Origin of the sequence: Flavimobilis soli, from assembly GCF_002564025.1 — a bacterium.
Classification (GTDB): Bacteria; Actinomycetota; Actinomycetes; order Actinomycetales; family Cellulomonadaceae; genus Flavimobilis; species Flavimobilis soli.
In genome coordinates this window covers 575,023-1,484,108 of record NZ_PDJH01000001.1, presented here as the reverse complement: position 1 = coordinate 1,484,108, position 909,086 = coordinate 575,023, and the positions used below count along the sequence as shown (strand labels likewise).

Below are 909,086 nucleotides of genomic sequence, written 5' to 3'. Positions count from 1 at the left end.
GTACGGGGACGGGTGCTCCGCGAAGATCTCGGTGTCGACGATCTTCGTGCCGGTGACACCGTCAGCCTGCACGAGGTGGAGGATCGAGGAGACCGGGCGGCCGCGCACGATCGTGTTCTTGATCGTGACGTCGTCCGCGCGGACCTTGATCGCCCCGCGGACGTCGAGGCCGTCGATGACCGCTCCGCGCTCCGTGACGGTGAGGTCGCCGTCGTGGACCTTGAGCTTCTTGCCTGCGGGCACGCCGGTGCTGGTGTCGTCGGGACGGGTGACGGTCGGGGGCTTGGGTGCCGTCGTCGTCGGGGGTGCCGTCTTCGGGGTGGGCGACTGGGGCGGTTGCGTCGTGCGTACCGGGGTCGGGGTCACCGACGGGTCAGGGCTCGTGGTGGGTGCAGGCGCGGACGTCGGCGGCGCCGTCGGGCTCGTCGTGGGCGTGCCGGTCGGCGGTGGCGTCGTCCCCTGGGGGGTGGGGGTGATGGTCGGCCCGGTTGGGGGGCTCCACTGGCGCAGCGGGCGCCACGGACGCCCGAGGCGTGCGAACAGGGGCGCTGCCGACGGGGACGCCTGCTCGGGAGTCGTGAGCAGCGGGGTGGAGACCGCGGCGTCCACAGGGAGCCGTGCCTCGGAACGACCTGTGAGCGACAGGCGGCTGCCGTCGTCGACCCCCGGCCGCGGGTCGGGCGGGAACAGCTCGGCGACGTCGCTCTGCTCGGCGGCCGGTGCGAAGAGTGCGGTGACCCCGACGCTCGACGCCGCGATCCCCGCGACCAGGACGGTCGCGGTGACGAGTCGCTGGCGGCGACGGTTGCGGGTGCGGTGGGGGGTCGGCACGAGTGGCTCCTAGGCGCATCGGTGTTGCGGCGAGGGGGCGGACCGGACGTCGGGTGCGACGGCCGTGCAGCGATTCCACACAGACTGTCGGAAATGGGCGAATTTGGCGACTGTGGCGACCATCTGGTGAGAACCCCCAGGTGAGCGGGACGTCCCGGGCGAGCGCAAACACCCCGCGGGCGATCCTCGGGGCGACGTCGTAGCCGCACGGGGTGGTTGCTGTTGCTGCCACCTCACGGCGTTGTCATGCTCCAGAAATGGGCAGCGAGAACGACGGTCTGGACGCGGCGGAAGACATCCGCGTCGCGCTCGGTCGCGTCTCCTCGGAGCACCCCGAGGAGTTCTTCAACATCGCGAACGACCTGCGCGCGCTCGGGTGCGACGCGGCAGCGGTCCCGTTCTACGAGAAGGCCATCGCGGCGGGGGTCGTCGAGGCCGTCTACAACCTTGCGCTCCTGCACCACGAGTGCGGCGACGTCGACCGCGCGCGGCAGGGCTTCGTCACCGCCTCGGAGCACGGTGACGCCAAGGGCGCGTTCATGGCGGCACAGATCTTCGAGGCGTGCGGCGAGCACCAGGCGGCGGCGCTCCACTACGCGCGGGCGCTCGAGCTCCCGGAGACGCCGGTCAGGCTCGCGCGCGTGCTGCGGCTCCTGGGCATGTCGGCAGACGCGGACCGCATCATCGACGAGTCGGTCGCGACGAGCTGGGAGTCGGCGGTCGAGTACGCCCTGCGAGAGACGACACCGACGTACGAGGGCCTCGAGATCCTCGACCGGCACTGGACAGCGGGCGAGCACCAGGTCGCGGTCACGATGGCGCTCCTCCTCGGGGAGGCCGAGCGAACCGACGACGCAGAGGCGCTCCTGCTCGTCGCCGCCGAGCAGGGCGACGTCCACGCCCTGACGAACCTCGGGTCGCTCTGGTGCGACAACGGCGACCTCGAGGCCGCCCGCCGCGCATGGCACCGCGCAGCAGAGCGCGGCGACGAGGTTGCGGCGAACCTCCTGGAGCGGCACGGCTACACCTGACCGGCCGTCGGCGCGGCCTCGGCCCCGCCCCGGGGCGCAGGTATCGTCGACGTGTGAACGAGCCCCTGGTCGCCCGCCCCGCCCGTCGCCGGGCCGCACTGGCGCTCGCCGCCGCGCTCGTCCTCGGCGGTGCCCCAGGCACCGGGACCGCTGACGCCGCGATCTGGCCCGTCGTCGAGCCCGCGCCCACCCCCACCGACGACAACACCGGCAACGGGCTCGCGCCCGCGCCGCCACGCCCCTCCGAGAGCGAGGTGCGCGCGACCGTCAAGGCCGACGTCGCGAAGCTCGTCGACAAGGGCGGTCTCGGCGCCGCAGCCTCCGTGCGCATCACCGACGTCGCGAGCGGCCGCACCATCTACTCGTCCAAGCCAGGCACCCCGCGCATCGCCGCCTCGACGACCAAGCTGTTCACCGGCGCAGCCGCCCTGAGCTCGCTGGGCACCGAGAAGACCTTCCCGACCACCGTGGAGCGGTCCGGGCGCTCGCGGACCGTCACCTTCGTCTCGGGTGGGGACCCGCGCATGACGAACGCGAAGCTCAAGCAGCTCGCCCGTCAGACCGCGGCCGCGCTCAAGGCCAAGCAGCCCGCCCGCACCAAGCTCAAGGGCAAGCTCCGCAAGGTCGTCTACGTGCGGATCGACGACTCGATCTTCGCGGGGCCCACCAAGCTCAGCACGTGGCGTCAGGGTGGCTACGGGCTCGGCACGATCCAGCCCGTGCGCGGCACCGCGCGCACGACCGTCCGCAAGACCGACTCGGCGGCGTCGGCCGCGAGGTACTTCGCGAAACGGCTCGACAAGAGCCTCGGGTCAGGCTGGGTCGTGCGCTACAAGGGCGTCAAGGCCGCGCCCCCGAAGGGCCGCGTCGTCGCGCGCGTCGAGTCCGAGACCGTCCACGCCCTGGTCAAGCGCATGCTCCTCGGCTCCGACAACCAGGTCGCCGAGGTCCTCTCGCGTCACGTCGCCCGGTCGGAGGGCTACCGACCGACCTTCGCCGGCGGGGTCAAGGGGACGACCAAGGTGATGCGCCGGCTCGGCGTCGACCTCGGCCGCACCGTCCTGGCTGACGGCTCCGGCCTCTCGACGGGCAACAGGATCACGCCGGCCGCCGTCGTCAGCCTCCTGCGCGTCGCCGCGCAGCCCGAGCGCGCGGAGCTGCGTGCGATCCTCTACGAGGACTGGTCGCTCCCCGTCGCCGGACGCACCGGAACCCTCATGTCCCGGTTCACGGGCAAGGCGAGCTGCGCGCGCGGCGCGGTCGTCGCCAAGACCGGGACCCTCGACTGGGAAACCGCCCTGTCGGGCTACACGGTCGGCGAGGACGGGCGGCTCAAGGCGTTCTCCGTGATCGCGAACAAGCTCACGACCGCGAAGGCGCGGGAAAAGGCACGCGCGACGGCGGACCGCATCGCCGCGACGGTCCACGGCTGCGCCTGAACCACCCGGGACGGCGACCCGGCCCGGGGGTAGCATTCCTCCGGCGCGGCCGGGCGCCATCCGCTCTCGAGACGGGAAGACGCATGCCTCTGTGGACACTGCACGGTGACGGGACGACAGTGAGGTCCGGTGAGGCGGTGGCGCCGCTCGAGCGCCTCACCTGGCCGCGCACGATCGGGCTGGGGATGCAGCACGTCGTCGCCATGTCGGGTGCGACGCTCATCGTGCCGCTCATCACGGGCCTCCCCGCGACGACGACGCTGTTCTTCTCCGCGATCGGCACGTTCCTCTTCCTGCTGATCAACCGCAACACGCTGCCGAGCTACCTCGGCTCGAGCTTTGCGTTCCTCGCCCCGTTCGCGGCTGCTGCGACGGTGTCCGACGCCCTCGGCGGCGTCGTCTTCACGGGTGCCGCGCTCATCGTGGTCGGCGTCATCGGTCACGTGGCCGGCGTCCGCTGGATCAACGCGCTCATGCCGCCCGTCGTCAACGGTGCCATCGTCGCGCTCATCGGCCTCAACCTCGCGACCGCGGCGTGGGGCCAGTGCCAGCAGTCGGTGGTCGACGGCGAGATCGTCCAGTCCTGCACGTCCGGGTTCAGGGCCGCACCGGTGACGGGCCTCGTCGTCGTGCTCGCGATCGCCCTGACCGCGGTGCTGTTCCACGGCATCCTCGGCCGCCTGTCGATCCTCGTGGGCGTCGCGGTCGGGTATGTCGTCGCGTGGTTCCGCGACGAGATCAGCTTCGCTGGCGTCTCCGACGCCCCGGTCTTCGGCCTGCCGCACTTCACGGCCCCGACGTTCGACCCGGGGCTGCTCGTCATGTTCGTGCCGGTCGTGCTCGTCCTGGTCGCCGAGAACATCGGCCACGTGAAGTCGGTCGCCGCGATGACGGGGCAGAACCTCGATGACAAGGTCGGCAAGGCGCTCGTCGCGGACGGTGTCGCGACGGTGCTCGCCGGTGCGGGCGGCGGCTCGGGCACGACGACGTACGCCGAGAACATCGGCGTCATGGCGGCCACGCGCGTCTACTCGACGGCGGTGTACTGGGTCGCGGGTGCGACGGCGCTGCTCCTCGCGTTCTCCCCGAAGGTCGGCGCGGTCATCCAGGCGATGCCCGCGGGCGTCCTCGGCGGTGCGGGCACCGTGCTCTACGGCATGATCGGCCTGCTCGGTGCGCGCATCTGGGTGCAGAACAAGGTCGACTTCTCCGATCCGGTGAACCTCACGCCGACGGCGGTCGCGCTCATCATGGGCATCGCGGACTACACGTTCACGATCGGTAGCGTGACGATCGGCGGCATCGCGTCGGGCGCGATCGCCGCGATCGTCCTCTACCACCTCATGCGGGCGGTCTCCCGCCTGCGCGGTACGACGGCGGAGCCGGCGAGCCCGACGTCCGTCCCGGACGCGGTCCTCGACTGACCTCCGCTCGGACCTCAGGCCTGCGCTGACGGGACGCCGTCGCCCTCCGGGGCGGCGGCGTCCGTCATCTCAGGGCCAGGCCGAGCACGAGGCCCTTCGCCTCGGGGACGACCTCGAAGCCGAGGTGGCGGTAGAAGCCGAGCGCGCGCTCGTTGGCGGGGTCCACGCCGAGGTGGACGCCGTGCGCGCCGGCCGCACGGAGCGCGTCGAGGAGCGCTGTGATGAGCCGGCGGCCGTTGCCGCCTCCCTGGGCGACGGGCAGCAGGTCGATGTGCAGGTGCGCGGGGAACCGCTCGAGCAGCTGCGGGTCCTTCGGCACGCGGTCGGCGAGCCGGTCGACGAGGTGTCGCTCGAGGTCGGAGCGCGGGGGGCTCGTGCGGCCGGTGCTGCGGGCGCGGACGCTCGGCCACCACTGCGCCGTGCACCACTGCTCGAAGGCCGCGGTGTCGGCGGTGCCGATCGCATAGCCGACGGGGACGTCGGCCTCGTCGGCGAGAACGAGGCAGAGGTCGGGCTCACGCTCGAGGTAGGGCGTGAGGTATGCGTCGGTGAGGAGCGTCGGATCGCTGAGGAGGTCGGTCGCGTCGCCGCCGGCAGCGCCGGTGAGGAGGCAGATCTCCGCGAGCCTCGAGCGCTCGTGCGCGTCGGAGCGGGCGCGGCGGACCGTGACCATCAGCCCTCCGAGGACTCCTCGGTCGCCTTGTCCTTGTTCTTCTCGTCGAAGCGAGCAGGAGCGGGCTGCGGCGTCACGTCGTCGAGCTCGACGCAGTCCGGGACGCTCTCGAGGGGGATCTCGGGGTCGAGGTTCACCTGGTCGCTCGGGACGAATCCCGCGAACTTCTCCGTGACCGTCAGGTCGACGCTCGCGCCGGGGCGGGCATCGAGCACGAGGCGTGCCTCGGGGATGTAGGCGAGCAGCGTGTAGGCGCGCGTGATGCCCTTGACGCCGAAGGAGATGACGGGCGTCGACGGGCGGCGACTGTCGTTGCCGGTGCCCTCGACCGTGAAGCCCTCGTCGTCGAGCAGGTCGCTCACGACCGCGGCGAGGCCGGCTCGGTCCGAGCCGTTGAGGACGGTGACCTTGATCTTCTTGCGCCCGACCGGCGCGGTGCCGGCGGGGACGCACGGCTGCGGTGCGGCGAACGTCGTCGCCGGCTCGGTCTCCTTGGCGACGAACTCCCCGTTGCCGGGGAAGGAGAACGCACCCGTGTAGACGGCGAGGCCCACGACACCCGTCGCGGCCAGCAGCGCGATGAGCAGACCGAAGACGACTGCCTGGCGCTCGTGCTGCTTGCGGCGGCGCAGGGCGCGCGCCTGCTGCGGGGTGAGGGGTGTGTTCACAGGTGCAATCTAGTCGAGGTCGTCAGTCGCAGGTGCGGCCGGGGTGCGGGTCACGGGCAGCTCGGACGTCGCGTCGGCGGGTGTGACGGCGACGGGCTCGGCGTCGTCCGGGATCGTCAGGACGCGCGCGTGCAGGATGGGCCGCTGCTGGAGCGCGGCGCGGACCGCCCGGTGCAGCCCGTCCTCGAGGTACATCACGCCGCGGTACATGACCACGTGCGCGAAGAGGTCGCCGTAGAACGTCGAGTCGTCCGACAGGAGCGAGTCGAGGTTGAGGGTCCGCTTCGTCGTGACGAGCTCGTCGAGGCGCACCTGTCGCGGTGCCACGCTCGCCCAGTCCTTAGGCGTCACGAGGCCGTGCTCGGGGTAGGGGCGGCCATCGCCCACGGCGCGGAAGATCACGGCTGCGAGTCTAGGACCGGGGTCGCTGCGGCGGCTCGAGGGATACGCGTCCTGCGCACGACCTTCACCAGCGGCGACCGCTCGTCTCACATAGACCTCGCGGACGCTGGTGCGGCGGATCGACGCGGGGGCCATCTGTCGCCTCCGTCCCTGATCTGCGCCTCGTGCGGGTGTGTCGCTCACCATATCTGCTGGTGGTTCCAGCAGGTACATCGTTCCGAGCGAGTCGGACGTGAGCGGTTCGCGGGGACGTCTCAGGGTGATCTGTCAGTCGTCCTTCGTGTCGCGCAGCCGGCGTACGAGGAGGGGGATCAGGGCGAGCACCGTGGCCGCACCGACGACGAGCACGATCGTCCGTGCGGGTCCGTCGGGGAGGCCTGCGACGTCGTCCCTCGTCGGGGTCGGGGCGGGCGTCGCCTGGGTGGGGGCCTCGGGGGTCGGCGTGGCGCTGGGTTCCGCGGACGGCGTGGGGGAGGGAGTCTCCGGCGGGGCCCCGGCGGCGTCGGACGCCGTGAAGGTGAAGGTGCCGTCGACGGGGTGGCCGTCGGCCGACGTGACGCGCCAGGCGACCGAGTACTCGCCGGCCGGGCGCTCCTTGGCGAGGGCCTGGGTCACGACGGTGTCGTCGACGACGGGGGTGCCCTCGGTGACGTCGCTGCCGTCGGGTGCGGTGACCTTGATCGCGGCGCCGACGTCGAGGACGACGTCGGTGAAGGTGAGGACGACCTCGTCGGGTGCTGTCGTCACGGTGGCGCCGTCGGCCGGCGTCGGCAGCGGGGGCGGGTTGTGCGCTCCTGCGGCGGGGGCGAGGGCGATCCCTGCGGCGACGAGGAGAGCGGGGACGGAGGCGCGACTCAGCGCGGTGACGAACGGACGCATGGCCTCATCATGGCACCGGACCTGCAGGGTGGCCGCCGGCCCGCGGCGCGCGGGCGGCCGTGCCGCTTCGGCTGCTTCCGCGGCTCCGGCGTCCGTCTGCGACATGACGAAGACCCCGGACCGTCGTTCGTGGTCCGGGGTCTTCGCGTACTGCGGAGGATGGGGGATTCGAACCCCCGAGGGCGTTAACCCAACCGCCTTTCCAAGACGGCGCCATAGGCCACTAGGCGAATCCTCCTGGTGACAGCACGTCCGAGGATACCCGACGTGCGCCCGGATGCCGAAACCGGGGTGTTCGCGGCCTCGGTGAACGTCGTCGCGCGCGAGTTGGAGGGCGGTCCGGCGCTGGGCTAGTCTCGGTACAGACCCCTCGTACGGCGTCATCTCGCTGAACTCCCCCAGGGCCGGAAGGCAGCAAGGGTAGGTGAGCTCTGGCGGGTGTGCGGGGGGTCCTTTTGTGCCCCCCCGGACGCCCGGATTGTCGCTCTCGCCCCGACTCCGCGCCATATTTCGGACGTGGCGTCCAAGATTCGAGATAATCTGGATCCCGCTGGTCAGGAGAGCGTCCGTCCGCTCATAGTGGTGAACATGACCCGCACCGCAGGCCTCGACCTCATCGCCACCGCGACCTCCCGTCGCGTCGCGATGTGTTGTCGAATGCCGCAGCGGGCCGCGCAGGCCTGAGCCTCCGGACAGTCCAGAAGGACCCGACCGCACAGCGGTCGCCGGCGGAGAGCCCACCCTGCCAGGCCGTGGCGATGCCACGCGCCCAGCTCCCGCAGCCCCAGCGCCCCTCGGCGGTACACCCGCCTCCCTCGTCGACCCCCTCGCAGCTCGCCAGCCGCTGCGCCGGCAAGGGAACGTCACCACCACACGAAGCGAGAAATCCCATGATCCGCAAGACCACCGCCGTCATCGCCGCCACCGCGCTCCTCGCGACGCTCGCCGCCTGCGGCAGCGACTCCGACGACACGAAGACCACCCCCACCGCCGGCGAGACCACCGCCCGCACCGAGCCCGTCCGCATCGGCGTCGTCGGCTCGCAGGACGACCAGTGGCCCGTCTTCGAGAAGAAGGCCGAGGAGGCCGGCATCGACGTCGAGATCATCAACTTCACGGCGTACACCGAGCCCAACCCCGCACTCTCGCAGGGCCAGCTGGACCTCAACCAGTTCCAGCACCTGCAGTACCTCGCGGACTACAACGTCGCGTCGGACGACAACCTGACCCCGATCGGCTCGACCGCGATCTACCCGCTCGCCCTCTACTCGAGCGAGTACGACTCGGTCGACGCGATCCCGGCCGGCTCCGAGATCGCCGTCCCGAACGACCCGACGAACCTCAACCGCGCGCTGTTCGTGCTGCAGAGCGCCGGCCTCGTCCAGCTCAAGGACGGCGGCTCGCTCGCCTCGACCGAGCTCGACGTCCTCCCGGAGTCGAAGGTCAAGGTCACGCCGGTCGACGCCGCGCAGGCCGCGATCTCGCTCCAGTCGGTCGCCGGCGCGGTCATCAACAACGACTTCATCGCCGACGCGGGCCTCAAGCCCGAGGACGCCATCGCCCAGGACGACCCGACCTCGGTCGGCGCCCGCCCGTACATCAACATCTGGGTCGCCCGCGACGAGGACAAGAACGACCCGACGCTCCTCAAGCTCGTCGAGATCGCGCACGACGCCGAGGTCGAGGAGGCCCTCAAGGCCGCCTCGGGCGGCTCGGCCGTGATCGTCAAGGAGGACGGCGCGACCCTCGCCGGATACCTCGCCGACATCCAGGCTCAGATCAAGGGCTGACGCCCGAGCGTCGCCGGGCACGACCGGCGACGCGCACGACGACGACGGGGCTGCGTACGCGCAGCCCCGTCGTCGGCGTCAAGACCCCTGGGCGCGGCAGACGCTGCTGCGCGAGAATGAGCGACACGACCGACGGATTGAGAGCAGCGCCGATGAGCCAGCCGCAAGCCATGGTGGAGTTCCGGGACGCCACGAAGGTGTTCCGCACCAAGTCCGGCGAGGTGCGCGCCGTCGACGGCGTCGACCTGCGCATCGAGGCAGGAGAGGTCTACGGCGTCATCGGCTACTCGGGCGCCGGCAAGTCCACCCTCGTCCGCCTCATCAACGCGCTCGAGCCCGTCACGAGCGGCACCGTCCTCGTCGACGGCCAGGACATCCACGCGCTCAAGGAAGCGGAGCTGCGCAAGGCCCGCAGCGGCATCGGCATGATCTTCCAGCAGTTCAACCTGCTGTCGTCGCGCACCGTCTCCGGGAACATCGCGTACCCGCTCGAGGTCGCCGGCTGGCCCAAGCCCCGCCGCGCGGCGCGCGTCGCCGAGCTCCTCGAGTTCGTGGGGCTCAGCGACAAGGCGCGGCAGTACCCGTCGCAGCTGTCCGGCGGCCAGAAGCAGCGCGTCGGCATCGCCCGCGCGCTCGCCACGAACCCCAAGATCCTCCTCGCGGACGAGTCGACGAGCGCGCTCGACCCCGAGACGACGCAGGACGTGCTCAACCTGCTCAAGCGCGTCAACGTCGAGCTCGGCGTGACCGTCGTCGTCATCACGCACGAGATGGACGTCGTCAAGTACGTGTGCGACCGCGTCGCGGTCATGGAGGGCGGCAAGGTCGTCGAGCACGGCGACGTCTACGACGTCTTCGCGCGCCCTGCCCACCCCGCGACGCGCCGCTTCGTCGGGACCGCGCTGCGCGACCGCCCGAGCCCGGCCGCGCTCGAGCGCCTGCGCCGTCGCCACCCGGGACGGATCGTGACGATCGGCATCCGTGAGGACGGGGCGTCGTCGAACGACCTCACGCGCGCGCTGCGCGAGCACCCCGTCGACGGCACGATCGTCTACGGCGGCATCACCGAGATCTCCGAGCGGCCGTACGGCTCTCTCACCCTCGAGGTCGTGGGCGACGACGCTGCGATCGACGCGTTCGTCGCCGACCTGTCGCGCTCGACGACGGTCCTCGACCTCGGTACCGCCGCATCCCCGAACGAGGACCCGGACGCCGTCGGGCCGCGCGCCTCGACGATCACGCCGTCCGGTCCGCCCGGGCGCGACGACCTCGCCACGCACCTCGACGCCGCGCCCTCCCACGATCCCCAAGCCCAGCTCCGGCGGAAGGGGCCCCAGTCATGACCGCGTCGCTCGCGCTCGCGCTCCCGGCCGTCCTCCCGGGCGCCGCGCGCCCGACGGACTGGGACCAGATGCTCCCTGTCCTGATCGACTCGACCGTGCAGACGCTCTACATGGTCGGCATCACGCTCGTCGTCGGCGGCTTCTTCGGCCTGATCATGGGCCTGACCCTCTACGGGACCCGCGCCGGGAACCTGTTCGAGAACCGTGCCGTGTTCACGGTGCTCAACATGCTCGTGAACCTCGTCCGGCCCATCCCGTTCATCATCTTCATCACGGCGATCGGGCCGCTGACGATGCAGGTCGTCGGCAAGACGATCGGCACCGAGGCGGTCATCTTCCCGATGACGATCATGGCGTCGTTCGCGTTCTCGCGGCTCGTCGAGCAGAACCTCGTGTCGATCGACCCCGGTGTCGTCGAGGCGGCGCGCTCGATGGGTGCCTCGCGCATGCGCGTCGTGCGGACCGTGCTCATCCCCGAGGCGCTCAGCCCGCTCATCCTGGGCTACACGTTCCTGTTCGTCGGTGTGATCGACATGTCCGCGATGGCCGGCCTCATCGGCGGTGGCGGTATCGGTGACTTCGCGATCCGGTACGGCTACCAGCGCTTCAACTGGGAGATCACGCTCGTCTCGGTGGCCGTGATCGTCGTGATCGTGCAGGTCGTCCAGGCGGTCGGGAACGGGCTCGCGCGGAAGATGCTGCGCCGCTGACGGACGCCCATGAGCCTGTCAGCGGGACCGTCTAGGGTTGCTCCGTGAGCACAGCCCTGTACCGCCGATACCGCCCGGACTCCTTCGCCGACGTCATCGGGCAGGAGCACGTCACCGGGCCTCTGATGCAGGCGCTGCGCTCGAACCGCGTCAACCACGCGTACCTCTTCTCGGGCCCTCGCGGTTGCGGCAAGACGACGTCGGCGCGCATCCTCGCGCGCATCCTCAACTGCCACGAGAACACCGCGAAGACGCCGCGCGACACCCCGTGCGGCACGTGCCCCTCGTGCGTCGACCTGGCGACGGGCGGCCCGGGCAGCCTCGACGTCGTCGAGATCGACGCCGCGAGCCATGGTGGCGTTGACGATGCCCGCGAGCTGCGCGAGCGCGCTACCTTCTCGCCGTCGCGCGACCGCTTCAAGATCTTCATCCTCGACGAGGCGCACATGGTCACGCCGCAGGGCTTCAACGCCCTGCTGAAGATCGTCGAGGAGCCGCCGGAGTACCTGAAGTTCATCTTCGCGACGACGGAACCGGACAAGGTCATCGGTACGATCCGCTCGCGCACGCACCACTACCCGTTCCGCCTGATCCCGCCGGACGTGCTCGCGCCCTACGTCGAGGCGCTGTGCCAGCAGGAGGGCGTCCAGGTCGGTGCGGGCGTCATGCCGCTCGTCGTGCGCGCCGGTGGCGGCTCCGCGCGAGACACGCTCTCGGTCATGGACCAGCTCATCGCCGGTTCTGACGGCGGCACGGTCGACTACGAGCTCGCGGTCGCGCTGCTCGGCTACACGCACGCGACGCTGCTCGACGACGTGGTCGACGGTCTCGCGGCGCGCGACGGCGCGAGCATCTTCCGCGTGATCGACCGCGTCATCGACTCGGGCCACGAGCCGCGGCGCTTCGTCGAGGACCTGCTCGAGCGCCTGCGCGACCTCATCGTGATCTCCGTGAGCGGCGAGAGCGCGGAGTCGGTGCTGCGCGGGCTGCCCACGGACCAGATGGAGCGCATGCGCCTCCAGGCGACGAACCTGGGCATCTCCGAGCTGTCCCGCGCCGCCGACCTGACGAACGCGGCGCTCACGGAGATGAGCGGTGCCACGTCACCGCGCCTGCACCTCGAGCTGCTGTGCGCGCGCCTCCTGCTGCCAGCGGCCGACGACGCGATGGTCGGTGTGGCCGCGCGTCTCGACCGTCTCGAGCGCGGCCTCGGCGCTTCGCCCGTTGCGCGCCCGGCGGACGGCGCGGAGGCCGCTGTGGCGCCCTCGGTCGCGCCGACGGCTCTCGACTCGGCGTCGACGTCGGCGCCTGCCGCCCCGGCGGCGACGGGTCGTGGTGCTGCGGCAGCTCGTCAGGCCCTCGCGGCCGCGACCGGCCGCGCGCCGGCGGCGACCGGCCGGCCTGCTGACGCACCCGCCGGCGCAGCGCCTGCCGCTGGCGTCCCGGACTTCCCGGCGCCCGCTGCCCAGCCCGAAGCGCCCGCGTCGAGTGTCGTCCCGAGCGGGCCCACGGTCTCCGCCTCGGCACCTGCGGCGCCCGTCGCGAGCACGCCTTCGCCCGAGGCTGCCGCGCGCCCGGCGCCCGTCGACGACGACCTCCCGCCGTGGGACATCGAGCCTCCGCACGACGGCGACAACCCCCAGCAGGGTGCGCGGCCGCAGGCTGCGTCCGCTCCCGAGGCACCGGAGCCGGAGGCATCGGTGACGGCGACCCCCGCCGTCGCGCCTGCACCTGAGCCCGCACCCGAGGCTCCGGAGCCGACGGCCCCGGTGACGCCGGCCGCTGACTTCGCGCCCGAACCCGAGCCTGCGCTGGCCTCGTCCCCGGCGGCGGCCGCGGCGTCAGCCGTCGCTCCCGCCGACGAGCCCGCCACGGCGCCCGCTCCCGCCCCGGACGCCGCTGCGGCGCAGGACTCCGAGATGCTCCGCCGCCGCTGGCCGGAGGTGCTCGAGACGCTGTCGAACCTCAAGCGCGCCACGTGGGTCCTCGTGAAGGACAACGCCCAGGTCGCCGAGCTCACCTCGACGACCTTGCGCCTCACGTTCGGCTCCGCCGGCCTCGCGACGACCTTCCGCAACGGCCCGCACGCCCAGCTCGTGCAGCAGGCCGTCCATGAGACCCTCGGCTTCGAGGTCAAGGTCGAGGGTGGCATCGACGAGGGGCGGCCGACCGCGCGCGAGTCCGCAGGCGCCCCGGCTGAGGAGCCCGACCCGGGCCACGGACCCACAGACCCGTTCGTGCCGGAGCCCCGGCCGCGGCCGGCGGCGCCGTCGGCCGCGACGGTCGTCGACTCGAACGTCACGGTCGTCGCGCCCGTCGAGGAGCCCGCGCCTGCTCCCGCCTCCGCGCCGGCTCCCGAGGACGCGCCTGCTCGCGACCGCGCGCTGGCGCCTGCGCCGATCGCGGCTCCGGAGCCCGCCCCGGCGGCGTCTCGCCTGGTCGCGTCCGCCCCGACGGCGCCTGCCCCGGCGACGTCCGCCCCGACGGCGCCTGCGCCGGCGACGTCCGCCCCGGCGGCGTCCGGCCCGGTTGCTCCTGCTCCCGCCCCTGCACCTGCCCCCGCGCCGGAGCCGGCAGGCCCCGTGACCGACTGGGAGGTCGTCCCCGTCGGGCGGTACGAGCCGGACCCGGCTCCTGCGTCCGCCGTCGTGCACGCGCCGAAGGCCGCACCGCAGCCCGCAGGCGAGCCCGCCGCGCCACCCGCGGCGGCGCAGAGCCCCGCGACCATGCCCCGGTCGGCGACGGGCCCGTCGCCCGACACCGCACCCGTCCCGACCGGCGACCTGCCCGGCCAGCACCTCACCGGCGCGCAGGCCGCCAAGGCCGCGCTCGCCGCACGGCAGGCAGGCGCGCACGGGAACACGCGACCGGCCTCGCCCGCCGCGCCCGTCGACGACATCCCGGTCGCGGAGGTCCCCGCGGACTACGACGATGAGCCCCCGTACGCGGAGGACTCCGTCGACTTCTCCGAGACCACCCTCATGGGTGTCCCGCTCGTGGCGCAGCTTCTCGGCGCCAAGGTCATCACCGAGATCGTCGAGGGCCAGGCGTGACGCCCGGCTCCTCCGCGAGGAACTAGGCTCGAGACGTGTACGAAGGCGCAGTCCAAGACCTGATCGACGAGCTCGGCCGTCTCCCCGGCGTCGGGCCCAAGAGCGCGCAGCGCATCGCGTTCCACCTGCTCGCAGCCGACACGGAGGACGTGCACCGTCTCGTCGACGCGCTCACCGAGGTCAAGAACAAGGTCCGCTTCTGCGAGGTGTGCGGCAACGTCGCCGAGGAGGACCGCTGCCAGGTGTGCCGCGACCCCCGCCGCTCCACGACCGTCATCTGCGTCGTCGAAGAGCCCAAGGACGTCGTCGCGATCGAGCGCACCCGCGAGTTCCGCGGGACGTACCACGTGCTCGGCGGGGCCATCAACCCGATCGACAACATCGGTCCCGACAACCTGCGCATCAAGGAGCTCCTGACGCGCCTGGCCGACGGCACCGTCGCCGAGGTCATCCTCGCCATGGACCCCAACGTCGAGGGGGAGGCGACCGCCACCTACCTCTCCCGCCTCCTCGTCCCCATGGGGCTGCGCGTCACGAGGCTCGCCTCCGGCCTGCCCGTCGGGGGAGACTTGGAGTACGCCGACGAGGTCACCCTCGGCCGGGCGTTCGAAGGACGGAGAGTCGTTCATGGCTGAGCACACGGCCGCAACCGCGACCAACCCGACGAGCCTCGCGGAGGTCGCCGACGCCTTCGCCACCCAGGCCAGCCGCTTCCTCGAGACGAGCACCCAGGTCGCCTCCGGCGCCGCACCCGAGGCAGCGATCCCGCTGCTGCTCCTCGCGACGACCGACATCCTCGCGGCGGGCGCACGCCTCGGCGCGATGGTCGACGTCGTCCCCGACGAGCGCTTCGAGCCCGACTCCGGCCCCGACACCGACGTCGAGCCGCTCCGCGTCGCGCTCGCCCGCGTCCTCGACGGCCTCGACGCCTACCCCGAGGTCGTCGACCCCGTCCTGGGTGGCGAGACCGGCGACGCGAGCGTCTCCGACGACATCGCCGACATCGCCGCGGCCCTCCTGCAGGGGCTCGCCCACCACGAGGCCGGCCACGTCGTCGAAGCCCTGTGGTGGTGGCAGTTCTCCGCGCTCTCGAGCTGGGCCGAGCGCGCCGCCTCGGCCGCGCGCGTGCTGCAGATGATCCTCGCGCACCTGCGCCTCGACGTGGACGACGACGTCGCCGCCGAGGCCGAGTACGAGGCTCTCCAGGCCGGGGTCGAGGACCCGGCCGACGCCGCGCGCTGACCCGCGCGGCCTGACGCATGGACATCCCCGGCACCACGATCCTGCTGCTCGTCCTCGCCGGGTTCACCGCCGGCTGGATCGACGCCGTCGTCGGTGGCGGCGGGCTCGTCCAGCTCCCTGCGCTCCTGCTCGTCCCCGGCATCAGCCCCGTCCAGGCGCTCGCGACCAACAAGCTCGCCGGGATCATGGGCACGTCCGTCTCGGCGATCACCTACTACCGGCGCGTCGGCCCCGACCTGCGCACCGCGCTGCCCATGGCTCTCGCGGCCCTCGGTGGGGCGGTCGGCGGAGCGGCGCTGGCCTCGCGCATCCCCGCCGAGCTGTTCACGCCGATCATCCTCGTCGTGCTCGTCGGCGTCGCGGCGTACACCCTGCTCAAGCCGCAGCTCGGGGCCACCTCCGAGCTGCGCTGGGAGGGAACGGCCACCCACCGCTGGACCGCCGCAGGCCTCGGGCTCGTCATCGGCGCCTACGACGGGCTGCTCGGCCCCGGCACCGGTACCTTCCTGGTCATCAGCCTCGTGAGCGTGCTCGGCTACGCCTTCCTCCCCGCGTCGGCGCTCGCCAAGATCGTCAACTTCGCGACCAACGCGGGCGCCCTCATCTTCTTCGTCCCGTACGGCGCCGTGCTGTGGGGGCTCGGGCTCACGGTCGGCGCCGCCAACCTTGTCGGCGGCTACATCGGCGCGCGCATGGCCGTCACCAAGGGCTCGAGGTTCGTCCGGATCGTGTTCGTGCTCGTCGTCGGCGCGCTCATCGTCCGCCTCGGCTGGCAGGTCATCACTACGTGACCACGGCCACGCCGAGACGGGACGTGCACACCCTGGCGACGCCGTCGAGCGGGGTCTAGCGTGAGCAACGGATGCGCGGACGGGCTGCGTCGGCGCGCTCGAGGAAAGGAGACACGCATGGGACTCGGTGACTTGGTCGGCAAGGCGAAGGACGCCCTCGAGCAGCACGGGGACAAGGTCTCCGACGGCCTCGAGAAGGCGGGCGACTTCATCAAGAGCAAGACTCCCGACAACATCGACGGTCACGTCGACAAGGCCGTGGACTCCGCTCAGGACCACATCGCCAAGCAGCAGAAGAACTGATCCACGCACGCTGACCACGCGACGCCGCGTCCTCCCGCCGAAGGAGGCCGCGGCGTCGTCGCGTCCGCATGCCGAAGGGCCGTCGCAGCCCGCGACGCCGCGTGGCTATGATCGCCACGACTCACACAACACCTGGTGGACGTTTAGATCGACGGGACCAGTGACGGAAAAGAGCAACGTATGGCACTCATCGTGCAGAAGTACGGCGGCTCGTCAGTCTCGGATGCGGAGAGCATCAAGAGGGTGGCGAAGCGGATCGCCGAGTCCAAGAGAGCCGGGAACGACGTGGTCGTCGTGGTCTCGGCCATGGGAGACACGACGGACGAGCTCCTCGATCTCGCCCAGCAGGTCACACCAGCGCCCCCGCAGCGAGAGCTCGACATCCTCCTGACGGCAGGCGAGCGCATCTCGATGTCGCTGCTCGCGATGGCGATCAACAACCTCGGCATCAAGGCGAAGTCGTTCACGGGCCAGCAGGCCGGCGTCATCACCGACGCCGTGCACGGCAAGGCGCACATCGTCGACGTCGTCCCGTCGCGAGTCCGCGAGACGATCGAGAAGGGCGCGGTCGCGATCGTCGCCGGCTTCCAGGGCGTCACGCGCGACACGAACGACGTCACGACCCTCGGCCGCGGCGGCTCCGACACGACGGCCGTCGCCCTCGCGGCAGGCCTCGGCGCCGACGTCTGCGAGATCTACTCCGACGTCGACGGCGTGTTCACCGCAGACCCGCGGATCGTCCCCGCCGCCCGCAAGGTCGAGCGCCTCACCTACGAGGAGATGCTCGAGATGGCGGCGAGCGGCGCGAAGATCCTGCACCTGCGCTGCGTCGAGTACGGGCGTCGCTACGACGTCCCGATCCACGTGCGGTCCTCCTTCTCCGGCAAGGAGGGCACCCTCGTGACCAACCGACCCCTGACCGCCGAGAACGGCGAGGAGCTCCCGATGGAAGACCCGATCATCACCGGCGTGGCCCACGACCGGTCCGAGGCCAAGATCACCGTCGTCGGCGTGCCCGACGTCCCCGGCACCGCAGCGCGCATCTTCGAGGTCGTCGCGACCGCCGGCGCGAACATCGACATGATCGTCCAGAACGTGTCGGCCGCCCAGACCGGCCTGACCGACATCTCGTTCACGCTGCCCGAGGGCGACGTTCCCGGCACGCTCGCGGCGCTCAAGGCTGCGCAGGACGAGCTCAAGTACGACTCGCTCCAGTTCGACGACCAGGTCGGCAAGCTCTCCCTCGTCGGTGCGGGCATGAAGTCCAGCCCAGGCGTCTCCGCGAAGCTGTTCGGCGCGCTGCGCGACGCCGGCATCAACATCGAGATGATCTCCACCTCGGAGATCCGCATCTCGGTCGTCACCCGCGAGGACTCCCTCGACGACGCGGTGCGCGCCGTCCACACGGCCTTCGGGCTCGACGGCGAGACGGAAGCGGTCGTCTACGCAGGAACGGGGCGCTGACCCATGGCTGAGAACCTCACCGTCGCCGTCGTCGGCGCGACCGGGCAGGTCGGCGCGGTCATGCGCCGTCTGCTCGACGAGCGCGGCTTCCCGGTCGGGACGATCCGCTACTTCGCGTCCGCGCGCTCTGCCGGCAAGGTGCTGCCCTGGAAGGGGCAGGACGTCGTCGTCGAGGACGTGGCGACCGCTGACCTCTCGGGGATCGACATCGCGATCTTCTCCGCCGGTGGCGGGACGTCGAAGGAGCACGCGCCCCGCTTCGCGGCGGCCGGCGCCGTCGTCATCGACAACTCGTCCGCGTGGCGCCTCGACCCGGACGTGCCGCTCGTCGTGTCCGAGGTGAACCCCGAGACCGTCGTCGAGGCGCGCAAGGGCATCATCGCGAACCCGAACTGCACGACGATGGCCGCCATGCCGGTCCTCAAGCCGCTCGCCGACGAGGCTGGCCTCGAGCGCCTCATCGTGTCGACCTACCAGGCCGTCTCCGGCTCTGGCCTGGCCGGGGCGACCGAGCTCGCCGACCAGGTGCGCGCCGCTGTCGCCGGCGACGTCCCGCTCGAGGCGCTTGTCACGGACGGGTCCGCAGTCACGCTGCCGGAGCCGAACAAGTACGTGCGCAACATCGCGTTCAACGTCGTCGCCATCGCTGGATCGATCGTCGACGACGGCTCGCTCGAGACGGACGAGGAGCAGAAGCTCCGCAACGAGTCCCGGAAGATCCTCGGTCTGCCCGAGCTCGCGGTCGCCGGAACGTGTGTCCGCGTCCCGGTGTTCTCGGGGCACTCGCTCGTCGTCAACGCCGAGTTCAGCGAGCCGCTGTCGCCCGAGCGCGCCACGGAGCTGCTGTCCGGGGCGCCGGGTGTCGAGGTGACCGATGTGCCGAACCCGCTGCAGGCGGCCGGCGCCGACCCGTCGTTCGTGGGGCGCATCCGGGTGGACCAGTCGGTCCCCGGCGGGCGTGGGCTCGCGCTGTTCATCAGCAACGACAACCTCCGTAAGGGCGCCGCGCTCAACGCGGTGCAGGTCGCTGAGGTCGTCGCGGAGCGTCTCGACGAGGTGCGCGCCGCGTTCACGGGCTGACCCCCTCGCCGGTCCTCACAGATCGCCCGGGTGCACACGTGAGGTGTGCGCCCGGGCGATCTGTCGTTCCGGGTCTGCCCTCGGCTTCGACGCATCGCTCGCCTGCACGCGTCAGGTGTGCAGCCGGGCGATCTGTCGGATCCGGCGCCGCCGCGCGCTCCCGGAGGAGCGCCGTCCCGCTCAGCGGTGTGCGGCGGCGAGCAGCTCGACGGACCTGAGGCGCGCGTCGACGGCGATCGACGAGTGGGCGACGATCACCTCGTCGGCGCCCGCCCGCTCCGCGAAGGCGGAGATGTACTCGGAGACCTCGGCGCCGGTGCCCACGCCCGTGTAGTGGGTCATGGACGCGACCTGGGCACCGACCGGCGAGTCGAGCAGCATGTCGAGCTCGTCGTCGGTGAACGTGCGGTCGAGAGGGACCTGCCCGCTCTGGCGCAGGAGCATGAGCACGCGCGCACGCTTGACCTGGGTGAGCTGCTCGAGTGCGTCGTCGTGGTCGTCGGACGCGATCGCGTTGACGCCGGCGATGACGTACGGCTCCGCGAGCTGGTCGGACGGCTGGAACTCACGCCGGTAGGTCGCGACGGCGTCGAGCAGGGCCCCCGGGGCGAAGTGCGAGGCGAACGCGTACGGCAGGCCGAGAGTCGCGGCGAGGTGCGCCCCGAAGAGGGACGAGCCGAGGATGTAGAGCGGCACGTGGGACCCGGCGCCGGGGGTGGCGCTGACGCCCGGGACGCGGGAGTGTCCGGCGAGGTACGCCTGGAGCTCGACGACGTCCTGCGGGAAGCGGTCGGACGCGGCGGGGTCACGGCGCAGCGCGCGGAACGTGGAGTGGTCGCCGCCAGGAGCGCGACCGAGTCCGAGGTCGATGCGGCCCGGGTGCAGGGCCTCGAGGGTGCCGAACTGCTCCGCGATGACGAGGGGCGAGTGGTTGGGCAGCATGATCCCGCCGGCACCGAGACGGATGGTCGACGTCTGCGAGGCGACGTGAGCGATGAGCACGGACGTGGCGCTCGACGCGATCGTCGGCATGTTGTGGTGCTCGGCGTACCAGACGCGCTCGTAGCCGCTCTTCTCGGCCTGCTGGGCGAGAGCGACGGAGGCTGCGAAGCTGTCGGACGCCGTCTCGCCGGGGGCGATCGGGGCAAGGTCGAGGATCGAGAGGGTGACAGGCATGGACGGTGTAACCGTCGCAGGGCGCGGGGTGTTCCAAGAGCTCGGGACCTCAGCGCTCGCCGCCCCTGGTCGAGGCCCGGGCTGCCGCCTCGATCCGCGCGCGGTGGGCTGCCCACTCCTGCGGTGTGCGCCGGGTGAGGTTCACGTCCCCGGGGCCCATCCCGGCGGCACCGTCGATCAGCTCGCGGACGATGTCTGCGTGGCCCGCGTGCCGCGCGGTCTCCGCGAGCACGTGCACGAGCACCCGGCCGAGCGTCACCTCCCGCCGCTCCGGCTCCCACCACGGCACGATCCCAGGAGCGTCGAGCGGCAGCGCCTCGATCGTCGCGTCGCTGTGCGCCGCGTACGCGTGGTGCAGCTCGACGACGTCGGCAACCGTCTGATCCTCGGGCAGCCAGAAGTCGGCGTCGGGTTCCGCATCGTCGTCGTCGAACCAGGGCAGCGGGCGGGGGAAGGGACGCCCGAACACCTCGCCGAAGTACCCGACCTCGACGCCCGCGACATGCTTGACGATCCCGGCGAGGTTGGTGCCCCTCGGCGTCATCGGGCGGCGGGCGTCGTGCTCGGAGAGCCCGTCCAGCTTGGCCAGCAGGTTCGAGCGACGGACTTTCAGATACTCGTGCAGATGATCCTCGAGGTCCATCACCCCATCATCAGCACGACGCGCGCGCAGCGCGAGAGGACAAGGCCGGGGTGCTCCGGCGGGACCGCCGAGGAGGCCCGCCTCACGGGCCCTGCTGCGCTCCCGATGCTCCGGACGACGTGACCTCGGAGACGAGCCATCGTTCGTCCTGCCAGACGAGCCCGAGGAACACGTGGTCGGAGAACCCGGCCATCATCATGTTGACCCCGTCGGGGCTGTCGTACGCGACCGTGTCCACGACCAGGTCCATCCGCCAGCCCTGCGCGTCGGTGTCAGCACGGCCCGCTCGCCTGACCGACGTGGCGTGGATGTCGCCGCCGGAGCCGGTGGCGCCGTCGGCGGTGTAGAGCTCCGCGAGGGTGGCGATCTCGATGCAGTACGCACAGTCGTCGGCCGAGATGTCCCGGAGCGGCTCTGTGTCGCCCTCGAGGTAGGCCAGGCGCCAGGCGTCGAGGAAGTGCTGGACCACCGGGAGCGTCCCGGCGATGTCGGGGTTGAACGCCTCGGGCGGCAACGGGAGCGTCGCGGTCCCGGCAACCGCCTCGGAGCCGGGCTGGGCGTCGGGTGCGGTGCCCTCGGAGGCCTCGGCGGGCGGCGGGGCGGTTGGAGCTTCGGACGGCCTAGGCGCCTCTGTGGGACGGGCGAGCAGCTCGTCGACGCCGGGGAGAGACGTCGTGCGGGACGTGTCGGGGCTTGCGGTCGGGGGCGGGGTGCAGGCCCCGGCGGCGAGGATCGTGAGGACGGCGGCGACCGCGGAGGCGAGCGCGGATCGGGAAGCAGGTGGACGTCGCATGGACGCGACCGTACGGAGCCGGCAGGCACGGGAGCTCGGCGCGATCGAGCGATGTGGTTGCCCACGAGCTCCGGGGGCCCTGTGGGCAGCAGGGTCGCGCGTCGCTCCCTCGCTGGGCCTAGACGAGCGAGCGGCGGTCTACCTGCTCGAACGTCGCCGTCGCGTCCCGCAGCCCGTCCCACGCGACCGCGCGGCCCGCCGCGAGCGACGCGCGCGCGTCGAGGACGCGCTGGTTGCGCGACCCGCGGAAGGCGAGCGTGAGGTCGCGCTGCGCGACGTCGAACCTGCCGTCGACGAGCACGTCCACCTCGGCGAGGAGCTCAGCCTTGTCGTCGTGACCGGCGTCGGCCCATGCGCACAGCTCCTCGAACGTGTAGCCGCTCCACGCCCACACGTCCTTCGCGCGGCCGTGCGCCGCACGCAGCCGCCGCACGACGGCGAGGCACACGCCCGTGTTGAGGAACGGCTCGCCGCCGAGCAGGGTCAGGCCCTGCACGGCCTCGTGCGCGAGGTCCGCGGCGATGCGGTCGGCGAGCGCGTCGTCGAACACCTGCCCGTACCGGAACGACCACGCCGCCTCGTTGAAGCAGCCCTCGCACGCGAACGGGCAGCCGCTCACGTACAGCGAGCAGCGCACGCCCTCGCCGTCGACCATGACGAACGGCTTGTAGTCAGCGACGCGCCCCTGGCTGAGGCGGTCGGACCTCCAGTCCGGGAGCGGCTCACGCGCCATCGGGAAGCGAGCCCGTGCTGCCCGCCATGTGCTTGACGCGCGAGGAGATCTCGATGTGCCGGCCGCGCACCATGGGCCGCTGCTGCGGGTTGCCGAGGTAGCCGCAGGTGCGCTTGACGACGTCGCACGTGCGTGGGTCGTCGTTGCCGCACTGCGGGCACGCGAAGCCGCGCGCCGTCGGGGTGAAGTCGCCGTGGAAGTCGCACTCGAGGCAATGGTCGATCGGCGTGTTCGTGCCGAGATAGCCGACGCGGTCGTACGCGTAGTCCCACACGGCCTCGAGGGCCTTGGGGTTCTGCTGCAGCACGGGGTACTCGCAGTAGTGGATGAACCCGCCCGACGTGAGCGGTGCGTAGACCTTCTCGAAGTCGAGCTTCTCGAACGGCGTCGGGTTCTTGCGGACGTCGTAGTGGAACGAGTTCGTGTAGTAGCCCTTGTCGGTGATGTCGGCGACATCGCCGAACTTCTTGCGGTCGAGCCGCGCGAAGCGGTCGGTGAGGCTCTCGCTCGGCGTCGCGTAGACGGAGAACTGGTAGCCGTGCTCGGCGGTCCAGGCCTTCGCGTGGTCGGCGAGCGTGCGCAGGACCTTGAGCGTGAACTCCTTTGCCTCGGGATCGGATTCCCAGTCGCCTCCGAAGAACGCGGCGGCGGCCTCGTAGAGGCCGATGTAGCCGAGCGACACGGTCGCGCGGCCGCCGCGGAAGAGCTGGTCGACGTCGTCGTCCGGGGCGAGACGCTGACCGAACGCGCCGTGGCGGTACAGGATCGGCGCGTTCGCGGGCACCGCCTCCTTGCACCGTTCGACCCGGTAGACGAGCGCGTCGTGGACGATGTCGAGGCGCTGCTCGAGCAGCGCCCAGAACGCGTCGAGGTCCCCGCGCGTCTCGAGCGCGATGCGCGGCACGTTGAGCGTCACGACGCCGAGGTTCATGCGGCCCTCGACGACGTCGCGCCCCTCGGCGTCGCGCCAGCCCTGCAGGAAGGAACGGCAGCCCATCGGGACCTTGAACGAGCCGGTGAGCTCGACGATCTTGTCGTAGCTGAGGACGTCCGGGTACATGCGCTTCGTCGCGCACTCGACGGCGAGCTGCTTGATGTCGTAGCTCGGGTCGCCCGGATCGAGGTTCACGCCGCGGCGCAGCGTGAAGATGAGCTTCGGGAAGATCGCCGTACGGCGCTCCTTGCCGAGCCCGAGGATGCGCACCTCGAGGATCGCGCGCTGGATCTCGCGGGCGAACCAGCTCGTGCCGAGGCCGAAGCCGACGGACGTGAACGGCGTCTGCCCGTTGGACGTGAACAGGGTGTTGATCTCGTACTCGAGCGACTGCATCGAGTCGTAGATGTCCTTGCGGGTCTTCTCGCGGGCGTACTCGTCGCGGCGGGAGGCGTCCTCGATCCAGCGCTCGGCGTCGGCCAGGTGCTTGTCGAAGTTGCGCTCCGCGTACGGAGCGAGGAGCTCGTCGATGCGGTTGACGGAGCAGCCGCCGTACTGGCTCGAGGAGACGTTCGCGATGATCTGCGTGATCTGGGCGGTCGCCGTCTGGATGGAGCGCGGCGGGGAGACCTGCGCGTTGCCGATGCGGAAACCCTCGGAGAGCATCGCGCGGAAGTCGATGAGGCAGCAGTTCGTCATCGGCGCGTAGGGGTGGTAGTCGAGGTCGTGGTAGTGGATGTCGCCCTTGGTGTGCGCGTTGGCGACGTGCGAGGGGAGCATCCGCAGCCCGATGGCCTTGCCGACGGCGCCGGCGGTGAGGTCACGCTGCGTATTGAAGACGTCGGCGTCCTTGTTGGCGTTCTCGTGGACGACGGTCGTGTCCTTGCCGATGAGCTGGCCGATGGAGTGGTTGACGTCGACCGACTGGGAGCGGGCGAGGTCGCGCTGCACGCGGTAGTCGATGTAGACCTTCGCGACGTCGTACTCGTGCGAGGAGAGCAGCGTGTGCTCGACGACGTTCTGGATCTCGTAGATCTGCACCTCGCCGGTGTAGCGGGTGCGGAGCTCGGCGAGCGTGCGCTCGACGAGGTCGGTGATCGTCAGGTCGTGCAGCGGGCTGACCTCGCCGTGCACCTCGACGAACGCCTTGGTGATCGCGGCGCGGATGCGCGACGAGTCGAAGGGCAGGGTGCGGCCGTCGCGCTTGCGGACCGTCAGGGCGGGAGGCGCGTCGTCGGGCGCGAGGTGTGCCGTTGCGTTCTCGGTGCCGTCCGCGATGATGGTCATCTCTTGTCCGCCTCAGTCCCTGTAGCCACTACATCTTGTGCTTACCTTCGTGTAAGTAGACTAGATGTAGTGGTTCGGATGGGATGGGACTTTCGGCCCAAGTAGCAACGGGGCGCAGGTCCGGAGCGCGTCCCGCTGGGGCTGTCTCGCAGCGCGCTGTCCCGGTACGGTCGAGGATGGACGACTTCGTCCGTCGACAGCAGGGGGAATCATGCTGAGGAAGCTCATCGCTGCAGGTATCGGCGTAGCCGTCGCGTTGGCAGGCTTGGGTGCCGCTGCGCCGGCTCAGGCAGGCTTCGCGGCGGTAGAGCGAGACGTGGCGCGTGTCGCGCCTGGCGTCGCGAGCGCGAAGGATCCTGTTGCGTCGATCTCGGGACGGCTCGTCGACGCCGCCGGAGAGCCGCTGCGCGGGATCGAGGTCACTGCCCAAGGGGTGGGCCACGGCGGCTACGGCACCGACCGCACGGGCAAGAGCGGAGCGTTCGCCATCGCGTTGAAGCGCAGCGGGACCTTCGAGCTGTGGTTCGAAGGCCGGCCGCCCCACACGACCGGCCAGAGGTTCGTCACCACCGTCAAGGTCACGGTGGGCAAGGGCAAGCGCGCGAAGCTGGGGACGGTCAGGCTCAAGCATCCTGCGGGCTTCGGCTCGTCGAGCATCAAGCTCACGACGACGGGTGTGTACAGCCACGAGGAAGACCGGCTGTACGTCCACCTCAAGGACGCTCGTGGTCAGTACGTCGCCAGCACCGCGCTCTACGACGACATCGACAAGAAGCTCTCGCACACGTTCACCAACGTCGCAGCAGGCCGGTACCGCATCGAGGTGCCGGCGACCGGGCAGTCGGTCGTCGTGAACGTCGGCAAGGGCAAGACCGCGACCAAGAGCCTCGCGGTCGCGCGTCCCGCCGACGGCGGTGACCTCCGCATCAGGTTGAAGGGTGCCGCCACGAAGGTGTGGCAGGTCAAGCTGACCGACGCCAAGGGCCGCGTCGTCCGCGTCCTGGACTCCACGCAGATCGAGGATCTCCCGCCGGGCAGCTACACCGTGACCGGCAGCTCTGGTTCGAACCAGTTCGGCGCCAAGGCGAAGATCCGCGCCGGCCGCACCACGACCGTCACCCTCAGCCCCGACGGCGGGATCGTGAAAGGCGTGCTCAGGGCAGGATCGAAGGGATACCCGGGCAAGGTCATCCTGAAGAAGGTCGGGTCCTCCACGCGCTACGAGGCCAGGGTGAGCGACGACGGCAGCTACCGGATCGCCTACGTCGAGCCCGGTCGCTACCGGGTGATCGGCAGGGACGCCTCCTCCTGGACGGGGACGAAGTTCACGATCGGCGGCTACGCGGACGCCTACTACGGCGGCACGTCGCTGAGGTCCTCGCGCATTATCACCGTGAAGAAGGGCAAGACGACGCGCTTGAGCTCCCTCGTCTTCCGCTGACGCCGACGGGAGGCGATGCCAGCGATGAGATGGCCTGTTCGCTCCCTGGGACGCTGTGCTAGCCTCCCCGACATGAACAACCGTTGGTATTGGCGCTTTACGCTGGCTCCTGGTGGGGCCGAGCGGGCTGCTGCCTGACCAACATCCACCCGGAGCCAGCACAGGGCTGAGACGCGAGACGTCTCGGCCCTTCGTCGTTCAGACGGGCCGACTCCGCGAGCGGGACGGCCGCCGAGGCTCCGTCTGAGCAGGCCGCACCTGACCAGACCCAAGGAATCGGAGCCCGACCATGACCGCCACCGCACCTCTCGCGGCCCCCAGCACCAGCGACCTTCGCGTCCGCGAGCTCGCACCGCTGCCCACCCCCGCGGAGATGCTCGCCGACCTGCCCCTGAGCGGCGCGAACGCCGACCTCGTGGCGCGCTCGCGCGACGAGGTCCGCGCAGTGCTCAGCGGCATCGACGACCGGCTGCTCGTCGTCGTCGGGCCGTGCTCGGTGCACGACGCCGACGCGGCACTCGACTACGCGCGTCGCCTCGCGGCCCTCGTGCCCGAGCTCGCCGAGGACCTGTGCGTGGTCATGCGCGTGTACTTCGAGAAGCCCCGCACGACGGTTGGCTGGAAGGGCCTCATCAACGACCCCGGCCTCGACGGGACGCACGACATCCAGCGCGGCCTGCGCCTCGCTCGCGAGGTCCTGCTCGGCGTGCTCGACGAGGGCGTGCCGGCAGCCTGCGAGTTCCTCGAGCCGACGAGCCCGCAGTTCATCGCCGACGCCGTCTCGTGGGGCGCGATCGGCGCCCGGAACGCCGAGTCGCAGGTGCACCGCCAGCTCGCGTCCGGACTGTCCATGCCGGTCGGCTTCAAGAACGCGACGGACGGCGACGTCCAGATCGCCGTCGACGGCTGCATCACCGCCGCGGCCGAGCACACGTTCTTCGGGATCGACTCCGCCGGCCGCGCTGCGGCCGTAGCGACGGCCGGCAACCCTGACTGCCACGTCATCCTCCGCGGCGGCCGCGGCGGACCCAACTACGACGACGCGTCCGTCGCCGCGGCGCTCGACGTCGTGACGGCTGCGGGCCTCGAGCCGCGCCTCATGATCGACGCGTCGCACGGCAACTCTGGCAAGTCGCACGTCCGCCAGGCCGAGGTCGTCCGCGAGATCGGCGCCTCGATCGCAGCAGGCAACGCGGGCATCGCCGGGATCATGATGGAGAGCTTCATCGTCGCGGGTGCGCAGAAGCCCGCGCCGAGCGGCCTGACCTACGGCCAGTCCGTCACCGACGCGTGCATCGACTGGGAGACGACGGCGACGCTCCTGCGCGAGCTCGCCGCGGACGTCCGCGCACGCCGCGGCAGCAACGCCTGACGCCACTCGCACGGAAGGTCCCGGAGGCCTGGCCGAGGTCTTCACACCTCGGCCACCTCCGGGCCCTGCCGCAGGTCAGCCCTTCGCGGTACGTTGCTCGAAACGTTGTCGAGCTGCAGGGGGCTGTCGTGTTCAGACGTGTCATGGTGTTCGTGGTCAGCGGGGCGCTCGCGCTCACGGGGGCGTCAGCCGGGCTGACACCCGCTCAGGCTGCTCACGTCAGCGCAGCCGCGCAGGAGAGCGCGGTCTCGACGATCGTCGGCAAGGTCGTCGGCCGAGACGGCGACCCGATCCCGGACGTGACCGTGTGGGCCACCCGCACGAACGACGCATCGACCGCCGCGAGCGGTGCCGACGGACGGTTCGAGATCGAGGTTGCCCGCGAGGGCAGCTACGCGCTGTCCTTCGACGCGCCCGACGTCGGCGGGGGCATCACGTACGACCTCAGCCTGAAGACCCCGCGCGTCGCGGCGGGGGCTCGCACGGACGTGGGCACGGTCAAGCTCGTACCTCCGGCGAGCTGGGGCACGTCCCACATCGAGGTCAAGATCTCCAACCTCCGAGCGGTCGGTTCTGGGGAGGAAGATCCTGCGTACATCTACCTCAAGAACAACCGTGGGGACTACGTCAAGGTCGACAGCGTCTACCAGGACATCGACACCAAGAGGACCGCCTACTTCCGGGACATCGCCCCCGGCCGCTACCGCGTCGTCGTGCCCGCCACCGGGCAGTCCCTCGTCATCACTGTCGGCAAGGGCGAGACCGCGAAGCGGACCTTGAAGCTCAAGAAGCCCGCGAAGCGCGGGAACCTGGTGGTCAAGACGGCCCGTGGGCTGCGCGTCGAGACCTTCGTCGTGAGCAACGCAGCAGGGCTGGACATCAGCGGCCAGTACGCGAGCGAGTCCCACCCGGTCCGTGACCTGCCCGTCGGCACGTACACGGTGACCGCACACCGCGCGTCAGGCGACGTCGTCACGAAGGTGAAGGTACGTGCCGGAAGGACGACCACGGCGGTCCTCCCGCTCCGCTTCGGCGGTGCCGTCAAGGTCAAGGTCAAGGCCCCCTCGGCAGCGCACTCCCCCCTGGTGATCCTCAAGGGCGTCGGGACGGCGAAGCGTTACGAGTTCCGGGTGTCCGAGAAGACTGGAGAGCTCGTCGGGCGCCGTATCGCGCCCGGCCGGTACCGCGTGATCGTCCGCGACGTCGACGAGGCTGGCCGCAAGTTCACGCGCGGCGGAGCCAAGGACGCCTACTACAAGGGCAAGACGCTCAAGAAGTCGACGATCATCACGGTGAAGAGGGGCAAGACGACGAAGCTGTCGACTATCACGATGAAGTGACGATCGCGGTCGGGCCTCCGGGCCCGACCGCTTCCAACCAGACAGAGAGCAGGGGAAACTCATGATCAGACGTGTCATGGCGGGGGCTGTCGGTGCGGCGCTGGCGCTGACCGGGGCCGTCGCAGGGGCGGTGCCGGCGCAGGCCGCGACACCCAGCCTCGTCGACGCGCAGGTGCTGACTCAGGACGAGGCAGCCGCACAGACGATCTCGGGACGCGTCGCGATCGGCTCGAACCCGGTGGCAGGCGTCGGCGTCAGGGCCTACGAGGCGGTCGAGGGTGGCTACGCCTACGGGCCCGCCGCGACCAGGACGGACAGCGACGGTCGGTACACCCTCGCCGTCGACCCGGGGATGTACATCATCAAGGTCGCGAAGGGGACCGCAGGCCAGGAAGCGACGAAGACCTCCTACTCCGGCGGCGTGACCTCCATGAGCAGGGCCAAGCCCGTCACCGTCGCCGCCGGCGCCCACGTCGTCGAGAACATCACGCCGGTGCGGGTGGTCCCGGCGGCGAGAATCAGCGGCCGGCTCGTCGACAAGGCTGGCAACCCGGTGCGCGGCGTGCGCGTCGACGCGACGGCCGTCATCGGCACCGACGCTGCGAGGTGGACGACTGACGCGGACGGCCGGTTCACGCTCGGCGTCAAGGGCAAGGATGCGTACGAGCTCACGTTCGGGCGCGGCTACACCACCACCATCAAGACCAAGGCCGTGCGCAAGGGCAAGAACCTCGATCTCGGCAAGGTGGCGATCCAGCGCGCTGGCACCTCGACCGTCCAGGTCTCCTTCTCCGGCGTCATGGGCGAGGACAACCACACCACCCCGGTCCACCTGAAGGACTCCCGCGGCGCATACATCGCCGAGAACCAGGTGTGGGACGACCCGGGGTCGCGCGACGCCGTCTTCCGCTACCTCGCCGCCGGCACGTACGAGGTCTACGTCCCGGCGACCCGGCAGTCGGTCAAGGTCACCGTCGGTGCCGGGGAGAAGGCGACGACGAGCCTGACGCTCAAGAAGCCCGCGAAGGCCGGGACCGTCAAGGTGGTGATCGGCCGCTTCCTGAAGGACCAGAGCTTCCTGGACGTCGAGCTGTGGAGCTCTTCGGGTCCGCGTGTCGCGCGTGCCGACGGGTGGAAGTTCGCCGACGTGCCCACGGGAACCTACACGCTGCGTCTGGCAGCGGCCGATCGTGAGTACGTCCGCAAGGTCAAGGTCCAGGCCGGACGCACGACGACGGTCGCCGTCCGCCCCGCGGGCGGCCAGGTGTCGGGGAAGGTCAGGGCTGGCGGCAAGGGCTACCCCGGCACGGTGATCCTCAAGGGCGTCGGCACCAAGGCTCGGTACGAGCGCCGCGCCGACGACTCGGGGCGCTTCGTGATGGGCGAGATCGCACCGGGACGCTACCGCGTCATCGTTCGGGACCTCACGCACCAGGGGGACCGGTTCACCACCGGCGGCTACCGGGACGCCTACTACAAGGGCAAGACGCTCAAGAAGTCGAAGGTCATCACCGTGAAGAAGGGCAAGACGACGAAGCTGTCGTCCATCACTGTGAAGTAGTCCGGGCCCGTCCCGTGGCGAGGGCTCGGCGCGCTGTCCTAGCGCGCTGAGCCCTCGCGTGCGACATGGCTGCGGGCGTGCGCGACGGCGAGGTCGAGGGACTCGAACAGGTGCTCCTCGTGGCGGAGGTTGTCGAGCACACCCACCCGGGTCAGCATCTGCAGGTGCCGCGGCTGGATGCCCTTCACCAGCACCGTGACACCCGAGCGTTCGAGGTCCGCGACGAGCTCGGCGAGCGCGTTGGCGCCCGTCGCGTCGATCATCCGCAGCTGCGAGAGCCGCAGCACCACGACGTGCGCGTCATGGTCCGAGCGCACCTTCTCGGCGATGCGCTCGGCGGCGCCGAAGAACAGGGCGCCGTCGAACCGGAACAGGGCGATGTGCTCGTCCCCCGGCTGTGCAGGTCCTGGGAGCGGCTCGCGGTCGACGGAGGACGCCTTCGCGACGCTCCGCAGGGTCAGGAACGCGGCGACGACCAGGCCGACCTGCACGGCGTCGATCAGGTCGACGGCGATCGTCACTGCGGCGGTCACCACCAGCACGAGTGCGCTGCCGCGCGTCGTCGTCAGGACCGCGCGGGAGGCGGGCACGTTGACCATGCGTACCGCCGTGACCATGAGGACCCCGGCGAGCGCGCTCAGCGGGATGCGCGCGACCGGCCCGGTCGCGAGGTAGATGACCCCAAGAATGACGAGCCCGTGCACGACGGCGGCCGTGCGGGTGCGCGCTCCTGCTCGTACGTTCACGGCGGTGCGGGCGATCGCGCCGGTCGCGGGCATGCCGCCGAACAGGCCCGAGGCGAGCGACGCGAGGCCCTGGCCGACCAGCTCGCGGTCCGGGTCGTAGCGACGTGCGTCGTCGGGCAGGTCGCTCGGCATCGCCGAGGCGACGCGCGCCGAGAGCAGCGACTCGATCGCGGCGAGCGCCGCGACGGCGAGGGCCGGTCCGGCGAGGTCGCGCAGCAGCCCCAGCGACAGGTCGGGGGCGGACGGCGCCGGGAGCCCGTCGGGCAGCGCCCCGATGCGTGCGAGCGGGGCGTCGAGCAGCTCAGCGGCGACGGTGACGACGACGACCGCGACGAGCGACGCCGGTAGACCGGGGGCGACGCGAGGGAGGAGCAGCATGATCGCCGCGACGACCGCGACCCCGCCGAGGCTCCACGCGACCGCAGACCCGGCGTCGCTCACCGCGCGCACCGCGGTGACGAGCGGGTTGCCGCCCACGGGCGCGTCGACGTCGACCGCTGCGGGCACCTGCTGCAGGAAGATGATCGCGGCGATGCCGAGCGTGAAGCCCTCGACGACGGGCCAGGGGATGAACGCGACCGCGCGGCCGAGGCGCGCGCCCCCGGCGACGAGGACGATCGCGCCCGCGAGGACGGCGACGATCGGCACGGAGGCCGCGCCGTGCGCGGCGACGAGAGGCGCAAGGACGACGGCCATCGCGCCCGTCGGCCCGGACACCTGGACCCGGGAGCCGCCGAACACCGCGGCGACGATCCCCGCGACGACCGCGGTGACGAGGCCCGCGGCGGGCCCGACGCCCGAGCTGACACCGAACGCGAGCGCGAGCGGCAGCGCGACGACACCGACCGTGATGCCGGCGAGGAGGTCGGCGCGGAACGTCGCGGGCCGCAGGTCGAGGTCGTCGCGCGAGGGGAGGAGGTCGCGCATCGAGCGCAGGTAGTCGGTCATCGTTCGTCCGGGCCGGTGGTGCGGGGCTGGTGGGGAAGGGCGGGGAGGTCGTCCGCGGCGGCGAGCTGCGAGGCGTTGCGGTCGAGGCGGTTGCGCAGCATGGCGCGCGCGACGACGAGCAGCTCCGCGACGAGCGGTTCCGTCAGCTCGTACGTCACGGCGTTGCCCTCGCGCGACGACGAGACGATCCCCGCGCTCTTGAGGGACGCGAGGTGCTGAGAGAGGGGCGACGCGTCGACGCCGGTGACGGCGAGCAGGGTGGCGACCGTCGCGCGGTGGTCGAGCGCGGCGCTCAGCACCTCGAGGCACTGGATGCGGGTGGGGTGGGCCAAGCACTTGAACAGCTCGGCCTTGATGGCATAGAGCGGCGCGGTCGCGTCGGACGTGGGCATGAGACCTCCTCGGTTGAGTATTTTAGCAATTGCTCAAACCGCTGAGCGCACCAAGGTCCCATGGCCTGGGCGTGCACCGGGCAAAGCAAGAGGCCCCCCGCTCGTTGAGCGGAGGGCCTCTCGGCTGGTCGGGGTGACAGGATTTGAACCTGCGACCTCTTCGTCCCGAACGAAGCGCGCTACCAAGCTGCGCCACACCCCGAGGTCGTGCGACTGCCCCCGAGGTGGTCACCTCGAAAACGGCCTCGCTCAGGATAGCGGACCGGGGGCTAGTTCACGAAACCGGCGCCGTTCCGCGGTCCTCAGCGGGCCGTGAGCGTCAAGAGCGTCGCAGACGGACGGCACGCGAAGCGCACAGGCGTGTACGGCGACGTGCCGAGGCCACCCGAGACGTGCAGCCACGTCGAGCCGTGACCGCCGAACTCGTCCGGCCGTGCGCCCGGCCAGCCGTGCAGCCCCTGCGCACGCCCCCGGTCGAGGTCGCAGTTCGTCACGAGCGCGCCGAATCCCGGCACGCAGAGCTGCCCGCCGTGCGTGTGCCCCGCGATGATGAGCTCCGCACCGTCGTCGTGCAGCGCATCGAGCGCGCGCACGTAGGGCGCGTGCACGACGCCGAGCCGCAGGTCGGCGTCCGCCGTCGCCGGGTCGGGCGCCGGCATCTCGTCGCGGTCGATGTGCGGGTCGTCCATGCCGACGAGAGCGACATCGAGCCCGCCGATCGTCGCGCGCGCCCGGTTGTTGTCGAGGTCGATCCACCCCGCCTCGGAGAGTGCTGCCGCGAGCTTTCGGACCGGCAGGTCTGGCTCGCGGGTCACGCGCGGCGAGCGCGCGTCGGGCAGGAGGTAGCGTGCCGGGTTCTTGGCGTGCGGGGAGAAGTAGTCGTTCGACCCCATGACGAACGCACCGGGGAACGCCATGAGCGGCTCGAGCGCGTGCAGCAGGTGCGGCAGCACCTCGCGGTGCGCCATGTTGTCGCCCGTGTCGACCACGAAGTCGGGCTCGAGGTCGGCGAGCGCGCGCACCCACTCGATCTTCCGGGTCTGCGTCGGCGTGAGGTGCAGGTCAGACAGGTGCAGGACTGTCAGGTCGCGCGAGCCGGCCGGGAGGACCGGCACGGTGACGCGGCGGAGCGTGAACATCTCCGCCTCGCACCGTGCGTACGCAAGGCCGGCTGCACCGGCGAGCAGGCCCGCGCCGACGACGCGGCGCAGGGCGCGAGGGACAGCCCCCACGTCAGTCTCTGCCCTGTGAACCGCGGTTCTGCTTACGGTCGTCCTTCTTGGGTTCCTTCTTCTTGTCGTCCTTCTTGTCGTCTTCCTTCTTGGGCGGCTCAGGCTGCCCGTTGGAGACGTAGATGGTGACGAGCGTGCCCTTCGTCGCGGTGCCCGACGGCGAGGTGTACGCGACCGCACCGGCCGGCGCGCTCGAGTAGACCTGCCCGGGGCGGACCGTCACGGAGAAGCCGGCCTCCTCGAGGGCCTTCTTCGCGGCGTCGACCGACTGGCCCCATACGCGCGGGACCGGCACCTTCTCACCGTGCAGCACCTTGGTGCTGACCTTCGGGAAGTCCTTGTTCGGCTCGCCGGCGAGCGCCTTGTCCATGAACCGCTTCCAGGTCGGGGCGGCGATCGTGGAGCCGTAGACGATGGGGCGACGGATCCCGTTGATGTAGATGTTCTGCATCGAGATGTTGCGGTCGGGGTGGCCGACCCACACGGCGGTCGAGAGCTGCGGCGTGTAGCCGACGAACCACGTGTGGTAGCTCGCCTGGGCCGTACCGGTCTTGCCGGCCGCGGTACGCCCGGAGAGGCGCGACGCAGCGGCACCGCCGCCCTCGAGGACACCCTTGAGCGCGTGGTTCACACCCGCAGCGACGGACGAGTCGATGACGGTGCGGCAGTTCGCGGACGGGACCTCGAGCTCCTTGCCGTCGGCGTCGAGGACCGACGTGATCGCGATCGGCTCGCAGTACTTGCCGCCCGACGCGAACGTCGCGTACGCGGACGCCATCGCGAGCGGGGACGTGTTCTGGATGCCGAGGACCATCGACGGCTCGACCTGGACGCCGTCGGCGTTCGTCGAGCTGTCGGGCGCCTCGGAGAGCGACGGACGGAAACCGACGAGGTACGCCATGTCGGCGACCTTGCAGAGGTCGAGCTGGTTCTCCATCGCGACGTACGCGGTGTTGATCGAGAACGCGGTCGCCTGCATGACCGACTTCATGCCGCTGCCCGCGCCGTCGGAGTTGCGCGGCTTGTACTCGCCGCGGCCGGCCCCGAAGTTGTCGATGCAGCTCGCGGTCCACGAGTCGCCCTTCCACGCCGTGGAGCTCGCGTTGACCATCTGGTTGAGCGAGTGGCCCGAGCGCAGCCACTCGGCGAGCACGAACGGCTTGAAGGACGAGCCCGGCTGGAAGCCGCGGGACCCGCCGTGCGCCTGGTCGGCCGAGTAGTTGACGGTCGTCTGGCCGGGCTTGATGTCGTCCGCGTTGGCGACGAACTTGCGGTTCTGCGCCATGACGAGGATCTCGCCCGTGCCGGGCTCGACCGCGGTGAGCGCGGTCGCGATGCCCGAGGGGTCCTTTGCGGGGATCGACGCGCGCAGCTCCTTGTTCGCGGCCTTCTGCGCCTTCGAGTCGAGCGTCGTGCGGATCGTGAGCCCGCCGCGCGTCAGCAGGTTGTACCGGTCGGTCTTCGTCTCGCCGAAGACCGGGTCGCTCAGGATGACCTTGGTGACGTAGTCGCAGAAGTACGCGGCGCCGCCAGCGCCCTCGCAGCTGTTCTCGACGGGCGTGATGTCGAGGATGTCCTCGAGCTTCGTGGCGCGCGCCTCGTCGAGCTCCGCCTTGGTGATGTACCCCTGCTGGAACATGTTGTTGAGCACGAGGTTGCGGCGGAGCGTCGCGTTCTTGGGGTTGAGCGCCGGGTCGTACTTCGTGGGGGCCTTCGTGATGCCCGCGATCGTGGCGGCCTCGGTGATGTTGAGGTCCTTCGCGGACTTGTTGAAGTAGTACCGGGCGGCGCTCTCGACGCCGTACACCGACGAGCCGAACTGTGCGATGTTGAGGTAGCGCTCGAGGATCTCGAGCTTCGACATCTTCTTCTCGATCGCGATCGCGAGCTTCGCCTCGCGCAGCTTGCGCTCGAGGGTGTCGTCGCGCGCTGCCTCGACGGCGAGCTTGTCGCCTGCGCGGGACGCCTCCTCGATGAGGACGTTCTTCACGTACTGCTGCGTGAGCGTCGACGCGCCCTGCCGGTTGTTCGACGCGAGGTTGACGACGACGGCGCGCGCCATGCCCTCGACGTCGACGCCGCCGTGGCCGAAGAAGCGCTTGTCCTCGATCGCGACCATCGCGTTCTGCATCGGCAGCGAGATCTCGTCGAGCGGCACGACGACGCGGTTCTGGATGTAGAACGTCGCGAGCAGCTTGCCGTCGCGGTCGACGATCGTCGACTTCTGCGACAGCGGCCCGGGGACCAGCTCGTCGGGCAGGGACTCGAAGACCTCGGCGGTCTCGTCGGTGACCGTGCTCGCGCCCGCCGCGAGGGGCAGCACGAGACCCGCGGTGAGCACCCCGCCGACGCCGGCGAGGAGGAGGAACGTGACCAGCAGCGCGAGGGCCTGGAAGACGTTGACCTGACGGGTCGAGCGGGTACGAGGATGAGGCATGGAACCAGGGTAGTCGGACCTCCTGAGGGGGCCTCGGCGGGGGTGTGCAGGTTGTGTGAGTGTCACGCCCGCCGGTCACATGCGGCGCGATGAGCGGCACCCCACTGCCCGCTCCGGCGGGCACGCACTACGCTCGGGCACATGGCAACCACGTGGGAGTACGCAACCGTTCCGCTTCTGATCCACGCCACCAAGGCGATCCTCGACCAGTGGGGCTCGGACGGGTGGGAGCTCGTCCAGGTCGTCCCTGGTCCCGAGGGCTCGACGAACCTCGTGGCGTACCTCAAGCGTCCGACGGGCGAGAAGTGAGCGGTCGCGTCGCCGCGCGCCTCGCGGAGCTCGGCATCACCCTTCCCGACGTCGCGGCGCCCGTCGCGGCGTACGTCCCGGCCGTGCAGTCGGGCATCCACGTCCTGACGTCGGGCCAGCTGCCGTTCGTCGACGGTGCGCTGCCCGCCACGGGCAAGGTCGGCACGGGGCCCGACGACGTCAGCCCCGAGCGCGCCGCGGAGCTCGCTCGGGTCGCCGCGCTCAACGCGGTCGCGGCCGTCCGCAGCCTCGTCGGCGACCTCGACTCGGTCGTCCGCGTCGTCAAGGTCGTCGGGTTCGTCGCGAGCCAGCCCGACTTCACCGGGCAGCCTGGCGTCATCAACGGCGCGAGCACGGTCCTCGGTGAGATCTTCGGCGACGCGGGCGTGCACGCGCGCTCGGCCGTCGGCGTCGCGGTGCTGCCGCTCGACTCGCCCGTCGAGGTCGAGATCATGGTCGAGGTCGGCTGACCGTCCTTCAGCACGACGATGCCCCCGTGACGCCGCGCGTCACGGGGGCATCGCTGCATCTGGGCCCGTCAGCGGGCGCGGCGCTCCAGGCGCGGGATGTCGAGGAGGACGACGGCGCGACCCTCGCGGCGCACCCAGCCGCGGGCGGCGAAGTCGGCGAGCGCCTTGTTCACGGTCTCGCGTGAGGCGCCGACGAGCTGGGCCAGCTCCTCCTGCGTGAGGTCGTGAGCGACCCGGATGCCCTCGTCGGTCTTCTGGCCGAAGCGGGTCGACAGGTCGAGGAGCGCCTTGGCGACGCGACCGGGCACGTCGGAGAAGACGAGGTCAGCGAGGTTCTCGTTCGTCCGGCGCAGGCGTCGTGCGAGCGCACCGAGCAGGAACTTCGACATCCCCGGGTGGGTCTGCAGCCAGGCGACCAGCTCGGAGTGCGACAGCTCCTGGAGGGTCGTGTCCGCGACCGCGCTCGCCGTCAGCGTGCGGGGCCCCGGGTCGAACAGGGACAGCTCGCCGAACATCTCGCCCGGGCCGAGGATCGCCATGAGGTTCTCCCGGCCGTCCGACGAGCGCCGACCCAGCTTGATCTTCCCCTCGGAGATGATGAACAGCCGGTCACCGCGCTCGCCCTCGTTGAACAGCACGTCACCGCGCGTGAGACGCACCGTGGTCATCGATGCGAGCAGGGGGCGGGCTTCCTCGGGGTCGAGGCCGGCGAAGAGCGGGGCTGCAAGGACCACTGAGTCGTCCACGTGTCGTTTCCTTTGTCGATCCGGTCCCGAAGGTTCCCTCACATTGTGCACCAGATCACGCTGTGAGCACCGGATTACAGACCCGCGCGCTCCTCGGAGAGCTCCTGCGACAGCAGCTCGACGAGCACGGACGTCACGCGCTCGAGCTCGGAACGGGCCTGCGCGCCGTACGCGGCGAGGTGACGGTCGATGTCGCGCAGCTCGGGCAGGTCGAGGACGGCCGACGCCGAGCCGGAGCCGCGCACGAGCTGCGCCATGCGCACGTGGTCGGGCAGGAGGGCGCCGGGGCCGAGGACGTCCCAGGCGTCGACGCCGAGCCGGTCGGGCAGGAGGGCGCCCGCGACGGACAGGTCGATGCGGGCCTTGATGAGACGGCGCCAGTGCTGCACGCGGTTCACCTCGGAGCGCAGCGCCCGACGCTTCAGGCGGAGGTCGTCGAGAGTCGCAGCCGTGCCGGTCTGCGTGGTCATGCCGCTCCTTCCGCCCCGCGGTCTTCGTCGTCGCGCCGTTGACGCTGCCGACAGGTAGATCGGCGTCCTGCGCGCGGACCTTGAGCCTGAGCGCACCCTAGGCTGGGCGCGTGCCCAGGATCGATGCTCCCGCCGCGCCGCGAACGGTCGCAGGGGAGACCCCGCTCGCCCTGCTGCGGCGCGCCCGTCGGACCAACCGTGCGCTCGCCGTCGCGCACCCTGACGCGCACTGCGAGCTCGACTTCACGACGCCGCTCGAGCTGCTGGTCGCGACCGTGCTGTCGGCGCAGACGACGGACGTCCGCGTGAACCAGGTGACCCCCGTGCTGTTCGCGAGGTACCCCTCGGCCGCCGACTACGCGGCGGCCGACGTCGAGGACATCGAGCAGATCATCCGCCCGACGGGCTTCTTCCGGGCGAAGGCGAAGTCGCTCGTCGGGCTCGGCCGGGCGCTCGTCGAGCGGCACGACGGCGAGGTGCCCGCGGACCTGGACGCGCTCGTCGCGCTCCCGGGCGTGGGGCGCAAGACGGCGAACGTCGTGCTGGGCGATGCGTTCGGCGTGCCGGGGCTGACGGTCGACACGCACTTCGGCAGGCTCGTCCGCCGGCTCGGCTGGACGACCGAAGAAGACCCGGTCAAGGTCGAGACGGCGGTGGGCGAGCTCATCGAGAAGCGCGAGTGGACGCTGCTCTCGCACCGGCTGATCTTCCACGGACGCCGCGTGTGCCACTCCCGCCGTCCGGCGTGCGGGGCGTGCGCGATCGCGCAGCTCTGCCCGTCCGCTGGCATCGGCGAGACGGACCCCGCCGCGGCCGCAGCGCTCGTCAGGCCCTACTGACCCGCCGTCAGCGCCAGCGCGCGAGGAAGTCGAGCAGCAGCGCGTCGACCTCGTCGGGGCGCTCCTCGTGGAGGAAGTGACCTGCGTCGTCGAGCATCTCGAAGCGCAGGTCGCGCGTGAGCGCGGCCGCGTCGAGCTCCGCGCCCTCGGGGCGCAGGAAGACGTCGTGCGCACCGTGCACCTGCATCGCCGGCACGGAGATCGGACGCCGGACGACCGAGAGGAAGCGGCGGCCGTCGAGCCGCGGCGTCGACCGCATGAGCCAGCGCACCGCCTCGATCGAGTTGTGCGCCGCGAACGGCACCGCCATCGCCGTCTCGTACGTCGCGAGCTCGCTCGAGCTGCGGCGCTCGTACGACCCCTCCACGATCAGCTGCGTCGTCAGCGAGCGGTTCGCGAAGGCGCGCTCGGGCAGGACGGGCAGCTGCAGGAACGCCACGTGCTTGAGCGCGGCCGGCGTGAGCCCGGAGCGGGCGGTGCGGTGCAGCCGGGCGGGGTGCGGGGCGCTGAGCGCGACGACGCCGTCGGTCACCGACGGCTGCAGCGACGCCATCGCCCACGCGACCATGCCGCCGAGGCCGTGCCCGACGACGACGGCGCGGCTCGCACCGAGGCTGCGGACCACGCCCGCGACGTCGCGCGTGCGGGTAGCGACGTCGTAGCCCGACGGCGGCTTGTCGGAAGCCCCGACGCCACGCAGGTCCATCGCGGCCACGCGGTGGCCGGCCGCGGCGAGCGACTCGATCTGGTGGCGCCACGTCCACCAGAACTGCGGGAACGAGTGGAGCAGGACGACGAGCGGGCCGGGAGCGTCCTCCGGCCCTGCGACGGCGACGTGGAAGCGTGCGCCGTTCGCGGGGACCAGCTCGTGCTTCCACGGGCCGTCGATCAGGACCGAGCTGAAGTCGGCGCTCACAGGTCTCCTGTCTCGGAGCCGGCCGTCGCGGGCTCGGTCGCGGGATCGGCGGCCGGAGCCTCGGCGCCCGGGCGGCGGGACGACGGCGGGTCGAAGCGGTAGCCGACGTTGCGCACCGTGCCGATGAGCTGCTCGTGCTCGGGGCCGAGCTTCGCGCGAAGGCGACGCACGTGGACGTCGACCGTGCGCGTGCCTCCGTAGTAGTCGTAACCCCACACCTCCTGGAGGAGCTGCGCACGCGTGAACACGCGGCCCGGGTGCTGGCCCAGGCACTTGAGCAGCTCGAACTCCTTGTAGGTGAGGTCGATCGGCACGCCGCGCACGCGAACCGTGTAACCGCTCGCGTCGATCACGAGGTCGCCCGAGGAGATCTCCTCCGGTGCGTCGTCGGCACGGGTGCCCGAGCCGCGCTCGATCGCGAGGCGCAGGCGCGCCTCGACCTCGGCGGGCGACGCCGTCTCGAGCAGCATGTCGCTCGCGCCCCACTCGCTCGTGACGACGGTCAGGCCGCCCTCGGTGAGGATGAGCACGAGCGGGACGTCTAGCCCCGCGGCCTGCAGGACGCGGCACGTCGTGCGTGCGCCAGCGAGGTCGTGGCGGGCGTCGAGGAGCAGCACGTCGGAGTCAGGGGCGTCGACCAGGGCGGACGGCTCCATGGGAAGGACGCGCACGCGGTGCGTCAGGAGGCCCAGCGCAGGAAGCACCTGCGCAGAGGCGCCGGCTGCCGGTGTCAGGAGCAGGAGCTCGGCCACACGCCTCACCTCCCTCTCTCGAACACGGGTCGATCGTCGACGCAGCGGGATGCCGGTGACGTGCCGACATTATCGTCCGACGGAGCACATGGTCGTGGACAGGGCCAACATCTGGGAGAATCGCACTGACTCCCAGCCCTACGACGCCCTGGACGTGCGTACACAGTGAGCAGATCGACCCGCGCCGTCGTGACGGCCGCGCTGGCCGCACTCGTCGCGGTGGCGGCGTACCTCGGCGAGGTGCCGCTGGTCGCCGTCTCGGCCGTCCTCGTCCTCGTCTTCGCCGCCGGGTGGCCCTCCCTCGTCGAGCTGCCCTGGCCTGCTGGTGCGGCCGTCGTGCTCGCCGTCGTCGGTCTTGGCGCCGTCGCGGCCGTCCTGGGAGACGACGGCCTCGCCTTCCTCCCGTTCGTCGCCGCCGGGGGCCTCATCCTGTCCTTCGTCCGCGAGATGCTGCGCCGCGACGGTCGCGCCCACCTCGTCGAGTCGCTGTGCGGCACGGCGGGCGGCGTCTTCATCGTGATGTGCGTGTCGGGGTGGGTCGCCGTCTACTCGGGCGAGGGCGTCGTCGTGTGCGCCGCCGCGACGCTCGCGGTCGCGTCGGCTGTCGCAGCCGCGCTCCCGTGGCGCGGCTGGGCGAACGTCGGGCTCACGGTGGGTGCCGCGGTCGGCGTCGGCTCGGCCATCGGTGGTGTCCTGCCGCAGGTCGACCTCGCGCAGGGGCTGTGGCTCGGTGCGACCGCGGGCGTGGTGACCGCGTCCCTGCACGTGATGTTCGAGCGCCTGCCGAGCGCGCGCACCCGCACGGGCGGCCTGTCCGCCGCGCTCGTCCCGGTGCTCGTCGGCGGCATGCTCGTCCACGTGGTCGCGTCGATCGTCGTCTGAGACAGGTCCCACGTCCCCGGAGGGACGTGGCCGGCACGGCTAGGGTGGCGCCATGCCCACCGAAGAGCCCGCCACACCCTCGCTCGTCGTCAAGGTGACCGCTGGAGCCGAGCGCGCCGAGGCCTGCAACCAGGCCTTCACCGTCGCAGCGGCCGCGGTCGCCGCCGGGGTCCGCGTGAGCCTGTGGCTCACGGGCGAGGCCGCATGGTTCGCCGTCCCGGGCCACGCTTCCGCGTTCGAGCTCGAGCATGCCGCCCCGCTCGACGCGCTCCTCGAGACCGTCCTCGAGGCCGGCACCGTGACCGTGTGCACGCAGTGCGCCGCCCGCCGCGACCTCACCCCCGCCGACCTCCTGCGCGGCATCCGCATCGCGGGAGCCCCCGCCTTCGTCGAAGAGGTCATGGCCCCCGGGGCTCGCTCGCTCGTCTACTGACCCCGCACCGGCGCCCTGCCCGGGACGAGACCCGCGTCACGCGTGGCCGAGCCCGCCCGACGTTAGGATCGAGCCATGGGAATCGAAGCACTCGAGGCAGTATTCATCGGCCTGCTCGTCGCAGCGACGGTGACGATCACCTGGTTCGCAGGTCTCGTCGTCGTGAAGCTGTTCCGGGGTCAGGCGCAGCGCTGACGCGGACGCGGTCGGGGTCACGGACGATCTCGACCGCGCGCGGCGTTCTTGCGTGGGCCTGACGCGCCCGCGTCCACCAGCACCACCCCCGAGCGGAGCTTCCCATGCCCTTCACCTTCCCCGAAGGACTCGCCCCCGAGGCGTACCCCCTGGCCTGGCTCGTCGGCCACTGGCGCGGCGAGGGAGTCATCTCGTACCCGGACATCCCCGAGACGACGTTCGTCCAGGACGTCGTCTTCGACCACGACGGCGGCCCGTACCTGCGCTACGAGGCGACGACGCGTCTGCCCGCCGTCGAGCCCGGTGCTGACGGACCTGACGGCGAGGAGACGGTCTGGTCGACCGAGACCGGCTACTGGCGCGTCTCGCCCGAGCCGCACGAGGGAGCACGCGAGGACCAGGCGTCGCTCGAGGTGCTCCTCGCCGACCCGGCCGGCCGCGTGAGCGTCTACCTCGGCGTCGCCGGCAACGGTCGCATCGACCTCGTCTCGGACCTGATCGCCCGCACGTCGACCGGCGCGGACGTCTCGGCGTCCAAGCGCATGTACGGCCTCGTCGAGGGCAGCCTCATGTGGGCGTGGGACCTCGCCGCGTTCGGCAAGCCCCTGCAGTCCTACGCCTCCGCCCAGCTCTTCCGCCAGGAGTCCTGACATGGACACCGCGGTGCCCGACGACGCGAACGCGAAGGAGGAGCGCGCGGTGCGCCCGAGCCCGCTCCTGCAGCGGCACGGCGCGGTCGCCGCGTCCGGCCCGGACGCGGGCGTCGCCTGGCACTACGGCGACCCCGTCGCCGAGCAGCGCGCCCTCGCCCGCGGTGCGGCGGTCGTGGACATGTCCCACACGGGCGTCGTCACGATCACCGGACCCGACCGCCTGACCTGGCTGCACTCGATCACGTCGCAGGACGTCGCGGCGCTCCCGCCGCGCACCTCGACCGAGACGCTCGTCCTCGACCCGCACGGTCACGTCGAGCACGCGCTCGGCGTCGTCGACGACGGCACGACGACGTGGCTGCTCACCGAGGGCGACCACGCCGCACCGCTCGCCGCGTGGCTCGACCGCATGCGCTTCATGCTGCGCGTCGAGGTCGCCGACGTGACCGAGCAGTGGGCCGCGATCGGCGAGGCCGTCCGCGCCGAGGGCGCGCCCGACGAGCCCGTCACGTGGGTCGACCCGTGGCCGCGCACCGCACCCGGCTCGACGCGCTACGGCCCGGCCGACGACGCGCACCCCGGCCAGGACCGGCCGTGGCGCCTCGTGCTCGTGCCCCGCGCCGAGCTCGTCGACGCCGTCCGCGCCCGCGAGGCTGCCGGATGGCGCCTCGCCGGGACGTGGGCGACCGAGGCGATGCGCGTCGAGGCCCTGCGCCCGCGCCTCGACCGGGAGGTCGACGACCGCACGATCCCGCACGAGCTCGACTGGCTGCGCACCGCCGTCCACCTCGCCAAGGGCTGCTACCGCGGCCAGGAGACGATCGCGCGCGTGCACAACCTCGGCCGCCCGCCGCGCAGGCTCGCGCTCGCGCACCTCGACGGCTCCGGCCACCTGCTCCCCGAGCCGGGTGCGGCCGTCCGGCTCGACGATCGCGAGGTCGGACGCGCGACGTCCGTCGCGCGGCACCACGAGTACGGTCCCGTCGCGCTCGTCGTCCTCAAGCGGTCGGTCGATCCGGAGGCCGACCTCCTCGTCGACTGCGACGGCGGTGCCGTAGCGGCCGGGCAGGAGGTCGTCGTGAGCGCCGAGGGCTTCTCGACCGACCGGCCCGCACCGCGCGGGCCCGTCGCCCGGGGCCTCGCGCCCCGCGCCCCGCGAGGCTGACACGTTGGGGGACGCCGTCGCGCGCCGTCGGCTCGTGAGCATCCGCCTGCGGCAGGGACGCGACCGCGTCCGCAACGCCGCCGTCCCCGTCCTCGTCGCGGCCGTCGCCGCCGGCAGCGCGTACGCGATCGCCCGGTACGGCCTGGGCCACGAGATGCCCGTCTTCGCGCCGATCGCTGCGTGGGTGTGCCTCGGGTTCCGGCACGAGCGCGAGCTGCGCCGCGTCGCGGAGCTCGCCGTCGGCGTCGCGGTCGGCGTGGGCTTCGGCGACCTCGTCGCCCACTTCATCGGCTCCGGCCCCTGGCAGATCGGCCTGACGCTCGTCGCCGCCGCGCTCCTCGCCCGGTTCCTCGACCGCGGCCAGATGCTCACGACGCAGGCGGGCGTCCAGTCGATCGTCATCATCGGCATGCCGCAGATCAGCGCCGGGCCCGTCGGCCGGTGGACCGACGCCCTCATCGGCGGCGCGATGGCGCTCCTCGTCGCCGTCCTCACGCCCGGCGACCCGCGCCGGTACGCCCGCAGGCTTGCGGGGGAGGCGACGAGCGTCCTCGCCGAGGCCATGCGCGTCCTCGCGCGCGGCCTGCGCACGGGCGAGCACGAGGACCTGCGCGACGCCCTCGCGAGAGGACGCACGACCCAGCCGCTTCTCGAGGAGTGGCTCGCCTCCGCGCGGGCCGGCTACGAGAACACCCGCATCGACGCGAGCACCCGCAAGTACCGCGACGACTTCGTCCTGCTCGAGCGGCAGGCCGTGCTGCTCGACCGGGCCGTGCGGTCGGTGCGCGTCCTCGCCCGCAGGGTCGAGGGCCTCGGCCCCGACTCCGGGCGGGACCTGTCGATCGTCGCGCCCGTCGTCGGCGAGACCGCGCAGGCGGTGCAGGAGCTCTCGGGTGCCCTGCTCAACGGGAGCGACCTCTCGGGCGCGCGCCGTGCCCTCGAGGCGGCGGCCGCGCTCGCGGACCCGGGGCAGCTCGGCGAGACCGACTGGTACGTGCAGTCGCTCGTCGTGCTCATGCGCAGCCCGATCGTCGACCTCCTGGAGGCGACCGGCGCGAGCCCCGGGGAGGCGCGAGCCGCGCTTCCCGCGATCTGACGTCCGGGTGCTGGTCAGGGAGGCGGGTTAGCATCGGCGGGTGTTCACCCTTGCGCAGCTGTCCATCGTCTTCGTCCTGTGCGTCGCCGTCTTCGCGAGCCAGGTGTGGGCGTTCGTCGACGCCGCCCCGCGCGCCGCGCGCGGCTTCACGGCGGAAGGCAAGCTCACCAAGACCAAGTGGCTGCTGATCCTCGGCGTCTGCGCGCTCTTCGGCTTCATCAGCCTGCCGTACCCGATCGGCATCGGCGGGCTGTCGTTCCTCGTCGTGATCTCCGCGGTCCCGCCGATCGTCTACTTCGTCGACGTGAAGCCCGCGATCGCCCCCTACGGCAAGGGCAAAGGCGGCTCGCGGGGCACCGGCAACCGCGGCGGGTGGTGACGTGCGCGTCGTCGTCCAGCGCGCCTCGCGCGCCTCGGTGACCGTCGCTGGCGAGGTGCTGTCGTCCTTCGACGAGCCGTGCCTCGTCGTCCTGCTCGGCGTGACGCACGACGACGGCCGAGACCAGGTCGCGACTGTCGCGAGCAAGATCGCGAACCTGCGCATCCTCCGCGACGAGCGCTCGGCGCTCGACGCCGGAGCGCCCGTGCTCGTCATCAGCCAGTTCACGCTCTACGGCGACGTGCGCAAGGGCCGTCGCCCGACGTGGAACGCCGCTGCGCCGGGCGCGGTCGCGGAACCGCTCGTCGACGCGGTCGTCGACGCCCTGCGTGGGATGGGGCTCCGGGTCGGGGCGGGGCGTTTCGGCGCTGACATGGCGGTCGAGCTCGTCAACGACGGCCCCGTGACGATCGTCTACGAGACTTCTGCGGCATAGCTCTTCGCGGTGCCTGTGTGGCAGCCGCGCTGCGGCTGCGGCCCTGCCCGGCTCGCCCTGTGCAGCCCCGGCCACGCACGCCTCGAAGCCGCGACGCCAGCCCTGGCTAGGGCCGGGCGTCTCAGCGCATGCGCTGGACGGCGAGCGGCGCGGCCTCGGCGAGGCCGCGCACCGACGGGTGCTCGCTCTCGGCGAGCACGCGGTCGAGCGGGCCCTCGGCGACGAAGACGCCGTCGGCCAGGAAGTGCACGGTCTGCGTCATGCGCGCCATGAGCTCGAGGTCGTGCGTGACGAGCAGCATGCCCGTACCGAGCGTCTCGAGGACGTCCTTGATCGCCGTCGCGACCTCGAGGCGGGTCGCCGGGTCGAGCGCGGTGAGCGGCTCGTCGAGCAGCAGGATGTCCGGGCGTGACGCGATCGCGCGGGCGAGCGCGACGCGCTGACGCTCGCCGCCCGAGATCGTGTACATCTGCCGGGTGCCGAAGGACGCGGGCAGCGCGAGGGACTCGAGCAGGTCGCCCACCGTCAGGCTGACGGTGCGGCCCGCCTTGCGGGCCTCGGCGAGGCCGGCCCTGACGACGGCGTCGACCGTCTTGCGCTGGTCGACGTTGTTGACGAGCTCCTGCTGGCCGACGTGGCTGACGGCGGCACGGAACTCGCGCTTGTCGCGCGGGCCGATGCGGTGCACGGGGCGCTTGCCCCACGTGACGGAGCCGGAGAGCGGCTTGATCTTGCCGGCGAGCGCGCGCAGCAGCGTCGACTTGCCGACGCCGGACTCGCCGACGACGCCGATCGGCGCCTCGCCCGGGACGACGTCGAGGGTCACGCCGCGCAGCGGCTCGACCCCCGGGTAGCCCGCCCACAGGTCCTGGGCGTGCAGCGACTTCACGGACTTGGGACCGGCCATCGTGTGGTTCTCTCCTCGTGCCTGTGCCCGGCGGGGTCGCCGGGCACAAGATCTATCGTGCTCCATCAGGTGCCGGTACCTCTAACGGACGAGGGTCCCGGATCGCTCCCGGGTGGCGTCGTGCGCGCTCGTGCGGCTGCCCGCGGCGGTGCGACGGCGGCTGCCCGTGGCGGTGCGACGGCGGACCGTCTCACTGCCCGGGCGGCACCGAGGCGGGGCGTGCGTCGGGGGTCGTGCCTGCGGCCGCGGCCTCGGCGAGGGCAGCGGCCCCGGTCTCGTCGGGGGCGGCCGGGGCGGCCGCGGTCACGGGACGCCCCGGGTTGCCGTGCTGCAGCGTGCGCCAGGCGCGGACGTACCCGGGCAGGAGCACCGCGACGGCGCCGGCCCATGCGAGGGGGTTGGCCCACACGACGCCCGAGAACCCGAACGCCGCGCCGAGGATCATGGCCGCCCCGATGCGCATGCCGAGCTCGACGACGCCGCTCGCCGTCGGCGTGAACGTGCGGCCGAGCGCCTGGAGCGCACCGCGCACGACGAACAGGACGGCGAGCACCCAGTAGAGGGAGCCGTTGACGAGGAGGAACAGCGCGGCCATGTCGACCACCTCTTCCTCGCCCGCACCGACGAAGAGCCGGACGATCGCGCTGCCCCACAGGGCGAGGGACGCGCCGATCGTGACCGCCGCGACGACGGCCATGATGATCGCCTGCCGGATGCCGCTGCGGATGCGGTCGTAACGGCCGGCCCCGTAGTTCTGGGCCGTGTAGGTCGATGCGGCGATGCCGAGCGAGGACATGACGGCCATCGAGATGCCGTCGACGCGCAGCGCCGTCGTGTAGGCCGCGACGGCGTCTGCGCCGAGCGTGTTGAGGCGCACCTGCACGGCGACCGCGCCGATCGCGATGATCGACATCTGGAAGCCCATCGGCAGGCCGATGCGCAGGTGCTCGCGGAGCTCGGCGCGCGGGACGCGCCAGTCGTCGCGGCGCACGTGCAGGACGGGCACGCGGCTGCGGACGTAGAGGAGGCACAGGACGACCGAGACGAGCTGCGCGACCACGGTCGCGAGCGCCGCACCGCCGACGCCGTAGCCCGCGCCGCGCACGATCGCGAGGACGAGGCCGATGTTGAGCAGGCACGACACGATGAGGAAGAGCAGGGGAGTGCGGGAGTCGCCGATCGCTCGGATGACGGCGGAGAGGAAGTTGAAGTACATCGTCGTGGCGGCGCCGGCGAAGGTGACGACCGCGAACGTCGTCGCCTCCGGGACGAGCTCCTCGGGGGTGCCGAGCAGGCGCAGGGCCGTGCCTGCGAAGAGCGTGCCGCCGACTGTGACGAGGATGCTCGCGGCCCCGGTGAGCAGGGTTCCTGCGGCGACGGAGCGGCGGACGGCGGCGAGGTCACCTGCGCCGAACGCCTGCGCGGTCGGGATCGCGAAGCCCGACGTCATGCCGAAGGCGAAGCCGAGGAGCAGGAACATGAGCCCGCCGGTCGCGCCGACGGCGGCGAGCGCGTCGACGCCGAGCGTGCGCCCGACGACCATCGCGTCGGTGATCTGGTAGAGCTGCTGGACGACGTTGCCGACGAGCAGGGGCACCATGAAGATGCCGATGACGCGCCAGGGCGTGCCGGTGGTGAGGTTCCTCGCCATGGGGGTCGGGCTCCGTGCTCGGGGGGATGCGGCGCGACGCGCGCCCGCCTCAGCATCGTAACGTTTCGACGACTCTCCCCGCGGACCGCTCCGGTACGTCAGCCCACTGATCGCCCGTGTACACACGTCATGCGTGCATCCGTGCTACCTGTGGACGGGCGGTTGGGGCTCGATGCCGCACTGCATAGGGGCCGCTCAGATGCCGTCTGCCGGCGCACTGCCTAGGGGCCGCTCAGCTGGGTGGTGTGACGAGGCGGGTGCGGATCTCGTGGGTGGTGAAGGGTTCGGAGGTGCTGGTGGTGGTGTTCTGTCCGTCGACGTCGCGCCAGCTGGTCTCGCCGACGAGGCGCCATTGGCCTTGCCAGGTGGCGGTCAGGGTGACGGTGTAGGTGCCGAGGCGGGTGTAGACGTGGGTGACGGTCTTGTCGGGGTAGGGGCCGCCGGGCTTGGTGGTGGTCAGCGGCTTGGTCTTGTCGCCGAAGTCCCAGCGCCACTCGATGGGGGTGGCTCGCAGCTCGACCGGGGTGCCGCCGACGGTCGTGGTGAGGGTCTGGGGTTCATCGTCGGAGTAGACGATGGTGTCGATCTGTACGAAGGTCCACCCGCGCCCGTCGATCACGGTCACCGGGGGCGCTGTGATGGTCATCTCGGCGAAGGCGCGGCGCACGTCGTCGATGAGGCTGCCTTCTTCGGGGGTGACGCACTGCCAGGAGGAAAGTGCGGTCCACGGCCCCCATTCCGCGGTGCCGCTGAGGCGGCTGCGGGTCTCACGTGGCGGCTGGAGGATCTCCCCTTCGGCGCACTCGAGGTCGAACCCGTCACACCGGTAGGAGTAGGCCGGTTCATAGGTGACCGACGAGCCAGGCTGGCACATCGCCGGGTCGATCACCCGCGACTCGACGAGAGGCGGGCCGGAGACTGGTCTAGGGCGAGGCGTGCTCGACTTTGGGTCCTTCCCGAGCCACCAGGCCCCGATGTCGACGCGCCTGTCGGTAGCATCGGCTTTCCACCTTGACGCGGGATCGTCGCCGAGTGCAGCGGGTGTCGTACGTGGGGGCGAGGGAGCCGGAACTGCGATGGCGATGGCCAGGGTGACGGCGATGAGCTGGTTCATGACCCCGCCCCATCCGCGAACCTGACGCCGCGGCGGTCACCCACCTTCCACTCGTCGCCTGTCCAAACAGCAATAAGAGCCGTGGTGTGGGACTCCTTCGGCTGAGTGGACTGTTCGCCGCTCGGGGAGGTCCTCAGGGACGGATCCGTGTTGGTTGCAACGATCCAAGTGTGTCGGTTCTCGGAGGACTCGGCCTCGTGCAGCTCGATGCGTTCGATCTGAGTCTGCTCTCCAGCGTATGACCAGTCTGACTCGTGGCCCTCCTCGATGCCCTCAGCGAGTTCAAGGCAGTACTCACACGTCGGTGTCGAGATGCCTCGCAGCAGCGACGTGTCGCCGGTGTTGAGCGTGTACCCGTACAGCGCGACGAAGTACTCGACCGCTGCCTTCGACCCGACCTTGCCGGGGGTCGTGAGGTCCGCGGGCACGCGCGGCGGTGTCGTGATCTTCTCGATCGCCAGCTCGGAGGGCGCGGCGACAGCAGGCGACGGCGACGGACTCACCGCCGGGGTCGCGGCAGTCGTCGCCGGTGCGGTCGGCGCGGGCGCTGCCTCGCTCGTGCACCCGGTCAGGAGGATCGCCGCGAGAGCGACGGAGGCGCAGCGCAGGGCGGACGAGCGGATTGCGGGCATGGTGAGCAACGTAGCGATCCACCGCTCAGGCCGCCACATATGTCCCGAACCTGTGGATTGGAGGGTGCGCGCGTCCCGTACCGGTCTCACAGATCGCCCGGATGCACACTCGGAGTGTGCAGGGGAGCGATCCGTCGAGGAGGAGGGGCGCCCTACTCGCCGAGCGGGTCCAGCACGCGCTTGAGGAAGCGCTGCGTGCGCTCCTGCTTCGGCGCGACGAGCACGTCCGACGGCGGTCCCTCCTCGACGACGACCCCGCCGTCGAGGAACACCACGTGGTCCGCGACCTGCTGCGCGAACCGGATCTCGTGCGTCACGACGACCATCGTCCAACCCTCGGCCGCCAGGTCGCGCATGACCGCGAGCACCTCGCCGACGATCTCCGGGTCGAGGGCCGACGTCGGCTCGTCGAACAGGAGCAGCGCGGGCCGCAGCGCGAGCGCCCGGGCGATGCCGACGCGCTGCTGCTGGCCGCCCGAGAGCTGTGCCGGCAGCGCGTCCTCCTTGCCCGCCAGCCCGACCTTCGCGAGCAGCTCGCGCGCCTGCGCCTCCGCCTGCGCCCGCGGGACCTTCTGGGCGTAGATCGGCCCCTCGGTCACGTTCTGCAGCGCTGTGCGGTGCGGGAACAGGTGGTGCGCCTGGAACACCATGCCGGAGCCGGCCCGCAGACGGCGCACGTCCGCGGGCGAGGGCGACGCGGCGAAGTCCACCGCGGCGTCGTCCACCTGCACGACGCCGCGCTGCGGCGTCTCGAGCGCGTTGAGGCAACGCAGCAGCGTCGTCTTGCCGGAGCCTGACGGCCCGATCAGCACGGTGACCGACCCGCGCTCGACGCGCAGGTCGATGCCGCGCAGCACGTCGTTGTCGCCGAAGGACTTGTGCAGGTCCCGGACCTCGAGAAGAGCGGGGGCGGTCATACGGTCACGTACCTCTCCAGGCGGGACTCGAGCCTCGACTGCCCTGCCGAGAGCACCGTGCAGATCAGCCAGTAGTAGACGGCGGCGAGCGAGTACAGCGCGAGGAACTCGTACGACGGCGCCGCGATCTCCTGCGCCTTGCGCAGCAGCTCGGTCACCATGATCGACGACGCGAGCGAGGTGTCCTTCACGAGCGAGATGAACGTGTTGGACAGCGGAGGGACCGCGACGCGCAGGGCCTGGGGCAGGATCACGCGCCGCAGCGTCGTCGGGTAGGTCATGCCGATCGTCTGCGCCGCCTCCCACTGGCCGCGCGGGACCGACAGGATCGCCGCGCGGATCGCCTCGGCCGCGTAGCCGCCGACGTTGAGCGAGAACGCCACGATCGCCGACGGGAACGGGTCGATCACGACGCCGAGCGACGGCAGCGCGTAGAAGATGATGAACAGCTGCACGAGCAGGGGCGTGCCGCGGATGAGCGACACGTACGCCCGCGCGACCCAGCGCAGGACGCGCCACCGCGAGATGCGGGCGAGCGCGACGACGAGCGCGATGACGAGACCGATCGTGAACGAGACGAGCGTCAGCGGGATCGTGCCGCGCACGGCCCCGACGAGCAGGGGCACGAGCGAGTCGAGGAGCAGCTGCTGGAGCTGTTCGTCGATGCCGAACAACGTGAGACCTCCGCTCGTCAGGGCCGTGGCCGTCACTTCGAGATGTCGGTGCCGAAGTACTTCTCGCCGATCGTGGCGAGCGTGCCGTCGGCGGCGAGCTCGCCGAGCGCCTTGTTGATCTCGGCGACGAGGCCGGAGTCCTTGCGCAGGGCGAACGCCTGGACGACCTTCTCCTCAGGGATGTCGAACGCGATCTTCACTGTCGTGTCGCCGGTCGACTCGAGGTACTCGAGGGCGGCGAGGTTGTCGTTGACCGTGAAGTCGACGCGACCGTCGCGGACGGCGGCGACGGCCTCCGTGAAGCCCTCGACCGGCTCGACCTTCGCGCCGTTCGAGCGGGCGATCTCGCCCCAGTTCGACGTCGCCGTCTGGGCCGCGGTGCGGCCGTCGAAGCCGGCGATGCTGGTCAGCTCGGTGTCGTCGGCGCGGACGATGACGACGGGGACGGAGACCGAGTACGGGTCGGACAGGTCGTACTTCGCGGCGCGCTCGTCGTTGATCGTCACCTCGTTCGCGATGACGTCGTAGCGCTTGGCCTCGAGGCCCGCGAAGATCGAGTCCCACTTGGTCTCGGAGAACTCCGGCTTGACGCCGAGCTTCTCGGCGACCGCCGTGATGACGTCGATGTCGTAGCCGGTCAGCTCGCCGGACGACGCGTCGTGGAAGGTGAAGGGCGAGTACGTGCCCTCGGTGCCGACCTTGAGGACGCCCGACTCCTTGAGCGCAGCGACCGGGTCGGCTGCGGCCTTGTCGTCGCCGTCGGACGAGCACGCGCCGAGCGCGAGCGCGGACAGGACGACGGCGGTGGCGGCGGCAGCGGCGGACCTACGGATCTTCATGGTTCTCCTGAGGGGTGGTGACAGCGACGCGGCCGGCGGACACGTGTCCGCAAGGTCCAGGATGTCCCTGTCGTTCGGGAGGCGCAGCCCGAGGTTGGGCGTGCGCCGGGGAGGTGTCGGACGGCGCTCGCCGCGACGGCGGTCAGGCCGGTGCGGGGAGGCTCACGTCAGCGACGGGGAGGGGACGACGGCGAAACGTGTCGCGACGACGTCGGGCACCCGAGCGGGGTGCGGGGGCAGCGTCTCAGCGCTGGCAGGTACAGCCGACGACGGCTGCGGGCAGGCAGCAACAGCGCGTCGACGAGGACGTCGAAGCGGGCTGGAGAGCGCTCTGCCGGATGTTCACGCTGGGAGCGTACCTGACGCCAGGCGAGGCGGACGCAGAACGTGACGGAGGTCCCGACGGGTGGTCGCCGGGCCCGGCGCAGCCCTGCCCGCGAGGTGTCACGCCGATGGCGAACACGGGCATCACGGGCCCCCTCGCTTGGTTAGAGTCGAAGCGGTCAGACCTGTGCGCTATCCGGCGCGGGTGAACGCCGCTCGTGAGGAGCAGCAGATGTTCGAGAGATTCACCGACAGAGCGCGTCGGGTGGTCGTCCTTGCCCAAGAAGAGGCACGGATGCTCAATCACAACTACATCGGCACCGAGCACATCCTGCTCGGCCTGATCCACGAGGGGGAGGGGGTCGCCGCCAAGGCGCTCGAGTCCCTCAACATCTCGCTGGACGCCGTGCGTCAGCAGGTCACGGAGATCATCGGCGAGGGCCAGCAGGCGCCGTCGGGCCACATCCCGTTCACGCCGCGCGCCAAGAAGGTGCTCGAGCTCTCGCTGCGCGAGGCCCTGCAGCTCGGCCACAACTACATCGGCACCGAGCACATCCTGCTCGGCCTCATCCGTGAAGGCGAGGGCGTCGCCGCCCAGGTGCTGACGAAGCTCGGCGCCGACCTCAACCGCGTCCGTCAGCAGGTCATCCAGCTGCTGTCCGGCTACCAGGGCAAGGAGCCCGTCGCCGCAGGCGCCCCGAACGAGGGTCAGCCCGCCGGCTCGGCCGTGCTCGACCAGTTCGGGCGCAACCTCACGCAGGCGGCCCGCGAGGGCAAGCTCGACCCCGTGATCGGTCGGTCCAAGGAGATCGAGCGCGTCATGCAGGTCCTGTCGCGCCGCACCAAGAACAACCCTGTCCTCATCGGTGAGCCGGGCGTCGGCAAGACGGCGGTCGTCGAGGGCCTCGCCCAGGACATCGTCCGTGGCGACGTCCCCGAGACCCTCAAGGACAAGCAGCTCTACACTCTCGACCTCGGCGCGCTCGTCGCCGGCTCGCGCTACCGCGGTGACTTCGAGGAGCGCCTGAAGAAGGTCCTCAAGGAGATCCGCACCCGCGGCGACATCATCCTGTTCATCGACGAGATCCACACGCTCGTCGGTGCCGGTGCTGCCGAGGGCGCGATCGACGCGGCGTCGATCCTCAAGCCGATGCTCGCCCGCGGCGAGCTGCAGACGATCGGTGCGACGACGCTCGACGAGTACCGCAAGCACATCGAGAAGGACGCCGCCCTCGAGCGCCGCTTCCAGCCGATCCAGGTCGCGGAGCCGAACCTCGAGCACGCGATCGAGATCCTCAAGGGACTGCGCGACCGCTACGAGGCGCACCACCGCGTGTCCATCACCGACAGCGCTCTGGTCGCTGCCGCGACCCTCGCGGACCGCTACATCAACGACCGCTTCCTCCCGGACAAGGCGATCGACCTGGTCGACGAGGCGGGCGCGCGCCTGCGCATCCGCCGCATGACCGCGCCACCGGAGCTGCGCGAGCTCGACGAGGCCATCGCCGAGGCGCGCCGCGACAAGGAGTCCGCGATCGACGAGCAGGACTTCGAGAAGGCCGCTGGCCTGCGCGACAAGGAGAAGCAGCTCACCGCCCAGCGCGCCGACCGCGAGAAGGCCTGGAAGTCCGGCGACCTCGACTCGGTCGCCGAGGTGGACGAGGACCTGATCGCCGAGGTGCTCGCGCAGTCGACCGGCATCCCGGTCTTCAAGCTGACCGAGGAGGAGTCGTCGCGACTGCTCAAGATGGAGACCGAGCTGCACAAGCGGGTCATCGGCCAGGAGGCCGCCATCAAGTCGATCTCGCAGGCGATCCGCCGTACGCGCGCCGGGCTCAAGGACCCGAAGCGTCCCGGCGGCTCGTTCATCTTCGCGGGTCCGACCGGTGTCGGTAAGACCGAGCTCGCCAAGGCGCTCGCCGAGTTCCTCTTCGGCGACGAGGACGCGCTCATCCAGCTCGACATGTCGGAGTTCTCCGAGAAGCACACCGTCTCGCGGCTGTTCGGCTCGCCTCCCGGCTACGTCGGTTACGACGAGGGTGGCCAGCTCACCGAGAAGGTGCGTCGTCGCCCGTTCTCCGTCGTGCTGTTCGACGAGGTGGAGAAGGCCCACGCCGACATCTTCAACTCGCTCCTGCAGATCCTCGAGGACGGCCGCCTGACCGACTCGCAGGGCCGCGTCGTGGACTTCAAGAACACGATCATCATCATGACGACGAACCTCGGCACGAGGGACATCGCCAAGGGTGTGATGACCGGTTTCGCCGCGTCCGGCGAGCTCTCGACCGACTACGAGCGGATGAAGGGCAAGGTCAACGACGAGCTCAAGCAGCACTTCCGGCCTGAGTTCCTCAACCGTGTCGACGACGTCGTGGTCTTCCCGCAGCTCACGCACGACGAGATCGTCCAGATCGTCGACCTGATGATCGCTCGCCTCGACAAGCGTCTGCGCGACAAGGACATGAGCATCGAGCTCACGCCCGCCGCGAAGAACCTCCTCGCGGACAAGGGCTACGACCCGGTCCTGGGTGCCCGTCCGCTCCGCCGCGCCATCCAGCGCGACATCGAGGACGTGCTCTCCGAGAAGATCCTCTTCGGCGACCTGAAGTCCGGCGAGAACATCGTCGTCGACGCCGAGGGCGAGGCCCCGCTCGGGACGTTCACCTTCCGCGGCGAGCCCCGGAAGGCGGGGGCGCCGTCGAGCGAGGTGCCCGAGATCGACTCGCTCGCAGTTCCCGCGTCGAGCGGCCCGTCGGGCAGCTCGAGCGGTGGCGAGGGTCAGCTCAGCGCAGGCGCCTGAGCCCCAGCACGACGACGAAGGCCCCCGGTGCGAGAGCACCGGGGGCCTTCGTCGTCTGTCTCACGCCACGCGGGGCGAATGGGGATAAATACACCCGATGCGATGGCAAGGTCAACCATAACCTCGACGGCGTGGCGTACGGCTGATAGGTAATCCCCTATGACATTCGCCGTCGACGGTCTCACGGTCGAGATCCACGAGCGCGCTGAGGGGCTCGGGGACCGCGCCGCGACCCTGTTCACCGACGCGGTTCGCGCGGTCGTCGACGAGCACGGGGAGGCGCGCGTCCTGATCGGTACGGGCAACGCCCAGCTCCCGTTCGTGAGAGCGCTCGCGACCAAGGACATCCCGTGGGCGGCCGTCACGCTGTTCCAGATCGCCGAGTACGTCGGGCTGCCGCTCGACCACCCCGCGACCTATGGCACGTGGATCCAGGAGCACCTGGTCGAGCCGTTCCAGCCGGGGATCGTCCACCGCCTGGACGGCGACGCGGAGTCGCCGCTCGCCGAGGCCGAGCGCTACGAGGCGCTCCTGCGCGAGGACCCGATCGACATCGTCCTCCTCGGCATCGGGGAGAACGCGCACATCGGCCTCAACGAGCCGCACGCCGCATGGTTCGAGGACCCGCGCTGGGTGCGCGTCGTCGCGCTCGCGGAGGCGTCTCGGCAGCAGGAGGTCGGCGAGGGGCACTTTGCCGTCATCGACGACGTGCCCGCCCGGGCGATCTCCGTGACCGTGCCCGGGCTGCTCGCGGGCGAGAAGATCATCGTCAACGTGCCGGAGCGTCGCAAGGCCGCGGCGATCGCCGCGACGCTCTCCGCGCCCGTCGGCCCCGCCGTCCCGTCGACGGCCCTGCGCACGCACCATGACGCGATCCTCCTGCTCGAGCCGGAGTCGTCGAACGCGCCCTCCCCAGACTGACGAGCGCTGCCGCATCCCCGATCGCCCTCGGCCGAGGCGAGCGCCGTGCGCGCAACGCGCCGTGCGCGCAACGCGCCGAGCGCGTGGGGCGCCGGGTGCGAGGTGGGGCGCCGAGCGCGCGGGGCGCCGGGGGCGTGGTGGGCGCCTCGCGCGAGGTAGGGCGTCGCCCGCGACGTAGGGCGATCCAGAGCCCTGTCTCGCGTGGGAGGGCCTACCTCGGGGTGTGTCGCCGCTGGCGTGACGGCCTGGCGGTCCGTTCAGCCCGCGGTGCGGGGGACGAGCGCCTCGTCGAGGAGGTGCAGGTAGGTCGCGCGCTGCTCACGTCGGACGTCGTGGCCCGCAGCGAGGACGAGCACCTCACCCTTGCCGTCGAGCAGCTCTTCGGCCCGCTCGGCCATCTCTGCGGGGATGATCCCGCCGAGCTCCTCCTGCCCGAGCAGGACCGTCGTCGTGAACTCGCCGTCGGGCGCGAGCCGCGCCAGCGGTGACAGCCAGTCCTGCGAGAAGCCGGCCGCGCGGTCGAGGAAGCGCGGGTCGAGCTGGCGCTTCGACGCCGCCCACGGCGCGGCCTCGGCAGCGGGCCACGTCGGGTGGTCGCGGGTGACGGACGCGAGGAGCCGTGCGTACGGTGTGGTGTTCAGCTCGCGCAAGGTGCGCGCGACGTCGGGGAAGGTGGTGTCGCTCGCCGTCCAGGCAGGGTCTTCGAGCACGAGGGCCGAGACGAGCGCGGGACCGCGCAGGGCGAGGTCCTGCGCGACGAGCCCGCCGAGCGAGTGGCCGATCAGGGCCGCCGGTCGCTGGGCCACGCGGTGGACGACGACGGCGAGGTCGTCGGCGAGGGCGCGCACCGTGACGGGACCGTCCGGGAGCGGGGAGTCTCCATGGCCGCGCAGGTCGGAGACGATGACGAGCCGGCTCTCGGCGAGGTGCTCGACGACGCCGGGCCAGCAGGCGGCGGAGTCGCCCAGGCCGTGGACCAGCACGGCCGGGGGGAGCGGGGAGTCGGTGGGGCCGAAAGCTGCCCACGTGACGTGACCGAGGTGGCCTGAGCCTGCCTCGATGACCCCGTAGCTGTGGTCGCTCACGTCGCTCGTCGCCTCTGTCCTCGCCTCGGTGCTCCCGCTCGGCCTGGACGATCCTAGCCGTTGTGCGGCGGTTCCTCCTGGGGGCGTACCTGCACGTCGTCGGTGCGGACGGGGGCGGTGCGGTGGACGCGCGAGCGCCAGGCGAGGAGCAGGCCGCCGAGCAGGGCGGACAGCAGCGAGCCGACGAGGATCGCGGCCTTGCCCGCCTCGCTGTCGGCGGAGCCGGGCGGGAAGGAGAGCTCGCCGATGAGCAGGGCGACGGTGAAGCCGATGCCGCCGACGCACGCGACGGCCACGACGTCCAGCCAGCGCAGAGCAGGGTCGAGGGTCGCGCGCGTGAGCCGCACGAGGAGCCAGGTGGCGGCGGTGATGCCGAGCGGCTTGCCGACGACGAGGCCGAGGACGACGCCGATCGCGACGGGGTTGCCGAGCGCGTCGCGCAGGGCGTCGGGCGTCATGGTGACGCCAGCGGCGAAGAGCGCGAACACGGGGACCGCGAAGCCTGCGGAGATCGGGCGCCAGCGGTGCTCGTAGTGCTCGGCGAGGCTGTGGTTCTCGCCCTCGCGGGCGAGCGCGGGCACCGTGAAGCCGAGCAGCACGCCGGCGATCGTCGCGTGGATGCCCGACGCGTGCATGAGTGCCCACGCGAGGACGGCGAGGGGGACGAGCAGCCACGGCGAGGCGCCGCCGCGCTTGCGGACGAGCACCCCGAAGGCGGCGATCACGAGGGCGGCGCCGCCCATCATGACGAAGTCGAGGGAGGCGGTGTAGAACGCCGCGATGACGATGATGCCGAGCAGGTCGTCGACGACGGCGAGCGTGAGCAGGAAGGCCCGCAGTGCGGTGGGCAGGCCCTTGCCGGCGATCGCGAGGACGGCGACGGCGAATGCGATGTCGGTCGCGACCGGGACGGCCCAGCCGTGCATGGCGCCGTCGCCGACCACGTTGACGGCCGCGTAGAGGAGGGCCGGGACGGCCATGCCGCCGACGGCGGCGACGATCGGCACGATCGCGGTCGACGGGCGGCGCAGCTGGCCGTCGACGATCTCGCGCTTGAGCTCGACGCCGACGACGAAGAAGAAGATCGCGAGGAGCCCGTCGGTCGCCCACTGCGCGAGCGTGAGGTCGAGGTGCAGGCCCGAGGGGCCGACCCGGGACGCGGAGAGGTCCCGGTAGCTGTCGCCCCACGGCGAGTTTGCCCAGAGGAGCGCGACGACGGCGCCGGCGAGCAGGAGGATCGCGCCCGTGTTCTCGGCGCGCAGCGTGTCGAGGAAGTTCCGCCGGGAACCCGGGGTGAGCGATCCGAGGATCGGGTTCTTGTCAGTCATGTGGGGTCCTCGTCGTCGGGCACGGTCCACGGGAACGATAACGCCGCCGACAGCGCCGGACCGCCGCGCTCGCGGCCTCCGCGCTCTGGTGGCGGAGGGGCGGGGCGTGCTACGCGTGCGCGCACGCGCACTCGACAGCTCGTGTCACGCGGGGGCAGTGGAGTGACGCAGATCACCTGCCGCTGTCGGGCCGTTCGAGTCGTTCGACCCAGGCCTGGACGACGGCGGTGTCCTGGTCGCCCAGGCCTGCGTCGGTCAGGTCGGTGAAGAGCGTCCGCAGGGTGTCGAGCTGCGGGGTGCCGGTGCCGGTACGCACCGCCTCCTCGGTCGCGAACGTGAGGTCCTTGACCATGAACCTCGCGGCGCCGGACGGCGAGTGGTCGTGCTCCGCGAAGCGCCGCGCCTTGACGTCGAGGATGCGCGACCCGGCGTACCCCGTGCCGAGCAGCGCGAGCAGGCGCCCGACGTCGAGCCCCGCACGCTCCGCGAGCACGCTCGCCTCGCCGAGCGCGGCGACGGTCGCGGCGACGATCATCTGGTTGCAGGCCTTGGCGACCTGGCCCGCGCCGAGCGGGCCGAGGTGCTCCGGCCGTCCGCACGGAGCGAGCGCCGCGCACGCCCGCGCGGCGTCGTCGTCAGGGCCGCCGACCATGATCGCGAGCGTGCCGGCGCGCGCCCCCTCCTCGCCGCCGGATACCGGGGCGTCGACGACGCGGACCGCGCCCCCCGTCCGGTCGCGCAGCTCCGAGTCGAGCTCGCGCACGCCCTGCGGGGACGACGTCGAGCTGACGACGACGAGCAGGTCGTCGCCCGCGCCGGCGAGCAGGCCCTCCGCGCCCTCGAGGAGGTCCCGGACCTGGGGGAGGTCGGGGACCATGAGGACGACGGTGTCGCAGGCCGCCGCGAGCTCGCGAGCCGACCCGTGCCAGACGGCCCCGCGCGCGACGAGCGGCTCGGCGGCAGCGGGCCTGCGGGCAGTGATGTGCAGCCGCCCGGGCCCCAGCGCGTCGAGCAGGTGGCCGGCCATGGGGGCGCCCATCGTGCCGAGGCCGATGAAGCCGACGTGTCCGCGCGTGTTCATGCGGCCACCCTAGCGCGTCCGTCCGGCATGGTGAATACTGTTCGACATGTCGAACGCGCTCCGCATGGTCCTGGCCACCCCGCTGCCGGAGGACCTGTGCGTCCAGCTCGAGCGCGACGTGCCGGGCCTCGATCTCGTGCGGGACCACTCGCTGCTCCCTCCCATGCGACACCCGGGGGACCACGACGGCGACCCGGCGTTCCGCAGGACGCCTGAGCAGCAGGCAGCCTTCGACGCGCTCGTCGACTCCGCCGAGGCGCTCTACGGCATCCCGGACGTGTCGCCGGCAGCGCTTGCCCGGACCGTCGCGGCGAACCCGCGGCTGCGCTGGGTCCAGACGATGGCGGCAGGCGGCGCGGCCCAGGTCGCGGCCGCAGGACTGCCCGAGGGGACGCTCGACCGGATCGCGTTCACGACCTCGGCCGGGGTGCACGGCGGGACGCTCGCCGAGTTCGCGCTGCTCGGCGTGCTTGCGGGCGCGAAGGACCTTCCGAAGCTGCAGGAGCACCAGCGGGCAGGCGAGTGGGCGCCGCGTTGGGCGATGGGGCAGGTGCACGAGCAGACGATCCTCGTCGTCGGGCTCGGGAGCATCGGACGCGACTGCGTTCGACTCTTCAGCGCCGTGGGGGCGACGGTGGTCGGCGCGAACCGATCCGAGGTCGACGTCCCGGGAGTCTCGCGCGTCGTCGGGCTCGACGAGCTGCCCGACGCCGTGGGGCAGGTCGACGCGATCGTCGTCACCCTGCCGGGCGCCCCGGGGACGAACGGCCTCGTCGACGACGCGGTGCTCGGCGCCGCGCGCCCGGGAGTCACGGTCGTCAACGTCGGCCGCGGGACCGTGATCGACGAGGAGGCGCTCGCCCGGGCGCTCGGATCAGGTCAGGTCGGCTTCGCGGCCCTCGACGTCGTCGCGCACGAGCCGCTCGACCGGTCGAGCCCGCTGTGGACGCACCCCCGGGTGTTGCTCAGTCCCCACACGGCCGCCCTGACCGACGCCGAGGACGCGCGCATCGCGCGGCTCGCCGCGGACAACGCGCGGCGACTGCTCGCAGGCGAGCCGCTGCGCAACCGAGTCCGACCGGAGGACCTCGCGTGAGCGTCCCTGCCGTCGCGCGCGCGGTCGCGCTGCTCGAGCTCCTCGCCGCCCAGCCCGGCGAGCCGCGCACGCTGAGCGAGCTGTCCCGCGCGCTCGACGCGCCCAAGTCGTCGACCTCCGCGCTGTGCGCGGAGCTCGAGGCGGCCGGCTACGTCGAGAAGGTCGACGGCGGCATGCGTCTCGGCCGGGCCACCGTCGCGCTCGGCGGGGCGTACGTCCGCCAGTTCGAGCCCGCGCGCGAGTTCGCCGCCGCCTGTCGGCGCGACCCTGTCCTTCGCGAGGAGGTGGTCCAGCTCGCCGTCCTCGACGAGATGATCACGGCAGGGCGGCGCGTCCCCGCCGTGCTGTACGTCGCACGGCACGAGGGGACCGCGCCGCTGCGTGTCTCCGCCTCCGTCGGCGACCGCCTCCCCGCGACGACGACCGCCGTCGGGCAGGTCATGCTCGCCTCGCTCGACGACGCCGGACGGGCCGCCGCGGTCCGTGCCGTCGCCGAGGCGTCGGGCGGGTCGGTCGTCGAGCGGATCCTCGAGGAAGAGCTCGAACGCACCCGTGAGCGCGGCTACGGTGTCGACGACGGACGGACCTTCGACCACGTCGTCGGCATCGCCGTCGCGGTGCCGGGCGCGCGAGGGGCGCGACCGTGCGCCGTCGGGGTCTCCATGCTCGACAGCTACGCCGACGCGGATCGACGCCAGGCCGTCGGCGAGTCGCTCCGGTGGCTCGCGCAGCGCCTGCGCGACCCGGCTCCTGAGCTCGCGGGCACGGCAGCCGGCTGACGGGGCGGCCCAGCGGTCGCAGGAGGGGCGTCGCTCAGCAGCCGGGCGACGGTTGCCGAGCGGGCGGTGGTAGCCGAACGGGCGGCGCTCAGGACGAAGGCGCGGTGCTCGGCCAGCAACCGGGCGGCGGTCGCAGGACGGCGCCGCTCAGCCGGAGAACGTGCGCCGCTCAGCCGGCGAACGCGCGGCGCACGAGGTCGAGCGACGCCTCGGCCAGGGCGACCCGTTCGGCGACGCTCGCGTCGAGCGGGCGCACCGACACCTTCGCGCCGACGTAGTCCAGCCCGTCCCCGGCCGCGGCGAACGTCGCGCGCGCCGCGTCGAGGTCGAGCGCCGACGCCGTCGACCCGGCGAGCGCCGGAGCCTCACCGCGGGGCGGGATGTGCCCGTCCGACCACGGCGCGCCCCACGCGGTTGCCTCAGGCGTCGCGCCCGACAGGATGACGCCGCGCAGCAGCCCCGCCTCCGCGGCCGCGCGCGCATGCTCGACCGGCGCCTGACCGCTGCGGTCCTCCAGTGCCGACCGGCCCCAGTTGAGCGACAGCCCGAGCGCCGCCGACCCGTCGTCGAGCGGCATCGCGCCCAGTTCGTCCGCGCGGCGCGCCGCCGCGATCTCGTCGACCACCGGGAAGAAGCCCTTCTCCGGCACCTGCCCCTCGACGAGCCGGTCGCAATGCTCGACGACGACCCGCGCGCCCAAGCCCCAGGAAGCGATCTCCACGAGCGACCGCGCGAACGCCTCCGACGAACCGGGTGCACCACCGCGCCCGTTCATCCCGTCGGGCCCCGGTGCAGAGTGCACCTCGATCGCAAGCACGCGGCGCCGACCCGACGCGTCGGCGAGCCGCAACGCGAAGTCGCGCACGACCGCGAGGTCCGCGAGCGCCGCCTGGCGACCGTCCTCGTCGCTCGACGCGAGCCCGTACGACGCGTCGCGGCCGAGACGCACCATCGTGCGGGGGATCGCCGTGACCACGAGGTCACGGTCCTCCGGCACCCGGGCACGGACCCAGTCGAGCTCGAGGCCGGGCAGGCCCTCGGCGACGAGCGGCAGCTCGTACGCGTCGAACGGGACGTCACCGAGCGCGTCGTAGAGCTCGCGCTCGGCGCGCCCGCCGTCCGTCTCAGGGGGCGGAGCGATCGCGTACGCACCGAGGGTCAGTGCAGGCATGGGCGGGTCGGTCGGCAAGGTTCCTCCATCGTCGCAGGTCACGCGGTGGGCCCGAGAGATCGGATGTCCTCACCGCTTCAACGATCTCAGGTCTCGAACTGATCTCGATGGAGGTGACGTGTTGACGCGGCGTGATCCGTCTGTCTTTACTTGTTCCACCCCCCGGAACTGAGTTCCACCGAAAGAAACAGATCGACACCGACGTCGATCTTCCGCACGACGAAGTACGGACATCGGAGCCCCCGCTCCCGCACAGCCTCCCCCGGGCATCACACCCGCTCATCTCCCCCCGATGAGCCGAACGAGGAGAAACCCCCATGCGACGGAACAAAGTCGTCTCGCTGATCGCTGCCGCAGGCATCGCGACCCTCGGCCTCACCGCTTGCTCCAGCTCGGACGACTCGTCGTCCGACTCCGGCTCGACGAAGACCTTCAAGGTCGCGTTCAACCAGAACTCCGCACACCCGCAGGCCAAGGCGATCGCCGAGATCGGCGAGAAGCTCAAGGAGCAGACGGGCGGCAAGTACGCCCTCGAGCTGTTCCCGGACGAGCTCCTCGGCGCCCAGGCCGAGACCATCGAGATGGTCCAGTCCGGTTCCGTCGAGATGGCCATCGTCGGTGGCTCGCTCCTCGAGAACTTCAACCCCGACTTCGCCGTCGTCAACCTGCCCTACCTGTACGAGTCGGCCGAGCACCAGATGAAGGTCCTCAACGACCCGGAGATCGTCGGCGACCTCTACTCGTCGATGGACGACAAGAACATCCACGTCCTCGCCTCGTACCACGGCGGCATCCGCAACGTGTACACGACCAAGGGCCCCGTCACGACGCCGGCCGACCTCAAGGGGCAGAAGATCCGCGTCATCGGATCCGACACCAACGTCCGGATGATGGAGCTCATGGGCGGCGTCGGCACCCCGATGGCCCAGGGCGAGGTCTACACCGCCATCCAGTCGGGCGTGCTCGACGGTGCCGAGAACAACGAGCTCATCTACTCCGACCTCGCGCACGCCGAGATCGCGGGCTTCTACTCCTACACGAAGCACCTGATGATGCCCGACACGCTCATCATCAACCCCAAGGTCCTCGCCGACATGGACGAGGAGTCCCGCAAGGTCCTGACCGACGCCGTCGCCGCGTCGGTCGACACCGAGCTCTCCCTCTTCCAGGAGGGCGTCGAGGCTGCGAAGGCCAAGGCAGAGGCTGCCGGCGCCAAGTTCAACGACGCCGACGTCGAGGCCTTCCGCACCGCCGTCCTGCCCCTCCACGAGGAGCGCCTGACGACGGACGTGACCAAGGCGATCTACGACAAGATCGAAGCCGCGCGCTGACCGGACCCGCTGAAAGGCCCGTGCCGCCGTCCCCCGGCGGCGGCACGGGCCGCCGGAAGGAAGCACCCACCCCATGACGAGAGTCAAGAGATACCTCGACGTCGTCCTCAAGACGATCTGCGTGAGCCTGTTCGCGCTGCTGGTGATCCTCGTGAGCTGGCAGGTCATCACCCGCCTCGTGCTCAACAACCCGAGCGTCTGGACCGAGGAGGCAGCCCGCTACGTCTTCATCTGGCTCAGCCTCATCGGCATCTCTATCGCGACCGGGGAGAAGGCCGACGTCTGCATCGACTTCCTCGTCCGGAAGGTGCCCGTCTTCTGGCAGCGCTGGGTCGAGGTCCTCGCCTACCTGTGCACCCTGTCCTTCGCCACGATCGTCATGGTCTGGGGCGGCTGGGACAACGCGATGCTCACGTGGGACCAGAAGAACCCCGTCCTGCCGCTCAACGCAGGCGTCCTGTACCTGGCGGTGCCCGTCTCCGGCGCGCTGCTCACCCTCTACCTCCTCTTCCACCTGGTCCGTACGCTCTCGCCGAGCTACACCGGGGTCGAGGAGATCGCACCCGAGGACGAGGTGGAACTGTGACCGACGCAGCAACGATCGGGTTCGTGCTCCTGGGCGGCATGGCCCTCCTCCTGGCGATCGGCGCGCCGGTCTCCATCTCGATCGCCCTCCCGTCGGCGGTCTGCATGGTCCTCGTCCTCGGCTGGGACAACGGGATCCTCACGTCGGCCCAGCGCATGTTCAAGGGCGTCGACTCCTTCCCCCTGCTCGCCATCCCGTTCTTCGTCCTGGCCGGTCAGATCATGAACAACGGCGGCATCGCCGCCAGGCTCATCAACCTCGCGAAGGTCATGGTCGGCAAGACGCCCGGCCCCCTCACGCAGACGAACGTCATGGCGAACATGCTCTTCGGGGCGATCTCTGGCTCCGCGGTCGCCGCCGCGGCCGCTGTCGGCACGACCATGTCGCCGATGCAGAAGAAGGAGGGCTACGACAAGGCCTTCTCTGCCGCCGCGAACGTCGCGTCCGCCCCCGCAGGCATGCTCATCCCCCCGAGCAACACGCTCATCGTCTTCGCGCTCGCCTCGGGCGGCACGTCGATCGGTGCGCTGTTCATGGCCGGCTACATCCCGGGCATCCTCTGGGCCCTGTCGTGCGCCGTCGTCGTGTGGTGGTACGCCCGCAAGCGCCCCGAGCTCAACGCGACGTCCTGGACGCCGTTCCCCGTCGTCGTCAAGACGTTCCTCCAGGCGCTCCCGTCGCTCACGCTCGTCGTCATCGTCATCGGCGGCATCGTCGCCGGGAAGTTCACGCCGACCGAGGGCTCCGCGGTCGCCGTCGTCTACGCCCTGCTGCTGTCGTTCCTCTACCGGGCGATCAAGGTCTCCGACCTGCCGCACATCCTGTACACCGCGTGCCGCACGAGCTCCGTCGTCATCTTCCTCATCGGCGTCTCGTCGATCATGAGCTGGGTCATGAGCTTCACCAAGATCCCGCAGCTCATGGCAGAGTCCCTCTTCGGCTGGACCGACTCCAAGGTCGTCGTGCTGCTGATCATGATGGTCCTGCTGCTCATCATCGGCATCCCGCTCGACCCGACCCCGGCGATCCTCATCTTCACGCCGATCTTCCTGCCGATCGCGATCGACTTCGGGATCCACCCGGTGCACTTCGGCATCATGATGGTCTTCAACCTGTCGATCGCGGTGATCTCGCCGCCGTCAGCCCCCGTGCTCTTCGTCGGGGCGCAGGTCGCCGGAGCACGGCTCGAGGCGGTCATCGCCCGGCTGATGCCGTTCTTCCTCGTGCTGATCGCCGTCCTCTTCCTCGTCGTGTTCGTGCCCGAGCTCTCGCTCTGGCTGCCCCGCCTCACCGGCCTGATCTAGTCGCTCACAGGCGCAGAAGGAACAGTCATGGAACAGCGTTACGCCACCAGCCCCGAGCACGTCCCCGGCATGGACACCGCAGAGCTGCGACGCCGCTACCTCGTGCAGGACCTCTTCCGACCCGACGAGGTCGGTGCCGTCTACACGCACCACGACCGCGTCGTGCTGCTCGGCGTCACCCCTGTCAGCAGGCCGCTCGACCTGCCGACGTTCCCCGAGATTCGCTCGGAGTTCTTCCTCGAGCACCGCGAGGCCGGCGTCATCAACGTCGGCGGGACCGGCACGGTCACGGCCGACGGCGCGACGTACACCCTCACGAAGGGCTCGTGCCTCTACGTCGGCCGCGGCGTCCAGGGCGTGACCTTCGCGTCCGAGGACGGCGCCGACCCCGCCGCGTTCTACGTCATGAGCGCGCCCGCCCACACGGCCTACCCGACGACGCTCGTCGAGGCCGGCCAGGGCAACGTCCGCGAGCTCGGCGACCAGCTCACGTCCAACCGTCGCACGCTCAACCAGTACATCCACGAGAACGGCGTGAAGTCCTGCCAGATCGTCATGGGCGTCACCACGCTGCACCCCGGCAGCATGTGGAACACCATGCCGGCGCACACGCACGACCGTCGCATGGAGGCCTACCTCTACTTCGACCTCCCCGAGGACGCGCGCGTCATCCACCTCCTCGGCGAGCCGACCGAGACACGCCACCTCGTCGTCGCGAACCGCGAGGCGATCATCGCCCCGAGCTGGTCCGTCCACTCCGGCGTCGGGACGGCGTCGTACTCCTTCGTGTGGGGCATGGCGGGCGAGAATCAGTCCTTCGACGACATGGACGGCTTCGCCGTCGCCGACATGCGCTGATCAGCGAGAAGACAGGACGACGACATGACCGAGACGACGGCGCGCCCCGCGAGCGCGAACGCGAGCGAGAAGACCCTTCTCGTCCTCGAGGCCGCGCTGCGCCACGACCGCTTCACCGACATCGTCGAGGCGACCGGTCTGGCCAAGGCGACAGCGCACCGCATCCTCGCGACCTTGCAGGACCACCAGTTCATCCTGGTCGACCGGGAGGGGCGCTTCCAGCCCGGCCCGAAGATCCTCACGCTCGCGGGCCGCGCCCTCGAGAACATCGACATCTCCTCGATCGCGCGCCCGCACGTCGAGGCGCTCGTCGCGGACGTGCACTGCACTGTGCACGTCGGCGTCGCGGCGAGCGACGAGATCGTCTACCTGGTGCGCACCGACTCGGACAAGCCCTACCAGATGCCCTCGCGGGTCGGGCACGCGATCCCGATGCACTCGTCCGGCATCGGCAAGGCCGTGCTGGCGGACTGGACGGACGAGGAGGTCGAGCGGTTCGTCGCGCGCGCCGGCCTCGTGCGCCGCACCGACCGCACGATCACGACGCTCGACGGTCTCAAGGCCGAGATCGCGGACGTCAGGGCCAAGGGCTACGCCCGCGACCGCGAGGAGAACGTGCCCGGCGTCGTGTGCGTCGCCGCCCCGATCCGCGACCACACAGGCCGCGTCAAGTACGGCCTGTCGATCTCCTCGATCGCCGTCGAGCACGACGAGGCGCAGATGGAGGCGATGGCGCCCAGGGCCGTCGCGGCCGCCGACGCCATCTCCGCCGCGCTCGGCTACCGCCCCCGCTGAACCGTCCGGCTGCCGCGGCCCCCGCCGTGGCGCACCGCCCGAACGAGAGATACCCCCATGAGCACCAGCACCGTCCCCGCCTACCTCACCGACCTCTTCTCCCTGGAGGGGCAGCTCGCCGTCGTGACCGGCGCGAGCCAGGGGATCGGGCTCGCGATCGCGACGACCCTCGCGAGGGCAGGTGCCGACGTCGTCGGCATCTCCCACTCGATGCCGCTCGGCGACTCCGAGGTCCGCACCGCCGTCGAGGCGGCGGGGCGTGAGTTCACGCCCCTCGCCGCCGACTTCTCCGACCGCGGCGCCGTCGCGGCGCTCGCAGACCAGCTCGCCGGGCTGCCCGTGGACATCCTCGTGAACAACGGCGGCACGATCCGCCGTGCTCCCGCCGCCGAGCACCCGGACGAGGACTTCGACCACGTCGTCGACGTCAACCTGCGCTCGGCATGGGTGCTCTCCCGCGAGGTCGGCCGCGCGATGATCGAGCGCGGCAGCGGCAAGATCATCAACACCGCGTCGATGCTCTCGTTCCAGGGCGGCATCAACGTCCCCGGGTACACGTCGTCGAAGTCTGCGATCGCGGGCCTGACGAAGGCGCTCGCGAACGAGTGGGCGAGCAAGGGCCTCAACGTCAACGCCGTCGCCCCCGGGTACGTCGCGACCGCGAACACGCAGCAGCTGCGCGACGACGCGGGCCGCTCTGAGGAGATCCTCGCCCGCATCCCGGCCGGTCGCTGGGCGGAGCCCGACGACATCGCGGGGGCCGTCCTGTTCCTCGCGTCGCGCGCGGCGTCGTACGTCAACGGGGCGATCGTCCCCGTCGACGGCGGCTGGCTCGCCCGCTGACCGCCGCACCCGCCCGCCCCAGCACCGACGCACCGGGAGACACCGTGCAGATCACCACCACCGAGTGCGACCACGACTCGTTCGCGCCCGAGCAGGCCGTCGCCGACGCCGCAGGTGCGACCTTGACGGTCCGCCAGGCGTTCGACGACGACGCGATCGTCGAGGCGTGCGCCGACGCCGACGGGATCCTCGTCCAGTACGCGCGCATCACGGGTGAGCTCATGGACCGGCTGCCGCGGCTGCGGGTCGTCGGGCGGTACGGGGTCGGAGTCGACTCGGTCGACATCCCCGCGGCGACCGAGCGCGGCATCGCGGTGTGCAACGTGCCCGACTACGGGACCGAGTCCGTCTCCGACCATGCGATCGGGCTCACGCTCGCCGTCGCGCGCGGCATCCCGCGGCTCGACCGCGGCCTGCGCGCCGGAGCGTTCGACCTGCCTGCCGTCCGCCCGCTCTACCAGACGCGCGCCCGCGTCTTCGGCGTGCTCGGCCTCGGCCTCATCGGCACGGCGACCGCCCGCAAGGCGGCCGGCCTCGGCTACGAGGTCATCGGGTACGACGCCGCGGCGCCCGACGGCGCGACCGAGTTCCGCGGCGTGACGCACGTGAGCCTCGACGAGCTGCTCGAGCGCTCGCAGGTGCTGTCGGTCCACACGCCGCTGACCGACGAGACGCGCGGCATGATCGGCGCTGCCGAGCTCGCGCGGATGCGCGACGACGCGATCGTCGTCAACACCGCCCGCGGCGGCGTGATCGACACGGACGCCCTCGTCGACGCGCTGCGCGCCGGCGCGCTCGGCGGCGCCGGCATCGACTGCCACGAGACCGAGCCGCTGCCCGCCGACCACCCGCTCACCACGTTCGACAACGTCGTCCTCACGCCGCACCTCGCCTGGTACACCGAGGAGTCGTACGACGAGCTCAAGCGCCGCACGATCGAGAACGTCGTCGACGTCTGCTCGGACCGTGCGCCGCGCAACATCGTCAACCCCGAGGTCCTCGGGGCACCCGGGCGCAACGCCACGTGCGCCCCTGCACGCGAAGGAGCGCAGCGATGACCACCATGAAGGCAGCAGTCTGGACCGCCACGGACACGGCAGAGGTCCAGGATCTCCCGCTCCCCGAGGTCCCCGACGGCTGGGCGCTCGTCCGCGTCGCGTACAACGGCATCTGCGGGACCGACCTGTCGATCTACCACGGCAAGCACCCGCGCGCGCAGCACGGGCTCGTCCCCGGTCACGAGATGTCCGGCTGGATCGAGCAGCCAGGCGACAGCGGGCTCGACGTCGGTCAGCTCGTCGTGGTCGAGCCGCTCATCTCGTGCGGCGAGTGCCGCGCCTGCACGACCGGCAGCGCGCACGTCTGCAACGCCCTCGGCCTCTACGGCATCGACGCGCCCGGCGGCATGGCTCCCTACGTCGCGCTCCCGCCGCGCGTCCTGCACGCGGTCCCCGCGAGCGTCGACCCGCGCACGGCCGCGCTCGCGGAGCCGCTCGCCGTCGCCGTGCACGCCGTCGACCTGTCCGGGATGGAGCGCGGCGATACGGTCGCCGTGTTCGGCGCCGGGCCGATCGGCCTGCTCACGGCGCTCGTCGCGCGCCACGAGGGCGCGGGCCGCGTCGTCGTGACCGAGCCGAGCGCGTGGCGCCGCGAGGTCGCCGCCGGCATGGGCTTCGACGTCGTCCCCGAGGGCACGACGATGACCGAGCACCTCGCGCAGCTCACGGGCGGCGAGGGCGCGGACACGACGTTCGACTCCGCCGCGCACCCGTCCGTCGCCGCGGAGCTCACCGCCGCGACGCGCGTCCTCGGCCGAATCGTCATCGTCGGCGTCTACAAGCAGCCGACGCCGCTCGACCTGCAGGCCGTCTGCTTCAAGGAGCAGTCCCTCCAGGGCGTGCGCGTCTACACGACGGCCGACGTCGTCCGCGCGATCGAGCTCATAGCGTCCGGCGAGCTCGGGCTCGAGCGCTTCCCGACGCGCGCCTATCCGCTCGACCAGGTCAACGAGGCGTTCGACGCCGCGACCACGGGCGCCGACGCCCTCAAGGTCCTCGTGACCCCCCTGACGGACGGAGCCGACGCATGAGCACCCCCAACCCCGCCTTCGACCTCACGGGACGCACCGCCGTCGTGACCGGCGGCGGCCGCGGCCTGGGCCTCGGCATGTCGAAGGCGCTCCTCGACGCGGGGGCCGACGTCGTCGTCCTCGCCCGCGGCGGGGTCCCCACCGAGCTCGAGGCGTACGCGGCCGAGCGCGGCCGCACCGTCTCGTTCTTCCGCGTCGACCTCGCAGACCCCGCGTCGATCGACGCGGTCGCCGCCGAGGTGCTCGCCGCGCACACTGTCGACATCCTCGTCAACAACGCCGGCACGCAGGACCGCTACCCGGCGGCAGACTTCCCGCTCGACGCGTGGGACGCCGTCATCGACGTCAACCTGCGCGCCGTCTTCCAGCTCTGCCAGCTCTTCGGCCGGCCCATGCTCGAGCGCGGCGACGGGAAGATCATCAACACGGCCTCCCTGCTCACCTTCCAGGGCGGCCTCAACGTCGCCGCCTACGCGGCGTCGAAGGGCGCGGTCGGCCAGCTGACGAAGGCGCTGTGCAACGAGTGGTCGGGCAAGGGCGTCAACGTCAACGCGGTCGCCCCTGGCTACATGGCGACCGACATGAACGAGGCGCTCCTCGCCGACCCGGTCCGCCTCGAGCAGCTCTCCGTGCGCATCCCCGCCGGACGGTGGGGCACGCCCGAGGACATGGGCGGCGTCGTCGTCTTCCTCGCGAGCCCCGCCGCGCAGTACGTGCACGGCCAGGTCATCGCCGTCGACGGCGGCTGGATGGCCCGCTAGCACGACGAGAAGAGGCCCTGCACACCGCGGTGTGCAGGGCCTCTTCTCGTCTGCGGGTCGGTTCAGACCGTGCCGTGCACCGCGAGCGGCTCGATCGCCGCGAGCTCGTCCGCGGTCAGCGGCGGCGCCTCGAGCGCCGCGACGTTGTCCTCGAGCTGTGCGACGCTGCTCGCGCCGATCAGCGCGGACGTCACGCGCTCGTCGCGCAGCACCCAGCTCAGCGCGAGCTGCGCGAGGCTCTGACCGCGCCCCGCCGCGATCTCGGCGAGCGCCCGCGCCCGCTCGAGGTACGTCGGCGAGATGCGCTCAGGCTTGAGGAAGTGCCCGACGGACGCACGCGAGCCCGCGGGCACCTCGCCCGAGAGGTAGCGGTCGGTCAGCAGGCCCTGGTGCAGCGGCGAGAAGACGATCATCCCGAGGCCGAGGTCGCCGACCGTGTCGAGCAGCGACTCGCCCGTCGGCTCGGGCGCGAACACCGCACCCGAGGCGACGGCGTCCGCGTCGGCCGTGGAACCGGCGTCGGGCAGCTCGACGTGCCGGTTGAACATCGAGTAGCTCGGCTGGTGGATGAGCAGGGGCGTGCCCAGGTCAGCGAGGACGCGCTGCGCCTCGCGGGTCTGCGCGGGCGTGTAGCTCGAGATGCCCGCGTACAGCGCGCGTCCGCTCGTCACGGCCGTGTGCAGGGCGCCCATCGTCTCCTCGATCGGCACCGACGGGTCGGGGCGGTGCGAGTAGAAGATGTCGACGTAGTCGAGTCCCATGCGCTTGAGCGACTGGTCGAGCGAGGACAGCAGGTACTTGCGGCTGCCGCCGTCGCCGTACGGGCCGGGCCACATGTCGTAGCCGGCCTTCGAGGAGATGACGATCTCGTCGCGGAACGGGCGCAGGTCGGCTGTGAGGTGCCGGCCGAAGTTCTCCTCGGCGGAGCCGTACGGCGGGCCGTAGTTGTTCGCGAGGTCGAAGTGCGTGATGCCGAGGTCGAACGCGCGGCGCAGGATCGCGCGCTGCTCGTCGAACGGCTTGGTGTCACCGAAGTTGTGCCACAGCCCGAGCGACAGCGCGGGCAGGTCGAGCCCGGAGCGGCCGCAGCGGCGGAAGGTGGCGTTCGCGTAGCGCGAGGGGTCTGGCGTGTAGGACAGCGTCGTCATCCGCCCAGGCTACGGCCCCTGCGGGCCGTCGCCGTCAGCGCGGCGCCGCGAAGACGAGGTGCCGGTACGCGAAGTAGCGGAACACGTTCGCGAGCGCGAGCCCGACGACGTTCGCCGCGACGTTCTCCGCGAGCGGGGACGTCAGCCCGAGGACGTCGGTCGTCACGACGAGGCACAGCAGGGAGATCGCCATGCCGAGGCCGTTGACGACGAGGAAGCTGAACGCCTCGCGCGCCGGCTGGTCGGTGCGGCGGTCCGCGAACGTCCAGTGCCGCGACCCGAGCCACGAGACGGCCGTCGCGAGCACGACGGCGATGACCTTCGCCCACAGGGCGGACACGTGCGGGGAGCCGCCGGGCCCGAAGCGCAGGAGGTTGTAGACGCCGAGGTCCACGAAGAAGGCGATCGTCCCGACCGCGCCGAAGCGGCCGACCTCGGCCAGCCGCGCGAGGATCGCGGCGCCGCGGGAGGGGAGGAGGACTGCCGTCGCGGGGGTCTCGGAAGGCTCGATGACCGAGGAGGCGAGGGCAGACGTCACATGATTTTCTATCACACGGGAACCCGCCCTCGGGGACCGGTTGCGTCACACCGTGGGACCATGGAAGGCGTGCCTGTCATCGCCTTCTTCGAGCCCCGCATCCCGCAGAACACCGGCAACGCGATCCGCCTGTCCGCGGTGACCGGAGCGCCGCTCCACCTGATCGAGCCGCTCGGCTTCGACCTCTCGGAGCCCAAGCTGCGCCGCGCCGGGCTCGACTACCACGACCTCGCGAACGTCGTCGTCCACCCGGACCTCGACGCGGCCGTCGCCGCGTGGGGCGACGCGCGGGTCCTCGCCTTCACGACGCACGCGACGCAGCGCTTCACGGATGTCGAGTACCGGGACGACGACGTCCTCCTCTTCGGCCCCGAGCCCACCGGGCTGCCCGACGAGGTGCTCGCGCACCCCGCGATCAGCGCGCAGCTGCGCATCCCGATGCTCCCGCAGCGTCGCTCGCTCAACCTCACGAGCTCGGCGTCCATCGCGATCTACGAGGCGTGGCGCCAGGCCGGCTTCCCCGGGGGCGAGTGATGACGACCCTCCTGCTCGTGCGGCACGGCCAGACCGTGTGGCACGAGGGCAACCGCTATGCGGGCTCGTCGGACGTGCCGCTGACCGACGTCGGGCACGAGCAGGCGCAAGCCCTCGCCCGGTGGGCGGCGACGGCCCGGCTCGACGCCGTGTGGTCGTCGACGCTGCAGCGCGCCGTCGACACCGCCGCGCCCGCAGCCGAGGCCGCGGGACTCGAGCTGCGTACCGACGCGCGACTCGTCGAGGTCGCGTTCGGCAAGGGCGAAGGGCTCACGCGCAGCGAGATGGGCGTCGTCTTCCCCGACGCGGTCGACGCGTTCCTGCGCTCGCCCGCGTCCGTGCCGCTGCCCGGCGGAGAGCGCGGCTACGACGCGATCGCCCGTGCCGCCGCGGCCTTCCGCGAGATCTGCGCGGAGCAGCCCGACGGACGGGTGCTCGTCGTCGCGCACTCCACGCTGCTGCGGCTCGTGCTGTGCGCCCTGCTCGGGATCGACCCCGAGACCTACCGGCAGGTCTTCCCGAACCTGCGCAACGCGACCGTCACGACGGTCGACCTCGCTGGCGACGGCGCGGCAGCGCTCGACTCGTACAACGTCCCGCTCCCGGCCTGACGCACGCCGCGGCGCCGGCGGGGGGCACCCGCCCGCGCCTCGGCCCCGCAACCTCCGCACCTGGCAGCGCCACCCCGCGGCGAACCCGAGGTAGGCCCGTTCCCCGCGAGGTAGGGGCGTGCATCTGAGGTAGGGCCTTGCAAGGCCCTGTTCGGCGTGGACGGCCCTACCTCGCGTGGGAAGGGCTACATCGGCGTCATCCGTGCGGGGCCGACCGTTCCGTGCGGGCCGCCCGCCGCCAGCACGGGGTGACGACCGTTCCGTCCCGACCGCCCGCCGCGAGCACGGGGTGACGACCGTTCCGTCCCGACCGCCCGCCGCGAGCACGGGGTGCTGGCCGTTCCGTGCCGACCGCCCGCCGCGAGCACGGGGTGCTGGCCGTTCCGCGCCGGCCGTTCCCCGCGAGGTAGGGGGATGCGTGCGAGGTAGGGCCGTGCACGGCCCTACGTCGGGTGGCGAGCCCTACGTCGAGAACAAGGGCCTACCTGGGCAAGCAAGCGTGGAGCGCCGCGAGTGCGCCGGGCTCAGGCCTGGTTGGGCTGCAGTGGGCCGCGGACGATCGAGTCACCCGAGTGCGCCGGGTCGCCGTCGAAGTGCTCCTCCGAGACGTCGACGAGCGAGAACTTCTCGAGGTCGAGGCCTGCCGGGATGTCGAAGCGGCCCTCCTGCCCCTGGAGCACGCCGAGGCTCACGAGGCCCGACAGGTCGGACGCGATGAGCCACACCTCGCGGTAGCCGTCCGCGCTCGTCGGCGCGTCGAGGTCGATCACGACCTGGCGGTGCCCGTCGACCTCCTTGACCTTCGCCTCGACCGTCCGCGGGGGCGGGGCCGTACCGGTACCAGCCGGCCCGGTCGCCGTCCTCGGGGATGGTCATGGTCCCGTCGGGCTCGACGCCGACGGCGTCGACGGCCATCGAGATGTCGAGGTCCTTGATCTTCAGGGACTGCGGAGCGGGAGCGGGGGCGTCGGGGACGCCGGTCGCCGAGGCCACCGGGATGTCCGGCACGGCGGGAGCGCGCGATGGCGCAGGCGTCGCGGGAGCCGTCGTGGCGACGGCGGTGGGCACCTGGGTGGGACCGGCGTCCGGCGTCGTGCCGTCCGAGCATGCGGCGAGCGCGAGCCCCGCCGCGACGACGAGAGCTGCGGCAGCCCGGGGCGTGCGGCCCCGGGCCCCCGCGGGTCCGGCGCCCCGCGCCGCTCCGAGGAGCGGGCGGGACGCCGGCCGGGGTGCACCGTGGGCCGGGAGCGAGAGGAGAGCTCGTCCGGTCGGGTGCACGGTCGACCGTCCCGTCAGCGCTGGGCGCGGGCGGTCGCGGCGGAGGAGCGACGCGCGAGCGCGGCGCCACCGGCGGCGAGGAGGAGCAGGCCGCCGCCGATCGCGAGCGGGCTGACGCCCTGGTCGCTCTCGGCCGCGAGGTCGGAGATGACGGCGTCGCCACCCGCGAGGACGTCGACGGCCGGTGCGGCGGCGACGTGGCGGACGGTGAGGCGGCCCTCGCCGGCCTCGGTCTTGGAGGTGTCGTTCGTGAAGAGCGACGCGGTCGGGTTGCCGTCGGCGTCGAGGTGCGCGGCCGCGGTGTAGCTCTTGCCGCTGTCGAGCGTGAGGTCGACGGGGCCGATCGCTGCGTCGCTCGCGTCGGTCGCGTCCGCGGCGGTGATCGCGACGGAGTAGGTGCCGGCCGGGAGCTCGAGCGGGCCGGCGAGGTCGCCGGGCTTGAAGTCGTCGAGGGTGAGCTCGCCGTCGACCCAGACGTCGACCGTGAGGTCCGGGACGCCGTGCAGGACGGACAGGGTGGCGTCGCCGTCGGCGGCCTGGGCGGGGAGGGCGCCGAGGGTGACCAGGGCTGCGGCTGCGCCGGTCGCGAGGAATGCTGCGCGCTTGGTGGTTCGCATGACTGCTCCTGAGGTGCGAGGCCGAGTCGTGGTCGACCCGTCGGGTGTGATTGACACCCACTGCTTCTGGCGGGAGTGCCCTCGCGGATGCACCTGGGACGGAAGAAGTTCAGCGAACCCCGTGGTCGACGCGTCTGCGCAGGTCAGACGCGTCGACCGGGGTGAAGATCAACGGTCGACGCGCGCCCCGCCGCCGCCGGCGAGCTTGAGGACCTCGGCCTTGGTGACCATCGTCGTGTCGCCCGGGGTGGTCATCGCGAGGGCTCCGTGCGCGGCGCCGTACTCGACGGCGGTCTGCAGCGGCTGCCCGTCGAGCAGCCCGTAGATGAGGCCGGACGCGAACGAGTCGCCGCCGCCGACGCGGTCGAGGATCTCGAGGCGCTCGCGGTGGGTGGCCTGCACGACGCCGGTCGCGCGTGACCAGGCGATCGCACCCCAGTCGTTGATCGAGGCGGTGTGCACGGTCCGCATGGTGGTGCCGATGACCTTGAAGTTCGGGAAGGCCGCGGCGGCCTGCTCGATCATGGCGGCGAACTTGTCGACCTCGAGCGACGACAGGTTCTCGTCGACGCCCTCGACCTCGAAGCCGAGCGAGGCGGTGAAGTCCTCCTCGTTGCCGATCATGACGTCGATGTGCTGGGCGATCTCTCGGTTGACCTCCTGCGCCTTGGCCTGCCCCCCGATCGCCTTCCACAGGCTGGGGCGGTAGTTCAGGTCGTAGGAGACGACGGTGCCGTGCTTCTTCGCGGCGGTGACGGCGGCGATGACGGTCTCGGCGGACGTCTCGGAGAGCGCGGCGTAGATGCCTCCGGTGTGCAGCCAGCGCACGCCGTGGTCGCCGAAGAGCTTGTCCCAGTCGACGTCCTCGGCGCGGAGCTGGGAGGCGGCGGTGTTGCCGCGGTCGGAGACGCCGACGGCGCCGCGCACGCCGAAGCCGCGCTCGGTGAAGTTGAGGCCGTTGCGCACGCCGCGACCGATCCCGTCGTAGGGCACCCACCGGACGAACTCGGTGTCGAGCCCGCCCTGGAGGATGAAGTCCTCGACGAGGCGCCCGATCTCGTTGTCGGCGAGCGCCGTGACGACGGCGCCGCGCAGGCCGAAGGCACGACGCAGGCCGCGGGTGACGTTGTACTCGCCGCCGCCCTCCCAGGCGCGGAAGGAGCGGGCGGTGCGGATGCGGCCCTCGCCCGGGTCGAGGCGGAGCATGACCTCGCCGAGGGAGACGGCGTCGTAGCGGCACTCGGAGGCGGGGCGCAGGTTCAGGGCGGCGACCTCGGCGGGGATCTGGGACATCGTCGTCTTCTCCAGGGGTGTGGGGCGGTGGCTCGGGGGAGGGGGGGCTCAGCGGGCGGCGAGGGCGACGGCCTCGGCGGTCAGCCGCGTGATCTCGTCGAAGTCTCCGGCGTTCACCCGGTCCTTGGGGACCATCCAGGAGCCGCCGACGGCGGCGACAGCGGGGATCGCGAGGTACTCGTGGAGGTTGGCGGGGCCGACGCCGCCGGTGGGGACGAAGGAGACGCCGCCGAAGGGCGCGGCGAGCGCCTTGATCGCGGGGGCGCCGCCGGAGGTGCCGGCGGGGAAGAACTTCACGGTGGTCAGGCCGAGCTCGAGGGCCGCCTGGATCTCGGTCGCGGTGACGGCTCCGGGCAGGACGAGGATGCCGTGCTCCTGGCAACGCTCGACGACGGCGCGGGAGAGGCCGGGGGAGACGACGTAGCTCGCGCCCGCGGCGACGGCGAGGTCGACCTGGTCGACGGTGAGGACGGTGCCTGCGCCGAGGACCATGTCGCCGCGCGCGGCCATCGCGCGGATGGAGTCGGCGGCGGCGGCGGTGCGGAAGGTGACCTCGGCGACGGGGAGGCCGCCGGCGGCGAGGGCCGCGGCGAGCGGGTCGGCGTGCGCGGCGTCATCGAGCACGACGACGGGGACGAGGCGCGCGGCGGCGAGCTGGTCGAGGGTGTGCTGCGGCTGAGGGCTCATGACGGGTCCGTCCTGTCGGTCTCGGTGCGGGCCGCCTCGTTGCGGCTCGTTTCGCTACCCGAAACACTGGTATCGCTGAACGGAACTAGCATCGCACGGCCGTGCTCGCCCGCACAACCGTGCAGGGTGCGCGGCTGTCCGGGCGCCGGGTGCGCCCTGACCGCCGCGGCGACGCGGCCCACCCGGACGGCGCCGGCCTCCGCTACGCCGTGGCGAGCGTGAGCCCGCCCGGCAGCCGACCGGGCAGCGTCGACCGCATGAGGCCGTGCAGCTCCGCGACCCGCTCAGGTGACATCCGCTCCGCCGGCGCCGTGATGCTCACGGCCGCGACGGGGTGCGCGCCGCGCACGAGCGCGACCGCGACGCACGAGATGTCGGGCTCGTTCTCCCGCTCCTCGACCGCGTACCCCCTCTCGCGGGCCGCCTCGAGCGCGCGCCACGCCCTCTCCTCGACGCCGTCGTCCGCGAGGTCCGCGGTGTAGCCGCGCAGCGACGCGCGGTCCGTCCCGCGCGCCGCGAGCAGGGCTCGGCCGAGCGCGGTCGTCGCGGCAGGGTTGCGGCGCCCCACGGCGGAGTAGACGCGCACCGAGCGCTCGGGCTCGACCTTGTCGAGGTACACGATGTGCTTCCCGCTCAGGACGCCCAGGTGCACGAGCTCCCCGCTCGCCCCCGACAGTGCGAGCAGCGCGGGGTGCAGGAGCGCCGGGAGGTTGTCCTCCGCGAGGAGCCGGTCCCCGAGCGCGACGGCGGCCGCGCCCAGCAGGTAGGCCCCCGTGACCGGGTCCTGGCTCGCGAAGTCGCGGAACCGCAGCGCCGCGAGGGAGCGGTGCACGGTCGTCTTGTTGAGCCCGAGCTCGTTCGCGAGGTCCGCGAGCTGCGCGCCCTGCGCTCCCGCGCGGGCGAGCGCCTCGAGGACGAGGAGGGCGCGGTCGATCGCCTCGACGGGCGACGACGCGGGCTGGGTCCCGGGAGCGGTCATCGGGCGTCCTCCGTCAGCGGGGTGAACGTGCCGACGCCGCGGTCGGCGTCGTAGGCGGCGGGGTTGAGCAGGTTGCGGGGGCGGCGCCCGTGGGCGACGTCGATCAACGACTCGAACGCCGAGTCCGTCACGCCCCGGACGAAGTCCTCGGTCCAGCACAGCGCGTGCGGCGTGACGATCACCTGCGGCATCGACAGCAGCGGGTCGTCCGGGGCCGGGGGCTCCTGCTCGAGGACGTCGAGCGCGGCGCCCGCGATCTGCCCGGCCTCGAGCGCGGCGGTGAGTGCCGCCTGGTCGACGAGCGGCCCGCGGCCCACGTTGACGAGGTACGACGTCGGGCGCATGCGGTCGAGGAACGTCGCGTCGACGAGGTGGTACGACCCGGGGTTGAGCGACGCCGTCAGCACGACGTAGTCGGACTCCGCGGCGAGGCGGTCGAGCGGCAGGAGGTCGACGCCGAGCCGCGCGGCGGGCTCACGCGCGCTGACGCGGTCGACGGTCGCGACGCGCGCCCCGAGCGGCGCGAGGAGCTCGGCGAGGTCCTGGCCCACGCTCCCGAAACCGACGATGCCGACCGTCCGGCCCGCCATGCCCGGACCGATGTGCCGCCCGCGGTCCTCCCAGCGGCCGCTCGTCGCGAGCCGTCGGTTCGCGACGAGCTCGTGGCTCAGCGCGAGCACGAGCGTGAGCGCGGACAGGGCGAGGGGGCGCCGGACGCCGTCGGGCGCGTTGGTCAGCACGACGCCCTCGGCGGCGAGGTCGTCGGGGTCGATGCCGTCGTAGCCGGCGCCGAAGCGGGCGACGTGCTTGAGCCGCGGGCACGCGGCGACGAGCTCGCGGGAGAACGGCCAGTGGCCGAACGACAGGATCGCGTCGAAGCCGTCGAGGTCCTCGGGTGTCGGGGCGTGGCCCTCGATAGGGCGCATCGTGCGCCACGTGAGGCCGGCGGCCTCGAGCCGCTCGAGGCCGATGTCCCCGAAGACGGTCGTGCCGTCGGGCGCGACGTTGTCGGAGGTGAGCCCGACGACGTAGGGGCGGTGCGGCTGGTCCATGGCACTCCTTCGTGGGGCCGCGCCCTCCCCGCGAGCGGAACGGGCGCTCCGGGCAGCGGAACGGTTCCAGCGTAGGGCATCGAATCATCTGACCTATCTGGCCCGGCGGGAGCCAGCGGAGCGCTACTAGCGGAGCCTCTAGCCAAATTCATCAGATGACTGCTAGCGTGTTGCCCACACCGCCCCCTCAACGACGAGAGGCCTCCCATGGCACGCATCACCAGCATCGAGATCGAGGACGTGCGCTTCCCGACCTCGCTCACCGCAGACGGCTCGGACGCCATGAACAAGGACGGCGACTACTCCGCCGCCTACGTCGTCCTGCGCACCGACGGCGTCGACGCGTCAGGCGCGCCCCTCGCGGGCCACGGCCTCACGTTCACCACCGGTCGTGGCAACGACATCGTCGCCGCAGCCGCCCGCCAGCAGGCCCAGCACCTCGTCGGGCGCGACGTCGCCGAGATCGCTGCCGACCTCGGCGGCACCTACCGCTACCTGACCTCCGACGCGCAGATGCGCTGGCTCGGCCCCGAGAAGGGCGTCGTCCACCTGTCGCTCTCCGCCGTCATGAACGCCGTCTGGGACCTCGCCGGGCGCCTCGCCGGCAAGCCCGTCTGGCGCCTGCTCGCCGACATGACACCCGAGGAGCTCGTCGACATCGCCGACCTGCGCTACCTGTCCGACGCGCTCACCCGCGACGAGGCGATCGCCCTCCTGCGCGCCCAGGAAGCAGGCAAGGCCGAGCGCATCGCCCACCTCGAGGAGGTCGGCTACCCCTGCTACACGACGTCGGCCGGCTGGCTCGGCTACTCCGACGAGAAGATGCGCCGCCTGTGCGAGGAGGCCGTCGCCGAGGGCTACCAGCACATCAAGCTCAAGTGCGGCCTCGACCTCGAGCACGACATCCGGCGCGCCCGCATCGCCCGCGAGGTGATCGGCCCCGACCGCGCCCTCATGATCGACGCCAACCAGGTGTGGGACGTCGAGGAGGCGATCGACTGGGTGAACGCGATGAAGGACTTCGACCTGCTCTGGATCGAGGAGCCCACGAGCCCCGACGACATCCTCGGGCACGCCGCCGTCAAGCGCGGCGTCGCGCCGGTCGGGGTCGCGACGGGCGAGCACTGCCACAACCGCGTCATGTTCAAGCAGCTCTTCCAGGCCGACGCGATCGACTTCGTCCAGCTCGACGCCGGCCGCCTCGCCTCGATGAACGAGATCGTCGCCGTCATGCTGCTCGCGGCGAAGTTCGGCAAGCCCGTGTGCCCGCACGCGGGCGGCGTCGGGCTGTGCGAGATGGTCCAGCACGCGTCGATGCTCGACTACGTCGCGATCTCCGGCTCGATGGAGGGCCGCGTGACCGAGTTCGTCGACCACCTGCACGAGCACTTCACCGACCCGGTCGTCGTGCGCGACGCCCGCTACCGCCTACCGAGCAAGCCTGGCTACTCGACCGAGATGTTCCCCGGGTCCATCGCGGACTACCGGTTCCCGGACGGCGCCTACTGGCGCGAGCGGCACGAGGACGCGGCCCGTGCCGCGGTCGCGGCCGGCACGGCGGCCGCGACGGTCGCCGAGCGTCTGGCCGACTGACCAGCCGACCGACCGTCACCGACCCCCGGCGGCGTGCGCCCCTTGCCGCGCGCCGCCGGGCCCACCGAGGAGCCCCAGCGTGGATACTCGCCCCATGTCCCGCACCGATCGCGTCGTCGACGCCGTCACGCAGATGATCCTCGACGGCGAGCTCGCCCCCGGCGACCGCCTCCCCGTCGAGGCGGAGCTCGCTGAGCGTCTCGAGGTGTCGCGCGGGTCGCTCCGCGAGGGTGTGCGCGCGCTCGCGGTGCTCGGCATCCTCGAGTCCCGGCAGGGGGACGGCACGTACGTCACGAGCCTCGCGCCGAGCCTCCTGCTGCGCCCGGTCGGGCTGCTCGTCGAGCTGCAGGGCTCCGGCCAGGCGCGGCACACGCACGCCGTGCGCCGCATGCTCGAGGCCGAGGCGGCCGCAGCCGCCGCGCGCCGTCCGGACGACGCGACGCACCGGGAGGCCGCCCGCGCGGCCCTCGACCGTGCCGCTGCGGCGCTCGGCGACCCGCAGGACGAGGGGCACGAGGCGTTCCTCGAGGCCGACGTCGCCTTCCACGCCGCTCTCGCCGGCTGGGCCGGCAACCCCGTGCTCGCCGCGCTCGTCGACGCCCTCGCGGGCCGCACGACGTCGCACCGCAGGTGGCGTGCGACGACGCTGCCCGACGCGGATGCCCGCGCGCACGAGTGGCACAGCCAGATCCTCGCGGCGATCGAGGACGGCCGTCAGGACGAGGCGCGAACGCTCATGCAGGCGCACCTGCTCGAGGTCGAACGCTCGCTGCCCTGAGCAGGCCCGGGCCCGACGGCCCGACCGTCAGGGAGCGGTGAGCTTCCCGACGAGCGTGATCGCGTCGCTCTCGTCGGACGGCTCGGAGCCGAACGTGACGTAGCCGCTGTGCAGGTCGATCATCGTCATGGTCGTCTTCGGGAGCTCGAAGACCTTGCCCGACGCACGGTGGAACAGCAGCTGGCGGGACTCGGTGTCGTCGTCGTCGAGCGCGACACCGATCGCGAGCCACGTCTCGTCGAGCGCGACGGCAGAGATGGTGCCGACGCCGTTCGTGCGGAAGCGCACGACGGTCTCGCCGTCCACGAGCTCGATGAGGTCCCCCGAACCGTCACCGGTCGCGACGTCGCCCTCGGTCGCGAGGTTCTCGCCGTCGGCGGCGCCCTCACCCTCGGCCGGCTCGTCGTCCAGGACGATGTCCCCCTCGTCGAGCACGACGTCACCGTCCTCGAGAACGATCTCGTCGTCCTCGCCGAAGGCCTCGTCCTCGAAGCCCTCCTCACCGAAGCCCTGCTCACCGAGCTCCTCGTCGCCGAGGTCGAGGTCGTCGGGGCCGACGCCGCCGTCGTCCGAGTAGGGGCTCTGGACGAAGGCGGTGCCGCACTGGAGCTCGACGATGCGCCCCTCCGCGGTGGGAGCCGGTGTCGCGACGGGCGCGCCGACCGTGCCGTCGGCCTCGAGGACGTTGAGCGTCACGTCGTCCTCGACGAACGTGTAGAACGACGGCTTGTCGGAGATGCAACGGTCGATCGCGACGCCCCAGGCGTCGGTCGCGACGACGGTCGGCTTGCCCGAGCCGTCGAGCGGGCGGGAGTAGATCGTCGGCAGCTCGTCGTCGCCGAGACCCTCCCAGTACGCGACGCCCTCCTGGACGGCGACGGCAGGCGTGTACGTGCCGGGCGGTGTGCCCCCGTCGCCCGAGGCGTCGGCGAGGACGGTGCGCTCCCCGCTCTCGCGGTCGAGCGCGAACACGTAGCCGCCCAGGTCCTCGAGGGTGCTCGTGAGCTCGTCCGCGTCGTCGGCCTCGACCTCGACGGACCAGGTGAGGACGTCAGGGGTGAGCTGGCCGGCGATGATCGTCGCGCTGTCGGGCAGCTTCTCCTCGACGAGCCAGTCCACGTCGCCCGTCGCCAGGTCGAGGAGGCCGATCGAGTCGTCGGTCTCGCCGTCGCTCGTGCCGGTGACGAGGACCGTGCCGTCCTCCTGGACGGTGCCCGTGCCGGCGTCGACGTCGAGGCTCAGCGGCGTGACGACACCCTCGGCGATCGCGTCCGGGAACTGCCCGCTCAGGTCGATCTCGACGGGGGCACCAGGTGTCGACGTCACCTCGGGCTCGGGGGTGGCCGACGACGTGCAGGCGGCGAGCACGAGAGCGAGGGCGGCGAACCCGCCGACAGGGCGAACGAGGCGACGGGCGTGCATGCGAGGCTCCCAGGATCGGTGCGGTCCCGAGGAAGATAACAGTGCCCCGCCCCGAGCGCTCAGTCCTTCGCGTCGGCGTACGAGTCGACGACGGCGACCGAGAGCGCGAACTCGACGTCGTCGGGCGACGCGGGGAAGAGCAGGCGCCCCGCCTCGGCGGCGCACTCGCGCAGGGCGTGCGCGACGTCGTCGGCCAGCTCCGCGGGTGCGTGCACGATGACCTCGTCGTGCAGGAAGAACACGAGGTGCGGCCGCTCGACGAGCGGCGCGCCCGGCCGCAGGGCGTGCAGGCGCTCGCGCAGCAGCGCGAGCCAGCACAGCGCCCACTCGGCCGCGGTGCCCTGCACGACGAAGTTGCGCGTGAAGCGTCCGAACGCGCGGGCCCGCGCGGCCTCGGAGCCCGCGTCGGCGGGACGCTCGCGCTCCTCGCCCTCCCGGAGCGGCGCCGCGCCTGCGCCGTCGGGCCGCGGGGACGTGCGGCCGAGCCAGGTCGTGACCTGGCCGCCGCGCTCGCCGACCTCGGCGGCGCGCTCGACGAGCCCGATCGCCGCCGGGAACGCGCGACGCAGCTGAGGCAGCACCTGCCCGGACACGCCCTGCGTCCCGCCGTACATCGCGCCGAGCATCCCGTACTTCGCGTGCGTGCGGGTCTCGACGGCGCCCGTCGCGACGATCCCCTCGTACATGTCGGCGGCGCGCCCGGCGACGGCCATCGCCTCGTCGCCGGACACGGCGGCGAGGATGCGCGGCTCGAGCTGTGCGGCGTCGGCGACGACGAACCGCCAGCCCGGGTCGGGTCGCACCGCGTCGCGCACCTGGCGGGGGAGCTGCAGGGCGCCGCCACCGTCGGACGCCCACCGCCCCGTGACGACCCCGCCGACGACGTAGACGGGACGGAACCGGCCGTCGCGGACCCACGAGTCGAGCCAGTGCCACCCGTTCGCGGTCCACAGCCGCGCGAGCTTCTTGTACTCGAGCAGCGGCGCGACCGCGGGGTGGTCGATCTGCTTCAGCTCCCACGAGCGCGTCGAGGTCGCGGGCAGGCCCGCACGGCGCAGGGAGCGCAGCACGTCGACGGGGGAGTCAGGGTTGAGCGACGGGTCGTCGAGCTCGCGGCGCAGCACCTCGGCGAGCGCCTCGAGCCGGGCGGGGCGGAAGCCCTCGGGCGGGCGCGGGCCGAGCAGGTCGGCGAGGAGGGCGTCGTGGACGTCGGGCCGCCAGGGCAGCCCCGCGTACGTCATCTCGGCGGCGGCGAGGGCGCCCGCGGACTCCGCCGCGAGCAGCAGCCGCAGCCGTCCCGCGCGGTCGCCTGCGGAGTCGACGGCGTCGAGCTGGTCGCGCAGCTCGGCGACCGGGTCGAGCGGTGCGACGGCGGGTCCGAGGTCGGCCGCGTCGAAGAGCGCGTCCTGACGCGCGGGCGGCGCGAGCGGCGCAGGCTCGTCCCACCCGTCGCGCGGCCGGTGCGCGAGCCTGCTCGACGCCGTCACGAGCGCTTCGCGCAGGATGCGGTGGCACAGGCGCAGGTCGTGGCTGCGCGCGACGTGGACGCCTGCGGCGAGCAGGGGAGGCAGGACGAGCGACGTGTCCGTCCACGTCCACCGCACGTCCGCGGCTTCCGTGCGCACGACGTCGGGCAGGTCGCGAGCGGCGACGTCCCGCCGCGCGACGACCTCGCCGTCGGCGGTCACCGTCGTCAGGACGACCGGGGCGCCGTCGGGCGTCCCCGCCTGCTCGACCACGATGTGCACGCCCTCATCCTCCCGCGTCGCGCGCCCGACGGCGCCCACGGGTGCAACGTGCCCGAAACACCCCTTTGCTACGCTCGCCGGAGAGGTGCGCTGCGTCCCGGATCGTCCTGTCACCTGCGGGTCCCCAACCCGCGCGGGGCCCGTACGGCAGCGGCGCGGAGGAGCGCGATGAGCCTGGTCCTGAGCCCTCTCGACGACCGGCTGGAGGCAGCCGGCGCCCGCTTCACCGACTTCGCAGGCTGGCGGATGCCGCTGCGGTTCACGTCGGAGCTCGCGGAGCACAAGGCGGTGCGCGAGGCAGCAGGAGTGTTCGACCTCAGCCACATGGCGGAGATCCTCGTGACGGGCCCGCACGCCGCGGCGGCGATGGACCACGCGCTCGCAGGGCTGTTCTCCCCGCTCGTCGACGGGCAGGCGCGGTACAGCCTGCTGCTCGCCCCGGACGGCGGGATCCTCGACGACCTGATCGTCTACCGCACGGCGCCCGACCGCTTCCTCGTCGTCGCGAACGCGGCCAACCGCGAGCTCGTCCGCGAGGAGCTCAGGGCGCGGTGCCACGGCGCGGACTGCGAGGTCGACGACGTCACCGACGAGCTCGCGCTCGTCGCCGTCCAGGGCCCGCGCTCGCGCGAGATCCTCGAGCGGACCGCGGACCTCGAGGTCGACGGCCTCGACACGCTGCGCTACTACCGCGCGCTGCCCATGCGGTTCGCCGGGTCTGACGGCCTCGTCGCGCGGACGGGGTACACAGGTGAGGACGGCTTCGAGCTCTACCTCGAGGCGTCGGCGGCCCCCGCGCTGTGGGACGCCGTGCTCGCGGCAGGCGCCGACCTGGGGGCAGTGCCGGCCGGGCTCGCCGCACGCGACACCCTTCGCCTCGAGGCGGGCATGCCGCTCTACGGCAACGAGCTCACCGCGACGGTGCACCCCGCGCAGGTCGGCCTCTCCCGGTCGGTCCCGGTCGCCCGCAAGGGCGAGTTCGTCGGCCGCGAGGCGGTCCTCACAGGCCCGCCGGCCGGCGCCCGCCAGCTCGTCGGCCTCGTCGGCGAGGGGCGCCGCGCCCCGCGCGCAGGCACCCCCCTGCTCGACGGCGACACGATCGTCGGCGAGGTCACGTCCGGTGCGCTCTCGCCGACGCTCGGCCACCCCGTCGCGCTCGCGTTCGTCGACCCGGCTCTCACCGACCCGGGTCTCCCGCTCGAGGCAGACGTGCGCGGCACGCGCGTCCCCGTCACCGTCAGCACGCTCCCGTTCTACTCCCGGAAGGAATCCTGATGACCATCCCCGCAGACCTGAGGTACACGGCCGAGCACGAGTGGGTCGCCGTCGTCGACGGGCAGGTGCGCGTGGGGGTCACGGCGCACGCCGCGACCGAGCTCGGCGACATCGTCTTCGTCGAGCTGCCTGAGCCGGGCACGCGGGTCGTCGCCGGTCACGTGGCGGGGGAGATCGAGTCGACCAAGTCTGTTTCCGAGCTGTTCGCCCCGATCGACGGCGAGATCGTCGAGGTCAACACCGCGGTCGTCGACGACCCGGCGCTCGTCAACGCCGACCCGTACACTGCCTGGCTCTACGTCGTCGCGCCCGACGACCCGGCGACGATCGACACGCTGCTCGACGCCGCCGCGTACGCGTCGCTCGTCGGCGCCTGAGGCGGCGCCCGCGATGACAGGTTTCGTCGACCGTCACGTCGGGACCGACGCGACGGACCAGCGCAGCATGCTCGCCGCCGTCGACCCCGGGCTCGCGTCGCTCGACGCGCTCGTCGAGCGTGCCGTCCCGGCCGCCGTCCTGCACGCCGACGCCGACCCGCTCGCGTCCGTCCTGCCCGCGCCGGTCGACGAGCGCGAGACCCTCGCCGAGCTGGCCGCGCTCGCGGGCGCGAACCGCGTCCGCCGGTCCTTCCTCGGCATGGGGTACCACGGCACGATCACGCCCGCGGCGATCCGCCGCGGCATCCTCGAGGCGCCCGGCTGGTACACCGCGTACACGCCCTACCAGCCGGAGATCTCGCAGGGCCGACTCGAGGCGCTGCTCAACTTCCAGACGATGGTCGCCGACCTGACCGGCCTCGCGACGGCGAACGCGTCGATGCTCGACGAGGGCACCGCCGTCGTCGAGGGCATGCTCCTCGCCCGCCGCGCCGCGCGCCCGTCCGAGCCGACCGACGTCTTCCTCGTCGACGCCGACGCCCTGCCGCAGACGCGCGCGCTGCTCGCGCACCGCGCGGAGGCCGTCGGTATCGAGGTCGTCGAGCTCCCGCTCGCCGACACCGTCCCCGAGGACCTGCCGCCCGCGTTCGGCGTGCTCGTGCAGCAGCCCGGCGCGTCGGGCCGGCTGTGGGACCCGTCCGCCGTCGCCGACGCCGTGCACGCGCGCGGCGGTCTCGTCGTCGTCGCCGCGGACCTGCTCGCGCTCACGATCGTGCGCGCGCCCGGAGAGCTCGGTGCCGACGTCGCCGTCGGCACGACCCAGCGCTTCGGCGTGCCGCTCGGCTACGGCGGTCCGCACGCCGGGTACATGTCCGTGCGCGCCGGCCTCGAGCGGCAGCTCCCCGGCCGCCTCGTCGGCGTCTCGAAGGACGCCGACGGCGACCCTGCCTACCGCCTCAGCCTCCAGACCCGCGAGCAGCACATCCGCCGCGAGAAGGCGACGAGCAACATCTGCACCGCGCAGGTCCTCCTCGCGGTCGTCGCGTCGATGTACGCCGTCTACCACGGCCCCGACGGGCTCGCCCGCATCGCGTGCGCCGTCCACGACCGCACGGTGCGGCTCGCGCGCGCCCTCGGCGACGCCGTGGTGCACCGCTCCGTCTTCGACACGCTCGCCGTGCGCCTGCCCGGCCGTGCGGCCGCGGCCGGCGCCGCGGCCGCCGAGCGCGACCTCCTGCTGTGGCTCGTCGACGACGACACCCTCCAGGTCACGCTCGACGAGACGACGACCGACGCCGAGGTCGACCTCCTCGCCGAGATCCTCACCGCCCACGGCGCCGCGCCCGCGGCGGACGGGACGCCCGACGTCGGCATCCCCGACGCCCTGCGCCGCACGAGCGACTTCCTCACCCACCCCGTCTTCCGCACGCACCGCTCCGAGACGAGCCTGGTGCGGTACATGCGCACGCTCGAGGACAAGGACTACGCGCTCGACCGCGGCATGATCCCGCTCGGCTCCTGCACGATGAAGCTCAACTCGGCGATCGAGATGACTCCCGTGACGTGGCCCGCGTTCGGCGACCTGCACCCGTTCGCTCCGCCGCAGGACGCCGCCGGGACGCTCGCCCTCGTCGCCGACCTCGAGCGCTGGCTCGCCGACCTGACCGGCTACGCCGCCGTGAGCCTGCAGCCCAACGCGGGCAGCCAGGGCGAGCTCGCCGGGCTGCTCGCGGTGCGCGAGTTCCACCGCTCCCGCGGCGACGCGGGGCGCACCGTGTGCCTCATCCCGTCGTCCGCCCACGGCACGAACGCCGCGAGCGCCGTCCTCGCGGGGCTGCGCGTCGTCGTCGTCGCGTGCGACGAGACCGGCTCCATCGACCTCGACGACCTGCGCGCCAAGGTCGCGGAGCACGCCGACGACCTCGCCGCGATCATGGTCACCTACCCGTCGACGCACGGCGTCTACGAGGACACGATCGCCGAGGTCCGCGACCTCGTGCACGCCGCGGGTGGGCAGGTGTACGTCGACGGCGCGAACCTCAACGCGCTGCTCGGCCACGTCCGGCTCGGCGACCTGGGCGACGTCTCGCACCTCAACCTGCACAAGACCTTCTGCATCCCGCACGGCGGGGGCGGCCCCGGCGTCGGGCCCGTCGCGGTGCGCGAGCACCTCGCCCCGTTCCTCCCTGGCCACCCGTTCGACCCGCGTGCGGACGCGCTCGCGGGCGCCGCGCCGACGGACGACGGCGGGCCGGCGCACCGCCGCATCGTGTCCGCCGCGCCGCTCGGCAGCCCGCTCGTCCTGCCGATCACGTGGGCCTACCTGCGGATGATGGGCCTCGACGGGCTGCGGCACGCGACCGTGTCAGCGGTGCTCGGCGCGAACTACCTCGCCGCGCGGCTGCGCGACCACTACCCCGTGCTCTACACGGGCGAGGGAGGTCTCGTCGCGCACGAGTGCATCCTCGACCTGCGGCCCCTGCGGGCCGCGACGGGCATCACGGTCGACGACGTCGCGAAGCGGCTCATCGACTACGGCTTCCACGCCCCGACCGTGTCGTTCCCGGTGGCGGGCACGCTCATGGTGGAGCCGACCGAGAGCGAGGACCTCGCCGAGCTCGACCGCTTCGTCGACGCGATGATCGCGATCCGTGCCGAGGCTGATGCCGTCGCCGAGGGGCGCTGGCCCTCCGACGACAACCCGCTCGTGAACGCGCCGCACACCGCCTCGAGCGTCGTCACCGACTGGACGCACCCGTACCCGCGCGACGTCGCCGTCTTCCCCGCGCTGGGGCAGCGGGGCCGCAAGTACTGGCCGCCCGTGCGCCGCGTCGACCAGGCGTACGGCGACCGGAACCTCGTGTGCGCGTGCCCGCCGCCGGAGGCGTTCGCGTGAGCCCGGGTCCTGCGGCGGACGCGGTAGCCTGGGACGCATGAAGACGCACGCATGGTGGTGGCTGCCTACGCAGCCGTGACCGTCCGTGTCCCCGAGCTGCTCGCCGCAGCCGGGTCCGCGCCTCGGCCGCGGGGGCGGCGCCCGATCCCAGGAGCCCGCACATGAGTGAAGCACCCATCTCGACCCTCGAGGCCGCACGCGCGCGCAGCGCCCAGGTCGAGGAGCAGATCGCCAAGGACCCCTCGCAGTTCCGCGTGCTCACGGGTGAGCGTCCTACCGGGTCGCTGCACATCGGCCACTACTTCGGGACGATCGCCAACCGCGTGCGCCTCCAGACGGCGGGCGTCGAGACGATCCTGATCCTCGCGGACTACCAGGTCATCACCGACCGCGACGTCATGGGCGACCTGCGCGGGACGGTCCGTGAGATCATGCTCGACTACCTCGCGAGCGGCATCGACCCCGAGAAGACGACGATCTTCACGCACTCCGCGGTGCCCGCGCTCAACCAGCTCATGCTGCCGTTCCTGTCGCTCGTGTCGGTCTCCGAGCTCGAGCGGAACCCCACGGTCAAGGCTGAGACGGCCGCGACGGGCGGGCGCGCGATGAGCGGCCTCATGCTCACGTACCCCGTGCACCAGGCTGCGGACATCCTGTTCTGCCACGGCAACCTCGTCCCCGTCGGCCAGGACCAGCTGCCGCACCTCGAGATGACGCGCACGATCGCGCGCCGCTTCAACCAGCGCTTCGCTGGCGGCGAGCAGTACTTCCGCGAGCCCGAGGCGCTGCTCGCGCCGACGCCGACGATCCTCGGGACCGACGGCACGAAGATGAGCAAGTCGCGCGGCAACACGCTCATGCTCTCGGCGACCGCTGACGAGACCGCGAAGTGGGTCAAGCGCGCGAAGACCGACGCCGAGCGCACGATCACGTACGACCCGGAGGGCCGCCCGGAGGTCGCGAACCTGCTCGGGCTGCTGTCCCTCACGACGGGCGAGGCACCTGAGGTCGCGGCCGCGCGCATCGGCGACGGCGGCGCGGGCACGCTCAAGCGCGAGGTCACCGAGGCGCTCGTCGAGTACCTGCGCCCGATCCGCGAACGCCGCGCCGAGCTCGCGGCGCACGGCGACGACGTGCTCGAGATGCTCGCCCGTGGCAACGAGCGCGCGAACGAGCTCGCCGACGCGACCCTCGCCGACGTCCGCCGTCTCATGGGCACGACCTACTGACCTGCGCGACCGCTCGACCTGTCGACCGCCGGGGCCCGGACGAGGCCCTGGTGGTCGTCTCGGCTGTCGTGGCGTGGTCGCGGTCCTACGCAGGACCTTCCTGGCCGGTCGCGGTCAGCCCTCGCCGCGGTCGACGGGCAGGTCCTGGCCGGTCATGACTCCCGCGTCGATCGTGTCGACGCGCTCGCCGCGGGGGCCCGGCCGGCGCACCCGCGCACCTTCGTGCTCGATGCGGAACAGCTCGACGTCGTCGTCCGCGACCGGGGCCCGCAACAGCGAGAGCGTCGCCCAGCCGCGCGCGACGAGACCCGCGTCGCTCTGCGGCTCCTTCGACATGTCGGTGCCCGTGTAGGTGAGCGTGAGGTGGCCGTGGGCAGCCTCCTTGATGCGGGCGTGCACCATGCCGAAGCTCGCGAGCGGCGCCTGGCGGATGCCGAGCACCTGGTCGACCGGGCGGTCGGGCACGTTGACGTTGAGGACCCGCGTCGGGTCGGGGTTCTCGAGGAGCCAGCGCAGCGCGTGCTCGACGACGTAGCCCGCCGTGCCCCAGTGCGTCGGGTCGGACGAGTTGAGCGACACCGCCATCGCGAGCATCCCGTGCGTCGACGCGGACAGGGCAGCGCCGACCGTGCCGGAGTGCAGCGTCGCGTGCCCCGTGTTGGCGCCGCGGTTGATGCCGGACAGCACGAGGTCGGGTGGCGGGCCGAAGCCGCCGTGGGCGGCGACGAGCGTGATGAGCGCGGGGGTGGCGCGGACGCCGAAGGAGGGGACGTCGTCGGACAGTCCCGGAGGGGAGCGGCGCTCGACGATGAGGCGGCCGTCGTCCTCCGTGCCCATGAGGGCCGCGCTCGCGCCTGACGACTCGCGGCGCGGCGCGGCGACGACGACCTCGTACCCCTCGGCGGCCGCGCGCTCCGCGAGCACGGTCAGGCCCGGGGAGTCGATCCCGTCGTCGTTCGTGATGAGGGCGCGCACGCCAGCCTCCTCGCGTCGTCGTCCTTCCACCCTGCCGCGCTCGCGGGCACGCCGCACCCGGGCGGGTCAGTCGAGCAGGTCGACCCGCACCTGCTGGGCGTACCGCTCGATCTGCTCGCGGCGGCCTGTGCCGAGCCCACGGCGGGTGACGTTGAGCGCGCCTGCGGCCGCGCCGAGCCGAGCGGCCGACGCGAGGGTCTCCCCGCGGCCGAGCCCGACGGCGATCCCGGCGGTCATCGAGTCGCCGGCACCGCGATGGTCGACGGTCGTGATCGGCGGCGTGGTCACGGTCGCGACGGTCTTCGCGGTGACGACGAGGGCGGGGTCGTGAGCCCGGGACAGCACGACGCCGCCCAGCCCGCCCGCGATGAGGTCCTCGGCGGCGGAGCGCAGGGAATCCAGGGTGTCATCGTCAGCGAAGCCGCCCTCGACCATCTCTTCGTGGCTGATCTTGAGGACGACACCCTCGACGTCCATGACGGCCTTCGCCTGCCCGCGGGACAGGTCGGCGACGACGATCCGACCCGCCGCGCGCAGGTCGTGGGCGAGCCGCCCGAAGAACGACGGCGGGACGTTGCTGCTCTCCTCGGTCCCGGTGAGGACGCACACGTCAGCGTCGAGCGAGGCGACGAGGACCGTGCCGTACAGGTCGTCGAGGCAGTGGCGGTCGAGCAGCGGGGACGGCATGCGGGCGATCTCGCGGCGCTCGCCGTCACGCCGGTCGTGGACGTAGGCGCCGTTCGAGGGGCTCGTGGTGGTGCGCACGTCGAAGCTCTCCTGCTTGGCGAGGTGAGCGAGGACCGAGCCCGTCTCCCCGCCGAAAGGCCCGCACACGGTCACCGTCGCGCCGAGCGACGCCGCCATGCGCGAGATCCACAAGCCTTGGCCGCCCGCGTGCACGTGCACGTCGGGGACGTCGACCTCGTGCCCGCTCGCCTCGATCGTCACGGTGAGCAGCGGTTCCGCTGCGAGGACGCAAAGACGAGGGGCGGCGTCGTCCGGGCGGCTGGTCTCCATGACTGAGACTAGGTCTGGCCAGGCGCGCCTCGCACGTCGGGAGCCGCAGCCGTCACGTCCATGAGGCGGGACCTGATGAGGAACCGCTTGCCCTCGGGCGCCTCGACGGAGAACCCGGCGCCGCGCCCGGGGACGGCGTCGACCGTGAGGTGGGTGTGGCTCCAGTACTCGAACTGCTCGGCAGACATCCAGAAGTCGACGGCCTGCCGCGCCGCGCCCTCCTCGGCGATGTCGAAGGTGCCGAGGAGGACGTCAGCGTCCGACGTCAGGAAGTCGCCCGCCGGGTAGCACATGGGCGAGCTGCCGTCGCAGCAGCCTCCCGACTGGTGGAACATCAGCGGTCCGTGCTTGTCCCAGAGCATCCGCAGGAGGGCGAGCGCCTCGTCGGTGAGGGCGACCCGCGACCGCGTCTCCCCGGGGATGACGACCTGCGCGTCGATCGGCATGGCGGGCCGGTCTAGAAGAAGCCGAGCGCGGTGTCGGAGTAGCTCACCAGCAGGTTCTTGGTCTGCTGGTAGTGGCTCAACGCGAGCTTCGAGTTCTCGCGGCCGATGCCCGAGCTCTTGTAGCCGCCGAACGCCGCCCCCGCGGGGTAAGCGTGGTAGTTGTTCACCCAGACCCGTCCCGCCTGGATGGCCCGACCGGCGCGGTAGGCGGTGTTGCCGTTGCGCGACCACACGCCGGCACCGAGGCCGTAGAGGGTGTCGTTCGCGAGGGAGATCGCGTCGTCGAAGTCCTCGAAGCTCGTCACCGCGACGACGGGCCCGAAGATCTCCTCCTGGAAGACACGCATCTTGTTCTGTCCCTCGAAGATCGTCGGTGCGACGTAGTAGCCGTCCGTCAGGTCACCGCCGAGGTCGACGCGCTCACCACCGAGGAGCAGCTTGGCGCCCTCCTGCTTGCCGATGTCGATGTAGGACAGGATCTTCTCGAGCTGGTCGTTGGACGCCTGCGCGCCGACCTGCGTGTCGGTGTCGAGCGGGTTGCCCTGCACGACGCGCTTGGTGCGGTCGATCGCGTCCGACAGGAACGTGTCGTAGATGCTCTTCTGGATGAGCGAGCGGCTGGGGCAGGTGCACACCTCGCCCTGGTTGAACGCGAAGAGCACGAACCCTTCCTGCGCCTTGTCGTAGTACGAGTCGTTCTGCGCGGCGACGTCCTCGAAGAACAGGTTGGGGCTCTTGCCGCCCAGCTCGACGGTCGACGGGATGAGGTTCGCGGACGCGTACTGGAGGATGAGCCGGCCGGTCGTCGTCTCGCCGGTGAAGGCGATCTTGCGGATGCGCTTGGAGGACGCGAGCGGCTTGCCGGCCTCGAGACCGAAGCCGTTGACGATGTTCACGACGCCCGGCGGCAGGATGTCGCCGATGAGCTCGATGAGCACGAGGATCGACACGGGCGTCTGCTCAGCAGGCTTGAGCACGACGGCGTTGCCCGCCGCGAGGGCGGGCGCGAGCTTCCACGTCGCCATGAGCAGCGGGAAGTTCCAGGGGATGATCTGCCCGACGACGCCGAGCGGCTCGGCGTAGTGGTAGGCGACGGTGTCGCCGTCGAGCTCGGTGAACTCGCCCTCCTGGGCGCGGATGACCGAGGCGAAGTAGCGGAAGTGGTCGGCGGCGAGCGGCAGGTCCGCGTTGAGGGGTTCGCGGATGGCCTTCCCGTTGTCCCAGGTCTCGGCGACGGCGAGCATCTCGCGGTTGGCGTCGATGACGTCGGCGATCTTGTTGAGGATGGCGGCGCGCTCGGTCGCGCTCGTGCGGCCCCAGGCGGGCGCCGCCTTGTGCGCTGCGTCGAGCGCGGCCTCGATGTCCTCGGCGGTGCCGCGCGCGACCTCGGCGAACGGCTTGCCGGTGACGGGGGAGATGTCCTCGAAGTACTGGCCCTGCACGGGCCGTACCCACTCACCGCCGATCCAGTGCTCGTAGCGGGACTTGAACGTGACCAGGCTGTCAGGGGTCCCGGGGGCGGCGTACACGGTCATGGTGGCTCCTTCGACGTCGTTGTCTGTGAGCGCCTCGTGCGGAGGCTCGTCACCGACGCTAGGTCGACGAAGGTTGCGCGACGTTGCATCGCAGGACCTAGGTCTCTTGCGCAGCGAGGCGGCGCCGACCCGAAGGTCGACGCCGCCTCGCTGCTGCGTGCTCGGTCAGGCCGTGGGCGGGTTGTTCGTCGGCGGGACCTGGTGGTCGACGTCGTGCTTCTCGACGTACGCCGTGTGGCTCGTGTTACGGCGCTGCGACTGCATCGCGAACGCGAGGATCAGGGCGAGCGCGCCGACCGCCATGAGGATGTAGCCGATGGTGTTGATGTTGAAGACTTCCCACGCGTCGGGGCTGAGCCCGAACGCCAGGACCGCGCCGACCGCGATGAGGAAGATGCCTCCGCCGATACCCATGACTGCTCCGTTCCGTGGGACTGACTGTCCCTTCGAGTCTCAGCGGGGTCGGGGCAGCCCGCATCCCGAGATAGGTGATTCCACCCTGGCGGGGTGGTGCATATCGCGACACTACGCAGTTCACCCGGCCTTGGTGGGACGTTTCCCCCTGCCGAGAACACCAGAAACGTCTACTGTGAGATCCGGAGCCGACGCGTCGACGCGTCAGCGCTCATCGGGGATGCAAGGAAATCGGGGATCCATCATGAACCAGGGCAACGTCGTGCCCTTTCAGCAGGCGCTCGCGCGGCGCGCCGACGGGGCCGGGCGTCCCGTTTCCCGCCGCCGGTCAGCGGCGCTGAGCCGGTCGCGTATCGCGGCCGACGCGGCACTCTTCAACGCAGCGAGCGTCCTCGAGGTCGCCATGGGCGAGCCTCGGCACGTCACCTCGCGCAGCTATCCGCGCAAGCGCCTGGGCTGACCGGCGCCCGTCTGCCGGGCTTGCCTCGGCTCGTCTCGACGCGCCGGTGTCGTGAGCGCTGCGTCGAGCTCTTCGAGCCTCGCGACGACCGCAGCCCGCCGCGGTGACCGCGGCGGCAGGAGCCGCAAGCACTCGAGCCACACCTCGACGTCGTCGGCGCCGTCGCTCGTGCGCGCGAACGCGAGGAGCGTGTCGACGCTCGCGCCCGCGAGCAGAGACTCGCGCAGCTGTGACCGCACGACGTCGCGCAGGTGCGCCGGGCCCGGCGCCTCCGACGCAGGCAGGACCGGCCCCGTGTACGCGGCGAGCGCGATGCGGTGCGCCCCACGCTCGAGGAACGCCAGGACCTGGTGCGCGTCGACGTCGAGACGCCCACCGAGCCGGTAGGGCCGCGCGAGCGGCCCGAGCTGCGGGGCCACGTTCCGCAGAGCGCGCCGCAGGCGCACCATCTCCGCACGCAGGGTCACGACGGCGTCGTCGCGGCCGTAGACCGCGTCCGCGAGCTCGGTCGCGGACAAGCCCTCGGGCCGGTCCGCGAGGACCGTGAGGATCTCCGCGTGCCGCTGCGACAGGACCACCTCACCCGACGACGAGCGCAGCACGCCGTCGTCCCGGCCGAGGATCGAGAGCACGGGCGGCGCCGCCTGCGGTGTCCGGCGCGTCGACGCCGGTCCGGCCACGTGCAGCCGTGGCGCCGCCGGCACGAGCGAGGGGATCGACGCGCGACCCCGCGCGACGAGCGCGAGCTCCGCCTCGACCGCCGCAGCGGTCGCCTCGAGCAGCGGCAGCGTCACGGGTGCGACCGCCTCCTCGCCGCCGGTCACGTCGAGGACGCCGAGCAAGGCACCGGTCGCCCTGTCGCGTAGCGGCACCGCCGAGCACGACCACGGGTGCACCATCCGCGCGAAGTGCTCCTCGCCGCGGATCTGCACCGCGCGCCCGAGCGCGAGAGCCGTCCCCGGCGCGCTCGTCCCCGCCGCACGCTCGGACCAGTCCGCACCCTCCTGGAACGCGATCGCCTCCGCGCGGCGACGCAGCCTGCGGTCGCCGTCGACCCACAGCAGCCTGCCCGACTGGTCGCCGATCGCCACGATGAGGCCGGCGTCCGCCGCGTGCTGGACGAGCAGCCGGTCGATGATCGGGCGAGCCGCGACGAGCGGGTGCTCCGCGCGGTAGGCGCGCAGCTCGTCGTCCGCGACATCGACGACGCCGGGCACGGCGTCTGGGTCGAGCGCGAAGCCGCGCGAGCGCCGCCACGACTCCGCGACGACGCGACGCAGCGTCGCGTGATCGCCAGTCCTCGCACCGGGGCCCACAGGGTTCCTTCCGATCGTCGTTGGTCGGTGCGGCGAGGCTAACAAGCGGTCCGTGGACCTGCCAGGGGCGAAAACGGGCCCGGCGACGCCGTCGGCATGCGTTCCGGATGCCGACGGCGCCGCTGAGCAGGGCGGGGGTGTCAGTCCACGTCCCCGCGGATGTCGGCGACGAACCTCTCGCGCAAGGACTCGAGCTCGCCGCGCAGCTCGGCAGGGACGCGGCCGTCGAAGCGGTCGAACAGCTCCTCGGTCGAGGCGGCCTCGACGAGGCCGGCGTTCGGGTCGACCGAGAACAGCTCCGTGAGGTCCTGCTCGGAGACGTCCAGGCCGTCGAGGTTCAGGTCGTCGAGCCGCGGCAGGAGCCCGACGGTGCCGCGCACGGTGCCCGGGGCGTCGGGGCTGCGGCGGGAGTCGGTGCGCCGCGCGACCCACTCGATCACACGCGAGTTCTCCCCGAATCCCGGCCACAGGAAGCGCCCGTCCGCGCTCTTGCGGAACCAGTTGACCTGGAAGACGAGCGGCCGCTTCGACGGGTCGAGGCTCGCGCCGACGCGCAGCCAGTGCGCCCAGTGCCCGGCCATGTCGTAGCCGCAGAACGGCAGCATCGCGAACGGGTCGCGGCGCAGCTCACCGACCGTGCCCTCGGCGGCGGCAGTCTGTTCGGAGGAGATGGTCGCGCCGAGGAAGACGCCGTGCTCCCACGAGTACGCCTCGGCGACGAGCGGCACGTTGGTCGCGCGGCGCCCGCCGAAGACGATCGCGTCGACCGGGACGCCGGCCGGGTCCTCCCAGGTGTCCGCCATCGACGGGCACTGCGCGGCCGCGACCGTGAACCGCGCGTTCGGGTGCGCGGCCGGGCGCCCGCAGCCGGGGGTCCAGTCCTCGCCGCGCCAGTCCGTCAGGTGCGCGGGCGGCTCGTCGGTCATGCCCTCCCACCACACGTCGCCGTCGTCGGTCAGGGCGACGTTCGTGAAGATCGTGTCCCGAGCGATCGTGCGCATCGCGGTCGGGTTGGTCGACCAGCCGGTGCCGGGCGCGACACCGAAGAAGCCCGCCTCGGGGTTGATCGCGCGCAGCGTCCCGTCGGGTCCGGGGCGCAGCCAGGCGATGTCGTCACCGACCGTCTCGACCTTCCAGCCGGGGATCGTCGGCTGGAGCATCGCGAGGTTCGTCTTGCCGCACGCCGACGGGAACGCGGCGGCGAGGTGGTAGGCGCGGCCCTCGGGCGACGTCGCCCGGATGAGCAGCATGTGCTCGGCGAGCCAGCCGTCGTCGCGCGCCATGACGGACGCGATGCGCAGCGCGAAGCACTTCTTGCCGAGCAGGGCGTTGCCGCCGTAGCCGGAGCCGTACGACCAGATCTCGCGCGTCTCGGGCAGGTGCACGATGTACTTCGTGTCGTTGCACGGCCACGGCACGTCGTCCGGGTGCGGCGCGGGGATGCCCGACGCCGTCGTGCGGCGTGGGCGGGAGCTGTCCCGCTGGACGGGGAAGAGGTCCGCGAGGCCCGGCTCGTCGACGAGCGGACGCAGCGGCGTGCCGACGGTGTGGACGGCGGGGACGAACGGCGCACCTGCGTCGATGAGGGCGGTGACCTGCGCGCCGACGCGCGTCATGATGCCCATCGACACGACGACGTAGGGCGAGTCCGTGAGCTGGATGCCGAGCTGGGAGATGGGTCCGCCGACCGGTCCCATCGAGAACGGCACGACGAACATCGTGCGGCCCCTCATCGCGCCTGCGGCGACGGTGTGCAGCTCACGGCGCATCTCGTCGGGTGCGCACCAGTTGTTCGTGGGACCGGCGTCCTCCTCGCGCTCGGAGCAGATGAAGGTGCGCGACTCGACGCGTGCGACGTCGGACGGGTCGGAGCGGGCGAGGTAGCTGCCGGGGCGCTTGTCAGGGGCGAGGGGGAGGAGCGTGCCCGCCTCGACGAGGTGCTCGAGGAGCGCGGTGCGCTCCTCGGCGGAGCCGTCGCACCACACGACCTGGTCAGGCTCGAGGAACGCGGCGACGGCGTCGACCCACTCGCCCGCGGTGAGCGGGCGGCCGAGCGCGTCGCGCGGGGAGGGCAGCGTGCCCGGCGCGTGCGGCAGGTCGAGGCGGGGACGGTCGATGACGCTCATCGGTGGCTCCTGTCGTGTCCGGCGGGCGTCGGCAGCCCGTCCTGCTTCCACCTTCGCCGCCTTCCGAACGCGATTCATGGGCGCGAGCCTGTGAAGATCGGCGGATCTTTCGTTATCGTCAACGAATGGACCTCATCACGCTCGGCCGCCGCATCAGGCACTTCCGGACCGAGGCCGGTCTCACGCTCGACGACCTCTCCGCCGCGACCGGCCTCGCGCCGTCGCAGCTCTCCCTCATCGAGAACGGAAAGCGCGAGCCGCGCATCAGCGCGCTCGGTACCCTCGCCGCCGCCCTCGGCGTGGACGTGCCGGCGCTCTTGTCGACCGAGCCGCCGTCGCACCGTGCCGCGCTCGAGATCGAGCTCGACCGCGCCCAGCGGTCGACGACGTTCGGCCGGCTCGGCCTCCCCGAGGTGAAGTCGAGCCAGAAGCTCCCGCTGCCGGTCCTCGAGACGCTGGTCGGCCTGCACCGCGAGCTCGCCCGTCGCGACGCCGAGGCCGTCGCGACGCCCGAGGAAGCGCGCCGCGCGAGCACCGCGCTGCGCCTCGAGATGCGCGAGGTCGACAACTACCTCCCGGAGATCGAGGAGCTCGCCGAGCCGCTCGTCCGCAAGGCCGGGTACACGTCAGGCCCGCTCACGCACCGCGTCGTCGCGGTCCTCGCCGAGCAGCTCGGCTTCCAGATCCTGCACACGGACGACCTGCCGTCGTCGACCCGCACCGTCACCGACCTCGCGAACGGGCGGATCTACCTGCCGCCCGCCTCGATCCCGGGTGGTCACGGCCTGCGGTCCCTCGCGCTGCAGGCGATCGCGCACCGCGTCCTCGGCCACGAGCGTCCCGCGTCGTACGCGGACTTCCTGAGGCAGCGGCTCGAGATCAACTACTTCGCCGCCGCGTGCCTCGCCCCGCGCTCGACCGCCGTCGAGTGGCTCACCGTGCGCAAGAAGGAGAAGGACCTCGCCGTCGCGGACTTCCGCGACGCGTTCGGCATCGCGCACGACGCCGCGGCGCAGCGGTTCACCAACCTCGCGACCGCGCACCTCGGCATCCACCTGCACTACTGCCGCGTCGACGGCGACGGGACGCTCATGCGCGGCTACGAGAACGACGGCGTGCGCTTCCCGGCCGACGTCACGGGCGCGATCGAGGGTCAGACGGTCTGCCGCAGGTGGGCGGCACGGCAGGCGTTCGCGTCCCGCGACAGGGCGAGCGAGTACTACCAGTACACGGACAAGCCCAACGGCACCTACTGGTGCTCGACGCAGACCGGCACCGCCGAGAGCGGCGAGTTCTCGATCAGCGTCGGCGTGCCGTTCAGCGACGTGAAGTGGTTCCGCGGCCGCGAGACGACGCGCCGCATGACCTCCACCTGCCCGGACGCGGCGTGCTGCCAGCGCCCGCCCGAGCGGCTCGCACAGCGCTGGGGCGACGCCGCGTGGCCGAGCGCGAAGATGCACAGCCACGTCCTCGCTGCCCTGCCCCGGGGCACGTTCCCGGGCGTCGACGACGGCGAGGTGTATCGCTTCCTCGAGCGGCACGCCCCGGCCTGACGGCTCCGCACAACCTTCCTTGTCTTCGCGAGCGGCGCCCCGCTAGCGTGACGTGTCACGGGGGCACCGCGACGAGCGCGGACGCACCCCGTTCCCAGGGGGTACGGATGAGGCATCAGGCAAGCGGCATCACAGACGTGGACATCGACGAGAGCGCGGCGTCACGCCGCGGGACCGGATCGCCCGCGCGCCCTGCGGCACTGATGGGCGTCGCCTTCGTCACCGCGGCGGCTGCGCTCGCCCTCCTCACGTTCCAGATCCTCACCAGCCTGGCCGACCATGCGTCCGGCGACGCCTCGCTGACGTTCCCGGTCCGGGGCTGGCTCGAGTCGATCGGCGCCGGCGTCGAGACCGTGAGCATGTCGTACGTGGCACTCACCGACACGGAGTCGCGGCTCCACGCAACCGCGGATGTGCTCGAGCGCGCGTGGCCTGCCGCGCTGCTCGTTGCGGCATCGACCGCGCTCGTTCTCATCGCCCGCGGACGTTGCGTCCGCCGGGTCGCGGCGCGCACGCTCATCATCGTCGGTGCGTGGCAGGTCGCAGCGACCGTCGCGGCTGCGCTGATCACGAGCAGCGTCCTGCCCGACGTCGCGGCCCGGGTGCTCGGCACGGACGCCGGCTCTGCGCTGGACGCCGTCATGGCCGACCTCGATCGGGCGTCGTCACCCGTCGCCAACCTCTCGACGGGGCATCTCGCGCTGGGGTTCGCGATCATCGTCATCGGGCTGGCGGTGCGCCTCTGGGGCCGGGCGTCGCGCCCGGCTGAGGAGCTCGGGACGCACGTGCCGAGCTAGAGCCCTTCGTCGAGCATGCCGAGCAGGTGCTGGAGCGCATCGCCCACGCGCAGGCCGTCGTGCTCGTGCTCGTTGGTGATCCACGTGCGCACGTTGCCGACCTCGACGGCTGTCGCGAGCGACAGGTCTGGCGGCATCGTCGCCGCGGCCCACTCACGAGGGCATGCTCACACCCGGGCGATCCAGCGCCAGCAATGGTGAATCGCCCGAGTGGGGCATGTAGTGGTGAGGACTCTGCTGCTGTCAGTCCGACCCCTTGTTCCGAGTGGGACCTCGCTGCCCCCGCGGCCTTCCACTAAAGAAGACCGATATGAGCATCGATATGAGAGCGCCCGCCGTGAAGTACCCGTTCGCGGGGGATCCCACGGTGAGGAAGGTGGCAACAACCATCGCGCCGCATGTCACCATGGCCGCCCACCAGCAGATCGTCAGAGTCTTGGCGCTCATTTGCATCGTGAGTCCCGGTACTCGCCGACGTGGAGGTACTGGGGCACGACCGTCGTGCCGACGCCGATGTATCGCAGATAGAGGCACTTCTTGGGGCTAGAGTTCTCCGCCTTGCCGGCGTGGTATACCAATCGAAGCCCGCCAACAAGGCATGCCCCTGAGAGGACCGCACCCGCAGCTGCACTCGCGGGAGTCTTCGCCAGCTTGATGGCCCATGCCGTGCAGAACGCGCCAATGCCAGATGCTCCGCCGACCGAGTTGGCAAGGGTCTTGGTCTCTGCACGAGTGAAATGAATGTAGACGCCAATTCCGATCGATGCGTAAGGGTCTGCTGTGATCGGGTAGGTGAAATCGCCGGACCTGTGATCTATGACCTGGACCAGATTGTCACCGCTCACTTCGTACCGAGTCGGAACCTCTCGTCCGTCAGCGTCGCGCGCCCAAGGCGCCTCGATTGCTCCAATCGTCGCACCATGTCCGAGAACCAGCACAGAGCCGTCCTCTTGCGATTGGAGATCGGCCCCCACGAAACGGTATGTGTACCGTTCTTCTGCGCTTCGCCCCTCCAGCACTGAAAGAAGTCGGAACGATCCGTCAGCGATCCCCTGCACGGCGATCGAGGCGTTGTCGTCACTTTCAAGAACCACAGTTCCGTCGTCAGCCTGGCTGCCGGAACTTGATCGTACGAGATCTGGGAGCTCAACGGCAATCTCAGGAACTGATGGGTCTGCAGATGCGACCTCGATCTGGCCGTCGCCCTCAGTGGGGATTGTGATGCGGGTGTGAGTGCTGGACGCGCGGAACTTATCGCCCAATTCTGTCGGATCGATCAATGTGCCAACCTCGGGCGCTACAGTAGCGATGCTCTGGGCGACTTCATTGGCGGCGGCGTTTGGGTCGTGGGCCTGTGCGATGCCAGTGGAACTTATGAGAATCGCCGCAGCTGTGGCGAAGGTGATTGTCGTGCGGGTAGAGGTTGTCATCTCTCTCTCAAGTCGCCCCTCGTAGGGTCGGCTCGCTCCCCCTGCGGAGCGCACGGAATCAACCTAGCGTCGGACTTGAGGAACTTCTACCCTCTGTCCTCGGATCCTTGGAGAAGTGTCTTCGGCAACGTGCCTGCGGCGTGAATGGCGACTCGAGAGCGTGCAACCCCGCCGATGCTCCACGATGGCGCGGCCGGCGATCCCGGGAGCCGTCCAGGTACCCCCTGAGGCTCTGGCGTCGACGACGGCGAGGTGTACCGCTTCCTCGAGCGGCACGCCCCGGCCTGACGGCGCGGCGCTACAGCCCCTCGTCGAGCATGCCGAGCAGGTGCGGCAGCGCGTTGCCCACGCGCAGACCGTCGTGCTCGTGCTCGTTCGTGATCCACGTGCGCACGTTGCCGACCTCGGTCGCCGTCGCGAGCGACAGGTCCGCCGGGACGAACATGTCGTCGTGGTAGACCGCCGCGACGACAGGCACGTCGTTCGAGGCGAGGCGCTCGCGGTCGTACAGCTCGGGCCACGACGAGCGCGCGTGGAGCGCCTCGGTCGCCGCACGGAACGGCCGCAGCTCGGAGATCTCCTCGAACATCCAGGGCAGGATCATCTCGCCCGTGAGCTGGAGCGGCCGTGCGTCGGGTGAGAACTCGGGCGGCATCGTCGCGGAGGCCGCCCACGGCGTGACGGCGTCGCCGCTCGCGTAGATGGACTCGTGCAGCACCGCGTAGAGCGGGTTCGTGCGGAAGCCCGTCGCGGCTTCGAGCCCGGCGAGGAAGGTGTCGGAGAGGCGCTCGTCCGAACCGGGCGCGCCGTCGGGCAGGAACGCGTCGTCGAGCAGCCAGTGGATGCGGTCCGCACCGGCCTTCATGCCGAGGTCCATGCCGAGCGACTGCAGGCGGCGCACGGAGACGACGTCGCCGTTCGGCAGGCGCGTCTCGCCTGCGTCGAGCACGTCGGCGACGCGCGCGAGGATCTCCGCGTCGCCCGCGTGGCGGCGGCGCATCGCCTCGTTCTTCACCAGCGTCCGCGCCCACGTGTTCGTGTAGAGGGCCGTCGCGTCCGGGTGGATGCTCGCGAGGCCACCCGTCACGAGGCACGCGTCGAGCGCCTCGGGGTGCCGGGACAGGTAGGTGAGCGTGAGGAAGCCGCCGTACGACTGGCCGAGCGTCGTCCACCGGCGCCCGCCGTAGACCTGCCGACGCACGGCCTCGGCGTCGGCGACGATCGCGTCCGCGCGGAAGTGCGCGAGGTACTCCGCCTGCGCCGCGGCCTGGGCAGCCGGGTCCGAGCCCGCGCCGTCTGCGAGCGCCGCCATGGTTGCCGCGGTGACTGGTGTCGAACGCCCCGTCCCGCGCTGGTCGAGCAGCACGACACGGAACCGGTCGAGCGCCGCAGCCCACCAGCCGTCGCTCCCGAGCGGGCGCGGAGACCTGCCGCCGGGTCCGCCCTGCAAGAAGAGGAGGAGAGGCAGGTCGTCGCCCGCGCGGGTCGCCGAGACGAGCTCGCGCGCGAGCACCGTGATCGTGCGCGTGTCGGACTCGTCGCCGTGGACGAGCGGGACCGTCACGACGTGGTCGACGGCACGGATACCGGGCAGGCGGTGAAGGCTCATGAGCCCATGCTCCCACCCGCACCCTGACGAGATGCGATGGTCACGGCTGGCGCCACTCGCCACTCGCCACTCGCCGCTGTCGCGGGGACACCGGGCAGAGGAGCGGATGTGGAAGCGGCGGGACGAACGACGTGGGTGACGTGTCTCGCCCGATAGGCAACGATGAGGGGGTGACTGCGCCCGGCGACCCCGCGACTCCCCCCGGGGACCCGCGGCGCGACGACGCCGCCGGGGGCGACGACGCCGCCGGGGGCGACGAGACGCTGTCGTGGTCACCGGAGCCCGAGCCGACCGCGAACCCGGGCGTCCCCGCGAGCAGCACGCCTGGCGCGACGTCGTGGACTCCTCAGGACGTCGACGCGACCTGGGCCGCGATGGAGCGGCAGCTGCGGCAGGACGAGGACCTGGCCCGGGCGTTCACGCGGTACGACCGTAAGGCGGGTCGGGTGCGCGCGCGGCAGGCCCCGCCGGAGGCCTGGCGGGCGCCGGTGCCCGTGCGTGCACGGAAGGACAGCAACCCGCTCACCGGCTTCATCACGATCGTGATCGTCGTCGTCGCGCTCATCGTCAGCTACGACCGCTGGGGGACGGGAAAGGTCGACCCATCGCTCGCCGTCGCGCTCTCGGACCACGCGGCGATGCCGCGCGTGACGTCTCAGCAGGGCCCGCCCCCCGGGTTCGAGGAGCAGCCGGAGCGCCTGCTTCCCGCCGTCAGCACGGCGGGCCTCGAGGGCTCCTACGCCTTCCTCGACACGCACCACGACACGCCGGTGACCTGGTCGCCCTGCCGCCCGATCCACGTCGTCGTCGACACCGCCCAGGCTCCTGACGACTTCGTCGACTGGGTGAGCCACGTGCTCGCCGAGGCGAGCGAGCTGTCGGGGCTCACGTTCGTGCTCGACGGCCCGACCACCGAGCGCGTGAGCTTCGAGCGCGAGGCGTACCAGCCCGACCGCTACGGCGGGCAGTGGGCGCCCGTGATCGTCGGGTTCGCCGACGAGAGCGAGATCCCGGAGCTGGCAGGCCGCACCGCGGGACTGGGCGGGGCGTCCGCGCTCGAGGTGGGCGGCAAAGCCGGGTACGTCACGGGCGCCGTCGCGATCGACACGACGATGCTGGCCTACCCCCGATACGCGGGCGAGCCTGCCTACGTCCAGGTGCTGCGGCACGAGGTCGGTCACCTCCTGGGGCTCGACCACGTCGAGGACACGACAGCGCTGATGCACCCCCACGACTCGTCGCAGACGACCTGGGGCCCGGGGGACCGTGCGGGTCTTGCCATCCTTGGCTCGGGGGAGTGCCAGCCCACCCTCTGAAGCCGCCCGCCCCGGCCGGCTCCACCCGACCCGGACGGCTCCGCCCCGGGCCGGCTGGCCCCAGCCGACGGATCGCCCGGATCCCCACGTGACGCGTGCATCCGAGCGATCGGCCAAAACGCCCGGACAGACGGATCGCCCGCCTGCACACGTGACGTGTGCGGACGGGCGATCCGTGGTGAAGGCGGACTACTTCACGTCGTCGTCGACCCAGTCGAGGGTCTTCGTGACGGCCTTCTTCCAGAGGCGGTACTGACGGTCGCGCTCCTCCGGCTCGATCGTCGGCTTCCAGCGGCCGCCCTCGGCCCAGTTGTCGCGGACGTCCTGCTCGCCCTCCCAGAACCCGACGGCGATGCCGGCCGCATAGGCCGCACCGAGCGCCGTCGTCTCCGCGACCTTCGGACGCACGACCTCGACGTCGAGGATGTCCGCCTGGAACTGCATGAGCAGCTCGTTGGACACCATGCCGCCGTCGACCTTGAGCTCCTTGAGCGGGACACCCGAGTCGGCGTTCATCGCGTCGAGGACCTCGCGCGTCTGGAAGGCCGTGGCCTCCAGAGCCGCACGCGCGATGTGGTTCTTGTTGACGTACCGCGTCAGGCCGACGAGCGCACCGCGCGCGTCCGAGCGCCAGTGCGGCGCGAACAGGCCCGAGAACGCCGGCACGAAGTACGCACCACCGTTGTCGTCCACCTTGCGAGCGAGGTGCTCGATGTCCGGGGCGTCGTCGAACATGCCGAGGTTGTCCCGCAGCCACTGCACGAGCGAGCCCGTCACCGCGATCGAACCCTCGAGCGCGTACACCGCTGGCTGGTCGCCGATCTTGTAGCAGACCGTCGTCAGCAGGCCGTTCTCGGAGCGCACCGGCTCCGTGCCGGTGTTGAGGAGCATGAAGTTGCCCGTGCCGTACGTGTTCTTGGCCGTACCGACCTCGAAGCACGCCTGGCCGAACGTCGCCGCCTGCTGGTCGCCGAGGATGCCAGCGATCGGCACGCCGGGGACCATGCCGCGCGAGCGCCCGTGGCCGTATACCTCGGACGACGAACGGATCTCGGGGAGCATCGACATGGGGATGCCCATGTCGTTCGCGATGTCCTCGTTCCAGGTGAGCGAGTCGATGTTCATGAGCATCGTGCGCGACGCGTTGGTGACGTCGGTGACGTGCACGCCGCCCTCGGGGCCGCCCGTCATGTTCCACAGGACCCAGGTGTCGGTGTTGCCGAACAGCAGGTCGCCGCGCTCGGCGGCCTCGCGGGCGCCGTCGACGTTGTCGAGGATCCACTTGACCTTCGGGCCGGAGAAGTAGGTCGCGAGGGGGAGGCCGACGATGTCCTTGTACTTCTCGGGCCCGTCGTCACCGCCCAGCTCGTCGACGATCTTCTGGGTGCGGGTGTCCTGCCAGACGATCGCGTTGTAGACGGGCTTGCCGGTCGTCTTGTCCCACACGACCGCGGTCTCGCGCTGGTTCGTGATGCCGACGGCGGCGATGTCCTCGTGGGTGGCGTTGCCGCGCGTCAGCGCGATGCCGACGGCCTCGCGGACGTTGTTCCAGATCTGCTCCGGGTTGTGCTCGACCCAGCCGGCCTGCGGGAAGATCTGGTCGTGCTCGAGCTGGCCGACCGAGTGGATCGTGCCCTCGTGGGTGAAGAGGATCGCCCGGGAGCTCGTCGTGCCCTGGTCGATCGCAAGGACGTACTTCTTCGTCATGGTCCAGGTTTCCTTCGCGTGGTGTGCGGGAGTTCAGGTGTGCCGACGGAAGGCCGCCGCTCACGGCGGCCTCCCGTCAGGCGTGGTAGGGCTGGGTCAGGCGACGGCGGTGGCCAGGAGGCCGGCGAGAACGCCGCCGATGATCGGGCCGACGACCGGCACCCAGGCGTAGTTCCAGTCGCTCGAGCCCTTGCCCTTGATCGGGAGGATGGCGTGAGCGATGCGCGGGGCGAGGTCACGTGCAGGGTTGATGGCGTAGCCGGTGGGACCACCGAGGCTCATGCCGATACCGACCACGAGGAGCGCGACGGCGAGCGGGCCGAGCTCGTGCGGCGAGTTGCCGAACTGGAGGATGACGAACACGAGCACGAACGTGCCGAGGGCCTCCGTGACGACGTTCCAGCCGTGGGAACGGATCGCCGGGCCGGTCGAGAACACCGCGAGCTTCGAGCCAGAGTCGGCGTCCGGGTCGTCGAAGTGCTTCTTGTACGCGAGGTACGCGAGGACCGCACCGATGAAGGCGCCGATCATCTCACCGGCGAGGTAGACGAGGGTGCTCGTGAGGTTGACGGGAACGCCGTCGACGTAGTTGTCCTGGCCGTTCGCGATGATGCCGAACGTGACGGCGGGGTTGAGGTGTGCGCCAGACTTCCATGCGGCCCACACGCCGGCGTAGACGGCGAGGCCCCATCCGAAGGTGATGACGACCCATCCCGCGTTGAAGCCCTTGTTCTTGGGGAGGACGACGTTGGCTACGACTCCGGCTCCGAGGAGGATCAGGAGCGCAGTGCCGATCACCTCGGAGACGAAGATGTCGGTCAGTGTCATGGTGTGCCCGCTTTCGTTGACTTCGTTGTCGTGGAAACCCGTCCGCCCCTCGCGGACGGGCCGGACCGCCCGAGGGCGGCCGGTCGGGGCTGGCGGGCGCCGGCCCCGACCTGGACGCTCAGCGAGAGCTGAGCGTGGTCATCGGGCTGATGTCAGCCGCCTTGAGGCGGGTCTGCTCAGCGGTCGCGTCGTCGAGGTCGTGGGAGGCAGCCTCCTCGGCCTCGGCGCGCGCGGTGTAGGACGCGATCTCCGCGGCCTTGCGCTCGTCGTCCCACCCCAGGATCGGGGCGATGATGTCGACGATCTCGGGGACGGCACCCAGGCCACGGTCGCGCTCCTCGTAGACGAGGCGCGTGCGGTGGAGCATCACGTCCTCGAGGTGGAGGACACCCTCGTGGCTCGCGGCGTAGGAGATCTCGGCGCGGAGGTACGCGGGTGCGTGCTCGAGCGGCTTGGCGAGGCTCGGGTCTTCCTCGCACAGCGCGACGATGTCCGCGACGAGCGCGCCGTAGCGGTGGAAGAGATGGTCCAGCATCGCGTTCGACCAGCCGTACGTGGATGCGTGGGTGCGCGCCCAGTTGCGCTGGGCCTCGAGGCCGACGGCGCCGAGCAGCGGCGTCTTGGACGTCACCGACGGGAGCTGGCTCGCCTCCGCGCCGAGCGCGAAGTCGACAGCGTCCTCGGCCATGACCCGGTAGGTCGTGAGCTTGCCGCCCGCGATGACGGTGAGGCCCGGCTCGGGTGAGGCGACGGTGTGCTCACGCGACACCTTGGCCGACGACGTGCCCTCCTTGGTGCCCGGCTGCAGGAGCGGGCGCAGGCCCGCCCATGTGCCGATGATGTCGTCGCGGGTCAGCGGCTCCGCGAGGACGGCGTTCGCGTGGTCGAGGACGTAGTCGATGTCAGCGGCGGTCGCGACCGGGTGCGTGAGCTCCTGCTCCCACGGGGTGTCGGTCGTGCCGATGACCCAGTAGCGCGACCACGGGATCACGAAGAGGACGGACTTCTCGGTCTGGAGGATCAGGCCGACCTTGCCGCGGATGCGGTCCCGGGGGACGACGATGTGGATGCCCTTCGACGCGAGGACGCGCAGGCCGCCGGAGCCTCCGGCGAGCGCCTCGGTGTCCTCGGTCCAGACGCCGGTCGCGTTGATGACGTGGCGCGCCTTCGTGGTGATCTTCTCGCCGGTCTCGAGGTCCTGGAGGACGGCGCCGTCGATGCGGCCACGGGCGTTCTTCGTGAGCTCGACGACCTGGGTGCGGCTCGCGGCGTGGGCGCCGTAGCCCGCGGCGGTGCGCACGAGGGTCGAGACGAGGCGGGCGTCGTCGACGCTCGCGTCCCAGTACCGCAGCGCGCCGACGGCGGCGTCGTGGCGCAGGTCGGGGAAGAGACGCTCCATGCCCTTGCGGCTCAGGTGGCGGTGCCACGGCATGGCCCGCTTGCCCGGGGCGAGGGTGGCGAGACCGTCGTAGAGGGCGACGCCGGCACCGACGTAGGCGCGCTCCCAGACCTTGTGCTCGAGCGGGTAGAGGAACGACACGGGCTTGACCAGGTGCGGGGCCAGCTTGTTGATGAGGAGGTCGCGCTCGGTGAGCGCCTCCTTCACGAGGTGGAAGTCGAGCATCTGCAGGTAGCGCAGGCCGCCGTGCACAAGCTTCGACGAGCGGCTCGACGTGCCGGAGGCCCAGTCCTGGGCCTCGACGATGGCGGTGCTCAGGCCGCGGGTCACGGCGTCGAGGGCGATGCCGGCGCCGGTCACGCCGCCGCCGATGACCAGGACGTCGAGCGGGGTGGTGGCGCTCTGACGGAGCGCCTCGAGCGAGGCCTCGCGGGTGCTGGGGGTCAGACGGGTGGACGTGCCGGAGACTGACATTTCTGGCCTTTCGCCGGAGAGTGGTGCTGTTCCGGTCTCAACCAAACATCGGTAGAACATCCGCGCAACCGGACTGCACATATGTGCAAGGCTGGGACCTAGATCCCGGGTGCCAGGACCCCTCGGGACCTCGATGGAGGTGTCTACGTGGCAATTCGTTCAGACGAGCGCACGGCGCGGCACAACCGTGACCTCTACGCCGCGGCGTCGATGTACTACCTCCAGGACATGAAGATGGAGGCGATCGCGAAGCACCTCGGGACGTCCCGCTCGACCGTCTCCCGCATGATCCGAGACGCCCGCGACAGCGGCATCGTCGAGATCACGCTGCGCCCCACGCACTCCCGCGCCCCCGGCCTGACCCAGCGGCTGCGCGACGACTACGACATCGAGGCGTTCGTCGTCCCCGTCCCCGACTCGGGGGCCCAGGTCGACCGGCTCGACCAGGTCGCCCGCACGACCGCGCGCCTCATCACGTCGTGGTTCGACTCCGAGATGGTCCTCGCGATCGCCTGGGGCACGACCATCAACGCGATCTCCGGGCACCTGACGACCAAGCCCACCCGCGGCTCCGCCGTCGTGCAGCTCAACGGCGCCGCCAACACCCGCACCTCGGGCGTCGACTACGCGGGCGACCTCATCTCCGGCTTCGGGCGCGCCTTCGGCGCGCACGTCCACTACTTCCCGGTCCCCGCCTTCTTCGACTACGCCGAGACGCGCGACGCCATGTGGCGCGAGCGAAGCGTGCAGCGCGTCCTCGAGGTGCAGCGCCGCGCCGACATCGCCCTCTTCTCCGTCGGCGCCCTGCAGGGCGAGCTGCCGAGCCACGTCTACTCCGCCGGCTACCTCGAGCCCGACGACGTCGAGACCCTCGAGGCGGAAGGAGTCGTCGGCGACGTGTGCACCGTCTTCCTCCGCGCCGACGGCACCTACTCCGACATCGAGCTCAACGCGCGCGCGACCGGCCCCACACCAGCCCAGCTGCGTGCCGTGCCCCGACGCGTCTGCGCTGTCGCAGGCGACAACAAGGTCGTCCCGCTGCGCGCCGCCCTCCTCGCCGGAGCAGTCACCCACCTCGTCATCGACGAGCTCACCGCCCTGCGCCTCTTCGAGCTCGACGACGCCGAGCGCGCGGCCGCCGAGCGTGCCGCCCAGCTGCGCGGCAGCGCCGTGAGCGGGGCGTAACGTCCGGGTTCTGACCCTCCCCGGCCCGGACGTGCGCCCAGGAGTAGCGTTCCCGACGTGACCGACACGACCCGCGAGTTCACCGTCCGTCCGGCCCTGCCCACGGACGTCCGAGCCATCCGCGACCTGGTCGAGCCCTACGCGAACCGCCGCATCCTCATCGCCAAGGAGCAGGTCGCCTACTACGAGGCCGTCCAGGAGCTCGTCGTCGCCGTCGACCCCCACGGCGCGGTCGTCGGCTGCGGCGCCCTGCACGTCATGTGGGTCGACCTCGCCGAGATCCGCACCCTCGCCGTCGACCCCGGCTGGGTCGGCGCCGGTGTCGGGCACGCGATCCTCGACACCCTCCTCGACCGCGCCCGCTCCCTCGGGCTCGGGCGCGTCTTTTGCCTGACCTTCGAGGTCGACTTCTTCGCACGCCACGGCTTCGAGGAGATCGAGGGCACCGTGGTCTCGCCCGAGGTGTACGCCGAGCTCCTGCGCTCGCACGACGACGGCGTCGCCGAGTTCCTCGACCTCGCCCGCGTGAAGCCCAACACCCTCGGCAACACGAGGATGCTGCTGCACCTCTGAAGGGGGCGGCGCCCTGGGCGCACTCCCGCGACGGTCGCGTCGCGTGCGGTGCGGACGTGCCGCGCTCCGACCCGGCGGCCCGGTCCTCGTCCTATACGTGCGGACGTGCGGCGCACCGACCGGCGGGGTCAGCGGGGCAGTACGTAACCCTCGGCCGTCTGCTCCGCGAGGTGGTCCTCGACGAGAGCAGCGAGGGCCCGGTCAAGCTGCGCTGCGTCCGGCCACCCGATCGCCTCCCGCGGCACCGGCCCGTCCGCGGCACGCAGCGCCGCCATGACCCGGCCCCGGCACTGCCGGTCCGTCCCCGCCCAGGCCTGCGTACGACGTCGGGCAGCATGCTCGTCCGCCGGGAAGCCCGCGAGACGCCACACGCACAGGTCCGCGACCGGGCACTCGCCGCACCGCGGCGAGCGAGCCGTGCACACGAGCGCCCCGAGCTCCATCGACGCCGCCGCCCACCCCGCAGCCTCCGCGTCGTCCCCCGGGACGACCGCTTCCGCGCGACGCACCTCGCCGACCGTCTGGTGCGGGTGCGGCAGCGCGTCCCCGTCGAGGGCGCGCGCGAGCACGCGCCGCACGTTCGTGTCGAGCACGACGGCGCGACGCCCGAACGCGAACGCCGTCACCGCGCCCGCGGTGTACGCGCCCACGCCAGGCAGCGCGAGCAGCTCGTCGAAGCCCTGCGGCACCTCGCCGTCGTGCAGGTCCGTGATCGCCCGCGCGCAGTCCTGCAGCCGCAGCGCCCGCCTCGGGTAGCCGAGCCGGCCCCATGCGCGCAGCACGTCCGCCGTCGCCGCCGCCGCGAGGTCCGCCGGACGCGGCCACCGGTCCATCCACTCCCGCCACACCGGCTCGACCCGCACGACGGGCGTCTGCTGGAGCATCACCTCGCTCACGAGCACGCCCCAAGGCGTGCGGTCCGGCGCACGCCACGGCAGGTCACGGGCCGCGTCCGCGAACCACGTGCAGACGCGCTCGCGGAGCAGGGCGGGGGACGGAGGCACGACGACGATTCTGCGCGACGAGGCGCGCGTTGCCCACCTCGCGCGCCGTGCGGCGCGCCTCGCGGCGCGGCGGCCCCGCGGTTCGTAGCGTGGGAGGGAGAACCGCCGACGACGTCGAGCTAGTGAAGGAGGTGCCGTGAGCTCCGTGATCCGGCCCGTGGGACCGCTGCCCCCGCGCGTCTACTGGGTGCGCCGCCTCGTGCTGATCGGCGTCGTGGTCGTCGTGGTCGCGCTCGTCGCGGCCCTCGTCTCCAAGGTCGCCGGGGCCGGTGAGCAGCCCGCCACGAAGCCGACCGCGACCGTCGGGGCGGACGAACCGAAGGGGTCTGACGGCAAGGACGGCAAGGGGTCGGGCGACAAGGACACGTCCAAGGACGACAAGGCGGCTGACAAGGACGGCGACCAGAAGAACGAGGGCACGAAGGACGAGGCAGGCGCCGAGTCCACGGCCGCCGGCTCCGGCGACATCCCCGCCTGTGCCAAGGAGGACGTCACGATCGGTCTGTCCGCCGACGGCGAGACGTTCAAGGGCCGCAACGTGAAGTTTGCGCTCGAGGTCACCAACACGAGCGACCGGTCCTGCCTGATCGACGTCACCGACAAGACGCGTGAGCTCGTGATCGTCTCCGGGCCTGCGCGAGTGTGGGGCAGCGCCGACTGCGTCGACCCCGAGCCGCGCATGCTGCTGCTCGCGGCCGGTCAGGCGGACTCGTCGTCGCTCACGTGGAAGCGGGTGCGCTCAGAGCCTGGGTGCCCGACGAAGGGCGTCGAGGCGAAGCCCGGCACCTACCGCGCGACGGCGAGCATCCTCGGCAAGAAGTCCAAGGAGCTCGTGATCGTCCTCTCGTGACGGCCGGGCGCACCGCGAACAGCAGCTCGCGCTCGTCGCCGAGGTAGGCCCTTGCACGCGAGGTAGGGCCGTGCACGGGCCTACGACGCGTGGACGCCCCTACCTCGCGGGGAAACCCCTACCTCGCGGGAGGACTTCTACGTCGCGGGGCGAGCCGGGCGGCGCGAGCAGCAGGTCGCGTCCGTCGCCGAGGTAGGGCCATGGACGTGAGGTAGGGCCGTGCAAGGCCCTACGACGCGTGGACGCCCCTACCTCGCGGGGAAACCCCTACCTCGCGGGGAGGGCCCTACTTCGCGTGGACGGCCCTACTTCGCGAGGATGAGGCCCCGACCTCGGCGGGGAGGGCCCGCGTGGTGGGCGGGGACGCCGTCGTGGCGGGACGGGAGGACCGCAGCGGTGCGGCTCCGGGGAGCGTCAGACGTAGCGCTCGAGGATGCTCGACTCGGCGAGACGCGACAGGCCCTCACGGATCGCGCGGGCGCGCTGCTCGCCGACACCCTCGACGCTCATGAGCTCCTCGATCGTCGCGGCGAGCATGCGCTGCAGGCCGCCGAAGTGCACGACGAGCCGCTCGACGATCGCACCCGGCAGGCGCGGGACCTTCGACAGGAGGCGGTACCCGTGCGGGGCGACTGCGGCGTCGAGCGCCTCGCCCCCACCCGGCAGGCCGAGCACCCGCCCGATCTGCGACAGGTCCAGCAGCTGGGTTGAGTCGAGCTCGCCGAGCTCGGCGAGGACGTCGGCCGACGTGCGGTCCTTGCGGGACAGCTCGACGTAGTCCCGGATGACGGCGTCCCGGTCGGAGCCGAGGCCGCCGATGAGCTCGTCGAGCTGCAGGGAGAGCAGTCGACCGTCGGTGCCGAGCTCGATGACGTAGCCGGCGATCTCCTCGGAGATGCGTCCGACCATCTCGAGACGCTGGACGACCGCGCACACGTCGCGGACCGTCACCAGGTCCTCGATCTCGAGCGCTGAGAGCGTGCCGGACACCTCGTCGAGGCGGGCGCGGTAGCGCTCGAGCGTCGCGAGCGCCTGGTTCGCACGGGACTGGATCGCCTCGGTGTCCTCGATGACGTGGCGGGAGCCGCCCGAGTAGACGGCGACGATGCGCATCGACTGGCTCACCGAGATCACCGGGAAGCCGGTCTGCTTGGCGACGCGCTCGGCCGTGCGGTGACGCGTGCCGGACTCGGACGTCGAGATCGTCGGGTCGGGGAGGAGCTGGACGGCGGCGCGCACGATGCGCGAGGCGTGCCGGTCGAGGACGATCGCGCCGTCCATCTTCGCGAGCTCGCGCAGGCGGGTCGCGGAGAACTCGACGTCGAGCTCGAAGCCGCCGGAGCAGATCTCGTCGACGACGGAGTCCATGCCCATGACGATCAGCGCGCCGGTACGCCCACGCAGGATGCGTTCGAGGCCGTCCCGGAGCTCGGTGCCGGGCGCGACGGCCGCAAGGGTGTCACGAAGCTGGTCGTCCAGGTGGGCAGAGTACGGAGGCACGAGGCCGATCCTAGCCGTCGGGCGCTTCTCAGCGGCAGCGTTCAGCGGTTCGCCGCGCCGGTGCGTTCGTCGGCCGGGCCGAGCGCGAGCTCGGCTGCCTGCGCGACGTGCACGGCGGGCAGGACCGTCATGCCGGCGGGTACCTGGTCGAGCGCGTCGAACGACGCTTGCGGGACGATCGCCCGCCGCAGCCCGAGGCGCGCGGCCTCGGCGAGACGCCGCCCGAGCGCGGACACGGGCCGCAGGTCTCCCGAGAGACCGACCTCGCCGATCGCGACGGTGCCGCGGGAGACCGGGCGGTGGCTCACGGCGCTCGCGGCAGCGAGCGCGATCGCGAGGTCCGCGGACGGCTCGACGACGCGCAGGCCGCCGATCGTCGAGATGTACATGTCGAGCTGTTCGGCGCGCAGCCCCGCGAACCGGTGCATGACCGCGAGGATCATCGCGACACGGCTCGAGTCGATCCCGTTCGTCGTGCGGCGCGGGTTAGCGAGCGTCGTCGGGACGGCGAGCGACTGCACCTCGAGGGGCAGCGGGCGGCGCCCCTCGAGGGTCACGGTCACGCACGTGCCGGGCGTCTCGGCGACCGTGTGGGACAGGAACAGCCCGCTCGGGTCGGCGAGGCCCACGATGCCCGTCTCGGTGAGCTCGAAGCAGCCGACCTCGTCCGTCGCGCCGTAGCGGTTCTTGACCGCCCGGACCATGCGCAGGCTCGAGTGCCGGTCGCCCTCGAACTGGCAGACGACGTCGACGAGGTGCTCGAGCGTGCGAGGACCCGCGACGGAGCCGTCCTTCGTCACGTGGCCCACCAGGAGGACCGGCATGTCGCGGCCCTTCGCGGCCGCGATGATCGCCCCCGCGACCTCCTTGACCTGTGCGACACCGCCCGGGCCGCCCTCGACCTGCGCGGACGCGATCGTCTGCACCGAGTCGAGCACGAGCAGGTACGGGTCGGTCGCCTCGATGTGGCCGAGCACCGTGCCCAGGTCCGTCTCGGCGGCGAGCAGCAGGTTCGGGTCGAGCGCGCCGATGCGCTCGGCGCGCAGACGCACCTGCCCCGCGGACTCCTCGCCCGTGACGTACAGGACGGTGCGGCCGCTCGCCGCCGCGATCGACGCGACGTCGAGCAGCAGGGTCGACTTGCCGACGCCCGGCTCGCCCGCGAGCAGCACGACCGCTCCCGGCACGAGACCCCCTCCGAGGACGCGGTCGAGCTCCGCGACGCCCGTCGGCACCGCGCGCGCCGCGTCGACGGGGATCTGGTCGATCGGCCGCGCGGGCGTGCGCGCAGGCGACGTCGCCGCCGTGCGCGGCCCCGCCGTCGGCCCCGCGCTCTCCGAGACCGTGCCCCACTCCTGGCACTCGCCGCACCGGCCGACCCACTTGCTCGTCGTCCAGCCGCACTCGCTGCACGCGAACGCGGGGCGCGACGGGCGCGCGGAGGTGCGGGTGGCGGCGGGAGGCGTCATGGGCGACACGGTATCCGGCCCCACCGACACGTCCTCGTCCGTGGACGTGCGGACGCGCCGCGCACGGTCGCCGTAGGTTAGGAGGATCGACGGAAGGACGTGAGATGACTGAGCAGACCGAGCCCACCGGGGCCCCTGAGCCGGCAGAGGCGAGGAGCAGCGCGCAGGGCGCGACGCCCGAGCATGCCCAGCAGCGCCCGCGGCGCCGCGGGCTCGTCCTGGGGATCGTCGGCGCGGTCGTCCTCGTGGCCGCCGGTGTCACCGCCGCCGTCCTCGCGACGCGGGAGCCGACGGCGCCCGTGACGCCGCCCGCCGTGACGATCACCAACCCCGTCCCGACCCCGGCGGCGACGCCCGTCGAGCGAGAGGAGTCGACCCCGCTCGCCGCAGCCCTCCCGGACACGGTCCTCCAGTGGGCGTACGCCGGTATCGAGGAGGAGAAGGGTCAGCGCGGCGCTCTCGAGACGTACCGCGTGACGTATGTCGACGGCGCGGGCGGCAAGGTCGCGCTGCACGTGACCCAGCTGCGCGACGCCGAGGCGGCGGCGTCCGTCGCCGCGGGCCTCGCGGACGCGTTCGCCGCGCTCAACCCGGACGCGACGACGACGACGCTGCCCGTGACGATCGGCGGCGAGGCGAAGGGCGAGGCGACGATCCGCACGCTCCCCTCGGCGTCGGGCGCCGCGACGTGGGTCAACGGGACCGTCGTGCTGCACGCGGAGGGTCCGGCCGACGAGATCGAGGACTTCTTCCGCGCGTTCCCGCTGTGAGGCTTGCCCGGTGAGATAGTTGTCGCACGCGCGGCCAGGGGCCGCGGCTGACCGACAGGGGAGCACGACATGGCGCTGGACGAGGTGGCTGCGCGTCCTGGTGCGTCTCGCGCGCCCTCGATGGCGGACGTCGCCGAGCGCGCCGGTGTGTCCCACCAGACGGTCTCCCGCGTGCTCAACGACCACCCGAACGTGCGCCCGGAGACCCGGGCGCGCGTCCTCGACGCTATCGACGAGCTCGGTTACCGCCGCAACAGCGCGGCGCGCGCGCTCGCGACGAACAGGTCGGGGATCTTCGGCGTCGTCTCGACGGGCTCCGCGCTGTACGGCCCGTCGTCGACGTCGATCGGTATCGAGGTCGCGGCGCGCGAGGCGGGCTACTACGTGTCGGTCGCGACCGTGACGCGCTTCGACCCGTCGTCGATGCGGCAGGTCGTGGACCACTTCCTCGGTCAGGGCGTCGAGGGCATCATCATGATCGCCCCGCAGGTCGACGCGACCCGGGCGGTCGTGAGCCTCGCGGCTCCCGTCCCGGTCGTGATGATCTCGTCGACGGGCATCCGTGAGGGCATGCCCGGGCACGGGATGATCCGTTCCGTGAGCGTGGACCAGGTCGCGGGCGCGACGGCGGTCACGGAGTACCTCATCGGTCTCGGTCACGAGCAGGTCGTGCACCTTGCTGGCCCGCAGGACTGGTTCGACGCGCGGGCGCGCGTCGCGGGCTGGCGGGCCGCTGTCGAGCGGGCAGGTCTTGCGATGGAGGACCCGCTGCCGGGCGACTGGACGGCGGAGCGCGGGTACTCGGCGGGGCGTCGGATGGTCCGCGAGGGGCTGCCGACGGCGGTGTTCGCGGCGAACGACCAGCTGGCGCTCGGGATGCTGCGCGCGTTCTGGGAGGCGGGCGTCCGTGTCCCGGAGGACGTGTCGGTCGCGGGCTTCGACGACGCGACGGGTGCGGCGCACTTCATCCCGCCGCTGACGACGGTGCGGCAGGACTTCCAGGCGCTCGGGCGCCTGGCGATCGACGCGATGCGCACGATGCTCGCGGGTCGGGAGCCGGTCGTGACGCCGCTCGTGCCGACGCTTCAGGTGCGGTCGAGCACGGCGCCGCCGCGCTCCTGAGGGCGGGCCTGCGGGCGGGAACCGCGGCAGGGCGCGGCTGCGCGGCAGTCGGACGCGATCGAACAAAGGGGGTTGCTCACGCCGGATTGTTAGCGCTAACATGATCCTGCGTCGCACCCCGGGCCCCGTCCCGGACGCCGACGCTCCTCGCACCAACGGCGGTGCGAGCACCGGGACGCAACCCGTCCCGGGAGGTACGCGAGAGGACGCCGACGATGGCGGAAGCTGCTCAGGGCGCGACCCTCCTCCGGGACGGTCGCGCGGTGCTCGGCATCGAGCTCGGCTCGACGCGGATCAAGGCAGTCCTGGTCGGACCTGCCCACGAGCCGCTCGCCCAAGGAGCCCACGCCTGGGAGAACCAGCTCGTCGATGGTGTGTGGACCTACTCCCTCGAGGACGTCGAGACCGGTGTCCAGGCCGCCGTCGCCGCGCTGCTCGACGACGCCGAGCAGCGTCATGGGGTCCGCCCCGACATGTTCGCCGCCCTCGGCGTCTCCGCGATGATGCACGGCTACATCGCGCTCGACGCGGACGACCGGCTCCTCGTCCCGTTCCGCACGTGGCGCAACACCTCGACCGGGGCCGCCTCCGCGCTCCTCACCGAGGCGATCGACTTCAACATGCCGCTGCGCTGGTCCGTCAGCCACCTCGTCCAGGCCGTGCTCGACGCCGAGCCGCACGTCCCCCAGGTCGCGTCGCTCAACACGCTCGCCGGCTGGGTCCACCACCGGCTCACGGGCCGCCGGGTCCTCGGCGTCGGCGATGCGTCCGGCATGTTCCCGATCGACCCGACGACCGGCGGGTACGACGCCGAGCGCCTCGCCGTCGTCGACAGGCTGCTCGCCGAGCGCGGCTTCGGCACGCCGCTCGCCGACCTGCTGCCCACCCCGCTGGCTGCCGGCGCCGACGCCGGCAGCCTCACCGAGGCGGGGGCCCGCTTCCTCGACCCCACGGGCACGCTCCGCCCTGGTGCGCTCGTCGCGCCGCCCGAGGGCGACGCCGGGACGGGCATGGTCGCGACCGGCGCCGTCCGCCCGCGCACCGGCAACGTCTCCGCGGGCACCTCGATCTTCGCGATGGTCGTCCTCGAGGGCCCACTGCGCAGCGTCCACGAGGAGCTCGACGTCGTCACGACCCCCGCGGGCGACCTCGTCGCGATGGTGCACTGCAACAACGGCGCGAGCGAGCTCGGCGCGTGGGCCGAGGTCTTCGGCGAGCTCGCCGCCGCGCTCGGCGCGCCCGCGTCGCAGGACGAGGTGTTCGCCGCGCTCCTGACCGCCGCGCTCGACGCCGATGCCGACGCGGGCGGCGTCTACGCGTACAACCAGCTCTCCGGCGAGCCGATCGCCGGCCTCGACGAGGGCCGTCCGCTCGTCGTCCGCACACCCGGCAGCCGGCTCACCCTCGCCAACCTCGCGCGTGCCCAGGTCTACGGCGTGTTCGCGACGCTGAGCCTCGGGCTGCGGGTCCTCGCGGACGAGGGCGTGTCGATCGACTCGCTCCAGGCGCACGGCGGCATGTTCCGGACGGCCGGCGTCTCGCAGCGGATGCTCGCCGCCGCCGTCGGCGTCCCTGTGAGCGTGAGCGACACGGCTGGCGAGGGGGGCGCCTGGGGGATGGCGGTCCTCGCCTCCTACCGCCTCGACCCGCGCGGGCTCACCCTCGCGGACTTCCTCGACGAGCACGTGCGTGCGACCTCGACCACGGTCGCGACCCCCGACGCCGACGACGTCGCTGGGTACGCGCACTACCTCGAGGGTTACGAGCAAGGGCTGGCAGCCGTACGGACGGCCGCCGAGGTGCTCCGGTGAGCGCCGGGGCGGGACGAGCAGAGGGACGGACGATGGTGACGTTGGACGAGATGAGCGCCGAGGTTCGCGCGGAGGTCGCGCGCGTCCGCGACCTGGTCGCGCGGCTGCACGCCGAGCTGCCCCGCTGGGACCTGGTCGTGTGGACCGCGGGCAACGTGTCGCAGCGCGTGCGCGTGCACGACGGCGAGGACCTGTTCGTCATCAAGCCCTCGGGCGTGACGTACGACGAGCTGACCCCGGAGTCGATGGTCGTGTGCACGCTCGACGGCGAGCTCGTCGACGGGACGCGCGCGCCGTCGTCGGACACCGCGGCGCACGCGTACGTGTACCGGCACATGCCGGAGGTCGGCGGAGTGGTGCACACGCACTCGACCTATGCGACCGCCTGGGCGGCGCGGGGCGAGGAGATCCCGTGCGTGCTGACGATGATGGCCGACGAGTTCGGCGGACCGGTCCCGATCGGCCCGTTCGCGCTCATCGGTGACGACTCGATCGGGCGTGGGATCGTCGAGACGCTCACGGGCTCGCGCAGCCCGGCCGTGCTCATGCGCAACCACGGGCCGTTCACGATCGGCAAGGACGCGACGACGGCGGTCAAGGCGGCGGTCATGGTCGAGGAGGTCGCGCGGACGATCCATGTCGCGCGGCAGCTCGGCGAGCCGGTGCCGATCGACCAGAACGCGATCGACAGCCTCTACGCCCGGTACCAGAACGTGTACGGCCAGCCCGCACCGGCGCAGCGCTGACCCGCCCCCACGACGCGACCTTTCGACGACGAGAGATCTTGGAGCAACGATGAACAAGCCGTACCAGGACCGCGAGATCTGGTTCCTCACGGGGAGCCAGCACCTCTACGGCGAGGAGACGCTCCGGCAGGTCGCCGAGCAGTCGCAGCAGGTCGCCCGTGCGCTCGACGCGTCCGACGACGTCCCCGCCCCGGTCGTCTGGAAGCCCGTCCTGACGGACGCGGACGCGATCCGCCGCGCGATGATCGACGCGAGCGCTGACGACAAGGTGCTCGGCGTGATCACGTGGATGCACACGTTCAGCCCCGCGAAGATGTGGATCGCCGGGCTCGACGCCCTGCGCAAGCCGCTGCTGCACCTGCACACGCAGGCGGCCGCGGACCTGCCGTGGGACAGCATCGACATGGACTTCATGAACCTCAACCAGGCGGCGCACGGCGACCGTGAGTACGCGTACATCCAGACGCGGCTCGGGGTCTCGCGCACGACCGTCGTCGGGCACGTGTCCAACCCCGCTGTCACGCGCCGGGTCGGCACGTGGGTGCGTGGTGCGGCCGGTTGGGCTGCGACGCACGAGCTGCGTCTCGCGCGCTTCGGCGACAACATGCGCAACGTCGCGGTGACCGAGGGTGACAAGACCGAGGCCGAGCTGCGCTTCGGCGTCTCCGTCAACACGTGGGGTGTGAACGACCTGGTGGCGGCCGTCGACGCGGTGGAGGAGGCCGCGATCGACGGCGTCGTCGCCGAGTACGAGGACCTGTACGACGTCGTCCCCGAGCTGCGACGCGGGGGCGACCGTCACGACGCGCTGCGGTACGCGGCGCGGCAGGAGGTCGCGCTCGAGGGCTTCCTCACGGAGCTCGGCGCGAAGGCCTTCACGACGAACTTCGAGGACCTCGGCGCGCTGCGCCAGCTCCCGGGCATCGCGGTGCAGCGGCTCATGTCGAAGGGCTACGGCTTCGGTGCGGAGGGCGACTGGAAGACGGCGGTGCTCGTCCGGGCCGCGAAGGTCATGGGTGCGGGCCTGCCGGGTGGTGCCTCCCTCATGGAGGACTACACGTACGACCTGACCCCGGGTGACGAGCGGATCCTCGGCGCGCACATGCTGGAGATCTGCCCGTCGCTGACGACGTCGACCCCGCGGGTGGAGATCCACCCGCTCGGGATCGGCGGCAAGGAGGACCCGGTCCGGATGGTGTTCGACACCGATCCGGGCGTGGGTGTCGTGGTGTCCCTCGCGGACATGCGGGACCGGTTCCGGATGACGGCGAACGTGGTCGACCTGGTCGAGCACCCGCCGCTGCCGAACCTGCCGGTCGCGCGAGCGGTGTGGAAGCCTCGCCCCGACTTCACGACGTCGGCGGAGGCGTGGCTCACGGCGGGAGGCGCGCACCACACGGTGCTGTCGACCGCAGCAGGGGTGGAGGCCTTCGAGGTCTTCGCTCAGATCGCCCGGACGGAGCTGCTCGTCATCGACGAGACGACGACGCGTCGGGGGTTTGCGGACCAGGTCCGTTGGAACCAGGTCTACTACCGTCTGGCACAGGGCTTGTGACGTGCTGACACGTTCGGCGCAGGTCGCGCCGGGGGATTCCCGGGCGGTCTGTGAGGCTGGCAAATCGTGACACAACGGTGACCCGGGATCTTCTGGGCACCAGCGTTTGTTAGCGCTAACATCACTACTGTGACGAGGTCGACGCCGACCTCGCGCTCGTACCGGGACCTGAGGGGGGACCGGTGTCTCAAGGAGGAGATATGCGACGCAACACGTTCACGCGGACCATGGTCGCCGCGGCGGCCACGATCTCGATGCTCACCCTCGCCGCCTGCGGCGGAGGCTCTGACGACCCGGCCACGACCGGTGGCGGCGGCGGGTCGAGCCAGGGCGGTGACACGATCAAGGTCGGGTTCTCGCAGCTCGGCGCCGAGTCCGGCTGGCGCACCGCCAACACCGAGTCGGTCAAGGCCAACCTGACCAAGGAGAACGGCTTCGACCTCACGTTCGTCGACGCCCAGCAGAAGCAGGAGAACCAGATCAAGGCCCTGCGCGACTTCATCGACCAGGGCGTCGACGTCATCGCGTTCTCGCCGGTCATCGAGACCGGCTGGGACGAGGTCCTCCAGGACATCAAGGATGCCGACATCCCTGTCGTGCTCGTCGACCGCACGGTCGACACGACCGTCGCCGATCCGTTCGTCACCTGGATCGGTGCCGACTTCACCAAGGAAGGCGTGACCGCCGGCGAGTGGGTCAAGGAGAACCACCCCGACGCCAAGATCTTCGAGCTCCAGGGCACGATGGGCTCGGGCGCGCAGACCAACCGCCAGGAGGGCTTCCGCTCCGTCGTCGGTGACAACGTCATCGGTGAGGCGTCGGGCAACTTCACCCGCGCCGAGGGCAAGGCCGCGACCGAGGCCGCGCTCGCCGCGTACCCCGACATGGACCTGATCTTCGCGCACAACGACGACATGGGCCTGGGCGCGATCGAGGCGATCGAGGCGACCGGCAAGAAGCCCGGCGTTGACATCAAGATCGTCACCGTGGACGGCGTCAAGGACGGTCTGCAGGCCCTCGTCGACAAGAAGTTCAACTATGTCGTCGAGTGCAACCCCGCCTTCGGTGACCAGCTCGCCGAGCTGATCAAGAAGGTCGCCGCCGGCGAGCAGGTCGAGAAGAGCACCATCGTCGTCGACGAGGCGTTCGACCAGACCATCACCCAGGAGTTTGTCGACTCCCGCACGTTCTGACCGGCACACCCCCGCCCGGCCGAGGAGGGCCGGGCGGGGGTGCCCACCGCGAGGACGCAGGGACGCCAGGGCGCGACGGCGCGCCGAGCCAGCGTGACCAGGAAGAAGGCAGCAATGACCGAGACGGCGGGGAGCACCGCAGCTCCGATCGTCCAGATGACCGGGATCACTATCGAGTTCCCCGGCGTGAAGGCCCTCGACGGCGTCGACTTCCGTCTCTTCCCGGGCGAGGTGCACGCCCTCATGGGCGAGAACGGTGCCGGGAAGTCCACCCTCATCAAGGCGCTCACCGGCGTCTACCAGACGACGAGCGGCACGATCCTCGTCGACGGCGTCGAGCACAGCTTCAGCGGCCCCGACCAGGCCCAGGCCGCCGGGATCAGCACGGTGTACCAAGAGGTCAACCTGTGCGCCAACCTTTCCGTCGCCGAGAACGTCATGCTCGGCCACGAGCCCCGCACGGGCCCTTTCATCAGCTGGCGCAAGATGCGCCGCCAGGCCGCCGAGTACCTCGAGCGGCTCCACCTCGACATCGACACGGCGTCGCTCCTGTCCGCCCACTCGATCGCCGTGCAGCAGCTCTGCGCGATCGCCCGCGCGACCGTCGTCGACGCCAAGGTCCTCATCCTCGACGAGCCCACCTCGAGCCTGCAGAAGGCCGAGGTCGACGAGCTCTTCGCGGTCATCCGCGAGCTGCGCGACGCAGGCGTCGCCATCCTCTTCGTCTCCCACTTCCTCGACCAGATCTATGAGATCTCCGACCGGCTCACCGTCCTGCGCAACGGCAGGCTCGTCGGCGAGCACCTCGTCGCCGACCTGCCGCGCCGCGAGCTCATCGGCAAGATGATCGGCCGCGAGGGGGCGGCGCTCGACGCGATCGAGCGCGGGGCCCAGGCGGCGTTCGACGCCGAGCACGAGCACGGCACCCCCTCCCTGCGCGCCGTCGGGCTCGGGCGCGACGGCTCGATCGAGCCGTACGACCTCGACGTCTTCCCTGGCGAGATCGTCGGGCTCGCCGGTCTGCTCGGCTCCGGCCGCACGGAGGCCGTGCGCCTCCTGTGCGGTGCCGACAAGCCCGGCGAGGGCGAGCTCCAGCTCAAGGGCAAGGACGTGAAGCTCAACGACCCGCTCCAGGCCCTCAAGCACGGCATCGCGTTCTCGTCCGAGGACCGCAAGAAGGAGGGCATCATCGGGGACCTCACCGTCCGCGAGAACATCGCCCTCGCCGTGCAGACCGTCCGCGGCGTCTGGAAGCAGGTCCCCAAGCGCGAGCTCGACGAGCTCGTCGACAAGTACGTCCGCGCGCTCAACATCCACCCCGCGAACCCCAACATGCTCGTGAAGAACCTCTCGGGCGGCAACCAGCAGAAGGTGCTCCTCGCGCGGTGGCTCGCCACCGCGCCCACGATCCTCATCCTCGACGAGCCCACGCGAGGCATCGACGTCGGCGCCAAGGCGGACATCCAGAAGCTCGTCGCCGAGCTCGCCGCCGACGGCATGTCCGTCCTGTTCATCTCCTCGGAGTTCGAGGAGGTCCTGCGCGTCTCCCACCGCATCGACGTCCTGCGTGACCGCAAGTTCGTCGACTCGATCACCAACGGCCCCGACGTCGACCAGGACACGATCCTCGAGGCCATCGCCAAGAAGGAGGTGGCGTGATGAGCGGCCCGACCGTGACCCTCACCGCCGACCCGACCGGACCGACCGGCCCGAGCGCACCGCCCTCGGGGTCGTACCGCACCGCGCCGGTCCCCGTCTGGAGCCGCGTCGTCCACCACCAGCTCTTCTGGCCGGTCGTCGCACTCGTCCTCCTCGTGATCGCGTGCGGCATCAAGAACCCGGTCTTCCTCGACGTCGAGATCCGCGACGGCCACCTCTTCGGCCAGCTCGTCGACATCTCGCGCTACGCGGCGACGCCGCTCCTGCTCGCGCTCGGCATGGCCCTCGTCATCGCGACCGGCGGCATCGACCTCTCGGTCGGTGCGGTCATGGCGATCTCGCTCGCCGTCTCGCTCTCGTACCTCGACGGCAACCCGGGCGCCGGCAGCGTCGGCACGGTCGCCGTCGCGGTCGCCCTCGGCATCCTCGTCGCGCTCGTCGCCGGCGTGTTCAACGGCTTCATGGTCTCCGTCCTCGGGATCCAACCCTTCATCGCGACGATGATCCTCATGGTCGCCGGGCGCGGCGTCGCCATGCTCATCACGAAGGGCCAGATCACGACCGTGACGAGCCCGCCGTTCAAGTACCTCGGGTCCGGCTTCGTCCTCGGCGTCCCGACGCCGGTCGTCATCGCGCTGCTCGCGCTCGTCGGCGTCGCCGTCCTCGTGCGGCGCACGGCCCTCGGCATGCTGCTCGAGTCGATCGGCATCAACCGCGAGGCGAGCCGCCTCGCGGGCGTCCAGTCGCGCAACATCACGTGGTTCGTCTACATCCTCGCCGGCGTCCTCGCGGGTCTCGCGGGGATCGTCTACGGCGCACCCACCATGGCGGCCGACGCCAACAACATCGGCCTCATGAAGGAGATGGACGCGATCATGTGCGTCGTCCTCGGCGGGACGGCGCTCTCCGGCGGCAAGTTCTACCTGTCCGGGACGGTCGTCGGCGCGCTCATCCTCTCGACGATCGAGCGCGCGGTCATCATCTTCCACATCCCGTCGCAGATCACGCCGCTGTTCAAGGCGCTCGTCATCATCCTCGTGTGCGTGGCCCAGTCGCCGAAGCTTCGCGAGTACCTCGCGCCCAGGCGCCGCAGGTCGGTCGTGGCAGCCGCCGTCGCGGCACCTGCCCCGACCAAGGAGGAGGCCCGGTGATGACGACGACCGCACCCGCCCCGCGCACGTCCACCCCCAGCCCCTCGGAGAAGAAGCCCATGGTCCGCCGCAGGCTCGGCCGGTTCCTGGCCCCGGAGTTCCTGCCGATCGCCGGCACGATCCTCACGTTCGTGATCATGCTCGGCGTCGGGCAGGCGCGGTACGGCGGGGAGCGCAGCTTCATCTCGATGAAGCTGTTCTCCAACCTCCTGCAGGACAACGCCTACCTGCTCGTCCTCGCGATCGGCATGACGTTCGTCATCCTCACCGGCGGGATCGACCTGTCGGTCGGCGCCGTCGTCGCCCTCGTCGGCCTCGTCATCGCGACCCTCCTGCCGATGGGCGTCCCGCTCCCGGTCGTGCTCGTGATCGGCGTGCTCATCGGTTCGACGTTCGGCCTGCTCATCGGGGTGCTGGTCCAGTACTTCAACATCCAACCGTTCATCGCGTCGCTCGCCGCGATGTTCCTCGCACGCGGCCTGTGCAACGTCGTGAGCGTCCAGTCCGTCGCGATCAAGGACGAGGGCTTCGCCTCCCTCGCGTCGTGGTCGGTCAAGTTCGGCGAGGGACGCGACATCTGGAAGATCAACCTGTCGATGATCGTCGCGCTCGCCGTGCTCGCCTTCGCGTTCTACGTGCTGCACTACACGCGGTTCGGACGCACCGTCTACGGCGTCGGCGTGGGCGACGACGGCAACGCGATCCAGCTCATGGGCCTCAAGGCAGGACGCACCAAGCTCTGGGTGTACGTGATCTCCGGGACGTGCGCCGGCATCGCCGGCATCCTGTTCGCGTTCTACACGAAGTCCGGCTTCAACCTCACGGGCATCGGCATGGAGCTCGACGCGATCGCCGCGGTCGTCATCGGCGGCACCCTGCTCGCCGGTGGTGGCGGCTACGTCCTCGGCACCGGCGTCGGCGTCCTCGTCTACGGCCTCATCCAGGTGCTCATCGCCCGCGAGGGCCTCGACTCCTGGTGGACGAAGGTGTTCATCGGCGTCGTCCTCCTCGGCTTCGTCATCCTGCAGCGCGTGATCGTCACGCGACGCAAGAGATAGGCCCACGTCCCCGGACGCACCCGCGTCCCTGCCCTGTCCACCTGCCCACCCTGACCACGCCCGCGGGACTCCACCCCGCGCACCGGCTCGGCGGGCACCGGGAGCACGTGCCCGGTGCCCGCTGCAGCCCATACCGGCCTCGCGCCGTGCGACACCGCTCGCCCGTCCGAACCGAGCGGCTCCCCTGCAGGGGGAGGGACGGGTCTCGCCGATCGGTCGGCCCTGACCGTGCGCTCTCGCGCGCCCGGAGACGGCCCGGCAGCTGCTCAAGGAGGAGGAGCTGCCGACCTGCCTCACCCCCGACGAAGGAGTGACATGAGAACACGAAGGACAGCGCTCGGCCGGTGGCTCGCGCACGGCACCGCGTGGACCGCGGCGACCGCCGTCGCGCTCACCGGCCTCACCGCAGCACCGGCCCAGGCCGCGGGCGACGAGCCCGACCTCATCGCCTGGTACAGGCTCGACGAGACGAGCGGCACCGTCGCCGCCGACTCCTCGGGCAACGGGCTCGACGGCACGGTCACCGGCGCGGCGACCTGGAACGACGGCGACGGCTTCACGTTCTCGGGGGGCCCGAACAACTCGGGAAACGCGATCACGCTGCCCGACGACATGCTCGCCGGCGTCGACGACGTGACGATCGACTTTGACGTCTGGGTCGACGCGTCGCTGTCCGGCAACTACTTCATCTTCAACTTCGGCAACCCGGCCGTGTACCCGAACGGGACCGGCTACCTGTTCGTCACGGGCAAGGACTCGAGTTCACGGCTGCGCGCGACGATCGCCTCCGACGGCTACCACACCGAGCAGTCCGTCTCGCGGGCCGGCGGCATCGCGACGGGCACGTGGAAGCACCTCACGTACGTGGTCGACGGCGGTTCCGTCGCCGAGCCCGGCGCCGCTCGCCTCTACGAGGACGGCCAGCTCGTCGCCTCGACGTCCGGCCTGACGGTGTCGCCCAAGGACCTCGGCGAGCCCGACGGCACGACGACGCGCAACGTCCTCGGCGCCTCCGCGTACCCGGACAACTCGTTCAAGGGCAAGATCCGCGACTTCAAGGTCTACGACGGACTCCTCGATGCGCCAGCCGTGCGCGCCGCGGACGCTGCGGCGATCGACCTGGGCGATCTCAGCTCGGTCGGGACCGACCTGACGCTGCCGACCCGCGGAGGAGGCGGGTCGGCGATCACCTGGGAGTCGAGCAACCCCGCGGTCGTGTCGGCCTCGGGCGCGGTCGTCCCCGTGGACGACGTCGTCGAGGTCACGCTCACCGCGACCGTCACGCTCGGAGGCGCCTCCGTCACGCGCGACTTCCTCGTGAGGGTCCGCTCGCTGCAGCAGGTGGTCGACGGCGTCCTCGACGACCTCGAGATCCCCAACCTGCGCGACGTCCGCGGCAACGTGAACCTGCCTGCCCAGGTCGGCGTCGTCGACCTCGCGTGGACCTCCGACAGGCCCGACGTCATCACGGCGACCGGCGAGGTCACGCGACCAGCGGCGGGCGACGACCCGGTCGAGGTCACGCTCTCCGTGGGCGCCTCGGCGGGTACCGCGACCGGCTCGCGCGAGCTCATGGCACGCGTCGTCCCGGCTCCCGAGCCCGAGGAGACGACCGCGTACTTCTTCCCGTACTTCACGGGTGAGCAGGTCGGCGGCGAGAAGATCTTCTTCGGCGCGAGCAAGGGCAACGACGCCCTGCACTGGGACGAGCTCAACGACGGTCGTGCTGTCCTGACCTCGGACCACGGCGAGAAGGGTCTGCGCGACCCGTTCATCATCCGTTCCCCCGAGGGCGACCGGTTCTTCCTCCTCGCGACCGACCTGCAGATCGCGGCAGGGTCCAACTTCACGGTCGCGCAGGAGCGCGGCAGCCTCTACCTCGAGATCTGGGAGTCGACGGACCTCGTCACCTGGTCGGACCAGCGGCACGTCAAGGTGTCGTCCGACTACGCGGGCAACACGTGGGCACCCGAGGCGCACTGGGACGAGTCGACGGGCAGCTACCTCGTGTACTGGGCGTCCAACCTCTACGACACGACGAGCACGACCGGACGGTCCGCGAGCACGAGCTACAACCGCATGATGGTCGTCAGCACCCGTGACTTCGTGACGTTCACCGAGCCGCAGACCTGGATCGACGTCAAGCGCGGCAACGGCCTCGGCATGATCGACTCGACCGTCGTCGAGCACGACGGCGTCTACTACCGCCTCACGAAGGACGAGGCATCCATGACGGTCCGTCAGGAGAGGTCGACCGACCTGCACGCACGCGTCGAGGGCTCGCTCCCGACGACGACGAGCAGCCCCGGCTGGCAGCTCGTCAAGGAGGCCGTCGGCGTCGGCCGGCCGAACGGCTGGGGCGGCACCTTCACCAACGGTGAGGGCCCGACCGTCTTCAAGGCGAACGACGGCGACGTCAACACCGGCGGCCAGGACACGTGGTTCCTGTTCCAGGACCAGCCGAGCTACCACGGTGGTCGCGGCTACGTGCCGTTCTCGTCGACGGACCTCGCCTCGGGTACGTGGACGAGCGTCGCCGAGCAGGCGGACCTGCCGCTCAGCCCGCGCCACGGCACCGTCCTGCCGATCACGCAGACGGAGTACGAGAATCTGCTCGCCGCGTACCAGCCGGACCTGCTCGTCGACTCGATCGCGCCGCAGACGGTCACCACGCGCGAGGGCGTCGCCCCGACGCTCCCGACGACGGCCACCGTCACCTACCGCGACGGCTCGACCCGGGCCGTGCCCGTGACGTGGCCGGCCGTCGACCCGGCGCAGTACGCCGAGCGCGGCACGTTCACGCTCCGGGTCGCCCCGGTCGCGGGGTCGCCCGTCGAGGCGGTCGTGACGGTCACGGTGCGCGACGCCGTCGACCCGACGGTCGCGCTCGCGGCCTCTCCCGCGGCCCCGACGGGCAGCGCTGGCTGGTGGACGTCGAGCCCCGTGACCGTGACGGCCACGGGGAGCGACGACTCGGGAGTCGCGGCCGTCGAGGTCTCGGTCGACGGCGGTGCCTGGCAGCGCACGGACGGTGCCACGGCGTCGGTCTCGCTCACGGACGACGGGCGGCACCAGGTGCGGGCCCGCGCGACGGACGAGACGGGCAACGTCTCGACCGTCGCGGCGATCGACGTCGACATCGACACGGCCGCTCCGGTCACGAGCGCGACGGTCGACGCGAAGGCGCGCACGGTCACGCTCCGGGCGGGCGACGACACGTCCGGCGTGGCCCGCGTCGAGACGCGCGTCGGCAACGGCGCCTGGACCGCGTACTCGAGCCCGGTGAAGGTGGGTTCGGGGGAGACGACGGTGCAGTTCCGCGCTGTTGATCGGGCGGGGAACGTCGAGCCGGTCGGTTCGGTGGTGGTGCCGCGTGCGGGTGTGGTGCTGGCGCCGTCGGCGACGGTGGCGGTGGTTGCTCCGGAGCGGGTGGTGTTCGGCAAGGCTGCGAGCGTGCGGGTGCGGGTCTCTGGTGCTGGCGGGGTCCCGTCGGGTCAGGTGCGTGTGCTCGACGGCAAGCGTGTGGTCGGGTCGGCGTCGCTCAAGCAGGGTGGCGCGACGGTGCGGCTGGTCAAGGACGTGGCGGTGGGGCGTCGGTCGTTGACGGTGTCCTACGGCGGTGACGCGAGGTTTGCGGGGTCGTCGGACTCGGTCGTGCTCAAGGTCGTCAGGGCGGCTTCGAAGGTGTCGGTGAAGTTGGCGCCGAAGAAGGTCACGTCGCGGTCGAGGGCGACCGTGGCGGTGACGGTGAAGAGCGCGGGTGCGCAGGCTGGGAAGGTGAGCGTGAAGGTCACCTCGAAGGTGCGGGGCAAGACGCGCACGGTCGTGACGCGGTCGGCGAGCGTGGGTGCGGGCGGCAAGGCGTCCGTGCGGCTGCCGAAGCTGAAGAAGGGCACCTACAAGGTGACGGTCACGTTCGGCGGGTCGTCGTCGGCGAGCAAGGCCACGAAGACCACCAACCTCACCGTCCGCCGCTAGGCGCTCGTCCCCGAAGGACTCGGTGCGCGGCGCCCACCCCCACGGGCGCCGCGTGCCCTCCCCGGGGTGGGCCCGGTCCGGGCCCACCCCACCCCCTCACGAAGGAGTGACATGACTGCACGACTCAACCGGCCGCCGTCGCGGACCGGGCGCGCGATCGCCTGGTCGGCGATCGCGGCCCTCACGTTCACCGGCCTCGCGGCCATGCCCGCGCAGGCCGCCGACCCCGAGCCCGTACCGGACGGCATGGTCGCCTGGTACAAGCTCGACGAGACGGCTGGCACCGTCGCCGCCGACTCGTCCGGCAACGACAACGACGCGACCGTCACCGGCGCCGCCGCCTGGACCGGCGGCGACGGCTTCACCTTCTCTGGCGGTGCGTCGAGCGGCGGCAACGCCATCAAGATGCCGGACAACATCCTCGCGGGCCTCGACTCGGTCACGGTCGCGACCGACGTCTGGGTCGATCCTGCCCTCCAGGGCAACCACTTCATCTACAACTTCGGCAACGAGGCCGTCGGCACGCCGCAGAGCGGCAACGGCTACTTCTTCACGACGGCCTTCCCGTACCGCGTCGCGCTCAGCCCCGCCGCCTGGGGCGGCGAGCAGGTGACGTCCAAGGGCACGCCGCTCACCCAGGGCGTGTGGAAGCACATCGCGTACACCCAGACGGGCACGACCGGCATCCTCTACGAGGACGGTGTCGAGGTCGCCCGCAAGACGGACGTCACGATCACTCCCGGCTCGATCGGCGGCGGCGTGACGACGCGCAACTTCCTCGGACGCTCGGCGTACGACGCCGACGGCTCGTTCAAGGGCGTCCTGCGCGACTTCCGCGTCTACGACCACGCGCTGCCGGCCGACGACGTCGCCGAGCTCGCCGAGCGCGTCATCGACGACGTCCTCGACGATGCCGCGGCGAGCCTCGACCTCGGCGACCTGACCGCCGTCGCAACCGACCTGACGCTCCCGACCCTCGCGGACGGGGTCGCGGTCTCGTGGTCCTCCGACAAGCCCGACGTCATCTCCCCGACGGGCCGCGTCACGCGCCCCGACCCGGCCGACGACCCGGTCGACGTCGTCCTCACGGCGACCCTCACGAAGGGCACCGCGACCAAGACCAGGACCTTCACCGCGACCGTCCTGCCCGACGTCACGCCCGCCGAGAAGGCCGCATGGGACGCCGAGAACGTCGCGCTCGTCGCCCCGGGCGACGTCCGCGGCAACATCACGCTCCCGCAGACCGGCCCGCTCGGCTCCTCGATCACGTGGACCAGCTCGGACGCAGACGTCGTCACGACCACCGGAGAGGTGACGCGCCCCGCGTACGGCGAGGACGACGTCGTCGTCACGCTCACCGCGCGCGCCACCAACGGCGCCGAGAGCGCGACCTTCGCGCACCGCCTGACCGTCAAGGCGGCGCCCCGCGCCGTCCCGACCCAGGGCTACGTGTTCTCGTACTTCACCGGCAACTCGATCGCCGGCGAGAAGATCTACCTCGCCGCGAGCCGCGGCAACGACGCCCTGCGCTGGGACGAGCTCAACGACGGCACCCCCGTCCTCGAGTCCACCAAGGGCACGCGCGGCCTGCGCGACCCGTTCCTCATCCGCTCGCCCGAGGGCGACCGCTGGTACCTCATCGCGACCGACCTCTCGATCGGCCGCAACGGCGACTGGGACGCCGCGCAGCGTCACGGCAGCCAGCACATCGAGGTGTGGGAGTCGACCGACCTGGTCACCTGGTCGGAGCAGCGCCACGTCAAGGTGTCGCCGGACAACGCGGGCAACACGTGGGCGCCCGAGGCGTACTGGGACGACGAGCTCGGCGCGTACGTCGTGTTCTGGGCGTCCAAGCTGTTCGCCGACGACGACCCGAACCACACGGGCAACCAGCACAACCGCATGATGTACGCGACGACGCGCGACTTCGTGACCTTCAGCGAGGCGCAGGTCTGGCAGGACTCCGGCAAGTCGCTCATCGACTCGACCGTCATCAAGGAGGACGGCTGGTACCACCGCTTCACCAAGGACGAGGGCTCCGCGAGCGGCTGCGTCGACATCATCCAGGAGCGCTCACGCACGCTGACCGCGCCGCTGTCGCAGTGGGAGCACGTCACCGACTGCATCGGCCAGAAGGCCCGCACCGGCGCTCTCGAGGGGCCGACGATCTTCAAGGCCAACGAGGGCGACGTCAACGGCGGCGGCTACTACCTGTTCGTCGACGAGTACGGCGGCCGCGGCTTCATCCCGATGCACTCGGACAGCCTCGACGAGCCGGACTGGGTCATCCCGACCCCGTACTCCCTCCCGACGAGCCCGCGCCACGGCACGGTCGCGCCCGTGACCAAGGCGGAGCTCGACGCCGTCCGCGGCAACCCGGCCACGGCCGTCACGTCGACGACGCGGCTCACGCTCGCACCGGCTCCGGCCGGCACGGCCTCGCGCGCGGACGTCACCGTCACGGCGAGCGACGCGGGGCAGGTCGCGGGGTCGGTCCGCGTCACGGTCGACGAGGTGTGGTCGACGACCGCTCGCCTCGTCGACGGCAAGGCGAGCGTCTCGCTCCCGGACACCCTCCGCGCGGGCACGGCCGACGTCGTGGCCGAGTACCTCGGCTACGACGTCGTCGCGGCCAGCTCGACGTCGGGCACGCTCGTCGTCCCGGCCCCGGCCGACACGACGCCGCCCGTGACGAGCGCGACGGTCGACGCGAAGGCGCGCACGGTCACGCTGCGCAGCGCCGACGGCGGCTCGGGCGTCGACCGGGTCGAGTACCGCCTCGTCGTCGGCTCGACCGTCGGCGCGTGGACCCGCTACACCGGCCCGGTGAAGGTGGGTTCGGGGGAGACGACGGTGCAGTTCCGCGCGGTTGATCGTGCGGGGAACGTCGAGCCGGTCGGTTCGGTGGTGGTGCCGCGTGCGGGTGTGGTGCTGGCGCCGTCGGCGACGGTGGCGGTGGTCTCGCCGGCGAAGGTGGCGGTCGGCAAGGTCGCGAGCGTGCGGGTGAGGGTGTCTGGGGCTGGCGGGGCGGCGTCGGGTCAGGTGCGTGTGCTCGACGGCTCGCGCGTGGTGGGTGCCGCGACGTTGAAGAACGGTGGTGCGACGGTGCGTCTGGTCAAGGACCTGGCGGTGGGTCGTCGCACGTTGACGGTGTCGTACGGCGGTGACTCCAGGTTTGCGGGTTCGTCGGACATGGTCGTGGTCACGGTGGTCAAGGCGTCGTCGAAGGTGTCGGTGAAGGTGACGCCGAAGAAGGTCACGGTGCGTTCGAAGGCGAAGGTCGCGGTGACCGTGATCAGTGCGGGGTCGAGGGCCGGGAAGGTGAGCGTGAAGGTCACCTCGAAGGTCAAGGGCAAGAACCGCACGGTGGTCACGCGGACCGTGAACGTGGGTGCGAAGGGCAAGGGGAGCGTGACGCTGCCCAGGCTCGCGAAGGGCACCTACAAGGTCACGGTCACGTTCAAGGGCTCGTCCAGCGCGAGCACGTCGACCAGGACCACCAACCTCACCGTCCGCCGCTAGGAGATCCGGCGGCCTCCTTGGAGGCCGCCGGTGCGACGGGGCGGTTGCACGGGTGTCACCCCGTCGCACCGGGGTCGCCGGGGTGGAGAACCGGTGGCTCCGGGAGGGTCAGGTCCGGCCGTGGCGAAGGCCGGACCTGACCCTCGATCGCGTCCTCAGGGGCGCGCCGCGAACCGCTCGAGCAGCTCGGAGTGCCCCGAGACGACGAGCATGTCGTTCGCCGAGATGCGCGTCTGCGGCGTCGCGTAGATGAAGTCCTGGCCCGGCGGCTTCACGCCGATGATCGTCACGCCGTAGCGGGCACGCACCTTCGACTGCTCGATCGTGAAGCCCTGCGTCTCCTTCGGCGGGCGCATCTTGACGATCGTGAAGCCGTCCTCGACCTCGATGTAGTCCATGAGCTTGCCCGAGACGAGGTGCGCCACGCGGTTGCCCGCGTCCGCCTCCGGGAACACGATGTGGTGCGCGCCGATGCGCTGCAGGATGCGGCCGTGCTCGGCCGAGACGGCCTTCGCCCAGATCTGCGGCGTGCCGATGTCGACGAGGTTGCCCGTGATGAGCACGGACGCCTCGAGCGACGAGCCGACGCCGACGACCGCGACCGGGAAGTCGCGCGCACCGAGCTGCTCGAGCGCCTCGGGGTTGGTCGCGTCCGCCTCGACGAGCGGCAGGCGGCCGGTCCAGTGCTGGACCTGGTCCGCGGAGCGCTCGACGGCGAGGACGTCCTGACCGAGCCGGTCGAGCGTCGTCGCGATGGAGGCGCCGAAGCGCCCGAGCCCGATGACGAGGACACCCGCGTCCTGGGCGCTCGCCGGTGTGTTCCTGTCAGCCAATGATGGGCCTCTCCTCGGGCAGCCGGATGACGCGACGGCGGTCGCGCAGGGCGAGGGCTGCAGCAAGAGTCATGGTGCCGGTGCGCCCGACGAACATCAACACGATGAGCACGTACTTGCCCTCCTCGGGCAGCAGGTGCGTCACCCCGGTCGACAGCCCGCACGTCGCGAACGCCGAGATCGTCTCGAAGAGCAGCACGTCGAGGGACCAGCCGGTGATCTCGAGGAGCACGAGCGTCGAGACCAGCACCGCCGTCGCGCCGATGAACGCGACAGCGATCGACAGGCGCAGCGTGTCGCGCGGGATGCGCCGCCCGTACGCCTCGATGTCCCGGTCACCGCGGGCCTCCGCGACGATCGCGAGCAGGAGGACGGCGAGCGTCGTGACCTTGATGCCGCCCGCGGTCGACGCGGAGCCGCCGCCGACGAACATGAGGGCGTCGTTGATGAGCCAGGTCGACTCCTTCATCGAGCTGACGTCGACCGTCGAGAACCCGCCCGAGCGCGGCATCACACCCGCGAAGAGCGCCGAGAGCAGCTTGGCCGGCCAGCCGAGCGGGCCGATCGTCTCCTCGTTGCGCCACTCGAACGCGGCGAACAGGAGGCCGCCGACGACGACGAGCGCGCCCGACACGGTGAGCGTCAGCTTGGTGTGCAGGTTCCAGCGGCTCGCGCGGCGGCCGACGCGCGCGATGTTGAGGATGACGGGGAAGCCGAGCGACCCGATGAACACGCCGAGGATGATCGGCAGCAGCAGGAGCCAGTCGCCCGCGTGGGGCGCGAGCCCCTCGGCGGTCGGGACGAAGCCCGCGTTGTTGAACGCGGAGACGGCGTAGAACACCGCGTGCCAGAGCGCCTCGCGGAACGTCTCGTGGAGCGTCATGAATCGCGGCAGCAGCAGCGCCGCGATGAAGGCCTCGAGGCTCAGCGACGTGATGACGACGACGCGGATGAGCGAGCCGACCTCGCCGAGCCGCGTCGTCTTGGTCTCGGACGCCGTCAGCAGGCGCTGGGTGAGGCCGATGCGCCGGGAGACCGCTGCACCGAGGATCGACGCGAGGGTCATGACGCCGAGGCCGCCGACCTGGATGCCGACGAGGATGACGGCCTGACCGAAGCCGGACCAGTAGGTGCCCGTCGGGACGGTCACGAGCCCCGTGACGCAGACGGCCGACGTCGCGGTGAAGAACGCGTCGACGAACGGGGCGCGCACACCGGTCGCGGTCGCCGCGGGAAGGTTGAGCAGCGCCGTGAAGACCGCGATGACGCCGGCGAACGTGAGGAGCGCGAGGCGGGCCGGGGAGCGGCGGGCGATCCGGTCGACGAGCTCTCGTCCGGCCCACAGCGGTGCCGACAGCTTCGGCGCCATCGGTCACCTCCCAGCGAGTACGGCGTACTGGCCCATGGTGCCACCTCGCAGGCCCCGTGGTGCGGGACGCGGACGTGCCGCGCCGTCGCGCGGCGGGCGCGCTAGCGTGGCGACATGGCGGCGACGGCGCACGTGGCGTGGGCTGCGGACCTGCTCGGCTACGACTTCGGTCCGGAGCACCCGATGGCGCCCCTGCGCCTGCACCTGACGATCGAGCTCGCGCGCGCCCTCGGCGTGCTCGACGCGGACGGGGTCGTCGTCGCGGACGCGGGCATCGCTCCCGACTCCCTCCTCGAGACTGTCCACACGCCCGAGTACGTCGCTGCGGTCCACGCGGCGTCCCGCGGCGTGCGCGACGTGCGCCGCGGCCTCGGCACGCAGGACGACCCCCTGTTCGAGGACATGCACGACGCCGCCGCCCGCATCGTCGCGGGCACGGTCGCCGCGGCCCGCGCCGTCTGGCGCGGCGAGGCCCAGCACGGGGTGAGCGTCGCGGGCGGGATGCACCACGCGATGCCCGACGCGGCGTCGGGCTTCTGCATCTACAACGACGCCGCCGTCGCGATCCGTGCGCTGCTCGACGACGGCGCGGAGCGCGTCGCGTACGTGGACCTCGACGCGCACCATGGCGACGGCGTCCAGAAGGTGTTCTGGGACGAGCCGCGTGTCCTGACCGTGTCGGTCCACGAGAGCCCCGCGTCGTTGTTCCCGCACACGGGCTACCCGACCGAGACGGGCGGGCCGCACGCGCCCGGGGGTGCGGTCAACGTCGCCCTCCCGGCGCGGACGCGTCCGGAGGGCTGGCTGCGGGCGATCGACGGCGTCGTGCCCGAGGTCCTCGCGGACTTCCGTCCGCAGGTCCTCGTGACGCAGCACGGCTGCGACGCCCACGCGCACGACCCGCTGTCGTCGCTGCGCGTGAGCACGGCCGCGCTGCGCGCGGCGGCGCGGCGCATGCACGGGCTCGCGCACCAGCTGTGCGACGGCCGCTGGGTCGCGCTCGGCGGTGGCGGGTACTCGGTCGTCGACGTCGTGCCGCGCGTGTGGGCGAGCGTCCTCGCCGAGGCCGCGCACGTGCCGGTCCCCGCGCACACGCCGATCCCGGAGGAGTGGCGCGAGCTCGTGCGACGCGAGGTCGGGGCCGAGCCGCCCGTCGTGATCCACGAGGACGGTGACGAGCAGCACGCCGACCCGTCATGGTCCGGGCGTTACGACCCGGCCGACGACGTCGACCGCGCGGTCATGGCGACGAGGTCCGCCGTCTTCCCCCTGCGGGGGTTGCACCCCGAGGTGTACTGAGAGGGCAGGTGGGCGGTAGCTCCCAGGAGGGTGAACCGTCTTCCCCCGCGAGCCGAGCAGGCCCTAGAGTGTGCTGCACGTGCGCGGCGTCCCGCCGCGCGCCCGCAGACCGCCTGACCTGGTCCGACACGAGGAGCGCATGCATGTCCGACGCCGCCGCGAGGCCTCGTTTCCTCACCGTCGCCGAGGTGGCTGAGGAGATGCGGGTGTCTCGCATGACCGTCTACCGCCTCGTCCACTCGGGCGAGATCCCGGCGGTGCGGGTCGGCAAGTCGTTCCGCGTGCCCGTCGAGGCGCTGCACCAGTACCTCGGCGGCGCCCAGGACGTGCGGGACCTCAAGTCCTCCTGACGACCTGGCCTGAGCCGTCCTGATACCCGTGTCGCGGGCATGCTGCGGCAGGGGTTAGACTGGCGGACGGACTTTCCGAGCGCGGTGCCTCCCGGTGTGCCGTGCAAGCTACCGATCGACATTGCGAGGACCCGTGGGCTCCGTTATCAAGAAGCGTCGCAAGCGTATGGCGAAGAAGAAGCACCGCAAGCTGCTTCGCAAGACGCGCCACCAGCGCCGCAACAAGAAGTAAGGACGCCGCAGGCGTTCTCTGCGAAGAGCCCTCGTCCCTCGGGACGGGGGCTCTTGCCGTATCCCGGGCGTCGATACACGGGGGGCGGCGCGGCGGGAAGCGCGCGAGTGGCTGGCAGCGCGACGCCAGGCGGCAGCGTCGCCCGTCCGGGCTCAGCGCTTGGCGAGCTTGCGACGCGCCCCGCGGGCGGCCTGCGTGAGCACCCAGACGAGACCGGCGGCGCTCGCGGTCTTCACGCCGCGCTTCGCGAGGCGGCGCTTGCCGCGGAACTCGCGCACCGGCCAGCCGACGTCCTTCGCGTGGCGGCGCAGCCGCGGCTCCGGGTTGATCGCGCACGGGTGGCCGACCGAGCTGAGGATCGGGATGTCGTTCGCCGAGTCGCCGTACGCGTAGCAGTGCGCGAGGTCGAGGCCGAGACGCTCGGCGAGCTCGCGCGCGCCGGCCTCCTTGCTCTCGCCGTGCATCATCTCGCCGACGAGGCGGCCCGTGTAGACGCCGTCCTTGTGCTCGGCGATCGTCGCGAGCGCGCCCGTCGCGCCGAGGTGGCGCGCGATGAGCTCTCCGATCTCGATGGGCGTCGCGGTGATGAGCCACACCTGGTGCCCGGCCGCGAGGTGCGCGTCGAGGATCTTGCGGGTGCCGGGGAAGATCCGCAGCGACAGCACCTGGTCCCAGACCTCTTCGCCGATCGCGGTGACCTCGGCGACCGTGTGGCCCTTGATGATGCCGAGCGCGCGGTCGCGCACGGAGCTGATCTGCTCCTTGCTCTCGCCGAGCGCGATGAAGCGCCACTGCTGCAGCCCGGCGAACACGAGGTCGCGGATCTTGAAGAAGTCGCGGCGGTACAGGCCCATCGCGAGGTGGAAGGCGCTCGCCCCGCGGATGATCGTGTTGTCGACGTCGAAGAACGCGGCGATGCGTGCGGGGTCGACCGCGGTGCTCTCGACGGGGCTGGCCAGGTCGAGAGCCGCGTCGGCGGCGGCCTCGGCCGACTCCTCGGGGGCCGGCTCGACCGACTCGTCTGCGGAGGGCTCGCGGGCGGTCGACATGTCGTCCACTCTATCGAGACAGTCCGTACTGTTGCCGTATGGAACCGGTGACCACCTCGTCGGCCGGCGCAGCGCCGCGCGTCGAGCTCCTCGTGCGTGCGTCGTGCCACCTGTGCGAGGACGCGCGCGAGGTCGTCGCGGCCGTGTGCGCGGAGCTGGGGGAGCGGTGGGTCGAGCAGGACGTCGATGCCGACCCGGCGCTCGTCGCGACGTACTCGGACTACGTCCCCGTCGTCCTGGTCGACGGCGTGCAGCAGGCGTTCTGGCGTGTCGACGAGCGGCGCCTGCGCCGCGCGCTGGGACGACCGTCGGGGGCGGCGCGATGACGTCGACCGCGGTCCCGCCGCAGACCCTGACCCGCCTCCCGGTGTATGCGCGGGTGCTCGACGACCTCGTGCGGCGCGGCGTCGTGACGGCGTCGTCGGTCGAGCTCGCGGCGGCTGCGGGCGTCGAGTCGGCGCAGCTGCGCCGGGACCTGTCGCACCTGGGCTCGTACGGCAAGCGCGGCGTGGGGTACGACGTCGCGGAGCTGCGCGCGCAGCTGCGCGGCGCGCTCGGCGTGGGGCGCCGTCGTGGCGTCGTCGTCGTGGGGGTCGGCAACCTGGGGCGGGCCGTCGCGAGCTACGCGGGACTGGTCCCGCGTGGTTTCGAGGTCGTCGCGCTCGTCGACGTCGACCCGCAGGTCGTCGGGACGACGGTCGCGGGTGTCGAGGTGGGGGACCTCGCGGACCTGCCGCGGCTCGTCGCGGAGCGGGAGGTGTCGCTCGCGGTGCTCACGGTCCCCGGCGCGGCGGCGCAGGACGCGCTCGACGCGGTCGCGGCGAGCGGCGTGCGCTCGGTGCTGAGCTTCGCGCCGCGGGCGCTCACGGTGCCCGACGGCGTCGCGCTGCGCAGCGTGGACGTCGCGGCCGAGCTGCAGATCCTGTCGTACTACCTGCCGCCCGTCTGACGTCGTCCGGGTGCGGGCATGACGAAGGCCCGGTGCAGGGGGTGCACCGGGCCTTCGTGACTGTGGCGAGGATCAGGCCTTGACGGCCGAGACCTCGATGAGGATGGCGACCTTGTCGCTCACGAGGACGCCGCCGGCCTCGAGGGCCGCGTTCCACGTGATGCCCCACTCCTTGCGGGAGATGGTGACGGTCGCCTCGAAACCGGCGCGGGCGGCGCCGAAGGCGTCGACGGCGGAGCCGGTGTACTCGAGGGCGAGCTCGACGGGCTTGGTGACGCCCGCGATGGTGAGGTCGCCGGTGACGACGAAGTCGCCGCCGTCGGCCTTGACCGAGGTCGAGGTGAACGTCCACGTCGGGTTGACGTCGGTCGAGAAGAAGTCGGCGCTCTGCAGGTGCGCGTCGCGGTTCGCGTCGCCCGTGCTGATCTTCGTCGCGTCGAGGACGGCGGTGACGGTGGAGCTCTCGATGTCCTCACCGATGACGATGGTGCCCTCGAGGACCGGCACGGTGCCGCGGACCTTCGAGATGCCTGCGTGGCGGACGGTGAAGCCGGCCTGCGTGTGCGACGGGTCGATCGTGTAGGTGGCGGGGGCGAGGCCCTCGGGAAGAGCGGTCATGTGAGTCTCCTGGGGTGTGCGACTAGGTCCATGCGGCTGCATTGATTGCCGCTTCAAGTTAATCTTCAACCACATCTGCCCGGAGCGCAAGTGGTGGCCCGCCACGCCGTCGAGAGACGAGCACCACACCCGGCCCTCTCGCGAAGTTTGCGACACTAGGCCCATGCCTCAGACCACGGTCCACCTGATGCGCCACGGCGAAGTCCACAACCCGGAGGGGATCCTCTACGGGCGCCTGCCCGGGTACCACCTCTCCGAGCGCGGCCACGAGATGGCCGCCCGCGTGGCCAAGCACTTCGCCGGCGAGGTGAGCGAGTCGACCCCCGCCGGAGTCACCCCCGTGCGCCGCGACATCACGCACGTCATCGCGTCGCCGCTCCAGCGCGCCCAGGAGACCGCGACCCCGATCGCGGCCGCCTTCGGCCTCGAGCTCGGCACCGACGAGCGCCTCATCGAGGCCGAGAACTACTTCGAGGGCAAGACCTTCGGCGTCGGCGACGGATCCCTGCGCCACCCGCGCCACTGGCCCCGCCTCGTCAACCCGTGGCGCCCCTCGTGGGGCGAGCCCTACAAGAAGCAGGTCGAGCGCATGCGCGCCGCGATCGAGGACGCCCGCAAGCTCGCCGAGGGCCACGAGGTCGTCCTCGTCTCCCACCAGCTGCCCGTGTGGATCACGCGCTCCTCGTACGAGGGCCGGCCGTACTTCCACGACCCGCGCAAGCGTGAGTGCTCGCTCGCGTCGGTGACGTCGCTGCACTTCGACGGCGACCGCTTCGTCGGCCTCGAGTACTCCGAGCCCGTCGCCGACCTGCTGCCCGGCGCCTCCAAGGTCGCGGGAGCCTGAGCCTGCCGTGAAGCCTCGCCACCACGCCGCCCGCGCGGCCGTCGCCGTCGTCGCCGCCGTCGCGCTGCTCGCCGGCTGCTCCTCGACCCCGGACGACGGCCCGGTCCAGGTCGCCGACCAGGGCTACCAGTCCGGCGACGGCTCCGTGCGGACGTGGGCCGCGGCCGAGCGCGGAGCCGCGCTCGAGCTCACCGGCACCGACTACGACGGCGAGCCGGTCGACGTCTCCGCGTGGCGCGGCGACGTCGTCGTCCTCAACACGTGGTTTGCCGCGTGCCCGCCGTGCCGTGTCGAGGCCCCAGTCCTCGCCGACCTCGCGACGTCCCGCGCCGACGACGGGGTGCACGTCCTCGGCATCAACCGCACGGACGACGCCGGGGCTGCTCAGGCCTTCGAGCGCACCTACGAGATCCCGTACCCGTCGATCGACGACCGCTCGGGCGCAGCGACGTCGGCCCTCGAGGGCGTCGTCCCGGTCGCCGCGACCCCGACGACGGTCGTGCTCGACCGTCAGGGCCGCGTGGCCGCACGCGTCCTCGGCCTGCTCGACGCGACGACGATCGCCGCGATCCTCGACGACGTCCTGGCGGAGTCGTGACTCTCCTCGCCGACGCCGGGACGACCGTCTTCAGCGGCTCCCTCCTCCTCGCCCTCCCGATCGCCGTGCTCGCGGGGCTGCTGTCCTTCGCGTCGCCGTGCGTCCTGCCGCTCGTGCCCGGCTACCTCGGCTACCTCGGTGGGATGGCTGGGGCGGCCGACGCCCGGCCCGCGCGCCGAGCCGCGCTCCCCGACGACGCCGAAGCCGCCCGGACCCACGACGGTCAGGCGGACCCCGCCGCGACCGACACCGTCACGGCCGAGAAGCGCACGCCGGGCCGCGGCCGGGTCCTCGCAGGCGTCGGCCTGTTCGTCGCCGGGTTCACGGTCGTCTTCGTCGCCTACGGCATCCTCTTCGGCTCCGTCGGCGGGCTGCTGCGCGAGCACCAGGAAACACTCACGCGCGTCCTCGGCGTCGTCGTGATCCTCATGGGCCTCGCGTTCGTGGGGCTCCTCGCGCCGCTGCAGACCGACCGCCGCTTCCACCTCGCGCCCCGCGCAGGCCTGTGGGGCGCACCCCTCCTCGGCTTCGTCTTCGGCCTCGGCTGGACGCCCTGCATGGGCCCGACGCTCGTCGCGATCAACGCGCTCGCGCTCGACCAGGGCACTGCGGGCCGCGGCGCCGTCCTCGCCGTCGCATACTGCCTCGGACTCGGCCTGCCGTTCCTCGCCGTCGCGCTCGGCCTCGAGTCCTCCGTGCGGCTCACGGGCTTCCTGCGCCGCCACCGTCTCGCCGTCATGCGCGTCGGCGGCGGCCTCCTCGTCCTCGTCGGCCTCGCGCTCGTCACAGGGCTCTGGGGTTCGATCACGCAGTCCCTCGCGGGGCTCGTCGGCGGATTCGAGACGGCGCTGTGAGCGGCTACCGCCCCGAGGGCATCGAGGACGCGTTCGTCGAGAACGGCTCTGCGCCGCTGCCCGCGCTCGGCGTCGTCGGCTGGCTCCGCTGGACCTGGCGCCAGCTCACGAGCATGCGCGTCGCGCTGCTGCTGCTCATGCTGCTCGCCGTCGCGGCCGTCCCCGGCTCCGCGCTGCCGCAGCGCCCGCAGGACCCGGCCGCCGTCGAGCAGTACCTCGCCGACCACGCGACCGCGGGGCCATGGCTCGACCGCCTCGGCATGTTCGACGTGTACGCGTCGGTGTGGTTCTCCGCGATCTACATCCTGCTGTTCGTCTCGCTCGTCGGGTGCATCACGCCGCGCGTGCGCGCCCACTGGCGCGCCCTGCGCGCGAAGCCGCCGCGCACGCCGCGCCGCTTCGACCGCTTCCCCGCACGTGCCGAGCGCGTCGTCGCCGCGTCGCCCGCCGACGTCGCCGACACCGCAGCCGCGCACCTGCGCGGCCCTCGCTGGCTCCCGCGCTTCCGCGTCGAGCAGAGCACCGAGCCCGCGCCCGCAGGCGCGCTGGACGACGTCGCGCACACCGTCTCCGCCGAGCGCGGCTACCTGCGCGAGACCGGCAACCTGCTCTTCCACCTCGCGCTCCTCGGCCTGCTCGTCTCCGTCGGCGTCGGGCAGGCGCTCGAGTACCGCGGCCAGGCGATCGTCGTGCAGGGCCGCGGCTTCGCCAACTCGGTCAGCGCGTACGACACGTTCTTCTCGGGCACGGCCTTCGACCCCGAGTCGCTCCACCCGTTCTCGATCACGCTCGACGACTTCGACGCCGAGTTCACGGAGGACGAGAGCCTCGCCGCGAAGGACTTCACCGCCCACGTGACGGTGCGCGACGGCGCCGCGGAGCCCCGCCCCGAGACGATCAAGGTCAACCACCCGCTCGAGATCGGCGGCGCCAAGGTCTACCTGCAGGGCAACGGCTTCGCCCCCGACGTCGAGGTCGTCGACGCAGACGGCAACGTCGCGTTCTCGGGGCCGGTCCCGTTCATCCCTGAGGACGCCGTCTACACGTCCCGCGGCGTCATCAAGGTCCCCGATGTGACCTCGGGCGACCAGATCGGCCTCGTCGGCTACCTCCTGCCAACCGCGCAGATGACCGAGAACGGCGTCCGCTCGATCCACCCTGACCTGCGAAACCCCGTGCTCGTGCTGACCGTGTGGCGCGGCAACCTGGGGCTCGACTCGGGCGTCCCGCAGAACGTCTACGAGCTCGACACCGACGCGATGATCCAGGTGGCCGACGGCGACGAGCCGGCGACGCTCGTCATCTCGCCCGGCCAGACCGTCGACCTGCCCGAGGGCCTCGGCACGCTCACCTTCCGCGGCGACCTGCCCGCCGACCCGACCCAGGACGCGACGGGCGTGCCCCGCTTCGTCGCGCTCGACCTGAGGCACGACCCCGCGCTCTTGTGGATCGCGACGTTCGCCGTCCTCGCCCTCGCCGGCCTCATGCTGTCGCTCTTCACGCCGCGCAGGCGTGTGTGGCTGCGCACCTGGACGGAGACCGTCGAGGGCGAGGCACGTACAGTGGTGAGCGCAGCGGGCCTCGCCCGTACCGACGACGCCGGCCTCCCCGGCGAGGTCGACGCGATGCTCGACGCGGCGTCGGCCGCAACAACGCCCGACCGGGCGACGACGAAGGACTCCGGAGGAGCCGACCGATGACCATCGGTGAGATCAGCGACATCCTCGTGTGGGGCGCCGCGACCGCGTACACGATCGCCATGGTCGCGTTCGCGATCGACATGGCGCGCCGCGCGGGCGCACCCGCCCAGGCGGCTGCGCCCCAGCCCGCGCTCGCGACCGCCACGCCCGTGACGGCGACGGCGAGCACGCCGACGTCGGTCACGACGCCCGGCTGGTCCGCACGCCCCGACGCGACGGTCGGCACGAGCGCGGCCGCGAACGCCGGGCGCGGCAAGGGCACCCCGTGGGGCGCATGGCGAAGCTCGAAGGCGCTCGGCATCGCGATGTCGACCCTGTGGCTCGGGTTCTTCTTCAACCTCGCCGGGATCATCACCCGCGGTGTCGCCGCCGGCCGCGCCCCGTGGGCCAACATGTACGAGTTCACGCTCGTCGGCGCCTTCTGCACCGTCCTCGTGTTCCTCGTCATCCAGCAGCGCCTCGAGGTCCGCTTCCTCGGGATCTTCGTGACGATCCTGTCGATCTCGGCGCTCATGGTCGCGCTCAACGCGTTCCACGTCGAGGCCGCGGGCGTGCAGCCCGCGCTGCAGTCGTACTGGCTCGTCATCCACGTCGGCATCGCGATCCTCGCGACCGGGGTGTTCGGCGTCGCCTTCGCCGTGTCCGTGCTGCAGCTCCTGCAGGACTCCCGCGAGAACGGCTCCGCGGTGCTCGCGTCGTGGCACTGGCTCGACTCCGTCCCGAGGCCCGCGCAGCTCGAGATGCTCAGCTTCCGCATCAACGCCCTCGGCTTCGTGCTGTGGACCTTCACGATCATCGGCGGTTCCGTCTGGGCCGAGGACGCCTGGGGCCGCTACTGGGGCTGGGACCCCAAGGAGGTCTGGAGCTTCGTCATCTGGGTCGTCTACGCGGCCTACCTGCACGCGCGCACGACGCGCGGCTGGTCGGGGCGGCGCGCAGCGTGGTTCGTCGTCGTCGGCTTCGCGTGCGTGCTCTTCAACTTCACCGGCGTGAACATCCTGTTCAACGGGAAGCACAGCTACTCGCAGATCTGACCTGCTCCGACGCACGAGCGCCCGGCAGGACCTCACGGTCCGGCCGGGCGCTCCGTCGTCTTCGGGCTCGTCAGGAGCCCTACGGGCTCGCAGGGTTGCCGTCGTCGGCGGACGTCGCGCCGTCGTCGGCCTCGGGCTCGTGCCCGGGGCGCTCGTGCTTGTCGTGGCGCTCAGCACGACCGTGCCCGTGGTCGCGGCGACGCTCGCGGGCCGCACGGCGTCGCTCCTGCTCGAGGCGCCACAGGAACTCGGGGTCGTCGTCGGGCGCGACCGGACCCCCGGGGCGAGGCGCGGGACCGGGCCCGCCGCCGGGACGCGCGCCGGGTGCGCGACGCCGACCTGAGGCACCAGCACGCGCACGTCGGGTCTGGCTCGACAGCGCGAACCATGCGATCGCGCCGAAGCCGGGGAGCAGCAGGATCAGGATCAACCAGAGGCCACGCGGCAGTCCGCGCCGGTCCTCGTCCTCCGCGTTCCACGCGTCCGTGGCCGCGTACGCGGTCATGGCGATCACGAGCAGTGCCAGAAGTACTCGGGGCATGCCTCCCAGGGTAGACGCCTAGGCTGGGTGACATGCCTGTCGTCCTGTACTCCGTCTACCGACTCCTGCTGCTCGCGGCGAGCGTGGGCCTGCTCGCCCTCGCGGGCTTCCGTGGGTGGCTGCTCCTGCTCGTGGCCGTCGTCGTCGCGCTGCTCGCCTCGCCCGTGCTGCTGCGCGGGCCCCGGGACCGAGCCGCTCTCTACCTCGCCGAGCGTGCCGAGGCGCGCCGCGCGTCGGCGGGCAAGCCGGCACGTGACGAGGCGGACGAGGACGCCGAGGCCGAGGGCTGACGGAGGGCTAGCCCCAGGCAGGAGCCCGCACCAGCTCGGCCCCTCCTGCATCCCAATCGCCCCGGTGCACACGTGAGGTGTGCAGGGGAGCGATCGGTGGGGCCGAGGGGAGCGATCCGTGCGGGTGTCCCGAGCTCAGAGGGCGAGCGAGAAGCCCAGGAGCAGCCCGAACGCGAGCTCGAACAGGCCCGTCCCGCCGAGCACCGGCACGAGCAGCCGCCCGCGAGCGCCCGCGAGGACGGGCAGCGTCAGCAGCGTCGCCGGGAAGGCGAGCAGCACGACCGACAACGCCCACGGCGTCGTCAGGGCGCACAGCACGCCGAGGAGCATCGCGCCCCAGATCATCGCGCAGTACGCGCGCCGCGCCCGGTGGTCGCCGAGGCGCACCGCGAGCGTCCGCTTGCCCGCGACGTGGTCCGTCGGGATGTCACGGATGTTGTTGACCATGAGGATCGCGCACGCGATCAGGCCGATCGCGACCGCCCCGAGGCCCGACGCCCAGGAGATGCGACCCGCCTGCGTGTAGGTCGTGCCGAGCACGGCCACGAGGCCGAAGAACACGAACACGAAGACCTCGCCGAGGCCCATGTACCCGTAAGGTCGCTTGCCGCCCGTGTAGAACCACGCAGCGACGATCGCCGCCGCACCGACCGCGAGCAGCCACCACTGGCCGGACAGTGCCACGAGGCCGAGACCGGCGAGCGCACCGACGGCGAGCGACCCGAACGCGGCTGCGCGCACCTGCGACGGACGTGCGGCGAGCGACGCCGTCAGGCGCATCGGCCCGACACGGTCCGCGTCCGTGCCGCGGATGCCGTCCGAGTAGTCGTTCGCGTAGTTGACGCCGACCTGCATCGCGAGGGCGACGAGGAGCGCGAGCGCCGCAGCGCCCGCGTGGAACGAGTCGAGCTGGGCCGCGGCCCCGGTGCCGACGAAGACCGGCGCGGCGGCGGCGGGCAGCGTGCGCGGGCGGGCACCGGCGATCCACTGGCGGGGGGTGGCCATCGTTCTCCTCAGGTCGGCGGGACGACCGTACGAGCCTAGTTGCTCACCGGGGCGTCCGGCCCGGCGGCCGCAGCCCACGCCTCGGCGGCGAGGCGGGCGAGCTCGGCGCGGTCGGGCTTGCCGGGCCCGCGCAGGGGCAGCGCGTCGACGACGCGCAGCACGCGCGGCGCCGCAGCCGCGCCGAGCGCGTCGCGGACGTGCGCGCGGAGGTCGTCGAGCGACAGCACGTCCCCGGACGTGGTCGCGACCGCGACGACGACCTGCCCCCACTGGTCGTCCGGCGTCCCGACGACGGCGACCTCATCGAGGCCGCCCCACCCGCTGAGCACGGCCTCGACCGCGCTCGCGGACACCTTCTCGCCGCCCGTGACGACGACATCGTCCGCGCGCCCGAGGACGGTGAGCGTGATCTGCATCGTGTCCTCGGACAGCTCGAGCTCGCCGAGATCCTCGGTGCGCAGCCAGCGCCCCCCGTGGATGTCGATGAACGGGCTGTCGGCGTCGTCCACGCCGAGGTAGCCGCGCGCGAGCACGCGACCCGAGAGCAGGACGCGGCCCGTCGGGTCGGTGCGCACGCGCACCCCGCGCAGGGGGACGCCGTCGTACACGCAGCCGCCGCACGTCTCCGACATGCCGTACGTCATCACGACGCGTACGCCCGCCGCCTCGGCGCGGGCCCGCAGGTCGGGGTGGAGCGCCGCGCCGCCGACGAGCACGGCGTCGAACGAGCGCAGCGCCTCGACCGCGGCCTCGCCCCCGGGCGTCCCTGCGCCCTCGAGGAGGCGGTGGAGCTGCGTCGGGACGAGGGAGGTCAGCCGGAGGAGCTTCGACCCGCCGAGCGGGGCGGCGGCGTCCATGCGCTGCACCGCCTCGACGAACGTCTCGGGGCGGAAGGGGCCGGGCGCGATCGCCGTGACGTCCGAGCCCGCGAGCGCGGCGCGCAGCACGACCTGCAGGCCCGCGACGTGCGTCGTCGGCAGCGCGAGGAGCCAGCGGCCGTGGCCGCCGAGCCGCTCGGCGGTCGCCTCGGCGGACGCGCGCAGGGCGTCCGCGGTGAGCATGACTCGGCGCGGGCGGCCGGTCGAGCCGGACGTGCCGACGACGACGGCGACGTCGTCCGGGACCTCCGGGAGCACCTCGTCCTCAGGGCCCGCAGGTTCCGCGAGCACCGCAGGGCCCGAGCCGTCGAGCGCGTCGCGCAGCAGTCGCACGAGCTCGATGACGTCGTCGTGTGCCTCGGCCACGGTCGCCCCGGACGTGGAGGACGTGCGCAGTGGACGAGAGGAGGGGACGCGGATCAGCGGACGGTTCACCCCTTCACCGTAGACGGGGTCGTAGGCTGGTTGGCGCAGCAGAACCCGGCCCGCGACGGTCGGGCACCGAACTCCCCGGGAGAACCAGACCGTGCAACTCACCGCCCACCCCGCCGCGCGCGCCAGCGTGCGCGGTTCCCTGGCGTTCGTCACCGCCGCCGCCCTCGCCCTCGGTCTCACCGCGTGCGGCGGCTCCGACCCGGTGCCGACCCCCACCGTGACGGTCGACCCGAACGTCGACGCGGACAAGAACGCGGCGCCGGAGCCGGCCGCCCCGATCGTCTGGCCGCTCACGGGGGTGCCGGTCGACGAGGTCCCGGAGCGTCCCGCGATCGCGGTCAAGGTCGAGAACACCGCCGCGGCCCGTCCCCAGAGCGGCCTCGAGGACGCCGACGTCGTCTGGGAGACGATCGTCGAGTTCGAGGTCTCGCGCTTCATCGCCGTCTACAACTCGAAGCTCCCCGAGGAGGTGGGCCCCGTGCGGTCCGCCCGTCCGGTGGACCTGCGCGTCGTCGCGCCGCTCAACCCGCTGTTCGTCTTCTCGGGTGCGCAGAAGCGCATGGTCACGCGCATCGCGCAGTCCGACGTGCAGGCGATGTCGCACGACGCCGGCGTCGCGGGCATGTCCCGCTCGAGCGCCCGCTCGGCGCCGCACAACGTCTACGCGAACCTCAAGACGATCGCGAAGGCCGCGGACAAGAAGCACTCGTCCGCGCCGGAGCAGCAGTTCACGTTCGCGGCCGACCCGGCCGAGGCGACCGCCGCGGTGTCCGGCAAGGACACGAAGACGATCAACCTCAACCTGTCGGGTGCGGCCAAGCCTTCGTGGACGTGGTCGAAGGGCGCGTGGAAGCGCTCGGAGGGCAGCGCCAAGGCGATGAACGCCAAAGGTGACCAGCTCCAGGCCGTCAACGTCGTCGTCGTCGAGGTCAAGCAGAAGGACTCGGGCCTCGACGCTCAGGGCGGCGCGATGGTGCCGGACAACATCCTCGTGGGCAAGGGCAAGGCCCTCGTCGCGACCGGCGGCAAGACGATCGAGGCGACCTGGGTCAAGAAGGACAAGGACACGCCGCTGACGCTCCAGACGAAGGACGGCGAGCCGCTCGACCTGGCCCCGGGCAACACGTGGGTCGAGCTCATGAACAAGGGCAAGGGCTCGTACGAGCTGAGCTGACCCGGAGCGGGCGCACGCCCCGTCCACCCGAGGTATGACGACGCCGTACCCCGCGCGGGGTACGGCGTCGTCGTATGTCGAGCCTCGGGGGCGATGTGGCGCGGGGGTGCTGCGGACGAGGGTAGAGCCATGGCTACCACGCACCCGCACCCCGGTTTCCCGTCCTTCTCCCGCGCGCACGCTCGCGACGAGCGCCGCACGCTCGACACGCCCCCGTCGTTCCCTCCGGCAGACGTCGACGACGACGCTGACGGCTGGAAGACGTCGACCGCGCCGACCGCCGTCTCGGTCGCGCTGCTCACGGCGCTCGCGACGGCGCTCGCGCTGGGGCTGCGCGAGGTCGTCTCGCTCGCCTCGGCATTCCTCGGAGCATGACACGACCTCCCACGTCTCGGGGGCGACGGGGAGGGCGTGTCCGGTGCGGCCGCTGACGCGCCGCGGGTCTTGAGGTCAGTCGCGGTACTGCGTGAACGCCGCGGTGGCCGGGTCGGCGCCGAGGCGGTTCCCCTGCTCGAGCGCGTCGATCGCTGCGACGTCGGCGTCGGTCAGCTCGAAGCCGAGGACGTCGATGTTGGAGCGGATGCGCTCCGCCGTGACGGACTTGGGGATGACGATGCGCCCGGCCTGCAGGTGCCACCGCAGGACGACCTGCGCCGGGGTGACGCCGAGGCGCTGGGCGGCGTCGACGACGGCGGGAGCCTCGAGGTCGGTGCCGCGGCCGAGCGGGGAGTAGGCCTGCACGGCGATGCCGTGCGCGCGGGTCGCGGCCTGGAGCTCGGCCTGCTGGAAGGTGGGGTGCACCTCGATCTGGTTGACCGACGGGAGGACCTGGGTCTCGGCGACGAGGCGGTCGAGGTGCTCGGGGAGGAAGTTGGAGACGCCGATCGAGCGGACGAGGCCGTCCGCCTGGAGCTTCTCGAAGGCGCGCCACGTCTCGACGTAGAGGTCGAGGGAGGGGACGGGCCAGTGCACGAGGAACAGGTCGACGTACTCGAGGTCGAGGGCGGCGCGGCTCGCCTCGAACGCGGCGAGCGTCTTGTCGTAGCCCTGGTCGCCGTTGCGGAGCTTGGTCGTCACGAAGATCTCGTCGCGGGGGATGTCGGTCGCGCGCAGCGCGGCGCCGACGCCCTCCTCGTTGTAGTAGCCGGCGGCGGTGTCGATGTGGCGGTAGCCGGCGGCGAGCGCGTCCTCGACGATGCGCTGCGTGTCGTCCTCGGGCACCTGGAAGACGCCGAGGCCGAGCTGCGGGATCTCGACGCCGTTGTTGAGGGTGATCGTGGGGATCTGCGCGTTGGTCATCTCCCCATGATGCTCCTGGGACGCCCATCGGTCGAATCGATACGAGGGATGAATCGTCCGTGTCGCCGCGGGCGGCTCCCAGCGACGCGCGGGTCGCCCACGACGAGCAGCGGCCCGGGCCCCGCGAGGGGACCCGGGCCGCCTGCTGCCGGCGTGCGCGTCAGTAGTAGTACGGGAACCCGGACCAGTCCGGGTCGCGGCGCTCGAGGAAGGCGTCGCGACCCTCGACGGCCTCGTCGGTCATGTAGGCGAGACGCGTGACCTCGCCCGCGAAGACCTGCTGGCCGGCCAGGCCGTCGTCGGCGAGGTTGAACGCGAACTTGAGCATGCGGATGGCCTGCGGGGACTTGGTCGCGATGATGCGCGCGTACTCCAGAGCGAGGTTCTCGACCTCAGCATGGTCCGCGACCTCGTTGACCGCGCCCCAGTCGTAGGCGTCCTGCGCCGAGTACTCGCGTGCGAGGAAGAACACCTCGCGGGCGCGCTTCTGCCCGACCTGCCGCGCGAAGAGCGCGGACCCGTAGCCGGCGTCGAACGAGCCGACGTTCGCGTCGGTCTGCTTGAAGCGGGCGTGCTCGCGGCTCGCGATGCTCAGGTCGGCGACGACGTGCAGCGAGTGCCCGCCGCCCGCGGCCCAGCCGTTGACGACGGCGATGACAGGCTTGGGCATCGTCCGCATGAGTCGCTGCACCTCGAGGATGTGCAGGCGGCCCGCCTTGGCCGGGTCGATCGCGTCGGCGGTCACGGCCTCGTTGTCAGTGACGTAGCGGTAGCCGTCGCGGCCGCGGATGCGCTGGTCGCCGCCCGAGCAGAACGCCCAGCCGCCGTCCTTGGGGGAGGGGCCGTTGCCCGTGAGGATGACGGCGGCGACGTCGCCGCTCATGCGCGCGTGGTCGAGCACGCGGTAGAGCTCGTCGACGGTGTGGGGCCGGAAGGCGTTGCGGACCTCGGGGCGGTCGAACGCGACGCGCACGACGGGCAGGTCGCGCTCGGCGGTGACGGTGCCGTCGTCGTCGACGGTGCGTTCGACCCCGCGGTGGTACGTGATGTCGGTGAGTCCCTCGAAGCCGGCGATCGTGCGCCAGCGGGCGGGGTCGAACGTCTCGGAGACCTGAGCTGGCATTGGCGTGACCATGCGGCCAGGTTATCGGTCGGCACGGGCGTGCCGACGGCCGATGTGAAAGTGGTACGCTCGTACCACTAACTAGGCGGGAACGCCCGCTACCCGATCCCGAGGACCATCACCATGGCATGGGTCATCCTGATCATCTCCGGCATGCTCGAGGCCGGCTGGGCGCTGAGCCTCAAGGCTTCCGAGGGCTTCTCCCGCCTCTGGCCGAGCGTCACCTTCGTCGTCCTGCTCGCCCTGAGCATGGGTGGCCTCGCGATCGCCCTGCGCAGCCTCCCCGTCGGCGTCGCGTACGCCGTCTGGACCGGCGTCGGAGCGTCCCTCACCGCGATCGTCGCCGTCGCGCTCTTCGACGAGCCGATGAGCATCCTGAAGATCGTCTCCCTCGTGCTCATCGTGGCCGGTATCGTCGGGCTGAACCTCTCCGAGTCGTAGCCCCGCCGTCGTAGCCTCGACGCCCAGCCCTGAGGACGCCCCGTGCTGACCCCGAACCCCACAGCGACCGACGCGTCAGACGCCCCGCGCCGTCGCGCTCGCGGTGAAGCGCGCCGCGAGGCGCTCGTCGCTGCTGCCGCCGCGATCATCCGCGAGGAAGGCCCGGGAGCGTTGACGCACCGCGCCCTCGCCCTGCGGGCGGGCGTCCCGCTCGCGGCGACGACGTACTACTTCTCGTCGCTCGAGGAGATCCTCGAGGTCGGCGGCGCCGTCCTCGCCGAGTCCTGGGCGACCAACATCCGCGAGGTCCTCGACGACACCGAGGCCGTCGCCGCAGCGACCACGGGCATCCGCCGCGCCGAGCTCATCACGCGCGCGCTCCTGCCTGAGGGGGACGACGCCGTCGTCCGGCACCACTACGAGCACCTCGTCGGCGCGGGGCGCACCCCCGCGCTCGCGCGCAGCTACGCGTCCGGACGGCACCGCTTCGACGCCGCGATCACGGAGATGCTGCGCGCGCTCGACGTCGACGAGCCGCCCGCGCTCGTCCTCGCCGTCGTCGACGGCGGCGCGGTCGCGGCCCTCTCCGAGGGACGCCCCGTGCGCCCGTACGTCGCCGCCCTCCTCGTCCGCCTCTTCGCGCGGTAGGGGTGCCGTCGCCAGGTAGGGGCGCCCTCGCGAGGTAGGGGTGCCCTCGCGAGGTAGGGGGCTGCAGGGGCCTACCTGGCGTGCACGCCCCTACCTCGGCGACGGGCTGGCCGGGCGCCGGGGTGCGGGCTGAGCGCGGGGCTGGGCGCGACCGGACGGCGGGCGCGCAGCGCAGGCCTCTACGCTGGGCACGTGCACGTCTACTCGATCCCCCTGCGCACGCGCTTCCGCCGCATCGACGCGCGCGACGGCGTCCTGATCCACGGTCCCGCAGGGTGGGCGGAGGTGTCGCCGTTCTGGGACTACGACGACGTCGAGTCGTCCGCGTGGCTGCGCGCGGCCCGGGAGGCGGCGACCCAGCCGAACCCGCCGCACGTGCGCGACCGCATCCCCGTCAACGTCACCGTCCCCGCGGTCGACGGCGAGCGCGCCCGCGCGATCGTCCTCGCGTCGGGCGGATGCACGACCGCGAAGGTCAAGGTCGCCGAGCCCGGCCAGAGCGTCGACGACGAGGTCGAGCGCCTCGAGGCCGTGCGCGACGCGCTCGGCCCGGGCGGCCGCATCCGGATCGACGCGAACGGCGGCTGGGACGTCGAGACCGCCGTCGCACGTCTCACCGTGCTCGACCGCGCCGCGGGCGGCCTCGAGTACGTCGAGCAGCCGAGCCCCACGGTCGCGGACCTCGCGGCGGTGCGGCGCCGCACGTCGGTCCCCGTCGCGGCCGACGAGTCCATCCGTCGTGCCGAGGACCCGTACGAGGTCAAGCGCCAGGACGCGGCCGACGTCGTCGTGCTCAAGGTGCAGCCGCTCGGCGGCGTGCGCGCGTGCCTCGACCTCGCGGCCGACATCGGTCTGCCCGTCGTCGTGTCCTCAGCGCTCGAGACCTCGGTCGGCCTCGCTCAGGGCATCGCGCTCGCGGCCGCGCTCCCGGAGCTGCCGTACGCGTGCGGCCTCGCGACCGCGCACCTCTTCACGGACGACACGGTCGTCCGCCCGCTCCTGCCCGTCGGCGGGAGCATCGCCGTGCGCCGCCCGGTCGTGAGCCCGACGGCGCTCGAGCGCACCCAGGCGCCCGACGACGTCGCGCAGCGCTGGCGGGCACGGCTCGACCGGCTCGCGGACGTCCTCGACGTCCCCGCCGACGAGCGGGCGGCCTGGTGAGCGGCGTCGCGGGCGCCGCCGGGGGCCGGGCGGCCGTGCCGCCGTCCCTCGCCTCGGCACGCGCCCTCGTCGCGGCCCTCGTGCGGCTCGGGGTGCGCGACGTCGTGCTCGCCCCGGGCTCCCGGTCCGCGCCGCTCGCGTACGCGGTCGCGGACGCGAGCGCTCGCGGCGAGCTGACGCTGCACGTGCGCATCGACGAGCGGGACGCGGCCTTCCTCGCTCTCGGCATCGCGCGCGGCCGCGCTCTCGACGCGCCCGCCGACCCGCGCGAGCCGCGCGTCGCGCCCGCGCCCGTCGCGGTCGTGACGACGTCGGGCACCGCGGTCGCGAACCTGCACCCCGCGGCGCTCGAGGCGGACCACGGCGGCGTGCCCCTCCTGCTCGTCACCGCCGACCGGCCGCACGAGCTGCGCGGCACGGGCGCGAACCAGACGACCGACCAGCGCGCCATCCTCGAGGGGACGGCACGCCTGACGGTCGACGTGCCCGCCCCGGACGGGCGCGCGGGCGAGGAGCGCGACGTCGCGCACGCGACCGCGCGGGCGGTCGACGCCGCTCGCGGCGGCCGGTCCGGCCGACCGGGGCCCGCGCACCTCAACGTCGCCTACCGCGACCCGCTCGCGCCGCCCGTGGACCTGGGCGAGCCGCTGGGCCACGAGGCCCTGACCGACGGCGCTCTCGCGGCCGGCCACGTCGCACCGGCAGTCCCCGACGTCCGCCCCGCGACGCGGTGCGACGTCGACCCGACGCTCGACGTCGCAGCGCCGACCGGCCGGACGGTCGTCGTCGCGGGCGACGGCGCAGGCCCCGTCGCCCGCGCTCTCGCGGAGGCGCGCGGCTGGCCCCTGCTCGCCGAGCCCGTCTCGGGCGCGGTCGGGGGGCCTGCCCTCGTGCACGTGCACAACCAGGTTCTCGCGCACGCGGGTCTCACCGACGACGTCGAGCACGTCGTCGTCGTCGGGCGCGCGACGCTCTCGCGGCCCGTGCAGCGGCTGCTCGCGCGCGACGTCGAGGTGATCGTCGTCGCGCCGGACGGCGGGCCCTGGCCCGACGCGGCGCGCAACGCCTCGCTCGTGCTGTCCGCCGTGCCCGCCGCGTGGCTCGAGCCGGGGGCTCGGGACGGGGCGTGGCTCGACCGGTGGGTCCGTGCGGGGCGCACGGCAGCCACCGCTGTCGACGACGCCGCCGCGCTCGCGGCGCTGCCTGACGACGCGATCGTGTCGGCGCCGCAGGCCGTGCGCCTGCTCGCCGACGCGCTCACACCCGACGACGTCCTTGTCGTCGGCTCCTCGAACCCCGTGCGCGACCTCGACCTCGTGCACCGCTGGACCGAGCCCCCCGCCGTCGTCGCGAACCGCGGCCTCGCCGGGATCGACGGTCTCGTGTCGACCGCGACGGGCGTCGCGCTCGCGCGCAGCGGGGTCTCCGGTCGGACGGTGCGCGCGGTCCTCGGCGACGTGACCTTCCTGCACGACGTCGGTGGCCTCCTCGGCGCCCCGCTCGAACCGCGCCCTGACCTCCAGGTCGTCGTCGTCAACGACTCGGGCGGCTCGATCTTCGCGGGGCTCGAGCACGGTGAGCTCGCCGAGGTCTCGGCCCGGCGGGCCGAGGTGTTCGAGCGGGTCTTCTCGACGCCGCACGACGTCGACCTGAGCGCGCTGTGCGCCGCCTACCGCGTGCCCCACGTGCGCGCGACGACGGTGGGGGAGGTGCGCGCCGCGCTCGCGGCGCCGACGGCGGGCACGAGCGTCCTCGAGGTCGTCGTCGACAGGGCGGGGCGGCGCGACGCCGCCGCGGCCGTCGGGCGGGCCGTGCGGGCAGCGTTCGCGGACGACTGAGAGTTTCAGCAGACTCTCAGGAAGGTTCGAGGATCGCTCCAGGAGCCTCTGCTGAGATGGGTCGTACCCGAGGAGGTCACCATGAACGACAACATCACCGAGCCCGTCCCCGCAGCGCCCCAGCCCGGCCCCGGAACCCCTGGCGAGCGCGCCGAGGCGCCGAGCGCCGGCCCTGTCCCCCCGGCCCCGCAGCCCCCGACCCCCGGACAGGTCCCCGCCCCGCCGGCGGAGACCGCCCGGTTCGCGTCGCCGAGCGGTGTGGCACCGACGCAGGCGCTGCCCGCCGCGACCGCCAGCGCGCCGTACGCGCAGTCGGCCCCGCACCCCTCCGCGCCGTCCGCGCCCCACGCCTATGCGCAGGTGCAGCAGCCTTACGGCGGCGGTCGTCCCGGCGCCGCGCCGGGCGGTCCCGGTGCACCTGGCGGCCCGGCAGCTCCAGGCGCGTCCTTCTCGCCCCAGAAGCCCGCCCGCCCCAAGCGCGTCTGGCCCGCCGTCGTCTCGACGGCCGCCGTGACCGCGCTCCTCGTCGGCGGCGGCACCGCCGCGCTGACGACGTCGCTCCTCGACGACACGGCGCCGCGCACGAGCGCGACCTCGACGGTCGACGGGCTCGGCAAGACCAGCCCGGTGACGGTCGACTCGGTCACGCCCGCCGCGTGGGAGTCGGTCGCCGCGGCGGTCGCCCCGACGGTCGTGGCGATCGACGTCGAGACGGCGTCGGGCGGCAGCCAGGGCTCGGGCGTCATCTACGACACGAGCGGCCACATCATCACCAACAACCACGTCGTCGCCGGCGCGCGCGACGACAAGGTCACCGTCACCCTCTCCGACGGACGGCTCTACGAGGCGAAGATCGTCGGCCTCGACGCGTCGACGGACCTCGGGGTCATCAAGATCGTCGACCCGCCCGCCGACCTCGTCGCCGCGACCTTCGCGGACTCGGAGGCCGTCGTCGTCGGCAACGCCGTCATGGCGGTCGGCAACCCGCTCGGCCTCGCGCACACCGTGACGACCGGCATCGTGTCCGCCGTCGCGCGGCCCGTGACGACCGCGGGCGAGGGCAGCAGCGACTCGCCCGTCGTGACGAACGCGATCCAGATCGACGCCGCGATCAACCCCGGCAACTCGGGTGGCCCGCTGTTCGACGCGAACGGCCACGTCATCGGCATCACGTCGTCGATCGCGACGCTCTCGTCGGGCTCGCAGTCGGGCTCGATCGGCCTCGGCTTCGCGATCCCGTCCAACCAGGCGAAGTCCGTCGGTGACCAGCTCATCGCGAACGGAGTCGCGGAGCACGCCTTCCTCGGCGTGACGCTCTCCGACGCGACGGCGACCGTCGACGGCGTCACGCGCCGCGGCGCGCTCGTCCGCGAGGTCACGTCCGGGTCTGCCGCGGACAAGGCAGGCATCCAGAAGGACGACGTCGTCATCGCGATCGACGGCGAGGCCGTCTCCGGGTACGAGTTCCTCACCGCCGCGGTGCGCGAGCGGGTCGCCGGCGACCAGGCCACCCTCACGATCGTGCGCGACGGCGCGTCCAAGGACGTCACCGCGACGCTCGACGCACGGCCCGAGCAGGCGCAGAGCCAGCAGCCGTCCGGACCTGGGCGGGACGGTGAGACCCCGCCCGAGGGGATGACCCCTGACCAGCTCTGGGAGTGGTTCTACGGCAACGGCCGTTAAGATCGATCCAGACATCTGATCTCCTCGTTCGCTCGTTCCCTGTCGACGCGAACGAGGTGGGTCGAGCAGCGGTTTCCCCTGGCTGCACGCTCGACCCGGAGGCGCCCAGCGCCTCGACGAAGGGCCGGCACCGTCACCCCCCGGTGGTCCCGGCCCTTCGTGCTGTCCGGGGCCGGGCCGCGTCCTACGTGGGCGCGGCCCGGCCCGCGGAGACGACGAAGGCGCCCCGTCCGAGGACGGGGCGCCTTCGTTCGTGCGGGGCGCTGGACGGCTCAGCCGCCGAGGGCGTACCGCATCGGCTCGAGCTTGGCCTCGGTCTCGGCGAGCTCGTCGGCCGGCACGGACGCGGCGACGATCCCGCAGCCGGCGAAGAGCCGCAGGTCGTGGGAACCGGCGTCGCCGGTCGCGGGCGCGATCTCGGCGGAGCGCAACGCGATGCCCCACTCGCCGTCGCCGTCGGCGCCGACCCAGCCGACCGGGCCCGCGTAGCGCGCGCGGTCGAGCTGCTCGATGTGACGGATGAGCTCGCGAGCCTCGTCGGTGGGCGTGCCGCACACAGCGGCGGTCGGGTGCAGGGCGCCGGCGAGCGTCAGCGAGGAGACGCCGTCGGCGAGGACGCCCGTGACGTCGGTCGCGAGGTGCAGCACGTTGGGCAGGTGCAGCACGAACGGCGTCTCAGGCACGTTCGTCGAGGCACAGAACGGCTCGAGCGAGCGGGCGACCGACGCGACCGCGTACTCGTGCTCCTCGAGGTCCTTCGACGAGTGGGAGAGCTGGGCAGCGCGGGCGAGGTCGTCGGCGTCGTGCCCCGTGCGGCGCACGGTGCCCGCGAGCACGCGGGAGATGACGAGCCCGCGCTCGGAGCGCACGAGGAGCTCGGGCGTCGCGCCGACGAGGCCGTCGACGGAGAAGGTCCAGCACGTCGAGTACTCGTCGGCGAGGCGGCCGAGCAGCCAGCGCGGGTCGACGGGAGCCTCGGTGCGGGCGTGCACGTCGCGCGCGAGGACGACCTTGTCGACCGTCCCGGCGTGGATCTCCTTGACCGCCCGGGCGACGACGTCGCACCACGCCTCGCGCGTGAGCGAGCCGTCGGACAGCGTGACGGTCCCGGGAGCGGTGACCGGCTCCGCGGCCGCCGCGAGCAGCTCGGTGAGCGTCGGCGGGGTCGCGGGCTGCTCGCCCTCGGGCGAGATCGTCGTGACCCACGCGACGTCGCCGCGGCGCCCGACGACGACGGACGGCACGACGAGCACGCCGCCCGCGGGGGAGGTGGGGTCGAAGGCGAACGAGCCGAACGCGACGGGACCGGTGCCGGGGACGCGGACGGCGTCGTCCGTCGTCGTGCGGCCGAGCTGCTCGGCCCAGCGTGCGTGCGCCTCGTCGAGCTGCGCGGCGCTCGCGACCTCGATGCGGGCGGCCTCGCCCCAGCCGACGAGACCGTCGCCGCGCCGGACCCAGCTCAGCGGCGCGTGCCGCGGGAGGAGGTCGAGGAGCGTGGCGGGGTCGGAGGTCGCGTCCGGCAGGTCGAGCGGCGTGGTCCGCGCGACGAGACGCTGGGGTGCCTGGGTCATGGTCCTTCCAGCCTAAGTGGCGCGGGGCCGCCGCAGCGCCGGGCGCGACGTGGTCGCGGTCACGAACGCCTAGGGTGGGAGCATGTCGCGCGCAAGCCTGGAGAAGAAGCCCCACGAGGTCGCCTCGATGTTCGACGGGATCGCCCGTCGCTACGACCTGACGAACGACATCCTGTCGCTCGGGCAGGACCGCGCCTGGCGGCGCGCCACGACCGAGGCGGTCGGCGCGTTCCCCGGCGAGCGGGTGCTCGACCTCGCGGCGGGGACCGGCACGTCGAGCGAGCCGTTCGCCGACGAGGGCGTGCGGGTCGTGCCGTGCGACTTCTCGCTCGGGATGCTGCAGGTCGGCAAGAAGCGCCGCCCCGACCTCTCCTTCACCGCCGGGGACGCGACGAAGCTGCCCTTCGCGGACGAGAGCTTCGACGCGGTGACGATCTCCTTCGGCCTGCGCAACGTCGTCGACACGGTCGGTGCGCTCCGCGAGATGCTCCGCGTCGTGCGCCCCGGCGGGCGCATCGTCGTGTGCGAGTTCTCGTCGCCCACGTGGAAGCCGTTCCGCACGGTCTACGAGGAGTACCTCATGCGGGCGCTGCCGAAGATCGCGGCGGCCGTGACGAAGGACGGCGGCTCGTACGAGTACCTCGCCGAGTCGATCCGCGAGTGGCCGGACCAGCGTGGCCTCGCGGCGCTCATGCAGGAGGCCGGGTGGCGCTCGGTGTCCTACCGGAACCTCACGGGAGGAATCGCCGCACTGCACCGTGCATTTCGCCCCTGAGGGGTAGAGGCTGGGGTGCAGAACGGATATACCCGGCTCCGGCCGTGCGTCGCGGGTCCTAGGTCCCACTGTTTGCTGACGCGGTGAGGCTTACCTTGGCAGACATGGCCATGGGGCCGGGATACAGTGATGCAGGTCGCTTGTGAGAGCATTCACAAGGTTCTAGGTCCCACGAAGACGAGGGTGCGCAGCAATGGTGAACAGGCGTGACGACGACGCGGACGTCATCGTCGTCGGTGCAGGTCCCGCCGGGGCCACCGCCGCCCACTACTGCGCTCAGGCCGGCCTCTCCGTCATCGTCCTCGAGAAGGCCCGCTTCCCCCGCGACAAGATCTGCGGCGACGGCCTGACCCCGCGCGCGGTCTCCGAGCTCGTCACGATGGGCGTGCCCATCCGCGAGAAGGACGGCTGGATCCGCAACCAGGGCCTGCGCGTCATCGGCGGCGGCCACCGCCTCGAGCTTCCCTGGCCCGAGCTCGCCTCCTACCCGTCCTACGGCATGGCCCGCGCGCGCACGTCGTTCGACCAGATCCTCGCGGAGCACGCCCGCGCCACGGGCGCCAAGATCCTCGAGGGCATGAACGTCACCGGCCCCGTGCTCGACGAGCGCACGGGCCGCGTCGTCGGCGTGACCGCCCGGCCCGTCGACGAGCAGGGTCGCCGTGCTGGCGAGGAGCAGACGTTCCGGGCCCCCGTCGTCGTCGCCGCCGACGGCGTCTCCGCACGCCTCGCGACCGCGCTCGGCATCGAGAAGCGCAACGACCGCCCCATGGGCGTCGCCGTCCGCACCTACTTCGAGTCCCCGCGGCACGACGACTCCTGGATGGAGTCGCACCTCGAGCTGTGGGAGGGCAAGCCGAACGAGTCCGCGCTGCTCCCGGGCTACGGCTGGATCTTCGCCCTCGGCGACGGCACCGTGAACGTCGGCCTCGGCTCCGTCTCCTCGAGCGCCGCCGCGACCAAGATCGACTACAAGCAGCTCTTCGCCACGTGGATGCGCAACGTCCCCGAGGAGTGGGGCTTCACCGAGGAGAACCAGCGCGGCAAGGTCCGCGGCGCGGCTCTCCCCATGGCCTTCAACCGCAAGCCGCTCTACGACCGCGGCCTCATGCTCGTCGGCGACGCCGGGGGCATGGTCTCGCCGTTCAACGGCGAGGGCATCGCCTACGCGATGCAGGCGGCCCGCGTCGCTGCCGACACGATCGCCCAGTCCCGCGCCCGCACGACGGCGTCGTCGCGCGAGGCCGCCCTGCGCCGGTACCCCGAGATCATGCGCCAGGACCTCGGCGGCTACTACACGCTCGGCAAGTACTTCGTGAAGATCATCGAGCACCCGCAGATCATGCGCCTGTGCACCCGCTACGGCCTCCCGCGGCCGCTGCTCATGAAGTTCACCGTCAAGCTCCTGTCGGACTGCTACGAGCCGCGCGGAGGAGACCTGGTCGACCGGGTCATCTCCGGCCTCACGAAGATCGTCCCGGCAGCATGAACGCCACCCCGACAACGACGTCCGCTCCCTCCGGAGGCACGCGATGACCAACCCGTACGTCCCCCTGCTGTTCCTCATGGGGATCGCGCTCGTGCTGACCATCGGCGGTGTCGCCGCGTCGGCGCTCATCGGCCCCAAGCGGTACAACCGCGCGAAGCTCGACGCGTACGAGTGCGGCATCGAGCCGACCCCGCACGCCGTCGGCGGCGGCCGGTTCCCGATCAAGTACTACCTGGTCGCGATGACGTTCATCATCTTCGACATCGAGGTCGTCTTCCTCTACCCGTGGGCCGTCGACTTCTCGACGCTCGCGGTGTTCGGCCTCGTGGCGATCCTGTCGTTCCTCGTCATGATCACCGTGCCGTTCATCTACGAGTGGCGCCGCGGCGGGTTCGAGTGGGACTGACGGACGTGGCAGGACGACCCAGGACAGGCCGCCGTGACGGCGCACGTGGACGTGTGAGGAGAGAACGATGAGCAAGGAGACAGCGCCCTCCGGGTTCCTGCTGACGACCGTCGAGGAGTTCGCCGGCTGGTCGCGCAAGGCCTCGCTGTGGCCCGTGACGTTCGGCCTCGCGTGCTGCGCGATCGAGATGATGGCCGCCGGCACCTCGCGCTTCGACCTGTCGCGCTTCGGCATGGAGGTCTTCCGCGCATCGCCGCGCCAGGCCGACCTCATGATCGTCGCCGGCCGCGTCTCCCAGAAGATGGCCCCCGTCGTGCGGCAGGTCTACGACCAGATGCCCGAGCCCAAGTGGGTCCTCTCGATGGGCGTGTGCGCGTCCTCGGGCGGCATGTTCAACAACTACGCGATCGTCCAGGGCGTCGACCACGTCGTCCCGGTCGACATCTACCTCCCCGGCTGCCCCCCGCGGCCGGAGATGCTGATCAACGCGATCCTCGAGCTGCACAAGCAGATCCAGGGCGAGCCGCTGTTCAAGCACCGCCGGGACATCGTCAAGGCCGTCGAGGCGGCCGCGCTCGAGGCGACCCCCACGCACCAGATGAAGGGCCTGCTGCGATGAGCGACGAGACCCGCTCCGACAAGGGCATGAGCGACGACGTGACGCGCTCCGACCTCACGCCCGGGGACGTGACCCCGGGTGGCGACGTGAAGGTCCCGCTCCAGCCGGGCACCCTGCGCGGCGCCGACGTGGTCGAGGAGCGCCGCGGCCTGTTCGGCATCCACGGCTCGGGCGACACGTCCGGCTTCGGCGGCCTCGTCCGCCCGGTCGCGATGCCCGGCTCGAGCGCCCGCCCCTACGGCGGCTGGTTCGACGAGGTCGTCGACGTGCTCCTCGAGGTGCTCGAGGAGAAGGAGCCGGGCCTCGCGGCCAAGGCCCTCGCCGCCGTCGTCGTCGACCGCGACGAGCTCACGCTCGAGATCAACCGCGAGCACATCGTCACCGTCTGCCAGGCGCTGCGCGACGACCAGGACCTGCGCTTCGAGCTCAGCCTCGGCGTCTCAGGCGTGCACTACCCGCAGGCCACGGGCCGCGAGCTGCGCGCCGTCTACCACCTGACGTCGGTGACGCACTCGCGCTCGCTGCGCCTCGAGGTCGCGGCACCCGACGCCGACCCGCACATCCCGTCGACCGTCTCCGTGTACCCGGCGAACGACTGGCACGAGCGCGAGACGTGGGACTTCTTCGGGATCATCTTCGACGGCCACCCGTCGCTCGCCCGCATCGAGATGCCCGACGACTGGCCCGGCCACCCGCAGCGCAAGGACTACCCGCTCGGCGGCATCGAGGTCGAGTACAAGGGCGCCACCATCCCGTCGCCGGACACGAGGAGGTCCTACTCATGAGCACCGCACCCTCTGCGGCCCCGTACGCGACCCGCGACGCAGGTGCGCCCGGGACCGACGGCGACATCCCCTCCTTCGAGGCGTACGGCGACGGCGACTGGTCCGACATCGCCGAGGAGGCCGTCCGCCTCGGCGAGGAGCGCATCGTCGTCAACATGGGTCCCCAGCACCCGTCGACGCACGGCGTGCTGCGCCTCATGCTCGAGATCGACGGTGAGACGGTCACCGAGGCCCGCGCGGGCATCGGCTACCTGCACACCGGCATCGAGAAGAACATGGAGTACCGCACCTGGACCCAGGGCGTGACGTACTGCACGCGCATGGACTACCTGGCGCCGTTCTTCCAGGAGGTCGCGTTCTGCCTCGGTGTCGAGAAGCTCCTCGGCATCACGGACGAGATCCCCGAGCGCGCGACGATCATCCGCGTCCTCCTCATGGAGCTCAACCGCATCTCGTCCCACCTCATCTGCCTCGGCACCGGCGGCAACGAGATGGGCGCGACGACGATCATGACGACCGCGTTCACGGCGCGCGAGGAGATCCTCCGGGTCTTCGAGGCGATCACGGGCCTGCGCATGAACCACGGGTTCGTGCGCCCCGGCGGCGTGCCGCTCGACCTTCCCCCGGGCGTCATCCCCGAGATCCGCACGGCAAACAAGAAGGTCGCGAAGTACCTCGGCCAGCTGAGCGACCTGATGATGGCGAACCCCATCTTCAAGGGCCGCCTCGTCGGCGTCGGTCACCTCAACCTCGCGGCGTGCATGGGCCTCGGCATGACCGGCCCCGTGCTCCGCTCGACCGGCCTGCCGTACGACGTGCGCAAGGCGAAGCCGTACTGCGGCTACGAGACGTACGACTTCGAGGTGCCCACCAGCACGGGCGCCGACGCCTATGACCGCGTCGACCTGCGCTTCAAGGAGTGCTACGAGTCTCTCAAGATCGTCGAGCAGGCGCTCGAGCGCCTCGAGAAGCTCGGGCCCGGCCCGGTCATGGTCGCCGACAAGAAGATCGCCTGGCCCGGCCAGCTCGCGGTCCTCGGGGACGGCCAGGGCAACTCGCTCGACCACATCAAGGAGATCATGGGCACCTCGATGGAGTCCCTGATCCACCACTTCAAGATCGTCACGGAAGGGTTCCGGGTCCCGGCCGGCCAGGTGTGGCAGTCCGTCGAGGCGCCCCGCGGCGAGCTCGGCGTGCACCTCGTGTCCGACGGCGGCACGCGCCCCTACCGCGCGCACTTCCGTGACCCGTCGTTCAACAACCTGCAGGCCGTCTCGATGATGTGCGAGGGCGGCCAGCTCGCCGACGTCGTCGTCGCCGTCGCCTCGATCGACCCGGTGCTCGGAGGAGTGGACCGATGATCCAGACCGGATACGCACCCGACGTGCGGGCGCGCCTCGACGAGGACGCCGCGCAGATCGTCGCCCGCTACCCGCAGGCGCGCTCGGCGCTCCTGCCGCTGCTCCACCTGGTGCAGTCGCAGGACGGCTACGTGTCGCGGCACGGCATCGAGTTCTGCGCCGAGACCCTCGGCCTGACGACGGCGTCCGTCTCGGCGGTCGCGACGTTCTACACGCAGTACAAGCGCCGCCCCAACGGCGAGTACACGGTCGGCGTCTGCACCAACACGCTGTGCGCGATCATGGGCGGCGACGAGATCTTCGAGCGGCTGAGCGAGCGCCTCGGCGTCGGGCACGACGAGACGACCGTCGACGGCAAGATCACGCTCGAGCGCGTCGAGTGCAACGCAGCCTGCGACTACGCGCCCGTGATGATGATCAACTGGGAGTTCTTCGACAACCAGACGCCCGAGTCGGCAGCCGCCGTCGTGGACGCGATCCTCGCCGGCGAGGACGTGAAGCCCACGCGCGGCCCCGACGTCGTCCAGCCGTTCAAGGCCGTCTCCCGCACCCTCGCGGGCTTCCTCGACGAGCACGCCGACGAGGGCCCCGCCGCTGGCCCGGCGAGCCTCGCCGGCCTCGAGGTCGCGCGCGAGCAGGGCTGGTCCGCACCGTCCTTCGACGCGGCCGAGCGCGCCGCTGCCGAGGCGGGCACGACGACGCAGGGCGCCGCACCCGCGGAGCCCGCGCCGCAGACCGGGGGCGAGCAGTCGTCCGCCGAGCGCAAGCCGACCACCGAGGGTGACGTCACCCCCGGCGGACCCGAGTCCGAGCCCGAGGAGAAGCGATGACCACGCTCACCCCCGTCCTCACGGCGACCTGGGGCGACGACAAGCCCTGGCAGATCGACTCCTACACCCGCTCCGGCGGCTACGAGGCGCTCCGCAAGGCCCTCACGACCGACCCCGCCGAGCTCGTGCAGCTCGTCAAGGACTCGGGCCTGCGCGGACGAGGCGGCGCAGGCTTCCCGACCGGCATGAAGTGGGGCTTCCTGCCCGCTCCTGACGGCGGTCCGCGCTACCTCGTCGTCAACGCCGACGAGTCCGAGCCGGGCACCTGCAAGGACATCCCGCTCATGCTCGCCAACCCGCACGTCCTCGTCGAGGGCGTCGCGATCACGAGCTTCGCGATCGGCTGCCACCACGCGTTCATCTACGTGCGCGGGGAGGTGGTGCACGTCTACCGCCGCCTGCTCAAGGCGGTCGCCGACGCGTACGCCGCGGGCCACCTCGGCAAGAACATCCACGGCTCCGGCTACGACCTCGACGTCACCGTGCACGCGGGCGCCGGCGCCTACATCTGCGGCGAGGAGACCGCGCTCCTCGACTCCCTCGAGGGGCGCCGCGGCCAGCCGCGCCTCAAGCCGCCGTTCCCCGCCGTCGCCGGCCTGTACGCGCGCCCGACCGTCGTCAACAACGTCGAGTCCGTCGCGTCCGTGCCCGCGATCGTCAAGGGCGGCTCCGACTGGTTCCGCACGATGGGCACCGAGCGCTCCGCCGGGCACGGCATCTTCTCGCTCTCGGGCCACGTCGAGCGTCCCGGCCAGTACGAGGCTCCGCTCGGCATCACGCTGCGCGAGCTCCTCGAGATGGCGGGCGGCGTCCGCAAGGGCCACGAGCTGAAGTTCTGGACCCCGGGCGGCTCGTCCACGCCGATCTTCACGGCAGAGCACCTCGACGTGCCGCTCGACTACGAGTCGGTCGGTGCGGCCGGATCGATGCTCGGCACGCGAGCCCTGCAGATCTTCGACGAGACGACGTCGGTCGTGCGGGCCGTGTCCCGCTGGATCGACTTCTACGCGCACGAGTCGTGCGGCAAGTGCACGCCCTGCCGCGAAGGCACCTACTGGCTCAAGCAGATCCTGCAGCGCCTCGTCGACGGCAAGGGTCAGCAGGGCGACATCGAGACGCTGCTCGACCTGTGCGACAACATCCTCGGCCGCGCGTTCTGCGCGCTCGGTGACGGCGCGACGTCGTGCGTCACCTCGGCCATCCAGTACTTCCGTGAGGAGTTCGAGGCAGGCATGACGTCGCCCGCGAGCGAGCTGTTCCCGCCGCAGCGCTCCGCGCTGTTCGACTACACCCCGCGCCGTTCCGGCGCCGCAGCAGGGGCGGTGCACGCATGACCACCACGACGGACAAGACCGCAGGCACCGACGCCGTGCCGGTCGACCCGAACCTCGTCACGCTGACGATCGACGGCGTCGAGACGTCCGTGCCCAAGGGCACGCTCATCATCCGTGCCGCGGAGGAGATCGGGATCGCGATCCCGCGCTTCTGCGACCACCCGCTGCTCAAGCCGGTCGGCGCGTGCCGCCAGTGCCTCGTCGACGTCGCGATGCCGGACCGCGAGGGCAACGTCCGCCCGATGCCGAAGCCGCAGCCGTCGTGCGCGATGGAGGTCGCCCCCGGCATGGTCGTCGGGACGCAGCACTCGTCGCCCGTCGCCGACAAGGCTCAGCACGGCGTGATGGAGCTCCTGCTCATCAACCACCCGCTCGACTGCCCGACCTGCGACAAGGGTGGCGAGTGCCCCCTGCAGAACCAGGCGATGAGCAACGGCCGCCCCACGAGCCGCTTCATCGACGTCAAGCGCACCTTCCCGAAGCCGATCAAGATCTCGACGCAGATCCTGCTCGACCGGGAGCGCTGCATCCTGTGCCAGCGCTGCACGCGCTTCACCCGCGAGATCGCGGGCGACGCGTTCATCGACCTGCAGAAGCGCGGCGCGCGCCAGCAGATCGGCACGTTCGACGAGAACATCCTCGGTTTCGAGCCGGCCGACACCGCCGAGGGCGGCCCGACCGTGGGCGCGGCCCACGAGGACGAGTCCGGTCGCCCCTTCGCGTCGTACTGGTCGGGCAACACGGTGCAGATCTGCCCCGTCGGCGCCCTCACGAGCGCGGCCTACCGCTTCCGCTCGCGCCCGTTCGACCTGGTCTCGACCGAGTCGGTCGCCGAGCACGACGCGAACGGGTCGGCCATCCGCATCGACCACCGCCGCGGCACCGTCATGCGGCGCCTCGCGGCGGACGACCCGGTCGTCAACGAGGAGTGGATCAGCGACAAGGACCGCTTCGCGTTCCGCTGGCAGACCGCTCCCGACCGCCTGACCACCCCGCTCGTGCGCGACCGCCGCGAGGACGGCTCGCGCGGGGAGCTGCGTCCCGCGTCGTGGGTCGAGGCGTTCGAGGTCGCGGGCAAGGCCCTCGCGGCGGCGCGTGACGCCGGCGGCGTCGGCGTCCTGCCCGGCGGCCGCCTGACGATCGAGGACGCGTACGCGTACGGCAAGCTCGCGCGCGTCGCCCTCGGCACGAACGACGTCGACCACCGCGCCCGCCCCGCCTCGGACGAGGAGGAGAGCTTCCTCGCCCACGCGGTCGCCGGTCGCGGCATCGACGTGACGCTCGGCGACCTCGAGAAGGCGCCGGCGGTACTGCTCGTCGGGCTCGAGCCCGAGGAGGAGGGCGGCATCGTCTTCCTGCGGCTGCGCAAGGGCACGCAGGCGGGCCGCACCCAGGTGCACGCGGTCGCGCCGTTCGCGACGCGCGGCGTCGAGCGCCTCGACGGCAGCCTCGTCAAGGCCGCGCCCGGCACCGAGGGCGAGATCCTCGCGGCTCTCGCCGACGGCGTCCCGTCCGACACGGACGCGGCGATCGTCGCGGCGTCGCAGGCCGTGCGCACCGAGGGCGCGATCGTCCTCGTGGGCGAGCGTCTCGCGACCGTCCCGGGCGCGCTGTCCGCAGCCCTGCGGCTGTCCGCCGCGACGGGCGCGCGGCTCGCGTGGATCCCGCGCCGCATCGGCGAGCGTGCGGGCGTCGAGCTCGGCACCCTGCCGAGCCTCCTGCCGGGCGGCCGCCCGGTGACCGACGCCGCGGCACGGGTCGACATGGCCGCCCACTGGGGCGTCGCACAGCTCCCGGAGACGCCCGGCCGCAACGCCGAGCAGATCGTCGCGGCCCTCGCCGACGGCACCCTCAAGGGCGCGGTCGTCGGTGGTGTCGAGCTCGCCGACCTGCCCGACCCGCAGGCCGCGCGCGACGCGCTCGCGGCGGCGGACGTCGTCGTCTCCCTCGAGGTCCGCGCGAGCGAGGTCACCGAGCTCGCCGACGTCGTCCTCCCTGTGGCTCCGCCGCAGGAGAAGGCCGGCGCGTTCTGGAACTGGGAGGGACGCGTGCGGGTGTTCCGCCAGGCGCTCGACTCCCACTTCATGCCCGACCACCGCGTGCTCGACTCGCTCGCCCGCGAGATGGGCGTCGACCTCGGGCTCGCGACCGGCGAGCAGGTCCGCAAGGAGATCGACACGCTCGGCCTCTGGGACGGCACCCGCGTCGAGGCCCCGGCCGCCGAGACGGCCGAGCCGCCCGCGGTCGCGCCCGGCACCGCGGTCCTGTCGACGTGGCGCCTGCAGCTTGACTCGGGTCGCGGGCAGGACGGCGAGCCGTACCTCGCGGGCACCGCACGCCGCGCCGTCGCACGCCTCTCCGCGGCGACCGCCGCGGCTGCGGGCGTCGCCGAGGGTGCGCTCGTGCGCGTCTCGACCGACCGCGGCGCGATCGAGCTGCCGGTCGTCCTGACAGACATGCCGGACCACGTGGTCTGGCTGCCCACCCGCTCCGGCACGAGCGCCGTGCGCGACGCGCTCGGCGCCGACTCCGGCAGCCTCGTCGCGATCGCCGCGGTGCCCGCGGCCGGCGGCGCGGACGAACCTCAGCACGACGACGTGGAGGCACGATGAGCGCGCTCCTGCTGCCGACGGCCACCCCCGGTGTCCCGGGGATCGCCGCGGACTTCAGCAACGACAACCCGTGGGTGTACCTCGTCAAGGCGGTGCTCATCATCGTCTTCCTGCTGCTCAGCGTCCTCATGGCGCTGTGGTTCGAGCGGCGCCTCGTGGGCCGCATGCAGGTGCGCCCCGGGCCGAACGTGCACGGCCCGTTCGGTCTGTTCCAGGCGCTCGCCGACGCGATGAAGCTCCTCATGAAGGAGGACATCACGGTCCGCGCCGCGGACAAGATCGTCTACCTCATCGCGCCGATGATCTCGGTGTTCTGCTCGCTCATGGTCTACGCGGTCATCCCGTTCGGCCCTGAGGTGCGGATCCCGTTCACCGACTTCTGGACGCCCGCGCAGCTGACCGACTTCCCGGTCGCGGTGCTCTACATCCTCGCGGTCGCCGCGATCGGCGTGTACGGCATCGTCCTCGGTGGCTGGTCGTCCGGCTCGACGTACCCGCTCCTCGGCGGCGTCCGGTCCACGGCCCAGGTCATCTCGTACGAGCTCGCGATGGGCCTCGCGCTCTCCTCGGTGTTCCTGCTCGCCGGCACGATGTCGACGTCGCAGATCGTCACCAACCAGGAGCGCATCTGGTATGCGCTGCCGCTGCTGCCGTCGTTCATCCTCTACGTCATCTCGATGATCGGTGAGACGAACCGGCTCCCGTTCGACCTCCCCGAGGCCGAGGGCGAGCTCGTGTCCGGCTACATGACCGAGTACTCGTCGATGAAGTTCGCGTGGTTCTTCCTCGCGGAGTACATCAACATGCTCAACGTCTCCGCCGTCGCGACGACGCTGTTCTTCGGCGGGTGGCAGGCGCCGTGGCCGCTCACGGAGATCAACGACGGCATGTTCAACACCGGCTGGTGGCCGGTGCTGTGGTTCATCGTCAAGGTCTGGCTGTTCATGTTCGTCTTCGTGTGGGTGCGCGGCACGCTGCTGCGATTCCGCTACGACCAGTTCATGAAGTTCGGCTGGAAGGTCCTCATCCCGGTCGCGCTCGCGTGGACGTCGCTCGTCGCGATCTACCAGGGCTTCTCGCAGTTCTCGTCGATCTCGAACCGCACCTTCATCTACTTCTTCCTCGGCGTCGCGGTGGTCGCGCTCGTGCTCGGCTTCGCCATCCCGGAGAAGAAGCCGGCGCCCGAGCCGGTTGCGGACCCTGAGCCGTTCGACGCGTTCGCCGACGGCTTCCCGGTCCCGCCGCTACCCGGCCAGAAGCTGCCTCCGTCGCCGCGCGCCGCCCGCCGGGCTGCGGCCGCGACCGCGGCTGCGACGACGGTTATCGAGGCTGCGCCCGCTGCCGATACCAGCACGACGACGGAGGGAGACCCCGGTGAGTGATCTCAGCCCCAAGCCCAAGGGCCCGCTGGGCGAGCTGCTCGCCCCGGTCGCGGGCTTCGGCGTGACGTTCTCGAACCTGTTCCGGCCCACCGTGACCGAGCAGTACCCGTTCGAGAAGGTCCCCACGAAGCCGCGCTTCCACGGCCGCCACCAGCTCAACCGGTACGCGGACGGGCTCGAGAAGTGCATCGGCTGCGAGCTGTGCGCGTGGGCCTGCCCTGCGGACGCGATCTACGTCGAGGGTGCCGACAACGCCGACTTGCCCGACGGCGCGCACGTGTCGCCCGGCGAGCGCTACGGCCGCGTCTACCAGATCAACTACCTGCGCTGCATCTTCTGCGGCCTGTGCATCGAGGCGTGCCCGACGCGCGCACTGACGATGACGAACGAGTACGAGATCGCGGGCCCGACCCGTGCCGGGATGATCTTCGAGAAGGAGGACCTGCTCGCCCCGCTGCGCGAGGGCATGCTTGCCGGTCCCCACCCGATGGTCGAGGGCACGGAGGACACGAACTACTACCGGGGCGAGGTCACGGCCCCCACCGCGGCGCAGGTCGCGTGGGTCCGCGAGCACCGTCCCGACGAGCCGACGCTCGAGACCGCGAAGACGGCCGACGGCGCCACGGACGGAGGAGCACGATGACCACGTCGACCGGGGAGGCAGTGCTCTTCTGGGTGCTCGGCCCCCTCATGGTGATCGCGGCGCTCGGCCTCGTGCTCGCCCGCAAGGCCGTGTACGCGGCCCTGTCGATGATCTTCGTGATGATCGGCCTGGCGGTCCTCTACCTCGCGAACGAGGCGGAGTTCCTCGGCATCGTGCAGATCGTCGTCTACACGGGCGCGGTCATGATGCTGTTCCTCTTCGTGCTCATGCTCGTCGGCGTCGACGCGTCGACGTCGGCGGTCGAGACGATCCGCGGCCAGCGCTGGATCGGCGCACTGCTGGGCATCGGCCTCGGCACGCTGCTCGTCACGGTGATCTCGCGCGCGACGTTCGCTCCGGCGTCCGGCCTGGAGGGTGCCAACAGCGCGACGAACCCGGTCGGCATCGCCCGCGTCCTCATGAGCGACTTCGTGTTCGCGATCGAGGTCGTGGCGGCGCTGCTCGTCACGGCTGCGCTCGCCGCGCTCGTGCTCACGCACCGTCGCCGCCTGACCCGCAAGGTCGGGCAGGCCGAGCGCGCCGAGGCCCGCGTCAAGGCGGGCCAGCACCTGGTCAACCTCCCGGCGCCGGGCGTCTACGCGCGGCACAACGCGATGGACGTCCCCGCGCTCGACCCGTACGGCAACCCGATCGAAGCCTCGGTCTCGCGCGTCCTGCGCATCCGCGGTCAGGAGCAGGGCCTGTCGAGCCAGGTCACGACGCTCATCGACTCGGGCGACCTGCCTGCGGCGATCGCGTCCGGCGCCCAGGGCGAGAACGAGAGCGCCGAGCCCGGCGCAGAGCAGGACGGGGACGCCTGATGGAGCTCACCAACTATCTGTACCTCGCGGCGGTGCTGTTCGCGATCGGCGCGATCACGGTGCTCACGCGGCGCAGCGCGATCATCGCGTTCATGGGTGTCGAGCTCATGCTCAACGCCACCAACCTGATGTTCGTGACGTTCGCGCGCATGCACGGTGACCTCACCGGCCAGGTCGTCGCCTTCTTCGTGATGGTCGTCGCCGCCGCGGAGGTCGTCGTCGGCCTCGCGATCATCGTGGCGATCTTCCGCACCCGTAAGTCGTCCTCGGTCGACGACGTCAACCTGCTGAAGGGCTGAGGCGACGATGCTGAACATGCTCCCGTTCCCGGCGCAGTCCACCGACTTCGTCCCGGGTTCTGCCCAGGCTGCCAGCGGCATGGTCCAGACGAGCGCCTGGCTGCTCGTGGCGATCCCGCTCCTGAGCGCCGGCATCCTCCTCGTGCTCGGCCGCCGTGCGGACCGCTGGGGTCACTGGCTCGGCCTGCTCGCCTCGGTCGCGACGTTCGTGCTGGGCGCCTCGCTGCTCTTCAGCCTGCTCGGCTACCCCGGCGAGGACCGTGTCCGCGACCTCGAGCTCTTCGACTGGATCTCGACTGCCGACATGTCGCTCTCGGCAGGGTTGCGGATCGACCCCCTGTCGCTCACGTTCGTCCTGCTCGTGACGTTCGTCGGCTCGCTCATCCACCTCTACTCGGTGGCGTACATGGAGCACGACGAGAACCGGCGCCGGTTCTTCGCGTACCTCAACCTGTTCGTCGCGGCGATGCTCCTCCTGGTCCTCGCGGACTCCTACCTCCTGCTGTTCGTCGGCTGGGAGGGCGTCGGTCTCGCGTCGTACCTGCTGATCGGCTTCTGGAACCACGTCCCGTCCTACGCGACCGCGGCCAAGAAGGCGTTCATCATGAACCGCGTCGCCGACGTCGGCATGATCGTCGCGCTCATGCTCATGTTCGCGACCTTCGGCGGCGTCGACTTCGTGACGGTGTTCGACGGCGCGCCGAGCGCCACGGAGGGCCAGCTCACCGCGATCGGCCTCATGCTGCTCCTCGCCGCGTGCGGCAAGTCGGCGCAGTTCCCGCTGCAGGCATGGCTCGGTGACGCGATGGCCGGCCCCACGCCGGTCTCCGCGCTCATCCACGCCGCGACCATGGTCACGGCCGGCGTCTACCTGATCGTGCGCTCCGCACCCGTGTTCAACCTCGCGCCGACGGCGCTGCTCGTCGTCGCGATCATCGGTGCGATCACGCTCCTGTTCGGGGCGATCGTCGGCTGCGCGAAGGACGACATCAAGAAGACGCTCGCCGCGTCGACGATGTCGCAGATCGGCTACATGATGCTCGCCGCGGGCCTCGGCCCGATCGGCTACGCGTTCGCGATCTTCCACCTGCTGACGCACGGCTTCTTCAAGGCCGGCATGTTCCTCGGCGCCGGTTCGGTCATGCACGGCATGAACGACCAGGTCGACATGCGCCGCTTCGGCGGGCTGTCCGCGTACATGAAGATCACGTGGATCACGTTCGGCCTCGGCTGGCTCGCGATCCTCGGCGTCCCGCCGTTCTCGGGCTTCTGGTCCAAGGACAAGATCATCGAGTCGGCGTTCGTCGGCGACGGCTGGGAGCCGTGGGTCTTCGGCACGATCGCTCTCCTGGGTGCTGGCATCACGGCGTTCTACATGTCCCGCCTGTTCTTCATGACGTTCCACGGCAAGAAGCGCTGGACGAGCGAGAAGGACGGCACCGGCCCGGACCAGCACCCGCACGAGTCGCCGGCCCTCATGACGGCGCCGATGATCCTCCTCGCGGTCGGCTCGGTCGCCCTCGGTGGCGTGCTCACGATCGGCGACGCGTTCGTCGGTTGGCTCGAGCCGGTGACGGGCCACGTCGAGCACCACGAGCCGGTCCTGCCGATCCCCGTGATCATGGCCGCGACCCTCGTGCTCGTGCTCCTCGGTGCGTTCCTCGCCTGGCGCCAGTACGCGGCGTCGACCGTGCCGGTCGTGGCCCCGCGCGGCTCCCTGCTGACGCGGGCCGCCCGCAAGGACCTCTACCAGGACACGGTCAACGAGTCGCTCGTGATGCGCCCCGGCCAGTACCTGACCCGGTCGCTCGTCTACGGTGACCGCACGCTCGTCGACTCGACCTTCACGGGGCTGGGCCGCGGCTCCTCGGGTCTGGGTCGGGCGCTGCGCGCCCTGCAGAACGGATATGTCCGCTCCTACGCTGCCGAGATGCTCGCCGGGGTCCTCGTGATCGCCGTCGTCGTCCTGGCCGTGCAGGGCTGAGAGGGACGACGAGAGAAATGGACAACCTCGTGACCGAGAACGTCACCGCCTCCTTCCCCTGGCTCACAGCGCTCGTGCTCGTGGCCGTCGTGGGCGCCGTCGTCGTGTGGGCGCTGCCCCGCGGGGCGCGCAAGCACGTGCGGACGACCGCGCTCGTCTTCTCCCTGGTCAACGTCGGCCTGCTCGTCGGCGCGTTCCTCGCCTTCGACACGTCGAGGGCGGGCTCGCACCAGCTCTACGAGCAGCACTCGTGGATCCCGCAGATCGGCACGAGCTACGCGGTCGGCGTCGACGGAGTCGGGCTGCTGCTCGTCGCCCTGGGCGTCGTGCTCGTCCCGCTCGTCATCCTCGCCGCGTGGCGGGAGCAGGGCGACGACGCCGAGAAGCTGCGGCACTATCTCGCGCTGACGCTCGTGACGGCGGCGTTCATGACGCTCATCTTCGCGGCGCGCGACGTCTTCCTCTTCTACGTCGTGTTCGAGGCGATGCTCGTCCCGATCTACTTCATGATCGGTGCGTTCGGCGGCGCCCAGCGCCGCGGCGCCGCGGTGAAGTTCCTGCTGTTCTCGCTCGCCGGTGGCCTCGTGATGCTGGTCGCGGTCATCGCGCTCTTCCTCCAGGGACCGGGCGGCGCGGAGGGCTTCCTCGTCGAGAACCTCGTCGGCATCGAGATGTCGCAGACCGCGGAGCGTCTGATGTTCCTCGGCTTCTTCCTCGCGTTCGCGATCAAGGCGCCGATGTTCCCCGTCCACACGTGGCTGCCGGACGCCGCCCAGCAGGCTCCCGCCGGTACGTCGGCGCTCCTCGTCGGCGTCCTCGACAAGGTCGGCACGTTCGGGATGCTCACGCTGTGCCTCCCGCTCTTCCCGGAGGCGTCCGCGTGGGCCGCGCCGGTCGTCATCGTCCTCGCGGTCGTGTCGATCATCTACGGTGCGCTCCTCGCGCTCGGCCAGACGGACCTCATGCGCCTGATCGCGTACACGTCGGTGTCGCACTTCGGCTTCATCGTCCTCGGCATCTTTGCGACGACGCAGACGTCGGTCGCCGGCGCCTCGTTCTACATGGTCAACCACGGGCTCTCGACGGGGCTGCTGTTCCTCGTCGCAGGCATGATCGTCGCGCGGCACCCGAGCCGCTCGCAGCGGATCGCCGACTACGGCGGCCTGCAGCGCGTGGTGCCCGTGATCGCAGGCGTGTTCCTCGTGGCCGGCCTCTCGGCCCTGTCGCTGCCGGGCCTGTCGCCGTTCGTCTCCGAGATCATGGTGCTCATCGGCTCGTACAGCGCGTCGCCGGCCGCTGTGATCGTCGCGGCGACCGCGGTCATCCTCGCCGCGCTCTACATCCTGCTGACGTACCAGCGCATCTTCACCGGCCCGCCTCGCGACGGCCTGACCGAGCTCCCGGACATCGCGGGACGCGAGCGCTGGGTCGTGGCCCCGCTCATCGTGCTGATGCTCGTGCTCGGCTTCTACCCGCGTCCGGCGCTCGACCTCGTCGAGCAGCCCGCTGACGTGACCGTGTCCACCCAGCACATCTCCGAGGGGAGTGCCTCATGAGCCCCGTCTTCGTCGAACCGACGGTCGACTGGTTCCTCCTTGCCCCGTACATCCTGGTGCTCGGCGGGGGTGTGCTCGGGGTGCTCCTCGAGGCGCTGCTGCCGGCGCGCGTGCGCAGGCCCGTCCAGCTGACGCTGAGCCTCGTGGTGCTGCTCGCCGCGGCCGTGATGATGGGCGCGCAGTGGTCCCGGCTCTCGGCCGAGGAGCCGGTGCTGCTCGTGCTCGGCGGGTCGGTCGTGCTGACGTACTTCTCGCTGATCCTCCAGGTGATCGTCCTCGTGGTCGCCGCGCTCGCGCTGCTCGTCGTCGCGGACCGTACGCCGGGCGGCGGGGCCTTCGCCCCGACGGCGGCGGCCGTGCCCGGCTCGGACTACGAGGAGCTCGCACGCCGCAAGGGCCTCGAGCAGACCGAGGTGTACCCGCTCTTCCTGTTCGCGGTCGGCGGCATGATGGTCCTGCCCGCGGCAGGCGACCTCATCACGATGTTCATCGGTCTCGAGGTGCTCTCGCTGCCGCTGTACGTCCTCGTCGGCATGGCACGTCACCGTCGCCTGCTCAGCCAGGAGGCGTCGCTCAAGTACTTCCTGCTCGGCTCGTTCGCGTCGGCGATCTTCCTCATGGGTGCCGCCCTCGTGTACGGCTGGTCCGGCAAGCTCCGCCTGACCGACATCCTCGGTGCGGGCCTCACCACGATGCAGGACTCGCTTTCCGGCACCACGGGCGACGCGGATCTCACGAGCCTGCTCGTCGTCGGTGTGCTGATGATGCTCGTCGGTGCGCTGTTCAAGGTCGGCGCGGCGCCGTTCCACCAGTGGACGCCCGATGTCTACCAGGGCGCGCCCACCCCGATCACCGGTTTCATGGCGGCCTGCACCAAGGTCGCCGCGTTCGGTGTGGCCCTGCGCGTCGCGTACTGGACGATCCCGCTCATGCTGCCGGAGCCGCAGGACGCGCTCCTCGTCGGCCTGTGGACCGTCGCGATCCTCACGATGCTCGTCGGCTCCGTCGTCGCGGTCGTCCAGCACGACGTCAAGCGGGTGCTCGCGTACTCGTCGATCGCGCACGCGGGCTTCGTCCTCGTCGCGGTCGGTTCGGTCCAGGCGCTCGACCCGATGGCCGAGCTCGACATGGCTCCGCTGCCCGCGGTGCTCTTCTACCTCTTCGCGTACGGCCTCGCGACGGTCGGCGCGTTCGCCGTCGTGCACCTCGTCCGCGAGACCGCGCCGGCCTCCGGCGCGGGCGAGGGCGTCGTCGTCCTCGGCGAGGCGACGCACCTGTCGCAGTGGACGGGCCTCGGCAAGCGCAGCCCGTGGCTCGCGGGCTCGTTCCTGCTGTTCCTCCTGTCGTTCGCGGGCATCCCGCTCACGGCCGGCTTCATCGGGAAGTTCTCCGCGTTCTCGGTCGCGGTCGACGCGGGCCTGTGGTGGCTCGCGCTCATCGGCGTCCTGTGCTCGGCGATCGCGGTGTTCTTCTACGTCCGCATCATCGTGCTGATGTTCTTCGTGGACCCGGCGCCGGTCGAGACGACGGAGCTCGTCGTCGAGGGCGCGGCTGCGGCCGAGCCCGTCGCGGCCGACGCGGGCGAGGGCCGCGAGGCGGGCGTGGGCCTGCAGCTCGCGACCGCCCCGGTCCGCACGAGCGGCGGCGTCACGGTCCTCAAGGGCTCGCTGGGCAGCCGGGTGTCGATCGCGCTGTGCGCGATCGCGACGGTCGTCCTCGGCGTCTTCCCGGGCCCGGTTCTCGATCTGGTCGCCGAGGCGGCTAAGTTCATACCGTGACCCGTTCCCACGACGCTCGCGGCGCAGTCGGCTTCCCCGTTCCCGACGACGCCCTCGCTCAGCGCCTCGCCACCCGTCTCGCCTCGGTCGAGGAGCGCCTGCACGACGCTGCCCGCCACGCCGACACGCTCGCCGACGCCACGTCGCGGCACCTGATGAGCGCCGGCGGCAAGCGGCTCCGCCCGCTGCTGACGCTGCTGTGCGCCGAGCTGGGGGAGGCGGACGCGACCGAGGTGCTCGACGCCGCGGTCGTGGTCGAGCTGACGCACCTCGCATCGCTGTACCACGACGACGTCATGGACTCGGCGCCGCTGCGTCGTGGTGCGCCGGCGGCGCACGAGCTGTGGGGCAACAACGTCGCGATCCTCACGGGCGACCTGCTGTTCGCGCGGGCGTCGCTCACGGTCGCGGCCCTCGGGCCGCAGGCCGTCGAGCTGCAGGCGCGCACGTTCGAGCGGCTGTGCCTCGGCCAGCTGCGCGAGTCGGTCGGCCCCGGCGAGGGGGACGACCCGGTCGAGCACTACATCCAGGTGCTCGCGGACAAGACGGCGTCGCTCCTCGCGACGTCCGCGCGCTTCGGCGCGTGGTTCGCGGGGGCGGACGAGAAGTACGCCGACATGGTCGCCGAGTACGGCGAGCGCGTGGGCGTGGCGTTCCAGCTCGCCGACGACGTCATCGACCTGACCTCGCCGTCCGAGCTGACGGGCAAGACGCCGGGCACGGACCTCCGCGAGGGCGTGCCCACGATGCCGACCCTCCTGCTGCGCGCCCGCGTCGCGTCGGGGGAGAGCACGGACGAGGACGCCGAGCTCGTCGCGATGCTCGACGGCGACCTGAGCTCGGACGAGGTGCTCGCGGACGTCGTGGACCGGCTGCGGCAGCACGACGTCGTCGAGGAGACGCGCGCCGAGGCGACGCGCTGGGCGCGCGAGGCCGTGGAGCAGGTCGCGGGCCTCCCCGACGGACCCGTCCGGGCGGCTCTCGAGTCGTTCGCGGACGCCCTGGTCGACCGCGCTTCCTGACCCGTGACCGCCGAGAGGCGATCCACAGGGGCCCGTGTAACCTGATTCCGCGGCGTGCCCGGCTCTCGTGCGGTGCTCGCGCGGCAGCCGGCAGTCAGTCGCATCGACGGTGAACAGGGACAGGACTTCCACAGGTGAATGCACGGTACTCATCCCGGGGCCCCTCGGCGCCGAGCCTGACGACGGCGTCGTACGGTCGGCGCGTGGCCGCCTTCCTGGTCGACTACGTCCTGTCCGTGGTCCTGACGGTCCCGTTCGTCGTGCCGTGGTACCTCGGCGTCCTGGACGCCTCGCGGCGGATCGCTGCGGGTGACGTCGGCGTCGTGCCGCCCGCCCCTCCGGCGACCGTCGGGCTGGGCCTGTTCCTCGCGCTCCTGCTCGGCCTTGTGCAGTGGCGGCTCGCCGGCACCCGCGGGTACACGATCGGCAAGCGCCTCCTGGGTATCCGGGTGCTCGACGAGCTGACGGCGCAGCCGATCGGCATGGGTCGGTACCTCCTGCGCCAGGTCGTGCTCGCGGCGACGGGCGCTGTCGTCGTCGGCTATCTCTCGCCTCTCTTCGACTCCTCGGGCAGGCTCCGCGGCTGGCACGACCGCGCCGCGAGCTCGGCCGTGACCGAGGCCCCTGCGGACGAGCCGGGCCGACGTGCCGAGCGCGTCGCGCGCGGGACCGTCGACCCGGCCCCGACGAGCGCGGTCCCGTTCGCGGTGCCGGGCGCACCGAGCGCTCCCGCCCCGTCGCCGGCAGCACCGGGCCCGGTGCCGGCGGCCCCCGTGCCCCAGCCGGCGGCGGCGCAGGCCCCGGTGCCGGCGCCGCCCGCGGCTCGCAGCGGCGTCCCGCCCCTGCCCGCGTACCTCGGCGAGCCGGACGCCGCGACGGCGGCGCAGCGCGTCGTCCCCGCGCACCCGGTGCCGCCCGTCCCGCAGCCGCCGGTCGCCCCGCCTGTCCCCGCCGCGCAGGCTGCCCCCGTCCCGCAGCCCAGCCCGGTGCCGCAGCCCGGCCTGGCTCAGCAGCCCAGCCCCGTGCCGCCGCCTCCCGCAGGGTCGAACCCCGTGCCCGTGGTCCCGAGCCCGGTCGTGCCCCCGCCCCCGGGGCCCGTCGCCCACGCGCAGCACCCGGTGCCCGCCGCCCCGCCCGTCCCGGCCCAGCCCGCCCACGCTCCGACCGCGCCGGCGCAGCCGAGCGCCCCGTACGGCAACGCCCCGCTCGGCTCGGGCGCGAGCGCGTCGACCGCACCGACCGCCGTCGTGCCCCAGGCTGACGCGTCGGGCGTCATCACGGCTGTGCCGCAGTTCGGGCAGGCAGCGGCGCGTCCTGCGCCGTCGGCACCTGCACTCGTGCTCCGGCCTGACGAGCCCTCCCGGCCGGTGCAGGCCCAGCCCGCGCCTGTCGCGCCCGTCCTCGCGCACGCCGCGACGGGGCCGATCGAGGAGCTCGACGACGAGACGGAGATGACCCGCCTGCGCACGGACCCGCCGCGCAAGCGCGAGACCTCGGCGCACATCCCGCCGTCGGCCCTCCTGCGGATCTCGGACGGGACCGAGCTGACGATCACCGACACGGTGCTCATCGGTCGCAACCCTGCGCCCGCGTCCGACGAGAGCATCGGCGAGCTCGTCCGCGTCCAGGACCCGGGCCGGTCGGTCTCCAAGACCCACCTGCTCGTCGGGGTCGACGCGGACGGCGTGTGGGTCGTCGACCGCGGGTCGACGAACGGCACCGTCGTGACGCTCGTCGACGGGCAGCAGATCATCTGCGCGGAGCACCAGGTCGTCCGGCTGCCCGAGGGGGCGACCGTGACGTTCGGTGACTACTCCGCGTCCTTCGTCCACCGCAACGACTGAGCCGGGGGATCCGTGCGCACACTCTGGGGCTCCGCGACCGACCAAGGGCTCGTCCGGTCGATCAACGAGGACTCGCTGCTGGCCTACCCGCCGGTGTTCCTCGTCGCTGACGGCATGGGCGGTCACGACGCGGGCAACGTCGCGAGCCGTGTCGTGGTCGACGAGTTCACGGCGCTCATCGGTCACGAGTACGCGACGACCGAGCAGGTCCACGAGGCGATCATGCGTGCGGCGGGTCGCATGCGTGAGGCGCTCGGCGACCGCACGGGCGGGACGACCGTCGCGGGGGCGGCCCTGACGGTGATCGACGACGGCGAGTACTGGCTCGTCTTCAACGTCGGCGACTCGCGCGTGTACCGCCTCGGCGAGGGAGGCCTCGAGCAGATCTCGGTCGACCACTCGGTCGTGCAGGAGCTGCTCGACTCGGGTGAGATCGACAGCCAGACGGCGCGCAACCACCCGGAGCGGCACGTCATCACGCGCGCCGTCGGCACCGGGTCCATGCCGGAGCCGGACTACTGGCTCCTGCCCGTCTCGACGGCGGACCGTTTCCTGCTGTGCTCGGACGGCCTGACGACGGAGCTGACGGACGCGACGATCGAGCACGGCCTGCGCTCGTTCGACGACCCGCAGGTCGCTGCGGACTGGCTCGTCGGCGCTGCGGTCGAGAGCGGCGGCCGGGACAACGTGACGGTCGTCGTCGTCGACGTCGTCGCGCTCGCGGGCGGCCTGCCCGCCGAGGACGCGACGATCACGCGCGGCCGGGTCGAGGACGCCGACCGGAGGCCGCTGCACGGGCCCGACGGCGCGGCGTGGGACGAGGAGCTGCACGGCAGCACGGTCCCGCGCGGGGACGAGGGCGGGTCGCGATGATCGTCCCTCGCTACCTCCCGGGGCCCGGGGTCGCCGTCGTGGCCGAGGGCTGCGTCGCGCTCCTGCCCGAGGGCACGCTGCCTTCCGTCCTCGATGCCGTGTGGGACGTCCTGCGTGCGGGCGAGGGCATGGACGCGCTCCTGCCGCTGCTCACGGGCAGCCGTTCGCAGGGGGCGTTCGGGCTCGTCGAGATGTCCGGGCCGATCGTGCGCGCGTACCTGCGCGGCGCCGTCGAGCTCGAGGCCGTGGGCGGGCGCGCGCTCGACTCGTCGACCGTCGTCGGCGAGGACTCGCACCTGCGCGCGGCCGGTGCGTCGGACGTGCCGTGGGTCGGCGTCGAGTGGGCGGACGTCGACGAGTTCACGGTCCGTGCAGCCGCTGACGCGCCCGAGGGCGCGACCGCTCGGCGCGGGACCGGCTACGCGGCGCTCGCGGGTGTCGTGCCGGCTGCGTGCGTGACCGTGCACCTGCGGGTGTCGCTCCCGGCGAGCTCGATCGGCGGGGCGGCGGCTGCCGCGGACGCGGAGCTCGAGGAGGAGCTGTACGGTGACACGATCCTCACGGTCTCGGCGCAGGTGCGGCAGGACGTCGCCGCCGCGCGCGTGCGCGACGAGGCTGCGGCGTCGTCGTTCGAGGACGTCGAGCTCACGCGCGTGCGCGCGGGTTCGGCGGCGCCCCCGGCGGAGGACGACGTCGAGGTCACGCGCCTGCGCGTCGACCGCGCGTCCGAGCCGACCGGCGCGAGCGCGTCCGCGGCCAGCCCTGCGGGGACCGTGCCGCCGGTCCCGGCCCCGCCGACCCCGCAGCCGCAGTACCTGCACCCGCCGACGGAGGCCACGGCGCCGGCCGAGCAGACCGTCCCGCCGGAGCACACGTCGCCGCCCGAGCACACCCAGCCGAGGCTCGCGGCGCCGGCCGCGCCGCAGCAGCCGACGTCGGCCGTGCCGACGGCACCCTCGGCCCAGCCCGCTCCGGCGACACGCCCTGCCGGCTCCCGGGTCCGCGCCGTCGAGGACCACGACGGCGAGACGATCCTCAGCTCGGACCTCGTCGAGATCCGCCGCTCGCTGTCGAGCTGGGCGCACCCGCAGGTGCCGGGCCCGTTCGCGGTCCCGACCGAGTTCGCGCCCGCGAAGCTCGTCATGTCGAGCGGCCTCGTCGTGACGCTCGACCGCGCCGTGCTGATCGGGCGCGCGCCGGTGGTCAGCCGCGTCGCGAACCGGGACCTGCCGCGTCTCGTGACGGTGTCGAGCCCGCACCACGACATCTCCCGCACGCACGCGCAGGTCGTCCAGGAGGGGCAGCGGGTCTTCGTCACGGACCTCGACTCGACGAACGGTGTCGTGCTGCACGCGCGGGGCCAGGCGCCGCAGCGCGTGCGCCCCGGCGTTCCGATCGAGATCGGCCCTGACGCGACGGTCGACATCGGCGACGGAGTGACGTTCCGGGTGGTGCGTTCCTGATGCGGGCGCGTCGGGAGGCGTCGACGCCGCCCACGATCCCGGGCTTCGAGTACGTCCGCCTGCTCGGGCTCGGTGGCTTCGCCGACGTCTTCGAGTACCGCCAGGACCTGCCGCAGCGCTCGGTCGCGGTCAAGGTGCTGCTCGCGAGCTCGATCGACGAGGCGACGCGCGAGCGGTTCTTCGTCGAGGCGAACCTCATGGCGCAGCTCTCGCACCACCCGTCGATCGTGACGATCCACCACGCCGACATCGCGGCCGACGGGCGTCCCTTCCTCGTCATGGAGTACTGCTCCCGCCCCGGCCTGGGCTCGCGCTACCGCTCGGAGCGGATCACGGTCACGGAGGCGCTGCGCACGGGCGTGCGTCTCGCGTCTGCGATCGAGGCGGCGCACCGCCTGGGCATCCTGCACCGCGACATCAAGCCGGCGAACATCCTGACGACGGACTACGGCTACCCGGCGCTCACGGACTTCGGCATCGCGGCGACGATGGGCGGCGACAGCGCCGCCGGCACGGGCATGTCGATCCCGTGGTCGCCGCCGGAGCTCCTCGCGGAGGACCCGCAGGGCGACGTGCGCGGCGACGTCTACTCGCTGGGCGCGACGATCTACTCGATGCTCGCGGGCCGGTCGCCGTTCGAGGTTCCGGGCCAGCCCAACGGTCCTGCGGACCTGATCAACCGCATCGAGCGCAGCCCGCTGCCGAACATCGACCGAGACGACGTGCCCGCGGGCCTCCAGGCGCTGCTCGCGCGGACCATGAGCAAGGACCCCGCGCGCCGCTACCCGACGGCGTTCGCCGTCGCGCAGGCGCTCCAGCAGGTCGAGCGGTCGATGGGTCTGACCGTCACGCAGATCGACGTCCCGGAGGACCTCGAGCGCAAGGTCGTGCGCGCGCCCGTCCAGGGGCTCGCCGAGGGCGAGGTCACTCGGCTGCGCCCGATCACGAGCATCGACCCGGTGCAGCCCCCGACGGTGTCGAGCACGGCGAGCGCGCCGACGGCGGCGTCGTCGATCGAGGTCGACACGGCTCCGCCCGTGCTGGCATCTCCCGTGCCGACGTACCTCGCGCCGCCGCCGCTGCCCGAGGGGGCGCGGCAGCCGGCGACGGGACGGCACGCGCTCGGCGCGAGCGTCGTCGACGCGCAGGGCGAGACGGCGGCAGGCTCGGCGGAGGCGCGCAGCCGCACGTGGCGGCGCATCGGCGTCGGCGCGTCCGCGGTCGTCGTCGTGGGTGTTCTCGTGACAGCGGCGCTGCTCTCCACGGGGGAGCCGCGCACGGGCCCGACGACGTCGTCCCCCACGCCGTCGGCGACGACCGTCGACTCCTCCGTGGTGCCCGTGCCGACCAACGTCGTCGCGGCGTCGAGCGGCGGGCGCACGGTGCTGTTCTCGTGGGTGAACCCTGACCCGCAGGAGGGCGACCGGTACCTGTGGGGCATCGACGGGGGCGACGAGCGGCAGGTGACGGTGTCGGGCTCGGCGACGGTGGAGATCCCCGAGGGCGAAGACTCCGTGTGCATCGAGGTCTCGGTCGTGAGGACCGACGGGCGTGTGTCGACACGTCCCGCGAGGGCGTGCTACCCATGAGCGAAGAATCATGAGTCGTACCCGCGCATCGACGCTCCAGAAGGCTGCTGGCGGCCCGGACCGCTCAGGGCGGCGCTGGATGACGACGGTCGCTGCGGCCGTCGTGCCAGCGCTCCTCGTCGTGCTCGCCTTCGTCAACCCTGGTGTCAAGGTCGCGCAGGTCGACCTGCACGACGGCTCGGTGTGGATCACCGCGAAGACGTCGCAGAAGCTCGGCCGGTTCAACGCCCAGATCAAGGAGCTCAACGGCGGGGTGGTCGCCAACCGCGACCAGTTCGACGTGCTGCAGTCCGGCGCTGACGTCCTCCTCGTCGAGGCCGGCACCGCGACGGTCGTCGACCCGGCGACGGTCTCGCTCAGCACGCCTGTCGTGCTCCCTGCGGACGCGACGGTCGCGATGGACGCCGGGACTGTCGCGGTGACGTCGCCGGACGGTGAGCTGTGGGTCTCCGCCTTCTCGGCGCTCGCCGGCATGTCGCTCGACCCGGGCGCGGCCGACGCGACGCTCGGCGCCGGCGCGGTCGCGGTCGTGACGAAGTCGGGCGTGGTGCTCGCGTTCGACCCGACGACAGGCAAGGTGACGCGCGTCGAGGTCGTCGACGGCCAGAAGGTCGTCACCGAGGGGCCGGAGCTCGAGGACGCCAAGGGCGTCGTGCCCGAGGCCGCGACCGCGGTCGGCGACAAGATCGCCGTGCTCGCGGCGGGGCGCCTCCACGCGGAGGGCTGGGTCGCGGACCTCTCGGCGCAGGGCGCGGTCACGCTCCAGCAGCCCGGGCCCGCGCACGACCGCGTGCTCCTCGGCTCGACGAGCGGCCTCGTGCGCGTCTCGCTCGAGGGCGGCGACGTGAGCGACGTGCCGACAGGCGCGGCGGGCACCCCGGCCGCGCCCGTGTTCCTGGGCGGCTGCGAGTACGGCGCGTGGTCCTCGCCGTCGGGCAGCTACCTGCGCAGCTGCGGCGGCGACGAGCCGCAGATCGAGGCCCTCACGGGGGTCGACGGCGCGACCGAGCTGCGCTTCCGTACCAACCGGAACGTCATCGCGCTCAACGACGTGCGCGAGGGCATGGTCTGGCTGCCGGCGGACGTCCCGACGATGCACCGTCCCGACTGGGACACGATCGATCGCGAGGAGGAGTCCCGCGACGAGGAGAAGACCACCGACGAGGTCGAGTCCACGACGGACACCCTCGAGGAGTGCAAGGAGCAGACGTCGACGCCGCAGCCGCGGCCGGACAAGTACGGCGTCCGCGCGGGCCGCACGACCATCCTGCAGGTCCTCAACAACGACGTGTCGATCGAGTGCGGCGTCCTGACGATCACGGAGATCGACGAGATCCCCGCAGCCTTCGGCACGATCGAGCCCGTGTACGGCGGGCGGGCCCTGCAGCTCACCGTCCAGCCGGGAGCGACCGGTTCGGTCGACTTCACGTACTCCGTGTCGGACGGCCGCGCGGGCAACGTCCCGCAGACCACGACCGTGACGCTGACCGTCGTGCCGAGCGGCACGAACTCGGCCCCGGTGCAGGACCGCCGCCCGACGTTCACCGTCGAGGCGGGCGCGTCGCTGCGCGCGGACGTGCTCGCGTCCTTCACCGACCCGGACGGCGACGACCTGCAGCTCGTGGGCGCGTCGGTCGTCTCGGGCTCGGGGACGGTGCGGGCGCGGCTCGACGGCATCCTGCGCTTCGACGCGACGGGCGCCGAGCTGGGCCGCCGCACGGTCCGCGTGACCGTGAGCGACGGCGAGGACCAGGTCAAGGGTGAGGTCTACGTCGATATCCGCGCGCCCGGCACGGTGCCGCCGGTCATCGAGCCGATCCACGCGACCGCCCGCCAGGGCGAGCTCATCACGGTCGACGTGCTCGCGTCGGTCCGCAACGTGACGAGCGAGCCGGCGCGCCTCGCTGCGGTCGAGGCCGTCGAGGGCACGGAGGTCGTCGCCGACACCTCAGCAGGGACGTTCACCTTCCGCTCGTCGGTGACGGGCACGTACTACGTGCCGGTCGTCGTGACCGCAGGGACGCAGCAGGCCGCGCGCCTCGCGCGGATCGACGTCGTCGCCGTCCCCGAGAAGATCCTCCCGCCGGTCGCCGTGCGCGACATCGCCCTGCTGCCGCTCGGCGGCGAGGTGACGATCGACCCGCTCGCGAACGACACCGACCCGAACGGCTCGGTCCTCGTCCTCGTGTCCGCGACGGCGGGCTCCGGCTCCGACCTGCGGCTCGGCGTCATCAACCACCGCCAGCTCCGGATCTCGGCCGAGCGCTCGCTCGGAGGACCCGAGACGATCGAGTACGTCGTCTCGAACGGGCCCGAGACGGCGCGCGGCGAGATCCTCGTCATCCCGACGGACCCGAGCGCGACGCAGCGCCCGCCGGTCGTGCCAGACGTCGAGGTCACGGTCCGCACCGGCGGCGTCGTCACGATCCCCGTGCTCGAGGACGCGTTCGACCCGGACGGCGACGACATGACGCTCGTCCGCGAGCTCGCGGAGGCCCCGTCCGAGGGCCTGCTCTTCGTCTCCGGCGACGTGCTGCGGTACCAGGCCGGCCCCAACCCGGGCCGGGCGACGGCGATGTTCCAGGTCGCCGACTCGAACGACAACCTCACGACGGCGAAGCTCACGGTCAACGTGCACGCGTCCGACCGTGCGACGAAGGAGCCGGCCCGCCCGCTCGACCTGACCGCCCGCGTGTTCGAGGGCGAGAGCGTGCGCATCTCCGTGCCGCTCGTCGGCATCGACCGCGACGGCGACGGCGTCACGCTGCTCGGCCAGGCGTCCGCCCCCACGAAGGGGCGCATCGTCGCGGTCGGCGCGGACTATCTCGAGTACGAGGCGCTCCCGGGAGAGTCCGGGACCGACACGTTCACGTACGCGGTCGAGGACTGGGTCGGTCAGCGCTCCGTCGCGACGATCCGCGTCGGCATCGCGCTGCGCACCGACGAGCGCCCGCCGATCGTCGCGCGCGACGAGACGGTCCAGGTGCGTCCCGGCGAGCGCATCGAGGTGCGCGTCCTCGCCAACGACGTCGACCCGTCGGGCGGCGAGCTGTCGATCGTCGACCCCTTCACCCCGCCCGAGGGGATCGAGGCGAGCGTCGCCGGTCGCCGCATCGTCGTGCAGACGCCCGAGGACGAGGGTGTCTGGGCGATCCCGTACACCGTCGGCAACGCCCTCGGTGGCCGTGCGAGCGCCGTCCTGACCGTGCGTTCCGTCAAGGACGCGCGGATCGAGCCGCCCGTCGCGCGCGACGTCGTCGTCCCGGCGATCGACACGATCGGCAAGACGACGATCGAGGTCGACGTGCTCGCCGTCGCGGAGAACCCGTCCGGGCCGCTGACGGACCTCGCGGTGTCGGTGCCGAGCAGCCACGCCGCGATCGCCCGGGTCGACGCCGAGAACCAGGTCGTCGTGACTCTCGGCGACACGGCCCGGACCATCCCGTACCTGCTGACGAACACGCGCCCCGAGGCGGACGGCGTCGGGTCGTACGCGTTCATCACGGTGCCCGCCCTCGGTGACTTCCCGCCGGTGCTGCGCCCCAAGGCGCGCGAGCTGCGCGTCGCCTCGGGCGCAGAGCTGCTCATCGACCTCGACGAGTTCGTGCAGGTGGGGCCGGGGCGCACCGCGCGCCTGGCGAGCACCGACAGCGTCTCCGCGACGCGGTCCGACGGCTCGCCGCTCACGGTCGACGAGCGCACCCTGCGCTACGTCTCCGACCCGTCCTACGCGGGCCCTGCGTCGATCACCTTCGAGGTGACGGACGCCGCACAGGGCGCGTCCGACGCGCGCTTCAAGGTGCTCACGCTCCCGATCACGGTCTACGCGACCGAGGACTACCCGCCGCAGTTCCTCGTGCCGACGCTCGACGTCGCGCAGGGCGGCATGCCGATCTCCCTCGACCTCGACGCGGTCACGCGCGGGCCCGAGGGCGAGACGCCCGGCCAGGCGTTGTACGGGTACAAGATCACGACGCCCCCGCCCGCCGGCGTGACCGCGACGCTCAACGGCACCGTGCTCACGCTCCAGGCGAGCACGGCCGCGCAGCCCGAGACGGTCGGCAAGGTGGGCATCCAGATCTCCTACGGCGCCCGCGGCATCCTCGACGAGGCCGTGAACGTGCGCGTCACGCAGAGCGACCGCCAGGCGCCGCGCGTCCAGGACTTCTCGATCGACGCGCTCCCGGGCGTCGCGAGCACCGTCAACGTGCTCACCGGTGCCTTCAACCCGTTCGCCCCCGAGCCGCTGCGCGTCGTGAGCGCGGACGTCGTCGCCGGGCAGGGGACGGTGGCCGTCTCGGGTGGCTCGCTCTCGATCACCCCGGCGTCGACGGCCACCGGGACGATGAAGGTGCGGTTCCGCGTCCGGGACGTGACGAACCTGCCGACGCGTGAGGCCGAGGGCATCGTCACGGTGACGGTCGCCGAGGTGCCTGACGCGCCGTCGGGCCCCGTCGCGCGTGCGGGCGACGGCCCGACGATCGACCTGTCGTGGGACGCGCCCCTCTCCGCGCCGCCCGTGACCGAGTACGAGGTGACCGTGAGCGACGGCACCGTGCTCAGGTCCGTCGGCACGCGCTTGACGGTGCGCAACCTCGAGTACGACCGCGAGTACACGTTCACGGTCCGGGCGCGCAACGTCGTCGGATGGTCCGAGAAGTCGCCCGTGTCGAACCCGGTGCGTCTCGAGGTCACTCCCGAGGCGCCGAGCGCGCCCACCCTCCAGTTCAAGGACGGGGCGCTCGGCGTGAGCTGGAAGGAACCGCGCTCCGAGGGGCTGCCCGTCACCGGCTACGAGATCCAGGTGATCGGCGGCTCGGGCGCGAACCAGATCATCTCCTCGGCGACGACGAGCAGGGACGTCACCGGCCTGCGCAACGGCACGTCGTACTCCGTCCAGGTGCGCGCGACCAACTCGATGGGCAACTGGAGCCCGTGGAGCCCCGCCGCGTCCGAGACGCCTGCCGGGCGTCCGGGGGCGCCGACGCTCAAGACGGAGCAGGGCGACGGGACGATCACGGTCTCGTGGTCCGGGGCCGACCCGAACGGCGCGAAGATCAGCGGCTACACGATCACGATGTCCGGCGGCGAGTCCCGCACGCGTGACGGCTCGCGGTCGAGCGAGACCTTCTCCGTGAACAACGGGCAGGACTACACGTTCACCGTCGTCGCGACGAACCGTGCCGGGACGTCCGACCCGGCGACGATCTCGGCCCGCACGTGGGCGACGCCGGGCGCCGCGACGCGCGACGCCGTCGTGCAGACCAACCCGACCGGCGCCGACTTCGGCGGTGGCGTGGTGCGGTACTCGTGGAACCCGCCGTCGAACACCGGCCGCGTCGGCAAGGGCGTCGACTTCTACTGGGTCCGCATCGGCGACGCCGAGCGCCAGCGCGTCGAGGGCACCTCCGTCACGGTGAGCGGCCAGTCGAGCGAGGCCACCTCGCCGGCCGTGACCGTGCGCCCGTGCATCGTCGAGGGCGGCGGCAACGTGTGCGCCCCGACGGAGTCGGCTCTCCGCCTCGAGGGCATCCGCGTCGTGACCGTGCCGCAGTCGCCCGAGGTCACGGTTGAGGCCACGGGCGGACGCAGCTACAGGTGGAGCGTCCGGGCGCGAAGCGACGGCGGGTCCCCGGCTGACCTGAAGGTATGTGTGCTGGAGGAGGGCAAGCCCGAACGGTGCGAGCAGGGCACCACCGGCACGGACTCGCACCGCGGCGTCATCACGGTCACCGCGTTCGCCAGAAACGGGGTCGGGGACAGCAAGGTCGCCACCGCGAGCGTCACGACGACTCCCGATCCGCCTCAGGCGCCGGATCTCGTCGCTTCTTCGCCCGTCGAGCTCGGTGTGACGGCGACGTGGACCCCACACGTGGACGACGGGGGCGCACCGCTCAAGGAGTTCACCTGGGGTTACCGCAAGAAGGGCACGCTCCTCTGGACAGAAGGGTCTGTCGCAAGTTCGCAGCGCACGTTCTCGTTCACGGTGCCTGAGTCTGACGGCGGCGCGGAGTACGACATCCGCGTGCGCGCGGTGAACTCGGCGGACAAGGCCAGCGACTGGGCCACGACGACCGTCACGGTGACGCCGAAGGCCGCGCCCGACCCGCCGCCCGACGACGGGGAGGACGGCCCGTAGCAAGCCCCGCGGGGCGGCGCTCGGTAGAGTGAGCCCGCCCTGGAGAACATCGCAGCACACAGCCCGACCCGACCTGGGTCCTGACCACGGAGGCACCGCACCGTGATGACACCCGAGCAGGCCGGCTGGTTCGCCGAGACCTTCGAGGCGCTGACCGCGAACGTCAGCAAGGCCGTCCTCGGCAAGGAGCACACGATCCGCCTCGCCATGACCGCGATGCTCGCCGAGGGGCACCTGCTCCTCGAGGACGCACCGGGCACCGGCAAGACGTCGCTCGCTCGCGCCATGGCTGCGACCGTGCAGGGCACGCACCACCGCATCCAGTTCACGCCGGACCTGCTGCCCTCCGACGTCACGGGCGTCTCGGTCTATGACCAGTCGACCGGCTCCTTCACGTTCCACCGTGGGCCCGTCTTCACGTCGATCCTGCTCGCCGACGAGATCAACCGCGCCTCGCCCAAGACGCAGTCCGCGCTCCTCGAGGTCATGGAAGAGGCCCGCGTGACCGTCGACGGCGTGCCGTACGACGTCGGGCGGCCCTTCATGGTCATCGCGACCCAGAACCCGATCGAGCAGGCGGGCACCTACAAGCTGCCCGAGGCGCAGCTCGACCGCTTCCTCATCAAGACGTCGCTCGGCTACCCCGACCACGCGTCGACCGTGCGCATCCTCGCCGGGGCCGCAGACCGCGACCGTGCGTCCCGCCTCGCACCCAAGATCACGACCGAGGCGCTCGCCGAGATGGCCGACATGGCCGCCACCGTCCACGTCGACGAGGCCGTCCTCGACTACGTCTCGCGCCTCGCCGAGGCCACCCGCGAGGACGCGCGCACCCGCCTCGGCGTGAGCGTCCGCGGTTGCCTCGCCCTCGTGCGCAGCGCCAAGGTGTGGGCGGCGTCCCTCGGACGCCCGTTCGTCATCCCCGACGACATCAAGGACCTTGCGGAGCCCGTGCTCGCGCACCGCCTCGTCCTCGACGTCGAGGCAGAGTTCGCCGGCGTCACGAGCGACGAGGTCCTCCAGGACGTCGTCGCCACGACCGCGCCCCCCGTGGAGCGGGTCGTCTGACGATGCCTCCCGTCCCGGTCGCCCCTGCGGCGCTGAGACGCGCGGCGGCGCCCGTGACCCACGGGCTCGCCGTCGTCCGGCGTCCGCTCGCGCGTGCCCTCGGGCACGCCACGCCGCTCGGCTGGACGGTCTTCGCGCTCGCGGTCCTCGGCATCCTCGCCGGGCGACGCCTCGGCTGGGACGAGCTCGTCACCGGGGGCGTCACCCTCGCCGGCCTGCTCGTCATCAGCATCATCCTCACGCTCGGCCGCTCCACCTACTCGGTCGAGCTCGACCTCGCCGACCGCCGCGTCACCGTCGGCCAGCGCGCCCTCGGACGCATCGCCGTCACCAACGTCGGCCGCTCACGCATGCTGCCCGCCGAGATCGAGCTGCCCGTCGGCGCAGGCGCCGCAAGCTTCGAGATGCCGTCCATGGCGGCGGGAGCGGTCCACGAAGAGGTCTTCGCCGTGCCGACCGCACGGCGCGCCGTCGTCGTCGTCGGGCCCGTGCGGTCCGTGCGCGGCGACGCGCTCGGGCTCGTGCGGCGCCAGCTGCGCTGGACCGAGCCCGAAGAGCTCTACATCCACCCGCGCATCGTGTCGCTCGCCTCCGCCCGCACCGGCGTCATGCGCGACCTCGAAGGACAGACGACCCGCGTCGTCTCCGAGAACGACATGTCCTTCCACGCGCTGCGCGAGTACGTCGCCGGCGACGACCGCCGCAACATCCACTGGCGCACGAGCGCCCGCCTCAACAAGCTCATGGTCCGCCAGTACGAGGACACGCGACGCACGCACACGGCGCTCGCGCTCGAGGACTCGCGCGCCGCCTACCTCGACGAGGACGAGTACGAGGCCGCCGTCGAGGTGTTCGCGTCGCTCGGCGCGCAGGCCGTCCGCGAGGGCCTCGAGATCACCGCGCTCTCCGGCGAGGACGTGCTGCGCACCGGCACGCCGCCGCGCTTCCTCGACGACTGCGCCGGCCTCGCCTCCCGTCCCGGCCCGACCGGACCCGGCGTGACCCGCACCGTCGCGCAGTCCGTCCCGCACGCCTCCATGGTCATCGTCGTCACCGGCTCCGTCCCAGACGCCGCCGAGCTGCGCCGCTCCGCCCTCCACGTCCCTGCAGGCGTGCGCACGGCGATCATCGTCGTCTCGCTCGGCCACGAGCTGCGCATGCAGACGCTCGGCCGCCTGTCCGTCGCGCACATCGGCGACCTCGCCGACCTGCCGCGCCTCGTCTCCAGGCTGGTGTCACCGTGAGGGCCACGGAGCAGAAGGTCCGCGACGTCGAGCTGTCCGGGGTCCACACGACGCCTCCCGGCGTCCGCCGCGTCATCGACGTCACCGTGCTCGGCCTCGCGATCGTCCTCGCGCTCCTCGTCCTGCTGCCCGTCTACGGCACCTCGACGGTCCTCCTGCCGATCGTCGGCGGTGTCCTGCTCGGCGCTCTCGTCGTGCTCGTCGCACGCGAGCGCGGCTGGTCGTCGTTCGTCGTCGTCGGCCTGACGCTCGGCGTCTACCTCCTCCTCGGCGGGGCGCTCGCCGCGCCGTCGACGACGGTCGCGCGCGTCGTGCCGTCCCTCGAGACGCTCGTGTCGCTCGTCAGCGGCCTCGTCGCCGTGTGGAAGGAGATGCTCACCCTCGAACCGCCGATCGGCCCGGTCGACAACCTCATGGTCGCGCCGTTCGTCCTCGCGCTTGGCGGGACGGTCGTCGCGGGCATGCTCGGCACCGTCGCGGCGTCGTCCTGGACCGGGTGGGCCTCCCCGGGCGCCGCACGCGGCGCTCATCGGCCCCTCGCGAGCGAAGGCGCGACGCGCCGCGCCGCCGCCGTCTCCGTCATCGCCGCGAGCATCGTGCCCGGGATCGTCCTCGTCGTGTCGATCCTGCTCGGCACCGTCGAGGCGCCCTACGCGACCGTCGTCGGCCTCGGCATGGCCGTGCTCCTCACGCCCTGGGTCGCGTGGCGCCTGCGCAGCTGGCACCCCCGCCGCATCGTCACCCTCGTGCTCATGGCGGGCGTCGCCGTCGCCTCAGGGCTCGTCGTGACGCCGCAGGTCGCGGGCGACGCGCCCCGCACCGTGCTCCGCAACGAGATCGTTCCGCCGTTCGACCCGAACGACCACGCGAGCCCGCTCGCCGCCTGGCGCCGCTACGTCAAGGACTTCCCCGAGAAGCCGCTGTTCCGCGTCGAGGGCCTGCCCGAGGGCTCGCTCGTGCGGCTCGCGACGATGGACGCGTTCGACGGCGTCGTCTGGAACGTCGCGGACGAGTCCGCGAGCAGCTCGACCGGCGCGTTCCGCCGCGTCGGCGAGCAGATCCCGACGAACGTCACCGGCACCCGCGCCGAGGTCGCGTTCACGATCGAGGCGCTCGACGGCGTCTGGATGCCGATGGTCGGCCAGACGACGAGCCTGACCTTCGAAGGCCGGCGCAGCCGCGAGCAGCAGCGCGCCTTCCGCTTCAACGACGCGACCGGCGGCGCCGTCCTCCCTGAGGGCCTGCGCGCCGGGGACCGGTACCGCGCCGAGACGATCGTGCCCGAGGTCCCGTCCGACGAGGAGCTCGCGTCCGCGGTCGCCGCGACGATCGCGCAGCCGGAGCTCGAGCGCGTCCCCGACTCGGTCGCGCAGCGCGCCTCCACGATCGCGTCCGAGGCGGCGAGCCCCGCGCTCGTCGCGCGCGCGGTCGAGGCGACCCTGCAGCAGGGCTGGTTCAGCCACGGCATCGAGGCGGCCGGGGACTACCCGTCGCTGTCCGGCCACGGCGCCGCCCGCATCGACGAGCTGCTCACGGGCGAGCTCATGGTCGGCGACGGCGAGCAGTACGCGTCCGCGATGGCGCTCATGGCGCGCCACCTCGGCCTGCCCGCCCGCGTCGTCATGGGCTTCCGGGCTCCCGACGGCGCGACGAGCGACGCCGAGATCACCGGCAACGAGATCCAGGCGTGGGTCGAGATCGCGTACGAGCGGTACGGCTGGGTGCCGTACTTCCCGACGCCCGACGAGTCCCGCACGCCGAGCGAGGAGACGGAGCCGCAGGACTCCGAGCCGCAGCCCGAGGTCGTGCAGCCCCCGCCGCCGCCGGAGGACCCGGTCACGCCGCCCAAGGAGGACATCGAGAACCCCGAGGTCGACTCGGACGACGAGATCGTCGAGGACCCGACCGACTGGCGGCTCATCGTGACGCTCACGCTGTCGATCGCCGTGCCCGTCCTCGTCGTCGTGCTGCCGCCGTTCCTCATCCTCGCGGCGAAGGCGCGTCGCCAGCGGCGGCGGCGTACCGCGCCCGCCCCGCTCGACCGTGTGACGGGGGCGTGGGACGAAGTGCTCGACGCCGCGCACGACCGTCGCGAGCTCGTGTCGCGGTTCGCGACGCGCGCCGAGAGCGCCCGCGCCCTCGAGGCCTCGTTCCCGGGCGTGCGCGTGCAGCCGCTCGCGCGGTCCGCGGACACCGCCGTGTTCGGTCCGGGCCTTCCGTCGGAGGCCGACGCCGAGGCGCTGTGGGCGCAGGCAGACGACGTGGTCGCCGGCATCGCCGCGCACGGCACGAGGTGGCAGCGGTTCCGGGGGCGGATCTCGCTCGCGTCGCTGCGTGCGCGCGCCCAGCAGCGTCGGGCGGAGCGTCGCGAGCGCGACGCGCTCCTGCGCGCCGAGCTGTTGCGCCAGGGCGGGCCGGTCGTGCAGACACGACGTTCGCGGCTCGCCGAGTGGCGGACGCGGCGCGCGCAGAAGCGCGGCTGACACGCCCTGCGCCCCGCGCGTGCGACGTCGTCGTGCGGGGATCGTGTGTGCGTGTGGTCGCGCTCCGGGGCCCGGTTGGGGCGGGCGGACTAGGCTGGGACAGGCGGTACGTCGAGATGTCCGCGATGTGAGCACCACATCCCGGACCGTGACACGCGGGGCCGGGTGACCGAGACTCGCAGCACCGCCCGGACACCACCTTGATCGGAAGGCACCAACTCGTGAGCAACAACCGCCCCCTGCGCGTCGCGGTCGTCGGCGCCGGCCCGGCCGGCATCTACGCCTCGGACATCCTGTCGAAGGCGGACGTCGACGTCTCGATCGACCTCATCGAGCGCCTCCCCGCACCGTTCGGGCTCGTGCGCTACGGCGTCGCCCCCGACCACCCCCGCATCAAGATGATCATCCAGGCGCTGCACAAGGTGCTCGAGCGCGGCGACGTGCGCCTCCTCGCCAACGTCGACTTCGGCACCGACGTCACCCTCGACGAGCTGCAGGACCACTACGACGCCGTCATCTTCTCGACCGGCTGCATCAAGGACGCCCCGCTCGCGATCCCCGGCGCCGACCTGGACGGTTCGTACGGCGCCGCCGACTTCGTGTCCTGGTACGACGGCCACCCCGACGTGCCGCGCACGTGGCCGCTCGACGCCCAGCACGTCGCCGTGCTCGGCGCGGGCAACGTCGCGCTCGACGTCGCGCGCATCCTCTCCAAGCACGCCGACGACCTGCTGCCGACCGAGATCCCGGACAACGTCTACGAGATCCTCAAGCAGTCGCCCGTCACCGACGTGCACGTGTTCGCCCGCCGCGGCCCCGCGCAGGCGAAGTTCTCGCCGCTCGAGCTCCGCGAGCTCGGCCACGTGCCCGACGTCGACGTGATCGTCTACCCCGAGGACTACGAGTTCGACGAGGGCTCGATGGCCGCGATCGAGTCGTCCAACCAGACCAAGCAGGTCGTCAAGACGCTCACCGACTGGGCCCTCGCGGACCCGTCCGGCTTCTCGGCGTCGCGCCGCCTGCACCTGCACTTCCTGCACGCCCCCGCCGAGATCCTCGGTGAGGACGGCAAGGTCGTCGGTCTGCGCACCGAGCGCACGCGCCTGACGGGCGACGGTACGGTGACCGGCACCGGCCAGTTCCACGACTGGCCCGTCGAGGCCGTCTACCGCGCCGTCGGCTACTTCGGCTCCGAGCTGCCCGGCATCCCGTTCGACCCGATCAAGGGCGTCATCCCCAACCGCGAGGGTCGCGTCGTCGACGCGACGGGCGAGCAGGTCCCCGGCGTGTACGCGACCGGCTGGATCAAGCGCGGCCCCGTCGGCCTCATCGGCCACACGAAGTCCGACGCGTCGGAGACGATCCGCCACCTCGTCGAGGACGTCGAGTCCCTGCCCCGCGCCGCGCACGGCGACCCCGAGGACATCACGACGTTCCTCAAGGACAAGGGCGTCGACGTCATCGAGTGGAACGACTTCGTGAACCTCGAGGCGCACGAGATCGCGCTCGGCCAGGCCGCCGGCCGCGAGCGCATCAAGGTCGTCCCGCGCGAGGAGATGATCGCGATCGCGAAGGGCGTCAGCGCGCCCACCGCCTGAGCCACCTGCACGTCCACGAGGGCGCCCCGCCGACCGGCGGGGCGCCCTCGTGGTGTCCTGGGCCCGCCCCGCCACCCGCCCCGCCGCCTGCGCCGGGCACCCGTGGCCGGGATCACGGCGCCGCCCGCACCCGGGCCGGGAACGCCGCGGCGCCGTCGCGCGTTGAAGCAGGTGAGGTCGACGCCGGTTCCCCTCGGGGCACGACTGCCCGACGGCGTCGCCCGAGGGGAGAAGGATGCACAGGCACAACAACGGGCTCAAGACCGCGGCGCTCTTCGGCGTCCTGTGGGCGGTCCTGCTCGGGCTGTGGGCGCTGTTCTTCCGCAACAGCTCCGGCATGCTCATGATCTTCGTCGGGCTCGGGCTCGTGTCGACGTTCTACTCGTACTGGAACTCCGACAAGATCGCGATCCGCGCGATGCACGCCTACCCCGTCACGGAGCTCGAGCAGCCCGCGATGTACCGGATCGTGCGCGAGCTCTCGACGGAGGCGCGCCAGCCGATGCCGCGCCTGTACGTCTCGCCGACCGCCGCCCCCAACGCGTTCGCGACGGGCCGCAACCCCGCCAACGCCGCCGTCTGCTGCACGGAGGGCATCCTGACCATGCTCGACGAGCGCGAGCTGCGCGGCGTGCTCGGCCACGAGCTCATGCACGTCTACAACCGCGACATCCTCACGTCGTCCGTCGCCGCCGCGATCGCCGGTGTCGTCACGTCGCTCGGGCAGTTCCTGCTGTTCTTCGGCGGCGGCGACCGCCGCAACGCGAACCCGCTCGCCGCGATCGCCATGGCGATCCTCGCGCCGCTCGCGGCGTCGCTCATCCAGATGAGCATCTCCCGCACGCGCGAGTTCGACGCCGACGAGGACGGCGCCGCCCTGACCCGCGACCCGCTCGCGCTCGCCTCCGCGCTGCGCAAGCTCGAACGCGGCACGCAGGCTGCGCCGCTGCCTGTGACGCAACCGCTCGAGAACGTCTCGCACCTCATGATCGCGAACCCGTTCCGGGCCAAGGACCTGGGCCGACTCTTCTCGACGCACCCGCCGATGGACGAGCGAGTCGCACGCCTGGAGCGCATGGCGTACGGCCGCTGACGGCAGCCCCGCACAGGGGCGCTGCGCCGCGGATCTAGTATGGATCTCATGATCGAGCTGCGCACCCCCTCCGAGATCGACGAGATGCGAGAGTCCGGACGGGTGGTCGCCCAGGCGCTCGCCGCCGTCAAGGACGCCGCGAAGGTGGGGACGACCCTCCTCGAGCTCGACAAGATCGCCCGCGACGTGATCTTCGGTGCGGGCGCGACGTCGCCCTTCCTCAACTACCACCCGGACTGGGCCCCGACCCCGTTCCCGGGCGTGATCTGCGCGAGCATCAACGACGCCGTCGTGCACGGCATCCCGACCGACCAGGTCATCGAGGACGGCGACCTCGTCTCGATCGACTGCGGCGCCGTCCTCAAGGGTTGGGCCTCCGACTCGGCGATCTCGTTCGTCGTCGGCACGCCTCGCCGGGAGGACCTGGACCTCATCGCGACGACGACCGCCGCGCTCGAGGCAGGCATCGCCGCCGCGCAGGTCGGCAACCGTCTCGGCGACATCTCGTCCGCGATCGGTCGCGTCGCCCGCAAGGCGAAGCTCGGCAACCTCGAGGACCACGGCGGCCACGGTGTCGGCCGCGAGATGCACGGCGAGCCGTTCATCCCGAACGAGGGCCGTGCAGGCAAGGGTCTCGAGCTCAAGGCTGGCCTCGTGATCGCGCTCGAGCCGATGTTCATCCACGGCGGCTCGGGCCGCTACCGCCACGGCGACGACGGCTGGACGCTCTACTCGCGCTCGCGTCAGCGCGCGGCGCACGTCGAGCACACGATCGCCATCACGGACGACGGCCCGCGCATCCTCACGCAGCTCTGACCTCGCCCGCTCGTGCGGCCGGTTGTCAGACCAGACGCGTCACTTAGCCGTGCATCCAGTCTGACAACCGTATTAGCCGTACCTGAGCCATGCACGACGTCGGCCCGCGGCCGCGCGCTGGCGCGCTGGCCTGCGCCGAGGCGTCCGCCCCCGCCGCCGCGTCGGTAGTCAGACCAGACGCGTCACTTAACTGCGCATCGAGTCTGACAACCGTGTGAGCCGCACTCAGGGGAGCAGGCGCTCGAGGTGGGCGGCAACGCCGTCGTCCACGTTCGACGCCGTGACCGCGTCCGCGGCGGCGAGGACGTCGGGGTGGGCGTTCGCGACGGCGACGCCGCGTCCGGCCCAGCCGAGCATCGGCAGGTCGTTCGGCATGTCGCCGAACGCCCACACGTCCTGCGGCGCGACGTCGTGCGACTCGCACCAGCGCGCCAGCGCCGCAGCCTTCGTGACGGACGGCGCGGTCATCTCCGCGAGGCCGACGGCGCCCGAGTAGGCGAGCACCGCACGCGTCCCGACCGTCGCCTCGACCCGTGCGAAGAACTCAGCGGGAGCGACGCCGTCGAGCACCGCGAGCAGCTTGCCGACCGTGTGCGCCGGGTCGGGGCTCAGCGACTCCTCGATGTAGCGGCGCATCAGGTCCGCCGGGACGGGGTGCTCGGTCGCGAACGTCGGGTCGTAGACGGGCCCGTCAAGCCGCTCGACAGCGAGGGCGACGCCCGGGATCGCGGCCCGCAGGTCCGCGACGAGCGCTCCGAGCGCGTCGACGGCGAAGCCGCGCACGTCGGTCATCGTCGCGGTCGCGAAGTCGTAGACGGCCGCGCCGTTCATGCAGATCGCGGTGCCGTGCGAGCCAGCCACGTCCGCGAGCTCGGCGAGCCAGCGCGGCGGGCGGGCGGTGACGAACACGACGCGCACCCCGGCGTCGTCGAGACGACGGAGGACGCGCCGCGTGCGGTCGGAGACGGTCCCGTCCTGGCGCAGGAGGGTGCCGTCGAGATCCGTCGCGACGACCTTCGGCGGCATGCTCACGAGCCGGCCGAGGCCCGGCGCTCGACCGTCACGAGGCCGCCCGCGAGCGCGAGGCACAGCGGTGAGTAGACGGCGAGGTCGAGCGAGCGGAAGCGTTCCGACGCCGGCCGCAGCCCGGTGCTCGAGGCGACGAGCCCGGCGAGGCCGCGCGCGCCGAGCGCCGCGGCGGCGCCGCGCACGCCCAGCGAGGCGAGGCGTGCCAGCGTCGAGCCAGCGTCGGCGGGGCTGCGGGTGCCGCGCACGAGGGCCGCACCCGCGGCGGCCGAGAGCGCGCCCGCGACCGCCAGGCAGGCGCCCGCGCCGGGCACCCTCCCGCCGTCGGTCCCGATGACCGTCTCGACGAACTCGTCGCCGTCACGCAGCGGGAAGGTGGAGCCGGTCGCCCACAGGGCGTGCAACGCCGCGAGGCCGCCGAGGGCGGTCGCCGTCGCGACCGCCGCCGGCCGGGCCGTCCGCGGGGTGCTCATCGCTCAGCGGTAGTTGGTGAACTGCACCGCGAAGTCGAGGTCGGCGTTCTTGAGGAGCGCCTGGACGGCCTGCAGGTCGTCGCGGGACTTCGACGTGGCGCGGACCTCCTCACCGGTGATCTGCGTCTTGACGCTCTTGGGGCCCTCGTCGCGGATCAGCTTGGTGATCTTCTTGGCGTTCTCGCCGGCGAGGCCCTCCTTGAGGACGCCCTCGAGGCGGTACTCCTTGCCGGAGAGCTGCGGGCCCTTGTCGCCCGTGTCGAACGCCTTGAGCGAGATGCCGCGCTTGATGAGCTTCGTCTGGAAGACGTCGAGGATCGCGAGGACGCGCTCCTCGGAGTTGGCGATCATGACGATCTTCTCGCCGGACCACGCGATGGACGCACCGACGTTCTTGAAGTCGTAGCGCTGGTTGATCTCCTTGACCGCCTGGTTGAGGGCGTTGTCGACCTCCTGGCGGTCGACCTTGCTGACGATGTCCATCGAGGAATCTGCCACGGCTGCTTCTCCTTCTCGCGCGGGTGGACGGGGCTCGGACCAGCCTATCGGGACGGGTCCGGGGTCGTGGCGGTGCCGCCGTCGAGCGGGGTGGCCGCGCGCATCGCGCGGATGCCGTCGACGCCGAGGACGACGAGCGCGACCCACACGAGGGAGAAGCCGACCCAGCGGGTCGGGCTCATCGACTCGTCGAGGATCAGCACGCCGATGACGAGCTGCATCGACGGTGTGAGGTACTGCAGCAGCCCGACGACGGACAGCGGCAGGCGCCGCGCGGCACCCGAGAAGAGGAGCAGGGGCACGACGGTGACGACGCCGAGCGACGCGACGAGCAGCCCGTAGCCGACGCCGTTGCCGAGGAGCGACTCCTCCGACCCGAGCCACGCGAGGTACGCGAGCGCGAACGGCGTGAGGAAGGCCGTCTCGACGGCGAGGCCCGGCAGTGCGCCGACCGTGCGGCCGACGCGGTTCTTCACGAGGCCGTAGCCACCGAACGTCAGGGCGAGGCTGAGCGAGAGCCACAGCGCGCCGTCGGACCCCGTCGCGATCACGACGACCGCGACAGCGCCGATGCCCAGCGCCCACAGCTGCGCGCGCCGCAGGCGCTCCCGCAGCACGAGCACCGCCAGCAGCACCGTGACGAGCGGGTTGATGTAGTAGCCGAGCGACGAGTCGACGACGTGGCCGTGGGTCACGCCCCACACGAACAGGTACCAGTTGACGCCGACGAGCGCCGCCGCCGCGGCGAGCACCGCGAGCGTGCGCGGCGACCGGAAGATCGCCGTGAACTGCCGCCACTGCCCGACGACCGGCAGCACGAGGAGGCAGAAGACCAGGCCCCACAGCGCCCGCTGCGCGATCATCTCGACCGAGCCCGTCCGGTCGAGAAGGTTGAAGTAGAGCGGCAGGAAGCCCCACAGCAGGTACGAGCCCAGGCCGAGGGCGAGGCCCGTGCGGTCGAGCGACGACGGGGCGGAGTTCGTGGACGTGGTGGGCTCCTCGGCTGGTCACGGACGTGCTGAGACGATCAGGATCGCACCATGGACCCCGGTCCGGCTCCCGATTTCCTCCAGAGGCGGATGACCTAGTATGGTGACAGCGCTCTGGAAGTGACCGGCCTGTGCCGTGAGCCGAGAGAGCATGGCAGCTTGCCCGAGTGGCCAAAGGGAGCTGACTGTAAATCAGCCGCGTCATGCTTCGGGGGTTCGAATCCCTCAGCTGCCACAGCACGAAGGCCCCGTCCGTTGGACGGGGCCTTCGTCGTTCCTGGGGCCTCGATGGGCTGCCCAGGGCGGCGCGGGAGCCGCGAAGCGGACGACGCGCCTCGGAACAGGGAGGCGGGCTCAGCCGGCGAGGATCTTGGCGCGCGCCTCAGCCCGCTCGTCCGCGCTGATGAGCCCGCGCTCGTGCAGGTCGTCGAGCTCGCGCAGCCGCTCCTCGATGGACCTCGACGCGGCTGCCGCAGCCGCAGCTGCAGGCGCCGCGCCGTCGGCGGGCCGCAGCATCTCGGACTGCATGAGCCTCGCCGCGAGGTCCTGGTCGACCGTGAGCAGGTCGATGCCCTGGCTCTGCGCCTTGCGGTACCGGTGCACGGACACCGCGACCATCGTGATGATCGCGCCGACGAACAGGATCCCGAAGATGACGATCGCGGCCAGCATCGCGTCCGGCATCCCGGTGTCGAGCGGGTTGCCCCCGTCGATGCCGAGCTCGCCGGGAAGGTACACGTCGTTGTCCGTGACGAAGGTCATGCGGCGAGCGTAGCGGTTCAGCCCGCGCCGATCTCCCGGGCCCGCGCGAGCACGACGTCGAGCATGTCGGGCGTGAGCAGGCGCGTGTACGTGTTCCGCGCGCTCACGTGGTACGTCCCGAGCAGGGTGAGCGTGCGACCGTCCGGACCGACGACGTCGACCTCCGCGCCGTGCGCGAACCGCGGCCGTGGCCGCGGGACCAGCCACCCGCTGTCCGTGAGCGTCGCGAGCAGCGCCTGCCAGGCGAACGCCCCGAGCACGACGGCGCAGCGCAGCGTCGGCGCGAGCAGCGCGAGCTCGCGTGCGAGGTAGGGCGTGCACCGGCGGCGCTCCTCGGGCGTCGGCTTGTTGTCCGGTGGCGCGCAGTGCACGGGCGCGCAGATGCGCATGCCCGTCAGGGCCAGGCCGTCGTCCGCCGACGCGGACGTCGGCTGGTTCGCGTAGCCCGCGCGGTGCAGGGCCGCGAACAGGAAGTCGCCGGACGGGTCGCCCGTGAACATGCGGCCCGTGCGGTTGCCGCCGTGCGCCGCGGGCGCGAGACCCACGAGCAGCGTGTGCGCGGCCGCGTCGCCGAAGCTCGGGACCGGGCGGCCCCAGTACGTCTGGTCCCGGAAGGACGAGCGCCGCACCGCGGCGACGTCCTCCCGCCACGCGACGAGCCGCGGGCACGCGAAGCACCCCGCGACGAGCGCGTCCACGTCGCCGAGCGTCGCCGCGCTCGCGGCGCGGGACGGGTCGGCGTGCGGCGCCGCAGGCACAAGGTGCGGCAGGTACGCGGCCGCGCCCACCGCCCCGAGGGGCAGGCGAGGCGGCTCAGGGACGATGCCCGGCGGGTCGGGGACCATGCCCCCATCGTGCGCGATAGAACAGGGGCATGCCCACGACGCCGTCCGCCGCCCTGCCCGAGCACGCGCCCGTCGTCCTCGCGTGCGGGCTCGCGACGCTCGACGTCACGCAGGTCGTCGACGCGCTGCCCGGGCCGGACGAGAAGATCGTCGCCCGCTCCCTCGACGTGCACGCGGGCGGCCCCGCCCTCAACGCCGCGATCACCGCGGCCCGCCTCGGCTGCACCGCCCGCCTCGCGTCACGCGTGGGGACGGGCGCGCCCGCCGCCGCGGTCGCGTCCGAGCTCGCCGCAGAGCACGTCGAGCTGGTCGACGCCGCAGGGGAGGGGTGGAGCCTCGCCCTGTCGACCGTGCTCGTCACGGCGAGCACGGGGCAGCGGGCGGTCGTCTCGACGAACGCGACGACGCTCGGCGCGCCCGCGACGCTCCCCGACGGGGTGCTCGACGGCGTCACGGCCGTCCTGGTCGACGGGCACCACCTCGACCTTGCCGTCCCGCTCGCCGCGGCGGCGCGGGAAGCCGGGATCGTCGTCCTGCTCGACGGCGGCTCCTGGAAGCCCGGGCTCGACGCCCTGCTCGCGCATGTGGACGTCGCCGTCCTGTCCGCGGACTTCCACGTCCCGGGCGTGGACGGCGCGGGGACGCTCGACGCCGTCCACGGTCACGGCCCGGCTGTCGTCGCGCAGTCGCACGGCTCGGGCCCTGTCGACGTCGCGTCGTGGCGTCCCGGCGACGTGACCGACGGCGCGGCCCCGCGCCGCGCCCGCCTGGACGTCGCGCAGCTCGACCCGAGCGACGTCGTCGACACCCTCGGCGCGGGCGACGTCCTGCACGGGGCCCTTCTCGCGGCCGTCGCGCACCGCGGCGCACGCACCTGGGAGGGGCTCCTCGACGCGCTCGGGGCGGCGACAGACGTCGCGACCGCCTCGGTCACGTTCCCCGGCGCTCGCGGCTGGACCGGCGACGCCGCGACGGTTGCTCGGCTGCGCCACCGCGTCGCGCCCTGACGTCATCCGGGAACATTCAGACCGCTCCCAGGATGCGGAGCGCGCCTGACCGGGTGACGATCAACAGGTCAGCGCGTCGACCGCGGCCAGCGGCCAGGCGCACTCAGCGGCATCGGCATCCATCAGGAGGGTCATCATGGGTGAGCTCATCGGTCTGATCATCTTCGGCGCGATCATCGGCGCTCTCGCGCGCCTCTTCATGAAGGGCGAGCAGCCCATCGGCGTCCTGTGGACCATCATCCTCGGCGTCCTCGGAGCACTCGCCGGCTACTGGATCACTGGTCTTGTGGGACTCGACGACACCAAGGGCATCGACTGGATCCGCTGGATCGTGTCGATCGTCCTCTCGATCGTGTTCATCTCGATCTACCTGAGCGTGCGCGGCAAGAAGCGGTGACCCTCCGCCCCTGGGGGACACCGCCCGGACGGCCTGGCCGCCTACCTCACCGGTAGGCGACCAGGCCGTCCGGCTCTTTCACGACGATGATCCGGCCGAGCGCCGCGTGGACGGTCGGCGCCCCTGCGCTCGATGCCGTGAACGGGACGAGCGTCGCCGCAGGGTCCACCCGTACCTGGGCGACCCACAGGTTGGCGTCCGGCTCCGCGAGGACGCGCAGCCACGTCGAGTCGTCCCGGCCCGCGATGCCTGACAGCACGAACGTCGTCTCGCCGCGCACACCGACGACCGTCGACAGCATGTCGCCCTGGCTCTGCAGCGTCCCGTCGAGGCTCCACTCGGCCTGCGTCGTCTCCCCGTCGATCGTCGTGGTCCCGAGGATCCCGACGTGCGACGCGACGATCCGGCCCGCGACCCCGGCGACCGGCTCCGGGAGCGGGGTGCCGTCGTCGTCGCGCAACGTCGACGTCGCGGCACCGAACGGCACGTACACGCTCACCCCGGCCCCGACGAGACCCTGGAGCTCCTCGACCGGCGTCGCGTCCACGCCCAGGTCCGGACGTCGCCACGCCGCACCGGGCAGGACCGCGAGTATCGCGTTGTCCTCCGGTCGCAGGACGACGGTCGAGGCGCGCGAGCGCGCCGTCGTCCGCTCGCCCGACGCGTCCGAGTAGACGTGCTCCTCCCCAGGGATCTCCTGGACGACAAGGCCGTCCGGGCCCGGTTCGACGCGACCGTCGTAGCCGCGCCACTCGCGGTCCTCGTCGCGCAGGACGGAGCCGCCAGCCGTGCGCAGCAGCGGTCCCGTGGGCCCGACCGTCAGGTCGTCCCACGCGAGCTCGCGCACACCCGGGATCTTCGCGACGAGCGTTCCCGAGAGGCCGCCGCCCAGGCACACGCCGTCGGTGTCGCGTCCCGCCCAGTAGAGGCGGCCGCCGTCCTGCAGGAACAGGTCCGGCACGCACGCGCCGGTCGAGAAGGACGACGTCGGTCGGCCGGTGTCCGCCTCGAGGATGACGACGGAGACGCTCTCGCGTCGGCCCGTCAGGCATGCGACGAGCTGCCCGCGGGCGAGGACCTGGCACGGCTGCGCGCGCGTCGCCGCGATGCTGCGCGTCCAGCGGCGCTCGCCCGACTCCGCGTCGACGCCCAGGAGGAGCGTCGTCGCCGGGGCCGCCGACCGGCCGCCGCCGACCGCGCTCACGCCGTCGAACACCGACTCCCACACGGGTTCCGTGCCCGGGTTCACGGCGACGACGAGCGTGTCCGCCGTGCTCGCCGTGCCCGCAGCCGCGGGCAGCGGCAGGGCGATCGATGCCCGTCCCGCGTCAGGGCGCTCGTGCTCGGGCAGGGAGAGTGCCTCGCGGAGAGTGAGGCCGGCGGCGTCGGCGAGGGAGAGTCGCCACGAGCGCACGGGGTTCGCGGAGAAGGGCTTGAGGACCTGCGTCGGCTGCTGCGGCAGGTCGGACGGCGACGACAGGTCGGGTCCGACGACGAGGCCGGGCCGCTGCCCGCCCACCGCGGTGCTGCGGGCCGCCGAGGTCTGGACCGGGGGTGTGGGCGCGGCCGGGGTCGTGTCGTCGCTGTCGAAGAGGCGTGGGACGGTGACGGCGACGAGCGTGAGGACGGCGGCGGTCGCGACGAGCGCCGCGTTGCTCGGCCGGCGCGAGCCGGTGCGCGGTCTCGTGCGCGCGGGCGGGTCGGCGTCGAGCGACGGGAGGTCGACGGGCGGCGGGGCGGTGCCAGCAGGGGAGGGAACGTCGTCGCGCGGGGCGCGACCGCCCGTGCCCGCGCGATGCCCTGAGATGCCGGACCCTGAGATGCCGGGCCCCGCGCCGCGGATACCCGCCGCACCGCGATCAGTCCTGTCCGGACCCGTGCCGTCCTGACCAGCGGAGAGCCCGGGCCGCACCGCGCGCACGCCGAGGTCGTCCCAGAGGCTGTGCGGCCGCTCGGGGGCGTGCTCGTCGTCGGGGGCGGGCTCGTCAGGCGGCCCGCCAGGCTCGTGCTCGGTCATCGTCGTCCTCGCAAGGTGCTCGCGACCATCGTCCCGCCGCGTGCGGCGGACAGCAACGGTGCACGGACCCCGCGGGCCGCTCAGGACACGGCCACGAGCCCGCCGTCGTCGGAGAGCACGATCATCGGTCCGACCACGACGAGCGGCGACGTCGCGACACCCAGGTCGAGGTCGGCGCCCGTGTCCTCGACGGTCAGCGCGTAGAGCTGGGCGAAGTCGAACCGGTCGGTCGCGCCGTCCTCCTGCTCGACGACGAGCGTCCGCTCCGCGAGGTGCGTCTGGCCGAGCGTGTGCTCGCCGATGGACTCGCGGCCACCCTCGTAGGAGAGCGTCGTGCGGCCGACGAACGTCGCGAAGGAACGGGCCTGCTCGTGCGTCTCGGCTGGCACGCCCTCGCGGACGGCCTCCGCAGTCCATCGCTGCGTCGTGGTGGCGCCGACCCCGCCCTCGACCGTGGCGAACGTGACGACCCCGGCCGGGGTCACCCGGGGCGGGACGCTGCCGCCGTACTCGATCGAAAGGTCGTCGACGCCGGGGATCGTCGAGACGACGTGGTCGGGCCGGTCACCGGCGGTGGCGCTGCTCAGGAGCGGGTCGTAGATGTTGCCGCCGATACCGACGACGTCGGTGAAGTCGCTCGGCCCGGAGGCCTCGGGCACGAGGTCGAGGCGGCGCCACGACGCGCCCTTGGCCCACATGACGGTCTCGCCGTCGATCGTCGAGACGTAGCTGCTGACTCCCGGCCCCTGCTCGGGGTCGAAGCGCGTGGCGTCTGCGTCCGTCTGGGTGATCTCGCGGACGATCAGCCCACCCGGCCCGGGCTCGACCCGGCCGCGGTAGCCGCGCCACCCGTCCTCCGTGAGCATGACGGAGGCGCCCGGGACGCGCAGCAGCGGGCCGGTCGGGGTCATGGTGAGCCAGTCCGTGTAGCTGTCGACGAAGCCGCCGTCGGTCAGCGTCGCGAAGTGCTCGGTGCCGCCGCCGAGGCACGCTTCCATGCGCTCGAGGGAGACGCCCGCCCAGTAGAGGCGCGTGCCCTGCTGGAGGAACGACGTCGGCACGCACGTGCTCGTGGTGAAGGTCGCGGCCTCGCGACCGTCGGCCGCCTCGAGGACCGTCACCGTGAACTGCGGCTCGTCGTCGGAGTCCCCCGCGGAGACGCACGCGACGTTCGCGCCTCGGCCGATGCTCTGGCACGAGTTCGGCATGATCGACGCGAAGGGCCACGTCCACAGGACCGAGCCGTCCTCGGCGTCGAGGCCCACGAGGAGGTTCGTCTGCGTCACCGCGCCCCCGGCGAGGTACGCCTCGAGGACGACGGGGACGACGTCGGACACGTTCGCCTCGTACGCAGCGCCCGCCACGGCAGGCCTCGCGACGACGAGAGACGGTTTGGTCGCCCCGGTGCCCGCGGCACCAGCGTCGTGCCAGATGTCGATGAGATCCTCAGGGCTGAGACGCCAGCGCTCGTCGACGCCGCTCGGCGCCTCGGCGGGCTCGTCGAGGGCGGGCGGCAGCGGCAGGTCCGCGGCTTTGTCCTCGCCGAAGACGAGGCCAGGGAGCAGCGCGGACGCGTCGACGTCGGCCGCGGCGGTCGGGCGGCCGAGGCGCGGCACCTGGGGCGTGTCGTCACCGAGCACCTTCGGCAGGACGAACGCTGCGACGAGCGCGACGACGACCACGGGCACGCCCACGAGCAGGAGCGTGCGCCGGCCGCGGCCGGGGCGGTCCGCGCCGTCGGACGGCGTCGCGGCGCCTGCCGGGTCGGGGGTGTCGAGGTGCAGCGCAGGGGAGGGCGGCTCAGTGATGGTGCGAGGCTCGTCGGCCGCGCGCTCGGGGAAGCTGGCGGAGAGCGCCGCGCCCGCCTGCGGGGCGCCGGTGCGTTCGTCGGTGCGCGGCCCGTCCGGGCGGCTGACCTCGCGGCGCGGGACGCCAGCCCACAGGTCGCGCGGCCGCGCCGCGTCCGGCGGTGGGGTCGGGCCGTCCGGCCGGGTGCTGGCTGAAGGGTCTGCTCCCGGGAGTCCCGTCTCCCCCGGCTGGTCAGCCGGTCGGTCGGCACCCTCCTGGGTCGCGTCGTCCTTGTCGCGGTCGCCGTCAGCCATGTCGCCCCCTTTGCGTCCCGCGTCATCCTTCCGGCTCGTCCAGGTGAGGGCAACCACCGCGACGCCCGGCGCGGCGCGCAGGGACGCGGGCCGGCCGTGCCGGTCAGGACACGGCGACGATCCCGCCGTCGTCCAGCGCGACGATCGTGGACCCGACGACGGTCATGGCCTGGGCGCCCCAGCCCATCAGCACGTAGCTGCGCTGGTAGTCGATCTGGCCCTCGTCGTCGATCATGTGGCGGCTGTACAGGACGGAGATCGCGAGCCGGTCGGCGTGGCCGTCCGACTCGACGACGACGCCCCGCTCCAGGTAGCCGAGGGCGCCGAGAGGCGTCTCCTCGAGACGCTCGGTCTGGCCGTCCAGGAACACGCTCACCCCGTCGACCTCGGTGATGAACGTGCGAGCGCTCTCGTGCTGCTCGCCAGGCTCACCCGCGAGGACCTGGTCGAGCGTCCAGCGTGCGGTCGTGTTCCAGCCCTCGGTCTCGTCGTACGTGACGTACGCGTGCACCCCGGTCTCGGTCACGGTCGGCGCTGCCACGTACGCCGGGACGACGTACGGCTTCTCCTCGCCGGCCTGCAGCGTGAGCCGTCGCTCGCCCGAGGTGTCGTAGAGGTCGGCGCCGATGCCGACGAGCTGGGCGAGCTCCGGCGAGCCCTCGGCGTCAGGCAGCAGGTCGAGGCGGTGCCAGGCCGGACCCTGCGCGCGCAGCACGGTCGTGCCGTCGAGCTTGGACACGACGGTCGTCACGTTCGGCGCTCCGACGTCCTCGATGTTCTCCGACAGGGTCGCCTCGGTCGTGATCTGACGGATGATCAGGCCGGAGGGCCCGGGTGCGACCCAGCCGTCGAAGCCATGCCAACCGTCCTCGGTGAGCATCACGGACGCGCCGGACGACCGGGCGATCGGGCCGGTCTGCGACAGCGTGAAGATCGTCGGCCGGTCGTCGGGGTAGCCGCCCGAGGTCAGCGTGGCGAAGTGCTCCTTCCCTCCGCCGACGCAGACGTCCATGCCCGTCGGGACCGTCCCGGCCCAGTAGAGGCGGGTGCCGTGCTGGAGGAACGTGTCCGGCGAGCACGTCTCGGTGTGGAACGAGGTGACCTGCTCGCCCGTCTTCGTGTCGAGGACCGTGACCCTGGTCGACACGTCGTCTGGGGCGTGGGGACCGTCGCTGCACGCGACGTGCGCGCCGCGCCCCACGACCTGGCAGGGGACCTCCTGAGCGGCGTCGAACGCCCACGTCCACCGGACCGACCCGTCCTGCGCGTCGAACCCCACGAGGAGACGCCGTGACGACCACGTGTCGGGAGCGCCGTGGCCCGTGAGCAGGAAGGGGACGACCCCCGACAGGTTCGGTTCGTGCGCGGCCCCGGGGGAGGTGGTGGCGGCCGTGACGAGCTGTGGCGCGTCCGCGCCCTCCGCGTCCGCGCCGGCGTCGGCCCAGATGGCGGCGAGGTCGCCGGCGGTCAGCCGCCAGCGTTCCTCGACGCCGGTGGGTGCTTCGGCAGCGCCTTCGAGCGGAGGAGGGAGCGGCATCTCGTCCGCGAGGTCCTCGCCGAAGACCAGCTCGGGGCGAAGCGCAGTCGGGTCGGGGAGCGACTGCGTCGTCGGACGGAGGAGGCGTGGTTCGTCGGGGCCGAGGAGCTTCGGCACCGCGATCGCTGCGGCGAGCGCGACCACCACGACCGGCACGCCTGCGCGCACGAGGAGGCGACGGCGGCGCCGCGCCCGCGGCGTCGCGGGCACCCGTGCGGCGGAGGTGCGCGATGGTTCGTGCGCGACGTCGACCGCGACGGGCGCGGCGTCGTCGACGGCGCGGTCTGCGCTGGGCAGGGCGGGCGCGGCGGGGGCGGGCACGGTCGCGCCGGGCGCGGAGAGGGCAGGCGGCGCGCCTGGCGCCGCGAGCGGCGCTGCACCCCGGGGCGCGGCCAGGCGCGGCGGGGCTGCCCGCCGAGGGACGTCGGCCCACAGGTTCCGCGGCCGCGGAGAGTCCCCGCCCTGCGGGGGAGTGCCGTCGGCACGATCGTCCACCGGCGGACCCACGGCGTCGTCACCGTCGACCATGTCGCCCTCCGCCTGTGCGCGCGTCGACCTTCCGGTGCGCACCCGCCCCGACGGGGGAGTCAGCGCTCGCGGCCATCACAGGTACCCGACCAGGCCGCCGTCGACCGGCGCGACGAGCACACGACCGACGAGGGCGGCGGTCCGGGGCTCGCCGACGACCAGCTCGATGCTCGGACCGGACGTCACGTCGGGCGGGGCGGCCCAGAGAGTCGTGGCCTGGGCGGTCTCGTAGGGGATGTCGACCTTCGCGGTCCGCAGCGCGCCGGACCGGGCCAGCACGCGCTCGCTGCTGCGGTCCGCGAAGACGATGCCCGAGCTCACCTCGTCCTCGAACAGCGTCGCGTCGCCGACGACCGTGCGCGGTGTCGCGGGGGTCGGCACGTCGACCGTCTCGGGCCCGTCGAAGACGCCGTCCCACGTCCACCGAGCCGCCTGCTGCGGGTCGAGGTCCTGCGTGCCGACCGGCGTGCGTGCCCACAGTCCGTCGGGTGTCGCGACGAGGTCGATCAGGTCGGGGCCCGTCGCGACGTCGCGCCCCTCGTCGTCCTGCAGCCTGGCCAGCACGGTCCCGTCGGGCGCGCACACGGCGAGGCCCGCACCGACGGCGTCCATCATGCGCTCGTCGACCGCCGAGTCCGGCATGAGGTCGAGTCGGCGCCATGCGCGGCCGGGCGCGTCCCAGAGCGGGTCGCCGTCGTAGGTCGTGACGAACGTCGTCGTGACCTCGCTCGGTTCCTGGACCGCGTCGAGGACCTTCGTCGAGATCTCGCGCACGACGACGGAGCCCGGGCCGGGCTCGACGCGCCCCGTGTAGCCGCGCCATCCGTCGGGCGTGAGCATGACCGACCCGTCGCGCGTCCGCAGGAGCGGCCCGGTCACGTTGAGCGTGAGCGCGTCCGGCGGCAGGGACTCGAGACGTTCGGAGAGCGGGATGCGTGCGAGCAGCGCCTCGCCGCCCCCGAGGCAGGCCGCGTCGCCCTCGGACGTGAGCCCCGCCCAGTAGAGGCTCGTGCCTGCCTGGAGGAACTGCGTGGGGCGGCAGCCGTCGACCGTGACGCTGGCGACGTCCTCGCCGCTCGTGCCGTCGTAGACGTAGATCCTGGCCGACCGCTCGTCCCCGTCCGTGAGGTTCGTGCACACGAGGTTCGCGCCCCGACCGGTGAGCTGGCACACGGGCCTCCCCTGGCTCGAGAAGGGCCGCGTCCAGGCGACCTCTCCGTCCTGCGCCCCGACCGCGAGAAGCATGCGCCGCTCGTTCACCTGGAGGTCCGGGCCGTACGCGCTCACCGTCATGAGCACGACGTCGGCGAGGTTCGCCTGGTGCGCGGCGTCCTGCGCAGGGAGCTCGGCGATCCGGCGGATGTCCTCCGGTGCCACGCCGTCCCACGGGGATCCGTCACCCCATCCGTCCGCCCAGATCCGGGCGAGCTTCTTCTCCGTGAGCCTCCAGGAGATCTTGCCCGTCGCCGCCGCGGGCGGGACGTCCCCGTCGAGGGGTTCGGGCAGCGGGAGGTCGGCAGCGATGTCGTTCGCGACGAGGAAGTCGGGCCGCAGGGCCTCCGGGTCGGCACTCGGCGTGACGGGCGGGACGGTGAGCCGGGGCGCGGGTGGCGCCGTCTTCTCGGGGTCGCCCGCGCCGTTGAGCAGGTCAGGGACGACGAGCGCCGCTGCGATCACGAGCGCGCCGGCAGCCACGATCGCGACGACGCGGCGACGTCGTCGTGCGGGCGCGGGCGCGCCCGAGCTCGTGGGGCCGGCTGGTGCGCTGAGGTGCGCGGCGTCCCAGGTCGCCTGCCTGTGGGGCGCGTCGGGTACCTCGGGTCGTCCGGGCGGGCCCGAGGGGCGCGCGGCAGACCCTGGAGGGGGCGGAGGGCCGACCGGCGGGCCGACGGGGGTCGGGGGGAAGTGGCTCCGCGGTGGCACAGGGCCGTCGCTGCGCGGGAGGGGTCGGCGGGCGACGCCGGCCCACAGGTTGAGCGGGGTCTGCCCCTCCTCGTCGGGGCGAGCGCGGTCCGGCCGCGCGCCGTCCGACCGTGCGGCGTCCCGGCACGCGTCGTCGCGCTGACCGTCACCCGCGCCCTTGCGCTGACCGTCACCCGCGTCGCTGTCGTCGTCGTGCACCCGTCCCCCTAGGTCGCCTGCGCACATCCTTGTGGAAGCCCCCTGCCCGGGCAAGGACCCGGGCTGTGGAAGCCGCGCCCGGTGCCCGTCGCCCCACCTACAGTGAGGTGGTGACCGCAGCGACGAGCGACCCCCACCCCGCGGGCCTTCCGACCCACGACCCGAGCCGCGCCGCCGCGCACCAGACCGAGGGAGCCGCCCCGGTCGACGTCTTGCGCCGCGTCTTCGGGTACGACGCGTTCCGCGGCGACCAGGCGGACATCGTCGACACGCTCGTGCGGGGCGACGACGCGCTCGTCCTCATGCCGACCGGCGGCGGCAAGTCGCTCTGCTACCAGGTGCCTGCGCTCGTGCGACGCGGCGTCGGAGTCGTCGTCTCGCCGCTCATCGCCCTCATGCAGGACCAGGTCGACGCGCTCTCCGCGCTCGGCGTCCGCGCCGGCTTCCTCAACTCGACGCAGGCTCCGCACGAGCGCCGCGCCGTCGAGCAGGCTGTCCTGACCGGTGAGCTGGACCTGCTCTACCTCGCACCCGAGCGGCTCCGCGTCCCCTCGATGCTCGACCTGCTCTCCGCCGCGCACGACGGCCCCGGCATCTCCCTGTTCGCGATCGACGAGGCCCACTGCGTCGCCCAGTGGGGCCACGACTTCCGCCCTGACTACCTCGGGCTGTCCGTGCTCCACGAGCGCTGGCCCGACGTCCCGCGCGTCGCGCTCACCGCGACCGCGACGTCCGCGACGCGCGCCGAGATCGCCGAGCGCCTCGAGCTGACGACCGCGCGCCACTTCGTCGCGAGCTTCGACCGGCCCAACATCCAGTACCGGATCGTCCCGAAGGACAACCCGCGCGCCCAGCTCCTCGACCTGCTGCGCACCGAGCACGCCGGCGACGCGGGCATCGTCTACTGCCTGTCGCGCGCAAGCGTCGAGCAGACGGCGCAGCACCTGACCGCGCAGGGCATCCCCGCGCTCCCGTACCACGCAGGCCTCGACGCGTCGGTGCGCGCCGAGAACCAGTCGCGCTTCCTGCGCGAGGACGGCCTCGTCATGGTCGCGACGATCGCGTTCGGCATGGGCATCGACAAGCCCGACGTGCGGTTCGTCGCGCACCTCGACCTGCCTAAGTCCGTCGAGGGGTACTACCAGGAGACCGGGCGTGCGGGCCGCGACGGTCAGCCGTCGACCGCGTGGCTCGCGTACGGGTTGGCCGACGTCGTCCAGCAGCGCCGCATGATCGACACGTCCGAGGGCGACGCCGCGCACAAGCGCCAGCTCTCCGCGCACCTCGACGCGATGCTCGCGCTGTGCGAGACGGTCGGCTGCCGCCGGCAGCGTCTCCTTGCGTACTTCGGGCAGGAGTCCGAGCCGTGCGGCAACTGCGACACGTGCCTGCAGCCGCCCGAGACGTGGGACGGCACGGTCCCCGCGCAGAAGCTCCTGTCGACCGTGGTGCGCCTCGAACGTGAGCACGGCCAGCACTTCGGTGCGGGGCACGTCATCGACATCCTGCGCGGCAAGGAGACGCCGCGCGTCACCCAGCTCGGGCACACAGCCCTGAGCACCTTCGGCATCGGTGACGACCTGTCCGACGGCGAGTGGCGCGGCGTCGTGCGCCAGCTCCTCGCCCAGGGGCTGCTCTCCGTCGACGCACGCGGCTACTCGACGCTCGAGCTCACCGCCGGGTCCGCGGAGATCCTGTCGGGCGCCCGCGAGGTGCCGATGCGGCGTGAGGCGCCCCGTCCGGCGCGCTCGCGGCGCAGCGCCGGGAGCGCGGGCGGCAGCCGCTCGCGCGTCGTCGAGGGACTCGACACGGCGGGCACCGAGCTGTTCGAGCGACTGCGCGCCTGGCGCGCCGCGACCGCCAAGGAGGCAGGCGTCCCCGCGTACGTCGTCTTCCACGACGCGACCCTCCGCGAGATCGCCGTCGCGCGCCCGGCGGCGCTCGCGGAGCTCGGCCAGATCAGCGGCATCGGTGCGAGCAAGCTGGAGAAGTTCGGCGAGGGCGTGCTCGCCGTCGTCGCAGGGGAGGACCTGACGGCGTAGCGCGCGGCGCAGACGACGGGAGGCCCCGGACCAGTCGGTCCGGGGCCTCCCGTGTCGGTGTGGTGCGTCAGGCGACGCCGAGGTACGCCTCGATCACCGCCGGGTCGTTCAGCAGCTCGCGGCCGCCGCCCGCCCGGGTGACCTCGCCCGTCTCCAGGACGTACGCCCGGTCGGACCGGGAGAGTGCCTGGCGGGCGTTCTGCTCGACGAGGAGGACGGTCGTGCCCTCCTTGTTGATCTGCGAGATCGTCGTGAAGATCTGCTGGATCATCATCGGCGCGAGGCCCATCGACGGCTCGTCGAGCAGCAGCAGCACCGGACGGGCCATGAGCGCCCGACCGATCGCGACCATCTGCTGCTCGCCGCCGCTCATCGTCCCGCCGAGCTGCTTGCGCCGCTCCGCGAGCCGCGGGAAGAGCGTGAACACGCGCTCGAGCGTGCTCTCGCGCTCCGCCTTGGTCGCGAACGTGCGGGCGAACGCACCCATCTCGAGGTTCTCCTCGACGGTCATGCCCGGGAACACGCCACGGCCCTCAGGGGCCTGGATGACGCCGGCCTTGACCCGCTCGTGCGCCTTCATCTTCGTGATGTCCTGCCCGTTGAAGCGGACCACGCCGCCCGCGAGCGGCCGGACACCGGAGATGGCGCGCATCGTCGTCGTCTTGCCAGCGCCGTTGGCGCCGATCAGCGTGACGAGCTCGCCCTCCTCGACGGTCAGCGACACGTTCCGCACGGCCTCGATGCGGCCGTACGCGACAGAGACGTTCTCCAGCTCAAGAAGTGGCATCGTCAGGCACCCCCAGGTAGGCGGCCACGACCGCCGGGTCGGCTGCGACCTCGGCGGGCGTGCCCTCGGCGATCTTGCGGCCGAACTCGAGCACGACGATCCGGTCGCACACGCCCATCACCAGGCGCATGTCGTGCTCGATGAGCAGGACCGTGTAGCCGTCGTCGCGGATCTTGCGGATGAGGCCCATGAGCTCGGCCTTCTCCGCCGGGTTGAAGCCCGCGGCGGGCTCGTCGAGGCAGAGCAGCTTGGGCTCCGTCGCGAGGGCTCGCGCGATCTCCAGGCGGCGCTGGTCGCCGTAAGGCAGGTTGCGTGCCTGGTGCGTCGCACGCGCGCCGATCCCGACGAACTCCAGCAGCGCCATGCCGCGGTCGATCGCGTCGCGCTCCTCCGCGCGGTGCCGCTTCGTGCGGAACAGGGCGCCCGGGACGGACGTCTTGTGGCGCGCGTCCGTGCCGACGGCGACGTTCTCGAGCGCCGTCATGTCGGAGAACAGACGGATGTTCTGGAACGTGCGCGCGATGCCGCGACGGGTGATCTCGTTGCGCTTCGCGCCGACGACGGAACGCCCGTCGAGGACGACGTCGCCCGACGTCGGGCGGTAGACGCCCGTCATCGCGTTGAACGCGGTCGTCTTGCCGGCGCCGTTCGGGCCGATGAGCCCGAGGATCTCGCCGCGCTTGATGTCGAACGTGACGTCGTCGAGCGCGGTGAGGCCGCCGAACTTCACGGTCACGTTGTTCATCGAGAGCAGCGGCTCCCCGACGTGGGCGTGGACGTCGCGCTCGGGCGCGACGATCTCGGCGACCACGGTCGGGTCGGCGAGCTTCGGGACGATCTCCTCGATGTCGATCTCGACGGCCTCGGCGACCTCGCCGTCGGGCAGGTCCTCCTCACGGATGTCCGCCTGGCTCTGGTGGTAGCCGGCGACGCCGCGGACCTGCTCGAGCTGAGACTCGCCGGCCTTGATGCCGGAGCGGGCGCCGAGCTCAGGGCCGGGGACGAGCCTGCCGCGGCGGGGGGAGAAGTAGCGCATCCAGCGTGGGAGCCTCATCGCGTCCTCCCTCCCTCGGCGCGTGCTTCGGCGTCGTGGCCGAGGGCGAACCTCCGGGCGGCGACGTACAGCTCGCGCGAGAACGCGAGGAGCTTCTGGCGGGCCGGGATGAGCCCCTGCGGCCGGAAGATCATGAGCGTCATGAGCGCGATCCCGAAGAACAGGTACTTGTAGTTCGCGATCTCGTTGCCGTCGATCGGGATGCCGAGCAGGTTCTCCCGGCCGAGGAAGAAGTTCGGCAGGTAGACGATGATGAACGCCCCGAGGATCACGCCGAGCTTGTTGCCCTGCCCGCCGAGGACGACGGCGCAGAGGAACAGCACGGAGTTGATGACGTTGAAGTTCGTCGGGACGACGAACTGCACCTGGCCGGCGTACAGCGCGCCGGAGAGGCCGCCGATGCCGGCGCCGATCATGAACGCGTGGAGCTTGAACTTGAACGTCGGGACGCCCATGATCTCGGCGGCGTCCTCGTCCTCGCGGATGGCGATCCAGGCGCGGCCCACGCGGGAGCGCTCGAGGTTGCCGACCATGAGGAGCACCAGGACGATCAGCACGAGGCTGACCCAGAACCACCAGGTGCCCGAGTTGAGCGGCGTGGACACGTTGCCGGCGGAGAACACGCCCGTGGGGCGGTCCTCCGAGACGCCGAGGAGCGGGTAGGCGATCTGGTTGAGGCCGCGGCCACCGTTCGTGATCTCACCGAGGTTGTCTGCCATGAGGCGGACGATCTCGCCGAAGCCGAGGGTGACGATCGCGAGGTAGTCGCCGCGCAGGCGCAGCGTCGGCGACCCGAGTATGAGGCCCGAGATGGCGGTGACGGCGACGGCGACGGGGAGCGCGGCGAGCCACGCCCAGTCGCGCGAGAGCCAGTCGTCCGTCTGGTTCCACGGGCTCGCGGGGCTCGTGATCAGGCCGACGGTGTAGGCGCCGATCGCGTAGAAGCCGATGTAGCCGAGGTCGAGCAGGCCTGCCTGGCCGACGACGACGTTGAGGCCGATCGCGATGAGCGCGTACATGCCGAACTGCGCCATGACGCCGCCGAAGTCGGTGCCGACCGTGGCGATGCCTGCCGGGCGGATGACGGGCAGGAGCGCCACGAGGATGAAGGCCGGGAGGCCGATGGCCCACTGCGTGGGCCGCGCGAGGGCGTCCCACCACAGGCGGATGCGGTCGCCCACGCCGAGGTTGATGGTCGTGTCGTTCATGCGCGGGCCCTCCCCATCTTCTCGCCCAGGATTCCTGTCGGCCGGATCATGAGGACGAGGATCAGCAGGACGAACGCGACGACGTCGCGCCACTCCGTGCCGAACAGCGTCTGGCCGTACAGCTCCATGACTCCGAGGAGCAGGCCGCCCAGGAGGGCGCCGCGGAGGTTGCCGATGCCGCCGAGGACGGCGGCGCAGAACGCCTTGATGCCGAGGATGAAGCCGCCCGAGTAGATGATCCCGTTGGGCACGCGGAGCGTGTACAGGAGCGCGGCAGCACCGGCGAGGATGCCGCCGATGAGGAACGTGAGCATGATGACGCGCTCGCGGGAGACGCCCATGAGGGTCGCGGTGACCGGGTCCTGCGCGACGGCGCGGATGCCTCGGCCGAACTTCGTCCGGTTGATGAAGAGGTCCGCGCAGAGGGCCAGGATCAGTGCCGCCGAGATGATGATGATCGTGACGTTGGTGACGTCGGCGCCGAGGAACGAGAACTGCGTCTCGGGGGTCACGAGGCGGATCGGCTGCTGGGCGTTGACGCCTCCGAGCGTGCCGCCGGTGAGCTTCGGCAGGACGAAGTGCACGAACTCCTGGATGACGAACGACGCGCCGATCGCCGTGATGAGGAAGACGAGCGGGGTGGCACCGCGCTTGCGCAGCGGGCGGTAGGCGACGCGCTCGAGGCCGACGGCGACGCCGCCCGAGACGGCCATGCCGCCGACGAGGGCGAGGCCGAGGTAGACGACGGTCATCGCGATGCCCATGTCGTAGGCGTTGCCGCTCGGGCCGAAGCCCAGCAGCATCAGCATCGCGTACTGGCCGAGCATGCCCACCATGAAGACCTCGGAGTGGGCGAAGTTGATGAGGCGAAGGACGCCGTAGACGAGCGTGTAGCCGACCGCGACGAGCGCGTAGATCGCGCCGTAGGTCAGCCCGGAGACGGTCAGCGCCCAGAAGCTGCTGAGCAGGCCGTCGACGTTGAAGTCGATGAGTGCGGTGGGGGCGGCGCCGGCGAGGTCGGCTACCGCGCTGCTTGCGTGGGCCACGTCGAGAGACGGGGAGAAGTTCATGGGCGGGTCCTCGGGGGAGGTGGGGCGCCAGGGGCGCCGGTCAGCTGCACGGACGAGAGCGGCCGGCCCTGCGTGCAGGGCCGGCCGCTCTGGTCGTCAGCTGGACTTCACCTCGTAGATCCAGATGAGCGCGTTGGCGAGCTCACCCTTGTCGTCCCACTCGTAGCTGCGGGCGAGGCCGCTGCCCGAGTAGCTCGCCACGAAGTCGACGAGACCCTTGCGGTCCTTTACGCCCGAGTCGATGCCCTTGAGGATGATCGTCGCGAGGTCGTAGCCCTCGGTCGAGTAGACGCCGGGAGCCTGGCCGTTGACCTCGGTGTACTTCGCCTCGAAGTCCGCGGGCGCCGGGCCGCACGGGCAGGAGAGGAGAGCGCCCTCGGACGCGGCGCCGGCCTGCGTGACGAACTGCGGGTCGTTGGTGCCGTCAGCGGAGACGAAGACGGCCTCGACACCACCGTCGCGCAGCTGCGAGGCGAGCGGTGCGGCCTCGGCGTAGTAGCCGGCGTAGAAGACCGCGTCAGGCGCGGCGGACTTCACGGACTCGACGGTCGCGGAGAAGTCCTTGTCGCCGGTCTTGACGGAGCCGGAGCAGGTCGCGGCGTCGCCGAGCCCCGCGGTGATCTCCTCGGCGAGGCCGATGCCGTAGTCGGAGTCGTCCTGGATGACGCAGACCTTCTCGAAGCCGGCCGTGTCGACGAGGTACTTCGCGACGGCAGGGCCCTGGACGGCGTCGTTGGCGAGGCCGCGGAAGAAGTTGTCCCAGCCGTTGCCGGTCAGGTCGGGGTTCGTGGCGGACGCGCTGAGCGAGAGCAGGCCTGCCTGGTTGAACACGGAGCCGGTCGCGTTGGTCTCGCCGGAGAACGCCGGGCCGAGGAGGCCGATGACGCTCTCGTCGGAGACGATCGACGGCGCGACCTGGGTGGCCTTCTGCGGGTCACCCTCGGTGTCGAACGGCTTGAGCGTGACCTGGCAGTCGGGGTTGGCCTCGTTGTGCGCGTCGACGGCGACCTTGGCGCCGTACTGGATGTTGAGTCCGAGGGCCGCGTTGGCGCCGGTGAAGGCACCGGCGATCGCGATCGTCACCGGGTCGCACTTGGCGGTCCCGTCACCGGCCGGGTCTGCGACGTCGCCGCCGCCCGCGGCGGGGACCTCCTTGCCGTCCTTGTCGATCTGGATGAGCGGCACGATCGCGAGGTCTGCCGCGGCCGTGGTTCCTCCGCCTGTGGTCGTCGAGCTCGCGCCGGGCTCGGCAGTCTTGTCGGAGCAGGCGGTCAGTGTGAGGACGGCGGCGGCGGTCAGTGCGACGGCCGTGGAGAGCCTGCGATTCATGTTTCCTCCGGGAGGTTCGGCGGCGGGCGCGGGGCCTTGGCGAGCACGGGTGCAGCGGCCCGGCGTCCGGTCGGACACCGGAAGCATGCCTTCCCCTGGTCGTCCTGATAACCCCTGATGACCGAAAGACACCACATCGTGTCTTTCAGGAAATACGTCGGCAATCTTGCGTTGCACGATGATCACACAAGGCGTCGCTTCACGCTAGGTGATCGGGGGGTTTAGCGATCTGACCGTGACCTGCGATGTCCCGTGGTCGGGTGCTTGACTGGGTCCATGACCGACGACGTGCGCGCAGGACCGCCCTCCCGACCTGGGCGCGTCGAGGTGATCACTGGCCCGATGTTCGCGGGAAAGTCGGAAGAGCTGCTGCGTCGGGTGCGCCGCGCGGGCTTCGCGGGGCTCTCGGTCGAGGTGGTCCACCACGCTGTGGACACCCGCCGGGGGGCTGGAGCGGTGTCGTCGCACAGCGGCCTCGAGGTTCCTGCCGTCCCGGTCGCGGACGTCGCAGGGCTCGAGGCGCACGTCGCCGCGACGCGCCCAGGTGGTCTGGACCTGCTGGCGATCGACGAGGCGCAGTTCTTCGGCCCGGACCTGGTGGACGCGGTGCAGCGCTTCGCGGGCCTGGGCCTCGTGGTGGTCGTGGCGGGCCTGGACGTGACGTTCGAGGCGCGGCCGTTCGAGCCGATGCCGTCCCTCGCGGCGCTCGCGGAGTCCGTGACGCGGCTGACGGCGGTGTGCTCGGTGTGCGGTGCGGACGCCGCGTTCCACGAGCGGGTCGTCGCCGGCGACCGGGTCGCCGAGGTGCGTGAGGCGCGTCCTGAGCTGGTCGGCGGCGCGGAATCGTACGTGGCGCGCTGCCGCCACCACCTCGCGGCACGCCCGTGGGACCGCGGCTAGCCCTGCGGGCTCAGGCCGAGGAACGCGCCGAGCTCGGCGACGCCTGCGGGCGTCGTGGGCAGATGGTCGACGAGCGCGGGGGAGCGGACGATCACGGCGTGGTGCTTGGCGCGTGACACGGCGACGTTGACGCGGTTGCGGTTGAGCAGGAACCCGATGCCGCGCGGGACTTCGGCGCCGCTCGACGCGGCGAACGACACGATCGCGACGGGGGCTTCTCGTCCCTGGAACTTGTCGACCGTGCCGACCCGGGTGTCGCGGAACCCGGCTCTGTCGAGGCGGTGGCGGATCGCGGCAACCTGGGCGTTGTAGGCCGCGACGACGAGCACGTCGGCGGCGGCGAGCGGCCGGTCCTCCGGTGTCTTGGCGGCGGGGTCCTGCCAGCGACGTCCGACGACGGCGGCGACCTGGGCGACGACCTCGTCCGCCTCCGCGTCGGAGACGGTCGCGTTGCCGTGGTGCTCGACGAGCACCGTGCGCACGCCGGGTTCGACGCCGTCGAGCGAGCGTGTCTCTGCGACGCCGGGTCGTGAGGTGAGGCGACCGTCGTACGAGAGCCGGGAGACGGCGTCGCACACCGCGGGGTGCATGCGCCAGGACTCGGCGAGGAAGAAGCCGAGGTGGTCGGGGAGCGTCGTGTGGTCGCCCATGAGCCAGCCGAGCGCCGACGTCTCGACGGGTTCGGGGTGCACGCCCTGCGACACCTGCGGGAGCTGCTGCGGGTCGCCGAGCAGCATGACGTTGCGGGCGGCCTGCGCGACGGCGAGGGTGTTGGCGAGCGCGAACTGGCCGGCCTCGTCGACGACGAGGAGGTCGTAGCCGCCGTCCGGCAGCTTGCGCGGGGACGCGAAGTCCCAGGCGGTGCCGCCGACGACGTACCCGGTTCCGGTGGCGTCGTGGCGGGCGAAGAACCCTGCGAAGGTCTTCTCGTCCTTGAGCGGCACCCAGGGGTGGTCTGCGCCGTCCTCGACGGGCTGGTCGGTGGGTGGCTTCTTCGCGATCTGGTCGGGGTCGACCCCAGCCTTCTGGACGGCGCGGAGCATGTTCTCGACGACGGCGTGCGACTGGGCGACGACGCCGACCTTCCAGCCAGCGGCGACGAGCTCCGCGATGACGTGCGACCCGGTGTGGGTCTTGCCGGTCCCGGGCGGGCCCTGGACGGCGAGGTAGGAGCCGTCGAGCGTGCGGACGGTTCGGGTGATCGCAGCGATCGGGTCGTGCTCGCGCTCCTCCTCGGTCGGCCACGCGGCGCCCTCGCGCAGGCGGGGCGGGACGCGCCGGAGCAGGTCGAGCATCGCGAGCGGCGGGAGCTCGGGTCCTCCGGCGTCGGGGGAGCCGAGTGACTGCACGACGCGCTCGGCGAGGTCGGTGATCGCTGTGGCGAGCGGCTTGCCGAGGGAGGTGATCGAGGGTGCGAGCGCGACCGGGAGGGCTGTCCAGCCGCTCTGCCCGCCCGGGCAGCTCTCGGCGAGGACGAGCGTCGTCTGCTCGCCGTCGGACCGGATCTCGAGGACCTTCGCGCCCGAGGGGTTCCACACGAGGTCGCCGGTCGCGGAGCCCTTCATGCCGTCGCCCGCGGGGCCGCGGTAGACGGGCCAGACGGTGGTGCCCTCGGTCAGGTCGGTGCCGGGTTCGAGCTGCCCGACGACGGTGAGGGTGCGGCACCAGGTGCGCTTCGGCTTGACCGGCGCCTGCCAGTCGGCGGCGTGGACCTCGAGGACGCCGGGAGTGGTCTCGGCGGGGCGGAACGCTGACCGTGAGGTCCACTCGTCGACGGGCGTCGCGAGGCGGTCGAAGTGCTCCCACCACGCGGGGCGTTCTTCGCGCCGATGGTAGTCCATCGCTGCCGCGAGCATGGCGAGCGCCTGCTCGTCAGGGGTGCGGTCGGGACGGGCGACGTCGTCGCGAACGTGCGCGAGCAGGGCCGCTTGGGCGGCCTGGATGCGCAGCGCCAGCTCGGACGGTGCGGGCTGCGCGGTCGTCGCGCCGTCGTCGGGTGCGGACGCGCTGCCGGCGGTGGGGTGGACGCCGTGCTCGGCGGCGCGGGCGAGGAGCCAGTCGCGCAGGCGGCGTGTGGAGATGCAGTCGTCGCGGTTGTACGCGCCGATCTCGTCGAGCTTGGCCTCGAAGCCGTCAGTGTCGCCGGTGTCGCGGAGCCGGCATGCCTCGGCGTACTCGGTGATGGAGTCCTGGGCGTTCGTGACGCCCGCACGGGCGGTGGGCGTGTAGAGCGGCTCGAGGTACTTGATCGAGTAGGACGGCTGCGAGGTGCGCAGGGAGGCGCGGACGATCGCGTACAGGTCGACGAAGACGCCGGAGCGCAGCAGGTCGTCGAGCACGTCTTCGCCGATGCCGTGCCTGCCGACGAGCCGCTTGAGCGCCGTCGTCTCGTAAGGGGCGTAGTGGTAGACGTGCATGCCGGGGTGCTGCGCGCGGCGCTCGACGACGAGCGCGAGGAAGCGTTCGAGGGCCTTCTTCTCCTGGGCACGGTCGTGCGCCCAGATCGGGACGAACGGCGGTTCGTCGTCCTTCGAGCTCGGTTCTGTGACGAGGCCGAAGAGGTACTCGAGCCCCCAGTCGACCGAACCGTCCTCGGCCCAGAGCGGGTCGCCCTCGAAGTCGAAGTAGATGTCGCCGGCGTCGGGCCGGGGGAGTCGTCGCAGCGCTTCGGGGGCGAAGACGTCGACGGTGATGCGGGGCCGGCCGTCGGGGAGGGTGGGGGCGTCGCCGTCGGGCGGTGACTGGATGACCTGGAGCCTGGCCTGGGCGCGAAGGGTGGCGAGGGTGCCGCCGGAGATGCCGGGGACGGGACCGTCGCTCGCGGCGAGGTCGTCGATCGTCTCGATGCCGGCTGCGTTGAGACGGGCGCGCTGGACGGTGCTGAGGTTGGCGACGAGGAGGACGTCGCGGTGCGCGGCGACCTCTTCCTGGCAGGTGTCGCACCGTCCGCAGGCGGTGATCCCGGGGGCGCCCCAGGCGATGGGTTCGGTCGCGCGCATGTGCTGCTCGACGAGGGCTTCGACGCGGGAGCGGCGGAACCGCAGGAGGGGAACGATGTCGTCGATGCGGTGCGTGGAGGTGGTGCGGTCGCCGAGGACGAGGTGGGCTTCGGGGGCGACGGTGATGCCGGCGCGCTGGAGCTGGTCGGCGTAGGCGGCGAGCTGGAGGACGGCGGTGACCTTGGCGTGCCGGGCGAGCTTGGTGTCGTAGACGGCGTAGCCGTCGTCGGTGCGGACGAGGAAGTCGGCGCGGCCGGAGAAGGTGCCGTCGAAGAGCTCGGCCTGGTAGATCGCGTCGACGTCGTCGCGCAGGGCGTCGAGGGTGAGGTCGTGAAGCGCCCTGGGTCTGATGGAGACTCGCGCTATTTGATTCCGACCAGCAGTTCGCGGTCGGCTTGGACAGCATAGAACGCGTTCTCGAACTCGACGGGCGGGACGTCGCCGAGGTAGCCATGGAGACGTTGCGCATTGTGCCAGTGCACCCACCCGAGCGTCGCGAGCTCGAGGTCCTCGACGGTCTTCCACGGTCGTTGGCGGGCAGGTCCGCGGACGAGTTCGGTCTTGTAATAGCCGTTCACCGTCTCGGCCAGGGCGTTGTCATACGAATCGCCGACGGTTCCGATCGAGGGTGTCGCGCCGATCTCCGCGAGGCGTTCGCCGTAGCGAATCGACGTGAACTGAGAGCCCGCGTCGCTGTGACAGCGCAGATCGGCGTGGCGTGCACCGCGGGACCAGCGGGCCATCTCGATCGCGTCGAGGACCATCTCGGTGCGCATGTGGGACGCGACCCGCCAGCCCACAATCATCCTGCTGAACGCGTCGACGATGAAGCACACGTAAGCGACGCCGGCCCAGGTGGGCACGAACGTCAGGTCCGTCACCCAGAGCCGGTTTGGTGCGGTCGCGGTGAACTCGCGCTTGACGAGGTCCGGGTGCCGCGCCGACGCCGGATCCGGGCGGGTGGTCTTCACCCGCTTCGACCGTCGGGCGCCCTCGATCCCCGCGACCCGCATCAGCCGGGCGGTCTGATCCCGACCGATCACGATCCTCGCTCGTCGGGCCGCCTTCCACAGCTTGCGGACCCCGTAGACGCGGTAGTTCATCTCCCACAGCTCGACCAGCCGCGGGATCAGCTCCTCGTCCCGCAGCGCGCGAGCCGAGGGGGCGCGGGTCTTGGCGGCGTAGTAGCTGCTCGGGGCCACCTGCAGCAGTCTGCAGATGAGCTCGACTCCGAGCCGGCGACCGTCGACCAGGTCGTCCTTGTTCGCGTCGATGAACGCGACTACTTCCGGTAGTGGCGGTCGAGCTCCGCCCCAAAGAAAGACGCCGCACGCTTGAGCACCTCGTTGGCGCGGCGAAGCTCCCGGTTCTCCTGCTCAAGCTCCCGCACCCGCTGCGCTTCGGCGCTGCTCACGCCCGGGGTGACGCCGTCGTCGATGTCGGCCTGCTTGACCCACATCCGCACGGACTCGACCCCGTAACCCAGCTGCGTCGCGACCCGCTGCACCGTCCCCTGCGTGACGCCGAGCTCAGCGCGCAGCGTCCTCACCATCCGCACTGCGGCGGCCTTCTCCTCGCTCGAGTAGCGACGCGTCGTCGGCTTCCCATTCGCCAGTTCCTTCGGCATGACTCCATCCTCGTTTCCAAGGTCAGGAGTCTCCAACAAACTCAGGGCGCTTCATCGCGTCGGTCGTGGAGGTCTTGGGTGCTGCGCGGCGGGCTGCTGGGTAGCTCGAGGAGGCCGCGACCGGTGGTCGGGTCGTAGGGGCCGAACCGGCCGAGGTACGTGTCGCGGAGGTGTGCTTCGTGGGCGGCGCCGAGCTCGGCGGTGCGTTCGAGCATCGCGTCGGGGTCGACGGGCGGGTTCGGGATGCGTCCGAGGCGGGCATCGAGGGTGCGGAGCAGCGCGAGCTCGCACGTGGCGGCGACGGTGATGTCGCTCGCGCTGATGATGGGCTGCCCGTCGAGGATGCGCATGCGGGCAGTCTGTCAGGCGTGTCCGACAGTGGTCCGCGACGCCGCCGTCGCCGGGCCCAGCGGCCTCGAGCAGTCCGCGGATCGCTCGGTTGCACACGTGGAGTGTGCCTTCGGGCGATCGGTCGGGTGGGTGCTATCGGGGTGGTGTGACGAGGCGGGTGCGGATCTCGTGGGTGGTGAAGGGGTCGGAGGTGCTGGTGGTGGTGTTGGTGCCGTCGACGTCGCGCCAGCTGGTCTCTCCGACGAGGCGCCACTGGCCTTGCCAGGTGGTGGTGAGCGTGACTTGGTAGGTGTCGAGGCGGGTGTTGAAGCGCCCTGAGTTTGTTGGAGACTCCTGACCTTGGAAACGAGGATGGAGTCATGCCGAAGGAACTGGCGAATGGGAAGCCGACGACGCGTCGCTACTCGAGCGAGGAGAAGGCCGCCGCAGTGCGGATGGTGAGGACGCTGCGCGCTGAGCTCGGCGTCACGCAGGGGACGGTGCAGCGGGTCGCGACGCAGCTGGGTTACGGGGTCGAGTCCGTGCGGATGTGGGTCAAGCAGGCCGACATCGACGACGGCGTCACCCCGGGCGTGAGCAGCGCCGAAGCGCAGCGGGTGCGGGAGCTTGAGCAGGAGAACCGGGAGCTTCGCCGCGCCAACGAGGTGCTCAAGCGTGCGGCGTCTTTCTTTGGGGCGGAGCTCGACCGCCACTACCGGAAGTAGTCGCGTTCATCGACGCGAACAAGGACGACCTGGTCGACGGTCGCCGGCTCGGAGTCGAGCTCATCTGCAGACTGCTGCAGGTGGCCCCGAGCAGCTACTACGCCGCCAAGACCCGCGCCCCCTCGGCTCGCGCGCTGCGGGACGAGGAGCTGATCCCGCGGCTGGTCGAGCTGTGGGAGATGAACTACCGCGTCTACGGGGTCCGCAAGCTGTGGAAGGCGGCCCGACGAGCGAGGATCGTGATCGGTCGGGATCAGACCGCCCGGCTGATGCGGGTCGCGGGGATCGAGGGCGCCCGACGGTCGAAGCGGGTGAAGACCACCCGCCCGGATCCGGCGTCGGCGCGGCACCCGGACCTCGTCAAGCGCGAGTTCACCGCGACCGCACCAAACCGGCTCTGGGTGACGGACCTGACGTTCGTGCCCACCTGGGCCGGCGTCGCTTACGTGTGCTTCATCGTCGACGCGTTCAGCAGGATGATTGTGGGCTGGCGGGTCGCGTCCCACATGCGCACCGAGATGGTCCTCGACGCGATCGAGATGGCCCGCTGGTCCCGCGGTGCACGCCACGCCGATCTGCGCTGTCACAGCGACGCGGGCTCTCAGTTCACGTCGATTCGCTACGGCGAACGCCTCGCGGAGATCGGCGCGACACCCTCGATCGGAACCGTCGGCGATTCGTATGACAACGCCCTGGCCGAGACGGTGAACGGCTATTACAAGACCGAACTCGTCCGCGGACCTGCCCGCCAACGACCGTGGAAGACCGTCGAGGACCTCGAGCTCGCGACGCTCGGGTGGGTGCACTGGCACAATGCGCAACGTCTCCATGGCTACCTCGGCGACGTCCCGCCCGTCGAGTTCGAGAACGCGTTCTATGCTGTCCAAGCCGACCGCGAACTGCTGGTCGGAATCAAATAGCGCGAGTCTCCATCAGACCCAGGGCGCTTCAGAGAGCGGCTGTCGCACAGTGATGTATCGAACACACGCGTCTCGACCAAAGGGAGGCCCGAAACCGGACGCGAACTTGGGTCGAAGGGAGAAGGTGTCTCGTTACGCCAGTTGCCGAACAGGTCGATCGCGTTGTCGGTGGCTTCGGTTGAGATGTCCCACTCCTCGGCAGTTGCGATCGGGAGGGCAATCACCACAAGAGCGACGACAGAGGCGAGCCTCGCGCCCATCATCGGGCGGGTAACTCGTTGACGCCGCGCTTCGCCTCGATCTTCCATGCGCCGTCGGACCAAGCTGCGACAAGGGCCGTCGTGTGGGTCTCTCGTGGCCGATCGACGCGCTCGCCCTCAGGGGACACCTCGATCCCGGGGGCAATGACTAGGTCCATCAACCAGGTGTGGTGCTCGTTCGACGACTCGGGCTCATATAGCTTGGCGAGGTCGATCGAGAGGGCTGACCCGAGCAGCAGTCGGTCCTCGTCAGCGAGCTTCTCGGCCCCCTCGGCAAGGGCGCTGCAGTACTCGCATGTCGGCGCAGAGATGCTGCGCAGCAGCGACGTGTCGCCTGTGTTCAGCGTGTATCCGTAGAGCGCTACGAAGTACTCGACGGCCGCTTTGGAGCCGACCTTGCCGGGCGTCTTGAGGTCTACGGGAACGGCTGGCGGTGTCGTGATCTTCTCGATCGTCGGCTTGTCGGCTGTCGCGCTCGCGGTGGGGGTCGCTGAGGGCGTCTTGCTCGCGGGCAAGGGCGTCGGCGGCGCGGTCGGCGAGGGCGCCGCCTCGCTCGTGCATCCGGTGAGCAGGATCGCCGCGAGGACGACGGAGGCGCAGCGCAGGGCGAGCGAGGAGGTCGCGGGCATGGTGAGCAAGGTAGCGACCCGCTGAGACGCTCGCCACATATGTCCCGCATCTGTGGATCAGCGTGGTCGAAGGGCATCATGTGGGCACTGCTCGGCCGCGGACAACGGGCGGCTGAGGATGGGCGTGCATCAGCCGACGGATCGCTGGGACGCACTCGTGACGTGTGCATCCGGGCGATCAGTCGAGCGGCCGGCCCACCGATCGCCGGAATGCACAGCTGACACGTGCATTCGGGCGATCAGTCGAGGGGGCCGGGGCGCCGATCGCCCGGGTGCACACCTCACGCGTGGATCAGGGCGATCCGTGGGCACGCAGCGCACCCGGACAGGAGCACGCACCCGGCGGCCCCGGACTCAGCGGTCGGCTGTCACCGCGTCGATGATCCGCTCGAGCTCGGTGAGCCGCGCGACGCCCGCGCGGGAGAAGACGATCTCGCCGTCGCGCAGGATGACGAGTGTCGGCAGCGACATCACGTGGAAGCGCGCTGCGAGCCCTTGCTGCTCGTCCGTGTTGACGCTGCCGAACACGAGGTCGGGGTGCCGCTGCGACGCGGCCTCGAACACGGGCTTGAAGTAGTGGCACGGCCGGCACCACGGCGCCCAGAAGTCGAGCAGCACGACACCCGGCCCGGCGACGAGCCGACCGAGCGTCTCGGGGTCGATCGGGACGGTGGCCACGGGAGGAATCTACGTCGCTCGCCCACCGGGCGCGCGGGCCGGGACGTGGACCGTGCCGCATCTCTCACCAACTGGTGGAAGAATTGGTCAGATGCTCACCGACGCCCAGATCGCAGCGCTCGTCGGCCGCACCGTGCTCGCTCGGGGCGAGGACGTGCGGGCGCAGGGGCGTGTCGTGTCTGTCGCGCGCAACGGGAGCACCGTCGTCGGGCACGTCACCGGGTCGAACGACGAGCAGTACGTCGCCGTCGTGAACTTCGCCGGCACGGGTGACGCCGCCCGGCCGCGGCACGGTACGTGCAGCTGCCCGGTGCGGCTCAACTGCAAGCACGTCGCCGCGACGCTCCTGACGCTCAAGGCGCGCGAGCGCGCCGTCGACGACCTCCCCGACGCAGGCGCGGCCGCGGCTCCGCGCGGCCTGAGCGCGAGCCCGCGCGGCTCGAACGCGGCTACGGGCCGCGAGGGTGAGCGCACCGCCCGTGACTACGCGTCCAAGCCCGAGTGGCAGCGCACGTTCGAGGGCCTGCTCGACGACGCGCCCCCGGCTCCGCGTCCTGCACCGCCCGCGCTCACCCCGTGGGGCACGCGCGTGACGACCGAGGTCGCGCTCATGGTCGAGGCGACGCCTGTGACGCGGTCGTCGCGTGTGGCGGGCGTCGGCGGCGTCAACGTCACGGTCCGCCCGCTCGCGAAGGGCCGCACGGGCACGTGGGTGCGTCAGGGCGTCTCGTGGCAGGACTTCCGCTACCCCGACGCGTCCATCTCCCTGCCGCCCGAGCAGTTCACGGCTCTGCGCGCGCTCGCGGCCCTCGGCGACGTCGACTACCTGAACTCGTCCGTGCTCGGCATCCACATCGAGCGTCTCCCCGGGCCGGCGCTGTGGGCTGCGCTCACCGAGGCGTACCGGACGGGCGTGCCGTTCCTGCACCCTGACCGCAGCGAGCTCGCGTTCGAGCCGCGTCCCGTGCCCGTCGTGCTGAAGATCTCGCACAGCCGCCGCAAGGAGGGCGGCCTGCGCGTCTCGGCGGGCTTCGACCTGCCGCGCAAGTGGCGCGAGACGCCGAACATCGTCCGCCTCGGCGAGCCCGCCGCGGGCATCCTCGGCTGGGGTGGCACGGACGAGCCTGGCCGCTCGACGACGCTGCGGCTCGCAGCCACGCGCCCGCTCGACCCGTCCGTCATCAGCCTGCTCGACCGTCCGTCGCCGCTGCTCGTCCCGGAGGACGACGTCGAGCGGTTCTTCGCGCAGGTCCTGCCGCGGCTGCGCGGCCTCGTCGACCAGGTCGTCGTCGCTGACGGCGTCGCGATGCCCGCGGCGCCCGAGCCGACGCTGTGGCTCGACGTCGTGCGCAGCCCGTCGCACGACACGCGTCTGCGCTGGGAGTGGCGGTACGCCCCGACCGGCCCGGACGACGACGCGCCCCGCGACCTCGGCCCCGCCCTCCTCACCGCGGACCTCGGCACGCCTGCGCTCGGCGCGATGCGCGACGAGGTCGCGGAGAACGCGATCCTCGACCGCGTGCTCGACACCGTGCCGCGCCTCCTGCGACACGTCGAGCAGGGCTTCGAGCAGGGTGTCGGCACGGAAGAGCTCACCGGCCTCGACACGGTGACGTTCTTCGCGGAGGAGCTGCCCGAGCTGCAGGCGGCCGCCGCGGCCACGCCTGGCTTCGAGATCGACGTCCACGGCGAGGGCGTCGACTACCGGCTCGTCGAGCACGTCGACGTCACGGTCGACACGACCGAGCGCGAGAACGACCGCGACTGGTTCGACCTGCAGGTGCGCGTCTCCGTGGGGGACCAGGAGGTCCCGTACGAGGTGCTGTTCCGCGCGATCGCCGCGGGCTCGAGCCACCTCCTCCTCGCGGACGGCTCGTACTTCGCGCTCGACGACCCGCGCTTCGAGCGGCTGCGCGACATCATCGCCGAGGCCCGCGCGATGCAGGAGGGCACGGGCGGCCCGCTGCGCGTCTCGCGCTTCCAGGCGACGCTGTTCGAGGAGCTCGAGTCGCTCGGCGTCGTCGGCGACCAGGCGGCGCAGTGGCGCGACGCGCTCGGCGCCCTCGCGCAGGGTGGCGCGCCCACGCGCATCGACGTCCCGGCGACGATGCATGCCGAGCTGAGGCCCTACCAGCGCGACGGCCTCGACTGGCTCGCGTTCCTCGCCGAGCACCACCTCGGCGGCGTCCTCGCCGACGACATGGGACTCGGCAAGACGATCCAGACGCTCGCGTTCGTCGCGCACCTGCTCAGGCAGGACGTGCCCGACGACGCAGCGCCCGGGACGCGGCGCCCGCCCGTGCTCGTGGTCGCGCCGACGAGCGTCGTCGGGAACTGGGTCGCGGAGGCGCGGCGCTTCGTCCCCGACCTCACAGCCGTCTCGGTCTCGACGACGGCCGCGAAGCGGCGAGGGCGCACGCTCGCCGACGAGATCGGCGACGCCGACATCGTCGTCACGTCGTACGCCCTGTTCCGTCTGGACTTCGAGTCGTACGACGCGCTCGACTGGTCGACGCTCGTCCTCGACGAGGCTCAGTTCGTCAAGAACCACCAGTCGGTCGGCTACCAGTGCGCGCGCAAGCTGCGCACGCCCACGAAGATCGCGCTGACGGGCACCCCGCTCGAGAACAACCTCATGGAGCTGTGGTCGATCATGTCGATCGTCTGCCCCGGCCTGTTCCCGAGCCCCACACGTTTCGCCGAGCACTTCGCCCGTCCGATCGAGCGCAAGGGCGACAACGTGCGCCTCGCGCAGCTCCGCCGTCGGGTCGCGCCGTTCATGGTGCGCCGCACCAAGGAGGCCGTCGCGGCGGACCTGCCGCCGAAGGTCGAGGCGGTCACCGAGGTCGACCTCAACCCGCGCCACCGCAAGGTGTACGACCGGCTGCTGGCGCGCGAGCGTGCCCGCGTCCTCGGGCTCGTTGACGACCTCGACGGCCACCGTTTCGAGGTGCTGCGCTCGCTGACGATCCTGAGGCAGGCGGCGCTCGACGTGTCGCTCGTCGCGGACGCGGACCCGCACATCGCGCCGGCGGAGCCGGGGGACGACGCCGCGGTCGGGCCAGCGGTGGACGGACCGGCCGTGCACGGCCCGGGGTCCGGGGCGGGGCCCCACCACGCGCCGTCGTCCAAGCTCGAGGTGCTGTTCGAGATGCTCGACGACATCCTCGCTGAGGAGCACTCGGTGCTGATCTTCAGCCAGTTCACGCAGTTCCTCGGCAAGGTGCGTGACGGGCTGGTCGCACGCGGCGTCGAGCACTCGTACCTCGACGGCCGCACGCGCAACCGTCAGGAGACGATCGAGCGCTTCACGTCGGGCGGGACGAAGGTGTTCCTGATCTCGCTCAAGGCGGGCGGGTTCGGTCTGAACCTCACGGCGGCCGACTACTGCATCCTGCTCGACCCGTGGTGGAACCCGGCGGCGGAGGCGCAGGCGGTCGACCGTGCGCACCGCATCGGTCAGACCAAGCAGGTCATGGTCTACCGGCTGGTCGCACAGGACACGATCGAGGAGAAGGTCATGGCCCTCAAGGCGGGCAAGTCCGCGCTGTTCACGTCGGTGCTCGACGGCGGCGCGGCGGGCGGCGCGGGCCTCAGCGCGCAGGATGTCCGCGAGCTGCTCGCCTGACACCTCCCGACAGATCGCTCGGATGCACCCACCGTTGGTGCATCCGGGCGATCGGCGCGTCCGAGCGCCGACCGTCTGTGCCATGCTCCTGGTCAGTTACCGGGGAGGTCAGGGCAATGGTGCGTCGCACGGCGGACGTGGGGTACGGGACCGGAGACTGGTTTGTAGTTCCACTCGCCGATGGGTCCTTCGCGCCCGGCCGGGTGGTAGTTCATCACGGAGAGCAGGGAGTCTTGGGATATCTGTTCGCTCCGCAGACGACCTCTCCGACATTGAAGGATGTCAGTCTTCTCGATCCGGGGGACGCCCTGTTGGCCTGCAAGATGTCGGGGCTGTACATCGGTAGCCGGTGGCCATTGCTTGGCGGTGCTGGACCGGTAGATCTGAGCGTGTGGCGTCTCCCGGAAGGAGAGAACGATGTCAGAAGACTCTCCGTCCGCGGCCGCGAGGTGCGCGTCGATGTGATCGACCGCTACTTGCGTACTGTTCACTCGTTTCATGTGCCGCTCAGTGAGCTCGGGCAACGACAGCCGGGAGGGTCCCTCGGACCGCTCTCTGTCGAGAACTGGTTCCCGCAAGCCCTCGCTCACGGAACTCTTGTGCCGTTGCGGACTCAGCGGTGGTGGGATCATCCGACGCCGGTGCCTGAGGCTGCGCCGATGGCGCCGCCGCGGGAGGATCTGGATGACCGTGTGTGCATCGTGGTGCCGGGCCGGAAGAGGTCGGCGGTGGACGTGATCGAGTGTGCGCTGCTTCTCGAGCTCGACTCGGAGCTGGGGGAGCTAGACGGGACGATGAGTGGTCCGGAGGGTACGGAGATCGTGCTGTACGGCCAGGATGGGCGTGGGCTCGCGGCGGAGGTGGAGCGGATCGTGCGTGCGCACAAGCTGCCCGCGGGCACGCATCTGCTGGTCGAGGCGGGCGAGGACACCTGGACGGTCCCCTTGGCGCCGTGAGCTGCGCCAGACGTGGCCTCTCAGGAGGCACACAGGCGCGGTAAAGCGGCGCCTCAGCGCGCCTCCGTAGAACTGGTGTGGACATCACGACCAGCTCAGGAGACTTCATGACCGCCAGAACTCACCGCGGCGCGCGCCACGCAGCGTCGTTCGCCTCCGTCGTCCTCGTGGCGGCTCTCGTCGGCTGCTCGCCTGCCGCGTCGCGGGACACGTCGACGTCAGCGACGTCGTCGACCGCGTCCGTCGTCGCCGTCGCGTCCGCGAAGGAGGCGCGCGAGAACAACGTCGAGGTGCACGACGCCGGGGACGCGGCGTCGTGGGATGCGTCGACCGAGACGGTGGTCACCCTGAGCGGGACGACCGCGACGGTCGCAGGTGCGGCGCCCGACGCAGTCACGGTCGACGGCTCGACCGTGACGGTCACGAGGGCGGGGACCTACCGGCTGACGGGCACGCTCACGGACGGTCAGGTCGTCGTCGCGACGGCGGACGAGGACCTCGTGCGGGTCGTCCTCGACGGCGCCCAGATCGCGAGCTCGACCTCGTCGCCCCTGTTCGTCGAAGATGCGGGCGTCGTCGCGGTGGTCCTCGCGGCCGGCACGCGCAACACGCTGTCCGACGCCGCGCAGTACGAGTACGCCGAGGGGGAGGACGAGCCGAACGCTGCCCTGTTCTCGACCGCCGACCTGACGATCGCGGGGACCGGGCAGCTGACGGTCGAAGGCCGGTCGAACGACGGCATCGCGTCCAAGGACGGGCTCGTCATCGAGTCGGGCTCCATCTCGGTCTCGGCTCTCGACGACGGCGTGCGAGGCAAGGACTACCTCCTCGTCGAGGGCGGCACGCTGCTTGTCGAGGCGGGCGGCGACGGCCTCAAGTCGGACCAGGACGAGGACGCTGGCAAGGGGTGGATCCAGGTGCTCGACGGCACGGTCGACGTGACCGCCGGCGACGACGGGATCGCGGCGCAGACCGATGTGATCGTCGACGGCGGCGCGGTCACCGTCGCGGCGACGGGCGACGGGGTCCGCGGCGCCGTCGCGGTTGTCGTCGCGGGTGGGGCAGTGAACGTCACGCAGTCCGAGGAGGGCATCGAGGGCGCGCTGATCGCCATATCGGGAGGAACGACGTCGGTCGTCGCGTCAGATGACGGCCTCAACGCGTCGGACGGCTCCGGCTCGACGGCGCAGGAGGGCCCCGGCGGAACCGGTGGCGTCGAGGTGCCCGCCGGGAAGCCGACCGACATGCCTGAGCGCGGCGAGGCCCCCGCAGGGGGCGGCGCTCCCGGCGGGGCAGAGGCGCCGTCGGGCGAACGGCCCTCAGGTGACATGCCCGCTGGCGGCCAGGGCGGCCAGGGCGGCGGACGCGGCGGCATGGGCGGCGCGACGACGTACACGCGCAGCGACGACCTGCACATCGAGATCTCGGGTGGCGCCCTGACGATCGACGCGGGCGGTGACGGCATCGACTCGAACGGTTCCCTCTCTCTTTCGGGCGGTGCCACGATTGTGTACGGACCGATGAATGCGGGTAACGGCGCGCTCGACGCGGAGAGCGGCATCCAGGTCACTGGCGGGACCCTTGTCGCACTCGGCGCGGCGGGAATGGCGCAGGCTCCCGATGCGGCGTCGGCTCAGCCGTGGGTCCAGCTCACGGGCGCGGGCGAGGCTGACGTGCCGGTCGAGGTGGTGGACGACGCCGGCACGGTCGTCGCGACGTTCACGTCGCCCAAGGCGTTCGGGGACGCTGTCGTCTCTGCTCCGGACCTGGTCGCTGGCGCGTCCTACTCCGTGAAGCAGGGCGGGTCGACCGTCGCGACGGCGACGGCGACCGCGGCCAGCTGAGCTGGCCTCGAGAATCTCCCGCAACAGGCAGGTGGCTTTCCCTCACACAGGAGCCTGCCCGCCGATAGGGAGGGTGAACGGGTGCGCGCCGGCCACGACGACTGCCAAGGAACTGTGCTGCTGGCGCTTGCTGCGAACATTCGGCGTCATCCCCCGAGACGCTGAGCTGCGCACCGCCCGTGAGCGCGGCCCCGGTCCCCATCGACCTGGGCCGCGCTCCTCTGTGCCCAGGCCGATGACGGTGCGCCGGTGGCCGGGCGGGGCTCAGCCGATCGCCTCGCCGACGGTCCGCCCGGAGAACAGGCACCCGCCGAGGAACGTGCCCTCGAGCGCGCGCTCCCCGTGGACCCCGCCTCCGCCGAACCCGGCGGCCTCGCCGACCGCCCACAGCCCCGGCAGCACCTCGCCGTCGGGGCGCAGCACGCGTCCGTCGACGTCGGTGTGCAGGCCGCCGAGCGTCTTGCGTGTCAGGACGCGCAGCCGCACGGCGAGGAGGGGACCGTCGTCGGGCGTGGTGAACGGGCGTGGCGGCGCCACCCGGATCAGGCGGTCGACGACGAACTCGCGGGCCCGCGCCGTCGCGACGACCTGCGGGTCCTTGCCGAGGCCCGAGGTGACCTGGGCGTCGCGCAGCGTCACGAGCCGCTCGAGCTCAGCGGCGTCGATGCGGTCCTCACCCGTGAGCGCGTTCATCCCGGCGGCGAGCTCGCGGACGGTCGGCGCCCACACGAAGTCCTCCGACTCCTGCGCGAACCGCTCGACCGGTCCGACGGCGCCCGGCTGTGAGTCGCATCGCTTGGTGGCGTGCTTCTGGTAGCGGTCAGTGGCCGATGAGGAGGGCTTCTCTGGCGGCATCGACGAGCTCTGGGGTGAGGGTGTGGAGGTCGTTGATGGTCTGGATGCGTTCGATCTGGGTGGCCAGGCGGTCCAGGAGCCGGAAGTTGCCTGCGGTGATGCGAGCGACGGTGGCCAGGGCGGTGGCGTGCGCGATCGGGTCGTGGTCGGTGTGCTGGGCGGGTAGGCGCGTGGTGAGGACAGCGGTGAGCTCGTCGGGGCCGAGGGGTCTGTACTCGTGGGCGAAGCCGATGCGGCTGTAGAGCTGGGGATAGCGCGCGAGGCGCTTTTCGATGCCTGGCATGCCGATGAGGATGACGCCCATGTGGTGGCGGTCGTAGTAGTCGCGGGCTTGCTCGAGACCGGTGCTCTTGAGCCTGTCGGCTTCGTCGATGATGAGCAGCTCGGTGCGCCCGGAGGAGCGTGAGGCGTCGTGAACGTAGGGGTCGACGAGTCCGAGCTCGTCGTAGTCGATCGCGTAGGAGATCGCTTGGCAGGCTCGGGGTAGGCCTTGGTCGATCTGCTTGAGGGTGGCGGCCGCCGTGGGGGTGTAGAACGCGGTGCGTACTTCCAGGACCCGTGGCGGCACGGGTCCGACCGTGTCGCCGACGTCGTATTGCCATTGCTCCCAGGAGTCGACGCCGGCGTAGTGGCGGGCTGAGAGTGTCTTGCCTATCCCGGGCGGGCCCCAGCACAGTCCGATGTAGCGGTGGGTGCGCACGGTGTCGGCGAACTCGGTGAACCGCCGGTGCTCGCGGGTGCTGTAGAAGGACGGGACGGGGTGAGGGTGCGGGGCGGCGGAGTTGACCTCGTCGAAGGTTCCGGTGAGGAACCGCCGGCCGTCGTTGTCTTTGCCGAGCACGGAGAGCTTCTTAGTCGGTGGCATACAGACGCAGTCCATGTCGTGGTCGGGGCTCAAGAGCCGGTGGCGGTGCTGTGTCGTCGGTGCTGACTGCTGGTGGGGCGTATCGGGTATCGCTGGGCAGGGCGCTGGCGAGGGTGCGGTGTTGGCGGAGCTGGTCCTTGAGGTCGCGGCGGCGTTGACGGCGGGCGGCTTGGAGCTGGTCGAGGGAGATCGACTCGGCGGACAGCTCAGGGGCGATCGCCCGGCACAAGAACTCGTCGTTGAAGTACACGCGGATCTCCCCGACGTCGCGCGGGTTGAAGCGGACGGTGACCTGCTCCCCGACGTAGGCGGCCAGGACTGTGGACAGGTAGCGGGTCGAGGCGAACTGGATGCCGTCGCGCTGGACCTTGCGGGTGGTGGCCGCGGTGAGCAGGAGCAGGTCGAGATCCTCAGGGTGGGCGGGGCTGCGCGGGATGAAGCCGCTCGCGCTCCACCGGACGGTCGGCCCCTGGTGGGTCTGGGAGTGGGGGCGGGCGTTGTACTCGGCAACGACGTACTGCTCGAGGATGGCGTCGAGGTCTTCGAGCGAGAGCGACGGGGAGGTGACCGGTGCGCCGTTCGTGCCGTGCGGGATGTACCCGGGCAGGTGCGGCAGGAGCTCGGTGGTGACGGTCCGGTAGAACCGCTCGATCTTCCCCCGCCCTTGAGGCACCCCGACCCGGGAGTGGATCAGCCGGATGTGGGCGTCCAGGCACACCTGCTCCAGGCGAGCGGAGGTGAAGTCCGAACCGTGGTCGCTGTAGAGGACCTCGGGCAGCCCACAGACCGGCCAGCCCCGGTTCGTCTTGGCGTTGACGGCCTGGTGCAGGGCGAGCGCCGTCTGCTCGGCCGAAGGTGCGCCGAGGAAGAGGGTGTAGCCGGCCACGGCGCGGGAGTAGTCGTCCAGGACCACCGTCAGCCAGGGGCGCACCTGGGTGCCCTTGGCGTCGAGGATCGCCACGTCCAGGAGAGTGTGGTCGACTTGCCACTGCTCGTTGGGGCGCTCGGCCGAGCGCCGCAGCACCAGCTCGAACCTGTCCCGGTATCCCGCGTCCCCGTGCTCGGCCAGAGCGCGCAGCCCGGGATCGATCCCGGCGACCAGGCTCCGGACGCTGGAGTAGCTGGGGGCAGACAGGCCGCGATCGTGTGCGATGCCGGCCACGCGGCGGTGGATGAACGCCACTGTCGGAGCCGGCGTTGCCAGGGCGAGAGCTTCGACTACCTCGATCAGCTCTGCCGGGATTCGACGCCGGCCATGATCGCTGCGTTGGCGCCGAGCGAGGCTGTGTGAGGTGGGGTCAGACCGATAGGCGCGCGCCCAGCGCGAGAGGGTGCGCAGCGGGACCCCCGACTCGGCTGCCAGCCGCGTCCATGGGACACCGTCGTCGTGGCGGCGCAGGAGAGCGATCTTGTCCGAGACCTCCCACCGCGCCGGCACGTCCCCTCACATCGGCCGTGCGTCTTGGGCGAGGTGGCGGTAGGCCGTGCCGCGCGAGACCCCGAAGGTCTCAGCGATCTGCTGGACCGTGTAGGACTTCTCGTCATACATTGTCCTGGCCCGACGCGCCTTGGTCGCCGTCATCTTGAACCGGCCCCCACCCTTGCGACCTCTCGCGCGGGCGGCGGCAAGACCGTCCTGCGTGCGCTCGACGATCAGGTCATGCTCGAACTCGGCGATCGCGGCGAGCATGTGGAAGAACAGGCGGCCACCCGGTGTCGTGGTGTCGATGCCCTGAGGCGGTGCCTTCAGACCGATGCCTCGCTGCTGCAGAGTCTCGACGACTTCCTTGAGGTTGCGCACCGACCGCCCGAGCCGGTCGAACTTAGTCACCACCAACGTGTCACCGGAACGCAGGTACTCCAGAGCGTCGTCGAGTGCCGGCCGCTTGGCGAGCACACCTGAGGCGTGCTCGACGAACACCTTCTCGCACCCGGCGGCGGCGAGCAGGTCCGTCTGACCGTCCGGGTTCTGCTCCCGGGTGGAGACGCGCGCGTATCCGATCGAAGCCATCACCTGAAAGTAACGCCAACGTGCCTCGCGGTACATAGGTCTCGGACACGGCCCATGAGACACGACGCACGGTGCAGCACCGTGATGGGGGCGACGGTCTCATGGACGGTCATCCATGAGACACCCCAGGCCTGGTGGCTGTCGCCGGCCTCGAGGGAGGAACTAGACACTGTCTGGGAGTAGCGAGCGTCGGCCGTCCGTCTGAGGCGTGTGGGTTCGGGCGGCGCGCAGTCCGTTCAGGATCACGATGACCTCGGCGACCTCGTGGACCAGGACCACGGCAGCGAGCCCCAGGACACCGAAGAGGGCGAGCGGGAGCAGCGCGGTGATGATCAACAGGGACAGGATGATGTTCTGGTTGATGATGCGGCGGCCCCGACGGGCGTGGTCGAACGCTCTGGGGATGAGACGCAGGTCATGGCCGGTGAACGCGATGTCGGCGGACTCGATCGCGGCGTCCGATCCGGTCGCGCCCATCGCGATGCCGATGTCGGCTGCCGCGAGAGCGGGCGCGTCGTTGATGCCATCGCCGATCATCGCGACTGGTCCCGCCTCGGAGAACGCTCCGATCGCGGCGGCCTTGTCCTCAGGGCGCAGTTCCGCGCGCACGTCGACGATCCCCGCCTGGGCGGCAAGGGCCTGGGCTGTGCGGGTGTTGTCGCCGGTGAGCATCGTCATGCCGACCCCCTGGCTTGCGAGGGTACGGACGACCTCGGGGACTTCGGGGCGTAGTTCGTCTCGGACGCCGATCGCGCCGACTGGCGCTCCGTCGCGGTGCACGATCACGACGGTCATGCCTTGCTCTTCCAGTCCCTCGACCCGGTCGCCGAGCTCACCGGCGTCGAGCCAGCGCGGGCTGCCGACGGTGATCGTCGAACCATCGGCGGTGCCTTCGATGCCGTGCCCCGCCTGCTCGGTCACATCCGCCGCTGCGGTGACGCCCGGGGCGGCGGCGGTGATCGCCGCGGCGAGAGGATGAGTGCTGTGGTGCTCCAGTGCAGCGGCCCATGCGAGCACCTGTGCCTCGGTGAGGCCGTCGACGGTGAGGACTGCAGCGACGGCAGGCTGGTTGCGGGTGAGCGTGCCGGTCTTGTCAACGGCCACGTGCCGGACGGTGCCGAAGCGCTCGAAGACCGCTCCAGACTTGATGATCACTCCGAACTCGCTCGCCGCGCCGATGCCGGCGACGACTGTCAGCGGGACGGAGATCGCTAGCGCGCAGGGCGAGGCTGCCACCAGCACCACGAGGGCGCGCGTTGCCCACAGCTCTGGATCGCCCAGCAGCGAGCCGATGATTGCGACCAGCGCAGCAAGAATCAGGACACCAGGGACGAGCGGACGGGCGATCTTGTCGGCTAGGCGGGCACGTTCGCCCTTCTCGGTCTGCGCCTTCTCGACCAGCTCCACGATCGTGGTGAGCGAGTTGTCGGTGCCCGCCGCGGTCGCCTCGACCTCCAGTGCGCCGGCGCTGTTGATCGCGCCAGCCGAGACCGCGTGACCGGGCTCGACCTCCACCGGGATCGACTCGCCCGTGATCGCCGAGGTGTCCAGGCTGGAGCGTCCCGCCCGGACGATGCCATCGGTCGCGATCCGCTCTCCCGGACGAACCACCATGAGCTGGCCGACAGTCAGCTCCTTCGCCGCGACCTCGATGGAGGCCCCGTCGCGCAGCACGGTCGCGGTGTCCGGCACGAGCTTCAACAGCGCCCGCAGACCACCGCGGGCGCGATCCATCGCCTTGTCTTCCAGCGCCTCGGCGATGGAGTACAGGAACGCCAGAGCGGCTGCTTCCTCGACGTAACCGAGAAGGACCGCGCCGATCGCACTGATCGTCATCAGCAAGCCGATACCGATCTTGCCCTTGAAGAGCCTCCGGACCGCGCCAGGTGTGAAGGTCGACGCGCCCAGCAGCAGGCCGATCCAGAACAGGACCAGAGCCACGGTCTCAGCCCCGGACCGCTCAGAGATCAGACCACTGAGAAATGCGACACCGGAGAAGATCGGGACCAGAACACTGCGGTCCTTCCACCACGGCCGCTCCGCGCCCTCGAGCTCCTCACCTGTCGGCGTCGCACTCTCGTGCTCGCACCCACACGCCGCGCTCATGCACCCGCTCCAGTCCCGCAGCAGCCCGGCACCGTGCACGTCGAGTCCACGCAGGGAGCCTGCTCGTCCACGGCGAGTGTCACGTCCACCAGAGCGACGAGGGCCGCAGCGAGATGCGGGTCGGCGATCTCGTAACGAGTCTGCCGTCCTTCGGGCTCTGCGACGACGATCCCGCAGTCTCGCAAGCACGTCAGATGGTTCGACACGTTCGAGCGAGTCAGCTCCAGCTCGCGCGACAGCACAGCCGGGTAACTCGGGCTATCAAGAAGGGTCATCAGGATCCGGGAGCGCGTCGGGTCCGCCATGGCCCGGCCCAGCCGGTTCATGACGTCGAGACGCGAAGCAATAGTCAGCATGGACTGAACTATACAGCCCTCGCTGACGCGTTGTTGGATCTGCGCCTCGCTCTGACGCCCGTCGCTGGCCACAAGTCAGTCGCGGTCAACCGAACGGCTTACCCGGGCCCGACAGTGGCAGCGCCGCACACGGCGGCACACCGAGCCGCCACCGAAACGTGCTGGAACCGCGCCATCAATCGATGCGACTCACAGCCCAACCGGCCAGGGACGCCCGGGGTGCGGCCGAAAACGATCAGTTCCGGTGTTCTGTGTGATCCCTACAAGGCGGCCATCACCTCGGCCCGTCAGCGGTCCTCAAGGAGTGCGATGAACTCGTCGGCCATCGCGAGCTTCCGGGCGAGGTCGGCTCGCTGCTCATGGGCCCGCGCGACGAACTCCTCGAGGCGCTTCTGGGTGTTGGGGTCGTCGGTGTCGGCCGCGAGGGCGTCGACCAGCTCGAGGAGTTCGGCCATCTCCTCGAGGGTGAAGCCGAGTGGTTTCATGCGGCGGATGAGCAGTAGGCGCTCCACGTCGGCGTCGGTGTAGAGGCGGAAGCCGCCGTCGGTGCGGCCGGTGGGGCGCAGCAGGCCGACCTCGTCGTAGTGGCGCAGCGTTCGCAGCGACAGACCGGTGCGCTCGGCGACGGCCCCGATGTGCATGGTGCTGGCGACCAGCTGGCGCTCAGGCATGGTGGGGGAACCTCCAGGGTGATGACGACTTGCAACTCTACCGTCACGTCAGGTTAGAGTTGCGGCGGTCGCGAGCAGGATCTCGTCCCGCTCCAGCCCCTCATCCTTGCGCGCAGCGTGGCGTGCCCCGTCCTCCCGCCGCCCACACCGGGCTGCTCCCCGGGGTGCTCGCACCCACGAACGTGAACGGAACACTCTGTGACCAACACTCCTGTGCGGATCTCTGACCCGGCCGAGACGCCGCGGCCCGCCACCGGCGCTCCCGAGGCTGACGAGGCCAACTCCGTCCGGGCCGCGCTGCGCTCCCCGCGCCGGCTCAAGACCGAGGTCCTGGCGGGCCTGGTCGTGGCGCTGGCGTTGATCCCGGAGGCGATCGCGTTCTCGATCATCGCCGGCGTCGACCCGCGTATCGGGCTGTTCGCCTCGTTCACGATGGCCGTGGCGATCTCGTTCCTCGGCGGCCGCCCCGCGATGATCTCGGCAGCGACCGGAGCGATCGCCCTGGTCATCGCCCCGGTCGCCCGGGAGTACGGCGTCGACTACCTCATCGCGACCGTGATCCTCGGCGGGGTTATCCAGGTTGTGCTCGGAGTGCTCGGGATCGCCAAGCTCATGCGCTTCATCCCTCGCTCGGTGATGGTCGGCTTCGTCAACGCCCTGGCGATCCTGATCTTCCTGTCGCAGCTGCCGCACCTGATCGACGTGCCGTGGGCCGTCTACCCCCTCGTCGCCGTCGGCATCGCGATCATGGTGCTGCTGCCGCGCTGGACCAACGTCGTGCCCGCACCCCTGGTCGCGATCGTCCTGCTGACCGCCGCGACGGTCCTGGCCGCGATCAACGTCCCCACGGTCGGTGACGAGGGCGAGCTGCCCGAGTCCCTGCCGGCGCTGCTGTTCCCCGACGTGCCGCTGAACCTGGAGACCCTGCGCATCATCGCCCCGTTCGCCCTGGCGATGGCCCTAGTCGGGATCCTGGAGTCGCTGCTGACCGCCAAGCTCGTCGACGACGTCACCGACACCCACTCGAACAAGACGCGCGAGGCCTGGGGCCAGGGTGCCGCCAACATCATCACCGGGTTCTTCGGTGGCATGGGCGGCTGCGCCATGATCGGCCAGACGATGATCAACGTGAAGGCCTCCGGGGCCCGCACCCGCATCTCCACGTTCCTCGCCGGCGTCTTCCTGCTCGTCCTGGTCGTCGGGCTCGGCGACATCGTGGCGATCATCCCGATGGCGGCGCTCGTCGCAGTGATGGTGATGGTGTCGGTCGGAACGCTGGACTGGCACTCGATCCACCCGCAGACCCTGCGCCGGATGCCGAAGTCCGAGACCGCCGTGATGCTCGCGACCGTCGCCGTCACCGTCGCGACCCACAACCTCGCCTATGGCGTCATCGTCGGCGTCGTCGTGGCGATGGTCCTGTTCGCCCGCCGGGTCGCCCACTTCACCAGCGTGACCCGACTGGACGCCAGCGACGACGACGGACAGCGCGTCTACGCCGTCCGGGGCGAGCTGTTCTTCGCCTCGTCCAACGACCTCGTCTACCAGTTCGACTACGCCGGCGACCCCGACGACGTCGTCATCGACATGACCAACGCCCACGTCTGGGACGCCTCCACCGTCGCGACCCTCGACGCCATCCGCCACAAGTACGCGACCAAGGGCAAGACCGTCACCATCGTCGGGATGAACCCCGACAGCACCGAACGCCACGACCGCCTCGCCGGCAACCTCGGCGCCGGCCACTAACCGGCGACGCTCCCGTAGCCGACTTCGTCAGCAGGCGCCCACCGAAACCCGCCACCTAAACCAAAACCAACCGATACCCCGCAGCAATCGGTGGGAGTCTTCGGCGCCTCGAGTGGCTACCTCACGAGTCCCCACCAGAATCGATCGTTTCCGTCACGTCCAACCGAAACTACGGCGAGATCGTGCCAAGCGACCACGCCGGGATGCGTGGACCCCCATTGGCACACGTGCGCAAGGCGCGATGGCGGCGACTGCGACGATGGGGCCTGAGGTTGAGCCGCTAGTCGCGGCGCCCCGAGCAGCCTGGCATCGACTGCCCCAGTGGGTCTGCGTCCCGACGAGTCTCTTTCATCGAGCCTTCATCGGACCTCGACCGCGTCTTGGGGGTGTCCGGGGCAGCCTGGGGCGGTGGGCGCCGTCGGCGCCCGGCGCGAGAGGGAGCGGACCGATGCCGTGGTGCGTGGATCTGGGAGTCGGCGGGTGGCTGGTCCTCGCGTCGAGCCTGGCGGTACTGGGCATGGCCGTGTGGGCGGTGACGCGACTATTTCCCGCGGCACCCCAGCCGGACGCGGTGACCGTGCTCGACGCCCGGCTGGCGGCCGGGCAGATCGATGTGGACACCTACCGCAGGCTTCGCGCCGAGCTCGCCGGACCTGTGCCAGCGCGATCGGAAGGACTGCGATGAAGAGCCACCTCAAGGGAATGGTCGTCGCTGCGGCGGCGGTGCTGGTCGTGGCGCTGGCGGCTGGTGTGCGGCCTGGCGCGGCGTTGCCGCTGGCGGCTGCGCTCGCGTGCCCGCTGATGATGATCGCCATGATGGTGTGGATGCACCGCCGCGGCCACACCGGGCACGACCACCATGGCGCGCACGACGTCACGGACGCGCCTATGACGTCGCCGTCGCACGGCGCGGCGCCGGGAGGCCGCTGAGCTCAGGCGGGCGGCACCGGAAGCGTGACGGTGAATGATGCGCCGGCCCCTGGGCCGTCGCTCGTCGCGGTGATGGTGCCGCCGTGGGCCTCGGTGAGCGCCTTGCAGATCGCCAGGCCGATGCCGGAACCCCCGTGGGCGCGGTCCCGCGCGGTGTCGGCACGGTAGAAGCGCTCGAACAGGTGCGGCAGGTGCTCCGCCGCGATGCCGGCACCGGTGTCGGCCACGTGTAGCGCCACCCGCTGGTGATCGTCGGTCGCGCGGAGGGTGATCGTGCCCCCGGCCGGGGTGTGACGCAGTGCGTTGGCGACCAGGTTGTCCAGGACCTGGCCCATGCGCTGGCGGTCCACACGGACGTGTCCGAGCTCGGGGTCGACCTGGACCCGCAGGTCGACCCCGGCGGCGGTCACGCGCTCTCTCCATGTGCCGGCGGTCGCAACGAGCAGCTCGTCGGGGGTCAGCGGTTCGAGCGTCAGGGCTAGGTCACCGGCCTCAGCGTGGGTCACCGCGGCGAGGTCGCGCGCCAGCCGGGTCAGGCGCGAGGCCTGGTCGCGCAGCACGGCCATCGTGGGCTCGTCCATCGGCTGCAGACCGTCCTCCACGGCCTCGAGGTATCCGGCGATGGTCGCGACGGGGGTGCGGACCTCGTGCGCGACGTCGGCCAGGAGCCGGGCCCGCAGCCGCTCGGCCTCCTGCAACCGGGCGGCCATGGCGTTGAACGACTCGGCGAGGTCGTCGAACTCCGCGCCCAGGCCTGCAGCTGGGACGCGGGACTCGTACCGACCGGCGCCCAGGCGGGCCGCAGCGGTGGCCACGGCCGCGAGGGACCGACCGATACGGCGCGCGAGCACGAGACTCACGGCGGCGGAGGCAACGGTGGCGGCGCCCAGGGCCAGGGCCAGGGAGACGGTGCTTGCGTCGCGGAAGGCCCGCTCGGCGTGCAGGACGGCGTCGTCGTGGTCCTCCAGGCCGGCGCGCATCATGTGCTCGTGGAACAGGCTTGGACCCACGGCGGAGGCCACCAGCCACGCTGTCAGGGCAGCGGTCGCGAGCACGATGACGAGCGCGATGAGCAGGCGGCCGGCAAGGCCCCACCGCGATGCCGTCGGGATCGCCTTCACTCCCCGGTGCCGATCCGGTACCCGACACCTCGAACCGTGCGCACGAACTGTTGGCGCTCAGCGCTGTCGCCCAGCTTCTGGCGCACGTGCAGCACGTGGACGTCGACGAGGTGCTCGTCACCGACCCAGTTCGCCCCCCAGACCTCCTCGATCAGAGCCCGGCGGCTGAACACCCGTCCGGGGCCAGAGGCGAGTGCGGCGAGGACGTCGAACTCGGTGCGGGTCAACGGCACCAAGCGGCCTTCGAGGTGCACCTCGCGGGCGTCGACGTCGAGCCGTAGCGCACCGACCTCCACAGCGGGGCGCGCCGCCGCTGCGACCGCGGTAGCGGGTCGACGCGGCCGGCGGAGCAGGACTGCGACGCGGGCCATGAGCTCGCGCGGACTGAAGGGCTTGGTCATGTAGTCGTCAGCACCGACCGACAGGCCGATGAGGGTGTCGACCTCCTCGGCGCGGGCGGTCAGCATGATCACGTAGCAGTCGGAGAACGTGCGCAGCTGACGGCACACCTCGATCCCATCTAGTCCGGGAAGGCCCAGGTCCAGCACGACGACGTCGGGATCGACCTCGCGCAGCACCTCGACGGCCTGCGCGCCGTCATGGGTCACGCTGACCTCGAACCCGTCCCGTTCGAGGTAGCCGGCCACGAGCCGGGCCAGGGCCTGCTCGTCATCGATGACGACCGCGCGCCGCGCTGTGGTCGTGGTGTCTGGGATGGGGGTCACCTGGCCATTGTGGACTGTGGCCGGACGCCGGCCGGGGACCTTCATCGAACCTTGATCCAAGGGCGACCGGTCCTTCGGTGCGACGCGTCGACGCTTTACACGTCCCGATCCGCGACCTCCCGCAGGAGAAACCCGTGTCCACCACCGAGCCCGCCGACCCACCGGTCGTCGTCACCGTCGTCCACGCCCCGGCGTGCCACTTCTGCCATGACGCCGAGGAGGCCCTGGCGGCCCTGGCCGGCGACTTCCCGCTGGTGGTCCGCAGCGTCGGCATCCAGACGGACGAGGGCCGGGCCCTGGTCGCCGAGCACCGCCCGGCGATGAACCCGTTGGTGCTGGTGGACGGGGAGTTCTTCTCCGCCGGGCGCCTGCCGCGCAAGAAGCTCACCAAGGCCCTGCACAGCCGGCGTGTCCCAGCGGTCGGGGCCTGAGATGGGCAGCGAGCTGCTGACGACCGGGAGCATCCTGGCGGCGTTCTTCGCCGGCGGGGTGGCCCTGTTCGCCCCGTGCTGCATCGTCTTCCTGGCGCCGTCCTACCTCGCCGGTGCGGTCAAGAACGCCAGGTGGCGGCTGCTGCCGCTGACCTTCGTCTTCGCGGCGGGCCTGGCGGTGGTGCTGGTGCCGATCACCCTGGGGATGAGCCTGCTCGCCGGCGCGATCGCCCAGTACCACGCCACGTTGTACTGGGCAGGTGGCCTGCTGATGATCGCCCTGGCGGGCCTGGCCCTGTCGGGTCGGATGTGGTCCTTGCCCTCCTTCCTGCGCGCCCCGGACACCACCCGTGGTGACACCGCGAGCTTCTTCTCCCTCGGGGTGTTCTCCGGGATCGCTTCCTCGTGCTGCGCACCGGTCCTGGCCGGGGTGATGACTCTGTCGATCCTGTCTGGGTCTCCCATCGGGGGGCTGGCCCTGGGGCTGGCGTACGTGTTCGGCATGGTCTTCCCGCTGTTCGTGATGGCCATGGTCTGGGACAAGGCGCGCCTCGGTGAGCGCAAGCTGTTCCAGGCAAGAACCGTCCGGCTGTGCGTCGCGGGCCGCACCCTGGTCACCAACACCCTGAACATCGCCGTCGCGGTCGGGTTCGCGGTGATGGGCGTGTTCGTCATCGCACTGGCCGGCAGCAAGGACATGACCGGCGGCTCGGCGTTCCAGGACGCCGCCAGCCGCACCCTGACCGACGTGTTCGCCGCGGTCCAGGAGTTCCTGTCCCCGGTGCCTGAACCCCTGCAGGGGTTGGCGTTGCTCGCGGTCGCCGCCGTGTTCATCTGGGCGACGCTCGTCGACCGGCGCCGCCCGGGACAGCCGAAGAGCACCGCCCCGGCAACCGCCACGGCAGCTGCAGGGTCGAGCGACGGCCCAGCCGCGCCTGTCCCGTCCTGCCACGCCACCCCGACCACGGAAGAAGTGACCCGATGACCTCCGGAACCGCCACCCGCCGCCTCGCCGAACGCCAGCAGGGCCTCGCCGAGATCCAGCAGACCCAGGCCGGTGCTGCACGGCGCCGCCAGCGCCTGAGCTGGGCCGCCTGGGGCGCGGCCGCGCTGATCATCGGGATCATCGTCGCGATCGCGCTGATCACCTCCCAGCCGACCACCTCGAGCGACGTCCGTGTCGCACCGGACTTCACCCTGCCGGCCTCGGACGGCTCGAGCGTCTCGCTGGCGGACTTCCGCGGCGAGCCGGTCGTCCTGTACTTCAACGAGGGCGCCGGGTGCGACTCCTGCCTGCTGCAGATGGCCGAGATCGAGAAGGACCCCGCGTTCGCCGAAGCTGGCATCACCGTGCTGCCGATCGTGATGAACACCGCCGACCAGATCAACGCCCACCGCGAACGCCTCGGCGTCCAGGCACCGTTCCTGCTCGACGACGGCACCGTCTCCGCTGCCTACGACACCCTCGGCAAGGGCATGCACGAAGGACTCCCGGGGCACGGGTTCGTCCTGATCGACGCCGAGGGCAACCAGCTATGGCACGGCAACTACCCGTCCATGTGGCTCGCCCCCGCCGACCTGCTCAAGGAGGTGACCGCCCGCCTATAACCATCACCGTCCGACCTGACGCGCGTCACCGACACAACGAAGGAGAGCCCGATGGGCTGCTGCCAGGACACCACCACTGCGACCACCACGACCCCGAGCACGGCCGCCACGGTCAGCGACAGCTGCTGCGGCGAGGGCGCTCAGGGCGCGGACACCTGCTGCGCGACCAGCACCTCAGCCTGACCGATACCGAGTACACCGATCCTGGGAAGGAACCACCCCTTGATGAGCGCGACGCGCCGGCGCCTCGCCGCGACCACAGCAATCCTGGCCCTGACAGCCACCCTTGCCGCCTGCTCCACAGGCGAGGAGCCGACCGCGGAACCGCCCGCGGCGCCCGAGTCCTCGAGCAGCGAGGAAGCCGAGGAGACGACCGAGCACAACGCCGCGGACGTCGAGTTCACGCAGATGATGATCGTCCACCACCAGGGAGCGCTCGAGATGGCCGAGCTCGCGGTCGAGCGCGCCTCCACCGAGGAGGTGCGCACCCTCGCAGAGCGAATCGCTGCAGCGCAGGGCCCGGAGATCGAGCTCATGTCCGGCTGGCTGCAGACGTGGGACGAGGAGCTGCCCGCTGGCGCTGAGCACGGCGGCATGGACCACGGCGGAATGGACATGGACGGCATGGACCAGGAGGAGGCGATGACCACCCTGGCCGGCCTCGAGGGGGTCGAGTTCGACCGGAAGTTCCTCGAGCTCATGGTCGCCCACCACCGCGGAGCCATCGAGATGGCCCAAACTCAGATCGGCGAGGGCGCAGACTCCGACGCCCTGGCGCTCGCCCGGACGATCAGGGACGACCAGAACACAGAGATCACCGAGATGGAGAACCTGCTGCGGTCCCTCTGAGCACCGAGCACGACCGGCAGGAGGCCACCCGCATGAGAGGGGGGCCTCCTGTCGTGTGCGTCTGCCACCGACCCTGCGGCGAAGGAATCGGGGCGGAAGTATCGTCGCCTGATGGCGAACTCCAGTCCGATCTGGAAGGACCTGCCCGGTCTAACTGCGTGCAGTCTCTGCGCCGGGGAAACACTGGGCGAGAGTGACACAGAGGCGGGTGGCCAGCTGCAGCGGCTGCAGCGCCTCGCCGAATCCGGCGTCGCACGCCTCACGACGGTCGAGTGCCTCGACTTGTGCGAATGCGGCGACGCCGTGGTCGCTCGTCCGACCCGTGCCAGCCGCGGTGCCGGCGCACGGCCGGTGTGGTTCGAGCGCCTCGCCGGGGACGAGGCAACCGCCGAGCTCGCGGACTGGCTGCGCTCCGGTGGCCCGGGCGCTACGGAACTGCCGGGTGGGCTGGCCAGCAACGTCATCCAGCGGTCCGACGCGGTGTCCGGGGGCCCTTCGGCGTAGTCGTCAGCACGAGGCCCAGGTGCTGCCCTGCCCGCCGTGCGCACGACTCGTCGTCCCGAGCAGTGCGCATCTTCATCGAAGCTTCATGGCCACCCGCGCCCTCTCGCCGCGCGAGCACGCAGGCGCCTCCTTAGCGTCGAAAAGGTACCCGCGGCGCGCGATCAACGCACCGCATCTCGACCGAGGAGGAACGACGTGAAGACCACGGAGATGCTCGAGACCTACCCCGCAACCATCAACCTCGACCGACAGTTGCTGGCCCGCGTCATCGAGACCCTCGTCGCCTGCTCGCAGGCGTGCACCGCGTGCGCGGACGCGTGCCTGAGCGAGGAGATGGTCGCGGACCTGCGCAAGTGCATCCGGTCCAACCTCGACTGCGCCGACAGCTGCGCGGCCACGGCGCGGATCCTGTCCCGCCACACCAGTTACGACACCAACATCACCCGGGCCCACCTCGAGGCCTGCATCGCCGCCTGCCGGGCGTGTGGTGATGAGTGCGAGCAGCACGCGGGCATGCACGAGCACTGCCGCGTCTGCGCCGAGGCGTGCCGGGACTGCGAGGCCGCCTGCGCCGAGCTCCTCGCGGCCATCCGCTGAGCGTGGTCGCGCGGTGCCGACGGGCAGCGCGCCCGCAGCACCGCGTGAGCCCGCCCGGCACCCCAGCACGTAGCAGCAAGACGAGGAGGCGCAGCGATGTCTATGCACAGCGAGCACGATGGCGAGTCGAAGAAGGAGGACAACGACGGTGACGACGCCAGCCGCCGGGGTGAGCACCACAGCGGTGGGCAAAGCCATCAGATGAAGGGCATGTACCTGCGGTTCGCCGCCATGATCCTCACCGCCATGGTGGTCATGTACTTCGTGATGTTCGTCGGCTCGTGGGAGCTCGACCACGTCCGGTTCAGCCAGAGCCGCGTCTTCATGGCGGTCACCATGGGCGGCACCATGGGCCTGATCATGCTTGCCTGGATGCTGAACATGTACAAGAACGCCAAGGCGAACATCGCGGTCGTCGCCGTCAGCGTGCTGCTCCTCGTCGGCGGCGTCGTGCTCGACCGCAGTCAGGCCACGGTCGGCGACACCGCGTTCATGCGCGCGATGATCCCCCACCACTCCCTGGCGATCACCCGCTCGGAGCGGGCGCAGATCGACGACGTCCGGGTGTGCAGGCTCGCCGTCGAGATCATCGAAGCCCAGCAGCGGGAGATTGCCGAGATGGACTGGCTCATCGAGGACATCGAGCGCAACGGCATCGCGACGACGGCGGCCGAGGCGGAGGCACGCCCCGTACCGGGCGTCGAGGGCACCGCGCTCCGCTCGTGCCCGGCCCCCTGATCTGACCCATCCGTCGTCGAGCGGTGCGACGACGGGAATAGCCGCCGCGCGTGCGCAGTTCCTCGCCATACCCCCGTGGGGTATACTCGATGCGAAGCACGGGTCGAGGAGAAGAGCCATGAGCGAAGCGCACCAGAGCCACGACATGCACGGCGGCCGTCACAACCGTGCCGGCCATCGGGATGATCGGACGGCCGGCGAGACGGATCTGCGCGCTCAAGACCGCCACGGCGGGCACGGTGCGCACGGCGGAAATCACGGTGACCACGTGGCGCTGTTCCGGCGCCTGTTCTGGATCAATCTCGCGCTAGCCGTGCCGGCGGTGCTGCTCAGCGGGATGTTCGCCGACCTGCTCGGGTACAGCCTCCCTGACGTCCCGGGGCTCGCCTGGGTCGCGCCGGTCCTCGGCACGGCCATCTACCTGTGGGGTGGACGGCCCTTCCTCACGGGGGCCGTCGCCGAGCTCCGGGGCCGCAAGCCCGGGATGATGGTGCTCGTCGGGATGGCGATCACCGTCGCGTTCATCGCCTCCTGGGCGGCGACCCTCGGCGTGCTCTCGCACGAGCTGGAGTTCTGGTGGGAGCTCGCCCTCCTTGTCGTGATCATGCTGCTCGGCCACTGGCTGGAGATGCGGTCGCTGGCGCAGACCTCTTCCGCCCTCGACTCCCTCGCGGCGCTCCTCCCCGACGAGGCGGAGAAGGTCGACGGCGACTCGGTCGTCGCGGTGCCGCCGTCCTCGCTCGTCCTGGGAGACGTCGTCGTCGTCCGCCCGGGTGCTCGGGTCCCGGCGGACGGGCAGGTCGTCGACGGCGCCGCCGACGTCGACGAGTCGATGATCACGGGCGAGTCGCGGCCCGTACGTCGGACCGTCGGCGACCAGGTCGTCGCGGGGACGGTCTCGACCGACAGCGCCCTGAGGGTGAGGGTCGACGCCGTCGGTGACTCGACCGTGCTGGCCGGGATCCAGCGTCTGGTCGCGCAGGCGCAGTCGTCCACGACGCGTGCGCAGCTGCTGGCCGACCGCGCCGCCGGGTGGCTGTTCTGGTTCGCCCTGGTCGCCGCCATCATCACCGTCGCGATCTGGAGCGCCGTCGGCACACCGGACTTCGCGATCATCCGCGCCATCACGGTCCTCGTCATCGCCTGCCCGCACGCCCTCGGGCTCGCCATCCCGCTGGTGGTGTCGATCTCCACCGAGCGCGCTGCCCGCGGCGGCGTGCTGATCAAGGACCGCGCCGCACTCGAGCGGATGCGCGTGGTGGACACCGTCCTGTTCGACAAGACCGGGACGCTCACCAAGGGCGAGCCCGCCCTGCACGACATCGCCACCACCGGGATCGGTGACGAAGAGCTCCTCGCGCTCGCCGCCGCCGCGGAGGCCGACAGCGAGCACCCCCTCGCGCGTGCGATCACCGCCGCTGCACACCACCGGGGGCTCAGCGTTCCCCGCGCCGAGGACTTCCGGGCCTCCACGGCGGTCGGCGTCTCCGCCACCGTGGAGGGACGCCGCGTCGCCGTCGGCGGGCCGAACCTCCTGACGGAGCACGGGCTCGCTCCCCTACCGGCGACCCAGCCCTGGTCCGATCGCGGGCAGATCGTGCTGCACGTGGTGGTCGACGGCCAGGTGGCCGGAGCGCTCGGGCTCGCCGACGAGGTACGTCAGGAGTCTCGCGAGGCGGTCGACGCCCTCCACGCACTCGGCATCCGCGTCGTGATGATCACCGGCGACGCCGAGCCAGTCGCCAGGGCCGTGGGTGCCGAGCTCGGCATCGATCAGGTGTTCGCGGGCGTCCGCCCCGAGGACAAGAGCAGCAAGGTCGCCTCCCTGCAGGGTGCCGGGCAGACCGTGGCGATGGTCGGCGACGGCGTCAACGACGCACCCGCCCTGGCCCAGGCCGACGTGGGCGTCGCCATCGGAGCCGGCACCGACGTCGCCATCGCGTCGGCGGGGGTCATCCTCGCCTCCGACGACCCTCGCTCCGTCCTGTCGGTCATCCAGCTCTCGCGTGAGGGCTACCGAAAGATGACGCAAAACCTGTGGTGGGCCGCCGGCTACAACATCGCTGCCGTCCCCCTCGCCGCCGGAGTCCTCGCGCCGATCGGCTTCGTCCTACCGATGGAGATCGGCGCGATCCTCATGTCATTGTCCACCGTGGTAGTCGCCGCGAACGCTCAGCTCTTGCGTCGCCTCGACCTGAGCCCGGAGGCCTCGACAGCCGCAGCCCACAGGGCCCCGCGCGTCGGACCGCCTTCCCGGACGGCGGTGCCAACTGCCTGAACCAGCGCCGTCTTCATTGAACCTTCATCGCGGATACGCCGTCGGTCGTCCTCGTGCTGCACGAAACATGAGCGAGGATCTCCACATGCGTTCTCGGTTCCACCTCGCGACCCTCGTCGTCGCCAGTGCCGCTCTGCTCGTCGGCTGCTCCACCACGACGTCAGAGGATGACGTACTCGCCGATCTCGGTCTCGACGGCTTGACCGGTCAGGAGATCGTCACGCAGCTCGACGCCTCCACCGAGAGCCGGCCACTGGACTTCACGGCTTCCGTGCGCGAGGACGAGGTGCTCGTCGGCGACGGAACCACGGAGATCGCCGTCCCCCTCGACGACAACCAGTTCTACGTGTCGATCGCCCCGTACATCGAGACCACGCACGAGTGCTACTTCCACAGCCTCGCCACCTGCCAGGGCGAACTGGTCGACGAGCCGGTGGACGTGAGGATCACCGACGCCGACGGCGCGGTCCTCGTCGAGGAGAGCGCCACGACTTACGCCAACGGGTTCGTCGGCTACTGGCTCCCTGAAGACGTCGAGGGAACGATCGAGATCACTCAGGGCGACCTGAGCGGCAACGTTCCGTTCAGCACGACCGAGGGCAGCCCGACCTGTGTGACCACCCTCCAACTCACCTGATCGACACGGCCGCTCCGAGCGGGCTCGGCCTCCGGTAGCCGTCGACGCACGGAAGCCGGGGCTGTTGCTCAGCTCCGCGGCATTGGGCCGAGGTTGGCCGCGGCAACCACAGGTCCGAGTCGCGGGCGACAGTGCACCGCTGCGGTGCGGTCATGACCCCGCGCTATCGAAGAATCACCACAGTTTCCGGACGGAACGCCCCGGCCGGGCACCGCCACTTAGCTTCGGCAGAAGCCCGCCATCTTCCGCTAGAAGTCACAGCGCCCGGCAGCACGCGCTCCGCGAGGAGGCGCAGGTCCTTCCCCGTCAGGTCGGGGTTCTGGTCCGAGCCCGACAGGGCGAACTCGGTCTCCATGATCTGCCGGTTGAGCACGAACCACGAGTAGGAGTCGCCGCGCCCGGTGAGGTGCCGCAGCGCACCGAGCGCGTTGAACCCGGGGAAGAGCGGGGCGGGCAGGCGGCCGCCGTCGGCGTCGAGCCACAGCGACGACGGCCCGGGCAGGATGCGGATACCGTGCCGCGACCAGACCGGAGTGTGCATCGCGATGCCCTCGGGGTAGTGCCACATCCGGTCCGTGTGCACGAGCGCCGCGCCAGCCTCGGTCGCGCGTGCGAGCATCTCGCCGTCGGTCGAGTCGGGCACGCCCGAGAGCATCTCGTCGGGCAGATGGCCCGCGCTCGCGGGCCACGAGGCCCGCACGAGGTCGTGGTTCGCTCCGATGCCGCCGGTCGCGACGACGACGGCGCCCGCGCCCAGCTCGACCTGGCGCACGACCTCACGGTTCGACGGCTCACCTCGACCTGCGCCGTCGGGCGCGAGCACGTCCGCGCGCACGCCGGTGACGCGACCGTCCGTCGTGACGAGCCCTGTCACGCGGTGGCGCGTGCGCAGCTCGAGCAGCCCCGCGCGGTGCGCGTCGACGGCCGCCTGCACGAACGGCTCGAGGATGCCCGGCCCCGTGCCCCACGTGACGTGGAAGCGCGGCACGGAGTTGCCGTGGCCGCCCGCGAGGTGACCGCCGCGCTCGGCCCACTGCACGAGCGGGAACCAGCGCACGCCCATGCCGTGCAGCCACGGGCGCATCTCGCCCGCGGCGAAGTCGACGAAGCGGCGCGCCCACGCGTAGCCGTACCGGTCGGGCCCTTCGCCGCGCTCCGCGCCGGGGGCGAACTGCGCGGAGCCGAGCCAGTCGTCGAACGCGAGCTCGGCTGAGTCCTTGACGCCGAGCCGGCGCTGCTCGGGGGAGTCGACGAGGAACAGCCCGCCGAACGACCAGTAGGCCTGGCCCCCGAGCGAGGCGAGCGGCTCGGCGTCGAGCAGCGTGACGCGCGTGCCGCGCGCGGTGAGGGTGGCGGCGGTGACGAGGCCGGACAGCCCCGCGCCGATGATGATGACGTCGTTGTCAGCCATGGTCGGACAGTAGCCGCTGGGCAGGGACGGCGCGCGGGTGCTGGCCTTCCGACGGGCGTCAGTGCAGGGTCGCGGCGACGACCATGAGCACCGGCAGCGCACCGAGCGTCGTCACCGCGATCGTGTCGCGCGCGAGCACCTCGGCGGCGTCGTAGCGCTGCGCGTAGTTGAAGACGTTCTGCGCCGTCGGCAGAGCCGCGAGCGTCACGACGACGAACAGGTCGTGGCCGTGCAGGCCCAGGACGGTCCCGACGAGCAGGGCGAGCGCGGGCATGACGAGCAGCTTGATCGACGACGCGAGGATCGCGTCGCGGCGCTGCGCCCCCGGCTCGAGGATCCGCTGGCCCGCGAGGGAGATGCCGAAGGCGATGAGCATGAGCGGCACCGCGCCGCCCCCGACGATCCGGAACGGCTCGACCGCGGCGTCGGGCAGGTCGACGCCGAGCACCGACAGGGCGAGGCCCGCCGCCGACGCGATGATGATCGGGTTGCGCACCGGCTGCGCGAGGACGCGCCGCAGCGTCACGACGCCGGACGTCGACGCGTCGAGCAGCGTGAGCGCGACAGGGGAGAACACGAGGAGCTGGACCAGGATCACCGGGGCCATGAGCGTCGCGTCGCCGAGGACGTACCCGGCGACCGGGAGGCCGATGTTGTTCGCGTTGACGTAGCCCGCGCCGAGGGCACCCACGACCGTGTCCGCGACCCGCCTCCTCCAGACGAGCCGCGCGACGAGCGAGTACAGCCCGAACGCGCCGAGCGCGGCCGCGACCGACGCTCCGACGAGCGGGGACACGAGGTCCGCGACGTCGGCCTCGAGCATGATCGTGAACAGCAGCGACGGCGCGAGCACGAAGAACGTGAGGCGCGCGATGACCGGCCGGGCAGCAGGCCCGAGGAGGCCGATCCGGCCGACGACGAAGCCGACGAGGATCACGACGGCGATGATCGTGAAGCCCTGCAGCATGTCGGTCACACCTGCCATTCTCCCGGGTCCCGCGCGGCCCGGCGACCGCGTCCACGGCGGACGCCCGCGACCGGGCGTCAGCGGGTCCACGTAGGGTGGCTCGGTGATCATCGCCACCCACAACGGGAAGTTCCACGCCGACGACGTGTTCGGCGTCGCCCTCCTCACGCAGCTCTACCCCGACGCGCAGGTCGTGCGCTCGCGCGACAAGGAGGTGCTCGACCAGGCCGACATCGTCCTGGACGTGGGCGGCACGTACGACGTCGAGGCGCGCCGCTTCGACCACCACCAGCTCACGTCGGGGGCGCGCCCGTCGGGCATCCTGTTCTCCGCGTTCGGGCTGCTGTGGCAGCACTACGGCCTCGAGTACTGCGGGGGCGACGAGCGCGTCTGGGGCAAGATCGACCGCCGTCTCGTCACGGCGATCGACGCGGTCGACAACGGCCAGGACCTCTACACGGTCTCGGACCTCGGCACGCCGCCCGTCGACGTGTCGACGGTCCTCGGGCTGTTCAACCCGATCGGCGAGGACGAGGACTTCGACTCGCAGTTCGAGGTGGCTGTGGGCTTCGCCACGCAGATCCTCACCCGGCTCAAGCGCTCGTACGAGGCCGGCTTCGCCGCCGAGGAGGAGTTCCTCGCGGCCTACCGCGCGTCGTCGGACAAGCGCGTCGTCGTGCTCGACCGCTTCATGCCGCACGGCAGCATCGCGACCGCGCAGCCCGAGCTGCTCTACACGGTGTTCCCCGGCGCGACGGGCGCCTGGACCGTGCAGACGGTGCGGCCCGTGGGCTCGGAGTTCGGCTCGCGCAAGCCGTTCCCGGACGCGTGGCGCGGGCTCGACGGCGAGGCGCTCGCCGAGGTCACAGGTGTCGAGGACGCGGTGTTCTGCCACAAGGCCGCGTTCATCTGCGCGGCGCAGAGCCGGGAGGGCGCCCTGCGCCTCGTCGAGCTCGCGCTCGCGGACTGAGGCCCTAGGACCGCCCCGGAGCCGCGGCATCTCGCCGATTTCGCTTCCTGCCGCAGAGCAGGTAGTGTTTTCCGCGCTGCCCCCGTAGCTCAGTGGTAGAGCGCAGTCTTGGTAAGACTGAGGTCATGGGTCCGATTCCCATCGGGGGCTCTGTTGGTGCTTTGTCATCGATCGTGGGATCATTGTCCGCGCGATCGATGCTCGGACCTTGTTCGGCGAGCATCAGCGTGGTGTCACACGACATCGTTCGAGGCGGGGTAGCTCAGCTGGTCAGAGCGCACGACTCATAATCGTGAGGTCGCGGGTTCGAGCCCCGCCTCCGCTACCAAGAACGACACCGCACGTCGGCCGGCGACGCGCGGACACAGGAGCAATTGCACCCCACCGGCGGGTGCGAGAGGTGGCAAGACCGTGGCTAGCAAGAGCACTGACGTTCGCCCCAAGATCACGCTCGCGTGCGTGGACTGCAAGGAGCGCAACTACATCACCAAGAAGAACCGTCGGAACGACCCCGACCGTCTCGAGCTCGCGAAGTTCTGCCCGCGCTGCGGCAAGAAGACCTCGCACCGCGAGACCCGCTGACCTTCGTCAGTCAGCCCGCTGCCAGCACTCGTGTCGATCAACGCGTCGTACGCCGGCCGTGAGTACGCTCCGAACGCGCCCTACCAGGTAGCGCGGGAGAAGATCCGCGAGTTCGCTGCAGCAACAGGCAACACCCACCCCGCGCACCTCGACATCGAGGCAGCGCGGGGTTTGGGCTATCCGGACCTCGTCGCCCCTGTCACCTTCGCGGTGATCATCGCGCAGCGCGCCGAGGCGCAGCTCATCGAGGACCCGGACGCCGGGATCGACTTCTCGCGCGTGGTCCACGCGGACGAGCGGTTCACCCACCACCGGCCGATCGTCGCCGGTGACGAGATCACCACGGTCCTGCACGTCGACGCCGTCGTCGAGCGTGCCGGCCTCGCGATGGTCACGACCCGCTGCGAGCTCTTCGGCGACGCCGCCCTGAGCGACCACGTCGCTACCGTCCGGTCGACCCTCGCCGTGAGGGGAGAAGACGCATGAGCGCCCGCCCGCAGCTCTCCGACCTCGAGGTCGGCCAGGAGATCGGCACCCGCACCGTCGACCTCGACCGCGCCACCCTCGTCCGCTACGCAGGAGCGAGCGGCGACTTCAACCCGATCCACTGGAACGACGTCGTCGCCCAGTCCGTCGGCCTCCCCGGCGTCATCGCGCACGGCATGCTGACCATGGGCTCCGTCGTCGCCCTCGTGACCGACTGGGCACAGGACCCGGGCGCCGTCGTCGACTACCAGACGCGCTTCTCCCGCCCCGTCACCGTGCCGAACCCCGGCACGAGCACCGTCGAGGTGAGCGGCGTCGTCGGCGCCCTCGACGCCGAGGCGGGCACCGCACGCATCGACCTCACCGTCACCTTCGAGGGCGCGCGCGTCCTCGCCAAGTGCCAGGCGGTCGTCCGCCTGGCCTGACCCGGGCGATAAGGTGACCGCACCTGCGGTCCTACCGCGACGCGTGCACGAAGGAGTACCGGATGTCTCGACGCCCCACGCTGTCGGACGTCGCCCGTGAGGCCGGCGTCTCGGTGTCGACCGCGTCGCTCGCCTTCTCCGGGGCAGGTCCCATCGCCGAGCAGACGCGCGAACGGGTCCACGCCGCCGCCGCCGCGCTCGGCTACGCAGGCCCCAACGCACTCGGCCGCCAGCTCCGCTCAGGGCGGCACGGCGTCGTCGGTGTCGTCATCGGGGACAAGGTCAAGCGCAGCTTCCGCGACCCCGTGTCGATCCAGATGCTCGACGGCCTCGTCTCGACGCTGAGCGAGCTGCGCCTCGGCGTCATGCTCATCCCCGGCATGGAGGTCGACGAGACGGGCGCGATGAAGGTCGACCCGCTCCTCGAGACGAGCGGCATGGACGTCGCCGTCCTCATCTGGGGTGCGCACGTCGACGATCCGCGCCTCGACGTCCTGCGCCGCCGCTCCATCCCGGTCGTGATCGGGGAGGGCAACCCTTCGCCCGGTTGCTCGCTCGTCGCGATCGACGACCGGCGCGGCGTCGCCGAGCTCGCCGAGCACCTGTACTCGCTCGGTCACCGACGGGTCGCGAACGTCACGCTGCCGTTCCGGATGGGCCGCGAGGCCGGGTGGATCGAGAACCCGCGCGACGAGGACATCGACTGGACCCCGACGCGCAACCGCCTCGAGGCGCTCGAGGAGTCCCGGCTCGACGTCGTCGCGACGTACGAGACGCCCGCCTCGCTCGTCGAGAGCGGCGCCGACGCGGCGCGGCACATCCTCGACCCGGCGCGCTGGCCCGACCCGTCGCAGCGGCCGACGGCGATCGTCGCGCAGTCGGACCTCCTCGCCGCCGGCGTCGTGCTGGGCGCGCGGGAGGTGGGGCTGCGCGTCCCGGAGGACGTGTCTGTCGCGGGTTTCGACGGGGTGGACCTGCCCTGGCTCGGGAGCGACCGTCTGACGACGGTGGTGCAGCCGCTCGAGGCGAAGGGGGAGGCGCTCGGCCGTGCGGTCGACGCCCTGATCCAGGGGCGTGGAGCCACCGAGGTGGTGCTCCCTGTCGAGCTGCGCGTGGGGACGACGACGGCCCCTCCGCCTGCCGTGTGACGAAGGTCGCCCGGACTACCTCCGCTTGGCGAAGAATTTACGCCGATCTGCATTGACGCGGTTCCCTCTGCACGAGGAGACTTGACGTGTCCTCGAAACGATTCGACGCTGTTCGGGGGCGGACCCCACGACCCGAGAGCCTGAGCATGAGCACGCCCACGCCCGCAGCCCACGCTGCCGCCCTCCCCGCACGCACCGTCGCGACAGCGCGCTGGTGCCTGATGAGCCTCTTCGCGCTCCTCGGCATCATGATGTCGAGCTGGTTGTCCCGCCTGCCGTCGATCCGCAAGAGCCTCGACATCGCCGAGTCCGAGCTCGGCGTCGTGCTGCTCGTCGGTGCGGTCGGCTCGCTCCTCATGGTCACCGCGGCAGGGCCGATCCTCCAGCGCTTCGGCTCGCGCCGCACGATGGCGGTCGCGACCGGCGGCTTCGTCACCGCGATGACCCTGCTCGCGCTCGGCGTCGCCATCTCGTCGCTCCCGCTCGTGTGCGTGGGCATCTTCCTCAACGGCATGTCGTTCGCGCTCAACAACGTGCCGTTCAACGTCGAGTCCGCGCAGATCGAGCGTGCCGTCGGGCGCACGATCATCCCGCAGTTCCACGCCTGCTTCTCGATCGGTGCGCTGCTCGGCACCCTCCTCGGGGCCGCGGCCTCCTGGGGAGGCGTCTCCGTCCCCGTCCAGTTCGGCGTCTCGGCGGGCATCCTTCTGGTCTGGCGCGTCCTCGCGGTCCCGCACGTCACGCTCGTCGCGCACGCCCCGGCACGCCCCGAACCGACCGACGACGACGTCGAGTTCCTCCGTCCCCGGCGTCGCCTCGGCGCGTCGCTCGCCGGGTGGCGCGAGAAGCGCACGCTCCTCCTCGGACTCGTCATCATGGCCGCCTCCCTCTCCGAGGGCGCGGCGAACGACTGGCTGTCGATCTCCGTCGTCGACGACTTCGGTCGCACCGAGGCCACCGGCGCGATCGTGTTCGGCGTCTTCGTCGGGTCCATGACGATCGTGCGGCTCAGCGGCACCGGCCTCATCGACCGCCACGGTCGCGTGCCCGTCCTCCGCATCTCGGGCGTGACGTCGATCGTGGGCCTCGCCCTCTTCGGGCTCGCGCCGACGTTCCTCCTCGCCGTCGTCGGGGTGGCCCTGTGGGGCGCGGGTGCTGCGCTCGCGTACCCCATCGGTATCGCCGCCGCCTCGGACGACCCGCTCAAGGCGCCGTCGCGCGTGTCGGTCGTGTCCGCGTTCGCGTCGACCGCCTCGATCGCCGCACCGCCGCTGCTCGGCTTCGCGGCCGAGCACCTGACGACGCGGTACGCGCTCACGCTCATCGTCGCCGGGCTCGTGGTCTCCGTGCTGCTCTCCGGACAGGCACGGCGCCAGGAGGTGCCGACGCCGCTGGCGCCGCTGCCCGGCGACGACGCCGGGGACGAGCGCGGGGCGGACGACGCCGCCCGCGACCCGCGCGTCGCGGAGCGCGAGGCGAGCGAGAGTGCCGGCACCGCCACGGTGCGCGACACGGAAGGTGCGCTCCTGTGACCTCCTCCGAGCTGTCGGCAGGCGCACCCGACGCCGCGCGCCGGGCGACCGTCGCCGCCTGGGCCGTCTTCGCGATCTTCGTGCTCAACGGCTTCAACTTCGCGTCGTGGGCGTCGCGTCTCGTCGGCGTGCGCAACTCTCTCGGTCTCAAGGAGACCGAGATGGGCATGCTCCTGCTGTTCGTGGCGTTCGGTTCGATCATCGCCCTGCCGTTGTCCGGCTGGATCATGGAGCGGCTCGGCGCGCGCCGCACGATCGTCGTGTTCGCGGCCGTCAACGTCGTCGGCTACGGGATCGCCGCCTGGGCGATCGCGCAGGGCGACGTCGCCGTCCTGCGCGTGGCCCTCGTCCTCGTCGGCATCGGGACCGCGGTCTGGGACGCGGCGATGAACCTCGAGGGCGCGATCGTCGAGCAGGCGGTCGGGCGCACGATCATGCCGCGCCTCCACGCGGGCTTCTCGCTCGGCACGATCGTCGGTTCCGCGCTCGGCGCCCTCATGGCGCGCCTCGGCGTCTCCGTCTCGTGGCACCTGCCGTTCGCCGTCGTGCTGAGCCTCGTCCTCGTCCTCGTCGCGGTGCGCGCGCTCCTCCCCGCTGCCGGGAGCGAGCTCGACGAGCACACGCCAGCCGACGAGGGCGAGACGCCCGTCGCCGAGGAGCGCACGAGCGTCTTCGCAGCCTGGCTCGAGCCGCGCACGATCCTCGTCGGGCTCATCGTGCTGGCCGCCGCGCTCACCGAGGGCTCCGCGAACGACTGGGTCGGGCTCGCGGTCGCCGACGGCTTCGCCAAGGACGAGGCGACGGGCGCGACGGCGCTCACCGTGTTCCTCGTCGCGATGACCGGGATGCGCCTGCTCGGCACGAACCTGCTCGACGGTCTCGGCCGCGTCACCGTGCTGCGGCTTCTCGGTGGCCTCGCGTTCGCGGGCCTCGCGCTGTTCGCCTTCGCCCCGTGGCTGTGGCTCGCGATCGTCGGCGTCGTCCTGTGGGGATTCGGCGCCGCGCTCGGGTTCCCCGTGGGCATGAGCGCCGCCGCGGACGACCCGCGCCGGGCCGCCGCCCGCGTGAGCGTCGTCTCGACGATCGGCTACACCGCGTTCTTCATGGGGCCGCCGCTGATCGGCCTGCTCGCCGAGCACCTCGGCTACCGCCACGCGCTCGCGACGATCCTCGTGCCGGTCGCGCTCGGCCTGCTCATCGCGGGCGCCGCCAAGCCGCTCGAACGGCAGCCGCGCGATACCGTGGACGGATGACCGCTCCGCTCGACGCCCCGAACCCTGCCGCTGCGACGACTCCCGTCGCGGATGCGTCCCCGCGCCTCGCCGACCTCACGACGCTGCGCGTCGGCGGCCCCGCGCGCACGCTCGTGCGGGCGACGACGGAGGCCGAGCTGATCGACGCCGTCCGTGGCGCCGACGCGGACGGCCTGCCTGTGCTGGTCCTCGGTGGGGGCTCGAACCTGCTCGTCGCGGACGAGGGCTTCGACGGCGTCGTCGTCCAGGACACGCGCTCGGGCGTGACGATCGACATGGTCGACTCGTGCGGCGGCGGCAGCTTCCGCGTGCCTGCGGGGCACTCGTGGGACGCCCTCGTCGAGCAGGCTGTCGTGGAGCGCTTCGTCGGGCTCGAGGCGCTCTCGGGCATCCCGGGCACGGTCGGTGCCGCGCCCGTCCAGAACATCGGCGCGTACGGCCAGGAGGTCGCGGGCGCGATCTCGACCGTGCGCGTCTACGACCGCGTGCTCGGCCGCGCGCGCCTGCTCGCCGTCGGCGAGCTCGGCCTCGGCTACCGCACGTCCCTGCTCAAGCGCTCGATGCACCAGGCCGACGACGACGGTCGCGTATGGACGCCGTCGCCCCGCTACATCGTCCTCGAGGTCGCGTTCCAGACGCGCCTCGGCACGCTCTCGCCCGAGGTCGCGTACCCCGAGCTCGCGCGCCGCCTCGGCGTCGAGGTCGGCACCCGCGCCGAGACCAAGGACGTGCGCGCGGCGGTGCTCGAGCTGCGCGCCGGCAAGGGCATGCTCGCCGGCCCGGCGAGCGACCACGACACGTGGAGCGCCGGATCGTTCTTCATGAACCCGGTCGTGCCTGCCGCCGAGGCCGCGAGGCTGCCCGAGGGCGCGCCGCGCTTCGAGGTGCGCAGCTCGTTGCCCGAGGTCACGACTGGCCCCGCGCTCGGCGCGGTCGACGCGTCTCTCGTCAAGACGAGCGCGGCGTGGCTCATCGAGCGCGCCGGCTTCGGCAAGGGCTTCGGCGTCCACGGGGAGGGCAGCCGCGCGCGCCTGTCGACCAAGCACACGCTCGCGCTCACGAACCGCGGCGAGGCGACGGCGGCCGACGTCGTCGAGCTCGCGCGCGCGGTGCGCGACGGCGTGCGCGAGGCGTTCGGCATCGAGCTCGTCCCCGAGCCGGTCCTGGTGGGCGTCACGCTGTGACGAGCAGCAGCACGGGCGGTGCCACGCCCCGGGGTGTTCCTGGGCGGTGGCGGGGTGAGTGAGTGGGTTGTTGACGCGCGCGGTGCCGGGGAGTCGGTGTCTACTGGAGACATGACGACGATCGCGACCTCTGCGCCGCGGCTCACGCGGGCGCAGCGGGCCGAGCAGGAGACGGCCGACATCGGCTGGCTCACGGGACCTGAAGGGCTGGCTGCGCTCGACGCCGTCGTTCGCTCCGCGGGCGCGACGCTCGTGTCGGCGGTCGTGCACGAGGTGCACCACCGTCCTGGAGCCGGGGTGACCGTCGGTTTCGACGCGCGCGTCGCGACCGAGGCGGACCCGCTCGAACGGGCCGAGTACATCCTCCTGACGACGGGCCAGGTCGAGGAACCGATCGCTCCCGGCAGCGGCATCGTGCGTCTGCAGAACGGCGAGCGCGTGCTGCACGCGTGGAAGCACCCGGCCGACCCTGCGCTGCCAGGCCTGCCGATCGCGTCGGACGTGACGCGCGCCGCGGCGCGCACCCGCCTCGACGAGGACCCGGGCACCGCCGTCCTCGAGCTCATCGGCTACCGGCCCATGCGCCGTGCGGTGCTGAGCCTGACGTCGCAGCGGCGTCGCGTCTTCCTCAAGGTCGTGCGCCCGGACCAGCTCGACGGGCTGCTCGCCCGCAACCGCTATGCCGAGCCGGCAGGTGCGCCGCCGGTGCTCGACGTGTGGGACGAGTCGGTCCTCGTGTTCCCGCAGGCACAGGGTGAGCCGCTCCCGGAGCTGCTCGCGCGTGACGGCGCGGCGAACGTCGATCCGCGCGACCTGCTCGCGTGCCTCGACGCGATCCACCCGGACGCCGTGACGCTCCCGCTGCGGCGGCCGTGGGCCGAGCGCTCGGCCCACTACGCCGATGCGGCGTGCAACGTGCTGCCGGACCAGGCCGAGCGTATCCGCAGCCTCGAGGCGCGGATCGCGTCGCTCATCGAGCGCTTCCCGCGCGGCCCCGTGGTCCCGACGCACGGGGACTTCCACGCTGCCAACATCCTCATGACGGGGGCGGCGGTGACGGCGCTCCTCGACGTGGACACGATCGGTCCCGGGCAGCGGGTCGACGACCTCGCGTGCCTCTTGGGCCACATGGCGGTGCTCCCGTGCCTGGCACCGGAGACGTACCCGCACGTGCCGACGACCCTGCGCCGGTGGATGTCGGTCTTCGACACGGCCGTCCACCCGGGTGCCCTGCGCGTGCGGGCGGCGGGCGTCGTCCTGTCGCTCCTCGCGAGCATGCCCGCGAACGACACGAGCGAGGCGGCCCGGACGGATGCTCTCGGACGTCTCGCCACAGCCGAGCAGCTGCTCGCCGAGGTACGCGACTAGGGCTGCGTGTTCGCCCTCGGCAACATGAGAGCAATCTCATGCGCTCTCAGGTCGCACATCCCGGCAGGTGCCGTAAGAATAGAAATGTCCGAAGAGATCGACGGCAGCGTTCCCTGTCGCGCCTCGGTCGAACGGACGCCTCGGCCATGGGCCGATGGATGAAGTAGCCCCCGGTTTCCCCTGGCCGGAGGGCTCTGAGGGCCCGTCGTTTCCCCCGGACGACGGGCCCTCCTCATGTCCGCACCAAGCGCTGTGCTGTCGTGCGAGGCGTGCGTGCCGAGCCGGCGGCGCGAGAAGATGAGAGGGATCTCATCCAGGCCTCCCGGTCTCCTCACACGAGACGTTCATGATCGATCCAGGAAGCCCCGGAAGGGGACGCGAAGCCGGCCGCGGCCGGAGAACGGAGCCAGTCATGAGCCAGCCCCGCGTGTGGATCGTCACGGGAGTCATCGGTGTTCTCGGTGGAGGCGCGTCGGTCGCTGCCGCAGCCGCGCAGGACGCTCCGGCCCGCGACGTGGCCCCCGCCGTCCAGGTCGCCGGAGCGAGCGCCGCCGCGCAGGACGTCGCGGCGGTCACGCGCGCCGCGAGGGACGTCGCCGACCGGGCGACGCTCGTCAACCCGGTCAGCACGACGACGACGGTCACGGTGATCACCCCGGGCACGGTCACGTCGCCGGTCTCGGTGGTCTCTGCCGCGTCCCCGCAGACGGTCGTCTCGCCCGTCACCACCCCGAGCCCGCGCACGACGCCGTCGCCCGTCTCGACGAAGTCGCCCGTGTCGCCCAAGACTGTGAACAGCCCGGTGTCGGTGAAGTCGCCGGTTTCCGTGAAGAGCCCGGTCTCGGCCAAGAGCCCGGTGTCGCCCAAGAGCCCGGTATCCGCCAAGAGTCCGGTCTCCGCGAAGTCGGCGCCGAGCGCACGCTCGGCGGACTGAGCACCAGCCCCGATGCCCAGGAGCGCCGCGACGGCGCTCCTGGGCATCGTCGTCCTCAGGGCGCCGGCGTCCCGGTGGCCGCGGGCGCGGCCGAGGCGCGAGAGCCTCAGGCGCCGAGCCGGTAGCCCATGCCCCGCACGGTCGTGACGACGGTCGCCCCGAGCTTCTGCCGCAGGTACCGCACGTAGACGTCGACGACGTTGGACCCCGGGTCGAAGTCGTAGCCCCACACGCGCGACAGCAGCTGCTCTCGGCTGAGCACCTGCTCGGGGTTGCGGAGGAACGTCTCCAGCAGCGTGAACTCGCGCGCCGAGAGATCGACCGAGACGCCGTCGAGCGACGCTCGTCGTGAGCGCAGGTCGAGGGACAGGCCGCCGTGCCGCAGCACCGTCGGCTCGGCGCCGCCGGCCTCGGTACGCAGCCGCAGGCGGATGCGCGCGAGCAGCTCGTCGAAGCCGAACGGCTTCGTCATGTAGTCGTCGGCGCCACCCTCGAGCCCGGCGACCGTGTCCGCAGCCGACCCGCGCGCCGTCAGGATGATGACCGGGACGGTGTTGCCGGTCCCGCGGATGCGGTCGAGCAGCGCGAAGCCGTCCTCGTCGGGCAGGCCCAGGTCGAGGACGACGAGGTCGAAGTGGCCGGACTGGGCGTGGTCGAAGCCCTCGGCGGCCGTCGAGACGGCGGTGCAGCTGAAGCCGGCCGCGGTGAGCCCCTTGACGACGAAGGACGCGATGCGTGCCTCGTCCTCAATGACGAGGATCGATGCCATCGTGGCCTCCTTCCGTCCGGGGACTCTCATTGTCGCGCTCGTCGACCTCGTCGCGCCCGCCGGCTGCGGGACGGCGAGCCGCAGGACCGGGGGCGGTGATCGTGAACGTCGCTCCGTGCCCGGGCTGCGAGCGGACGGTGACCGAGCCGCCGTGCGCGGCGGCGATCGCCGAGACGATCGACAGGCCGATCCCGGACCCCTCGCTGTCGTCGCGCGCGGCCCCCCGGTGGAAGCGGTCGAAGATCCGCGGCTGCTCCTCGAGGGCGATGCCCTCGCCCTCGTCGCGCACCCAGATGCGCCACGTGCCGTCCGGGTCTGTCTCGGAGCCGATCGCGACGACGGCCCCGTCGGGTGAGTGCCGCACCGCGTTGGCGACGAGCTGGACGACCGCCTGCGTGATGCGCTGCTCGTCGAGGTCGGCGACGCCGTCGGCGCGCGCGTCGACGAGCCAGCGGCGCTCCGCGAGCGGGCGCAGGGTGTCCAGGAGGTCGTCGGTGAGGCGCCCGACGTCGGTCGGGGTCGGTCGCACGAAGTCGGGGCGGTCGATCCGGGCGAGCGTCATGAGGTCGTCGACGAGGCGGCTCATGCGCGCGAGCTCCGAGAGCGCGACCTCGCGGGTCGCGGCGGCGTCCTGCGGGTCGGCTGCGTCCATGAGCTCGAGGTGCCCCCGGACGATCGTCAGCGGCGTGCGCAGCTCGTGCCCGACGTCCTCCAGCAGCGTGCGCTGCGAACGGAACACGCCCTCGAGCCGGTCGAGCATCGCGTTGACGGTCGCCGTGAGGCGGGCGAGGTCGTCCTCGCCGGTGACAGGGATGCGCAGCGTCAGGTCGGACTCGGAGATCCGGCGCGCGGTCTCGTCGAGCCGCCGGATCGGCGCGAGGAGCCGACCCGCGACGAACCAGCCGATCGCGCCGACGGCGACGAGCGCGACGACGCTCATGAGGGCGAGCGTGGAGAACACCTGGGTCGAGCGCGAGCGCTCCTCGTCGCGGTCGTACGCGACGACGAGCGCGCCGTGCGTCGCAGCGACGCTCTCGGCGGGCACGCCGGCGGGCGGCACGACGTGCACGGGCACGACGACGTAGCGGTAGGTGCGCTGCTCCGTGCGGGTCGTGCGCAGCGAGGCGGACGGGGCGGTCGTCGCGCCGGCGAGGGCGGCGACGAGCTGGGGGTCGTCCTCGAGGCGCAGCGCGACGGAGCGCGGCGCGGTCAGCGCGACCTTGTCGCCGACGAGTCCGACCATGCCCTCGTTGGGGCCGGGGACCGTCAGACGCATGGACGCGTAGACGAGGTCGCGCGCGGACCCGAACGGGCGCCCGGTGCTCGGGTCGGTCCCGGACTCGGCGAGGGTCGTGAACGCCTCGAGCCGCAGGAGGAGGTCGCCGTCCATGCGGTCGTCCGCGGCGCGGGTCTGGAGGGCGAGGGCGGTCGAGGCGGCGAGGAGCATGCCGACGGCGCTGAGCGTGAGCACGGTGACGAGGACGCGCGTGCGCACGGACGTGCGGTCGATCGCGGTCCGCAGGCGTGCCCACGGTCCGCGGCGGCGTGCGGCGTCGTCGCCCGTGGGGGTCATGGCGCGTCGTCGCCGGCTGGCGCCGACGGCGGGGGAGCGGCGAGCCACTCGTCGATCCCTGCGAGCAGCCGGGCGACCGTTGCGTCGCTCGCGCGCGAGGCGCGCACGGACGCGCGGGCGAGGTCGGCGAGGGCGGCGTCGTCGAGGCCGTGCTCGCGGCGGGCGACCTCGTACTGCGCGGTCAGGCGGCTGCCGAACAGGAGCGGGTCGTCGGCGCCGAGCGCGACCTGGGCGCCGGCGTCCAGGAGCGTGGTCAGCGGCACGTCGGCTGCCTTCTCGTAGACGCCGAGCGACACGTTCGACGACGGGCACACCTCGAGCGCCACGTCGGCGCGCACGATCGTCTCGAGCAGGCGCGGGTCCTCGGCGGCTCTCACCCCGTGCCCGAGGCGGCGGGGCCCGAGCTCGGCGAGAACCACCTCGAGATGGTCGGGGCCGAGGAGCTCGCCGCCGTGCGGCACGCTCGCGAGGCCCCCGCGAGCGGCGATGCGGAACGCGTGCGCGAACTCGTCCGTGCGGCCGCGGCGCTCGTCGTTCGAGAGACCGAAGCCGACGACCTCGCCTGGTCCCGTGCCCGCGTACCGCACGGCGAGCCGGGCGAGCGTGCGAGCCTCGAGGGGGTGCCGCATCCGCGACGCCGCCACGATCACGGCGACCTCGGTGCCCGTGGCGGCGGACGCCGCGCGCGCCTCGTCGAGCACGATCTCGAGCGCGGGCGTGATGCCGCCGACGTGAGGGGCGTACGACGTCGGGTCGACCTGGATCTCGAGCCGGCCCGAGCCCTCGGCCGCGTCGTCCTCGGCGGCCTCCCGGACGATGCGCCGCATGTCGGCCTCGGTGCGGACGCACGCGCGGGCCGCGTCGTACAGGCGCTGGAAGCGGAACCAGCCGCGCTCGGTCGCGGCGACCTGGAGCGGGGTGCCGCTCAGGAGGGCGGCGGGGAGACGGATCCCGTGGCGCTGCGCCAGGTCGACGAGCGTCGTCGGACGCATGGACCCGGTGAAGTGCAGGTGGAGGTGCGCCTTCGGCAAGGTCGCGAGGTCTCGCATCAGCCCAGTGTCGCAGAGCACACCTCTGTGCGGGGGGGCAGCCCGGTTTGGGTGTCGTGGTGCGCAGCGGGTACAGTGTCCTGTCGGTGGTTGATATCCACTCTGATGGTCCGCGCCCGCAGACCGCTCGGAGACGGGGTCGATCCCGAAGGGTAGTGGCGCAATTGGTAGCGCAGCGGTCTCCAAAACCGCAGGTTGCAGGTTCGAGTCCTGTCTACCCTGCGCGAGGTGCTCGGATCACGAGCCGCCTGGCAGGTCGAGTAGTTCGGAGGGGTCGATCGATCCCCCGTAGGTGCAGGCAGTGACGAGGCCGGCGACGTAGGGACGTGAACGTGAGCGAATCTGCCCCTGAGGCGACGAGCGCCGATGCTGCGCGGGTGAGCGGCGCTAAGTCGGGCAAGGGCTCGGCGAAGAAGAAGTCGTTCTTCGCGCGCGTCGCGCTGTTCGTCCGCCAGGTCGTCGCCGAGCTCAAGAAGGTCACCACGCCCACGCGCTCGGAGCTGCTCCAGTACACGGGCGTCGTCCTCGTCTTCCTCGTCGTCGTGATGGCCTTCATCACCGTCGTCGACATGGGCGTCGGCAAGTTCATGCTCTGGCTGTTCGGCGCCTGACCGAGCCGAACACCACGGCGCGTCCCGCGAGGTGAGCGCCCCGGCGCTCACGTCACCATCGTTCGTCAGTAGTCAGCAGAAAGCAGGTCCCCACGTGTCCCAGGAATCGCTGGAGCCGGCGGAGGAGTTCGTCGCGCCCGCAGCCGAGGCCGACGAGAACGACACGGCTGTCGAGGCTGAGGTCTCGGCCACCGAGGGCGAGGACGTCGCTGCTGACCAGGACGCTGCGCCCGAGGCTGACGAGGACGCCGAGGTCGACCCGGTCGAGGAGTTCAAGGCCGAGCTGCGTCGCCTCCCCGGCGACTGGTACGTCATCCACTCCTACGCGGGCTACGAGAACCGCGTGAAGGTCAACCTCGAGAACCGCACCCAGTCCCTCAACATGGAGGACTACATCTTCCAGGTCGAGGTGCCCATGGAGGAGGTGACGGAGATCAAGAACGCGCAGAAGAAGGTCGTCCGTCGCGTCCGCATCCCCGGGTACGTCCTCGTGCGCATGGACCTCACCGACGAGTCGTGGGGCGCGGTGCGCCACACGCCCGGCGTGACCGGCTTCGTGGGGCACACCCACCAGCCCGTCCCGCTGACCTTCGACGAGGTCTTCTCGATGCTCGCTCCGTCGCTCGCGCCGAAGCCCGAGGTCGCCAAGACCTCGAAGCCGGCCGCAGGCGCGATCGTCGTCGACTTCACCGTGGGCGAGTCCGTGACCGTGACCGACGGTCCGTTCGAGACGCTGCCCGCCACGATTTCCGAGATCAACGCCGAGGCCCAGAAGCTCAAGGTGCTGGTCTCGATCTTCGGCCGGGAGACTCCGGTCGAGCTCTCGTTCAACCAGGTCGCCAAGATCTGAGTCGAACCCACCGGCGCCGTCGCACGGGCGGTGCCGAACCTGCAGTCATCACAAGAAGGACCCGAGAATGCCTCCCAAGAAGAAGGTCGCAGGCCTGATCAAGCTCCAGATCCAGGCTGGTGCTGCCAACCCTGCGCCGCCGATCGGCCCCGCGCTGGGTCAGCACGGCGTCAACATCATGGAGTTCTGCAAGGCCTACAACGCGGCCACCGAGTCGCAGCGTGGCAACGTGATCCCCGTGGAGATCACGGTCTACGAAGACCGTTCCTTCACGTTCATCACGAAGACCCCGCCGGCCGCCGAGCTCATCAAGAAGGCCGCCGGCGTCGACAAGGGCTCCGCGACCCCGCACACCGCCAAGGTGGCGAAGCTGACGGCCGCCCAGGTCCGCGAGATCGCATCGACGAAGCTCGAGGACCTCAATGCGAACGACCTCGACGCCGCGTCGAAGATCATCGCCGGCACCGCCCGCTCCATGGGCATCACCGTCGAGGGCTGAACGCCCTAGCGTCACCCGCTGCGGCTTGAGGCCGCAGCACCCCAGAACCCCCAGTGGAAGGGTCCGCGCGGACCCGCACCACGACTGCTGAAACAGGAGAAGCAGATGGCAACGCGCAGCAAGGCCTACCGCAAGGCCGCAGAGAAGATCGACCGCGAGCGTCTCTATGCCCCTCTCGAGGCCGTGCGCCTCGCGAAGGAGAACGTCTCGACGAAGTTCGACTCGACCGTCGAGGTGGCCTTCCGCCTCGGTGTCGACCCCCGCAAGGCGGACCAGATGGTCCGTGGCACCGTCAACCTTCCTCACGGCACCGGAAAGACCGCTCGGGTCCTGGTCTTTGCGAACGGTGAGAAGGCAGAGCAGGCCCGTGCGGCCGGCGCTGACGAGGTCGGCGGCGACGAGCTCATCGAGAAGGTGGCCGCTGGCTACACCGACTTCGACGCCGCGGTCGCGACGCCGGACCTCATGGGCAAGGTCGGTCGCCTCGGTAAGGTCCTCGGTCCGCGCGGCCTCATGCCGAACCCGAAGACGGGCACGGTGACCATGGACGTCGCCAAGGCCGTCGAGGACATCAAGGGTGGAAAGATCGAGTTCCGCGTCGACAAGCACGCGAACCTCCACTTCATCATCGGCAAGGCCTCCTTCTCGGAGACGCAGCTCGTCGAGAACTACGGCGCAGCGCTCGAGGAGATCCTCCGTCTGAAGCCGTCCTCCTCGAAGGGCCGCTACATCACGAAGGCCACGCTGACGACGACGAACGGCCCGGGCATCCCGCTCGACCAGTCGCGCACCACGAAGCTCCTCGAGGAGTCCGACGAGGCCTGATCCTCGCCGACACCAGCACCGCCACGAAGGCCGGTCCCCGTACGGGGACCGGCCTTCGTGCGTGAGCAAGGGGTACACCTGGCCGGATGCCGCGGATACGGTGTGTGATGGAGGCCACATCGACTCTTCCCGAAACGTGACGATGTCGATGTATCAGGCCTCACCCCCTGGGCTCCTGTCGGTGTTCAGGCGAACGTACCGAAGGAGCTGGGATGGACGCCGTCGCGGACGATCGAGCACGGGTGGGGGCCCGTGACGACGATCTTGCTGGTCGCGCCTCTGCCGCGCTGACCGCGTACCTCGACGGCGACGCCAGCTCGCTCGAGACGCTCGTCCGGGACGTCACCCCGTTGCTCTGGCACATCGTCAGGGGGCAGGGCGTGGAACCCGAGGAGGCGCAGGACGTCGTGCAGGGGGTCTGGGTGCAGCTGGTCCGCAAGGCCACGAGCATCCGTGACCCCCAGGCGGTGCTGCAGTGGCTCCTCGTGTCCGCGAGACGTGCAGCGTGGCGGACTGTTCGGGGGAGCAGGAAGCTCGCAGAGCTCGACGGTGACGTCTGCACCGAGGGATCGGCGCGTGCCGGGGGCGCGCCGATCCCCGGTGCGTCGGCCGACCCGAGCGAGACGGTCATCCGCGCAGAGCGGGACCGGGCGCTGTGGGACGCCGTCGGCTCCCTGGACGAGAGATGTCAACGGCTGTTGCGTCTCGTGGCGTTCGTGGACCGGCCCGACTACGCGTCGGTCTCCGAGGCGCTCGGGATGCCGGTCGGGAGCATCGGCCCCACGCGGGGTCGCTGCCTGGCCAAGCTCAGGGTCAGGCTTGAATCGGATGGGGGCGTTCGGTCATGACAGAAGCACACGTGGACGAGCTCGCCGACGGCCCCGTCGACGAGGTGGACGTGCAGATCCTGGGACGCCTGCGCAGCGCCCTCGAGGCGAGCGACCCGGTCCCGGCCGACCTCGTCGAGCGCTCTCTCTTCGCGATGACCCTCGCGGCGCTCGACGCCGAGGTGATGAGCCTCCAAGAGCTCGCGTCCCGGGAGGGCGCGATGCGCAGCGACGGCGGCAGCGCCGTCGCCGCACGCACGGTGACGTTCACCGCGAGCGCGCTGAGCATGATGATCACGTTGTCCTCCGACGACGGCGCGGTCCGCGTCGACGGATGGATCTCCCCGCCGCGCGAGCTCGAGGTCGAGCTGCGGCGTGCCGGGAGCGAGCCGCGCACCGTCGTGGCTGACGAGGGCGGACGTTTCGCGTTCCCGCGCGTCGACAAGGGCCTCGTCGGGTTTGTCCTGCACGACGTCGGGTCCGGCTCCGCGACCCTGACGACTCCCATCATCGAGATCTGAAGGAGGCCTCGTGGCCGTACCGCCGCCGAGAGACCAGTCCGTCCCTTACGGTGACAACGACCCGCTGCAGTGGAGGACGCGGTTCCTCGACCCGTCCGGAGCCGACCAGGCGCTCGGCGCCATGCGGATCCAGCCCACCTGGTACGTCAACGACAGGATCATCGTCTCGGGACCCCGCCAGGTCGGCGCGCCCGGGGACGGCGAGGCAGTGCTGCCCGGCCTGGACCTGCTGCGCCGCGTCGCGGCCGAGGAGGGGTACGCCGTCGTGCCCGACGTCCCGGTCGTGGTCGGCGGCGAGAACGACGACCCGCGCGCTCGGGAGCTGCTCGACTCCGTCGACCTAGGCGACGAGACGTACGCGGTGACGCTCGTGCCTGAGCCGGGCCGGGTCGAGTCCCCGCCTGAGGCGTGGGACATCCTCCAGAAGGTCCTGGTCGCGGCGCGCGAGGGCAGCGAACGACCGTCGCGCGACCCGGAGAGCTGGTCGTCGAGGACCGTCTACGGCCTCGAGCACGTTGTGAGCGCGACCCCGTTCACGCAGTCGCACCCGTTCACCCAGTCCCACCCCTTCACGCAGTCGCACCCGTTCACCCAGTCGCACCCGTTCACGCAGTCGCACCCGTTCACCCAGTCGCACCCCTTCACGCAGTCGCACCCGTTCACGCAGTCCCATCCCTTCACGCAGTCCCACCCGGCGTCCGGTCTCGCCGAGTACGCGATGGTCGGGGCCGGCGGGCGCCAGCCCGTCATGTGGGCAGGCCCCGGGCCGCAGCGTCTCCTCCCGGACGGAGACTCGCCGTACCGCGCCGCGGACGGCACCCGCCGTCCCGTCGTCGCGATCCTCGACACCGGGACGGGCGAGCACCCGTGGCTCGGCGACGATGTCGTCGTGCGCGACCCGCACGTGCTCGGCCAGCCGGTCGGCTGCTTCACGCCGCCGTCGGCCCCGATCGAGGACTCCGAGATCGGTGGCATGTCGCTCGCGCCGCTCACCGGCCCCCTCGACCCGGTCGCAGGGCACGGCACGTTCATCGCGGGCCTCGTGCGCCAGACCGCGCCCGACGCAGCGATCCTGTCCTGCCGCGTCTACGGCGGAGCTGGCGTCGTCGCGGAATCGGAACTCCTGCGGTCGTTGCGGAACCTTCTGCGCTTCCACGTCCTCGGCCTCGCCGGCTTCGAGGGCTACGCGCCCGTCGACGTCGTCGCGCTGTCGTTCGGGTACTACCACGAGCGCCCCGAGGACGAGGCGTTCGACGAGCCGTTCGCCCGCGGCCTGCGCGCGCTGCGGCGCTGGGGCGTCGCGGTCGTCGCGTCGTCGGGCAACGACGGCGTCACGCGACCGACCTTCCCAGCCGCGTTCGCCCCGCTCGTCGAGCACGGTCCGGGCGGTCTGCGCGTCGCAGACCCGCGCGAGGTCCCGCCTGCGCTCGCCCCCATGGCGACCGTCGGCGCGCTCAACCCGGACGGCACGACCGCGTTCTTCAGCAACGACGGGCCGTGGGTCACGACGTTGCGCCCCGGCGCCGGCCTCGTGAGCACGGCCCCCGTCACGCTCGACGGGACGTGGCAAGCCACGCGCGAGGCACCGGGCTTCTACGACCCGAACCCGCGCGCGACGATCGACCCCGACGCCTTCCAGGGCGGCTTCGCCGTCTGGAGCGGCACGTCCTTCGCCGGCCCCGTGCTCGCCGGCCAGATCGCGGCGAGCCTGCTCGGCGCCCGCCCCGACGACGTGACCGGCGACCCGGGCGAGGTGGGCACGCGCGCCGGCTCGCAGCGGGACCGCACGTGGACCGCCGTCGGCTCGGTCGTGGGGCTGCAGCCCGCGGCTGACTAGCAAGAACCCTGCCCCGTCGTCGACCTGCGTCGTTACACTGACCGGGCGACGACGGGGCAGCGTGCACCCGTCGCACTGACGTCAGGGGTGCAGGTGCGCAAGCACGACGGCGGAGCCGACCACCTCGCTGCTACCGCGTCCCCCACGGACCGGGCCTGGGCCGCGCTCCGCGAGGGCCTCGCGCTCGCCGACCGAGGGCTGCCGCGAGAAGCCGCCGAGGTGCTCGGCCGCGCCCTCGACGAGCTCGGCGCCGCACCCCCGTCCGCCGACGTGACCCTCGTGCGCGCCCGCCTCCTGCTCGCGCTCGCGATGCCGCAGTTCGAGGTCGACGGTGACGGCGCCGCGTGCGACACCCGGCTCGCGGACGCGCTCGATCTCGCGCGCGCGATCGACGCCGCGTCCGTCGTCGTCGCCGTGCACGGCCAGCGCGCGCTGCACGCGCTGCGCACCGGGAGCCCCGACGAGGCGCTCACCCACTTCGACGCAGCGATCGAGCTCATCGACGAGTCCGAGCCGCGCGACGCCTGCATCCTCCTGCTCAACCGCGGCAGCCTGCACCTCGACCGCGGGGACCTTGCGGCCGCGCGCGCCGACCTCGGCGCGTGCGTCGAGCGCGCGGAGGCGATGGGCGACGCGATGCTCCTGTTCAAGTCGAGCCACAACCTCGGATATGCCGAGTTCCTCACCGGCGACCTCCCGCAGGCCCTCGCCGCGATGGAGCGCGCCGCGGAGACGCACCTGCGCGACGTCGGGCTCGACCTCGCCGCCCTGCCGATCGCCCTCCTCGACCGCGCCCAGGTGCTCTTCGAGGCAGGACTCGTGGGGGAGGCCGACGAGCGGCTCGCTCGCGCCGGCGCTCTCTTCGCGGAGCGCGGGCTCGAGCAGGACCTCGCCGAGGTCGAGGTGCTCCGTGCCCGCTGCGCCCTGCTCAGCGGGCGTCCCGACGACGCGTCCAGGCTCGCGGCGTCGGCGCGTCGACGGTTCGGCGACCGGGGCAACGCGGTCTGGTCCGCGCGCGCACACCTTGCCGAGCTGCAGGCGCGGCTCGGCGCGCTGACCGACCTCGCCGAAGCGCCGCGAGCAGCGCTGCGCGACCTCGCGGCCGAGGCGGAGACGCTGCTCGCGGCGTCCGAGCGCGACGAGTCCGGCCGCGTGACGGCCGACGTCGGCACCCGGGTCCGCCTCGTCGCCGCTGAGGCGCGTGCCGTCGCCGGGGATCGCGCCGCGGCCGCGGCGCTCCTCGAGGGCGCGTCCGCCGCGCGCCGCGACGGACCTGTCGAGGCGCGGGTGCACGGCGCCGTCGTGCAGGCCCTCCTCGACTTCGACGCGGGCGACCGCGCCGCGGGCCAGGCGGTCGTGCGCAGCGCGCAGGCGGTCCTCGGCGAGTTCCGGGCACAGTTCGGCTCGGTCGAGGCGGTCACGGCGAGCGCCGTCCACGGCCGCCGCCTCGCCGACGTCGACCTCGCGGCGGCCTGTCGCACGGGCGACGCGGGGGAGGTCCTCGAGGCGGTCGACCGCGGCCGCGCCGTCTTCGCCGGCCCCGCCCGCGTCAGGCCGCGCGACCCGGACGGGCCGCTCGCGGGCTTGTCCGCCGAGCTGCGGCGTGTGAGCGAGCAGCTGCGGGCCGAGGAGCCGACGGCGACCGTCGAGCGGATCGCCGAGCTGCGCGAGCAGGCCCGCGCGCTGCGTGACCAGGTGCGTGAGCTGTCCTGGCAGGAGGGCGGCGGCGGCCGTGCCCTGCGGCCGTTCACCGCAGCGGAGCTCCGCGAGCGGTTGCGGGAGGCGAGCGACGTCACCCTCGCCCAGTTCGTCGTCGTGCAGGGCAGGCTCCTGGCCGCGCTGCTCTCGGCGGGCAGCGAGCGTCTCGTCGACCTGGGCGACGCCGCCCGTTGGGAGGAGTCGGCGCGGCGCTTGCGCTCGGACCTGCGCATGGTCTCCAACACGCTCGTCCCGGTGCCGCTGCGCGACGTCGCGCGCGCGTCGCTCGAGCGCGAGGCCGCGCTCCTCGACGCCGGGCTGCTCGCGCCGCTCGGCGACGTCGGCACGCTGCGCGTCGTGGGTCCCTCGTGGCTCGTGACCATGCCGTGGGGCGTGCTCCCGTCGCGCCGCGGCCTCGCGACACCCACCGGTCCGGGCGTCGACCTCGCGCTCGACCGCGGCAGTCCCGTGGCGGCGCCGCGCACGACGGCGGTCGCAGGCCCGGCCGTCCCGCTCGCCGCGCAGGAGGTCGCCGCGGTCGCGGCGAGCTACCCGGGCGCCGTGGCGCTCGCCGGGCCCTCCGCGACGTGCGAGGCGACGGCGCGTGCCCTGCGCTCGGACGACGTCGTGCACCTCGCTGTCCACGGCAAGCACGTCGCGGACAACCCGCTCTTCTCGTCGGTGCTCCTCGCGGACGGGCCGCTGTTCGCGTACGAGCTCGACGGCGAGCCGCTCTCGGCAGGGCTCGTCGTGCTGTCCGCGTGCGAGGTCGGCGGCGCGACCGCCGTGCCCGGCGGGCAGTCGCTCGGCCTCGCCGCCGTGCTCCTGCGGCTCGGGGTCAGCTACGTCGTCGCGGCCGTCGAGCCAGTCGCGGACGAGCATGCGCGCGCCGTCATGCCGCGCCTCCACGAGCTCGTCCGAGCGGGCAAGGACCCGGCGAGCGCGCTCGCCCTCGCGGCCGCAGGCGACGACGTGTCCCCGTTCGTGTGCCTGACGTCGGCGGTCGCGTGATCCGTGCCATGCGGCGCCGGGGCGATTTGGCGTATAGACGTCGGGTCAGTTAGTCTCGTCCAGTTACCAAAGACCGCAGGTCGTCAGTCGTGCCCAGGCGCGAATGACCGAAGCTCCGTGAGAACGGGGGCCGGCGCAGGTGCGAACTGTCCGGGCGTCAGCCCGCCGAGAGCCTCGCGTCTGCGCGGGGCTCTTTTCTCTTTCCCGGGGCGGGTGCCAGCGGTACCACCATCGGAAGGATTGCCATGGCGAGGCCGGACAAGGCAGCGGCAGTTGCAGAGCTTGCGGACAGCTTCCGCGAGTCCAGCGCTGTTGTGCTGACCGAGTACCGCGGGCTCACCGTCGCGCAGCTCAAGCAGCTGCGTCGGTCGCTCAGCGGCAACGCAACCTACGCCGTGGTGAAGAACACGCTGACCGCTATCGCGGCCAAGGAGGCCGGCGTCGAGATCGACGACGCCGTGCTCGCCGGGCCCTCGGCTGTCGCCTTCGTGACCGGTGACCCGGTCGAGGCTGCCAAGGGTCTGCGTGACTTCGCCAAGGCGAACCCCCAGCTGGTCATCAAGGCGGGTGTCCTCGACGGACGCGCGCTGACCGCTGAGGACATCACGAAGCTCGCGGACCTCGAGTCCCGCGAGGTTCTCCTGGCCAAGGCAGCTGGCGCCTTCAAGGCGAAGCTGTTCCAGGCGGCCTACCTGTTCACGGCTCCTGCGTCGCAGGCCGTGCGCACCATCGACGCCCTGCGCGAGAAGCAGGCTTCGGCTGCTGCCTGACGTTTCCTCAGGGAACCGTTCGCGCAACCAGCACTCACAACATTTTCTCTGCTTCACGCAGGACAACAGGAAGGAACGCCGATCATGGCGAAGCTCACCACCGCCGAGCTCATCGAGGCTTTCAAGGAGCTCTCCCTCATCGAGCTCTCCGAGTTCGTGAAGGCTTTCGAGGAGACCTTCGAGGTCACCGCTGCTGCTCCGGCCGCCGTTGCCGTCGCCGCCCCCGCCGCGGGTGGCGCTGCTGCCGACGCCGAGGATGAGAAGGACGAGTTCGACGTCATCCTCGCCGCTGCCGGTGACAAGAAGATCCAGGTCATCAAGGAGGTGCGCGCCCTCACGAGCCTCGGCCTGAAGGAGGCCAAGGACCTCGTTGACGGCGCCCCGAAGCCGGTTCTCGAGGGTGTCGCGAAGGACAAGGCTGAGGCCGCCAAGGCTGCCCTCGAGGGCGCTGGCGCGACCGTCGAGCTCAAGTGATCCCCGCCCTCCGGGGCTGATCGCTGACGAGGCCCGCACCACTTCGGTGGTGCGGGCCTCGTCGTGTCTGTGCTTCCACCGCCCGGTTGCCGGGCCTCTGAGGCCCCGATATTGTCGCGGGGCGATCCGCGGCAGCTCAGGGGTGCCGCGCTCAACACCACGAGGGAAGCTCACGTGGATCATTATCGATGGAGGCGCGCTGCTGCGGCGCTGGCGATGGCGGCTCTGCTCGGCGCCTGTTCTGGCGGTGGCAGCTCGACGCCGTCCGCGACGTCGACGGGCGAGGGTGACGCGACGGCAGCGCCGTCCAGCGTCGAGGCGACTGCGGCTCCCTCGAACGACGGCGAGGCGGGCGGCTGGTGCGCCCCTGGCGCGCGCGCAGAGGGCGACTACACGCTGACATTCGGTGAGATGGGAGCTGCGACGGACGAGTGGTCGCAGCACATGGGCCGCACCTGGCGGCACTACCTGCCCTTCACGTTCACCAACACGATGGACGTTCGATGCGTCTTCGGGCTGACGGTAGATCTTGCGGTCGACGGCGAGAGCGGGAGGGCGACGGACGGCTTCTCCGTCCCGCTGCTGCCGGGACAGTCCTTCTCTGGGCAGATGTTCGACCTCGATGGTGTGCTCGGGCTCCCCGATGCTGAGGTGGTGAACACCTCCGCGGTACTCGCTCCGTCCGTGACGAAGGCCACCAGCGGGCGTTACTTCGGTGACTACTACGACCTGACCTTCGAGGTCGGGGAGCGCGACGGTGTCGGTTCCGAGACTGTGGTCCCTGTCGTTGTGACCACGACGGGCGTTGGGGCTGGTATGCCGGATCGGTTGTTCTCTGCACGCGACGACCGTTTCGCACTGCTCGGACTCGACGCGCAGGGCAACGTGATCACCGTGGCCCACAACCTGCAGGAGGCGCTCCCGGTGCCGGGTGAGTCGACCATCTGGTTCGCCCTCGCCGGGGGTGGCGCGAGCGGCTATGAGCGCGAACTGATGCCAATGTCGACGTACGACTCGGTCGTGAGCTGGACGTTCGTCGCCTACCCGTACTTCACCGACCTGGACAAGTAGCGGCGCCGGAGCGGACCGGGAGTCAGCGGTTGAAGAAGTACACGACCGCTGCGAGCCCGACGACGACCAGGGCGAGCTTTCCCAGCCATGTGAGGAGGAGCCGCGCGAGCTTGCCGCCGTCGACCGGGAACTCGCCCGCCACCTCGCCCGTGCGGCCGTCGACGAGCACCTGCCACGTCTTGCCCGCAGCGATGTACGTGAGGACCCACAGGGGAGCGAGGATGAGCGCGAACCGCACGTCCGAGTAGCCGGTGAGCGCCGAGCGCACCTCCGTCCGGTCACCGCCGATGTGGTCGCGGACGTCTTTCGGGATGCGCTTCTTCTCGGCCGCTCGACGCACCTCCTCGAACGCGGAGGCAGGGTCGCGGTCGTAGCGCGTCGCCGTGTGCCCGGCGAGGTACTCGGGCTGGAACGGGACGGTCCCCTCGAGGCTGAGGTTCCGCACGAGCCGGTCTTGGACCACGGAGACCTTGCGACCCTCGACGACCTGGCTGTCGATCCGGGTCGTCACCGTGCCGGCAGCGTCCTGCCACTCGGTGTGCATCTCCACGCGGTCGTCGGGGAGCCTGACCGGCTTGCGGTCCCCACGCCGTCCCTCGTACGTGGTGGTCGCCGTCGCGGAGAAGCTCCACACCGGCAGGTACGTGCTCGTGAATGACTCTGCCGCGTTGATCGTCGTGAGCTCGTCGATGCCGAGGCGGTGGCTCGTGACCCAGGCGGTGAAGGCGTCGGTCGCCTGGCGCCGGTCGAGCAGGAACGGCAGCACGCCGGACGGTGGCACGACACCGTCGGGCGACGTGACCTGCACGAGGTGCCCGCGGCAGAACTGGCACACGCTCGCGAGCTCGGCCATCTCGGTTGTCGCGTGGCAGCCCTCGCATCTCATGACGACCCCGCCGAGGCTGGCGACCTGACGCCCGGTGTTGCCGTGCACCCAGTCGTCATAGGGCTGCTCGACGAGGGTGGCGCCGGTCCGCTCGAGGATCGCAGTGCGTGCACCGCACGCGGTGCACGCGAGCGACTTCGTGCCCGGCTCGTGACGTTGCTGGGACCCGCACGCGGGGCAGGCGAGCATGAGGGCCTCGCGGTCGCTGCCGCCCGGGGTGACGGTCATCAGGAGAACAGCTTCATGGCGAGCAGGACGCCGCCGACGACGACGGCGAACATCGCGGCCGTCGTGACGAACATCTTGAACCGGTTGACGGGCACCTTGCCGTAGACGGAACCCGTGCGACCACTGATCAGGATGGGCCACCGCTTCCCGCCGAAGACGAACGTCGCCATCCAGACAGGGACGAGGACGAGCCGGAACGAGACGTCGGAGTACGCCGTCTGGATGTTCTCGATCTTCTGGTGGTCGCCCCCGATCGCGCTGTTGACGCGGCCGCGGATCTGGTTGACGATCTTGCTCTTGGCGCTCTCGACCGCGTTCGCAGGGTCGATGTCGTAGCGTGCCGTCGAGAAGCCGGCGAGGTACTCGGGGCGGTACGCGACGAAGTCCTTCATCTTGAGCCCGCCGATCGCCACGGCGAGGTTGAGGTCGACCTCCTTGCCCGGCACGAAGGTGTCCTCGTACGTTCCCGACACGCTGCCTGACCGCGGGTACCAGTGCGTGACGGTCTCCTTGACGCCGTTGGAGCGTTCCTCCTCGTGGTCGACCCCACGCTGACCCTCGAAGTACGACTCGGTCGTCGCGCTGACGCTCCAGTAGGGGAGGTAGGTCCCGACGAGCGACTCTTCCGCGTTGATGTTCTTGAGGGCCTTGACCCCGAAGAACTGGTGGTTGATCCACGCGCGGAACTTCTCGCGTGCAGCCGCAGGGGTGACTGCGAAGGGAAGCACGGCGTCGGGAGCAACCATGCCGGGGGCGCCGGTGAGCGCGACGAGGTGCGATGCGCAGAACTGGCACGTCGTGGACATCGAGTCGTTCTCGGTGACGGCCCCGCACCCCTCGCACCGCATGGTGACCGAGGTGCCCCCCACACGGGCGGCATCCTGGGTCGCCCAGCTGTCGTAGGCCTGGCCGGTGCCCGTGCTCGCGGCGCCCTGGGTGAACGTCACCTCGGTGCCGCAGCTTCCGCATCGCATCGAGGCGGTTCCGGGGACGTACGCGAGCTGGGCGCTGCACGCGGGGCAGCGCGTCGTGAGGTGGCCCGTCGGCTCGCGGCTGGCGTCGTGAGAGGTCATGATCCTGGCTCCTGGTGAGGTTGTGCGGACAGGTGCGCCCGACGGGCTGGCGCTTCGGATGAGGGCGGGGGCGTCCTCAGACTCCCATGGAGACGAACATCGGGACGATCACGAGGATGAGGATCCCGGCGAACATCAGCAGCATGGGCATGAGGAGCTTCGCGCCCGCCTTGTTGCTCTGGCGCTGGACGATTGCGAGCCCGACGACGACCAGGGCGAGCTTCCCCAGGCACGTCAGCAGGAGCCGTGCGAGCTTGCCGCCGCCAACCGGGAACTCGCCTGACACTCGGTGTGCAGCTCGACGCGGTCGCCAGGGAGAAGGACAGGCTCGCGGTCCCCGCGCCGTCCCTCGTACGTGGTGGTTGCCGTCGCGGAGAAGCTCCACAGCGGCAGGTACGTGCTCGTGAAGGACTCTGCCGCGTTGATGGTCGTGAGCTCGTCGATGCTGAGGTGGTGGCTCGTGACCCAAGCGGATGCTCGACGAGTGCGGCGCTGCTCTGCGCGTAGACCGCGGTGCCAGCCCCGGAGGCGGTGCACGTCAGCGTGGACGTGCCAGGTGCGTAGCGCTGCTGTGACTCGCAGGTCGGGCACGCGAGAGCCAACGCTCCCGGGAAGCTGTCGTCAGTGCTCATCGTCTCGCTCTCCTCCGGTGGTCGTTTCACCGCTGGGCTGGTCGCCGGGCGCTGTGCTGGTCGTCGTGCGGGTGCTGGTCAGAACCCGATGCCGGTGAACATCGGGACGAGGACCATGAGCAGGATGCCGCCGAACATCAGCATCATCGGCATGAGCAGCTTCGTGCCCGCCTTGTTGGACTGGCGCTGGACGATCTGCTTCTTGGCCTGCCACGCCTCCGAGCTCTGCAGGGTCAGCATCGCGGGCAGGTCGGCGCCGCCGCGCTGGATGCTCTGGACGAGCAGGGCTGCGAGCTTCTTGACCTCGGGAAGCGTGCTGCGCGCGCCGAACTCCTGGATCGCGACGATGTCAGACTCGCCGTTCTCCATCTGCTCGACCGAGCGACGCATCTCGGCGTAGATCGCGGAGTCGCCGCCGCGGCTGGTCTGGAACCATGCCTCACGCAGGATGAGCCCTGCGCTCGTCAGGAGGGCGAGCGTCGAGACGACCTCGCTGAAGTCGCGGATCATCTCGGCGTTGCGCTCGCGCACCTGCGTCTTGAGCCGCTCCGAGAAGTAGTAGGCGGCGAGGAAGGCGCAGACGAGGAGCAGGCCGAGGATCTGGACGTCGTTGGTCAGGCCGTAGATCCCGATCGCGACGATCGTGCCCGTGAGGGCCGTGACGACCTGCTGGGCGCGCACGGTCCGAAGGTAGAACTCCGCATAGCGCGCGCCGAAGATGATCTCCATGAGCTGGCGCAGCTGGACGTCCGGTCGCGTGCGGTAGCCGTAGCCGACGCGCTCGAGGAGCTCGTACCCGATCGGGTAGAGCTCGCGGAACGGGTAGGCCTTCGGATCGAGCCCCTCGAACAGGTGGGCATGACGTCGGCCGGTGACGAACAGCGTGATCCACAGGGCCAGCAGGACGGTGCCGGTCCCCATGACGACGATCTGGGTCGGGGTGAGGATCATCGGCTCAGATCCTGATCGTCATGATGCGGCGGGCGAGGGCGAAGGCACCGATGAACATCGCCACGGCCACGGCGGTGCACAGGACGCCCACCGGGGAGCGCAGGCCTTCCGCGAAGGTGCCACCGCCGCTCTTGAGGAGCGCGACGAGGATCACCGGGATGACCACCATGATGAAGGCCTCGTTCTTGCTGGCGGCGAGGCCCGTTTCGATGTCAGCACCGATCTGCATCTTCTCGGAGAGGACCTGGTGGCAGTTCGTCACCGCCAGCTTCATGTCCGCACCCCTGAGGTAGGCGATCTTGAAGACGTTCGCGAACGACTCGATGTCCGGGTGCGCGCTGCGCTCGCCGAGGTCGTGCAGCATGTCCTCGATCCGGATGTTGTTGTGGAACCCCGCGATGAGGAGGTTGAGCTCCTGGACGATCGGCGCGTTGGGGGAGTGCTGCCGCTCGAGGTCGTCGCGGGCGAGCTGGAACCCCTGGATGACCGTGCCGCCCGCGCTGAGCGAGCCGACCAGGCTGTCGAGCATGTCCCGGAACTGGGTCTGCAGCACCTGGAGCTTTGCCCGTCGCAGCTGCTCCGCGCGGATACGGAGGAACGCCCGCGCGCCGAAGAACGCGGGCACCACGATCACGATCGCGTCGAGGACGTGCGTCGCCGTCGTCGGCTCGCCGTCGACCTGGGCGAGGCCGCCGAAGAACAGGTAGCCCACGAAGCCCGCGACCACCGCGGCGAGCGCCGCGTAGGCAAGGCGCTCGACGAACGAGAAGTGGTAGACGCCGTAGTCGTACGCGGGCACGTTGATGAGGGACGGCCGGTACTGCGGCCGGCGGGGTTGCTTCGTTGCCATGGTCCTCGTCTCAGATGTCCGTCTGGAAGCCGGCCAGGCGCAGCTTGGCAGACCCGTGGAACTCGTTGTCGGTGCGCTCGAGGCGCCCGGAGACGCTCTGCTGGGTGCTGGAGGCGTCCTCGCGGAACTCGAACAGCGGGTTGAGCACGACGTGCCCGTCCTCGTAGCCGAGGACCTCGCTGATCTCCATCGTGCGGCGCGAGTGGTCGCGCAGCCGCGACAGGTGGATCACGATGTCGAGCGCCGACGCGATCTGCTGGCGGATGGCCTCGAGCGGGAGGGTGGCGGACGCCTGCAGGACCATCGTCTCGAGGCGGCTGAGCATGTCGGCGGTCGAGTTCGCGTGGCCGGTCGAGAGCGACCCGTCGTGACCCGTGTTCATCGCCTGGAGCATGTCGAGCGCCTCGGCGCCACGGACCTCGCCGACGACGATCCGCTCGGGCCGCATGCGGAGCGAGGATCGGATCAGGTCGCGGATCGTGATCTCGCCGGTGCCCGCGACGTTCGCGTTGCGGGTCTCGAGCCGCACGAGGTTGGTGACGTTGTCGATCTGGAGCTCGGCCGAGTCCTCGATCGTGATGATGCGCTCGTCGGCGCCGATGAAGTTGCTCAGCGCGTTGAGGAAGGTCGTCTTCCCGGAGCCGGTCCCGCCGGAGATGAAGATGTTGTAGCGCGCCCGGACGAGCAGCCGCAGGAAGTCCGCGACCTCCTCGGTGATCGACCCGTAGCCGATGAGCCGTCTGATGGTCATCGGGTCCCGCGAGAACTTTCGGATCGTCACGGTAGGGCCGTCGAGCGCGACGGGAGGGAGCACCACGTTGACGCGGGAGCCGTCCGCCAGACGGGTGTCGACGATGGGGTTGGCCTGGTTCACCTCCCGGCCGGCGAGTCCCACGATGCGCTGGATGATGTCCTCGAGGCGGCGGGCGCTCTCGAAGCCGCCGGGTATGCGTTCGACGCGCCCGTACCGCTCGACGAAGACGTTGTCGGGCCCGTTGACCATCACCTCGGTCACGGACTCGTCCGTCAGGAGGCTGTCGAGGAGCCCGAGGCCGCGGATCGAGCCGTAGACCTGCTGGACGACGGTCACCTTGTCGGTGATCGAGAGGTACCGGTCGGCGGTCCGGGACTCGAGCAGCTGTCGGATGTGCTCCTCGAGCGCGTCGTCGTCCAGCCGGACGAGCTCGGGGTCGAGGAGCACCTGGGCACGCAGCTGGTCCGCGATCGTGCGCAGCTCGTCGTTCGTCATGCGGAGACGGCCGTGACGAGCGGGCCGAGGGCGCCCGACGCGTACGCGTGCTCGAGCACCTCGTTCTCGCTGGCACCCTCGAACCGCGAGACGACCGCGACGGGCGGCAGCGGGCTCTCACCGTCGATCTCCGAGCGCGTCGCGCTCGCGCGGTTGTAGACGACGACGGAGCGGGCCAGCACGCTCGTCTCGTGCTCCTGGTCGACACGCTCGAGGAGACGCGCGGCGTGGCGGACCTTGAGGTTCGCCGTCGGCCGGCCGTCGGTCACGAGGACGAGGCGGCTCGAGCGCTCGACATGCGCCCACAGGCGTCGGGCGGCCTCGAAGCCGACGTCGAGGACGACGATGTCGAACGACTCGGACGGCAGGAGCGCGTCGAGCAGGACGGCGACGTCGTCGGCGTCCAGGTCGAGGACGTCAGCTGGGTCGTTCGGCGTCGGGAAGAAGTGGACGCCGTAGGCGTCCTGCTTCACGAGGGTGGCGAGCTGGAGCTGGAGGTTGCCGCGTCGTCGCTTGACGGCGTAGACGACGTCGCTGAACGTGGGCCCGTCCCCCGCGGGGACGCCGACGACGTGCGACACCTCCGCGGTCGCGGAGAGGTCGACGTACAGGACCCGTCGGCCGTCGCCCGCCATCGCGAGCGTCCGCGCGAGCGTGAGAGCGACCGTCGACGTCCCGACGCCGCCCGCCGGCGACGTCACCGTGACGAGCTGGGTGGAACCGATGCTGTGGCTGCGGCGGAGCTCGACCGAGGCCTCTGCCGTGTCCATGAGCTGGACGACGTTCCGGAACAGCTCGTCGAGGCGGGTGAAACGCGGCACGGCCGCGACGCCGTCGACGGTCGCGACCGCAGGGGAGTCGACGAGCCATCCCAGCGAGCAGCGCGGAGGGAGCATGTCCGCCGTCACGCCCATCGCGGCATCGGCGAGGAACACGTGTGCGCGGACCTCGGGCGCGAACCGGAGCGCCTGCTCGCGGGACGTGAAGCCGTGCACGTCGATCCGCCCGGGATAGGCGTTCATCAGGCGGGGGGCGAGACGTTCGAGGTAGTCCTGATCCGGATCGAGCACGACCAGCTGGATGCGCATGTGTCCTGTCCCTGGGGTGGCGGTAAGGGCGACGCTCAAGTCGCGGCGCAAGCCTAGCGGCAGGGCTCCCGCCGCGCCTGGGGAGCTGCGGACACGCCCCTGACCGGGCGGATTGCCGTTCCGATTGCGAGGTCCTCCGCTTGCCGATACCGTCGCGTCTGCCTGCCATCCTGGGCAGTCGATTCGAAAGGTTCCTCTGTGACGACCGAGATGACGAAGAGCCGGTTGTGCCGCGGCGTCATGGCGGGCAGCGTGCTCGTCTTGCTGCTCGCGGGCTGCAGCGACGACCCTGAGACCCCGGCCCCCGGGACGACTGGAGCGTCGTCGACGACGACCGACCCGGCCGAGACCCCGCAAGGCCCCGCGCTCTGCGCGGAGGAGACGGTGGCGGACCCGGCGAGCTTCGCGACCGCGGGCGAGATCGTCGCGGTGCAGGACGAGATGAGCGAGGCTGCCGGCACGAGCTGGCGGCGCTACGTCCCGGTGACCGTCACGAACCCCGGGACCGCGACCTGCCGCGTGAAGGCGTTCGTGACCGTCGAGGGTGACGGCGGCGCCTACGAGGTGGACACCGCGGACGTCGTCCTCGAGCCCGGAGCCACGGCGAACGTCCAGCTGTTCAACCTCGACGATGTCGTCGAGTTCGACGGGGACACCGAGGGTGGGCAGCCGGTCGAGCAGCTCACGATCGCCGTTCAGGAGGTCGCCACCTGGCCGGTGTACGACTACTACGACGCCGACGTCGAGTTCGGGGCGGTCTCGGGTGAGGGCGCCGACGCCGTGCTCCCGGTGACCATCACGAAGAAGGCCGTCCGAGACGGCGTCCCGGCACCGTACGGGCTCACCCCGCAGGACGACGTGTACATCCAGGGGGTCGACGCGTCCGGAGCAGTCGTCGCGCACTTCTCTGCGTGGGCCCTCGAGGCGATCGAGGTCGGCGAGACCACCACGTACGAGATCCCCGCCACCATCGCGGCTCGGTATGACTACGAGAAGGACCCCGAGTTCCCCTCCTACGCCTACCAGGGGCTCAGCGCGACGGAGGACGTCGCCGAGTACCGCGTGGTGAGGTTCGAACCCGCGTTCCTCGAGGACTGACCACAGATCTCGCCGCCACCCGCCAACCAGCGGGCAAGTGTGGCGCGCACCCGACCAGGGCCCGGCCGGGCCCACCGCTTCACGACATACATCACAAGGGGAACCACATGTACACGTTCGCTGCTCGCGCGCAGGCCTGGTCCGCACAGGTCCGTGACAACGTCAAGAGCGACCGGGGCGAGGTGAACATCGTCGCGACGGTTCTCCTCATCGTCATCGCGGTGACGCTGGTCCTCTTCTTCCGCGAGGCGATCGAGGGCTGGATCTCCAGCCTGGTCGAGACGATCGGCTCGGGCGTCGAGGATGGCAACAGCACCGACATGGGCTGACGAGCCCGCGCGACAGGAGCACCAGGTGACGAGGCGGAGACCGCGGGGCCGCGACGGTCTCGTCGTGGTCGAAGCGGCGTTCGTGTACCCCGTGGTATTCATGCTGCTCGTCGTCGTGATGTTCTTGGGGGACACCTTCTACCAGCGCGCCCGCGTCGAGGCGGCCGTCCTCGACGCGGCCGTGCTGGGCGGCGCCCAGATCGGGTCGGCCACGCTTCCCCACATCACGGTCCCGACCGAGGGCGGGCAGGCGACGCTCGTGCCTGGCTCGATCGAGAACGACCCCTACCGCTTCCTGTTCAACGGACCCGCGGGCACAGGGACCGAGGCCGTCACGGCGACCGTCAAGGAGAACGTCGACAAGCTCCTGTCCGCGCAGGACGCGAGCATCTTCGGGCTCGCTCCCCGGCTCGGGGAGGGCGGGGCGCAGGTCGACTACAGCTCGCGGATCATCCAGGGCGAGTTCGCCGTGTCGCTCAGCTACGGGCTCACGGTCCCGGTCGACACGTATCTGCTGCCCGAGGGCAGGATCGACCTCGCCCTCGAGGCGAGCTCTGCCACGACGGTCACGCCCATGGGCGAGTTCGTCAGGACGATCGACATGATGGACGACCTGCACGAGGCGAACGGTGGGGCGAAGCTCACCGACTCGGTGCAGACCATCGTCGGCGCCATCTCAGGCTTCGTGTCGCTCGTCAAGAACCTCTTCGGATAGCACGTCAGAGTCAGTGAGGGCTGGGGAATGATGAGACGGCGCGAGCTCGGGCCACGCGGTTCCGTGACGGTGGTGCTGACCCTCGTGCTGGTGCCGATCATGGTCGTCGCGGGTCTCTTCGTCGACGGGAGCCGCGGTGTCCTCGCACGTTCGGTCGTGCGCTCGGCACAGCAGCTGGCGATCAACGACGTCCTCGCCAAGCACGACGACCTGCTGAGGCAGACCTTCGGCCTGCTCGCCGTCATCGACAGCGAGGAGCTCGACGTCGCCGCACGGCAGATCCTCGCCTCCTCGGCGTCAGGGGACGGCGGGGGCGACGTCCTGCGCCTGAAGTTCTCGAGCGAGGACTTCGGAGAGGTCGAGGTCGTGGCCAACGCCAACCTGGCGCAGGCCGACGTGCTCACCAACCAGATCGTCGAGTACATGAAGTACCGGGCGCCCGTCGAGTTCATGTCCCAGCTTGCGGAGTCCATCAACTGGCTCATCAACCTCCAGACGAAGATCGAGCTCGTCAAGAAGCGCGTCGAGGGCATCAACAAGCTCGCGAAGCTGGTCGACGAGGTCAACGACCTTGCCGACCAGGTCGCCGAGATGGCTGACCAGCTCACCGCGGCCTACGACGCCCTCACCAAGCTGAACACGCTCCTCGCGGACGACGGCCCGGACTCGATCAAGCAGCGGTTCCTCGACCTCGCGCGCGCCTACCTGGACTACGAGGCCTACCCCTCGGCGGCCTCTCGCCGCGCCTTCGACCAGGCGCAGACGCGCGCCCTGGAGATCTGGACGATCATCGAGGACGCGGCGACGAAGGCCGGGGCCGCGGCCACGGCCCTCATGAAGCTCGACCCGACGGGCGTCGTCACAGCGGCGAGCGACCTCATCGACTTCGTCGACAAGGACCTCCTTCCCGCTGCCAAGAAGGACGAGGAAGTGTCGGCCGGGGCAGACTCGGACGGCAAGGACGCGCAGGAGGACGCTGGTTTCCTCAAGACCACCGCGCAGAAGGTCAAGGACGCGATCCTCAACCGGTTCTCGGAGCGCGACCGGGCAGAGCTGAGCAACGCCCTCGACCGCTTCGCCAAGGACGCGAAGCCGATCCTCGCCGAGAAGTACACGAAGGCGAAGCTCGTCAGCATGCTCTCGTCGACGGTCGGCGACGCGATCGACGCCTACAAGGAGGCGAAGGACGCGGGCGAGGAGCCCGGCGACGCTGCCCTCCTGTCGATCCTCGAGGGTACGTGGGACAACATCTGGACCCTGGTGTACCAGGACCTCAACGGTCCCCTGCGCGAGCTCACGGACGCGATGCTCTTCTCCAAGCTGAAGGACCTCGCCGAGAAGGGCCTCAAGGAGCTTGGCGAGGACCTGGTCGACGCCGTCAAGCGCGGCATCTCCGCCGAGGTGTCCGAGCAGGCGACCGTGTCGGTCCAGGCCATGATCAAGTCGCTCAAGGACCGCGCCGTCTCCTACGGAGAGCTCCTCGACGCCGTCGCGACCCAGAAGGCCACTCCCTACGAAGGTACCGACCGGTGGGACAACCGGCCGAGCCTCGGCGGCGCGTCCGGGAGCGAAGAAGCCACGGAGGAGCTGGCGGCCTTCGCGGACGCTGACGAGACCGACCTCGACGCCTTCTCGGCCGACTCCACGAGCCTGCTCGACTCGGTGCTCGGGCTCGTGGACGGGCTCTTGCAGAAGGCCGAGGACGTCCGCGACGGGGTGTTCTTCACCGAGTACGTCACCGGCATGTTCACGTACTCCACCCTGGACAACGTCTCGGTGACCATGGAGCAGAGCAAGAACCAGAACTGCCTCTGGAGCGCGAAGTGCGCCGCGCAGAAGAAGGAGTCTGCCGACAAGAAGGCCGCAGACGTCGAGAAGGACCCCAAGAAGCGCACGCCGGAGGGCGGTGCCACCTCGGACGGCGACCCCGGGGAGCGGATCTCCCAGGAGGACTACCCCGACATGTGCTGGGAGGGCGACTGCGCCAGCGAGGTGGAGTACGTCCTCACCGGTCTCAACAGCCCCGCCGCGGTGTACGGGATGATCTCCCTCCTGCGGTACGGCATCAATCTCGTCGTGGCCTTCTCCGACAGGATCGTCACCGCGATCCGGATGGTCGTCGCGGGGATCCCGTTCGTCGGCTGGCTCGCCGCCGCCGTGCCGTTCGTCGCGGCCCTGATCCAGACGTTCGACGACATGGCGAGGATGCGCAACGGAGAGCTGGTCACCTTCATCCCCAAGGAGCTGTCCGTCCTGCGCTTCGGGGCCGAGCTCTCCAAAGAGGCCCTGTCGATCGGCGAGGTCCAGCAGAGCTACAACTCGACACAGGAGAAGAGGACCTCCGGCAAGCGCCGGCAGCTGGGCGAGGTCGAGCTCGGCTACATCCACTACCTCAAGATCTTCCTGATCATCGGGTGGATCGCCGACAGCGAGGGCCAGGTCCGCCGCGCCGGGGACATCATCGACTTCAACATGGGCTACCTGGGACGGGACGACTTCCACCTGGAGAAGGCAGGCACGGCGTTCACCGTGTCCTCCCAGTACGAGGTCCAACCGTTCGTCGCGACCTTCTTCGGCGGGAGCGGACCAGCGGACTCGCTCTTCGAGGGCGACTCCGGGAAGTTCCGGCTCACCACGGTCGGGGGCTTCTGATGGCACGGCTCGTCCGGGGTGCACCCGACGCGCGCCCTGCGCAGCGACCTGCCGGTGCGCGCGGCTACCTCATCGTCGAGGCGGCCATGGCGCTCCCGGTCTACCTGCTCTTCATGATCCTGGTCCTCAAGCTCTCCTCGGTCGCGATCGCCCAGGCCAAGGTGACGGTCGCGGTCAACCAGGCAGCGATCGCGCTGTCGCAGGCGTCGTACGTCCAGAGCGCGGCCGTGACGGCGGACGCGGCGACGGTGATCGACCTCGTCGAGGAGATGGTCGGCGCGCTCGGCTCCAACGACGACGTGTTCGGGCTCAACGGCTCGAACAACGCCCTCGCGCTCATGGCGAACCGGGTCCCCGAGGCGGAGATGGCGAGCCGGGCGGTCGCTGGGCAGCTGGAGTCGCAGGACGACCTGCTCCACGCGCTCGGAGTCATCGGTGGCGCCGAGGGCGTCACGTTCGACTCGGGCACCACGACGGTCATGACGGGCGACAAGGTCGTGCTCGACGCGCGCTACAAGGTGCGCCTGTGGTTCTTCGGGGACCGGTCGGTCGAGATGCAGGCCCACGCGGAGTCGACGCGCTGGGGCGACGCAGAGGACAGCGAATGACGGAGAACCTCCTGGACGCCGCGATCGTGATCGTCGTGGCCGTCCTCCTCACCATGCTCGGGACGCGGTACGTCGCATCGTTCGGCGCCGTGACCGAGCAGACAGGCGGCGACGATGCAGTCGGCTCGAGCGGGCGGCCGAGCGCGGCCGAGCGTCGTCTGGCACCGGACCGTCCCGGCGCCGCCGACGCGACGGACGCCGCCGAGCCTCTCCCCGCGGAGGCGATCGACGCGGCGCCCCCGCCGGGGGCAGCCGTCGCGACGGTCTCGCCCGGTGCCGCCGGGGACGCCGGACAAGACGCACCTGCGCCGTCGGGCGCGCTCGACCGGTGGCTGTCGGTCTACGCTCCGTGGGCCGTCGCGGCGGCCGTCGTCGTCCTCGCGATCGCCTGGGCGTCGGGAGGACTTCCGCTGTCGTTCCAGGTCCGGGCCGCCGTGATGATGACGGTGCTGGTCCCTGTCGCGATCCTCGACGTGAGGTTCGGCGTCGTGTCGACACGGATGCTCGTCGTGCTGGTCCTCGGCCGCGGGCTGAGCCTCGTCATCGAGACGTTCGAGGATGGTGTCAGCTGGTCGAGCCTCGGGCAGGAGGCCGCCGTCGCAGCCGTCGTCGGTATCGCGTTCTGGCTCGTCCGGATGACGAGCCGAGCGGGCCTCGGCGGAGGGGACGTCATCCTCTTCATGCTGTTCCCGCTCCTGCTCGGTGCCCGGCTCGCGATCGCGGCCGTGTTCGTCTCCTTCGCGGTAGCGTTCGTCTACTCGGCGTGGGTGCTCGCCACCCGCAGGGCAACACGCAAGGACTCGTTCCCTCTCTGCCCCGCAGTCCTGGTGGGTACCGTCTCGACGGTGCTCGTCGTCTCTCTGACAGGAGCCTGAATGTCGAGCTGGTACCGCTACGTCGTGCTCGGCGTGCTCGTCCTGCTCGTGGGCGGTGGCTGGTTCAGCCTCGTCCGCAGCAACGTCGCGGACGGCGCGGCGTACGAGCAGCACCTTGCCGCGGCTCGCTCGGCCGCCGAGCGTGGCGTGACGCACGAGGTCCTCGCCTCGTACCAGGCGGCGCTGGACCTCCGGCCGTCGCGCGACGTCGCGTGGGAGCGTGCGAAGTACCTCCAGGAGAACGGGACGCCCAAGGAGCGCGACGAGGCGCTGTGGTCGATCGCCCGGACGTACGACGACGCCGAGGCGTACGCCGCACTCGTCGAGGCTGCGGTCGCGGACGAGGACTACACGAGAGCGTTCGAGGTGATCCGCGCGGCCGAGGCGGCAGAGGTCACGGGCGAGCGGCTCACAGGCGTCGCCGACTCGATCGCATACGTCTATGAGCTCGGCTCCACCGGTTTCGAGGACGCCACGCCCTTCTACGACGACGTCGCGGCGGTCGACACCGGGGACGGCTGGCGCGCGGTCCGCGCCAACGGCCGCGGGGTGGGCCGCACGCACGCGTCCGTCGGGGCTCTCGCCGAGGGCCGCATCCCCGTCGTCGACGCGGAGGGCAAGCCCTACTTCATGAACACGAAGGGCGAGACCGACCTCGTGGCGACGAAGGTCGACTACGTGTCCTACGGCGCGATCGGCGACGGGATCTTCCCGGCCCGCACCGCAGACGGTTCCGTCGGCTACCTCGACCTGTCCTTCGCGCCCGTGTTCGGCGAGCAGCGGTACGCCGACGGGACCTCTTTCCACGGCGGCATCGCCGCTGTCACGGACGGCCAGACCTGGTCCGTGATCGACACCGGCGGGCAGGTCGTCCTCGGCGGGCTCGAGTCGGTCAAGGTCGACGAGCGCGGCACGCTGGGTGCAGAAGGGCGGTTCTTCGCCGTCAAGGAGGGCGCCGTCGCACTGTACGCAGCCGACGGGTCCAAGGTCTCCGACGAGACCTTCGTCGACGCGAAGCCGTTCGTCGACAAGGTCGCCGCCGTCCAGACGGCGGCCGGATGGGGTCTTCTCGACAAGGACGGCGAGTGGACGGTCACCCCGCAGTTCACCGACGCTCGATCGCCGCGCTTCGGGCTCGCGCCGGTCAAGGTCGATGAGCTCTGGGGCTACGCGAGCTCGACGGGCGACGTCGTGATCGAGCCCGCGTTCAGCGACGCGACGGTGTTCGCGTCGACCGGTGCCGCGCTCGTGCGCCAGGCGCCGGAGCCCGGGAAGACACCCCGGTGGGTGTTGCTTCAGCTTCTGCGCTACGAGGAGGACTAGCGGTGGCACATATCGAGAGGACCGTCGACGGCCACCAGGTCGTCGCGACCTTCGGGGTCGACGACACGTTCGACTCTGTCGTGTGGGGCATGATCTCCCACAACCAGGTCCCGCACGTGGCGCCCGCGTCCCGCTCCACGATCGACGCGACGACCGTGGTCCGCTACGACGTCGCGGGCTCCGTGCCGCTCGTCGGGCTCGTGGACCGCCCGTTGCGCCGCGAGCAGGTGCTCGCGCTCGTCTACGGGGTCCTCGAGACCCTGCTCGAGGCGGACCGGTACATGATCGACCAGCACGCCTTCCTGGTGACGCGCGAGCACCTGTACGTCGACCCGTCGTCGTGCGAGCCCGTGCTCCTCTGCCTCCCCGTGCGTGAGCGCGAGCCCGACGACGTCGCGACCGTGCTGAGGGACGCGCTCCTCCAGCTCTGGATCGACAGGGAGGAGGACCGCGCCTACGTCGCAGAGCTCGTGAACGTGCTGACGGCAGCTGGCAGCGGTGCGGACCTGCGCGTGCTCGCGCGTGCGGTCAAGGACATCGAGGCGCCCCGGAAGCAGGTCGCGTCGCCGTTCGGCGACCCCCGCACGGTCGAGCCGGCGGGGGGCCGCGAGGGCCCCGCCGCCCCTCACGCGTCAGCAGCCCCGGGTGCGGGCACCCCTGCGAGCTACGGGTATGCGGTTCCGGGAGCGCCGTCCTCGTCGCCGCCCGTCCCGGCTCCTGCCGCTCCCGCTTCGCCCGGGTCCGACGGCGAGAAGAAGATGTCGCTGCTCTACCTGCTCCAGCACTACTCCAAGGAGAACAAGGAGATCTACGACCGGCAGCGCAAGGCGCGCGCTGCTGCGGCGAGCGCCGCGTCCGCCGCGCAGGCGCACGCGGCGCAGGCGCACGCCGCACAGGCGGCGGTCGCCCCCGGCGTCCCACCCGCACCTCCGGCCGTCACGCACACGGCCCCCGTCGCGGCGTCGGCCCCGGCGTCCCTCCCCGCTGACGCGCGCGGAGCAGTCGCCGACACCCCCTTCGAGCACACCATCCACGTCGGCGCCCGCGGCGTGCGGGAGGAGGTCCCTGACGAGGTCCAGGCTGCGGTCGCGGCGGGAACCGGGCGCGCTCGGCTCCAGCGGACCAGCACGGGCGAGATGATCCTCCTGACCCAGGCCGTGACCGTCATCGGTCGTCGACGCGCGCGGGTGGACGTCGCGATCAGCGGCGACACGGTCAGCAAGAACCACGCGACCGTCATCCGCAGCGCGCAGGGCTGGTCGATCACGGACAACGGCTCGACCAACGGCGTCGAGATCGGTGGCCAGCGCATCGCGGCCTTCGAGCCGGTCATGCTGAGCTCGGGTGACCGGATCGGGATCGGCGACGAGGTCCTCATCTTCATGGCTGACGCCTGAGGCCCACGCGCGGAGGTACCAGCAGGGGCACCCCAGGCGGTGCAGCCCGTCCCCGCGGCGCGCGCGGCTGCGACGCTCGAGCCGGAGGCCGAGGACCACGTGTCGCTCGCCTACCTTCTCCAGCACTACTCGAAGGAGAACAAGGAACGCTACGACCGCGGTCGGAGGGCGCGCGCCGCGGCCAAGGCGGCGGCGCGCGCCGCGGCCGCGGAGACTGCTGGTGCCGTTCCGGCGATCGCCACCTCGGCGGCCGCTGCGGCTCCGCCGGCACCTGCAGCACCCAGCGCCCCGGCGGCCTTGCCTGCGATCCCGGGCGTGCCGGCTGCCCACCCTGGTGGGCCGGTCCATCCCCAGGGCGCTGGCGCAGTGGCCGCCGCACCGCCGACAGGTGTTCCGACGCCGGAGCACGCCGTACCCGAGGAGACTCCTCTCGGGTACCCGCGTCACGCGGAGCCGTCTGCCGGTCAGCCCGCCGTGCAGCGGTTCGGGCTGCAGGACCTCTCGACCGGAGCGACCGTGTGGCTCACGAAGCCGATCACGGTGTTGGGTCGTCGGCGGGCCCGGGTGGACATCGCGGTCGCGGGTGACACGGTGAGCAAGAAGCACGCGATCGTCCAGGTGGACGGGGACACGTGCTCGATCATCGACAACGCCTCGACCAATGGCGTCGAGATCGACGGGGTGCGGATCGCACCGATGGAGGCGGTCGTGCTGCAGCCCGGAGCTCGCGTCGGGGTGGGCGACGTCGTGCTCATGCTGGTCGACCGTGCGGCGTGGTGACAGGGGCGCACCAACAGTTGCGAGCAGGGTGCGTTGAACGTAGTTTCCAACCAGGTCTGTCGATCCCTGTGGAGGTAGTGCGCGTGCTGAGCCGTCGTTGGGCCATGGTCGGAGCGACGGTGTCGGCGGCAGCCGCCTCTCTCGTGCTCAGCGCGTGCAGCGGAGGAGGTGCTGAGCCGACGATCCCTGCGACGACGAGTGCCGCAGCCCCCACCTCGCCGTCGTCCCCGTCGGCGACGCCCTCGCCCGAGCGCACGATCGACGCCTCCCGGTGGTGCGCGGCGGGCACGGTGAAGGACGGGGACCTCACGCTCGACTTCGGCAAGCCGACCACCGCGACCGGCGACGAGTGGGCCGAGAGCCTCGGGCGGACGTGGCGGGCATACGTCCCGGTCACGGTGACGAACGAGCTCGACGTCCCCTGCATGTTCGATCTGAACCTCGACGTGGCGATCGACGGCGTGTCCGGGCGGGAGGACGTCCGAGTGCCGCTGCAGCCGGGGCAGTCCTACCGTTTCCAGGCGTTCGACCTGACGGAGCTGGTCGAGCTGGCTGACGCCAAGGACGGCGTAGCCGGGCACGAGGTGACGACCGGGCAGACGGGCTCGCAGCGAAACCCGCTCATCGACGACTACTACGAGCTCGAGGCTGAGGTCGGCGAGATCGAGGGGGAGGGCAAGGACGCGGTCCTCCCCGTGTCCGTCGAGCTAGGGGCTGTCCGAGCGGGCATGCCGCGCCACACGGGCTCCGTCGAGTACCTGACGGTGGTGGGTCTCGATGCGCAGGGGGACGTCGTGACGAAGGCCTTTCATGAGACCGAGGGGAAGGCGGAGTTCGGCGGCCGGATCGACGTGAGGATCCCGATCTCAGGCGGGGACTCCTCAGGTACCACGCGAAACCAGGTGCCGCTCAGCGTCTACGACGACGTCGTCGAGTACAAGGTCTACCTGCAGCCCAACCAGACGGAGATCAACGACCTGTTCGCCGACAAGTAGGTTCTGCGGAGCTCAGAGGACGACTCGCGGGCGGGCGGCGTCGCTTCGTGGGGAGTGGCGCACGGGTCTGCGACGAGGGAGACAGAGCGCACAGGGGCGTCCCTTGCTCGACGAGACTGCGTCGGTTATGCTAGCGCTTTGCGCTGGCCTGTGCCTGCAATCTCAGATAACCCATCGTAGCCGACGTCGTGCCTAGGCGACCGACGCGCGATGAGGCCGGGGGATCGCACCAACCACGACCGCCGCAGAGCTCACGAACCGCAGGGAAGGACCCCTCTTGGCTGCCTCGCGCATCCCTAATGCTCCGTCCGCCGATGCGATCGCCAACCGCACGGCATCCAGGCGACTGTCGTTCGCCAAGATCTTCGAGCCCCTCGAGGTTCCTGACCTCCTCGGGCTGCAGACCGAGAGCTTCGACTGGCTCCTCGGCAACGAGAAGTGGCAGGCGCGCGTCGCCGCCGCTGTCGAGGCTGGTCGCCGCGACGTCCCCGACACCTCCGGTCTGGAGGAGATCTTCGCCGAGATCTCCCCGATCGAGGACTTCGGGTCCACGATGTCCCTCTCCTTCTCCAACCACCGCTTCGAGCCGCCGAAGTACACGGCCGAGGAGTGCAAGGAGAAGGACTTCACGTACGCCGCGCCACTGTTCGTCACGGCCGAGTTCGTGAACTACAACACCGGTGAGATCAAGAGCCAGACCGTCTTCATGGGCGACTTCCCGCTCATGACGGAGCGCGGCACGTTCATCATCAACGGCACCGAGCGCGTCGTCGTCTCGCAGCTCGTCCGCTCGCCGGGCGTCTACTTCGAGCGCATCGCCGACAAGACGAGCGACAAGGACATCTTCTCCGCGAAGATCATCCCGTCGCGCGGTGCGTGGCTCGAGTTCGAGATCGACAAGCGCGACGCCGTCGGCGTCCGCGTCGACCGTAAGCGCAAGCAGTCCGTCACCGTCCTGCTCAAGGCCCTCGGCCTGACCGAGTCGGAGATCCGCGAGGAGTTCAAGGACTTCCCGGCCGTCCTCGACACCCTCGAGAAGGACAACGTCCAGACGCAGGACGAGGCCCTCGTCGACCTCTACCGCAAGATCCGCCCGGGCGAGCCGCCGACCGTCGAGGCCGGCCGCAACCTGCTCGACAACTTCTACTTCAACGCGAAGCGCTACGACCTCGCGAAGGTCGGCCGCTACAAGCTGAACAAGAAGCTCGGCCGCGACGCCGACCTGCACGACTCGGTCCTCGCCGTCGGCGACATCGTCGCGACGATCAAGTACCTCGCCGCGCTGCACGCCGACGTCCCCACGATCCCCGGCGTCAAGAACGGCGAGGCCGTCGAGGTGCGCGCCGAGACGGACGACATCGACCACTTCGGCAACCGTCGCATCCGCGCCGTCGGCGAGCTCATCCAGAACCAGGTCCGCACGGGCCTGTCCCGGATGGAGCGCGTCGTGCGCGAGCGCATGACGACGCAGGACGTCGAGGCGATCACCCCGCAGACCCTGATCAACATCCGCCCCGTCGTGGCGTCGATCAAGGAGTTCTTCGGGACGTCGCAGCTCTCGCAGTTCATGGACCAGAACAACCCGCTCGCGGGCCTGACGCACAAGCGTCGCCTCTCCGCGCTCGGCCCGGGCGGTCTCTCCCGCGACCGCGCCGGCATGGAGGTCCGTGACGTCCACCCGTCGCACTACGGCCGCATGTGCCCGATCGAGACCCCTGAAGGCCCGAACATCGGCCTCATCGGCTCGCTCGCGTCCTTCGGTCGCATCAACCCGTTCGGCTTCATCGAGACGCCGTACCGCCGGGTCGAGAACGGCCGTGTGTCGGACGAGGTCGTGTACCTCACCGCCGACGACGAGGACCGCCACATCATCGCCCAGGCGAACCAGGCGCTGAACCCCGACGGCTCCTTCGTCGACGAGCGCGTGCTCGTCCGCACGAAGGGCGGCGAGGTCGAGATCGTGCCCGGCACGAGCGTCGACTACATGGACGTCTCCCCGCGCCAGATGGTGTCGGTCGCGACCGCGCTCATCCCGTTCCTCGAGCACGACGACGCGAACCGCGCGCTCATGGGCGCGAACATGCAGCGTCAGGCCGTGCCGCTCGTCCGCTCCGAGGCTCCGCTCGTCGGTACCGGCATGGAGTGGCGTGCCGCGGTCGACGCCGGTGACGTCGTCGTCGCGACCAAGCCCGGTGTGGTCCGCGAGGTCTCCGCAGACCTCGTCGTCGTCGCCAACGACGACGCGACCACGACGAGCTACCGCATCGCGAAGTTCCGACGCTCGAACCAGGGCACGTCCTACAACCAGCGCGTGCTGGTCGAGGAGGGCACCCGTGTCGAGGCCGGCTCGGTCCTCGCCGACGGTCCTGCGACCGACGGCGGCGAGCTCGCTCTCGGCCGCAACCTCCTCGTCGCGTTCATGTCGTGGGAGGGCCACAACTACGAGGACGCGATCATCCTGTCGCAGCGCCTCGTCCAGGACGACGTCCTCTCCTCGATCCACATCGAGGAGCACGAGATCGACGCTCGTGACACGAAGCTCGGCCCTGAGGAGATCACCCGGGACATCCCGAACGTCTCCGAGGACGTCCTCGCTGACCTCGACGAGCGCGGCATCATCCGCATCGGTGCCGAGGTCGGCGCCGGCGACGTGCTCGTCGGCAAGGTCACGCCCAAGGGTGAGACCGAGCTGACCCCGGAGGAGCGCCTGCTCCGTGCGATCTTCGGCGAGAAGGCGCGCGAGGTGCGTGACACGTCCCTCAAGGTGCCCCACGGCGAGTCCGGCACGGTCATCGGCGTCAAGGAGTTCCGTCGCGAGGACGGCGACGAGCTGCCCGCCGGCGTCAACGAGCTCGTGCGCGTGTACATCGCCCAGCGCCGCAAGATCACCGCAGGTGACAAGCTCGCCGGCCGCCACGGCAACAAGGGCGTCATCTCGACGATCCTGCCGGTCGAGGACATGCCGTTCCTCGCCGACGGCACGCCGGTCGACATCATCCTCAACCCGATGGGTGTCCCCGGTCGTATGAACGTCGGCCAGGTGCTCGAGGTCCACCTCGGGTGGATCGCCGCGCAGGGCTACGACGTCAAGCTCGCCGAGGGTGACCTCGAGTGGCTCAAGTCGCTGCCCGAGGTCGCTCACCAGTCGGAGCCGGGCCGCCCGCTCGCGACGCCGGTCTTCGACGGTCTCGAGGAGGACGCGCTCACGGGTCTCATGGGCGCGACCATCCCGAACCGCGACGGCGACCGCATGGTCGGCACCGACGGCAAGGCGCGTCTCTTCGACGGCCGCTCCGGCGAGCCATTCCCGGAGCCCGTCTCGGTCGGCTACATGTACATCCTGAAGCTGCACCACCTCGTGGACGACAAGATCCACGCGCGCTCGACCGGACCGTACTCGATGATCACGCAGCAGCCGCTGGGTGGTAAGGCACAGTTCGGTGGCCAGCGCTTCGGTGAGATGGAGGTGTGGGCCCTCGAGGCCTACGGCGCCGCTTACACGCTCCAGGAGCTGCTCACGATCAAGTCCGACGACGTCCCCGGCCGTGTCAAGGTCTACGAGGCGATCGTCAAGGGCGAGAACATCCCCGACTCGGGCATCCCTGAGTCGTTCAAGGTGCTTCTCAAGGAGATGCAGTCGCTCTGCCTGAACGTCGAGGTGCTGTCGAGCGACGGCGTCTCGATCGAGATGCGCGAGTCCGACGACGAGGTGTACCGCGCTGCGGAGGAGCTGGGCATCGACCTGTCCCGCCGTCCGAACGCTGCCTCCAGCATCGACGAGATCTGATATCGGGTGCGCCGCCCGCTCCGCGTGAGCGATGCGGGCGGCGCGACCTGACACATTCTTCAGCCTCCATAGCGCCGGCGACGGATCCACGACCGCCCGGCGAACCAAGGAAGTAGGAACACCTTGCTCGACGTCAATGTCTTCGACGAGCTGCGCATCGGAATGGCCACCGCGGAGGACATCCGCGCCTGGTCCCACGGTGAGGTCAAGAAGCCCGAGACCATCAACTACCGCACCCTCAAGCCCGAGAAGGACGGCCTCTTCTGCGAGAAGATCTTCGGCCCGACCCGGGACTGGGAGTGCTACTGCGGCAAGTACAAGCGCGTGCGCTTCAAGGGCATCATCTGCGAGCGGTGTGGCGTCGAGGTCACGCGCTCGAAGGTGCGCCGTGAGCGCATGGGCCACATCGAGCTCGCCGCTCCCGTCACCCACATCTGGTTCTTCAAGGGTGTGCCCTCGCGTCTGGGCTACCTGCTGGACCTCGCCCCGAAGGACCTCGAGAAGGTCATCTACTTCGCGGCGTACATGATCACCTCGGTCGACGAGGCCGGTCGTCAGGAAGACCTCCCCAACCTCCAGAACGAGATCGACCTGGAGAAGAAGGAGATCACCGACCGTCGCGACGCCGAGATCGAGGCTCGCGCCCAGCGTCTCGAGCAGGACATCGCGGCCCTCGAGGCCGAGGGTGCCAAGGCTGACGCGCGCCGCAAGGTCCGCGACTCGGCCGAGCGCGAGATGGCTCAGATCCGCAAGCGTGCGGACGCCGAGCTCGACCGCCTCGAGCGGGTCTGGGACCGGTTCAAGAACCTCAAGGTCGCCGACCTCGAGGGTGACGAGCTGCTCTACCGCCAGCTCCAGGACCGCTACGGCAACTACTTCGAGGGCTCGATGGGCGCCGCGGCGATCCAGAAGCGCCTGCAGGACTTCGACCTCGAGGCCGAGTCGGCTGCTCTCCACGAGATCATCCGCACGGGCAAGGGCCAGAAGAAGACCCGCGCTCTCAAGCGCCTCAAGGTCGTCAACGCGTTCCTCACGACGACCAACTCGCCCACCGGCATGGTGCTCGACGCCGTCCCGGTCATCCCGCCGGACCTGCGCCCGATGGTGCAGCTCGACGGTGGCCGCTTCGCGACGTCGGACCTGAACGACCTGTACCGCCGCGTCATCAACCGCAACAACCGCCTGAAGCGTCTGCTCGACCTCGGTGCTCCCGAGATCATCGTGAACAACGAGAAGCGCATGCTCCAGGAGGCCGTCGACGCGCTGTTCGACAACGGCCGTCGCGGACGTCCGGTGACCGGCCCGGGCAACCGCCCGCTCAAGTCGATCTCCGACATGCTCAAGGGCAAGCAGGGTCGTTTCCGTCAGAACCTGCTTGGCAAGCGCGTCGACTACTCGGGCCGTTCGGTCATCGTGGTCGGCCCGCAGCTCAAGCTGCACCAGTGCGGCCTGCCGAAGCAGATGGCGCTCGAGCTCTTCAAGCCGTTCGTCATGAAGCGTCTCGTCGACCTCAACCACGCGCAGAACATCAAGTCCGCCAAGCGGATGGTCGAGCGCGCGAAGCCGGTCGTGTGGGACGTCCTCGAAGAGGTCATCACCGAGCACCCGGTGCTGCTCAACCGTGCACCTACGCTGCACCGTCTGGGTATCCAGGCGTTCGAGCCCCAGCTCGTCGAGGGCAAGGCCATCCACCTGCACCCGCTCGTCTGCGCAGCGTTCAACGCTGACTTCGACGGTGACCAGATGGCTGTCCACCTGCCCCTGTCGGCAGAGGCGCAGGCCGAGGCCCGCATCCTCATGCTGTCGAGCAACAACATCCTCAAGCCGTCGGACGGCCGTCCGGTGACCATGCCCTCGCAGGACATGATCATCGGTCTGTTCCACCTGACGTCGGACCGCGAGGGTGCGAAGGGCGAGGGCCGTGCGTTCTCCTCGGTCGCCGAGGCGATCATGGCGTTCGACCAGGGCACTCTCGACCTCAACGCGACCGTGAAGATCCGCATGGACGACCTCGTCCCGCCGGTCCACGGCTTCGAGGCTCCCGAGGGCTGGGAGCAGGGTCAGCCGATCCTGTTCGAGACGACCCTGGGCCGTGCGCTGTTCAACGAGACGCTCCCGGTCGACTACCCGTACGTCAACGGCGTCGTCGACAAGAAGCAGCTCTCCGCGATCGTCAACGAGCTCGCCGAGAAGTACCCGAAGGTCGAGGTCGCCGAGTCGCTCGACGCGCTCAAGGCCGCGGGCTTCCGCTGGGCGACGCGCTCCGGCGTCACCATCGCGATCTCGGACGTCAACACGCCGCTCGAGAAGCGTCAGATCCTCGAGGACCACGAGGCCAAGGCCCTCACGGTCCAGCAGCAGTACGAGAAGGGTCTGATCACCGACGACGAGCGTCGTCAGGAGCTCATCGAGATCTGGACCCAGGCCACCGACAAGGTCGCCAAGGTCATGAAGGAGAACTTCGAGAGCCACGCCCGCAACACCGTCTACCGCATGGTGGGCTCGGGTGCTCGTGGTAACTGGATGCAGGTCCGTCAGATCGCCGGTATGCGTGGTCTCGTGGCGAACCCGAAGGGTGAGATCATCCCGCGTCCGATCAAGTCGAACTACCGCGAGGGCCTCTCCGTCCTCGAGTACTTCATCGCGACGCACGGTGCCCGTAAGGGTCTTGCCGACACCGCGCTGCGTACCGCCGACTCGGGTTACCTGACCCGTCGTCTGGTGGACGTGTCGCAGGACGTCATCGTCCGCGAGGAGGACTGCGGCACCGAGCGCGGCCTGCTGCTCCCGGTCTCGGAGAAGGGGCCCGACGGCGTCTACCGTCGTCACCCGAAGGTCGAGACGAGCATCTACTCGCGCTCGCTCGCGAGCCGGGTCGAGGTCGACGGCAAGGTCCTCGGCGAGCCGGGCGACGACGTGGGCGACGTCCTGATCGACGCCCTCGTCGAGGCTGGCGTGGAGGAGCTCAAGGTCCGTTCGGTCCTGACGTGCGAGTCGCGCGTCGGTACGTGCGCCAAGTGCTACGGCCGTTCGCTCGCGACCGGCAAGCTCGTGGACATCGGCGAGGCTGTCGGCATCATCGCCGCGCAGTCGATCGGTGAGCCGGGTACGCAGCTGACCATGCGTACGTTCCACACGGGTGGTGTCGCCTCCGCAGACGACATCACGCAGGGTCTGCCGCGTGTCACCGAGCTCTTCGAGGCTCGCACCCCCAAGGGTGAGAGCCCCATCGCCGAGTACTCGGGTCGCATCACGATCGACGAGGCCGAGCGTTCTCGTCGTCTCGTGCTCACGCCCGACGACGGCTCCGAGGAGATCGCGTACCCCGTCACGAAGCGTGCTCGCCTCCTCGTCGAGGACGGCCAGCACGTCGAGGTCGGCACGCAGCTTGTCCAGGGTGCGGTGGACCCGAAGAAGGTCCTGCGCATCCTCGGCCCGCGCGCCACGCAGAAGCACCTCGTGGACGAGGTGCAGGAGGTCTACCGCTCGCAGGGTGTGGACATCCACGACAAGCACATCGAGGTCATCGTGCGGCAGATGCTGCGTCGCGTGACCGTGCTCGAGTCGGGTGGCACGGACCTGCTGCCGGGCGAGCTCGCGGAGCGCACGCGCTTCGAGGACCGCAACCGTGCGGCCGTCGCCGAGGGCGGCGCGCCCGCGGCCGGTCGTCCTGAGCTCATGGGCATCACGAAGGCGTCGCTCGCGACGGACTCGTGGCTGTCGGCGGCGTCCTTCCAGGAGACGACCCGCGTGCTCACGGAGGCCGCCATGAGCGGTCGCCGCGACCCGCTGCTCGGCCTCAAGGAGAACGTCATCCTCGGTAAGCTCATCCCGGCCGGCACCGGTCTTCCGCGTTACCGCAACGTGGAGGTCGAGCCGACGGAGGAGGCGAAGGCGGAGCTCTACCCGACCTTCGGCTACGACGAGATCGACTTTCCGACGCTCGGCATGGGCTCGGGCGACGCGATCCCGCTCGACGAGATCGACTTCGGCGACTTCCAGTGATCTGAGAGCTGCCGAAAGCTCTGAACGAGGGGCCCGCCGCGCATGCGGCGGGCCCCTCGTCGTCGTCCGGGGGCACGCGCCGCAGGGTTCGTCGACGTCGCGACCGTGGCCACGGGGAGGGCCGCTGACGGGCTGCCGTCGGCGGCCTTCCGGTGAGGCAGGTCACCGGCGCACGGTCCTTGAGCCCTTTGACACCGCAGCACCCGCGCGGATAACGTAGGCATTCGTGCCCGTGTCGTCGGGCATCCGCATGCGCTGCCAGCGCTCCCGGTCTTCGGGTAGGGCAGCCTCCTGCACACCAGGAGCACGGTGGCCTGCGGAATCGATCCGCGAGAAGTCGGCGCGTCGGGCCTCGGTCCGGGACGCGCCGGTCTCCCGTGGATCGGCACCGCCCCTGGTGAGCGGATGCGACCGACGACGAGGCGGGCATTCCGGCGAGCCGGGTCGCAAGACCAGGGGAGCTGGACCATCGAGCCGGTGGTAGTTGGCGTTCCGTCTACGGAAGTAGACGGAGGTGTGCGCCGATGCTGGCGGCGCGACACAGACCAAACCTGCGGGACCACCCGCACAGCTCGAGAAGACACGGAGACGTAGTGCCTACGATCCAGCAGCTCGTCCGCAAGGGGCGGACGTCCAAGGTCGGGAAGTCGAAGACCCCGGCCCTCAAGGGCTCCCCGCAGCGGCGCGGCGTGTGCACCCGCGTGTACACCACCACCCCCAAGAAGCCGAACTCGGCGCTCCGGAAGGTCGCCCGTGTGCGCCTCTCGAGCCAGATCGAGGTCACGGCGTACATCCCCGGCGTCGGCCACAACCTGCAGGAGCACTCGATCGTGCTCGTGCGCGGCGGTCGTGTGAAGGACCTCCCCGGTGTCCGCTACAAGATCGTGCGCGGCGCGCTCGACACGCAGGGCGTCAAGAACCGCAAGCAGGCGCGTAGCCGCTACGGCGCGAAGAAGGAGAAGGCCTGATGCCTCGTAAGGGTCCGGCCCCGAAGCGGCCGCTCATCGTCGACCCGGTCTACGGATCGCCCGTCGTCACCCAGCTCGTCAACAAGGTCCTCCTGGACGGCAAGAAGTCGACCGCTGAGGCGATCGTCTACGGCGCCCTCGAGGGTGTTCGCGGCAAGGTCGACGGTGACCCCGTCGTCGTGCTCAAGCGTGCGCTCGAGAACATCCGCCCGGCGCTCGAGGTCCGCTCGCGCCGCGTCGGTGGCGCGACCTACCAGGTTCCCGTCGAGGTTCGCCCGACGCGTGCGACCACCCTCGCGCTGCGCTGGCTCGTCGACTACTCGCGCGCTCGCCGCGAGAAGACGATGACCGAGCGTCTCATGAACGAGATCCTCGACGCCTCCAACGGCCTCGGTGCCGCTGTCAAGCGCCGTGAGGACATGCACAAGATGGCCGAGTCCAACAAGGCCTTCGCGCACTACCGCTGGTAATTCCGAACGGCGCCCCGGTCACCCGGGGCGCCTTCGGGCACCTGGGCTCGAGCCCCCCGACGTACGACCTCCACCGCTAAAGGGGAACACCACCGTGGCACTTGACGTGCTGACCGACCTGAACAAGGTCCGCAACATCGGCATCATGGCCCACATCGATGCTGGTAAGACGACGACCACCGAGCGCATCCTGTTCTACACGGGTGTCAACTACAAGCTCGGTGAGACGCACGACGGCGCGTCGACGATGGACTGGATGGAGCAGGAGCAGGAGCGCGGCATCACGATCACGTCGGCCGCGACGACCTGCTACTGGAAGAACAACCAGATCAACATCATCGACACGCCGGGCCACGTCGACTTCACGGTCGAGGTCGAGCGTTCGCTCCGCGTCCTCGACGGTGCTGTCGCCGTGTTCGACGGCAAGGAGGGCGTCGAGCCCCAGTCGGAGACCGTCTGGCGCCAGGCTGACAAGTACAACGTCCCGCGCATCTGCTTCGTCAACAAGATGGACAAGCTCGGTGCGGACTTCTACTTCACCGTCAAGACGATCGTCGACCGCCTCAAGGCGAAGCCGCTCGTCATCCAGCTGCCGATCGGCGCCGAGAACGACTTCGTCGGCGTCGTCGACCTGCTCGAGATGAAGGCGCTCGTGTGGCGCGGCGAGACGAAGCTCGGCGAGCAGTACGAGATCGAGGAGATCCCGGCCGACCTCCAGGCGAAGGCCGAGGAGTACCGCGCCCAGCTCATCGAGGACGTCGCGGAGGCCGACGAGGCTCTCCTCGAGAAGTACCTCGGTGGCGAGGAGCTCACGATCGCCGAGATCAAGTCCGGCATCCGCACGCTCGTCATCGCCGGCGAGGCCTTCCCGGTCCTCTGCGGCTCGGCGTTCAAGAACAAGGGCGTCCAGCCCATGCTCGACGCCGTCATCGACTACCTCCCGTCGCCCCTCGACGTCCCCGCCATCGACGGCACGGACGTCAAGGACGAGGAGAAGGTCATCACGCGCCACCCGGACGCCTCGGAGCCCTTCGCGGCGCTCGCGTTCAAGGTCGCGGCGCACCCCTTCTTCGGCAAGCTCACCTACGTCCGCGTGTACTCGGGCAAGGTCGCGCAGGGCGCCCAGGTGCTCAACTCGACCAAGGGCAAGAAGGAGCGCATCGGCAAGCTCTTCCAGATGCACTCCAACAAGGAGAACCCGGTCGAGGAGGCCTCGGCCGGCCACATCTACGCGTTCATCGGTCTGAAGGACGTCACCACCGGTGACACCCTCTGCGCCACGGACGCGCCGGTCATCCTCGAGTCGATGACCTTCCCGGAGCCCGTCATCGACGTCGCCATCGAGCCGAAGACGAAGGCCGACCAGGAGAAGCTCGGCGTCGCGATCCAGAAGCTCGCCGAGGAGGACCCGACCTTCCGCGTCAAGCTCGACGAGGAGACCGGCCAGACCGTCATCGGCGGTATGGGCGAGCTCCACCTCGACATCCTCGTCGACCGCATGCGTCGCGAGTTCAAGGTCGAGGCCAACGTCGGCAAGCCGCAGGTCGCGTACCGCGAGACCATCCGCCGCGCGGCGGAGAAGATCGAGTACACGCACAAGAAGCAGACCGGTGGTTCGGGCCAGTTCGCCAAGGTCCAGGTGACCTTCGAGCCGCTCGACACCTCCGAGGGCGAGCTCTACAAGTTCGAGAACGCCGTCACCGGTGGTCGTATCCCGCGTGAGTACATCCCGTCCGTCGACCAGGGCATCCAGGCTGCCATGCAGCTCGGTGTGCTCGCCGGCTTCCCCCTCGTGGGCGTCAAGGCGACCCTGCTCGACGGCGCGTACCACGACGTCGACTCGTCCGAGATGGCGTTCAAGATTGCCGGCTCGATGGTCCTCAAGGAGGGCGTCAAGCGGGCAGACCCGGTTCTTCTCGAGCCGGTCATGGCGGTCGAGGTGCGTACGCCCGAGGAGTACATGGGCGACGTCATCGGCGACATCAACTCTCGTCGTGGCATGATCCAGTCCATGGAGGATGCGACGGGCGTGAAGGTGGTGCGCGCTCAGGTGCCGCTCTCCGAGATGTTCGGGTACATCGGTGACCTGCGGTCGAAGACCCAGGGTCGCGCTGTGTACTCGATGCAGTTCGACAGCTACTCCGAGGTCCCTCGGAACGTTGCCGAAGAGATCATCAAGAAGACCCGGGGCGAGTGAGTCCCCACAGGTCGACCATCCAGTAACAACCATCAACCTGTAGCGACCCGCACGCCCGGCAGATGCTCCGCCCCTCGGGGCGAGCAGCTGCATCGTTCGGCACAACTACCCAAGTCCCAGGAGGACCCCAGTGGCGAAGGCCAAGTTCGAGCGGACCAAGCCGCACGTCAACATCGGTACCATCGGTCACGTCGACCACGGTAAGACGACGCTGACGGCGGCCATCTCCAAGGTGCTGCACGACAAGTTCCCGGACGTGAACCCTGAGTTCAAGTTCGACGAGATCGACAAGGCGCCCGAAGAGAAGCAGCGCGGCATCACGATCAACATCTCGCACATCGAGTACGAGACCGACAAGCGCCACTACGCGCACGTCGACGCGCCTGGTCACGCTGACTACATCAAGAACATGATCACCGGTGCCGCTCAGATGGACGGCGCGATCCTCGTGGTCGCGGCGACCGACGGCCCGATGGCTCAGACCCGTGAGCACGTTCTGCTCGCCCGCCAGGTTGGTGTTCCCTACCTGCTGGTCGCGCTGAACAAGTCCGACATGGTCGACGACGAGGAGATCCTCGAGCTCGTCGAGATGGAGGTGCGCGAGCTCCTCTCCTCGCAGGGCTTCGACGGTGACGAGGCTCCGGTCGTCCGCGTCTCGGGCCTCAAGGCGCTCGAGGGTGACCCGACCTGGGTCAAGTCCGTCGAGGACCTCATGGAGGCTGTCGACAACAACATCCCGGACCCGGTCCGTGACCTCGACAAGCCCTTCCTCATGCCGATCGAGGACGTCTTCACGATCACCGGTCGTGGCACCGTCGTCACCGGCAAGGTCGACCGTGGTGCGCTCCAGGTGAACTCCGACGTCGAGATCGTCGGTATCCGCCCCGCGCAGAAGACCACGGTCACGGGCATCGAGACGTTCCACAAGTCGATGGACGAGGCGCAGGCTGGTGACAACACCGGTCTTCTGCTCCGCGGCATCAAGCGTGAGGACGTCGAGCGCGGCCAGGTCGTCGTGAAGCCGGGTTCGATCACCCCGCACACGCAGTTCGAGGCTCGTGTCTACATCCTCAGCAAGGACGAGGGTGGCCGTCACAACCCGTTCTACTCGAACTACCGTCCGCAGTTCTACTTCCGTACGACGGACGTCACCGGCGTCATCACGCTGCCCGAGGGCACCGAGATGGTCATGCCCGGCGACAACACCGAGATGTCGGTCGAGCTCATCCAGCCGATCGCCATGGAGGAGGGCCTCGGCTTCGCCATCCGTGAGGGTGGCCGCACCGTCGGCTCCGGCCAGGTCACCAAGATCATCAAGTGACCCTCTGGTCACCGATGAGCTAGACGCCTGGTTCGCCGGCATCGCCGGCAGCTGAGCACAACAGCAGGGCCCGCCTCGTCTCGAGGCGGGCCCTGCTGCGTCAGAGGCCTGCGCCCGCGACGCGCCCGAGCGCGCGTGCGTCGCACGTCACTAGGACAAGGGTTTGTGCTGGGCACCGTTCCCGTGGCAAGATGTTCAGGTTGCCTGTTACGGGCGCGCTCATTCATGTATCGAACAGTGTGTTGATCCGCGTGAAATCGCGAGGTGGACTCTCTGTGCGTACAGATCGAGATACCTCGCGATGAGCCCCCGTCAGACAAGAAGACGTTGTGGAAGGCGCGCACCCCGCCTCGCGGGATGTGGACCAGCACATCACCAACGGCCCAGCACCCACCCGGGTGATCGGGTTCGGGCGTGACGCACATGCGACACGCCCGAGCGCGGGGGTCGGACAGTAGCGGTTCGAGAGAGAGAGTCAGACGACGCCATGGCGGGACAGAAGATCCGCATCCGGCTCAAGTCCTACGACCACGAAGTCATCGACAGTTCGGCGCGCAAGATCGTCGACACGGTGATTCGCGCTGGTGCGACGGTCGTGGGCCCGGTGCCGTTGCCGACGGAGAAGAACGTTTTTTGCGTCATCCGGTCGCCTCACAAGTACAAGGACAGCCGCGAGCACTTCGAGATGCGCACGCACAAGCGCCTCATCGACATCATCGATCCCACGCCGAAGGCAGTCGACTCGCTCATGCGTCTCGACCTCCCTGCGGACGTGAACATCGAGATCAAGCTCTGATCGGGGAGGAGAAAAGATGACTACCCCTCAGAACAACAAGCCGGTGACGGCTGTGCTCGGCACGAAGCTCGGTATGACGCAGCTCTGGGACGAGGCCGGTCGCCTCGTGCCCGTGACCGTCGTCTCCGTCGGCACCAACGTGGTCACCCAGGTCCGCAACGCTGACACAGACGGCTACAGCGCCGTCCAGCTCGCGTACGGCCAGGTCGACCCGCGCCGTGTCAGCAAGCCGCTGACCGGTCACTTCGAGAAGGCGGGCGTCACGCCGCGCCGTCACGTCGCCGAGGTCCGTACCTCCGACGCGGCCGAGTACAGCCTCGGCCAGGAGATCACCGCTGAGGCGTTCGCCGCCGGTGCCGTGGTCGACGTCGTCGGCACGACCAAGGGCAAGGGCACCGCGGGTGTCATGAAGCGTCACGGCTTCCACGGTGTCGGCGCCTCGCACGGTGCGCACCGCAACCACCGCAAGCCCGGCTCGATCGGTGGCGCCTCGACGCCGTCGCGCGTGTTCAAGGGCATGAAGATGGCTGGTCGCATGGGCAACGCCCGCAAGACCACCCAGAACCTGACGATCCACGCCGTGGACGCCGAGAAGGGTCTGCTGCTCGTCAAGGGCGCGGTTCCCGGCCCCAAGGGCGGCGTCGTCCTCGTGCGCAGCGCCGTGAAGGGAGCCTGACATCATGGCTGACACGCTGACCGTCGACGTCATCGACGCCAAGGGCAAGAAGGCCGGCACCGCCGAGCTTCCCGCCGAGGTGTTCGACGTCCAGACGAACGTCCCGCTGATCCACCAGGTCGTGGTCGCGCAGCTCGCTGCCGCCCGCCAGGGTACGGCTGACACCAAGACGCGGGCCGAGGTCCGCGGTGGTGGCAAGAAGCCCTACAAGCAGAAGGGCACCGGCCGCGCCCGTCAGGGTTCGACCCGCGCCCCGCACTTCGCCGGTGGTGGCGTCGTGCACGGGCCGACGCCGCGTGACTACACGCAGCGCACCCCCAAGAAGATGAAGGCTGCCGCCCTCCGCGGTGCGCTCTCCGACCGCGCGCGCAACGGCCGCGTGCACGTCGTCACGGGCTTCGGTATCGACGGCAAGCCGTCGACCAAGGCTGCTGTGGCTGCGCTGGCGAACCTCTCGTCGCGCAAGAACGTGCTCGTCGTGCTCGAGCGTGGCGACGAGCTCACGCTCAAGTCGCTCCGCAACGTCGAGCAGGTGCACCTCCTGGTCGCCGACCAGCTGAACACGTACGACGTGCTCATCTCGGACGACGTGGTCTTCACGCAGGCGGCTCTCGAGGCGTTCGTGGCCGGCCCCGCAAAGGGTCCGTCCGCCACGGCCGTGGCCTCGTCCGCTGAGATCACCGAGGAGGACGCCAAGTGAGCGAGCTTCAGAAGAACCCGCGCGACATCCTGATCGCGCCGGTCGTCTCCGAGAAGAGCTACGGGCTGCTCGACGAGGGCAAGTACACCTTCGTCGTGGACCCCCGTGCCAACAAGACCGAGATCAAGATCGCGGTCGAGAAGGTCTTCGGCGTCAAGGTCGATTCCGTCAACACGATCAACCGCAAGGGCAAGTCGCGGCGGACGAAGTTCGGCATCGGTAAGCGCAAGGACACCAAGCGTGCGATCGTCTCCCTCCGCGAGGGCTCGATCGACATCTTCGGCGGCCCGGTCGGCTGACGCCGGCGATAGCAGATTGAGGACATATCCCCATGGGAATCCGTAAGTACAAGCCGACGACGCCGGGGCGCCGCGGCGCAAGCGTCGCCGACTTCGTCGAGATCACGCGGTCGGAGCCGGAGAAGTCGCTGGTTCGTCCGCTGACGAAGACCGGTGGCCGCAACAACACCGGTCGTATCACCACCCGTCACAAGGGTGGCGGCCACAAGCGTGCGTACCGCGTCATCGACTTCCGTCGTCATGACAAGGACGGCGTGCCGGCCAAGGTCGCTCACATCGAGTACGACCCCAACCGCACCGCCCGCATCGCCCTCCTGCACTACGCGGACGGCGAGAAGCGCTACATCATCGCGCCGAACAAGCTGAAGCAGGGCGACTTCGTCGAGGCTGGTCCCAGCGCCGACATCAAGCCCGGCAACAACCTGCCGCTGCGCAACATCCCGACCGGTACGGTCATCCACGCCATCGAGCTCCGTCCCGGTGGCGGCGCGAAGATCGCCCGTTCGGCTGGCACCTCGGTCCAGCTCGTCGCGAAGGACGGCCCCTACGCCCAGCTGCGTATGCCGTCCGGCGAGATCCGCAACGTCGACGCGCGCTGCCGCGCGACCGTCGGCGAGGTCGGCAACGCCGAGCAGTCGAACATCAACTGGGGCAAGGCCGGCCGCATGCGCTGGAAGGGCGTCCGCCCGACCGTCCGCGGTGTCGTGATGAACCCGATCGACCACCCGCACGGTGGTGGTGAGGGCAAGACGTCCGGTGGTCGTCACCCGGTCAGCCCCTGGGGCAAGCCCGAGGGCCGCACCCGCCGTCCGAACAAGGCGAGCGACAAGCTCATCGTGCGTCGCCGTCGTACTGGCAAGAAGCGCTGATAGGAGCCTGACAGATGCCACGCAGCCTGAAGAAGGGTCCTTTCGTCGACGGACACCTTCAGAAGAAGGTCGACGCACAGAACGAGGCCGGGACCAAGAACGTCATCAAGACGTGGTCCCGTCGGTCGGTCATCACGCCCGACTTCCTCGGACACACTTTTGCCGTGCACGACGGCCGGAAGCACACGCCTGTCTTCGTGACCGAGTCGATGGTGGGCCACAAGCTGGGCGAGTTCGCCCCGACCCGCACTTTCCGCGGTCACGTGAAGGACGACAAGAAGGGTAGAAGGCGATGAGCGCAGGAGCTCAGAAGGAGATCAGCGCGAAGCGCAAGAACCTTCTCGGCGAAGACGTCGCTGGCGACTTCGCGGTCGCACGCTTCGTGCGTGCCACGCCGCAGAAGGTCCGCCGCGTGGCTGACCTGGTCCGTGGGAAGAGCGTCGACGACGCGCTGACCGCGCTCCAGTTCGCCCCGCAGGCAGCGGCCGAGAACGTCTACAAGGTCATCGAGTCGGCTGCCGCTAACGCGGTCAACAACCAGGGTCTCGTCCGCGAGAAGCTCGTCGTGACCAAGCTCATGGTCGACGAGGGTCCGACGCTCAAGCGCTTCCGCCCCCGGGCACAGGGGCGCGCGAGCCGCATCCTCAAGCGCACGAGCCACATCACCGTGGTCGTTGAGCCGCGCGAAGAGAAGAAGGGGGCCTGACAGTGGGACAGAAGGTTCACCCGCTCGGGTACCGTCTCGGCATCACCACCGACCACCGGTCGCGTTGGTTCGCCGACAGCACCAAGCCTGGCCAGCGTTACCGCGACTATGTCCGCGAGGACGTCGAGATCCGCAGGCTCATGGCCACCGGCCTCGAGCGCGCCGGGATCGCCAAGGTCGAGATCGAGCGCACCCGTGACCGCGTCCGCGTGGACATCCACACGGCGCGTCCGGGCATCGTCATCGGTCGCCGTGGCGCCGAGGCCGACCGCATCCGCGGCGAGCTCGAGAAGCTCACGGGCAAGCAGGTCCAGCTGAACATCCTCGAGGTCAAGAACGCCGAGATCGAGGCTCAGCTGGTCGCCCAGGGCATCGCTGAGCAGCTCGCGAGCCGCGTGTCGTTCCGCCGTGCCATGCGCAAGGGCATGCAGTCCGCCCTCCGTGCCGGCGCCAAGGGCATCCGTGTCCAGTGCGCCGGTCGTCTCGGCGGCGCCGAGATGAGCCGTTCGGAGTTCTACCGCGAGGGCCGTGTGCCCCTGCACACGCTCCGCGCGAACATCGACTACGGCTTCTTCGAGGCCCGCACGACCTTCGGCCGCATCGGCGTGAAGGTCTGGATCTACAAGGGCGACATGACGGAGAAGGAGTTTGCTCGCGAGCAGGCTTCCCAGGCTCCGCGTGGTCGCGGGCGTGGCGGCAACGACCGTCCCGCGCGCGGCGGTCGTCGCCAGGAGCGTCCGGCCACCGCCGAGGCGCCCGCACAGGCCGAGGCCCCCGCCCAGGAGGCGCCCGCGGCCGTCGAGACCGGAACGGAGGCCTGAGCATGCTGATCCCGCGCAGGCTCAAGCACCGCAAGCAGCACCACCCGAGCCGCTCGGGTGCTGCCAAGGGCGGTACGCAGATCGCTTTCGGTGAGTACGGCATCCAGGCTCTCGAGCCCGCCTACGTCACCAACCGTCAGATCGAGTCCGCTCGTATCGCCATGACGCGTCACATCAAGCGTGGTGGAAAGGTGTGGATCAACATCTACCCGGACCGTCCGCTGACCAAGAAGCCCGCTGAGACCCGAATGGGTTCCGGTAAGGGTTCGCCGGAGTGGTGGGTCGCCAACGTCAAGCCGGGCCGCATCGTCTTCGAGCTGGCCGGTGTCGACGAGGCCCTGGCCCGTGAGGCCATGCGCCGTGCGATGCACAAGCTTCCGATGAAGTGCCGTTTCGTGGTGCGCGAGGGTGGTGTGAACTGATGGCTATCGGTAGCAAGGATCTTGCTGTCACCGAGCTCGACGGGTTCGACAACGACCGTCTGGCTGCTGAGCTCGAGAAGGCGAAGCAGGAGCTCTTCAACCTGCGGTTCCAGTCGGCCACCGGCCAGCTGGAGAGCCACGGCCGTCTCAAGGCCGTTCGCCGCGACATCGCGCGGATCTACACGATCCTGCGTGAGCGCGAGCTCGGCATCCGTACCGCCCCGAGCGTGAGTGAGTGAGACTGACATGAGCGACAACACCACCGCAGCGGCGGTCGAGGCCGAGCGCAACCAGCGCAAGACGCGCCGCGGCTACGTCGTGAGCGACAAGATGGACAAGACCGTCGTGGTCGAGGTCGAGGACCGCGTGAAGCACCCGCTCTACGGCAAGGTCATCCGCCGCACGAGCAAGGTCAAGGCCCACGACGAGCAGAACTCGGCCGGCATCGGCGACCTGGTCGTTATCATGGAGACGCGGCCGCTGTCCGCCTCCAAGCGCTGGCGCCTCGTCGAGATCGTCGAGAAGGCCAAGTAGCACGTGCTCGGCGGGGCGAGGTCGATCGACACGATAGGCTTCGCCCTGCCGCAGTTCCAGAAAGTATCCGTTCGGCAAGGCTCGCACGCGCGAGAACCAGCTCGACGACAGGAGTTCAGTAAATGATCCAGCAGGAGTCGCGACTTCGCGTCGCCGACAACACTGGTGCCAAGGAGATCCTTTGCATCCGTGTACTCGGTGGCTCGGGCCGTCGCTACGCCGGAATCGGCGACACCATCGTCGCTACCGTCAAGGATGCAATCCCTGGCGGGAACGTCAAGAAGGGTGACGTGGTCAAGGCCGTCGTCGTCCGCACCGTCAAGGAGCGTCGCCGCCCGGACGGTTCCTACATCAAGTTCGACGAGAACGCCGCCGTCATCCTGAAGAACGACGGGGAGCCCCGCGGCACCCGTATCTTCGGCCCGGTCGGTCGTGAGCTGCGTGACAAGCGCTTCATGAAGATCATCTCGTTGGCTCCGGAGGTGATCTGACATGGCGAAGATCAAGAAGGGTGACCAGGTCCTGGTCATCGCCGGGCGTGACAAGGGCAAGACGGGTCGCGTCCTCGAGGTCCTCAAGGACTCCGACCGCGTCATCGTCGAGGGTGTCCAGCGTGTCACCAAGCACGTCAAGGCTGGCCAGACGGCGCGCGGTTCGCGCACCGGTGGCATCGAGACCGTCGAGGCCCCGATCCACATCAGCAACGTGCAGTACTACGACGCCGACGCCAAGCGTGGCAAGCGTCTCGGCGCTCGCACCGAGACCGTCGAGCGTGACGGTCGCACCCGCACCGCTCGTGTCCGCGTGACCCGCGGCCACGGCGACGCCGAGAAGGACATCTGATGACTGAGACCACCGCGAAGCCGCGCCTCAAGGCGCGCTACAACGACGAGATCGTCGCCGCCATGCGCGAGCAGTTCTCGTACGGCAACGTCAACGAGGTCCCGCGCCTGACCAAGATCGTGGTCAACATGGGTGTCGGCGACGCCGCCAAGGACTCGAAGCTGATCGAGGGCGCCATCCGCGACCTCACGGCCATCACGGGTCAGAAGCCGCAGGTCACCAAGGCCCGCAAGTCCATCGCTCAGTTCAAGCTCCGTGAGGGCATGCCGATCGGCGCCCACGTCACGCTGCGCGGCGACCGCATGTGGGAGTTCGCCGACCGTCTTCTGTCGGTCGCGCTTCCCCGCATCCGCGACTTCCGCGGCCTCTCGGCGAAGCAGTTCGACGGCAACGGCAACTACACGTTCGGCCTGAACGAGCAGTCGATGTTCTACGAGATCGACCCCGACAAGATCGACCGGGTTCGCGGCATGGACATCACCGTGGTCACGACCGCGAAGACCGACGACGAGGGCCGCGCGTTCCTCCGTCTCCTCGGCTTCCCTTTCAAGGAGAACTGACATGGCTAAGAAGGCCCTGATCAACAAGGCTGCCGCAAAGCCCAAGTTCGCGGTTCGCGCCTACACCCGGTGCCAGCGGTGCGGTCGTCCGCACTCCGTGTACCGCAAGTTCGGACTCTGCCGCGTGTGCGTCCGGGAGATGGCTCACCGTGGTGAGCTCCCGGGCGTCACGAAGAGCAGCTGGTAACAACTACGTCGCAGGTCCGCGGCGCCGCTGAGGCGGACGTCGTGGATACCCCGGCGAGGAAGGGCTGAAGCCCACAATGACGATGACCGATCCCATCGCAGACATGCTCACGCGTCTGCGTAATGCGAACTCGGCTCAGCACGACACGGTCTCCATGCCGTTCTCGAAGCTGAAGTCGAACATTGCCGAGATCCTGAAGGCCGAGGGCTACATCGCCGGCTGGTCCGTTGAGGACGCCCAGGTCGGCAAGACCCTCATCCTGGAGCTGAAGTACACCTCCAGCCGCGAGCGTGCCCTCTCGGGCGTCCGCCGCATCTCGAAGCCCGGCCTCCGCGTCTACGCGAAGTCCACGAACCTGCCGAAGGTCCTCGGCGGGCTCGGCGTGGCCATCCTGTCCACGTCCTCGGGTCTTCTCACGGACAAGCAGGCCGCACAGAAGGGCGTGGGTGGGGAAGTCCTCGCCTACGTCTGGTAACCGGAAGACGGAGAGGAGAACACCATGTCTCGCATTGGCAAGATTCCCGTCCCGGTTCCCGCTGGAGTGGACGTCACCATCAGCGGTGCACTCGTGACCGTGAAGGGCCCCAAGGGCACCCTCGAGCACGTCGTGCCCGCGCCCATCCAGGTCGCTCGTGACGAGGACGGCGCGCTCGTCGTGACCCGTCCGAACGACGAGCGCGAGTCCCGTGCCCTGCACGGTCTCACCCGCACGCTCCTCGCGAACGTGATCACCGGTGTGACCGAGGGCTACGAGAAGAAGCTCGAGATCGTCGGTACCGGTTACCGCGTCGCTGCGAAGGGTTCGGACCTCGAGTTCGCGCTCGGCTTCAGCCACCCGGTCACCGTGTCGGCCCCCGAGGGCATCACGTTCGCCGTCGAGAGCCCCACGAAGTTCTCGGTCAGCGGCATCAGCAAGCAGCAGGTCGGCGAGGTCGCAGCGAACATCCGCAAGATCCGCAAGCCCGAGCCCTACAAGGGCAAGGGTGTGCGCTACGCCGGCGAGAACGTCCGCCGCAAGGCCGGAAAGGCTGGTAAGTGACCATGGCGATCAAGGTTCTGGGCAAGGGCACCGCCGTTGCTCGCAAGCGCCGTCACCTGCGCCTGCGGAAGAAGGTCGCCGGCACGGCCGCGCGTCCCCGTCTCGTCGTGACGCGCTCTGCCCGTCACATCACGGCCCAGGTCGTGGACGACGCCGTCGGCCGTACGCTCGCGTCCGCCTCGACCCTCGAGGCAGACCTCCGCGCTCTGGAGGGCGACAAGTCCGCCAAGGCGCGCAAGGTCGGCGAGCTCGTCGCCGAGCGTGCTAAGGCCGCTGGCATCGACACCGTGGTCTTCGACCGCGGTGGGAACAAGTACCACGGCCGGGTGGCAGCTGTCGCCGACGGGGCCCGCGAAGGCGGTCTGACCCTGTGACGACGCGATCCATCTCCGCACGGAAGCAAAGGACGAACTGATGGCTGCAGGGCAGCGCAGCAACACCGGCGCCCCCACGGGCGGCGCCAGCAACGAGAACGACCGCCAGGGCGGTCGTCGCAACGACCGTGACGGTCGCCGCGACAACCGTCGCAACGAGGCAGCTGACAAGAACGCGTTCCTCGAGCGCGTCGTCACGATCAACCGCGTCTCCAAGGTCGTCAAGGGTGGTCGCCGCTTCAGCTTCACCGCGCTCGTCGTGGTGGGTGACGGCAACGGCACCGTCGGCGTCGGCTACGGCAAGGCCAAGGAAGTCCCCGCGGCCATCGCCAAGGGCGTCGAGGAGGCGAAGAAGAACTTCTTCTCCGTCCCCCTCATCCAGCGCACCATCCCGCACCCCGTGACGGGTGAGGCTGCTGCCGGCGTGGTCTTCCTGCGCCCGGCCGCTCCGGGTACCGGTGTTATCGCCGGTGGTCCGGTGCGTGCAGTCCTCGAGTGCGCCGGCATCCACGACGTCCTGTCGAAGTCGCTCGGTTCCTCGAACGCGATCAACATCGTGCACGCCACGGTGGCCGGTCTGCGTGCGCTCGAGCGGCCTGAGGCTGTCGCAGCGCGTCGCGGTCTGCCGCTCGAGGAGGTCGCTCCGGCGCCGCTCCTCCGTGCACAGGCGGCTGGCAAGGCCGCCCAGGCAGCTGAGGTTGGTGCATGATGGCACGTCTCAAGGTGACTCAGAAGAAGTCCGCCATCGGCGGCAAGCAGAACCAGCGCGACACGCTGCGCTCGCTCGGCCTCAAGCGGATCGGTGACACCGCCGTCAAGGAGGACCGTCCCGAGATTCGCGGCATGGTCGCTACGGTGGCGCACCTCGTCACCGTCGAGGAGGTCGACTGATCATGGCTGACGCCGAGAAGAAGGCTCCGGCCAAGAAGCCGGCTGCCAAGAAGACGGCCGCTGCCCCGGCAGCGACCGAGGGTGCCGGCGGCACCCTGAAGGTCCACCACCTTCGTCCCGCCCCGGGCGCCAAGACCGCCAAGACCCGCGTGGGTCGTGGTGAGGCGTCGAAGGGTAAGACGGCCGGTCGTGGTACCAAGGGCACCAAGGCTCGTTACCAGGTCCCGACCCGCTTCGAGGGTGGACAGATGCCGCTGCACATGCGTCTGCCCAAGCTCCGCGGGTTCAAGAACCCGTTCCGTACCGAGTACCAGGTCGTGAACCTGGAGAAGCTCGGCGCGCTGTACCCCGAGGGTGGCAAGGTCACCGTCGAGGACCTCGTGGCCAAGGGCGCGGTTCGTGGCGGGCAGCTCGTCAAGGTGCTCGGCACCGGCGAGATCACCGTGAAGCTCGATGTCACGGTGGACGCCCTGTCCGCGTCGGCGAAGGACAAGATCCTCGCCGCCGGTGGGTCCGTCTCGGACAGCTGACAGCCGTCGACGGGGCCGAGTGTGCACTGCACACCCGGCCCCGTCGTGCTTGATGCGTGGTACTTCGCGCACGGGGTCCTTCGGGGACGCTAGAGTGCGCTGGGCGACCACTCGTGGTCGCCCCCCATCTACGTCGCCCTGGGCGGCGCGACTCACCCGCAGGACGCGGGGCAGGAGGATCTGGTGTTTGGCGCATTCGGACGGGCATTCCGCACTCCCGACCTGCGGAAGAAGATTCTGTTCACCATCGCGATGATGGTGCTCTTCCGCGTCGGTTCCTTCATCCCGGCTCCCGGTGTCGACTACGGCGCCGTGCAGAGCTACAGCATGGGGGACAACGACCTGCTCGCCCTCGTGAACCTGTTCAGCGGTGGTGCGCTCCTGCAGCTGTCGATCTTCGCGCTCGGGATCATGCCGTACATCACGGCGAGCATCATCATCCAGCTCCTCCGCGTGGTCATCCCCCGGTTCGAGACCCTGCACCAGGACGGTCAGTCCGGTCAGGCGAAGCTCACCCAGTACACGCGCTACCTGACGATCGCCCTCGGCGTGCTGCAGGCCACCACGATCGTGACGCTCGCGCGCACCGGTCAGCTCCTCCCGGGCATCGACCCGATCAAGGACGACTCCTGGTGGACCGCCGCGCTGATGATCCTCGTCCTGACGGCGGGTACCGGCGTCATCATGTGGATGGGTGAGCTCATCACCGAGCGCGGCATCGGCAACGGCATGTCGCTCCTCATCTTCACGTCGATCGCGGCGAGCTTCCCGTCGGCCCTCGGCTCGATCGGTGGCTCCAACAACGGTCTGTCGAAGCTCCTCGGCGTGATCGTCATGATCGTCCTCGTCGTCGGCCTCATCGTCTTCGTCGAGCAGTCGCAGCGCCGCATCCCGGTGCAGTACGCCAAGCGCATGGTCGGCCGCAAGATGTACGGCGGCACGAGCACCTACATCCCGATCAAGATCAACATGTCGGGTGTCATCCCGGTGATCTTCGCGTCGTCGATCCTCGCGATCCCGACGATGCTCGCGCAGTTCGGCGACCAGAGCGCCGACTGGGTCGTGTGGGTCGGCCGCAACCTCGCGGACCCGGGCGCGCCCCTGTACCTCGCGGTCTTCATCGCGATGATCATCTTCTTCGCCTTCTTCTACACGGCGATCACGTTCAACCCGGACGAGGTCGCGGACAACATGAAGAAGTACGGCGGCTTCGTCCCCGGCATCCGCGCCGGCCGTCCGACCGCCGAGTACCTCGACTACGTGATCACGCGCATCACGTCCGCGGGCTCGATCTACCTCGCGCTCGTCGCCCTCATCCCCACCCTGGTGTTCCTCGCGCTCGGCGTGGGTGCGAACATCCCGTTCGGTGGCACGTCGATCATCATCGTCGTGGGTGTCGGCCTCGAGACCGTCAAGCAGATCGACGCGCAGCTCCAGCAGCGTCACTATGAAGGGTTCCTCCGTTGAGCGCACGTCTCGTCCTTCTCGGCCCGCCCGGAGCGGGCAAGGGCACCCAGGCCGTCCGTCTCGCCGAGCGCTTCGGCGTCCCGGCCATCTCGACCGGCGACATCTTCCGCGCCAACATCAAGGGCGGCACGGAGCTCGGCAAGCTGGCACAGAGCTACACCGACAAGGGCGAGCTCGTGCCTGACTCCGTCACCAACGACATGGTCCGGGACCGTCTTGGCCAGGAGGACGTCGCCGACGGCTTCCTGCTCGACGGGTACCCGCGCAACGTCGCCCAGGTCGCGGAGCTCAAGGTGATCCTCGAGGAGCTCGGTGTCGAGCTCGACGGTGCCGTCGAGATCACGGCGGACGCTGAGGCCGTGGTCGCGCGGCTCCTCAAGCGTGCCGAGATCGAGGGGCGCGTCGACGACAACGAGGACGTGATCCGTCACCGCCTCGAGGTCTACGCGGAGCAGACCGCTCCTGTCAGCGCCGAGTACGAGGCGGACGGCGCGCTCGTCCGTGTCGACGGTCTCGGTGACATCGACGAGGTCACGGCCCGGCTGGTCGAGGCCATCGAGTCGATCCTGGCCTGATCCAGGAGGCGTCGTGTTCGGGCTGGACCGTATCGAGATCAAGTCGATCGACGAGATCCTGCGGATGCGTGAAGCGGGGCTCGTCGTCGCCGACGCGCTCGCCGCCGTGCAGGCGGCGGTCGCGGTCGGCGTGACCACCGCCGAGCTCGACGCTGTGGCTGCCGAGGTGATCGCCGCGCGCGGCGCGCGGTCCTCGTTCCTCGGCTACCAGGGGTACCCGGCCACGACATGCATCAGCGTCAACGACGAGGTGGTCCACGGGATCCCCGGGGACCGCCTGATCCAGGACGGCGACATCGTCTCGATCGACTGTGGCGCGATCGTCGACGGCTGGCACGGCGACAGCGCCGTCACGGTGCTGGTGGGGGAGGCAGACCCTGCCGACCTCCGGCTGTCCGCCGTCACGGAGGAGGCGATGTGGGCAGGCATCGCGGCGCTCGCCCGCGCAGAGCGCCTCCACGAGGTCGGTGCGGCGGTCGAGGAGAGCATCAGCGCCGCCTCCGACCCCGACGCCCCGTACGGCATCGTCCAGGAGTACGTCGGGCACGGCATCGGCTCGGCCATGCACCAGGCTCCCGACGTCCCCAACTTCCGCGTGCGCGACCGCGGGCCCCGCGTCCGCCCTGGCATGTGCGTCGCGATCGAGCCGATGGTCACCCGCGGCGAGCGCTTCACCCAGGTGTGCGAGGACGACTGGACCGTCGTCACGGACGACGGCTCTCGCGCAGCGCACTGGGAGCACACCGTCGCTGTCCTCGAGGACGGCGTGTGGGTCCTGACCGCAGCCGACGGCGGTCGCGCGAAGCTCGAGGAGCGCGGCATCAAGGTCGCCTCGCTCGGCGCCTGAACCGACGCGAGACAGCGGACGCGCGGGTCTAGAACACATCCCCCCGACCCTCGCAACCCGGACAAACGGGAACAAGTCGGGCGCACCCGGACGAGGGTGCTGTTGACCAGGTAGGACGCTTAACCCCTCGTCAACGCCTCACCCCCCACTTCACCCGCCCGTATGGTCTAAACCCCCTGTCTGAACCGGGGTGATTCCGCATATCGTGACGACCGTCGGTACGAGTACCCCGTTCGGGGCTGTACCGAGTCATCAGTCACGTCTCGGGGGAGCGTCTGTCACATGTCTATTGAGTTGCCCGTGCGCGCAGATCGCGCACGACAGCCCGCGAGGGCAAATCTCAGGGGTCTGCCGCGTGTCCACGCGGCCAGCGCGACGACCCACAGGTCGTTCGCACGGTTCGCCCGGCCGGAACCGCTCACGGTCATCCGGGCTCCGCACGGTTTCGGGAAGTCGATGCTCGCCGCACAGTGGCTGCGGTCGATGCAGGACGACGACGTCGACGTGCTGTGGCTCGGCACCGACGTCCTGTCCTTCGTCGACGGGCCCGGCACCGAGGCGTTCTGGGACGTCCTCGGCGCCAGGCTCGAAGAGTTCGCAGGTCCGCAGCGCAAGGTCTCGCCCGTCTCCGCGATCAGGGGGCGCGAGCGCGTCGTGCAGCTGCTCAGCCGCCGGACCCGTCCCGTCTACGTCGTCCTCGACCGGTTCGAGCAGACCTTCGGTCACCTCGGGATCGAGCAGTCCCTGCTCGATCTCGTCCAGACGATGGAGAACTTCTACCTGATCGTCTGCACGCGGACCGTCACGAGCCTCGAGGTCGTCGGTGCGGCCGTCGTCGACTCGGTCGTCCTGCGGCCCGCCGACCTGGCGCTCGGCGTCGAGGACGTGCTGGGCCTCGCGGCACAGCAGGGCATCGTGCTCGGGCGCGACGAGGCGCAGACCCTGTGCGACGAGACCGCCGGCTGGCCGGCGCTCGTCCGGGTGATCCTCGCCGGCTCGGCGGCGGACCAGGTGCCGGGGGCGGGCTTCGCGCTCAACCTCGACGCCGGACGCTGGTTCCTGCGCAGTGTCTGGGACGAGTTCGCCGTGCCCGGGCTCGCGGACTTCGTCACGCGCACGTCCGTGCTCGTCGAGTTCACGCGGTCGCTCGCCGCCCGCGTGTGCGGTGAGGAGGACGTCGACGGCCACATCGACGCGCTCCTCGGCGCTGGCCTCCTGCGCGTGCACGGCTCTGGTGAGGAGGCGGTCTACGCGCACCTGCCCGCCGTCCGCCGGGAGTGCGTGCAGCGACTGCGCAGCGAGGCGCCCGAGGAGTTCCGCGAGCTCTCGCGGGTCTCCGCGGAGATCCTGCTCGACCAGGGCCGCGCCGGTCAGGCGCTCGTGCATCTCGTCCGTGCGCGCCTGTGGGACGAGGTCGTCGAGTGCGTCGAGGGCGCGTGGCACATGCTCGCGGCGCAGGGGGAGAGCGAGCTGCTCCGGCTCGTCGACCGCCTGCCCGTCGACGTCGTCGCACGCAGCCCGCGGCTGGTCGTCCTGAGGGACTACTCGAGCGAGGCGAAGGCGTCCGGGGCGTCCGACCGCCACAAGGTCGGCAACCCTGGCGCGCCTCTGCTCGGCCGCATCGCCGGTCTCGGTCCCGGCACGTCCCCCGCGGCGCGTGAACGTGCACGCGGCGTCGTCGACCGGTACGTCGACCTGGCGCCTGAGGTGCGCGCGGCCATCCCGGCGGTCCTGTGCGAGGTCGGGGCCGCGCGCCTCGCGCGCACCGACACCGACGGGGCCACCGCCGCGTTCACCGACGCGCACCGCCTGGCCGCCGCGATCGGTGTGGTCGCCGCCGAGGCGCGCGCTGCCGTCGGGGCAGCCCTCACGGCGACGGTCACGGGAGACATCAAGGGCGCGCGCTCGTGGATCGACGAGGCTGACCGTGCGTTCGCCGCGTCGTCCTCCGCGGACGTCGCGGACCTGGTTCCCATCCTCGCCAGCGCCCGGGCTCTCGCCGCGATCGCGGGCGTCGACCTGCCGACCGCGCGCGCGGCCGTCGTCGACGCGACGGGCGGCGACACCGAGGTGATGTCTCTCGGGACCTTGGCCCGCGCGCAGCTGTCACTGCTCGAGGGCGGGCAGTACGAGGAGTTCGAGGAGTTCGAGAAGGCGAGCCAGTGGGCCATGAGCTCGGCGCTGCCGGCCGACGACCTGATCACCAAGCTCCTCGTCGCGGCCCGTGTCGACCTGCTGCTCTCCATGGGGCAGGTGCTGCGGGCACGCGCCGTGCTGACCCGTTGGGAGGGGGACCCGGACGGGCTGCTCCTCCCGCGCGTCCGGACGGCGTTCATGGCTGGCGACTACGGCCGTGCCGCGCTCCTCGCGTCGCAGGGTGCGCACTCGACGCACCGGCCCGCACGGCAGCGGCTCGGCCTCCAGCTCGTGGCCGCGCTCGCCGAGAACGCTCGCGGTCGCGAGGTCGAGGCGGTCCGCGCGATGCGCGAGGCCATCGCCGTCGCCGCGGACAGCGAGCTGTTCCAGCCGTTCGCGTCGCTCCCGCGCCCACTGCTCGAGGCGATGGTGCCGTCCGTCCCCGAGCTCGCGGACGTCCTCGCGCGGCTCGACGACGCCGGCGTCCGCGCCGACGTCTTCCCGGTGCCGTCCGTCGTGGCGGAGCTGAGCGAGCGCGAGAGAGAGGTCCTCGAGACCCTCGCCGTGAGCGACTCGCTGGGTGCGGTCGCGAAGCGGCTGTACCTCACGACGAACACCGTCAAGACGCACCTGCGGTCGATCTACCGCAAGCTCGGCACGCACTCGGGTGCCGAGACGATCCAGCGCGCCATCGAGTGCGGGCTGATCGAGGCGCCCAGCGCCTGACCGACCCACGTCCGCCCCGTGGTGCCCCTGCCCCACGGGGCGGACGTGTGCTGTGACGCACGGCATGGGGTCTGGGAGGGCCTCGACGGGTTTACCCGCCCTGTTCGATGCCGTACGATGTTGCGTTGGTATGTGTCTTGCATGCCACCCAGCAGACCCGGTGCCGCGGTGACGTGTGCGTAGGTGCCTCTAGGCCCTCGTGAGCGTGATCCATCCGGGTGGGATGTCCAACCAGGAGTTAGCGGAGGATATGGCGAAGAAGGACGGTGTCATCGAGATCGAGGGCAGCGTGGTCGAGGCCCTGCCGAACGCGATGTTTCGCGTGGAGCTGGCCAACGGTCACAAGGTGCTCGCTCACATCTCGGGCAAGATGCGTCAGCACTACATCCGGATCCTCCCCGAGGACCGGGTCGTGGTCGAGCTGAGCCCGTACGACCTGTCCCGCGGCCGTATCGTCTACCGCTACAAGTAACCACGTCACCGACAACCTGCCGGCGCGCCACCGGACGATCGACGATCGGACGGCCCGCCGTACGGCGGCGAAGGAACCACGATGAAGGTCAAGCCCAGCGTCAAGAAGATCTGCGACAAGTGCAAGGTGATCCGTCGCCACGGCCGTGTCCAGGTCATCTGCGAGAACGTGCGGCACAAGCAGCGCCAGGGCTGACACAGCCTGTCCGCTGGCACGTGCACTCACGCGCCGCAGATCTGCCCCAGCAGGGGCACCAGCGCATCACCACCGAACGCCTCTAGGCGTCGCGAACCCTCGGCTCGGAGGCCGGGGCCCGCAACAGCGGGAAGATGGTGCGGAAGACCTCCGAACGCAGTACAGGAGCCACACATGGCACGTCTTGTCGGCGTAGACCTCCCCCGCGAGAAGCGGGTCGAGATCGCGCTCACCTACATCTACGGCGTCGGCCGTACCCGCGCCCAGAAGGCGGTCGAAGCGACCGGCATCAGCCCGGAGGTCCGCGTCAAGGACCTCGACGAGGCTCAGCTCGTCGCCCTTCGCGACTTCCTCGAGGGCAACTACAAGCTCGAAGGTGATCTCCGTCGTGAGGTTGCTGCCGACATCCGCCGCAAGGTCGAGATCGGCTGCTACGAGGGCCTGCGTCACCGCCGCGGCCTCCCGGTCCGCGGTCAGCGCACCAAGACCAACGCGCGTACCCGCAAGGGCCCGAAGCGCACCGTGGCTGGCAAGAAGAAGGCCCGCTAAGCAGTAGCAGCAGTCCGCGCAGGGGCCGAGCCCCGCAGCGCGGTCCGATTACCTCAGACCAGGAGAGATCAAAGACATGCCTCCCAAGACTCGCGCCGCCTCCGGTGCGCGCAAGCCTCGCCGCAAGGAAAAGAAGAACGTAGCCCTCGGCCAGGCGCACATCAAGAGCACCTTCAACAACACCATCGTCTCGATCACGGACCCGTCCGGCGCCGTGATCTCGTGGGCTTCCTCCGGCCAGGTCGGCTTCAAGGGCTCGCGCAAGTCGACGCCCTTCGCCGCGCAGCTCGCTGCCGAGGCTGCGGCTCGCCGCGCCCAGGAGCACGGCATGAAGAAGGTCGACGTCTTCGTGAAGGGTCCGGGCTCCGGCCGCGAGACCGCGATCCGTTCGCTCCAGGCCGCTGGCCTCGAGGTCGGTTCGATCCAGGACGTCACGCCTCAGGCCCACAACGGCTGCCGTCCGCCGAAGCGCCGCCGCGTGTGATCGGTTCCAGGCCGCCGGTCAGGGCTCTCGCCCTGCCGGCGGCCTGACGCCGCACCACGGTGCGGCACCAGTACCCATGCCGAAATCCCAGGCCGGAAGCTTCCCGCCGGGGCTCTTCGTCTGTGACGCGTCATATGGCGGACGCGCACTGAAAGGACAGAACCAGTGCTGATCGCACAGCGCCCCACCCTGACCGAAGAGGTCATCTCGGAGAACCGTTCCCGCTTCTCCATCGAGCCGCTCGAGCCGGGCTTCGGCTACACGCTCGGCAACTCGCTGCGTCGCACGCTGCTGTCGTCCATCCCGGGCGCGGCCGTGACCTCCATCCGCATCGACGGTGTGCTCCACGAGTTCACCACGGTGCCGGGTGCCAAGGAGGACGTCACCGAGATCATCCTCAACATCAAGAACCTCGTGGTCTCCTCGGAGAACGACGAGCCCGTCGTGATGTACCTGCGCAAGCAGGGCGCCGGCGTCGTCACTGCCGCGGACATCGTGCCGCCGGCGGGTGTCGAGGTGCACAACCCTGAGCTGCACATCGCGACCCTCAACGAGAAGGGCAAGCTCGAGATCGAGCTGACCGTCGAGCGTGGGCGTGGCTATGTGTCCGCGAGCCAGAACAAGACGTTCGACGCGGAGATCGGCCGCATCCCGGTCGACTCGATCTACTCGCCCGTGCTCAAGGTCACGTACAAGGTCGAGGCGACCCGTGTCGAGCAGCGCACCGACTTCGACAAGCTGATCGTCGACGTCGAGACCAAGCCGGCGATCTCGCCCCGTGACGCTCTCGCGTCCGCGGGCAAGACGCTCGTCGAGCTGTTCGGGCTCGCCCGTGAGCTCAACGTCGAGGCCGAGGGCATCGAGATCGGCCCGTCGCCGACCGACGCCGCGCTGGCCGCCGACCTGGCTCTGCCGATCGAGGAGCTGCAGCTGACGATCCGTTCGTACAACTGCCTCAAGCGCGAGGGCATCCACACCGTGGGTGAGCTCGTGTCCCGCAGCGAGGCCGACCTGCTCGACATCCGGAACTTCGGTTCCAAGTCGATCACCGAGGTCAAGGAGAAGCTTGCGGGCCTGGGTCTGGGCCTGAAGGACTCCCCCCTGGACTTCGACCCGTCGACCGTCGACTACAGCGACGGTGACGAGGGCGACTTCGAGACCGAGCAGTACTGACGCTGGCACGCCCGTCGCGCTGAGCGCCGGAAAGCCCCCCATTTTCTCTAGGAGCAAGAACAATGCCTACCCCCACCAAGGGCGCGCGGCTCGGCGGTAGCCCGTCGCACGAGCGCAAGATCCTGGCCAACCTGGCCACCGCGCTCTTCGAGCACGGTCGCATCACCACGACCGAGGCGAAGGCCAAGCGCCTGCGCCCCGAGGCCGAGCGTCTGATCACGTTCGCCAAGCGCGGTGACCTCCACAACCGTCGTCGCGTCCTGCGCACGATCACGGACAAGGGCGTCGTCCACGTCCTGTTCACCGAGATCGCGCCGCAGATGGCGGAGCGTCAGGGTGGCTACACCCGCATCATCAAGGTCGCGCCGCGCAAGGGCGACAACGCCCCCATGGCGGTCATCGAGCTCGTCACCGAGCCCGTGAGCCCCAAGCAGGCTGTCGTCCGCGAGGCCGAGAAGGCTGCGAAGAAGTCCGCTCCCAAGGCTGAGAAGCCCGCCGAGCCGGTCGTCGAGGAGCCCACCGAGGCTGACGCCGAGGTCGTCGAGGACGCCCCCGCCGCCGAGGAGACCACGGAGGAGAAGGCCTGAGCCTTCCCCCTCTGCGAACGAGGCCCGCGCACCGATGGTGCGCGGGCCTCGTCGTTTGCCGGGCGGTGCGTGCGCCGTGCAGGGCGCGCCACGTGCTCCGGCGTGCAGGGCGCGCCCCCCGCTCCGGCGTGCAGGGCGCGCCAGTGCTCCCGCGTGCAGGGCGTCGCCAGGTGCTCCGCCGTCCTGGAGGCTGCGCACGCGACGTCGCCCGTCGGGTCGGTCAGTCCGCGTCCTCGCCCCACAGCGCCCATGCTCGGACGCCGCCCACGAGTGCCGCGGAGTTCGGCACGACGACGACCTCAGGTCCCAAGCGGTCGCGCACCTGCGGCGTGATGCGGCTCGAGTTGCCGCCACCGAGGTAGAGCCGGTCCCACCGGAAGACCGGCGCGAACCCCTCGACGACACGGAGCACGCGCCGCGACCACAGCGCGTCCCCGAGGCGTCGCCGCTCGGGCTCGCCGATGTAGGCGTCGTACGTCGTTGCACGGCGCACGGGAGCGTGCGACAGCTCGAGGTGCGGGGCGAGCCGCCCGCCGTCGTAGTGGGCGGAACCGAGGCCGGTGCCGAGCGTGAGGACGAGCTCGAGGCCCGCACCGGCGATGACGCCGGCGCCGTGCAGCTCGGCGTCGTTCACGACGATCGCTGGGATGCCGAGCTTCCGCTCGAGCGACGCCGCGAGGTCGTGCCCCTGCCACGCGTCGACGAGCTCGGGCAGGGGGCGCGTCCGCGGTCCGGCCCGGTTGATGTAGTGGGGCGTCGCGATGACGACGCCGTGCCGGATCATGCCGGGCATGCCCAGGCTGATCCGGGACGCGGACGGCAGCCCCCGGGCGATGTCGGCGACCGTGCGCACGAGGCGATCGGGGGAGAGCGGGTACGGCGTCTCGACCCGCACCGAGGGTGCGTGAGCCGTGCCGGACGCGTCGAGCACGCCCGCCTTGATGCCTGAACCGCCGCAGTCGACGCTGAGGGTCAGGACGTCGCGGGCCGTGGGTTCCATGCGGCCACGGTACCGACCGGGACGGGGCGCTGCGTGCGCGATGATGGTCCGCGTGATCCGTGTACGACTCGACCTCTCCTACCGCGGCACCGACTTCTCGGGATGGGCGACACAGCCCGGGCTGCGCACGGTGCAGGGCACCCTCGAGGATGCCCTCGCGCGCGTGCTGCGCCTGCCCGCCGTGCGGCTGACGGTCGCCGGCCGAACCGACGCGGGCGTCCACTCCCGTGGCCAGGTCGCGCACCTCGACGTCCCGCGCGACGCGTGGGAGCGCGTCGTCGGCCGGTCGGGTCGGACGCCGGGCGACGCGCTCGTGTCCCGTCTCGCGGGCGTGCTGCCGACGGACGTCGTCGTGCACCGGGCCGCGCCCGCGCCCGACGGTTTCGACGCGCGCTTCAGCGCGCTGCGGCGCCGCTACTCGTACCGCGTCGCGGACCGCCCCGAGCTCAAGGACCCGCTCACGCGCGACTGGGTGCTGTGGAACCGCACCGAGCTCGACGTCGACGCGATGGACCGTGCGTGCCGGCCGCTGCTCGGGCTGCGCGACTTCGCTGCGTACTGCCGCCCGCGCGAGGGGGCCTCGACGATCCGCGAGCTGCAGGAGCTGCGGTGGATGCGCGTCGCAGACGGACCCGAGCAGGGTCTCGTCGTCGCGTCGGTGCAGGCGGACGCGTTCTGCCACAACATGGTGCGCGCGCTCGTCGGCGCGTCGATCGCCGTCGGGGAAGGCCGTCGCGACGTCGAGTGGCCTGCGCAGGTCCTCGCCGCCAGACGGCGGGACTCGGGTGCGGGGGTCGTGCCTGCGCACGGTCTCGTGCTCGAGGAGGTCGTCTACCCGGCCGACGACGAGCTCGCTGAGCGTGCGGAGCGGATCCGGGTGCGGCGGATGGACGAAGAGGTCGAGCCGGGCTGAGCATGAGCCCAGCCCAGCCCGGCTCGGGCCTCGCGCGGCGTCGGGCGCCGACCGGGTGACCGTGCGTCGTCGCGGGTACCGCGGCGGGCGGTGAGGGGAGTCCCGCCGTCTCCTGAGGTGGTCTAGCGGTCCTCGTCGTGCTCGACGAGGTCGACGTCGTCGTCGTCCGAGGGGACCGGGTCGGGCGTCTCGTCGGGGTCGCCGTCCTCGGTGCCAGGAGCATCGACGTCGGGGACCACGTGCATCGCCGCCTCCTCTGCCGAGGACGCGCCGCCGTCGATACCCGCATCGACTGCGAAGACGTCGTTCGGCTTGCCCTCCGCGTCGACGTCGGCCTGGAGGCGGCCAGCGCGGTTCGCGTCGACGGGCTGCGCCCCGCCCTCCCACACGTCGGGCTCCTCCTGCGCGAGACGCTCGTCGAGGTGCTCGCCGCGGGCGACCTCGTACTCGGTCGTCGGACGGTGCCGGTGCTCGTGCTCCGGCGGGGAGATGCCCTCGTCCAGGAGGTCGTCGACACCGCGGTCGATCAGCTGGTCCTCCGCGGGGAGCTGGTCGGAGTCGCGCTCGCCAGGGTCGTCAGTCGTGCTCATCGTGGATCTCCTCTCGACTCCTTCCACCGTGGCACGTGACGGGTCGCCCCGCACGTGCGCGGCGAAATAGGTGGGCGCTGACGTGCGCGGGTACGGGACGATGTCGCCATGGGTCATGTCGACGTCTCTGGTCTCTCGTACTTCCTGCCGGACGGCAGGGCGCTCCTGACGTCCGTCGACCTGCGGGTCGGCGACGGCGCGAAGGTCGCGCTCGTCGGGCCGAACGGCGCGGGGAAGACGACGCTCCTGCGGATCGTCGCGGGCGACCTCGCCCCGCACGAGGGCACGGTGTCGCGGTCGGGCGGGCTCGGGGTGATGGACCAGATGATCGGGCGGGTCGACGACGACCGTACGGTCCGTGACGTCCTCGCCGACCTCGGGGACGAGTCGATCCGCGCGGCCGCGCGCGAGCTCGACGCTGCCGAGGTCGCGATCATGACGGTCGACGACACGCCCTCGCAGATGCGGTACGCGCAAGCGCTCGCGGACTGGGCGGACGTCGGCGGCTACGAGGCCGAGGCGGCGTGGGACGACGTCACCATGGAGGTCCTGTCGATCCCGTACGAGAAGGCGCAGCACCGCGAGCTGCGCACGCTGTCGGGAGGCGAGCAGAAGAGGCTCGTCCTGACGGCGTTGCTGCGCGGGCCGCAGGAGGTGCTGCTGCTCGACGAGCCGGACAACTTCCTCGACGTGCCGACGAAGCGGTGGCTCGAGGAGCGTATGCGCGAGACGCCGAAGACGATCCTGTTCGTGTCGCACGACCGCGAGCTGCTCGCGCAGACCGCGACGGCGGTCGCGACGGTCGAGCAGACGCCGACGGGCGGCGACGTGTGGGTGCACGGCGGCGGTTTCGGCACGTACCTGCGGGCGCGCGAGGACCGCACGGAACGGCTCGAGGAGCTGCGGCGTCGGTGGGACGAGGAGCGGGCGAAGCTCAAGGAGCTGGTGCACACCCTCAAGACGAAGGCGGCGTTCAACGACGGCCTCGCGAGCCGGTACCAGGCGGCGCAGACGCGTCTGCGGAAGTTCGAGGAGGCGGGGCCGCCGCAGGCGGTCGCGAAGCGTCAGGACGTCAAGGTGCGTCTGCTGGGCGGTCGGACGGCGAAGCGCGCGGTCGTGTGCGAGGACCTCGAGCTGACGGGGCTCATGCAGCCGTTCAGCACGGAGCTGTGGTTCGGCGAGCGGGTCGCGGTGCTCGGCTCGAACGGGTCGGGCAAGTCGCACTTCATGCGGTTGCTCGCGGCGGGCGGCACGGACCCGGACGTCGAGCACCAGCCGGTCGACGGCGTCATGATCGAGCCCGTGCGGCACACGGGCCGGGCTGTGCTCGGCTCGCGCGTGCGGCCGGGCTGGTTCGCGCAGAACCAGGACCACCCGGAGCTGACGGGGCGCACGCTGCTCGAGATCCTGCACCGCGGCGACGGCCGCCGGGCGGGGATGGGGCGTGAACCGGCGTCCAAGGCCCTCGACCGCTACGAGCTCGTCGAGCAGGCGGAGCAGCGCTACGAGACGCTCTCGGGGGGCCAGCAGGCGCGGTTCCAGATCCTCCTGCTCGAGCTGAGCGGGGCGACGCTGCTCCTGCTGGACGAGCCGACGGACAACCTGGACCTGCACTCGGCCGAGGCGCTCGAGCGAGGGCTCGCGGCGTTCGAGGGGACGGTCGTCGCGGTGACGCACGACCGCTGGTTCGCTCGCGGCTTCGACCGGTTCCTCGTCTTCGGCGGGGACGGGCAGGTCGTGGACTCGCCCGAGGCCGTGTGGGACGTGACGCGGGTCGAGCGGGTGCGCTGAGCCGCGCTTCGCCCGCGTCCTGCCCCGGCGTCCCCGTCCCTGCGTCGCCGTCGCCGGGGACAGGGGGCGGGGGAGCGTCCGACCTAGGATCGATGCATGGCCACGTACAAGATCGTCCTCTTCTACGGCTTCACGCCGCTCGCGGCTCCGGAGTCGGTGCGGCTGTGGCAGCAGGCCCTCGGCGAGCGCTGGGGCCTGACTGGTCGGGTCATCGTGTCGAAGCACGGGATCAACGCGACGCTCGGGGGCACGGTCGAGAACCTCAAGCAGTACGTCCGCACCACGCGCCAGCACCCGGGGTTCGAGGACATCGACGTGAAGTGGTCGGACGGCACGGGCGCGGACTTCCCGCGGCTGAGCGTCAAGGTGCGCCCGGAGCTCGTGAGCTTCGGCGTCCCGGACGAGGTTGAGGTCGACGAGCACGGCGTCGTCGGCGGGGGCGTCCACCTGAGCCCGGACGAGGTCGACGCTCTCGTCGCGGAGCGGGACGACGTCGTGTTCTTCGACGGGCGCAACGCGTTCGAGGCAGCGATCGGTCGTTTCAGGGGAGCGGTCGTGCCGGACGTGCGCACGACGCGCGACTTCGTCGACCAGATCGACTCGGGTCGCTTCGACCACCTGAAGGACCGGCCGGTCGTCACTTACTGCACGGGCGGTGTGCGCTGCGAGGTGCTCTCGGCGATCATGCGCAAGCGTGGCTTCGAGGAGGTCTACCAGGTCGACGGCGGGATCGTCCGGTACGCCGAGGCGCGCGGTGCGGACGGGCTGTGGGAGGGCTCGCTCTACGTGTTCGACGAGCGTCGCCACGTCGAGTTCGCCGACGACGTCGTGCCGCTCGGGTCGTGCGTGGTCTGCTCGGCGCCCGCAGCGCGGTACGAGAACTGCGCGGACGCGTCGTGCAAGACGTTGCGCCTGGCTTGCGCGGAGTGCACGCCGGTCGTCATGTCGCAGCGGTGCGAGGTGTGCGTCGCGGAGCGGCCTGAGTCGTTCGTGCCACGGCCGACGGCGCGCGCCGCGGCTTCGGCGCCTGCCTGACCTCGGGTGTGACGCAGCGCCCTGCCGTCTCCCTTTGACCGCGAGGTGCCTCAGAAGATAGCCTTGGCAGTCGTTGTGCTTCCTCTCGTGACCGGTGCGCCCACTCGCTAGGTCTTCAGTGAAGCCCTCACCGACCTCACCGGTCGCAGAATCCTGCGCCGGAGAAGACACACGAACACGAAACGAAGGCTACGACCGTGCGTACGTACACCCCGAAGCCCGGCGACATCCAGCGCAACTGGTACGTCATCGACGCGACCGACGTCGTCCTGGGCCGCCTTGCCAGCCACGTGGCTACCCTGCTGCGTGGGAAGCACAAGCCCACCTTCGCTCCGCACGTCGACGGCGGTGACTTCGTCATCGTCATCAACGCCGACAAGGTCGCCCTGAGCGGCAACAAGCGCGAGCAGAAGCTGGCCTACAACCACTCCGGCTACCCGGGTGGTCTGCGGGCGGTTGCGTACTCCGACCTCCTGGAGAACAACCCCGAGCGCGCTGTGGAGAAGGCTGTCCGCGGCATGCTCCCCAAGAGCACGCTCGGCCGCCAGCAGCTGGGCAAGCTCAAGGTCTACCGCGGCTCTGAGCACCCCCACGCTGCGCAGCAGCCGAAGCCCTTCGAGATCACCCAGGTCGCTCAGTAAGGCTCCGCCTTGCTGAACCGGAAGCATTAAGGACGCGAGGACACACCAGTGGCCGAGAACACCGTCGACACCGACGTGCTGGACGAAGAGACGCCCAGCAGCTACACCTCCGAGACCGCCGCGCCCACGGGCCGCGGTCAGAGCATCACCGCTCCCGCGCAGGCCCTGGGCCGTCGCAAGGAGGCGATCGCCCGCGTGCGCATCGTCCCCGGGACCGGTCAGTGGAAGATCAACGGGCGCACGCTCGAGGACTACTTCCCGAACAAGGTGCACCAGCAGCTCGTCAACTCCCCGCTGAAGCTGATCGACGTCGAGGGTCGTTTCGACGTCATCGCGCGCATCAACGGTGGCGGCATCTCGGGTCAGGCCGGCGCGCTGCGCCTCGGCATCGCCCGTGCGCTCAACGCTGTTGACGTCGAGGCCAACCGCCCGGCCCTCAAGAAGGCCGGCTTCCTGACCCGCGACGCTCGCGTCGTCGAGCGGAAGAAGGCTGGACTCAAGAAGGCGCGCAAGGCGCCGCAGTACTCCAAGCGCTGATCCTTCAGCTGCTCACCGAGAGGCCCGACGGTTTTCCGTCGGGCCTCTCGGCGTCTGCGCGACCTGCGCAGACTGCGCATGGACACCCGAGCGTCCGTGAGGAAGGCGAAGGCCCAGACCGCCGTCAAGGTCGTCAAGAAGCCGACGGCGGGCAAGAGCGGGTCCGTGCGCGTCACCGTCACCGCGAAGGGCAGCTCGGTGCGGGCGGGCGGCAGCTATGTCGTCAAGGTCCGTGGCAAGGTCGTCGCGAAGGGTCGGCTGACCAACGGGACGGGCACGGCCCGCCTCCCGAAGCTCGCTGCGGGCAAGCACAAGGTGCAGGTCTCCTACAAGGGATCGCCGCAGGTCGCCAAGGCGAACCGCACCATCACGGTCACCGTCCGCTGAGCCTCTCGCCCGTGGCCCGGTCCTCCTGGACCGGGCCACGGTCGTCCGCGGACGCTAGAGTCGTCCCGGACGAGGCGCGCCCGCAGGCGCGCCGTTTCAGTGAAGGGAACACCTGTGACGCGACTTTTCGGGACCGACGGCGTGCGAGGGCTCGCCAACCGGGACGTCACTGCTGAGCTTGCGCTCGATCTCGGTGTCGCGGCGGCCCACGTGCTCGGCACCTCCGGCACGTTCGAGGGCCACCGGCCACGCGCCGTCGTCGGGCGCGACCCTCGCATCTCGGGTGAGTTCCTCTCTGCCGCCGTCGCCGCGGGGCTCGCGAGCGCGGGCGTCGACGTGCTCAACCTCGGCGTCCTGCCGACCCCCGCGATCGCGTACCTGACCGCGACCGCCGACGTCGACCTCGGCGTGGTCCTGTCGGCGTCGCACAACGCGATGCCGGACAACGGCATCAAGTTCTTCGCGCGCGGCGGCGTCAAGCTGCCCGACGCGGTCGAGGACGCGATCGAGGCGCGCCTCAACGAGGACTGGGAGCGCCCGCTCGGTGCCGCCGTCGGCCACATCCAGTCCGACACCGGCAAGGCCGGCGACTCGTACGTCGAGCACCTCATCGGCTCGATCGGTGCGTCGGGCTCGGCCCAGCCGCTCGCGGGCCTGCGCATCGCCGTCGACTGCGCCAACGGCGCGGCGAGCGAGGTCGGCCCGGCCGCCCTGCGCGCCGCGGGCGCGGACGTCGTCGTCATCAACGCGTCCCCGGACGGCCGCAACATCAACGAGAAGTGCGGCTCGACGCACCCCGAGCAGCTGCAGGCCGTCGTCGTCGCGTCGGAGGCGCACTTCGGCGTCGCGTTCGACGGCGACGCGGACCGCTGCCTCGCGGTCGACCACACCGGCACGCTCGTCGACGGTGACGCGATCATGGGCGTGCTCGCGCTCGCGCTCAAGGACGCGGGCAAGCTCGCGCACGACACGCTCGTCGTGACCGTCATGAGCAACCTCGGCCTGATCCTCGCGATGGAGAAGGCCGGCATCACGACCGTCCAGACCGGCGTCGGCGACCGCTACGTGCTCGAGGCCATGAACGAGGGCGGCTTCAGCCTCGGCGGCGAGCAGTCGGGTCACATCATCCTGTCGGAGTACGCGACGACGGGCGACGGTGTGCTCACGGCGCTCAAGCTCGCTGCGCGCGTGCAGTCGTCGGGCACCTCGCTGCGCGACCTCGCCTCGGTCGTCACGCGGCTGCCGCAGACGCTCATCAACGTCGCGGGCGTCGACAAGGCGCGCGTGACGACCGACCCGGTGCTCACCTCGGCGGTCGAGGACGCCGAGCGTCTCCTCGGTTCGACGGGGCGCGTGCTCCTGCGCTCCTCCGGGACCGAGCCGCTCGTGCGCGTCATGGTCGAGGCCGCGACGCAGGACCAGGCCGACGGTGTCGCCCAGCGGCTGGCCGACGTCGTCCGCGAGCAGCTCGCGCTGTGAGCGTGGCCCGGCCGGCCTGGCCCGCCGAGGCCGTGGAGCCGGAGCTGCGCGCGGCGGTCGCCGCGCTGCTCGACCGGCACCCGGACGGGGTGCTGCCGATCGTCCAGGCGGGGCACCCGGTGCTGCGCACCGTCTCCGCCCGCTACACGGGCCAGCTCGGCGACGTGCTGCCGCGGCTGCTCGACGCGATGGTCACGACGATGCACGCGGCGCCGGGCGTCGGCCTCGCTGCGCCGCAGATCGGCGTCGGGCTCGCGATCGCCGTCCTCGAGGACCCGGGCCTGCCCGCGGGCTGGGAGCAGACGGCGGACGCGCGCGAGCGGGCGCCGCTCGCCCTGCGCACGATCATCAACCCGACCTACGACGCCGTCGGCGACGAGCGGCGTTCGTTCTACGAGGGGTGCCTGAGCGTCGAGGGGTACCAGGCTGTCGTCACACGTCCGCGCACGGTGCGGCTGCGCGCGCAGGACGAGAACGGTGCCGCGGTCGACGAGACGCTGAGCGGCTGGCCGGCGCGGATCGTCCAGCACGAGACGGACCACCTCGAGGGCGCGCTCTACGTCGACCGCGCCGAGACGCGTTCCCTGTGCGCGACGGCGACGTACGGGGCGCTGTGGGCAGACGAGGACGTTCCGGAGCGCGCGTCGGCGATGCTCGGCTTCGACATCGCCTGAACCACCTGACGTCGACCAGGCCCGGGGCGGTCATCCTTGCGGAGGACCGCCCCGGGCCTTGTCGCTACCCGGGGATGATGCGTCATGCGCCCCGGCCCGACGACGATGAGGGTGTCAGGGGGAACATCGGGGGGAACCCCGATTCCTGCGCACGGACCGCGCCTCTAGGCTGGTCGCGTCGACAAGACTGGTGCCACGCCGTGGCGCTGCGGCACGCGCCGACCGCAGGGGACAGGAAGAGGTACGGATGCTCGAGCTGGTGACCGACGTCGCTGCCTCTGTCGAGGCGTGGATCCTCGGCTTCGCCGCGAGCCCCTGGATCTACCTCGTGCTGTTCGCGTTCACCGCGATCGACGGCTTCTTCCCGCCGGTTCCGAGCGAGTCCGTCGTCATCACGCTCGCGGTCGCCGCGTACGCGACCGGCAGCCCCAACATGTGGCTCGTCCTCGTCATCGCCGCGGTCGCGGCGTGGACGGGGGACCAGATCGCCTACATGATCGGCCGTTGGGTCGGGACCGAGCGCGTGCCGTTCCTGCGCTCGGCGCGCGGCCGCAAGGCGGTCGAGTGGGCGCGGCTGGCGCTCGCGCGCCGCGGTGCGTCGTTCATCCTCGCGGCGCGCTACGTGCCGATCGGCCGCATCGCGGTCAACATGACGGCCGGGGCGCTCGGCTACAAGCGTGAGCGGTTCGTGTTCGTCACGGCCGCCGCGGCCGTCGTCTGGTCCGCGTACTCGGTCCTCATCGGCTTCGCCGCCGCGACGTGGCTGGGCCACTCGACGATCGCCGCGATGGCCGTCGGCATCGCCTTCGGCGTGCTCGCCGGCTTCGTCCTCGACCGGATCATGGCGCAGGTCGCCGCGAGGCGCGAGGCCCGCGCCGGGAAGGTCGGGGACGACGACGAGAGCAAGCCCGGGCAGCGTCCCGAGCTCGCGGAGCTCTAGACCTGCTCAGAGCTTGCGCAGCCGCACGCGCTGGATCGAGTGGTCCGAGCCCTTCGTCAGCACGAGCGTCGCGCGCGACCGGGTCGGCAGGATGTTCTGCTCGAGGTTCGGGGCGTTGATCGTGTCCCAGATGCGCTCGGCGGTCGAGATCGCCTCGTCGTCGGACAGGTCCGCGTACCGGCGGAAGTACGACTCGGGGTTGGCGAACGCCGAGTCCCGCAGCGACAGGAACCGGTCGACGTACCACTGCTTGACGTCGCGCGTGCGCGCGTCGACGTAGATCGAGAAGTCGAAGAAGTCGCTCACCGCGAGGTTCGAGTGGTCGATCGACGGCCGGGCGGGCTGCAGCACGTTGAGCCCCTCGACGATGAGGACGTCGGGCTGGCGCACGACGATCTCCTCGCCCGGCACGATGTCGTACGTCAGGTGCGAGTAGACGGGCGCCCGGACCTCCTGGTGACCTGCCTTGACCTTGGTGAGGAACCGCACGAGCGCGCGGCGGTCGAAGGACTCGGGGAAGCCCTTGCGCTCCATGAGGCCGCGCTTCTCGAGCTCGCGGTTGGGCAGCAGGAACCCGTCGGTCGTGACGAGCTGGACGCGTGGCGTCTCGGGCCAGCGCGCCATGAGGTGGCGCAGGACGCGGGACGTCGTCGACTTGCCGACGGCCACGGACCCGGCGACGCCGATCACGTACGGCGTCACGGCCGTGCTCTCCCTCAGGAACGTCGACGACGCCTCGTGCAGGCCGCGGGTCGCGGACACGTAGAGGTTGAGCAGCCGTGAGAGCGGGTGGTAGATCGCCTCGACCTCGGGGAGCTGGATCGGGTCGCCGAGACCGCGCAGGCGCACGAGGTCGTCGGCGGTGAGCGGCAGCGGCGTCGACGCCGACAACCTGCTCCAGGTCTCCCGGTCCATCTCGCGGTACGGGGACGGGGGGACCGGTGGTTGCGAGGTCACCGGCTGATTCTCCCCCCTGAGCGGGCTCGGGGCGAAACCGAGGTGTGGGGGAGGTGAACGTCACCGTCCAGGAGGGCCGCCGAGGCCGGCGGGCAACTAGACTCCCAGGCTATGTGTGGAATCGTCGCTCACGTCACGTCTGCCGCCCCGTCCTCGCGCACGCTCGACGTGCTGCTCGAGGGCCTGGGCCGCCTCGAGTACCGCGGGTACGACTCCGCAGGTGTCGCCCTCGCCGGGACCGGCGCCGATCGCGTCGCGAGCGCGAAGCGTGCGGGCAAGCTCGTCAACCTGCGCGAGGCGCTCGCGGAGCAGCCGCTCCCGTCCGCGACGGCGGGCATCGGGCACACGCGCTGGGCGACGCACGGCGCCCCGACCGACCTCAACGCGCACCCGCACCTCGCCGACGACGGCCGCCTCGCCCTGATCCACAACGGCATCGTCGAGAACTTCGCGGTGCTGCGCGCCGAGCTCGAGGCCGACGGCGTCACGTTCCTCTCGGAGACCGACACCGAGGTCGCGGCGCACCTCCTCGCGCGCGAGCACGCCAAGGTCGGCGACCTCGCCGAGGCGATGCGCTCCGTCGCGCGCCGCCTCGAGGGCACGTTCACCCTTCTCGCCGTCCACGTCGACCACCCTGACCTGGTCGTCGGCGCCCGTCACGACTCGCCGCTCGTCGTCGGACTCGGTGAGGGCGAGAACTTCCTCGGCTCCGACGTCGCCGCGTTCATCTCGCAGACGAACGAGGCGCTCGAGCTCGGTCAGGACCAGGTCGTCTCGATCACGCCGACGACCGTGACGGTCACCGACTTCCACGGCAACCCTGCCGAGGGTCGCCGGTACTCGGTCGACTGGGACGCCTCCGCTGCCGAGAAGGGCGGCTTCCGCTCCTTCATGGACAAGGAGATCCACGACCAGCCGCAGGCGATCACGGACACGCTCCTGGGCCGCACCGACCTCCAGGGTCGTCTCCAGCTCGACGACCTGCGCATCGACGAGTCCGTCCTGCGGGCGGTCGACAAGATCATCGTGATCGCGTGCGGCACGGCCGCCTACGCGGGCCACGTCGCCAAGTACGCGATCGAGCACTGGTGCCGCATCCCCGTCGAGGTCGAGCTCGCGCACGAGTTCCGCTACCGCGACCCGATCGTCAACGAGAAGACCCTCGTCGTGGCCGTCTCCCAGTCGGGCGAGACGATGGACACGCTCATGGCCGTGCGCCACGCGCGCGAGCAGGGCGCGAAGGTCCTGTCGATCGTCAACACGCACGGCTCGACGATCCCGCGCGAGTCGGACGCCGTCCTCTACACGCACGCCGGCCCCGAGGTCGCCGTCGCGTCCACGAAGGCGTTCCTCTCGCAGATCACCGCCGCGTACCTCCTCGGCCTCTACCTCGCGCAGCTGCGCGGGAACAAGTTCCCGGACGAGATCCGCGAGGTCCTCTCCGACCTGCGCGAGATGCCCGCGAAGATCCAGGAGGTCATCGACCGCGCCGACCACGTGCGCCAGGTCGCCGAGTCGATGGCGGACACCACCTCGGTGCTGTTCCTCGGTCGTCACGTCGGCTACCCGGTCGCGATGGAGGGTGCGCTCAAGCTCAAGGAGCTCGCCTACATCCACGCGGAGGGCTTCGCGGCGGGCGAGCTCAAGCACGGCCCGATCGCGCTCATCGAGGAGGGGCAGCCGGTCTTCGTCGTCGTGCCGTCGCCGCGCGGCCGCGACTCGCTGCACTCGAAGGTCGTCTCCAACATCCAGGAGATCCGCGCGCGCGGTGCCCGCACGCTCGTCATCGCGGAGGACGGCGACGACGCGGTCGTCCCGTACGCCGACGAGATCTTCCGCATCCCCGTGTCCTCGACGCTCCTGACGCCGCTGCTCGCGGTCGTGCCGCTGCAGATCTTCGCGTGCGAGCTCGCGACTGCGAAGGGTCTCGACGTGGACCAGCCGCGCAACCTCGCGAAGTCCGTCACGGTCGAGTGAGCCACCGGCCGGGCGCGCGATGAGCATCGTCGGCATCGGTGTCGACGTCGTCGACGTCGCCCGGCTCGCGGAGCGTCTCGAGCGCGTCCCGCGCCTCGCGGAGCGGCTCTTCACGGAAGCGGAGCGGGACCTGCCGGTGCGTTCCCTCGCGGGCCGCGTCGCGGCGAAGGAGGCGGTCGCCAAGGCGCTCGGCTCGCCCGGCGACCTGGGCTGGCACGACGTAGAGGTGCGCCGGGTGCCCGGCCACCCGCCCGTCATCACGGTGAGCGGCGCCGTCGCGCGCCGCGCCGCCGAGATCGGCATCGTCAGGTGGCACCTGTCGCTCAGTCACGACGGCGGCATAGCGACGGCCTTCGTCGTCGCGGAGGCGTGACGACGAAGGCCGTGGCGGGGGAGCGGGACGGTCAGCGCAGCGCGGGCGCGACCTCACGCTCGAACAGCTCGATGCCCGAGCGGTCGTAGGCAGCCTCGGCGAAGTACGTGATCGCGTACGTCATGCCGAGGCCCTCGAGCTCGCGGAGCTTCTCGACGATCTGCTCGGGCGTGCCGACGAGCGGGCCGTTGCGCAGGTCAGCGACCTGGTCGTCGGCGCGGCTCGGCACGGTGCGGCTGAGGTGCTCGTGGATCCACCGGAAGCGATCCTCGACCTCGGCCTCGGTCGACCCGATGACGACGTTGTAGTTGGCGGAGCGCGTGATCTCCGCGAAGTCGCGGCCGAGGTCCCGGCAGTGGTCCGCGAGGACCTGCGACTTGTGCGCGAACGCCTCGGGGTTGCCGTCGAAGTTCGTGTAGGCCGCGTGCTGCGCCGCGATGCGCAGGGTCTTGCGCTCGCCGCCTCCGGCGATCCACAGGGGCACGCCGCCCTCCTGGAGGGGCTGCGGGTAGCACAGCGCGCCGTCGGCCTGGAAGTGCCTGCCCGCGAGGGTCGCGGAGCCCGTCTCCCACATCTGGCGCATGATCTGCACGCCCTCGTCGAGGGCGGCGAGACGTTCTCCGGCACGCGGGAAGCCGTAGCCGTACGCGCGCCACTCGTGCTCGTACCAGCCCGCGCCGATACCCATCTGGGCGCGGCCGCCGCTGATGACGTCGACGGACGCGGCGACCTTCGCGAGGTAGGCGGGGTTGCGGTAGGCGATGCACGTGCACATCTGGCCGAGCTTGACGCGGCTCGTCGACGCGGCGAACGCCGCCATGAGGGTCCACGCCTCGTGCGTGGCCTCGGTCGTCGGTTCGGGGACGGTGTGGAAGTGGTCGTAGACCCACACGGAGTCGAAGACGTCGCCCTTGTCGGCGTGCTGGGCGAGGCCGTCCATGACGGCCCAGTGGTCGGCGGCGTCGATGCCCGTGAGGTCCTGGCGCCAGCCCTGGGGGATGAAGAGTCCGATCTGCATGAGACCAACGTACGCGCGCCTCCTACCTGCGCGCCCGCCGCACACCCCTGAGGAGTGCTACCCGTGCCGGGCGCTCGCCGCTGCGGCAGGATGGAGGGATGATCGAGGCCGTCGCGACCGAGCACATCCGTCATGCTGAGCGACCTCTCCTGGACGCTGGCGCGCCCCTCATGGCGCACGTCGCGTTCGCGGTCGCCCAGCGCGTCCGCCACGAGCTGAGCGCCCGCACGGGCGAGGTCGGGGGGAGGCGCGTCGTCGTCCTCGTCGGGTCGGGCAACAACGGCGGGGACGGGCTGTTCACCGCCGCGCACCTCGCGCGGGCGGGCGTGCGCACCCTCGCGGTGACGGTCGCGCCCAAGGTCCACGCGGAAGGGCTCGAGGCGGCACGGCGCGCGGGCGTGGTCGTCGTGTCGAGCGCGTCGTCGGCGCGCGACAGCCAGGACGCGCTGTCGCCTGGCGCGGCCGCGCGGGAGGCGCTCGCAGCCGACGTCGTCGTGGACGCGATGCTCGGCATCGGCGCACAAGGCGCGCTGCGCGGTGCGGGTGGTGCGATCGTGCGGGCGGTCAACCGGCAGCGCCCGCGGCGCGGCGGCCCGTTCGTCGTCGCGATCGACGTCCCGAGCGGTATCGGCGTCGACGACGGCACCGTCCCCGGACCGGTGCTGCGCGCGGACCTCACGCTCGCGTGCGGCTCTCCCGCCCCGGGGCTCCTGCTGCCGCCGGCCGCGCACCTCGCGCAGGACGTCGACGTGATCGACACGGGGCTCGACCTGTCGGGCGCGACGAGCAAGGTGCTGCGCCTCGAGGACGCGGACGTCGCGACGCTGTGGCCGCGCGCGCTCCCGGAGCACGACAAGTACCGCCGCGGCGTCGTCGGCGTGGTCGCGGGCACGCGCGCGTACCCGGGAGCGGCCGTCCTCGCGACGGGCGCTGCCGTGCGCTCGGGCGCCGGCATGGTCCGTCACGTGGGGGCAGACGACGTGACGCGCGCGGTCCTCGCCGCGCACCCGGAGGTCGTCCACGGCACGGGCCGCGTGCAGGCCTGGGTCGTCGGCCCCGGCCTCGACACGGAGGACGCCGCCCAGCTTCGGCAGGTCGACGTCGCGCTCGCGGAGGCCGGGCTCGGTCCTGGCGCGTACTTCTCGGGCGCGGGCGTGTGGGGCGACGGCGGGAGCGACGGGATCGTCCCGGTCGTCGTCGACGCGGGCGCGCTGTCGCGGCTGCCGGAGCGGTGCGCGCCGTGGATCGTGCTGACGCCGCACGCGGGCGAGCTCGCGCGGCTCCTGACGGAGCGCGGCGTCGCGGTCGACCGCGAGCAGGTCGAGTCGGCGCCCGCCGAGCACGCCGCGACCGCGCAGCGGCTCACGGGCGCGACGGTCCTGCTCAAGGGGGCGACGACGGTCGTCGTCGGTCCGGGCCAGGTGCTCAGCCAGGCGGAGGCGCCCGCGTGGCTCGCGACGGCGGGGGCGGGCGACGTGCTCGCGGGCCTGCTCGGGACGCTGCTCGCCGGGCGCTCGCGCGAGGCCGTGCAGCACCCGGACCTGGTCGCGCGGCTCGCCGCGCTCGCGGCACTGGTCCACGGGCGCGCGGCGACCGAGGCGAACCCGGGCGGTCCGGTGAGTGCGAGCATGGTCGTCGAGGCGTTGCCCCGCACGATCGCGCGCCTGCTCGCCGACTGACGCGCGCGGGCAGGCCGTGCCTTGCCGTCGTGCCCAGGCCGGCGCCCGGCTGCGGCGGCCCGGCACCGGGAGGGCGGCCCGCGCGAGATCCGCCCTGGACCCGGACGCGGCTGCGTTCACCTGGTGGGACCCCTTGGGTCGGCGCGCGAGCGGCCTGACAATGGCTGGATGAGCGCCCTCGGCCCCGCCCACGCCGCACCTGTCCCCGATGCTCCTGCAGCCGCCCACGCGGCTCCTGCACGGACCCGTCCCGCCCTCGTCGCGACGTCGCACGGCACCGACAACCTCGACGGCCGCGCCGCCGTCGCGTCGATCGCAGCCGACGTCCGTGCCGCCCGCCCGGGGCTCACGGTGCGGGAGGCGTTCGTCGACGTCCAGGAGCCCGAGGTCGCGGACGTGGTCGCGGAGGAGCTCGCAAGGACGTCCGGCGCGGACGGGCTGCGCGCCGTCGTCGTGCCGCTGCTGCTCTCCGCGGGGTTCCACACGTACGTCGACATCGCCGAGGCCGCCGAGCCCGACGGCGCGGTCGCGACGGGCGCGCTCGGCCCGGACGTGAGGCTCGCGGACATCGTCGTCGAGCGGCTGCACGAGGCGGGCGCGACGCCCGACGACACGGTCGTCCTCGCGGCCGCCGGGTCGAGCGACCCGCGCGCCGCGGCGGCGGTCGAGGAGATGCTCACGCTCGTGCGCGAGCGCTGGTCCGGCGCCGTGACCATCGGCTACGGCGCGGGCGCCGAGCCGCGCGTCCCCGACGCCGTCACGCACGCCCGCGCGGCGGGCGCGACCCGCGTCGTCGTCGCGTCGTACCTTCTCGCGCCCGGCTTCTTCCTCGACCGCCTGCACGAGGCGGGGGCCGACGTCGTCACGGCACCGCTCGCTCCCGACCCGCGGCTCGCGCAGGTCGTCCTCGACCGTTACGACGACGCCGTGAGCGGCCGCGCGACGTTGCGGTGACCGTGTGCGCGGCGTGCGGGAGCGACGTGACGACGCGGTGTGCCCAGGCCGCGGTGAGACAATCGTCGGCGTGAACCCTGAGGAGCACATGCACCCGGCCCGCGCCGTCGTCGACCTCGCAGCCATCCGCGGCAACGTCACCTGCCTCGTCGAGCGCGCCCAGCGCGCCGAGGTCATGGCCGTCGTCAAGGCGGACGCGTACGGCCACGGGCTCCTCCCTGCGGCGCGCGCCGCGATCGCGGGCGGCGCGACCTGGCTCGGCACCGCGCAGGTCGGGGAGGCGCTCGAGCTGCGCGCCGCAGGCATCGGCGGACGCATCCTCACGTGGCTCTACGCGCCCGGCGCGCCGCTCGCCGACCTGGTGCGCGCGGACGTGGACGTGTCGGTCGCGGCGCCGTGGGCGCTCGACGCGGTCGCCGCGGCGGCCCGCGAGGTCGGGCGCACGGCGCGCGTTCACGTCAAGGTCGACACGGGCCTCGGCCGCAACGGCGTCCTACCGCAGCACCTCGAGGAGTTCCTGACCGAGGCCGTGCGGCTCCAGGCGGAGGGCGCGATCTCGGTCGTCGGCATCTGGTCGCACTTCGCGCTCGCGGACGAGCCCACCCACCCGACCGTGCTCGCTCAGGCGGGCGTGTTCGAGGACGCCGTCCGCCTCGCCGAGCGCCTGGGCTGCGCGCTCGAGGTGCGTCACCTCGCCAACTCGGCGGCGACGCTCACGAATCCGCGCGTCCACTACGACCTCGTGCGCCCGGGCCTCGCGGTCTACGGCCTGTCGCCCGTGCCGCAGCTCGGCGGCCCGGGTGACTTCGGGCTGCGTCCCGCGATGACGCTCGAGGCGCACCTCGCGACCGTCAAGCGCGTCCCGGCGGGCCAGGGCGTGTCGTACGGCCACCAGTACACGACGCCCGCGGCGACCGTCCTCGGTGACGTGCCGCTCGGGTACGCCGACGGCATCCCGCGGCACGCGTCGTCGGGCGGCGGCGCGCCGGGTGCGCCCGTCCGCGTCGGTGACGGGTCCGCGGCGCGCGTGCTGCGCATCGCCGGGCGCGTCTGCATGGACCAGTTCATGCTCGACCTGGGCCCCGACGCGACCGAGCAGGCGGGCGACACGGTCGTCCTGTTCGGGGACAGCCGCCTCGGTGTCCCGACCGCGCAGGACTGGGCGGAGGCCGCAGGGACCATCAGCTACGAGATCACCACCCGCCTGGGCGCGCGCGTGCCGCGCGTCTACACGAACGACGAGGAGCACCCGGTCGCATGAGCACCCTGACCTTCCCGCTGGCCGACGCCGAGGCCACCCGCACGTGGGGGCGTGAGCTCGCGGGCGTGCTGCGCGCTGGCGACCTCGTCGTCCTCACGGGAGAGCTCGGCGCGGGCAAGACGACGCTCACGCAGGGGATCGGTGTCGGGCTCGGCGTGCGCGGGCAGGTCGCGTCGCCGACCTTCGTGATCGCACGCGTGCACCCGTCGCTGACCGACGGGCCGGCGCTCGTGCACGTCGACGCGTACCGGCTCGAGTCGCTCGACGACGTCGACGCGCTCGACCTCGACGAGTCGCTCGAGGACTCGGTGACGATCGTCGAGTGGGGCTCGGGCCTCGTCGAGTCGCTCGCGGCCGACCGTCTCGAGATCGTGCTCGACCGCCCGCGCGGCGCTGGCGCGGCGGGCGCCCCGGACGCCCGTGGCGACGAGGACGAAGACCCTGCCGCGGGTGTGCGCCGTGTGACCATCACGACGTACGGCGAGCGCTGGGCCGACGTCACGATCCCGACGCCGGCCGTAGGCTGAGGTCATGGCAGACACGCACAACGCGCCTGTCCTGGCGATCGACACCTCGGTGTCGGTGGCGGTGAGCGTCGTCTCGAGCGATGGGGAGACCCTCGTCTCGCACGTGGTCGACGCGCCGCGCCAGCAGGCTGAACAGCTCGCCCCGCTCGTCGAGGGCGCGCTCCGCGAGGCAGGGATCACCGCGCAGGACCTGGGCTCCGTCGTCGTCGGCACGGGCCCCGCGCCGTTCACCGGCCTGCGGGTCGGTCTCGTGACGGCGCGCACGATCGCGTTCGCGGCCGGCGTGCCTGCGCACGGCGTGTGCAGCCTCGACGCTCTCGCGCTCGGCGCGGCCCGCTCGCTCGGGCTCGGCGCGGGCGAGGAGGTCGTCGTCGTGACCGACGCGAAGCGTCGCGAGGTCTACTGGGGCCGCTACCGCGTGACGGACGACGGCGTCGCGACCGTCGCCGGACCGGGTGTCGCGGCGGCTGCCGCGCTCGTCGAGGACGGCTCGGTCACGGGCGCGGTCGTCGCGGGCCCCGCCGCCGAGGCGCACGCCGAGGTCTTCGCACCGGTCGCCGCGCGCGTCGCGACCGACGGCCCGACGACGCCCGACGCGTCGCTCCTCGTCGAGATCGCCTCCGCGCGCCTCGCGCATGGCGACGAGCTCCCGACGACCCCGCTGTACCTGCGCCGCCCGGACGCCCAGGCGCCCGGCGCGCGGAAGAGGGCGACCGGATGACGGCGGGGGACCAGCCGATCGACCTCGAGCAGACGCTCGACCTGTCGACCCACCGCGCTCTCGTCGAGGAGGCGGCCGAGCTCGAGGAGCGCCGCGGCAGCGAGCTCCCGGCGGACAGCCCGATCGCGCAGGGCTACCACCTGCGCCCGCTCGCGTGGGCGGACATCACCCGCGTCGCGGCCCTCGAGGTGCAGCTGTTCGGGCGCAGCGCCTGGACGATGGGCATGCTGACGGAGGAGCTGCGCGGGCAGGGCCGCTGGTACGTCGCGGCGCAGCCCAACGGCGAGGGCGTCCCGGCGCCTCTCGTCGGCTACGCGGGCCTGTGGTTCGACGGCGAGAACGCGCACCTCATGACGATCGGCGTCGACCCCGTGGTCAAGGGCCACGGCGTCGGCAAGGCGATGCTCGACGCGCTCGTGGTGCGCGCCCGCGAGATCGGCGCGCAGTCGCTCATCCTCGAGGTCGCGGTCGACAACGACGTCGCGATCGCGATGTACAAGTCGCGCGGCTTCGCGCAGATCGGTCTGCGCAAGCGGTACTACCAGCCCGAGGACGTCGACGCGTACACGATGCAGCTCGTCCTCGAGCCGGTCGTCGTGCCGCCGCACGAGGACGCGGTGCCGCGTGACGGCGAGGAGCCGTCGTCGGCGTCTGGCGATACGGTCTAGCCAGACGGCCGACGGGTCGTCCGGATGGAGGTCGACCGACATGAACCGTGACGCCGTGCTGAGCACACCCGTGCAGCTCCGCGGGCTCCTGGACTCGGGACGCGACGTCGTGCTGCTCGACGTGCGCTGGGAGCTGGGGCGGACGGACGGCCAGCACGCCTACCTCGAGGGTCACCTGCCGGGTGCGGTGTTCGTGGACCTCGAGACCGAGCTCGCAGGGCCGCCGTCGCCCGAGGAGGGCAGGCACCCGCTGCCCGCGCTCGAGGACCTCGAGGACAGCGCGCGGCGCTGGGGCGTGCGCTCGGAGAGCGCCGTCGTCGTGTACGACGCCGTGGGCGGCCTGAGCGCGGCACGCGCGTGGTGGCTGCTGCGCTGGGGCGGGCACGAGGACGTGCGCATCCTCGACGGTGGTCTGGACGGCTGGGTCGCCACGGGCGGCGAGCTCGTCACGGACGTGCCGGAGCCGGAGCGTGGTGACGTCGGGCTCGTGGGGCACCAGATGCCCGTCGTCGACGCCGACGGTGCTGCGGCGGTCGCGGCCGGCGAGGGCATCCTGCTCGACGCGCGGGCGGCTGAGCGCTTCCGCGGGGAGGTCGAGCCGGTCGACCCGCGTGCGGGGCATGTCCCGGGCGCGGTGAGCGCCCCGACGTCGGGCGTGCTCGTGAACGGTGAGTTCCTGCCCGAGGACCTGCTGCGCCCCCACTTCGAGGGCCTCGGTGTCGACGTCGCGTCGCACCAGCCGGGCGCGCCCGGCCCGGACCAGGAGGTCGCGGTGTACTGCGGCTCGGGCGTGACGGCGAGCCACGAGATCGCGGCGCTCGCGTCGCTCGGCGTGACGGCAGCCCTGTACCCGGGGTCGTGGTCGCAGTGGTCGAACGACCCGTCGCGCGAGGTCGCGGCGGGCGACTGAGGACCGCCTGAAGGCTCGACCGCCCGCTCGCAGAGACGACGAAGCCCCCGGTCCCGTGCAGGGAACGAGGGCTTCGCTGCGCCCGTGGGCTCAGAGCGTGGTCGAGACCTCGGCGGGGGAGAGGCGGTCGGCGCGCGGGTAGCTCGCGCCCTCCGCGGCGGGCTGGCCCAGGTTGACGATGAAGAGCGACTTCCATCCGGTGCCGGCGAGGAGGTCGGCGTCGAGGCCTGCGGCGTCGGCGATGCCCATCGGACCGACGTGCAGACCGGTCGCGCGCAGCGCGGTGAGGAGGTAGCCGGCCTGGAGCGTCGCGTTCATGCGGGCCATGGCCTCGCGCGTCTCGGGCTGCCCGGCGAGGCCGTCGGCGATCGCGGCCGCGTGTGGGGCGAGGCGCGGCAGGAGGGTGTGGAACTCGGTGTCAGCGGCGAGGACGAGCGTGAGCGGTGCGGCGAGCACGCCCGCGCGGTTGCCCTCGGCGAGGTGGCTGACGAGGCGCTCGCGGGCCTCGGGCGAGCGCACGACCAGGTAGCGCAGGGGAGACGTGTTGAGCGCCGTCGGGCCCCACTTCGCAAGCTCGTACGCCGCGTGCACCTGCTCGTCGGTGACGGGCACGTCGGCGAAGACCTTGACGGTGCGGGCTTCGCGGAACAGCAGGTCCGCGGTCGCGTCGTCGATCGAGCGGAGGGCGACGAGGTCGTCGGTCAGGGTGTCAGCGGTGTCGAGGCTCATGTTTGGTTGAACCGACAATACGGCGGCGCCCATTCCTGGCAGCGCTGTGGCGTGCGGCACACCTGGGCCCGCGGTGCGGCAGGTCAGCGCTCCGCGGTCGGCGCCCGCCGCGAGGACGTGCGACGACGGCGCTTAGGATGGACGACGTGAGCGAACCCCTCGTCCTTGGTATCGAGACGTCCTGCGACGAGACCGGCGTCGCCCTCGTCCGCGGCCGCGAGCTGCTCGTCGACGCCGTCGCGTCGTCGATGGACGAGCACGCCCGCTTCGGCGGCATCATCCCGGAGGTCGCGAGCCGCGCCCACCTCGAGGCGATGGTCCCCACGATCAGCAAGGCCCTGGGCGAGGCCGACGTCGACCTGTCCGAGGTCGACGCGATCGCCGTCACCGCGGGCCCCGGCCTCGTGGGACCGCTGACGATCGGCGCGTCCGCCGCGAAGGCGCTCGCGGTCGCGCTGAACAAGCCGCTGTACGGCGTCAACCACGTGATCGGGCACGCGGCCGTCGACGAGCTGGTTCACGGTGAGTTCCCCGAACGTGCCTTGGCCCTCGTCGTCTCCGGCGGCCACTCGTCGCTCCTGCTCGTCGACGACATCGCGACGAAGGTCACCGAGCTCGGCCAGACGCTCGACGACGCCGCGGGCGAGGCCTTCGACAAGGTCGGGCGCCTGCTCGGCCTGCCGTACCCCGGCGGACCGCACATCGATCGTCTCGCGCGTGAGGGCGACCCGGAGGCGATCCGTTTCCCGCGTGCGCTCACGCTCCCGAAGGACCAGGCGGAGCACGCCTACGACTTCTCGTTCTCGGGCCTCAAGACGGCCGTGGCACGCTGGGTCGAGGCGAAGCAGGACGCGGGCGAGGAGATCCCGCTGAACGACGTCGCGGCGTCGTTCGCCGCGGCCGTCGCCGACGTGCTCACCGCGAAGACGATCCGCGCCTGCCAGCTCCACGACGTCGACACGCTCGTGATCGGTGGCGGGTTCTCCGCGAACTCGCAGCTGCGAGACATGGCCACCGAGCGGTGCGCGGCGGCGGGCATCGAGCTGCGCATCCCGCCGATCCGCTACTGCACCGACAACGGCGCGATGATCGCCGCGCTCGGCTCGGCGCTCGTGCGCGCGGGCGTCGGGCCGTCGCAGCTCGACATCCCCGTCGACTCGTCGATGCCGCTGACGATCACGCACGTCTGACCTCGCGCGTCCGGCTCGGCGCGCTCGCGCGCGAGGGGCCGACGGCCGCCCGGCGGCCGCGAGGGCCCTCGCTAGATCGGCCGTCCCGCCCGCATCTCCGCCACGAGCGACCGCACGACCGCGTCGAGCTCGCCGCCGTTGCGCCGCGCGACGGCGCGCTGCCGCTGGTAGCCCGCGCCCTTGCGCAGGATCATGTGCACGTCGTCGAGCTCGTCGAGGCAGCCGAGGCGCGCCGCGACCGGCTCGAGCTCCTTGAGGAGCTTCGTCACGGAGTCCCGCACGAGCTCCTCCTCACCGTCCTTGTCGAGGATGAGGATCGCGTCCATGCCGTAGCGCGCCGAGCGCCACTTGTTCTCCTGCGCGAACCACGGCTGGATCGTCGGGAGCTCCTTGCCCTCGTCGAGCTGCGTCGACAGGTGCTCCACGAGGCAGTGGTTGAGCGCGGCGAGCGCGAGCACCTCGGTGATGTTGGAGGCGCCGTCGGCGATGCGCGTCTCGAGCGTGCCGAAGCGCGGGGACGGGCGCAGGTCCCAGCGCACCTCGTCGAACTGGTCGATGACGCCCGTGTGCATCATGTCGGCGACGTAGCCCTCGAGCTCCTCCCAGCGCTCGAACTGGAACGGCAGGCCGGCCGTGGGCAGCTGCTGGAACATGAGCGCGCGGTTGGACGCGTAGCCGGTGTCCTTGCCGCCCCAGAACGGGCTCGACGCCGAGAGGCACTGCAGGTGGCCGAAGTACGCGAGCATCGCGCGGGAGATCGGCAGCACCTTGTCGCGGTCCTCGATGCCGACGTGGACGTGCACGCCGTAGATGAGCATCTGCCGGCCCCACCACTGGGTGCGGTCGATGAGCGTCGCGTAGCGCTCCTTGTCGGTGACCTTCTGCTGCGCCCACCGCGCGAACGGGTGCGTGCCCGCGCACATGAGCTCGGCGCGCAGCGGGTCGATCACCTCGCGGATCTCGTCGATCGAGCGCTCGAGGTCGTCGCCTGCACCGCGCACGGTCGTCGCGACGCCCGAGACGACCTCGACGGTGTTGAGCAGCAGCTCTTGGCGGATGTGCGGGTGCTGCGCGCCGTCGGGCGGCGCGACGGCGTCGAGCACGGTCTGCGCGACCTGCCGCAGGTCGCCGGAGTCCTTGTCGACGAGCGCGAGCTCCCACTCGATGCCGACGGTCGAGCGTGCGGACTTCGCGAACGGGATGTGCATGCTCAGACCTCCGAGCGTGGCCGCGGGAGCGGCTCGACGACGATGACGTGCTGGGCACCCGCGATGCGGGTGAGGACGACGTGGCCCTCGCTCGGGCCGCGCAGGTCGAGCTGCTTGCGCAGCTGCTCGGGGACGACGGCGGTGCCGCGCTTCTTGATGGTCAGGCGCCCGACGCCGCGCTCGCGCAGGTAGGTGCGCAGCTTCTTGAGGTGGAACGGCATGACGTCGAGGACGCGGTAGCCGGTCGCGAGAGCGGCCTCGCCGCGGGGGAGCGGCGTCGACCAGCCGGCGGGGAGGGCGTCGGTCGTGACGTACGCGATCGTCGCGTCGACGAGGCGGCCGCCGAGCTCGCGCGCCGCGGTCGCGACGCGGCCGGCGCGGATGACCGCGCCGTCGGGCTCGAACAGGTAGGCGCCGAGGGCGCCGACCTCGACGTCGTCGTCCGACGCCACCGGTGCGAGTTCTCGGGAGGCGAGGCCGCCGTCGGGCAGCGACGTGAGGACGAGGACGGAGCGTCCGGGGCCCGACGGCGCGACCGGGCCGAACCAGAGCGTCGCCTCGAGCACGTGGCCGTCGAGGGAGACCCACTGCGTCTCGGCGTCCTCGGGCAGGCCCGCGTGGGGGATGCCAGGGCCGACCTTGATGCCCATCGCGGGCACCTGCGAGCGCAGGGCCCACACGGCGTCGAGCGGCGGCTCGTACGCGCGCGGGTCGAAGATGCGGGCGCCGCCCTTGCGGCGGGCCGGGTCGGCCCAGACGCCCTCGACGCCCTCGGCGGCGAGGTCGGTCGCGAGGCCGTCGCCGAGGCGCACCTCGGACTCGGGGAAGAAGCGCAGGTTGACGGTCGCGATCGCGGCGGTCGCCTCGTCGATGTCGGTCGCGAGGACCTTGAGGCCGACGCCCGCGAACGCCATCGCGTCCGCTCCGATGCCGCACGTGAGGTCCGCGACCTTGGTGATGCCCGCCGCGACGAAGCGCTGGGCGTGCCGGGCGGCGACGGGCAGCCGGGTCGCCTGCTCGAGGCCGTCAGGGGTGAAGAGCATGCCGTCGGCGAACTCGCCGAACTTGTCGCGGGCCTTGGTGCGCAGGCGGGACTGCGTGAGGATCGCTGCCACGAGGCCCGGGTCGACGCCCTCCGCGCGGAGCCGCTGGGACATCGCCATCGCGAGCTTTTCCTCGTAGGGCGGCATCGCGCTGAGCATGGCCCACCCGTCAGGTCGGAGCAGCCGGGTGAGCGCCTCAGGATCCATGGACCGATCTTTCCACGGGTGGGACGGGCTCGTGCTCCGTGTTCACCCAGGGCGTTGGCACTCGCCTTGACCGAGTGCTAAGGGCGTCCTAGATTTGGCGGTGGAACACCTCTTCACCTGGAGGTGGAGCGAGACAGCGCCCGGTCGGCACCCGCGACGACGCCCGGGAAGGCGCTCGCTCGTCCCTCACACATCCGAAGCACCCTACGCGAAGGGGGAGGTCCGCACAGTGTCGGTCCCCATCAAGCCGCTCGAGGACAAGATCGTCGTCAAGGCGATCGAGGCTGAGCTCACCACGCCGTCCGGTCTGGTCATCCCGGACACCGCCAAGGAGAAGCCGCAGGAGGGCGAGGTCCTCGCTGTCGGCCCCGGCCGTGTCGACGACAACGGCAACCGCATCCCGCTCGACGTCGCTGTCGGTGACAAGGTCATCTACTCGAAGTACGGCGGCACCGAGGTCAAGTACGCGGGCGAGGAGTACCTCGTGCTCTCCGCGCGCGACGTCCTCGCTGTCGTGGTCGGCTGACCCGACCTCCGCACGGACGAAGCCCCGCAGCCTGAGGCTGCGGGGCTTCGTCGTGTCCAGGGCTTCGTCGCGCCCCTAGGTCGTGCCCAAGGTCGTCGTGCGGGCCTGGTCGTCCGCTCGCGGCTCGGCGCCCCCGCGCCGTGCCGTGGTTCCCGGCGGTCTGTGCCGCTCGGGCGTCTTGTCAGCCGACGTGGACGCGGCGGGTGGCCGCCTCGGCGCGGCGCGGGTCGGCGAAGATCGCTGCGCGGTCCTCCTCGCTCAGGCCGCCCCAGACGCCGTAAGGCTCGCGGATCGCGAGCGCCTGCTCGCGGCACTGCACGAGGACGGGGCACTCGGCGCAGATCGCCTTGGCGGCGTCGGCGCGACGGCGGCGTGCAGCGCCGCGCTCACCCTCGGGGTGGAAGAACAGCGTGTCGTCGATGTCACGGCACGAGCCCTGGTACTGCCACTCCCACAGCTCCATCACCGGGCCAGGCAGGCGAGTGACTTCCGTCATGACGCATCGTCCCCCTCGAAACGCTGCAGGCCCTCGTCGCGGGCCGCAGTACCGAACGTCGTGAACCGTACAACCGATTCAGAAGTTGTTCAAGTACGGGTCGGGTGAAACCCGGGGCGCGGACTTTCGGGAAAAATGGCACCTGACGTGTAAGAACATGCCCTCACGCCGTATCGCGCCAGGTGTGTCCAACACTTGTTCAGACGCGCCGGTCAGCGGGACGTGGGACGAAACGTACACTTGGGGCTGTCCGACTTCCGCCGGAGTGCCCCGGTGGAGTTTTGGCTCCTAGATGGGCAGAATCGGGTCATGGCCCCACAGCAGTACGGCGAGACGTCGGTCGACGGCGAGCCTGCCGAGCCCGTCGAGCTGGCTGCAGCACGGGCGAAGCCGGGCGTCGCGGTCGCCGTCGTGGCGAAGCGCCTCGGTGTCGCTCCGGCGACGCTCCGCACGTGGGACCGCCGCTACGGCCTCGGCCCGTCGGAACGCTCCGCCGGCTCCCACCGCCGGTACACGCGGGACGACGTCCTGCGGCTGATGGTCATGCGGCGCCTGACGCTCGAGGGCGTCGCTCCCGCCGACGCCGCCAAGGCGGCCCTCGAGGCGGACATCGAGGTCGAGCGGGCTCGCCGCGCGAGCGCCGTCTCGGCGCAGCACGAGGCCCGCCGCTCCGCAGCCACCCTGAGCGAGCCCGAGCAGCAGGGACCGTCAGACTCGAAGGTCGTGCACTTCGCGCGCTCTGCGGCTCCGAGCCGCACCTCGACCCCTGCTGACGTCGTCGACGCGGCGCTCGCGCACGACGCCGACGCGACCGCAGAGCTGCTGATGATCGCGCCCGGCTCGGACATCCTCACGTGGTGGACGCAGCTCGTCGTCCCCGCCCTGACGAAGCTCGGCGAACGCACCGTCCTCGCCAAGCCTGGCGAGGCTCCGCTCCAGGTCCTCTCGAGCGCGGCGATGCGCGCCATCCGCGTGCGCCAGTCGGCCCAGGAGAACGAGTCCGGATCGCCGCACCCGAGCCAGATGCGCCGCATCGTGCTGATCTTCACGCCGCCGGACGAGCCCCAGCCGCTCGCGGCGCACGCTCTCGCGGCCGCGCTCATGTCGAAGGGCGTCATGGCCCGCATCGTCATGGGCCCCGCGGGCGCGCACCGCGCGCAGGAGGTCGTCACGATGGTGCGCCCTGCCGCCGTCGTCCTCATCACGCAGATGGTGCGCCCCGACCTCGCGGTCGTGGGCCAGCTCTGCGACGGGAACCCGGAGCTGCCGGTGTTCGTCGCGGTCGCCGACGACACCGCTGCGGAGGACCTGCCGAAGTCGTCGCAGGTCCAGCGCGTGCGCAGCTTCTCCGGCCTGTTCCACGAGGTGTGCGCGGTCGCGACGCAGCCCTGACGCTGCGACCTGGGCTGCTGCCGCGGCGGCTCGGACGTGACGCTGCTCAGCACTCGGGCGCTCGGTGCGCTCCCAGGTGCCGGTCGTAGGATGGCCGCGTGACTGAGCCTCTCTCCGCCGCCGCCCCGCACAACCCCTTCGGATTCGAGGGGCTGACGTACGACGACGTCCTGCTCCTCCCGAACGAGACCGACGTGATCCCCTCCGAGGTGGACACGACCGCGCGCCTGACGCGCGAGATCACGATGAAGGTCCCGCTGCTCTCCGCTGCGATGGACACCGTCACCGAGTCGCGCATGGCGATCGCCATGGCGCGCCAGGGCGGCATCGGGATCCTGCACCGCAACCTGTCGATCGAGGCTCAGGCCAAGCAGGTCGACCTCGTCAAGCGTTCCGAGTCCGGGATGATCACGGACCCTGTCACGGTCAGCCCGGATGCGACGCTCGCCGAGCTCGACGCGCTGTGCGGCCAGTACCGCGTCTCCGGTCTTCCGGTCATCGACGCGGACGGTCGCCTGGTCGGCATCATCACGAACCGTGACCTGCGCTTCGTCCCGCCGTCGGACTTCCCGAACCGCAAGGTCCACGAGGTCATGACGGCGATGCCGCTCGTCACCGGTCCGGTCGGCATCTCCCGCGAGGACGCGGCGGCGCTGCTCGGCAAGAACCGCATCGAGAAGCTTCCGCTCGTCGACGACGACGGTCGCCTGCAAGGCCTCATCACGGTCAAGGACTTCGTCAAGACGGAGCAGTACCCGGACGCGACGAAGGACCCGGACGGCCGCCTGCGCGTCGGTGCGGCGATCGGCTTCTTCGGTGACGCCCTCGACCGCGCTGGTGCGCTGCGCGACGCGGGTGTCGACGTGCTCGTCGCCGACACGGCGAACGGCCACGCGCGTCTCATGCTCGAGATGATCACGAAGCTGAAGAACGACCCGTACTTCAAGGACGTGCAGGTCATCGGTGGCAACGTCGCGACGCGTGCGGGTGCGCAGGCGCTCGTGGACGCGGGCGCCGACGGCGTGAAGGTCGGCGTCGGCCCGGGCTCGATCTGCACGACGCGCGTCGTCGCCGGTGTGGGCGTGCCGCAGGTGACGGCGATCTACGAGGCGTCGCTCGCGTGCCGCCCGGCGGGCGTGCCGGTCATCGGTGACGGCGGCCTGCAGTACTCGGGTGACATCGCGAAGGCGCTCGTCGCGGGTGCGGACACGGTCATGCTCGGCTCGCTCCTCGCGGGCTGCGACGAGTCGCCCGGCGACCTGGTGTTCATCAACGGCAAGCAGTTCAAGCTGTACCGCGGCATGGGCTCGATCGGGGCGATGGCGTCGCGTGGCAAAAAGGTTTCGTACTCGAAGGACCGCTACTTCCAGGCGGACGTCGCGTCGGACGACAAGATCGTCCCCGAGGGCATCGAGGGGCAGGTCCCGTACCGTGGCCCGCTCGGCGCTGTCGCGTACCAGCTGGTCGGCGGGCTGCACCAGTCGATGTTCTACGTCGGTGCGCACACGATCCCCGAGCTGCAGGAGCGCGGGAAGTTCGTCCGCATCACGGCGGCCGGGCTCAAGGAGTCGCACCCGCACGACATCCAGATGACGGTCGAGGCGCCCAACTACACGGGTCGCTGACCGTGCCCCGCACGCCGGGGCGCTCGTGAGCAGGCGGGGGCGGCGCCCGGCGCCGCTGCCCGTGCGCGACGGTCTGAATCCGACGCGGGTCGCGCTGCCGCGCGACGAGTCGTGGGGCTCTCTCGTGGAGTTCCTCGAGGCGCGTTTCCCGGCTGACGCCGCGCGCGTGCGCGAGCAGGTCGCCGCGGGCGAGGTGGTCGACGAGCTCGGGCGCCCATACACGCTCGCGTCGCCGTACCCGGCGGGTGGGCTGGTGTTCCTGTTCCGGGACCCGCCCGTCGAGGCGCGCGTTCCGTTCGAGGTGGAGGTGCTCCACCAGGACGACGACCTCGTCGTCGTCGACAAGCCGCACTTCCTCGCGGTGACACCGCGAGGCGCGTGGGTCGCGGAGACGGTGCTCGTGCGGTTGCGCCGGGAGCTGGGGTTGCCGGAGCTGTCGCCCGCGCACCGGCTCGACCGCCCGACCGCGGGCGTGCTCGTGCTGACGACGCGGCGAGAGGTGCGCGGCCTCTACCAGAACCTGTTCGCGCAGCGCGCGGTCGCGAAGGTGTACGAGGCGGTCGCACCGCTGCGTGACGACGTGGACCTGCCGACGGTCGTGCGGTCGCGCATCGTCAAGCAGCACGGCGTCATGCAGGCGGCCCAGGTCCCGGGCGAGGCCAACGCAGTGACGCACGTCGAGCTGCTCCGGCCCGCGCCGGAGGGGCGCGGGCTGTACCGCCTGACGCCGGAGACGGGCCGCACGCACCAGCTGCGGGTGCACATGGCGTCGCTCGGGCTGCCGCTCGTCGGCGACGACCTGTACCCGGAGGTGCGCGAGGTCGCGCCGGACGACTACTCGGACCCACTGCAGCTTCTCGCCCGCTCGATCGCGTTCGACGACCCGCGCACGGGCGAGCGGCGCGAGTTCGCCTCGCGACGGGCGCTCGCGCGCGCCTGACCGGACCATGCCTGGCGGGCCCGCCGGAGTGCCCGGCTGCCGGGCGCTCCCGCGCGCGTCGCCTGCCGCGCGGGGGCGGGGGGGACGACGGGGCGGTCAGCCTTCGTCGGGCGGGGTGTGGTCCTCGTAGAGACCGATGTGGTTGCCGTCCCTGTCGGCGAACACAGCCCACCAGGAGGCCTCGCTGATCGCCTGCTTCTCCTTGACGACCGTGCCGCCGAGGCTCGTCGCCTTGGCGAGGGTGTCCTCGATCGAGTCGACCTCGACGTAGCTGCGCGGGACCGTGAACTCCTCGTCGCGCGGGGCGAGCCCGCCTCCGCTGATCTGGTTCGGTGCCCGCCACATGGGGTAGTCCTCGAACCCCGGCATCGTGTCGATCTGCCAGCCGAACAGGCCGGAGTAGAACGAGCTCGCTGCGTCGAGGTCGCTGACCGGGATGTCGATGTGTGTGATGTCGCCGTGCGCCATGGATCCTCCTGGGGTGAACGGCGCCGGGTGGCGCGTGCCATTCACGCTAGGTCGAGCCCCTGACACCGCCCACGGGGATATGTCCCGCTTCGTCAGCGTTGCGCCGGCTCGGCGACGGCGCGGAGGCAGGATCGCGAGCGAGGCTCACGAGAGGAACGGCAGGAAGTAGCCCGCAGCCTTGAGCTTCTCCCAGAGCGCCCGCTGGGCGTCGCCGTCGCGCGGGGGCGGGAACTCGCCCTGGAGCGAGACGACCTTCGGCTCGGCGGGTCCGCCCGCGCCCGTCGCGTGTGCGGCGTCGTCCCACGCGACGCCGCCAGCCGTCTCGACGAGCTCGGTGAAGGCGGCCTCGTTGAGGTGGAGGGTCGCGTCCTCCGAGTCGCCCCTGGCGTCCTCCTCGTCGGCGAGGTAGTTGTTCTCGGTCTCGACGACGTCGTACGACACCTCGGTGGGCTCGCCGCCGTGTGCAAGGTCCGGGACGAGCAGGGTGACGGGGCCGGAGAAGCCCGTCGCGAGGGCCGTCGGCTCGTCGTCGTACAGCTCGACGTCGACGAGGGTCTCGTCACCGATGTACCCGTCGAGCTGCCAGGTCTTGCCGTGGGCGTCCTCGACCTCGACGGGGAAGCGATAGCGGGTGACCCAGCGGAGCTTGTGGCCGGCAGCCTCGGCCGTCTCGGCGATCCGTGCCGGGTCCTCCAGGTGGAGGGGCCCCTTGCCGTCGGGGTGCTTGTCGCCGCGCCCGGCGATGTCGAAGAGGACGGACATGCCGTCGTGCTCTGCGATCGGTTCGTCTTCCGTGCAGCCGGCCAGGACGAGGGCGACGGCGCCCGCGACGGCGGCAGCACGCACGGCGCGGTGCCCCCGCTCGGTACGGGTGGAGATGGCATGACGCATGACGAGCCCCCTGTGCGTATCGGCGCGGGCATGCGCCCGCCCGCTGCCGCGAAGGTACCGTCACCTGCGAGGACGGTCAACGACGGCCCGGGCGGCACGAGGCCCCCGTGCGGGGACGCCGTCGTGCGGCGCCTCCGTCGCGGGGGCCTCGTCGGTGCGTCTGGTCAACGGGCGAGAAGCTCGAGCAGTGCCGCGTTGACGTCGTCGGCGTGCGTCCACAGCAGGCCGTGGGGTGCGCCGTCGATCTCGACGTACGTCGCGTCGGGGAGGGCGTCGCGGAACGGTCGTCCGGTCGCGTCGATCGGGAGGATGCGGTCGGCGGTGCCGTGGAGGATGAGGGTCGGCAGGCCGGACTCGCGGACGGCGGGGAGGTCCACGCGGAAGTCGGTGAGCCACGTCGGGACGACGGCGTACGCGGCGTCGGGCGCGCTCGCGGCGGCGGTGGCCCAGCTGGCGCGCAGGGCCTCCTCGCTGATGCGGGAGCCGAGCGTCTCGTCGAGGTTGTAGAAGTTGTCGAAGAAGGCGGTGAACCACGCGAAGCGGTCGGCGCGGGCGGTCGCCGCGATGTCGTCGAAGCCGGGCTGGGGGAGGCCGGTCGGGTTGTCGTCGGTCTGGAGCAGGAACGGCTCGAGCGAGGCGAGGAAGCCGAGTGCGCGGAGGCGGGTGGTGCCGTACGTGGAGACGTAGCGGGCGACCTCGCCGGTGCCCATCGAGAAGCCGACGAGCGTGACGTCGTGGAGGTCGAGCGTCTCGAGGAGGGTGTGGAGGTCGGCGGCGAAGGTGTCGTAGTCGTAGCCGGTCGCGGGCTGGCTGGACTTGCCGAAGCCGCGGCGGTCGTACGCGATGACGCGGTGGCCGGCCTCGAGGAGGACGCGCGTCTGGCGCTCCCAGGAACGCCCGTCGAGCGGGTAGCCGTGGATGAGGACGACGGGCGCGGCGTCGGCGGGGCCGTGGTCCTCGTAGTAGATCTCGATGTTCGTGGAGTTCTCGGTGCCGGTGGTGATGAAGGCCATGGTGCTTCTCCTTGTCGATCTCGGAGGGAGAACGGTCGTTCTCCCCGATGTCGACTACACTAGAGAACGAACGTTCTCCGCGCAACCCCTGAGCGAGAACCTGTGGCAGAAAGGCAGGAAGATGAGCGAGACCAGCACCCGCGACGCCGTCGTCGCGACGGCGGACGACCTCTTCTACCGTCGCGGCATCCAGGCCGTCGGCATGGACGAGCTCCGCACCGCGGCGGGGGTGTCGCTCAAGCGCCTGTACAGCGAGTTCAAGTCGAAGGACGAGATCGTCCAGGCGGTGCTCGCGCGCCGCACGGGCGTCTGGCAGGAGTGCGTCTCGAGCCGCGTCGACGCCGCGGCGTCGGCGCGCGACAAGCTCCTCGCGATCTACGACTACCTCGTCGAATGGACCGCCGAGGAGGAGTTCCGAGGCTGCGGCTTCGTCAACACGTTCGGCGAGATCGGTGCCCTCAACGAGGACGTCGCGGACGCCGTCCGCGCGCACAAGGAGGGCTTCGCCGCATACGTGCGCGGCCTCGCCGTCGACGCAGGGCTCGGGCCCGACGTCGCGGAGCAGCTCGTCCTGCTCGCCGAAGGGGTGCAGACGATGGCTGCCGTGACGCACGACCCGCGCTGGGCCGACGCCGCGCGAGCGGCCGCCGCGACGCTCATCGACGCCGGGCTCGCAGCCCGCGGGTAGAGCGCTGGCGGGCGAGGCCGCAGCGGTAGCGTGGCCTCATGCTCATCGTCGAGGACATCGCCCTGCTGCTGACCGACGACGCGACGGGGCGCGGCCTCGTCGACTCGAGCCGCCTCGACCTTGCGCTCGCGGGTGGCCTCCTCCTTGACATGATCGGTGCCGGGGTGGCGCGGATCAGCGGGCCGGGTGACGAGGTCAGGGCGGGACGTGTCGTGCTGACGGGGTCTGCGCCTTCGGGTGATCCGCTTGTTGACGGTGGTGTCTCGCTCCTCGCGGGACGCCGCCCGGCCAAGCCGGCGGACGTCCTGCCGAGGCTCCACAAGGGGCTGCGCGCAGCGGTGTACGCGCGCCTCGCGGAGCGAGGCATCGTCCGCGCCTCTCAGGAGCGGGTCCTCGGCATCTTCCCGACGACGCGCTGGCCCGCGGTCGACTCCGCGCACGAGGCGCGCGTCCGGGCCGCGCTGCGGGACGTGCTCGTCGTCGGGCGGACGCCGACGCCGCTCGAGGCGTCCCTGATCGCGCTCCTGCACGCCGTCGGCCAGGTGCCGAAGGTCGTCGCGACCGACGAGGTGCCGCGGCGCGAGCTCGCGCGCCGTGCGAAGACCGTCGCGACGGGCAACGTCGGAGGTGCGGCGGTCGCCAGCGCGATCGCCGCCGTCCAGGCCGGGCTCACCGCCGCGATGGTGGCGACGACGGCTGCGGCGTCGAGCTGAGCGCTCGCAGTCTCGCGCCTGGTCGCCGCAGGGCTGAGGGCCCCTCGCGGCCTCTCTGCCTATGCGGTGGCCGGAGGCAGCTCAGGCGTGTCCGTGTGCGTGCGCTCTCCGGTCTCGTCGAAGATGCTGATGATCGTCGCCGGGTGGCTGCCCGCGGCTGACAGGGCGTGGGGCGTGCTCGTGTCGAACTGAGCCGACTCGCCGCGGCCGAGGACGAGGTCGCGCTCGCCGACGCGCAGGCGCAGGCGGCCGGAGACGACGTGCAGCCACTCGAAGCCCGCGTGCGTGCACAGCGGCGGGAGCGTGGGGCGCGGTTCGTAGGTGATGCGGTACGTCGCGACGCGTGCACCTTCCCGGGCGAGGGGTGTGACCGTCATGCCGTCGCGGTGACGCGGTGTGCGGCGCACGCGCGGGTCGGGTGTCTCGGTCCGCACGAGGTCGTCGATGCTGACGCCGAGCTGCTTCGTGAGCGGCAGGAGCAGCTCGAGGCTTGCCTGCCGCTTGCCCGACTCGAGACGCGAGAGCGTGCTCACCGACATGCCGGCGCGGCCTGCGAGGTCGGCGAGCGTCCAGCCGCGCGCGGTGCGCGCGTCACGGAGGCGCGGGCCGACGAGCCTCAGCTCGTCCACGGCCCGGACCCTCTTGCCAATACTGCAAGGACTGTTGCCATGAGTGCATTGTGGCCCGCAGGCTGACGGAATGGAAGACACGAACTGGGACGCGATAGTCCTCGGCGGCGGCCCGGCGGGCCTCGCGACCGCCCTCATGCTCGGACGTGCGCTGCGGCGCACGCTCGTGATCGACGCGGGCTCGCCCCGCAACAGGTTCGCTTCGCACATGCACGGCGTGCTCGGGCACGACGGCGTCCCGCCGCAGGACCTTCTCGCGCGCGGTCGGGAGGAGGTGGCGCGGTACGGCGTCGAGGTGCGTGCTGGCCAGGCCGAGCGCGTCGACCTCGTCGAGGGCGGCGTCGTCGTCACTCTCGACGACGGCGCCGCGCTCACCGGGCGTGCCCTCGTCCTCGCGACGGGCATGACGGACGTCCTGCCGGACGTCCCGGGCCTGGCCGAACGGTGGGGGAGCGGCGTGCTGCACTGCCCGTACTGCCACGGCTGGGAGGTGCGCGGGCAGCGCCTCGGCGTGCTCGCGTCGACGCCGCTCGCGCCGCACCAGGCGGAGCTCGTGCGGCAGTGGAGCGAGCACGTCACGTTCTTCACGGCGGGCCTCGGCGGCCCGCTCGATCACGACGTCGCGGCGCGGCTGCGGGCGCGGGGCGTCGCTCTTGAGGAGGCGGCCGTCACGGAGGTGCTCGGCGACGGCGAGGCCGTCGCGGGCGTGCGCCTCGCGGACGGTCGCGTCGTCGAGCTCGACGCCCTGTTCACGGGCGCGATGGTGCGACCGCACGACGGCGCCGTCGCGCACCTCGGGCTCGACCGGGCGGACACGCCGGTCGGGTCGTTCCTTGCGGTGGACGCGTTCGGTCGCACGAGCGCGGAGCGGGTCTGGGCGGTGGGCAACGTGGTCGACCCGGGTGCGACCGTGCCGATGTCGTCGGGCGCGGGAGCGCGAGTCGGCGGGGCCGTGAACATGGCGCTCGTCGCGGACGACGCGGCTCGCGCGGTCGCGGAGGTCGCGGCGTGAGCGGGCACTGGCATGTGGGCGACGTCGCGCCCGCCGGGTTCTGGGAGGAGCGGTACGCGGGCGAGGAGCGCGTGTGGTCGGGCAAGGTCAACCGCACCACGGCCGACGTCGCGGCCAGGCTGACGCCGGGGCGCTCGCTCGACCTGGGGTGCGGCGAGGGCGGTGACGTCCTGTGGTTCGCCCGCGCCGGCTGGGACGCGACCGGGGTAGACATCTCGCCGACGGCGGTGCGCCGCGCCAACGAGGAAGCGGCGCGGGAAGGGCTGGCGGACCGGGCACGGTGCATCGCGGCGGACCTGTCGACATGGACGACCGACGAGCGGTTCGACCTGGTGACGGCGAGCTTCTTCCAGTCACCGGTGGCGCTCGACCGGTCGCAGATCTTGAGGCGGTTGGCCCGTCAGGTCGACCCGGGCGGGCACCTGCTGGTCGTGTCGCACGCCAACTACCCGTCGTGGGTCCCGGTCGAGGAGCGCCACAGCGAGCACCAGTTCCTGTCGCCCGACGAGGAGGTCGAGGCGCTGGGGCTCGTCGGCGAGGGATGGAGCGTCGAGCTCGCGGAGACGCGCTCGCGGGAAGCGATCGCGCCCGATGGGAGCCCCGCGGTGCTCGACGACTCGGTCGTGCTAGTTCGGCGGGGGTGACCGCAAGAGAGGACTCGGGCCGGCAACGCCACACGCTCAGCGCCACCGCCCCGTCTCCTCTGGCAGGGTTGCGCTATGACAGAAAGGATGGGTGCCCTTCGGCCTCGATGACGACCAAGCATCTGAATACCACGTCCTGGTCCCAGGGGTGCCCTCGTGGTTGAGGGAACCGCTGCTGGCATGGCTTTCAGCGCGATGGGCGACGGGGAGCGGCGATACTCATTGGCTGAGCGCTGACGCGCTCCTGACTCTGCAGAGTGTAGTCCGGCTTGATCTCGGGGTTAGTAGCGGGAGATCGATCGTCAGCGGAGAAGGCGTTCGCCAGCGACTTCGAGCAATCTCCGCAATGGAACTCTTAAGAATCGTTGACTGGACCTTGGCAACGACTTTCTACCGAGTTTCCGGCGGTGCGGCGGAGTTGGAGCAGATGCTCTCGCGAGCAAGGTCCGCCTACACTGTGCGGACTCGGATGGGGAAGGTTGGCCTGGTCGCACGAGTGCCAGCTGGCGTGCGAACGGCGACCGAAGCGATTGTGGAGGCAGCGATGCGCCAGGCGCGCTCCTCGCGGGTCAAGTCCCTGGGAGTGGTGTAGCGGGCCGGTGATCCTTCGAGTTGGTCGGATCAGGCGCTGAGCTCGAGGAGGGACACGCTTACCTCCTCGGGTCCGGTGTCAATCCCGGTGTTGGTGTCGGTGACGGCGTTCATCCGGCTGCGGGCAAGGATGTCCAGACCGAGGTAGCGGCGCCCTTCAGCCCACTCGTCGCTCTGCTCGGCCAGGACCGCGCCGACGAGCCGGACGATCGCGTCTCGGTTGGGGAAGATCCCCACCGAGTCCGTGCGCCGGCGGATCTCCCTGTTGAGCCGCTCGTTGGGGTTGTTCGACCAGATCTGCGCCCACAGGCCCTCAGGGAAGGCGGTGAAGGCCAAGATGTCGGCGCGAGTGGCGTCGAGGTGGGCGAACACGTCGGGCAGTTTGTCTTCGTAGTCCAGGAGCCGGTCGAACTGCGCCTGGACCGCCTTGGCGTCGGGCTGGCCGTAGACCGAGTGCAGCATCGCCTTGACCGCGGGCCACAAGTTCTTGGGCGTCACGGCCATGAGGTTGGCCGCGTAGTGCGTGCGGCAGCGCTGCCAGGAGGTGCCGGGCAGGTTCGCTGCGATCGCCTCCACCAGGCCCTGGTGCGCGTCGGAGGTCACCAGGCGCACTCCCGCCAGGCCGCGGGCGACGAGGTCGGCGAAGAACTGGTTCCAGGCCGGCCCCGTCTCGCTGGTCGCAACCCGCATGCCGAGGACCTCCCGGCGTCCGTCGGCGTTGACGCCGGTGGCGATCAGGACGACGGCGTTGATGACGCGTCCACCCTCGCGGACCTTCATCGTCAGGGCGTCGGCGGCCACGAACGTGAGAGGTCCTGCATCGTCGAGCCGGCGGTGGCGGAACTGGGCGACGTGCTCGTCGAGGTCGGCTGCCATGCGCGAGACCTGAGACTTGGACAGGGAGTCGATGCCGAGGGTCTTGACGAGCTTGTCCATGCGGCGCGTGGAGACCCCGGCGAGGTAGCAGTCCGCGACGACGGTGATCAGGGCCGTCTCGGCGCGCTTACGACGTTCGAGCAGCCAGTCGGGGAAGTAGGTGCCCTTGCGCAGCTTGGGGACGGCCACGTCGATCGTGCCGACACGGGTGTCCAGGTCCCGGTGGCGGTAGCCGTTGCGCTGGGCTGTGCGGTCCGGGGAGGCCTTGCCCCATTCGGCGCCACAGACCGCGTCGGCGTCCGCGGACAGCAGGGCGTTGATCGTGGTCTGCAGCAACTAACGCATCAGGTCCGGGGACGCCTGCGAGAGGGCTTCGCCAAGCAGCCCGGCAGGGTCGACAATGTGTGGAGCGGTCATCGTGATGACTCCGTTCGAGGATTCTGTGGAAGGTTGACTCGAAGGATCACACGGTGGCCGCGCCTACGTCGGCGACCAGGTCGGCCACGCGGGGGGCTACACCACTATCAGGGACTCCACTTCCTCGCGAGAGCTTGGGCTCATGTCCACCGGCTTGAAAAGAACGACACGGCGGTCTATGCCGACGCGGTTCGCGCCGTAGAGTCTGCGGCCATACCCGTGGTCGAGCCCGATAACCGCGAGGCCACCCTGGCACCGTTATTGTGCGGATGGGTCGAGATAGTGACTGGCGACTTCCACTTAGGGAGCACGACCACGCCCCCGGCGCAGAAATGCTCGTGCAGATGCTTCGCACGTTCTATCGCGGGCACCGCGATCGTCACGGCAACCTTGACTACAGCGACGTCACGCATGAGGAAGCGCGTGCAGGCGTCGTCCTCGCGGTGACCTTGGTCGACCGGTTCGCTTCGGGTGTCATAGCAAGGCGGCCCGCAGAGGAGACCGTCTCTTGACTCGAGAGCGCGGAGGTGATGCCTCGCGAGAGGCGCCACCTCCGCCCACGGGCGCGTGGGCGGAGGCAGGGTGATCACGACGTGTATGGGCGAATGGCGTACAGATATGGACATCTCGCTCCGGTGCGTGCCACCACCTCAACAAGCGTTGGTACGTGACTTCTGAGACGTCGTGGATATCGATCTACCCCAGAGGCGGCCATATGTCTCCTGTCCGGGCGCACAACCGTGCGGGGAAGCGATGTCGAAGGCGGTGCGTCGCTGCTACGGTCAATCGGTAACTTGGCGCATCGTCCTCGTCCTCGACGTGCCGACGGCCCGCGGGGCCCGATCAACGCCGCTTCTTGCTCTTCTTGGCCTTTGCGGAACGCTCCGCGGCCCGGCGAAGTTGCGTCAACTGCGCCCGCGTCTGCATCTCGCCGAGCGGTCGCAGCGAGGCGGCGGCCTTCGCAATGAGCTCGGGGTTCGGGGCGGCCTGTCCCGAGTCGTACGACGCGCCGATGAACTGGCCAGTTGGCTCGTCGTACACGAAGGTGACACCCCGTCTCAAGCCCAACTGGTGCTTCTTCGCCACCATGTACGCATGGGCATGCCGGAGGATCCTCTCGCTGTCCATCTCGACCGGACGTGTCATCCACACCAAGAGCCAGCCGTCCTGCTTGTTGTGGCCCCAAGGTACGGCGAGACTTCTCGGGCGCCCGTCCGGGGACGGGGTCCGGGTGAGCGTGGCCGGATGCTCCGCGAGGACGCGTTGCGCGTCGGAGGACCCTTCGAGAAGCGTGGCACCGATGCTCAGCCACCCAAAGATCCCGTACTCACGCAGTGTGTCGATCACCGGGGCCAATGGTGAGGAAACCATGCTCGGCTTAGGCGCGACGGCATCGACCTCCGCCCCTGCCGGAGGATGAAGTGATAGGTACCACGCATCCAGGGCGTCGGTGTGGCTGGAGACAATAGTCGGCGCCTGTCGTCTATAGCGGCGCACGTCCGCAGGGCGAGGTCGACCGAGCCAGGGCATCTCCGTTGCGACGATTTCGGGGTCGGGTTCGACGTAGAGCCCCATCCTGAAGAAGAGCAGCAAGAGGTCTAGCTCGTCGACCGCCATGAACATCTCTGTCGAACGGGGGTGGGTGCGGCGACGCACGTACAGCAAGAACTCGGCGGGGCGATCGACCAGTTGCGCAATGAGGTCAAGGTCATTGAGCGAGACGGTCCACGGAATGTTGTCCCTAGTCAGAATGTCGGCTGCGACCAAAGTGGCCGTAGCAGTGGCCACGCCTGGCATATCGTCGAGACTCGTGACAACACTGTGCACCTCTCGAATGTCAGGAAGATCGAGCCACGTGCCGTCGCGAAGGCGCAGGCCGTGATCGTTGATAATCCGACGCTTCATTCTTTCGGCCTGCTCCGCTCCTTTCGTGATCGCCGCAGCAAGGTTGCGGCGCAACGGGTTCAGCTCGCCGGTGCGAGCGCGGTCGCTGAGCGGTATGGCCTTGTCCTCGACGATGAATGCCACGTCGTGTATGACGAAGAGGTGGTCGCCCTCCACGAGCTTGGTGTAGCCAGCGGGATCCCCGGATTCCTGCGCCGCGTTCAGTGGAACGAAGTACTCGATGCCGTGATGGGCGGTGACACCAGGGATGAGCTTGCTGAAATGCGTAGAAACCCGGCCCTCGAGGTACTTGCCTCGATGTGCGGCGTACGCATCCCAATGCGTCGATTCCCTCAGTGCAACTTCGAAGGCCGACTTCACGGCATCTGAGATGAGCGCCGGGTGGACGGTCATTACGAGCCCGTCCCGAGAGACAAGCGGATGGGAGCGCAACGGCGAGTTGCCGTCCAGGTAGGCCCGCAGTGCGCTCCCAGGACCGTCAGGTGGCGTGGGTGCGGTGAAGAGGAGAGCGATAGTGGCCGCAACTTCGTGCGACAGGTGTGCCTGGGCTGCTACGTCGGCAACGGCGATCGCTGCTTGGGCGGCGGAGGGGTTGAACAGACCAGCAAGCCCCTCGCTCGCCCTGCGCTTCTCGTCTTCCGTTGGTACGCGCCCGGGCGTCATGTCGATCGAGCCGAACGCATCAGCGAGGCCCTGTGAGCGGGCGCTGAACTGGTCCATCTGCATCTGATGGCACGTCCGTAAGAAAGCCAGAGCATCGTCCACGCCGAAGCCCAGGACTGCCCGGACGGCTGCGTCGATGTCAACTGCGCCAAAGAGGCCACGGAGCATCTCGTCGTGCATCTCAGGATAAGATGTACCTCGAATCCACCGCCCATTGCCGCGCACGGTCGCGGCAACCTGTTCGATTTCGCCGAGCTGCCCAGCGGCGAGGATATCGCGCACGTTGGCCATGTTGAGCATCTCGTAGCACAAGGGGATCAGTTCTTCGCTGATGACGCCGCACAGCTCCTGATCGACGCGCTTGGGATCGTTGCCGGTGTCCAGTTCTGACGCTCCGCAGAGGATCGCGAGCGTCATGATCTCCGCGGCTGCGTGGCCGCCTTGTGCACTGATGGATGGACTGTCGTCGTCGGGCCTAGCAAAGGGCAGAGTCTGCATCCGGACGGCCTCAAGAGTGCCCAGCGGCTCGTAGCCAGCGACGCCCGCAACGAGGCGGTGCGCTGCATCATCAATCCGTTTCTCAACTTCAGCGTGCGGATCCGGGGTCTTCGAGACTTCCGAGAGCAGCAGTGCGGAGTCGAAGGCGCTGCTGAGTGCCACGAGGTGCGGGTCCGTCGGGCCGGCCTTTGGCCTCCGGCCCCCCGACCTACTCCGCCGTTGTCGGGACTTCTTGGGCGCCACCAGATCGCACCGCCTTCCTTCCGCGCCACGCCTGTTGCAACGTGGTCGACTTTCGCGCCATGGCTGTGTCGCCACTCCAATAGCCGGATGATTGGACGCTAGGCGCGAGCGTAGCGCTTCTTGTCGTCTTTTGGTCGGTTGGTTTATGCCGAGGAGGGTCCATCGCGGCGAGCGCAGGTCTCGTCGAGGCTTGAGGGTGGCGGCATGTTGTGAGCCTGACCAGCCTGCTAGCCGATGCGTCTGTACCCGGTTTCGAGAGTGTGGACCGCCGTCATTCGCACTGATCCCCCCTGCGGTGGCAGGTGTGGTCTGCACTCATGCCGTGGATGCGCGAGTGCTTGGGGAATGGTGCCTGCCGCAAGCTGCTGCCGAAGCATGGGCGAAGTCGTTCATCGATTCCGAGAACCGGGTTCCTGGCTTGCGCCGCTACGACGTGGCACAGGCTCTTGCGCCGCAGAAGGTCACCCTGCTGGCGTACGGCTTTGCGTAAAGCGCCGTCGCGTTCCTGACTGAAAATGGGCGCGGATTAGCGAGCGCACCGCGAGCCGATATCGGGCTGACCGCAGCGCTACAGAACTTTCTTGACGACGCTCGACTTGAGCTGCATCTGGCCGAAGCCCGGGACCTTCGCGTCGATGTCGTGGTCGCCCACGCCGTCCGTGATGAGACGGATGCCGCGCACCTTCGTGCCGACCTTCACCACGCCACCGCCCGCGCCCTTGACCTTGAGGTCCTTGACGATCGTCACCGTGTCACCGTCCTCCAGGACGTTGCCCACCGAGTCCTTCACCGTCGCCTCAGCGGCCGCGTCCTCACCAGCATCGGCGGCCGGCGTCCACTCGTGCGCGCACATCGGGCACACGAGAAGCCCGCCCTGCTCGTAGGTGTACTCGCTGTCGCACGCGGGGCAAGGGGGCAGCTGGTCAGACACTCGACTTCTCCAAGACGCGATCAAGACCGCGGAAAGAGCAGCGGCCGCGCGCCGGTCGGCGCAGCCACGAGCATAGGGCCCGCGCCGCACCCGCCCCTGCGCGCCTGGCGACCCGTCGCAGAAGACGCTCAGCGCGTAGAGCGATCAGCGCGTCAGACCGCCCGCTCCCACGAAGCCACGGGCCCCTCGACCACCCGGAACATTGGGTGCACCCCAGGCACGCCGTCGCCCACCCGCTCCCGCTGCACCGCAGCCACGTCCGGGCTGCGTGCGTCGAGCTTCGCGAGCAGGTGCCGCCACTCAAGAGCGAGCTGCCCCGTCGTCACCTCCATCGCGCCGTCGAACGCCGCGAGGTCGGCCGGTAGCTCGTCGATGCGCGTGCGGTCGAAGCGATACCCGCGCGCGTCCGCCTCGACAGCAAGCCCTGCCAGGTACGCACCGACGTAGACGATCGGCTGCGGCGTCGCGACGAAACGCTCGAGCTGCGGGTGGTTGCGATACCCGCGCGTGCGGCCAGCGATCACCGCCTGCGCGAGCAGCGTCTCGCGCCAGCACGCGATGAGCGCCTGACGGTCGAGGTGCTGCGGGTGCAGCGACCAGATGCGCAACGCTCAGCGCTCGTCGACGAGCCAGGACATCCCAGCGCCAGGGCCGGTGAACCCCTGACGGGCACGCCAGTCGTTGAAGCTCGTGGCCCACGCGCGGTGCGCGTCCACCTGGTACGCGTGCAGCATCGGCAGGCTCATCTCCGCGAGCGTCGGGTGGCGGCGCGCCATCGCCTCGAGCACGTCGAGGGTCGCGATCACGTCCACGTCCGCGGTGTGCAGGTCACCGGACTCGTTCACGCCGTACACCGCGCACAGGTCCACGAGCTTGCGCTTGCCCTTGCGGTACCGGTCCACCGCGCGGTCGAGGACTAGCGGGTCGATCACGCCGACCGGCTCTGCCCCGAGGCGGTCGGCGAGCGTGCGCAGGCCGTGGCGGCGCAGCTCCGCGTCGAGGATGCACAGGTCGAACGTCGCGTTGAACGCGACGAGCGGCGTCCCCTCACCGAGTGCCTGAGCGATCTGGCTCGCGATCTCCTCGAGGGCGACCGCCGGCTGCTGCCCGTGCGCGCGGGCGTGCTCGGTCGTGATGCCGTGGATCGCCGCGGCGCCCTCCGGGATCTCGACGCCCGGGTCGATCAGCCACGTCTCGACCGACGTGCCCAGCAGCGGGTGGCGGTGCACGAGCGCCGCCGTCACGATCCGGTCCTGCGACGTGCTCACGCCCGTCGTCTCGGTGTCGAAGCCCAGGAAGGGGCCCTCGGCCCACGTCGTGCGCAGAGCCCCGTGCGCCGCGGGCGCCGGAGCGGGAAAGAGGGCCTCGGTAGGGAGCATCTCGGTCATGGTTCGCCCGTCCTCGTCAGTTTCGTAGCCGGTGTGGTTCGTCCTTGGTGACGAGCCTGCCAGCAGCGACTGACACGAGCGGTGAACGACACCCCGGAGGCTTCTCAGCCACGAGTGCCGCGCACGGTGCCGACCCCTACTCGGTGCCACGCGGCGCGTGCCGCTCGAGGAACTCGAGGACCTCCATCTGGTCCACGCCCGGGAACGCGCCGACCGGCAGCGTCGCGAGCGTCGACGCGTGCGGCCGCGCCGACGGCCACACCTGGCCCTCCCACTTCTGTGCGAGCTCCCCGGACGGCCGCCGGCAGCACGACGGGTCGGGGCAGCGCGACTCGGTGCGCGACGTCGTGTCCCGGCCGCGGAACCACTTGACCAGCGAGAACGGCACGCCGACGCTCACGGAGAACGTGCCGTCGTGCGACTCCTGCGTGCGCGACGTGCACCAGAACGTCCCTGCGGGCGTGTCCGTGTACTGCGAGAACGGCGACAGCCGGTCCGAGACCTCGAAGACCGTCCGCGCGGTCCAGTACCGGCACACCGGCTGCCCCTCGATCGCACCGAGCGCGTCCGACGGGAAGCGCACGCCGTCGTTCTCGTACGCCTTGTGCACGATCCCGCTCTCGTGGACCTTCATGAAGTGCACCGGGATGCCCAGGTGCACCGTCGCGAGGTTCGTGAAGCGGTGCGCCGCCGTCTCGTGCGAGACGCCGAACGCGTCGCGCAGGTCGTCGACCGAGATCGAGTGCGCGTCCTTCGCGTCGCGAAGCTGGCGCACCGCGTCCGCCTCCGGGACGAGCAGCGCGGCCGACAGGTAGTTCGCCTCGACCCGCTGCCTCAGGAACTCCGCGTACGACTGCGGCTCGGTGTGCCCCAGCACGTGCGACGACAACGCCTGCAGCAGCACCGACCGCGGGTCCGAGGACCGCGTCGGCAGATACACGCGCATGTGCCGCGTGTCGATGAGCGACCGCGTCGAGTGCGGCAGGTCGTTCACGTAGTGCAGCGTGAAGCCCAGGTGACCTGCGAGCTCCGCCGCCACGCGCGCGGAGAGCGGCCCGCGCGCGTGCCCGACGCCGTCGAGCAGCTCACGCGCGTGACGCTCCAGCTCGGGGAAGTGGTTGTCCCGCGCGCGCATCATCGCGCGCAGCTCCGCGTTCGCGCGGCGCGCCTCCTCCGGCGTCGCGGCACGCTCCGAGTGCAGGCGCGCGATCTCGCGGTGCAGCGCGACGATCGCCTCGAGCGCGTCCATCGGCAGCGACGGCCCCACCCGCACCGGCGCGGCGCCGACCGCCGCGAGCGCAGGCCCGCGCTGCAGGCGCTCGAGCTCGATCTCGAGCTCCGCGCGACGCGTGGGCGCCCCCGGCTCGAGGAGGGTGGCGACGTCGACCCCCAGGGTCTGCGCGATCGTCTCGAGCTGGGCGAAGCGCGGCTCACGCTTGCCCGTCTCGATCATCGACACCTGCGACGGCGCACGGTCGAGGGCGGCCGCGAGGTGCTCGAGCGTGAGCCCGCGCTCGCGGCGCAGGTGCCGGATGCGGCGGCCGATCGTGAGCGCGTCGGCAGTCTCGGGAGGCGTCGCGGGTGAGTCCACGGAAGGGGCCGGACGGGCGGTGGAGAGGGGCGTCGTTGCCATGATTCAGCCTCCCACCGCGAGGACTTCCTGACAACAGAAGTTCCCGAGAACTTCTTCGGAAGAGGGGGTTCCCGGGGGCTTGCGCAACGAAGGACGGTGGAACCACGGAAGCAACGACGCGACCGACAGCACCAGGAGGACATCGTGAGCACCACGACCAGCACCATCGACGAGACCACCACCCCCGCCATGACGACGGGGACGGAAGATTCGCGCACCGAGGCCGGCGCGCGCCGGACCGACGTCGCGACGTCGACGGCCGCTGGCGCCCTTCCCGGCACGCAGACCCAGACCGCCCAGGAGCTCGCCCACGAGTGGGCGACCAACCCCCGCTGGGCCGGCATCCGCCGCGACTACACCGCCGAGGACGTCATCGCCCTGCGCGGCTCCGTCCGCGAGGACCCGACGCTCGCCCGTCGCGGCGCGCAGCGCCTGTGGGACCTCCTGCACACCCGCACCCACGTCCCCGCGCTCGGCGCGCTGACCGGCAACCAGGCCGTCCAGCAGGTCCGGGCCGGCCTGGAGGCCATCTACCTCTCCGGCTGGCAGGTCGCCGCCGACGCCAACCTCTCCGGCCAGACGTACCCGGACCAGTCGCTGTACCCCGCGAACTCCGTCCCCGCCGTCGTCCGCCGCATCAACAACGCGCTCATGCGCGCCGACCAGATCGAGACCGCCGAGAAGGGCACCCCGAGCCGCGAATGGCTCGCCCCGATCGTCGCCGACGCCGAGGCCGGCTTCGGAGGCGCGCTCAACGCCTACGAGCTCATGCACTCGATGATCGGCTCCGGCGCGGCCGGCGTGCACTGGGAGGACCAGCTCGCCTCCGAGAAGAAGTGCGGCCACCTCGGCGGCAAGGTCCTCATCCCGACCGCGCAGCACGTCCGCACCCTGTCCTCGGCCCGCCTCGCGGCCGACGTCGCCGGCGCGCCCACCATCATCATCGCCCGCACCGACGCGCTCGCCGCCGACCTCATCACGAGCGACATCGACCCGCGCGACCAGGAGCTGCTCACCGGCGAGCGCACCACCGAGGGCTTCTACCGCACCGAGCCCGGCCTCCAGGCCGTCATCAACCGCGGCCTCGCGTACGCCCCGTACGCCGACCTCATCTGGGTCGAGACCGGCGAGCCCGACATCGAGCTGGCCCGCGCGTTCGCCGAGGCCATCCACGCCCAGTTCCCGGGCAAGATGCTCGCCTACAACTGCTCGCCGTCGTTCAACTGGAAGAAGCACCTCGACGACGACCAGATCGCCCGCTTCCAGCGCGAGCTCGCCGAGCTGGGCTACAAGTTCCAGTTCATCACCCTCGCCGGGTTCCACGCCCTCAACCACTCCATGTTCGAGCTCGCCAGCGGCTACCGCGACCGCGGCATGAGCGCCTACGTCGAGCTCCAGGAGGCCGAGTTCGCCTCCGAGACCGACGGCTACACGGCCACCCGCCACCAGCGGGAGGTCGGCACCGGCTACTTCGACCGCGTCGCCACGGCACTGAACCCCACGAGCGCCACCCTCGCGCTCCACGGTTCCACCGAGACCGCCCAGTTCTGACCTGCAGGCCCGAAGGAGCACGACCATGAGCACCATCGCCCCCGCCCCGCCCACGACCGCCCGCATGATCGTCGCCGGTCCGGACGTCCCCGGAGCCGCGCAGATCCTCACCCCCGAGGCGCTCGAGTTCGTCGCCTCCCTGCACGAGCGCTTCGCGGCGCGCCGCCACGAGATCCTCCAGGCCCGCCAGCGCGCCCGCGCCCTCATCGAGGACGGCGTCGACCCGGACTTCCTCCCCGAGACGCGACACGTCCGCGAGGACCGCACCTGGCGGGTCGCCGGCCCCGGCCCCGGCCTCGAGCGCCGGCACGTCGAGATCACCGGCCCGACCGACCCGAAGATGGCGATCAACGCCCTCAACTCCTCGGCGAACGTGTGGCTCGCCGACCACGAGGACGCGCTCAGCCCCACGTGGGAGAACGTCGTCGGCGGGCAGGCCTCCCTGCACGCGGGCATCCGCGGGACGCTCAGCCACACCTCGCCCGAGGGCAAGAGCTACACGATGCGCAGCTCCGAGCTGACCGACCTGCCGACGATCGTCATGCGGCCGCGCGGCTGGCACCTCATCGAGAAGAACATGCGGTTCGAGGACCGGGCCGGCACGCAGACGCCCGCCTCGGGGACGCTCGTCGACTTCGGCCTGTACTTCTTCCACAACGCCGCCGAGCTCATCGCCCGCGGTCGTGGACCGTACTTCTACCTGCCGAAGCTCGAGGGACGCCGCGAGGCCCGGCTGTGGAACGACATCTTCATCCACGCCCAGGAGACGCTCGGCATCCCGCGCGGTACCGTCCGGGCGACCGCCCTCATCGAGACGCTGCCCGCAGCGTTCGAGATGGACGAGATCCTCTACGAGCTGCGCGAGCACTGCGCCGGCCTCAACGCCGGACGCTGGGACTACCTGTTCTCGATGATCAAGAACTTCCGCTGCCGCGGACCGTTCTTCGTCCTGCCGGACCGCGGCACGGTCTCGATGACCGTCCCGTTCATGCGGGCGTACACCGAGCTGCTCGTCTCGACGTGCCACCAGCGCGGCGCGCAGGCCATCGGCGGCATGAGCGCGTTCATCCCCGACCGTCGCCGCCCCGACGTTACCGAGCGCGCGGAGAAGCAGGTCCGCGCGGACAAGCGGCGCGAGGCCACGGACGGCTTCGACGGCACGTGGGTCGCGCACCCCGACCTCATCCCGTTCGCGCGGGAGGAGTTCGAGGCGATCCTCGGCGACCACGACGACCAGCGCGACCGCCTGCGCGAGGACGTCCACGTCACCGCGAAGGACCTGCTCGACGTCGCGTCGGCGTCCGGCTCGGGCGTCACGCCCGAGGGCCTGCGCGCGAACGTGTCCGTCGCGATCCGCTACATCGAGTCGTGGCTGCGCGGCGTCGGCGCCGCCGCGATCGACCACCTCATGGAGGACGCCGCGACCGCGGAGATCTCGCGGTCGCAGGTGTGGCAGTGGATCCACAACGGCACCCGCACCACGGGCGGATCGCCCATCACGGCCGAGCGCGTGGACGCGCTCGTCACCCAGATCGTCGAGGACCTGCCCCGCACCCCGGGCAACAGGTACGACGACGCGGCCCAGGTGTTCCGCGACGTCGCCCTCGGTGAGGACTTCCCGACGTTCCTCACGATCGGGGCGTACAGCCGCTACCTCGCCTGATCCGCCCCTGGTCACAGGTCCCCGGCAGCGCCTTTTGCGCTGCCGGGGACCGGCGCGCCCGGCCCTAGGGCTCAGGCGCGCGGCCGCACAAGCGGTAGCCTTGCCGGGTGAGCAACGAGATCGAGATCGGCCGCGGCAAGCGCGGACGCCGCGCATTTTCCTTCGACGACATCGCGATCGTGCCCTCCCGGCGCACGCGCGACCCGCAGGACGTGTCGGTGTCCTGGCAGATCGACGCCTACCACTTCGAGACGCCGATCATCGCCGCCCCGATGGACTCCGTCATGAGCCCGGCGACCGCGATCGCCCTCGGCAAGCTCGGCGGCCTCGGCGTCCTCGACCTCGAAGGCCTGTGGACCCGTTTCGAGGACCCGCAGCCGCTGCTCGACGAGATCGCGCGCCTCGCGCCCGAGGAGTCGACGCGCCGCATGCAGGAGATCTACGCGGAGCCGATCAAGGCCGAGCTGATCAAGGCACGCCTCCAGGAGGTCCGCGCGGCGGGCGTCACCGTCGCCGGCGCGCTGTCCCCGCAGCGCACCCAGGAGTTCTACGCGGACGTCGTCGCCGCTGGCGTCGACCTGTTCGTCATCCGCGGCACGACCGTCTCGGCCGAGCACGTGTCCTCGAACGCTGAGCCGCTCAACCTCAAGCGCTTCATCTACGAGCTCGACGTCCCCGTGATCGTCGGTGGCGCCTCGACGTACACCGCAGCGCTGCACCTCATGCGCACGGGTGCGGCCGGCGTCCTCGTGGGCTTCGGCGGCGGTGCCGCCCACACGACGCGCACGACGCTCGGCATCCACGCCCCGATGGCGAGCGCGGTGGCCGACGTCGCCGCAGCGCGTCGTGACTACCTCGACGAGTCGGGCGGCCGCTACGTCCACGTCATCGCCGACGGCGGCATCGGCCGCTCCGGCGACCTCGTCAAGGCCGTCGCGTGCGGCGCCGACGCCGTCATGGTCGGAGCCGCTCTGGCACGCGCCGACGAGGCGCCCGGCCAAGGGTGGCACTGGGGCCCCGAGGCGCACCACCCGCAGCTCCCGCGCGGCGAGCGCGTCCAGGTCGGCACGTGCGGCTCGCTCGAGGAGATCATGTTCGGCCCGGGCCGCCAGTCCGACGGGACGCTCAACCTCGTCGGCGCCCTGCGCCGCGCGATGGCCACGACCGGCTACAGCGACCTCAAGGAGCTGCAGCGCGTCGAGGTCGTCGTCTCGCCCTACCAGCCCCGCTGACACCGTCCGTCGAAGGCCGCGACCGCTGAGCGCTCGCGGCCTTCGCCGTCCCCCGAGGAGACCATGAGCACCGCCACGATCGCGCCCGCCGAGCTGTCCGACGTCGACGCCGTCGTCGCGCTGTGGCGCGACTGCGACCTGACGCGCCCGTGGAACGACCCGGTGCGCGACTTCCAGGACGCTGTCGTGGGGGAGACGTCGACCGTCCTCGTCGCGCGCGACGGCGACGCGCTCGTCGGCGCCGTCATGGCCGGGTACGACGGCCACCGCGGGTGGCTGTACTACCTGGGCGTCGCGCCGGGCGTGCAGGGCTCCGGGCACGGCCGCGCGCTCGTCGTCGCCGCCGAGGCGTGGCTCGCCGCGGCGGGCGCGGTCAAGGTGCAGCTCATGGTCCGCCGCACGAACGACGCCGTGCTCGGCTTCTACGAGCGCCTCGGGTACGACGACCAGGAGACGGTCGTCCTCGGGCGGAGGTTCGTGCCCGCGCCGGGTGGTTTCTAGACTTTCGGCCGCTCTGTGCCGGGCTGTCAGGGACGCCGCGTACCGTGAACCCATGAGCAACGAGAACACGGTGCCCGGCGGCGCTGACTCCTCCAGCCTCGTCGACGTGGACGAGCCGACCTCGACGCTGATCCTCGAGCCGCGCGACGTCGCGCACCTCGTGGCACGCGTCGTCGCGTCGCCCGAGGGCGGGACGCGCCTCGTGCACTCGCCGCAGACGGGCGCTCCGATCGCGAGCGTCCCGCGCTCGACCCTCGAGGACGTCTCGACCGCGGTCGGCCGCGCCCGGGAGGCGCAGCACGAGTGGGCGCAGCGCAGCGCGACCGAGCGCGCCCGAGTGCTGCTCGCCCTCCACGACATCGTCCTCGCGGAGCAGTCGACGGTGCTCGACCTCATCCAGCTCGAGAACGGCAAGGCGCGCGCGAGCGCGTTCGAGGAGGTCGCCGACGTCGCGCAGGTCTGCCGGCACTACGGCGTCCAGGGGCCGCGCTACCTGCGTCCCCGCCGGGTCACCGGCATGCTGCCCGTCCTGACGACCGCGACCGTGCACCGCCGCCCGGTCGGCGTCGTCGGCGTGATCTCGCCCTGGAACTACCCGCTCACGCTCGCACTCGCCGACGCGCTGCCCGCGCTGCTCGCAGGCAACGCCGTCGTGCTGCGGCCCGACGAGCAGGCGTCGCTCACGGCCCTGTGGGCCGCGGACGCGCTCGCGCGAGCCGGCCTTCCCGAGGGCGTCCTGCAGGTCGTCACGGGTGGCCGTGACATCGGCGAGGCGCTCATCGACCAGGTCGACCACCTCGTGTTCACCGGCTCGACCGCGACGGGCCGCAAGGTCGCTCAGCAGGCCGCCGGCCGCCTGATCGGGATGACCCTCGAGCTCGGCGGCAAGAATCCTCTCTACGTCGCGGCGGACGCCCACATCGAGTCGGCCGTCGCGGGCGCCGTGCGCGCGTGCTTCTCCAACACCGGCCAGCTCTGCATGTCGATCGAGCGGCTCCTCGTCCACGAGGCCGTCGCCGACGAGTTCCTCGACCGCTTCGTCGACGCGGTGCGCGAGCTGCGCGTCGGTCCGGGCCTCGACTACACGCACGACATGGGCTCGCTCACCAACGAGGCCCAGCTCGAGCGCGTCTCCACGCATGTCGACGACGCGATCGCGCGAGGAGCTCGCGTCCTCGTCGGCGGCGTGCACCGCACGGACCTCGGCCCGCTCTTCTACGAGCCCACCGTCCTCTCGGACGTCCCCGCCGACGCGCTGTGCGCGACCGAGGAGACGTTCGGCCCCGTCGTCGCCGTGCAGCGCGTCCGCGACGACGCCGAGGCGCTACGGATCATGAACGTGACCGAGTACGGCCTCAACGCGTCCGTCTGGACGTCGAGCCTGCGTCGGGGCCGCGAGCTCGCCGCGCAGGTCCGGGCGGGATCCGTCGGTATCAACGACGGCTATGCGGCTGCCTGGGGGTCCGTCGGCGCACCGATGGGTGGCTTCGGCCAGTCCGGCGTCGGTCGCAGGCACGGTCGCGAGAGCATCGAGCAGATGACCGAGGCGCAGACCGTCGTCGGGCAGCGGCTCGTGAGCCACGGTGCCTCGCTCGACGAGCTGTTCGCGCTCCCCGCCGGGAGGGGCCAGGAGGTCCTCACGGCAGGGCTGCGCGCGCTGAGGTCGCTCCGCATGCCTTGAGCGTCTCGGGAGCCCGCGGGCACGTGGTCCTGCGGGCTGTTGCCCGGCCCCCGCCCAGCGGTTAGCGTCGCACGTAAGGGGGCGCGGCGCAGGACGCACCCCGTCCGACGTGGTCGTGGGGGCACACGTGACAGGTACACGCGTACGCAGGTGGGGAAGCGGATGTCTCGCCGTGGCGATGGCGGCACTGTGGGGATGGGGTGGCGCGAGCGCCGCCCGCGCCGGTGACCGCGACGAAGCAGCAGAGGCGCTCGCCGTCGACGTCGCCCGGGACGCGGCGGAATCAGGTCTCGACCCTGACGTGCTCGCCGAGCAGGTCGCGTTCCAGGTCGAGGTCGACGCGCTCCTCGACCCGCTCATCGAGAAGTACGCCGACACGTTCGCGACGGCAGGCTTCACGGACGACGGCGACGCTTATGTCGTGTTCACCGGCCCGGTGCCTCGGGAGGTCGACGCGGCGATCGCCGGCCACCTGCGCATCACGGCCCGCGGCGATGCGCTGCTCTCGGAGACGGAGGCCGCCGAGATCAACGAGGCCGTCGCGCAGGCCGTCGCTGACGTGCTGCCGGACGACGGCGAGCTCCTGACGCTCGTCGAGCCGGAGACCGGCGAGGTCGAGATCGCGATCACGGAGGGGCGGTCCGAGAGCCGGGTCGAGGTCGCGGCCGTCGAGGCGTACGAGGAGGCCGCGCCCGACGACGTGAGCGACCTCGCGCAGGATGCGGTCACGGTCGACGTCGACCGCACCCTCGAGAACATCGACGAGGCGGCGAGCGGCGGGCAGCTCCTCGCGAACCGCGGCAACAGCTCGCTGCGCTGCACGTCGGCGTTCACCGCGAAGCAGGGCTCGAACATCGGCGTGCTCACCGCGAAGCACTGCCCCGAGAACCTGACGATCAACAGCGGCGACAACCTGTACAACGCGAGCCTGTTCACGAGCAACAGCGCGGGGGACGCCCAGTGGCACCGCTCCAAGACCGGCGGCAACGCGCAGTTCCGCTACGACTGGGGCAAGTACCGCAACGTCGGCGCGCACCCCGTGCTCAAGGTCGGCACCCGCGTGTGCCGCTTCGGCGCCGCGACCGGGACCGGGTCCGGGTGCGACACGGTGAAGTACGTGTCCGCGTGCACCAAGTACCCGAACCTGACGTACACGATCTGCGACCTCGCGATGACGGAGAGCACCACCGGCTCGGCAGGCGGAGACAGCGGCGGCCCGTGGTTCTACGGCGCCAACGCGTACGGGATCCACTCGGGCACGAACGTGCGCGACGGGTACTCGCGCAACTGGTTCACGAGCTCGCGCAAGGCGCTCGCCGCGATGGGGCTCAAGGCCGTCACCGGCTGACGTAGGCACCGATGGACGCCCGCGCTCTCGGGAGCGCGGGCGTCTTGTCGCGTCTGGACGGACACACGGCCAGGAGCCCCAGCGCGACTGTTCTTCGCCTCAGTGACCTGGGGGAACGTGATCGGGGCCACTCGGGCCCTTGCATCCGGACATGATCGGGCATATACAAGTACATACGGACATCCGAACGGGGGGTGTCGAGGCAACGACGGAGTTGATGTGTACGCACCTGAGCGCCACCACGCGATCCTCGCCGAGTCCCGCACCGCAGGACGCGTCGAGGTCACAGCACTGGCCACCGCCCTCGCCGTCACACCCGAGACGATCCGGCGCGACCTGTCCGTCCTCGAGCGCCAGGGCCTGCTGCGCCGCGTCCACGGTGGCGCGGTCGCGATCGAGACGCTAGGCATCGAGCCCGGGATCGCCGACAAGGAGAGCCGCAACGCCGCAGAGAAGAAGCGGATCGCGAGGGCCGCCGTCCGCCAGCTCGCCGAGCTCCCCGAGCAGGCGACGATCCTCCTCGACGCAGGCACCACGACCGTCCGCCTCGCCGAGCTCCTCCCGACCGACCGCGAGCTCACCGTCGTGACCAACGGCCTCCCGATCGCCACCGTTCTCGCGGCCCGGCCGAACATCACCCTCCATCTCGTCGGCGGCCTCATGCGCGGCCGCACGCTCGCGAGCGTCGGCCCCTGGGCAGAGCGCGTCCTCAGCGAGCTCCACGCCGACATCCTCTTCCTCGGCGCCAACGGCATCACCCCCGACCGCGGCATCACCACGCCCGACCTCGCCGAGGCGAGCATCAAGCGGGCGTTCGTCCGCGCCGCACGCCGCGTCGTCGTCCTCGCCGACCACACCAAGGTCGGCCGCTCCGACTTCGCCAAGGTCGTCGACCTCGACGACGTCGACCTCCTCCTCACCGACGACGCCCTCGACCCAGACCTGCAGGCCGAGCTCACCGACGCCGGCCTCACCGTGGAGCTCGCATGATCATCACCCTCACCCCCAACCCCAGCCTCGACCGCACCTACGCCGCCGAGACCCTCCACCTCGGCGGCATCAACCGCGCGCACACCACCCGCGTCGACGCCGGCGGCAAGGGCCTCAACGTCACCCGCGCGCTGACCGCCGCCGGCACCGCGAGCGTCGCGATCTTCCCCGCAGGCGGCCCCGACGGCGCGCAGATGATCGCCGAGCTCGCCGCCAGCCACGTCCCGGCACACCCCGTCCGCGTCGACGGCGACACCCGCTCCAACGTCACGCTCGTCGACGCCTCAGGCACCACGACCAAGATCAACGCCCCCGGCGACACGCTCAGCAGCCACGACGTGAGCGAGCTGCTCGACGCCCTGCGCGACGAGGTCGCCCAGGCGACCACCGCCGGGCGCTCGCCCGTCGTCGTCGGGGCGGGCAGCCTGCCCGCAGGTCTCGACGACGACTTCTACGGGCACGTCGCCGAGGTGTGCACCGGGCTCGGCGCCCGCCTCGTCCTCGACACCTCCGGCGCTCCGCTCGCCCGCGCCGTCGAGACCGGCGGGCTCGAGCTCATCAAGCCCAACGACGAGGAGCTCGCCGAGCTCACCGGACGCGAGCTCGTCACGGTCGGCGACGTCGTCGACGCCGCGACCCAGGTCATCGACCGGGGCACCCGCTCCGTGCTCGTCTCGCTCGGCGCCCACGGGCTCTTGCTCGTCCGCCGCGACCACGCCGACGCCGCACCCGGCGACATCCGCACCTGGTGGGCCGGCGGCGACGCCCTCGTCCCACGATCGACTGTCGGCGCCGGGGACTGCACCCTCGCCGGCTACCTCTCCGTCGCGACGCGGGAAGGGGACGGACGCCACGGCGTCGGCTCCCCGCTGCTCGCGCTCCAGCATGCGGCCGCGTGGGGACGCGCGGCCGTGCTGCTCCCCGGATCTGCCGTCCCCACCCCGAACGACCTGCACCTCGACGAGGTGCGCACCATGACCGACCCGCACCGCCGCATCGCACTGAAGGAGCTGTGACGTGAGCACCAACCTCATCACCCCAGGGCTCGTCGCCCTCGACCTGCCCGGGACCGACCGCGCACAGGTCACCCGAGCCCTCATCGACCTGCTCGTCGCCGAGGGACGCGTGACGTCCGCCGAGGGCTTCCTCGCCGACGTCCAGGAGCGCGAGGCCAAGATGGCCACCGGCATGCCCGGCGGCATCGGCCTGCCGCACGCGCGTTCGGCGCACGTCGTCGCCCCGTCCCTCGCCGTCGGCCGCGTGCCCGCCGGTGTCGACTTCGGTGCACCCGACGGCCCGGCCACGCTCGTGTTCCTCATCGCCGCGCCCGCCGAGGGCGACGCGGACCACCTCAAGATCCTCGCGTCCCTCGCGCGCCGCCTCGTGCACGAGTCGTTCCGCGACTCGCTGCGCGCCGCGCCCGACGCCGAGACCGTCGCCGAGATCGTCACCCGAGAGGTCGTGGCCTCGTGAAGTTCGTCGCCGTCACCTCCTGCCCCACAGGCATCGCCCACACCTACATGGCCGCCGAGGCGCTCGAGCAGGCCGGCAAGGCGGCCGGCCACGACGTCCAGGTCGAGACCCAGGGCTCGGCGGGCAGCTCCCCGCTCGACCCCGCCGTCATCGCCGCAGCCGACGGCGTGATCTTCGCCGCCGACCTCGAGGTCAAGGACCGCGACCGCTTCGCGGGCAAGCCCACCGTCGACGTCGGCGTCAAGAAGGCCGTGCACGACGCGCCCGGCGTCCTCGCCCAGGCGATCGCTGCCGTCGAGGCGGGCCCCGTCGCAGCGCCTGCCGCCGACGCCCCCGCCGCGCCGACCACCAAGGTCGACAAGGACGCGAGCGTCGGCACGCGCGTGCGCCAGTGGCTCATGACCGGCATCTCCTACATGATCCCGTTCGTCGCCGCCGGCGGAATCCTCATCGCGCTAGCGTTCATGCTGGCCGGCGTCGCCTGGGACCAGAACGGTGCCGTCGAGGTGACCAAGGTGCCCGTCAACGAGATCATCTCGGGCTTCGACGCGTTCGACCTCAAGGACTGGGCGGTGCTCCTCAACGCGGCGGGCGGTGCGGCCTTCGGGTTCCTCGTCCCCGTGCTCGCAGGATTCATCGCCTACGCGATCGCTGACCGTCCTGGGCTCGTCCCCGGGTTCGTCGGCGGCTCGATCGCCGTGACCGTGGGTGCCGGGTTCCTCGGTGGCCTCGTCGCCGGCTTCATCGGTGGCTTCCTCGCGCTGTGGATCAGCCGGTGGAAGGTCCCGAAGGGGATGCGCGGCATCATGCCCGTCGTCGTGATCCCGCTGCTGTCGACCTTCGTGACCGGCCTCCTCATGCTCGTCGTGCTCGGCCGCCCCCTCGCCGCGCTCATGGACGGGCTCACGAGCTGGCTCAACGGCCTGACGGGCGCCAACCTGATCCTCCTGGGCGCCATCATCGGACTGATGATGGGCTTCGACCTCGGCGGTCCGGTCAACAAGGTCGCGTACACGTTCGGCGTCACCGGGCTCTCGACGGTGGGGCTCACCGCAGGCGCGACCGAGTACCGCGTCATGGCCGCGGTCATGGCCGCAGGCATGGTCGCACCGCTCGCCATGGCGCTCGCCTCGACCGTCCTCGCGAAGAAGATGTTCACGCACGCGGAGCAGGAGAACGGCAAGGCAGCCTGGCTGCTCGGCGCCTCCTTCATCTCCGAGGGAGCCATCCCGTTCGCCGCCGTCGACCCGTTCCGGGTGCTTCCCGCCTCGATGATCGGCTCGGCTGCGACCGGCGCGCTCATCATGGCGTTCGACGCGTCGCTGCAGGCGCCCCACGGAGGGATCTGGGTCCTGCCGCTCATCGGCAACCCGCTCGGGTTCCTCGCCGCCGTCGTCATCGGCGCGGTCGTGTCGGCGGTCGTCGTCATCGCGCTCAAGAAGATCGGTCACAACACGGTCGTCGAGGCGGAGCGCACCGCCGACGAGCTGGCCGCCGCCTGACCGATCGGCGCGTGCCGGGCCCCACGCCCGGCACGCGCCCTCGCCGGCCGCCCGGCCGGACCGGCGCCGCCGTCTCGGCACGCCGCACAGACCAACCACCCAGGGCAGCATCACCTGCCCGCGCCCCCAGGAGCTCCAGATGCCCAGCCGTACCGTCGCCGTCGCGTCCCGCTCGGGACTGCACGCCCGCCCCGCCTCGATCTTCACGCAGGCCGTCGCCGACTCCGGCGTCGACGTGACGATCGCCCACGGCTCCGAGGAGCCGGTCGACGCCGCGAGCATCCTGCTCGTCATGTCCCTCGGTGTGCCGCACGGCGACGAGGTCACGCTCGAGGCCGAGGGCCCCCAGGCCGACGAGGTGCTCGACCAGCTCGTCGCGCTCCTCGAGCGCGACCTCGACGAGGACGACTGACATGACCGACGACCGCATCCTCACCGGGGCCGGCGTCGGCCGCGGCGCAGCCATCGGCCCTGTCGTGCACGTCGCGCGACCGCCGGCGGCCGGGATCTCCGAGAGCGCCCCCGCAGACCGCGAGGCAGCCGAGGCCGCGGTCGTCGACGCCTTCGACGTGGTCGCGGGCCGCCTGCGCGCCCAGGCGGACGGGGCCGTCGAGCCGGCGGCCTCCGTGCTGCGGGCGACGGCGCAGATGGCGACCGACCGCGCGCTGCGCAAGAAGACCCTCGCCGGCGTCGCCGACGGCGCTGCGCCTGTCGCGGCGCTCGACGCCGCTGTCGGCACCTTCGTCGACATGTTCACCTCGGCGGGCGGCCTGCTCGCCGAGCGGGTGACCGACCTGCGGTCGGTCCGCGACCGGGTCGCGGCACAGATCCTCGGCCTGCCCCAGCCCGGGGTCCCCTCCCTGACCGAGCCGGCCGTCATCGTCGCCGAGGACCTCGCGCCCGCCGACACCGCTGCGCTCGACCTGCACCTCGTGCGGGCCATCGTGACCGAGCTCGGTGGCACCACGAGCCACACCGCGATCATCGCGGGCCAGCTCGGCATCCCGTGCGTCGTCCGCGTCGCCGGGGCGCTCGACCTCGCGGAGGGCACGACGGTCGCGGTGGACGCGCTCGCCGGGACCGTCGAGACAGACCCGTCGGACGACGTCGCCGCAGGCTTCGCGCGTCGGGCCGAGATCGCTGCGCGGCTCGCCGAGGACACCGCTGCCGGCGCTCTCGCCGACGGCACCCCGGTCGCGCTCCTCGCGAACATCGGCAGCCCGGACGACGCCGAGAGGGTCGCTCCGGCCGCCGTCGAGGGAGTCGGGCTGTTCCGCACCGAGGTGATGTTCCTCGACCGGACGACCGCCCCCACCCGCGAGGAGCAGGCCCGCGAGTACGCGCGCGTGCTGCGCTCCCTGGGTGGTCGCAAGGTCGTCGTACGGACCCTCGACGCTGGCGCCGACAAGCCCCTCGCGTTCGCCGACCAGGCCGAGGAGGAGAACCCCGCCCTCGGCGTGCGCGGCTACCGTCTCGTGCGGACTGTCCCGCACCTCCTCGACACACAGCTCGCCGCTCTCGCGGACGCTGCGCGCGAGACGGGCGTGGAGCCGTGGGTCATGGCGCCGATGGTCTCGACGCCCGCCGAGGCACGTGACTTCGCCGCTGCAGCGCGGTCCCACGGCTTGACGACGGTCGGCGTCATGGTCGAGGTTCCTGCGGCAGCGCTGCGCGCCCGCGCGATCCTCGCGGAGGTCGACTTCGTGTCCATGGGCACGAACGACCTCGCGCAGTACACGATGGCCACCGACCGCCTGTGCGGCGCGCTCGGCGACCTCATCGACCGCTGGCAGCCCGCTGTCCTCGACCTCGTCGCGGCGACGGCCGCCGCAGCGGGCGAGGCAGGCAAGCCCGCGGGCGTGTGCGGCGAGTCCGCAGCAGACCCCGCCATGGCTGTCGTCCTCGCAGGCCTCGGTGTCACGAGCCTGTCGATGTCCGCGACCGCCGTCCCGGCGGTGCGCTTCGCGCTCGCTGCGCACACGCGCGAGCAGGCGCGCGCCGTTGCCGATGCGGCGCTCGCCGCCGCGGACGCGACCGCAGCGCGCGAGGCCGCGGTCGCGGCGATGGACGCCGAGGTGGTGGCCGCGCTCGCCCTCGCCTGAGCCGCCGGCCTGAGCTGCCGGATTGAGCCGCCCGCCCGAGCAACGAGACAGGGGCCTGCACGTCACGTCGTGACGTACAGGCCCCTGTCTCGCGTGCAGACCCCTACCTCGGGCGGAGGAGCCTGCGTGAGCGGACGGCCGGGCCGTGACCGGCCCGGCCGTCTCTCGCTCGTCAGCCCGCGAGATCGTCAGCCAGCGAGCTCGACCGCCTGGCGCGCGATCGCCAGCTCCTCGTTCGTCGGGACGACGAGGACCGTGACCCGCGACGACGGCGTCGAGATGACCTTCGGCTGCTTGACCCGCCCAGCGTTGAGCTCGGGGTCCAGCTCGATGCCCAGCTCCTCGAGGCCGGCGAGCGCCTGCCAGCGCACGACGTCGTCGTTCTCGCCGATCCCGGCCGTGAACGTGATGACGTCAGCACCACCGAGCACCGCGAGGTACGCACCGACGTACTTCTTGAGGCGGTGCGCGTACACCTCGAGACCGAGGACCGCCGACGGGTCGCCCTCCGCAACCAGCGGGTCTCGCCCGAGCGCGGTCGGCGCTCTGGGCGCCGCCTGGGCTGGGACGACGCCGCGGCGTCGGCCGACCCGCCCGCGCTGCCCTGTGTCCCGCCTGCCCCGCACGGCGACGCACCCGCACGACGACCCCCCGCACGACGACGCCCCCGCACGACGACGCCCCCGCCCGGAGGACCGGACGGGGGCGTCGTGCGGGGACGGGTTAGACCGCCGGGACGGCCTCGGCAGTCTCGGCGGCCGGAGCGGCCGCGGCCGCGGGCGCGGGCGCCTGCGCCTGCGAGCTCAGCTCGTCGACGATCGCGATGCACTGGCGCGCGATCGCGAGCTCCTCGTTCGTGGGCACGACCATGACGAGCGTCGACGTCCAGTCCGGCGAGATGATGCGCGGCTCGTGGCTGCGCTCGTCGTTGCGGGACTCGTCGATCGCGATGCCGAGGCTCTCGAGGCCGCGGACCGTGAGGCGACGGACGATCTCGTCGTTCTCACCGACACCGGCCGTGAAGGTGATGACGTCGACGCGGCCGAGGATCGCGTGGTACGCGCCGATGTACTTCTTCAGGCGGTGGATGTAGACGTCGAGCGCGAGGCGCGCGTCCTCGTTGCCCGCCTCGATGAGCTCGTGCAGCGCACGGAAGTCGGACTCCCCGGAGAGGCCCTTGACGCCCGAGCGCTTGTTGAGCAGGTCGTCGATCTCGTCGATCGACATGTTCGCGTTGCGCGCGAGGTGGAACACGACCGCCGGGTCGAGGTCGCCCGAGCGCGTGCCCATGACGAGACCCTCGAGCGGGGTCAGGCCCATCGACGTCTCGACGGCGACGCCGCCCTTGACCGCGGACACGGACGCGCCGTTGCCGAGGTGCAGGACGATCTGGTTGAGGTCCTCGAGGCGGCGGCCGAGCACGCGCGCGACCTTGCCGGACACGTACTGGTGGCTCGTGCCGTGGAAGCCGTAGCGGCGGATCGCGTGCTTCTCCGCGACCTCCTTGTCGATCGCGTACGTGTACGCGGACTCGGGCAGCGTCTGGAAGAACGCGGTGTCGAAGATCGCGACGTGCGGGACGTCGGGCAGCAGGTCGCGCGCGACCTCGATGCCCGCGACGTGGCCCGGGTTGTGCAGCGGCGCGAGCGGGATGAGCGAGCGGATCCGCTCGAGCACGTCGTCGTCGATCACGGCGGGGCCCGAGAAGTACGAGCCGCCCTGGACGACCCGGTGCCCGACGGCGACGACGTCGGCCTCGGCGAGGTCCGGGCCGTGCGTCTCGAAGAGCTCCATGATCACGCGCAGCGCGGCGGCATGGTCCGGCACGTCGAAGACCTGCTTCGACTTGTTGCCGGCGAACTTGTGCGTGACGATCCCGTCGCTCTGGCCGATGCGCTCGACCTGGCCCGACGCGATCGCCTCGCCGCCGACCGGGTTGACGAGCTGGTACTTGACCGACGACGAGCCGGAGTTGATGACCAGGACGGACCCGTGCGCGCCGTTGGCGCTGTACGAGGCGAGCAGGTTGTCCCCTGCGGGGGAGGGTGCGTTCATCAGTGATCCTTGTTGTCAGGCGCCGGCGGGCGACTGGCCCTGGGCCTGGATCGCCGTGATGGCCACGGTGTTGACGATGTCCTGGACGAGGGCACCGCGAGAGAGGTCGTTGACGGGCTTGCGCAGGCCCTGCAGGACGGGGCCGACGGCGATCGCGCCGGCCGAGCGCTGCACGGCCTTGTACGTGTTGTTGCCGGTGTTGAGGTCCGGGAAGATGAAGACGTTGGCCCGGCCGGCGACCGCCGAGTCGGGCAGCTTCGTCTTCGCCACCGAGGCGTCGACCGCGGCGTCGTACTGGATCGGGCCCTCGACCGACAGGTCAGGACGGCGCTCGCGGACGATCGCGGTCGCGGTGCGGACCTTGTCGACGTCGGCTCCCGAGCCGGACTCACCGGTCGAGTAGGAGAGCATCGCGATGCGGGGCTCGACGCCGAACTGCTGGGCGGTCGCGGCCGAGGAGATCGCGATGTCCGCGAGCTGCTCGGCGGTCGGGTCCGGGTTGACGGCGCAGTCGCCGTAGACCAGGACGCGGTCCTCGAGGCACATGAGGAAGACGGACGACACGACGGAGACGTCGGGCACGGTCTTGATGATCTCGAACGACGGCTTGATCGTGTGCGCGGTCGTGTGGGCAGCGCCCGAGACCATGCCGTCGGCGAGGCCGAGCTGGACCATCATCGTGCCGAAGTAGGACACGGAGCGGACGATCTCGCGGGCACGCTCGACCGTCATGCCCTTGTGGGCGCGCAGCTTCGTGTACTCCTCGGCGAAGCGCTCGAAGAGCTCGCCCTCGGAGGGGTCGAGGATCTGGGCGCCCGACAGGTCGAGGCCGAGGCCCGCGGCGCGCGCGAGGATGTCGCGCTCGTCGCCGAGGATCGTCAGGTCCGCGACCTGACGCTGCAGCAGCGTGGACGCGGCGCGCAGGATGCGGTCGTCGGTGCCCTCGGGCAGGACGATGTGCTTGCGGTCCGCGCGGGCGCGGCTGAGCAGGTCGTACTCGAACATGAGCGGCGTGACGACCTCGGTGCGCGCGACCGCGAGCATGTCGAGCAGCTCGTCGCCGTCCACGTGCTGCTCGAACAGCGCGAGGGCGGTGTCGATCTTGCGCTGCGAGCCAGCGGTCACGAGGCCGCGCGTCTGCGACGCGATCGACGCGGAGCGGAACGTCCCCTGGTCGGTCGTGATGATCGGCAGGCGAGCGTCGAGGCCCTCGACGAGGCGCGTGACGACGGGCGGCGGCGTGAACCCGCCGTTGAGGATGACGCCAGCGAGGCTCGGGAAGCCGTTGGCTGCGTGCGCGGTGAGCAGGCCGAGCAGGATGTCGGAGCGGTCGCCCGGCGTGATGACGACGGAGCCGTCGGTGATCCGGTCGAGCAGGTGCTCGATCGACATGGCGCCGACGAGGACGTCGAGGACCTCGCGGCCCATGAGCGCCTCGTCGCCCGCGATGAGAGTGCCGTCCACGGCGTCGGTGAGCTGACGCACGGTCGGGGCCGTGAGGTACGGGTCCTCGGGCATCGCCCACGCGGGACGCTCGGGCGTCGCGAGCTGACCGCGAACGGCAGCGACCTGCGCCGGGTTGCAGCGGTTCGCGAGGACGCCGACGACGTGCGCGTGGTGGCTCGTGAGCTCCGCGATCGCGACGTCGACGCTCTGGCGCACCGACTCGGGCGTGCGCTTGTTGCCGTTGGCGACGAGCAGGACGGGCGCGCCGAGGTTCGCCGCGATGCGGGCGTTGTAACCGAGCTCGGTCGGCCCGGCGACGTCCGTGTAGTCGGTGCCGACGATGACGACGACGTCGGCGCGCGCCTCGACCTGGTGGTAGCGCGTGACGATCGTCGACAGCGCCGCCTCGGGGTCGGCGTGCACGTCGTCGTACGTGACGCCGACGCACTGCTCGTAGTCGAGGTCGACGCCGTCGTGCGCGAGCAGCAGCTCGAGGACGTGGTCACGCTCCTGGGTGGACCGGGCGACGGGCCGGAACACGCCGACCCTCTGGACGCGCCGCGTCAGCAGGTCGACGATGCCGAGCGCGACCGTCGACTTGCCGGTCTCGCCCTCCGCCGAGGTGATGTAGATGTTCCGACCCGTCGTAGTCACTCGTTATCGCCTCCAGTAGCGACGGTCGCCTGCTGCGGACCGCCGGTGCCCGCGCCGGTGTTGCCGGCGTCGGGCCATACCCAGTCACGGATCTCGGGGAGGTCCTCCCCGTGGTTCCGCGTGTACTCGCGCGCCCTGAGGCGCTCGTCCTGCATGTGCTGGCGAAGGCTCGCGTACTTCGAGCCCAGGCCGGGCACCCGATCGATCACGTCGATCACGAGGTGGAACCGGTCGAGGTCGTTGAGCATGACCATGTCGAACGGCGTCGTGGTGGTGCCCTCCTCCTTGTACCCGCGCACGTGGATGTTGGCGTGGCCGGTACGGCGGTAGGTCAGGCGGTGGATGAGCCACGGGTACCCGTGGTACGCGAAGACGACGGGCTTGTCCGTGGTGAACAGGTTGTCGAAGTCGCGGTCGGTCAGGCCGTGGGGGTGCTCGGTCGCGTCCTGCAGCCGCATGAGGTCGACGACGTTGACGACGCGCACCTTGAGGTCGGGGATGTGCTGGCGCAGCAGGTCCGCGGCGGCGAGCACCTCGAGCGTCGGCACGTCGCCGGCGCACGCGAGGACGACGTCGGGGTCCGTGCCAGGCACCTCGGTGCCCGCCCAGTCGAAGATGCCGATGCCGCGCGTCGTGTGGGCGACGGCGTCCTCCATCGACAGGAGGTTCGGTGCGGGCTGCTTGCCCGCGACGACGACGTTGACGTAGTCGCGCGAGCGCAGGCAGTGGTCGTACGTCGACAGGAGGGTGTTCGCGTCGAACGGCAGGTAGACGCGGACGACCTCGGCCTTCTTGTTGACGACGTGGTCGATGAAGCCCGGGTCCTGGTGCGAGAACCCGTTGTGGTCCTGGCGCCACACGTGGCTCGACAGCAGGTAGTTCAGGCTCGGGATGGGGCGGCGCCACGGGATCTCACGGGTGACCTTGAGCCACTTGGCGTGCTGGTTGAACATCGAGTCGATGATGTGGATGAACGCCTCGTAGCAGCTGAACATGCCGTGGCGGCCGGTCAGCAGGTAACCCTCGAGCCAGCCCTGGCACTGGTGCTCCGAGAGCATCTCGACGACGCGGCCCGCGCGCGCGAGGTGCTCGCCCACGTCGGAGGGCAGGTAGTCGGCGTTCCACACCTTCGACGTCGCGTCGTAGACGGCCTGCAGGCGGTTCGACGCCGTCTCGTCAGGCCCGAAGATCCGGAAGTTGTCGGGGTTGAGCCGCACGACCTCGGTCAGGTACTCGCCGAGGACGCGGGTCGCCTCGCTGAGCGAGTCGCCCGGCTCGGAGACCTCGACCGCGAAGTCGCGGAAGTCCGGCAGGCGCAGGTCCTTCATGAGCAGCCCGCCGTTCGTGTGCGGGTTGGCGCTCATGCGCAGCTCGCCCTCGGGGGCGAGCGCGGCAACCTCGGGGCGCAGGCGGCCCGTCTCGTCGAACAGCTCGTCGGCGCGGTAGGAGCGCAGCCACTGCTCGAGGACCTCGAGGTGCTCGGGGGTGTCGCGGGCGCTCGCGAGCGGCACCTGGTGGGCGCGCCACGAGTCCTCGGTGCGCTTGCCGTCGATCTCGGGCGGGCACGTCCAGCCCTTGGGGGTGCGCAGGACGATCATCGGCCAGCGCGGCCGTGACTCGTCGCCCTCGGCGGCGCGCGCCTTGATGTCGGCGATCTTGTCGAGCACCTCGTCGAGGATCGCGGCGAAGCGGCCGTGCAGCGACTCGGGCGACTCGTCGTCGAAGCCGCCGGTGAAGAAGAACGGCTCGTGGCCGTGGCCGACCATGAGGGAGCGCAGCTCGTCCTCGCTGATGCGCGCGAGGACGGTCGGGTTGGCGATCTTGTACCCGTTGAGGTGGAGGATCGGCAGGACGACGCCGTCCTTCGCCGGGTTGACGAACTTGTTGGAGTGCCAGCTCGTCGCGAGCGGGCCGGTCTCCGCCTCGCCGTCGCCGACGACGGCGGCGACGAGCAGGTCGGGGTTGTCGAACGCTGCGCCGTACGCGTGCGAGAGGGCGTAGCCGAGCTCGCCGCCCTCGTGGATCGAGCCGGGGGTCTCGGGTGCGACGTGCGAGGGGATGCCGCCGGGGAACGAGAACTGCCGCACGAGGCGGCGCAGGCCTTCGTCGTCCTGCGTGATGTCGGGGTACGTCTCGGTGTACGTGCCCTCGAGGTAGGTGTTCGCGACGAGGCCGGGACCACCGTGGCCAGGGCCCGTGATGTACATCGTCGAGAGGGCGCGCTCCTGGATGACCCGGTTGAGGTGGGCGTACAGGAAGTTCAGGCCCGGTGTCGTGCCCCAGTGGCCGAGCAGGCGCGGCTTGACGTCGTCGCGAGAGAGCGGCGTGCGCAGCAGGGGGTTGGCGAGCAGGTAGATCTGCCCGACAGAGAGGTAGTTGGCGGCCCGCCACCACGCGTCGATGCGTGCGAGGGTCTCGGGGGCGACCGGGGCGCCGGAGCCGCGGCGCCAGCGCTGCGGTTCGGCGGTCGAGGTCGCTGTCGTGGTCGTGTCGTCGGAACCTACGGGAACGCTCATCTGCTGCCTCCGGGCTGGGTGCACAACATCGCGGACTCCTGGATTTCTCAATCCTCCCTGATTGTGACAGCGGTGCCAGATCTGCACGGGTTCCCAGAAGTCCCAGGCGTCCAGATCGGGACTTAGGTCATCCGGTACCGTGAAGGCATGAGCAGCGCGGAATCCTGCGGAGAACACGCGACCCAGGGGCCCGCGGAGGACGGTGGTGAGACGTCGGTCACGACGGCCCCGGTGAGGGCCTCGGCGGCCGACCTGGTCCGGGCAGCGCTGCAGCCCCGCATGCTCGTCGTGCTCGTCGTCGTGCTCGCCGCGGCCCTCGGCTGCGGCGCTCTCGGTCGCTGGCAGCTCGATCGCGCGCAGGAGCGCGGTGCGCAGGCGGAGCAGCACCGCATCGACGAGCTCGCCGCCGCGGGGCCGGTGCCGATCGGTCAGGTCCTGGCGCCGCAGGTCTCGATGAGCGGCCAGCTCGTCGGCAAGACCGTGAGCGTGACGGGCACGTTCGAGGACGGCCAGCTCCTCGTCGAGGGCCGTGCGCACGCCGGGCGGACGGGCTACCTCGTGCTGTCGCCCCTGCGGGTGTCGGACGACGGCACGGGCGGGGCGACGTGGGCGGACCTCTCGGGCGCGCCCGTCATCCCGGTCGTGCGCGGCTGGGTCGCGTCCCCCGAGGACGCGGTCGACGCGGCGCCGGGCACCGTGACCGTCACGGGCTACCTGCAGACGTCCGAGTCGGTCGGGGAGGGCATGGTCGGCGAGGGGATCACCGACTCGATCAGCTCGGGCCACCTCGCGAACGTCTGGGGCGGCCCGGTCTACTCGGGCTACCTCGTCCAGGCGTCGAGCGACCCTGCGGACCCGGGAGCGGCGAGCCTCGCGCTCCTCGAGCGTCCGCGCCTCGAGGGTTCCGACGGCGGGCTCAACCTGCAGAACCTCTTCTACGCGATGCAGTGGTGGATCTTCGGCCTGTTCGCGGTCGGCCTGTGGCTGCAGGCCGTGCGCGACGAGGCCCGCGCAGAGCGTGACGACGACGCGTTCACCGGCTGGGACGACCTCCAGCCGCGCGACGGGCGGGCCTGACGCTCTGCAGCGCCAGGCCCGCCCGTGCTGGCGTCACGGACCCTGCGTGTCCGACTGCCAGGAGTGCCACAGCCTCGCGTAGTCACCCTCCGCGGCGACGAGCTCCGGGTGCGGACCGATCTCCGTGATGCGCCCACCGTCGACCACGGCGACGCGGTCGGCGTCGTGCGCGGTGTGCAGGCGGTGGGCGATCGCGACGACGGTGCGCCCCTCGAGCACCGCGTTGAGCGACCGCTCGAGGTCCCGCGCGGCGCGCGGGTCGAGGAGCGACGTCGCCTCGTCGAGGACGAGGGTGTGCGGGTCGAGCAGCACGAGACGCGCGAGCGCGACCTGCTGCGCCTGCGCGGGCGTGAGCGGGTGACCGCCCGAGCCGACCGCCGTTGCGAGGCCGTCGGGCAGCTCCTCGACCCAGGTGCGGGCGGCGACGGCGTCGAGCGCCGCGAGCAGGTCCTCCTCGGACGCGTCGGCGTCCGCGAGCCGCAGGTTGTGGGCGACCGTCCCGACGAACACGTGGTGCTCCTGCGTCACGAGCGCGACGTGCCCGCGCAGGTCCTCGAGCGGCAGCTCGACGAGCGGCACCTCGCCGACCGTGACCGACCCGCCCGTGGGCGGGTGGATGCCCGCGAGCATGCGGCCGAGCGTCGACTTGCCCGCCCCCGACGGTCCGACGACGGCGAGCCGCTCGCCCGGGGCGAGGTCGAGGTCGATCCCGTGCAGCACGTCGTGACCCTCGCGGTACGCGTACCGCACGCCGCGCGCCCGGACGTCCTCCGACGTCGGCTCCTCGCCCGACGCCTCGCGGTCGTCGTCGACGAGGTCGACGCCGAAGATCCGTGCGAGCGACGTCGCAGCGACCTGCATCTCGTCGAGCCAGAACACGAGCTCCCAGACGGGCCCGATCATCTGCCGCCCGTACAGGACGATCGCCGTGACCGCGCCGATCGTCGCCCACCCCTGCGACACGAGGAACGCACCCCACACGAGCGTGAGGACCGGCGCGAGCATGAACGCGGAGTCCATGCCGGGCATGAGCACCGTGCGCAGGTAGAGCGTGAACCGCTCGGCCGCGAAGGCCTCGCGCAGGTCGCCGCGCACGCGGGCGCGACGCGTCGCGCCCAGGTCGAGCGCGTCGACGGTGCGCGCGCCCTCGACCGTCTCGGTGATCGTGCCGTTGAGCCGCGCGTACGCGGCGGACTCGCGCTGGTAGCCGGGCGTCGCCCGCTTGAGGTACCACCGCACGACCGGCACGAGGAGCGGCACGGGCGCGAGCATGATGACGGCGACCTGCGGCGCGAGGACGAACGACGCAGCGAGCGTGAAGACGATCGTGACGACCGCGACGAGCACGCGCGGCACGCCGAAGCGCGCGGCGTACTGGATGCGGTCGACGTCGTTCGTCGTGCGCCCGACGAGGTCGCCCGTGCCGGCGCTCTCGACGGTCGACAGCGGCAGCCCGGTGACGGTGTCGACGAAGTCCTCGCGCAGCTCCGCGAAGAGCGTCTCGCCGTACACGCGGGCGTTGCGCTGCGCGAACCGCACGAGGACTGCCTGCGCGACGACGGCCCCGACGAGCACGAGGGCCGTCCGGTCGACGTGCTCGAGCGTCGTGCCACGGGTCAGGTCGTCGACGAGACGGCCGACGAGGAACGGGCCGACGAGCCCGGCGAGGGCCGCGAGGGTGTGCAGCACGGTGACGCCCGCGAGCGTGCGGGAGTGCTCGCGCAGGAGCGCGACCGTCCGCCGGCGCACGGTCGCGCTGTCGGCGACGGGGAGCGTCTTCGCGCTCATCGCGCGACCTCCGTCCTGCGCGCCCCCGCGCGCTCGTGGTCCTCGGTCGTGGCGTCGTCGTCGAGCGAGCGCCCCACGATCTCGCGGTAGCGCGCCCCCGCCTCCGTGGGCGCGTCGAGCAGGTCGTGGTGCGTGCCGCGGGCGCGCACGACGCCGTCGTGCAGCAGGAGCACCTCGTCGGCGTGCTCGAGGACGAGGGGGCTCGCGGTCACGACGAGCGTCGCGCGTCCGCGCCGTGCGGCCGCGAGCCGCTCGGCGATGCGCGCCTCGGTGTGCGCGTCGACCGCGCTCGTCGGCTCGACGAGCAGCAGCACCTCGGCGTCCGTGAGGAGCGCGCGGGCGAGCGAGACCCGCTGGCGCTGCCCGCCCGAGAGCGTGCGGCCCTTCTCGGCGAGCTCACCGTCGAGGCCGTCCGGCGTCGAGTCGAGGACGTCCTGCGCGTCGGCGACGTGCAGCGCGGCGAGGATCTCGTCGTCGGACGTCGTGCCCCGCACGTCGAGCTCGGTGCGCAGCGACCCGGAGAACAGGTGGGGCGTCGCCTCGCTCAGCACGACCCTGCGCCGCAGCGCGGCCTTGTCGAGGTCGCGCAGGAGCACGCCGCCGAGGCGCACGGGCGTGCCGGCCTCCGCGTCGTCGTCGAGCCGCGCCATGCGCGTCGCGACCGCCGCCGACTGGTCGGGGTCCGCGCACACGAGCGCGGTCAGGCGCCCGGGCGCGACCGTGACACCGCTCGTCTCGTCGACGAGCTCGGCGCCGGGCGCGGGCATCGCCGCGCGCACGGGCGTCGTGCCCGTCGCGGGCTCGGTCGACAGGACGCGGATGATCTTGCGCGACGCGATCACGGCGCGCGTGAGGAACTGGACCGACTCGGTGATGTTCTGCAGCGGCCACGTGAGGAACGCGGCGTACCCGTAGAACGTCACGAGCTCGCCCGGCGTGATCGTCCCGGCGACGGCCTGGCGGGCGCCGAGCCACAGCACGAGCGCGACCATGAGCCCCGGCAGGAGGACCTGGAGCGCGTCGAGCCACGACTGCGTCACGGCGACGTGCTCGCCCGCCTGGCGCACCTTCTGCGACTGCGCACGGTAGCGGTCGGCGAAGACCTTCTCTCCGCCGATGCCGCGCAGGATGCGCAGCCCCGAGACGGTGTCCGAGCCGAGCGTCGTCAGCCTGCCCTGCGTCTCGCGCTGCGCCGCCTGACGGGCCTGCAGCGGCTTGACGAGCAGCGCGAGCACGGCTGCGACCGCGGGCAGGCCGATCGCGACGACGAGCCCCAGGCTGAGCGACATCGGGACCATGACCGCGACGACGACGACGTACGCGGCGAGCGAGCCCACGAGGCGCGCGGCGGTCGCGTAGACCTCGCCGAGCCGCAGCGCGTCGTTCGCGACCGTCGTGACGACCTCGCCCGTCGGCAGCTCCTCGCCGATGTTGTGGCCCGTGACCGTCACGCGGTCGCCGATGAGCTCCGCGGACGCGAACGCCGCGCGCAGCCAGTTCACGACGTCGGCCCGGTGGCCGACCGCGGCCGTGACCACCTGCACGGCGGCGGCGGCCAGCAGGATCAGCACCCAGCGCGCGAGCTCGCCGTCGAGGCCGGAGTCGAGCCCCGAGTCGAGCGCCGCCCCCACGACGTACGGCATGACCGTCTGCGCCCCGAAGGTGAGCACGCCCATCAGGACGGCGAACGCGAGCACGCCCTTCTGCTGCCGTGCCTGCCACCACAGGAAGCGGGCAGGCGAACGGGTGTCGGGGGTTCCGAGCCGGGGGAGGGGAAGGGGACGCACCCCTCTAGCATGGGCGGTGGGCCTGACAACCACGAACATGTTTTCCGCGGGCCCGTCCCGAGTCTGGAGGAGCACGAGTGTCCCCGATCGACCTGTCCACGAGGATCGCCCGCGCCCGCGGGGCCGTCTCGCGCTACCGCGCGCTCGCGCTCGTGACGGGCACGTTCCTGCTCGTGCTGTGCGTCGAGCTCGTCCTCAAGTACGTGCTCAAGGCCCCCGACTCGTTCATGCGGTACGTGAGGTGGATCCCGTTCGCGCACGGCTGGATCTACGTCGTCTACCTCGTCACGGTCGTCGACCTGTGGACCAAGATGCGCTGGCGCTTCGGCCGCCTCGTGACGATGGTGCTCGCCGGTGTCGTGCCGGTCATGTCCTTCGTCGTCGAGAAGAAGGTCCACGCGGAGGCGACGGCGCTGCTCGACGGCGCGGAGCGCGCCGCGCAGGGCGGCGGCGCTGGTGCACCGAGCACGGGCGACGACGCGGCGACGGTGTGACGCAGACGCCCTGAGACACCGCGCCCGGCGACGAGCGCTCCCTCTATCCTTGTCGGGTGACCACCACCCCGAACCCTGACGGTCCCGTCCTCGTCGTCGACCTCGGCGCCCAGTACGCCCAGCTGATCGCGCGTCGCGTCCGCGAGGCCCGCGTCTACTCCGAGATCGTGCCGCACACGATGTCGGTCGACGCGATGCTCGCCAAGCGCCCCGCCGCGATCATCCTCTCGGGCGGCCCCGCGTCCGTGTACGCCGAAGGTGCGCCCTCGGTCGACCCGGCCCTGTTCGAGGCCGGCGTCCCGGTCCTCGGCATCTGCTACGGCTTCCAGGCGATGGCCCAGGCGCTCGGCGGCACCGTCGCGCAGACCGGCGCCCGCGAGTACGGCGGCACCGAGGTCAAGATCCGCAGCACCGGCTCGCTCCTCGGCGGCTCGCCCGACGCGCAGACGACGTGGATGAGCCACGGCGACGCGGTCCACGAGGCGCCCGAGGGCTTCGACGTCCTCGCGACGTCGGACGGCTCGCCCGTCGCCGCGTTCGAGGACACGAACCGCCGCCTGTTCGGCATGCAGTGGCACCCCGAGGTCAAGCACTCGCCGCTCGGCCAGGACGCGATCGAGAACTTCCTCTACGTCGGCGCGGGCCTCGAGCCGAGCTGGACCGCGGGCAACATCATCGAGGAGCAGGTCGCCGCGATCCGCGCGCAGGTCGGCTCCGACCGCGTCATCTGCGGCCTCTCCGGCGGTGTCGACTCGTCCGTCGCGGCCGCGCTCGTGCAGCGCGCCATCGGCGACCAGCTCACGTGCGTGTTCGTCGACCACGGTCTGCTGCGCACGGGCGAGGCCGAGCAGGTCGAGGAGGACTTCGTCGCGGCGACGGGCGTCCAGCTCAAGGTCGTCGACGCACGTCAGCGCTTCCTCGACGCGCTCGCGGGCGTGAGCGACCCGGAGACCAAGCGCAAGATCATCGGCCGCGAGTTCATCCGCGTCTTCGAGGACGCCGCGCGCGAGGTCGTCGCGGACGCGGGCGAGCACGGCGGCGAGGTCAAGTACCTCGTCCAGGGCACGCTCTACCCGGACGTCGTCGAGTCCGGCGGCGGCGAGGGCACCGCGAACATCAAGAGCCACCACAACGTGGGCGGCCTCCCTGACGACCTGCAGTTCTCGCTCATCGAGCCGCTGCGCGCCCTGTTCAAGGACGAGGTGCGTGCGGTCGGCCTCGAGCTGGGCGTCCCCGAGGGGATCGTCTGGCGCCAGCCGTTCCCGGGCCCCGGCCTGGGCATCCGCATCGTCGGCGAGGTCACGCAGGAGCGCCTCGACACCCTGCGCGCCGCTGACCTCATCGCGCGCGAGGAGCTCACGAAGGCCGGCCTCGACCGCGAGATCTGGCAGTGCCCTGTCGTGCTCCTCGCCGACGTCCGCTCGGTCGGCGTCCAGGGCGACGGCCGCACGTACGGGCACCCGATCGTGCTGCGCCCCGTCTCGTCCGAGGACGCGATGACCGCCGACTGGACGCGCCTGCCCTACGAGGTGCTCGCGACCATCTCGACGCGCATCACGAACGAGGTCAAGGACGTCAACCGCGTCGTGCTCGACGTGACCAGCAAGCCGCCGGGCACCATCGAGTGGGAGTGACCACGATCTGACGTCGTGGCACGACGAAGGGCCCGTTCCCCGTGGGGAGCGGGCCCTTCGTCCTGCCTGCGACGCGCCGGTCCAGGACCTAGGTCATGACGGGGCGCCGAATGCTGCAAGACTCGTCCCGAACAGGCGTGAAAATTGAGCCCTAGGTCCCCCTGACGGGCCCGCGGGCCGTTCTAGTTTTGAGCCATCGGAAAACAGTCCGGCCCTCGGAAAAGGGGGACGGCCCACGAGGGGATAGACACCATGACTGCAGCAGTCGCCAAGTCCACCAAGCCGGTCGCGATCGTCGCGATCATCTCGTTCATCGCCGGCGCCGTCCTCATCATCGCCGGTGGCGCTGTCTGGGGCATGATCACCAGCCAGCTCAAGGCCGAGGAGATCACCATCTCCGCCGACGCCGACATGCTCGCCGGCAAGAAGGTCGGTGGCCCGTTCACCGCCTACGCCCAGGCCGAGGTCATCAACAAGCACGCGCTCAAGGGCTCGGACGGCCTCACGTACGCCCAGCTCGGCGCCAAGGTCTCCGAGGCCAAGGACGCGGCGAAGGCTGCTGACACGACCGCCTCCGAGGAGATCGCCGCTGCGGTCGACAAGATGGACATCGCCAAGCTCAACGAGCTCGCCGCCGCTCCTGAGGTCATCTCCAACACGGAGGCTGCTGCGGCCGCGCAGAACCAGCGCAACACGGTCATGAACGGCTCGTTCCTCCGCGCCTCGCTCTTCAGCTCGGTCATCGCCTACGGCGTCTCCGCCCTGGTCATCGGTCTCGGCGTGATGTTCCTGGTCATCGGCTTCGCCTTCCAGCGTCTCGCCGCCGCGCCGGCCGCCCCGGTCGCCGCTCGCACCGAGGTCTGACGCACACCGCACGAACCCTGACGAAGGGCCGCACCACGACGGTGCGGCCCTTCGTCGCGTCTACGGGCGGGCCGCCGGCCCCTCGGACCTGGGCGGCAGCCTCGCTAGCATCGGGAGATGCCCGCCCGCGTCCGCACCGCCGTCCACGGCTGGGCCCGTGGTCACGCCGCGCGTCTGCACCCCGTCGCGCTCGCGTTCGCCCTCGCATTCTTCGCGGCGTCGATGACGCCGTCGCTCCTCCCACGCGCCTGGTACCTGCAGGCCGTCGCGACGGGCCTGAGCTCCGTGATCGGCTACGGCGTCGGGTGCCTCGTCGTGTGGTTCGCGCACGGTCTCGGGGTGAGCCCGCGCTTCTCCGCCCGCACACGACGGCGCGGCTGGCGCGTGCTCGGCTGGACGGCCGCCGTCGTCGTGCCGGCGTCGCTCGTCCTGGGGACGTACTGGCAGAAGATCGTGCGCGACCTCGTCGGCCGGCAGAGCGCACCGTACGGCACGTACCTCGCGGTGCTGCCGGTCGCGCTCGTGCTCGCCGCCGTGATCCTCCTCGCCGCTCGCGGCATCCGCGCGCTCTCGCAGAGGGTGATCCTGCGCCTCGACACGTTCCTGCCCGCGCCGGTCGCGCGGCTCATCGGCGTCATGCTCGTCGTCGTCCTCGTCGTGGTCGCTGCCGACGCGACCGTCCAGCGAGGTTTCGTCGCGAGAGCCGAGCGCACCGCGCGCGTCGCCGACCGCGACACCCCGCGCGGCGTCGTCCCGCCTACGAGCCCGCTGCGCTCGGGCTCGCCCGAGTCCGCCGAGCCGTGGGGGACCTTGGGGAGCGAGGGGCGGCGTTTCGTCGCCGGCGGGAGCGACGCCGCTGCGATCGAGGCCGTCACGCAGCGCCCGGCGATCGACCCGATCCGGGTGTACGCCGGCCGTGACGCGGCCGGGCCGCAGGGGAGCGTGGACGACGTCGCGACGCACGTCGTCGCCGAGCTCGAGCGCACGGGCGCCTTCGAGCGCGGCACGATCGCGGTCGCGACGACGACGGGCACCGGCTGGGTCAACGAGCAGATCGCGTCCGCGCTCGAGCACGTCACGGGAGGCGACTGCGCGATCGCCGCGATGCAGTACTCCTACCTGCCGAGCCCTGTCGCGTTCGTCGTCGACCGGGATACGCCGCGCGAGGCGGCACGGGCTCTCCTCGCGGCGGTCAGGACCCGCCTCGACCAGGTGCCCGAGGACGAGCGGCCCAGGCTGCTCATCTTCGGCGAGAGCCTCGGGTCGTACGGCAGCCAGGCGCAGTTCCCCGACGCCGCGTCGCTCGTCGCGGCTGTCGACGGCGCGCTGCTGATCGGCACGCCCGGGTTCTCCGAGCCGTGGGCGACGATCACGGCGAACCGCGACGAGGGCTCGCCGCAGCGCCTGCCCGTGGTCGACGGCGGCGCGGCCATCCGGTTCGCGGCGTCGCCCGAGGACCTCGAGCTCGGTGGCGCGCCGTGGGGCGAGCGCCGGATCGTGTACTGGCAGCACGCGAGCGACCCGGTGACGTGGTGGTCGCCCGACCTGCTGCTGCGACGCCCGGACTGGCTCGTCGAACCGTCCGGGCCCGACGTCGACCCGGGCGTGCGGTGGTTCCCGTTCGTCACGTTCTGGCAGGTGTCGCTCGACATGGTGTTCTCGCTCGACGTCCCTGACGGGCACGGGCACGCCTACGGGCTGGACGCCGTCGACCTGTGGGCCGCGATCGTCCAGCCCGAGGGCTGGGACAGCCAGGCGACCGCGCGGGTGCGCGCGGCACTGGCCGGGTCCCGCTGAGCGTCCGGCGGACGCCTCAGCGCTTGCGTCGCGCTTGGGTCGCGACCGTCCCGACGAGCAGGGCGAGGCCTGCGCCGCCGAGCACGAAGATCCCGACGAGCTCGAGGTCGAGCGTCATCCCTGCGGCCGACGCGAGCACGACGACCGCAGCGACGACGAGGATCGCGCCCCACACGATCGTCGAGGTGCGTACCGCCGTCGAGACCGGGCGCAGCTCCGGGCGGACGGGCTCGGAGGGCGTCCAGGCGGCGCTCGGGGTGGTGCTCGCGTAGCCGCCCGACGGGTTGGTCCCGTAGCCGCCCGACGTGCTGGTCGCGTGGCCGCCCGAGGTGCTCGCGCCCGCACTGCCCGCGCCTGCGGTGCTTGTGCCCGTGCTGTCCGGGCCTGAGGTGGCGGCCCCGGCCGCATCCGCTCCTGCGTTCGCGAAGTGCGCGGTGCTGTCCTCGCCGGTGGCAGCCGTCTCGGCGGCCTCCGCGGCGCTCTCGGCCTCGGGACGCGGCTCCGCGGTGGAGAGCGGCTCGGCCGTGGAGAGCGGCTCGGTCACGGCGATCTGCTCGGTTGCCGGGACCTGCTCCGGGCTGTCCGCATCCTCCCGGAGCTTTGCCGCGTCGGCCGCCGGCAGCGGCTTCGTCGGGTAGCTGCCGGCCGTGGCGGGCAGCGGCTGGGTCGTGTCGTCGTTGCTCATGATTCCTCGATCCTGATCTCTCCGGCGAGGCCGGACACGGACAGGTCCAGCGTGGGGATGGCACCTTCGTCGACGGCGTCTGAGGTGAAGCGGCGCTCGGCCGTGCTCACGCCGTCGGACTTGTGCAGGTCGTCGCCCGAGACGACCCGGACAGAGCCCGCGTTCAGGCGGACGTCCGCGGTCCACGCGGAGCCCTCGGGGACGAGGATCGTCAGGTCGCCCGCGGCGAACGTCGCGGGGACCGTCACGGTCTGGCCCGGTGCGAGCGGCAGCTCGCTCAGGTCGACGACCCAGTTGCCGAAGCCGAGCGCGTAGCCCTTCTCGGCGGTGGCGACCGACGTCGGGGCGAAGTTCTCGTCGCCGACGACGACGCCCTGCGCCTTGCTGATGTCGAGGTCGAGCGAGTGCCACAGGGCCGTGGGGCCCGCTGCGAGGAGCGCGAGGATCGCGATCCCGCCGACGGCACCGGTCGAGCGTCCGCGGATGCCCGACACCATGGTCGCGATACCGCTCAGCCCGATGAGCACGCCGAGCGACGTGAGCAGCACGGGGCCCGTGAAGTCCCCGGTCCGCGACAGCGCGAGGAGCACGGCCGCGACGATCGCGGAGACACCGACGACGAGGCTCACCGTGACGGGTCCGGCACCCTTGACGACCGGCCCGCGCGGAGCGGGCTTCGGCGCGGGCGTGGTGCCGCCGAGGTTCGTGTCGACGAAGCCGTTCAGCTCGTCCCACTGCGACTGCGCCTTCGGCTGCGCGGTCGGGGCGGCCCCGGCCCACGTGCCCGCGGGCGGGGTCGTCGCGTACGGCGCCTGCGGCGCCGTGTACGGGGCCGGACCGCTCGGGGAGGAGGCCGCCGCCGAGGGCTGGGCCGGCGGCGTCGGGCCTGCGAACGGTGCGCCGCCGGGAGGAGGCACGGAGCCCGGCCCCGGCTTGGGGCCGTTCTGGCGCCCGCTGAACGCCGTAATCGTTACGACGACGACGATGCCGACGAGCACGAACCACGCGAGACCCGCGACCGGCGCGCCCCACGGCGTGAACCAGCTCCACGGGTTGTCCCACGACAGCCCCATGACGACCGCGAGGAAACCGCCGAGGACGGCGATGTCGAAGTTGCCGCGGAACAGCTCCTGCAGGTGCGACCGGCCGTCCGACTCCTCGGGCAGGAGGAGCCACGCCGCGCCGTACGCGACGAGGCCGACGCCCGCGAGGAGGAGGGAGACGACGGCGATGCCTCGCACGAGCGCGACGTCGATGTTCCAACGCCGTGCGATGCCTCCGCAGACACCCGCGACCCAGCGCTCGTCCGTGCGGACGATGCCGAAGCGGCGGATCGAGTCGAAGAACCCGTCCATCGACGCGGTGGCCTGGGGGCGGGGTGTGCCCGGGGGCGGGACGGCGCCGGGGTACGGCGCCTGGCCCGCGTAGCCGTGCGGCTGCTGCTGGGGTCCCGGCTGCCAGGCCGGCCCCGCGCCGGAGGGGTCCGGCTGGCTGGGAGGTGTGCTGGTCGTGTCCATGGCTCCAGCCTGCAGCCCGAGGTGCGGACGCGACCATCGGGTGTCTCCCTGAACCGACCCTGACTTCTGGCCCCGACGACCCTGGTCCTTGGCTCTCAGGGTCCCGGACAGGGTGGCGCGGTGCGAGGATCTTCCCCATGGAAGCACCCCCGCGCCAGCCCGGTCCGGCGGCTCGCACCCGTGGCCTGCCCCTGCGTCGGCCGCGCCGCGGCCGCCTGGTCGGCGGCGTCGCGTCGGGTGTCGCGGCGCACCTCGCGCTCGACGTGCGCGTCGTGCGGCTCGCGTTCGTCGCGCTCACGCTCGTGGCCGGCACCGGCCCCGCCCTCTACCTCTTCCTGTGGCTGTTCGTCCCCGAGGGCGACCCGGCCGAGGCCGCGCGCTCCGCTCAGCCCGTGTCCGGGCAGCGGCTCAGCCGCACGCTCCAGGAGCGCGTCCAGGCCATCCCGGTCAAGGACATCGCCGTCGGCGCGCTGCTGCTGACGGGGGCGGTCCTGCTGATCGCCGAGCGCATCGGGTACCACGTCGACGTGAAGTGGGTCCTGCCGACGATGATCGTCGTCGCGGGTGCCGCGCTGGCGTGGGGGCAGCTCGACTCGGTCGAGCGCGGCCGCTGGCTCTCGCGCGCGGGGGGCCGCAGCCCGAACGGCCTGCTGCAGCTCGCCGGTGGCCTGCTGCTCGTGCTCGTCGGCGTGCTGCTGCTCGTGGGCGGGGGACGCCCGTGGTCCGTCGTCGTCGACGCCGCGGTCGCCGCGGTCGCGGTGATCGCGGGGCTCGCGCTCGTGCTCGCGCCCTGGTGGGTGCGGCTCGTGCGGCAGCTGCGCGAGGAGCAGGAGGCCCGGGCGCGCGAGTCCGAGCGTGCCGACATCGCGGCGCACCTGCACGACTCGGTCCTGCAGACGCTCGCGCTCATCCGCCGCTCGGCCGACAGGCCCGAGCACGTCGCGCGTCTTGCGCGCGCGCAGGAGCGTGAGCTGCGCGAGTGGCTCTATGCCGACAGGCCGCCCGAGGGCACGTCGATCGCGGCTGCGCTGCGCGCGCTCGTCGCCGAGGTCGAGGACGGACGCCGTGGCGACGACGAGGAAGCGGCGTCGGCGGCGGTGATCGACACCGTCGTCGTCGGCGACGGCGTGCCGACGGCGGCGACCACGGCGCTCCTGCAGGCGACGCGCGAGGCGCTCGTCAACGCCGTCTCGCACGGGAAGCCGCCCGTGTCGCTCTACCTCGAGGTCCGCGAGGACCGTGCCGAGGTGTTCGTGCGCGACCGTGGCGAGGGCTTCGACATCGACCAGGTCCCGGCGGACCGGTTCGGTGTGCGGGAGTCGATCTTCGGGCGCGTGCGGCGCCGTGGCGGCGAGGCGACGATCACCTGCCGCCCCGACCGCGGCACCGAGGTGCACCTGAGCGTGCCGATCCAGCGCGACGACCCGGTCGGTGCGCCCACGCCGTCCAGCCCGGAGTCCTGACCAGTCGCAACGCCCTCCTGCGCGGCCCGACGTCCCGGTACGGTTGACCCGGTGTGCCGACCGGCACGCCGGGAGCGGTACGGGAAGAGCAGGCGATGAGCGAGCAGGGGTCGGCGGCGCAGGTGCGGGACCAGGAGGGCCTCCCGGTCGACGTCGTCCTGGTGGACGACCACCTGATGTTCCGGGCCGGCGTACGGGCGAGCCTTGACGAGCGCGTGCGCGTCGTCGGCGAGGCGTCGGACGTCGACGAGGCCGTCGAGCTCGTGTCGCGGCTGCGTCCTGCGGTCGTGCTGCTCGACGTGCACCTGCCCGGCGGGCAGGGCGGCGGGGGAGCGGAGGTGCTCGCGCGCTGCGAGGAGGTCCGCTCGGTGACGCGCTTCCTCGCGCTGTCGGTCTCCGACGCCGCGCAGGACGTCGTCGCGGTCATCCGCGCGGGCGCTCGCGGCTACGTGACCAAGGCGATCTCGGGACCGGAGCTGTCGGACGCCGTCGTGCGGGTCGCGTCGGGCGACGCGGTGTTCTCGCCGCGGCTCGCGGGCTTCGTGCTCGACTCCTTCGGCACGGCCGCGGCGGACGTCGCGGTGCACGACGACGAGCTCGACCGGCTCTCGGCGCGCGAGCAGGAGGTCATGCGGCTCATCGCGCGCGGCTACTCCTACAAGGAGGTCGCGAGCGAGCTGTTCATCTCGATCAAGACGGTCGAGACGCACGTGTCGGCGGTGCTGCGCAAGCTGCAGCTGTCGTCGAGGCACGAGCTGACGCGGTGGGCCGCGGCGCGCAAGCTCCTGTGACGATCGGGCTCCTGTGACCAAGGTCATCGGATCTTCCTGACGCGGCGTCGGTTCCTCTCCTAGGATGAGCGCATGGACATCGTCTACAAGGTCATGCTCGTGCTCCACCTCCTCTCGTGGGCCTTCATCCTGGGCTCGCTCGTCGCGAACCTGAAGGACGCGAAGATCGCCAAGGGGGCGTTCCACGCCGCGCTCACCGCGCTCGTGACCGGCGTCGTCATGGTCGGTCTCAAGGAGATGGGCGACGGCTCCGTCAACCACATGAAGATCGGCATCAAGCTGCTCGTCACGATCGTCATCACGGTCCTGACCGTGCTCGGGGAGAAGAAGCCCGAGCGCGTCACGAAGGGCTACATCGGCGGCATCCTCGCCCTCGTCGTCCTCAACGTCTCGCTCGCGATCGGCTGGGGCGACACCCACACGGCCTGACGCCTACGACACGCACGAGACCCGGGGCACCATGACGGTGCCCCGGGTCTCGTGCGTCCGGGGGGCGCCTCCTTCAGCCGGACCTGCGCGTACGTCGACCCGGCGCGGGCGGGGCCGCTCGCCCGCCCCTAGGGTGGTCCCGTGGACGCATGGGGAGAGGTGCTCGTCGGTCTCGTCATCCTGGTCGGCCTGTTCGGGGTCGTCGTCCAGGTCCTGCCCGGGTCCCTCATCGTCCTCGCAGCGGTCCTCGTCTGGGCGATCCTCACGGGCGGCTGGGCCGCGTGGACCGTCTTCGTGGTCGGCGTCGTTGCCGTCGCGCTCGCTGCGGTCGGCAAGTACGTCCTCGCCGGGAAGCACCTGCGCAAGGCCGACGTGCGCGGGTCGACGCTCGTGTGGGGCGCCGTCGTCGGCGTCGTCGGGTTCTTCGTGATCCCCGTCGTCGGGCTCCTGGTCGGGTTCCCGCTCGGGGTGTTCCTCGCCGAGCTCGCCCGGCGCAAGGACTCCCGCGCGGCGTGGGCCGCGACGCGCGTCGCGCTGCGCGCTACCGGCATCACGATCCTCGTCGAGCTCGCAGGCGCTCTCGTCGCCGCGGGCGCGTGGGTCGTCGGCCTGCTGCTCACCTGAGAGGCGGCGCGGACCAGCGGTTGCAGGTCAGAGTGCTCCGATAGAGGCTGAACCCCGACCCTGCCCGCGAACGAGCCCTCAGGGGGACTCTTTCTCGTGAGACGCACATGGCCCGTGGCCGCGACCGTCCTCGTCACCCTCGCCCTCGGCGCGACCCCCGCAGCCGGTGAGGGCGCCCCCGCGGCGTCCGACCTCCCGGTCGCCGGGACGTTCACCTACCCCCACTTCGGCAAGGCCTCGGGGACGCGCGTGGTCGGTGCCGTGCACGCCGTCCGGCGCGTTCCGGGTGCGACCGCCGTGTACTACTCCGTGGGGACGGCGCCCGGCTCGGGCGCGCCACTGAGCTCGACCACCGCGTTCGAGCCCCGGTCGACGCCGTACAAGATCGGGCAGGCCGCCGCCGTCACCGTGACCGACCCCGTGGAGCTCACGGCCTATCGCCCGCTGACCGTCGAGGGCTCGGGCGGGCTCGTGAGCGACGCGACGCGCGCCACGGCCGAGCCGGGCCGTCTGCTCGTCGTGTACGCCCTCCTTCCTGAGCTTCCCGCCACGACGACGACGGTCGACGTCCAGCTCGAGTGGGGCGTGAGCGTCACGAACGTGCCCGTCGGGGACGGGCCTCTCGAGCCCGCGGTCGACGCCGACCACGTGGCACTCGGGGAGGGGTGGCCGGCGCTGCCCGCGGCCGACCTCGTGGCTGCCGCCGACCCGGCTGCCTCGACCTTCGCGCTCAGGTCGCGGGTCGCGGACGTCGAGGAGGCGACGACGACCGAGGAGACGACCGAGGAGGTCTCCGTCTCGCTCGCAGCGGACTTCTTCTTCGCCTCCGGCGAGTGGGAGCTCTCCGCGAAGGGCAGGTCGAAGGTCGAGGCGCTCGCCGCGAAGATCGTCGAGCGGGGTGCGACCGCGGTCACGGTCACGGGCCACACGGACTCGGAGCCGGACGAGCGGATCGGTAACGACGAGCTGTCGAAGCGGCGCGCGCAGACGGTCGCGGACCTCATCACGGGGGCCGCGCCGGGCGTGCAGGTCTCCGTCGAGGGCCGCGGCCAGGCCGAGCCGGTCGCCCCGAACGGGACCGCCGAGGGCAGGGCGAAGAACAGGCGCGTGACGGTGGACTACGAGGTGACCCGATGACGACGACGGCACACCACGTCCGCGCGGCTGCTCTCGCGGTCGCTGCAGTCCTGCTCCTCGCGGGGTGCACGTCCGACGAGACGACGCCGGCACCACCGACCGGGGCAGGCGGCACGCCCGTCCCGAGCGCGACGCCCGAGCCGCCGTCGGCGGCCGAGGTGGAGGCAGCGGTCGGGGCGCAGGCGGGCGCGGAGCCGACGGTCGTCGTCGACGGCGAGATCCCGACGACAGGGACCGGTACGTTCGCCGCCCAGGCCGGGGTCGTCGCGGTCGAGGCCGGCCCCGCGAGCACGCGGCTCGTCGTCGCCCTGCGGACGGCGTCGGGCGACGAGGAGACGGTGCCGCTCGAGGCCTTCAACGAGTGGAGCCCGCTCACGATGGACGTCCGCGACCTGTCGGTCACGGACCCGGTGTCGCAGACCGTGCTCCTGCCGTACCTCGGGGCCTCCGAGACGTCCGGCTCCGACGGCACCTTCTGCCTGTGCTCGCACGCCCCGAAGACGCTCGACGGCAGCTGGTTCACGGTCTATGCGACGCTGCCGCCGCTCGACCCGACGACCACGACCGTGTCCGTCGACGTCCCGGGATTCCCCACGGTGACCGACGCCGCCGTCACCCGTTCCTGACCCGCGGGTCAGGCAGCGCGCGAGGAACGCTCCCGCAGCCACGCGACGAGCGCTGCGGTGACGGCTGCGACCACGACGACGAAGCCGAGCCCGCTCGCGAGGTCGCCGCCGACGTCGTACCCGCGCTCCTTCGCCTCCACGGTCGTGCTCCACACGATGCCCGCCGTGACGATCGCGGACGGCACCGCGCCGAGGACGGTCGCCGGGAGCAGTCGGCGACGGGTCGCCCGGGGGAGGGCGAGCACGGTCACGGTCGCCGAGACGAGCGGCGCAGCGACACCCAGCGCGAGCAGCGCCCCGTTGAGCCTCGTGAGGTCGTCCCCGACGACCGCGGCGACGACCGCGACGCCGACGAAGTACATCGGCACCCACGTGAGGGCGCCAGCGACGAGCGCGAGGACGGTGCGGATGCTGCTCGGTCGTTCCGGCGTCGTGGCCTGCATCGACTCTTCTCCAGTTCGGGACGGGGCCGACGGCGGTCGGCGTCGACATTATGTGCCGCCCGGGCGGGGGAGCGCGCGGCGGGACGGCCTCCGCGCTGTCAGCGGCTCGACGTACCCTTGTCGGGCTATGACATCTCTCTTCGACTCCTTGTCCCTGCCCGGATTCGGCCAGCTCGGCGAGGCACGCCTGCCGACGGTCGCGCCGCGCACCTTCGAGGACGCGGAGCCGCAGGAGGCGCCGGGCGCCGACGCCGAGGCGCTCCTCGAGGGGCTCAACCCGCAGCAGCGCGCGGCGGTCGAGCACAGCGGCTCGCCGCTGCTCATCGTCGCGGGCGCCGGCTCGGGCAAGACGCGGGTGCTCACGCACCGCATCGCCTACCTCCTCGCGACCGGCCGGGCGTACCCGAGCCAGATCCTCGCGATCACGTTCACGAACAAGGCCGCTGCCGAGATGCGCGAGCGCGTGGAGGCGCTCGTCGGCCCGCAGGCGCAGCGCATGTGGGTCTCGACGTTCCACTCGGCGTGCGTGCGCATCCTGCGCCGCGAGCATGAGCACGCAGGCCTGCGGTCGAGCTTCTCGATCTACGACGCCGCGGATTCGCAGCGGCTCATGACGCTCGTCGCGCGCGAGCTCGACCTCGACCCGAAGAAGTTCCCGCCGCGCGCGCTGCTCAACAAGGTCTCGGATCTCAAGAACGAGCTCGTCGACCCGGAGGACTACGCGAAGAAGGTCGGCGGTACCGAGGACGCGCAGGGCGGCGCGAGCCTCGACTCGGTGCTGTCGAGCGCGTACACGCGCTACCAGACGCGGCTGCGCGCGGCGCACGCCCTCGACTTCGACGACATCATCATGACGACCGTGCACCTGCTGCAGGCGTTCCCCGCCGTCGCGGAGCACTACCGCCGCCGGTTCCGGCACATCCTCGTCGACGAGTACCAGGACACGAACCACGCCCAGTACATGCTCGTCCGCGAGCTCACGGGCACGGGACCGACGGCGGAGGCGCCGCACGCGCTGCCGCCGGGCGAGCTGACCGTCGTCGGCGACTCGGACCAGTCGATCTACGCCTTCCGCGGCGCGACGATCCGCAACATCCTCGAGTTCGAGGCGGACTATCCGGACGCGCGCACGATCCTCCTCGAGCAGAACTACCGCTCGACGCAGACGATCCTGTCGGCGGCGAACGCCGTGATCGCCCGCAACGAGGACCGCCGCCCGAAGAAGCTCTGGACGGACTCGGGCGACGGCGCCAAGATCGTCGGCTGGACCGCGGACAACGAGCACGACGAGGCGCGCTTCGTCGCGGAGGAGATCGACCGTCTCCACGACTCGGACAGCGTCCGTCCGGGCGACGTCGCGATCTTCTACCGGACGAACGCGCAGTCTCGCGCGCTCGAGGAGGTGCTCATCCGTGTCGGCCTGCCGTACAAGGTGGTCGGCGGAACGCGCTTCTACGAGCGCCGCGAGATCAAGGACGCGGTCGCGTACCTGCGTGCGATCGCCAACCCGGACGACGACGTCAACGTGCGTCGCATCCTCAACGTCCCCAAGCGTGGGCTCGGTGACCGTGCGGAGGCCGCGGTCGCGGGCTTCGCTGCGCGCGAGCGCGTGTCCTTCGGCGCAGCACTCGAGCGCGCGGACGAGATCCCTGGTCTGACGAACCGCACGCTCAACCCGCTGCGCGCGTTCGCGGAGCTCATGGCCGAGCTGCGCGCGCTCGCGGACTCCGGCGCCAAGCCGGCTGACGTGCTCGCGGCCGCCCTCGACCGTACGGGCTACCTCGCCGAGCTGCGCGGCAGCGAGGACCCGCAGGACGCGACGCGTGTCGAGAACCTCGCCGAGCTGCACGCCGTCGCGACGGAGTTCTCGCAGCTCGACCCCGAGGGCGACCTCGCCGACTTCCTCGAGCGTGTCTCGCTCGTCGCCGACTCGGACCAGATCCCGTCGGCCGACGACGCCGCAGGGGACAGCGACGGCAAGCCCGTCGTCGAGCAGGGCATGGTCACCCTCATGACCCTGCACACGGCGAAGGGCCTCGAGTTCCCGGTCGTGTTCCTCACCGGGCTCGAGGACGGCACCTTCCCGCACATGCGCTCGCTGCACGACGAGAGCGAGCTCTCGGAGGAGCGACGCCTCGCGTACGTCGGCATCACCCGCGCCCGCGAGCGGCTCTACCTGACGCGGTCGGCCGTACGCTCGGCGTGGGGGCAGGCGAACGAGTTCCCGGCGAGCCGGTTCCTCGACGAGATCCCCGAGAACCTCATGGACTGGCGCCGCCGCGAGTCGAGCATGTCGACGCTCCGCGGTGGTTACGGCGGGCGCTCGCTCTACGGCGGCTCCTCGGGCGGCTCGGGCTCGTACGGCTCGGGCGGTCACGGCTCCGGCGGCTACGGCTCGGGCGGGTACGGGCCCGCCGGCGGCAGCGGTGCGAGGTCGGGCCCGGTCCGCACCCGACGCCAGGACCCGCCGTCGCCGTCGTTCGGTTCCGCGAAGCCCGAGGGAGAGGTCCCGGACCTCGCGATCGGGGACCGGGTCACCCACGACTCGTACGGGCTCGGCACGGTCGTGCTCGTCGAGGGTGCGGGCCGTAACGCGGTCGCCAAGGTCGACTTCGGGGTCGACGGCGTCAAGCGGCTACTGCTGCGCTACTCGCCCGTCACGAAGCTCTAGCAAGACGACCGGGCGCACGGATCGCCCAGATGCACACCCGCCCGGTGGTTCCGGGCGATCCGTCGCTACTCCGCTCACCGAGACAGGGACCTGATGACTGACACCTGGCACACCGTCCCGCTGGACCTGCAGCATGTTCGGGGTGCGCTGCGCCTCGAACCGACCGACCGCGGCGTCGCCCCGCACCGGCTGCCCGCATGGGCGGTCGAGCAGGCGGCCGACCCCCAGCTGACGATGGTCGAGGCGCAGGGAGCGGGCGTCCGCGTCGCCCTGCGCACGGCCGCGACGGTCGTCGAGCTCGTCGCGCACCGCACGCGCGTCACGTACGCGGGCGCGCCTGCGCGCCCGGACGGGAGCGTGGACCTCGTCGTCGACGGCGAGGTCGTCGGGCGCCAGAGGTCGTCGGGCGGCAGCACGACCGAGCTCGACATGGTGACCGGCCAGCCGACGTTCATCCCGGGGGAGGACTTCACGGCGTCCTTCGCCGGCCTCGCGCCCACGGTCAAGGACGTCGAGGTGTGGCTGCCCCACAACGAGACGCTCGAGCTCGTCGAGGTCCGCGCGAACGGGCCCGTCGAGCCGCTCACGACGCACCAGCGCACCTGGCTGCACCACGGCAGCTCGATCAGCCAGGGCTCCAACGCGGCTCGCCCGACCGGCACGTGGCCCGCGGTCGCCGCCCGCCTCGCGGGCGTCGAGCTGATCAACCTCGGCTTCGGCGGAGCCGCCCTGCTCGACCCGTTCGTCGCGCGCACCATGCGTGACCTGCCGGCCGACGTCATCTCGTTCTCGCTCGGCATCAACATCGTCAACGCCGACGTCATGCGGATGCGCGCGTTCCGCGCGGGCCTCCACGGCTTCATCGACACGATCCGCGACGGCCACCCGAACACGCCGCTGCTCGTCGTCACGCCCCTGCACTGCGCGATCCACGAGACGACACCGGGCCCGGGGGCGTTCGACCCCGAAGCGCTGGCGGAAGGTCGGCTCGGGTTCCGCGCGACCGGAGACCCCGCCGAGGTCCCTGCCGGGCGGCTCACGCTCGAGACGATCCGCGCCGAGACCGCCCGGATCGTCGCCGAGCGACGCCGCACCGACCCGAACCTTCACCTGCTCGACGGTCTCGAGCTGTACGGCGCCGAGGACGAGGCCGCGCACCCGCTGCGCGACAGCCTCCACCCTGACGCCGAGACGCACCGCTTCGTCGGCGAGCGCTTCGCCCGCGCCGCGTTCGCGGACGGCCCGCTCGGCTAGTCCTGCCCGGGCGCCTCTCTGATCCCGTGGTCGCACCCGATCGCGGTCGTCGCCAAGACCGTCGACCGGTCGGTGAGGAAGGCGCGCGAACCGTTGTCGAGCGGGAAGCAGTAGTCGTCCCCGGGGCCAGCCGGGTCGTAGATCGACAGCGGCGGCCGTTGGTCCGTCTCGGTCGACGGTGCGGCCAGCGAGGAGAATCCCCCGTCGTCAAACAGGAGGCACAGGTACACGGTGGCGTCCGCCTTGGTCCACGCGTCGAGCTGTTGCCGCGTGACCTGCGGGGCCGACTCCGCCTCGGCCTCGCACTCCGCGGTCACCTCGGGGTAGTCGTCGTGGGACGACGGGGCTGCCTTGCTCGGCTCGGGTGGGGTAGGTGCTGGCGGCGGCGTGGGCGCGCTGCACGAGACGAGCACGCCCATGCCCAGCGTGAGCACGACGGTCGCGAGTGTCGCGCATGCGTGGCGCATCATCCCGTCGTCACCCCGCCATTCCACGCTCTGACACCCTTGAGCTCGGTGAAGGAGTATCGAGCCTTGCTGCAGTTCTTCTTCACGTCGGGGGACTGGTCATTCGACGACGTCACGATCCCGAGCACCCGGACGTATCCGGACTTATCGGGGTCGGCATAGTACGCGGAACCGCCCGAGTCTCCGGGCTTGAAGCCCGTGCATGTCCCGACGCCGTCACGATTCGGGTCACTCATCGTCACGGTGAGGTAGCCCACCTTGGTCGTAGTTCTCGAGTCCACCGCGACGTCGCGAGTCGCATGGCTCTTGAGGACGCGATACCTGCAGATCTGACCGGTGGTGCGCCCGGTCGAGCAGAGCTCCGTCCCATTGGCGCGAGACCCGAAGTTCCCGCGAGAGATCGGGAGCGAGGCTGACGACGACAGAGCGCCGTTGTAGAGGCGCATTGAGTACGTGCTGCCCTTGATCAGCTGCCAGTCGCCATAGTCCTTCGTCGTCCCGGTCCATGTGGTCGTGTACGTAGACCCGACGGTCGTCTTCCCGTTCTTGAAGGTGGCCTTCCCGCAATGGCCGGCGGTGAGCATGTACCGGACCGAGTTGTAGACGATCGGCACACCGAGCGAGCAAGCGCTTCCGTTCGTCTGATTGACGATCTCTGCGCCGCCGTAGAAGGGTGCGGTGTCAGCCTTGCGCGTGCCTGTCGGCTCCGAGGTCCCTCCCTCCCGCAAGAGGACCGGCACACCCAAGGCGTTGACGTCGATCTGCGGCACAGGGCTCAGTGCCCGACGGCTGGCTTTGCCCTGATCAGGAGCCAGCTCGATCACCTCGGCCCCCTGTGAGAGTGACTCCCACTTGTCAATGTCGAGGTCGACGGCGAGTGCGTTGTTCTCGACGTCGGGGGCCAGTTGCGTGATGTCGAGATCGTCCCAGGCCTCGTCGGTGATCGCAGCCTGCGCGGCCAGTAGCTCGTCCGTCGAGTGTTCGACCTCGATGACTCGGATGAGCGAGTCGAACTTCGTGCCGACAGCCTTGCGCAAGGTCTTGACAAGCGACTGCCCGTCGCGAGTCAGGTAGATCTCAACCATGCTCGAGTCGGAGGTGAGGGAGACGCCAGCCGTCAGGTCCTCGTTCTCGGCTGCGATGTTCGAGAGGGCCTCTGCTGCGCGCTCCACCTCGGGAGATGCCGCGCCGTACCAGATGCGTGAGCGGTCGGTGTCCGTCATGTTGACCCCTGGAGGGGCGTTCGGGGCCGAGTGCCCCGGCAAGGCTGACCCTGCGAGCGCGAGCACGGCGCAGACCGCGCTGACGGCTGCACGGCGAGAGGATGTGCGTCGAGAGTTCGTCATCGGGCTCCAAGCCTTCGTCATTGCGCTGCGCGAGAATCGGCTCCGGAACCCGGGCGACCTGGTGGCGCTCATCCCCCTTCTGTTGCGTCCCGCTCCTTTCTTGCAGATCGCGGTCGACTTGGGGAGGCGGGGAACGAGGTGTGAGGTGGGCTACACAGGGCCGAGGTCCCGTGACAACTCGTTGAGGTCTACGCTAGGCGAAGGTGTCTCGATGTCGAGACACCCGAGCCGGCCGATGGAAGGACACGCAGGGTGGACCTGTTTGAATACCAGGCGCGCGACATCTTCGAGAAGCACGGAGTGCCCGTGCTCGGTGGCGTGGTCGCCACCACCCCCGAAGATGCCCGTCGCGGCGCTGAGGAACTGATCGCTCGCGGGAACTCGCCCGTCGTCGTCGTGAAGGCGCAGGTCAAGACCGGCGGTCGCGGCAAGGCTGGCGGCGTCAAGCTCGCAAAGTCCGCCGACGAGGCGCAGCAGCGTGCCGAGGAGATCCTCGGCCTCGACATCAAGGGCCACGTCGTGCGCACCGTGATGATCGCCGAGGGTGCGAGCATCGCGCAGGAGTTCTACTTCTCCGTCCTGCTCGACCGCGCCAACCGCTCCTACCTGGCCATGTGCTCGGTCGAGGGCGGCATGGAGATCGAGCAGCTCGCCGTCGAGCGCCCCGAGGCGCTCGCGAAGGTGCCCGTCGACCCGCAGGTCGGCATCGACCAGGCGAAGGCTGACGAGATCGTCGCCGCCGCCGGCTTCGACGCCTCGATCGCGCCGAAGGTCGCCGAGGTCATCATCAAGCTGTGGAACGTCTACAAGGGTGAGGACGCGACGCTCGTCGAGGTCAACCCGCTCGTCCTGACCGAGGCCGGCGACATCGTCGCGCTCGACGGCAAGGTCTCGCTCGACGAGAACGCGTCGTTCCGTCACGCCGACCACGCCGAGCTCGAGGACGCCGCGGCGACCGACCCGCTCGAGGCGAAGGCCAAGGCTGCGAACCTCAACTACGTCAAGCTCGACGGCCAGGTCGGCATCATCGGCAACGGCGCGGGCCTCGTCATGAGCACGCTCGACGTCGTCGCGTACGCCGGTGAGAAGCACGGTGGCGTGAAGCCCGCGAACTTCCTCGACATCGGTGGCGGCGCCTCGGCCCAGGTCATGGCGAACGGCCTCGACGTCATCCTCGGCGACGAGCAGGTCAAGTCCGTGTTCGTCAACGTCTTCGGCGGCATCACGGCGTGCGACGAGGTCGCGAACGGCATCGTCAAGGCCCTCGAGATCCTCGGGGACCACGCGACCAAGCCGCTCGTCGTGCGTCTCGACGGGAACAACGTCGTCGAGGGTCGTCGCATCCTCGAGACGGCGAACCACCCGCTCGTGACCCTCGTCGACACCATGGACGGCGCGGCCGACAAGGCCGCCGAGCTGGCCAACGCCTGAGCCGGCCCGGACTAGAGAGAAGCGAACGAGACATGGCAATCTTCATCAACGACGCCTCGAAGGTCGTCGTCCAGGGCATGACCGGCTCCGAGGGCCAGAAGCACACGACGCGCATGCTCGCGTCCGGCACGAACATCGTCGGCGGCGTGAACCCGCGCAAGGCCGGCACGTCCGTGACCTTCCCGAAGGGTGACGGCTCCGTCGACGTGCCCGTGTTCGGCACGGTCGCCGAGGCCATGGAGAAGACCGGCGCCGACGTGTCGGTCATCTTCGTCCCGCCGGCGCACACCAAGGCCGCCGTCATCGAGGCGATCGACGCGGGCATGCCGCTCGTCGTCATCATCACCGAGGGCATCCCGGTCGCGGACACCGCGGAGTTCTTCGCGCACGCGCAGGCCAAGGGCGTCCGCCTCATCGGCCCGAACTGCCCCGGCCTCATCAGCCCCGGGCTGTCCAACGTGGGCATCATCCCCGCGGACATCACGGGCCCCGGCAAGATCGGCCTCGTGTCGAAGTCGGGCACGCTGACGTACCAGATGATGTACGAGCTGCGTGACTTCGGGTTCTCGACCGCGATCGGCATCGGCGGCGACCCGATCATCGGCACGACGCACATCGACGCGCTCGAGGCGTTCGAGCAGGACCCGGACACCGCGGCGATCGTCATGATCGGCGAGATCGGTGGCGACGCTGAGGAGCGCGCGGCCGCGTACATCGCGGAGCACGTCACCAAGCCGGTCGTCGGCTACGTCGCGGGCTTCACCGCCCCCGAGGGCAAGACGATGGGCCACGCCGGTGCGATCGTGTCCGGCTCGTCCGGCACCGCGCAGGCGAAGAAGGAGGCCCTCGAGGCCGCGGGTGTGCGCGTCGGCAAGACGCCGTCCGAGACGGCCGCGATCATGCGGGAGATCCTCTCGGCCTGAGCCGAGCAGAAGCACGACGGCGCCCGCCGGGACCATGTCCCGGCGGGCGCCGTCGCGTCCCGGGGCCGGCATGGCTCGGAGGGCCCGCTCCACGCTCCTGACCCGCCGGGCGCACGGATCGCCCGGGTGCACGTGTCACGTGTGCAGCGAGGCGATCGGTGGCGCGCCGTGCGGCACGCCGCAGGCATGGATCGCCCGGCTGCACGTGTCACGTGTGCGTGAGGGCGATCGGTGCCGCCCCGGCCCGAGGCCGTCGTGTGTGAGACCCGTGGTGATGCGTGTCGGGTCGCTGCGCCGTCGTGCGCGTGGGTGACGATGGACGGGTGAGCGCACCGACGGGCGCGCTCGCCGTCCTGGGCCGGCGCCGCCGGATCATCGAGGACGGCGCAGCGCCAGAGCCCCGAACCACCGAGACAGCACCCTGGGTCACCGGGGTGCTCGCTGCCGTGCAAGCAGCGATCGCGTCGCTCGCGCTGCTCGTCCTGCCTGCTGTGATCGTCTTCGTCCTCTCGTCCGGCGACCCCTCCAACCAGGGCGTCGAGTGGACCACGTCCGCGTCGACCGGGGCAGGGCTGTGGCTGCTCGCGCACGGGGTCCCGCTCGTCGTCGGCGGCACGGACGTCTCGCTCGTCCCGCTCGGCATGTCGCTGCTCGCCGGGCTGCTCTGCTACGGCTCTGCGCGCCGCACCGCCCACCCGGGGCTCGCGTCGTGGGGCGCGGGCGTCGGCGCGTACACCCTGTTCGTGCTCTTCGTGATGCTCGTGTCGGGGCACGCCGGGCTGCCGCAGGCAGGCATGGCGGTCGTCGGCGGCGTTCTCGTCTCGGGCTCGGCGCTCGGCGCCGCGGCCGTCGTGCACCCGGACGGTCTGCGCGCCGAGGGAGTGGTGCGCCCGCTGACGGACCGGCTCCCGGCCGCGGTCCGCGCGGGGCTGCGCGGCGGCTTCCTCGTGGCAGCGTTCCTCGTCCTCGCGGCGACCTTCCTCGCCCTGCTGTGGATGTTCCTCGGCCGGTCGCGGTCGATGGACGTCGTCATGGCGCTCGGCGTCTCCGGCTTCGACGCGGTCGTGCTCGCGGCCGCGCAGGCGACCTACGTCGGCAACCTCGTCGCGTGGGGCACAGCCTGGATCGCCGGTCCGGGCTTCGCGGTCGGCGCGGGCAGCCACTTCGGGCCGACCGGCGCCGAGGCCGGCCCGATGCCCGTCGTGCCGCTCCTCGGAGCGCTGCCCAGCTCCTCGTCGCCGCACCCCGCGTGGTCCGTGGTCCCGCTGCTCGTCGTGCTGTTCGGCATGGTCGCGGGCGTCCTCGTGCGACGGCGTCTCCCGGGCATGTCGTGGCCGCAGGCGGCCGCGGCGGCCGTGACGACGGCGCTCTGCGCAGGTCTCGTCGTGGGGGCGATCACGTCGGTCGCGGGCGGCGCCGTGGGCCCGGGGCGCATGCAGGAGGTCGGCGCCGACCGCTGGGCCGTCGCCGGAGCGGTGTCCGCAGAGACGTTCCTGGGCGTCGCGCTCTGGCTCGCGCTGTGGCACGAGTCGACGCGAGCCTGGCTCTCGAGCCTCGTCAGCCGCGACCGCTGGCGTCGAGTGCCCGAGCCGGAGGAGGACGCAGCAGGAGACGACGCAGCAGGCGACGACGACGCTCGGGACGAGGGGCCGCAGGGCGCGGCTGTGCCGGCCACGGAACCGGAGCGCGACGCGACGGCGCCGCGCTCGGGCGGGACGGGGCGCGACAGCTCGGCCCGTCCGACGGCGCCTCGCTCCGCGCGGTCGTCGCGCTCGCCACGGTCCGCCCGGACCGCGAGCTCGGTGCGTTCGTCGCAGACTGGCCGGACCACCTCGACGACGCGTACGGCGTCGACGGGGCGCACGGCGGCCTCGGGTGTCACAGCGGCGACCTCGCGCAGCGCGCCCACGGGAGGCACGGCCGCGAGCGGGACGACGGCTGCGACGGGCAGGACGGCCGCGACCGGCAGGACGGCTGCGTCGGGGAGGACGGCGGCGAGCGGGACGACGGCGCGGACCGGCGCCAGCGGCGCGTCCGTATCGACTGCCGCGTCCACCTCGACCGCGCCGACCGGCGCCACCGCAGCCTCCACCTCGACCGCGGCGACCGGCACGAGCGTGCCGACCACCTCGACCGCGGCATCGAGCGCGGACTAGCTCCCGGAGCCGCCCCGCGCGCGGTCGAGCAGGCCGTCGCGCCACGACTCGAGGTCGGCGTTGAGCCTGTCGTTGCACTCGATGCGCGCCTGGACCGTGATCGCCTCGGCGCGGCAGCGTGCGTCCCGTTCCTGGATGTCCCACACGAGCACGGTCGACGCGACCGACAGGGTGAACACCGCGGCGAGGATAGTCCCGGCGGCGACCGCGGGCAGGAGCAGGCTGCCCGAGCGGGCGCGCACACCTGCGGCGATCGCGCGCACGCCGACGACGACGGCGACGATCCCGAACGGGATCGTGAGCATGCGCGCCGGGAAGGCTGCGAACGTCGGGAGCATCGTGAGCACCATCGCGATGCCGAGCTGCATCGAGCGCCGGGCGGCGAGCGCCACCTGCTCAGGCTCGGGCGCGGGGCGTGCGGGCTTGCGCGGGGCCGTCGGCGGGCTGGGGGTGGGGCTCTGCGACACCGAGGGGCTCCGTTCTGACGCGCGGGCACGGCGCCGGGTGGCGCTAGGGTCGGTCCCGTGGCTGATGACTCCGTTCCGATCATGTCCCACCCGAGCGTTGCAGGGCGAACCGACGTGACGCGCGTCGTCGTCCTCGTGTCGGGGGCGGGGTCGAACCTCGCCGCGCTGCTCACGGCGCACGACGACGCCGCGTACGGCGCTCGCGTCGTCGGCGTCGTCTCGGACAAGGCGTCCGCGGGCGGCCTCGACATCGCCCGTGCGGCAGGCGTGCCGACGGCGGTCGTCGCGCCGGCCGACTTCGAGGACCGCGCCGCGTGGGACCGCGGCCTCGCGCGCAGCGTCGGTGTGTTCTCGCCCGACCTCGTCGTGTCGGCGGGCTTCATGCGCATCCTCGGAGCCGCGTTCCTGGACGAGTTCGGCGGGCGCACGGTCAACACGCACCCCGCGCTCCTGCCGTCGTTCCCCGGCGCGCACGGTGTGCGCGACGCGCTCGCGTACGGCGTGCGGGTCACGGGCGCGACGTTCCACGTCGTCGACGCCGGCGTCGACACGGGCCCGATCATCGCGCAGACGGTCGTCGAGGTCCTCGACGACGACGACGAGGAGTCTCTGCACGAGCGCATCAAGGTCGCGGAGCGCGAGATGCTCGTCGCGCAGGTGGGGCGCATCGCACGTGGTGGTCTGCGCCTCGAGGCGGGTCGCGCTGTCGTCGGTCGCGGCTGGGCCTGAGCCGGGGCATCCCGCGACCTGGTGCCGGCCGCGGGCCGTGCGCCGTCGACAGGCTCGCGTGCTGCTTCGGACGAGGTGACCTGACCCTGCCGGGGGCAGGACGGTCCCGCTAGACTGGTCCCTGGTCGTGACTGGCGAAGGTGGGCTCAACCACCGGGAAGCGGCTGAGGTTCCCTGCCGAGGGCGCCGCCCGCCTGGGCGCCCTGTCGGACACGTATCCGAACGCAACCTCAGGAGCCAGAATGTCGTCCTCCAGCACCCCTGACCAGGCCGTGACGCCCCTGACCGACGACGCCCGTCGCCCCGTGCGCCGCGCGCTCGTCTCGGTCTACGACAAGACGGGCCTCGTCCCGTTCGCCCAGGCCCTGCACGCCGAGGGCGTCGAGATCGTCTCGACCGGCTCGACGGCATCGACGATCGCCGCGGCTGGCGTGCCGGTGACCCCCGTCGAGTCGCTCACGGGTTTCCCCGAGTGCCTCGAGGGTCGCGTGAAGACGCTGCACCCGCGCGTGCACGCGGGGATCCTCGCGGACACCCGTAAGCCCGACCACCTCGCGCAGCTCGCGGAGCTCGAGATCGCGCCGTTCGAGCTCGTCGTCGTCAACCTGTACCCGTTCACGCAGACGGTCGCGTCGGGTGCGACGCCGGACGAGTGTGTCGAGCAGATCGACATCGGCGGCCCGTCGATGGTGCGTGCCGCGGCGAAGAACCACCCGTCGGTCGCCGTCGTCGTCGACCCGGTCGCGTACGACGCGGTCGTCGAGGCGGTCTCGGCCGGAGGCTTCACGTACGCGCAGCGCAAGGCGCTCGCGGCGCAGGCGTTCGTGCACACCGCGGAGTACGACGTCGCGGTCGCGTCGTGGATGGGCTCGGTCCTGTCGCCGACGGACGACGTCGCGCACGACGGCGAGGTCGTCTCGACCGGCTTCCCCGCGTGGATCGGGGCGACCTACGAGCGTGCGGACGTGCTGCGCTACGGCGAGAACCCGCACCAGCGCGCTGCCCTGTACACGGTCGGCTCGGGCGAGGGCGGCCTCGCCCAGGCGACGCAGTTGCACGGCAAGGCGATGAGCTACAACAACTACGTCGACGCGGACGCCGCGTGGCGCGCCGCGCACGACCACGGCGAGCAGCCGACCGCGGCGATCATCAAGCACGCGAACCCGTGCGGTATCGCGGTCGGCGCGGACATCGCGGACGCCCACGCGAAGGCGCACGCGTGCGACCCGCTCTCGGCGTTCGGCGGCGTGATAGCGCTCAACGACGTCGTTTCCGTCCCGGCGGCCCGCCAGATCGCGGAGATCTTCACCGAGGTCGTCGTCGCGCCGGGCTACGAGCCCGAGGCGCTCGACATCCTGCGCGCGAAGAAGAACGTGCGCCTGCTCATGGTCGACGCGCCGCCGTCCGCGGCGGTCGAGACGCGCCCGATCTCGGGCGGCCTGCTCGTCCAGGCGGTCGACCGGGTCGACGCCGAGGGTGACGACCCGACGACGTGGACGCTCGCCGCGGGCGAGGCGGCCGACGAGGCGACGCTCGCGGACCTCGCGTTCGCGTGGCGCGCGGTGCGTGCGGTGAAGTCGAACGCGATCCTCCTGGCCGACGGCGGCGCGTCCGTCGGCGTCGGCATGGGACAGGTCAACCGGGTCGACTCGTGCCGCCTCGCGGTCGAGCGCGCGAACTCGGGGGAGGCGGAGCGTGCGCGGGGCGCGGTCGCGGCGTCGGACGCCTTCTTCCCGTTCTCGGACGGCCTGCAGGTGCTCATCGACGCGGGGGTGCGTGCGGTCGTGCAGCCGGGCGGCTCGGTGCGTGACGACGAGTCGGTCGCGGCGGCGCAGGCCGCGGGCGTGACGATGTACTTCACGGGGACGCGCCACTTCGCGCACTGACGCGAGGTTCACGAGCTCGACGGGTGAGGGCCCGGCCGCTGCGGCGGCCGGGCCCTCGCCGTGTCCGGCGCGTGCGGTGCGAGGAGGTCGCCGCACGGCCCGGCGATTGCAAAGAACTCTTTGCAAAGACATCTTTGCATAATACGGTGGTGCCATGAGAACCAAGGTCGTCACCGATCTCGACACCCTCCGGGCCGTCACGCACCCCCTGCGCATGCGCATCCTCGGCACCCTGCGCCTCGAGGGCCCTGCGACCGCGTCCGAGCTCGCTCGCGCCCTCGGCGAGTCGAGCGGGTCGACGTCGTACCACCTGCGACAGCTCGAGCGGTACGGCTACGTCGTCGACGACGTCCCCGACGGCGACGACGACCGCCCCGCGTCGCGGCGCGAGCGCCGCTGGCGCGCCGCCCACCAGCAGACCGAGCTGCCCGCCGAGCTGTGGTCGGGGGAGGGCGGTCGCGAGGCGCACGCCCAGCTCGCCGCCCGCCAGACCGAGCACCTGCGCCGCGGCATCGCCGCCCGCATCGAGACGACCGACCCCGCCGACCCGGCATACGAGCACTCCGACTACCTCGTGCACCTCGACCGCGAGGGCGCGCAGGCGATGCTCGCCGAGCTCCGCGAGGTCGTTCTGCGGTACACCGGCCGCGGCGGCGAGCTGCCCATCTCCGTGCACCTCCTCGCCCTCCCGGCGACGACGTGATGCCCGACGACGGCGCGGGAGCCGACGCCGTGGGCACGGCGCCGGACATCGGCACCGAGGCCTACCCGCCACCGCGCCCGCAGCTCGCTCTGGCCCAGGTCCGCAACCGCTTCTGGCTGCTCACGGGCCTGCGCTGGCTGCCCGTCGGTCTGCTGCTGCCCGTCATGACCCTCCTGCCGCTGCAGCGCGGCCTCACCGTCGCGCAGCTCGGCGCCGCGCTCGCCACGCAGGGCATCGTGGTGCTGCTGCTCGAGCTGCCGACGGGCGGCCTCGCGGACGCGCTCGGCAGACGCCCCGTGGTCCTCGCGTCAGCGGGCTTCGCGATCGTCGCGCTCGGCCTCGTCGCCGTCGCGAGGACGCCGCTCGCGTTCGCGGTCGCGTTCGGCGTCATGGGCGTCTTCCGCGCGCTCGACTCGGGTCCGCTCAACGCGTGGTTCGTCGACGCCGTCCACGCGAGCCCCACCCCGGACGACGGAGATGCGGAGAGCCGGTCCGCGACCGTCGCGCGCGGCCTGTCGGGCGCAGGGGTCGTGAGCGGCGTCGGCATCGCCTCGGGCGCACTCGCGGCGGGCGGGCTCGTCGCATGGGCGCCGACCGGGTCGTCGCGGGCGCTCGACCTCGTCGTCTACGTCGCGATCGTCGCGACGGTCGGCCAGCTCGTCGCCGCAGCGCTCCTCGTGCGCGAGGACCGGCCGCGCGAGCGCGGCGCGCTCGGCCGGTCCGTGCGCGGCACCCCGCGCGCGATCCGCGACGGCGTCCTGCTGCTGCGACGCTCGCGCGTGCTCACCGCGCTCGTCGCCGTCGAGCTGTTCTGGGGCTTCGGCATGGTCGCGTTCGAGACGCTCATGCCCGTGCGCGCCGCGGAGCTCGTCGGCGGCCCCGACGCCGCCGCAGCGCTCCTCGGACCCGTCACCGCGGCCGGTTGGGGCGTCGCGGCGCTCGGCGCCGCGCTCGTCGCCCCGCTCCTGCGGCTCGGCAGCATCCGCAACGTCTCTCTCGTGCTGCGGCTCGTGCAGGGCGCGACGGTCGTCGGGATGGGGCTCGTCGGCGGCGTCGTCGGTCTCGTCGCCGCGTACCTGCTCACGTACGCCGTCCACGAGGCGTCCGGCGTCCTCTACGAGACGCTGCTCCACGAGCAGGTCGGCAACGAGAACCGCGCGACGGTCCTGTCGCTCGCGTCGATGGTCGGGCAGCCGTCGAGCTCGCTCGGCCTCGTCGTCCTCGGAGCGGTCGCGACCGGAGCCTCGACGGGCGCGGCGATCGTCGTCGGCGGGGTCGTGCTCGCCCTCGCAGCCCCGCTCTTCCGGGTGCGCGAGAAGCAGCGGGAGCCGCTACCGCAGGCGTGAGTCCGGGTCGGCGGCGACCACAGGGTCGAGCCGCGGCAGCTCGGCGCCCGCGAACAGGCGCCGCGCCGCGGCGACGTCGCGCGGCCGGTCGACGGCCAGGGCTGCCGTGAGCACGCGGCCGGGCCGACCGTCGTCGGGAGCGAACCACAGGGCGGTCCATCCGCCCGCGCCGCCCGGGCGCTCGTCGCCGCCACGCACGACGACGTCGTCCTGCGGGCTCGGCACACCGAACATCGACAGCTCGTGCCCGAGCTGCGTCGAGAACACGTAGGGAGCAGGGTCCGGTGCGGGTCCGTCGACGAGTCCCAGGAGCGAGCGGACGGCCGTCTCCGGACCGGTGAGCGCGGCGTCCCAGTGCCCGCCCGCGACCCAGCCGTGGCGCGGCGAACGGCGCAGCGCAGCGTCACCGACGACGCGCACGCCCTCGAGCCCCGCGACCGGTAGGCCGGTCGCGTCGATCGGGCGGTGCTCCTCGTCGACGACGACCGCCCCGCGCGGCCCGAGGTCCACGAGACCGGCGAGCGTGCCGCCGAGCCAGGCCGTCGCGGGACGCGCGCCGACCGCCGCGACCACGACGTCGGCCTCGATCGTCGTGCCGTCGCCCAGGTCGACGCCGTCGCGTCGCACCGCGACGACGCTCGCTCCCGTGACGAGCCGCAGCCCGGGATGGTCCTCGTACCAGGGGAGCGTGAGCCGGCCCGCATGCTCGCCGAGCGCGGCCGCGAGCGGCGCGGACGCCGCCTCGACCACCGTCACCGCGATGCCCGCGTCCGTGAGGACGCCCGCGAGCTCCGCACCGATCCAGCCGGCGCCGACGCACACGACGTGGCCGCGCCCGCCCGCGGCCGTCACCTCGGCGAGGCGGGCGCGCAGCCGGTCCGCGTCGTCGGCGGTGTGCAGCACGAGCGCGTCCTCCCAGCCCTGAGGGCGGACGGGCCGCGAGCCGCACGCGACGACGACGGCGTCGGTCTCGAGCGTGCGACGTGTGCCGTCCGCGTCGCGCAGCCCCACGCGGTAGGCGGGGCCCTGGCCGTCCGCGACCGCCTCGAGCCCGACGGCCTGCGTACCCAGGAGCACGTCGTCGGCGAGCTCCGAGAGCCGGATGTCGAGGTCGTCCGCGAGCCACGTCGGCTGCGGGCGGTCGAGGAGGTGCTTCGAGAGCGGCGGGCGGTCGTACGGCGCGATCGGCTCGTCGCCGACGACCGTCACGCGACCCGTGAACCCGAGGTCCCGCAGGCGGGAGGCCGTGCGCGCGCCGGCGAGGCCGGCCCCCACGACGACGACGGAACGAGGGGCGCAGGTGCCGGTGGGCGCGGGGTCGATCACGGGACAACGGTAGTCTCGTGGGCGGACCTGGGCCGGGCGGCCCAGCAGGAGACACACTCGAGGAGGTCGTCGTGGAGCAGACGAGCCCGGGCGACGACCCCGAGGTCGACGCCGGTCGCGTCCCCGTCGACGACGTCGCCGCGGCCTCCCGTGCGATCGCCCCGCGGCGCAACCTGTGGATCTGGGCCAACGCGACGATGATCGTCGTCGTGTGCGTGCTCGCGTTCGTGAGCGGCGCCCGCATCGCTGCCCTCGTCCTCGCCGCCCAGCTCGCGCTCTGCGGCGGCGTGCGTCTCGTCGCGGCTGAGCCGGTCGCGGGCCTCGCGATCCGCTCCCGCTTCTTCGACGTCGGGCTCTTCTGGGCCCTGTGCGGCGCGATCACCGCGCTCGCGCTGACGGCCCCGCAGCTCTAGCCGCAGGCCGCGGACGACGAAGGCCGCCACCCCGGTCCGGGTGGCGGCCTTCGTCGTGCAGTTGCGCGTCAGCCGCGCGGAGCCTCGGGCTCCTCGTCCGACACCGTGGCCTCGGCCTCGGCCTCGGCCTCGGCCTCGGCCTCGTCCGCGGACGCGTCCACAGACGCGTCGGCGGCTGCGGCGTCCACGGCTGCCGTGTCCGGGGTTGCGGCGTCCTCGGCTGCCGTGACGGCGGCCGTGGCGTCGTCCTGGTCGCCGTCGATCAGCGCGGGCGGCACCTTCGTCGTGACGAGGCGATACGCGGCGCCGGCGACGACCGCGCCGACGAGCGGCGCGAGCGCGAAGAGCCAGAGCTGCGAGAGCGCCCACGACGTCGAGAACAGCGCGATGCCGAACGAGTACGCGGGGTTGATGCCACCGTTGGTCAGCGGGACCGTCACGACCGTCAGGCCGCCGAGGACGAGGCCCACGAGGACGATCGGGTTCGCGGCCCACGAGCGGCGTCCGGTGACGCCGAGGAAGACGCCGACCAGGACGGCTGCGGCGATCGCCTGGACGATGAGCGCGTTCGTCAGGGTCACGTCGATCGCGCCCTCCGAGATGCGTCCGAGGGGCGAGTTCGCGCCGAACCCGTTGGCGGCGAGGGAGACGACGTCGCGCTGCGACGCGGCCTGGAGGGCCACGCCGAAGGACTGCGGCGTCGCGAGGAACAGCGTGAGGCCGGCGAGGGCCGCGCCGACGAGCTGCGCGAGCCAGTAGGGGAGGACGTCGCGCCACGAGAAGCGTCCCGCGACGGCCAGGCCGAGGGTCACGGCGGGGTTGAGGTGCCCGCCCGAGACGCGCGAGACGGCGGTGCCCGCGGCGGCGACGGCGGCCGCGGCCGCGACAGCGACCCCGAGCGTCCCCGTGCCGACGGCGTTGATCGAGGCGTACACCAGAGCGCCGCCGACGAGCAGCACGAGCACGAAGGAGGCGAAGATCTCGGCTCCCACGCGGGCGAGCAGTCCCGGGGGCGTGTCGTCGAGGTCGATGAGGTCGAAGTCGGGCTCGTGCAATGTCGTCGACATGCGGTTCCTGTCTGTGGGGCCCCGTCAGGGGCGTCCGGCGGTTCGCTGGATGCTCTCACCGTGGGCTGAGCACTGCCTGAGTCTGGCACCGTGACGTAGGTCGGTCCACGCCGCCAGAACTATCTTGACGTCAAGAAGTCGGATAGGCTCGGCCGAGGAACCCCCCCACCGCAGAAGACACAGGAGATCCGTGCGCATGGGCAAGATCAAGGTCGTCAACCCGGTAGTCGAGCTCGACGGCGACGAGATGACGCGCATCATCTGGCAGTTCATCAAGGACCGCCTCATCCACCCGTACCTCGACATCGACCTCAAGTACTACGACCTGTCGATCGAGAACCGCGACGCGACCGACGACCAGGTGACGATCGACGCCGCGAACGCGATCAAGCAGTACAACGTCGGCGTCAAGTGCGCGACGATCACGCCCGACGAGGCGCGCGTCGAGGAGTTCGGCCTCAAGAAGATGTGGGTCTCGCCCAACGGCACGATCCGCAACATCCTCGGTGGCGTCGTCTTCCGCGAGCCGATCATCATCTCGAACATCCCGCGTCTGGTGCCGGGCTGGAACAAGCCGATCATCATCGGCCGTCACGCCCACGGCGACCAGTACAAGGCGACCAACTTCAAGGTCCCCGGCGCCGGGACCCTCACGCTGACGTACACGCCTGCTGACGGCTCCGAGGAGATCAAGCAGACCGTCGTGACCTTCCCCGAGGAGGGTGGCGTCGCGATGGGCATGTACAACTTCAACGAGTCCATCAAGGACTTCGCCCGCGCCTCGTTCGCGTACGGCCTGCAGCGCAGCTACCCCGTCTACCTCTCGACGAAGAACACGATCCTCAAGGCCTACGACGGCCAGTTCAAGGACCTGTTCCAGGAGGTCTTCGACACGGAGTTCAAGGAGCAGTTCGAGGCTGCCGGCCTCACCTACGAGCACCGCCTCATCGACGACATGGTCGCCTCGGCCATGAAGTGGGAGGGCGGCTACGTCTGGGCCTGCAAGAACTACGACGGCGACGTCCAGTCGGACACGGTCGCGCAGGGCTTCGGCTCGCTCGGCCTCATGACGTCGGTCCTCATGACGCCTGACGGCAAGACCGTCGAGGCCGAGGCCGCGCACGGCACGGTGACGCGTCACTACCGCCAGCACCAGCAGGGCAAGCCGACGTCGACGAACCCGATCGCCTCGATCTTCGCGTGGACCCGCGGCCTCATGCACCGCGGCAAGCTCGACGGCACGCCCGACGTCGTGAAGTTCGCGGAGACGCTCGAGGACGTCGTCATCACGACGGTCGAGTCCGGCAAGATGACCAAGGACCTCGCGCTCCTCATCGGCCCGGAGCAGGAGTGGCTGACGACGGAGGAGTTCCTCGCGGCGCTCGACGAGAACCTCTCGGCCCGTCTCGCGGCCTGAGCGGATGCTGATCAGCAGCGGCCTGTCCGGAGTTCCGGGCAGGCCGCTGTTGGCATGATGGGACAAGGCGTCCCGCCTGTTCGGCGGGCCGCGTGCGGCACGACGACGAGGGAGTTGAACGATGAACGCACAGCCGGTGACAGTGACGGTCACAGGAGCTGCCGGGCAGATCGGCTACGGCATCCTGTTCCGCATCGCGTCGGGTCAGATGCTCGGTCATGACACGCAGATCCGTCTGCGCCTCCTGGAGATCCCGCAGGCCGTCCGTGCCGCCGAGGGCACCGCGATGGAGCTCGACGACTGCGCCTTCGACCGCCTCGAGAGCATCGAGATCTTCGACGACCCGGTCAAGGCGTTCGACGGCGTGAACGTCGCGCTGCTCGTCGGCGCCCGTCCGCGCGGTGCGGGCATGGAGCGTGCCGACCTGCTCGCCGCGAACGGCGGCATCTTCGGCCCGCAGGGTGAGGCGATCAACGCCGGTGCTGCCTCCGACGTGCGTGTCCTCGTCGTCGGCAATCCGGCGAACACGAACGCGCTCATCGCGGCCCAGCACGCGCCGGACGTCCCGGTCGAGCGGTTCAACGCGATGACGCGCCTGGACCACAACCGTGCGCTGTCCCAGCTCGCTCGCCGCGGCGGTGTCCCGGTGCGCGACGTCCGCAACGTGACGATCTGGGGAAACCACTCGGCGTCGCAGTACCCGGACGTCTTCCACGCGCGGGTCGGCAGCAGGTCGGGCGCGGAGCTCGCAGAGGACCGCACCTGGCTCACGGAGGACTTCATCCCGACGGTCGCGAAGCGCGGCGCCGCGATCATCGAGGCGCGCGGCGCGTCGTCGGCCGCGTCGGCGGCGAACGCCGCGATCGAGCACGTGCGCGACTGGGTCCGCGGCACCCCGGAAGGGGAGTGGACGAGCGCGGGCGTCCCGTCGAACGGCGCGTACGGCGTCCCGGAGGGCGTGATCTCGTCGTTCCCCGTCGTCTCGCGCGACGGCGAGTGGCAGATCGTCGACGGGCTCGAGATCAACGACTTCTCGCGCGAGCGCATCGACGCGTCGGTCGCCGAGCTGTTCGAGGAACGTGCCGCCGTCGAGAAGCTCGGTCTCGTCTGACCTGGTCGGCTCCCGCGCCGCCGAGACCCCGGCCCCTCGAGGGGCCGGGGTCTCGTCATGTCCGGGATGGGTGGGATGCCCGGTTGTGGCGGGTTGCCGGGCGCTGCAAGAAAAGCGCGAGGTCGCGACGGAATCATGCCGTTCCTGGCGCCCGATTCGTCCTACCCTGCAAGGGAAATCCGGGCGCTTGCTGCAACTTGCTGCAACGATTAACCTCGCCCCCACATGCTGCGTGCGGACGTCGTGGTCCGCACTGACAAAGGGGTCCATCCATGGTTCATGCAACACGCGTCCGGACAGGCTGGCCGTCCGGGCGAAGGCTCCGCGGCACCGCCGCGGTGTTCACGACGGCGGCCCTCGCGGCAACCGGCGTCGCGGCGGTGCCGAGCACCGCCGTCGCGGCCGACGAGGCCACCTACCGGCTCGTCGGCAGCCTCCAGACCCAGCTCGGCTGCGCCGACGACTGGGCACCCGCATGCGAGGACGGCCTGCTCACCCAGGTCGGCGACACGTCCGTCTACGCGCTCACCGCAGAGCTCGACGCCGGTCGTTACGCCTTCAAGGTCCTCGGCGGCGACAGCTGGGACGCGCCCGCGTGGGGCGCGAACGGTTCGAGCGCCGGCGGCGCTCCGAACATCGACCTCGGTCTCGGAGGAGACGCCGAGCTCCGCTTCACGTTCGACGCCGCCACCGGCAAGACGACCGTGACGCCCGTCGACGACACCGTCGAACCCGCCACCGAGGCCGACGCTCCGGCGCCCGTGCGCCAGCCCGGCTCCGACGAGCAGTTCTACTTCGTCCTCACGGACCGCTTCGCCAACGGCGACCCGAGCAACGACACGGGCGGGCTCGTCCCCGAGGGCGAGGAGAACGACCGCAGCGTCTCGGGCTTCGACCCGACCGACAAGGCCTATTACCACGGCGGTGACATCGCCGGTCTGCGCGCCAATCTCGACTACATCGAGGGCCTCGGCTCGACCGCGATCTGGCTGACCCCGTCGTTCAAGAACCGCGCGGTCCAGGGGACCGGCGCCGACCAGTCCGCCGGCTACCACGGCTACTGGATCACCGACTTCACGCAGATCGACCCGCACCTCGGCACGAACGCCGAGCTCGACGCCCTCATCGACGAGGCGCACGCGCGCGGCATCAAGGTGTACTTCGACATCATCGTCAACCACACCGCGGACATCATCAGCTACGAGGAGGGCGAGTACACGTACCGCCCGACGAAGGACGCCGAGGGCAACCCGGTCCCGGCCTACACCCCTGTGATCCCTGTCGGCCTCGAGGACATCAAGGTCCCCGCGTGGCTCAACGACACGTCGCTGTACAACAACCGCGGCAACTCGACGTGGCAGGGCGAGTCGGCGATCCTCGGTGACTTCGACGGCCTCGACGACCTCGACACGAAGAACCCGACCGTGGTCCAGGGCTTCATCGACATCTACGAGCACTGGGCGACGTCGGGCATCGACGGATTCCGCATCGACACCGCCAAGCACGTCGACTTCTCCTTCTGGGAGGAGTGGACGACAGCGATCAAGGCGGCCACCGCGGACACCAACCCGGACTTCTTCATGTTCGGCGAGGTCTACGACGCCGACCCGGTGAAGCTGTCACCGTACCTGCGTGACTCCGACATGGACGCCGTCCTCGACTTCACGTTCCAGGACGCGGCCGCCGTCTGGGCGCAGGGTGGCAAGGCCTCCAACCTGACGGCGCTCTTCGAGGGCGACGACTACTACACGACCGCGACGAAGAACGCGCACTCCCTGCCGACCTTCCTCGGCAACCACGACATGGGCCGCATCGGCTACTTCGTCAAGGACAAGGACGCCGCCGAGAAGCGCTCGCAGCTCGCGCACTCGCTCATGTACCTCACGCGCGGCCAGCCCGTCGTCTACTACGGCGACGAGCAGGGCTTCGTCGGCTCGGTCGGTGACGGCAAGGACAAGAACGCCCGCCAGTCGCTGTTCGCGTCGCAGGTCGGCGAGTTCACGTCGCAGAAGCTCCTCGACGGCACGGTTGCCGGCGCCGTCGACCGCTTCGACACCGACGCCGCGCTCTACACGCACATCGCCGAGCTCGCCGAGCTGCGCAGCGCCCACCCGGCGCTGTCCTCCGGTGCGCAGATCGAGCAGCACGCCGACTCGAACGCCGGCATCTACGCGTTCTCGCGCGTCGACACGGCAGCGGAGGACATGGTCGAGTACCTCGTCGCGGTCAACAACGCGACGCAGGCCGCCTCGGCCACGTTCACGGCGCTCACCCCGGACGCGACGTTCACGCCCCTCTATGGCACGGACGACGGCGTCACGTCGGGTGCCGACGGCACCGTGACGCTCGAGGTCCCGGCGCTCTCCGCCGTCGTGCTCAAGGCAGGTTCCCCGCTCGTCGCCGACGCAGAGCCGATCACGCCGCAGCTGGCGACCGTCGCCCCGACGGGCGGCCTGCGGCCGCTCGCGGACATCTCCGTCGACCTCGGCACCGAGCGCTACGCCGAGACGTCCTTCTACGTCCGCGCCGTCGGGACCGAGGACTGGAAGCTCCTCGGCACCGACGACACGACGACGCCGCGCGTCTTCCTCGACTCGGAGGCGCACGGCTACGCCGACGGCGACCTGCTCCAGCTCCGCGTCGTCGTGCGCGACGCCGAGGGCAACCTGTCGCAGACCTCGACCGTCGCCGTCGTCGGCAACGACCACGGTGCTGGCTACCCTGCCGGCAGCGACGTCGACAACCGCCTGACGATCCCCGGCAGCCACGGCACCGAGATCGGCGGCTGCGCCGACTGGACGCCCGGCTGCGCGAGCACCGCGCTCACCGAGCGTGCCAACGGCTCCTACGCAGGCACCTTCGACATCCCCGCGGGCTCGTACTCCTACAAGTTCGCGTTCGGCACCGACTGGGGTCGTGACTACGACTCCAACGGCACGCTGACCGGCGGCGAGAACTACGCCTACACGCACGCCGGCGGTCCGATCACGTTCTACTTCGACCCGATCACCAAGCTCGGCGCCAACACCGCCGAGGGTCCGGTGCTCTCGCTCGTCGGCAGCTTCCAGTCGCAGACGCGCTGCGGCGCGGACTGGAAGGAGACGTGCCTCGACAACCAGATGAAGCTGCGCGCCGACGGCACCTACCGCGCGGTCCTCACGGACCTCGAGCCCGGCACGTACGAGGTCAAGGCCGTCGACGGCCTGTCCTTGGACACGGCCTACGGCACGGAGGACGGCGACAACGTCTCCTTCGAGATCACCGAGGCCGCACCCGCGGCGATCGTCACGCTCGACCTGACGACGGGCGTCCTGTCCGTCACGACGGGTGAGGCGCCGAACGAGGGGCCGGAGCCGCTGCGCGACGCCGTCGTCTCGATCGCCGGCAGCCTCAACTCCGAGATGGGCTGCGCCGCCGACTGGGACGCCACGTGCGTCGAGGCCGAGCTCACGGAGCGCGTCGGCGCGAACTACTCGGCGACGTTCACGCTGCCCGCGGGCAGCTACGAGTACAAGGTCGTCGTCGGTCACTCGTGGGACGAGAACTACGGCCTCAACCGTGACGCGGGCGGGGCCAACATCCCGCTCGTGCTCGACGCCGAGACGGCCGTGACGTTCGTCTACGACGACGAGTCGCACTTCGTCACCGCGATCTACCCGGGCAGCGAGAGCCGCTTCGCGACGATCGCCGGCACGATCCAGCCGCAGCTCGGCTGCGCCGCGTCCTGGGCACCCGAGTGCCTCGGCTCGTGGCTGCAGAACTGGGACCGCGACGGCGTCGTCTACCGGTACGAGACGAACCGCCTGAAGAAGGGCACCTACGAGGCGAAGGCCGCGCTCGACAAGGCGTGGGCCGAGGCCTACCCCGGGTCCAACCTCGGGTTCACCGTCCCGACGGACTACGCGAAGATGGTCTTCACGCTCAACATGGAGACGAAGGAGTTCACGGCGATGGCTGACACGACCGTCGCGGGCGAGGGCTCGCGGGCCGTGTGGCTCGACTCCCGCACCGTCGCGCTGCCGGTCGGCGCCATCTCGGGCCAGTCGGCGTCCCGCACGTGGACGCTGTACTCCGCCCCCGAGGGCGGGCTGTCCGCCGACAAGGAGAACGTCACGGTCCCGGCCGGCACGCTCTCGGTCGAGCTGACGCAGGACGCGGACGGCCTCCCGGCCGCGCTCCGCACGAAGTACCCGCACCTGGCGTCCTACGTGGCGCTCGAGCTGCCGGAGTCCGTCACGCGCGAGCAGGTCGAGGAGTACCTTACCGGCCAGCTCTTCCTCGTGCAGCGCTCCGACGCAGGTGTCGAGTACGCCACGGGCGTCCAGATCGCCCCGGTGCTCGACGACGTGTTCGCCGCGGTCGAGGACCGCACGCTCGGCGTCGCGTGGGCCGGCGACGTCCCGACCCTCGCGGTCTGGGCGCCGACGGCACGCACCGTGACGACCCTCGTCTGGACGGACGGCGACATCACGTCCGACCCGACCGAGGTCCCCGCGGTGCGTCAGGCGGACGGCTCGTGGGTCACCGCGGGTGAGGCGTCCTGGAAGAACAAGCCCTACAAGTACGACATCGAGGTCTACGTGCCCTCGACCGGCCAGGTCGAGCACAACGTCGTCACCGACCCGTACTCCGTGGGCCTGACCCTCAACTCGACGCACTCGGTGCTCGTCGACCTCGCGGACCCGGCCTTCCGGCCGACCGACTGGGCCACGACGGCGGCGCCGACGATCGAGCGCGACGTGGACCGCAGCATCTACGAGCTGCACATCCGCGACTTCTCGATCTCGGACCCGAGCGTGCCCGAGGAGCAGCGCGGCACCTACCTCGCGTTCGCGGGGGAGGGTGACGGCGTCAAGCACCTGCGCAAGCTCGCCGAGGCGGGCATGAACACCGTGCACCTCCTGCCCAGCTTCGACATCGCGACGATCGAGGAGGACCGCAGCAAGCAGGCCACGACCGCAGACCTGTCCGGCTTCGCCCCCGACAGCGAGGAGCAGCAGGCGGCGGTCGCCGCGATCAAGGACGCGGACGGCTTCAACTGGGGCTACGACCCCATGCACTACACGACCCCCGAGGGCTCGTACGCCTCCGAGGGCAACCAGGACGGCGGCGCCCGCGTCGCCGAGTACCGCACGATGGTCGGCGCCCTGCACAAGAACGGCCTGCAGGTCGTCCAGGACGTCGTGTACAACCACACCGCGGCGGCCGGCCAGGACCCGAAGTCGGTCCTCGACCGGGTCGTGCCGGGCTACTACCAGCGGCTCAGCGCGACGGGCGGCGTCGAGACCTCGACGTGCTGCTCGAACGTCGCGACGGAGAACCTCGTGGCGCAGAAGCTCATGGTCGACTCGGTCGTCACGTGGGCCAAGCACTACAAGATCGACGGGTTCCGCTTCGACCTCATGGGGCACCACTCGAAGGCGAACATGCTCGCCGTCCGGGAGGCGCTCGACGAGCTCACGCTCTCGCGCGACGGTGTCGACGGAAAGTCGATCTACCTGTACGGCGAGGGCTGGAACTTCGGCGAGGTGGCGAACAACGCCCGCTTCGAGCAGGCGACGCAGGGCCAGCTGAACGGCACCGGCATCGGGACGTTCTCCGACCGCCTGCGCGACGCCGTCCACGGCGGCAGCCCGGTCGACGGCGGCTCGACGTTCGAGCAGGGCTTCGGCACCGGTCTGGGCACCGACCCGAACGGGAACCGGCGCGGTGACGGGGGCGTCAACAACGGCTCCGCGGCCGAGCTGGCGGACCTCGCGCACCAGTCCGACCTGGTCCGCCTGGGTCTCGCGGGCAACCTCGAGGACTACACGTTCGTGACGAGCTCGGGTCAGGCCCAGCGCGGTGACGAGATCGACTACCGCGGTGCCCCGGCAGGCTACGCGAGCGAGCCGGGCGAGGTCATCACGTACGTCGACGCGCACGACAACGAGACCCTGTTCGACCTGCTGACGCTCAAGCTGCCGACGTCCACGCCGATGGCCGACCGCGTCCGCATGAACACGTTGTCGCTCGCGACGGCTGCGCTGTCGCAGACCCCGTCGTTCTGGCACGCGGGCACGGACCTGCTGCGCTCCAAGTCGCTCGACCGGGACAGCTACAACTCGGGCGACCACTTCAACAAGATCGACTGGACCGGTCAGAGCAACAACTTCGGCGTCGGCCTGCCGAGCAAGGAGAAGAACGAGGAGAAGTGGGGCATCATGCGCCCGCTCCTCGCCAACCCCGCGCTCAAGCCGTCGCCGGCGGACATCGCCGCGGCCAACGACCAGGCTCTCGACCTGCTGCGCCTGCGCTACTCGACGCCGCTCCTGCGGCTCGGCAGCGCGGACCTCATCAAGCAGAAGGTCTCCTTCCCCGGTTCGGGCGTTGACGCGACCCCCGGCCTGCTCGTCATGCACGTCGACGACAAGGTCGGCACGGACGTCGACCCCGCACTGGACGGCGTGCTCGTCGTGTTCAACGCGAGCCCGGCGCCCATCACGGAGAAGGTGCCCGGCCTCGAGGGCCGTGCCTACGAGCTGTCGAAGGTCCAGAAGGACGGGTCCGACGCCGTCGTGAAGACGACGACGTGGGACGCGGCCACCGGCACCGTCACGATCCCGGGGCGCACCGTCGCGGTGCTCACCCAGGCGAAGGGCGGCGCCACCCCGGCGAAGATCGCCTCGACGACGACGCTCACGACCAAGACCGCGACGGCCACCCAGGGTGACCGGGTCACGGTCGAGGCGGTCGTCACGGCCAAGGGTGTCGTGCCCACGGGCACGGTGCAGGTCCGCGAGGGCTCGACCGTCCTCGCCACGGGCACGCTCGCGAGCGGCCGCGCGTCGGTCGTCCTGCCCGCCTCGTTCACCTCGAAGCCGGGCGCCCGGTCGCTCGTCGCGGTGTACTCGGGCTCGACGACGGTCGCCGCGTCCACCTCGGCCGGCTTGAAGGTCACGATCAAGCCGCGGCCGGCCACGCCGGTCAAGGCGACGTCGACGACGGTCCTGTCGCCGACGAAGCGCACGGCGAAGCTCGGATCCGCGGTCACGTGGACCGTGCGGGTCCGCAGCGCGGTGCCGGCCACCGGCAAGGTCGAGATCCGCTCCGGCAAGAAGGTCCTGGGCTCGGCGAGCGTCAAGAACGGCGTCGCCAAGGTCAAGCTGTCGAAGAAGGCCGTGGCCAAGCTCGGCAGCACCAAGGTCCGCGCCTACTACCTGGGCTCGTCGAAGGTCGAGGCCTCGTCCTCGGCGGCAGGCACGCTCAAGGTCACGAAGGCGAGCGCCAAGGTCAAGGTCAAGGTGTCGGGGGCCAAGGTCGGCAAGCGGGCCAAGGTGAAGGTCACCGTGTCCGCCCCGGCGGGCAAGGCGACCGGCACGGTCAAGGTCGTCGCTCGCGGTAAGACGCTCGGCAAGGCCACCATCAAGAAGGGCAAGGCGACGATCACGCTGCCGCGCTCGTTCGCGAACAAGGCCAAGACCAAGGCGATCACCGTGAAGTACTCGGGCTCGAGCACCGTCTCGGGCAAGAGCACGACCGTCAAGGTCAAGGTCACCAAGGCGGCTCGCCGCTGAGGTACTGACAGGCCAAGACAGCGCAGGCGCCCGGTCGGGGGAGACCCCGGCCGGGCGCCTGCGCGTCGTCTGCCCGTCGTCAAGACCTGAACGCAGCACGGTCGCGCCGCGATGCTTCTCGCGAATCGGTCGGCGCGCGTCCCGAGCCGTCCCGGAACCGCGTCTTTGCAGCCCTCGCGCGTGTAGGCTCACCGCGTGAGCAACGACCGGGTGACGCCGGGCTCTCAGACTTCCCTTCGGGAAGCGAACAGAGCCCGGATCGTGGGAGCGGTCCAGCAGCGCGGCGCCCTCACGCAGGTCGAGCTGGCTGGCGTCACAGGGCTGTCCCCGGCCACGGTCTCCAACATCGTCAAGGAGCTCGCCGCCGCCGGCGTCCTGACGACGTCGCCGACCTCCCGCTCCGGCCGCCGCGCCCACCAGGTCACGCTCGCCCGAACCCTCGGCCTCGTCGCAGGCGTGCACTTCGGGGCGCGCACCCTGCGCGTCGCGCTCGCGGACACCGCGCACCAGGTCGTCGCCGAGCAGCGCATGCCGCTCGCCCCCGACCATCGCGCCGACATCGGTCTCGACCGGGTCGCGCTGCTCCTCGGGGAGATGCTCGAGCAGGTGGGCGCCGAGCCGTCCGAGCTCCTCGGCGTCGGCGTCGGCGTCGCCGCCCCGGTCGACATCCGCACCGGCGAGGTCTCCACGCGCGGTCTCCTTCGCGGGTGGGACGGCGTGTCCGTCACCGAGACGCTCGGCCAGCAGGTGCCCGCGCCCGTCTACGTCGACAACGACGCGAACCTCGGCGCGCTCGCCGAGGCCCGCCGCGGGGCCGCCCGCGGCTTCGAGCACGTCGTCTACATCCGCATCTCGCACGGGGTCGGCGCCGGCCTGCTGCTCGACGGCAAGATCTTCCACGGTCGCGCGGGCACAGCAGGGGAGATCGGCCACACGACGATCGACGACGCCGGGCCCGTGTGCCGCTGCGGCAACCGCGGCTGCCTCGAGATGTACGTCGGCGCACCCGTCATCCTCGGCATGCTCGAGGGCAGCCACGGGCACCTGTCCATGGCGAACGTGCTCCAGCGCGCCCGTGAGGGCGACCTGGGCTGCCGCCGCGTCCTCGAGGACGCCGGCTCGCACCTGGGCATCTCGGTCGCGAACGTGTGCAACCTCGTCGACCCGGAGGTCGTCGTCGTCGGCGGGCAGCTCGCCGAGGCGGGCGACGTCCTCCTCGATCCTCTGCGCGCAGTGCTGTCCCGCCGCGCGATCCCGTCGAACGTGGGGCCCGTCCCCGTCGTGAGCGGCGAGCTGGGCGCGTCGGCCGAGCTGCACGGTGCGCTGCTGCTCGCGCTCGAGCACGTCGACGTCACCACGAGAGGAGGAGCCTCGTGACCCGCACCCACGAGCGGCGCCCGCGGCGCCTTGCCGCCGTCGTCGCCATGCTGCTCGCCGCCACGAGCGTCCTCGCCGGGTGCGCCGGCAGCGCGACGAGAGCCGACGACGGCCGGCCGACCATCGCCCTCCTTCTCCCCGAGACCAAGACGGCACGCTACGAGACGCTCGACCGCCCGTCGTTCGAGAAGACCGTCGCGGGCACGTGCGCCGAGTGCACCGTGCTCTACGCGAACGCGCAGCAGGACGCCGCACGCCAGCAGCAGCAGGCCGAGTCGTTCCTCATCCGCGGCGCCGACGTCCTCGTCCTCGCCGCGGTCGACGCGCAGGCAGCCCTGAGCATCGTCGCCGCCGCGACCGCCCGCGGCGTGCCGGTCATCGCGTACGACCGCTACCTCGAGGACCCGGACGTCGCGTACTACATCTCGTTCGACCCGGCGCGCGTCGGCCGCCTGCAGGCGCAGGCCCTCGTCGACGGGCTCGAGAAGGACGGCATCACCACCGGCGGCGTCCTCGTGGCGCACGGCGCCGTCACGGACGCGAACAGCCCGGGCCTGAGCCAGAGCGTCATGGGCGTCTTGGGGACGACCGACCTGACGATCCTCGCGGAGACCACGATCTCCGACTGGAGCCCTGACAAGGCCCAGGAGTGGGTCGCGACGCAGCTGGGCCGCTACCGCGACGACGTCGTCGCCGTGTACGCGGCGAACGACGGCCTCGCCGCAGGCGCGATCTCGGCGATGCGCGCCGCGGGCATCGAGGACAAGCCGCTCGTCACGGGCCAGGACGCCGAGCTCGCCGCGATCCAGCGCATCGTCACGGGCGACCAGTTCATGACCGTGTACAAGGACATCGAGCAGCAGGCGGCGCTCGCCGCCGACGCCGCCGTCCTCCTCGCTCGCGGCGAGGACGTCGAGGCGCCGACCGAGGTGCGCGGCGTCCCGACGATGCTGCTCGCCCCGTTCGCCGTGACCCGCGACGAGATCGAGCCGGTCATCCTCCGCAAGGGCGTCTTCACGCTCGGGGAGATCTGCGTCGAACCGTTCACCCAGGCCTGCACCGCCGCAGGCCTGACGGAGGAGGAGTAGATGAGCACGTCCGGTACGCAGCCGGTCATGTCGCTGCGCGGCGTTTCGAAGAGCTACGGAGCGCTGCGCGCGCTCGTGGACGTCGACCTCGACATCCGTGCGGGCGAGGTCCTCGCGATCGTCGGTGACAACGGCGCAGGGAAGTCGACCGTCGTCGAGATCGTCTCGGGCGCCCTGAGCGCGGACACGGGCACGATCGAGGTCGACGGCGAGCCCGTCGTCTTCTCGTCGCCCGCGCGGGCGCGCGCCCTCGGCATCGCGACGGTGTTCCAGGACCTCGCCCTCTGCGAGCCGCTCGACGTCGTCGAGAACCTCTTCCTCGGCAACGAGGCCGTACGTGGCGGCTTCCTCGACGAGGTCGAGATGGAGAAGCGCGCGTGGGAGCTGCTCTCGCAGCTCGCCGCGCGGGTGCCGTCGGTGCGCATGCCCGTCTCGGCGCTGTCCGGCGGGCAGCGTCAGGCCGTCGCCGTCGCGCGCTCGCTCCTGGGCGACCCGCGCGTCGTCGTGCTCGACGAGCCGACGGCGGCGCTCGGCATCGCGCAGACCGCGGAGGTCCTCACCCTCGTCGAGCGGCTGCGCGACCTCGGGCACGCGGTCGTGCTCGTGAGCCACAACATGGCCGACGTGCACGCCGTCGCGGACCGCATCGCCGTGCTGCGCCTCGGGCGCCTCAACGGCGTGTTCGAGGCCGCGCAGACGAGCTACGAGGACCTGCTCGCCGCGGTGACCGGTGCGCGCGGCGGAGCCGACCGGTTCGGCCGCGGCCGCCCGGGCACGCCGGTGGCAGGTTCGGACGGAGGTGCACGATGAGCACGATCGACAAGCAGCGCGTGAACGTGCGCGGGGCGGCGGACCAGGTGCTCGAGCACCTCGCCGACGTGCGCGAGCGCGTGCGCACCGGCCAGCTGAGGTCCCTCGCCGGCGTCGGCGCGCTCCTGCTCATCTGGGTCGTGTTCCGCGTGATCAGCCCGGCGTTCCTCACCCCGGACAACCTCGTCGCGCTGACGCTGCAGTCGGCGTCGCTCGGCTTCCTCGCGCTCGGCGTTGTGCTCGTCATGATGATCGGGCAGATCGACCTGTCGGTCGGCGCCGTCAGCGGGCTCTCGTCCGCGATCGTCGCCGTGCTGTTCATGCAGGCGGAGCAGCCGCTGTGGCTCGCCGTCGTCGCGGCTGTCGCGAGCGGTGCGGCGATCGGGCTCGTGTACGGCGCGTTGAGCGCCTATCTCGACCTGCCGAGCTTCGTGCTGACCCTCGCGGGGCTGCTGGTCGTCCTCGGCGTGCAGCTGTGGGTGCTGGGGGAGACCGGCTCGGTCAACCTGCCCTTCGACACGTGGCTCGTGCACTTTTCGCAGCAGGGTTTCCTGAGCACGACGACGTCGCTGCTCGTCGCTGCGGGCGTCGTCGCGCTCAACGCGTGGACGCTCGTGCACGAGCGCAGGCGCCGCGAGCGTGCCGACCTGCCCGCGGACTCGCTCGTGTGGATCGCGCTCAAGGTGCTCGCCCTCGCCGCCCTGCTCGCGCTGAGCATCTTCTACCTCGGCCGGGACCGCGGGATCGGCTACCCGGTCGCGCTGCTGCTGCTCGTCGTGACGCTCACGGACATCGCGCTGCGGCGTACGCGTTGGGGGCGCGCGGTGCGCGCGGTCGGCGGGAACGTCGACTCGGCGCGACGCGCAGGTCTGCAGGTGCGCCGCGTGACCGTCCAGGTGTTCGTCGTCAGCTCGACGTTCGCCGCGATCGGTGGCGTGCTCGCCGTGGGGCGCCTCGCGGCCGCGAACCAGGGTTCCGGGGGAGCGGAGGCGAGCCTCACGGCGATCGCCGCCGTCCTGATCGGCGGCGTGAGCCTCTTCGGCGGCCGGGGCAGCGCGTGGTCGGCGTTCGTCGGCGTGCTGGTCGTGCAGTCGATCGCGAGCGGTCTGACGCTCATGAACGCCCCGCTGTCGGTGCGCTACATGATCATCGGTGGCGTGCTCGTGCTGGCCGTCGCGCTCGACACGCGGCTCAAGCGGGGAGCGCTCCAGCCGCGCTGAGCGGCACTGACGCGGCGCGCCTGCCCGACGGCGGCTCCCTTGTCGGGGCGCGTCCCCGTGCGCGGGGCAGGGGAGGGCGCGGCGCAGGCCGCGCGGCTCGTCAGCGGAAGATGACCGTGCGGTGCCCGTTGCGCAGGACGCGGTGCTCGGAGTGCCAGCGCACCGCGCGGCCCAGCACGCGGCGCTCGACGTCCTGGCCGAGCGCGACGAGACGGTCGGTCGAGTGCGAGTGGTCGACGCGCTCGACGTCCTGCTCGATGATCGGGCCCTCGTCGAGGTCGCCCGTGACGTAGTGCGACGTCGCACCGATGAGCTTCACGCCGCGGTCGTGCGCCTGGTGGTACGGCTTGGCACCCTTGAAGCTCGGCAGGAACGAGTGGTGGATGTTGATGACGCGACCCTCGAGCTCGCGGCACATGTCGTCCGAGAGGACCTGCATGTACCGGGCGAGGACGACGAGCTCGATGTCCATGCGCGTGACGAGGTCGAGCAGCTGCGCCTCGGCGGCCGCCTTCGTCTCCTTGGTGACGGGGACGTGGTGGAAGCCCTTGCCGTAGAACGCGGCGAGCGGCGCCAGGTCCGTGTGGTTGCCCGCGACGGCCACGACGTCGACCGGAAGGTCGCCCGCGCGCTCGCGGAACAGCAGGTCGTTGAGGCAGTGCGCAGCCTTCGACACGAGGACGAGCGTGCGCATACGGCGACCCACGACGTCGAGGTTCCAGGTCATCGAGAATCGCGCGGCAACCGGCTCGATCGCGGCGACGAGCTCCTCGCGCGACGCGGTCGACAGGGCCTGGACACGCATGAAGAACAGCTGCGTCTCGGGGTCGCCGAACTGCTGCGACTCGGTGATGTTGCCGCCGTGCTCGGCGAGCAGACCGGCGACGGCGTGCACGATGCCGGGACCGTCCGGGCAGGACAGGGTCAGGACCCAGTGGGTCTGCTCGGCGGGCGCGGCGTCGGTGAGGTTCTGCGTGGACACACCCGCAGGGTAGTCCAACGCCCGCGGGCTGGTGGGCACGTCCAAAGGTCGGCTGCCCATCTCTGTCCGTGTCCCCCGTCGTGCGCAGAGCGACGACCTGAGAGCATGGACGCATGAGCGACACGAGCGACGCCCAGATCAGGATCGACCAGGTCACCGACGAGCACGCCGGGGAGCTGCTCACGCTGCGGCGCGCGGCGTTCGTCACGGAGGCCCAGGCCTACGAGGACCCGTTCATCCCGCCGCTGACGCAGACGCTCGGCGAGCTGCGCGCGGACATGGTCGCGCCCGGCGTCATCACGCTCGGCGCGTGGGACGGACCGCGCCTCGTGGGCTCGGTCCGCATCGAGATCGAGGGCTCGAAGGCGACGCTCGGTCGCCTCGCGGTCGCGCCGGACCGTCAGGGGGAGGGGATCGGCACGCAGATGATGCTCGCCGTCGCGCCGCTCCTGCCCGAGGGCGTCGAGGAGATCTGGGTGTTCACCGGCAAGGACTCGAAGCAGAACCTCGCGATGTACCAGCAGCAGGGGTACGAGCACCAGTACGACCAGGCGGCGGGCGACCTGACGTACGCGTACCTGCGCCGCATCCTCGGCGAGGTCGAGACGGCGGACGACGCCGGCTGACATGCCGCCTTTGGTAGCATGATCGCGTCGCGACTGGCGCATCAGGTGGGTCACCACCGGGGAGCGACGAGTTTTCCTCCGACTTCGGGTCGTTCGCCTGGGCCCCGGTCACCACACAGCTGCGTGTGCGTGCCGGTCCATGCTCTCCTCCGGCGCGCAGCGCAGCCGCCCAGCACGGCTTCATCGAAGACTTGTGAGGAACGCCCATGAGCCAGTCCACCGACTCCGTCGTCAACAAGGGCCTCGCCGAGGTCGACCCGGAGATCGCTGCAGTCCTCGACGGTGAGCTCGCGCGCCAGCGCGACACCCTCGAGATGATCGCGAGCGAGAACTTCGTCCCGCGCGCCGTCCTCGAGGCGCAGGGCTCCGTCCTGACGAACAAGTACGCCGAGGGTTACCCGGGGCGCCGCTACTACGGCGGCTGCGAGCAGGTCGACGTCGCGGAGACGCTCGCGATCACGCGCGCCAAGGAGCTGTTCGGCGCCGAGCACGCGAACGTGCAGCCGCACTCGGGCGCGACCGCGAACGCGGCCGTGCTGCACGCGCTCATCAAGCCGGGCGACACGATCATGGGCCTCGAGCTCGCGCACGGCGGCCACCTCACGCACGGCATGAAGATCAACTTCTCGGGGCGTCTCTACGAGGTCGCGGCGTACGGCGTCGACCCGGACACGATGCTCGTCGACATGGACAAGGTGCGCGAGCAGGCGCTCGCCGCGCGTCCTGACGTGATCATCGGCGGCTGGTCGGCCTACCCGCGCCAGCTCGACTTCGCGGCGTTCCGCTCGATCGCCGACGAGGTCGGCGCGAAGCTCTGGGTCGACATGGCGCACTTCGCGGGCCTCGTGGCCGCAGGCCTGCACCCGAGCCCGGTGCCGCACGCCGACGTCGTCTCGTCGACCGTGCACAAGACGATCGGCGGTCCGCGCTCGGGATTCATCCTGTCGCGCGAGGAGCACGCCAAGAAGATCGACTCGGCCGTGTTCCCGGGCCAGCAGGGCGGCCCGCTCATGCACGTCGTCGCCGCGAAGGCCGTGTCGTTCAAGATCGCGGGCTCGGCGGAGTTCAAGGAGCGTCAGGAGCGTGTGCTGTCGGGTGCGCGCATCATCGCCGAGCGCCTGACTGCGGCGGACGTGAAGAGCGCGGGCGTCGACGTCCTCACGGGCGGCACGGACGTGCACCTCGTGCTCGTCGACCTGCGCAAGTCGGAGCTGGACGGCCAGCAGGCGGAGGACCTCCTCCACGAGGTCGGCATCACCGTCAACCGGAACGCGGTGCCCTTCGACCCGCGCCCGCCGCGTGTCACGTCTGGTCTGCGCATCGGTACGCCGGCGCTCGCGACGCGCGGCTTCGGCGACGCCGAGTTCACCGAGGTCGCGGAGATCATCGCCCTCGCGCTCAAGGACGGCAAGGCCGCGGACGTCGCGGCGCTGCGCGCCCGCGTCGACGCGCTGACGGCTGACTTCCCGCTGTACCCCGGGCTCCAGCAGTACTGAGAGCCTCGTGACCCGGGTCCGGCCCTCAGGCCGGGCCCGGGCACCAGCCCGCCCGACGACGAAGCGCAGACCACAGGAGACGTGTCATGACCGCACAGGTGCTCGACGGCAAGGCCACCGCGGCCGCGATCAAGGCAGAGCTGGCCGAGAGGGTCGCGGCGCTGACGGCGGCCGGAGCGACGCCCGGTCTGGGCACCGTGCTCGTGGGCGAGGACCCGGGGTCGAAGGCGTACGTCGCGGGCAAGCACCGCGACTGCGCGGAGGTGGGCATCGCGTCGATCCGTGAGGATCTCCCGGCGGACGCGTCGCAGGCGGACATCGAGGCGGCGATCCGGCGTCTCAACGAGGACCCGGCGTGCACGGGGTACATCGTGCAGCTCCCGCTGCCGAAGGGGATCGACGTCAACCGGGTCCTCGAGCTGATCGACCCGGCCAAGGACGCCGACGGTCTGCACCCGACGAACCTCGGTCGGCTCGTGCTGCGCGTCTCGGAGCCGATCGAGTCGCCGCTGCCATGCACCCCGGCGGGCATCGTCGAGCTCGTGCAGCGGCACGGGCTGTCGCTCGCGGGCAAGGACGTCGTCGTCCTCGGGCGGGGGACCACGGTCGGTCGTTCGATCGGCCTGCTGCTGACGCGCAAGGACATCAACGCGACGGTCACGCTCACGCACACGGGCACGGCCGACGTCGCGGCGCACCTGCGCGGCGCGGACGTCATCGTCGCGGCGGCGGGCGTGGCGCACGTCGTGCGGCCCGAGCACGTGAAGCCGGGCGCGATCGTGCTCGACGTCGGCGTGAGCCGGACGGTCGACGAGACGACGGGCAAGGCCCGCCTGCTTGGCGACGTCGACCCGGCCGTGGCCGAGGTGGCGTCCTGGATCTCGCCGAACCCCGGGGGCGTGGGGCCGATGACGCGGGCGATGCTGCTCGCGAACGTGGTCGGGATGGCGGAGCGCGCGCACGGCTGAGCGGTTTGTCCGTTCCTCGACGCTCTCACCTGCGCAGACGCCATACACGCTGAGGTCAGCGGTGTCCTGCGATAGCGTCCGCATCGTGAGATCGGCGAGTCACTCTCATGTCACGGGACCATCACGATTTTCCCGACGCCCCGTAGGGGGTCTCGCTAACCTGAAAGCGCTTTCCGCCAGGCCTCGCGAGCCGGACATCTGGCACGAACGGCTCAACGAGGCGGGAAATCCGCACCGTGTGTTTCATGGACGAGTTGTGGCGTTAACGTACGCGACCCTCGACCGTCACGTTGCCCCGATAGACCTTGCGCGTCCACACGTCGCGCGTGCCGAGTCGGACCGCCACAGTAGGGCGGTCCGCACGACAAGCACGCGCAATGACGCACGTGCAAGATTGGGGAACGCATGCAGCACAGAAAGAGGCTGGGGCGCGCCGTAGCGGCCGTCGCCAGCACCTCGCTGATCGGAGCCTCGTTCGTCGCTACCGGGGGAGCGGCCCAGGCCGCGGTATCGACTGACGCACCGGTCATCATCAACGAGGTCTACGGAGGTGGCGGGAACGGTGGCGCCACCTATACGCACGACTACATCGAGCTCGTCAACGTCTCGAGCGCCACGGTCGACCTGACCGGTTGGTCCGTCCAGTACGCGTCGAACGCGGGTACGAGCTGGTCCGGGGTCATCCCCCTCAGCGGTTCGATCGCTCCGGGCGGGTTCTACCTCGTCGGCGGCGCCTCTGGCGGCGCCGTCGGCGCGGCGCTCCCGACGACGCAGGCGTCCGGCAACGTGAACCTCGCCGGGGCCAACGGCAACGTCGCGCTCGCCAGCATCGCCACGAGCCTCAGCTGCCAGACGACGGCGTGCGCGAGCGACCCTGCGGTCGTCGACCTCGTCGGCTTCGGCACGGGTGCGGCCTTCGCCGGCACCGGCGGCGCGCCCGCCCCGAGCAACACCACGGCCGCCGTGCGCAAGCTCGTCGAGAGCGTCCCGGTCAACACGGCCAACAACGCGAGCGACTTCGTGGCGACCACCGCGATGACCCCGGGGGCCGCCAACGTCCTGCCGGACGTCACGCCGCCGGCCGACCCGGTCGACAAGTCGATCGCCGAGATCCAGGGCACCGGGACCGAGTCCCCGATCAAGGGCACCGTCGTCCGCACGACCGGTGTCGTCACCGCGTCGTACAAGACGGGCGGCTTCAACGGCTTCGTCATCCAGACGCCCGGACCGGACACGACGCCTGACGCGTCCGACGCCGTCTTCGTCTACGTCGGCAGCGGGAACAACCCGACCGTCGACATCGGCCAGCACGTCACCGTCGTGGGTACCGTCGCAGAGTTCAACGGTCTGACCCAGATCACGACCACGAACGACAACGTGGCGCTCGACGCCGGCGGCGTCGGCGAGGCCGTCGTCGTCGAGGGGGCGTGGCCCGAGACCGACGCCGAGCGCGAGAAGCTCGAGAGCATGCTCTTCCTGCCCCAGGGCGACTTCACGGTCTCCAACACGTACTCGACGAACCAGTACGGCGAGGTCGGGCTCGCGTCCGGCACGAAGCCGCTGATCCAGTGGACCGACGTGGCCCGCCCGAGCACGCCCGAGGCGCAGGCCGTCATCGACGACAACGCCAAGCGCGGGGTCGTCCTCGACGACGGTGCGAGCACGAACTTCACCAGCTCCGCGAACCAGTCTCAGGTCCCGCCGTTCGTCTCCCAGGTGAACCCCGTCCGCGTGGGCGCTCCGGTCGAGTTCGAGGCGCCGGTCATCGTGGACTACCGCAACAGCACGTGGAAGCTCAACCCCACGAGCCAGCTGCTCGCGGGGAACGAGGCAGGCCTCGTCACGATCGAGAACACGCGTACCGCCGCACCTGACGCCGCGCGCCTCGGCGACGGCGACATCAAGCTCGCGTCGTTCAACGTGCTGAACTACTTCACGACCCTCGGCGTCGACACGCCCGGCTGCACCCGCTACAACGACCGTGCCGGCAACGGCATCACCGTGAACTCGTGCACGGGCAACGGCCCGCGCGGTGCCTGGGACCAGGATTCGCTCGACCGCCAGCAGGAGAAGATCGTCGCGGCCATCAACGCGACGGACGCGGACGTCATCGGCCTCCTCGAGATCGAGAACTCCGCCAAGCTCGGCGAGACCGCTGACGAGGCGACGGCGACGCTCGTCGACGCGCTCAACGCGGACGACCCGTCGAAGTCGTGGGAGTACGTCCCCTCGTCGCTCGACCTCCCGGTCGTCGCGCAGCAGGACGTTATCTCCAACGCGATCATCTACCGGTCCAACGTGGTCGCCCCGGTCGGCCCGTCGCTGGCCCTCGGCGACCAGAGCGCGACCGGCCAGCCGTTCGTGAACGCTCGTGAGCCGCTCGCCCAGGCGTTCACCTCGGTCGGCGGCGGCGAGCCGTTCCTGCTCGTCGTCAACCACTTCAAGTCCAAGGGTTCCGCGGGTCCGCTCGCGGGCGACGCGGACACCGGTGACGGCCAGGGCTCGTCCAACGCCTCGCGCATCGCGCAGGCGACCGCGCTGAAGAACTGGGTCCCGAACGTCCTCACCGACCTGTCCTACAGCGGTTACGAGATCGACGACGTCGCGCTCGTCGGCGACTTCAACTCGTACTCGCAGGAGGACCCCATGCACGTCCTCTACGAGGCGGGGTACGTCAACGTCGACAAGCACTTCAACGGTGACGAGCTGTTCTCGTACAGCTACTCGGGCCTGTCCGGCTCGCTCGACCACGTGCTGATGAACCAGTCGTTCCTCGAGCGCTCGACCGGTGCGGACGTCTGGAACATCAACTCGGGCGAGACCATCGCGTTCGAGTACTCGCGGTACAACTCGCACGGCCAGACGTTCCACGAGGCCACGCCGTACCGCTCCAGCGACCACGACCCGGTCATCGTCGCGTTCGACGAGGGCACCGCGCCCGCGCCGAGCACCACGACGCCTCTCAACCTGCTCAACATCAACGACTTCCACGGCCGCATCGACGGTGACACGGTGAAGTTCGCGGGCACGATCGAGAAGCTGCGTGCGGCGGGCGGCGAGGGCAACACGTTGTTCCTCTCCAACGGCGACAACATCGGTGCCTCGCTGTTCGCGTCCTCCTCGGCGGGCGACACGCCCACCATCGAGGTGCTCAACGCGCTCGACCTGAAGGCGTCCGGCGTCGGCAACCACGAGTTCGACCAGGGCCTGACGGACCTGGCCGGTCGCGTGACCAGCGAGGCGGACTTCCGGTACCTCGCCGCCAACGTCTACGACAAGGGCACCACGACCCCGGCTCTCCAGGAGTACGAGGTCATCGAGGTCGACGGCATCCAGGTCGGCATCATCGGCGCGGTCACGGAGGAGACCTCCACGCTCGTCAGCCCGGGCGGCATCGCCACGCTGGACTTCGGCGACCCGGTCGCAGCCGTCAACCGTGTCGCGGCGCAGCTCACCGATGGCGACCCCGCGAACGGCGAGGCCGACGTCATCATCGCGCAGTACCACGAGGGCGCCGGAGCCGGCACCCCCGACGGTGCGACGCTCGAGCAGGAGATCGCGGCCGGCGGCGCCTTCGCCGACATCGTCCTGGACACGGCTCCTGAGGTCGACGTGATCTTCACCGGTCACACGCACAAGGAGTACGTCTGGGACGCCCCTGTCCCGGGCAGCACGAAGACCCGCCCGATCGTCCAGACCGGCTCGTACGGCGCGAACATCGGCCAGGTCCAGCTCGAGATCGACCCCGCCACGAACGAGGTCGAGTCCTACAAGGCCCGCAACGTCAAGCGCCTGACGACGGCGAACGACGTCCTCGTCGCCGCCTTCCCGCGCGTCGCCGAGGTCAACGGCATCGTCACCGCGGCTCTCGCCGAGGCCGACGTCAAGGGCTCGGTCAAGGTCGGCACGATCACCGCCGACATCACGTCCGCGATCGCGGGCGGCTCGTACGTCGACGGCAAGTACGTCAGCTCGGTCCCTGGCACCACCACGGGTCGTGACGACCGTGCGTCGGAGTCCGCGCTCGGCAACCTCGTCGCCAACGCTCTGCGCGACTCGCTCGCGGACACCGCGGCCGGTGCCGACTTCGGCGTCGTCAACCCGGGTGGCCTGCGTGCCGAGCTGCTCTACAAGAAGAGCGGCGCCGAGACCGAGGACGGCATCGTCACGTTCGCCGAGGCGAACGCGGTCCTGCCGTTCCTCAACAACCTGTGGTCCACGACCCTCACGGGCGCGCAGGTCAAGACGATGCTCGAGCAGCAGTGGCAGACCAACCCCGACGGCTCCATCCCGTCGCGGCCCTACCTCCAGCTGGGTCTCTCGGACAACGTCTCGTACACGTACGACGAGTCCCGCCCTGCCGGCGACCGCGTCACCTCGGTGACGATCAACGGCAAGGTCATCACCCCGACGGAGACCTTCCGCGTGGGCACGTTCTCCTTCCTCGCCGAGGGTGGAGACAACTTCCGGGTCTTCAAGGACGGCACCCGCACCGTCGACTCCGGTCTCATCGACCGTGACGCGTGGATGGCGTACCTGAGCGCCGAGGAGAACCAGGGCCTCACCCCGAGCTTCGCTCGCTCGCACGCGAAGGTGGTCGGCAACCCGGCGTCCGTCGTCGCAGGCGCGAACGTCGAGATCGAGGTCTCCAAGCTCGACATGACGAGCCTGGGCGCCCCGCTCAACACGAGCGTGACGGCGACGTTCACCGGCGGGACCCTCCCGGCCGCGGGCGTCAAGCTCGGTGACTTCACGGTCACCGGCGGTGCCGTGACGGTCTCGGGCACGGTCCCGGCCGCTGCGGCAGGCGCGAAGACGCTCACGCTCGTCGCTGCGCCGTCGGGCACGACCGTGACGATCCCGCTCACGGTCACGGCCCCGGCCACGACCCCGGCCGTCGCCACGAAGACGACCCTCGCCGTCACCGGCAAGGCCGTCGTCGGCGAGCAGCTCACCCTCACGGCGACGGTCGCTCCCGCGGCCGCCGGCAAGGTGACCTTCAAGGACGGCTCCACCGTCCTCGGCACGGTGAACGTCTCGGCAGGCAAGGCCTCCCTCAAGAAGTCGCTGTCGGTCGGCACGCACAGCCTCACCGCTGAGTTCGTCCCCGCGGACGCCAAGGCGTTCAAGGGCTCGATGTCGGCCAAGGTGTCCGTCACGGTCGCCAAGTCCGACGTGACGATCTCCGGCAAGCTGTCCAAGACCAAGGTCGCGTACGGCACCCCGGCGAAGCTCACGGTCACAGTCACGGGCAAGTCGACCGCGCCGTCGGGCAAGGTCACGGTCTACGAGGGCAGCAAGAAGCTCGTCACGGGCACCCTCAAGGTCACGGGCAAGACCGGCAAGGTCACCGTCACGCTCCCGAAGACCCTCTCGGTCGGGACGCACAAGCTGACGGTGAAGTACGCCGGCACTGCCACGACCAAGGCCAAGAACACCGCCAAGATCACCTACAAGGTGACCAAGGCGAAGCCGAAGGCCTCCGTCTCGATCAGCAAGTCGGGCAAGACGGTCGTCGTCAAGGTCACGGCCAAGGGCACCACGCCCAAGGGCACCGTGACGCTCAAGGTCGACGGCAAGACGGTCAAGACCCGGTCGCTCAAGAGCGGCAAGACCACCTTCAAGCTCAGCTCGCTCCGCAAGGGCAAGCACACCTTCAAGGTGACCTACTCCGGGTCGACCACGGTCAGCAAGCTCACGGTGACCAAGAAGCACACCGCGAAGTGACCGACCTAGCGTGACGCGGAGGGCCGGGTGGGCGACCACCCGGCCCTTCGCGCGTCCGGCGCCCCGAGCGGTTCGTGCCGTGTCAGTCGGATGGGGGAGGATGGGGCCCGTGAAGATCACCACCGTGAACGTGAACGGGATCCGCGCCGCGTACCGCAAGGGCATGCCCGCGTGGGTCGAGTCCGAGCAGCCGGACGTCCTCCTGCTGCAGGAGGTCCGCGCGACCGACGAGATCGTCGCCGAGCTGCTCGGGGACGAGTGGCACATCGTGCACCAGGCGTGCGACATCAAGGGCCGGGCGGGCGTCGCGATCGCGTCGCGCCTGCCGTTCGACGCCGTCCGCGTCGGCCTGGGCAACGGCGAGCCCGAGGTGGACGTCGACACGGGGCGCTGGGTCGAGGCCGACGTCGTGCTCCCCGCGGGCGGCCACGTCACGGTCGTCTCCGCGTACATCCACTCGGGCACCGCGGGCACGCCCAAGATGGACCAGAAGTACGCGCACCTGGAGAAGGTGACAGCCCGCATGCGCGAGCTCGCCGCCGCAGGCGGCCGGACGGTCGTCGCGGGCGACCTCAACATCGCGCACCGCGAGGTGGACATCAAGAACTGGAAGGGCAACCTGAAGTCCGCGGGCTTCCTGCCTGAGGAGCGTGCCTACCTCGACCTCTGGTTCGACGAGCTCGGCTTCGCGGACCTCGGCCGCCGGTTCGGCGGCGACGGGCCCGGCCCGTACACGTGGTGGTCCAACCGCGGCAAGGCGTTCGACAACGACTCGGGCTGGCGCATCGACTACCAGCTCGCAACCCCGGAGCTCGCCGAGGCGGCGCGCTCGGTCGACATCTGGCGAGCCCCGTCGTGGGACACCCGCTGGAGCGACCACGCACCGGTGACCGTCGACTACGAGCTCTAGCCCGCGCCTTCTCGGCGACCGTCGCCGGCCGCCCCGGGCATGCGGTGCGGCAGGCGTCCCGGCCGTCGGGAAGGGACTCCCGGCCCCAGGGGAACGAACGCCCGCTGCCTAGGATGAACACATGACTCTCCCCACGACCGAGTCGGTCCGCGCTGCGCTCGACACCGTCATCGACCCGGAGATCCGCCGCCCCATCACCGAGCTCGGGATGGTCCGCGAGATCGAGCTGCTCCCCGAGGGCGCCGTGCGCGCACACATCGACCTGACGACCGCGGGATGCCCGCTCAAGGCGACGATCGTCTCCGAGGTCACGGAGGCCGTCTCGCAGGTCGAGGGCGTCACGTCCGTCCAGGTCGAGATGGGTGTCATGAGCCCCGAGCAGCGGGTGCGGCTCAAGAAGCAGCTCCGCGGCGGCGAGGGCGACCCGGTCATCCCGTTCGCCCAGCCCGGCAACCTCACCAAGGTCTTCGCGATCGCCTCCGGCAAGGGCGGCGTCGGCAAGTCCTCCCTGACCGCGAACCTCGCGGTCGCGATGGCGCGCGACGGCCTGCGCGTCGGCGTCGTCGACGCCGACATCTACGGCTTCTCGATCCCCGGCATGCTCGGCGCCCGCAGCATGCCGACCAAGGTCGACGACATGCTGCTGCCGCCCATCGCGCACGACGTCAAGGTCGTGTCCATCGGCATGTTCGTCCAGCCGGGGCAGCCCGTCGTCTGGCGCGGCCCCATGCTCCACCGTGCCCTGCAGCAGTTCCTCGGGGACGTGTTCTGGGGGGACCTCGACGTCCTCCTCCTCGACCTCCCGCCCGGTACCGGCGACATCGCGATCTCCGTCGCGCAGCTGCTGCCCGGTTCCGAGATACTCGTCGTGACCACGCCCCAGCAAGCGGCGGCCGAGGTGGCCGAGCGCGCCGGTTCGATCGCCCGGCAGACCCAGCAGGGTGTCGTCGGCGTCGTCGAGAACATGTCGTGGCTCGTGCAGCCCGACGGGTCGCGCCTCGAGGTGTTCGGCTCCGGCGGAGGCGAGCAGGTCGCCTCGTCGCTCAGCAAGACGCTCGGCACGACGGTCCCGCTCGTCGGCCAGGTCCCGCTCGACATCGCGCTGCGCGAGGCCGGCGACACCGGAGTCCCCGTCGTGCTCTCGGCGCCCGAGTCCGACGCCGCGCGCGCCCTGGTGGACATCTCGCGGGCGCTCGTCGCGAAGGAGCGCGGCCTCGCTGGCCGCAAGCTGAACATCACCCCGGTCTGAGCCGCGTGCCCACAGATCGCCCTCGTGCGCACGTCATGCGTGCACGAGGTCGAGGGGTGGGGCACTGACCAGCGCGGCGGGCGCTGACAACCGACCCGCGCGGCGGGCGCTGACAACTGACCTGCGCGGCTGGGGCGTGCCTCGACGCGAAGCACGAGAGCAGGTCAGGCGGAAGGCCTGTCCGAGTCGCGCTCCGAAGCCATCTCGGCGTCACGCTCCGCATCCCGTTCGGCCTCGCGCTCCGCAGCCATCTCCTCGAGGAGGTTGCGGAGCTCCGACCGGACGAAGTCGCGGGTCGCGACCTCGCCGAGAGCGATGCGCAGCGCTGCCATCTCCCGAGCGAGGAACTCCGTGTCCGCAAGGTTCCGCTCCGCGCGGCGACGGTCCTGCTCGGCCGAGACGCGGTCCCGGTCGTCCTGACGGTTCTGCGCGAGCAGGATCAGCGGCGCCGAGTAGGAGGCCTGCAGCGACAGCATGAGCGTCAGCAGCGTGAAGCCGAACTCCTTGCTGTCGAAGCGCCCGTCGGCCGGGCCCCACGTGTTCCAGATGAGCCACGCGGCGCAGAACACCGTCATGTACAGCAGGAAGCGCGGGGTGCCCATGAACCGGGCGATGCCCTCGGACAGGCGACCGAAGCGGTCGCTGCCTGGGTTGCGCTCCGGCAGGAACCGGGCACGGAACCCGCGACGTGCAGCCTTCGGCTGGTCGATGCGCTCAGCCATGCTGACCACCGCCGCCCGCCACGTCGGGGACGTGGTCGTCCTCGCGCCAGTCCTCGGGCAGCATGTGGTCGAGCACGTCGTCGATGCTCACGGCCCCGAGCAGACGACGCTCGGCGTCGAGCACGGGGAGCGCGAGCAGGTTGTACGTCGCGAGCAGACGTGTGATCTGCCCGAGCGGAGCTTGCGGCGAGACGTGGTCGATCTCGTCGAGCACCGAGCCGAGCGACTCGTGCGGGGGCTCGCGGAGCATCCGCTGGAAGTGCACGACGCCGAGGAAGCGCCCCGTGGGCGTCTCGATCGGAGGTCGCACGACGAAGACCATCGACGCGAGCGCAGGCGGGAGGTCCTGGCGACGGATGTGCGCCATCGCCGCAGCGATCGACGTCTCGGGGCCGAGGATCACCGGGTCGGTCGTCATGAGACCACCGGCCGTGTAGTCGTCGTACGCGAGCAGGCGACGCACGTCGCGGGCGTCCTCGGGCTGCATGAGCGCGAGGAGCTCTGTTGCTCGCGCGTCGGGCAGCTCGTGGAGCAGGTCGGCGGCATCGTCCGGCTGCATGGCCTCGAGGACGTCGGCGGCGCGGGTCGGCTCGAGCGAGGAGAGGATCGCCACCTGGTCGTCTTCGGGAAGCTCCTCGAGGACGTCAGCGAGCCGCTCGTCGTCGAGCGCCTCGGCGACCTCGAGACGCCGGTTGTCGTTGAGGTCGTGCAGCGCGTCGGCGAGGTCGGCGGGCTTGAGGTCCTCGTACGCGGCCAGGAGCAGGCCGGCGCCCTGCTTCTGCTCGGCCGACGCGAGGGACTTGACCGCGCGGACGTCGACGACCTCGCCCTGGTTGCGGCGACGGATGCCGAGGGCGCCCTTCGTCGCGTTCTCACGGCGCACGAACAGGCGGTCGACGACCCAGTCGCCGTTGCGCTCGAGCTCGATCGAGACGTCCTCGATGCGTGCGCTGCCCGACCCGTCGGTGAACTCGACGACGCGGTCGAACAGCTCACCGATGACGAGCGTCTCCATGCGGCGCTTCTCGAAGCGGCGCATGTTCACGAGGCCCGTCGAGATGACCTGGCCCGTGTCGATCGAGGTGACGCGAGTGAACGGGAGGAAGACCCGGCGTCGGCCCGGGACCTCGACGACGAGACCGACCGCGCGCGGTGCGGCCTTGGCGCGCATGAGCACGACGACGTCCCGGACGCGCCCGACCTTGTCCCCGAGCGGGTCGAAGACAGAGGTCTCGGCGAGCCGGGCGATGAACACTCTCGTTGCTGCGCCGCTCACGGTTCCCGATCCTAGTGCGCATCCGAGGAACGGCCAGGTGGGCGCGCAGCCCGTGGGCTGCGGGAAGACCGCGGTGCGGCAGACTGGGGGCATGAGCCAGCCGAACCTCAACCGTGGTCCTCAGGCCGCCGTCACGATGCCGAAGGGTGACGCCGTCGCGGCCTTCACGGACTACGTCGACGCCCAGCGGGCCGTCGACACGCTCTCGGACAAGGCGTTCCCGGTGCAGAACCTGTCGATCATCGGCGAGGGGCTCACGATGGTCGAGCGCGTCATGGGGCGGCTGACGACGGGCCGCGTCGCGGTCGGCGGCATCGCGTCAGGGGCGTGGTTCGGCCTGTTCGTCGGTCTGCTGCTCGCGATGTTCGCGTCCGAGGACGTCGCCGCGACGGTGATCTCCGGCGTCGTGATCGGTGCGGGCTTCGGGCTCATGTTCGCCCTGATCTCTTATGCGGCGACGCGCGGCAAGCGTGACTTCACCTCGCAGTCGCAGATCGTCGCGACGCGATACGTCGTGCTGTGCAGCGTCGAGAAGGCGAACGAGGCGCGTCGGCTCCTCGCGGAGGCTGGTATCCGGTCGACGGCGGCGGACACCCCGGTCGTCGCGCCGGCTGCGCCTGCGCCGTCGGTGCCTGGCCCGCTCGCGCCCGTCGCCCCCCAGGCGAGCCCGACGCCGTCGCGCATCTCGAGCCAGTACGTCACCCCGGACGGACGGCCGCGGTACGGCGTGCGGACCGACGACGTCGCCTCGGAGGCCGCAGACGCTCCGGCCGAGGGCGCTTCCGGCGCCCCGGCGAGCGAGGCTCCGCGCCCCGGCGAGGACGCCCCTTCGGCCTGAGCGGCCGCCTCCGCCTGAGCGGCCGCGTCCTGCCCGAGGGCGGAGCGTCCGCGCTGCCGGGGAAACGAGCTGCGGGCGTGCAGCCGCAGCCGCACGCCCGCAGAGCAGGTCGATCTCGGCGTCAGCGCACCGACGCCATCCACGCCTCGAGCTCGTCGGGCTTGCGGGGGAGCGCCGCAGTGAGGTTCTCGTTGCCGTCCTCGGTGACGAGGACGTCGTCCTCGATGCGCACGCCGATGCCGCGCAGCTCCTCGGGGACGAGCAGGTCGTCGCTCTTGAAGTACAGGCCGGGCTCGATCGTGAAGATCATCCCCGGCTCGATGACGCCGTCGAGGTACATCTCCGCGCGCGCCTGCGCGCAGTCGTGCACGTCGATGCCGAGGTGGTGCGAGGTGCCGTGCACCATCCAGCGGCGGTGGAACTGACCCTCCGGCTCGAGCGACTCCTTGGCGGTGACGCCGTCGGGCAGCAGGCCCCACTCCTCGAGCCGCGCCGCGATGACCTCCATGGCCGCGGCGTGGACGTCGCGGAAGCGACGTCCGGGGACGGCGGCCTCGAACGCGGCGTCGGCCGCGTCGAGCACGGCCTGGTAGACCTTGCGCTGCGTCTCGGTGAACGTGCCCGAGACGGGCAGCGTGCGCGTCACGTCGGCCGTGTACAGCGAGTCGACCTCGACGCCCGCGTCGAGCAGCAGGAGCTCGCCCTCGCGGACCTCGCCGTCGTTGCGCGTCCAGTGCAGCGTCGTCGCGTGCTCGCCCGCGGCCGCGATCGTGTCGTAGCCGACCTCGTTGCCCTCGATGCGCGCGTGCCCGTCGAACGTCGCCTCGACGACGCGCTCGCCGCGCGGGCGCCCGACGGCGCGGGGGAGCGCGCGGACCACCTCGGCGAAGCCCTCGATCGACGCGGCGACGGCCTTGCGCATCTCCGCGATCTCGTAGTCGTCCTTGACGAGGCGCAGCTCGGAGACGGCCTCGACGAGGGCGGCGTCGGTCAGGCCGTCGGTCGTCTCGGCGGCGGCCTCCTCCTGGATGCCCGCCTGCTCGCGGACGGACTCGACGAGCGTCTCGACCGTCTCGTCCGCGCCCGTCACGACGAGGATCTTCACGTGCCCCGCGTCCTTCGCGACGCGGTCGGCGAGCTCGTCGACGTGCGCGGTCGCGATGCCGGTGAGCGCCTCGAGGTCCGTGAGGCTCGGCCGCGCCCCGACCCAGAACTCGCCGTAGCGGGCGTCCGCGTAGAACTCGGTCGTGTTGCGCTCCGCGAGGGGGCGGAAGAAGAGCACGGCGTCGTGCCCGCCGTCCTCGCGCGGGTCGAGGACGAGCACGGCGTCGGGCTCCTGGTCCGTGCCGAGCCCCGTGAGGTGCGCGAACGCGGAGTGCGGGCGGAAGCGGTAGTCCGTGTCGTTCGAGCGGACCTTGAGGCCGCCTGCAGGGACGACGAGCCGCGTGCCCGGGAAGCGAGCCGAGAGCGCCTCGCGGCGCGCAGCGGTGAAGTCCGCGTACGGCGCGCGCTCCGGGCGGGCGTCAGGGCGCGGTGCCCAGCCGGACCAGATGAAGTTGCGGAAGGCGTCCGACGACGGGCGCAGCGAACGGTTGGAGCCCCGCTCGGCGATCGACTGGTCCTCGGGCGTCGTCTGGGCGGGCGTGGTCTCGGAGCTCATCGTCATCCTCGGGTCGTGGTGCTGTGCTTCTTCCCATCGTCCCACCGTCCGCGCGGCGTGGAAACGTACAGTGAGGTGTGCGCATCGACCTCCACACCCACTCGACGGTGTCCGACGGGACACAGACCCCGTCCGAGCTGGTGGCGACGGCGGCAGGCAGGGGCCCCGCCTGGGCCCTCGCCGACGGTCCGCTCGACGTCCTCGCCCTGACCGACCACGACACGACGGCGGGCTGGGACGAGGCGGCGCGCGCCGCCGTCGAGCACGGGATCACCCTCGTGCGGGGGACCGAGGTGAGCGCGCGGTCGGGCTCGGTGAACGTGCACCTGCTCAGCTACCTCCAGGACCCTGACGAGCCAGCCCTCGTCGAGCTGTTCGAGAGGGTGCGCGAGTCGCGCGAGACGCGCGCGCAGCGGATGGTCGAGCGGCTCTCGGTCGACTTCCCGATCACGTGGGAGGGAGTCCTCGAGCAGACGGCGGTCGGGACGACGATCGGTCGTCCGCACCTCGCGGACGCACTCGTCGCCGCGGGCGTCTTCGGCCACCGCGACGAGGCGTTCGCGCAGGTCCTGAACCCGCGCTCGCGCTACTACGTGCACCACGAGGTGCCCGACGCCGTCGCCGCCGTGCGCGCGATCCGCGCCGCGGGCGGGGTGCCCGTCTTCGCCCATCCAGGTGCTCAGATGCGGGGACGGATCGTCTCGGATGCTGTCGTCGAGGAGCTCGTGGACGCCGGGCTGGCAGGCTTGGAGGTCGGCCATCGTGACCATGACCCAGCCCAGCGAGAGCGGTTGTCCCGGTTGGCGACGAGGCTCGGCCTCTTCATGACAGGGGCGAGCGACTATCACGGCACGGGCAAGACGAACCTGCTCGGCGAGAACACGACTGCGCGCGAGGTCTTCGAGGAGATCGAGCGCCGAGGGAGGAGCGCGGTGGTCCGGCCATGAGCGACCTGATCGACATCCGACTGGCCACCGAGGTCTTCATCACCCTGTTCGTCATCATGGACCCGCCTGGGACCGTGCCGCTGTTCCTCGCGCTGACGAGCACCATGACCGCCAAGGAGCGCCACCGTGCCGCGCGGCAGGCGGTGCTCGTCGCCGCAGGCGTGATCCTCGGCTTCGCTCTCTTCGGCCAGCAGCTCCTCAGCTACATGCACATCTCGCTGCCCGCGCTCCAGGCGTCGGGTGGTCTGCTGCTCCTCCTCGTCGCGATGGAGCTGCTCACCGGCAAGCTCGAGGACCCGGAGGCGCCCAAGGGCAACGTCAACGTCGCGATGGTCCCGCTCGGCACCCCGCTGCTCGCCGGGCCCGGTGCGATCGTCGCCGCGATGCTGTTCGTGCAGCGCGTCGACGGGTCGGCCTCCGACTGGATCTCGGTCGCGATCGGCTTCTTCTTCGTGCTGCTGTCGCTGTGGGTCGCGATGCGCTTCGCCGGCGTGATCATGAAGATCCTCGGCGAGTCCGGGACGATCCTCGTGACCCGCATCGCGGGTCTGCTCCTCGCTGCGATCGCCGTCCAGCTCGTCGCCGACGCGGTCATCGCCTTCGTCCAGACGGCGTAGGCCCAGGCGCTCGCGCCCTCCCCGCAACGACACATCGCCCCGGTGCACGCGTCACGTGTGCACCGGGGCGATCTGTGTCTGCGGCGCGGGTCCGGGTCTCGGGGTGCCAGGCAGCGCGGCTGCCAGCCGCTCGCCCGAGCCCCGGACGGCAGATCGCCCCCGTGCACACAGGACGTGTGCACGGGGGCGATCTGTGTCAGTCAGTCGAGGGTCACGACTCGGTCGACGTCGCGCCCTCCGCGCCGGCGCCGCGGCCGCCGCGCGTGCGGCGACGGTTGCGCGACCGGCGCGGACGCTCGGAGACTGGCGCCGCGTCGTCGGACGCCGGGCCGTTCGTGGCCTTCGGGGCGTCCAGCTCGCGGCCGCCTTCGCGGCGAGCACCCTCACGGCCGCCGTCGCGACGACGGCCGTCACGGCCGCCTTCGCTGCGGGCACCCTCACGGCGACCACCGTCGCGACGTCCGCCGTCGCGCGAACCGCCGCGCGAGGACGGACGCTTGCCCGTCTCGCCGAGGTCCTCGAGGACCTCGCCCGCGAGACCCTCGAGGACCTGCTTGCTCTTCGGGAGGCGACCCTTCGTGCCCGCGGGAATGTCGAGGTCCGTGTACAGGTGCTCGCTCGACGAGTACGTCTCGACGGGCTCCGGCACGCCCAGGCCGAGCGCCTTGTCGATCAGCGACCAGCGCGGCACGTCGTCCCAGTCGACGAACGTGATCGCGGTGCCCTTGTTGCCCGCGCGGCCCGTGCGGCCCGTGCGGTGCAGGTACGTCTTCTCGTCCTCGGGGCACTGGTAGTTGACGACGTGCGTGACGTCGTCGACGTCGATGCCGCGCGCCGCGACGTCGGTCGCGACGAGGACGTCGATCTTGCCGTGGCGGAACGCGCGCAGCGCCTGCTCACGAGCGCCCTGGCCCAGGTCACCGTGCAGCGAGCCGGCCGCGAAGCCGCGCTCGACGAGCTCGTCCGCGACCTTCGCCGCAGTGCGCTTGGTCCGCGCGAAGACGATCGTGCGGCCGCGCCCCTCGGACTGCAGGATGCGCGCGAGCACCTCGACCTTGTCGAGCGCGTGGGCGCGGTAGACGACCTGCTTGATGTCCTTCTTCGTCATGCCCTCGTCGTCCGGGTCGTTCGCCCGGATGTGCGTCGGCTGCGACATGTAGCGGCGGGCCATCGCGACGACGGCGCCCGGCATGGTCGCGGAGAAGAGCATCGTGTGGCGCGAGGCCGGCGTCTTCGACAGGAGCGTCTCGACGTCGGGCAGGAAGCCCAGGTCGAGCATCTCGTCGGCCTCGTCGAGGACGACGCACTTGACGTGGCCCAGGTCCAGGTGGCCCTGCTTGACGAGGTCGATCATGCGGCCGGGCGTGCCGACGACGACGTCGACGCCCGCGCGGAGCGTCTCGATCTGCGGCTCGTACGCACGGCCGCCGTAGAGCTGGATGACGCGGACGCTGCGCTTCGCGGAGGCCGTGGCCAGGTCGCCGGCGACCTGGACCGCGAGCTCACGCGTCGGCAGGACGACGAGCGCCTGCGGCTTGCCCGCGTGCTTGAGGTCCTCGTAGCCCTCCTCGCCCGGGGCGACGACGCGGTGCAGGAGCGGGACGCCGAAGCCGAGCGTCTTGCCGGTTCCCGTCTTGGCCTGGCCGATGATGTCGTGGCCCTGCATGGCCACGGGCAGCGTCATCGCCTGGATGGGGAACGGGTGGGTGATGCCGGCGTCGGCGAGAGCGTCGACGATCTCCTGCTTGACGCCGAAGTCGCCGAAAGAGGGGTTCTGGTCCGACTGGACGCTCGAGGAGAGGTCCGTCTGGTCGGTGGTGGTCACTGTGCCTCACGGGTGGTGAAGGGCGCGGTGGCGCGGCACCGGGGACGAGCGGGTGCGCTGCGCAGCTCGGCTGCGACCAGCGGCGACGGGCAGTCACGGCGGTGCCGGCGCTGTCGCGCCGGAGGGCCGGAAGCCGATCGCGGAGATGCGGGGTGCCGGGGTGCGCCGAGACGCGTCCTCCAGGCAGCCAGGTCAGTTCACAGTTCGTCAGTGCGTCGAGACGACCGGGCATCCGATGTACAAGGGGCAGCATATCGGACGGGTCAAGGACGAGAGCCGGGCCGCTACGCTGGACGGATGAGCCAGGCACCGCACGTCGAGCACGACGCCCCGGGCGCCCAGCCGGGGGACGCCCCCGCCGCTGCGCCCGCCGCACCCTCCGCCGCACCCGCCGACGGCGGTGCGAGCGTCGCTGACACGACCGAGCTTCTCGCGCTCGTCGCCCAGATCGAGTCGGTCGCGTTCCTGCGCATCGCTGGCGCGGCGACCGCCGCGCCGGACCCGTCGAGCCGCCTGCGGCTCGCGCGCCTCGCCGGTGCCGCGCTCGCGCGGCAGGAGACGATCCTGCGCCGCATCGCCGAGCTCGAGGGTGACGCGGAGGCGGCCGACGAGCGCATGCTCGCCCTCGACGCGACGTTCGACGACTACGACCACCGGACGCAGCCGAGCAGCTGGTGGGAGGAGATCCTCAAGAGCTACGTCGGTCACGGCGTCGCGGTGGACTTCTGCCGGATCGTCGCGGGCGCTCTCGACCCGCAGAGCCGCGACATCATCATGGGCGTCATCGAGGACGGCATGGCGTCCGAGCGCTCGATCGAGGTGCTCGACAGCGCGACGTCGGACGACGAGGTGCTCGCGTCGCGGCTCGCGCTGTGGGCCCGCCGGCTCGTGGGCGAGGCGCTGAGCCTCGTGCAGCAGCTCCTCGCGGACCGCCCGGCGCTCACGCGGCTCCTCGCCACGGCTGTCGAGCAGCGCTTCGCCGACGACGAGCGGCCCGCGGACCACCACGCGTGGCTGTTCGGCCAGCTCACCGCCGAGCACACGCGTCGCATGGGGCGGCTCGGTCTCGCGGCCTGACGCCCAGTCCCCGTGCCGCGGTGAGGCGAGCCGCGGCGTCGTGCTCTCCCTGCGCGGGCGCAGGAACGGCCCGGGGCGGGAGGTCCCGCCGCCGGGCCGTGCTGGACGTGCTCGGTGTCAGAGAGGGCCGAAGCCGACCTTGCGCTGCGCCTCCGAGCCGATCTCGATGTAGCCGATCGCTGCCGTCGGGACGAGCACGCGGCGGCCGCGGTGGTCGGTGAGCTCGAGCACGGAGCCCGACTCGAGCGCCTTGGTGACGGCCGCCGTGACCTCGGCTGCGGTCTGGTCGGACTCCAGGACGAGCTCGCGGGCCTGGTTCTGCACGCCGATCGTGATCTCCACGTCGATCTCCTTGTTCGCACGGACGGATGTCTTCCGCGACCAGAATCGCACCTCGGGGCGCGTCGCGGGGACTTCTCGGTGCGCTGTTCGCCCAGCGCGCACTCGCACGGAGGTGGTAGCAGGGGAGCGCGTCGTCCCGGGGAGTGTCGGTGGCTCGTGATGGGATCTCTGGCATGACGACGACCGGGCTGCGCGCAGTGCTCACCGAGCACGTCGGGCGCACCGGTGACGCGGCGCCCGCTCTCGACGCGTCGCAGCGCCGCGCGGTCGACCTCGCGCGGACGAGCCCCGTGACCCTCGTGACGGGCGCGCCCGGGACGGGCAAGACGACGACGGCGCTCGCGGTCGCTGTCGACCACCTCGCGCCCGAGGACGGTCGGGCGCCTCTCGACCCGGCGCGCGTGCTCGTGCTCGCTGCGACCCGGCGTGGCGCGGGCGAGATGCGTGACCGGCTCGCGAGCCGCGCGGCGCGGACGGTCGGGCAGCCGCTCGTGCGGACGGCGGCGTCGGTCGCCCACGGTGTGCTCGCGCGTCGCGCGAGCGCGTGGGGCGAGCCCGCGCCGACGCTCGTCTCGGGTCCTGAGCAGGACCGCATCCTCGCGGAGCTGATCGAGGGCCACCTCGCGGGTGAGGGCGTGCCGCTCGAGCTGCCGCCGTCCGTCCCGGCAGAGGCGCTCGCGACGCGAGGGTTCCGCGACGAGCTGCGTGACGTGCTGATGCGCGCCGCGGAACGCGGGCTGGACCCGGTCGCGCTCGACGAGCTGGGCGCGAGGTACGGCCGCGCCGCCTGGCGTACGTGCGCGCGGCTGTTCGAGGAGTACCGGGATGTCATGGCGCTGCGGCAGGCGACCCCGGACGCGGGCGTCCGGGTCGATCCGGCGTCCGTCGTGCACGACGCGATCGACGCGCTGACGTCCTGGGACGAGGAGGTGCCGGAGGTGGCGCGCCCGCGGTGGGACCTCGTCGTCGTCGACGACTACCAGGAGGCCACCCAGGCGGTGGCGCGCCTGCTCGCCGTGCTCCACGCCGACGGCGCGCGGCTCGTGCTCGTCGGCGACCCGGACGCCGCGGTGCAGGGCTTCCGCGGCGCGGTGCCTGCGTTGGTCGCACGCGCCGCGGCACCCGCGGGCGCGGAGCCGGGCGCGTTCGGTGCCGAGCAGGTGGTCCTCGAGCAGGTCTGGCGCCACGGGCCCGGGCTGCGCGACGTCGCCTGCCGGGTCGCGCAGGCGGTGGGGACCGCGGGGACCGTCGCACACCGGCGGGCTGGCGCGGCGTCCGAGAGTGGGGCGCCCGGCGGTGCGGCTGCGTCCGACACGAATTTGTCAGATGCGGCCGCGCCAGGCGCTGGCACGGTCGCGGAGCGGCTCCGGCCGGCGCGCGTCGTCCTGCTCGCGGGACCGTCGCAGGAGCACGCGTACATCGCGCGCACGCTGCGCGCATGGCACCTGCTCGACGGCGTGCCGTGGCGGGAGATGGCCGTCATCGCGCGTTCCGGCGGCCAGGTCAGCGCGCTGCAGCGCGCGCTCCTGGGCGCGTCGGTGCCGGTGAGCATCCTCGGGTCGCAGGGCCCGCTGCGCGACGAGCCTGCGGTGCGGCCGCTCCTCGACGCGGTCGAGGTAGCGGACGGGCGTCCGCTCGACGTCGAGCGCGCGGTCGGGCTCCTGCTCTCGCCCGTGGGCGGGCTCGACGCGGTATCGCTGCGGCGTCTGCGTCGCGTCCTGCGCAGCGAAGAGCTCGCCGCCGGTGGCGGGCGCAGCTCCGACACCCTGCTCGTCGAGGTGCTCGGCGACCCGGCGCTCGCCGCGCAGCTCCCGGCAGCGGTCCGCCGGGGTGCGGCGCAGGTCGCCGCCGTGCTCGCGCGCGGCCGCGAGGCCGCCGCGCGCCCGGGCGCGGACGCACAGACCGTGCTGTGGGCGGTCTGGGACGCGACCGGCCTGTCCGCGCGCTGGCGCAGCACCGCGCTCGCCGGGGGCGGGGCGGGCATGCGCGCGGACCGCGACCTCGACGCTGTCATGGCGCTGTCGAAGGCGGCCGAGCGCTTCGTCGACCGCAACCCGCGCGTCCGGGCGAGCGCCTTCGTCGACCACGTCCGGTCGCAGGACCTCCCCGCTGACTCGCTCGCGGCGAGCGGCGGCGGCCAGGACGCCGTCACCGTCCTCACGCCAGCAGGGGCGGCCGGGCGCGAGTGGCGCGCCGTCGTCGTCGCGGGCGTCCAGGAAGGGGTGTGGCCCGACCTCCGCCTGCGCGACTCCCTGCTCGGCGCGCAGACGCTCGTCGACGCTGTCGCCGGGATCGTCGTGCCCGGCGGCGACGGAGCCGCGCACGCCGCCCACGCGCGCCGCGCCGTGCTCTCCGACGAGGTGCGCGCCTTCCTCGTCGCGGTGTCCCGCGCCCGGGAGCACCTGCTCGTCACCGCGGTCGAGGACACCGAGAGCTTCCCGTCCGTGCTCGTCGACCTCGTCGACCCGGTCCCGGGCACGGGGGAGGAGCCCGACGACGACGCGGCTGACCCGCGCCGCCGCGACGTTCCCGAGGCCCTCGACCTGCGCGGTCTCGTGCTGCGCGCACGCGCGCAGCTCCAGGACGAGGTGCGGCGCGACGTCGGCGATCCTGACGCCGTCGGCGCGGGCGAGGCCGCGACCGTGCTCGCCCGCCTCGCCGAGGCAGAGGTGCCCGGCGCCGACCCGGCCGGCTGGTACGGGGTGCACCCGGTCTCGAGCACCGCACCGACCTGGGACGACGACGCGCCCGTCCCGGTCTCGCCGTCGAAGGTCGAGTCCGTCTCGACGTGCGCGCTGCGCTGGGCCCTCGAGACCGCCGGCGGCCGCTCCGCCGACGCGCTGTCCCAGTCGCTCGGTTCGCTCATCCACTCGATCGCCGAGGAGGCGCCCACTGCGCCGTTCCACGAGCTCGCTGCGACGCTCGACCGGCGCTGGCCCGAGCTCGGGCTCGCGCCCGGCTGGCCCGAGCGGGTCACGCGCACGCGTGCGCGTGCGATGGTCGAGCGGCTCGCCCGGCACTTCCAGAAGAGCGGCGAGGTCCTCGCCGTCGAGGCCAGGTTCACCACGCAGGTCGGCCGGGCCGTGCTCAGCGGCAGCGTCGACCGGCTCGTGCGCCAGGAGGACGGCACCGTCCTCATCGAGGACCTCAAGACCGGGACCGCCCCCAGCAAGGACAAGGCGGCGAGCCACCCGCAGCTCGGCGCATACCAGGTGGCCCTCGCCGAGGGCGCCTTCCACGAGGTGCCCGGGCTCGAGGACGGGGCGCAGAGCGCGGGCGCGCAGCTCGTGCACGTCAAGGACGGCAAGGACGCGACGCTGCGCACCCAGCCCGCGCTCCAGGACGCCGACGACCCGCGGTGGGCCCACGACCTCGTCGAGAGCGCCGCCGAGACGATGGCGTCCGCGTGCTTCGAGGCACGCATCAACCCGCTGTGCGGATTCTGCCCGGTCCGCCGCAGCTGCCCGCTCCAGACCGTCGGACGCGCCCTCGGGCAGGAGGCCTCATGACGCCGTACACCCCTGACTCCGCGCACCCCACGACCGGCGTCCAGGACGCCGCGTCGACGCCGGGCCGCGCCACGGCCGTCGACACCCCCGCGACGCAGCTCGCCACTCCCGCCGCCCACGCCCCGACGCGCAGGCTCGTCCCCGCGACCGAGATCGCCGAGCTGCTCGGGCAGCACCGCCCGACCGACGAGCAGCTCGCCGTCATCGAGGCACCGCTCGAGCCCGTGCTCGTCGTCGCAGGTGCCGGCTCCGGGAAGACCGAGACGATGTCCGCGCGCGTCGTCTACCTGATCGTCAACGGCCTCGTCGAGCCCGACGAGGTCCTCGGGCTCACCTTCACGCGCAAGGCTGCGGGCGAGCTGGGGGAGCGCATCCGCCGCAGGCTGCGCACGCTCGCCGCACGCATGCGCGACGCCGGTCAGCCGGCGCTGCTCGGCGACCTCGGCGACGACACGCCCGACGCCGCGCTGCTCGCGTCGATGCGCCGTCCGACCGTCTCGACCTACAACTCGTACGCTGCGGGTCTCGTCAAGGAGCACGGGCTCCGGCTCGGCATCGAGCCTGGCGCCCGGCTCCTCGGTGAGGCGAGCCAGTGGCAGCTCGCCCAGGACGTCGTCGAGCGGTGGACAGGCGACCTCGGCACCGATGCGGCCCTCAGCACCGTGGTCGAGGCCGTCCGCACCCTGTCCGGCGCGCTCAGCGAGCACCTGCTCAGCACCGACGAGGCGCGCGACCGCATGACCACGATCATCCGCACGCTGCTCGCCACCCCCGACGCCAAGGGCAAGAAGGGGCCGTACGCCTCGACGGCGAAGCTCCTCGAGCTCATGACGCACCGCGTCCAGCTGCTCGACCTCGTCGACGAGTACCGCAGGCGCAAGCGGGAGACCGACTCGCTCGACTTCGCCGACCAGGTCGAGCTCGGCGCGCGCCTCGCCGAGGCGCACGAGGAAGTGCGCGTCGCCGAGCGGGCTCGCTACCGCGTCGTCCTCCTCGACGAGTACCAGGACACGTCCTACGCGCAGGCCAGGATGCTCGGCGCCCTGTTCGGCGACGGGCACGCCGTGACCGCGGTAGGCGACCCGAACCAGTCGATCTACGGGTGGCGCGGCGCGAGCGCCTCCGGCCTCTCCCGCTTCGCCGAGCAGTTCTCCGACCTCGGCCGCGTCCACCACCTCGCCCTGAGCACGTCCTGGCGCAACGACCAGGCGATCCTCGACGTCGCCAACGCCGTCGCTGCGCCCCTGCGTGACGTCGCCCCCGAGCGTGTCGCCGGGGCCCCCGCAAGCCCCGCGCCAGCACGCGAGGACGCCGCGGTCATCGAGCTGCACGCCCGCCCCGGGGCAGGCCCCGGCGAGGTCACCTCGGCCTACACCGCGACTGAGGACGAGGAAGCGGCCGTCGTCGCCGAGTTCGTCGCGAGGTGGTGGCGTCCGCGCAGGTCCCGTGACGGCGCGACGACCGCCGCCGTCCTGTGCCGCAGCCGCAAGCAGTTCACGGCCATCGAGGTGGCGCTGCGGTCGCGCGGCATCCCCGTCGAGGTCGTCGGCCTCGGCGGCCTCCTCGAGGCGCCCGAGGTGGTCGACGTCGTCGCGCTGCTCCAGGTCGTCCACGACCCGTCCCGCGGCGACTCCCTCATGCGCCTGCTCACCGGACCATGGCTCGCGCTCGGTGCCGCCGACCTGTTCGCCGTCGCCGACCGTGTCCGCGAGCTCTCCCGGAGGCACGCGCAGGCCGCAGCACGAGCAGCAGAGAGCTGGCGACAGGCAGACGAGCCCACCGCCACGGCGGAGCGGGAGAGCGACGAGGACCGCACCGGCCTCGCAGACCCCGACGAGGTGCCGAGCGTCGTCACGGAGGCCGACGTCGTCGACTCGCACTCGATCGTCGACGTCCTCGACGAGCTCCCAGCGCCAGGGTGGCGCAGCCCCGGCGGCAGGTCGCTCACGCCCGACGGGCACGCCCGCCTCGCCCGCCTCGCGACGCTCCTCGCACGGCTGCGCGCGAGCACCTACCTGTCGGTCCCCGAGATCGTCGTCGAGGCGGAACGAGCCCTCGGGCTCGACATCGAGGCCGGTCTTCTCGACGGGCCCCACGCGGCCCGCGCCCGCGCCAACCTCGACGCGTTCCGCGACCTCGCCATCTCCTTCGTCGACGGGGCGGACGTGCCCACGCTCGGTGCGTTCCTCTCATGGCTCGACGTCGCCGCCACGAACGAGCGCATCGACACCGCGATCGCCGAGCCAGACCCGGACGCCGTCCAGATCGTCACCATCCACGCGGCCAAGGGCCTCGAGTGGGACATCGTCGCGGTCCCCGGTCTCGTCGACGGCGGACTGCCCGGCACCGCGTGCACCGGCCCGCAAGGGCCCACCGACTCCGCGTGGCTCACCGGGCTCGGCACGCTCCCGTACCCCCTGCGCGGCGACGCCCGCGACCTGCCGCGCTTCGCATACGAGGACGCCGAACACCACAAGGACCTCGACAACCTTCAGAAGGTGTTCAAGCAGGATGCAGGCGAGCACCAGGTCACCGAGGAACGCCGCCTCGCCTATGTCGCCTTCACGCGCGCCCGCTCCCGTCTCCTCCTGACCGGCTCGTGGTTCCGCGGCGAGCGCAGCAGCGCCACACCGCCGTCACCGTTCCTCACCGAGCTGGCCGACGGCGGCCTCGTCGACCCGTCCGCCTGGACCGACCCGCCGGAAGGTGCCAACCCCGCGCTCGAGCGCGAGGTCACCGCCACCTGGCCCGCCACCAACGGCGTCGACCCCGTGCTCGCCGCGGCAGCGGCGCGCGTCCGCGCAGCGAAGGGTGGCCCTGCGGCACCGAGCGGGGGCATGCCTGGAGCCTCGCCCGGGGAGGAGAACCATGCCGCCCCCGCCGGGCGCCCCGACCACGACATCCGGCGTCCGGGAGCACCCGAGGTCAACCTGACCGGGGCCAGGGACCGCACCGAGGCGACCACCGCGGGCGCCACGACGGTCCCTGCGGCCTCCGACGACCCGGTCCCGCTCTCCGAGCTCGCCGAGATCCTCCTCGCCGAGCGCGACGCGCGCCGCAAGCCCGTCACCGACGTCGAGATCCCCGCCCACGTCTCCGCGTCCGCGATGGTCCGCCTCGCCGCGAGCCGCGAGGAGTACGCGCTCTCCCTGCGCCGGCCCGTGCCGAGCGAGCCGTCCGTGCACGCCCGCCGTGGCACGACGTTCCACGCGTGGGTCGAGCAGTTCTACTCGTCGCCCGTCCTCATGGACCTCGACGACCTGACCGACGCCGACGACACCGAGCCGGACGCCGACCTCGAGAAGCTTCGCCAGACGTTCCTCGCCACCCCGTGGGCGTCGCTCGACCCGATCGCCGTCGAGGTCGACATCGAGACGCCCCTCGCAGGTGTCATGACGCGCTCCCGGATCGACGCCGTCTTCCCCGACCCGCGGCCCGGGAGCAAGCCCGGCCAGGTCGTCGTGGTCGACTGGAAGACGGGCCGCGAACCCACCGACCCCGCAGCCGTCCGCGCGCGCGAGGTCCAGCTCGCCGTCTACCGGCTCGCCTGGTCCCGCTGGACCGGCACGCCCCTCGAGCACGTCGACGCCGCCTTCTGCTACCTCGGCGACGGCGTCACCCGGCACCCCCAGCGGCTCCTCGACGTCGACGAGCTCGAAGCCCTCCTGCGCGGCTGACGAGCCCGCGCGGCGGGCTCAGTCCTCGTCGCGCGGCGAGGCGTCCTCGCGCGGCGTCCCGTCCGCGGGCGCCTCAGCCGGCTCATCCTCGCCGGCCGCGTCCTCGGCGCCCTCGTGCACGGCCTCGTCGAGGTCCAGCAGCATCTCGACGGCGTCGTCCACGATGTCCTTGCGCTCCGTGCGCACGCCGTGCAGCAGCCACCTCGCCAGGGCGAGCTCGCCCGCGAGCAGCGCGCGGTCCACCAGGTGCGCGTCGGCCGACTCGGTCCGCGCGAGCTGGTACGCCTCGAGGATCGACTCGACCGCCTCCGGCGACGCCGCGACCAGCAGCCACGACAGGTCGTCGGCCGGGTCCGCCACCTGGCACTCCGACCAGTCCACGATGCCGTTGACCGACTGCTGCGCCACGAGCACGTGGTCCCCGTTGAGGTCGCCGTGCGTGATCACCGGCCGGAAGCGCCACAGCGCGACGTTCTCGAGCGACTCCTCCCAGCGCCGCAGCAGGCGAGCAGGCACCCGGCCCGTCCGCGCCGCCTCGTCGACCTCCGAGAGCCGCCGCTGGCGGTACTCCTCGGCCGAATAGCTCGGCAGGCCGGCGTCCTCGACGAGCGACGTCGGCAGCTCGTGCAGCGCCGCGATCGCGCGCCCGACCGACCGTGCCAGGCCCGGGCCCGGCTGCAGCCTCTCGGCCTGCAGCGGGACGCCAGGAACCTCAGGGTGCACGACGGCGCGCCCGCCCTCGGGGAGCGTCGCGAAGCCCGCAGGGGTCGGGACGGCGAACGGCAGGTCGCCTGCGTCGACACGGTCGGAGAGGCCGCGCAGCAGCTCCATCTCGGCCTCGAGGCTCGCACCGGCCGCGGCGTCGCGCGGTGCGCGGACGATCCAGTGCCGGCGCGACGAGTCGATCACGACGGCGACGTCGTTCGACCCGTCCGAGTCGAGCAGGCGAGCGTCGACCACGTCCATGCCGGGCACGGCGGCGGTCGACAGGGCGGCCAGGGTCAGGGCGGAGCGATGCACGGGTCAACGGTACGTCGCCGGGCGCCGCGCGGGCGGCACGACGCGGGCGCGTCCCACCGACCGCTGCGGACGGACAGCCCCGGTGCACGTCATGCGTGCAGGCGAGCGACCGGTGCGACGTCGGCGGCACGACGCGAGCGCGTCCCACCGTCGTATCGTGAGCGCATGAACCCCGAACCGGTGACCGACTGGGCCCAGCTCCCGCTGTCCCGCACGACGGTCGACCGCGCGGCCGAGCTGCGCGACGACGTCGAGCTCGTCGAGCGGCTCCTCACCGCGTCGTCGACGCGCGTCGTCCTCGTGCGCGGCGCGTCGCTCGCCGTGCGAGACGCGCACGGATCCTCCGTGCCGGGCGCGCTCGTGCTCGACCTCGTCCCGGGGGCCGAGGTCGTCGCGGTGCTCGCCACGACGCAGTCCGAGCTCACGGCACCCCACGCGCCGGGCTGGCTCTTCCTCGGCACGGACGACGACGGCGCGTACCTCGCGCTCGTCCTGCCCGCCGAGGCGGACGAGGACGTCGACATCTCCGGCGTCGTGCCGGCGCGGGCCGAGGACATCCTCGGACGCGGCCGACGCTTCGAGAACCTGCGCGACGCCGGGCACCTCCTCGACGCGCGAGACGCCGGTCTCGCGACGACGGCGGTCGGCGTCGCGGCATGGCACGTCCGCGCGCTGCGCTGCGAGCACTGCGGCGAGGCGACGCGGCCCGCCCGCAACGGCTGGTCGCGCGTGTGCACGTCGGACGGCCGCGAGGTCTTCCCGCGCACCGACCCGGCGGTGATCATGGCGGTCGTCGACGACGCCGAGCGGCTCCTGCTGGGGCACGCCGCGCACTGGCCCGAGGGCCGGTTCTCGACGCTCGCCGGCTTCGTCGAGGCGGGCGAGTCCGTCGAGGCGGCGGTGCGCCGCGAGGTGCGGGAGGAGACGACCGTCGTGATCGGCGACGTCGTCTACCGCTCGTCGCAGCCGTGGCCGTTCCCGCGGTCCCTCATGCTCGGCTTCCGCGCGCACGCCGTGACGACCGACGTCGTCGTCGACGGCGTCGAGGTGACCGACGCGCGCTGGTTCACGCGTGACGGCCTCGCCGCGGACCTCGCGGCCGGGCGCGTGCTGCTGCCGATGCGGTCGTCGATCGCGCGCGGACTCATCGAGGAGTGGTACGGCGGCCCCCTCGCCGACCGCACCGGGTGAGCGCGCGGGAAGGTTCGCGGGCGCGCCGTGGTTATGGTGAGCGCCCGACCCACCGACCGGAGGACACCAGCCGTGACCATCCCCGCCCCGCACACGCCCGACGCAGGCTCCGTCGTCATGTACTCGACCACGTGGTGCGGCTACTGCCAGCGCCTGAAGAAGCAGCTGACGAGCGAGGGCATCGGCTACACGGAGGTCGACATCGAGCAGGACGCGAGCGTCATCCCGTTCATCGAACAGGTCAACGACGGCAACTGGGTCGTGCCGACCGTCGTCTTCCCGGACGGGTCGTCCGCGACGAACCCCTCGCTCGCGCAGGTCAAGGAGCGCATCGGCGCCTGACGCCGTGACGGGCGCCGGAGTGCTCGCCCCGGCCGCCTGCTAGCCGCCGCGGCGTCCCCAGGACGACCGCGGCGGCGCTCGTTGTCGGAGGCGCCTGAGACAATCGGCGGTGATGTCTGCCGACGAGATCCTCGAAGCGCTCGACCCCGACCAGCGGGCCGTCGCGACCGCACTCACCGGTCCCGTGTGCGTCCTCGCGGGCGCCGGGACGGGAAAGACCAGGGCGATCACGCACCGCATCGCCTACGGCGTGCGCACAGGCGTGTACCAGCCGACGAGCGTCCTGGCCGTGACGTTCACCGCCCGCGCGGCAGGCGAGATGCGCACGCGTCTGCGTGACCTGGGCGTCGCGGGCGTGCAGGCGCGCACGTTCCACGCGGCCGCGCTCAAGCAGCTCAGCTACTTCTGGCCCCGCATCGTCGGCGGAGCGCCGCCGCGCATCCTCGAGCACAAGGCGCCCGCGGTCGGCCAGGCCGCCGCAGCGCTCGGCATGACGGTCGATCGCGTCGCGGTCCGCGACCTGTCCTCGGAGATCGAGTGGGCCAAGGTCTCGATGATCCCGGCGGACGACTACCCCCGGGCCGTCGCCGCGCTGCACCGCGAACCGCCCGCGGGCTTCGACGCGCACGCCGTCGCACGCCTCATGCGCGCGTACGAGGAGGCCAAGACGGCGCGCGGCGTCATCGACTTCGAGGACGTGCTGCTCTACGTCGGCGACATGATCCACTCGAACCCGCCCGTCGCCGACGAGATCCGACGGCAGTACCGCCGCTTCGTCGTCGACGAGTACCAGGACGTCTCCCCGCTGCAGCAGTTCGTTCTCGACCAGTGGCTCGGTGACCGCGACGAGCTGTGCGTCGTCGGCGACCCGAGCCAGACGATCTACTCGTTCACGGGGGCGACCCCGCACCACCTCCTGACCTTCCGCAAGACGTACCCGAAGGCCGTCGAGGTGCGCCTCGTGCGTGACTACCGCTCGACGCCGCAGGTCGTCTCGCTCGCGAACGCGCTGCTCGCGGACCGCGCCGGGCGCGGCTTCGCGGGCCTCGAGCTCAAGGCGCAGCGCCCGTCCGGCCCCCCGGTGACGTTCACCGTGTACGACGACGACGAGGCCGAGGCGGCACAGGTCGCCGCTGCCGTGGGGCGGCTCGTGAAGTCGGGCACGCCCGCCGGCGAGATCGCCGTGCTCTACCGCACCAACGCGCAGTCGGAGCTGTACGAGCAGGCGCTCGCGGACGCGGGCATCCCGTACCTCGTGCGCGGCGGCGAGCGCTTCTTCCAGCGCCGCGAGGTCCGCGAGGGCATCGTGCTGCTGCGTGGTGCGGCGCGTGCTGTCGACCCGGGGCAGACGCTCCCGGAGATCGTCCGCGACGTGCTCTCGAACGCCGGCTGGGCGCCCGAGGCGCCGGCCGCGCGCGGTGCCGTCCGCGAGAGGTGGGAGTCGATGCAGGCGCTCGTCGCGCTCGCCGACGACCTGTACGCGAGCACGAAGGCTGGCCTGCCGGAGCTCATCGCAGAGCTCGACGAACGCGCCGCCGCGCAGCACGCTCCCGCTGTCCAGGGCGTGACGCTCGCGTCGTTGCACGCGGCGAAGGGCCTCGAGTGGGATGCCGTCTTCCTCGTGGGTCTGAGCGAGGGCCTCATGCCGATCTCGCTCGCGGAGACGCCTGATGCGATCGCCGAGGAGAAGCGTCTTCTCTACGTCGGCATCACGCGCGCCCGGGAGCACCTGCGCCTGTCCTGGGCGCGCTCGCGCAACCCGGGCGGTCGCGGGAGCCGGCGGCGCTCGCGGTTCCTCGACCGCCTGTGGCCCGCCGCCCAGCCGTCCCTGCCCGGCCGCAGGCCCGCCGACGGTGCGTCCGTCCGGCTGACGGGGGAGTACGACCAGGAGCTGTTCGAGGCGCTGCGTGACTGGCGCGACAGCGTCGCTGTCGCGATCGACCGGCCCAAGTTCACCGTCCTGTCCGACCAGATGCTCGCCGAGATCGCCGAGGTCCGACCTGCCGACGAGCGGGCGCTCGTCCGCGTCAAGGGCGTCGGCCCGACGAAGATCAACCAGTACGGCGCGGCGATCCTCGGCATCGTCGCGGCCGCGTCACGAGGCTGAGAACAGCCAGATCCTGCGGCTGCGACGGGTGCCAGCACCTCTCGGCACAACGAATGCGAAACTCGTCGGATAAATAAGTTGTCCCCGTTCGCAGGCCAGGTCTACTGTGAACGAGTCCTTGCAGGAGCGGCCGGACCCGAGAGGGAACGGCCCGATGGAGAGATGGAGGTGAGTGCTCGATGAAGAAGAACCAGACCGGAGCGGCGTACAGCCAGCTTCCCGTCCGTGTGTCCGCGGCCGCGTCAGACGACCGGCGCAGCACTCACCTCGCACGCGCAGCAGCCGCACAGCCGGCAAGCGCACATCTGGTGGCACGTGATCGGGTTCGCGGGCACTGACCCCGCACCTCTCACCACTGCACCACCGCGACTCCCGCGGACGCGCCTCATCCCCACCTCAGGTGGGTGAGATCCGAGCATCCACGCCCTGACCGGGCGGAGCCGGATCCGAGAGAGCGTCCCTCGAGTCGTCCATCGACACTCGCAAACGGACACCCCCGGAGGACATCGTGCGGCTCAGCATGCTGCTCGACACCAGCACCCAGCGCGACACCGCTGTCGTCGTCGCCCCCCTGCCCCATACCACCACGACCCGCCTCGGCGTGCCGGCCCCTGCCACGACGCAGGACGACCGGGCCGAGTTCGACCGCCTCATGGGCTCGATGCTGCCCTGCCGCGTCGAGGACCCCGAGCTCTGGTTCGCCGAGAAGACCGTCCAGGTCGAGCAGGCCAAGGCGCTGTGCCGCACCTGCCCGCTCGTCGACGCCTGCCTCGCCGGCGCGATCGACCGTCAGGAGCCGTGGGGCGTCTGGGGCGGTGAGGTCTTCGTCGACGGCCGAGTCGTCGCCGTCAAGCGCGGCCGCGGACGGCCCCGCAAGGTTCAGCCGAGCCTCGCGTGACCGCCCGCGACCTCACGCGGTCGCCGCACTGCTCGACGACTGCACGGCCCCCTGGCCGGTGCACCCGCAAGCCGGGTGCACCGGCCATCGTTCTTCCTGGACGCGTGCGCCGGGGAGCGTGAGGTGCGTCGACGTGACGACGGATCGGCAGGGGAGGTCCCAGCGCGGCTCGGTGTCGTCCGCACCGACGCCGCCCGCGTCGAGGAACGCGAGCACGGCGCTCGTCACGACGACGGCTGCGGCGCTCGCGAGGAGCGGCCCGTCGGGCGTGGCCGCGACGGGGGCGCGAGAGGCCGAGGGCGCCCAGGCAGACGCCGTGAACGCGTCGGTACCGCGCTCGTCCTGGGTGTGCAGGCTGATGCAGCGCAGGCACGGCGTGCGACCAGGCACGACGACGGGGCTGACGTCGACCGTGTCGGGTCGGCAGCGCGCGACGAGGTGCGGGACGCGCTCACCCATGAGGCGCCACGCGCGGTCCGGTGCGAGGTCCTCGTCGGTGACGACGACGAGCGCGTCGAGCAAGGAGAACGGGACGTCGTGCGGCCGGGCCGGGGCGGCGCGGACCCAGGGCGCGTCGGTCGTCTCGGCGACGAGCCGGGCGGCCGCGACGCGGCGCAGCGTCCCGACGTCGCGGGGGCCGTACCCGCCCAGGCCGAGGTCGTGCTGCGTGACGTGCCGGGCGTCGTCGAGCACGAGACGGCCGACTCCAGCCGCAGAGAGTCCGAGGGCGGTGAGGAGGCCGAGGCGTCCGAGGCCGAGGATCCCGACGGCCGCGGCCGCCCGAGCCGTGCGCGGCGGTGGGGTTCGAGGTGCCATGGCAGGGAGCATCCCAGCGCTTCGGATCTTCTGGGCGCTTTCCACAGGCGGTTACCGGAAGTTATCCACAGAGTGCGTGTCGGAGTCGCGGCGGGCGCACGAATAGGGGATTCTTCCTGTGGACAGTCTCGTGGACGATGTGTGCGGTTCGCCGCCAGCCTGGGGGAAACCGACGTGGACGACAAGGGAGCGAAGCGCCGGAGCACGGCGCGCCCCGACGCGAGCCAGGCCCCTGCGGGTGCGGGCGACGTCGAGGTCCGCCGCAGCCGCCGTCGGTCCCGGACCGTGAGCGCCTACCGCGACGGCGACCGCACGATCGTCGCGATCCCGGCACGCTTCACGCGCGCGCAGGAGCGCGAGTGGGTCGAGCGCATGCTCGCCCGCCTGTCAGCCAAGGAGAAGCGCCGCCGCCCCTCGGACGCCGAGCTCATGGAGCGCGCGACCGCGCTGTCGACCCGTTACCTTGACGGGCGCGCGACGCCGTCGAGCGTCCGGTGGGTGTCCAACATGGACCGCCGCTGGGGCTCGTGCAGCGTCCAGGACCGCACGATCCGCATCTCCGACCGCGTACGCGGCCTCCCTGGCTGGGTGCTCGACTACGTCCTGCTGCACGAGCTCGCGCACCTGTTGCACGCCGGGCACGGCCCGCAGTTCTGGGCTCTTCTCGAGTCATACCCGCGCACCGAGCGGGCGCGCGGGTTCCTCGAGGGAGTCGCCTTCAGCGACGAGAACGCGCCCCCCGAGGAGGGCGGCGCGCACGACGGGGACGACGAGCCTCACGGCGTCGCGGACGCCTCGGCCTGACCGCCCACGGGGCCGGGCCCGCAGCGCCGCGACCGGGCCAGCCGTCCCGCGACCGGCGGGTCGAGGGCCCGCTCAGTCCTCCGAGGTCTCGCCGTCGTCGTCCGCCGGGGTGTCCTCGTCGCCGGAGGCCGTCCCCGAGAGCAGCTCTTCGATCGCTCGGTCGACGTCGGCCTGCTCCTCGGCGACCTGCTCGCGGCGGGCGAGATACCCGGCCGGGTCGTCGAGGTCGAGCGCGGTCGGCATGAGGTCGGGGTGCGCCCAGACGTCGTCGCGACGCGCCGAGCCGGTCTCCCGCCCGATGAGCGCCCACAGCGCGGCAGCCTCGCGCGAGCGGCGCGGGCGCAGCTCGAGACCGATCAGCGTCGCGAACGTCTGCTCGGCCGGGCCACCCGCGGCCCGGCGTCGCCGGATCATCTCCCGCAGCGACATGGCGTGCGGGAGGTGGGGGAGCGCAGCCGTCGTCGCGACCTCGTCGACCCAGCCCTCGACGAGCGCGAGGCTCGTCTCGAGGCGGGCGAGCGTGCTCTTCTGCTCCTCCGTCGTCGGGATGCCGAAGATGCCGCCCGAGAGCGCAGCCTGCATCGCCGCCGGGTCGGTCGGGTCGATGTGGGAGACCGCGTCCTCGAGCGCCTCCGTGTCGATCGTGATGCCGCGCGCGTACGCGTCGACGAGGCCGTGCAGGTGCCCGCGCAGCCACGTGACGTGCGTGAAGAGGCGCGAGTGCGCGGCCTCGCGCAGCGCGAGGTACAGGCGGACCTCTTCGAGGGGGGCGTCGAGGCCCTCCGCGAACGCGGCGACGTTCGTCGGCAGGAGCGCGGCGACCGGCTCGTCGACGAGGGGCACGCCGAGGTCGGTCAGTCCGAACACCTCGCGGGACATGGCGCCGGCCGCCTGGCCGACCTGCATGCCGAACATCGCGGCGCCGAGCCGCTCCACGAGCTCGCTCGGGTCGAACCCGCCCGGGCCACCCCCGAGCATCGCCGCCATGCCCGGCGGCAGGCCCATCTCGCTGAGCGACATGTCGAGGTCTTCGGGGAGGTGCTCCCGCAGCACGCCCGTGAGCGCCGCGACGACGGACCGCGCGACGGGCTCGACGAGGGTGTTCCACGCGGGGATCGTGCGCTCGACCCACTCGGAGCGGCTCCACACGAAGCGGCTGCCGCCCGACGGCGCGACGTCGGTCACGGCGTCGAGCCACAGCTCGGCGACGCGCAGGGCGTCCACGGTCGTGCGGCGCTCGACGGCGTCGACGCTCGGGTCGCCCTCGGCGACCGCGACCTGCCGCGCGATGTCGTGGGACACGTCAGGGTTGACGGGGCCGCCTGTCGTCGAGGACAGCAGCGAGCGGACCTGCGAGAGGACCTGGTCCATCATCGCCGGGTCGTCGGCGAGCCCCGCCGCGGCGTTGAGCGCGTCGACGTCCATGCCGCGGGCCCGCAGCTCAGCGATGGCCTCGTCGGCGTCCGCCCCGAACACAGACCGGAGCAGGCGCTCCCAGGGCTCCTCGCCCTCGCGAGGGCCGCCTGCGCCGTACGTCGTCATGGTGAACTCCTGAGACCATGTCCACACAGGACATGCGAGGGGCGGGAACGCTGACCTCTCACACGTTAATCGACCCAGGTCCCTGGAGGAGGCGGTTCGCGGTGTCGGATGGCGAGGTTCGCTCACGGCGCACCGTCGTGCGCGGGACCGGACCGCTCGTCGGCGCGCTCGCGCGCGTCCTCGGCGCGGAGCCGGACGGTTCGGTCGAGGCCGGGACGGACGTCGTCGTCGTGCTCGCGGGCGGCACGTTCGCGCCCGTGCCGCCGAGCAGGGTCGCCGAGCACCAGGCGGAGCGGTACACCGCCGTCGACGCGATCGCCGCCGAGGTGGCCCCGCACGCCGACGACGTGCGGGTCGTCGTCGTGAGCAGCGCCGTGACCCTCGGCGCGCGACCTGATGCGACGCCGCTGGGCGACGACGCGCCCGTCGCCGTCGCGCTCGACGGGACGGCCCTGCTGCTCGCGATGGTCGAGGCGCACCTGCGCGAGGCGCTCGACGCGGTGGGCGTGCGCAGCGCGACGCTGCGCACCGCCCCGCTCGTGGGCCCGGGCGTCGACACGATGATCACGCGCCACTTCGAGGCGCCTCGCCTCCTCGCGGTGCGCGGTCACGCGCGCTCGTGGCAGTTCGTCCACGTCGACGACGTCGCGTCGGCCGTCGGCGTGATGCTCGACCAGGACGTGCGCTCGGACCACGTCGTCGGGGCGCCCGGGGCGCTGGCGCTCGCGCACGTGCTGGCGGTGTCGGGGATGCGAGCCGTCGAGCTGCCCGAGTCGACCGCGCTGTCCGTCGCCGAGCGGCTGCACCGCGCGGGCGTCCTGCCTGCGCCTGCCGCGGACCTCGGCTACGTCGTCCACGACTGGACGGTCGAGCCGGCGGGCCTGCTCGCGGTCGGCTGGGAGCCCGCGTGGTCGAACGAGGACTGCCTCGGCGTCGTGCTCGACGACGTGCGCGGCCGCTTCGGCGTCGCCGGCCGACGGGTCGGCGGCCGTGACGCGGCAGCGTTCGGCGCGGTCGGCGCCGCTGTCGCGCTGCTCGGCACCGCTGCGGTGCGGCGCCAGCTTCGGCGCCGCTGACGTCCAGCCGTGAGCCGGGCACCGCAGCGGACCCTCAGGAACGTCGGGGATGATGGGCCCGTGCATGACGACAACCGTCCCGGTCCCGAGCCCCTCGCCGACCCTGGTGCCAGCACCGCCCCTGCGCTCGAGCCTGCGCCCCTGTTGACGCGGCGGGCCGTCGTGCAGTCGGCCGCGGTCGTCGTCGCGGCGGTCGGGCTCGCGATCATGCTTGCCCTGCCGACGTCGTTCGTCGTGCGCATGCCCGGGCCGAGCTTCGACACCCTCGGGGGCGAAGGGGACGACCGCGTCATCGTCATCGAGGACCGCAAGACGTACGAGCCGAGCGGGCAGCTGCGCCTGACGACCGTGTCCGCGCTCGGCAACCCGGAGAGCCGCGTGCCCGTCCTGCGGCTCGTGCGGGCGTGGATCGACCCGGACGAGGGCGTCTACCCGCTCGAGGCCGTGTACCCGAGAGGCGTGACGGTCGACCAGACGACGCAGGTCAACCAGGCGGACATGGTCACGAGCCAGGAGCGGGCGAGCGTCGCGGCGCTGCGCCAGCTCGGCATCGACGTGCCGTCGACACTCACGGTCGTCGAGACCGACCCCACCATGAAGGCCTCGGGGATCCTCGAGGCGGGGGACGTCGTGACGTCTCTCGACGGGATCGGTCTCACGGACTTCGACCACCTGTCGTCGCTCATGGACACCAAGACCCCGGGGGACGAGGTCACGGTCGGGGTGCTGCGCGACGGCGAGCCGCTGGACCTCGCGGTCGAGACCTCCGCGTCGCCCCACGGAGGCGACGACCGCGCCTACCTCGGCGTGAGCCTCGAGATCGACTTCGACATGCCGTTCCCCGTCACCGTCCACATCGACGACGTCGGCGGCCCGAGCGCCGGCATGATGTTCGCGCTCGGGATCATGGACCTGCTCACGCCCGAGGACGAGGCCGGCGGGCAGGTCATCGCGGGCACGGGCACGCTCGAGACGATCGCCGGCGACGTCGGCGAGATCGGCGGCATCACCTACAAGATGCGCGGCGCCCGGGACGAGGGCGCGACCTGGTTCCTCGCCCCGCGCGGGAACTGCGGGGAGGTCGTCGGGAACGTCCCCGACGGCATGACCGTGGCCTCCGTCGAGACGCTCGAGGAGGCGTACGACGCCGTCGTCGCGATCGGCGAGGGCCGCGGAGCGGAGGTCCCCGGCTGCTCCTGAGTCGCGCGTCGCGCGGTCGGCGCCCCGCCAGACGGTGCTGGGTCGCGACGGGCCGCTAGTCCTCGAGCGTCGCGCGCAGCCCTGCCACGAGCCCCGGCACGAGGTCCGGACCCGTCGCGACCTTCGACGCGTCGTCGTGCTTGCGGGTGCGGATCGCGCACCACGACGGGCCGTCGCGCAGCACGCCGACGGCGAGGCGCACGTCCTCGCGCTGCGGGTGCTCCTGCAGGAACGCGAGGGCCTCGTCCGGGTCGGCGGGCATCTGCGCCTCGGCCTCCGGCGGGACCATGACCCGCTCGACGACGATCCCCGCGCCGTGGACGGTCGACGGCCACGTCAGGGACCCGAGCAGCTCCTCGAGCGTGCCCGTCTCGGGCAGGTCCTCCTGCTCGATCGACAGCATGCTCAGCTCGTTCGCCTCGAGCTGGACGAGGAGCTCGGGCATCTGGGTCGCGAGCTCGGGCGTCGTCGCGAGCGCCTCCTTGGTACGGATGATCGCGAAGACGCGCGTCGGGCCGTCCCAGCCGCCCTGCGCGACGTGCGTCTCGATCTCCTGCACCGTGTTCGCGAGGGTCAGCTCCTCGAGCGTGTAGGTGCGCTCGTTCTCGTTCGTCATGGCTCGATTCTCCCAGAGGCCCACGGCGCCGTTGACGAGGGCCACAGGATCGGTTCCCGACCGGTGGAACCGCATGTCGGTGCCGTACGTTGGGCGAGAAGGAACCGTTCCCGACCAGAGGTAGAACCCCGTGTCTTTTGCCAACCCTCCTCGACCGGTGCGTCGCACGAGCGACGAGCGCCGGAAGGTGAGCCCGCTCGGCGTCACCGTCGCCGTCCTGGCGGCCGTCGTCGTCCTCGTGCTCCTCGCTGCCAACTTCTGGACCGAGGTGCTGTGGTTCGACCAGCTCGGCTTCGCGAAGGTGATCTGGACCCAGTGGGGTGCCAAGGCCGCGCTGTTCGCGGTCGGATTCCTCATCATGTCCCTGGTCGTGGGGCTCAACCTGAACCTTGCGTTCCGCAACCGGCCCGTCTATGCGCCGTCGACCCCTGAGCAGGCGACGCTGGACCAGTACCGCGAGGCGATCGAGCCGCTGCGCAAGCTCGTCATGGTCGCCCTGCCCGCCGTGCTCGGCGTGTTCGCGGGACTCGCCGCTGCGGCGCGCTGGGAGGACATCCTCCTGTGGCTCAACGGCGAGTCGTTCGGTGTCGCGGACCCGCAGTGGGGCATCGACCTCTCCTTCTTCGTCTTCACGCTCCCGGCGCTGCGGTTCTTCGTGTCGCTGCTCATGGCGGTGCTGATCGTCTCGCTCGTCGCGTCGCTCGCGATGCACTACCTCTACGGCGGTCTGCGCGCCGGCGCGGTCGCGCCGGGGGAGTCGCGGGCGACGGGCGCCGCACGCGTCCAGCTCTCCGTGCTCGCCGCGGTGTTCATGCTGCTGCTCGCGGCCAACTACTGGCTCGACCGCTATGCGCTGCTCACGACGCAGGGCGAGCGCTTCGCCGGCGCCGGATACGCGGACATCAACTCGGTCGTTCCCGCCAAGGCGATCCTCGCCGGGGTCGCGGTGCTCGTCGCCGTCCTCTTCGTCCTCACCGCGATCCGCGGCAACTGGCGCATCCCCGCGATCGGCGTCGGTCTCATGGTCGTCTCCGCCCTCGCGATCGGCGGGATCTACCCCGCGATCGTCGAGCGGTTCCAGGTGCAGCCGAACGCGCAGGAGCTCGAGGCCGAGTACATCCAGCGCAACATCGACGCGACGCGCCAGGCGTTCGGCATCGACGACGTCGACGAGCAGGAGTACGACGCGAAGACGACCGCGACCGCGGGCGCGCTGCGCGAGGACTCCGAGACGACGGCGTCGATCCGTCTGCTCGACCCGTCGATCGTCAGCCCGTCGTTCAAGCAGCTCCAGCAGAACAAGCAGTACTACGACTTCGCTGACACGCTCTCGGTCGACCGGTACGACATCGACGGCGAGAAGCGCGACACCGTGATCGCGGTGCGCGAGCTGAACCTCGCGGGTGTCGGCGCGGACCAGCGGAACTGGGTCAACGACCATCTCGTCTACACGCACGGCTACGGCGTCGCGGCGGCGTTCGGCAACTCGACGACGTCGGACGGTCAGCCGAGCTTCTTCGAGGGCGGCATCCCGTCCGTCGGTGAGCTCGACGAGTACGAGCCGCGCATCTACTTCGGTCAGATGTCGCCCGACTACTCGATCGTCGGTGCGCCCGAGGGTACGGAGCCGTGGGAGCTCGACTACCCGGACACGGCGAGCGGCCAGGTGCTGACGACGTTCCCGACGCACGAGGTCGCGATCGGCCCGTCGGTCGGCTCCTTCATGAACAAGGTGCTGTACTCGATCAAGTTCGGCGAGGAGCAGATCCTCTTCTCGGACCGCGTCAACGAGGCGTCGCAGATCATCTACGACCGTGACCCGCGCACGCGCGTGCAGAAGGTCGCGCCGTACCTGACTCTCGACGGCCGCGTGTACCCGGCTGTCGTCGACGGGCGGGTCAAGTGGATCGTCGACGGCTACACGACGACGAACAACTACCCGTACTCGGCGTCTGCCTCGCTCGACGATGCGACGAACGACTCGCTGACCGCACGTTCCGCGGTCGCACAGCTCGCCCCGAAGCGCGTCAACTACATCCGCAACTCGGTCAAGGCGACCGTCGACGCGTACGACGGCACCGTGACGCTGTACGCGTGGGACGCCGAGGACCCGATCCTCAAGGCGTGGTCGAAGATCTTCCCTGCGGCGGTCACGCCGCTCGAGGAGATCTCCGGCGATCTGATGAGCCACATCCGGTACCCGGAGGGCCTGTTCAAGGTGCAGCGCTCACTGCTCGCCGCGTACCACGTGACGTCCCCGGCGGTGTTCTTCTCGGGGCAGGACCTCTGGAAGAACCCGGTCGAGCCGACCGCTACGGGCACGACGAGCGCCGCGCTGCAGCCGCCCTATTACCTGTCGCTTCAGATGCCCGACCAGACGTCGCCGGCGTTCTCGCTCATGTCCACGTTCATCCCGGGCGGTAACTCCGACAGGCAGATCCTCACGGGCTACCTCGCGGTCGACTCGGAGGCGGGGGACCAGGCGGGCAAGCCTGCCGAGGGCTACGGCAAGCTCCGGCTGCTGACCCTGCCGAAGGACTCGACCGTGCCCGCGCCCGGGCAGGTGCAGAACACGTTCAACTCCGACCCGACCATCTCGGAGCAGCTCAACATCCTCAAGAGCGGTAACTCGACGGTCATCAACGGCAACCTGCTCACGGTGCCGGTCGGTGGCGGCCTGCTCTACGTGCAGCCGGTGTACGTCCAGTCGTCCGGCGGCACGAAGCTCCCGCTCCTGCGCAAGGTCCTCGTGTCGTTCGGCGACAAGGTCGGCTACGCCGACACGCTCGGCGAGGCGCTCGACCAGGTGTTCAGCGGTGACTCGGGCGTCGACCTCGACGACCAGGTGATCGACACGGACGTGCCGACCGCCCCGGTCCCGCCGACGGACGACGAGACGCCGCCCGCGACGGAGACGCCCACACCGACGGACACCCCGACGGCGACGCCCACGCAGCCGACGACGCCCACCACGCCGCCCGCGGCGGGCACCCCGCGCGAGCAGCTCGACGCCGCTCTGCAGGCGGCGAGCCAGGCGATGAAGGACAGCGAGGCCGCGCTCAGCGAGGGCGACTTCGCGAAGTACGGCGAGGCGCAGAAGCGCCTCAACGAGGCGCTGCAGAAGGCGCTCGAGGCTGAGGGTGCGTTGGACTGACGCTCCCGGTGAAGCAACCAGGTCGGCGGCTCGGGAGCACCTCCCGGGCCGCCGATTTGGTTGCTGGCGCGTAGTTCCGTACAGTTGAAGGACCGACGCGGGGTGGAGCAGCTCGGTAGCTCGCTGGGCTCATAACCCAGAGGTCGCAGGTTCAAATCCTGCCCCCGCTACGAACGGAGTCGAGACTCCGCCTGTGGCCCCTACATTCGTGGGGGCCACAGCTGTTTCTGGCGCGTGCGATCGACCGGAGACAGGGTGTGAGGGGGCTGACACCGCATTCAGGTTGGTGTTCGCCCAGGAACCACGTAGGGTGGTGGTTACCGACGCGGGGTGGAGCAGCTCGGTAGCTCGCTGGGCTCATAACCCAGAGGTCGCAGGTTCAAATCCTGCCCCCGCTACGAGAGAAGGGCCTGTGATCACCGATCACAGGCCCTTCGGCATTCTGGGGCACTCTGTGCCTCCGCGATGCGCAACGGCTAGCGTCGACCCATGCACGTCATCCTCATCCCTGGCTTCTGGCTCGACGCGAGCTCCTGGTCCGTCGTCACCGAGGCGCTCGAGAACGCCGGTCACGTCGCTCGCTCCCTGACCCTGCCCGGGCTCGAGTCGGTCGATGCCGACCGCAGCGGCATCGGCCTCGCCGACCACGTCGCCGCCGTCGTCCAGGAGATCGACGCCGCGGGGCAGCCAGTCGTGCTCGTCGGCCACTCGGGCGGCAGCGCCATCGCGCACGCCGCCGCCGACGCGCGTCCCCACGCCGTGGCGCGCGTCATCCACGTCGACGCCGGCCCGCTCGGCGACGGTGACGCGATCAACGACCAGCTGCCCGCCGTCGGTGACGACGTCCCCCTCCCGCCGTGGGACCTGTTCGACGACGAGGACCTCGTCGACCTCGACGACCAGCTCCGCGCCGACTTCCGCGCCCGAGCGATCCCGCAGCCGCGCGGCGTCGCGCAGGACCCGCAGGTGCTCCGCGACGAGCGCCGCTTCGACGTGCCCACGACGATCGTCGCGTGCGAGTTCCCGAGCTCGATGCTCCTCGGCCTCGTCGCGCACGGTCACCCGGCCGTCGCGGAGCTCGCGCGCATGAGGGACGTCCAGTACGTCGACCTGCCCACCGGGCACTGGCCGCAGATGACACGACCGCACGACCTCGCGCGGCTCGTCGTCGAGGCGGTCGACGCGACCTGACGCCCGCGCCTCGCCTCAGACCCCGGAGGCTGGGCGGCCTCGACGCGACGTCGCTCGCGGAGGACGCCGACCTCGTCGTAGGGCTGCACCGGATGATGCGGGACCGCGGCGAGCCGTTCCGTGTCGTGTTCAGCCCTGAGCCTGTCTGCTGGACAGAGGTGCCCGGCACGACCAAGGTGCTGCGCCGGCAGCGCGAGCGCTGGTCGCAGGGGCTCGGCGAGCTGCTGTGGAAGTACCGGCAGATGATCGGACGCCCGAGGTACGGGGTCCTCGGCGTCATCACGATGCCGTACTTCGTGCTCTTCGAGCTGATCGGTCCCTTCGTCGAGCTGCTGGGCATCGCGGTCGTGGCGCTCGGGCTCGTGACGGGCACCCTGCCGTGGTCGCTCCTGTGGATGTACGTCGGAGCGTCCGTGCTCCTCGCGACGCTCGGCTCCCTCGCCGCGATGCTCGTCGAGGAGGTGTCGTTCGCGCGGTACCCGCGCACGCGCGACGTCGCGGCCCTGCTGTGGGCGGCGGTCGCGGAGCCGTTCTGGTTCCACTTCGTGCACTCGTGGTGGCGCGCGGTCGGGGTGCTCCGGGCGCTGCGCCGCAAGGAGTCCGAGTGGGGCGAGATGACCCGCGCGGGCTTCACGCAGGCCTGAGGGCCGCCCGTCGGACGGTTCCCGGCGGCTCGGACGGCCTCGGCTACCATCCCAGGCGTGGTCCACGTCCAGATCCCCGGCTCCAAGTCCATCACCGCGCGCGCCCTGCTCCTCGCAGCCGCCGCGGGCGGCCAGACCACGCTGGTCGACCCCCTGCTCTCCGACGACACCGAGGCGTTCGTCGAGGGCTTGCGCGCCCTCGGGTACGTCGTCGAGCAGGGGACCCGCACGACCGGTGACGTGACGAGCAGCGTGTGGACGATCCACGGCTCGGCGACCGGCCCGCAGGTCGACGACGTGTCGGTGTTCTGCCGCGACGGCGCGACGACCGCGCGCTTCCTGCCCGCCCTCGCGACGACCGGCTCCGGGACCTTCCGCTTCGACGCGTCCGACCAGATGCGACGCCGCCCGATGGCGCCCCTGACGGACGCGCTCGCCGACCTGGGCGCACGGCTCGAGTTCCCCGGTGAGCCCGACCACCACCCCGTGACCGTCACCGGCACGGGCGCCCTGCCCGGCGGCACGGTCACGCTCGACGCCGGCACGTCGTCGCAGTTCCTCACGGCCCTCCTGCTCGTCGCGCCGCTCGCGCGAGACGGCATGACGATCGAGGTCACCGACCTCGTGTCCGTCCCGTACGTGCGCATCACGACCGAGATGATGCGGGCCTTCGGGGTCGACGTCGAGGTCGACGGGCGCACGTACCGCGTCCGTCCGCAGCCGTACGTCGCACGCGAGTACGCGATCGAGCCGGACGCGTCGTCCGCCAGCTACTTCTTCGCGGCCGCCGCCCTGCTCGGTGAGAGCATCACCGTGCCGCACCTCGGCGCGGGAGCCCTCCAGGGCGACCTCGCGTTCGTCGACGTGCTCGAGCAGATGGGCGCGCGCGTCGAGAAGACCGAGACCGCGACGACCGTCACGGGCACCGGGACCCTGCGGGGCCTCACCGTCAACATGCGCGACATCTCCGACACGATGCCCACCCTCGCCGCGATCGCGCCCTTCGCCGACGGACCCGTGCGCATCGAGGACGTCTACAACACGCGCGTCAAGGAGTGCGACCGCCTCGAGGCGTGCGCCTCGAACCTGCGGCGCGCCGGCATCCACGTCGAGACGGGCCACGACTGGATCGAGATCCACCCGGGCACGTACCAGCCGGTGCACGTCGAGACGTTCCGCGACCACCGCATCGCCATGGCGTTCTCGATCGCGGGGCTCAAGGTCGACGGCATCACGCTCGACGACCCGGCGTGCGTCAAGAAGACCTTCCCGACGTTCCACGACGTCCTCGCGGACACGGTCGCGCGCCTGCGCGGCTGACGCGCGGTAGCGCAGGTGCGGCTGACGCGGACGGCGCTCTGGCTCAGGCGCGGGCCGGGCGGCGGTCCGCGGCCCGTAGGAACAGCTTGCGCAGCTCGGTGACCCACAGGACGGCGCTCGCGAGCGCGACGCACACGAGCCACTGCGTGCCCGTGAGCGGGACCGTGCCGAACGCCTCGCCGAGCGCGGGCACGTGCACGACGAGGACCTGCAGCACGACGGCGAGGATCGTCGCTCCCCACAGCCAACGGTTCGCGAGCAGGCCGTGGAACGCGGAGACCGTCTCGGAGCGCGCGGCGAACGCGTTGAAGAGCTGAGCGAGCACGAGCACCGTGAACGCGGCCGTGCGCGCCGCGTCGAGCGTGCCAGCCCCGGCGACGGCGCCGGAGGCCTCGACGAGGCCGCCGGGCAGGACCAGGTCGATCGCGAGCAGCGACACGGCGCCCATGACAGCGCCGACCACGAGGACGTCGCGCCACATGCGTCCGTCGATCACGCGCTCGTCACGGCGCCTCGGGCGGCGCGCCATCATGTCCTCGGTCGCCGGGTCCACGCCCATCGCGAGCGCGGGGCCGGTGTCCGTGAGCAGGTTGATCCAGAGGATCTGGGTCGCGAGCAGCGGCAGGACGAGCGTCCCGTCGTCGCTCGCGAGCCCGATGACCCCCGCGAGGACGACCCCGAAGAAGACGGTCGCGACCTCGCCCATGTTCGACGACAGCAGGAACCGCAGGAACTTGCGGATGTTGTCGAAGATCCCGCGCCCCTCGCGGACGGCGTCGACGATCGTCGCGAAGTTGTCGTCGGCGAGGATCATCGTCGCGGACTGCTTCGACACCTCGGTCCCGGTGATGCCCATCGCGACGCCGATGTCCGCGGACTTGAGGGCGGGCGCGTCGTTGACGCCGTCGCCGGTCATGGCGACGGTCTCGCCGTCGGCCTGGAGCAGGTCGACGATCTCGATCTTGTGCCGGGGCGCGACGCGCGCGTAGACGGACACGTCTCGCACGGCCTGCGCCTCGGCGTCGGGCCCCCGAGCGGCGACCTCGTCGAGCTCTGTCCCCGTGAGCGTGCGCGCGCCCGGCTCGACGATGCCGAGGTCGCCGGCGATGCGGCCCGCGGTGCGCGGGTGGTCGCCCGTGATCATGACGACACGTATACCGGCGCGGTGCGCCTCGGCGATCGCGGTCGCGGCCTCGGGCCGCGGCGGGTCGATGATGCCGACCGTGCCGACGTAGACGAGCTCGCGCTCGAGCGCGGCGAGCGCGCCGTCGTCGAGGTCGGCGGGGAGCTCGCGCAGCGGGCGGTACGCGACCGCGAGCGTCCGCAGCGCCATGTCGGAGAGCCGGTCGACCTCCGCGAGCACACGCTCGCGTGCCGCATCGTCGAGGGGGACGACGGAGCCGCCCACGCGCTGGTGCGTGCAGCGGCCGAGGAGGACGTCGGGCGCGCCCTTCGTGACGAGCGCGTGGTCCGCCGCCTCGGGCGCGGAGTCCGCCTCGAGCGTCGACATGAGCTTGCGCTCCGACGTGAACGGCACGGTGCCGCGGCGCTCGAAGCGCGCGGCGCGGGACTCGGTCGTGCCGAGCTTGCGCTCGGCGACGTGGAACGCGACCTCGGTGGGGTCCCCCTGCGCGACCCAGCGGTCGCCGTCGCGACGCAGCGAGGAGTCGTTCGCGAGGGAGCCGCCACCGAGGACGATCGCGACCTCGCGGAACAGGTCGGGGCGCGTCTCGGGGGTCAGCGGCGCATCGTCGTCGACGACGCGGACCTGCCCCTCGGGCGAGTATCCCTCGCCGGTGAGAACGACCTCGCCCGACGCGGTGACGACCCGTTCGACGGTCATCTCCGAGCGGGTGAGCGTCCCGGTCTTGTCCGAGCAGATCACGGTCGCCGAGCCGAGGGTCTCGACGGACGACAGCTTCTTGACGATCGCACCGCGCCTCGCGAGCCGCTGCACGCCGAGCGCGAGCACGACCGAGAGGATCGCCGGCAGCCCCTCGGGCACGGCGGCGACCGCGAGCGAGACGCCGAGGAGCAGGACGGTCACGAGCCCGTCGAGGGTGCGGACGTGCGACGTCACGAGGATCGTCGCGACGACGACCACCGCGATGACGACGACCACCGTGCCGAGCATCTTGCCGACGCCGGAGATCTCGCGCTGCAGCGGCGTGGGCTCTTCGACGGTCGTCGCGAGCAGGTCGGCGACATGGCCCATCTCGGTGCGCATGCCGGTCGCCGTGACCACCGCGCGCCCCGACCCCTGCGCGACCGCGGTCCCCGAGAACACGAGGCACAGCCGGTCGCCGAGCGAGGTCGGGGCGGGCAGGGGCGCGGGGTCCTTGAGCACGGGCTCGCTCTCGCCGGTCAGCGAGGCCTCGGCGACGCGCAGCGCGGCCGCTGACACGAGGCGAGCGTCCGCCGCGACCGTGTCGCCCTCGCCGAGCACGAGCAGGTCGCCGACGACGACCTCGGAGGCGGGGACGGAGCGGGGCTCGCCGTCGCGCACGACGGTCGCGTGAGCGGCGCTCATGTCGGCGAGCGCGGCCACCGCGGCCTCGGCGCGCGCCTCCTGCGCGTAGCCGAGCAGTGCGTTCGCCGCGACGATGACGGCGATGACGATCACCTCGAACGGCGCGCCGTGCGCGCCCTCGACGACCCACGCGACGAATGACACGGCGATCGCGACGAGCAGGAGCACGACGAGCGGGTCCCGCAGCTGGGCGAGCACCTTGCGCCACGCGGGGATGCGCTCCGGTGGCTCGAGCTCGTTCGCGCCGTCGCGCTCCAGCCGCGCAGCCGCCTCGGCGGACGACAGGCCGCTGGCGAGGTCGGTGCCGAGGCGGCGCGCGACGTCGCGCGCGTCGAGGACGGAGGCGTCCGGGATCTCGGTGGTCGAGGGCTCGGGGCTCATGCGTCCAGTGTCTCGCCCCGGCGAGCAGGGCGCGCGGGTCGGACGACCCGCGCTGCCGCAGCGGAGCGGGTGGCGGGCGCGGTCTGGCGGCGGTGCGGGGAGCCGAGGCCCAGGGCTACGCTGAATCATGGCCCGCTACTTCGACGTGCATCCCCGTGACCCGCAGGCGCGGTCGATCGCGCAGGTCGTCGCGCTCCTCCAGGACGACGCCGTGATCGCGTACCCGACTGACTCCTGCTACGCGCTCGGTTCCCGCATCGGCAACCATGCCGGTGCCGACCGGATCCGCAAGATCCGTGGCCTCGGCCCGGACCATCACTTCACCCTCGTGTGCGCGGACTTCGCGCAGCTCGGGCAGTTCGTCCACGTGGACAACCGGGCGTTCCGCGCGGTCAAGGCAGCGACCCCCGGCCCGTACACGTTCATCCTCCCGGCGACGAAGGAGGTGCCGCGCCGTCTCGCGCACCCGCGCAAGAAGACCGTGGGCGTGCGCATCCCGAGCCACCCGGTCGTGCGTGCGCTGCTGAGCGCGCTCGGCGAGCCGATCCTGAGCTCGACGCTCATCCTCCCGGGCGAGGAGACGCCGATGACCGAGGGGTGGCGGATCAAGGACGAGCTCGACATGGTGCTCGACGCGATCATCGACGACGGTGAGGAGTGCGGCACCGAGCCGACGACGGTCGTCGACTTCTCGGACGGCGACCCGGTTGTGGCGCGGGTGGGCGCGGGGGACCCGTCGCGCTTCGAGTAGCACCCGGGACTTGAGTCCCAGGAGGTAAGGCTTACCTCAGCGTTACGTTCGGCGCATGGACCTCGTGGACCTTCCCGTCGGAGCGACGGCGCGCATCGCCTCGGTCGACGTCGGCGCGGACGCCGACGTGACCTTCCGGCTGGGCGAGCTCGGGCTGCGTCCGGGCGCGACGGTCCGCGTGCTCAACCGGGCCGCCTTCGGCGGTCGCGTGCTCGCGCTGGGCACCCCGGGAGCGAGCGCATCGCGCGGTGCGATGACCGGCATGCGGCTCGGCGTCGACGGGCCCACCGTCCGCGCGATCCGCGTGCACCTCCCCGCCGAGGCCTGATGACCTGCCACGAGCCAGCGGGAGCGCCGCAGGCGCGGACCCTCGACCTCCCGACGGTCCTCCTCGTCGGTAACCCGAACGTCGGCAAGTCGACGCTCTTCAACCTCCTCACCGGTGCACGTCAGCACGTCATGAACGCCCCCGGCACGACAGTCGAGTTGCGTCGCGGCACGTGGAGCGCCGAGGACCGCCCGGTGCGGCTGACCGACCTGCCCGGTACCTACTCGCTCCTCGCGCGGTCGCCCGATGAGGAGGTCACCGCGGCCGCCGTCGCCGACGTCGGGCCCGACCGTGCCGACGTCGTCGTCGTGCTTGTCGACGCGTCCGCCCTGCCACGCTCGCTGTACCTGCTCGCTCAGGTCGCGGAGCGACGCGTGCCGGTCGTCGTGGCCGTGACGATGAACGACGTCGCCGCGCGCGCAGGCGCGCCCGTCCCCGCCGACGCGCTCGCGGAGACGTTGGGCGTGCCAGTCGTCGCGATCGACCCGCGCCGCGGACGCGGAGGAGAGGCGCTCGCCCGCGAGGTGCGACGCGTGCTCGACGGCGCGGCCACCGACGGCCCGACGGATACGTCGAGCACCACGTCCCTCGCGGCGCTCGTCGCGCGCACGGCCCCCAACCACGCCGAGCCCCGGCAGCCGGTCTCGCTCGAGGCCGAGCTCGCGCACGCCGACGTGCTCTTCGCCTGGGTCGACGAGGTGCAGCGTGCGGTCGTCGGCGTCCCGGAGACGGCCCGCCCGAGCGTCACCGACCGCGTCGACCGGTGGCTCCTGCAGCCGTGGGTCGGCCTGCCCGTCCTGCTCGTGGTCATGTGGCTCGCGTTCCAGGTCGCGACGTCGGTCGCCGCGCCCCTCATGGGCCTCGTCGACCGTGCGGTGGGCGGCTGGTTCGCAGGGCTCCTCGCCGACGTGATGCCAGGCCCGGCATGGCTCGAGGGTCTCGTCGTCGACGGCCTCGTCGCGGGCCTCGGCACGGTCCTGTCGTTCGCGCCGCTCATGGGGATGATGTTCGTCGGCGTCGCGCTGCTCGAGGACTCAGGCTACCTCGCCCGGGCCGCGTTCGTCGCCGACCGTGTGATGCGCGCGATCGGTCTCGACGGCCGTGCGGTGCTGCCGCTCGTCGTCGGGTTCGGGTGCAACCTGTCGGCGCTCGCCGCGACCCGCACGCTCCCGGACGCCCGGCAGCGCACGCTCACGGCGTTCCTCGTGCCGTACACGTCGTGCGCGGCGCGGCTGACCGTGTACGTGCTTCTCGCGGGGGCGTTCTTCCCCGACCATGCAGGCACGGTCGTGCTCGCGATGTACGTCGTGTCGGTGCTCATGGTCGTCGTGGTGGGCCTCGTGCTGCGCCGCACGGTCTTCCGGGACCTCGGCCGCGAGCCGCTCGTGATCGCGCTGCCCGCCTACCAGCGGCCGCGCCTGCGGGCGCTCCTGCTGTCCGCGGGCAAGCGGGTCGAGGCGTTCGTGCGCAAGGCGGGGACGATCATCGTCCTGACCCTCACGGTCGTGTGGCTCCTGCAGGCCGTCCCGGTCACGGGCGAGCACCAGGTCGCGGACGTCCCGGTGGGGGACAGCGCGTACGGCTGGGCGGCGCAGGCCGCAGCGCCGGTGTTCGGGCCGGCCGGCTTCGGCGACTGGCACGCGACGGCGGCGCTCGCGACGGGCTTCGTCGCGAAGGAGGTCGTCGTCGGGGCGTTCGCACAGTCGTTCGCGGTCGACGAGCCGCAGGACCCGGCGGACGGCGGGAGCCTCGCGGAGCGCCTGCGGGCGTCCTTCGACGAGAGCTCCGGTGGCCACGGCGGTGTCGCCGCGATCGCGTTCCTCGTCTTCGTGCTGACGTACACGCCGTGCCTCGCGACTGTCGCTGAGCAGGCCCGCCTGCTGGGCGCGCGCCGCACGGCGGTCGCGGTCGCGATCCAGCTCGTCACGGCGTGGTTCCTCGCCGTCGCGGTGTTCCAGGTCGGGAGACTGTGGTGGTGAGGCACGGTCAGGGTTTCGTCGCCGACGTGGTGGCGCGGGCGGGGGAGGGAGCGACGTCGAGGCGGATCGCCGCGGACCTGGGTGTGGACTCGGGGGCGGTCGACGCGGCGCTCGACCTCGCTCGCAGGTTGGGCCTGGTGGTCACGCCCAGCCAGGCGGTCGGGGGCGGGTGCGGCTCGTGCCCGACGGCGTCGTCGTCGCTCGCGGCGATCGCGTGCGCGGGGTGCCCGTTCGCGTCGTGAGGTGGTCGGGCGGTCAGGTGCGTCGCGCGGCGTGCCGCGCGACGCACTCGCGGATGGTCTCGGTCATCGCGGCGGGCACGTCGTCGTCCTCGTAGCCGAGGACGTCCTGCGTCAGGCGCGTCGGGGTGCACGCGTACCGGTCCTGGAACCGCACCGCGTCGGCCATGTGGATGCCGTGCTCCTTGCCCATCGAGGCGGTAGCGCTGTCGTAACGCTCCATGCTCGCGAGCTGCGGCTCGAGCGGCGCGACGACGACGTCGCCCGGCGAGCGCCCGAGCTCGCGGCAGATGACGCGGTGCAGCTCGGCGTACGACAGGTCGTAGCCGTTGATCGCGTAGCGTCCGCCGTGGACGCCTCGCTCGATCGCGCCGACCGTCGCCTGCGCGACCTGGCGCACGGTCACGGACGACGTCGAGCCGCCCTGCACGACGACGTCGCCCTTCTGCGCCGCGACACGGTCGACGAACACCTGCCACAGCGAGGTGCGGCCCGGCGTCGTGCCGAAAACGTAGGGCAGGCGCAGGACCGAGACGGTCATCGCGCCCTCGCCCTCGAGCACCGCGACCTCCTCCTGGACGAAGCGCGTGCGAGGGTAGCCGTTGCGCGTGCGGAAGCCCAGCTCGGGCCACATCTCGCCCCACTCGACCGTGTGCGAGCCGAACAGGACGAAGCGTGCGACGCGCGTGGCACGCGCGACGCGGACGACGCGCTGCACCGGCCGGACGTTGACCTCGTAGAAGAAGTGCGCGGCGGGGCTGTCCGGGACGACGCGGTCGTCGAAGCCGGCCGCGTACACGACCGCGTGCTTGCCGACGAGCAGGTTCGCGAGCTCGCCGTCGGACATGGCGTTGAGGTCCTCGAGGACGAGCTCGACGCCCGCGGGGAGGAGGTGCGCGGCGCCCGGCTCCGGCAGGGCGAGGCCCGTGACGGCGTACCCGCGCCGGTGGAGCTCGAGGGTCGCGTGGTAGCCGAGCGTGCCCGTGGCACCCACGACCAGGACCTCCTGCACGGTTCTCCTCCCGCGTCCGGCGACTGTTCCTGCACGCCAGTCTTGCGGTCGCGGGTCGGCATTCCGCGGGCCGATGGTCCCCTCATCGTGACGTAGATCACCGAAGGCGCCCGCGGGCGCGTCAGCCGACGCTGATGCCGAGCACCATCCCTGCGGCGCGGTGCCCTTGGACCGAGCACCAGCCCTCGAGAGCCTCCGTCACCGTCCCGACGTCGACGGTCGCCTTCTGCCCGCGCGACAGCAGGCCCGACGTGGCGCCGTCGGGCAGGACGAGGTCGTGCGGCATGCCGTCGGTGTTCTCGAGCTCCACGACGAGGTGCGCACCCTCCGGCACGACGATCGTCGACGGCTCGAAGCGCATGTCCGCCATGAGGACGGGCACGTGGTAGCTGCCGTCGGCCGCGGTGTACGGCGCCGCCGGCTCGGGCGGGGCGTCGGGGCCGCACGCGGCGGTCACGGCGAGGAGCAGCGCACCGAGCGCGGCCGCGACGCGGGCGCGTGCGCGAGAAGGGCGCAGGAGGGAGGAGCGAGGCACGTGACGAGCCTACGACCGTCCGGCCGTGCGGATGGATCCGGAGCCCTCACGTGGGCGAAGATGGAGGTGACACCGGACGACGACGACGGAGGACAAGCACGGCATGGACGACGTGGCACGCAAGGACGCACGGGTAGGCCTCATCGGGTACGGGCTCGCGGGGGAGGCGTTCCACGCGCCGCTCATCGCCTCGACACCAGGCCTCGAGCTCAGCGCGATCGTCACCGGGCGCGCGGACCGGGCAGCCGCCGCGTCGGCGCGCTACCCGGGCGCGACGGTCGTCGCCGCGGTCGACGAGCTGTGGACCCTCGGGCTCGACCTCGTCGTCGTCGCGACGCCCAACGACTCGCACGTGCCGCTCGCGCGTGCCGCGCTCGAGCGCGACCTCGCGGTCGTCGTCGACAAGCCCGTCGCGCCCGACGCGCGCGCGGCCCGCGAGCTCGACGCGCTCGCCCGGTCCCGCGGGCTGCTGCTCACGGTCTTCCAGAACCGCCGCTGGGACGGCGACTTCCTCACCGTGCGCGACGCCGTCTCGTCCGGCCTGCTCGGCGACGTGCGACGCTTCGAGTCCCGCTTCGAGCGGTGGAGCCCCGTCGCGACAGGCGGCTGGCGCGAGTCCGCCGCGCCCGAGATGGCGGGCGGCCTGCTGTGGGACCTCGGCGCGCACCTCGTCGACCAGGCGGTCCAGCTCTTCGGCCCCGTCGCGAGCGTGTACGCCGAGTGCGACGTCCGCCGGGAGGGTGTCGAGGCCGACGACGACTCGTTCGTCGCTCTCACGCACGTCGGCGGCGTGCGCTCGCACCTCTGGATGAGCGCGGTCGCCGCCCACGAGAACCCGCGGTTCCGCGTCGTCGGCTCGAACGCCGCGATCGTCACGTGGGGGCTCGACCCGCAGGAGGACGCGTTGCGTGCCGGCCGCTACCCGGTCGGCGACGGCCTCGCGGACGACGGCTCCCTGTGGGGCGTCGCCGAGACGCCCGCGACCGCCGACGTCGTCGCGGGCCCCGAGCGCTCGACCCGGCCCGTGCTCGCGGGGGACTACCCCGCGTACTACGCGGGCGTGGCCCGCGCCTTCCACGAGGGAGCGCCCGCGCCCGTGAGCGTGACCGACGCGGCCGCTGTCCTCGACGTGCTCGAGACCGCGCGCCGCTCCGCCCGGCAGGGGGAGGTGCTTGCCGTCGCAGCCTCGTGACCCGTCAGCGCGTTCCACCGCAGGTTCGACCCGAGGAGTGACCATGACCGACTACCCGAAGGGGCCCGAGGAGATCGCCGCGACGATCTCGCAGATCGAGGCGGAGATGTCCGAGCTGCACCTGGCCTCGTTCACGGCGGACGACGCCCGAAGGCTCGGGCTCACGCTCGTGCGGCTCGCCGAGGAGCGCGAGCTGCCCGTCGCGATCGACGTCTCGCGCGGGGACCACACCCTGTTCCACGTCGCCATGCCCGGCGCGACCCGCGACAACGCCGACTGGATCCGCCGCAAGACCGCCACGGTCCTGCGCTACGCCGAGCCGTCGCTCCTCGTGGGCCTGCGCCCCCGGCTGAAGGGCCGCCGCATCGAGGACGACCCGTGGTTCGACGAGACGGCCTACGCGGCGCACGGCGGCTCGTTCCCCGTGCTCGTGCAGAGCGTGGGCATGGTCGGCACGGTGACGGTCTCCGGCCTGCCCCAGATGGACGACCACGCTCTCGTCGTCGAGGGGCTGCGCCTGGTGATCGCGCAGACGCGCGCGCACGGTCGCGTGGGGCACGCAGAGGACCTGCGCTGACGCGGACCGAGGTCAGGCGGCCGCCCGCGCACGGCGCAGGCGGCCGTCGGCGCGCACGAGCATCGTGACGCCGAGCGCCCACAGCGGCACGAGCGTGAGCCAGGCCAGCGTGAAGCCACGGTCGGTGATGAGGTCGGGCGTGCCCTCGCCGAGGAGGTCGAGCGCGACGCCGACGAGCAGCATGGTCGTGAGCGTCGAGATGAAGCCGCCCGTGTTGACCATGCCGGTCGACAGGCCGAGCGTGCGCAAGGGGTTGGTCTCGCGCGCGTAGTCGAAGCCCACGAGAGAGCCCGGTCCGGCCGCGCCCATCGTCGTCGCGAGGACGAGCAGCGCGGGGACAGGCGTCGCGCCGGGCCACGCGAGCACGAGGACCCACGCGAGGACCTGCGCTCCGACGACGGTCAGGACGAGCACGAGCCTGCGGCGCGGGAAGCGCCCCGCGAGCACGCCGAGGAGCGGTCCCATGACGAGGCACGCGACGACGTAGAAGTTGAGGACGCCGAGCGAGGCGTCCGAGCTCAGGCCCTCGGCGCGCGTCATGTAGACCGAGCCCCACAGCAGGACGAACGCGTACGCCGGGAACGGCGCGACGAAGTGCGCCCAGAACCCTGCGCGCGTGCCGGGGTCCCGCCACGTCTCGAGCATCGTCGGCGGGCGCACCGCGGCGACGTCACGCTCGGCAGGGGCGGGCTCGGGCTCCTCGGGAAGGTCGACGACGACGCGTGCACGGCCGTCGCGCACGACGATCGCGACGAGCGCCGCGATGAGCGCCGCGAGCGAACCGGCCGTGACGAACGCCGTCGGCCAGCCCCGCGCCTCGAGCAGCGCGACGAACGGCACGAGGCTGCCGAGCTGGCCGAGCTGGCCGAACATCCCGGTGAGCTGCGTGGTCAGCGGGACGGCGCGCGGCGGGAACCACGCGGGCACGAGCCGGATCACCGAGATGAACACGAACGAGTCGCCGCCGCCCACGAGGATGCGCGCGCCGACCGCCTCGGGGACGGACGACGCGAACGCCATCGCGACCTGCCCGCCTGCGATGAGGGCGCAGCCGAGCGTGATCGCGATGCGGGCGCCGTAGCGGTCGAGGAAGATCCCCGCAGGGATCTGCATGCCCGCGTACACAGCGAGCTGCAGCACCGCGAACATCGACAGCGCCGAGGCCGACGTCTCGAAGCGCAGTGCTGCCTCGACGCCGGTCGCGGACAGAGAGCTACGGGCGAGCACCGCGATCGCGTAGGCGAGCACGGCGATCGACCAGATGACGACGGCACGCCACGTCACCCGGTCGATCACGTCGTCGTGGTCCCGGCTCATGTTGTTGCTTCTTCCTGCCGGGAGCGCGCCCGGCGCGCTGTGTCAGCCGGTGTTCTGCAGCCCTGCTGCGACACCGTTCATCGTGATCAGGAGGAGCCGCTTGATGCGGGCCACCTCCTCCTCGGGGCGCGTGTCGTCGAGACGCAGCACCCGCAGGGCGCGCACCTGGATGAGCGACAGCGCGTCGACGTACGGGCTGCGCATCTGCACGGCTCGGCCGAGGACGCGCATGTCCGCGAGCATCCGGGAGCGGCCCGTCGTCGCCAGGACCCACTCGATCGTCAGGCGCATCTCGTCGAGCACGAGCCCGGAGAGGTCCTCACGGTCGCCGAGGGCGAGGTAGCGGCGAGCGATGCGCTCGTCCGTCTTCGCGAGCGACATCTCGACGTTGTCGATCATCGTCGCGAAGAGCGGCCACTCGCGGTACGCCTGCTGGAGCTTCTCCGGGTCGCCGATCGCCTGGAGCGCGGTGCCGAGACCGAACCAGCCGGTGAGGTTGATGCGCGCCTGCGTCCACGCGAAGACCCACGGGATCGCGCGGAGGTCGTCGAGGGAGTTCATCGACAGGCCGCGCTTGGCGGGGCGCGAGCCGAGCGGCAGGAGGCCGACCTCGTCCTGCGGGGTCACCTGGGCGAACCACCGCGGGAAGCCGGGCGACTTCACGAGGGCGAAGAACCGCTCGCGCGACGCGGCGTCCATCGTGGCCGCCATGTCCTTGAACTTCTCGGCGGCGCCCGCGTTGCGCTCCTCGATGCTCGGGGCGGACGCGAGCAGCGTCGCGGCCGCGACCTGGTCGATGTGGCGGGCCGCGATCACCGGGTGACCGTAGCGGGCCGCGATGACCTCGCCCTGCTCGGTGAGCTTGAAGCGTCCGTCGACCGAGTGCGGGGGCTGCGCGAGGATCGCGCGGTTCGCGGGGCCGCCACCGCGACCGAGCGCGCCGCCACGGCCGTGGAACAGCGTCAGCGTGATGTCGTTGCGCCTCGCCCACTGGGCGATGCGGCTCTGCGCGTCGTAGAGGGCGAGCGTCGCCGAGACGGGCCCGACGTCCTTCGACGAGTCGGAGTAGCCGAGCATGACCTCGAGCCGGCGGCCGGTCGCGGCGAGCCGCTCGCGCACGGCGGGCTGCTTGATCGTCTCGTCGAGCACGTCGACGCTCGCCTCGAGGTCCGCGAACGTCTCGAACAGGGGGATGACATCGAGCACGGGCAGCTCGGCGTCGGCGCCGAGCGCGTGGCGCGCGAGCTCGTAGACGTTGGCGAGGTCCTCGGCGCTCGTCGTGAACGACACGATGTAGCGGCGTGCCGCGGGGACGCCGTAACGCTTCTGGATCGCGGCGATCGCGCGGAAGACGTCGAGCACCTCGCGGCTGCGGTCGGACAGGTCGCCGTCGGCGCCCTTCTCCGCGATCTCCGCGAGGGTCTCGCGGTGGACCTGCGAGTGCTGGCGGATCTCGTGCTCGGCGAGGTGGAAGCCGAACGTCTGCACCTGCCAGATGAGCTGCTGCAGCTCGGCGTACGCGGCGCGCGGGGCGCCGGCCTCGACGAGCGAGCCCTGCACGACGAGCAGGTCGGCGAGGAGGTCCTCGGCCTTGACATACGCGAGGTCCGCGTTGCGGCTCAGCGTCGCCGCGATGCGGCGGGCGATGACGAGGAGGACGCGGCGGTACGGCTCGTTGGGCGAGCGCAGCGCGATCTCCTTGGTGAGGTCCTCGGCGAGGACCTGCTGCGCCTTCCACAGCTTCTCGAGCTCGGCCGACGGGGGAGTCGTGTCCGCGTCGAGGGTCAGCGAGCGGCCGAGGCGGGTCGCGACCTGCTCGAGCGCGATGAGCACGTGCTCGTTCGCGATCGCCGCGGCCTGGCGCGTGATGGTCGCGGTGACGTTGGGGTTGCCGTCGCGGTCGGCGCCGATCCACGTGCCGAGGCGCACGAACGGCGGCACGACGGGCGCGACGCGGCCGGCGTCCTCGCCCGTGAGGAGCTGGTCGAAGCGGCGGTAGACCTCGGGGAACACCTCGAAGAGAGTCTGGTCGAACGTCGACATCGCGGTGCGGACCTCGTCGAGCGGCGACGGCTTCGACGAGCGCAGCGGGGACGTGCGCCACAGCGCGTCGATCTCCGCGGTCAGACGGCGGGTGTTGTCCGCGAGCGTGATGCCGCCGAGGTCGACGGCGTCGCGCGCGGCGAGCAGCTCGGTGATGCGGCGGATCGCGGCGGCGACCGCACGCCGACGGGCCTCGGTCGGGTGCGCGGTGAGGACGGGGCGGAACTCGAGCCCCTGGATGCGGCGGGCCGTCTCCTCGTCGCCGATCTCGTCGCGCAGCTGCGCGACGGCGTGCTCGAGCGAGTCGCTGTGCGTGGCGCCCTCGGCCTCGCGGCGGCGCAGCACGCGGACACGGTGGTGCTCCTCGGCGAGGTTGACGAGGTGGAAGTAGCAGAGGAACGCGCGGGCGACCTCTTCGGCACGCTCGAGCGAGAAGGTCTCGATGAGGTCGGCAGCGGCCTGGATCGCGTCCGGCGACGGGTCGCTGTACGCCGCGATCGTCAGGGAGCGCAGCTTCTCGACGTCCTCGAGCAGGTCAGGGCCGACGGACTCGGTCAGGACCTGGCCCAGCAGCCCGCCGAGGAGGCGGACGTCCGCACGCAGCTCGTCTGGGAGCTCGTGGCGTGCGTGGCGACGGTCTTCGGTCGGGGCCGGGGCATTTTCCTTGTCACTCACGTGGATGACTGTAGTTCTTCGTCCCGGCTCGCACCTGACTGTCCGAATGTCAGCCGTTCGGCTCGAGCGAGGAGAGCGACGCCGGGACGTGCGCACCCTCGCCGGCCTCCCGCAGCGCCGCCCGCAGCCGCTCAGCCGCGGCGTCGAGCTCCTCGCCCGGGGTGTCGGGACGCGCGTTCGCGAACGACAGCTCGGCCTCTCCCCACGCGGGCAGGACGTGCACGTGCAGGTGCGGGACCTCGAACCCGGCGACGAGGAGGGCGGCGCGCGGCGCGCCGAACGCCGTCTTCTGCGCGCTGCCCACGACCTTGGCGACACGCACGAGGTGCGCGAGCAGGTCGTCGTCGGCGTCCGTGAACGCCGCGACCTCCGCGCGCGGCACGACGAGGACGTGACCGGCGGTGATCGGCGCGATCGTCGCGAAGACGACGGCACGGTCGTCCGCCCACACGAACCGCCCCGGGATCTCGCCGTCGATGATCTTGGTGAAGAGCGTGGCCATGGTGCCAACCTACCGCCGGGAGCGCTGTCGTCACGGCTGCGCGCTGCGGTACCGTGACTGCGCTGACGACGGCCGCCGCACGCGCGGCCCGCAGCACGCGTGCGGGAGGGGACTCGCACCGCGAGGAGGGGACAGGGGATGGGCAGCACCGCCGGCTTCAGGGACACGCTCGTCGACCTGATCCGCGCACGGCACCCCGTGCTCGTGGTCGAGACGCACGAGGCGGAGCGCGTGATCGGCGCCGTCCAGTCGATCGCGACCGACCCGACCGCCCTCCGCAGCGCGCGCCAGGTCATGTGCTACTCCGTCAGCCGGGGCCTGCACTACCCGGGCGACCCGGGCCGTCCGCAGGTCGCCGAGGCGGCGCTCGCCGCCGCCGCTGCGATGACGCGCCCGACGATCTTCGTCTTCCAGGACCTGCACCACTTCCTCGGCTCGGACGGCCAGACGCCCGACGCGATCCTCGTCCGCGCGATCCTCGACGTCGCCGCCGCGTTCAAGGTCGGCGACGTGCCGCACACGCTCGTCATCGTGTCGCCGGCGCTCGACCTGCCGCCGGACCTCGAGAAGGTCGTGTCCGTCGTCGACCTCCCGCTGCCCGACACGGACGAGATCGAGGAGGTCCTCGACGCGATCATCGAGGCCAACGCCGCGGGCATCCAGAACCGGCTCACGCCCGAGGACAAGGTGCGGCTCGTCCACGCTGCCCGCGGCCTGACCCGCTGGGAGGCCGAGAACGCGTTCGCACGCGCGATCGCGGGCGACCGCGTCCTCGACGTCACCGACATCGACCGCGTGATCGACGAGAAGCGCCAGACGATCCGCAAGTCCGCGCTCCTCGAGTTCGTGCCCCCGGCGGGCTCGATCGACGACGTCGGCGGCCTCGAGAACCTCAAGCGCTGGCTCGCGAAGCGCAACGGCTCGTGGCTCCCGGACGCGGCCCGCTGGGGGATCTCCCCGCCCAAGGGCGTGCTCATCACGGGCGTGCCCGGCTGCGGCAAGTCGCTGACCGCCAAGTGCATGTCGAGCCTGTGGGGCCTGCCGCTCCTGCGGCTCGACGTCGGCAAGATCTTCTCCGGCCTCGTCGGGTCCTCCGAGCTCAACATGCGCGCGTCGCTGCGCCTCGCCGAGGCGGTCGCGCCGTCGATCCTGTGGATCGACGAGATCGAGAAGGGCTTCGGCTCGGCGTCGAGCGCGCAGAGCGGGGACTCCGGCACGAGCCAGCGCGTCTTCGGCACGTTCCTCACCTGGATGCAGGAGAAGAGCTCCTCGGTGTTCGTCATCGCGACGGCCAACAAGATCGACGCGCTGCCGCCCGAGCTGCTCCGCAAGGGCCGCTTCGACGAGATCTTCTTCGTCGACCTGCCGACGGACTCCGAACGCCGCACGATCTGGTCCCTCCACCTCGGCAAGCGGCTGCGCGAGGGCGAGGCGCTCGGTGGCGAGCTCGCGCTCACCGAACAGCTCGTCGCCGACCTGGCCGCGGGCACGGACGGGTTCTCGGGTGCCGAGATCGAGCAGGCCGTCGTCGCGGCGTGCTTCGACGCGTTCGCGGAACGCCGTGCGCTGCGCGTCGAGGACCTCCAGCGAGCAGTCGTGTCGACCGTGCCGCTGTCCGTGACCCAGGCCGAGCAGGTCGCCACGATCCGCGAGTGGGCTGCGAGCCGCGCGGTCGCTGCGACCGTCTCCGACGAGCCGCTCGCGCCGATCGGCCCGCACGGCATCTCGCCCCTCGACGCAGGCCCTGACGGCGGCGGCCGGAAGGTCGTGTTCTGATGTACCCGCACCACGTCCGCACCGTCGAGCAGCGGCTCGCCGACACGTCCTGGACGCGCCCGAAGAGCTGGCTCCTGCTCGTACCGTTGCTGTCGCTCGGGACCCTCACGTTCGTCTGGTTCTGGATGCGCGCCAACCTTGACGACGACGGTGACAAGGGGCGCTACGAGCTCTGGGCGTGGGTCTGGGGCCTCGTCGCCGTCGGCGGCGGGACCCTCGGCGGGGCGGGGCTCTTCTTCGGCACCGCCGACGAGATCGCCGTGTCGTCGATCATCTGGATCCTCCGGGTCACGTCGGTCGTCCATGCGTGGGCGATGAACCAGCGCAGGCTCGAGCGGATCGCACGGCGCGAGGTCGGCGTCGAGGTCAGCATGATCGCGGCGGCGCAGGCGCGCGGCGCTCGGCCGGGGCAGGCGTCAAGGTTCCCGACGTCGCACCTGCCGACGTCGGCCGTGCCCGACGGGTACGACCCGCGTCTCGCGGCGTCGTTCCCGCAGGTCTACACGGGGACCGAGGAGCCCGCCGGCCAGGTGGCGCCTGTGCCGCAGGCGCCGCCACCGCCCCGTCCGGCCCCGCCGGTCGACCCCGCCGCGTCCCGGCGTGTCCTCGAGCCCTTGCCGCCGACCCGGCCCGGCCCGCCCGGGGGCGTGCCGTTCGACGGAGTCCCTGACGTCGAGCCTGAGCCGACGCGCTGGATGCCCACGCCGCCACCTCGCCCTGGGCAGCCGCGCAGCTCCACCGGGGGTCGCAAGCTCGACCTGTGACGACGTGCTCGGGAGGGTGGGCGGGTGAGGCCGCCAGCGGGTGGGCGTTCCCGACGCGACCGACGTCACTGTGCGTCGGGACATACGGCCCACAAAGCCGACGTGCCGCGCGGTGAGGATGGATACGGAATGCGAGGGGTCGTATCCATTCGGCATCTGTGAGGAGAAACCAATGAGGGCACTCGTGACTGTGGCGTCCCGCCACAACGCGACTCTGGAGATCGGCGAGGTCGTCGCCGACACCATCCGGGAGCACGGCATCGAGTGCGACCTCATCGTCCCGGAGGACGTCACCTCGGTCGCGGAGTACGACGTCGTGATCGTCGGGTCCGCGATCTACACCGGCCGCTGGCTCCCCGAGGCGCGCGAGCTCGTCGAACGCCTGACCGCCGAGCTGCAGACCAAGACCGTCTGGCTCTTCTCGTCCGGGCTCGCCGACGCCCCCGCGAAGGGCTCGAACCGACCCGCGGAGACGCACGAGCGGATGATCGCGTCCGGCGCCGTCGCGCACCGGCACTTCTCCGGGCGTCTCGACCTCAACGTCCTCAACTTCGCCGAGCGCGCGATCATCGCCGCGGCCCGCGGCAAGCAGGGCGACCGCCGCGACATGGACGCGGTGCGCGAGTGGGCGCGCTCGATCGTCGCGCACGTCCAGCAGACCGCCGGCGCCTGAGCGTCGGGAAGCGTCCGACCTGCTCGCGCTCCCGCCGTCGCCCTCACGCGACCGGCGGCCGCCTGTCCCGCCAGCCGAAGATCTCCTCGAGGGCTCCCGCGAGCCCGAGCAGCACGTCCTCGCGCCCGAACCGGGCGCCGAGCATGACACCGACCGGGAGCTGGGTGCCGTCGTCGTCCCAGACCGTCACCGGCAGGGAGATCGCCGGACGGCCCGACAGGTTCCACACGCTCGTCCACGGCGTGAAGCGGGTCTGCGCCGCGAAGTCGCCCCCCGGGTCTGCGTCGTCGCGCAGCGAGCCGAGCGGCGCGGGAAGCTGGGCGAAGGTCGGTGACACGATGACGTCGAAGCCGGCCCAGGTCCGCGCGATCTCGCGCGTGAGCGCCTGCACCGCCGACACCGCCTGCGCGTAGTCGAGGCCGGACACCGCGCGACCCTGCTCGCGCAGCCAGCGGGTGAGCGGGACGAGCAGGTCCTCCCGCTCGGGCGGCACGGGAGCCTGGAGGGCCATGACCGACCACAGCGCCCGGAACGCGTCCCAGCGCTCGGCCGGGAACGGCACGGGTGCCTCGGACACGTCGTGGCCGAGCTCGACCAGCTCCGTCTCGACCGCCGCGACCGCCGCGACGCACGCGGGGTGCACGGGCGCACCCTCGGCGATCACCGGCGTCGTCAGCACGCCGACGCGCAGCCGCCCCGGCGGGCGGCGCGCCGCCTCGAGGAACGGCTGAGCCGCCGGCGGAAGCTCGAACGTGTCACCCGGCCACGGCCGCGCCGCCACGTCCAGCAGGGCCGCCGTGTCCCGCACGTCGCGCGTGAGGAAGCCGAGCGTCGCAAGCCCCGCGCCGTCGAGGCCGTACGGACCCGGGCTGATCCGTCCGCGGCTCGGCTTGAGCCCCACGAGCCCGCACGCGCTCGCGGGGATGCGGATCGAACCGCCCCCGTCGCTGCCCTGCGCGACCGGCACGAGCCGCGCCGCGACCGCGGCCGCAGCCCCGCCTGACGAGCCGCCAGCCGACCGCGTGAGGTCCCACGGCGTGCGGGCAGGGTCCTGACCGTCGGGCTCGGTGTAGCAGGGCAGGCCGAGCTCGGGCGTCGTCGTCTTGCCGAGCATGATCGTGCCCGCCTGGTTGAGGAGGGTGACGATCCCGTCGTCGTGCTCGGGGACGTAGCCGTCGAGCGCGCGCGAGCCCGCGGACATCGGGACGCCCGCGACGGCGTTGAGGTCCTTGACCGGGCACGGCACGCCGAGCAGGGGAGGCAGCGCGTCGACGTCGGTCGCGGCGCGCAGGAGCGCCTCGGCCTCGCGGGCCTCCGCGAGCGCGCGCTCGGGTGCGAGGGTCACGTACGCCCCGACCTGCGGCCCGAGCCGCTCGGCGCGGTCGAGCGCGTGCCGCACGACGTCGGTGGGGGAGGTCTCGCCGTCGCGGATCTCCGCGGCGAGCTCGAGGGCGGTGAGGTCGTGCAGCTCTGCCATGTCGTCGAGCCTAGTGAGCGGGTCGCGGCGGGGGAACGGCGCAGAGTTCACCTGATGGTTACGTGGCGCCCTCGCCAGATGAATCACACGGGCGTAGTTTGTCCTGTGACGGACGACACACCGTCGTCCCGCACCACGGGAGCCGGCCATGACCGATCCGAGCACGCGACCCCCGACCGTACGACGCGCACCGCGCGAGGCGACAGGGGCACCGCCGCCCGGTGACGCGCGCCGCACGTTCGTCGTCGACACGTCCGTCCTCCTCTCCGACCCGCGCGCCGTGCTGCGCTTCGCCGAGCACGACGTCGTCCTGCCGATCGTCGTCATCACCGAGCTCGAGGCGAAACGGCACCACCCCGAGCTCGGCTACTTCGCGCGCAGCGCCCTGCGCCTGCTCGACGAGCTGCGCGTCGAGCACGGCGGGCTCGACGCTCCGATCCCCGTCGGCGACCTCGGCGGGACGCTCCGCGTCGAGCTCAACCACGTCTCGCCCGAGGTGCTCCCCGCAGGCTTCCGCCTCGGCGACAACGACTCGCGTATCCTCGCCGTCGCCGCGAACCTCGGCGCCGAGGGCCACGACGTCACCGTCGTCTCCAAGGACCTGCCGATGCGCGTCAAGGCGTCTGCCGTCGGCCTGACCGCCGAGGAGTACCGCCACGAGCTCGTCCTCGACACGGGCTGGACGGGCATGGCGGAGATCGACGTCGACGCCGACCAGATGGCCGCCCTCTGGGAGGCCGAGTCCGTCCAGCTCGCCGACCTCGACCTCACCTCGGTGAGCCAGCCCGAGCACCTCGTGGTCAACACCGGCGTCGTCATGCACTCGCCGCGCGGCTCCGCCCTCGGCCGCGTCACCGCCGACAAGCACGTCCAGCTCGTGCGTGGCGACCAGGAGGTCTTCGGGATCCGCGGGCGCAGCGCCGAGCAGCGCGTCGCGATCGACCTCCTCATGGACGAGTCCGTCGGCATCGTGTCGCTCGGTGGGCGTGCAGGCACGGGCAAGTCGGCGCTCGCCCTGTGCGCAGGTCTCGAAGCGGTCCTCGAGCGGCGCCAGCACCGCAAGATCATGGTGTTCCGCCCGCTCTACGCGGTCGGGGGGCAGGAGCTCGGCTACCTGCCCGGCACCGAGGCCGAGAAGATGAACCCCTGGGCGGAGGCCGTGTTCGACACGCTCGGCGCGGTCGTCGCGCGCGAGGTCGTCGAGGAGGTCATGGCGCGCGACATGCTCGAGGTGCTGCCGCTCACGCACATCCGCGGCCGCTCGCTGCACGACGCGTTCGTCATCGTCGACGAGGCGCAGTCCCTCGAGCGGGGCGTCCTGCTCACGGTGCTGTCGCGCATCGGCCAGAACTCCCGCGTCGTCCTCACTCACGACGTCGCGCAGCGCGACAACCTGCGCGTCGGGCGGCACGACGGCGTCGCCGCCGTCATCGAGAAGCTCAAGGGCCACCCGCTGTTCGCGCACGTGACCCTCAACCGGTCGGAGCGGTCGCCCGTCGCGGCGCTCGTCACCGAGATCCTCGAAGGCATCGACCTCTGAATCACGCGACGGCCCGCCGCCCCGATGGGCGGCGGGCCATCGTCTGCGCGGGCTCTGCGCTCAGCGGACCTTGAGGGTCCGGGAGGACTTCGCCTTCGTGAGGTGCTTACCGCTGTGACCAGCGAGGCTGGTCCAGCTGATGGACAGGGTCTAGGGGTATCCACCCATGTGATGCGCCCCGCAACGTCGGTTCCCGGGTGAATCGTGGCGTCGGGTGCGGAAAGGGGCCGCTCCGCGAGGTCGGTTTCGCTAGCCTTTCGCAGCCGGTCACTCGGCACACCGCGACCGGACCGCGTCGCGGCCCCTACCGAAAGGCACTCCCATGACTGCTCCTTACCAGGGTGCGGCCGCGTCGAGCGAGAAGCTCCTCCTGCCTGCCTTCCTCCTCGCCTTCTTCTTCGGCTTCCTCGGTGCGCACCGCTTCTACGTCGGCAAGATCGGCACGGCCGTGCTGATGATCCTGACTGTCGGTGGCTTCGGCATCTGGACGATCGTCGATCTGATCCTCATGCTCGTCGGCAAGTTCTCGGACAAGGACGGCAACGTCCTCACGCGCTGGAGCTGAACCCCGCCGCTGAGCGTGGCGGCCGTCTGGCCGCACGCTCAGGAGTCTGACGAAGGGCGCCCCGACCAGGTCGGGGCGCCCTTCGTCGTCCGGTGGTGGTCAGGCTGTGGCAGCGGGGATCTCGGTGGCGACGCCCGTGTAGACGAGCGTGATGCCGTAGCGCTCCGCGGCTGCCGCGAGGGGCTTGGCGTCGATCGTGCTGAGGAAGACGTCGACGTCGACCGTCAGCGAGCCGGCCGGGGCCTTGACGGTGAGCTCGGCCTCGTCCAGCTCCTCGCCGCGGCTGCCGGCGATCTGCACGGACTCGCCGCTGCGCACGAGGACGCCCTCGTGGTCCTTGCCGAGGCGGCCGGCGAAGATGCGCAGGCCGTCCTGCTCCTCGAGGACCTCGAGGTAGGACCAGTCCTGGAACCAGGGGGCGTGCGGGCGGAAGGCTGCCGCGAGCACGATGAGGCTGACGACCGCACCGACGCCGGTGAAGGCGACCGCCGGGATCGTGACGATCTTGTTGAACGTGATCTCGTACTGGACGTCGGAGATGAGCTGGAGCCAGATGCTCGCGCCGATGAAGGCGACCGACAAGAGCGCGCCGACGGCGATGCCGCCGATCCGCGACTCGGGCTTCCAGGTGTGGTCGCCGTCGTGGTGGAGGGCGGGGTAGGGGATCGAGGGGTCGGACGGCCGGGTGGCCAGGGTCTGGGTCGTCATGGAGCGGGACGGTATGAGAGCGCTCTCACGGTGTCCACGACTCAGCCGCTTTCGTCCGCTATGCGGGATTGGCTTCGGCGATGGGTCGTGCCCGCTCACGTGCCCGAAGATCGGCGGGGCGGGCGGACACCCCCGCTGCTCCAGTTGGGGTTGATGACGTGGCGTGCTTAACGTGGGGCGTGACCAGCGAACCCACGCACGAGCCGTCCGCCCCGACGGCCTCCGCCACGAGCCCTGGGCGGGCTGCTGACGCCCCTCTCGTCGACCTCGGCGGGCGCAGCCCGTGGAGCATCCTGCCGCCGCTCTGCCTGGGCTTCTTCGTCATCATGGTCGACACGACCATCGTCAACATCGCCGTCCCGACCCTCGTCGCGACCTTCCAGACCTCGCTCACGGCGGTCGGCTGGGTCAACAGCGCCTACCTCCTCACGTTCGCCGTGCTCCTGCTCGTCACGGGACGGCTCGGCGACCGCTACGGAGCGAAGACGATGTTCGTCTCCGGTCTCGTGGTCTTCACCCTCTCCTCGATCGCGTGCGGCCTCGCCGGGTCCGTCGAGACGCTCATCGTCGCGAGGGCCGTCCAGGGCATCGGGTCCGCCCTCATGACGCCGCAGACGATGGCCATGATCACGCGCGTCTTCCCGCCAGCGCGCCGCGGCGCAGCGCTCGGCCTGTGGGGCGCGACCGCCGGCGTCGCGACGATCGCCGGCCCCGTGCTCGGCGGCATCTTCGTCGAGACGATCGGCTGGGAGTGGATCTTCTTCGTCAACGTCCCGATCGGCGCCGTCGCCCTGTGGCTCGCCGTCACGCGCCTGCCCCGCCTCGAGACGCACACCCGCAGCCTCGACCTGCCCGGCGTCGTGCTCTCCGTCGTCGGCCTGTTCCTCCTGATCTTCGGGCTCCAGGAGGGGGAGACCTTCGAGTGGGGCCAGGTCGTCGGCCCGATCACCGTCTGGCGGATGATCGGGCTCGGCGTGCTCGTCACGGGCGCGTTCCTGCTGTGGCAGAAGCGCCGGGGCGCCGACGCGCTCCTGCCCCTCACGCTCTTCACGCACCGCAACTTCACCCTTGCCAACGTCGCAGGCGCTGTCTCGTCGTTCGCGATGATCGGCATCTTCTTCCCGCTCACGCTGATCCTGCAGCAGGTCCTCGGCTTGTCCCCGCTCATGGCGGCGATGGTGAACCTGCCCGGCTCGCTCGTGTCCGGCGTCGTCGCGCCGTTCGCGGGGCGGCTCTCGGACCGCATCCCCGGCAAGTGGGTCGTCGCTAGCGGCTTCACGTTCCTCGCGGGCTCGGTCTTCTGGCTCACGCTCGTGGTCTCGCCGGACGCGTCGATGTGGCAGTTCTTCCCGCCGATGACGGTCTTCGGCATCGGCACGGGCCTGCTGTTCTCTCCGCTGGCCAACCTCGCGACCTCGGGCCTCGACCGCTCGACCGCGGGCGCCGGCGCGGGCGCGTTCAACATGAACCGTCAGGTCGGCGGCGTCCTCGGCTCTGCGGCGATCGTCGCGATGCTCACGTCCCGCCTCGGTGTCGAGGTGCCCGCGGCGGCGGCCGACGTCGCGGCACAGCTCCCCGAGGAGGCGCGAGCACCGTTCGTCGAGGCGTTCGCGTCGTCGAACGGCTCCGCGTTCTCCGGCGGCGGCGCGAGCGGGCTCACCCTGCCCGAGTCCGTACCGGCCGACCTCGTGGAGCAGGTGCGCGAGGCCGCGCTCACGGCGGTCCACGCCGGTTTCAGCACCGCCGTCTCCCAGACGCTCCTGCTCACGGTCGCCGTGCTCGTGACGGGCCTCCTCGCGAGCCTCCTCATGAGCCGCTCGCCGCGCTGAGTTCTCGGCGCCAGAGACACGAGAGAGGGCCCGTCGGCATCGCCGACGGGCCCTCTCTCGTAGGCGTCAGGCCTGCGGCGGGCGCGTCATCGACAGCACGTCGAGAGCGCTGTCGAGCTGCTCCTCGGTGACGTCGCCACGATCGACGAAGCCGAGCTCGACGACCGCCTCGCGGACGGTGATGCCCTTCTTCACCGAGTGCTTCGCGACCTTGGCAGCGGCCTCGTAGCCGATCACGCGGTTGAGCGGCGTGACGATCGACGGCGAGGACTCGGCGAGCGCGCGGGCGCGCTCGACGTTCGCGGTGATGCCCGCGACGGTGCGGTCGGCGAGGACGCGCGACGACGTCGACAGCAGACGGATCGACTCGAGCACGGCCGAGGCGATCACGGGGATCTGGACGTTGAGCTCGAACGAGCCGCTCGCGCCCGCCCACGCGACGGTCGCGTCGTTGCCGACGACGCGCGCGGCGACCATGAGGACCGCCTCGGGGACGACCGGGTTGACCTTGCCCGGCATGATCGACGAGCCCGGCTGGAGGTCCGGGATGAAGATCTCGCCGAGGCCCGTGTTGGGGCCGGAGCCCATCCAGCGCAGGTCGTTGCAGATCTTCGTGAGCGACACGGCGATCGTGCGCAGGGCGCCGGACAGCTCGACGAGGCCGTCGCGCGAGGACTGCGCCTCGAAGTGGTCGCGCGCCTCGGTCAGCGGCAGGGCCGTGTCCTCGACGAGCAGCTCGATGACCCGCTGCGGGAAGCCTGCGGGCGTGTTGATGCCGGTCCCGACGGCGGTGCCGCCGAGCGGGACCTCGGCCGCGCGGGGGAGCGCTGACTGCAGGCGCTCGACGCCGTAGCGGACGGCGGCGGCGTAGCCGCCGAACTCCTGGCCGAGCGTGACCGGGGTCGCGTCCATGAGGTGCGTGCGGCCGGACTTCACGACGGTCGCGAACTCCTCGGCCTTCGCGCCGAGCGCGTCGGCGAGGTGCTCGAGAGCGGGGATCAGGTCGCGGACGACGCCCGCGGTCGCGGCGACGTGCACCGACGTCGGAAAGACGTCGTTCGACGACTGCGACGCGTTGACGTGGTCGTTCGGGTGGACCTCGCGGCCGAGCGAGCGGCTCGCGAGCGTCGCGAGGACCTCGTTGGTGTTCATGTTCGACGACGTGCCCGAGCCGGTCTGGTAGACGTCCACGGGGAAGTGGTCGTCGTGCTCTCCCGAGGCGACGGCGTCGGCGGCCGCGACGATCGCGTCGGCGACGTCCTGGTCGAGGACGCCCAGCTCAGCGTTCGCGCGGGCGGCGGCCTTCTTGACGCGGGCGAGGGCCTCGATGTGCCCGCGCTCGAGGCGCGAGCCGGAGATCGGGAAGTTCTCGACGGCGCGCTGGGTCTGGGCGCGGTAGAGCGCGGCGGCAGGCACGCGCACCTCGCCCATCGTGTCGTGCTCGATGCGGAATTCTTGCGAGTTCGGCGTGCTGCCGACGGCGTTGTCAGTCATGGTCCCATCGTGCCGCACCGCGGGCCGTGTGTGCGCCGTGACGGCACGACAGGGATCGGGTGTGACCTGGGTCACGCCGGGTGGTGGTGTCAGGCGGCGACCGGCTTCTCGCCGACGTCGCCCTTGACCTCGAGGAGCGTCGCGCGACCGTCCGCGAGCGTGTACTCGACGCCGACGATCGCGACGTAGCCGTCGTCGACCGCCGCTCGGATCGCCGCGGAGTACCCGTAGAGCTGGTCGACGGTGTGACGGACGTGCTCGCGACGGAGCATGTTCTCGTCGCGCACGTCCTCGCCGCGGCTCGTGACGTTGACGATCGACGGGATGACCCGGTCGACGACCGCGCGGACGAATCCCGTGGCCTGCTCGCCCGTCGCGAGGGTGTGGGCTGCCGCCGCGACGGCGCCGCACGAGTCGTGGGCGAGCACGACGACGAGGCGCGAGTCGAGCACACCGATCCCGTACTCGATCGAGCCGATGACGGTCGTGTCGAGGACGTGCCCGGCCGTCCGCACGACGAACGTGTCGCCGAGCCCCTGGTCGAAGATGATCTCGGCGGCGACACGTGAGTCGGAGCACCCGAAGATCACGGCGAACGGGTTCTGCGCGACGGCGAGCTCCTGCCGCCTGCCGGCGCCCTGCGAGGGGTGCGCCATCTCGTCCCGGACGAAGCGCTGGTTGCCGTCCCGGAGCGCAGCCCATGCCTCGGCGGGGGTCGAGATCGGGCCGGTCACGGAGGAGGATGCGGCCGTGCCGTCGATGCGGTTGCTCATGGTGGACATCATGCGTCGCGTCCGTCGGTCTCGCAGCGCGCGTCCACATTCCAGCCGTGCCGCCGCGACGTGTGCCTCAGTCGAGCTCGTCGAGCCGCGGCGGGTTGGCTCCCGGGCGGGACACGGTGATCGCGGCGACCTTCGTGCAGCGCTCGAGCACCGCCGTGAGAGTGGCCGCGTCGACCGCCCTGAGCGCGGCGCGGCGTGCACCGCCGAGCAGGTCGGCGGACCACAGGCCGTCGATGAGCGCACCCATGAACGAGTCGCCGGCACCGACCGTGTCGGCGACCTCCGTCGGAGGAGCGGCCACCTCGACCGTGCCTCCCGGGTACCAGGCGACAGCGCCCTCACCGCCGCGCGTCATGACGACGATGCCGCCCTGGCGCTTCTGCCACAGCCCGGCGCTCACATCGGGGCTGCGGTGCGGGTAGAGCCAGGCGAGGTCCTCGTCGGAGACCTTGACGACGTCGGCCAGCATGACGAGCTCCTCGATGCGTGGCGCCGCGGTGAGCGGCATGCCCATGAGGGTCGGGCGGACGTTCGGGTCGTACGTGATGGTCACGTTCGGCTGGAAGCGGCGCATGAGCGCGAGGACGTCGTCGCCGCCGGGGGCGAGGGTCGCGGCGATCGAGCCGGAGTGGATCGCGACGGTGCTTTGCGGCACCTCGACGTCGTGCGGCATGCGCCACTCGATCTCGAAGTCGTAGGTCGCGGCGCCCTTCGCGTCGAGCTGCGCGGTCGCGATCGAGGTCTGCGCGGCACCCGTGGCGCCCGGAGCGAGGGAGACGCCGGACGCGCCCAGCCAGCGGCGGATCATCGAGCCGTACGCGTCCTCGCCGATCCAGGCGAGGAGCTGCACGTCGCGGCCGAGGCGGCCGAGCGTGATCGCGACGTTCGCAGGGCTTCCGCCCGGGTGCTCGTCGACCGTGCCGTCCTGACGGTGCACGACGTCGATGAGCGCCTCGCCGACGACAAGGACCTGGGCGGGTGCGTCTGCACCACCGGGAGCTGTCTTCGGGGCCATCAGTCCTCGTCCTCCTGCTCGGTCGCCGCGCCGGAAGCGCGCTTCTGCGCGGCCTCGAGACGCTCGCGTGCGCCGTCGAGCCACGTCTGGCAGCGGGCGGCGAGCGCCTCGCCGCGCTCCCAGAGCGCGAGGCTCGCCTCGAGCGGCTCGCCGCCGGCCTCGAGCCGGGCGACGACCTGGACGAGCTCGTCGCGCGCCTCCTCGTAGCTCAGGGAGTCGACGTCGGGCAGCTGCGGCTGGGGTGTGGTCACGGACATACCGTAGCCAAGTCGACCGACACGCTGCGGGCCGTCCGTCCCGTGGCCTGGCCCGCTCGCCTCGCCACCTGTCAGACCGGCTGCGTCGCTCAACGATGCGCGCGGTCTGACAACGGCGCGCCTTCGGGCGCGGCGGCACGCGGGCTGCCGGGCCCGGGCCGCCGTTCGGTCAGTCGACGGTCGCGGCGACCTCACCGTCGGTGAGGCGGACGCGCAGCGCGTCACCCGACGCGACCTGGGCGGCGTCGCGCAGCACGCTCCCGTCGGCGACCTGCACGACGGCGTAGCCGCGCTCGAGCACGGACGCGGGGGACAGCGCACGGACCTGCGCGCGCAGCCGGTCGACCTCGGCGCCCGCGCGCAAGAGTGCCGCGGAGAACGCGCTGCGGCCGTGCCGCGCGAGCTGCTCGACGTCGTCCGAGCGGCGCTCGATCATCGAGCCTGGCTCCGCGAGCACGGGGCGTGAGCGGATCGCGTCGAGGCCGTGCTGCTCGCGGTCGAGACGCCCGCGGACGGCCCGCTGCATCCGCTCGCGCGCCTGTCGGAGCCGCAGCCGCTCCTCCGCGACGTCGGGCACGATGCGCTTCGCGGCGTCGGTCGGGGTCGACGCGCGGAAGTCCGCGACGAGGTCGAGCAGGGGCGAGTCCGTCTCGTGGCCGATCGCCGAGACGAGCGGCGTGCGGCACGCCGCCGCGGCGCGCACGAGCGTCTCGTTCGAGAACGGCAGGAGGTCCTCGACGGCGCCGCCGCCACGCGCGACGACGATCACCTCGACATCCTCACGCGCGTCGAGCTCGGCGATCGCGGCGCTCACCTGCGGGACGGCCGCGGTGCCCTGCACCGCGACCTCACGGATCTCGAACCGCACCTCGGGCCAGCGGGCGCGCGCGTTGACCACGACGTCGTGCTCCGCCTTCGACTCGCGGCCGCACACGAGCCCGACGACGCGCGGCAGGAACGGCAGGGGACGCTTGCGCTCGGCTGCGAACAGGCCTTCCGCGGCGAGGATCGACTTGAGGTGCTCGATCCGGGCGAGCAGGTCGCCGAGACCGAGCGCGCGCACCTCGTCGGCCTGCATCTGGAACGAGCCGCGGCCCTTCCAGAAGGTCGGCTTCGCGTGCACGACGACGTGCGCGCCCTCCGCGAGCGGCGTCGTCTGCCCCGCGAGGACCTTGGCGTACATCGCGACGGGCAGCGACACGTCCGCGTCCGTGTCGCGCAGCGTCAGGAACGCCATGCCCGCACCGGGACGGCGGTTGAGCTGGACGACCTGCCCCTCGATCCACACGGGCGACATCTTGTCGATGTAGTCCGCGATCTTCGCGGACAGCAGCCGGACGGGCCACGGACGCTCCGCGGTCGTGTCGAGGGCGCGCGCAGGCAGAGGGCTGCCAGGGCCCGCGGACGTGGGGGGAGGAGCGTCGGTCACGCCCCCATCATCGACCACGCGGGTGACACAGGCTCTCCACGTCCCCGCCGGTCGCGGCGGAGGGCGGTCACCTAGACTTGCCAGGTGACCGAGACCCTCGCGCCCCGGCCCTCCGGCAGCCCCGCCGTGGGGCGCCACCGCCGCGACGACACCGCGGCCGACCGCCGCGACACGACAGCCGCGAAGCGCGTCCTGCTCGCTGCCCCGCGCGGCTACTGCGCGGGCGTCGACCGGGCGGTCGTCGCCGTCGAGCAGGCGATCGAGCACTACGGCGCGCCGGTGTACGTCCGCAAGGAGATCGTGCACAACAAGTACGTCGTCGAGACGCTCTCCGAGCGCGGCGCGATCTTCGTCGACGAGACGGACGAGGTCCCTGAGGGGGCGCGGGTCGTGTTCTCGGCGCACGGGGTCTCACCGGCGGTCCACGCGGCTGCCGCTGCGCGGTCGCTCGAGACGATCGACGCGACGTGCCCGCTCGTGACCAAGGTGCATCGCGAGGCCGTGCGGTTCGCGGCGGACGACTACGACATCCTGCTGATCGGCCACGAGGGCCACGAGGAGGTCGAGGGCACGGCGGGCGAGGCGCCCGACCACGTGCAGGTCGTCAACTCGCCTGACGAGGTGGACCGTGTCACGGTGCGGGACCCTGACAAGGTCGTATGGATCTCCCAGACGACCTTGTCGGTCGACGAGACGATGGAGACGGTGCGGCGGCTGCGCGAGCGCTTCCCGACGCTGCAGGACCCGCCGAGCGACGACATCTGCTACGCGACGCAGAACCGTCAGGTGGCGGTCAAGAAGCTCGCGCCCGAGTGCGACCTCGTGATCGTGGTCGGTTCCCGGAACTCCTCGAACTCGGTGCGTCTCGTCGAGGTCGCGAAGGAGTACGGGGCCCGCGCGGCGTACCTCGTCGACTACGCGAAGGAGATCGACCCTGCGTGGTTCGACGGCGTCGCGACGGTCGGCGTGACGTCGGGTGCGTCGGTGCCCGAGATCCTCGTCCAGGACGTCCTCGCGCACCTCGCCGAGCGCGGGTTCGTGGACGTGTCCGAGGTGCGCACCGCGACCGAGGACCTGATGTTCTCGCTGCCGCGCGAGCTTCGTGCCGCGCTCAAGGACTCGGGGCAGAGCCCCTCGCGTCCCGCCCGTGGCGGGCGCCGTTCCCTGCCGTTCGACCCGGCGTAGCCGGCGCCGAGCCACCGGGCCTGACGCGGGCGGTGCAACGCCGCACCGCCGGGCCGTGCCCGGGCGGTGGAGCGCTGAGCCGCCCGGCCGGACGAGACCGGGCGGGCTGCCTCAGTCCGGGAAGACGCCGGTGGACAGGTAGCGGTCGCCGCGGTCGGCGACGATGAAGACGATCGTCGCGTCCGGCGTCTCGCGGGCGAGGCGGAGCGCGACGGCGGCCGCGCCGCCGGAGGAGACACCCGCGAAGATGCCCTCGCGGCGGGCGAGCGCCCGCATCGTGTCCTCCGCGTCGCCCTGGCTGACGTACCGCAGCTCGTCGACGACGCTCGGGTCGTAGACGCGCGGGAGGTACTCCTGCGGCCAGGCGCGGATGCCGGGGATGCGGGCGCCTTCCTCGGGCTGCACGCCGACGACGCGCACGTCCTCGGACCGGGACTTGAGGTAGCGGCCCGTGCCGGTGATCGTCCCGGTCGTGCCCATGGACGACACGAGGTGGGTGATGCGTCCGCTCGTCTGCTGCCAGAGCTCGGGGCCGGTGCCGGCCTCGTGGGCGGCCGGGTTGTCGGGGTTCGCGAACTGGTCGAGGACGATGCCCTCGCCCGCGGCGACCATGGCGGCGGCGACGTCACGAGAGTGCTCCATGCCGCGCTCGCGGGCGGTGAGGACGAGCTCGGCGCCATAGGCGCGCATGGTCCGGGCGCGCTCGACGGAGAGGTCCTCGGGCATGACGAGGATCAGGCGGTAGCCCTTGATCGCTGCGGCCATGGCGAGGGCGATGCCGGTGTTGCCGCTCGTGGCTTCGATGAGGGTGTCGCCGGGGCGGATGTCGCCGCGCTCCTCGGCGCGGGCGATCATCGACAGCGCGGGCCGGTCCTTGACGGACCCGGCGGGGTTGTTGCCCTCGAGCTTCGCGAGGACGACGGTGCCGGGCGCGGCGTCCTCGGCGAGGCGTTGCAGGCGGACCAGGGGAGTGGAGCCGACCGTCGACTCGATCGTCGGGTACTGCTGCTCGCCCATCTGTCCTCCACGTCTCGGGGCGGCCGAGCGCCGCTCAGCCCAGGCTACGGACTCTCTCGCCGAGGTCGGGGAACCGTGTGGCGCCGTCTCGCTGCATGGCGTCATCTCGCTGCATGGCGTCATCTCGCTGCGCGGCCACGAGCTCAGGAGCGCTCACGGTCGACAGGCGCGGGTCGACGGGGGCGGGGCCCTCGAGCTCGCCGTCCACGACGCCGAGCGACTGGAACCGTCGCGCCGAGACGAGGACGCGGGTCTCGAGGGAGCCGATCGTCTGGTTGTAGGCGGCTGCGCTGCTCTCGATCGCGCGGCCGAGCTTGCCGAGGTGCCCCGAGAGCGTCGCGAGCCTGCCGTGCAGCTCCTTGCCGAGGGACAGCACCTGCTGGGCGTTGTCGGCGAGAGTCTCCTGGCGCCAGGCGTACGCGACCGTGCGCAGCAGCGCGAGCAACGTCATGGGGGTCGCGACGACGACGTTGCGGTCGAACGCGTGCTCCACGAGCCCCGGGTCCGCCTCGAGCGCGGCGTGGAGGAACGGGTCGGCGGGGACGAACAGCACGACGAACTCGGGGGACGGCGCGAGCCGCTCCCAGTAGCGCTTGCTCGAGAGGTCGTCGACGTGGCGGCGCACGGCGCGGGCGTGCGCGGCGAGGCGCTCGGCGCGCACCGCCGGGTCGTCCGTCTCGGAGGCCTCGAGGTATGCGTTGAACGGCACCTTGGCGTCGACGACGACGTTCTTGCCGCCCGCGAGGCGCACGACCATGTCGGGTCGCAGCAGACCGTCGTCCGTGCGCACGCTCGACTGCTCGACGAAGTCGACGCGCGCGAGCATCCCCGCGCTCTCGACGACCCGCCGCAGCTGCGTCTCGCCCCAGCGCCCGCGCACCTGTGCGGACCGCAGCGCGGTCACGAGACGGCTCGTCTCGGCACGCAGCAGCTCCGAGGACTCGCGCATCGCGCGCACCTGCTCGGTGAGCGTCGACGTCCCGGCGAGCCGCGCCCGTTCAGCGTCGGCGACCTGGGACTTGAGCTGCTCGAGCGTCGTCGCGAGGGGGTCGACGAGCGCGCGCACGGCCGCCTCCCGTCGCTCCATGTCGGCCTGCCCGGCGACCTGCGTCGTGCGGACCCGCTGCTCGGTGAGCTCGAGCAGCCGCTCCGAGCTCGTCGCGAGCGCCTCGGCAGCGAGGTCGCGGAACTGCACCGCGGCTTGCTGGCGCTCGTGCGCGAGGATCTCCTCGCGCTGCGCAGCGGCGCGGCGCTCCGCCTCGAGCTCCGCGGCGAGGCGCTCGGCGCGCAGAGCGGCGTGGCGCTCGTCGCCGCTGCGACGGGCACCCGCGAGCAGGTAGCCCGCGGCGAAGGCGAGCGCGAGGGCGACGATCGAGACCGCGAGAGCGGTCGGGCTCATGTCCATGGCGTCACCCTCGCAGAGGGCTCTGACACTCGTCCCAGCCAGGAAGCAGCAGGTCCCGTACGCTCTTGACATGTCGACGTCCTCCACCGCCCAGGGCGCCCCGGCGCTCGCCCTGCGCGGGTTGTGGAAGCGCTTCGGCGAGAAGGTCGCCGTCGCGGGCATCGACCTGACCGTGCCCGCCGGCTCGTTCTACGGCCTCGTCGGGCCGAACGGCGCCGGCAAGACGACGACCCTCTCGATGGCGACGGGCCTGCTGCGCCCGGACGCTGGCAGCGTCCACGTCCAGGGCCTCGACCTGTGGCGCGACCCGGACGCAGCCAAGCGCACCCTCGGCGTCCTGCCCGACGGCATGCGGCTCTTCGATCGCCTGACCGGCGAGCAGATGGTCATGTACGCGGGCCTCCTGCGCGGCATGGACCGCGAGACGGTCGCGGCGCGCACGGCCGAGCTGCTCGACGCGCTCGACCTGCGGCGCGAGTCAGGCACCCTCGTGATCGACTACTCGGCCGGAATGACGAAGAAGATCGCGCTCGCGACAGCCATGGTCCACGCGCCGCGCGTGATGGTCCTCGACGAGCCGTTCGAGGCCGTCGACCCCGTCTCGGCGACGAACATCATCCAGATCCTCGGTCACTACGTCGACGGCGGCGGCACCGTCGTCGTGTCGTCGCACGTCATGGACCTCGTGCAGCGCATGTGCGATCACGTCGCGATCATCGCGGGTGGCCAGGTCCTCGCTGCGGGCACGGTCGACGAGGTGCGCGGTGGACGCAGCCTCGACGAGACGTTCGTCGAGCTCGTCGGCGGACGCCGCGAGGGGCAGGGGCTGGAGTGGTTGCGCACGTCCTGAGGCTGCGTCTGCAGCTCTACGCCAACTCGCTGCGCCGCAGCGTCTGGTTCGCGCTCGGGACGCTCCTCGCCCTCCTCAACGCGGTGGTCGTCGTGCTCGTCACGCTCGGCGCCGTCGGCTTCACGCGACGCGTCTCCGACGAGCTGTTCGAGTCGACCGGCGTGCTCGTCGGCGCGGTCCTCGTGCTCGGCTGGTGGGTGCTTCCGCTCATGGCGTTCGGCGTCGACTCGAGCCTCGCGCCACCGCGCTTCGCGACGTTCGGCACCGACCGGCGGCGTCTCCTCGTCGGTATGGGGCTGGCCGCGCTCGTCGGCGTGCCGGGGCTCGCGGCGGTCGCCCTCGTGACCACGCTGCCCCTCCTCTGGGCGGAGCGTGGTCCTACCGTTGCCGGCCTCGTGGTGGCGCCGTTGATCGTCGCGCAGTGCGTCGTCGGTTCGCGCGCCACGACGACGCTCCTCGCGCCGCTCATGCGCACGCGTCGCTTCCGCGAGGCGGCAGGGCTCATGGTGCTCGTCCCCGTCGCCGTCGCGGGGCCCGTCGTCCTCAACCTGGGCCGGGCGCTGCGCGAGGGCGCGGACCTCGTGCCGCGCATCGTCGAGGTCGTGTCGTGGACGCCGCCCGGTGCGGCGTGGGCGGTGCCGGTCGCGGTCGCCCACGAGGAGTGGGGGCGGGCCGGCGCCCACCTCGCCGTCGCGGTCGCGACGACGGTCGTGCTCGTCGTCGTGTGGGCGCGCGGTGTCGAGCGTGTGCTCGTCTCACCCTTGTCGGACGAGGTGGGGGCGAAGCGTACGCACGGCCTCGGCGTCTTCGCGAAGGTCCCGACGTCGCCCGCGTGGGCCGTCGCTGCCCGCTGCCTGACGTACTGGGTGCGCGACGTGCGGTACGTCGGCAACCTCACCGTGCTGCCGGTCGTCGCCGTCGCCCTGTACTTCCTCACCAACGGCTCGCACACCGCGATCCTGCTGGGCGTGACGCCCGTCGTCGCGTTCACGCTCGGCTGGTCGATCGCCGCCGACGTCGCGTACGACAACACCGCGTTCTGGCTGCACGTCGCGTGCGGCGTGCGGGGACGGGACGACCGCCTCGGGCGGTTCCTCGCGCTGTGCGTCGTCGGGCTGCCCATCATCGTCGCGAGCGCCTTCGCTGCCGCGGCAGTCACGGGCCGCTGGGACTTCCTCGCCGAGGTCCTGGGCCTGTCGCTCGGCGTGTTCGGCACGTCGGCGGGGCTGTCGAGCGTCATCTCGGCGCGCTTCGTCTTCGCGGTGCCGCGGCCGGGGGACGGCCCGCTCTCGACGCCGCAGGGCTCGGCGACGGCGAACCTCGTCGTCCAGGGGGCCGCGTGGGCCGTGCTCCTCGTGCTGGTGGCGCCGCTCGTCGTGCTCGCGGTGCTCGCGATGCGCGGGGGCGACGTCGCAGGCTGGGCCCTCGTCGTCGTCGGCCCTGCGCTCGGCGCGGTCGTCGCGGCGGTCGGCCTGCGCCTCGGCGCGAGGCTCTACGACGCGGGCGTGCCCGAGCTCATGCAGCGCCTGCGGATGGTCGGTTGACACCACGGGCCTGCGGGACGGGGCAGCCCGCCGCCGATCAGCGCGCCGCAGGCGCGCGCACGACGCGCGGCGAGATGGCGACGGCGAGCAGCGCGAGCAGGAGCGTCGCCCCGAAGCCGACGGCGTACCCGCCGACGCCCACCTGCGCGACGAGCGCAGTCACGGCGGTGCCCGAGAGGGCGAGGACGAACGCGCTCATGAGCGCGTCCGACACCTGCAGCGCGGACGTGTTCGAGCCCTGCTCGTGCGGCTCGGAGAGGTCGAACACGAGGACGGCGAGCGTCGGGTAGATCATGCCGATCCCGAAGCCGCCGCACGCCCAGCCGACCCACGCGATCGCGGTCGGGGAGGCGGGGAGGGTGAGCGTCGCGACTGCGACGATCGCGACCGCGATGAGCGACGAGCCGAGCCGCAGGTACGTCGTCGGCGACCAGTGGCTGCGGCCGCGCACGGCGGAGCCGGTCGCCCACGTCACGGCGCCGACCGTGAGGATCGTGCCGGCGCTCGCGGGCGTCATGTGGCGCTCCGTCTGCAGGATCAGGGGCAGGAACACCTCGGACGCGAAGAACGCGGCCGCGACGATGCCGCGCAGGGCGACGACGGTCGGCAGGCCTCGGGCCGCGCGGAACGTCCCGCGTGGCAGGAGCGGCGCTCCGGCCGCGGTGGCCAGGGCGGCGCCACCCGCGACGAGCGCGATGCGCTCGGCCCCGTCGGTCGCGGCGCCGAGGGACATCGCGGCGACGCCCGCACCTGCGAGCGTCGCGAGGCCGAACCGGCGCCACGGCAGCGGTCCGGTCGCGCCGCCGTCGGCCGCCGCGTCGGGCGCGGGGACGCGCCACGTCGTCGTCACGATGATGATCGCGGCGGGCACGGCGATGACGACGACGGCGAGGAACACCCAGCGCCACCCGAAGGTCTGCACGATGAACCCCGCGATCATGGGGCCGACGAGCGACGGGACCACCCACGCCGCGGAGAACGCGGCGAGCACCTTGGCGCGCTGCTCGGCCGGGAAGGCGCGCGCGACGATCACGTACAGCGCGACGACGAACATCCCGGACCCGAGGCCCTGCAGGGCGCGGCCGACGAGCAGGACGGTCATGCTCGTCGCGAGGCCCGCGGCGAGCAGGCCGAGCGCGAAGGAGCCGACGCCGATGAGCAGCGGCTGCACGGGGCGCGTGCGGTCGGCGAGGGCACCTGAGACGACCATCCCGACGACGGACGTCGCGAGCGTGAGCGAGAACGCCGCCGCGTACAGGCCGAGCCCGTCGAGCGCCTTCGCGATCGTCGGCATCGCCGTCGAGACGGCGAGCGCCTCGAACGCACCCACCGTGATGAGCGCGACCATGCCGACGACGAGCACGCGCGAGCCGGCGGTCGGGGAGGTCTGGTCGGGGGAGGAGGGATCGGTGGTCACCGATGCACTCTAGACTTGACGACCGTGGCCCTCACTATCGGGATCGCCGGACTCCCCAACGTCGGCAAGTCGACCCTCTTCAACGCACTCACGCGCGCCCAGGTGCTCGCCGCGAACTACCCGTTCGCGACGATCGAGCCGAACGTCGGCGTCGTGCCGCTGCCGGACCCGCGGCTGAACAAGCTCGCGGAGATCTTCGGCTCGGAGCGCATCCTGCCCGCGACCGTGTCCTTCGTGGACATCGCCGGCATCGTGCGCGGCGCGAGCGAGGGCGAGGGCCTGGGCAACAAGTTCCTCGCGAACATCCGTGAGGCCGACGCGATCTGCCAGGTGACGCGCGCGTTCGCGGACCCCGACGTCGTGCACGTCGACGGCAAGGTCTCGCCGAAGGACGACATCGAGACGATCAACACCGAGCTGATCCTCGCGGACCTCCAGACGCTGGAGAAGGCCGTCCCGCGCATGGAGAAGGAGGTCAAGATCAAGAAGGGCGACGCCGCCCTCCTGGCCGCCGCCCAGCGCGCGCAGTCGATCCTCGAGTCGGGCCGCACCCTCTTCTCCGCTGCCGACGCCGAGAAGCTCGACCTGTCCGAGCTCGCCTCGCTGCAGCTCATGACGGCCAAGCCGTTCATCTACGTCTTCAACACCGACGACGCCGGCCTCGCCGACGAGGCGTTCCAGGCCGAGCTGCGCGCCCATGTCGCCCCGGCCGACGCGATCTTCCTCGACGCCAAGTTCGAGTCCGAGCTCGTCGAGCTCGAGCCCGAGGAGGCCGCGGAGATGCTCGCGGAGAACGGGCAGGAGGAGGCTGGCCTCGACCAGCTCGCCCGCGTCGGCTTCCACACGCTCGGCCTGCAGACGTACCTGACGGCCGGCCCCAAGGAGTCGCGCGCCTGGACGATCCGCCAGGGCTGGACCGCCCCGCAGGCGGCCGGCGTGATCCACACCGACTTCGAGCGCGGCTTCATCAAGGCCGAGGTCATCGGCTTCGACGACCTCGTCGAGGCCGGCTCGGTCGCCGCTGCCCGCGCCGCGGGCAAGGCCCGCGTCGAGGGCAAGGACTACGTCATGCAGGACGGCGACGTCGTGGAGTTCCGCTTTAACGTCTAGCGTTATTGACGGATCCCGTTATAGACTGACTCCATGATCAGATCGTTCGGCGACAAGGCGACCGAACGGCTGTGGCGTCGTGAGCGCGTGCGATCCATCGATCCGAGGATCCATCGCGTCGCACTGCGCAAGCTGCGTCAGGTGGGGTCCGCGGAGTCTCTCGAGGACCTCCGCGTCCCACCCGGCAACCGGCTCGAGGCCCTCAAGGGTGATCGGGTGGGACAGCACAGCATCAGGATCAACGACCAGTGGCGTATCTGCTTCGTGTGGACCGACGCCGGACCGGAGGAGGTGCAGATCGTTGACTACCACTGACAAGATCGAGCCGATCCACCCAGGTGAGGTCCTCATGGAGGACTTCATCGAGGGCTTCGGCATCACACAGAACAAGCTCGCCGTCTCGATCGGGGTGCCGCCCCGACGGATCAACGAGATCGTGCACGGCAAGCGAGGCATCACGGCGGACACCGCGCTGCGGCTCGCGAAGTACTTCGGCACGTCGGCGGAGTTCTGGATCAACCTGCAGAGCCACTACGAGCTGGACCGTGCGGAGGACCTCGCGGGCGAGCAGATCGCGTCGATCACGCCCCTGCAGGTCGCGTGAAGTTCGGGGGAATGGACGCCGACGAGGTCGTCCGCGTCATTGACTGGCTCGACAAGCGCTCTGTCGTCTACCAGGTGAACGGCGGCTGGGCTGTTGATGCCCTCCTCGGATCCCAGTCCAGAACGCACGGCGACCTGGATCTCTTCGTTGACGCGACAGAGGTCGACCCCCTCATCGAGTGGCTGTCCGGCCGCGGGTATGAGGTCGTCGAGGACTGGCGGCCGATCCGTGTGGAGCTGCGATCGGATGATCGGGCCGTGGACATCCACCCGATGGAGCTGGATGCAGCCGGTGACGGTGTCCAGAGAGGCTTCGGGGACGATACCTTTGCTCATCGCGCGCGCGATCGTGCCGTGGGGATGATTCGAGGCTGTCCCGTGGTCGTCGCGTCTGCGGCGAGGCTCATGGAGCTGAGGTCGGGATACGAGCTCCGACCTGAGGACCATCACGATCTCGACCTGCTCCGGAACCTGGGCAGTGGCAGAGGATGAGTGACTGTCGACGCGACTCGACCGAAGGTGGTTCTCCGTGCCGGAACTCGGTGGAGTTCCGCTTCAACGTGTGACGCTCATGCGGCGGCGTCCTTCGCCATTGCGAGCTGGATGAGGTTGCCGCACGTGTCGTCGAAGACGGCGACGACGACCGTCCCGTAGTCGGTCACGTCCTGCGTGAACGTGACGCCGAGGCCCTTGAGGCGTGCGACCTCAGCGTCGATGTCGTCGACCGCGAGCTGCGTGAAGGGCAGGCCGTCCTCGACGAGCGCCGCCTTGAACGTCTTCGCGGCGGGGTGCTGGTCGGGCTCGAGCAGCAGCTGGACGCCGTCAGGGTCCGTCGGGTTGGTGACGGTCAGCCACCGGTACTCGCCCATGGGGACGTCGAGCTTCAGGACGAACCCGAGCTTCTGCGTGTAGGAGTCGAGGGCCTTCGCTCGTGCTGTGGCTCGCGATCGGCACCTTCGTCATCTCGGGCGGCACCGCGCAGATGGCGCGCCGCATGAGCGGCCGCACGATCGTCCGCATCGGCCTCCTCCTCGAGGTCATCGCCGTCGCGGGCCTCGCCGTCAGCATCTCCGGCACGGCGAGCGCCTGGGTGCTCGGCGCATGGCTGTTCCTCTACGGCGTCGGCGTGGGCCTCGCGGCCGCGCAGCTCACGAACGTCATCATGATCGACGTCCCGGTCGCCGAGAGCGGCCAGGCCTCCGGCTTCCAGAGCACGGTCCGCCAGCTCGGCGCCGCGCTCGGCGTCGCCGTCCTCGGCACCTTCCTCGTGACGACGCTCGCGAGCGCGACGACGTCGAACCTCGAGAAGGTCGACGGCCTCCCGGCGCAGGCGCAGCAGGAGCTCGTCGCCGTGGTCAAGGGTTCCGCGGGCGCCGCGATCCCGAGCCTGTCGCAGATGCCCGGCGCGAGCGAGGCCGTGCAGACCACGGCCGAGCACGCGATGGTCGCCGCCGCGCGCGTCACGACGTTCGGCGCTGCGGGCTTCCTGCTCGTCGGCCTCCTCGCGCCGGTCGGCCTGCCGGCCCGCAACGAGCACGACGACGTCGCGCCCACCGCACCCGCCGAGGCGCCTGCCGCCGACTGACGGCAGCACCGAGACGCCGACGCCCGCCTCCGACCTCACTTCCGTGAGCGTCCGGGGCGGGCGTCGTCGTTCTCTTTGTGGAGTGCGTTCAGACGAGCGACTCGACGAACTCCCGGACCTCGTCGACGACGAGCTGCGCGACGGCGGTCGCGTCGACGGGGGAGGACTTGAGCACCTTCATCGAGTGGTCCGCGCCTGGGACTGCGGCGACGCGGACGCCGACGGCGTCCGCGATCGCGGTGCGCACCTCGTCGGGGCTGCCGAACGTGTCGCGCTCGCCCTGGAGCACGAGGCGGGGGAGAGCCGGTAGGAGCAGCTCGTCGGTGCGCATCCGCTCGGGCTTGCCCGGCGGGTGTAACGGGAAGGCGAGGCAGACGACGCCGGCCGCCCCGACGCTCTCCGCGGTCCGGCACGCGACGCGCGCCCCGGCGCTGCGGCCGCCGACGACGAGCGGGCGTCCGCCCGCGATCTCCGCGACGTGCGGTGCGGCGGCGAGCCAGCCGACGTCGAGCGCCGCGGGACGCGGCGCGACCTTCCGCCCCGCGACGCGCCACGGCTGCTCGTAGCGGACGACCGTGACACCGCAGGCGGGCAGCGCGTCGGCGAGCGCCGCGAGGTCGAGCGCGTCGATGCCGCCGCCGGCGCCGTGACCGAGCCAGAGCACCGCCCGGGCGCTGGCCGCCGGACTGACGACGAGGCGGCCGGGGCCGAGGTCGGTGGGGACGTCGATGTTCATACGTACTCCTCAGCGCGAGCTGACGCCGAACGCCTTGCCGACCGCGGCGTCGTCGGTGAGTAGCTCGAGCATGAACGCTGCGAGGTCGCCTCGCGGGATCGTGCCGCGCAGCGTTCCGGGCTGCCCGACCTCGAGCGCGGTCCAGGTGCCGGTCGCGGGCTTGTCGGTCAGGCCGCTCGGCCGAACGATCGTCCAGTCGAGACCTGAGGCGGTGACCGTGGCTTCCTGCTCGTCGTGGTCGGCGAGCGGCTTCGCGAGCGCGAGCATCGTGATCCCGCGCATCGCGCGGGGAAGCTGGACGGCGGAGCCGCCCGCACCGAGCGAGGACTGCACGAGCAGACGGCGGACGCCGGATGCGCGCATCGCCTCGACGACCGTGCGGGTGACGGCGGTGCGCTGGTGGTGCACGCCCTTCGCGCCGCCGACCGTGACGATGACGGCGTCGGCGCCAGTGACGGCCTGGGTGACGGGGCCGAGGTCCGTGGCGCTGCCTGTCAGAGCGGTGGCGCCCTCGGGAGCCGCGCCGCGCCGCGACAGCACGACGACGTCGTGGGCGGCGGCGGTGGCCAGTGCGGCGAGCCGGGCGCCGGTTCCCTGGGAACCGCCGATGATGCAGATCTTCACGTGCTCCCCCGGGGTGCGGTGGTGCCAGGCCTGGTCAGAGGGCCGTGACGGTGTGTTGAGCGTTGCTGGCCGCAACTGTTACATGAACTTAACAGTCCGTTGCCTGAGATCGTGAAGATCACATCCTGGGCTTTTCCGAGCGCGGGATCCCGAATGTGACCCAGGTCTCCCGGTGGAATTGCTATCAGGCGATATGTCTTGGACCAGCATGTGGGACACGGCCGCGTCCTCCCAGGTCAGCGCTGTGCGCCGCATCCGAGTCTGCGTCGCGTGGGCTAGAACCACATATCCCGGAACGGTAACGATTGCCTCGCGGAACGCTCCCCGAGACCCCTAATCAGCGGATTTGCTGTGTACGGTCTCCAAGAACCACAGTTGGTTCTGTACGTGGATGCCCCCAGGCTGCACCGATGGCTGTCGGTGCCGAGGCGCTCGAGCGTCAAGCCCGCGGGGGTCCACCCCCACGAGGAGGAACATTGAAGAACAAGCGGATGCACGCCGCGGTGGCCCTGACGGCCATCGGTGCGCTCGCCCTGACCGCGTGCAGCGGTGAGAGCAACGACACCAGCAGCTCGGCCCCGGCCAGCACCTCGAGCAACAAGTTCACCATCGCCTACAACGGCGACGGTGGCCACCAGGCTTGGGTCGACGCGGTCGCCAACTCGATCAAGAACACCCTCGGCATCCAGGCCGAGGGCCAGCCGTACGCGACGTTCGCCGAGCTGCGCCAGGACGTCCAGGACCGGAAGATGACCGGCGCGTTCCGCACCGGATGGCAGGCGGACTACCCGTCGCTGTACAACTTCCTCGGCCCGCTCTACGGCACGGGCGCCGGCTCGAACGACGGCGACTACTCGAACGAGAACTTCGACAACCTGCTTCGCCAGGGCCTCACCGCGGGCTCCGTCGAGGAGGCCAACGGCTTCTTCGACCAGGCGCAGGAGCAGCTCTTCACCGACCTGCCCGTCATCCCGCTGTGGTACTCCAACGTCACGGGTGGCTACTCCGAGAACGTCTCGGACGTCGAGTTCGGCTGGAACTCGCAGCCGATCTACTCGGCCGTCAAGAAGGACGGCGGCGACGGCATCGTCATCGCCAACGGCTCCGAGCCGGCGAACCCGCTCGTCCCGGGCATGACGAACGAGACCGGCGGCGGCCGCATCATGGACCAGATCTTCCAGGGTCTCGTGTCCTACAAGGCTGACGGCTCCCCCCAGAACGAGCTCGCCGAGTCGATCGAGTCCGAGGACTCGCAGCTCTGGACGATCAAGATCAAGCCGGGCCACAAGTTCCAGAACGGCGAAGAGGTCACCGCGAAGTCGTTCGTCGACGCGTGGAACTACGGCGCCCTCCTGAGCAACGCTCAGCTGAGCTCCTACTTCTTCGAGTCCATCGAGGGCTTCTCGTACGACGAGGACTCCGAGCTCGCGCTCGACATCGTCGACGACCACACCTTCACGGTGAAGCTGGCGCAGCCTGAGGCTGACTTCCCGCTGCGCCTGGGCTACACGGCGTTCATGCCGCTGCCGTCCGTCGCGTTCGAGGACATGGAGGCCTACGGCCAGGCCCCGATCGCCAACGGCCCGTACATCGTCAAGGAGGGCAGCTGGAAGCACGACACGTCGATCGACCTCGTGCCCAACCCCGACTACGACGGCCCGCGCACCGCGGCCAACAAGGGCATCCGCTTCGTGTTCTACACGTCGCAGGACACCGCCTACACGGACCTCCTCGCGAACAACCTCGACGTCCTCGACGCCGTCCCGGACAGCGCGTTCGCGACGTTCGAGACCGACCTCAACGGTCGTTCCGTGAACCAGGCCTCGGCCGTGTTCCAGTCCTTCACCATCCCCGAGAAGCTTGAGCACTTCTCGGGCGAGGAGGGCATCCTCCGCCGCCAGGCGATCTCCATGGCGATCGACCGCACGGCGATCACCGACGCGATCTTCCAGGGCACCCGCACCCCGGCCAAGGACTTCACGTCCCCGGTCATCGCGGGCTGGAACGACTCGCTCAAGGGCTCCGAGGTTCTCGACTACAACCCGGAGAAGGCCAAGGAGCTGTGGGCTCAGGCTGACGCCATCAGCACGTGGTGATCACCCTCCGGTGACATCTCAGGTCGGTCGGGCCGGCATGCCGGCCCGACCGACCTTGGCATGACGACGTGGGGTGGGGGACCGAGTCCCTCACCCCACCGTCGTGCCCCGACGCGCGCACTCACGCGTCGACGACTCGAGGTTCGTGCGTCTACTAGAGTCGTGTGGCGGATCTAGGTCGATCCGACGGCGCGACACGGCAAGTGTGGAAGGAAAGACCGATGGTCCGATATCTCGGACGAAGACTGCTGCAGCTCATCCCTGTGTTCCTGGGCGCGACGCTGCTCATCTACGCGATGGTCTTCGCGATGCCCGGCGACCCCGTCGCCGCGATGGGTGGTGACCGCGGTCTTTCTCCCGCCGTCGCCGACCAGATCAGGGCGCAGTACAACCTCGACCAGCCGTTCATCGTGCAGTACCTGCTCTTCCTCAAGGGCATCTTCACGCTGGACTTCGGCAAGTCCTTCTCCGGTCAGCCCGTCATGGAGGTCATCGCCAGCGCGTACCCCGTGACGCTCAAGCTGGCGCTCATGGCGCTCGTGATCGAGACGGTCTTCGGCGTGCTGTTCGGTCTCTACGCCGGTCTGCGCAAGGGCAAGTTCTTCGACGGCACGCTCCTCGTCGTCAGCCTCGTCGTGATCGCTGCGCCGACGTTCGTCATCGGCTTCCTGCTCCAGTTCTTCGTCGGTGTGCAGTGGCAGCTCCTGCCCGCCACGGTCGGCGCGGACCACTCGGTCAAGGCGCTGCTGATGCCTGCGATCGTGCTCGGCGCCGTGTCCTTCGCCTACGTGCTGCGCCTGACGCGCACGTCGGTCGCCGAGAACCTCACCGCGGACCACGTCCGCACCGCGACCGCCAAGGGTCTGTCCCGCGGCCGCGTCGTCAACGTCCACGTCCTGCGCAACTCCCTGATCCCCGTGGTGACCTACCTCGGCGCGGACCTCGGCGCGCTCATGGGCGGTGCGATCGTGACGGAGAGCATCTTCAACATCCACGGCGTGGGTGGCACGCTCTACGCCGCCATCATCAAGGGCGACCCGTCCACCGTCGTCAGCTTCGTGACGATCCTCGTGATCGTCTACATCGTGGGCAACCTGATCGTGGACCTGCTGTACGCGGTCCTGGACCCGAGGATCCGATATGCCTGAGCAGAACACCATCTCTCCGCGTCCGGGTCAGGGCCACTTCGTCGCTGACGCCGCGCTGACCCCCCTCGCGGTCGTCGACAAGGTCGACGAGACCGAGGCGCCGTCGAGCCTGTGGCGCGACGCCTGGAACGACCTCCGTCGTCGTCCGCTCTTCTGGGTCTCGGCCTTCCTGATCCTGCTCGTGGCCGTCGTCGCCTTCCTCCCGGGCATCTTCACCAAGAACGACCCGACGTACTGCGTCCTGTCGAAGTCGCTCGCCAACCCCGAGCCCGGTCACCCGTTCGGCTTCGACCGCCAGGGCTGCGACGTCTACGCCCGCGTCATCTTCGGCGCGCGTGCCTCCGTCACGGTCGGCATCGTCACGACCATCGCGGTCGTCCTCCTCGGCGGCATCGTCGGCGCCCTCGCCGGCTTCTACGGCGGCTGGCTCGACTCGCTGCTCGCCCGCCTCACGGACATCTTCTTCGCGATCCCGCTCGTGCTGGCCGCGATCGTCGTCGGCCAGGTCTTCACCGGTGGTGGCGTCTGGCGCGTCATCGCGGTGCTGGCCGTGTTCGGGTGGCCACAGGTCGCCCGCATCACGCGCGGTGCCGTCATGAGCGTGAAGAACAACGACTTCATCACCGCCGCGAAGTCGCTCGGGGTGTCGAGGTGGATGACGCTGGTCCGCCACGTCGTGCCGAACGCGCTCGCCCCCGTCGTCGTCGTCGCGACCGTCTCGCTCGGCACGTTCATCGTCGCCGAGGCCACGCTGTCCTTCCTCGGCCTCGGCCTCCCGGGCTCGGTGCTGTCCTGGGGCGCTGAGATCTCCAAGGCTCAGGTCTCGCTGCGCACGCAGCCGATGATCCTGTTCTACCCGTCGGCCGCGCTGGCTCTCACGGTCCTGAGCTTCATCATGATGGGCGACGTCGTGCGCGACGCCCTCGACCCGAAGGCGCGCAAGCGATGAACGACACGACAGCGGCCAAGCCGCTCCTCGAGATCCGCGACCTCAGCATCGACTTCCAGACGCGCGGTGGCCCCGTCCACGCCGTCAAGAGCGCCGACCTGACGATCTACCCTGGCCAGTCGGTCGCGATCGTGGGCGAGTCCGGCTCCGGCAAGTCGACGACCGCGCACGCGATCATCGACCTGCTCCCCGGCACCGGCAAGGTCACCGGTGGGTCGATCATGTTCGACGGCGTCGACGTCACCAAGGCCTCCAAGCGCGAGATCGTCGCCCTGCGCGGCAGGTCGATCGGCCTCGTCCCGCAGGACCCGATGTCCAACCTGAACCCGGTATGGTCGATCGGGTTCCAGGTCAAGGAGGGCCTGCGCGCGAACGGCATCGACGTCTCCCGCGGCACCCAGCGCAAGCTCGCGCTCGGCCTCGCCGAGGGGGAGACCCCGCAGCTCGCCGGCGGCGACCTGCTGCTGAGCCACGACGCCAAGCGCACGCTCATCTCGCTCCTCCAGGAGGAGCTCGCCTCGCGCCCCGAGGCCGAGCGTGACGCCGTCCTCGCCGAGGCGGAGTCCCGCCTCGTGACCGGTTCGACGACGCGCCTCGAGGCCGTCGTCGTGCTCGAGAGCCTCGGCATGCCGTCGGCCCCGACGGCCGTCGAGGGCCTCACGTCGGTCGCGACGAGCAAGGACCGCGTCGCCGGTCTGCTCGCCGAGGCCGGCCTGCCCGACGCCGAGCGTCGCGCCCGGCAGTACCCGCACGAGTTCTCGGGCGGCATGCGCCAGCGCGCCCTCATCGCGATCGGCCTCGCCGCACGCCCGAAGCTGCTCATCGCGGACGAGCCGACGTCGGCGCTCGACGTGACGGTGCAGCGCAAGATCCTCGACCACCTGGGTCGTCTGACCTCGGAGCTCGGCACGGCGGTCCTGTTCATCACGCACGACCTGGGCCTCGCCGCCGAGCGCGCCGAGCACCTCGTCGTCATGTACCGCGGTCGCGTGGTCGAGTCGGGCCCGTCCCGCGAGATCCTCGCGAACCCGCAGCACGCGTACACGAAGCGCCTCGTCGCGGCGGCCCCGTCGCTCGCGTCGCGCCGCATCCAGAGCGCCAAGGCTGCCGGCGTCGAGGTCAAGGAGCTGCTCGCGCAGACCGGTGGCGACGGCGTCTCCCAGGAGCGCGACGACGTCGTGATCGCGCAGAACCTCACCAAGGTGTTCCACATCCGTGGTGCCGCCAAGGGGGCGCGCGACTTCAAGGCCGTCGACGACGTGTCGTTCTCGCTCAAGCGCGGGACCACGGTCGCGCTCGTCGGCGAGTCCGGCTCGGGCAAGTCCACGGTCGCGAACATGGTGCTCAACCTGCTCGAGCCGACCGAGGGCAAGATCATCTTCGACGGCGTCGACATGTCGACGCTCGGCCGCAAGGAGCTCTTCGCCTTCCGCCGCCGCGTGCAGCCGATCTTCCAGAACCCCTACGGTTCGCTCGACCCGATGTACTCGATCTACCGCACGATCGAGGAGCCGCTGCGGGTCCACAAGGTCGGCACGGCCAAGGAGCGCGAGGCCCGCGTCCGCGAGCTGCTCGACCTCGTCGCGCTTCCGCAGTCGACGATGCGTCGCTTCCCGAACGAGCTCTCCGGCGGTCAGCGCCAGCGCATCGCGATCGCGCGTGCGCTCGCCCTGCAGCCTGAGGTCGTCGTGTGCGACGAGGCCGTCTCCGCTCTCGACGTGCTCGTCCAGGCGCAGATCCTCGAGCTGCTCAACGACCTGCAGAGCGAGCTCGGCCTGAGCTACCTGTTCATCACGCACGACCTCGCCGTCGTGCGGCAGATCGCCGACGAGGTCTGCGTCATGAAGCAGGGGCGCATCATCGAGCACGCCACGACGGACGAGGTGTTCGACTCGCCCCGCGAGGAGTACACCCGGGAGCTGCTCGGTGCCATCCCCGGTGCGAGCCTGCAGCTCGGCCCGGAGGCCCCGGAGGTCTGATCCCCGTCACGGACGAGGGAGGTGCGAGGCCCGGCGGACACGAGTCCGCCGGGCCTCGCGCCGTCTGCGGACAGTCTCGGGGCGCGGGGGAGCGGCCGCTCACGTCACGGACGTCACAGGAGATCGGCTTGCGTTCGCGATAGGATGGACCGTTGCGTAGCGGAGATGCACGCACGCGATCTCATCCTCCACTGAAATGAGTACCTCTATGTCTGTGCGCTCTGACCTGCGCAACGTGGCCATCGTGGCTCACGTCGACCACGGGAAGACCACCCTCGTCGACGCGATGCTGCACCAGTCCGGTGCTTTCGGTGCCCACGCCCACGTCGACGAGCGCGCGATGGACTCCGGTGACCTCGAGCGTGAGAAGGGCATCACGATCCTCGCCAAGAACACGGCGGTCCGGTACACCGGTCCGTCCGCGGCGGCGCTCGGCGAGCCTGACGGCATCACCATCAACGTCATCGACACCCCCGGCCACGCCGACTTCGGTGGCGAGGTCGAGCGCGGCCTGTCGATGGTCGACGGCGTCGTGCTCCTCGTCGACGCGTCCGAGGGGCCGCTGCCCCAGACGCGCTTCGTGCTGCGCAAGGCGCTCGCCGCGAAGCTCCCGGTGATCATCGTCGTCAACAAGGTCGACCGTCCCGACTCGCGCATCTCCGAGGTCGTCGCCGAGTCGACCGACCTGCTGCTCGGCCTCGCGTCCGACCTCCACGAGGACGTCCCGGACCTCGACCTGGACGCGATCCTCGACGTGCCCGTCGTGTACGCCGCCGCCAAGGCTGGCCGCGCGTCGCTCGAGCAGCCCGCCGACGGCACCCTCCCGGACAGCGAGGGCCTCGAGCCCCTGTTCCGCACGATCCTCGAGAAGATCCCCGCGCCGACGTACGACGAGACCGCCCCGCTGCAGGCTCACGTCACGAACCTCGACGCGTCGCCGTTCCTCGGCCGCCTCGCCCTGCTCCGCGTCTTCAACGGCACGATCCGCAAGGGCCAGACGGTCGCGTGGGCCCGTCACGACGGCACCATCCAGAACGTGCGCATCACCGAGCTCCTCGAGACGAAGGCGCTCGACCGCGTCCCGACCGAGCAGGCTGGCCCTGGCGACATCGTCGCCGTCGCGGGCATCGCCGACATCACGATCGGTGAGACGCTCACCGACCCGGACGACCCGCGTCCGCTCCCGCTCATCACGGTCGACGACCCGGCCATCTCGATGACGATCGGTATCAACACGTCCCCGCTCGCGGGCAAGGGCGGCAAGGGACACAAGGTCACCGCGCGCCAGGTCAAGGACCGCCTCGACAACGAGCTCATCGGTAACGTGTCGCTCCGCGTCCTGCCGACCGAGCGCCCGGACGCCTGGGAGGTCCAGGGGCGCGGCGAGCTCGCGCTCGCGATCCTCGTCGAGCAGATGCGCCGCGAGGGCTTCGAGCTCACCGTCGGCAAGCCCCAGGTCGTCACGAAGATGATCGACGGCAAGCGCTGCGAGCCGATGGAGCGCATGACGATCGACGTGCCCGAGGAGTACCTCGGCTCCGTCACGCAGCTCCTCGCGCAGCGCAAGGGCCGCATGGAGACCATGTCGAACCACGGGACCGGCTGGGTCCGCATGGAGTTCGTCGTCCCCGCCCGCGGCCTCATCGGCTTCCGCACGCGCTTCCTCACGGAGACGCGCGGCACGGGCATCGCCTCCTCGCTCGCCGACGGCTACGAGCCGTGGGCCGGACCGATCGAGACCCGCGTGACGGGCTCGCTCGTCGCCGACCGCGCTGGCAAGGTGACGCCGTTCGCGATGATCAACCTGCAGGAGCGCGGCTCCTTCTTCGTCGACCCCACGCAGGAGGTCTACGAGGGCATGATCGTCGGCGAGAACTCGCGCAACGAGGACATGGACGTCAACATCACCAAGGAGAAGAAGCTGACGAACATGCGGTCCTCGACCGCAGACAACTTCGAGAACCTGGTGCCGCCGCGTCACCTCACGCTCGAGGAGTCCCTCGAGTTCGCCCGCGAGGACGAGTGCGTCGAGGTCACCCCGGAGTTCGTGCGCATCCGCAAGGTCATCCTCGACCAGACGGAGCGCGGTCGCGCGGCGTCGCGCGCCAAGAAGAGCTGATCGACGCCCGTCGACGACGGGCACCCGTGCGACCTCCGGCCCTGCACAGGGCCGGAGGTCGCGTGCTACGCGCCGCGAGGCGCTGAAGGAGGAACCGTGCGGCTGCTCGCGGTGCACGCGCACCCTGACGACGAGACCCTCTCGAGCGGCGCGCTGCTGGCCGCGTGGTCTCGCGCGGGTCACGAGGTGACTCTCGTGACCTGCACGCGCGGAGAGCGCGGCGAGGTCATCGGCGCCGAGCTCGCGCACCTCGAGGGCGACGGGCCGGCACTCGCCGCGCACCGCGAGCAGGAGCTCGCGGCGGCGCTCGACGCGCTCGGCGTGCAGGAGCACCACTTCCTCGACGCGCTCGCACCGGGGGAGCAGGCTCGGTACGAGGACTCCGGCATGTCGTGGGTCGGTGGGGTCGTCGGCACCGCCGGGCTGCCCGACGACGTCCCGTCCGGCGCCCTCGTCTCCGTCCCTCTCGACACGGCGGCTTCGCACCTCGCCGCCCTCGTCGTCGAGCAGCGCCCCGCCGTCGTGGTGACGTACGACGCCGGGGGCGGCTACGGCCACCCCGACCACGTGCGGGCCCACGAGATCACCGTCCGCGCGCTCGAGCTCGCGGCCCCGCGCCTCGCCGAGGCCGGCGCCGTCACGCCGGTCCTCGTGTGCCCGTCGTTCCCCAGCGAGGCGCTGCGCGCGCAGCGGCGCGCGCTCGCGAGCGAGCCGTGGGCGCGCGACCTCGCCGAAGGTGCCGCGCTCGTCGCACCCGACCCCGACGCCGACCTTCCCGCGGTCGCGAGCGACGACCGAACCGTCGCACTCGAGGTCGACGTCCGCGACGTCGTCGACCGGGTGACCGGCGCGCTGCGCGCGCACGCGACGCAGGTCAAGGCCGTGACGCTCGCGCCGGACGGCGCCCCCGTGCTCGGGGCGTACGCGCTCAGCAACGACGTGCTCGCGGCGGTCCCCGCCGTCGAGACGTACGCGATCCTCGCGGGCGACCGGGCTGCGCTCGGCCGGGTCCTGACGGCCGCAGCCGTCCCCGGCGTGCGCGCGGTAGCGTGACGAGCATGACCAGGCGCCCCGAACCGACCACCGCCGCGACCCCGGCCGTCGCCTCGTTCACGTCGTGGCCGTGGGTCGCGTGGGCCGTGTGCTTCGTGCTCGGCGTGATGGTCGGCCTCGTGGGCACGATCGCGCACCGCAGCGTCCAGCCGTGGGGCCTCGTCGCCGCCCTCGTGACGCTCGTCGCCGTCTGCACCGTCGCCCGGGCGACGGCGGGTGTGGGGTCGCACCTCGCGGCGGGTACGGGGTGGCTGATCGCCGTCCAGGTGCTGTCGGCAGGCGGGCCGGGCGGTGACGTCCTCGTCCCGGCCGAGATCGTCGGGTACGTCTGGGTGTACGGCGGTCTCGTCGCCGTTCTCGCACCGCTGCTCGCACCGCGGTCCTGGTTCGCGGAGGTCCCGTGGCGGGTTCGAGACGCACAGCGGGACGCGTGAGGTCCGGGGGCGCCGCGCCCGTACGATGTAACTCGTCCAGCGGTACCTGCGGGGAGCCAGGAACCACGCCGCGGACGTTCGAGCAGATAGTGGGGCACGTGTGATGGCGAAGAGCGACGAGACGACCGGGTCGAAGGCGTCCCCGCTGGACGGTTTCGACCAGGACGGACCCCGCCGCAGCCGTACCCCCAAGGTCCTCGCGTGGACGGGAACCGGCCTCGTCGTGCTCGTGGGCCTGTACGTCGCGGGCCAGTGGGCCGTCGCCGACAAGGTCGCGCGCGGCACGACCGTCGCCGGCGTCCAGATCGGCGGCAAGAGCGCGACCGACGCCGCCGCCGCGCTCGAGGCGGGGCTCGCGGACCGGCTGACCTCGCCGATCGCCGTCGAGGCTGGCGGCCTCACGGCCGAGATCGACCCGGAGAGCGCGGGCCTCGCGCTCGACGCCGCCGGCACGGTCGACGGCCTCGTCGGCTTCGACCTCGCGCCCGCGCACCTCTGGTACACCCTCGTCGGAGGCGACGACGTCACCCCGCGCGTCACGGTCGACGACGCCGCTCTCGACGCCGAGCTCACGGCAGCGGCCGAGGCGCTGCGCGTCGAGCCCGTCGACGGGGCCGTCGTCTTCGCGGACGGCCAGGTCACCGCGACCCCGGCCACGGCTGGCTCGGAGGTCGACGTCGACGCCGCGCGCGAGGTCGTCGTGACCTCCTGGCTCACGGCCGAAGGGCCGCTCTCGCTGCCGGTCGTCACCAAGGAGCCGACGGTCACGCAGGAGGAGACGGACGCCGCCCTCGCGCTCGGCCGTTCCCTCGTCTCGGCGCCCGTACGCGTCGAGGTGGCCGACCAGAAGGCCGAGCTGCCGATCTCGGTGCTCGCGTCCGCCGCGAGCTTCGTCCCCGCCGACGGCAACCTCGAGCTCCAGCTCGACAAGGACGCGATCGCGGAGGCGGTGCTCGACCGGACGACCGACCTCGAGAAGAAGGCGGCCGACGCAAAGTTCGTCTTCTCGAAGGGCAAGCCGGTCATCAAGGGTGGTGACTCGGGCCTCGGCCTCGACCGCGACGCGCTCGCGACCGCCGTCCTCGCGGCCGGCACGGCGAACGGCGACCGCACCGCCAAGGTCGAGCTCGTCCCGGTCGACGCGAAGGAGAGCAAGGAGAAGCTCGAGTCGCTCGGCGTCAAGGAGGTCGTCGCGGAGTTCTCGACGCCGCTCGGTGCGAGCACGGCCGCGCGCATCCACAACCTCGAGCTCGGCGCGAAGCGCGTCACGGGTCAGCTCGTCCTGCCCGGCGAGACGTGGTCCCTGACCGAGACGCTCGCCCCGATCACCGCCGAGAACGGCTACCGGGCCGCGGGCATCGTCAACAACGGCCAGCTCACCGAGGGCGTCGGCGGCGGCCTGTCGCAGATGGCGACGACGACGTACAACGTGGGCTTCCTGCTCGGCATCGAGGATGTCGAGCACCGCCCGCACTCGTACTACTTCTCCCGCTACCCCGAGGGGCGCGAGGCCACGATCTACGTCGGGTCGATCGACATGCGGTTCAAGAACGACACCCCGTACGGGATCCTCCTGCAGTCGTTCGTCAAGGACGGCAAGGTCACGGTCCGCGCGTGGAGCACGCCGTACTACGAGGTGAAGTCCACGACGTCCGGTCGCAGCGGCGTCGTCTACCCGAAGACGCAGTACTCGACGGCACCCGGCTGCATCGCGCAGGGTGCCGGCAGCCCGGGCTTCACCGTGACGGTCACGCGGAAGGTGTACCTCGAGGGTGAGCTCGTCAAGGACGAGCCGCGCACGTGGCGCTACAACCCGCAGAACGCCGTCGTGTGCGGCAAGGCGCCGTCGGACAAGAAGAAGGACTGAGGGCGGGCGCGGCTAGACTCTGCGCGACCCACGAACTGGAGGACGTTCATGCTCGGACGTAGCGAACGCGAGTCGGCCGCCCACGTGCTGGCTGCGGCGCAGCTCGCAGGCTGGGACGTGCCGCACAACCGCGACGAGCTGAGCGACGTCCTCGACCTCGGGTCGATGACGACCGCGCTCGCGACGGTCGCCCGCATCGACGACCTGCGTGCCGTCATGCACATCGGCCACCCCACGCAGCCCGACCACGGTCTCGAGCGTGCGCTCCTCGCGGCCGCGCCCGACCTGCGCGTGACCGCCGCCGTCGCCGTGAAGCCCGAGTGGGTGTGGGTGAGCCGCGCGACCGACGTCACCGACCACGTCGTCGTCGACGAGGCCGCGATGCGCGACTGCCGCCACGTCGTGCGGTCGATGGGCGCGACCCCGCACCTCGTGCCGACGCGCACGCCTCTCGACGAGCGCGTCGCGCTCGCCGGCGAGGCGGGCTCGCTCGTCGTCGAGCGTTCGCTCGCCGAGCGCGCCCTGGTCCCCGCAGGCTTCCACGAGGTCCCGGGCTCCGAGCGTCTCGCCGAGCTGCCGCCGCTGTGGTTCGGACTCGTCGAGCCGGTCCCCACGCCTGCCGACTTCACGGGGCCGGCGCAGGTGTGGCTCGCGTTCGGCCCGCGCGACGACCACCGGGGCTCGCTGCAGTCGACGCTCGGCCTGATCGCCGACGCGGGATTCGACCTCGACCACCTGCGGTCGCAGCAGTCGGTCGCGGGCCCGCACCTCTTCCTCGCCTCGTTCCGCTGCGACGGCTTCGAGGCGCTGCGCGGGCTGCGCACGGCCCTCCAGGACCACGGTGTCGCGCACCGCGTGCTCGCGGTCATGCCGGGCAGCGACTTCGCCCCGGGCGCGGACGCGGTCGAGCCGCGCTGGGCGCGACCGCTGTGACCAGCGCCCCCGAGCCTGCGGCCCCGGGGCCTGCACGACTCGCGTACCTCGGCCCGGAGGGCACGTTCACGCACGCTGCGGCGCTCGCGCTCGGGGAGCGCGGCACGCCCGAGCCGCTCGCGACCGTGACGGAGGTGTACGACGCCGTCGCGTCGGGCTTCGCGAGCACGGGCGTCGTCGCGATCGAGAGCTCCGTCGAGGGCTACGTCGTACCGTCGCTCGACGCGATCGTCGCGGCGCGCGACGTCGTCGCGGTCGACGAGGTCGCCCTCGACATCTCGTTCGACGCGTTCACCCACCCGGACGCGACAGAGCTCACCGAGGTCTGCGCGCACCCGCACGGCCTCGCGCAGTGCGCCGCGTGGATCGCGGAGCGCGGGCTGAAGCCCGTCCCGGCGTCGTCCAACGCGGCGGCGTGCCGCGACGTCGAGCCGCACCAGGTCGCGCTCGGACCGTCGCTGTGCGGCGACCTGTACGGCTTGCGGACGCTCGCGACCGCGGTCCAGGACTTCGCGGGCGGGCGCACGCGGTTCCTCGCCCTGACGCGGCGCGACGTCGCACAGGCCGAGCTCGCGGCCGCGCGCGGCGCGGGCGCGGTGGGCTCGTGGCGCACGATGCTCGCGATCACCCCACATGTGACCGGCCCGGGCGTCCTCGCCCGCATCACGGCGGCGTTCGGGGAGCGCGGCGTCAACATGTCGAGCCTCATCACGCGGCCGCTCAAGGCGCAGGAGGGGACGTACGTGTTCGTCGTGACGCTCGACGGTGCGCCGTGGGAGCCGCACGTGCGCACCCTGCTCGAGCAGCTCCTCGAGGCGGGCGACTCTCTCAAGACGCTTGGCGTGTTCCCGGACCGGACGTCGTCGGATGCCGTCTTCGACGACTCGCGCGTCCCGGTCGCGTCGGTGCAGCGCGGGGCGAGCCCTGACGAGGCAGCCCGGGGGCTGCTGTGGTGACGGCTGCTGCGGTGACCGGCGCGACGGTGCGGCGCGTCGGCGTCGTCTCGCTCGGGCTCATCGGCGGCTCGGTCGCGCGGCGGCTCGTCGCCGAGGGCGTCGAGGTGCACGCCTGGAACCCGAGCGCTCCCGCGCTCGAGGCGGCGGAGCGCGACGGTGTCGTGCCCCACGCGTCGATCGCGTCCCTGTGCGCGGCGGAGCCGGACGTCCTGCTGCTCGCGCCGCCGCTGCGCGCGATGGCCGACGTGATCGGCGAGGTCGCGGCGCACGTGCGCGGCGCGACGGTCGTCACGGACGCAGGGAGCGTCAAGGTCGCGGTCACCGACGCGGCCCGTGGGGCGGGCCTGTCGGCGCGTTTCGTCGGCGCTCACCCGATGGCGGGCACGGAACAGGCGGGCTACGAGGCGTCGGACGCGAGGATCCTCGACGGGGCGCGCTGGGCGCTCACCGTCGAGCCTGACACGGACCGTGACGCGTTCCTGCGCGTCGCCGCTCTGGTCACGGGACCGCTCGGTGGCGTCGTCCGCGTCGCGACGCCTGCGGTGCACGACGCCGCGGTCGCGCTCGTGAGCCACGTCCCGCACGTCTTCGCGACGGACCTCCTGGGCCTCGTCGGCGGTGCCGACGTGCGTGACCTCGCGCTCGCTCTCGCCGCGGGCTCGTTCCGCGACGGCACCCGTGTGGCGGGGACGCACCCGCGCCGCACGGAGGCGATGGTCGTCGACAACGCGGCCGCGGTCGTGCCCGTCCTGCGTCGGGCGGTCGCGGACCTCACCGCCCTCGCCGACGCGCTCGAGGCGGGGGAGCCGGTGGGCGAGTTCTTCGACGCCGCCGCGGAGGTCCGCGCGAGCATGCGCCTCGCGGCGCCGGAGGACCCGGCCGCGACCGTCACGCTCGACGGCGACGGCTGGCGTGAGGAGCTGCTCGACGCGACCCGTACGGGGCTCGTCGTCGGCGCCGACACGGCAACCGTGTCGGTGCGCGTCACGCACGCGCCAGCCTGAGCAGCACCGCTCCCCGCGAAGGCGCCCGCGTGGCGGGGGCGCGAGCCTAGCGGCGCCTGGCGGCGCTGGTCTGGCCCGCGGAGCCGTGGTCGTCCTGCAGCGGGGAGACGTCCTCAGTCGGCGGACCGTGGGGCAGGTCGCGCCTTGCGCACCGGCGCTGGCGGGATCGGCTTGCCGATCGCGATCGCGTCACCCGGGACGTGCACGTCGCCGCGGCGCGTCCGCAGGAGCAGCCCTGACTCGTCGTTCGTCACGACGTCCCCGAGGACGTCCGTGTAGGGGTGCTCGGGATCGTCGATGCGGCGGCGCACCATGACGCGGGTCCCGGGCGCCCACGAGCGCCAGGGCGCAGCAGCCTCGCTCATCGCGCGGCGACCTGCTCGGGTGCCGTCGGGTCCTGAGGCACCTGGGACGATCCGTCTGTCGGAACACCTTCGACGTCGGGCCGTCCCGCCCACGCGGCCCACTCGGGCGCACGCGTCACGACGCGGCCGACGACGGCGATCGCGGGCGGCTGCACGTCTGCCGCGGCAGCGCGCTCGGCGATCGTCGACAGCGTGCCGACCGTCGTGCGCTGCCGCCGGCCGAAGCCGTCCTCGATCACCGCGACCGGGGTGTCGGCGGCGCGCCCGCGCGCGACGAGCTCGTCGCACGTCGTGCCGAGCCGACGCACGCCCATGAGCAGGACGAGCGTGTGGTCGGGCGCCTCGGGCACGCGCCCGACGTCGGCATGGCCCGTGAGCACGGTGAAGCCGCGAGACAGGCTGCGGTGCGTCAGCGGGATGCCCGCTGCCGCGGGCACGGAGATCGCGCTCGTCACGCCAGGGACCACCTCGACCTCGATGCCCGCCGCGACGCACGCGTCGAGCTCCTCGCCGCCGCGCCCGAAGACGTACGGGTCGCCGCCCTTGAGCCGGACGACGTGCTTGCCTGCGAGAGCGTGCCGCACGAGCGTCGCGTTGATCTCGTCCTGTGGCACCGGGTGGAAGCCCGAGGACTTGCCGACGTCGACGACCTCGACGTGCGGGGCGAGGTCCGCCAGGACGCCCTGCGGGGCGAGACGGTCGATCACGACGACGTCGGCGCGAGCGATCAGCTCGCGTGCCCGGACCGTCAGCAGTCCTTCGTCACCCGGGCCGCCGCCCACGAGGGCGACCGTCCCGCGCGCCGCGGCGTCCGGCGTCGTCTCGTCCGGAAGGTCAGCACGGGGGCCGGGCGCCGACGCGTCCTCGCGCGGGGCTGCGTCACGCTCGCGCGGGGCGCCGCCCCGCCCGTGCTCCTGGCCCGCCAGCTCGCGCAGGTCCGCCGCGACGTGGTCGCGCAGCGCGACCGCGCGACGCGGGTCGCCGCCCGCGTTCACGGCGACGAGCACGTCGTCGACGCGCGCGACCGCGGGCGTCCACGCGCTCGACCGCTCACGGTCCGACGCCCGGACGGCCCAGACGCGCTGCCACTCGGCGTCGTCGCACACCTGCTCGTCGACCTCCGCTACGCCCGTCGCGGCGTGCACGAGCCATGCCCCGTCGAGGTCACCCGTGAGGTAGTCGCGGGCGATCCACGTCAGGCGCCCCTCCCGGGCCGCTGCCATGACGTCCGGGCACGCGGTCGGAGCGACGACCACGACCTGCGCTCCCGCCTCGACCAGCGAGCGCGCGCGGCGCGCGCCGACCGGGCCCGCACCGACCACGACGCAACGGCGCCCCGCGACGCGGAGCGTGAGCGGGTACGACGGGTCCGGACCGGCGGACGGAGGTACCGGAGCGGGGGCGGTGGCCGGTGTGCTCATGGAGGACTCAGATCGTGTACTGGACGGGGCGCTCGCCCGGGAACCGGGCGGCCGCGAGTGCGTCACCGACCATACCGGCCGCGAGGGTGAAGCCGTCCTGAGGGTCGATCAGCAAGAAGGCGCCCGTGCGGCGGGAGTCGACGTACTCCTCGGCGGCGATCGGCGCGGCCAGGCGGAGCTGGACGCGGCCGATGTCGTTGAGCGCGAGCTCCTCGGCGGGCGTGAGCGCGGCGGTGTCGAGGTCGAGCCGCCCGACGACGTCGCGCACGACCGCCTGCACGACTCGGGTCGTGTGCTTGAGCAGGACGCGGACGCCCGGCCGCAGCGGCCGGTCGGAGAGCCACGCGACCGTGCCGGTGACGTCCTGGACGGGCGTCGGCGCGTCGTCGGCCGCGACGATCATGTCGCCGCGCGCGACGTCGAGGTCGTGTGAGAGGCGGACCGTCACGGACTGCGGTGCGTACGCCTCGGCGAGCGAGCCGTCCGCCGTGTCGATGCCCTCGATCGTGGAGCGCCGCCCCGACGGCAGCACGACGACCTCGTCGCCCACGCGCACGACCCCGCTCGCGACCTGGCCCGCGTAGCCGCGGTAGTCCTCGTACCCCGCGGGCGCGGCGCTCTGCGGGCGGATGACGGTCTGGACCGGCAGGCGGAAGGGCTGCGTCTCGACGTCGTCCGCCGTCGGCAGGTCCTCGAGGAGCTCGAGGAGGCTCGGCCCGTCGTACCAGGGGGTGCGCGGCGACCGCTCGACGACGTTGTCACCCTCGAGCGCGCTCACCGGCACCGTGTGGATCGCGGGGACCCCGAGGTCCGCCGCGGCGGCGCGGATCTGCGCCGCGAGCTCGTCGTAACGGTCCTGGGCGAAGCCGACGAGGTCGATCTTGTTGACCGCGACGACGACGTGCGGCACGCGCAGGAGCGACGCGACCGCGAGGTGGCGGCGGGTCTGCTCGAGCAGCCCCTTGCGCGCGTCGACGAGCAGCACGACGACGTCCGCCGTCGACGCGCCCGTGACGGTGTTGCGCGTGTACTGCACGTGGCCCGGGCAGTCCGCGAGGATGAACGACCGCCGCGCGGTCGCGAAGTAGCGGTAGGCGACGTCGATCGTGATGCCCTGCTCGCGCTCGGCACGCAGGCCGTCCGTGAGGAGGGCGAGGTCAGCGCCCTCGAGGCCGCGGTCGCGGCTGACCCGCTCGACGGCGTCGAGCTGGTCGGCGAGGACGGACTTCGAGTCGAACAGCAGGCGGCCGACGAGCGTGGACTTGCCGTCGTCGACAGAGCCGGCGGTCGCGAGGCGCAGCAGCGTCCCGGTCGTGGTGGTGGCGCTCATGGCTGGTCTTCCTTCGTGCGGGCCGCGGTGGTCGTGGGGGAGGCACCCATCAGAAGTAGCCCTCCTTCTTGCGGTCCTCCATGGCTGCCTCCGAGATCCGGTCGTCGGCGCGGGTCGCACCGCGTTCGGTGATGCGGGTCGCGGCGACCTCGGTGATGACGTCGGCGACCGTGGCGGCGTCGGACTCGACGGCGCCCGTGCAGGACATGTCGCCGACCGTGCGGTAGCGCACGGTCAGGGTTCGGACCGACGCGGCTTCGGCGTCGGTGCGCGGCTGCGAGTACGGGCCGACGGCGAGCAGCATGCCGTCCCGGTCGAACACCTCGCGCTCGTGCGCGTAGTACAGGCCCGGCAGCTCGATGCCCTCGCGCTCGATGTAGCGCCAGACGTCGAGCTCGGTCCAGTTCGACAACGGGAACGCACGCACGTGCTCGCCCGGGCGGTGGCGCCCGTTGTAGAGGTTCCACAGCTCGGGGCGCTGGTTGCGCGGGTCCCACTGCCCGAACTCGTCGCGCAGGGAGAGGACGCGCTCCTTGGCGCGCGCCTTCTCCTCGTCGCGGCGGCCGCCGCCGAAGACGGCGTCGAACCGGTTGTCCGTGATCGCGTCGAGCAGCGGCTGAGTCTGCAACGGGTTGCGGGTGCCGTCGGCGCGCTCGCGGAGGCGGCCGTCGTCGATGTAGTCCTGCACGGCGGCGACGACGAGGCGCAGGCCGAGGCGCTCGACCTCGGCGTCGCGGTAGGCGAGCACCTCGGGGAAGTTGTGCCCGGTGTCGACGTGGACGACCGGGAACGGGACTGGCGCAGGCCAGAAGGCCTTCGTCGCGAGGTGCAGCATGACGACGGAGTCCTTGCCGCCCGAGAACAGCAGCCCGGGGCGCTCGAACTCGGCGACGACCTCGCGGATGATGTGGATCGCCTCGGACTCGAGGAGGTCGAGGTGGCTGAGCCGCCGGGGCCCGGGGGCGACCGGCGTGGTCGGCGTGATGGTCGAGGCGGTCGACGTCATGTGTGGAGCCCGCATTCTGTCTTGTCGAGACCGGCCCAGCGGCCGGAGCGAGGGTCTTCGCCGGGGGCGACCCGGCGGGTGCACGGCGCGCAGCCGATCGAGGGGTACCCGTCGTTGAGGAGCGGGTTGAGGAGCACGCCGTGCCGGGTCGCGTACCCGAGCAGGTCGTCGAAGCTCCACGCCGCGAGCGGGTTGATCTTCACGAGGCCGTTCTTGGCGTCCCACGTGACGAGCGGCGTGCCCGCGCGCGTGGGTGCCTCGTCGCGGCGCACGCCGGTGACCCAGGCCTCGTACCCGCCGAGCACGCGGTTGAGCGGGTCGACCTTGCGCAGCTGGCAGCACAGGGCGGGGTCGCGCTCGTACAGCCGCGGGCCGTGCGCGGCGTCCTGCTCGGCGACCGTCCGCTCGGGGAGCACGTCGACGACCGTGATCGGCATGCTGACCTCGGCGGCGTCCCGCGTGCCGACGGTCTCGGGGAAGTGGTACCCCGTCTCGAGGAACAGCACGTCGACCCACGGCGCGTACGTCGCGACGAGGTGCGGCAGGACGGTGTCCGCCATCGAGCAGGCGACGGCGAGCAGGTCGCCGAACTGCTCGGCGGCCCACGCAGCGACCTCGTCGGCCCCTGCTTCGGCGCCCGACGGCGTCGTCAGCAGGGCGATGCCGTCCGCGACGACCTGGCGCAGCTCGTCGTCCGAGCGGCGCACGCGCCCGGCCGCGGCGCGGGCGAGCCGTTCGGCGGCGTGCTGCTCGCGCGCCGCCCGGTGGGCGAGCGCACGCTCGCGGCGAGCGACGAGCGGGTTGCTCGCGGCCGTCATGCGAGGTCCTCGTCGTCCACACGCAGCGCCCACTCCGAGAACGTCTCGTCGCCGACGTGCTGCTCGTCGTACCGGCGCACGACGCGCTCGACGTAGTCCGCGACGTCGTCGGCCGCGACCTTGAGGCCGCGCACCGTGCGGCCGAGGCCGGCCTCGTCGCGCTCGTGCGCGCTCAGGCCGCCGCCGAGGTGCACCTGGAAGCCGGGGACCTGGACGCCCTCGTCGGTCGTGACGAGCTGGCCCTTGAGGCCGATGTCGGCGATCTGGGTACGGGCGCACGCGTTGGGGCAGCCGTTGACGTTGAGGGCGATCGGCGTGCGGTCGCCGCGGTCGAGGGTCTGCTCGAGCTTCGTGACGACGTCGCGCGCGAGCGCCTTGGTCTCGACGATCGCGAGCTTGCAGTACTCGATGCCGGTGCACGCGATCGTGCTGCGGCGGAACGGGCTCGGCTCGGCCTCGAGGCCGAGGTCGCGCAGCCCCGCGACGACGGCGGGGACGTCGTCGCCCGGGACGTCGAGCACGAGGAGCTTCTGGTGGGGGGTGAGCCGCACCCGCTGCGAGCCGTGGGCCTCCGCGAGGTCGGCGACCCCGACGAGCGTCGCCCCGGAGACGCGGCCCACGTAGGGCGCGGCGCCGACGTAGAAGCGGCCGTCCTTCTGCTCGTGCACGCCGACGTGGTCGCCCGAGCGCGGTGCTGGCGCGGGGGCGGGCCCGTCGGCGAGCCGGTACCCGAGGTACTCGGTCTCGAGGACCTCGCGGAACTTCTGCGGGCCCCAGTCGGCCATGAGGAACTTCAGGCGGGCCTTGTTGCGCAGCCGGCGGAAGCCGTAGTCGCGGAAGATCGACGTGACGCCGACCCAGACGTCGGGGACCTGGTCCTCGCGGACGAACGCGCCGAGGCGCTCGGCGAGGCGCGGCTGCGCGCTGAGCCCACCGCCGACCCACACGTCGAAGCCTGGCCCGAGCTCGGGGTGCACGACGCCGACGAGGCCGAGGTCGTTGATCTCGTGCAGCACGTCGAGGCTCGGGTGGCCCGTGATCGCCGTCTTGTACTTGCGCGGCAGGTTGGAGAACGTCGGGTCGCCGACGTAGCGGCGCGCGATCTCGTGGATCGCCCAGGTCGGGTCGATGATCTCGTCGGCGGCGATGCCCGCGACCGGGCTGCCGAGGATGACGCGCGGGACGTCGCCGCACGCCTCGGTCGTCTGCAGGCCCACGGCCTCGAGGCGCCGCCAGATCTCGGGGACGTCCTCGACGCGGACCCAGTGCAGCTGGATGTTGTGTCGGTCGGTGATGTCGGCGGTGTCGCGGCCGAAGTCGACGGAGATCTCACCGATGACGCGGAGCTGCTCAGTAGTCAGGGCGCCGCCGTCGACCCGGACGCGCAGCATGAAGTACTCGTCCTCGAGCTCGTGCGGCTCGAGCTGGGCGGTGCGTCCGCCGTCGATCCCGGGCTTCCGCTGCGTGTACAGGCCCCACCAGCGGAAGCGGCCGTGGAGGTCCTCGCCCGGGATCGACGCGAAGCCGTGCTTGGCGTACACCTCCTCGATGCGGGCGCGGACGTTGAGGCCGTCGTCGGCCTGCTTGAGCTCTTCGTTCGCGTTGAGGGGCGTGGTGCCGTCGATCTTCCACTGGCCGTTGGGTCGCGCGTTGCGCGGCGGCCGTGCGGTGCCGTTCGGTGCTGCGGTTCTGGCGGGGGCCGTGCTGACCATCAAGTTCCTCGCGTCTCGGTGATGGCGTGGGCGTGCGCGTACCGGTGCGGGGAGAGCCTCCAGGCCGGTTGCGCACCTGGGCTCGTGCCGCCTCGTGGGCGGCCTCGTCAGGCGCGGGTCAACAACAGCGACACGTGCGCGGGCGTCCGGGCGCGACGGGACGCTCGATCGCCGTGGGGCGGGGGAGCGTCATGTCGAGGCGGGCCATGGGGCCGAACGTAGGATCCGTCTCACCCCTCGTCAACATGGTCCGTATCGCGGGATAGGGTCGACTCTGCCCCGTGTGCGAGGTAGGCCCTGAACCAGGATTCGGCCCGTGAGACGCGCACGCGACGCGGCACGGGCGGGCAGGTGACCGTCGTAGAGTGGCACCAGACCCCTCGCTCATCTGGAAGGACCGACAGTGACCTATGTGATCGCTCAGCCTTGCGTGGACGTCAAGGACAAGGCGTGTGTCGAGGAGTGCCCCGTCGACTGCATCTACGAGGGCAACCGGTCGCTGTACATCCACCCCGACGAGTGCGTCGACTGCGGTGCGTGCGAGCCGGTCTGCCCCGTCGAGGCCATCTACTACGAGGACGACGTCCCTTCGGAGTGGTCCGACTACTACGACGCGAACGTCCACTTCTTCGACGACCTGGGCTCCCCGGGCGGCGCCGCGAAGCTCGGCCTCATCGAGAAGGACCACCCGCTCGTCGCGGCGCTCCCGCCGCAGGGCGAGTGACGCGTGGGGCTCGGTAGCCTCGCCGGCATCGACTTCCCCTGGGACCTGCTCGCGCCGTACGGCGCGAGGGCGCGGTCCCACCCGGACGGCGTCGTCGACCTGTCGATCGGCACGCCCGTCGACGCGACCCCCGACGTCGTGCGGCAGGCGCTCGCGGACGCGTCCGACGCGCACGGCTACCCGCAGACGTACGGCACGCCCGCCCTGCGGGAGGCAGTCGCCGACTGGTTCGCTCGCCGTCGCTCGGCGACCGTCGACCCTGACGGCGTGCTGCCGACCGTCGGGTCCAAGGAGCTCGTCGGGCTGCTGCCCGCGATGCTCGGTCTCGGGGCGGGGGACACGGTCGTCCTGCCTCGTGTCGCCTACCCGACGTACGCGGTGGGCGCGCGCCTCGCCGGCGCGGACGCGCTCGCGACGGACGACGTCGCGGACTGGGACGGGCGCCCGGACGTCAAGCTCGTCTGGGTGAACTCGCCCGGCAACCCCCACGGCGCCGTCGCGTCCGTCGCGGAGCTCCGCGCGGTCGTGGCCGCCGCGCGCCGTACCGGCGCCGTCGTCGTGAGCGACGAGTGCTACGCCGAGCTGCCGTGGGCCGAGGACCTCGTGCGCGGCGGCGTCCCGAGCCTCCTGGACCCGCGCGTGTGCGACGGCGACCAGAGCGGCCTTCTCGTCACGTACTCCCTCTCGAAGCAGTCGAGCATGGCCGGGTACCGCGCCGCGTTCGTCGCGGGCGACCCGGCTCTCGTCCGCGATCTGCTCGCCCTGCGCAAGCAGATCGGGCTCATCGTCCCGGCGCCCGTCCAGGCGGCGATGACGGCCGCTCTCGCGGACGACGCGCACGTCGCCGCGCAGCGCGAGCTCTACCTGCGGCGAAGGGAGACTCTTGTCCCTGCCTTGACCTCAGCCGGGTTTGTCATTGACCGTTCTGAGGCGGGGCTCTACCTCTGGACGCGTCGCGCCGACTCGTCCCTGGGGTGCTGGGACATGGTCGACTGGTTCGCCGAGCGTGGCGTGCTCGTCGCCCCCGGGGCGTTCTACGGGGAGGACGGGGCCCGTCACGTGCGGATCGGCCTCACGGCGAGCGACGAGCGGATCGCCGCGGCGGCCGCGCGCCTCGGGGCGACCGAGAGCGCATAGCATGCCGTGACGGCCCGTCCGTGGGCCTTCGGTCCTCTTTTGTGACGGGTATCACGGAAATCATAGGTCCCCGTGACCCTTCGCAGATGGCGGTCCGGGGTGAGGCGCGGCTAGCCTCGGGAGAGGACGGCCGACGTAGCCCGCCGCGCCCGGTGCTGCACCGGGAGCAGCAGCCCGGGCCACAGCGCACAGCAGGGATGCTCGCAGGCGAGAGCCGACGCAGCACCGAGGAAGGAAGCCATGACTGACACCGCACCCGACGACGTGACCCTCGAGGTCGGCGGAGTCTCCCAGGAGCTGCCCGTCGTGCGCGCCACCGAGGGCAACGACGGCATCGTCGTCTCCTCGCTCCTGCGCACCACCGGCAAGGTCACCGTCGACCCGGGCTTCATGAACACCGCGTCGTGCGAGTCCCAGATCACCTACATCGACGGCGACGAGGGCATCCTCCGCTACCGCGGGTACCCGATCGAGCAGCTCGCCGAGAAGTCGACGTTCCTCGAGGTCGCCTACCTCCTCATCAACGGCGAGCTGCCCAGCCCGACCGAGCTCGACGCGTTCATCACCCGCGTCAACCGGCACACCCTCGTCCACGAGGACTTCCGCACGTTCATGGGGACGTTCCCCCGCAACGCGCACCCGATGGCCGTCATGGCCTCCGCGATCAACGCGCTGTCGACGTTCTACCCGGAGTCGCTCGACCCGTTCGACGACGACACCGTCGAGCTCGCGACCGTGCTCCTCCTCGCGAAGACCCGGACGATCACGTCCTACCTGCACCGCCGCGCCGTGGGCGAGCCGCTGCTCTACCCGGACTACTCCCGGGGCTACGTCGACGACTTCCTGCGCATGACGTTCGCCGTCCCGTACATGCAGTACGACACGGACCCCGTCGTCGTCGACGCCCTCGACAAGCTGCTCATCCTGCACGCCGACCACGAGCAGAACTGCTCGACGTCGACCGTGCGCATGGTCGGCTCGAGCCACGCGAACCTCTACGCCTCGGTCGCCGCCGGCATCAACGCGCTCTCCGGCCCGCTGCACGGCGGCGCCAACGAGGCGGTGCTGCGCATGCTCACGGACATCCAGAAGTCGGGCGACGACGTCGACACGTTCATGACCCGCGTCAAGAACAAGGAGCAGGGCGTCCGCCTCATGGGCTTCGGCCACCGGGTCTACAAGAACTACGACCCGCGTGCCGCGATCGTGAAGAGCAAGGCGCACGCCGTGCTGCAGGCCCTCGGCGTCGAGGACGAGATGCTGGACATGGCGCTGCGCCTCGAGGAGATCGCCCTCAACGACGACTACTTCATCGAGCGCAAGCTCTACCCGAACGTCGACTTCTACACGGGCCTCATCTACAAGGCCATGGGCTTCTCGCCGAGCATGTTCACGCCGCTGTTCGCGCTCGGCCGCATGCCCGGCTGGATCGCGCAGTGGCGCGAGATGATGAAGGACCCGCAGACCAAGATCGGTCGCCCGCGCCAGGTGTACACCGGCGCGACCGCCCGGGACTACGTCCCGGTCGAGAACCGCTGACCAAGGGCCAGGCCCGGGTCACCGCGCGACGGTGACCACCACGACGCCGTCGGGACCGCGCAGAGCGGACTCGACGGCGTCCGTGTCTGTCCAGGCTCCCGAGTCCCGCTGCCACGTGCGCCCGTCGATGCTCACAGACACGACCTGCTGCTCGTCGGCCACCGCGACCGCCCAGTGCGCGAGCGCAGCACGTGTGCGCGCAGCGGCGGACGGGTCCTCCCCGCCGAGACCGCCCGGGGTGATCGAGACCGTGCGGCGACCTGCGTCCGTGGAGACGTCGGCCGACGGCAGGTCGCGCGCGACCCGCGCCGCGAGGCGCGCGACGTCCCCGCCGGGGAGCGGGTCGCGCAGCTCGCACGTGAGCGCCTCGGGACTGTTGCCCGTGAGCGCCGACGCCCACGCCCGCGCGCGGGTCTCGTGCTGCGCGTACGCGTCGGGGAAGCCCGAGCGCTGCACCGCCTGCGCGGCGACCGTGACCTCGAGCTTCGTGTAGCCGTCGACCTTGACCAGGCCGTCGTAGAACTTCCCCGTCGAGTAGACGGGATCCATGATCTGCTCGACCGAGCCCCACCCCTGCGACGGTCGCTGCTGGAACAGGCCGACCGAGTCCCGGTCGCCGTAGTCGATGTTGATCATCTTCGACTCCTGCAGCGCGGTCGCGATCGCGACCGTCACCGCGCGTGCCGGCAGCCCGCGCTCGGCGGCCATCGCGGCGAAGAGCGCGGCGTTCTGCGCCTGCTCCGGGTTGAGGGACCACTGCGTGCCGTCGAGCTCCGCGTAGCAGCGGTGCGCTGCCTCGGGGACGGGCCGCATCTTCTCGAGCACCATGACGACCGCGCCGATCGCACCGACGAAGAGCGCGGCGACGAGGCCGAGCACGACGAGCGCGCGAACGATGCGCGCGCGCACCGACCTGCGGCGCACGGTCCCGCGCGCAGCAGGGCGGGGCGACGCCGGTCGCGGACGGACCGACGTCGCGCCCCCTGCGCGTCCCGTCACGTCAGTTCGCGTGCAGCGCCGCGTTGAGGACGATGCCCGTGCCCACGCGGTCGACCGCCTCGACGGCACCCGTGACCGAGTTGCGGCGCAGCAGCAGGTTGTCGCGGCCCGCGAGCTCGCGCGCCTTGACCGTGACGGGAGCGCCGTCGTCGTCCGTGCGGCCGACGAGCGTGACCTTCGTGCCTGCCGTGACGTAGAGGCCGGCCTCGACGACGCAGTCGTCGCCGAGCGGGATGCCGATGCCGGCGTTCGCGCCGAGGAGCGATCGCTCGCCGATCGTCACGACCTCCTTGCCGCCACCCGACAGGGTGCCCATGATCGATGCGCCGCCACCGATGTCGGAGCCGTCGCCGACCGTCACGCCCGCCGAGATGCGTCCCTCGACCATCGAGTGGCCCAGCGTGCCCGCGTTGAAGTTGACGAAGCCCTCGTGCATGACGGTCGTGCCCTCGGCGAGGTGCGCACCCAGGCGGACGCGGTCGGCGTCGGCGATGCGGACGCCCGACGGCAGGACGTAGTCGACCATGCGGGGAAACTTGTCGACGCCGTAGACGACGACCGGGCCGCGCGCGGACAGGCGCAGGCGCGTCGTCTCGAAGTCGACCGTCGAGCACGGGCCGAAGCTCGTCCACACGACGTTCGCGAGGTGGCCGAAGATGCCCGTCAGGTCGAGGCCGTGCGGCTGGACGAGGCGGTGCGACAGCAGGTGCAGACGCAGGTAGACGTCGCTCGCGTCCACGGGGGCCGCGTCGAGGTCGATCTCGGTCTTCACGAGCACGCGACGCACGCCGCGGGCGTCGTCCGTCGTCTCGAGCGCGCGCAGCTCTGCTGCGAGCGCGTCCTCCTCGGCGGGTGCAGACCCGAGCCGGGGCTGCGGGTACCACGTGTCGAGGACCGTTCCGTCTGAGTGGATCGAGGCAAGTCCGAGGCCCCAGGCTGCGCGCGAAGTCATGAAGAAGAGCCTAGAACGCGGGCCGCACCCGTGGGCGAGACGTCTCGCACGACGAACGCACCCCTCGTCTAGGGTCGGTACGTGACCTACGACACCACGGCACCAGGCTCCGCCCCCGACCCGTACGCCGTCCCCGCGCCGCTCGACCTGCGCGCCGACGTCGTCGACCTCACCGCGGCGGTGTGCGACGTCGCGTCCGTCAGCGGTGACGAGGCACGTCTCGCCGACGCGGTCGAGGCCGCGCTGCGCGGCTACGAGCACCTCGAGGTGCTGCGCGACGGCGACTCGGTCGTCGCACGGACGAACCTCGGCCTGCCGCGCCGCGTCGTCGTCGCAGGCCACCTCGACACCGTGCCGATCGCCGACCGCCCCGACCAGCCCGGGACCCCGAACGTGCCGACGTGGCGCACCGTCGAGGGCGACGACGAGGTCCTGTGGGGCCGCGGGACGGTCGACATGAAGGGCGGCGTCGCCGTCGCCCTCGCGCTCGCCGCACGCGTCGGCGGCGACCTGACGGCGACCGCCGACGTCACGTGGGTCTTCTACGACAACGAAGAGGTCGCAGCCCACCTCAACGGCCTCGGGCGGCTCGTGCGCGGGCACCCCGGCTGGCTCGCCGGCGACTTCGCGATCCTCGGCGAGCCGACGGCCGCAGGGATCGAGGGAGGGTGCAACGGGACGCTGCGCGTCGAGGTGCGCGTCCCAGGCGTCACCGCCCACTCCGCGCGCTCGTGGATGGGCCGCAACGCGATCCACGACACGACGCCCGTCCTCGCCCGGCTCGCCGCGTACGAGCCGCGCTCGGTCGACGTCGACGGCCTCGTCTACCGCGAGGGGCTCAACGCCGTCGGCATCCGCGGCGGCATCGCCGGCAACGTCATCCCCGACGAGTGCGTCGTGACCGTCAACTACCGCTTCGCGCCGGACCTCACGCTCGCGCAGGCCGAGGCCCACGTCCGCGAGGTCTTCGACGGGTACGAGGTCACCGTGACCGACGCCGCCGGGGGAGCGCGCCCGGGGCTGACGCACTCGCTCGCGGCCGAGTTCGTCGAGGCCGTCCTCGGGCGCGCGGGCGGCGCGCCGACCGCGAAGCTCGGCTGGACCGACGTCGCGCGCTTCGCCGAGCTCGGCGTGCCCGCCGTCAACTTCGGCCCCGGCGACCCGCTGCTCGCCCACAAGGACGACGAGCGTTGCCCCGTCTCCCAGATCCGGACGTGCTACGACGCGCTGCTGTCCTGGCTCACGAAGGACACCTCCGCGTCCTAGGCTGAAACCCATGAGCGACGACGGAGTTTTCGAACCGGGCAAGGGTTACCGCAAGGGTCCCGTCCTGCTGCGCGGCGACCAGATCCCCGCCCAGACCACCGACCAGCGGCTGCTCGCGAAGGGCGGCGGCGCGGACTGGGTCCACGGCGACCCGTGGCGCGTCATGCGCATCCAGAGCGAGTTCGTCGAAGGTTTCGGCGCGCTCGCCGAGCTCGGCCCTGCGATGAGCATCTTCGGCTCGGCGCGCACCAAGCCCGGCCACCCCGACTACGAGATCGCCGTCGAGGTCGCGCGCGGGCTCGTCGAGGCGGGCTACGCCGTCATCACTGGCGGCGGCCCGGGCATCATGGAGGCGGGCAACAAGGGCGCCAAGGAGGCGGGCGGTGTCTCCGTCGGCCTCGGCATCGAGCTGCCGTTCGAGCAGGGCATGAACCCGTTCGTCGACCTCGGCGTGAACTTCCGGTACTTCTTCGCCCGCAAGACGATGTTCGTCAAGTACGCGTCGGGCTTCGTCGTGCTCCCGGGCGGCTTCGGCACGCTCGACGAGCTGTTCGAGGCGCTCACGCTCGTCCAGACACACAAGGTCACCGGGTTCTCGATCGTCCTGGTCGACTCGGCGTACTGGGGGCCGATGATCGAGTGGCTGCGCGGCCCCGTGCTCGAGCGCGGCATGATCCGCGAGGCGGACATCGACCTGCTCAAGGTCGTCGACACGGCCGAGGAGGCCGTGCGGGCCGTCGTCGACCGGGACGTGCAGCTGCGCGACGAGGAACGCCAGGCTGCCGAGGCGTACGCCGCCGACGTCGCGGCCGCGCAGGCCGCCTCCGAGGCCGACCGCACCACCTCCGCGTGAGCGAGCCCGCCGCGGCGACGACCTGGGAGGCGCTCACGTCGTCGTTCGCCCCCGTGCCACCGCGCGCACCTGACCTCGTCCTGCGCGGTCGGGCGGTCGGTGCCGCCGGCGGGGCAGTCATGGCGATCGTCAACCGCACGACCGACTCGTTCTACGCGCCGGCGCGCTACGCCGACGACGAGGCCGCGATGGACGCGGTCGCGCGCGCTGTCGCTGACGGTGCCGACATCGTCGACGTCGGAGGCGTGCGGGCGGGCGTCGGACCTGAGGTCGGGGTCGCCGAGGAGATCGAGCGTGTCGCGCCGTTCGTCGCGCGCGTGCGCGCCGAGCACCCGGACCTGATCGTGTCGGTCGACACGTGGCGCGCCGAGGTGGCGCGGGAGGTCGCCGACGCCGGCGCGGACCTCATCAACGACACGTGGGCCGGCGCGGACCCGCACCTGGTCGAGGTCGCGGGGGAGCGGCGCCTCGGCGTCGTCGTCTCCCACACGGGCGGCGCCGCGCCCCGCACCGACCCGGTCGACGTGCGCTTCGACCTGCCGCGCGACGCGTCCGCGGACGCGGACCCGCTCGACGCGGTCGTGGCCGACGTCGTCGCGACGCTGAGCGCGGGCGCCCGCCGAGCGATCGCCTGCGGGGTCCCGGCGGCCTCCGTCCTCGTCGACCCGACGCACGACTTCGGCAAGCGCACGGTCGACTCGCTCCAGCTCGTGCGCCGCACCGCCGCCCTCGTCGCGCTCGGGCACCCGGTGCTCATGGCGCTCTCGCGCAAGGACTTCGTCGGGGAGACGCTCGACCTCCCGGTCGACGAGCGGCTAGAGGGCACCCTCGCGGCGACCGCGCTCGCGGCCTGGCAGGGCGCGCGCGTCTTCCGCACGCACGACGTACGGGCGACGCGCCGCGTGCTCGACATGGTCGCTGCGGTGCGCGGCGAGGTTCCGCCCCGCGCGCCCGTCCGCGGTCTCTGACCGTCCGCGGGAGCGTCGCCGCTGGTACGGAGCGGTCCTCCTAGGTGGGACGCCTGCGCCTCCCAGGCCTGCGATGACCTAGAATGTCCGACGACACCCGTTGCGTACGGGGCCGATCGCGCCTCGCTGCCGGGCAGCGCGCGAACGGCTGCCGGGCGGTCGACGATCGACGCGACGGAACGACTGAGGAGAGGATGCCACCGATGGCTGCGATGAAGCCGAGGACCGGGGACGGACCGCTCGAGGTGACGAAGGAAGGACGCGGCATCATCATGCGCGTCCCGCTCGAGGGTGGTGGCCGGCTCGTGGTCGAGCTGACCGCGCAGGAGGCGTCCGACCTGGGCGCTGCACTGAACGGCGTCGTGGGCTGACTCAGTTGGCACGCACCAGCTCCGTGACGGCCTCCCGCAGGTCGTCGCACGAGGACGCGGCGAGCGTGTGGCGCACCGAGCGTGCGCTCCCGGAGGTCGTCGTGGCCCCGGGTCGTCTCGCCGACTGCACCTTCCTGAACGCTGACGAGGTCGAGGTCGTCGTCCTCCCCGTGGCCCCCGGGCCCGAGGAGGAGGACGGCCTCGAGCCGCGTCACGGCACGATCGACGCCGCGGTCAGGTACGGGATCGACCTGGCCGAGCTCGCGGAACGTGCCGACTTCGACGGCAAGGCCGGCGAGGCGCACGTCATCGACCTCCCGCGCCCGCACCGCGCGGGGACGTCGCTCCCGTGGGCAGGTCTGCCCGAGCGCGTCGTCCTGCTCGGTCTCGGTCGGGGCACGGTCGGTGACATGCGCAAGGCAGGTGCCGCGCTCGCGCGGCGCACGCGCGGCCGCGGCCGCGTCCTGACCACCGCGACCGGCACCGACACGCCCGCGCACCAGCGCGCGTTCGTCGAGGGGTACCTCCTCGGCGCGTACCGCTCGCCCACCCAGGGGACCGGCGAGCCCGCTCCCGCGCCTGCCGAACAGCTCGTGCTGCTCGGCAGCCACGACGAGGCTGCGGTCGAGGCCGCCGTGCTGGCCGCCCGCGGTACGTGGCTCGCGCGGGACCTCACGAACGCGCCGGCGAACATCGCGAACCCGGCCTGGGTCGCGGACGTCGCCGCGCGTCTCGGTGCGGAGGAAGGGCTCGAGGTCGAGGTCCGCGACGCAGCCGCGCTGCGCCGCGACGGCTTCGGCGGCATCCTCGCCGTCGGGTCGGGCTCTGGGAGCGAGCCGCGTCTCGTCACCGTGGGCTACACGCCCGTCGACGACGCGGGGAACGTCGTCGCGGACGCCCGCCACGTCGTGCTCGTGGGCAAGGGCATCACGTACGACACCGGCGGCATCGACGTGAAGCCGCGTACCTCCATGGTCACGATGAAGACCGACATGGCGGGCGCCGCCGTCGTGCTCGCGACCGTGATCGGCGCGGCGCGCAGCCGAAGCCCCCACCGCGTGACCGCGGTCCTGCCGCTCGCCGAGAACCACGTCGACGGCGCCTCGTACCGCCCGGCCGACGTCCTGCGGCTCTACGACGGCACGACCGTCGAGGTCGGCAACACGGACGCCGAGGGCCGCCTCGTCCTCGCCGACGCGCTCGCCTACGCGGGCAAGCAGCTCTCGCCCGACGTCGTCGTCGACGTCGCGACCCTCACAGGCGCCGCGATCCTCGGCCTCGGCCCGCACCACGCGGCGCTCTACGCGTCGGACGATGCCCTCGCGACGACGCTCGAGTCGGCGGCCGGACGCACGGGTGAGCGGGTCTGGCGCATGCCGCTCGTCGAGGACTACGAGTCGGCCGTGACGTCGTCGGCGGTCGCCGACCTGCGGAACGTACCGGCCGAGTCCGTCGGCGGCGGGTCGATCGTCGCGGCTCTCTTCCTGCAGCACTTCGCAGGTGAGCAGCCGTGGGCGCACCTCGACATCGCCGGCCCGTCGATCGCCGACAAGGACAAGCACGAGGTGCCCGCCGGAGCGACCGGCTTCGGCGTGCGGCTCCTGCTCGACGCCCTCGACCAGCTCTGAGCTGAACAGCGAACGAGGCGGCCACCCGGAAGGGGTGGCCGCCTCGTCGTGTCGATGGCCGCGGACTGCCGCGTCGCGCTCCTGGCGTCGTGCCCCCTGCGTCAGCGCCGGACGGCGAGCAGCAGGCCCGTGCCCGAGGGGATGAGCGCCGGGACGACGCGCTCGTCCTCGCGCAGCCGCCGGCCCACCTCGCGGACGGTCGTCGTCAGCTCGTCGCGGCGCGCCGGGTCGGCGACCTTGTCGCGGGCGAGCGCGTCGTCGACGGCGAGCACGCCACCCGGGCGCAGCAGCCGCAGCCCCTGCTCGACGTACTCGGGGTAGCTCGCCTTGTCGGCGCCCACGAGCACGAGGTCGTACGCGGCGTCGGCGAGGCGCGGCAGGACGTCGAGCGCGCGACCGGTGATCGCACGTACACGGGTCGGCCTGATGCCGTCCTCCGTGAACGCGGCCTTCGCGGCGCGCTGGTGCTCGGCCTCGATGTCGATCGTCGTGAGGACGCCGTCGGGCACCATGCCCCGCAGGATCCACAGCGAGGCGACACCCGTGCCCGTGCCGACCTCGACGGCCGTGCGCGCCTGGACGGACGCGGCGAGAAGCTGCAGCACGGCGCCCGCTCCGGGGGCGACGGCCGAGCAGCCGTACTGCGCGGCGCGCTCGCGCGCCCGCAGCAGGACCTCATCCTCGGGACGGAAGTCCTCGCAGTAGTCCCAGCTGAGGGTCTTGTCGCTGGAGATGATGGCCTCCGGGGCTCTCGTTCGCGTGCGGGGGACCGGTCTGTCGACGCGGCGGGGACGGCGGCCGTCCCTGCCGCATCGTACCGCCGCGGCTGTTCGCCTGCGGCGCACACGGTCGGCAGGAAGGTCCCGTTCTGCGAGAATGTGGAGGTGAGCGACATCGGGAACCCAGGGCGTGCCGCGCAGGGCGCGGCGGCGGGGTTGTCGTGGGAGGAGATCGTCCGGGACCACTCCGCGCGCGTCTTCCGCCTCGCGTACCGCCTCACGGGCGACCGGCACGACGCCGAGGACCTCACGCAGGACGTGTTCGTCCGCGTGTTCCGCTCTCTCGACCGCTACGAGCCGGGCAACTTCGAGGGCTGGCTGCACCGCATCACGACGAACCTGTTCCTCGACTCTGCGCGCCGCAAGCAGCGCATCCGCATGGATGCGATGGGCGACGACGACGGCCACCTCGCGGGCTCCGTCGAGGCGCAGCCCGAGCGCGGCTTCGAGCACGGCAACCTCGACCTGGACGTCCGGCGGGCGCTCGACGCTCTGCCTCCGGACTACCGCGCCGCCGTCGTGCTCTGCGACATCGAGGGGCTGAGCTACGAGGAGATCGCCGTGACGCTCGGCGTGAAGCTCGGCACGGTGCGCTCGCGCATCCACCGGGCGCGCTCGCAGCTGCGCGCGTCGCTCGCGCACCGCCGTCCGACGCTGGAGGGCGCTCAGGCTCCGGCTGCGTCCGGTGACGCGGGCCTCGAGAGCGCCGCGCACCTCTGGACGGCGTCATGAGCATGCCGACCGGGCCCGGGCACTACGGGGAGTGGATCAGCGCCCACCTCGACGGCGAGCTCTCGCGCGCGCAGGACGCACGCCTGCAGGTGCACCTGCTGCAGTGCGCCGCATGCTCGGACGCGCTCGCGGCGGAGCGGGAGGCTCGCCGCCTGCTCCTCGCTGCGACCGAGGCTGAGCCGAGCGCCGCGCTGACGCAGCGGCTCCTCGCGCTCGCGTGCGCCGAGGCCCCTGAGCGGGCCGCTGACCAGGTGCCGGTCGCGAAGCGTAGCGCTGACGGGCGCAGGCGCTGCCCGGCCGAGCTCCGCACCCTGCGCCCGGGCGAGTCGCCCACGTTCCCGGCGCTCACGGGCGACCTGCGCTCACGACGCAGCCTCGTCGCTGCGGTCGTCGTCGGTGTCGTGGGCCTCGGGCTCGGAGCCGGCGGCCTCGCCGCGCTCGGTGCACCGCCCCGCGTCGTGCCCTCCGCCCACCGCGCCGAGGCGCTCACGACCCTCGCGCGCACGGTCGGCTCGGGCAGCCCTGTGGCGTCCGCCGGCCTGTCGTCGGGCGCGAGCATCGGCGGGGCCTCGTCGGTCGACCCTGCCGAGAGCGACCCGACGCTCGCCCGCCTGCGTGCCGAGGGCTGGTACGTGCCGCGTCTCGTCGAGGGGGCCGACGTCGTCGCGCACCGGATCGACGGCGACGGCCGGCTCGAGCTCGAGGTCGCGACGAGCGACGGCGTCGTCGTGCTGCGCGAGCAGGTGGGGCTCCTCGACACCGACGCGCTCGCGGGTGCCGTCGCCGTCGACGCGGGCGGGCACACGGTCCACCTGCTGTCGCAGACGCCCTGGCACGTCGCCTGGCAGGCGGGCGACCTCGTCCTCGAGGCGTACTGCGCCGAGCCGAACCAGCTCGCCGAGCGCATCGTCGAGGCGCCCGACGCGGACGTCGCGGCCCCGGTCGCGGTCGGTCGGCGGATCGCGCGCGGCTGGGAGAACATCATGACCGTGGTGGCCGGTCGATGAGCGACGTGCAGGGCAACGGCCTGTTCGCGACGCCGGGCGGCGAGGCGCCGCGGCGCCCCGTGCGCCACGTGGCGGACGGGGCGCTCGACCGCGACCCGTACGCGGGCCGCGCCGTCCCGCCCTCGCCGTACGCGAGCACGCCCGTCGCCGGCGCGTCCTCCTACGGCCGGCCGGACGTCCCCGGACCGCTGTACGGGCCGTCGCCGTACGCAGCGACCCCGGCGCAGCGCGCTCGCGGGGAGCGCGACGCGGCCGACGCGCCCGGGGGCTCGCCCTGGACCCCCGTGACGACGACGCGACGCGCCCAGCGTCGCGGCCGCGCGGTCGCGACGGGCGTCTCTCTGGCGATCTTCGGGATCGCCGCAGGTGGCACGGGTGCCTACGTGGGGCAACAGCTGCCGACGTCCCGCCCGGTCGTCGAGGTCGTGGTCGCGTCGCCAGGCGGCGGGCCGAGCGGCGACCGGCCCGCCGGCTCTGTCGCGGACGTCGCAGCCCGGGTCAGGCCGTCGGTGGTCTCGCTCGAGGTCGAGGGGGCGGACGGGGAGTCCACGGGCTCCGGCTTCGTCTTCAGCGCCGAGGGGTACGTCGTGACGAACAACCACGTCGTCGACCCCGCGGTGCGGTCGGGGGGCAAGGGCAGCGTCGTCGTCGTGCTCGCCGACGGCAGGAAGGTCGACGGCGAGGTCGTCGGGACGACCGCCTCCTACGACCTTGCGGTGGTCAAGGTCGAGGTCGACGGCCTGGAGCCGCTCGTCCTCGGCGACTCCGACGCTCTCGTGGTCGGTGACCCGGTGACGGCGTTCGGCGCACCGCTCGGCCTGGCAGGCACCGTCACGACCGGTATCGTCTCGGCGCTGAACCGGCCGGTCGTCGCGGGCGGCGAGGGCGACGTGGCGTTCATCAACGCCGTGCAGACGGACGCGTCGATCAACCCCGGCAACTCGGGCGGACCTCTCGTGAGCTCCGCCGGCGAGGTCGTCGGCATCAACTCGGCGATCGCGCAGCCACCCGGCACCAGCCGCGCGTCCGGCAGCATCGGTCTGGGCTTCGCGATCCCGTCGAACCAGGCGCTGCGGACCGTCACGCAGCTCATCGAGACGGGCAAGGCGACCTACCCGGTCATCGGCGTCCTCCTGGACCAGAGCCACACGGGTGAGGGCGTCCGCGTGCTCGATCGGCAGCAGGGCGACCAGCGGCCCGTGACTCCGGGCGGGCCTGCGGAGAAGGCGGGCATCCGGCCGGGCGACGTGATCCTCGCGATCGACGGCCGCCCGGTGACGCAGCCCGACGAGCTGATCGTCGCGATCCGCGCGCACGCCCCCGGCGACGTCGTGACACTGACCCTGCGCGACGGCGAGGACGGCGAGCGCACCGTGCGCATGGTCCTCGACGAGGTGACCAGCAGCTGATGAACGGGTTCTTCAACGTCAACGGCGGCGAGCTCGTCGTCATCCTGCTCGTGCTCGCGCTCGTCGTCGGGCCCGACCGCCTGCCCCAGTACGCCGAGCAGCTCGCGCGCTTCGTGCGCGGGGCGCGCGACTACGCGCGCAAGGCGAAGGAGCGCGTCGACGAGGAGGTCGGGGACAGCATCGGCGAGGTCGACTGGGCAAGCCTGGACCCGCGCCAGTACGACCCGCGCCGGATCGTGCGGGACGCCCTGCTCGATCCCGAGCCTGCGCCGCTCGCCGGTCGTGCGGGCCCGGGCGGGGCCAGCGCGGCTGCGGGAGCGCCGCGCGGGGTGCGGCCCCCGACGCCGGGGGCGGCGAGCGGCCCGCGGCCCGAGGTCGCTCCGTTCGACGACGAGGCCACCTGACCTCTCGCGACGCGCTCACCCAAGATTTCCCACCCGTCCGCGCACCTGCCACAATGGTGCGATGCGTGAGCGCTTTCGAAGTGGCAACCCAGGTGTCGCCGGGAGCGGTGGGGAGCTGGTGCCGGCATGAGGCTCCCTGAGCGCGGCGAGGGCCAGACGCGGATCGGTGTCGCCATCCCTGTACCGGCCCCCTACGCCGAGATGCTGTCCGACGCGCGCCGACGCAGCGGCGACGGCTTCGCCGACCTCATCCCTCCGCACGTGACGATCCTCGGTCCCACCGTCGTCGACCAGGGCGCCATGGCCGCGGTCGTCGAGCACCTCGCGGCGGTGACGTCGTCGGCTCAGGCGTTCACGATGATTCTCCGCGGGACCGGTACGTTCCGGCCCGTCTCCGAGGTGGTCTTCGTCCAGGTCGCGCAGGGTATCGCGGAGTGCGAGCAGCTCGAGACCGCGGTGCGTACGGGCGTCCTCGCGCAGGAGCTGCGGTTCAACTACCACCCGCACGTGACGATCGCGCACGACGTCGAGCCGGAGGCGCTCGACCGCGCGTTCGAGGAGTGCGCGGGATTCGAGGCGACGTTCGACGTCACGGGTGTCGACCTGTTCGAGCACGGCGACGACGGCGTGTGGCGGACGGTCGAGACGTTCCCCCTCGGGGGCTGACCCTCGTCACGAGGGTCGACGGGGGGGCCGCGCCGCGGCCGGAGCCGCGGCGCGACGGGATCCGTCAGAAGGCGCGCGTGATCATCGCGCGCTTGACCTCCTGGATCGCCTTCGTGACCTCGATGCCGCGAGGGCAGGCCTCGGTGCAGTTGAAGGTCGTGCGGCAGCGCCAGACGCCCTCCTTGTCGTTGAGGATCTCGAGGCGCTGGGTCGCACCGTCGTCACGCGAGTCGAAGATGAAGCGGTGCGCGTTGACGATCGCCGCAGGGCCGAAGTACTGGCCGTCGGTCCAGAAGACCGGGCAGGACGACGTGCACGCGGCGCACAGGATGCACTTGGTCGTGTCGTCGTAGACCTCGCGCTGCGCGGGCGACTGGATCCGCTCGCTGCTCGGCTCATTACCCGACGTGATGAGGAACGGCATGATCTCGCGGTAGGACGCGAAGAACGGCTCCATGTCCACGACGAGGTCCTTGATCACGGGCAGGCCCTTGATGGGCTCGACGGTGATCGGCTTGCTGATGTTGAGGTCCTTCAGCAGGGTCTTGCACGCGAGGCGGTTGCGGCCGTTGATGCGCATCGCGTCCGAGCCGCAGATGCCGTGCGCGCACGAGCGGCGGAACGTCAGTGAGCCGTCCTGCTCCCACTTGATCTTGTGGAGCGCGTCGAGGACCCGGTCCGTCCCGTACATGGTGAGCGTGTGCTCGTCCCAGTACGAGGAGGTGCCGTGCTCCGACTCGGGGGAGTAGCGCAGGACCCGGATCGTGACCTCGAAGCTGGGGATCTCGCCAGCAGCCGCTGCGGGAGCGGTCTCTTCCAGGGTGGCAGTCATCAGTACTTACGCTCCATCGGCTGGTAGCGGGTCACGACGACCGGCTTCGTCTCGAGCCGGGTCTCGTGCGGGGGGATTCCGGCCGCGTCAGCGGCCTCGACGGCGGCCACGCGGCGGTAGGCCATCGTGTGCGCCATGTAGTTCGCGTCGTCACGGTCCGGGAAGTCCTCCCGGAAGTGGCCGCCGCGGGACTCCTTGCGCTCGAGCGCGCCGACCACGACGACCTCGGCGAGGTCGATGAGGAAGCCGAGCTCGACGGCCTCGAGGAGGTCCGTGTTGAACAGGCGGCCCTTGTCCTGGACCGAGACGTTCGAGAAGCGCTTCTGGAGGTCCTTGATGACGTCGAGCGTCTCCGTGAGGGACTCGTGGGTGCGGAACACCTGCGCGCCCTTGTCCATCGCCTCCTGGAGCTCGCGGCGCAGGTCGGCGACACGCTCGCCGTCGGGCCGACGGCGCATGGCCTCGAGCTCGGCGACGGTGCGGTCCGCGGCGTCGGCGGGCATGTCGACGAAGGACGCGTTGACCGCGTACTCCGCCGCAGAGATCCCCGCGCGCTTGCCGAACACGTTGATGTCGAGCAGCGAGTTGGTCCCGAGGCGGTTCGAGCCGTGCACGGACACGCACGCGACCTCGCCGGCCGCGTACAGGCCGCGGACGACGTCGGTGTTGTTGCGCAGGACCTCAGCGTCGATGTTCGTCGGGACGCCACCCATCGCGTAGTGCGCCGTCGGGTAGACCGGGACGGGCTCGGTGTAGGGCTCGATGCCGAGGTACGTGCGGGCGAACTCGGTGATGTCGGGGAGCTTGGCGTCGATGTGCGCCGGCTCGAGGTGGGTCAGGTCGAGCAGGACGTAGTCCTTGTTCGGGCCGGCGCCACGGCCCTCGCGCACCTCGTTCGCCATCGACCGGGCGACGATGTCACGCGGTGCGAGGTCCTTGATGGTCGGGGCGTAGCGCTCCATGAAGCGCTCGCCCTCGCCGTTGCGGAGGATGCCGCCCTCGCCGCGGGCAGCCTCCGAGAGGAGGATGCCGAGGCCCGCGAGGCCGGTCGGGTGGAACTGGAAGAACTCCATGTCCTCGAGCGGCAGGCCGCGGCGCAGCGCGAGCGCCATGCCGTCACCGGTGAGGGTGTGGGCGTTCGACGTCGTCTTGAAGATCTTTCCGGCGCCGCCGGTCGCGAGGACGACGGACTTGGCACGGAAGACGTGGATCTCGCCGGAGGCGAGGTCGTAGGCGACGACGCCCGCGACCGAGACCGGCTCGCCCTCAGCCACGTCCCCGTGGGCGAGGTCGTGGTCGAGGATCAGGTCGAGGACGTAGAACTCGTTGAAGAACTCGACGTTCTGCTTGACGCAGTTCTGGTAGAGCGTCTGCAGGATCATGTGGCCCGTGCGGTCCGCGGCGTAGCAGGAACGGCGCACGGCGGCCTCGCCGTGGTTGCGGGTGTGCCCACCGAAGCGACGCTGGTCGATCTTGCCCTCGGGCGTGCGGTTGAACGGGAGACCCATGCGCTCGAGGTCGAGGACGGCGTCGATCGCCTCCTTGGCCATGACCTCCGCGGCGTCCTGGTCGACGAGGTAGTCACCGCCCTTGACCGTGTCGAACGTGTGCCACTCCCAGTTGTCCTCCTCGACGTTCGCGAGGGCCGCGCACATGCCGCCCTGGGCGGCGCCGGTGTGCGAGCGGGTGGGGTAGAGCTTCGAGATGACGGCGGTGCGGGCGCGGCCCGAGGACTCGAGCGCGGCACGCATGCCTGCGCCGCCGGCACCGACGATCACGACGTCGTAGCTGTGGGTCTGCATCGGTCTCGATGCCTCCTGGACGAGTTCTTGGTGGGAAGGATCAGTCGAAGCAGACGGACGGCAGCAGCTCAGCGGGCGCTCCGACCGGGCACGGCTCGAAGGTGAAGATGACGAGGGTGCCGACCACGATCACGACGACCGCCGCCGTGTAGAGCAGCACCTTGAGGATCCCGCGCGTGCGGTCCTTCTCGGCGTAGTCGTTGATGATCGTGCGGACGCCGTTGGAGCCGTGGATCATGGCGAGCCACAGCATCAGCAGGTCCCAGACCTGCCAGAACGGCGAGGTCCACTTGCCACCGACGAACGCGAAGTCGATCGCCTTGATGCCGTCGCCAGCCATGAGGTTGACGAACAGGTGGCCGAAGATGAGGGCGACCAGGACGACGCCCGAGGCGCGCATGAAGATCCAGCCGTACAGCTCGAAGTTCCCACGCGTGGTCTTCCGGCGCTTGTACGGGTCGCGCGGCGACGCGATCGCCGAGGCGGCGGTGCTCATTTCAGCCTCCGAAGACGTGGGACAGGTGCCGCGGCAGGAACCCTGCCATCGTCACGACGAACAGGCCGACGACGACCCACAGCATCACCTTCTGGTACCTCGGGCCCTTGGACCAGAAGTCGACGAGGATGATGCGCAGGCCGTTGAAGGCGTGGAACACGATCGCTGCGACGAGGCCAGCCTCGCCGAGTCCCATGACCGGGTTCTTGTAGGTCCCGATCACCGCGTTGTACGCCTCGGGGGACACGCGCACGAGCGCGGTGTCGAGGACGTGCACGAGCAGGAAGAAGAAGATCAGGACACCGGTGACCCGGTGCGCGACCCAGGACCACATGCCTTCACGGCCGCGGTACAGAGTCCCAACTGGCGCCTTGGGCACGGGGGAGCCTCCTGTGTAGCGGTCTCAGCCGTTCCGACGACGTCGTCGTCACGGTCGAGGAGGTGCGGCGAGCGGGTCGGACGATCCGCTCCTGTGAGGTCCACTGTAATGAACTCGCTGGGCCTTAGGTCCATGTCGGGCCCGTCAGGCGCGTGCTATCGGCCGTCTGTGACGGATCGCACACGACCCGGAGCGGCCGTCGCGTGCCGCCTCTAGGATGTCCGCATGCCTGCCATGCCGCCCGCGAACGCCCAGGATGCCGCCGAGTTCTACGCCGTGATCCCGGCGGGAGGAGCGGGCACCAGGCTGTGGCCGTTGTCCCGGTCCGGCACGCCGAAGTTCCTCCACGACCTCACGGGGGCAGGCCGGTCGCTCCTGCAGTCGACGGTCGACCGCCTCGCCGCGGTCGCCGACGACTCTCACGTGCTCGTCGTCACCGGTGCTCGGCACGTGCGGGCCGTCCGCGAGCAGCTCCCCGCTCTCGCTGACACGAACGTGCTCGCCGAGCCGTCGCCCCGGGACTCGATGGCCGCGATCGGCCTCGCCGCCGCGGTGCTCCAGGAGCGCCACGGCGACGTCGTCCTCGGCTCGTTCGCCGCGGACCAGGTCATCACGAGCACCCCGTCGTTCGTCGCCGCCGTGCGCGAGGGCATCGAGGCGGCGCGCGCCGGATATGTCACGACGATCGGCATCGCGGCGTCGCGGCCCTCGATCGCGTTCGGGTACGTCCGCTCGGGAGAGCTGCTCGACATCGCGGGCGCCCCCTCGGTCCGCCAGGTGCTGGGCTTCACCGAGAAGCCCGACGCGGAGACGGCGCGCCGCTACCTCGAGACAGGGGAGTACCGCTGGAACGCGGGCATGTTCATCACCCGTACGTCCGTGCTGCTCGACCACCTCGCGCGTGAGCACCCCGACCTGCACGCGGGGCTCGTGACGGTCGCCCGGGCCTGGGACACCCCTGAGCGCGACACGGTCGTCGCGAACGTGTGGCCGACGCTCGAGCGAATCGCCATCGACCACGCGATCGCGGAGCCCGTTGCTGCCGCGGGCGGCGTCGCGATGGTCCCGGGCAACTTCGGCTGGGACGACGTCGGCGACTTCAACTCCCTCGCGGCGCTGCTCCCGGCGGTCGACGGCGCGGGGTCGAAGGTCCTCGGCGACCAGGACCGTGTGGTCCGGCTCGCGAGCGCAGGCTCGGTCATCGTGCCGGCGGGCGGCCGCACGGTCGCCGTGCTCGGCCTCGACGACGTCGTCGTCGTGGACACGCCCGACGCGGTGCTCGTCACGACCCGGGCGCGGGCGCAGGAGCTCAAGTCCGTCGTCGACGCCGTGCGCGACCGAGGGCTCGACGACCTGCTCTGACGCCTGCCCGGCAGGCGGGCGGCACGAGCCTGTCCGGTCCGTGCGGCGTTACCGTGGAACGGTGAGCCCACTCGACGACGACACGACCCTCTCCGGTGCGACCACGGCGAAGGCGCCTGACGGCCCGGCCGGCGTCCTGACGCCGGGCGGTGCGAGCGACCCGATCGTTGCCGAGATCCTGCGGATCACCGACCAGGTCTTCGACGAGCTCGTCTCGATCCGCCGCGACATCCACGCCCACCCGGAGCTCGCGCGGACCGAGATCCGCACGACTGCGCTCGTCGCCGAGCGGCTCGCGGCCGAGGGTCTCGCGCCGCGGCTCCTGCCGGGCAGCGGCCTCGTGTGCGACATCCCCGCGCAGGCGCCCGGCGACGCGCGACGCCGCGTCGCGCTGCGGGCAGACCTCGACGCGCTGCCCGTCCAGGAGGCGACGGACCTCCCGTACTCGTCGACCGTCCCCGGCGTGTCCCACGCGTGCGGGCACGACGTGCACACGGCCGTCGTCCTCGGTGCGGGCATCGTCCTGGCGCGGCTCGCCCGCCAGGGGCTCCTCGAGGTGCCTGTCCGCCTGGTGTTCCAGCCGGCCGAGGAGGTGCAGCCCGGCGGAGCGCTCGACCTGATCGCGCAGGGCGCGGTCGACGGCGTCGAGCGCATCTACGCGGTGCACTGCGAGCCCAAGCTCGACACGGGCGTCGTCGGGACGCGCATCGGCCCGATCACGTCCGCGTCCGACGAGGTGACGCTCACCTTCACGTCGCGCGGCGGGCACACCTCGCGCCCGCACCTGACGGGCGACCTCGTGTACGCGATGGGCCAGGTCATCTCCCAGGTCCCCGCGATCCTCGGGCGCCGCCTCGACCCGCGCTCCGGCGTCAACCTCACGTGGGGCGCGGTCAACGCGGGACGTGCGCACAACGCCATCCCGACGATCGGCACGCTGCGGGGCACGCTCCGCTGCCTCGACGTGCGTGCGTGGGAGCTCGCGGCCCAGGTCCTGCACGACGCCGTCGAGCAGGTCGTCTCGGCGTTCGGCGTGGGCGTGGAGATCGAGCACAACCGCGGCGTGCCGCCCGTCGAGAACGACGCCGACGGCACGACGGCGCTCGAGGAAGCTGCCCGGGCGGCGGTCGGCCCCCGCTCGGTGCAGCTGACGGAGCAGTCGCTCGGGGGAGAGGACTTCGCCTGGTACCTGACGAAGGTCCCCGGCGCGCTCGCCCGCCTCGGCACCCGTCTGCCGGGCGGTCGCACGTACGACATCCACCAGGCCGACTTCCGGGTCGACGAGGAGGCGTTGCGCGTCGGCGTGCGGCTGCTCGCGACCGTCGCGTCGCGTACAGGGCGGTAGCGCCCCCCGAAGTCTCGCGATGTGGATGATCCCGTTCCGTCCGGTTGCGCCTCGGTGACGAGTGAGTAACGACTCAGCCGGGACTCACGGTTTTAACCTTCGCGTCATCTAGGGGTGGCTAGAGTCGACCCATCGAAAGCCGTCCGGCAGATGGGCATCGTGCAAAGGCGCGTGATGGTTGCTGCCGGGCGCACTACCTCGAACTCGAGTAGGAGTGCTCTGTGAAGAAGATGATCAAGCTTGCCGCGATCGGTGCTGCGGCTGGACTGGTCCTGACCGCGTGCGCGGATGCGCCCGCTGATGACCCGACCAAGGCTCCCACCTCCGGTGAGACCTCGACGAGCGCGGGCCCCGCGATCAAGGCTGTCGACGGTTTCAAGCCCTGCATCGTGTCTGACGCCGGTGGCTTCGACGACAAGAGCTTCAACCAGCTCTCGTACGAGGGTCTGAAGAAGGCTGCTACCGAGTTCGCGATCGACTTCGGCGAGGTCCAGTCGACCTCCGACTCCGACTTCGCGCCGAACCTCGAGTCGCTCGTCTCGACCGACTGCTCCGCGATCGTCTCCGTCGGCTTCGCGCTCTCCGCCGCGACCGTCGAGTCCGCCAACGCGAACCCGGACCTCGAGTACATCCTGGTCGACGACGCCGCTGACAACGACTTCAACGGCAAGACCGACGCCCCGAACATCAAGCCGCTCCTGTACGACACGGCCCAGGCTGCGTTCCTCGCGGGCTACCTGTCCGCCGGCTACTCGGAGGCTGGCAAGGTCGGCACGTACGGCGGCATGCCGTACCCGACCGTCACGATCTTCATGGACGGCTTCAAGCAGGGCGTCGAGCACTACAACAAGGTGAAGAACGCCAACGTCGAGGTCGTCGGCTTCGAGGGTGGCGACAAGGGCACCTTCACGGGTGGCTTCGAGAACAACCAGGAGGCGCGCAACGCCGCTGACTCGATCATCGACCAGGGTGTCGACGTCATCCTCCCGGTCGGTGGCCCGATCTACCAGGCTGCTCTCGACTCGATCGCCGACTCGGGCCGCGACGTCGCCCTCATCGGTGTCGACGCCGACGTGTTCCTCACCGACCCGAACACCGCTGACGTGATCCTCACGTCGATCGAGAAGAAGATGGACGTCTCCGTCTACGACACGATCGTGGCTGCCGGCCGCGGCGAGTTCGACCCGGCGGCGTACGTCGGCACCCTCGAGAACGGTGGCGTGGGCCTGGCTCCGTTCCACAACTTCGAGGGCAAGATCGACGGTGCCCTGCTCGACGAGGTCGAGGCTCTCAAGGCCGAGATCATCGCCGGCTCGGTCAAGGTCACGTCGTACCTCAACTGACGCACCGCGTTCTCCCCGGGGAGCTTGTTCTCCCCGGGGAGAACGCGTGTCATGACTACTTCGCTACACCCAGAAAGATCGGTCAATGAAGCTCGAGCTGCGCGGCATCACCAAGCGCTTCGGTGCGCTTGTCGCCAACGACCACATCGACCTCACGGTCGCTCCCGGGGAGATCCACTGCCTCCTCGGTGAGAACGGCGCTGGCAAGTCCACACTGATGAACGTCCTGTACGGCCTCTATACCGCCGACGAGGGCGAGGTGCTGCTGGACGACCAGCCCGTCAGCTTCGCCGGCCCCGGCGACGCGATGGCCGCCGGTATCGGCATGGTGCACCAGCACTTCATGCTCGTCCCCGTCTTCACCGTCGCCGAGAACGTCATGCTCGGGCACGAGCCCACCAAGAGCGGTGGCCGGCTCGACCTCGACCAGGCGCGTGCCAAGGTCCGTGAGATCGCCGACCGCTTCGGCTTCCACGTCGACCCCGACGCGCTCGTCGAGGACCTCCCCGTCGGCGTGCAGCAGCGCGTCGAGATCATCAAGGCTCTGTCCCGCGACGCGAAGGTGCTCGTGTTCGACGAGCCGACCGCAGTGCTCACGCCGCAGGAGACCGACGAGCTGATGGCGATCATGCGGCAGCTCAAGGACGAGGGTGCCGCGATCGTCTTCATCACCCACAAGCTCCGTGAGGTCCGTGAGGTCGCGGACCGCATCACGGTCATGCGCCGCGGCGCCGTCGTCGGCGAGGCCAAGCCGGGCTCTAGCGACGCCGAGCTCGCCTCGCTCATGGTCGGCCGCGCGGTCGAGCTGACCGTCCACAAGGACGCGCCGAAGTACTCCGACGCGCTCCTCAACGTCGAGAACCTCGAGATCCGCGACCAGTCCGGCCTCGTCCTCGTCGACGACGTCTCGTTCCAGGTCCGCGGCGGCGAGGTCCTCGTCGTCGCCGGCGTCCAGGGCAACGGCCAGACGGAGCTCGCTGACGCGCTCCTCGGCCTCGTCACGCCCGCCGCCGGGCGCATCGAGCTCAACGGCACCGACCTCGTCGGGCGCAGCGTCCGTCAGTTCCTCGACGCCGGCATCGGCTTCGTGCCTGAGGACCGCGGCCACGACGGTCTCGTCGGCTCCTTCTCCGTCGCGGAGAACCTCATCCTCAACCGCACCGACGGCGCGCCCTTCGTGCGCGGCGGCTCGCTGCAGCTGAAGGAGCGCGACGACTTCGCGCGTGAGCGAGTCGAGGAGTTCGACATCCGCACCCAGAGCATCGAGACCAAGGCTGGCCGCCTCTCCGGCGGAAACCAGCAGAAGGTCGTCCTGGCGCGCGAGCTGTCGCGCGACCTCAACCTGTTCGTCGCCTGCCAGCCCACGCGCGGCGTCGACGTCGGGTCGATCGAGTTCATCCACAAGAGGATCGTCGCCACCCGCGACGCCGGCATCCCCGTCATCGTCGTGGCCACCGAGCTCGACGAGGCGCTCGCGCTCGGCGACCGGATCCTCGTCATGTACCGCGGGCGCATCGTCGGGATCGTCCCGTCGACCACCCCGCGTGACGTGCTGGGCCTGATGATGGCCGGCATCTCGGTAGAAGGGCACGAAGCCGCATGAGCACGACCGAAGCACCGCAGCCCGCTCAGGGCGCACCCGCTGCGACCGAGAAGGTCGAGAACGCTGACTCGCGCTGGACGAAGGCGTTCCGCGAGATCGTCAGCGGATCGTGGGGCGTCTCGATCGGCGCCGTCATCCTCGCGCTCGTCGCGGGATCGATCATGATCATCGCGACCGACGAGGGCGTCCGCTCGACGTCGTCGTACTTCTTCTCGCGCCCGGGCGACATGCTCGAGGCCGCGTGGGCCGCGATCCGCGACGCCTACCTCGCGCTCTTCCGCGGTGGCGTCTGGAACTACAAGGCTGACAACCTGACGGACGCGATCAAGCCGCTCACCGTCACCCTCAAGTACGCGACGCCGCTCATCGGCGCGGGCCTCGGCCTCGCCGTCGGCTTCCGTGCCGGCCTGTTCAACATCGGTGGTCAGGGCCAGATGATCCTCGCGGCCATCGGTGCCGGCTGGATCGGCTTCAAGCTCGACCTGCCCGCCGGCGTCCACCTCGTCGTCGCGGTCCTCGTCGGCCTCGCGATGGGTGCCCTCTGGGCCGGCATCGCGGGCGCGCTCAAGGCGTTCACGGGCGCGCACGAGGTCATCACGACCATCATGCTCAACCACACCGCGTACTACCTGCTCTTCTTCCTGCTGGCGACACCTGGCCTGCTGCAGGCCCCCGGGTCCTCCAACCCGAAGACGCCCGCGATGAAGGAGACCGCGGTCATGCCGGTCCTCTTCCAGGGCGGGTTCCCGATCCATCTCGGCTTCGTGTTCGCGCTCGTCGCGGTCGCGATCACGTGGTGGCTCCTCGAGCGCTCGCGCATCGGCTTCACGTTCAAGGCCGTCGGTGAGAACCCGTCCGCCGCTCGCGTCGCTGGTATCGACGTCCCGCGCACGACCCTCTACGTCATGCTCGTCTCGGGTGCCCTCGTCGGCCTCGCGGGCGCGACCCAGGTCCTCGGCACCTCGGTCACCGGCTTCAGCACCGACGTCGACGCCGGCATCGGCTTCGACGCGATCACGGTCGCGCTGCTCGGTCGCTCCTCGCCGCTCGGCGTCCTGGGCGCCGGCATCCTCTTCGGGGCCTTCAAGGCCGGTGGCGCGACCATGCAGGCCGCCGAGACCATCCCGATCGAGATCGTGACCGTCATCCAGTCGCTCATCGTCCTGTTCATCGCGGCCCCGCCGCTCGTCAGAGCGATCTTCAGGCTGCCCGCCCCGGGCGCCACGAAGTCCTCTCGCCGTGCCCGCAAGGAGGTGGCAGCATGAGCGCCGCCACGATCATCCCCGACGAGTCCCCGGTCTCGGAGAACCTCCGCAAGGTCGAGGTCGTCTCCAAGAAGTTCCCGGTCGTCCTGACGTCCGTCCTCGTCGTCCTGCTCGCGATCGTCGCGTTCGCGGCGCGCGAGGGTGACACCAAGTTCCGCTTCTCCTCGCCGGACGACTTCGTGTCGATCCCGTCGATCACCGTGCCGGGCATGACCGTCGCCTGGGCGTGCGTCGTCCTCATGGCCCTGCTCGCCGCCGCCTCGTGGGCTCTCTACGTCGTCGGTCGCAAGACGCCGTGGTACCTGGGCGCGGTGTTCGCGCTCGTGTTCATGGCCGGGTTCCTGGCCTGGGCGGGCGCCGGTTCGTCGAGCGACTTCCCGGTCGTCCGGCTCATCAGCTCCTCCGTGCTGCTCGCCGTGCCGCTCGTCTTCGGTGCGCTCGGCGGTGCGATCGGTGAGCGCGCCGGTGTCGTCAACATCGCTATCGAGGCGCAGCTGCTCGCGTCGGCCTTCGTCGCCGCGATCGTCGGCACCATCACGGGCAGCCCGTGGGCCGGCCTCGTCGCCGCCCTGCTCGCCGGCGCGCTCGTCGCGCTCGTCCTGGGCGTGTTCACGATCACGTACCGCGTGAACCAGGTCATCGTCGGTGTCGTCCTCAACGTGCTGGTGCTCGGCGTGACGAGCTTCGTCTACTCGCAGGTGCTCGTGCCGCAGGCCGCGCTCTACAACAAGACGACCCGCTTCCCGACGTTCGAGATCCCGGTCCTCGGACAGATCCCGGTCATCGGCCCGGCGCTGTTCAACCAGTCGCTCATCGTCTACCTCATGTACCTCACGGTCCCGGCCGTCTGGTTCGCGATGTTCCGCACCCGCTGGGGCCTGCGCCTGCGCGCCGTCGGCGAGCACCCGCTCGCGGCGGACACGGTGGGCATCAAGGTCGAGCGCGTGCGCTACCGCGCCCTCCTGATCGCCGGTGGCATCGTCGGCATGGGTGGCGCCTACTACACGCTCGTGTCGGTGTCCTCGTTCGGCAAGAACATGACCGCAGGTGCGGGCTTCATTGCCCTGGCCGCCGTCATCTTCGGCAAGTGGGACCCGATCAAGGCGACCCTCGCGGCGCTCCTGTTCGGTTTCGCGTCGGCGCTCGCCGGTGCGATGAGCATCGTCGGTTCGCCGGTGCCGAGCCAGTTCATGCTCATGCTCCCGTACGTCGTCACGCTGCTCGCCGTGGCCGGCCTCGTCGGGCAGTCCCGCGGCCCGGCCGCCTCGGGCGAGCCCTACGTCAAGGAGTGACGATGACGAACCAGCCTGAGATCGACTGGGAGGCGCTGCGGGCTGCCGCCCGCGACGTCATGACCCGCGCGTACGTGCCGTACTCGAAGTTCCCCGTGGGCGTCGCCGCCCTCGTGGACGACGGTCGGATCGTCGTCGGGTGCAACGTCGAGAACGCCTCCTACCCGGTGGGCCTGTGCGCCGAGTGCGGCCTCGTCTCCCAGCTCCACGCGAGCGGGGGAGGGCGCCTCGTCGCGTTCACGTGCGTCGACGGGCAGGGCAACACGCTCATGCCATGCGGCCGCTGCCGCCAGCTTCTCTGGGAGCACGGCGGGGCGCGGCTGCTCGTCGACTCCGTGAGCGGCATCAAGCCCATGAGCGAGGTCCTGCCGGACGCCTTCGGGCCGGACGACCTCACCGAGTATGCAGAGAAGAGCAAGTCATGAGCGGTACCGAGAAGTTCGCAGCGGTCGACGTCATCATCGCGAAGCGTGACGGGCACGTCCTCACGGACGAGCAGATCGACTGGGTGATCGACGCCTACACGCGCGGCGTCGTCGCCGAGGAGCAGATGTCCGCCCTCAACATGGCGATCCTGCTCAACGGCATGAACCGAGCCGAGATCGCCCGCTGGACGAACGCGATGATCGCCTCGGGCGAGCGCATGGACTTCTCGTCCCTGCGCAACCCGACGTCGGACAAGCACTCGACCGGCGGCGTCGGCGACAAGATCACGCTGCCGCTCGCCCCGCTCGTCGCGGTGTTCGACGTCGCCGTCCCGCAGCTCTCGGGCCGCGGTCTCGGCCACACGGGCGGCACGCTCGACAAGCTCGAGTCCATCCCCGGGTGGCAGGCAGCGATGTCGAACGAGGCGATGCTCGCCCAGCTCGACGACGTCGGCGCCGTCATCTGCCAGGCGGGGTCCGGCCTCGCCCCGGCCGACCGCAAGCTCTACGCGCTGCGTGACGTCACCGGCACGGTCGAGGCGATCCCGCTCATCGCGAGCTCGATCATGAGCAAGAAGATCGCGGAGGGGACGGGCGCGCTCGTCCTCGACGTCAAGGTCGGCTCCGGCGCGTTCATGAAGGACATCGACCGTGCGCGCGAGCTCGCTCGCACCATGGTCGACCTCGGCACCGACGCAGGCGTCCGCACGGTTGCGCTGCTGACCGACATGTCGACGCCGCTCGGCCTGACCGCGGGCAACGCGCTCGAGGTCCGTGAGTCGGTCGAGGTGCTCGCCGGCGGTGGCCCGTCGGACGTGGTCGACCTCACCGTCGCGCTCGCCGTCGAGATGCTCGCGGCTGCCGACCGTCCGGTCGGCGAGGACGAGGTCCGTGCCGCCCTCCAGGACGGCCGCGCGATGGACCGCTGGAACGCGATGATCTCGGCGCAGGGCGGCGACCCGCACGCCGAGCTCCCGTGGGCCACGCACACGCAGGAGGTGCTCGCCGAGGAGGACGGCGTCCTCACGAAGCTCGACGCCTACGACGTCGGCATCGCGGCGTGGCGTCTCGGCGCGGGCCGTGCCCGCCGCGAGGACTCGGTCCAGGCCGGCGCCGGCGTGGTGATGCACGCCAAGCCGGGCGACACCGTCCGCAAGGGTGAGCCGATCCTCACGCTGCACACCGACACCCCGGAGCGCTTCGACCGCGCGATCGAGGCGCTCGAGGGTGGCATCGAGATCGCCGCTCCCGGCACCGGGTTCACGCCGAGCGACGTGGTGCTCGACCGCATCAGCGGGTTCTGACCCGTAGACCTGGGGCGCCCCACCGGGCGCCCCAGGTCCCGCAGGGAGGAGGACAGGTGCTCGAGGACCTGTCGCTGTCACGCCTCCTCGCCGCCGTGGGTGCCTGGCGGCTACCGGCCGTCGCCGATCCGGCTCCGCCGTCTCGGCGCCCTGCCGCGACCGCAGGTGACAGCCCTGCCGTGACTGCAGGTGACAGCCCTGCCCCGACAGCAGATGACGACCCCGCCGCGACCGCAGGCGACCGCTCCGCCGGTCCCGAGGCCGCCCGCGACCCGCTCGCTGCCGTCCTCGACCGCGCCCGCCGCCGCGGGCACCCGCGCGCGACGCTCGCCGCCCTCGGCGCCGCGTGGCCGACCCTCGGCGCGGCGCAGCGCACGATCGCCGACCCGCTCGCCCCGGCGACCCCGGACGGCCTCGGCCCGCTCCGCTGGGCCGGCGCACCCGCCCGCCAGCACGATCCGACGACGTGCGGGTCCACCGTCCTCGCCCAGCTCGCCGCAGCAGGCGACCCCGTCCTCGCCGTCTGGCTCGAGACCGGTCGGACCCTCGGCGACGCACCACCGCCCGAGCTCGTCGCAGCCGAGCGCGCCGCGCGCCCGGGCGACACGAGGTTCGTGGCGCTCCAGCGCGCGCTCAAGCGCCGAACCGGCGAGAACGCCCTCCTGGGCCTGCGCTGGCCCGACCGCTTCGGCACCCCTCCCTGGGGCGCTGCGAAGGCCGCCCGGTACGCCGACGTCACCTATGGCCACGCCGTCGTCGACGTCGCGACCCCGGCGCGCCGTGAACGCGCGGTCGCGGCGGTCGACACCGCGCTGCGCGCGGGCGTGCCGGTGCCGCTCTTCTCGGGCGGCACGCTGCGCACCGGCCTCGCGACCGCCGTCCCGCGCCACGTCGTCCTCGTCACCCGCGCGACGGCGTCCGGCTGGCACGTGTTCGAGCCCTCGCGCGGCGAGGTGCTCGAGCTACGGAGCGACCAGCTTGCGACCCCGGGCCGCAAACCCGCTCTCGGCGGCTGGTCCGTCCCCGCGTGGGTCCTCCTGCCGCGCTGACCTCGCGCGACAGCGCACCGGCGGAGGCGGGGCGGTGGCGGCGCCGCGGCGCGCGGGGCACGATGGGAGTGCACCGTTTCCCGAGGAGAGGAGCAGGGCCATGAGCACGCTTCCTGGCGAGGACGCCTGGCAGGACGCCGGGCTGGACGGGCCTGAACCGGGCGCGATCGTCGACCTCCTGCGCACCAGTGACACCCCGGAGGAGGAGGGCGAGGACTACCGTCCCGGCGTCCCGAGAGCCGATGTCGAAGGCACGGCGTCGGAGGCCGACGTCGCCGACCAGGCGATCGTCGTCGACCTCGGCGACGGCCCGCTCGAGGGCGACGACGAGGACCCCGACGAGGTCCTCTAGACCACGCACGACCGCACGCGTGGCACGAGCGCGAGGCGCTCGTGCCACGCGTGGCGCACGACTCGCGAGAACTGTCCGCAATCACCCGTGACGCGCCCCCGGAAGCGCGCAGAACCGCGCCTGCGGACGGCTATCCTTCACCCATGACAACGCCTCCCGTCCCCACCGTCGACGAGATCCGCCTGCTGCCCAAGGTCGTCCTGCACGACCACCTGGACGGCGGCCTGCGACCGCAGACCATCCTCGAGCTGGCCGAGCCGATCGGCCACCAGCTTCCCGCGAACGACGCCGAGTCCCTCGGCCGGTGGTTCGTGGACGCGGCCGACTCGGGGTCCCTCGTGAAGTACCTCGAGACCTTCGACCACACGATCGCGGTCATGCAGACGGCCGAGTCCCTCGAGCGCGTCGCGCGCGAGGCCGTGATCGACCTCGCGGCGGACGGCGTGGTCTACGCCGAGCAGCGGTGGGCGCCCGAGCAGCACCTGCGCGGCGGCCTGAGCCTCCAGGAGGCCGTCGAGGCCGTCGGTCGCGGCCTCGCCCAGGGCGAGCAGACCGTCCGCGACGCGGGCGGCGAGATCATCGCCCGCCAGCTCGTCACGGCGATGCGCCACGCGGACCGCTCCCAGGAGATCGCGGCGCTCACGCTCGCGAACAAGGGCAAGCACGGCGTCGTCGGCTTCGACATCGCGGGTGCGGAGAAGGGCTTCCTGCCGTCGCTCCACTCGGCCGCGTTCGACATGCTCAACAAGGGTCTCGTGCCCGCCACCGTCCACGCCGGCGAGGCGGACGGCGTCGCGTCGATCGAGGACGCGCTCACCGCAGGCCACGCGGTGCGCCTCGGCCACGGTGCGCGCATCGTCGAGGACATCCAGGGCACCGAGGAGGCCATGCGCAAGCGTGGCAAGGCCGACTTGAGCGAGCTCGTCGTCGGCCCCGTCGCCGCCTGGGTCCGCGACCGACGCATCGCGCTCGAGCTGTGCCCGTCGTCGAACGTCCAGACGGCGACCGCGGTGAGCGTGCGCGAGCACCCCATCTCGCTGCTCAAGAACCTCGGCTTCGCGGTCACCGTGAACACCGACAACCGCCTCATGTCGGGCACGTCGATGACCCGTGAGATGCACCTTCTCGCGACCGAGGCGGACTGGATCCTCGACGACTTCCTTGCCGTAACGTTGACGGCGGCGTGGAACGCCTTCATCGGCTTCGACGAGCGCCAGGAGCTCGTCGAGAAGCTCGTCCTTCCGCGCGCCACCGTCGTCCGTGAGGAGCGCAAGTCCCTATGAGCACCACCACCCCCGCCGAGGTCGCCGCGATCGTCGACCACACCCTGCTCAAGCCGGAGGCCACCGCGGCCGACGTCGCCGCTCTCGTCGACGAGGGCGTGCGTCTCGGCGTGTTCTCGGTGTGCGTCTCGCCGTCGATGCTCCCGATCGACGCCAAGGGCCTCAAGGTCGCGACCGTGTGCGGCTTCCCGTCGGGCAAGCACCACAGCGAGGTCAAGGCCGCCGAGGCAGCGCGCTCGATCGCTGACGGTGCTGACGAGGTCGACATGGTCATCGACGTCGGCGTCGCCAAGACCGGCGACTTCGCCGCGGTCCAGGCCGACATCGCCGCGGTGCGTGCCGCTGTTCCCGCCGGCAAGGTGCTCAAGGTCATCATCGAGTCGGCCGCGCTGACGGACGAGGAGATCGTCGGCACGTGCCGCGCGGCCGAGGCCGCGGGCGCGGACTTCGTCAAGACGTCGACGGGCTTCCACCCGGCGGGCGGCGCGTCCGTCCGCGCCGTCAGGCTCATGGCGGAGACGGTCGGCGGCCGCCTCGGGGTCAAGGCCTCCGGCGCGATCCGCGACGGCGCGACGGCGCTCGCGATGATCGAGGCCGGCGCGACGCGCCTGGGCCTCTCGGGAACGGCTGCCGTGCTCGACGGCGTCGCGGCGGGGCAGTCCGCTGCCGACGCTGCGGGCGACGGTTCGGGCGGTTACTGAGTGACGTCTGCCGCCCCCACGCGGGTGCGTGCCGAGCACGAGGCGGTGGTGGTGTCCTCCACGCGAGTGACGCCGCACCTCGTCCGCCTCGTGCTCGGTGGCAGCAGCCTGGTCGACTTCGTCGACCTTCCGTGGACCGACCACTACGTCAAGGTCGAGGTGCCCGCGGAGGGGCACACGTCCTCCGAGGGGCGCGAGGGTCGCAGCGCCGCGCGCTCGTACACGGTGCGCCGCTGGGACTCTGAGCGCCACGAGGTGACGCTCGACGTCGTCGTCCACGGCGACGACGGTCTCGTGGGACCGTGGGCGCGCGACGCGCGTCCCGGCGACCCGGTCGTCCTGCGCGGGCAGGGCGGCGACTTCCTCCCTGATCCTGCGTGCGACGCGACCGTGCTCGTCGGCGACGAGTCGGCGCTCCCAGCGATCGCGGTCGCGCTCGAGAAGCTGCCGGCCGGGGTGCGGGCCTTCGCGTTCGTCGAGGTCGCGGACGCGCTCGAGCGGCAGGAGCTCCCGGTGCCGGACGGCGCGCAGCTCACCTGGGTCGTGCGCGGCGAGTCGTTCGGTGCAGCGCTGATCGATGCCGTGCGCCGCGCGCGGCTGCCGTCCGGGCGTCTGCAGGCGTTCGTGCACGGCGAGGCCGGCATGGTCCGCGAGGTGCGGCGGCACCTGCGCGGGGAGCGCGGTGTCGCGCGCGAAGACCTGTCGGCGTCGGGCTACTGGCGCCTGGGCCGCGCCGACGAGGCGTGGCGCGCGGAGAAGGCCGACTGGAAGGCCGCCGTCGCGCAGGACGACGCAGCGCTCGCCTGAGGTGCGCCGCCCCCTGAGGCCCCGCCCCCTGGGGCGCCCCGCCCCCGGAGGCGCGCTCAGCCCGCCTCCGGATACGACAGATCGCCCGGGTGCACACGTGACGTGTGCACCCGGGCGATCTGTCTGTCGGGAGCGGGTCGGCTCAGAGGCCGAGGGCCGTGCGCATCTCCGCCTTGATGCTCTCGAGGTGCTCGCGCGCCTCGGCGCGAGCACGCGTGATCATGTCGAACGACGCGTCCATCTCGACCGGGAACACGACCTCGAGGTAGCACTTGACCTTCGGCTCGGTGCCGGACGGGCGGACGATGACGCGCGAGCCGTCCTGCATGAGCAGCCGCAGACCGTCGGTCGGCGGGAGCCCGTCGACGCCGTCGGCGAGGTCGTCGACGCTCAGGACGGGCGAACCCACGAGGGTCGACGGCGGGTTGGAGCGCAAGCGCTCCATCGTGGCCGGGATCTGCGACAGGTCCGTGAACCGGGCCGAGAGCTGGTCCGTCAGGTGCAGGCCGTGCTGGCGCGCGAGGTCGTCGAGCAGGTCGACGAGCGTGCGCCCCTGGGCCTTGAGGCCGTCGGCGATCTGCACGAGCATGAGCGCCGCGCTGATGCCGTCCTTGTCCCGCACCTGGGCCGGGTCGACGCAGTAGCCGAGCGCCTCCTCGTAGCCGAACACGAGGCCCTTCGCGCGGGAGATCCACTTGAAGCCCGTGAGCGTCGCCGAGTACTCGAGGTGGTGGTGCGCCGCGATGCGACCCAGCAGGCGCGACGACACGATCGAGTTGGCGAGGCGCAGCGTCCCCGGCGCGATGCGCTGACGCGCCGCGCGCTCCGCGACCGTGTAGCCCAGCAGTGCGCCGACCTCGTCGCCGTGCAGCATGCGCCAGCCGTCACGAGCCGGGGTGTCGCCGTCTGCCTCACGCTCCCAGCGCGGGTCGTAGACCGCGGCGGCGCAGCGGTCGGCGTCCGGGTCGTTCGCGATGACGAGGTCCGCACCGACGCGTCGTGCGTGGGCGAGGGCCAGGTCGATCGCGCCGGGCTCCTCGGGGTTCGGGAAGTCGACCGTCGGGAAGTCCGGGTCAGGCTCGACCTGCTCGGGGACGGCGTGCACGTCCGTGTACCCGGCCGCGGCGAGGACCGCCTCGGCGGTCTTCGCGCCGACGCCGTGCATCGGCGTGTAGACGACGCGAAGGTCGCGCGGCGCCTCGGGACCGACGGGCAGGGCGTTGCGGGACACTGTCGCGCGGTACGTCTCGGCGACGTCGTCGCTCACGGTCTGCCAGCCCGAGTGGGCGCGGGCGACCGAGGCGACCGACGGCACGGCCGCGATCTTCGCGGCGATGAGGCCGTCGTACGGCGGGACGATCTGGGCGCCCTGTCCCTCGTCGGTGACGAGGGCGCCGCCGAGGTAGACCTTGTAGCCGTTGTCCTGCGGCGGGTTGTGGCTCGCCGTGACGACGACACCCGCGTCCACGCCGAGGTGACGCACCGCGAACGCGACGACCGGCGTCGGGCAGTGGCCCGGGAACAGGTGCGCGTCGACGCCCGCGGCCGTCATGACGGCCGCCGTGTCCTGCGCGAAGGTCGCGGAGTTGTAGCGGGCGTCGTAGCCGATCACGATCGACGGGCGGCCGCCGTCGCCGACGGCGGCGCGCGCCTCGAGGAGGTAGGCCGCGAGACCCGCGGCCGCGCGGATGACGACGGCTCGGTTCATGCGGTTCGGGCCGGCCGCCATGCGGCCGCGCAGGCCGGCCGTGCCGAACTGCAGCAGACCCGAGAACGCGTCCTGGATCTCGGCGACGGCCGCCGCCCGGGCGGCAGCCGGGTCCTCGACCGGACCGCTGCTCGGCTCACGGCCTGAAGCGACGTCGAGCAGGTCCTGCAGCTCGTACTTCGTGGCCTCGTCCGGGTCGTCGACGATCCACGCCTCGACCTGGGCGCGCAGCTCGTCCGACAGCTCGGGGACGAGCGAGTCCTGCGTGGACATGGGTCAGATCCTCTCGACGATCTTGGCGAGGAGCGCGCTGATGCGCGGGCCCGCCGCCTGACCCGCCTCGATGACCTCTTCGTGGGAGAGCGGGACGGGGGAGATGCCCGCGGCCAGGTTGGTCACGAGCGAGATGCCGAGCACCTCGAGTCCCGCGTGACGCGCGGCGATCGCCTCGAGCGTCGTGGACATGCCGACGAGGTCGGCGCCCATGCGGCCGGCCATGCGGACCTCGGCCGGGGTCTCGTAGTGCGGGCCGCGGAACTGCGCGTAGACGCCCTCGGGGAGCTCGGGGTCGACCTCGCGGGCGAGGTCGCGCAGACGTGACGAGTACAGGTCGGTCAGGTCGACGAACGTCGCGCCCTCGAGCGGCGACGTCGCGGTGAGGTTGATGTGGTCGCTGATCAGCACCGGCGAGCCGGGCGCCCAGTCGAGGTTGAGGCCTCCGCAGCCGTTCGTGAGGATCACGGCCTTCGCACCCGTCGCGGCGGCGGTACGCACGCCGTGGACGACGCGACGCACACCCTTGCCCTCGTAGAGGTGGGTGCGCGAGCCGAGGACGAGCGCGTGCTTGTCGGAGCCGTTGATGCGGATCGAGCGCGTCGTCGCGACGTGTCCGGCAACGGCGGGGGCGGAGAATCCAGGGATCTCGTGGCTGGGGATCTCGGCGACCGTCTCGCCCAGCAGGTCGGCAGCGCCGCCCCAGCCGGAGCCGAGGACGAGGGCCACGTCGTGCTTGGCGACACCGGTCGCCTCGGCGATGTGGGCTGCCGCCTCGCGGGCGACGTCGAAGGGGTTGGTGCCAGGGGCGTCGAGTTCCGTCATGCGCGAAGTTTACCGACCGCGCACGTCACACCCGTCCCGTGGCCGTCCCTGATCGTGCCGGTGTCCGCATGGTGGCACGATGGTCACCGTGGAAACTCAGTCACGCGACCTCCAGGCCACCACGATCGTCATCGTCGGGGGTGGACCCGGCGGCTACGAGGCAGCGCTCGTCGCACGGCGGCTCGGCGCCGAGGTCGTCGTCGTCGAGCGGCGTGGTCTCGGCGGTGCGGCGGTCCTCACGGACGTCGTCCCGTCGAAGACCCTCATCGCGACCGCCGACTGGATGACGATCGCGGAGCGCGCCTCGGAGCTCGGCATCACGCTGTCGAACGGCGAGTTCCCCGGTCAGGGTGGCACCGCGCCCCTCGCCGTCGACCTCGGTGTCGTCAACGCACGCGTGCGCGGGCTCGCCCAGGCGCAGTCGCAGGACATCCGCACGCGCCTCGAGCGCGAGGGCGTGCGCGTCATCGACGGCACGGGCCGCGTCGAGTCGTCGTCGCGCGTCGTCGTGGCGGGTGCGGACGGCTCGGAGACGGCGATCGACTGCGACGCCGTCCTCGTCGCGACGGGCGCGACGCCGCGCGAGCTCGACGCCGCGAAGCCCGACGGCCGCCGCATCCTGACGTGGACCCAGCTCTACGACCTCGACGTCCTGCCGGAGAAGCTCATCGTCGTCGGCTCGGGCGTCACGGGCGCCGAGTTCGCGGGCGCGTACAACGCGCTCGGCGTGCCGGTCGTGCTCGTGTCGAGCCGTGACCACGTCCTGCCGAACGAGGACGCCGACGCCGCCGCCGTGATCGAGGAGGTGTTCCGCGACCGCGGGATGGAGCTCGTGCCGCGCTCGCGCGCGGTCGCGGCCCAGGTCGTGGGCGAGGGCGACGACGAGCACGTCGAGGTCACGCTCGCCGACGGCCGCGTGCTGACGGGCTCGCACGTCCTCATGGCGGTCGGCTCGATCCCGAACACCGCGGGCATCGGCCTCGAGGAGGCGGGCGTCGCGCTCTCCGAGTCGGGCCACATCCAGGTCGACCGCGTCTCGCGGACGACCGTCCGCGGCATCTACGCCGCCGGCGACTGCACGGGGACCTTCCCGCTCGCGTCCGTCGCGGCGCAGCAGGGGCGTATCGCCATGTCGCACGTGCTCGGTGACACGGTCGTGCCGATCCGCCTGCGCACGGTCGCGGCGAACATCTTCACGACGCCGGAGATCGCGACGGTCGGGTACTCGGAGGTGGCGCTCCAGGCGCAGAAGTCCAAGTACTCGGTGACGATGCTGCCGCTCGCCCGCAACGCGCGCGCCAAGATGCTGGGCATGCGTCACGGCTTCGTCAAGCTGTTCTTCCACCCGGACGCCGGCGTCGTCCTGGGCGGCGTCGTCGTCGCGCCTCGCGCGAGCGAGCTGATCTTCCCGATCACGCTCGCCGTCCAGCACCGCCTCACGGTCGACGACGTCGCGGAGGCGTTCACGATCTACCCGTCGCTCACGGGCTCGATCGGCGAGGTCGCTCGCATGGGGCACCACCGCCGGCTCGACTGAGCTCGCACGTCGGCCGGACAGCTCAGGGTCCGGCCGTGCCCCGGCCGCGTCATTTCGCCCAGGCGGGCCGTCGTCCGGGCACGTGCAGGGCCGGGAAGGTCTCCGGCCGCAGCCCTCTGACGCGGCCCTCGGCGTCTCAGCCGAGGAGCAGGTCCGCGAGGTCGTGCGGCGTGTCGACGACGGTGTGCGCGCCGTGCGCGGCGAGCTCGCCCTCGTCCGCGTAGCCCCACGCGACGCCGATGCAGCCGAGCCCGTTGAGCCGTGCGCCGTCGACGTCGTGCGACCGGTCGCCGACCATGACGATCCGGTCGCGCGCCGGTAGGCCGCGCTCGGCGAACGCGGTCTCCTCGAGCTCGAGGAGCGCGTACGTGATGACGGCGGCCTTCGACGCGCGCGAGTGCTCGTCGAGGCTCGCGCCGTACGTGCCCGCGAGGTACGGGTCGAGGCCGAACTCCTTCGTGAGCTCGCGCGCGTAGACCTCGGGCTTCGAGGTCGCGACGGCGAGCGTCACGCCCGCCGCGACGAGCGCCGCGAGGAGGTCCTCGACGCCGTCGAACACGCGGTTGTCGTACATCCCGCGCGCCGCGAAGTCGGCACGGTAGACGCGCATCGCCTCGGGGAGCGTCTCGGGCGTGAAGCCGTGCGCGAGAAAGCTCTCGGTGATGGGCGGGCCGACGAAGCGGCGCAGCTCCTCCGCGGACGGCTCGGGCACGCCGAGCGTCGCGTACGTGTGGCGGATCGACGAGAGGATGCCGCTCGCCGAGTCCATGAGGGTGCCGTCGAGGTCGAGAAGGACGAGGTCGTGTCGCACGGCTCCATCGTCCCAGAGGTCGCGGCGGCGGGGTGAGCGCGGCCGGCAGGCGGCCTGACGCAGGTGCTCGTCAGGCGGGCAGCGACAGGTGCAGGACGACCTGAGAGTCCACGAGGGCGACGTCCTCGACCACAGCGCCGCGCAGGAACGGCGGCACGGGCGCCGCGTCGAGCCCGTCCTGGAGCCGCACCGCGACGGTGAGCACGCCGTCCGACTCGCCGACCGACGTCAGCCCGGGCGGCAGCCCGCGCTCGGCGAGGGCGCGCGACAGGGCTGTGTCGAGCGGACCCGTGAAGAGCGCTGCGAGGCGGTGCGCCGGGACCGAGCGCGCATGGGCCTCGACCGCGAGGTGCGCGACGCCGTCGCGGTAGCCCGCGAGGGCGACGTCCAGGTGGACGGTGCCCACGGCGCGCGCGGCGAGCCGGGCCGCTCCCGCGAGCCCGGGAAGGTCCTGGACGTCGACCTCGGCCCGCAGGAGCGAGCCGAAGAGCCCGGCCGACCGCACGAACGGCGGCAGCCCCTCACCCTGCGAGGCGAGGTGCAGCAGCTCGGGCAGCGACGCGGCGACCTTCATGGTCCTAGTCCACCACGGGATGCACGGTCGCGAGGATCCCGCGGTGGTCGGACCCGCCGTCCGGGAGGACCTGCACGTCGGAGAACGTCACACCCTTGCCGAACACCCAGTCGATGCGGACCTCGGGCTCCCACGCCGGGAACGTCAGGTGGCTCGGGTCGCCGGCGGTGTCCTGGGCCGAGACGTAGCCCGCCGCCTGGACGTAGTCGATCTCGGCCCAGCCAGGCTCGGAGTTGAAGTCACCGGCGAGCACGGCCGCAGGGGAGGACGCGATGTCCGCGGACATGAGCACGTCGAGCTGCTGCAGCCGCGTCGGGGTGTTCTCGTCACGGTGCTGCAGGTGCGCGCTCGTCACGACGAACGGCGTGCCCGCGTCGTTGCGCACGGTCGCCGTGATCGCGGAGCGCTGCTGCGGCCCGTCGCCGTAGGGCAGGCGCGTTCGGACGACGTCCTGCGGCTCGCCGACCGACGGCGAGACGAGCAGCGCGTTGACGAACTGGCGGTCCGCGGCGGGCGCGGCGACGGCGCGCATGCCCGTCGCGCGCTCGAGGTAGGTCAGCATGTCGGCGCCGCCGCCCATGATCCACCCGCGCGAGACCTCTTGGAGCGCGACGACCTGGGCGCCTGACGCGTTGATGACGTCGGCCATGCGGCCGAGGTCGAAGCCGGGCTCCTGCGTGACCCCGTAGTGCAGGTTCCAGTCGAGCACGGTGATCGGTGCGTCAGGCGCGCCGCCCGCGACGCGTGCCGGCTGCTCGACCTGCACGCGGTTGACGACGGCACCCGCGAGGACGAGCGCTGCTGCGACGGCGAGCACGGGGACCGCGGGCAGCCACGCCGAGCGGGTGCCCGCTGGCTCCGCGGGGCCGTCGACGGCGTGGGCCGGGTCGCCGGCAGCGTGTGCCGGGACGCCGGCGGGCCGCGTGCCGCGACGCAGCCCGCCGAGCGCGACGACGACCACCGCAGCGAGGATCACAAGAGCGTTCGGGAAGCCGAGCGGGACGTCGTAGTCCACCTGGTACACGAGGAGCGGAAGGATGATGCCGAGCCCGACCGCGCTCGCGGTGCCGGCGAGGGCGGCGCCCGCACGGCGCGGGCCGCGCTCCTGGGCGGCGCCGTCCCACGCGGTCGCGAGCGACGTCGTGCTCACGGCGACGAGCAGCGCGACGACGACCGCGAGGCCGATCGCCAGGAGCGTCCCCGCAGCCTCGCCCTCGGCGGTGACCGGGAAGAGCACGAACGCCGCCGCGGCGACGAGGACGACCGCGCGCAGCGCGGCCGGGAGGAACGCCGCCTGGCGCGGGAGCGACCACAGCGTCAGGGCCGCGGCGAGGACGCCGCCTGCGCCGAGCGCGATCGTGACGACCGTCAGGGGCAGACCGAGCTGCGACGCGAGGTACGCGGGGTTGAGGACGACCATGAGCGTGACGCCGAGGTACGGGCCGAGCACCCAGAGGCGGCCGGGACGCGCGTCTGCGGCGCCGGTCGTGTCGTCGGCCCGCACGGCCCACGCGCACGCGACCGCGGCGGCGAGCATCAGCGCCGTGGGCACCCAGCCGCCCGCGCCGGAGCGCCAGATCGCGTCCCACGTACCCAGCACGAGCGACACCCCTGTCGCGAGCGCCGCGCCGATCGTGACGGCGAGGGCGGCGGGCGCCGCGCCGAGCACGCGGACGGACCGCACGACCGCGACGACGAGCACCCCGATCGCGAGGGCCGCGGCGGCGAGCGTCACCCAGTAGCGCGGGACGCCTCCCGTCGCCTGGACGGCCACGCGGGCGACCGCGAGCAGCGCGACACCGACGAGGACCGTCCGCCCGGTGACCGGGCGGCCGCGGACGAGGAGGGCCGCGACGAGGCCCGGCGCGACGTACGTGCCGAGCGCCGTGAGGGCGACGACGACGATGCCCGCGCTGAACGCGCGGTCGAACATCGGGCCGGTCGCACGGACCAGCTCGACGGCGATCGCCGCGACGAGGGCAAGCAGGGTGAAGGAGGCGGCGGCCTTGCGCGGGAAGGTCATGAGCGCGAGCGTACCCGCGGCAGTGCCGCTGACCCGCGCGGTGCGGTGGTCCAGCGTCGACGCGTCCCCGTGCCCACGTCCGTGCCGGTCAGGGGCGCATCGCAGGACACGCTTCGCCCCGCCCTCAGGCGAAGAGCTGCTCCCCGACGAAAGCGCCGTCGGTCGGGGACAGCCGGGCTCCGTCGGGCACGCCCGGCGGGACGGCGAACAGGCCCGAGCCCGTGTGCCGCAGGTACTCGGAGAGCAGGTCCCCGCGTGCCATCGCCGTCTGCATCGGCACGTACTGCGTCGCGGGGTCGCGCACGAACGCGATGAAGAACAGCCCGGCGTCGAGGCGCCCGAGGCCGTCGGAGCCGTCCGTGTAGTTGTAGCCGCGGCGCAGCATGCGCACCCCGCCGTTGTTGCGCGGGTGCGCCATCGCGACGTGCGACGCGGGATCGATCAGCGGCGCCCCGCCGCGGCCGGTCATCGTGAAGTCGGGGTCTGTGTGCTCCTCACCGCCCGAGAGGGGCGCGCCCGAGCCCTTCGTGCGGCCGACGAGCGTCTCCTGCTCGCGCAGCGGTGCCCGGTCCCACGTCTCGATCGTCATCCGGATGCGGCGGGCGACGAGGTACGAGCCGCCGGCGAGCCACGACGCGGCGGGGTCGTCGTCGGGGGAGACCCACACGTGCGTGTCGAGCTCGGCCGTATCCTCGGCCATGATGTTCGCGGTCCCGTCCTTGAAGCCGAACAGGTTGCGCGGCGTTGTCTGCGCGGTCGACGTCGAGGACGTGCGGCCGTACCCGAGCTGGCTCCAGCGGATCGCCGCGGTGCCGAACGCGAGCCGGGACAGGTTGCGCACGGCGTGCACGGCGACCTGCGGGTCGTCGGCGCACGCCTGGATGCACAGGTCGCCGCCGGTGCGTGCGGGGTCGAGCGTGTCGCCGGGGAAGTGCGGCAGGTCCTTCAGGAGAGCCGGGCGCCGGTCGGCGAGGCCGAAGCGGTCGCGTCCGTCGGCGTCGACGAAGAGGGACGGGCCGAAGCCGAACGTGATCGTCAGGCCTGACGGCGGCAGACCGTCGGCCTCACCCGTGTCGTCGGGCGGCGCGTCGTACGGGCCCGACGACGGACCGAGGTCACCGGCGGGCAGCCCGCGGACCATGCGGTCCGCAGCGTACGTCCAACGGCGCAGGAGCGTCTCGAGCGCCGTGCGGCTCGTCGTCGTGACGTCGAACGCGGCGAAGTGCAGCCGGTCCTGCGCGGGCGTGACGATGCCCGCCTGGTGGGCGCCGGTGAACGCGTAGGTCCGTCCCGCGGGGGCCGCCGTGCTGGCGGACCCGGCCGCGCGGCCGCCCGCGACGGCGTACCCGCCCAGGCCGCCCAGCCCCACGGTTGCGAGCCCTGCCCCGGCGAGGCCGAGCAGGCCTCGCCGGGACAGGGACGACGTCGGCTCACCCTCGGGCTGCGGTTCCGTGTCGTCGGTCATGGTCACCTCGGTGCTGCGTGGCGGGCTACAGGACGACCGCGGCCGTCAGGCGGGACAGCGGCTCGCTCAGGGCGTCGACCGCGACGGACAGCTCCTTGACCTGGGCGTCGTCGAGCTCGGTGTACAGGACGAAGGCGTCGCCGTCGCGGTGCTGGTCGAGCAGGCCCTGCAGCTCCGTGAAGCGCGCGTCGAGGTCCTCGGCGAGCGTCGCGTCCTTGGAGACGACGACGTCGCGCAGCCCGTCGTACGCGACCCGCGCGCCGTCGACGTTCGCCTGGAAGTCCCACAGGTCGGTGTGCGACCAGATCTCCTCCTCGCCCGTGACCTTGCCCGTCGCGACCTCGTCGAGCAGGCCCTTCGCGCCGTTGCCGATGAAGTCGGCCGTGATCTCTGCGGCGAACTCGTCGGAGTGGGTCCGGTCGAAGAGCTCCTGCGTGTCGGCGAGGAGCTGGTCGGCGTGCTTCGTGCGCTCGGTATCGGTGAGCGGGACGTACTCCTCGCCGCCGTTCGCGGCGGCGTCGGGCTGCCACAGGTCCTTCTCGAGGAGGTGCCACCCGGTCCACTTCTCGCCGTCGGCGAGGTCGGCCTCGCGCAGGTCCATGCGGGGGTCGAGGTCGCCGAACGACTCGGCGACGGGCTCGATGCGCTCCCAGTGGACGCGCGTCGGGGCGTAGAGCGTGCGCGCCTCGTCGTCGTCGCCCGCCTTGTAGGCGTCGACGAACGCCTCGGTCCCGCTGAGCAGCTGCTCGGTCTGGTCCTTGATGTAGGCGACGTAGCCGGTCGTCGCGACGGCGATCTGCTCGGCGAGCTCGCCGGTCGGGGCGACGTCGGCGCCCGAGTCGGTGACGGTGAACGGCGCGCGGATGCCGTCGCCGACCATGCCGGGCTTGCAGGCGGTGAAGTAGTCGCCCGGCTTCGCGACCGTGACCAGGTCGCGGGAGAGGCCGGGGCCGATGTTCTCGACCTCGGCGACGATGCGCAGGCCGTCGTCGGCGAGCAGGTAGAACTCGGTCACGTCGGAGCCGCTGTTCGTCACGGTGAAGACGAGGTTGCCCGACGGCGCGGTGGTCGCGGACAGCGTGCACGCGTCCGCGGAGGAGTCGACCGTGAGGGACGACGGCGCACCCGCGGTGCCGGTCGCGTCCGTGCTCGGGGCGTTGTCGACGCACGCCGCGAGCGACGGGACGAGGGCGATGGCGGCGAGCGCGGGGAGGAGGCGGGCGGCTCGGCCGCGTCCGGTGGGGTGGGTCATGGCTGTCCTTCGTGTCGTGCCGGACGGCGGGTCTCGCCGGGCGGCGTCAGGTGGGCAGTGCGTGCTGGGGCCTGGGCGGGCTCGCTCGAGCGTGATCGCGCGGAGCAGCTCCGTCGACGGGCCGGGCCTGGCGGCCGGGCGGTCGTGCGCCGGCTCGTGCCGGTGGTCAGGCTGCGGCTGCGACGGGCGCCGGAGCGCGTGCGGGCGCCGGGGTGAACCAGACGCTGCGCACGAACAGCGTCATGACCGGGACGACGAACAGGAGCCAGGCGAGCGCCTCGAGCCATGTCGTCACGGGGGAGAAGTTGAAGACGCCCTTGAGGAGCGTCGCGTACCAGGACGACGGCGGTACCTGGGCTGACACGTCGAACGCGATCGTGTGCAGGCCGGGGACGATGCCGGCCTCCTGCAGGTCGTGGACGCCGTAGGCGAGGACACCCGCGGCGATGACGATCAGGAGGACTCCGGTCCAGGCGAAGAACAGCCGCAGGTCGAGGCGGACGGCGCCGCGGTAGACGGCCCAGCCGAGCGCGACCGCGACCGCGAGGCCGAGGACCGCGCCGAGGAGTGGGCTGGTGCTCGCTCCCGTCGCCTTCGCGCCGGCCCAGAGGAAGAGGGCCGTCTCGAGGCCTTCGCGCCCGACGGCGAGGAGCGCCATGACGACGACGGCACCCTTGCCCGCGGCGACGGCGTCGTCGAGGCGGTGGTGCAGGTCGGCCTTGAGGTGGCGGGCGGTCTTGCCCATCCAGAAGATCATCCAGGTGATGAGGCCGACGGCGACGATCGAGAGGGTGCCGCCGATCGCCTCCTGCGCCTCGAAGCTCAGCCCCTTGGGGCCGAACGTGAGCGCCGCACCGAAGCCGAGCGAGACGAGAGCCGCGATGCCGACCCCGGCCCAGAGGGCGGGCAGGAGGTCGCGCCGACCGGTCTTGACCAGGTAGGCGACGAGGATGCTGACGACGAGCGCGGCCTCGAGGCCTTCGCGCAGGCCGATGAGGAAGTTCGCGAGCACGGGTGCTGTCCTTCGGACGTGGGTAGCGGTTGCCGGCACGTCTTCTAAGGGAAGCCTTACCGAGCTGTCGCGAGCGTACTCCTGTCAGGGCATTTAGCGCACGCCCCTGTTGCATATTGGGCGTGACGTGTCGTGACGAGCCCTGGGGCTCGGCTCGCGCTCAGCGGCGGAGACGCAAGATCACGCTGGTCCTGCGGCCAGGACCTCGGACCGGAGCACCGGCCACGCGTCGCCGAACGCGGGAAGGAGAGGGAGGTCGACGACGTCCTCGACCGGGACCCAGCGCACCTCGAGGCTCTCGTCGTCGGCCTCCCGGACCGTGGCGGACGCACCGGGGCGGAGCACCCCGACGACCGTCGTGTACGACCAGGTGCCGTGGTCGAGGACGTGCGTCGAGCGGACGACGACGTCCGCGGGCTCGATCCCCGCCTCCTCGTGCGCCTCCCGCAGAGCGCCCTCGGTCGGCGTCTCGTCCGGCGCGATCGCTCCGCCCGGCACGCCCCACGTGCCGCCGTGGTGCGACCACACCGCGCGGTGCTGCAGCACGACCTCGACGCGAGCCTCGCCGTCGTCCAGCGTGACCGAGCGGGCGAGCAGCAACCCTGCGGCCCCGTTCAGACCCCAGTGCTTCTGCCCGCACGCGCAGTCGAGCCAGCCGTCGCCGGGGCGTCTGACGTGCCGAAGATCCATGGTGACGACGGTATCCCGCCCGTCGCGCGAAGGCCCGTCCGGGACGGGACGGTGCTGCACGGGCGGCCATGGACGCACGACGGCCGCCCCGCAGGTGCGGGGCGGCCGTCGTCGAGGCGATCGCGTCAGCGCGTGCGGTTCGCCAGGTAGTACTCGATCAGGCCGCGCGTGGACGGGTCCTGGGCGGACAGCGCGTCGGTGTCGCCGCCGACCGCAGGAGCGATCTCCATCGCGAGCTTCTTGCCGAGCTCGACGCCCCACTGGTCGAACGAGTCGATGCCCCAGACGATGCCCTGGACGAACGTGATGTGCTCGTACAGCGCGATGAGCTGGCCCAGGACCGACGGCGTGAGCGACGGCGCCATGATCGACGTCGTCGGGCGGTTGCCCGAGAACACGCGCGCGGAGACGAGCTCCTCGGGCGTGCCCTCCGCACGGACCTCGTCGGCCGTCTTGCCGAAGGCGAGCGCCTTCGTCTGTGCGAAGAAGTTCGACAGGAACAGCTCGTGGACGTCCGCGTCGCCGTCGCGCAGCGGGTGCGCGGGCGTCGCGACGGCGATGAAGTCCGCCGGGACGAGGCGCGTGCCCTGGTGGATGAGCTGGTAGAAGGCGTGCTGGCCGTTCGTGCCGGGCTCGCCCCAGAAGATCTCACCGGTCTGCGTCGTCACGGGCGAGCCGTCCCAGCGGACCGACTTGCCGTTCGACTCCATGGTCATCTGCTGCAGGTACGCCGCGAAGCGGTGCAGGTACTGCGCGTACGGCAGGACGGCGTGCGTGTGCGCGTCGAGGAAGTTGACGTACCAGACGTTGAGCAGGCCCATGAGGACGGGCACGTTCTGCTCGAACGGCGCGTTGCGGAAGTGCTCGTCCATCGTGTGGAAGCCTGCGAGGAAGTCGCGGAAGCCGTCGGGGCCGATCGCGATCGCGAGGCTCGTGCCGATGGCCGAGGTGACGGAGTAGCGGCCGCCGACCCAGTCCCAGAAGCCGAACGCGTTCTCGGGGTCGATGCCGAAGGCGGCGACCTTGTCGAGCGCCGTGGACACGGCGACGAAGTGCTTCGCGACGGCGCCGTTGCGGCTCTCCTCGGACGTGTCGATCGCGCCCGCGGCGGCGAGGGTCTCCCAGAGCCACTCGCGCGCGAGGCGCGCGTTCGTGAGGGTCTCGAGCGTGCCGAAGGTCTTGGACGCGACGATGAACAGCGTCGTCTCGGGGTCGAGGTCGCGGACCGTCTCGGCGACGTCGGACGGGTCGATGTTCGACACGAAGCGCAGCTCGATGTCGCCCGCGTACGGCTTGAGCGCCTCGTACGCCATGACGGGGCCGAGGTCGGAGCCACCGATGCCGATGTTGACGACCGTCTTGACGGCCTTGCCGGTCACGCCGGTCCACTCGCCCGAGCGGACCTTGTCGGCGAACGCGTAGACCTTCTCGAGGACGGCCTGGACGTCGCCGTCCACGTCCTGACCGTCGACCGTGAGGGCCGGGGTCATGCCCTTGGGGCGGCGCAGCGCGGTGTGCAGGACGGCGCGGTCCTCGGTGACGTTGATGTGCTCGCCCGTGAACATCGCCTCGGTGCGGCCGCGCAGGTCGACCTCCTCGGCGAGACGGACGAGGATCGCGAGGGTCTCGTCGGTGACGAGGTTCTTCGACAGGTCGACGTGCAGGTCGCCCGCGGTGCGGGTCAGGCGCGCCGCGCGCTGCGGGTCGGACTCGAACCATCCGCGAAGGTCGCCACGGAACTCGTCGCGGTGCGCGGTGAGGTCGCGCCAGGCGGCCGTGGTGGTGGCGTCGATCGGTGAGGTGGGCACAGCTCTCCCTAGGGTCGAAACAGCAGACGGGTCAACGGTACGCCGCGCGGCGGGCAGGCAGGCGGGACCTGTCGCCCACCGGACGCGGCGGGTCCGTCAGGAGATCGAGCAGATCGCGGTGCCCGCGCTGACGCTCGCGCCGACCGCGGTCGCGAGGCCCGTGACCGTGCCCGCGCGGTGCGCGACGAGTGGCTGCTCCATCTTCATGGCCTCGAGCACGACGACGAGGTCGCCCTGCTCGACCGTGTCGCCCTCGGCGACGGCGACCTTGACGATCGTGCCCTGCATCGGCGACGTGAGCGTGTCGCCCGAGGCCTGGGCCGTCGGTCGTCCAGAGGTGCGGCGCGAACGCTGGGGGCGGCTCGAGCCACCCCCGCGCTTCATGCTGAGCCCGGCGGGGATGACGACCTCGAGGCGCTTGCCCCCGACCTCGACGACGACGCGCTCGGTCGCGGGCGGCTCGGGCGCCGTGACGGTCTGGGCGGCCGCAGGGGCGGGCGCGAGCGCGGCGAGCTCCTCGGTGAACTCCGTCTCGATCCAGCGGGTGTGCACGGAGAACGGCTCGTCGCCCGCGGGGACGAACGCCTCGCAGTCCATGACGGCGCGGTGGAACGGGACGACGGTCGGGATGCCCTCGATGCGCAGCTCACGTAGCGCACGACGGGCGCGCTGGGCGGCCTGGTGGCGGTCTGCGCCCGTGACGATGAGCTTGGCGATCATCGAGTCGAACGCGCCCGAGACGACGTCGCCCTGGGTGACGCCCGAGTCGACGCGCACGCCGGGGCCGGCGGGCAGGTCGAAGCGGCTGATCGTGCCAGGGGCGGGCAGGAAGCCCGCGGCGGGGTCCTCGCCGTTGAGGCGGAACTCGAACGAGTGCCCGCGCGTCTCGACGGAGTCGTAGCCGAGCGGCTCGCCCGCGGCGACGCGGAGCTGCTCGCGCACGAGGTCGATGCCCGTGACCTCCTCGGTCACGGTGTGCTCGACCTGGAGGCGGGTGTTGACCTCGAGGAAGGACAGCGTGCCGTCGGTACCGACGAGGAACTCGCACGTCCCGGCGCCGACGTAGTCCGCCTCGCGGAGGATCGCCTTGGACGCCTCGACGAGCTGCTGCTCCTGGGCGGGCGTGAGGAACGGCGCGGGCGCCTCCTCGACGAGCTTCTGGTGGCGGCGCTGCAGCGAGCAGTCGCGCGTGGAGACGACGACGACGGTGCCGTGCGCGTCGGCGAGGCACTGGGTCTCGACGTGGCGTGGGCGGTCGAGGTAGCGCTCGACGAAGCACTCGCCGCGGCCGAACGCCGCGGTGGCCTCGCGGACGGCCGAGTCGTACAGCTCGGCGATCTCCTCGTGGGTGCGGGCGACCTTGAGGCCGCGGCCGCCGCCGCCGAACGCCGCCTTGATGGCGATGGGCAGGCCGTGCGTGCGCGCGAACTCCTCGACCTCGGCGACCGACTCGACGGGGTCAGGCGTGCCGGGCACGAGGGGAGCGCCGGCGCGCTGCGCGATGTGGCGTGCGCTGACCTTGTCGCCGAGCGCCTCGATCGCGTCGGGGGAGGGGCCGACCCACACGAGCCCGGCGTCGATCACGGCGCGCGCGAAGGCGGCGTTCTCGGCGAGGAACCCGTAGCCCGGGTGGACGGCGTCGGCGCCGCTGCGGCGGGCGACGTCGATCAGCTTGGGGATGTCGAGGTAGGTCTCCTGGGCGCGTGCGCCGCCGAGCGCGAAGGCCTCGTCCGCGAGGCGGACGTGGAGGGCTTCGCGGTCGGGGTCGGCGTAGACGGCGACGGAGGCGATCGAGGCGTCGGCGCATGCACGGATGACGCGGACGGCGATCTCACCTCGGTTGGCGATCAGGACCTTGGTGATAGCGGGCACGGCTCACGGTAACGCGGAAGAAGGTCCTAGATGGCGGCGGCACGGCCCTGTCGTGACAACACTGGACCCGGGACCAACTGGGGCCTGTCGCGTTGGTAGGAAACCTACAACGCTCGCAGGCTCATGTCCGGACTCCGGCGGCTGCGTTGTCGCGGCCGCACAAGCGGCTCAGCGGTTCCAGAGGTCCGGGAAGATCACGTCGACCTCGCTGAGGAGCTCGCGCAGCAGCGGGAGGCTGAGCCCGGTGACACCGTGGTGGTCGCCCTCGACACCCGTGACGAACGGGCCGCCGAGACCGTCGATCGTGAAGGCGCCCGCGACGTGCAGCGGCTCGCCCGTCGCGACGTACGCCTCGATCTCGCGGTCGCTCACGTCGGCGAAGTGGACGACCGTCGAGCTCGTCGCACCGATCGTCGCGCCCGTCCCTGCGTCGTCGGTGTCCCGCAGATCCACGAGCCAGTGGCCCGTGTGCAGCGTCGCAGAGCGGCCCCGCATCTGCTGCCAGCGAGCGGTCGCGGTCGCAGCGTCGTGCGGCTTGCCGAGGATCTCGCCGTCGATCTCGAGCATCGAGTCGCAGCCCAGCACGAGGACGTCGTCGTCCTCCTCGTCGGAGCCCTCCCACGCCGTCGCGACGTCCTGCGCCTTGGCCTGCGCCAGGACGAGGACCGCGTCCTCGGGCGCGAGCGGCCCGAGCCGCTCGGCCGCCTCGGCGAGCCGCGCCTCCTCGTCGACGCTCGACACGCGCACGAGCGGCTCGACCCCAGCAGCGCGCAGGGTCACCGAACGGGCAGGGGACGCCGAGGCGAGGACGAGGCGAGGCATGACCCGAGGTTAGCCGAGAGGTTCCGCGACCCCCGACCCGGGGACATTGGTCCCGGCGTCCGCCAGCCCGCGCGAACCATGATGGGAGGAGGAGATCGAGGGGTGCTCCTGGGCGGCGTCTCCTACCGCCACCCGGCCTCCCCGCTCCCCGACGGTAACGGTGCCGTCCCGCTGACAAGCGTGGGTGCGCCCGGGTTCACGTACCCCTCCGGGGCCTGGGTGCACTCACGCTTCTGCGTCGGTCGCCCCGTCACGAGTGCCCTCCAACACGCGGGGACGGGGCGACCTGCGTGGCCCGCAGGCCACCGCGTCAGCGCGCGAGCTCCTCGCGCAGCACGTCCAGCCCGACCGACCCCATCCGCAGCGCACGCGCGTGGAACGCCTTGAGGTCGAACGCCTCCCCGCGCGCCGCTGCAGCGTCGCGGGCGCCGTCGCGCGCCTGCTCCCACAGCCGCTGACCGACCTTGTACGACGGTGCCTGCCCCGGCCAGCCGAGGTAGCGGTCGAGCTCGAAGAGCACGAAGTCCTCGGGCATGTTGACGTTCGCGCGCAGGAACTCCCACGCCTTCGCCGCGTCCCACGTGCCGCCGCCCCAGCGTTCCGGGCAGGGCAGGCCGAGGTGCACGCCGATGTCGAGGACGACGCGCGCCGCACGCATGCGCTGACCGTCGAGCATGCCGAGCAGGTCGCCCGGGTCGTCGAGGAAGCCGAGGTCCTGCATGAGGCGCTCGGCGTACAGCGCCCAGCCCTCGCCGTGGCCGGACGTCCAGCACGCGAGGCGGCGCCACGCGTTGAGCGTCGCCCGCTCGTAGACCGCCTGGCCGACCTGCAGGTGATGTCCCGGCACGCCCTCGTGGTAGACGGTCGTGCGCTCGCGCCACGTGCTGAACGTCGTGACCGACGCTGGCACCGACCACCACATGCGGCCCGGCCGGCTGAAGTCGTCGCTCGGACCCGTGTAGTAGATCCCGCCCGTCTGCGTGGGCGCGATGCGGCACTCGAGGGTGCGCACGGGCTCCGGGACGTCGAAGTGGACGCCGTCGAGCGCCGTGATCGCGGCGTCGGACGTCTCCTGCATCCAGCGCCGCAGCGCGTCCGTCCCTTCGAGGCGGTACGCGGGGTCCGCGTCGAGCTGCGCGACGGCGTCCTCGACCGACGCGCCCGCGCCCGCGACGCGCGCCGCCGTGCGCTCCTGGTCCGCGACGACGCGCGCGAGCTCGTCGAGCCCCCACTCGTACGTCTCGCGCAGGTCCACGCGCGCCCCGAGGAAGTACCGCGACCACAGCGCGTAGCGCTCCTCGCCGACGGCGTCGACCGCCGGCGCCTGCGGCGCGATCTCAGACTCGAGGACGTCAGCGAGCCGGCCGTAGGCCGCCGCGGCGTCCTGCGCCGCGTTCTCGAGCTCGCGGCGCAGCAACGCGCACGACGACGACGGGTCGAGCACGGCGTCGACCTCCGGCCCCGACACGAACGACGTGAAGAAGCTCGACGACGGGTCGGCGAGCTCGCGCGCCTGCCGTATGCACGCCGCGACCTGGCGGACCGCGGCGACCTGACCGCGCGACGCCGCGAGCCGCAGGCTCTCGACGTACCCGTCGACCGCCGCAGGCAGCCCGCCGAGGCGCGACGCGACGTTCTCCCACGCCTCGACCGTCCCGGTCGGCATCAGGTCGAGGACGTCGCGCAGCTCCTGGACGGGGGAGGCGATCACGTTGAGCGGCGCGAGCGTCTCGCCCGTCTCCGCGAGCTCGACCTCCAGGCCGAGGCGCTCGCGGAGCGCGGCGACCGTGACGCGGTCGACGTCGTCGAACGTTCCCGGGTCGAGGGCTGCGACCGCGGCGAGCGTCGCGCGTGCCTGGGCGGCGCGCGCCTCGTCGCCTGCGGGCGACAGGTCGGGGACCTCGCCGTCGTGCCCCGCGACACCCATCGACGTCGCCGCGACCGGGTCGAGCCGGCACACCGCCTCGAGGTGCGCCTCCGCGACGCGGTCGACTTCGCTGGCAGGACGGACAGGAGGCGTGACGGTCATACGCCCAGGCTAGTGCGGCACGCTGGACGCGCCGACGAGGCCGCGCGCCGCCGACCCGGCCCGGATCTACCGGCGGACGCCGGGACATTCGTCCCGAGCGGCGCAGTTCCGGCACCGCGACGATGGGACCTGGACCTTCCGGAGGGGTGCTCATGCCAGCAACGACCACGACCAGCGCCGCGGGCGACACGGACGTCGACGTCGACCTGCCCGCTGGTGAGCGTGACGAGCCGCGCACGCGTGCCGTCACCGAGATGCCGGGCTTCCGCCACAGCCGCACGTGGATCTTCGCCACGATGCTGTTCTCCGCGTGCCTGAGCCTCGTGGCCTCCTTCACGCTGTCCTACGACGCCCTCCTCCTCGCGGCGAACCCCGACCAGCAGCTCGCGTGCGACATCAGCTCGGTGCTCAGCTGCGGCACGGTCGCGCTGTCGTGGCAGGCGTCGCTGCTCGGCTTCCCGAACGCGTTCCTCGGCATGATGTGCGAGCCGGTCGTCATCACGATCGCCGTCGCCGGGCTCGCAGGCGTGCGCTTCCCGCGCTGGTTCATGTTCACCGCCCAGGCGATCTACCTCGTGGGCCTCACCTTCGCGTACTGGCTGTTCACGCAATCCATGTGGGACATCGGCGCGCTGTGCCCGTGGTGCCTCGTCATCACGCTCGGCACGACGCTCGTCTTCATGACGCTCCTGCACCACAACATCCTTCACGACAACCTCTACCTGTCGCCGCGGATGCAGGAGCGGGCCCTCGCGTTCGTCCGCTCCGACGCCGACCTGTTCGTCACGATCGGGGTGCTCGTCACGATCGTGGCGCTCATCGTGTCCAAGTACGGCGCCGTGCTGCTCGGCTGAGACGGGAGCAAAGGCCCGACGAGGAGGCGCGGGCGAGGTGACCTGCGTCCTGTACCGGACATGTCTCGTCCGGTGTCCGAGCTGCGGTTGTGGTGTTGCTCGGTCGATCTAGCGAAGGCTCCAGCGCCAGTCGTCGCCGGTGCGGCCGAAGCCGTCGCCGCTCCGACCGGCTCCGCGGCGCCACGCTGAGCGCGGGGCCGGCGCTGCCGGCTCCACGTCGTCCTGCTGCGCGGCCGCCAGGCCGGCGATGAGCGCGGCGACCTCGTCCTCGTCGGGGGTGCCGCGGACGACCCGGACCGGGGGCAGCTCGGTCATCTGGACGCTCACTCCTCGTCGTCCTCGTCGTCGTCCTCGCTCGCGACGAAGGTGACGCTCCAGTGCTGGACGTCGAGGCCCGCGGCCTCGAGCTGGTCCGCGGTCGCGGCGCCGACCGAGTCGACGACCGCGAAGCGTGCCTCGTCGGAGAGGGCGCCGTCGACGTCCACGACGAACGACAGCTCGAACGCGCCGCTCTCGTCGTCGTCCTCGTCGTCCTCGTCGTCGTCCTCGTCCTCCCACGACTCGCTCGTGTGGCCCGAGACGAGACCGAGCTGCTCCTCGAACGCCTCGCTGAGGCGCGAGTTGAGCTTTCCGATCCGGTCCTCGAGGTCACCGACGCGCGGGTCGTCCTCCGCGGTCGCGGCGTCGAACTCCGCACGCACGCCCACGGCGGTGCTCACGTAGGAGTGCAGCAGCTCGCTCAGCTCGTCGACGAGCGCGTGCAGCGGGGCAGCGTCGACGACGAGGGGAGCGCCGTGGCGCGGGTCGTCGTCCTCGTCCTCGTCGAGAGCGTCGTCGAGGTCCTGGTCGCCGAGGAGCGCGTCGTCGGTCGCGTCGCCGGTCAGCCCCGACAGGTCGTCGGGGATGTCAGCAGGGTCGGGAGTGTTCGCAGAGCTCGTCACAGGGGGATGTTCCCATGCTTCTTGGGCGGGAGCGACGCGCGCTTGGTGCGCAGCGCGCGCAGTGCGCGCACGACCTGGACGCGCGTGGTCGACGGCTCGATGACGTCGTCGACGTAGCCGCGCTGCGCGGCGTCCCACGGGTTGACGATCGCGTCCTCGTACTCGGCGGTCAGGCGCTGGCGCTCCGCCTCGACGTCGAGCCCGGCGTCGGCGGCGGCCTTGAGGGCGCCGCGCTGCAGGATGTTGACGGCGCCACCCGAGCCCATGACGGCGATCTGGGCGGACGGCCACGCGAGGTTGATGTCGGCGCCGAGCTGCTTGGAGCCCATGACGATGTAGGCACCGCCGTAGGCCTTGCGCGTGATGACCGTGACGAGGGGGACCGTCGCCTCGGCGTACGCGTAGATGAGCTTCGCGCCGCGGCGGATGATGCCGTTCCACTCCTGGTCGGTGCCGGGCAGGAAGCCCGGGACGTCGACGAGCGTGAGGACGGGGATGTTGAAGGCGTCGCACGTCCGCACGAAGCGCGCGGCCTTCTCGGCGGCGTCGATGTCGAGCGTGCCGGCCATGTTGAGCGGCTGGTTCGCCACGATGCCGACGGACTGTCCCTCGACGTGCGCGAAACCGACGAGGACGTTCCCGGCGAACAGGGGCTGCACCTCGAGGAACTCGCCGTCGTCGACGATGTGCTCGATGACCGTGCGCATGTCGTACGGCTGCGAGTCGGACGCGGGGACGAGCGTGTCGAGCTCGAGGTCCTCCTCGGTGATCTCGAGGTCGACGTCGAGCGGGAACGCCGGCGCGTCCGTCATGTTGTTCTGCGGCAGGTAGGCCAGCAGGTGGCGGACGTAGTCGATCGCGTCGTCCTCGTCGGCACCCATGTAGTGGGCGACGCCGGAGCGGGTGCTGTGCGTCGTCGCGCCGCCGAGCTCCTCGAAGCCGACGTCCTCGCCCGTCACGGCGCGGATGACGTCGGGGCCGGTGATGAACATGTTGGACGTGCCGTCCGCCATGACGATGAAGTCGGTGAGGGCGGGGGAGTAGACGGCGCCGCCCGCGCTCGGGCCGAGGATGAGCGAGATCTGCGGGATCACGCCGGACGCGGCGACGTTGCGGCGGAAGATCTCGGCGAACTGCGTGAGCGCGGCGACACCCTCCTGGATGCGTGCGCCGCCGCCGTCGGAGATGCCGATGAGCGGCACGCCGGTGCGCAGCGCGAGGTCCATGACCTTGGTGATCTTCTGGCCGTGCACCTCACCGAGACTGCCGCCGAAGACCGTGAAGTCCTGCGAGTAGATGCACACCTGCCGCCCTTCGACGGTGCCGTGCCCGACGACGACGCCGTCGCCGGGGATGCGCTTCTTGTCGAGGCCGAAGTTCGTCGACCTGTGCGTCGCGAACGCGTCGAGCTCGACGAAGCTGCCCTCGTCGAGGAGCGCCTCGATGCGCTCGCGGGCGGTCTTCTTGCCGCGGGCGTGCTGCTTCTCGCGCGCAGCCGCCTCGGGGGCGTCGATCGCTGCCTTGCGTCGTTCCTGCAGATCAGCAAGCTTCGAAGGGGCGCCGGTCGCGGTGGTGGTGTTCACGTCGGTCACCCCCCGAGCCTAGGACGCGCCCTCGTCGCCGCCAGTGCAGGCCGCGCACGGCTAAGGGCGGGAGATTTCGTCGGGAACGCACAAGCGCGAGCCGCGGGCGGGGGCAAGATGGGGTCATGGACGACGTCACTGCGCTGCCCCCGCGTCTCCGGCTCGACGCCGAGCTGGTCCAGGACCTGCTGAGGGCGCCGACCGGGATCGCGGCGCGCGTCGTCGTGCTCGACGAGGTCGGGTCGACGAACACGTTCCTCGTCGAGGAGGCGCGCGCGCAGCCCCACGCGTGGCCGATGCCGTCGCTCGTCGTCGCGGACCACCAGACGCAGGGCCGCGGTCGGCTCGACCGCGCGTGGCAGACGCCGCCGCACACGGCGCTGACGTGCTCGCTCCTGCTCGCGCCCGGCACGCCGCGCGAGACGTGGGGCTGGCTGCCGCTGCTGACGGGCCTCGCGGCGTCGCGCGCCGTGAGCGCGACGACGGGCGTGAAGGTGCTGACGAAGTGGCCGAACGACCTGCTCGTCGAGGCGCCCGACGGCGAGGACATGCTCGGGTGGGGGCCGCTGCGGAAGGTCGGTGGCATCCTCACGGAGGTGGTCGACGACGAGCGCGTGGTCGTCGGGCTGGGCCTGAACGTGCTGCAGACGGCGGACGAGCTGCCCGTGGCGAGCGCGTCGTCGTTGTGGCTCGCGGGTGCTGCGCCGTCGCGGGAGGTGCTGCTGACGGCGCTGCAGGAGTCGCTCGCGGAGGTCGTGCGGCAGTGGCGCGAGGCCGACGGTGACGCGGTCGCGGCGGGGCTGGGCGCCGAGGTCGAGGCGCGGATGGCGACGATCGGCCGTGACGTGCGGGTTCTCGTGCCGGGCGGCAAGGAGGTGCGCGGCGCCGCGGTGGCCCTCGGGGCGGACGGCTCGCTCGTCGTGGAGCAGGCGGGCGGCGAACGGCGCGAGGTGCGCAGTGGTGACGTGAGCCACGTTCGGACGGTCGGGTCCGCCTAGGATGGAGTCGTGCACTCCTCCTGGTCCAACGCTGCTCAGCAGCTCATCGCAGCGCTCCTCGGCGGCGGACCTGAGCTGAACCTGGACGAGCTCGCCGAGCAGGCGGGGCTCGAGCCGGAGTTCGCGCAGCGGTACTGGCAGCTCATGGGCCTGCCGGTGACGGACCCGTCTGCGCGGGAGTTCACGCAGGAGGACGCGCAGGCGCTGCGGCACCTGGCGCAGGAGTCGACCCGCGAGGGGCTCGACGAGCGCACCATGGGCACGCTGATCCGCTCGGTCGGGCACTCGACCGAGCGGTTGTCGCTGTGGCACTTCGAGGCGCTCGTCGACCACTTCGTCCGGCGCGAGGGCGTGAGCGACCCGGAGGCGCGGCTCAAGGCCGCGCAGGCGATGTCGCGCCTCGCGCCGGCGTTCGAGAAGCAGCTCGTGCACGCGTGGCGCCGGCAGATGGCGGCGCTCGTGGGGCGGCAGGCGGTCGAGTTCGGCGAGGGTGTGCGGCGCGACTCGGTCGCGCGGGCGGAGGGCGGCGAGCTGCCGTTGCCGCGTGCGGTCGGGTTCGCGGACATCGTGTCCTTCACGCGTCTGACGGCGCAGATGGGCGCGACGGAGTTCGCGGAGTTCATCCAGACGTTCGAGACGCGTGCGCGTGACATCGTCACGGCCAACGGCGGCCGCGTGGTCAAGACGGTGGGGGACGCGCTGCTGTTCATCGCCGACGACGTCGTGACGGGCGCGAACGTCGCGCTGAGCCTGGCGAGCGCGGACGAGTCGGACATGGCGGTCGCGGGCTTCGCGGGGCGGCCGGTGCGGGTGAGCCTCGTATGGGGACGCGTGCTGTCGCGCTTCGGTGACGTGTTCGGCCCGAGCGTGAACCTGGCGTCCCGACTGACGGACCAGGCGGCGCCGTCGACCGTGCTCATGGACCAGGTGACGGCGCACCGTCTGGTGAACAACCCGCGCTTCGCGCAGACGACGCTCGAGCCGCGCGAGGTCGCGGGGCTCGGTGTGCTGACGCCGGTCCGGCTGGACTGGGCGCGCGCGCCCGAGGCGCACTGACGCGTCTGCTGGTGCGAGCGCCCGCCGCCGCTCGCGTCCGCTGCGGTCGGGCCCGTCCGTCCGCTGCGCCCGAGCCCGTCAGTCGACGGGCTCGATGAGCTGCGGCCCTTCCGTGGTCGCGGTGCTGACGGCGGGGCTCACGGGGTACCACTCGAGCCCGGGGACGGGCGCCTCGAGGAGTGCCCGCGCGTCGTCGGCGCCCGTCGTGGGGGCGAGCCACTCGTCCCACAGGTCCGGCTGCAGGATGGCGGGGACGCGGTCGTGGAGGTCGAGCATGTCGCCCGTCGCGGCCTTCGTGATGACGGTCGTGGTGACGAGCCAGCGCGCCGGGTCGTCGTCGGCCTTCGTCTTGTCGCGCCAGAACTCATAGAGGCCTGCGAACGCCGTGACGCCGTCGGCAGTCGGGCGGATGAAGTACGGCTGCTTGCGCGCCTTCGGGTCTGCGCCGGCCTTCCACTCGTAGTAGCCCTCGGTCGGGACGAGGCAGCGGCGTGCGGCCATCGGCTTGGCGAACGCGGGCTTGTCGAGGAGCGTCTCGCTGCGTGCGTTGATCATGCGGGCGCCGCCCCTGGGGTCCTTCGACCATGAGGGCACGAGCCCCCAGCGCGCGAGCCTGAGCGACCGCTCGGCCGCCGCGCCCGGTGCCGCACCGCGTGGTGCGCGCTCGACGACGATCCGCACCGGGTCCGTGGGCGCGACGTTCCACGACGCCTGCCACGCCGCGAGCTCCGGGTCGAGGGGGAGCGTCGGGTCGATCATGAAGGCGTCGAGCAGGTCCTGGGTCTGCCGGAAGGAGGCGAAGCGTCCGCACATGCCTCCACTGTCGCGCACGCCTGTGACATCGGCACGGGCGGGGTGCGCGGCGCAGGAAGGGGAGGGTCCTCGCCCTGGTCAGGGACGAGCCGCCAGGGGGATGCTTCCAGCACGCGGGCGCGCCTGCTGAGGCGAAGCGCGGGGCCGTCGCCTTGTGACGAGCGAGACGTGAAGATCGGGCTCTCGCGCGGCAGGCCGCAGGATCGAATCGATAAGATCGAGCGTGTGAGCCGCACCCCGAACGACCCCACCCACGCCCCGCCCGCACCTCGGGGCGCAGGTTTCAAGTGGGTCCTCATGCTCGGCGCGCTCGCGGCTCTTCCGGCGATCACGGTCGACATGTACCTCCCGTCGCTGCCCACGGTCGCAGTCGACCTGAACTCCACTGCGGCGGCCGCGCAGCTCACGGTCTCGGGGATGCTGCTCGGCGGTGGTATCGGCCAGCTCGTCATCGGGCCCTTCTCCGACCGGTTCGGCCGCCGCCTGCCCGTCCTCCTCGGAGTCGCGGCCCACGTCCTCGTGTCGCTCGCGTGCATCGTCGCTCCGACGATCGAGGCGCTCATCGCGCTGCGCGTCCTGCAGGGCTTCTTCAATGCGGCGGCGTCCGTCGTCGCGATCGCGGTCATCCGTGACCGTTTCGTCGGGGCCGAGGCTGCGCGACTTCTGTCGCGGCTCATGCTCGTCATCGGCGTCGCGCCGCTCTTCGCGCCGACGGTCGGTGGCGCGATCGCCTCCCGGGGCACGTGGCACCTCGTGTTCGCGGCGCTCGCGGTGATCGGCGCGGTGCTGCTCGTCATCGTGTGGCGCTTCATGCCGGAGACGCTGCCGGGGGACCGGCGGCGCATCGCGGGGCCGCGCGGCGTCTCGGCGGGCTACGCGTCGCTCCTCAAGGACAAGAAGTTCATGGCGGTCGCCGTCATCCCCGGGCTGGGGCAGGCGGTGATCATGTCGTACGTCGTCGGGTCGACGTTCGTGCTGCAGGAGGAGTACGGGCTCAGCGAGCAGCAGTTCGCGATCGCGTTCGCGATCAACGGTGTGGCGCTCGTCGGGTCGGCGCAGCTCAACGCGGCGCTCGTGCGGCGCGTGGCGCCGGTGCGCATCCTGCGCCTGGCGCTCGTCGTCCAGCTCGTGCTCGCGGGCGTCCTCGTCGCCGTGTCGGCGACGGGCGCGGGCGGGCTCGTCGCGCTGCTGTGCGTGCTGTGGCTCGTGCTCGGCATGCAGGGCATGATCCCGGCGAACGCGTCGATGATCGCGCTGACGCCGTACGGGCACATGGCCGGCACGGCGGCTGCGCTCATGGGTGCGATGCAGGCGGGCCTGTCCGGCCTGATCAGCCCGCTCGTCGGGGTCTTCGGCGGGACGGGCGTGGCGATGGCGTCGGTCATGGCGTTCTCGATCGCGACGGCGGTGACCGTGCTCGCGATCGCGACGCCGGCCTACCGGCGCGGCGGCGCCTGGGGCGACGCGTCCTGACGTCGGGCAACGCCGCTGGCCGAGACGCGGGCCGTGCATACTGTGGGCCATGCGCATCACCGCCAAGATCGACTACGCCCTGCGTGGCTGTCTCGAGCTCGCGACCACCTACGACGGCGGGTTCGTCAAGGCGGACAAGGTCGCCGCGGCGCAGCAGATCGCGGCGCCGTTCATGCTCTCGATCCTCGGTGATCTGCGCGGCGCCGGGCTGGTCGAGTCGAGGCGCGGCGCCGACGGCGGCTACCGTCTTGCGCGCGACCCGAGGACGATCTCGGTCGCGGACGTGATCCGCGCGATCGACGGCCCGCTCGCGAACATCGCGGGCGTGCAGCCGGAGGACGTCGACTACCAGGGCGCGGCGACGCACCTGCGCGAGACCTGGGTGGCGCTGCGCGTCGCGATGCGCACGGTCCTCGAGCACGTGTCGCTCGCCGACGTCGCCTCCGGAGACCTCCCGCCCGCCGCGACCGAGATGCTCGCGAAGCCGGAGGCGTGGGTCACGCGCCCGCTGCCGGGGACCGCCTCGCGGGACTGACGCCGCTCGACAGCGCAGGTGGCTGCGCCCGCGCGAGGAACGCGGGCCGCTATGCTCGCCGGGCGGTCACAGGGGCCGTGTCATTCGTGTGCGCGGCAGGGGTCGCGCCACCACCCTGAGCGGGGGGCCTTCCGTGCGTTCATACAAGATCATCGCGTTCTGCGCCTACGGCGTCGGCGTCCTCCTGCTGGGAGCCTTTGCGGCGTTCTACGTGATGAACGCCGCCCTCCTCGCGATGTCGTCGCCCGGCCTGTCGAGCGAGCCGCAAGTGCGTGCGAGGGGAACCGTCGTCTACGCCGGACCCGGGCAGGTCTACAACCAGGACGAGATCGACGAGGCAAGGCGGGCCGCCGAGGCGGAAGGTCTCGGGCCGGAGGAGGCCTGGATCCCGGAGGAGTCGGTCGGCCCGTGCACGGTGACGTACGCCTTCGAGGTCGATGGCGCGCGCTACGAGGCGACCGAGCTCAACCCGAGGCAGGCCGCGTGGTGCGACCTCAAGGTCGGTGATCCCGTCGATCTCGCCTATCCCGTGGGGCATCCCGAGAAGTCCCACGACGACTATGACAAGGCCTGGCGCGACGGCCAGCGCGATGGCAACGAGGTCCTCGCCGCCATCGCGGGTGCCGCGGCGGTCGTCATCGCCTTTGGCGTCGTCGTCCATGTGCGCGGACGGCGCCGCGCGGCGACCGAGCGTGCTGCCGCCGGGCTCGTCGACCGGACCCCTACCCGGTAGCCGGTCTAGCGACTCCCTGCGGGAGGGTTAGTGCTGGTCCGGGCCCCGGGTGAGTTGTCCACAGTCACCGCGCGCCACGTCCGAAAACCCCCTATGGTCTGCTTTGGCGTGCCGCGGGGGCGGTCGCCAGCACCCGCGGGGGCGGGGGCAGGACGGGGGAGAACGTGGACGGTGTGGCCATCCTCGAGCGCGAGGTGCGCGAGCTCATCCGACGCCGGGGGATCGACCCTGAGCGCGACGCGAGCGACCTTGCGCTCCTCGTCCGCGAGGCGGTCGAGGACTACGACCGGCGCTCCGGACGCGGCGTCGTCCCGGCACTCGCCGACGCCGACGTCGCGACGCGTGAGATCGTCGCCGCCGTCGCAGGCATGGGACCGCTCCAGCCGTACCTGGACGACCCCGAGATCGAGGAGATCTGGGTCAACGGGCCCCACCGGGTCTTCGTCGCCCGCCGCGGGGTCCCCGAGCTGACGACGACGATCCTCACCGAGAGCCAGCTGCGTGACCTGGTCGAGCGGATGCTCAAGTCGAGCGGCCGACGCCTCGACCTGTCGTCACCGTTCGTCGACGCGACGCTGCCCGACGGTTCGCGCCTGCACGTGGTGATCCCCGACATCACCCGGCAGTGGTCCGTCAACATCCGCAAGTACGTCGTCGCGGCGCGCGGGCTCGAGGACCTCGTCGCGCTCGGCTCGCTGACCGTCCACGCCGCACGCTTCCTCGACGCATCCGTCCGCGCGGGCCTCAACATCCTCGTCTCGGGTGCGACGCAGGCGGGCAAGACGACGATGGTGAACGCCCTCGGCGGTTCCATCCCCGCCAAGGAGCGCGTGATCGTCTGCGAGGAGGTCTTCGAGCTCAAGCTGACGTGCCGCGACACCGTCGCGATGCAGTGCCGGCAGCCGAGCCTCGAGGGCACCGGCGAGATACCGCTGCGACGGCTCGTCAAGGAGGCGCTGCGCATGCGCCCCGACCGGATCGTCGTCGGCGAGGTGCGCGAGGCCGAGAGCCTCGACCTCCTCATCGCGCTCAACGCTGGCATCCCGGGCCTGGCGACCCTGCACGCGAACTCCGCCCGGGACGCCGTGGCCAAGCTCTGCCTCCTGCCGCTCCTCGCCGGGGAGAACGTCTCGTCGTCGTTCGTCGTGCCGACCGTCGCGTCCGCGATCGACCTGGTCGTCCACCTCGGCGTCGGCGCAGACGGGGCTCGCCGGGTCGAGCAGGTCGCAGCCGTCCCAGGCCGCGCGGAAGGCGGCGTCGTCGAGCTTGCGGACGTCTTCCGGACGGTCGACAACGTCCTCGTGCGCGCCGACGGCTTCCCACCTGGCATCGAGCGCTTCGAGCGCGCGGGCATCGACATCGCTGCCGAGCTGCGGGCGGCGAGCTGATGGCGGTCGTCGTCGGCCTCCTGCTCGGCGCGGGGGTCCTCTGCCTGTGGCTGTCCTGCTGGGAGCAGCCGGACAAGCCGCGCGGCATGACGCGGGCAGCCCGGATGGACGACGCCCTGCGCGCGGCTGGCATGCCGGGCGTACGTGTGCGCAGCATCGTGGGGCTGTGCGTCGGGAGCGCGCTCGTCGTCCTTCTCGTCGCGTTCGCCGCCACCCGCTCCCTCCCCATCGCGGTAGCGTTCGCGGTCATCGCCGCGGGGGCGCCCGTCGCGATCGTCCGCCACCGCGCCCGCAAGCACCGGGACTCGCTGCGGGAGGTCTGGCCCGAGGTCGTCGACCACCTCGCCTCCGGCGTGCGCGCAGGGCTCTCGCTGCCGGAGGCGCTCAGCCAGCTTGCGGTGCGCGGCCCCGAGGAGCTGCGTGAGCCGTTCGCAGCGTTCGCACGCGACTACCGTGCGACCGGACGCTTCAACGACTGTCTGGACGACCTCAAGACCCGGATGGCGGACCCGGTCGCTGACCGCATCGTCGAGGCGCTCCGGCTCAGCCGGGAGGTCGGCGGGACAGACCTCGGTCGCCTGCTGCGCACCCTGTCAGCCTTCTTGCGCGAGGACCTGCGGACGCGCGGTGAGCTCGAGGCGCGGCAGAGCTGGACCGTCGCTGGAGCGAGGCTCGCCGTCACGGGCCCGTGGGTCGTCCTCGCGATGCTGAGCACGCGTCCGGAGACGGCGTCGGCCTACAGCTCGGTCGAGGGGGCGCTCGTGCTCGCCGCGGGCGGAGCCTGCTCCGCGTTCGCCTACTGGGCCATGCTCCGGATCGGACGGCTCCCTGACGACGTGCGGGTGCTGCGATGAGCCCGGACCAGGTCAAGGGCGCGATCATCGGGCTCCTCGGCGGCCTGGGAGTCCTGACGGTCGTGTGGCGGCTCCGCGCGCGACGCATCACCTTCGCGTCCCGCGTCGCCCCCTACGTCGGGAGGCGGGACACGGGGTCGGCCCTGCTCGAGGAGCGTCGCGCCATCACGCCGTTCCCCGCGCTCGAGATGTTGCTCTCGCCCTGGGTCGCGAGCCTCGAGGGGCTCGTCGCTCGGCTGGGCACGCCGACTGCTCAGCTCCGCCGTCGGCTGCAGCGCGCAGGCTCCCGCTGGACCGTCGAGCAGTACCGCGCCCAGCAGCTGCTCTGGGGCACGGTCGGTCTCGCCGTCGGCCTGTTCTTGGCCCTCGTGCTCTCCGCGACCCGCAGCCTGCCGGTCCCGCTCGGCGCCTTCCTCGTGCTCATCGCAGGCGCGACCGGCGCCATGCTCCGCGACCGCGCGCTGACACGGACGATCCGCGACCGCGACGAGGTCATGCTCCTCGAGTTCCCCACGATCGCGGAGCTGCTCGCGCTCGCGGTCGCCGCGGGCGAGGCCCCGGTCGCCGCGCTGCAGCGCGTCGCGCGCAAGGCGAGCGGGGAGCTGTCGCACGAGCTACGGACGACGCTCGCCGACGTCCACGCCGGCGCGTCGCTGAGCGCCGCGCTCGAGGGTCTCGCGGACAGGACCGGCCTCGCGCCGCTCAGCCGTTTCGCGGAGGGAGTGGCCGTGGCCGTCGAGCGTGGCACACCCGTCGCGGAGGTCCTCAGGGCGCAGGCGCAGGACGTGCGCGAGCAGGGCAAGCGGACGCTCATGGAGGTGGGCGGCCGCAAGGAGGTCCTCATGCTCGTGCCGGTCGTCTTCCTCGTCCTGCCGGTCACCGTCGTCTTCGCCGTGTTCCCGTCGCTCTTCGTCCTGAGGATCGGCCTGTGACGGCCGCACACGCTCTGCCAGTACATGCACGACCGGCGCCCGAGGCGGGCGCCGGAACAACCGTCAGGAAGGAACACCATGAACCAGGGGCGCACGATCGGGAGAGCGCGGTACGCGGCGTGGAAGGCGCGCCTGGCCGCGCGGTTCCTGAGGGCCGGACGTCAGGACCGGGGCGACGTCCCGGGATGGGTTCTCGTCACGATGATGAGCGCGGGGCTCGTCATCATCCTGTGGGCCGCTGCCGGCGGCCTGCTCAGCGAGCTCTTCACGGACGCGGTCAAGGGCGTCAAGGGTCCCTGAGCACGCACACGCCGACCGGGCCCGGGGCTGACGACGGATCAGCCGCCGTCGGGTTCGTCCTGGTCGGCGCCCTCGTCGTCGTGCTGTTCGTCGCGGTGCTCCAGCTCGCGCTCGTGCTCCACGTGCGGACGACGCTCGTCGACGCGGCGGCCGAAGGTGCGCGCCTCGCCGCGCGCGCGGACAGCCGTGCCCAGGACGGCGTGGCCCGGACGGTCGACCTCGTCACGTCGTCGTTGTCCGACAGGTACGCGAGCGACGTCACCGCCGACACGATCCGGCGGGACGACGTCCTGCTCGCCGAGGTGACCGTCAAGGCCCCGGCGCCCGTCATCGGGCTGCTCGGGTCAGCAGGCACGATCACGGTCCGGGGTCACGCGATCCTGGAGGAGCAGTGAGCACGCGGCAGCCGGCCCTGACCCGGCGCCTCGTCGGCCGCGTCGGCGCCGCTGACGACACCGGTAACGCGCAGGTCGAGTTTCTCCTCGTCGCGGTCGTCTTCATCGTCCCGCTCGTGTACCTCGTCGTTTTCCTCAGCCAGGTCCAGGCGGCAGCCTTCGCGACCGAGGGCGCAGCGCGCGACGTCGTGCGGGCGTACACGATCGCCGACGACGACGCAGACGCGGCGGCGCGCGCCGCAGCGTCGGTCAAGGTCGCTCTCGAGGACCACGGACTCTCGCCCGACCGCGTGACGGTCGACGTCGACTGCGAGGCGCCGTGCGTGACGCCGGGACGCGAGGTCGCGGTGAACGTCCGCGTGCGGGTGCCGCTGCCTGGGGTCTCGAGCATCGGCCTCGACGGGATGGTCGTCCCTGTCGAGGCGTCGCACCGCGGCGTCGTCGACCGGCTGCGGGCGGCGCCGTGATGCGGAAGGAAAGAGCGGCGCGCACGGCGCGCCGCCTCCGAGACGACGACAGCGGGCAGGTGCTCGTGCTCGCCATCGGCTTCGTCGCGGTCGCCCTCGCGCTCATCGCGACGGTCGCTGCGGTGACGAGCGTCCAGCTCGAGCGCAAGCGGCTGCTGTCCGTCGCCGACGCGGCCGCCGCCTATGCCGCAGGGACGTACGACGAGGCGCTGTTCCACTCGAGCTTCGACCGCATCGGGGACGGCGCTCCCGGGCCGGCGATCGTGCTGACCGACGCGTCCGTCGCCAAGGGTGCGCAGGAGTACCTCGCGGCGTCCTCCGGCGTCGTCTCGCTTCGCGAGGTCCAGCTCGTGTCGGCGACGTCGCCCGACGGGCAGACCGCCGTCGTCGAGCTCTCGGGCGTTGCCCGCCCGGCGCTCGTCGGCTGGCTGACGGACGTGCTCGACGACGACGGCGGAGTCCGCATCGTCGTCCAGGGCGCCGCCCGCGGCGGCTGACAGCCGGGCGGGCTAGCGCGCGGTCACGTCGAAGTTGTGGCGGAACACGTTGTCCGGGTCCACCTCAGCCTTCAGCGCGCGCAGACGCTCGAGCGTCGCCGGCGGGAACGCCTCCGCCACCCGCTCCGGATCACGGCTCGTCTCGAAGCTCGCGTACAACCCGACCATGTGCTCGCGCAGCGGCGCCCACACCCGCTCCAACGATTCCTCGGACCGGCCCATCGCCGAGACCGCGAACTGCGCACCCCGGTGCGCGAACGCCGTCGCCTCCGCCGGCACGTCCGCCGTCGCACCACCGAGCGCACGGATCTGGAAGAAGTAGATCTCGCCCGACGCCAACGCCTCCGCAGCCGCCCGCGCAAAGTCCGGCGTCACATGCTCCAGCAGACCCGACCGGGAGTGGGGCTCACCGTCAGAGACGTGCCCCTCCTCCGGAGCGTTCGCGATCACCGCCTCGTACGTCGTCAGCCGCACGTCCTGCCCGTACAACGGCGAGATCGCCGCGATCGGCTGCAGCCGCTCCACGATCGTCTCCGCATCGTCCGAGACCACCATCGACATCGTCTGCACCACAGGCGGCTGCCCCGCCCGCGGCGCCCCCGTCAGCAAGAAGCTCGTCAGGTCGCGCGGCGCCGACTCGACCACCGCACCCCACCGCACCAGGTAGTCCACCGGGTCCGAGAAGTCCTGCGTCAGCACCCCCCAGCCGACCTCGCCCACCTCGCCAGCCTCGATCTCGAACGACGTCACCACACCCAGGTTGCCGCCCGCCCCGCGTACACCCCAGAACAGCTCCCCGTTCTCGTCTGCGCTCGCACGCACCACCGACCCGTCCGCGAGCACTATCTCCACCGCCCGCACCCGGTCGATCGTCAGCCCCTGCGACCGGCTCAGGAAGCCCACACCGCCCGCCGTCGCGAGGCCGCCCACGCCCACACCACCGAAGTCGCCCGACGTCACCGCCCACCCGAACGGCGAGAGCGCCCGCGCCACGTCCATCCAGCGTGCCCCCGGCTCCACCCGCACGAGCCGCGCCGCCTCGTCCAGCACCTCGACCTTGTTCATGCGCGACAGGTCCAGCACCAGGCCACCGTCGTTCGTCGACCGGCCCGAGATGCCGTGCCCGCCCGAGCGCACCCCCAGGTCCAGGTCCGGGTGCCGACGCGCGAACGCGAGCGCGTCGGCCACCTCCGCCGTGCTGCGCGGCCGCAGCACCAGGCCCGGGCTGCCGCCGCGCATGTACCCGCCACGAAGACGGTGGAACTCGCGGTCGCCCGGCTCCACCGCGAGCTCGCGCAACGACTCGGGAACGTCGTCGTACGCGACGCCCTCGCGGCGCAGCGCGAGCGACGCCCGCGGCCGCACCCGCACACCCGCAGAACCACCCGGCACCTCGCGGTCCACGGCGTCCCGCAGCGCAGGCGCGACGTCCTGCGCGAACTCCCGCAGCACGTTCGGGTCGTCGCTCGCGACGATGAACGTCCCCGCCCCCTGCTCGACGACGAGCGGCAGCAGGTCCTCGACCCACGACTCGGCCGGGCCGTCGAGGAAGCCCCGCCGCACGGGCGTGAAGCGCCCGTTGATGTTGAGCAGACGCCGCACCTCGCGCGGGTCACGCCCCGCCGCCTCCGCCGCCTCGTCGATCGCCGCGTTGCCGCGCGCGAACGCCCTGGTCCCGTCGCCGCCGTCGTCCTGCGCGAGGTAGGAGAGGGAGGGCAGCCAGCCGTCCGCCTTGCGGCCCACGAGCCGCAGCATGCGCGGCTTGAGCGCGCCCAACCAGATCGGTACGTCGTGCGCGGGCGCAGGGCCGCGCTTCGCGCCGTCGACCCGGTGGAACGTCCCGTCCACCCGCAGCAGCGAGCGCTCGTGCGTCGCCCACACGCCGCGAATGATGTCGATCGCCTCCTCGAGCGCCGTCACGCCCTCGCCCGGCGTCAGGCGCTTCGCGCCCATCGCCTCGATCGCGTCCCAGAAGACGCCTGCACCCAGCCCCAGGTCCACGCGGCCACCCGAGAGCAGGTCGAGGCTCGCGACCGACCGCGCGAGCACCGCCGGCGGACGTAGCGGCAGGTTGTGCACGTTCGCCGCCACCCGGATCCGGCTCGTCTGCGCCGCGACCCAGCTCATGAGCGTCCACGTGTCGAGGAACGCCGGCTGGTACGGGTGGTCCTGGAACGTCACGACGTCGTACCCGAGCTCCTCGCTCAGCTGCGCGAGCGCGACCGTCGCGCTCGGCTGCGCGGCGCCCGGAGTGATGAAGGTGCCCAGCTCGAGGCGGTGACCGTAGTGCACTTGCTGCTCCTGCGTCCGACGGGCCGGCGCCCGTGCGCCGACGGGGGAGGGCTGACCTGCCGCTCCACCTGACCGCACAACCGCGCCACCGCGGCCAGCATTCCGTGAGGGAGCGACGGGCCACGGAGGGTAACCTTGACTCTCGTGGCCACCACCGACTTCTCCGCCGAGATCAGCGCCCTGCGGGCGACCCTGAGCACGATCAGTGCCGTGAGCGACCCCGAGGCGCTCCGCGCGCGCATCGAGGACCTGTCCCAGCAGGCCGCCGCCCCGGACCTGTGGGACGACACCGACAAGGCGCAGAAGGTCACCACCGCGCTCTCCCAGGCGCAGAACGAGCTCGAGCGCATCACCTCGATGGAGTCGCGCATCGACGACCTCGAGACGCTCGTCGAGATGGCGACCGAGGGCGAGGGGGACGACGACGCGGAGACGCTCGCCGAGGCCGAGGCCGAGCTCCTGACGATCCGCAAGGACCTCGACCAGCTCGAGGTCCGCACCCTCCTGTCGGGCGAGTACGACGCCCGTGAGGCCGTCGTCACGATCCGCGCTGGCGCAGGCGGCGTCGACGCCGCCGACTTCGCCGAGATGCTCATGCGCATGTACCTGCGCTGGGCCGAGCGCCACGGCTACCCGACCGCGGTCCTCGACACGTCCTACGCAGAAGAGGCCGGCCTCAAGTCCGCCACCTTCGAGGTCAAGGCGCCCTACGCGTTCGGCCACCTGTCCGTCGAGGCCGGCACGCACCGCCTCGTGCGCATCTCGCCGTTCGACAACCAGGGCCGCCGCCAGACGTCCTTCGCCGCCGTCGAGGTCATCCCGCTCATCGAGCAGACCGACTCGATCGACATCCCCGAGAACGAGATCAAGGTCGACGTCTTCCGTTCGTCCGGCCCCGGCGGCCAGTCGGTCAACACGACCGACTCCGCCGTCCGCCTCACGCACCTGCCGACCGGCATCGTCGTGTCGATGCAGAACGAAAAGTCGCAGATCCAGAACCGCGCCGCCGCCATGCGCGTCCTCCAGTCGCGACTCCTCCTCGAGCGTCAGGCCGAGGAGAAGGCGAAGAAGAAGGAGCTCGCCGGCGACATCAAGGCGAGCTGGGGCGACCAGATGCGCTCCTACGTGCTGCAGCCGTACCAGATGGTCAAGGACCTGCGCACCGAGCACGAGGTCGGCAACACCGGCGCCGTGTTCGACGGCGACATCGACGACTTCATCGAGGCCGGCATCCGCTGGCGGCGCTCCAAGCGCGACTGACCTCACCGCGGGAGGCGCGTCCAGAACGCTCCCAGAGGGCTCTCAGGACGGCCGACGGCGGCGTGTCCGCCCCGAACTCGGCCGCAGGTCTGCCTACGCTCGACGAGGCTCACCGTGGTCTGGGGTCGCGACGCGACCCACCACGGGGCTGTCGGTCGTCCTGGCCGACCGGCACGAAGGAACGGAACCGGCACCCCACGTGATTCGCCTGGAGAACGTCACCAAGATCTACGCCCGCGGGGCGCGACCCGCGCTCAGCTCGATCTCCCTCGAGATCGAGCGAGGCGAGTTCGTGTTCCTCGTGGGCGCGTCCGGCTCGGGCAAGTCCACCTTCCTGCGGCTCGCGCTGCGCGAGGAGCGCCCGACGTCGGGAACGATCCTCGTCGCGGGCAAGGACCTCTCGACGCTGTCGAGCTGGAAGGTCCCCGCCCTGCGCCGCCAGATCGGCGCCGTGTTCCAGGACTTCCGCCTGCTGCCCAACAAGACGGTCTTCGAGAACGTCGCGTTCGCGCTCCAGGTGATCGGCAAGCCCAAGCACCACATCGAGACCGTCGTCCCCGACGTCCTCGAGATGGTGGGCCTCGGCGGCAAGGAGAAGCGCCGCCCGCACGAGCTCTCCGGCGGTGAGCAGCAGCGCGTCGCGATCGCGCGCGCGTTCGTCAACCGCCCGCCGATCCTGCTGTGCGACGAGCCGACCGGCAACCTCGACCCGACGACCTCCCTGGGGATCATGCGCCTCCTCGACCGCATCAACCGCACCGGCACGACCGTCGTCATGGCGACGCACGACGACGAGATCGTGGACCAGATGCGCAAGCGCGTCATCGAGCTGTCCGCGGGCGAGCTCGTCCGCGACCAGCACCGTGGCGTGTACGGCTCGGCGCGCTGAGGGACGGGCTCATGAGACTTCAGTTCATCCTCTCCGAGATCGGCATCGGGCTGCGTCGCAACCTGTCGATGACCATCTCCGTCATCCTCGTCACGTTCGTCTCGCTCACGTTCGTGGGCGCGGCGAGCCTCCTGCAGATGCAGGTGTCCAAGCTCAAGGACGACTGGTACGGCAAGGTCGAGGTCACGGTCCTGCTGTGCCCGACCGGCTCGTCGAAGGTCCAGTGCGCGTCCGGCGAGGCCACGCCTGAGCAGGTCTCCGACCTCGAGGCGCTCATCGCGTCGCCCGAGCTCGCCCCGGAGATCCAGGAGGTGTGGTTCGAGACGAAGGAGCAGGCCTTCGAGTCCTTCCAGGAGTACTTCTCCGGGCAGGACTGGGCCGAGGCGATCCGCGTCGAGGACATGCAGGCGTCCTTCCGCATCAAGCTCGTCAACCCGGAGAACTACCAGGTCGTCTCCGACGTCCTCACAGGCCGTCCGGGCGTCGAGAGCGTCGAGGACCAGCGCAAGATCTTCGACTCGCTGTTCCTCGTGCTCAACCGCGCGTCCGTGCTCGCGGTCGGGCTGGCCGCCGTCATGCTCCTCGCCGCGGTCCTGCTCATCACGACGACGATCCGGTTGTCGGCGCTGAGCCGCCGCCGCGAGACGGGCATCATGCGCCTCGTCGGTGCGAGCAACCTGTTCATCCAGCTGCCGTTCATGCTCGAGGGTGCGCTCGCCGCGGCCCTCGGCGCGGTGCTCGCCGTGGGCGGGCTGTGGCTCGGCGTGAAGTACCTCGTGACCGACTGGCTCGCGGGGGAGGTCTCGTGGGTGCCGCTCGTCGGCGTCGGCGAGGTCTGGACGATCGCCCCGCTGCTCCTCGCCGTCGCGATCGTCCTTGCCGCCATCTCCTCCCTGGTGACCCTCAACCGCTACACGAAGGTGTGACATGAGGAACCTGCGTCGCTCTCTCGCCGCCCTGCTCGTCGTCGGCCTCGTCGGGGTCGTCGCGCCCGCGCCTGCGGGTGCGGACACGCTCGACGACCTGCGCGCCCGGAAGGCCGCGGCGCAGAAGGCGCAGAGCGCCGCCGAGAAGGAGATCTCGGACCTCGAGGAGGACCTCGAGGACACCGACGCCGAGATGGCGGCCGCGTTCGTCGAGCTCAGGCGCGTCGAGGCGCTCCTGCCCGTCGCGCAGGCCGAGCTCGACGAGGCCGTCGCCACGCACACCAAGGCGCAGGCTGAGGCCGATGCGCTCGGCGAACGGCTCGAGGACGCCAAGGCGCAGGAGTCGCTCCTCGTCACGCAGGTCCAGGAGCAGGACGCTGCCGCCAAGGCGACGCGTGCGTCGATCGCCGAGCTTGCACGACGCGCCTACCGCGGCGAGGGGCGGGCGGACAGCCTCGGACTCGTCGTCGGTGCGTCAAGCACCGAGGAGTTCGTCAACCGCTATACGCTCTCCCAGACCGCCCTGCGCGCGCAGACGAACTCGCTGACCGACCTGCAGCAGGCCGAGGCGACGTCGCGCAACGCGCAGGCGCGGCTCGCGGGCGTCCGCGAGCAGATCACCGAGCTGAAGACCGAGGCCGACGCCGCCGTCGTCGCCGCGCAGGCCGCGCAAGCAGCCGCGGAGGAGAAGAAGCAGGAGGTCGCCAACCTCGTCGCCTCGCAGAAGACGCAGCTCGCCAAGATCGAGGCGCGCAAGCAGCAGCAGCTCGCCGCCAAGGCTAAGAAGGAAGCCGACGCCGCCGCGCTCGAGGACGAGATCCAGAAGGTCATCGGCCTGACCAAGAAGGAGAAGGCGCGGCTCGCGGCGATCCGCGAGGCGGAGCGCAAGCGCGCCGAGGAGGCCGCGAAGAAGGCTCTCGAGGAAGCGAAGAAGAAGGGCACCAAGCCGCCGACGACGCTCCCCGTGAACAACAACCCGCCGTCGAGCTCGAAGTTCCTCGCGTACCCGGTCAAGAACGTGCACATCACGTCGAGCTACGGGTACCGCATGCACCCTGTGCTGCACTACCTCCGCCTGCACGCCGGCACCGACTTCCGCGCGTACTGCGGCACCCCGATCTACGCAGCCGCGGGCGGCACGGTGCAGTGGGCGCGCTACGTGTCCGGTTTCGGCAACCAGGTCATGGTCAACCACGGCACAGTCAACGGCGCCAACCTCATGACGAGCTACAACCACTTCTCGAAGTTCGCCGTGTCCTCCGGGCAGAAGGTCAAGAAGGGGCAGCTCGTCGGTTACTCGGGCACGACCGGCACGAGCACCGCCTGCCACCTGCACTTCGAGGTGTACGTCAACGGGTCGACCGTCAACCCGATGTCGATGCTCTGAGCGGTTAATCGCTCGGGGGACCTGGCGCGCGCCGGGTACCCTGGATGGTCGCGGCCGATCGGCGCCGCAGCACGACTCATCCCGGAGGAGGGACGATGGTGAAGGGCAAGCTGTACCAGATCCCTGACGGATCCAAGAAGAGCCACCGGCCCGACGCCGGGCGGGTGCCGGTCAAGCAGATGATCGCGCAGAACAAGAAGGCGCGGCACGACTACGTGATCGAGGACGTCTACGAGGCGGGCATCGTCCTGTCCGGGACCGAGGTCAAGGCGCTGCGCGCCGGCCGCGCGTCCCTCGTCGACGGCTACGTCGCCGTCGACCGCGGCGAGGCGTGGCTCGAGAACGCGCACATCTCCGAGTACGCGCAGGGCACGTGGACCAACCACGCGCCGCGCCGCAAGCGCAAGCTCCTGCTGCACAAGAACGAGATCGTCCGGCTCGGCAACGACGTGCAGGCCAAGGGCCACACGATCGTCCCCCTGTCGATCTACTTCCTCGACGGTCGCGCGAAGGTCGAGATCGCCCTCGCACGAGGCAAGAAGGAGTACGACAAGCGCCAGACGCTCCGCGAGCGTCAGGACAACCTCGAGGCGCAGCGCGCCATGCGTCACCGCGAGATGAGCTGACGCGTTGCGCGACGGCCCGGCTCGTCCGGGCAGGTCCGACGTCGGACGGAGCGTGTCCGGTGCCACCACGAAAAACAGTGCAGGTCTTGAGCGGGGTGCTCTAGACTGGACTTGCTTGTCAGGCTCGCCCTCCGGGGCGGCGCCCGCGGGCGTTGCTTGACAACTGCACAGGGGGTGATCGGTTTCGACGGTGGTCGTGCTTCGAGGAGAAGCGGGCCGAGGATGCAGACTTATCTCGTTAACGATGTCTGCAAACCAATAGGTGCCGATTCCAAGCGCACCGACTTCGCCCTCGCCGCCTGAGCGAGCCCCGAAGTCCGTCAGCCCGGGATAGCTTCCGACCCGGTTCCTGGCGTCATCTAGGAAGCCACTGCTCACGTCGCTCGTCATCGGCGGCGTGGGGACTCTCAGATGACTGGGCCTGTCAGCAACATGTCTGCATGAGAGCTGGGGCCGAGAAAATCCACTAGCAGACTGCGCCCGGAGAAGTCCTGGATACGCGTCACCGGACCGGGGTTCGATTCCCCGCACCTCCACCCCTGCACGACGAAGGGCCCCGCCGCTGGCGGGGCCCTTCGTCGTGCCCGCCCCGATCATCCGCCCCCCGCACGCGTGGAACGCGGCGAGTGGGGCGGGCCTGGGGCTCGCTGCGGTGTCTGCTGCTCAGGGCGCCGCTTCGCCGGGCGGACGACCTCGCCGGGGGAGCGGGCCCGCGCCCCGGGGCGAGCGTCCAGCGCGGTCGAGAGCGTCGCGCAGGATCACCTCGATCTGGGCATTGACGCTGCGCAGGTCGTCGGCGGCCCAGTGCGCGACGGCGTCGTGCACGGCCGGGTCGAGGCGGAGCAGGACCTGCTTGCGCGCGGCACGGGTGGGGCGTGCCCTGCCCGCGCTGCTGCGGGCGTCCTCGTCGTGCGTGGTGCGGGGCGCGGGCTCGCCCGAGGAGGGCGGGGCACCGTCGGTGCCGCGCCCTGCCGGGGTGGTCGCGTCGTCGTGCACGTGTCAGCTGTAGAGGCTGCCGGTGTTGACGATCGGGGTGGCGCGCGAGTCGCCGCACAGGACGACGAGCAGGTTCGACACCATGGCGGCGCGGCGCTCGTCGTCGAGAGCGACGATCGAGTCGCGCTCGAGGCGTTCGAGCGCGGTCTCGACCATGCCGACCGCGCCCTCGACGATCTTCTCGCGGGCCGCGATGATCGCGCCGGCCTGCTGGCGCTGGAGCATCGCCTGGGCGATCTCGGGGGCGTAGGCGAGGTGCGAGATGCGTGCTTCGATGATCTCGACGCCGGCGAGCGCGACGCGCTCGGCGACCTCGTGGGCGAGCTCGGCGGAGACCTGGTCGGTCGATCCGCGCAGGGTGGCCTCGCCGTCGTCGGCGTTGTCGTAGGGGTGCGTGGTCGCGACGTGCCGGAGCGCGGCCTCGGACTGGACGCGGACGAAGTTGGCGTAGTCCTCGACGGCGAACGTGGCGCGGGCGGTGTCGGCGACCTGCCAGACGACGATGGCGCCGATGTTGACGGGGTTGCCGTCGGCGTCGTTGACCTTGAGCTCGCTCGTCTCGAAGTTGCGGACGCGTACGGAGACGGTCTTGCGGGAGGACAGCAGGGGCGTCAGGACGAGGCCGGTGCGGCGGACGGTGCCGATGTAGCGGCCGAAGAACTGGACGACCTTGGTCTGGCCGGGGTTGACGATCGTCAGGGCGCTGTAGACGAGGATCGACAGGATGGACAGGATCGAGCCGGCGACGGCGAGGAGGGCCTTGAGGGCGACCGGGTCGACGAGCCCGATCCCGATGAAGGCGCCGGCCGAGAGGGCGAGGAGCAGGGTCGCGCCTCCGAGGGCGGCCCATCCGTTGCGCATGGGGACGGTGCGCTCGTCGATCTCGACGCGGACGCCGTCATGGCCGACGGGGACGGTGCTGGGGGTGCCTCCGACGGACTGGTCTGCCTCGCTCATGGTCTGCCTCTCCTCGTGCTCATTGGTAGCAAAGTGATATCACTTTTCTGACCTCGAGCGCCAGCGGAAGGTCAGGCGAGGGAGAGGAAGAGCTTCTCGAGGCGTTCCTGGTCCGACGTCGACGGGTCGTCGGCGACGAGGCACTCGCGCATGCCGCCGGCGATGAGCGCGAAGCCGGCGCGGTCGAGCGCCTTGCTGACGGCTGCGACCTGCGTGAGGACGTCCTCGCACTCCCGGCCCTCGTCGAGCATCTTGATGATGCCGGCGATCTGGCCGTGCGCGCGCTTGAGCCGGGTGGTGACGGCCTGGGTGGTCTCGGGTGGGAGCTTCATGTGGACAGCATACCCCCGGGGGTGTATCGTGGCGAGCATCGGGTACCCCAGGGGGTATCTCTCACGAGAGCTGGAGGAGCAAGACATGTGCCGACCTGTGGCATGCAAGAAGTGCGGCAAGACGACCTGGGCGGGCTGCGGCCAGCACGTCGACTCCGTGATGGCGTCCGTGCCCAAGTCCGAGCAGTGCCGCTGCGCTAACGAGCCGCAGGCTGCGGTCGGCGCGCAGCAGAAGTCCGGCGGCTGGTTCTCCGGCCTCTTCGGCCGCTGACGAGGCGCGCCATGAGCACCCCGCAGGCCGCACCCCGCACGATCGTCATCGGCGGCGTCGCCGCCGGAATGTCCGCCGCCACCCGGCTGCGCAGGCTCGACGAGGACCGCGAGATCGTCGTCCTCGAGCGCGGCGAGCACGTCTCGTTCGCGAACTGCGGGCTGCCGTACCACGTCGGCGGCGTCATCGAGGACCGTGAGGCCCTCCTGCTGCAGACGCCCGCGTCGCTCGGAGCACGCTTCCGCCTCGACGTGCGCACGGGGCACGACGTCGTCGCGATCGACCGCGACGCCCGCACCGTGACCGCCCGGCTCCGGTCGGGCGAGGAGGTCGAGCTCGGCTACGACTCGCTCGTCATCGCGACGGGCGCATCACCGATCCGCCCCGCGCTCCCGGGCGCTGAGCGGGCGCACGTGCTGCGCGACGTCGCCGACGTCGACCGCATCGTCGCGGCAGTCGCCGCAGGACCGCGCACCGCCGCGATCGTCGGTGCGGGCTTCATCGGCGTCGAGCTCGCCGAGAACCTCGCGCTGCGTGGTCTCGACGTCACGGTCGTCGAGCTCGCGGACCAGGTCCTGCCGCCGCTCGACGTCGAGATGGCCGCGCTCGTGCGCGCCCGCCTCGAGGAGAACGGCGTCACGGTGCGCACCGGCGCTGCGGCGACGAGCGTCACCGAGACCACCCTCGTGCTCGACGACGGCTCGAGCGTCCCGGCGGACCTGCTCGTCATGGCCGTCGGCGTCTCGCCCGAGTCGCGTCTCGCCCGCGCGGCGGGACTCGAGACGGGGGAGCGCGGCGCCGTCGTCGTCGACGAGCAGCAGCGCACGAGCGACCCCGCGATCTTCGCCGTCGGCGACGTCGCGGTGAAGCGCGACGCGATCGGTGGCGGCGACGCGTTCGTCCCGCTCGCGCAGACCGCTAACCGTCACGGCCGCCTCGTCGCGGACGCGATCACCGGCCGTCCGGTCCGGTCCCAGCCTGTCCTCGGTACGGCGATCGTCGGGGTGTTCGGCCTGACCGCCGCATCCACCGGGTGGAGCGAGCGCCGTGCGCGCGCGGCAGGTCGTGACGTCCGTGTCATCCACACGCACCCGAGCGACCACGCCGGCTACTACCCGGGAGCGCGCCCGATGGCGCTCAAGCTCGTCGTCGACGCTGCGACGGACGAGATCCTCGGCGCGCAGGGTGTGGGCGAGGCAGGCGTCGACAAGCGGATCGACATCGTCGCGACGGCGATCCGTGGCGGGCTGCACGCGAGCGACCTCGCCGACCTCGAGCTTGCCTACGCGCCGCAGTTCGGCTCCGCGAAGGACCCCGTCAACATGCTCGGCATGATCGCGGAGAACCTCGCGTCCGGTCTGACCCGGTCGGTCCAGTGGCACGAGCTCGACGCCGCCCTGGCGGCGGGTGCGACGCTCGTCGACGTCCGGACCCCCGCCGAGCACGAGCGCGAGTCGATCCCTGGCGCGGTGAACATCCCGCTCGACGAGCTGCGCGAGCGGCACGGCGAGATCGGGGAGGGGCCGGTCGTGGTGCACTGCGCGGTCGGGCAGCGCGGTCACAGCGCCGCACGGCTGCTCGCGCAGCTCGGGCACGACGACGTCCGCAACCTCGACGGTGGCGTCCGCACCTGGAGCACAGCGACGCGGTAGCGCGCGCCGCAGCGCGGAGCCAGGACCACGCAGCACGACGCGGGCGCCCGCACCTCACCGGTGCGGGAGCCCGCGTCGTCGTGCCAGGGCGTCCCGGTTCGCCGTCGCGCGACGCCGGCGCCGTTATGGGGGGCGGACCCCGGACTCTGTGACGCTAGTTTTGCGCCCGTATTGCCGCAGGTGCAGCTCGGGCATCCGGGGCCGGTGGCGCACACCTCCTCGGACGGTTCTTCAGCGCGCGACGGCGAAGCCGCCGGTCCACGGGAGCTTCTCGCCGACGGCAAGGGTGAGCTGCAGGAACCCGACGGCCTCGAGCTCACGCGCCCGGGAGAGCGCTCCGGCGTCGACGGCGGAAACGCCGCCCGCGGTGATGGCGCCGATCAGCGCCGTCTTGGCGTCGGTGTCGTCCCCGGCGACGAGGACCGTGGTGGGCAGGCCGCCCACGGTCTTGGCGGAGAGCGTCGCAGCGAAGGTGGTGTTGAACGCCTTGAGGACCTTTGCGCCGGGGACGCGAGCGGCGATCTGCGCGGTCGCGGAGCTGTCGGACGGGACCACGAGCGAGTCGAACGTGGTGAAGTCGAGGGGGTTCGTGATGTCGACGACGACACGGCCGTCGAGCTGGTCGCCGTACGTCGCGAGCACGTCGTCGACGGCGGGGTAGGGGACGGCGAGGATGGCGGTGTCGCCCTGCACGGGGGTGTTCTCGCCGTGGCCGACGTACTGGACCGAGGCGCCGCCGTCGGCGAGCACGCCGCCGATCGCGTGGGCCATGTTGCCGGTGCCGATGATGGTGATCGTGGTCATGAGGAGCTCCTTCGACGGGGGTGATGGCGAGCGGGCGGCCCGGTTCCATCGACGCTACGCCGCATTGGTTGAAGCGTCAATCAATGCGCTAGGATGACGGCATGAACGACGACAGCACCACGATCGCCCCCGACGACAGCCCTTGGCTCAGCCCCGAGCAGCTGTCCGCCTGGGTGCGTTTCATCGGTGTCGTCGAGCTCCTGCCCGGCGTCCTCGACTCCCAGCTCCAGCGCGACAGCGGCCTGAGCCACTTCGAGTACTACGTCCTCGCGATCCTCTCCGAGGCCCCCGACCGCACGCTACGCATGACGGGGCTCGCCGCCCGCACCAACGCGACCCTGCCGCGACTGTCCCACGTCGTCACCCGGCTCGAGAAGCGCGGCCTCGTCGCCCGCGCTGTCTGCGACGAGGACCGCCGCGCGATGAACGCGCGTCTGACCGACGCCGGCTGGGACGCCGTCGTCGAGGCAGCCCCCGGCCACGCGCGCACCGTCCGCTCCCACGTGTTCGAGCCGCTCAGCGACGAGCAGGTCGCCCAGCTCCACATGATCAGCGACCTCATCCTCGGGAAGATCGACCCCGAAGGGCGCCGCTCCCTGCCCTACGGCCGTTGACGAGGTCCCCGACGGCCCGCACAGGCAGAAATCCCACGATCTCGCGGTTCGCGGTGCTACGTTCGGCCCGACGGCACCCTGCCGACGACCACCGGCCCCCACCCCAGGACATCCCATGAGCGAGACCGGCTACGGCGACTTCGAGTTCGAGCGGCGCTTCTTCGTCCGCGGACTTCCCGACGTGGTGCGCGACGATCCCACGCCCACGCTCATCGTGCAGTCCTACTTCCTCGCCGTCGACGGCTACGCCATGCGCCTGCGCGTCCAGGCCGACGGGATCGTCCTCGACCCGACGGTCGACCTCGACGCGGTCGACGTCCTCGACCTCCACGCGGACCGCTTCGACTTCTGCGCTCTCACCGTCAAGGGCCCGCAGGTCGGCGGGACCCGCTACGAGGCCGAGCGCGAGATCGACGTGCACGTCGGCATCGAGATGATGCGCCGCGGCGGAGCGCGCATCGTCAAGAACCGTTACTCCGCGTGGCTCGGCGACGACGGCTGGGTCGTCGACGTCTTCGCGGGCCGCAACCGCGGCCTCGTGATCGCGGAGTGCGAGCGCGGCGTCCCCGTGACGAACCTCAGCATCCCGTCGTTCTGCGTCACCGAGGTCACCGACGACCGCCGCTTCGCCAACGAGTCCCTCGCGCACACGCCGTTCCCGGCGTGGCAGCACCAGTTCGCGCGCGAGCTCGCCGACCGCGGCCCGACCTTCTCGTCGGGCTTCGGCACGAACACGCTCGCGAGCCCGCTCGCCTGAGCCGTCCGCACGCCCACGCGCGGCGTAGCACGACGCGGTCCGCACCTGTCGCTGCGAGCCCGCCCGGCGCCGTCGGGCAGGTTCAGCGTGATGCGCGCCCGCGCAGCTCGTCGATCTGGCGGCGCTCACGCTTCGTGGGGCGCCCGGCCCCTCGCTCGCGCATCGGCGCGAGCGGTGCCTCCGTCCGCGGAGGCGGCGGGGGAGTGAGGTCCTCGACCGCCTCGGCTGCGAGCGGGGCGCTCACGCGCTTCGTGAGGACCTGCCGGACGACGAGGATGCGCTCGCCCGCGTCCGTGCGTGCACGTACCTCGTCCCCGACGCGGACGGGCGACGACGGCTTCGCCTTCTCGCCGTTGACGCTCACGTGCCCGGCGCGGCACGCCGCGGCCGCGAGCGACCGCGTCCGGTAGACGCGCACCGCCCAGGTCCAGCTGTCCGCGCGGACCCTCGCACCGTCGGGCGCAGGGCTGCCCGGGCGCGGCGACGGGTCTCCGGGCGAGGTCACCCGAGCACTGTACCGACGCCCGGACGGGCCGGGCGTGTCACAGGGGGCGTCGTAGACTCGTGCTCATGAGCGAGACCCTCCCCGACCCCCACGGACCCTCCGCCCCGTCCGGCCCCACCGGCCCCGGCGGACCGAGCCGCGACGGCGGTGCCACGGGCCTGCTCGAGCGCGTCGAGCAGACGCAGGAGGTCGAGCCGGGGGACCACGAGCGCTTCTCGCACTACGTCCGCAAGGAGAAGATCCTCGCCTCCGCCGTCTCGGGGAACCCGGTGATCGCGCTGTGCGGCAAGGTCTGGGTGCCCGGGCGCGACCCGAACCGCTTCCCGGTGTGCCCGGTGTGCAAGGAGATCTACGAGGGCTTCCGCAAGCCCGAGGACGGCGACGGGAACGACGGCGCCGGCGACTCGGACAAGTGACGGGGGCCGCAGAGCAGCCCGACCTCTTCGCCTCCGCTCTCGAGGACCGCGTCCAGCGGGCCCGGGAACGTTCGGCGGAGCGCGCCCGAGCGACGGTCGGTGGGCCGGCACCGCGCCAGGCCGTGCAGAGCATGCCCGTGCACGCGTCGTCGGCCGCAGCCTCCCAGCTCGCGCCCGCGTTCCCGCAGCGCGCGCCGTGGGGCACCGCGACGAAGCTCCGTGCGTGGCAGGCGGAGGCGCTCGAGCGGTACCGGGCGACGCAGCCGCGCGACTTCATGGCGGTCGCGACGCCGGGCGCCGGCAAGACGACGTTCGCGCTGCGCCTCGCGACCGAGCTCCTCGAGGCGGGCGTCGTGCGCCGCGTGACGGTCGTCGCGCCGACCGAGCACCTCAAGCACCAGTGGGCGGACGCCGCGGCGCGCGTCGGCATCAAGATCGACCCGTCGTTCCGCAACAGCCAGGGCCGCCACGGCGCGGTGTACGACGGCGTCGCGATCACGTATGCGCAGATCGCCGCCAACCCGGCGCTGCACCGCGCCCGCACCGAGGCGGACCGCACGCTCGTCATCCTCGACGAGGTGCACCACGGCGGTGACGCCCTGAGCTGGGGCGACGCGGTCCACGAGGCGTTCGAGAGCGCGACCCGCAGGCTCATGCTCACCGGTACACCGTTCCGCTCGGACACCGCCAAGATCCCGTTCGTGCGCTACGAGCGCGGCAACGACGGGATCCGACGGTCGTCGGCCGACTACACGTACGGCTACGGCCAGGCGCTGCGCGACCACGTCGTGCGCCCCGTCATCTTCATGTCCTACTCGGGCAACGTCCGCTGGCGCACGAAGGCGGGCGACGAGATCAGCGCGCGCCTCGGCGAGCCGCTCACGAAGGACATGACCGCGCAGGCGTGGCGCACCGCGCTCGACCCGAACGGCGAGTGGATCCCGTCCGTCATCGCGGCCGCCGACAAGCGCCTCACGGAGGTGCGTCGCTCGGTTCCCGACGCAGGCGCGATGATCATCGCGACCGACCAGACGGACGCCCGCGCGTACGCGGGCCACATCGCCCGGATCACGGGGGAGTCGCCGACGGTCGTCCTGTCCGACGACGCGGGCGCCGGTCAGCGTATCGAGGAGTACTCGAAGTCCGACTCGCGCTGGCTCGTCGCCGTGCGCATGGTGTCCGAAGGCGTCGACGTCCCGCGCCTCGCCGTCGGCGTCTACGCGACGTCGGCGTCGACGCCGCTGTTCTTCGCGCAGGCCGTCGGCCGTTTCGTGCGAGCCCGGCGCCGCGGCGAGACCGCCTCGGTGTTCCTCCCGAGCGTGCCGCAGCTCCTCGAGCTCGCGCACGCGATGGAGGTCGAGCGCGACCACGCGCTCGACCGTCCTGAGAAGCCCGGGGAGACCGAGGGGCAGCTCGAGGACTCGCTCATCGCGGCCGCCAACCGTGAGGACAAGGCGGCAGGGGAGCTGCTCGGCTCGTTCGAGGCGCTCGAGGCGCAGGCGTCCTTCGACAAGGTCCTGTTCGACGGCGGCGAGTTCGGGCTGGGCGCCGACGTCGGCTCGGACGAGGAGCTCGACTTCCTGGGCCTGCCCGGGCTGCTCGACGCCGACCAGGTGACGACGCTGCTCCGGCAGCGCCAGGCCGGTCAGATGAGCCGCGGCGGCTCGGACGCGGCGCGCGAGGAGATGGACCACCGCAGAGCGGCCGAGCTGCGCCGCGAGCTCAACCAGCTCGTCGCCGGCTGGGCGCGCCGCTCGGGGCAGCCGCACGGCACCGTCCACGTCGAGCTGCGTCGACAGTGCGGCGGGCCCGAGGTCCCGCTCGCGACCGTCGAGCAGCTCGAGAAGCGCGTCGCGCTCGTGCGGCGCTGGTTCGTCGGCAAGCGCTGACGACGGCTCGCGCGCGAGCGACAGCCCGGCTCAGCCGAGGTCGACGACCTTCGTCGAGAGCGCGGGGTCGCCCACGGACAGCCGCAGCGCGTTGAGCGGGAGCTCCGCGCGCACGCGGGCGTGGTGCTCGGCAGCACGCCGCACGCCCTCCGCGCCCGTGTACGCGGTGTCGATCTCGCCGTCGACCACGAGGTCGACGTGCAGGGGGCGGGCGCGTCCCGGCGCCTCCCAGGCGGCGACGGCCTCGGGGGACCCGACCGCGACGATCTCGCCCGTCGCGCGCCCACGCGCGTCGAGCGCACGGGCCGCATTCTTCGCGCCGCCGACGCTCGCCTTCGACGCGGACGCCTTCGCGACGCGCTCGAGCTCGCCTGCCGCGTTCTCGCGCGCGACGACCTTGTAGACCATCGAGCACGTCGGGTGGCCCGAGCCCGTCACGAGCTGCGTGCCCACGCCGTACGAGTCGACCGGGGCGGACGCGAGCGCCGCGATCGCGTGCTCGTCGAGGTCGCTCGTCACCGTGATGCGCGTGCCGGTCGCGCCGAGCGCGTCGAGCTGCTGGCGAACCTCGACCGCCTGCACACCGAGGTCTCCCGAGTCGAGGCGCACCGCGCCGAGGCCCGTCCCCGCGACCTTGATCGCGCGCTCGACGCCCTGTGTCACGTCGTACGTGTCCACGAGCAACGTCGTGCCCGCACCGAGCGAGGCGACCTGGGCAGCGAAGGCCTGCTCCTCGTCGTCGTGCAGGAGCGTGAAGGCGTGCGCGGCCGTGCCGATCGCGGTGAGGCCGTACCGGCGCGCCGCCTCGAGGTGCGACGTTCCGACGAAGCCCGCGACGACGGCGGCGCGCGCCGCGCCGACCGCCGCCTCCTCGTGCGTGCGCCGCGCGCCCATCTCGAGGCACGGGCGGTCGCCCGCGGCCGCGGTCATGCGCGACGCCGCGGCTGCGACGGCGGAGTCGTGGTTGAGGATCGACAGCGCGAGCGTCTCGAGCACGACCCCTTCCGCGAACGTCGCGTCGACGACCATGAGGGGGGAGCCAGGGAAGTAGATCTCGCCCTCCGCATAGCCGCGGATCGTGCCGGAGAAGCGGAAGTCCGCGAGGTACTGCGCGGTCGCCTCGTCGACGACGCCGTCGGCGAGCAGCCAGTCGACCTCCTGCTCGCCGAAGCGGAAGTCCGCGAGTGCCTCGAGGAACCGTCCGGTCCCCGCGACGACCCCGTACCGGCGGCCTGCTGGCAGGCGTCGCGTGAAGACCTCGAAGACGCACCGGCGGTGGGCGGTCCCTGCCGCGAGCGCCGCCTGAAGCATCGTGAGCTCGTACTTGTCCGTGAGCAGCGCCGAGCTGCGCGTGGGGTGACCGGTCATCCTCTGACGGTATTGCACGCTGTCCTAGGCTGGCACCGTGACAGGTCGGGACGACGGGATGCAGCGGGACGCCGAGGAGCGGGGCGCGACCGCGACGATCGCGCGCCCGGACGACCCGTGGGTCACGATCGTGTGGAACGACCCGGTCAACCTCATGAGCTACGTCGCGTACGTCTTCGAGTCGTACTTCGGCTACACCCAGTCCAAGGCGGAGCAGCTCATGCTCGAGGTGCACCACGAGGGCCGCTCGGCCGTCTCGACAGGCAGCCGTGAGCAGATGGAGCGTGACGTGCAGGCGATGCACGAGCGCGGGTTGTGGGCGACGTTCGAGAGGTCGGGGCGCTGATGCAGGTGTTCCGTGTCGACGACGAGCACCCCGAGCGGTTCGTCGCGCGGCTGACCCGGGACGAGCGCTACGTGCTCGCCCAGGTGGCCGAGCAGGTCATCGAGCTGCTCGAGTCGGAGGTCGTGGGTCTCGACGTCGACGACGGCGAGACGGACGTCGACGTGCCGGAGGGCTGGCCGCTCACGGGGGTCACGTCCGAGGTGCCGGCTGCGCCGGCCGACTCAGCGATCGCCCGTCTCCTGCCTGACGCTTCGCCGACCGAGCCTGAGGCGTCGGCGGAGTTCCGGCGTCTGACGCAGCAGGACGTGGCTCGGAACAAGGTCGCGCGGCTCGTCGACCTCATCGGTCGGCTCGTGCGTGCGGAGGAGTCGGTCAGCGCCACGTCGGCCGGTGCGTTCTTCAGCGAGGACGAGCTCGGGCTGGGGGCGCGCGACGTCGTCGTCGGTCGTGAGGAGGCTGCCGATGTCGCGGCGGCGCTCACGGACCTGCGGCTCGTGCTCGCGGACCGGCTGGAGATCGACGACGAGGAGTCGGCGGAGGCGCTCGACGCGGCTGTCGCTGCGGCGTGGGAGGGGCGGCCGGACTCTGAGCACGGGCTGGACGACCGGGTGCGTCTGCTCGGTTCTGTCTACGTCCTCACAGGGTTTTTGCAGGACTCTCTCGTGGAGCTCATGCTCGCCGACCTCAGGAACCGCTGATTCGCAACTTGAAACGGTGTGATGGGTATTACCACCCTGGTGTTATTTGCTCGGCGTGCGGCCAGCAATATCCACCTGCATGGTTGAGGGGAAAGGCGACCTGACCGGGTCGTCCAACGAGAGGAGAATTCTCATGCCTAGCTGGCTTCTGATTCTGATCGTCGGTGTCATCCTCATGATCATCGGTTTCTCCGGGGTGGGCTCGCTCCTCGTGTGGATCGGTGTGGCCGTTCTCGTCGTCAGCCTCATCCTGGGTCTGGTGGGTCGCGGACGTAGCAGGGCTTAAGCGGTAGCCCCTCAACCCCTTCGTCGTGGGGCGGTCCTGGCCATTCGGCCGGGGCCGCCCCGTGGCGTTTCCCGCGAATGCCCGCGAGCGGCGCGGGCGGCCGAGTGTGAAGTGCGGCTCAACGTGACCCGGCGCACCGCGTGCGTCAGGACCGTTCGCTAGGCTCGGAGCCGTGAACGACGCGCCCATCGGCATCTTCGACTCCGGCGTGGGAGGTCTGACGGTGGCGCGGTCCATCCTCGACCAGCTCCCCCAGGAGTCGATCCACTACATCGGGGACACTGCGAACAGCCCCTACGGCCCCAAGCCGATCGCCGCGGTGCGCGCGATGGCGCTCGAGATCATGGACCGCCTCGTCGACGAGGGCGTCAAGATGCTCGTCATCGCCTGCAACTCCGCCTCCGCCGCCGTGCTGCGGGACGCGCGCGAGCGCTACACCGTCCGCCACGGTGTACCGGTCGTCGAGGTGATCCTCCCCGCCGCCCGCCGAGCGGTCGCCGCGACCCGTTCGGGCCGCGTGGGAGTGATCGGCACCCGCGCGACGATCGACTCCCGCGCCTACGACGACGCGTTCGCGATCGCGCAGGACGTCCACCTCGTCTCGCAGGCGTGCCCCGACTTCGTCTCGCTCGTCGAGTCCGGCACGACGTCGGGCCCCGAGGCCATCGAGGTCGCCCAGCGCTACCTCGAGCCCGTCCGCGAGGCTGGCGTCGACACGCTCGTGCTCGGCTGCACGCACTACCCGCTCCTGACCGGCCCGATCTCCTACGTCATGGGGGAGGGCGTCACCCTCGTCTCGAGCGCCGAGGAGACGGCGAAGGACGTGTACCGCACGCTCGTCGCCCACGACCTCGCGCGCAGCCCCGAGGCAGGCCCGCCGCAGCACCGCTTCGTCGCGACCGGCGACCCGACGTCGTTCCACGCGCTCGCACGCCGGTTCCTCGGACCCGAGGTCACCGCCGTCGAGGGCGAGAACCACCACGACCTGGTGAGGCACTCATGAGGCTGACCGTCGTCGGCTGCTCCGGATCGATGGCCGGCCCGCAGTCGCCCGCCTCCAGCTACCTCGTCTCCGCCGACGACGCGGACGGGCGCACGTGGACCGTGCTGCTCGACCTCGGCAGCGGCGCGTTCGGGCCGTTGCAGTCGTACGTCGAGCCGAGCTCGCTCGACGCCGTCGCGATCACGCACCTGCACCCCGACCACTACATCGACCTCTGCGGCCTGTACGTGTATCTGCGCTACCACCCGGAGCACGGCCAGGACGCCCGCGGCACGTGCCGCCGGATGCCCGTGCGGGGGCCCGCCGCGACCGACGAGCGCGTCGGCGTCGCCTTCGGTCTCGGCGAGGCCGAGTGCCTGTGCTGCTTCGACCTCGGGACGTGGGACCAGCCCTGGCAGGTCGGCCCTCTGACGATCGAGCCGTACGCCGTCGACCACCCGGTCGAGGCGTACGCGCTGCGCATCACCGGCCCGAGCGACACGGGTGACGGCGACGTCACGATCACCTACTCGGGTGACACGGACGCGTGCGACGCCATCGTCGACGCCGCGCGCGGCGCCGACCTGTTCCTCGTCGAGGCCGCGTTCCAGGAGGACCGCGACGAGGCGCGCGGCATCCACCTGACCGGGCGCCGCGCGGGCGAGGTCGCGACCGCCGCCGGAGCCCGCCGGGCCGTGCTCACGCACCTGCAGCCCTGGACGAGCCCCGACGTGATCCTCGCCGAGGCGCGCGGCACGTACGCCGGCCCCGTCGACCTCGCCCGTCCGGGCGAGACCTACGTCGTCTGACCCGAACCCACCCCGCCCGCGAGAGCTGGAGAGCGACATGACCGTGCCTGCCCAGAACGTCCCGGCGAGGCTCGTCCTCGCGTCGCACAACGCGCACAAGCTCGGCGAGCTGCGCGCGATCCTCGTGCCCGCGGACGGTTCCGGCGTGCCCGGCCTCGACCCCGGGTCGGTCGTCTCGGCTGCCGACTTCGGGGCACCCGAGCCCGTCGAGGACGGGCTCACCTTCGCCGCGAACGCGCTCATCAAGGCGCGCGCCCTCGCGAAGGCCACCGGCCTGCCGGCCGTCGCCGACGACTCGGGCCTCGCGGTCGACGTCCTCGGCGGTGCTCCCGGCATCTTCTCGGCCCGCTGGGCCGGCAAGCACGGCGACGACGCGGCGAACCTCGACCTCCTGCTCGCGCAGCTCTCCGACATCGCCCCCGAGCACCGCGGCGCCCAGTTCGTGTGCGCGGCAGCGCTCGTGACGCCCGACGGCGTCGAGCACGTCGAGGAGGGCTACCTGCGCGGCACCCTGCTCACCGCTCGTCGCGGCACGGGCGGGTTCGGCTACGACCCGATCCTCCTGCCCGAGGGCAGCGAGCGGACGACCGCCGAGCTCACGCCCGACGAGAAGAACGTGATCTCGCACCGCGGCCGTGCGTTCCGGGCGCTCGCGCCGCACATCGCCGCGGCACTCACGAACGCCTGACAGCCGCGCTCACGAACGCCTGACAGCCGCGCTCACGGGCGCCTGACGTCCGCGCGCCCCCGCGCCTGACCGCAGTGCCTACGCGCGCCTGACGGCCGCGCTCGGGACCTCGACGGAGCTGCGCCTGCGCGTCAGCTCTCCGAGAGCCCCGGCAGCAGCGACCGGCCGCCCAGAAGTCGGGCGAGCAGCCGCCACCCGACGAGGAAGAGTCCCAGGAAGCACAGCGCGACGACCACGAACGCCGTCGCCGTACCACCGCCCGTCGCCGCGCGCAGCAGCATGCCGACGCCCCACGTGACGAGCCACAGGAGCACTCCCGTCGGCCACGCGGCCCGGGGAGCGCGGTGCGCACGCAGCGCCAGCCAGCCGACGGCCAGCGCGACGAGGAACGGCCACGCCGTCCCCGCAAGGCCTGCGATCCCGACCGCCTCGTCGTGGCTCGCTCGCCCGACCGCGGCGAACACGAGCACGGCGAGCGCGTCCGTGACGGCCGCCGTCACGACGACGCTCCGCGGCGTGCGGGCGGGCGGCAGCGGCGTGCCGAGCAGGTCGTGCGGGTTGTCGTGCTCGATGCGGTCGGTCATGTGCCCACGGTAGCGGCCGTAGGCTGGGATGCCGCAGCCGCCCGACGCGACCCCAGGAGACCGATGCCCACCGTGCACCTCGTCGCCGACGACGTCGCCTACGGCTACCCGGGGCGCCAGGTCCTCGAGCACGTGACCGCGCACGTGTCCGCGGGGCAGCGCCTCGCCGTCGTCGGTGAGAACGGCAGCGGCAAGACGACGCTCCTGCGCGTGCTCGCGGGCGAGCTGGCACCGTCGGCGGGCGAGGTGCGCTGCGAGGGTGCCGTCGCCGTCGTGCCTCAGGAGATGGAGCACGAGCCGGGCCGCACGGTCGGTGACGAGATCGACGAGGCGCTCGTGCACGTCCACGAGCTCGCCGCGGAGCTCGACGCCGCGACGCGCGACTTCGACCACGAGCGCGGCGACCTCGCCGCGCTGACCGAGCTGCTGGCGCGCGCCGAGCACGTCGCTGCGTGGGACGCCGGACGGCGCGTCGAGGAGGCGTTGTCCCGGCTCGGCGCGTGCACGGACCGTACGCGCGAGCTCGCGCACCTGTCGGTCGGGGAGCGGCACCGCGTGCGGCTCGCGTGCCGGCTCGCGCAGCGCGCCGACGTGCTGCTGCTCGACGAGCCCACGAACCACCTCGACGACTCTGGCATCGAGTACCTGACGGCGCAGCTCCTCGAGACGCGTGCGGCCGTCGTCATCGTCACGCACGACCGCATGCTGCTCGACGACGTCGCGACCGCGATCCTCGACCTCGACCCCGCGATGGACGGCCGCCCGGTGCTCTACGGGCAGCCGGGCTACCTGTCGTTCCGCTTCGCGAAGAACCAGGCGCTGCACCGCTGGCGGCAGCGGTTCCGTGCCGAGACGAAGCGGCGCGAGGTGCTCGCGCAGCGGCTCGACGCGTCCTACGAGGGGCTGTCCGACGAGTGGCGCCCGCCGAAGGGCTCGAACAAGAACCGGCGCGGGACGCGCGCGCGGATCCACGTGAAGGCGGCCGACCGGCTGATCGAGCGGCTCGAGGCGCAGGCCGTCGAGGTGCCCGTGCCGCCTGCGGAGCTGCACTTCCCGGACCTCCCGGCGATGGCCGAGGACTGGCCGCGCGCCGCGGCCCTCGAGGTGCTCGCTGTGCGCAGCCCGCGCGCCCCGGGCCGGCTCGACCTGCCGGGGACGCGGATCGCCGTGCCGCCGTCAGGCAGGCTGCTCATCACAGGCGGGAACGGCACGGGCAAGTCGTCGCTGCTCGCGGTCCTCGCGGGGACGCTCGCGAGCGACCGCGGCGAGCGTGTCCTGCTGCCGGGCGCGCGCCTCGGCGTCGTGGGGCAGGAGGGGATGGGCGTCCAGGCAGGCGTCGACCTGTCGGGCCTCGCGGCGTCGGTGGCCGACGGCGCGACGGGCTTCGACCTGTGCGCCCGGCTCGCGCTGCGCCTCCTCGAGGCGGGAGCGCTCGACCCGGAGCTCGTCGTGCCCGTCGCGTTCCTGGGCCTGCTGCCCGAGGAAGACCTCGACCGTCCGGTCGCGGACCTGTCGGTCGGTCAGCGGCGTCGGCTCGACCTCGCGTGCGCGCTGCTCGCAGCGCCGCACGTGCTGCTGCTCGACGAGCCGACGAACCACCTGTCGATCGACCTCGTCGACGAGCTCACGCTCGCGCTGCGGCGGACACCCGCGGCCGTCGTCGTCGCGACGCACGACCGTCGCATGCGTGAGGACCTCGCAGACTGGCCGACGCTCCTCCTCGGCTGAGCGGTCACCATGGTCCCACCGTGAAAGGAGGTCAGCGAGCCCTCGCGAGTGTGTCTTGCCCGCATGCGACGCCGCTGCTAGCATCCGACCGCATTGGAATACTGCCAGGTGAAGGCCAGTCAGGGGGCATAAATGAATGTCAAGAAGAGAATGAAGACCGCGGTTCTGCTTGCCGCCTCCGTCATTGGGGTCCAGTTTGTCGCGCTTCCCAGCGCGCAATCGCTGTATTGCCCGCCGCAGAGCAGCCTTTGTTCGCCTGCTGGCCTTGCGCTCGCTGCGGAGGGCGGCATCGCAGGGCTGGGTACTGCGACGACGGGGGCGGGTGCAGCTACCGGTGCGGCGCTCGCGGCAACGACGGGCACCGCTGCAGGTGTCTCAGGGATAACATTCGGCAATGTGGCCGCAAATGGTCTGGCAGCCGCTGCGGTGGGTGTCGCAGGCTGGCACGCTTCGTCTGTATTCCTGAACGAAGGCGGCGCAACCGGGCTGACGACCGCCCCGCCGAATCCTGGATGGCAGATCCAGCCAGAATTCTCGTTCGCGGGCTGGCAATGGGTCAACATGGGTCAGTACCGATCGGGCAAACTGCGTCTGCATCTCGATTCAGTGCCAGAGTACGGCCAGCTCAAGTCAGAGGCTGACGAGATTCGCGTGACATATCAGCTCGAAGGATCGTGTGAGATCACGGGGTCTAACAACTACACGGCGTTTCCAGGTGTGGAACTGCGAAGCATCTGGACCTATGGCAACGCCGTCTATCACAGCTCGATAATGAACCCAGCCAACTGGAAGGGGGCGTGTCGAGACAGTGCTCTGACCTGGACCGTCCCGGCAAACTTGGGCCCACAGGCCCGGTTTTCCCACATCGTAGGTCGAATGGGCGGCCATGCCGTCAGTGCGAAGGTGAAGGGATCATTCGCTCCCCACCTCTCGGATACCGAGTTTGTGCCGATTTGGTACCCGGAAGGGCATCCGGGGCGCCAGGCGCAAGTCAACGGTGAGGGCGTACTTGCACGAACGCTTATCTGCGTCGGAAATGATGGGCTTTCCCACGAGGTGACCGACTCTGTTGCGATCAACATCGCGCAAGCGGGGGAAGTTCCGCTCTTGGCATTGGATTGCCCGCCAGGCAGCGTCGTCGAGTCGTACGGGGCGAAGTGGTTTCCAGGGGGGCTGGGTTCGACCCCCGAGACCGTCGTTCCAGTGACGGAGACGCCGCAGTGGGTCCGAGATATCCCCACAAATTACCCCGAGTGTCTTACTGCAGATTGCTGGCTGCAGCTTTACAAGTGGGAAGACGGCGAGTACAGGTCTTGCGGAAGCGGGGGCGAAGCATGCCCTGATTGGTACACGCAGGCCGACCGCGCGAGTTCGTACCAGTGTCGATGGGGTGGCTATGTCGTTGAGCTCCACAGGTGCGCGGTATTCCGTGATCCGGGTCGGCTCCTTCCGAACGCCGAGATCGACGGCCAAGGTCGGATGGTCGACTTGATATGGCCGCCACTTGAGCTCGACTCTCGTGCGGTAGGGCGGCAGGTCGTGCGATTGATCGACCGGCACGCAGATGATGCGTGCGGCGCACTCGGTGAGTCCGTGCGTCGCCGCGAGCCTGCGGCGTCAGTGGCCGATGTCGCGCTGGTGTGTCATGAGCTCGGTGTCCTCACGTCGCTGGATTTTCTTAGCCGGACGAGCGGGCTAGGTTCTGCGATTGGGGCACTCGTCTCCGCGGTTGGCCTCGACGAGGAGATATCCCTCCAACCCGACTGCAACGAGGTCGATCTCAACGGAGCCTGCCTTGACGGCACGGCACCTTCGTCACCGCCGGAACCGGAACCGGCGGGCGCAGGCGCGGGAGTCCGTCCGCCGCCGAACTGCCTCGACCCGCATGCGCGCAGCCTTCTCGAAGATTCCATGAAATACCAGGATCACCACATGGCCACGCACTACGGCACGTGGGGCGCGGAGTTTCAACGCATTGCTGACGAGTTCGGCCTCAGCGTGCTTGACGCGGCTCAAGCTTGGAACGTGTATCGAATCAAGCACGCTGGCCCGCATCCGTGGAACTATCACGATTGGGTTTGGCAGAACATGAGGGTCGCGAGCAAGTTAGCTTCGGAAGAAGTGTCTCCTGAATCTCGTAGGGCTCGGTTTACTCTGGAGTTCGAGCGACTGGTTGTCCATGTCGTGCATGAAGATCCAACTATCGTGCGTGCCGCCTATTGGAAGTGCCGCGACTACTACAAGTGGAGGTAACATGAGCGCGCAGTGTGAGCCGGATGGCGGTGCTAGTTTCTGGGAGCTCTCGGGCGATTTTGGGCCCGGAGCGGACCGGGATGGGCACAACAGCGACGACATGCGTCCCCTCGATCAAGAGGGGTGGATCGACCCCGTGCCGGCGCTCTCGTGGAGGTGGTCTGGTCCCCTTTCCCAGCCGATCGATGTTGTAGCTCTCGACAGCCTCCTCTTGTTGAGCGTACGGGCGAAGGAGATAGTTGCCAGACACATCACGGACCGTGATGCAGTGCAATGGGTGCAAACTCGCATCGGTAGGGTGGATGGAGGGGACGACCCGTACTGGTTCCCGCACTTGGTCGAGCATCACGACGTCTTGCACCGTGAAGCGACGACATGGGTCGGTCCGGACAACCCCACGTTGAAGGTGTATTCGCGTGAAGCTCTGGCTGGCCGCAACATCACCGCAGATTCTCGACCGGCACAGCAGATGACTCGTTCGGACGGCGTGGTTGTCACCGTTCCCAGCTTCGTCTTCGGCTGGCTCTACATCGTCTCGGAGGCGATCGCCCGGGATCTTCGTGACGCGAAGGTGACGGGCGCGCGCCTGACCCCGGCCCCGCTCGCCTAGCTGCGAGAGCTCAGACGGCGCGGCCGACGTGTGCCATCGCCTGGCGCAGCAGGAAGCCGCTGCCGCCGTGCATCTCGACCTGGACGGCCTCGCTGACGGCCTCCTCGGGCGTGATCCACGCGAGGTCGATCGCGTCCTGCTGCGGCGTGCAGTCGCCGTGCACGGGGACGACGTACGCCATGGAGATCGCGTGCTGGCGCGCGTCGTAGTACGGCGTGACGCCCGGGGTGGGGAAGTACTCGGCGACCGTGAACGGCTGGGGCGACGCCGGGATCTGGGGGAGCGCGACCGGGCCGAGGTCCTTCTCGATGTGCCGCAGCAGCGCGTCGCGGACGCGCTCGTGGAACAGCACGCGCCCGGAGACGAGGGCCCGCGTCATGACGCCCTCCGGCGTCACACGCAGCAGCAGCCCGACAGCGACGACGTCGCCCGACTCGTCGACCCGCACGGGGACCGCGTCGACGTAGACGATCGGGACCTGCGCGCGGATGCGGTTGATCTCGGCACGGCTGAGCCATCCCGACGGGCGCGGGTTCTCGGACGGGAAGTCGGCAGTCTCGGTCACCCGACAGTTCTATCCTCCCGAGGCCCGGATCGCCGAACGCCGGACCGGGCGCGGCGGGAATACCTTGCGCCTGAGATGGTTGTTCCACTGGAAGCAGAAGAAGAAGGACAAGGAGACACCATGCCCACCACGGCCCTGACCGAGGCGACGTTCGAAGAGACCATCAAGTCGAACGACATCGTGCTGCTCGACTTCTGGGCGTCCTGGTGCGGACCGTGCCGCCAGTTCGGCCCGGTGTTCGAGGCGTCGTCGGACGCCAACCCGGAGATCGTGCACGGCAAGATCGACACCGAGGCCGAGCAGGGCCTCGCGGCTGCAGCTGGCATCACGTCGATCCCGACCCTCATGGCGTTCCGCGAGGGCATCCTGGTCTTCAACCAGCCCGGCGCGCTCCAGGCCTCGCAGCTCGCGCAGGTCGTCGACGCCGTGAAGGCGCTCGACATGGACGACGTCCGCAAGCAGATCGCGGAGCAGGACGCTCCCGCCTCCTGACGCGAGGCTCACGACGACGAAGCCCCGGCCGGGTCACCCGGCCGGGGCTTCGTGCTGTACGCGAGATGGGACTCGAACCCACACGTCCTCAGACACAGGAACCTAAATCCTGCGCGTCTACCAGTTCCGCCACTCGCGCGCGTCGACCTTGCGGACGCGCTCCATCGTACGCGGGCGCTCAGGCGATCTTGAGGTCGCGACGGAGCTTGGCCACGTGGCCGGTGGCCTTGACGTTGTACTGGGCGAGGCGCACGCGCCCGTCGGCCGCGACGACGACGGTCGAGCGGATGACGCCGGTGACGATCTTCCCGTAGAGGTTCTTCTCGCCCCACGCGCCCCACGCCTCGAGCGTCGTGCGCTCGGGGTCGGAGAGGAGCGGGAACGTCAGGGTCTCGTCGGCGACGAAGGCCGCGAGCTTCTCGACCGGGTCGGGGGAGACCCCGACGACCTCGTAGCCGGCGGCCTGCAGGCTCGCGAGGGAGTCGCGGAAGTCGCACGCCTGCTGCGTGCACGCCGGGGTCGCGGCCGCCGGGTAGAAGTACACGACGACGTCACGCCCACGGAGGTCGGAGAGGTTGAACGTCGACCCGTCCGCGGCCGGGAGCGTGAGCTCGGGGGCGATGTCGCCTGGGGCGAGACGGGGCATGTGTTCCTCCTGTGCGGCGCGTGACGGGGTGGCCACAGCCTATGCGGCGGGACCCTGCGGACGGGCATCCAGGGCGTGTGACCTGCGCCTTGGCCCGGTGCTCGCGAGGTCTCACCCGGATCTTCACCTTTGTTCCTGTTGTGCTGTGCGGTGTCCGATGCTGCGATGGTCTCGTCGATGTCGTCCATCTCCGGGGGGAGATGAGCATGAACGCAGAACCACAGAACGGTGCGCTCGCCCGCACCGCTCCTCACGAGCCACGCCCCAGTCGTGACGCCGCGCCCGTCCACGGGTGGATCGAGCGCGACGGGATCGAGTTCGACGACCGTGCGGTCGTCGTCCGCGCTGTCGAGGACGCCGATCCCGAGCCGCAGGTGCCGGTCCTCTCGGACGAAGAGCTGCTGAGCCTCATGGACCCGGCCAAGCTCGTGCTCGACCGCGTCCCGCTCGCGCTCCTCGCGGATCTCGTCAGCCCGTTCGGGCCGGACTCCGAGCGCCTCCTCGCCGAGGAGTCCTGACCTCGGACCCTGCTCAGCCGCGGAATCCCGCCGATTTCGTCTCTACGCAGATCCGGTGTAGTGTTTCTTCTCGTTGCCGAGCGATCGGCAGCAAGAACGCGAGCGGCTCGTCCGCGAGCGGGCGCCATTAGCTCAATTGGCAGAGCAGCTGACTCTTAATCAGCGGGTTCGGGGTTCGAGTCCCTGATGGCGCACAGACCGAACGGCACCCCACGGGGTGCCGTTCGTCGTTTCCGGCCGATGCAGTCCGGGGTCGGAGCCCGCCTTCAGCGACGATGCGGGGCCTGAGGTCCCATCTGGACCGGTTTGCAGACTGATACTGATTGTCTCAGAAGCTCGTCCTGTGGCGGGGCGTCCCGCCGGGACGTCCCGTGGGGCCCGAACTGCAGGAGCACCACGTGCACATCGGAGTACCGAGAGAGTCTGACCCGGGGCAGCGGCTCGTCGCAGCCACCCCGCAGACGGTCGAGAAGCTGGTCGCGCTGGGCTACGACGTCGTCGTCGAGACGGGTGCAGGCGCGGACGCCTCGATCCCCGACGACGGTTACGTCGCGGCGGGCGCGACGATCGGCGACACGGACGCGGTGTGGGGCTGCGACGTCGTCGTCAAGGTCGACGCCCCGACCGTCTCCGAGGTCGCCCGCATGCACGCGGACGCGACGATCGTCGCCCGCATGTCCCCGGACGACGACCCCGCGCTCGTCGAGGCGATGCGCGCCGCAGGCGTCATCGCCCTCAACCTCAACTCCGTCCCGCGCATCTCCCGCGCGCAGGCGCTCGACGTCCTGTCGACCATGTCCAACGTCTCCGGCTACCGCGGCATCATCGAGGCGGCCGAGGCGTACGCCGGGATGTTCGGCGGCCAGGTCACCGCAGCAGGCTCGACGCCGCCCGCCCGCGTGTTCGTCATCGGCGCGGGCGTCGCGGGTCTCGCCGCGCTCGGCGCGGCCGGCAGCCTCGGCGCGACGGTGCGCGCGTACGACGTCCGCTCCGACGTCGCCGAGCAGATCGAGTCGATGGGCGCGACGTACGTGCGCGTCGACGCCGCCGCGCAGGAGAGCGCCGACGGGTACGCGAGCGAGCTGAGCGACGAGCAGGAGGCCGCAACCCAGCGTGTCTACGCCGCAGAGAGCGCGGCGGCCGACGTCGTCGTGACGACCGCACTCATCCGCGGCAAGGCGCCGATCACGATCACCGCCGAGATGGTCGCTGCCATGCGCCCCGGCTCCGTGATCGTCGACCTCGCCGCCTCGGGCGGCGGCAACTGCGAGCTGACCGTCCCGGGCGAGAAGATCGTCACGGAGAACGGCGTGACGATCATCGGCTACACGGACCTGCCCGGACGCATGCCGAAGCACACGTCGCAGCTCTACGGCACGAACATCGTCAACCTCATGAAGCTGCTCACGCCGGGCAAGGACGGCCAGGTCGTCCTCGACCTCGACGATGTCGTCCAGCGCGGTATCACCGTGACGCGCGCGGGCGAGCTGCTCTGGCCGCCCCCGCCCGTCCAGGTCTCCGTCGCGCCCCCGGCGCCGGCCTCTGCGCCCGCACCTGCCGAGCCCGCCCCCGCGGTCGAGCAGAAGGCTCGGAAGGGCACCGGCGTCCTCGTCGCTGGCGCGCTCACCGCGCTCCTCGTCGTCGCGGCCGTCGCGTTCTCGACCGCCTCGTTCGCGTCGCACCTCACGGTCTTCGCGCTCGCCGTCGTCGTCGGCTTCTACGTTGTCACCGGCGTGACGCACTCGCTGCACACGCCGCTCATGGCCCAGACCAACGCGATCAGCGGCATCATCCTCGTCGGCTCGCTCCTGCAGATCGGGTCGACCGACACCGTCGTGACCGTCCTCGCCGTCGTCGCGGCGACGTTCGCGTCGATCAACATCTTCGGCGGGTTCTCCGTCGCGAGCCGCATGCTCGCCATGTTCCGGAAGGAGGCCTGAGCCATGGACACCCTCACCCAGCTCGTCTACGGCGTCTACCTCGTCGCCGGCATCCTGTTCGTCCTCTCGCTCGCGGGGCTCGCGAAGCAGGAGACCGCACGGGGCGGCAACCTCGCTGGCAAGGTCGGCATGGGCCTCGCGCTCGCCGCGACCGTCGTCCTCGCACTCATCGAGTCCGAGCGCAACGTCGGCGTGACGGCTGGACTCATCGCGCTCGCGCTCGGCATCGGCGCGATCGTCGGCACGTGGCAGGCCCGCCGTGTCGAGATGACGCAGATGCCGGAGATGATCGCGCTCCTGCACAGCTTCGTCGGCCTCGCCGCGGTGCTCGTCGGCTTCAACTCCTACCTCACCGACACCCACGGTGGTGCCGTGCACCTCGTCGAGGTGTTCCTCGGGGTCTTCATCGGTGCGATCACCCTCACGGGCTCGCTCGTCGCGTTCGGCAAGCTCTCGGCACGCCTCAAGTCCTCGCCGCTCACGCTGCCGGGCCGCAACCTGCTCAACCTCGTCGCGGTGCTCGTGTCCTTCGGCCTCATGGGCTGGTTCCTCGCAGCGCCGTCGATCTGGCCGCTCGCGATCATGACCGTCATCGCGCTCGCGGTCGGCTGGCACCTCGTCGTCGCGATCGGCGGCGGCGACATGCCCGTCGTCGTGTCGATGCTCAACTCGTATTCCGGTTGGGCCGCGGCCGCCGCAGGCTTCATGCTCTCGAACGACCTGCTCATCATCACCGGCGCGCTCGTCGGGTCCTCCGGTGCGATCCTCTCGTACATCATGTGCAAGGCCATGAACCGGTCCTTCGTCTCCGTCATCCTCGGCGGCTTCGGCGCGACCGAGGGCGGCCCCGCGGCCGCGGCTGTCGAGGGCGAGTACCGCGAGACGACCGCCGCCGACGTCGCGCAGCTCCTCAAGGAGGCCTCGTCCGTCGTCATCACGCCCGGCTACGGCATGGCCGTCGCGAAGGCGCAGTACCCGGTCGCCGAGCTGACGACCCGGCTGCGCGCCGCGGGAGTCGACGTGCGCTTCGGCGTCCACCCCGTCGCAGGCCGTCTGCCGGGCCACATGAACGTCCTCCTCGCCGAGGCCAAGGTGCCGTACGACATCGTCGAGGAGCTCGAGGAGGTCAACGAGAAGCTGCCGTCGACCGACGTCGTGCTCGTCATCGGCGCGAACGACACGGTCAACCCGGCTGCCGAGGACGACCCTGGCTCGCCGATCGCCGGCATGCCCGTCCTCCAGGTGTGGAACGCCAAGGAGGTCGTCGTGTTCAAGCGCTCGATGGCCGTCGGCTACGCAGGCGTGCAGAACCCGCTGTTCTTCAAGGAGAACACCTCCATGCTCTTCGGCGACGCCAAGGAGCGCGTCGAGGACATCGTCAAGGCGCTCTGACTCCCCTCGGACGGGCGGGGAGCCACCACCTGGTGGTTCTCCGCCCGTTCGCGTGTCACCTAGGGTGAGGACATCATGAGCGCGACCCCCGCAGACCCCCAGACCACGTCCGTCCCTGACGCCCAGGAACCCGGCCACGGCACGTTCCGCAAGGAGCCCGTCTCCTTCATCCGGCGCAGCGGCCGGCTCTCGACCGGTCAGGCCAAGGCTCTCGAGCGTTCCGGCGGGCGGCTGATCATCGACGTCCCCCGTGCGATCGCGCGCACGTCCGTCGACCCGGGCTTCGAGCTCGACCTCGCCGCGACGTTCGGACGGACGGCACCGCTCGTCGTCGAGGTCGGCACAGGCATGGGGGAGTGCGTCGCCGCGGCCGCGGCCGCGCACCGCGACGTCGACCACCTCGCGCTCGAGGTCTACCTGCCGGGCATCGCCCAGACGATCCTGCGCGCTGAGCGCGAGGACGTCACCAACCTGCGGCTGATGCAGGCGAACGCACCCGAGGTTTTCGCGACGACGCTGCCCTCGGGCAGCGCCGACGAGGTGTGGGTGTTCTTCCCCGACCCGTGGCCCAAGGCGCGCCACCACAAGCGCCGGCTCGTGACGCCGTCGTTCGCGGAGCTCGTCGCCCGCGTGCTGCGCCCGGGCGGCGTGTGGCGCCTCGCGACAGACTGGCGGCCGTACGCGGAGGAGATGATCGAGGTCATCGGCGCGAGCCCTGACTTCGAGCCGCTCGAGCCCGGCTCCGACGGCACCGTCGAGCGGTTCGCCGGCCGCGTGCTGACATCGTTCGAGGCGAAGGGCCTGCGCGCCGGCCGCGAGGTCACCGACCTCGCGTTCCGGCGCCGTGACGACCGCTCCTGAGCCAGGCTCGGGCCGCTGCCTGCGGATAGGATCAGGTCCGTGAGCAACGCACGCATCGCACTGGCGACCTGCAACTTCCACCCGGACCTGGCCGAGGACGACCAGCTCCTGCTCCGCGCGCTGCGCGAGCGAGGCGCTGACGCCGTCGCCGCCGTCTGGGACGACCCGGAGATCGACTGGTCGTCGTTCGACCTCGTCGTCGTGCGGTCCACGTGGGACTACTCGTCGCGGCGCGACGAGTTCGTCGCGTGGGCGCGCAGCGTGCCGCGCATCCTCAACCCGGCCGGGCTCGTCGAGTGGAACACCGACAAGGCCTACCTGCGCGACCTCGAGGAGGCGGGCCTCCCGGTCATCCCCACGATCTGGCTCGACCCGGCCCGCAAGCTGTCCTCCCGTGCCGTGCACACGCGCATGCCGGCCTCGGGCGACTTCGTCATCAAGCCGACGGTCTCGCGCGGTTCGCGTGACACGGGCCGCTACGAGGCAGGCGAGGCGCACTCGCGCGGCCTCGCGATCTCGCACGCCGTGTCCCTCATGAAGGAGGGGCGTCACGTGATGATCCAGCGCTACCTCATGGAGGTCGACACGCAGGGTGAGACCGCGCTCGTCTACATCGACGGCGAGTTCTCGCACTCGGTACGCAAGGGCGCGATGCTCCAGGGGCCGTACCGCGGCATGGCTGGGCTGTACAAGCAGGAGGAGATGAGCACGCGTCCGACGACGCCGGAGGAGCGCGCCGTCGGTGACCGTGCGATCGCGTACGCGACGGAGGTCCTCGCGAAGGAGGCCCCCGGCACCGAGCTGCTGTACGCGCGTGTCGACGTCGTGCCTGGCCCGGAGGGCGAGCCGCTCATCATCGAGCTCGAGCTCACCGAGCCGTCGTTGTTCCTCGCGTTCGAGAAGGACGCGGCGGGCCGCCTGGCGGACGCCGTGCTCGCGCGCCTCGCCTGACCCTGGCTCTGCCTGAGCTCCCCCACCTCACGAAGCCCGTACGCGGCCCCCGTCCGGTGGGCGAGACGTCCAGGCCTGCTGTTGCGCGGTTGCCCTACGGTCGCCGTGTGATCCTGCTCACGGCACTTGACGGATGGCGCCACCACTGACGGTGGCGTCCCTAGCGCTGACCGTTCTCATGTCCGGTCTCGCAGGCTTCGTGGGACCGGTTGACCCGGTCGAACACGAAGGAGAGTCATGACCCACACCCAGGCGATGCCGCCGGCCGTGGCGATCGAGCCGCTCGGGACGGCGGTGCCGTCCACGGTTCCGACGCACTGGTACAACCTCGCGGCGGACCTTCCCGAGCCGGTCCCGCCGCACCTCAACCCCGGCACGGGCGAGCCGCTCACGCCCGCCGACCTCGCACCGCTCTTCCCGATGGCGCTCATCGAGCAGGAGGTCACGACCGAGCGGTATGTCGAGATCCCGCAGGCGGTCCGTGAGATCTACGCCGGGTGGCGGCCGTCGCCTCTCGTGCGGGCGTCTCGCCTCGAGCGCGCGCTCGGCACGAAGGCACGGATCTACTACAAGTACGAGGGCGTCAGCCCGGTCGGGTCGCACAAGCCGAACACGGCCGTGCCGCAGGCGTACTACAACGCACTCGAGGGCACGACGCGCCTGACGACCGAGACGGGCGCAGGCCAGTGGGGCGCCTCCCTCTCCTTCGCCGCCGCGCTGCTCGGCCTGACGTGCGAGGTGTGGCAGGTCCGCGCGTCGTACGACGCAAAGCCGTACCGGCGCATGCAGATGGAGACGTACGGCAGCGTGTGCCACTCCTCCCCGTCCGAGCTGACCGACGCAGGCCGGGCGATGCGTGAGGCGTACCCGGACACGACCGGCTCGCTCGGCATGGCGATCTCCGAGGCCGTCGAGGCCGCAGTCAAGGACCCGGGGGCGCACTACGCGCTCGGCAGCGTCCTCAACCACGTCATGCTGCACCAGTCGGTCATCGGCCAGGAGGCCCTCGTCCAGCTCGCGGAGGCGGGGGAGAAGGGTGCGGACGTCGTCTTCGGGTGCGCGGGTGGCGGCTCCAACCTCGCAGGCCTGACGTTCCCGTTCCTCGGGCAGAACCTCCGCGAGGGCACGACGACGCGGCTCGTCGCGTGCGAGCCGGCGGCCTGCCCGTCGCTCACGCAGGGGGAGTACCGCTACGACGCGGGCGACGTCGCGGGCCTGACGCCGCTCATGAAGATGTACACGCTCGGCAAGGACTTCGTCCCGCCGTCGATCCACGCGGGCGGCCTGCGGTACCACGGGATGAGCCCGATGGTGTCGCACGCGGTGCACCTCGGCCTCATGGACGCGATCGCCGTCGAGCAGGACGACGCGTTCGCGGCGGGTCTGCTGTTCGCGCGCGCGGAGGGCATCATCCCGGCGCCCGAGTCGACGCACGCGGTCGCGGGTGCCGTCGCGCACGCTCGGACGGCCGCGGACGGTGAGGTCATCGTCATCGGCCTGTCCGGCAACGGCGTGCTGGACCTTCCCGCGTACTCCGCGTACCTCTGACCGGCACCCGGCCCGGCCCCGCGTGCGGGACCGGGCCGGTGCCGTGCCCGGCGGAGCTCCGCCCCTGCGCCTACAGTCGAGAGTCCCGATGTCGCGCAGGAGGAGCCATGGGTCAGGAGCAGGAACAGGAACGCGCGCTGCTGGAGCGCGTCCCGAGCGGGCTGTTCATCGGCGGGAAGTGGCGCGAGGCGGCCGACGGCGGGACGTTCGCCGTGCACGACCCCGCGACGGGAGCAGTCCTCACCCAGGTCGCGAGCGCGACCGCCGACGACGGGCGCGCGGCGCTCGACGCCGCGTGCGACGCCTTCCCCGCATGGTCGACGACGCCCGCGCGCGAGCGCGCGGAGACGTTGCGCCGCGCGTTCGACCTCGTCCAGGAGCGCGCGGACGACCTCGCGCTGCTCATGACCCTCGAGATGGGCAAGCCGCTCGCTGAGTCGCGCGCCGAGGTCACGTACGGCTCCGAGTTCCTGCGTTGGTTCAGCGAGGAGGCCGCGCGCGTCCAGGGACGCTACGGCCCGACGCCGGAGGGCACGGGCCGCATGATCGTCACCCGGCACCCGGTCGGGCCGTGTTACCTCGTGACGCCCTGGAACTTCCCGCTCGCGATGGCGACGCGCAAGATCGCTCCCGCGCTCGCGGCGGGCTGCACGGTCGTCGTGAAGCCGGCGAGCGCGACGCCGCTGACGACGCTCCTGCTCGCGACGATCCTCGAGGAGGCGGGTGTGCCCGCGGGCGTCGTCAACGTGATCACGACGAGGCAGACGGGCCCCGTCTCCGAGGCGGTCCTCACCGACCCGCGCCTGCGCAAGCTGTCCTTCACGGGTTCGACCGCCGTCGGGCAGTCGCTGCTGCGGCAGGCCGCCGACGGCGTCCTGCGGACCTCGATGGAGCTCGGCGGCAACGCCCCGTTCATCGTCTTCGACGACGCCGACCTGGACGCCGCGGTCGAGGGGGCGCTCGCGGCGAAGTTCCGCAACACCGGCCAGGCCTGCACTGCCGCCAACCGGTTCCTCGTGCACAGCTCCGTCGCGGACGACTTCGCGCGCCGCGTGACCGAGCGGGTCGAGGCGTTCTGCACGGGCCGCGGCACGGAGGAGGGCGTGGTGATCGGCCCGCTCATCGACGACGACGCGGTCGAGCGCGTGCACGCCCTCGTCGAGGACGCCGTCGCGCGCGGAGCGGTGCTCCGCACGGGCGGAGCGCCGCTCGACGGACCGGGCAGCTTCTACCCGGCGACGATCCTGACCGACGTCGCGCCGGGCTCCGACGTGCTGCGCGAGGAGATCTTCGGTCCGGTCCTCGCGATCTCGACGTTCGACGACGAGGACGAGGCAGTCCGTCGTGCGAACGACACCCCGCACGGGCTCGTCGCCTACGTGTACACGCGGTCGCTCACGCGCGGGCAGCGGATGATCGAGCGGCTCGAGTCCGGCATGGTCGGGGTCAACGCGGGTGTCGTCTCGAACGCGGCGGCGCCGTTCGGGGGATGGAAGTACTCGGGCCTGGGCCGCGAGGGCGGCGCCGAGGGCATCGACGAGTACCTGCAGACGAAGTACACGCTCACGGGCGACCCGTTCGCGTGAGCGGGCGGCGCGGGGTCAGGCGCGCTGGTTGATGCGCAGCAGGTTGCCGGACGGGTCGCGCAAGGCGCAGTCGCGCACGCCGTAGTCCTGGTCGGCAGGCTCCTGCACGACGTCGACCCCGGCGGCCTGCAGGCGCGCGAACAGTCCGTCGAGGTCGTCGGACGCGAGAGTCAGGGCGCCGTACGCGCCCTTCGCCATGAGCTCGAGGACCGTGCGCTTCTCGTCGTCCGAGAGGCCCGGGTCGACGTTGGGCGGCGTGAGGACGAGCGACGTCGTCGAGCCAGGAGGCGCGACCGTGATCCAGCGCATGTCGCCGTAGCCGACGTCGTTGCGGACCTCGAAGCCGAGGAGGTCGCGGTAGAACGCGAGCGAGGCGTCGGGGTCGGTGTGGGGGAGGAACGCGTAGTGAATCGAGATGTCCATGGAGCCGACGCTAGGCGCGCGGACCTGGCCGCGCTTCTCGATTCCTGACCGGTCGCGTGACCTGCCGGGCGAGGCACGGCGGGATGCCCTCTGCGGCACGCGACGAGTCGCGGCGGTAGACGCTCGGCGGCACGCCGACGAGCTCGGCGAACCGCGTGCTGAACGTCCCGAGCGAGGAGAAGCCGACGGCGAAGCACACCTCGGTGACGGTCATGTCGCCGCGCCGGAGCAGGGTCATCGCGCGCTCGATGCGGCGGGTCATGAGGTAGGAGTACGGAGGCTCCCCGTACACGCGGCGGAACTCGCGGCTCAGGTGCCCGGCGGACATGTGCACGCCCCGAGCGAGCGCCTCGACGTCGAGCGGGGAGGCGAACTCGCGATCGATCCGGTCGCGGACGCGGCGCATCGTGGCGATGTCGCGCAGCCGCGCCGCCTCCGCGGTGCCGACACGCGGGGCGTCTGCCGTCCTGATGGCCATCCCCTCACGCTAACCGGGGGAGAAGGACGTGCCCAGGGCGTCGCCCTGCGCCTGGAGACGAGGAACGGCGGGCGGCGACGAGCGCCCGGGAACGACGAAGGCCCGGTCCTCACGGACCGGGCCTTCGCATGGGGTGAGTAACGGGACTTGAACCCGCGACCCCCTGGACCACAACCAGGTGCTCTACCAGCTGAGCTATACCCACCATGTGTGCTGTGCGAACCGGTCAGACCGGCATCAACAGCGCGGTCCGGCGAGCCAGGCTCACCGGGCCGTAGACGAGTGTACAGGGTTTCCGGGGTCGGTCGTGCCGCTCTCGCGGATCGTGACGCTCGTCTCGCTGATCCTGGCGGAGACAGCCTTCGCGGTGACCGAGTCCGGGCCAGGCTGCGGCACGAAGATCGCCTCCCGGTAGTAGCGCAGCTCGTCGATGCTCTCGAGGATGTCGGCGAGCGCGCGGTGGCCCCCGTGCTTCTCGGGCGACTGGAAGTAGGCCCGCGGGTACCAGCGCCGCGCTAGCTCCTTGATCGAGGAGACGTCGATGATCCGGTAGTGCAGGTGACCGGCGAGCTCGGGCATGTCACGGTCGAGGAACGCCTTGTCGGTCCCGACCGAGTTTCCGGCGAGCGGGGCGCGGCCCGGGTCCGGGACCCACGCACGGACGTAGTCGAGGACGGCCTGCTGAGCGTCCTCGAGCGTCATGCCGGCGTCGAGCTCGTCGAGCAGGCCGGACGTCGTGTGCATGTCACGGACGAAGTCGTTCATCTGCTCGAGCGCGGCGGGCTCGGGACGGATGACGACGTCGACGCCCTCGCCGAGGACGTTGAGCTCGGAGTCGGTGACGACCGCGGCGACCTCGATGAGCGCGTCGGCCTGGAGGTCCAGGCCGGTCATCTCGCAGTCGATCCACACGATCCGGTCGTTGTTCAGGTTGCTGGCCACTGGTCCAGGGTACGCGCGGGTGTGGGGCCGGCCCCGCTCGGCTAGCGTCGAGGCATGCCCGAGGCTCCGAGCACCCAGGTCGCCCGTCCCTCCGCGTCGCCGAGGGGCCAGGCTCTGCTCACCCTCCTCCCCGGCGCCCTGCTCGTCGCGCTCGGCATCGGGCTCTTCGCCGGTGTCCTCGACGCCGTGGACGAGCAGGACGACGTGTGGCTCGTCGACCAGCCCGTCCTCGAGTGGCTCGCCGACAACCGCGTCCCCTGGCTCACGTCGATCGCGACGGGCGTGACCAACACGTTCGGTCCGACGATCCTGCCGGTGCTCGTCGCCGTCGGCTGCGGTGCGTGGTGGGCGGTCTCGAAGCGCTGGCGGGACCCTGCTCTGCTCGTCGCCGCGATGCTCCTCGCCGTCTCGGTCAGCACTGCGATCAAGGCGCTCGTCGGCCGCCCGCGGCCGCCCGAGGTGTCGATGAGCGTGCCCGGCGTCGAGACGTCGGCGTCGTTCCCGTCGGGCCACACGATCGGGGCCGCGACCCTCGTCCTCGTGCTCGCCTACCTCGTCGCCCGGTCACGACGGACCTGGCGGGCGACGGTCGTGTGGGCGGTCGTGAGCGTCGTCGTGATCGTGGTCGTGGCCGCGACGCGGCTCTACCTCGGCTACCACTTCGTCACCGACGTCCTCGCGGGCGCGTGCCTCGCGATAGCGGTGCTCGGCGTCGTCGTGTGCGTCGACAGGTGGCCGGCGCAGGACCGGCCTCCTGCTGCGCAACGGTAGAATCGAGGCGCCTCCGTAGCTCAATGGATAGAGCAACGGCCTTCTAATCCGTCGGTTGCAGGTTCGAGTCCTGTCGGGGGCGCTCTGCGTACCCGTGTGACCGATCACCGCGTCCGGCGCGGCGCGCGCGTTTGGTCCGGACCTGGCAACTTGGGACAATCGGCACTGTGAGCAACGAGCGCGGCGACGGCACCCTGGACGGCACGGCCGCCCTGCGCGACGCCGAGCTCGCGCACGACGACACCCCTGAGGTCGACCCGGACGCGACCCTCCTCGACGTCGTCACCGACCTGCGGCGCGACATCCAGCACCTCGAGATGCCGCTGCGCACGCCCGGCACCGAGCACGGCCGCGACGTGCGGCTCGGGCTGCTCGGGCAGATCGACGACCACCTGCTGCCACGCCTGCGCGAGCTCTCGCGCCCGGCCGTCGTGGTCGTCGTCGGCTCGACCGGAGCGGGCAAGTCGACGCTCGTGAACTCGCTCGTCGGCGCGGAGGTCTCCCGCGCGTCCGTCATCCGCCCGACGACGCGCGAGCCCGTCCTCGTGCACCACCCCGCCGACGCGGGCCTCCTCGGGGACACGGTCCTCGACGACGCGCTGCGCGTCGCGCACGAGTCCGTCCCGCGCGGGCTGTGCATCCTCGACGCCCCCGACCTCGACTCGCTCCTGCGGTCCAACCGCGAGACTGCAGCACGGCTCCTCGCTGCCGCGGACGTCGGTCTCTTCGTGACGACCGCCGCCCGCTACGGCGACGCGCTGCCGTGGAACGTCCTGTCGGCCGCACGCGAGCGCGGCGCGACCATGGCGATGGTCCTCAACCGCGCCCCTGGCGCGACCGTGGCGGAGGTGCGCGTCGACCTGCTCGACCGCTTGCGGGAGCACGGCATGCAGTCGACCCCGCTCTTCATCGTCCCCGACGCGGGACCCCACGAGGGACTGCTGCCCGCGAAGGACGTCGCGGGGATCCTCCGCTGGCTCTCCACGATCGCGGGCGCCGAGCAGGCGCGCCGCCTCATCCTGCGCACCCTGCGCGGCGCGCTGTCGACGCTGCCCGGCCAGCTCGAGGACCTCGCCGCCGTGATCGAGGACCAGGCCGCCGATGCGCGGCGCCTGCGCGCCGAGGTCGCCGGCCACGCGGCCGCGGGCGTCCCCGTCGTCGAGAAGGCAGTCGCGGACGGGAGCCTCGACGCCGGCGCCCTCGTGGCGGCCTGGCAGGCCGCGATCGAGGCCGACCCGGGCATCCTGCGGGCCTCCACCGGCTTCCGCGCGCCGTCGGGCCGCCGCGTCCGGCGCCGCGAGGAGAGTCTCGCTCCCGTGCTCGCGGAGGCGGAGCGCGCCGTCACGACGCTGCTCGTGCGGGCCTCCGAGGTATCCGGGGCCGCGATCGGCGATGCCATCGCGGGCGACCCGGGGCTGCCCGGGGGAGCCGCGCTGCGCGCCGTCGTCGCGGGCGACCCCGAGATCGACGCGTGGCGGGAGCGGACCGCCGCGAGCACGGCCGCCGGGTGGACCGCCGCCGTCGGGGAGCGACTCGACGCGCGAGCGGACGAGGCCGCCGTGCGTCGCGCCCGACGCCGCGTCGGCGTCGAAGGCCTGCGCGCCGTCACGGTCGTCGCCGCCCTCGGGAACGTGGGCGCCCAGCGCATGCTCGACGGGCTCCTCGGTGCGGCCGCGTCCGACCTGCTCGACGAGGTCAGGGCGGACCTCGTCGACACGGGGCGCGCTGTCGTGCTGGAGGAGGAGGGACCGTACGCTGAGCGTCTGGACCTTCCGTCCTTGCAGGACGAGGCAGCGACACCGGTGCGGCTGAGGCTCGCCGAGCTTCGCCGCCTGGTGTGAGGAAGGGACGTCGCGGGACACGAGGAGAGGATGCCGGAATGGGAGCACGAACCGATGCGGCTGACCTTCGTGGGCGGGTCAAGGACCTGCGCGGCGCGCTCGACCTGATCGCCGACCGGAGCGACCCCGAGGTTCTCGCCACCGCGGGCGCGGCGCTCGAGAGCGCGTCCGAGCGCCTCGACCTGGGGGTCGAGCACACCGTCGTCGCGCTCGTGGGCGGCACCGGCTCGGGCAAGTCGAGCCTCTTCAACGCTGTCTCCCGCCTGAACTTCGCTGACGTGGGCGTCAAGCGCCCGACGACGTCGCGCATGACCGCGTGCGCGTGGAGCGACCACGCCGACGCCCTGCTCGACTGGGTCGGCGTGGACGCCGACCGACGCATCAACCGGATCTCCGCGCTCGACGACGAGTCCGAGCGGGCGCTCGACGGCCTCGTCCTGCTGGACCTGCCGGACCACGACTCGGTGCGCACCGAGAACCGCGAGGTCGTCGACCGCGTCGTGCCGATGGCCGACCTTCTCGTGTGGGTCGTCGACCCGCAGAAGTACGCCGACGACGCGCTGCACTCCGGTTACCTGCAGACCCTCGTCGGCGCCGAGGGGTCGATGCTCGTCGTGCTCAACCAGCTCGACACGGTCCCGCCCACGCAGCGCGACGAGATCCTCGCCGACGTGTCGAGCCTGCTGACCTACGACGGCCTCGGGGTGGTCGACGTCCTCGGAGTCTCCGCGGTCACGGGGGATGGGGTCGACGAGCTACGGACGCGGCTCGCCAAGGTCGTCGCTGCCCGCTCTGTCGCGTCGGTGCGCGTCAGCAGCGAGCTGACCCGCGCGGGAACCCTGGTCGCCGATGCTCTCTCGTCCGAGGCCCCGCGCTCCCTCGACGGGTTCGTCGCGCCTGCGGTCGACGCGCTCGCCGTCGGCGTCGGCCTTGAGGCTCGCGGCCGCACGGCCGCCCTCACGCTCGACGACGGCTCGGCCGCCGCGGCGGGCGTCGCCGTGACGCCCGAGGTCACCGCCCGCGTGCGCACCTCGTGGCTTGACGGCGTCGGTCGTCACCTCTCGGCCGGCTGGCGCGAGAACCTCGAACGCGTCGTCACCCCCGCCGAGGAGATCGCGGTCGCGGTCGACCGCGCCGTCGGCGACGTGCGGCTCGAGGCCGGGCCCGGCAGGGCGGTGCGGCGTGCGCGGGCGTCCGCCGTCGTCCTCGGGATCCTTGCCGTGATCGCTGCCGGTGCGGGACTCGCTCTCCTGCTCGGCTGGTGGGACCTGCCCGACGGCGTCGGCACGGGGACCTACCTCCTGGTCGGGGCTGGCGTGCTGGCGCTGGGCGTCGTCGTCGCGCTGCTCGTGCGTGGCAGGGCGCGCCGCCAGCACGCGGCCGAGCGCGAGTCGCGCTTCGTGAGCGTGGCGCGCGAGCGGCTGACGGAAGTCGTCGGCGAGCTCTTGCTGCAGCCGTCCTCGCCCGTCCTGAGGGACCACCACGACGCTCGAGTGCTCGCGCTCGCCGCCGCGGAGCAGTCGCCCACAGGGAGCTGACGAGATCGGCCCGGCCCCTGGCCGGGCGCGAGCGCTCGCGGCCCGCGGAGCGCGGACGCGAGCGTGAGGTCCTCGGACGGCACCCGGCCGTCCCCGCTCGCAGGAGGACCCATGAGCTCGACCATCACCGTGCGCGGATGGGTCGGCAACAAGCCGACGCTGACCCGCACCGCCAACGACCGCGTCTTCACGACCGTCCGCGTCGCCTCGACGCACCGCTACCGCGACTCGCGCAACGAGTGGGTCGACGGCGACACGCAGTGGTTCAGCGCGGTGTTCTGGGACGACGCCGCCGAGAACGTCGCCCGCTCGGTGCGGCAGGGCGAGCCCGTCGTGCTCACCGGCCGCCTCGTCCTCGAGCGCTGGGACAGCGAGGAAGGCCCGCGCTCGTCGCTCGGCGTGCGCGGGGCGACGCTCGGTCACGACCTCACGCGTGGCATCGCCCAGTTCACGCGCTGCGTGCGTACCGCCGGGGCGGGCTTCGAGCCCGCGCCGCCCGGCGACCGTGCCGCGGACCCGTTCGCCACGCCCGAGACGCCGGACGTGAGCGAGCAGGACGCCCCGCCGGCGGACGTCGACGAGGCCGCGCTCGACGCGTCCGCGGAGGTCGGGGAGGAGCTCGGAGCATACGAGCCTGCGACCGCGTAGGCTTGGGGGGTCTGTGCGTCGCCCGTCGACGCCTGCGCGCCCGGCGACGAGCCGGGCCGCACGGGCGGCGGCGGGCACGGCACGCCCCGACGCGTGCGACGCTCACCCCTCACGATCACAAGGCGGTCCAAGAATCCGTGGCTGAGTTCATCTACACCATGTACAAGGCGCGCAAGGCGCACGGTGACAAGGTCATCCTCGACGACGTCACGCTGAACTTCCTCCCCGGGGCGAAGATCGGCGTCGTCGGCCCGAACGGTGCCGGAAAGTCCACGATCCTCAAGATCATGGCCGGTCTCGAGCAGCCCTCGAACGGTGAGGCGCGCCTGTCGCCCGGCTACAGCGTCGGCATCCTCATGCAGGAGCCGGAGCTCAACGAGGAGAAGACCGTCCTCGGCAACGTCCAGGAAGCCGTCGGCGAGATCAAGGCGAAGCTCGACCGCTTCAACGAGATCGCCGAGCTCATGGCGACGGACTACTCCGACGAGCTCATGGAGGAGATGGGCAAGCTCCAGGAGGCGATCGACGCCGCCGACGCGTGGGACCTCGACTCCCAGCTCGAGCAGGCGATGGACGCCCTGCGCTGCCCGCCCGGCGACATGGACGTCAAGGTCCTCTCCGGTGGCGAGCGTCGCCGCGTCGCGCTGTGCAAGCTCCTCCTCGAGAAGCCCGACCTGCTGCTCCTCGACGAGCCCACCAACCACCTCGACGCCGAGTCGGTGCTGTGGCTCGAGCAGCACCTGACGACGTACCCCGGTGCGATCCTCGCCGTCACCCACGACCGCTACTTCCTCGACCACGTCGCCGAGTGGATCTGCGAGGTCGACCGTGGCCGTCTGTACCCCTACGAGGGCAACTACTCGACCTACCTCGAGAAGAAGCAGGAGCGCCTCCAGGTCCAGGGCAAGAAGGACGCGAAGCTCGCCAAGCGACTCAAGGAGGAGCTCGAGTGGGTCCGGTCCAACGCCAAGGGCCGCCAGACCAAGTCGAAGGCTCGTCTCGCCCGCTACGAGGAGATGGCTGCCGAGGCGGAGCGCACCCGGAAGCTCGACTTCGAGGAGATCCAGATCCCGGCGGGTCCGCGCCTGGGTTCGGTCGTCCTCGAGGCCACGAACCTGCAGAAGGGCTTCGACGGGCGCCAGCTCATCGACGGCCTGAGCTTCACGCTCCCGCGCAACGGCATCGTCGGCGTCATCGGCCCGAACGGTGTCGGTAAGACGACGCTCTTCAAGACGATCGTCGGCCTCGAGCCGCTCGACGGCGGCGACCTCAAGATCGGTGAGACCGTCTCGATCTCGTACGTCGACCAGTCGCGCGGCGGCATCGACCCCAAGAAGACCCTCTTCGAGGTGGTCTCCGACGGTCTCGACTTCATCAAGGTCGGCAACGTCGAGATCCCGTCGCGCGCGTACGTCGCGTCGTTCGGCTTCAAGGGCCCGGACCAGCAGAAGCCTGCCGGCGTGCTCTCCGGTGGTGAGCGCAACCGCCTCAACCTCGCGCTCACGCTCAAGCAGGGCGGCAACCTGCTGCTCCTCGACGAGCCCACCAACGACCTCGATGTCGAGACCCTTGGCTCGCTCGAGAACGCTCTCCTCGAGTTCCCCGGCTGCGCCGTCGTGGTCTCCCACGACCGCTGGTTCCTCGACCGGGTCGCGACGCACATCCTCGCGTACGAGGGCACGGAGGAGAACCCGGCCAGCTGGTACTGGTTCGAGGGCAACTTCGAGTCGTACGAGCAGAACAAGGTTGAGCGTCTCGGTGTCGAGGCGGCGCGTCCGCACCGCGTGACGCACCGTCGCCTCACCCGCGACTGACAGTCCTCAGCAGGTCTGACGCAGGCCCGGCAGCGCAAGCGCTGCCGGGCCTGCGTGCGTCTGCGACCGTAGGGTGAGGTCATGACGGCTGGTGCGACCTCCTCGCGGACCGACGGGCCGGGCGGCGTCGTCCGGGCGCTCGAGGACGTGCGGGCCGCGGTCGACGAGCTCCGGCTCGACCTCCCAGCCCCCGGCGCTCAGGACGCGACCGCGCTGCGCGCCGACCTTCTCGCCCGGATCGACGACCACCTCCTGCCGCGCGCCCGTTCGGCGGACGCGCCCATGCTCGTCGTCGTCGGCGGGTCGACGGGCGCGGGCAAGTCGACGCTCGTCAACTCCCTCGTCGGGGCGCCCGTGAGCCCGTCAGGCGTGCTCCGCCCGACGACGCTCGCCCCCGTCCTGGCGCACCACCCGCAGGACGCGCACTGGTTCGCGGACGACCGCGTCCTGCCCGGCCTGAGCCGGGCGGGCGCGCAGGACCCCGTGCCGGCCGACTCCGTGCACCGCACGCTGCGGCTCGTGCCGACCGACGCCGTCGGGCCGGGATACGCGCTGCTCGACGCGCCCGACGTCGACTCGGTCGTCGCCGAGAACCGCGACCTCGCTGCCCAGCTTCTCGCGGCGGCCGACCTGTGGCTCTTCGTCACGACCGCCGCCCGCTACGCCGACGCCGTCCCGTGGGACCTCCTCGACGCCGCGGCTGAGCGGCGCACGCAGGTCGCCCTCGTGCTCAACCGCGTCGACGCGCACGCGCGCGCCGCGATCACCGAGCACCTCGAGGGCATGCTCGCCGAGCGCGGCCACGCGGGCGCACGCGTGTTCCCGGTCGAGGAGACGCGGCTCACCTCGGGAGTGCTCGGCCCCGAGCACCTCGTGGGGCTGCGGGGCTGGCTCGGCGCCGTCACCCAGCCGGAGGAACGCCGCCGCGTCGTCGCTGCGACGTTCGACGGTGCGGTCGAGGACCTCGGCCGGCGGCTCACCGACCTCGCCGGCGCGGCGGGGGAGCAGGTCGCCGCCCGTGACCGCCTCGCCGCCGTGCTGACGCGCGAGCAGGAGGCGGCTGCGACTCAGGTCGCTCGTGCGACGGCCGACGGCGCGATGCTCCGCGGCGAGGTGCTCGCCCGGTGGCAGGACTTCGTCGGCACGGGCGACTTCCTGCGGCGCGTCGAGCAGGGCGTCGGGCGCGCACGTGACCGGATCACCGCGTTCTTCCGCGGCCGCACCGCTGACGCACCCGCGGTCGCTCGCGCCGTCGGGCACGACCTCGAGGCCGTCGTCCTCGACGCCGTCCACGGCGCGGCCGAGCGCACGTACGACGCGTGGCGCGCCGACCCGGCGGGCCGTGACCTCGCCGAGGGACTCGCGCGCGGCGGGCCCCAGGTCCGCGAGCACGTCGCCGAGCAGGTGCGCGCCTGGCAGGGCGACGTGCTCGAGCTCGTCTCGACGCAAGGGCAGTCCACGCGCGGCCGCGCCCGCGCGCTCTCCTTCGGCGTCAACGGCCTCGGTGTCGCGCTCATGGTCGTCGTGTTCGCCTCGACGGGAGGGCTCACGGGCGCGGAGGTCGGCATCGCAGGCGGCACCGCCGTGCTCGCCCAGCGCCTCCTCGAGGCCGTGTTCGGGGACGACGCCGTGCGCAGGCTCGCCGTGAACGCGCGCGAGCGGCTCGACGCGCGCGTGCGGACCGTCCTCGAGGCCGACGGCGTGCGGTTCCAGTCCCGCCTCGACGCGCAGCGCGTCGACGCCGACGCCCCGGCACGGATCGAGCGCGCCCGCGACGCTCTCGCCCGGGCGCGTGCCGACCGCGGAGAGGCGCGGTGAGCAGCGCACGGCGGGACGTGCCCGCCGACGCGAGCGAGGGCGTGCTCGGACGTGTCGAGGCGCTCGAGGAGGCGTGGCTCGCGGGACGGGACGTGCTCGCGGACGCCGACCCCGGGCTCGCCCGCGACGTCGAGGAGCTGCTGCCCAGGGTGCGCGAGCGTGTCGCGCTCGGCGCCGACCGCACGGTCGTCGCCCTCGCCGGGTCGACCGGCTCGGGCAAGTCCTCCCTGCTCAACGCGGTCGCCGGCGCGGAGGTCGCGCGCCCGGGGGTGCTGCGCCCGACGACGTCCCGCGCCGTCGCGGCCGTGTGGCCCGGCAGCAGCCCGGCCGCGCTGCTCGACTGGCTCGAGGTCACGCAACGCACCTTCGTCGACGGCGAGGAGGGAGCGGACGGCCTCGTCCTGCTCGATCTCCCGGACCACGACTCGGTCGTCCCCGAGCACCGCGTCCGCGCGGACCGCCTGCTCGCCCGCGCCGACCTCATGGTCTGGGTGACCGACCCGCAGAAGTACGCCGACGCCGCTCTCCACGAGGGCTACCTGCGCGGCTTCTCCGGATACGAGGGCGTGGTCGTCGTCGTGCTCAACCACGCCGACCGCCTCTCCGACGACGACCGCGAGACGTGCCTCGCCGACCTGCGCGAGCGTGTCGCCGAGGACGGCCTGCCGAACGCGCACGTCCTCGCGACCTCCGCGACCGAGGGGCTCGGCGTCACCGAGCTCAGGGGCCTCGTGGCCGACGCCGTCCGACGGCGTCAGGCGATGGCGGCACGCCTTCTCGAGGACGTGCGTGCGTGCGCGCGGCGCATCCTCGAGCTGACCGAGCCGCCGAGCGACGCTCCCAGGCTGTCCGGCGGGGTTGACGACCGCCTTGTGCAAGCCCTGCTCGGGGCGAGCGGCGCGGAGACGGTCGTCGACGCCGTCGGGCTCTCGGCCCGCCGCCAGGTGCGGACGACCGCCGGGTGGCCGGTCACGCGATGGGTCGCGAGCCTGCGCGCCGACCCGCTCCGGCGGCTGGGACTGCGGCCCGACCCGGACGGGGAGCGTCCCGACGCCGCCACCACGGAGGTGCGCCGCTCGTCCATGCCCAGGCCCACCGCCGCCGTCCGCGCCCGGACCGCCGAGGCTCTGCGCGAGCACGCCGACGGTGTCGCTCGCGCGCTGCCCGAGGCCTGGCAGCCGACAACCGCCGCGCGCCCCGACCCGGACGTGCTCGCGGACGCCCTCGACCAGGTCGTCGTCGCCGCGCCCCTCGGTTCGCCCGGACCGCCGCGCTGGGCGCGCGCGCTCGGCTGGGTGCAGACGCTCCTCCTCGTCGTCGCTCTCGCAGGGCTCGCGTGGCTCGCCGCGCTCGCGGGGCTCGACGCGTTGCGCCTCCCCGCCCCCGACGTCTCGTGGCACGTGGGCGACGCGACGTTCCCGTGGCCGACGACCCTCGCCGTCGGCGGCCTGGCAGCCGGCGCGCTCGTGGGCGCGATCGCGGGCCTGTTCGGCCGCACCACGGCCGCGCGTCGCCGTCGCCAGGCACGTGCCGCGCTCGAGGCAGGCGTCCGCGGCGTCGCCGAGGCAACGGTGGTCGGGCCGGCGCGGGCACGCCTCGACACGTGGCGAGCCTGCCGCGCGGCAGCCGAGCGCGCGGCGTCCGGTCCTACGCGGCGACGCTCGCGCATGGCCTAGCGTGAAGGCATGACCCGCCTGCACATCCCCGTCCAGCTGCGCTGGTCGGACATGGACGCCTACGCCCACGTCAACAACGTCGAGATGCTCCGCCTCCTCGAGGAGGCCCGGATCGAGGCGTTCTGGCGCCACCCCGCCGTCGAGGGAGACCCGGCGGGCACGCCCGTCGCGCGCCCCACCGCGGTGCTCGACGCGTCGCCCGGCGCGGAGACGTTCACGCTCGTCGCGCACCAGGAGATCGAGTACCTCGCGCCGCTCGCGTACCGGCGCGCGCCGGTGATCGTCACGTTGTGGCTCGGGCGGCTCGGCGGCGCGAGCCTCGAGATCTGCTACGAGGTCACCGACGACGCGGGCACCGTCTACGCCCGCGCGGCGACGACGATGGTCCTCGTCGACCCGAAGACCGGCACTCCGCGGCGCATCGGCGACGCCGAGCGTGCTGCGTGGGAGCCGTTCGTCGAGGAGCCCGTCGCCTTCCGTCGCGGCCGCCGGTGACGACGTGGCGGTCCTGATCGACCCGCCCGCCTGGCCGGCGCACGGCACCCTCTGGGCACACCTCGTCTCGGACTCCTCGCTCGACGAGCTGCACGCCTTCGCGGAGTCTGCGGGCGTCCCGCGGCGCGCGTTCGACCTCGACCACTACGACGTCGCCGCCGAGCGGTACGAGGAGCTCGTCGCCCGTGGCGCCCTCCCCGTGTCCGGACGGGACCTCTCGCGGCGGCTCGCGGCGTCGGGCCTGCGCGTCCCGGGACGCGAGCGGCGCGAGGCGCGCCGCGCGTCCCTCTCGGTACGCTGGGAGGCGCTGCTGCCGGGCGCGCCGGAGGTCGGGGAGGTGCTGCTCGACCGCTGGCACGAGCCGCACCGCGCCTACCACGGCCCCGGTCACCTCGCGCAGGTCCTGCGCGCGGCCGCGATCGTGGAGCCGGACGTGCCGCGTCCTGTCGCGCTCGCGCTGTGGTTCCACGACGCGGTGCACGACGGCGTCGCGGGCGAGGACGAGGAACGCTCGGCCGCGCTCGCACGGGAGCTGCTCGTCGGGCTCGTCCCCGCCGACGAGGTCGGCGAGGTCTCGCGCCTGGTCCTGCTGACGGCCGACCACCGGGTCGCAGCCGACGACGCGCACGGCGCGCTCGTGTGCGACGCCGACCTGTCGATCCTCGGCTCGGACGAGGCCGGCTACGCGCGTTACGTCCGCCAGGTGCGTACCGAGTACTCGCACGTGCCGGACGAGGCCTTCCGCGAGGGCCGCGCTGCGGTGCTGCGCTCGCTCCTGGGCCTCGGGCGCCTGTTCGCCACGGACGAGGGAGCGCGGCGGTGGGAGCGGGTGGCCCGCACGAACCTGGAGCGCGAGCTGGCCGGGCTCGTCGCGGGGGAGGCGGGCCCGTCCCGCTGAGCGGAAAGCGTCGTCTCACGCGGGCGCGGGGTGGGCCGAACGTCCTCTACGGACGGGCGCAGGAGTGCCGAGGGTAGAGGTATGAGCATCACGACCGACGACGTTCCCACGAGCCTGCTGGACGAGGACGACCTCCCGCCCTTCTGGGACTGAGCACACCCACCTGCGGACGGCGAGGCTGCCGTCCGTGACAAGAGCGTGGTCGGCGTCAGCTGACGTCGGGCACGCGGATCATGCCCTCCTGGGCGATCGACGCCACGAGCGTGCCGTCCTGCGCGAAGATGCGCGCGGCACCGAGCCCGCGGCCGCCCGACGCGCTCGGCGAGCTCTGCACGTAGAGCAGCCACTCGTCGGCCTGCACGTCCCGGTGCCACCACATCGCGTGGTCCAGGCTCGCGATCGACAGGCCTCGCGTGGCCCAGCCGAGGTTCGCGCGGCGCAGCACCGGCTCGAGCATGAGCTGGTCGCACGCGTACACCGTCATGGCGCGGTGCATGAGCTGGCCGCCGGCGACGGGGCCGCGGGCGCGCAGCCACACCATCTGCCGGTCGTCCCCCTCCCGGTCGGGCGACAGGTAGAGCGAGCCGTTGACGTGCCGGATGTCGAACGCGGCCTGGCTCGTCCAGAACTTCGCGACCGGGTGGTCGAGCGAGCCGAGCTTGTCGACCGCCGACTCGACGGACTCGGGGGAGGGCGCGTCGGGCATCGTCTGCGCTTCGTCGATCCCGGGCTGCACCTCCTGGAAGGAGGCCGTCATCGTGAGGATGGGCTTGCCGTTCTGCACGGCGTGCACCTGGCGCACGCTGAAGGAGCGGCCGTCGCGCATGCGCTCGACGTCGAAGGTGATCGGCTCGTCGAGGGCGCCGGGGCGCAGGAAGTAGCCGTGCAGCGAGTGCGGCGGGCGGTCCTCGGGCGTCGTCGCGCCGGCGGCGAGGAGGGACTGCGCGAGGACCTGGCCGCCGTACACGCGACCGTTGAGCTGGGGCAGGCTCGAGCCGACGAACGTGTCGTCGCCCGTGCGGTCGAGCTCGAGGACGGCCTGGAGGTTGCGGAAGGGCTCTGCAGCCTCGGTCGGGGTCTGGCTGCTGGTCTCGGTCATCGGTGCCTCAGTCGTCGAACGTGTTGATCATCGAGTGCGCGGCGCGCTCGACGTAGTCGAGCATCTCGGCCTCGTGCAGGGGGGAGAGGCGGACGCTGCGCACCGCAGCGGTCATGTGGGTGATCCAGCGGTCCCGGGCGAGCGGGTTGACCTTGTACGGCATGTGCCGCGCGCGCAGGCGAGGGTGGCCGCGTCGCTCGGAGTACGTCGTCGGGCCGCCCCAGTACTGCTCGAGGAACATGACCATGCGCTCGTTGGCGGGCCCGAGGTCCTCCTCGGGGTACATGGGGCGCAAGACGTCGTCGTTCGCGACACCTTCGTAGAAGGCGTCGACGATCCGCTGGAAGGTCTCGTGACCTCCCACCGCTGCGTAGAAGGAGTCGTCAGTCACCGGACGATCTTCCCACGCCGGCTCGGGCACGAGTCCGAGGCGGGCGTCACACCCCGGGCGCGCAGGCGGCGCTCGCGGTGGGCTAGAGCCCGAGCTCGGCGAGCTGGGGGAGGCGGGCGCGCACCGCGGTGCGCGCGGCCTCGGCGGTCTCGGCGTCGAGCGCGAGGCGGGCGACCTCCCTGCACTCCTCGAGCGTCACGGCGCCGAGCGCGGTCGCGATGTCGGGGATGGCGCGCGGCGTCATCGACAGCGACGTCACGCCGAGCCCGACGAGCACCGCGGCGAGGGACGCGTGCGACGCGGCCTCGCCGCAGACGCCGACCGGGCGGTCCTGCTGCGCGCCCGCGCGGCACGTCGCGGCGATCAGCTGAAGGACGGCGGGCTGCCACGGGTTGGAGAGCGCGGCGAGCGAGCCGAGCAGGCGGTCGGCGGCCATCGTGTACTGCGTGAGGTCGTTCGTGCCGATCGACGCGAACGACGCGCGCGCGAGGATCGGCCCCGCGAGCAGCGCGGCGCTCGGCACCTCGACCATGACCCCGGCCGTGTCCAGGCCGTGCCGGGCGCACGCCGCGACGAAGTCCTCGGTCTCGTCGACCGTCGACACCATCGGCGCCATGACCCAGACCTCGGCCTTCTCGGCGGCCGCCGCCTGGGCGATCGCCTCGAGCTGGTCGTCGAGCAGGCCTGGCCAGGTCGCTGCGGCGCGCAGGCCGCGGACGCCGAGCGCCGGGTTCTCCTCGTCGGGCGACGTGAGGAAGAGCAGCGGCTTGTCGGCGCCCGAGTCGAGCGTGCGCACGACGACCTTGCGTCCCGGGAACCGGGAGAGCACGCGGCGGTACTGCTCGACCTGCTCCTCGACGCTCGGCGGAGTCTCGCGCCCGAGGAAACAGAACTCCGAGCGGAAGAGACCGACGCCCTCGGCGCCGACGCGGGCCGCGGCCTCGGCGTCGTCGGGGTTGCCGATGTTGGCGAGGAGCTGGACGCGGTGGCCGTCGCTCGTGCGGCCCGTGCCGTCGAACGTGCGGTCGATCGCGGCGAGCTTGCCCGCCGCCTCGATCTGCTCCTGCGTGGGGTCGAGGACGACGACGCCCGAGGCGCCGTTGACGAGGACGGTCGCGCCCTCCTCGAGGGTCGCGCTCGCGCCGGCTGCGCCGACGATCGCGGGGATGCCGCGCGCGTTCGCGACGATCGCGGTGTGCGACGTCGGGCCTGCGCCGTCCGTGACGATCGCGAGGATGCGCTCGGGGTCGAGCGTCGCGGTCGTCGACGGCGCGAGGTCCGTCGCGACGAGCACGAACGGCTCCTGGCGGTCGGGGACACCGGGCGCCTGGCGGCCGGTGAGCTGCGCGACGACGCGGTCGCGCACGTCGTGCACGTCGCTCGCGCGTTCGGCGAGGTAGCCGCCGAGCGCCTCGAGCTGGGCCGCGACGGCGTCGGCGGCCTCCCACACGGCACGCTCGGGGACGAGGTGCTCCTCGACGACGCGACGGTGCGCGTCGGCGCTCAGGGTCGGGTCGGCCGCGATGGCGGCGGTCGCGACGAGGACGTCGGCTGCGTCACCCGTCGCGTGGCTCGCCGCCGCCTCGAGCTGCGCGACGACGGCCGCGACGGCCTCGGGGATGCGTGCCGCTGCGGCGGCGGTGTCGTCGCTCGGGCTCAGGCGAAGGCCGGCGGGCGGTTCCTCGATCGGCTCGGGGAGGTGCACGACAGGTCCGGAGACGATCCCGCGGCTGACGCCGATGCCGGTGATCGTCCGCTGCTCAGGTGCCGGGTTCACGGTGCCTCCGTTGCCTTCGTTGGCGGGTCGTCGAGGGGTGTGACCGTCCTCAGTGTCTCCCTTCGGCGGCGCTGCGCCAAACGACGGCACCGCACGCAGCGCAGGTGGTCGCCGTCTGCCCGCGCGCCCGTGGGGACGTAGGCTAGGTGAAGGTGCGTCGGCCCCAGGCCGGCCCGAAGCAGCAGGCCGCGAGGTCCGGGACGGACCCGGCGGCGACGGACGAACACGGGAGTGCGGACATGAGCAAGGCGGAGCAGATCCTGGCTGCCCTCGGCGGCGGCGAGAACGTGGTCGACCTCGAGCCGTGCATCACGCGGCTGCGCGTCGAGGTCACGGACCCGGCACAGGTCGACGAGGCTGGTCTGCGCGAGACGGGCGCTTTCGGCGTCGTGCGCTCGGGCCGGATCGTCCAGGTCATCGTGGGCCCCGAGGCGGACAACCTCGCTGCTGAGCTCGAGGGACTGCGCTGAGCATGGCGCGCGGACCGCTCGAGGTCGCGGCTCCGCTCGCGGGGACCGTCGTGTCCCTGGCCGATGTTCCCGACGAGGTCTTCGCGGCCGCGATGGTCGGGCCTGGCGTCGCGATCATCCCGGACGCAGGGCAGGAGCAGTCGGTCGTGGCGCCGGCTGACGGCGTCGTCGCGACGTCGTTCCCGCACGCGTTCGCGCTCGAGCTCGCCGACGGGCGCACGCTCCTCGTGCACCTCGGTGTCGGGACGGTCGGCATGCGCGGATCGGGCTTCGAGAAGGAGGTCGAGGCGGGTGCCGCGGTCAGCGCGGGCGACGTCATCGTCACCTGGTCGCCCGACGCGGTGACCGAGGCCGGTTACGCGGCCATCTGCCCGGTCGTCGCTCTCCAGGGCGACGCGACGGCGCTCGAGATCCTCGCGGAGCCTGGCACGAAGGTCGCCGCGGGCGACCCGCTCCTGCGCTGGAGCTGAGCAGGCAGACCTGACGAAGCCCTGGCCCCTTCGGGGGCCGGGGCTTCGTGCTTCCTGGGTCGAGGTGCGGGACGGTCGGGCCAGGCCCTGCTGTCGGGGCTCCGGCCCGCCGTGTGGCATCAGATCCGAGGGCACAGCCCGGCAGGCTCGATCCGGTGGGTTCAGACCGGCGGGCTGAGCCCACGGAGGGCTGAGCCCACGGCGGGCTCAGTCCGAAGTTGGCTCGGTCGTGCTCGCTGCCCCCGTCGTCGACGGCGTCGCCCCGGTCCTCGCGGCCGTGCTGGCAGCGCTGGGGCCGGCCTCGGCGCCGACGGGCGCGACGACGGTCATGCGCGTCGCCCCGACGAGCTCGACTCCGGCGTCGGTCAGCGCGGTGAGGCAGGCGAGGCGCAGGGCGCGGGCGACCTCGACCTGCTGCCCGGCCTCGCAGCGGACGGTCACGCGGAACAGGAGCGCTTCCCCGGACAGGTCCTCGATGCCGGAGACCTCAGGCTCGGCGAGGATGTGCGGGTTGAGCGCGCCGTCGGAGCGCACCTCCTCGGCGGCCTGCCGCAGCAGGCTGCGCACCAGAGGGACGTCGGAGCCGTACGCGACGCGGATCTCCGCCATCGCGCGGCTCCAGCCCTGCGAGTGGTTGCCGACCTTGAGCACCTCGCCGTTGCGGATGTACCAGAGGGTGCCGTCCGCGTCGCGCACCTTGGTCACGCGCAGGGCGACGGACTCGACGGTGCCGGTGACGGTGCCGAAGTCGACGACGTCGCCGACGCCGTACTGGTCCTCGAACAGCAGGAAGGTGCCGGACAGGAAGTCCTTGACCAGGCTCTGCGCGCCGAAGCCGAGTGCGACGCCCGCGACGCCGGCAGAGGCGAGGAGCGGAGCGAGGTTGATGCTCAGCTCGTCGAGGACGAGCAGCAGGATGATCGAGCCGATGACGATCGAGGCGGTCGAGCGCAGGACGGAGCCGAGCGTGCGGGCGCGGTTCGCTCGTCGTTCCGCGGAGATGGGGGTGACGCGGCGAAGGACGTTGCCGATCTCGTTCCGCGGCTCGCGCGCGAGGCGGTTGGTGACCCCGCGGATGATCCGTCGGACGGCGGCGAGCACGATCATGCCGACGACGAGGATGAGAAGGATGCGCAGCGGGGTCCCGACGAACCAGTCGAACCATTGCGACTCGACCTCGGCGCGGGTCGGCAGGTCGAGCTCTCCGGGCGTGGGCGAGGGGGTCGGCGTGTCGGCTCTGAGCATGCCTCAAGCCTAGGGCGAGGCGGACTGTGACCAAGATCACGTCCTGCGAATGGCGTAGTTGCGTAACGTTTCTGAAACTTGCACGCGGTTCGGGCGCCAAAGGCCCACGCGGAAGCTCCTAAGTCTGCAAAGATCGAGGGCGTGGAGCAACAAGCAGAACGAACGGAGTCGTTGCTGCGCCTCGCGAGGGAGTGCGGCGTTGCGACGGAGTACTGGTCTTTCGACGGGCACGAGCAGCAGGTCAGCGCTGACACCCTCGTGAAGGTCCTGGGCGCGCTGGGCGTCGACGCGACCTCGCCCGCGCGCATCGACGTCGCGCTCGCGCACGCCGAGGACGCGCCGTGGCGCGAGCCGCTGCCGCCGACGGTGATCGCGCGCCAGGGCCAGGCCGTGCAGATCCCCGTCCACGTCTGGGACGGCGAGCCCGTCGACGTGTGGATCGAGCTCGACCCCGAGGTTGGTGGGGGAACCCGCCCGACCTACCAGCAGGACGTCTACGTCCCGCCGCGCTGGGTCGACGGCCGCATGATCGGTCGGGCCACGTTCGAGATCCCCGGCGACCTGCCGCTCGGTTGGCACGTGCTCCGCTCGCGCAGCACCGACGGCGAGCACCGTGCGACCCTCGTCGTCACGCCGAACCGTCTGTCCCTGCCGCCGCAGCTCGAGCACGGCCGCGCCTGGGGCTTCATGTCGCAGATCTACTCGGTGCGCTCCGAGCAGTCCTGGGGCCTCGGCGACTTCGACGACCTCGCGGCCACCGCGTGGCGGTCGGCCTCCGAGCTCGGCGCCGACTTCCTGCTGATCAACCCCGTCCACGCGGGCGAGTCCGGCGTCCCCATGACGCCGTCGCCCTACCTCCCGACGACGCGTCGCTTCGTCAACCCGATCTACGTGCGCCCCGAGAACATCGAGGAGGCCGCGTACCTCACGGCGGCCGACCGCTCGCTCGTCGAGTGGGCCGCCGAGGAGGCGCACGCGCTCAACCGGTCCACGGACCCGATCGACCGCGACCTCGTGTGGACCACGAAGAAGGCCGCGCTCGAGGTCATCTTCGCCGCGCCGCGCTCCGCGTACCGCCAGGCGAAGTACGACCGCTTCAAGGCAGCCGAGGGCAAGGGCCTCGAGGACTTCGCGCTGTGGTCGGCGATCAAGGAGATCCACCCCGAGGAGGTGTGGCCCGACGAGCTCCTCGACATCAGCGGCCCCGCCGTCGGCGCCCTGCGCGAGCGCCTCGCGGACCGCGTCGAGTTCTTCTCGTGGCTCCAGTGGGTCGCGGACGAGCAGCTCGCCGCAGCCCAGGCCGCGGCTCTCGACGGCGGCATGTCGCTCGGCATCATGCACGACCTCGCGGTCGGCGTGCACCCGGCCGGCGCGGACGCGTGGACCATGCGTCACGTCCTCGCGACCGGTGCCTCCGTCGGCGCGCCGCCGGACATGTACAACCAGCAGGGCCAGGACTGGTCCCAGCCGCCGTGGCACCCCAAGGAGCTCGGCCGCGTGGGCTACCGCCCGCTGCGTGACATGCTCCGCACGGTCCTGCGCCACGCGGGAGCGATCCGCATCGACCACGTCATCGGTCTGTTCCGCCTCTGGTGGATCCCGTCGGGCTCGAGCCCGAAGGACGGCGCGTACGTGCGCTACGACCACGACGCGATCATCGGCATCCTCGCACTCGAGGCGCAGCGTGCTGGCGCGGTCGTCATCGGTGAGGACCTCGGCACGTTCGAGGGCTGGGTCCGCGACTACCTCACGGACCGCGGCATCCTCGGCACGTCGATCCTGTGGTTCGAGAAGGGCTACGACGGCAACGCGCTGCCGCCCGAGAACTACCGTCGCATGTCGCTCACGTCGGTCACGACGCACGACCTGCCCCCGACCGCTGGCTACCTCGCGGGGGAGCACGTCGAGCTGCGCGAGAGCCTCGGCCTGCTGCAGGCGCCCGTCCAGGTCGTCCGCAACGAGGCCCGCGCCGAGCGCGACGACATGATCCGTCTGCTCGCGAGCCGTGGCCTCATCGGCGACGACCCGTCGGAGCGCGAGCTCGTGGAGGCGCTGCACCGCCTCATCAAGCTCACCCCGTCGGTCCTCCTGGGTGTCTCGCTCGCGGACGCCGTCGGCGAGCGCCGCGCGCAGAACCAGCCGGGTACGGACCTCGAGTACCCGAACTGGAAGGTGCCGCTCGGAGACTCGACCGGCCAGACCGTCCTGCTCGACGAGCTGTTCGAGAACCCCCGCCTGCGCTCGCTCGCGGCGGTCATGAAGGACGCCTGAGAGCTCCCGCCGTACGACGACGGCCCGTCACCCGCGAGGGTGACGGGCCGTCATCGTCTCTGTGACAGGAACCGTCGCCCCCCTCCGCACGACGGATCGCTCGTGCGCACGCCTCAGGTGTGCCGACGGGCGACCCGTGGACGGGGGAGGAGGGCGCACAGCGAAAGATCGCCCGGGTGCACACGTGACGTGTGCACCCGGGCGATCCGTACGAGGGGCGTGGTCCGCTCAGGCCTGGGCGTCGACCGCCTGCGCAGCGAGAGCGCGCTCGACGTCGGCGAGACCCTCGACGACGAGGCGGCGCAGCGCCGGCGGCGCCACGCGCTCCGAGCCCTCCGCGTGCGCGTCGAGCCAGGCCTGCGCTGCCGAGTGCAGCTCCTCGTTCGCGAGGACGGCCGGGAAAAGGCCCTCGATGAGCTCCTCGGCGATGTGGTACGTCCGCGACTCCCAGATCGGGAAGAGCGACGCGAAGTACGTCTCGACGAACGGGGCGAGCAGCTGCGGGTCGTGCGCGGTGACGAAGCCGGCGGCCGTCGCGCGGATGATCGCGTTCGGCTTGCCCTCCTCGTCGACGACGCTCGACCATGCGGCCTTCTTGCCCTCGAGCGTGGGGATCGCCGCACGCGCGTGGGCGGCCTGCTGCTCGCCCGACGCCGTCGCGTCCGCGGCGAGCGCCGCATCGATCTCCGCCGTACCCGCACGTCCACCCGCGACGAGCGCGAAGAGCAGCTCCCAGCGCAGGTCCGTGTCGACCGTGAGGCCCTCGAGCTCGACCTCACCCGACAGGAGCGCCTCGACCGCGGCGAGCTGGCTCGGCGTCGACGCGACCTGCGCGAAGAACTTCACGAACTGGAACTGCGCGTCCGAGGCCGGGTCCGCGCTCTGCGCGAACGCCCACAGCGCGTCTGCGACCGCCTCGAGCGTCTGCTTACGACGCGCGGGAGCGACGTAGCTGCGGGCTGCGAGGACGACCTGGCCCAGGGTCGTGCGCAGCGTCGTCGAGCCAGTCTCCGACGGGATGTTGTTCACGACGAGCCGGACGAACTCGCTCGCCGGCACCTCGCCGTCGCGCGTCGCGTCCCAGAACGAGCCCCACACGAGAGCACGGGCCAGCGGGTCCGTGATCTCCGCGAGGTGCTCGACGGCGGTGGCGCGCGAGACCTCGTCGAGGCGGATCTTCGCGTAGGCGAGGTCGTCGTCGTTGAGGAGGACGAGGTCGGGGCGGGCAAGGCCCACGAGCTCGGGCACCTCGGTGCGCTCGCCCGCGACGTCGAGCTCGACGCGGTGCGTCCGGCTCAGGCCGTCATCGGTGAGCGTGTAGAAGCCGACCGCGAGGCGGTGCGGACGGATCGTCGGGTGCGACTCGGCGGCGGTCTGCAGGATCGCGAACGACTCGATCGTGCCGTCGTCCGCGGTCGTGATCTCGGGACGCAGCGTGTTGACGCCCGCCGTCTCGAGCCACAGGCGGCTCCACTCGCCGAGGTCGCGGCCGGACGCGGCCTCGAGCTCGCTGAGCAGGTCGCTCAGCTCCGTGTTGCCGAACTGGTGCTTGCGGAAGTACGCGGCGACGCCCTGCATGAAGGACTCGAGGCCCACCCACGCCACGAGCTGCTTGAGCACCGAGCCGCCCTTGGCGTACGTGATGCCGTCGAAGTTGACCTGGACGTCCTCGAGGTCGTTGATCGTCGCGACGATCGGGTGCGTCGACGGGAGCTGGTCCTGGCGGTACGCCCAGGCCTTCTCCATCGAGCCGAACGTCGTCCACGCGTCGGTCCACTCGGTGGCCTCCGCGGTCGCGAGCGTCGACGCCCACTCCGCGAACGACTCGTTGAGCCACAGGTCGTTCCACCAGCGCATCGTCACCAGGTCGCCGAACCACATGTGCGCGAGCTCGTGGAGGATCGTCACGACGCGTCGCTCCTTGACGGCGTCGGTCACCTTGGAGCGGAACACGTACGACTCCGTGAAGGTCACGCAGCCCGCGTTCTCCATCGCGCCCATGTTGTACTCCGGCACGAAGAGCTGGTCGTACTTCGTGAACGGGTACGGGAACTCGAAGTGCTTCTCGAAGAACTCGAAGCCCTCGCGCGTCTTCTCGAACACGTAGTCCGCGTCCATGTGCTCGGCGAGCGACGCGCGGCAGAACACGCCGAGCGGGATCGTGCGGCCGTCCGCGCTCGTCAGCTCGCTGCGCGCGACCCAGTAGGGGCCCGCGACGAGAGCGGTGATGTACGACGAGATGCGCGGCGTCGGCGCGAACTCGTACGTCGCCTTGTCGCCGTCGACAGCGGGCTCCGGAGTCGGCTCGTTGGACACGACCTGCCAGCCCGTCGGTGCGGTCACCGTGAACTGGAACGTCGCCTTCAGGTCGGGCTGCTCGAACACCGTGAACACGCGGCGGGAGTCCGGGACCTCGAACTGGGTGTAGACGTAGACCTCGCCGTCGACCGGGTCGACGAAGCGGTGCAGGCCCTCGCCCGTGTTCGTGTACGCGCAGTCGGCGACGACGCGCAGCTCGTTCTGCTCGGCGAGGTCTGCGAGCGCGATGCGCGAGTCGGCGAAGACCTCGGCCGGGTCGAGCGAGCGGCCATTGAGCGTGATCTCGCGGACGGTCGGCGCGACGAGGTCGATGAAGGTGCTCGCTCCTGGCGTCGCGGTGAAGCGGGCGACGGTCGTGGAGGCGAAGGTCGTGGGCCCGGTCGTGAGGTCCAGGTCGATCTCGTAGGACTGGGTCGCGACGATGCTGGCGCGTTCGGCGGCCTCGGCGCGGGTGAGGTTCTCTCCGGGCACTGCTGCTCCTCGGTTCGTCGCGAGCGGGCGCACGGCGCCTCGGCTCGCGGAGGTGGGTCGCCACGCGAAGGTGGACGTGGCGCTCTCGATCATCCCACGCGCGGCCCGTCGAGCTCTCGTGGAATATGGGTGCGGGACAGCACGTTCGGCCCGGTGAGACAGCACTCGTGCGACACCGACGACCCGAGGAGCACCATGACCGAGACCACGACCACCATGCCCGCCGCAGCACCCGTGCAGAGGGACGTCGCCGACTTCTGGTTCGACCCCGCGTGCCCCTGGGCGTGGATGACCTCGCGCTGGATCACCGAGGTCGAGAAGGTGCGCGACATCGAGGTGCGCTGGCACGTCATGAGCCTCTCCGTCCTCAACGAGGGCCGCGAGCTCCCGGCCGACTACCGCGCGATGCTCGACGACTGCTGGGGCCCCGTGCGCGTCGTCGTCGCCGCGAGCGTCGAGCACGGCGAGCAGGTCATCAAGCCCCTCTACGACGCGATCGGCACCCGCTTCCACCCGCAGGGCCGCACCGACCGTCGTGAGGTCGTCGCCGAGGCGCTCGCGGAGGTCGGCCTGCCGGCGTCGCTCCTCGACGTGTACGACTCCGACAGGTACGACGAGCAGCTGCGCGCCTCGCACGCCGAGGGCATCGCCAAGGTCGGGGAGGACGTCGGCACGCCCGTAGTCGCGTTCAACGGCACCGCGTTCTTCGGTCCGGTCATCACGCCCGCCCCCAAGGGCGAAGCGGCGGGCCGCCTGTGGGACGGCGTCGTCCTGGTCTCCGAGTTCGACGGCTTCTACGAGCTCAAGCGCACGCGCACGCAGGGCCCCGTCTTCGACTGACTCCACCTGCGCCGTCGGGCCCCAGCACCTACCCTGAGATGTGCGTCGGGCGGGGGCCGGGCCCGTCGGCGCGCCCTGAGACTACTGGATGCGAGCCCGGCGCAGGAGCGATGTCGATGAGTGCAGGACCGTCCCCCCGTCCGCGGCTGAGCAACGGGATGATCGCGTTCATCCTCGTGGACGTGGTCCTCGTGCTCGCGGTCGTCATCGTCGCGTTCGTGACGTTCCGGGGCCCGGGCGCTCCGTCGTCCCCGACGGCGACGAGCACGACGACGTCGAGCGCGACGCCGTCGGCGACCGCCGGCCAGGACGCCCCGGCGCCCGTCGAGCGGTCGGGTACGGCCCGGACGTTTGCGTCGCCGAGCGGCAACATCACGTGCACGATCGACGAGAACGGCGCGCGGTGCGGCATCGCGAACCTCGCGAACGACCCCGCCCCGGTCGAGGGCTGCGACGGAAGCGTCGGCCACGTCTACGTCGTGACGACCGCGGGCGTGCCCGAGGTGCCGTGCGTGCCGAAGAACGAGAAGCCGAAGAAGGCCGGCAAGAAGGTCGACGTCCTCGGGTACGGCGAGGTCGCGCGCGAGTTCGGCTACACGTGCACGAGCGAGGAGGCGGGCGTGACCTGCACCGACGACACGACAGGCCGTGGCTTCACGCTCGCCCGCGCGGGCGGCGAGATCCGCTGACGCGGCGAGCACGAGGTGCGGCAGAGCGGACTGAGGCCGCCCCGCCGGACCTCCCGGGCTGAGCCCGCTGGACTCCTCGAGAACGACGACGGCCCCGGACCTGGGCAAGGTCCGGGGCCGTCCTCACGCTCGTGTCACCAGATGCGCACGCGCTCCTCGGGGGCGAGGTAGAGCGCGTCGCCCTCCTGCACGTCGAACGCCTCGTAGAACTCGTCGACGTTGCTGACGATGCCGTTGCAGCGGAACTCGGCGGGGGAGTGCGGGTCGATCGCGAGCAGGCGGATCGCCTCCTCGTCGCGCGCCTTCGTCTGCCACACCTGCGCCCAGCCGAGCAGGACGCGCTGGGCGCCGGTCAGGCCGTCGATCACGGGCGCGGAGGAGAGATCGCCGCCGAGGGCGATCGTGTACGCCTTGAACGCGATCGACAGGCCGCCGAGGTCGCCGATGTTCTCGCCGATCGTGAGCGCGCCGTTGACGTGGTGGTCGGTGCCGGCGAGCTGCGCGGGTACGAACGCGTCGTACTGCGCGATGAGCGCCTTGGTGCGCGCCTCGAACTCGGCGCGGTCCTGCTCGGTCCACCAGTCCTCGAGGCGACCGGCGCCGTCGTACTTCGAGCCCTGGTCGTCGAAGCCGTGACCGATCTCGTGGCCGATGACGCCACCGATGCCGCCGTAGTTGACCGCGTCGTCGGCCTCCGGGTCGAAGAACGGCGGCTGCAGGATCGCGGCCGGGAAGACGATCTCGTTCATGCCCGGGTTGTAGTAGGCGTTGACCGTCTGCGGCGTCATGAACCACTCGTCGCGGTCGATCGGCTTGCCGATCTTGTTGAGCTCGAAGTCGAGGTCGAACGCGTTGGAGCGGCGGACGTTCCCGACGAGGTCGTTCGCGTCGACGACGAGCGCGGAGTAGTCGCGCCACTTCGTCGGGTAGCCGATCTTCGGGTTGAACGTGTCGAGCTTGGCGAGCGCCTTGACCTTGGTCTCCTCGCCCATCCAGTCGAGCTCGGTGATGGACTGGCGGTACGCCTCGATGAGGTTGGCGACGAGCCGCTCCATGTGGGCCTTGTGCGTGGGCGGGAAGTGCCGCTCGACGTAGACGCGGCCGACGGCCTCGCCGAGCGCTCCCTCGACGACGGAGACGCCGCGGCGCCACCGCTCGCGCAGCTCCTGCGCGCCGGTGAGGGTGCGGCCGTAGAAGTCGAAGTTCGCCTCGACGAGCTCGTCGGTCAGGTACGGGGCCCGGGCGGAGATCGCGTGGTACGCGAGCCAGAGGCGCCAGTCCTCGAGGTCCGCCTCCGCCCACAGCCGTGCGAACGCGACGGCGAAGGACGGCTCGCGCACGACGACGCGCGCGAACGTCTCGGCGGAGGCGCCGAGCGCCTCGACCCAGGCGGCCCAGTCGAAGCCGGGGGCCTGCTCGGCGAGGTCGCCGAGCGTCATCGGGTTGTACGTCGCCTCGGCCTCGCGGTCGCGCACGACGTCCCAGTGCTCGGCGGCGAGCAGGGTCTCGTGCGCGAGGACGCGCTCGCCCGCGGCCTGCGCGTCGCCCTCGGGGACGAAGCCGCCGAGGCGCAGCATGCGTCCGACGTGCGCCGCGTACGCGGTGCGGACCTCGGCGTACTGCTCCTCGCGGTAGTACGACTCGTCGGGCAGCCCGAGACCGGACTGCATGAGGTAGACGACGTACGTCTCGGGGTCGCGCGCGTCGTTGTCGACCCAGAACGACAGGCCGGACGCGGCACCGGTGCGCTGCAGCGAGCCCAGGACGCGGGTCAGCGTGTCACGGTCTTCGGCCGCGCGGACGGGGGCAAGGTCCTCCTCGAGCGGCGCGATACCGAGCTCGGCGATGCGGTCGGTGTCCATGAAGCTCGCGAACATCGCCCCGACCTGGGTGCGGGCGAGCGCCTGCGGGTCAGCGGCGTCGTCGGTGCCAGCGGCGGCCTGCTCGCCGGCCTCGACGATGATGTCGCGGACGTGCTCCTCGGCGCGATCGTGCAGCGCGCGGAAGGCTCCGTCGCGGGCGCGGTCGGCAGGGATCTCGTACGAGTCGATCCACCGGCCGTTGACGTGGCGGTAGAGGTCGTCCTGCGGGCGGGTGGCCGGGTCGAGCGCGTCGAGGTCGATGCCGGAGCGCAGCGCGGCGGATTCGTCGATCGTCATGCGACAACCCTAGGGGCGAAGACCCTCATCCGGCGTCTCGAGAGCGGCCCGCCGTCCTACGGGCCTGCACCCTGGTGCGGCACAATGGGCGCATGCGCGTTCACATCGCTTCTGACCATGCCGGATTCGCTCTCAAGACCCACCTGATCGAGCACCTCGGTGCTGCGGGCCACGACGTCGTGGACCACGGTGCGTTCGAGTACGACGCCGAGGACGACTACCCGGCCTTCTGCTTCTCGGCCGCCGAGGCCGTCGTCGCCGAGCCGGGCTCGCTCGGCATCGTCATCGGCGGCTCGGGCAACGGCGAGCAGATCGCCGCGAACAAGGTTCCCGGCGTCCGCGCGGCGCTCGCCTGGAGCGTCGAGACGGCGAAGCTCGGCCGCCAGCACAACGACGCGAACGTCATCGCGATCGGCGAGCGCCGCCACTCGCTCGAGGAAGCGACGACGTTCGTCGACGCGTTCCTCGCGGAGCCGTTCAGCGGCGAGGCGCGCCACCAGCGCCGCATCGACCAGCTCGCGGCCTACGAGGCGTCGCGCTGATCCCGATGCACACCACCAAGGTGGTGCCGCGTGCCTGAGGGGCACACGGTCCACCGCCTGGCGCGCACGTTCGACGAGCTGTTCGGCGGTGCGCCCGTCGCGGTGACGAGCCCGCAGGGTCGCTTCGCCGCGGGTGCGGCGCGCCTCGACGGCCGGGTGCTCGCGCACGCGCAGGCGTTCGGCAAGCAGATGTTCCTCGGCTTCGCACCGCGCGGCGCGGCTCCGGGGGAGCACGTCGCGGAGGGGGACGCGGACTGGTTGCGCGTCCACCTCGGCCTGTACGGCTCATGGACGTTCGCGGGCGACGGCTCGGTCGCCGTCGCGCACGCGATCGGCGCGCCGCGCAGGCGCGTCGGGGAGACCGAGACGGCGCTCCCGGACGTGCCCGACGACGTCGCGCACGTCGAGAGCGACGGTCCGTTCGAGCCCGCGCCGCCACGCGGGCAGGTGCGCGTCCGCATCCTCGGCGAGCATGCCGTCGCCGACCTCACGGGCCCGACGGCGTGCGAGGTCGTCACCGACGCCGAACGCCGCGCCGTTGTCGCGAAGCTCGGGCCCGACCCGATCCGCGACGACGCGGACCCGCAGCGCTTCGTCGACCGCGTGCACCGGTCGCGGACCGCGATCGGGCTGCAGCTCATGAACCAGGACGTCATCGCGGGCGTCGGCAACATCTACCGCGCCGAGGCGCTCTTCCGAGCCGGCCTCGACCCGTCGCTGCCCGGCACGGCCGTCCCGACGGACACGCTGCGAGCGTTGTGGGACGACCTCGTCGTCCTCATGCGCGACGGCGTGCGGACCGGGCGCATCGTCACGACGCGTCCCGAGCACCGCGGCCGCGGCCACGAGCTCGGGCACATGGACCCGCGGCGCGTGCGGCAGAACACCGACGGCGACCCGAGCGTGGTCAGCCGTGACGAGTCGTTCTACGTGTACCACCGCGACGGCCTCGCGTGCCGCGTGTGCGGCACGCCCGTCCAGGTGCGCGACGCCGCAGGTCGCAACCTGTTCTGGTGCCCGACCTGCCAGTCCTGAGCCCTGCCAGGCGCGCCCTGCGCTAGAACACCCAGGGGCACACGGGCGCGACGGGCCACGCGAACGCCGCCGACGCCGTCGCGAGCGCACCCGGCGTGTGCTCGACGACGTGCCCGCCGAGCGCGAGCTGCGCGAGCGTCACACCGCCCAGGTAGGCCGAGCCGAGGGTGCGGACGTCGAGCGACAGGTCGGGCGACGCATCCGTGCGCGCCGCGGTCGCGGGCTCGAACGCGCCCGCGGTGACGCGGTACGCACCCGTGTTCTCGGGCAGCACCGCGTCCTGCACGTGCAGCACGACGTCGAGCGGCGCGGCGTAGCGCCGCTGCGCGAGGGCAGCGGCCGGGTCGACGACGCGCACCCACAGGTTGTCTGCGCGTCGCGCCTGCGCGGTTCGTGGGTCGACGAGCAGCTCGAGCAGCACGTCGTCCTCGGGGAGGAACGCCGCCTGCGTCTCGGCCATGAGGTCGAGGTCGAGCAGCGTCGTCCACAGGACGCGCGCCGAGCCGGGGTCGGTCACGACCGCCTCCGAGACGTGCACGACGCCGCGCGGACCGGCCACCTCCCAGCGCGACTCGCGGCGCATGATCGCGAACGCGCGGGGCTCGCCGTCCCGCTCGACGATGACGATGCGGTTGGACTCCTTGCCCTCGCGGAACGCGACCGGGTCCGAGAGCCGCCGACGGCCGGTCAGCGCGTCGTACCGCACCGAGCCGGGACGGTTGAGCAGGGCCTCGTGCGGTGCGTCCACACCGAGCGGGCGGCGGCTCGCCTCGGTCGACACGGCGTCGATCAGTGCGCCGTGGCGCTCGAACGACAGCTCCTCGATGCGCACGGTGCACGACGCGGCGCCGTCGTCCGTGAGCGCGGGCCGCAGGGCCGCCCCGCGCGGCACGGTGACGCGCAGGTCGTTCGCCGCGAGACCGTAGCCGAAGCGGCCGTAGATCGTCGCCTCCGCGGCGAACAGGGCTGAGACGGCCTCGCCGCGCTCGCGGCACGCCGCGAAGTGGTGGTCGATCATGGCGCGCAGGATGCCGCGGCGGCGGTGTTGCGGGTGGACGATCACCCATGTGAGGCCCCCCACCGCGATCTCGGCGCCGGGCACCGGGAACTGCGCGAACGGGCGCGAGCCGTGCATCGCGACGAGCTCCGAGCGGACCGGGCGGGCTCCGTCGATCGGGACCGCGTCCGGGTCGGCGGTGTCGGTCACGACGCCGACGTACCGGTCCCAGTGCAGCTCGAGGCCGATCTCGGCGAGCGTCTCGAGGTCCGTGCCGGTCGGGAAGCCCCACGAGTCGAGCGAGAGGACCTCGCGCTGGTCCTCGGGGCCGAGCGGACGCGTGCGGTAACCAGCAGGGAAGCTCATGCCTCCACTCTGGCAGCGGCCCCGGCGCCACGACCAGGGCATCTCCCGTGTCGCACCAGAGCATTAACGTGGCGCGGGTGGACGACGAGTACGTGGAGGCGGTGCTCGACGTCGTCGAGCAGATCCCGCCAGGGCGGGTGATGACGTACGGCGACGTCGCCGAGGTCGTGGGCGCGCGCCTCGAGCGCGGTGGCCCGCGTCAGGTGGGTGCCGCGCTCCGCGTGGCCGGGGCGGCGGTGCCGTGGTGGCGCGTCGTCAACGCCGCGGGTGAGCCGCCCGCGCACCACCGGCTCGCTGCGCTCGCGGAGCTCCGCGCGGAGGCCTGCCCGCTGACCGACGACGGACGCGTCCGCCTCTCGGCAGCCCGGCTGCAGAAAAAGACGTGACGCCTGCGGGGCGGGCACGGGAACATTCTCGGGACGCCCGCTGTTGTGGGAGTCAGCAGGCCACGAGAGCTCATGCGCGCAGAGATGCAGCGCGAGCGCGCAGGCGCCGGGAACGATCCGGCGCCGCGACGGCCGGCTCGCGTCGGTCTCCCGTCCGTGTCGCACGGGGGACGACGACGCATCGGCGTGAGGTTGCCCGGGTCCGTTGGCCCGGACCAGCCCACGACCGAGGGCACCACGGTGACGGCCCCGAACAGCTCGGGGCGGTTCAACGACCGGGACGATGACAACCGCCGGTCCGGGCACCGTGGCGCGGCACCTACCACCGTCGGGAGCCTCGGTCATGAGACCGGGGCTCCCGGCGTTCTGTCCGGTACGACCGGGCCCCGCTCAACTTTCACCAGCGTTCTGCCGATGACATGTCGGGGGAGGGCAGACACCGATGGTGGCAGGCAGCTCGGCTGAGGCTGAGGCTCAGAGACAGCTCGCGCTCGCAGCCGCGCACGAACGTGCGGCAGCCGAGGCGAGGGTCCATGCAGCGAACTACGGGGCGGCAGCGACGACGGAGATGGCGACGGCGCGTGCACTGGCCCCCTTGAGCGCGGCGGGCTACCACCTTCTTGCCGACCGGCAGTGGCCTGGGAGCCGCCGGGCGCAGGTGGACATGGTCGTCATCGGCCCGTCTGGCGTCTACATCGTCGACACGAAGTCGTGGGCCGAGGTCTCGATCGAGGGCGGCCGCATCTTCCGTGGGCAGCTGGACGCTACGGACGACGTCCTCACGCTCGCAGACCTCGCCTACAAGGCGGAGGGCGTCTTCGCAGAGATCGGACTGCCTCCGGGGGAGGTGAGGCCGGTAGTCGTGCTCGCCGGCCGACGGGGCGTGCGCGAGAGCATCGGTCCGGTCGAGATCGTCGGTGAGAGGGACGTCCTCCGGCACATCGCGTCGCGCGGCATGCGACTGACCCAGTCGCAGGTCGACACCGTGCTGGCCGCCGCGCTCACCAGCTTCCCGGTCGTCGGGGCCCCGGCCCCGGTCAACGTCTCGGTGCCCGAGCCGGTGCTCGCCGCGCCGCGGGCGCCTGTGCAGGACGAGCTGATCTCGACGAGCGAGGTCGAGGCAGCGCTGCTCGAGGGCCTGCTCGCAGCACCGGTCGAGGAGTGGATGACCTTCCTGCACCCGTCGCAAGCGAAGCTGGTACGGCGTTCGTTCAACGGTCCCTCCCGGATCCGCGGGGCCGCCGGTACGGGCAAGACCGTCGTCGGCCTGCATCGCGCTGCCTACCTCGCGCGTGCCCGGGCGGGCAAGGTTCTCGTGACGACGTTCGTGCGGACGCTTCCCGATGTACTGAGCGGGCTCATGCGCCGGATGGCGCCTGACGTAGCGGACCGGGTGGAGTTCACCGGCGTGCACAGTCTCGCGAAGCGTGTGCTCGACGAGCGAGGCATCGACACCGTCGTCGAGCCCAGGAAGGCCGACAACGCGTGGGCGTGGGCGTGGAACGAGGCCGGACGCGGCACCGCCCTCGCGGCTGGCAAGGCTCCCGAGTCCTACTGGAAGGAGGAGGTGCTCCAGGTCATCAAGGCACGGGGCATCACCAGATTCGAGCAGTACGCGGACCTGGCGCGCACAGGGAGGCAGTACCCGCTGACGGTCGACCTGCGCAGATCGGTATGGGACCTTCACCTGGCGTACTCGTCACGTCTCGCCGCGGCGGGCATCCACGACTTCCAGGACTTGATCCTCCTCGCCTGCCGGGAGCTGGAGCGGGAGCCGCTCGAGGGCTATGTCTCGGTCATCGTGGACGAGGCGCAGGACCTCTCGGCGTCTGCCGTTCGCATGCTGCACACGCTCGTCGGGGATGCCCCCGACGGCCTGACGTTGATCGGCGACGGTCAGCAGTCCATCTATCCCGGCGGGTACACGCTCTCCGAGCTCGGCATATCGGTCGCGGGTCGCGGCGTGGTGATGGACGTGAACTACCGCAACACGGTGGAGATCCTCGAGTTCGCCCGCCGGATGGTCGACGGCGACGAGATCGCTGATCTCGAGGCGCCCGCCGGTGCGTCGGTGCTCCGGACAGGCGACGTCGCGGGGACAGTGGTCAGGAAGGGAGTCGCCCCAACGGTGGTGAGCTTTGCCAGCGAGCGCGCACGCCTAGAGGCCGTGGTCGAACGGGTGAACCAGGTCGCGACGGATGTCGAGGTCGCGCTGGGCGACATCGCCGTGCTGTGCGTCGGCCGCCGCGCGTGCTCAGCCGTGCACGCGGCGCTGGCACGAGGGGGCGTGAAGACGGTCGATCTGCAGAGCTATCGAGGTGAGGTGTCCGACGCGGTGAAGGTCGGCACGATCAAGCGAGCGAAGGGGCTCGAGTTCAAGCACGTGCTGCTGGCAGACGTACGCGGCGAGTGGCTCGCCGAGACGCCCGTCGGTTCGGGCGGCCGCACGGGCGCGACTGACGATGCGGCCGCGGCCGAGACTCGCACGCTGCTGAGGCGCGAGCTCTATGTCGCCATGACCCGGGCCAGGGACGGGCTCTGGGTCGCCGTCGTGTGAGGGCGCCACAGAGTCAGGCGACGGGGGCGCGCTCAGCGACGTACGACCGCGCGGTCGGCGAGGAGGTGTGATGCCGCCCCTGCAGCCGCGGCGACGGTGAGGACCGACGGCCAGGCGCCGATCTTCTTGGCGAGCGGGTGCGAGAGCCCGAACGCCGCGACGTAGGTCGCGGCGAGGGCGGCCGTCTGCGGGATGCCCGCGCGCACCCAGGTGCGGCCGGCGGCGACGCCCGCTGCTGCGAGCGCGACGCCGCCGAGAGCGCGGACGCCCGTCGCACGCGCGACGGCGTAGCCACCGACGAGGCCGGCGGCGGTGAGGACGGACGACGGGACGGGAGGCGTCTGATCGGTCATGCTGCGAGCGTATCCGCCGCGCTCAGGACGTGAAGGTCGAGGCTGCGGGGAACTCCGCGAACGACGCGTCGTCGTCGAGCGGGGCGAGCTCGAGGTAGCTGAACCGGTCGTCGTCGACGAACAGGAGCAGCAGGGCACCCGCGGCGGACGCCTCGAGCACGACGCGATCGCCGCCGTCCGGCGTCGTGCCGGCCTCGTCCGTGAGAACGATCGAAGGGCAAGTGCCGCACCGGCAGCGCGCTCCTGCGCGCACCGACGGGACCTGATCGAGCCAACGCCGTCGGTCCTCCGCCGTGACTGCGGCACCGTCCGGCGGCGTCCCGCGCTCGACGAGCGCGACGAGCGCCTCGCGCTCGCGGACCGTGAGTGGGCGCGGGATAGCGCGGGGAACACGGTCGTGGACATCAACCATGAAGTCGAGCGTAGGGGGCTTTGGCACTGACCGGGCTCGTTCGTGCCCACACCGCTAGTCGAGCATGTGCCCGTCCACAGCAAAGGGAGGACGCCCTCGTACTCCGCTGGGAACCGCCTACGGTCCACCCATGACTGCCGATGACGCCTCGCTCGACGAGATCGGTACGCCTCTCGTGCCGCCGCCCGTGCCGCCGCCTCCGCTCCCGGCGCCTCCCTCGGCGTCGTCCTCCATGCAGCGGGCTCGAAGCCCGCAGTGCACATGGGGAGTCCAGGGCTCGGTGCCCAAGAGGACGCGCCGCCGCCGCGTGCTCGCATGGGCTGCTGCTGTGCTGGGAGTGCTCGTTGGTGGAGTCTTCGCACTGGGGAACGTCCTTCAGCTCAAGGACGCCACGATCGTGGCCGCCGGACGTGCGATCACCCGCGCTGAGCAGAAGGAACGAGCTCTCGGGGTCATTGAGGACTACGTCGCTGCAGTCGCCGCGGACGACTCGGAGAAGCTCTGCTCGCTCGTGGACTCGTCCATTCACCGGGCGCGCGGCGACCACCCCTACTTCTGTGCGGAGCGGTACGACGCGTTCGGCTTTCGTGATGACGAGAGGGAGGCGGCTCGCGCGGGCTTCGACCCGGACGCCGTCGACGTTGTTCTCGACGACGATCTGCCCGGTTTCGCCTGCCTCTCGATCCCAGGCACCGCTTGGTACGACCGGAGCGCGTTGGCATACGACGGATCATTCGACGTCTGTGTCTTCGAGGAGCGTGGTCGCTGGTTCATGGAGACGGTCAACGAGGACGCACCGATGGACTTGGAGCTGTTCGCAGCGGGGATCATGGTGGAACGACTGCAGCTGGAACCCGGGTCGGGCTGAGCTGTCCGCGGTCCCGCTCAGCCGAGCAGGCCCGGCGCCGACGCGAGGGCGCGCAGGGTCTGCTCGTCCGCCTGGAACAGCATCGTGGTGACGGCCGTCGACTCCCAGGCGGCCATGCCTGCCACGACCTGCGTGAGCGTGCCGACGAGCGCGACGTCGCGCACCAGCTCGAGGGGTATCGCGGCAGCGGCTTCGGCTCGTCGCCCGTCGAGGTAGAGCCGCTGGACGTCGTCGCACACCTCGCGGTAGCCGAGCCGCGCGACGGCCTCGAGGTGGAAGTTGGCGCCCTTGGCGCCCATCCCGCCGATGTACAGCGCGAGGAACGGCCGGACCTGGTCGGCGGCCTCCTCGACGTCGTCGCGGATGACGATCGGGACGGTCGCGCACACCTCGAAGTCCTCGCGCGGCGAGCGCGCCCCTGAACGACGCGCGAGGCCCTCCTCGAGCGGGGCGCGCAGCTCGTCGTCGAGCCGGGGCGCGTAGAACAGCGGGAGCCAGCCGTCCGCGATCTCGCCCGCGAGGGCGACGTTCTTCGGCCCCTCGGCGGCGAGGTGGATCGGGATCTCCGGGCGCAGCGGGCGCACGGTCGAGTGCAGCGCGCGCCCGAGCCCGGTGGGCGCGTAGGGCCCTGCGTCCGGGCCGGGAGCGGGGAGGGGGAGCTGGAAGAACGTGCCGTCGTACTGGACGCGCTCGCGGGCGACCACCTGCCGCACGATGTCGACGAACTCGCGGGTGCGTGCGAGCGGACGGCGGAACGGCTGGCCGTACCAGCCCTCGACGACCTGTGGCCCGGACGCGCCGAGGCCGAGGACCATGCGACCACCTGACAGGTGGTCGAGCGTGAGCGCGGCCATCGCGGTCGCGGTGGGGGTGCGGGCGTACATCTGCGCGACGGCGGTGCCGAGCCGGACGCGGGAGGTCGAGGCGCCCCACCAGGAGAGGGGGGTGAAGGCGTCGGAGCCGTACGCCTCGGCGGTCCAGACGGAGTCGAGGCCGAGCTTGTCGGCCATCTGGACGGCCTCGGCGACGCCGGGTGGGGGACCGGCGGACCAGTAGCCGGTGTGCAGTCCGAAGCGCATGCGGGCTCCTCGTGGTCGCGGCCGGTCGTCGTCGTCCGGCACTGAGTGATACCCAGAGTCTCAGATACCTGCGCGGGATGCCAGGGGGATCGCACGCCGGGAGCCCGGGCGGCGTGCCCGGGCTCCCGGCGTGCGTGCCGGGTCAGCGTGCGCGGTCCGCCATCGTGTTGAGCAGCGCGGCCGCAGTCTCGGCGTCGTCCACGGTGACCACGAGGCGCTTGCCGCCGGAGTGGACGACCTCGATGCCCTCGCCCTTGCGCATGACGATGCCGATCGTGCCGCCGACCCCGGTGCGCCAGCCCCACCCGCCGAACTCGTGGAGCGGGTGCACCTGTCGGGCCTCGGCTCCCTCGACGCTCGTCGCGGGGACGTGGATGCGTGGCCAGCCGACGGCGGAGCGCACGTCGAGCCCTCGTGCGTCGACGCGGACGGTCCAGACGAGCATCGTCACGCCGAGCGCAGCCAGGGCGGCTGGGATCGTCAGCATCCACCACTGTGCGGTGAGGATGGCCATGGGTCCGGTCAGGACGGTCGTGACGACCATGATCCATGCCCCTGAACGGCCGGTCACCTGGCGGATCCACACCGCGCGCTCCCCCTCGGGAAGAGGGAGGCGTGGCGCGGTCGCGGGGACGGGGGCGGTCGCAGCCTGCACGACGTCGCCGGGCACGAGGAGCCAGGCGACGAGCACACCGATCGCGATCGCCGCGATCAGGGAGACGCCGAGGGCGAACCCGACGTCACCGGCCTGTGCGGCGTCCTCGAGCCCGCGCTGCTCGGCGAGAGTGAGGAGCTGGATCCCGCCGAGGAACACGGCCGTGCCGACGGAGACGCCTGCGGCGAGGCGTCGGGTCGAGGACGCCTGGCCCCAGAAGTGGCCGATCGCCCAGAACGTCAGCGCGAGGGCGACGAGGGTGCCGCCGAGCGTCGCGACGGAGCCGACGACCGAGGAGAAGCCGTCGGGCCCGTCGGTGCCCCAGTGGGTGGCGACCTGCTCGGGAAGGTCGTCGCGCCACGAGAGCGCGACCACCGTGGTGACGGTCTGGAGCATGAGCGGCACGGCGACGGTGAGGAGCGCGTTGCGGCCGCGGTGGGGGACGGCTGCCTTCGCCTGGGTGGTGCGTGCGGTCGTCATCGCAGGGCCTCCTTGAGCAGGGCGGTGGTGGTCTCGGCTGTGACGCCGGCCTCGCGGCTGCGTTGCACGACAACGGCGATCGCCTGACGTAGTGCTGTTAGGTCGGGTGCGGGGGCGTCGGCAACGACCGCTCCGCGGCCGCGGCGCAGGTCGACCACCCCTTCGTCGCGCAGCTCCTGGTAGGCGCGCAGGACGGTGTGGACGTTGAGGTCGAGCGACTCGGCCAGGGCGCGTGCGGCGGGGAGCCGCTCACCGGGCGCGAGCTCGCCTGCTGCGACCGCGAGGCGCACCTGGGTCGCGATCTGGGCGAAGAGCGGCTCGGGGGCGCTCGGGTCGATCCGGAAGATCATGCGACAACCCTACTTGTTCTAAGCCAACTAGAACAAGCAGGGTTGTTGTGGGACGCGTCTCAGATCATGTACTCGATCAGCGCGGGGTCCTCGAGCGGCGTGACGGCACGCTCCTCACGCTCGACCGCCGTCGTCTGCCGCACCTTCGCGGGGACACCGACCGCGACAGCCCCGGCCGGGACGTCCTTGACGACGACCGCGTTCGCGCCGATCTGCGCGTCGTCACCGATCCAGACGGGCCCGAGGATCTTCGCGCCCGCGCCGACCACGACACGGTCGCCGACCGTGGGGTGGCGCTTGCCGTGCGTCATCGAGCGGCCCCCGAGCGTCACGGAGTGGAACAGCACGACGTCGTCGCCCACGACCGCCGTCTGCCCGATCACGACGCCCATGCCGTGATCGATGAACAGGCGCCGACCGATCGTCGCGCCCGGATGGATCTCGACGCCCGTCGCCGCACGCGTCGCCTGCGAGATCAGGCGCGCGGGCAGGCGCAGCACGGGTACGCGCCACATGCGGTGGGTCAACCGGTGTGCCCACAGCGCGTGCAGGCCCGGGTAGGCGAGAGCGACCTCGATGCGGGTGCGCGCGGCCGGGTCCCGCGAGATCGCGGCCTCGAGGTCCTCGCGAAGGATCTGGCGGGCGCGCTGCCAGGCGGTCATGGTGCTCCTCGGTGGGCGACGGAGAGTGCTGGGGAGAACGGTTGTGGCCGCCCGCCAGAGCGGGCGGCCACAAGCGCGGGATGTCAGTCGAGCAGGTCCGCGTAGAGGATCGTCGACAGGTAGCGCTCACCGAACGACGGCACGACGACGACGATCAGCTTGCCCTTGTTCTCGGGACGCTTGCCGATCTCGAGAGCAGCGTGGATCGCGGCACCCGAGGAGATACCCACGAGCAGGCCGTCCTCCTTCGCTGCGCGGCGTGCCACCGCGACGGCCGTCTCGGCGTCGACGTCGAACACCTCGTCGTAGACGGCCGTGTCGAGGATCTCGGGGACGAAGTTCGCGCCGAGGCCCTGGATCTTGTGCGGGCCCGGCTGGCCGCCGTTGAGGATCGGCGACTCGGCCGGCTCGACCGCGACGATCTTGACGTCAGGCTTGCGCTCCTTGAGCACCTGGCCCACACCGGTGATGGTGCCACCCGTGCCGATCCCGGCGACGAGGATGTCGATCTGGCCGTCCGTGTCCGCCCAGATCTCCTCGGCGGTCGTGCGGCGGTGGACGTCCGGGTTCGCCGCGTTGGCGAACTGGCGGGCGAGGACGGCCCCCGGACGCTCGGCGGCGATCTCGTTGGCCTTGTTGACGGCGCCCTTCATGCCCTCGGAGCCGGGCGTGAGGATGAGCTCGGCGCCGTACGCGCGCAGGAGTGCGCGGCGCTCCTTCGACATGGTCTCGGGCATCGTCAGCACGACGTTGTATCCGCGAGCCGCGCCGACCATCGCGAGGGCGATGCCGGTGTTGCCCGACGTCGCCTCGACGATCGTGCCGCCCGGGGGCAGCTCGCCGGACTTCTCGGCCGCGTCGATGATCGCGACACCGATGCGGTCCTTGACCGAGTTGGCGGGGTTGTAGAACTCGAGCTTCGCGACGACGGTCGCCTCGACGCCCTCGGCGATGCGGTTGAGCTTGACGAGGGGGGTGTTGCCGACGAGGTCCGAGACGTTCTCGTAGATGCGTGCCATGACTTCCTCTTCAGGTAGTCCCGCGGTGCGGGGAGGGGGCCGACGGTGCGGCAGGGAGGTGAGGGTGCTGCGAGGTGCGGCGACGTTTCGCCAGGGGTGGCCTATGCCAGGGGAGAGCGCTGGGTGCGGTGAGCGGACCGCGGGACGCCCCGCGGTGCGCGAGGCCGAGGTGGGGCCAGCGCTCTACAGACAGCAACAGGGGGCTGCGCAGCGACACGGCTGGCAGCACAGGACGGGAGCGGCGGCGCACATGTGCACGATGAGCCTCCCAGGTCCCGAGGGGCAGCGCCGCGGTGGGCGTGCCTGCTGTTCTCGCACGCCAGACGGCGCGCACGTAAGGAACGTTAGCCGTGGTGAGGGGGCTGAAGCAACGCCGTGTCAGCCAGTGGGCGGCGGGAGAGGCCGCGGTGGAGCGGATGACGGGAATCGAACCCGCGTAATCAGTTTGGAAGACTGAGGCTCTACCATTGAGCTACATCCGCGTGCTGCACCCAGAGCGAGCGCCAGCCCGGATACCTTAGCAAAGATCGCACGCCCTCCCGGCCGCCGCCGCGCGCCCGTGGGCGGGCCCGACGCCGCCGGCGACGAGGCCCTACACTCGTCCGGGAGCACCCCGTTCGACGGGGTACCCCGGGGTGTGGCGCAGGTTGGTAGCGCGTCCGGTTTGGGACCGGAAGGTCGCAGGTTCAAATCCTGTCACCCCGACCAAGAGTTGCTGACGCATCTTTGCGGATCTTGTGACAGAACCTCTCGTGAGAGGCCCCTTGGGGGGCGGGCGCGAGGTTTCGTCGTTCTGGCGGTGGGTGGGGGACGTCGGCCCCGAGATTGTGAGCGTTCCGCCGAATCGGGACGGGCGACCGCCAGAGCTACATGTCATCCTGCCGCCCCCCAGTTCCTGGTTCCGCGCCCTCCGCGCGCCATGCCCAGGAGAATCGCGGACTGTGTGTCGCTCGCACCAGGAGAATGCAGACGCCAAAGGTGGGGATCATCGCGACCTCGAGCGGCAGGAGGTCCTGCACGCCGAGCACGGCCAGCCCGGCTGAAAGGAGAAGCGCGACCGCACAGCTGCCCAACGCGACCGCGGGCCTGAGTGCATGGCGCGTAGGAGCTTCTACTTGCATCGGGAGTCCTTGTAGACGCTGGATGTCCACAGGGCCCCTCTCTAGTCGATGGAGCGACCCCTTGGTCGTTACGGGCGATCTCGACCGTGACGTGGAACATAGCGATCACGTGTGATGGTCGCAAGCGATCTCCGGAGGCGCTTGAGCTGACGCTGGCTAATTCGACCGGCTACGTGGAGAGACGGCGGCGCCTCACCGGTGCGACGCTCACCCGGCGAGGAAGTGCTCTCGGATCGCTGACAGGTCCGAGGCGGTCACGCTGCGCCGCTCGATCGTCCTCACCGGGTTGCTCTCGCCGCGGCGGAACAAGTGGGCGCGCTGCGAGTCGATGAGCATGCCCGGGACCTCGAGGTGGCGCATGTACCGCGTCAGCTCTCGCGCCCGGGCCGACGTGTCCCACGACCGGGCTGGGGCGACCTTCAGCTTCGTCTCGACGACTCCGAGCCGCTGCCCGTCACGCACGAGCTCCCAGTCCGGGATACCGACGTCCTTGTGGCGCTGCTGCCGTTCAGCCTTGTAGCCCTCGACGCCGTCGAAGACCATGCGTAGCAACGGGGGCGACGATGAACTCCTCAACGGCCCACTGCTCGAGTGTCATGGTCGAGGGCTCTGGGCGTCCCGGGTCACCCACAGGCACCTGCACCACCTGCTCCCACGAGTCAGATGCCGCGTCGCCGGCCCGTTGCTTCATGAGCGCACGGATCTTCGCCACCGTGTCCGGCGTCAAGTACGTGCGCGGCTTGCCGCGCAGGATGAGTCCTCCGCCACGCAGGTCGTCGAGCTTCTTGAACCTCACAGGCGGAAAGTCGAGTGGGGACCAGCCACTGGTTGGACGCAACCTCACGTTCTGCGTCGATGGCCGCGGTGCGGTCCCGAAACGGCTCACCGGTGACCCGCGCGACGAACCGCACCGCCTTGTGCGGCGCCATCATGTACAGGAACGGGACATCCCGGGGACGCGCCTGCGACGGACCCGTCCATGTGCCTCCCGCCCGCGATCGACCGAACACACGCCAGGTGCGCCGCGGCGCTGGTGGTTCCTTGTCGCCCACGATCAACCACGCGTTGACCGGTTCGGTCTTCGCCGCGGTCGAGTCATCGAGCCAGGCCATCGTCGCTCTCCTTGTCATCGGTGCCGGCCCACGGCCGCCTACCGATCAATCGGCACCTTGTGTTCCGTTCCCGAGCGAAGAAGAGCGCGGTCTGTAGAGTGCCGCCCGCGTGTACGTGCAACCAGCTCCCTGAGACCTTCCGAGAGCCGGCAGGCGAGATCCCGGGCAGAGGCGACCGTGTGGCAGGTGGCCGATGCCCTTGCCACGGCGGGTCGCCGACGTGTGTGACAGCGGTGCGCTTTCGCTGCGAGGCGCGCGTCGGGCTGGCGGAGGTTCCTCGACGCTGCAGGCGCGTGACGAGGAGGCCGCTCAGGTCCCGTACGCGGATGCGCGCCGATGCCGTAGGATCGTCTGGTTACCCGCGCGCCGGTGCGTCTGCCCGGTCGGCCCCCGATCATCTGGAGATCAGCAAGTGAAGAGCGCCGTCGAGAACCTGGAGCCCACCAAGGTCAAGCTGACCGTGGAGGTGGCGTACGACGAGCTCAAGCCGAGCATCGACCACGCCTACGAGCACATCGCCAAGGACGTCACGGTCCCCGGCTTCCGCAAGGGCAAGGTCCCCGCACGCATCATCGACCAGCGCTTCGGTCGTGGCGCGGTCCTCGAGCACGCCATCAACGAGGGCCTCCCGGGCTTCTACTCCGACGCCATCCGCGAGCACGAGCTCCGCCCGCTCGCGCAGCCGACCGTCGAGGTCACGAAGGTTCCGGACCCGTCCGAGACCGACGGTGAGCTGCACTTCACCGCCGAGGTCGAGGTCCGCCCGACGATCGAGATCCCCGAGCTGTCGTCGCTGAACATCACGGTCGACGACGTCGAGGTCACCGACGAGGACGTCACCGAGCGTCGTGACGCTCTGCGCGAGCGCTTCGGCTCCCTCGTGGGCGTCGACCGCCCCGCGCAGGACGGCGACTTCGTCGTCATCGACATGTCCGCCAAGATCGACGACGAGGAGATCGACTCGATCTCCGGCACGTCGTACCAGATCGGCTCGGGCACCATGCTCGACGGCCTCGACGAGGCGCTCATCGGCCTCTCGGCCGGCGAGTCGACCACCTTCACCTCCGCCCTCGCCGGCGGCGAGCACGAGGGCAAGGAGGCGACCATCTCGGTCACCGCCACCTCGGTGAAGACCCGCGAGCTGCCCGCGGCTGACGACGAGTTCGCCCAGCTGGCCTCCGAGTTCGACACGATCGCCGAGCTCGACGAGGACCTGCGCAAGCAGGTCGCGTCCATGAAGACGTCCAACCAGGCCGTGCAGGCCCGCGACGCGCTCCTCGAGGCCCTCAAGGCCGCCGTCGAGATCCCGGTCCCGTCCGGCGTCGTCGAGGCCGAGGTCCACCGCCACCTCGAGTCCGAGGGTCGTCTCGAGGACGACGAGCACCGTGCCGAGGTCACCACCGAGGCCACGACCGCGATCACGAACCAGATCCTGCTCGACACCCTCGCCGAGAGCCTCGACGTCAAGGTCGCGCAGGGCGAGCTCCTCGAGTACCTGCTCGGTGCTGCGCGCCAGTACGGCATGGACCCGAACGAGTTCATCAAGCAGATCGACGGCTCCGGCCAGATCCCGCAGATCGTCGGAGAGGTCGCCCGCTCGAAGGCCCTCGCCGTCGCGCTGCGCCAGATCGAGGTCAAGGACGCGTCGGGCAACGTCGTCGACCTGTCCGAGTTCATCGGCTCCGACGAGGACGACGCCGCCGTCTCGGCCGTCGAGGAGGCCGCTGAGGCTGCCGCCGAGGAGTCCGAGGAGTCCGAGGAGGCCTGAGCCTCCCCGCTCCCGCACGAGCACCGCGAAGGCCGCGCCCCGACGGGCGCGGCCTTCGCGCTACCCGGACCGTCCCGGCAGAGCATGTGCGCCCAAAGCGAAAAGGGCCCTCCAGCGGGCAGGGACGACGGTGCTCCCGCGTTAGGGTCGTCGAAGGTGAAACCCATACATAGGGAGATGAGCGTGAACGAGCAGATGCCGGTGGCAGCCCGCGGTGACGTGGCAGGCCTGGGCCTGAACGACTCCATCTACAACAGGCTCCTCAAGGAGCGCATCATCTGGCTCGGCTCGGAGGTGCGCGACGAGAACGCCAACGCGATCTGCGCGCAGATGATGCTGCTCGCCGCGGAGGACCCCGACAAGGACATCTTCCTGTACATCAACTCGCCCGGTGGCTCGATCACCGCAGGCATGGCGATCTACGACACGATGCAGTTCATCCAGCCCGACGTCGCGACCGTCGCCATGGGCATGGCCGCGTCGATGGGGCAGTTCCTGCTCTCCTCCGGCGCCAAGGGCAAGCGCTTCGCGACGCCGCACGCACGCGTCATGATGCACCAGCCCTCCGGCGGCATCGGCGGCACCGCGACCGACGTGCGCATCAACGCGGAGCTGATCCTCCACATGAAGCGCGTCCTCGCCGAGCTCATCGCCGAGCAGACCGGCAAGAGCGTCGAGCAGATCAACCAGGACTCCGACCGCGACCGCTGGTTCACCGCAGCCGAGGCCCTCGAGTACGGCTTCATCGACCACGTCGTCACCCACGCCGGTTCCGTCCCTGGCGGCGGCGGCACGGCGAACGCCTGACGCGTCCGCCCCCCACCCCAGGTCACCGAGCTTCCAGGAGAAACCAGTGAGCATCGAGTCCCAGTACATCTCCACCGCCCAGCGGCTGGCCGGCCCCTACGGCGCCGCCCTCGCCGGAGGCATGGCCCCCGCAGGCCCGTCCAACCGGTACGTGCTCCCCAGCTTCGAGGAGCGCACCCCCTACGGCTTCAAGCGTCAGGACCCTTACGCGAAGCTGTTCGAGGACCGCATCATCTTCCTCGGCGTCCAGGTCGACGACGCGTCCGCTGACGACGTCATGGCCCAGCTCCTCGTCCTCGAGAGCCAGGACCCCGACCGTGACATCAACATGTACATCAACTCGCCCGGCGGCTCGTTCACCGCGATGACGGCGATCTACGACACGATGCAGTACATCAAGTCGCAGGTGCAGACGGTGTGCCTCGGCCAGGCGGCCTCCGCCGCGGCCGTGCTCCTCGCCGCCGGCCAGCCGGGCAAGCGCCTCGCCCTGCCGAACGCGCGCGTGCTGATCCACCAGCCCGCGATGGAGGGTGGCGGCTACGCCCAGGCCTCGGACATCGAGATCCACGCGAACGAGCTCATCCGCATGCGCGAGTGGCTCGAGGACACGCTCGCCCTGCACACGGGCAACCCCGTTGAGCAGGTCCGCCAGGACATCGAGCGCGACAAGATCCTCTCGGCCCAGCAGGCCGCCGACTACGGCATCGTCGACCAGGTGATGCAGAGCCGCAAGGCTCCGGCCCTGCCGAAGGCCTGACACCTCCGCCGGAGCGTCGCACCTGACATCGGCGCTCCGGTGGTGTGCAATGGACTAGACAGTCGTCTCTCGCACGGAGCGACGGCGCTGGAAGGGGTAACGCTTTGGCACGCATCGGAGACGGCGCCGACCTGCTCAAGTGTTCCTTCTGCGGGAAGTCGCAGAAGCAGGTCAAGAAGCTCATCGCCGGACCGGGCGTCTACATCTGCGACGAGTGCATCGAGCTGTGCAACGAGATCATCGAGGAGGAGCTCACCGAGTCCGTCGAGACAGGACTCGCCGAGCTGCCCAAGCCCCGCACGATCTTCGACTTCCTCAGCCAGTACATCGTCGGGCAGGACGCCGCCAAGCGTGCCCTCGCCGTCGCCGTGTACAACCACTACAAGCGGATCCAGGCTGGCCTGACCGGCAAGCCCACGGCGGACGACGACGACCAGGTCGAGATCGCCAAGTCGAACATCCTGCTCATCGGCCCCACCGGGACCGGCAAGACCTACCTCGCGCAGACGCTCGCGAAGATGCTCAACGTCCCGTTCGCGATCGCCGACGCGACCGCGCTCACCGAGGCCGGCTACGTCGGCGAGGACGTCGAGAACATCCTCCTGAAGCTCATCCAGGCGGCCGACTTCGACGTCAAGAAGGCCGAGACGGGCATCATCTACATCGACGAGGTCGACAAGATCGCCCGGAAGTCCGAGAACCCGTCGATCACCCGCGACGTCTCCGGCGAGGGTGTGCAGCAGGCGCTGCTGAAGATCATCGAGGGAACCGTCGCCTCGGTGCCGCCGCAGGGTGGTCGCAAGCACCCGCACCAGGAGTTCATCCAGATCGACACGTCGAACGTCCTGTTCATCGTGGCGGGAGCGTTCGCGGGCCTCGAGGAGATCATCGCGCAGCGCGTCCGCAAGCGCGGCGTCGGCTTCGGCGCTCCGATGGACTCCGACGAGGAAGGTGACCTCTTCGGTGAGGTCCGGCCCGAGGATCTCGTGAAGTTCGGCCTCATCCCCGAGTTCATCGGTCGTCTGCCCGTCGTCACGTCCGTGTCGAAGCTCGACGAGGACGCCCTCGTCAGCATCCTCACGCAGCCGCGCAACGCGCTCGTCAAGCAGTACCGGCGCATGTTCGAGATCGACGGCGTCGAGCTCGAGCTCACCGAGGACGCGCTCGTGACGATCGCCGCCAAGGCGCTCGAGCGCAAGACCGGCGCCCGCGGCCTGCGCGCGATCCTCGAGGAGACCCTCCAGCCGATCATGTTCGACATCCCCAGCCGCGAGGACATCGACCGCGTGATCGTCGACCGGGACGTGGTGCTCGGCGAGGGCGAGCCCACGCTCGTCATGCGTGCCGACGACGTGCACCGCGAGAAGAGCGCCTGATGGGGGAGACCACCCCCGAGCTGCCCCAGGAGATCGTCCGGCTGCGCCACTCGATCGACAACATCGACGGCGCACTCATGTACCTGCTCGCCGAGCGCTTCAAGTGCACCCAGCGCGTCGGCGAGCTCAAGGCACAAGGCGGGCTGCCGCCCGAGGACCTCGCCAGGGAGACGCAACAGATCGAGCGGCTCGCCCAGATCGCGGCGAGCGCCGGCCTCGACCCCGTCTTCGCCGAGCGTTTCCGCACGTTCATCGTCACCGAGGTCAAGCGCCGCCACCAGCTCATCGCCGACGAGCAGGGCGGAGAGGCGCCCGTCCTCGACATCTACTCCTAGAAGACACCCGCACCGAGCCCGCTTCCCTCGCCCGAGGGTGGCGGGCTTCGTCGTTCCGTCAGAGAGTAGAGGGACGGCTGGCCACCCCGGGCCGGCCACGGCGAAACGAGGGTCGCGATGAAGCTTGACTGGATCCGTCCGCTGCTGGGCCGCAAGGCCCCGTTCACCACCGTCTCGATCGACGTGACGCGAGAGGGTGGCCGAGCCGACCGGGAGGTGGAGGAGCGATGGCGCTCCCTGCACCGGACGCTCGAAGAAGCAGGAACGCCCACGTCGCTCCTCAGCGAGCTCGACGAGGCGCTCGGACGCCCCGTTCGCCGTCCCGGAGCCCGAGGCCGCGTCATCGTCGCCACCGATGACGAGGGCATCCTCGTCGACCGTCTCGTCCGCGTCGCCCCGGTCACCTCGACGGCGACGCGCGGCTCCGTCCCCGAGCTGCTGCTCGCCTCCCTGTACGGCGACGAGAACGTCGACCACGTCGTCGTGCTCGTGGACCGCAGCGGTGCCGACATCGTGCGGCAAGGCTGGGGCGCCGCCGACGTCGCTTGGCACGCGACCGTCGAGGGCGGCCACGACGAGATCGAGAACGTCCGTGCCGGCGGCACGTCCGAGGGCCGTATCGAGAACCGTGCGATCGACTCGTGGGAGCGCAACGCCGAGGAGGTCGCGGCCGCGCTCGACGGGCTTGTCGCGCGCGACGCTCCCGAGGCGATCGTCCTGTCGGGCGACAAGCGGGCCGTGAGCCTGGTCGAGGCAGCGCTCGGGCAGCGCGCGAAGGCCCTCGCCGTCGTCGTGCAGGGCGGCAGCCGCGGGCCGGGCGCGAAGGAGAGCGCGTTCCAGCAGCAGGTCGAGGAAGCGCTCGAGGCCTGCCGCGCCAAGCGACGCGAGCGTGTGCTCGAGAAGTTCGAGGAGCACCACGGCAAGGGCGGCCGCGCCGTGTCGTCCCTCGCCGACGTCGTCGACGTGCTGCGCAAGGGCCAGGTCGAAGAGCTGGTCGTCTCCGCGGAGGTCGCGCAGCAGACGGTCGTCACGGGCAGCGTCTGGGTCGGCGACGACCCGTTCGAGATCGCCGTGTCCCGCGCCGAGCTCGAAGACCTGGGCGTCGAGAACCTGCGCGAGCTGCCCGCGTCCGTGGCGCTGCTGCGCAGCGCGATCGCCCAGGACGCAGGCCTCACGTTCGCTCCCGCGGAGCGGTCACCCCGCGAGGGCGTGGGCGCGCTGCTGCGGTGGCACGACGCGACGACCCCGCGTGAAGGGCTCACAAGCCTGTCGCGGCCGACGGCGCCCAAGGCGACCGTCAACGCCTGAGTCGGCGCGTCAGGCGCCGGAGAGCGCGAGGGGCGCGGTGCTGGTGCACCGCGCCCCTCGCGTCGTCAGGATCCCGGGCTGTCCGACTCGAGCGAGCGGCGCGACGGCATCGTCAGTCCTCGTCGCCCGGGTGGGCCCGGGTCGGGTCGAGGACCCGCTCGAGGAAGAGCCGCGTGCGCGGCTCCTGCGGGTTGCCGATCACCTCGGCGGGCGGGCCCTGCTCGACGATGACGCCGCCGTCGATGAAGACGACGCGGTCGGCGACCTCGCGGGCGAACGCCATCTCGTGCGTGACGACCATCATCGTCATACCGCCCTCGGCGAGCTCGCGCATGACGGCGAGCACGTCGCCGACGAGCTCGGGGTCGAGGGCTGACGTCGGCTCGTCGAACAGCATGAGCTGCGGGTCCATGCTGAGCGCACGGGCGATCGCGACGCGCTGCTGCTGGCCGCCGGAGAGCTGCGCGGGGTGCGCGGCGCCCCGGTCGCCCAGGCCGACGCGCTCGAGGTTCTGCAGAGCGATGCGCTCCGCCTCCTCCTTCGAGCGCTTCAGGACCTTGCGCTGTGCGATCGTGCAGTTCTCGAGCACTGTCAGGTGTGCGAAAAGGTTGAAGCCCTGGAACACCATGCCGACGTGCGTGCGCACGACGTCGATGTCGACGTCCGGGTCGGTGATCTCCGTGTCGAGGACGACGATCGATCCCGAGGTGGCCGTCTCGAGCTGGTTGACGCAGCGCAGCAGCGTCGACTTTCCCGAGCCGGACGGCCCGATGACGCACACGACCTCGCCCTGCTCGACGGTCAGGTCGACGCCCGTGAGCACCTCGCGGGGCCCGTAGGACTTGTGCAGGTCGCTGATCTGCACGACCGGCGTCGTGGCGTTCATGCGCGGCTCCTAGCGCCCTTGGCCTCGAGCTTCCGCGCGAGGTATCCCAGCGGGATGGTGATGATGAGGTAGCAGAAGCCCACGACGAAGAGCGCCGTCATGCCGCCGCCTGCCGGGCTCGACAGGGCGTTGGACCCGATCTTCGTGAGCTCGAAGTCGGCTGCTGTGAGGCCGAGTCCGAACACGAGGGCCGTGTCCTTGGTCAGGAGGATGACCTCGTTGGTCATCGGCGGCAGGACGATGCGGAAGGCCTGCGGGATCACGATCGTCACCATCGTGCGCGTGTGGGACATGCCGAGCGATCGCGCCGCCTCGATCTGACCCTTGGGGACGGCCTGCAGACCTGCACGGAGCGTCTCCGCGATGTACGCGGCCGACACCATGCCTAGCCCGATCGCGACCTTGGTGACGACCGAGTCGAACTGGACACCGAACGCGTAGGGCACGCCGAACCCGACGGTGAGGACGAACAGCAGTGCGGGGATGCCCCGGAAGAACTCGACGTAGGCGGTCGCGATCGCGCGGTAGAGCCCCACGGACGACAGCCGCATGAGTGCGAGCAGCGTGCCGAGCGCGATACCCACCGCGAACGCGGCGATCGTGTACGTGACCGTGTTGAGGAACGCCTTGGGCAGCTGCGGCAGGACGGCGCGCGCGGCGTCAGGGTTGAAGATGTTGGTACCGACGTTGTCCCAGTCGATCGCCAGGGCGGCGGCGCCCAGGACGATGACGAGCACCGCATACTGGACGACACGAGAGATCAGCGCTCGGCGGCGCGGACTCAGCCGCGCCCGGGCCGGGGCGGTCCGGGCGGCGGCGGGAGCCGGTGACGTCATGGTGTGCTCAGTCCTCGGCCGGGGCGAAGCCGAAGCGGTCGGTGTGGATCGTGGTCCACGTGCCGTCCGACTTCACGCGGGCGAGTGTCGCGTTGACCTTCTCCAGGAGGGCGGTGTTGCCCTTCTTCACGGCGATGCCGTACACGTCGTCGGTCGGGAGCGTCGCCACGATCGCGAGTTCGTCGCTCTCGTACGTGCCGAGGACCGCGTAGTCGTTGATGACCGCGTCGACCTGGCCGGTCTTCAGGGCCTGGATCTGGAGCCCGAGGTCGTCGAACTGGACACCCGTGAGGCCCTTGTCGGCCACCCAGGTGTCGCCGACCGTGGCCTTCTGGACGCCGATCTTCTTGCCCTCGAGGTCCGCCTCGGACGCGATGTCCGAGCCTGCCTTGACGAGCAGACCCAGGTCGGCGGCGAAGTACGGCTCCGAGAAGTCGATGTTGGCCTTGCGTCCCTCGGTGATCGACATGCCGGTCGCGACGACGTCGCACTGGCTGGTGTTCAGGGCGGCGCCGGACTCCATCGCGTCGAAGCCGGTGGTGATGACCTGCTGCTCGACGCCGAGGTCCTTCGCGATCTCCGCAGTGAGGTCCATGTCGAGGCCGACGATCTTGTCGCCCTCGATGAACTCGAACGGCTCGAACGGCGGGTTGGTGCACACCGTGAGGACGTCGCCCTTGACGAGCGCGATGGCGGGAGCGCCCGACGCGTCGGTCGCGGGGGTGGTCGGAGACTCGGTCGAGGAGCAGCCGGTGAGCATGAGGGCGCCGACGGCGAGGGCGGGGACGAGGTGCTTGAGGGAGGTCATGAGCGTCCTGACGTCTGATCGTGAATGATTATTCCGAGCACATCATACATATACAACCGAGACGTGAGACATGGTCCTGAGTATGTGTGTGAGGCGATCCACATGTGGTACCCCCGCGGCGTCACCCGTAGATCGCGTCCACCTGGTCCGCGAAGTCCTTGAGCACGAGCGACCGCTTCACCTTGAGCGACGGCGTCAGATAGCCGTTCTCCTCGGTGAAGTCCGTCGTCAGGACCCTCACCTTGCGGATGGACTCGGCTCGAGAGACAGCCTTGTTCGCCCGCTCCGCCGCACGGTGCAGCGCGGCGAGCACCTCCGGGTGCTCGGCCGCCTCGGGGACCGACATGCCTGGTAGCCCGTGCGACGCGAGCCAGCCCGGCAGCATCTCGGCGTCGAGCGTCACGAGCGCCGCGATGAACGGGCGCTGGTCGCCGACGACGACGCACTGGCTCACGAGCGGGTGACCGCGGAAGCGGTCCTCGAGCACCGCCGGGGCGACGTTCTTCCCGCCCGCGGTGATGATGATCTCCTTCTTGCGGCCCGTGATCTGCAGGAACCCGTCGTCGTCGATCGTGCCGAGGTCGCCCGTGCGGAACCAGCCGTCCGTGAACGCCTCCGCCGTCGCCTCGGGGTTGTTGCGATAGCCCCGGAAGACGTGCGGTCCCTTGACGAGGACCTCGCCGTCGTCGTCGATCCGCAGGCTCGTCCCCGCGAAGGGCGCGCCCACGGTGCCGACCTTGAGCTTGTCGGGGCGGTTGACCGCCGTGGGCGCCGTCGTCTCGGTGAGCCCGTAGCCCTCGAGGATCGTCAGGCCGATGCCGCGGTAGAAATGCCCGAGACGCTCGCCGAGCGGCGCGCCGCCCGAGATCGCGTACTTCGCCTGGCCGCCGAGGGCGGCACGGAGCTTCGAGAACAGCAGCGCGCTCGCGAGCCGGTGCTGCGCCTTGAGCGCGAGCGAAGGGCCCTGCGGGGTGTCCCACGCGCGCGACGTCTGGATCGCGACCTTCGCCGCCCAGCGGAACAGCTTGAGCGGCGCGCCCGAGCCGGCCTTCTGCTCCGACGCGTTGTAGACCTTCTCGAACACGCGCGGCACCGCGAGCAGGTAGGTCGGCTTGAACGTGCTCAGGTCAGGCAGCAGGTTGCGCGTGTCAGGCGTGTGGCCGAGCACCGAGCCCGACGAGATCGCGACGATCTGGATGTACCGCGCGAAGACGTGCGCGAGCGGCAGGAACAGCAGCGTGCGCGAGCCCGGGACGGTGCACACCTGGGGGAGCGAGCGGATGCCGTTGCGCGCGAGGTACGCGAAGCTCCAGTGCGTGATCTCGGCACCCTTCGGGCGGCCGGTCGTCCCCGACGTGTAGATGATCGTCGCGAGGTCGTCCCCGCGGACCGCCTCGGTCCGCTCCGCGACGACCGCGTCGTCGACCTCCGCGCCGGCACGGCGCAGCTCCTCGATCGCGTCGTTCTCGATGACGAGGACCTCACGCAGGTCGGGCAGGTCGGTGCGCGCCTCGTCGACGAGGGACGCGTGCGCGGACGATTCGACGACGGCGAGGCTCACCCCGGCGTCGGAGCAGATCCAGCGCACCTGGTCCGCGGAGCTCGTCTCGTAGACCGGCACGGGCACCGCGCCGGCGGACCAGCAGGCAAAGTCGAGCAGCGTCCACTCGTAGCGTGTGCGCGACATGATCGCGACGCGGTCGCCCGGCTGGACGCCCTTGGCGACGAGGCCCTTCGCCACCTCGACGACCTCGTCGGCGAAGCGCTGCGCGGTGACCGGGAACCAGCCCCCGGCTAGCCCTGCCTTGCGCTCGATCAGCACCCCGCCCGGGTTCGCGGCGACGCGCAGGGCGAGGATCGTGCAGAGCGACGAACCCTCGGGCACGTCGACGAGGTCGGGAGAGGAGGTCTCACGCATGAGGGGCCTTTCGTTGAGTCCCTGAGGCGTCGGGCGAGGCGTCGTGCGGTGGCGCCACCGGCGTCCGGGTGGCGGGGGCGCGCAGGCGCCCCCGCCCGGTGGGTGGTGTGCTGCTCAGCCGCGCGGCTTGCGCGCCTCGGCCTCGCCGAGCTCCGAGCGGACGACGACGAGCCCGCCTTGGACGTTCGGGTCGCCCTGACCCTCGGCTGCCTCGACGAGCTGCAGCTCGCCCGTGACGCGCCCGGCGCCACGGATGTCGGTGACGGCCGCCTCGACCGCCGCGATCGCCGCGGCGGGCACGGCGAGCTCCGCGAGGAGGATCGGCGTGCGCATCGAGACCTTCGCCTCGGACTTGATCTTGCGCAGCGCGGCGAGAGCGTTGCCCGCAGCCGTCAGGTCATCGAAGCGAGCGTCACCCGCAGCGACGCGCAGGCCGCCCGAGACGGGCCACGGGGCGCGGTGCACCGAACCGGTGCGCCACCACGACCAGACCTCCTCGGTCGCGAACGGCAGCACCGGCGCGAACAGGCGCAGCAGCGTGTCGAGCGCGAGGGCGAGCGCTACGCGCGCCGACTGCGTCTCGACCGACACGTCGTCGCTGCCGCCGCCGTAGGCACGGTCCTTGACGAGCTCGAGGTAGTCGTCGCAGAACGTCCAGAAGAACGTCTCCGAGATCTCGAGGGCACGCGTGTGGTCGTACGCCTCGAGCGCTTCCGTCGCGGCATCGACGACGTCGGCCAGGCCGGCGAGCATCGCGCGGTCGAGCGGCACGGTCACGAGGCTCGGGTCGAGGCGGACCTCGCCCTCGCCCGCGAAGGACAGCGCGAACTTCGACGCGTTGAGGATCTTGATCGCGAGGCGGCGGCCGATCTTCATCTGGCCGACCTCGAACGCCGCGTCGGTGCCGAGGCGCGCCGAGGCGGCCCAGTAGCGCACGGCGTCAGAGCCGTGCTCCTCGAGCAGGCCCATCGGCGTGACGACGTTGCCCTTGGACTTCGACATCTTCTTGCGGTCCGGGTCGAGGATCCACCCGGAGATCGCGGCGTCGGTCCACGGCAGCGAGCCGTGCTCGAGGTGCGATCGCACGACGGTCGAGAACAGCCAGGTGCGGATGATGTCCTGGCCCTGCGGGCGCAGGTTCATCGGGAAGACGCGCTTGAACAGGTCCGGGTCGTCGAGCCAGCCACCGGCGATCTGCGGGGTGAGCGAGCTCGTGGCCCAGGTGTCCATGATGTCGGGGTCGCCCACGAAGCCGCCGGCCTGGCCGCGCTGGTCGGCGGTGTAGCCCGGCGGGACGTCGGAGGACGGGTCGATCGGCAGGCTCGCCTCGTCGGGGACGATCGGGGAGTCCCACACGGGCTCGCCCTCGGCGTCGACGGGGTACCAGACGGGGATCGGCACGCCGAAGAAGCGCTGGCGCGAGATGAGCCAGTCGCCGTTGAGGCCGCCGACCCAGTTCGAGTAGCGAACCGCCATGAACTCGGGGTGGAACTTGAGCTCCTCGCCGCGCGCGAGCAGCGCCGCGTTGAGGTCGGCGTCGCGGCCGCCGTTGCGGATGTACCACTGGCGGCTCGTGACGATCTCGAGCGGCTTGTCGCCCTTCTCGAAGAAGTTGGTCTTGCGCTGCGTGGGGACCGGGTCGCCAGCGAGGTCGCCGGACTCCTTGAGCCCCTCGACGATCGCCGCGCGCGCGGAGAACGTCGTCTTGCCGGCGATCTCCTCGAAGAGCGCGACGCCGCGCTCGGACGTGATCCACGCCGGCACCTCGCGCGTGATGCGGCCGTCGCGGCCCAGGATCGAGCGGGTCGGCAGCTGCAGCTCGCGCCACCACTGGACGTCGGTCAGGTCGCCGAAGGTGCAGCACATCGCGATGCCCGCGCCCTTGTCGGGCTCGGCCGCGGGGTGCGCGAGGACCGGCACCTCGACGTCGAAGAGCGGGGACGTCACGGTCGTGCCGAACAGGTGCTTGTAGCGCTCGTCGTCGGGGTGCGCGATGAGCGCGACGCACGCCGGGAGGAGCTCGGGGCGCGTCGTCTCGATCTGGACGGCGGTGCCGTCGGGCGCGTGGAAGTCGACCTTGTGGAAGTGGCCCGGGTAGTCGCGCGCCTCGAGCTCGGCCTGGGCGACGGCGGTCTGGAACGTCACGTCCCACAGACCCGGAGCCTCGGCCTGGTAGGCCTCGCCGCGCGCGAGGTTGCGCAGGAACGCCGTCTGCGCGGTGGCCTGCGCCCGCTTGCCGATCGTCTGGTAGTGGTGCGACCAGTCGACCGAGAGGCCGAGGTGGCGCCACAGCGCCTCGAACTGCTTCTCGTCCTCGGCCGTCAGCCGCTCGCACAGCTCGACGAAGTTCTTGCGGCTGATCGGCTGCTGGTCGGCGGCCTTGACGCTCTTGCCCTCGGCACCCTCGAACGGCGGCACGAAGTTCTCGACGTAGGGCAGCGACGGGTCGCAGCGCACGCCGTAGTAGTTCTGCACGCGACGCTCGGTCGGCAGGCCGTTGTCGTCCCAGCCCATCGGGTAGAAGACGGACTTGCCGCGCATGCGCTGGAAGCGCGCGACGACGTCGGTGTGCGTGTAGGAGAACACGTGGCCGACGTGCAGCGATCCCGAGACGGTCGGCGGGGGGGTGTCGATCGAGTAGACGTCCGCGCGCTCGGCCGTACGGTCGAACGAGTAGGTGCCCTCGGCGGCCCAGCGCTCGTCGAGCTTCGCCTCGAGACCGTCGAGGCTGACCTTGTCGGGTACCTCGCCGACGGTGGCGGCGATGACGCCGTTCTGCATGCCCGTGGTGGGCGTCGACTCAGGTCCGGTGGTCTCGGGAGTGCTCATGAGAACCCATGATCCCAGATCCAGGGCCCTGGTAGGCAACTTCCGTGGTCGAGGGCGAGCCGGGCGGGCGCGAGCGCTTCCCCGGGGCGTCTGTCCGGGGCGACGGCTAGGCTCGGCTCATGGACCTGACCATCGGCTACGCCGCCATGCTCGAGCAGTTCCACCCCACCGAGATCGTCGAGCTGTCCGCGTACGCGGAGTCCCTCGGCTTCTCGGGCGTCATGGCTGCGGACCACTTCCAGCCGTGGGTGCCGCAGCAGGGGCAGAGCGCGTTCGTGTGGAACGTGCTCTCCGCGCTCGGCGAGCGCACGCGCGGCGACATCGGTCCCGGCGTGACGGCGCCGACGTTCCGCTGGCACCCGGCGATGGTCGCGCAGGCGAGCGCGACGCTCGCCGCGATGTACCCGGGGCGGCACTGGCTCGGGCTCGGCTCGGGGGAGGCGCTCAACGAGCACATCGTCGGTCAGTACTGGCCCGAGGCGCCCGAGCGGATCAACCGCATGTTCGAGGCGATCGAGATCATCAAGAAGCTCTTCACGGCCTCGCTCGCGGGCAAGGACACGAAGCACTCCGGGCAGTTCTACAAGCTCGAGTCGACACGCCTGTGGACGATGCCCGAGGTCCCGCCGGAGATCCTCGTCGCGACCGCTGGCCCCGTCACTGCGAAGCGGGCGGGCAAGTACGCGGACGGTCTCATCACGGTCGGTGCGCCGCTCGAGAAGATCTCGATGCTGTTCGGCAAGTTCGACGACGGCGCGCGCGAGTCGGGTCGCGACCCGGAGTCGATGCCGAAGGTGCTGCAAATCCACCTGTCGTGGGCTCCGACCGACGAGGAGGCGCTCGCGAACGCGATGACCGAGTGGCCCAACGGCGGCATGAAGTTCCCGAAGGCGGACATCCGCTCGCCGTTCGAGTTCGAGCAGATCGCGCGCCTCGTGCGACCGGAGGACTTCGAGGGCCGCATGGTCATCTCGTCCGACCCCGACGTGCACCGCGCGAACATCCAGAAGTACGTCGACCTCGGGTTCGACCGCATCTACCTGCACAACGTGGGCCGCAACCAGCGCGAGTGGATCGACGTGTTCGCCAAGGACGTGCTGCCCAAGCTGTCGCGGTGAGCGCAGGTTTTCAGGTCTGGGCGCCCGACGGCGTGCCCGAGGTCGCCGTGGGCGACGACCTGGCTGCGATCGTCGCGAGGTCGTGCCCAGAGCTCGAGGACGGCGACGTCGTCGTCGTCGCGAGCAAGGTCGTGTCGAAGGCCGAGGGGCGCGTCGTCGCGGCTGCCGACCGCGAGGACGCGATCACCGCGGAGACGGTGCGCGTCGTCGCGACGCGCGAGCGGCCCGACGGGCCGCCGCTGCGCATCGTCGAGAACCGGCTCGGCCTCGTCATGGCCGCCGCTGGGGTCGACGCGTCGAACACGCCGGAGGGCACCGTGCTGCTGCTGCCGCTCGACCCTGACGCGTCCGCGGCACGGCTGCGCGCCGGGCTGCGCGCGGTCCTCGGGGTGCGCGTCGGCGTCGTCGTGACGGACACGGCCGGGCGCGTGTGGCGCGACGGCCTCGTCGACCTCGCGATCGGTGCGGCCGGCGTGCGCGTCGTCGAGGACGAGCGGGGCCGCCGCGACAGCGCGGGCCGCGAGCTCGGCATGACGGTGCGCGCCGTCGCCGACGAGATCGCCGCCGCCGCGGACCTCGCCAAGGGCAAGGTCACGGGCCGACCCGTCGCCGTCGTGCGGGGCCTGGGCCACCTGGTGACGGACGACGACGGCCCGGGCGCCCGCACCCTGCCTCGCCTCGGCGCGGACGACCTGTTCTCCGAGGGGACGGCCGAGGCGTATGCGCGTGGCTTCGCAGACGCCCGTGCGGAAGAGCCAGCCCGCGACGACGCAGTCTCGGCGGACTAGCGCGCTGCTCGTCGGGCGCGGGGCTGGGTGGCGGGACCTATGACCGGCGGACGCTCGACCGCTCATGTACAACCGCATGGTTGTAGATGTGCTGGAGAGTGAACGGGTCGACCGGGTCTTCCGGGCGCTGGCCGACGTGACGCGCCGCGACATCGTGACGCGCACGCTCCAGGGCGAGCACTCGGTGTCCGCACTCGCCCGTCACTACCCGATGAGCTTCGCCGCCGTGCAGAAGCACGTCGCCGTGCTGGAGGAGGCCGGCCTGGTGACCAAGCGACGCAGAGGACGAGAGCAGCTCGTCAGTGGCGACGTCGACACGGTCCGTCGAGCAGCGCGGCTGCTCGACGGCCTCGAGGGGGTGGGGCGAAGCCGCACCGAACGGATGAGCGAGATCCTCGCCGAGCCCTGAGGGCGAGAAGTTCTACGGATTCTGGGAGATCGTCGCGGTCGACCCGCCCCGCCGCCTGGAGGTGCTCGACGGGTTCGCCGACAGCGACGGCAACCCCGACGAGTCCATGCCCGCCGGGACGATGATCGTCACGTTCGACGAGCACGACGGGACGACCGAGATGGCCATCCTCAGCTACTTCACCTCCCTCGAGGCGATGGAACAGCTGCTCGCGATGGGCCAGGAGCAAGGCATGGTTGCCGCGCTCACCCAGATCGACGCGATCCTCGCCGACCCGGCGTTCGTCTAGCCGAGCGTCGTCCGCCCAGGTACGGCGTGGGCGGCTGTCGCCATCGCCCTGGACGCACGCGAGGTCCTGCCCGAGCCGGGCAGGACCTCGCGGTGTACGTCGTCGCGCTGGGGCGACCGTCAGCGCATGCTCGTGGCGAGCGGGCACGTGAACGTGTCACGCACGCCGAGGCCGACCTCGTTGAGGTAGCGGATGACGATCCCGTACGACGCGAACAGCGTCGTCTCCGTGTAGGTGACGCCGCGCTCGGCGCAGAAGCGCTCGACGATGACCTTCGCGCGGCGCAGGCTCGTGCGGGGGATCGACGGGAAGAGGTGGTGCTCGACCTGGTAGTTGAGGCCGCCGAGGGCGACGTCCATGAACCGGCCGCCCTTGACGTTGCGGCTCATGAGCACCTGGCGGCGCAGGAAGTCGATCCGCAGGTCCTTCGGGACGATCGGCATGCCCTTGTGGTTGGGCGCGAACGAGCCGCCCATGTAGAGGCCGAACAGACCGAGGTGGACCGCGAAGAACGCGACCGCCGTCAGCGGCGACAGGACCCACAGGACCAGCGCGACGTAACCGAGGAGGCGCACACCGAGGAACGCGATCTCGACGCCGCGGCGCGCGATCGGGGCGCGGCCGAAGACCCGCTTGAGGCCCTGGTAGTGCAGGTCGAGACCCTCGAGGAGCAGCAGGGGGAAGAAGAACCAGCCCTGGTGGCGCGTGAACCACTGCGTCAGGCGCGACGTGCGGGCGTCCGCCTGGGCGGGCGTGAAGGCGAGGACGGGCAGGTCGATGTCAGGGTCGACACCTTCCTTGTTCGGGTTCCCGTGGTGCTTGGTGTGCTTGTGCTGCCACCAGCCGTAGGACAGTCCCACGAACAGGTTCGCGACGACGAGGCTCGTCCAGTCGTTCCACCGGCCGGAGACGAAGATCTGGCGGTGCGCGGCGTCGTGCCCGAGGAAGGCGGCCTGGGTCATGACGACGGCGGCCACCGCGGCGGTGACGAGCTGCCACCACGTGTCGCCGATGAGGACGAAGGCGGTGACGAGCGCGGCGTAGACCGCGACCATCCCGACGAGCTTCGCCCAGTAGTAGGGGTAGTTGCGCTTGAGGAGCCCGGCTTCGCGGACCTCGCGGGCCAGGTCCGTGTAGTCGCTGACCTGGCGGACGCGCGGGGAGTCGGCGGGGGGCGTGGTGGAGAGGGTGGTAGAGCTCACAGGACCTCCTGGGGTCTGCTGCGGAGCGGTCAAGAAAGGTGCCGGGCGTCGTCGCCGTGGCGGTCGTGCGGGTTGCTCAGGCGGGCGTCGTTGCCCGTGGGAGCCTGGATATGCACCGATGCCCCGGTCGCAAGGACCGGGGCATCGGGGAGGATCAGCGCAGACGAACGTCTCTCACGAGGGCTCGTCGCTGCGTCACCGGTTCAGATCAGAGCGGGCGGATGTTCTCCGCCTGCGGGCCCTTCGGGCCCTGGGTCACGTCGAACTCGACGCGCTGGTTCTCGTCGAGCGAGCGGTAGCCCTGCGTCGCGATCGCGGAGTAGTGCGCGAACACGTCGGCGGAGCCGTCCTCGGGGGCGATGAAGCCAAAGCCCTTCTCAGCGTTGAACCACTTCACAGTTCCAACAGTCATGGTGATCTCCTTCAAGAGGATCGGAGGGGCTCCGCACTTCGGAGCCCTGTCCGTCACGGTGTATCCGTAGTCAACTCTTGAAGAACAAGATCCGCGGGCACTGACCCACACTGCGGCAAAGACACGAGAGACAAAGCAACTTCAACGACGACACTACCGGTCCTGAGCGCTTTGTACTAGCCCTGACGGGTGTGGCGTGGCGGACAGGAGCAGCAGGAGAGCCCCGCAACGGCCCAGGTAGGCGGCTCGTGAGGCCTCGCTCAGCCGCTGAACGCGAGCAGCGGCCGGCCTGTCGTCGGGTGCGTGAGGACCTCGCAGCGCACGTCGTAGACGTGCTTGACGAGCTCGGGCGTGAGCACCTCGAGCGGCGTCCCGACCGCCACGACGCGACCGCGCGCGAGCAGCACGACGCGGTCGCAGTAGGACGCCGCGAGGTTGAGGTCGTGCAGCGCCGTCAGGACCGTCACGCCCTCGCCCGACAACGAGCGCAAGAGGTCCAGGACGCGGATCTGCGCCGAGACGTCGAGGTGGTTCGTCGGCTCGTCGAGCAGCATGAGCTCGGGCTCCTGCGCAAGCGCCCGCGCGACGTGGACGCGCTGCCGCTCGCCGCCCGAGAGCGTCGCGAGGTCGCGGTCGGCGAGGTCCGCCATGCCGACGCGCACGAGCGCGGTCATGGCGGCGGCGTCGTCGGCCGTGCTGTCGCCCGCGAGGAGCGAGCGGTGCGGGATGCGCCCGAGCAGCACGGCCGCGCGGACGGTGATCGAGCGGTCGGGGGCGGAGTCCTGCTCGACGAGCGCGACGCGGCGCGCGCGCTCGCGCCGGCGCATGCGCAGCAGGTCGTCCGCGCCGAACGACGCCTCGCCGTCGTCGAGCCGGAGCGCACCCGCGAGGGCGCGCAGCAAGGTCGACTTCCCGGAGCCGTTCGGCCCGAGGACGCCGGTCACGGTGCCCGCCGGCGTCGTGAACGCGATCTCGTCGACGACGCGACGGTCCTCGACCGACCACGTCGCCCCGGTGACGCGCAGGCCCGCGCCGGGCACGGGGCTCATGCGACACCCTTCCGCCCGCGCCACAGGATCGCCGCGAAGACGGGCGCTCCCACAGCCGCGGTGACGATGCCGACGGGCAGCTCGCGCGGGTCGACGACGGTCCGCGCGATCGTGTCCGCCCACACGAGGAACGTCGCGCCGGCGAGCGCCACGACGGGCAGGACGACGCGGTGCCGCCCGCCCGTGAGCGCCTTCACGGCGTGGGGGAGGATCAGCCCCACGAAGCCGATCGACCCCGAGACGCTCACGAGCGCACCCGTCAGCAGCGCGACCGCGCCGAGCAGCCCCCAACGGGCGGCGGGCACGTGCACACCGAGGCTCGACGCCGACGCGTCGCCGAACGTGAACGCGTCGAGCACGTTCCCGGCCAGCACGAGCGGCACCCCGAGGACGGCCAGCGCCCCTGCGGCGATCGCGACCGACGACCATGTCGCCCCTGCGACCGAGCCCATGAGCCACGACAGGACCTCGCGGTACGAGTCGCCCGTCGCGGACCAGAAGATGACGAAGCTCGTCGCCGCGGCGCACAGCTGGCTCACGGCGAGCCCGGCGAGGATCGTGCGCGTCGGGGTGAGCGAGCCGAGGGCACCCGCGAGCCCGAGGGCCGCGACGAGGGCGAGCGACGACCCGGCGAACGCCGCGACCGGGAGCGCGACCGCCGCGCCGAGGACGAGCACGACGACCGCCCCGAGCGACGCGCCCGACGACAGCCCGAGCAGGTACGGGTCGGCGAGCGGGTTGCGCGTGAGCGACTGCATGACGGCGCCGCACGTCGCGAGGCCCGCACCGACGGCAGCAGCCGTGAGCGTCCGCGGCAGACGGCCGTCCCAGATGATCGCGTCGCGCAGCGCGCTCGACGGCGCAGGACCGAGGCCGAGGTGGTGCAGCACCGACGCCCACACCTCGCCGGGGCGCAGGTCGGCGGGCCCGACGAGCACCGCGAGGAGGATGCTCACGACGAGGACGACCGACCCCACGACGACGAGCGTCGCGGTCCGCGCACCCGCGCGCGGCGCACGCGGCGCCGGGAGCGGCGACGTGGCGCGTGCGTCGGGGGAGCGGGTCGTCGTGGTCACGTCAGTCCTCGAACGTCAGCTTCGTGAGCTGCTCGGCGACGCTCGCGGCGGCGGACACCGTCCGCACGCCTGCCTCCGTCGCGGGGAACGGCACGACGACGTACGCCTCGTTCTTGACCGCGCTCAGCTCGGCGGTCACGGGGGAGCCCTCGAGTATGCCGATCTTCTTCTCCGCGCTGTTCCACGGCGAGTCGACGAGGACGATGACGTCGGGGTCGGCGGCCGCGACGGCCTCCCAGCCCATCGGGCCCCACGAGTCGTCGATGTCCGCGGCGATGTTGGTCAGTCCCGCGGTCTTCATGATGAGCGCGGGCGCGCCGATGCCGCCGCCGACGTAGGGCGTGTCCGAGCCGGACGAGAACCACAGGGCGCTCAGCCCGCGCGCGTCGGGCACGACCGTCTCGAGGTCGGCGCGCTGCGCCGCGACGAGCGTCTCGGCCTCGGCGCTGCGGTCCATCAGCTGGCCGACCTGCTCGATCTCGGTGAACACGTCGTCGAACGTGAGCGGGTCGGGGCGGTACTCCTTCTCCTTGCACGCGGACGGTGCGACGAGCGTGCGCACGCCGAGCGCCTCGAGCGATGCCCGCTCGCCCGCGCCGTCGGCTGAGAAGACGGACTCCCAGCCCGCGTAGACGAGGTCCGGCTCCTCGGCGAGCACGACCTCGTTGCTCGGCACCTTGTCGGAGATCACGGGGATCGCAGCGGCGGCCTCGGTCCACGGCGCGGGCGCAGGCCCGTCCGGGTAGGCGGTGCCGACGATCGTGTCGCCTGCGCCGAGCGCCAGCAGCATCTCGGTCGTCGACGACTTGACCGTCACGACCCGCGTCGGGGCGGTCTCGAACGTCACGGACGTCCCGCAGTTGTCGATCGTCAGCGGGTACGCCGACGTGGGCGACGCCGAGGTCGGCGTGCCACCCCCCGAGGCCCCGGGCGACGTCGCGCCCCCGCACGCGGTGAGCGCGAGGGCGACGAGAGCGACGGGCGCGGCCGCGACGGCGCGGCGGCGGACGACGGCACGAGGGGATGCTGCGGGCACGGGGCCTCCTGGGCTCGGCAGGCGCCGTCGGGCACGACGGCGCGGCGCGGTTGCGGGGAGGGGCGCGACGACAGGCGTCCCGGACGACCGGCGGCCCACACGAGGGCTCGCAACGCCCGGCAGGTCGGCCGGACGGATCGTGAGGTCAACGCTACCGCTGACACGCCCCGGCGGGTGACCGGATCAGCCCTGCAGGGGCGGGGAAGCGGGGCTCAGGACCCCGCGCCGAGCTCGCGGTCGCGGTCGATCGTCGCCTGCACGCCGTCGACGACGGTCGACACGAAGCCGCCGTCCTCGAGCGCCATGAGGCCGGCGATCGTCGTGCCGCCGGGGGAGCAGACCTTGTCGATGAGCACCCACGGCGCGTCGTCCGACTCGAGGACCATCTGGGCGCTGCCGAGCACCGTCTGCGCCGCGATGCGGGTCGCCATCGCCTTGGGCATGCCCGCCTTGAGGGCGCCGCGCGCGAGCGCGTCGATGAACAGGTACGCGTACGCCGGGGCGCTGCCCGCGATCGCGGTGAACGTCGAGAACGACGACTCGGGCAGCTCGATCGCGTCGCCGACCGCACGGAAGAGGTCCACGACGGTCGCGACCTGCTCCGCGCTCGCGGCCTTGTTGCCCGCGACCGCGGCCATGCCCGCGCCGACCATCGCGTTGACGTTCGGCATGACGCGCACGACCGGCAGCTCCGCGCCACCGTCGCCGAGCAGCTGCTCGAGCCGCGCGAGCGACGTGCCGGCCGCGATCGACACGAGCAGCGCGCCGCTCTCCGCGAGAGCCGCGGCCAGCGGGGGGAGCGCCGTCGGGATGACCTGCGGCTTGATCGCGAGGACGACGACGTCGACCGTGTCGACGAGCGCCTCGTTCGACGGGGCGACGGTCGCGCCGAGGCGCTCGGCGAGCGCCTGCGCGCCGGCGGCGTGCACGTCGTGGACGACGACCTCGCTGCCCTGGACGACGCCACGCGCGACGATGCCCGACGCGATCGCGGTCGCCATGTTGCCCGCACCGATGAACCCGATCTTCATGAGTCCGCCCCTCGTCCTCGTCCCGCCTCCGGGCGGGTCACGTCGACCTGCCGTGGCCGTGCGACCAGCCTAGGGCGCGGTGACGGCCCAGGACGACGTGTCCGCCGGGCGGTCGGGACGACCCTCGGCGTCGTGCGTGGGAGGATCGAGGTCATGAGTGACGACGTAGCTGCACCCTCCGTCCCTGACGACTCGACCGTCCCCGCGACCCGTGCCGGTCGTCGCGCCGCGCGTCGCGGCGCGGACGACGCGGTCCGTCCCGAGGCCCTGCGTGCGGTCGTCACGGGCGCGTCGTCGGGCATCGGCAGGGCGACCGTCGTGCTGCTGCGCTCGATCGGCTGGGACGTTTACGCCGTCGCGCGGCGCGCGGACCGGCTGGCTGAGCTCGCCGAGGAGACCGGCGCGGTCCCTGTTGTCGCGGACCTCACGGACGACACCGCGGTCGCGGCCGCCGTCGAGAAGATCACGGCCGAGGGCCCCGTGCACGCCCTCGTGAACAACGCGGGCGGCGCCCTCGGCGTCGACAGGGTCGCGGAGGCCGACGTCGAGCGGTGGCAGCGGATGTACGACACGAACGTGCTCGGCACCCTGCGCGTCACCAAGGCGCTGCTGCCCGCGCTGCGCGCGTCGGGCCGCGGGGACGTCGTCGTGCTCACGTCGACCGCCGGGCACGACACGTACCCGGGCGGCGCCGGCTACGTCGCGGCCAAGCATGCCGAGCGGATCATCGCCAACACCCTGCGCCTCGAGCTCGTGGGCGAGCCGGTCCGGGTCATCGAGATCGCGCCCGGAATGGTGCACACCGAGGAGTTCTCGCTCAACCGGTACGACGGCGACGCCGAGGCTGCGAGCCGCGTCTACGCGGGCGTCGCCGAGCCGCTGCTGGCCGAGGACGTCGCTGACGCGATCGTGTGGACGCTCACGCGCCCGCACCACGTCAACGTCGACTCGCTCATCATCCGGCCGCGCGCGCAGGCTTCGAACACGGTCGTCGCGCGGGAGCCCTGAGCCCCGGCCTCGCGCTCGCCGGGACGTGCCCACAGTGTGGGACGCCGCCGGGGAACGGTTGTCCTCGTGCACGTCGTCACGCACGATGCTCCCGTGACCTCGACGCCCCTGATCTCGTCCCACGGCTCCCGCCGTGGCAACGTCGGGGCTGCGCGCACGCTCGTGCGCCGCACCGCCGCCTTCTGTCGCTGTTGTTGACGGCTCGCTGACCGGACGGCAGTACCGATCCCCGGTCGGCGAGCAGATCCGCACCGCTGCACCGTCGCAGCCGTGCCGATCCCGGGACCAGCACAGGTCCCGGCTGCCGCAGCCCGTGCCGCACACGTCGAAGGATCCCCATGGCCGCCACCGCTCTCCTCACCCGTCCCGCCGCGACGACGCACGTCGACGTCCTCAGCGTCGCCCGCCCCGCCCTCCGCGCCGTGCCGACGCCCACCGTCGCGTCGTCGCCCGCGCTCGAGGGCGACGACGCACTGTGGTCCCGCTGGAGCGGGCGCCCCGCGACCGTCGAGGAGCTCGTCGCGCGGGACATCGAGGCGTTCTCGCAGCGCCGCCGTCGCGCAGCCCGTTGAGCACCGCCGGGATCCGAGGACGGACCGGCACGGGTAGTACGATGGGCCTAAAGGCGTCGACCCGGCCATCACCGGCGAGCCTCCGGAAGAACAGGCTCCGCGCGAGCGGGCCCCAGTAGAACCGGACGGGTGGGCCCGTCACAGCCGAACGAGCGGTCAGCACGCCACCGCGCCCCCGGGCGAGGAAGCGCACTGACAAGCGGGGTGGTACCGCGGTGGTACCGGGCACACGCCCGGGACCGTCGTCCTCGCATGCACCTGCATCACTGCTGCCACCACCGCCAGGAGACACTCGCATGGTCTACCCCCAGCACCGCGACGGCGCCGTCCCCGCGTCCCCGAACCTGCCCGACCTCGAGCGCGAGGTCCTCGCGTACTGGGAGCAGGACGGCACGTTCCAGGCGTCCGTCGACCAGCGCCCTGCAGGCCAGGACGGCGACAACGAGTTCGTGTTCTACGACGGCCCGCCCTTCGCGAACGGCCTGCCGCACTACGGGCACCTCCTGACCGGATACGCCAAGGACGTCGTCCCGCGCTACCAGACGATGCGCGGCCGTCGCGTCGAGCGTCGCTTCGGCTGGGACACGCACGGCCTGCCGGCCGAGCTCGAGGCCGAGCGGATCCTCGGCATCACCGACAAGTCGCAGATCGAGTCGATGGGCATCGACACGTTCAACGAGGCGTGCCGAAGCTCGGTCCTGCGCTACACGGGGGAGTGGCAGGAGTACGTCACGCGCCAGGCGCGCTGGGTCGACTTCGGACACGACTACAAGACTCTCGACTCCTCCTTCATGGAGTCGGTCATCTGGGCGTTCAAGCAGCTCTACGACAAGGGCCTCGCGTACGAGGGCTACCGCGTGCTGCCGTACTGCTGGCGCGACGAGACGCCGCTGTCCAACCACGAGCTGCGCATGGACGACGACGTCTACCAGTCGCGCCAGGACCCGGCGCTGACGGTCGGCGTGCGCCTCGAGTCGGGCGAGCTCGCGCTCATCTGGACCACGACGCCGTGGACCCTGCCGTCCAACCTCGCGATCGCCGTCGGGCCCGACGTCGAGTACGTCGTCGTCCGCGCGGGCGAGGGCTCGGTCGTCGCAGGCCAGGATGTCGTGCTCGGCGCGGCCCGCCTCGCCGCGTACGCGAAGGAGCTCGACCTGGGCGACGACGCCGAGGCGTCGGTGCTGCGCCGCGTGCGCGGCGCGGAGCTCGCCGGGCGTCGCTACGCGCCGCCGTTCCGCTACTTCGCGGACGACGCCGAGAACCCGGCCGTGCACCAGGTGCTCGCCGCCGACTTCGTCACGACCGAGGACGGCACCGGCCTCGTCCACCTCGCCCCCGCGTTCGGTGAGGACGACAAGGCGGCGTGCGACGCCGCTGGCATCACGCCGGTCGTCCCGATCGACGCGCGCGGCCGCTTCACGAGCCTCGTGCCCGACTACGCCGGCCAGCAGGTGTTCGACGCGAACCCCGAGATCATCCGCGACCTCAAGGACGGCACCGGCCCGCTCGCCGACGTCGCCGCCGAGAAGCGGCCGGTCGTGCTGCGTCACGAGACCTACCAGCACTCGTACCCGCACTGCTGGCGCTGCCGGAACCCCCTGATATACAAGGCCGTGTCGAGCTGGTTCGTGCGCGTCACCGAGTTCCGTGACCGCATGGTCGAGCTCAACCAGGAGATCTCCTGGACGCCCGAGCACATCAAGGACGGGCAGTTCGGCAAGTGGCTGTCGAACGCGCGCGACTGGTCGATCTCGCGTAACCGCTACTGGGGCTCGCCGATCCCCGTCTGGGTGTCCGACGACCCCGCGTACCCGCGTGTCGACGTGTACGGCTCGTTCGCCGAGCTCGCCGCCGACTTCGGCCGCCTGCCCCTCAACGAGAAGGGCGAGCCGGACCTGCACCGCCCCTACATCGACGAGCTGACGCGACCGAACCCCGACGACCCGACGGGGAGGTCGACGATGCGCCGCATCCCCGACGTCCTCGACGTGTGGTTCGACTCGGGCTCGATGCCGTTCGCGCAGGTGCACTACCCGTTCGAGAACCGCGACTGGTTCGAGCACCACTACCCGGGCGACTTCATCGTCGAGTACATCGGTCAGACGCGCGGCTGGTTCTACACGCTGCACGTCCTCGCGACCGCGCTGTTCGACCGGCCCGCGTTCCGCTCGGCCGTGTCGCACGGGATCGTGCTCGGCTCTGACGGTCGCAAGATGAGCAAGTCCCTGCGCAACTACCCGGACGTCACCGAGGTCCTCGACCGCGACGGCTCCGACGCGATGCGCTGGTTCCTCATGTCGAGCCCGATCCTGCGCGGCGGCAACCTCGTCGTCACCGAGGAGGGCATCCGCGACTCCGTGCGCCAGGTGCTGCTGCCGGTGTGGAGCACGTACTACTTCTTCACGCTCTACGCGGGCGCCGCGAACGGTGGCGCCGGTATCACGGCACGTCAGGTCGCCGAGGACGAGGTCGCGGGCCTGCCCGCGATGGACCGCTACCTGCTCGCGCGCACGCGCCTGCTCGTCGCGACGGTCCAGGAGCAGCTCGACGCGTACGACATCGCTGGCGCGTGCGAGACGGTCCGCGACCACCTCGACGTCCTGACGAACTGGTACGTGCGCACGCAGCGCGACCGCTTCTGGGCCGAGGACGCCGACGCGTTCAACACGCTCTTCACGGCGCTCGAGGCGCTCACCCGTGTCATGGCCCCGCTCGCCCCGCTCCTGACGGAGGAGGTCTGGCGCGGCCTGACGGGCGGCCGCAGCGTCCACCTGACCGACTGGCCGACGCTCGTGGACGCCGGCGGCGCACCGACCACGCTCGGCACGGTGCTCGCGGACGACGCCGACCTCGTCGCGACGATGGACCGCGTCCGCGCCGTGTGCTCGCTGAGCCTCGGCGTGCGCAAGGCCAACAAGCTGCGTGTGCGCCAGCCGCTGTCGCGCCTCACGGTCGTCGTCGACGACCCGTCGGCTCTCGAGCCCTACACCGAGCTGCTCGCCTCGGAGCTCAACGTCAAGGCGGTGGACCTGGTCGGTCTCGACTCGGGTGCGGCCCAGGAGTACGGCATCGAGCGTCGTCTCACGGTCAACGCGCGTGCGGCCGGGCCGCGCCTCGGTCGCGGCGTCCAGGCCGCGATCAAGGCCTCGAAGTCGGGCGCCTGGCGCGAGGACGCCGACGGCACGGTCGTCGTCGTCACGCCCGACGGCGACGTGCCGCTCGAGCCCACCGAGTACGAGGTCACGACGGTCGTCGGCGCCTCGGGCGGCGCGGCCGAGCCCACCGTCGGTGCCGCGGTCCTGCCCGGCGGCGGCTTCGTGGTCCTCGACCTCGTGCTCGACGACGCCCTGCGCGCCGAGGGCTACGCCCGCGACCTGGTCCGCGAGGTCCAGGACGCGCGCAAGGCCGCCGGCCTCAACGTGTCGGACCGCATCGAGCTCACGCTCAGCGTCCCGGCCGAGCAGGTCGCCGCCGTCGAGGCGCACCGCGACCTCATCGCGGCCGAGACGCTGTCGGTGTCCGTCACGGTCGGGTCGTCGAGCACCGACGCACACTCGGTCGCCGTCGCGAAGGCCCAGGGCTGACGTGGCGCGCAAGAAGAAGAAGGACGAGACGATCGGGCGCTCGCCCGAGCTCGCAGACGTCTACGCGTCGATCATCGCGCGCAACCCCGAGCACGACTTCGAGCCGACGCTCGACCGCGTGCGCGAGGTGTGCGAGCTGCTGGGCGACCCGCAGCGCGCCTACCGCGTCGTGCACATCACCGGCACGAACGGCAAGACGTCGACGGCTCGCATGGTCGAGTCGCTCGTCCGCGAGCAGGGCCTGCGCACCGGCCGGTTCACGAGCCCGCACCTGACGAGCGTGACAGAGCGGATCGCGATCGACGGCGAGCCCGTCACCGAGGAGCGGTTCGTCGAGGTGTACCGCGACGTCGAGCCGTACGTCGAGATGGTCGACGCCCGCTCGCAGGCCGCGGGCGGGCCGCGTCTGAGCTTCTTCGAGGTGCTCACCGTCATGGCGTTCGCGGCCTTCGCGGACGCCCCGGTCGACGTCGCGATCGTCGAGGTCGGCATGGGCGGCGGATGGGACTCGACGAACGTCGCCGACGGCGACGTCGCCGTCGTCACGCCCGTCGCGATGGACCACGCGCAGTGGCTCGGCTCGACCGTCGTCGAGATCGCCCACGAGAAGGCGGGGATCATCAAGGAAGGTGCGAGCGTCGTCGTCGGTCAGCAGGTCGAGGAGGTCGAGGAGGTGCTCCTCGCCGAGGTGCGCGAGCGTGGAGCCTCGCGGCTCGTGCGCGACGGCGCCGAGCTCACGGTCGCGCAGCGCCACGTCGCGGTCGGCGGGCAGCTCGTCGACCTGTCGACTCCGGGCGGCCTCTACACGGAGATCTTCCTGCCGCTGCACGGCGCCCACCAGGCGCACAACGCCCTGCTCGCGCTCGCCGCGACCGAGGCGCTCGTGACCGGCGGCGCAGCCCTCCCGGCCGGCGTCGTCGAGGCGGGCTTCGCCGCCGTGACGTCGCCCGGACGCCTCGAGGTCGTGCGGTCCAGCCCGACGATCCTCGTCGACGCCGCGCACAACCCGGCAGGTGCCGAGGTGCTCGTCGACGCGCTCGAGGAGGCGTTCGGCTTCACGCGGCTCATCGGCGTCGTCGGCGTGCTGGGGGACAAGGACGCGGAAGGTCTGCTCTCCGTCCTCGAGCCCGTGCTCGCCGAGATCGTCGTGACGCAGTCGTCGTCGCCGCGCTCCACGGAGGCCGAGGACCTGCACGAGCTCGCGGTCGACGTCTTCGGAGACGACCGTGTTCACCTGGCATCTCGCCTCGACGCTGCTCTCGACATCGCGGCCACATTGGCGGAGAGTGAAGACACGATCGGCGTCGGCACCGGAGCCGGCGTGATCGTCACCGGCTCGGTGGTCCTGGCCGCAGAGGCCAGGGTGCTTCTCGGAAGGGGCTGAGTCCCCGCAGGAAGGATCTTGCGATGAAGAAGCTTCTGAACGACCCCGCCAAGGCAGTCGACGAGTCCGTCGAAGGATTCGGCCTGGCACACCCCGACCTCGTCACCGTCCACACGGACCCGCTGTTCGTCACCCGGGCGACGAAGGCGCCTCCCGGGACCGTCGCCCTCGTGTCCGGCGGAGGCGCCGGACACGAGCCGCTGCACGCGGGCTTCGTCGGGGAGGGCATGCTCGACGCAGCAGTACCCGGGGCCGTGTTCACGTCCCCGACCCCCGACCAGGTCGCCGCGGCGATCGAGGCCGTCGACAACGGCGCCGGCGTCCTCGCGATCGTCAAGAACTACACGGGCGACGTGCTCAACTTCGAGACCGCCGTCGAGCTCGCGGACGGCGTCGAGGTCTCGACCGTCCTCGTGCACGACGACGTGGCCGTCGAGGACTCGCTGTACACGGCAGGACGGCGCGGCGTCGCAGGCACCGTGCTCGTCGAGAAGATCGCGGGCGCCGCGGCCGCGCGCGGCGACGACCTCGCCGGGGTCACGGCGATCGCCGAGCGCGTCTCGTCCGGGGTGCGCTCGATGGGCGTCGCGCTCTACGCGCCGACCGTCCCGCACGTCGGTCGGCCGAGCTTCGACCTGCCCGACGACGAGATCGAGATCGGCATCGGCATCCACGGCGAGCCCGGCCGCCACCGCATTCCCGCCGCGGACGCGGACACGATCACCGAGGCCCTTCTGACCCCGATCATCGAGGACCTCAGGCTCGAGAGCGGCGAGCGTGTGTTGCTGTTCGTTAACGGAATGGGCGGCACGCCCTCGTCCGAGCTGTACGTCGTCTATCGTCGGGCACGGCGGCTCCTGGAGGACCGCGGCGTCACCGTCGACCGTTCGCTGGTCGGCAGCTATGTGACGTCTCTCGAGATGCAGGGCGCGTCGCTGACGGTGCTGCGTCTCGACGACGAGCTGACGAGCCTGTGGGACGCACCCGTGCACACCCCCGCCCTGCGGTGGTGACCGGACGCGTCCCCGTCTCTCCCTGGAGGTAGCACGCACATGTCGCTGGACGTCGAGTGGGCGCTGAGGTGGGTCCGGCTTTCCGCGGACTCGATCGCCGAGGCGCGGGACGAGCTGACCGAGCTGGACCGCCAGATCGGCGACGGTGATCACGGCGCGAACCTCGACCGGGGGTTCGCGGCGGTCCGCACGAAGGTCGACGGTCTCGAGGCCGAGAACGTCGGCGACGTGCTCAAGGTCGTCGCGACCACCCTCATGTCGACGGTCGGAGGAGCGTCCGGCCCGTTGTACGGGACGGCGTACCTCCGCGCCGCAAAGGTCACGGGCATCCCCGAGCTCAACGCGCACGCCGTCGTCGCGCTGCTCGAGGGTGCTCTCGAGGGCATCACCTCGCGCGGTCGTGCCGAGGTGGGGGAGAAGACGATGGTGGACGCCTGGTCGCCCGCGGTCGACGCCGCCGAGGCGGCGGCGGCCGCGGGTGCCAGCCCCGCCGAGGTCCTCGAGGCAGCTCTCGCGGGCGCGGAGGAGGGAGCCCGCTCGACGGTCGACCTCGTCGCGACCAAGGGCCGTGCGAGCTACCTGGGCGAGCGCAGCCGCGGTCACCTCGACCCGGGCGCCCGCTCGACGGTCCTGCTGCTCGCCGCAGCAGCCGAGGCTGCGCGTGGCTGACGACGTGCGGCCGGAGCGCGTCGCGCTCGTCCTCGTGTCGCACAGCGCGCAGATCGCCGAGGGCACCGCGGGCCTCGCCGCCCAGATGGCGCCCGGGGTGACGATCCGGCCGGTCGGCGGCCTGCCCGACGGCGGGCTCGGCACCGACTTCGACCGGACGCTCGAGGAGCTCAGCGGGGCAGCGGAGGGCGCGCTCGGCGTCGTCGTCCTCGCGGACCTCGGGTCCGCCGTCCTCACGGTCGAGTCCGCGATCGAGTTCCTCGACGACGACGTCGCCGCGCGCACGCGCCTCGCAGACGCGCCGTTCGTCGAGGGGACGGTCGCGGCCGCCGTCACCGCCCACGGCGGGGGAGACCTCGACGCCGTGCTCGCCGCGGCGGAGCACGCCGGTTCGACCTTCGTCCGCCGATCCGGCAACCTTGGCGAGGAGACCCAGCACGGGGCCTCGGACGAGGAGGACACGATGGCGGCGACGGGGACCGGGCTCGCCCGGCAGGTGGAGGTCCGCAACCCGATGGGTCTGCACGCGCGACCTGCGGCTCTGCTGGCTCGCATGGTCGCGGGCTACGACGCGAGCCTGACGATCGGCGGTGTCAACGCTGCGAGCGTCCTCGAGCTCATGAAGCTCGGCGCCGTCGGCGGCCAGGTCGTCGAGGTCGACGGGTCGGGCCCGCAGGCCGAGGAGGCCATCGCCGCCGTCGTCGAGGCGATCGAGGGCGGCTTCGGCGAGGTCTGAGCCCGCCGTCCTGCGCTGCTTCCCCGTGCCGTCGCTCCGCTGAGGCGGACGCCACACACATTTTCTCTGCCCTTCGACGGGTCCGGACGTGTAACGTCACGGGGTCCCGGCTGCTGCGCGCCCGCACGCGCCGCGGCACCTGCAGCGCCGACGCGCACCGCACGGGAGCCCCAGAACGACGGAGGAACACACATGTCTGCCACCGCGACCACCCCGGACCAGCGCGTCCCGGAGGACGCTGACAAGCCGCTCGTCGTCCTCGACAAGCGCACGATCTGGCTCATCTTCGGCTCCCTCATGGCGTCGATGTTCCTGTCGTCGCTCGACCAGTCGATCCTCGGCACCGCGATGCCGACGATCGTCGGCGAGCTCAGCGGTGTCGAGCACCAGGGCTGGCTGATGACCGCATACATCCTCGCGATCGCGATCGTCATGCCGCTCTACGGCAAGTTCGGCGACCTGTGGGGTCGCCGCTGGCCGTTCCTCTTCTCGATCGGCCTCTTCACGCTCGCGTCGGCCGGCGCGGGGTTCTCGCAGTCGTTCGGCGAGCTCGTCGTGTGGCGCGCGGTGCAGGGCCTCGGTGGCGGTGGCCTGATGATCCTGTCGCAGGCGATCATCGCGGACATCATCCCCGCACGTGAGCGCGGCAAGTACATGGGCCCGATGGGCGCGTTGTTCGGCGTCTCCGCGGTCGCCGGCCCGCTCCTCGGCGGCCTCTTCACCGACCACCTCGACTGGCGCTGGTGCTTCTGGATCAACATCCCCGTCGGCGTCGCCGCGCTCGTCGTCTCGTGGATCACCCTCAAGCTCCCGTCGCACCGTGCGGGCCGCAAGATCGACTGGCCGGGCATCGTCACGATGATCGTCGCGACGTCGAGCCTCGTCCTCGTCGCCACCTGGACGAGCTGGAGCGGCTCGGGCAGCTATGACTTCTCCGACCCGCTGCTGATCGGGCTCTCCGCCGGCTTCGTCGTGGCGACCGCGCTGTTCGTCCTCGCCGAGACGCGTGCCGAGGAGCCCCTCATCCCGCTGCACCTGTTCCGCAACCGCACGTTCGCGATCTCGACGACGATCGGTCTCGTCGTCGGCATGGGCATGTTCTCGGCGCTGACGTTCCTGCCGACCTTCCTGCAGATGTCCTCGGGCGCCGGCGTCACGCAGTCCGGTCTGCTCATGCTGCCGATGATGGCGGGCATGATGCTCACGACGATCGGTTCGGGTGTGCTCATCACCCGCACCGGTCGCTACAAGATGTACCCCGTGGCGGGCCTCGCCCTGTCCTCGATCATGCTCGCGGTGATGACGCAGATCGACGGCAGCACGAGCCTCGTGACCTTCTCGGTGTTCCTGTTCCTGCTCGGTGCCGGGCTCGGCTTCGTCATGCAGACGATCGTGCTCGCGGTGCAGAACGCCGTCGACCCCCACGAGCTCGGCACGGCGACGAGCTCGAACAACTTCTTCCGCGAGATCGGTGCGGCGGTCGGCGTCGCGCTGTTCTCGACGCTGTTCACGAACCGCCTCACGGAGAACATGGGCGGCCTCGCCGCGACGGTCCCGCCGGAGCAGCTCGCCCAGCTCGACCCGGCGGGCCTGACCCCTGCTGCGGTCCAGGACTTCCCGGCAGCGCTCAAGCAGGGCGTCATCGATGCCTATGCCGACGCGCTCGCGCCGTCGTTCTGGTACCTCGTGCCGCTGCTCGTGCTCGGCTTCGTCCTCGCGCTCTTCCTGCGTGAGGTCCGCCTCTCGGACGAGGCCGGCATGGTCGCGCGCGGCGAGGCGGTCGCCGGATGACGTCGCAGGCTCCGGCCGGGCTCCGCCCGGCCGGTAGCCTGGGCGGCGTGACAGACGCTCAGCCCGGCACCCCCGAGACCCCGGTCATCCGCGCCAAGAAGTCCGCCAAGGTCCAGTTCACCTCGACGATCCTCCTGCTCGAGGCCTTCGTCGTCGTGTTCGCGACGTTCGTGCTCTACGGCCTGCGCAACGTCCCTGCGGGCCTGCCGGACTCCGTGCCGAACCTCGAGCCCGCCGTCATCTGGACGGTCGGCGCGACGATGTTCGTCGTGCTCGTCGTCCTCTCCCGCGCGTGCGGCCGTCCCGGCGGCTATGTCGCTGGCTCGGTCGCCCAGGTGCTCGTCGCCGCCTGGACGCTCGTCATCCCGCTCATGGGCATCGTCGCGATCGTCTTCATCGGGCTGTGGGTCGCGTCGCTGCGCCTCGGCGGACGCATCGACCGGGAACGCGCCGAGTACGACGCCGCGCACCCCGACGAGGCGCCCAACGTCTGACCGTCTGGGGCGGGACGCGGACAGATCGGTAAACTCGCCCTCATGACTGAAGCCCCTGCTCCGCAGCGTTCCCTCGTCCTGGTCAAGCCCGACGGCGTCGCACGCGGCCTCACCGGCGAGATCCTGCGACGTATCGAGGCCAAGGGCTACCGCCTGGTGGCCCTCGAGCTGCGCGTCGCGACCCGTGAGCTCCTCGAGGAGCACTACGCGGAGCACGCTGGCAAGCCCTTCTTCGAGCCGCTCGTCGAGTTCATGTCGTCCGGCCCGGTCGTCGCCGCCGTGATCGAGGGTCACCAGGTGATCCCGGGCTTCCGTTCGCTCGCCGGCGCCACGGACCCGACGGCAGCCGCGCCCGGCACGATCCGCGGCGACCTCGGCCGCGACTGGGGTCTCAGGGTCGCGCAGAACCTCGTGCACGGCTCGGACGCGCCCGAGTCGGCCGCCCGCGAGATCGCGCTCTGGTTCCCCGGCCTCTGACGGCCACCTCTGCGGGGCGGCGCTGCCGCCGCCCCGCAGCACCGGGCCGCTAGGCTCGGTCCGTGCACCTCAAGACCCTCACGCTGCGCGGGTTCAAGAGCTTCGCGTCTGCGACGACGCTGAGCTTCGAACCCGGGGTGACGTGCGTCGTCGGTCCGAACGGCTCGGGCAAGTCGAACGTCGTCGACGCGCTCTCGTGGGTCATGGGGGAGCAGGGTGCGAAGACCCTCCGCGGCGGCAAGATGGAGGACGTCATCTTCGCCGGCACGTCCGGTCGCCCGCCGCTCGGCCGCGCCGAGGTGTCGCTCACGATCGACAACACCGACGGCGCCCTGCCGATCGACTACTCCGAGGTGACGATCACCCGGACGCTGTTCCGCACCGGCGGCTCCGAGTACGCGATCAACGGTGCGCAGTGCCGCCTCCTCGACATCCAGGAGCTGCTCTCCGACTCTGGCCTCGGCCGTGAGATGCACGTGATCGTCGGCCAGGGGCGCCTCGACACGGTCCTGCGCGCGACCCCGGAGGAGCGCCGCGGCTTCATCGAGGAGGCAGCGGGCGTCCTCAAGCACCGCAAGCGCAAGGAGAAGGCGCTTCGCAAGCTCGACTCGATGCAGGCGAACCTCACGCGCCTGAGCGACCTGACGAGCGAGCTGCGCCGCCAGCTCGGACCGCTCGGGAAGCAGGCGGCGATCGCCCGCCGCGCCCAGGTCGTCCAGGCGGACGCGCGCGACGCCCGCGCGCGCCTCCTCGCGGACGACCTCGTCCAGCTCGTCGCGACGCTCGAGCAGGAGAAGGCCGACGAGACAGCGCTGCGCGCCCGGCAGTCCGAGGTCGAGAAGGACCTCGCGGCGGCTCGCGACGAGCTCGCGGCGCTCGAGGCGGCGGCCGCGACGGCCGCGCCGCAGCTCGCCCAGGTCGCCGACACCTGGTACCACCTGTCCTCCCTGCGCGAGCGGGTCCGCGGCACGCAGACGCTCGCGACCGAGCGGCTGCGCCTGCTCGGCACGCCCGAGCCGGTCGAGCAGCGCTCCGACCCGGGTGCGCTCGAGGCGCAGGCCGAGCGGGCGCGCGCCGCCGAGGAGGAGCTCGCGGGGGAGACCGAGGTGGCCCGGACCGCGCTCGAGACGGTCGTCGCGTTCCGTGAGGCTGCGGAGAAGCGCGCGAACGACGCCGAGCGCGAGGTCGCGGCGCTGCTGCGCGGCGCTGCCGACCGGCGCGAGGGGCTCGCCCGGCTCGCCGGCCAGGTCGCGGCGCAGCGCTCGCGCGTCGAGGCGACCGTCGCGGAGATCGGGCGACTGCGCGCCGGGGCGGACGAGGCACGGGAGCGTGGGCGCGCCGCTCAGGCGGAGCTCGCCCGGCTCGAGTCCGAGGTCGCGGGCGTCGAGGAGGGCGAGGTCGGTCTCGACGCCGCACACGAGGCCGCCGTCGCGCGTCTCGACGCGGCACAGGCCGCGGTCCGAGAGGTCCGCGCCCGACTCGACGAGGTGCGCGCGATGCGTGCGACCCTGACGGCCCGCGCCGAGACGCTCGAGCTGAGCCTCGAGCGCAAGGACGCGGCCGGGGCGATCCTCGCGTCCGAGGACGCCGAGCTCGCACCCGTGCTCGGCTCGCTCGCCGCGCTGCTCACGGTCGAGCCGGGCTACGAGGAGGCGGTCGCGGCCGCGCTCGGGAACGCGGCGGACGCGCTCGCCGTCGAGAGCCTCGGCGGCGCTGTCGACGTCATCCGCTGGCTCCGCGCCGACGACGCCGGACGCGCGACCCTCGTCGTCGCGTCCGAGGGCCGCGAGGCCCCTGCCCGCGCCGCGCGCACGCTGCCCGACGGCGCCCGCTGGGCGAGCGACGTCGTCGGCACGACGCCCGCGCTCGCGGCGACCGTGGCGTCGCTGCTCGCCGACCACGTCGTGGTCGACGACCTCGCGCACGCACGCGTGCTCGTCGAGGCGTCGCCCGAGCTCGTCGCGGTGACGCGCGCCGGTGACGTCCTCGGGCGCGACCTTGCTCTCGGCGGCTCCGCGGCCGCGCCGAGCGTCCTGCACCTGCAGGCCGCTCTCGACGACGCGCGCAGCGGCCTCGCGGCCGCCGGGACGGAGGCCGCGACGCTCGACGAGCGCCTCGCCGCGGCGCTCGCCGAGGAAGTCGAGGCCGCGCAGGTCCACGACGAGACCCTCGAGCGGCTCCACGAGTCCGACGCCGCTCTCGCTGCGGTCGCCGAGCAGCTGGGCCACCTCGGCGCGACGGCTCGCGCCGCGGCCGCCGAGGAGGAGCGCGCCGCCGAGGCGCTCGCACGGGCGGAGGCGACGCTCGAGACGCAGCAGGAGGCGCTCGCCGACCTCGTCCAGCGGCTCCAGGTCGCCGAGGCCGAGCCCGAGTCGACCGAGGAAGCGCTCGCCGCCGCGACCAAGGCCCGCGACGAGGCCGCCCAGGAGGCCTCCGCGGCCCGCGCGAAGGAGACCGAGGCACGTCTCGCGCTGCGCACGAGCGAGGAGCGTGCCCGTGCGCTCGCCGGGCGCGCCCAGTCGCTCACGCGCGCTGCTGCCGCCGAGCGTGAGGCGCAGGCCCGCGCGGCCCGGCGTGCCGAGCAGCGTGCCCGACAGGCGGCTCGCGCGTCGGCGGTCGCCGAGGGGGCCCGGGTCACGCTCGAGGTCCTCGAGAAGTCGCTCGCGGTCGTGGCCGCCGAGCGCGACGCCCAGGAGGTGGCCCGTGCGGCACGCGACGCGCGTCTCGTCGAGGTGCGGGCCCGCGTCGACTCGCTCACCGGCACGCTGCGCGAGCTGACTGACGTCGTGCACCGCGACGAGGTCGCCCGCGCGCAGCAGGCGCTGCGTATCGAGCAGCTCGAGGCGCGCTCGACCGAGGAGCTCGGCATCGACCCGCAGGTGCTCGTCGACGAGTTCGGCCCCGACCGGCCCGTGCCGGTCCTCGGTGAGCCTGCCGAGGGAGCCGACGGCGAGGCGGGGGAGAGCGAGCCCCGCACGGTCCCGTACGTACGTGCCGGGCAGGAGAAGCGCCTGCGCACGGCGGAGCGCGCGCTCGCACAGCTGGGCAAGGTCAACCCGCTCGCGCTCGAGGAGTTCGCCGCGCTCGAGGAGCGCCACCAGTTCCTCACCGAGCAGCTCGCCGACCTCAAGCGCTCGCGCGCCGACCTGCTGCAGATCGTCAAGGAGATCGACGACCGGGTCGAGCGCGTGTTCGCCGACGCGTTCCGTGACACCGCCGAGCAGTTCGAGCGCGTTTTCCCGCGCATGTTCCCCGGGGGCGAGGGGCGCCTCGTGCTGACCGACCCGTCGGACATGCTCACGACCGGCATCGAGGTCGAGGCGCGTCCCGCGGGCAAGAAGGTCAAGCGGCTCTCGCTGCTCTCGGGCGGCGAGCGGTCGTTGACCGCGGTCGCGCTGCTCGTGTCGATCTTCAAGGCCCGGCCGAGCCCGTTCTACGTCATGGACGAGGTCGAGGCGGCGCTCGACGACGTCAATCTCGGCCGCTTGCTGGAGATCTTCCGCGAGCTCCAGGAGGACTCTCAGCTCATCGTCATCACGCACCAGAAGCGCACGATGGAGATCGCCGACGCGCTGTACGGCGTGACGATGCGCGACGGCGTCACGCAGGTCATCAGCCAGCGCCTGCGGGACGGCCGCGAGGCCGCTGCGGCGCCCGTCGCGTAGGTCGTTCCCGGCGCACCCGGACGGGTGGGTGAAGATCGTGTGGCGAATCGCGCACGACAGCGCGGAGTCCGCCCCAGGGCCGCGGATTCGTCCGACAATAGAGCCGTGCAGCAGATCATCGGTTTCTCCGCCTGGCTCCTCGTCGCCCTCGTCGCCGCCGCCCTCGTCATGGTCGCGGCCGGGTTCGCCACGACCGAGCGCTTCGACTCGGGTCGCGGGGTCGCCGGGATGTTCTCCGACTTCAAGGCTGCGTGGGCGAGCCTGCGCGGTCGCGGCCCGCAGACCCCCGACCTCGGCGCGGACGAGATCGCGCGCATCGTCGATGCGCCGCCCGTCGAGACGACGATGACCGACCTCTTCCAGGCCAACCTCGAGGACGGCGCGGGGTACGTCCAGGCGGAGGAGATCACGGCGCGCCTGGAGAAGGCCGCCGACGTCGTCCGCACGACCGTGCCGCAGCGCGGCCCCCGCTCCCGCGTCTGAGCGGCAGCTCCGTCTGAGCGCGACCCCGCGCCTTCCTGAGAGACTGGTCCGGTGAACGACTTCTCCTGGCTCTGGATCCTGCTCGCCCTCGTCGTCCTCGCCGGCGTCTCGACCGCGCTCGTGGGCCCGCGCGTCCGCCGAGGTCGCGGCACCGGCACACCCGCGGCCCCTCCGAGCGTCCCGACCGCAGGCGTCGGGCCCGGCACGACGACCCTCGAGGACGCCGCCGCGGCGATCGAGGACGAGCCCGAGCTTCTCGTCGAGGAGGACGCGCAGGCCGCGCCCTCGCTCGAGGTCCCCGAGCCTGTCGGCGGACGCCTCGCGCGCCTGCGTGACCGGCTCGCACGCTCCGGCTCCCCGCTCGGCCAGAAGCTGCTCGCCGTCCTCTCGCGTGACCACCTCTCCGAGGACGACTGGGACGAGCTCGAGGAGGTCCTCCTCCTCGCCGACGTCGGCGCCGGCCCGACGGCCGAGCTGATCGAGTCCTTGCGCACCCAGGTGCGCGTGCACGGCATCGCGGACCCCGCCGTCGTGCGCGACATGCTCCGCAGCGAGCTGCTCAAGCTCGTCGACCCGACGCTCGACCGTTCGCTCGGCACGACCGGCGCGACCGCCGAGGACGGCTCTGCCACCCCCGCCGTCGTCCTCGTCGTCGGCGTCAACGGCACCGGCAAGACGACGACGGTCGGCAAGCTCGCCCGCGTGCTCGTCGCGGAGGGCAGCTCGGTCGTGCTCGGCGCCGCCGACACGTTCCGCGCCGCGGCCGCCGACCAGCTCGAGACGTGGGGCTCGCGCGTCGGCGTCCCCACCGTCCGCTCCGACCGCGACGGCGCCGACCCCGCGGCCGTCGCGTTCGACGCCGTACGTCGCGGCCGTCGCGAGAACTCCGACGTCGTCCTCGTCGACACCGCGGGCCGCCTGCAGAACAAGGCCGGCCTCATGGACGAGCTCGGCAAGATCTCCCGCGTCATCACGAAGGAGGCGCCGCTCACCGAGGTGCTCCTCGTCCTCGACGCGACGACGGGCCAGAACGGCCTCAACCAGGCACGCGTCTTCGGCGAGGTCGCGGGCGTCACGGGCATCGTCCTGACGAAGCTCGACGGCACCGCGAAGGGCGGCATCGTCGTCGCCGTCCAGCGCGAGCTCGGCGTTCCGGTCAAGCTCGTGGGCCTCGGCGAGGGCCCCGACGACCTCGCGCCGTTCGACCCCGAGGCGTTCGTCGACGGCCTGCTCGGCGTCTGACGCTGGCGCCTCGGGCCCCCGGAGGGTGCATGACACACAGTGTTTACGTTCAGCCGCGGCATGATTCACGGCCGTAACAAACTCAGCGAACAGAGGTAATCCTGCTGGGCGAAGGTTGATCCCGGGCCGGCCGAGGGGCTGGCGATGGGAGATGATCCGATGGAATGGGATACCGGAGCTGCCGCGTGGATGCTGATGTCAGCATCGCTCGTGCTTCTCATGACGCCTGGCCTGGCCTTCTTCTACGGAGGCATGGTCCGCGCTAAGTCGGTCCTGAACATGATGATGATGTCGTTCGGTGCCATGGGCATCATCGGCGTCATCTACGTCCTCTGGGGCTGGTCGATGTCGTACGGCCCGACGGTCGGTGGGTTCTTCGCGAACCCGTTCGACCAGTTCGGCCTCTCGGGCACGCTGACCGACGCTGACGGCAACGCGGTGGTGAGCACGCTCGGCAACTACCCGCAGGTGATCGACGTCGCCTTCCAGGTGACGTTCGCGATCATCACGACCGCGCTCATCTCGGGTGCGATCGCGGACCGCGTCAAGTTCAGCGGCTGGATGACGTTCGTGCCGCTGTGGGTCACGCTGTCCTACTTCCCGATGGCCCACATGGTCTGGGGCGGCGGCTTCCTCTCCGGTTCCGAGGACGGCCTCGCGGCCAAGGTCTTCGGTGTCGTCGACGGCGCGGCCGCTGTGGCCCCGATCGACTTCGCCGGTGGCACGGTCGTCCACATCAACGCCGGTGTCGCGGGCCTCGTGCTCGCCCTGATCGTCGGCAAGCGCAAGGGCTTCGGCAAGGAGCCGATGCGCCCGCACAGCCTGCCGTTCGTCATGCTCGGTGCCGCGCTCCTGTGGTTCGGCTGGTTCGGCTTCAACGCCGGCTCCGCCTTCGGCGCGAACGAGGACGCAGGCCTCGCCTGGGTCAACACCACCTCCGCGACCGCCGCCGCGATCCTCGGCTGGCTCGTCGTCGAGAAGATCCGTGACGGTCACGCCACCTCGCTCGGTGCCGCGTCGGGCATCGTCGCCGGTCTCGTCGCCATCACCCCGGCTGCGGGCGCCCTGAGCCCCGTCACGTCGATCATCCTCGGTGTCGTCGCCGGTGCGCTCTGCGCCCTCGCGGTCGGCCTGAAGTACCGCTTCGGGTACGACGACTCGCTCGACGTCGTCGGCGTCCACCTCGTCGGCGGTCTCGTCGGTACCGTGGGCATCGGCTTCCTCGCCGGCGAGGGAGGCCTGTTCTTCGGCGACGGCGCCAAGCTGCTCGTCGTCCAGGTCCTCATCGCCCTCGTCGCGATCATCGTCTCGGCGGTCATGACCGGCATCATCGGCCTGGCCATCAAGAAGACCATCGGCTGGAGGGTCTCCGAGGAGGCCGAGGTCGGCGGCATCGATCTCGCCGAGCACGGCGAGGCCGCATACGAAACGATCGGCTCTGGCCGAGTGATCACGGAGGGCAAGGCATGAAGCTCGTCACTGGAATCATCCAGCCGCACCGTCTCGACGACGTGAAGTCGGCTCTGGAAGCAGCAGGCATCCGTGGGATGACCGTCTCCGAGGCCTCCGGCTACGGCCGCCAGAAGGGCCACACCGAGGTCTACCGCGGCGCCGAGTACACGGTCGACCTGGTCCCGAAGATCCGCATCGAGGTCCTCGTGACCGACGAGGACGCGGCCACGGTCCTCGAGGTCATCGTCACCGCCGCCCAGACCGGCAAGATCGGTGACGGCAAGGTCTGGTCCGTCCCCGTCGACGAGGTCGCCCGGGTCCGTACGGGCGAGCGCGGCGCGGACGCCCTGTAGGTCACATGCAGGACGACCGGGACGGAGACAACCGGTCCGGAGCGCAGGAGGTCCCGCACACCGATTCCATCGGGGTGCGGGACCTCCGCCGCTTCCGGATCGAGGACGCACGGCAGACGATGCAGGACCCGAGCGCCGAGTCGGGCACCGAGCGCCGCCGCCGGCAGAGCGACGTCGTCGTCGCGGCGCTCGCCGAGCTGTGGCGCGAGGCCCTCGGCGACGAGCCGGAGCACGGTGTCGCGCTCGCCGCGGTGGGGAGCCTGGCCCGCGGGGACGCGGGGCCGCTGAGCGACCTGGACCTCGTGCTCCTGCACGACGGCCGTACGCGCACCGCTCAGCAGCTGTCCGCGCTCGCGGACCGGCTGTGGTACCCCCTGTGGGACGCGGGCCTCGACCTCGACCACTCGGTGCGCTCGCTCGCACAGTGCCGCCAGGTCGCGTCGACGGACGTGCCGGCCGCCGTCGGGCTGCTCGACACGCGAGTCGTCGCGGGCGACGCGCTGCTCGTCCACAAGGCGTCGTCGGCGGTGCTGACGGACTGGCGCGGCGCGTCGCGTCGGCGCCTGCCCGAGCTCCTCGCGTCGACGCGTACGCGCGCCGAGCGTAGCGGCGAGATCGCGTACCTGATCGAGCCGGACCTCAAGGAGGCGCGCGGCGGCATCCGGGACGCGGTCGTGCTCTCCGCCCTCGCGGCGTCCTGGCTCACCGACCGTCCGCACGGCGACGTCGACCGCGCGAGGGCGCACCTGCTCGACGTGCGCGACGCGCTCAACGTCGTCACGGGCCGCTCCACCAACCGCCTGGTGCAGCAGGAGCAGGAGGAGGTCGCCCAGCTCCTCGGTGTCGGCGACGCGGACGACCTGCTCGCGTCCCTCGCCGAGGCGGGGCGCACGGTGACGTACGCGCTCGACACGACGGTCCGGCGCGCGCGCCAGGCGCTCGTGCGGCCCTCGGTCGCGCGCAGGCCGCTCGTCGTGCGCGGCAAGCGCGTGCCGCCGCGCCTGCGGGCGGTGTCCGACGGCCTCGTGGAGCACGACGGCGAGCTCGTCCTCGCGATCGACGCCCAGCCGGAGAAGGACCCGCTGCTGCCGCTGCGGGCGGCAGCGACCGCCGCCCGTACGGGGCTCGCGATCTCGCCGGTGACGTCGGTCAATCTCGCGGGCTGCCCGCCGCTGCCCGAGCCCTGGCCGAAGGTCGCGCGCGGCTACCTCATGACGCTGCTCGGGGCGCAGCACGACCAGGTGCCCGTCTTCGAGGCGCTCGACCTCGTCGGCGTCGTCACCGGGTGGATCCCCGAGTGGGCCGCCGTCCGCAACCGCCCGCAGCGCTCCGCGATCCACCGGCACACGGTCGACCGGCACCTCGTCGAGGTCGTCGCTCGCGCCGGCCGCGACCGGCGCGAGGTCGACGACCAGGAGGTGCTGCTGCTGTCGGCGCTCCTGCACGACATCGGCAAGCGCGCCGGCGCGGCCGACCACTCCGTCGTCGGCGCCGAGCTCGCCCCGACGATCGTGCGGCGGATGGGCTTCGAGGAGCACGTCGCGGACGACGTCGCGCGCATCGTGCGGCACCACCTCACCCTGTCGCGCCTCGCGACGACCGCCGACCCCGACTCGCCCGAGACGCTCGCGGAGCTGCTCGACGCCGTCGACCACCGCGCGGACCTGCTGAAGATCCTGCGGGTCGTCACGGAGGCGGACTCGTCCTCCCTCGGGCCGAACGGGTGGACCGCCTGGCGTGCGCGCCTCGTCGACGACCTCACCCGGCGCGGCCTGACCGCCCTGGCCGGGTAGGCTGGGCGCCTGTCATCGTTGCTGTGATCGTGAGGGATACCCGGTGTTCGCCACCCTGTCTGACCGTCTGACGTCGACGTTCAAGAACCTGCGCACGCGCGGGCGCCTGTCCGAGGCGGACATCGACGCCACCGTGCGCGAGATCCGTCGAGCCCTGCTCGACGCCGACGTCGCCGTCCCGGTCGTTCGCGAGTTCACCGCCGCGGTGCGTGAGCGCGCCCTGTCGGCCGAGGTCTCCGAGGCTCTCAACCCGGCGCAGCAGGTCGTCAAGATCGTCAACGAGGAGCTCGTTTCGATCCTCGGCGGCGATCAGGCGCGCGGTCTGACGTTCGCGAAGACCGCGCCGACGGTCATCATGCTCGCGGGCCTCCAGGGTGCCGGTAAGACGACGCTCGCGGGCAAGCTCGCGAAGCACCTCAAGGACCAGGGCCACACGCCCCTCCTCGTCGCCGCGGACCTGCAGCGTCCGAACGCCGTCACGCAGCTCAAGGTCGTCGGCGAGCGCGCCGGCGCGACCGTCTACGCGCCCCACCCGGGCGTCGCGGGCGAGGACGAGGTCCCCACGGGTGACCCGGTCGCCGTCGCCGTCGGCGGTGTCGCGACGGCGCGCTCGCGCCAGCACGACGTCGTCATCATCGACACCGCGGGACGTCTCGGCGTCGACGCGGAGCTCATGGCGCAGGCGCGCGAGATCCGCGAGGCGACGCAGCCCGACGAGGTCCTGTTCGTCATCGACGCGATGATCGGTCAGGACGCGGTCGCCACGGCGAGCGCGTTCCTCGAGGGCGTCGACTTCACCGGTGTCGTGATGTCGAAGCTCGACGGCGACGCGCGCGGTGGCGCGGCACTCTCGGTCGCCCGCGTCACGGGCCGCCCGATCCTCTTCGCGTCCACGGGCGAGAAGCTCGAGGACTTCGAGCCGTTCCACCCGGACCGCATGGCGTCGCGCATCCTCGACATGGGTGACGTCCTCACCCTCATCGAGCAGGCCGAGAAGGCGTTCGACGCCGAGCAGGCCGAGAAGATGGCCGCCAAGCTCCAGAAGGGCGACGACTTCACGCTCGACGACTTCCTGGTGCAGATGCAGGCCATGCGCAACATGGGCTCGATGAAGAAGATGCTCGGCATGCTGCCGGGCATGGGCCAGATGCGCGAGGCGCTCGACAGCTTCGACGAGCGCGAGGTCGACCGCGTCGAGGCGATCGTCCGCTCCATGACGCCGGCCGAGCGTGCGAACCACCGGATCATCAACGGCTCGCGCCGCGCGCGCATCGCGAAGGGTGCCGGCACGACGACGACGGCCGTCAACCAGCTCATCGAGCGCTTCGAGGGCGCCCAGAAGATGATGAAGCAGATGGCCCGTACGGGCGGCGGGCTGCCCGGTATGGGGGCGCTGCCCGGCATGGGCGGCAAGAAGTCCAAGGGCCGCATGGCGCCGCAGCCGAAGAAGGGCAAGAAGGCGAAGTCTGGCAACCCGGCGAAGCGCGCCCAGCAGGAGCGTGAGGCCGCGGCCCGCGCCGCCGGTCTCCTCGAGGCTCCCGCGGCGTCGAAGGGCTCCGCGTTCGGCCTCGGCTCGAAGAGCGACGCCGCAGGTGTGCCCGACATGGACGAGCTGAAGAAGCTGCTCGGCGGCTGACATGACGTCCGGGCGCGAGACGGTGCTGCACCTCGCCGGGCCGGTGCGCCTGGGCGACGACGACGTCCGCGCCGAGGCCTGGGTCGTCGGTGGACGCCTGACGTTCACGCGCCCGACGCTGCCAGGCCGCGACGTCGTGCGGGTCCAGGGGTGGGTCGTCCCGGGTCTCGTCGACGTGCACTGCCACGTCGGGCTCGGCGCCACGGGGGCCGTCTCGCGCGAGGAGGCGGAGCGCCAGGCGATCATCGACCGCGACTCCGGGGTGCTCCTTCAGCGCGACGCGGGCTCGCCGCTCGACACGCGGTGGGTGCACGAGCGCGAGGACCTGCCCCGGCTCGTGCGGTGCGGCACGCACGTCGCGCGGCCCAAGCGGTACCTGCGCGACTACGGCGTCGAGCTCGAGCGTGTCGACGACCTGCCCGCGCAGCTCGCCCACGAGGCTGCTCGCGGGGACGGCTGGGTCAAGGTCGTCGCCGACTGGATCGACCGCGACGAGGGGGAGCGGGCGGACCTGCGCCCGCTGTGGTCCGACGACGTTCTCGTCGACGCGTTCGCCGCGGCGCACGCGGCGGGCGCCCGCGTCACCGCGCACACGTTCTCCCACGAGGCGCTGCCCGGGCTGCTCGCTGCCGGGGTCGACTGCCTCGAGCACGGCACGGGTCTCGACGACGCGCAGATCGACCACGTGGCGCGGCGGGGGATCGCGGTGACCCCGACGCTCATGCAGGTCGGCCAGTTCGAGTCGATCGCCGCGCGCGCCGTCCGCTATCCCGTGTACGCGGCGCACATGCGTCGTATGCACGCGCGCCGCTACGAGCACGTCCGCAACCTGTTCGACGCCGGGGTACGGCTCCTCGTCGGTACCGACGCCGGCGGGACGATCTCGCACGGGACGATCGCGACCGAGTGCGCCGAGCTCGCGCGGTGCGGCATCCCCGCCCTCGAGATCCTCGCGGCGGCGAGCTGGCGGACCCGCGACTACCTCGGCGTCGCCCCCGTCGACGAGGGCGCGGAGGCCGACGTCGTCGTCTACCCGGCCGATCCCGCAGCGGACGTCGCGGTGCTCGCGGCACCGAGCGCGATCGTGCTCCGCGGGACCAGGGTCGCCTGAGGCGTCGGGCTCGACCCTCCGCCTCAGCCCTCAGCGCCGAGCAGCGCCACCCGGGTCTTGTCGTACACGTGGGCGTGCGGCGCGCGTTCGACCCACGCGTCCAGCGCCTTGGGCAGGCCGCGGTAGTGTGCCGGGTGCAGGACGACGACGCCGCCTCGCGACGTGACGAGCTCGATGTCGTCGTCCGAGTCACGCCCGACGAGCTCGAGCTCGTCGAGCAGGAGCGTGGCGGTGAAGCCGTGATCGATCAGGACGAGGCGGTCGTCGCAGACAACGACTGTCGCGCCGCGTGCAGGGCTGAAGAGCTTCCCGGAGTGCACGGTCGATGTCGCGCGGCCCCGCAGCGTCCCGGGGACGTCGAAGGCTGCGTCGACGACCTCCTTGGGGCTGCGGCCCTCAGGATCCTCGCAACCGGTCGTCCAGGCGTAACCGCCCTTCTCGGCGATCTCGACCGCGTCGTCCGCCTGCGGGTCTGCCGGCACGGTGAGCACCGCGGTGGATGACGCAGCGCGCAGCGCGGCGTGGACCTCGTCGAGCTCGACGCGCGCGACGTCGTCCGCCGTGACGGGCAGGCGAGGAGAGCTGAGCCTCTCGAGCGTGGCCCGCTCGATGAGCCTCCCGATCCTCGCGGCTGAGTGCTGGCTCTCCGCGAGGATGACCTCGCGCGCCGAGCGCAGCTCGTCGGGCGTCGGACCTTCGACCGTCAGCCGGTCGACGGTCTCCAGGACCGCGCGGACGGCCGTCGCGCACGCGTGCGGGGGCGCATCGAGCTCAAGGTGCCAAGCCTCGCCGGGGCCGACGAACCAGCGCGAGGCCTGTACGGCGTAGGCGCTGCCGTCGCGGGTCCGAGCCGCTGCGTAGACGGCCCGTTCGAGGACCGCGCGTGCGAGCGCGGTCGCGCCGCTGCTGTGCTCGGCGCCGGTCGCGGCCGTCCAGACGAGCGGGGCGCCCGGCACGCGGTGGACCGCCCTGCGCTCCAGCGAGTCCTGCGGGACGTCGCGCACCGGGGCGGGACCGGAGGGCAGCGGGAGGCGGAGACCGTCCCACGGCTCGTCGGTGAGGACGAGAGTCGCGGCCCCGGCGTGCAGGTGCCGCTCGGCGAAGCTGCGCACCTCGGCCGCCGTCCAGTCGAGGAGCCGCCCGTGGTTGACGCCGAGCACCCCGAGGTCTCTCAGGCCGAAACGAAGGCTGAACGGCTCGTGCGTTCCCCAGAGGCGTTCGCGACCGATCTCGGCGACGATCGTCCGGCGCTCGGTGTCGAGCGACTCGTCGTCGATCGTGCGCACGTGCTCGAGGGCTTCGCAGACGGATGTGAGGAAGTCGGCGCGCACCCGCGCGGAACCGGTCGCCCAGAACACCGTCTCGTCGGGGCCGGAGCTCGCGTTCGCTCCCGGGGGCGCGTCGACGCGGCGCATCACGAGGTGCTCGACGAGGTGCGACAGGCCGACCTCGGCGGGGGACGCGTCGCGGTAGCCCACCGCGAGAACGAGGTAGGCGCCGGGGTCGGTGCGTACGTCCTCCCACAGGACAGGCACTCCGTCGATGGCGGTCCGCCGTGGTGATGCGGCTGTGTCGCGGGCGTCGGTGCTCGGCATCGGTCCTCCAGGCGTGCGTCAGGGCTGGCCAGAGCCTAGGGGACCGAGGGGCCTGCGTGTGCGACGCGGGCGAGAGGTCGGTGGTGCGGGACTCCCGCGTGTGGCGCGTCGCACGGTTGGAGATGCGGTTCGCGTCTGGCAGAATGTACCCCTGTACTCGGTGTGCCCGGCCCCTCTCTCCGCGCGACACCGTGTCCTGGATCATCCCGAACCCCGGCCCCACCGAGGATCGGCGCGGTCCGCCCATACTCAGAACCAGGAGAGACCACCACTGTGGCCACCAAGATTCGTCTGAAGCGTTTCGGCAAGATCCGTTCTCCCTACTACCGTGTCGTCGTCGCCGACTCGCGCACCAAGCGCGACGGCCGCGTGATCGAGGAGATCGGCAAGTACCACCCCACCGAGGAGCCCTCGCTCATCGAGATCGACTCCGAGCGCGCGCAGTACTGGCTCGGCGTCGGCGCGCAGCCGACCGAGCAGGTCGCTGTTCTCCTCAAGATCACCGGTGACTGGCAGAAGTTCAAGGGCCTCCCGGGCGCCGAGGGCACGCTGCGCGTCAAGGGCGAGAAGGTCGACCCCGCCGCCGCGATCGCCGCTGCCGCCGAGCAGGCCGAGAAGATCAAGGCGAAGGCTGCCGAGGCCAAGGCCGCGGCCCCCGCTGCTGACGAGGCCCCGGCCGAGGAGAGCACCGAGGCCGAGGAGCAGGCCTGATGCTCGCTGATGCTCTGGAGCACCTCGTCCGCGGCATCGTGGACAACCCCGATGACGTCCGGGTGAACGCCAAGGCCCTGCGCCGCGGCGAGCTGCTCGAGGTGCGTGTGCACCCCGACGACCTGGGTCGCGTCATCGGCCGCTCCGGCCGGACCGCCAAGGCGCTGCGCACCGTCGTCAGCGCCCTCGCGACCGACGGCCCCGTGCGTGTCGACGTCGTCGACGTCGACCGTCGGTGAGCATCGCACCCTGGTGAGCAGACGGTCCTCGACCGTCGGCACGCCACGCACTTCCACGTCAGGCCCGACCCCCGCGAGGGTGTCGGGCCTGACGCATCCCACCACCACCCCAGGAGTCCCTCGATGACCAGCTCGCGTCTCACCGTCGCCCGGATCGGCAAGGCCCACGGCCTGCGCGGCGAGGTCGCCCTCGAGCTCCGCACCGACATCCCCGAGGACCGCCTCGCCGTCGGCGCGGTCCTCGACACCGAGCCGGCCGACCGCGGCCCGCTGACCGTCACGCGCAACCGCGTGTCCAACGGGAAGTGGTACGTCCAGCTCGACGGCGTCGGCGACCGCAGCGCCGCCGAGGCGCTGCGCGGCGTCGAGCTCGTCGTCGACGCCGAGGACTCTGACGAGGAGGACGCCTGGTACGCCCACGAGCTCGCAGACCTGCGTGCCGAGCTCGAGGACGGCACGGTCGTCGGGACCGTCAAGGGTCTCGAGCACCTGCCCGCGCACGACGTGCTCGTGCTCGAGGAGACCGACGGCGCCCGCACCCTCGTGCCGTTCGTCACCGCGATCGTCCCGACTGTCGACGTCCCTGGCGGCCGCATCGTGCTCACCCCGCCGGGCGGGCTCCTCGCGCGCGACGCTGCGAACCTCGACGTCGCGCTCCCGGAGCCCGGCGAGACCGACGCTGAGGAGCGCGGCTGAGTGCGTATCGACGTCGTCTCGATCTTCCCGGCGTACCTCGCCGCCCTCGACCTCTCCCTCGTCGGCAAGGCCCGCACCGCGGGCCTGCTCGACCTGCGCGTCCACGACCTGCGCGACTGGACGACCGACCGCCACCGCACGGTCGACGACACGCCCGCAGGCGGCGGCGCCGGCATGGTCATGCGCCCCGACGTGTGGGGCACCGCGCTCGACGACGTCCTCACCGAAGGTGCGACGCTCGTCGTCCCGACACCGTCAGGCCCGTCGTTCACGCAGCGCACCGCCGAGGAGTGGGCGACCCGGCCGCAGCTCGTCTTCGCGTGCGGCCGCTACGAGGGGATCGACGCGCGCGTCGCCGAGCACTACCGCTCGGCGGGCGTCCGCGTCGAGGAGGCCTCCATCGGGGACTACGTCCTCAACGGCGGTGAGGTCGCGGCACTCGTCATGATCGAGGCCGTCGCACGGCTCCTGCCGGGCGTGCTCGGCAACCCCGAGTCCGTCGTCGAGGAGTCCCACTCCGTCGCTGGGCTGCTCGAGTACCCCGTGTACACGAAGCCCCCGACGTGGCGTGACCTCGAGGTCCCGCCCGTCCTCATGAGCGGGCACCACGGCAAGGTCGCGCGCTGGCGGCGCGACCAGGCGATCGAGCGGACCGCCGCGCGCCGGCCGGACATGGTCGCGGCTCTCGACGTCGACTCGCTCGACAAGAAGGACCGCGCGCTGCTCGCCCAGCTGGGCTGGCACGTGCGCGACGGCGCGCTGCACCACGACGCACCCGCGGAGTGAGGTGGCGGTCACGCCAGGGCGATTGCGTCGAGCAGCCCCTGATGTGGCAAGATAGTTCGTCGGTGCGTCACGGGCCTCTGCCACAGGGGAGAGCCTGAGCGCGGCGGGTGAGGAACCCGCCAGGCACCACCTCTGGACAGACGGACCCTCGAGGTCCACGATCGCGCTCCTGACCTGTGGCAGGACGAGGAGAACATCATGCACACGCTCGACTCCGTCGACGCAGCGTCGCTGCGTAACGACATCCCCGAGTTCCGCGCCGGCGACACCCTCAAGGTGAACGTCAAGGTCGTCGAGGGCAACCGCTCCCGCGTCCAGGCGTTCCAGGGCATCGTCATCGCCCGCCGCGGCGACGGCGTCCGCGAGACGTTCACCATCCGCAAGATCAGCTTCGGCGTCGGCGTCGAGCGCACCTTCCCGGTGAACTCCCCGACGATCGAGTCGATCGAGGTCGTCACCCGCGGTGACGTCCGTCGCGCCAAGCTCTACTACCTCCGCAAGCTCCGCGGCAAGAAGGCCCGCATCAAGGAGAAGCGCGAGACGGCCCCCAAGGCCTGACGAGCACCTGGCAGGCCTTCCTGCCGCCCTGCGGGCGAGCGACCACCGGTCGCTCGCCCGCAGTCGTACCCGGACCTTGTCCGCGCCCGGCGCCGCCGTGAGCCGCGGACGTCCGACACCGTCGGACGTGGCACAGTGGAGCAGTGACGAACATGGACGCCCCGGGAACCGACCCGCGCGACGACGACGCGCAGCAGCCTCAGGGCGAGGGCCACGCGAGGCACGCCGGCCCACCCCGCAAGAAGTCGACCTGGGCGGCGCTCCTCAAGGAGACGGCGATCATCCTCGTGGCCGCGTTCGTGCTCTCCTGGACCGTCAAGACGTTCCTCGTGCAGCCGTTCTTCATCCCGAGCGAGTCCATGGAGGCGACCCTCGTCAAGGGTGACCGCGTCCTCGTCTCGAAGCTGACGCCCGGCCCGTTCGACCTCAGCCGCGGCGACGTCGTCGTGTTCAAGGACCCGGGCGGCTGGCTCGACTCGACCACGCCCGCGAGCAGCGGGCTGCCCGACGCCGTCGAGTCGTTCTTCACGTTCGTCGGCCTCATGCCGCAGGACTCCGGCGAGCATCTCATCAAGCGCGTCATCGGCCTGCCGGGCGACCACGTCGTGTGCTGCGACGCCGAAGGTCGCGTGAGCGTCAACGGTGCCCCGCTCGACGAGGAGTCGTACATGCGCCCGGGCTCGATCCCGAGCCAGGTCGACTTCGACGTCGTCGTGCCCGAGGACCACCTGTGGGTGCAGGGCGACAACCGCCAGGGCTCGTACGACTCCCGCTTCACCGGGGGGCAGCCGGGCGGGCCGTTCGTGCCGCTCGAGAGCGTCGTCGGCGTCGCTTTCGCCAAGGTGTGGCCCGCCGACCGCATCGCGATCATGCGCAACCCGGGCGACGTGTTCGGCGAGGTCCCGGAGCCGTGACCGTCCAGCCGCCCGACGTCCTCCTCGAGGACGGGTGGTGCGCGGAGGGCGTGCCGCTCGTCGCGGGGATGGACGAGGTGGGTCGAGGCGCCCTCGCGGGTGTCGTGACCGTCGGGGTCGCGGTGGTCGGTCCCGACGCCCTGCGCGTTCCGTACCCCGAGGGGCTGACCGACTCGAAGCTGCTGACCCCGGCGGCGCGCGAGCGGCTCGAGCCGCTCGTGCAGGAATGGGTGACCGCGTGGGGCGTCGGCCATGCGACCCCGGCCGAGATCGACGAGGCCGGGATCATCGTCGCGCTGCGCCGAGCGGGGGAGCGCGCCCTCGCGGCCGCGGAAGCGACGTGCGGGCCCGTGCGCGCCGTCGTGCTCGACGGGAAGCACGACTGGCTGACGCCGCCCACGGGCGACCTCTTCGACGCGTTCGAGGCGCCGCCGGTCGATGCGGTCCGCGAGGTCCGCACGGTCATCAAGGGCGACATACGGTGCGCGTCGGTCGCCGCAGCGAGCGTGCTGGCGAAGTGCGCGCGCGACCGGCTCATGGCGGCCGCGCACGAGCAGTTCCCGATGTTCGGTTGGGACAGCAACAAGGGCTACGGCGCCAAGGTGCATCTCGACGCGCTGCGCGAGCTCGGTCCGTGCGACCTGCACCGGCGGTCGTGGTCGCTCCCTGAGCGTGCTCCGGTGCCTGCGGGCGCCGTGGATGGGCGATGATGGTCGGGTGAGCGCTGAAGACCTCGAGAACTACGAGACCGACATGGAGCTGGCCCTGTACCGCGAGTACAGGGACGTCGTCTCCCTCTTCTCCTACGTCGTGGAGACGGAGCGCCGGTTCTACCTCGCCAACCAGGTGGACCTCCAGGTCCGCTCGGCCGCGGGCGAGGTGTACTTCGAGCTGACGCTCGCGGACGCTTGGGTGTGGGACGTGTACCGCTCGGCACGCTTCGTGAAGTCGGTGCGCGTCGTGACGTTCAAGGACGTCAACGTCGAGGAGCTCGCGCGTCCCGAGCTGACGATCTGAACCGAGGCCGGGACGGCCGCCCACAGGCGGCGACCGCTCCGCGCGGGTCCACCGCGCGCCGCTCCGCCCGCGCGTCCCGCCACGTCCCCGCCGCACGCTCGGGGGCGGAGGTGGTGCCATGCGTGCCAAGGACGCCGTCGGACGGCGAGGAGAGCAGTGGGCCGCAGAGCGGCTCGAGGAGCTCGGGTGGACGGTCCTGGACCGCAACTGGCGCGGGCACGCCGGTGAGCTCGACATCGTCGCGCTCGACCGCGACGAGCTCGTGCTCGTCGAGGTCAAGACGCGGACGGGACGCGGGTTCGGCCACCCCGCCGAGGCCGTCACGGACGCCAAGCTGGCGCGGGTGCGCAAGCTCGGCGGGCAGTGGCTCCACGAGCACGACCTGAGGCCACGATCGGTCCGCGTCGACGTCGTCGCGATCGTCGCTGAGCCCGGACGCCCGGTCGTCCTCGAGCACCTGGTCGGTGTCTCGTGAGCGGGCTCGGCACCGCGGGCGCCGTCGCTCTCGTGGGTCTCACGGGCCACCTCGTCGAGGTCGAGGCGCACCTTGCCGCTTCCGTCCCGGGGTTCACGCTGATCGGGCTGCCGGACGCCTCGCTCAGCGAGGCGCGCGACCGCGTCCGCGCCGCGGTGACGTCGAGCGGTCTGCCCTGGCCCAACCGCAAGGTGACCGTCAACCTGTCACCCGCCTCGCTGCCCAAGCACGGCTCGGCGTTCGACCTCGCGATCGCGGTCGCGACGCTCAGCGGGGCCGGGCTCGTCGACGCCACGTCCGCGCGCGGCGTCGTGCATCTCGGCGAGCTCGGGCTCGACGGGCGCGTGCACCCCGTGCGCGGGGTGCTCCCGTCGGTCGCCGCCGCGGTCGCGGGCGGCGCGCGGCGCGTCGTCGTCTCCGTCGCCGACGAGCGCGAGGCCCGCCTCGTGCCCGGCGCCGAGGTCCACGCCGTCGCCTCGCTCGCCGAGCTCGCGTACGCGTACGGCGCCGACATCCCCGAGCCGGTGGCGCGTGCGGCACGCGCCGGACGGGCGGTGCCGCCGGCGCCCGAGCCTGTGCCGGACCTGGCCGACGTCGTCGGGCAGCACGAGGCGCGCGCCGCCCTCGAGGTCGCAGCAGCCGGGGCGCACCACCTCCTCATGGTCGGGCCGCCCGGCGCGGGCAAGACGATGCTCGCCGCGCGGCTCCCCGGTCTCCTGCCCGATCTCACCGACGAGGAGTCCGTCGAGGTCACCGCGGTGCACTCGGTCGCCGGTACGTTCGACCCGACGCGCGGCCTCATCCGGCGCCCTCCCTTCGAGGACCCGCACCACACCGCGACCGCCGCGTCGATCGTCGGGGGAGGGTCGGGAGTGCCCCGCCCCGGGGCGGCATCGAGGGCGCACCGAGGTGTGCTCTTCATGGACGAGGCGCCCGAGTTCTCGAGCCGCGTGCTGCAGACCCTGCGCCAGCCGCTCGAGAACGGTGAGCTCGTGATCCACCGCGTGAGCGGGGCGGCGAGGTATCCCGCGCGTTTCCAGCTCGTGCTCGCTGCCAACCCGTGCCCGTGCGGCCTCGCCGTAGGCAAGGGCACGGGGTGCACGTGCGCGCCCATGGCCCGCCGACGCTACTTCGGCCGGCTCGCCGGGCCCTTGCTCGACCGCGTCGACCTCCAGCTCGAGGTCGGCCCGGTCACCCGGACCGAGATCGCCGAGAACGCAGCGGGAGAGGCGACGGCGGTCGTCGCCGCTCGTGTCGCCGCGGCGCGCGCGGCCCAGCGCGAGCGGCTCGCCCCGCACGGCTGGACGACCAACTCCCAGGTGCCGGGGAGCCACCTCAGGACGCTGCTCGGTCCGCGGCACGGCGGGGTGGCGTTGCTCGACGCCGCCCTCGACCGCGGCACGCTGAGCCTGCGCGGCGCCGACCGCGTCCTGCGGGCCGCGTGGACGCTCGCGGACCTCGCGGGGCTCGGGAGCCCCGGGCGAGAGGAGATCGGCCAGGCGCTCGCGCTGCGGACCCGGGGGAGCGTCGCGTGAGGGTCGCGTTCGACACGGCCGACCCGAGCCTCGCGGCCGCGGCGTGGAGCCGGGTCGCCGAGCCGGGGGACGCGACCGCCGGGATGCTGGTCCGGGCGGTCGGTGCGACCGCCGCGCTCGACTGGGTGCTCGCCGCGACCGGCCCCGCCGCCGAGCGACCCGCGGTCGACGGGCTGCTCGAGCGGCTCGCCGTCCCGGCGGCGCGGCGCAGCGCGCTCGGCCGTCGGCTCCTCGGTGGGCTCGCCCGCTGGGCGCCGAGGCTCGACGGCCTCGACCCGCGGCGCGAGCTGAGCGTGCTGCGCTCGCTCGGCGGCTGTCTCCTCCTGCCGGGACAGCCCGGCTGGCCCCGCGGAGCGGACCTGCTCGGCGACGCGGCACCGTTCTGCCTGTGGTTCCGCGGAGGTCGCGACGGCCCTGCCGACTGGGACGCCGCCCTCGCACGGTCGGTCGCCCTCGTGGGTGCGCGTGCCAGCACCGACTACGGCACGCGCGTCGCCTCCGACCTGGCTGCCGGGCTCGTGGACCGGCGCTTCGCCGTCGTCTCGGGCGGCGCGTACGGGATCGACGCGGCGGCGCACCGGGGGGCGCTCGCGGCCGGGGGGACGACCGTCGCGGTCATGGCGGGCGGCGTCGACAGGCTCTACCCGGCGGGCAACCGCGACCTGCTCGAACGCGTCCTCGCGGAGGGCGGGGCCGTCGTCTCCGAGGTGCCGCCCGGGTCGATGCCGAGCAGGACCAGGTTCCTGCAGCGGAACCGGGTCATCGCTGCGGTCTCGGGCGCGACGGTCGTCGTGGAAGCGGCGTGGCGGTCGGGTTCTCTCAGCACGGCGGCTCACGCCGCGCGCCTCAACCGTCCTGTGGGTGCGGTCCCCGGTCCGATCACCTCGATGGCTTCCGCGGGCTGCCACCGGCTCATGCGCGAGCACGCTGCCGTCTGCGTCACCGACGCTGACGAGGTCGCCGAGCTCGCCGGAGCGATCGGGGACGACGTCGCACCGGAGCGGGGCGCGCCCGCTCGTCCGACGGACGGCCTCGCCGGCGTCGCGCGCAGCGTCTACGACGCCCTTCCGCTGCGGAGCCCAGCGGGGCTCGACTCCCTCGCGCGCTCCGCGGGGGTCGGGCCGCGCGAGGTGCTCTCAGGTCTCGGAGAGCTCGAGGCGCGAGGGCTCGTCAGCCGTACGACGGCGGGGTGGCGCAGGCATGCGGGGCAGGCGTGAGCGACCCTGTGCCGTGCAGCGGCCGACGCCCGGCGGAGCGTGCGCGGGTCAGGCCGCTGACGGGTGTGTCGCCCCGGTGCCGTGGAAACCGCTGCGCGATCCTTCCCGTCGCCTCGACCGCGTCCTGGTGCGGATCCTGAGCGTTCGAGGTGGTTCGTGAGCGGCCGACGATGCGGTGCGGCGCAAGTTCTGAAGACGGTATGAACAAGTCCCGGCGCGGTTCGCCGGTTACGTTCCCATGAACTTCTCAGGCTGTGAATCATTATATCGGTCCGTGCTGTGACGAAACGGACACGGTTGCCGCGATTTATCAGTTTCGGCACTTGTGCAGAGCCAGTGTGCGCGCCACCGTTGTCCCGTGCAGAATGACAGCGGTCACACCGACACGGCGCAGTGGGATGCGCTCGTGGCGGACTTCTGCGCGCACCTCGAGCTCCAGCGTGGCCTCGCCGCCCACACCGTCCGCGCCTATCGCAGCGACGTCGAGCAGCTCGTCTCCTACGTCTGCCGGGACGGCAGCCGCACGGTTGCAGACGTCACGATCGACGATCTTCGCGCGTGGCTCGCCGACCAGAGCGAGCGCAACCTCTCGCGCGCGACCCTCGCGCGACGCGGGGCGAGCGTGCGCTCCTTCTTCGAGTGGGCCGCCCGCAGCGGATACCTCGCTGCCGACCCCGCGAGCAGGCTCGCCAGCCCGCGCGCCGACCGCACGCTGCCCACGGTGCTCGGTGTCGAGGCGGCCGAGCGGCTCATGGAGGCGACGCGCGAGCGTGCCGCGAGCGGCGACCCGACACACCTTCGCGACTGGGCTGCCGTCGAGCTGCTCTACGCGACCGGGATCCGCGTGGGCGAGCTCGTCGGTGTCGACGTCGAGGACGTCGACCTCGGGCAGCGGCTCGTCCGCGTCGTCGGCAAGGGGGATCGCGAGCGGGCCGTCCCGTTCGGGGTCCCCGCTGCCGACGCCGTCACGCAGTGGCTCGAGAGAGGGCGCCCCGTCCTCGTGTCCTCGGCCACCCAGCGTGCACTCCTCATCGGCAACCGCGGGCAGCGTTGGGGGCAGCGCCAGATCCGTCAGGCGGTCCACGACCTGACGGCGCTCGCAGGAGTCGACGACATCGCACCGCACGGCCTGCGTCACACTGCCGCGACCCACCTGCTCGCAGGAGGCTCCGACCTCCGCGGCGTGCAGGAGGTCCTCGGCCACGCGACCCTCGCCACGACCCAGCGCTACACCCACGTCAGCCCCGAGCGTCTGCGCTCGTCATTCCAGCTTGCGCACCCCCGTGCCTGAGTACCGAGGAACACCGATGAGCCAGCCAGCAACGACTCACCTCACCGCCACGCCGGTCGAGGGCCCCACGGCGCCGTTCCGTCCTTACCTCGTGCCCGACCAGGTCGACGTCGCGGACGAGATCGCGCAGGCCTGGCTCGAGTACAAGCGCGAGGCCGCACCGGTCCGTCGCGAGCAGCTGATCCTGCACTACGCGCCGCTCGTCGCCGCAGTCGCGTCGCGCATCGCGACCCGCCTCCCGAGCTCGGTCGAGCACGCCGACCTCGTCTCGTACGGGATGTTCGGGCTCATCGACGCGATCGAGAAGTTCGAGCTGGACCGCGAGATCAAGTTCGAGACCTACGCGTCCTCCCGCATCCGCGGCGCCATCATCGACGAGCTCCGTTCGATCGACTGGCTGCCCCGCTCGGTGCGTACCAAGGCCCGAGCGATCGACAGGGCGCACAGCGAGCTCGAGGCGCTCCACCACTGCAGCCCGCAGGAGAGCGAGGTCGCGGCCCGGCTCGGTGTCCAGGTCGAGGAGGTGCGCGCGGTCCGTACCCAGGTCGCCTCGGCGAACGTCGTGGCGCTCGACGAGCTGCTCAGCATCGGTGCCGAGCAGTTCGGTCAGGTGAGCGCGGTCGACGCGACGCACCAGAGCCGTACGAACGACCCGGCGCGCACGTTCGAGGCGAAGGAGACGAAGTACCTCCTGTCGCAGGCGATCGGCCGGCTCTCCGACCGCGAGAAGCTCGTCCTGACCTTCTACTACTTCCAGAACATGACCCTCGCGGAGATCGGCACGATCCTCGGCGTCACCGAGTCGCGCATCTCGCAGATGCACACGGCGGCGATGGCCCGCCTGCGCGACCTTCTCGTCGCCGCCGAGAACGCCTGACAGCGTCCCCCTGACGCAGGCCGCGCCGTCCGAGGAGGACGATCCGTACGCGGCCCAGGAGAGCGAGGGGGTCGACGTACGTCTCGCCGGCTCGCACGCCCCAGTGGAGGCACGCCGCCGGCGTGCAGTGCCCCGGGTCGGTCGACAGCGTCGCGACGGGGTCGCCGGCGCTCACCCGGCTCCCGCGCGCGACCGTCGCGTCGACGGGCTCGAGGGACGTCCGCAGACCGTCGTCGTGCGTGACGACGAGCACGCCCCGGCCTGCGACCGGCCCGGCGAAGGTCACGACGCCGTCGGCCGGGCTGCGGACGACGTCGCCGACGCTCGCCGTGAGGTCGACCCCGCGGTGACCCGCGAGCCACGCCTGCGCGGGCGGGTCGAAACCGTGGACGACGCCCCCGGGCTGGACTGGGCGGACCCAGCTGCCGGCCGCGGCGCCCGCCAGCGACGGCACCGGTTCGTGCACGGGAGGGGCCGACGGCGTGACGAGCAGCAGCGCAGCGAGCGCCGCCGCGGGTGCGCGGAGCGGGGCGGTCAGGAGGCTCATGCCCCGAGCCGAGCACGGCTGTGAACCTCGGTGCTCGTCGCCGTCGCCGGCCGTGACGCGCGTCGCCTGCGGGGATGTCTGTGGGCGGGGCAACGTCAGGTAGACTTGACCCGCTCTGGCTGCGTCATGCCGTCGACCAACCTCGATGGTGCTACCCAGCCGGTGACATCGCGTGTCCTTCTCCCGTCGTGACTGCCAGTCGGTCACGGCCGCCTGCGGGCGGTGGGGAGCCGTGGGGTGGTCCGGTTCGCCGGTCCCTCGGCTCAGGGCACCAGGGGTCGCCCCGTCCGGGTCGACCGACAACCGCACGCGGCCCGCCGGGCCGCCGATCATGTGCACGGGCAGGCGGAGGATCCGCGACCGTGCCGGAAGGAAGTGCCATGGCAGTCGTGACCATGCGCCAGCTCCTCGAGAGCGGTGTCCACTTCGGGCACCAGACCCGCCGCTGGAACCCGAAGATGAAGCGTTTCATCTTCACGGAGCGCAACGGCATCTACATCGTCGACCTGCAGCAGTCGCTGTCGTACATCGACACCGCGTACGAGTTCGTCAAGCAGACGGTCGCCCACGGCGGCTCGATCCTGTTCGTCGGCACGAAGAAGCAGGCGCAGGAGCCCATCGCCGAGCAGGCCGCTCGCGTCGGGATGCCCTACGTCAACCACCGCTGGCTCGGTGGCATGCTCACCAACTTCGGCACGGTCCACAAGCGCCTTCAGCGTATGAAGGAGCTCGAGCAGATCGACTTCGACGACGTCGCCGGCTCGAACCTGACGAAGAAGGAGCTTCTCGTGCTCCGCCGCGAGAAGGACAAGCTCACGAAGACCCTCGGTGGTATCCGTGACATGGCGAAGGTCCCCTCCGCCGTCTGGATCGTCGACACGAACAAGGAGCACCTCGCTGTCGCCGAGGCGCAGAAGCTCAACATCCCGATCGTCGCGATCCTCGACACGAACTGCGACCCGGACGTCGTCGACTACAAGATCCCGGGCAACGACGACGCCATCCGCGCCGTCGCGCTGCTGACCCGCGTGATCGCCGACGCCGTCGCCGAGGGCCTCCTCCAGCGTGCGTCCGGCAAGTCCGGCGCCACCGAGGCGCCGGCCGAGCCGCTCGCCGAGTGGGAGCGCGAGCTCCTCGCCGGTGACGCTGCTGCCGAGGCTCCGGCTGCTGAGGCCGCCCCCGCCGCCGAGGCTGCTCCGGCCGCCGAGGCCGAGGCGCCGAAGTCCGAGTGATGACCGCAGCCGGGCGGGGAGCACCCCGCCCGGCTGCCGTCTGCCCACCGCACACCACCACAGGCAAGGGACCACACCATGGCGAACTACACCGCCGCTGACATCAAGGCGCTGCGCGAGCGCACGGGCGCCGGCATGCTCGACGTCAAGAAGGCGCTCGACGAGGCGAACGGCGACTCGGAGAAGGCTCTCGAGATCCTCCGCATCAAGGGCCTCAAGGGCGTCTCCAAGCGCGAGGACCGCGCGACGTCCGAGGGCCTCGTCGCCGTCGACATCACCGCGTCCGACGCGGGTGAGACCGGCACGCTCATCGAGCTCAACTGCGAGACCGACTTCGTCGCGAAGAACGAGAAGTTCATCGGTCTGGCCGACACCGTGCTCGCCGCGGTCGTCGCCGCCGGCGCGACCGACGTCGAGTCGGCCCTCGCCGCCCCGACCGCCGAGGGCACCGTCGCGGACACCGTGACCGCCCTCGCCGCCGAGATCGGCGAGAAGGTCGTCCTCCGTCGCGTCGCCGTCGTCTCCGGCCCCAAGGTCACGAGCTACGTGCACCGCACGGCCAAGGACCTCCCGCCGACGATCGGCGTCCTCGTCGTCACCGACGAGGCCGGCGCGGCCGTGGGCAAGGACGTCGCGCAGCACGTCGCCGCGCTCGCCCCGACCTACCTCTCGCGCGAGGACGTCCCCGCGGACGCGGTCGAGAACGAGCGTCGCATCGTCGAGGAGACGGCTCGCAACGAGGGCGGCAACAAGCCCGAGCACATCATCGCGAAGATCGCGGAGAACCGTCTCAACAAGTTCTTCGAAGAGGTCGTCCTTCTCGAGCAGCCGCTCGCCAAGGACCCGAGCAAGACCGTCGGCAAGGTTGCTCAGGAGGCCGGCGGCAACGTCGTGTCCTTCGTGCGCTTCCGCGTCGGGGCCTGACTCCTGCACGCGCCGTCGGCCCGACCCCGCTGGGGTCGGGCCGACGGCGCACCCGCACCATCCTCAGCACCCGCCCGTGACCCGCGGACGGACCACGAGAGCACGAGAAGGCGAGACCCGATGACCGACGAGACCACGACCACGCAGAAGCCCGGCAAGGCGCGCCGCGTCCTGCTCAAGCTCTCCGGAGAGATGTTCGGCGGTGGTCAGATCGGGCTCGCCCCCGACGTCGTCCAGCGCGTCGCGGCCGAGATCGCCGCGGCCGTCAACCAGGGCGTCCAGGTCGCGATCGTCGTCGGCGGAGGCAACTTCTTCCGCGGCGCCGAGCTCTCGCAGCGCGGCCTCGACCGCGCCCGTGCCGACTACATGGGCATGCTCGGCACGGTCATGAACTGCCTCGCCCTGCAGGACTTCCTCGAGAAGCAGGGCGTCTCGACCCGCGTGCAGACCGCGATCGCCATGGGCCAGGTCGCCGAGAACTACATCCCGCTGCGCGCCATCCGGCACATGGAGAAGGGCCGCGTCGTCATCTTCGGCGCCGGTGCAGGCATGCCCTACTTCTCGACTGACACGGTCGCGGTCCAGCGCACCCTCGAGACGCGCTGCGACGAGGTCCTCATGGGCAAGAACGGCGTCGACGGCGTCTACTCCGCCGACCCGAACGTCGACCCCGACGCCCGCAAGCTCGACACCCTCACGTACTCGGACGCCCTCCAGCGCGGCCTCAAGGTCGTCGACTCGACCGCCTTCAGCCTCTGCATGGACAACGACGTCACGATGCGAGTGTTCGGCATGGGGGAGCCCGGCAACGTGACCCGCGCCCTCCTGGGTGAGAACATCGGCACGGTAGTCACCACGCGCTGAGCGCGAATCCCAGCAACCCCTGCTCGCCGACGCGAGCGCCAACCGCGACACAAGGAGCACCGGTGATCGACGAGACCCTCCTCGAGGCAGAGGAAAAGATGGACAAGGCCCTGGAGGTCGCCAAGGAGGACTTCGCGGCGATCCGCACCGGTCGTGCCAACGCAGCGATGTTCTCCAAGATCTTCGTCGAGTACTACGGCAGCCCCACGCCCCTGCAGCAGCTCGCGTCGTTCAACGTGACCGAGGCGCGCACGGTGCTCATCTCCCCGTTCGACAAGACGGCGATGACCGCGATCGAGAAGGCGCTCCGCGACTCCGACCTGGGCGTGAACCCCGCGAACGACGGCAACGTCATCCGCGTCGTGCTGCCCGCCCTGACCGAAGAGCGTCGCCGCGACTACGTCAAGCTCGCCAAGTCGAAGGCCGAGGAGGCTCGCGTCTCCGTCCGCTCCGTCCGCCGCAAGGCCAAGGACCTCATCGACCGCGCCGTCAAGGACGGCGAGATCGGCGAGGACGAGGGTTCGCGCGCGGAGAAGGAGCTCGACGCGGTGACCAAGCGTCACACCGACGAGATCGACGTCATCCTCGCTGCCAAGGAAGCCGAGCTTCTCGAGGTCTGATGGCTGACCTGCCCGTGGACGCCGAGCCTCGCACCAGCTCGACCGGCGGACGTGACCTTCCCAAGGCCGTCGCCGTCGGGGTAGGCCTGCTCGTCGTCGTCGTCGGCTCGTTGTTCCTCTGGAAGCCAGCCTTCGTCCTCTTCGCCGCGGTCGCGGTGTGTGCCGCGCTGTGGGAGCTCGCCCAGGCCTTCTCCCGGCGCGACGTGCACCTGCCGCTCGCCCCGCTGTGGGTGGGCACCGCAGGGATCCTCGTCTCGGCGTACACGTCGGGCCTCGAGGCCCTCATGGTGTCGTTCGTGCTCACCGTGGTGGGCGTCGTCGTCTGGCGGGCGATCGACGCCCGGGGTGCCCGCGCCCTGCGCGACGCGTCCGCCGGCGCGTTCGCCGCGGCGTACCTTCCGCTCATGGCGGGCTTCGCGATGCTCCTGCTCGCGCAGCCCGACGGCGCGACGCGTGTCCTCGTCTTCGTGCTGCTCGCGGTCGCGAGCGACACGGGCGGATTCTTCGCCGGGGTCCGCTTCGGCAAGCACCCGCTCGCCCCGACGATCAGCCCCAAGAAGAGCTGGGAAGGGCTCGCGGGCTCGTTCCTCCTGGCCCTCGCGGTCGGCCTCGTCGGCGGCGTCGTCTTCCTCGACGAGCCCCTCTGGGTCGGCTTCGCCCTCGGCGTCGCGACGCCCGTGACCGCGACCCTCGGCGACCTCGCCGAGTCGCTCCTCAAGCGGGACATGGAGCTCAAGGACATGGGCACCCTGCTGCCCGGCCACGGCGGTGTCCTCGACCGCCTCGACTCCCTGCTCCTGACCGCCCCGTTCGTGTACCTCCTGCTGTCCGTGTCCCTCCCGGCCGCGGGCTGACCAACCCTGAGAGACTTCTCCCATGTCTGAACGACGCGTCCCCGTGACGCTCAACCTCGCCACCCCGGCTGCCGGCCGTCGTGGCAAGCCGCCGCGCCACTTCGCGGACCTCACGCCTGAGGAGCGCGTAGCCGCGGTGACCGAGGCAGGGGAGAAGCCGTTCCGCGCGAAGCAGCTCGCGCAGCACTACTACGGCCACCTCACCTCGGACCCGGCGCTCATGACCGACCTGCCGGCCGCTACCCGCGACAGCCTCACCGAGACTCTCTTCCCGCCGCTGCTGCGCGCGTCGCGCACCCTGAAGGCCGACGGCGGCACGACCGTCAAGACGCTCTGGCACCTGTTCGACGACGCGAAGGTCGAGTCGGTGCTCATGCAGTACCCGAACCGGTCGACGCTCTGCGTCTCGAGCCAGGCCGGCTGCGGCATGGCGTGCCCGTTCTGCGCGACCGGCCAGCTCGGCCTGACCCGCAACCTGTCGACGGCGGAGATCGTCGAGCAGGTGCGCGCGGCGTCGCGCTCGCTCGTCGACGGCGAGATCCCCGGCGGCTCGGGCCGGCTCAACAACCTCGTGTTCATGGGCATGGGAGAGCCGCTCGCGAACTACAAGGCCGTCATGGGCACGATCCGTCAGCTGATCGCCCCCGTGCCGGACGGCATGGGCATGTCGGCGCGCAACATCACCGTCTCGACCGTCGGCCTCGTGCCCGCGATGCGTAAGCTCTCCGGCGAGGGCCTGCCGCTCACGCTCGCGCTCTCGCTGCACGCGCCCGACGACGAGCTGCGGTCCGAGCTCGTCCCGATCAACACCCGCTGGTCGGTCGACGAGACGCTCGACGCGGCGAAGGAGTACCACACGATCACGGGCCGCCGCGTGAGCATCGAGTACGCGCTCATCCGCGACATGAACGACCACGCGTGGCGCGCCGACCTCCTCGGCAAGAAGCTCAACGCGCGCGGTCGCGGCTGGGTGCACGTCAACCCGATCCCGCTCAACCCCACGCCCGGCTCGATCTGGACGGCGAGCGACCCTGCGGTCGAGGCCGAGTTCGTCGCGCGCCTGCGCGGGCACGGCATCCCCACGACGATCCGCGACACCCGCGGCAGCGACATCGATGGCGCGTGCGGCCAGCTGGCCGCCGAGGAGGAGGACGAGTGAGCAGCACCATGTTCTCGACCGTGTCCAAGCTCCGTACCGGGTACGCCCCGGAGGACGTCGACGCGCTCTTCGAGCGCGCACGGCGCGAGTACGAGGGCGCGGAGAAGACGGGGCTCGACGCCGCGGCGATCCACCGCGCCGCCTTCGGCTTCAAGCGGGGCGGCTACGCGTTCACCGAGGTGGACGCGGCGCTCGACCGCCTCGAGTCGGCGTTCGTCGCGAAGGAGCGCACGCAGTACGTCGCGCAGCACGGTCAGCAGGCATGGATGGCGCTGCTCGCGGAGCGCGCGCGCACGCTGTACGGCCGCCTGAGCCGCCCTGCGGGGGAGAAGTTCGCCCCGGGACGTCGCGGGCAGTGGTCGTACGACGCCGACGACGTCGACGCGCTGTGCGCCCGCCTCGTGAGCTACTTCGACCGCGGCGAGCCGATCACGTCGACCGAGATCCGCGAGGCCAAGTTCCGCCGTCGTCGCGGCCGCGACGGTTACGCTGAGGGACCCGTCGACGCGTTCTTCACCCGTGCCATCGAGGTCCTGCTGGGCGTCGAGTGACCTCCGCCGGGCGTCGCACGGTCGCGCTGCTGGGATCGACGGGGTCGATCGGCACGCAGGCGATCGACGTCGTCTCGCGCAACCCTGAGCGCTTCGAGGTCGTCGCGCTCAGCGCGGGCGGCCGGGACCCGGGCCTGCTCGCACGCCAGGCGCGGGAGGTCGGTGCCCGCGTCGTCGCGGTGCACGACGACTCTGCGCGCGCTGCGGTCGTCGACGCGCTCGACGGCGCCGCCGTCGAGGTCCTCGCGGGCCCCGGGGCCGCGGCCCAGGTCGCGGCGTGCGGCGCGGACGTCGTGCTCAACGGCATCACCGGCTCGGTCGGCCTCGAGCCGACCCTCGCCGCTCTCGAGGCGGGCTCGACGCTCGCGCTCGCGAACAAGGAGTCCCTCGTCGTCGGCGGTGCTCTCGTCAAGGAGGCCGCGGTGCGGCCGGGGCAGATCGTGCCCGTCGACTCGGAGCACTCGGCGATCGCGCAGGCCCTGCGCTCCGGGCGTCGCGACGAGGTGCGCAGGCTCGTGCTCACCGCGTCGGGCGGGCCGTTCCGCGGCTGGACCCGCGAGAAGATGGCGGCCGTCACGGCCGAGCAGGCTCTCGCGCACCCGACGTGGGCGATGGGACCGGTCGTCACGGTCAACTCGGCGTCGATGATGAACAAGGGCCTCGAGCTGATCGAGGCGCACCTCCTGTTCGACGTCCCCGTCGCCGACATCGCCGTGGTCGTGCACCCGCAGTCGGTCGTGCACTCGATGGTCGAGTTCACCGACGGCTCGACGATCGCGCAGGCGTCGCCGCCGGACATGCGCATCCCGATCGCGCTCGGCCTCGGTTGGCCCGACCGTGTGCCCGACGCGGCGCCCGCGTGCGACTGGACCGCCGCCACGTCGTGGACGTTCGAGCCGCTCGACGAGGAGACGTTCCGCGCCGTCGCGCTCGCGCGGCACGCCGCGACCGCGTCGCCGACGCACCCGGCCGTGCTCAACGCCGCGAACGAGGAGTGCGTCGCCGCGTTCCTCGCCGGCCGTATCGGCTTCCTCGACATCGTCGCGACCGTCGAGACGGTCCTCGGCGAGCACGAGGGCACCGGCGGCTCCCACCTGACTCCCAGCCTCCTGCTCGACACTGAGGCCTGGGCCCGGGCCCGGGCGAACGAGCTGCTCGCGCGCTGACCTCGCCGTTCCCGCCAGGCGCCTGCCAGCCGTACCATCAGCCTGAACGCCCTGCCGGGCCGACGCACAGCACCGAGGAGAAGCAGTCGCATGGGGTACCTGATCGGTGTCGTCGTCTTCGTCGTGGGGATGCTCCTGTCGATCGCGCTCCACGAGGTCGGGCACATGGTGCCCGCGAAGCGGTTCGGCGTGCGCGTCAGCCAGTACATGGTCGGCTTCGGCCCGACGCTGTGGTCGCGCACGCGCGGCGAGACGGAGTACGGCGTCAAGGCCATCCCGCTCGGCGGGTATGTGCGGCTCGTCGGGATGTACGCGCCCGGCACGGGCGAGAACCGGCCCGGCCGCTTCGCCGAGCTGGCGCAGGACGCCCGCGAGGCGTCCGCCGAGGAGATCCTCCCGGGCGAGGAGCACCGTGCGTTCTACCGGCTGTCCGCCGGCAAGAAGGTCGTCGTCATGCTCGGCGGCCCGTTCATGAACCTCCTCATCGCGCTCGTCCTCATGGGCGTGCTCGTCATGGGCGTGGGCTCGGTGCAGCCGACGACGACGGTCGAGCGGATCGTGCCGTGCGTCCCCACGACGACGGCGGGCGAGTGCGTCACGGGCGACGAGCAGTCCCCGGCCGCGGTTGCGGGTCTCGAGCCCGGCGACCGCATCGTCAGCTACGCGGGCACCGACGTCGACACCTGGACCGACGTGACGGAGGCGATCAGCGCGAACGGTGACCGTCCGGCGACCGTCGTCGTCGAGCGCGACGGCGCGCGTGCCGAGCTCACGGTGCAGCCGCAGACCGTGACGCGCACGGTCGTCGACGCGGCGGGCGCACCCGTTCTCGACGACGGGGGCCGGCCGCAGACGGTGACGTCCGCGTACGTCGGCGTGGGCCCGACGGTCGAGAAGGTCCGCGGAGGAGTCGGCGACACGGTCGACACGCTGTGGGCCCAGGTCACGGGCACGGCCCGGATCGTCAGCACGCTGCCGGTCCAGGTGTGGGAGGTCGGCCGCACCCTCGTCACGGGCGGCGAACGTTCGCAGGACTCGGTCATGAGCATCGTCGGCGTCGGCCGCGTCGCCGGAGAGGTCGGCTCGGCCGACATCGAGGGCGTGACGTCAGGCGACCGCGTCGTCATCTGGGTGTCGCTGCTCGCGAGCCTCAACGTCGCGCTGTTCGTGTTCAACCTGATCCCGCTGCTGCCGCTCGACGGCGGTCACGTCGTCGGGGCGCTCTACGAGGGAGCCCGGCGACAGGTCGCGCGCCTGCGCGGCCGCTCGCCCCTGCCCGGGCCCGCCGACACCGCGCGGATGATGCCGCTCGCGTACGGCGTCTTCGTCGTGCTCATCGGCATCTCCGCCCTCCTGATCGTCGCCGACCTCGTCGTGCCCGTGACCCTGACCTGACCGGAGCGGGTGGATTGTGTGCAGCACGCTGCGCCGACGCGGCGCAGCGTGTCGCTGAGGGGGATACTGGCCGGGTGAGCGTACCGATCAGCCTCGGCATCCCGTCCGTCAAGGAGCAGCCAACCGTCCTGGCGCCCCGGCACAAGACCCGCAAGATCCGCGTGGGCGCGGTCGAGGTGGGCGGCGACGCACCGATCTCGGTCCAGTCGATGACGACGACGCCGACGACCGACATCAACGCGACGCTCCAGCAGATCGCCGAGCTGACCGCCGCGGGCTGCGACATCGTCCGAGTCGCGTGCCCGTCGCAGGACGACGCCGACGCGCTGCCGATCATCGCGAAGAAGTCGCAGATCCCCGTGATCGCCGACATCCACTTCCAGCCGCGCTACGTCTTCGCCGCGATCGACGCAGGCTGCGCGGCCGTGCGCGTCAACCCGGGCAACATCCGCAAGTTCGACGACCAGGTCAAGGAGATCGCGCGCGCCGCGAGCGACGCGGGTACGTCGATCCGCATCGGCGTCAACGCCGGGTCGCTCGACCGCCGTCTGCTCGAGAAGTACGGCAAGGCGACGCCGGAGGCGCTCGTCGAGTCGGCCGTCTGGGAGGCGTCGCTCTTCGAGGAGCACGGCTTCCACGACTTCAAGATCTCGGTGAAGCACAACGACCCGGTCGTCATGGTCCGCGCCTATGAGCTGCTCGCGCAGCGCGGCGACTGGCCCCTGCACCTCGGCGTGACCGAGGCGGGCCCGGCGTTCCAGGGCACGATCAAGTCGGCGACGGCCTTCGGGGCGCTGCTGAGCCAGGGCATCGGCGACACGATCCGGGTCTCCCTGTCGGCGCCTCCCGTCGAGGAGGTCAAGGTCGGCATCCAGATCCTGCAGGCGCTCAACCTGCGCCCGCGCAAGCTCGAGATCGTGTCGTGCCCGTCGTGCGGTCGAGCGCAGGTCGACGTGTACACGCTCGCCGAGCGCGTCACCGCGGGGCTCGAGGGGCTCGCCGTCCCGCTGCGCGTCGCGGTCATGGGCTGCGTCGTCAACGGTCCGGGCGAGGCGCGCGAGGCGGACCTCGGCGTCGCCTCCGGCAACGGGAAGGGCCAGATCTTCGTCAAGGGCGAGGTCGTCAAGACCGTCCCCGAGGACCAGATCGTCGAGACGCTCATCGACGAGGCGATGCGCATCGCCGAGACGATGGAGCCGGTCGAGGGCACCGCCCCGACCGTGTCGGTCGCTGGCTGAGCGCGGACGACCCGTGGGTCGCGAGCTGGCCCCGGGCCTGGGGCAGGCCCGGCAGCTGATCGACGCCGACCTGCCCGCTGCGCTCGAGCTGTGCGCCGCCGACCCGGTCGGGTCGGTCCTCGCGTACTGCCGGCTGCTCACGGCCGCCGAGAGCGGCCTCGCGGCGTCGGGCGGCCAGGCGTGGGGCTTCCCGGCCGACGGGCCGCTCGAGGCTGTCTGCTGGGCCGGGGCGAACCTCGTCCCCGTCGTGCCTCCCTGGTTGACGCCGCGTCGGCGCGAGGAGGCGTACGCGGCCTTCGCCTCGATGGCGCGCAGCAGGGGGCGCCGCTCGTCCTCCGTCGTCGGGCGCGCCAGCGCGGTGCTCGGGGTGTGGAACCACCTCGACGGCGCGTGGGGGCCTGCGCGCGAGATCCGGCCCGAGCAGCCCTCTCTCGTCATCTCCTCGCCGCCTGCGGTCGAGCCCGACCCCGAGGTGCGGCTGAGCCTCCCCGAAGAGCTCGGGACGCTCCTGCCCGCGTGCGTGAGCATGTTCGTCGAGGAGGTCGGCTACTCGCCGCTCTCGGCGTCGTCGTCCGGCTACGAGCGGCGCGTGCTGCAGCTCATCACCGAGGGCCGCTCCTACGCCCGCATCGACGGCGGGGGAGACGGCCGCCGCGGCACGGTCGTGTTCAAGGCGGAGGTCGGGGCGCTCGTCCCGCAGGTCGCCCAGCTCCAGGGCGTGTGGGTCACGCCGTCCCGACGCGGCGAGGGCCTCGCCGCGCCCGGGGTCGCCGCCGTCGTCGACGCCGCGCTCGCGACCCACGCGCCGCTCGTGTCGCTCTACGTCAACGCCTACAACAGCAGGGCGCTCGCGGCCTACGAGCGCGTGGGCTTCGTGCGGGAGGGCACCTACGCCACCGTGATGTTCTGACGCGGCGGGGGCAGCGGCTGCCAGTCGGTAGGCTTGCCCTTGTGCTTCTGCGAATGAGTCAGCTCTTTGTCCGGACCCTGCGAGAGGACCCCGCCGACGCGGAGGTCGCCAGCCACCGACTGCTGGTCCGCGCGGGTTACATCCGCCGCGCCGCCCCCGGCATCTACACGTGGCTGCCGCTCGGCCTGCGCGTGCTCGCCAAGGTCGAGGCCGTCGTCCGCGAGGAGATGATCGCGGCCGGTGCCCAGGAGGTGCACTTCCCGGCCCTCCTGCCGCGCGAGCCCTACGAGGCGACGGGTCGCTGGGCCGAGTACGGACCCAACCTCTTCCGCCTCAAGGACCGCAAGGACGCCGACTACCTCCTCGCGCCGACGCACGAGGAGATGTTCACGCTCCTCGTCAAGGACCTGTACTCGTCGTACAAGGACCTGCCGCTGACGCTGTTCCAGATCCAGACGAAGTACCGCGACGAGGCGCGCCCCCGCGCCGGCCTGATCCGCGGCCGCGAGTTCGTCATGAAGGACGCCTACTCGTTCGACATCGACGACGAGGGCCTCGAGGCGTCGTACCAGGCGCAGCGCGCGGCCTACGAGCGCATCTTCACGCGCCTCGGTCTCGAGTACGTCATCGTCGCGGCGACGGCCGGAGCGATGGGCGGCTCGCGCTCGGAGGAGTTCCTGTCCCCGAGCCCGATCGGCGAGGACACCTTCGTCCGCTCCGCAGGCGGCTACGCGGCCAACGTCGAGGCGGTCGTCACGCCGGTTCCCGACGCGATCCCGTTCGACGACGCCCCCGCGGCGCACGTGGAGGACACGCCCGGCACGCCGACGATCGAGTCGCTCGTCGCTTTCGCCAACGCGAACCACCCGCGCACGGACGGCCGCGAGTGGACCGCTGCGGACACCCTCAAGAACGTCGTGCTGTCCCTCACGCACCCGGACGGCTCGAAGGAGCTCGTCGTCGTCGGCCTGCCCGGCGACCGTGAGGTCGACATGAAGCGCCTCGAGGCGTCGCTCGCGCCCGCGGAGGCAGAGCCCGCCGGCGAGGACGAGTTCAAGAAGCACCCGGAGCTCGTCAAGGGGTACATCGGCCCGCAGGCCGTCGGCCGCGCCAACACGGGCGACGAGGAGGGCGTGCGCTACCTGCTCGACCCGCGCGTCGTCCCCGGCACGCGTTGGATCACGGGCGCGAACGCCGTCGACAAGCACGTCTTCGACCTCGTCGCCGGCCGCGACTTCGTGGGTGACGGCACGATCGAGGCCGCCGAGGTGCGCGCCGGCGACCCCGCACCCGACGGCTCGGGCCCGCTCGAGCTCGCGCGCGGCATCGAGATCGGCCACATCTTCCAGCTCGGCCGCAAGTACGCCGAGTCGCTCGGCCTCAAGGTGCTCGATGTCAACGGCAAGCAGGTCACCGTGACGATGGGCTCCTACGGCGTCGGCGTGACCCGTGTGCTCGCGGCGCTCGCGGAGGCGAACCACGACGACTCGGGCCTCACGTGGCCCGCGCACGTCGCCCCGGCGCACGTGCACGTCGTCGCGACGGGCAAGGACGCGGCCGTGTTCGCGGCCGCGGAGAAGGTCGCGACGGAGCTCTCCGCGCGCGGCGTCGAGGTCCTGTACGACGACCGCCCCAAGGTCTCGCCCGGCGTGAAGTTCGCCGACGCCGAGCTCCTGGGCGTCCCGCTCATCGTCGTCGTCGGTCGCGGCCTCGCGGACGGCGTGATCGAGGTGCGCGAGCGCACGAGCACGGAGCGCGTGCAGGTTGCCGTGGACGACGTCGTCGCGCACGTCGAGGAGCTCGTCAGGGCTTTCTGACATCCAGGTCTGGTCGACGGCCGCGGGCGTGCGCCCGCGGCCGTCGTCGTCTCACGAACGCTCGCGCTGCAGCTCGCGCCGGTAGCCCTGCACGGTGACGGCCGTGCAGACCAGCCCCCACACGAGCACGACCGCGACGTGCAGCCACGTGCTCCCGGACAGCTCGGCGCCGAAGCGGCGCACGTCGTCGGCGGGGGCCATCGCTCGCCACGCGAGCTGACCGAAGTGGAAGGTCGGCAGCCAGGGCGCGACGCCCTGGAGGACGTCCGGGAGCTGGCTCGGCGGGAAGAAGAAGCCCGACAGGAACGACAGCGGCAGGAAGACCAGGTTGACGATCGTCGAGGCCGCGCGCGGGCGCGCCCAGTAGGCGATCGCCGCGCCCATCGGCGAGAACACGACCGTGCCGAGGAGGAGCACCCCGACGGTCGCTGCGAGCCGCGCGGGATCGAAGTCCGCGTCGCCCGCGAGGCTCGCGAGCAGCGCGGTCGCGACCGCGATGAGGAGGGTGAACACGAGGTTCACGGCGAGCTTTCCCGCGAAGTAGACGCTCATCGGCATCGGTGTCGCGCGCAGCCGCCGCAGCCACCCGGCCTCGCGCTCGGCAGCGAGCTCCGCGCCGAACGAGAACAACGACTGCGACACGACGCCGTAGCAGGAGAACGACACGAACAGCAGCGCGACGACCGTCGTCCCGCCCGGCAGGGTCGTGCCGGCGTTGGGCAGGCCGAACATCGCGAACAGGATGACGGGCAGCACGACGACGCCGATGAAGTACTCCGGCAGGCGCCGGTAGCGGGTCACCTCGGACGTGACCTGGGCGGCGAGCCGGCGCAGGCGTCCGCCGCTCGGCAGCGCCTCGGGGCTCGGGACGCGGGCGAGGTCCTGGTCGGTGCTCATGCGGTGGCCTCCGGCTGCTCGGGCTGGCTGGTGAGGTGGAGGAACGCCGTCGTCAGGCTCGCCTCGGTCACGAGGAGGTCGACGACGGTCGCGTCGGACGCGAGGAGAGCGCGCAGCGGCGCGACGGCGTCGCTCACGTTGAGCACAGCGGGACGCAGCCCGTCTGCGTCGGGCTCCGCGACGCTCGCGCTGCGGACGCCCGGGAGCGCGTGCAGCGCCTCGGGCGCAGCGTCGGTGCGCAGCGCGACGGTCGTCGCCGCGACGAGGCGCTTGAGCTCGGCGGGGCTCGCGTCCGCGATCACGCGGCCGCGGTCGATCAGGACGACGCGGTCGGCCTCGTCCGCCTCGCTCATGTCGTGCGTCGAGAACACGATCGTGCGGCCGAGGTCGGCGAACGTGCGGACGTAGGACCAGAAGCGCTGCCGCGCGACGACGTCCAGCGCCGCGGTCGGCTCGTCGAGGTACAGGATGTCCGGGTCCCCGACGATCGCCAGCGCGAACGAGAGCCGCTGCCGCTGCCCGCCCGACAGCTGGTTGACGCGCTTGCCTGCGTGCTCGACGAGGTCCGCGCGCTCGAGGACGAACGGCGTCGGCAGGTGCACGGGGTAGTAGGTGCCGACGAGCGTGATCATCTCGGCGACCGTGAGCGAGCCCGGCGCGTCGGTGTCCTGGAGCATCGCGCCCACGCGAGCGCGGACCGACGCGGACTCGGGGTCGGCCCCGAGGACGCGCACCGTGCCCGACGTCGGGCGGCGCAGTCCGAGGAGCATCTCGATCGTGGTCGTCTTCCCCGCGCCGTTCGGGCCGAGGACGGCGACGACCTCGCCCCGGCGGATGGTCAGGTCGATCCCGTCGACGGCGACGACCTCCCCGAAGGTGCGTCTGAGTGCGTGCGCCTCGATCACGGGCGGTGCTGCTGCGGTCATGGCGTCACGCTACCGAGACCTTCGGCGGTGACGGCACAGGCGCGGCGGTGGTGCTGGCTCGACGCCGGTCGCGCTGGCCGGCGCGTCAGCCCTCGGACGCGCGCTCGGGCAGGCCCGGGAAGGCGACCGGCGTGGCGCCCCACGTGAGGGCTGCACCGTAGCTGTCCGTGAGCAGGTCGAGCATCGCGGTGCGCAGCTCGGGGGCGACCTCGGCGACGAGCGTCGCGTAGCTCGTCGCGAGGCCCGTCTCGAGAGCGTGCAGGCCTGAGGTGTCGACCGGGTCCGCGAGAACCCCGTCGGGCAACGCGTAGGCGACCTCGCGCGGGTCCTGGGCCGTGCCGTCGACCTCCGCGAGGCGGGCCCACGCCTCGGCGCGTGCACGGTGCTGGGCGGCGCGCGTGCGGGCGGCGACCCGCTCGGCCTCGGTCACGCGGGCGGAGAGCACCTCGTACGCGTAACCAGCTGCATCCTCCGCCGCGATGAGCGGAAGCAGGTCCGCGTCGACGTCGACGCCTTCCGGGAGCGCGTCAGGCACCTGCGCCGACGCCGGTGCGTCGGTCTCCGGGAGCGTGTCGCCGCCCGCGGCGGCGAGCGTCTGGGCGCGCGTGAGCTGTGCGACGGCGACGGACGCCATGAGCCTCGCGACGGCGTCGTCCTCCTGGGTCGCGAGCGCGCCACGGGCGCGCGCGTAGGACTGCACGAGACGGTCGACGGTCTGCTGGCTGCCCGGCTCGGCGTCGGCCGGCGTGGGCTCGGCGGGGAGCGGGACGCCGTCGGCGTCGAGCAGCCCGGAGACGTACTGGCCGCCGAGCGCGGCGAGGTGCGCGGTCGAGTCGTCGAGGATCGCCTGCAGGTTGTCGCGCTTCCGCTCGACCGCGCGCTTCTCGTCACCCTTCGCGTCGGCTGGCAGGGCCGCGATCGTCGCGCGGGCCTGGGCCTCGACGTCGACGACGTCCTGCACGGCGGCGCGACGGGCGGCCTCGACCGCGTCGGGGACGGGCTGGGTGGGGGAGGGCGTCTCCATGCGCACCCCGCAGCCCGTGAGCACGGCCACCACGGCGGCGGCGGCCGCGAGGCGGCGGAGCCGGCCGGCCGTCAGCCCGCGACGCACGCGTCCCGGGAGCGTCGCGGCGGCGCGCGGGAGGGCCGGCCGCGACGCGGAGGGCAGGAGCTGGTGCTGTTCCATCGCTGCCGATCATGCCACGCGCGACGAGCGTCACCCGGGCACGGCATGCCGCACCCCTGCTGGGCAGATAGGCTGTGCGTGCTGCGCGTACAAGTACACACCGGTCGTCACCAGGTGCAGATGTGCGCCTGGATCCGACAGGAGATGAACATGGCACCAGAGGCCGAGACACCGACGCCGACAGCGGTGGCGAGCGTGATCGCCCCGGTCGTGCGTGCGAGCGGGCTGTTCCTCGAGGACGTCACGATCGTGGGCCCGGCGCAGCGCGCCGTCGTCCGCGTGACCGTGGACCTCGAGGAGGACGAGGTGGGGAGCGTCGACCTCGAGCGTGTCGCTGAGGTCTCCCGCGCCGTCTCGGACGCGCTCGACGCGTCCGACCTGTTCCCGCGTGCCTACCAGCTGGAGGTCTCGAGCCCCGGTACGTCGCGACCCCTCACCGAGCAGCGTCACTTCCGTCGTGCGCGCACGCGTCTCGTGCGGATCGAGCGCACCGAGGGCCAGCCGGTCGTCGGCCGTGTCACGGACGTCGACGGCGACGACGTCGTCCTCGACGTCGAGGGTGACGAGGTGCGCGTGCCCCTCGCGACCGTGCGGCGCGGGCGCATCGAGGTCGAGATGAAGCGGATCGACGAGGTCGATCTCGGACCCGAGGACGAGGAGGCCTGACATGGACATCGACATGACCGCGCTGCGGATGCTCGAGCACGAGCGCGAGCTTCCGCTGGACCTGCTGATCGAGGCCATCGAGCAGGCGCTGCACTCCGCGTACCTGCGCACCCCCGACGCGTACCACAACGCCCGCGTCGTCGTGGACCGCAAGTCCGGGCACGTCACCGTCCTCGCCCGCGAGGAGATCGTCACCGAGGTCGAGCAGGAGGACGGCACGACCCGCACCCTGCGCGAGCTCGGCCCCGAGTTCGACCACACGCCCGCGGGCTTCGGCCGCATCGCGACCGCGACCGCGCGCCAGGTCATCGTGCAGCGCCTGCGCGACGCCGAGGACGACCAGGTGCTCGGCAACTTCCGCGACAAGGAGGGTGAGCTGCTCGGCGGCATCATCCAGCAGGGCCGCGACCCGCGGACCGTCCTCGTCGACGTCGGCGGCACCGAGGCGGTCCTCCCGGCGCACGAGCAGGTCCCGACCGAGAAGTACGTCCACGGCGAGCGTCTGCGCTCGTACGTCCTCGAGGTCGCGCGCGGCCTCAAGGGCCCGCAGATCACGCTGAGCCGCACGCACCCCAACCTCGTGCGACGTCTCTTCGAGATGGAGGTCCCCGAGGTCGCCGACGGCACCGTCGAGATCGTGGCCCTCGCACGTGAGGCAGGTCACCGCACGAAGATGGCCGTCCGCGCGACCGTCCCGGGCGTCAACGCCAAGGGTGCCTGCATCGGCCCGATGGGTCAGCGCGTGCGCGCCGTCATGGCCGAGCTCCACGGCGAGAAGATCGACATCGTCGACTTCCACGAGGACCCCGCGAAGTTCGTCGCGAACGCCCTGTCGCCGTCGCGCGTGTCCTCCGTCGAGATCGTCGACGAGGCCACCCGTTCAGCGCGTGTCGTCGTCCCGGACTTCCAGCTGTCGCTCGCGATCGGCAAGGAGGGCCAGAACGCTCGCCTCGCCGCGAAGCTCACCGGATGGCGGATCGACATCCGTTCTGACGGCGGTGGCGACGGTGTGCCTGCGCCCGAGACTGGACAGGGGCGCTAGACTGGACCGCGTGCAGACGCACACCGGGCCTGCCGTGCCCTCCCTCTATGACCGTGACGGGTCGCAGACCGGGCAGGACCATGCCCCCGGACCCGTCCGGACGTGCGTCGGTTGCCGTGGCACCGGGAAGCGTGCCGAGCTGGTCAGGTTGGTGCGTCAGCGCACCGGTCCGGCCGAGCCGGGTCCCGGGCACGGGGCGGTCCCGGTCGTCGTCGACGAGCGGAAGCGCCTCGCCGGTCGCGGCGCGTGGATCCACCCGGAGCCACGTTGCCTGGAGCTCGCAGAACGACGGCGAGCACCTGCACGAGCGCTCCGCCTCGACGGCCCAGCCGATCTCACGGCGGTGCGCAGCTGGATGAAAGAGCACGAAGGACGCGACGGGCAGCTCCCTGCTGCCGGGCGTCACGAGTCTGGACAGTCACCAAGGAAAGCGGGTCAGACGCCGATGGGCACCCGATGAGTACTCAGCGATGAGCCCCCAGAAATAGATCGGTCCCTCCCTGTCCGGGGATGGGCCTGGACAGGAGAGATGTGGCAAAGATCCGCGTGTACGAGCTCGCCAAGGAGCTCGGTGTGGAGAGCAAGACCATCATGAGCAAGCTGGGCGAGCTCGGTGAGTTCGTCCGGTCGGCGTCGTCGACCATCGAGCCGCCGGTCGTCCGGAAGCTCCGCGACGCCTTCCCGGCAGCCGCCGACGCACCCGCGCCGGCCGCCAAGCCCGCTCGTGCCCCCAAGGCGCCTGCGCGCCCGGCCGCCCCCGCAGAGAAGGCCGCCGAGCCTGCCGCAGACGCGAAGCCGGCACCGGCCCCGGCGGCCGAGGACGCCCCGGCCCCGAAGGCTCCCGCAGCCAAGGCCCCGGCCGCTCCCGCCCCCGCGGCGCCGAGCGCGAAGCCTGCTGCTCCGACCCCTGCCCCCCGGCAGGCCCCGTCCGCGAGCGGTCCCCGCCCGGGCAACAACCCGTTCGCCCCGAGCCAGGGCATGCCGCGCTCGAGCGGTCCCCGCCCGGGCAACAACCCGTTCGCCCCGAGCCAGGGCATGCCGCGTGCCGGCGCCCGCCCCGACGCCCAGGCGGCGCCGTCCGGCGAGCGCTCGGGCGGTCCCCGTCCCGGCGCCCCGCGTCCGGGCGCACCTCGTCCCGGCGCCCCGCGTCCGGGCGGTCCCCGTCCTAACCCGGGCATGATGCCCGGCCGCACGTCCGTCGGCCGCCCCGCACCTGGTGGTGCCGGTGGCCGTCCGGGCGGTGGCGGCGGCGGCCGCGGCGGCTTCAGCCGTCCCGGCGCGCCGGGCGGCGCTCCCGGTGGTGGCGGCGGTTTCGCCGGTCGTCCCGGTGGTGGCGGCGGCCGCGGAGGCGCTGGTCGCGGAAGCACCCAGGGTGCGTTCGGTCGTGCTGGAGGGCGCCCGGTCCGCGGGCGCAAGTCGAAGCGGGCGAAGCGCCAGGAGTTCGAGCAGATGCAGGCGCCGTCGCTCGGCGGCGTGCAGGTGCCTCGTGGCAACGGCAGCACGGTCATCCGTCTGCGCCACGGCTCGTCGCTGAACGACTTCGCCGACAAGATCGACGCGAACCCCGCGTCGCTCGTCACGGTGCTGTTCCACCTCGGTGAGATGGCGACCGCGACGCAGTCGCTCGACGAGGACACGTTCGCGACCCTCGGCGCCGAGCTCGGCTACGTCATCGAGATGGTCTCGGCGGAGGAGGAGGACCGCGAGCTGCTCGGGTCCTTCGACATCGACCTCGAGGGCGAGCTCGCGGAGGAGTCCGACGAGGACCTCCAGGCCCGTCCGCCGGTCGTGACCGTCATGGGTCACGTCGACCACGGAAAGACGCGCCTCCTCGACGCGATCCGCCGTACCGACGTCGTCTCCGGCGAGGCCGGCGGCATCACCCAGCACATCGGTGCGTACCAGGTGCGCCACATGCACGAGGGTGTCGAGCGTGCCCTCACGTTCATCGACACCCCGGGTCACGAGGCGTTCACCGCCATGCGTGCCCGTGGCGCCGAGGTCACCGACATCGCGATCCTCGTGGTCGCGGCCGACGACGGCGTGATGCCGCAGACGGTCGAGGCGCTCAACCACGCCCAGGCCGCCGGTGTGCCGATCGTCGTCGCGGTCAACAAGATCGACAAGGAGTCGGCGAACCCGGCGAAGATCCGTCAGCAGCTCACCGAGTACAACCTGGTGGCCGAGGAGTACGGCGGCGACACGATGTTCGTCGACGTCTCCGCGCGTCAGAACCTCAACATCGACGAGCTGCTCGGCGCGGTCCTCCTCACGGCGGACGCGGCGCTCGACCTGCGTGCGAACCCGAACAAGGACGCCCGCGGCGTCGCGATCGAGGCGAACCTCGACAAGGGCCGCGGTGCGGTCGCGACGGTGCTCGTCCAGCAGGGAACGCTCCACGTGGGCGACTCGATCGTCGCGGGCACGGCCCACGGCCGTGTGCGTGCGATGTTCGACGAGCACGGCAACGCCGTCGAGGCTGCTGGTCCGGCGCGTCCGGTCCAGGTCCTCGGTCTGACGTCCGTGCCGCGTGCAGGCGACTCGTTCCTCGTCGCCCCGGACGACCGCACGGCTCGCCAGATCGCCGAGAAGCGTGAGGCCGCCGAGCGCGCCGCGACGCTCGCGAAGCGCCGCAAGCGCATCAGCCTCGAGGACTTCACGCAGGCTCTCGAGCAGGGCAAGGTCGAGACGCTCAACCTCGTCATCAAGGGTGACGTCTCCGGTGCCGTCGAGGCGCTCGAGGACTCGCTGCTCAAGATCGACGTGGGCGACGAGGTCCAGCTGCGCGTCATCCACCGCGGTGTCGGTGCGATCACGCAGAACGACGTCAACCTCGCGACGGTCGACAACGCCGTCATCATCGGCTTCAACGTCAAGACCGCCGAGCGCGTCGCCGACATGGCGGACCGCGAGGGTGTGGAGATCAAGTTCTACTCGGTCATCTACCAGGCGATCGACGATGTCGAGGCTGCCATGAAGGGCATGCTGAAGCCGGAGTACGAGGAGGTCCAGCTCGGTACCGCCGAGATCCGCGAGATCTTCCGGTCCTCCAAGTTCGGCAACATCGCGGGCTCGATCGTCCGGTCGGGTCTCATCCGCCGCAACGCGAAGGCTCGCGTGCTGCGCGACGGCGTCGTCGTGGGGGACAACCTCACGATCGAGTCGCTCAAGCGGTTCAAGGACGACGCGACCGAGGTCCGCGAGGGCTTCGAGTGCGGTATCGGTCTCGGGTCGTTCAACGACCTGCAGGTCGAGGACGTCATCGAGACGTGGGAGATGCGCGAGAAGCCGCGCTCCTGACGCACGTGACGCCGGGAGGGTCGGACCGACGGTCCGGCCCTCCCGGCGTCCCATCCCAGACAGCACCACCAGAACAGGAGCGACGACATGGTGGATCACCCCCGGGCCCTCAAGGTGGCTGACCGGATCAAGGTCGTGGTCGCGCAGATGCTCGAGACGCGGATCAAGGACCCGCGCCTCGGTTTCGTGACGATCACCGACGTCCGCGTGACGGGCGACCTGCAGAACGCCTCGATCTTCTACACGGTCCTCGGTGACGAGGACGCGCAGGCGGACACCGCGAAGGCGCTCGAGAGCGCCAAGGGCATCATCCGCAGCGAGGTCGGCAAGCAGACGGGCATCCGTCTGACGCCGGCCATCGAGTTCATCCTCGACGCCGTCCCTGAGACCGCGGCGCTGCTCGACTCGGCGCTCCTCGAGGCGCGCCGTCGTGACGCCGAGCTCGAGAAGATCCGTCGCGAGGCCAAGTTCGCCGGCGACGCCGACCCGTACAAGAAGCCGCGGGACGAGGACGACGACGCCTGAGCGTCGACGTCGCGCACGACGAGAGGGCCGGACCTGCCGCACGGCGGGTCCGGCCCTCTCATGCGTGCGCGACCGTCCTGCGGACGCCGACCGCCCGCGGCGTCGGCCCGGCCGCGCCGCTGATAACGTTGAGACCCGTGACCCCCAGCCCTCAGCGCCGTCCGGACACCCGGACCTGGCCCCCCGCGCCCGACGGCATCCTCGTCGTCGACAAGCCCTTCGGCTGGACGAGCCACGACGTCGTCGCCAAGGTCCGCTATCTCGCCCGCACCCGCAAGGTCGGGCACGCCGGCACGCTCGACCCGATGGCGACCGGAGCCCTCGTGATCGGCATCGGACGGGCGACGCGCCTGCTGACGTACGTCGTCGGCGCCGACAAGGAGTACCGCGCGACGATCCGCCTCGGTGAGACGACGACGACGGACGACGCGCAGGGCGACCAGGTCGCGGTGGTCGACGCGTCGAGCGTGACCGAGGACGCGGTGCGCGACGGCGTCGCGCGGCTCACGGGCGACATCCTGCAGGTTCCGAGCACGGTCTCGGCGATCAAGGTCGACGGCAAGCGCGCGTACGCGCTCGCCCGGTCGGGGGAGACCGTCGAGCTCGACGCCCGTCCCGTGACGGTTGCGCGCTTCGACGTGCTCGAGCTGCGCCGCGTCGACGTGGACGGCCGCTCGGTGCTCGACGTCGACGTCGTCGTCGCGTGCTCGTCCGGGACGTACGTGCGCGCGCTCGCGCGCGACCTCGGGACCGACCTGGGGGTCGGAGGGCACCTGACGATGCTCCGCCGCACGCGGGTCGGCGGCTACGCCGTCGAGGACGCCCCCACGGTCGACGAGCTCGTGGTCGCCGCGCAGGAGCGCGACGAGGCTCTTCCCGTGCTGCCGCTCGCGCGCGCCGCGCGAGCGATCATGGCCTCGCGCGAGCTGACCGACGTCGAGGTCGTCGAGCTGCTGCACGGCCGCCGGATCGCCCGCCAGGGCGAGGAGGAGGGCGCCCCCGTCGCGGCGGTCGCCCCGGACGGGTCCCTCGTGGCCGTGACCGAGGTCGCCGGCGAGAAGCTTCAGCCACTCGCGGTGCTCGGCACGCTCGAGGACCTCGCTGCCAGGACTTCCGGCACTACCGTGCCGGACCGTGCGGGTGCGACCCGCGGGCAGGAGCAGCCGTGAAGGTCTGGAACGGGTTGACGGAGGTCCCGGACGACCTCGGCCCCACGGTCGTGACGATCGGTAACTTCGACGGCGTGCACCGCGGGCACGCGGAGGTGCTGCGGAGCGTCGTCGACCAGGCGCGCGAGCGTGGTCTGACGTCGGTCGCGGTGACGTTCGTGCCGCACCCGCGCGCCGTGCACCAGCCGGAGAACGCGCCCGAGCTGCTGACGAGCCCTGCGCAGCGCCTCGAGCTGCTCGCGGCGCTCGGGCTCGACGCCGTCCTCGTGATCGACTACACGCTCGAGTTCGCGCGGCAGTCGCCGCAGGAGTTCGTCGAGTCGTGCTTCGTCCGCGGGCTGCACGCGGCGCGCGTCGTCGTCGGGCACGACGTGCGGTTCGGGTGGGGAAACTCGGGGACGCTCGCGACCCTCGAGGAGCTCGGGGTGCAGCACGGCTTCGAGGTCGTCGCGATCGAGGACCTCGGGCTCGGGGGCGGGCGCTGGTCGTCGACGAGCGCGCGCAACCTGCTCGTCGACGGCGACGTCGCGCGCGCTGCGCAGGTGCTCGGTCGCAACCACCGGGTGCGCTCGACGGTCGTGCACGGTGACGCGCGGGGGAGGACGATCGGCTACCCGACGGCGAACCTCGGCTGGCCGATCGAGGGGCACGTCCCGGCCGACGGTGTGTACGCGGGTCGCCTGCGGCGCGACGCGGCGCCCGAGGGCACGCCGGTCGAGGACCTCGTGCTGCCGGCGGCGATCTCGATCGGCACCAACCCGACGTTCGAGGGTGTCGAGCGTCGGGTCGAGGCGTACGTCCTGGACCGTACCGACCTGGACCTGTACGGGGAGGTCGTCGAGCTCGAGCTCGTCGAGCACCTGCGCCCGACGCTGCGCTTCGACTCGGTCGAGGCGCTCGTCGAGCGGATGGCCGAGGACGTCGCGCGCTGCCGTGAGGTGCTCGAGCACCGCTGACCTCGTCGAACGTCGGGGGCCCGGGCGGGCGCACGAACCGCGGGTCGTCGAGGGCCTGCGCGGTGTGGTGGAAGGTGCTCGTGTGACTGTGCGCCGTGCGTTATCGTGCAACTCGGACGGGCTCGTCTGCTGATTCTCGCGCCCTCCGCGCCGATAGGCACCAGGGCGGCCACCCCCGAGGCCGCACGAGAGGGAGAAGCATGCGCAGGATCGTCCCGGTCGTCCTCACGGCCGCGCTCACCATCACCGGGGTGGCGCTGCCGGTCGTCACGCTCCCCGTCGCCGCCGCATCACCCGTGAGCCCGGAGCTCACGACGCTGCCGCTCGACGGGATCGACCCCGAGGCGGCGGCCGACCCCACCGCGATCGAGGCGCCTGTCGACCCCGAGACGACGGACCCGCAGCTCGTGCGTGACCTCGCCGTCGCCGAGGCGCAGGAACCGGAGGGCGTCCACGACGACCACGCCGAGGAGGTCGAGCCGCTCGCCTCCGTCCAGGACGAGGACCTCGCAGCGTTGAGCGCACTCGAGCGCACCGACCCGTTCACGGTCGCCGGTGTCACGTGGGACGCCGCGAGCACCGAGGAGGTCACCGAGGTCGTCGTGCGGATCCGTGAGCACGGTGCGTGGGGGGAGTGGACGACGCTGCCCGCCTCCGAGGGGCTCGCGGACTCCGACCGCACCGGCACCGAGCCGATCGCGTCGGCAGGCGCGGACGGCATCCAGGTGCGTGTGCGCACGGTCAGCGGCGACGCGCCGTCGGGCCTGCGCATCGAGCTCGTCGACGCGGGCGACTCGGCGGCCGACGCCGTCGCGACGTCGTCGTCCGGGCCCGCGGCGACCGCCGCTGCCGCGAACGGCTACGAGATCGAGCCGACGATCGTCACGCGCAAGAAGTGGGGCGCCGACGAGTCGCTCCGCCGCGGCTGGGGCACCCCCGACCAGTCGGCCGTGCTCAACGCGATGTACGTGCACCACACCGTCAACTCGAACTCCTACAGCAAGGGCGACGGCCCCAAGCTCGTGCGCGGCATCTACGCGTACCACACCCAGAGCATGAAGTGGCCGGACATCGGCTACCAGTTCCTCGTCGACAAGTACGGCAACCTCTACGAAGGGCGCTACGGCGCGATCGACACGCTGCCGATCGGCGCGCAGGCGGGCGGCTACAACACGACGACGATCGGCATCTCGGCGATCGGCAACTTCGAGACGGGCAAGCCCACCGCGAAGATGGTCACCGCGATCTCGAAGCTCCTCGCCTGGAAGGCGTACCAGCACGGTCTCGACCCGAAGGGCAAGACCCAGCTCGTGACCGGGACGAGCACCAAGAGCGGCGTGCACGCGAAGCCCGGGCAGGTCGTCACGGTCAACGTCATCCAGGGCCACCGGGACACGAACATCACGGCGTGCCCCGGCAAGTACCTCTACGCCGAGCTCCCCGCGATCCGCACCGAGGTCAAGAAGCTCGTGGACAAGGCGGTCGCGACGCACGGCAAGGCCGGCACCGCGCTCGCTGCACCGGCCGTGACCACGCACAGCGCGCGGCAGAACCCCGCCCACCTCGACGCGAGCTCGACGTACTCGTGGCAGGCGGTGCCCGGCGCCGTTCGGTACGAGCTGATCACGCGCGTGGGCAGCCACGGCAACGCCATGACGGACTCCCGCGGCTGGGGGACCTACGCGAGCGTCACCGGCACGTCGGCGACCGTGTCGCTCGACGCGGGAGCGAACCGGATCGTCGCCGTGCGCGGCGTCGACTCCGCGGGCCGCCGCGGCGCGCTCAGCGTCCTGACACAGACCGCCCGTCCCGTCGCGACGTCGGCCATCACCTGGTCCTCGAAGATCGGCTGGACCAAGGAGTCCGGCAACAACGCCGTCAACGGCAACCTGCGGTCCACGAACGTCGCAGGCGCGAGCCTCGCCGTCGCGAACGTGCGAGACGCCCGGCGCGTCGTCGTCCACGGCGAGGCCGGGCCCGGCTACGGCCGCACGCAGGTGCTGCTCGGAGACACGCCGCTCGGCACGCTCAGCTGGTCGGCGTCCAAGGTCGACCGCGCGGCCGCGCGCGTCCTCGACCTCCCCGCGGCGACGAGCGGCCGTATCCGTCTCGTCACGCTCGACGACGCACGCGTCGCCGTCAGCTCGCTCGCGTTCCCGCGCTTCACCGCGACGACGACGGCCCCGCCCGCGCAGGCGTCGACCACGCTCGCCAAGCCGGCGCTCACCAAGCCGGGCGCGACCGTGGCGCCCGTCCGGCTCTCGCCGTCGGCCACCCTGCGCTGGGCCGCCGTGCCCGGCGCCAAGAGCTACCAGGTCCAGGTGCGCACCGCGGCCCACGGCAAGGCCTACGGCGCGTGGAAGACGGTCGCGACCACGACGTCACGCAAGCACGTCATCACCCTCGAGGACGGCGTGACCGCCCAGGTGGGAGTCCGCGCGGTCGCGCCGGGGAAGAAGACGTCGGCCCGTGCGGTGTTCCCGACGATGACCCGGCCCGTCGCCACCTCGAAGCTCGTCCGGTCCACGGGCGCCAAGAAGTGGAGCAAGGTCAAGCACGGCTCCTTCTTCCGTGACCTCGCCTTCTCGACGAACAAGAAGGGCGCGACCCTCAAGGTCAAGAAGGCGAAGGACGTCCGCACGATCCAGGTCACCGCGGCCAAGGGCAAGGGCTACGGGCGGATCGCGGTCTACGCCGGCAAGACGAAGGTCAAGACGTTCTCGCTCGCGTCGAGCAAGACCAAGCGTCTGAGCAGGCTGACGGTGAAGCTGCCCCGGGCGTTCTCCGGCACGATCAGCGTGAAGTCCCTCGATGCGAAGACCGTGCGCGTGAGCGCCGTCACGACGGCGCGCTGAGCAGGGCCTACGTTCGCTGGTGCCCGCCTGATAGGATCGGTGTGCCGTCATAGCGGCCGCGGACAGAGAGAGCCCGGGTGAACCAGCCCCAGGGCGCCGCGCAACGAGAAGAAACACAAGGAGAGCCGTGCCCCTCGACAAGGCCACCAAGCAGGCCATCATGACCGAGTACGCCACCCACGAGGGTGACACCGGTTCGCCCGAGGTCCAGATCGCGATGCTGACGCAGCGCATCAAGGACCTGACCGAGCACCTCAAGGAGCACAAGCACGACCACCACAGCCGTCGTGGTCTGCTCCTCCTCGTCGGCCAGCGCCGTCGCCTCCTCGGCTACCTGCAGAAGGTCGACATCAACCGCTACCGCAGCCTGATCGAGCGCCTCGGTCTGCGCCGCTGATCCGACACCTCACCAGCCCGGGCCCCTCAGGGTCCGGGCTGGCGTAGTGTCACCGTCCTGACGAAGACTCGTTCGTCACCATCTGAACCGCCGCCCTGACTGTCTCGTCCGGTCCTCGGTAGTGGCTCCCGTCAGCGTGAACACGTTGCGTGGGCCTCGATCGAAGACCGTCGGGAGCAGGGCGGGAGACGAGAGGAGGGCACCCGTGGAGGGTCCCGAGATCCAGTTCGCCGAAGCAACGATCGACAACGGTCGTTTCGGCACCCGCACCGTCCGCTTCGAGACGGGCCGCCTCGCCAAGCAGGCAGCCGGCGCAGTCGCCGCCTACCTCGACGGCGAGACCATGCTCCTGTCGGCCACGACGGCCGGCAAGCACCCCAAGGAGCAGTTCGACTTCTTCCCCCTGACGATCGACGTCGAGGAGCGCCAGTACGCCGCGGGCAAGATCCCCGGCTCGTTCTTCCGTCGCGAGGGCCGTCCCTCGACCGAGGCGATCCTCGCGTGCCGCCTCGTCGACCGCCCCCTGCGCCCGCTCTTCGTCAAGGGCCTGCGCAACGAGGTCCAGGTCGTCCTGACCGTCATGGCGATCCACCCGGACGACTCGTACGACGTCCTCGCGATCAACGCCGCCTCGGCGTCGACGCAGCTCTCCGGACTGCCGTTCTCCGGCCCGGTCGCCGGTGTCCGCATCGCGCTGATCGACGGTCAGTGGGTCGCGTTCCCGCGCTACTCCGAGCGCGAGCGCGCCACGTTCGACATGGTCGTCGCCGGCCGCGTCGTCGGTGACGACGTCGCGATCGCGATGATCGAGGCCGAGGCGCCCGAGGCGTCCTGGACCCTCATCCACGACGAGGGTGCCGTCGCGCCGACCGAAGAGGTCGTCGCCCAGGGTCTCGAGGCGGCCAAGCCGTTCATCAAGTCCCTCGTCGAGGCGCAGCAGGAGCTCGCGGCCCGTGCCGCGAAGGAGACCCAGGTCTTCCCGACGTTCCCCGACTACCAGGACGACGCGTACGCCGCCGTCGAGGGCGCCGCGACGGCGAGCCTCGGCGAGGCCCTCTCGATCGCCGACAAGCAGGCTCGCGAGGCTCGCCTCGACGAGATCAAGGCCGAGGTCGTCGAGCAGCTCTCCGCCCAGTTCGAGGGTCGCGAGAAGGAGCTCTCCGCCGCGTACCGCTCGGTGCAGAAGAAGCTCATCCGCCAGCGCATCCTCACGGACGGCTTCCGCATCGACGGCCGTGGCCTGCGTGACATCCGCACGCTCTCGGCCGAGGTCGAGGTCCTCCCGCGCGTGCACGGCTCGGCGCTCTTCGAGCGCGGCGAGACGCAGATCCTCGGCGTCACGACGCTCAACATGCTCCGCATGGAGCAGCAGCTCGACACGCTCGCGCCCGAGACGCGCAAGCGCTACATGCACCACTACAACTTCCCGCCCTACTCGACCGGTGAGACCGGTCGCGTCGGCTCGCCGAAGCGTCGCGAGATCGGCCACGGTGCTCTCGCCGAGCGCGCGCTGATCCCCGTGCTCCCGAGCCGCGAGGAGTTCCCGTACGCGATCCGCCAGGTCTCCGAGGCCCTCGGCTCCAACGGCTCGACCTCGATGGGCTCCGTCTGCGCCTCGACGCTGTCGATGCTCAACGCCGGTGTGCCGCTGCGCGCCGCCGTCGCGGGCATCGCGATGGGCCTCGTCTCCGACACCGTCGACGGTGAGACCCGCTACGCGGCGCTCACCGACATCCTCGGTGCCGAGGACGCCTTCGGCGACATGGACTTCAAGGTCGCCGGTACGCGCGAGTTCGTCACGGCCATCCAGCTCGACACGAAGCTCGACGGCATCCCCGCCGACGTGCTCGCCGGCGCGCTGACCCAGGCCAAGGAGGCTCGCCTCGCGATCCTCGACGTCATCAACGAGGCGATCGACACGCCCGACGAGATGTCGCCGAACGCCCCGCGCGTCATCGCCGTCAAGGTCCCCGTCGACAAGATCGGCGAGGTCATCGGCCCGAAGGGCAAGATGATCAACCAGATCCAGGACGAGACCGGCGCCGACATCTCCATCGAGGACGACGGCACCGTCTACATCGGCGCGACCGACGGCCCCTCGGCCGAGGCCGCCCGTGCGGCGATCAACGCGATCGCCAACCCGCACGTCCCCGAGGTCGGCGAGCGCTTCGTCGGCACGGTCGTCAAGACGACCTCGTTCGGCGCGTTCATCTCGCTGTCCCCGGGCAAGGACGGTCTGCTGCACATCAGCCAGATCCGCAAGCTCGTCGGTGGCAAGCGCGTCGAGAACGTCGAGGACGTGCTGTCGATCGGCCAGAAGGTCCAGGTCGAGATCGGCGAGGTCGACCCGCGCGGCAAGCTGTCGCTGCACGCGGTCATCGAGGGCGAAGAGTCCGGCGACGAGCAGGCCGACGCCTGACGTGAGCTGGGACCTTCCCCTCACCCGGGCCGGAGAGCCCGGTAGCGAGCTCACCGCCGGGCAGGACGGCGCCGTCATCAGGCGCTCGATCCTGCCCGGCGGGGTCCGGGTCATCACGGAGTCGATGCCCGGCCAGCGCTCCGCATCGATCGGTGCCTGGGTGCCCGTCGGTTCTCGAGACGAGACCGACGGGCACTTCGGTTCGACGCACTTCCTCGAGCACCTGCTCTTCAAGGGCACGGCCCGCCGCAGCGCGCTCGACATCGCCGAGTCGTTCGACGCCGTCGGCGGCGAGGCCAACGCCGCGACCGGCAAGGAGCACACCTGCTACTACGCACGCGTGCTCGACACCGACCTGCCCATGGCGGTCGACGTGATCACCGACATGGTGACCTCCGCGCGCATCGACGCGAACGAGCTCGAGACCGAGCGCGGCGTCATCCTCGAAGAGCTCGCGATGAACGACGACGACCCGAGCGACGTCGTCCACGAGGAGTTCTCCAAGGCCGTCCTCGGGGACAACCCGCTCGGACGCCCGATCGGCGGCACGCCCGCGACGATCAACGCCGTCCCGCGGGACGCGGTGTGGGAGCACTACCGCTGGCACTACCGCCCCGAGACCCTCGTCGTGTCCGCCGCGGGCAACGTCGACCACGACGTGCTCTGCGCACAGGTGGCCGACGCCCTCGTCGCAGGCGGCTGGGACCTCGACCCCGCGAACGCTCCGCGGCCGCGCCGCACCGACTCGATCGACGATCTCGGCGAGATCCCACGTGGCGTCGAGTGCGACGTGCACCGTCCCGTCGAGCAGGCGAACGTCGTGCTGGGCTGCCTCGGCCTCAGCGCGACCGACGACCGCCGCTACGCGATGACCGTCCTCAACGCCGTCCTCGGTGGCGGGATGTCCTCGCGCCTCTTCCAGGAGATCCGCGAGCGTCGTGGCCTCGCGTACTCGACGTACTCGTTCGCCTCCGGCTTCGGCGGGACCGGCATCTTCGGCCTCTACGCAGGCTGCGCGCCCAGCAAGGTCGACGAGGTCACCGCGCTGCTCGCGACCGAGCTCGAGAAGCTCGCCGACGGCGGCATCACCGCGACCGAGCTCGAGCGCAGCCGCGGCCAGCTCTCCGGTGGTCTCGTCCTCGGCCTCGAGGACTCGGGCTCCCGCATGAGCCGGCTCGGCAAGGCCGAGCTCGTGCACGGCGAGCTGCAGAGCCTCGAGGAAGCGCTCGAGCGCATGCGCTCGGTCACCGCGGAGGAGGTCCAGACCCTCGCGAAGGAGCTCGCCTCCCGCGACCGGACGATCGTGCGCGTCGGCCCGTTCGGCGGCTGACGACCCGGCACGCAGACGACAGCACGGAGCCCCGGCGGGCCTGCTCGCCGGGGCTCCGTCGTCCCCGGGAGAGGCGCGGCGTCCCGGCGCGCGAGCCGTGCCGCAGGACGGACGCGACCGACGCCCGACCGCGCGGCGGCTAGGGTGAACCTCGTGACGAACCAGACCACCACCCCTCTCAAGGTCGCCGTCCTCGGAGCCGCCGGTCGCATGGGCCAGACCGTGTGCGCCGCGGTCGACGGTGCCCCCGACCTCGAGCTCGTCGCCCGCGTCGACGCGGGCGACGACGTCGCCGCCGTCGTCCGCGAGAGCGGGGCCGACGTCGCGATCGACTTCACCGTCCCCTCCGTCACCGAGACGAACGTCCACGCCGCCCTCGACGCGGGCGCGCACGTCGTCGTCGGCACGACAGGCTGGGACGACGACTCCCGCGGCCGCGTGAGCGAGCACCTCGAGCGCCTCGCGCAGGCCGGAACGCCGCGCGGCGTCCTGATCGCACCCAACTTCGGTCTCTCCGCCGTTCTCGCGATGACGTTCGCGGCGAAGGCGGCACGCTACTTCGAGTCGGTCGAGGTCATCGAGCTGCACCACCCGGACAAGGTCGACGCGCCGTCGGGCACCGCCCGGCACACCGCGCACGCGATCGCCGCGGCGCGCGCGGAGGCCGGCGTCGCGCCGAGCCCCGACGCCACGGAGACGGGCTGGGAGGCGCGCGGAGCCGACGTCGAGGGCGTCCGGGTGCATGCGGTGCGGCTGCGTGGCCTCGTCGCCCACGAGGAGATCCTCTTCGGCAACACCGGCGAGCAGCTGTCGATCCGACAGGACTCGTTCGACCGCGTCTCGTTCATGCCCGGCGTCCTGCTCGCCGTCCGCGAGGTCGTGTCGCGCCCCGGGCTGACCGTCGGCCTCGAGAAAGTCCTGGACCTCTCCTGAGGGCCCCGAGCATGCGTCGCGGAGTCCTTCCTGCGGTCGTCGTCACCGCGCTGTTCGGCCTGTACCTCTGGGCGGTCGTGGGCAAGGGGATCGCGCTCGTGCGCACGGGCGACCCGTTCGGCGTGACGATGGGGCTCGCCGCGCTCGTCGCGCCGCTCGTGTGCCTCGGGCTGATCGTCCGCGAGTGGCAGCTCGCGTTCACGGTGCAGAAGATGGCCGACCTGCTCGCCGAGCGCGGCGAGCTCCCGGTCGACGACCTGCCGCGCTCGCCGGGCGGTCGCATCGACCGCGCCGCCGCGGACGCGGCGTTCGAGGTCGCGCGGGCCCGCGCGGAGGCGGAGCCGGACAGCTGGAAGGCCTGGTACCTCCTGTCCTTCGCGTACGACGCCGCGGGGGACCGCAAGCGCGCCCGCGCAGGCCTGCGGAAGGCGTCCGCGCTGTTCCGCGCAGCCGAGCGCTAGCCGGGCGACGCTCTAGAGCGCCGCGCTCCAGCGCGCCTCGCGGACGTCCTTGACTCCCGTCGCGAGCACCCGGGTGCGCCCGTCAGGGCCGAGGCCTGCGCCTGCGAGGAACTGCTCGCGCCCGGTGTCGCCGTCGAGCACCCACGTCACGACCTCCTCCGCGCCGTCGGACCGCAGCCGGTCCACGCCCGCCATGAGCAGGCGGGAGCCGTGCCCGCCGCGGCGGTGCTCGGGAAGCACCTCGAGCGACACGAGCTGTCCCGGTGCGACGGCGCAGAAACCCACGACGGTCGGCCCGGCGCACGCGACGAGCACGGCGAAGCCGGGCCCGGGCGGAGCGGTGATCGCGTCGCGCCACTGCGCCCGGATGCGCTCGGCGTCAAGCTTCTCGAGCACGTCCTCGGTGAGGACCTCCGCGTGCGTCGCGGCCCAGGCCGAGAGCTGGATTCGGGCGACGGCGTCCTCGTCGCCGGGAACCGCTGGGCGGACCGAGACGTCAGCGGTGGGGGAGAACAGGCTCATCCCTCTAGTCTCCCTCACGGACCGGCCTGCGGCCGTCCTGCAGACACGCCGGAGCGCCGCGGACATGCCCCGCCCGACGGCGTCGACCGGACTACGATCTGGCTCATGACCGCCCCCTCGCGCGACACCGTCATCGACACCCAGTACGAGGACCTGCTCCGGCACGTCATGGAGAACGGGACGCCCAAGTCGGACCGCACGGGGACGGGGACGCGCAGCGTCTTCGGGCACCAGATGCGCTACGACCTGTCACGCGGCTTCCCGCTCGTCACGACGAAGCGCGTGCACGTGCGGTCGGTCGTCGGCGAGCTCCTGTGGTTCCTGCGCGGCGACTCGAACGTGGGCTGGCTGCAGGAGAACGGCATCCGCATCTGGAACGAGTGGGCGGACGCCGACGGGGAGCTCGGACCCGTGTACGGCGTCCAGTGGCGCTCGTGGCCGACGCCGGACGGCGGCCACGTCGACCAGCTCGCGCAGGTCCTCGAGACTCTGCGGACGGACCCGGACTCGCGCCGGATCATCGTCTCGGCGTGGAACGTCGGCGAGCTCGACGCGATGGCGCTCGCGCCGTGCCACGCGTTCTTCCAGTTCTACGTCGCTGACGGCAGGCTCTCGTGCCAGCTGTACCAGCGCTCCGCCGACCTCTTCCTCGGCGTGCCGTTCAACATCGCGTCCTATGCGCTGCTGACGCACATGGTCGCGGCGCAGGTCGGGCTCGAGGTCGGCGACTTCGTCTGGACGGGCGGGGACTGCCACATCTACGACAACCACCACGAGCAGGTGCGCGAGCAGCTTTCGCGCGAGCCGTACCCGTTCCCGACGCTCGAGCTGAGGCCCGCACCGTCGCTCTTCGACTACACGTTCGACCACGTCGTCGTGCACGGGTACGAGCACCACCCGTCGATCAGCGCGCCGGTCGCGGTATGACCGCGGGCCGGCTCGGCATGATCTGGGCGCAGGACCGCGCCCGCGGGATCGGCCGCGACGGCGACCTGCCGTGGCACCTCCCGGAGGACATGGCGCACTTCCGCGAGACGACGCGCGGGCGGCCGGTCATCATGGGGCGGCTGCAGTGGGAGTCGCTGCCCGAGCGGTTCCGGCCGCTGCCCGGCCGGGAGAACGTCGTGCTGACGCGCAACCCCGGCTACGAGGCGCCCGGTGCGCTCGTCGTCACGGACCTCGCGGAGGCGCTCGAGCACGTGCGCGGCCAGGACGCGTGGGTCGTCGGCGGGGGACAGGTCTACGAGCTCGCGATGCCGCACGCGGACGTGCTCGTCGTGACGACGATCGACACGCTGACCGAGGCGGACACGTTCGCGCCTGAGATCGACGAGGACGAGTGGCGGGTCGTGCACCGCGAGCCCGCGCGGGGGTGGACGACCGCCGCGAACGGCATGCGCTTCGCGATCACCCGGTACGAGCGCGCAGGCGCTTAGCCGCGTGTGGTCCAGGGCCGGCCACCCGGGAGCGACCAGTGAGGGAGTGAGCGGGCTGGGCGCAGCTCGGCAGTTCGCCTGGCCGTCCGGGCGAGGCGTTGCTCGGCACGACCATGCGTGCGCGGTTAGTGCGCCTCGGGCGCCGCGAGCATCTCCGAGACGGGGACGAAGCGGTACCCGTCCGCCGTGAGCGTCGCGACGAGACGCTCGACCTCGACGAACAGCGGCTCGGCGGGCGTCCCACGACCGTCGTGGCACAGGACGATCATGCCCGGGCTCGCGGTCTCGATGTCACGGTCGACCTTCGCGGCGGCGCCGTCGGTCGGCAGGTGGTGCGACCACAGCGCGACGTCGTACCCGTGCTCCGATGCTGCCCACAGGCCGGGCGAGTCGATGCGGCCCCACGGCGGACGTACGAGCCTCGGCGTCGCACCGGTGTGCTCGACGATCGCCTCGTGGGTGCGACGCACGTCGTCGAGAAGGGGCTCGGGCTCGAGGATCGTCATGTCCTTGTGGTCCCAGCCGTGGCTCGCGATCTCGTGCCCGGCCGCGACGGTCGCGCGAGCGACGTCGGGGTGCGCGACGACGTGCGAGCCGAGCGCGAAGAAGGTCGCGCGGGCGTCGTGCCGGGCGAGCAGGTCGAGCACCATCGGCGTCCAGCGCGGGTCGGGCCCGTCGTCGAACGTCAGGCAGGCGAGCCGCTCGGCGGGGTGGCCGCGCCACACGACGCGGGAGTCGCGGCGCGTCGTCTGGAGCTCCGGGCGGGGCGAGACGCGGTAGGTAGGGCTGTGCTTGCGCGGACGACGCGCGACGGCATCGGACGCCGTATAGGTCGAGGCGGCGGCGAGCGCGGCCGCGGTCAGCGTGCTCGTCAGCACACGGCGGCGAGAGACTCCCTGGCCGTCGCGCGCGGTGCGCTCGTCCTGCGGCGCGGGCGCGCCTGTCTCAGGCGATCCCGCGCGCGTCATGACAAGGTTGTTCCCTGTTCCTGCCCCCATGGTGCGGGAGGATAGCAGTTGCATCCCGTCAGGCGCGGAGACGCGACGCGGGACAAGACCGCGCCCGCAGGCGCGGCGCGGTAGGTTGTCACCATGCCTGCACAGACCCCTGCGCGCCCGTTCGGCGCAGTGCTCACCGCCATGGTCACCCCGATGCGGATCGACGGGGAGGTGGACATCGAGGCCGCGGTGCGGCTCGCCACCCACCTGGTCGACCACGGGCACGACGGGCTCGTGCTCAACGGCACGACGGGCGAGTCCCCGACGACGCACGCCCCCGAGAAGGCCGAGCTCGTCACCGCCGTCGTCGAGGCGGTCGGTGACCGCGCGCGGATCGTCGCAGGTGCAGGGTCCAACGACACCGCGCACGCCGTGCGCATGGCCGAGCAGGCCGCTGCCGCGGGAGCGCACGGCCTCCTCGTCGTGAGCCCGTACTACTCGCGGCCGAGCCAGGAGGGCGTCTACCGCCACACGCTCGCCGTCGCCGAGGCGACGGACCTGCCGGTCATGCTCTACGACGTCCCGGCCCGCACCGGCGTCCGCTTCGCCCCCTCCACGATCGCCCGGCTCGCCGAGCACGAGAACGTCGTGGCGATCAAGGACGCCACGGGCGACATCTACGGGGCGTCCAAGCTCATCGCGTCGACCGGCCTCGCCTGGTACTGCGGTGACGACTCCCTCTACCCCGCCTACCTCGCGTACGGCGCGAGCGGCATCGTCTCGGTCGCCGGCCACCTCGTCGGCGACCAGCTCGCCGAGATCACCGCAGCCTTCGACGCGGGCGACCACGCTCGCGCCTGGCGCGTGTTCTCGACCATCACGGAAGCGATCGACGCCGTCAACGGCGCGGGCTTCCAGGCCGTCATGGCCAAGGCAGCGCTCGAGATCCTCGGCCTGCTGCCGAACCGTATTCTTCGGCTGCCCCAGGTGGCAGCCACCGATGACGAGGTCGCCGGCGTGCGCAGCCACCTGGTGGCTGCCGGCCTGGTCGACTGAGCCGAACGAAAGGCACCACGTTGAGCCACTCCCACCCCGAGCTTCCCGCACCGCCCCCTCTGGCACCCGGCGCACTGCGCGTCGTGCCTCTCGGCGGGCTGGGCGAGGTCGGCCGGAACATGGCGGTCCTCGAGCACGAGGGACGCCTGCTGATCATCGACTGCGGGGTGCTGTTCCCCGAGGACCACCAGCCCGGCGTCGACCTGATCCTCCCTGACTTCGACTACATCAAGGACCGTCTCGACGACATCGAGGCGATCGTCCTGACGCACGGCCACGAGGACCACATCGGTGGCGTGCCGTACCTCCTGCGCCTGCGCCGTGACATCCCGCTCGTCGGTTCGCAGCTCACGCTCGCCTTCATCGAGGCGAAGCTCAAGGAGCACCGCATCACCCCGCTGACCCTCACGGTCAAGGAGGGGCAGACCGAGAAGCTCGGCGTCTTCGACTGCGAGTTCGTCGCGGTCAACCACTCGATCCCCGACGCGCTCGCGGTCGCGGTGACCACGTCGGCGGGCACGGTCCTGCACACGGGCGACTTCAAGATGGACCAGCTCCCGCTCGACGGGCGCGTGACCGACCTGCGCGCCTTCGCGCGGCTCGGCGAGAAGGGGGTCGACCTGTTCATGGTCGACTCCACGAACGCCGAGGTCCCGGGCTTCGTCACGAACGAGACGGAGATCGGCCCGGTCCTCGACTCGGTGTTCGACACGTGCGAGAAGCGCATCGTCGTCGCGTCGTTCGCATCCCACGTGCACCGCGTCCAGCAGGTCCTCAACGCCGCGCACTCCCACGGCCGCCGCGTCGCGTTCGTCGGCCGGTCGATGGTCCGCAACATGGGGATCGCCGCCGAGCTGGGGTACCTCGACGTGCCCGAGGGCCTGCTCATCGACATCAAGAAGATCGACACGCTGCGTGACGACCAGGTCGTGCTCATGTGCACCGGCTCGCAGGGCGAGCCGATGGCCGCGCTGTCGCGCATCGCGAACCGCGACCACAAGGTCTCGGTGGGCCCCGGTGACACGGTGATCCTCGCGTCGTCGCTCATCCCGGGCAACGAGAACTCGGTGTTCCGCGTCATCAACGGCCTCACGCGCCTCGGCGCGCGCGTCGTGCACTCGGGCAACGCCAAGGTGCACGTCTCGGGGCACGCGTCGGCAGGCGAGCTCCTGTACTGCTACAACATCCTGCGCCCGAAGAACGTCATGCCGGTCCACGGCGAGGTGCGACACCTCGTGGCTAACGGTGCGCTCGCCGTGCGGACGGGCGTCCCCCCGGAGCGCGTCGTGCTCGCCGAGGACGGGTTCGTCATCGACCTCGTCGACGGCAAGGCGTCGATCGTCGGTGCTGTCCCGTGCGGCTACGTCTACGTCGACGGCTCGAGCGTCGGCGAGCTGACGGACGCCGAGCTCAAGGACCGTCGCATCCTCGGTGAGGAGGGCTTCATCTCCCTCTTCGCGGTGATCGACTCGGGTACCGGCAAGGTCCTGGCCGGCCCGGAGATCCACGCCCGCGGCTTCGCCGAGGACGAGGCCGTGTTCGAGTCGATCCTCCCGCAGCTCACTGCGGCCCTCGAGGAGGCTGCCTCGACGGGCAGCGTCGACACCCACCAGCTCCAGCAGGTGATGCGTCGCGTGGTCGGCAGGTTCGTGTCGAACCGCCTGCGTCGCCGTCCGATGATCATCCCGGTGGTCGTCGAGGCGTGACCCTCGCCACGCAGCCCCGGCGGCCCGCCTCGCGGCGGTGCCTGCCGGGGCTGCGTGCGTCTGGACGGTAGATTTCACAGCATGGCGACACGTGGGTCCAGCACCTCCTCCGGAACGCGCAACCGTTCGACGACGGTGCGCGCCTCGGGGGGTTCGGCGCGCCCTGCGGCCGCGAAGTCCGGGTCCGCGCGCGGCGGGTCGACGGGACGCAAGCCTGCGTCCGACGCCGGACCCGCGCGGTCCCCGCTGCCCGTGCGCATGGTCAAGGGCGCCTGGATGGGCTGCGCGCACCTCGTCGGTGGCTCCGCGCGCCGGATCGGCCAGGGCGCCCAGGACCTCGACCCCGCGCACCGTCGTGACGGGGTGGCGCTGCTGCTCCTGGCGCTGACGATCATCACGGCGGGCCGCGAGTGGTTCCGCCTCGAGGGCTTCGTCATGGAGTGGGTGCACGTGCTCGTGGCCGGCGCGGTCGGCGTCGTGGGTGTCGTCGTCCCGCTGCTGCTGCTGTGGCTCTCGGTGCGCTTCATGCGCAACCCGCTCGACTCGGCGGTGACGAGCCGCAAGTCGATCGGTCTGACCGCGATCGTCGTGTGCGTGTGCGGCCTCGTCGCGATCTCCTCGGGGCTGCCCGGGCTGGGCGACTGGGAGGCCGTGCGCTCGGCGGGCGGCCTCGTCGGCTTCGTCGTGGGCAACCCCCTCGTCGCAGGACTGAGCGCGTGGATCGCCGTCCCGGTGCTGCTCATCCTCGGCTTCTTCGGCGTCCTCGTGCTGACCGCGACGCCGATCAACCAGATCGTCCCGCGCGTGCGGGCGTTCGTCGACCGCCTCACCGGCAAGAGCGTGCCTGCCGAGCTCGACGATGACGGGCCGCTCGCCCTCGCGCCCGGCGTCTCCCGGCACGACGGCGAGCCCGAGGAAGCGGCACCCAAGCGCCGCCGTCGCTTCGGTCGCGCGGGCTCCCGCGCGCAGGACGTCGCGCAGCACGACGGCCTGCCTGGCTACGTCGGTGACGAGGCGTTCGAGGCAGCAGCGCTCCGCGGCGAGATCGAGGCCCCGGACGAGACGGAGGTCCTCGAGGCCGCCGCGCCCGAGGTGCTCGCCGCGCCCGTGGACCACGACGCCGACACCGAGGCGATCTCCGCGGTCGAGCCCCCGGCGGAAGAGCTCGCGGCCCCTCCGACCGCCCCTGTGCCGCCGGGGGAGCAGCCGATGCTCGAGGGCGACGTCGTCTACCTCCTCCCGAGCGAGGAGAGCCTCGTCAAGGGGCCGCCGCACAAGGTGCGCTCCGCCGCGAACGACCGGGTCGTCGAGGCGCTCACCAACGTCTTCGAGCAGTTCTCGATCAACGCGTCCGTCACGGGCTTCTCGCGCGGCCCGACCGTCACGCGCTACGAGGTCGAGCTCGGCCAGGGGACCAAGGTCGAGCGCGTCACCGCGCTCAGCAAGAACATCGCGTACGCCGTCGCGAGCGCCGACGTCCGCATCCTCTCGCCGATCCCCGGCAAGTCCGCGATCGGCATCGAGATCCCCAACGCCGACCGCGAGACGGTCGCTCTCGGCGACGTGCTGCGCTCCTCGGTCGCCCGGCGCACCGAGCACCCGATGGTCATCGGTATCGGCAAGGACGTCGAGGGTGGGTACGTCGTCGCGAACCTCGCGAAGATGCCGCACATCCTCGTCGCCGGAGCGACCGGTGCCGGTAAGTCGAGCTTCGTGAACTCGATGATCGTGTCGCTGCTCATGCGGTCCACCCCGGACCAGGTGCGGATGGTGCTCGTCGACCCGAAGCGCGTCGAGCTCACGATCTACGAGGGGATCCCGCACCTCATCACGCCGATCATCACGAACCCGAAGAAGGCCGCCGAGGCCCTCGAGTGGGTCGTGCGAGAGATGGACGCGCGGTACGACGACCTCGCGATGTTCGGCTTCAAGCACATCGACGACTTCAACACCGCGGTGCGCGCGGGCAAGGTCAAGCCGCTCGAGGGCTCGCAGCGGAAGATCGCCCCGTACCCGTACCTGCTCGTCGTCGTCGACGAGCTCGCGGACCTCATGATGGTCGCCCCGCGCGACGTCGAGGCGTCGATCCAGCGCATCACTCAGCTCGCCCGCGCGGCGGGCATCCACCTCGTGCTCGCGACGCAGCGTCCGAGCGTCGACGTCGTCACGGGCCTCATCAAGGCGAACGTGCCGTCGCGCCTCGCGTTCGCGACCTCGTCGCTCACCGACTCCCGCGTGGTCCTCGACCAGCCGGGCGCGGAGAAGCTCATCGGTCAGGGTGACGCGCTCTTCATGCCGATGGGCGAGGCGAAGCCGATGCGCGTCCAGGGCGCGTGGGTCACGGAGAGCGAGATCCACGCCGTCGTCTCGCACGTCAAGGCGCAGCTCAAGCCCGTCTACCGCGAGGACGTCACCGTCACCGCGGCGAAGAAGCAGGTCGACGAGGACATCGGCGACGACCTCGACGTCCTGCTGCAGGCCGCCGAGCTCGTCATCACGTCGCAGTTCGGCTCGACGTCGATGCTGCAGCGCAAGCTCCGCGTCGGCTTCGCGAAGGCCGGGCGACTGATGGACCTGCTCGAGTCGCGCGAGATCGTGGGGCCCTCTGAGGGGTCGAAGGCGCGCGAGGTGCTCGTGCAGCCGGACGACCTGCCCGCGACGCTCGCGATGCTCCGCGGCGAGCCTGGGCCCTCGACGGGTGCGTCGGCCTACGACCAGGCCGACGACGGGGACCGGTATGCGGCCGGAGCGGACTCGGGCCTGCCGCCGACGGCCACGGACTACTACGACGACGACACGCCTGGCGAGGACGACGCCTGGAACGAGACCGGGCGCTAGAGACCCGGGCCCGGGATCGTTCGTACCGCACAGGGGCGCAGGCGCCGCGGGGCGCTGTCGCCGTCCTGTCCGGACCGGGAGACGTGGGAGGGCCGCGTCTCGCTCGCTCAGCGCGGGCGGGCGATCACCTTCACCGTGCTGTCCTGCTTCGCCGGCGGGGTGGTGAGCTCCTCCAGGTCCGTGCCGACGGCGTCGCGCACCCGGTCGTAGCGGCGGTCGATCTCCTTCGCGGAGAGCTTGCCCGTGGCCTTGCCCTCGATGTCGGCGAGGGCGTGCAGGCTGTGCTTCCCGACGCGGTCGACCGTCGTGGCGACCCACCTCATGTCGGTGACCTCGGCCGGTCCGCCGGCGACGCGAGTGACCTCGGCGACGAGCGCGAGCCCGTTCGACGACTCGGGTGCGCAGCACTCTGCCGACTGGTTCGACAAGAGGTTGCCGAGACCGTAGGCGACCCACGTACCCCGGCCGCCCGGCCCACCGTCGAGCTTCGTCATGGGCTGCGGGACGTGCGCGTGGTGGCCGATGATCACGTCGACCTCGCCAGACTTCGCGAGCGCGGCGGCGACCTTCTCCTGGTGCTCGGTCGGGGCGGTGCGGTACTCGGTGCCGTCGTGGATCGACACGAGCACGATGTCCGCGCCGTCGGCGCGGGCCGCCTTGGCCTGCTCCACGATCGCGTCGGTGTCGATGAGCGAGACGGACCAGGGCTTGTCCGCGTCGACGGGCATCCCGTTGGTGCCGTAGGTCGCCGAGAGCTGCGCGACGAGCGTCGGCTGACCGTCGACCGTCACGCGGTACAGCGCCGGGGCCTGAGCCTCCTCGGCCGACCGGGCCGTGCCGACGTGCCCGAGGCCCTCCTCGTCGAACACGTCGAGCGTGCGCTCGACGCCCGCGTAGCCGCGGTCGACCGAGTGGTTCGACGCCGTCGAGCAACCGTCCCACCCCTGCTCCGCGAGGTCCTTGACGAGCTGCGGCGTCGTGCCGAAGAGCGGGTAGCCGCTCGCCGGGCGCCCCTTCGGCGCGACCGGCACCTCCATGTGGCACAGCGCGAGGTCGGCCCCGTCGACCCAGCGGTCGAAGCCCGCGAGCAGCGGGCTGAAGTCGTAGCCGTCACCCTTGCGCGCCGACGCCATGACGGGCAGGTGCGGCAGGACGTCGCCCGCCGCGAGGATCGTGAACGTCACGTCCGGCGGAGCCGCGGGTGTCGTCGTGGTCGGTGCCGGAGCCGGTATCGAGGGCGCGCTCGCGGCGCTCGAGGCCGCGCTCGTCGGCTGGGTCCCCGGTGCGTCGTCGCGTATCGACGTCGCGACGGCGAGCCCGCTCGCGCCGACGACGGACACGACCGCTGCCCCGATCAGGATGCGCCGACCGCGCGAAGCTCCGGGGGACAGGCGGGCGTGACGCATGCGAGGACACTAGCGCGACCAGGGCGCGCCCCGCGACGACCGCCCTGCGCCCAGGACCTATCCTGGGTGCGTGCCGACTACGACGACGCCGTGGCGCCAGCAGTGGAACCTTCCGAACGCGATCACGGCCACCCGGATCGCAACCGTCCCCTTCTTCGTGTGGGCGTTGCTCGTCGACGGGGGAGCGTCGGAGACGTGGCGCTGGGTCGCGACGGCGATCTTCGCGGTCTCGGCGAGCACGGACAAGCTCGACGGCTACCTCGCGCGACGGCGCAACCTCGTGACCGACCTCGGGAAGCTGCTCGACCCGATCGCCGACAAGGCGCTCGTCGGCACCGCGCTCGTCGGGCTGTCGATCATCGGGGAGCTCTGGTGGTGGGTCACCGCGCTCATCCTCGTCCGTGAGCTCGGCATCACCGTCATGCGGTTCTTCATGCTCCGGTACGTCGTCCTCCCAGCCTCTCGCGGGGGCAAGCTCAAGACCGTCCTCCAGTCGGCTGCGATCGTCGCGCTGCTCGCGCCGGCCTGGGTGCTGCCCGGGTTCGTCCACGTCGTCGGTGTCGTCCTCATGGCCGCGGCCGTCGTCGTGACCGTCGTGACGGGCGTCGACTACCTCGTCCAGGCCGCCAGGCTCCGTCCGCGCCGATGACCCGCAGCCGCGCCGCCGAGCTCGTCGCCCTCGCCGGGGCGCAGGGGCGCACGCTCGCGGTCGCCGAGTCGCTCACCGGCGGGGCGCTCGCGAGCGCGATCGTGGACGTGCCGGGCGCGTCGGCGGTCTTCCGCGGGGGAGTGGTCGCGTACGCGACGGACCTCAAGGCGAGCGTCCTCGGCGTCGACGCTGACCTGCTCGCGCGGGAAGGGGCCGTGCACCCGGACGTCGCGGAGCAGATGGCGACGGGCGTCACGCGCGTCGCGGGAGCCTCCGTCGGGCTCGCGACGACGGGCGTCGCGGGACCGGAGCCGCAGGACGGCCAGCCGGTCGGCACGGTGTTCGTCGCCGCGGCCTTCGACGGCTCCCCGACGGTGCGCCGCCTGTCTCTCGACGGCGACCGGGCGACGATCCGGGCAGCGGCCGTGGCTGCCGCGATCAGGCTGGCGCTCGAGGTGCTCGGAGGCCAGGACCCGGGGGCGGGAACAAACGAGGCCCCTGGCGAGTTGTGACGAGTGTGCGGGTGATTCCCAAGGATCGTCGATTTGCCGAGGTGCTTATCGGCTCTCGGCGGTACCGTAGAACCACCAGCCGGACCAACGTCGCTACGAACGGCGGTGCACAGCACCGAACGCGGGCGGCCGAGAAGCAGAGAGGGGGCGTCAGATGATTGTCCTACGACGAGAGATCGGGGACGTGTTGCGCGATGCGCGCCAGCGGCAAGGGCGAACCCTCCGTGAGGTGTCCTCGTCGGCACGTGTGTCCCTGGGTTACCTGAGCGAGGTCGAGCGAGGGCAGAAGGAAGCGTCCTCAGAGCTGCTGGGCTCCATCTGCGAGGCGTTGGACCTGCCGCTGTCGCTCGTGCTCCGCGAGGTCAGCGACCGGGTCGCGGTCGCCGAGGGACTGCTCATCCCGGACACGGTGCCGGACGAGTTCGCCACGGCGGTCGACAGGTTCCCGAGCTCCCCGCGAGAGCTCACCCCGGTCGGCTGAGCCGACCGTACCGGTGCGGCCGTCAGGCCCACCGAGCCTGCTCGCTCTGACACTGCGGGCAGAAGAAGATCGGACGTTCGTAGGGCGGCCTGCGGGCCTGTCGCACGGTGATCGCCGTGCCGCAGCGCACGCACGGCCGCCCTGTGCGTGCGTGGACCAGCTTCTTCCTGGCGCCCAGCCCCTCGGCGACCGCTCTGCGCATGAGGTCCTGAGCCGTCGCGAGGACGAGCACGAGCCGATCTTCGGGTATCGCGGCGAGCGGCGTCCACGGGTGCACGCGCGTGACGAAGAGGCTGTCCGAGGCGTAGAGGGTGCCGATGCCCGCGACCCGGGTCTGGTCGAGGAGAGCCTCGGCGACCGGGGTCTGCGGTCGGTCTCCGAGAAGGTGCTCGCGCACGAGGTCGACGTCGACGACGAGGTCGTCGTCGAGCAGGTCAGGGCCGAGATGCCCGATCAGGACGTGCTCGTCGCGGGTGCGGACGACGTCGAGCATCCCCAGGCGGTGGCCGATCGCCGTCCAGGTGTCGTTGCCGAGGACCGCCCGGACGTACGGCGACCTGCCGCGCGCCTGGGCGGAGCCGGTCCGGGCGACGCGCCACGATCCCTCCATGCGCAGGTGCGTCCTGAGGGTCCAGCCGTGGTCCGTCCGTACGAGCAGGTGCTTGCCGTACGCGACGACCTCGGTGACGACCGCTCCGAGGAGCGTCGCGTCGTCGACCCCGGGCCAGCGCAGGTCGACACGCGTGAGAGTGCTCCCGGCGAAGGCCTGGTGGAGCCGGGCGGCGGTGAGGCGCAGGACGTCGCCCTCAGGCACGAGCACCTCCGGCGGCTACGCGCAGACCGCGCGGCGTGACGGCGAAGCCGGCGCCGACGAGTGCGTCGAGCGCCGGGCCCGATGCGCCGAACACGTCGTGGCTGTCGACCCTGCTGAGACTGATGCGCCCGAGGCGACCGTCGCGGACCGCGCCCGCGAGGGCTGCTGCGCCTGCCGCGAGCAGGTCGCCGTCGGCCGAGAACGACAGCGCGGTGCGGCCTCCCCTCTCGACGAACCAGACGAGGTCCCCGTCCACGATCACCACGACGGCGCCCGCCTTGCGGCCCGGGCGGTGCGAGACGCCCTCGCGCGGCGCCGGCCACGGAAGCGCAGCACCGTACGGGTTGGCGGGGTCCGTCGCGGCGAGCACGAACGTGGCCCGCGCGGACGGCTCCGGGACGCCGCGCTCGGCGGCCCGCTCGAGGTCGCGCGAGTCCTGCCGCAACGTGTCGACAGCGCCCGGGACCGCGAACTGCGTGCCGCCGAGGTGCTCGACGAAGTATCCGCGCCGCGCCTCGCCCTGGGACTCGAGGGCTCCGAGCACACGGAAAGCGCCGCCGATCTGCGCGCTGCTGACCTGCTCGGCAGCGGCCAGCGCGCGCGTGACGACGCCGTGCCGCTCGAGCAGCACCGTCGCGAGCGCATGGGCGCGCACGGTCGGGTCCTGCTCGGGCTGCGGCAGCAGGGACCAGCGGCCACCGCCGTGGAGCGGGCCGACGCTGCCGGCGCGGCTCGCCGCAGCGAGCGCCGCGAGGCCGGTCCGGCCGCGGCGCACGGGTCGCGCGGTCCGCGAGCGGCTCGGTGTGCGTGTCCGGCTCGGCCCGAGAAGCTCGCGGACGGGACCGAGCGAGTCGTTCGTGACGCGTCCGGCCCACACGAGCTCCCACAGCGCGTCTCGGACGGCCGCGGTGAGGTCGACCGGGAGCTCGGTGCCCTCGCCCGCGTCGCGGACCCGGTCGACGAGCCGGTCGAGGAAGAACGCCCCCGCGCCGTCGAGAGCCGCGAGCACGAGCCTCTCGACCCGTCTCGCGGCGGCTGTCTCCTCGTCGCCGCTCGTGCCGTCGGCCCCCGGTACGGAGGGGTCGTCGGCGTCCTGGACGGCGGTCCACGGCAGCGTGAGGTGCGCCGTGTCGGCGAGGTGCAGGGACACGAGGCCGTTGCCCGCCGTACGGCTCGAGCCGGGGAGGGACGAGTGCCCGCACCACAGCACCTCGCCCGAGGTCGTGAGCTCGTCGAGCATGCTCGGCTCGTAGTCGACGACGCGCGCCGGGAGGATGTGCGACTCCAGGTCGCTCGCCGGGACCGGTGCCCCGACGAGCTGCTCGATCGCCGAGAGCAGTCCTGCGCGGCCGCGCAGCGCGCCCACGCGCTGCCACCGGGGGAGGAACACCCCGAGCGTCCGCGGTGGCACGGGCTCGACCTCGGCGCGCAGCGCGGCGAGCGAGCGGCGCCGCAGGACCCGCATGACGTCCCGGTGGCAGTGCTCGAACCCGGTGCCTCCGAGCGCTTCGGGCAGGAGGCGCCCCGACACGAGATGGCCTGCGGCGCTCAGCCTGGCGAGGGTGTCGTCGACGACGGCAGGCGGCAGTCCGAGGCGCGTGCCGACCTCGGACGCGGGGAACGGCACGTGCGTGCGCGCGTGCCGGAGCACCAGGTCGCCGACCGGATCCGGGACGGGCGTGGTCAGGTCGCTGGGCAGGCCCACGGGCAGCGGCGCGCCGAGCCCGTCGCGCAGGCGCGCGGCGTCCGTCGTCGCAGCCCAGACGGGGTCGGGGGTGGTGACACCGGGCAGGCGGGTGCTGAAGACCTGGCGTGAGGCCTCGAGCGCGGCGAGCCAACGGGGCGCGTGGTCCCGGACGTCTGGGAGGGTCCGTTCCTCGATCTCCGCGAGCGTGAGCGGACCGAGCCTGCGGAGCATGTCGAGCACGTCGTCGGCATGCCGTGCCTGGCGGTCCGGGGTCAGCCCCGCGAGCTCGGCCGCCGTTCGCGCGACCGCGTCGACGTCGAGGAGGTCGGCGACCTGAGCCTCCGCGGTGCGGCCGAGCAGCTCGTCGAGGAGGTTCGGGTCGAGCGTGAGCGCGGCCGCGCGGCGCTCCGCGAGCGGCGCGTCGCCGTCGTACAGGAACTGGGCCGTGTAGCTGAACAGGAGCGACTGCGCGAACGGCGACGGCGAGGGCGTGTCGACGTGCACGACGGTGACCTCGCCTGCGGCGACCGCGCGCATGAGGTCGACGAGCGCCGCGACGTCGAAGTCGTCCTGGAGGCACTCACGGACCGCCTCGAGGACGATCGGGAACTGGTCGTGCTCGGACGCGACGGCCAGGAGCTGGGCGCTGCGCTGCCGTTGCTGCCACAAGGGCTGGCGGCGGTCGGGGGAGCGGCGCGGGAGCAGCAGAGCGCGGGCGGCCGCCTCCCGGAAGCGCGACGCGAACATGACAGACCCGCCGAGGTGGTCGCGCACGAGGCGGTGCACCTCCTCGGGGTCGAGCATGAGGTCGTCGACGAGGTCGGGAGCCTCGGACGTGTCGGCCCAGCGGGGCCCCGACGGGTCGTGGCGGACGGGGGCGGTCGGGCCGTCGTCGGGCAGGCGCAGCACGATGCCGTCGTCAGCGTGCATCGCCGCGACGTCGACCCCGAGGCGCTCACGCAGCCTGGCCGCGAGCACGAGCGCCCACGGCGCGTGCACCCGCGCGCCGTAGGGCGAGTGGACCACGATGCGCCAGTCCCCGAGCTCGTCGCGGAAACGCTCGACGACGATCGTCCGGTCGTCGGGCACCGTGCCGGTCGCGTCACGCTGCTCGTCGACGTACGTGAGCAGGTTCGTCGCGGCCCAGGGGTCGAGACCCTGCGCCTCGAGCGCCCCGAGGCGCGGGTCGGTCGGCGTGCCGGTGGCGCGCTCGCGGTCGCGCCGCGTGGGTGCGGCAGGCAGCGAGCGGACCCACGCGCCGAGCGCGCGCCCTAGGTCGGCGGGGCGCCCGGGAGCGTCGCCCTTCCAGAACGGGAGGCGCCCGGGGAGGCCTGGGGCGGGAGAGACGAGCACGCGGTCGGGGGTGATCTCCTCGATGCGCCACGTGCTCGACCCGAGCGTGAACGTGTCGCCGGCGCGGGACTCGAAGACCATCTCCTCGTCGAGCTCGCCGACACGTCGCCCGCCGCGAGCACGCACGGGAGCCTCGTCCGCGTGGACGCCGTCGTCCGCGCCCGCGCCCGCCGAGCCGGAGGACGCGGCGAGGAAGACGCCGTACAGGCCTCGGTCGGGGATCGTGCCGCCGCTCGTCACGGCGAGCCGTTGCGAGCCCGGACGAGCGGTGAGCACGTCCGTCGCTCGGTCCCACGTCAGCCGCGCGCGCAGCTCGCCGAACTGCTCGCTCGGATACCTGCCGGAGAGCATGTCGAGGACCGACCGGAGCGCCGAGTCCGGGAGCTGGGCGAACGGCGCGCTGCGACGGACCGTCGCCGCGACGTCGTCGAGCGTGCGGTCCTCCATCGCGACCATCGCCACGATCTGCTGCGCGAGCACGTCGAGCGGGTTGCGCACCGGCTGGAGCGACTCGATCTGGCCATCGCGCATCAAGGTCGCCGTCACCGTCGCGGGGACCAGGTCGCCGCGGAACGTCGGCAGGACGATGCCGTGGCTCGGGGCGCCGACCTGGTGCCCCGCCCGACCGACCCGCTGGAGGCCGCTCGCGACGGACGGCGGCGAACCGACCTGGATCACCAGGTCGACCGCCCCCATGTCGATGCCCAGCTCGAGCGAGCTGGTCGCGACGACGACCGGCAGCCGACCCGCCTTGAGCTCGGTCTCGGTGAACGTGCGTTCCGCGCGGGACATCGAGCCGTGGTGCGCGCGGGCGAGGACGCCGCCTGCTCCGGCCGCGGTGCCGGACTGGCCTGGGACGGCCGCCGGGTGGGTCGCACCAGGGTCCGGGACCGTCTCGCCCTGGCGTTCCGCCCAGATCTCGTTGAGGCGCGCGGTGAGCCGCTCGGCCGTGCGCCGGGAGTTGGTGAACACGATCGTCGAGCGCCGCTCCTGCGCGAGGTCGACGATGCGCTCCTCGACGTGCGGCCAGATCGACGGGCGGTTGAGCGGCCCTGCCGCGGCGCCCGAGAGGTCGACGACGTCGGGCCCCGTGTCCGCGGTCGGGCGCGTCAGGTCGGTGAGGTCCTCGACGGGGAGGACGACGTCGACCTCGACCTGCTTGTGCGCGGGCGGCTGGACCACCGTGACGGCACGCCCGCCGTCCTCGGGCGCTCGGTGGCCTGCGAGCATCTCCGCGACGACGGCGACCGGTCGCGCCGTCGCGGACAGCCCGACCCGCTGCGCGGGTCGGTCGAGCAGGTCGTCGAGCCGCTCGAGCGACACCGCGAGGTGCGCGCCGCGCTTCGTCCCGGCGACGGCGTGGATCTCGTCGACGATCACGGTGCCCGTGCCGCGCAGCCCTTCGCGCGCGTTGGACGTGAGCACGAGGAACAGCGACTCGGGCGTCGTGATGAGGATGTCGGGCGGCCGCACGGCGAGCCGACGACGCTCGGCGGGCGGGGTGTCCCCGGTGCGGACCCCGATCGTCAGCTCGGGGACGGTCAGGCCGAGGCGCTGCGCGGCGTGGCTGATCCCCGTGAGCGGCGCGCGGAGGTTCCGTTCGACGTCGGCCGCGAGGGCCTTGAGCGGCGACACGTAGACGATGCGGTCCTGGACCAGGTCGGCGGCTCCCGCGGCTGGCTCCTCGTCGCGCCCGCGGGTCAGGAGCCGGTCGATCGACCACAGGAACGCCGCGAGCGTCTTGCCCGATCCGGTCGGCGCGACGACGAGAGCGTGGTCGCCTGCGTCGATCGCCGCCCACGCTCCCGCCTGGGCAGCGGTCGGGGCCGCGAAGGCGCCCTCGAACCACGCGCGGGTCGCCGGGTGGAACCCCGCGAGGGCGTCCGCGTCCGACGGGGCCGCTGCAGGCTCGCTCGTGGCACCGGGACGGGTCATGCAGGCCATTGTGTCCTTCACCACCGACAGCGGCATGGCGGCGTCCTCGACGCGTGGCAGGCTTGGGTGGTGCGCTACCGCGAGTTCTGGGACCTGGTCGACGACGTCTTCGGCCGCGCCTACGGGCGTTCGATCACGGGCGACCAGGTGCTGCCCGCGCTCCATGACCGGACGGCGGTCCAGGCCCTCGACGACGGCGAGGAGCCGCGGGTCGTCTGGCACGCGCTGTGCGACGCGATGACCGTCCCGGAGGGCAAGCGCTGGGGTACGGACCCGCACCGGCAGGCGCCACCGCGTCGTTGAGCCTCGCGACACGCCGGGGGAGAACCCCGTCGCCTCTCGAACAGATGTTCGGTATCGTCTGTCCCCAGAGACGTCGGCACGTCTCGGGACGCACCGGCACCACCCCGTCCTGCGACGGTGTCAGAGGTCGGTCCTAGTGTCGGCACGACATCACGCACGACCGAAGACGCGCGGCCAGCAGGTCGCCCGAGCACAGAGGTGACAGCCATGGCAGCTACCGCTGACCGCGAGAAGGCGCTCGAAGCAGCGCTCAGCCAGATCGACCGCCAGTTCGGCAAGGGCTCGGTGATGCGTCTCGGTGACGACAACCGTCCCGCTGTCGAGGTCATCCCGACCGGTTCCATCGCGCTCGACGTCGCGCTCGGCATCGGCGGTCTCCCGCGCGGCCGCATCGTCGAGATCTACGGCCCCGAGTCCTCGGGAAAGACGACCGTCGCGCTGCACGCCGTCGCCAACGCCCAGCGCGCAGGCGGCATCGCCGCGTTCATCGACGCGGAGCACGCGCTCGACCCGGTCTACGCGCGCAAGCTCGGCGTCGACACGGACGCGCTGCTCGTCTCGCAGCCGGACACGGGGGAGCAGGCCCTCGAGATCATGGACATGCTCATCCGCTCGGGTGCGATCGACATCATCGTGATCGACTCCGTCGCGGCGCTCGTCCCCAAGGCCGAGATCGAGGGCGAGATGGGTGACAGCCACGTCGGCCTCCAGGCCCGCCTCATGTCGCAGGCCCTCCGCAAGATCACGGGTGCTCTGAGCTCCTCGGGCACGACCGCGATCTTCATCAACCAGCTCCGCGAGAAGATCGGCGTGTTCTTCGGCACGCCCGAGACGACGACCGGTGGCAAGGCGCTCAAGTTCTACTCGTCCGTGCGCCTCGACATCCGCCGCATCGAGACCCTCAAGGAGGGCACCGACGCCGTCGGCAACCGCACTCGCGTCAAGGTCGTCAAGAACAAGATGGCGCCGCCCTTCAAGCAGGCGGAGTTCGACATCCTCTACGGCGTCGGCATCTCGCGCGAGGGCAGCCTGATCGACCTCGGCGTCGAGCACGGCATCGTGCGCAAGTCCGGCTCGTGGTTCACGTGCGACGGCGACCAGCTCGGCCAGGGCAAGGAGAACGCCCGCTCGTTCCTCCGGGACAACCCCGAGCTCGCCGCCGACATCGAGCGTCGCATCCTCGAGAAGCTCGGCATCGTGCCCAGCACCGAAGAGCCGGCCGCTGCTGACGCTCCGGGCGACACGGTCGCCGACGCGCCAGCCGCGAAGGCCACCAAGGCGTCGAAGAGCAAGAAGGTCGACTTCTGACGCGCCCGCCCGCACAGACGCGTCGCCCCGCACGCCGGGGCGGCGCGTCCGTGCGTGCGCAGGAGGATCCGTGGGCGGGCGCCCCTGAGCCGGAGGGCGTCACCTCGGCCGCACCGGACCCGGAGGAAGAACGCGAGCGTGCCCGCGAGTACGTGCTGCGCGCCCTGACCGCGTCCGCGAAGAGCCGCTCACGCCTCGCTCAAGGGCTCGCCGACCGCGACGTCGACCCCGAGATCGCCGACGAGGTGCTCGACCGCTTCGAAGAGGTCGGGCTGATCGACGACGTGCAGTACGCACAGACGCTCGTCCGCACCCGTTTCGCGGAGCGCGGGCTGTCCCGCCGGGCTCTCGCAGCCGAGCTGAGGACGAAGGGCATCGACGAGACGGTCGCGCGTGAGGCGCTCGACCAGGTCGACGACGACGCCGAGCTCGACGCCGCACGACGTATCGCCGCGACGCGAGCGGCCAGGATGACGGCGCTCCCCGCGGACACGCGCCGCCGACGGCTCGCAGGCTTCCTCGGACGCAAGGGCTACTCGTCGAGCGTGGCCATGCAGGTGATCCGTGAGATCGTCGAGGACGAGGACTGACGCCGACACGCGGGACACGGTCGTCACAGGTCGCGTCCGTTTGAAAGGATGGGCACGTCAGGTCAGGGATCGCACGATGAGGGAGGGCCATGGGAACGGCCGAGACGAGCTTCCTGCTTCTCGTCCTGCTCGGCGCCTGTCTCGTCGCACTTCTCCTCGTCCTCGTCGCCCGCCGCGAGGCCGAAGCGGTCCGTGAGCAGGCGCGCGAGTATGCCGCCTCCGTCCGCGAGGCGGTGACCTCACAGGCCAAGGACGTCGCCAGCCGCGACGAGCGTGTCACCGAGCGAGAGCGCGGTGTCGAGGTCGAGAAGCAGCGGCTCGCTGGGACCGCGTCCCGCCTCGAGACCGAGCGGGCCGAGCTCGATGCGCTCCGCGAGCAGGCCGAGCTCGAGCGCCGGCGTCTCGTCGCGCTCGAGCGTCAGATCGATCAGCAGCTCGCCGAGACCGCCGGGCTCACCGTCAGCGATGCCCACGAACGGCTCGTGCGCCGCCTCGTCGACGACGCCCGCCAGGAGGCGCTCGACAAGGCGCGTCGCCACGAGGAACAGGTCCGCAAGGACTCCGAGTCCCGGGCGCGACGCATCATCGTCGACGCCGTCGGCCGCCTCGCACTGCCCACGAGCACCCAGGCGGCCGTTTCCGTCGTCCCGCTCCCGTCACCCGACCTCAAGGGACCGGTCATCGGCAAGGACGGCCGCAACATCCGCGCGTTCGAAGCGCTGACCGGCGTGACCATGATCGTCGACGACCAGTCCGACGACGTCGTGCTGTCCTGCTTCGACGCGGAGCGCCGCGAGGTCGCCCGTGTCGCTCTCGAACGGCTTGTCGCCGACGGGCGGGTCAACCTCGACCGCATCGAGACGGCCGTCGCCGAGGCGACCCGCGAGACCGCGGAACGCGTGCAGGCGAGCGGCCTCGCCGCCGCGCAGGACGCCGGCGTACGCGGCCTGCCGCCCGAGCTCCTCACGGTCGTCGGCCAGCTCGCCTACCGGGCGTCCGCCGGCCAGAACGTCCAGGAGCACCTCGTCGAGACCGCCCTGATCGCGGCGTCTGTCGCCGCCGACGTCGGAGCCGACGTCGAGAGCGCCCGACGCGCCGGGTTCCTCCACGACATCGGCAAGGGCGTCACGCGCCCCGAGGCCGGGACGCACGCCGCCGAGGGGGCGCGCCTCGCAGCACAGCACGGCGAGAGCCCCGTCGTGGTCAACGCGATCGCCGCGCACCACGACGAGGTGCCGACCGAGAGCATCGAAGCCGTGATCGTGCAGATCGCCGACGCGATCTCCGCCGCACGCCCAGGCGCACGGCGTGAGGACCCGAACGCCTTCGTGCGCCGCATGGAAGAGCTCGAGAAGCACGTCAGCGGGGTGCCCGGTGTCTCGAAGGTCATCGTCATGGCGTCCGGGCACGAGGTGCGCGTCGTCGTCGAGCCCGGCGCCGTGCCCGACTCCGCGCTGAGCGGGCTCGCGGACCAGATCGCCCGCGACATCGCCGACCGCGACCTCGTCCTCGGTCAGGTCACGGTGACCGTCGTTCGCGAGCTGCGCGCCCGCGCGACCGCTGGCTGATCGGACGACCGCCGACTGAGCCGGCGCACCGTCACTTCGTGCTGGTCACCAGTCCCGGGGCCTGAGGAGCCAGACGCCCCGACGTCCGGGACCGCAAGCGACGCGCCAGCCGGTCCGCGACCGCCGAGAGGGCGAAGTTGATCGTGATGAAGATCGCCGCGATCACCATCACGGCAGGGATGTAGTTCGAGAAGTTCGTCGCCACGTACTCCGCCTGGCGCAAGAGCTCCGCATAGCTGATCAGGTACCCGAGCGCCGAGTCCTTGACCACCACGACGAGCTGGCTCACGAGCGCCGGCAGCATCGCCGTGATGCCCTGAGGCAGCAGCACGCTGCGCAAGGTCTGACCGTGCGTCATGCCGACCGACAGCCCGGCCTCCCGCTGCCCCTTCGGCAGGGACAGCACGCCCGAGCGGACCAGCTCGGCGACGACGGAGCCGTTGTAGAGCGTCAGCGCCGTCACGACCGCCGTCAGCGCGAGGCGGTCGGACGGGACAAGGCGGTACACGATCAGCAGCTGGTAGACGAAGACCATCATCAGCAGGACGGGCACCGCGCGGAAGAACTCCACGATCGCGCCGCTCACGCCCCGCAGGACGCGGCTCTGCGACAACCGTCCGAGGCCGAACACGACGCCGAAGATCCCCGCGAAGACGACGGACCACGCGGCGGCCCCGAGCGTGCCGCCGATGCCTGGCAGCAGGTAGTCGGACCACACGTCGGACGTCAGGAACGGCTCCCACTTCGCCGCCGTCAGCTGGCCGCGGCGCTCGAGCACGAGGACGACCCACGCGAGGCCGCCGAGCAGGAGCAGGAGCGCGACGACGTTCGCGACGCGGAAGGCGCGCTTGGTCCGGGGGCCGGGCGCGTCGAACAGTGGGTTCACGTTCATCGGGTCACCGCCACTCGTCGGGACAACCAGGTCATGAAGACGCCCACGGGGAGCACGATGAGGACGAAGCCGACCGCGAAGATCCCGAACACCAGGAAGATCACGTCCGGACGGAACTCGATCATCTCCTTCATGACGTAGGACGCCTCGGCGACGCCGATCGTCGCGGCGACCGTCGTGTTCTTCGTCAGCGCGATCACGACGTTCCCGAGCGGGGCGATCGCCCCGCGGAAGGCCTGCGGGAGGATGACGAGCCGCAGGCTCTGGCCGAACGACAACCCGATCGACCGGGCCGCCTCGGCCTGCCCGGTCGGCACCGTGTTCACCCCGGAGCGCAGCGCCTCGCACACGAACGACGCGTGGTAGACGGACAGGCCGAGGACGGCGAGGCGGATGTTGTTGTCGACGATGAATGTCGACGACGAGCTGTCCGCGAGCACGATGCCGAGCTGCGTATACAGGCCGAGGGAGCAGGCGACCAGGATGAGCGTCAGCGGGGTGTTGCGGACGACGTTGACATAGATCGCGCCGCCGAGCTGCAGCGACGGGATCGGTGAGATCCGCATGACGGCGAGCACCGTCCCGATCGCGAGCGAGCCGATCAGTGCCATGCCGGTCAGGCGGAGCGTCATCGCGAACGCCCCGAAGATGTCGTACTGGGCGAAGAGCGAGGAGACGTCGGTCGAGAGCGTCGTCATCGATCACCTTGTCGGTCAGAGGGTGGGTGGGCGCGTCCCCGCGCCCACCCGGGGGAGATCAGCTGCAGGCGGCCGGGGTCGGCGGGTTCGCGGCGCTGGGGGTGTAGCCCTCCGCCGTGTTCGCGTCCACGGCCTTCTGCCAGGAACCGTCGCTGATCATCTTCGAGATCGCGTCGTTGACCTTCTGGCACGTGTCGTTGTCCTTCGGCAGGCCGACGCCGTACTGCTCCTCGGAGAACGGGTTGCCGACGACCTTGAGCTTGCCGGCGTTGGCCTCCTGGGCGGCGAAGCCCGCGAGGATGATGTCGTCGGTCGTCACGGCGTCGATCGTGCCGGCGACGAGCTGCTCGATGCACTTGGAGTACGTGTCGAACTCCTGGAGCTGGACGCCCGTCGAGTAGTCGTCCTTGACCTTCTGCGCCGACGTCGAGCCCTGGACCGAGCAGAGCTTCTTGCCGTCGAGGGTGTCGGGGCCGGTGATGTCGGTGTTGTCGGCGGCGACGAGGAGGTCCTGGCCGGCGATGAAGTAAGGGCCGGCGAACGCGACCTTCTCCTTGCGCGCGTCCGTGATCGAGTATGTCGCGAAGATCATGTCGACCTGACCGGACTGGAGCATGTTCTCGCGCTGAGGGGAGGGCGTCTCCTTGAACTCGATCTGGTCCTCGTCGTAGCCCAGCTCCTTGGCGACGTACCGTGCGACGTCGACGTCGAACCCCTTGTACTCCGAGCCGCTGCGCAGGCCGAGGCCCGGCTGGTCGAACTTGATGCCGATCGTGAGCTTGTCGTCGTCGGACGATCCGCAGCCGGTGAGCAGTGCTGCCAAGGCTGCTGCGGCCGTCCCGGCCGCGATGAGCTTCGTGCGCATGGTGTTCCTCCAGGGTCTCGTCACCCGCCGCGGTGCGGCGGGGGTCAGTGGGTGAGGATCTTGGACAGGAAGTCGCGGGCGCGGTCCGTGCGGGGCGCCGTGAAGAACGTCTCGGGGTCCGCCTCTTCGGCGATCTGGCCGTCGGCCATGAAGACGACGCGGTCGGCTGCTCGCCGGGCGAAGCCCATCTCGTGGGTGACGACGATCATCGTCATGCCGTCCTTCGCGAGGGCCACCATGACGTCGAGGACCTCGTTGATCATCTCGGGGTCGAGGGCGGAGGTCGGCTCGTCGAAGAGCATGACCTTGGGGCTCATCGCGAGGGAGCGCGCGATCGCGACGCGTTGCTGCTGGCCGCCCGAGAGGGCGGCAGGGAGCTTCTGCGCCTGGTTCTGCACACCGACGCGCTCGAGGAGCGCGAGCGCCTGCTTCTCCGCGTCGGTCTTCTTGATGCCGCGGGCCTTGACGGGGCCGAGGGTCACGTTGTCGAGGACGGACCGGTGGGCGAAGAGGTTGAAGGACTGGAAGACCATGCCGACGTCGGCGCGGAGACGGGCGAGCTCCTTGCCTTCCTGGGGGAGGACCTTGCCGTCGACGCGGATGGTGCCGGAGTCGATCGTCTCGAGCCGATTGATCGTGCGGCACAGGGTCGACTTGCCGGAGCCTGAGGGGCCGATGATGACGACGACCTCGCCACGGCGGACCTCGAGGTTGATGTCCTTCAGGACGTGGAGGTCACCGAAGTGCTTGTTGACGTCGACCAGCTCGACGAGCGGCGCGGAGTCGCGCGGGGACTGCCCGTCAGTGCCGGATGCATGCCGACTTGCCGGTGTTGTGCTGTTGTCCACCATTTCCTGACCGTAGGGTCTGGGCGTGACGAGCGCCACCCGAACGGGTCACGAAAAGGTATCGATCGGGTCATGGATGCAGGTCTCGTGCCATGGGCAGTGAGGCCTCGGGCGTGCCCGGGAGGGGGTCCCGCGCGCCGTAAACTGGGAGAGATGTCCACACGTACCGAGACCCCCGTCCTGCCCGCCGTCGACGCGACCGCCGACGTGCGCACCTATGCCGTGCGCACCCTCGGCTGCCAGATGAACGTGCACGACTCCGAGCACATGGCCGGGATGCTCGAACAGGCCGGCTACGTGCGCGCGTCCGCCGCGGACGAGGCAGCGAGCCGCGCCGACGTCGTCGTCATCAACACGTGCGCCGTCCGCGAGAACGCGGCGAGCAAGCTCTACGGCAACCTCGGCCAGCTGGCCGAGATGAAGCGGTCGCGCCCGGGCATGCAGATCGCCGTCGGCGGCTGCCTCGCGCAGAAGGACCGCGCGGGCATCGTCGAGCGGGCGCCGTGGGTCGACGTCGTCTTCGGCACGCACAACCTCGACGCCCTGCCGGTCCTGCTCGAGCGGGCGCGCCACAACGAGAAGGCCCAGGTCGAGATCGCCGAGTCGCTTCAGGTGTTCCCGTCGACGCTCCCGACGCGGCGCGAGTCCGTGTACGCGGGCTGGGTGTCGATCAGCGTCGGCTGCAACAACACGTGCACCTTCTGCATCGTGCCGCACCTGCGCGGCAAGGAGCGCGACCGTCGCCCGGGCCAGGTGCTCGCCGAGGTCGAGGCCCTGGTCGCTCAGGGCGCGATCGAGGTCACGCTGCTCGGCCAGAACGTCAACTCGTACGGCGTCGAGTTCGGCGACCGCGGCGCGTTCGCGAAGCTGCTGCGCGCGTGCGGTCAGATCGAGGGGCTCGAGCGCGTGCGTTTCACGAGCCCGCACCCCGCAGCCTTCACGGACGACGTGATCGACGCGATGGCGCAGACGCACAACGTCATGCCGCAGCTGCACTTCCCGCTGCAGTCCGGCTCGGACCGGGTCCTGCGCGCGATGCGGCGCTCGTACCGCTCGGAGAAGTTCCTCGCGATCCTTGACAAGGTGCGCGCGCAGCTGCCCGACGCCGCGGTGAGCACGGACATCATCGTCGGTTTCCCGGGGGAGACCGAGGAGGACTTCCTCGAGACGCTGCGCGTCGTCGAGGCTGCGCGCTTCACGAACGCGTTCACGTTCCAGTACTCCCCGCGCCCGGGCACGCCGGCGGCGGACCTGCCGGACCAGCTCCCGAAGGAGGTCGTCCAGGAGCGCTTCGAGCGCCTCGTCGCGCTCCAGGACCGGATCAGCGAGGAGGAGTCCGCCCGCCAGCTCGGCCGCACCGTCGAGGTGCTCGTCGGCGAGGGCGCAGGGCGCAAGGACGACGCGTCGCACCGCGTCACGGGCCGCGCCCGTGACAACCGTCTCGTGCACGTCGCGCTGCCCGACGGCGTGGCGCGCGTCGGCGGTGGCGCTGGCGCGGCGGACGCCCGCCTCGCCGAGGAGCTCGACCCGCGCCTGCCGCGGCCGGGCGACCTCGTCGTCACGCGCGTGACCCGCACGGCGCCGCACCACCTCGTCGCGGACCGCAGCGAGGTCGACGACGTCTACGAGGTGCGCCGCACGCGCGCCGGCGACGCCTGGGTCGCTCGCGAGCGCGCCCGTCTCGGGCTCGGCGGCGACGACCACTCGCACGGCGCCGCGCCCGCCTCGGTGGGCCCGATCACGCTCGGCCTGCCCACGGTCCGCCGCGCCTGACCTCCGGCAGCGCCCGCGGTGCTGCGGGTCAGGGCGGCACGGTCCGCGCCGGGTGCTCGGCCGCCCTGCACGCCGACGTCTGACGCTCGGCGCCAGGAGGTCGGCGCCAGGACGTTGGCGCCAGGAGGTGGGCGCCATGAGGTAAGTGTCCGAACGCCGGTGCGCACCGGGAAGCGCGAACGGGCTCAGCCCGCGTCGGGAACGTCGGGCGGCGGCAGCGTCGCGGCGACGTGGTCGAAGAGCTGCAGCGTCGTCGCGAGGCCCGTCAGGACGAACCTCGCCAGCTGGTCGTCGGTCACACCGTGAGCGAGGTCGGTCGACCACTCGCCGTACAGGGCGAGCCGGCCGCCCTCCTCGCGCACGTAGGCCTTGGGCCAGAACCGGTCGCGGTTCCAGCCGTTGACGACGTGCAGCAGCGAGGTGCGGGCGTCGACGGGGGCCGTCGTCGCCCAGCGGCCCCGCACCTGGAGGACCTCCTCGAGCTCGCCCGAGACGATGATCCAGAACGGGTTGCCGTTCCAGCTCGCGGCGAGGTCGCCGTCGTCGTCCATGACGTGCTTGTAGCCCTCGCCGTCGAGGAACGCCGCGATGCGGGCGCGCGTCAACGGGATCGGGACAGGCCCGGACGGCTCCGGCTCGCCCGCACGACGGCGCAGCGGCAGGCCCTTCATGCGCCCGCCTCGAGGAGCGGGTCGGGGAACCGCGCGTCGAGCCCGGCGAAGAAGGTCGCGGTCGTCGCGAACGCAGAGCTGACGAGCTGGTTGAGCTGCGCGTCGTTGATGCCCGCGTGCAGGTCGTAGGCGTTCTCCGCGCGGACCAGGACGGCGCCGTCGTCGCGCACCTGGGCGTAGCACTTCGGCCAGAAGCGCTGCATGTTCCAGTCGTTGCAGAACGCGAGGATGTCGTCGAGGTGGTAGATCGACGCCTCGCGGTTCCACTGGCCGCGCACCTGCAGGATCGTGGGCGGGTCGCCGAGCGTCGAGAGGACGAACGAGCGCGTGCCCCACAGGGTGGTCAGCTCGCCGGTGCGGTCGGCGACGGAGAAACCGGCGCCGCGGCGGCGCAGGTCCTCCGCGACGCGGTCGATCGAGACCGGCCGCGGGAACACGGCGGGGTCCGTCGTCGTGGGGTGCTCGTCCGGAAGGTCGAGCGGGGACAGGGCGGGGCCGGCCGAGGGCTCCTGACCTGCGCCGTCGGGCTCCTCGGACGGCCCGCGGCGGGAGTCGCGCGTCCAGAAGGCCATGGTCGTCACCCTACCCTCGGGTACCGTGTCGGGGTGCTCAGGACGAACGGACAGGACCCCGCGAGCGACGCCGCAGCACGCGTCGTCGTCGCGGTCGTCGGACCCACGGCGACGGGGAAGTCCGACCTCGCGATCGAGCTCGCGCTGAGGCTCGCCGAGCGCGACGGCGCCCAGGGCGAGGTCGTCAACGCGGACGCGTTCCAGCTCTACCGAGGCATGGACGTCGGCACGGCGAAGGTGCCCGTCGCGGAGCGCCGCGGGGTGGCCCACCACCAGCTCGACGTGATCGACCCGTCGGAGGAGGCGTCCGTCGCGGCGTTCCAGCGCGAGGCGCGGGCCGACGTCGCACGCGTCCTCGAGCGGGGCGCCCGTCCGGTCGTCGCGGGCGGCTCGGGCCTCTACGTGCGTGCGCTGCTCGACCACATCGACTTCCCGCCGACCGACCCCGACGTGCGTGCCGCGCTCGAACGGCGCGCCGAGCAGGAGGGCACGCGCGTCCTGCACGACGAGCTGACCCGCCGCGACCCGCAGGCCGCCGCGAGCATCGGGCCCGGCAACACGAAGCGCATCGTGCGCGCGCTCGAGGTCATCGAGATCACGGGCGAGCCGTTCAGCGCGCATCTCCCGCTCCAGGAGTACGTCCTGCCGACCGTGCAGATCGGCCTCGACCACGACCGCGCCGCGCTCGACGCGCGCGTCGAGGCGCGGGTCGAGCGTATGTGGCGCGACGGTCTCGTCGACGAGGTCCGCACCCTGCGCGAGCGCGGCATGGGCCGCACGGCGAGCCGCGCCGTCGGCTACGCGGAGGTGCTCGCGATGCTCGACGGCGAGATCGACGAGGCGACCGCCCAGGAGAGCACCGTCGTCGCGACCCGCAGGCTCACCCGTCGCCAGATGGGCTGGTTCGGCCGCGACCCGCGGATCGTGTGGCTCGACGCGCAGGCTCCCGACGTCGTCGAGCAGGCGCTCGACGTCGTCGCGCGGGCGGACGCCGGCGCCCTGGACCCCGTCGACGTCACCGTCCCGGTGCGCCGTACCCTGGGCTCATGACGCAGCAGCTGGCCTTCTCCAAGGGGCACGGGACGCAGAACGACTTCGTCCTGGTCGCCGACCCGGACGACCGGCTCGCCCTGACGCCCGACGACGTCCGCGCCCTGACCGACCGCCGCGCAGGCATCGGCGGCGACGGCCTCATCCGGGTCGTGCCGAGCGCCGCGCTCCCGGAAGGGCGCGCCGTGCTCGACGAGGATCCCGAGGCGAGGTGGTTCATGGACTACCGCAACGCCGACGGCTCGATCGCGGAGATGTGCGGCAACGGCGTGCGCGTCTTCGTGCGGTTCCTCGAGCACCTGGGCCTCGTCGACCTGTCGGACGGCCACGAGCTCGCGATCGGCACGCGCGCCGGGGTGCGTCGCGTGCACCGCGAGGGCGACAGCTACGCCGTCGAGATGGGGCGGTGGCACCTGCCCGGAGGCTCCGCAGCGCTCGCGGACGGCTACGACGCACAGGTCCGCACGACCGGGCTCGAGGGTGTGCGCGTCGCGCTGAGCGTCGACATGGGCAACCCGCACACGGTCGTCGCCCTCGCGACGGACGCCGAGCTCGACGGGCTCGACCTCACCACGATCCCTGAGGTCGCTCCCGTGCCGCCCGCCGGGACGAACGTCGAGTACGTCGTGCCGCGCGCCGAGACGCAGGACGCGGACGGCACCGCCGTCGGGCACGTGCGCATGCGCGTCCACGAGCGCGGCGTTGGCGAGACCCGCTCGTGCGGGACGGGCGCGTGCGCGGCCGCGCTCGCGGTCGCCGCGTGGGCCGGCGCCGGAGCGCCGAGCACGTGGTTCGTCGACGTCCCGGGCGGGACAGTCCGGGTGCGCATGCTGCCCGAGCAGCGCGTCGAGCTCGCGGGCCCGGCCGTGCTCGTCGCGCACGGGGCTGTCGACCTCGACGCCCTGCGCGCCGGGCTCGTCACTCCGTCGGCGTAGCCCCCGGCACCGCGGCTGTCCCAGGGCCGACGCGCAGCACGCGGAACCCCTTCGCGCTCGCGGCACGCGTCACGTCCGGGCGGATCTCGCGGGCGATCCAGCCCTGCAGCGAGTCGGCGCCGAGGTTGCGCTGCACCACGAGGTGCGCGACGCCGTCGTCCGTGAGGCGGGGGAGCCACGTCCGCAGGAGGTCGTGCAGCACGTCCTTGCCGACGCGGATCGGCGGGTTCGACCACAGCGCTGCGAACCGGACGTCGTCGGGCACGTCCTCGGGACGGCACGCGGTGACGTTCTCGAGGCCGAGGCGCGCCGCGTTGCGGCGCGTGAGGTCGAGCGCACGCTCGTTGACGTCGACGGCCCACACCGCCGCCCCCGGCGCCTGCAGGGCGAGCGTGAGCGCGACGGGACCCCAGCCGCAGCCGACGTCGAGCAGGTTCCCGGTCTGCGGCGGCTCCGGGACGGAACGCAGCAGGACCTGCGTGCCCAGGTCGAGGCGACCGGGGGAGAAGATGCCGCCAGCGGTCTCGACCTCGACGTCACGGCCGTCCAGACGGACGCTCACGAGCCGGCGCTCGTCCTTCGACGCCGGCTGCGCCGTGAAGTAGTGGTCGTTGCTCACGTCGAGCTCTCCTGCGGGTCGGTGACGACTGTCCAGCGTCAGTAGCCTACGGCCGCCACGTGAGGCTTGAGGACCGCGCGGGCGGGCGGGTGTGGCTCACGCCCTGCGTGAAATCCCTCGCCCGGTGCCCGCGAGCGTGGGAACCTTGAAGGGCGGCGCCGTCCATGACGCAGCGCCCGGAACCCCACCACGGAAGGCACCACATGACGAACCCCACCCTTGAGCCCACGCCCCGCGAGGAGCGTGACATCGCCGACGACGTCGTCGCGCGGGTGCTGGCTCGGGCGGGTACCGCGCTCGACGCGGGAGGCACGGTCCACACCTCGGCCGACGGCGACCAGCTCGACCTCGTCGAGCGCAGCGCACTCAAGCGGGTGGTCGGCCTGTCGACCGAGCTCGAGGACGTCACGGAGGTCGAGTACCGCCAGCTGCGCCTCGAGAAGGTCGTCCTCGTCGGCGTCTACTCGGGCGGCAGCACGTCCGACGCCGAGGTGTCGCTGCGCGAGCTCGCAGCCCTCGCCGAGACGGCCGGCTCGCAGGTCCTCGACGGACTCCTCCAGCGCAGGCAGACCCCCGACCCGTCGACGTACCTCGGTTCGGGCAAGGCAGCCGAGCTCGCCGGCATCGTCGCGGCGGTCGGCGCCGACACGGTCATCGTCGACGGTGACCTCGCCCCGTCCCAGCGACGAGCGCTCGAGGACATCATCAAGGTCAAGGTCGTCGACCGGACCGCGCTGATCCTCGACATCTTCGCCCAGCACGCCAAGTCCCGTGAGGGCAAGGCGCAGGTCGAGCTCGCGCAGCTCGAGTACCTGCTGCCGCGCCTGCGCGGCTGGGGCGAGTCGATGTCCCGGCAGGCCGGTGGCCAGGTCGGCGGCGCCGGCGCGGGCATGGGCTCGCGCGGTCCCGGTGAGACGAAGATCGAGCTCGACCGTCGCCGCATCCGCGACCGCATGGCCAAGCTGCGCCGCGAGATCGCCGCGATGGCGCCCGCGCGCGTCACCAAGCGGGCCACCCGTCGTCGCAACGCGATCCCCGCCGTCGCGATCGCGGGCTACACGAACGCCGGCAAGTCGAGCCTCCTCAACGCCCTCACGGGCGCAGGCGTGCTCGTCGAGAACGCGCTGTTCGCGACCCTCGACCCGACGGTCCGCCGCGCACAGACCGCGGACGGCCGCGTCTACACGCTCGCCGACACCGTCGGCTTCGTCCGCTCGCTCCCGCACCAGCTCGTCGAGGCGTTCCGCTCGACCCTCGAGGAGGTCGGCGACGCCGACCTGCTCCTGCACGTCGTCGACGCGTCCCACCCCGACCCTGAGGGACAGATCGCCGCGGTCCGCGAGGTCCTCTCCGAGATCCCCGGCGTCGAGAACGTCCCCGAGGTGATCGTCCTCAACAAGGCCGACGTCGCGGACCCCGAGGTCATCACCCGCATCCGTGGTCGGGAACGGTCCACGATCGTCGTCTCGGCGCACACGGGCGAGGGGATCGACGCGCTCCTCGAGCTCATCGCGGACTCGCTGCCGCGCCCCGACGTCGCCGTCGAGGTCGTCGTGCCGTACACGCGGGGCGACCTCGTCAACCGGATGCACCTCGAGGGTGAGATCGACCACGAGGAGCACACGGCCGACGGCACGCTCCTGCGCGGCCGTGCGGCGGAGGGGCTCGCGACCGAGCTCAAGACGGCCTCGCTGGTCTGAGGACGGGCCGCCCGCGGCCTGCCCCGCGCACGTAGGATGTGCCGGTGACCGACACCCCCAGGACCGACGACCACGCCGGCAGGGGAACCCCGGAGCAGGCCGCGGACGCTGCGGTCAAGCTCCTCGGGACCGCGGTCGAGGCGCTCGGCGGCAGCGTCCGACACGGGCAGCAGGACATGGCGCGTGCCGTCGCGACGTCGATCGCGACGGGCGAGCACCTGCTCGTCCAGGCAGGTACGGGAACGGGTAAGTCGCTCGGCTACCTGGTCCCTGTCGTCTCACACGCCGTCGAGAACGCGGAGCGCGTCGTCGTGTCGACCGCGACCCTCGCGCTCCAGCGCCAGGTCCTCACGCGCGACCTGCCGCTCGTCGTCGACGCGCTCGCCCCGCACCTGCCGCGCAAGCCCGCGGTCGCGCTGCTCAAGGGCTGGCAGAACTACCTCTGCAAGCACCGCCTCGCGGGCGGTTATCCGTCCGACGAGCCGGGTGCGACGCTGTTCGACCTCCCGGGCGACGAGCCGCGCGCCGAGCCTGACGCCGACGACGCGGAAGCCTCGCCTGTGCGCCGGCTCGGGGCCGAGATCCTGCGCCTGCGCGCCTGGGCCGAGGAGACCGGCACGGGCGACCGCGACGACCTCGTCCCCGGCGTCTCCGACCGCGCCTGGCGCCAGGTGTCGGTCACCTCGCTCGAGTGCCTCGGCCAGAAGTGCCCGCTCCTGTCCGAGTGCTTCCCCGAGCAGGCGCGCGCGCAGACCCGCGAGGCCGACGTCGTCGTCACGAACCATGCGATGCTCGGCATCGCCGCGTCGGGCAGCACGCACGTGCTGCCCGAGCACTCCGTGCTCGTCGTCGACGAGGCCCACGAGCTTGCCGACCGCATCACGAGCCAGTCGACCGCCGAGCTCTCCGCCGCGTCGATCGAGGCCGCGGCGCGTCTCGCGCGCCGGCACGCAGGCCTGCCGACGCCCGACCTCGACCGCGCTGCAGCGGACCTCGGGGCCGCCCTCATGGACCTCCCGGAGGGCCGCTTCCCGCGCGGCCTGCCCGACGGCGTCCGCGCCGCCGTCGCGAACGTGCGCGACGCCGCGCGAGAGCTCGTCACCGCGCTCAAGCCCGCCACGGGCGAGAAGGACGCGACCGAGGGCGGCGCGAAGATCGCCCAGGCCGCGATGCTCGTCCTGTTCGAGGTCGCCGAGGGCATGGCCGCGGACCCGACCGGGCACGACGTCCTGTGGAGCGCGCGCAGCTCCGCCGACGGCGGCTGGGACGCCTCCGGCATCACGCGCCTGCACAGCGCGCCCCTCAACGTCTCCGGGCTCGTCCGGACGAACCTCCTCGCCGAGCGCACGGGCATCTTCACGTCCGCGACCTTGAGCCTCGGAGGCACGTTCGAGCCGGTCGCGCGGTCGCTCGGTCTGCTCGGACCGGCAGGCAGCGAGCCAGGGACGACCGCGCGGGACGGCGCGGCGTCCGGCGACGAGCCCGAGCCGCCGTCCGTGCGCGGCTGGTCCGGCATCGACGTCGGCACGCCGTTCGACTACGCGAAGCAAGGCATCCTCTACGTCGCGAAGCACCTGCCCGCCCCGGGCCGCGAGCCGGCGACGGAGGCGCAGCTCGACGTCGTCGCCGAGCTCATCGAGGCCGCTGGCGGCCGCACCCTCGGGCTCTTCTCGTCGCGACGCGCGGCGGACGCCGTGGCCGAGGCGATGCGCGGCCGCCTCGACGTCCCGATACTCTGCCAGGGCGACGACCAGCTGCCGACCCTCGTCAAGCAGTTCGCCGAGGACGAGGAGGCGTGCCTCTTCGGCACGCTCTCGCTGTGGCAGGGCGTCGACGTGCCGGGCCCCGCGTGCAGCCTCGTCCTGATCGACCGCATCCCGTTCCCGCGCCCCGACGACCCGGTGCGCTCGGCACGCACCGAGGCCGTCGCCGCCGCCGGGGGCAACGGGTTCATGCAGGTCTCCGCGACCCACGCCGCGCTCCTGCTCGCCCAGGGCGCGGGGCGTCTCGTGCGCTCGACGACCGACCGGGGCGTCGTGGCCGTCCTCGACCCGCGGCTGCACACGGCACGCTACGGCACGTTCCTGACCAGGTCGATGCCCCCGTTGTGGCCGACGAGCGACCACAACACGGTCGTCGCGGCGCTGCGTCGCCTGGCTGGCTAGGCTGGCGACAGCCGCGCGTGCCCTCGCGCGGCGACGACGTCCGAACCGGAGGAACGATGTCAACGCACACCCCTGACCCGGCTCTCGAGCCCTCGCGCCGCACGACCAAGCTCGCCGTCGTCGGTGCCGGCGCCGTGGGCGCCACGCTCGCCTACGCCGCGCTCATGCGCGGGGCCGCTCGCACCGTCGCGCTGCACGACATCAACGCGGCCAAGGTCGAGGCCGAGGCGCTCGACCTCCAGCACGGCGTCCAGTTCGTCCCGCAGGCCGAGGTGATCGGGTCGGACGACATCGCGGTGTGCGCCGACGCCGACGTGGTCGTGGTGACCGCCGGCGCGAAGCAGAAGCCCGGCCAGAGCCGGATCGACCTGGCAGGCGCGACGATCGGCCTGATGAAGAACATCCTCCCGCCGCTCGTCGAGGTCGCGCCCAACGCGGTCTACATCATGGTGACCAACCCGGTCGACGTCGTGACGTACGCGTCGCTCAAGATCTCAGGCCTGCCGCCCCAGCAGCTGTTCGGCTCGGGCACGGTGCTCGACTCGTCGCGACTGCGCTACCTCATCGCCGAGCACTGCGGCGTCGCGGTGCAGAACGTGCACGCGTACATCGCGGGCGAGCACGGCGACTCTGAGATCCCGCTGTGGGACTCCGCCTCGATCGGTGCGGTGCCGCTCCTCGAGTGGAACCGCTCGGGCGAGCACGGCCCGCTGACCGAGGAGGTCCGCGCCACGATCGCGCACGAGGTGGCCAACTCGGCCTACCGGATCATCGAGGGCAAGGGCGCGACGAACTACGCGGTCGGCCTCGCGGGCACGCGCATCATCGAGGCTGTGCTCAACAACGAGCACTCGGTGCTGCCGGTCTCCTCGCTGCTCGACGACTACTACGGCATCGGCGACGTGTGCCTCTCGGTGCCGTCGATCGTCGGCCGGCGCGGCATCTACGACACGCTCCAGATCCCGCTGTCGGACTCGGAGTACGACGGGCTGAAGAAGTCGGCAGACCAGCTGCGCTCGGTCGCGCGGCAGTTCGGGTTCTGACGCGCTGCCGACCGTAGGGTCGGCACCCCGGACGCTCGGGAACCCGGTGGCTCAGCCGCTCGGACGCGAGCAAGCAGACGTGACGCGGGCCCGGACCTTGGAGGTCCGGGCCCGCGCCATGTCTGGACAGCCCGCTGTGGGCGGTGACTGCTAGAGCGATCGCAGCACGCTCACGACACGGCCGAGGATGGTCGCGTCGTTGCCGGGGATGGGCTGGTACGCCGGGTTGGCGGGCATGAGCCAGACGCCGTCGCTCGCGCGGCGCAGCGTCTTGACGGTCGCCTCGCCGTCGATCATGGCGGCGACGATCTCGCCGTTCTCGGCGACCGGCTGGCTGCGGACGACCACGAGGTCGCCATCGCAGATCGCCGCCTCGATCATCGAGTCGCCGACGACGGTCAGGAGGAACAGGTCCCCGTCGCCGACGAGCTGGCGGGGGAGCGGGAACACGTCCTCGACGACCTGGTCGGCGAGGATCGGGCCGCCGGCGGCGATGCGCCCGACGAGCGGCACGTACGACGGCGCGGGGCGGTTGTCGTCGGGCGCCGCGCCCTCGGAGGCGAGCGCGAGGGCCGGGTGGGCGGTCACCTCGGCCGGGCCGCGGTCGAGCGGGACGAGCTGTGCGTCGTGCGGCTGCACGATCTCCATCGCGCGCGGCCTGTTCGGGTCGCGGCGGAGGAATCCCTTGCGCTCGAGCACCTCGAGCTGGTGCTTGACGCTGGACGGGCTCGTGAGGCCGACGCGCTCCCCGATCTCGCGCATCGTGGGCGGGTAGCCGCGCGCCTCGAGCGACTGACGGATGCACTCGAGGACGGCGCGCTGGCGCGGCGTCAGGGTCTCGTCGAGGGCGACGACCTCTCCGCCCGTATCCACGTCGGCTTCTCGCGTCCTGGTCTCGTTCACGCTCGGCTCCCTGCTCGTCGGACGGTCGCCGTCCCGGGTGGTCAGGCGGGCATCCAGACCGCCGCACCGCAGTGTCAGAGGCTCGTGATGCTCTTGCTTCAGCGTAGGGGAGCGCGGGACACGTTTCAAACACCCGTTCGATCGTGTCTCGACAAGCGTCCTCGGCGCTGCTAGAAATAGAACAAGCGTTCGACGCACAAGTGTTCGATTCGAGGAGCAGGCGCCGGGGGGTGCCGGGAGCGGAGTTCAGATGAGCAGCATGGTGGTCGCAGGGCCGGGCGCACGCACCGGTGTCGTCGTCGAGCTGCGCCCGCGCGTGCAGCGTGTCTCCGCAGCGCGACCGCCGCGGGCGGAGGCGCCGCTGCGCCTCACGCGTCGTGGGCGCGTCGTGCTCTCGCTGCTCGCGCTGCTGGTCGTCGCGCTCGGTGCCGTCCTGTTCGCATCGGGCGCGGACGCTGACGCTCCGGCGGCGCCGCATGAGGTCACCGTCCACACCGTCGCGTCGGGGGAGTCCCTGTGGCAGATCGCATCCGCGGCCACGCCGGCCGGGCAGGACGTCCGCGACGTCATGGACGACGTCATGGAGCTCAACCAGCTCTCCGGCAGCCAGCTGTCGGTCGGTCAGCAGCTCGTGGTGCCCGTCCTTCCGTGATCAGGTGAGCACCCTTCGCGCGGCGGTTTGCCTTGCTTCACGGTGGTGCGCCACCTAGATTCGGCGAGAGAGTACGCCCCGCCCGTCGCGAAGGACTGTGATGCACTGCCCGTTCTGCCGGAATCAGGATTCGCGAGTCATCGATTCCCGCACTTCGGACGACGGCCTCTCCATCCGGCGCAGGCGTCAGTGCACCGCGTGCCAGAAGCGCTTCTCCACGATCGAGACCTCGAGCCTCACGGTCGTCAAGCGCTCGGGTGCGACCGAGCCGTTCAGCCGCGAGAAGGTCGTCAACGGCGTCCGCAAGGCCTGCCAGGGCCGGCCCGTGAGCGACGACGACCTCGCGATCCTCGCGCAGCGCGTCGAGGACTCCATCCGTGGGTCGGGCAGCGCCGAGATCGACGCGAACGAGATCGGCCTGTCGATCCTCGGCCCGCTCCGCGAGCTCGACGAGGTCGCCTACCTCCGCTTCGCGAGCGTCTACCAGGACTTCGGTTCGCTCGAGGACTTCGAGGCCGCCATCACCGCCCTGCGTGCCGACCGCGAGAAGGCTGAGTCGCAGAACGACGAGGTCGTCGACACCGACGAGGTCGGTGTCACCGAGTAGGTCCCTCGCCCCGGGCGCCGTCTGCGGGCTCGATCGTCTCGCCGCGGGCCAGGCCCGCGCCCTCTGCCCAGCGATTTCTCCTGGCGCACCCGTCAGGATCGGGGCAGGCTGGGGAGCAGGCGTCGCAGACGCGGCCCGTCGACACACACGGAGGTGAGGCATGACGGACGACAAGCGCCCAGCAGTGCCGCAGGACGTGAAGGACAAGTTCCGCGAGGCGCTCGAGCGCAAGAGCGCGGCCCAGCACCCCGGCGGTGACAGCGAGCAGAACACCGGAGCGGTGCACGGCTCCGAGACCAGCGGACCGACGCAGCGGACCTTCCGCCGGAAGTCCGGCTGACACCGTCCGCGCAGACGACGAGGGGCGCCCGGGAACATCCCGGGCGCCCCTCGTACCGTTCTGGTTCAGCCGACCTGCAGGAGACGGATCGTCGCGTCGAGCGCGCCGAGCTCGTCGAGCACCCCGGCGGGGATGGCGCCCTCGGCGTCAGTGACGACGTAACCGAGCTCGCCACGCGTCGCGAGGAGCTGGCCTTCGATGTTGACGTCGTGGGCAGCGAGGATCTGGTTGACGCGGGCCAGCACTCCAGGCACGTTGCGGTGCAGGTAGGCGAGCCGGTTGACGCCGTCGCCGTGCTCGAGCGCAAGGTTCGGTAGGTTGACGCTCAGAGTCGTCGAGCCCGTCGACAGGTAGTCGCGGATCTTCGTCGCGACGAACTGGCCGATCGCCTCCTGCGCCTCCTCGGTCGAGCCGCCCGTGTGCGGGGTGAGGATGACGTTCGGAAGGCCCTGGAGCTCCGAGGTGAACGGGTCGCCCTTGCGCTTCGGCTCCGTCGGGAAGACGTCGACCGCGGCGCCAGCCACCTGACCGGACAGGATCGCGTCGCGCAAGGCACCGTAGTCGACGACGAAACCGCGCGACAGGTTGAGGAAGATCGCGCCCGGGCGCATCTTCGCGACCTGCTCCGCACCGAACATGCCGGCGTTGCCCGCGCGGCCGTCGACGTGGAGCGTCACGATGTCCGCGACCTCGAGCAGCTCGTCGAGCGACTCCATGCGGCGCGCGTTGCCGAGAGCGAGCTTCTCCGCGGTGTCGTAGAAGACGACAGACATGCCGAGGTTCTCGGCGAGCACCGACAGCTGCGTGCCGATGTTGCCGTACCCGACGATGCCGAGCGTGCGGCCGCGCACCTCGTGCGCGCCGACCGCCGACTTGTTCCAGACCCCGGCGTGCATCTCGTCGTTGAACACCGTCAGGCGACGCGTGAGCGCGATGATGTCGGCGATCGCGATCTCCACGACCGAGCGGGTGTTCGAGAACGGCGCGTTGAACGCCGCGACACCGTGACGCGCCGCAGCCGCGAGGTCGATCTGGTTGGTGCCGATGCAGAACGCACCGATCGCCATGAGGTCCGGCGCGGACTCGATCACGCGCTGCGAGACGGTGGTCTTGGACCTGATACCCAGGATGTGCACGCCGTCCAGCGCGTCGATGAGCTCAGACTCGTCGAGAGCGCCGGTGCGTGTGACTACCTCGATGCCCTGCGCCTGCAGGATCGAGGTGGCGAGAGGGTGGAGATTCTCCAGCAGAAGGGCTCGTTGCACCCGGCCAGTATCGGCCGGGCGCGACGGGCCCCACAAACCCGTCCAGCCGCTGGACCCGTCACAGCTGCGGGACGACACCCTCCGGCAGGTCGCGCGAGTGCACCAGCACGAGCTGCTGCGTCGGGCGGGTCATCGCCACGTACAGGTCCGACGGAGCGAGCTCGTCGGGCTCGACGAGCACGACGGCGTCGAACTCGAGACCCTTCGAGCTGCGGACGTCGAGGACGACCAGAGCGTCCGGCACGGGGGTGCGCACACCGTCAGCCGGGTCTGAGAGCACCTCGCGCAGGCGGTCCACGCGTCCGGGCGCGGCCAGGACGGCGACGCGGCCGGTGCCGTCCGCACGCACGTGGCGGGCGACGGCGTCGGACACGAGGTCGCGGAGCTGCTGCTCGCCGTCGACGAGCGCGACCACGTGCAGCGACTCGGGCACCTCGCGCGCCGACGTCACCTGAGAGACGGGAAGACGTGCCGCGACCGCAGCCCGCTGGGCCGCCTCCGCGATGGCCGACGGCGTCCGGTAGTTCACCGTGAGCTCCTCGAGGCGCCAGCCCGGGCGGAGCACCTGCGAGAACATCGCCGACCACGAACGTGTACCCGCGCTGCTCGACGTCTGGGCGACGTCTCCCACGATCGTCATCGACTGCGTGGGGCAGCGGCGCAGCAGCATCCGCCACGCCATCGGCGAGAGCTCTTGGGCCTCGTCGACGATCACGTGCCCGTACGTCCACGACCTGTCGGCCGCGGCGCGCTCCGCCGTCGTGAGCGTCGAGCCACCCGACGAGAAGCGGTCCGCGAGCATCTCCGCGGACACGAGCGCACCGGCATCCGAGCGGGAAAGGACCTGCTGGGCGTACTCGACGTCGCGCTTGCGCTGCTCCGCGTCCGCGCGCGCCTGGGCGCGCGACGCCTCGTCGTCCTCGCCGAGCAGCTCGGCCGCCTCGTCGAGCAGCGGGACGTCCGCGTCCGTCCAGGGCGCGCCCGGCTCGCGACGCAGCGCGGCGCGCTGCTCCGCGCTCAGGTGCGGCGCCGCCTCCGCGAGGCGGTGCGGCTTGACCCACAGGTCCTCGACGAGGCGCTGCGGCGTGATCGGGAACCACGCGAGGTTGAGAGTGACGCGCACGTCGCGGTGCGAGCGCAGGTCCTCGAGCACGATCGCGCGCTCCTCGGGCTCCATGTCCGTGCCCACGTGCTCGGCGTACTGCGTCGCTAGCCGCTTGAGCACGTCCTTGACGAACACGGCCCGCGCGAGGTTGTGCGGCTTGCGCGTGCGGCGCGCCCGGTCGATCGCCTGCTCGACGTCGCCACGCCGGATGACGAGCGGCACGCCGTCGAGCTCGAGCCGCACGTCCTCGCGCGGGACACGCTGGCGGGCGCGCACGGCGCGGGCGATCGACCGCGCGAAGCCGAGGTCGCCCTTGAGGCGCGCCGCGATGTCGCCCTCGACCGCGGTCGCGCGGACTCCGGGCAGCAGCGAGCCGATCGTCGTCGACACGACGCCCGTCTCGCCGAGGGAGGGGAGCACCTGGTCGATGTACCCGAGGAAGTCCTCGCTCGGGCCGACGAGCAGCACGCCCGAGCGCTCGAGCACCCGCCGGTGCGCGTAGAGGAGGTACGCGGCGCGGTGGAGCGCGACCGCCGTCTTGCCGGTGCCCGGGCCGCCCTGGACGACGAGCGCTCCCTCGAGCGGCGAGCGGATGATGCGGTCCTGCTCGGCCTGGATCGTCGCGACGATGTCCGACATCCGCCCCGTGCGGCCCGCCGCCATCGCGGCGACGAGCGCGCCCTCGCCCGACAGGTGGGTCGTGTCATGCTCGTCGATCGAGTCGAGGTCGAGGATCTCGTCCTCGACCGAGACGACGTCGCGGCCGCGCGTGACGAGGTGCCGACGGCGCAGGACGCCGTCGGGCTGCGCGCTCGTCGCGCGGTAGAACGCCTGCGCGGCGGGCGCCCGCCAGTCGGTGAGGAGGGAGTTGTGCGCCTCGTCGCTCAGACCGATGCGACCGACGTAGCGGTCGCCGCCGTCGGCGAGATCGAGCCGACCGAAGACGAGGCGGTCCTCGACCGCCTCGAGCTGCGCGAGGCGATCCTCGTACAGCGTCGCGAAGGCGTCGCGCTCGGAGCGGTTCTGCGGCGAACCCGACGGGCCGGACCGGCGCACGTCGCGCAGTCGCGCGCGGGCGCGAGCGCGCAGCTCGTCGAGCCGCGCGTAGAGGTCGTCGACGACCGCCTGCTCCTTGAGCACCTCTGGCGGACGTGCCGCCGTCCCCGACCGACCGTCGTCGACCGTCACCTGGTCACCTCGTGCTCTCCTCGTCGGTCACGGCCAACCATTATGACGGACGCGTGGCCTCGGGAATCAACCGGCACCGGGCGTCGTTGGAACGTGTGCGGCCCGCACGAGCGGGCACGCAGCCGACGACACCACAGGAGGAGCCGGTGCTCGACCCGCAGGACATCTACCACCTCGACGCTGACGTCGCCGCCAGCCTGGCGAGCGGCCCTGGCGCGGACGGGCCTGTCCTCATCCACGTGCTCGACGGCTTCGTCGACGCGGGGAGCACCGCGGAGCTGACCTCAGACCACCTGCGCGACCGCCTCGAGGCTCGTCGTCTCGTGACGTTCGACGTCGACCAGCTCCTCAGCTACCGCTCGCGCCGCCCCGTGATGGTCTTCGACGAGGACCACTGGGCCGACTACGACGAGCCGCGGCTCGTCATCGACCTCGTGAAGGACGCGGAGGGCACCGGGTTCCTCCTCATGCACGGCCGCGAGCCCGACCTGCAGTGGGAGCGCGTCGCAGCGGCGGTCCAGGGGCTCGTCGACCAGTTCGGCGTGAGCCTCGCGGTCGGCGTCCACGGCATCCCGATGGCGGTCCCGCACACGCGGCCCGTCGGGGCCACGACGAGCGCCACCCGAGCCGAGCTTGTCGGCGTGCAGCCGCGCATCTTCGGCCGGGTCTCCGTACCCGGGAGCTTCGGCGCCCTGCTCGAGCGCCGCCTGGGCGAGGCCGGCGCGGACGCCATGAGCTTCGCGGTGCACGTGCCGCACTACCTCGCACAGGGGCAGTTCGCCCCCGCAGCGCTCGCGGCGCTGCGCCGGATCGAGGTCGCGACGGGCCTCGACCTCGACGCCGAGGCGCTCGAGGAGGCGGCGACGGAGTCGCTCGAGGAGATCGCTCGGCAGGCGTCCGAGTCCGAGGAGATCCTCGGCGTCGTGCACGCGCTCGAGCGTCAGTACGACGCGTACGTCGAGGGTGTCGGTCGCACGAGCCTCCTGGCTGAGCCTGTGCCGATCCCGACGGCCGAGGAGATCGGTGCTGAGTTCGAGCGCTTCCTCGCCGAGCAGACGTCCGCCTCGTTCGACGGCGGCGGCAGCGAGGGCGACAACTCCGGCCGTGACGACGACTCGGCGCCCGACGACTCGGTGCCGGGCGACTCGGTCGAGGACGACGAGGGCTGACGCCCTCAGGCGGCCGCAGGGTCGGGCGGGTCGACGAGAGGCGCTGCTCCCGCGCTCATCGTGGCGAGCTCGTCGCGGCCGAGCCGTGTCGCTGGCACGGGCAACACCCGGAGCGGGCGGTCGACGTCGCTGAGCCAGGAGCGTCGCTGCGCGCCGTCGGCGCCGGCGCGCGCGGCGACGAGGACGAGGTTGCCGTAGCGGCGACCCTTGAGGACCGCAGGCTCGGCGACGAGCGCCACGTCGCGCCACGGTGAGCGCACGCCGTCGCTCTCGGGCGAGACCTCGCGCGCGGCGAGAGCGGTCGCGACCTCAGCACGGGTGAGCGCGAGCGGAGCGCGGTCGGCGATGTTGGCGAGGTAGATCCCGCCCGGTCGTACGACGCGCGCGACCTCGGCGAGGAACTGCTGCGTCGTGAGGTGCGTGGGGGTGGTGTCGGGTGCGAACGCGTCGCGGATGACGACGTCGACGCTCGAGTCGCGCAGGCCCGCGAGGCCTTCGCGACCGTCCTGGGCGCGCAGCCGCAGCTCGGGCGCACGCGGGAGGCCGAACCAGCCGCGGACGAGCTCGAGGAGCGTCGGGTCCGGGTCGAGAGCGAGCTGGCGGCTGCCAGGACGAGCCGAGGCGACGTACCGGGCGAGAGAGCATCCGGCGGCGCCGACGTGGACCACCGAGAGCGGGCCGGCGGGGAGCGCATCGATCAGGCACGCCATCTGCTGCATGTACTCGAACGCGAGGACGGTGGGGTCGTCGAGGTGGACGTACGAGCTCGGGACGCCGTTGACGTGCACGGTGACGGCGCGCGGGTCGTCGCGGTCGACCTCGAGCTCGACCGTCCCCGAGGCGATGTCGACGGGCCCGACCGGCAGGTCGGCGCCCTGCGGTGTCAGAGGGACGTGGTTGTGTCGACGTGACGAACGAGCCATGGCTCAACCGTACGGGCACAGCACGGAGCCAAGGGTTGACGCGATCGAACAGATGTTCGATCATTGAGGTGGGAGGTGGAGGACATGACGACGATCCACAAGAGCAGCGGTCCGGCCGCCGGACGGCTCGTCCTTGCCTACCCCTCGACCGTCTCCCCGGTCCGCGCCGACGCGGAAGGTGCCGAGGCTCGCGTCGGCCGTGCAACTGGCCGCCTCCTCGAGCGGTGCGACGCCGAGATCCTTGCGGCCCAGCTGTCGAGTGACCCGGCCGACACCTTCCTGCACGCCCACTTCGCCGCGCTGCGCGCCGCTGGTGCGATCCTCGAGGCGCGTGGGCGCGCCAAGGTACGCGGTCGTGGCCGGAACGTCTGGCAGCTGGCGGGAGAGTTCGTCCCCGAGCTCGCCGAGTGGGTCCAGGTCTTCTCGAGGTCGGCCCGCGTGCGGGCTGCGATCGAGGCGGGCGACCTCTCCGCCGTCGACACCGCGGTCGCGGAGCAGGCGCTCGCGGCTGCCGAGGACTTCCGTGACGCGGTCGCCGTCCTGCTCGCGGGTGACGCCACGGGCGCTCGCCGGGCGGTCGTGAGGGCCTCGTGAGCCGGGGGCCGCGGGCGTCGGTCCGTCCCGGGCAGTGGGGTACGTCCGACGACGGCTGCCACATCCTGCATGTCGACATGGACGCGTTCTTCGCCTCCGTGGAGCTCGTCCGCCAGCCGCAGCTCGTCGGGCGGCCGGTGATCGTCGGTGGCGGCGAGCGGTCCGTCGTCCTCGCCGCGACGTACGAGGCGCGAGCGTTCGGGGTGTCGTCGGCGATGCCCATGGCACGCGCTCTGAGAGCCTGCCCCCAGGCAGTCGTCATCCGCCCGGACCACGCCGCCTACCGGGAAGCGTCAGCAGCAGTCATGGGGATCCTCCGTGACGTGACGAGCGTCGTCGAGCAGGTCAGTGTCGACGAGGCCTTCCTCGACGTCCGTGGGGCCCGTCGCCGTCTCGGACCGCCGTCGGTCATCGCCGCCGACATCCGGTCCCGGGTCGCGGCCGAGCTCGGCCTGCCGTGCTCCATCGGGGTGGCGAGCTCGAAGTTCGTCGCGAAGATCGCCTCGGTGCACGCCAAGCCTGACGGGCTGCTCGTGATCCCGGCGGCAGCGACCGTCCCGTTCCTCCGCTCGCTGCCCGTCGGGGCGCTCTGGGGCGTGGGCGGCAAGACCGAGGAAGCGCTCGAACGGTTCGGCATCACGACGGTCGCCCAGCTCGCGGACACCGACGTGACGCTGCTGCAGCGGGTCGTCGGCAAGGCCTCGGGTGCCCGGCTGCACGACCTTGCCTGGGGGAGGGACCCGCGGGCCGTCGAGACGACGCAGGTCGAGCGCTCGATCGGCGCCGAGGTGACGTTCCGCGAGGACTCGTCCGAGATGTCCCAGATCGAGGCCCGGTTGCTCGAGCTCGCTGACCGCTGCGCGACCAGGCTCCGGCGCCAAGGTGTCGTCGGGCGCGTCGTCTCCCTCAAGGTGCGCACGAGCGACTTCCGGACCCTCACGCGCTCACGGACCCTCGGCTCGCCGACCGATGTCGCACGGGACGTCTACCTCGTCGCGCGAGAGCTCTTCTCCGGTGTCGACCTGCGAGGGCTGGACGTGCGTCTCGTGGGCATCCGGGTCGAGGACCTGCGGGAACGTGCCGGGAGCGTGAGCCAGCCGACTCTCGAGGACGCCGTCCTCGAGACGAGCCAGGGGCGCCGGGACGCCGAGGCCGCGCTCGACCTGGTGCGAGGAAAGTTCGGCAGCGCCGCGATCAGCCTCGGAGCCTCCGGCCTGCGCCGCTCCTCCTGAGCCCGAGAGCGCAGCGGTGCTCGGAGCCGTGCGACTACCGCCGCCCAAGATCTCGACCTATCCTTGAGGTGGAACAGGTCCGGCGCGTCGACACGAGGAGGTGCTCATGCCGCTCTCAGAGTATGAGCAGAGGGTGCTCGAGCAGATGGAGCAGCAGCTGTACTCCGAGGACCCCAAGCTCGCGAACGCGATGTCGCCCACGGCGCCGCGCTCCGGCATCCGGTTCGTCCTCGCCGGCGCAGGCGTGATCGTCGGTGTCGTCCTCCTCATCGTCGGTGTCATGACGGACCTCCCCGCAGTCGGGATCATCGGGTTCGCCGTCATGTTCGGCGGAGTCGCCTACGCCCTCCTGCGCCCCACCGCCAAGAAGGGCCCGCTCGGCACCGTCGACGCCCACGGCAAGATCTCCAAGACGCCCAAGGCCGCGAAGAAGCGCGGGTCCGGAGACTTCATGAGCCGCCTGGAAGAGCGCTGGGACCGCCGCCGCGACGAAGGTCTCTGACCCTCACCTCCCCGGGCAGCCGGGGGAGCGCATCGCCCTGTATCTGGCCTGCACCCCTCTCGCGCCCAGCCCCTGGCTGTGCTCGACGAGCTGACCGGCTCGCCTCGCTGGCGCCACCCCGGGCTTCCCTCAGCGAATTGACCGGCCCGCCCCGCAGCCTCACGCCCGTGGGCCGCCCCGATCAGCGTCCCCGACCGTCGAGCCAGGAGCGCCGCCCGCGTCGGCCGGGTTGGTCCGGTTCTCGGCAGCGGCGAGCGCCGACACCCGCGCCTGCACCTCGTCGAGGGCAGCCCGCACGAGCCCGTCGAGCTCCTCACGGTCGGCCGCGGGCGCCGCAGGCGCGTACCGCGCGACCTCGACGCGCCGAGCCACCTCGCCAACAGCCTCGCCCCCGGGAACAACGTGGGCGGCCGTAGCGCGCAGCGTCGCGGCAGGGTCGATCTCGATGCCGCCCGTGCGCGCGGCGCGCACGATCGTCGACCACGCGTCCTCGACGTCACGTACGTGGACGTGCACCGCGCGGCGACGTACGAGCATCACGGTCAGGCCCGCCGCCACGACCAGCACGACGAGGAGCGACGCGACGAGCGCCCCGTTCGCCCCTGACGACGAGGACGTCGCCGCCGTCGCTGTCGCCGTCGTGCTCGTCCCCGAGGTCGTGCTGCTCGTCGGGCGCTGCGACGTGCTCGTCGGCGTCGGCGTCTCGGTCGCCGTCGGGGTGGGGGTCTCCGTCGCGGTCGCCGCGTACGTCGGCAGCGCACCCGACTGCAGCGCCGGCGTCGGCTCGAACCGCACCCAGCCCACGTCGTCGAAGTAGATCTCGGGCCACGCGTGCGCGTCACGCCCGCGTACGACCGCGACGCCGTCGGCACCCACCGTCCCGGGGAGGTAGCCGATGCTCATGCGCGCTGGGATGCCGAGGGTGCGGGCCATGATCGTCATCGCCGACGCGAACTGGACGCAGTACCCGGTGCCGTCCTGGAGGAAGTCCCATACCGCGTCGTCCGACGTCGGCGCGGGCACGCTGAGCGAGTAGTTGAACTCCGGGCTCGTCCGGAGGTAGTCCTGGAGAGCCACGGCGGCGTCGTACTGGTTGTCGACGTCGCCTACGACGGAGTACGCGAGACGCGCGATCTCGGGCGCGTGAGACGTCTCCGGGACCATCAGCTCGGGGTCCGCGAACCGGTTGGGGAAGCCCTGCGAGGGCTCCAGCGGGGACCCGGCCCGCAGCCGGTCGGGGTCGAGGTTGCGCGGCATGACCGTCATCTCGAGCGAGTCGCCGCTGCTGAGCCTGTCCGCGACGTCGACAGCGTCGCGGCTGGCGTCGTAGCTTATCTCCCGGTCCGACGTGATCATGCGCGGCTCGAGCGGTACCGGCACGGTCGACGAGGCGAGCCCCTCGAACTGCATGCGGAGCGCGAAGCTCGTCGCTGAGCTGCCCTCCGCGAGCGAGGGCCACAGCAGGTCGCCAGGGCGTGCCGGCTCGGTGTCGGGGTCGGACGGCAGCCACTGGCGGCCGTCGAAGTCGAGGAGCGACGTCGTGCGCAGCGGCCCGACCGGGGGAGCACCCTCGGACACCGTGTAGGTGAGCACCTCGCGCGTCGACTGCTCCTGCAGGCTCCTGCGCAGGTCGAGGTCGTCCGTCAGGTTCGCGACGCCCGTCCTCAGGTCGGGAGCGCTGACCGCGCCGCGCCAGGGGAGCGACGGCAGGACGAGCGACACCGCGAGGCCGGCTGCGACGACCGCCGTGACCGTCAGGCCCGCTCCGGCGACAGGGATCGCTGCTTCGCGCGCTGTCGCGCGTCCCGTGCGTGCGGTCGCGACGGATGGCCGGTCGACGGCGAGCAGGACGAGCAGGAGAGCGGTCACCGCGACGACCGACCACGTGGCGACGTCGCCGACGATCATGAGCGACGGGAGCCAGAGCAGCGACGTCGCGAGGCCGGCGAGGGCGGGGACCCGCACCGCGACGAACATGTCCATGAGGACGAGCACGAGGCAGGCACCCGCGGCGAACAGTGCCACGATCGCCTCGAGCGGCTGGATCGGGGCGATCGTCGTGACCGCGATCTCCTCGACCGTGCGCGCGAGCCGCGCGAGGCCCCGGAAGTTCTCGAGAGTGACCACGGGGTCGAGGTCGCCGCTCGTCGCGCGCGGCGCGCTGCCGCCGAAGCGCGCGGCGAGCAGCCAGAGCCCGGCTGCGAGTCCGGCGAGCGACGGGGTCAGGCTGGCGGCGGTGCTGACGTCCGGTCCGGCCCAGCGCCGCAGCGCGAGACGCGCGGCGACGATGACCGCGGTGACGATCGCGAGGATCACCCCGACGGTCCAGCGCCACGCCCCTGGCTGGATCAGCCCGTCGAGGCCCGCGACGCACGCGACCGTCATAGCGAGGACGACCGCGCCCGAGGCGACGACCTTGCCGGGCGTGGGGATGCCCGACGGCGTCGGGGCGCTCATCCGGGTCATCGATTCCCTCCCGTCAGGTCGTCCCAGGCAGACACGAGGTCGCTGCCCACGGGCAGGAGTGCTGCACGCCAGCCGTGCTCGAGCAGCGTCGGTACGGAGTCCGAGGTGCCGTCCGCCGGGACGACCATGGCGTAGCGCCGTGACGCCGTCCCGCCGACGACGGCGAGCGGTGCCGTCTCGTCCCTGCTCGTCGCCGCGGTCACGGCGATGACGATCTCACCGAGCTGGCTGTCGCCCACGAGGCTCGAGAGCACGTCGTCTCGCGTCCCTGACGTCTCGTCACCGGGCTCACGGCGGCCCGCGTCGACCGTCAGGTCGAGCAGCACCGCGCGGCCCTGCGCGTCACGCGAGCGGACCCAGCGCGCGCCAGCCTGCCCGTCGCCCCCGCGCAGGCCGGCCTGGGCGGTACCGCCGTCGGACAGGACGAGGCGGACTGGGTGGCCAGAGTCGAGGAGGTTGACGGCGACCGAAGCCGCTACCGACACGGTCCACTCGAGCGCCACATGGTTCTGCGAGCCGGGCTCGGTGTCGCTGTCGAGCGACGCGACGTCGAGGATGACGAGGACGGGCGCCTGGCTCGCGCCCTCGCTCGTGCGGACCATGAGCTCGCCGTGGCGGGCCGCGCTGGCCCAGTGCACGCGGCGCAGGTCGTCGCCGGCCTGGTACGTGCGCAGCGACGTGTCCTCGTCGCTCGGGTCGTTCGCGCCGGCGCGCAGCGGCGTGAGGCCGGACCGGGCACCGGTGTCGCTGATCGTCCCGGACAGCAGGGACGGCCAGACGGTGAGCGGGACGGCGTCGCCCACCTGCTCGGTCGCGGTCGCGAGTCCGAGGGCGTCGTAGCGGCGCGTCGCGAGCGGGCCGACGGGCCAGCGGCCGCGCTGCCGGGGGCGGAGCGTGTACTGCAGCGACGTGCCCCGAGAGGTGGGTGTGACCGCGGCGCGCAGGACGGTGCTGCCACGCAGCGCTGCGGGGACGGCCTCGCCGAGGTTGAGCGCGCGGGACGCCGCGACCGACCAGGGGGTCAGGTGCGCAGGGCCGACCTCCGTCGTGACCGACACGTCCTGACCAGCGTGCGCGGGCGTCGGCTGGAGGGAGCGACGCACGCGGAGCCGTGGCGCGAGCGGCCGGGCTCGCAGCGCGAGCCAGGACACGACGGGGGCGACCCCCACGACGCACCCGGCGAGCGCGACGGCCGACAGGTCGACGACGTGCCCGCCGACAGCCAGCGCGCCCCCTGCAGCCGCAAGCCCCACCCCGCGGCCGGTGAGCCGGACGCGGGCCGGCGTCAGGCCTGCGGGGTGCACGGTCACGAGGCGTGGTGCGGGTTCGGGACCGGGACGGAGGCGAGCACGTCGTCGACGACGGACGCGGTCGTCTGCCCGCCCGCGCGGGCCTGCGGGCTCAGGATGAGGCGGTGGCACAGGACGGGGTGCGCGAGAAGCTGGACGTCGTCCGGGATGACGTACTCGCGTCCCGACAGGGCGGCGACGGCCTTCGCGGCACGCAGGAGCTGGACCGAGGCGCGCGGTGACGCGCCGAGCCGCAGCGCGGGCGTCGATCGCGTCGCGGCGACGAGGTCGAGGATGTAGCGCTTGACGGCGGTCGCGGCGTGGATGCGGTGGACGGTCTGGACGAAACGCTCGATCGTCGCGGCGTCGGTGACCTTCTGGACGGAGTCGAGGGGATCGCGCCCCTCGCGGCGCTCGAGCATCTCGAGCTCGGCCTCGGCGGTCGGGTAGCCGACGCTCAGGCATGCCATGAAGCGGTCGCGCTGCGCCTCGGGCAGCGGGTACGTGCCCTCCATCTCCACCGGGTTCTGCGTCGCCACGACGAGGAACGGGCGGGGGAGCGAGTAGGTGCGGCCGTCGACCGTGACCTGGCCCTCCTCCATGCACTGCAGGAGCGCGGACTGCGTCTTCGGGGAGGCGCGGTTGATCTCGTCGCCGATGACGATGCTCGCGAAGATCGGTCCCGGACGGAACTCGAACTCGTGCTGCTGCGCGCGGTAGATGCTCACTCCGGTGAGGTCGCTCGGCAGCAGGTCCGGGGTGAACTGGATGCGGCCGACGCGCCCGTCGATCGCGCGGGCGAGCGCCTTGGCGAGCGTCGTCTTGCCGACCCCGGGGACGTCCTCGAGGAGGATGTGGCCCTCGGCGAGCATCACGGCGATCGTCGTGAGCACCACCTCGGGCTTGCCCGAGAGCACTCCAGAGAGCTGTTCGCGGATCCCGTCGCACGTGGTGGTGATCTCCCAGAGCTCCTGGGTGCTCGGAACTTGCGTCGTCGTCACGGTTCCTCCTCGTCGGCTGGGTGAAGCCTAGAGGAAACGCACCCGTGCGAGGCATTCGTCCCCAGGGTGATTCGTGCGGGACTCGTCCCGACCCGGAGCGGGCTCAACCGCCCCTCCCTGGCGGGCCCCCACTTCGCTCCACCACAGCCCCCGGCGCGGGGAGCGGGTACCGGCTTTCTGCGGCCGCGCACGCCCTTCTCAGGCGGCAGTCGGCGTGGCAGCTGGCTACGGCGGCCGCTGGCGCGATATTCCCTCCACTTTCCTCCATCGCTCTGACCTGCGGCTTTGTCGCGGCGGAGCGCGCATTGCGCGCTGGATGTCGTTGACGGTGGAGGAATGTGGAGTACTGTGGGGCCATCGGGAGATGGAGGGAGGTGCATCCGCATGGGCGCTGAGTCGTTCACGGGCGCGCCGAGCCTCCTGCTGGGCACCTACAACCCGCGTCTCGACGACAAGGGGCGGCTCATCCTCCCGGCCAAGTTCCGGTCGCAGCTCGCCTCCGGCCTCGTGATGACCCGCGGCCAGGAGCACTGCCTCTACCTCCTCCCGATGGACGAGTTCCGCCGGATGTACGAGCAGATCCGCCTCGCCCCGATCACGAGCAAGCAGTCCCGCGACTACCTCCGTGTCTTCCTCTCGGGCGCGAGCGACGAGATCCCCGACAAGCAGGGCCGCATCTCCATCCCCGCGCCCCTGCGCGAGTACGCGAAGCTCGACCGCGACGTGGCCGTCATCGGGATGGGAACCCGCGTCGAGATCTGGGACGCCGCCGCCTGGGACGAGTACCTGGCGAGCCAGGAGTCCGGTTATGCCGACACGGCCGAGGAGGTGCTGCCTCCCTTCCCGTTCTAGGACCCGCGCAGCCGTACGTCTCGGCCTCCTCCCGCCCCATCTGGCGCACCTTCCCCGGTGCCAGCGGGGTCGCGGTGGGAGACCTGGTCGGGCGGCTGCTCAGCACCACCGACCTGCCCCGTCCACCTGCACGAACCCCACCTGCACGACCCGCACCGCGCTCCCGGGCGACGACCAGCAACGAGAGGAGAGCTCATGGCGAACGACCCGCGTCCGACCGAGGACCGCCACGTCCCCGTGCTCCTCCAGCGCTGCGTCGACCTCCTCGCCCCCGCGCTCGCGGCTCCCGGCGCCGTCCTCGTCGACTGCACCCTCGGCATGGGCGGCCACACCGAGGCCGTCCTCGAGCAGCTCCCCGCGGCGCGGGTCGTCGGGATCGACCGTGACACCCAGGCGCTCGAGCTCGCGTCCAGGCGGCTCGAGCGGTTCGGCGACCGGTTCACCCCTGTGCACGCGGTCTACGACGAGATCGCCGACGTCGTCGCGGACCAGGGCCTGAGCAAGGTCCAGGGCGTCCTCATGGACCTCGGCGTCTCGTCCCTCCAGCTCGACGAGGCCGACCGCGGCTTCGCGTACGCGCAGGACGCGCCGCTCGACATGCGCATGGATGCCACCACCGGTCTCACGGCGGCCGACGTCCTCAACACGTACGGCGAGAAGGACCTCACGCGCATCCTGCGGGAGTACGGCGAGGAGCGGTTCGCGAGCAAGATCGCCCGTTCGATCGTCCGACGCCGCGAGGAACGCCCGTGGACGCGCAGCGCCGAGCTCGTCGACCTCGTGCGTGCTTGCATCCCCGCCGCGACCCGCAAGACCGGGGGCAACCCGGCCAAGCGCACCTTCCAGGCGCTGCGGATCGAGGTCAACGGCGAGCTCGAGGTGCTCTCCCGCGCGGTCCCCGCTGCGGTCGAGGTGCTCGCGGTCGACGGGCGGATCGTCGTCGAGTCGTACCACTCGCTCGAGGACCGCATCGTCAAGCGGACCTTGGCCCGCGGGGCGACGTCGAGCGCCCCGCCCGGGCTACCGGTCGAGCCCGAGACGCACAAGCCCTACCTCGAGCTGCTCACCCGCGGCGCGGAGGAGGCCCGCGGCGCGGAGCTCGAGAGCAACCCGCGATCAGCCTCCGTCCGGCTGCGCGCCGCGCGCCGGACCCGACCGACCCCTGACCACCTTCTCGACCGTACGGCGGTGCACCCATGAGCTCGAGCGCAGCGCCCGCACGCGTGCCTTCCTTCGCCCCCTCGGTCCGGCGGGCTACCGCCCCCGCGCCCGCGCAGCCGACGCCCGACATCCATCTCGTCGCGGCCCCGGCGCGGTCGCGCAGCCGGGTCCCGTTCGTGCTGCTCTGCATGGCGGTCCTCGTCGCGGCGCTCGTGAGCGTGCTGCTGCTGAACACGGCGATGGCGCACGGCGCGTACGAGGAGCGTGACCTGCAGTCGACGATCGCTCGGCTCGCCGAGCAGGAGCAGGCGCTCCTCGCGGACCTCGACGCGAAGTCGTCCCCGGGGGCGCTCGCCAAGCGGGCCCGCGAGCTGGGCATGGTCCAGGACTCGACCCCCGCGTTCATCGATCTCGGCGCCGGAAAGATCATCGGGGCGCCCGCCCCGGCGAAGAAGTAGGACGTAGAGATGGACGAGCAGAGGTCGCGCACGGCTCAGCCGCGCCGCGTGCCTCCGCGCGCCGGCGAGCAGCCGCGCCGCACGTCGGCAGGCCGCCAGGCGGGCGCGGGGTTCGGCGACGCGAGCCCGCGCAGCGGTCAGCCCCCAGGCCGTGGCCAAGGCACACCGCGCAAGCAGGGCGCCTCGCGCAGCCAGGCACCGCACCGTCAGGCCTCGAGTGCTCGCGCGCAGCGCCCGGCAGGCGTCGCACCGCGCGACGGCGTCACGCCGCCTCGTCCCGCCCAGGGCCGCCCGGGCGCGGCGGCTGGCGCCGGTGCCACGACGGCCCCGCGTGCCCGCAGCGCCGTGCCCCCGCGCTCACGGGGCGCCGTGCCGACGCGCGGCGGCGCAGAGAGCTCCCGCGCCCGCGGTGCCGCGCCCGCACGTCCGGGCCAGCGTCCCGGGGTCGCGCGCCCGTCCGCGAGCCGTCGGCCGACGCCGCCCGCACCGCGCAAGCCGCTCGTGCCGCGCGCGCGTGTCGGTGACCCCCGTCGACGTCAGCGCTGGTTCATGGCGGGCGTGCTCGCGGTGCTCGTCGGTTTCACGGGCCGTCTCGTGTCGATCCAGATCATCCAGGGCCCTGAGCTCGCCGCCGCGGCACTCGAGCAGCGGCTCGTGAGCGGCACGATCCCGGCGGGTCGTGGCGACATCCTCGACGCGGACGGCAACGTGCTCGCGACGTCGGGGGAGCGGTACCACATCAAGGCCGACCTGACGCTCGTCCCGACGTGGAAGCACGTCGTCGACCGGGAGATCGTCGGCACCGGCATCGAGGCTGCCGCCGAGGTCCTCGCGCCGATCCTCGGTGTGAAGCCGACCGAGCTCGCCGCCGACCTCGTCGGCACGAGCCGCGGTAAGTACATCGCCAAGAACGTCCTGCCGGACACGTGGCAGGCGGTCAAGGCCTTCAACATCACGGGAATCGCGGCCGAGCGCACGAGCGTGCGCGAGTACCCGAACGGCACGACGGCGGGCAACATCATCGGCTTCGTCAACGCCGAGGGAGTGGGCTCGGCCGGCGTCGAGCAGACCTTCGACGAGGCGCTGCGCGGGACGCCCGGCTCGTACGAGGTCGAGACGGGCCTGCGCGGCCACCAGATCCCGACCGGTGAGCAGGAGCGCACCGAGGCCCAGCCCGGTCAGGACGTCCGCCTCACCCTGAGCGGCGACCTGCAGTGGAAGGCGCAGGACGCGATCCAGGCCGCCAAGCGCAAGACGGGCGCGACGTACGGCTTCGCGATCGTGTCGGACGTCAAGACCGGCGCGGTCCTCGCGCTCGGCGAGACGGACACGGTGAACCCGGGCGACCTGAGCTCGTCCGACCCGTCGACGTGGGGCTCGCGCGCCGTGTCGAACGTCTTCGAGCCGGGCTCGACCGCCAAGGTCATCACGATGGCGGCAGCGCTCGAGACGGGTGTCGTCACGCCGACGAGCAAGTTCGAGGTGCCTGACGCGTACGTGACGTCGAACAACCAGACGATCCGCGACTCCCACGAGCACCCCGTCCAGAAGATGACGGTCGCGGGCATCTTCGCCGAGTCGTCCAACACGGGCACCGTGCAGATCGGCGAGAAGATCCCGAAGCAGGTGCGCTACGACTACCTGTCGAAGTTCGGCTTCGGCAAGCGCACGGGCGTGGGCCTGCCGGGCGAGTCGCCCGGCATCCTGCACCCCGTCGAGAAGTGGGACGGCCGCACCCAGTGGAACGTCCTGTTCGGACAGGGCGTCTCCGTGAACGCGATCCAGGCGAACGAGGTGTTCGCGACGATCGCGAACGGCGGCCTGCGTGCGCAGCCGCACATCGTCAAGGAGTACGTCGCGCCCGACGGGACGGTGACCCCGTACGAGGTCGACGAGCCGGTGCGCGTCGTCTCGGAGAAGACCGCCGACACCGTCCTCGCGATGATGGAGTCCGTCGTCTCGGACGGTACGGGCTCGCTCGCCGCGATCCCCGGCTACCGCGTCGCGGGCAAGACGGGAACCGCGCAGGCGGCCAACCCGCACACCGGGAAGCTCGACCACTTCGTCGCGTCGTTCAACGGCGTCGCCCCGGCGGACGACCCGCGCGTCGCGGTCTCCGTCGTCCTGTACTACCCGGAGCTCCAGTACGGAGGCGTCGTCGCGGCGCCCGTGTTCTCGGACGTGACGGCCTTCGCGCTTCAGCACCTCGGCGTCGAGCCGAACGACTCGAAGCCGAAGACGTTCCCGCTCGAGTGGTGAGCCTGCACATTCCTCACACGTCACGCCGCGGTCCGTCCGAGCGCCGGGCCGGCGCGCACCAGATAGGTTCTGCTCCGTGAGCTCTTCGCGCATCCTTCCGCCTGCCCGTCGACAGGTCCAGGTCGCCGACCTCGCCGCGCACCCGGGCGTCAGGCTCGAGGGTGACCCGACGGTGACGGTCTCGTCCGTCGTCCTCGACAACCGTCGGGCCGAGGCGGGTGACCTGTTCGCCGCCGTCCCGGGGGCGCGCGTGCACGGCGCATCGTTCGCCGCCGACGCCGTGAGTCGGGGCGCGACGGCGGTCCTCACCGACGCGGCAGGCGCCCGGGCGGTCCGGGACGCCGGGTGCGACGTCCCCGTCCTCGTCGCCGAGGACGTCCGCGCGACGCTCGGCGCGGTCGCCGCGGCCGTGCACGGCGAACCCGCCGCGGCGATGCGCACCTTCGGCGTCACGGGCACGAACGGCAAGACGACGACGACGTTCCTGCTCGACCACGCCCTGCGCGCTCTCGGCCGCCGCACGGGTCTCGTCGGCACGGTCGAGTCGCGGTTCGGCGACACCGTCGTGCCCAGCACCCTCACGACCCCGGAGGCACCCGAGCTGCAGGGCTGGCTCGCGGCGATGGTCGCGGACGACGTCGACACGCTCTCGATGGAGGTGTCGTCCCACTCGATCGCGATGCATCGCGTCGACGGCATCGTGTTCGACGTCGTCGGCTTCACCAACCTCAGCCAGGACCACCTCGACTTCCACGGCACGCTCGAGGACTACTTCGCCGTGAAGGCCGAGCTGTTCGGGCCCGAGCGCGCCCGGCGCGGGGTCGTCGTCGTCGACGACGAGTGGGGTGCGCGCCTGGCGCGCGAGGCCCGCGTGCCCGTCACGACGGTCGCGACGACCACCGTCGACGCCGACGCCGACTGGACGGTCCAGGACGTCGAGACCGAGCCGGGCGGTTCGCGCTTCACGCTCGTGCACCGCGACGGCCGCCGCGTCGCGACGCGCGTCGCGCTGCCGGGCGGGTTCAACGTCGCCAACGCCGCGCTCGCGTGCGTCATGCTGCTCGAGTCCGGCGTCGACGCGGACACGCTCGTCGCCGCGCTCGGGCCCGAGGGCTTCGACGCCCGCGTCCCCGGCCGCATGGAGGTGCTCTCGGACGCGCCGCGCGTCGTCGTCGACTTCGCGCACAACGCCGACGCGCTCGAGCTCGCGCTGAGCTCGCTGCGCATGACGACGCCCGGGCGCCTCGTCGTCGTCTTCGGCGCGACGGGGGACCGAGACCGCGGCAAGCGCCCCCACATGGGGGCGGTCGCCGCGCGGTTCGCGGACGTGGTCGTCGTCACGGACGACGACCCGCACAGCGAGCCGCCGGGCCCGATCCGCGCCGAGGTGATCGCGGGTGCCCGGGCCGTCACCGGACGTGAGGGTCCCGGACCTGAGATACTCGAGATCGCGCCCCGCGCGGAAGCGATCCGGCAGGCGGTCCTCTCGGCTGCCGCCACGGACACGGTCCTGCTCGCGGGGCGCGGGCACGAGACGGTCCAGGAGGTCGACGGGGTCGACCTGCCGTTGGATGATCGGGTGGAGGCGCGGGCCGCGCTGGCCGCCCGGAGCACGGGGCGCGAGCGCACGGCGCCCACGCCGCACGACGAAGGAGATACGCACGCATGATCGCTCTCAGGGCCGACGAGATCGCCCGCCTCACCGGCGGCAGGCTCGTCGGCGACGGCGGCGTAGTCGTCACGGGACCGGTCGTGGTGGACTCCAGGCTCGTCGAGCCGGGAGGGCTCTTCGTCGCGTTCGCGGGCGAGCACGTCGACGGTCACGACTTCGTGGGCAAGGCGACGGAGGCGGGCGCGTCCGTCGTCCTCGCGGGTCGCGACGTCGACGCCCCGGCGGTCGTCGTGGTCGACGACGTGCAGCTGGCGCTCGGGCAGCTCGCCCGGGAGGTACTCGCGCGTGTGCGCTCGCGCGGCGAGCTCAAGGTCGTCGCCGTGACCGGCTCGGTCGGCAAGACGACGACGAAGGACCTCATCGGCCAGGTCGTCTCCCCGGAGGGGGAGACGGTCGTGCCGCGCGGCTCGTTCAACAACGAGATCGGGCTGCCGCTCACCGTCCTGCAGGTCACGGAGACGACGCGCTACCTCGTCCTCGAGATGGGTGCGGACCACGAGGGCAACATCATGTACCTCACGAGCATCGCCCCGCCCGACGTCGCTGTCGTCCTCGCGGTTGGCACCGCGCACCTCGGCGAGTTCGGAGGTGTCGAGGCGATCGCCCGCGCCAAGAGCGAGCTCGTCACTGGCGCGGCCGAGGGCGGCGTCGCCGTCCTCAACGCCGACGACCACCGCGTCGTCGCGATGGCGTCGCTCGCCGCAGGTGACGTCGTGACGTTCGGGACCGTCTCGGGAGCGCAGGTCGCCGCCGACGACGTCCGGATCGACCGCGCGGGCCGCGTGTCCTTCGTGCTGCACGCGCGCGGTGCCAGCGCCCCCGTGAGCCTGAGGCTCGTCGGCGAGCACCACCTGTCGAACGCGCTCGCGTGCGCGGCGGTGGGCCTCCAGCTCGGGCTCGACGTCGCGACCGTCGCCGAGCGCCTGAGCGCCGCGACCGCGCTCAGCCCGCACCGCATGCACGTCGTCGACCGCCCCGACGGCGTCACGGTCATCGACGACTCCTACAACGCGAACCCCGACTCGATGCGTGCGGCGCTCAAGGCGCTCGCCGTCGTCGCGGGGCGCGAGCGGCGGTCGGTCGCCGTGCTCGGTGAGATGCTCGAGCTCGGCGAGGAGAGCCGGGAGCGGCACGACGAGGTCGGCCGGCTCGCGGTCCGCCTGAACATCAACCTGACGATCGTCGTCGGGCCCGGCGCGTGGGCGATCTTCGACGGCGCCCAGATGGAGGGGTCGTGGGGCGACGAGGTCGTCCAGGTCGACGACCTCGAGGCCGCCGAGAAGCTGCTCGCGGACTATCTCCGCGAGGGTGACGTCGTCCTCGTCAAGGCGTCGAACGGCACGGGGCTGTGGCGCCTCGCCGACAGCCTCGTGGCCGCGGGGGCCGCCGCATGATCGCCATCCTCGTCGCGGGCGGCACGGCGCTCGTGCTGTCGCTGCTGCTGACGCCGCTGTTCATCCGGTACCTCGTGCACAAGCAGTACGGGCAGTTCATCCGCCAGGACGGGCCGACAGCGCACTTCACCAAGCGCGGCACGCCCACGATGGGCGGCGTCGTCATCATCGGCTCGGTACTCGTCGGGGTCGCGGCGTCCGCGATCGTCGCGGGGAGATTGCCGAGCGTCTCGACGTTCCTCGCGCTGTTCCTCATGACGGGCCTCGGCCTCGTCGGGTTCCTCGACGACTTCATCAAGATCTCCCGCCAGCGCAGCCTCGGTCTGTCCGCGCGCGGCAAGATCATCGGCCAGGGTTTCGTGGGTATCGCGTTCTCGGTGCTCGCGCTGAACTTCCCGGACGCGAGCTTCCGCACGCCGGCGTCGACCAAGATCTCGTTCGTCCGGGACACGGGCATCGACCTTGCGTTCGCGGGCGCGACGATCGGCCTGATCCTCTTCGTCCTGTGGGCGAACTTCCTCATCACGGCCTGGTCCAACGCGGTGAACCTCACGGACGGCCTCGACGGTCTCGCGACCGGCGTGTCGCTCATGGTGTTCGGCGCCTACACGTTCGTCGGCATCTGGCAGTGGAACCAGCGCTGCGCCGTCATCACGTCCGCGGGACCGAGCTGCTACGAGGTGCGCGACCCGTGGGACCTCGCGGTCGTCGCGGCCGCGATCACCGGCGCGCTCTTCGGGTTCCTGTGGTGGAACGCGTCGCCCGCGAAGATCTTCATGGGGGACACGGGCTCCCTCGCGCTCGGCGGTGCGCTCGCCGCGCTGTCGATCCTCACGCGCACCGAGATCCTCGCGGCCATCATCGGTGGTCTGTTCGTCGTGATCGTCATGTCGGACGTCATCCAGATCGGCGGCTTCAAGCTCACGGGCAAGCGCGTGTTCAAGATGGCGCCGCTCCACCACCACTTCGAGCTCTCGGGCTGGGGCGAGGTCACGATCGTGATCCGCTTCTGGATCATCGCGGGCCTCTTCGCCGCGCTCGGCATCGGCCTGTTCTACACCGAGTGGGTCGCCGGATGGTGACGTCGGGTCACCCTGGCACCTCGGACGACCTCGACCTCGCTGGCGCGCGCGTCCTCGTCGCAGGGCTCGGCGTCACGGGCCGCGCGGTCGCCGCAGCGCTCGACGGGCGCGCGGCCGCGGTCACGACGCTCGACGCGAAGGCGCCCGACGCCGACCTCCAGGACAGCGCGGACGTCGACCTCGCGACGGTCGACCTGATCGTCGCGTCGCCCGGCTGGGCGCCGTCGCACCCGCTGCTCGCGGCGGCTGCCGAGGCGGGCGTGCCGGTGTGGAGCGAGATCGAGCTCGCGTGGCGGCTGCGCGTCGACCGGGCCTCGGGCGGTGGCCCCGCGCCGTGGCTCGCGGTCACGGGCACGAACGGGAAGACCACGACGGTCGGAATGCTCACGTCGATGCTCGCTGCGGCGGGCCGCGAGGTCGCCGAGGTCGGGAACGTCGGTCGCCCGGTCGTCGAGGCGGCCGTCGACCCTGCGGTCGACGTCCTCGCCGTCGAGCTCTCGAGCTTCCAGCTGCACTTCACGCACACGATGTCCGTCGAGGCGGGCGCGGTCCTCAACATCGCGACCGACCACGTCGACTGGCACGGCTCCGCCGAGGCGTACGCAGCCGACAAGGGCCGCATCTTCGAGCGGGCCCAGGTCGCGTGCGTCTACAACGTCGCCGACCCGGCGACGCGTCGCCTCGTCGAGCGGGCCGACGTTGAGGAGGGGGCCCGCGCCGTGGGCTTCACGCTCGGCTCGCCCGGACGCGCCGAGATCGGGCTCGTCGAGGACATCGTCGTCGACAGGGCCTTCCACACCCGGGCCGACGACCCGTCCCGTCACGACAGCGCCGAGGAGCTGCTCACCCTCGCGGACCTCGAGCACCTCGCCGGCCCGGACGGCCGCGTCGCGCCGCACGTCGTCGCGAACGTGCTCGCGGCGGCCGCGCTCGCCCGCGCGCACGGCCTCGCGGCGGACGACGTGCGCCGTGGAGCCCGGGCCTTCCGTCCCGGTCAGCACCGCATCGAGACGGTCGCGACCGCGACCGTCCCCGGCGGCACCGTCGCCTACGTCGACGACTCGAAGGCGACGAACGCGCACGCGGCTTCTGCGTCGCTCGCCGCCTTCGCGCCCGGCACGGTCGTGTGGGTCGCGGGAGGTCTCGCCAAGGGCGCGACGTTCGACGACCTCGTGATCGAGCGTCGTGACAGGCTGCGCGCCGCCGTCCTCATCGGTGCCGACGCGAGCCTGCTCACGGAAGCCATCGACCGACACGCGCCCGATCTCCCGGTCGTGCGTGTCGATCCTGGCGAGACTGGGACCGTGATGGCGCGCGCCGTCGCTGCGGCCGCCAGCCTCGCGCAGGCGGGTGACACGGTTCTCCTGGCGCCGGCCTGCGCCTCGATGGACCAGTTCCGCTCGTACGCGGAGCGTGGCGAGAAGTTCGCCGCGGCCGCGCGCCAGCACAGCCGCGACGGTGAGTGAGGAGGTGACGACGCGGATGGCGACGGACCGCGCTCGCGCCTCGACCGAATCCGAGGGCACGTCCCGACCGGAGCGTGCCCGGCGCCGACCCCTGCTCGGGTTCCTCGACAGCCCTGTCGCGAGCTACTACCTCCTCGTGGGGCTGACGACCCTGCTCGTCCTGATCGGCCTCGGGATGGTGCTGTCCGCGTCGTCGGTCAAGTCCCTCCAGCGCGGCGACTCGCCCTACGAGATCTTCCTCGGGCAGGCGCAGTACGCGTTCCTCGGCACGATCGCCCTCGTCGCCGCGAGCCTGATGCGGCCGTCGTTCTACAAGCGCGTCTCGTGGCCCTTCCTCGCCGCCGCGATCGGCATGCAGCTGCTGATCTTCACGCCGCTCGCCCGCTCGAAGGGCGGCAACACGGGCTGGATCTACCTCGGCGGATTCACCGTCCAGCCCGCAGAGATCGCGAAGCTCGCTCTCGCGATCTGGCTCGGCACGGTGCTCGCGCGCAAGGCGCGGCTCCTGCACCAGTGGGGGCACGTCTTCATGCCCGCGGTGCCCGTCGTCGGTATCGTCGTCGGTCTCGTGCTCGCGGGCCACGACCTCGGCACCGCGATCATCCTGCTCATGGTCGTCGCGGGTGCCCTGTGGATCGCGGGCGTCCCGGGGCGGATGTTCATGGCGGGCGGCCTCGCGATGGGCGTGGCCGTGTGGGCGCTCGTCGCGTTCCAGGGCAACAGCAACCGCCTCGGACGCATCGACTCCTGGCTCAACGCGTCGTGCGACCCGAGCGTCGCGACGTGCTACCAGTTCATCCACGGCAAGTGGGCGCTCGCCTCGGGCGGGCTCTCAGGCGTCGGGCTCGGCGCAGGCAGCGAGAAGTGGCTGTACCTGCCGGAGGCGCACAACGACTTCATCTTCGCCGTGATCGGTGAGGAGCTCGGCCTCCAGGGCACGGTGCTCATGCTCGTGCTGTTCGGGGCGCTCGGCTACGCGATGTCGCGCGTCGTCGTGCGGCACCCGGACCCGGCCGTCAAGGTCACGACGGGCGCGATCTGCTGCTGGATCGTCGGGCAGGCGCTCGTCAACATCGGCGTCGTGATCGGTGCGCTGCCGGTCATCGGCGTCCCTCTCCCGCTCGTGTCGGCGGGCGGCTCCGCGCTCATCATGACGATGGCCGCACTCGGGGTCGTGATCAGCTTTGCCCGGGACGAGCCAGGGGCGCGCGAGGCGCTCGCTGCTCGGTCCGGGACCGTCCGGCGGTCGCTCGCGGTCGTCGGCGGGTCGGTTCGTCGTCGTCGGAAGGACGCGTGAGACGTGGTTGAGTCGGTGCTTCTTGCCGGAGGAGGGACCGCGGGGCACGTCAACCCGATGCTCGCGGTCGCGGACGAGCTGCGGTCGCGGCACCCCGAGGCGCGGTTGACGGTCCTCGGGACCCAGGAGGGTCTCGAGTCGACGCTCGTCCCGGCGCGAGGCTACCCGATGGCGGTCGTGCCGCGCGTGCCGCTGCCGCGTCGCCCCGGGGCGGATCTCCTCTCGGTGCCGCGGCGTCTGCGTGCGGCCGTTGCCGCAGCGTCGCGTGCGATCACGGAGAACGAGGCGCAGGTCGTCGTCGGCTTCGGCGGCTACGTGTCGACGCCCGCGTACCTCGCCGCGCGCCGCCTCGGCGTCCCCGTCGTCATCCACGAGCAGAACGCTCGTCCTGGGCTCGCGAACAAGCTCGGCGCCCGGTGGGCGCGCTCTGTGGCCGTGACCTTCCCGGGCACGCCCCTGCGCGGCGGCATCATCACGGGCCTCCCGCTGCGGCGCGAGATCGCCGACCTCGTCCGCGCCCGCGAGGAGAACGCTGCGAAGGTCCGACGCGAGGCCGCGGCGGTCCTGGGCATCGACCCCGACCGCAGGACTCTCCTCGTCACGGGCGGCTCGCTCGGCGCGCAGAGCCTCAACGACGCGATGACGCGCGCGCTCGACGACGTCGCCGCGTCCGACGCGCAGGTGCTCCACCTCACCGGCAACGGCAAGTCCGAGGCCCTCACGGACGCGCTCGAGCAGCGTCCCGCGCTCGCCGGCCGGTACCACGTGCGTGAGTACCTCGAAGACATGCACCTCGCGCTCGCGGCGTGCGACGTCGTGCTGTGCCGCTCGGGCGCGGGCACGGTCGCCGAGCTCACGGCGCTCGGGCTCCCCGCCGTGTACGTGCCGCTGCCGATCGGCAACGGTGAGCAGCGGCTCAACGCGCTGCCTGCGGTGCACGCGGGCGGCGGCCTCCTCGTGGACGACGCTGAGGTGACCCCCGACTGGGTGAGCACGCAGCTGCTCACCCTGCTCGCCGACGAGGAGCGGGTCGCGCAGATGGCCGAGGCCGCGGCGCGCGTCGGCCGCGTGGGCGCGGCGGCGGACGTCGCGGACCTGGTCGAGCGCGCGGCGGGTGAGGCGTGATGGCTGGGTCGCCGATGTCGCGGTTCGCGGACGACGTCCCGGCCGTCGCTGACCTCGGGACGGTCCACCTCGTGGGTGTCGGCGGGGCCGGCATGTCCGTCGTGGCGCGCCTGCTGCGCTCCCGCGGCGTCGACGTGCAGGGCTCGGACGCGCGCGGAGGTGCGGTCCTCGACGCCCTCGAGGCCGACGGCGTGCGCGTGTGGGTCGGGCACGACGCCGCGCACGTCGCGGGAGCGAGCACGGTGGTCGTGTCGAGCGCCGTGCGCGAGTCCAACCCGGAGCTCGCGGCTGCGCGGGCCGCGGGGCTGCGCGTGCTGCACCGCTCGCAGGCGCTCGCGGCGCTCATGGAGGGCAACCGGGCGGTCGCCGTCGCGGGCGCGCACGGGAAGACGACGACGTCCGCGATGATCGCCGTGCTGCTCGAGGGGGCTGGCCTCGCGCCGTCGTTCGCGATCGGCGGCTCGGTGCGCACCGCGGACGGCGCGCTCCCGGGCGGCCATCTCGGGTCGGGCGACGTGCTCGTCGCCGAGGCGGACGAGTCGGACCGCTCCTTCCTCAACTACCGACCGACGATCGCGGTCGTCACGAACGTCGAGCCGGACCACCTCGACAACTACGGCACGACCGAGGCGTTCGAGCGGGCGTTCGTCGAGTTCGCAGCACGCGTGCGGCCGGGCGGCCACCTCGTGGCGTGCGTCGACGACGCCGGTGCACGCCGGATCGTCGAGGGCCACCGTGCGGTCGGCGGCCAGGTCGTGACGTACGGCACGTCGCCGGACGCCGACGTGCGCGTCGAGGGCTACACGCCGTCGGGCGACGGCTCGACGGCGACGCTCCACGTCGCGGGCGTCGGGGGAGCGACGGGCAGCGCCCCGGTCGCCCTGCGGGTCCCTGGCGAGCACAACATGCTCGACGCCGCGGGCGCGGTCGCGACGGCGCTCCTGCTCGGCGTCCCGTTGGGGGCTGCGGTCGAGGCCGTCGGCGCGTTCGTCGGTACGGGCCGTCGCTTCGAGGACCGCGGCTCGGCGGGCGGGGTGCGCGTCGTCGACGACTACGCGCACCACCCGACCGAGGTCGCGGCGCTCCTCACCGGTGCGCGCCCCGCGGCAGGGGAGGGGCGCGTGCTCGCGCTGTTCCAGCCGCACCTGTTCTCCCGGACCAAGGCGTTCGCCGCCGAGTTCGCGGCGGCGCTCGACCTCGCCGACGAGGCGGTCGTGACGGGTGTCTACGCCGCGCGCGAGGACGACGACCCGGACGTGACGGGCGAGCTCATCACGTCGCGCAGCGTCCGCGGCGCCCGGTACGTCGCGGACAAGGTCGAGGCCGCCCGGACGGTCGCGCGGCTCGCACGTCCCGGCGACCTCGTGCTGACGATCGGCGCGGGTGACGTCACCGAGCTCGCGCCCGTCGTCCTCGACGAGCTGGCGAGGTCGTCGGAGTGAAGCCACCGGCACGTCCGCGGCCGGGCGCCCCGCGCCCGGGGGAGCGCCCGACGCAGCGTCGGGCCGCTCCTCCTGCGCCGCGCCCGCGCCAGGCTCCCGCGGCGCCGGTGCCGTCGCCGCCCTCGCCGCCGTCGGTCCCTGCACGCCCGGCGGGCGCACGACGACCGAGCGCGAAGAGCGCGCCGTGCGCTCCCGTGCCGGTCGCGCCGCTGCCCGGTCCGTCCGTGCGAGTGCCGACGGTCTCGACGGGGTTCGCGGCGCGCCTCGCCGAGAAGGCGGCCGCTCGTCGGCACCTGCTGCTGCGCCGCGCGTTGTGGGTCGTCGCCGGCCTGGTCGTGGTGGGTGCTGGCGTGTGGGGCGTGTTCTTCTCGCCTGCGTTCGCTCTCGACGAGGACCAGGTCGTCGTCGAGGGCCTGGGTACGGTCATCGCGCCTGGGGCGGTCGAGGAGGTCGTCGCGGTCCAGGCGGGCACGCCGCTCACGCGGCTGGACACGGTGCGGTTGCGCGCCCGGATCCTCGAGGTGCCGGGCGTGCGTGACGCGACGATCGAGCGGGACTGGCCCCGCGGGCTGAGCGTCCGGCTCGTCTCGCGCGAGCCCGTCGCGGCGGTGCCCGAGGGTAAGGGATACGTCCTGCTCGACGACGAGGGCGTCCAGGTCGGTCTGTCGACCAAGGTCCCGGACGGTCTGCCGGAGATCACGTTCCCGCTCGACCAGGACAGCCGGCGCACGCTCGCGAGCGCGCTCATCCTGCTCAACGCGCTGCCGCCGAAGATCGCGCAGGACGTGCGGACGATCTCGGCGACGAGCCCGGACGACGTCCAGATGGAGATGCGCGGCGGCGCGACGGTCGTGTGGGGGAGCTCCGCGGAGGCGGCCCTGAAGGTCCGCGTGCTCGAGGTGCTGCGCAAGGCGAAGGCGTCGAAGGGGTCGAAGGTGTTCGACGTCTCGGCGCCGAACGCGCCCATCACCCGCTGAGCGGCGGCGTCGCGCGGGACGGCTGCACATCGCGGAGCGACACGCGCCCGTGGTCGTTGCCCACGGTCGTCATGGCGCATAGCGTCCCACTAGCAGAACGTGACATAACTCTAACCCTCTACCTGAGGGTGAAGGTTGCCAGCACCGATCGAGAGGTACCCCCGTGGCAACACCGCAGAACTACCTGGCCGTCATCAAGGTGGTGGGCATCGGCGGCGGTGGCGTGAACGCCGTCAACCGCATGATCGAGGTGGGGCTCAAGGGAGTCGAGTTCATCGCGATCAACACCGATGCTCAGGCGCTGCTGATGTCCGACGCCGACGTCAAGCTCGACGTCGGTCGTGAGCTCACGCGCGGGCTCGGCGCTGGCGCCGACCCCGAGGTCGGGAAGAAGGCAGCCGAGGACCACACCGAGGAGATCGAGGACGTCCTGCGGGGCGCCGACATGGTCTTCGTCACCGCGGGCGAGGGTGGTGGCACCGGCACGGGTGGTGCGCCCGTCGTCGCGCGCATCGCCCGCTCGCTCGGCGCCCTGACCGTCGGCGTCGTCACGCGCCCGTTCACGTTCGAGGGTCGCCGCCGCTCCAACCAGGCCGACGCGGGCATCGACGCGCTGCGCAACGAGGTCGACACCCTCATCGTCATCCCGAACGACCGCCTGCTGTCGATGTCCGACCGCAACGTCTCGGCGCTCGACGCGTTCCACCAGGCCGACCAGGTGCTCCTCTCGGGTGTCCAGGGCATCACCGACCTCATCACGACGCCGGGCCTGATCAACCTCGACTTCGCCGACGTGAAGTCGGTCATGCAGGGCGCCGGCTCGGCCCTCATGGGCATCGGCTCGGCCCGTGGCGACGACCGCGCGGTCCAGGCCGCCGAGCTCGCGATCTCGTCGCCGCTGCTCGAGGCGAGCATCGACGGCGCGCACGGCGTGCTGCTCTCGATCCAGGGCGGCTCCGACCTCGGCCTCTTCGAGATCAACGAGGCCGCGCGCCTCGTCCACGAGGCCGCCCACCCCGAGGCGAACATCATCTTCGGTGCGGTCATCGACGACGCGCTCGGCGACGAGGTCCGCGTGACCGTCATCGCCGCCGGGTTCGACGGCGGCGCCCCGCAGGTGCGCAAGGACGGCCGCGGCCTCGGCCAGGTCGAGAGCGCCGCACCGGCGCCCGCGATCGAGCGCCCTGCGACGCGTCGCCAGGAGCCGGCCGCGACGACCGGCATGCACGCCCAGGCCCGCCCGGTGGTCCCGGTCGAGGAGGGCGAGCGCTACCAGCCCGTCGTCCCTGCGACCGACCCGTACGCGTCCTCCGCGCAGGAGACGGCCGAGCCGACGCCGAACGTCTACCAGCCGGTGCAGCCGACGCCCGCCACGGGCCAGCTCGAGGTTCCCCGGATCTTCGACGAGGAGCCGCCGCGCCGACGCACGGACGACCTCGACATCCCGGACTTCCTCAAGTAGCTCCGTGACCGACCCGCAGCACGGGCCCCGGACGATCGAGCTCGACCTCGGTCCCGGGGTCCGTGCCGTCTTCACGACCGTCCACGGCGGTGTCTCGTCACCGCCGTGGGCGAGTCTCAACCTCGGCATGGCGTGCGGCGACGACCAGGGCGCCGTCGTCGAGAACCGGCGCCGCGTCGGCGCGGCGGTCGGCGCGCCCGTCGCGTTCGCGACGCAGGTCCACGGCGCCGACGTCGTCGACGTCGCGGGAGCGGACGCGGTGCGCGAGCTGCCCGGCACCGTCGGCGAGGCTGACGGCCTCGTCACGAGCGCGACCGACGTCGCGCTCGGGGTGCTCGTCGCGGACTGCGTCCCCGTCCTCCTCGCCGACCCCGAGGCCCGCGTCGTCGCGGTCGCCCACGCAGGGCGCCGGGGCGTCGAGAGCGAGGTCGTGCTGCGCACGCTCGACGCGATGGTCGCGCGCGGCGCGGACCCGGCACGCGTGCGTGCCGCCGTCGGGCCGTGCGCGTGCGGTGACTGCTACGAGGTCCCCGAGGACATGCGGGCGGACGTCGCAGCTCGGGTCCCCGCGACCTGGTCGACGACGTCGTGGGGGACACCCGCGCTCGACCTCGCCGCAGGGGTCGAGCAGCAGCTCGACCGAGCAGGTGTCGCCTCCGTCACGCGCGTCGCCCGCTGCACGATCGAGGACGACGACCTCTTCTCCTACCGTCGCGCCGGACGCACCGGCGACCCGACCACCGGACGCTTCGCCGGCGTCGTCCGGATCACGGTGCCGGGGCGCTGAGCGGAACCTCCCGCCCTGGGCGTGTCGGTACCGAGCGCGGCGAACACGTGCGGTTAGCGTGAATCCACCAGTGTGACGATGGACGGAGATGGGTCATGGCCGGAGCGCTTCGCAAGACGATGCTGTACCTGGGCCTCGCGGACGACCGTGGGGACCAGGAGTATGCCGACGCATACGTGGACGAGTACGCCGAGGAGTACGTCGAAGAGGAGGCTCCCGCGATGTCCCAGGACTTCCCTGCCCAGGTGACCCCCATCAACCGCGCCGCCGCGCAGCGCCCCCAGGCGCCTGCGGCCGCCGACCTGCGCCGCATCACGACCGTGCACCCTCGGTCGTACAACGACGCGCGCGTCATCGGTGAGGCGTTCCGCTCGGGCACGCCCGTCATCATCAACCTCACCGACATGGACGATGCGGACGCCAAGCGTCTCGTCGACTTCTCGGCCGGCCTGATCTTCGGCCTCCGCGGTGCGATCGAGCGCGTCACCAACAAGGTGTTCCTGCTCTCGCCCGAGAACGTCGAGATCACCGGCGAGGAGCACGTGGCGTCGGGCGACAACCGCTCGCACGCCGGCTTCTTCAACCAGAGCTGAGCAGACGCACGTGCAGCAGCTGTTCGGCGTCCTGGCCACGCTGTGCTTCGTGTACTTCATCGTGCTCCTGGGACGCATCGTCGTCGACCTCGTGCGCGTCGTCGCGCGTGACTGGCGACCGCACGGGTTCGGGCTCGTCGTGATCGAGGGCGTGTACCTCGTGACCGACCCGCCGCTGCGCTTGCTGCGGCGCCTGATCCCGCCCCTGCGCCTCGGGCGCGTCCAGCTCGACCTGGCCTTCCTGATCCTGATGCTCGCCACCTCCGTCCTGGTGAACATCTTCGGGAGCCTCGCGAGCTGACCCGCGAGACAGAAGACGGGCGTGCGCGCGCGGCACGCTCTTTATCCGCTAGCGTGAGTGCGTGGTCGTCATCGACGTCCCGGCTCCATAACCCGAGTAACTCAACGAGGTGACACGATGGCACTGCTCACTGCAGACGACATCCTCAACAAGAAGTTCACGGCGACGAAGTTCCGCGAGGGCTACGACGTCGTCGAGGTCGACGACTTCCTCGACGAGGTGCTCAACACGCTGCGGGCGCTCCAGGGCGAGAACGACGACCTCAAGGCCAAGCTGGCCGCGGCCGAGCGTCGCGTCGCCGAGCTGACCCGCGAGAACGCGGCAGCGGCCCAGGCGGCCTCCGCACCGTCGCCCGCCACGACCGCGGAGCCCGTCCGCGAGGCCGTGCCGGAGCCCGCTCCGGCCCCCGTCCCCGCGCCCGCCCCGGCCCCCGTGTCCCGGGCGAGCGAGCCCGAGTCGGCCACCGGCATGCTCCAGCTCGCGCAGAAGCTGCACGACGACTACGTCCGCTCCGGCCAGGAGGAGGGCGAGCGTCTCGTCAGCGAGGCACGTGCCGAGGGCGAGCGCATCGTCCGCGAGGCGCAGGAGACCTCCGCACGTACGCTCGGCCAGCTCGAGCAGGAGCGTTCGCTCCTGGAGCGCAAGATCGACGAGCTCCGCCAGTTCGAGCGGGACTACCGCACCCGCCTCCAGAGCTACCTCGAGTCGCTGCTCGGCGACCTCAACGCGCGCGGGTCCTCGATCCCGCCGTCGAACAAGGTCAACGGCCCCGGCCTCTGAGCCGACGGGACGACGTCCCGACCGAACCACCGACCACGGCCGGCCACAGGCACCGCTACCGCGCGTGTTGTCTGGGCCGGTCGTGGCCGTCTATCCTCGGCAGTTCTGAACAGAGAGGCCACCCTGATGTCGATCCAGGACGAAGAACGAACCCCCAGCCTTGCGGAGCGCTTCCCGCGCCTCACCAAGGACGTCAAGACGTTCCAGGTCCGCGAGGGCGAGGAGCCGTGGACGCTCAAGGAGGCCAAGGCCGTCGCGAGCGAGCTCATCGCCGAGGTCGAGCGCCTCGAGGTCGAGCTGGCGAACGCGGACGCAGAGCTCTCGGAGCTGCTGCGCAACTCGGGTGACGGCGCAGGGGACGACCAGGCGGACTCTGGTTCGAGCGCGCTCGAGCGTGAGCAGGAGCTCACGTTCGTCAACAACACCCGCGACCTGCTCCAGCAGAACACGCACGCGATCCAGCGGATCGCGGCCGGCACCTACGGCACGTGCGAGTCGTGCGGCGGCCCCATCGGCAAGGCACGTCTCCAGGCCTTCCCGCGCGCCACGCTGTGCGTGACCTGCAAGCAGCGCGAGGAACGACGCTGACCGAGGAAGCGGGTGACGTCACGTCGCACGGCGCCCGCCCGGACGACGTCCGCGAAGGCGACGAGGCGGTGGCGGCCAGCGCGCCCGCCGCCACCAGGGCGCCGCGCCTCACCGCGCTCATGTTCGGCCTCGCGGCCGGCGTCGCGATCGTCGACCAGCTGACGAAGCAGCTCGCGCTGAGCACCCTCGAGCTCGGGGCCTCCACGACGTGGTTCCTCGGTGAGCTGCTCGGCTGGAAGTTGCTGTTCAACCCGGGGGCCGCGCTCTCGATGGGGACCGGCTTCACGTGGGTCCTGACGCTGCTGACAGTGACTGTCGTCGTCGTCATCGCGACGCGGGCCCGGCGGATCACGTCGCGCGCCTGGGCGGTCTCGCTCGCGCTCGTCCTCGGTGGCGCGGTCGGCAACCTGATCGACCGGCTGTTCCGGGCGCCCGGCTTCCCCGAGGGGCACGTCGTCGACTTCATCAACTACGCGGGCTTCTTCGTCGGCAACGTCGCGGACATCGCGATCGTCGCCGCCGCCGGGCTGCTCATCATGCTGTCGTTCCGGGGCACCCCGATGACCGCTGACGCGCCCGCCTCGAGCGGCGGCGCGGAGCCGAGCGCCGACGCTGCGGACCTGGCGGCGGAACCGGCCGTGTCGACCGACGCCGACGAGGGTCCCCAGGAGGCGGACGCCGCAGCGGCCGGCGAGCCGGAGCAACGATGACCTCGCGTTCTCTTCCCGTCCCGGACGGGCTCGAGGGCGAGCGCGTCGACGCCGCTCTCGCCCGCCTCCTCGGGCTGTCCCGCACGCGTGCCGCGGAGCTCGCGGCCGACGGCGCCGTGAGCGTCGACGGTCGCACCGTCGGCAAGTCCGACCGCCTCGTCGCGGGGTCGTGGCTCGAGGTCGAGCTGCCCGACCCGGCCGCCGCCGTCGAGCCTGAGCCTGAGCCTGTGCCCGGGATGGTCGTGCGGTACGAGGACGACGACCTCGTCGTCGTCGACAAGCCCGTCGGCGTCGCGGCGCACCCGTCGCCCGGCTGGACCGGGCCGACCGTCGTCGGGGCCCTCGCCGCTGCCGGCTACCGGATCTCGACGTCCGGCGCGGCCGAGCGCCAGGGGATCGTGCACCGTCTCGACGCGGGCACGAGCGGCCTCATGGTCGTCGCGAAGAGCGAGATCGCATACACGGCGCTCAAGCGCGCGTTCAAGGAGCGCACGGTCGAGAAGGTCTACCACGCGCTCGTCCAGGGCCACCCCGAGCCGACGACGGGCACGATCGACGCGCCGATCGGCCGGCACCCGTCGTCCGACTGGAAGTTCGCGGTCGTCGCTGACGGCAAGCACTCGGTGACGCACTACGAGGTCCTCGAGATGTTCCCCGCGGCGAGCCTCGTCGAGGTGCACCTCGAGACGGGCCGCACCCACCAGATCCGCGTGCACTTCTCGGCGTTGCGCCACCCCTGCGTCGGTGACTTGACGTACGGCGCCGACCCGCGCCTCGCCGAGCGCACGGGCCTGACCAGGCAGTGGCTCCACGCGATGCGGCTCGGCTTCGACCACCCCGTGACGGGCCAGCCCGTCCTGTGCACGTCCGAGTACCCCTCGGACCTCGCTCACGCGCTCGAGGTGGTGTCGGATGGCTTCCGCTGACCTCTCCGGCTCGGGCGTGATGGTCGAGGTCGTCGCGACGCAGGCGCAGCTCGAGGAGTGCTACGCGATCCGCTTCGAGGTGTTCGTCGAGGAGCAGCAGGTGCCTGCCGAGGAGGAGCTCGACGACCTCGACACGGCGGAGACGACGACACACGTCCTCGCCCGGGACTCGCACGGGCGTGCCGTCGGCACGGCACGCCTGCTGACCGACCCGGCGCACCCGGGCGTCGTGCACGTCGGCCGGGTCGCCGTGCGCGCGGTCGCGCGCGGGCTGCACGTCGGCGTCGCGCTCATGGAGGCCCTCCACGAGATCGCGCTCGACACGTGCGCCGTCGACGGCGTGGTGCGCTGCGAGCTGAGCGCGCAGCGACAGGCGTTCGGCTTCTACGAGCGCCTCGGGTACACCGTCGTGGGCGACTTCTACCTCGACGCTGGGATCGAGCACAAGGACGCCTGGATCGATCTGCGGCGGCCCTGACGGTCGCCCCGGAGGGGCGTGTCGGCGGCCTTGCCAGCCGGTTCTCGGAGCGTCCGAGGTCCGTCATAGGATCGGGTCATGCCCTCTGCCGGATCGGACTTCGTCCACCTCCATGCCCACACGGAGTACTCGATGCTCGACGGCGCAGCGCGCCTCGGGGATCTGTTCGCCGAGGTCAACAGGCTCGGGCAGACGGCGATCGCGACGACCGACCACGGGTACCTGTTCGGCGCGTACGACTTCTGGAAGCAGGCCACGGCCGCCGGCGTGAAGCCGATCATCGGCGTCGAGGCGTACGTCACGCCGGGCACGAGCCGCTTCGACCAGACGCGCGTCCGCTTCGGTGAGGCGGGCCAGGAGGCCGACGACGTCTCGGCGCGTGGCGCGTACACCCACATGACGATGTGGGCGCGCAACAACGAGGGCCTGCACAACCTGTTCCGCGCGAGCTCGTACGCCTCCCTCGAGGGCCAGATGGGCAAGTGGCCGCGCATGGACCGCGATCTCATCGAGCGCTACTCGGCCGGCATGATCGCGTCCACCGGCTGCCCCTCGGGAGAGATCCAGACACGGCTGCGGCTCGGGCAGTGGGACGAGGCCGTACGCGTCGCCGGGGAGCTCCAGGACATCTACGGCAAGGAGTTCTTCTACGTCGAGCTGATGGACCACGGGATCGACATCGAGACCCGTGTGCTCAAGGACCTCCTACGGCTCGCCAAGACGATCGGTGCGCCGCTCCTCGCGACGAACGACCTGCACTACGTCAAGCGCGAGGACTCCGCGTCGCACGACGCCCTGCTGTGCATCAACTCGGGCTCGAAGCTCGCCGACCCCGGCCGCTTCAAGTTCGACGGCGACGGCTACTACGTGAAGTCCGCCGAGGAGATGCGCCGGACGTGGGCCGAGCTGCCCGAGGCGTGCGACAACACCGTGCTGCTCGCGGAGCAGTGCGAGGTCTCGTTCGACACGAGCGCGAACTACATGCCGAACTACCCGTGCCCTCCGGGCGAGGACGAGACGTCCTGGTTCATCAAGGAGGTCGAGCGCGGGCTCAACGCGCGCTACCCCGACGGGATCAGCCCCGAGGTCCGCAAGCAGGCGGACTACGAGTGCCAGGTCATCACGCAGATGGGCTTCCCGGGCTACTTCCTCGTCGTCGCCGACTTCATCAACTGGTCCAAGGACAACGGCATCCGTGTCGGCCCGGGCCGTGGCTCCGGTGCGGGTTCGATGGCCGCGTACGCGATGCGCATCACCGACCTGGACCCGCTCCAGCACGGCCTCATCTTCGAGCGGTTCCTCAACCCGGACCGCGTCTCGATGCCTGACTTCGACGTCGACTTCGACGAGCGCCGTCGCGGCGAGGTCATCAAGTACGTCACGGAGAAGTACGGCGAGGACCGCGTCGCGCAGATCGTCACGTACGGAACCATCAAGGCCAAGCAGGCACTGAAGGACTCGTCGCGTCTCCTCGACTTCCCCTTCGCGATGGGGGAGAAGCTCACCAAGGCGATGCCGCCCGCGATCATGGGCAAGGACATCACCCTGTCGGGCATCTTCGACCCGAACGACAAGCGCTACGCCGAGGCCGAGGAGTTCCGCCAGGTCCACGCGGCCGACCCGGACGCGCAGAAGGTCGTCGAGCTCGCGAAGGGCATCGAGGGCCTGAAGCGGCAGTGGGGCGTGCACGCGGCCGGCGTCATCATGTCGAGCCACCCGCTGATCGACATCATCCCGATCATGCGCCGCCCGCAGGACGGGGCCGTCATCACGCAGTTCGACTACCCGAAGTGCGAAGAGCTCGGCCTCATCAAGATGGACTTCCTGGGGCTGCGCAACCTGACGATCCTCGACGACGCGCTCGACAACATCGTCGCGAACGGCAAGGACCCGGTCGTCCTCGAGGAGCTCACGCTCGACGACAAGAAGACGTACGACCTGCTCGCCCGCGGTGACACGCTCGGCGTGTTCCAGCTCGACGGCGGCGGCATGCGGTCGCTGCTCAAGCTCATGCGTCCTGACAACTTCGAGGACATCTCCGCGGTCGGCGCGCTCTACCGACCGGGCCCGATGGGTGCGAACTCGCACACGAACTACGCGCTGCGCAAGAACGGGCTCCAGGAGGTCACCCCGATCCACCCCGAGCTCGCGGAGGCGCTCGAGGACGTCCTGGGCAACACGTACGGCCTGATCGTGTACCAGGAGCAGGTCATGGCGATCGCGCAGAAGCTGGCCGGGTACTCGCTCGGTCAGGCAGACATCCTGCGCCGCGCGATGGGCAAGAAGAAGAAGGCCGAGCTGGACAAGCAGTTCGAGGGCTTCTCGGCGGGCATGATGGAGCGCGGCTTCTCGATGGACGCCGTGCAGACGCTCTGGAACATCCTGCTGCCGTTCTCCGACTACGCGTTCAACAAGGCGCACTCCGCCGCGTACGGCGTCGTCTCGTACTGGACGGCCTACCTCAAGGCGAATTACCCGGTCGAGTACATGGCCGCGCTGCTCACGAGCGTCAAGGACGACAAGGACAAGTCGGCGCTCTACCTCAACGAGTGCCGCCACATGGGCATCACCGTGCTCCCGCCGGACGTCAACTCGTCCTCGGCCAACTTCACCGCCGTCGGCGCTGACATCCGCTTCGGCCTCACCGCTATCCGCAACGTCGGCGCGAACGTCGTCGAGTCGATCGTCGCGGCGCGCGAGGAGAAGGGTGACTTCACGTCGTTCACCGACTTCCTCGACAAGGTGCCGGCCGTCGTGTGCAACAAGCGCACGATCGAGTCGCTCATCAAGGGCGGAGCGTTCGACTCGCTCGGGCACACGCGGCGCTCGCTCGTCATGGTGCACGAGCAGGCGGTGGACTCGGTCATCGGCGTCAAGCGCAAGGAGGCGGAGGGGCAGTTCGACCTCTTCGCGGACTTCGGTGCGTCCGACGCCGACGAGGCGATCGGCTTCAGCATCGACGTCCCCGACCTGCCCGACTGGGACAAGAAGCAGCTGCTCACGTTCGAGCGCGAGATGCTCGGCCTGTACGTCTCGGACCACCCGCTCTCGGGGCTCGAGCACGTGCTGTCCCGCGCCGCGGAGACGTCGATAGCGCAGCTCATCACCGACGAGGGACGTGCCGACGGCTCGGTCGTGACGATCGCCGGCCTCATCACGTCGCTCCAGCGCAAGATGTCGAAGAACGGCAACCCGTGGGCGGCCGTGACGATCGAGGACCTCGAAGGGTCGATCGAGGTCATGTTCTTCGGCGAGACGTACCTCGCGTACTCGACGATCCTCGCCGAGGACCAGATCGTCACGCTCAAGGGCCGCGTCCGGCGTCGTGACGAGACGATGTCGCTGCAGGCGATGGAGCTCTCGCTGCCGGACACGAGCGCGGGCCCTGACTCACCGGTGCTCGTGACGGTGCCGGTGTCGCGGTGCACGCAGCCGGTCGTCGAGCGGCTTCGCGACATCCTGCGCACGCACCCGGGCGCGACGGAGGTCCACCTCAAGCTGACGGAGCCAGGCCGGGCGACGCTCATGAAGGTCGAGGACAAGCTGCGCGTGGAGCGATCGCCCGCGCTGTTCGGCGACCTCAAGGCGCTCCTGGGCCCGACGTGCCTCGCCAGCTGACGAACCTGCCCCACGGCGTACAAGCGTCGCTGACGTGCCTCGTCCGTGACGCGGCGCCCGCCGCCCTTCCCACAGACCGGAGCGACTCGTGATCCACCTGACCCCTGAGCAGCACGTCTTCGTCACGGAGCGCCACCTCGCGACGCTGACGACCCTGCGCCCCGACGGCACCCCGCACGTCGTCCCGGTCGGCTTCACGTGGGACGACAGCGCCGGGGTGCTGCGCATCACGACGAACGTCACGAGCGTCAAGGCGCGCAACCTCGCGGCTGGCGGTCCGGGCGGCGTGCCGGCCCGCGCGGCGGTCTGCCAGGTCGACGGGGGCCGCTGGATCACGCTCGAGGGACCCACGACGGTCGTCGACGACCCCGAGGAGATCGCGGAGGCGGTGCGGCGGTACGGCGTGCGTTACCGCACTCTCGAGCCGAACCCGCAGCGCGTCGTCCTGCGGATGGAGGTCGACAAGGTCATGAGCTCGGCGTACATGGCGCGCTGACGCCCCGCCTGCGTGGCTCGCTGCCGCCCGGCGTCAGGCGTGGTGCGCCCGGGCTCGGGGTGCCGATGTCGCCGGTCAGGCGCGTGCGACGCGCGCGGTGCGGGTCCCGCCGGGGCCCGACACAGTGACGACGTCGCCAGGGACGAGCTGGCGGCCGCGCCGCTCGTCCGTCTCGCCGTTGACGCTCACGGCGCCGTCAGCCACGAGCTCGCGCGCCTCGGCGCCGGACTCGGCGAGGTCGGCGAGCTTGAGGAACTGGCCGAGCCGGATGGACTCGTCGCGGATCGTCACGTCGTTCATGCTTCCAGTCTCTCAGGTCCGGCACGTGCGCAGTCCCGGGCGCCGCGACCGCCGGGGGCGCCGGGACTAGAATCGGCGTCGTGATCAACCGTCTCGACCTGCGTGGTCGCTCCCTGTCCGCCCGCGAGCTCGCCGCGACCCTCCCTCGTCCCGAGGTGGGCGTCGAGGACGCGACCAAGCTCGTCGCACCGATCGTCGAGGACGTACGCTCGCGCGGCGCCGCGGCGCTGCGCGACTACGCCGAGAAGTTCGACGGCGTGCGGCCCGAGCACCTGCGGGTCCCGGCCGAGGCTCTCGCCGCGGCGCTCGACGGGCTCGACGCCGGGCTCCGGGCGAGCCTCGAGGAGTCGATCAGCCGCGTCCGCCAGGTCCACGCCGCGCAGCGCCCCCAGGACTTCGTCGTCGACGTCGCGCCTGGTGCACGCGTGCGGCAGCGGTGGATCCCCGTGCAGCGCGTGGGCCTCTACGTGCCGGGCGGCCTGGCGGTCTACCCGTCCTCGGTCATCATGAACGTCGTCGCGGCGCAGGAGGCCGGCGTCGGCTCCCTCGTCGTGACGTCCCCGCCCCAGGCGCAGGACGGCGGCCTGCCCAACCCGACGATCCTCGCGGCGTGCGCGTTGCTGGGCGTCGAGGAGGTGTACGCCGTGGGCGGTGCCCAGGCGGTCGCGATGCTCGCGTACGGCGCCGCCGCCGAGCTGCCGCAGGACGGTGACGTGCTCGCCGAGCCGGTCGACGTCATCACGGGCCCGGGCAACGTCTTCGTCGCGGCCGCGAAGCGCCTCGTGCGCGGTGTCGTCGGCATCGACGCGGAGGCCGGGCCGACCGAGATCGCCGTGCTCGCCGACGCGACCGCCGACCCGGAGCACGTCGCTGCGGACCTGCTGAGCCAGGCCGAGCACGACCCGATGGCCGCGTCTGTCCTCGTGACCGACTCGGTCGAGCTCGCCGACGCGGTCGACGTCGCGCTCGCGCGCCGAGCGGCTGCGACCCGCCACGCGGAACGCGTCGCGACGGCGCTGGGCGGCCCGCAGTCCGCGATCGTCCTCGTCGACGACGTCGAGCACGGCCTCACGGTCGTCAACGCGTACGGCGCAGAGCACCTCGAGATCCAGACGGCCGACGCGCCCGCGCTCGCGGACCGCGTCACGAGCGCGGGCGCGATCTTCGTCGGCCCGTACTCGCCGGTGCCGCTGGGCGACTACATGGCGGGCTCGAACCACGTCCTGCCGACGGGAGGGTGCGCGCACTTCTCCTCGGGGCTCGGCGTGCACAGCTTCGTGCGAGCGGTCCAGGTCGTCGAGTACTCGCGCGACGGGCTGGCAGAGATCGCCGGCAAGATCGTCTCGTTCGCCGAGGCGGAGGACCTTCCCGCGCACGGTGAGGCCATCAGCGCGCGGTTCTGACCCGGCGCGAGCGCCACGCAGACGAGACGAGGTACAGCATGACCCCGCCCGACGAACGCGCGGCCGCCGCGATGTGGGCCGAGTATCTCGCCTCCGGGCGGGGACCCGCCCCGGGGACGCCGCTTCCTGTCCTCGACAGCTTCGGCGACGGCCCGGCGCTCGCTGACGAGCTGCTCGGTCTGGTCCTCGCGGGGGCGAAGCGCGCGACGGCGTCGCTCGTCGCGGAGTACGAGGTGCTCGGCGACACGCCACCCGAGGCCGGCGACCACTGGGTCGTGTGCGACGGCGCGGGGACGCCCCGCGTGATCCTGCAGACGACCGAGGTGCGGCGGGTGCGCTTCCGCGACGTCGACGCCGCGTTCGCGTACGACGAGGGCGAGGGGGACCGCTCGATCGAGTCCTGGCGCCGCGACCACCGCCGGTACTGGGAGCGCGTCGGCGCCGAGCTTGGCTTCGTCCTGACGGGCGACTCGGTCGTGGTCGCGGAACGATTCCGGGTGGTCTGGCCCCCTGAGCACGCCGACGTCTAGCGCGTCGACCTCTGCCGATACCGGCCCGGGCCGACGCGGCCCTCACGATCCGGCGGGCTAGGCGAGACGACGCAGGGTTCTCACGTTGCGGGTCGTCGCCGCCCGGTAGCGCGAGCGTGCGAGGACCTTGGCGAGCGAGGTCGTGAGGGACGACCCGCGGGGGCAGCGCCACACGAGGGCGTCGAGGCCCTCGTCCGCGAGGCGTCCAGCGAGAGGTGCGGGCGGCGTCTGCCACGCCTCGACCGCGCCCTCGGACGGACCGCCTCCTGCCTCCGTCGCCGCGGCCGCTTCGGCCGCGGCCTCCGCGAGCAGGCCCGTGCTCGTCGAGACGACGACGTAGCCGTGGGCCGACTCGTCGTCTGGCCACGGGACGGCGTCGGCGAGCGCGGCCGTGAGGTCGAGGGGGAGCAGCGCGAGGTGCGCGTCGTAGCCGAACGCCTCGCTGATCCTGCTCTCGAGGTCCGCGCGCACCTCGGCCCGCGGGGTGTCCTCGGCGACGTCGAGCAGGATGTTCCCGCTCGCGAGGACGGTACGCACCGCGCGGGCACCGCTCGCGGCGACCACCGCGCGCAGCTCCGCCATCGGTATCGTGCGGCCGCCGACGTTGACGCCGCGCAGGAGAGCCACGAGGCGGACGTCGCGCGGGGCGACGGGTGGTGGGGCGGCGCTCATGGGCTCTCCTCGAATCTCCTGGGGACCGGGACGGTCACGCCTGCGCGAGCACGAACGGCAGCACGCGCGCGGCACCGGCCTGGCGCAGCATCCGGGCAGCGACGGTGAGGGTCCACCCGGAGTCGGTGAGGTCGTCGACGAGCAGCACGCTCCGACCGGGGAGGCCCGCCGCGGCGGCCTCGGAGAGCGCGGGACGCAGGCGTTGGACCACGCCCGCGAGACGGATCGCGGAGTTGACGTCGCGCCGGCCTGCCGGGACGCCGGGCGCGGGTTCGATCGACCCGACGACGGGCTTGCCGAGGTAGCGGCCGAGCCCGTGCGCGAGGTGGCTCACGAGGACCGGGCGGCTCGCGGAGGCGACCCACACGATGCCGTCGACGCCCTTGGCCTCCGCCCAGTCGTCGAGCACGCGCGCGGCCGCGGTGCGCAACGGCGTCGGGAGCTCGCCGTCGGGCGTGGTCGGGGCGAAGAGCTCGCGCAGCGGGGCGGACCAGCCCAGCCCGTCGAGCCGAGCGACCGCCCGGCCGGGCTCGGCGAGCTCCTCGGGGGAGAGCCTGCCGGACAGCTCGACGCCGAGCGAGGCCATCCCCGAGGGCCACTGCCGGCGCGTGCTGATCTCGATGCCGGGCCGGTCCATCGCGGCACGGGCCTGGCGCACGAGCGACGGGTCCGGGGCCGCGGGCAGGTCGAGCGTCGAGCACCGGTCGCAGCGACCGCAGCGCCAGCCGTCCTCGAGCTCCGGGTCGTCGAGCTGGCGTCGCAGGAAGGCCATGCGGCAGCCGGTCGTCGACTGGTAGGCGAGCATCGCCTCTTGCTCCGCTCGGCGGGCGCGCTCGACGCGCTCGTAGCGCTCACCCTCGTACGTCCACGGCTCGCCGGTGACCTCCCAGCCGCCGCGCACGCGTCTGACGACGCCGTCGACGTCGAGCACCTTGAGCATCATCTCGAGCCGCGACCGCTTGAGGTCGACGCGCGTCTCGAGCGCGGGCAGCGACATCGTGCCGTTGTCCGAGAGCGCGCGCAGCACCGCACGGACCTGCCCTTCCGCGGGGAAGGCGAGCGACCCGAAGTAGTCCCAGATGCGCTGGTCCTCCTCGCCCGGGGCGAGGACGACGGTCGCGCGGTCGACGCCGCGCCCGGCGCGGCCGACCTGCTGGTAGTACGCGATCGGCGAGCTCGGGGCGCCGAGGTGGACGACGAAGCCCAGGTCGGGCTTGTCGAAGCCCATGCCGAGCGCTGACGTCGCGACGAGCGCCTTGACCCGGTTCTCCTTGAGGTCGGCCTCGAGGGCCTCCCGCTCGGCGGTGTCGGTGCGGCCCGTGTACGCGCGCACCTCGATGCCTGCGGTGCGCAGCTGCTCGGTGACCTGCTCGGCAGCGGCGACCGTGAGGCAGTAGACGATGCCCGAGCCGCTCAGCCGGGGCAGCGCCTCCACGAGCCAGGCGATGCGCGTGGGCTGGTCGGTCACAGGCAGGACGGCAAGGTGGAGCGACTCGCGGTCGAGCCCGCCGCGCAGCACGAGCACCTCGTCGCCAGGACGGGCGTCGTCGCCCGCAGCGACGTGGCCCTGGTCGTCACGGTGCACGGCCAGCTGTTCCGCGACGTCGAGCGTGACGCGCTCGTTCGCGGTCGCCGTCGTCGCGAGCACGGGGATGCCGGCGGGAAGATCCGCGACGAGGTCACGGATCCGGCGGTAGTCCGGCCGGAAGTCGTGGCCCCAGTCCGAGATGCAGTGTGCCTCGTCGACGACGACGAGACCCGCCGTCGCGGCGAGGCGCGGCAGCACGGTGTCACGGAAGTCCGGGTTGTTGAGGCGCTCGGGGGAGCACAGCAGGACGTCGACCTCGCCGGAGGCGATGCGGTCGTGGACGTCGTCCCACTCGGTCACGTTCGACGAGTTGATCGTCACGGCGCGCACCCCGGCGCGGCCAGCCGCCGCGATCTGGTCTCGCATGAGCGCGAGGAGCGGCGACACGATGACCGTCGGCCCCTCGCCGCGCTCGCGCAGGAGCGACGTCGCGACGAAGTAGACGGCGGACTTGCCCCAGCCGGTGCGCTGCACGACGAGGACGCGGCGCTGGTGGGAGACGATCGCGTCGATCGCGCGCCACTGGTCGTCGCGCAGCCGCGCGTCGTCGCGCCCGACCAGGCGCCGCAGGACGGCCTCGGCCGCTTCGCGCCCGTCGAGCCCCTCGGTGCTCACGGGGACGACGTCGGGCCGGTGCCCGCTCGTCGGGCGCGCGCCCCGGGCCGTACGGCGGAGCGGACCGCGCGCACCGGCGGCCGGTGCGCCGTCGTCCTCCGGCACCCAGACCGGCTCGTCCCAGTCGGCGGGCGGCTCGGCGGGCGGGACGTCCTCGTCCCAGGCCGCCGACCAGGCGGGCTCGGGCTCGGCCGCCACCGGAGCCGGCTTCGCCGACGGCGCGCTCGCGGACGCAGCGTTCGTCGCCGGTGCGCTCGGTGCCGCAGGGCCCGCGTGCGCAGGGTTCGCGGGCGCGCCGGGAGACGGCTGCTGGGCGACCTGCGCGGCAGCCTCCGCCGCGGGCGGGGCCGTCGAAGGCGCGAGCGGGCGCGTGGGAGGTGCGCCGAGCGGGCTGAGGTCGAGCGTCGGCTCGGCCTCGGGCCGGTCGACGAGGTTGCGCGCGTCGATCGACGACGCACCCCACCCGGGCCCGGTGACCTCGACGCGCCGGCGCGGTACACCCTCGAGCTTGGACCAGTCCGGCTCGGCGCCCCAGCGCCCCGGGGTCCCGCGCCGCTCGCGCGGCTCCTCGGCCTGAGCCTCGGTGGCGGGGACGTCGTCGGCGGTCGTCGCGGCGTCGTCGGGAGCCCCGTCGCGCGGGTCGGGCTGGTCCTCGGTCGTCATGGTCTCCAGCCTACGGACCGGGACGGACATCGCCGTCGGACGCCCAGGGTGTGTGGACCGGACCTCAGGGCGTTGCCGCCCTGGTCAGCACCGGGCGACGGCACGACGCTGGACGAGGGGCGGTGCGGCCGCCGCCGTGAGACGCGAGGAGGTCCGACGTGCGCAAGGTCACGTACTCGATGGGGATGTCGCTCGACGGGTTCATCGAAGGGCCGGACGGCGACTTCCAGTGGACCGAGCCCGAGCCGGCGCTCTTCCAGATGTCGATCGACGAGGTCAAGGATGTCGGGGTCCACCTGCTCGGCCGGCGCCTCTACGAGACGATGCTCTACTGGGAGGAGATCAAGGACGACCCTGCGCTCGGCGCGCAGGACCGCGAGTGGACGGACCTGTGGAACGCTCTCCCGAAGGTCGTGTTCTCGCGGACGCTGACCGACGTCGTCCCGAGCGCACGGCTCGCCACCGGCACCCTCGCCGAGGAGATCGCGCGGCTGCGCGCGGAGCCCGGGGAGGGAGACATCGCGATCGGTGGGGCGGACCTCGCTGCTCAGGCGGCCGACCTCGACCTGGTCGACGAGTACCTCGTGCGCGTGTTCCCCGTCCTCGTCGGCGGTGGCAAGCCGATCTTCGCCCTGCACGAGCGCCGTGTCGACCTCGAGCTCCTCGCGTCGCGCACGTTCGAGTCAGGGGTCGTGTCCCTGTACTACCGGGTCCGGCACGACGCAGACCGCGAGACGGCGTAGCGCCGACCATCTCGTGAAATGCGCGGACGGCTGTCAGGCCGAACTCCTAGAGTGACGTCGTGGCCAACCCCCGCAACACTGACACCCCCCGCGCGCTGCGCCTGCCCGTGCGCCCCGAGCTCGCCGGCATCGAGCCCTACGGCGCTCCGCAGCTCGACGTGCCCGTCCTGCTCAACGTCAACGAGAACCCGTACGGGCCGAGCCAGGCCGTCGTCGCGTCCATCGCGAGCGCCGTCGCCGACGCCGCCGCGGGCCTCAACCGCTACCCGGACCGTGACTTCCTCGGGCTGCGCGGAGACCTCGCCGACTACCTCGCCCGTGAGAGCGGCGTCCGCGTCGAGGCGGAGCAGGTGTGGGCGGCGAACGGGTCGAACGAGGTCATGCTCCACCTCCTGCAGGCCTTCGCCGGTCCCGGTCGCACGGTCGTGTCCTTCGCCCCGACCTACTCGATGTACCCCGAGTACGCGCGCGACACGCACTCCGAGTACGTCGTCGGCCGTCGCGAGGCGGACTTCACGCTCGACCCGGGGCACGCGACCGCCGTCGTCGCGGAGCACCAGCCGTCCGTGACGATCCTCACGAGCCCGAACAACCCGACCGGCACCGCGCTGTCCGTCGACACGATCGTCGCGGTGTGCGAGGCCGCGCTCGAGGTCGACGTCGACGGCGCCCCGGGCATCGTCGTCGTCGACGAGGCGTACGGTGAGTTCCGCCGCGAGGGCGTGCCGTCCGCGCTCGAGCTGCTCGAGCGCTTCCCGAACCTTGTCGTCAGCCGGACGATGTCCAAGGCGTTCGCGCTCGCGGGCGCACGGCTCGGCTACCTCGCGGCGCGCCGCGAGATCGTCGACGCGCTGCGCGTCGTGCGCCTGCCGTACCACCTCTCGGCCGTCACCCAGGCGACCGCGCGTGCCGCGCTCTCGCACGCCGACGAGCTGCTCGGGCAGGTCGCCGCGCTGCGCGCCGAGCGCGACCGCACGGTCGAGTGGCTGCGCGCGCAGACGCACGACGGGCGCCCGCTCGACGTCGCGGACTCGGACTCGAACTTCGTGCTGTTCGGCCGGTTCGCCGACCGGCACGCGATCTGGCAGGGTCTGCTGGATAGGGGTGTGCTCATCAGGGAGACTGGTCCCGAGGGCTGGCTGCGCGTGTCCATCGGCACGCGCGAGGAGATGGTGGCGTTCAAGGACGCCCTGGTGGAGGTAGCAGGACTGTGACCCGCAGCAGCAGGACGGCACGCATCGAGCGGGCGACGTCCGAGTCGTCCGTCGTCGTCGAGATCGACCTCGACGGGACCGGCCGCACGGACATCTCGACGACGGTGCCGTTCTACGACCACATGCTCACGGCCCTGGGCAAGCACTCCCTGATCGACCTCACCGTCAAGGCGACCGGTGACACGCACATCGACGCGCACCACACGGTCGAGGACGTCGCGATCTGCATCGGCGAGGCGCTCAAGGTCGCCCTCGGCGACAAGCGCGGCATCGCGCGCTTCGGGGACGCCCACGTGCCGCTCGACGAGGCGCTCGCACGCGCCGTCGTCGACGTGTCGGGCCGACCGTTCCTCGTGCACGACGGCGAGCCGGCGGGCCAGGAGTACCACCTGATCGGCGGTCACTTCACGGGCTCGCTCACGCGCCACGTGCTCGAGTCGATCGCGCACCACGCGAACATCTGCCTGCACGTCACCGTGCTCGCCGGCCGCGACCCGCACCACATCGTGGAGGCGCAGTTCAAGGCGCTCGCGCGCGCCCTGCGCGCCGCGGTCGCGCTCGACCCGCGTGTCGACGGCGTGCCGTCGACCAAGGGCGCGCTGTGAGCTCCGACGCGGTGCCGGGCGCCGCAGACGAGCTGCCCGACGACGTCTCGTTCGACATCCCGGACGACCTGTCGGGACTGAGCATCTTCGGGGAGACGACGACGAAGCCGACCGTCGCCCTCGTCCTCACGCAGGTCGCCGGCGCGGACCCGCTCGCCGCGGTGTGCACGGTCGCGAAGCTCGAGGTGGACGTGTTCTTCGCCCAGGGTGTCGGAGCGGTCGCGGTGTGCCGCGACCTCGACGGCGACGGTCCCGCGCAGGTCGCGGCGGGCATCTCGCAGCTCATCAGCGGCGTGCCGGCGATCCTCGTCGAGCGTCGCGAGAACCAGATCACGGCGACTCGCTGGCTCGACGGCGAGCGTGGGGACGACATCCCCGCGGGACTGCTGCTCGACGGCGCGCCCGACGACCTCGAGGGCCTGCTCCTCGGCACACACACGCTCGCAGACATCAAGGGCGTCCTCCCCGCGGGGCAGTACTCGCGGCTCAAGGCCGCCCGTCTGCTTGCGTCCCTCGCACGCAAGGCGAGGAAGAAGTCATGAGTGCGCCGTCCGTCGTCGTCCTCGACTACGGCTTCGGGAACGTCCGCTCGGCGGTGCGTGCGCTCGAGCGCGTCGGCGCCCAGGTCGAGCTGACGAACGACCGTGCCGCCGCCGAGTCGGCTGACGGCCTCGTCGTGCCCGGGGTCGGTGCGTTCGCCGCCGTGATGGAGGGCCTGCGCGCCGTGCGCGGCGACGAGATCGTCGGTCGCCGTCTCGCCGGCGGCCGTCCCGTGCTCGGCATCTGCGTCGGCATGCAGGTGATGTTCGAGGCGGGCGACGAGCACGGCGTGCACACCGAGGGGCTGGGGGAGTGGCCGGGCATCGTCGACCGCCTGCACGCCCCCGTCGTCCCGCACATGGGCTGGGCCACCGTCGACGCCCCTGCAGGCACGACGCTCTTCTCGGGCATCGAGGACGAGCGCTTCTACTTCGTGCACTCGTACGCCGCCCAGACGTTCACGCTCGGTCAGGACGAGCCGGCCGACGGCCGGTTCCGCCCGCCGCTCGTCACGTGGGCCGACCACGGTGGCCGCTTCGTCGCAGCCGTCGAGAACGGCCCGCTCAGCGCGACGCAGTTCCACCCGGAGAAGTCCGGCGACGCCGGCGCCCAGCTCCTCACCAACTGGCTCTCGTCCCTGCGCTGACGCGAGGTACCGCCGCCCCTCTCGGCTGCTGCCGAGCCCGAACACCCCTGGAGATGAACCCCATGACCGACCGTCTCGTGCTGCTCCCCGCCGTCGACGTCGCTGACGGACAGGCCGTGCGCCTCGTCCAGGGCGAGGCCGGCTCGGAGACCTCGTACGGAGACCCGCTCAGCGCGGCGCTCGACTGGCAGGCGGGCGGGGCGGAGTGGATCCACCTCGTCGACCTCGACGCCGCCTTCGGCCGCGGCTCGAACGCCGAGCTCCTCGCCGACGTCGTCGGACGGCTCGACGTCAAGGTGGAGCTCTCGGGCGGCATCCGCGACGACGAGTCGCTCGAGCGCGCGCTGGCGACCGGTTGCGCGCGCATCAACCTCGGCACCGCCGCGCTCGAGAACCCCGAGTGGACCGCCAAGGTCATCGCCGAGCACGGCGACGTCGTCGCGGTCGGCCTCGACGTCCGCGGCACGACCCTCGCAGCGCGCGGCTGGACCGAGGAGGGCGGCGACCTGTGGGAGGTCCTCGACCGTCTCGAGGCTGCTGGCTGCTCGCGCTACGTCGTCACCGACGTGACGAAGGACGGCACGCTCCGCGGCCCCAACGTCGAGCTGCTCGCCGAGGTCGCCCGCCGTGCGAACGCCCCGGTCGTCGCGTCGGGCGGGATCTCGAGCCTCGACGACCTGCGCGCGCTGCGTGCGCTGGTCCCGCAGGGCGTCGACTCCGCGATCGTCGGCAAGGCCCTCTACGCGGGCGCGTTCACGCTGCCCGAGGCTCTCGACGTCGCAGGCCGGCCGTGACCCACGCCCCGCACGACGGGCACGGGCACGGCGTCCCTGCCGACTCGGCAGGAACGCCGTGGGCTGGGCGTGACCTGAGGTCCAACCCGTTCGCGGGCGACGACGGCTCGTGCGAGCCCGCCCTCGCAGCAGCGCTCGAGGCGTACGCGGCCGGCGGCCGAACCGCCGACCTCGAGCGCGTCGTCGAGGCGCTCGCGTCCGCGCGCGTGCTCGTGCCGGTCATCGCCGAGCTCGACGTCGCGGGCCGTGGTGAGCACGGCCAGGACGTCGACAAGGAAGCGAGCGCGGGCGTCGTCGCGCTCGAGGCTCCGGACGGCCGCAAGGCGCTCCCCGTGTTCTCCTCGGTCGAGGCGATGGCGCGCTGGCGTGCCGACGCGCGCCCCGTCCCGTCGTACGCGACGCGCGCGGCGCTCTCGGCCGTCCAGGAGGGCTGGGCCCTGCTCGTCCTTGACCCCGGCGGACCGACTACCGTCCTCGTGCCGCGCCCCGCCGTGTGGGCGCTCGCCCAGGGCCGCACGTGGGAGCCCGCGGTGCGCGACGGCGTCGTCGATGAGGCGGTGCGCGCCGCCGTGCGCGACGCAGCGCTCCCGGCCCAGCACGTCGTCCGGGCCGACGCCGTGCCCGGCCGGACGGCCGAGGTCGCCGTCGCGCTCGGCATCGACGGCGGTCTCGACCGTGCCGGTCTCGACCGTGTGCTCGCCTGGGTCAACCGCTCGCTCGCCGCGAGCAGCGTGATCAGCGAGCGGGTCGACTCGCTCGAGCTGCGGATCGGCAAGGCCTGACGGCTGACGTACGACGAAGGCCGCGCCCCTCGCGGGCGCGGCCTTCGTCGCGTCTGGTGGCTGGTCTCAGTAGACCGGTCCGGTGAGCTTCTCGCCCGGGCCCTCGCCCGGGGCGTCCGGGATCACGCTCGCCTCGCGGAACGCGAGCTGCAGCGAGCGCAGGCCGTCACGCAGCGAGCGGGCGTGCTGGTTGCCGATGTCGGGGGCCGACGTGACGACGAGCCCGGCGAGGGCGGTGATGAGCTTGCGGGCCTCGTCGAGATCCATGAGGTCCTCCTCGCCCTCGGCGAGGCCGCACTTCACGGCAGCCGCGCTCATGAGGTGGACCGCTGCGGTCGTGATGACCTCGACGGCTGCGACGTCGGCGATGTCTCGGGTGGCCTGCGCGGCGTCGTCGCTCGGGCTGGCCTGGGGAGAGGGGTTCGTCATGCCTCCATTGTCTCCCACGTGCGGGGCCGAGAACGCACGGGGTGAGTGAGACGACGCAGCCCCGCACGCGGGTCGCGTGCGGGGCTGCGGTCCGAGCCGGGGCTCGGGAGAGGACAGGTGTCAGGCGCTCAGGGCTGCCCGCAGCTGCTCGCCGAGGCCAGCGTCGACCTGACCCCAGTACCAGAAGAACCGCTCACGGATCTCGGGGACGGTGATCCCGGCGCCCTGGCCCTTGAGCGTCTCGAGGAAGGCCGCCTTCTGGCCCTCGTCGAACACGTCGCGGTAGAGGGTGCCCGCCTGACCGAAGTCCGAGTCGTCCGAGCGCAGCGTCTGGGCCGCACGGACGAGCGCGCCGTCCGTCTCCCACGAGACCTCGCCGGCGCGAGCGCCGTCGGCGGCCGGGCCGCCCACCGAGTTGGTCGCGTGGACCGGCATCGTGGCGGGCGCGTAGTGGTAGCGCATCTGGCCCTCGTGCTGGTAGTTGCGCACCTCAGCGGCGTGCGGCATGTTCACCGGCAGCTGGTTGTAGTTGGCGCCGATGCGGTAGCGCTGCGCGTCCGGGTAGGCGAACACGCGGCCCATGAGCATCTTGTCGGGCGAGATGCCGATGCCCGGCACGAGGTTCGACGGGGAGAAGGCCGCCTGCTCGATCTCCGCGAAGAAGTTCTGCGGGTTGCGGTCGAGGGTGAGCTCGCCGACCTTGATGAGCGGGTAGTCGGCGTGCGACCAGGTCTTCGTGATGTCGAACGGGTTGAAGCGGTAGGTCTTGCCCTCCTCGTACGGCATGACCTGGACGAAGAGGTCCCACACCGGGAACTCCTCGCGCTCGATGGCCTCGAACAGGTCGCGGCGGTAGTAGTCGGCGTCCGTGCCGGCGAGGTGCTGCGCCTCCTCGTTGGACATGGCCTCGACACCCTGGCGGGACTTGAAGTGGTACTTGACCCAGAACTGCTCGCCCTCGCCGTTGACCCAGGAGAAGGTGTGCGAGCCGTAGCCGTTCATGTGGCGCCACGAGCGCGGCAGGCCGCGCTCACCCATGAGGTACGTGACCTGGTGGGCGGACTCGGGCGAGAGCGTCCAGAAGTCCCACTGCATGTCGGCGTCGCGAAGGCCGGAGGCGCCCGTGCGCTTCTGCGAGTGGATGAAGTCGGGGAACTTGATCGCGTCGCGGATGAAGAACACCGGGGTGTTGTTGCCGACGATGTCGTAGTTGCCCTCGGTCGTGTAGAAGCGCAGAGCGAAGCCGCGGACGTCGCGCCACGTGTCGGGGGAGCCCTGCTCGCCGGCGACGGACGAGAAGCGCAGGAGCGTCTCGACCTCGGACCCGGGCTGGAAGACGGCGGCCTTCGTGAAGCGCGAGACGTCCTCGGTCACGACGAAGCGGCCGAAGGCGCCGCCGCCCTTGGCGTGGGGGTTGCGCTCCGGCACGCGCTCGCGGTTGAAGGAGGCGAGCTTCTCGACCAGGAAGCGGTCGTGCAGGGCGGTGATGCCGTCGGGACCGGTGGTCAGGGAGTGCTGGTCCGAGGGGATCGGGGTGCCGGTCTGGCTGGTCGTGAAGGTCGGTTCGGTCACGGGTGTCTCCTTCTGCCCTTGCGGGCTTCTGTGGTGTGCGCCTGGATGGCGATGCCCGGCGAGCCTGCTCGCCGGGGGCGGGGTGGGTCAGGCAGTCGTGGTGCCGGCGTCGCGGCAGGCGGGGCAGGTGCCCCAGTAGATGACCTCGGCGGTGTCGATCGTGAAGCCGTGCGTCGAGCTCGGGATGAGGCACGGGGCGTGCCCGGTCGCGCAGTCGACGTCGCCGACGGCGCCGCACGAGCGGCAGACGACGTGGTGGTGGTTGTCGCCGACGCGCACCTCGTAGCGCGCGGGGTGGCCGGCGGGCTCGATCCGTTGGACGATCCCGCGCTCGGTCAGCGCGTGCAGGACGTCGTAGACGGCCTGGACGGAGACGGAACCGAGACGCTCGCGGACCCGGGTCAGGACGGTGTCGGCGTCGGCGTGGGGACAGGCGCGCAGGCACTCCAGGACCGCGATGCGGGGCGCGGTCACGCGCAGGCCGGCCGCGCGCAGCTGGGCTGCGACGTCGTCGGGTGCGTGGGTCGAGGTGCTCATGACCTGCAGTCAAGCATCTTTTCTGGAATCGTTCAAGTAACGGAACGGTTCTGATCCGCCCGTGCCGGACGGTGCGCGGTCGTGTGGTAACGTTGGTCCCTGACTGATCGGTGCGTGCTTGCGCACGCGCCGAGAGCAAGTGGAGAACATCCCACCTAGGTCCCGCCCGAGCTGCCTCGCAGCCGACAGGGACCGGGTCCCGGTCCAGAGCGGTCGCCTCGTCGCGTCCGCTCGCTCGTGGGTGCACCGTGCCCCCGAGACGGATGTGATGGCCTCCTCCTGCTCGCAGGGACGGAGGCCTTCTTCGTCTCTGTGCACACCACCGAGTTCTGAGGAGACTTCCATCAGCGAGCCCCGCATCAACGATCGGATCCGCGTCCCCGAGGTCCGGCTTGTCGGCCCCAACGGGGAGCAGGTCGGCATCGTCCGCGTGGAGGACGCGCTGCGCCTGGCGCAGGAGGCGGACCTCGACCTCGTCGAGGTCGCGCCTGACGCGCGCCCTCCGGTCTGCAAGCTCATGGACTTCGGCAAGTTCAAGTACGAGGCAGACATGAAGGCGCGTGAGGCCCGGCGCAACCAGGCCAACACCGTCCTCAAGGAGATCCGCTTCCGCCTCAAGATCGACCCGCACGACTACGGCACGAAGAAGGGCCACGTCGAGCGCTTCCTGTCGGCAGGCGACAAGGTCAAGGTCATGATCATGTTCCGTGGTCGCGAGCAGTCGCGCCCGGAGATGGGTGTTCGCCTCCTGCAGCGTCTCGCCGACGACGTCGCCGAGCTCGGCTTCGTCGAGAGCATGCCGAAGCAGGACGGCCGCAACATGACCATGGTTCTCGGTCCGGTCAAGAAGAAGGCCGAGGCCAAGAGCGAGCAGCGCCGCAAGCGCGAGGAGACCCGCCGCGCCCCGCGCCAGGAGGGCGAGCAGGCACCCGCCGCGGAGGCCGCGCCCGAGGCTCCCGCGCCCGCCGAGCCTGCTCCGGTCGCCGAGGCTGCACCTGCCGCCGCCAAGCCGGCTGCGGCCAAGCCCGCAGCCGCGCCGAAGCCCGCCGCCAGCCCCAAGCCGGCCGCGACGCCCAAGCCTTCCGTCCCGAAGCCGGCGGCCGCCAAGCCTGCCCGGCCTGCACCGAAGCCCGCTCCCAAGCCTGCGCCGAAGAGCGAGTGACGAGACCTGCACACCGAGCGGGGCCTGCACGTGAGGCCCCGACCGACACTGTCGTACGCCACCCGGCGCACGACCGACCCTGAGGAGACACGGCAGCCATGCCGAAGAACAAGACGCACTCCGGTGCCAAGAAGCGGTTCCGCATCACCGGTTCCGGGAAGGTCATGCGCGAGCAGGCCAACAAGCGCCACCTGCTCGAGCACAAGTCGAGCCGTCGTACGCGCCGCCTGAGCGCCGACCAGGTCGTCTCGGCCGCCGACACCCCCAAGATCAAGAAGCTGCTCGGCAAGTGACCCTCGGGGCGCGTCTTGCGCCCTGAAGGAGCTTGTGAGCCCCGAGAACCAAGGAGCATCACGTGGCACGCGTGAAGCGGGCAGTCAACGCCCACAAGAAGCGTCGTTCAACCCTCGAGCGGGCCAGCGGTTACCGCGGCCAGCGCTCGCGCCTTTACCGCAAGGCGAAGGAGCAGGTCACCCACTCGATGGTCTACTCCTACCGCGACCGCAAGGCGCGCAAGGGTGACTTCCGCAAGCTGTGGATCCAGCGCATCAACGCTGCGGTCCGCGCCGAGGGGATGACCTACAACCGTTTCATCCAGGGCCTCAAGGCTGCTGGTGTCGAGGTGGACCGTCGCGTCCTCGCTGACCTCGCCGTGACGGACGCGAACGCGTTCAACGCGCTGGTCAAGGTCGCGAAGGAGGCCCTCCCGGCCGACGTCAACGCCCCCAAGGCTGCTGCCTGAGCCGTACGTCCTTCGAGACGTCGCGCGCTTCGCAGCTTCAGGACGCCCGGACATGCCCGAGCTGATCAACCCCCGCGCTGAGCGGGTGCGATCGGTACGGGCACTGTCCGGGCGTTCTGCGCGTTCGCGCACCGGCCGTTTCCTCGTCGAAGGGCCGCAAGGCGTCCGGGAAGCGGTGCTGCACGCACCGCGACTCGTACGCGACCTGTACCTCACGCAGGCAGCGGCCGACCGGTACACCGAGATCGTCGACGCGGCCCACGACGCGGGCATCACGCTCCGCACCGGCTCCGACGAGGTGCTCGACGCGATGAGCCCCGACGCCCAGGGCCTCGTCGCCGTCCTCGACCACCCCCGCGCCTCCCTCGAGGACGTCGCGGCACGCGACCCGCGGCTCGTCGCCGTCCTCCTCAACGTCCGCGACCCCGGCAACGCCGGCACGGTCATCCGGGCCGCCGACGCGGCCGGTGCCGACGCCGTCGTGCTTGCCGGGGAGAGCGTCGACGTGCTCAACCCCAAGGTCGTGCGCTCGACCGCGGGCTCGCTCTTCCACCTGCCCGTCGTCGCGGGTGCGTCGTACGACGACGTGCTCGGGACGGTGCGCGGTCTCGGCATGGCGGTCCTCGCGGCCGACGGCGTCGGCCCGCACGACCTCGACGACCTGCTCGACGTCGTCGGAGCGCCCGGCGCAGGCCAGCCCGACCTCGCTGCGCCGACCGTGTGGGTGTTCGGCAACGAGGCCTGGGGCCTGCGTCCTGAGGACCGCGACCGCGCGGACGCGGTCGTCCGCGTGCCGATCCGCGGCCGCGCCGAGTCGCTCAACCTCGCCACGGCCGCGACCGTGTGCCTGTACGGCTCCGCGCGCGCCCAGCGCTGACCCGTACAGGGCCCTCGGCCCTGCGCGCGAGAGCCGCGCTCGACGCTAAGGGCCTTACGGACCACGGACGTACCCTCGGCCCTGCGCGCGAGAGCCGCGCGGTGCGCTTAGATGTTCACGTGAGCAACGACGCGACGGTGCCCGCCTCGGGCACGCAACACATCCTGACCAGCGGCCCTTACCGTGCCGTGATCGCCTCCGTGGGCGCGAGCCTGCGGGTCCTCGAGCACGACGGCCGCCCCCTCGTGACGCCGTACGGCGAGGACGACGTCCGGCCCGGGTACCGCGGCGCGGTCCTCGTTCCGTGGCCCAACCGCGTCGTCGACGGGCATTACTACGTCGACGGGCACACCTACGTCCTGTCCCTGACGGAGCCCGAGCGCGGGCACGCCCTGCACGGCCTCGGCGCATGGGCTGAGTGGAGCGTCGTCGCCGGCGACGAGGCGTCGGTGACGCTCGCCCACACGATCGCGCCGCAGGCCGGCTACCCGTTCCGCGTCCGCTGCGAGGTCACGTACGCGCTGACCGCCGAGGGCCTGAGCTGGACCGTGCGCGCGACGAACGTCGGCACCGGCCGCGCGCCGTACGGCACCGGCCCGCACCCGTACCTCGTCGCAGGGCCCGAGCCCGTCGACGACTGGGAGGTCCGCATCCCCGCCGAGCAGGTGCTCACGGTCACGCCTGACCGTCTCGTCCCGACCGGCGTCGCCGACGTCGCGACGTACGACGGCGGCAGGCTCGACTTCCGCGCGCCTCGCCCCGTCGGCGACACCTTCATCGACCACGCCTACACGGGCCTCGTCCTCGAGGACGGGAAGGGGCGCGTCGAGGTGCGCTCGCCGTCGGGCACCGGGGTCGCGATGGAGTGGGACGCGGGCAGCCCTTGGCTGCAGGTGCACACCCCGCAGGGGCCAGGCGACGCGTTCCGCAGCGGCCTCGCCGTCGAGCCCATGACGTGCCCGCCCGACGCGTTCAACTCGCGCACGGACCTGGTGCTGCTCGAGCCGGGCGAGAGCCACGAGGTCGGCTGGCGCATCGTCGCGCTCTGACGCCCGCCCCGCGCGGCCTGCCGCTCGACGCCGGGCCGCGCGCGGGTGCGGACGGGGCGCGGATCCGGGGTCCGGGCCTCGTAGAATGATCGACGATCCCACTCGCTCCGGTTCCGGAAGGCACGGATGTCCACGCCAGAAACGCCCCTGTCCCCGCTCGACGCCGCTGGCATCGACGCGGCGCTGACGGAGGCTCTCGCCGCCGTCGCGTCGGCTGCTGACCTCGAGGCGCTCAAGGAGGTGCGGATCGCCCACGCCGGGGACCGCAGCCCCCTCGCGCTCGCCAACCGTGAGATCGGCCAGCTCGAGCCCGCCGAGAAGGCGACCGCCGGCAAGCTTCTCGGCCCGGCTCGCGGCCGCCTCGCCAAGGCGCTCGCAACCCGCCAGGAGGAGCTCGAGGCCGAGCGCGCGGCGCAGGTCCTCGTCACCGAGGCTGTCGACGTCACGCTCCCGACGGACCGCGTCGCTGCAGGTGCTCGTCACCCGCTCGAGCTGATCTCGGAGCAGGTCGCGGACTTCTTCGTCGCGATGGGCTGGGAGATCGCCGAGGGCCCCGAGGTCGAGGCCGAGTGGTTCAACTTCGACGCGCTCAACTTCGGGCCGGACCACCCCGCGCGCCAGATGCAGGACACGTTCTTCGTCGCGGGCCCCGAGGCTGACGGCGCGGGCTCGGGCCTCGTCATGCGCACGCACACGTCGCCCGTGCAGGCGCGCACCATGCTCTCGCGCGACGTCCCGATCTACATCGCGTGCCCGGGCAAGGTGTTCCGCACGGACGAGCTCGACGCGACGCACACCCCCGTCTTCCACCAGGTCGAGGGCCTCGCCGTCGACAAGGGCCTGACGATGGCGCACCTCAAGGGCACGCTCGACCAGTTCGCCCGCGCGATGTTCGGCCCCGAGGCGCGCACGCGCCTGCGCCCGAGCTTCTTCCCGTTCACCGAGCCGTCTGCGGAGATGGACCTGTGGTTCCCCCAGAAGAAGGGCGGCGCGGGCTGGATCGAGTGGGGCGGCTGCGGCATGGTCAACCCCAACGTCCTGCGCGCTGCGGGCATCGACCCGGAGGAGTACACGGGCTTCGCGTTCGGCATGGGCCTCGAGCGCACCCTGATGCTCCGTCACGGGATCACTGACATGCACGACATCATCGAGGGCGACGTCCGCTTCTCGACGCAGTTCGGAATGGGGTTCTGATGCCGAACATCGCACTCGACTGGCTGGCTGAGCACGTCGAGCTCCCGGCGGGCCTGACCGCCGAGCAGCTCGCTGCCGACCTCGTCCGCGTCGGTCTCGAGGAGGAGGCCGTGCACGGCCCCGCCGTCACGGGACCGCTCGTCGTCGGGACCGTCGTCTCCCTCGTCAAGGAGGAGCAGAAGAACGGCAAGACGATCAACTGGTGCCAGGTCGACGTCGGCGAGCACAACGTGCTCGACGACGACGGCCAGCCGACCGTCCCGCGCGGGATCGTCTGCGGCGCGCACAACTTCGCCGCGGGCGACCGCGTCGTCGCCGCGCTTCCCGGCGCGGTCCTGCCTGGGCCGTTCCCGATCGCGTCGCGCAAGACGTACGGGCACGTGTCCGACGGCATGATCTGCTCGCAGCGCGAGCTCGGCCTCGGCGACGACCACGACGGCATCATCGTGCTCGACCGGCTCGGGTTCACGGGGCAGCCCAACGGGACGGACGCGGTCGAGCTGCTCGGCCTGGGGGAGTCCGTGCTCGAGATCAACGTGACGCCCGACCGCGGTTACTGCTTCTCGATGCGCGGCGTCGCCCGTGAGTACTCGCACTCGACGGGAGCGGCGTTCACCGACCCCGGCCTGCGCGAGACGCCCGCCGCGACGACCGACGGTTTCGCCGTCGAGGTCGACGACGTGGCTCCTGTCCACGGGGTCGTCGGCTGCGACCGCTTCGTGACGCGCATCGTGCGGGGGATCGACCCGAGCGCGCCCACGCCCGAGTGGATGAAGAAGCGCCTCACGCAGGCGGGCATGCGGCCGATCTCGCTCGCGGTCGACGTGACGAACTACGTCATGCTCGACCTCGGTCAGCCCCTGCACGCGTACGACCTCGCGAAGGTCTCCGCGCCGATCGTCGTGCGCCGCGCGGCGGCTGGGGAGCGCTTCACGACGCTCGACGACGTCGAGCGCACGCTCGACCCGGGCGACCTCCTCATCACCGACTCGCCCGACGGCGCTCGGGGCTCGCGCGTCCAGGGGCTCGCGGGCGTCATGGGCGGGCAGGTGTCCGAGGTGTCCGAGACGACGACCGACGTCCTCGTCGAGGCCGCGCACTTCGATCCCGTGACGATCGCGCGCTCGTCGCGCCGGCACAAGATCCCGTCGGAGGCTGCGAAGCGGTTCGAGCGCGGCGTCGACCCGCGTCTGCCGGGCGTGGCCGCGCAGCGCGTCGTCGACCTGCTCGTCGAGCACGGCGGCGGCACCGCCGACCCTGCCGTCTCGGACCTCGACGCGGTCCCGGCGACGCCCGCGATCACGTTCCCGTGGTCCGAGCCGCTGCGCCTGACCGGGGTGGACCACGGTCGTGAGCGCATCGCCGAGATCCTCACGATGATCGGCTGCGAGCTGGCTGACGGCGACGGCGAGGCCGTCCAGGTGACGCCTCCGTCGTGGCGACCCGACATCGAGGCCCCCGAGCACCTCGTCGAGGAGGTCGCGCGCATCGACGGGTACGACAACATCCCGTCGATCGTCCCCGCAGCCCCCGCCGGTACCGGCCTCACGGCCGCGCAGCGCTCGCGCCGCTCGGTCGCGCGCGCCCTCGCGGAGGCCGGCTTCGTCGAGACGTTGTCGTACCCGTTCGTGGGGACGGCGCAGCACGACGAGCTCGGCCTCGACGCCGAGGACGCGCGGCGCCAGGCCGTGCGACTCGCGAACCCGCTCTCGGACGAGGCTCCCGAGCTGCGCACGAACCTGCTGACGACCCTCCTGGGCACCGCGCGAAGGAACGTCGGCCGCGGCATGACGGACCTCGCGATCTACGAGATCGGGCTCGTCACGCAGCCCCGCCCAGGCGCGCCCGTCGCGCCGCAGCTCCCGGGCGGCCGCCGTCCGACGGCCGACGAGCTCGAGGCTCTCGCGGCCGCCGTCCCGGACCAGCCGCGCCACGCGGCGGGCTTCCTCGCTGGTGCGCGCGAGCGCGCGGGCTGGTGGGGGCCTGGCCGTCCCGCCGGCTGGGAGGACGCGGTCGAGGCTGTGCGCCTCGTCGCCCGCACGGTCGGCGTCGAGCTCACGACGGCGAACGACACGTCCCGCATGCCGTGGCACCCGGGCCGTTGTGCGCGTCTCGAGCTGCCGTCGGGCAAGGTCGTCGGCTGGGCCGGCGAGCTGCACCCGCAGGTCCTCGAGCGCCTCGACCTGCCGCGCCGGTCTGCCGCGTTCGAGGTGGACCTCGACGCGATCGTGGCCGCCGCCCCGACCGACCCCGTCCAGGCCGTGCCGGTGTCGACGTTCCCGCTCGCGAAGGAGGACTTCGCCTTCGTCGTCGACCAGGACGTGGCCGCTGGCGCGGTGCGCGCCGTCGTCGTGAAGGCGGTCGGCGACCTCGCGGAGGAGGTGCGCGTCTTCGACGTGTTCACTGGCCCGCAGGTCGGCGAGGGCAAGAAGTCGGTCGCGGTCGCGGTGCGCCTGCGTGGTGCGGACCGCACGCTGACGGCGGAGCAGACGGCTGAGATCCGCGGCCGCGTCATCAAGCTTGCGGGCAAGAAGCTCGGCGCCCAGCTGCGCTGACCTCTCGCGCCGACGGCCCGATCCTGCTCCGGCGGGGTCGGGCCGCTGTCGTTCCCGCGCCCGCGCGCGGGTGCCCGGTCACAGCTCGGCGACGACGATCTTCTTCATCTGCATGAGCCGCTCGTACGACCCCGGGTGCGCCATGAGCTCGCCCATGTTCTCGGGGACCACCTGCCACGAGACGCCGAACCGGTCCTTGCACCACCCGCACTGCTCGGCCTCGGGGACGGCGGACAGCGCCGCCCAGAGCCGGTCGATCTCGGCCTGGTCCGCGGCGGTGACGGCGAGCGACACGCCTTCGCCGAACGTGTGGTCCACCTCGGCGGCCGCGTCCATCATGGCGACCCACGTGCCGGCGAGCACGAGGTCGCTGAACATGACGGACCCGGCGACGGCGGGCCCAAGGGCCTCGGGATAGAGGACGGTGGCACCCTCGTGGGAGCCGGGCAGGACCTCCCGGTAGTAGGCGCTGGCCTCGGCGGCGCGGTTCTGTGCGGGGCCGCCGAAGAGGAAGGTCGGCAGGACGAACGGGCGCGGGTCGCCGTCGGGGTTCGTGAGGATCAGCTGCCAGGACACGCCGAAGCGGTCCTCGACCCAGCCGTACCGCGGGCTGTGCGGGTACTGGCCGAGCTCCATGAGGACGCGGCCACCCTCGGCCAGGCGCGCCCAGAGCTCGTCGAGGTGCTCGCGCGCCTCGGGGTCCCGGGACGGGTCGAAGTTGACCATGAAGGAGATCGATGGGTTCGGGCGGAAGGTCGCGTCGGCGTTGATGAGCGTGAGGGGCAGGCCCCCGACGACGAGGTCGATCGTCAGGACCTTGCCTGCCATGTCCTTCTGGAAGTCGGGCAGTCCTTCGCTGGGGTAGCGGACGGTCTGCACGACATGGCTGTCCGGGAAGAAGGCCGTGTAGGCGGCGGCAGCCTCCTCGGCGTCGCCGGCGTACCAGATGTTCGGCGTGATCGTGGTCGTCATGCTCCGAGCATGCGCTCGGCGTCGTGAGGGGCCCACGGTGACACCTCCCAGAGCGGACGACGGTGCCCGTCGGTCCCGGCGGGTGTCCCTCGCGCGCCTGGCGTCACCCGTCGTGCGCTCGCGACGGCGCCGAGCCGACCGGGAAGCGCCCGTGGTTGACCGCGAGCTTGCGGCGGGCGGCGTCGAGCAGGTCGATCCCCGTGACGTCGGCCAGGCGCGCGAGGTAGATGAGCACGTCGGCCATCTCCATCGCGACGCGCTCGCGCAGCTCACGGTCGGTGCGCACGGCGTCGACGCTCTCGTCGGAGCCGAGCCACTGGAGCTCGGCCGCGAGCTCGCCCGCCTCCCCGGTGAGCGCCATGGCGAGGTTCTTCGGCGTCTGCACCGGCGTCCAGCCGCGCTCCTCCGAGAAGTCCCGGACGGCCGCGACGAGGTCGTCGAAGCCGCCCGCCTCGACGCTCACAGCGCCTCCCCGCCGACCTCGAGCACGAGCTTGCCCGTCGTCTCGCGCGCCTCGAGCGCCCGGTGCGCCTCACCCGCGTCGGCGAGTGCGTACGTCCCGCCGACGCGGACCTTGAGGGCCCCGAGCCGGACGGCGTGGAACAGCTCGTCGGCCCGACGCAGCAGCTCGGGTCGTGTCGCGACGTGGTCGCCGAGCGTGGGCCTGGTGACGAACAGCGAGCCGCCCGAGTTGAGCCGTTGCAGGTCGAACGGGGGCACCTGGCCGGAGGCTCCGCCGAACAGCACGAGGATGCCGCGCGGCCGCAGGGAGGCGAGCGACGCGTCGAACGTCGTGCGGCCGACGCCGTCGTACACCGCGTGGACGCCTTCCGGGGCGACGGCGCGGACGGCTTCGGGAAGCTGCGCCGTGAGGTCGTCGAGCTGGTCGTAGCGGACGACGGCGGTCGCGCCCGCCTCGCGCGAGAGCTCGGCCTTCGCCTCCGTCGAGACGGTCGTGATGACGCGCGCGCCGCGCGCGACGGCGAGCTGCGTCAGGAGGAGGCCGACCCCACCCGCGCCTGCGTGCACGAGCACGTCCTCGCCGGGGCCGACGGGGTGGCTGGAGTCGACGAGGTAGTGCGCGGTGAGCCCTTGGAGCATGAGTGCGGCCGCGGTCGCGAGGTCGACGCCGTCGGGCACGGGGACCGTGCGGTCTGCTGCGACGACGACCTGCTCGGCGTACGAGCCGGGGCCGTCGACCCAGGCGACGCGGTCGCCGACCGCGACGTCCGTGACTCCAGGTCCGACGGCGCTGACGACGCCCGCACCCTCGCTTCCGGGCACGTGCGGGAAGTGCGCCGGGTAGACGCCCGAGCGGCGGTACGTGTCGATGAAGTTCACGCCCGCGAACGCGACGTCGACGACGACCTCGCCCGCACCTGGGTCCGGCGCGGGACGCTCAACCAGCGTGAGGACCTCGGGACCACCTGCGCGTACGGCTTCGATCGCTCTCATCACCCCAGCCAACCACCCGTCGGGCGTCCGGGTCGACGCGGCGGTCCCGGATCGCGAGACGACGGTCGCGGCGTGCGAGCACGGCCGATACGTTGACGGGGAAACGCCGGGGAGCTTGGTGCACCAAGCTGAGAGGGCGGATGGGAGACCACCCGAGCCGCCGACCCGCGAACCTGAACTGGGTAATGCCAGCGGAGGGATGCGTCGGTGCCGTCGGCACCTTGTCTGCTCGAACCGTCCCGCTGCTCGCGTCCTCGCCGACGCGTGCTGCGGCGCGCCTCGTCGGCGCGCGACGGTCGTGCGCGCGCCCGTCGCGGCGGCGCCCTCGAGCTCGAGGAGCGAAGAAGTGCTCGCACACATCCAGGTCTCGCCCCGCCCCGCCGGGACGGCCGACCAGCCCTACGCCCACATCGACCCCGCCATCGCCGTCATCCAGGACTCGGGTCTCGTCCACGAGGTCGGTGCGATGGGCACGACCGTGCAGGGGAGCCCCGACGAGGTCTGGGCGCTGCTGCGACGCGTCCACGAGGCAACGCTCGCGGCAGGCGCCCGCGGCGTGACGAGCCACATCAAGGTCGGGCAGGGCGCCGACGACGACGGCCCGACGATCGAGGACCTCGTCGCGAAGTTCCGGGCGTGAGCAGCGTCGCCCCGCGCCCGGGTGCGGACCTGCTGGCGCGTGCGTGGCCGCCGGCGGTGCTCGCGACCGGCCTGGTCGTCGTGTGGGAGGTGGCCGTCCGCGTCGGGGACGTCCCGGCGTTCATCCTCCCCGCGCCGAGCCAGGTCGTGTCCGCAGCCGTCGGGCTCGCCCCGCTGCTCGAAGACCACGTCACGACGACGATGACGGAGGCACTCCTCGGTCTCGTGCTCGGAGTCCTCGCAGGCAGCGCGCTCGCGCTCGCGGCCGCGGCCTCGCCCTGGCTCGACCGGGCGCTGCTGCCGCTGCTCACGCTCACGCAGACCGTGCCGACGGTCGTGCTCGCGCCGCTCATGGTGCTGTGGGGTGGTGTCGGGCTCGCGCCCAAGGTCGTGCTCGTCGCGCTCACCGTGTTCTTCCCCGTGCTCGTCGCGGCGGCAGGCGCGATGCGCGACGCTGAGGGGGAGCTTGGCGACGTCCTGCGCGGTCTGGGCGGCACGCGCCGCCAGGTGCTGCTGCTCGTGCGAGCGCCGGCCGCGCTGCCCGGGGCCCTGTCGGGGCTGCGGCTCGCCGCCACGTACGCCGTCGGCGCCGCCGTCGTCTCGGAGTATCTCGCTGGGACGAGCGGCCTCGGCGTCCTCATCCAGCGCGCCCGCAAGGGGTACGACGTCGACCGCATCTTCGTCGCGGTCGCCCTCGTCGCGCTGCTCACCGCGCTGCTGTTCGTGATCGTCGACGCGGCGTCGCGCGCCGCCCTGCCGTGGCAGCGGCGCGAACCCGGAACCCACCTGCTCGCAAGGAGACCAGCATGAGAGCTCGTACCGCTGCCGCGTTCACCGCGGCGCTCATCGCCCTGTCCGCCGGCTGCGCGGCGCCGCCGCAGAGCGGCGCGGTCGAGGGCGACCTGACGCCTGTGACCGTCGTCCTGGACTGGACGCCCAACACGAACCACCTCGGCCTGTACGTCGCGCAGGACCGCGGCTACTTCGCGGAGGCGGGGCTCGACGTGACGATCGTCGAGCCGGGGGAGGCGTCGGGGTTGAGCCTCGTCGCGGCGGGCCAGGCGGACGTCGCGTACTCCGTCGCCGAGGCGCTCGTCCCGGCCCGGGCCAAGGGGGCCGACGTCGTGTCGGTCGCTGCGGTCCTGCGCCGCAACACGTCGAGCCTCATCGGCCTGAGCAGCGCGGGTATCGGGCGTCCGCGCGACCTGGCGGGGCGCACGTACGGCAGCTACGGCAGCGCGCTCGAGGAGGCGCTCGTGCGTCGTCTCGTGGCGTGCGACGGCGGCGACCCGGACGCGGTCGAGCTCGCCCCGCTCGTGAGCGACGACTTCCGGGTCGGGCTGACGCAGGGCCAGTTCGACGTGGCATGGGTCTTCGAGGGCTGGGACACGATCAGGCTGCGCGACGTCGACGGTCTCGACGTCGCGTCCATCCCGTTCGCGGACCACACGGACTGCATCCCCGACTGGTACACGCCGCTGCTCGCGACGTCCGAGACGGTGCTGGCCGAGCGGCCGGGCGTCGTCGAGAAGCTCGTGGCGGCGGTCGGACGCGGCTACGAGGACGCGGTAGCCGACCCGCAGGCGGCCGCCGACACGCTCCTGGAGGCTGTCCCGGAGCTCGACCGCGAGCTCGTGTCGCTCAGCGCGGCGTACCTCGCAGCGGAGATCACGGCGCCAGGCAAGCCCTGGGGCTGGCAGGACCCGGAGGTGTGGCGGGAGTTCCTCGCATTCCTCGAGGAGGAGGGGCTCGTCGAGCCGGGCCTGACGGCGGAGGAGCTGTGGACCGATGACCTCCTCGGCTGACGTCCGGCCCGACCTCGGGACCGCGGAGGGGCGGGGGAGCGTCGAGGTCCGCGGGCTGAGCGTGTCGCTCGGCGGTCGCGCCGTACTCGCGGACGTGTCGTTCCGGGTCGCGCGTGGCGGGCTCACGGCGGTCGTGGGCCCGTCCGGGTGCGGCAAGTCGACGCTGCTGCGCATCCTCGCGGGTCTCGCGGTCGCGGGGACGGTGGTCGACGGCGGCGCCGTCCGGCTCCCGCACGGCGACGACGGGCGGCCCGACGTCGCGTGGATGCCGCAGGGCGACTCGTTGCTGCCGTGGCGGCGCACCCTGGGGAACGTCGCGCTCGGCGCTCAGGTGAGCGGGACGTCGCGCCGGGAAGCGACCGACGCGGCGCGCGGCCTGCTCGACCGTTTCGGCCTCGCGGGCTTCGAGCGGTCGTGGCCGCACGAGCTGTCGGGCGGGATGCGTCAGCGTGCGGCGCTCGCACGTACGGTCCTCGCCGGGCGGCAGGTGCTGCTGCTCGACGAGCCGTTCGGCGCGCTCGACCCGATCACCCGCCGCGACATGAACGGGTGGCTTGCCGCACACCGGGAGGAGGGGGTCCTCGGGGACGGCGCGGCGGTCGTGCTCGTGACGCACGACGTCGACGAGGCGGTCGCGCTCGCGGACCACGTCGTCGTGCTGTCGCCCCGGCCAGGGCGGGTCGTCGCGCTGGTCGATGTCGCGGCGCTGGGCCACGACGCGTCACGTCGCGTCGTGCTCGCGTCCCTCGGGTGACGGGGGCGCTGAGGGAGGATAGGGGGACACACCCCGGGGATGGGTGAAGAGTTATGCAATAGCGTGTATGTTTATACGCATGACCTTCACAGCAGCGGTCGCCGGAGCCAGCGGGTACGCCGGTGGCGAGATCCTCAGGCTCCTCGCCGCGCACCCGGACGTCGAGATCGGTGCTGTCACCGCGCACTCCAACGCGGGCCAGACGCTCGGCCAGCACCAGCCCCACCTGCGCTCGCTCGCCGACCGCGTGCTCGAACCCACGACCGCCGAGGCCCTCGCGGGCCACGACGTCGTCGTCCTCGCGCTGCCCCACGGCGCGTCCGGCGAGATCGCCGCACGGCTTCCCGACGACGTCCTCGTCCTCGACCTCGGCGCCGACCACCGCCTCGCGAGCGCCGCCGACTGGGAGACGTACTACGGCTCTGCGCACGCGGGCACCTGGCCGTACGGCATGCCCGAGCTCATCACCGGCCCCGGCACGCGCCAGCGCGAGAGCATCGCCGGCGCACGCCGCGTCGCCGTCCCCGGCTGCAACGTCACCGCCGTCACCCTCGGGCTCCAGCCCGGCGTCGCCGCTGGCCTCGTCTCGCCGGCAGACGTCGTCGCCGTCCTCGCGAACGGCTACTCCGGCGCGGGCAAGAGCCTCAAGAGCCACCTGCTCGCCTCCGAGGCGCTCGGCTCCGCCCAGCCGTACGCCGTCGGCGGCACCCACCGGCACATCCCGGAGATCGCGCAGAACCTGCGCACCGCGGGCGCGCCCGACGTGACCATCTCGTTCACGCCCACGCTCGTCCCCATGTCGCGTGGCATCCTCGCGACCGCGACCGCACGCCTCGTCGACCCGGCGACGCCGGACGACGCGATCCGCGCCGCGTGGCAGGACGCCTACGCGGACGAGCCGTTCGTCCACCTGCTCCCCGAGGGCACCTGGCCGACGACCGCGATGACGCTCGGCGCCAACACCGCCCTCGTCCAGGTCGCCGTCGACCGCCGCGCCGGTCGCGTCGTCACCGTCACGGCGATCGACAACCTCGTCAAGGGCACGGCGGGCGCCGCCGTGCAGTCCATGAACATCGCCCTCGGCCTCCCCGAGACCACGGGCCTGAGCGTCGAAGGAGTCGCGCCGTGAGCGTCACCGCAGCACAGGGGTTCCGGGCCGCAGGCGTCGCAGCCGGGCTCAAGTCCACCGGGAAGCCCGACGTCGCGCTCGTCGTCAACGACGGTCCCGAGCACGTCGCCGCCGGCGTCTTCACGTCGAACCGTGTCGTCGCCGCACCCGTCGTCTGGTCGCGCCAGGCGCTCTCCGACGGCGTCGCGCACGCCGTCGTCCTCAACTCGGGCGGCGCCAACGCGTGCACCGGCCCCGAGGGCTTCCTCGACACGCACGTCACGGCCGAGCGCACCGCGGACGTCCTCGGCGTCTCGGCGGGCGACGTCGTCGTGTGCTCGACCGGGCTCATCGGCGTGCGGCTCCCCATGGACAAGCTCGTCCCGGGCGTCGAGGCCGCCGCGGCCTCGCTCGACCCGCAGGGTGGCGACGCCGCGGCGCACGCGATCATGACGACCGACACGGTGCCGAAGACCGCCGTCGCCGCGGGCGACGGCTGGGTCGTCGGCGGTATGGCGAAGGGCGCGGGCATGCTCGCCCCGGGCCTCGCGACGATGCTGTGCGTCCTGACGACCGACGCCGTCGTGACGGCCGAGGACGCCGACGCCGCGCTGCGCGCCGCGACCGCCCGGACCTTCGACCGCGTCGACTCGGACGGCTGCATGTCGACGAACGACTCGGTCGTCCTGCTCTCCTCGGGCGCCTCGGGCGTGCGCGTCGACGCGGACGCGCTCACCACGGTCCTGACGGAGGTGTGCGCGTCGCTCGCTCGCCAGCTCGTCGCGGACGCCGAGGGCGCGAGCCACGACATCGCCGTGCACGTCCGGAACGCGTCCGACGAGACGGCGGCCGTCGCCGTCGCGCGCGCGGTCACGCGCTCCAACCTCTTCAAGGCAGCCATCTTCGGCAACGACCCGAACTGGGGCCGCGTCCTGTCGGCCGTCGGCACCGTCCCGCCCGAGGTCGCCCCGTACGACGCGCTCACGCTCGACGTGAGCATCAACGGCGTCCAGGTCTGCCGTGCCGGCGGCGTGGGCGAGGACCGCGACCTCGTCGACCTCGCGTCGCAGCGCGAGGTCCTCGTCGAGATCGACCTCCACGCGGGCGACGCCGAGGCGACCGTCTGGACCAACGACCTCACGCACGACTACGTCCACGAGAACAGCGCCTACTCCTCCTGAGGAGCGAGGCCGCCCACGACACGAGAGACGGGGACCATGACCACCGCACCGATCGACCTCACGCCGCACCAGCGCGCCGAGGTGCTCGTCGAGGCGCTCCCGTGGCTGCGCGACCTCGAGGGCGCGCTCGTCGTCGTCAAGTACGGCGGCAACGCCATGGTCGACGACGAGCTCAAGGCTGCCTTCGCGCAGGACATGGTCTTCCTGCGGCAGGTCGGCCTGCGCCCCGTCGTCGTGCACGGCGGCGGCCCGCAGATCTCGTCGATGCTCGCCCGGCTCGGCATCGAGTCGGAGTTCCGTGGTGGGCTGCGCGTCACGACGCCCGAGGCGATGGACGTCGTGCGGATGGTCCTCACCGGTCAGGTCTCGCGCGAGCTCGTGGGCCTCATCAACGCGCACGGTCCCGTCGCGATCGGCCTCTCGGGAGAGGACGGTGGCCTGTTCCAGGCGCGGCGTCGCACGGCGACGGTCGACGGCGAGGCCGTCGACGTCGGCATGGTCGGCGACGTGGTCTCGGTCGACCCGTCCGCCGTCCAGGACCTTCTCGACGCGGGCCGGATCCCTGTCGTGTCGACGGTCGCTCCCGACCTCGACGACGCGACGCAGGTCCTCAACGTCAACGCGGACACGGCCGCTGCCGCGCTCGCGATCGCGCTCGGCGCGCGCAAGCTCATCGTGCTGACGGACGTCGAGGGGCTGTACACGTCGTGGCCCGACAGGTCGTCGCTCGTCTCGACGATCTCCGAGACCGAGCTCGAGGCGCTCCTGCCGTCCCTCGAGTCGGGCATGGTCCCGAAGATGGAGGCGTGCCTGCGCGCCGTGCAGGGCGGCGTCTCCCGCGCGACCGTGATCGACGGTCGCGTCGCGCACTCGGTCCTGCTCGAGGTGTTCACCAACCAGGGCAACGGCACGCTCGTGCACCCGGGCGGCCCGCGCACCGAGGAGGTGACCCGATGAGCGAGATGCTGCCCACGGGGGCCGACGCGCAGCTCGCCCCGACCAGCTCGGCCGCGTGGACCGAGCGTTACCGCGGTGCCGTCATGGACACGTTCGGCCCGCCGCAGCGCGTGCTCGTGCGCGGCGAGGGTCCGTACGTGTGGGATGCGGACGGCAAGCGGTACCTCGACCTGCTCGCCGGTATCGCGGTCAACGCCCTCGGCCACGCGCACCCGACGCTGACGGCGGCGATCAGCGCGCAGCTCGGCACTCTCGGCCACGTCTCGAACTTCTTCGGCACCCCGACGCAGATCGCTCTCGCGGAGCGCCTCCTCGAGCTCGCGGGTGCTCCCGAGGGCTCGCGCGTGTTCTTCGCGAACTCGGGCGCCGAGGCGAACGAGGGCGCGCTCAAGATGACGCGTCGCAACCTGCGCGCCGACGGCACGCCGCGCAGGCGGGTGCTCGCGCTCGAGGGTGCTTTCCACGGTCGGACGATGGGCGCGCTGTCGCTCACGTCGAAGTCGCAGTACCGCGAGCCCTTCGAGCCGCTCCCGGGCGGTGTGGAGTTCCTGCCGTTCGGTGACCTCGCCGCGCTCGAGGCGGCCTTCGCGACGGACGGCGACGACGTCGCGGCGCTCGTCGTCGAGCCGCTGCAGGGGGAGGCGGGCGTTCGTTCCCACCCTGCGGGCTACCTCGCCCGCGCTCGTGAGCTCACGGCCGCGCACGGCGCGCTGCTCGTCCTCGACGAGGTGCAGACCGGCATGGGCCGCACGGGTGGCTGGTTCGCGTTCCAGGACGCCACGATCGGCGACGGCGTCGTGCCGGACGTCGTCACGCTCGCGAAGGGTCTCGGCGGTGGCTTCCCGGTCGGCGCGATCGTCGCGTTCGGCGAGCGCGCGGCGACCCTCGTCGGCCGGGGCCAGCACGGCACGACCTTCGGGGGCAACCCCGTCGCGGCTGCAGCGGCGCTCGCGACGATCGGCGTGATCGAGCGCGACGGCCTGCTCGAGCACGTCCGCGCGGTCGGGGCCTTCTTGCGCGACGAGATCACGGCGTGCGGCAACCCGCTCGTCGCGTCCGTCCGCGGGGCCGGCCTCCTGCTCGCCGTCCAGCTGACCGAGCCGGTCGCCGCACAGGTCGCGGCGAGCGCTCTCGAGGCGGGCTTCATCGTCAACGCCGTGGCGCCGGACGCCCTGCGCCTCGCGCCTCCGCTGATCCTCACCCTGGACCAGGCTCGCGACTTCGTCGCCTTCCTCACCGCCCTTCCCTTCCCGACGACCGAGAAGAGCTGACATGCCCCGCCACTTCCTGCGAGACGACGACCTCAGCCCGGCCGAGCAGCGCGAGGTCCTCGAGCTCGCCCTCGAGTTCCACGCCGACCGCTTCCTGCGGACCCCGCTCAAGGGCCCGAAGGCCGTCGCCGTGATGTTCGACAAGCCGTCGACCCGCACGCGCGTGTCGTTCTCGGTCGGTGTCGCCGAGCTGGGCGGCTACCCGCTCGTCATCGACGCCGCGGGCTCGCAGCTCGGCCGTGGCGAGCCGATCGCGGACACCGCGCGCGTGCTGGACCGCCAGGTCTCGGCGATCGTGTGGCGCACGTTCGGGCAGGAGCGCGTCGAGGAGATGGCCGCGCACTCGTCCGTGCCGGTCGTCAACGCGCTCACGGACGAGTTCCACCCGTGCCAGATCCTCGCGGACCTCGCGACGGTCGCGCAGCACCGCGGTGGTGTCGACGCGCTCGCCGGGCAGGTCCTGACGTACGTCGGCGACGGTGCGAACAACATGGCGCACTCCTACCTCCTGGGTGGCGCGGTCGCCGGCATGCACGTGCGCGTCGGCGCGCCCGAGGGCTTCCTGCCCGACCCGGCGATCGTCGCGGACGCGCAGGCGGTCGCCGCGACGACGGGTGGCTCGGTCACGGTCACGTCGGACGCGGTCGCGGCGGTCGAGGGGGCCGACGTCGTCGCGACCGACACCTGGGTCTCGATGGGCCAGGAGGCCGAGAGCGCGAACCGGGAGCGGCCGTTCCTGCCGTTCGCCGTCGACGCCGCGCTCATGGCGCACGCGAAGTCCGACGCGATCGTCCTGCACTGCCTGCCGGCGTACCGCGGCAAGGAGATCTCCGCCGAGGTTCTCGACGGCCCGCAGTCGGTCGTCTTCGACGAGGCCGAGAACCGCCTGCACGCCCAGAAGGCGCTCCTGACCTGGCTCCTGGAGCAGGCGTGAGCACCCCGACCGGCACGCCCTCGACGAAGGCGGCGCGCCACGCCCGCATCCGCGCGATCCTCACGTCCCACGAGATCCACTCGCAGACGGAGCTCGCCGCGGCCCTCGCCGACGACGGCGTGCAGGTCACGCAGGCCACGCTCTCGCGCGACCTGATCGAGCTGCGCGCGCAGAAGGTCCGCACGTCGCGCGGGGTGTCGGTGTACGCCGTCCCGGGCGAGGGCGGCGACCGGAGCCTGCAGACGACGTCGGACACGGAGTCCCTCGCGGCGCGCCTCGCGCGCCTGTGCGAGGAGCTGCTCGTCTCCGCGGAGGCGTCCGGCAACCTCGTCGTGCTGCGCACCCCGCCGGGTGCCGCGCACTACCTCGCCTCGGCGCTCGACCACTCGGTCCTGCCCGACGTGATCGGCACGATCGCGGGGGACGACACGGTCCTCGTGATCGCACGGGACGGAGACGAGGGCGGCGCAGCCGTCGCCGCCCGACTGCTGCGCCTCGCAGAGGGTGGCTGAGCCACCCGACGCACGTGACCGCGCGAGCGCGGCCCTGAAAGACTACGAACACCCCAACTGTGTGAGAGAGAGAACTGCCATGACTGATCGCGTCGTGCTTGCCTACTCGGGCGGCCTGGACACCTCTGTGGCCATCGGCTGGATCGCGGAGGCGACCGGTTCCGAGGTCGTCGCCGTCGCCGTCGACCTGGGCCAGGGCGGTGAGGACCTCGAGGTCATCCGCCAGCGTGCGCTCGACTGCGGTGCCGTCGAGGCCTACGTCGCGGACGCCCGCGAGGAGTTCGCGGCCGAGTACTGCATGCCCGCCCTGCGGGCCAACGCCCTGTACCTCGACCGCTACCCGCTCGTCTCGGCGCTGTCGCGCCCGACGATCGTCAAGCACCTCGTGCGTGCTGCCCGCCAGTTCGGCGCGACGACGGTCGCGCACGGCTGCACCGGCAAGGGCAACGACCAGGTGCGCTTCGAGGTCGCGACGACGTCGCTCGCGCCCGACCTCAAGACGATCGCGCCCGTCCGCGACCTCGCGCTGACCCGTGAGAAGGCGATCGCGTACGCGGAGGCCAACAACCTCCCGATCGCGACGACGAAGCACAACCCGTTCTCGATCGACCAGAACGTGTGGGGCCGCGCCGTCGAGACCGGTTTCCTCGAGGACATCTGGAACGGCCCGACGAAGGACGTCTACAGCTACACCGACGACCCGACGTTCCCGCCCGTCGCGGACGAGGTCGTCATCACGTTCGAGCAGGGCATCCCGGTCGCGATCGACGGCGTCTCGGTGACCCCGCTCCAGGCGATCCAGGAGATGAACCGCCGCGCAGGCGCCCAGGGCGTCGGCCGCATCGACATCGTCGAGGACCGCCTCGTCGGCATCAAGTCGCGCGAGATCTACGAGGCGCCGGGCGCGATGGCGCTCATCGCCGCGCACCAGGAGCTCGAGAACGTCACGCTCGAGCGTGAGCAGGCGCGCTTCAAGCGCGGCGTCGAGCAGCGCTGGACCGAGCTCGTGTACGACGGCATGTGGTTCAGCCCGCTCAAGCGCTCGCTCGACACGTTCATCGACGACACGCAGCGCTACGTCTCCGGCGACATCCGCATGACGCTGCACGGCGGCCGCGCGACGGTCACGGGCCGCCGCTCCGAGGCGAGCCTGTACGACTTCAACCTCGCGACCTACGACGAGGGTGACTCGTTCGACCAGTCGCAGGCGAAGGGCTTCATCGAGATCTACGGCCTCACCGCCAAGCTCGCTGCCGCGCGCGACGTCAAGTTCGGCAACGGCGTCGACTTCGGCACCGGGAAGCTCTGACGATGACGACGGACGGGCACGAGGAGGGCACGCAGCGCGTGAGCCTGTGGGGCGGTCGCTTCGCGGGCGGTCCGAGCGACGCGCTCGCGGCGCTGAGCAAGTCGACGCACTTCGACTGGCGGCTCGCGGGCCAGGACATCGCGGGCTCCAAGGCGCACGCGCGTGTCCTGCACGGCGCGGGTCTCCTGTCGGACGACGAGCTCGCGGGCATGCTCGACGCGCTCGAGCGGCTGCGCCAGGACGTCGCGTCCGGGGCGTTCGTCGCGGGCGAGGACGACGAGGACGTGCACACGGCGCTCGAGCGCGGGTTGATCGAGCGCGCGGGCGCCGAGCTCGGCGGCAAGCTGCGTGCGGGCCGTTCTCGCAACGACCAGATCGCGACACTCACGCGCATGTACCTGCGTGACGAGGCGCGCGTGATCGCCGGCCTCGTGCTCGACGTCGTCGACGCGCTCGTCGAGCAGGCCGCAGCCCACCCGGGCGCGGCGATGCCGGGGCGCACGCACCTGCAGCACGCACAGCCGGTGCTGCTCGCGCACCACCTGCTGGCGCACGCGTGGCCGCTCATGCGCGACGTCGAGCGCTTCGTCGACTGGGACGCCCGCGCGGCCCGGTCGCCGTACGGCTCGGGTGCGCTCGCCGGCTCGTCGCTCGGGCTCGACCCGGCCGCGGTCGCGGCCGAGCTGGGCTTCGACGGCCCGGTCGAGAACTCGATCGACGGGACGGCCTCGCGTGACGTCATGGCGGAGTTCGCGTTCGTCTCGGCGATGCTCGGCGTCGACCTCTCCCGCATCGCGGAGGAGGTGATCCTGTGGAACACGAAGGAGTTCGGCTTCGTCCGGCTCGACGACGCGTTCTCGACGGGGTCGAGCATCATGCCGCAGAAGAAGAACCCGGACGTCGCGGAGCTCGCGCGCGGGAAGGCCGGTCGCCTGATCGGCGACCTGACCGGGCTTCTCGCGACGCTCAAGGGCCTCCCGCTCGCGTACAACCGCGACCTGCAGGAGGACAAGGAGCCGGTCTTCGACCAGGTCGACACGCTCGAGGTGCTCCTGCCAGCGTTCTCGGGGATGGTCGCGACGATGACCTTCGACACCGAGCGCATGGCGTCGCTCGCGCCGCAGGGCTTCTCGCTCGCGACGGACATCGCCGAGTGGCTCGTCCGTGAGGGCGTGCCGTTCCGGGTGGCGCACGAGGTCGCGGGCGCGTGCGTCCAGGTGTGCGAGCAGCGGGGGATCGAGCTGTGGGATCTCACGGATCAAGACCTCGCCGACGTCTCGGTGCACCTGACGCCGGCCGTGCGTAGCGTCCTGACGGTCGAGGGCTCGCTGGCCTCGCGCGACGCGGTCGGGGGGACTGCGCCTGCGCGGGTGGCCGAGCAGCTCGTCGCCGCGCGCGAGCGTGCGGCCCAGCTGCGGGCGTTCGCCCGAGGCCAGGTCGGTGCCTGAGGCGCCGACGACCAGCGGCACGACGAAGGGGGCGGTCATGACGACGGAGGTGACGTCGTGACCGCCCCCGCTCATGTCGTGGAGCTGGTCGCGAGCATGGCGGCGGAGCGGCCCGCGGGGCTCGGGGCGACGCGCCTCGTGTGCGTGGACGGTCCGGCAGGTTCGGGCAAGACGACGCTCGCGGCGCAGCTCGGTGCGCTGCTCCCGGCGCAGGTCGTGCACATGGACGACCTGTACGAGGGGTGGACCGGCATGCGCGCGGGCGTCGACCGGCTCGTGGAGTGGGTGCTCGAGCCCCTCGCGGAGGGGCGTCCGGGCAGGTACCGCCGGTACGACTGGGGCCTGGGCAAGTACGCGGAGCGCCACTCGGTCCCGCTCGCCGACTTCCTCGTCGTGGAGGGCTGCGGCTCGGCGAGCCTCGGGACCGAGCGGTTCTCGCCGCTCGTCGTGTGGGTCGAGGCGCCGGACGACGTGCGCCTCGAGCGTGGTCTCGAGCGTGACGGCGCAGCCCTCGAGCCGGCCTGGCGCGAGTTCATGCGGGAGGAGCGCGAGCACTATGCCGAGCACCGCACGCGCGAGCGCGCCCACGTGCGCCTCGACGGCACCGGCAACCTCGTCGAGGACTGACCGGCTCCGGTGAGAGGCCGGCGGTGTCGGAGCGTCGGTGCCCGGCGGGCGCGGGGCGTCAGCGGATGACTGCTGGCCTGACGGTGCCCGCTGCTCGCGGCGGACGACGCAGCCGGGGCGCCGACCCGGCGTGATGGCGCCCAGCACGGCCCGAGCCCGCGTGCCGCGGGAGGCGCTCGCGCCACCGAGACAGCACCATGGGGACGTGCACCAACGCCCTCACGAGACCCCGCCGGCCGGCGCGCCCGCCCCGAGGCGCCCCACCCTCGAGGGGCCGCCCGCGGCCTCGGGGGCCGAGGGCCGTCTGCCTGTGTCGCGCCGCTGGTTCGTGCGACCGGTGCTCGACGTCGCGCACGGGCTGCTCGACGCGCACCTGGTGCGCACGACACCTGACGGGCGCGTCACGCTGCGCGTGACGGAGGTCGAGGCGTACGCGGGGGAGACGGACCCGGCGTCGCACGCGTTCAGGGGCTTGAGCCGTCGCAACGCGACGATGTTCGGCCCTCCGGGCCGTCTCTACGTCTACCGCCACATGGGGCTGCACCACTGCGCGAACGTCGTGGGCGCCGAGGAGGGGACGGCGCGCGCGGTCCTCCTGCGTGCGGGTGAGGTGGTCGAGGGAGCGGACCTTGCGACGGCACGGCGGCAGGTGCGCGGCGTCGTCCGTTCGCCCGTGGACCTGGCGCGCGGGCCTGCGCGCCTCGCGGACGCGCTCGGTCTGACCCTGGCCGACGACGGCGCGGACCTTCTCACCGGCGAAGGCCTCGAGCTTCTCGTCCGTGAGCACGCGGTACCGGCGGGTGCCGTCGAGACGGGTCCTCGCGTGGGGGTGGGCGCAGCGGGGGCGGACCCCGAGCGGTTCCCGTGGCGGCTGTGGCTCGCCGGGGACCCGACCGTCTCGCAGTTCCGTGGCCCGTCGCAGCCGCGTCGGCGGACAGGGCAGACTAGTGCTGTTGACCTCGTCCGAGGTCGCGAAGCACGAAGGAGCAGCGGTGAGCAACGTTCTTGATGAACTCCAGTGGCGCGGGCTGGTCAGCCAGACGACTGATGTCGAGGCCCTGCGCGCGGCTCTCGAGAACGGTCCGATCACCTATTACTGCGGCTTCGACCCGACCGCGCCGAGCCTGCACCACGGCCACCTGGTCCAGCTCGTCCTGCTGCGCCACCTCCAGCTCGCGGGCCACCACCCCATCGCACTCGTCGGCGGGGCGACGGGCCTGATCGGGGACCCGCGCATGTCGGGCGAGCGTGTCCTCAACGACCGCGAGACGGTCGCCGGCTGGGTCGAGCGCCTGCAGACCCAGATCTCGCGCTTCCTCTCGTTCGAGGGGGAGAACCCGGCGCGCATGGTCAACAACCTGGACTGGCACGCCGGCCTGTCGGCGCTGGACTTCCTGCGCGACGTCGGCAAGCACTACCGCCTCGGGACGATGCTCGCGAAGGAGACGGTCGCGCGCCGGCTCGCGTCCGACGAGGGCATCTCGTTCACGGAGTTCAGCTACCAGATCCTCCAGGGCATGGACTTCCTCGAGCTCAACCGCCGGTACGGCTGCACCCTGCAGACGGGCGGCAACGACCAGTGGGGCAACCTTCTGTCGGGTGTGGAGCTCGTGCGCAAGGCCGACCAGAAGTCTGTCCACGCGCTCACGACGCCGCTCATCACGAAGGCGGACGGCACGAAGTTCGGCAAGTCCGAGGGCGGCGCCGTGTGGCTCGCGCCGGACATGATGTCGCCGTACGCCTTCTACCAGTTCTGGGTCAACGCGGACGACGCCGACGTCGTCGGTTGGCTGCGCACGTTCACCTTCCGGACGCGCGAGGAGATCGCGGAGCTCGAGGCGGCCGTCGCCGAGCGTCCGGCGGCGCGTGAGGCGCAGAAGGCGCTCGCGGCGGACGTCACGACGATGGTGCACGGCGAGCGCGCGACGCAGCAGGCGATCGCCGCGAGCCAGGCGCTGTTCGGACGCGGCGAGCTGGCGGACCTGGATCCTGAGACGCTCGCGGCGGCGACGGAGGGCCTTCCGCGGACGGGCTTCGCGGTCGGGGACCCGGTCGCCGACGTGCTCGCTGCTACCGGTGTCGTGAAGGGCAAGAGCGCGGCGCGACGCGCGATCGCCGAGGGTGGCGTGTACGTCAACAACGTCAAGGTGTCCGGTGAGGACGCAGTGCTCTCGGCGCACGACGTGCTTGCGGAGCGCTACGTGCTGCTGCGCCGTGGCAAGCGCACGGTGACGGTCGCGGTGCTGGGCGACGAGCCTGGCCAGGGGGCCGCTCGCGCCTGAGCGGGTGGGCGGTGACGGTCGTCACCGGGACGGAACTTGACCCTGATCGTCGCCGCCCCGTAGTGTTCTTCGAGTCGCCCCGAGAGGGGAGGAACGGACTGCCGCAGGCCTCGCACCCAGGTGTGAAGGAGCGGCCGGCCGGTCCCCGAGGGTGACTCCTCGATGCGAAACTCGGCTCTCGTGCTCTGCGCGGGAATGAGGTAGAGTATCGGTCCGGCCCTCCAGCCGATCACAACCAGCTCTCGGTTCTGCCGGGATGCGGGTTGGACACGGCGGGATGGATCGGGTAAGTTTGAACGGTTGCCTCCGAGCCGCCCGGAAGGGTTGGTGGGGATGCGCGTCTGTTCCTTGAGAACTCAACAGTGTGCTTGATAGTCAATGCCAAATATCCCTGTCGGGTGGCTTGGTCTGGTCCTTCCTGGGCTGGGTCGGGTTGCTCATAGAGGATTCCTTTGGATAATGGATTGAAAACGCAAGTTTTCGATCTTGATGCCAGTTTTATTCAGGCTGTCCTTCGGGATGGTCTGCTTCGTATGGTTGTTAACCGGGTTCGCCTGGTTGGCGTCAAACATTTACGGAGAGTTTGATCCTGGCTCAGGACGAACGCTGGCGGCGTGCTTAACACATGCAAGTCGAACGGTGAAGGTGGAGCTTGCTCTGCTGGATCAGTGGCGAACGGGTGAGTAACACGTGAGTAACCTGCCCCTCACTTCGGGATAACCTCGGGAAATCGTGGCTAATACCGGATACGAGGCACCTTCGCATGGGGTGTGCCTGGAAAGATTTATCGGTGGGGGATGGACTCGCGGCCTATCAGCTTGTTGGTGGGGTAATGGCCTACCAAGGCGACGACGGGTAGCCGGCCTGAGAGGGCGACCGGCCACACTGGGACTGAGATACGGCCCAGACTCCTACGGGAGGCAGCAGTGGGGAATATTGCACAATGGGCGCAAGCCTGATGCAGCGACGCCGCGTGGGGGAT

At 71.8% G+C, this 909,086-nt stretch carries 816 protein-coding genes, 14 tRNA genes, 1 rRNA gene, 2 other RNA genes, 8 pseudogenes and 3 riboswitches (2 of these 844 only partly in view); of the genes and pseudogenes, 566 read left to right on the top strand and 275 right to left on the bottom strand.

Annotated elements, in window-relative coordinates; translation table 11 throughout:
- Window positions 1–831, bottom strand: the 5' portion of a protein-coding gene (locus tag ATL41_RS06785) for a right-handed parallel beta-helix repeat-containing protein (RefSeq protein ID WP_098457799.1). The gene continues 498 nt to the left of window position 1, outside the view; only the first 831 of its 1,329 coding nucleotides appear in the window; the start codon lies at window positions 829–831; its stop codon lies off the left edge, out of view.
- Window positions 832–1,088: 257 nt separating this feature from the next.
- Here ATL41_RS06785 and ATL41_RS06780 point away from each other — a divergent pair, with 257 nt between their 5' ends.
- The 3 genes from ATL41_RS06780 to ATL41_RS06770 all read left to right on the top strand — a co-directional run bounded on the left by ATL41_RS06780 (window position 1,089) and on the right by ATL41_RS06770 (window position 4,725).
- A complete protein-coding gene (locus tag ATL41_RS06780; RefSeq protein ID WP_098457798.1) occupies window positions 1,089–1,862 on the top strand; it encodes a tetratricopeptide repeat protein in 774 nt (257 codons plus the stop codon).
- A gap of 53 nt (window positions 1,863–1,915) precedes the next feature.
- Complete coding sequence (gene dacB, locus ATL41_RS06775; RefSeq protein WP_169924506.1) at window positions 1,916–3,301, top strand: D-alanyl-D-alanine carboxypeptidase/D-alanyl-D-alanine endopeptidase; 1,386 nt, start codon at window positions 1,916–1,918, stop codon at window positions 3,299–3,301.
- A gap of 83 nt (window positions 3,302–3,384) precedes the next feature.
- The gene (locus ATL41_RS06770; protein WP_098457796.1) at window positions 3,385–4,725 is read left to right on the top strand and encodes a uracil-xanthine permease family protein; all 1,341 of its coding nucleotides are present in this window, start codon (window positions 3,385–3,387) and stop codon (window positions 4,723–4,725) included.
- Between the two features lie 64 nt (window positions 4,726–4,789).
- On the opposite strand, the gene ATL41_RS06765 is transcribed toward ATL41_RS06770, so the two are convergent.
- From ATL41_RS06765 to ATL41_RS06745, 5 genes and pseudogenes are all read right to left on the bottom strand, one after another.
- The gene (locus ATL41_RS06765) at window positions 4,790–5,398 is read right to left on the bottom strand and encodes a GNAT family N-acetyltransferase (RefSeq protein ID WP_098457795.1); all 609 of its coding nucleotides are present in this window, start codon (window positions 5,396–5,398) and stop codon (window positions 4,790–4,792) included.
- Complete coding sequence (locus ATL41_RS06760; protein ID WP_098457794.1) at window positions 5,398–6,066, bottom strand: LytR C-terminal domain-containing protein; 669 nt, start codon at window positions 6,064–6,066, stop codon at window positions 5,398–5,400. Before ATL41_RS06760 ends, ATL41_RS06765 begins: the two co-directional genes overlap by 1 nt.
- A 111-nt stretch (window positions 6,067–6,177) precedes the next feature.
- Window positions 6,178–6,468 (bottom strand): annotated as a pseudogene (locus tag ATL41_RS06755) (type II toxin-antitoxin system VapB family antitoxin); the annotation flags it as partial.
- Between the two features lie 267 nt (window positions 6,469–6,735).
- Window positions 6,736–7,347, bottom strand: a complete 612-nt coding sequence (locus ATL41_RS06750) for a copper resistance CopC family protein (protein ID WP_169924505.1) — start codon at window positions 7,345–7,347, stop codon at window positions 6,736–6,738.
- Window positions 7,348–7,500: 153 nt separating this feature from the next.
- Window positions 7,501–7,585 (bottom strand) — tRNA-Ser (locus ATL41_RS06745).
- 123 nt (window positions 7,586–7,708) lie between these two features.
- Here ATL41_RS06745 and ffs point away from each other — a divergent pair.
- From ffs to ATL41_RS06690, 11 genes are all read left to right on the top strand, one after another.
- Window positions 7,709–7,805, top strand: an RNA gene (gene ffs / locus ATL41_RS06740) — signal recognition particle sRNA small type.
- Between the two features lie 432 nt (window positions 7,806–8,237).
- Window positions 8,238–9,137, top strand: a complete 900-nt coding sequence (locus ATL41_RS06735) for a MetQ/NlpA family ABC transporter substrate-binding protein (protein ID WP_098457792.1) — start codon at window positions 8,238–8,240, stop codon at window positions 9,135–9,137.
- Between the two features lie 152 nt (window positions 9,138–9,289).
- Window positions 9,290–10,480: a methionine ABC transporter ATP-binding protein gene (locus ATL41_RS06730; RefSeq protein WP_098457791.1), complete on the top strand. Its 1,191-nt coding sequence runs from the start codon at window positions 9,290–9,292 to the stop codon at window positions 10,478–10,480.
- Complete coding sequence (locus ATL41_RS06725) at window positions 10,477–11,190, top strand: methionine ABC transporter permease (RefSeq protein ID WP_098457790.1); 714 nt, start codon at window positions 10,477–10,479, stop codon at window positions 11,188–11,190. The genes ATL41_RS06730 and ATL41_RS06725 overlap by 4 nt, the downstream gene beginning before the upstream one ends.
- A gap of 44 nt (window positions 11,191–11,234) precedes the next feature.
- Entirely contained in the window at window positions 11,235–14,243 is a 3,009-nt protein-coding gene (locus ATL41_RS06720; protein WP_098457789.1) for a DNA polymerase III subunit gamma and tau, read from the top strand.
- 35 nt (window positions 14,244–14,278) lie between these two features.
- On the top strand, window positions 14,279–14,878 hold the full coding sequence (recR, locus tag ATL41_RS06715; protein WP_098457788.1) for a recombination mediator RecR: 600 nt from the start codon (window positions 14,279–14,281) through the stop codon (window positions 14,876–14,878).
- A complete protein-coding gene (locus ATL41_RS06710; protein ID WP_098457787.1) occupies window positions 14,871–15,485 on the top strand; it encodes a DUF5063 domain-containing protein in 615 nt (204 codons plus the stop codon). Before recR ends, ATL41_RS06710 begins: the two co-directional genes overlap by 8 nt.
- 17 nt (window positions 15,486–15,502) lie before the next feature.
- Window positions 15,503–16,276 carry a sulfite exporter TauE/SafE family protein gene (locus ATL41_RS06705; RefSeq protein ID WP_098457786.1) on the top strand — a complete coding sequence of 258 codons (774 nt, stop codon included), beginning with the start codon at window positions 15,503–15,505 and terminating at the stop codon, window positions 16,274–16,276.
- Window positions 16,277–16,393: 117 nt separating this feature from the next.
- Window positions 16,394–16,579 (top strand): antitoxin, encoded by a 186-nt coding sequence (locus tag ATL41_RS06700; RefSeq protein ID WP_098457785.1) that lies wholly within the window; start codon window positions 16,394–16,396, stop codon window positions 16,577–16,579.
- A gap of 180 nt (window positions 16,580–16,759) precedes the next feature.
- Window positions 16,760–18,043, top strand: a complete 1,284-nt coding sequence (locus ATL41_RS06695) for an aspartate kinase (protein ID WP_098457784.1) — start codon at window positions 16,760–16,762, stop codon at window positions 18,041–18,043.
- 3 nt (window positions 18,044–18,046) lie between these two features.
- Entirely contained in the window at window positions 18,047–19,123 is a 1,077-nt protein-coding gene (locus ATL41_RS06690; RefSeq protein ID WP_098457783.1) for an aspartate-semialdehyde dehydrogenase, read from the top strand.
- 180 nt (window positions 19,124–19,303) lie between these two features.
- Here the strand turns inward: ATL41_RS06690 and ATL41_RS06685 are convergent, their stop codons facing one another.
- From ATL41_RS06685 to nrdD, 5 genes are all read right to left on the bottom strand, one after another.
- The gene (locus ATL41_RS06685; protein ID WP_098457782.1) at window positions 19,304–20,299 is read right to left on the bottom strand and encodes an LLM class flavin-dependent oxidoreductase; all 996 of its coding nucleotides are present in this window, start codon (window positions 20,297–20,299) and stop codon (window positions 19,304–19,306) included.
- A 49-nt stretch (window positions 20,300–20,348) separates the two neighbouring features.
- Entirely contained in the window at window positions 20,349–20,942 is a 594-nt protein-coding gene (locus tag ATL41_RS06680; protein ID WP_098457781.1) for a DinB family protein, read from the bottom strand.
- A gap of 82 nt (window positions 20,943–21,024) precedes the next feature.
- On the bottom strand, window positions 21,025–21,735 hold the full coding sequence (locus ATL41_RS06675; protein WP_098457780.1) for a DUF6318 family protein: 711 nt from the start codon (window positions 21,733–21,735) through the stop codon (window positions 21,025–21,027).
- 118 nt (window positions 21,736–21,853) lie between these two features.
- Window positions 21,854–22,468 (bottom strand): anaerobic ribonucleoside-triphosphate reductase activating protein, encoded by a 615-nt coding sequence (gene nrdG, locus ATL41_RS06670; RefSeq protein ID WP_098457779.1) that lies wholly within the window; start codon window positions 22,466–22,468, stop codon window positions 21,854–21,856.
- Window positions 22,458–24,689, bottom strand: coding sequence for an anaerobic ribonucleoside-triphosphate reductase (gene nrdD, locus ATL41_RS06665; protein ID WP_098457778.1), 2,232 nt, complete (start codon window positions 24,687–24,689; stop codon window positions 22,458–22,460). The genes nrdG and nrdD overlap by 11 nt, the downstream gene beginning before the upstream one ends.
- Before the next feature lie 316 nt (window positions 24,690–25,005).
- Here nrdD and ATL41_RS06660 point away from each other — a divergent pair, with 316 nt between their 5' ends.
- From ATL41_RS06660 to ATL41_RS06645, 4 genes are all read left to right on the top strand, one after another.
- Entirely contained in the window at window positions 25,006–26,130 is a 1,125-nt protein-coding gene (locus ATL41_RS06660; RefSeq protein WP_098457777.1) for a carboxypeptidase-like regulatory domain-containing protein, read from the top strand.
- Between the two features lie 289 nt (window positions 26,131–26,419).
- A complete protein-coding gene (locus tag ATL41_RS06655) occupies window positions 26,420–27,502 on the top strand; it encodes a 3-deoxy-7-phosphoheptulonate synthase (protein WP_098457776.1) in 1,083 nt (360 codons plus the stop codon).
- A 143-nt stretch (window positions 27,503–27,645) separates the two neighbouring features.
- Window positions 27,646–28,842, top strand: coding sequence for a carboxypeptidase-like regulatory domain-containing protein (locus ATL41_RS06650; protein WP_098457775.1), 1,197 nt, complete (start codon window positions 27,646–27,648; stop codon window positions 28,840–28,842).
- Window positions 28,843–28,903: 61 nt separating this feature from the next.
- Window positions 28,904–30,403, top strand: coding sequence for a carboxypeptidase-like regulatory domain-containing protein (locus ATL41_RS06645; protein ID WP_098457774.1), 1,500 nt, complete (start codon window positions 28,904–28,906; stop codon window positions 30,401–30,403).
- Window positions 30,404–30,441: 38 nt separating this feature from the next.
- Here the strand turns inward: ATL41_RS06645 and ATL41_RS06640 are convergent, their stop codons facing one another.
- The 5 genes from ATL41_RS06640 to ATL41_RS06620 form a co-directional block, all read right to left on the bottom strand.
- Window positions 30,442–32,097 carry a SulP family inorganic anion transporter gene (locus ATL41_RS06640; protein ID WP_098457773.1) on the bottom strand — a complete coding sequence of 552 codons (1,656 nt, stop codon included), beginning with the start codon at window positions 32,095–32,097 and terminating at the stop codon, window positions 30,442–30,444.
- Window positions 32,094–32,489: an ArsR/SmtB family transcription factor gene (locus ATL41_RS06635; protein ID WP_098457772.1), complete on the bottom strand. Its 396-nt coding sequence runs from the start codon at window positions 32,487–32,489 to the stop codon at window positions 32,094–32,096. Before ATL41_RS06635 ends, ATL41_RS06640 begins: the two co-directional genes overlap by 4 nt.
- Before the next feature lie 125 nt (window positions 32,490–32,614).
- Window positions 32,615–32,691, bottom strand: a tRNA-Pro gene (locus ATL41_RS06630).
- A 100-nt stretch (window positions 32,692–32,791) separates the two neighbouring features.
- Complete coding sequence (locus ATL41_RS06625; RefSeq protein ID WP_098457771.1) at window positions 32,792–33,721, bottom strand: metallophosphoesterase; 930 nt, start codon at window positions 33,719–33,721, stop codon at window positions 32,792–32,794.
- A 1-nt stretch (window position 33,722) separates the two neighbouring features.
- On the bottom strand, window positions 33,723–36,158 hold the full coding sequence (locus ATL41_RS06620) for a transglycosylase domain-containing protein (RefSeq protein ID WP_098457770.1): 2,436 nt from the start codon (window positions 36,156–36,158) through the stop codon (window positions 33,723–33,725).
- Window positions 36,159–36,299: 141 nt separating this feature from the next.
- On the opposite strand from ATL41_RS06620, the gene sp36 reads away from it, so the two are divergent.
- Both sp36 and ATL41_RS06610 read left to right on the top strand, forming a co-directional pair.
- On the top strand, window positions 36,300–36,467 hold the full coding sequence (sp36, locus tag ATL41_RS06615) for a Sp36 family protein (RefSeq protein WP_098457769.1): 168 nt from the start codon (window positions 36,300–36,302) through the stop codon (window positions 36,465–36,467).
- Window positions 36,464–36,937: a RidA family protein gene (locus tag ATL41_RS06610; RefSeq protein WP_098457768.1), complete on the top strand. Its 474-nt coding sequence runs from the start codon at window positions 36,464–36,466 to the stop codon at window positions 36,935–36,937. Before sp36 ends, ATL41_RS06610 begins: the two co-directional genes overlap by 4 nt.
- Window positions 36,938–37,005: 68 nt before the next feature.
- Here ATL41_RS06610 and ATL41_RS06605 read toward each other — a convergent pair whose 3' ends face one another.
- Both ATL41_RS06605 and ATL41_RS06600 read right to left on the bottom strand, forming a co-directional pair.
- Window positions 37,006–37,683: a Crp/Fnr family transcriptional regulator gene (locus ATL41_RS06605; protein ID WP_098457767.1), complete on the bottom strand. Its 678-nt coding sequence runs from the start codon at window positions 37,681–37,683 to the stop codon at window positions 37,006–37,008.
- 74 nt (window positions 37,684–37,757) lie between these two features.
- Window positions 37,758–38,153, bottom strand: a complete 396-nt coding sequence (locus tag ATL41_RS06600) for a hypothetical protein (RefSeq protein ID WP_098457766.1) — start codon at window positions 38,151–38,153, stop codon at window positions 37,758–37,760.
- 110 nt (window positions 38,154–38,263) lie between these two features.
- On the opposite strand from ATL41_RS06600, the gene nth reads away from it, so the two are divergent.
- Window positions 38,264–38,992, top strand: a complete 729-nt coding sequence (gene nth / locus ATL41_RS06595; protein WP_245854668.1) for an endonuclease III — start codon at window positions 38,264–38,266, stop codon at window positions 38,990–38,992.
- A gap of 7 nt (window positions 38,993–38,999) precedes the next feature.
- On the opposite strand, the gene ATL41_RS06590 is transcribed toward nth, so the two are convergent.
- Complete coding sequence (locus tag ATL41_RS06590) at window positions 39,000–39,908, bottom strand: alpha/beta fold hydrolase (RefSeq protein ID WP_098457765.1); 909 nt, start codon at window positions 39,906–39,908, stop codon at window positions 39,000–39,002.
- Window positions 39,905–40,660, bottom strand: a complete 756-nt coding sequence (locus tag ATL41_RS06585; RefSeq protein WP_098457764.1) for a winged helix-turn-helix transcriptional regulator — start codon at window positions 40,658–40,660, stop codon at window positions 39,905–39,907. The genes ATL41_RS06590 and ATL41_RS06585 overlap by 4 nt, the downstream gene beginning before the upstream one ends.
- 165 nt (window positions 40,661–40,825) lie before the next feature.
- On the opposite strand from ATL41_RS06585, the gene ATL41_RS06580 reads away from it, so the two are divergent.
- From ATL41_RS06580 to dtd, 7 genes are all read left to right on the top strand, one after another.
- Complete coding sequence (locus ATL41_RS06580; protein WP_098457763.1) at window positions 40,826–41,542, top strand: hypothetical protein; 717 nt, start codon at window positions 40,826–40,828, stop codon at window positions 41,540–41,542.
- 52 nt (window positions 41,543–41,594) lie between these two features.
- Complete coding sequence (locus ATL41_RS06575; RefSeq protein WP_098457762.1) at window positions 41,595–41,975, top strand: DsrE family protein; 381 nt, start codon at window positions 41,595–41,597, stop codon at window positions 41,973–41,975.
- 299 nt (window positions 41,976–42,274) lie between these two features.
- Window positions 42,275–42,820, top strand: a complete 546-nt coding sequence (locus ATL41_RS06570) for a heme-binding beta-barrel domain-containing protein (RefSeq protein ID WP_098457761.1) — start codon at window positions 42,275–42,277, stop codon at window positions 42,818–42,820.
- 1 nt (window position 42,821) lies between these two features.
- Entirely contained in the window at window positions 42,822–43,988 is a 1,167-nt protein-coding gene (gene ygfZ, locus ATL41_RS06565) for a CAF17-like 4Fe-4S cluster assembly/insertion protein YgfZ (protein ID WP_098457760.1), read from the top strand.
- Between the two features lie 4 nt (window positions 43,989–43,992).
- A complete protein-coding gene (locus ATL41_RS06560; RefSeq protein WP_098457759.1) occupies window positions 43,993–45,084 on the top strand; it encodes an FUSC family protein in 1,092 nt (363 codons plus the stop codon).
- 40 nt (window positions 45,085–45,124) lie between these two features.
- Window positions 45,125–45,463, top strand: a complete 339-nt coding sequence (locus ATL41_RS06555; protein ID WP_098457758.1) for a DUF2516 family protein — start codon at window positions 45,125–45,127, stop codon at window positions 45,461–45,463.
- A 1-nt stretch (window position 45,464) separates the two neighbouring features.
- A complete protein-coding gene (gene dtd, locus ATL41_RS06550; protein WP_098457757.1) occupies window positions 45,465–45,899 on the top strand; it encodes a D-aminoacyl-tRNA deacylase in 435 nt (144 codons plus the stop codon).
- Between the two features lie 121 nt (window positions 45,900–46,020).
- Here the strand turns inward: dtd and ATL41_RS06545 are convergent, their stop codons facing one another.
- The 7 genes from ATL41_RS06545 to ATL41_RS06515 form a co-directional block, all read right to left on the bottom strand.
- Window positions 46,021–46,806 (bottom strand): ABC transporter ATP-binding protein, encoded by a 786-nt coding sequence (locus tag ATL41_RS06545; protein WP_098457756.1) that lies wholly within the window; start codon window positions 46,804–46,806, stop codon window positions 46,021–46,023.
- A gap of 190 nt (window positions 46,807–46,996) precedes the next feature.
- On the bottom strand, window positions 46,997–48,457 hold the full coding sequence (locus ATL41_RS06540) for an MATE family efflux transporter (protein WP_098457755.1): 1,461 nt from the start codon (window positions 48,455–48,457) through the stop codon (window positions 46,997–46,999).
- Between the two features lie 232 nt (window positions 48,458–48,689).
- On the bottom strand, window positions 48,690–49,571 hold the full coding sequence (locus ATL41_RS06535) for a PKD domain-containing protein (RefSeq protein ID WP_098457754.1): 882 nt from the start codon (window positions 49,569–49,571) through the stop codon (window positions 48,690–48,692).
- Entirely contained in the window at window positions 49,568–50,203 is a 636-nt protein-coding gene (locus ATL41_RS06530) for a DUF6318 family protein (protein WP_169924504.1), read from the bottom strand. The genes ATL41_RS06535 and ATL41_RS06530 overlap by 4 nt, the downstream gene beginning before the upstream one ends.
- 152 nt (window positions 50,204–50,355) lie before the next feature.
- Complete coding sequence (locus ATL41_RS06525) at window positions 50,356–51,120, bottom strand: amino acid ABC transporter ATP-binding protein (protein WP_098457752.1); 765 nt, start codon at window positions 51,118–51,120, stop codon at window positions 50,356–50,358.
- The gene (locus ATL41_RS06520; RefSeq protein ID WP_098458966.1) at window positions 51,117–51,785 is read right to left on the bottom strand and encodes an amino acid ABC transporter permease; all 669 of its coding nucleotides are present in this window, start codon (window positions 51,783–51,785) and stop codon (window positions 51,117–51,119) included. The genes ATL41_RS06525 and ATL41_RS06520 overlap by 4 nt, the downstream gene beginning before the upstream one ends.
- Before the next feature lie 41 nt (window positions 51,786–51,826).
- Window positions 51,827–52,633 (bottom strand): transporter substrate-binding domain-containing protein, encoded by an 807-nt coding sequence (locus ATL41_RS06515; RefSeq protein WP_219810365.1) that lies wholly within the window; start codon window positions 52,631–52,633, stop codon window positions 51,827–51,829.
- A gap of 556 nt (window positions 52,634–53,189) precedes the next feature.
- On the opposite strand from ATL41_RS06515, the gene ATL41_RS06510 reads away from it, so the two are divergent.
- Window positions 53,190–55,757, top strand: a complete 2,568-nt coding sequence (locus tag ATL41_RS06510) for an ATP-dependent Clp protease ATP-binding subunit (RefSeq protein ID WP_098458965.1) — start codon at window positions 53,190–53,192, stop codon at window positions 55,755–55,757.
- Window positions 55,758–55,916: 159 nt separating this feature from the next.
- Window positions 55,917–56,678: a 6-phosphogluconolactonase gene (locus tag ATL41_RS06505; RefSeq protein WP_098457751.1), complete on the top strand. Its 762-nt coding sequence runs from the start codon at window positions 55,917–55,919 to the stop codon at window positions 56,676–56,678.
- Between the two features lie 257 nt (window positions 56,679–56,935).
- Here the strand turns inward: ATL41_RS06505 and ATL41_RS06500 are convergent, their stop codons facing one another.
- The 3 genes from ATL41_RS06500 to ATL41_RS06490 all read right to left on the bottom strand — a co-directional run bounded on the left by ATL41_RS06500 (window position 56,936) and on the right by ATL41_RS06490 (window position 60,172).
- On the bottom strand, window positions 56,936–57,763 hold the full coding sequence (locus tag ATL41_RS06500; protein ID WP_169924503.1) for an alpha/beta fold hydrolase: 828 nt from the start codon (window positions 57,761–57,763) through the stop codon (window positions 56,936–56,938).
- A 53-nt stretch (window positions 57,764–57,816) separates the two neighbouring features.
- On the bottom strand, window positions 57,817–59,091 hold the full coding sequence (gene nhaA, locus ATL41_RS06495) for a Na+/H+ antiporter NhaA (protein WP_098457749.1): 1,275 nt from the start codon (window positions 59,089–59,091) through the stop codon (window positions 57,817–57,819).
- A 172-nt stretch (window positions 59,092–59,263) separates the two neighbouring features.
- The gene (locus ATL41_RS06490) at window positions 59,264–60,172 is read right to left on the bottom strand and encodes an NAD(P)-dependent oxidoreductase (RefSeq protein ID WP_098457748.1); all 909 of its coding nucleotides are present in this window, start codon (window positions 60,170–60,172) and stop codon (window positions 59,264–59,266) included.
- A gap of 46 nt (window positions 60,173–60,218) precedes the next feature.
- Here ATL41_RS06490 and ATL41_RS06485 point away from each other — a divergent pair, with 46 nt between their 5' ends.
- Both ATL41_RS06485 and ATL41_RS06480 read left to right on the top strand, forming a co-directional pair.
- Window positions 60,219–61,268 carry a D-2-hydroxyacid dehydrogenase gene (locus ATL41_RS06485; protein ID WP_098457747.1) on the top strand — a complete coding sequence of 350 codons (1,050 nt, stop codon included), beginning with the start codon at window positions 60,219–60,221 and terminating at the stop codon, window positions 61,266–61,268.
- Complete coding sequence (locus ATL41_RS06480; RefSeq protein WP_098457746.1) at window positions 61,265–62,047, top strand: IclR family transcriptional regulator; 783 nt, start codon at window positions 61,265–61,267, stop codon at window positions 62,045–62,047. Before ATL41_RS06485 ends, ATL41_RS06480 begins: the two co-directional genes overlap by 4 nt.
- A gap of 169 nt (window positions 62,048–62,216) precedes the next feature.
- On the opposite strand, the gene ATL41_RS06475 is transcribed toward ATL41_RS06480, so the two are convergent.
- A complete protein-coding gene (locus ATL41_RS06475; RefSeq protein ID WP_098457745.1) occupies window positions 62,217–63,218 on the bottom strand; it encodes a DUF4862 family protein in 1,002 nt (333 codons plus the stop codon).
- Between the two features lie 317 nt (window positions 63,219–63,535).
- Between ATL41_RS06475 and ATL41_RS06470 the strand changes: the two genes are divergently transcribed.
- From ATL41_RS06470 to ATL41_RS06430, 9 genes are all read left to right on the top strand, one after another.
- Window positions 63,536–64,549, top strand: a complete 1,014-nt coding sequence (locus tag ATL41_RS06470) for a TRAP transporter substrate-binding protein (RefSeq protein ID WP_098457744.1) — start codon at window positions 63,536–63,538, stop codon at window positions 64,547–64,549.
- 73 nt (window positions 64,550–64,622) lie between these two features.
- Entirely contained in the window at window positions 64,623–65,135 is a 513-nt protein-coding gene (locus ATL41_RS06465) for a TRAP transporter small permease (protein ID WP_098457743.1), read from the top strand.
- Entirely contained in the window at window positions 65,132–66,439 is a 1,308-nt protein-coding gene (locus ATL41_RS06460) for a TRAP transporter large permease (RefSeq protein ID WP_245854667.1), read from the top strand. Before ATL41_RS06465 ends, ATL41_RS06460 begins: the two co-directional genes overlap by 4 nt.
- 27 nt (window positions 66,440–66,466) lie before the next feature.
- A complete protein-coding gene (gene kduI, locus ATL41_RS06455) occupies window positions 66,467–67,297 on the top strand; it encodes a 5-dehydro-4-deoxy-D-glucuronate isomerase (protein WP_098457742.1) in 831 nt (276 codons plus the stop codon).
- Window positions 67,298–67,321: 24 nt separating this feature from the next.
- On the top strand, window positions 67,322–68,092 hold the full coding sequence (locus tag ATL41_RS06450) for an IclR family transcriptional regulator (RefSeq protein ID WP_098457741.1): 771 nt from the start codon (window positions 67,322–67,324) through the stop codon (window positions 68,090–68,092).
- 57 nt (window positions 68,093–68,149) lie between these two features.
- A complete protein-coding gene (locus tag ATL41_RS06445; protein ID WP_098457740.1) occupies window positions 68,150–68,935 on the top strand; it encodes an SDR family oxidoreductase in 786 nt (261 codons plus the stop codon).
- A 44-nt stretch (window positions 68,936–68,979) separates the two neighbouring features.
- Entirely contained in the window at window positions 68,980–69,993 is a 1,014-nt protein-coding gene (locus ATL41_RS06440; protein WP_098457739.1) for a C-terminal binding protein, read from the top strand.
- Window positions 69,990–71,024: a zinc-dependent alcohol dehydrogenase gene (locus ATL41_RS06435; RefSeq protein ID WP_098457738.1), complete on the top strand. Its 1,035-nt coding sequence runs from the start codon at window positions 69,990–69,992 to the stop codon at window positions 71,022–71,024. Before ATL41_RS06440 ends, ATL41_RS06435 begins: the two co-directional genes overlap by 4 nt.
- Window positions 71,021–71,785, top strand: a complete 765-nt coding sequence (locus ATL41_RS06430; RefSeq protein WP_098457737.1) for an SDR family oxidoreductase — start codon at window positions 71,021–71,023, stop codon at window positions 71,783–71,785. Before ATL41_RS06435 ends, ATL41_RS06430 begins: the two co-directional genes overlap by 4 nt.
- A 62-nt stretch (window positions 71,786–71,847) precedes the next feature.
- On the opposite strand, the gene ATL41_RS06425 is transcribed toward ATL41_RS06430, so the two are convergent.
- Window positions 71,848–72,933 carry an aldo/keto reductase gene (locus ATL41_RS06425; RefSeq protein WP_098457736.1) on the bottom strand — a complete coding sequence of 362 codons (1,086 nt, stop codon included), beginning with the start codon at window positions 72,931–72,933 and terminating at the stop codon, window positions 71,848–71,850.
- A gap of 34 nt (window positions 72,934–72,967) precedes the next feature.
- Window positions 72,968–73,471 (bottom strand): GtrA family protein, encoded by a 504-nt coding sequence (locus ATL41_RS06420; protein WP_245854666.1) that lies wholly within the window; start codon window positions 73,469–73,471, stop codon window positions 72,968–72,970.
- 60 nt (window positions 73,472–73,531) lie between these two features.
- On the opposite strand from ATL41_RS06420, the gene ATL41_RS06415 reads away from it, so the two are divergent.
- Both ATL41_RS06415 and ATL41_RS06410 read left to right on the top strand, forming a co-directional pair.
- Entirely contained in the window at window positions 73,532–74,005 is a 474-nt protein-coding gene (locus tag ATL41_RS06415) for a tRNA (cytidine(34)-2'-O)-methyltransferase (protein ID WP_098457735.1), read from the top strand.
- Window positions 74,005–74,616 (top strand): histidine phosphatase family protein, encoded by a 612-nt coding sequence (locus ATL41_RS06410; protein ID WP_098457734.1) that lies wholly within the window; start codon window positions 74,005–74,007, stop codon window positions 74,614–74,616. The genes ATL41_RS06415 and ATL41_RS06410 overlap by 1 nt, the downstream gene beginning before the upstream one ends.
- 524 nt (window positions 74,617–75,140) lie before the next feature.
- Here ATL41_RS06410 and ATL41_RS06405 read toward each other — a convergent pair.
- The 6 genes and pseudogenes from ATL41_RS06405 to ATL41_RS06380 form a co-directional block, all read right to left on the bottom strand.
- A pseudogene (locus ATL41_RS06405) lies at window positions 75,141–75,404 on the bottom strand (anti-sigma factor domain-containing protein); the annotation flags it as partial.
- 609 nt (window positions 75,405–76,013) lie between these two features.
- Window positions 76,014–76,511 (bottom strand): annotated as a pseudogene (locus tag ATL41_RS06400) (DUF4397 domain-containing protein); the annotation flags it as partial.
- 168 nt (window positions 76,512–76,679) lie between these two features.
- Window positions 76,680–77,804 carry a sugar kinase gene (locus ATL41_RS06395; RefSeq protein ID WP_098457732.1) on the bottom strand — a complete coding sequence of 375 codons (1,125 nt, stop codon included), beginning with the start codon at window positions 77,802–77,804 and terminating at the stop codon, window positions 76,680–76,682.
- Between the two features lie 48 nt (window positions 77,805–77,852).
- A complete protein-coding gene (eda, locus tag ATL41_RS06390; RefSeq protein WP_098457731.1) occupies window positions 77,853–78,491 on the bottom strand; it encodes a bifunctional 4-hydroxy-2-oxoglutarate aldolase/2-dehydro-3-deoxy-phosphogluconate aldolase in 639 nt (212 codons plus the stop codon).
- A gap of 202 nt (window positions 78,492–78,693) precedes the next feature.
- Complete coding sequence (locus tag ATL41_RS06385) at window positions 78,694–79,470, bottom strand: IclR family transcriptional regulator (protein WP_098457730.1); 777 nt, start codon at window positions 79,468–79,470, stop codon at window positions 78,694–78,696.
- Window positions 79,467–80,522: an NAD(P)-dependent oxidoreductase gene (locus ATL41_RS06380; RefSeq protein ID WP_098457729.1), complete on the bottom strand. Its 1,056-nt coding sequence runs from the start codon at window positions 80,520–80,522 to the stop codon at window positions 79,467–79,469. Before ATL41_RS06380 ends, ATL41_RS06385 begins: the two co-directional genes overlap by 4 nt.
- A gap of 207 nt (window positions 80,523–80,729) precedes the next feature.
- Here ATL41_RS06380 and ATL41_RS06375 point away from each other — a divergent pair, with 207 nt between their 5' ends.
- Together ATL41_RS06375 and ATL41_RS06370 are read left to right on the top strand one after the other, a co-directional pair.
- Window positions 80,730–82,115, top strand: a complete 1,386-nt coding sequence (locus tag ATL41_RS06375) for an enolase C-terminal domain-like protein (RefSeq protein ID WP_098457728.1) — start codon at window positions 80,730–80,732, stop codon at window positions 82,113–82,115.
- Between the two features lie 94 nt (window positions 82,116–82,209).
- Window positions 82,210–82,893, top strand: coding sequence for a FadR/GntR family transcriptional regulator (locus ATL41_RS06370; protein ID WP_098457727.1), 684 nt, complete (start codon window positions 82,210–82,212; stop codon window positions 82,891–82,893).
- 27 nt (window positions 82,894–82,920) lie between these two features.
- Here the strand turns inward: ATL41_RS06370 and ATL41_RS06365 are convergent, their stop codons facing one another.
- Window positions 82,921–84,315 carry a hypothetical protein gene (locus ATL41_RS06365; RefSeq protein ID WP_098457726.1) on the bottom strand — a complete coding sequence of 465 codons (1,395 nt, stop codon included), beginning with the start codon at window positions 84,313–84,315 and terminating at the stop codon, window positions 82,921–82,923.
- A gap of 59 nt (window positions 84,316–84,374) precedes the next feature.
- The gene (locus ATL41_RS06360; RefSeq protein WP_245854664.1) at window positions 84,375–86,063 is read right to left on the bottom strand and encodes a bifunctional 3'-5' exonuclease/DNA polymerase; all 1,689 of its coding nucleotides are present in this window, start codon (window positions 86,061–86,063) and stop codon (window positions 84,375–84,377) included.
- A 168-nt stretch (window positions 86,064–86,231) separates the two neighbouring features.
- Between ATL41_RS06360 and gcvT the strand changes: the two genes are divergently transcribed.
- The 4 genes from gcvT to trpS all read left to right on the top strand — a co-directional run bounded on the left by gcvT (window position 86,232) and on the right by trpS (window position 91,840).
- Window positions 86,232–87,338 carry a glycine cleavage system aminomethyltransferase GcvT gene (gene gcvT, locus ATL41_RS06355; RefSeq protein ID WP_098457725.1) on the top strand — a complete coding sequence of 369 codons (1,107 nt, stop codon included), beginning with the start codon at window positions 86,232–86,234 and terminating at the stop codon, window positions 87,336–87,338.
- Window positions 87,335–87,715, top strand: coding sequence for a glycine cleavage system protein GcvH (gene gcvH / locus ATL41_RS06350; protein WP_219810408.1), 381 nt, complete (start codon window positions 87,335–87,337; stop codon window positions 87,713–87,715). The genes gcvT and gcvH overlap by 4 nt, the downstream gene beginning before the upstream one ends.
- A 13-nt stretch (window positions 87,716–87,728) precedes the next feature.
- Window positions 87,729–90,611, top strand: a complete 2,883-nt coding sequence (gene gcvP / locus ATL41_RS06345; protein WP_098457723.1) for an aminomethyl-transferring glycine dehydrogenase — start codon at window positions 87,729–87,731, stop codon at window positions 90,609–90,611.
- A gap of 161 nt (window positions 90,612–90,772) precedes the next feature.
- The gene (gene trpS, locus ATL41_RS06340) at window positions 90,773–91,840 is read left to right on the top strand and encodes a tryptophan--tRNA ligase (protein WP_098457722.1); all 1,068 of its coding nucleotides are present in this window, start codon (window positions 90,773–90,775) and stop codon (window positions 91,838–91,840) included.
- Between the two features lie 114 nt (window positions 91,841–91,954).
- Here trpS and surE read toward each other — a convergent pair whose 3' ends face one another.
- The 5 genes from surE to ATL41_RS06315 all read right to left on the bottom strand — a co-directional run bounded on the left by surE (window position 91,955) and on the right by ATL41_RS06315 (window position 96,227).
- On the bottom strand, window positions 91,955–92,815 hold the full coding sequence (gene surE, locus ATL41_RS06335; protein ID WP_098457721.1) for a 5'/3'-nucleotidase SurE: 861 nt from the start codon (window positions 92,813–92,815) through the stop codon (window positions 91,955–91,957).
- Between the two features lie 66 nt (window positions 92,816–92,881).
- Complete coding sequence (locus ATL41_RS06330) at window positions 92,882–93,832, bottom strand: PfkB family carbohydrate kinase (protein ID WP_098457720.1); 951 nt, start codon at window positions 93,830–93,832, stop codon at window positions 92,882–92,884.
- An 8-nt stretch (window positions 93,833–93,840) separates the two neighbouring features.
- Complete coding sequence (locus tag ATL41_RS06325) at window positions 93,841–94,278, bottom strand: DUF779 domain-containing protein (protein WP_098457719.1); 438 nt, start codon at window positions 94,276–94,278, stop codon at window positions 93,841–93,843.
- A gap of 11 nt (window positions 94,279–94,289) precedes the next feature.
- Window positions 94,290–95,813: an acetaldehyde dehydrogenase ExaC gene (gene exaC, locus ATL41_RS06320; RefSeq protein ID WP_098457718.1), complete on the bottom strand. Its 1,524-nt coding sequence runs from the start codon at window positions 95,811–95,813 to the stop codon at window positions 94,290–94,292.
- Between the two features lie 165 nt (window positions 95,814–95,978).
- Window positions 95,979–96,227, bottom strand: a complete 249-nt coding sequence (locus tag ATL41_RS06315; RefSeq protein ID WP_098457717.1) for a DUF6458 family protein — start codon at window positions 96,225–96,227, stop codon at window positions 95,979–95,981.
- Window positions 96,228–96,471: 244 nt separating this feature from the next.
- On the opposite strand from ATL41_RS06315, the gene ATL41_RS06310 reads away from it, so the two are divergent.
- Window positions 96,472–96,687, top strand: a complete 216-nt coding sequence (locus ATL41_RS06310; RefSeq protein WP_098457716.1) for a hypothetical protein — start codon at window positions 96,472–96,474, stop codon at window positions 96,685–96,687.
- On the opposite strand, the gene ATL41_RS06305 is transcribed toward ATL41_RS06310, so the two are convergent.
- Both ATL41_RS06305 and ATL41_RS06300 read right to left on the bottom strand, forming a co-directional pair.
- Window positions 96,663–98,003, bottom strand: a complete 1,341-nt coding sequence (locus ATL41_RS06305; protein ID WP_169924502.1) for a GAF domain-containing protein — start codon at window positions 98,001–98,003, stop codon at window positions 96,663–96,665. The two genes, ATL41_RS06310 and ATL41_RS06305, sit on opposite strands and share 25 nt — an antisense overlap.
- 140 nt (window positions 98,004–98,143) lie before the next feature.
- Window positions 98,144–100,129, bottom strand: coding sequence for a phosphoenolpyruvate carboxykinase (GTP) (locus ATL41_RS06300; protein ID WP_098457714.1), 1,986 nt, complete (start codon window positions 100,127–100,129; stop codon window positions 98,144–98,146).
- Window positions 100,130–100,254: 125 nt separating this feature from the next.
- Here ATL41_RS06300 and ATL41_RS06295 point away from each other — a divergent pair, with 125 nt between their 5' ends.
- On the top strand, window positions 100,255–101,682 hold the full coding sequence (locus ATL41_RS06295; RefSeq protein WP_098457713.1) for a helix-turn-helix domain-containing protein: 1,428 nt from the start codon (window positions 100,255–100,257) through the stop codon (window positions 101,680–101,682).
- Between the two features lie 107 nt (window positions 101,683–101,789).
- Window positions 101,790–102,479, top strand: coding sequence for a hypothetical protein (locus ATL41_RS06290; RefSeq protein WP_143556586.1), 690 nt, complete (start codon window positions 101,790–101,792; stop codon window positions 102,477–102,479).
- Here ATL41_RS06290 and ATL41_RS13155 read toward each other — a convergent pair.
- The 3 genes from ATL41_RS13155 to ATL41_RS06280 form a co-directional block, all read right to left on the bottom strand.
- Window positions 102,476–102,616 (bottom strand): hypothetical protein, encoded by a 141-nt coding sequence (locus tag ATL41_RS13155; RefSeq protein WP_169924467.1) that lies wholly within the window; start codon window positions 102,614–102,616, stop codon window positions 102,476–102,478. The two genes, ATL41_RS06290 and ATL41_RS13155, sit on opposite strands and share 4 nt — an antisense overlap.
- Before the next feature lie 306 nt (window positions 102,617–102,922).
- Window positions 102,923–103,963 carry a hypothetical protein gene (locus ATL41_RS13025; RefSeq protein WP_143556585.1) on the bottom strand — a complete coding sequence of 347 codons (1,041 nt, stop codon included), beginning with the start codon at window positions 103,961–103,963 and terminating at the stop codon, window positions 102,923–102,925.
- Window positions 103,964–104,207: 244 nt separating this feature from the next.
- Window positions 104,208–105,518: an alpha/beta fold hydrolase gene (locus tag ATL41_RS06280; protein ID WP_098457710.1), complete on the bottom strand. Its 1,311-nt coding sequence runs from the start codon at window positions 105,516–105,518 to the stop codon at window positions 104,208–104,210.
- Window positions 105,519–105,688: 170 nt separating this feature from the next.
- On the opposite strand from ATL41_RS06280, the gene ATL41_RS06275 reads away from it, so the two are divergent.
- Window positions 105,689–106,834: a matrixin family metalloprotease gene (locus ATL41_RS06275; protein WP_098457709.1), complete on the top strand. Its 1,146-nt coding sequence runs from the start codon at window positions 105,689–105,691 to the stop codon at window positions 106,832–106,834.
- A gap of 189 nt (window positions 106,835–107,023) precedes the next feature.
- On the opposite strand, the gene glpK is transcribed toward ATL41_RS06275, so the two are convergent.
- The 3 genes from glpK to ATL41_RS06260 all read right to left on the bottom strand — a co-directional run bounded on the left by glpK (window position 107,024) and on the right by ATL41_RS06260 (window position 111,242).
- On the bottom strand, window positions 107,024–108,541 hold the full coding sequence (glpK, locus tag ATL41_RS06270; RefSeq protein ID WP_098457708.1) for a glycerol kinase GlpK: 1,518 nt from the start codon (window positions 108,539–108,541) through the stop codon (window positions 107,024–107,026).
- 96 nt (window positions 108,542–108,637) lie between these two features.
- A complete protein-coding gene (locus ATL41_RS06265; RefSeq protein ID WP_098457707.1) occupies window positions 108,638–109,369 on the bottom strand; it encodes an MIP/aquaporin family protein in 732 nt (243 codons plus the stop codon).
- A gap of 118 nt (window positions 109,370–109,487) precedes the next feature.
- Window positions 109,488–111,242, bottom strand: coding sequence for a glycerol-3-phosphate dehydrogenase/oxidase (locus tag ATL41_RS06260; protein WP_098457706.1), 1,755 nt, complete (start codon window positions 111,240–111,242; stop codon window positions 109,488–109,490).
- A 210-nt stretch (window positions 111,243–111,452) separates the two neighbouring features.
- Between ATL41_RS06260 and ATL41_RS06255 the strand changes: the two genes are divergently transcribed.
- Entirely contained in the window at window positions 111,453–112,427 is a 975-nt protein-coding gene (locus ATL41_RS06255) for a sugar-binding transcriptional regulator (protein ID WP_098458961.1), read from the top strand.
- A gap of 57 nt (window positions 112,428–112,484) precedes the next feature.
- Entirely contained in the window at window positions 112,485–113,000 is a 516-nt protein-coding gene (locus tag ATL41_RS06250; protein ID WP_098457705.1) for an amino-acid N-acetyltransferase, read from the top strand.
- 128 nt (window positions 113,001–113,128) lie between these two features.
- Here the strand turns inward: ATL41_RS06250 and ATL41_RS06245 are convergent, their stop codons facing one another.
- A complete protein-coding gene (locus ATL41_RS06245; protein ID WP_245854662.1) occupies window positions 113,129–114,004 on the bottom strand; it encodes an HhH-GPD family protein in 876 nt (291 codons plus the stop codon).
- Between the two features lie 136 nt (window positions 114,005–114,140).
- Between ATL41_RS06245 and ATL41_RS06240 the strand changes: the two genes are divergently transcribed.
- Window positions 114,141–114,854: a hypothetical protein gene (locus ATL41_RS06240; protein WP_098457704.1), complete on the top strand. Its 714-nt coding sequence runs from the start codon at window positions 114,141–114,143 to the stop codon at window positions 114,852–114,854.
- A 414-nt stretch (window positions 114,855–115,268) separates the two neighbouring features.
- On the opposite strand, the gene disA is transcribed toward ATL41_RS06240, so the two are convergent.
- Together disA and radA are read right to left on the bottom strand one after the other, a co-directional pair.
- Window positions 115,269–116,354, bottom strand: coding sequence for a DNA integrity scanning diadenylate cyclase DisA (gene disA / locus ATL41_RS06235; RefSeq protein ID WP_098457703.1), 1,086 nt, complete (start codon window positions 116,352–116,354; stop codon window positions 115,269–115,271).
- Window positions 116,355–116,395: 41 nt separating this feature from the next.
- Window positions 116,396–117,823: a DNA repair protein RadA gene (radA, locus tag ATL41_RS06230; protein WP_098457702.1), complete on the bottom strand. Its 1,428-nt coding sequence runs from the start codon at window positions 117,821–117,823 to the stop codon at window positions 116,396–116,398.
- 104 nt (window positions 117,824–117,927) lie between these two features.
- Here radA and ATL41_RS06225 point away from each other — a divergent pair, with 104 nt between their 5' ends.
- From ATL41_RS06225 to ATL41_RS06175, 11 genes are all read left to right on the top strand, one after another.
- A complete protein-coding gene (locus ATL41_RS06225) occupies window positions 117,928–118,593 on the top strand; it encodes a hypothetical protein (RefSeq protein ID WP_098457701.1) in 666 nt (221 codons plus the stop codon).
- 69 nt (window positions 118,594–118,662) lie between these two features.
- A complete protein-coding gene (locus ATL41_RS06220) occupies window positions 118,663–119,715 on the top strand; it encodes a LacI family DNA-binding transcriptional regulator (protein WP_245854660.1) in 1,053 nt (350 codons plus the stop codon).
- A 215-nt stretch (window positions 119,716–119,930) separates the two neighbouring features.
- Window positions 119,931–121,526: an FGGY-family carbohydrate kinase gene (locus tag ATL41_RS06215; RefSeq protein WP_098457699.1), complete on the top strand. Its 1,596-nt coding sequence runs from the start codon at window positions 119,931–119,933 to the stop codon at window positions 121,524–121,526.
- Between the two features lie 32 nt (window positions 121,527–121,558).
- Window positions 121,559–122,272 (top strand): L-ribulose-5-phosphate 4-epimerase, encoded by a 714-nt coding sequence (locus tag ATL41_RS06210; RefSeq protein ID WP_098457698.1) that lies wholly within the window; start codon window positions 121,559–121,561, stop codon window positions 122,270–122,272.
- A gap of 49 nt (window positions 122,273–122,321) precedes the next feature.
- Window positions 122,322–123,827, top strand: coding sequence for an L-arabinose isomerase (araA, locus tag ATL41_RS06205; protein ID WP_098457697.1), 1,506 nt, complete (start codon window positions 122,322–122,324; stop codon window positions 123,825–123,827).
- 200 nt (window positions 123,828–124,027) lie between these two features.
- A complete protein-coding gene (locus ATL41_RS06200; protein WP_098457696.1) occupies window positions 124,028–125,020 on the top strand; it encodes an ABC transporter substrate-binding protein in 993 nt (330 codons plus the stop codon).
- Between the two features lie 114 nt (window positions 125,021–125,134).
- Window positions 125,135–126,679: a sugar ABC transporter ATP-binding protein gene (locus ATL41_RS06195; protein WP_098457695.1), complete on the top strand. Its 1,545-nt coding sequence runs from the start codon at window positions 125,135–125,137 to the stop codon at window positions 126,677–126,679.
- Window positions 126,679–127,830: an ABC transporter permease gene (locus ATL41_RS06190; RefSeq protein ID WP_098458959.1), complete on the top strand. Its 1,152-nt coding sequence runs from the start codon at window positions 126,679–126,681 to the stop codon at window positions 127,828–127,830. The genes ATL41_RS06195 and ATL41_RS06190 overlap by 1 nt, the downstream gene beginning before the upstream one ends.
- A complete protein-coding gene (locus ATL41_RS06185; RefSeq protein WP_098457694.1) occupies window positions 127,830–128,888 on the top strand; it encodes an ABC transporter permease subunit in 1,059 nt (352 codons plus the stop codon). Before ATL41_RS06190 ends, ATL41_RS06185 begins: the two co-directional genes overlap by 1 nt.
- Window positions 128,889–129,203: 315 nt before the next feature.
- Window positions 129,204–132,866, top strand: coding sequence for an OmpL47-type beta-barrel domain-containing protein (locus ATL41_RS06180; protein WP_098457693.1), 3,663 nt, complete (start codon window positions 129,204–129,206; stop codon window positions 132,864–132,866).
- 111 nt (window positions 132,867–132,977) lie between these two features.
- Window positions 132,978–136,388 (top strand): immunoglobulin-like domain-containing protein, encoded by a 3,411-nt coding sequence (locus tag ATL41_RS06175; protein ID WP_098457692.1) that lies wholly within the window; start codon window positions 132,978–132,980, stop codon window positions 136,386–136,388.
- Between the two features lie 155 nt (window positions 136,389–136,543).
- Here ATL41_RS06175 and ATL41_RS06170 read toward each other — a convergent pair whose 3' ends face one another.
- The gene (locus ATL41_RS06170) at window positions 136,544–137,221 is read right to left on the bottom strand and encodes a potassium channel family protein (RefSeq protein WP_098457691.1); all 678 of its coding nucleotides are present in this window, start codon (window positions 137,219–137,221) and stop codon (window positions 136,544–136,546) included.
- Window positions 137,214–138,590, bottom strand: a complete 1,377-nt coding sequence (locus tag ATL41_RS06165) for a TrkH family potassium uptake protein (protein ID WP_098457690.1) — start codon at window positions 138,588–138,590, stop codon at window positions 137,214–137,216. The genes ATL41_RS06170 and ATL41_RS06165 overlap by 8 nt, the downstream gene beginning before the upstream one ends.
- A gap of 114 nt (window positions 138,591–138,704) precedes the next feature.
- Between ATL41_RS06165 and ATL41_RS06160 the strand changes: the two genes are divergently transcribed.
- From ATL41_RS06160 to ATL41_RS06150, 3 genes are all read left to right on the top strand, one after another.
- Window positions 138,705–139,889, top strand: a complete 1,185-nt coding sequence (locus ATL41_RS06160; RefSeq protein WP_098457689.1) for an acetoin utilization protein AcuC — start codon at window positions 138,705–138,707, stop codon at window positions 139,887–139,889.
- Window positions 139,890–140,032: 143 nt separating this feature from the next.
- Window positions 140,033–140,239: a helix-turn-helix domain-containing protein gene (locus ATL41_RS06155; RefSeq protein ID WP_098457688.1), complete on the top strand. Its 207-nt coding sequence runs from the start codon at window positions 140,033–140,035 to the stop codon at window positions 140,237–140,239.
- 133 nt (window positions 140,240–140,372) lie between these two features.
- Window positions 140,373–140,471 carry a 30S ribosomal protein bS22 gene (locus tag ATL41_RS06150; protein WP_003792170.1) on the top strand — a complete coding sequence of 33 codons (99 nt, stop codon included), beginning with the start codon at window positions 140,373–140,375 and terminating at the stop codon, window positions 140,469–140,471.
- A 152-nt stretch (window positions 140,472–140,623) separates the two neighbouring features.
- Here the strand turns inward: ATL41_RS06150 and ATL41_RS06145 are convergent, their stop codons facing one another.
- Entirely contained in the window at window positions 140,624–141,520 is an 897-nt protein-coding gene (locus tag ATL41_RS06145) for an HAD family hydrolase (RefSeq protein ID WP_098458958.1), read from the bottom strand.
- 38 nt (window positions 141,521–141,558) lie between these two features.
- Here ATL41_RS06145 and ATL41_RS06140 point away from each other — a divergent pair, with 38 nt between their 5' ends.
- Entirely contained in the window at window positions 141,559–141,846 is a 288-nt protein-coding gene (locus tag ATL41_RS06140) for a glutaredoxin family protein (protein ID WP_098457687.1), read from the top strand.
- Window positions 141,843–142,469 carry a redox-sensing transcriptional repressor Rex gene (locus tag ATL41_RS06135; RefSeq protein WP_098457686.1) on the top strand — a complete coding sequence of 209 codons (627 nt, stop codon included), beginning with the start codon at window positions 141,843–141,845 and terminating at the stop codon, window positions 142,467–142,469. The genes ATL41_RS06140 and ATL41_RS06135 overlap by 4 nt, the downstream gene beginning before the upstream one ends.
- Before the next feature lie 72 nt (window positions 142,470–142,541).
- Here the strand turns inward: ATL41_RS06135 and ATL41_RS06130 are convergent, their stop codons facing one another.
- Entirely contained in the window at window positions 142,542–143,087 is a 546-nt protein-coding gene (locus ATL41_RS06130; protein WP_098457685.1) for a YceI family protein, read from the bottom strand.
- 163 nt (window positions 143,088–143,250) lie between these two features.
- On the opposite strand from ATL41_RS06130, the gene ATL41_RS06125 reads away from it, so the two are divergent.
- Genes ATL41_RS06125 through ccsB form a run of 5 tightly spaced genes read left to right on the top strand, consistent with a single transcriptional unit; the run spans window position 143,251 to window position 148,117 of the window.
- Window positions 143,251–143,931, top strand: coding sequence for a histidine phosphatase family protein (locus ATL41_RS06125; RefSeq protein WP_098457684.1), 681 nt, complete (start codon window positions 143,251–143,253; stop codon window positions 143,929–143,931).
- A 7-nt stretch (window positions 143,932–143,938) separates the two neighbouring features.
- The gene (locus ATL41_RS06120) at window positions 143,939–144,529 is read left to right on the top strand and encodes a TlpA family protein disulfide reductase (protein ID WP_245854658.1); all 591 of its coding nucleotides are present in this window, start codon (window positions 143,939–143,941) and stop codon (window positions 144,527–144,529) included.
- Window positions 144,526–145,383 carry a cytochrome c biogenesis CcdA family protein gene (locus ATL41_RS06115; protein ID WP_098457683.1) on the top strand — a complete coding sequence of 286 codons (858 nt, stop codon included), beginning with the start codon at window positions 144,526–144,528 and terminating at the stop codon, window positions 145,381–145,383. Before ATL41_RS06120 ends, ATL41_RS06115 begins: the two co-directional genes overlap by 4 nt.
- Window positions 145,380–147,083, top strand: a complete 1,704-nt coding sequence (resB, locus tag ATL41_RS06110; RefSeq protein ID WP_098457682.1) for a cytochrome c biogenesis protein ResB — start codon at window positions 145,380–145,382, stop codon at window positions 147,081–147,083. The genes ATL41_RS06115 and resB overlap by 4 nt, the downstream gene beginning before the upstream one ends.
- Window positions 147,080–148,117: a c-type cytochrome biogenesis protein CcsB gene (gene ccsB, locus ATL41_RS06105; protein WP_098457681.1), complete on the top strand. Its 1,038-nt coding sequence runs from the start codon at window positions 147,080–147,082 to the stop codon at window positions 148,115–148,117. Before resB ends, ccsB begins: the two co-directional genes overlap by 4 nt.
- Before the next feature lie 79 nt (window positions 148,118–148,196).
- Here the strand turns inward: ccsB and ATL41_RS06100 are convergent, their stop codons facing one another.
- On the bottom strand, window positions 148,197–148,658 hold the full coding sequence (locus ATL41_RS06100) for a PLDc N-terminal domain-containing protein (RefSeq protein WP_098457680.1): 462 nt from the start codon (window positions 148,656–148,658) through the stop codon (window positions 148,197–148,199).
- Between the two features lie 32 nt (window positions 148,659–148,690).
- Here ATL41_RS06100 and ATL41_RS06095 point away from each other — a divergent pair, with 32 nt between their 5' ends.
- Complete coding sequence (locus tag ATL41_RS06095; RefSeq protein WP_098457679.1) at window positions 148,691–148,948, top strand: DUF4229 domain-containing protein; 258 nt, start codon at window positions 148,691–148,693, stop codon at window positions 148,946–148,948.
- A gap of 135 nt (window positions 148,949–149,083) precedes the next feature.
- On the opposite strand, the gene ATL41_RS06090 is transcribed toward ATL41_RS06095, so the two are convergent.
- Together ATL41_RS06090 and ATL41_RS06085 are read right to left on the bottom strand one after the other, a co-directional pair.
- On the bottom strand, window positions 149,084–149,953 hold the full coding sequence (locus ATL41_RS06090; protein WP_098457678.1) for a 1,4-dihydroxy-2-naphthoate polyprenyltransferase: 870 nt from the start codon (window positions 149,951–149,953) through the stop codon (window positions 149,084–149,086).
- Window positions 149,954–149,988: 35 nt separating this feature from the next.
- Window positions 149,989–151,266 carry an AMP-binding protein gene (locus ATL41_RS06085; protein WP_245854656.1) on the bottom strand — a complete coding sequence of 426 codons (1,278 nt, stop codon included), beginning with the start codon at window positions 151,264–151,266 and terminating at the stop codon, window positions 149,989–149,991.
- A 91-nt stretch (window positions 151,267–151,357) separates the two neighbouring features.
- Between ATL41_RS06085 and ATL41_RS06080 the strand changes: the two genes are divergently transcribed.
- Window positions 151,358–152,440, top strand: coding sequence for a DUF3048 domain-containing protein (locus tag ATL41_RS06080; RefSeq protein ID WP_098457677.1), 1,083 nt, complete (start codon window positions 151,358–151,360; stop codon window positions 152,438–152,440).
- Window positions 152,441–152,569: 129 nt separating this feature from the next.
- Window positions 152,570–152,815 (top strand): hypothetical protein, encoded by a 246-nt coding sequence (locus tag ATL41_RS06075; protein ID WP_098457676.1) that lies wholly within the window; start codon window positions 152,570–152,572, stop codon window positions 152,813–152,815.
- Between the two features lie 75 nt (window positions 152,816–152,890).
- On the opposite strand, the gene ATL41_RS06070 is transcribed toward ATL41_RS06075, so the two are convergent.
- Both ATL41_RS06070 and ATL41_RS06065 read right to left on the bottom strand, forming a co-directional pair.
- Entirely contained in the window at window positions 152,891–153,739 is an 849-nt protein-coding gene (locus ATL41_RS06070; RefSeq protein ID WP_098457675.1) for an aldo/keto reductase, read from the bottom strand.
- Between the two features lie 160 nt (window positions 153,740–153,899).
- Window positions 153,900–154,862, bottom strand: a complete 963-nt coding sequence (locus tag ATL41_RS06065; RefSeq protein WP_425432660.1) for a 1,4-dihydroxy-2-naphthoyl-CoA synthase — start codon at window positions 154,860–154,862, stop codon at window positions 153,900–153,902.
- Window positions 154,863–154,985: 123 nt separating this feature from the next.
- Here ATL41_RS06065 and ATL41_RS06060 point away from each other — a divergent pair, with 123 nt between their 5' ends.
- The 5 genes from ATL41_RS06060 (at window position 154,986) to ATL41_RS06040 (ending at window position 160,633) form a co-directional block, all read left to right on the top strand.
- The gene (locus ATL41_RS06060) at window positions 154,986–155,303 is read left to right on the top strand and encodes a DMT family transporter (protein ID WP_098457673.1); all 318 of its coding nucleotides are present in this window, start codon (window positions 154,986–154,988) and stop codon (window positions 155,301–155,303) included.
- 42 nt (window positions 155,304–155,345) lie between these two features.
- Complete coding sequence (locus ATL41_RS06055) at window positions 155,346–155,951, top strand: TetR/AcrR family transcriptional regulator (protein ID WP_098457672.1); 606 nt, start codon at window positions 155,346–155,348, stop codon at window positions 155,949–155,951.
- A gap of 192 nt (window positions 155,952–156,143) precedes the next feature.
- Entirely contained in the window at window positions 156,144–157,112 is a 969-nt protein-coding gene (locus ATL41_RS06050) for an o-succinylbenzoate synthase (protein ID WP_098457671.1), read from the top strand.
- Window positions 157,109–158,950, top strand: a complete 1,842-nt coding sequence (gene menD, locus ATL41_RS06045; protein WP_219810364.1) for a 2-succinyl-5-enolpyruvyl-6-hydroxy-3-cyclohexene-1-carboxylic-acid synthase — start codon at window positions 157,109–157,111, stop codon at window positions 158,948–158,950. Before ATL41_RS06050 ends, menD begins: the two co-directional genes overlap by 4 nt.
- An 81-nt stretch (window positions 158,951–159,031) precedes the next feature.
- Window positions 159,032–160,633 carry a trypsin-like peptidase domain-containing protein gene (locus tag ATL41_RS06040; protein WP_098457670.1) on the top strand — a complete coding sequence of 534 codons (1,602 nt, stop codon included), beginning with the start codon at window positions 159,032–159,034 and terminating at the stop codon, window positions 160,631–160,633.
- 272 nt (window positions 160,634–160,905) lie between these two features.
- Here the strand turns inward: ATL41_RS06040 and ATL41_RS06035 are convergent, their stop codons facing one another.
- On the bottom strand, window positions 160,906–162,204 hold the full coding sequence (locus ATL41_RS06035) for an isochorismate synthase (protein WP_098457669.1): 1,299 nt from the start codon (window positions 162,202–162,204) through the stop codon (window positions 160,906–160,908).
- A gap of 82 nt (window positions 162,205–162,286) precedes the next feature.
- On the opposite strand from ATL41_RS06035, the gene ATL41_RS06030 reads away from it, so the two are divergent.
- From ATL41_RS06030 to map (ATL41_RS05895), 28 genes are all read left to right on the top strand, one after another.
- A complete protein-coding gene (locus ATL41_RS06030) occupies window positions 162,287–162,979 on the top strand; it encodes a demethylmenaquinone methyltransferase (RefSeq protein ID WP_098457668.1) in 693 nt (230 codons plus the stop codon).
- Window positions 162,980–163,172: 193 nt separating this feature from the next.
- Window positions 163,173–164,468, top strand: coding sequence for a geranylgeranyl reductase family protein (locus ATL41_RS06025; RefSeq protein WP_098457667.1), 1,296 nt, complete (start codon window positions 163,173–163,175; stop codon window positions 164,466–164,468).
- Between the two features lie 43 nt (window positions 164,469–164,511).
- Window positions 164,512–164,874 carry an NADH-quinone oxidoreductase subunit A gene (locus ATL41_RS06020; RefSeq protein ID WP_098457666.1) on the top strand — a complete coding sequence of 121 codons (363 nt, stop codon included), beginning with the start codon at window positions 164,512–164,514 and terminating at the stop codon, window positions 164,872–164,874.
- Window positions 164,875–164,941: 67 nt separating this feature from the next.
- Complete coding sequence (locus ATL41_RS06015; protein WP_098457665.1) at window positions 164,942–165,493, top strand: NuoB/complex I 20 kDa subunit family protein; 552 nt, start codon at window positions 164,942–164,944, stop codon at window positions 165,491–165,493.
- On the top strand, window positions 165,490–166,278 hold the full coding sequence (locus tag ATL41_RS06010) for an NADH-quinone oxidoreductase subunit C (RefSeq protein WP_219810363.1): 789 nt from the start codon (window positions 165,490–165,492) through the stop codon (window positions 166,276–166,278). The genes ATL41_RS06015 and ATL41_RS06010 overlap by 4 nt, the downstream gene beginning before the upstream one ends.
- A complete protein-coding gene (locus tag ATL41_RS06005) occupies window positions 166,275–167,639 on the top strand; it encodes an NADH-quinone oxidoreductase subunit D (protein ID WP_098457664.1) in 1,365 nt (454 codons plus the stop codon). Before ATL41_RS06010 ends, ATL41_RS06005 begins: the two co-directional genes overlap by 4 nt.
- Window positions 167,636–168,469: an NADH-quinone oxidoreductase subunit NuoE gene (gene nuoE / locus ATL41_RS06000; RefSeq protein WP_098457663.1), complete on the top strand. Its 834-nt coding sequence runs from the start codon at window positions 167,636–167,638 to the stop codon at window positions 168,467–168,469. Before ATL41_RS06005 ends, nuoE begins: the two co-directional genes overlap by 4 nt.
- The gene (gene nuoF, locus ATL41_RS05995) at window positions 168,466–169,803 is read left to right on the top strand and encodes an NADH-quinone oxidoreductase subunit NuoF (RefSeq protein ID WP_098457662.1); all 1,338 of its coding nucleotides are present in this window, start codon (window positions 168,466–168,468) and stop codon (window positions 169,801–169,803) included. Before nuoE ends, nuoF begins: the two co-directional genes overlap by 4 nt.
- Window positions 169,800–172,415, top strand: a complete 2,616-nt coding sequence (locus ATL41_RS05990; RefSeq protein ID WP_098457661.1) for an NADH-quinone oxidoreductase subunit G — start codon at window positions 169,800–169,802, stop codon at window positions 172,413–172,415. Before nuoF ends, ATL41_RS05990 begins: the two co-directional genes overlap by 4 nt.
- A complete protein-coding gene (gene nuoH, locus ATL41_RS05985; protein ID WP_098457660.1) occupies window positions 172,412–173,797 on the top strand; it encodes an NADH-quinone oxidoreductase subunit NuoH in 1,386 nt (461 codons plus the stop codon). The genes ATL41_RS05990 and nuoH overlap by 4 nt, the downstream gene beginning before the upstream one ends.
- Window positions 173,790–174,440: an NADH-quinone oxidoreductase subunit NuoI gene (nuoI, locus tag ATL41_RS05980; protein WP_181010233.1), complete on the top strand. Its 651-nt coding sequence runs from the start codon at window positions 173,790–173,792 to the stop codon at window positions 174,438–174,440. The genes nuoH and nuoI overlap by 8 nt, the downstream gene beginning before the upstream one ends.
- Window positions 174,437–175,261 (top strand): NADH-quinone oxidoreductase subunit J, encoded by an 825-nt coding sequence (locus tag ATL41_RS05975; protein WP_098457659.1) that lies wholly within the window; start codon window positions 174,437–174,439, stop codon window positions 175,259–175,261. The genes nuoI and ATL41_RS05975 overlap by 4 nt, the downstream gene beginning before the upstream one ends.
- Window positions 175,261–175,560 (top strand): NADH-quinone oxidoreductase subunit NuoK, encoded by a 300-nt coding sequence (nuoK, locus tag ATL41_RS05970; protein ID WP_098457658.1) that lies wholly within the window; start codon window positions 175,261–175,263, stop codon window positions 175,558–175,560. The genes ATL41_RS05975 and nuoK overlap by 1 nt, the downstream gene beginning before the upstream one ends.
- A gap of 79 nt (window positions 175,561–175,639) precedes the next feature.
- A complete protein-coding gene (nuoL, locus tag ATL41_RS05965) occupies window positions 175,640–177,544 on the top strand; it encodes an NADH-quinone oxidoreductase subunit L (RefSeq protein WP_219810406.1) in 1,905 nt (634 codons plus the stop codon).
- A 17-nt stretch (window positions 177,545–177,561) separates the two neighbouring features.
- On the top strand, window positions 177,562–179,100 hold the full coding sequence (locus ATL41_RS05960; protein ID WP_098457657.1) for an NADH-quinone oxidoreductase subunit M: 1,539 nt from the start codon (window positions 177,562–177,564) through the stop codon (window positions 179,098–179,100).
- Window positions 179,097–180,878, top strand: a complete 1,782-nt coding sequence (gene nuoN / locus ATL41_RS05955; protein ID WP_098457656.1) for an NADH-quinone oxidoreductase subunit NuoN — start codon at window positions 179,097–179,099, stop codon at window positions 180,876–180,878. Before ATL41_RS05960 ends, nuoN begins: the two co-directional genes overlap by 4 nt.
- Window positions 180,875–181,900 carry a polyprenyl synthetase family protein gene (locus ATL41_RS05950; protein ID WP_098457655.1) on the top strand — a complete coding sequence of 342 codons (1,026 nt, stop codon included), beginning with the start codon at window positions 180,875–180,877 and terminating at the stop codon, window positions 181,898–181,900. The genes nuoN and ATL41_RS05950 overlap by 4 nt, the downstream gene beginning before the upstream one ends.
- Before the next feature lie 134 nt (window positions 181,901–182,034).
- Window positions 182,035–183,744: an RDD family protein gene (locus ATL41_RS05945; RefSeq protein WP_098457654.1), complete on the top strand. Its 1,710-nt coding sequence runs from the start codon at window positions 182,035–182,037 to the stop codon at window positions 183,742–183,744.
- A 12-nt stretch (window positions 183,745–183,756) separates the two neighbouring features.
- Complete coding sequence (locus tag ATL41_RS05940) at window positions 183,757–184,617, top strand: PP2C family protein-serine/threonine phosphatase (RefSeq protein WP_098457653.1); 861 nt, start codon at window positions 183,757–183,759, stop codon at window positions 184,615–184,617.
- Window positions 184,614–186,080, top strand: a complete 1,467-nt coding sequence (locus ATL41_RS05935) for an FHA domain-containing protein (RefSeq protein WP_098457652.1) — start codon at window positions 184,614–184,616, stop codon at window positions 186,078–186,080. Before ATL41_RS05940 ends, ATL41_RS05935 begins: the two co-directional genes overlap by 4 nt.
- Window positions 186,080–187,669 carry a serine/threonine protein kinase gene (locus tag ATL41_RS05930; protein WP_098457651.1) on the top strand — a complete coding sequence of 530 codons (1,590 nt, stop codon included), beginning with the start codon at window positions 186,080–186,082 and terminating at the stop codon, window positions 187,667–187,669. The genes ATL41_RS05935 and ATL41_RS05930 overlap by 1 nt, the downstream gene beginning before the upstream one ends.
- A 10-nt stretch (window positions 187,670–187,679) precedes the next feature.
- On the top strand, window positions 187,680–193,808 hold the full coding sequence (locus ATL41_RS05925; RefSeq protein ID WP_098457650.1) for an Ig-like domain-containing protein: 6,129 nt from the start codon (window positions 187,680–187,682) through the stop codon (window positions 193,806–193,808).
- A gap of 105 nt (window positions 193,809–193,913) precedes the next feature.
- A complete protein-coding gene (locus ATL41_RS05920; protein ID WP_098457649.1) occupies window positions 193,914–194,876 on the top strand; it encodes an AAA family ATPase in 963 nt (320 codons plus the stop codon).
- A 2-nt stretch (window positions 194,877–194,878) separates the two neighbouring features.
- The gene (locus tag ATL41_RS05915; RefSeq protein ID WP_098457648.1) at window positions 194,879–196,120 is read left to right on the top strand and encodes a DUF58 domain-containing protein; all 1,242 of its coding nucleotides are present in this window, start codon (window positions 194,879–194,881) and stop codon (window positions 196,118–196,120) included.
- The gene (locus tag ATL41_RS05910) at window positions 196,117–198,603 is read left to right on the top strand and encodes a transglutaminase domain-containing protein (protein ID WP_098457647.1); all 2,487 of its coding nucleotides are present in this window, start codon (window positions 196,117–196,119) and stop codon (window positions 198,601–198,603) included. Before ATL41_RS05915 ends, ATL41_RS05910 begins: the two co-directional genes overlap by 4 nt.
- 221 nt (window positions 198,604–198,824) lie before the next feature.
- Window positions 198,825–200,201, top strand: coding sequence for an FAD-dependent oxidoreductase (locus tag ATL41_RS05905; protein ID WP_098457646.1), 1,377 nt, complete (start codon window positions 198,825–198,827; stop codon window positions 200,199–200,201).
- Between the two features lie 235 nt (window positions 200,202–200,436).
- On the top strand, window positions 200,437–201,294 hold the full coding sequence (gene htpX / locus ATL41_RS05900) for a zinc metalloprotease HtpX (protein WP_098457645.1): 858 nt from the start codon (window positions 200,437–200,439) through the stop codon (window positions 201,292–201,294).
- 48 nt (window positions 201,295–201,342) lie between these two features.
- Window positions 201,343–202,110 (top strand): type I methionyl aminopeptidase, encoded by a 768-nt coding sequence (gene map / locus ATL41_RS05895; protein ID WP_098458951.1) that lies wholly within the window; start codon window positions 201,343–201,345, stop codon window positions 202,108–202,110.
- 225 nt (window positions 202,111–202,335) lie between these two features.
- Here map (ATL41_RS05895) and ATL41_RS05890 read toward each other — a convergent pair whose 3' ends face one another.
- The 4 genes and pseudogenes from ATL41_RS05890 to rarD all read right to left on the bottom strand — a co-directional run.
- On the bottom strand, window positions 202,336–203,136 hold the full coding sequence (locus tag ATL41_RS05890) for an HAD family hydrolase (protein ID WP_098457644.1): 801 nt from the start codon (window positions 203,134–203,136) through the stop codon (window positions 202,336–202,338).
- 2 nt (window positions 203,137–203,138) lie between these two features.
- A complete protein-coding gene (locus ATL41_RS05885) occupies window positions 203,139–203,609 on the bottom strand; it encodes a DUF3995 domain-containing protein (RefSeq protein ID WP_098457643.1) in 471 nt (156 codons plus the stop codon).
- Window positions 203,610–203,612: 3 nt separating this feature from the next.
- On the bottom strand, window positions 203,613–204,107 hold the full coding sequence (locus tag ATL41_RS05880) for a YajQ family cyclic di-GMP-binding protein (RefSeq protein ID WP_098457642.1): 495 nt from the start codon (window positions 204,105–204,107) through the stop codon (window positions 203,613–203,615).
- Window positions 204,108–204,151: 44 nt separating this feature from the next.
- A pseudogene (rarD, locus tag ATL41_RS05875) lies at window positions 204,152–205,048 on the bottom strand (EamA family transporter RarD); the annotation flags it as partial.
- A gap of 201 nt (window positions 205,049–205,249) precedes the next feature.
- Between rarD and ATL41_RS05870 the strand changes: the two are divergent.
- Window positions 205,250–205,331, top strand: a tRNA-Tyr gene (locus ATL41_RS05870).
- 119 nt (window positions 205,332–205,450) lie between these two features.
- Here the strand turns inward: ATL41_RS05870 and ATL41_RS05865 are convergent.
- Together ATL41_RS05865 and ATL41_RS05860 are read right to left on the bottom strand one after the other, a co-directional pair.
- Window positions 205,451–205,858: an SHOCT domain-containing protein gene (locus ATL41_RS05865; protein ID WP_098457640.1), complete on the bottom strand. Its 408-nt coding sequence runs from the start codon at window positions 205,856–205,858 to the stop codon at window positions 205,451–205,453.
- Between the two features lie 17 nt (window positions 205,859–205,875).
- Window positions 205,876–206,703 (bottom strand): uracil-DNA glycosylase, encoded by an 828-nt coding sequence (locus ATL41_RS05860; RefSeq protein WP_098457639.1) that lies wholly within the window; start codon window positions 206,701–206,703, stop codon window positions 205,876–205,878.
- 29 nt (window positions 206,704–206,732) lie between these two features.
- Here ATL41_RS05860 and ATL41_RS05855 point away from each other — a divergent pair, with 29 nt between their 5' ends.
- The gene (locus ATL41_RS05855) at window positions 206,733–207,710 is read left to right on the top strand and encodes a PfkB family carbohydrate kinase (RefSeq protein WP_098457638.1); all 978 of its coding nucleotides are present in this window, start codon (window positions 206,733–206,735) and stop codon (window positions 207,708–207,710) included.
- A 136-nt stretch (window positions 207,711–207,846) separates the two neighbouring features.
- Window positions 207,847–208,107, top strand: coding sequence for a GlsB/YeaQ/YmgE family stress response membrane protein (locus tag ATL41_RS05850; protein WP_143556584.1), 261 nt, complete (start codon window positions 207,847–207,849; stop codon window positions 208,105–208,107).
- Window positions 208,108–208,153: 46 nt separating this feature from the next.
- Here ATL41_RS05850 and ATL41_RS05845 read toward each other — a convergent pair whose 3' ends face one another.
- From ATL41_RS05845 to ATL41_RS05830, 4 genes are all read right to left on the bottom strand, one after another.
- Window positions 208,154–210,124, bottom strand: a complete 1,971-nt coding sequence (locus ATL41_RS05845) for a thioesterase domain-containing protein (RefSeq protein WP_098457636.1) — start codon at window positions 210,122–210,124, stop codon at window positions 208,154–208,156.
- An 80-nt stretch (window positions 210,125–210,204) separates the two neighbouring features.
- On the bottom strand, window positions 210,205–212,226 hold the full coding sequence (locus tag ATL41_RS05840; RefSeq protein ID WP_098457635.1) for a hypothetical protein: 2,022 nt from the start codon (window positions 212,224–212,226) through the stop codon (window positions 210,205–210,207).
- Between the two features lie 103 nt (window positions 212,227–212,329).
- On the bottom strand, window positions 212,330–214,291 hold the full coding sequence (locus ATL41_RS05835) for a hypothetical protein (protein ID WP_098457634.1): 1,962 nt from the start codon (window positions 214,289–214,291) through the stop codon (window positions 212,330–212,332).
- Window positions 214,292–214,366: 75 nt separating this feature from the next.
- The gene (locus ATL41_RS05830) at window positions 214,367–216,412 is read right to left on the bottom strand and encodes a hypothetical protein (RefSeq protein ID WP_098457633.1); all 2,046 of its coding nucleotides are present in this window, start codon (window positions 216,410–216,412) and stop codon (window positions 214,367–214,369) included.
- A gap of 107 nt (window positions 216,413–216,519) precedes the next feature.
- On the opposite strand from ATL41_RS05830, the gene recQ reads away from it, so the two are divergent.
- The gene (recQ, locus tag ATL41_RS05825; protein ID WP_425432659.1) at window positions 216,520–218,454 is read left to right on the top strand and encodes a DNA helicase RecQ; all 1,935 of its coding nucleotides are present in this window, start codon (window positions 216,520–216,522) and stop codon (window positions 218,452–218,454) included.
- Window positions 218,455–218,521: 67 nt separating this feature from the next.
- On the opposite strand, the gene ATL41_RS05820 is transcribed toward recQ, so the two are convergent.
- The 5 genes from ATL41_RS05820 to ATL41_RS05800 form a co-directional block, all read right to left on the bottom strand.
- Window positions 218,522–219,241: an ABC transporter ATP-binding protein gene (locus tag ATL41_RS05820; protein WP_098457631.1), complete on the bottom strand. Its 720-nt coding sequence runs from the start codon at window positions 219,239–219,241 to the stop codon at window positions 218,522–218,524.
- The gene (locus tag ATL41_RS05815; protein WP_245854904.1) at window positions 219,228–219,986 is read right to left on the bottom strand and encodes an ABC transporter ATP-binding protein; all 759 of its coding nucleotides are present in this window, start codon (window positions 219,984–219,986) and stop codon (window positions 219,228–219,230) included. Before ATL41_RS05815 ends, ATL41_RS05820 begins: the two co-directional genes overlap by 14 nt.
- A 305-nt stretch (window positions 219,987–220,291) precedes the next feature.
- Window positions 220,292–221,503, bottom strand: a complete 1,212-nt coding sequence (locus ATL41_RS05810) for a branched-chain amino acid ABC transporter permease (protein WP_098457629.1) — start codon at window positions 221,501–221,503, stop codon at window positions 220,292–220,294.
- Window positions 221,500–222,573, bottom strand: a complete 1,074-nt coding sequence (locus ATL41_RS05805) for a branched-chain amino acid ABC transporter permease (protein ID WP_098457628.1) — start codon at window positions 222,571–222,573, stop codon at window positions 221,500–221,502. Before ATL41_RS05805 ends, ATL41_RS05810 begins: the two co-directional genes overlap by 4 nt.
- Before the next feature lie 96 nt (window positions 222,574–222,669).
- Window positions 222,670–223,902, bottom strand: a complete 1,233-nt coding sequence (locus ATL41_RS05800; RefSeq protein WP_098457627.1) for a branched-chain amino acid ABC transporter substrate-binding protein — start codon at window positions 223,900–223,902, stop codon at window positions 222,670–222,672.
- 276 nt (window positions 223,903–224,178) lie between these two features.
- Here ATL41_RS05800 and ATL41_RS05795 point away from each other — a divergent pair, with 276 nt between their 5' ends.
- Window positions 224,179–224,802, top strand: coding sequence for a thymidine kinase (locus tag ATL41_RS05795; RefSeq protein WP_098457626.1), 624 nt, complete (start codon window positions 224,179–224,181; stop codon window positions 224,800–224,802).
- On the opposite strand, the gene ATL41_RS05790 is transcribed toward ATL41_RS05795, so the two are convergent.
- From ATL41_RS05790 to ATL41_RS05780, 3 genes are all read right to left on the bottom strand, one after another.
- On the bottom strand, window positions 224,799–228,092 hold the full coding sequence (locus tag ATL41_RS05790; protein WP_245854902.1) for a TM0106 family RecB-like putative nuclease: 3,294 nt from the start codon (window positions 228,090–228,092) through the stop codon (window positions 224,799–224,801). The two genes, ATL41_RS05795 and ATL41_RS05790, sit on opposite strands and share 4 nt — an antisense overlap.
- 71 nt (window positions 228,093–228,163) lie before the next feature.
- A protein-coding gene (locus tag ATL41_RS13490; protein WP_245854530.1) for an IS3 family transposase occupies window positions 228,164–229,428 on the bottom strand; the annotation gives its coding sequence in 2 pieces (ribosomal slippage) (window positions 228,164–229,116 and window positions 229,116–229,428; 1,266 coding nt in all).
- A gap of 41 nt (window positions 229,429–229,469) precedes the next feature.
- Window positions 229,470–229,778 (bottom strand): hypothetical protein, encoded by a 309-nt coding sequence (locus ATL41_RS05780; protein ID WP_098457624.1) that lies wholly within the window; start codon window positions 229,776–229,778, stop codon window positions 229,470–229,472.
- A gap of 360 nt (window positions 229,779–230,138) precedes the next feature.
- On the opposite strand from ATL41_RS05780, the gene ATL41_RS05775 reads away from it, so the two are divergent.
- Window positions 230,139–231,403 (top strand): IS3 family transposase gene (locus ATL41_RS05775; protein WP_245854530.1). Its coding sequence is split into 2 segments (ribosomal slippage): window positions 230,139–230,451 and window positions 230,451–231,403, totalling 1,266 coding nucleotides; the frame shifts between segments, so codons are not numbered across the junction.
- Between the two features lie 259 nt (window positions 231,404–231,662).
- Here the strand turns inward: ATL41_RS05775 and ATL41_RS05770 are convergent.
- Window positions 231,663–232,292: a DUF6318 family protein gene (locus ATL41_RS05770; RefSeq protein ID WP_143556583.1), complete on the bottom strand. Its 630-nt coding sequence runs from the start codon at window positions 232,290–232,292 to the stop codon at window positions 231,663–231,665.
- 354 nt (window positions 232,293–232,646) lie between these two features.
- Window positions 232,647–232,970 (bottom strand): thioredoxin family protein, encoded by a 324-nt coding sequence (locus tag ATL41_RS05765; protein ID WP_098457622.1) that lies wholly within the window; start codon window positions 232,968–232,970, stop codon window positions 232,647–232,649.
- A 91-nt stretch (window positions 232,971–233,061) separates the two neighbouring features.
- On the opposite strand from ATL41_RS05765, the gene ATL41_RS05760 reads away from it, so the two are divergent.
- From ATL41_RS05760 to ATL41_RS05750, 3 genes are all read left to right on the top strand, one after another.
- Window positions 233,062–236,598, top strand: a complete 3,537-nt coding sequence (locus ATL41_RS05760) for a DEAD/DEAH box helicase (RefSeq protein WP_098457621.1) — start codon at window positions 233,062–233,064, stop codon at window positions 236,596–236,598.
- Window positions 236,599–236,714: 116 nt separating this feature from the next.
- Window positions 236,715–237,554: an Imm26 family immunity protein gene (locus ATL41_RS13020; RefSeq protein WP_143556582.1), complete on the top strand. Its 840-nt coding sequence runs from the start codon at window positions 236,715–236,717 to the stop codon at window positions 237,552–237,554.
- A gap of 107 nt (window positions 237,555–237,661) precedes the next feature.
- The gene (locus tag ATL41_RS05750) at window positions 237,662–239,398 is read left to right on the top strand and encodes a carbohydrate-binding domain-containing protein (RefSeq protein ID WP_098457619.1); all 1,737 of its coding nucleotides are present in this window, start codon (window positions 237,662–237,664) and stop codon (window positions 239,396–239,398) included.
- 264 nt (window positions 239,399–239,662) lie between these two features.
- Here the strand turns inward: ATL41_RS05750 and ATL41_RS05745 are convergent.
- The 7 genes and pseudogenes from ATL41_RS05745 to ATL41_RS05715 all read right to left on the bottom strand — a co-directional run.
- Window positions 239,663–240,178, bottom strand: a pseudogene (locus tag ATL41_RS05745) (FAD-binding protein); the annotation flags it as partial.
- Between the two features lie 40 nt (window positions 240,179–240,218).
- Window positions 240,219–241,094: an AAA family ATPase gene (locus ATL41_RS05740; protein WP_245854653.1), complete on the bottom strand. Its 876-nt coding sequence runs from the start codon at window positions 241,092–241,094 to the stop codon at window positions 240,219–240,221.
- A 10-nt stretch (window positions 241,095–241,104) separates the two neighbouring features.
- The gene (locus ATL41_RS05735; protein ID WP_098457617.1) at window positions 241,105–242,556 is read right to left on the bottom strand and encodes a Mu transposase C-terminal domain-containing protein; all 1,452 of its coding nucleotides are present in this window, start codon (window positions 242,554–242,556) and stop codon (window positions 241,105–241,107) included.
- A 6-nt stretch (window positions 242,557–242,562) separates the two neighbouring features.
- Complete coding sequence (locus ATL41_RS05730) at window positions 242,563–243,129, bottom strand: recombinase family protein (RefSeq protein WP_098457616.1); 567 nt, start codon at window positions 243,127–243,129, stop codon at window positions 242,563–242,565.
- A gap of 162 nt (window positions 243,130–243,291) precedes the next feature.
- Complete coding sequence (locus ATL41_RS05725; RefSeq protein ID WP_098457615.1) at window positions 243,292–245,235, bottom strand: heavy metal translocating P-type ATPase; 1,944 nt, start codon at window positions 245,233–245,235, stop codon at window positions 243,292–243,294.
- Window positions 245,232–245,591, bottom strand: coding sequence for a Cd(II)/Pb(II)-sensing metalloregulatory transcriptional regulator CmtR (cmtR, locus tag ATL41_RS05720; protein WP_043536954.1), 360 nt, complete (start codon window positions 245,589–245,591; stop codon window positions 245,232–245,234). Before cmtR ends, ATL41_RS05725 begins: the two co-directional genes overlap by 4 nt.
- A 287-nt stretch (window positions 245,592–245,878) precedes the next feature.
- Window positions 245,879–246,262 carry a MerR family transcriptional regulator gene (locus ATL41_RS05715; protein WP_181010232.1) on the bottom strand — a complete coding sequence of 128 codons (384 nt, stop codon included), beginning with the start codon at window positions 246,260–246,262 and terminating at the stop codon, window positions 245,879–245,881.
- A 198-nt stretch (window positions 246,263–246,460) separates the two neighbouring features.
- On the opposite strand from ATL41_RS05715, the gene ATL41_RS05710 reads away from it, so the two are divergent.
- The 3 genes from ATL41_RS05710 (at window position 246,461) to ATL41_RS05700 (ending at window position 248,941) form a co-directional block, all read left to right on the top strand.
- Window positions 246,461–248,011: a SulP family inorganic anion transporter gene (locus ATL41_RS05710; protein WP_425432657.1), complete on the top strand. Its 1,551-nt coding sequence runs from the start codon at window positions 246,461–246,463 to the stop codon at window positions 248,009–248,011.
- Window positions 248,012–248,471: 460 nt separating this feature from the next.
- Window positions 248,472–248,696, top strand: a complete 225-nt coding sequence (locus ATL41_RS05705) for a hypothetical protein (protein ID WP_245854652.1) — start codon at window positions 248,472–248,474, stop codon at window positions 248,694–248,696.
- Window positions 248,693–248,941 carry a hypothetical protein gene (locus ATL41_RS05700; RefSeq protein WP_098457613.1) on the top strand — a complete coding sequence of 83 codons (249 nt, stop codon included), beginning with the start codon at window positions 248,693–248,695 and terminating at the stop codon, window positions 248,939–248,941. The genes ATL41_RS05705 and ATL41_RS05700 overlap by 4 nt, the downstream gene beginning before the upstream one ends.
- Window positions 248,942–248,943: 2 nt before the next feature.
- On the opposite strand, the gene ATL41_RS05695 is transcribed toward ATL41_RS05700, so the two are convergent.
- On the bottom strand, window positions 248,944–250,062 hold the full coding sequence (locus ATL41_RS05695) for a sensor histidine kinase (protein ID WP_425432656.1): 1,119 nt from the start codon (window positions 250,060–250,062) through the stop codon (window positions 248,944–248,946).
- Window positions 250,059–250,832, bottom strand: a complete 774-nt coding sequence (locus tag ATL41_RS05690; protein ID WP_098457612.1) for a response regulator transcription factor — start codon at window positions 250,830–250,832, stop codon at window positions 250,059–250,061. The genes ATL41_RS05695 and ATL41_RS05690 overlap by 4 nt, the downstream gene beginning before the upstream one ends.
- 89 nt (window positions 250,833–250,921) lie before the next feature.
- Here ATL41_RS05690 and ATL41_RS05685 point away from each other — a divergent pair, with 89 nt between their 5' ends.
- From ATL41_RS05685 to ATL41_RS05645, 9 genes are all read left to right on the top strand, one after another.
- On the top strand, window positions 250,922–251,218 hold the full coding sequence (locus tag ATL41_RS05685) for a glutaredoxin (RefSeq protein WP_098457611.1): 297 nt from the start codon (window positions 250,922–250,924) through the stop codon (window positions 251,216–251,218).
- Window position 251,219: 1 nt separating this feature from the next.
- Window positions 251,220–252,203 (top strand): cytochrome c biogenesis CcdA family protein, encoded by a 984-nt coding sequence (locus tag ATL41_RS05680; RefSeq protein WP_098457610.1) that lies wholly within the window; start codon window positions 251,220–251,222, stop codon window positions 252,201–252,203.
- A complete protein-coding gene (locus tag ATL41_RS05675; RefSeq protein ID WP_098457609.1) occupies window positions 252,200–252,826 on the top strand; it encodes a redoxin domain-containing protein in 627 nt (208 codons plus the stop codon). The genes ATL41_RS05680 and ATL41_RS05675 overlap by 4 nt, the downstream gene beginning before the upstream one ends.
- 225 nt (window positions 252,827–253,051) lie before the next feature.
- The gene (locus ATL41_RS05670) at window positions 253,052–253,675 is read left to right on the top strand and encodes a DUF305 domain-containing protein (RefSeq protein ID WP_168448211.1); all 624 of its coding nucleotides are present in this window, start codon (window positions 253,052–253,054) and stop codon (window positions 253,673–253,675) included.
- Between the two features lie 111 nt (window positions 253,676–253,786).
- Window positions 253,787–254,179 carry a hypothetical protein gene (locus tag ATL41_RS05665; RefSeq protein WP_245854648.1) on the top strand — a complete coding sequence of 131 codons (393 nt, stop codon included), beginning with the start codon at window positions 253,787–253,789 and terminating at the stop codon, window positions 254,177–254,179.
- Between the two features lie 195 nt (window positions 254,180–254,374).
- Window positions 254,375–254,776, top strand: a complete 402-nt coding sequence (locus ATL41_RS05660; RefSeq protein ID WP_098457607.1) for a four-helix bundle copper-binding protein — start codon at window positions 254,375–254,377, stop codon at window positions 254,774–254,776.
- Window positions 254,777–254,872: 96 nt separating this feature from the next.
- On the top strand, window positions 254,873–255,514 hold the full coding sequence (locus ATL41_RS05655; protein WP_245854646.1) for a DUF305 domain-containing protein: 642 nt from the start codon (window positions 254,873–254,875) through the stop codon (window positions 255,512–255,514).
- Between the two features lie 118 nt (window positions 255,515–255,632).
- A complete protein-coding gene (locus ATL41_RS05650; RefSeq protein WP_098457606.1) occupies window positions 255,633–257,792 on the top strand; it encodes a heavy metal translocating P-type ATPase in 2,160 nt (719 codons plus the stop codon).
- 85 nt (window positions 257,793–257,877) lie between these two features.
- On the top strand, window positions 257,878–258,429 hold the full coding sequence (locus ATL41_RS05645) for a CueP family metal-binding protein (RefSeq protein WP_098458945.1): 552 nt from the start codon (window positions 257,878–257,880) through the stop codon (window positions 258,427–258,429).
- 256 nt (window positions 258,430–258,685) lie between these two features.
- Here the strand turns inward: ATL41_RS05645 and ATL41_RS05640 are convergent.
- Window positions 258,686–259,840, bottom strand: a pseudogene (locus ATL41_RS05640) (FAD-binding dehydrogenase); the annotation flags it as partial.
- Window positions 259,841–259,898: 58 nt separating this feature from the next.
- The gene (locus ATL41_RS05635) at window positions 259,899–260,807 is read right to left on the bottom strand and encodes an AEC family transporter (RefSeq protein ID WP_342744447.1); all 909 of its coding nucleotides are present in this window, start codon (window positions 260,805–260,807) and stop codon (window positions 259,899–259,901) included.
- Window positions 260,808–260,910: 103 nt separating this feature from the next.
- Between ATL41_RS05635 and ATL41_RS05630 the strand changes: the two genes are divergently transcribed.
- The 12 genes from ATL41_RS05630 (at window position 260,911) to ATL41_RS05575 (ending at window position 270,689) form a co-directional block, all read left to right on the top strand.
- Entirely contained in the window at window positions 260,911–261,777 is an 867-nt protein-coding gene (locus ATL41_RS05630) for an MYG1 family protein (RefSeq protein ID WP_098457603.1), read from the top strand.
- A 78-nt stretch (window positions 261,778–261,855) separates the two neighbouring features.
- Window positions 261,856–261,927 (top strand) — tRNA-Thr (locus ATL41_RS05625).
- 101 nt (window positions 261,928–262,028) lie between these two features.
- Window positions 262,029–262,105, top strand: a tRNA-Met gene (locus ATL41_RS05620).
- An 83-nt stretch (window positions 262,106–262,188) separates the two neighbouring features.
- Window positions 262,189–262,359 (top strand): 50S ribosomal protein L33, encoded by a 171-nt coding sequence (gene rpmG, locus ATL41_RS05615; RefSeq protein ID WP_098457602.1) that lies wholly within the window; start codon window positions 262,189–262,191, stop codon window positions 262,357–262,359.
- A 30-nt stretch (window positions 262,360–262,389) separates the two neighbouring features.
- Window positions 262,390–262,845: an FAS1-like dehydratase domain-containing protein gene (locus ATL41_RS05610; RefSeq protein WP_098457601.1), complete on the top strand. Its 456-nt coding sequence runs from the start codon at window positions 262,390–262,392 to the stop codon at window positions 262,843–262,845.
- Window positions 262,842–263,270, top strand: a complete 429-nt coding sequence (locus ATL41_RS05605; RefSeq protein WP_098457600.1) for a MaoC family dehydratase — start codon at window positions 262,842–262,844, stop codon at window positions 263,268–263,270. The genes ATL41_RS05610 and ATL41_RS05605 overlap by 4 nt, the downstream gene beginning before the upstream one ends.
- A 62-nt stretch (window positions 263,271–263,332) precedes the next feature.
- Window positions 263,333–264,418 carry a LacI family DNA-binding transcriptional regulator gene (locus tag ATL41_RS05600; protein ID WP_098457599.1) on the top strand — a complete coding sequence of 362 codons (1,086 nt, stop codon included), beginning with the start codon at window positions 263,333–263,335 and terminating at the stop codon, window positions 264,416–264,418.
- A 146-nt stretch (window positions 264,419–264,564) separates the two neighbouring features.
- Window positions 264,565–265,950, top strand: a complete 1,386-nt coding sequence (locus tag ATL41_RS05595) for an MFS transporter (protein WP_098457598.1) — start codon at window positions 264,565–264,567, stop codon at window positions 265,948–265,950.
- A complete protein-coding gene (locus tag ATL41_RS05590) occupies window positions 265,947–267,203 on the top strand; it encodes an MFS transporter (RefSeq protein WP_245854644.1) in 1,257 nt (418 codons plus the stop codon). The genes ATL41_RS05595 and ATL41_RS05590 overlap by 4 nt, the downstream gene beginning before the upstream one ends.
- Window positions 267,200–268,387 (top strand): UDP-N-acetylmuramate dehydrogenase, encoded by a 1,188-nt coding sequence (locus tag ATL41_RS05585; protein ID WP_098457597.1) that lies wholly within the window; start codon window positions 267,200–267,202, stop codon window positions 268,385–268,387. Before ATL41_RS05590 ends, ATL41_RS05585 begins: the two co-directional genes overlap by 4 nt.
- Window positions 268,388–268,498: 111 nt before the next feature.
- On the top strand, window positions 268,499–269,755 hold the full coding sequence (locus ATL41_RS05580) for a phosphotransferase (RefSeq protein WP_098457596.1): 1,257 nt from the start codon (window positions 268,499–268,501) through the stop codon (window positions 269,753–269,755).
- A 412-nt stretch (window positions 269,756–270,167) separates the two neighbouring features.
- Window positions 270,168–270,689 (top strand): hypothetical protein, encoded by a 522-nt coding sequence (locus ATL41_RS05575; RefSeq protein ID WP_098457595.1) that lies wholly within the window; start codon window positions 270,168–270,170, stop codon window positions 270,687–270,689.
- Between the two features lie 106 nt (window positions 270,690–270,795).
- On the opposite strand, the gene ATL41_RS05570 is transcribed toward ATL41_RS05575, so the two are convergent.
- From ATL41_RS05570 to ATL41_RS05560, 3 genes are read right to left on the bottom strand one after another with little or no spacing between them, the layout of a single operon-like run.
- On the bottom strand, window positions 270,796–271,458 hold the full coding sequence (locus tag ATL41_RS05570) for a response regulator transcription factor (protein ID WP_098457594.1): 663 nt from the start codon (window positions 271,456–271,458) through the stop codon (window positions 270,796–270,798).
- Window positions 271,436–273,031 carry a sensor histidine kinase gene (locus tag ATL41_RS05565; RefSeq protein ID WP_098458943.1) on the bottom strand — a complete coding sequence of 532 codons (1,596 nt, stop codon included), beginning with the start codon at window positions 273,029–273,031 and terminating at the stop codon, window positions 271,436–271,438. The genes ATL41_RS05570 and ATL41_RS05565 overlap by 23 nt, the downstream gene beginning before the upstream one ends.
- Window positions 273,028–274,080 carry an adenosine deaminase gene (locus tag ATL41_RS05560; RefSeq protein WP_098458942.1) on the bottom strand — a complete coding sequence of 351 codons (1,053 nt, stop codon included), beginning with the start codon at window positions 274,078–274,080 and terminating at the stop codon, window positions 273,028–273,030. The genes ATL41_RS05565 and ATL41_RS05560 overlap by 4 nt, the downstream gene beginning before the upstream one ends.
- Before the next feature lie 149 nt (window positions 274,081–274,229).
- On the opposite strand from ATL41_RS05560, the gene ATL41_RS05555 reads away from it, so the two are divergent.
- From ATL41_RS05555 to ATL41_RS05500, 12 genes are all read left to right on the top strand, one after another.
- Window positions 274,230–274,302: transfer RNA gene (locus tag ATL41_RS05555), tRNA-Trp, on the top strand.
- Window positions 274,303–274,412: 110 nt separating this feature from the next.
- Complete coding sequence (gene secE, locus ATL41_RS05550; RefSeq protein WP_098458941.1) at window positions 274,413–274,691, top strand: preprotein translocase subunit SecE; 279 nt, start codon at window positions 274,413–274,415, stop codon at window positions 274,689–274,691.
- A 94-nt stretch (window positions 274,692–274,785) separates the two neighbouring features.
- On the top strand, window positions 274,786–275,541 hold the full coding sequence (gene nusG / locus ATL41_RS05545) for a transcription termination/antitermination protein NusG (RefSeq protein WP_098457593.1): 756 nt from the start codon (window positions 274,786–274,788) through the stop codon (window positions 275,539–275,541).
- A 67-nt stretch (window positions 275,542–275,608) separates the two neighbouring features.
- Complete coding sequence (gene rplK, locus ATL41_RS05540) at window positions 275,609–276,040, top strand: 50S ribosomal protein L11 (RefSeq protein WP_098457592.1); 432 nt, start codon at window positions 275,609–275,611, stop codon at window positions 276,038–276,040.
- A 105-nt stretch (window positions 276,041–276,145) separates the two neighbouring features.
- Entirely contained in the window at window positions 276,146–276,865 is a 720-nt protein-coding gene (rplA, locus tag ATL41_RS05535; protein WP_098457591.1) for a 50S ribosomal protein L1, read from the top strand.
- A 212-nt stretch (window positions 276,866–277,077) separates the two neighbouring features.
- Entirely contained in the window at window positions 277,078–277,713 is a 636-nt protein-coding gene (locus ATL41_RS05530; RefSeq protein ID WP_098457590.1) for an RNA polymerase sigma factor, read from the top strand.
- Window positions 277,710–278,213 carry a hypothetical protein gene (locus ATL41_RS05525; protein ID WP_143556581.1) on the top strand — a complete coding sequence of 168 codons (504 nt, stop codon included), beginning with the start codon at window positions 277,710–277,712 and terminating at the stop codon, window positions 278,211–278,213. Before ATL41_RS05530 ends, ATL41_RS05525 begins: the two co-directional genes overlap by 4 nt.
- A gap of 10 nt (window positions 278,214–278,223) precedes the next feature.
- On the top strand, window positions 278,224–280,050 hold the full coding sequence (locus tag ATL41_RS05520) for a S8 family peptidase (RefSeq protein WP_098457588.1): 1,827 nt from the start codon (window positions 278,224–278,226) through the stop codon (window positions 280,048–280,050).
- A 93-nt stretch (window positions 280,051–280,143) separates the two neighbouring features.
- Window positions 280,144–282,759 (top strand): CHAT domain-containing protein, encoded by a 2,616-nt coding sequence (locus tag ATL41_RS05515; protein WP_143556580.1) that lies wholly within the window; start codon window positions 280,144–280,146, stop codon window positions 282,757–282,759.
- Window positions 282,760–283,004: 245 nt separating this feature from the next.
- Window positions 283,005–283,529: a 50S ribosomal protein L10 gene (gene rplJ, locus ATL41_RS05510; RefSeq protein ID WP_098457586.1), complete on the top strand. Its 525-nt coding sequence runs from the start codon at window positions 283,005–283,007 to the stop codon at window positions 283,527–283,529.
- An 84-nt stretch (window positions 283,530–283,613) separates the two neighbouring features.
- Window positions 283,614–284,003 (top strand): 50S ribosomal protein L7/L12, encoded by a 390-nt coding sequence (rplL, locus tag ATL41_RS05505; RefSeq protein WP_098457585.1) that lies wholly within the window; start codon window positions 283,614–283,616, stop codon window positions 284,001–284,003.
- A 216-nt stretch (window positions 284,004–284,219) separates the two neighbouring features.
- The gene (locus ATL41_RS05500) at window positions 284,220–285,074 is read left to right on the top strand and encodes a hypothetical protein (protein ID WP_098457584.1); all 855 of its coding nucleotides are present in this window, start codon (window positions 284,220–284,222) and stop codon (window positions 285,072–285,074) included.
- Between the two features lie 22 nt (window positions 285,075–285,096).
- Here the strand turns inward: ATL41_RS05500 and ATL41_RS05495 are convergent, their stop codons facing one another.
- From ATL41_RS05495 to ATL41_RS05465, 7 genes are all read right to left on the bottom strand, one after another.
- Window positions 285,097–286,188, bottom strand: a complete 1,092-nt coding sequence (locus ATL41_RS05495) for a TFIIB-type zinc ribbon-containing protein (protein ID WP_098457583.1) — start codon at window positions 286,186–286,188, stop codon at window positions 285,097–285,099.
- Window positions 286,188–287,261, bottom strand: a complete 1,074-nt coding sequence (locus ATL41_RS05490; protein ID WP_098457582.1) for a TFIIB-type zinc ribbon-containing protein — start codon at window positions 287,259–287,261, stop codon at window positions 286,188–286,190. The genes ATL41_RS05495 and ATL41_RS05490 overlap by 1 nt, the downstream gene beginning before the upstream one ends.
- Window positions 287,262–287,337: 76 nt before the next feature.
- Window positions 287,338–287,547: a hypothetical protein gene (locus tag ATL41_RS05485; protein ID WP_098457581.1), complete on the bottom strand. Its 210-nt coding sequence runs from the start codon at window positions 287,545–287,547 to the stop codon at window positions 287,338–287,340.
- Between the two features lie 424 nt (window positions 287,548–287,971).
- Window positions 287,972–288,844 carry a type II secretion system F family protein gene (locus ATL41_RS05480; RefSeq protein WP_098457580.1) on the bottom strand — a complete coding sequence of 291 codons (873 nt, stop codon included), beginning with the start codon at window positions 288,842–288,844 and terminating at the stop codon, window positions 287,972–287,974.
- Between the two features lie 4 nt (window positions 288,845–288,848).
- A complete protein-coding gene (locus tag ATL41_RS05475; protein WP_098457579.1) occupies window positions 288,849–289,694 on the bottom strand; it encodes a type II secretion system F family protein in 846 nt (281 codons plus the stop codon).
- 10 nt (window positions 289,695–289,704) lie between these two features.
- Window positions 289,705–290,943 (bottom strand): TadA family conjugal transfer-associated ATPase, encoded by a 1,239-nt coding sequence (locus ATL41_RS05470; protein WP_098457578.1) that lies wholly within the window; start codon window positions 290,941–290,943, stop codon window positions 289,705–289,707.
- A complete protein-coding gene (locus tag ATL41_RS05465; RefSeq protein WP_098457577.1) occupies window positions 290,940–292,031 on the bottom strand; it encodes a nucleotide-binding protein in 1,092 nt (363 codons plus the stop codon). Before ATL41_RS05465 ends, ATL41_RS05470 begins: the two co-directional genes overlap by 4 nt.
- 198 nt (window positions 292,032–292,229) lie before the next feature.
- On the opposite strand from ATL41_RS05465, the gene ATL41_RS05460 reads away from it, so the two are divergent.
- The 47 genes from ATL41_RS05460 (at window position 292,230) to rplQ (ending at window position 335,009) form a co-directional block, all read left to right on the top strand.
- Entirely contained in the window at window positions 292,230–293,129 is a 900-nt protein-coding gene (locus ATL41_RS05460) for a DUF4232 domain-containing protein (RefSeq protein WP_098457576.1), read from the top strand.
- 107 nt (window positions 293,130–293,236) lie between these two features.
- Complete coding sequence (locus ATL41_RS05455; RefSeq protein WP_098457575.1) at window positions 293,237–293,458, top strand: Flp1 family type IVb pilin; 222 nt, start codon at window positions 293,237–293,239, stop codon at window positions 293,456–293,458.
- A gap of 64 nt (window positions 293,459–293,522) precedes the next feature.
- On the top strand, window positions 293,523–294,173 hold the full coding sequence (locus ATL41_RS05450) for a hypothetical protein (protein WP_098457574.1): 651 nt from the start codon (window positions 293,523–293,525) through the stop codon (window positions 294,171–294,173).
- 72 nt (window positions 294,174–294,245) lie between these two features.
- Window positions 294,246–296,825, top strand: coding sequence for a hypothetical protein (locus ATL41_RS05445; protein ID WP_169924499.1), 2,580 nt, complete (start codon window positions 294,246–294,248; stop codon window positions 296,823–296,825).
- On the top strand, window positions 296,825–297,433 hold the full coding sequence (locus ATL41_RS05440; protein ID WP_098457572.1) for a hypothetical protein: 609 nt from the start codon (window positions 296,825–296,827) through the stop codon (window positions 297,431–297,433). Before ATL41_RS05445 ends, ATL41_RS05440 begins: the two co-directional genes overlap by 1 nt.
- Window positions 297,430–298,308 carry an A24 family peptidase gene (locus ATL41_RS05435; RefSeq protein ID WP_098457571.1) on the top strand — a complete coding sequence of 293 codons (879 nt, stop codon included), beginning with the start codon at window positions 297,430–297,432 and terminating at the stop codon, window positions 298,306–298,308. The genes ATL41_RS05440 and ATL41_RS05435 overlap by 4 nt, the downstream gene beginning before the upstream one ends.
- Window positions 298,309–299,631: a WG repeat-containing protein gene (locus ATL41_RS05430; RefSeq protein ID WP_098457570.1), complete on the top strand. Its 1,323-nt coding sequence runs from the start codon at window positions 298,309–298,311 to the stop codon at window positions 299,629–299,631.
- Window positions 299,632–299,633: 2 nt separating this feature from the next.
- Window positions 299,634–301,028 carry an FHA domain-containing protein gene (locus tag ATL41_RS05425; RefSeq protein WP_098457569.1) on the top strand — a complete coding sequence of 465 codons (1,395 nt, stop codon included), beginning with the start codon at window positions 299,634–299,636 and terminating at the stop codon, window positions 301,026–301,028.
- Window positions 301,029–301,067: 39 nt separating this feature from the next.
- Window positions 301,068–301,808 (top strand): FHA domain-containing protein, encoded by a 741-nt coding sequence (locus tag ATL41_RS05420; protein WP_098457568.1) that lies wholly within the window; start codon window positions 301,068–301,070, stop codon window positions 301,806–301,808.
- Between the two features lie 83 nt (window positions 301,809–301,891).
- Window positions 301,892–302,803 carry a hypothetical protein gene (locus tag ATL41_RS05415; RefSeq protein WP_143556576.1) on the top strand — a complete coding sequence of 304 codons (912 nt, stop codon included), beginning with the start codon at window positions 301,892–301,894 and terminating at the stop codon, window positions 302,801–302,803.
- Between the two features lie 277 nt (window positions 302,804–303,080).
- Window positions 303,081–306,590 carry a DNA-directed RNA polymerase subunit beta gene (gene rpoB, locus ATL41_RS05410; protein WP_098457566.1) on the top strand — a complete coding sequence of 1,170 codons (3,510 nt, stop codon included), beginning with the start codon at window positions 303,081–303,083 and terminating at the stop codon, window positions 306,588–306,590.
- Window positions 306,591–306,713: 123 nt separating this feature from the next.
- Window positions 306,714–310,595 carry a DNA-directed RNA polymerase subunit beta' gene (locus ATL41_RS05405; protein ID WP_098457565.1) on the top strand — a complete coding sequence of 1,294 codons (3,882 nt, stop codon included), beginning with the start codon at window positions 306,714–306,716 and terminating at the stop codon, window positions 310,593–310,595.
- Between the two features lie 593 nt (window positions 310,596–311,188).
- Window positions 311,189–311,563: a 30S ribosomal protein S12 gene (gene rpsL, locus ATL41_RS05400; RefSeq protein ID WP_098457564.1), complete on the top strand. Its 375-nt coding sequence runs from the start codon at window positions 311,189–311,191 to the stop codon at window positions 311,561–311,563.
- Window positions 311,563–312,033, top strand: coding sequence for a 30S ribosomal protein S7 (gene rpsG / locus ATL41_RS05395; RefSeq protein ID WP_098457563.1), 471 nt, complete (start codon window positions 311,563–311,565; stop codon window positions 312,031–312,033). Before rpsL ends, rpsG begins: the two co-directional genes overlap by 1 nt.
- Window positions 312,034–312,127: 94 nt before the next feature.
- Window positions 312,128–314,230: an elongation factor G gene (gene fusA / locus ATL41_RS05390; protein ID WP_098457562.1), complete on the top strand. Its 2,103-nt coding sequence runs from the start codon at window positions 312,128–312,130 to the stop codon at window positions 314,228–314,230.
- 130 nt (window positions 314,231–314,360) lie between these two features.
- Window positions 314,361–315,551: an elongation factor Tu gene (gene tuf, locus ATL41_RS05385; RefSeq protein ID WP_098457561.1), complete on the top strand. Its 1,191-nt coding sequence runs from the start codon at window positions 314,361–314,363 to the stop codon at window positions 315,549–315,551.
- A 487-nt stretch (window positions 315,552–316,038) separates the two neighbouring features.
- Window positions 316,039–316,347: a 30S ribosomal protein S10 gene (gene rpsJ / locus ATL41_RS05380; RefSeq protein ID WP_098457560.1), complete on the top strand. Its 309-nt coding sequence runs from the start codon at window positions 316,039–316,041 to the stop codon at window positions 316,345–316,347.
- 16 nt (window positions 316,348–316,363) lie between these two features.
- Window positions 316,364–317,023 carry a 50S ribosomal protein L3 gene (gene rplC / locus ATL41_RS05375; protein WP_098457559.1) on the top strand — a complete coding sequence of 220 codons (660 nt, stop codon included), beginning with the start codon at window positions 316,364–316,366 and terminating at the stop codon, window positions 317,021–317,023.
- A gap of 4 nt (window positions 317,024–317,027) precedes the next feature.
- Window positions 317,028–317,723, top strand: a complete 696-nt coding sequence (gene rplD / locus ATL41_RS05370) for a 50S ribosomal protein L4 (RefSeq protein WP_098457558.1) — start codon at window positions 317,028–317,030, stop codon at window positions 317,721–317,723.
- Entirely contained in the window at window positions 317,720–318,022 is a 303-nt protein-coding gene (gene rplW / locus ATL41_RS05365; RefSeq protein ID WP_098457557.1) for a 50S ribosomal protein L23, read from the top strand. Before rplD ends, rplW begins: the two co-directional genes overlap by 4 nt.
- A gap of 32 nt (window positions 318,023–318,054) precedes the next feature.
- A complete protein-coding gene (gene rplB / locus ATL41_RS05360) occupies window positions 318,055–318,891 on the top strand; it encodes a 50S ribosomal protein L2 (RefSeq protein WP_098457556.1) in 837 nt (278 codons plus the stop codon).
- A gap of 14 nt (window positions 318,892–318,905) precedes the next feature.
- Window positions 318,906–319,187, top strand: coding sequence for a 30S ribosomal protein S19 (gene rpsS, locus ATL41_RS05355; RefSeq protein WP_098457555.1), 282 nt, complete (start codon window positions 318,906–318,908; stop codon window positions 319,185–319,187).
- Window positions 319,184–319,597, top strand: a complete 414-nt coding sequence (rplV, locus tag ATL41_RS05350; protein WP_098457554.1) for a 50S ribosomal protein L22 — start codon at window positions 319,184–319,186, stop codon at window positions 319,595–319,597. Before rpsS ends, rplV begins: the two co-directional genes overlap by 4 nt.
- A gap of 2 nt (window positions 319,598–319,599) precedes the next feature.
- A complete protein-coding gene (gene rpsC, locus ATL41_RS05345) occupies window positions 319,600–320,418 on the top strand; it encodes a 30S ribosomal protein S3 (RefSeq protein ID WP_098457553.1) in 819 nt (272 codons plus the stop codon).
- 2 nt (window positions 320,419–320,420) lie between these two features.
- Window positions 320,421–320,840, top strand: a complete 420-nt coding sequence (rplP, locus tag ATL41_RS05340; RefSeq protein ID WP_098457552.1) for a 50S ribosomal protein L16 — start codon at window positions 320,421–320,423, stop codon at window positions 320,838–320,840.
- Window positions 320,840–321,079, top strand: coding sequence for a 50S ribosomal protein L29 (gene rpmC, locus ATL41_RS05335; protein ID WP_098457551.1), 240 nt, complete (start codon window positions 320,840–320,842; stop codon window positions 321,077–321,079). The genes rplP and rpmC overlap by 1 nt, the downstream gene beginning before the upstream one ends.
- Window positions 321,080–321,086: 7 nt before the next feature.
- Window positions 321,087–321,374, top strand: coding sequence for a 30S ribosomal protein S17 (gene rpsQ, locus ATL41_RS05330; RefSeq protein WP_098457550.1), 288 nt, complete (start codon window positions 321,087–321,089; stop codon window positions 321,372–321,374).
- 122 nt (window positions 321,375–321,496) lie between these two features.
- Entirely contained in the window at window positions 321,497–321,865 is a 369-nt protein-coding gene (gene rplN / locus ATL41_RS05325; RefSeq protein WP_098457549.1) for a 50S ribosomal protein L14, read from the top strand.
- A 1-nt stretch (window position 321,866) separates the two neighbouring features.
- On the top strand, window positions 321,867–322,217 hold the full coding sequence (gene rplX / locus ATL41_RS05320; RefSeq protein ID WP_098457548.1) for a 50S ribosomal protein L24: 351 nt from the start codon (window positions 321,867–321,869) through the stop codon (window positions 322,215–322,217).
- A complete protein-coding gene (gene rplE, locus ATL41_RS05315; RefSeq protein WP_098457547.1) occupies window positions 322,217–322,777 on the top strand; it encodes a 50S ribosomal protein L5 in 561 nt (186 codons plus the stop codon). The genes rplX and rplE overlap by 1 nt, the downstream gene beginning before the upstream one ends.
- A 1-nt stretch (window position 322,778) precedes the next feature.
- A complete protein-coding gene (locus ATL41_RS05310) occupies window positions 322,779–322,964 on the top strand; it encodes a type Z 30S ribosomal protein S14 (RefSeq protein WP_098457546.1) in 186 nt (61 codons plus the stop codon).
- Between the two features lie 76 nt (window positions 322,965–323,040).
- The gene (rpsH, locus tag ATL41_RS05305; RefSeq protein WP_098457545.1) at window positions 323,041–323,439 is read left to right on the top strand and encodes a 30S ribosomal protein S8; all 399 of its coding nucleotides are present in this window, start codon (window positions 323,041–323,043) and stop codon (window positions 323,437–323,439) included.
- 24 nt (window positions 323,440–323,463) lie between these two features.
- Window positions 323,464–324,003: a 50S ribosomal protein L6 gene (gene rplF, locus ATL41_RS05300; RefSeq protein ID WP_098457544.1), complete on the top strand. Its 540-nt coding sequence runs from the start codon at window positions 323,464–323,466 to the stop codon at window positions 324,001–324,003.
- A gap of 2 nt (window positions 324,004–324,005) precedes the next feature.
- Window positions 324,006–324,377 (top strand): 50S ribosomal protein L18, encoded by a 372-nt coding sequence (gene rplR, locus ATL41_RS05295; protein ID WP_098457543.1) that lies wholly within the window; start codon window positions 324,006–324,008, stop codon window positions 324,375–324,377.
- 40 nt (window positions 324,378–324,417) lie between these two features.
- On the top strand, window positions 324,418–325,086 hold the full coding sequence (gene rpsE / locus ATL41_RS05290) for a 30S ribosomal protein S5 (RefSeq protein ID WP_098457542.1): 669 nt from the start codon (window positions 324,418–324,420) through the stop codon (window positions 325,084–325,086).
- Window positions 325,086–325,268 carry a 50S ribosomal protein L30 gene (gene rpmD / locus ATL41_RS05285; RefSeq protein WP_098457541.1) on the top strand — a complete coding sequence of 61 codons (183 nt, stop codon included), beginning with the start codon at window positions 325,086–325,088 and terminating at the stop codon, window positions 325,266–325,268. The genes rpsE and rpmD overlap by 1 nt, the downstream gene beginning before the upstream one ends.
- A 2-nt stretch (window positions 325,269–325,270) precedes the next feature.
- Complete coding sequence (gene rplO / locus ATL41_RS05280; RefSeq protein ID WP_098457540.1) at window positions 325,271–325,798, top strand: 50S ribosomal protein L15; 528 nt, start codon at window positions 325,271–325,273, stop codon at window positions 325,796–325,798.
- A 183-nt stretch (window positions 325,799–325,981) separates the two neighbouring features.
- On the top strand, window positions 325,982–327,265 hold the full coding sequence (secY, locus tag ATL41_RS05275; protein WP_098457539.1) for a preprotein translocase subunit SecY: 1,284 nt from the start codon (window positions 325,982–325,984) through the stop codon (window positions 327,263–327,265).
- Window positions 327,262–327,840 (top strand): adenylate kinase, encoded by a 579-nt coding sequence (locus ATL41_RS05270; protein WP_098457538.1) that lies wholly within the window; start codon window positions 327,262–327,264, stop codon window positions 327,838–327,840. Before secY ends, ATL41_RS05270 begins: the two co-directional genes overlap by 4 nt.
- Before the next feature lie 13 nt (window positions 327,841–327,853).
- Window positions 327,854–328,687 carry a type I methionyl aminopeptidase gene (gene map / locus ATL41_RS05265; protein WP_098457537.1) on the top strand — a complete coding sequence of 278 codons (834 nt, stop codon included), beginning with the start codon at window positions 327,854–327,856 and terminating at the stop codon, window positions 328,685–328,687.
- A gap of 456 nt (window positions 328,688–329,143) precedes the next feature.
- Window positions 329,144–331,549, top strand: a complete 2,406-nt coding sequence (locus tag ATL41_RS05260; RefSeq protein ID WP_098457536.1) for a LuxR C-terminal-related transcriptional regulator — start codon at window positions 329,144–329,146, stop codon at window positions 331,547–331,549.
- Between the two features lie 250 nt (window positions 331,550–331,799).
- The gene (gene infA / locus ATL41_RS05255; RefSeq protein ID WP_012867920.1) at window positions 331,800–332,021 is read left to right on the top strand and encodes a translation initiation factor IF-1; all 222 of its coding nucleotides are present in this window, start codon (window positions 331,800–331,802) and stop codon (window positions 332,019–332,021) included.
- Between the two features lie 81 nt (window positions 332,022–332,102).
- Entirely contained in the window at window positions 332,103–332,216 is a 114-nt protein-coding gene (gene rpmJ, locus ATL41_RS05250; RefSeq protein WP_098457534.1) for a 50S ribosomal protein L36, read from the top strand.
- Between the two features lie 174 nt (window positions 332,217–332,390).
- Window positions 332,391–332,765, top strand: coding sequence for a 30S ribosomal protein S13 (gene rpsM, locus ATL41_RS05245; RefSeq protein WP_098457533.1), 375 nt, complete (start codon window positions 332,391–332,393; stop codon window positions 332,763–332,765).
- 76 nt (window positions 332,766–332,841) lie between these two features.
- The gene (gene rpsK, locus ATL41_RS05240) at window positions 332,842–333,249 is read left to right on the top strand and encodes a 30S ribosomal protein S11 (protein ID WP_098457532.1); all 408 of its coding nucleotides are present in this window, start codon (window positions 332,842–332,844) and stop codon (window positions 333,247–333,249) included.
- A gap of 165 nt (window positions 333,250–333,414) precedes the next feature.
- Window positions 333,415–334,422 carry a DNA-directed RNA polymerase subunit alpha gene (locus ATL41_RS05235; RefSeq protein WP_098457531.1) on the top strand — a complete coding sequence of 336 codons (1,008 nt, stop codon included), beginning with the start codon at window positions 333,415–333,417 and terminating at the stop codon, window positions 334,420–334,422.
- Between the two features lie 62 nt (window positions 334,423–334,484).
- On the top strand, window positions 334,485–335,009 hold the full coding sequence (gene rplQ / locus ATL41_RS05230; RefSeq protein ID WP_098457530.1) for a 50S ribosomal protein L17: 525 nt from the start codon (window positions 334,485–334,487) through the stop codon (window positions 335,007–335,009).
- A 220-nt stretch (window positions 335,010–335,229) separates the two neighbouring features.
- On the opposite strand, the gene ATL41_RS05225 is transcribed toward rplQ, so the two are convergent.
- Entirely contained in the window at window positions 335,230–336,009 is a 780-nt protein-coding gene (locus tag ATL41_RS05225) for an ROK family protein (protein ID WP_098457529.1), read from the bottom strand.
- Window positions 336,010–336,052: 43 nt separating this feature from the next.
- Here ATL41_RS05225 and truA point away from each other — a divergent pair, with 43 nt between their 5' ends.
- Entirely contained in the window at window positions 336,053–336,922 is an 870-nt protein-coding gene (gene truA / locus ATL41_RS05220) for a tRNA pseudouridine(38-40) synthase TruA (RefSeq protein WP_098457528.1), read from the top strand.
- Window positions 336,923–337,044: 122 nt separating this feature from the next.
- Here the strand turns inward: truA and ATL41_RS05215 are convergent, their stop codons facing one another.
- Complete coding sequence (locus ATL41_RS05215) at window positions 337,045–337,512, bottom strand: DUF5709 domain-containing protein (RefSeq protein WP_219810362.1); 468 nt, start codon at window positions 337,510–337,512, stop codon at window positions 337,045–337,047.
- Window positions 337,513–337,620: 108 nt separating this feature from the next.
- On the opposite strand from ATL41_RS05215, the gene ATL41_RS05210 reads away from it, so the two are divergent.
- From ATL41_RS05210 to ATL41_RS05175, 8 genes are all read left to right on the top strand, one after another.
- Window positions 337,621–339,303 carry an ABC-F family ATP-binding cassette domain-containing protein gene (locus ATL41_RS05210; protein WP_098457527.1) on the top strand — a complete coding sequence of 561 codons (1,683 nt, stop codon included), beginning with the start codon at window positions 337,621–337,623 and terminating at the stop codon, window positions 339,301–339,303.
- 96 nt (window positions 339,304–339,399) lie between these two features.
- The gene (trhO, locus tag ATL41_RS05205; protein WP_098457526.1) at window positions 339,400–340,338 is read left to right on the top strand and encodes an oxygen-dependent tRNA uridine(34) hydroxylase TrhO; all 939 of its coding nucleotides are present in this window, start codon (window positions 339,400–339,402) and stop codon (window positions 340,336–340,338) included.
- A 197-nt stretch (window positions 340,339–340,535) separates the two neighbouring features.
- Window positions 340,536–340,979, top strand: a complete 444-nt coding sequence (gene rplM / locus ATL41_RS05200; protein ID WP_098457525.1) for a 50S ribosomal protein L13 — start codon at window positions 340,536–340,538, stop codon at window positions 340,977–340,979.
- 48 nt (window positions 340,980–341,027) lie between these two features.
- The gene (gene rpsI / locus ATL41_RS05195) at window positions 341,028–341,516 is read left to right on the top strand and encodes a 30S ribosomal protein S9 (protein WP_098457524.1); all 489 of its coding nucleotides are present in this window, start codon (window positions 341,028–341,030) and stop codon (window positions 341,514–341,516) included.
- Between the two features lie 78 nt (window positions 341,517–341,594).
- Entirely contained in the window at window positions 341,595–341,903 is a 309-nt protein-coding gene (locus tag ATL41_RS05190; protein WP_143556575.1) for an Ig-like domain repeat protein, read from the top strand.
- Between the two features lie 114 nt (window positions 341,904–342,017).
- Window positions 342,018–343,382, top strand: coding sequence for a phosphoglucosamine mutase (gene glmM / locus ATL41_RS05185; protein WP_098457522.1), 1,365 nt, complete (start codon window positions 342,018–342,020; stop codon window positions 343,380–343,382).
- On the top strand, window positions 343,379–344,056 hold the full coding sequence (locus ATL41_RS05180) for a peptide deformylase (protein WP_245854642.1): 678 nt from the start codon (window positions 343,379–343,381) through the stop codon (window positions 344,054–344,056). Before glmM ends, ATL41_RS05180 begins: the two co-directional genes overlap by 4 nt.
- A 247-nt stretch (window positions 344,057–344,303) precedes the next feature.
- The gene (locus ATL41_RS05175; protein ID WP_098457521.1) at window positions 344,304–344,996 is read left to right on the top strand and encodes a DedA family protein; all 693 of its coding nucleotides are present in this window, start codon (window positions 344,304–344,306) and stop codon (window positions 344,994–344,996) included.
- Between the two features lie 6 nt (window positions 344,997–345,002).
- On the opposite strand, the gene coaA is transcribed toward ATL41_RS05175, so the two are convergent.
- Window positions 345,003–345,911 (bottom strand): type I pantothenate kinase, encoded by a 909-nt coding sequence (gene coaA / locus ATL41_RS05170; RefSeq protein WP_169924587.1) that lies wholly within the window; start codon window positions 345,909–345,911, stop codon window positions 345,003–345,005.
- A 153-nt stretch (window positions 345,912–346,064) separates the two neighbouring features.
- Here coaA and glmS point away from each other — a divergent pair, with 153 nt between their 5' ends.
- Both glmS and ATL41_RS05160 read left to right on the top strand, forming a co-directional pair.
- On the top strand, window positions 346,065–347,930 hold the full coding sequence (gene glmS / locus ATL41_RS05165) for a glutamine--fructose-6-phosphate transaminase (isomerizing) (protein ID WP_098457519.1): 1,866 nt from the start codon (window positions 346,065–346,067) through the stop codon (window positions 347,928–347,930).
- A gap of 19 nt (window positions 347,931–347,949) precedes the next feature.
- On the top strand, window positions 347,950–348,303 hold the full coding sequence (locus ATL41_RS05160; protein ID WP_098457518.1) for a holo-ACP synthase: 354 nt from the start codon (window positions 347,950–347,952) through the stop codon (window positions 348,301–348,303).
- Between the two features lie 31 nt (window positions 348,304–348,334).
- Here ATL41_RS05160 and ATL41_RS05155 read toward each other — a convergent pair whose 3' ends face one another.
- Window positions 348,335–349,321, bottom strand: a complete 987-nt coding sequence (locus ATL41_RS05155) for an LLM class F420-dependent oxidoreductase (protein WP_098457517.1) — start codon at window positions 349,319–349,321, stop codon at window positions 348,335–348,337.
- A 98-nt stretch (window positions 349,322–349,419) separates the two neighbouring features.
- Here ATL41_RS05155 and ATL41_RS05150 point away from each other — a divergent pair, with 98 nt between their 5' ends.
- From ATL41_RS05150 to ATL41_RS05120, 7 genes are all read left to right on the top strand, one after another.
- Window positions 349,420–351,000: an NAD(P)H-hydrate epimerase gene (locus tag ATL41_RS05150; protein ID WP_098457516.1), complete on the top strand. Its 1,581-nt coding sequence runs from the start codon at window positions 349,420–349,422 to the stop codon at window positions 350,998–351,000.
- Window positions 351,001–351,168: 168 nt separating this feature from the next.
- Entirely contained in the window at window positions 351,169–351,954 is a 786-nt protein-coding gene (locus tag ATL41_RS05145; RefSeq protein WP_098457515.1) for a sirohydrochlorin chelatase, read from the top strand.
- A gap of 88 nt (window positions 351,955–352,042) precedes the next feature.
- A complete protein-coding gene (gene alr / locus ATL41_RS05140) occupies window positions 352,043–353,215 on the top strand; it encodes an alanine racemase (protein WP_098458938.1) in 1,173 nt (390 codons plus the stop codon).
- Window positions 353,212–353,742, top strand: a complete 531-nt coding sequence (tsaE, locus tag ATL41_RS05135; protein ID WP_098457514.1) for a tRNA (adenosine(37)-N6)-threonylcarbamoyltransferase complex ATPase subunit type 1 TsaE — start codon at window positions 353,212–353,214, stop codon at window positions 353,740–353,742. Before alr ends, tsaE begins: the two co-directional genes overlap by 4 nt.
- 4 nt (window positions 353,743–353,746) lie before the next feature.
- The gene (gene tsaB, locus ATL41_RS05130) at window positions 353,747–354,463 is read left to right on the top strand and encodes a tRNA (adenosine(37)-N6)-threonylcarbamoyltransferase complex dimerization subunit type 1 TsaB (RefSeq protein ID WP_098457513.1); all 717 of its coding nucleotides are present in this window, start codon (window positions 353,747–353,749) and stop codon (window positions 354,461–354,463) included.
- Entirely contained in the window at window positions 354,460–355,131 is a 672-nt protein-coding gene (gene rimI, locus ATL41_RS05125) for a ribosomal protein S18-alanine N-acetyltransferase (RefSeq protein ID WP_098457512.1), read from the top strand. Before tsaB ends, rimI begins: the two co-directional genes overlap by 4 nt.
- 40 nt (window positions 355,132–355,171) lie before the next feature.
- Window positions 355,172–356,041, top strand: a complete 870-nt coding sequence (locus ATL41_RS05120) for a sulfurtransferase (protein WP_098457511.1) — start codon at window positions 355,172–355,174, stop codon at window positions 356,039–356,041.
- A 90-nt stretch (window positions 356,042–356,131) separates the two neighbouring features.
- Here ATL41_RS05120 and ATL41_RS05115 read toward each other — a convergent pair whose 3' ends face one another.
- Window positions 356,132–356,770, bottom strand: coding sequence for a malonic semialdehyde reductase (locus ATL41_RS05115; RefSeq protein WP_098457510.1), 639 nt, complete (start codon window positions 356,768–356,770; stop codon window positions 356,132–356,134).
- Window positions 356,771–356,907: 137 nt separating this feature from the next.
- On the opposite strand from ATL41_RS05115, the gene tsaD reads away from it, so the two are divergent.
- Window positions 356,908–357,960, top strand: a complete 1,053-nt coding sequence (gene tsaD, locus ATL41_RS05110; RefSeq protein WP_098457509.1) for a tRNA (adenosine(37)-N6)-threonylcarbamoyltransferase complex transferase subunit TsaD — start codon at window positions 356,908–356,910, stop codon at window positions 357,958–357,960.
- Between the two features lie 71 nt (window positions 357,961–358,031).
- Here tsaD and ATL41_RS05105 read toward each other — a convergent pair whose 3' ends face one another.
- Both ATL41_RS05105 and ATL41_RS05100 read right to left on the bottom strand, forming a co-directional pair.
- Entirely contained in the window at window positions 358,032–359,168 is a 1,137-nt protein-coding gene (locus tag ATL41_RS05105) for a glutamate--cysteine ligase (RefSeq protein WP_098457508.1), read from the bottom strand.
- Window positions 359,169–359,170: 2 nt separating this feature from the next.
- Window positions 359,171–360,418: a class I SAM-dependent methyltransferase gene (locus ATL41_RS05100; RefSeq protein WP_098457507.1), complete on the bottom strand. Its 1,248-nt coding sequence runs from the start codon at window positions 360,416–360,418 to the stop codon at window positions 359,171–359,173.
- Window positions 360,419–360,647: 229 nt separating this feature from the next.
- Between ATL41_RS05100 and groES the strand changes: the two genes are divergently transcribed.
- Complete coding sequence (gene groES, locus ATL41_RS05095) at window positions 360,648–360,944, top strand: co-chaperone GroES (protein WP_098457506.1); 297 nt, start codon at window positions 360,648–360,650, stop codon at window positions 360,942–360,944.
- A gap of 181 nt (window positions 360,945–361,125) precedes the next feature.
- Here the strand turns inward: groES and ATL41_RS05090 are convergent, their stop codons facing one another.
- Complete coding sequence (locus ATL41_RS05090) at window positions 361,126–361,440, bottom strand: WhiB family transcriptional regulator (protein ID WP_098457505.1); 315 nt, start codon at window positions 361,438–361,440, stop codon at window positions 361,126–361,128.
- A 309-nt stretch (window positions 361,441–361,749) separates the two neighbouring features.
- Here ATL41_RS05090 and ATL41_RS05085 point away from each other — a divergent pair, with 309 nt between their 5' ends.
- The 3 genes from ATL41_RS05085 (at window position 361,750) to ATL41_RS05075 (ending at window position 365,397) form a co-directional block, all read left to right on the top strand.
- Window positions 361,750–362,832 carry a MerR family transcriptional regulator gene (locus ATL41_RS05085; protein ID WP_098457504.1) on the top strand — a complete coding sequence of 361 codons (1,083 nt, stop codon included), beginning with the start codon at window positions 361,750–361,752 and terminating at the stop codon, window positions 362,830–362,832.
- 98 nt (window positions 362,833–362,930) lie between these two features.
- Window positions 362,931–364,457, top strand: coding sequence for an IMP dehydrogenase (guaB, locus tag ATL41_RS05080; RefSeq protein ID WP_098457503.1), 1,527 nt, complete (start codon window positions 362,931–362,933; stop codon window positions 364,455–364,457).
- A 25-nt stretch (window positions 364,458–364,482) separates the two neighbouring features.
- Window positions 364,483–365,397: a pseudouridine synthase gene (locus ATL41_RS05075; protein ID WP_245854641.1), complete on the top strand. Its 915-nt coding sequence runs from the start codon at window positions 364,483–364,485 to the stop codon at window positions 365,395–365,397.
- A gap of 96 nt (window positions 365,398–365,493) precedes the next feature.
- On the opposite strand, the gene ATL41_RS05070 is transcribed toward ATL41_RS05075, so the two are convergent.
- The 3 genes from ATL41_RS05070 to ATL41_RS05060 all read right to left on the bottom strand — a co-directional run bounded on the left by ATL41_RS05070 (window position 365,494) and on the right by ATL41_RS05060 (window position 367,769).
- Window positions 365,494–365,865, bottom strand: coding sequence for a VOC family protein (locus tag ATL41_RS05070; RefSeq protein WP_098457501.1), 372 nt, complete (start codon window positions 365,863–365,865; stop codon window positions 365,494–365,496).
- Window positions 365,866–366,009: 144 nt separating this feature from the next.
- Window positions 366,010–366,756, bottom strand: a complete 747-nt coding sequence (locus ATL41_RS05065) for a hypothetical protein (protein WP_143556574.1) — start codon at window positions 366,754–366,756, stop codon at window positions 366,010–366,012.
- Between the two features lie 164 nt (window positions 366,757–366,920).
- Entirely contained in the window at window positions 366,921–367,769 is an 849-nt protein-coding gene (locus tag ATL41_RS05060) for an alpha/beta fold hydrolase (protein WP_098457499.1), read from the bottom strand.
- A gap of 121 nt (window positions 367,770–367,890) precedes the next feature.
- Between ATL41_RS05060 and ATL41_RS05055 the strand changes: the two genes are divergently transcribed.
- Together ATL41_RS05055 and ATL41_RS05050 are read left to right on the top strand one after the other, a co-directional pair.
- The gene (locus ATL41_RS05055; RefSeq protein ID WP_098457498.1) at window positions 367,891–368,457 is read left to right on the top strand and encodes a TetR/AcrR family transcriptional regulator; all 567 of its coding nucleotides are present in this window, start codon (window positions 367,891–367,893) and stop codon (window positions 368,455–368,457) included.
- Between the two features lie 38 nt (window positions 368,458–368,495).
- Window positions 368,496–369,170, top strand: a complete 675-nt coding sequence (locus tag ATL41_RS05050) for a GOLPH3/VPS74 family protein (protein ID WP_098457497.1) — start codon at window positions 368,496–368,498, stop codon at window positions 369,168–369,170.
- Between the two features lie 59 nt (window positions 369,171–369,229).
- Here ATL41_RS05050 and ATL41_RS05045 read toward each other — a convergent pair whose 3' ends face one another.
- Complete coding sequence (locus ATL41_RS05045) at window positions 369,230–369,799, bottom strand: helix-turn-helix domain-containing protein (protein ID WP_245854639.1); 570 nt, start codon at window positions 369,797–369,799, stop codon at window positions 369,230–369,232.
- A 70-nt stretch (window positions 369,800–369,869) separates the two neighbouring features.
- On the opposite strand from ATL41_RS05045, the gene ATL41_RS13485 reads away from it, so the two are divergent.
- Both ATL41_RS13485 and ATL41_RS13480 read left to right on the top strand, forming a co-directional pair.
- Complete coding sequence (locus ATL41_RS13485; RefSeq protein ID WP_098457495.1) at window positions 369,870–370,811, top strand: NAD(P)/FAD-dependent oxidoreductase; 942 nt, start codon at window positions 369,870–369,872, stop codon at window positions 370,809–370,811.
- Window positions 370,808–371,455 carry an SAM-dependent methyltransferase gene (locus tag ATL41_RS13480; RefSeq protein WP_245854637.1) on the top strand — a complete coding sequence of 216 codons (648 nt, stop codon included), beginning with the start codon at window positions 370,808–370,810 and terminating at the stop codon, window positions 371,453–371,455. The genes ATL41_RS13485 and ATL41_RS13480 overlap by 4 nt, the downstream gene beginning before the upstream one ends.
- Before the next feature lie 621 nt (window positions 371,456–372,076).
- On the opposite strand, the pseudogene ATL41_RS05030 reads toward ATL41_RS13480, so the two are convergent.
- The 6 genes and pseudogenes from ATL41_RS05030 to ATL41_RS05000 all read right to left on the bottom strand — a co-directional run bounded on the left by ATL41_RS05030 (window position 372,077) and on the right by ATL41_RS05000 (window position 380,600).
- A pseudogene (locus ATL41_RS05030) lies at window positions 372,077–373,339 on the bottom strand (IS256 family transposase).
- Between the two features lie 843 nt (window positions 373,340–374,182).
- Complete coding sequence (locus ATL41_RS13290; RefSeq protein ID WP_181010231.1) at window positions 374,183–376,567, bottom strand: hypothetical protein; 2,385 nt, start codon at window positions 376,565–376,567, stop codon at window positions 374,183–374,185.
- Between the two features lie 649 nt (window positions 376,568–377,216).
- Window positions 377,217–377,579 (bottom strand): zinc ribbon domain-containing protein YjdM, encoded by a 363-nt coding sequence (locus ATL41_RS05015; protein ID WP_098457493.1) that lies wholly within the window; start codon window positions 377,577–377,579, stop codon window positions 377,217–377,219.
- 152 nt (window positions 377,580–377,731) lie between these two features.
- Complete coding sequence (locus tag ATL41_RS05010) at window positions 377,732–378,187, bottom strand: pyrimidine dimer DNA glycosylase/endonuclease V (RefSeq protein WP_098457492.1); 456 nt, start codon at window positions 378,185–378,187, stop codon at window positions 377,732–377,734.
- A 3-nt stretch (window positions 378,188–378,190) separates the two neighbouring features.
- Window positions 378,191–378,958: an exonuclease domain-containing protein gene (locus ATL41_RS05005; RefSeq protein ID WP_098458936.1), complete on the bottom strand. Its 768-nt coding sequence runs from the start codon at window positions 378,956–378,958 to the stop codon at window positions 378,191–378,193.
- 145 nt (window positions 378,959–379,103) lie between these two features.
- On the bottom strand, window positions 379,104–380,600 hold the full coding sequence (locus ATL41_RS05000; RefSeq protein WP_098457491.1) for an XRE family transcriptional regulator: 1,497 nt from the start codon (window positions 380,598–380,600) through the stop codon (window positions 379,104–379,106).
- A gap of 189 nt (window positions 380,601–380,789) precedes the next feature.
- On the opposite strand from ATL41_RS05000, the gene aceA reads away from it, so the two are divergent.
- From aceA to ATL41_RS04940, 12 genes are all read left to right on the top strand, one after another.
- Complete coding sequence (gene aceA, locus ATL41_RS04995; protein WP_098458935.1) at window positions 380,790–382,151, top strand: isocitrate lyase; 1,362 nt, start codon at window positions 380,790–380,792, stop codon at window positions 382,149–382,151.
- 25 nt (window positions 382,152–382,176) lie between these two features.
- Window positions 382,177–383,814: a malate synthase A gene (gene aceB, locus ATL41_RS04990; protein WP_098457490.1), complete on the top strand. Its 1,638-nt coding sequence runs from the start codon at window positions 382,177–382,179 to the stop codon at window positions 383,812–383,814.
- 107 nt (window positions 383,815–383,921) lie between these two features.
- A complete protein-coding gene (locus ATL41_RS04985) occupies window positions 383,922–385,046 on the top strand; it encodes a GuaB3 family IMP dehydrogenase-related protein (protein ID WP_098457489.1) in 1,125 nt (374 codons plus the stop codon).
- A gap of 63 nt (window positions 385,047–385,109) precedes the next feature.
- A complete protein-coding gene (locus tag ATL41_RS04980; protein WP_098457488.1) occupies window positions 385,110–385,547 on the top strand; it encodes a GNAT family acetyltransferase in 438 nt (145 codons plus the stop codon).
- A 52-nt stretch (window positions 385,548–385,599) separates the two neighbouring features.
- On the top strand, window positions 385,600–387,228 hold the full coding sequence (locus tag ATL41_RS04975) for a succinic semialdehyde dehydrogenase (protein WP_098457487.1): 1,629 nt from the start codon (window positions 385,600–385,602) through the stop codon (window positions 387,226–387,228).
- Window positions 387,229–387,400: 172 nt separating this feature from the next.
- Window positions 387,401–388,576: a S1 family peptidase gene (locus tag ATL41_RS04970; protein WP_143556573.1), complete on the top strand. Its 1,176-nt coding sequence runs from the start codon at window positions 387,401–387,403 to the stop codon at window positions 388,574–388,576.
- A 219-nt stretch (window positions 388,577–388,795) separates the two neighbouring features.
- Window positions 388,796–389,566, top strand: a complete 771-nt coding sequence (locus tag ATL41_RS04965; protein WP_098457485.1) for a DeoR/GlpR family DNA-binding transcription regulator — start codon at window positions 388,796–388,798, stop codon at window positions 389,564–389,566.
- The gene (locus tag ATL41_RS04960; protein ID WP_098457484.1) at window positions 389,563–390,582 is read left to right on the top strand and encodes a 1-phosphofructokinase family hexose kinase; all 1,020 of its coding nucleotides are present in this window, start codon (window positions 389,563–389,565) and stop codon (window positions 390,580–390,582) included. Before ATL41_RS04965 ends, ATL41_RS04960 begins: the two co-directional genes overlap by 4 nt.
- A gap of 1 nt (window position 390,583) precedes the next feature.
- Window positions 390,584–391,039: a PTS sugar transporter subunit IIA gene (locus tag ATL41_RS04955; protein WP_098457483.1), complete on the top strand. Its 456-nt coding sequence runs from the start codon at window positions 390,584–390,586 to the stop codon at window positions 391,037–391,039.
- Window positions 391,036–392,541 (top strand): PTS fructose transporter subunit IIC, encoded by a 1,506-nt coding sequence (locus ATL41_RS04950; RefSeq protein WP_098457482.1) that lies wholly within the window; start codon window positions 391,036–391,038, stop codon window positions 392,539–392,541. The genes ATL41_RS04955 and ATL41_RS04950 overlap by 4 nt, the downstream gene beginning before the upstream one ends.
- 139 nt (window positions 392,542–392,680) lie before the next feature.
- Window positions 392,681–392,953: an HPr family phosphocarrier protein gene (locus ATL41_RS04945; RefSeq protein ID WP_098457481.1), complete on the top strand. Its 273-nt coding sequence runs from the start codon at window positions 392,681–392,683 to the stop codon at window positions 392,951–392,953.
- A gap of 1 nt (window position 392,954) precedes the next feature.
- The gene (locus ATL41_RS04940; RefSeq protein ID WP_098457480.1) at window positions 392,955–394,643 is read left to right on the top strand and encodes a putative PEP-binding protein; all 1,689 of its coding nucleotides are present in this window, start codon (window positions 392,955–392,957) and stop codon (window positions 394,641–394,643) included.
- Window positions 394,644–394,831: 188 nt separating this feature from the next.
- On the opposite strand, the gene ATL41_RS13475 is transcribed toward ATL41_RS04940, so the two are convergent.
- The 4 genes from ATL41_RS13475 to ATL41_RS04920 form a co-directional block, all read right to left on the bottom strand.
- Window positions 394,832–395,269, bottom strand: a complete 438-nt coding sequence (locus tag ATL41_RS13475) for a hypothetical protein (RefSeq protein WP_342744422.1) — start codon at window positions 395,267–395,269, stop codon at window positions 394,832–394,834.
- 97 nt (window positions 395,270–395,366) lie between these two features.
- Complete coding sequence (locus ATL41_RS04930; RefSeq protein WP_098457478.1) at window positions 395,367–396,698, bottom strand: acetate/propionate family kinase; 1,332 nt, start codon at window positions 396,696–396,698, stop codon at window positions 395,367–395,369.
- Window positions 396,699–396,713: 15 nt separating this feature from the next.
- Window positions 396,714–398,798: a phosphate acetyltransferase gene (gene pta / locus ATL41_RS04925; RefSeq protein ID WP_098457477.1), complete on the bottom strand. Its 2,085-nt coding sequence runs from the start codon at window positions 398,796–398,798 to the stop codon at window positions 396,714–396,716.
- Window positions 398,795–401,314 carry a phosphoketolase family protein gene (locus tag ATL41_RS04920; RefSeq protein WP_098457476.1) on the bottom strand — a complete coding sequence of 840 codons (2,520 nt, stop codon included), beginning with the start codon at window positions 401,312–401,314 and terminating at the stop codon, window positions 398,795–398,797. The genes pta and ATL41_RS04920 overlap by 4 nt, the downstream gene beginning before the upstream one ends.
- 147 nt (window positions 401,315–401,461) lie before the next feature.
- Here ATL41_RS04920 and ATL41_RS04915 point away from each other — a divergent pair, with 147 nt between their 5' ends.
- Complete coding sequence (locus tag ATL41_RS04915; protein ID WP_098457475.1) at window positions 401,462–402,391, top strand: SURF1 family protein; 930 nt, start codon at window positions 401,462–401,464, stop codon at window positions 402,389–402,391.
- Window positions 402,392–402,424: 33 nt separating this feature from the next.
- Here ATL41_RS04915 and ATL41_RS04910 read toward each other — a convergent pair whose 3' ends face one another.
- Both ATL41_RS04910 and ATL41_RS04905 read right to left on the bottom strand, forming a co-directional pair.
- Window positions 402,425–404,179: an ABC transporter ATP-binding protein gene (locus tag ATL41_RS04910; RefSeq protein ID WP_098457474.1), complete on the bottom strand. Its 1,755-nt coding sequence runs from the start codon at window positions 404,177–404,179 to the stop codon at window positions 402,425–402,427.
- On the bottom strand, window positions 404,176–405,966 hold the full coding sequence (locus tag ATL41_RS04905; protein ID WP_245854633.1) for an ABC transporter ATP-binding protein: 1,791 nt from the start codon (window positions 405,964–405,966) through the stop codon (window positions 404,176–404,178). Before ATL41_RS04905 ends, ATL41_RS04910 begins: the two co-directional genes overlap by 4 nt.
- A 77-nt stretch (window positions 405,967–406,043) precedes the next feature.
- On the opposite strand from ATL41_RS04905, the gene ATL41_RS04900 reads away from it, so the two are divergent.
- The 4 genes from ATL41_RS04900 to ATL41_RS04885 all read left to right on the top strand — a co-directional run bounded on the left by ATL41_RS04900 (window position 406,044) and on the right by ATL41_RS04885 (window position 410,755).
- Window positions 406,044–406,460 carry a DUF3817 domain-containing protein gene (locus ATL41_RS04900; protein ID WP_098457472.1) on the top strand — a complete coding sequence of 139 codons (417 nt, stop codon included), beginning with the start codon at window positions 406,044–406,046 and terminating at the stop codon, window positions 406,458–406,460.
- Between the two features lie 56 nt (window positions 406,461–406,516).
- On the top strand, window positions 406,517–408,094 hold the full coding sequence (gene guaA / locus ATL41_RS04895) for a glutamine-hydrolyzing GMP synthase (protein ID WP_098457471.1): 1,578 nt from the start codon (window positions 406,517–406,519) through the stop codon (window positions 408,092–408,094).
- A 252-nt stretch (window positions 408,095–408,346) separates the two neighbouring features.
- Entirely contained in the window at window positions 408,347–408,958 is a 612-nt protein-coding gene (locus tag ATL41_RS04890) for an aromatic ring-opening dioxygenase LigA (protein WP_098457470.1), read from the top strand.
- Window positions 408,959–409,075: 117 nt separating this feature from the next.
- Window positions 409,076–410,755 carry an alpha/beta hydrolase gene (locus tag ATL41_RS04885; protein ID WP_181010230.1) on the top strand — a complete coding sequence of 560 codons (1,680 nt, stop codon included), beginning with the start codon at window positions 409,076–409,078 and terminating at the stop codon, window positions 410,753–410,755.
- A 16-nt stretch (window positions 410,756–410,771) separates the two neighbouring features.
- Here ATL41_RS04885 and ATL41_RS04880 read toward each other — a convergent pair whose 3' ends face one another.
- Both ATL41_RS04880 and ATL41_RS04875 read right to left on the bottom strand, forming a co-directional pair.
- On the bottom strand, window positions 410,772–411,440 hold the full coding sequence (locus ATL41_RS04880) for a hypothetical protein (protein ID WP_098457469.1): 669 nt from the start codon (window positions 411,438–411,440) through the stop codon (window positions 410,772–410,774).
- Window positions 411,437–412,957: a PspC domain-containing protein gene (locus tag ATL41_RS04875; protein ID WP_098457468.1), complete on the bottom strand. Its 1,521-nt coding sequence runs from the start codon at window positions 412,955–412,957 to the stop codon at window positions 411,437–411,439. Before ATL41_RS04875 ends, ATL41_RS04880 begins: the two co-directional genes overlap by 4 nt.
- Before the next feature lie 137 nt (window positions 412,958–413,094).
- Here ATL41_RS04875 and ATL41_RS04870 point away from each other — a divergent pair, with 137 nt between their 5' ends.
- The 6 genes from ATL41_RS04870 (at window position 413,095) to ATL41_RS04845 (ending at window position 418,027) form a co-directional block, all read left to right on the top strand.
- Window positions 413,095–414,420 carry an ATP-binding protein gene (locus ATL41_RS04870; RefSeq protein WP_098457467.1) on the top strand — a complete coding sequence of 442 codons (1,326 nt, stop codon included), beginning with the start codon at window positions 413,095–413,097 and terminating at the stop codon, window positions 414,418–414,420.
- 95 nt (window positions 414,421–414,515) lie between these two features.
- The gene (locus ATL41_RS04865) at window positions 414,516–415,211 is read left to right on the top strand and encodes a LuxR C-terminal-related transcriptional regulator (protein WP_098457466.1); all 696 of its coding nucleotides are present in this window, start codon (window positions 414,516–414,518) and stop codon (window positions 415,209–415,211) included.
- Window positions 415,212–415,283: 72 nt separating this feature from the next.
- Window positions 415,284–415,640, top strand: a complete 357-nt coding sequence (locus tag ATL41_RS04860; protein WP_098457465.1) for a hypothetical protein — start codon at window positions 415,284–415,286, stop codon at window positions 415,638–415,640.
- Window positions 415,641–415,781: 141 nt separating this feature from the next.
- Window positions 415,782–416,264, top strand: a complete 483-nt coding sequence (locus ATL41_RS04855) for a DUF456 domain-containing protein (protein ID WP_098457464.1) — start codon at window positions 415,782–415,784, stop codon at window positions 416,262–416,264.
- Window positions 416,265–416,378: 114 nt separating this feature from the next.
- Window positions 416,379–417,401, top strand: coding sequence for an OmpA family protein (locus tag ATL41_RS04850; RefSeq protein WP_098457463.1), 1,023 nt, complete (start codon window positions 416,379–416,381; stop codon window positions 417,399–417,401).
- Window positions 417,398–418,027, top strand: coding sequence for a hypothetical protein (locus tag ATL41_RS04845; protein ID WP_098457462.1), 630 nt, complete (start codon window positions 417,398–417,400; stop codon window positions 418,025–418,027). The genes ATL41_RS04850 and ATL41_RS04845 overlap by 4 nt, the downstream gene beginning before the upstream one ends.
- 8 nt (window positions 418,028–418,035) lie before the next feature.
- On the opposite strand, the gene ATL41_RS04840 is transcribed toward ATL41_RS04845, so the two are convergent.
- Window positions 418,036–418,470, bottom strand: coding sequence for a hypothetical protein (locus tag ATL41_RS04840; RefSeq protein ID WP_098457461.1), 435 nt, complete (start codon window positions 418,468–418,470; stop codon window positions 418,036–418,038).
- A 127-nt stretch (window positions 418,471–418,597) separates the two neighbouring features.
- Between ATL41_RS04840 and pcrA the strand changes: the two genes are divergently transcribed.
- Window positions 418,598–421,141 carry a DNA helicase PcrA gene (gene pcrA, locus ATL41_RS04835; RefSeq protein WP_098457460.1) on the top strand — a complete coding sequence of 848 codons (2,544 nt, stop codon included), beginning with the start codon at window positions 418,598–418,600 and terminating at the stop codon, window positions 421,139–421,141.
- Between the two features lie 93 nt (window positions 421,142–421,234).
- Window positions 421,235–422,395, top strand: coding sequence for an SGNH/GDSL hydrolase family protein (locus tag ATL41_RS04830; protein WP_098457459.1), 1,161 nt, complete (start codon window positions 421,235–421,237; stop codon window positions 422,393–422,395).
- Here the strand turns inward: ATL41_RS04830 and ATL41_RS04825 are convergent.
- Window positions 422,392–422,865 carry a hypothetical protein gene (locus ATL41_RS04825; protein ID WP_143556571.1) on the bottom strand — a complete coding sequence of 158 codons (474 nt, stop codon included), beginning with the start codon at window positions 422,863–422,865 and terminating at the stop codon, window positions 422,392–422,394. The two genes, ATL41_RS04830 and ATL41_RS04825, sit on opposite strands and share 4 nt — an antisense overlap.
- Window positions 422,862–424,085 (bottom strand): chymotrypsin family serine protease, encoded by a 1,224-nt coding sequence (locus ATL41_RS04820; protein ID WP_098457457.1) that lies wholly within the window; start codon window positions 424,083–424,085, stop codon window positions 422,862–422,864. The genes ATL41_RS04825 and ATL41_RS04820 overlap by 4 nt, the downstream gene beginning before the upstream one ends.
- A gap of 375 nt (window positions 424,086–424,460) precedes the next feature.
- Between ATL41_RS04820 and sucC the strand changes: the two genes are divergently transcribed.
- From sucC to ATL41_RS04805, 3 genes are all read left to right on the top strand, one after another.
- Window positions 424,461–425,639, top strand: coding sequence for an ADP-forming succinate--CoA ligase subunit beta (sucC, locus tag ATL41_RS04815; RefSeq protein WP_098457456.1), 1,179 nt, complete (start codon window positions 424,461–424,463; stop codon window positions 425,637–425,639).
- A 32-nt stretch (window positions 425,640–425,671) separates the two neighbouring features.
- The gene (gene sucD, locus ATL41_RS04810; protein WP_098457455.1) at window positions 425,672–426,562 is read left to right on the top strand and encodes a succinate--CoA ligase subunit alpha; all 891 of its coding nucleotides are present in this window, start codon (window positions 425,672–425,674) and stop codon (window positions 426,560–426,562) included.
- 323 nt (window positions 426,563–426,885) lie between these two features.
- Window positions 426,886–428,718, top strand: a complete 1,833-nt coding sequence (locus ATL41_RS04805) for a cell division protein PerM (protein WP_098457454.1) — start codon at window positions 426,886–426,888, stop codon at window positions 428,716–428,718.
- On the opposite strand, the gene ATL41_RS04800 is transcribed toward ATL41_RS04805, so the two are convergent.
- On the bottom strand, window positions 428,715–429,185 hold the full coding sequence (locus ATL41_RS04800; RefSeq protein WP_143556570.1) for a hypothetical protein: 471 nt from the start codon (window positions 429,183–429,185) through the stop codon (window positions 428,715–428,717). The genes ATL41_RS04805 and ATL41_RS04800 overlap by 4 nt on opposite strands.
- Before the next feature lie 81 nt (window positions 429,186–429,266).
- Here ATL41_RS04800 and purN point away from each other — a divergent pair, with 81 nt between their 5' ends.
- From purN to ATL41_RS04780, 4 genes are all read left to right on the top strand, one after another.
- Window positions 429,267–429,914 carry a phosphoribosylglycinamide formyltransferase gene (gene purN, locus ATL41_RS04795; protein ID WP_098457452.1) on the top strand — a complete coding sequence of 216 codons (648 nt, stop codon included), beginning with the start codon at window positions 429,267–429,269 and terminating at the stop codon, window positions 429,912–429,914.
- Window positions 429,915–430,031: 117 nt separating this feature from the next.
- A riboswitch (ZMP/ZTP riboswitch) is annotated at window positions 430,032–430,121 on the top strand.
- A gap of 35 nt (window positions 430,122–430,156) precedes the next feature.
- Window positions 430,157–431,800 (top strand): bifunctional phosphoribosylaminoimidazolecarboxamide formyltransferase/IMP cyclohydrolase, encoded by a 1,644-nt coding sequence (gene purH, locus ATL41_RS04790; RefSeq protein WP_098457451.1) that lies wholly within the window; start codon window positions 430,157–430,159, stop codon window positions 431,798–431,800.
- A gap of 154 nt (window positions 431,801–431,954) precedes the next feature.
- On the top strand, window positions 431,955–432,503 hold the full coding sequence (locus ATL41_RS04785; protein ID WP_098457450.1) for a winged helix-turn-helix domain-containing protein: 549 nt from the start codon (window positions 431,955–431,957) through the stop codon (window positions 432,501–432,503).
- On the top strand, window positions 432,503–433,849 hold the full coding sequence (locus tag ATL41_RS04780) for an MFS transporter (protein ID WP_098457449.1): 1,347 nt from the start codon (window positions 432,503–432,505) through the stop codon (window positions 433,847–433,849). The genes ATL41_RS04785 and ATL41_RS04780 overlap by 1 nt, the downstream gene beginning before the upstream one ends.
- On the opposite strand, the gene ATL41_RS04775 is transcribed toward ATL41_RS04780, so the two are convergent.
- Window positions 433,835–435,175, bottom strand: coding sequence for an NAD(P)/FAD-dependent oxidoreductase (locus ATL41_RS04775; RefSeq protein WP_245854631.1), 1,341 nt, complete (start codon window positions 435,173–435,175; stop codon window positions 433,835–433,837). The genes ATL41_RS04780 and ATL41_RS04775 overlap by 15 nt on opposite strands.
- Window positions 435,176–435,246: 71 nt before the next feature.
- Here ATL41_RS04775 and ATL41_RS04770 point away from each other — a divergent pair, with 71 nt between their 5' ends.
- Window positions 435,247–435,588: a DUF3017 domain-containing protein gene (locus tag ATL41_RS04770; protein ID WP_098457448.1), complete on the top strand. Its 342-nt coding sequence runs from the start codon at window positions 435,247–435,249 to the stop codon at window positions 435,586–435,588.
- A 68-nt stretch (window positions 435,589–435,656) separates the two neighbouring features.
- On the opposite strand, the gene ATL41_RS04765 is transcribed toward ATL41_RS04770, so the two are convergent.
- On the bottom strand, window positions 435,657–436,655 hold the full coding sequence (locus ATL41_RS04765; protein WP_098457447.1) for an aquaporin: 999 nt from the start codon (window positions 436,653–436,655) through the stop codon (window positions 435,657–435,659).
- A gap of 196 nt (window positions 436,656–436,851) precedes the next feature.
- Between ATL41_RS04765 and ATL41_RS04760 the strand changes: the two genes are divergently transcribed.
- From ATL41_RS04760 to ATL41_RS04730, 7 genes are all read left to right on the top strand, one after another.
- Window positions 436,852–438,072, top strand: coding sequence for an NADP-dependent isocitrate dehydrogenase (locus ATL41_RS04760; protein ID WP_098457446.1), 1,221 nt, complete (start codon window positions 436,852–436,854; stop codon window positions 438,070–438,072).
- Window positions 438,073–438,193: 121 nt separating this feature from the next.
- Window positions 438,194–439,183, top strand: a complete 990-nt coding sequence (locus ATL41_RS04755; protein ID WP_098457445.1) for a malate dehydrogenase — start codon at window positions 438,194–438,196, stop codon at window positions 439,181–439,183.
- A gap of 272 nt (window positions 439,184–439,455) precedes the next feature.
- The gene (pulA, locus tag ATL41_RS04750; RefSeq protein WP_098457444.1) at window positions 439,456–446,739 is read left to right on the top strand and encodes a pullulanase-type alpha-1,6-glucosidase; all 7,284 of its coding nucleotides are present in this window, start codon (window positions 439,456–439,458) and stop codon (window positions 446,737–446,739) included.
- Between the two features lie 261 nt (window positions 446,740–447,000).
- A complete protein-coding gene (locus ATL41_RS04745) occupies window positions 447,001–448,116 on the top strand; it encodes an ROK family transcriptional regulator (protein WP_245854630.1) in 1,116 nt (371 codons plus the stop codon).
- On the top strand, window positions 448,113–449,204 hold the full coding sequence (locus tag ATL41_RS04740) for a substrate-binding domain-containing protein (protein WP_245854629.1): 1,092 nt from the start codon (window positions 448,113–448,115) through the stop codon (window positions 449,202–449,204). Before ATL41_RS04745 ends, ATL41_RS04740 begins: the two co-directional genes overlap by 4 nt.
- Entirely contained in the window at window positions 449,205–450,014 is an 810-nt protein-coding gene (locus tag ATL41_RS04735) for an ATP-binding cassette domain-containing protein (protein WP_098457442.1), read from the top strand. It begins immediately after the preceding gene.
- Window positions 450,011–451,234: a sugar ABC transporter permease gene (locus tag ATL41_RS04730; protein WP_098457441.1), complete on the top strand. Its 1,224-nt coding sequence runs from the start codon at window positions 450,011–450,013 to the stop codon at window positions 451,232–451,234. Before ATL41_RS04735 ends, ATL41_RS04730 begins: the two co-directional genes overlap by 4 nt.
- Before the next feature lie 100 nt (window positions 451,235–451,334).
- Here ATL41_RS04730 and purU read toward each other — a convergent pair whose 3' ends face one another.
- On the bottom strand, window positions 451,335–452,216 hold the full coding sequence (gene purU, locus ATL41_RS04725; RefSeq protein ID WP_245854628.1) for a formyltetrahydrofolate deformylase: 882 nt from the start codon (window positions 452,214–452,216) through the stop codon (window positions 451,335–451,337).
- 113 nt (window positions 452,217–452,329) lie between these two features.
- Between purU and ATL41_RS04720 the strand changes: the two genes are divergently transcribed.
- The 6 genes from ATL41_RS04720 to ATL41_RS04695 all read left to right on the top strand — a co-directional run bounded on the left by ATL41_RS04720 (window position 452,330) and on the right by ATL41_RS04695 (window position 463,192).
- Window positions 452,330–452,842 carry a GNAT family N-acetyltransferase gene (locus tag ATL41_RS04720; RefSeq protein ID WP_098457439.1) on the top strand — a complete coding sequence of 171 codons (513 nt, stop codon included), beginning with the start codon at window positions 452,330–452,332 and terminating at the stop codon, window positions 452,840–452,842.
- 19 nt (window positions 452,843–452,861) lie between these two features.
- Window positions 452,862–452,952, top strand: a riboswitch (ZMP/ZTP riboswitch).
- A gap of 96 nt (window positions 452,953–453,048) precedes the next feature.
- A complete protein-coding gene (gene glyA / locus ATL41_RS04715; protein WP_098457438.1) occupies window positions 453,049–454,338 on the top strand; it encodes a serine hydroxymethyltransferase in 1,290 nt (429 codons plus the stop codon).
- An 86-nt stretch (window positions 454,339–454,424) separates the two neighbouring features.
- A complete protein-coding gene (locus ATL41_RS04710) occupies window positions 454,425–455,306 on the top strand; it encodes a bifunctional methylenetetrahydrofolate dehydrogenase/methenyltetrahydrofolate cyclohydrolase (protein WP_098457437.1) in 882 nt (293 codons plus the stop codon).
- A 405-nt stretch (window positions 455,307–455,711) separates the two neighbouring features.
- Window positions 455,712–461,033 (top strand): ExeM/NucH family extracellular endonuclease, encoded by a 5,322-nt coding sequence (locus ATL41_RS04705; protein WP_098457436.1) that lies wholly within the window; start codon window positions 455,712–455,714, stop codon window positions 461,031–461,033.
- A gap of 100 nt (window positions 461,034–461,133) precedes the next feature.
- Window positions 461,134–461,943, top strand: coding sequence for an exodeoxyribonuclease III (locus ATL41_RS04700; RefSeq protein WP_098457435.1), 810 nt, complete (start codon window positions 461,134–461,136; stop codon window positions 461,941–461,943).
- A gap of 121 nt (window positions 461,944–462,064) precedes the next feature.
- Complete coding sequence (locus ATL41_RS04695; protein ID WP_098457434.1) at window positions 462,065–463,192, top strand: Mrp/NBP35 family ATP-binding protein; 1,128 nt, start codon at window positions 462,065–462,067, stop codon at window positions 463,190–463,192.
- 164 nt (window positions 463,193–463,356) lie between these two features.
- Here the strand turns inward: ATL41_RS04695 and ATL41_RS04690 are convergent, their stop codons facing one another.
- Together ATL41_RS04690 and ATL41_RS04685 are read right to left on the bottom strand one after the other, a co-directional pair.
- Window positions 463,357–463,914, bottom strand: coding sequence for a DUF1003 domain-containing protein (locus tag ATL41_RS04690; RefSeq protein WP_098457433.1), 558 nt, complete (start codon window positions 463,912–463,914; stop codon window positions 463,357–463,359).
- Complete coding sequence (locus tag ATL41_RS04685) at window positions 463,907–465,190, bottom strand: magnesium transporter MgtE N-terminal domain-containing protein (protein WP_098457432.1); 1,284 nt, start codon at window positions 465,188–465,190, stop codon at window positions 463,907–463,909. Before ATL41_RS04685 ends, ATL41_RS04690 begins: the two co-directional genes overlap by 8 nt.
- A 91-nt stretch (window positions 465,191–465,281) precedes the next feature.
- On the opposite strand from ATL41_RS04685, the gene ATL41_RS04680 reads away from it, so the two are divergent.
- Window positions 465,282–466,028, top strand: a complete 747-nt coding sequence (locus tag ATL41_RS04680; RefSeq protein WP_143556569.1) for a YflT domain-containing protein — start codon at window positions 465,282–465,284, stop codon at window positions 466,026–466,028.
- Between the two features lie 121 nt (window positions 466,029–466,149).
- Here the strand turns inward: ATL41_RS04680 and ATL41_RS04675 are convergent, their stop codons facing one another.
- Entirely contained in the window at window positions 466,150–467,688 is a 1,539-nt protein-coding gene (locus ATL41_RS04675) for an aminopeptidase P family protein (RefSeq protein ID WP_098458931.1), read from the bottom strand.
- Between the two features lie 77 nt (window positions 467,689–467,765).
- Between ATL41_RS04675 and ATL41_RS04670 the strand changes: the two genes are divergently transcribed.
- Together ATL41_RS04670 and ATL41_RS04665 are read left to right on the top strand one after the other, a co-directional pair.
- Window positions 467,766–468,635, top strand: a complete 870-nt coding sequence (locus ATL41_RS04670) for a PHP domain-containing protein (RefSeq protein ID WP_098457430.1) — start codon at window positions 467,766–467,768, stop codon at window positions 468,633–468,635.
- Window positions 468,632–469,252, top strand: coding sequence for a MarC family protein (locus ATL41_RS04665; protein WP_098457429.1), 621 nt, complete (start codon window positions 468,632–468,634; stop codon window positions 469,250–469,252). Before ATL41_RS04670 ends, ATL41_RS04665 begins: the two co-directional genes overlap by 4 nt.
- Before the next feature lie 211 nt (window positions 469,253–469,463).
- Here ATL41_RS04665 and ATL41_RS04660 read toward each other — a convergent pair whose 3' ends face one another.
- A complete protein-coding gene (locus tag ATL41_RS04660) occupies window positions 469,464–471,077 on the bottom strand; it encodes a DEAD/DEAH box helicase (protein ID WP_098457428.1) in 1,614 nt (537 codons plus the stop codon).
- Between the two features lie 297 nt (window positions 471,078–471,374).
- Between ATL41_RS04660 and ATL41_RS04655 the strand changes: the two genes are divergently transcribed.
- The gene (locus ATL41_RS04655; protein ID WP_098457427.1) at window positions 471,375–472,154 is read left to right on the top strand and encodes a ferritin-like fold-containing protein; all 780 of its coding nucleotides are present in this window, start codon (window positions 471,375–471,377) and stop codon (window positions 472,152–472,154) included.
- Window positions 472,155–472,271: 117 nt separating this feature from the next.
- Here ATL41_RS04655 and ATL41_RS04650 read toward each other — a convergent pair whose 3' ends face one another.
- Window positions 472,272–472,496 (bottom strand): DUF3107 domain-containing protein, encoded by a 225-nt coding sequence (locus ATL41_RS04650; protein ID WP_098457426.1) that lies wholly within the window; start codon window positions 472,494–472,496, stop codon window positions 472,272–472,274.
- Window positions 472,497–472,669: 173 nt separating this feature from the next.
- Between ATL41_RS04650 and ATL41_RS04645 the strand changes: the two genes are divergently transcribed.
- Together ATL41_RS04645 and ATL41_RS04640 are read left to right on the top strand one after the other, a co-directional pair.
- Window positions 472,670–476,005, top strand: coding sequence for an ATP-dependent helicase (locus ATL41_RS04645; protein WP_098457425.1), 3,336 nt, complete (start codon window positions 472,670–472,672; stop codon window positions 476,003–476,005).
- Window positions 476,002–479,682: an ATP-dependent helicase gene (locus ATL41_RS04640; RefSeq protein ID WP_098457424.1), complete on the top strand. Its 3,681-nt coding sequence runs from the start codon at window positions 476,002–476,004 to the stop codon at window positions 479,680–479,682. Before ATL41_RS04645 ends, ATL41_RS04640 begins: the two co-directional genes overlap by 4 nt.
- Window positions 479,683–479,700: 18 nt before the next feature.
- On the opposite strand, the gene ATL41_RS04635 is transcribed toward ATL41_RS04640, so the two are convergent.
- On the bottom strand, window positions 479,701–480,702 hold the full coding sequence (locus ATL41_RS04635) for a phosphotransferase (RefSeq protein WP_098457423.1): 1,002 nt from the start codon (window positions 480,700–480,702) through the stop codon (window positions 479,701–479,703).
- 165 nt (window positions 480,703–480,867) lie between these two features.
- Between ATL41_RS04635 and nudC the strand changes: the two genes are divergently transcribed.
- The 4 genes from nudC to ATL41_RS04615 all read left to right on the top strand — a co-directional run bounded on the left by nudC (window position 480,868) and on the right by ATL41_RS04615 (window position 485,240).
- The gene (nudC, locus tag ATL41_RS04630; RefSeq protein WP_098457422.1) at window positions 480,868–481,893 is read left to right on the top strand and encodes an NAD(+) diphosphatase; all 1,026 of its coding nucleotides are present in this window, start codon (window positions 480,868–480,870) and stop codon (window positions 481,891–481,893) included.
- A 117-nt stretch (window positions 481,894–482,010) separates the two neighbouring features.
- The gene (locus ATL41_RS04625; RefSeq protein WP_245854896.1) at window positions 482,011–482,235 is read left to right on the top strand and encodes a mycoredoxin; all 225 of its coding nucleotides are present in this window, start codon (window positions 482,011–482,013) and stop codon (window positions 482,233–482,235) included.
- Between the two features lie 112 nt (window positions 482,236–482,347).
- A complete protein-coding gene (locus ATL41_RS04620; protein WP_098457420.1) occupies window positions 482,348–484,342 on the top strand; it encodes an ATP-dependent helicase in 1,995 nt (664 codons plus the stop codon).
- A gap of 520 nt (window positions 484,343–484,862) precedes the next feature.
- Window positions 484,863–485,240 (top strand): WhiB family transcriptional regulator, encoded by a 378-nt coding sequence (locus ATL41_RS04615; RefSeq protein WP_281253861.1) that lies wholly within the window; start codon window positions 484,863–484,865, stop codon window positions 485,238–485,240.
- A 12-nt stretch (window positions 485,241–485,252) separates the two neighbouring features.
- Here ATL41_RS04615 and ATL41_RS04610 read toward each other — a convergent pair whose 3' ends face one another.
- On the bottom strand, window positions 485,253–486,056 hold the full coding sequence (locus tag ATL41_RS04610) for a hypothetical protein (protein WP_169924496.1): 804 nt from the start codon (window positions 486,054–486,056) through the stop codon (window positions 485,253–485,255).
- Window positions 486,057–486,230: 174 nt separating this feature from the next.
- Between ATL41_RS04610 and ATL41_RS04605 the strand changes: the two genes are divergently transcribed.
- Complete coding sequence (locus tag ATL41_RS04605; RefSeq protein WP_181010229.1) at window positions 486,231–486,860, top strand: M48 metallopeptidase family protein; 630 nt, start codon at window positions 486,231–486,233, stop codon at window positions 486,858–486,860.
- A 72-nt stretch (window positions 486,861–486,932) separates the two neighbouring features.
- Here the strand turns inward: ATL41_RS04605 and ATL41_RS04600 are convergent, their stop codons facing one another.
- Complete coding sequence (locus tag ATL41_RS04600) at window positions 486,933–488,402, bottom strand: zinc-dependent metalloprotease (RefSeq protein WP_098457417.1); 1,470 nt, start codon at window positions 488,400–488,402, stop codon at window positions 486,933–486,935.
- Window positions 488,403–488,503: 101 nt separating this feature from the next.
- Here ATL41_RS04600 and ATL41_RS04595 point away from each other — a divergent pair, with 101 nt between their 5' ends.
- The gene (locus tag ATL41_RS04595; RefSeq protein ID WP_098457416.1) at window positions 488,504–489,478 is read left to right on the top strand and encodes an NAD-dependent epimerase/dehydratase family protein; all 975 of its coding nucleotides are present in this window, start codon (window positions 488,504–488,506) and stop codon (window positions 489,476–489,478) included.
- A gap of 60 nt (window positions 489,479–489,538) precedes the next feature.
- Window positions 489,539–490,678 carry a YlbL family protein gene (locus tag ATL41_RS04590; protein WP_245854627.1) on the top strand — a complete coding sequence of 380 codons (1,140 nt, stop codon included), beginning with the start codon at window positions 489,539–489,541 and terminating at the stop codon, window positions 490,676–490,678.
- 55 nt (window positions 490,679–490,733) lie between these two features.
- Here the strand turns inward: ATL41_RS04590 and ATL41_RS04585 are convergent, their stop codons facing one another.
- Window positions 490,734–491,294, bottom strand: a complete 561-nt coding sequence (locus ATL41_RS04585; RefSeq protein WP_098457415.1) for a PPA1309 family protein — start codon at window positions 491,292–491,294, stop codon at window positions 490,734–490,736.
- Between the two features lie 130 nt (window positions 491,295–491,424).
- Here ATL41_RS04585 and ATL41_RS04580 point away from each other — a divergent pair, with 130 nt between their 5' ends.
- The 6 genes from ATL41_RS04580 (at window position 491,425) to aroA (ending at window position 497,603) form a co-directional block, all read left to right on the top strand.
- Window positions 491,425–494,448 (top strand): UPF0182 family membrane protein, encoded by a 3,024-nt coding sequence (locus tag ATL41_RS04580; RefSeq protein WP_098457414.1) that lies wholly within the window; start codon window positions 491,425–491,427, stop codon window positions 494,446–494,448.
- Window positions 494,449–494,544: 96 nt separating this feature from the next.
- Window positions 494,545–494,618: transfer RNA gene (locus tag ATL41_RS04575), tRNA-Met, on the top strand.
- Between the two features lie 154 nt (window positions 494,619–494,772).
- Window positions 494,773–494,846: transfer RNA gene (locus ATL41_RS04570), tRNA-Met, on the top strand.
- Window positions 494,847–494,937: 91 nt separating this feature from the next.
- Window positions 494,938–495,639, top strand: coding sequence for an alpha/beta fold hydrolase (locus tag ATL41_RS04565; protein WP_098457413.1), 702 nt, complete (start codon window positions 494,938–494,940; stop codon window positions 495,637–495,639).
- Window positions 495,573–496,283, top strand: a complete 711-nt coding sequence (locus ATL41_RS04560; protein WP_245854894.1) for a glycosyltransferase family 2 protein — start codon at window positions 495,573–495,575, stop codon at window positions 496,281–496,283. Before ATL41_RS04565 ends, ATL41_RS04560 begins: the two co-directional genes overlap by 67 nt.
- A 57-nt stretch (window positions 496,284–496,340) precedes the next feature.
- Entirely contained in the window at window positions 496,341–497,603 is a 1,263-nt protein-coding gene (gene aroA / locus ATL41_RS04555; protein WP_098457411.1) for a 3-phosphoshikimate 1-carboxyvinyltransferase, read from the top strand.
- Between the two features lie 43 nt (window positions 497,604–497,646).
- Here the strand turns inward: aroA and ATL41_RS04550 are convergent, their stop codons facing one another.
- Entirely contained in the window at window positions 497,647–500,514 is a 2,868-nt protein-coding gene (locus ATL41_RS04550; RefSeq protein ID WP_098457410.1) for a cation-translocating P-type ATPase, read from the bottom strand.
- Window positions 500,515–500,641: 127 nt separating this feature from the next.
- On the opposite strand from ATL41_RS04550, the gene ATL41_RS04545 reads away from it, so the two are divergent.
- The 4 genes from ATL41_RS04545 to ATL41_RS04530 are packed head-to-tail and all read left to right on the top strand — an operon-like array spanning window position 500,642 to window position 503,814.
- Window positions 500,642–501,265, top strand: coding sequence for an L-threonylcarbamoyladenylate synthase (locus ATL41_RS04545; RefSeq protein ID WP_098457409.1), 624 nt, complete (start codon window positions 500,642–500,644; stop codon window positions 501,263–501,265).
- 55 nt (window positions 501,266–501,320) lie between these two features.
- The gene (locus ATL41_RS04540; RefSeq protein ID WP_098457408.1) at window positions 501,321–501,593 is read left to right on the top strand and encodes a FeoA family protein; all 273 of its coding nucleotides are present in this window, start codon (window positions 501,321–501,323) and stop codon (window positions 501,591–501,593) included.
- Window positions 501,593–503,572 (top strand): ferrous iron transport protein B, encoded by a 1,980-nt coding sequence (gene feoB, locus ATL41_RS04535; RefSeq protein WP_098457407.1) that lies wholly within the window; start codon window positions 501,593–501,595, stop codon window positions 503,570–503,572. The genes ATL41_RS04540 and feoB overlap by 1 nt, the downstream gene beginning before the upstream one ends.
- Window positions 503,569–503,814 carry a hypothetical protein gene (locus tag ATL41_RS04530; RefSeq protein WP_143556568.1) on the top strand — a complete coding sequence of 82 codons (246 nt, stop codon included), beginning with the start codon at window positions 503,569–503,571 and terminating at the stop codon, window positions 503,812–503,814. The genes feoB and ATL41_RS04530 overlap by 4 nt, the downstream gene beginning before the upstream one ends.
- 13 nt (window positions 503,815–503,827) lie before the next feature.
- On the opposite strand, the gene ATL41_RS04525 is transcribed toward ATL41_RS04530, so the two are convergent.
- Window positions 503,828–504,823, bottom strand: coding sequence for an NAD-dependent epimerase/dehydratase family protein (locus ATL41_RS04525; RefSeq protein ID WP_169924495.1), 996 nt, complete (start codon window positions 504,821–504,823; stop codon window positions 503,828–503,830).
- Window positions 504,824–504,944: 121 nt separating this feature from the next.
- Window positions 504,945–505,358, bottom strand: coding sequence for a cupredoxin domain-containing protein (locus ATL41_RS04520; protein WP_098457404.1), 414 nt, complete (start codon window positions 505,356–505,358; stop codon window positions 504,945–504,947).
- Between the two features lie 103 nt (window positions 505,359–505,461).
- Between ATL41_RS04520 and ATL41_RS04515 the strand changes: the two genes are divergently transcribed.
- Both ATL41_RS04515 and ATL41_RS04510 read left to right on the top strand, forming a co-directional pair.
- Window positions 505,462–506,550, top strand: a complete 1,089-nt coding sequence (locus ATL41_RS04515) for a Gfo/Idh/MocA family protein (protein WP_098457403.1) — start codon at window positions 505,462–505,464, stop codon at window positions 506,548–506,550.
- Between the two features lie 43 nt (window positions 506,551–506,593).
- Window positions 506,594–507,127, top strand: coding sequence for a heme-degrading domain-containing protein (locus ATL41_RS04510; RefSeq protein ID WP_098457402.1), 534 nt, complete (start codon window positions 506,594–506,596; stop codon window positions 507,125–507,127).
- Window positions 507,128–507,139: 12 nt separating this feature from the next.
- Here ATL41_RS04510 and ATL41_RS04505 read toward each other — a convergent pair whose 3' ends face one another.
- The 3 genes from ATL41_RS04505 to ATL41_RS04495 are packed head-to-tail and all read right to left on the bottom strand — an operon-like array spanning window position 507,140 to window position 511,664.
- Window positions 507,140–508,444: an MFS transporter gene (locus ATL41_RS04505; protein ID WP_098457401.1), complete on the bottom strand. Its 1,305-nt coding sequence runs from the start codon at window positions 508,442–508,444 to the stop codon at window positions 507,140–507,142.
- Between the two features lie 42 nt (window positions 508,445–508,486).
- Window positions 508,487–511,162: a phosphoenolpyruvate carboxylase gene (locus ATL41_RS04500; RefSeq protein ID WP_098457400.1), complete on the bottom strand. Its 2,676-nt coding sequence runs from the start codon at window positions 511,160–511,162 to the stop codon at window positions 508,487–508,489.
- A 49-nt stretch (window positions 511,163–511,211) separates the two neighbouring features.
- Window positions 511,212–511,664 (bottom strand): HIT family protein, encoded by a 453-nt coding sequence (locus ATL41_RS04495; protein WP_098457399.1) that lies wholly within the window; start codon window positions 511,662–511,664, stop codon window positions 511,212–511,214.
- Window positions 511,665–511,802: 138 nt separating this feature from the next.
- On the opposite strand from ATL41_RS04495, the gene ATL41_RS04490 reads away from it, so the two are divergent.
- The 3 genes from ATL41_RS04490 (at window position 511,803) to ATL41_RS04480 (ending at window position 514,877) form a co-directional block, all read left to right on the top strand.
- Window positions 511,803–513,440 carry an AAA family ATPase gene (locus ATL41_RS04490; RefSeq protein ID WP_098457398.1) on the top strand — a complete coding sequence of 546 codons (1,638 nt, stop codon included), beginning with the start codon at window positions 511,803–511,805 and terminating at the stop codon, window positions 513,438–513,440.
- The gene (locus ATL41_RS04485; protein WP_098457397.1) at window positions 513,440–514,204 is read left to right on the top strand and encodes a hypothetical protein; all 765 of its coding nucleotides are present in this window, start codon (window positions 513,440–513,442) and stop codon (window positions 514,202–514,204) included. Before ATL41_RS04490 ends, ATL41_RS04485 begins: the two co-directional genes overlap by 1 nt.
- A 172-nt stretch (window positions 514,205–514,376) precedes the next feature.
- Window positions 514,377–514,877 carry a flavodoxin domain-containing protein gene (locus ATL41_RS04480; RefSeq protein ID WP_098457396.1) on the top strand — a complete coding sequence of 167 codons (501 nt, stop codon included), beginning with the start codon at window positions 514,377–514,379 and terminating at the stop codon, window positions 514,875–514,877.
- Window positions 514,878–514,920: 43 nt separating this feature from the next.
- On the opposite strand, the gene ATL41_RS04475 is transcribed toward ATL41_RS04480, so the two are convergent.
- On the bottom strand, window positions 514,921–516,354 hold the full coding sequence (locus tag ATL41_RS04475; protein ID WP_098457395.1) for an amidase: 1,434 nt from the start codon (window positions 516,352–516,354) through the stop codon (window positions 514,921–514,923).
- Between the two features lie 148 nt (window positions 516,355–516,502).
- Here ATL41_RS04475 and phoH2 point away from each other — a divergent pair, with 148 nt between their 5' ends.
- Window positions 516,503–517,894 carry an RNA 5'-3' helicase PhoH2 gene (gene phoH2, locus ATL41_RS04470; RefSeq protein ID WP_098457394.1) on the top strand — a complete coding sequence of 464 codons (1,392 nt, stop codon included), beginning with the start codon at window positions 516,503–516,505 and terminating at the stop codon, window positions 517,892–517,894.
- Between the two features lie 322 nt (window positions 517,895–518,216).
- On the top strand, window positions 518,217–518,459 hold the full coding sequence (locus ATL41_RS04465) for an NINE protein (protein ID WP_098457393.1): 243 nt from the start codon (window positions 518,217–518,219) through the stop codon (window positions 518,457–518,459).
- Between the two features lie 99 nt (window positions 518,460–518,558).
- On the opposite strand, the gene ATL41_RS04460 is transcribed toward ATL41_RS04465, so the two are convergent.
- Window positions 518,559–519,167, bottom strand: coding sequence for a hypothetical protein (locus tag ATL41_RS04460; protein ID WP_098457392.1), 609 nt, complete (start codon window positions 519,165–519,167; stop codon window positions 518,559–518,561).
- Between the two features lie 179 nt (window positions 519,168–519,346).
- On the opposite strand from ATL41_RS04460, the gene ATL41_RS04455 reads away from it, so the two are divergent.
- Window positions 519,347–520,996, top strand: a complete 1,650-nt coding sequence (locus ATL41_RS04455; protein WP_342744419.1) for a DHA2 family efflux MFS transporter permease subunit — start codon at window positions 519,347–519,349, stop codon at window positions 520,994–520,996.
- A gap of 66 nt (window positions 520,997–521,062) precedes the next feature.
- Here ATL41_RS04455 and ATL41_RS04450 read toward each other — a convergent pair whose 3' ends face one another.
- The 5 genes from ATL41_RS04450 to xseA all read right to left on the bottom strand — a co-directional run bounded on the left by ATL41_RS04450 (window position 521,063) and on the right by xseA (window position 525,973).
- Window positions 521,063–522,490 (bottom strand): class II fumarate hydratase, encoded by a 1,428-nt coding sequence (locus tag ATL41_RS04450; protein ID WP_098457390.1) that lies wholly within the window; start codon window positions 522,488–522,490, stop codon window positions 521,063–521,065.
- A gap of 89 nt (window positions 522,491–522,579) precedes the next feature.
- Window positions 522,580–523,263, bottom strand: coding sequence for a carbonic anhydrase (locus tag ATL41_RS04445; protein ID WP_245854624.1), 684 nt, complete (start codon window positions 523,261–523,263; stop codon window positions 522,580–522,582).
- Between the two features lie 76 nt (window positions 523,264–523,339).
- Entirely contained in the window at window positions 523,340–524,287 is a 948-nt protein-coding gene (locus tag ATL41_RS04440) for a carbohydrate kinase family protein (RefSeq protein WP_098457389.1), read from the bottom strand.
- Window positions 524,287–524,544: an exodeoxyribonuclease VII small subunit gene (locus ATL41_RS04435; protein ID WP_098457388.1), complete on the bottom strand. Its 258-nt coding sequence runs from the start codon at window positions 524,542–524,544 to the stop codon at window positions 524,287–524,289. Before ATL41_RS04435 ends, ATL41_RS04440 begins: the two co-directional genes overlap by 1 nt.
- A gap of 169 nt (window positions 524,545–524,713) precedes the next feature.
- A complete protein-coding gene (gene xseA, locus ATL41_RS04430) occupies window positions 524,714–525,973 on the bottom strand; it encodes an exodeoxyribonuclease VII large subunit (RefSeq protein ID WP_245854622.1) in 1,260 nt (419 codons plus the stop codon).
- Window positions 525,974–526,099: 126 nt separating this feature from the next.
- Here xseA and ATL41_RS04425 point away from each other — a divergent pair, with 126 nt between their 5' ends.
- Window positions 526,100–527,158, top strand: a complete 1,059-nt coding sequence (locus ATL41_RS04425; protein WP_098458927.1) for a 4-hydroxy-3-methylbut-2-enyl diphosphate reductase — start codon at window positions 526,100–526,102, stop codon at window positions 527,156–527,158.
- Window positions 527,159–527,269: 111 nt separating this feature from the next.
- Here ATL41_RS04425 and cysM read toward each other — a convergent pair whose 3' ends face one another.
- Together cysM and ATL41_RS04415 are read right to left on the bottom strand one after the other, a co-directional pair.
- Window positions 527,270–528,175, bottom strand: coding sequence for a cysteine synthase CysM (gene cysM, locus ATL41_RS04420; protein WP_098457386.1), 906 nt, complete (start codon window positions 528,173–528,175; stop codon window positions 527,270–527,272).
- A 34-nt stretch (window positions 528,176–528,209) separates the two neighbouring features.
- A complete protein-coding gene (locus ATL41_RS04415; RefSeq protein WP_245854620.1) occupies window positions 528,210–529,580 on the bottom strand; it encodes a DNA recombination protein RmuC in 1,371 nt (456 codons plus the stop codon).
- 70 nt (window positions 529,581–529,650) lie between these two features.
- On the opposite strand from ATL41_RS04415, the gene ATL41_RS04410 reads away from it, so the two are divergent.
- Both ATL41_RS04410 and ATL41_RS04405 read left to right on the top strand, forming a co-directional pair.
- Window positions 529,651–530,430: an ABC transporter ATP-binding protein gene (locus ATL41_RS04410; RefSeq protein ID WP_245854619.1), complete on the top strand. Its 780-nt coding sequence runs from the start codon at window positions 529,651–529,653 to the stop codon at window positions 530,428–530,430.
- Window positions 530,412–531,974 (top strand): hypothetical protein, encoded by a 1,563-nt coding sequence (locus ATL41_RS04405; RefSeq protein ID WP_098457384.1) that lies wholly within the window; start codon window positions 530,412–530,414, stop codon window positions 531,972–531,974. The genes ATL41_RS04410 and ATL41_RS04405 overlap by 19 nt, the downstream gene beginning before the upstream one ends.
- A 37-nt stretch (window positions 531,975–532,011) precedes the next feature.
- On the opposite strand, the gene ATL41_RS04400 is transcribed toward ATL41_RS04405, so the two are convergent.
- Entirely contained in the window at window positions 532,012–533,391 is a 1,380-nt protein-coding gene (locus ATL41_RS04400; protein ID WP_143556567.1) for an MFS transporter, read from the bottom strand.
- Between the two features lie 24 nt (window positions 533,392–533,415).
- Between ATL41_RS04400 and ychF the strand changes: the two genes are divergently transcribed.
- Genes ychF through ATL41_RS04380 form a run of 4 tightly spaced genes read left to right on the top strand, consistent with a single transcriptional unit; the run spans window position 533,416 to window position 535,596 of the window.
- A complete protein-coding gene (gene ychF / locus ATL41_RS04395; protein WP_098458925.1) occupies window positions 533,416–534,501 on the top strand; it encodes a redox-regulated ATPase YchF in 1,086 nt (361 codons plus the stop codon).
- Between the two features lie 33 nt (window positions 534,502–534,534).
- Entirely contained in the window at window positions 534,535–534,816 is a 282-nt protein-coding gene (locus ATL41_RS04390) for a type II toxin-antitoxin system RelE/ParE family toxin (RefSeq protein WP_098457382.1), read from the top strand.
- Window positions 534,803–535,105, top strand: a complete 303-nt coding sequence (locus tag ATL41_RS04385; protein ID WP_015771059.1) for a HigA family addiction module antitoxin — start codon at window positions 534,803–534,805, stop codon at window positions 535,103–535,105. The genes ATL41_RS04390 and ATL41_RS04385 overlap by 14 nt, the downstream gene beginning before the upstream one ends.
- Before the next feature lie 11 nt (window positions 535,106–535,116).
- Entirely contained in the window at window positions 535,117–535,596 is a 480-nt protein-coding gene (locus tag ATL41_RS04380; protein ID WP_098458924.1) for a nucleotidyltransferase domain-containing protein, read from the top strand.
- 77 nt (window positions 535,597–535,673) lie between these two features.
- Here the strand turns inward: ATL41_RS04380 and ATL41_RS04375 are convergent.
- Window positions 535,674–536,021, bottom strand: a pseudogene (locus tag ATL41_RS04375) (VOC family protein); the annotation flags it as partial.
- 14 nt (window positions 536,022–536,035) lie between these two features.
- Between ATL41_RS04375 and ATL41_RS04370 the strand changes: the two are divergent.
- Window positions 536,036–536,689: an MFS transporter gene (locus tag ATL41_RS04370; protein ID WP_098457380.1), complete on the top strand. Its 654-nt coding sequence runs from the start codon at window positions 536,036–536,038 to the stop codon at window positions 536,687–536,689.
- 88 nt (window positions 536,690–536,777) lie between these two features.
- Here ATL41_RS04370 and ATL41_RS04365 read toward each other — a convergent pair whose 3' ends face one another.
- Together ATL41_RS04365 and ATL41_RS04360 are read right to left on the bottom strand one after the other, a co-directional pair.
- Entirely contained in the window at window positions 536,778–537,425 is a 648-nt protein-coding gene (locus ATL41_RS04365) for an alpha/beta hydrolase family protein (protein WP_098457379.1), read from the bottom strand.
- Window positions 537,426–537,434: 9 nt separating this feature from the next.
- Entirely contained in the window at window positions 537,435–538,049 is a 615-nt protein-coding gene (locus ATL41_RS04360; protein ID WP_169924494.1) for an NAD(P)-dependent oxidoreductase, read from the bottom strand.
- A 491-nt stretch (window positions 538,050–538,540) separates the two neighbouring features.
- Here ATL41_RS04360 and ATL41_RS04355 point away from each other — a divergent pair, with 491 nt between their 5' ends.
- The 11 genes from ATL41_RS04355 to ATL41_RS04305 all read left to right on the top strand — a co-directional run bounded on the left by ATL41_RS04355 (window position 538,541) and on the right by ATL41_RS04305 (window position 552,587).
- On the top strand, window positions 538,541–540,145 hold the full coding sequence (locus ATL41_RS04355) for a peptide ABC transporter substrate-binding protein (RefSeq protein WP_098457377.1): 1,605 nt from the start codon (window positions 538,541–538,543) through the stop codon (window positions 540,143–540,145).
- 221 nt (window positions 540,146–540,366) lie between these two features.
- On the top strand, window positions 540,367–541,293 hold the full coding sequence (locus ATL41_RS04350; RefSeq protein WP_098457376.1) for an ABC transporter permease: 927 nt from the start codon (window positions 540,367–540,369) through the stop codon (window positions 541,291–541,293).
- Window positions 541,286–542,242 carry an ABC transporter permease gene (locus tag ATL41_RS04345; protein ID WP_098457375.1) on the top strand — a complete coding sequence of 319 codons (957 nt, stop codon included), beginning with the start codon at window positions 541,286–541,288 and terminating at the stop codon, window positions 542,240–542,242. The genes ATL41_RS04350 and ATL41_RS04345 overlap by 8 nt, the downstream gene beginning before the upstream one ends.
- Window positions 542,239–544,221: a dipeptide ABC transporter ATP-binding protein gene (locus tag ATL41_RS04340; protein ID WP_098457374.1), complete on the top strand. Its 1,983-nt coding sequence runs from the start codon at window positions 542,239–542,241 to the stop codon at window positions 544,219–544,221. Before ATL41_RS04345 ends, ATL41_RS04340 begins: the two co-directional genes overlap by 4 nt.
- Window positions 544,222–544,429: 208 nt before the next feature.
- Window positions 544,430–546,340 (top strand): translational GTPase TypA, encoded by a 1,911-nt coding sequence (typA, locus tag ATL41_RS04335; RefSeq protein ID WP_098457373.1) that lies wholly within the window; start codon window positions 544,430–544,432, stop codon window positions 546,338–546,340.
- Window positions 546,341–546,436: 96 nt separating this feature from the next.
- Window positions 546,437–547,393: a PIG-L family deacetylase gene (locus ATL41_RS04330; RefSeq protein ID WP_098457372.1), complete on the top strand. Its 957-nt coding sequence runs from the start codon at window positions 546,437–546,439 to the stop codon at window positions 547,391–547,393.
- Window positions 547,394–547,398: 5 nt separating this feature from the next.
- Entirely contained in the window at window positions 547,399–547,827 is a 429-nt protein-coding gene (locus tag ATL41_RS04325; protein WP_143556566.1) for a DUF6113 family protein, read from the top strand.
- 103 nt (window positions 547,828–547,930) lie between these two features.
- Window positions 547,931–549,694 carry a VanW family protein gene (locus tag ATL41_RS04320; protein WP_098457370.1) on the top strand — a complete coding sequence of 588 codons (1,764 nt, stop codon included), beginning with the start codon at window positions 547,931–547,933 and terminating at the stop codon, window positions 549,692–549,694.
- Window positions 549,695–549,742: 48 nt separating this feature from the next.
- Window positions 549,743–550,627, top strand: a complete 885-nt coding sequence (locus ATL41_RS04315; RefSeq protein ID WP_098457369.1) for a hypothetical protein — start codon at window positions 549,743–549,745, stop codon at window positions 550,625–550,627.
- A complete protein-coding gene (locus ATL41_RS04310; RefSeq protein WP_098457368.1) occupies window positions 550,624–551,583 on the top strand; it encodes a prephenate dehydratase in 960 nt (319 codons plus the stop codon). The genes ATL41_RS04315 and ATL41_RS04310 overlap by 4 nt, the downstream gene beginning before the upstream one ends.
- Window positions 551,580–552,587, top strand: a complete 1,008-nt coding sequence (locus ATL41_RS04305) for a prephenate dehydrogenase (protein WP_169924493.1) — start codon at window positions 551,580–551,582, stop codon at window positions 552,585–552,587. Before ATL41_RS04310 ends, ATL41_RS04305 begins: the two co-directional genes overlap by 4 nt.
- Window positions 552,588–552,700: 113 nt before the next feature.
- Here the strand turns inward: ATL41_RS04305 and ATL41_RS04300 are convergent, their stop codons facing one another.
- From ATL41_RS04300 to ATL41_RS04275, 6 genes are read right to left on the bottom strand one after another with little or no spacing between them, the layout of a single operon-like run.
- A complete protein-coding gene (locus ATL41_RS04300; protein ID WP_098457366.1) occupies window positions 552,701–552,952 on the bottom strand; it encodes a putative acetyltransferase in 252 nt (83 codons plus the stop codon).
- The gene (cobA, locus tag ATL41_RS04295; RefSeq protein ID WP_098457365.1) at window positions 552,949–554,373 is read right to left on the bottom strand and encodes a uroporphyrinogen-III C-methyltransferase; all 1,425 of its coding nucleotides are present in this window, start codon (window positions 554,371–554,373) and stop codon (window positions 552,949–552,951) included. Before cobA ends, ATL41_RS04300 begins: the two co-directional genes overlap by 4 nt.
- A gap of 7 nt (window positions 554,374–554,380) precedes the next feature.
- A complete protein-coding gene (locus ATL41_RS04290) occupies window positions 554,381–555,703 on the bottom strand; it encodes a sulfate adenylyltransferase subunit 1 (protein WP_098457364.1) in 1,323 nt (440 codons plus the stop codon).
- A 49-nt stretch (window positions 555,704–555,752) separates the two neighbouring features.
- Window positions 555,753–556,709 carry a sulfate adenylyltransferase subunit CysD gene (cysD, locus tag ATL41_RS04285; RefSeq protein WP_098457363.1) on the bottom strand — a complete coding sequence of 319 codons (957 nt, stop codon included), beginning with the start codon at window positions 556,707–556,709 and terminating at the stop codon, window positions 555,753–555,755.
- Window positions 556,706–557,527: a phosphoadenylyl-sulfate reductase gene (locus ATL41_RS04280; RefSeq protein WP_098457362.1), complete on the bottom strand. Its 822-nt coding sequence runs from the start codon at window positions 557,525–557,527 to the stop codon at window positions 556,706–556,708. Before ATL41_RS04280 ends, cysD begins: the two co-directional genes overlap by 4 nt.
- Window positions 557,524–559,239: a nitrite/sulfite reductase gene (locus tag ATL41_RS04275; RefSeq protein WP_098457361.1), complete on the bottom strand. Its 1,716-nt coding sequence runs from the start codon at window positions 559,237–559,239 to the stop codon at window positions 557,524–557,526. The genes ATL41_RS04280 and ATL41_RS04275 overlap by 4 nt, the downstream gene beginning before the upstream one ends.
- Before the next feature lie 403 nt (window positions 559,240–559,642).
- On the opposite strand from ATL41_RS04275, the gene fdxA reads away from it, so the two are divergent.
- The 3 genes from fdxA to ATL41_RS04260 all read left to right on the top strand — a co-directional run bounded on the left by fdxA (window position 559,643) and on the right by ATL41_RS04260 (window position 562,639).
- A complete protein-coding gene (gene fdxA / locus ATL41_RS04270; RefSeq protein WP_098457360.1) occupies window positions 559,643–559,963 on the top strand; it encodes a ferredoxin in 321 nt (106 codons plus the stop codon).
- Between the two features lie 3 nt (window positions 559,964–559,966).
- Window positions 559,967–561,100 carry a succinyldiaminopimelate transaminase gene (gene dapC / locus ATL41_RS04265; protein ID WP_098457359.1) on the top strand — a complete coding sequence of 378 codons (1,134 nt, stop codon included), beginning with the start codon at window positions 559,967–559,969 and terminating at the stop codon, window positions 561,098–561,100.
- Window positions 561,101–561,340: 240 nt separating this feature from the next.
- Window positions 561,341–562,639: a citrate synthase gene (locus tag ATL41_RS04260; RefSeq protein WP_098457358.1), complete on the top strand. Its 1,299-nt coding sequence runs from the start codon at window positions 561,341–561,343 to the stop codon at window positions 562,637–562,639.
- Between the two features lie 18 nt (window positions 562,640–562,657).
- Here ATL41_RS04260 and ATL41_RS04255 read toward each other — a convergent pair whose 3' ends face one another.
- A complete protein-coding gene (locus ATL41_RS04255) occupies window positions 562,658–563,638 on the bottom strand; it encodes a hypothetical protein (protein ID WP_245854615.1) in 981 nt (326 codons plus the stop codon).
- A gap of 1 nt (window position 563,639) precedes the next feature.
- On the bottom strand, window positions 563,640–564,590 hold the full coding sequence (gene dapD / locus ATL41_RS04250) for a 2,3,4,5-tetrahydropyridine-2,6-dicarboxylate N-succinyltransferase (RefSeq protein WP_098457357.1): 951 nt from the start codon (window positions 564,588–564,590) through the stop codon (window positions 563,640–563,642).
- A gap of 81 nt (window positions 564,591–564,671) precedes the next feature.
- Between dapD and dapE the strand changes: the two genes are divergently transcribed.
- From dapE to ATL41_RS04225, 5 genes are all read left to right on the top strand, one after another.
- Window positions 564,672–565,856, top strand: a complete 1,185-nt coding sequence (gene dapE / locus ATL41_RS04245) for a succinyl-diaminopimelate desuccinylase (protein WP_098457356.1) — start codon at window positions 564,672–564,674, stop codon at window positions 565,854–565,856.
- Between the two features lie 10 nt (window positions 565,857–565,866).
- Window positions 565,867–566,709 (top strand): LOG family protein, encoded by an 843-nt coding sequence (locus tag ATL41_RS04240; RefSeq protein WP_098457355.1) that lies wholly within the window; start codon window positions 565,867–565,869, stop codon window positions 566,707–566,709.
- On the top strand, window positions 566,706–567,677 hold the full coding sequence (gene folP / locus ATL41_RS04235) for a dihydropteroate synthase (protein WP_425432652.1): 972 nt from the start codon (window positions 566,706–566,708) through the stop codon (window positions 567,675–567,677). The genes ATL41_RS04240 and folP overlap by 4 nt, the downstream gene beginning before the upstream one ends.
- Window positions 567,678–567,880: 203 nt before the next feature.
- A complete protein-coding gene (locus tag ATL41_RS04230; protein ID WP_098457354.1) occupies window positions 567,881–568,048 on the top strand; it encodes a DUF3117 domain-containing protein in 168 nt (55 codons plus the stop codon).
- Window positions 568,049–568,053: 5 nt separating this feature from the next.
- Window positions 568,054–569,676 (top strand): leucyl aminopeptidase family protein, encoded by a 1,623-nt coding sequence (locus tag ATL41_RS04225; RefSeq protein WP_245854613.1) that lies wholly within the window; start codon window positions 568,054–568,056, stop codon window positions 569,674–569,676.
- A 101-nt stretch (window positions 569,677–569,777) separates the two neighbouring features.
- Here the strand turns inward: ATL41_RS04225 and ATL41_RS04220 are convergent, their stop codons facing one another.
- A complete protein-coding gene (locus tag ATL41_RS04220) occupies window positions 569,778–570,410 on the bottom strand; it encodes an O-methyltransferase (RefSeq protein WP_098458920.1) in 633 nt (210 codons plus the stop codon).
- A 150-nt stretch (window positions 570,411–570,560) separates the two neighbouring features.
- On the opposite strand from ATL41_RS04220, the gene sigE reads away from it, so the two are divergent.
- From sigE to ATL41_RS04195, 5 genes are all read left to right on the top strand, one after another.
- Window positions 570,561–571,187, top strand: a complete 627-nt coding sequence (gene sigE / locus ATL41_RS04215; RefSeq protein WP_245854612.1) for an RNA polymerase sigma factor SigE — start codon at window positions 570,561–570,563, stop codon at window positions 571,185–571,187.
- Window positions 571,184–572,194, top strand: coding sequence for an anti-sigma factor family protein (locus ATL41_RS04210; protein ID WP_098457353.1), 1,011 nt, complete (start codon window positions 571,184–571,186; stop codon window positions 572,192–572,194). Before sigE ends, ATL41_RS04210 begins: the two co-directional genes overlap by 4 nt.
- Window positions 572,191–573,603, top strand: coding sequence for a S1C family serine protease (locus ATL41_RS04205; protein ID WP_098457352.1), 1,413 nt, complete (start codon window positions 572,191–572,193; stop codon window positions 573,601–573,603). Before ATL41_RS04210 ends, ATL41_RS04205 begins: the two co-directional genes overlap by 4 nt.
- The gene (locus ATL41_RS04200) at window positions 573,603–574,007 is read left to right on the top strand and encodes a twin-arginine translocase TatA/TatE family subunit (RefSeq protein WP_098457351.1); all 405 of its coding nucleotides are present in this window, start codon (window positions 573,603–573,605) and stop codon (window positions 574,005–574,007) included. The genes ATL41_RS04205 and ATL41_RS04200 overlap by 1 nt, the downstream gene beginning before the upstream one ends.
- Window positions 574,008–574,133: 126 nt before the next feature.
- Complete coding sequence (locus tag ATL41_RS04195; RefSeq protein WP_098457350.1) at window positions 574,134–574,673, top strand: 2'-5' RNA ligase family protein; 540 nt, start codon at window positions 574,134–574,136, stop codon at window positions 574,671–574,673.
- A 64-nt stretch (window positions 574,674–574,737) separates the two neighbouring features.
- Here ATL41_RS04195 and ATL41_RS04190 read toward each other — a convergent pair whose 3' ends face one another.
- Genes ATL41_RS04190 through sdhC form a run of 4 tightly spaced genes read right to left on the bottom strand, consistent with a single transcriptional unit; the run spans window position 574,738 to window position 578,182 of the window.
- Window positions 574,738–575,505, bottom strand: a complete 768-nt coding sequence (locus tag ATL41_RS04190; protein ID WP_098457349.1) for a succinate dehydrogenase iron-sulfur subunit — start codon at window positions 575,503–575,505, stop codon at window positions 574,738–574,740.
- A complete protein-coding gene (gene sdhA / locus ATL41_RS04185; protein WP_098457348.1) occupies window positions 575,505–577,307 on the bottom strand; it encodes a succinate dehydrogenase flavoprotein subunit in 1,803 nt (600 codons plus the stop codon). The genes ATL41_RS04190 and sdhA overlap by 1 nt, the downstream gene beginning before the upstream one ends.
- Window positions 577,308–577,347: 40 nt before the next feature.
- On the bottom strand, window positions 577,348–577,803 hold the full coding sequence (locus ATL41_RS04180; protein ID WP_098457347.1) for a succinate dehydrogenase hydrophobic membrane anchor subunit: 456 nt from the start codon (window positions 577,801–577,803) through the stop codon (window positions 577,348–577,350).
- A gap of 1 nt (window position 577,804) precedes the next feature.
- Complete coding sequence (sdhC, locus tag ATL41_RS04175; RefSeq protein WP_098457346.1) at window positions 577,805–578,182, bottom strand: succinate dehydrogenase, cytochrome b556 subunit; 378 nt, start codon at window positions 578,180–578,182, stop codon at window positions 577,805–577,807.
- A gap of 225 nt (window positions 578,183–578,407) precedes the next feature.
- Between sdhC and ATL41_RS13285 the strand changes: the two genes are divergently transcribed.
- From ATL41_RS13285 to ATL41_RS04110, 13 genes are all read left to right on the top strand, one after another.
- On the top strand, window positions 578,408–579,544 hold the full coding sequence (locus ATL41_RS13285; RefSeq protein ID WP_245854610.1) for a mannose-1-phosphate guanylyltransferase: 1,137 nt from the start codon (window positions 578,408–578,410) through the stop codon (window positions 579,542–579,544).
- 163 nt (window positions 579,545–579,707) lie between these two features.
- Window positions 579,708–580,889, top strand: coding sequence for an amidohydrolase (locus ATL41_RS04165; RefSeq protein ID WP_245854889.1), 1,182 nt, complete (start codon window positions 579,708–579,710; stop codon window positions 580,887–580,889).
- A 221-nt stretch (window positions 580,890–581,110) separates the two neighbouring features.
- Window positions 581,111–582,232 carry a BMP family lipoprotein gene (locus ATL41_RS04160; protein ID WP_098457345.1) on the top strand — a complete coding sequence of 374 codons (1,122 nt, stop codon included), beginning with the start codon at window positions 581,111–581,113 and terminating at the stop codon, window positions 582,230–582,232.
- A gap of 85 nt (window positions 582,233–582,317) precedes the next feature.
- On the top strand, window positions 582,318–583,835 hold the full coding sequence (locus ATL41_RS04155) for an ABC transporter ATP-binding protein (protein ID WP_098457344.1): 1,518 nt from the start codon (window positions 582,318–582,320) through the stop codon (window positions 583,833–583,835).
- A complete protein-coding gene (locus tag ATL41_RS04150) occupies window positions 583,832–585,100 on the top strand; it encodes an ABC transporter permease (protein ID WP_098457343.1) in 1,269 nt (422 codons plus the stop codon). Before ATL41_RS04155 ends, ATL41_RS04150 begins: the two co-directional genes overlap by 4 nt.
- Complete coding sequence (locus ATL41_RS04145; RefSeq protein WP_098457342.1) at window positions 585,097–586,392, top strand: ABC transporter permease; 1,296 nt, start codon at window positions 585,097–585,099, stop codon at window positions 586,390–586,392. Before ATL41_RS04150 ends, ATL41_RS04145 begins: the two co-directional genes overlap by 4 nt.
- Before the next feature lie 2 nt (window positions 586,393–586,394).
- Window positions 586,395–586,817 carry a cytidine deaminase gene (locus tag ATL41_RS04140; protein WP_098458916.1) on the top strand — a complete coding sequence of 141 codons (423 nt, stop codon included), beginning with the start codon at window positions 586,395–586,397 and terminating at the stop codon, window positions 586,815–586,817.
- Window positions 586,814–588,121: a thymidine phosphorylase gene (locus tag ATL41_RS04135; protein ID WP_098457341.1), complete on the top strand. Its 1,308-nt coding sequence runs from the start codon at window positions 586,814–586,816 to the stop codon at window positions 588,119–588,121. The genes ATL41_RS04140 and ATL41_RS04135 overlap by 4 nt, the downstream gene beginning before the upstream one ends.
- Before the next feature lie 179 nt (window positions 588,122–588,300).
- On the top strand, window positions 588,301–589,170 hold the full coding sequence (locus ATL41_RS04130) for a serine/threonine-protein kinase (RefSeq protein WP_143556565.1): 870 nt from the start codon (window positions 588,301–588,303) through the stop codon (window positions 589,168–589,170).
- Window positions 589,171–589,270: 100 nt separating this feature from the next.
- The gene (locus tag ATL41_RS04125) at window positions 589,271–589,522 is read left to right on the top strand and encodes a hypothetical protein (protein ID WP_098457339.1); all 252 of its coding nucleotides are present in this window, start codon (window positions 589,271–589,273) and stop codon (window positions 589,520–589,522) included.
- Window positions 589,523–589,665: 143 nt separating this feature from the next.
- Complete coding sequence (locus ATL41_RS04120; protein ID WP_098457338.1) at window positions 589,666–590,805, top strand: adenosine deaminase; 1,140 nt, start codon at window positions 589,666–589,668, stop codon at window positions 590,803–590,805.
- On the top strand, window positions 590,802–591,506 hold the full coding sequence (gene deoC / locus ATL41_RS04115; protein WP_098457337.1) for a deoxyribose-phosphate aldolase: 705 nt from the start codon (window positions 590,802–590,804) through the stop codon (window positions 591,504–591,506). Before ATL41_RS04120 ends, deoC begins: the two co-directional genes overlap by 4 nt.
- Before the next feature lie 51 nt (window positions 591,507–591,557).
- Window positions 591,558–592,313, top strand: a complete 756-nt coding sequence (locus ATL41_RS04110) for a siderophore-interacting protein (RefSeq protein ID WP_342744416.1) — start codon at window positions 591,558–591,560, stop codon at window positions 592,311–592,313.
- Window positions 592,314–592,455: 142 nt separating this feature from the next.
- Here ATL41_RS04110 and ATL41_RS04105 read toward each other — a convergent pair whose 3' ends face one another.
- Both ATL41_RS04105 and ATL41_RS04100 read right to left on the bottom strand, forming a co-directional pair.
- The gene (locus ATL41_RS04105; RefSeq protein WP_098457335.1) at window positions 592,456–594,294 is read right to left on the bottom strand and encodes a phospho-sugar mutase; all 1,839 of its coding nucleotides are present in this window, start codon (window positions 594,292–594,294) and stop codon (window positions 592,456–592,458) included.
- A gap of 3 nt (window positions 594,295–594,297) precedes the next feature.
- Window positions 594,298–595,119 (bottom strand): purine-nucleoside phosphorylase, encoded by an 822-nt coding sequence (locus ATL41_RS04100; RefSeq protein ID WP_098457334.1) that lies wholly within the window; start codon window positions 595,117–595,119, stop codon window positions 594,298–594,300.
- Between the two features lie 79 nt (window positions 595,120–595,198).
- Between ATL41_RS04100 and ATL41_RS04095 the strand changes: the two genes are divergently transcribed.
- Window positions 595,199–596,656 carry an NAD(P)H-quinone dehydrogenase gene (locus tag ATL41_RS04095; protein ID WP_098457333.1) on the top strand — a complete coding sequence of 486 codons (1,458 nt, stop codon included), beginning with the start codon at window positions 595,199–595,201 and terminating at the stop codon, window positions 596,654–596,656.
- A gap of 136 nt (window positions 596,657–596,792) precedes the next feature.
- On the opposite strand, the gene ATL41_RS04090 is transcribed toward ATL41_RS04095, so the two are convergent.
- The 11 genes from ATL41_RS04090 to ATL41_RS04040 all read right to left on the bottom strand — a co-directional run bounded on the left by ATL41_RS04090 (window position 596,793) and on the right by ATL41_RS04040 (window position 611,014).
- On the bottom strand, window positions 596,793–597,467 hold the full coding sequence (locus ATL41_RS04090) for an HAD hydrolase-like protein (protein ID WP_098457332.1): 675 nt from the start codon (window positions 597,465–597,467) through the stop codon (window positions 596,793–596,795).
- Window positions 597,468–597,537: 70 nt separating this feature from the next.
- Window positions 597,538–598,041 (bottom strand): hypothetical protein, encoded by a 504-nt coding sequence (locus tag ATL41_RS04085; RefSeq protein ID WP_098457331.1) that lies wholly within the window; start codon window positions 598,039–598,041, stop codon window positions 597,538–597,540.
- Between the two features lie 4 nt (window positions 598,042–598,045).
- Entirely contained in the window at window positions 598,046–600,064 is a 2,019-nt protein-coding gene (locus ATL41_RS04080) for an endonuclease/exonuclease/phosphatase family protein (protein ID WP_098457330.1), read from the bottom strand.
- 124 nt (window positions 600,065–600,188) lie between these two features.
- A complete protein-coding gene (efeB, locus tag ATL41_RS04075; RefSeq protein WP_098457329.1) occupies window positions 600,189–601,529 on the bottom strand; it encodes an iron uptake transporter deferrochelatase/peroxidase subunit in 1,341 nt (446 codons plus the stop codon).
- 25 nt (window positions 601,530–601,554) lie between these two features.
- The gene (gene efeO / locus ATL41_RS04070; RefSeq protein WP_098457328.1) at window positions 601,555–602,781 is read right to left on the bottom strand and encodes an iron uptake system protein EfeO; all 1,227 of its coding nucleotides are present in this window, start codon (window positions 602,779–602,781) and stop codon (window positions 601,555–601,557) included.
- A gap of 166 nt (window positions 602,782–602,947) precedes the next feature.
- Window positions 602,948–603,793, bottom strand: a complete 846-nt coding sequence (efeU, locus tag ATL41_RS04065; protein WP_098457327.1) for an iron uptake transporter permease EfeU — start codon at window positions 603,791–603,793, stop codon at window positions 602,948–602,950.
- 180 nt (window positions 603,794–603,973) lie between these two features.
- Window positions 603,974–604,483 carry an NUDIX domain-containing protein gene (locus ATL41_RS04060; protein WP_098457326.1) on the bottom strand — a complete coding sequence of 170 codons (510 nt, stop codon included), beginning with the start codon at window positions 604,481–604,483 and terminating at the stop codon, window positions 603,974–603,976.
- A 125-nt stretch (window positions 604,484–604,608) separates the two neighbouring features.
- Window positions 604,609–606,291: a glucose-6-phosphate isomerase gene (gene pgi / locus ATL41_RS04055; protein ID WP_098457325.1), complete on the bottom strand. Its 1,683-nt coding sequence runs from the start codon at window positions 606,289–606,291 to the stop codon at window positions 604,609–604,611.
- A 96-nt stretch (window positions 606,292–606,387) separates the two neighbouring features.
- Window positions 606,388–608,163, bottom strand: a complete 1,776-nt coding sequence (locus ATL41_RS04050; RefSeq protein WP_098457324.1) for an acetyl/propionyl/methylcrotonyl-CoA carboxylase subunit alpha — start codon at window positions 608,161–608,163, stop codon at window positions 606,388–606,390.
- Between the two features lie 168 nt (window positions 608,164–608,331).
- Window positions 608,332–608,985: a Maf family protein gene (locus tag ATL41_RS04045; protein ID WP_098457323.1), complete on the bottom strand. Its 654-nt coding sequence runs from the start codon at window positions 608,983–608,985 to the stop codon at window positions 608,332–608,334.
- Between the two features lie 310 nt (window positions 608,986–609,295).
- Window positions 609,296–611,014 (bottom strand): DUF885 domain-containing protein, encoded by a 1,719-nt coding sequence (locus tag ATL41_RS04040; RefSeq protein ID WP_098457322.1) that lies wholly within the window; start codon window positions 611,012–611,014, stop codon window positions 609,296–609,298.
- 152 nt (window positions 611,015–611,166) lie between these two features.
- Between ATL41_RS04040 and ATL41_RS04035 the strand changes: the two genes are divergently transcribed.
- Window positions 611,167–611,868 (top strand): vitamin K epoxide reductase family protein, encoded by a 702-nt coding sequence (locus tag ATL41_RS04035; protein WP_245854608.1) that lies wholly within the window; start codon window positions 611,167–611,169, stop codon window positions 611,866–611,868.
- A 108-nt stretch (window positions 611,869–611,976) separates the two neighbouring features.
- Here the strand turns inward: ATL41_RS04035 and ATL41_RS04030 are convergent, their stop codons facing one another.
- The 3 genes from ATL41_RS04030 to ATL41_RS04020 are packed head-to-tail and all read right to left on the bottom strand — an operon-like array spanning window position 611,977 to window position 614,401.
- Window positions 611,977–612,183, bottom strand: coding sequence for an acyl-CoA carboxylase epsilon subunit (locus tag ATL41_RS04030; protein WP_098458914.1), 207 nt, complete (start codon window positions 612,181–612,183; stop codon window positions 611,977–611,979).
- A gap of 8 nt (window positions 612,184–612,191) precedes the next feature.
- Window positions 612,192–612,809 carry a hypothetical protein gene (locus ATL41_RS04025; RefSeq protein WP_098457321.1) on the bottom strand — a complete coding sequence of 206 codons (618 nt, stop codon included), beginning with the start codon at window positions 612,807–612,809 and terminating at the stop codon, window positions 612,192–612,194.
- Window positions 612,806–614,401, bottom strand: coding sequence for an acyl-CoA carboxylase subunit beta (locus ATL41_RS04020; RefSeq protein ID WP_098457320.1), 1,596 nt, complete (start codon window positions 614,399–614,401; stop codon window positions 612,806–612,808). Before ATL41_RS04020 ends, ATL41_RS04025 begins: the two co-directional genes overlap by 4 nt.
- A gap of 116 nt (window positions 614,402–614,517) precedes the next feature.
- Here ATL41_RS04020 and ATL41_RS04015 point away from each other — a divergent pair, with 116 nt between their 5' ends.
- Both ATL41_RS04015 and ATL41_RS04010 read left to right on the top strand, forming a co-directional pair.
- Window positions 614,518–615,390, top strand: a complete 873-nt coding sequence (locus tag ATL41_RS04015; RefSeq protein WP_098457319.1) for a biotin--[acetyl-CoA-carboxylase] ligase — start codon at window positions 614,518–614,520, stop codon at window positions 615,388–615,390.
- A 9-nt stretch (window positions 615,391–615,399) separates the two neighbouring features.
- Window positions 615,400–616,446 (top strand): adenylate/guanylate cyclase domain-containing protein, encoded by a 1,047-nt coding sequence (locus tag ATL41_RS04010; protein ID WP_098457318.1) that lies wholly within the window; start codon window positions 615,400–615,402, stop codon window positions 616,444–616,446.
- Window positions 616,447–616,524: 78 nt separating this feature from the next.
- Here ATL41_RS04010 and ATL41_RS04005 read toward each other — a convergent pair whose 3' ends face one another.
- On the bottom strand, window positions 616,525–617,259 hold the full coding sequence (locus ATL41_RS04005) for an SOS response-associated peptidase (RefSeq protein WP_098457317.1): 735 nt from the start codon (window positions 617,257–617,259) through the stop codon (window positions 616,525–616,527).
- Window positions 617,260–617,484: 225 nt separating this feature from the next.
- On the opposite strand from ATL41_RS04005, the gene ATL41_RS04000 reads away from it, so the two are divergent.
- The 10 genes from ATL41_RS04000 to ATL41_RS03960 all read left to right on the top strand — a co-directional run bounded on the left by ATL41_RS04000 (window position 617,485) and on the right by ATL41_RS03960 (window position 624,833).
- On the top strand, window positions 617,485–618,732 hold the full coding sequence (locus tag ATL41_RS04000; protein ID WP_281253860.1) for a multidrug effflux MFS transporter: 1,248 nt from the start codon (window positions 617,485–617,487) through the stop codon (window positions 618,730–618,732).
- Between the two features lie 49 nt (window positions 618,733–618,781).
- A complete protein-coding gene (locus tag ATL41_RS03995; RefSeq protein ID WP_098457316.1) occupies window positions 618,782–619,267 on the top strand; it encodes an RrF2 family transcriptional regulator in 486 nt (161 codons plus the stop codon).
- A gap of 133 nt (window positions 619,268–619,400) precedes the next feature.
- Window positions 619,401–620,000, top strand: coding sequence for a hypothetical protein (locus tag ATL41_RS03990; RefSeq protein ID WP_098457315.1), 600 nt, complete (start codon window positions 619,401–619,403; stop codon window positions 619,998–620,000).
- A 164-nt stretch (window positions 620,001–620,164) separates the two neighbouring features.
- A complete protein-coding gene (locus ATL41_RS03985; protein WP_098457314.1) occupies window positions 620,165–621,388 on the top strand; it encodes a TadA family conjugal transfer-associated ATPase in 1,224 nt (407 codons plus the stop codon).
- Window positions 621,388–622,242 (top strand): type II secretion system F family protein, encoded by an 855-nt coding sequence (locus tag ATL41_RS03980; protein ID WP_098457313.1) that lies wholly within the window; start codon window positions 621,388–621,390, stop codon window positions 622,240–622,242. Before ATL41_RS03985 ends, ATL41_RS03980 begins: the two co-directional genes overlap by 1 nt.
- Entirely contained in the window at window positions 622,239–623,174 is a 936-nt protein-coding gene (locus tag ATL41_RS03975; protein ID WP_098457312.1) for a type II secretion system F family protein, read from the top strand. The genes ATL41_RS03980 and ATL41_RS03975 overlap by 4 nt, the downstream gene beginning before the upstream one ends.
- Window positions 623,175–623,252: 78 nt before the next feature.
- Entirely contained in the window at window positions 623,253–623,474 is a 222-nt protein-coding gene (locus ATL41_RS13470) for a hypothetical protein (protein WP_245854607.1), read from the top strand.
- Window positions 623,471–623,869 (top strand): TadE/TadG family type IV pilus assembly protein, encoded by a 399-nt coding sequence (locus tag ATL41_RS03970; protein WP_245854888.1) that lies wholly within the window; start codon window positions 623,471–623,473, stop codon window positions 623,867–623,869. Before ATL41_RS13470 ends, ATL41_RS03970 begins: the two co-directional genes overlap by 4 nt.
- The gene (locus ATL41_RS03965) at window positions 623,866–624,336 is read left to right on the top strand and encodes a pilus assembly protein TadE (RefSeq protein WP_098457310.1); all 471 of its coding nucleotides are present in this window, start codon (window positions 623,866–623,868) and stop codon (window positions 624,334–624,336) included. The genes ATL41_RS03970 and ATL41_RS03965 overlap by 4 nt, the downstream gene beginning before the upstream one ends.
- Window positions 624,336–624,833, top strand: coding sequence for a pilus assembly protein TadG-related protein (locus tag ATL41_RS03960; protein ID WP_143556564.1), 498 nt, complete (start codon window positions 624,336–624,338; stop codon window positions 624,831–624,833). The genes ATL41_RS03965 and ATL41_RS03960 overlap by 1 nt, the downstream gene beginning before the upstream one ends.
- A gap of 12 nt (window positions 624,834–624,845) precedes the next feature.
- Here ATL41_RS03960 and ATL41_RS03955 read toward each other — a convergent pair whose 3' ends face one another.
- Window positions 624,846–627,125 (bottom strand): LLM class flavin-dependent oxidoreductase, encoded by a 2,280-nt coding sequence (locus ATL41_RS03955; RefSeq protein WP_098457308.1) that lies wholly within the window; start codon window positions 627,123–627,125, stop codon window positions 624,846–624,848.
- 144 nt (window positions 627,126–627,269) lie between these two features.
- On the opposite strand from ATL41_RS03955, the gene prfB reads away from it, so the two are divergent.
- From prfB to ssrA, 6 genes are all read left to right on the top strand, one after another.
- Entirely contained in the window at window positions 627,270–628,385 is a 1,116-nt protein-coding gene (gene prfB / locus ATL41_RS03950) for a peptide chain release factor 2 (RefSeq protein ID WP_098457307.1), read from the top strand.
- Between the two features lie 199 nt (window positions 628,386–628,584).
- The gene (gene ftsE, locus ATL41_RS03945) at window positions 628,585–629,274 is read left to right on the top strand and encodes a cell division ATP-binding protein FtsE (protein ID WP_098457306.1); all 690 of its coding nucleotides are present in this window, start codon (window positions 628,585–628,587) and stop codon (window positions 629,272–629,274) included.
- A gap of 11 nt (window positions 629,275–629,285) precedes the next feature.
- On the top strand, window positions 629,286–630,200 hold the full coding sequence (gene ftsX / locus ATL41_RS03940) for a permease-like cell division protein FtsX (protein ID WP_098457305.1): 915 nt from the start codon (window positions 629,286–629,288) through the stop codon (window positions 630,198–630,200).
- A gap of 1 nt (window position 630,201) precedes the next feature.
- Window positions 630,202–631,587: a M23 family metallopeptidase gene (locus tag ATL41_RS03935; protein ID WP_098457304.1), complete on the top strand. Its 1,386-nt coding sequence runs from the start codon at window positions 630,202–630,204 to the stop codon at window positions 631,585–631,587.
- 179 nt (window positions 631,588–631,766) lie between these two features.
- Window positions 631,767–632,213 carry an SsrA-binding protein SmpB gene (gene smpB, locus ATL41_RS03930; protein ID WP_245854886.1) on the top strand — a complete coding sequence of 149 codons (447 nt, stop codon included), beginning with the start codon at window positions 631,767–631,769 and terminating at the stop codon, window positions 632,211–632,213.
- A gap of 170 nt (window positions 632,214–632,383) precedes the next feature.
- Window positions 632,384–632,752: a transfer-messenger RNA gene (gene ssrA / locus ATL41_RS03925) on the top strand.
- Window positions 632,753–632,876: 124 nt separating this feature from the next.
- Here ssrA and ATL41_RS13465 read toward each other — a convergent pair.
- The 3 genes from ATL41_RS13465 to ATL41_RS03910 form a co-directional block, all read right to left on the bottom strand.
- Window positions 632,877–633,209, bottom strand: coding sequence for a type II toxin-antitoxin system antitoxin (locus tag ATL41_RS13465; RefSeq protein ID WP_245854605.1), 333 nt, complete (start codon window positions 633,207–633,209; stop codon window positions 632,877–632,879).
- Window positions 633,210–633,212: 3 nt separating this feature from the next.
- Entirely contained in the window at window positions 633,213–634,166 is a 954-nt protein-coding gene (locus tag ATL41_RS03915) for an SPFH domain-containing protein (RefSeq protein WP_098457302.1), read from the bottom strand.
- Between the two features lie 71 nt (window positions 634,167–634,237).
- Complete coding sequence (locus tag ATL41_RS03910) at window positions 634,238–634,498, bottom strand: metal-sensitive transcriptional regulator (protein WP_098457301.1); 261 nt, start codon at window positions 634,496–634,498, stop codon at window positions 634,238–634,240.
- 85 nt (window positions 634,499–634,583) lie between these two features.
- Here ATL41_RS03910 and ATL41_RS03905 point away from each other — a divergent pair, with 85 nt between their 5' ends.
- Entirely contained in the window at window positions 634,584–634,769 is a 186-nt protein-coding gene (locus ATL41_RS03905; RefSeq protein ID WP_098457300.1) for a hypothetical protein, read from the top strand.
- An 11-nt stretch (window positions 634,770–634,780) separates the two neighbouring features.
- Window positions 634,781–636,421, top strand: a complete 1,641-nt coding sequence (locus ATL41_RS03900) for an FAD-dependent oxidoreductase (RefSeq protein ID WP_098457299.1) — start codon at window positions 634,781–634,783, stop codon at window positions 636,419–636,421.
- A gap of 231 nt (window positions 636,422–636,652) precedes the next feature.
- Here the strand turns inward: ATL41_RS03900 and ATL41_RS03895 are convergent, their stop codons facing one another.
- Complete coding sequence (locus ATL41_RS03895) at window positions 636,653–637,225, bottom strand: NADPH-dependent F420 reductase (RefSeq protein ID WP_098457298.1); 573 nt, start codon at window positions 637,223–637,225, stop codon at window positions 636,653–636,655.
- Window positions 637,226–637,326: 101 nt separating this feature from the next.
- Between ATL41_RS03895 and ATL41_RS03890 the strand changes: the two genes are divergently transcribed.
- Entirely contained in the window at window positions 637,327–637,839 is a 513-nt protein-coding gene (locus tag ATL41_RS03890; protein ID WP_098457297.1) for a MarR family winged helix-turn-helix transcriptional regulator, read from the top strand.
- 115 nt (window positions 637,840–637,954) lie between these two features.
- Window positions 637,955–638,596: a CYTH domain-containing protein gene (locus ATL41_RS03885; protein ID WP_098457296.1), complete on the top strand. Its 642-nt coding sequence runs from the start codon at window positions 637,955–637,957 to the stop codon at window positions 638,594–638,596.
- An 82-nt stretch (window positions 638,597–638,678) separates the two neighbouring features.
- On the opposite strand, the gene ATL41_RS03880 is transcribed toward ATL41_RS03885, so the two are convergent.
- Window positions 638,679–639,101 (bottom strand): RNA-binding S4 domain-containing protein, encoded by a 423-nt coding sequence (locus ATL41_RS03880; RefSeq protein ID WP_098457295.1) that lies wholly within the window; start codon window positions 639,099–639,101, stop codon window positions 638,679–638,681.
- Window positions 639,102–639,166: 65 nt separating this feature from the next.
- Here ATL41_RS03880 and ATL41_RS03875 point away from each other — a divergent pair, with 65 nt between their 5' ends.
- Both ATL41_RS03875 and ATL41_RS03870 read left to right on the top strand, forming a co-directional pair.
- Window positions 639,167–639,517, top strand: a complete 351-nt coding sequence (locus ATL41_RS03875; RefSeq protein ID WP_098458911.1) for a DUF3039 domain-containing protein — start codon at window positions 639,167–639,169, stop codon at window positions 639,515–639,517.
- Window positions 639,518–639,648: 131 nt separating this feature from the next.
- Window positions 639,649–641,406 (top strand): DEAD/DEAH box helicase, encoded by a 1,758-nt coding sequence (locus ATL41_RS03870; RefSeq protein WP_098458910.1) that lies wholly within the window; start codon window positions 639,649–639,651, stop codon window positions 641,404–641,406.
- Between the two features lie 30 nt (window positions 641,407–641,436).
- On the opposite strand, the gene ATL41_RS03865 is transcribed toward ATL41_RS03870, so the two are convergent.
- Entirely contained in the window at window positions 641,437–642,774 is a 1,338-nt protein-coding gene (locus tag ATL41_RS03865; protein ID WP_098457294.1) for a nicotinate phosphoribosyltransferase, read from the bottom strand.
- 58 nt (window positions 642,775–642,832) lie between these two features.
- On the opposite strand from ATL41_RS03865, the gene clpS reads away from it, so the two are divergent.
- From clpS to rdgB, 6 genes are all read left to right on the top strand, one after another.
- Window positions 642,833–643,120, top strand: a complete 288-nt coding sequence (clpS, locus tag ATL41_RS03860; RefSeq protein ID WP_098457293.1) for an ATP-dependent Clp protease adapter ClpS — start codon at window positions 642,833–642,835, stop codon at window positions 643,118–643,120.
- The gene (locus tag ATL41_RS03855; RefSeq protein WP_143556563.1) at window positions 643,120–643,818 is read left to right on the top strand and encodes a DUF2017 family protein; all 699 of its coding nucleotides are present in this window, start codon (window positions 643,120–643,122) and stop codon (window positions 643,816–643,818) included. The genes clpS and ATL41_RS03855 overlap by 1 nt, the downstream gene beginning before the upstream one ends.
- A 133-nt stretch (window positions 643,819–643,951) precedes the next feature.
- A complete protein-coding gene (locus ATL41_RS13145; RefSeq protein WP_169924490.1) occupies window positions 643,952–644,104 on the top strand; it encodes a hypothetical protein in 153 nt (50 codons plus the stop codon).
- A gap of 172 nt (window positions 644,105–644,276) precedes the next feature.
- On the top strand, window positions 644,277–645,107 hold the full coding sequence (gene murI, locus ATL41_RS03850) for a glutamate racemase (protein WP_098457291.1): 831 nt from the start codon (window positions 644,277–644,279) through the stop codon (window positions 645,105–645,107).
- Window positions 645,104–645,895, top strand: coding sequence for an MBL fold metallo-hydrolase (locus ATL41_RS03845; RefSeq protein ID WP_098457290.1), 792 nt, complete (start codon window positions 645,104–645,106; stop codon window positions 645,893–645,895). The genes murI and ATL41_RS03845 overlap by 4 nt, the downstream gene beginning before the upstream one ends.
- Window positions 645,896–645,932: 37 nt before the next feature.
- On the top strand, window positions 645,933–646,583 hold the full coding sequence (gene rdgB / locus ATL41_RS03840; protein ID WP_098457289.1) for an RdgB/HAM1 family non-canonical purine NTP pyrophosphatase: 651 nt from the start codon (window positions 645,933–645,935) through the stop codon (window positions 646,581–646,583).
- Window positions 646,584–646,714: 131 nt separating this feature from the next.
- Here rdgB and ATL41_RS03835 read toward each other — a convergent pair whose 3' ends face one another.
- The gene (locus ATL41_RS03835; RefSeq protein WP_098457288.1) at window positions 646,715–647,167 is read right to left on the bottom strand and encodes a DUF3054 domain-containing protein; all 453 of its coding nucleotides are present in this window, start codon (window positions 647,165–647,167) and stop codon (window positions 646,715–646,717) included.
- A gap of 63 nt (window positions 647,168–647,230) precedes the next feature.
- Here ATL41_RS03835 and ATL41_RS03830 point away from each other — a divergent pair, with 63 nt between their 5' ends.
- The 3 genes from ATL41_RS03830 to ATL41_RS03825 all read left to right on the top strand — a co-directional run bounded on the left by ATL41_RS03830 (window position 647,231) and on the right by ATL41_RS03825 (window position 651,758).
- The gene (locus ATL41_RS03830; RefSeq protein ID WP_169924489.1) at window positions 647,231–648,895 is read left to right on the top strand and encodes an ABC-F family ATP-binding cassette domain-containing protein; all 1,665 of its coding nucleotides are present in this window, start codon (window positions 647,231–647,233) and stop codon (window positions 648,893–648,895) included.
- Window positions 648,896–649,027: 132 nt separating this feature from the next.
- Window positions 649,028–651,148: a hypothetical protein gene (locus ATL41_RS13015; RefSeq protein WP_143556562.1), complete on the top strand. Its 2,121-nt coding sequence runs from the start codon at window positions 649,028–649,030 to the stop codon at window positions 651,146–651,148.
- Window position 651,149: 1 nt separating this feature from the next.
- Window positions 651,150–651,758 carry a hypothetical protein gene (locus ATL41_RS03825; RefSeq protein ID WP_098457287.1) on the top strand — a complete coding sequence of 203 codons (609 nt, stop codon included), beginning with the start codon at window positions 651,150–651,152 and terminating at the stop codon, window positions 651,756–651,758.
- Between the two features lie 10 nt (window positions 651,759–651,768).
- Here ATL41_RS03825 and ATL41_RS03820 read toward each other — a convergent pair whose 3' ends face one another.
- On the bottom strand, window positions 651,769–652,323 hold the full coding sequence (locus ATL41_RS03820) for an NUDIX hydrolase family protein (RefSeq protein ID WP_098457286.1): 555 nt from the start codon (window positions 652,321–652,323) through the stop codon (window positions 651,769–651,771).
- A 120-nt stretch (window positions 652,324–652,443) separates the two neighbouring features.
- On the opposite strand from ATL41_RS03820, the gene trxA reads away from it, so the two are divergent.
- The gene (gene trxA, locus ATL41_RS03815) at window positions 652,444–652,815 is read left to right on the top strand and encodes a thioredoxin (RefSeq protein WP_098457285.1); all 372 of its coding nucleotides are present in this window, start codon (window positions 652,444–652,446) and stop codon (window positions 652,813–652,815) included.
- A gap of 57 nt (window positions 652,816–652,872) precedes the next feature.
- Here trxA and ATL41_RS03810 read toward each other — a convergent pair.
- Window positions 652,873–652,954, bottom strand: a tRNA-Leu gene (locus tag ATL41_RS03810).
- A gap of 39 nt (window positions 652,955–652,993) precedes the next feature.
- Window positions 652,994–653,461 (bottom strand): peroxiredoxin, encoded by a 468-nt coding sequence (locus ATL41_RS03805; protein WP_098457284.1) that lies wholly within the window; start codon window positions 653,459–653,461, stop codon window positions 652,994–652,996.
- 206 nt (window positions 653,462–653,667) lie between these two features.
- Between ATL41_RS03805 and ATL41_RS03800 the strand changes: the two genes are divergently transcribed.
- From ATL41_RS03800 to ATL41_RS03765, 8 genes are all read left to right on the top strand, one after another.
- Entirely contained in the window at window positions 653,668–653,979 is a 312-nt protein-coding gene (locus ATL41_RS03800) for a hypothetical protein (protein ID WP_143556561.1), read from the top strand.
- Window positions 653,980–654,100: 121 nt separating this feature from the next.
- Window positions 654,101–654,173, top strand: a tRNA-Lys gene (locus ATL41_RS03795).
- Window positions 654,174–654,377: 204 nt separating this feature from the next.
- Window positions 654,378–655,919 (top strand): Re/Si-specific NAD(P)(+) transhydrogenase subunit alpha, encoded by a 1,542-nt coding sequence (locus ATL41_RS03790; protein WP_098457282.1) that lies wholly within the window; start codon window positions 654,378–654,380, stop codon window positions 655,917–655,919.
- 3 nt (window positions 655,920–655,922) lie between these two features.
- The gene (gene pntB, locus ATL41_RS03785; RefSeq protein WP_098457281.1) at window positions 655,923–657,311 is read left to right on the top strand and encodes a Re/Si-specific NAD(P)(+) transhydrogenase subunit beta; all 1,389 of its coding nucleotides are present in this window, start codon (window positions 655,923–655,925) and stop codon (window positions 657,309–657,311) included.
- 75 nt (window positions 657,312–657,386) lie between these two features.
- Complete coding sequence (trmB, locus tag ATL41_RS03780; protein ID WP_098457280.1) at window positions 657,387–658,172, top strand: tRNA (guanosine(46)-N7)-methyltransferase TrmB; 786 nt, start codon at window positions 657,387–657,389, stop codon at window positions 658,170–658,172.
- 39 nt (window positions 658,173–658,211) lie between these two features.
- The gene (locus ATL41_RS03775) at window positions 658,212–659,123 is read left to right on the top strand and encodes an ATP-grasp domain-containing protein (RefSeq protein ID WP_098457279.1); all 912 of its coding nucleotides are present in this window, start codon (window positions 658,212–658,214) and stop codon (window positions 659,121–659,123) included.
- A 237-nt stretch (window positions 659,124–659,360) separates the two neighbouring features.
- Entirely contained in the window at window positions 659,361–660,671 is a 1,311-nt protein-coding gene (locus tag ATL41_RS03770; protein ID WP_098457278.1) for a TrpB-like pyridoxal phosphate-dependent enzyme, read from the top strand.
- A gap of 107 nt (window positions 660,672–660,778) precedes the next feature.
- A complete protein-coding gene (locus tag ATL41_RS03765; RefSeq protein ID WP_098457277.1) occupies window positions 660,779–662,257 on the top strand; it encodes an NAD-dependent succinate-semialdehyde dehydrogenase in 1,479 nt (492 codons plus the stop codon).
- Window positions 662,258–662,272: 15 nt separating this feature from the next.
- Here ATL41_RS03765 and ATL41_RS03760 read toward each other — a convergent pair whose 3' ends face one another.
- From ATL41_RS03760 to orn, 4 genes are all read right to left on the bottom strand, one after another.
- Window positions 662,273–662,680, bottom strand: coding sequence for a VOC family protein (locus ATL41_RS03760; RefSeq protein ID WP_098457276.1), 408 nt, complete (start codon window positions 662,678–662,680; stop codon window positions 662,273–662,275).
- Window positions 662,681–662,690: 10 nt separating this feature from the next.
- Window positions 662,691–663,158 carry a helix-turn-helix transcriptional regulator gene (locus tag ATL41_RS03755; RefSeq protein ID WP_098457275.1) on the bottom strand — a complete coding sequence of 156 codons (468 nt, stop codon included), beginning with the start codon at window positions 663,156–663,158 and terminating at the stop codon, window positions 662,691–662,693.
- Window positions 663,159–663,287: 129 nt separating this feature from the next.
- Window positions 663,288–663,363, bottom strand: a tRNA-His gene (locus ATL41_RS03750).
- Between the two features lie 59 nt (window positions 663,364–663,422).
- Window positions 663,423–664,100, bottom strand: a complete 678-nt coding sequence (gene orn, locus ATL41_RS03745; protein ID WP_098457274.1) for an oligoribonuclease — start codon at window positions 664,098–664,100, stop codon at window positions 663,423–663,425.
- Window positions 664,101–664,154: 54 nt separating this feature from the next.
- Between orn and ATL41_RS03740 the strand changes: the two genes are divergently transcribed.
- From ATL41_RS03740 to ATL41_RS03695, 10 genes are all read left to right on the top strand, one after another.
- Entirely contained in the window at window positions 664,155–664,871 is a 717-nt protein-coding gene (locus tag ATL41_RS03740) for a phosphatase PAP2 family protein (protein ID WP_098457273.1), read from the top strand.
- A 9-nt stretch (window positions 664,872–664,880) separates the two neighbouring features.
- Window positions 664,881–664,953 (top strand) — tRNA-Arg (locus ATL41_RS03735).
- 85 nt (window positions 664,954–665,038) lie between these two features.
- A complete protein-coding gene (locus ATL41_RS03730; RefSeq protein WP_098457272.1) occupies window positions 665,039–666,712 on the top strand; it encodes a dynamin family protein in 1,674 nt (557 codons plus the stop codon).
- 38 nt (window positions 666,713–666,750) lie between these two features.
- On the top strand, window positions 666,751–668,250 hold the full coding sequence (locus tag ATL41_RS03725) for a GTPase (RefSeq protein WP_098457271.1): 1,500 nt from the start codon (window positions 666,751–666,753) through the stop codon (window positions 668,248–668,250).
- Window positions 668,251–668,361: 111 nt separating this feature from the next.
- Entirely contained in the window at window positions 668,362–668,898 is a 537-nt protein-coding gene (locus ATL41_RS03720) for a single-stranded DNA-binding protein (RefSeq protein ID WP_098457270.1), read from the top strand.
- Window positions 668,899–669,035: 137 nt separating this feature from the next.
- On the top strand, window positions 669,036–670,712 hold the full coding sequence (gene ettA / locus ATL41_RS03715) for an energy-dependent translational throttle protein EttA (RefSeq protein ID WP_098457269.1): 1,677 nt from the start codon (window positions 669,036–669,038) through the stop codon (window positions 670,710–670,712).
- Between the two features lie 81 nt (window positions 670,713–670,793).
- Window positions 670,794–672,530 carry a dynamin family protein gene (locus ATL41_RS03710; RefSeq protein ID WP_098457268.1) on the top strand — a complete coding sequence of 579 codons (1,737 nt, stop codon included), beginning with the start codon at window positions 670,794–670,796 and terminating at the stop codon, window positions 672,528–672,530.
- Entirely contained in the window at window positions 672,527–674,206 is a 1,680-nt protein-coding gene (locus tag ATL41_RS13140) for a GTPase family protein (RefSeq protein ID WP_098457267.1), read from the top strand. Before ATL41_RS03710 ends, ATL41_RS13140 begins: the two co-directional genes overlap by 4 nt.
- Before the next feature lie 9 nt (window positions 674,207–674,215).
- A complete protein-coding gene (locus ATL41_RS03700; protein WP_098457266.1) occupies window positions 674,216–674,701 on the top strand; it encodes an acyl-CoA thioesterase in 486 nt (161 codons plus the stop codon).
- 4 nt (window positions 674,702–674,705) lie between these two features.
- Complete coding sequence (locus tag ATL41_RS03695; RefSeq protein ID WP_098457265.1) at window positions 674,706–675,599, top strand: DUF4031 domain-containing protein; 894 nt, start codon at window positions 674,706–674,708, stop codon at window positions 675,597–675,599.
- A gap of 208 nt (window positions 675,600–675,807) precedes the next feature.
- Here the strand turns inward: ATL41_RS03695 and ATL41_RS03690 are convergent, their stop codons facing one another.
- The 3 genes from ATL41_RS03690 to ptsP all read right to left on the bottom strand — a co-directional run bounded on the left by ATL41_RS03690 (window position 675,808) and on the right by ptsP (window position 678,866).
- Entirely contained in the window at window positions 675,808–676,698 is an 891-nt protein-coding gene (locus tag ATL41_RS03690; protein ID WP_098457264.1) for an acyl-CoA thioesterase, read from the bottom strand.
- Window positions 676,699–676,705: 7 nt separating this feature from the next.
- Window positions 676,706–677,089, bottom strand: a complete 384-nt coding sequence (locus ATL41_RS03685; protein ID WP_098457263.1) for a globin — start codon at window positions 677,087–677,089, stop codon at window positions 676,706–676,708.
- Window positions 677,090–677,171: 82 nt separating this feature from the next.
- Entirely contained in the window at window positions 677,172–678,866 is a 1,695-nt protein-coding gene (gene ptsP, locus ATL41_RS03680) for a phosphoenolpyruvate--protein phosphotransferase (RefSeq protein ID WP_098457262.1), read from the bottom strand.
- Between the two features lie 239 nt (window positions 678,867–679,105).
- Here ptsP and ATL41_RS03675 point away from each other — a divergent pair, with 239 nt between their 5' ends.
- On the top strand, window positions 679,106–679,336 hold the full coding sequence (locus ATL41_RS03675) for a PTS sugar transporter subunit IIB (RefSeq protein WP_098458908.1): 231 nt from the start codon (window positions 679,106–679,108) through the stop codon (window positions 679,334–679,336).
- 2 nt (window positions 679,337–679,338) lie between these two features.
- A complete protein-coding gene (locus ATL41_RS03670) occupies window positions 679,339–679,806 on the top strand; it encodes a PTS sugar transporter subunit IIA (RefSeq protein WP_098457261.1) in 468 nt (155 codons plus the stop codon).
- A gap of 207 nt (window positions 679,807–680,013) precedes the next feature.
- Here the strand turns inward: ATL41_RS03670 and ATL41_RS03665 are convergent, their stop codons facing one another.
- Complete coding sequence (locus tag ATL41_RS03665) at window positions 680,014–681,051, bottom strand: mechanosensitive ion channel family protein (RefSeq protein ID WP_098457260.1); 1,038 nt, start codon at window positions 681,049–681,051, stop codon at window positions 680,014–680,016.
- Between the two features lie 141 nt (window positions 681,052–681,192).
- Between ATL41_RS03665 and malQ the strand changes: the two genes are divergently transcribed.
- On the top strand, window positions 681,193–683,322 hold the full coding sequence (malQ, locus tag ATL41_RS03660; protein WP_098457259.1) for a 4-alpha-glucanotransferase: 2,130 nt from the start codon (window positions 681,193–681,195) through the stop codon (window positions 683,320–683,322).
- 228 nt (window positions 683,323–683,550) lie between these two features.
- Here malQ and pepN read toward each other — a convergent pair whose 3' ends face one another.
- Window positions 683,551–686,112: an aminopeptidase N gene (pepN, locus tag ATL41_RS03655; protein WP_098458907.1), complete on the bottom strand. Its 2,562-nt coding sequence runs from the start codon at window positions 686,110–686,112 to the stop codon at window positions 683,551–683,553.
- Window positions 686,113–686,307: 195 nt separating this feature from the next.
- On the opposite strand from pepN, the gene ATL41_RS03650 reads away from it, so the two are divergent.
- Window positions 686,308–686,952 carry a mycothiol-dependent nitroreductase Rv2466c family protein gene (locus ATL41_RS03650; protein ID WP_281253858.1) on the top strand — a complete coding sequence of 215 codons (645 nt, stop codon included), beginning with the start codon at window positions 686,308–686,310 and terminating at the stop codon, window positions 686,950–686,952.
- A gap of 116 nt (window positions 686,953–687,068) precedes the next feature.
- Window positions 687,069–687,641 (top strand): hypothetical protein, encoded by a 573-nt coding sequence (locus ATL41_RS03645; protein ID WP_143556560.1) that lies wholly within the window; start codon window positions 687,069–687,071, stop codon window positions 687,639–687,641.
- 134 nt (window positions 687,642–687,775) lie between these two features.
- Here the strand turns inward: ATL41_RS03645 and ATL41_RS03640 are convergent, their stop codons facing one another.
- Window positions 687,776–689,800, bottom strand: coding sequence for a M13 family metallopeptidase (locus ATL41_RS03640; protein ID WP_098457257.1), 2,025 nt, complete (start codon window positions 689,798–689,800; stop codon window positions 687,776–687,778).
- 92 nt (window positions 689,801–689,892) lie between these two features.
- Here ATL41_RS03640 and ATL41_RS03635 point away from each other — a divergent pair, with 92 nt between their 5' ends.
- Window positions 689,893–690,342, top strand: a complete 450-nt coding sequence (locus ATL41_RS03635; protein WP_098457256.1) for a ribose-5-phosphate isomerase — start codon at window positions 689,893–689,895, stop codon at window positions 690,340–690,342.
- A gap of 30 nt (window positions 690,343–690,372) precedes the next feature.
- A complete protein-coding gene (locus ATL41_RS03630) occupies window positions 690,373–691,377 on the top strand; it encodes an Fpg/Nei family DNA glycosylase (RefSeq protein ID WP_098457255.1) in 1,005 nt (334 codons plus the stop codon).
- A gap of 22 nt (window positions 691,378–691,399) precedes the next feature.
- On the opposite strand, the gene ATL41_RS03625 is transcribed toward ATL41_RS03630, so the two are convergent.
- Window positions 691,400–692,740, bottom strand: a complete 1,341-nt coding sequence (locus ATL41_RS03625; protein ID WP_098457254.1) for a GNAT family N-acetyltransferase — start codon at window positions 692,738–692,740, stop codon at window positions 691,400–691,402.
- A 77-nt stretch (window positions 692,741–692,817) separates the two neighbouring features.
- On the opposite strand from ATL41_RS03625, the gene ATL41_RS03620 reads away from it, so the two are divergent.
- Both ATL41_RS03620 and ATL41_RS03615 read left to right on the top strand, forming a co-directional pair.
- Window positions 692,818–693,126 carry an MGMT family protein gene (locus tag ATL41_RS03620; protein WP_098457253.1) on the top strand — a complete coding sequence of 103 codons (309 nt, stop codon included), beginning with the start codon at window positions 692,818–692,820 and terminating at the stop codon, window positions 693,124–693,126.
- 442 nt (window positions 693,127–693,568) lie between these two features.
- A complete protein-coding gene (locus ATL41_RS03615; RefSeq protein ID WP_098457252.1) occupies window positions 693,569–695,683 on the top strand; it encodes a nuclease-related domain-containing DEAD/DEAH box helicase in 2,115 nt (704 codons plus the stop codon).
- A gap of 32 nt (window positions 695,684–695,715) precedes the next feature.
- Here ATL41_RS03615 and ATL41_RS03610 read toward each other — a convergent pair whose 3' ends face one another.
- Window positions 695,716–696,036: a hypothetical protein gene (locus tag ATL41_RS03610; protein WP_098457251.1), complete on the bottom strand. Its 321-nt coding sequence runs from the start codon at window positions 696,034–696,036 to the stop codon at window positions 695,716–695,718.
- Between the two features lie 22 nt (window positions 696,037–696,058).
- Window positions 696,059–696,475 (bottom strand): hypothetical protein, encoded by a 417-nt coding sequence (locus ATL41_RS03605; RefSeq protein ID WP_143556559.1) that lies wholly within the window; start codon window positions 696,473–696,475, stop codon window positions 696,059–696,061.
- A gap of 103 nt (window positions 696,476–696,578) precedes the next feature.
- Between ATL41_RS03605 and ATL41_RS03600 the strand changes: the two genes are divergently transcribed.
- Complete coding sequence (locus tag ATL41_RS03600) at window positions 696,579–697,316, top strand: hypothetical protein (protein WP_143556558.1); 738 nt, start codon at window positions 696,579–696,581, stop codon at window positions 697,314–697,316.
- A 17-nt stretch (window positions 697,317–697,333) separates the two neighbouring features.
- Here the strand turns inward: ATL41_RS03600 and ATL41_RS03595 are convergent, their stop codons facing one another.
- The 6 genes from ATL41_RS03595 to ATL41_RS03570 form a co-directional block, all read right to left on the bottom strand.
- Window positions 697,334–698,395: an LLM class F420-dependent oxidoreductase gene (locus ATL41_RS03595; protein WP_098457248.1), complete on the bottom strand. Its 1,062-nt coding sequence runs from the start codon at window positions 698,393–698,395 to the stop codon at window positions 697,334–697,336.
- Between the two features lie 142 nt (window positions 698,396–698,537).
- Window positions 698,538–699,530, bottom strand: a complete 993-nt coding sequence (locus tag ATL41_RS03590; RefSeq protein ID WP_098457247.1) for an SdpI family protein — start codon at window positions 699,528–699,530, stop codon at window positions 698,538–698,540.
- Window positions 699,527–699,880, bottom strand: coding sequence for a GntR family transcriptional regulator (locus tag ATL41_RS03585; protein WP_098457246.1), 354 nt, complete (start codon window positions 699,878–699,880; stop codon window positions 699,527–699,529). Before ATL41_RS03585 ends, ATL41_RS03590 begins: the two co-directional genes overlap by 4 nt.
- Window positions 699,881–699,939: 59 nt before the next feature.
- Window positions 699,940–700,629 (bottom strand): serine O-acetyltransferase EpsC, encoded by a 690-nt coding sequence (gene epsC, locus ATL41_RS03580; protein ID WP_281253885.1) that lies wholly within the window; start codon window positions 700,627–700,629, stop codon window positions 699,940–699,942.
- A complete protein-coding gene (gene cysK, locus ATL41_RS03575; protein ID WP_098457244.1) occupies window positions 700,626–701,561 on the bottom strand; it encodes a cysteine synthase A in 936 nt (311 codons plus the stop codon). Before cysK ends, epsC begins: the two co-directional genes overlap by 4 nt.
- 408 nt (window positions 701,562–701,969) lie before the next feature.
- Window positions 701,970–702,043, bottom strand: a tRNA-Gly gene (locus ATL41_RS03570).
- 149 nt (window positions 702,044–702,192) lie between these two features.
- Here ATL41_RS03570 and ATL41_RS03565 point away from each other — a divergent pair.
- Window positions 702,193–702,269: transfer RNA gene (locus ATL41_RS03565), tRNA-Pro, on the top strand.
- Between the two features lie 620 nt (window positions 702,270–702,889).
- Here the strand turns inward: ATL41_RS03565 and ATL41_RS03560 are convergent.
- Window positions 702,890–703,225 carry a hypothetical protein gene (locus ATL41_RS03560; RefSeq protein WP_098457243.1) on the bottom strand — a complete coding sequence of 112 codons (336 nt, stop codon included), beginning with the start codon at window positions 703,223–703,225 and terminating at the stop codon, window positions 702,890–702,892.
- Window positions 703,191–703,478: a hypothetical protein gene (locus tag ATL41_RS13005; RefSeq protein ID WP_143556557.1), complete on the bottom strand. Its 288-nt coding sequence runs from the start codon at window positions 703,476–703,478 to the stop codon at window positions 703,191–703,193. Before ATL41_RS13005 ends, ATL41_RS03560 begins: the two co-directional genes overlap by 35 nt.
- A 728-nt stretch (window positions 703,479–704,206) precedes the next feature.
- On the opposite strand from ATL41_RS13005, the gene tig reads away from it, so the two are divergent.
- The 6 genes from tig (at window position 704,207) to ATL41_RS03530 (ending at window position 710,145) form a co-directional block, all read left to right on the top strand.
- Window positions 704,207–705,562, top strand: a complete 1,356-nt coding sequence (tig, locus tag ATL41_RS03555; protein ID WP_098457242.1) for a trigger factor — start codon at window positions 704,207–704,209, stop codon at window positions 705,560–705,562.
- Between the two features lie 177 nt (window positions 705,563–705,739).
- Window positions 705,740–706,369 carry an ATP-dependent Clp protease proteolytic subunit gene (locus ATL41_RS03550; protein WP_098457241.1) on the top strand — a complete coding sequence of 210 codons (630 nt, stop codon included), beginning with the start codon at window positions 705,740–705,742 and terminating at the stop codon, window positions 706,367–706,369.
- A 46-nt stretch (window positions 706,370–706,415) separates the two neighbouring features.
- On the top strand, window positions 706,416–707,126 hold the full coding sequence (locus tag ATL41_RS03545) for an ATP-dependent Clp protease proteolytic subunit (RefSeq protein ID WP_098457240.1): 711 nt from the start codon (window positions 706,416–706,418) through the stop codon (window positions 707,124–707,126).
- Between the two features lie 104 nt (window positions 707,127–707,230).
- Window positions 707,231–708,502: an ATP-dependent Clp protease ATP-binding subunit ClpX gene (gene clpX, locus ATL41_RS03540; RefSeq protein ID WP_098457239.1), complete on the top strand. Its 1,272-nt coding sequence runs from the start codon at window positions 707,231–707,233 to the stop codon at window positions 708,500–708,502.
- The gene (locus tag ATL41_RS03535) at window positions 708,502–708,837 is read left to right on the top strand and encodes a chorismate mutase (protein ID WP_098457238.1); all 336 of its coding nucleotides are present in this window, start codon (window positions 708,502–708,504) and stop codon (window positions 708,835–708,837) included. Before clpX ends, ATL41_RS03535 begins: the two co-directional genes overlap by 1 nt.
- A gap of 117 nt (window positions 708,838–708,954) precedes the next feature.
- Window positions 708,955–710,145 carry a baeRF2 domain-containing protein gene (locus ATL41_RS03530; protein ID WP_098457237.1) on the top strand — a complete coding sequence of 397 codons (1,191 nt, stop codon included), beginning with the start codon at window positions 708,955–708,957 and terminating at the stop codon, window positions 710,143–710,145.
- 112 nt (window positions 710,146–710,257) lie between these two features.
- Here ATL41_RS03530 and ATL41_RS03525 read toward each other — a convergent pair whose 3' ends face one another.
- The 5 genes from ATL41_RS03525 to valS form a co-directional block, all read right to left on the bottom strand.
- The gene (locus ATL41_RS03525; RefSeq protein WP_098457236.1) at window positions 710,258–711,031 is read right to left on the bottom strand and encodes an amino acid ABC transporter ATP-binding protein; all 774 of its coding nucleotides are present in this window, start codon (window positions 711,029–711,031) and stop codon (window positions 710,258–710,260) included.
- A complete protein-coding gene (locus tag ATL41_RS03520) occupies window positions 711,028–711,867 on the bottom strand; it encodes an amino acid ABC transporter permease (RefSeq protein ID WP_098457235.1) in 840 nt (279 codons plus the stop codon). Before ATL41_RS03520 ends, ATL41_RS03525 begins: the two co-directional genes overlap by 4 nt.
- Before the next feature lie 7 nt (window positions 711,868–711,874).
- Window positions 711,875–712,675, bottom strand: coding sequence for a transporter substrate-binding domain-containing protein (locus tag ATL41_RS03515; protein WP_098457234.1), 801 nt, complete (start codon window positions 712,673–712,675; stop codon window positions 711,875–711,877).
- 121 nt (window positions 712,676–712,796) lie between these two features.
- The gene (locus ATL41_RS03510; RefSeq protein ID WP_098457233.1) at window positions 712,797–714,593 is read right to left on the bottom strand and encodes an AMP-dependent synthetase/ligase; all 1,797 of its coding nucleotides are present in this window, start codon (window positions 714,591–714,593) and stop codon (window positions 712,797–712,799) included.
- A gap of 114 nt (window positions 714,594–714,707) precedes the next feature.
- Window positions 714,708–717,422: a valine--tRNA ligase gene (valS, locus tag ATL41_RS03505; protein WP_098457232.1), complete on the bottom strand. Its 2,715-nt coding sequence runs from the start codon at window positions 717,420–717,422 to the stop codon at window positions 714,708–714,710.
- A 119-nt stretch (window positions 717,423–717,541) separates the two neighbouring features.
- On the opposite strand from valS, the gene ATL41_RS13280 reads away from it, so the two are divergent.
- From ATL41_RS13280 to ATL41_RS03485, 4 genes are all read left to right on the top strand, one after another.
- Window positions 717,542–718,540, top strand: a complete 999-nt coding sequence (locus ATL41_RS13280; RefSeq protein WP_098457231.1) for a TIGR03557 family F420-dependent LLM class oxidoreductase — start codon at window positions 717,542–717,544, stop codon at window positions 718,538–718,540.
- Entirely contained in the window at window positions 718,537–719,328 is a 792-nt protein-coding gene (locus ATL41_RS13275; protein ID WP_098457230.1) for a coenzyme F420-0:L-glutamate ligase, read from the top strand. Before ATL41_RS13280 ends, ATL41_RS13275 begins: the two co-directional genes overlap by 4 nt.
- Before the next feature lie 76 nt (window positions 719,329–719,404).
- Window positions 719,405–719,737, top strand: coding sequence for an ArsR/SmtB family transcription factor (locus ATL41_RS03490; RefSeq protein WP_098458905.1), 333 nt, complete (start codon window positions 719,405–719,407; stop codon window positions 719,735–719,737).
- A gap of 28 nt (window positions 719,738–719,765) precedes the next feature.
- Entirely contained in the window at window positions 719,766–720,026 is a 261-nt protein-coding gene (locus ATL41_RS03485; protein ID WP_098457229.1) for an SRPBCC family protein, read from the top strand.
- A gap of 119 nt (window positions 720,027–720,145) precedes the next feature.
- Here ATL41_RS03485 and ATL41_RS03480 read toward each other — a convergent pair whose 3' ends face one another.
- The 6 genes from ATL41_RS03480 to proC all read right to left on the bottom strand — a co-directional run bounded on the left by ATL41_RS03480 (window position 720,146) and on the right by proC (window position 725,832).
- On the bottom strand, window positions 720,146–721,228 hold the full coding sequence (locus ATL41_RS03480) for a fatty acid desaturase family protein (protein ID WP_181010226.1): 1,083 nt from the start codon (window positions 721,226–721,228) through the stop codon (window positions 720,146–720,148).
- 208 nt (window positions 721,229–721,436) lie between these two features.
- Entirely contained in the window at window positions 721,437–721,640 is a 204-nt protein-coding gene (locus tag ATL41_RS03475) for a cold-shock protein (RefSeq protein WP_098457228.1), read from the bottom strand.
- Between the two features lie 260 nt (window positions 721,641–721,900).
- Window positions 721,901–722,689 carry an ATP-binding cassette domain-containing protein gene (locus ATL41_RS03470; protein WP_098457227.1) on the bottom strand — a complete coding sequence of 263 codons (789 nt, stop codon included), beginning with the start codon at window positions 722,687–722,689 and terminating at the stop codon, window positions 721,901–721,903.
- Window positions 722,686–723,765: a putative F420-0 ABC transporter permease subunit gene (locus tag ATL41_RS03465; RefSeq protein ID WP_098457226.1), complete on the bottom strand. Its 1,080-nt coding sequence runs from the start codon at window positions 723,763–723,765 to the stop codon at window positions 722,686–722,688. The genes ATL41_RS03470 and ATL41_RS03465 overlap by 4 nt, the downstream gene beginning before the upstream one ends.
- 1 nt (window position 723,766) lies before the next feature.
- Window positions 723,767–724,801, bottom strand: a complete 1,035-nt coding sequence (locus tag ATL41_RS03460) for a putative F420-0 ABC transporter substrate-binding protein (RefSeq protein WP_098457225.1) — start codon at window positions 724,799–724,801, stop codon at window positions 723,767–723,769.
- 212 nt (window positions 724,802–725,013) lie between these two features.
- Window positions 725,014–725,832, bottom strand: a complete 819-nt coding sequence (gene proC, locus ATL41_RS03455; protein WP_098457224.1) for a pyrroline-5-carboxylate reductase — start codon at window positions 725,830–725,832, stop codon at window positions 725,014–725,016.
- A 153-nt stretch (window positions 725,833–725,985) separates the two neighbouring features.
- On the opposite strand from proC, the gene ATL41_RS03450 reads away from it, so the two are divergent.
- The 18 genes from ATL41_RS03450 to ATL41_RS03365 all read left to right on the top strand — a co-directional run bounded on the left by ATL41_RS03450 (window position 725,986) and on the right by ATL41_RS03365 (window position 749,295).
- Window positions 725,986–726,840: an SDR family NAD(P)-dependent oxidoreductase gene (locus tag ATL41_RS03450; RefSeq protein ID WP_098457223.1), complete on the top strand. Its 855-nt coding sequence runs from the start codon at window positions 725,986–725,988 to the stop codon at window positions 726,838–726,840.
- Between the two features lie 338 nt (window positions 726,841–727,178).
- A complete protein-coding gene (locus tag ATL41_RS03445; RefSeq protein ID WP_098457222.1) occupies window positions 727,179–727,412 on the top strand; it encodes a hypothetical protein in 234 nt (77 codons plus the stop codon).
- Between the two features lie 296 nt (window positions 727,413–727,708).
- The gene (gene ileS / locus ATL41_RS03440; RefSeq protein ID WP_098457221.1) at window positions 727,709–730,996 is read left to right on the top strand and encodes an isoleucine--tRNA ligase; all 3,288 of its coding nucleotides are present in this window, start codon (window positions 727,709–727,711) and stop codon (window positions 730,994–730,996) included.
- A 1-nt stretch (window position 730,997) separates the two neighbouring features.
- Complete coding sequence (locus tag ATL41_RS03435; protein ID WP_098457220.1) at window positions 730,998–732,380, top strand: bifunctional folylpolyglutamate synthase/dihydrofolate synthase; 1,383 nt, start codon at window positions 730,998–731,000, stop codon at window positions 732,378–732,380.
- 23 nt (window positions 732,381–732,403) lie between these two features.
- Window positions 732,404–733,393, top strand: a complete 990-nt coding sequence (gene dhaK / locus ATL41_RS03430) for a dihydroxyacetone kinase subunit DhaK (protein WP_098457219.1) — start codon at window positions 732,404–732,406, stop codon at window positions 733,391–733,393.
- A gap of 39 nt (window positions 733,394–733,432) precedes the next feature.
- Window positions 733,433–734,062, top strand: coding sequence for a dihydroxyacetone kinase subunit DhaL (dhaL, locus tag ATL41_RS13270; RefSeq protein ID WP_098457218.1), 630 nt, complete (start codon window positions 733,433–733,435; stop codon window positions 734,060–734,062).
- The gene (gene dhaM, locus ATL41_RS03420; RefSeq protein WP_245854602.1) at window positions 734,055–734,798 is read left to right on the top strand and encodes a dihydroxyacetone kinase phosphoryl donor subunit DhaM; all 744 of its coding nucleotides are present in this window, start codon (window positions 734,055–734,057) and stop codon (window positions 734,796–734,798) included. Before dhaL ends, dhaM begins: the two co-directional genes overlap by 8 nt.
- A gap of 192 nt (window positions 734,799–734,990) precedes the next feature.
- Window positions 734,991–736,589, top strand: a complete 1,599-nt coding sequence (locus ATL41_RS03415; protein ID WP_098457217.1) for an MDR family MFS transporter — start codon at window positions 734,991–734,993, stop codon at window positions 736,587–736,589.
- 47 nt (window positions 736,590–736,636) lie between these two features.
- Window positions 736,637–737,083: a DUF4233 domain-containing protein gene (locus tag ATL41_RS03410; protein ID WP_245854601.1), complete on the top strand. Its 447-nt coding sequence runs from the start codon at window positions 736,637–736,639 to the stop codon at window positions 737,081–737,083.
- A 42-nt stretch (window positions 737,084–737,125) separates the two neighbouring features.
- Window positions 737,126–737,560, top strand: coding sequence for a nucleoside-diphosphate kinase (ndk, locus tag ATL41_RS03405; protein ID WP_098457215.1), 435 nt, complete (start codon window positions 737,126–737,128; stop codon window positions 737,558–737,560).
- 62 nt (window positions 737,561–737,622) lie between these two features.
- Window positions 737,623–741,225 (top strand): chromosome segregation protein SMC, encoded by a 3,603-nt coding sequence (smc, locus tag ATL41_RS03400; RefSeq protein WP_098457214.1) that lies wholly within the window; start codon window positions 737,623–737,625, stop codon window positions 741,223–741,225.
- A 105-nt stretch (window positions 741,226–741,330) separates the two neighbouring features.
- Window positions 741,331–741,708, top strand: a complete 378-nt coding sequence (locus ATL41_RS03395) for a hypothetical protein (RefSeq protein WP_098457213.1) — start codon at window positions 741,331–741,333, stop codon at window positions 741,706–741,708.
- A gap of 51 nt (window positions 741,709–741,759) precedes the next feature.
- On the top strand, window positions 741,760–742,950 hold the full coding sequence (gene ftsY, locus ATL41_RS03390) for a signal recognition particle-docking protein FtsY (RefSeq protein ID WP_098457212.1): 1,191 nt from the start codon (window positions 741,760–741,762) through the stop codon (window positions 742,948–742,950).
- Between the two features lie 159 nt (window positions 742,951–743,109).
- Window positions 743,110–744,420 (top strand): ammonium transporter, encoded by a 1,311-nt coding sequence (locus ATL41_RS03385; RefSeq protein WP_098457211.1) that lies wholly within the window; start codon window positions 743,110–743,112, stop codon window positions 744,418–744,420.
- Window positions 744,417–744,755 carry a P-II family nitrogen regulator gene (locus ATL41_RS03380; RefSeq protein WP_098457210.1) on the top strand — a complete coding sequence of 113 codons (339 nt, stop codon included), beginning with the start codon at window positions 744,417–744,419 and terminating at the stop codon, window positions 744,753–744,755. The genes ATL41_RS03385 and ATL41_RS03380 overlap by 4 nt, the downstream gene beginning before the upstream one ends.
- Before the next feature lie 5 nt (window positions 744,756–744,760).
- Window positions 744,761–746,548 (top strand): [protein-PII] uridylyltransferase, encoded by a 1,788-nt coding sequence (locus ATL41_RS03375; protein WP_098457209.1) that lies wholly within the window; start codon window positions 744,761–744,763, stop codon window positions 746,546–746,548.
- A gap of 43 nt (window positions 746,549–746,591) precedes the next feature.
- Complete coding sequence (gene ffh, locus ATL41_RS03370) at window positions 746,592–748,184, top strand: signal recognition particle protein (protein WP_098457208.1); 1,593 nt, start codon at window positions 746,592–746,594, stop codon at window positions 748,182–748,184.
- 1 nt (window position 748,185) lies between these two features.
- The gene (locus ATL41_RS03365; protein WP_098457207.1) at window positions 748,186–749,295 is read left to right on the top strand and encodes an amidohydrolase family protein; all 1,110 of its coding nucleotides are present in this window, start codon (window positions 748,186–748,188) and stop codon (window positions 749,293–749,295) included.
- Between the two features lie 23 nt (window positions 749,296–749,318).
- Here ATL41_RS03365 and ATL41_RS03360 read toward each other — a convergent pair whose 3' ends face one another.
- On the bottom strand, window positions 749,319–750,890 hold the full coding sequence (locus tag ATL41_RS03360) for a peptidase M16 family protein (protein ID WP_143556556.1): 1,572 nt from the start codon (window positions 750,888–750,890) through the stop codon (window positions 749,319–749,321).
- Window positions 750,891–751,163: 273 nt separating this feature from the next.
- On the opposite strand from ATL41_RS03360, the gene rpsP reads away from it, so the two are divergent.
- The 13 genes from rpsP to ATL41_RS03295 all read left to right on the top strand — a co-directional run bounded on the left by rpsP (window position 751,164) and on the right by ATL41_RS03295 (window position 761,206).
- The gene (rpsP, locus tag ATL41_RS03355) at window positions 751,164–751,601 is read left to right on the top strand and encodes a 30S ribosomal protein S16 (protein ID WP_098457205.1); all 438 of its coding nucleotides are present in this window, start codon (window positions 751,164–751,166) and stop codon (window positions 751,599–751,601) included.
- Window positions 751,601–751,840 (top strand): RNA-binding protein, encoded by a 240-nt coding sequence (locus ATL41_RS03350; protein ID WP_098457204.1) that lies wholly within the window; start codon window positions 751,601–751,603, stop codon window positions 751,838–751,840. The genes rpsP and ATL41_RS03350 overlap by 1 nt, the downstream gene beginning before the upstream one ends.
- Window positions 751,841–751,963: 123 nt before the next feature.
- The gene (rimM, locus tag ATL41_RS03345; protein ID WP_098457203.1) at window positions 751,964–752,536 is read left to right on the top strand and encodes a ribosome maturation factor RimM; all 573 of its coding nucleotides are present in this window, start codon (window positions 751,964–751,966) and stop codon (window positions 752,534–752,536) included.
- Window positions 752,537–753,322, top strand: a complete 786-nt coding sequence (gene trmD / locus ATL41_RS03340; protein ID WP_098457202.1) for a tRNA (guanosine(37)-N1)-methyltransferase TrmD — start codon at window positions 752,537–752,539, stop codon at window positions 753,320–753,322. It begins immediately after the preceding gene.
- Between the two features lie 198 nt (window positions 753,323–753,520).
- On the top strand, window positions 753,521–753,880 hold the full coding sequence (gene rplS, locus ATL41_RS03335) for a 50S ribosomal protein L19 (protein ID WP_098457201.1): 360 nt from the start codon (window positions 753,521–753,523) through the stop codon (window positions 753,878–753,880).
- A gap of 152 nt (window positions 753,881–754,032) precedes the next feature.
- The gene (gene lepB / locus ATL41_RS03330; protein ID WP_098457200.1) at window positions 754,033–754,794 is read left to right on the top strand and encodes a signal peptidase I; all 762 of its coding nucleotides are present in this window, start codon (window positions 754,033–754,035) and stop codon (window positions 754,792–754,794) included.
- On the top strand, window positions 754,791–755,504 hold the full coding sequence (locus ATL41_RS03325) for a ribonuclease HII (RefSeq protein ID WP_245854600.1): 714 nt from the start codon (window positions 754,791–754,793) through the stop codon (window positions 755,502–755,504). The genes lepB and ATL41_RS03325 overlap by 4 nt, the downstream gene beginning before the upstream one ends.
- 7 nt (window positions 755,505–755,511) lie before the next feature.
- Entirely contained in the window at window positions 755,512–755,811 is a 300-nt protein-coding gene (locus ATL41_RS03320; RefSeq protein WP_098457199.1) for a DUF2469 domain-containing protein, read from the top strand.
- Between the two features lie 118 nt (window positions 755,812–755,929).
- Window positions 755,930–756,286, top strand: coding sequence for a YraN family protein (locus ATL41_RS03315; protein WP_098457198.1), 357 nt, complete (start codon window positions 755,930–755,932; stop codon window positions 756,284–756,286).
- Window positions 756,283–757,821: a YifB family Mg chelatase-like AAA ATPase gene (locus ATL41_RS03310; protein WP_098457197.1), complete on the top strand. Its 1,539-nt coding sequence runs from the start codon at window positions 756,283–756,285 to the stop codon at window positions 757,819–757,821. The genes ATL41_RS03315 and ATL41_RS03310 overlap by 4 nt, the downstream gene beginning before the upstream one ends.
- Window positions 757,818–759,038 (top strand): DNA-processing protein DprA, encoded by a 1,221-nt coding sequence (gene dprA / locus ATL41_RS03305; protein ID WP_245854599.1) that lies wholly within the window; start codon window positions 757,818–757,820, stop codon window positions 759,036–759,038. Before ATL41_RS03310 ends, dprA begins: the two co-directional genes overlap by 4 nt.
- Before the next feature lie 358 nt (window positions 759,039–759,396).
- Window positions 759,397–760,329 (top strand): tyrosine recombinase XerC, encoded by a 933-nt coding sequence (locus tag ATL41_RS03300; RefSeq protein WP_098457196.1) that lies wholly within the window; start codon window positions 759,397–759,399, stop codon window positions 760,327–760,329.
- 16 nt (window positions 760,330–760,345) lie between these two features.
- On the top strand, window positions 760,346–761,206 hold the full coding sequence (locus ATL41_RS03295; RefSeq protein WP_098457195.1) for a FliA/WhiG family RNA polymerase sigma factor: 861 nt from the start codon (window positions 760,346–760,348) through the stop codon (window positions 761,204–761,206).
- Here the strand turns inward: ATL41_RS03295 and ATL41_RS03290 are convergent.
- Window positions 761,124–761,753 (bottom strand): murein hydrolase activator EnvC family protein, encoded by a 630-nt coding sequence (locus tag ATL41_RS03290; RefSeq protein WP_098457194.1) that lies wholly within the window; start codon window positions 761,751–761,753, stop codon window positions 761,124–761,126. The two genes, ATL41_RS03295 and ATL41_RS03290, sit on opposite strands and share 83 nt — an antisense overlap.
- Before the next feature lie 380 nt (window positions 761,754–762,133).
- Between ATL41_RS03290 and rpsB the strand changes: the two genes are divergently transcribed.
- From rpsB to ATL41_RS03230, 12 genes are all read left to right on the top strand, one after another.
- The gene (gene rpsB / locus ATL41_RS03285; protein ID WP_098457193.1) at window positions 762,134–762,985 is read left to right on the top strand and encodes a 30S ribosomal protein S2; all 852 of its coding nucleotides are present in this window, start codon (window positions 762,134–762,136) and stop codon (window positions 762,983–762,985) included.
- A gap of 78 nt (window positions 762,986–763,063) precedes the next feature.
- Complete coding sequence (gene tsf / locus ATL41_RS03280) at window positions 763,064–763,909, top strand: translation elongation factor Ts (RefSeq protein ID WP_098457192.1); 846 nt, start codon at window positions 763,064–763,066, stop codon at window positions 763,907–763,909.
- Between the two features lie 120 nt (window positions 763,910–764,029).
- Window positions 764,030–764,773: a UMP kinase gene (gene pyrH / locus ATL41_RS03275; RefSeq protein WP_098457191.1), complete on the top strand. Its 744-nt coding sequence runs from the start codon at window positions 764,030–764,032 to the stop codon at window positions 764,771–764,773.
- Between the two features lie 62 nt (window positions 764,774–764,835).
- On the top strand, window positions 764,836–765,393 hold the full coding sequence (frr, locus tag ATL41_RS03270; RefSeq protein ID WP_098457190.1) for a ribosome recycling factor: 558 nt from the start codon (window positions 764,836–764,838) through the stop codon (window positions 765,391–765,393).
- A complete protein-coding gene (locus tag ATL41_RS03265; RefSeq protein ID WP_098457189.1) occupies window positions 765,393–766,247 on the top strand; it encodes a phosphatidate cytidylyltransferase in 855 nt (284 codons plus the stop codon). The genes frr and ATL41_RS03265 overlap by 1 nt, the downstream gene beginning before the upstream one ends.
- A gap of 22 nt (window positions 766,248–766,269) precedes the next feature.
- Window positions 766,270–767,406 (top strand): 23S rRNA (adenine(2503)-C(2))-methyltransferase RlmN, encoded by a 1,137-nt coding sequence (rlmN, locus tag ATL41_RS03260; protein ID WP_098457188.1) that lies wholly within the window; start codon window positions 766,270–766,272, stop codon window positions 767,404–767,406.
- Window positions 767,403–767,957 carry a cell division protein DivIVA gene (locus tag ATL41_RS03255; protein WP_245854598.1) on the top strand — a complete coding sequence of 185 codons (555 nt, stop codon included), beginning with the start codon at window positions 767,403–767,405 and terminating at the stop codon, window positions 767,955–767,957. Before rlmN ends, ATL41_RS03255 begins: the two co-directional genes overlap by 4 nt.
- Entirely contained in the window at window positions 767,954–769,123 is a 1,170-nt protein-coding gene (dxr, locus tag ATL41_RS03250; RefSeq protein WP_098457187.1) for a 1-deoxy-D-xylulose-5-phosphate reductoisomerase, read from the top strand. The genes ATL41_RS03255 and dxr overlap by 4 nt, the downstream gene beginning before the upstream one ends.
- 90 nt (window positions 769,124–769,213) lie before the next feature.
- Window positions 769,214–770,518: a M50 family metallopeptidase gene (locus tag ATL41_RS03245; protein ID WP_098457186.1), complete on the top strand. Its 1,305-nt coding sequence runs from the start codon at window positions 769,214–769,216 to the stop codon at window positions 770,516–770,518.
- A gap of 74 nt (window positions 770,519–770,592) precedes the next feature.
- On the top strand, window positions 770,593–771,756 hold the full coding sequence (gene ispG, locus ATL41_RS03240; RefSeq protein WP_098457185.1) for a flavodoxin-dependent (E)-4-hydroxy-3-methylbut-2-enyl-diphosphate synthase: 1,164 nt from the start codon (window positions 770,593–770,595) through the stop codon (window positions 771,754–771,756).
- 13 nt (window positions 771,757–771,769) lie between these two features.
- Window positions 771,770–772,666, top strand: a complete 897-nt coding sequence (locus ATL41_RS03235; protein WP_098457184.1) for a GNAT family N-acetyltransferase — start codon at window positions 771,770–771,772, stop codon at window positions 772,664–772,666.
- A 53-nt stretch (window positions 772,667–772,719) separates the two neighbouring features.
- On the top strand, window positions 772,720–774,483 hold the full coding sequence (locus ATL41_RS03230) for a proline--tRNA ligase (RefSeq protein WP_245854596.1): 1,764 nt from the start codon (window positions 772,720–772,722) through the stop codon (window positions 774,481–774,483).
- A 51-nt stretch (window positions 774,484–774,534) separates the two neighbouring features.
- Here ATL41_RS03230 and ATL41_RS03225 read toward each other — a convergent pair whose 3' ends face one another.
- The 3 genes from ATL41_RS03225 to ATL41_RS03215 all read right to left on the bottom strand — a co-directional run bounded on the left by ATL41_RS03225 (window position 774,535) and on the right by ATL41_RS03215 (window position 777,492).
- Window positions 774,535–775,380 carry an ABC transporter permease gene (locus ATL41_RS03225; RefSeq protein WP_098457182.1) on the bottom strand — a complete coding sequence of 282 codons (846 nt, stop codon included), beginning with the start codon at window positions 775,378–775,380 and terminating at the stop codon, window positions 774,535–774,537.
- Complete coding sequence (locus tag ATL41_RS03220; RefSeq protein WP_098457181.1) at window positions 775,377–776,306, bottom strand: ABC transporter ATP-binding protein; 930 nt, start codon at window positions 776,304–776,306, stop codon at window positions 775,377–775,379. The genes ATL41_RS03225 and ATL41_RS03220 overlap by 4 nt, the downstream gene beginning before the upstream one ends.
- Window positions 776,307–776,391: 85 nt before the next feature.
- A complete protein-coding gene (locus ATL41_RS03215; RefSeq protein ID WP_098457180.1) occupies window positions 776,392–777,492 on the bottom strand; it encodes a ferritin-like domain-containing protein in 1,101 nt (366 codons plus the stop codon).
- 150 nt (window positions 777,493–777,642) lie between these two features.
- Here ATL41_RS03215 and ATL41_RS03210 point away from each other — a divergent pair, with 150 nt between their 5' ends.
- The 13 genes from ATL41_RS03210 to ATL41_RS03150 all read left to right on the top strand — a co-directional run bounded on the left by ATL41_RS03210 (window position 777,643) and on the right by ATL41_RS03150 (window position 793,545).
- Window positions 777,643–778,158, top strand: coding sequence for a ribosome maturation factor RimP (locus ATL41_RS03210; RefSeq protein WP_098457179.1), 516 nt, complete (start codon window positions 777,643–777,645; stop codon window positions 778,156–778,158).
- Window position 778,159: 1 nt separating this feature from the next.
- Entirely contained in the window at window positions 778,160–779,200 is a 1,041-nt protein-coding gene (gene nusA / locus ATL41_RS03205; RefSeq protein WP_098457178.1) for a transcription termination factor NusA, read from the top strand.
- On the top strand, window positions 779,157–779,660 hold the full coding sequence (locus tag ATL41_RS13665) for a DUF448 domain-containing protein (RefSeq protein ID WP_098457177.1): 504 nt from the start codon (window positions 779,157–779,159) through the stop codon (window positions 779,658–779,660). Before nusA ends, ATL41_RS13665 begins: the two co-directional genes overlap by 44 nt.
- Before the next feature lie 71 nt (window positions 779,661–779,731).
- The gene (gene infB, locus ATL41_RS03195; protein ID WP_098457176.1) at window positions 779,732–782,500 is read left to right on the top strand and encodes a translation initiation factor IF-2; all 2,769 of its coding nucleotides are present in this window, start codon (window positions 779,732–779,734) and stop codon (window positions 782,498–782,500) included.
- 87 nt (window positions 782,501–782,587) lie between these two features.
- Window positions 782,588–783,025, top strand: a complete 438-nt coding sequence (gene rbfA / locus ATL41_RS03190; RefSeq protein ID WP_098457175.1) for a 30S ribosome-binding factor RbfA — start codon at window positions 782,588–782,590, stop codon at window positions 783,023–783,025.
- A 137-nt stretch (window positions 783,026–783,162) separates the two neighbouring features.
- Window positions 783,163–784,194 carry a tRNA pseudouridine(55) synthase TruB gene (gene truB / locus ATL41_RS03185; protein WP_098457174.1) on the top strand — a complete coding sequence of 344 codons (1,032 nt, stop codon included), beginning with the start codon at window positions 783,163–783,165 and terminating at the stop codon, window positions 784,192–784,194.
- Window positions 784,191–785,150, top strand: coding sequence for a bifunctional riboflavin kinase/FAD synthetase (locus ATL41_RS03180; RefSeq protein ID WP_098457173.1), 960 nt, complete (start codon window positions 784,191–784,193; stop codon window positions 785,148–785,150). Before truB ends, ATL41_RS03180 begins: the two co-directional genes overlap by 4 nt.
- Before the next feature lie 200 nt (window positions 785,151–785,350).
- Window positions 785,351–788,005: a peptidoglycan recognition protein family protein gene (locus tag ATL41_RS03175; RefSeq protein WP_098457172.1), complete on the top strand. Its 2,655-nt coding sequence runs from the start codon at window positions 785,351–785,353 to the stop codon at window positions 788,003–788,005.
- A 127-nt stretch (window positions 788,006–788,132) separates the two neighbouring features.
- Window positions 788,133–788,402 carry a 30S ribosomal protein S15 gene (rpsO, locus tag ATL41_RS03170; RefSeq protein ID WP_098457171.1) on the top strand — a complete coding sequence of 90 codons (270 nt, stop codon included), beginning with the start codon at window positions 788,133–788,135 and terminating at the stop codon, window positions 788,400–788,402.
- Between the two features lie 205 nt (window positions 788,403–788,607).
- Window positions 788,608–790,821 carry a polyribonucleotide nucleotidyltransferase gene (locus tag ATL41_RS03165; RefSeq protein ID WP_098457170.1) on the top strand — a complete coding sequence of 738 codons (2,214 nt, stop codon included), beginning with the start codon at window positions 788,608–788,610 and terminating at the stop codon, window positions 790,819–790,821.
- A gap of 1 nt (window position 790,822) precedes the next feature.
- Window positions 790,823–792,151: a M16 family metallopeptidase gene (locus tag ATL41_RS03160; protein ID WP_098457169.1), complete on the top strand. Its 1,329-nt coding sequence runs from the start codon at window positions 790,823–790,825 to the stop codon at window positions 792,149–792,151.
- A 153-nt stretch (window positions 792,152–792,304) separates the two neighbouring features.
- Window positions 792,305–793,084 (top strand): 4-hydroxy-tetrahydrodipicolinate reductase, encoded by a 780-nt coding sequence (gene dapB, locus ATL41_RS03155; RefSeq protein WP_281253856.1) that lies wholly within the window; start codon window positions 792,305–792,307, stop codon window positions 793,082–793,084.
- A gap of 11 nt (window positions 793,085–793,095) precedes the next feature.
- Entirely contained in the window at window positions 793,096–793,545 is a 450-nt protein-coding gene (locus tag ATL41_RS03150) for a hypothetical protein (protein WP_098457168.1), read from the top strand.
- Between the two features lie 12 nt (window positions 793,546–793,557).
- On the opposite strand, the gene ATL41_RS03145 is transcribed toward ATL41_RS03150, so the two are convergent.
- Window positions 793,558–794,067, bottom strand: coding sequence for a GNAT family N-acetyltransferase (locus ATL41_RS03145; RefSeq protein ID WP_098457167.1), 510 nt, complete (start codon window positions 794,065–794,067; stop codon window positions 793,558–793,560).
- A gap of 105 nt (window positions 794,068–794,172) precedes the next feature.
- On the opposite strand from ATL41_RS03145, the gene ATL41_RS03140 reads away from it, so the two are divergent.
- Both ATL41_RS03140 and ATL41_RS03135 read left to right on the top strand, forming a co-directional pair.
- Window positions 794,173–794,994 (top strand): thymidylate synthase, encoded by an 822-nt coding sequence (locus ATL41_RS03140; RefSeq protein WP_098457166.1) that lies wholly within the window; start codon window positions 794,173–794,175, stop codon window positions 794,992–794,994.
- Window positions 794,991–795,503, top strand: coding sequence for a dihydrofolate reductase (locus ATL41_RS03135; RefSeq protein WP_098457165.1), 513 nt, complete (start codon window positions 794,991–794,993; stop codon window positions 795,501–795,503). The genes ATL41_RS03140 and ATL41_RS03135 overlap by 4 nt, the downstream gene beginning before the upstream one ends.
- A gap of 125 nt (window positions 795,504–795,628) precedes the next feature.
- Here ATL41_RS03135 and ATL41_RS03130 read toward each other — a convergent pair whose 3' ends face one another.
- Complete coding sequence (locus ATL41_RS03130) at window positions 795,629–796,501, bottom strand: polysaccharide deacetylase family protein (RefSeq protein WP_169924486.1); 873 nt, start codon at window positions 796,499–796,501, stop codon at window positions 795,629–795,631.
- 93 nt (window positions 796,502–796,594) lie between these two features.
- On the opposite strand from ATL41_RS03130, the gene dapA reads away from it, so the two are divergent.
- From dapA to ATL41_RS03115, 3 genes are all read left to right on the top strand, one after another.
- Window positions 796,595–797,497 carry a 4-hydroxy-tetrahydrodipicolinate synthase gene (gene dapA, locus ATL41_RS03125; protein WP_098457163.1) on the top strand — a complete coding sequence of 301 codons (903 nt, stop codon included), beginning with the start codon at window positions 796,595–796,597 and terminating at the stop codon, window positions 797,495–797,497.
- A gap of 20 nt (window positions 797,498–797,517) precedes the next feature.
- Complete coding sequence (locus ATL41_RS03120) at window positions 797,518–799,203, top strand: ribonuclease J (protein WP_098457162.1); 1,686 nt, start codon at window positions 797,518–797,520, stop codon at window positions 799,201–799,203.
- Window positions 799,204–799,284: 81 nt separating this feature from the next.
- The gene (locus ATL41_RS03115) at window positions 799,285–802,041 is read left to right on the top strand and encodes an FtsK/SpoIIIE family DNA translocase (RefSeq protein ID WP_098457161.1); all 2,757 of its coding nucleotides are present in this window, start codon (window positions 799,285–799,287) and stop codon (window positions 802,039–802,041) included.
- A 107-nt stretch (window positions 802,042–802,148) separates the two neighbouring features.
- Here ATL41_RS03115 and ATL41_RS03110 read toward each other — a convergent pair whose 3' ends face one another.
- Window positions 802,149–803,225, bottom strand: a complete 1,077-nt coding sequence (locus ATL41_RS03110) for a CapA family protein (protein ID WP_245854594.1) — start codon at window positions 803,223–803,225, stop codon at window positions 802,149–802,151.
- Between ATL41_RS03110 and ATL41_RS13460 the strand changes: the two genes are divergently transcribed.
- The 4 genes from ATL41_RS13460 (at window position 803,215) to ATL41_RS03095 (ending at window position 805,089) form a co-directional block, all read left to right on the top strand.
- On the top strand, window positions 803,215–803,442 hold the full coding sequence (locus ATL41_RS13460) for a hypothetical protein (RefSeq protein ID WP_245854592.1): 228 nt from the start codon (window positions 803,215–803,217) through the stop codon (window positions 803,440–803,442). The genes ATL41_RS03110 and ATL41_RS13460 overlap by 11 nt on opposite strands.
- Before the next feature lie 75 nt (window positions 803,443–803,517).
- Window positions 803,518–804,096 carry a CDP-diacylglycerol--glycerol-3-phosphate 3-phosphatidyltransferase gene (gene pgsA, locus ATL41_RS03105; RefSeq protein ID WP_098457159.1) on the top strand — a complete coding sequence of 193 codons (579 nt, stop codon included), beginning with the start codon at window positions 803,518–803,520 and terminating at the stop codon, window positions 804,094–804,096.
- Window positions 804,093–804,608: a CinA family protein gene (locus tag ATL41_RS03100; protein WP_098457158.1), complete on the top strand. Its 516-nt coding sequence runs from the start codon at window positions 804,093–804,095 to the stop codon at window positions 804,606–804,608. The genes pgsA and ATL41_RS03100 overlap by 4 nt, the downstream gene beginning before the upstream one ends.
- A 154-nt stretch (window positions 804,609–804,762) precedes the next feature.
- Window positions 804,763–805,089 (top strand): helix-turn-helix domain-containing protein, encoded by a 327-nt coding sequence (locus ATL41_RS03095; protein ID WP_098457157.1) that lies wholly within the window; start codon window positions 804,763–804,765, stop codon window positions 805,087–805,089.
- 22 nt (window positions 805,090–805,111) lie between these two features.
- Here the strand turns inward: ATL41_RS03095 and ATL41_RS03090 are convergent, their stop codons facing one another.
- Window positions 805,112–805,909: a DNA-formamidopyrimidine glycosylase family protein gene (locus ATL41_RS03090; RefSeq protein ID WP_245854590.1), complete on the bottom strand. Its 798-nt coding sequence runs from the start codon at window positions 805,907–805,909 to the stop codon at window positions 805,112–805,114.
- Window positions 805,896–810,878, bottom strand: a complete 4,983-nt coding sequence (locus ATL41_RS03085) for an Lhr family ATP-dependent helicase (RefSeq protein WP_098457156.1) — start codon at window positions 810,876–810,878, stop codon at window positions 805,896–805,898. Before ATL41_RS03085 ends, ATL41_RS03090 begins: the two co-directional genes overlap by 14 nt.
- A 69-nt stretch (window positions 810,879–810,947) precedes the next feature.
- On the opposite strand from ATL41_RS03085, the gene ATL41_RS03080 reads away from it, so the two are divergent.
- The 4 genes from ATL41_RS03080 to ATL41_RS03065 all read left to right on the top strand — a co-directional run bounded on the left by ATL41_RS03080 (window position 810,948) and on the right by ATL41_RS03065 (window position 814,647).
- Window positions 810,948–811,181 carry a DUF3046 domain-containing protein gene (locus ATL41_RS03080; protein WP_098458898.1) on the top strand — a complete coding sequence of 78 codons (234 nt, stop codon included), beginning with the start codon at window positions 810,948–810,950 and terminating at the stop codon, window positions 811,179–811,181.
- A gap of 207 nt (window positions 811,182–811,388) precedes the next feature.
- Window positions 811,389–812,489 carry a recombinase RecA gene (gene recA / locus ATL41_RS03075; RefSeq protein ID WP_098457155.1) on the top strand — a complete coding sequence of 367 codons (1,101 nt, stop codon included), beginning with the start codon at window positions 811,389–811,391 and terminating at the stop codon, window positions 812,487–812,489.
- A gap of 50 nt (window positions 812,490–812,539) precedes the next feature.
- On the top strand, window positions 812,540–813,079 hold the full coding sequence (locus ATL41_RS03070; RefSeq protein WP_098457154.1) for a regulatory protein RecX: 540 nt from the start codon (window positions 812,540–812,542) through the stop codon (window positions 813,077–813,079).
- 89 nt (window positions 813,080–813,168) lie between these two features.
- Complete coding sequence (locus ATL41_RS03065; RefSeq protein ID WP_098457153.1) at window positions 813,169–814,647, top strand: Rnase Y domain-containing protein; 1,479 nt, start codon at window positions 813,169–813,171, stop codon at window positions 814,645–814,647.
- 31 nt (window positions 814,648–814,678) lie between these two features.
- Here the strand turns inward: ATL41_RS03065 and ATL41_RS03060 are convergent, their stop codons facing one another.
- From ATL41_RS03060 to ATL41_RS03045, 4 genes are read right to left on the bottom strand one after another with little or no spacing between them, the layout of a single operon-like run.
- Window positions 814,679–815,539 carry an amino acid ABC transporter permease gene (locus ATL41_RS03060; protein ID WP_098457152.1) on the bottom strand — a complete coding sequence of 287 codons (861 nt, stop codon included), beginning with the start codon at window positions 815,537–815,539 and terminating at the stop codon, window positions 814,679–814,681.
- On the bottom strand, window positions 815,536–816,237 hold the full coding sequence (locus ATL41_RS03055; RefSeq protein WP_143556555.1) for an amino acid ABC transporter permease: 702 nt from the start codon (window positions 816,235–816,237) through the stop codon (window positions 815,536–815,538). Before ATL41_RS03055 ends, ATL41_RS03060 begins: the two co-directional genes overlap by 4 nt.
- Before the next feature lie 58 nt (window positions 816,238–816,295).
- Window positions 816,296–817,102, bottom strand: a complete 807-nt coding sequence (locus ATL41_RS03050; protein ID WP_098457151.1) for a glutamate ABC transporter substrate-binding protein — start codon at window positions 817,100–817,102, stop codon at window positions 816,296–816,298.
- Window positions 817,103–817,146: 44 nt separating this feature from the next.
- Window positions 817,147–817,953, bottom strand: coding sequence for an amino acid ABC transporter ATP-binding protein (locus ATL41_RS03045; protein WP_098457150.1), 807 nt, complete (start codon window positions 817,951–817,953; stop codon window positions 817,147–817,149).
- Window positions 817,954–818,103: 150 nt separating this feature from the next.
- Here ATL41_RS03045 and miaB point away from each other — a divergent pair, with 150 nt between their 5' ends.
- Window positions 818,104–819,723 (top strand): tRNA (N6-isopentenyl adenosine(37)-C2)-methylthiotransferase MiaB, encoded by a 1,620-nt coding sequence (gene miaB, locus ATL41_RS03040; protein WP_098457149.1) that lies wholly within the window; start codon window positions 818,104–818,106, stop codon window positions 819,721–819,723.
- A gap of 185 nt (window positions 819,724–819,908) precedes the next feature.
- Here miaB and ATL41_RS03035 read toward each other — a convergent pair whose 3' ends face one another.
- Complete coding sequence (locus ATL41_RS03035; protein ID WP_098457148.1) at window positions 819,909–820,394, bottom strand: YbjN domain-containing protein; 486 nt, start codon at window positions 820,392–820,394, stop codon at window positions 819,909–819,911.
- Entirely contained in the window at window positions 820,391–820,966 is a 576-nt protein-coding gene (locus tag ATL41_RS03030) for a type III secretion system chaperone family protein (protein WP_098457147.1), read from the bottom strand. Before ATL41_RS03030 ends, ATL41_RS03035 begins: the two co-directional genes overlap by 4 nt.
- A 33-nt stretch (window positions 820,967–820,999) precedes the next feature.
- On the opposite strand from ATL41_RS03030, the gene miaA reads away from it, so the two are divergent.
- Together miaA and dapF are read left to right on the top strand one after the other, a co-directional pair.
- Window positions 821,000–822,016: a tRNA (adenosine(37)-N6)-dimethylallyltransferase MiaA gene (miaA, locus tag ATL41_RS03025; protein WP_098457146.1), complete on the top strand. Its 1,017-nt coding sequence runs from the start codon at window positions 821,000–821,002 to the stop codon at window positions 822,014–822,016.
- The gene (gene dapF / locus ATL41_RS03020) at window positions 822,013–822,951 is read left to right on the top strand and encodes a diaminopimelate epimerase (RefSeq protein WP_098457145.1); all 939 of its coding nucleotides are present in this window, start codon (window positions 822,013–822,015) and stop codon (window positions 822,949–822,951) included. Before miaA ends, dapF begins: the two co-directional genes overlap by 4 nt.
- Here the strand turns inward: dapF and ATL41_RS03015 are convergent.
- Window positions 822,935–823,570 carry a class I SAM-dependent methyltransferase gene (locus ATL41_RS03015; RefSeq protein WP_098457144.1) on the bottom strand — a complete coding sequence of 212 codons (636 nt, stop codon included), beginning with the start codon at window positions 823,568–823,570 and terminating at the stop codon, window positions 822,935–822,937. The genes dapF and ATL41_RS03015 overlap by 17 nt on opposite strands.
- Window positions 823,571–823,773: 203 nt before the next feature.
- On the opposite strand from ATL41_RS03015, the gene hflX reads away from it, so the two are divergent.
- From hflX to ATL41_RS03000, 3 genes are read left to right on the top strand one after another with little or no spacing between them, the layout of a single operon-like run.
- Window positions 823,774–825,270 (top strand): GTPase HflX, encoded by a 1,497-nt coding sequence (hflX, locus tag ATL41_RS03010; protein ID WP_098457143.1) that lies wholly within the window; start codon window positions 823,774–823,776, stop codon window positions 825,268–825,270.
- A 44-nt stretch (window positions 825,271–825,314) separates the two neighbouring features.
- Window positions 825,315–827,435, top strand: coding sequence for an ATP-dependent DNA helicase (locus ATL41_RS03005; RefSeq protein ID WP_245854589.1), 2,121 nt, complete (start codon window positions 825,315–825,317; stop codon window positions 827,433–827,435).
- A 56-nt stretch (window positions 827,436–827,491) separates the two neighbouring features.
- The gene (locus tag ATL41_RS03000; protein WP_098457142.1) at window positions 827,492–828,478 is read left to right on the top strand and encodes an L-lactate dehydrogenase; all 987 of its coding nucleotides are present in this window, start codon (window positions 827,492–827,494) and stop codon (window positions 828,476–828,478) included.
- A 150-nt stretch (window positions 828,479–828,628) separates the two neighbouring features.
- On the opposite strand, the gene lexA is transcribed toward ATL41_RS03000, so the two are convergent.
- Window positions 828,629–829,351, bottom strand: coding sequence for a transcriptional repressor LexA (lexA, locus tag ATL41_RS02995; RefSeq protein WP_245854876.1), 723 nt, complete (start codon window positions 829,349–829,351; stop codon window positions 828,629–828,631).
- A gap of 280 nt (window positions 829,352–829,631) precedes the next feature.
- Between lexA and ATL41_RS02990 the strand changes: the two genes are divergently transcribed.
- The 3 genes from ATL41_RS02990 to ATL41_RS02980 all read left to right on the top strand — a co-directional run bounded on the left by ATL41_RS02990 (window position 829,632) and on the right by ATL41_RS02980 (window position 830,980).
- Entirely contained in the window at window positions 829,632–830,033 is a 402-nt protein-coding gene (locus ATL41_RS02990) for a LysM peptidoglycan-binding domain-containing protein (protein ID WP_098457140.1), read from the top strand.
- A 100-nt stretch (window positions 830,034–830,133) separates the two neighbouring features.
- Window positions 830,134–830,640 (top strand): transcriptional regulator NrdR, encoded by a 507-nt coding sequence (gene nrdR, locus ATL41_RS02985; protein ID WP_098457139.1) that lies wholly within the window; start codon window positions 830,134–830,136, stop codon window positions 830,638–830,640.
- A gap of 160 nt (window positions 830,641–830,800) precedes the next feature.
- A complete protein-coding gene (locus ATL41_RS02980; RefSeq protein ID WP_098457138.1) occupies window positions 830,801–830,980 on the top strand; it encodes a DUF5302 domain-containing protein in 180 nt (59 codons plus the stop codon).
- Window positions 830,981–831,045: 65 nt separating this feature from the next.
- Here ATL41_RS02980 and serA read toward each other — a convergent pair whose 3' ends face one another.
- Window positions 831,046–832,245, bottom strand: coding sequence for a phosphoglycerate dehydrogenase (serA, locus tag ATL41_RS02975; protein WP_098457137.1), 1,200 nt, complete (start codon window positions 832,243–832,245; stop codon window positions 831,046–831,048).
- Window positions 832,246–832,303: 58 nt separating this feature from the next.
- Window positions 832,304–834,538 (bottom strand): HelD family protein, encoded by a 2,235-nt coding sequence (locus ATL41_RS02970; RefSeq protein WP_098457136.1) that lies wholly within the window; start codon window positions 834,536–834,538, stop codon window positions 832,304–832,306.
- A 146-nt stretch (window positions 834,539–834,684) separates the two neighbouring features.
- Between ATL41_RS02970 and ATL41_RS02965 the strand changes: the two genes are divergently transcribed.
- Window positions 834,685–835,707 (top strand): PAC2 family protein, encoded by a 1,023-nt coding sequence (locus tag ATL41_RS02965; protein WP_098457135.1) that lies wholly within the window; start codon window positions 834,685–834,687, stop codon window positions 835,705–835,707.
- A gap of 5 nt (window positions 835,708–835,712) precedes the next feature.
- On the opposite strand, the gene ATL41_RS02960 is transcribed toward ATL41_RS02965, so the two are convergent.
- A complete protein-coding gene (locus ATL41_RS02960; protein ID WP_098457134.1) occupies window positions 835,713–836,630 on the bottom strand; it encodes a spermidine synthase in 918 nt (305 codons plus the stop codon).
- 84 nt (window positions 836,631–836,714) lie between these two features.
- Here ATL41_RS02960 and ATL41_RS02955 point away from each other — a divergent pair, with 84 nt between their 5' ends.
- The 3 genes from ATL41_RS02955 (at window position 836,715) to ATL41_RS02945 (ending at window position 838,958) form a co-directional block, all read left to right on the top strand.
- Entirely contained in the window at window positions 836,715–837,224 is a 510-nt protein-coding gene (locus ATL41_RS02955) for an SAV_6107 family HEPN domain-containing protein (RefSeq protein WP_143556554.1), read from the top strand.
- Window positions 837,225–837,301: 77 nt separating this feature from the next.
- Window positions 837,302–838,456, top strand: a complete 1,155-nt coding sequence (dinB, locus tag ATL41_RS02950) for a DNA polymerase IV (protein WP_245854588.1) — start codon at window positions 837,302–837,304, stop codon at window positions 838,454–838,456.
- Between the two features lie 106 nt (window positions 838,457–838,562).
- Window positions 838,563–838,958: a DUF3040 domain-containing protein gene (locus ATL41_RS02945; protein WP_098457131.1), complete on the top strand. Its 396-nt coding sequence runs from the start codon at window positions 838,563–838,565 to the stop codon at window positions 838,956–838,958.
- 159 nt (window positions 838,959–839,117) lie between these two features.
- Here the strand turns inward: ATL41_RS02945 and ATL41_RS02940 are convergent, their stop codons facing one another.
- The 3 genes from ATL41_RS02940 to ATL41_RS02930 are packed head-to-tail and all read right to left on the bottom strand — an operon-like array spanning window position 839,118 to window position 843,714.
- The gene (locus ATL41_RS02940; RefSeq protein ID WP_169924484.1) at window positions 839,118–841,415 is read right to left on the bottom strand and encodes a transglutaminase TgpA family protein; all 2,298 of its coding nucleotides are present in this window, start codon (window positions 841,413–841,415) and stop codon (window positions 839,118–839,120) included.
- A gap of 5 nt (window positions 841,416–841,420) precedes the next feature.
- On the bottom strand, window positions 841,421–842,734 hold the full coding sequence (locus tag ATL41_RS02935) for a DUF58 domain-containing protein (RefSeq protein ID WP_098457129.1): 1,314 nt from the start codon (window positions 842,732–842,734) through the stop codon (window positions 841,421–841,423).
- Window positions 842,731–843,714 carry an AAA family ATPase gene (locus tag ATL41_RS02930; RefSeq protein ID WP_098457128.1) on the bottom strand — a complete coding sequence of 328 codons (984 nt, stop codon included), beginning with the start codon at window positions 843,712–843,714 and terminating at the stop codon, window positions 842,731–842,733. The genes ATL41_RS02935 and ATL41_RS02930 overlap by 4 nt, the downstream gene beginning before the upstream one ends.
- A gap of 384 nt (window positions 843,715–844,098) precedes the next feature.
- Here ATL41_RS02930 and mraZ point away from each other — a divergent pair, with 384 nt between their 5' ends.
- From mraZ to ATL41_RS02815, 23 genes are all read left to right on the top strand, one after another.
- Window positions 844,099–844,566, top strand: coding sequence for a division/cell wall cluster transcriptional repressor MraZ (mraZ, locus tag ATL41_RS02925; RefSeq protein ID WP_098457127.1), 468 nt, complete (start codon window positions 844,099–844,101; stop codon window positions 844,564–844,566).
- Between the two features lie 195 nt (window positions 844,567–844,761).
- Entirely contained in the window at window positions 844,762–845,766 is a 1,005-nt protein-coding gene (gene rsmH, locus ATL41_RS02920; RefSeq protein ID WP_098457126.1) for a 16S rRNA (cytosine(1402)-N(4))-methyltransferase RsmH, read from the top strand.
- On the top strand, window positions 845,763–846,185 hold the full coding sequence (gene ftsL / locus ATL41_RS02915; protein ID WP_098457125.1) for a cell division protein FtsL: 423 nt from the start codon (window positions 845,763–845,765) through the stop codon (window positions 846,183–846,185). Before rsmH ends, ftsL begins: the two co-directional genes overlap by 4 nt.
- 9 nt (window positions 846,186–846,194) lie before the next feature.
- Window positions 846,195–848,444 carry a peptidoglycan D,D-transpeptidase FtsI family protein gene (locus tag ATL41_RS02910; protein WP_098457124.1) on the top strand — a complete coding sequence of 750 codons (2,250 nt, stop codon included), beginning with the start codon at window positions 846,195–846,197 and terminating at the stop codon, window positions 848,442–848,444.
- A 76-nt stretch (window positions 848,445–848,520) separates the two neighbouring features.
- Window positions 848,521–850,113, top strand: a complete 1,593-nt coding sequence (locus tag ATL41_RS02905) for a UDP-N-acetylmuramoyl-L-alanyl-D-glutamate--2,6-diaminopimelate ligase (protein WP_098457123.1) — start codon at window positions 848,521–848,523, stop codon at window positions 850,111–850,113.
- Complete coding sequence (locus ATL41_RS02900) at window positions 850,110–851,510, top strand: UDP-N-acetylmuramoyl-tripeptide--D-alanyl-D-alanine ligase (protein ID WP_098457122.1); 1,401 nt, start codon at window positions 850,110–850,112, stop codon at window positions 851,508–851,510. Before ATL41_RS02905 ends, ATL41_RS02900 begins: the two co-directional genes overlap by 4 nt.
- Window positions 851,507–852,592 carry a phospho-N-acetylmuramoyl-pentapeptide-transferase gene (gene mraY, locus ATL41_RS02895; protein ID WP_098457121.1) on the top strand — a complete coding sequence of 362 codons (1,086 nt, stop codon included), beginning with the start codon at window positions 851,507–851,509 and terminating at the stop codon, window positions 852,590–852,592. Before ATL41_RS02900 ends, mraY begins: the two co-directional genes overlap by 4 nt.
- Window positions 852,586–854,058, top strand: a complete 1,473-nt coding sequence (gene murD, locus ATL41_RS02890; protein WP_098457120.1) for a UDP-N-acetylmuramoyl-L-alanine--D-glutamate ligase — start codon at window positions 852,586–852,588, stop codon at window positions 854,056–854,058. The genes mraY and murD overlap by 7 nt, the downstream gene beginning before the upstream one ends.
- Window positions 854,059–854,074: 16 nt before the next feature.
- A complete protein-coding gene (locus ATL41_RS02885) occupies window positions 854,075–855,355 on the top strand; it encodes an FtsW/RodA/SpoVE family cell cycle protein (RefSeq protein ID WP_098457119.1) in 1,281 nt (426 codons plus the stop codon).
- 57 nt (window positions 855,356–855,412) lie between these two features.
- Window positions 855,413–856,480 (top strand): undecaprenyldiphospho-muramoylpentapeptide beta-N-acetylglucosaminyltransferase, encoded by a 1,068-nt coding sequence (gene murG, locus ATL41_RS02880; RefSeq protein ID WP_245854873.1) that lies wholly within the window; start codon window positions 855,413–855,415, stop codon window positions 856,478–856,480.
- On the top strand, window positions 856,480–857,922 hold the full coding sequence (gene murC / locus ATL41_RS02875) for a UDP-N-acetylmuramate--L-alanine ligase (RefSeq protein ID WP_098457117.1): 1,443 nt from the start codon (window positions 856,480–856,482) through the stop codon (window positions 857,920–857,922). The genes murG and murC overlap by 1 nt, the downstream gene beginning before the upstream one ends.
- A gap of 224 nt (window positions 857,923–858,146) precedes the next feature.
- Window positions 858,147–858,899 (top strand): cell division protein FtsQ/DivIB, encoded by a 753-nt coding sequence (locus ATL41_RS02870; protein ID WP_169924483.1) that lies wholly within the window; start codon window positions 858,147–858,149, stop codon window positions 858,897–858,899.
- Window positions 858,900–859,062: 163 nt separating this feature from the next.
- A complete protein-coding gene (gene ftsZ / locus ATL41_RS02865; RefSeq protein WP_098457115.1) occupies window positions 859,063–860,361 on the top strand; it encodes a cell division protein FtsZ in 1,299 nt (432 codons plus the stop codon).
- Between the two features lie 4 nt (window positions 860,362–860,365).
- A complete protein-coding gene (gene pgeF, locus ATL41_RS02860) occupies window positions 860,366–861,148 on the top strand; it encodes a peptidoglycan editing factor PgeF (protein ID WP_098457114.1) in 783 nt (260 codons plus the stop codon).
- Between the two features lie 95 nt (window positions 861,149–861,243).
- Window positions 861,244–861,741 (top strand): cell division protein SepF, encoded by a 498-nt coding sequence (locus ATL41_RS02855; RefSeq protein ID WP_098457113.1) that lies wholly within the window; start codon window positions 861,244–861,246, stop codon window positions 861,739–861,741.
- A gap of 10 nt (window positions 861,742–861,751) precedes the next feature.
- Window positions 861,752–862,042 carry a YggT family protein gene (locus ATL41_RS02850; RefSeq protein WP_098457112.1) on the top strand — a complete coding sequence of 97 codons (291 nt, stop codon included), beginning with the start codon at window positions 861,752–861,754 and terminating at the stop codon, window positions 862,040–862,042.
- Window positions 862,043–862,159: 117 nt separating this feature from the next.
- Window positions 862,160–862,822 (top strand): DivIVA domain-containing protein, encoded by a 663-nt coding sequence (locus tag ATL41_RS02845; protein WP_098457111.1) that lies wholly within the window; start codon window positions 862,160–862,162, stop codon window positions 862,820–862,822.
- Window positions 862,823–862,948: 126 nt separating this feature from the next.
- Entirely contained in the window at window positions 862,949–863,410 is a 462-nt protein-coding gene (locus ATL41_RS02840; RefSeq protein WP_098457110.1) for a TraR/DksA family transcriptional regulator, read from the top strand.
- 68 nt (window positions 863,411–863,478) lie between these two features.
- A complete protein-coding gene (gene lspA, locus ATL41_RS02835; RefSeq protein ID WP_245854587.1) occupies window positions 863,479–864,120 on the top strand; it encodes a signal peptidase II in 642 nt (213 codons plus the stop codon).
- Window positions 864,117–865,046, top strand: a complete 930-nt coding sequence (locus tag ATL41_RS02830; protein ID WP_098457109.1) for an RluA family pseudouridine synthase — start codon at window positions 864,117–864,119, stop codon at window positions 865,044–865,046. The genes lspA and ATL41_RS02830 overlap by 4 nt, the downstream gene beginning before the upstream one ends.
- Complete coding sequence (locus ATL41_RS02825; RefSeq protein ID WP_181010225.1) at window positions 865,033–865,524, top strand: GNAT family N-acetyltransferase; 492 nt, start codon at window positions 865,033–865,035, stop codon at window positions 865,522–865,524. The genes ATL41_RS02830 and ATL41_RS02825 overlap by 14 nt, the downstream gene beginning before the upstream one ends.
- Before the next feature lie 78 nt (window positions 865,525–865,602).
- Window positions 865,603–869,142 (top strand): DNA polymerase III subunit alpha, encoded by a 3,540-nt coding sequence (gene dnaE, locus ATL41_RS02820; protein WP_098457108.1) that lies wholly within the window; start codon window positions 865,603–865,605, stop codon window positions 869,140–869,142.
- 88 nt (window positions 869,143–869,230) lie between these two features.
- Window positions 869,231–869,638: a pyridoxamine 5'-phosphate oxidase family protein gene (locus ATL41_RS02815; protein WP_098457107.1), complete on the top strand. Its 408-nt coding sequence runs from the start codon at window positions 869,231–869,233 to the stop codon at window positions 869,636–869,638.
- A gap of 75 nt (window positions 869,639–869,713) precedes the next feature.
- Here ATL41_RS02815 and ATL41_RS02810 read toward each other — a convergent pair whose 3' ends face one another.
- Window positions 869,714–869,938, bottom strand: coding sequence for an RNA-binding S4 domain-containing protein (locus ATL41_RS02810; RefSeq protein WP_098457106.1), 225 nt, complete (start codon window positions 869,936–869,938; stop codon window positions 869,714–869,716).
- Window positions 869,939–870,018: 80 nt separating this feature from the next.
- Here ATL41_RS02810 and hisD point away from each other — a divergent pair, with 80 nt between their 5' ends.
- Window positions 870,019–871,341, top strand: a complete 1,323-nt coding sequence (gene hisD / locus ATL41_RS02805; protein ID WP_098457105.1) for a histidinol dehydrogenase — start codon at window positions 870,019–870,021, stop codon at window positions 871,339–871,341.
- Window positions 871,342–871,379: 38 nt separating this feature from the next.
- On the top strand, window positions 871,380–871,871 hold the full coding sequence (locus ATL41_RS02800) for an ASCH domain-containing protein (protein ID WP_098457104.1): 492 nt from the start codon (window positions 871,380–871,382) through the stop codon (window positions 871,869–871,871).
- Between the two features lie 57 nt (window positions 871,872–871,928).
- Here ATL41_RS02800 and ATL41_RS02795 read toward each other — a convergent pair whose 3' ends face one another.
- Together ATL41_RS02795 and ATL41_RS02790 are read right to left on the bottom strand one after the other, a co-directional pair.
- On the bottom strand, window positions 871,929–872,543 hold the full coding sequence (locus ATL41_RS02795) for a DUF1697 domain-containing protein (RefSeq protein WP_098457103.1): 615 nt from the start codon (window positions 872,541–872,543) through the stop codon (window positions 871,929–871,931).
- Between the two features lie 34 nt (window positions 872,544–872,577).
- Entirely contained in the window at window positions 872,578–875,409 is a 2,832-nt protein-coding gene (locus tag ATL41_RS02790; RefSeq protein ID WP_098457102.1) for a DEAD/DEAH box helicase, read from the bottom strand.
- 158 nt (window positions 875,410–875,567) lie between these two features.
- Between ATL41_RS02790 and ATL41_RS02785 the strand changes: the two genes are divergently transcribed.
- From ATL41_RS02785 to ATL41_RS02755, 7 genes are all read left to right on the top strand, one after another.
- Complete coding sequence (locus ATL41_RS02785; RefSeq protein WP_098457101.1) at window positions 875,568–876,152, top strand: dihydrofolate reductase family protein; 585 nt, start codon at window positions 875,568–875,570, stop codon at window positions 876,150–876,152.
- A 59-nt stretch (window positions 876,153–876,211) separates the two neighbouring features.
- On the top strand, window positions 876,212–877,366 hold the full coding sequence (locus ATL41_RS02780) for a histidinol-phosphate transaminase (RefSeq protein ID WP_098457100.1): 1,155 nt from the start codon (window positions 876,212–876,214) through the stop codon (window positions 877,364–877,366).
- Entirely contained in the window at window positions 877,363–877,971 is a 609-nt protein-coding gene (gene hisB / locus ATL41_RS02775; protein WP_098457099.1) for an imidazoleglycerol-phosphate dehydratase HisB, read from the top strand. Before ATL41_RS02780 ends, hisB begins: the two co-directional genes overlap by 4 nt.
- Window positions 877,968–878,513 (top strand): hypothetical protein, encoded by a 546-nt coding sequence (locus tag ATL41_RS02770; RefSeq protein ID WP_245854586.1) that lies wholly within the window; start codon window positions 877,968–877,970, stop codon window positions 878,511–878,513. The genes hisB and ATL41_RS02770 overlap by 4 nt, the downstream gene beginning before the upstream one ends.
- The gene (gene hisH / locus ATL41_RS02765) at window positions 878,510–879,157 is read left to right on the top strand and encodes an imidazole glycerol phosphate synthase subunit HisH (RefSeq protein WP_098457098.1); all 648 of its coding nucleotides are present in this window, start codon (window positions 878,510–878,512) and stop codon (window positions 879,155–879,157) included. Before ATL41_RS02770 ends, hisH begins: the two co-directional genes overlap by 4 nt.
- Before the next feature lie 62 nt (window positions 879,158–879,219).
- A complete protein-coding gene (gene priA, locus ATL41_RS02760) occupies window positions 879,220–879,951 on the top strand; it encodes a bifunctional 1-(5-phosphoribosyl)-5-((5-phosphoribosylamino)methylideneamino)imidazole-4-carboxamide isomerase/phosphoribosylanthranilate isomerase PriA (protein WP_098457097.1) in 732 nt (243 codons plus the stop codon).
- The gene (locus ATL41_RS02755) at window positions 879,948–880,733 is read left to right on the top strand and encodes an SseB family protein (RefSeq protein WP_098457096.1); all 786 of its coding nucleotides are present in this window, start codon (window positions 879,948–879,950) and stop codon (window positions 880,731–880,733) included. The genes priA and ATL41_RS02755 overlap by 4 nt, the downstream gene beginning before the upstream one ends.
- Before the next feature lie 66 nt (window positions 880,734–880,799).
- Here the strand turns inward: ATL41_RS02755 and ATL41_RS02750 are convergent, their stop codons facing one another.
- From ATL41_RS02750 to ATL41_RS02740, 3 genes are all read right to left on the bottom strand, one after another.
- Window positions 880,800–881,162 carry a DUF1844 domain-containing protein gene (locus ATL41_RS02750; protein WP_098457095.1) on the bottom strand — a complete coding sequence of 121 codons (363 nt, stop codon included), beginning with the start codon at window positions 881,160–881,162 and terminating at the stop codon, window positions 880,800–880,802.
- Between the two features lie 120 nt (window positions 881,163–881,282).
- Complete coding sequence (locus ATL41_RS02745; RefSeq protein WP_098457094.1) at window positions 881,283–882,734, bottom strand: catalase; 1,452 nt, start codon at window positions 882,732–882,734, stop codon at window positions 881,283–881,285.
- A gap of 87 nt (window positions 882,735–882,821) precedes the next feature.
- Window positions 882,822–883,271, bottom strand: coding sequence for a Fur family transcriptional regulator (locus tag ATL41_RS02740; protein ID WP_098457093.1), 450 nt, complete (start codon window positions 883,269–883,271; stop codon window positions 882,822–882,824).
- A gap of 268 nt (window positions 883,272–883,539) precedes the next feature.
- On the opposite strand from ATL41_RS02740, the gene infC reads away from it, so the two are divergent.
- From infC to pheT, 7 genes are all read left to right on the top strand, one after another.
- On the top strand, window positions 883,540–884,433 hold the full coding sequence (infC, locus tag ATL41_RS02735; RefSeq protein ID WP_425432650.1) for a translation initiation factor IF-3: 894 nt from the start codon (window positions 883,540–883,542) through the stop codon (window positions 884,431–884,433).
- A gap of 98 nt (window positions 884,434–884,531) precedes the next feature.
- A complete protein-coding gene (rpmI, locus tag ATL41_RS02730) occupies window positions 884,532–884,726 on the top strand; it encodes a 50S ribosomal protein L35 (protein WP_093375536.1) in 195 nt (64 codons plus the stop codon).
- Between the two features lie 62 nt (window positions 884,727–884,788).
- Window positions 884,789–885,175, top strand: coding sequence for a 50S ribosomal protein L20 (gene rplT, locus ATL41_RS02725; RefSeq protein ID WP_098457092.1), 387 nt, complete (start codon window positions 884,789–884,791; stop codon window positions 885,173–885,175).
- A gap of 52 nt (window positions 885,176–885,227) precedes the next feature.
- Window positions 885,228–886,052, top strand: a complete 825-nt coding sequence (locus ATL41_RS02720; RefSeq protein WP_098457091.1) for a TrmH family RNA methyltransferase — start codon at window positions 885,228–885,230, stop codon at window positions 886,050–886,052.
- A 119-nt stretch (window positions 886,053–886,171) separates the two neighbouring features.
- Window positions 886,172–887,101 (top strand): aldose 1-epimerase family protein, encoded by a 930-nt coding sequence (locus tag ATL41_RS02715; protein WP_098457090.1) that lies wholly within the window; start codon window positions 886,172–886,174, stop codon window positions 887,099–887,101.
- A 126-nt stretch (window positions 887,102–887,227) separates the two neighbouring features.
- The gene (pheS, locus tag ATL41_RS02710) at window positions 887,228–888,295 is read left to right on the top strand and encodes a phenylalanine--tRNA ligase subunit alpha (RefSeq protein ID WP_098457089.1); all 1,068 of its coding nucleotides are present in this window, start codon (window positions 887,228–887,230) and stop codon (window positions 888,293–888,295) included.
- Window positions 888,295–890,850, top strand: coding sequence for a phenylalanine--tRNA ligase subunit beta (gene pheT, locus ATL41_RS02705; protein WP_098457088.1), 2,556 nt, complete (start codon window positions 888,295–888,297; stop codon window positions 890,848–890,850). The genes pheS and pheT overlap by 1 nt, the downstream gene beginning before the upstream one ends.
- Before the next feature lie 78 nt (window positions 890,851–890,928).
- Here pheT and ATL41_RS02700 read toward each other — a convergent pair whose 3' ends face one another.
- The 3 genes from ATL41_RS02700 to ATL41_RS02690 form a co-directional block, all read right to left on the bottom strand.
- Complete coding sequence (locus ATL41_RS02700; RefSeq protein WP_098457087.1) at window positions 890,929–891,822, bottom strand: VOC family protein; 894 nt, start codon at window positions 891,820–891,822, stop codon at window positions 890,929–890,931.
- Between the two features lie 103 nt (window positions 891,823–891,925).
- Window positions 891,926–892,285 carry a nucleotide pyrophosphohydrolase gene (locus ATL41_RS02695; RefSeq protein ID WP_245854585.1) on the bottom strand — a complete coding sequence of 120 codons (360 nt, stop codon included), beginning with the start codon at window positions 892,283–892,285 and terminating at the stop codon, window positions 891,926–891,928.
- Complete coding sequence (locus tag ATL41_RS02690) at window positions 892,282–893,277, bottom strand: quinone oxidoreductase family protein (protein ID WP_098457086.1); 996 nt, start codon at window positions 893,275–893,277, stop codon at window positions 892,282–892,284. Before ATL41_RS02690 ends, ATL41_RS02695 begins: the two co-directional genes overlap by 4 nt.
- Window positions 893,278–893,375: 98 nt before the next feature.
- A riboswitch (TPP riboswitch) is annotated at window positions 893,376–893,494 on the top strand.
- Window positions 893,495–893,623: 129 nt separating this feature from the next.
- Between ATL41_RS02690 and ATL41_RS02685 the strand changes: the two genes are divergently transcribed.
- The 16 genes from ATL41_RS02685 to ATL41_RS02610 form a co-directional block, all read left to right on the top strand.
- Complete coding sequence (locus ATL41_RS02685; protein WP_098457085.1) at window positions 893,624–893,917, top strand: thiamine-binding protein; 294 nt, start codon at window positions 893,624–893,626, stop codon at window positions 893,915–893,917.
- On the top strand, window positions 893,914–894,726 hold the full coding sequence (locus ATL41_RS02680) for an ABC transporter permease (protein ID WP_245854584.1): 813 nt from the start codon (window positions 893,914–893,916) through the stop codon (window positions 894,724–894,726). The genes ATL41_RS02685 and ATL41_RS02680 overlap by 4 nt, the downstream gene beginning before the upstream one ends.
- Window positions 894,723–895,721, top strand: coding sequence for an ABC transporter substrate-binding protein (locus ATL41_RS02675; protein ID WP_098457084.1), 999 nt, complete (start codon window positions 894,723–894,725; stop codon window positions 895,719–895,721). Before ATL41_RS02680 ends, ATL41_RS02675 begins: the two co-directional genes overlap by 4 nt.
- Window positions 895,705–896,475 (top strand): ABC transporter ATP-binding protein, encoded by a 771-nt coding sequence (locus tag ATL41_RS02670; RefSeq protein WP_098457083.1) that lies wholly within the window; start codon window positions 895,705–895,707, stop codon window positions 896,473–896,475. The genes ATL41_RS02675 and ATL41_RS02670 overlap by 17 nt, the downstream gene beginning before the upstream one ends.
- Before the next feature lie 79 nt (window positions 896,476–896,554).
- Entirely contained in the window at window positions 896,555–897,604 is a 1,050-nt protein-coding gene (gene argC, locus ATL41_RS02665; protein WP_425432649.1) for an N-acetyl-gamma-glutamyl-phosphate reductase, read from the top strand.
- Complete coding sequence (gene argJ / locus ATL41_RS02660) at window positions 897,601–898,764, top strand: bifunctional glutamate N-acetyltransferase/amino-acid acetyltransferase ArgJ (RefSeq protein WP_098457081.1); 1,164 nt, start codon at window positions 897,601–897,603, stop codon at window positions 898,762–898,764. The genes argC and argJ overlap by 4 nt, the downstream gene beginning before the upstream one ends.
- A 36-nt stretch (window positions 898,765–898,800) precedes the next feature.
- Window positions 898,801–899,721, top strand: coding sequence for an acetylglutamate kinase (gene argB, locus ATL41_RS02655; protein WP_098457080.1), 921 nt, complete (start codon window positions 898,801–898,803; stop codon window positions 899,719–899,721).
- The gene (locus ATL41_RS02650) at window positions 899,718–900,992 is read left to right on the top strand and encodes an acetylornithine transaminase (RefSeq protein ID WP_098457079.1); all 1,275 of its coding nucleotides are present in this window, start codon (window positions 899,718–899,720) and stop codon (window positions 900,990–900,992) included. Before argB ends, ATL41_RS02650 begins: the two co-directional genes overlap by 4 nt.
- A gap of 1 nt (window position 900,993) precedes the next feature.
- Window positions 900,994–901,926 carry an ornithine carbamoyltransferase gene (gene argF, locus ATL41_RS02645; RefSeq protein ID WP_098457078.1) on the top strand — a complete coding sequence of 311 codons (933 nt, stop codon included), beginning with the start codon at window positions 900,994–900,996 and terminating at the stop codon, window positions 901,924–901,926.
- Window positions 901,923–902,438, top strand: a complete 516-nt coding sequence (locus ATL41_RS02640) for an arginine repressor (protein WP_098457077.1) — start codon at window positions 901,923–901,925, stop codon at window positions 902,436–902,438. The genes argF and ATL41_RS02640 overlap by 4 nt, the downstream gene beginning before the upstream one ends.
- A gap of 79 nt (window positions 902,439–902,517) precedes the next feature.
- Window positions 902,518–903,747 (top strand): argininosuccinate synthase, encoded by a 1,230-nt coding sequence (locus tag ATL41_RS02635; RefSeq protein ID WP_098457076.1) that lies wholly within the window; start codon window positions 902,518–902,520, stop codon window positions 903,745–903,747.
- Between the two features lie 2 nt (window positions 903,748–903,749).
- Window positions 903,750–905,195: an argininosuccinate lyase gene (argH, locus tag ATL41_RS02630; protein WP_098457075.1), complete on the top strand. Its 1,446-nt coding sequence runs from the start codon at window positions 903,750–903,752 to the stop codon at window positions 905,193–905,195.
- Window positions 905,196–905,252: 57 nt separating this feature from the next.
- Complete coding sequence (locus ATL41_RS02625) at window positions 905,253–905,822, top strand: nucleoside/nucleotide kinase family protein (protein WP_098457074.1); 570 nt, start codon at window positions 905,253–905,255, stop codon at window positions 905,820–905,822.
- A gap of 304 nt (window positions 905,823–906,126) precedes the next feature.
- Entirely contained in the window at window positions 906,127–906,831 is a 705-nt protein-coding gene (locus ATL41_RS02620; protein WP_425432683.1) for a DNA-3-methyladenine glycosylase, read from the top strand.
- Window positions 906,815–908,104, top strand: a complete 1,290-nt coding sequence (tyrS, locus tag ATL41_RS02615; RefSeq protein ID WP_098457072.1) for a tyrosine--tRNA ligase — start codon at window positions 906,815–906,817, stop codon at window positions 908,102–908,104. Before ATL41_RS02620 ends, tyrS begins: the two co-directional genes overlap by 17 nt.
- A gap of 571 nt (window positions 908,105–908,675) precedes the next feature.
- Window positions 908,676–909,086, top strand: a 16S ribosomal RNA gene (locus ATL41_RS02610) (it continues 1,111 nt past the right edge of the window).

What these genes read in the sequence shown, in the direction of transcription:
- ATL41_RS06780 (WP_098457798.1), top strand. Translation starts at nt 1,089, where the DNA reads ATGGGCAGCGAGAACGACGGTCTGGACGCGGCGGAAGACATCCGCGTC.
- ATL41_RS06770 (WP_098457796.1), top strand. Translation starts at nt 3,385, where the DNA reads ATGCCTCTGTGGACACTGCACGGTGACGGGACGACAGTGAGGTCCGGT.
- ATL41_RS06765 (WP_098457795.1), bottom strand. Translation starts at nt 5,398, where the DNA reads ATGGTCACGGTCCGCCGCGCCCGCTCCGACGCGCACGAGCGCTCGAGG.
- ATL41_RS06750 (WP_169924505.1), bottom strand. Translation starts at nt 7,347, where the DNA reads ATGCGTCCGTTCGTCACCGCGCTGAGTCGCGCCTCCGTCCCCGCTCTC.
- ATL41_RS06735 (WP_098457792.1), top strand. Translation starts at nt 8,238, where the DNA reads ATGATCCGCAAGACCACCGCCGTCATCGCCGCCACCGCGCTCCTCGCG.
- ATL41_RS06730 (WP_098457791.1), top strand. Translation starts at nt 9,290, where the DNA reads ATGAGCCAGCCGCAAGCCATGGTGGAGTTCCGGGACGCCACGAAGGTG.
- ATL41_RS06725 (WP_098457790.1), top strand. Translation starts at nt 10,477, where the DNA reads ATGACCGCGTCGCTCGCGCTCGCGCTCCCGGCCGTCCTCCCGGGCGCC.
- ATL41_RS06710 (WP_098457787.1), top strand. Translation starts at nt 14,871, where the DNA reads ATGGCTGAGCACACGGCCGCAACCGCGACCAACCCGACGAGCCTCGCG.
- ATL41_RS06705 (WP_098457786.1), top strand. Translation starts at nt 15,503, where the DNA reads ATGGACATCCCCGGCACCACGATCCTGCTGCTCGTCCTCGCCGGGTTC.
- ATL41_RS06700 (WP_098457785.1), top strand. Translation starts at nt 16,394, where the DNA reads ATGGGACTCGGTGACTTGGTCGGCAAGGCGAAGGACGCCCTCGAGCAG.
- ATL41_RS06695 (WP_098457784.1), top strand. Translation starts at nt 16,760, where the DNA reads ATGGCACTCATCGTGCAGAAGTACGGCGGCTCGTCAGTCTCGGATGCG.
- ATL41_RS06690 (WP_098457783.1), top strand. Translation starts at nt 18,047, where the DNA reads ATGGCTGAGAACCTCACCGTCGCCGTCGTCGGCGCGACCGGGCAGGTC.
- ATL41_RS06685 (WP_098457782.1), bottom strand. Translation starts at nt 20,299, where the DNA reads ATGCCTGTCACCCTCTCGATCCTCGACCTTGCCCCGATCGCCCCCGGC.
- ATL41_RS06680 (WP_098457781.1), bottom strand. Translation starts at nt 20,942, where the DNA reads ATGGACCTCGAGGATCATCTGCACGAGTATCTGAAAGTCCGTCGCTCG.
- ATL41_RS06675 (WP_098457780.1), bottom strand. Translation starts at nt 21,735, where the DNA reads ATGCGACGTCCACCTGCTTCCCGATCCGCGCTCGCCTCCGCGGTCGCC.
- nrdG (WP_098457779.1), bottom strand. Translation starts at nt 22,468, where the DNA reads ATGGCGCGTGAGCCGCTCCCGGACTGGAGGTCCGACCGCCTCAGCCAG.
- nrdD (WP_098457778.1), bottom strand. Translation starts at nt 24,689, where the DNA reads ATGACCATCATCGCGGACGGCACCGAGAACGCAACGGCACACCTCGCG.
- ATL41_RS06655 (WP_098457776.1), top strand. Translation starts at nt 26,420, where the DNA reads ATGACCGCCACCGCACCTCTCGCGGCCCCCAGCACCAGCGACCTTCGC.
- ATL41_RS06650 (WP_098457775.1), top strand. Translation starts at nt 27,646, where the DNA reads ATGGTGTTCGTGGTCAGCGGGGCGCTCGCGCTCACGGGGGCGTCAGCC.
- ATL41_RS06645 (WP_098457774.1), top strand. Translation starts at nt 28,904, where the DNA reads ATGATCAGACGTGTCATGGCGGGGGCTGTCGGTGCGGCGCTGGCGCTG.
- ATL41_RS06640 (WP_098457773.1), bottom strand. Translation starts at nt 32,097, where the DNA reads ATGACCGACTACCTGCGCTCGATGCGCGACCTCCTCCCCTCGCGCGAC.
- ATL41_RS06635 (WP_098457772.1), bottom strand. Translation starts at nt 32,489, where the DNA reads ATGCCCACGTCCGACGCGACCGCGCCGCTCTATGCCATCAAGGCCGAG.
- ATL41_RS06620 (WP_098457770.1), bottom strand. Translation starts at nt 36,158, where the DNA reads ATGCCTCATCCTCGTACCCGCTCGACCCGTCAGGTCAACGTCTTCCAG.
- sp36 (WP_098457769.1), top strand. Translation starts at nt 36,300, where the DNA reads ATGGCAACCACGTGGGAGTACGCAACCGTTCCGCTTCTGATCCACGCC.
- ATL41_RS06600 (WP_098457766.1), bottom strand. Translation starts at nt 38,153, where the DNA reads ATGACCACGCAGACCGGCACGGCTGCGACTCTCGACGACCTCCGCCTG.
- ATL41_RS06575 (WP_098457762.1), top strand. Translation starts at nt 41,595, where the DNA reads ATGCCCACCGAAGAGCCCGCCACACCCTCGCTCGTCGTCAAGGTGACC.
- ATL41_RS06570 (WP_098457761.1), top strand. Translation starts at nt 42,275, where the DNA reads ATGCCCTTCACCTTCCCCGAAGGACTCGCCCCCGAGGCGTACCCCCTG.
- ygfZ (WP_098457760.1), top strand. Translation starts at nt 42,822, where the DNA reads ATGGACACCGCGGTGCCCGACGACGCGAACGCGAAGGAGGAGCGCGCG.
- ATL41_RS06545 (WP_098457756.1), bottom strand. Translation starts at nt 46,806, where the DNA reads ATGGCCGGTCCCAAGTCCGTGAAGTCGCTGCACGCCCAGGACCTGTGG.
- ATL41_RS06540 (WP_098457755.1), bottom strand. Translation starts at nt 48,457, where the DNA reads ATGGCGAGGAACCTCACCACCGGCACGCCCTGGCGCGTCATCGGCATC.
- ATL41_RS06535 (WP_098457754.1), bottom strand. Translation starts at nt 49,571, where the DNA reads ATGAACCAGCTCATCGCCGTCACCCTGGCCATCGCCATCGCAGTTCCG.
- ATL41_RS06530 (WP_169924504.1), bottom strand. Translation starts at nt 50,203, where the DNA reads ATGCCCGCAATCCGCTCGTCCGCCCTGCGCTGCGCCTCCGTCGCTCTC.
- ATL41_RS06525 (WP_098457752.1), bottom strand. Translation starts at nt 51,120, where the DNA reads ATGACCGCCCCCGCTCTTCTCGAGGTCCGGGACCTGCACAAGTCCTTC.
- ATL41_RS06515 (WP_219810365.1), bottom strand. Translation starts at nt 52,633, where the DNA reads ATGAAGATCCGTAGGTCCGCCGCTGCCGCCGCCACCGCCGTCGTCCTG.
- ATL41_RS06510 (WP_098458965.1), top strand. Translation starts at nt 53,190, where the DNA reads ATGTTCGAGAGATTCACCGACAGAGCGCGTCGGGTGGTCGTCCTTGCC.
- ATL41_RS06505 (WP_098457751.1), top strand. Translation starts at nt 55,917, where the DNA reads ATGACATTCGCCGTCGACGGTCTCACGGTCGAGATCCACGAGCGCGCT.
- nhaA (WP_098457749.1), bottom strand. Translation starts at nt 59,091, where the DNA reads ATGACTGACAAGAACCCGATCCTCGGATCGCTCACCCCGGGTTCCCGG.
- ATL41_RS06490 (WP_098457748.1), bottom strand. Translation starts at nt 60,172, where the DNA reads ATGAACACGCGCGGACACGTCGGCTTCATCGGCCTCGGCACGATGGGC.
- ATL41_RS06485 (WP_098457747.1), top strand. Translation starts at nt 60,219, where the DNA reads ATGTCGAACGCGCTCCGCATGGTCCTGGCCACCCCGCTGCCGGAGGAC.
- ATL41_RS06475 (WP_098457745.1), bottom strand. Translation starts at nt 63,218, where the DNA reads ATGCCTGCACTGACCCTCGGTGCGTACGCGATCGCTCCGCCCCCTGAG.
- ATL41_RS06470 (WP_098457744.1), top strand. Translation starts at nt 63,536, where the DNA reads ATGCGACGGAACAAAGTCGTCTCGCTGATCGCTGCCGCAGGCATCGCG.
- ATL41_RS06465 (WP_098457743.1), top strand. Translation starts at nt 64,623, where the DNA reads ATGACGAGAGTCAAGAGATACCTCGACGTCGTCCTCAAGACGATCTGC.
- kduI (WP_098457742.1), top strand. Translation starts at nt 66,467, where the DNA reads ATGGAACAGCGTTACGCCACCAGCCCCGAGCACGTCCCCGGCATGGAC.
- ATL41_RS06450 (WP_098457741.1), top strand. Translation starts at nt 67,322, where the DNA reads ATGACCGAGACGACGGCGCGCCCCGCGAGCGCGAACGCGAGCGAGAAG.
- ATL41_RS06445 (WP_098457740.1), top strand. Translation starts at nt 68,150, where the DNA reads ATGAGCACCAGCACCGTCCCCGCCTACCTCACCGACCTCTTCTCCCTG.
- ATL41_RS06435 (WP_098457738.1), top strand. Translation starts at nt 69,990, where the DNA reads ATGACCACCATGAAGGCAGCAGTCTGGACCGCCACGGACACGGCAGAG.
- ATL41_RS06430 (WP_098457737.1), top strand. Translation starts at nt 71,021, where the DNA reads ATGAGCACCCCCAACCCCGCCTTCGACCTCACGGGACGCACCGCCGTC.
- ATL41_RS06425 (WP_098457736.1), bottom strand. Translation starts at nt 72,933, where the DNA reads ATGACGACGCTGTCCTACACGCCAGACCCCTCGCGCTACGCGAACGCC.
- ATL41_RS06415 (WP_098457735.1), top strand. Translation starts at nt 73,532, where the DNA reads ATGGAAGGCGTGCCTGTCATCGCCTTCTTCGAGCCCCGCATCCCGCAG.
- ATL41_RS06410 (WP_098457734.1), top strand. Translation starts at nt 74,005, where the DNA reads ATGACGACCCTCCTGCTCGTGCGGCACGGCCAGACCGTGTGGCACGAG.
- ATL41_RS06395 (WP_098457732.1), bottom strand. Translation starts at nt 77,804, where the DNA reads ATGTCCCAGATCCCCGCCGAGGTCGCCGCCCTGAACCTGCGCCCCGCC.
- eda (WP_098457731.1), bottom strand. Translation starts at nt 78,491, where the DNA reads ATGAGCCCTCAGCCGCAGCACACCCTCGACCAGCTCGCCGCCGCGCGC.
- ATL41_RS06385 (WP_098457730.1), bottom strand. Translation starts at nt 79,470, where the DNA reads ATGACCGCTCCCGGGACCCAGCCCGCGTCGTCGCCCGTCGAGGCGATC.
- ATL41_RS06380 (WP_098457729.1), bottom strand. Translation starts at nt 80,522, where the DNA reads ATGGACCAGCCGCACCGCCCCTACGTCGTCGGGCTCACCTCCGACAAC.
- ATL41_RS06375 (WP_098457728.1), top strand. Translation starts at nt 80,730, where the DNA reads ATGGCACGCATCACCAGCATCGAGATCGAGGACGTGCGCTTCCCGACC.
- ATL41_RS06370 (WP_098457727.1), top strand. Translation starts at nt 82,210, where the DNA reads ATGTCCCGCACCGATCGCGTCGTCGACGCCGTCACGCAGATGATCCTC.
- ATL41_RS06365 (WP_098457726.1), bottom strand. Translation starts at nt 84,315, where the DNA reads ATGCACGCCCGTCGCCTCGTTCGCCCTGTCGGCGGGTTCGCCGCCCTC.
- gcvT (WP_098457725.1), top strand. Translation starts at nt 86,232, where the DNA reads ATGAGCCTGGTCCTGAGCCCTCTCGACGACCGGCTGGAGGCAGCCGGC.
- gcvP (WP_098457723.1), top strand. Translation starts at nt 87,729, where the DNA reads ATGACAGGTTTCGTCGACCGTCACGTCGGGACCGACGCGACGGACCAG.
- trpS (WP_098457722.1), top strand. Translation starts at nt 90,773, where the DNA reads ATGAGTGAAGCACCCATCTCGACCCTCGAGGCCGCACGCGCGCGCAGC.
- ATL41_RS06330 (WP_098457720.1), bottom strand. Translation starts at nt 93,832, where the DNA reads ATGGAGACCAGCCGCCCGGACGACGCCGCCCCTCGTCTTTGCGTCCTC.
- ATL41_RS06325 (WP_098457719.1), bottom strand. Translation starts at nt 94,278, where the DNA reads ATGCCGATCGACGCGCAGGTCGTCATCCCCGGGGAGACGCGGTCGCGG.
- exaC (WP_098457718.1), bottom strand. Translation starts at nt 95,813, where the DNA reads ATGACCGTGTACGCCGCCCCCGGGACCCCTGACAGCCTGGTCACGTTC.
- ATL41_RS06315 (WP_098457717.1), bottom strand. Translation starts at nt 96,227, where the DNA reads ATGGGTATCGGCGGAGGCATCTTCCTCATCGCGGTCGGCGCGGTCCTG.
- ATL41_RS06310 (WP_098457716.1), top strand. Translation starts at nt 96,472, where the DNA reads ATGAACCAGGGCAACGTCGTGCCCTTTCAGCAGGCGCTCGCGCGGCGC.
- ATL41_RS06300 (WP_098457714.1), bottom strand. Translation starts at nt 100,129, where the DNA reads ATGAGCGTCATCGACCGTCCCCGCCTCGACCTGCCGCACGCGCCGGGC.
- ATL41_RS06295 (WP_098457713.1), top strand. Translation starts at nt 100,255, where the DNA reads ATGGACCTCATCACGCTCGGCCGCCGCATCAGGCACTTCCGGACCGAG.
- ATL41_RS06290 (WP_143556586.1), top strand. Translation starts at nt 101,790, where the DNA reads ATGAGGCATCAGGCAAGCGGCATCACAGACGTGGACATCGACGAGAGC.
- ATL41_RS13155 (WP_169924467.1), bottom strand. Translation starts at nt 102,616, where the DNA reads ATGCCGCCAGACCTGTCGCTCGCGACAGCCGTCGAGGTCGGCAACGTG.
- ATL41_RS06280 (WP_098457710.1), bottom strand. Translation starts at nt 105,518, where the DNA reads ATGAGCCTTCACCGCCTGCCCGGTATCCGTGCCGTCGACCACGTCGTG.
- glpK (WP_098457708.1), bottom strand. Translation starts at nt 108,541, where the DNA reads ATGACGAAGAAGTACGTCCTTGCGATCGACCAGGGCACGACGAGCTCC.
- ATL41_RS06265 (WP_098457707.1), bottom strand. Translation starts at nt 109,369, where the DNA reads ATGACACTGACCGACATCTTCGTCTCCGAGGTGATCGGCACTGCGCTC.
- ATL41_RS06260 (WP_098457706.1), bottom strand. Translation starts at nt 111,242, where the DNA reads ATGTCAGTCTCCGGCACGTCCACCCGTCTGACCCCCAGCACCCGCGAG.
- ATL41_RS06255 (WP_098458961.1), top strand. Translation starts at nt 111,453, where the DNA reads ATGTACTACCTCCAGGACATGAAGATGGAGGCGATCGCGAAGCACCTC.
- radA (WP_098457702.1), bottom strand. Translation starts at nt 117,823, where the DNA reads ATGACGCCTCCCGCCGCCACCCGCACCTCCGCGCGCCCGTCGCGCCCC.
- ATL41_RS06225 (WP_098457701.1), top strand. Translation starts at nt 117,928, where the DNA reads ATGACTGAGCAGACCGAGCCCACCGGGGCCCCTGAGCCGGCAGAGGCG.
- ATL41_RS06220 (WP_245854660.1), top strand. Translation starts at nt 118,663, where the DNA reads ATGGCGCTGGACGAGGTGGCTGCGCGTCCTGGTGCGTCTCGCGCGCCC.
- ATL41_RS06215 (WP_098457699.1), top strand. Translation starts at nt 119,931, where the DNA reads ATGGCGGAAGCTGCTCAGGGCGCGACCCTCCTCCGGGACGGTCGCGCG.
- ATL41_RS06210 (WP_098457698.1), top strand. Translation starts at nt 121,559, where the DNA reads ATGGTGACGTTGGACGAGATGAGCGCCGAGGTTCGCGCGGAGGTCGCG.
- araA (WP_098457697.1), top strand. Translation starts at nt 122,322, where the DNA reads ATGAACAAGCCGTACCAGGACCGCGAGATCTGGTTCCTCACGGGGAGC.
- ATL41_RS06200 (WP_098457696.1), top strand. Translation starts at nt 124,028, where the DNA reads ATGCGACGCAACACGTTCACGCGGACCATGGTCGCCGCGGCGGCCACG.
- ATL41_RS06195 (WP_098457695.1), top strand. Translation starts at nt 125,135, where the DNA reads ATGACCGAGACGGCGGGGAGCACCGCAGCTCCGATCGTCCAGATGACC.
- ATL41_RS06190 (WP_098458959.1), top strand. Translation starts at nt 126,679, where the DNA reads ATGAGCGGCCCGACCGTGACCCTCACCGCCGACCCGACCGGACCGACC.
- ATL41_RS06185 (WP_098457694.1), top strand. Translation starts at nt 127,830, where the DNA reads ATGACGACGACCGCACCCGCCCCGCGCACGTCCACCCCCAGCCCCTCG.
- ATL41_RS06180 (WP_098457693.1), top strand. Translation starts at nt 129,204, where the DNA reads ATGAGAACACGAAGGACAGCGCTCGGCCGGTGGCTCGCGCACGGCACC.
- ATL41_RS06175 (WP_098457692.1), top strand. Translation starts at nt 132,978, where the DNA reads ATGACTGCACGACTCAACCGGCCGCCGTCGCGGACCGGGCGCGCGATC.
- ATL41_RS06165 (WP_098457690.1), bottom strand. Translation starts at nt 138,590, where the DNA reads ATGGCGCCGAAGCTGTCGGCACCGCTGTGGGCCGGACGAGAGCTCGTC.
- ATL41_RS06160 (WP_098457689.1), top strand. Translation starts at nt 138,705, where the DNA reads ATGGCGGCGACGGCGCACGTGGCGTGGGCTGCGGACCTGCTCGGCTAC.
- ATL41_RS06155 (WP_098457688.1), top strand. Translation starts at nt 140,033, where the DNA reads ATGTCCGACGCCGCCGCGAGGCCTCGTTTCCTCACCGTCGCCGAGGTG.
- ATL41_RS06145 (WP_098458958.1), bottom strand. Translation starts at nt 141,520, where the DNA reads ATGTCGACCGCCCGCGAGCCCTCCGCAGACGAGTCGGTCGAGCCGGCC.
- ATL41_RS06140 (WP_098457687.1), top strand. Translation starts at nt 141,559, where the DNA reads ATGGAACCGGTGACCACCTCGTCGGCCGGCGCAGCGCCGCGCGTCGAG.
- ATL41_RS06135 (WP_098457686.1), top strand. Translation starts at nt 141,843, where the DNA reads ATGACGTCGACCGCGGTCCCGCCGCAGACCCTGACCCGCCTCCCGGTG.
- ATL41_RS06130 (WP_098457685.1), bottom strand. Translation starts at nt 143,087, where the DNA reads ATGACCGCTCTTCCCGAGGGCCTCGCCCCCGCCACCTACACGATCGAC.
- ATL41_RS06125 (WP_098457684.1), top strand. Translation starts at nt 143,251, where the DNA reads ATGCCTCAGACCACGGTCCACCTGATGCGCCACGGCGAAGTCCACAAC.
- ccsB (WP_098457681.1), top strand. Translation starts at nt 147,080, where the DNA reads ATGACCATCGGTGAGATCAGCGACATCCTCGTGTGGGGCGCCGCGACC.
- ATL41_RS06100 (WP_098457680.1), bottom strand. Translation starts at nt 148,658, where the DNA reads ATGCCCCGAGTACTTCTGGCACTGCTCGTGATCGCCATGACCGCGTAC.
- ATL41_RS06095 (WP_098457679.1), top strand. Translation starts at nt 148,691, where the DNA reads ATGCCTGTCGTCCTGTACTCCGTCTACCGACTCCTGCTGCTCGCGGCG.
- ATL41_RS06090 (WP_098457678.1), bottom strand. Translation starts at nt 149,953, where the DNA reads ATGGCCACCCCCCGCCAGTGGATCGCCGGTGCCCGCCCGCGCACGCTG.
- ATL41_RS06075 (WP_098457676.1), top strand. Translation starts at nt 152,570, where the DNA reads ATGGCTACCACGCACCCGCACCCCGGTTTCCCGTCCTTCTCCCGCGCG.
- ATL41_RS06070 (WP_098457675.1), bottom strand. Translation starts at nt 153,739, where the DNA reads ATGACCAACGCGCAGATCCCCACGATCACCCTCAACAACGGCGTCGAG.
- ATL41_RS06065 (WP_425432660.1), bottom strand. Translation starts at nt 154,862, where the DNA reads ATGCCAGCTCAGGTCTCCGAGACGTTCGACCCCGCCCGCTGGCGCACG.
- ATL41_RS06060 (WP_098457673.1), top strand. Translation starts at nt 154,986, where the DNA reads ATGGCATGGGTCATCCTGATCATCTCCGGCATGCTCGAGGCCGGCTGG.
- ATL41_RS06040 (WP_098457670.1), top strand. Translation starts at nt 159,032, where the DNA reads ATGAACGACAACATCACCGAGCCCGTCCCCGCAGCGCCCCAGCCCGGC.
- ATL41_RS06035 (WP_098457669.1), bottom strand. Translation starts at nt 162,204, where the DNA reads ATGACCCAGGCACCCCAGCGTCTCGTCGCGCGGACCACGCCGCTCGAC.
- ATL41_RS06030 (WP_098457668.1), top strand. Translation starts at nt 162,287, where the DNA reads ATGTCGCGCGCAAGCCTGGAGAAGAAGCCCCACGAGGTCGCCTCGATG.
- ATL41_RS06025 (WP_098457667.1), top strand. Translation starts at nt 163,173, where the DNA reads ATGGTGAACAGGCGTGACGACGACGCGGACGTCATCGTCGTCGGTGCA.
- ATL41_RS06020 (WP_098457666.1), top strand. Translation starts at nt 164,512, where the DNA reads ATGACCAACCCGTACGTCCCCCTGCTGTTCCTCATGGGGATCGCGCTC.
- ATL41_RS06015 (WP_098457665.1), top strand. Translation starts at nt 164,942, where the DNA reads ATGAGCAAGGAGACAGCGCCCTCCGGGTTCCTGCTGACGACCGTCGAG.
- ATL41_RS06010 (WP_219810363.1), top strand. Translation starts at nt 165,490, where the DNA reads ATGAGCGACGAGACCCGCTCCGACAAGGGCATGAGCGACGACGTGACG.
- ATL41_RS06005 (WP_098457664.1), top strand. Translation starts at nt 166,275, where the DNA reads ATGAGCACCGCACCCTCTGCGGCCCCGTACGCGACCCGCGACGCAGGT.
- nuoE (WP_098457663.1), top strand. Translation starts at nt 167,636, where the DNA reads ATGATCCAGACCGGATACGCACCCGACGTGCGGGCGCGCCTCGACGAG.
- nuoF (WP_098457662.1), top strand. Translation starts at nt 168,466, where the DNA reads ATGACCACGCTCACCCCCGTCCTCACGGCGACCTGGGGCGACGACAAG.
- ATL41_RS05990 (WP_098457661.1), top strand. Translation starts at nt 169,800, where the DNA reads ATGACCACCACGACGGACAAGACCGCAGGCACCGACGCCGTGCCGGTC.
- nuoH (WP_098457660.1), top strand. Translation starts at nt 172,412, where the DNA reads ATGAGCGCGCTCCTGCTGCCGACGGCCACCCCCGGTGTCCCGGGGATC.
- ATL41_RS05975 (WP_098457659.1), top strand. Translation starts at nt 174,437, where the DNA reads ATGACCACGTCGACCGGGGAGGCAGTGCTCTTCTGGGTGCTCGGCCCC.
- nuoK (WP_098457658.1), top strand. Translation starts at nt 175,261, where the DNA reads ATGGAGCTCACCAACTATCTGTACCTCGCGGCGGTGCTGTTCGCGATC.
- nuoL (WP_219810406.1), top strand. Translation starts at nt 175,640, where the DNA reads ATGGTCCAGACGAGCGCCTGGCTGCTCGTGGCGATCCCGCTCCTGAGC.
- ATL41_RS05960 (WP_098457657.1), top strand. Translation starts at nt 177,562, where the DNA reads ATGGACAACCTCGTGACCGAGAACGTCACCGCCTCCTTCCCCTGGCTC.
- nuoN (WP_098457656.1), top strand. Translation starts at nt 179,097, where the DNA reads ATGAGCCCCGTCTTCGTCGAACCGACGGTCGACTGGTTCCTCCTTGCC.
- ATL41_RS05935 (WP_098457652.1), top strand. Translation starts at nt 184,614, where the DNA reads ATGATCGTCCCTCGCTACCTCCCGGGGCCCGGGGTCGCCGTCGTGGCC.
- ATL41_RS05930 (WP_098457651.1), top strand. Translation starts at nt 186,080, where the DNA reads ATGCGGGCGCGTCGGGAGGCGTCGACGCCGCCCACGATCCCGGGCTTC.
- ATL41_RS05925 (WP_098457650.1), top strand. Translation starts at nt 187,680, where the DNA reads ATGAGTCGTACCCGCGCATCGACGCTCCAGAAGGCTGCTGGCGGCCCG.
- ATL41_RS05920 (WP_098457649.1), top strand. Translation starts at nt 193,914, where the DNA reads ATGACACCCGAGCAGGCCGGCTGGTTCGCCGAGACCTTCGAGGCGCTG.
- ATL41_RS05915 (WP_098457648.1), top strand. Translation starts at nt 194,879, where the DNA reads ATGCCTCCCGTCCCGGTCGCCCCTGCGGCGCTGAGACGCGCGGCGGCG.
- htpX (WP_098457645.1), top strand. Translation starts at nt 200,437, where the DNA reads ATGCACAGGCACAACAACGGGCTCAAGACCGCGGCGCTCTTCGGCGTC.
- map (WP_098458951.1), top strand. Translation starts at nt 201,343, where the DNA reads ATGATCGAGCTGCGCACCCCCTCCGAGATCGACGAGATGCGAGAGTCC.
- ATL41_RS05890 (WP_098457644.1), bottom strand. Translation starts at nt 203,136, where the DNA reads ATGCCGCCGAAGGTCGTCGCGACGGATCTCGACGGCACCCTCCTGCGC.
- ATL41_RS05885 (WP_098457643.1), bottom strand. Translation starts at nt 203,609, where the DNA reads ATGAGCACCCCGCGGACGGCCCGGCCGGCGGCGGTCGCGACGGCGACC.
- ATL41_RS05865 (WP_098457640.1), bottom strand. Translation starts at nt 205,858, where the DNA reads ATGACCTTCGTCACGGACAACGACGTGTACCTTCCCGGCGAGCTCGGC.
- ATL41_RS05860 (WP_098457639.1), bottom strand. Translation starts at nt 206,703, where the DNA reads ATGGTCCCCGACCCGCCGGGCATCGTCCCTGAGCCGCCTCGCCTGCCC.
- ATL41_RS05855 (WP_098457638.1), top strand. Translation starts at nt 206,733, where the DNA reads ATGCCCACGACGCCGTCCGCCGCCCTGCCCGAGCACGCGCCCGTCGTC.
- ATL41_RS05850 (WP_143556584.1), top strand. Translation starts at nt 207,847, where the DNA reads ATGGGTGAGCTCATCGGTCTGATCATCTTCGGCGCGATCATCGGCGCT.
- ATL41_RS05845 (WP_098457636.1), bottom strand. Translation starts at nt 210,124, where the DNA reads ATGACCGAGCACGAGCCTGGCGGGCCGCCTGACGAGCCCGCCCCCGAC.
- ATL41_RS05840 (WP_098457635.1), bottom strand. Translation starts at nt 212,226, where the DNA reads ATGGCTGACGGCGACCGCGACAAGGACGACGCGACCCAGGAGGGTGCC.
- ATL41_RS05835 (WP_098457634.1), bottom strand. Translation starts at nt 214,291, where the DNA reads ATGGTCGACGGTGACGACGCCGTGGGTCCGCCGGTGGACGATCGTGCC.
- ATL41_RS05820 (WP_098457631.1), bottom strand. Translation starts at nt 219,241, where the DNA reads ATGCCACTTCTTGAGCTGGAGAACGTCTCTGTCGCGTACGGCCGCATC.
- ATL41_RS05815 (WP_245854904.1), bottom strand. Translation starts at nt 219,986, where the DNA reads ATGAACAACGTGACCGTGAAGTTCGGCGGCCTCACCGCGCTCGACGAC.
- ATL41_RS05810 (WP_098457629.1), bottom strand. Translation starts at nt 221,503, where the DNA reads ATGAACGACACGACCATCAACCTCGGCGTGGGCGACCGCATCCGCCTG.
- ATL41_RS05805 (WP_098457628.1), bottom strand. Translation starts at nt 222,573, where the DNA reads ATGAACTTCTCCCCGTCTCTCGACGTGGCCCACGCAAGCAGCGCGGTA.
- ATL41_RS05800 (WP_098457627.1), bottom strand. Translation starts at nt 223,902, where the DNA reads ATGAATCGCAGGCTCTCCACGGCCGTCGCACTGACCGCCGCCGCCGTC.
- ATL41_RS05795 (WP_098457626.1), top strand. Translation starts at nt 224,179, where the DNA reads ATGACCGACGACGTGCGCGCAGGACCGCCCTCCCGACCTGGGCGCGTC.
- ATL41_RS05780 (WP_098457624.1), bottom strand. Translation starts at nt 229,778, where the DNA reads ATGCGCATCCTCGACGGGCAGCCCATCATCAGCGCGAGCGACATCACC.
- ATL41_RS05770 (WP_143556583.1), bottom strand. Translation starts at nt 232,292, where the DNA reads ATGCCCGCGACCTCCTCGCTCGCCCTGCGCTGCGCCTCCGTCGTCCTC.
- ATL41_RS05760 (WP_098457621.1), top strand. Translation starts at nt 233,062, where the DNA reads ATGCTCACCGACGCCCAGATCGCAGCGCTCGTCGGCCGCACCGTGCTC.
- ATL41_RS13020 (WP_143556582.1), top strand. Translation starts at nt 236,715, where the DNA reads ATGGTGCGTCGCACGGCGGACGTGGGGTACGGGACCGGAGACTGGTTT.
- ATL41_RS05750 (WP_098457619.1), top strand. Translation starts at nt 237,662, where the DNA reads ATGACCGCCAGAACTCACCGCGGCGCGCGCCACGCAGCGTCGTTCGCC.
- ATL41_RS05730 (WP_098457616.1), bottom strand. Translation starts at nt 243,129, where the DNA reads ATGGCTTCGATCGGATACGCGCGCGTCTCCACCCGGGAGCAGAACCCG.
- ATL41_RS05725 (WP_098457615.1), bottom strand. Translation starts at nt 245,235, where the DNA reads ATGAGCGCGGCGTGTGGGTGCGAGCACGAGAGTGCGACGCCGACAGGT.
- cmtR (WP_043536954.1), bottom strand. Translation starts at nt 245,591, where the DNA reads ATGCTGACTATTGCTTCGCGTCTCGACGTCATGAACCGGCTGGGCCGG.
- ATL41_RS05715 (WP_181010232.1), bottom strand. Translation starts at nt 246,262, where the DNA reads ATGCCTGAGCGCCAGCTGGTCGCCAGCACCATGCACATCGGGGCCGTC.
- ATL41_RS05700 (WP_098457613.1), top strand. Translation starts at nt 248,693, where the DNA reads ATGAAGAGCCACCTCAAGGGAATGGTCGTCGCTGCGGCGGCGGTGCTG.
- ATL41_RS05690 (WP_098457612.1), bottom strand. Translation starts at nt 250,832, where the DNA reads ATGAAGGTCCCCGGCCGGCGTCCGGCCACAGTCCACAATGGCCAGGTG.
- ATL41_RS05680 (WP_098457610.1), top strand. Translation starts at nt 251,220, where the DNA reads ATGGGCAGCGAGCTGCTGACGACCGGGAGCATCCTGGCGGCGTTCTTC.
- ATL41_RS05675 (WP_098457609.1), top strand. Translation starts at nt 252,200, where the DNA reads ATGACCTCCGGAACCGCCACCCGCCGCCTCGCCGAACGCCAGCAGGGC.
- ATL41_RS05670 (WP_168448211.1), top strand. Translation starts at nt 253,052, where the DNA reads ATGAGCGCGACGCGCCGGCGCCTCGCCGCGACCACAGCAATCCTGGCC.
- ATL41_RS05665 (WP_245854648.1), top strand. Translation starts at nt 253,787, where the DNA reads ATGGCGAACTCCAGTCCGATCTGGAAGGACCTGCCCGGTCTAACTGCG.
- ATL41_RS05655 (WP_245854646.1), top strand. Translation starts at nt 254,873, where the DNA reads ATGTCTATGCACAGCGAGCACGATGGCGAGTCGAAGAAGGAGGACAAC.
- ATL41_RS05650 (WP_098457606.1), top strand. Translation starts at nt 255,633, where the DNA reads ATGAGCGAAGCGCACCAGAGCCACGACATGCACGGCGGCCGTCACAAC.
- ATL41_RS05645 (WP_098458945.1), top strand. Translation starts at nt 257,878, where the DNA reads ATGCGTTCTCGGTTCCACCTCGCGACCCTCGTCGTCGCCAGTGCCGCT.
- ATL41_RS05635 (WP_342744447.1), bottom strand. Translation starts at nt 260,807, where the DNA reads ATGCTGCAGGGCTTCACGATCATCGCCGTCGTGATCCTCGTCGGCTTC.
- ATL41_RS05605 (WP_098457600.1), top strand. Translation starts at nt 262,842, where the DNA reads ATGAGCGCCCGCCCGCAGCTCTCCGACCTCGAGGTCGGCCAGGAGATC.
- ATL41_RS05600 (WP_098457599.1), top strand. Translation starts at nt 263,333, where the DNA reads ATGTCTCGACGCCCCACGCTGTCGGACGTCGCCCGTGAGGCCGGCGTC.
- ATL41_RS05595 (WP_098457598.1), top strand. Translation starts at nt 264,565, where the DNA reads ATGAGCACGCCCACGCCCGCAGCCCACGCTGCCGCCCTCCCCGCACGC.
- ATL41_RS05585 (WP_098457597.1), top strand. Translation starts at nt 267,200, where the DNA reads ATGACCGCTCCGCTCGACGCCCCGAACCCTGCCGCTGCGACGACTCCC.
- ATL41_RS05580 (WP_098457596.1), top strand. Translation starts at nt 268,499, where the DNA reads ATGACGACGATCGCGACCTCTGCGCCGCGGCTCACGCGGGCGCAGCGG.
- ATL41_RS05575 (WP_098457595.1), top strand. Translation starts at nt 270,168, where the DNA reads ATGAGCCAGCCCCGCGTGTGGATCGTCACGGGAGTCATCGGTGTTCTC.
- ATL41_RS05570 (WP_098457594.1), bottom strand. Translation starts at nt 271,458, where the DNA reads ATGGCATCGATCCTCGTCATTGAGGACGAGGCACGCATCGCGTCCTTC.
- ATL41_RS05565 (WP_098458943.1), bottom strand. Translation starts at nt 273,031, where the DNA reads ATGACCCCCACGGGCGACGACGCCGCACGCCGCCGCGGACCGTGGGCA.
- ATL41_RS05560 (WP_098458942.1), bottom strand. Translation starts at nt 274,080, where the DNA reads ATGCGAGACCTCGCGACCTTGCCGAAGGCGCACCTCCACCTGCACTTC.
- rplK (WP_098457592.1), top strand. Translation starts at nt 275,609, where the DNA reads ATGCCTCCCAAGAAGAAGGTCGCAGGCCTGATCAAGCTCCAGATCCAG.
- rplA (WP_098457591.1), top strand. Translation starts at nt 276,146, where the DNA reads ATGGCAACGCGCAGCAAGGCCTACCGCAAGGCCGCAGAGAAGATCGAC.
- ATL41_RS05530 (WP_098457590.1), top strand. Translation starts at nt 277,078, where the DNA reads ATGGACGCCGTCGCGGACGATCGAGCACGGGTGGGGGCCCGTGACGAC.
- ATL41_RS05525 (WP_143556581.1), top strand. Translation starts at nt 277,710, where the DNA reads ATGACAGAAGCACACGTGGACGAGCTCGCCGACGGCCCCGTCGACGAG.
- rplJ (WP_098457586.1), top strand. Translation starts at nt 283,005, where the DNA reads ATGGCGAGGCCGGACAAGGCAGCGGCAGTTGCAGAGCTTGCGGACAGC.
- rplL (WP_098457585.1), top strand. Translation starts at nt 283,614, where the DNA reads ATGGCGAAGCTCACCACCGCCGAGCTCATCGAGGCTTTCAAGGAGCTC.
- ATL41_RS05500 (WP_098457584.1), top strand. Translation starts at nt 284,220, where the DNA reads ATGGCGGCTCTGCTCGGCGCCTGTTCTGGCGGTGGCAGCTCGACGCCG.
- ATL41_RS05495 (WP_098457583.1), bottom strand. Translation starts at nt 286,188, where the DNA reads ATGACCGTCACCCCGGGCGGCAGCGACCGCGAGGCCCTCATGCTCGCC.
- ATL41_RS05490 (WP_098457582.1), bottom strand. Translation starts at nt 287,261, where the DNA reads ATGACCTCTCACGACGCCAGCCGCGAGCCGACGGGCCACCTCACGACG.
- ATL41_RS05480 (WP_098457580.1), bottom strand. Translation starts at nt 288,844, where the DNA reads ATGATCCTCACCCCGACCCAGATCGTCGTCATGGGGACCGGCACCGTC.
- ATL41_RS05475 (WP_098457579.1), bottom strand. Translation starts at nt 289,694, where the DNA reads ATGGCAACGAAGCAACCCCGCCGGCCGCAGTACCGGCCGTCCCTCATC.
- ATL41_RS05470 (WP_098457578.1), bottom strand. Translation starts at nt 290,943, where the DNA reads ATGACGAACGACGAGCTGCGCACGATCGCGGACCAGCTGCGTGCCCAG.
- ATL41_RS05465 (WP_098457577.1), bottom strand. Translation starts at nt 292,031, where the DNA reads ATGCGCATCCAGCTGGTCGTGCTCGATCCGGATCAGGACTACCTCGAA.
- ATL41_RS05455 (WP_098457575.1), top strand. Translation starts at nt 293,237, where the DNA reads ATGTACACGTTCGCTGCTCGCGCGCAGGCCTGGTCCGCACAGGTCCGT.
- ATL41_RS05440 (WP_098457572.1), top strand. Translation starts at nt 296,825, where the DNA reads ATGGCACGGCTCGTCCGGGGTGCACCCGACGCGCGCCCTGCGCAGCGA.
- ATL41_RS05435 (WP_098457571.1), top strand. Translation starts at nt 297,430, where the DNA reads ATGACGGAGAACCTCCTGGACGCCGCGATCGTGATCGTCGTGGCCGTC.
- ATL41_RS05430 (WP_098457570.1), top strand. Translation starts at nt 298,309, where the DNA reads ATGTCGAGCTGGTACCGCTACGTCGTGCTCGGCGTGCTCGTCCTGCTC.
- rpsG (WP_098457563.1), top strand. Translation starts at nt 311,563, where the DNA reads ATGCCTCGTAAGGGTCCGGCCCCGAAGCGGCCGCTCATCGTCGACCCG.
- rpsJ (WP_098457560.1), top strand. Translation starts at nt 316,039, where the DNA reads ATGGCGGGACAGAAGATCCGCATCCGGCTCAAGTCCTACGACCACGAA.
- rplC (WP_098457559.1), top strand. Translation starts at nt 316,364, where the DNA reads ATGACTACCCCTCAGAACAACAAGCCGGTGACGGCTGTGCTCGGCACG.
- rplD (WP_098457558.1), top strand. Translation starts at nt 317,028, where the DNA reads ATGGCTGACACGCTGACCGTCGACGTCATCGACGCCAAGGGCAAGAAG.
- rplB (WP_098457556.1), top strand. Translation starts at nt 318,055, where the DNA reads ATGGGAATCCGTAAGTACAAGCCGACGACGCCGGGGCGCCGCGGCGCA.
- rpsS (WP_098457555.1), top strand. Translation starts at nt 318,906, where the DNA reads ATGCCACGCAGCCTGAAGAAGGGTCCTTTCGTCGACGGACACCTTCAG.
- rplV (WP_098457554.1), top strand. Translation starts at nt 319,184, where the DNA reads ATGAGCGCAGGAGCTCAGAAGGAGATCAGCGCGAAGCGCAAGAACCTT.
- rplP (WP_098457552.1), top strand. Translation starts at nt 320,421, where the DNA reads ATGCTGATCCCGCGCAGGCTCAAGCACCGCAAGCAGCACCACCCGAGC.
- rpmC (WP_098457551.1), top strand. Translation starts at nt 320,840, where the DNA reads ATGGCTATCGGTAGCAAGGATCTTGCTGTCACCGAGCTCGACGGGTTC.
- rpsQ (WP_098457550.1), top strand. Translation starts at nt 321,087, where the DNA reads ATGAGCGACAACACCACCGCAGCGGCGGTCGAGGCCGAGCGCAACCAG.
- rplN (WP_098457549.1), top strand. Translation starts at nt 321,497, where the DNA reads ATGATCCAGCAGGAGTCGCGACTTCGCGTCGCCGACAACACTGGTGCC.
- rplX (WP_098457548.1), top strand. Translation starts at nt 321,867, where the DNA reads ATGGCGAAGATCAAGAAGGGTGACCAGGTCCTGGTCATCGCCGGGCGT.
- rplE (WP_098457547.1), top strand. Translation starts at nt 322,217, where the DNA reads ATGACTGAGACCACCGCGAAGCCGCGCCTCAAGGCGCGCTACAACGAC.
- ATL41_RS05310 (WP_098457546.1), top strand. Translation starts at nt 322,779, where the DNA reads ATGGCTAAGAAGGCCCTGATCAACAAGGCTGCCGCAAAGCCCAAGTTC.
- rpsH (WP_098457545.1), top strand. Translation starts at nt 323,041, where the DNA reads ATGACGATGACCGATCCCATCGCAGACATGCTCACGCGTCTGCGTAAT.
- rplF (WP_098457544.1), top strand. Translation starts at nt 323,464, where the DNA reads ATGTCTCGCATTGGCAAGATTCCCGTCCCGGTTCCCGCTGGAGTGGAC.
- rplR (WP_098457543.1), top strand. Translation starts at nt 324,006, where the DNA reads ATGGCGATCAAGGTTCTGGGCAAGGGCACCGCCGTTGCTCGCAAGCGC.
- rpsE (WP_098457542.1), top strand. Translation starts at nt 324,418, where the DNA reads ATGGCTGCAGGGCAGCGCAGCAACACCGGCGCCCCCACGGGCGGCGCC.
- rpmD (WP_098457541.1), top strand. Translation starts at nt 325,086, where the DNA reads ATGGCACGTCTCAAGGTGACTCAGAAGAAGTCCGCCATCGGCGGCAAG.
- rplO (WP_098457540.1), top strand. Translation starts at nt 325,271, where the DNA reads ATGGCTGACGCCGAGAAGAAGGCTCCGGCCAAGAAGCCGGCTGCCAAG.
- ATL41_RS05260 (WP_098457536.1), top strand. Translation starts at nt 329,144, where the DNA reads ATGCTCGCCGCACAGTGGCTGCGGTCGATGCAGGACGACGACGTCGAC.
- infA (WP_012867920.1), top strand. Translation starts at nt 331,800, where the DNA reads ATGGCGAAGAAGGACGGTGTCATCGAGATCGAGGGCAGCGTGGTCGAG.
- rpmJ (WP_098457534.1), top strand. Translation starts at nt 332,103, where the DNA reads ATGAAGGTCAAGCCCAGCGTCAAGAAGATCTGCGACAAGTGCAAGGTG.
- rpsM (WP_098457533.1), top strand. Translation starts at nt 332,391, where the DNA reads ATGGCACGTCTTGTCGGCGTAGACCTCCCCCGCGAGAAGCGGGTCGAG.
- rpsK (WP_098457532.1), top strand. Translation starts at nt 332,842, where the DNA reads ATGCCTCCCAAGACTCGCGCCGCCTCCGGTGCGCGCAAGCCTCGCCGC.
- rplQ (WP_098457530.1), top strand. Translation starts at nt 334,485, where the DNA reads ATGCCTACCCCCACCAAGGGCGCGCGGCTCGGCGGTAGCCCGTCGCAC.
- ATL41_RS05225 (WP_098457529.1), bottom strand. Translation starts at nt 336,009, where the DNA reads ATGGAACCCACGGCCCGCGACGTCCTGACCCTCAGCGTCGACTGCGGC.
- truA (WP_098457528.1), top strand. Translation starts at nt 336,053, where the DNA reads ATGGTCCGCGTGATCCGTGTACGACTCGACCTCTCCTACCGCGGCACC.
- ATL41_RS05215 (WP_219810362.1), bottom strand. Translation starts at nt 337,512, where the DNA reads ATGAGCACGACTGACGACCCTGGCGAGCGCGACTCCGACCAGCTCCCC.
- ATL41_RS05210 (WP_098457527.1), top strand. Translation starts at nt 337,621, where the DNA reads ATGGGTCATGTCGACGTCTCTGGTCTCTCGTACTTCCTGCCGGACGGC.
- trhO (WP_098457526.1), top strand. Translation starts at nt 339,400, where the DNA reads ATGGCCACGTACAAGATCGTCCTCTTCTACGGCTTCACGCCGCTCGCG.
- ATL41_RS05190 (WP_143556575.1), top strand. Translation starts at nt 341,595, where the DNA reads ATGGACACCCGAGCGTCCGTGAGGAAGGCGAAGGCCCAGACCGCCGTC.
- ATL41_RS05175 (WP_098457521.1), top strand. Translation starts at nt 344,304, where the DNA reads ATGCTCGAGCTGGTGACCGACGTCGCTGCCTCTGTCGAGGCGTGGATC.
- coaA (WP_169924587.1), bottom strand. Translation starts at nt 345,911, where the DNA reads ATGGACCGGGAGACCTGGAGCAGGTTGTCGGCGTCGACGCCGCTGCCG.
- glmS (WP_098457519.1), top strand. Translation starts at nt 346,065, where the DNA reads ATGTGTGGAATCGTCGCTCACGTCACGTCTGCCGCCCCGTCCTCGCGC.
- ATL41_RS05160 (WP_098457518.1), top strand. Translation starts at nt 347,950, where the DNA reads ATGAGCATCGTCGGCATCGGTGTCGACGTCGTCGACGTCGCCCGGCTC.
- ATL41_RS05155 (WP_098457517.1), bottom strand. Translation starts at nt 349,321, where the DNA reads ATGCAGATCGGACTCTTCATCCCCCAGGGCTGGCGCCAGGACCTCACG.
- ATL41_RS05150 (WP_098457516.1), top strand. Translation starts at nt 349,420, where the DNA reads ATGATCGAGGCCGTCGCGACCGAGCACATCCGTCATGCTGAGCGACCT.
- ATL41_RS05145 (WP_098457515.1), top strand. Translation starts at nt 351,169, where the DNA reads ATGAGCGCCCTCGGCCCCGCCCACGCCGCACCTGTCCCCGATGCTCCT.
- alr (WP_098458938.1), top strand. Translation starts at nt 352,043, where the DNA reads ATGCACCCGGCCCGCGCCGTCGTCGACCTCGCAGCCATCCGCGGCAAC.
- tsaE (WP_098457514.1), top strand. Translation starts at nt 353,212, where the DNA reads ATGAGCACCCTGACCTTCCCGCTGGCCGACGCCGAGGCCACCCGCACG.
- tsaB (WP_098457513.1), top strand. Translation starts at nt 353,747, where the DNA reads ATGGCAGACACGCACAACGCGCCTGTCCTGGCGATCGACACCTCGGTG.
- rimI (WP_098457512.1), top strand. Translation starts at nt 354,460, where the DNA reads ATGACGGCGGGGGACCAGCCGATCGACCTCGAGCAGACGCTCGACCTG.
- ATL41_RS05120 (WP_098457511.1), top strand. Translation starts at nt 355,172, where the DNA reads ATGAACCGTGACGCCGTGCTGAGCACACCCGTGCAGCTCCGCGGGCTC.
- ATL41_RS05115 (WP_098457510.1), bottom strand. Translation starts at nt 356,770, where the DNA reads ATGAGCCTCGACACCGCTGACACCCTGACCGACGACCTCGTCGCCCTC.
- tsaD (WP_098457509.1), top strand. Translation starts at nt 356,908, where the DNA reads ATGGACGACGTGAGCGAACCCCTCGTCCTTGGTATCGAGACGTCCTGC.
- ATL41_RS05105 (WP_098457508.1), bottom strand. Translation starts at nt 359,168, where the DNA reads ATGCACATCCCGTTCGCGAAGTCCGCACGCTCGACCGTCGGCATCGAG.
- ATL41_RS05100 (WP_098457507.1), bottom strand. Translation starts at nt 360,418, where the DNA reads ATGGATCCTGAGGCGCTCACCCGGCTGCTCCGACCTGACGGGTGGGCC.
- ATL41_RS05090 (WP_098457505.1), bottom strand. Translation starts at nt 361,440, where the DNA reads ATGACGGAAGTCACTCGCCTGCCTGGCCCGGTGATGGAGCTGTGGGAG.
- ATL41_RS05085 (WP_098457504.1), top strand. Translation starts at nt 361,750, where the DNA reads ATGGCCCCACAGCAGTACGGCGAGACGTCGGTCGACGGCGAGCCTGCC.
- ATL41_RS05070 (WP_098457501.1), bottom strand. Translation starts at nt 365,865, where the DNA reads ATGGCGCACGGCGACATCACACACATCGACATCCCGGTCAGCGACCTC.
- ATL41_RS05065 (WP_143556574.1), bottom strand. Translation starts at nt 366,756, where the DNA reads ATGCGTCATGCCATCTCCACCCGTACCGAGCGGGGGCACCGCGCCGTG.
- ATL41_RS05060 (WP_098457499.1), bottom strand. Translation starts at nt 367,769, where the DNA reads ATGGCCTTCATCACCACCGGCACCGAGAACTCCACGAACATCGAGATC.
- ATL41_RS05055 (WP_098457498.1), top strand. Translation starts at nt 367,891, where the DNA reads ATGAGCGAGACCAGCACCCGCGACGCCGTCGTCGCGACGGCGGACGAC.
- ATL41_RS05050 (WP_098457497.1), top strand. Translation starts at nt 368,496, where the DNA reads ATGCTCATCGTCGAGGACATCGCCCTGCTGCTGACCGACGACGCGACG.
- ATL41_RS13485 (WP_098457495.1), top strand. Translation starts at nt 369,870, where the DNA reads ATGGAAGACACGAACTGGGACGCGATAGTCCTCGGCGGCGGCCCGGCG.
- ATL41_RS05005 (WP_098458936.1), bottom strand. Translation starts at nt 378,958, where the DNA reads ATGCTCCCTACCGAGGCCCTCTTTCCCGCTCCGGCGCCCGCGGCGCAC.
- ATL41_RS05000 (WP_098457491.1), bottom strand. Translation starts at nt 380,600, where the DNA reads ATGGCAACGACGCCCCTCTCCACCGCCCGTCCGGCCCCTTCCGTGGAC.
- aceA (WP_098458935.1), top strand. Translation starts at nt 380,790, where the DNA reads ATGACGACGGGGACGGAAGATTCGCGCACCGAGGCCGGCGCGCGCCGG.
- aceB (WP_098457490.1), top strand. Translation starts at nt 382,177, where the DNA reads ATGAGCACCATCGCCCCCGCCCCGCCCACGACCGCCCGCATGATCGTC.
- ATL41_RS04980 (WP_098457488.1), top strand. Translation starts at nt 385,110, where the DNA reads ATGAGCACCGCCACGATCGCGCCCGCCGAGCTGTCCGACGTCGACGCC.
- ATL41_RS04975 (WP_098457487.1), top strand. Translation starts at nt 385,600, where the DNA reads ATGAGCAACGAGAACACGGTGCCCGGCGGCGCTGACTCCTCCAGCCTC.
- ATL41_RS04960 (WP_098457484.1), top strand. Translation starts at nt 389,563, where the DNA reads ATGATCATCACCCTCACCCCCAACCCCAGCCTCGACCGCACCTACGCC.
- ATL41_RS04945 (WP_098457481.1), top strand. Translation starts at nt 392,681, where the DNA reads ATGCCCAGCCGTACCGTCGCCGTCGCGTCCCGCTCGGGACTGCACGCC.
- ATL41_RS04940 (WP_098457480.1), top strand. Translation starts at nt 392,955, where the DNA reads ATGACCGACGACCGCATCCTCACCGGGGCCGGCGTCGGCCGCGGCGCA.
- ATL41_RS04930 (WP_098457478.1), bottom strand. Translation starts at nt 396,698, where the DNA reads ATGAACGCACCCTCCCCCGCAGGGGACAACCTGCTCGCCTCGTACAGC.
- ATL41_RS04920 (WP_098457476.1), bottom strand. Translation starts at nt 401,314, where the DNA reads ATGAGCGTTCCCGTAGGTTCCGACGACACGACCACGACAGCGACCTCG.
- ATL41_RS04915 (WP_098457475.1), top strand. Translation starts at nt 401,462, where the DNA reads ATGAGCAGCGCGGAATCCTGCGGAGAACACGCGACCCAGGGGCCCGCG.
- ATL41_RS04910 (WP_098457474.1), bottom strand. Translation starts at nt 404,179, where the DNA reads ATGAGCGCGAAGACGCTCCCCGTCGCCGACAGCGCGACCGTGCGCCGG.
- ATL41_RS04890 (WP_098457470.1), top strand. Translation starts at nt 408,347, where the DNA reads ATGACTGCAGCAGTCGCCAAGTCCACCAAGCCGGTCGCGATCGTCGCG.
- ATL41_RS04885 (WP_181010230.1), top strand. Translation starts at nt 409,076, where the DNA reads ATGCCCGCCCGCGTCCGCACCGCCGTCCACGGCTGGGCCCGTGGTCAC.
- ATL41_RS04880 (WP_098457469.1), bottom strand. Translation starts at nt 411,440, where the DNA reads ATGAGCAACGACGACACGACCCAGCCGCTGCCCGCCACGGCCGGCAGC.
- ATL41_RS04875 (WP_098457468.1), bottom strand. Translation starts at nt 412,957, where the DNA reads ATGGACACGACCAGCACACCTCCCAGCCAGCCGGACCCCTCCGGCGCG.
- ATL41_RS04870 (WP_098457467.1), top strand. Translation starts at nt 413,095, where the DNA reads ATGGAAGCACCCCCGCGCCAGCCCGGTCCGGCGGCTCGCACCCGTGGC.
- ATL41_RS04865 (WP_098457466.1), top strand. Translation starts at nt 414,516, where the DNA reads ATGAGCGAGCAGGGGTCGGCGGCGCAGGTGCGGGACCAGGAGGGCCTC.
- ATL41_RS04860 (WP_098457465.1), top strand. Translation starts at nt 415,284, where the DNA reads ATGGACATCGTCTACAAGGTCATGCTCGTGCTCCACCTCCTCTCGTGG.
- ATL41_RS04845 (WP_098457462.1), top strand. Translation starts at nt 417,398, where the DNA reads ATGACGACGACGGCACACCACGTCCGCGCGGCTGCTCTCGCGGTCGCT.
- ATL41_RS04840 (WP_098457461.1), bottom strand. Translation starts at nt 418,470, where the DNA reads ATGCAGGCCACGACGCCGGAACGACCGAGCAGCATCCGCACCGTCCTC.
- pcrA (WP_098457460.1), top strand. Translation starts at nt 418,598, where the DNA reads ATGACATCTCTCTTCGACTCCTTGTCCCTGCCCGGATTCGGCCAGCTC.
- ATL41_RS04830 (WP_098457459.1), top strand. Translation starts at nt 421,235, where the DNA reads ATGACTGACACCTGGCACACCGTCCCGCTGGACCTGCAGCATGTTCGG.
- ATL41_RS04825 (WP_143556571.1), bottom strand. Translation starts at nt 422,865, where the DNA reads ATGATGCGCCACGCATGCGCGACACTCGCGACCGTCGTGCTCACGCTG.
- ATL41_RS04820 (WP_098457457.1), bottom strand. Translation starts at nt 424,085, where the DNA reads ATGACGGACACCGACCGCTCACGCATCTGGTACGGCGCGGCATCTCCC.
- sucD (WP_098457455.1), top strand. Translation starts at nt 425,672, where the DNA reads ATGGCAATCTTCATCAACGACGCCTCGAAGGTCGTCGTCCAGGGCATG.
- purN (WP_098457452.1), top strand. Translation starts at nt 429,267, where the DNA reads ATGTCCCACCCGAGCGTTGCAGGGCGAACCGACGTGACGCGCGTCGTC.
- purH (WP_098457451.1), top strand. Translation starts at nt 430,157, where the DNA reads ATGTCGTCCTCCAGCACCCCTGACCAGGCCGTGACGCCCCTGACCGAC.
- ATL41_RS04785 (WP_098457450.1), top strand. Translation starts at nt 431,955, where the DNA reads ATGAGAACCAAGGTCGTCACCGATCTCGACACCCTCCGGGCCGTCACG.
- ATL41_RS04780 (WP_098457449.1), top strand. Translation starts at nt 432,503, where the DNA reads ATGCCCGACGACGGCGCGGGAGCCGACGCCGTGGGCACGGCGCCGGAC.
- ATL41_RS04765 (WP_098457447.1), bottom strand. Translation starts at nt 436,655, where the DNA reads ATGTCGACGACATTGCACGAGCCCGACTTCGACCTCATCGACCTCGAC.
- ATL41_RS04760 (WP_098457446.1), top strand. Translation starts at nt 436,852, where the DNA reads ATGGGCAAGATCAAGGTCGTCAACCCGGTAGTCGAGCTCGACGGCGAC.
- ATL41_RS04755 (WP_098457445.1), top strand. Translation starts at nt 438,194, where the DNA reads ATGAACGCACAGCCGGTGACAGTGACGGTCACAGGAGCTGCCGGGCAG.
- pulA (WP_098457444.1), top strand. Translation starts at nt 439,456, where the DNA reads ATGGTTCATGCAACACGCGTCCGGACAGGCTGGCCGTCCGGGCGAAGG.
- ATL41_RS04735 (WP_098457442.1), top strand. Translation starts at nt 449,205, where the DNA reads ATGAGCACGTCCGGTACGCAGCCGGTCATGTCGCTGCGCGGCGTTTCG.
- ATL41_RS04730 (WP_098457441.1), top strand. Translation starts at nt 450,011, where the DNA reads ATGAGCACGATCGACAAGCAGCGCGTGAACGTGCGCGGGGCGGCGGAC.
- ATL41_RS04720 (WP_098457439.1), top strand. Translation starts at nt 452,330, where the DNA reads ATGAGCGACACGAGCGACGCCCAGATCAGGATCGACCAGGTCACCGAC.
- glyA (WP_098457438.1), top strand. Translation starts at nt 453,049, where the DNA reads ATGAGCCAGTCCACCGACTCCGTCGTCAACAAGGGCCTCGCCGAGGTC.
- ATL41_RS04710 (WP_098457437.1), top strand. Translation starts at nt 454,425, where the DNA reads ATGACCGCACAGGTGCTCGACGGCAAGGCCACCGCGGCCGCGATCAAG.
- ATL41_RS04705 (WP_098457436.1), top strand. Translation starts at nt 455,712, where the DNA reads ATGCAGCACAGAAAGAGGCTGGGGCGCGCCGTAGCGGCCGTCGCCAGC.
- ATL41_RS04700 (WP_098457435.1), top strand. Translation starts at nt 461,134, where the DNA reads ATGGGGCCCGTGAAGATCACCACCGTGAACGTGAACGGGATCCGCGCC.
- ATL41_RS04695 (WP_098457434.1), top strand. Translation starts at nt 462,065, where the DNA reads ATGACTCTCCCCACGACCGAGTCGGTCCGCGCTGCGCTCGACACCGTC.
- ATL41_RS04690 (WP_098457433.1), bottom strand. Translation starts at nt 463,914, where the DNA reads ATGGCTGAGCGCATCGACCAGCCGAAGGCTGCACGTCGCGGGTTCCGT.
- ATL41_RS04680 (WP_143556569.1), top strand. Translation starts at nt 465,282, where the DNA reads ATGAGCCAGCCGAACCTCAACCGTGGTCCTCAGGCCGCCGTCACGATG.
- ATL41_RS04675 (WP_098458931.1), bottom strand. Translation starts at nt 467,688, where the DNA reads ATGAGCTCCGAGACCACGCCCGCCCAGACGACGCCCGAGGACCAGTCG.
- ATL41_RS04665 (WP_098457429.1), top strand. Translation starts at nt 468,632, where the DNA reads ATGAGCGACCTGATCGACATCCGACTGGCCACCGAGGTCTTCATCACC.
- ATL41_RS04655 (WP_098457427.1), top strand. Translation starts at nt 471,375, where the DNA reads ATGAGCCAGGCACCGCACGTCGAGCACGACGCCCCGGGCGCCCAGCCG.
- ATL41_RS04645 (WP_098457425.1), top strand. Translation starts at nt 472,670, where the DNA reads ATGACGACGACCGGGCTGCGCGCAGTGCTCACCGAGCACGTCGGGCGC.
- ATL41_RS04640 (WP_098457424.1), top strand. Translation starts at nt 476,002, where the DNA reads ATGACGCCGTACACCCCTGACTCCGCGCACCCCACGACCGGCGTCCAG.
- nudC (WP_098457422.1), top strand. Translation starts at nt 480,868, where the DNA reads ATGAACCCCGAACCGGTGACCGACTGGGCCCAGCTCCCGCTGTCCCGC.
- ATL41_RS04625 (WP_245854896.1), top strand. Translation starts at nt 482,011, where the DNA reads ATGTACTCGACCACGTGGTGCGGCTACTGCCAGCGCCTGAAGAAGCAG.
- ATL41_RS04620 (WP_098457420.1), top strand. Translation starts at nt 482,348, where the DNA reads ATGTCTGCCGACGAGATCCTCGAAGCGCTCGACCCCGACCAGCGGGCC.
- ATL41_RS04615 (WP_281253861.1), top strand. Translation starts at nt 484,863, where the DNA reads ATGCTGCTCGACACCAGCACCCAGCGCGACACCGCTGTCGTCGTCGCC.
- ATL41_RS04610 (WP_169924496.1), bottom strand. Translation starts at nt 486,056, where the DNA reads ATGGCACCTCGAACCCCACCGCCGCGCACGGCTCGGGCGGCCGCGGCC.
- ATL41_RS04600 (WP_098457417.1), bottom strand. Translation starts at nt 488,402, where the DNA reads ATGACGACGTACGGCGCAGGCGGCCCTCGCGAGGGCGAGGAGCCCTGG.
- ATL41_RS04585 (WP_098457415.1), bottom strand. Translation starts at nt 491,294, where the DNA reads ATGACGAACGAGAACGAGCGCACCTACACGCTCGAGGAGCTGACCCTC.
- ATL41_RS04565 (WP_098457413.1), top strand. Translation starts at nt 494,938, where the DNA reads ATGCACGTCATCCTCATCCCTGGCTTCTGGCTCGACGCGAGCTCCTGG.
- ATL41_RS04550 (WP_098457410.1), bottom strand. Translation starts at nt 500,514, where the DNA reads ATGAGCCCCGAGCCCTCGACCACCGAGATCCCGGACGCCTCCGTCCTC.
- ATL41_RS04545 (WP_098457409.1), top strand. Translation starts at nt 500,642, where the DNA reads ATGGCCCGCTACTTCGACGTGCATCCCCGTGACCCGCAGGCGCGGTCG.
- ATL41_RS04540 (WP_098457408.1), top strand. Translation starts at nt 501,321, where the DNA reads ATGGACCTCGTGGACCTTCCCGTCGGAGCGACGGCGCGCATCGCCTCG.
- feoB (WP_098457407.1), top strand. Translation starts at nt 501,593, where the DNA reads ATGACCTGCCACGAGCCAGCGGGAGCGCCGCAGGCGCGGACCCTCGAC.
- ATL41_RS04515 (WP_098457403.1), top strand. Translation starts at nt 505,462, where the DNA reads ATGGACGACGTGGCACGCAAGGACGCACGGGTAGGCCTCATCGGGTAC.
- ATL41_RS04510 (WP_098457402.1), top strand. Translation starts at nt 506,594, where the DNA reads ATGACCGACTACCCGAAGGGGCCCGAGGAGATCGCCGCGACGATCTCG.
- ATL41_RS04505 (WP_098457401.1), bottom strand. Translation starts at nt 508,444, where the DNA reads ATGAGCCGGGACCACGACGACGTGATCGACCGGGTGACGTGGCGTGCC.
- ATL41_RS04495 (WP_098457399.1), bottom strand. Translation starts at nt 511,664, where the DNA reads ATGGCCACGCTCTTCACCAAGATCATCGACGGCGAGATCCCGGGGCGG.
- ATL41_RS04490 (WP_098457398.1), top strand. Translation starts at nt 511,803, where the DNA reads ATGGGCAGCACCGCCGGCTTCAGGGACACGCTCGTCGACCTGATCCGC.
- ATL41_RS04485 (WP_098457397.1), top strand. Translation starts at nt 513,440, where the DNA reads ATGTACCCGCACCACGTCCGCACCGTCGAGCAGCGGCTCGCCGACACG.
- ATL41_RS04480 (WP_098457396.1), top strand. Translation starts at nt 514,377, where the DNA reads ATGAGGGCACTCGTGACTGTGGCGTCCCGCCACAACGCGACTCTGGAG.
- ATL41_RS04475 (WP_098457395.1), bottom strand. Translation starts at nt 516,354, where the DNA reads ATGGCAGAGCTGCACGACCTCACCGCCCTCGAGCTCGCCGCGGAGATC.
- phoH2 (WP_098457394.1), top strand. Translation starts at nt 516,503, where the DNA reads ATGACCGATCCGAGCACGCGACCCCCGACCGTACGACGCGCACCGCGC.
- ATL41_RS04465 (WP_098457393.1), top strand. Translation starts at nt 518,217, where the DNA reads ATGACTGCTCCTTACCAGGGTGCGGCCGCGTCGAGCGAGAAGCTCCTC.
- ATL41_RS04460 (WP_098457392.1), bottom strand. Translation starts at nt 519,167, where the DNA reads ATGACGACCCAGACCCTGGCCACCCGGCCGTCCGACCCCTCGATCCCC.
- ATL41_RS04450 (WP_098457390.1), bottom strand. Translation starts at nt 522,490, where the DNA reads ATGACTGACAACGCCGTCGGCAGCACGCCGAACTCGCAAGAATTCCGC.
- ATL41_RS04445 (WP_245854624.1), bottom strand. Translation starts at nt 523,263, where the DNA reads ATGAGCAACCGCATCGACGGCACGGCCGCATCCTCCTCCGTGACCGGC.
- ATL41_RS04440 (WP_098457389.1), bottom strand. Translation starts at nt 524,287, where the DNA reads ATGGCCCCGAAGACAGCTCCCGGTGGTGCAGACGCACCCGCCCAGGTC.
- ATL41_RS04435 (WP_098457388.1), bottom strand. Translation starts at nt 524,544, where the DNA reads ATGTCCGTGACCACACCCCAGCCGCAGCTGCCCGACGTCGACTCCCTG.
- cysM (WP_098457386.1), bottom strand. Translation starts at nt 528,175, where the DNA reads ATGGGCGAGCAGCAGTACCCGACGATCGAGTCGACGGTCGGCTCCACT.
- ATL41_RS04415 (WP_245854620.1), bottom strand. Translation starts at nt 529,580, where the DNA reads ATGGACATGAGCCCGACCGCTCTCGCGGTCTCGATCGTCGCCCTCGCG.
- ATL41_RS04410 (WP_245854619.1), top strand. Translation starts at nt 529,651, where the DNA reads ATGTCGACGTCCTCCACCGCCCAGGGCGCCCCGGCGCTCGCCCTGCGC.
- ATL41_RS04390 (WP_098457382.1), top strand. Translation starts at nt 534,535, where the DNA reads ATGATCAGATCGTTCGGCGACAAGGCGACCGAACGGCTGTGGCGTCGT.
- ATL41_RS04380 (WP_098458924.1), top strand. Translation starts at nt 535,117, where the DNA reads ATGGACGCCGACGAGGTCGTCCGCGTCATTGACTGGCTCGACAAGCGC.
- ATL41_RS04365 (WP_098457379.1), bottom strand. Translation starts at nt 537,425, where the DNA reads ATGAACATCGACGTCCCCACCGACCTCGGCCCCGGCCGCCTCGTCGTC.
- ATL41_RS04355 (WP_098457377.1), top strand. Translation starts at nt 538,541, where the DNA reads ATGCACGCCGCGGTGGCCCTGACGGCCATCGGTGCGCTCGCCCTGACC.
- ATL41_RS04350 (WP_098457376.1), top strand. Translation starts at nt 540,367, where the DNA reads ATGGTCCGATATCTCGGACGAAGACTGCTGCAGCTCATCCCTGTGTTC.
- ATL41_RS04345 (WP_098457375.1), top strand. Translation starts at nt 541,286, where the DNA reads ATGCCTGAGCAGAACACCATCTCTCCGCGTCCGGGTCAGGGCCACTTC.
- ATL41_RS04340 (WP_098457374.1), top strand. Translation starts at nt 542,239, where the DNA reads ATGAACGACACGACAGCGGCCAAGCCGCTCCTCGAGATCCGCGACCTC.
- typA (WP_098457373.1), top strand. Translation starts at nt 544,430, where the DNA reads ATGTCTGTGCGCTCTGACCTGCGCAACGTGGCCATCGTGGCTCACGTC.
- ATL41_RS04325 (WP_143556566.1), top strand. Translation starts at nt 547,399, where the DNA reads ATGACCAGGCGCCCCGAACCGACCACCGCCGCGACCCCGGCCGTCGCC.
- ATL41_RS04320 (WP_098457370.1), top strand. Translation starts at nt 547,931, where the DNA reads ATGGCGAAGAGCGACGAGACGACCGGGTCGAAGGCGTCCCCGCTGGAC.
- ATL41_RS04315 (WP_098457369.1), top strand. Translation starts at nt 549,743, where the DNA reads ATGCTCGGACGTAGCGAACGCGAGTCGGCCGCCCACGTGCTGGCTGCG.
- ATL41_RS04300 (WP_098457366.1), bottom strand. Translation starts at nt 552,952, where the DNA reads ATGAGCGAGGCTGCTGCGCCCTGGCGCTCGTGGGCGCCCGGGACCCGC.
- cobA (WP_098457365.1), bottom strand. Translation starts at nt 554,373, where the DNA reads ATGAGCACACCGGCCACCGCCCCCGCTCCGGTACCTCCGTCCGCCGGT.
- ATL41_RS04290 (WP_098457364.1), bottom strand. Translation starts at nt 555,703, where the DNA reads ATGAGCGCCACCACCACGACCGGGACGCTGCTGCGCCTCGCGACCGCC.
- cysD (WP_098457363.1), bottom strand. Translation starts at nt 556,709, where the DNA reads ATGACGTCGACCGCCTCGACCATCACGCCGACCACGCCGGTCGCCCCC.
- ATL41_RS04280 (WP_098457362.1), bottom strand. Translation starts at nt 557,527, where the DNA reads ATGACGGCCGCGAGCAACCCGCTCGTCGCTCGCCGCGAGCGTGCGCTC.
- ATL41_RS04275 (WP_098457361.1), bottom strand. Translation starts at nt 559,239, where the DNA reads ATGGTCAGCACGGCCCCCGCCAGAACCGCAGCACCGAACGGCACCGCA.
- ATL41_RS04260 (WP_098457358.1), top strand. Translation starts at nt 561,341, where the DNA reads ATGACTGACACCGCACCCGACGACGTGACCCTCGAGGTCGGCGGAGTC.
- dapD (WP_098457357.1), bottom strand. Translation starts at nt 564,590, where the DNA reads ATGACTTCGCGCGCAGCCTGGGGCCTCGGACTTGCCTCGATCCACTCA.
- ATL41_RS04240 (WP_098457355.1), top strand. Translation starts at nt 565,867, where the DNA reads ATGAGCGACGACGGAGTTTTCGAACCGGGCAAGGGTTACCGCAAGGGT.
- ATL41_RS04230 (WP_098457354.1), top strand. Translation starts at nt 567,881, where the DNA reads ATGGCTGCGATGAAGCCGAGGACCGGGGACGGACCGCTCGAGGTGACG.
- ATL41_RS04210 (WP_098457353.1), top strand. Translation starts at nt 571,184, where the DNA reads ATGAGCATGCCGACCGGGCCCGGGCACTACGGGGAGTGGATCAGCGCC.
- ATL41_RS04205 (WP_098457352.1), top strand. Translation starts at nt 572,191, where the DNA reads ATGAGCGACGTGCAGGGCAACGGCCTGTTCGCGACGCCGGGCGGCGAG.
- ATL41_RS04200 (WP_098457351.1), top strand. Translation starts at nt 573,603, where the DNA reads ATGAACGGGTTCTTCAACGTCAACGGCGGCGAGCTCGTCGTCATCCTG.
- ATL41_RS04195 (WP_098457350.1), top strand. Translation starts at nt 574,134, where the DNA reads ATGAGGCTCCCTGAGCGCGGCGAGGGCCAGACGCGGATCGGTGTCGCC.
- ATL41_RS04190 (WP_098457349.1), bottom strand. Translation starts at nt 575,505, where the DNA reads ATGACTGCCACCCTGGAAGAGACCGCTCCCGCAGCGGCTGCTGGCGAG.
- sdhA (WP_098457348.1), bottom strand. Translation starts at nt 577,307, where the DNA reads ATGCAGACCCACAGCTACGACGTCGTGATCGTCGGTGCCGGCGGCGCA.
- ATL41_RS04180 (WP_098457347.1), bottom strand. Translation starts at nt 577,803, where the DNA reads ATGAGCACCGCCGCCTCGGCGATCGCGTCGCCGCGCGACCCGTACAAG.
- ATL41_RS13285 (WP_245854610.1), top strand. Translation starts at nt 578,408, where the DNA reads ATGCCTGCCATGCCGCCCGCGAACGCCCAGGATGCCGCCGAGTTCTAC.
- ATL41_RS04155 (WP_098457344.1), top strand. Translation starts at nt 582,318, where the DNA reads ATGAAGCTCGAGCTGCGCGGCATCACCAAGCGCTTCGGTGCGCTTGTC.
- ATL41_RS04150 (WP_098457343.1), top strand. Translation starts at nt 583,832, where the DNA reads ATGAGCACGACCGAAGCACCGCAGCCCGCTCAGGGCGCACCCGCTGCG.
- ATL41_RS04145 (WP_098457342.1), top strand. Translation starts at nt 585,097, where the DNA reads ATGAGCGCCGCCACGATCATCCCCGACGAGTCCCCGGTCTCGGAGAAC.
- ATL41_RS04140 (WP_098458916.1), top strand. Translation starts at nt 586,395, where the DNA reads ATGACGAACCAGCCTGAGATCGACTGGGAGGCGCTGCGGGCTGCCGCC.
- ATL41_RS04135 (WP_098457341.1), top strand. Translation starts at nt 586,814, where the DNA reads ATGAGCGGTACCGAGAAGTTCGCAGCGGTCGACGTCATCATCGCGAAG.
- ATL41_RS04125 (WP_098457339.1), top strand. Translation starts at nt 589,271, where the DNA reads ATGAGCACGCTTCCTGGCGAGGACGCCTGGCAGGACGCCGGGCTGGAC.
- ATL41_RS04120 (WP_098457338.1), top strand. Translation starts at nt 589,666, where the DNA reads ATGACAACGCCTCCCGTCCCCACCGTCGACGAGATCCGCCTGCTGCCC.
- deoC (WP_098457337.1), top strand. Translation starts at nt 590,802, where the DNA reads ATGAGCACCACCACCCCCGCCGAGGTCGCCGCGATCGTCGACCACACC.
- ATL41_RS04105 (WP_098457335.1), bottom strand. Translation starts at nt 594,294, where the DNA reads ATGTCCACGCAGGACTCGCTCGTCCCCGAGCTGTCGGACGAGCTGCGC.
- ATL41_RS04100 (WP_098457334.1), bottom strand. Translation starts at nt 595,119, where the DNA reads ATGACGGAACTCGACGCCCCTGGCACCAACCCCTTCGACGTCGCCCGC.
- ATL41_RS04095 (WP_098457333.1), top strand. Translation starts at nt 595,199, where the DNA reads ATGGTCACCGTGGAAACTCAGTCACGCGACCTCCAGGCCACCACGATC.
- ATL41_RS04085 (WP_098457331.1), bottom strand. Translation starts at nt 598,041, where the DNA reads ATGAAGGTCGCCGCGTCGCTGCCCGAGCTGCTGCACCTCGCCTCGCAG.
- ATL41_RS04080 (WP_098457330.1), bottom strand. Translation starts at nt 600,064, where the DNA reads ATGACCTTCCCGCGCAAGGCCGCCGCCTCCTTCACCCTGCTTGCCCTC.
- efeB (WP_098457329.1), bottom strand. Translation starts at nt 601,529, where the DNA reads ATGACCGACGACACGGAACCGCAGCCCGAGGGTGAGCCGACGTCGTCC.
- efeO (WP_098457328.1), bottom strand. Translation starts at nt 602,781, where the DNA reads ATGACCCACCCCACCGGACGCGGCCGAGCCGCCCGCCTCCTCCCCGCG.
- ATL41_RS04060 (WP_098457326.1), bottom strand. Translation starts at nt 604,483, where the DNA reads ATGGATCTTCGGCACGTCAGACGCCCCGGCGACGGCTGGCTCGACTGC.
- ATL41_RS04045 (WP_098457323.1), bottom strand. Translation starts at nt 608,985, where the DNA reads ATGCCTCGCCTCGTCCTCGCCTCGGCGTCCCCTGCCCGTTCGGTGACC.
- ATL41_RS04040 (WP_098457322.1), bottom strand. Translation starts at nt 611,014, where the DNA reads ATGACCGTCACGCCTCCTGTCCGTCCTGCCAGCGAAGTCGACCGCGTC.
- ATL41_RS04035 (WP_245854608.1), top strand. Translation starts at nt 611,167, where the DNA reads ATGCCAGCAACGACCACGACCAGCGCCGCGGGCGACACGGACGTCGAC.
- ATL41_RS04030 (WP_098458914.1), bottom strand. Translation starts at nt 612,183, where the DNA reads ATGACCGAGCTGCCCCCGGTCCGGGTCGTCCGCGGCACCCCCGACGAG.
- ATL41_RS04015 (WP_098457319.1), top strand. Translation starts at nt 614,518, where the DNA reads ATGGACGACGTCACTGCGCTGCCCCCGCGTCTCCGGCTCGACGCCGAG.
- ATL41_RS04005 (WP_098457317.1), bottom strand. Translation starts at nt 617,259, where the DNA reads ATGTGCGGACGCTTCGCCTCCTTCCGGCAGACCCAGGACCTGCTCGAC.
- ATL41_RS03995 (WP_098457316.1), top strand. Translation starts at nt 618,782, where the DNA reads ATGCGCATCACCGCCAAGATCGACTACGCCCTGCGTGGCTGTCTCGAG.
- ATL41_RS03980 (WP_098457313.1), top strand. Translation starts at nt 621,388, where the DNA reads ATGGCGGTCGTCGTCGGCCTCCTGCTCGGCGCGGGGGTCCTCTGCCTG.
- ATL41_RS03975 (WP_098457312.1), top strand. Translation starts at nt 622,239, where the DNA reads ATGAGCCCGGACCAGGTCAAGGGCGCGATCATCGGGCTCCTCGGCGGC.
- ATL41_RS13470 (WP_245854607.1), top strand. Translation starts at nt 623,253, where the DNA reads ATGAACCAGGGGCGCACGATCGGGAGAGCGCGGTACGCGGCGTGGAAG.
- ATL41_RS03960 (WP_143556564.1), top strand. Translation starts at nt 624,336, where the DNA reads ATGCGGAAGGAAAGAGCGGCGCGCACGGCGCGCCGCCTCCGAGACGAC.
- ftsX (WP_098457305.1), top strand. Translation starts at nt 629,286, where the DNA reads ATGAGACTTCAGTTCATCCTCTCCGAGATCGGCATCGGGCTGCGTCGC.
- ATL41_RS03935 (WP_098457304.1), top strand. Translation starts at nt 630,202, where the DNA reads ATGAGGAACCTGCGTCGCTCTCTCGCCGCCCTGCTCGTCGTCGGCCTC.
- smpB (WP_245854886.1), top strand. Translation starts at nt 631,767, where the DNA reads ATGATCGCGCAGAACAAGAAGGCGCGGCACGACTACGTGATCGAGGAC.
- ATL41_RS03915 (WP_098457302.1), bottom strand. Translation starts at nt 634,166, where the DNA reads ATGAGCGAGGCAGACCAGTCCGTCGGAGGCACCCCCAGCACCGTCCCC.
- ATL41_RS03910 (WP_098457301.1), bottom strand. Translation starts at nt 634,498, where the DNA reads ATGAAGCTCCCACCCGAGACCACCCAGGCCGTCACCACCCGGCTCAAG.
- ATL41_RS03905 (WP_098457300.1), top strand. Translation starts at nt 634,584, where the DNA reads ATGTGCCGACCTGTGGCATGCAAGAAGTGCGGCAAGACGACCTGGGCG.
- ATL41_RS03900 (WP_098457299.1), top strand. Translation starts at nt 634,781, where the DNA reads ATGAGCACCCCGCAGGCCGCACCCCGCACGATCGTCATCGGCGGCGTC.
- ATL41_RS03895 (WP_098457298.1), bottom strand. Translation starts at nt 637,225, where the DNA reads ATGACCACGATCACCATCATCGGCACCGGCAACATGGCCCACGCGATC.
- ATL41_RS03890 (WP_098457297.1), top strand. Translation starts at nt 637,327, where the DNA reads ATGAACGACGACAGCACCACGATCGCCCCCGACGACAGCCCTTGGCTC.
- ATL41_RS03885 (WP_098457296.1), top strand. Translation starts at nt 637,955, where the DNA reads ATGAGCGAGACCGGCTACGGCGACTTCGAGTTCGAGCGGCGCTTCTTC.
- ATL41_RS03875 (WP_098458911.1), top strand. Translation starts at nt 639,167, where the DNA reads ATGAGCGAGACCCTCCCCGACCCCCACGGACCCTCCGCCCCGTCCGGC.
- ATL41_RS03870 (WP_098458910.1), top strand. Translation starts at nt 639,649, where the DNA reads ATGCCCGTGCACGCGTCGTCGGCCGCAGCCTCCCAGCTCGCGCCCGCG.
- ATL41_RS03865 (WP_098457294.1), bottom strand. Translation starts at nt 642,774, where the DNA reads ATGACCGGTCACCCCACGCGCAGCTCGGCGCTGCTCACGGACAAGTAC.
- clpS (WP_098457293.1), top strand. Translation starts at nt 642,833, where the DNA reads ATGCAGCGGGACGCCGAGGAGCGGGGCGCGACCGCGACGATCGCGCGC.
- ATL41_RS03855 (WP_143556563.1), top strand. Translation starts at nt 643,120, where the DNA reads ATGCAGGTGTTCCGTGTCGACGACGAGCACCCCGAGCGGTTCGTCGCG.
- ATL41_RS13145 (WP_169924490.1), top strand. Translation starts at nt 643,952, where the DNA reads ATGCCTAGCTGGCTTCTGATTCTGATCGTCGGTGTCATCCTCATGATC.
- ATL41_RS03845 (WP_098457290.1), top strand. Translation starts at nt 645,104, where the DNA reads ATGAGGCTGACCGTCGTCGGCTGCTCCGGATCGATGGCCGGCCCGCAG.
- rdgB (WP_098457289.1), top strand. Translation starts at nt 645,933, where the DNA reads ATGACCGTGCCTGCCCAGAACGTCCCGGCGAGGCTCGTCCTCGCGTCG.
- ATL41_RS03835 (WP_098457288.1), bottom strand. Translation starts at nt 647,167, where the DNA reads ATGACCGACCGCATCGAGCACGACAACCCGCACGACCTGCTCGGCACG.
- ATL41_RS03830 (WP_169924489.1), top strand. Translation starts at nt 647,231, where the DNA reads ATGCCCACCGTGCACCTCGTCGCCGACGACGTCGCCTACGGCTACCCG.
- ATL41_RS13015 (WP_143556562.1), top strand. Translation starts at nt 649,028, where the DNA reads ATGAATGTCAAGAAGAGAATGAAGACCGCGGTTCTGCTTGCCGCCTCC.
- ATL41_RS03825 (WP_098457287.1), top strand. Translation starts at nt 651,150, where the DNA reads ATGAGCGCGCAGTGTGAGCCGGATGGCGGTGCTAGTTTCTGGGAGCTC.
- trxA (WP_098457285.1), top strand. Translation starts at nt 652,444, where the DNA reads ATGCCCACCACGGCCCTGACCGAGGCGACGTTCGAAGAGACCATCAAG.
- ATL41_RS03805 (WP_098457284.1), bottom strand. Translation starts at nt 653,461, where the DNA reads ATGCCCCGTCTCGCCCCAGGCGACATCGCCCCCGAGCTCACGCTCCCG.
- ATL41_RS03800 (WP_143556561.1), top strand. Translation starts at nt 653,668, where the DNA reads ATGAACGCAGAACCACAGAACGGTGCGCTCGCCCGCACCGCTCCTCAC.
- pntB (WP_098457281.1), top strand. Translation starts at nt 655,923, where the DNA reads ATGGACACCCTCACCCAGCTCGTCTACGGCGTCTACCTCGTCGCCGGC.
- trmB (WP_098457280.1), top strand. Translation starts at nt 657,387, where the DNA reads ATGAGCGCGACCCCCGCAGACCCCCAGACCACGTCCGTCCCTGACGCC.
- ATL41_RS03770 (WP_098457278.1), top strand. Translation starts at nt 659,361, where the DNA reads ATGACCCACACCCAGGCGATGCCGCCGGCCGTGGCGATCGAGCCGCTC.
- ATL41_RS03765 (WP_098457277.1), top strand. Translation starts at nt 660,779, where the DNA reads ATGGGTCAGGAGCAGGAACAGGAACGCGCGCTGCTGGAGCGCGTCCCG.
- ATL41_RS03760 (WP_098457276.1), bottom strand. Translation starts at nt 662,680, where the DNA reads ATGGACATCTCGATTCACTACGCGTTCCTCCCCCACACCGACCCCGAC.
- ATL41_RS03755 (WP_098457275.1), bottom strand. Translation starts at nt 663,158, where the DNA reads ATGGCCATCAGGACGGCAGACGCCCCGCGTGTCGGCACCGCGGAGGCG.
- ATL41_RS03740 (WP_098457273.1), top strand. Translation starts at nt 664,155, where the DNA reads ATGCCCGAGGCTCCGAGCACCCAGGTCGCCCGTCCCTCCGCGTCGCCG.
- ATL41_RS03725 (WP_098457271.1), top strand. Translation starts at nt 666,751, where the DNA reads ATGGGAGCACGAACCGATGCGGCTGACCTTCGTGGGCGGGTCAAGGAC.
- ATL41_RS03720 (WP_098457270.1), top strand. Translation starts at nt 668,362, where the DNA reads ATGAGCTCGACCATCACCGTGCGCGGATGGGTCGGCAACAAGCCGACG.
- ATL41_RS03710 (WP_098457268.1), top strand. Translation starts at nt 670,794, where the DNA reads ATGACGGCTGGTGCGACCTCCTCGCGGACCGACGGGCCGGGCGGCGTC.
- ATL41_RS03700 (WP_098457266.1), top strand. Translation starts at nt 674,216, where the DNA reads ATGACCCGCCTGCACATCCCCGTCCAGCTGCGCTGGTCGGACATGGAC.
- ATL41_RS03690 (WP_098457264.1), bottom strand. Translation starts at nt 676,698, where the DNA reads ATGACCGAGACCAGCAGCCAGACCCCGACCGAGGCTGCAGAGCCCTTC.
- ATL41_RS03675 (WP_098458908.1), top strand. Translation starts at nt 679,106, where the DNA reads ATGAGCAAGGCGGAGCAGATCCTGGCTGCCCTCGGCGGCGGCGAGAAC.
- ATL41_RS03670 (WP_098457261.1), top strand. Translation starts at nt 679,339, where the DNA reads ATGGCGCGCGGACCGCTCGAGGTCGCGGCTCCGCTCGCGGGGACCGTC.
- ATL41_RS03665 (WP_098457260.1), bottom strand. Translation starts at nt 681,051, where the DNA reads ATGCTCAGAGCCGACACGCCGACCCCCTCGCCCACGCCCGGAGAGCTC.
- ATL41_RS03650 (WP_281253858.1), top strand. Translation starts at nt 686,308, where the DNA reads ATGACCGAGACCACGACCACCATGCCCGCCGCAGCACCCGTGCAGAGG.
- ATL41_RS03645 (WP_143556560.1), top strand. Translation starts at nt 687,069, where the DNA reads ATGAGTGCAGGACCGTCCCCCCGTCCGCGGCTGAGCAACGGGATGATC.
- ATL41_RS03640 (WP_098457257.1), bottom strand. Translation starts at nt 689,800, where the DNA reads ATGACGATCGACGAATCCGCCGCGCTGCGCTCCGGCATCGACCTCGAC.
- ATL41_RS03635 (WP_098457256.1), top strand. Translation starts at nt 689,893, where the DNA reads ATGCGCGTTCACATCGCTTCTGACCATGCCGGATTCGCTCTCAAGACC.
- ATL41_RS03625 (WP_098457254.1), bottom strand. Translation starts at nt 692,740, where the DNA reads ATGAGCTTCCCTGCTGGTTACCGCACGCGTCCGCTCGGCCCCGAGGAC.
- ATL41_RS03615 (WP_098457252.1), top strand. Translation starts at nt 693,569, where the DNA reads ATGGTGGCAGGCAGCTCGGCTGAGGCTGAGGCTCAGAGACAGCTCGCG.
- ATL41_RS03610 (WP_098457251.1), bottom strand. Translation starts at nt 696,036, where the DNA reads ATGACCGATCAGACGCCTCCCGTCCCGTCGTCCGTCCTCACCGCCGCC.
- ATL41_RS03600 (WP_143556558.1), top strand. Translation starts at nt 696,579, where the DNA reads ATGACTGCCGATGACGCCTCGCTCGACGAGATCGGTACGCCTCTCGTG.
- ATL41_RS03595 (WP_098457248.1), bottom strand. Translation starts at nt 698,395, where the DNA reads ATGCGCTTCGGACTGCACACCGGCTACTGGTCCGCCGGTCCCCCACCC.
- ATL41_RS03590 (WP_098457247.1), bottom strand. Translation starts at nt 699,530, where the DNA reads ATGACGACCGCACGCACCACCCAGGCGAAGGCAGCCGTCCCCCACCGC.
- ATL41_RS03585 (WP_098457246.1), bottom strand. Translation starts at nt 699,880, where the DNA reads ATGATCTTCCGGATCGACCCGAGCGCCCCCGAGCCGCTCTTCGCCCAG.
- cysK (WP_098457244.1), bottom strand. Translation starts at nt 701,561, where the DNA reads ATGGCACGCATCTACGAGAACGTCTCGGACCTCGTCGGCAACACCCCC.
- ATL41_RS03560 (WP_098457243.1), bottom strand. Translation starts at nt 703,225, where the DNA reads ATGGTCTTCGACGGCGTCGAGGGCTACAAGGCTGAACGGCAGCAGCGC.
- ATL41_RS03550 (WP_098457241.1), top strand. Translation starts at nt 705,740, where the DNA reads ATGAGCGTGAACGAGCAGATGCCGGTGGCAGCCCGCGGTGACGTGGCA.
- ATL41_RS03535 (WP_098457238.1), top strand. Translation starts at nt 708,502, where the DNA reads ATGGGGGAGACCACCCCCGAGCTGCCCCAGGAGATCGTCCGGCTGCGC.
- ATL41_RS03530 (WP_098457237.1), top strand. Translation starts at nt 708,955, where the DNA reads ATGAAGCTTGACTGGATCCGTCCGCTGCTGGGCCGCAAGGCCCCGTTC.
- ATL41_RS03525 (WP_098457236.1), bottom strand. Translation starts at nt 711,031, where the DNA reads ATGAACGCCACGACGCCGGTCGTGCAGATCAGCGACCTGCACAAGTCC.
- ATL41_RS03520 (WP_098457235.1), bottom strand. Translation starts at nt 711,867, where the DNA reads ATGACGTCACCGGCTCCCGCCGCCGCCCGGACCGCCCCGGCCCGGGCG.
- ATL41_RS03515 (WP_098457234.1), bottom strand. Translation starts at nt 712,675, where the DNA reads ATGACCTCCCTCAAGCACCTCGTCCCCGCCCTCGCCGTCGGCGCCCTC.
- ATL41_RS03510 (WP_098457233.1), bottom strand. Translation starts at nt 714,593, where the DNA reads ATGCGTGAGACCTCCTCTCCCGACCTCGTCGACGTGCCCGAGGGTTCG.
- valS (WP_098457232.1), bottom strand. Translation starts at nt 717,422, where the DNA reads ATGAGCACTCCCGAGACCACCGGACCTGAGTCGACGCCCACCACGGGC.
- ATL41_RS13280 (WP_098457231.1), top strand. Translation starts at nt 717,542, where the DNA reads ATGGACCTGACCATCGGCTACGCCGCCATGCTCGAGCAGTTCCACCCC.
- ATL41_RS03490 (WP_098458905.1), top strand. Translation starts at nt 719,405, where the DNA reads ATGGTTGTAGATGTGCTGGAGAGTGAACGGGTCGACCGGGTCTTCCGG.
- ATL41_RS03475 (WP_098457228.1), bottom strand. Translation starts at nt 721,640, where the DNA reads ATGACTGTTGGAACTGTGAAGTGGTTCAACGCTGAGAAGGGCTTTGGC.
- ATL41_RS03470 (WP_098457227.1), bottom strand. Translation starts at nt 722,689, where the DNA reads ATGAGCCCCGTGCCCGGCGCGGGCCTGCGCGTCACCGGGGCGACGTGG.
- proC (WP_098457224.1), bottom strand. Translation starts at nt 725,832, where the DNA reads ATGAAGATCGGGTTCATCGGTGCGGGCAACATGGCGACCGCGATCGCG.
- ATL41_RS03450 (WP_098457223.1), top strand. Translation starts at nt 725,986, where the DNA reads ATGAGTGACGACGTAGCTGCACCCTCCGTCCCTGACGACTCGACCGTC.
- ATL41_RS03445 (WP_098457222.1), top strand. Translation starts at nt 727,179, where the DNA reads ATGGCCGCCACCGCTCTCCTCACCCGTCCCGCCGCGACGACGCACGTC.
- ileS (WP_098457221.1), top strand. Translation starts at nt 727,709, where the DNA reads ATGGTCTACCCCCAGCACCGCGACGGCGCCGTCCCCGCGTCCCCGAAC.
- dhaK (WP_098457219.1), top strand. Translation starts at nt 732,404, where the DNA reads ATGAAGAAGCTTCTGAACGACCCCGCCAAGGCAGTCGACGAGTCCGTC.
- dhaL (WP_098457218.1), top strand. Translation starts at nt 733,433, where the DNA reads ATGTCGCTGGACGTCGAGTGGGCGCTGAGGTGGGTCCGGCTTTCCGCG.
- ATL41_RS03415 (WP_098457217.1), top strand. Translation starts at nt 734,991, where the DNA reads ATGTCTGCCACCGCGACCACCCCGGACCAGCGCGTCCCGGAGGACGCT.
- ndk (WP_098457215.1), top strand. Translation starts at nt 737,126, where the DNA reads ATGACTGAAGCCCCTGCTCCGCAGCGTTCCCTCGTCCTGGTCAAGCCC.
- ATL41_RS03385 (WP_098457211.1), top strand. Translation starts at nt 743,110, where the DNA reads ATGGAATGGGATACCGGAGCTGCCGCGTGGATGCTGATGTCAGCATCG.
- ATL41_RS03380 (WP_098457210.1), top strand. Translation starts at nt 744,417, where the DNA reads ATGAAGCTCGTCACTGGAATCATCCAGCCGCACCGTCTCGACGACGTG.
- ATL41_RS03375 (WP_098457209.1), top strand. Translation starts at nt 744,761, where the DNA reads ATGCAGGACGACCGGGACGGAGACAACCGGTCCGGAGCGCAGGAGGTC.
- ATL41_RS03365 (WP_098457207.1), top strand. Translation starts at nt 748,186, where the DNA reads ATGACGTCCGGGCGCGAGACGGTGCTGCACCTCGCCGGGCCGGTGCGC.
- ATL41_RS03360 (WP_143556556.1), bottom strand. Translation starts at nt 750,890, where the DNA reads ATGCCGAGCACCGACGCCCGCGACACAGCCGCATCACCACGGCGGACC.
- ATL41_RS03350 (WP_098457204.1), top strand. Translation starts at nt 751,601, where the DNA reads ATGCTCGCTGATGCTCTGGAGCACCTCGTCCGCGGCATCGTGGACAAC.
- rimM (WP_098457203.1), top strand. Translation starts at nt 751,964, where the DNA reads ATGACCAGCTCGCGTCTCACCGTCGCCCGGATCGGCAAGGCCCACGGC.
- rplS (WP_098457201.1), top strand. Translation starts at nt 753,521, where the DNA reads ATGCACACGCTCGACTCCGTCGACGCAGCGTCGCTGCGTAACGACATC.
- lepB (WP_098457200.1), top strand. Translation starts at nt 754,033, where the DNA reads ATGGACGCCCCGGGAACCGACCCGCGCGACGACGACGCGCAGCAGCCT.
- ATL41_RS03315 (WP_098457198.1), top strand. Translation starts at nt 755,930, where the DNA reads ATGCGTGCCAAGGACGCCGTCGGACGGCGAGGAGAGCAGTGGGCCGCA.
- ATL41_RS03295 (WP_098457195.1), top strand. Translation starts at nt 760,346, where the DNA reads ATGAGCCAGCCAGCAACGACTCACCTCACCGCCACGCCGGTCGAGGGC.
- ATL41_RS03290 (WP_098457194.1), bottom strand. Translation starts at nt 761,753, where the DNA reads ATGAGCCTCCTGACCGCCCCGCTCCGCGCACCCGCGGCGGCGCTCGCT.
- rpsB (WP_098457193.1), top strand. Translation starts at nt 762,134, where the DNA reads ATGGCAGTCGTGACCATGCGCCAGCTCCTCGAGAGCGGTGTCCACTTC.
- tsf (WP_098457192.1), top strand. Translation starts at nt 763,064, where the DNA reads ATGGCGAACTACACCGCCGCTGACATCAAGGCGCTGCGCGAGCGCACG.
- pyrH (WP_098457191.1), top strand. Translation starts at nt 764,030, where the DNA reads ATGACCGACGAGACCACGACCACGCAGAAGCCCGGCAAGGCGCGCCGC.
- ATL41_RS03265 (WP_098457189.1), top strand. Translation starts at nt 765,393, where the DNA reads ATGGCTGACCTGCCCGTGGACGCCGAGCCTCGCACCAGCTCGACCGGC.
- rlmN (WP_098457188.1), top strand. Translation starts at nt 766,270, where the DNA reads ATGTCTGAACGACGCGTCCCCGTGACGCTCAACCTCGCCACCCCGGCT.
- ATL41_RS03245 (WP_098457186.1), top strand. Translation starts at nt 769,214, where the DNA reads ATGGGGTACCTGATCGGTGTCGTCGTCTTCGTCGTGGGGATGCTCCTG.
- ATL41_RS03230 (WP_245854596.1), top strand. Translation starts at nt 772,720, where the DNA reads ATGAGTCAGCTCTTTGTCCGGACCCTGCGAGAGGACCCCGCCGACGCG.
- ATL41_RS03225 (WP_098457182.1), bottom strand. Translation starts at nt 775,380, where the DNA reads ATGAGCACCGACCAGGACCTCGCCCGCGTCCCGAGCCCCGAGGCGCTG.
- ATL41_RS03220 (WP_098457181.1), bottom strand. Translation starts at nt 776,306, where the DNA reads ATGACCGCAGCAGCACCGCCCGTGATCGAGGCGCACGCACTCAGACGC.
- ATL41_RS03215 (WP_098457180.1), bottom strand. Translation starts at nt 777,492, where the DNA reads ATGGAACAGCACCAGCTCCTGCCCTCCGCGTCGCGGCCGGCCCTCCCG.
- ATL41_RS03210 (WP_098457179.1), top strand. Translation starts at nt 777,643, where the DNA reads ATGGCACCAGAGGCCGAGACACCGACGCCGACAGCGGTGGCGAGCGTG.
- nusA (WP_098457178.1), top strand. Translation starts at nt 778,160, where the DNA reads ATGGACATCGACATGACCGCGCTGCGGATGCTCGAGCACGAGCGCGAG.
- rbfA (WP_098457175.1), top strand. Translation starts at nt 782,588, where the DNA reads ATGGTGGATCACCCCCGGGCCCTCAAGGTGGCTGACCGGATCAAGGTC.
- ATL41_RS03175 (WP_098457172.1), top strand. Translation starts at nt 785,351, where the DNA reads ATGCGCAGGATCGTCCCGGTCGTCCTCACGGCCGCGCTCACCATCACC.
- ATL41_RS03150 (WP_098457168.1), top strand. Translation starts at nt 793,096, where the DNA reads ATGCGTCGCGGAGTCCTTCCTGCGGTCGTCGTCACCGCGCTGTTCGGC.
- ATL41_RS03145 (WP_098457167.1), bottom strand. Translation starts at nt 794,067, where the DNA reads ATGAGCCTGTTCTCCCCCACCGCTGACGTCTCGGTCCGCCCAGCGGTT.
- ATL41_RS03140 (WP_098457166.1), top strand. Translation starts at nt 794,173, where the DNA reads ATGACCGCCCCCTCGCGCGACACCGTCATCGACACCCAGTACGAGGAC.
- ATL41_RS03135 (WP_098457165.1), top strand. Translation starts at nt 794,991, where the DNA reads ATGACCGCGGGCCGGCTCGGCATGATCTGGGCGCAGGACCGCGCCCGC.
- ATL41_RS03130 (WP_169924486.1), bottom strand. Translation starts at nt 796,501, where the DNA reads ATGGGGGCAGGAACAGGGAACAACCTTGTCATGACGCGCGCGGGATCG.
- dapA (WP_098457163.1), top strand. Translation starts at nt 796,595, where the DNA reads ATGCCTGCACAGACCCCTGCGCGCCCGTTCGGCGCAGTGCTCACCGCC.
- ATL41_RS03115 (WP_098457161.1), top strand. Translation starts at nt 799,285, where the DNA reads ATGGCGACACGTGGGTCCAGCACCTCCTCCGGAACGCGCAACCGTTCG.
- ATL41_RS03100 (WP_098457158.1), top strand. Translation starts at nt 804,093, where the DNA reads ATGACCCGCAGCCGCGCCGCCGAGCTCGTCGCCCTCGCCGGGGCGCAG.
- ATL41_RS03095 (WP_098457157.1), top strand. Translation starts at nt 804,763, where the DNA reads ATGATTGTCCTACGACGAGAGATCGGGGACGTGTTGCGCGATGCGCGC.
- ATL41_RS03085 (WP_098457156.1), bottom strand. Translation starts at nt 810,878, where the DNA reads ATGACCCGTCCCGGTGCCACGAGCGAGCCTGCAGCGGCCCCGTCGGAC.
- recA (WP_098457155.1), top strand. Translation starts at nt 811,389, where the DNA reads ATGGCAGCTACCGCTGACCGCGAGAAGGCGCTCGAAGCAGCGCTCAGC.
- ATL41_RS03065 (WP_098457153.1), top strand. Translation starts at nt 813,169, where the DNA reads ATGGGAACGGCCGAGACGAGCTTCCTGCTTCTCGTCCTGCTCGGCGCC.
- ATL41_RS03060 (WP_098457152.1), bottom strand. Translation starts at nt 815,539, where the DNA reads ATGAACGTGAACCCACTGTTCGACGCGCCCGGCCCCCGGACCAAGCGC.
- ATL41_RS03055 (WP_143556555.1), bottom strand. Translation starts at nt 816,237, where the DNA reads ATGACGACGCTCTCGACCGACGTCTCCTCGCTCTTCGCCCAGTACGAC.
- ATL41_RS03050 (WP_098457151.1), bottom strand. Translation starts at nt 817,102, where the DNA reads ATGCGCACGAAGCTCATCGCGGCCGGGACGGCCGCAGCAGCCTTGGCA.
- ATL41_RS03045 (WP_098457150.1), bottom strand. Translation starts at nt 817,953, where the DNA reads ATGGTGGACAACAGCACAACACCGGCAAGTCGGCATGCATCCGGCACT.
- miaB (WP_098457149.1), top strand. Translation starts at nt 818,104, where the DNA reads ATGTCCACACGTACCGAGACCCCCGTCCTGCCCGCCGTCGACGCGACC.
- ATL41_RS03035 (WP_098457148.1), bottom strand. Translation starts at nt 820,394, where the DNA reads ATGAAGGGCCTGCCGCTGCGCCGTCGTGCGGGCGAGCCGGAGCCGTCC.
- ATL41_RS03030 (WP_098457147.1), bottom strand. Translation starts at nt 820,966, where the DNA reads ATGGCCTTCTGGACGCGCGACTCCCGCCGCGGGCCGTCCGAGGAGCCC.
- dapF (WP_098457145.1), top strand. Translation starts at nt 822,013, where the DNA reads ATGACGCAGCAGCTGGCCTTCTCCAAGGGGCACGGGACGCAGAACGAC.
- hflX (WP_098457143.1), top strand. Translation starts at nt 823,774, where the DNA reads ATGACGAACCCCACCCTTGAGCCCACGCCCCGCGAGGAGCGTGACATC.
- ATL41_RS03000 (WP_098457142.1), top strand. Translation starts at nt 827,492, where the DNA reads ATGTCAACGCACACCCCTGACCCGGCTCTCGAGCCCTCGCGCCGCACG.
- ATL41_RS02990 (WP_098457140.1), top strand. Translation starts at nt 829,632, where the DNA reads ATGAGCAGCATGGTGGTCGCAGGGCCGGGCGCACGCACCGGTGTCGTC.
- nrdR (WP_098457139.1), top strand. Translation starts at nt 830,134, where the DNA reads ATGCACTGCCCGTTCTGCCGGAATCAGGATTCGCGAGTCATCGATTCC.
- ATL41_RS02980 (WP_098457138.1), top strand. Translation starts at nt 830,801, where the DNA reads ATGACGGACGACAAGCGCCCAGCAGTGCCGCAGGACGTGAAGGACAAG.
- ATL41_RS02960 (WP_098457134.1), bottom strand. Translation starts at nt 836,630, where the DNA reads ATGGCTCGTTCGTCACGTCGACACAACCACGTCCCTCTGACACCGCAG.
- ATL41_RS02955 (WP_143556554.1), top strand. Translation starts at nt 836,715, where the DNA reads ATGACGACGATCCACAAGAGCAGCGGTCCGGCCGCCGGACGGCTCGTC.
- dinB (WP_245854588.1), top strand. Translation starts at nt 837,302, where the DNA reads ATGGACGCGTTCTTCGCCTCCGTGGAGCTCGTCCGCCAGCCGCAGCTC.
- ATL41_RS02945 (WP_098457131.1), top strand. Translation starts at nt 838,563, where the DNA reads ATGCCGCTCTCAGAGTATGAGCAGAGGGTGCTCGAGCAGATGGAGCAG.
- ATL41_RS02940 (WP_169924484.1), bottom strand. Translation starts at nt 841,415, where the DNA reads ATGAGCGCCCCGACGCCGTCGGGCATCCCCACGCCCGGCAAGGTCGTC.
- mraZ (WP_098457127.1), top strand. Translation starts at nt 844,099, where the DNA reads ATGGGCGCTGAGTCGTTCACGGGCGCGCCGAGCCTCCTGCTGGGCACC.
- rsmH (WP_098457126.1), top strand. Translation starts at nt 844,762, where the DNA reads ATGGCGAACGACCCGCGTCCGACCGAGGACCGCCACGTCCCCGTGCTC.
- ftsL (WP_098457125.1), top strand. Translation starts at nt 845,763, where the DNA reads ATGAGCTCGAGCGCAGCGCCCGCACGCGTGCCTTCCTTCGCCCCCTCG.
- ATL41_RS02910 (WP_098457124.1), top strand. Translation starts at nt 846,195, where the DNA reads ATGGACGAGCAGAGGTCGCGCACGGCTCAGCCGCGCCGCGTGCCTCCG.
- ATL41_RS02900 (WP_098457122.1), top strand. Translation starts at nt 850,110, where the DNA reads ATGATCGCTCTCAGGGCCGACGAGATCGCCCGCCTCACCGGCGGCAGG.
- mraY (WP_098457121.1), top strand. Translation starts at nt 851,507, where the DNA reads ATGATCGCCATCCTCGTCGCGGGCGGCACGGCGCTCGTGCTGTCGCTG.
- murD (WP_098457120.1), top strand. Translation starts at nt 852,586, where the DNA reads ATGGTGACGTCGGGTCACCCTGGCACCTCGGACGACCTCGACCTCGCT.
- ATL41_RS02885 (WP_098457119.1), top strand. Translation starts at nt 854,075, where the DNA reads ATGGCGACGGACCGCGCTCGCGCCTCGACCGAATCCGAGGGCACGTCC.
- murG (WP_245854873.1), top strand. Translation starts at nt 855,413, where the DNA reads ATGCTCGCGGTCGCGGACGAGCTGCGGTCGCGGCACCCCGAGGCGCGG.
- murC (WP_098457117.1), top strand. Translation starts at nt 856,480, where the DNA reads ATGGCTGGGTCGCCGATGTCGCGGTTCGCGGACGACGTCCCGGCCGTC.
- ATL41_RS02855 (WP_098457113.1), top strand. Translation starts at nt 861,244, where the DNA reads ATGGCCGGAGCGCTTCGCAAGACGATGCTGTACCTGGGCCTCGCGGAC.
- ATL41_RS02845 (WP_098457111.1), top strand. Translation starts at nt 862,160, where the DNA reads ATGGCACTGCTCACTGCAGACGACATCCTCAACAAGAAGTTCACGGCG.
- ATL41_RS02840 (WP_098457110.1), top strand. Translation starts at nt 862,949, where the DNA reads ATGTCGATCCAGGACGAAGAACGAACCCCCAGCCTTGCGGAGCGCTTC.
- ATL41_RS02830 (WP_098457109.1), top strand. Translation starts at nt 864,117, where the DNA reads ATGACCTCGCGTTCTCTTCCCGTCCCGGACGGGCTCGAGGGCGAGCGC.
- ATL41_RS02825 (WP_181010225.1), top strand. Translation starts at nt 865,033, where the DNA reads ATGGCTTCCGCTGACCTCTCCGGCTCGGGCGTGATGGTCGAGGTCGTC.
- dnaE (WP_098457108.1), top strand. Translation starts at nt 865,603, where the DNA reads ATGCCCTCTGCCGGATCGGACTTCGTCCACCTCCATGCCCACACGGAG.
- ATL41_RS02810 (WP_098457106.1), bottom strand. Translation starts at nt 869,938, where the DNA reads ATGAACGACGTGACGATCCGCGACGAGTCCATCCGGCTCGGCCAGTTC.
- ATL41_RS02800 (WP_098457104.1), top strand. Translation starts at nt 871,380, where the DNA reads ATGACCCCGCCCGACGAACGCGCGGCCGCCGCGATGTGGGCCGAGTAT.
- ATL41_RS02795 (WP_098457103.1), bottom strand. Translation starts at nt 872,543, where the DNA reads ATGAGCGCCGCCCCACCACCCGTCGCCCCGCGCGACGTCCGCCTCGTG.
- ATL41_RS02790 (WP_098457102.1), bottom strand. Translation starts at nt 875,409, where the DNA reads ATGACGACCGAGGACCAGCCCGACCCGCGCGACGGGGCTCCCGACGAC.
- hisH (WP_098457098.1), top strand. Translation starts at nt 878,510, where the DNA reads ATGAGTGCGCCGTCCGTCGTCGTCCTCGACTACGGCTTCGGGAACGTC.
- priA (WP_098457097.1), top strand. Translation starts at nt 879,220, where the DNA reads ATGACCGACCGTCTCGTGCTGCTCCCCGCCGTCGACGTCGCTGACGGA.
- ATL41_RS02750 (WP_098457095.1), bottom strand. Translation starts at nt 881,162, where the DNA reads ATGACGAACCCCTCTCCCCAGGCCAGCCCGAGCGACGACGCCGCGCAG.
- ATL41_RS02740 (WP_098457093.1), bottom strand. Translation starts at nt 883,271, where the DNA reads ATGAGCACCTCGACCCACGCACCCGACGACGTCGCAGCCCAGCTGCGC.
- infC (WP_425432650.1), top strand. Translation starts at nt 883,540, where the DNA reads ATGGCCTCCTCCTGCTCGCAGGGACGGAGGCCTTCTTCGTCTCTGTGC.
- rpmI (WP_093375536.1), top strand. Translation starts at nt 884,532, where the DNA reads ATGCCGAAGAACAAGACGCACTCCGGTGCCAAGAAGCGGTTCCGCATC.
- ATL41_RS02720 (WP_098457091.1), top strand. Translation starts at nt 885,228, where the DNA reads ATGCCCGAGCTGATCAACCCCCGCGCTGAGCGGGTGCGATCGGTACGG.
- pheS (WP_098457089.1), top strand. Translation starts at nt 887,228, where the DNA reads ATGTCCACGCCAGAAACGCCCCTGTCCCCGCTCGACGCCGCTGGCATC.
- pheT (WP_098457088.1), top strand. Translation starts at nt 888,295, where the DNA reads ATGCCGAACATCGCACTCGACTGGCTGGCTGAGCACGTCGAGCTCCCG.
- ATL41_RS02700 (WP_098457087.1), bottom strand. Translation starts at nt 891,822, where the DNA reads ATGACGACCACGATCACGCCGAACATCTGGTACGCCGGCGACGCCGAG.
- ATL41_RS02690 (WP_098457086.1), bottom strand. Translation starts at nt 893,277, where the DNA reads ATGAGAGCGATCGAAGCCGTACGCGCAGGTGGTCCCGAGGTCCTCACG.
- ATL41_RS02675 (WP_098457084.1), top strand. Translation starts at nt 894,723, where the DNA reads ATGAGAGCTCGTACCGCTGCCGCGTTCACCGCGGCGCTCATCGCCCTG.
- ATL41_RS02670 (WP_098457083.1), top strand. Translation starts at nt 895,705, where the DNA reads ATGACCTCCTCGGCTGACGTCCGGCCCGACCTCGGGACCGCGGAGGGG.
- argC (WP_425432649.1), top strand. Translation starts at nt 896,555, where the DNA reads ATGACCTTCACAGCAGCGGTCGCCGGAGCCAGCGGGTACGCCGGTGGC.
- argB (WP_098457080.1), top strand. Translation starts at nt 898,801, where the DNA reads ATGACCACCGCACCGATCGACCTCACGCCGCACCAGCGCGCCGAGGTG.
- ATL41_RS02650 (WP_098457079.1), top strand. Translation starts at nt 899,718, where the DNA reads ATGAGCGAGATGCTGCCCACGGGGGCCGACGCGCAGCTCGCCCCGACC.
- argF (WP_098457078.1), top strand. Translation starts at nt 900,994, where the DNA reads ATGCCCCGCCACTTCCTGCGAGACGACGACCTCAGCCCGGCCGAGCAG.
- ATL41_RS02635 (WP_098457076.1), top strand. Translation starts at nt 902,518, where the DNA reads ATGACTGATCGCGTCGTGCTTGCCTACTCGGGCGGCCTGGACACCTCT.
- argH (WP_098457075.1), top strand. Translation starts at nt 903,750, where the DNA reads ATGACGACGGACGGGCACGAGGAGGGCACGCAGCGCGTGAGCCTGTGG.